843 protein-coding genes, 12 tRNA genes, 1 other RNA gene, 11 pseudogenes, 8 riboswitches and 4 other annotated features (1 of these 879 cut by a window edge) are annotated in these 906,840 nt (G+C 34.4%); of the genes and pseudogenes, 626 read left to right on the top strand and 241 right to left on the bottom strand.

Features of this window, described 5'->3' with window-relative positions; all coding sequences use genetic code 11:
- Window positions 1–38: 38 nt before the first annotated feature.
- The 14 genes from LDP15_RS07030 (at window position 39) to LDP15_RS06965 (ending at window position 9,598) form a co-directional block, all read left to right on the top strand.
- Window positions 39–112, top strand: a tRNA-Arg gene (locus LDP15_RS07030).
- A 5-nt stretch (window positions 113–117) separates the two neighbouring features.
- A tRNA-Pro gene (locus LDP15_RS07025) sits at window positions 118–191 on the top strand.
- Window positions 192–228: 37 nt separating this feature from the next.
- Window positions 229–302, top strand: a tRNA-Met gene (locus tag LDP15_RS07020).
- Between the two features lie 12 nt (window positions 303–314).
- Window positions 315–388: transfer RNA gene (locus tag LDP15_RS07015), tRNA-Ile, on the top strand.
- Between the two features lie 7 nt (window positions 389–395).
- Window positions 396–468: transfer RNA gene (locus tag LDP15_RS07010), tRNA-Phe, on the top strand.
- 10 nt (window positions 469–478) lie between these two features.
- Window positions 479–549 (top strand) — tRNA-Gly (locus tag LDP15_RS07005).
- 26 nt (window positions 550–575) lie between these two features.
- A tRNA-Ile gene (locus tag LDP15_RS07000) sits at window positions 576–649 on the top strand.
- Between the two features lie 42 nt (window positions 650–691).
- Window positions 692–779 (top strand) — tRNA-Ser (locus LDP15_RS06995).
- A gap of 178 nt (window positions 780–957) precedes the next feature.
- The gene (dnaG, locus tag LDP15_RS06990; protein WP_015425902.1) at window positions 958–2,871 is read left to right on the top strand and encodes a DNA primase; all 1,914 of its coding nucleotides are present in this window, start codon (window positions 958–960) and stop codon (window positions 2,869–2,871) included.
- Window positions 2,872–3,130: 259 nt separating this feature from the next.
- Window positions 3,131–4,291, top strand: a complete 1,161-nt coding sequence (rpoD, locus tag LDP15_RS06985; protein ID WP_026138868.1) for an RNA polymerase sigma factor RpoD — start codon at window positions 3,131–3,133, stop codon at window positions 4,289–4,291.
- Between the two features lie 113 nt (window positions 4,292–4,404).
- Window positions 4,405–4,965 (top strand): MurR/RpiR family transcriptional regulator, encoded by a 561-nt coding sequence (locus LDP15_RS06980; RefSeq protein ID WP_015425903.1) that lies wholly within the window; start codon window positions 4,405–4,407, stop codon window positions 4,963–4,965.
- Between the two features lie 421 nt (window positions 4,966–5,386).
- The gene (locus LDP15_RS06975) at window positions 5,387–6,679 is read left to right on the top strand and encodes an MFS transporter (protein WP_015425904.1); all 1,293 of its coding nucleotides are present in this window, start codon (window positions 5,387–5,389) and stop codon (window positions 6,677–6,679) included.
- Between the two features lie 283 nt (window positions 6,680–6,962).
- The gene (locus LDP15_RS06970) at window positions 6,963–7,301 is read left to right on the top strand and encodes a hypothetical protein (RefSeq protein WP_012897282.1); all 339 of its coding nucleotides are present in this window, start codon (window positions 6,963–6,965) and stop codon (window positions 7,299–7,301) included.
- A gap of 50 nt (window positions 7,302–7,351) precedes the next feature.
- The gene (locus tag LDP15_RS06965; protein ID WP_012897283.1) at window positions 7,352–9,598 is read left to right on the top strand and encodes an ATP-dependent Clp protease ATP-binding subunit; all 2,247 of its coding nucleotides are present in this window, start codon (window positions 7,352–7,354) and stop codon (window positions 9,596–9,598) included.
- 159 nt (window positions 9,599–9,757) lie between these two features.
- Here the strand turns inward: LDP15_RS06965 and LDP15_RS06960 are convergent, their stop codons facing one another.
- Window positions 9,758–10,228, bottom strand: a complete 471-nt coding sequence (locus LDP15_RS06960) for an Rrf2 family transcriptional regulator (RefSeq protein WP_003130820.1) — start codon at window positions 10,226–10,228, stop codon at window positions 9,758–9,760.
- 172 nt (window positions 10,229–10,400) lie between these two features.
- Between LDP15_RS06960 and gap the strand changes: the two genes are divergently transcribed.
- The gene (gene gap / locus LDP15_RS06955; RefSeq protein ID WP_003130818.1) at window positions 10,401–11,414 is read left to right on the top strand and encodes a type I glyceraldehyde-3-phosphate dehydrogenase; all 1,014 of its coding nucleotides are present in this window, start codon (window positions 10,401–10,403) and stop codon (window positions 11,412–11,414) included.
- A 142-nt stretch (window positions 11,415–11,556) separates the two neighbouring features.
- On the opposite strand, the gene def is transcribed toward gap, so the two are convergent.
- Window positions 11,557–12,192: a peptide deformylase gene (gene def, locus LDP15_RS06950; RefSeq protein WP_003130816.1), complete on the bottom strand. Its 636-nt coding sequence runs from the start codon at window positions 12,190–12,192 to the stop codon at window positions 11,557–11,559.
- Between the two features lie 147 nt (window positions 12,193–12,339).
- Between def and LDP15_RS06945 the strand changes: the two genes are divergently transcribed.
- The 4 genes from LDP15_RS06945 to LDP15_RS06930 all read left to right on the top strand — a co-directional run bounded on the left by LDP15_RS06945 (window position 12,340) and on the right by LDP15_RS06930 (window position 17,028).
- Window positions 12,340–12,801 (top strand): RNA pyrophosphohydrolase, encoded by a 462-nt coding sequence (locus tag LDP15_RS06945; protein ID WP_370632359.1) that lies wholly within the window; start codon window positions 12,340–12,342, stop codon window positions 12,799–12,801.
- Window positions 12,802–12,811: 10 nt separating this feature from the next.
- Window positions 12,812–14,890, top strand: a complete 2,079-nt coding sequence (gene uvrB, locus LDP15_RS06940; RefSeq protein WP_225513501.1) for an excinuclease ABC subunit UvrB — start codon at window positions 12,812–12,814, stop codon at window positions 14,888–14,890.
- A 195-nt stretch (window positions 14,891–15,085) separates the two neighbouring features.
- Entirely contained in the window at window positions 15,086–15,895 is an 810-nt protein-coding gene (locus tag LDP15_RS06935) for an ABC transporter substrate-binding protein (RefSeq protein ID WP_010905441.1), read from the top strand.
- Between the two features lie 14 nt (window positions 15,896–15,909).
- Window positions 15,910–17,028 (top strand): M20 family metallopeptidase, encoded by a 1,119-nt coding sequence (locus tag LDP15_RS06930; RefSeq protein ID WP_012897289.1) that lies wholly within the window; start codon window positions 15,910–15,912, stop codon window positions 17,026–17,028.
- 67 nt (window positions 17,029–17,095) lie between these two features.
- Here LDP15_RS06930 and fabZ (LDP15_RS06925) read toward each other — a convergent pair whose 3' ends face one another.
- Window positions 17,096–17,551 carry a 3-hydroxyacyl-ACP dehydratase FabZ gene (gene fabZ, locus LDP15_RS06925; RefSeq protein WP_003130498.1) on the bottom strand — a complete coding sequence of 152 codons (456 nt, stop codon included), beginning with the start codon at window positions 17,549–17,551 and terminating at the stop codon, window positions 17,096–17,098.
- A 274-nt stretch (window positions 17,552–17,825) separates the two neighbouring features.
- Between fabZ (LDP15_RS06925) and fabI the strand changes: the two genes are divergently transcribed.
- Window positions 17,826–18,578 carry an enoyl-ACP reductase FabI gene (gene fabI / locus LDP15_RS06920; protein ID WP_012897290.1) on the top strand — a complete coding sequence of 251 codons (753 nt, stop codon included), beginning with the start codon at window positions 17,826–17,828 and terminating at the stop codon, window positions 18,576–18,578.
- A gap of 33 nt (window positions 18,579–18,611) precedes the next feature.
- On the opposite strand, the gene LDP15_RS06915 is transcribed toward fabI, so the two are convergent.
- The 7 genes from LDP15_RS06915 to LDP15_RS06885 form a co-directional block, all read right to left on the bottom strand.
- Window positions 18,612–19,046 carry an NUDIX domain-containing protein gene (locus LDP15_RS06915; protein WP_042230105.1) on the bottom strand — a complete coding sequence of 145 codons (435 nt, stop codon included), beginning with the start codon at window positions 19,044–19,046 and terminating at the stop codon, window positions 18,612–18,614.
- A 134-nt stretch (window positions 19,047–19,180) separates the two neighbouring features.
- On the bottom strand, window positions 19,181–20,143 hold the full coding sequence (yidC, locus tag LDP15_RS06910) for a membrane protein insertase YidC (protein WP_003130506.1): 963 nt from the start codon (window positions 20,141–20,143) through the stop codon (window positions 19,181–19,183).
- A 174-nt stretch (window positions 20,144–20,317) separates the two neighbouring features.
- On the bottom strand, window positions 20,318–21,076 hold the full coding sequence (locus LDP15_RS06905) for an HAD-IIB family hydrolase (protein ID WP_003130508.1): 759 nt from the start codon (window positions 21,074–21,076) through the stop codon (window positions 20,318–20,320).
- 92 nt (window positions 21,077–21,168) lie between these two features.
- On the bottom strand, window positions 21,169–21,759 hold the full coding sequence (locus LDP15_RS06900; RefSeq protein ID WP_015425907.1) for an ECF transporter S component: 591 nt from the start codon (window positions 21,757–21,759) through the stop codon (window positions 21,169–21,171).
- Window positions 21,760–21,775: 16 nt separating this feature from the next.
- Window positions 21,776–22,312, bottom strand: coding sequence for a phosphopantothenoylcysteine decarboxylase (gene coaC / locus LDP15_RS06895; RefSeq protein WP_015425908.1), 537 nt, complete (start codon window positions 22,310–22,312; stop codon window positions 21,776–21,778).
- On the bottom strand, window positions 22,305–23,000 hold the full coding sequence (locus tag LDP15_RS06890; RefSeq protein ID WP_015425909.1) for a phosphopantothenate--cysteine ligase: 696 nt from the start codon (window positions 22,998–23,000) through the stop codon (window positions 22,305–22,307). The genes coaC and LDP15_RS06890 overlap by 8 nt, the downstream gene beginning before the upstream one ends.
- Window positions 23,001–23,145: 145 nt before the next feature.
- Window positions 23,146–23,331: a 2-hydroxymuconate tautomerase gene (locus tag LDP15_RS06885; protein WP_003130513.1), complete on the bottom strand. Its 186-nt coding sequence runs from the start codon at window positions 23,329–23,331 to the stop codon at window positions 23,146–23,148.
- A gap of 197 nt (window positions 23,332–23,528) precedes the next feature.
- Here LDP15_RS06885 and LDP15_RS06880 point away from each other — a divergent pair, with 197 nt between their 5' ends.
- The 10 genes from LDP15_RS06880 to LDP15_RS06835 all read left to right on the top strand — a co-directional run bounded on the left by LDP15_RS06880 (window position 23,529) and on the right by LDP15_RS06835 (window position 33,017).
- The gene (locus LDP15_RS06880; protein WP_015425910.1) at window positions 23,529–25,856 is read left to right on the top strand and encodes a cation-translocating P-type ATPase; all 2,328 of its coding nucleotides are present in this window, start codon (window positions 23,529–23,531) and stop codon (window positions 25,854–25,856) included.
- A gap of 12 nt (window positions 25,857–25,868) precedes the next feature.
- The gene (locus tag LDP15_RS06875) at window positions 25,869–26,312 is read left to right on the top strand and encodes a GNAT family N-acetyltransferase (RefSeq protein WP_015425911.1); all 444 of its coding nucleotides are present in this window, start codon (window positions 25,869–25,871) and stop codon (window positions 26,310–26,312) included.
- A gap of 106 nt (window positions 26,313–26,418) precedes the next feature.
- Window positions 26,419–27,444: a YdcF family protein gene (locus LDP15_RS06870; RefSeq protein WP_015425912.1), complete on the top strand. Its 1,026-nt coding sequence runs from the start codon at window positions 26,419–26,421 to the stop codon at window positions 27,442–27,444.
- 151 nt (window positions 27,445–27,595) lie between these two features.
- A complete protein-coding gene (locus tag LDP15_RS06865; protein WP_015425913.1) occupies window positions 27,596–28,189 on the top strand; it encodes a lipoprotein BA_5634 family protein in 594 nt (197 codons plus the stop codon).
- A gap of 197 nt (window positions 28,190–28,386) precedes the next feature.
- Window positions 28,387–28,869, top strand: coding sequence for a TspO/MBR family protein (locus LDP15_RS06860; protein WP_042230111.1), 483 nt, complete (start codon window positions 28,387–28,389; stop codon window positions 28,867–28,869).
- A 118-nt stretch (window positions 28,870–28,987) separates the two neighbouring features.
- Window positions 28,988–29,389, top strand: a complete 402-nt coding sequence (locus LDP15_RS06855) for a DUF2177 family protein (protein WP_015425915.1) — start codon at window positions 28,988–28,990, stop codon at window positions 29,387–29,389.
- Between the two features lie 3 nt (window positions 29,390–29,392).
- Entirely contained in the window at window positions 29,393–31,189 is a 1,797-nt protein-coding gene (locus LDP15_RS06850) for a DAK2 domain-containing protein (protein WP_015425916.1), read from the top strand.
- Window positions 31,186–31,959: a DUF1295 domain-containing protein gene (locus LDP15_RS06845; protein WP_015425917.1), complete on the top strand. Its 774-nt coding sequence runs from the start codon at window positions 31,186–31,188 to the stop codon at window positions 31,957–31,959. Before LDP15_RS06850 ends, LDP15_RS06845 begins: the two co-directional genes overlap by 4 nt.
- 177 nt (window positions 31,960–32,136) lie before the next feature.
- The gene (locus LDP15_RS06840) at window positions 32,137–32,505 is read left to right on the top strand and encodes a VOC family protein (protein WP_015425918.1); all 369 of its coding nucleotides are present in this window, start codon (window positions 32,137–32,139) and stop codon (window positions 32,503–32,505) included.
- A 227-nt stretch (window positions 32,506–32,732) separates the two neighbouring features.
- The gene (locus LDP15_RS06835) at window positions 32,733–33,017 is read left to right on the top strand and encodes a putative quinol monooxygenase (protein ID WP_015425919.1); all 285 of its coding nucleotides are present in this window, start codon (window positions 32,733–32,735) and stop codon (window positions 33,015–33,017) included.
- 302 nt (window positions 33,018–33,319) lie between these two features.
- Here LDP15_RS06835 and LDP15_RS06830 read toward each other — a convergent pair whose 3' ends face one another.
- From LDP15_RS06830 to LDP15_RS06815, 4 genes are all read right to left on the bottom strand, one after another.
- Window positions 33,320–34,018, bottom strand: coding sequence for a TIGR00266 family protein (locus LDP15_RS06830; RefSeq protein ID WP_015425920.1), 699 nt, complete (start codon window positions 34,016–34,018; stop codon window positions 33,320–33,322).
- A 156-nt stretch (window positions 34,019–34,174) separates the two neighbouring features.
- Window positions 34,175–34,555 carry a hypothetical protein gene (locus tag LDP15_RS06825; protein WP_015425921.1) on the bottom strand — a complete coding sequence of 127 codons (381 nt, stop codon included), beginning with the start codon at window positions 34,553–34,555 and terminating at the stop codon, window positions 34,175–34,177.
- The gene (locus LDP15_RS06820) at window positions 34,515–35,981 is read right to left on the bottom strand and encodes a Y-family DNA polymerase (protein ID WP_225513502.1); all 1,467 of its coding nucleotides are present in this window, start codon (window positions 35,979–35,981) and stop codon (window positions 34,515–34,517) included. The genes LDP15_RS06825 and LDP15_RS06820 overlap by 41 nt, the downstream gene beginning before the upstream one ends.
- Before the next feature lie 423 nt (window positions 35,982–36,404).
- Entirely contained in the window at window positions 36,405–36,938 is a 534-nt protein-coding gene (locus LDP15_RS06815; protein ID WP_015425923.1) for a GNAT family N-acetyltransferase, read from the bottom strand.
- Window positions 36,939–37,238: 300 nt separating this feature from the next.
- Between LDP15_RS06815 and LDP15_RS06810 the strand changes: the two genes are divergently transcribed.
- Window positions 37,239–37,748: a hypothetical protein gene (locus LDP15_RS06810; RefSeq protein WP_015425924.1), complete on the top strand. Its 510-nt coding sequence runs from the start codon at window positions 37,239–37,241 to the stop codon at window positions 37,746–37,748.
- Window positions 37,749–37,800: 52 nt separating this feature from the next.
- Here the strand turns inward: LDP15_RS06810 and LDP15_RS06805 are convergent, their stop codons facing one another.
- Window positions 37,801–38,232 carry a MarR family winged helix-turn-helix transcriptional regulator gene (locus LDP15_RS06805; protein WP_058203189.1) on the bottom strand — a complete coding sequence of 144 codons (432 nt, stop codon included), beginning with the start codon at window positions 38,230–38,232 and terminating at the stop codon, window positions 37,801–37,803.
- Between the two features lie 100 nt (window positions 38,233–38,332).
- Here LDP15_RS06805 and LDP15_RS06800 point away from each other — a divergent pair, with 100 nt between their 5' ends.
- The 14 genes from LDP15_RS06800 to serB all read left to right on the top strand — a co-directional run bounded on the left by LDP15_RS06800 (window position 38,333) and on the right by serB (window position 50,462).
- Window positions 38,333–38,746: an Ohr family peroxiredoxin gene (locus LDP15_RS06800; RefSeq protein ID WP_015425926.1), complete on the top strand. Its 414-nt coding sequence runs from the start codon at window positions 38,333–38,335 to the stop codon at window positions 38,744–38,746.
- A 545-nt stretch (window positions 38,747–39,291) separates the two neighbouring features.
- Window positions 39,292–39,861 (top strand): thymidine kinase, encoded by a 570-nt coding sequence (locus tag LDP15_RS06795; RefSeq protein ID WP_012897306.1) that lies wholly within the window; start codon window positions 39,292–39,294, stop codon window positions 39,859–39,861.
- Window positions 39,862–39,916: 55 nt separating this feature from the next.
- Window positions 39,917–40,360: a hypothetical protein gene (locus LDP15_RS06790; protein ID WP_012897307.1), complete on the top strand. Its 444-nt coding sequence runs from the start codon at window positions 39,917–39,919 to the stop codon at window positions 40,358–40,360.
- A gap of 17 nt (window positions 40,361–40,377) precedes the next feature.
- Window positions 40,378–41,451: a peptide chain release factor 1 gene (gene prfA / locus LDP15_RS06785; protein ID WP_003129495.1), complete on the top strand. Its 1,074-nt coding sequence runs from the start codon at window positions 40,378–40,380 to the stop codon at window positions 41,449–41,451.
- Window positions 41,451–41,978 carry a hypothetical protein gene (locus tag LDP15_RS06780; protein ID WP_015425927.1) on the top strand — a complete coding sequence of 176 codons (528 nt, stop codon included), beginning with the start codon at window positions 41,451–41,453 and terminating at the stop codon, window positions 41,976–41,978. Before prfA ends, LDP15_RS06780 begins: the two co-directional genes overlap by 1 nt.
- A gap of 62 nt (window positions 41,979–42,040) precedes the next feature.
- Entirely contained in the window at window positions 42,041–42,796 is a 756-nt protein-coding gene (nfsA, locus tag LDP15_RS06775) for an oxygen-insensitive NADPH nitroreductase (protein WP_015425928.1), read from the top strand.
- Between the two features lie 105 nt (window positions 42,797–42,901).
- The gene (gene prmC / locus LDP15_RS06770; RefSeq protein ID WP_015425929.1) at window positions 42,902–43,714 is read left to right on the top strand and encodes a peptide chain release factor N(5)-glutamine methyltransferase; all 813 of its coding nucleotides are present in this window, start codon (window positions 42,902–42,904) and stop codon (window positions 43,712–43,714) included.
- Window positions 43,715–43,747: 33 nt separating this feature from the next.
- Window positions 43,748–44,212 carry a GNAT family N-acetyltransferase gene (locus LDP15_RS06765; protein WP_012897311.1) on the top strand — a complete coding sequence of 155 codons (465 nt, stop codon included), beginning with the start codon at window positions 43,748–43,750 and terminating at the stop codon, window positions 44,210–44,212.
- A 332-nt stretch (window positions 44,213–44,544) separates the two neighbouring features.
- On the top strand, window positions 44,545–45,129 hold the full coding sequence (locus tag LDP15_RS06760; protein ID WP_026138870.1) for an L-threonylcarbamoyladenylate synthase: 585 nt from the start codon (window positions 44,545–44,547) through the stop codon (window positions 45,127–45,129).
- A 230-nt stretch (window positions 45,130–45,359) separates the two neighbouring features.
- Window positions 45,360–46,607, top strand: coding sequence for a serine hydroxymethyltransferase (gene glyA / locus LDP15_RS06755; RefSeq protein ID WP_015425930.1), 1,248 nt, complete (start codon window positions 45,360–45,362; stop codon window positions 46,605–46,607).
- A gap of 161 nt (window positions 46,608–46,768) precedes the next feature.
- Window positions 46,769–47,371: a lysozyme family protein gene (locus LDP15_RS06750; RefSeq protein ID WP_015425931.1), complete on the top strand. Its 603-nt coding sequence runs from the start codon at window positions 46,769–46,771 to the stop codon at window positions 47,369–47,371.
- Window positions 47,372–47,497: 126 nt separating this feature from the next.
- The gene (serC, locus tag LDP15_RS06745; protein ID WP_042230120.1) at window positions 47,498–48,595 is read left to right on the top strand and encodes a 3-phosphoserine/phosphohydroxythreonine transaminase; all 1,098 of its coding nucleotides are present in this window, start codon (window positions 47,498–47,500) and stop codon (window positions 48,593–48,595) included.
- The gene (locus LDP15_RS06740) at window positions 48,592–49,788 is read left to right on the top strand and encodes a phosphoglycerate dehydrogenase (RefSeq protein ID WP_015425933.1); all 1,197 of its coding nucleotides are present in this window, start codon (window positions 48,592–48,594) and stop codon (window positions 49,786–49,788) included. Before serC ends, LDP15_RS06740 begins: the two co-directional genes overlap by 4 nt.
- 23 nt (window positions 49,789–49,811) lie before the next feature.
- Window positions 49,812–50,462: a phosphoserine phosphatase SerB gene (gene serB, locus LDP15_RS06735; protein WP_225513503.1), complete on the top strand. Its 651-nt coding sequence runs from the start codon at window positions 49,812–49,814 to the stop codon at window positions 50,460–50,462.
- A gap of 104 nt (window positions 50,463–50,566) precedes the next feature.
- Here serB and LDP15_RS06730 read toward each other — a convergent pair whose 3' ends face one another.
- On the bottom strand, window positions 50,567–50,860 hold the full coding sequence (locus LDP15_RS06730; protein ID WP_015425935.1) for an acylphosphatase: 294 nt from the start codon (window positions 50,858–50,860) through the stop codon (window positions 50,567–50,569).
- A gap of 299 nt (window positions 50,861–51,159) precedes the next feature.
- Between LDP15_RS06730 and LDP15_RS06725 the strand changes: the two genes are divergently transcribed.
- Window positions 51,160–51,918, top strand: coding sequence for an RNA methyltransferase (locus LDP15_RS06725; protein ID WP_015425936.1), 759 nt, complete (start codon window positions 51,160–51,162; stop codon window positions 51,916–51,918).
- A 39-nt stretch (window positions 51,919–51,957) separates the two neighbouring features.
- Window positions 51,958–52,296: an inorganic diphosphatase gene (locus LDP15_RS06720; protein WP_324249846.1), complete on the top strand. Its 339-nt coding sequence runs from the start codon at window positions 51,958–51,960 to the stop codon at window positions 52,294–52,296.
- A gap of 57 nt (window positions 52,297–52,353) precedes the next feature.
- Here the strand turns inward: LDP15_RS06720 and LDP15_RS06715 are convergent, their stop codons facing one another.
- Window positions 52,354–52,797 (bottom strand): flavodoxin, encoded by a 444-nt coding sequence (locus LDP15_RS06715; protein WP_003129515.1) that lies wholly within the window; start codon window positions 52,795–52,797, stop codon window positions 52,354–52,356.
- 148 nt (window positions 52,798–52,945) lie between these two features.
- Window positions 52,946–54,451 (bottom strand): MDR family MFS transporter, encoded by a 1,506-nt coding sequence (locus LDP15_RS06710; RefSeq protein ID WP_015425937.1) that lies wholly within the window; start codon window positions 54,449–54,451, stop codon window positions 52,946–52,948.
- Window positions 54,452–54,665: 214 nt separating this feature from the next.
- Between LDP15_RS06710 and LDP15_RS06705 the strand changes: the two genes are divergently transcribed.
- From LDP15_RS06705 to LDP15_RS06695, 3 genes are all read left to right on the top strand, one after another.
- Window positions 54,666–55,292, top strand: coding sequence for a TetR/AcrR family transcriptional regulator (locus tag LDP15_RS06705; RefSeq protein ID WP_015425938.1), 627 nt, complete (start codon window positions 54,666–54,668; stop codon window positions 55,290–55,292).
- A gap of 283 nt (window positions 55,293–55,575) precedes the next feature.
- A complete protein-coding gene (locus tag LDP15_RS06700; protein ID WP_003129519.1) occupies window positions 55,576–56,430 on the top strand; it encodes a methionyl aminopeptidase in 855 nt (284 codons plus the stop codon).
- A 31-nt stretch (window positions 56,431–56,461) separates the two neighbouring features.
- Window positions 56,462–57,355, top strand: a complete 894-nt coding sequence (locus tag LDP15_RS06695; protein ID WP_042230700.1) for a YihY/virulence factor BrkB family protein — start codon at window positions 56,462–56,464, stop codon at window positions 57,353–57,355.
- Window positions 57,356–57,447: 92 nt separating this feature from the next.
- Here LDP15_RS06695 and LDP15_RS06690 read toward each other — a convergent pair whose 3' ends face one another.
- On the bottom strand, window positions 57,448–57,894 hold the full coding sequence (locus LDP15_RS06690; RefSeq protein ID WP_003129522.1) for a GtrA family protein: 447 nt from the start codon (window positions 57,892–57,894) through the stop codon (window positions 57,448–57,450).
- Window positions 57,895–58,040: 146 nt separating this feature from the next.
- On the opposite strand from LDP15_RS06690, the gene LDP15_RS06685 reads away from it, so the two are divergent.
- The 10 genes from LDP15_RS06685 (at window position 58,041) to LDP15_RS06640 (ending at window position 68,396) form a co-directional block, all read left to right on the top strand.
- Complete coding sequence (locus LDP15_RS06685; protein WP_015425941.1) at window positions 58,041–58,763, top strand: TIM44-like domain-containing protein; 723 nt, start codon at window positions 58,041–58,043, stop codon at window positions 58,761–58,763.
- Between the two features lie 31 nt (window positions 58,764–58,794).
- Window positions 58,795–59,070 (top strand): DUF1294 domain-containing protein, encoded by a 276-nt coding sequence (locus LDP15_RS06680; protein WP_015425942.1) that lies wholly within the window; start codon window positions 58,795–58,797, stop codon window positions 59,068–59,070.
- A 104-nt stretch (window positions 59,071–59,174) separates the two neighbouring features.
- A complete protein-coding gene (locus LDP15_RS06675) occupies window positions 59,175–59,351 on the top strand; it encodes a DUF3272 family protein (protein WP_010905464.1) in 177 nt (58 codons plus the stop codon).
- A 103-nt stretch (window positions 59,352–59,454) separates the two neighbouring features.
- The gene (gene hprK / locus LDP15_RS06670; protein WP_015425943.1) at window positions 59,455–60,384 is read left to right on the top strand and encodes an HPr(Ser) kinase/phosphatase; all 930 of its coding nucleotides are present in this window, start codon (window positions 59,455–59,457) and stop codon (window positions 60,382–60,384) included.
- Window positions 60,385–60,447: 63 nt separating this feature from the next.
- On the top strand, window positions 60,448–61,233 hold the full coding sequence (lgt, locus tag LDP15_RS06665) for a prolipoprotein diacylglyceryl transferase (protein ID WP_015425944.1): 786 nt from the start codon (window positions 60,448–60,450) through the stop codon (window positions 61,231–61,233).
- A gap of 166 nt (window positions 61,234–61,399) precedes the next feature.
- Window positions 61,400–61,819, top strand: a complete 420-nt coding sequence (locus LDP15_RS06660) for a DUF948 domain-containing protein (RefSeq protein ID WP_225513504.1) — start codon at window positions 61,400–61,402, stop codon at window positions 61,817–61,819.
- Between the two features lie 29 nt (window positions 61,820–61,848).
- Window positions 61,849–62,412 carry a YtxH domain-containing protein gene (locus LDP15_RS06655; protein WP_015425946.1) on the top strand — a complete coding sequence of 188 codons (564 nt, stop codon included), beginning with the start codon at window positions 61,849–61,851 and terminating at the stop codon, window positions 62,410–62,412.
- 132 nt (window positions 62,413–62,544) lie between these two features.
- On the top strand, window positions 62,545–63,963 hold the full coding sequence (gene gndA / locus LDP15_RS06650) for an NADP-dependent phosphogluconate dehydrogenase (protein WP_003129534.1): 1,419 nt from the start codon (window positions 62,545–62,547) through the stop codon (window positions 63,961–63,963).
- 180 nt (window positions 63,964–64,143) lie between these two features.
- Complete coding sequence (locus LDP15_RS06645) at window positions 64,144–66,156, top strand: potassium transporter Kup (protein WP_015425948.1); 2,013 nt, start codon at window positions 64,144–64,146, stop codon at window positions 66,154–66,156.
- 224 nt (window positions 66,157–66,380) lie between these two features.
- Window positions 66,381–68,396, top strand: a complete 2,016-nt coding sequence (locus tag LDP15_RS06640; RefSeq protein WP_015425949.1) for a potassium transporter Kup — start codon at window positions 66,381–66,383, stop codon at window positions 68,394–68,396.
- A 45-nt stretch (window positions 68,397–68,441) separates the two neighbouring features.
- On the opposite strand, the gene LDP15_RS06635 is transcribed toward LDP15_RS06640, so the two are convergent.
- Window positions 68,442–68,612, bottom strand: a complete 171-nt coding sequence (locus LDP15_RS06635; RefSeq protein WP_011675764.1) for a DUF3042 family protein — start codon at window positions 68,610–68,612, stop codon at window positions 68,442–68,444.
- 196 nt (window positions 68,613–68,808) lie between these two features.
- Here LDP15_RS06635 and LDP15_RS06630 point away from each other — a divergent pair, with 196 nt between their 5' ends.
- The 18 genes from LDP15_RS06630 to eno all read left to right on the top strand — a co-directional run bounded on the left by LDP15_RS06630 (window position 68,809) and on the right by eno (window position 86,313).
- On the top strand, window positions 68,809–69,474 hold the full coding sequence (locus tag LDP15_RS06630) for a YitT family protein (RefSeq protein WP_003129540.1): 666 nt from the start codon (window positions 68,809–68,811) through the stop codon (window positions 69,472–69,474).
- Window positions 69,475–69,612: 138 nt separating this feature from the next.
- Entirely contained in the window at window positions 69,613–70,497 is an 885-nt protein-coding gene (gene miaA / locus LDP15_RS06625) for a tRNA (adenosine(37)-N6)-dimethylallyltransferase MiaA (RefSeq protein ID WP_015425950.1), read from the top strand.
- 82 nt (window positions 70,498–70,579) lie between these two features.
- Window positions 70,580–71,248: a hypothetical protein gene (locus LDP15_RS06620; RefSeq protein WP_003129542.1), complete on the top strand. Its 669-nt coding sequence runs from the start codon at window positions 70,580–70,582 to the stop codon at window positions 71,246–71,248.
- Window positions 71,249–71,417: 169 nt separating this feature from the next.
- Window positions 71,418–72,314, top strand: a complete 897-nt coding sequence (locus LDP15_RS06615; RefSeq protein ID WP_003129543.1) for an SPFH domain-containing protein — start codon at window positions 71,418–71,420, stop codon at window positions 72,312–72,314.
- 98 nt (window positions 72,315–72,412) lie between these two features.
- Window positions 72,413–72,484: transfer RNA gene (locus tag LDP15_RS06610), tRNA-Arg, on the top strand.
- A 205-nt stretch (window positions 72,485–72,689) separates the two neighbouring features.
- Window positions 72,690–72,950 carry a SemiSWEET family transporter gene (locus LDP15_RS06605; protein ID WP_003129544.1) on the top strand — a complete coding sequence of 87 codons (261 nt, stop codon included), beginning with the start codon at window positions 72,690–72,692 and terminating at the stop codon, window positions 72,948–72,950.
- Window positions 72,951–73,108: 158 nt separating this feature from the next.
- Window positions 73,109–73,181: transfer RNA gene (locus LDP15_RS06600), tRNA-Lys, on the top strand.
- A 126-nt stretch (window positions 73,182–73,307) separates the two neighbouring features.
- Window positions 73,308–74,231: a ribonuclease Z gene (gene rnz / locus LDP15_RS06595; RefSeq protein ID WP_015425951.1), complete on the top strand. Its 924-nt coding sequence runs from the start codon at window positions 73,308–73,310 to the stop codon at window positions 74,229–74,231.
- The gene (locus LDP15_RS06590; protein WP_015425952.1) at window positions 74,224–74,925 is read left to right on the top strand and encodes an SDR family oxidoreductase; all 702 of its coding nucleotides are present in this window, start codon (window positions 74,224–74,226) and stop codon (window positions 74,923–74,925) included. The genes rnz and LDP15_RS06590 overlap by 8 nt, the downstream gene beginning before the upstream one ends.
- A 166-nt stretch (window positions 74,926–75,091) precedes the next feature.
- Window positions 75,092–77,320, top strand: coding sequence for a single-stranded-DNA-specific exonuclease RecJ (gene recJ, locus LDP15_RS06585; protein ID WP_015425953.1), 2,229 nt, complete (start codon window positions 75,092–75,094; stop codon window positions 77,318–77,320).
- A gap of 122 nt (window positions 77,321–77,442) precedes the next feature.
- A complete protein-coding gene (locus LDP15_RS06580) occupies window positions 77,443–77,955 on the top strand; it encodes an adenine phosphoribosyltransferase (RefSeq protein ID WP_012897343.1) in 513 nt (170 codons plus the stop codon).
- 216 nt (window positions 77,956–78,171) lie between these two features.
- On the top strand, window positions 78,172–78,735 hold the full coding sequence (gene rpoE / locus LDP15_RS06575) for a DNA-directed RNA polymerase subunit delta (RefSeq protein ID WP_012897344.1): 564 nt from the start codon (window positions 78,172–78,174) through the stop codon (window positions 78,733–78,735).
- A 136-nt stretch (window positions 78,736–78,871) separates the two neighbouring features.
- Window positions 78,872–80,524 carry an endolytic transglycosylase MltG gene (gene mltG / locus LDP15_RS06570; RefSeq protein ID WP_042230133.1) on the top strand — a complete coding sequence of 551 codons (1,653 nt, stop codon included), beginning with the start codon at window positions 78,872–78,874 and terminating at the stop codon, window positions 80,522–80,524.
- A gap of 59 nt (window positions 80,525–80,583) precedes the next feature.
- Entirely contained in the window at window positions 80,584–81,057 is a 474-nt protein-coding gene (gene greA / locus LDP15_RS06565) for a transcription elongation factor GreA (protein ID WP_025016857.1), read from the top strand.
- Between the two features lie 176 nt (window positions 81,058–81,233).
- Window positions 81,234–81,689, top strand: a complete 456-nt coding sequence (locus LDP15_RS06560; RefSeq protein WP_010905471.1) for a CtsR family transcriptional regulator — start codon at window positions 81,234–81,236, stop codon at window positions 81,687–81,689.
- Window positions 81,679–84,129: an ATP-dependent Clp protease ATP-binding subunit gene (locus LDP15_RS06555; RefSeq protein WP_012897346.1), complete on the top strand. Its 2,451-nt coding sequence runs from the start codon at window positions 81,679–81,681 to the stop codon at window positions 84,127–84,129. Before LDP15_RS06560 ends, LDP15_RS06555 begins: the two co-directional genes overlap by 11 nt.
- Window positions 84,130–84,263: 134 nt before the next feature.
- Window positions 84,264–84,821, top strand: a complete 558-nt coding sequence (gene hpf, locus LDP15_RS06550) for a ribosome hibernation-promoting factor, HPF/YfiA family (protein ID WP_225513505.1) — start codon at window positions 84,264–84,266, stop codon at window positions 84,819–84,821.
- A 190-nt stretch (window positions 84,822–85,011) separates the two neighbouring features.
- On the top strand, window positions 85,012–86,313 hold the full coding sequence (gene eno / locus LDP15_RS06545) for a surface-displayed alpha-enolase (protein ID WP_010905473.1): 1,302 nt from the start codon (window positions 85,012–85,014) through the stop codon (window positions 86,311–86,313).
- A 114-nt stretch (window positions 86,314–86,427) separates the two neighbouring features.
- Here eno and LDP15_RS06540 read toward each other — a convergent pair whose 3' ends face one another.
- From LDP15_RS06540 to LDP15_RS06525, 4 genes are all read right to left on the bottom strand, one after another.
- Window positions 86,428–87,099, bottom strand: coding sequence for an ABC transporter ATP-binding protein (locus LDP15_RS06540; protein WP_015425956.1), 672 nt, complete (start codon window positions 87,097–87,099; stop codon window positions 86,428–86,430).
- Window positions 87,100–87,101: 2 nt separating this feature from the next.
- On the bottom strand, window positions 87,102–88,175 hold the full coding sequence (locus LDP15_RS06535; protein WP_015425957.1) for an ABC transporter permease: 1,074 nt from the start codon (window positions 88,173–88,175) through the stop codon (window positions 87,102–87,104).
- A gap of 11 nt (window positions 88,176–88,186) precedes the next feature.
- Entirely contained in the window at window positions 88,187–88,756 is a 570-nt protein-coding gene (locus tag LDP15_RS06530; RefSeq protein WP_225513506.1) for a TetR/AcrR family transcriptional regulator, read from the bottom strand.
- 185 nt (window positions 88,757–88,941) lie between these two features.
- Complete coding sequence (locus tag LDP15_RS06525; protein ID WP_015425959.1) at window positions 88,942–90,465, bottom strand: class I adenylate-forming enzyme family protein; 1,524 nt, start codon at window positions 90,463–90,465, stop codon at window positions 88,942–88,944.
- Between the two features lie 191 nt (window positions 90,466–90,656).
- Between LDP15_RS06525 and LDP15_RS06520 the strand changes: the two genes are divergently transcribed.
- The 10 genes from LDP15_RS06520 (at window position 90,657) to icd (ending at window position 106,726) form a co-directional block, all read left to right on the top strand.
- On the top strand, window positions 90,657–91,574 hold the full coding sequence (locus LDP15_RS06520; protein WP_003129577.1) for a magnesium transporter CorA family protein: 918 nt from the start codon (window positions 90,657–90,659) through the stop codon (window positions 91,572–91,574).
- A gap of 261 nt (window positions 91,575–91,835) precedes the next feature.
- Window positions 91,836–94,199: a formate C-acetyltransferase gene (pflB, locus tag LDP15_RS06515; RefSeq protein ID WP_015425960.1), complete on the top strand. Its 2,364-nt coding sequence runs from the start codon at window positions 91,836–91,838 to the stop codon at window positions 94,197–94,199.
- A gap of 131 nt (window positions 94,200–94,330) precedes the next feature.
- Window positions 94,331–94,990: a dephospho-CoA kinase gene (gene coaE / locus LDP15_RS06510; protein WP_015425961.1), complete on the top strand. Its 660-nt coding sequence runs from the start codon at window positions 94,331–94,333 to the stop codon at window positions 94,988–94,990.
- 2 nt (window positions 94,991–94,992) lie between these two features.
- The gene (locus LDP15_RS06505) at window positions 94,993–96,210 is read left to right on the top strand and encodes a multidrug efflux MFS transporter (RefSeq protein ID WP_015425962.1); all 1,218 of its coding nucleotides are present in this window, start codon (window positions 94,993–94,995) and stop codon (window positions 96,208–96,210) included.
- Entirely contained in the window at window positions 96,207–96,353 is a 147-nt protein-coding gene (gene rpmG, locus LDP15_RS06500; RefSeq protein WP_003129585.1) for a 50S ribosomal protein L33, read from the top strand. Before LDP15_RS06505 ends, rpmG begins: the two co-directional genes overlap by 4 nt.
- Before the next feature lie 339 nt (window positions 96,354–96,692).
- Window positions 96,693–97,955: an FtsW/RodA/SpoVE family cell cycle protein gene (locus LDP15_RS06495; RefSeq protein ID WP_012897351.1), complete on the top strand. Its 1,263-nt coding sequence runs from the start codon at window positions 96,693–96,695 to the stop codon at window positions 97,953–97,955.
- Window positions 97,956–98,060: 105 nt separating this feature from the next.
- Window positions 98,061–101,474, top strand: a complete 3,414-nt coding sequence (locus LDP15_RS06490; RefSeq protein ID WP_225513507.1) for a pyruvate carboxylase — start codon at window positions 98,061–98,063, stop codon at window positions 101,472–101,474.
- Between the two features lie 124 nt (window positions 101,475–101,598).
- Entirely contained in the window at window positions 101,599–102,924 is a 1,326-nt protein-coding gene (locus LDP15_RS06485) for a citrate/2-methylcitrate synthase (RefSeq protein ID WP_015425965.1), read from the top strand.
- Window positions 102,921–105,467, top strand: coding sequence for an aconitate hydratase AcnA (gene acnA, locus LDP15_RS06480; RefSeq protein WP_225513508.1), 2,547 nt, complete (start codon window positions 102,921–102,923; stop codon window positions 105,465–105,467). Before LDP15_RS06485 ends, acnA begins: the two co-directional genes overlap by 4 nt.
- A 20-nt stretch (window positions 105,468–105,487) precedes the next feature.
- The gene (gene icd / locus LDP15_RS06475; RefSeq protein ID WP_042230136.1) at window positions 105,488–106,726 is read left to right on the top strand and encodes an NADP-dependent isocitrate dehydrogenase; all 1,239 of its coding nucleotides are present in this window, start codon (window positions 105,488–105,490) and stop codon (window positions 106,724–106,726) included.
- A 65-nt stretch (window positions 106,727–106,791) separates the two neighbouring features.
- On the opposite strand, the gene LDP15_RS06470 is transcribed toward icd, so the two are convergent.
- Window positions 106,792–107,391, bottom strand: a complete 600-nt coding sequence (locus LDP15_RS06470; RefSeq protein WP_003129593.1) for an ATP-dependent Clp protease proteolytic subunit — start codon at window positions 107,389–107,391, stop codon at window positions 106,792–106,794.
- A gap of 196 nt (window positions 107,392–107,587) precedes the next feature.
- Here LDP15_RS06470 and LDP15_RS06465 point away from each other — a divergent pair, with 196 nt between their 5' ends.
- Together LDP15_RS06465 and spx are read left to right on the top strand one after the other, a co-directional pair.
- Window positions 107,588–108,118 carry a hypothetical protein gene (locus LDP15_RS06465; RefSeq protein ID WP_003129594.1) on the top strand — a complete coding sequence of 177 codons (531 nt, stop codon included), beginning with the start codon at window positions 107,588–107,590 and terminating at the stop codon, window positions 108,116–108,118.
- Window positions 108,119–108,277: 159 nt separating this feature from the next.
- Complete coding sequence (gene spx / locus LDP15_RS06460; RefSeq protein ID WP_003129597.1) at window positions 108,278–108,676, top strand: transcriptional regulator Spx; 399 nt, start codon at window positions 108,278–108,280, stop codon at window positions 108,674–108,676.
- Window positions 108,677–109,056: 380 nt separating this feature from the next.
- Here spx and LDP15_RS06455 read toward each other — a convergent pair whose 3' ends face one another.
- Window positions 109,057–110,220 (bottom strand): hypothetical protein, encoded by a 1,164-nt coding sequence (locus LDP15_RS06455; protein ID WP_015425969.1) that lies wholly within the window; start codon window positions 110,218–110,220, stop codon window positions 109,057–109,059.
- A 247-nt stretch (window positions 110,221–110,467) separates the two neighbouring features.
- Window positions 110,468–110,511 (top strand) — a sequence feature (sodium ion sensor (DUF1646 type); this cis-regulatory element may regulate processes involved in with the transportation of sodium ions).
- Window positions 110,512–110,562: 51 nt separating this feature from the next.
- On the opposite strand from LDP15_RS06455, the gene LDP15_RS06450 reads away from it, so the two are divergent.
- The 5 genes from LDP15_RS06450 (at window position 110,563) to LDP15_RS06430 (ending at window position 118,705) form a co-directional block, all read left to right on the top strand.
- Window positions 110,563–113,319 carry a cation-transporting P-type ATPase gene (locus tag LDP15_RS06450; RefSeq protein WP_015425970.1) on the top strand — a complete coding sequence of 919 codons (2,757 nt, stop codon included), beginning with the start codon at window positions 110,563–110,565 and terminating at the stop codon, window positions 113,317–113,319.
- Window positions 113,320–113,802: 483 nt separating this feature from the next.
- Entirely contained in the window at window positions 113,803–114,834 is a 1,032-nt protein-coding gene (locus LDP15_RS06445; protein WP_015425971.1) for an acyltransferase, read from the top strand.
- Window positions 114,835–114,838: 4 nt separating this feature from the next.
- Window positions 114,839–116,059, top strand: a complete 1,221-nt coding sequence (locus LDP15_RS06440) for a glycosyltransferase (protein ID WP_015425972.1) — start codon at window positions 114,839–114,841, stop codon at window positions 116,057–116,059.
- Between the two features lie 272 nt (window positions 116,060–116,331).
- Entirely contained in the window at window positions 116,332–117,237 is a 906-nt protein-coding gene (locus LDP15_RS06435; RefSeq protein ID WP_225513509.1) for a polysaccharide deacetylase family protein, read from the top strand.
- Window positions 117,238–117,250: 13 nt separating this feature from the next.
- Complete coding sequence (locus LDP15_RS06430) at window positions 117,251–118,705, top strand: LPXTG cell wall anchor domain-containing protein (protein WP_042230143.1); 1,455 nt, start codon at window positions 117,251–117,253, stop codon at window positions 118,703–118,705.
- Between the two features lie 77 nt (window positions 118,706–118,782).
- Here LDP15_RS06430 and brnQ read toward each other — a convergent pair whose 3' ends face one another.
- From brnQ to LDP15_RS06410, 4 genes are all read right to left on the bottom strand, one after another.
- Window positions 118,783–120,153 (bottom strand): branched-chain amino acid transport system II carrier protein, encoded by a 1,371-nt coding sequence (brnQ, locus tag LDP15_RS06425; protein WP_225513510.1) that lies wholly within the window; start codon window positions 120,151–120,153, stop codon window positions 118,783–118,785.
- 237 nt (window positions 120,154–120,390) lie between these two features.
- Window positions 120,391–120,663 (bottom strand): GNAT family N-acetyltransferase, encoded by a 273-nt coding sequence (locus LDP15_RS06420; RefSeq protein ID WP_225513511.1) that lies wholly within the window; start codon window positions 120,661–120,663, stop codon window positions 120,391–120,393.
- Window positions 120,663–120,935, bottom strand: a complete 273-nt coding sequence (locus tag LDP15_RS06415) for a (4Fe-4S)-binding protein (RefSeq protein WP_015425977.1) — start codon at window positions 120,933–120,935, stop codon at window positions 120,663–120,665. The genes LDP15_RS06420 and LDP15_RS06415 overlap by 1 nt, the downstream gene beginning before the upstream one ends.
- A 620-nt stretch (window positions 120,936–121,555) precedes the next feature.
- Window positions 121,556–122,703, bottom strand: a protein-coding gene (locus LDP15_RS06410; protein ID WP_095586744.1) for an IS3 family transposase whose coding sequence is annotated in 2 segments (ribosomal slippage) — window positions 121,556–122,451 and window positions 122,451–122,703 — 1,149 coding nt in all. Because the reading frame shifts where the segments join, the coding sequence is not laid out codon by codon here.
- An 877-nt stretch (window positions 122,704–123,580) separates the two neighbouring features.
- Here LDP15_RS06410 and LDP15_RS06405 point away from each other — a divergent pair.
- From LDP15_RS06405 to LDP15_RS06355, 11 genes are all read left to right on the top strand, one after another.
- The gene (locus LDP15_RS06405) at window positions 123,581–123,754 is read left to right on the top strand and encodes a gallidermin/nisin family lantibiotic (protein ID WP_015425978.1); all 174 of its coding nucleotides are present in this window, start codon (window positions 123,581–123,583) and stop codon (window positions 123,752–123,754) included.
- Between the two features lie 107 nt (window positions 123,755–123,861).
- The gene (locus LDP15_RS06400; RefSeq protein WP_225513591.1) at window positions 123,862–126,843 is read left to right on the top strand and encodes a lantibiotic dehydratase; all 2,982 of its coding nucleotides are present in this window, start codon (window positions 123,862–123,864) and stop codon (window positions 126,841–126,843) included.
- 10 nt (window positions 126,844–126,853) lie between these two features.
- Complete coding sequence (locus tag LDP15_RS06395; protein ID WP_015425980.1) at window positions 126,854–128,656, top strand: ABC transporter ATP-binding protein; 1,803 nt, start codon at window positions 126,854–126,856, stop codon at window positions 128,654–128,656.
- Entirely contained in the window at window positions 128,646–129,893 is a 1,248-nt protein-coding gene (locus LDP15_RS06390) for a lanthionine synthetase C family protein (protein WP_029344967.1), read from the top strand. The genes LDP15_RS06395 and LDP15_RS06390 overlap by 11 nt, the downstream gene beginning before the upstream one ends.
- Complete coding sequence (locus tag LDP15_RS06385) at window positions 129,890–130,627, top strand: NisI/SpaI family lantibiotic immunity lipoprotein (RefSeq protein ID WP_015425983.1); 738 nt, start codon at window positions 129,890–129,892, stop codon at window positions 130,625–130,627. Before LDP15_RS06390 ends, LDP15_RS06385 begins: the two co-directional genes overlap by 4 nt.
- A gap of 1 nt (window position 130,628) precedes the next feature.
- A complete protein-coding gene (locus tag LDP15_RS06380) occupies window positions 130,629–132,677 on the top strand; it encodes a S8 family serine peptidase (protein ID WP_015425984.1) in 2,049 nt (682 codons plus the stop codon).
- Window positions 132,678–132,745: 68 nt separating this feature from the next.
- Complete coding sequence (locus LDP15_RS06375) at window positions 132,746–133,432, top strand: response regulator transcription factor (protein WP_014734918.1); 687 nt, start codon at window positions 132,746–132,748, stop codon at window positions 133,430–133,432.
- Entirely contained in the window at window positions 133,425–134,768 is a 1,344-nt protein-coding gene (locus LDP15_RS06370) for a HAMP domain-containing histidine kinase (protein WP_225513590.1), read from the top strand. Before LDP15_RS06375 ends, LDP15_RS06370 begins: the two co-directional genes overlap by 8 nt.
- 98 nt (window positions 134,769–134,866) lie before the next feature.
- Complete coding sequence (locus LDP15_RS06365) at window positions 134,867–135,544, top strand: ABC transporter ATP-binding protein (RefSeq protein ID WP_015425986.1); 678 nt, start codon at window positions 134,867–134,869, stop codon at window positions 135,542–135,544.
- Between the two features lies 1 nt (window position 135,545).
- The gene (locus tag LDP15_RS06360; protein ID WP_014570414.1) at window positions 135,546–136,274 is read left to right on the top strand and encodes a lantibiotic ABC transporter permease; all 729 of its coding nucleotides are present in this window, start codon (window positions 135,546–135,548) and stop codon (window positions 136,272–136,274) included.
- Entirely contained in the window at window positions 136,261–136,905 is a 645-nt protein-coding gene (locus LDP15_RS06355) for a histidine kinase (RefSeq protein ID WP_015425987.1), read from the top strand. The genes LDP15_RS06360 and LDP15_RS06355 overlap by 14 nt, the downstream gene beginning before the upstream one ends.
- Window positions 136,906–137,418: 513 nt before the next feature.
- Here LDP15_RS06355 and LDP15_RS06350 read toward each other — a convergent pair.
- The 3 genes and pseudogenes from LDP15_RS06350 to LDP15_RS06340 form a co-directional block, all read right to left on the bottom strand.
- A pseudogene (locus LDP15_RS06350) lies at window positions 137,419–138,530 on the bottom strand (IS3 family transposase).
- 89 nt (window positions 138,531–138,619) lie between these two features.
- Window positions 138,620–139,591: a LacI family DNA-binding transcriptional regulator gene (locus LDP15_RS06345; RefSeq protein WP_017864246.1), complete on the bottom strand. Its 972-nt coding sequence runs from the start codon at window positions 139,589–139,591 to the stop codon at window positions 138,620–138,622.
- Window positions 139,573–140,991, bottom strand: a complete 1,419-nt coding sequence (locus LDP15_RS06340; RefSeq protein WP_015425991.1) for a sucrose-6-phosphate hydrolase — start codon at window positions 140,989–140,991, stop codon at window positions 139,573–139,575. The genes LDP15_RS06345 and LDP15_RS06340 overlap by 19 nt, the downstream gene beginning before the upstream one ends.
- Window positions 140,992–141,170: 179 nt before the next feature.
- Between LDP15_RS06340 and LDP15_RS06335 the strand changes: the two genes are divergently transcribed.
- From LDP15_RS06335 to LDP15_RS06275, 13 genes are all read left to right on the top strand, one after another.
- Window positions 141,171–143,123: a sucrose-specific PTS transporter subunit IIBC gene (locus LDP15_RS06335; protein ID WP_015425992.1), complete on the top strand. Its 1,953-nt coding sequence runs from the start codon at window positions 141,171–141,173 to the stop codon at window positions 143,121–143,123.
- Window positions 143,124–143,135: 12 nt separating this feature from the next.
- The gene (scrK, locus tag LDP15_RS06330; protein ID WP_029344971.1) at window positions 143,136–144,008 is read left to right on the top strand and encodes a fructokinase ScrK; all 873 of its coding nucleotides are present in this window, start codon (window positions 143,136–143,138) and stop codon (window positions 144,006–144,008) included.
- 1,420 nt (window positions 144,009–145,428) lie between these two features.
- Window positions 145,429–145,502, top strand: a tRNA-Met gene (locus tag LDP15_RS06325).
- A 101-nt stretch (window positions 145,503–145,603) separates the two neighbouring features.
- The gene (locus LDP15_RS06320; protein ID WP_011835139.1) at window positions 145,604–145,804 is read left to right on the top strand and encodes a hypothetical protein; all 201 of its coding nucleotides are present in this window, start codon (window positions 145,604–145,606) and stop codon (window positions 145,802–145,804) included.
- Window positions 145,805–145,934: 130 nt separating this feature from the next.
- A complete protein-coding gene (locus tag LDP15_RS06315; protein ID WP_015425995.1) occupies window positions 145,935–146,135 on the top strand; it encodes a cold-shock protein in 201 nt (66 codons plus the stop codon).
- Window positions 146,136–146,412: 277 nt separating this feature from the next.
- Window positions 146,413–146,613, top strand: coding sequence for a cold-shock protein (locus LDP15_RS06310; RefSeq protein WP_011835124.1), 201 nt, complete (start codon window positions 146,413–146,415; stop codon window positions 146,611–146,613).
- A 516-nt stretch (window positions 146,614–147,129) separates the two neighbouring features.
- Window positions 147,130–147,369, top strand: a complete 240-nt coding sequence (locus LDP15_RS06305; protein ID WP_015425996.1) for a GlsB/YeaQ/YmgE family stress response membrane protein — start codon at window positions 147,130–147,132, stop codon at window positions 147,367–147,369.
- Window positions 147,370–147,398: 29 nt separating this feature from the next.
- Window positions 147,399–147,959: an alkaline shock response membrane anchor protein AmaP gene (gene amaP / locus LDP15_RS06300; RefSeq protein WP_012898582.1), complete on the top strand. Its 561-nt coding sequence runs from the start codon at window positions 147,399–147,401 to the stop codon at window positions 147,957–147,959.
- A gap of 9 nt (window positions 147,960–147,968) precedes the next feature.
- On the top strand, window positions 147,969–148,157 hold the full coding sequence (locus tag LDP15_RS06295; protein WP_015425997.1) for a DUF2273 domain-containing protein: 189 nt from the start codon (window positions 147,969–147,971) through the stop codon (window positions 148,155–148,157).
- A gap of 20 nt (window positions 148,158–148,177) precedes the next feature.
- Complete coding sequence (locus tag LDP15_RS06290; RefSeq protein ID WP_015425998.1) at window positions 148,178–148,729, top strand: Asp23/Gls24 family envelope stress response protein; 552 nt, start codon at window positions 148,178–148,180, stop codon at window positions 148,727–148,729.
- Between the two features lie 124 nt (window positions 148,730–148,853).
- Complete coding sequence (locus LDP15_RS06285; protein ID WP_029344972.1) at window positions 148,854–149,804, top strand: CorA family divalent cation transporter; 951 nt, start codon at window positions 148,854–148,856, stop codon at window positions 149,802–149,804.
- A 38-nt stretch (window positions 149,805–149,842) separates the two neighbouring features.
- Complete coding sequence (locus tag LDP15_RS06280; protein WP_015426000.1) at window positions 149,843–150,781, top strand: N(5)-(carboxyethyl)ornithine synthase; 939 nt, start codon at window positions 149,843–149,845, stop codon at window positions 150,779–150,781.
- A 479-nt stretch (window positions 150,782–151,260) separates the two neighbouring features.
- Window positions 151,261–151,659, top strand: coding sequence for an XRE family transcriptional regulator (locus tag LDP15_RS06275; RefSeq protein WP_225513617.1), 399 nt, complete (start codon window positions 151,261–151,263; stop codon window positions 151,657–151,659).
- Between the two features lie 555 nt (window positions 151,660–152,214).
- On the opposite strand, the gene LDP15_RS06270 is transcribed toward LDP15_RS06275, so the two are convergent.
- Window positions 152,215–152,568, bottom strand: coding sequence for a helix-turn-helix transcriptional regulator (locus tag LDP15_RS06270; protein WP_015426002.1), 354 nt, complete (start codon window positions 152,566–152,568; stop codon window positions 152,215–152,217).
- Window positions 152,569–153,058: 490 nt separating this feature from the next.
- Between LDP15_RS06270 and wecB (LDP15_RS06265) the strand changes: the two genes are divergently transcribed.
- The 9 genes from wecB (LDP15_RS06265) (at window position 153,059) to LDP15_RS06225 (ending at window position 160,404) form a co-directional block, all read left to right on the top strand.
- Window positions 153,059–154,171, top strand: a complete 1,113-nt coding sequence (gene wecB, locus LDP15_RS06265; protein ID WP_225513339.1) for a non-hydrolyzing UDP-N-acetylglucosamine 2-epimerase — start codon at window positions 153,059–153,061, stop codon at window positions 154,169–154,171.
- Window positions 154,172–154,190: 19 nt separating this feature from the next.
- Window positions 154,191–155,036: a hypothetical protein gene (locus LDP15_RS06260; protein ID WP_012897103.1), complete on the top strand. Its 846-nt coding sequence runs from the start codon at window positions 154,191–154,193 to the stop codon at window positions 155,034–155,036.
- Window positions 155,037–155,181: 145 nt separating this feature from the next.
- Complete coding sequence (locus LDP15_RS06255) at window positions 155,182–156,498, top strand: glycosyltransferase family 2 protein (RefSeq protein ID WP_015426003.1); 1,317 nt, start codon at window positions 155,182–155,184, stop codon at window positions 156,496–156,498.
- A gap of 11 nt (window positions 156,499–156,509) precedes the next feature.
- Window positions 156,510–157,625 (top strand): glycosyl hydrolase family 8, encoded by a 1,116-nt coding sequence (locus LDP15_RS06250; RefSeq protein WP_012897105.1) that lies wholly within the window; start codon window positions 156,510–156,512, stop codon window positions 157,623–157,625.
- Window positions 157,626–157,932: 307 nt separating this feature from the next.
- Window positions 157,933–158,175, top strand: coding sequence for a hypothetical protein (locus LDP15_RS06245; RefSeq protein ID WP_012897106.1), 243 nt, complete (start codon window positions 157,933–157,935; stop codon window positions 158,173–158,175).
- 29 nt (window positions 158,176–158,204) lie between these two features.
- On the top strand, window positions 158,205–158,372 hold the full coding sequence (locus LDP15_RS06240) for a hypothetical protein (protein ID WP_012897107.1): 168 nt from the start codon (window positions 158,205–158,207) through the stop codon (window positions 158,370–158,372).
- A gap of 751 nt (window positions 158,373–159,123) precedes the next feature.
- On the top strand, window positions 159,124–159,510 hold the full coding sequence (locus tag LDP15_RS06235; RefSeq protein ID WP_225513338.1) for a hypothetical protein: 387 nt from the start codon (window positions 159,124–159,126) through the stop codon (window positions 159,508–159,510).
- 126 nt (window positions 159,511–159,636) lie between these two features.
- Entirely contained in the window at window positions 159,637–159,909 is a 273-nt protein-coding gene (locus LDP15_RS06230; RefSeq protein ID WP_015426005.1) for a hypothetical protein, read from the top strand.
- Between the two features lie 18 nt (window positions 159,910–159,927).
- Window positions 159,928–160,404 carry a hypothetical protein gene (locus tag LDP15_RS06225; RefSeq protein ID WP_225513337.1) on the top strand — a complete coding sequence of 159 codons (477 nt, stop codon included), beginning with the start codon at window positions 159,928–159,930 and terminating at the stop codon, window positions 160,402–160,404.
- Window positions 160,405–160,515: 111 nt separating this feature from the next.
- On the opposite strand, the gene LDP15_RS06220 is transcribed toward LDP15_RS06225, so the two are convergent.
- The 5 genes from LDP15_RS06220 to LDP15_RS06200 all read right to left on the bottom strand — a co-directional run bounded on the left by LDP15_RS06220 (window position 160,516) and on the right by LDP15_RS06200 (window position 163,899).
- Window positions 160,516–161,244, bottom strand: coding sequence for a hypothetical protein (locus tag LDP15_RS06220; protein ID WP_015426007.1), 729 nt, complete (start codon window positions 161,242–161,244; stop codon window positions 160,516–160,518).
- A gap of 1 nt (window position 161,245) precedes the next feature.
- Complete coding sequence (locus LDP15_RS06215; RefSeq protein ID WP_015426008.1) at window positions 161,246–162,103, bottom strand: ATP-binding cassette domain-containing protein; 858 nt, start codon at window positions 162,101–162,103, stop codon at window positions 161,246–161,248.
- Entirely contained in the window at window positions 162,100–162,468 is a 369-nt protein-coding gene (locus tag LDP15_RS06210) for a GntR family transcriptional regulator (RefSeq protein WP_012897112.1), read from the bottom strand. Before LDP15_RS06210 ends, LDP15_RS06215 begins: the two co-directional genes overlap by 4 nt.
- A gap of 159 nt (window positions 162,469–162,627) precedes the next feature.
- A complete protein-coding gene (locus tag LDP15_RS06205) occupies window positions 162,628–163,533 on the bottom strand; it encodes an ImmA/IrrE family metallo-endopeptidase (RefSeq protein ID WP_015426009.1) in 906 nt (301 codons plus the stop codon).
- Between the two features lie 9 nt (window positions 163,534–163,542).
- A complete protein-coding gene (locus LDP15_RS06200; protein WP_012897114.1) occupies window positions 163,543–163,899 on the bottom strand; it encodes a helix-turn-helix transcriptional regulator in 357 nt (118 codons plus the stop codon).
- Between the two features lie 623 nt (window positions 163,900–164,522).
- Here LDP15_RS06200 and LDP15_RS06195 point away from each other — a divergent pair.
- From LDP15_RS06195 to lmrA, 49 genes are all read left to right on the top strand, one after another.
- Window positions 164,523–164,594 (top strand) — tRNA-Ile (locus tag LDP15_RS06195).
- 24 nt (window positions 164,595–164,618) lie between these two features.
- On the top strand, window positions 164,619–164,939 hold the full coding sequence (locus LDP15_RS06190; RefSeq protein WP_012897115.1) for a helix-turn-helix domain-containing protein: 321 nt from the start codon (window positions 164,619–164,621) through the stop codon (window positions 164,937–164,939).
- Window positions 164,940–165,051: 112 nt separating this feature from the next.
- Complete coding sequence (locus LDP15_RS06185; RefSeq protein WP_225513336.1) at window positions 165,052–166,122, top strand: hypothetical protein; 1,071 nt, start codon at window positions 165,052–165,054, stop codon at window positions 166,120–166,122.
- A 149-nt stretch (window positions 166,123–166,271) separates the two neighbouring features.
- On the top strand, window positions 166,272–166,574 hold the full coding sequence (locus LDP15_RS06180; RefSeq protein WP_012897117.1) for a hypothetical protein: 303 nt from the start codon (window positions 166,272–166,274) through the stop codon (window positions 166,572–166,574).
- 17 nt (window positions 166,575–166,591) lie between these two features.
- Window positions 166,592–167,068 (top strand): DUF961 family protein, encoded by a 477-nt coding sequence (locus tag LDP15_RS06175; protein WP_012897118.1) that lies wholly within the window; start codon window positions 166,592–166,594, stop codon window positions 167,066–167,068.
- A gap of 3 nt (window positions 167,069–167,071) precedes the next feature.
- Window positions 167,072–168,754: an FtsK/SpoIIIE domain-containing protein gene (locus LDP15_RS06170; RefSeq protein WP_015426013.1), complete on the top strand. Its 1,683-nt coding sequence runs from the start codon at window positions 167,072–167,074 to the stop codon at window positions 168,752–168,754.
- Window positions 168,755–168,775: 21 nt separating this feature from the next.
- The gene (locus tag LDP15_RS06165) at window positions 168,776–168,946 is read left to right on the top strand and encodes a hypothetical protein (RefSeq protein ID WP_012897120.1); all 171 of its coding nucleotides are present in this window, start codon (window positions 168,776–168,778) and stop codon (window positions 168,944–168,946) included.
- Between the two features lie 437 nt (window positions 168,947–169,383).
- Entirely contained in the window at window positions 169,384–170,538 is a 1,155-nt protein-coding gene (locus LDP15_RS06160; protein WP_015426015.1) for a replication initiation factor domain-containing protein, read from the top strand.
- Between the two features lie 135 nt (window positions 170,539–170,673).
- Window positions 170,674–171,003 carry a hypothetical protein gene (locus LDP15_RS06155; protein WP_015426016.1) on the top strand — a complete coding sequence of 110 codons (330 nt, stop codon included), beginning with the start codon at window positions 170,674–170,676 and terminating at the stop codon, window positions 171,001–171,003.
- A gap of 86 nt (window positions 171,004–171,089) precedes the next feature.
- The gene (locus tag LDP15_RS06150) at window positions 171,090–171,401 is read left to right on the top strand and encodes a hypothetical protein (RefSeq protein WP_225513335.1); all 312 of its coding nucleotides are present in this window, start codon (window positions 171,090–171,092) and stop codon (window positions 171,399–171,401) included.
- Window positions 171,402–171,532: 131 nt separating this feature from the next.
- Window positions 171,533–171,793: a hypothetical protein gene (locus tag LDP15_RS06145; protein WP_015426018.1), complete on the top strand. Its 261-nt coding sequence runs from the start codon at window positions 171,533–171,535 to the stop codon at window positions 171,791–171,793.
- A 105-nt stretch (window positions 171,794–171,898) separates the two neighbouring features.
- The gene (locus tag LDP15_RS06140; RefSeq protein ID WP_042230155.1) at window positions 171,899–172,108 is read left to right on the top strand and encodes a helix-turn-helix domain-containing protein; all 210 of its coding nucleotides are present in this window, start codon (window positions 171,899–171,901) and stop codon (window positions 172,106–172,108) included.
- Window positions 172,105–172,401: a hypothetical protein gene (locus LDP15_RS06135; protein WP_015426019.1), complete on the top strand. Its 297-nt coding sequence runs from the start codon at window positions 172,105–172,107 to the stop codon at window positions 172,399–172,401. The genes LDP15_RS06140 and LDP15_RS06135 overlap by 4 nt, the downstream gene beginning before the upstream one ends.
- The gene (locus LDP15_RS06130) at window positions 172,401–172,820 is read left to right on the top strand and encodes a DUF3850 domain-containing protein (protein WP_168694145.1); all 420 of its coding nucleotides are present in this window, start codon (window positions 172,401–172,403) and stop codon (window positions 172,818–172,820) included. The genes LDP15_RS06135 and LDP15_RS06130 overlap by 1 nt, the downstream gene beginning before the upstream one ends.
- A 95-nt stretch (window positions 172,821–172,915) precedes the next feature.
- Window positions 172,916–175,324, top strand: a complete 2,409-nt coding sequence (locus LDP15_RS06125; RefSeq protein WP_225513334.1) for a SpaA isopeptide-forming pilin-related protein — start codon at window positions 172,916–172,918, stop codon at window positions 175,322–175,324.
- Window positions 175,325–175,450: 126 nt separating this feature from the next.
- Window positions 175,451–175,639, top strand: coding sequence for a hypothetical protein (locus LDP15_RS06120; RefSeq protein ID WP_042230157.1), 189 nt, complete (start codon window positions 175,451–175,453; stop codon window positions 175,637–175,639).
- Window positions 175,620–176,891, top strand: coding sequence for a translation initiation factor IF-2 N-terminal domain-containing protein (locus LDP15_RS06115; RefSeq protein WP_042230159.1), 1,272 nt, complete (start codon window positions 175,620–175,622; stop codon window positions 176,889–176,891). The genes LDP15_RS06120 and LDP15_RS06115 overlap by 20 nt, the downstream gene beginning before the upstream one ends.
- A gap of 12 nt (window positions 176,892–176,903) precedes the next feature.
- Window positions 176,904–177,167, top strand: coding sequence for a TcpD family membrane protein (locus tag LDP15_RS06110; RefSeq protein WP_015426023.1), 264 nt, complete (start codon window positions 176,904–176,906; stop codon window positions 177,165–177,167).
- A 13-nt stretch (window positions 177,168–177,180) separates the two neighbouring features.
- The gene (locus LDP15_RS06105) at window positions 177,181–177,576 is read left to right on the top strand and encodes a TcpE family conjugal transfer membrane protein (protein ID WP_042230162.1); all 396 of its coding nucleotides are present in this window, start codon (window positions 177,181–177,183) and stop codon (window positions 177,574–177,576) included.
- Window positions 177,573–180,182 (top strand): ATP-binding protein, encoded by a 2,610-nt coding sequence (locus LDP15_RS06100; RefSeq protein WP_042230164.1) that lies wholly within the window; start codon window positions 177,573–177,575, stop codon window positions 180,180–180,182. The genes LDP15_RS06105 and LDP15_RS06100 overlap by 4 nt, the downstream gene beginning before the upstream one ends.
- Window positions 180,182–182,299, top strand: coding sequence for a coiled-coil domain-containing protein (locus LDP15_RS06095; protein ID WP_225513333.1), 2,118 nt, complete (start codon window positions 180,182–180,184; stop codon window positions 182,297–182,299). Before LDP15_RS06100 ends, LDP15_RS06095 begins: the two co-directional genes overlap by 1 nt.
- A 9-nt stretch (window positions 182,300–182,308) precedes the next feature.
- On the top strand, window positions 182,309–183,349 hold the full coding sequence (locus LDP15_RS06090) for a phage tail tip lysozyme (RefSeq protein WP_080619315.1): 1,041 nt from the start codon (window positions 182,309–182,311) through the stop codon (window positions 183,347–183,349).
- A gap of 94 nt (window positions 183,350–183,443) precedes the next feature.
- Window positions 183,444–183,938 (top strand): hypothetical protein, encoded by a 495-nt coding sequence (locus tag LDP15_RS06085; protein WP_015426027.1) that lies wholly within the window; start codon window positions 183,444–183,446, stop codon window positions 183,936–183,938.
- A 25-nt stretch (window positions 183,939–183,963) separates the two neighbouring features.
- Complete coding sequence (locus tag LDP15_RS06080; protein WP_015426028.1) at window positions 183,964–184,455, top strand: antirestriction protein ArdA; 492 nt, start codon at window positions 183,964–183,966, stop codon at window positions 184,453–184,455.
- Between the two features lie 54 nt (window positions 184,456–184,509).
- Window positions 184,510–184,716 carry an excisionase Xis gene (gene xis / locus LDP15_RS06075; protein WP_015426029.1) on the top strand — a complete coding sequence of 69 codons (207 nt, stop codon included), beginning with the start codon at window positions 184,510–184,512 and terminating at the stop codon, window positions 184,714–184,716.
- An 82-nt stretch (window positions 184,717–184,798) separates the two neighbouring features.
- Window positions 184,799–185,938, top strand: a complete 1,140-nt coding sequence (locus LDP15_RS06070) for a site-specific integrase (protein ID WP_042230166.1) — start codon at window positions 184,799–184,801, stop codon at window positions 185,936–185,938.
- A gap of 145 nt (window positions 185,939–186,083) precedes the next feature.
- The gene (locus LDP15_RS06065) at window positions 186,084–186,857 is read left to right on the top strand and encodes a TatD family hydrolase (protein WP_015426031.1); all 774 of its coding nucleotides are present in this window, start codon (window positions 186,084–186,086) and stop codon (window positions 186,855–186,857) included.
- A 37-nt stretch (window positions 186,858–186,894) separates the two neighbouring features.
- On the top strand, window positions 186,895–187,428 hold the full coding sequence (locus tag LDP15_RS06060) for a hypothetical protein (protein WP_015426032.1): 534 nt from the start codon (window positions 186,895–186,897) through the stop codon (window positions 187,426–187,428).
- Complete coding sequence (rnmV, locus tag LDP15_RS06055; RefSeq protein ID WP_015426033.1) at window positions 187,406–188,026, top strand: ribonuclease M5; 621 nt, start codon at window positions 187,406–187,408, stop codon at window positions 188,024–188,026. The genes LDP15_RS06060 and rnmV overlap by 23 nt, the downstream gene beginning before the upstream one ends.
- A 110-nt stretch (window positions 188,027–188,136) precedes the next feature.
- Window positions 188,137–189,021, top strand: coding sequence for a 16S rRNA (adenine(1518)-N(6)/adenine(1519)-N(6))-dimethyltransferase RsmA (gene rsmA / locus LDP15_RS06050; RefSeq protein WP_015426034.1), 885 nt, complete (start codon window positions 188,137–188,139; stop codon window positions 189,019–189,021).
- Between the two features lie 100 nt (window positions 189,022–189,121).
- A complete protein-coding gene (locus tag LDP15_RS06045) occupies window positions 189,122–190,180 on the top strand; it encodes an aminopeptidase P family protein (RefSeq protein WP_015426035.1) in 1,059 nt (352 codons plus the stop codon).
- A 131-nt stretch (window positions 190,181–190,311) separates the two neighbouring features.
- The gene (efp, locus tag LDP15_RS06040) at window positions 190,312–190,869 is read left to right on the top strand and encodes an elongation factor P (protein WP_003129623.1); all 558 of its coding nucleotides are present in this window, start codon (window positions 190,312–190,314) and stop codon (window positions 190,867–190,869) included.
- Window positions 190,870–191,015: 146 nt separating this feature from the next.
- Window positions 191,016–191,417: an Asp23/Gls24 family envelope stress response protein gene (locus LDP15_RS06035; RefSeq protein ID WP_029343570.1), complete on the top strand. Its 402-nt coding sequence runs from the start codon at window positions 191,016–191,018 to the stop codon at window positions 191,415–191,417.
- Window positions 191,410–192,381 (top strand): transcription antitermination factor NusB, encoded by a 972-nt coding sequence (gene nusB / locus LDP15_RS06030; RefSeq protein WP_015426036.1) that lies wholly within the window; start codon window positions 191,410–191,412, stop codon window positions 192,379–192,381. Before LDP15_RS06035 ends, nusB begins: the two co-directional genes overlap by 8 nt.
- Before the next feature lie 215 nt (window positions 192,382–192,596).
- The gene (locus tag LDP15_RS06025) at window positions 192,597–194,600 is read left to right on the top strand and encodes a 4-alpha-glucanotransferase (protein WP_015426037.1); all 2,004 of its coding nucleotides are present in this window, start codon (window positions 192,597–192,599) and stop codon (window positions 194,598–194,600) included.
- 100 nt (window positions 194,601–194,700) lie between these two features.
- Window positions 194,701–195,843: a glucose-1-phosphate adenylyltransferase gene (locus LDP15_RS06020; protein ID WP_012897406.1), complete on the top strand. Its 1,143-nt coding sequence runs from the start codon at window positions 194,701–194,703 to the stop codon at window positions 195,841–195,843.
- Entirely contained in the window at window positions 195,833–196,972 is a 1,140-nt protein-coding gene (glgD, locus tag LDP15_RS06015; protein WP_015426038.1) for a glucose-1-phosphate adenylyltransferase subunit GlgD, read from the top strand. The genes LDP15_RS06020 and glgD overlap by 11 nt, the downstream gene beginning before the upstream one ends.
- Window positions 196,973–197,066: 94 nt before the next feature.
- Window positions 197,067–198,503: a glycogen synthase GlgA gene (gene glgA, locus LDP15_RS06010; RefSeq protein ID WP_042230170.1), complete on the top strand. Its 1,437-nt coding sequence runs from the start codon at window positions 197,067–197,069 to the stop codon at window positions 198,501–198,503.
- Between the two features lie 88 nt (window positions 198,504–198,591).
- Entirely contained in the window at window positions 198,592–200,994 is a 2,403-nt protein-coding gene (locus LDP15_RS06005) for a glycogen/starch/alpha-glucan phosphorylase (RefSeq protein WP_042230172.1), read from the top strand.
- 89 nt (window positions 200,995–201,083) lie between these two features.
- On the top strand, window positions 201,084–202,886 hold the full coding sequence (locus LDP15_RS06000; RefSeq protein WP_057720704.1) for a glycoside hydrolase family 13 protein: 1,803 nt from the start codon (window positions 201,084–201,086) through the stop codon (window positions 202,884–202,886).
- A gap of 225 nt (window positions 202,887–203,111) precedes the next feature.
- On the top strand, window positions 203,112–204,605 hold the full coding sequence (locus LDP15_RS05995; RefSeq protein WP_015426042.1) for a peptide MFS transporter: 1,494 nt from the start codon (window positions 203,112–203,114) through the stop codon (window positions 204,603–204,605).
- 714 nt (window positions 204,606–205,319) lie between these two features.
- Window positions 205,320–206,795, top strand: coding sequence for a cytochrome ubiquinol oxidase subunit I (locus LDP15_RS05990; protein WP_010905520.1), 1,476 nt, complete (start codon window positions 205,320–205,322; stop codon window positions 206,793–206,795).
- Window positions 206,795–207,790, top strand: coding sequence for a cytochrome d ubiquinol oxidase subunit II (gene cydB, locus LDP15_RS05985; protein WP_003129639.1), 996 nt, complete (start codon window positions 206,795–206,797; stop codon window positions 207,788–207,790). Before LDP15_RS05990 ends, cydB begins: the two co-directional genes overlap by 1 nt.
- Before the next feature lie 355 nt (window positions 207,791–208,145).
- On the top strand, window positions 208,146–210,008 hold the full coding sequence (gene cydD, locus LDP15_RS05980; RefSeq protein ID WP_015426044.1) for a thiol reductant ABC exporter subunit CydD: 1,863 nt from the start codon (window positions 208,146–208,148) through the stop codon (window positions 210,006–210,008).
- Window positions 210,008–211,729 carry a thiol reductant ABC exporter subunit CydC gene (cydC, locus tag LDP15_RS05975; RefSeq protein ID WP_015426045.1) on the top strand — a complete coding sequence of 574 codons (1,722 nt, stop codon included), beginning with the start codon at window positions 210,008–210,010 and terminating at the stop codon, window positions 211,727–211,729. Before cydD ends, cydC begins: the two co-directional genes overlap by 1 nt.
- A gap of 292 nt (window positions 211,730–212,021) precedes the next feature.
- Complete coding sequence (locus tag LDP15_RS05970; RefSeq protein ID WP_003129644.1) at window positions 212,022–212,897, top strand: MarR family winged helix-turn-helix transcriptional regulator; 876 nt, start codon at window positions 212,022–212,024, stop codon at window positions 212,895–212,897.
- A gap of 25 nt (window positions 212,898–212,922) precedes the next feature.
- Window positions 212,923–213,378 (top strand): flavodoxin domain-containing protein, encoded by a 456-nt coding sequence (locus LDP15_RS05965; protein WP_015426047.1) that lies wholly within the window; start codon window positions 212,923–212,925, stop codon window positions 213,376–213,378.
- Between the two features lie 26 nt (window positions 213,379–213,404).
- Complete coding sequence (locus LDP15_RS05960) at window positions 213,405–214,079, top strand: SGNH/GDSL hydrolase family protein (protein ID WP_012897417.1); 675 nt, start codon at window positions 213,405–213,407, stop codon at window positions 214,077–214,079.
- A gap of 101 nt (window positions 214,080–214,180) precedes the next feature.
- Complete coding sequence (gene lmrA, locus LDP15_RS05955) at window positions 214,181–215,935, top strand: multidrug efflux ABC transporter LmrA (protein ID WP_225513345.1); 1,755 nt, start codon at window positions 214,181–214,183, stop codon at window positions 215,933–215,935.
- An 18-nt stretch (window positions 215,936–215,953) separates the two neighbouring features.
- Here the strand turns inward: lmrA and LDP15_RS05950 are convergent, their stop codons facing one another.
- The 4 genes from LDP15_RS05950 to LDP15_RS05935 form a co-directional block, all read right to left on the bottom strand.
- Window positions 215,954–216,565 carry a TMEM175 family protein gene (locus tag LDP15_RS05950; protein WP_015426050.1) on the bottom strand — a complete coding sequence of 204 codons (612 nt, stop codon included), beginning with the start codon at window positions 216,563–216,565 and terminating at the stop codon, window positions 215,954–215,956.
- 70 nt (window positions 216,566–216,635) lie between these two features.
- Window positions 216,636–217,280 carry a DedA family protein gene (locus LDP15_RS05945; RefSeq protein ID WP_010905527.1) on the bottom strand — a complete coding sequence of 215 codons (645 nt, stop codon included), beginning with the start codon at window positions 217,278–217,280 and terminating at the stop codon, window positions 216,636–216,638.
- A 206-nt stretch (window positions 217,281–217,486) separates the two neighbouring features.
- The gene (locus LDP15_RS05940; RefSeq protein WP_225513332.1) at window positions 217,487–219,481 is read right to left on the bottom strand and encodes an ATP-binding cassette domain-containing protein; all 1,995 of its coding nucleotides are present in this window, start codon (window positions 219,479–219,481) and stop codon (window positions 217,487–217,489) included.
- 106 nt (window positions 219,482–219,587) lie between these two features.
- Window positions 219,588–219,806 carry a zinc ribbon domain-containing protein gene (locus LDP15_RS05935; RefSeq protein WP_003129656.1) on the bottom strand — a complete coding sequence of 73 codons (219 nt, stop codon included), beginning with the start codon at window positions 219,804–219,806 and terminating at the stop codon, window positions 219,588–219,590.
- A gap of 209 nt (window positions 219,807–220,015) precedes the next feature.
- Here LDP15_RS05935 and LDP15_RS05930 point away from each other — a divergent pair, with 209 nt between their 5' ends.
- A complete protein-coding gene (locus tag LDP15_RS05930; RefSeq protein WP_003129657.1) occupies window positions 220,016–220,678 on the top strand; it encodes a YoaK family protein in 663 nt (220 codons plus the stop codon).
- A gap of 31 nt (window positions 220,679–220,709) precedes the next feature.
- On the opposite strand, the gene LDP15_RS05925 is transcribed toward LDP15_RS05930, so the two are convergent.
- Window positions 220,710–221,696: a zinc-binding alcohol dehydrogenase family protein gene (locus LDP15_RS05925; RefSeq protein ID WP_015426052.1), complete on the bottom strand. Its 987-nt coding sequence runs from the start codon at window positions 221,694–221,696 to the stop codon at window positions 220,710–220,712.
- A gap of 167 nt (window positions 221,697–221,863) precedes the next feature.
- Here LDP15_RS05925 and LDP15_RS05920 point away from each other — a divergent pair, with 167 nt between their 5' ends.
- The 6 genes from LDP15_RS05920 to LDP15_RS05895 all read left to right on the top strand — a co-directional run bounded on the left by LDP15_RS05920 (window position 221,864) and on the right by LDP15_RS05895 (window position 225,841).
- Entirely contained in the window at window positions 221,864–222,973 is a 1,110-nt protein-coding gene (locus LDP15_RS05920; RefSeq protein WP_015426053.1) for a vitamin B12 independent methionine synthase, read from the top strand.
- 124 nt (window positions 222,974–223,097) lie between these two features.
- Complete coding sequence (locus tag LDP15_RS05915; protein WP_015426054.1) at window positions 223,098–223,850, top strand: MBL fold metallo-hydrolase; 753 nt, start codon at window positions 223,098–223,100, stop codon at window positions 223,848–223,850.
- The gene (locus LDP15_RS05910; protein WP_015426055.1) at window positions 223,838–224,776 is read left to right on the top strand and encodes a metallophosphoesterase; all 939 of its coding nucleotides are present in this window, start codon (window positions 223,838–223,840) and stop codon (window positions 224,774–224,776) included. The genes LDP15_RS05915 and LDP15_RS05910 overlap by 13 nt, the downstream gene beginning before the upstream one ends.
- The gene (tadA, locus tag LDP15_RS05905; RefSeq protein ID WP_015426056.1) at window positions 224,777–225,244 is read left to right on the top strand and encodes a tRNA adenosine(34) deaminase TadA; all 468 of its coding nucleotides are present in this window, start codon (window positions 224,777–224,779) and stop codon (window positions 225,242–225,244) included. It abuts the gene before it with no gap.
- Between the two features lie 10 nt (window positions 225,245–225,254).
- Window positions 225,255–225,353: signal recognition particle sRNA small type (ffs, locus tag LDP15_RS05900), an RNA gene on the top strand.
- A 41-nt stretch (window positions 225,354–225,394) separates the two neighbouring features.
- Complete coding sequence (locus tag LDP15_RS05895) at window positions 225,395–225,841, top strand: hypothetical protein (protein WP_225513331.1); 447 nt, start codon at window positions 225,395–225,397, stop codon at window positions 225,839–225,841.
- A 103-nt stretch (window positions 225,842–225,944) separates the two neighbouring features.
- On the opposite strand, the gene LDP15_RS05890 is transcribed toward LDP15_RS05895, so the two are convergent.
- The 8 genes from LDP15_RS05890 to LDP15_RS05855 form a co-directional block, all read right to left on the bottom strand.
- Entirely contained in the window at window positions 225,945–226,361 is a 417-nt protein-coding gene (locus LDP15_RS05890; RefSeq protein WP_015426058.1) for a PaaI family thioesterase, read from the bottom strand.
- Window positions 226,362–226,732: 371 nt separating this feature from the next.
- Entirely contained in the window at window positions 226,733–227,845 is a 1,113-nt protein-coding gene (gene menC / locus LDP15_RS05885; protein ID WP_015426060.1) for an o-succinylbenzoate synthase, read from the bottom strand.
- Window positions 227,842–229,197 carry an o-succinylbenzoate--CoA ligase gene (gene menE, locus LDP15_RS05880; protein ID WP_015426061.1) on the bottom strand — a complete coding sequence of 452 codons (1,356 nt, stop codon included), beginning with the start codon at window positions 229,195–229,197 and terminating at the stop codon, window positions 227,842–227,844. Before menE ends, menC begins: the two co-directional genes overlap by 4 nt.
- 126 nt (window positions 229,198–229,323) lie before the next feature.
- Window positions 229,324–230,166 (bottom strand): 1,4-dihydroxy-2-naphthoyl-CoA synthase, encoded by an 843-nt coding sequence (gene menB / locus LDP15_RS05875; protein WP_003132444.1) that lies wholly within the window; start codon window positions 230,164–230,166, stop codon window positions 229,324–229,326.
- A gap of 233 nt (window positions 230,167–230,399) precedes the next feature.
- On the bottom strand, window positions 230,400–230,531 hold the full coding sequence (locus tag LDP15_RS05870; RefSeq protein WP_003132445.1) for a hypothetical protein: 132 nt from the start codon (window positions 230,529–230,531) through the stop codon (window positions 230,400–230,402).
- 21 nt (window positions 230,532–230,552) lie between these two features.
- Window positions 230,553–231,368: a 2-succinyl-6-hydroxy-2,4-cyclohexadiene-1-carboxylate synthase gene (gene menH, locus LDP15_RS05865; RefSeq protein ID WP_015426062.1), complete on the bottom strand. Its 816-nt coding sequence runs from the start codon at window positions 231,366–231,368 to the stop codon at window positions 230,553–230,555.
- Complete coding sequence (menD, locus tag LDP15_RS05860; RefSeq protein ID WP_042230177.1) at window positions 231,358–233,040, bottom strand: 2-succinyl-5-enolpyruvyl-6-hydroxy-3-cyclohexene-1-carboxylic-acid synthase; 1,683 nt, start codon at window positions 233,038–233,040, stop codon at window positions 231,358–231,360. The genes menH and menD overlap by 11 nt, the downstream gene beginning before the upstream one ends.
- A gap of 52 nt (window positions 233,041–233,092) precedes the next feature.
- On the bottom strand, window positions 233,093–234,232 hold the full coding sequence (locus tag LDP15_RS05855) for an isochorismate synthase (RefSeq protein ID WP_042230179.1): 1,140 nt from the start codon (window positions 234,230–234,232) through the stop codon (window positions 233,093–233,095).
- A 291-nt stretch (window positions 234,233–234,523) separates the two neighbouring features.
- Between LDP15_RS05855 and LDP15_RS05850 the strand changes: the two genes are divergently transcribed.
- From LDP15_RS05850 to LDP15_RS05840, 3 genes are read left to right on the top strand one after another with little or no spacing between them, the layout of a single operon-like run.
- Entirely contained in the window at window positions 234,524–235,105 is a 582-nt protein-coding gene (locus tag LDP15_RS05850) for a GNAT family N-acetyltransferase (protein ID WP_015426065.1), read from the top strand.
- 6 nt (window positions 235,106–235,111) lie between these two features.
- Window positions 235,112–236,392 carry a DRTGG domain-containing protein gene (locus tag LDP15_RS05845; protein ID WP_015426066.1) on the top strand — a complete coding sequence of 427 codons (1,281 nt, stop codon included), beginning with the start codon at window positions 235,112–235,114 and terminating at the stop codon, window positions 236,390–236,392.
- Between the two features lie 18 nt (window positions 236,393–236,410).
- Entirely contained in the window at window positions 236,411–237,334 is a 924-nt protein-coding gene (locus tag LDP15_RS05840; protein ID WP_015426067.1) for a bifunctional oligoribonuclease/PAP phosphatase NrnA, read from the top strand.
- Between the two features lie 232 nt (window positions 237,335–237,566).
- Here LDP15_RS05840 and LDP15_RS05835 read toward each other — a convergent pair whose 3' ends face one another.
- Complete coding sequence (locus LDP15_RS05835; protein WP_026138879.1) at window positions 237,567–238,535, bottom strand: asparaginase; 969 nt, start codon at window positions 238,533–238,535, stop codon at window positions 237,567–237,569.
- Window positions 238,536–238,729: 194 nt separating this feature from the next.
- Here LDP15_RS05835 and LDP15_RS05830 point away from each other — a divergent pair, with 194 nt between their 5' ends.
- The 3 genes from LDP15_RS05830 (at window position 238,730) to LDP15_RS05820 (ending at window position 242,124) form a co-directional block, all read left to right on the top strand.
- Window positions 238,730–240,118 carry a Cof-type HAD-IIB family hydrolase gene (locus tag LDP15_RS05830; protein ID WP_225513330.1) on the top strand — a complete coding sequence of 463 codons (1,389 nt, stop codon included), beginning with the start codon at window positions 238,730–238,732 and terminating at the stop codon, window positions 240,116–240,118.
- Between the two features lie 89 nt (window positions 240,119–240,207).
- Window positions 240,208–240,552: a hypothetical protein gene (locus LDP15_RS05825; RefSeq protein ID WP_015426069.1), complete on the top strand. Its 345-nt coding sequence runs from the start codon at window positions 240,208–240,210 to the stop codon at window positions 240,550–240,552.
- Window positions 240,553–240,612: 60 nt separating this feature from the next.
- On the top strand, window positions 240,613–242,124 hold the full coding sequence (locus tag LDP15_RS05820) for a flotillin family protein (RefSeq protein ID WP_010905537.1): 1,512 nt from the start codon (window positions 240,613–240,615) through the stop codon (window positions 242,122–242,124).
- Window positions 242,125–242,161: 37 nt separating this feature from the next.
- Here the strand turns inward: LDP15_RS05820 and LDP15_RS05815 are convergent, their stop codons facing one another.
- Entirely contained in the window at window positions 242,162–243,514 is a 1,353-nt protein-coding gene (locus LDP15_RS05815; RefSeq protein ID WP_015426070.1) for an aspartate kinase, read from the bottom strand.
- 307 nt (window positions 243,515–243,821) lie between these two features.
- Here LDP15_RS05815 and LDP15_RS05810 point away from each other — a divergent pair, with 307 nt between their 5' ends.
- From LDP15_RS05810 to LDP15_RS05710, 21 genes are all read left to right on the top strand, one after another.
- Complete coding sequence (locus tag LDP15_RS05810) at window positions 243,822–244,490, top strand: HAD family phosphatase (RefSeq protein ID WP_015426071.1); 669 nt, start codon at window positions 243,822–243,824, stop codon at window positions 244,488–244,490.
- A gap of 93 nt (window positions 244,491–244,583) precedes the next feature.
- Window positions 244,584–246,548: a DHH family phosphoesterase gene (locus LDP15_RS05805; protein ID WP_015426072.1), complete on the top strand. Its 1,965-nt coding sequence runs from the start codon at window positions 244,584–244,586 to the stop codon at window positions 246,546–246,548.
- On the top strand, window positions 246,545–246,997 hold the full coding sequence (gene rplI / locus LDP15_RS05800) for a 50S ribosomal protein L9 (RefSeq protein ID WP_003132464.1): 453 nt from the start codon (window positions 246,545–246,547) through the stop codon (window positions 246,995–246,997). The genes LDP15_RS05805 and rplI overlap by 4 nt, the downstream gene beginning before the upstream one ends.
- 5 nt (window positions 246,998–247,002) lie before the next feature.
- On the top strand, window positions 247,003–248,370 hold the full coding sequence (gene dnaB, locus LDP15_RS05795; protein WP_003132465.1) for a replicative DNA helicase: 1,368 nt from the start codon (window positions 247,003–247,005) through the stop codon (window positions 248,368–248,370).
- Window positions 248,371–248,564: 194 nt separating this feature from the next.
- Window positions 248,565–248,822, top strand: coding sequence for a Veg family protein (locus LDP15_RS05790; RefSeq protein ID WP_010905542.1), 258 nt, complete (start codon window positions 248,565–248,567; stop codon window positions 248,820–248,822).
- Between the two features lie 68 nt (window positions 248,823–248,890).
- Window positions 248,891–249,664, top strand: coding sequence for a phosphotransferase family protein (locus tag LDP15_RS05785; RefSeq protein ID WP_003132467.1), 774 nt, complete (start codon window positions 248,891–248,893; stop codon window positions 249,662–249,664).
- Window positions 249,665–249,784: 120 nt separating this feature from the next.
- On the top strand, window positions 249,785–250,438 hold the full coding sequence (trmB, locus tag LDP15_RS05780) for a tRNA (guanosine(46)-N7)-methyltransferase TrmB (RefSeq protein ID WP_003132468.1): 654 nt from the start codon (window positions 249,785–249,787) through the stop codon (window positions 250,436–250,438).
- A 118-nt stretch (window positions 250,439–250,556) separates the two neighbouring features.
- Entirely contained in the window at window positions 250,557–251,003 is a 447-nt protein-coding gene (gene nrdR, locus LDP15_RS05775) for a transcriptional regulator NrdR (protein WP_003132469.1), read from the top strand.
- A gap of 170 nt (window positions 251,004–251,173) precedes the next feature.
- On the top strand, window positions 251,174–252,349 hold the full coding sequence (locus LDP15_RS05770) for a replication initiation and membrane attachment family protein (RefSeq protein ID WP_042230184.1): 1,176 nt from the start codon (window positions 251,174–251,176) through the stop codon (window positions 252,347–252,349).
- Window positions 252,349–253,230, top strand: coding sequence for a primosomal protein DnaI (dnaI, locus tag LDP15_RS05765; protein ID WP_015426075.1), 882 nt, complete (start codon window positions 252,349–252,351; stop codon window positions 253,228–253,230). Before LDP15_RS05770 ends, dnaI begins: the two co-directional genes overlap by 1 nt.
- Window positions 253,223–253,945, top strand: coding sequence for an NADPH-dependent oxidoreductase (locus LDP15_RS05760; RefSeq protein ID WP_003132474.1), 723 nt, complete (start codon window positions 253,223–253,225; stop codon window positions 253,943–253,945). The genes dnaI and LDP15_RS05760 overlap by 8 nt, the downstream gene beginning before the upstream one ends.
- Window positions 253,942–254,568, top strand: a complete 627-nt coding sequence (locus tag LDP15_RS05755; protein ID WP_012897442.1) for a pentapeptide repeat-containing protein — start codon at window positions 253,942–253,944, stop codon at window positions 254,566–254,568. Before LDP15_RS05760 ends, LDP15_RS05755 begins: the two co-directional genes overlap by 4 nt.
- A 106-nt stretch (window positions 254,569–254,674) precedes the next feature.
- On the top strand, window positions 254,675–255,985 hold the full coding sequence (der, locus tag LDP15_RS05750) for a ribosome biogenesis GTPase Der (RefSeq protein ID WP_003132476.1): 1,311 nt from the start codon (window positions 254,675–254,677) through the stop codon (window positions 255,983–255,985).
- A 104-nt stretch (window positions 255,986–256,089) separates the two neighbouring features.
- Window positions 256,090–256,935, top strand: coding sequence for an Rgg/GadR/MutR family transcriptional regulator (locus tag LDP15_RS05745; protein ID WP_015426076.1), 846 nt, complete (start codon window positions 256,090–256,092; stop codon window positions 256,933–256,935).
- Window positions 256,936–257,131: 196 nt separating this feature from the next.
- The gene (locus tag LDP15_RS05740; RefSeq protein WP_015426077.1) at window positions 257,132–258,268 is read left to right on the top strand and encodes a DUF916 and DUF3324 domain-containing protein; all 1,137 of its coding nucleotides are present in this window, start codon (window positions 257,132–257,134) and stop codon (window positions 258,266–258,268) included.
- An 18-nt stretch (window positions 258,269–258,286) separates the two neighbouring features.
- Window positions 258,287–258,577 (top strand): LPXTG cell wall anchor domain-containing protein, encoded by a 291-nt coding sequence (locus tag LDP15_RS05735; RefSeq protein ID WP_225513329.1) that lies wholly within the window; start codon window positions 258,287–258,289, stop codon window positions 258,575–258,577.
- 115 nt (window positions 258,578–258,692) lie between these two features.
- Entirely contained in the window at window positions 258,693–258,890 is a 198-nt protein-coding gene (locus tag LDP15_RS05730; protein ID WP_042230187.1) for a hypothetical protein, read from the top strand.
- Between the two features lie 407 nt (window positions 258,891–259,297).
- The gene (locus tag LDP15_RS05725; protein WP_225513328.1) at window positions 259,298–262,969 is read left to right on the top strand and encodes a hypothetical protein; all 3,672 of its coding nucleotides are present in this window, start codon (window positions 259,298–259,300) and stop codon (window positions 262,967–262,969) included.
- A gap of 108 nt (window positions 262,970–263,077) precedes the next feature.
- The gene (locus tag LDP15_RS05720) at window positions 263,078–264,922 is read left to right on the top strand and encodes a SpaH/EbpB family LPXTG-anchored major pilin (protein ID WP_015426079.1); all 1,845 of its coding nucleotides are present in this window, start codon (window positions 263,078–263,080) and stop codon (window positions 264,920–264,922) included.
- A 65-nt stretch (window positions 264,923–264,987) separates the two neighbouring features.
- Window positions 264,988–266,283, top strand: a complete 1,296-nt coding sequence (locus tag LDP15_RS05715; RefSeq protein WP_225513327.1) for a class C sortase — start codon at window positions 264,988–264,990, stop codon at window positions 266,281–266,283.
- Window positions 266,270–266,995, top strand: coding sequence for a pilin N-terminal domain-containing protein (locus tag LDP15_RS05710; protein ID WP_015426081.1), 726 nt, complete (start codon window positions 266,270–266,272; stop codon window positions 266,993–266,995). The genes LDP15_RS05715 and LDP15_RS05710 overlap by 14 nt, the downstream gene beginning before the upstream one ends.
- A gap of 74 nt (window positions 266,996–267,069) precedes the next feature.
- On the opposite strand, the gene LDP15_RS05705 is transcribed toward LDP15_RS05710, so the two are convergent.
- Both LDP15_RS05705 and LDP15_RS05700 read right to left on the bottom strand, forming a co-directional pair.
- Entirely contained in the window at window positions 267,070–267,768 is a 699-nt protein-coding gene (locus LDP15_RS05705; RefSeq protein ID WP_003132485.1) for an LrgB family protein, read from the bottom strand.
- 18 nt (window positions 267,769–267,786) lie between these two features.
- Window positions 267,787–268,191, bottom strand: coding sequence for a CidA/LrgA family protein (locus tag LDP15_RS05700; RefSeq protein ID WP_012897449.1), 405 nt, complete (start codon window positions 268,189–268,191; stop codon window positions 267,787–267,789).
- 272 nt (window positions 268,192–268,463) lie between these two features.
- Here LDP15_RS05700 and rimP point away from each other — a divergent pair, with 272 nt between their 5' ends.
- The 18 genes from rimP to accA all read left to right on the top strand — a co-directional run bounded on the left by rimP (window position 268,464) and on the right by accA (window position 285,714).
- The gene (gene rimP, locus LDP15_RS05695) at window positions 268,464–268,937 is read left to right on the top strand and encodes a ribosome maturation factor RimP (protein WP_010905551.1); all 474 of its coding nucleotides are present in this window, start codon (window positions 268,464–268,466) and stop codon (window positions 268,935–268,937) included.
- Window positions 268,938–269,101: 164 nt separating this feature from the next.
- Window positions 269,102–270,250, top strand: coding sequence for a transcription termination factor NusA (gene nusA / locus LDP15_RS05690; protein ID WP_015426082.1), 1,149 nt, complete (start codon window positions 269,102–269,104; stop codon window positions 270,248–270,250).
- A gap of 164 nt (window positions 270,251–270,414) precedes the next feature.
- Complete coding sequence (gene rnpM, locus LDP15_RS05685; RefSeq protein ID WP_003132489.1) at window positions 270,415–270,741, top strand: RNase P modulator RnpM; 327 nt, start codon at window positions 270,415–270,417, stop codon at window positions 270,739–270,741.
- A 2-nt stretch (window positions 270,742–270,743) separates the two neighbouring features.
- A complete protein-coding gene (locus LDP15_RS05680; RefSeq protein WP_015426083.1) occupies window positions 270,744–271,049 on the top strand; it encodes a YlxQ-related RNA-binding protein in 306 nt (101 codons plus the stop codon).
- Between the two features lie 20 nt (window positions 271,050–271,069).
- Window positions 271,070–273,904 carry a translation initiation factor IF-2 gene (gene infB, locus LDP15_RS05675; RefSeq protein ID WP_015426084.1) on the top strand — a complete coding sequence of 945 codons (2,835 nt, stop codon included), beginning with the start codon at window positions 271,070–271,072 and terminating at the stop codon, window positions 273,902–273,904.
- Between the two features lie 381 nt (window positions 273,905–274,285).
- Window positions 274,286–274,645, top strand: a complete 360-nt coding sequence (rbfA, locus tag LDP15_RS05670) for a 30S ribosome-binding factor RbfA (protein ID WP_003132494.1) — start codon at window positions 274,286–274,288, stop codon at window positions 274,643–274,645.
- Between the two features lie 178 nt (window positions 274,646–274,823).
- On the top strand, window positions 274,824–275,771 hold the full coding sequence (gene manA, locus LDP15_RS05665) for a mannose-6-phosphate isomerase, class I (RefSeq protein ID WP_015426085.1): 948 nt from the start codon (window positions 274,824–274,826) through the stop codon (window positions 275,769–275,771).
- 416 nt (window positions 275,772–276,187) lie between these two features.
- Complete coding sequence (locus tag LDP15_RS05660; protein WP_003132498.1) at window positions 276,188–276,628, top strand: MarR family winged helix-turn-helix transcriptional regulator; 441 nt, start codon at window positions 276,188–276,190, stop codon at window positions 276,626–276,628.
- The gene (locus LDP15_RS05655) at window positions 276,628–277,605 is read left to right on the top strand and encodes a beta-ketoacyl-ACP synthase III (RefSeq protein ID WP_015426086.1); all 978 of its coding nucleotides are present in this window, start codon (window positions 276,628–276,630) and stop codon (window positions 277,603–277,605) included. Before LDP15_RS05660 ends, LDP15_RS05655 begins: the two co-directional genes overlap by 1 nt.
- A gap of 166 nt (window positions 277,606–277,771) precedes the next feature.
- Entirely contained in the window at window positions 277,772–277,993 is a 222-nt protein-coding gene (locus LDP15_RS05650) for an acyl carrier protein (protein WP_003132501.1), read from the top strand.
- A gap of 280 nt (window positions 277,994–278,273) precedes the next feature.
- On the top strand, window positions 278,274–279,200 hold the full coding sequence (gene fabD / locus LDP15_RS05645) for an ACP S-malonyltransferase (protein WP_015426087.1): 927 nt from the start codon (window positions 278,274–278,276) through the stop codon (window positions 279,198–279,200).
- A gap of 85 nt (window positions 279,201–279,285) precedes the next feature.
- Window positions 279,286–280,017 carry a 3-oxoacyl-[acyl-carrier-protein] reductase gene (gene fabG, locus LDP15_RS05640; RefSeq protein ID WP_015426088.1) on the top strand — a complete coding sequence of 244 codons (732 nt, stop codon included), beginning with the start codon at window positions 279,286–279,288 and terminating at the stop codon, window positions 280,015–280,017.
- A gap of 40 nt (window positions 280,018–280,057) precedes the next feature.
- A complete protein-coding gene (fabF, locus tag LDP15_RS05635) occupies window positions 280,058–281,287 on the top strand; it encodes a beta-ketoacyl-ACP synthase II (RefSeq protein ID WP_011835565.1) in 1,230 nt (409 codons plus the stop codon).
- Window positions 281,288–281,293: 6 nt separating this feature from the next.
- Complete coding sequence (gene accB, locus LDP15_RS05630) at window positions 281,294–281,761, top strand: acetyl-CoA carboxylase biotin carboxyl carrier protein (protein ID WP_015426089.1); 468 nt, start codon at window positions 281,294–281,296, stop codon at window positions 281,759–281,761.
- 126 nt (window positions 281,762–281,887) lie between these two features.
- Window positions 281,888–282,322, top strand: a complete 435-nt coding sequence (fabZ, locus tag LDP15_RS05625) for a 3-hydroxyacyl-ACP dehydratase FabZ (protein WP_015426090.1) — start codon at window positions 281,888–281,890, stop codon at window positions 282,320–282,322.
- 285 nt (window positions 282,323–282,607) lie between these two features.
- Entirely contained in the window at window positions 282,608–283,975 is a 1,368-nt protein-coding gene (gene accC / locus LDP15_RS05620) for an acetyl-CoA carboxylase biotin carboxylase subunit (protein WP_003132515.1), read from the top strand.
- A gap of 85 nt (window positions 283,976–284,060) precedes the next feature.
- On the top strand, window positions 284,061–284,927 hold the full coding sequence (accD, locus tag LDP15_RS05615; protein ID WP_003132516.1) for an acetyl-CoA carboxylase, carboxyltransferase subunit beta: 867 nt from the start codon (window positions 284,061–284,063) through the stop codon (window positions 284,925–284,927).
- Entirely contained in the window at window positions 284,920–285,714 is a 795-nt protein-coding gene (accA, locus tag LDP15_RS05610; RefSeq protein ID WP_015426091.1) for an acetyl-CoA carboxylase carboxyl transferase subunit alpha, read from the top strand. Before accD ends, accA begins: the two co-directional genes overlap by 8 nt.
- Before the next feature lie 37 nt (window positions 285,715–285,751).
- Here the strand turns inward: accA and LDP15_RS05605 are convergent, their stop codons facing one another.
- Window positions 285,752–286,798 (bottom strand): LacI family DNA-binding transcriptional regulator, encoded by a 1,047-nt coding sequence (locus tag LDP15_RS05605; RefSeq protein WP_015426092.1) that lies wholly within the window; start codon window positions 286,796–286,798, stop codon window positions 285,752–285,754.
- Window positions 286,799–286,979: 181 nt separating this feature from the next.
- Between LDP15_RS05605 and LDP15_RS05600 the strand changes: the two genes are divergently transcribed.
- From LDP15_RS05600 to LDP15_RS05535, 14 genes are all read left to right on the top strand, one after another.
- On the top strand, window positions 286,980–288,059 hold the full coding sequence (locus tag LDP15_RS05600; RefSeq protein WP_015426093.1) for an SIS domain-containing protein: 1,080 nt from the start codon (window positions 286,980–286,982) through the stop codon (window positions 288,057–288,059).
- Window positions 288,060–288,078: 19 nt separating this feature from the next.
- Entirely contained in the window at window positions 288,079–289,038 is a 960-nt protein-coding gene (locus LDP15_RS05595; protein ID WP_015426094.1) for an ROK family protein, read from the top strand.
- Window positions 289,039–289,068: 30 nt separating this feature from the next.
- Entirely contained in the window at window positions 289,069–290,229 is a 1,161-nt protein-coding gene (locus LDP15_RS05590) for a glycoside hydrolase family 9 protein (protein ID WP_225513326.1), read from the top strand.
- Window positions 290,230–290,288: 59 nt separating this feature from the next.
- On the top strand, window positions 290,289–291,455 hold the full coding sequence (locus LDP15_RS05585; protein WP_225513325.1) for a glycoside hydrolase family 9 protein: 1,167 nt from the start codon (window positions 290,289–290,291) through the stop codon (window positions 291,453–291,455).
- Window positions 291,456–291,458: 3 nt separating this feature from the next.
- Entirely contained in the window at window positions 291,459–292,742 is a 1,284-nt protein-coding gene (locus LDP15_RS05580) for a PTS transporter subunit EIIC (RefSeq protein ID WP_225513344.1), read from the top strand.
- Between the two features lie 23 nt (window positions 292,743–292,765).
- Entirely contained in the window at window positions 292,766–293,578 is an 813-nt protein-coding gene (locus LDP15_RS05575) for a Cof-type HAD-IIB family hydrolase (protein ID WP_015426097.1), read from the top strand.
- Window positions 293,579–293,691: 113 nt separating this feature from the next.
- The gene (locus LDP15_RS05570; RefSeq protein WP_015426098.1) at window positions 293,692–294,834 is read left to right on the top strand and encodes a cystathionine gamma-synthase; all 1,143 of its coding nucleotides are present in this window, start codon (window positions 293,692–293,694) and stop codon (window positions 294,832–294,834) included.
- Window positions 294,835–295,048: 214 nt separating this feature from the next.
- Complete coding sequence (gene cysK, locus LDP15_RS05565; protein WP_015426099.1) at window positions 295,049–295,969, top strand: cysteine synthase A; 921 nt, start codon at window positions 295,049–295,051, stop codon at window positions 295,967–295,969.
- 229 nt (window positions 295,970–296,198) lie between these two features.
- Window positions 296,199–296,438, top strand: coding sequence for a CsbD family protein (locus LDP15_RS05560; RefSeq protein WP_003132523.1), 240 nt, complete (start codon window positions 296,199–296,201; stop codon window positions 296,436–296,438).
- Between the two features lie 132 nt (window positions 296,439–296,570).
- Window positions 296,571–296,873, top strand: a complete 303-nt coding sequence (locus LDP15_RS05555; RefSeq protein ID WP_015426101.1) for a rhodanese-like domain-containing protein — start codon at window positions 296,571–296,573, stop codon at window positions 296,871–296,873.
- A gap of 10 nt (window positions 296,874–296,883) precedes the next feature.
- Window positions 296,884–297,192, top strand: a complete 309-nt coding sequence (locus tag LDP15_RS05550) for a rhodanese-like domain-containing protein (protein WP_015426102.1) — start codon at window positions 296,884–296,886, stop codon at window positions 297,190–297,192.
- Window positions 297,189–298,832, top strand: coding sequence for an FAD-dependent oxidoreductase (locus tag LDP15_RS05545; protein WP_136122545.1), 1,644 nt, complete (start codon window positions 297,189–297,191; stop codon window positions 298,830–298,832). The genes LDP15_RS05550 and LDP15_RS05545 overlap by 4 nt, the downstream gene beginning before the upstream one ends.
- Window positions 298,833–298,858: 26 nt before the next feature.
- Window positions 298,859–299,113 carry a metal-sensitive transcriptional regulator gene (locus tag LDP15_RS05540; protein ID WP_011835555.1) on the top strand — a complete coding sequence of 85 codons (255 nt, stop codon included), beginning with the start codon at window positions 298,859–298,861 and terminating at the stop codon, window positions 299,111–299,113.
- Window positions 299,114–299,188: 75 nt separating this feature from the next.
- On the top strand, window positions 299,189–299,539 hold the full coding sequence (locus tag LDP15_RS05535) for an arsenate reductase family protein (RefSeq protein WP_003132532.1): 351 nt from the start codon (window positions 299,189–299,191) through the stop codon (window positions 299,537–299,539).
- Window positions 299,540–299,707: 168 nt separating this feature from the next.
- On the opposite strand, the gene LDP15_RS05530 is transcribed toward LDP15_RS05535, so the two are convergent.
- The 3 genes from LDP15_RS05530 to LDP15_RS05520 form a co-directional block, all read right to left on the bottom strand.
- The gene (locus tag LDP15_RS05530; protein WP_015426105.1) at window positions 299,708–300,451 is read right to left on the bottom strand and encodes a DeoR/GlpR family DNA-binding transcription regulator; all 744 of its coding nucleotides are present in this window, start codon (window positions 300,449–300,451) and stop codon (window positions 299,708–299,710) included.
- Between the two features lie 94 nt (window positions 300,452–300,545).
- Window positions 300,546–301,109 carry a GNAT family N-acetyltransferase gene (locus LDP15_RS05525; protein WP_015426106.1) on the bottom strand — a complete coding sequence of 188 codons (564 nt, stop codon included), beginning with the start codon at window positions 301,107–301,109 and terminating at the stop codon, window positions 300,546–300,548.
- 82 nt (window positions 301,110–301,191) lie between these two features.
- Window positions 301,192–302,049, bottom strand: a complete 858-nt coding sequence (locus tag LDP15_RS05520) for an exodeoxyribonuclease III (protein ID WP_225513324.1) — start codon at window positions 302,047–302,049, stop codon at window positions 301,192–301,194.
- A 181-nt stretch (window positions 302,050–302,230) separates the two neighbouring features.
- Between LDP15_RS05520 and metG the strand changes: the two genes are divergently transcribed.
- From metG to LDP15_RS05435, 17 genes are all read left to right on the top strand, one after another.
- The gene (metG, locus tag LDP15_RS05515; protein ID WP_015426108.1) at window positions 302,231–304,231 is read left to right on the top strand and encodes a methionine--tRNA ligase; all 2,001 of its coding nucleotides are present in this window, start codon (window positions 302,231–302,233) and stop codon (window positions 304,229–304,231) included.
- A gap of 136 nt (window positions 304,232–304,367) precedes the next feature.
- A complete protein-coding gene (locus tag LDP15_RS05510; protein ID WP_023188850.1) occupies window positions 304,368–304,502 on the top strand; it encodes a hypothetical protein in 135 nt (44 codons plus the stop codon).
- 246 nt (window positions 304,503–304,748) lie between these two features.
- Entirely contained in the window at window positions 304,749–304,988 is a 240-nt protein-coding gene (locus LDP15_RS05505; protein WP_015426110.1) for a DUF2829 domain-containing protein, read from the top strand.
- Window positions 304,989–305,004: 16 nt separating this feature from the next.
- Window positions 305,005–305,736 carry a 3-oxoacyl-ACP reductase gene (locus tag LDP15_RS05500; RefSeq protein WP_015426112.1) on the top strand — a complete coding sequence of 244 codons (732 nt, stop codon included), beginning with the start codon at window positions 305,005–305,007 and terminating at the stop codon, window positions 305,734–305,736.
- 300 nt (window positions 305,737–306,036) lie between these two features.
- Window positions 306,037–306,142, top strand: a riboswitch (PreQ1 riboswitch).
- On the top strand, window positions 306,140–306,649 hold the full coding sequence (locus LDP15_RS05495) for a QueT transporter family protein (protein WP_042230196.1): 510 nt from the start codon (window positions 306,140–306,142) through the stop codon (window positions 306,647–306,649). Its footprint overlaps the riboswitch before it by 3 nt.
- A gap of 103 nt (window positions 306,650–306,752) precedes the next feature.
- On the top strand, window positions 306,753–307,385 hold the full coding sequence (locus tag LDP15_RS05490; protein WP_015426114.1) for an NAD(P)-dependent oxidoreductase: 633 nt from the start codon (window positions 306,753–306,755) through the stop codon (window positions 307,383–307,385).
- Between the two features lie 139 nt (window positions 307,386–307,524).
- Window positions 307,525–308,547 (top strand): N-acetyl-gamma-glutamyl-phosphate reductase, encoded by a 1,023-nt coding sequence (gene argC, locus LDP15_RS05485; RefSeq protein ID WP_015426115.1) that lies wholly within the window; start codon window positions 307,525–307,527, stop codon window positions 308,545–308,547.
- 11 nt (window positions 308,548–308,558) lie between these two features.
- Window positions 308,559–309,749 carry a bifunctional glutamate N-acetyltransferase/amino-acid acetyltransferase ArgJ gene (argJ, locus tag LDP15_RS05480; protein WP_015426116.1) on the top strand — a complete coding sequence of 397 codons (1,191 nt, stop codon included), beginning with the start codon at window positions 308,559–308,561 and terminating at the stop codon, window positions 309,747–309,749.
- 12 nt (window positions 309,750–309,761) lie between these two features.
- Window positions 309,762–310,895: an acetylornithine transaminase gene (locus LDP15_RS05475; protein ID WP_015426117.1), complete on the top strand. Its 1,134-nt coding sequence runs from the start codon at window positions 309,762–309,764 to the stop codon at window positions 310,893–310,895.
- Window positions 310,892–311,743: an acetylglutamate kinase gene (argB, locus tag LDP15_RS05470; RefSeq protein ID WP_015426118.1), complete on the top strand. Its 852-nt coding sequence runs from the start codon at window positions 310,892–310,894 to the stop codon at window positions 311,741–311,743. The genes LDP15_RS05475 and argB overlap by 4 nt, the downstream gene beginning before the upstream one ends.
- 27 nt (window positions 311,744–311,770) lie before the next feature.
- Window positions 311,771–312,772 (top strand): ornithine carbamoyltransferase, encoded by a 1,002-nt coding sequence (gene argF, locus LDP15_RS05465; protein ID WP_225513323.1) that lies wholly within the window; start codon window positions 311,771–311,773, stop codon window positions 312,770–312,772.
- Between the two features lie 171 nt (window positions 312,773–312,943).
- Window positions 312,944–313,639 (top strand): ribonuclease III, encoded by a 696-nt coding sequence (gene rnc / locus LDP15_RS05460; RefSeq protein ID WP_010905569.1) that lies wholly within the window; start codon window positions 312,944–312,946, stop codon window positions 313,637–313,639.
- The gene (gene smc, locus LDP15_RS05455; RefSeq protein ID WP_225513322.1) at window positions 313,629–317,153 is read left to right on the top strand and encodes a chromosome segregation protein SMC; all 3,525 of its coding nucleotides are present in this window, start codon (window positions 313,629–313,631) and stop codon (window positions 317,151–317,153) included. The genes rnc and smc overlap by 11 nt, the downstream gene beginning before the upstream one ends.
- Window positions 317,154–317,394: 241 nt before the next feature.
- Window positions 317,395–319,563 carry an LTA synthase family protein gene (locus tag LDP15_RS05450; protein ID WP_225513321.1) on the top strand — a complete coding sequence of 723 codons (2,169 nt, stop codon included), beginning with the start codon at window positions 317,395–317,397 and terminating at the stop codon, window positions 319,561–319,563.
- 90 nt (window positions 319,564–319,653) lie between these two features.
- Window positions 319,654–320,064: an EbsA family protein gene (locus LDP15_RS05445; RefSeq protein WP_003132556.1), complete on the top strand. Its 411-nt coding sequence runs from the start codon at window positions 319,654–319,656 to the stop codon at window positions 320,062–320,064.
- 90 nt (window positions 320,065–320,154) lie between these two features.
- On the top strand, window positions 320,155–321,273 hold the full coding sequence (locus LDP15_RS05440; RefSeq protein WP_015426122.1) for a YibE/F family protein: 1,119 nt from the start codon (window positions 320,155–320,157) through the stop codon (window positions 321,271–321,273).
- Window positions 321,270–322,031 (top strand): YibE/F family protein, encoded by a 762-nt coding sequence (locus tag LDP15_RS05435; RefSeq protein WP_015426123.1) that lies wholly within the window; start codon window positions 321,270–321,272, stop codon window positions 322,029–322,031. The genes LDP15_RS05440 and LDP15_RS05435 overlap by 4 nt, the downstream gene beginning before the upstream one ends.
- 49 nt (window positions 322,032–322,080) lie before the next feature.
- On the opposite strand, the pseudogene LDP15_RS05430 reads toward LDP15_RS05435, so the two are convergent.
- A pseudogene (locus LDP15_RS05430) lies at window positions 322,081–323,391 on the bottom strand (amino acid permease).
- Window positions 323,392–323,797: 406 nt separating this feature from the next.
- Here LDP15_RS05430 and LDP15_RS05425 point away from each other — a divergent pair.
- The 18 genes and pseudogenes from LDP15_RS05425 (at window position 323,798) to LDP15_RS05340 (ending at window position 345,353) form a co-directional block, all read left to right on the top strand.
- Window positions 323,798–324,607 carry a Cof-type HAD-IIB family hydrolase gene (locus LDP15_RS05425; RefSeq protein WP_015426125.1) on the top strand — a complete coding sequence of 270 codons (810 nt, stop codon included), beginning with the start codon at window positions 323,798–323,800 and terminating at the stop codon, window positions 324,605–324,607.
- Window positions 324,608–324,616: 9 nt separating this feature from the next.
- On the top strand, window positions 324,617–325,168 hold the full coding sequence (locus LDP15_RS05420; protein WP_015426126.1) for a hypothetical protein: 552 nt from the start codon (window positions 324,617–324,619) through the stop codon (window positions 325,166–325,168).
- 65 nt (window positions 325,169–325,233) lie between these two features.
- Entirely contained in the window at window positions 325,234–326,613 is a 1,380-nt protein-coding gene (gene ftsY / locus LDP15_RS05415; protein WP_225513320.1) for a signal recognition particle-docking protein FtsY, read from the top strand.
- Between the two features lie 175 nt (window positions 326,614–326,788).
- Window positions 326,789–327,763 (top strand): ribose-phosphate diphosphokinase, encoded by a 975-nt coding sequence (locus tag LDP15_RS05410; protein ID WP_015426128.1) that lies wholly within the window; start codon window positions 326,789–326,791, stop codon window positions 327,761–327,763.
- A gap of 72 nt (window positions 327,764–327,835) precedes the next feature.
- Complete coding sequence (locus LDP15_RS05405; RefSeq protein ID WP_003132570.1) at window positions 327,836–328,507, top strand: helix-turn-helix domain-containing protein; 672 nt, start codon at window positions 327,836–327,838, stop codon at window positions 328,505–328,507.
- A 70-nt stretch (window positions 328,508–328,577) separates the two neighbouring features.
- Window positions 328,578–331,067, top strand: a complete 2,490-nt coding sequence (gene leuS / locus LDP15_RS05400) for a leucine--tRNA ligase (protein WP_015426129.1) — start codon at window positions 328,578–328,580, stop codon at window positions 331,065–331,067.
- Window positions 331,068–331,398: 331 nt separating this feature from the next.
- Window positions 331,399–332,154: a MurR/RpiR family transcriptional regulator gene (locus LDP15_RS05395; protein ID WP_003132572.1), complete on the top strand. Its 756-nt coding sequence runs from the start codon at window positions 331,399–331,401 to the stop codon at window positions 332,152–332,154.
- Window positions 332,155–332,567: 413 nt separating this feature from the next.
- Complete coding sequence (locus LDP15_RS05390) at window positions 332,568–333,986, top strand: PTS sugar transporter subunit IIC (RefSeq protein ID WP_225513319.1); 1,419 nt, start codon at window positions 332,568–332,570, stop codon at window positions 333,984–333,986.
- Between the two features lie 84 nt (window positions 333,987–334,070).
- The gene (locus LDP15_RS05385) at window positions 334,071–335,432 is read left to right on the top strand and encodes a glycoside hydrolase family 1 protein (protein WP_015426131.1); all 1,362 of its coding nucleotides are present in this window, start codon (window positions 334,071–334,073) and stop codon (window positions 335,430–335,432) included.
- A 250-nt stretch (window positions 335,433–335,682) separates the two neighbouring features.
- A complete protein-coding gene (locus LDP15_RS05380) occupies window positions 335,683–336,486 on the top strand; it encodes an alpha/beta fold hydrolase (protein ID WP_015426132.1) in 804 nt (267 codons plus the stop codon).
- A gap of 159 nt (window positions 336,487–336,645) precedes the next feature.
- The gene (locus LDP15_RS05375; protein ID WP_015426133.1) at window positions 336,646–336,999 is read left to right on the top strand and encodes a hypothetical protein; all 354 of its coding nucleotides are present in this window, start codon (window positions 336,646–336,648) and stop codon (window positions 336,997–336,999) included.
- A gap of 139 nt (window positions 337,000–337,138) precedes the next feature.
- A pseudogene (locus tag LDP15_RS05370) lies at window positions 337,139–338,380 on the top strand (NAD(P)/FAD-dependent oxidoreductase); the annotation flags it as partial.
- Between the two features lie 161 nt (window positions 338,381–338,541).
- Window positions 338,542–340,545 carry an NAD(P)/FAD-dependent oxidoreductase gene (locus LDP15_RS05365; RefSeq protein ID WP_015426135.1) on the top strand — a complete coding sequence of 668 codons (2,004 nt, stop codon included), beginning with the start codon at window positions 338,542–338,544 and terminating at the stop codon, window positions 340,543–340,545.
- Between the two features lie 113 nt (window positions 340,546–340,658).
- Window positions 340,659–341,330, top strand: coding sequence for an L-serine ammonia-lyase, iron-sulfur-dependent subunit beta (sdaAB, locus tag LDP15_RS05360; protein WP_015426136.1), 672 nt, complete (start codon window positions 340,659–340,661; stop codon window positions 341,328–341,330).
- A 19-nt stretch (window positions 341,331–341,349) separates the two neighbouring features.
- Window positions 341,350–342,213 carry an L-serine ammonia-lyase, iron-sulfur-dependent, subunit alpha gene (gene sdaAA / locus LDP15_RS05355; protein WP_012897488.1) on the top strand — a complete coding sequence of 288 codons (864 nt, stop codon included), beginning with the start codon at window positions 341,350–341,352 and terminating at the stop codon, window positions 342,211–342,213.
- Between the two features lie 120 nt (window positions 342,214–342,333).
- Complete coding sequence (locus tag LDP15_RS05350; RefSeq protein ID WP_003132584.1) at window positions 342,334–342,789, top strand: CopY/TcrY family copper transport repressor; 456 nt, start codon at window positions 342,334–342,336, stop codon at window positions 342,787–342,789.
- A gap of 15 nt (window positions 342,790–342,804) precedes the next feature.
- Entirely contained in the window at window positions 342,805–343,005 is a 201-nt protein-coding gene (locus tag LDP15_RS05345) for a heavy-metal-associated domain-containing protein (protein ID WP_003132585.1), read from the top strand.
- A 185-nt stretch (window positions 343,006–343,190) separates the two neighbouring features.
- On the top strand, window positions 343,191–345,353 hold the full coding sequence (locus LDP15_RS05340) for a heavy metal translocating P-type ATPase (protein ID WP_015426137.1): 2,163 nt from the start codon (window positions 343,191–343,193) through the stop codon (window positions 345,351–345,353).
- Between the two features lie 54 nt (window positions 345,354–345,407).
- Here LDP15_RS05340 and LDP15_RS05335 read toward each other — a convergent pair whose 3' ends face one another.
- The 3 genes from LDP15_RS05335 to LDP15_RS05325 all read right to left on the bottom strand — a co-directional run bounded on the left by LDP15_RS05335 (window position 345,408) and on the right by LDP15_RS05325 (window position 349,048).
- On the bottom strand, window positions 345,408–345,551 hold the full coding sequence (locus tag LDP15_RS05335) for a hypothetical protein (protein WP_003132587.1): 144 nt from the start codon (window positions 345,549–345,551) through the stop codon (window positions 345,408–345,410).
- On the bottom strand, window positions 345,541–348,192 hold the full coding sequence (locus LDP15_RS05330; protein WP_015426138.1) for a YfhO family protein: 2,652 nt from the start codon (window positions 348,190–348,192) through the stop codon (window positions 345,541–345,543). The genes LDP15_RS05335 and LDP15_RS05330 overlap by 11 nt, the downstream gene beginning before the upstream one ends.
- A 70-nt stretch (window positions 348,193–348,262) precedes the next feature.
- Entirely contained in the window at window positions 348,263–349,048 is a 786-nt protein-coding gene (locus LDP15_RS05325; protein WP_010905582.1) for a DUF4931 domain-containing protein, read from the bottom strand.
- Between the two features lie 275 nt (window positions 349,049–349,323).
- Here LDP15_RS05325 and mnmA point away from each other — a divergent pair, with 275 nt between their 5' ends.
- From mnmA to LDP15_RS05230, 19 genes and pseudogenes are all read left to right on the top strand, one after another.
- Complete coding sequence (gene mnmA, locus LDP15_RS05320; protein WP_003132592.1) at window positions 349,324–350,454, top strand: tRNA 2-thiouridine(34) synthase MnmA; 1,131 nt, start codon at window positions 349,324–349,326, stop codon at window positions 350,452–350,454.
- A 209-nt stretch (window positions 350,455–350,663) separates the two neighbouring features.
- A complete protein-coding gene (gene rpsA, locus LDP15_RS05315; RefSeq protein WP_003132594.1) occupies window positions 350,664–351,890 on the top strand; it encodes a 30S ribosomal protein S1 in 1,227 nt (408 codons plus the stop codon).
- A 175-nt stretch (window positions 351,891–352,065) separates the two neighbouring features.
- Window positions 352,066–353,517, top strand: coding sequence for an SSURE domain-containing protein (locus tag LDP15_RS05310; protein WP_136122541.1), 1,452 nt, complete (start codon window positions 352,066–352,068; stop codon window positions 353,515–353,517).
- Between the two features lie 128 nt (window positions 353,518–353,645).
- On the top strand, window positions 353,646–354,308 hold the full coding sequence (locus LDP15_RS05305; RefSeq protein WP_042230203.1) for a response regulator transcription factor: 663 nt from the start codon (window positions 353,646–353,648) through the stop codon (window positions 354,306–354,308).
- A 145-nt stretch (window positions 354,309–354,453) separates the two neighbouring features.
- The gene (locus LDP15_RS05300) at window positions 354,454–355,605 is read left to right on the top strand and encodes a cell wall metabolism sensor histidine kinase WalK (RefSeq protein ID WP_015426141.1); all 1,152 of its coding nucleotides are present in this window, start codon (window positions 354,454–354,456) and stop codon (window positions 355,603–355,605) included.
- Between the two features lie 139 nt (window positions 355,606–355,744).
- Complete coding sequence (locus LDP15_RS05295) at window positions 355,745–356,461, top strand: nucleoside phosphorylase (RefSeq protein ID WP_015426142.1); 717 nt, start codon at window positions 355,745–355,747, stop codon at window positions 356,459–356,461.
- A 128-nt stretch (window positions 356,462–356,589) separates the two neighbouring features.
- Window positions 356,590–357,303, top strand: a complete 714-nt coding sequence (gene pnuC, locus LDP15_RS05290) for a nicotinamide riboside transporter PnuC (RefSeq protein ID WP_012897492.1) — start codon at window positions 356,590–356,592, stop codon at window positions 357,301–357,303.
- Window positions 357,304–357,397: 94 nt separating this feature from the next.
- A pseudogene (uvrC, locus tag LDP15_RS05285) lies at window positions 357,398–359,332 on the top strand (excinuclease ABC subunit UvrC); the annotation flags it as partial.
- A 234-nt stretch (window positions 359,333–359,566) separates the two neighbouring features.
- The gene (mutY, locus tag LDP15_RS05280) at window positions 359,567–360,730 is read left to right on the top strand and encodes an A/G-specific adenine glycosylase (RefSeq protein ID WP_015426144.1); all 1,164 of its coding nucleotides are present in this window, start codon (window positions 359,567–359,569) and stop codon (window positions 360,728–360,730) included.
- Window positions 360,731–360,795: 65 nt separating this feature from the next.
- The gene (pepV, locus tag LDP15_RS05275; RefSeq protein WP_015426145.1) at window positions 360,796–362,214 is read left to right on the top strand and encodes a dipeptidase PepV; all 1,419 of its coding nucleotides are present in this window, start codon (window positions 360,796–360,798) and stop codon (window positions 362,212–362,214) included.
- A 102-nt stretch (window positions 362,215–362,316) separates the two neighbouring features.
- Window positions 362,317–362,676, top strand: coding sequence for a holo-ACP synthase (gene acpS, locus LDP15_RS05270; protein ID WP_021468491.1), 360 nt, complete (start codon window positions 362,317–362,319; stop codon window positions 362,674–362,676).
- Window positions 362,677–362,720: 44 nt separating this feature from the next.
- Complete coding sequence (alr, locus tag LDP15_RS05265; protein WP_003132601.1) at window positions 362,721–363,824, top strand: alanine racemase; 1,104 nt, start codon at window positions 362,721–362,723, stop codon at window positions 363,822–363,824.
- A gap of 160 nt (window positions 363,825–363,984) precedes the next feature.
- Window positions 363,985–364,413 carry a Spx/MgsR family RNA polymerase-binding regulatory protein gene (locus LDP15_RS05260; protein ID WP_010905585.1) on the top strand — a complete coding sequence of 143 codons (429 nt, stop codon included), beginning with the start codon at window positions 363,985–363,987 and terminating at the stop codon, window positions 364,411–364,413.
- Window positions 364,414–364,550: 137 nt separating this feature from the next.
- On the top strand, window positions 364,551–365,858 hold the full coding sequence (locus LDP15_RS05255) for an NAD(P)/FAD-dependent oxidoreductase (protein ID WP_015426148.1): 1,308 nt from the start codon (window positions 364,551–364,553) through the stop codon (window positions 365,856–365,858).
- 125 nt (window positions 365,859–365,983) lie between these two features.
- Window positions 365,984–366,901: an ABC transporter ATP-binding protein gene (locus tag LDP15_RS05250; RefSeq protein ID WP_015426149.1), complete on the top strand. Its 918-nt coding sequence runs from the start codon at window positions 365,984–365,986 to the stop codon at window positions 366,899–366,901.
- The gene (locus LDP15_RS05245) at window positions 366,898–368,400 is read left to right on the top strand and encodes an ABC transporter permease/substrate-binding protein (protein WP_015426150.1); all 1,503 of its coding nucleotides are present in this window, start codon (window positions 366,898–366,900) and stop codon (window positions 368,398–368,400) included. The genes LDP15_RS05250 and LDP15_RS05245 overlap by 4 nt, the downstream gene beginning before the upstream one ends.
- Window positions 368,401–368,661: 261 nt before the next feature.
- Entirely contained in the window at window positions 368,662–371,109 is a 2,448-nt protein-coding gene (locus LDP15_RS05240; protein WP_015426151.1) for a hypothetical protein, read from the top strand.
- 6 nt (window positions 371,110–371,115) lie between these two features.
- A complete protein-coding gene (locus LDP15_RS05235) occupies window positions 371,116–371,709 on the top strand; it encodes a hypothetical protein (protein WP_010905589.1) in 594 nt (197 codons plus the stop codon).
- Window positions 371,706–372,158 (top strand): hypothetical protein, encoded by a 453-nt coding sequence (locus LDP15_RS05230; protein ID WP_003131340.1) that lies wholly within the window; start codon window positions 371,706–371,708, stop codon window positions 372,156–372,158. Before LDP15_RS05235 ends, LDP15_RS05230 begins: the two co-directional genes overlap by 4 nt.
- Window positions 372,159–372,207: 49 nt before the next feature.
- On the opposite strand, the gene LDP15_RS05225 is transcribed toward LDP15_RS05230, so the two are convergent.
- Complete coding sequence (locus tag LDP15_RS05225) at window positions 372,208–374,286, bottom strand: heavy metal translocating P-type ATPase (RefSeq protein ID WP_015426152.1); 2,079 nt, start codon at window positions 374,284–374,286, stop codon at window positions 372,208–372,210.
- A 201-nt stretch (window positions 374,287–374,487) separates the two neighbouring features.
- On the opposite strand from LDP15_RS05225, the gene LDP15_RS05220 reads away from it, so the two are divergent.
- The 27 genes from LDP15_RS05220 (at window position 374,488) to pnuC (LDP15_RS05090) (ending at window position 403,153) form a co-directional block, all read left to right on the top strand.
- Window positions 374,488–377,742, top strand: a complete 3,255-nt coding sequence (locus tag LDP15_RS05220; RefSeq protein ID WP_225513317.1) for a KxYKxGKxW signal peptide domain-containing protein — start codon at window positions 374,488–374,490, stop codon at window positions 377,740–377,742.
- Between the two features lie 160 nt (window positions 377,743–377,902).
- Window positions 377,903–378,757 carry a bifunctional methylenetetrahydrofolate dehydrogenase/methenyltetrahydrofolate cyclohydrolase gene (locus LDP15_RS05215; RefSeq protein WP_015426154.1) on the top strand — a complete coding sequence of 285 codons (855 nt, stop codon included), beginning with the start codon at window positions 377,903–377,905 and terminating at the stop codon, window positions 378,755–378,757.
- 166 nt (window positions 378,758–378,923) lie between these two features.
- Window positions 378,924–380,177, top strand: coding sequence for an exodeoxyribonuclease VII large subunit (gene xseA / locus LDP15_RS05210; RefSeq protein WP_015426155.1), 1,254 nt, complete (start codon window positions 378,924–378,926; stop codon window positions 380,175–380,177).
- Entirely contained in the window at window positions 380,177–380,416 is a 240-nt protein-coding gene (locus tag LDP15_RS05205; RefSeq protein WP_015426156.1) for an exodeoxyribonuclease VII small subunit, read from the top strand. Before xseA ends, LDP15_RS05205 begins: the two co-directional genes overlap by 1 nt.
- Before the next feature lie 148 nt (window positions 380,417–380,564).
- Window positions 380,565–381,722: a glycerate kinase gene (locus LDP15_RS05200; protein WP_015426157.1), complete on the top strand. Its 1,158-nt coding sequence runs from the start codon at window positions 380,565–380,567 to the stop codon at window positions 381,720–381,722.
- Window positions 381,723–381,803: 81 nt separating this feature from the next.
- On the top strand, window positions 381,804–382,661 hold the full coding sequence (locus LDP15_RS05195) for a polyprenyl synthetase family protein (RefSeq protein WP_042230207.1): 858 nt from the start codon (window positions 381,804–381,806) through the stop codon (window positions 382,659–382,661).
- Window positions 382,662–382,740: 79 nt separating this feature from the next.
- A complete protein-coding gene (locus LDP15_RS05190) occupies window positions 382,741–383,547 on the top strand; it encodes a TlyA family RNA methyltransferase (RefSeq protein WP_015426159.1) in 807 nt (268 codons plus the stop codon).
- Window positions 383,544–383,993 carry an arginine repressor gene (locus LDP15_RS05185; RefSeq protein ID WP_225513316.1) on the top strand — a complete coding sequence of 150 codons (450 nt, stop codon included), beginning with the start codon at window positions 383,544–383,546 and terminating at the stop codon, window positions 383,991–383,993. Before LDP15_RS05190 ends, LDP15_RS05185 begins: the two co-directional genes overlap by 4 nt.
- Window positions 383,994–384,117: 124 nt before the next feature.
- Window positions 384,118–385,785, top strand: coding sequence for a DNA repair protein RecN (gene recN, locus LDP15_RS05180; RefSeq protein WP_015426161.1), 1,668 nt, complete (start codon window positions 384,118–384,120; stop codon window positions 385,783–385,785).
- Window positions 385,786–386,510: 725 nt separating this feature from the next.
- On the top strand, window positions 386,511–387,077 hold the full coding sequence (locus tag LDP15_RS05175) for a TMEM175 family protein (protein WP_003131353.1): 567 nt from the start codon (window positions 386,511–386,513) through the stop codon (window positions 387,075–387,077).
- 97 nt (window positions 387,078–387,174) lie between these two features.
- Complete coding sequence (locus LDP15_RS05170; RefSeq protein WP_015426163.1) at window positions 387,175–387,696, top strand: DUF805 domain-containing protein; 522 nt, start codon at window positions 387,175–387,177, stop codon at window positions 387,694–387,696.
- Window positions 387,697–387,719: 23 nt separating this feature from the next.
- Window positions 387,720–388,658 carry a DUF805 domain-containing protein gene (locus tag LDP15_RS05165; RefSeq protein WP_015426164.1) on the top strand — a complete coding sequence of 313 codons (939 nt, stop codon included), beginning with the start codon at window positions 387,720–387,722 and terminating at the stop codon, window positions 388,656–388,658.
- A gap of 219 nt (window positions 388,659–388,877) precedes the next feature.
- Complete coding sequence (rsmH, locus tag LDP15_RS05160; protein WP_015426165.1) at window positions 388,878–389,831, top strand: 16S rRNA (cytosine(1402)-N(4))-methyltransferase RsmH; 954 nt, start codon at window positions 388,878–388,880, stop codon at window positions 389,829–389,831.
- 157 nt (window positions 389,832–389,988) lie between these two features.
- On the top strand, window positions 389,989–390,369 hold the full coding sequence (locus LDP15_RS05155; RefSeq protein WP_003131357.1) for a cell division protein FtsL: 381 nt from the start codon (window positions 389,989–389,991) through the stop codon (window positions 390,367–390,369).
- The gene (locus LDP15_RS05150) at window positions 390,366–392,657 is read left to right on the top strand and encodes a penicillin-binding protein (RefSeq protein WP_015426166.1); all 2,292 of its coding nucleotides are present in this window, start codon (window positions 390,366–390,368) and stop codon (window positions 392,655–392,657) included. The genes LDP15_RS05155 and LDP15_RS05150 overlap by 4 nt, the downstream gene beginning before the upstream one ends.
- A 64-nt stretch (window positions 392,658–392,721) precedes the next feature.
- Window positions 392,722–393,711, top strand: coding sequence for a phospho-N-acetylmuramoyl-pentapeptide-transferase (gene mraY, locus LDP15_RS05145; RefSeq protein ID WP_015426167.1), 990 nt, complete (start codon window positions 392,722–392,724; stop codon window positions 393,709–393,711).
- Between the two features lie 198 nt (window positions 393,712–393,909).
- Window positions 393,910–394,188 carry a hypothetical protein gene (locus LDP15_RS05140; protein ID WP_015426168.1) on the top strand — a complete coding sequence of 93 codons (279 nt, stop codon included), beginning with the start codon at window positions 393,910–393,912 and terminating at the stop codon, window positions 394,186–394,188.
- 132 nt (window positions 394,189–394,320) lie between these two features.
- Window positions 394,321–395,841: an ABC transporter permease gene (locus LDP15_RS05135; protein WP_225513315.1), complete on the top strand. Its 1,521-nt coding sequence runs from the start codon at window positions 394,321–394,323 to the stop codon at window positions 395,839–395,841.
- A gap of 104 nt (window positions 395,842–395,945) precedes the next feature.
- Window positions 395,946–396,608 (top strand): ABC transporter ATP-binding protein, encoded by a 663-nt coding sequence (locus LDP15_RS05130; RefSeq protein WP_042230209.1) that lies wholly within the window; start codon window positions 395,946–395,948, stop codon window positions 396,606–396,608.
- A 157-nt stretch (window positions 396,609–396,765) separates the two neighbouring features.
- Window positions 396,766–397,641, top strand: a complete 876-nt coding sequence (locus LDP15_RS05125; protein WP_012897518.1) for a LysR family transcriptional regulator — start codon at window positions 396,766–396,768, stop codon at window positions 397,639–397,641.
- 239 nt (window positions 397,642–397,880) lie between these two features.
- Window positions 397,881–398,555, top strand: a complete 675-nt coding sequence (locus LDP15_RS05120; RefSeq protein ID WP_003131377.1) for a GTP pyrophosphokinase family protein — start codon at window positions 397,881–397,883, stop codon at window positions 398,553–398,555.
- Between the two features lie 143 nt (window positions 398,556–398,698).
- Window positions 398,699–399,043 carry a 50S ribosomal protein L19 gene (gene rplS / locus LDP15_RS05115; RefSeq protein ID WP_012897519.1) on the top strand — a complete coding sequence of 115 codons (345 nt, stop codon included), beginning with the start codon at window positions 398,699–398,701 and terminating at the stop codon, window positions 399,041–399,043.
- 229 nt (window positions 399,044–399,272) lie between these two features.
- Window positions 399,273–399,410 (top strand): ester cyclase, encoded by a 138-nt coding sequence (locus LDP15_RS05110; protein ID WP_225513314.1) that lies wholly within the window; start codon window positions 399,273–399,275, stop codon window positions 399,408–399,410.
- Window positions 399,411–399,630: 220 nt separating this feature from the next.
- Window positions 399,631–400,140 carry a hypothetical protein gene (locus LDP15_RS05105; protein WP_015426171.1) on the top strand — a complete coding sequence of 170 codons (510 nt, stop codon included), beginning with the start codon at window positions 399,631–399,633 and terminating at the stop codon, window positions 400,138–400,140.
- Window positions 400,133–401,461: a glycosyltransferase gene (locus LDP15_RS05100; RefSeq protein ID WP_015426172.1), complete on the top strand. Its 1,329-nt coding sequence runs from the start codon at window positions 400,133–400,135 to the stop codon at window positions 401,459–401,461. Before LDP15_RS05105 ends, LDP15_RS05100 begins: the two co-directional genes overlap by 8 nt.
- Before the next feature lie 225 nt (window positions 401,462–401,686).
- A complete protein-coding gene (locus LDP15_RS05095; protein WP_010905603.1) occupies window positions 401,687–402,223 on the top strand; it encodes an HdeD family acid-resistance protein in 537 nt (178 codons plus the stop codon).
- Window positions 402,224–402,421: 198 nt separating this feature from the next.
- Window positions 402,422–403,153, top strand: coding sequence for a nicotinamide riboside transporter PnuC (pnuC, locus tag LDP15_RS05090; RefSeq protein ID WP_042230211.1), 732 nt, complete (start codon window positions 402,422–402,424; stop codon window positions 403,151–403,153).
- Window positions 403,154–403,267: 114 nt separating this feature from the next.
- Here pnuC (LDP15_RS05090) and LDP15_RS05085 read toward each other — a convergent pair whose 3' ends face one another.
- A complete protein-coding gene (locus LDP15_RS05085) occupies window positions 403,268–403,423 on the bottom strand; it encodes a hypothetical protein (RefSeq protein ID WP_003131383.1) in 156 nt (51 codons plus the stop codon).
- Window positions 403,424–403,680: 257 nt separating this feature from the next.
- Here LDP15_RS05085 and LDP15_RS05080 point away from each other — a divergent pair, with 257 nt between their 5' ends.
- Both LDP15_RS05080 and LDP15_RS05075 read left to right on the top strand, forming a co-directional pair.
- A complete protein-coding gene (locus LDP15_RS05080) occupies window positions 403,681–404,106 on the top strand; it encodes a universal stress protein (RefSeq protein ID WP_015426174.1) in 426 nt (141 codons plus the stop codon).
- Window positions 404,107–404,227: 121 nt separating this feature from the next.
- A complete protein-coding gene (locus tag LDP15_RS05075) occupies window positions 404,228–404,575 on the top strand; it encodes an HU family DNA-binding protein (RefSeq protein ID WP_015426175.1) in 348 nt (115 codons plus the stop codon).
- 67 nt (window positions 404,576–404,642) lie between these two features.
- Here LDP15_RS05075 and LDP15_RS05070 read toward each other — a convergent pair whose 3' ends face one another.
- Complete coding sequence (locus LDP15_RS05070) at window positions 404,643–405,176, bottom strand: TetR/AcrR family transcriptional regulator (RefSeq protein WP_003131387.1); 534 nt, start codon at window positions 405,174–405,176, stop codon at window positions 404,643–404,645.
- 163 nt (window positions 405,177–405,339) lie between these two features.
- Between LDP15_RS05070 and LDP15_RS05065 the strand changes: the two genes are divergently transcribed.
- The 63 genes and pseudogenes from LDP15_RS05065 (at window position 405,340) to LDP15_RS04755 (ending at window position 470,151) form a co-directional block, all read left to right on the top strand.
- On the top strand, window positions 405,340–407,739 hold the full coding sequence (locus LDP15_RS05065) for a YhgE/Pip domain-containing protein (protein ID WP_015426176.1): 2,400 nt from the start codon (window positions 405,340–405,342) through the stop codon (window positions 407,737–407,739).
- 185 nt (window positions 407,740–407,924) lie between these two features.
- Complete coding sequence (locus LDP15_RS05060; RefSeq protein WP_003131392.1) at window positions 407,925–408,257, top strand: metal-sulfur cluster assembly factor; 333 nt, start codon at window positions 407,925–407,927, stop codon at window positions 408,255–408,257.
- A 306-nt stretch (window positions 408,258–408,563) separates the two neighbouring features.
- Window positions 408,564–408,725: riboswitch (M-box (ykoK) riboswitch) on the top strand.
- A 380-nt stretch (window positions 408,726–409,105) separates the two neighbouring features.
- Entirely contained in the window at window positions 409,106–410,305 is a 1,200-nt protein-coding gene (locus LDP15_RS05055; protein WP_015426190.1) for an FtsW/RodA/SpoVE family cell cycle protein, read from the top strand.
- A gap of 30 nt (window positions 410,306–410,335) precedes the next feature.
- The gene (locus LDP15_RS05050; protein WP_015426191.1) at window positions 410,336–411,634 is read left to right on the top strand and encodes an LCP family protein; all 1,299 of its coding nucleotides are present in this window, start codon (window positions 410,336–410,338) and stop codon (window positions 411,632–411,634) included.
- A gap of 97 nt (window positions 411,635–411,731) precedes the next feature.
- Entirely contained in the window at window positions 411,732–412,001 is a 270-nt protein-coding gene (gene rpsN, locus LDP15_RS05045) for a 30S ribosomal protein S14 (RefSeq protein WP_015426192.1), read from the top strand.
- Window positions 412,002–412,165: 164 nt separating this feature from the next.
- Window positions 412,166–412,795, top strand: coding sequence for a cell wall-active antibiotics response protein LiaF (gene liaF / locus LDP15_RS05040; protein ID WP_225513313.1), 630 nt, complete (start codon window positions 412,166–412,168; stop codon window positions 412,793–412,795).
- Entirely contained in the window at window positions 412,792–413,790 is a 999-nt protein-coding gene (locus LDP15_RS05035) for a sensor histidine kinase (RefSeq protein ID WP_015426194.1), read from the top strand. Before liaF ends, LDP15_RS05035 begins: the two co-directional genes overlap by 4 nt.
- A 27-nt stretch (window positions 413,791–413,817) precedes the next feature.
- Complete coding sequence (locus LDP15_RS05030) at window positions 413,818–414,447, top strand: response regulator transcription factor (RefSeq protein ID WP_003131402.1); 630 nt, start codon at window positions 413,818–413,820, stop codon at window positions 414,445–414,447.
- A gap of 70 nt (window positions 414,448–414,517) precedes the next feature.
- Window positions 414,518–415,324, top strand: coding sequence for a Cof-type HAD-IIB family hydrolase (locus tag LDP15_RS05025; protein ID WP_015426195.1), 807 nt, complete (start codon window positions 414,518–414,520; stop codon window positions 415,322–415,324).
- A 102-nt stretch (window positions 415,325–415,426) separates the two neighbouring features.
- Window positions 415,427–416,017, top strand: coding sequence for a peptidylprolyl isomerase (locus tag LDP15_RS05020; protein ID WP_012897543.1), 591 nt, complete (start codon window positions 415,427–415,429; stop codon window positions 416,015–416,017).
- A 1-nt stretch (window position 416,018) separates the two neighbouring features.
- Entirely contained in the window at window positions 416,019–416,450 is a 432-nt protein-coding gene (locus LDP15_RS05015) for a CvfD/Ygs/GSP13 family RNA-binding post-transcriptional regulator (RefSeq protein ID WP_015426196.1), read from the top strand.
- A complete protein-coding gene (locus LDP15_RS05010) occupies window positions 416,447–417,052 on the top strand; it encodes a TVP38/TMEM64 family protein (RefSeq protein WP_003131406.1) in 606 nt (201 codons plus the stop codon). Before LDP15_RS05015 ends, LDP15_RS05010 begins: the two co-directional genes overlap by 4 nt.
- 221 nt (window positions 417,053–417,273) lie before the next feature.
- A complete protein-coding gene (locus tag LDP15_RS05005) occupies window positions 417,274–418,518 on the top strand; it encodes an FtsW/RodA/SpoVE family cell cycle protein (RefSeq protein ID WP_015426198.1) in 1,245 nt (414 codons plus the stop codon).
- 224 nt (window positions 418,519–418,742) lie between these two features.
- A complete protein-coding gene (locus LDP15_RS05000; protein ID WP_225513312.1) occupies window positions 418,743–419,813 on the top strand; it encodes a 2,3-butanediol dehydrogenase in 1,071 nt (356 codons plus the stop codon).
- A gap of 29 nt (window positions 419,814–419,842) precedes the next feature.
- Window positions 419,843–420,604 (top strand): (S)-acetoin forming diacetyl reductase, encoded by a 762-nt coding sequence (locus tag LDP15_RS04995; protein ID WP_012897548.1) that lies wholly within the window; start codon window positions 419,843–419,845, stop codon window positions 420,602–420,604.
- A gap of 274 nt (window positions 420,605–420,878) precedes the next feature.
- On the top strand, window positions 420,879–421,040 hold the full coding sequence (locus LDP15_RS04990; RefSeq protein WP_003131412.1) for a hypothetical protein: 162 nt from the start codon (window positions 420,879–420,881) through the stop codon (window positions 421,038–421,040).
- Between the two features lie 85 nt (window positions 421,041–421,125).
- Window positions 421,126–422,667 (top strand): ribosomal protection-like ABC-F family protein, encoded by a 1,542-nt coding sequence (gene abc-f, locus LDP15_RS04985; protein WP_015426200.1) that lies wholly within the window; start codon window positions 421,126–421,128, stop codon window positions 422,665–422,667.
- Between the two features lie 417 nt (window positions 422,668–423,084).
- Window positions 423,085–424,707: a malolactic enzyme gene (locus tag LDP15_RS04980; protein ID WP_015426201.1), complete on the top strand. Its 1,623-nt coding sequence runs from the start codon at window positions 423,085–423,087 to the stop codon at window positions 424,705–424,707.
- Window positions 424,708–424,721: 14 nt separating this feature from the next.
- Window positions 424,722–425,999 (top strand): citrate:cation symporter, encoded by a 1,278-nt coding sequence (locus LDP15_RS04975; protein WP_003131417.1) that lies wholly within the window; start codon window positions 424,722–424,724, stop codon window positions 425,997–425,999.
- 331 nt (window positions 426,000–426,330) lie between these two features.
- Complete coding sequence (locus LDP15_RS04970; protein ID WP_042230226.1) at window positions 426,331–427,230, top strand: DMT family transporter; 900 nt, start codon at window positions 426,331–426,333, stop codon at window positions 427,228–427,230.
- A 76-nt stretch (window positions 427,231–427,306) separates the two neighbouring features.
- Complete coding sequence (locus LDP15_RS04965; RefSeq protein WP_015426203.1) at window positions 427,307–428,398, top strand: hypothetical protein; 1,092 nt, start codon at window positions 427,307–427,309, stop codon at window positions 428,396–428,398.
- A gap of 53 nt (window positions 428,399–428,451) precedes the next feature.
- Complete coding sequence (locus LDP15_RS04960; protein ID WP_003131420.1) at window positions 428,452–429,099, top strand: HAD family hydrolase; 648 nt, start codon at window positions 428,452–428,454, stop codon at window positions 429,097–429,099.
- A gap of 152 nt (window positions 429,100–429,251) precedes the next feature.
- Window positions 429,252–431,207: a DNA topoisomerase (ATP-hydrolyzing) subunit B gene (gene gyrB / locus LDP15_RS04955; RefSeq protein ID WP_003131421.1), complete on the top strand. Its 1,956-nt coding sequence runs from the start codon at window positions 429,252–429,254 to the stop codon at window positions 431,205–431,207.
- Between the two features lie 104 nt (window positions 431,208–431,311).
- A complete protein-coding gene (locus LDP15_RS04950) occupies window positions 431,312–431,500 on the top strand; it encodes a hypothetical protein (protein WP_042230228.1) in 189 nt (62 codons plus the stop codon).
- 213 nt (window positions 431,501–431,713) lie between these two features.
- Window positions 431,714–432,451 (top strand): bifunctional 2-polyprenyl-6-hydroxyphenol methylase/3-demethylubiquinol 3-O-methyltransferase UbiG, encoded by a 738-nt coding sequence (locus LDP15_RS04945; RefSeq protein WP_015426205.1) that lies wholly within the window; start codon window positions 431,714–431,716, stop codon window positions 432,449–432,451.
- 132 nt (window positions 432,452–432,583) lie between these two features.
- Complete coding sequence (locus LDP15_RS04940) at window positions 432,584–433,237, top strand: DUF4767 domain-containing protein (protein ID WP_015426206.1); 654 nt, start codon at window positions 432,584–432,586, stop codon at window positions 433,235–433,237.
- Window positions 433,238–433,384: 147 nt separating this feature from the next.
- The gene (locus tag LDP15_RS04935) at window positions 433,385–433,849 is read left to right on the top strand and encodes a MarR family winged helix-turn-helix transcriptional regulator (protein WP_012897558.1); all 465 of its coding nucleotides are present in this window, start codon (window positions 433,385–433,387) and stop codon (window positions 433,847–433,849) included.
- Complete coding sequence (locus LDP15_RS04930) at window positions 433,842–435,386, top strand: MDR family MFS transporter (RefSeq protein ID WP_225513311.1); 1,545 nt, start codon at window positions 433,842–433,844, stop codon at window positions 435,384–435,386. The genes LDP15_RS04935 and LDP15_RS04930 overlap by 8 nt, the downstream gene beginning before the upstream one ends.
- On the top strand, window positions 435,386–436,105 hold the full coding sequence (locus tag LDP15_RS04925) for a DUF4811 domain-containing protein (RefSeq protein WP_014570501.1): 720 nt from the start codon (window positions 435,386–435,388) through the stop codon (window positions 436,103–436,105). Before LDP15_RS04930 ends, LDP15_RS04925 begins: the two co-directional genes overlap by 1 nt.
- A 329-nt stretch (window positions 436,106–436,434) precedes the next feature.
- Window positions 436,435–437,346, top strand: coding sequence for a phosphodiester glycosidase family protein (locus LDP15_RS04920; RefSeq protein ID WP_136122451.1), 912 nt, complete (start codon window positions 436,435–436,437; stop codon window positions 437,344–437,346).
- A 145-nt stretch (window positions 437,347–437,491) separates the two neighbouring features.
- Entirely contained in the window at window positions 437,492–438,961 is a 1,470-nt protein-coding gene (locus LDP15_RS04915; protein ID WP_015426209.1) for a glycosyltransferase, read from the top strand.
- A 56-nt stretch (window positions 438,962–439,017) separates the two neighbouring features.
- The gene (locus LDP15_RS04910; protein ID WP_015426210.1) at window positions 439,018–439,461 is read left to right on the top strand and encodes a hypothetical protein; all 444 of its coding nucleotides are present in this window, start codon (window positions 439,018–439,020) and stop codon (window positions 439,459–439,461) included.
- 27 nt (window positions 439,462–439,488) lie between these two features.
- Window positions 439,489–440,865: an ATP-binding cassette domain-containing protein gene (locus LDP15_RS04905; protein ID WP_015426211.1), complete on the top strand. Its 1,377-nt coding sequence runs from the start codon at window positions 439,489–439,491 to the stop codon at window positions 440,863–440,865.
- 12 nt (window positions 440,866–440,877) lie between these two features.
- Entirely contained in the window at window positions 440,878–441,693 is an 816-nt protein-coding gene (locus LDP15_RS04900; RefSeq protein ID WP_015426212.1) for an ABC transporter permease, read from the top strand.
- 92 nt (window positions 441,694–441,785) lie between these two features.
- Window positions 441,786–444,893 carry a DUF4422 domain-containing protein gene (locus tag LDP15_RS04895; protein ID WP_015426213.1) on the top strand — a complete coding sequence of 1,036 codons (3,108 nt, stop codon included), beginning with the start codon at window positions 441,786–441,788 and terminating at the stop codon, window positions 444,891–444,893.
- A 20-nt stretch (window positions 444,894–444,913) separates the two neighbouring features.
- Entirely contained in the window at window positions 444,914–446,029 is a 1,116-nt protein-coding gene (locus LDP15_RS04890) for a polysaccharide pyruvyl transferase family protein (RefSeq protein ID WP_225513310.1), read from the top strand.
- Window positions 446,030–446,070: 41 nt separating this feature from the next.
- Window positions 446,071–447,243 carry a polysaccharide pyruvyl transferase family protein gene (locus tag LDP15_RS04885; protein ID WP_080619318.1) on the top strand — a complete coding sequence of 391 codons (1,173 nt, stop codon included), beginning with the start codon at window positions 446,071–446,073 and terminating at the stop codon, window positions 447,241–447,243.
- Window positions 447,236–448,822 (top strand): polysaccharide pyruvyl transferase family protein, encoded by a 1,587-nt coding sequence (locus LDP15_RS04880; RefSeq protein WP_042230237.1) that lies wholly within the window; start codon window positions 447,236–447,238, stop codon window positions 448,820–448,822. Before LDP15_RS04885 ends, LDP15_RS04880 begins: the two co-directional genes overlap by 8 nt.
- Entirely contained in the window at window positions 448,822–448,983 is a 162-nt protein-coding gene (locus LDP15_RS04875) for a hypothetical protein (protein WP_158414568.1), read from the top strand. Before LDP15_RS04880 ends, LDP15_RS04875 begins: the two co-directional genes overlap by 1 nt.
- Before the next feature lie 60 nt (window positions 448,984–449,043).
- On the top strand, window positions 449,044–449,373 hold the full coding sequence (locus tag LDP15_RS04870; RefSeq protein ID WP_052312051.1) for a hypothetical protein: 330 nt from the start codon (window positions 449,044–449,046) through the stop codon (window positions 449,371–449,373).
- Between the two features lie 146 nt (window positions 449,374–449,519).
- Window positions 449,520–449,819, top strand: coding sequence for a putative acetyltransferase (locus LDP15_RS04865; RefSeq protein ID WP_015426215.1), 300 nt, complete (start codon window positions 449,520–449,522; stop codon window positions 449,817–449,819).
- A gap of 21 nt (window positions 449,820–449,840) precedes the next feature.
- Window positions 449,841–450,446 carry a tetratricopeptide repeat protein gene (locus LDP15_RS04860; RefSeq protein ID WP_225513309.1) on the top strand — a complete coding sequence of 202 codons (606 nt, stop codon included), beginning with the start codon at window positions 449,841–449,843 and terminating at the stop codon, window positions 450,444–450,446.
- Window positions 450,447–450,566: 120 nt separating this feature from the next.
- Window positions 450,567–451,085: a hypothetical protein gene (locus LDP15_RS04855; protein ID WP_015426217.1), complete on the top strand. Its 519-nt coding sequence runs from the start codon at window positions 450,567–450,569 to the stop codon at window positions 451,083–451,085.
- Between the two features lie 100 nt (window positions 451,086–451,185).
- Window positions 451,186–451,632 carry a glycerol-3-phosphate cytidylyltransferase gene (tagD, locus tag LDP15_RS04850; RefSeq protein ID WP_163646177.1) on the top strand — a complete coding sequence of 149 codons (447 nt, stop codon included), beginning with the start codon at window positions 451,186–451,188 and terminating at the stop codon, window positions 451,630–451,632.
- Window positions 451,633–451,783: 151 nt separating this feature from the next.
- Entirely contained in the window at window positions 451,784–452,974 is a 1,191-nt protein-coding gene (locus LDP15_RS04845; protein ID WP_015426220.1) for a CDP-glycerol glycerophosphotransferase family protein, read from the top strand.
- A pseudogene (locus tag LDP15_RS04840) lies at window positions 452,964–454,082 on the top strand (CDP-glycerol glycerophosphotransferase family protein). Before LDP15_RS04845 ends, LDP15_RS04840 begins: the two are co-directional and overlap by 11 nt.
- Before the next feature lie 20 nt (window positions 454,083–454,102).
- The gene (locus tag LDP15_RS04835; protein WP_042230241.1) at window positions 454,103–455,020 is read left to right on the top strand and encodes an LCP family protein; all 918 of its coding nucleotides are present in this window, start codon (window positions 454,103–454,105) and stop codon (window positions 455,018–455,020) included.
- A 185-nt stretch (window positions 455,021–455,205) separates the two neighbouring features.
- Complete coding sequence (locus tag LDP15_RS04830; RefSeq protein ID WP_004255006.1) at window positions 455,206–456,441, top strand: phosphopentomutase; 1,236 nt, start codon at window positions 455,206–455,208, stop codon at window positions 456,439–456,441.
- A 59-nt stretch (window positions 456,442–456,500) separates the two neighbouring features.
- On the top strand, window positions 456,501–456,770 hold the full coding sequence (locus tag LDP15_RS04825) for a zinc ribbon domain-containing protein (protein WP_015426223.1): 270 nt from the start codon (window positions 456,501–456,503) through the stop codon (window positions 456,768–456,770).
- Between the two features lie 70 nt (window positions 456,771–456,840).
- Window positions 456,841–457,545 (top strand): purine-nucleoside phosphorylase, encoded by a 705-nt coding sequence (gene deoD, locus LDP15_RS04820; protein ID WP_004255010.1) that lies wholly within the window; start codon window positions 456,841–456,843, stop codon window positions 457,543–457,545.
- A gap of 139 nt (window positions 457,546–457,684) precedes the next feature.
- On the top strand, window positions 457,685–458,131 hold the full coding sequence (locus LDP15_RS04815; RefSeq protein WP_015426224.1) for an ASCH domain-containing protein: 447 nt from the start codon (window positions 457,685–457,687) through the stop codon (window positions 458,129–458,131).
- Between the two features lie 81 nt (window positions 458,132–458,212).
- Complete coding sequence (locus LDP15_RS04810) at window positions 458,213–458,539, top strand: heavy metal-binding domain-containing protein (RefSeq protein ID WP_225513308.1); 327 nt, start codon at window positions 458,213–458,215, stop codon at window positions 458,537–458,539.
- Between the two features lie 155 nt (window positions 458,540–458,694).
- Window positions 458,695–460,362, top strand: a complete 1,668-nt coding sequence (locus LDP15_RS04805; protein WP_015426225.1) for a formate--tetrahydrofolate ligase — start codon at window positions 458,695–458,697, stop codon at window positions 460,360–460,362.
- A gap of 126 nt (window positions 460,363–460,488) precedes the next feature.
- Window positions 460,489–461,064: a C40 family peptidase gene (locus LDP15_RS04800; RefSeq protein WP_042230245.1), complete on the top strand. Its 576-nt coding sequence runs from the start codon at window positions 460,489–460,491 to the stop codon at window positions 461,062–461,064.
- Window positions 461,065–461,201: 137 nt separating this feature from the next.
- Window positions 461,202–462,047: an amino acid ABC transporter substrate-binding protein gene (locus tag LDP15_RS04795; protein WP_015426227.1), complete on the top strand. Its 846-nt coding sequence runs from the start codon at window positions 461,202–461,204 to the stop codon at window positions 462,045–462,047.
- A gap of 261 nt (window positions 462,048–462,308) precedes the next feature.
- A complete protein-coding gene (locus tag LDP15_RS04790) occupies window positions 462,309–463,196 on the top strand; it encodes an amino acid ABC transporter permease (protein ID WP_042230247.1) in 888 nt (295 codons plus the stop codon).
- 11 nt (window positions 463,197–463,207) lie between these two features.
- Window positions 463,208–463,960, top strand: a complete 753-nt coding sequence (locus tag LDP15_RS04785) for an amino acid ABC transporter ATP-binding protein (protein ID WP_004255031.1) — start codon at window positions 463,208–463,210, stop codon at window positions 463,958–463,960.
- Between the two features lies 1 nt (window position 463,961).
- A complete protein-coding gene (locus LDP15_RS04780) occupies window positions 463,962–464,189 on the top strand; it encodes a DUF4059 family protein (protein WP_004255037.1) in 228 nt (75 codons plus the stop codon).
- A 194-nt stretch (window positions 464,190–464,383) separates the two neighbouring features.
- Window positions 464,384–465,310: a thioredoxin-disulfide reductase gene (gene trxB / locus LDP15_RS04775; RefSeq protein WP_010905642.1), complete on the top strand. Its 927-nt coding sequence runs from the start codon at window positions 464,384–464,386 to the stop codon at window positions 465,308–465,310.
- Window positions 465,311–465,451: 141 nt separating this feature from the next.
- Window positions 465,452–465,700: a preprotein translocase subunit SecG gene (gene secG, locus LDP15_RS04770; protein ID WP_003130913.1), complete on the top strand. Its 249-nt coding sequence runs from the start codon at window positions 465,452–465,454 to the stop codon at window positions 465,698–465,700.
- Window positions 465,701–465,949: 249 nt separating this feature from the next.
- On the top strand, window positions 465,950–468,403 hold the full coding sequence (gene rnr / locus LDP15_RS04765; RefSeq protein WP_015426229.1) for a ribonuclease R: 2,454 nt from the start codon (window positions 465,950–465,952) through the stop codon (window positions 468,401–468,403).
- An 18-nt stretch (window positions 468,404–468,421) separates the two neighbouring features.
- Window positions 468,422–469,009 (top strand): isochorismatase family protein, encoded by a 588-nt coding sequence (locus tag LDP15_RS04760; protein ID WP_225513307.1) that lies wholly within the window; start codon window positions 468,422–468,424, stop codon window positions 469,007–469,009.
- Window positions 469,010–469,092: 83 nt separating this feature from the next.
- Window positions 469,093–470,151: an endonuclease gene (locus LDP15_RS04755; protein WP_010905645.1), complete on the top strand. Its 1,059-nt coding sequence runs from the start codon at window positions 469,093–469,095 to the stop codon at window positions 470,149–470,151.
- A gap of 25 nt (window positions 470,152–470,176) precedes the next feature.
- Here LDP15_RS04755 and LDP15_RS04750 read toward each other — a convergent pair whose 3' ends face one another.
- Window positions 470,177–471,118, bottom strand: a complete 942-nt coding sequence (locus LDP15_RS04750; protein WP_136122456.1) for a UbiA family prenyltransferase — start codon at window positions 471,116–471,118, stop codon at window positions 470,177–470,179.
- Window positions 471,119–471,271: 153 nt separating this feature from the next.
- Between LDP15_RS04750 and LDP15_RS04745 the strand changes: the two genes are divergently transcribed.
- The 18 genes from LDP15_RS04745 (at window position 471,272) to whiA (ending at window position 490,630) form a co-directional block, all read left to right on the top strand.
- On the top strand, window positions 471,272–471,535 hold the full coding sequence (locus tag LDP15_RS04745) for an ACT domain-containing protein (RefSeq protein WP_003130922.1): 264 nt from the start codon (window positions 471,272–471,274) through the stop codon (window positions 471,533–471,535).
- Between the two features lie 116 nt (window positions 471,536–471,651).
- A complete protein-coding gene (locus LDP15_RS04740; protein WP_003130925.1) occupies window positions 471,652–472,989 on the top strand; it encodes a PFL family protein in 1,338 nt (445 codons plus the stop codon).
- A 99-nt stretch (window positions 472,990–473,088) separates the two neighbouring features.
- The gene (locus LDP15_RS04735) at window positions 473,089–473,568 is read left to right on the top strand and encodes a hypothetical protein (RefSeq protein ID WP_042230252.1); all 480 of its coding nucleotides are present in this window, start codon (window positions 473,089–473,091) and stop codon (window positions 473,566–473,568) included.
- A gap of 67 nt (window positions 473,569–473,635) precedes the next feature.
- Window positions 473,636–474,331, top strand: a complete 696-nt coding sequence (locus tag LDP15_RS04730) for a histidine phosphatase family protein (protein ID WP_003130927.1) — start codon at window positions 473,636–473,638, stop codon at window positions 474,329–474,331.
- Window positions 474,328–475,074, top strand: a complete 747-nt coding sequence (locus LDP15_RS04725) for a M15 family metallopeptidase (protein WP_015426232.1) — start codon at window positions 474,328–474,330, stop codon at window positions 475,072–475,074. The genes LDP15_RS04730 and LDP15_RS04725 overlap by 4 nt, the downstream gene beginning before the upstream one ends.
- Before the next feature lie 13 nt (window positions 475,075–475,087).
- The gene (locus LDP15_RS04720; protein ID WP_015426233.1) at window positions 475,088–475,492 is read left to right on the top strand and encodes a hypothetical protein; all 405 of its coding nucleotides are present in this window, start codon (window positions 475,088–475,090) and stop codon (window positions 475,490–475,492) included.
- A gap of 220 nt (window positions 475,493–475,712) precedes the next feature.
- Window positions 475,713–476,756: a heat-inducible transcriptional repressor HrcA gene (gene hrcA, locus LDP15_RS04715; protein ID WP_015426234.1), complete on the top strand. Its 1,044-nt coding sequence runs from the start codon at window positions 475,713–475,715 to the stop codon at window positions 476,754–476,756.
- 29 nt (window positions 476,757–476,785) lie between these two features.
- Window positions 476,786–477,325 (top strand): nucleotide exchange factor GrpE, encoded by a 540-nt coding sequence (grpE, locus tag LDP15_RS04710; RefSeq protein WP_012897593.1) that lies wholly within the window; start codon window positions 476,786–476,788, stop codon window positions 477,323–477,325.
- Window positions 477,326–477,397: 72 nt separating this feature from the next.
- On the top strand, window positions 477,398–479,221 hold the full coding sequence (dnaK, locus tag LDP15_RS04705; RefSeq protein WP_015426235.1) for a molecular chaperone DnaK: 1,824 nt from the start codon (window positions 477,398–477,400) through the stop codon (window positions 479,219–479,221).
- Window positions 479,222–479,432: 211 nt separating this feature from the next.
- The gene (locus LDP15_RS04700; RefSeq protein ID WP_015426236.1) at window positions 479,433–481,196 is read left to right on the top strand and encodes an oleate hydratase; all 1,764 of its coding nucleotides are present in this window, start codon (window positions 479,433–479,435) and stop codon (window positions 481,194–481,196) included.
- A 66-nt stretch (window positions 481,197–481,262) separates the two neighbouring features.
- Window positions 481,263–482,402 carry a M20 peptidase aminoacylase family protein gene (locus LDP15_RS04695; protein WP_015426237.1) on the top strand — a complete coding sequence of 380 codons (1,140 nt, stop codon included), beginning with the start codon at window positions 481,263–481,265 and terminating at the stop codon, window positions 482,400–482,402.
- A 120-nt stretch (window positions 482,403–482,522) separates the two neighbouring features.
- Window positions 482,523–483,224 carry a DeoR/GlpR family DNA-binding transcription regulator gene (locus LDP15_RS04690; RefSeq protein ID WP_010905655.1) on the top strand — a complete coding sequence of 234 codons (702 nt, stop codon included), beginning with the start codon at window positions 482,523–482,525 and terminating at the stop codon, window positions 483,222–483,224.
- 83 nt (window positions 483,225–483,307) lie between these two features.
- Window positions 483,308–484,225: a 1-phosphofructokinase gene (gene pfkB, locus LDP15_RS04685; RefSeq protein ID WP_015426238.1), complete on the top strand. Its 918-nt coding sequence runs from the start codon at window positions 483,308–483,310 to the stop codon at window positions 484,223–484,225.
- Complete coding sequence (locus LDP15_RS04680; RefSeq protein WP_003130940.1) at window positions 484,225–486,129, top strand: fructose-specific PTS transporter subunit EIIC; 1,905 nt, start codon at window positions 484,225–484,227, stop codon at window positions 486,127–486,129. The genes pfkB and LDP15_RS04680 overlap by 1 nt, the downstream gene beginning before the upstream one ends.
- Before the next feature lie 86 nt (window positions 486,130–486,215).
- Window positions 486,216–487,661: a cardiolipin synthase gene (cls, locus tag LDP15_RS04675; protein WP_225513306.1), complete on the top strand. Its 1,446-nt coding sequence runs from the start codon at window positions 486,216–486,218 to the stop codon at window positions 487,659–487,661.
- A 79-nt stretch (window positions 487,662–487,740) separates the two neighbouring features.
- The gene (rapZ, locus tag LDP15_RS04670; RefSeq protein WP_012897599.1) at window positions 487,741–488,628 is read left to right on the top strand and encodes an RNase adapter RapZ; all 888 of its coding nucleotides are present in this window, start codon (window positions 487,741–487,743) and stop codon (window positions 488,626–488,628) included.
- The gene (gene yvcK / locus LDP15_RS04665) at window positions 488,625–489,608 is read left to right on the top strand and encodes a YvcK family protein (protein ID WP_015426240.1); all 984 of its coding nucleotides are present in this window, start codon (window positions 488,625–488,627) and stop codon (window positions 489,606–489,608) included. Before rapZ ends, yvcK begins: the two co-directional genes overlap by 4 nt.
- A gap of 104 nt (window positions 489,609–489,712) precedes the next feature.
- Window positions 489,713–490,630 carry a DNA-binding protein WhiA gene (whiA, locus tag LDP15_RS04660; protein WP_015426241.1) on the top strand — a complete coding sequence of 306 codons (918 nt, stop codon included), beginning with the start codon at window positions 489,713–489,715 and terminating at the stop codon, window positions 490,628–490,630.
- A gap of 43 nt (window positions 490,631–490,673) precedes the next feature.
- Here the strand turns inward: whiA and LDP15_RS04655 are convergent, their stop codons facing one another.
- The gene (locus LDP15_RS04655) at window positions 490,674–491,231 is read right to left on the bottom strand and encodes a TetR/AcrR family transcriptional regulator (RefSeq protein ID WP_015426242.1); all 558 of its coding nucleotides are present in this window, start codon (window positions 491,229–491,231) and stop codon (window positions 490,674–490,676) included.
- A gap of 155 nt (window positions 491,232–491,386) precedes the next feature.
- Here LDP15_RS04655 and LDP15_RS04650 point away from each other — a divergent pair, with 155 nt between their 5' ends.
- The 4 genes from LDP15_RS04650 to LDP15_RS04635 all read left to right on the top strand — a co-directional run bounded on the left by LDP15_RS04650 (window position 491,387) and on the right by LDP15_RS04635 (window position 495,360).
- Complete coding sequence (locus LDP15_RS04650; protein ID WP_015426243.1) at window positions 491,387–492,265, top strand: ABC transporter ATP-binding protein; 879 nt, start codon at window positions 491,387–491,389, stop codon at window positions 492,263–492,265.
- 10 nt (window positions 492,266–492,275) lie between these two features.
- Window positions 492,276–493,898 (top strand): ABC transporter permease, encoded by a 1,623-nt coding sequence (locus LDP15_RS04645; RefSeq protein WP_015426244.1) that lies wholly within the window; start codon window positions 492,276–492,278, stop codon window positions 493,896–493,898.
- Window positions 493,899–494,051: 153 nt separating this feature from the next.
- Window positions 494,052–494,423 (top strand): hypothetical protein, encoded by a 372-nt coding sequence (locus tag LDP15_RS04640; protein WP_015426245.1) that lies wholly within the window; start codon window positions 494,052–494,054, stop codon window positions 494,421–494,423.
- A 142-nt stretch (window positions 494,424–494,565) separates the two neighbouring features.
- Window positions 494,566–495,360, top strand: a complete 795-nt coding sequence (locus LDP15_RS04635; protein WP_015426246.1) for a formate/nitrite transporter family protein — start codon at window positions 494,566–494,568, stop codon at window positions 495,358–495,360.
- A gap of 24 nt (window positions 495,361–495,384) precedes the next feature.
- On the opposite strand, the gene LDP15_RS04630 is transcribed toward LDP15_RS04635, so the two are convergent.
- Window positions 495,385–495,921: a DUF402 domain-containing protein gene (locus LDP15_RS04630; protein ID WP_021214277.1), complete on the bottom strand. Its 537-nt coding sequence runs from the start codon at window positions 495,919–495,921 to the stop codon at window positions 495,385–495,387.
- 164 nt (window positions 495,922–496,085) lie between these two features.
- On the bottom strand, window positions 496,086–496,991 hold the full coding sequence (locus LDP15_RS04625) for a metallophosphoesterase (protein WP_015426248.1): 906 nt from the start codon (window positions 496,989–496,991) through the stop codon (window positions 496,086–496,088).
- 116 nt (window positions 496,992–497,107) lie between these two features.
- Here LDP15_RS04625 and prfB point away from each other — a divergent pair, with 116 nt between their 5' ends.
- From prfB to ftsX, 3 genes are all read left to right on the top strand, one after another.
- On the top strand, window positions 497,108–498,205 hold the full coding sequence (prfB, locus tag LDP15_RS04620; RefSeq protein WP_003130963.1) for a peptide chain release factor 2: 1,098 nt from the start codon (window positions 497,108–497,110) through the stop codon (window positions 498,203–498,205).
- 327 nt (window positions 498,206–498,532) lie between these two features.
- Window positions 498,533–499,225 carry a cell division ATP-binding protein FtsE gene (ftsE, locus tag LDP15_RS04615; protein ID WP_015426249.1) on the top strand — a complete coding sequence of 231 codons (693 nt, stop codon included), beginning with the start codon at window positions 498,533–498,535 and terminating at the stop codon, window positions 499,223–499,225.
- Entirely contained in the window at window positions 499,218–500,153 is a 936-nt protein-coding gene (gene ftsX / locus LDP15_RS04610) for a permease-like cell division protein FtsX (RefSeq protein ID WP_015426250.1), read from the top strand. The genes ftsE and ftsX overlap by 8 nt, the downstream gene beginning before the upstream one ends.
- A gap of 104 nt (window positions 500,154–500,257) precedes the next feature.
- Here ftsX and nrdF read toward each other — a convergent pair whose 3' ends face one another.
- The 5 genes from nrdF to plsY all read right to left on the bottom strand — a co-directional run bounded on the left by nrdF (window position 500,258) and on the right by plsY (window position 505,346).
- Window positions 500,258–501,235: a class 1b ribonucleoside-diphosphate reductase subunit beta gene (gene nrdF, locus LDP15_RS04605; RefSeq protein ID WP_015426251.1), complete on the bottom strand. Its 978-nt coding sequence runs from the start codon at window positions 501,233–501,235 to the stop codon at window positions 500,258–500,260.
- 349 nt (window positions 501,236–501,584) lie between these two features.
- Window positions 501,585–503,753, bottom strand: coding sequence for a class 1b ribonucleoside-diphosphate reductase subunit alpha (gene nrdE, locus LDP15_RS04600; RefSeq protein ID WP_015426252.1), 2,169 nt, complete (start codon window positions 503,751–503,753; stop codon window positions 501,585–501,587).
- A 135-nt stretch (window positions 503,754–503,888) separates the two neighbouring features.
- Window positions 503,889–504,311, bottom strand: coding sequence for a class Ib ribonucleoside-diphosphate reductase assembly flavoprotein NrdI (gene nrdI, locus LDP15_RS04595; protein WP_003130968.1), 423 nt, complete (start codon window positions 504,309–504,311; stop codon window positions 503,889–503,891).
- A gap of 1 nt (window position 504,312) precedes the next feature.
- A complete protein-coding gene (locus LDP15_RS04590) occupies window positions 504,313–504,531 on the bottom strand; it encodes a redoxin NrdH (protein WP_042230256.1) in 219 nt (72 codons plus the stop codon).
- A gap of 173 nt (window positions 504,532–504,704) precedes the next feature.
- Window positions 504,705–505,346 (bottom strand): glycerol-3-phosphate 1-O-acyltransferase PlsY, encoded by a 642-nt coding sequence (gene plsY / locus LDP15_RS04585; protein WP_010905665.1) that lies wholly within the window; start codon window positions 505,344–505,346, stop codon window positions 504,705–504,707.
- Between the two features lie 274 nt (window positions 505,347–505,620).
- Between plsY and parE the strand changes: the two genes are divergently transcribed.
- The 5 genes from parE (at window position 505,621) to parC (ending at window position 512,320) form a co-directional block, all read left to right on the top strand.
- Window positions 505,621–507,555: a DNA topoisomerase IV subunit B gene (parE, locus tag LDP15_RS04580; RefSeq protein WP_012897614.1), complete on the top strand. Its 1,935-nt coding sequence runs from the start codon at window positions 505,621–505,623 to the stop codon at window positions 507,553–507,555.
- Between the two features lie 203 nt (window positions 507,556–507,758).
- Window positions 507,759–508,298 carry an isochorismatase family cysteine hydrolase gene (locus tag LDP15_RS04575; RefSeq protein ID WP_015426254.1) on the top strand — a complete coding sequence of 180 codons (540 nt, stop codon included), beginning with the start codon at window positions 507,759–507,761 and terminating at the stop codon, window positions 508,296–508,298.
- A complete protein-coding gene (locus LDP15_RS04570; RefSeq protein WP_003130976.1) occupies window positions 508,291–509,124 on the top strand; it encodes a PolC-type DNA polymerase III in 834 nt (277 codons plus the stop codon). Before LDP15_RS04575 ends, LDP15_RS04570 begins: the two co-directional genes overlap by 8 nt.
- A complete protein-coding gene (locus LDP15_RS04565) occupies window positions 509,121–509,570 on the top strand; it encodes a GNAT family N-acetyltransferase (RefSeq protein WP_015426255.1) in 450 nt (149 codons plus the stop codon). Before LDP15_RS04570 ends, LDP15_RS04565 begins: the two co-directional genes overlap by 4 nt.
- A 275-nt stretch (window positions 509,571–509,845) precedes the next feature.
- Window positions 509,846–512,320: a DNA topoisomerase IV subunit A gene (gene parC / locus LDP15_RS04560; RefSeq protein WP_225513305.1), complete on the top strand. Its 2,475-nt coding sequence runs from the start codon at window positions 509,846–509,848 to the stop codon at window positions 512,318–512,320.
- Between the two features lie 25 nt (window positions 512,321–512,345).
- Here parC and LDP15_RS04555 read toward each other — a convergent pair whose 3' ends face one another.
- Entirely contained in the window at window positions 512,346–513,251 is a 906-nt protein-coding gene (locus tag LDP15_RS04555; RefSeq protein WP_225513304.1) for a magnesium transporter CorA family protein, read from the bottom strand.
- Between the two features lie 170 nt (window positions 513,252–513,421).
- Window positions 513,422–513,538, top strand: a riboswitch (FMN riboswitch).
- A 182-nt stretch (window positions 513,539–513,720) separates the two neighbouring features.
- Between LDP15_RS04555 and ribD the strand changes: the two genes are divergently transcribed.
- The 24 genes and pseudogenes from ribD (at window position 513,721) to LDP15_RS04435 (ending at window position 533,057) form a co-directional block, all read left to right on the top strand.
- A complete protein-coding gene (gene ribD, locus LDP15_RS04550; RefSeq protein ID WP_015426258.1) occupies window positions 513,721–514,809 on the top strand; it encodes a bifunctional diaminohydroxyphosphoribosylaminopyrimidine deaminase/5-amino-6-(5-phosphoribosylamino)uracil reductase RibD in 1,089 nt (362 codons plus the stop codon).
- Window positions 514,809–515,459 (top strand): riboflavin synthase, encoded by a 651-nt coding sequence (locus LDP15_RS04545; RefSeq protein ID WP_015426259.1) that lies wholly within the window; start codon window positions 514,809–514,811, stop codon window positions 515,457–515,459. Before ribD ends, LDP15_RS04545 begins: the two co-directional genes overlap by 1 nt.
- A gap of 8 nt (window positions 515,460–515,467) precedes the next feature.
- Window positions 515,468–516,664 (top strand): bifunctional 3,4-dihydroxy-2-butanone-4-phosphate synthase/GTP cyclohydrolase II, encoded by a 1,197-nt coding sequence (locus LDP15_RS04540; RefSeq protein ID WP_015426260.1) that lies wholly within the window; start codon window positions 515,468–515,470, stop codon window positions 516,662–516,664.
- 27 nt (window positions 516,665–516,691) lie between these two features.
- Window positions 516,692–517,156 (top strand): 6,7-dimethyl-8-ribityllumazine synthase, encoded by a 465-nt coding sequence (gene ribE, locus LDP15_RS04535; RefSeq protein WP_015426261.1) that lies wholly within the window; start codon window positions 516,692–516,694, stop codon window positions 517,154–517,156.
- A gap of 102 nt (window positions 517,157–517,258) precedes the next feature.
- The gene (lspA, locus tag LDP15_RS04530; protein WP_012897620.1) at window positions 517,259–517,711 is read left to right on the top strand and encodes a signal peptidase II; all 453 of its coding nucleotides are present in this window, start codon (window positions 517,259–517,261) and stop codon (window positions 517,709–517,711) included.
- A 61-nt stretch (window positions 517,712–517,772) separates the two neighbouring features.
- Window positions 517,773–518,678 (top strand): RluA family pseudouridine synthase, encoded by a 906-nt coding sequence (locus LDP15_RS04525; protein ID WP_003130995.1) that lies wholly within the window; start codon window positions 517,773–517,775, stop codon window positions 518,676–518,678.
- 147 nt (window positions 518,679–518,825) lie between these two features.
- Window positions 518,826–519,269 carry a divergent PAP2 family protein gene (locus LDP15_RS04520; RefSeq protein WP_015426262.1) on the top strand — a complete coding sequence of 148 codons (444 nt, stop codon included), beginning with the start codon at window positions 518,826–518,828 and terminating at the stop codon, window positions 519,267–519,269.
- A 139-nt stretch (window positions 519,270–519,408) separates the two neighbouring features.
- Window positions 519,409–521,031, top strand: coding sequence for a glycosyltransferase family 39 protein (locus LDP15_RS04515; RefSeq protein ID WP_015426263.1), 1,623 nt, complete (start codon window positions 519,409–519,411; stop codon window positions 521,029–521,031).
- A 2-nt stretch (window positions 521,032–521,033) separates the two neighbouring features.
- The gene (locus tag LDP15_RS04510) at window positions 521,034–521,990 is read left to right on the top strand and encodes a glycosyltransferase family 2 protein (RefSeq protein ID WP_015426264.1); all 957 of its coding nucleotides are present in this window, start codon (window positions 521,034–521,036) and stop codon (window positions 521,988–521,990) included.
- A gap of 125 nt (window positions 521,991–522,115) precedes the next feature.
- Window positions 522,116–522,802: a response regulator transcription factor gene (locus LDP15_RS04505; protein WP_015426265.1), complete on the top strand. Its 687-nt coding sequence runs from the start codon at window positions 522,116–522,118 to the stop codon at window positions 522,800–522,802.
- Between the two features lie 28 nt (window positions 522,803–522,830).
- Entirely contained in the window at window positions 522,831–523,337 is a 507-nt protein-coding gene (locus tag LDP15_RS04500; protein ID WP_225513343.1) for a DUF2127 domain-containing protein, read from the top strand.
- Window positions 523,338–523,340: 3 nt separating this feature from the next.
- Window positions 523,341–524,666: a cell wall metabolism sensor histidine kinase WalK gene (locus LDP15_RS04495; protein WP_015426267.1), complete on the top strand. Its 1,326-nt coding sequence runs from the start codon at window positions 523,341–523,343 to the stop codon at window positions 524,664–524,666.
- A 6-nt stretch (window positions 524,667–524,672) separates the two neighbouring features.
- Window positions 524,673–525,329 (top strand): phosphatase PAP2 family protein, encoded by a 657-nt coding sequence (locus LDP15_RS04490; protein ID WP_015426268.1) that lies wholly within the window; start codon window positions 524,673–524,675, stop codon window positions 525,327–525,329.
- Window positions 525,330–525,509: 180 nt separating this feature from the next.
- Window positions 525,510–527,327 carry a glutamine--fructose-6-phosphate transaminase (isomerizing) gene (glmS, locus tag LDP15_RS04485; RefSeq protein WP_015426269.1) on the top strand — a complete coding sequence of 606 codons (1,818 nt, stop codon included), beginning with the start codon at window positions 525,510–525,512 and terminating at the stop codon, window positions 527,325–527,327.
- A gap of 130 nt (window positions 527,328–527,457) precedes the next feature.
- Window positions 527,458–528,138 carry a DNA repair protein RadC gene (gene radC / locus LDP15_RS04480; RefSeq protein ID WP_015426270.1) on the top strand — a complete coding sequence of 227 codons (681 nt, stop codon included), beginning with the start codon at window positions 527,458–527,460 and terminating at the stop codon, window positions 528,136–528,138.
- Between the two features lie 96 nt (window positions 528,139–528,234).
- Window positions 528,235–529,477, top strand: a pseudogene (locus LDP15_RS04475) (LysM peptidoglycan-binding domain-containing protein).
- A 103-nt stretch (window positions 529,478–529,580) separates the two neighbouring features.
- Entirely contained in the window at window positions 529,581–529,856 is a 276-nt protein-coding gene (locus tag LDP15_RS04470) for a DUF2089 family protein (RefSeq protein ID WP_042230262.1), read from the top strand.
- Window positions 529,849–530,142, top strand: a complete 294-nt coding sequence (locus LDP15_RS04465; RefSeq protein WP_015426274.1) for a hypothetical protein — start codon at window positions 529,849–529,851, stop codon at window positions 530,140–530,142. Before LDP15_RS04470 ends, LDP15_RS04465 begins: the two co-directional genes overlap by 8 nt.
- Before the next feature lie 80 nt (window positions 530,143–530,222).
- Window positions 530,223–530,648 (top strand): DUF1761 domain-containing protein, encoded by a 426-nt coding sequence (locus LDP15_RS04460; RefSeq protein ID WP_015426275.1) that lies wholly within the window; start codon window positions 530,223–530,225, stop codon window positions 530,646–530,648.
- Window positions 530,649–530,774: 126 nt separating this feature from the next.
- Entirely contained in the window at window positions 530,775–530,978 is a 204-nt protein-coding gene (locus tag LDP15_RS04455; RefSeq protein ID WP_042230264.1) for a hypothetical protein, read from the top strand.
- Window positions 530,956–531,231, top strand: a complete 276-nt coding sequence (locus LDP15_RS04450) for a hypothetical protein (protein WP_136122459.1) — start codon at window positions 530,956–530,958, stop codon at window positions 531,229–531,231. The genes LDP15_RS04455 and LDP15_RS04450 overlap by 23 nt, the downstream gene beginning before the upstream one ends.
- Before the next feature lie 134 nt (window positions 531,232–531,365).
- Window positions 531,366–531,761 (top strand): DUF1828 domain-containing protein, encoded by a 396-nt coding sequence (locus LDP15_RS04445; RefSeq protein WP_015426277.1) that lies wholly within the window; start codon window positions 531,366–531,368, stop codon window positions 531,759–531,761.
- 5 nt (window positions 531,762–531,766) lie between these two features.
- The gene (locus LDP15_RS04440) at window positions 531,767–532,024 is read left to right on the top strand and encodes a hypothetical protein (RefSeq protein ID WP_015426278.1); all 258 of its coding nucleotides are present in this window, start codon (window positions 531,767–531,769) and stop codon (window positions 532,022–532,024) included.
- A 526-nt stretch (window positions 532,025–532,550) separates the two neighbouring features.
- The gene (locus LDP15_RS04435) at window positions 532,551–533,057 is read left to right on the top strand and encodes an SAG1386/EF1546 family surface-associated protein (protein ID WP_015426280.1); all 507 of its coding nucleotides are present in this window, start codon (window positions 532,551–532,553) and stop codon (window positions 533,055–533,057) included.
- Window positions 533,058–534,317: 1,260 nt separating this feature from the next.
- Here LDP15_RS04435 and LDP15_RS04430 read toward each other — a convergent pair.
- Window positions 534,318–534,968 (bottom strand): redox-sensing transcriptional repressor Rex, encoded by a 651-nt coding sequence (locus LDP15_RS04430; RefSeq protein ID WP_003132737.1) that lies wholly within the window; start codon window positions 534,966–534,968, stop codon window positions 534,318–534,320.
- A 224-nt stretch (window positions 534,969–535,192) separates the two neighbouring features.
- Between LDP15_RS04430 and LDP15_RS04425 the strand changes: the two genes are divergently transcribed.
- The 7 genes from LDP15_RS04425 to LDP15_RS04395 all read left to right on the top strand — a co-directional run bounded on the left by LDP15_RS04425 (window position 535,193) and on the right by LDP15_RS04395 (window position 541,786).
- Window positions 535,193–535,585 (top strand): Spx/MgsR family RNA polymerase-binding regulatory protein, encoded by a 393-nt coding sequence (locus tag LDP15_RS04425; RefSeq protein ID WP_015426283.1) that lies wholly within the window; start codon window positions 535,193–535,195, stop codon window positions 535,583–535,585.
- A 177-nt stretch (window positions 535,586–535,762) separates the two neighbouring features.
- The gene (locus LDP15_RS04420) at window positions 535,763–537,670 is read left to right on the top strand and encodes an ABC-F family ATP-binding cassette domain-containing protein (RefSeq protein WP_015426284.1); all 1,908 of its coding nucleotides are present in this window, start codon (window positions 535,763–535,765) and stop codon (window positions 537,668–537,670) included.
- A 236-nt stretch (window positions 537,671–537,906) separates the two neighbouring features.
- Window positions 537,907–538,659: a hypothetical protein gene (locus LDP15_RS04415; protein ID WP_257589844.1), complete on the top strand. Its 753-nt coding sequence runs from the start codon at window positions 537,907–537,909 to the stop codon at window positions 538,657–538,659.
- A 64-nt stretch (window positions 538,660–538,723) separates the two neighbouring features.
- Window positions 538,724–539,026: a hypothetical protein gene (locus LDP15_RS04410; RefSeq protein ID WP_225513302.1), complete on the top strand. Its 303-nt coding sequence runs from the start codon at window positions 538,724–538,726 to the stop codon at window positions 539,024–539,026.
- A gap of 514 nt (window positions 539,027–539,540) precedes the next feature.
- The gene (locus tag LDP15_RS04405) at window positions 539,541–539,726 is read left to right on the top strand and encodes a hypothetical protein (RefSeq protein ID WP_015426286.1); all 186 of its coding nucleotides are present in this window, start codon (window positions 539,541–539,543) and stop codon (window positions 539,724–539,726) included.
- A 173-nt stretch (window positions 539,727–539,899) separates the two neighbouring features.
- Window positions 539,900–540,757, top strand: coding sequence for an XRE/MutR family transcriptional regulator (locus LDP15_RS04400; RefSeq protein ID WP_042230271.1), 858 nt, complete (start codon window positions 539,900–539,902; stop codon window positions 540,755–540,757).
- Window positions 540,758–541,003: 246 nt separating this feature from the next.
- Window positions 541,004–541,786, top strand: a complete 783-nt coding sequence (locus LDP15_RS04395; protein ID WP_015426288.1) for a hypothetical protein — start codon at window positions 541,004–541,006, stop codon at window positions 541,784–541,786.
- A gap of 491 nt (window positions 541,787–542,277) precedes the next feature.
- Here LDP15_RS04395 and LDP15_RS04390 read toward each other — a convergent pair whose 3' ends face one another.
- Entirely contained in the window at window positions 542,278–542,442 is a 165-nt protein-coding gene (locus LDP15_RS04390) for a hypothetical protein (protein WP_155519336.1), read from the bottom strand.
- On the opposite strand from LDP15_RS04390, the gene pyrE reads away from it, so the two are divergent.
- The 7 genes from pyrE to LDP15_RS04355 all read left to right on the top strand — a co-directional run bounded on the left by pyrE (window position 542,423) and on the right by LDP15_RS04355 (window position 550,270).
- Window positions 542,423–543,052, top strand: coding sequence for an orotate phosphoribosyltransferase (pyrE, locus tag LDP15_RS04385; protein WP_015426289.1), 630 nt, complete (start codon window positions 542,423–542,425; stop codon window positions 543,050–543,052). The genes LDP15_RS04390 and pyrE overlap by 20 nt on opposite strands.
- Before the next feature lie 154 nt (window positions 543,053–543,206).
- Window positions 543,207–544,478 carry a dihydroorotase gene (locus tag LDP15_RS04380; protein ID WP_225513341.1) on the top strand — a complete coding sequence of 424 codons (1,272 nt, stop codon included), beginning with the start codon at window positions 543,207–543,209 and terminating at the stop codon, window positions 544,476–544,478.
- A gap of 505 nt (window positions 544,479–544,983) precedes the next feature.
- On the top strand, window positions 544,984–547,176 hold the full coding sequence (locus LDP15_RS04375; RefSeq protein WP_225513301.1) for a BspA family leucine-rich repeat surface protein: 2,193 nt from the start codon (window positions 544,984–544,986) through the stop codon (window positions 547,174–547,176).
- A gap of 292 nt (window positions 547,177–547,468) precedes the next feature.
- Entirely contained in the window at window positions 547,469–548,137 is a 669-nt protein-coding gene (locus tag LDP15_RS04370; RefSeq protein WP_015426292.1) for a DnaD domain-containing protein, read from the top strand.
- A gap of 21 nt (window positions 548,138–548,158) precedes the next feature.
- Window positions 548,159–548,815 (top strand): endonuclease III, encoded by a 657-nt coding sequence (gene nth / locus LDP15_RS04365; RefSeq protein WP_015426293.1) that lies wholly within the window; start codon window positions 548,159–548,161, stop codon window positions 548,813–548,815.
- Window positions 548,808–549,500 carry a tRNA (adenine(22)-N(1))-methyltransferase TrmK gene (locus LDP15_RS04360; RefSeq protein ID WP_015426294.1) on the top strand — a complete coding sequence of 231 codons (693 nt, stop codon included), beginning with the start codon at window positions 548,808–548,810 and terminating at the stop codon, window positions 549,498–549,500. The genes nth and LDP15_RS04360 overlap by 8 nt, the downstream gene beginning before the upstream one ends.
- Window positions 549,497–550,270 carry a Nif3-like dinuclear metal center hexameric protein gene (locus LDP15_RS04355; RefSeq protein ID WP_225513300.1) on the top strand — a complete coding sequence of 258 codons (774 nt, stop codon included), beginning with the start codon at window positions 549,497–549,499 and terminating at the stop codon, window positions 550,268–550,270. The genes LDP15_RS04360 and LDP15_RS04355 overlap by 4 nt, the downstream gene beginning before the upstream one ends.
- Before the next feature lie 38 nt (window positions 550,271–550,308).
- Here the strand turns inward: LDP15_RS04355 and LDP15_RS04350 are convergent, their stop codons facing one another.
- The 3 genes from LDP15_RS04350 to LDP15_RS04340 all read right to left on the bottom strand — a co-directional run bounded on the left by LDP15_RS04350 (window position 550,309) and on the right by LDP15_RS04340 (window position 553,019).
- A complete protein-coding gene (locus LDP15_RS04350; protein ID WP_003130630.1) occupies window positions 550,309–550,674 on the bottom strand; it encodes an iron-sulfur cluster biosynthesis family protein in 366 nt (121 codons plus the stop codon).
- Between the two features lie 121 nt (window positions 550,675–550,795).
- Window positions 550,796–551,611, bottom strand: a complete 816-nt coding sequence (gene yidA, locus LDP15_RS04345; protein ID WP_015426296.1) for a sugar-phosphatase — start codon at window positions 551,609–551,611, stop codon at window positions 550,796–550,798.
- 46 nt (window positions 551,612–551,657) lie between these two features.
- A complete protein-coding gene (locus tag LDP15_RS04340) occupies window positions 551,658–553,019 on the bottom strand; it encodes an HD domain-containing protein (protein ID WP_042230279.1) in 1,362 nt (453 codons plus the stop codon).
- Window positions 553,020–553,187: 168 nt separating this feature from the next.
- On the opposite strand from LDP15_RS04340, the gene LDP15_RS04335 reads away from it, so the two are divergent.
- From LDP15_RS04335 to LDP15_RS04285, 11 genes are all read left to right on the top strand, one after another.
- Window positions 553,188–553,595, top strand: a complete 408-nt coding sequence (locus tag LDP15_RS04335; protein ID WP_015426298.1) for a DUF1934 domain-containing protein — start codon at window positions 553,188–553,190, stop codon at window positions 553,593–553,595.
- Entirely contained in the window at window positions 553,588–554,763 is a 1,176-nt protein-coding gene (locus LDP15_RS04330) for a DUF998 domain-containing protein (protein ID WP_015426299.1), read from the top strand. The genes LDP15_RS04335 and LDP15_RS04330 overlap by 8 nt, the downstream gene beginning before the upstream one ends.
- Before the next feature lie 56 nt (window positions 554,764–554,819).
- Window positions 554,820–554,893, top strand: a sequence feature (ribosomal protein L21 leader region).
- A gap of 39 nt (window positions 554,894–554,932) precedes the next feature.
- On the top strand, window positions 554,933–555,247 hold the full coding sequence (gene rplU / locus LDP15_RS04325) for a 50S ribosomal protein L21 (protein WP_003130644.1): 315 nt from the start codon (window positions 554,933–554,935) through the stop codon (window positions 555,245–555,247).
- Window positions 555,248–555,249: 2 nt separating this feature from the next.
- Complete coding sequence (locus tag LDP15_RS04320; protein WP_003130645.1) at window positions 555,250–555,585, top strand: ribosomal-processing cysteine protease Prp; 336 nt, start codon at window positions 555,250–555,252, stop codon at window positions 555,583–555,585.
- A 1-nt stretch (window position 555,586) separates the two neighbouring features.
- Entirely contained in the window at window positions 555,587–555,871 is a 285-nt protein-coding gene (gene rpmA / locus LDP15_RS04315; RefSeq protein ID WP_003130646.1) for a 50S ribosomal protein L27, read from the top strand.
- Window positions 555,872–556,148: 277 nt separating this feature from the next.
- Window positions 556,149–557,681, top strand: a complete 1,533-nt coding sequence (locus tag LDP15_RS04310; protein ID WP_015426300.1) for an Nramp family divalent metal transporter — start codon at window positions 556,149–556,151, stop codon at window positions 557,679–557,681.
- A 101-nt stretch (window positions 557,682–557,782) separates the two neighbouring features.
- The gene (locus tag LDP15_RS04305) at window positions 557,783–558,751 is read left to right on the top strand and encodes a PhoH family protein (RefSeq protein ID WP_003130649.1); all 969 of its coding nucleotides are present in this window, start codon (window positions 557,783–557,785) and stop codon (window positions 558,749–558,751) included.
- 57 nt (window positions 558,752–558,808) lie between these two features.
- Window positions 558,809–559,288: an NUDIX hydrolase gene (locus LDP15_RS04300; RefSeq protein ID WP_003130650.1), complete on the top strand. Its 480-nt coding sequence runs from the start codon at window positions 558,809–558,811 to the stop codon at window positions 559,286–559,288.
- Between the two features lie 151 nt (window positions 559,289–559,439).
- On the top strand, window positions 559,440–559,928 hold the full coding sequence (gene ybeY / locus LDP15_RS04295) for an rRNA maturation RNase YbeY (RefSeq protein ID WP_003130652.1): 489 nt from the start codon (window positions 559,440–559,442) through the stop codon (window positions 559,926–559,928).
- Window positions 559,912–560,367 carry a diacylglycerol kinase family protein gene (locus LDP15_RS04290; RefSeq protein ID WP_003130653.1) on the top strand — a complete coding sequence of 152 codons (456 nt, stop codon included), beginning with the start codon at window positions 559,912–559,914 and terminating at the stop codon, window positions 560,365–560,367. Before ybeY ends, LDP15_RS04290 begins: the two co-directional genes overlap by 17 nt.
- Window positions 560,368–560,380: 13 nt before the next feature.
- Window positions 560,381–560,956: a nucleotidyltransferase family protein gene (locus tag LDP15_RS04285; protein ID WP_015426301.1), complete on the top strand. Its 576-nt coding sequence runs from the start codon at window positions 560,381–560,383 to the stop codon at window positions 560,954–560,956.
- 35 nt (window positions 560,957–560,991) lie between these two features.
- Here LDP15_RS04285 and LDP15_RS04280 read toward each other — a convergent pair whose 3' ends face one another.
- Both LDP15_RS04280 and LDP15_RS04275 read right to left on the bottom strand, forming a co-directional pair.
- Window positions 560,992–561,396 carry a ComF family protein gene (locus LDP15_RS04280; protein WP_225513299.1) on the bottom strand — a complete coding sequence of 135 codons (405 nt, stop codon included), beginning with the start codon at window positions 561,394–561,396 and terminating at the stop codon, window positions 560,992–560,994.
- A gap of 242 nt (window positions 561,397–561,638) precedes the next feature.
- Entirely contained in the window at window positions 561,639–562,961 is a 1,323-nt protein-coding gene (locus LDP15_RS04275; protein ID WP_136122464.1) for a DEAD/DEAH box helicase, read from the bottom strand.
- A gap of 56 nt (window positions 562,962–563,017) precedes the next feature.
- On the opposite strand from LDP15_RS04275, the gene LDP15_RS04270 reads away from it, so the two are divergent.
- The 8 genes from LDP15_RS04270 to LDP15_RS04235 all read left to right on the top strand — a co-directional run bounded on the left by LDP15_RS04270 (window position 563,018) and on the right by LDP15_RS04235 (window position 571,240).
- Entirely contained in the window at window positions 563,018–563,647 is a 630-nt protein-coding gene (locus tag LDP15_RS04270; protein WP_015426304.1) for a YigZ family protein, read from the top strand.
- A 133-nt stretch (window positions 563,648–563,780) separates the two neighbouring features.
- Window positions 563,781–564,278 (top strand): VanZ family protein, encoded by a 498-nt coding sequence (locus tag LDP15_RS04265; protein WP_015426305.1) that lies wholly within the window; start codon window positions 563,781–563,783, stop codon window positions 564,276–564,278.
- A gap of 47 nt (window positions 564,279–564,325) precedes the next feature.
- Complete coding sequence (locus LDP15_RS04260) at window positions 564,326–565,345, top strand: DUF475 domain-containing protein (RefSeq protein ID WP_136122465.1); 1,020 nt, start codon at window positions 564,326–564,328, stop codon at window positions 565,343–565,345.
- Window positions 565,346–565,459: 114 nt separating this feature from the next.
- Window positions 565,460–566,206: a bifunctional metallophosphatase/5'-nucleotidase gene (locus LDP15_RS04255; RefSeq protein WP_042230284.1), complete on the top strand. Its 747-nt coding sequence runs from the start codon at window positions 565,460–565,462 to the stop codon at window positions 566,204–566,206.
- Window positions 566,207–566,491: 285 nt separating this feature from the next.
- Window positions 566,492–567,445, top strand: coding sequence for a glycine--tRNA ligase subunit alpha (gene glyQ, locus LDP15_RS04250; RefSeq protein WP_003130667.1), 954 nt, complete (start codon window positions 566,492–566,494; stop codon window positions 567,443–567,445).
- On the top strand, window positions 567,445–569,466 hold the full coding sequence (gene glyS / locus LDP15_RS04245; RefSeq protein ID WP_015426308.1) for a glycine--tRNA ligase subunit beta: 2,022 nt from the start codon (window positions 567,445–567,447) through the stop codon (window positions 569,464–569,466). Before glyQ ends, glyS begins: the two co-directional genes overlap by 1 nt.
- Before the next feature lie 110 nt (window positions 569,467–569,576).
- Entirely contained in the window at window positions 569,577–569,819 is a 243-nt protein-coding gene (locus LDP15_RS04240; RefSeq protein WP_004255340.1) for a DUF896 domain-containing protein, read from the top strand.
- Window positions 569,820–569,862: 43 nt separating this feature from the next.
- Window positions 569,863–569,937: riboswitch (Fluoride riboswitch) on the top strand.
- 91 nt (window positions 569,938–570,028) lie between these two features.
- Entirely contained in the window at window positions 570,029–571,240 is a 1,212-nt protein-coding gene (locus LDP15_RS04235) for a voltage-gated chloride channel family protein (protein ID WP_015426309.1), read from the top strand.
- 22 nt (window positions 571,241–571,262) lie between these two features.
- On the opposite strand, the gene LDP15_RS04230 is transcribed toward LDP15_RS04235, so the two are convergent.
- Window positions 571,263–571,850, bottom strand: a complete 588-nt coding sequence (locus LDP15_RS04230) for a nicotinate-nucleotide adenylyltransferase (RefSeq protein ID WP_015426310.1) — start codon at window positions 571,848–571,850, stop codon at window positions 571,263–571,265.
- A gap of 539 nt (window positions 571,851–572,389) precedes the next feature.
- Here LDP15_RS04230 and LDP15_RS04225 point away from each other — a divergent pair.
- The 5 genes from LDP15_RS04225 (at window position 572,390) to LDP15_RS04205 (ending at window position 578,747) form a co-directional block, all read left to right on the top strand.
- Window positions 572,390–573,862, top strand: a complete 1,473-nt coding sequence (locus tag LDP15_RS04225) for a nicotinate phosphoribosyltransferase (protein WP_021722509.1) — start codon at window positions 572,390–572,392, stop codon at window positions 573,860–573,862.
- Complete coding sequence (locus LDP15_RS04220) at window positions 573,859–574,347, top strand: GNAT family N-acetyltransferase (protein WP_015426313.1); 489 nt, start codon at window positions 573,859–573,861, stop codon at window positions 574,345–574,347. Before LDP15_RS04225 ends, LDP15_RS04220 begins: the two co-directional genes overlap by 4 nt.
- 60 nt (window positions 574,348–574,407) lie before the next feature.
- The gene (nadE, locus tag LDP15_RS04215) at window positions 574,408–575,232 is read left to right on the top strand and encodes an ammonia-dependent NAD(+) synthetase (RefSeq protein ID WP_015426314.1); all 825 of its coding nucleotides are present in this window, start codon (window positions 574,408–574,410) and stop codon (window positions 575,230–575,232) included.
- Between the two features lie 128 nt (window positions 575,233–575,360).
- Window positions 575,361–576,062, top strand: a complete 702-nt coding sequence (locus LDP15_RS04210) for an ABC transporter ATP-binding protein (protein WP_058218607.1) — start codon at window positions 575,361–575,363, stop codon at window positions 576,060–576,062.
- Between the two features lie 3 nt (window positions 576,063–576,065).
- Window positions 576,066–578,747, top strand: coding sequence for an FtsX-like permease family protein (locus LDP15_RS04205; RefSeq protein WP_015426315.1), 2,682 nt, complete (start codon window positions 576,066–576,068; stop codon window positions 578,745–578,747).
- Between the two features lie 128 nt (window positions 578,748–578,875).
- Here the strand turns inward: LDP15_RS04205 and gatD are convergent, their stop codons facing one another.
- Window positions 578,876–579,661, bottom strand: coding sequence for a lipid II isoglutaminyl synthase subunit GatD (gene gatD / locus LDP15_RS04200; RefSeq protein ID WP_010905760.1), 786 nt, complete (start codon window positions 579,659–579,661; stop codon window positions 578,876–578,878).
- Window positions 579,662–581,038 carry a lipid II isoglutaminyl synthase subunit MurT gene (gene murT / locus LDP15_RS04195; RefSeq protein WP_015426316.1) on the bottom strand — a complete coding sequence of 459 codons (1,377 nt, stop codon included), beginning with the start codon at window positions 581,036–581,038 and terminating at the stop codon, window positions 579,662–579,664. It abuts the gene before it with no gap.
- 110 nt (window positions 581,039–581,148) lie between these two features.
- On the opposite strand from murT, the gene LDP15_RS04190 reads away from it, so the two are divergent.
- The 13 genes from LDP15_RS04190 (at window position 581,149) to LDP15_RS04130 (ending at window position 597,641) form a co-directional block, all read left to right on the top strand.
- Window positions 581,149–581,814 carry an acetolactate decarboxylase gene (locus LDP15_RS04190; protein ID WP_012897719.1) on the top strand — a complete coding sequence of 222 codons (666 nt, stop codon included), beginning with the start codon at window positions 581,149–581,151 and terminating at the stop codon, window positions 581,812–581,814.
- A 275-nt stretch (window positions 581,815–582,089) separates the two neighbouring features.
- A complete protein-coding gene (gene lepA / locus LDP15_RS04185; protein WP_015426317.1) occupies window positions 582,090–583,913 on the top strand; it encodes a translation elongation factor 4 in 1,824 nt (607 codons plus the stop codon).
- A 66-nt stretch (window positions 583,914–583,979) separates the two neighbouring features.
- Complete coding sequence (locus tag LDP15_RS04180) at window positions 583,980–584,342, top strand: NAD(P)H-binding protein (RefSeq protein ID WP_255596450.1); 363 nt, start codon at window positions 583,980–583,982, stop codon at window positions 584,340–584,342.
- Window positions 584,326–584,616, top strand: a complete 291-nt coding sequence (locus LDP15_RS04175; protein ID WP_370632356.1) for an NAD(P)H-binding protein — start codon at window positions 584,326–584,328, stop codon at window positions 584,614–584,616. Before LDP15_RS04180 ends, LDP15_RS04175 begins: the two co-directional genes overlap by 17 nt.
- A 173-nt stretch (window positions 584,617–584,789) precedes the next feature.
- Complete coding sequence (locus LDP15_RS04170) at window positions 584,790–586,256, top strand: APC family permease (protein WP_012897722.1); 1,467 nt, start codon at window positions 584,790–584,792, stop codon at window positions 586,254–586,256.
- Between the two features lie 246 nt (window positions 586,257–586,502).
- Window positions 586,503–588,992, top strand: a complete 2,490-nt coding sequence (gene gyrA, locus LDP15_RS04165; protein ID WP_042230292.1) for a DNA gyrase subunit A — start codon at window positions 586,503–586,505, stop codon at window positions 588,990–588,992.
- Window positions 588,993–589,075: 83 nt separating this feature from the next.
- Window positions 589,076–590,161, top strand: a complete 1,086-nt coding sequence (locus tag LDP15_RS04160) for an FAD:protein FMN transferase (RefSeq protein ID WP_015426320.1) — start codon at window positions 589,076–589,078, stop codon at window positions 590,159–590,161.
- Between the two features lie 118 nt (window positions 590,162–590,279).
- Window positions 590,280–591,026, top strand: coding sequence for a class A sortase (locus tag LDP15_RS04155; RefSeq protein ID WP_015426321.1), 747 nt, complete (start codon window positions 590,280–590,282; stop codon window positions 591,024–591,026).
- Between the two features lie 47 nt (window positions 591,027–591,073).
- Complete coding sequence (locus tag LDP15_RS04150) at window positions 591,074–592,705, top strand: transglutaminase-like domain-containing protein (RefSeq protein WP_225513298.1); 1,632 nt, start codon at window positions 591,074–591,076, stop codon at window positions 592,703–592,705.
- Window positions 592,689–592,874, top strand: coding sequence for a hypothetical protein (locus LDP15_RS04145; protein WP_151316426.1), 186 nt, complete (start codon window positions 592,689–592,691; stop codon window positions 592,872–592,874). The genes LDP15_RS04150 and LDP15_RS04145 overlap by 17 nt, the downstream gene beginning before the upstream one ends.
- 19 nt (window positions 592,875–592,893) lie before the next feature.
- On the top strand, window positions 592,894–594,138 hold the full coding sequence (locus LDP15_RS04140) for an XcbB/CpsF family capsular polysaccharide biosynthesis protein (RefSeq protein WP_225513297.1): 1,245 nt from the start codon (window positions 592,894–592,896) through the stop codon (window positions 594,136–594,138).
- A 121-nt stretch (window positions 594,139–594,259) separates the two neighbouring features.
- A complete protein-coding gene (locus LDP15_RS04135; protein WP_015426324.1) occupies window positions 594,260–597,025 on the top strand; it encodes a phosphatidylglycerol lysyltransferase domain-containing protein in 2,766 nt (921 codons plus the stop codon).
- Window positions 597,012–597,641, top strand: coding sequence for a DUF998 domain-containing protein (locus LDP15_RS04130; RefSeq protein WP_015426325.1), 630 nt, complete (start codon window positions 597,012–597,014; stop codon window positions 597,639–597,641). Before LDP15_RS04135 ends, LDP15_RS04130 begins: the two co-directional genes overlap by 14 nt.
- Here LDP15_RS04130 and LDP15_RS04125 read toward each other — a convergent pair.
- On the bottom strand, window positions 597,586–598,362 hold the full coding sequence (locus LDP15_RS04125; RefSeq protein ID WP_010905769.1) for a rhomboid-like protein: 777 nt from the start codon (window positions 598,360–598,362) through the stop codon (window positions 597,586–597,588). The genes LDP15_RS04130 and LDP15_RS04125 overlap by 56 nt on opposite strands.
- 156 nt (window positions 598,363–598,518) lie before the next feature.
- On the opposite strand from LDP15_RS04125, the gene pcrA reads away from it, so the two are divergent.
- The 27 genes from pcrA (at window position 598,519) to LDP15_RS03990 (ending at window position 626,448) form a co-directional block, all read left to right on the top strand.
- Window positions 598,519–600,795, top strand: coding sequence for a DNA helicase PcrA (gene pcrA, locus LDP15_RS04120; RefSeq protein WP_015426326.1), 2,277 nt, complete (start codon window positions 598,519–598,521; stop codon window positions 600,793–600,795).
- A 19-nt stretch (window positions 600,796–600,814) separates the two neighbouring features.
- Window positions 600,815–601,282 (top strand): 8-oxo-dGTP diphosphatase, encoded by a 468-nt coding sequence (locus LDP15_RS04115; protein ID WP_003132061.1) that lies wholly within the window; start codon window positions 600,815–600,817, stop codon window positions 601,280–601,282.
- A 46-nt stretch (window positions 601,283–601,328) separates the two neighbouring features.
- Complete coding sequence (locus tag LDP15_RS04110) at window positions 601,329–601,901, top strand: DNA-3-methyladenine glycosylase I (RefSeq protein ID WP_015426327.1); 573 nt, start codon at window positions 601,329–601,331, stop codon at window positions 601,899–601,901.
- A gap of 77 nt (window positions 601,902–601,978) precedes the next feature.
- Window positions 601,979–602,437 carry a VOC family protein gene (locus tag LDP15_RS04105; protein ID WP_015426328.1) on the top strand — a complete coding sequence of 153 codons (459 nt, stop codon included), beginning with the start codon at window positions 601,979–601,981 and terminating at the stop codon, window positions 602,435–602,437.
- Window positions 602,438–602,601: 164 nt separating this feature from the next.
- A complete protein-coding gene (locus LDP15_RS04100; protein WP_015426329.1) occupies window positions 602,602–604,110 on the top strand; it encodes a flavocytochrome c in 1,509 nt (502 codons plus the stop codon).
- 170 nt (window positions 604,111–604,280) lie between these two features.
- On the top strand, window positions 604,281–604,973 hold the full coding sequence (locus LDP15_RS04095; RefSeq protein WP_015426330.1) for a hypothetical protein: 693 nt from the start codon (window positions 604,281–604,283) through the stop codon (window positions 604,971–604,973).
- A gap of 140 nt (window positions 604,974–605,113) precedes the next feature.
- A complete protein-coding gene (truB, locus tag LDP15_RS04090; protein WP_015426331.1) occupies window positions 605,114–606,103 on the top strand; it encodes a tRNA pseudouridine(55) synthase TruB in 990 nt (329 codons plus the stop codon).
- A 30-nt stretch (window positions 606,104–606,133) separates the two neighbouring features.
- Window positions 606,134–607,036 (top strand): bifunctional riboflavin kinase/FAD synthetase, encoded by a 903-nt coding sequence (locus LDP15_RS04085; RefSeq protein WP_012897735.1) that lies wholly within the window; start codon window positions 606,134–606,136, stop codon window positions 607,034–607,036.
- 97 nt (window positions 607,037–607,133) lie between these two features.
- Window positions 607,134–608,105: an L-lactate dehydrogenase gene (locus tag LDP15_RS04080; protein ID WP_015426333.1), complete on the top strand. Its 972-nt coding sequence runs from the start codon at window positions 607,134–607,136 to the stop codon at window positions 608,103–608,105.
- A 158-nt stretch (window positions 608,106–608,263) separates the two neighbouring features.
- Complete coding sequence (locus LDP15_RS04075) at window positions 608,264–609,325, top strand: DUF871 domain-containing protein (protein WP_225513296.1); 1,062 nt, start codon at window positions 608,264–608,266, stop codon at window positions 609,323–609,325.
- Complete coding sequence (gene murQ, locus LDP15_RS04070) at window positions 609,318–610,211, top strand: N-acetylmuramic acid 6-phosphate etherase (RefSeq protein ID WP_015426335.1); 894 nt, start codon at window positions 609,318–609,320, stop codon at window positions 610,209–610,211. The genes LDP15_RS04075 and murQ overlap by 8 nt, the downstream gene beginning before the upstream one ends.
- A 34-nt stretch (window positions 610,212–610,245) precedes the next feature.
- A complete protein-coding gene (locus LDP15_RS04065; RefSeq protein WP_015426336.1) occupies window positions 610,246–612,198 on the top strand; it encodes a glucose PTS transporter subunit IIA in 1,953 nt (650 codons plus the stop codon).
- A 61-nt stretch (window positions 612,199–612,259) separates the two neighbouring features.
- Window positions 612,260–613,111, top strand: a complete 852-nt coding sequence (locus LDP15_RS04060) for a MurR/RpiR family transcriptional regulator (RefSeq protein ID WP_015426337.1) — start codon at window positions 612,260–612,262, stop codon at window positions 613,109–613,111.
- 130 nt (window positions 613,112–613,241) lie between these two features.
- Window positions 613,242–614,000, top strand: a complete 759-nt coding sequence (tpiA, locus tag LDP15_RS04055) for a triose-phosphate isomerase (RefSeq protein ID WP_015426338.1) — start codon at window positions 613,242–613,244, stop codon at window positions 613,998–614,000.
- A gap of 219 nt (window positions 614,001–614,219) precedes the next feature.
- Window positions 614,220–615,191 (top strand): choloylglycine hydrolase family protein, encoded by a 972-nt coding sequence (locus LDP15_RS04050; protein ID WP_015426339.1) that lies wholly within the window; start codon window positions 614,220–614,222, stop codon window positions 615,189–615,191.
- A 48-nt stretch (window positions 615,192–615,239) separates the two neighbouring features.
- Window positions 615,240–615,827 carry a hypothetical protein gene (locus LDP15_RS04045; RefSeq protein ID WP_057720261.1) on the top strand — a complete coding sequence of 196 codons (588 nt, stop codon included), beginning with the start codon at window positions 615,240–615,242 and terminating at the stop codon, window positions 615,825–615,827.
- A gap of 231 nt (window positions 615,828–616,058) precedes the next feature.
- Window positions 616,059–617,378: a phosphoadenosine phosphosulfate reductase gene (locus LDP15_RS04040; RefSeq protein WP_278216819.1), complete on the top strand. Its 1,320-nt coding sequence runs from the start codon at window positions 616,059–616,061 to the stop codon at window positions 617,376–617,378.
- The gene (locus LDP15_RS04035; RefSeq protein ID WP_015426342.1) at window positions 617,360–617,887 is read left to right on the top strand and encodes a ParB/RepB/Spo0J family partition protein; all 528 of its coding nucleotides are present in this window, start codon (window positions 617,360–617,362) and stop codon (window positions 617,885–617,887) included. The genes LDP15_RS04040 and LDP15_RS04035 overlap by 19 nt, the downstream gene beginning before the upstream one ends.
- Window positions 617,888–618,066: 179 nt before the next feature.
- Window positions 618,067–619,206 carry a radical SAM family heme chaperone HemW gene (gene hemW, locus LDP15_RS04030; protein ID WP_015426343.1) on the top strand — a complete coding sequence of 380 codons (1,140 nt, stop codon included), beginning with the start codon at window positions 618,067–618,069 and terminating at the stop codon, window positions 619,204–619,206.
- Between the two features lie 58 nt (window positions 619,207–619,264).
- Window positions 619,265–620,068: a glycoside hydrolase family 25 protein gene (locus LDP15_RS04025; protein WP_021464009.1), complete on the top strand. Its 804-nt coding sequence runs from the start codon at window positions 619,265–619,267 to the stop codon at window positions 620,066–620,068.
- Window positions 620,069–620,173: 105 nt separating this feature from the next.
- On the top strand, window positions 620,174–620,614 hold the full coding sequence (locus LDP15_RS04020; RefSeq protein ID WP_021721810.1) for a cytidine/deoxycytidylate deaminase family protein: 441 nt from the start codon (window positions 620,174–620,176) through the stop codon (window positions 620,612–620,614).
- Between the two features lie 96 nt (window positions 620,615–620,710).
- Window positions 620,711–621,439: an acyl-[acyl-carrier-protein] thioesterase gene (locus tag LDP15_RS04015; protein ID WP_015426345.1), complete on the top strand. Its 729-nt coding sequence runs from the start codon at window positions 620,711–620,713 to the stop codon at window positions 621,437–621,439.
- Between the two features lie 49 nt (window positions 621,440–621,488).
- On the top strand, window positions 621,489–622,262 hold the full coding sequence (locus tag LDP15_RS04010; RefSeq protein ID WP_012897745.1) for a TIGR01457 family HAD-type hydrolase: 774 nt from the start codon (window positions 621,489–621,491) through the stop codon (window positions 622,260–622,262).
- A 102-nt stretch (window positions 622,263–622,364) separates the two neighbouring features.
- On the top strand, window positions 622,365–622,982 hold the full coding sequence (locus tag LDP15_RS04005) for a TIGR01906 family membrane protein (protein ID WP_015426346.1): 618 nt from the start codon (window positions 622,365–622,367) through the stop codon (window positions 622,980–622,982).
- Between the two features lie 258 nt (window positions 622,983–623,240).
- Window positions 623,241–624,230 (top strand): GMP reductase, encoded by a 990-nt coding sequence (guaC, locus tag LDP15_RS04000; protein ID WP_012897747.1) that lies wholly within the window; start codon window positions 623,241–623,243, stop codon window positions 624,228–624,230.
- Window positions 624,231–624,292: 62 nt separating this feature from the next.
- A riboswitch (purine riboswitch) is annotated at window positions 624,293–624,390 on the top strand.
- 111 nt (window positions 624,391–624,501) lie between these two features.
- Window positions 624,502–625,095 (top strand): xanthine phosphoribosyltransferase, encoded by a 594-nt coding sequence (locus tag LDP15_RS03995; protein WP_003132093.1) that lies wholly within the window; start codon window positions 624,502–624,504, stop codon window positions 625,093–625,095.
- Window positions 625,096–625,143: 48 nt separating this feature from the next.
- The gene (locus LDP15_RS03990) at window positions 625,144–626,448 is read left to right on the top strand and encodes a nucleobase:cation symporter-2 family protein (protein WP_015426347.1); all 1,305 of its coding nucleotides are present in this window, start codon (window positions 625,144–625,146) and stop codon (window positions 626,446–626,448) included.
- Between the two features lie 28 nt (window positions 626,449–626,476).
- On the opposite strand, the gene LDP15_RS03985 is transcribed toward LDP15_RS03990, so the two are convergent.
- Together LDP15_RS03985 and LDP15_RS03980 are read right to left on the bottom strand one after the other, a co-directional pair.
- Window positions 626,477–626,890: a hypothetical protein gene (locus LDP15_RS03985; protein WP_015426348.1), complete on the bottom strand. Its 414-nt coding sequence runs from the start codon at window positions 626,888–626,890 to the stop codon at window positions 626,477–626,479.
- A gap of 119 nt (window positions 626,891–627,009) precedes the next feature.
- Window positions 627,010–627,519, bottom strand: a complete 510-nt coding sequence (locus LDP15_RS03980) for a tRNA (cytidine(34)-2'-O)-methyltransferase (RefSeq protein WP_010905785.1) — start codon at window positions 627,517–627,519, stop codon at window positions 627,010–627,012.
- A gap of 398 nt (window positions 627,520–627,917) precedes the next feature.
- On the opposite strand from LDP15_RS03980, the gene LDP15_RS03975 reads away from it, so the two are divergent.
- The 20 genes from LDP15_RS03975 (at window position 627,918) to LDP15_RS03880 (ending at window position 649,643) form a co-directional block, all read left to right on the top strand.
- Window positions 627,918–628,424, top strand: coding sequence for a dihydrofolate reductase (locus tag LDP15_RS03975; protein ID WP_010905786.1), 507 nt, complete (start codon window positions 627,918–627,920; stop codon window positions 628,422–628,424).
- 240 nt (window positions 628,425–628,664) lie between these two features.
- Window positions 628,665–629,900 carry an ATP-dependent Clp protease ATP-binding subunit ClpX gene (gene clpX, locus LDP15_RS03970; RefSeq protein ID WP_012897750.1) on the top strand — a complete coding sequence of 412 codons (1,236 nt, stop codon included), beginning with the start codon at window positions 628,665–628,667 and terminating at the stop codon, window positions 629,898–629,900.
- Window positions 629,897–630,484, top strand: coding sequence for a ribosome biogenesis GTP-binding protein YihA/YsxC (yihA, locus tag LDP15_RS03965; RefSeq protein ID WP_010905788.1), 588 nt, complete (start codon window positions 629,897–629,899; stop codon window positions 630,482–630,484). The genes clpX and yihA overlap by 4 nt, the downstream gene beginning before the upstream one ends.
- A gap of 53 nt (window positions 630,485–630,537) precedes the next feature.
- Complete coding sequence (gene folB / locus LDP15_RS03960; protein WP_003132106.1) at window positions 630,538–630,888, top strand: dihydroneopterin aldolase; 351 nt, start codon at window positions 630,538–630,540, stop codon at window positions 630,886–630,888.
- A gap of 79 nt (window positions 630,889–630,967) precedes the next feature.
- On the top strand, window positions 630,968–632,017 hold the full coding sequence (gene folE / locus LDP15_RS03955; protein WP_015426350.1) for a GTP cyclohydrolase I FolE: 1,050 nt from the start codon (window positions 630,968–630,970) through the stop codon (window positions 632,015–632,017).
- Window positions 632,014–633,087, top strand: a complete 1,074-nt coding sequence (gene folP / locus LDP15_RS03950) for a dihydropteroate synthase (RefSeq protein WP_015426351.1) — start codon at window positions 632,014–632,016, stop codon at window positions 633,085–633,087. The genes folE and folP overlap by 4 nt, the downstream gene beginning before the upstream one ends.
- A 2-nt stretch (window positions 633,088–633,089) precedes the next feature.
- The gene (locus tag LDP15_RS03945; RefSeq protein ID WP_015426352.1) at window positions 633,090–633,587 is read left to right on the top strand and encodes an NUDIX domain-containing protein; all 498 of its coding nucleotides are present in this window, start codon (window positions 633,090–633,092) and stop codon (window positions 633,585–633,587) included.
- Window positions 633,588–633,605: 18 nt separating this feature from the next.
- Window positions 633,606–634,889, top strand: a complete 1,284-nt coding sequence (locus LDP15_RS03940; RefSeq protein WP_015426353.1) for a folylpolyglutamate synthase/dihydrofolate synthase family protein — start codon at window positions 633,606–633,608, stop codon at window positions 634,887–634,889.
- A gap of 126 nt (window positions 634,890–635,015) precedes the next feature.
- Window positions 635,016–635,657 (top strand): deoxynucleoside kinase, encoded by a 642-nt coding sequence (locus LDP15_RS03935; protein ID WP_032398530.1) that lies wholly within the window; start codon window positions 635,016–635,018, stop codon window positions 635,655–635,657.
- A gap of 176 nt (window positions 635,658–635,833) precedes the next feature.
- A complete protein-coding gene (locus LDP15_RS03930; RefSeq protein WP_015426355.1) occupies window positions 635,834–637,120 on the top strand; it encodes a homoserine dehydrogenase in 1,287 nt (428 codons plus the stop codon).
- A 4-nt stretch (window positions 637,121–637,124) separates the two neighbouring features.
- Window positions 637,125–638,015, top strand: coding sequence for a homoserine kinase (thrB, locus tag LDP15_RS03925; RefSeq protein ID WP_015426356.1), 891 nt, complete (start codon window positions 637,125–637,127; stop codon window positions 638,013–638,015).
- A gap of 253 nt (window positions 638,016–638,268) precedes the next feature.
- Window positions 638,269–638,868 (top strand): niacin ECF transporter S component NiaX, encoded by a 600-nt coding sequence (gene niaX / locus LDP15_RS03920; protein WP_003132120.1) that lies wholly within the window; start codon window positions 638,269–638,271, stop codon window positions 638,866–638,868.
- Between the two features lie 42 nt (window positions 638,869–638,910).
- Window positions 638,911–639,810, top strand: coding sequence for a UDP-N-acetylmuramate dehydrogenase (gene murB / locus LDP15_RS03915; protein WP_015426357.1), 900 nt, complete (start codon window positions 638,911–638,913; stop codon window positions 639,808–639,810).
- Window positions 639,811–640,461: 651 nt separating this feature from the next.
- Window positions 640,462–641,748 (top strand): ABC transporter ATP-binding protein, encoded by a 1,287-nt coding sequence (locus LDP15_RS03910; protein WP_003132123.1) that lies wholly within the window; start codon window positions 640,462–640,464, stop codon window positions 641,746–641,748.
- Entirely contained in the window at window positions 641,745–642,533 is a 789-nt protein-coding gene (locus LDP15_RS03905) for an ABC transporter permease (RefSeq protein ID WP_012897758.1), read from the top strand. The genes LDP15_RS03910 and LDP15_RS03905 overlap by 4 nt, the downstream gene beginning before the upstream one ends.
- Before the next feature lies 1 nt (window position 642,534).
- Window positions 642,535–643,335: an ABC transporter permease gene (locus LDP15_RS03900; RefSeq protein ID WP_042230311.1), complete on the top strand. Its 801-nt coding sequence runs from the start codon at window positions 642,535–642,537 to the stop codon at window positions 643,333–643,335.
- A gap of 47 nt (window positions 643,336–643,382) precedes the next feature.
- Complete coding sequence (locus LDP15_RS03895) at window positions 643,383–644,450, top strand: ABC transporter substrate-binding protein (protein ID WP_136122469.1); 1,068 nt, start codon at window positions 643,383–643,385, stop codon at window positions 644,448–644,450.
- 490 nt (window positions 644,451–644,940) lie between these two features.
- The gene (locus LDP15_RS03890) at window positions 644,941–646,491 is read left to right on the top strand and encodes a hypothetical protein (protein WP_373442483.1); all 1,551 of its coding nucleotides are present in this window, start codon (window positions 644,941–644,943) and stop codon (window positions 646,489–646,491) included.
- Window positions 646,457–647,026, top strand: coding sequence for an ABC-three component system middle component 1 (locus tag LDP15_RS03885; protein ID WP_042230315.1), 570 nt, complete (start codon window positions 646,457–646,459; stop codon window positions 647,024–647,026). The genes LDP15_RS03890 and LDP15_RS03885 overlap by 35 nt, the downstream gene beginning before the upstream one ends.
- Window positions 646,998–649,643 (top strand): AAA family ATPase, encoded by a 2,646-nt coding sequence (locus tag LDP15_RS03880; protein ID WP_015426361.1) that lies wholly within the window; start codon window positions 646,998–647,000, stop codon window positions 649,641–649,643. The genes LDP15_RS03885 and LDP15_RS03880 overlap by 29 nt, the downstream gene beginning before the upstream one ends.
- Window positions 649,644–650,021: 378 nt before the next feature.
- Here the strand turns inward: LDP15_RS03880 and LDP15_RS03875 are convergent, their stop codons facing one another.
- Complete coding sequence (locus LDP15_RS03875; protein ID WP_042230317.1) at window positions 650,022–650,471, bottom strand: hypothetical protein; 450 nt, start codon at window positions 650,469–650,471, stop codon at window positions 650,022–650,024.
- 272 nt (window positions 650,472–650,743) lie between these two features.
- On the opposite strand from LDP15_RS03875, the gene LDP15_RS03870 reads away from it, so the two are divergent.
- The 8 genes from LDP15_RS03870 to LDP15_RS03835 all read left to right on the top strand — a co-directional run bounded on the left by LDP15_RS03870 (window position 650,744) and on the right by LDP15_RS03835 (window position 662,372).
- Window positions 650,744–651,604, top strand: coding sequence for an Rgg/GadR/MutR family transcriptional regulator (locus LDP15_RS03870; protein ID WP_015426362.1), 861 nt, complete (start codon window positions 650,744–650,746; stop codon window positions 651,602–651,604).
- Between the two features lie 98 nt (window positions 651,605–651,702).
- The gene (locus tag LDP15_RS03865) at window positions 651,703–653,961 is read left to right on the top strand and encodes a radical SAM protein (protein ID WP_225513294.1); all 2,259 of its coding nucleotides are present in this window, start codon (window positions 651,703–651,705) and stop codon (window positions 653,959–653,961) included.
- A gap of 233 nt (window positions 653,962–654,194) precedes the next feature.
- Window positions 654,195–655,445: an MFS transporter gene (locus LDP15_RS03860; protein WP_225513293.1), complete on the top strand. Its 1,251-nt coding sequence runs from the start codon at window positions 654,195–654,197 to the stop codon at window positions 655,443–655,445.
- A 22-nt stretch (window positions 655,446–655,467) separates the two neighbouring features.
- Window positions 655,468–655,857: a DUF4430 domain-containing protein gene (locus LDP15_RS03855; RefSeq protein ID WP_015426365.1), complete on the top strand. Its 390-nt coding sequence runs from the start codon at window positions 655,468–655,470 to the stop codon at window positions 655,855–655,857.
- A gap of 1 nt (window position 655,858) precedes the next feature.
- Complete coding sequence (locus LDP15_RS03850) at window positions 655,859–656,383, top strand: hypothetical protein (protein ID WP_225513292.1); 525 nt, start codon at window positions 655,859–655,861, stop codon at window positions 656,381–656,383.
- A gap of 639 nt (window positions 656,384–657,022) precedes the next feature.
- Window positions 657,023–657,370 carry a hypothetical protein gene (locus LDP15_RS03845; protein WP_015426367.1) on the top strand — a complete coding sequence of 116 codons (348 nt, stop codon included), beginning with the start codon at window positions 657,023–657,025 and terminating at the stop codon, window positions 657,368–657,370.
- Window positions 657,371–657,860: 490 nt separating this feature from the next.
- The gene (gene cls, locus LDP15_RS03840) at window positions 657,861–659,309 is read left to right on the top strand and encodes a cardiolipin synthase (protein WP_042230320.1); all 1,449 of its coding nucleotides are present in this window, start codon (window positions 657,861–657,863) and stop codon (window positions 659,307–659,309) included.
- 555 nt (window positions 659,310–659,864) lie between these two features.
- Window positions 659,865–662,372, top strand: a complete 2,508-nt coding sequence (locus LDP15_RS03835; RefSeq protein ID WP_015426369.1) for an HAD-IC family P-type ATPase — start codon at window positions 659,865–659,867, stop codon at window positions 662,370–662,372.
- 62 nt (window positions 662,373–662,434) lie between these two features.
- Here LDP15_RS03835 and LDP15_RS03830 read toward each other — a convergent pair whose 3' ends face one another.
- Entirely contained in the window at window positions 662,435–663,130 is a 696-nt protein-coding gene (locus LDP15_RS03830) for an N-acetylmannosamine-6-phosphate 2-epimerase (RefSeq protein WP_039115419.1), read from the bottom strand.
- A gap of 201 nt (window positions 663,131–663,331) precedes the next feature.
- Here LDP15_RS03830 and LDP15_RS03825 point away from each other — a divergent pair, with 201 nt between their 5' ends.
- The 28 genes from LDP15_RS03825 (at window position 663,332) to LDP15_RS03690 (ending at window position 695,187) form a co-directional block, all read left to right on the top strand.
- Window positions 663,332–663,577, top strand: coding sequence for a hypothetical protein (locus LDP15_RS03825; RefSeq protein WP_015426371.1), 246 nt, complete (start codon window positions 663,332–663,334; stop codon window positions 663,575–663,577).
- A 207-nt stretch (window positions 663,578–663,784) separates the two neighbouring features.
- Window positions 663,785–665,155: a 23S rRNA (uracil(1939)-C(5))-methyltransferase RlmD gene (gene rlmD, locus LDP15_RS03820; protein WP_015426372.1), complete on the top strand. Its 1,371-nt coding sequence runs from the start codon at window positions 663,785–663,787 to the stop codon at window positions 665,153–665,155.
- A 36-nt stretch (window positions 665,156–665,191) separates the two neighbouring features.
- Window positions 665,192–666,799 carry an NAD(P)/FAD-dependent oxidoreductase gene (locus LDP15_RS03815; RefSeq protein ID WP_136122470.1) on the top strand — a complete coding sequence of 536 codons (1,608 nt, stop codon included), beginning with the start codon at window positions 665,192–665,194 and terminating at the stop codon, window positions 666,797–666,799.
- 1 nt (window position 666,800) lies between these two features.
- On the top strand, window positions 666,801–667,421 hold the full coding sequence (locus tag LDP15_RS03810; RefSeq protein WP_015426374.1) for a class I SAM-dependent methyltransferase: 621 nt from the start codon (window positions 666,801–666,803) through the stop codon (window positions 667,419–667,421).
- A gap of 65 nt (window positions 667,422–667,486) precedes the next feature.
- Window positions 667,487–668,659, top strand: a complete 1,173-nt coding sequence (locus LDP15_RS03805) for an AI-2E family transporter (RefSeq protein ID WP_015426375.1) — start codon at window positions 667,487–667,489, stop codon at window positions 668,657–668,659.
- A 28-nt stretch (window positions 668,660–668,687) separates the two neighbouring features.
- Entirely contained in the window at window positions 668,688–669,944 is a 1,257-nt protein-coding gene (locus tag LDP15_RS03800; protein ID WP_015426376.1) for a tetratricopeptide repeat protein, read from the top strand.
- Between the two features lie 154 nt (window positions 669,945–670,098).
- On the top strand, window positions 670,099–671,763 hold the full coding sequence (gene alsS, locus LDP15_RS03795; protein WP_015426377.1) for an acetolactate synthase AlsS: 1,665 nt from the start codon (window positions 670,099–670,101) through the stop codon (window positions 671,761–671,763).
- Between the two features lie 665 nt (window positions 671,764–672,428).
- Complete coding sequence (locus tag LDP15_RS03790) at window positions 672,429–675,059, top strand: sensor histidine kinase KdpD (RefSeq protein ID WP_015426379.1); 2,631 nt, start codon at window positions 672,429–672,431, stop codon at window positions 675,057–675,059.
- A complete protein-coding gene (locus LDP15_RS03785; RefSeq protein ID WP_042230325.1) occupies window positions 675,049–675,759 on the top strand; it encodes a response regulator transcription factor in 711 nt (236 codons plus the stop codon). The genes LDP15_RS03790 and LDP15_RS03785 overlap by 11 nt, the downstream gene beginning before the upstream one ends.
- Before the next feature lie 246 nt (window positions 675,760–676,005).
- Window positions 676,006–676,086, top strand: coding sequence for a K(+)-transporting ATPase subunit F (gene kdpF / locus LDP15_RS03780; RefSeq protein ID WP_080513128.1), 81 nt, complete (start codon window positions 676,006–676,008; stop codon window positions 676,084–676,086).
- A 9-nt stretch (window positions 676,087–676,095) separates the two neighbouring features.
- The gene (locus tag LDP15_RS03775; protein WP_015426380.1) at window positions 676,096–677,823 is read left to right on the top strand and encodes a potassium-transporting ATPase subunit KdpA; all 1,728 of its coding nucleotides are present in this window, start codon (window positions 676,096–676,098) and stop codon (window positions 677,821–677,823) included.
- 8 nt (window positions 677,824–677,831) lie between these two features.
- Window positions 677,832–679,898 (top strand): potassium-transporting ATPase subunit KdpB, encoded by a 2,067-nt coding sequence (gene kdpB / locus LDP15_RS03770; RefSeq protein ID WP_042230328.1) that lies wholly within the window; start codon window positions 677,832–677,834, stop codon window positions 679,896–679,898.
- A gap of 17 nt (window positions 679,899–679,915) precedes the next feature.
- Window positions 679,916–680,545 (top strand): K(+)-transporting ATPase subunit C, encoded by a 630-nt coding sequence (locus LDP15_RS03765; RefSeq protein WP_042230330.1) that lies wholly within the window; start codon window positions 679,916–679,918, stop codon window positions 680,543–680,545.
- A 639-nt stretch (window positions 680,546–681,184) separates the two neighbouring features.
- Window positions 681,185–681,529, top strand: a complete 345-nt coding sequence (locus LDP15_RS03760) for a helix-turn-helix transcriptional regulator (protein WP_042230332.1) — start codon at window positions 681,185–681,187, stop codon at window positions 681,527–681,529.
- Between the two features lie 57 nt (window positions 681,530–681,586).
- Window positions 681,587–683,131 carry a MucBP domain-containing protein gene (locus tag LDP15_RS03755; protein WP_225513291.1) on the top strand — a complete coding sequence of 515 codons (1,545 nt, stop codon included), beginning with the start codon at window positions 681,587–681,589 and terminating at the stop codon, window positions 683,129–683,131.
- 98 nt (window positions 683,132–683,229) lie between these two features.
- On the top strand, window positions 683,230–685,227 hold the full coding sequence (rnr, locus tag LDP15_RS03750; RefSeq protein WP_225513290.1) for a ribonuclease R: 1,998 nt from the start codon (window positions 683,230–683,232) through the stop codon (window positions 685,225–685,227).
- Between the two features lie 197 nt (window positions 685,228–685,424).
- Window positions 685,425–685,639: a binding site (T-box leader), on the top strand.
- A gap of 59 nt (window positions 685,640–685,698) precedes the next feature.
- A complete protein-coding gene (gene hisC, locus LDP15_RS03745; protein ID WP_015426385.1) occupies window positions 685,699–686,769 on the top strand; it encodes a histidinol-phosphate transaminase in 1,071 nt (356 codons plus the stop codon).
- Window positions 686,769–687,755 carry an ATP phosphoribosyltransferase regulatory subunit gene (locus LDP15_RS03740; protein ID WP_015426386.1) on the top strand — a complete coding sequence of 329 codons (987 nt, stop codon included), beginning with the start codon at window positions 686,769–686,771 and terminating at the stop codon, window positions 687,753–687,755. Before hisC ends, LDP15_RS03740 begins: the two co-directional genes overlap by 1 nt.
- Window positions 687,748–688,374 carry an ATP phosphoribosyltransferase gene (hisG, locus tag LDP15_RS03735; protein WP_225513289.1) on the top strand — a complete coding sequence of 209 codons (627 nt, stop codon included), beginning with the start codon at window positions 687,748–687,750 and terminating at the stop codon, window positions 688,372–688,374. Before LDP15_RS03740 ends, hisG begins: the two co-directional genes overlap by 8 nt.
- A complete protein-coding gene (gene hisD, locus LDP15_RS03730; RefSeq protein ID WP_015426388.1) occupies window positions 688,358–689,653 on the top strand; it encodes a histidinol dehydrogenase in 1,296 nt (431 codons plus the stop codon). The genes hisG and hisD overlap by 17 nt, the downstream gene beginning before the upstream one ends.
- Window positions 689,654–689,748: 95 nt before the next feature.
- Window positions 689,749–690,495 (top strand): methyltransferase domain-containing protein, encoded by a 747-nt coding sequence (locus LDP15_RS03725; RefSeq protein ID WP_225513288.1) that lies wholly within the window; start codon window positions 689,749–689,751, stop codon window positions 690,493–690,495.
- The gene (hisB, locus tag LDP15_RS03720) at window positions 690,492–691,094 is read left to right on the top strand and encodes an imidazoleglycerol-phosphate dehydratase HisB (RefSeq protein WP_015426390.1); all 603 of its coding nucleotides are present in this window, start codon (window positions 690,492–690,494) and stop codon (window positions 691,092–691,094) included. Before LDP15_RS03725 ends, hisB begins: the two co-directional genes overlap by 4 nt.
- Complete coding sequence (locus tag LDP15_RS03715; protein WP_015426391.1) at window positions 691,091–691,879, top strand: aminoglycoside 3'-phosphotransferase; 789 nt, start codon at window positions 691,091–691,093, stop codon at window positions 691,877–691,879. The genes hisB and LDP15_RS03715 overlap by 4 nt, the downstream gene beginning before the upstream one ends.
- 38 nt (window positions 691,880–691,917) lie before the next feature.
- Entirely contained in the window at window positions 691,918–692,526 is a 609-nt protein-coding gene (gene hisH, locus LDP15_RS03710) for an imidazole glycerol phosphate synthase subunit HisH (protein WP_015426392.1), read from the top strand.
- Window positions 692,527–693,246 (top strand): 1-(5-phosphoribosyl)-5-[(5-phosphoribosylamino)methylideneamino]imidazole-4-carboxamide isomerase, encoded by a 720-nt coding sequence (gene hisA, locus LDP15_RS03705; protein ID WP_015426393.1) that lies wholly within the window; start codon window positions 692,527–692,529, stop codon window positions 693,244–693,246.
- Window positions 693,236–694,015 carry an imidazole glycerol phosphate synthase subunit HisF gene (hisF, locus tag LDP15_RS03700; RefSeq protein WP_015426394.1) on the top strand — a complete coding sequence of 260 codons (780 nt, stop codon included), beginning with the start codon at window positions 693,236–693,238 and terminating at the stop codon, window positions 694,013–694,015. The genes hisA and hisF overlap by 11 nt, the downstream gene beginning before the upstream one ends.
- Window positions 694,012–694,377 (top strand): phosphoribosyl-ATP diphosphatase, encoded by a 366-nt coding sequence (gene hisE / locus LDP15_RS03695; protein WP_225513287.1) that lies wholly within the window; start codon window positions 694,012–694,014, stop codon window positions 694,375–694,377. Before hisF ends, hisE begins: the two co-directional genes overlap by 4 nt.
- Complete coding sequence (locus LDP15_RS03690; protein ID WP_015426396.1) at window positions 694,378–695,187, top strand: histidinol-phosphatase; 810 nt, start codon at window positions 694,378–694,380, stop codon at window positions 695,185–695,187.
- A gap of 13 nt (window positions 695,188–695,200) precedes the next feature.
- On the opposite strand, the gene LDP15_RS03685 is transcribed toward LDP15_RS03690, so the two are convergent.
- Window positions 695,201–696,160 carry a rhodanese-related sulfurtransferase gene (locus LDP15_RS03685; protein ID WP_015426397.1) on the bottom strand — a complete coding sequence of 320 codons (960 nt, stop codon included), beginning with the start codon at window positions 696,158–696,160 and terminating at the stop codon, window positions 695,201–695,203.
- Window positions 696,161–696,584: 424 nt separating this feature from the next.
- Here LDP15_RS03685 and LDP15_RS03680 point away from each other — a divergent pair, with 424 nt between their 5' ends.
- From LDP15_RS03680 to trmFO, 15 genes are all read left to right on the top strand, one after another.
- Window positions 696,585–698,126 carry a 2-isopropylmalate synthase gene (locus tag LDP15_RS03680; protein WP_015426398.1) on the top strand — a complete coding sequence of 514 codons (1,542 nt, stop codon included), beginning with the start codon at window positions 696,585–696,587 and terminating at the stop codon, window positions 698,124–698,126.
- 11 nt (window positions 698,127–698,137) lie between these two features.
- Window positions 698,138–699,175 (top strand): 3-isopropylmalate dehydrogenase, encoded by a 1,038-nt coding sequence (gene leuB / locus LDP15_RS03675; RefSeq protein ID WP_042230337.1) that lies wholly within the window; start codon window positions 698,138–698,140, stop codon window positions 699,173–699,175.
- A 196-nt stretch (window positions 699,176–699,371) separates the two neighbouring features.
- Entirely contained in the window at window positions 699,372–700,754 is a 1,383-nt protein-coding gene (gene leuC, locus LDP15_RS03670; protein ID WP_225513286.1) for a 3-isopropylmalate dehydratase large subunit, read from the top strand.
- 19 nt (window positions 700,755–700,773) lie between these two features.
- Window positions 700,774–701,349, top strand: coding sequence for a 3-isopropylmalate dehydratase small subunit (leuD, locus tag LDP15_RS03665; RefSeq protein WP_015426401.1), 576 nt, complete (start codon window positions 700,774–700,776; stop codon window positions 701,347–701,349).
- A gap of 13 nt (window positions 701,350–701,362) precedes the next feature.
- On the top strand, window positions 701,363–702,142 hold the full coding sequence (locus tag LDP15_RS03660; RefSeq protein ID WP_015426402.1) for an ABC transporter ATP-binding protein: 780 nt from the start codon (window positions 701,363–701,365) through the stop codon (window positions 702,140–702,142).
- 121 nt (window positions 702,143–702,263) lie between these two features.
- Window positions 702,264–703,976: a dihydroxy-acid dehydratase gene (ilvD, locus tag LDP15_RS03655; RefSeq protein ID WP_015426403.1), complete on the top strand. Its 1,713-nt coding sequence runs from the start codon at window positions 702,264–702,266 to the stop codon at window positions 703,974–703,976.
- A gap of 10 nt (window positions 703,977–703,986) precedes the next feature.
- The gene (locus LDP15_RS03650) at window positions 703,987–705,714 is read left to right on the top strand and encodes an acetolactate synthase large subunit (protein WP_015426404.1); all 1,728 of its coding nucleotides are present in this window, start codon (window positions 703,987–703,989) and stop codon (window positions 705,712–705,714) included.
- Entirely contained in the window at window positions 705,707–706,183 is a 477-nt protein-coding gene (ilvN, locus tag LDP15_RS03645; protein WP_015426405.1) for an acetolactate synthase small subunit, read from the top strand. The genes LDP15_RS03650 and ilvN overlap by 8 nt, the downstream gene beginning before the upstream one ends.
- Before the next feature lie 45 nt (window positions 706,184–706,228).
- Window positions 706,229–707,251 (top strand): ketol-acid reductoisomerase, encoded by a 1,023-nt coding sequence (ilvC, locus tag LDP15_RS03640; RefSeq protein ID WP_015426406.1) that lies wholly within the window; start codon window positions 706,229–706,231, stop codon window positions 707,249–707,251.
- Window positions 707,252–707,306: 55 nt separating this feature from the next.
- On the top strand, window positions 707,307–708,557 hold the full coding sequence (gene ilvA / locus LDP15_RS03635) for a threonine ammonia-lyase IlvA (protein ID WP_015426407.1): 1,251 nt from the start codon (window positions 707,307–707,309) through the stop codon (window positions 708,555–708,557).
- Window positions 708,558–708,672: 115 nt separating this feature from the next.
- Window positions 708,673–709,383: an acetolactate decarboxylase gene (gene budA / locus LDP15_RS03630; protein WP_015426408.1), complete on the top strand. Its 711-nt coding sequence runs from the start codon at window positions 708,673–708,675 to the stop codon at window positions 709,381–709,383.
- Between the two features lie 40 nt (window positions 709,384–709,423).
- Entirely contained in the window at window positions 709,424–709,804 is a 381-nt protein-coding gene (locus LDP15_RS03625; RefSeq protein ID WP_015426409.1) for a RidA family protein, read from the top strand.
- Window positions 709,805–709,949: 145 nt separating this feature from the next.
- The gene (gene dprA / locus LDP15_RS03620) at window positions 709,950–710,798 is read left to right on the top strand and encodes a DNA-processing protein DprA (RefSeq protein ID WP_015426410.1); all 849 of its coding nucleotides are present in this window, start codon (window positions 709,950–709,952) and stop codon (window positions 710,796–710,798) included.
- Between the two features lie 261 nt (window positions 710,799–711,059).
- On the top strand, window positions 711,060–713,192 hold the full coding sequence (topA, locus tag LDP15_RS03615; protein WP_015426411.1) for a type I DNA topoisomerase: 2,133 nt from the start codon (window positions 711,060–711,062) through the stop codon (window positions 713,190–713,192).
- Window positions 713,193–713,263: 71 nt separating this feature from the next.
- Complete coding sequence (trmFO, locus tag LDP15_RS03610) at window positions 713,264–714,607, top strand: methylenetetrahydrofolate--tRNA-(uracil(54)-C(5))-methyltransferase (FADH(2)-oxidizing) TrmFO (protein ID WP_003131150.1); 1,344 nt, start codon at window positions 713,264–713,266, stop codon at window positions 714,605–714,607.
- 43 nt (window positions 714,608–714,650) lie between these two features.
- Here the strand turns inward: trmFO and xerS (LDP15_RS03605) are convergent, their stop codons facing one another.
- The 3 genes from xerS (LDP15_RS03605) to xerS (LDP15_RS03595) all read right to left on the bottom strand — a co-directional run bounded on the left by xerS (LDP15_RS03605) (window position 714,651) and on the right by xerS (LDP15_RS03595) (window position 717,632).
- Window positions 714,651–715,721 (bottom strand): tyrosine recombinase XerS, encoded by a 1,071-nt coding sequence (xerS, locus tag LDP15_RS03605; RefSeq protein ID WP_003131037.1) that lies wholly within the window; start codon window positions 715,719–715,721, stop codon window positions 714,651–714,653.
- A 484-nt stretch (window positions 715,722–716,205) separates the two neighbouring features.
- Window positions 716,206–716,493, bottom strand: coding sequence for a hypothetical protein (locus tag LDP15_RS03600; RefSeq protein ID WP_047206176.1), 288 nt, complete (start codon window positions 716,491–716,493; stop codon window positions 716,206–716,208).
- Between the two features lie 83 nt (window positions 716,494–716,576).
- Window positions 716,577–717,632, bottom strand: coding sequence for a tyrosine recombinase XerS (gene xerS / locus LDP15_RS03595; RefSeq protein WP_225513285.1), 1,056 nt, complete (start codon window positions 717,630–717,632; stop codon window positions 716,577–716,579).
- 448 nt (window positions 717,633–718,080) lie between these two features.
- Here xerS (LDP15_RS03595) and LDP15_RS03590 point away from each other — a divergent pair, with 448 nt between their 5' ends.
- A complete protein-coding gene (locus LDP15_RS03590) occupies window positions 718,081–718,362 on the top strand; it encodes a hypothetical protein (RefSeq protein ID WP_225513284.1) in 282 nt (93 codons plus the stop codon).
- Here the strand turns inward: LDP15_RS03590 and LDP15_RS03585 are convergent.
- The 9 genes from LDP15_RS03585 to LDP15_RS03545 form a co-directional block, all read right to left on the bottom strand.
- Window positions 718,359–718,562, bottom strand: coding sequence for a hypothetical protein (locus tag LDP15_RS03585; RefSeq protein ID WP_023189252.1), 204 nt, complete (start codon window positions 718,560–718,562; stop codon window positions 718,359–718,361). The two genes, LDP15_RS03590 and LDP15_RS03585, sit on opposite strands and share 4 nt — an antisense overlap.
- Window positions 718,563–718,570: 8 nt before the next feature.
- Window positions 718,571–719,608: an ACR3 family arsenite efflux transporter gene (gene arsB, locus LDP15_RS03580; RefSeq protein WP_225513283.1), complete on the bottom strand. Its 1,038-nt coding sequence runs from the start codon at window positions 719,606–719,608 to the stop codon at window positions 718,571–718,573.
- Entirely contained in the window at window positions 719,605–721,284 is a 1,680-nt protein-coding gene (locus tag LDP15_RS03575) for an FAD-dependent oxidoreductase (protein WP_225513282.1), read from the bottom strand. Before LDP15_RS03575 ends, arsB begins: the two co-directional genes overlap by 4 nt.
- A 16-nt stretch (window positions 721,285–721,300) precedes the next feature.
- Window positions 721,301–723,016 carry an arsenical pump-driving ATPase gene (gene arsA / locus LDP15_RS03570; RefSeq protein WP_136122650.1) on the bottom strand — a complete coding sequence of 572 codons (1,716 nt, stop codon included), beginning with the start codon at window positions 723,014–723,016 and terminating at the stop codon, window positions 721,301–721,303.
- A gap of 12 nt (window positions 723,017–723,028) precedes the next feature.
- Window positions 723,029–723,424: an arsenite efflux transporter metallochaperone ArsD gene (arsD, locus tag LDP15_RS03565; RefSeq protein ID WP_225513281.1), complete on the bottom strand. Its 396-nt coding sequence runs from the start codon at window positions 723,422–723,424 to the stop codon at window positions 723,029–723,031.
- A gap of 14 nt (window positions 723,425–723,438) precedes the next feature.
- Window positions 723,439–723,762 carry a helix-turn-helix transcriptional regulator gene (locus tag LDP15_RS03560; protein WP_058222963.1) on the bottom strand — a complete coding sequence of 108 codons (324 nt, stop codon included), beginning with the start codon at window positions 723,760–723,762 and terminating at the stop codon, window positions 723,439–723,441.
- A gap of 648 nt (window positions 723,763–724,410) precedes the next feature.
- Window positions 724,411–725,325, bottom strand: a complete 915-nt coding sequence (locus tag LDP15_RS03555; protein WP_225513280.1) for an NAD-dependent epimerase/dehydratase family protein — start codon at window positions 725,323–725,325, stop codon at window positions 724,411–724,413.
- Window positions 725,326–726,003, bottom strand: a complete 678-nt coding sequence (locus tag LDP15_RS03550) for a type 1 glutamine amidotransferase domain-containing protein (protein WP_015426460.1) — start codon at window positions 726,001–726,003, stop codon at window positions 725,326–725,328.
- Window positions 726,000–726,317 carry a helix-turn-helix transcriptional regulator gene (locus LDP15_RS03545; RefSeq protein WP_042230380.1) on the bottom strand — a complete coding sequence of 106 codons (318 nt, stop codon included), beginning with the start codon at window positions 726,315–726,317 and terminating at the stop codon, window positions 726,000–726,002. The genes LDP15_RS03550 and LDP15_RS03545 overlap by 4 nt, the downstream gene beginning before the upstream one ends.
- A gap of 511 nt (window positions 726,318–726,828) precedes the next feature.
- On the opposite strand from LDP15_RS03545, the pseudogene LDP15_RS03540 reads away from it, so the two are divergent.
- The 3 genes and pseudogenes from LDP15_RS03540 to LDP15_RS03530 all read left to right on the top strand — a co-directional run bounded on the left by LDP15_RS03540 (window position 726,829) and on the right by LDP15_RS03530 (window position 729,001).
- Window positions 726,829–728,293: pseudogene (locus tag LDP15_RS03540) on the top strand (CocE/NonD family hydrolase).
- A gap of 107 nt (window positions 728,294–728,400) precedes the next feature.
- A complete protein-coding gene (locus tag LDP15_RS03535) occupies window positions 728,401–728,664 on the top strand; it encodes a LysR family transcriptional regulator (RefSeq protein WP_225513340.1) in 264 nt (87 codons plus the stop codon).
- On the top strand, window positions 728,642–729,001 hold the full coding sequence (locus tag LDP15_RS03530; protein ID WP_225513278.1) for a LysR substrate-binding domain-containing protein: 360 nt from the start codon (window positions 728,642–728,644) through the stop codon (window positions 728,999–729,001). The genes LDP15_RS03535 and LDP15_RS03530 overlap by 23 nt, the downstream gene beginning before the upstream one ends.
- A 531-nt stretch (window positions 729,002–729,532) precedes the next feature.
- On the opposite strand, the gene LDP15_RS03525 is transcribed toward LDP15_RS03530, so the two are convergent.
- From LDP15_RS03525 to LDP15_RS03500, 6 genes are all read right to left on the bottom strand, one after another.
- On the bottom strand, window positions 729,533–730,462 hold the full coding sequence (locus tag LDP15_RS03525; RefSeq protein ID WP_373442464.1) for a N(5)-(carboxyethyl)ornithine synthase: 930 nt from the start codon (window positions 730,460–730,462) through the stop codon (window positions 729,533–729,535).
- A 38-nt stretch (window positions 730,463–730,500) separates the two neighbouring features.
- Window positions 730,501–731,451, bottom strand: coding sequence for a CorA family divalent cation transporter (locus LDP15_RS03520; protein ID WP_029344972.1), 951 nt, complete (start codon window positions 731,449–731,451; stop codon window positions 730,501–730,503).
- 124 nt (window positions 731,452–731,575) lie between these two features.
- Window positions 731,576–732,127 carry an Asp23/Gls24 family envelope stress response protein gene (locus LDP15_RS03515; protein WP_015425998.1) on the bottom strand — a complete coding sequence of 184 codons (552 nt, stop codon included), beginning with the start codon at window positions 732,125–732,127 and terminating at the stop codon, window positions 731,576–731,578.
- A 20-nt stretch (window positions 732,128–732,147) separates the two neighbouring features.
- Window positions 732,148–732,336 (bottom strand): DUF2273 domain-containing protein, encoded by a 189-nt coding sequence (locus tag LDP15_RS03510; protein ID WP_015425997.1) that lies wholly within the window; start codon window positions 732,334–732,336, stop codon window positions 732,148–732,150.
- Window positions 732,337–732,345: 9 nt separating this feature from the next.
- A complete protein-coding gene (amaP, locus tag LDP15_RS03505) occupies window positions 732,346–732,906 on the bottom strand; it encodes an alkaline shock response membrane anchor protein AmaP (RefSeq protein ID WP_012898582.1) in 561 nt (186 codons plus the stop codon).
- 29 nt (window positions 732,907–732,935) lie between these two features.
- On the bottom strand, window positions 732,936–733,175 hold the full coding sequence (locus tag LDP15_RS03500) for a GlsB/YeaQ/YmgE family stress response membrane protein (RefSeq protein ID WP_015426469.1): 240 nt from the start codon (window positions 733,173–733,175) through the stop codon (window positions 732,936–732,938).
- Between the two features lie 491 nt (window positions 733,176–733,666).
- Here LDP15_RS03500 and LDP15_RS03495 point away from each other — a divergent pair, with 491 nt between their 5' ends.
- Complete coding sequence (locus LDP15_RS03495; RefSeq protein WP_015426470.1) at window positions 733,667–734,509, top strand: aldo/keto reductase; 843 nt, start codon at window positions 733,667–733,669, stop codon at window positions 734,507–734,509.
- 471 nt (window positions 734,510–734,980) lie between these two features.
- On the opposite strand, the gene LDP15_RS03490 is transcribed toward LDP15_RS03495, so the two are convergent.
- From LDP15_RS03490 to LDP15_RS03460, 7 genes are all read right to left on the bottom strand, one after another.
- A complete protein-coding gene (locus tag LDP15_RS03490; protein ID WP_340816955.1) occupies window positions 734,981–735,718 on the bottom strand; it encodes an MIP/aquaporin family protein in 738 nt (245 codons plus the stop codon).
- 53 nt (window positions 735,719–735,771) lie between these two features.
- Complete coding sequence (glpO, locus tag LDP15_RS03485; RefSeq protein WP_015426472.1) at window positions 735,772–737,601, bottom strand: type 1 glycerol-3-phosphate oxidase; 1,830 nt, start codon at window positions 737,599–737,601, stop codon at window positions 735,772–735,774.
- A gap of 35 nt (window positions 737,602–737,636) precedes the next feature.
- Window positions 737,637–739,133, bottom strand: coding sequence for a glycerol kinase GlpK (glpK, locus tag LDP15_RS03480; protein WP_015426473.1), 1,497 nt, complete (start codon window positions 739,131–739,133; stop codon window positions 737,637–737,639).
- 314 nt (window positions 739,134–739,447) lie between these two features.
- A complete protein-coding gene (locus LDP15_RS03475; RefSeq protein ID WP_015426474.1) occupies window positions 739,448–740,914 on the bottom strand; it encodes a helix-turn-helix domain-containing protein in 1,467 nt (488 codons plus the stop codon).
- A 269-nt stretch (window positions 740,915–741,183) separates the two neighbouring features.
- Window positions 741,184–741,891 carry a hypothetical protein gene (locus tag LDP15_RS03470; protein WP_015426475.1) on the bottom strand — a complete coding sequence of 236 codons (708 nt, stop codon included), beginning with the start codon at window positions 741,889–741,891 and terminating at the stop codon, window positions 741,184–741,186.
- Between the two features lie 329 nt (window positions 741,892–742,220).
- Entirely contained in the window at window positions 742,221–744,170 is a 1,950-nt protein-coding gene (locus LDP15_RS03465) for a sodium:proton antiporter (RefSeq protein WP_225513453.1), read from the bottom strand.
- Between the two features lie 220 nt (window positions 744,171–744,390).
- Complete coding sequence (locus tag LDP15_RS03460; protein ID WP_136122578.1) at window positions 744,391–745,293, bottom strand: hexosyltransferase; 903 nt, start codon at window positions 745,291–745,293, stop codon at window positions 744,391–744,393.
- 237 nt (window positions 745,294–745,530) lie between these two features.
- Here LDP15_RS03460 and LDP15_RS03455 point away from each other — a divergent pair, with 237 nt between their 5' ends.
- Complete coding sequence (locus tag LDP15_RS03455; RefSeq protein ID WP_015426478.1) at window positions 745,531–747,006, top strand: alpha-amylase; 1,476 nt, start codon at window positions 745,531–745,533, stop codon at window positions 747,004–747,006.
- Between the two features lie 59 nt (window positions 747,007–747,065).
- Here LDP15_RS03455 and LDP15_RS03450 read toward each other — a convergent pair whose 3' ends face one another.
- The 16 genes from LDP15_RS03450 to wecB (LDP15_RS03375) form a co-directional block, all read right to left on the bottom strand.
- On the bottom strand, window positions 747,066–748,166 hold the full coding sequence (locus LDP15_RS03450; protein ID WP_042230388.1) for a lactate oxidase: 1,101 nt from the start codon (window positions 748,164–748,166) through the stop codon (window positions 747,066–747,068).
- 232 nt (window positions 748,167–748,398) lie between these two features.
- Window positions 748,399–749,421 (bottom strand): 3-deoxy-7-phosphoheptulonate synthase, encoded by a 1,023-nt coding sequence (locus LDP15_RS03445; RefSeq protein ID WP_015426480.1) that lies wholly within the window; start codon window positions 749,419–749,421, stop codon window positions 748,399–748,401.
- 362 nt (window positions 749,422–749,783) lie between these two features.
- A complete protein-coding gene (gene metF, locus LDP15_RS03440; protein WP_015426481.1) occupies window positions 749,784–750,635 on the bottom strand; it encodes a methylenetetrahydrofolate reductase [NAD(P)H] in 852 nt (283 codons plus the stop codon).
- Complete coding sequence (gene metE, locus LDP15_RS03435) at window positions 750,625–752,898, bottom strand: 5-methyltetrahydropteroyltriglutamate--homocysteine S-methyltransferase (RefSeq protein ID WP_015426482.1); 2,274 nt, start codon at window positions 752,896–752,898, stop codon at window positions 750,625–750,627. Before metE ends, metF begins: the two co-directional genes overlap by 11 nt.
- A 153-nt stretch (window positions 752,899–753,051) precedes the next feature.
- A complete protein-coding gene (locus tag LDP15_RS03430; protein WP_015426483.1) occupies window positions 753,052–753,705 on the bottom strand; it encodes a metal-dependent transcriptional regulator in 654 nt (217 codons plus the stop codon).
- Window positions 753,706–753,799: 94 nt separating this feature from the next.
- On the bottom strand, window positions 753,800–756,532 hold the full coding sequence (gene mgtA / locus LDP15_RS03425; RefSeq protein ID WP_015426484.1) for a magnesium-translocating P-type ATPase: 2,733 nt from the start codon (window positions 756,530–756,532) through the stop codon (window positions 753,800–753,802).
- Between the two features lie 259 nt (window positions 756,533–756,791).
- Window positions 756,792–756,952: riboswitch (M-box (ykoK) riboswitch) on the bottom strand.
- Window positions 756,953–757,015: 63 nt separating this feature from the next.
- Window positions 757,016–758,302, bottom strand: coding sequence for a D-alanyl-lipoteichoic acid biosynthesis protein DltD (gene dltD / locus LDP15_RS03420; protein WP_015426485.1), 1,287 nt, complete (start codon window positions 758,300–758,302; stop codon window positions 757,016–757,018).
- Window positions 758,292–758,531: a D-alanine--poly(phosphoribitol) ligase subunit DltC gene (gene dltC, locus LDP15_RS03415; protein WP_003130226.1), complete on the bottom strand. Its 240-nt coding sequence runs from the start codon at window positions 758,529–758,531 to the stop codon at window positions 758,292–758,294. Before dltC ends, dltD begins: the two co-directional genes overlap by 11 nt.
- A 43-nt stretch (window positions 758,532–758,574) precedes the next feature.
- Window positions 758,575–759,798, bottom strand: a complete 1,224-nt coding sequence (dltB, locus tag LDP15_RS03410) for a D-alanyl-lipoteichoic acid biosynthesis protein DltB (RefSeq protein WP_015426487.1) — start codon at window positions 759,796–759,798, stop codon at window positions 758,575–758,577.
- Window positions 759,798–761,297 carry a D-alanine--poly(phosphoribitol) ligase subunit DltA gene (gene dltA / locus LDP15_RS03405; RefSeq protein WP_015426488.1) on the bottom strand — a complete coding sequence of 500 codons (1,500 nt, stop codon included), beginning with the start codon at window positions 761,295–761,297 and terminating at the stop codon, window positions 759,798–759,800. The genes dltB and dltA overlap by 1 nt, the downstream gene beginning before the upstream one ends.
- Window positions 761,298–761,321: 24 nt before the next feature.
- Entirely contained in the window at window positions 761,322–761,453 is a 132-nt protein-coding gene (dltX, locus tag LDP15_RS03400) for a teichoic acid D-Ala incorporation-associated protein DltX (protein WP_003130223.1), read from the bottom strand.
- A gap of 188 nt (window positions 761,454–761,641) precedes the next feature.
- Window positions 761,642–762,289 (bottom strand): thiamine phosphate synthase, encoded by a 648-nt coding sequence (gene thiE / locus LDP15_RS03395; RefSeq protein WP_015426489.1) that lies wholly within the window; start codon window positions 762,287–762,289, stop codon window positions 761,642–761,644.
- Window positions 762,279–763,082 carry a bifunctional hydroxymethylpyrimidine kinase/phosphomethylpyrimidine kinase gene (thiD, locus tag LDP15_RS03390; RefSeq protein ID WP_225513454.1) on the bottom strand — a complete coding sequence of 268 codons (804 nt, stop codon included), beginning with the start codon at window positions 763,080–763,082 and terminating at the stop codon, window positions 762,279–762,281. The genes thiE and thiD overlap by 11 nt, the downstream gene beginning before the upstream one ends.
- A 13-nt stretch (window positions 763,083–763,095) precedes the next feature.
- A complete protein-coding gene (gene thiM / locus LDP15_RS03385) occupies window positions 763,096–763,848 on the bottom strand; it encodes a hydroxyethylthiazole kinase (protein ID WP_015426491.1) in 753 nt (250 codons plus the stop codon).
- Window positions 763,849–763,928: 80 nt separating this feature from the next.
- A riboswitch (TPP riboswitch) is annotated at window positions 763,929–764,030 on the bottom strand.
- A gap of 101 nt (window positions 764,031–764,131) precedes the next feature.
- The gene (locus LDP15_RS03380; protein WP_015426492.1) at window positions 764,132–766,606 is read right to left on the bottom strand and encodes a glycosyltransferase; all 2,475 of its coding nucleotides are present in this window, start codon (window positions 766,604–766,606) and stop codon (window positions 764,132–764,134) included.
- A complete protein-coding gene (wecB, locus tag LDP15_RS03375) occupies window positions 766,596–767,684 on the bottom strand; it encodes a non-hydrolyzing UDP-N-acetylglucosamine 2-epimerase (protein ID WP_015426493.1) in 1,089 nt (362 codons plus the stop codon). The genes LDP15_RS03380 and wecB (LDP15_RS03375) overlap by 11 nt, the downstream gene beginning before the upstream one ends.
- A 181-nt stretch (window positions 767,685–767,865) precedes the next feature.
- On the opposite strand from wecB (LDP15_RS03375), the gene LDP15_RS03370 reads away from it, so the two are divergent.
- Window positions 767,866–768,486: a hypothetical protein gene (locus tag LDP15_RS03370; protein WP_225513455.1), complete on the top strand. Its 621-nt coding sequence runs from the start codon at window positions 767,866–767,868 to the stop codon at window positions 768,484–768,486.
- Window positions 768,487–768,899: 413 nt separating this feature from the next.
- Here the strand turns inward: LDP15_RS03370 and LDP15_RS03365 are convergent, their stop codons facing one another.
- The 10 genes from LDP15_RS03365 to LDP15_RS03320 form a co-directional block, all read right to left on the bottom strand.
- Window positions 768,900–769,301, bottom strand: coding sequence for a hypothetical protein (locus LDP15_RS03365; protein ID WP_015426495.1), 402 nt, complete (start codon window positions 769,299–769,301; stop codon window positions 768,900–768,902).
- The gene (locus LDP15_RS03360) at window positions 769,298–769,822 is read right to left on the bottom strand and encodes a LytTR family DNA-binding domain-containing protein (RefSeq protein WP_015426496.1); all 525 of its coding nucleotides are present in this window, start codon (window positions 769,820–769,822) and stop codon (window positions 769,298–769,300) included. Before LDP15_RS03360 ends, LDP15_RS03365 begins: the two co-directional genes overlap by 4 nt.
- A 25-nt stretch (window positions 769,823–769,847) precedes the next feature.
- Complete coding sequence (locus tag LDP15_RS03355; protein WP_015426497.1) at window positions 769,848–770,588, bottom strand: ABC transporter permease; 741 nt, start codon at window positions 770,586–770,588, stop codon at window positions 769,848–769,850.
- Window positions 770,581–771,267 carry an ABC transporter ATP-binding protein gene (locus tag LDP15_RS03350; RefSeq protein ID WP_042230733.1) on the bottom strand — a complete coding sequence of 229 codons (687 nt, stop codon included), beginning with the start codon at window positions 771,265–771,267 and terminating at the stop codon, window positions 770,581–770,583. The genes LDP15_RS03355 and LDP15_RS03350 overlap by 8 nt, the downstream gene beginning before the upstream one ends.
- Window positions 771,257–772,225: a hypothetical protein gene (locus tag LDP15_RS03345; protein ID WP_042230392.1), complete on the bottom strand. Its 969-nt coding sequence runs from the start codon at window positions 772,223–772,225 to the stop codon at window positions 771,257–771,259. Before LDP15_RS03345 ends, LDP15_RS03350 begins: the two co-directional genes overlap by 11 nt.
- A gap of 1 nt (window position 772,226) precedes the next feature.
- Window positions 772,227–773,030 (bottom strand): SagB/ThcOx family dehydrogenase, encoded by an 804-nt coding sequence (locus LDP15_RS03340; RefSeq protein WP_042230394.1) that lies wholly within the window; start codon window positions 773,028–773,030, stop codon window positions 772,227–772,229.
- Window positions 773,031–773,042: 12 nt separating this feature from the next.
- The gene (locus LDP15_RS03335) at window positions 773,043–774,269 is read right to left on the bottom strand and encodes a YcaO-like family protein (protein ID WP_042230396.1); all 1,227 of its coding nucleotides are present in this window, start codon (window positions 774,267–774,269) and stop codon (window positions 773,043–773,045) included.
- Complete coding sequence (locus LDP15_RS03330) at window positions 774,266–775,123, bottom strand: hypothetical protein (RefSeq protein ID WP_225513456.1); 858 nt, start codon at window positions 775,121–775,123, stop codon at window positions 774,266–774,268. The genes LDP15_RS03335 and LDP15_RS03330 overlap by 4 nt, the downstream gene beginning before the upstream one ends.
- Window positions 775,124–775,185: 62 nt before the next feature.
- Window positions 775,186–775,326, bottom strand: coding sequence for a hypothetical protein (locus tag LDP15_RS03325; protein WP_168694148.1), 141 nt, complete (start codon window positions 775,324–775,326; stop codon window positions 775,186–775,188).
- 350 nt (window positions 775,327–775,676) lie between these two features.
- Window positions 775,677–775,964, bottom strand: coding sequence for a hypothetical protein (locus LDP15_RS03320; protein ID WP_136122581.1), 288 nt, complete (start codon window positions 775,962–775,964; stop codon window positions 775,677–775,679).
- Window positions 775,965–776,161: 197 nt separating this feature from the next.
- On the opposite strand from LDP15_RS03320, the gene LDP15_RS03315 reads away from it, so the two are divergent.
- The gene (locus LDP15_RS03315; protein ID WP_015426498.1) at window positions 776,162–776,539 is read left to right on the top strand and encodes a helix-turn-helix domain-containing protein; all 378 of its coding nucleotides are present in this window, start codon (window positions 776,162–776,164) and stop codon (window positions 776,537–776,539) included.
- Window positions 776,540–776,855: 316 nt separating this feature from the next.
- Here LDP15_RS03315 and rplL read toward each other — a convergent pair whose 3' ends face one another.
- The 23 genes and pseudogenes from rplL to gltB form a co-directional block, all read right to left on the bottom strand.
- Window positions 776,856–777,221 carry a 50S ribosomal protein L7/L12 gene (rplL, locus tag LDP15_RS03310; RefSeq protein WP_015426499.1) on the bottom strand — a complete coding sequence of 122 codons (366 nt, stop codon included), beginning with the start codon at window positions 777,219–777,221 and terminating at the stop codon, window positions 776,856–776,858.
- Window positions 777,222–777,290: 69 nt separating this feature from the next.
- On the bottom strand, window positions 777,291–777,806 hold the full coding sequence (rplJ, locus tag LDP15_RS03305) for a 50S ribosomal protein L10 (RefSeq protein ID WP_225513457.1): 516 nt from the start codon (window positions 777,804–777,806) through the stop codon (window positions 777,291–777,293).
- Window positions 777,807–777,831: 25 nt separating this feature from the next.
- Window positions 777,832–777,957 (bottom strand) — a sequence feature (ribosomal protein L10 leader region).
- Window positions 777,958–778,027: 70 nt separating this feature from the next.
- Window positions 778,028–778,216: a hypothetical protein gene (locus tag LDP15_RS03300; RefSeq protein WP_003130209.1), complete on the bottom strand. Its 189-nt coding sequence runs from the start codon at window positions 778,214–778,216 to the stop codon at window positions 778,028–778,030.
- Between the two features lie 15 nt (window positions 778,217–778,231).
- A complete protein-coding gene (locus LDP15_RS03295; RefSeq protein WP_015426501.1) occupies window positions 778,232–778,990 on the bottom strand; it encodes a helix-turn-helix transcriptional regulator in 759 nt (252 codons plus the stop codon).
- A 121-nt stretch (window positions 778,991–779,111) separates the two neighbouring features.
- A complete protein-coding gene (locus tag LDP15_RS03290) occupies window positions 779,112–780,938 on the bottom strand; it encodes an ABC transporter ATP-binding protein (RefSeq protein WP_015426502.1) in 1,827 nt (608 codons plus the stop codon).
- Complete coding sequence (locus tag LDP15_RS03285; RefSeq protein ID WP_015426503.1) at window positions 780,922–782,739, bottom strand: ABC transporter ATP-binding protein; 1,818 nt, start codon at window positions 782,737–782,739, stop codon at window positions 780,922–780,924. Before LDP15_RS03285 ends, LDP15_RS03290 begins: the two co-directional genes overlap by 17 nt.
- Window positions 782,740–782,895: 156 nt before the next feature.
- A complete protein-coding gene (locus tag LDP15_RS03280) occupies window positions 782,896–783,225 on the bottom strand; it encodes a hypothetical protein (protein WP_255596481.1) in 330 nt (109 codons plus the stop codon).
- Window positions 783,205–783,276, bottom strand: a pseudogene (locus LDP15_RS03275) (glycoside hydrolase, family 25); the annotation flags it as partial. The gene LDP15_RS03280 and the pseudogene LDP15_RS03275, both read right to left, overlap by 21 nt.
- Window positions 783,277–783,288: 12 nt before the next feature.
- Window positions 783,289–784,149: a serine protease gene (locus tag LDP15_RS03270; RefSeq protein WP_225513458.1), complete on the bottom strand. Its 861-nt coding sequence runs from the start codon at window positions 784,147–784,149 to the stop codon at window positions 783,289–783,291.
- 16 nt (window positions 784,150–784,165) lie between these two features.
- Window positions 784,166–784,756, bottom strand: coding sequence for a hypothetical protein (locus tag LDP15_RS03265; protein WP_015426505.1), 591 nt, complete (start codon window positions 784,754–784,756; stop codon window positions 784,166–784,168).
- Between the two features lie 310 nt (window positions 784,757–785,066).
- Window positions 785,067–785,687 carry an ECF transporter S component gene (locus LDP15_RS03260; RefSeq protein ID WP_003130203.1) on the bottom strand — a complete coding sequence of 207 codons (621 nt, stop codon included), beginning with the start codon at window positions 785,685–785,687 and terminating at the stop codon, window positions 785,067–785,069.
- 114 nt (window positions 785,688–785,801) lie between these two features.
- Window positions 785,802–785,938: riboswitch (FMN riboswitch) on the bottom strand.
- Between the two features lie 97 nt (window positions 785,939–786,035).
- Window positions 786,036–786,755 (bottom strand): pseudouridine synthase, encoded by a 720-nt coding sequence (locus tag LDP15_RS03255; protein WP_003130202.1) that lies wholly within the window; start codon window positions 786,753–786,755, stop codon window positions 786,036–786,038.
- Window positions 786,742–787,308 carry an SMC-Scp complex subunit ScpB gene (gene scpB / locus LDP15_RS03250; protein ID WP_012897880.1) on the bottom strand — a complete coding sequence of 189 codons (567 nt, stop codon included), beginning with the start codon at window positions 787,306–787,308 and terminating at the stop codon, window positions 786,742–786,744. Before scpB ends, LDP15_RS03255 begins: the two co-directional genes overlap by 14 nt.
- The gene (locus LDP15_RS03245) at window positions 787,301–788,029 is read right to left on the bottom strand and encodes a segregation/condensation protein A (protein WP_015426507.1); all 729 of its coding nucleotides are present in this window, start codon (window positions 788,027–788,029) and stop codon (window positions 787,301–787,303) included. The genes scpB and LDP15_RS03245 overlap by 8 nt, the downstream gene beginning before the upstream one ends.
- A gap of 29 nt (window positions 788,030–788,058) precedes the next feature.
- Window positions 788,059–788,775 (bottom strand): site-specific tyrosine recombinase XerD, encoded by a 717-nt coding sequence (gene xerD / locus LDP15_RS03240; protein WP_010905864.1) that lies wholly within the window; start codon window positions 788,773–788,775, stop codon window positions 788,059–788,061.
- On the bottom strand, window positions 788,753–789,214 hold the full coding sequence (gene cbpB, locus LDP15_RS03235; protein ID WP_010905865.1) for a cyclic-di-AMP-binding protein CbpB: 462 nt from the start codon (window positions 789,212–789,214) through the stop codon (window positions 788,753–788,755). The genes xerD and cbpB overlap by 23 nt, the downstream gene beginning before the upstream one ends.
- Before the next feature lie 30 nt (window positions 789,215–789,244).
- Window positions 789,245–789,748: a metallophosphoesterase gene (locus LDP15_RS03230; protein WP_015426508.1), complete on the bottom strand. Its 504-nt coding sequence runs from the start codon at window positions 789,746–789,748 to the stop codon at window positions 789,245–789,247.
- Between the two features lie 53 nt (window positions 789,749–789,801).
- The gene (locus LDP15_RS03225) at window positions 789,802–790,407 is read right to left on the bottom strand and encodes a nucleoside-triphosphate diphosphatase (protein WP_015426509.1); all 606 of its coding nucleotides are present in this window, start codon (window positions 790,405–790,407) and stop codon (window positions 789,802–789,804) included.
- The gene (racE, locus tag LDP15_RS03220) at window positions 790,408–791,223 is read right to left on the bottom strand and encodes a glutamate racemase (protein WP_015426510.1); all 816 of its coding nucleotides are present in this window, start codon (window positions 791,221–791,223) and stop codon (window positions 790,408–790,410) included.
- A gap of 154 nt (window positions 791,224–791,377) precedes the next feature.
- Complete coding sequence (locus tag LDP15_RS03215; RefSeq protein ID WP_003130191.1) at window positions 791,378–791,617, bottom strand: YneF family protein; 240 nt, start codon at window positions 791,615–791,617, stop codon at window positions 791,378–791,380.
- A 151-nt stretch (window positions 791,618–791,768) separates the two neighbouring features.
- Complete coding sequence (locus LDP15_RS03210) at window positions 791,769–793,028, bottom strand: diaminopimelate decarboxylase (RefSeq protein ID WP_015426511.1); 1,260 nt, start codon at window positions 793,026–793,028, stop codon at window positions 791,769–791,771.
- A 115-nt stretch (window positions 793,029–793,143) separates the two neighbouring features.
- Entirely contained in the window at window positions 793,144–794,583 is a 1,440-nt protein-coding gene (locus LDP15_RS03205; RefSeq protein ID WP_015426512.1) for a glutamate synthase subunit beta, read from the bottom strand.
- Window positions 794,583–799,043: a glutamate synthase large subunit gene (gltB, locus tag LDP15_RS03200; protein WP_015426513.1), complete on the bottom strand. Its 4,461-nt coding sequence runs from the start codon at window positions 799,041–799,043 to the stop codon at window positions 794,583–794,585. The genes LDP15_RS03205 and gltB overlap by 1 nt, the downstream gene beginning before the upstream one ends.
- Before the next feature lie 168 nt (window positions 799,044–799,211).
- Here gltB and LDP15_RS03195 point away from each other — a divergent pair, with 168 nt between their 5' ends.
- On the top strand, window positions 799,212–799,823 hold the full coding sequence (locus tag LDP15_RS03195; protein ID WP_015426514.1) for a sugar O-acetyltransferase: 612 nt from the start codon (window positions 799,212–799,214) through the stop codon (window positions 799,821–799,823).
- Window positions 799,824–799,856: 33 nt separating this feature from the next.
- On the opposite strand, the gene LDP15_RS03190 is transcribed toward LDP15_RS03195, so the two are convergent.
- Entirely contained in the window at window positions 799,857–800,879 is a 1,023-nt protein-coding gene (locus LDP15_RS03190) for a branched-chain amino acid aminotransferase (protein ID WP_015426515.1), read from the bottom strand.
- A 160-nt stretch (window positions 800,880–801,039) separates the two neighbouring features.
- Between LDP15_RS03190 and LDP15_RS03185 the strand changes: the two genes are divergently transcribed.
- Window positions 801,040–801,786, top strand: coding sequence for a mechanosensitive ion channel family protein (locus tag LDP15_RS03185; protein WP_003130180.1), 747 nt, complete (start codon window positions 801,040–801,042; stop codon window positions 801,784–801,786).
- 111 nt (window positions 801,787–801,897) lie between these two features.
- Here LDP15_RS03185 and LDP15_RS03180 read toward each other — a convergent pair whose 3' ends face one another.
- The 7 genes from LDP15_RS03180 to LDP15_RS03150 all read right to left on the bottom strand — a co-directional run bounded on the left by LDP15_RS03180 (window position 801,898) and on the right by LDP15_RS03150 (window position 809,677).
- The gene (locus tag LDP15_RS03180) at window positions 801,898–803,298 is read right to left on the bottom strand and encodes a glutamate decarboxylase (protein WP_136122585.1); all 1,401 of its coding nucleotides are present in this window, start codon (window positions 803,296–803,298) and stop codon (window positions 801,898–801,900) included.
- A gap of 19 nt (window positions 803,299–803,317) precedes the next feature.
- Window positions 803,318–804,829 (bottom strand): glutamate:gamma-aminobutyrate antiporter, encoded by a 1,512-nt coding sequence (gadC, locus tag LDP15_RS03175; RefSeq protein ID WP_225513459.1) that lies wholly within the window; start codon window positions 804,827–804,829, stop codon window positions 803,318–803,320.
- A gap of 143 nt (window positions 804,830–804,972) precedes the next feature.
- Entirely contained in the window at window positions 804,973–805,803 is an 831-nt protein-coding gene (locus LDP15_RS03170; RefSeq protein ID WP_225513460.1) for an Rgg/GadR/MutR family transcriptional regulator, read from the bottom strand.
- A gap of 551 nt (window positions 805,804–806,354) precedes the next feature.
- Window positions 806,355–807,131 (bottom strand): ribonuclease HII, encoded by a 777-nt coding sequence (locus LDP15_RS03165; RefSeq protein WP_136122586.1) that lies wholly within the window; start codon window positions 807,129–807,131, stop codon window positions 806,355–806,357.
- A gap of 105 nt (window positions 807,132–807,236) precedes the next feature.
- Entirely contained in the window at window positions 807,237–808,085 is an 849-nt protein-coding gene (gene ylqF / locus LDP15_RS03160; RefSeq protein ID WP_136122587.1) for a ribosome biogenesis GTPase YlqF, read from the bottom strand.
- Between the two features lie 222 nt (window positions 808,086–808,307).
- On the bottom strand, window positions 808,308–808,853 hold the full coding sequence (locus LDP15_RS03155; RefSeq protein ID WP_225513461.1) for a GNAT family N-acetyltransferase: 546 nt from the start codon (window positions 808,851–808,853) through the stop codon (window positions 808,308–808,310).
- Window positions 808,854–808,945: 92 nt separating this feature from the next.
- A complete protein-coding gene (locus LDP15_RS03150; protein ID WP_042230411.1) occupies window positions 808,946–809,677 on the bottom strand; it encodes an alpha/beta hydrolase in 732 nt (243 codons plus the stop codon).
- Window positions 809,678–809,872: 195 nt separating this feature from the next.
- Here LDP15_RS03150 and LDP15_RS03145 point away from each other — a divergent pair, with 195 nt between their 5' ends.
- Entirely contained in the window at window positions 809,873–810,634 is a 762-nt protein-coding gene (locus LDP15_RS03145; RefSeq protein WP_015426523.1) for a DeoR/GlpR family DNA-binding transcription regulator, read from the top strand.
- Window positions 810,627–812,012: a Xaa-Pro peptidase family protein gene (locus tag LDP15_RS03140; RefSeq protein WP_015426524.1), complete on the top strand. Its 1,386-nt coding sequence runs from the start codon at window positions 810,627–810,629 to the stop codon at window positions 812,010–812,012. Before LDP15_RS03145 ends, LDP15_RS03140 begins: the two co-directional genes overlap by 8 nt.
- Window positions 812,013–812,076: 64 nt before the next feature.
- On the opposite strand, the gene LDP15_RS03135 is transcribed toward LDP15_RS03140, so the two are convergent.
- The 14 genes from LDP15_RS03135 to LDP15_RS03070 all read right to left on the bottom strand — a co-directional run bounded on the left by LDP15_RS03135 (window position 812,077) and on the right by LDP15_RS03070 (window position 830,843).
- On the bottom strand, window positions 812,077–812,604 hold the full coding sequence (locus tag LDP15_RS03135; protein ID WP_015426525.1) for a DUF805 domain-containing protein: 528 nt from the start codon (window positions 812,602–812,604) through the stop codon (window positions 812,077–812,079).
- Window positions 812,605–812,672: 68 nt separating this feature from the next.
- On the bottom strand, window positions 812,673–814,850 hold the full coding sequence (locus LDP15_RS03130; protein WP_015426526.1) for a MucBP domain-containing protein: 2,178 nt from the start codon (window positions 814,848–814,850) through the stop codon (window positions 812,673–812,675).
- A 299-nt stretch (window positions 814,851–815,149) separates the two neighbouring features.
- Complete coding sequence (locus LDP15_RS03125) at window positions 815,150–816,724, bottom strand: zinc ABC transporter substrate-binding protein AdcA (protein ID WP_042230413.1); 1,575 nt, start codon at window positions 816,722–816,724, stop codon at window positions 815,150–815,152.
- 241 nt (window positions 816,725–816,965) lie between these two features.
- A complete protein-coding gene (locus LDP15_RS03120) occupies window positions 816,966–817,361 on the bottom strand; it encodes a hypothetical protein (protein ID WP_225513462.1) in 396 nt (131 codons plus the stop codon).
- Window positions 817,362–817,387: 26 nt separating this feature from the next.
- The gene (locus tag LDP15_RS03115; RefSeq protein WP_080619324.1) at window positions 817,388–819,136 is read right to left on the bottom strand and encodes a metallophosphoesterase; all 1,749 of its coding nucleotides are present in this window, start codon (window positions 819,134–819,136) and stop codon (window positions 817,388–817,390) included.
- Between the two features lie 203 nt (window positions 819,137–819,339).
- Window positions 819,340–820,632 carry a hypothetical protein gene (locus LDP15_RS03110; RefSeq protein ID WP_042230416.1) on the bottom strand — a complete coding sequence of 431 codons (1,293 nt, stop codon included), beginning with the start codon at window positions 820,630–820,632 and terminating at the stop codon, window positions 819,340–819,342.
- A gap of 120 nt (window positions 820,633–820,752) precedes the next feature.
- Window positions 820,753–822,747 (bottom strand): AguA protein, encoded by a 1,995-nt coding sequence (locus LDP15_RS03105; protein WP_015426530.1) that lies wholly within the window; start codon window positions 822,745–822,747, stop codon window positions 820,753–820,755.
- 28 nt (window positions 822,748–822,775) lie between these two features.
- Entirely contained in the window at window positions 822,776–823,402 is a 627-nt protein-coding gene (locus tag LDP15_RS03100) for a polysaccharide deacetylase family protein (protein ID WP_015426531.1), read from the bottom strand.
- Between the two features lie 12 nt (window positions 823,403–823,414).
- On the bottom strand, window positions 823,415–824,548 hold the full coding sequence (locus tag LDP15_RS03095) for a glycosyl hydrolase family 8 (protein ID WP_015426532.1): 1,134 nt from the start codon (window positions 824,546–824,548) through the stop codon (window positions 823,415–823,417).
- Window position 824,549: 1 nt separating this feature from the next.
- Complete coding sequence (locus tag LDP15_RS03090) at window positions 824,550–825,392, bottom strand: carbohydrate ABC transporter permease (RefSeq protein ID WP_370632358.1); 843 nt, start codon at window positions 825,390–825,392, stop codon at window positions 824,550–824,552.
- A gap of 14 nt (window positions 825,393–825,406) precedes the next feature.
- The gene (locus LDP15_RS03085; protein ID WP_015426534.1) at window positions 825,407–826,351 is read right to left on the bottom strand and encodes a carbohydrate ABC transporter permease; all 945 of its coding nucleotides are present in this window, start codon (window positions 826,349–826,351) and stop codon (window positions 825,407–825,409) included.
- Between the two features lie 67 nt (window positions 826,352–826,418).
- Entirely contained in the window at window positions 826,419–827,726 is a 1,308-nt protein-coding gene (locus LDP15_RS03080; protein WP_015426535.1) for an ABC transporter substrate-binding protein, read from the bottom strand.
- 26 nt (window positions 827,727–827,752) lie between these two features.
- Window positions 827,753–829,600, bottom strand: a complete 1,848-nt coding sequence (locus tag LDP15_RS03075; RefSeq protein ID WP_163646347.1) for a sialate O-acetylesterase — start codon at window positions 829,598–829,600, stop codon at window positions 827,753–827,755.
- 232 nt (window positions 829,601–829,832) lie between these two features.
- A complete protein-coding gene (locus LDP15_RS03070) occupies window positions 829,833–830,843 on the bottom strand; it encodes a DUF3883 domain-containing protein (RefSeq protein WP_015426537.1) in 1,011 nt (336 codons plus the stop codon).
- A 212-nt stretch (window positions 830,844–831,055) separates the two neighbouring features.
- Between LDP15_RS03070 and LDP15_RS03065 the strand changes: the two genes are divergently transcribed.
- Window positions 831,056–832,159, top strand: a complete 1,104-nt coding sequence (locus tag LDP15_RS03065) for an SLC13 family permease (RefSeq protein WP_015426538.1) — start codon at window positions 831,056–831,058, stop codon at window positions 832,157–832,159.
- Window positions 832,160–832,204: 45 nt separating this feature from the next.
- Here LDP15_RS03065 and LDP15_RS03060 read toward each other — a convergent pair whose 3' ends face one another.
- From LDP15_RS03060 to LDP15_RS03040, 5 genes are all read right to left on the bottom strand, one after another.
- Window positions 832,205–832,801, bottom strand: a complete 597-nt coding sequence (locus tag LDP15_RS03060) for a histidine phosphatase family protein (RefSeq protein ID WP_015426539.1) — start codon at window positions 832,799–832,801, stop codon at window positions 832,205–832,207.
- A gap of 201 nt (window positions 832,802–833,002) precedes the next feature.
- The gene (locus tag LDP15_RS03055; RefSeq protein WP_015426540.1) at window positions 833,003–833,806 is read right to left on the bottom strand and encodes an HAD-IIB family hydrolase; all 804 of its coding nucleotides are present in this window, start codon (window positions 833,804–833,806) and stop codon (window positions 833,003–833,005) included.
- A gap of 270 nt (window positions 833,807–834,076) precedes the next feature.
- Entirely contained in the window at window positions 834,077–834,883 is an 807-nt protein-coding gene (locus tag LDP15_RS03050) for a Cof-type HAD-IIB family hydrolase (RefSeq protein ID WP_015426541.1), read from the bottom strand.
- Between the two features lie 37 nt (window positions 834,884–834,920).
- Window positions 834,921–835,547, bottom strand: coding sequence for a sugar O-acetyltransferase (locus LDP15_RS03045; RefSeq protein WP_136122592.1), 627 nt, complete (start codon window positions 835,545–835,547; stop codon window positions 834,921–834,923).
- Between the two features lie 17 nt (window positions 835,548–835,564).
- The gene (locus LDP15_RS03040; protein WP_015426543.1) at window positions 835,565–835,966 is read right to left on the bottom strand and encodes a VOC family protein; all 402 of its coding nucleotides are present in this window, start codon (window positions 835,964–835,966) and stop codon (window positions 835,565–835,567) included.
- A 233-nt stretch (window positions 835,967–836,199) separates the two neighbouring features.
- Here LDP15_RS03040 and LDP15_RS03035 point away from each other — a divergent pair, with 233 nt between their 5' ends.
- Entirely contained in the window at window positions 836,200–837,168 is a 969-nt protein-coding gene (locus LDP15_RS03035) for an ROK family protein (protein ID WP_015426544.1), read from the top strand.
- A 79-nt stretch (window positions 837,169–837,247) separates the two neighbouring features.
- Here the strand turns inward: LDP15_RS03035 and LDP15_RS03030 are convergent, their stop codons facing one another.
- Window positions 837,248–838,894: an alpha-keto acid decarboxylase family protein gene (locus tag LDP15_RS03030; protein ID WP_015426545.1), complete on the bottom strand. Its 1,647-nt coding sequence runs from the start codon at window positions 838,892–838,894 to the stop codon at window positions 837,248–837,250.
- A 134-nt stretch (window positions 838,895–839,028) separates the two neighbouring features.
- Here LDP15_RS03030 and LDP15_RS03025 point away from each other — a divergent pair, with 134 nt between their 5' ends.
- On the top strand, window positions 839,029–839,499 hold the full coding sequence (locus tag LDP15_RS03025; protein WP_003130267.1) for a MarR family winged helix-turn-helix transcriptional regulator: 471 nt from the start codon (window positions 839,029–839,031) through the stop codon (window positions 839,497–839,499).
- A gap of 50 nt (window positions 839,500–839,549) precedes the next feature.
- Window positions 839,550–840,371, top strand: coding sequence for a LysR family transcriptional regulator (locus LDP15_RS03020; protein ID WP_015426546.1), 822 nt, complete (start codon window positions 839,550–839,552; stop codon window positions 840,369–840,371).
- A 40-nt stretch (window positions 840,372–840,411) separates the two neighbouring features.
- Here LDP15_RS03020 and LDP15_RS03015 read toward each other — a convergent pair whose 3' ends face one another.
- Together LDP15_RS03015 and LDP15_RS03010 are read right to left on the bottom strand one after the other, a co-directional pair.
- Entirely contained in the window at window positions 840,412–841,185 is a 774-nt protein-coding gene (locus tag LDP15_RS03015; protein ID WP_015426547.1) for an alpha/beta hydrolase, read from the bottom strand.
- 106 nt (window positions 841,186–841,291) lie between these two features.
- Entirely contained in the window at window positions 841,292–841,489 is a 198-nt protein-coding gene (locus LDP15_RS03010) for a hypothetical protein (RefSeq protein WP_012897925.1), read from the bottom strand.
- A 223-nt stretch (window positions 841,490–841,712) separates the two neighbouring features.
- Here LDP15_RS03010 and LDP15_RS03005 point away from each other — a divergent pair, with 223 nt between their 5' ends.
- Together LDP15_RS03005 and LDP15_RS03000 are read left to right on the top strand one after the other, a co-directional pair.
- Window positions 841,713–842,525 carry an oxidoreductase gene (locus LDP15_RS03005; protein WP_015426548.1) on the top strand — a complete coding sequence of 271 codons (813 nt, stop codon included), beginning with the start codon at window positions 841,713–841,715 and terminating at the stop codon, window positions 842,523–842,525.
- 16 nt (window positions 842,526–842,541) lie between these two features.
- Window positions 842,542–843,516, top strand: coding sequence for an AraC family transcriptional regulator (locus tag LDP15_RS03000; RefSeq protein WP_015426549.1), 975 nt, complete (start codon window positions 842,542–842,544; stop codon window positions 843,514–843,516).
- A gap of 35 nt (window positions 843,517–843,551) precedes the next feature.
- Here LDP15_RS03000 and LDP15_RS02995 read toward each other — a convergent pair whose 3' ends face one another.
- From LDP15_RS02995 to LDP15_RS02970, 6 genes are all read right to left on the bottom strand, one after another.
- Window positions 843,552–844,070 carry a D-lyxose/D-mannose family sugar isomerase gene (locus tag LDP15_RS02995; RefSeq protein WP_015426550.1) on the bottom strand — a complete coding sequence of 173 codons (519 nt, stop codon included), beginning with the start codon at window positions 844,068–844,070 and terminating at the stop codon, window positions 843,552–843,554.
- A gap of 9 nt (window positions 844,071–844,079) precedes the next feature.
- Window positions 844,080–845,183, bottom strand: a complete 1,104-nt coding sequence (locus LDP15_RS02990; RefSeq protein ID WP_225513465.1) for a PTS fructose transporter subunit IIC — start codon at window positions 845,181–845,183, stop codon at window positions 844,080–844,082.
- Between the two features lie 2 nt (window positions 845,184–845,185).
- Window positions 845,186–845,500 (bottom strand): PTS fructose transporter subunit IIB, encoded by a 315-nt coding sequence (locus tag LDP15_RS02985; RefSeq protein ID WP_015426552.1) that lies wholly within the window; start codon window positions 845,498–845,500, stop codon window positions 845,186–845,188.
- Between the two features lie 109 nt (window positions 845,501–845,609).
- Window positions 845,610–846,485 carry a ketose-bisphosphate aldolase gene (locus tag LDP15_RS02980; protein WP_015426553.1) on the bottom strand — a complete coding sequence of 292 codons (876 nt, stop codon included), beginning with the start codon at window positions 846,483–846,485 and terminating at the stop codon, window positions 845,610–845,612.
- A gap of 52 nt (window positions 846,486–846,537) precedes the next feature.
- Window positions 846,538–847,002 carry a PTS sugar transporter subunit IIA gene (locus tag LDP15_RS02975; RefSeq protein WP_042230422.1) on the bottom strand — a complete coding sequence of 155 codons (465 nt, stop codon included), beginning with the start codon at window positions 847,000–847,002 and terminating at the stop codon, window positions 846,538–846,540.
- Window positions 846,968–848,488 carry a PRD domain-containing protein gene (locus LDP15_RS02970; RefSeq protein WP_015426555.1) on the bottom strand — a complete coding sequence of 507 codons (1,521 nt, stop codon included), beginning with the start codon at window positions 848,486–848,488 and terminating at the stop codon, window positions 846,968–846,970. The genes LDP15_RS02975 and LDP15_RS02970 overlap by 35 nt, the downstream gene beginning before the upstream one ends.
- A gap of 230 nt (window positions 848,489–848,718) precedes the next feature.
- Here LDP15_RS02970 and LDP15_RS02965 point away from each other — a divergent pair, with 230 nt between their 5' ends.
- Complete coding sequence (locus tag LDP15_RS02965) at window positions 848,719–849,255, top strand: ClbS/DfsB family four-helix bundle protein (protein ID WP_225513466.1); 537 nt, start codon at window positions 848,719–848,721, stop codon at window positions 849,253–849,255.
- 55 nt (window positions 849,256–849,310) lie between these two features.
- On the opposite strand, the gene LDP15_RS02960 is transcribed toward LDP15_RS02965, so the two are convergent.
- The 13 genes and pseudogenes from LDP15_RS02960 to LDP15_RS02900 all read right to left on the bottom strand — a co-directional run bounded on the left by LDP15_RS02960 (window position 849,311) and on the right by LDP15_RS02900 (window position 859,048).
- Window positions 849,311–849,634 carry an arsenic metallochaperone ArsD family protein gene (locus LDP15_RS02960; RefSeq protein WP_015426557.1) on the bottom strand — a complete coding sequence of 108 codons (324 nt, stop codon included), beginning with the start codon at window positions 849,632–849,634 and terminating at the stop codon, window positions 849,311–849,313.
- 58 nt (window positions 849,635–849,692) lie between these two features.
- A complete protein-coding gene (locus LDP15_RS02955) occupies window positions 849,693–850,064 on the bottom strand; it encodes an ArsC/Spx/MgsR family protein (RefSeq protein ID WP_017864571.1) in 372 nt (123 codons plus the stop codon).
- A gap of 188 nt (window positions 850,065–850,252) precedes the next feature.
- Complete coding sequence (pabB, locus tag LDP15_RS02950) at window positions 850,253–852,139, bottom strand: aminodeoxychorismate synthase component I (RefSeq protein WP_225513467.1); 1,887 nt, start codon at window positions 852,137–852,139, stop codon at window positions 850,253–850,255.
- 4 nt (window positions 852,140–852,143) lie between these two features.
- A complete protein-coding gene (locus tag LDP15_RS02945; RefSeq protein ID WP_015426560.1) occupies window positions 852,144–852,725 on the bottom strand; it encodes an aminodeoxychorismate/anthranilate synthase component II in 582 nt (193 codons plus the stop codon).
- Window positions 852,726–852,819: 94 nt separating this feature from the next.
- Entirely contained in the window at window positions 852,820–852,990 is a 171-nt protein-coding gene (locus tag LDP15_RS02940) for a hypothetical protein (RefSeq protein ID WP_231853423.1), read from the bottom strand.
- Entirely contained in the window at window positions 852,972–853,157 is a 186-nt protein-coding gene (locus LDP15_RS02935) for a hypothetical protein (RefSeq protein WP_015426561.1), read from the bottom strand. Before LDP15_RS02935 ends, LDP15_RS02940 begins: the two co-directional genes overlap by 19 nt.
- Window positions 853,144–853,293: a hypothetical protein gene (locus LDP15_RS02930; protein WP_225513468.1), complete on the bottom strand. Its 150-nt coding sequence runs from the start codon at window positions 853,291–853,293 to the stop codon at window positions 853,144–853,146. The genes LDP15_RS02935 and LDP15_RS02930 overlap by 14 nt, the downstream gene beginning before the upstream one ends.
- 206 nt (window positions 853,294–853,499) lie before the next feature.
- Window positions 853,500–854,213, bottom strand: a pseudogene (locus tag LDP15_RS02925) (Ig-like domain-containing protein); the annotation flags it as partial.
- 24 nt (window positions 854,214–854,237) lie between these two features.
- Window positions 854,238–855,095 (bottom strand): annotated as a pseudogene (locus LDP15_RS02920) (adhesive domain-containing protein); the annotation flags it as partial.
- A gap of 249 nt (window positions 855,096–855,344) precedes the next feature.
- On the bottom strand, window positions 855,345–855,671 hold the full coding sequence (locus LDP15_RS02915) for a helix-turn-helix transcriptional regulator (RefSeq protein WP_015426563.1): 327 nt from the start codon (window positions 855,669–855,671) through the stop codon (window positions 855,345–855,347).
- An 876-nt stretch (window positions 855,672–856,547) separates the two neighbouring features.
- On the bottom strand, window positions 856,548–857,489 hold the full coding sequence (locus LDP15_RS02910) for a metal ABC transporter substrate-binding protein (RefSeq protein ID WP_015426564.1): 942 nt from the start codon (window positions 857,487–857,489) through the stop codon (window positions 856,548–856,550).
- Window positions 857,473–858,327 carry a metal ABC transporter permease gene (locus LDP15_RS02905; protein ID WP_015426565.1) on the bottom strand — a complete coding sequence of 285 codons (855 nt, stop codon included), beginning with the start codon at window positions 858,325–858,327 and terminating at the stop codon, window positions 857,473–857,475. The genes LDP15_RS02910 and LDP15_RS02905 overlap by 17 nt, the downstream gene beginning before the upstream one ends.
- 7 nt (window positions 858,328–858,334) lie before the next feature.
- Entirely contained in the window at window positions 858,335–859,048 is a 714-nt protein-coding gene (locus LDP15_RS02900; protein WP_015426566.1) for a metal ABC transporter ATP-binding protein, read from the bottom strand.
- A gap of 272 nt (window positions 859,049–859,320) precedes the next feature.
- Between LDP15_RS02900 and LDP15_RS02895 the strand changes: the two genes are divergently transcribed.
- Window positions 859,321–859,734, top strand: coding sequence for a VOC family protein (locus LDP15_RS02895; protein ID WP_015426567.1), 414 nt, complete (start codon window positions 859,321–859,323; stop codon window positions 859,732–859,734).
- A 106-nt stretch (window positions 859,735–859,840) separates the two neighbouring features.
- On the opposite strand, the gene LDP15_RS02890 is transcribed toward LDP15_RS02895, so the two are convergent.
- The 9 genes and pseudogenes from LDP15_RS02890 to LDP15_RS02850 form a co-directional block, all read right to left on the bottom strand.
- Window positions 859,841–864,094: a bacterial Ig-like domain-containing protein gene (locus tag LDP15_RS02890; RefSeq protein WP_225513469.1), complete on the bottom strand. Its 4,254-nt coding sequence runs from the start codon at window positions 864,092–864,094 to the stop codon at window positions 859,841–859,843.
- A gap of 473 nt (window positions 864,095–864,567) precedes the next feature.
- Window positions 864,568–864,795: a DUF4176 domain-containing protein gene (locus tag LDP15_RS02885; protein WP_015426569.1), complete on the bottom strand. Its 228-nt coding sequence runs from the start codon at window positions 864,793–864,795 to the stop codon at window positions 864,568–864,570.
- Between the two features lie 127 nt (window positions 864,796–864,922).
- Window positions 864,923–868,062, bottom strand: a pseudogene (locus LDP15_RS02880) (SbcC/MukB-like Walker B domain-containing protein).
- A gap of 2 nt (window positions 868,063–868,064) precedes the next feature.
- The gene (locus tag LDP15_RS02875; RefSeq protein WP_015426571.1) at window positions 868,065–869,237 is read right to left on the bottom strand and encodes an exonuclease SbcCD subunit D; all 1,173 of its coding nucleotides are present in this window, start codon (window positions 869,235–869,237) and stop codon (window positions 868,065–868,067) included.
- 151 nt (window positions 869,238–869,388) lie between these two features.
- Complete coding sequence (locus LDP15_RS02870; RefSeq protein WP_015426572.1) at window positions 869,389–870,327, bottom strand: 2-dehydropantoate 2-reductase; 939 nt, start codon at window positions 870,325–870,327, stop codon at window positions 869,389–869,391.
- 199 nt (window positions 870,328–870,526) lie between these two features.
- Window positions 870,527–870,946, bottom strand: a complete 420-nt coding sequence (locus LDP15_RS02865; protein ID WP_010905888.1) for a Spx/MgsR family RNA polymerase-binding regulatory protein — start codon at window positions 870,944–870,946, stop codon at window positions 870,527–870,529.
- Window positions 870,947–871,132: 186 nt separating this feature from the next.
- Window positions 871,133–871,297, bottom strand: coding sequence for a hypothetical protein (locus LDP15_RS02860; RefSeq protein WP_003131055.1), 165 nt, complete (start codon window positions 871,295–871,297; stop codon window positions 871,133–871,135).
- A gap of 326 nt (window positions 871,298–871,623) precedes the next feature.
- On the bottom strand, window positions 871,624–874,689 hold the full coding sequence (locus LDP15_RS02855; RefSeq protein WP_225513472.1) for a phage tail tube protein: 3,066 nt from the start codon (window positions 874,687–874,689) through the stop codon (window positions 871,624–871,626).
- A gap of 346 nt (window positions 874,690–875,035) precedes the next feature.
- Window positions 875,036–875,479: a hypothetical protein gene (locus LDP15_RS02850; protein ID WP_012897951.1), complete on the bottom strand. Its 444-nt coding sequence runs from the start codon at window positions 875,477–875,479 to the stop codon at window positions 875,036–875,038.
- Window positions 875,480–875,786: 307 nt separating this feature from the next.
- On the opposite strand from LDP15_RS02850, the gene LDP15_RS02845 reads away from it, so the two are divergent.
- The 5 genes from LDP15_RS02845 to LDP15_RS02825 all read left to right on the top strand — a co-directional run bounded on the left by LDP15_RS02845 (window position 875,787) and on the right by LDP15_RS02825 (window position 882,000).
- Window positions 875,787–877,409: an NFACT family protein gene (locus tag LDP15_RS02845; protein ID WP_225513473.1), complete on the top strand. Its 1,623-nt coding sequence runs from the start codon at window positions 875,787–875,789 to the stop codon at window positions 877,407–877,409.
- Between the two features lie 39 nt (window positions 877,410–877,448).
- A complete protein-coding gene (locus LDP15_RS02840; RefSeq protein ID WP_015426575.1) occupies window positions 877,449–878,264 on the top strand; it encodes a putative RNA methyltransferase in 816 nt (271 codons plus the stop codon).
- A gap of 178 nt (window positions 878,265–878,442) precedes the next feature.
- A complete protein-coding gene (locus LDP15_RS02835) occupies window positions 878,443–879,963 on the top strand; it encodes an ABC transporter ATP-binding protein (RefSeq protein ID WP_015426576.1) in 1,521 nt (506 codons plus the stop codon).
- Window positions 879,956–881,050 (top strand): ABC transporter permease, encoded by a 1,095-nt coding sequence (locus LDP15_RS02830; protein ID WP_225513474.1) that lies wholly within the window; start codon window positions 879,956–879,958, stop codon window positions 881,048–881,050. Before LDP15_RS02835 ends, LDP15_RS02830 begins: the two co-directional genes overlap by 8 nt.
- Window positions 881,047–882,000: an ABC transporter permease gene (locus LDP15_RS02825; protein ID WP_012897956.1), complete on the top strand. Its 954-nt coding sequence runs from the start codon at window positions 881,047–881,049 to the stop codon at window positions 881,998–882,000. The genes LDP15_RS02830 and LDP15_RS02825 overlap by 4 nt, the downstream gene beginning before the upstream one ends.
- 119 nt (window positions 882,001–882,119) lie before the next feature.
- Here the strand turns inward: LDP15_RS02825 and LDP15_RS02820 are convergent, their stop codons facing one another.
- From LDP15_RS02820 to LDP15_RS02795, 6 genes are all read right to left on the bottom strand, one after another.
- Window positions 882,120–883,097, bottom strand: a complete 978-nt coding sequence (locus LDP15_RS02820) for an L-lactate dehydrogenase (protein ID WP_003131075.1) — start codon at window positions 883,095–883,097, stop codon at window positions 882,120–882,122.
- A gap of 117 nt (window positions 883,098–883,214) precedes the next feature.
- Window positions 883,215–884,723, bottom strand: a complete 1,509-nt coding sequence (gene pyk / locus LDP15_RS02815) for a pyruvate kinase (RefSeq protein ID WP_003131076.1) — start codon at window positions 884,721–884,723, stop codon at window positions 883,215–883,217.
- 87 nt (window positions 884,724–884,810) lie between these two features.
- Entirely contained in the window at window positions 884,811–885,833 is a 1,023-nt protein-coding gene (gene pfkA / locus LDP15_RS02810; protein ID WP_003131080.1) for a 6-phosphofructokinase, read from the bottom strand.
- A 385-nt stretch (window positions 885,834–886,218) separates the two neighbouring features.
- A complete protein-coding gene (nagA, locus tag LDP15_RS02805; RefSeq protein WP_010905894.1) occupies window positions 886,219–887,367 on the bottom strand; it encodes an N-acetylglucosamine-6-phosphate deacetylase in 1,149 nt (382 codons plus the stop codon).
- Window positions 887,368–887,539: 172 nt separating this feature from the next.
- Complete coding sequence (locus LDP15_RS02800) at window positions 887,540–888,718, bottom strand: toxic anion resistance protein (protein ID WP_003131084.1); 1,179 nt, start codon at window positions 888,716–888,718, stop codon at window positions 887,540–887,542.
- 144 nt (window positions 888,719–888,862) lie between these two features.
- Entirely contained in the window at window positions 888,863–889,489 is a 627-nt protein-coding gene (locus LDP15_RS02795) for a 5-bromo-4-chloroindolyl phosphate hydrolysis family protein (protein ID WP_010905895.1), read from the bottom strand.
- A 192-nt stretch (window positions 889,490–889,681) separates the two neighbouring features.
- On the opposite strand from LDP15_RS02795, the gene LDP15_RS02790 reads away from it, so the two are divergent.
- The 6 genes from LDP15_RS02790 (at window position 889,682) to rsmG (ending at window position 894,359) form a co-directional block, all read left to right on the top strand.
- The gene (locus tag LDP15_RS02790; RefSeq protein ID WP_003131086.1) at window positions 889,682–890,707 is read left to right on the top strand and encodes an NAD(P)H-dependent glycerol-3-phosphate dehydrogenase; all 1,026 of its coding nucleotides are present in this window, start codon (window positions 889,682–889,684) and stop codon (window positions 890,705–890,707) included.
- A gap of 42 nt (window positions 890,708–890,749) precedes the next feature.
- On the top strand, window positions 890,750–891,691 hold the full coding sequence (galU, locus tag LDP15_RS02785; protein WP_015426578.1) for a UTP--glucose-1-phosphate uridylyltransferase GalU: 942 nt from the start codon (window positions 890,750–890,752) through the stop codon (window positions 891,689–891,691).
- Window positions 891,692–891,761: 70 nt separating this feature from the next.
- Window positions 891,762–892,169, top strand: a complete 408-nt coding sequence (locus LDP15_RS02780) for a NusG domain II-containing protein (protein WP_012897960.1) — start codon at window positions 891,762–891,764, stop codon at window positions 892,167–892,169.
- A complete protein-coding gene (locus LDP15_RS02775; RefSeq protein ID WP_003131089.1) occupies window positions 892,166–892,696 on the top strand; it encodes a Gx transporter family protein in 531 nt (176 codons plus the stop codon). Before LDP15_RS02780 ends, LDP15_RS02775 begins: the two co-directional genes overlap by 4 nt.
- Window positions 892,687–893,646 carry a polyprenyl synthetase family protein gene (locus tag LDP15_RS02770; RefSeq protein WP_015426579.1) on the top strand — a complete coding sequence of 320 codons (960 nt, stop codon included), beginning with the start codon at window positions 892,687–892,689 and terminating at the stop codon, window positions 893,644–893,646. The genes LDP15_RS02775 and LDP15_RS02770 overlap by 10 nt, the downstream gene beginning before the upstream one ends.
- Entirely contained in the window at window positions 893,643–894,359 is a 717-nt protein-coding gene (gene rsmG / locus LDP15_RS02765) for a 16S rRNA (guanine(527)-N(7))-methyltransferase RsmG (RefSeq protein WP_015426580.1), read from the top strand. The genes LDP15_RS02770 and rsmG overlap by 4 nt, the downstream gene beginning before the upstream one ends.
- 15 nt (window positions 894,360–894,374) lie before the next feature.
- Here rsmG and LDP15_RS02760 read toward each other — a convergent pair whose 3' ends face one another.
- The 5 genes from LDP15_RS02760 to LDP15_RS02740 all read right to left on the bottom strand — a co-directional run bounded on the left by LDP15_RS02760 (window position 894,375) and on the right by LDP15_RS02740 (window position 899,316).
- Window positions 894,375–894,653 (bottom strand): hypothetical protein, encoded by a 279-nt coding sequence (locus LDP15_RS02760; protein WP_015426581.1) that lies wholly within the window; start codon window positions 894,651–894,653, stop codon window positions 894,375–894,377.
- Window positions 894,654–894,688: 35 nt separating this feature from the next.
- Window positions 894,689–895,402 carry an orotidine-5'-phosphate decarboxylase gene (pyrF, locus tag LDP15_RS02755; protein ID WP_012897963.1) on the bottom strand — a complete coding sequence of 238 codons (714 nt, stop codon included), beginning with the start codon at window positions 895,400–895,402 and terminating at the stop codon, window positions 894,689–894,691.
- A 148-nt stretch (window positions 895,403–895,550) separates the two neighbouring features.
- The gene (locus tag LDP15_RS02750; RefSeq protein ID WP_015426582.1) at window positions 895,551–896,486 is read right to left on the bottom strand and encodes a dihydroorotate dehydrogenase; all 936 of its coding nucleotides are present in this window, start codon (window positions 896,484–896,486) and stop codon (window positions 895,551–895,553) included.
- Between the two features lie 72 nt (window positions 896,487–896,558).
- Window positions 896,559–897,347 carry a dihydroorotate dehydrogenase electron transfer subunit gene (locus LDP15_RS02745; protein ID WP_058204146.1) on the bottom strand — a complete coding sequence of 263 codons (789 nt, stop codon included), beginning with the start codon at window positions 897,345–897,347 and terminating at the stop codon, window positions 896,559–896,561.
- A gap of 604 nt (window positions 897,348–897,951) precedes the next feature.
- Complete coding sequence (locus tag LDP15_RS02740; protein WP_015426584.1) at window positions 897,952–899,316, bottom strand: MFS transporter; 1,365 nt, start codon at window positions 899,314–899,316, stop codon at window positions 897,952–897,954.
- A gap of 376 nt (window positions 899,317–899,692) precedes the next feature.
- On the opposite strand from LDP15_RS02740, the gene LDP15_RS02735 reads away from it, so the two are divergent.
- From LDP15_RS02735 to LDP15_RS02725, 3 genes are all read left to right on the top strand, one after another.
- Window positions 899,693–900,904, top strand: coding sequence for an SPFH domain-containing protein (locus tag LDP15_RS02735; protein ID WP_003132414.1), 1,212 nt, complete (start codon window positions 899,693–899,695; stop codon window positions 900,902–900,904).
- A gap of 159 nt (window positions 900,905–901,063) precedes the next feature.
- A complete protein-coding gene (locus tag LDP15_RS02730) occupies window positions 901,064–902,203 on the top strand; it encodes a hypothetical protein (RefSeq protein WP_015426585.1) in 1,140 nt (379 codons plus the stop codon).
- Window positions 902,200–902,985: a TPM domain-containing protein gene (locus LDP15_RS02725; RefSeq protein WP_015426586.1), complete on the top strand. Its 786-nt coding sequence runs from the start codon at window positions 902,200–902,202 to the stop codon at window positions 902,983–902,985. Before LDP15_RS02730 ends, LDP15_RS02725 begins: the two co-directional genes overlap by 4 nt.
- A 29-nt stretch (window positions 902,986–903,014) precedes the next feature.
- On the opposite strand, the gene LDP15_RS02720 is transcribed toward LDP15_RS02725, so the two are convergent.
- The 5 genes from LDP15_RS02720 to LDP15_RS02700 form a co-directional block, all read right to left on the bottom strand.
- Complete coding sequence (locus tag LDP15_RS02720) at window positions 903,015–903,551, bottom strand: rRNA large subunit pseudouridine synthase E (protein ID WP_025017118.1); 537 nt, start codon at window positions 903,549–903,551, stop codon at window positions 903,015–903,017.
- Between the two features lie 338 nt (window positions 903,552–903,889).
- Window positions 903,890–905,053: a DUF916 and DUF3324 domain-containing protein gene (locus LDP15_RS02715; protein ID WP_015426587.1), complete on the bottom strand. Its 1,164-nt coding sequence runs from the start codon at window positions 905,051–905,053 to the stop codon at window positions 903,890–903,892.
- Between the two features lie 77 nt (window positions 905,054–905,130).
- Window positions 905,131–905,943: a WxL domain-containing protein gene (locus LDP15_RS02710; protein ID WP_015426588.1), complete on the bottom strand. Its 813-nt coding sequence runs from the start codon at window positions 905,941–905,943 to the stop codon at window positions 905,131–905,133.
- A gap of 12 nt (window positions 905,944–905,955) precedes the next feature.
- Entirely contained in the window at window positions 905,956–906,261 is a 306-nt protein-coding gene (locus LDP15_RS02705; RefSeq protein ID WP_015426589.1) for a hypothetical protein, read from the bottom strand.
- A gap of 46 nt (window positions 906,262–906,307) precedes the next feature.
- A protein-coding gene (locus LDP15_RS02700; protein WP_015426590.1) for a DUF916 domain-containing protein crosses the window boundary here: on the bottom strand, window positions 906,308–906,840 show its 3' portion. Its footprint extends 472 nt past the window's final position; the window shows 533 of its 1,005 coding nt (coding positions 473–1,005); its start codon lies off the right edge, out of view; it ends in the stop codon at window positions 906,308–906,310.

The following is a 906,840-nucleotide window of genomic DNA, read 5'->3' as shown; positions in this document are numbered from 1 at the left end:
ACTAGTATTATTACTAGTTATTTATAAAAATGTTATTTGCAGGCGTGGCTCAACTGGATAGAGTACCTGACTACGAATCAGGCGGTTGTAGGTTCGAATCCTACCGCTTGCATATAACGGGAAGTAGCTCAGCTTGGTAGAGTACTTGGTTTGGGACCAAGGTGTCGCAGGTTCGAATCCTGTCTTCCCGATTGATGTTTTTACATCAATTTGACTTATGTCAAAAATGGCGGTGTAGCTCAGCTGGCTAGAGCGTTCGGTTCATACCCGAGAGGTCGGGGGTTCGATCCCCTTCGCCGCTATATTTATCAGCTGGATCTTTAGCTCAGTTGGTTAGAGCTATCGGCTCATAACCGATCGGTCGCTGGTTCGAATCCAGCAAGATCCATATCTTTGGCTCGGTAGCTCAGTTGGTAGAGCAATGGATTGAAGCTCCATGTGTCGGCGGTTCGATTCCGTCTCGCGCCATTCTTTGTTAGCGGATGTAGTTTAATGGTAGAACCCCAGCCTTCCAAGCTGGCTACGCGAGTTCGATTCTCGTCATCCGCTTAGTTTTCAATTGAAAACAATAAATTGGGAGTTTAGCTCAGTTGGTTAGAGCACTGTGTTGATAACGCAGGGGTCCCAGGTTCGAATCCTGGAATTCCCATAATGGATATGTAAGGTATCTATTCATTGTTAATAAGCCTATGGGGGGTTACTCAAGAGGCTGAAGAGGACGGTTTGCTAAATCGTTAGGTCGGGAAACCGGCGCGAGGGTTCGAATCCCTTACCCCCCTTTGTTCGACGCCTATTCTTTAATAGGCGTCTTTTAGACTTTAAAGCCATAAAATCAGTAAGATTTCGTAAGTTATATTTATTTTAGAAAATGAATGATGATTAAGAACCTTTCTGAAGTGTTATACTTATTTTATGAGATTACTTTTATGATTAATCGTAGGGAAGAAGGGGAAAATTATGGTTTCACTTGACACTGAGGTTGTTAATGATTTAAAGTCAAAAGTTAATATTGCTGATTTAATTTCACAGTATGTTGCTTTAAGTCGTACAGGTAAGAATTATATTGGTTTATGTCCTTTTCATGGTGAGAAAACTCCTTCCTTTAATGTAAATGCTGAAAAAGGTTTTTATCATTGTTTTGGTTGTGGGCGCTCTGGTGATGCGATTGAGTTTTTAAAAGAATACAATCAGGTTGGATTCGTTGATGCCGTTAAGGAACTGGCTGATTTTGCAGGAGTTACTCTTAACATTTCTGATGATAGAGAAGAAAAAAATAATCCAAATGCTCCATTGTTTGAAATTAATAACCAGGCTGCTCGTTTATACAATATTCTATTGATGTCAACGGAGTTGGGTGAACGGGCTAGGAAATATCTTGAGGAGCGGGGGATTACTGATGATGTAATCAAGAGATTTAATATTGGTTTAGCTCCTGAAGAAAATGATTTTATTTTTAAAAACTTATCAAATAAGTTTGATGAAGAAATTATGGCAAAGTCTGGTTTATTTCATTTCTCAAATAATAAAGTGTTTGATGCTTTTACGAATCGAATCATGTTTCCAATCACCAACGAATATGGACATACAATTGGTTTTTCTGGACGTAAATGGCAGGAAAATGATGATTCTAAAGCCAAATATATTAATACTTCAGCAACAACTATATTTGATAAATCTTATGAACTTTGGAATTTAGATAAAGCAAAACCAACAATTTCAAGGAAGCATGAAGTCTATTTAATGGAAGGTTTTATGGATGTTATTGCGGCTTATAAAGCTGGAATAAATAATGTTGTTGCCTCAATGGGGACGGCATTAACCGAAAAACACGTCCGCCGTTTGAAACAAATGGCAAAAAAATTCGTATTAGTATATGACGGGGATTCGGCTGGGCAAAATGCAATTTATAAGGCCATTGATTTGATTGGTGAATCTGCTGTGCAGATTGTAAAGGTTCCAGAAGGACTTGATCCAGATGAGTATTCTAAAAATTATGGTTTGAAGGGATTATCTGCCTTAATGGAAACGGGGCGTATTCAACCCATTGAATTTTTAATTGATTATTTGAGACCTGAAAACCTTGCTAATTTACAAACGCAACTTGATTTTATTGAACAGATTTCACCAATGATTGCAAAGCTTCCATCGATTACGGCTCAGGATGCCTATATAAGAAAATTAGTTGAGATTTTGCCTGATTTCGAGTATAATCAAGTGGAGCAGGCTGTAAATTTACGGCGTGAAAATATGACAATTACTGACCATCCTGTCAGTAATTTAGATGCTTCAAGTTTGACTGAAAGTTTTACTGACGAAAATGATTATTCTAGTCTTGAATCGGTCATGCCTGTAGATTTTGAGGAGGCTTATTATGAGAATAATGTTAAAACTCAACAAACTTACAGAAGAAGTGAATCGGCTCAAGTTGTTCAACAATCTGTTCAGGTTCCTAAGTTGTCACGTTCGGAAAAGGCTGAAGAAATGCTACTCCATCGAATGATTTATCATTCATCAGTTTTGAAAAAATTTTCTCAAGATGAAAATTTTAGATTCGTCCATAAACGTTATCAGGATTTATTTGATAAAATCTTGCTTGAAGCAATGGTTTATGAGCAAATTGATGAATCACACTTAGCAAGTGAGCTGTCAGACGAAGAACGTAGTCTGTTTTACCAGATTATAAGTTTAGATTTGCCTGATACAGCATCAAGTCAGGAAATCAATGACTTAGTTTCCATTTTTTCTAATGAAATGGAACAAATAAAATTTGAAGAACTCATTCAACAGTTGGCAACTGCTGAGAAAGCAGGAAACAAAGAACGTGTCTTAGAGTTAACCCTTCAGATTATTAACCAAAAGAAAAAATTATGATAATTTTTTACTGACAATTGGCTAGTCTATTTAATGACAGTTTTGTCAGTAGTTTTACCCAAAGAGGAGGAGCGAATTGGCAGCAAATAAAAAAAGAATAAGTCAAATTTCAAAAGAAACTGGCGTTCAAAACCGTGTTTTGGTTGAGAAGGCTCAAGAAATTGGCTTACTTGTAAAATCACATTCAAGTTCAGTTGGACCTGGTGAAGAACGTCGTCTTCTTGAAGCATTAAATGTTAAACCTGTTGTTGTTGAAAAGATGGATAGTCCTAAGACATTAGCAAGAGTTGAAGTCAAAGAAAATGGTGATACTTTTAACGTAAAAGCTTATGAAAAAGCAGTTAAAAGCTATATTACCAAACGTAAACCTTTGGGTGAAGCACTTGATGAAGAAATCATGGATGAACTTTCTGTTAAATTTGGGATTGTTGATGATGCGCTTGAAGACTTGTTTAAACAAATTCAAGATGCAGGAATTTCAATTGTGGATAAAGATGGAAATCCAAGTCCTTTGGCTCTTGTCACTGATGAAATTGAAAAAGAAGAAGTTTCAGATACTGCAATGGATGAAATTGTTACGAATGTTCGTATCGATGATCCTGTTCGCATGTATCTTAAAGAAATCGGTCGTTATCCATTGATTTCTCTTGATGAAGAAACAAAACTTGCTGAAGCAATTATTGCTGGTGGTGAAGGGGCAGAATTTGCGAAACAAATGCTTGCCGAAGCCAACTTGCGTTTGGTTGTTTCAATTGCAAAACGTTATTCTGGACGTGGAATGCAATTTTTGGACTTGATTCAAGAAGGAAATATGGGCTTGATGAAGGCTGTGGATAAATTTGACCATACAAAAGGATTCAAGTTCTCGACTTATGCCACATGGTGGATTCGCCAAGCAATTACACGTGCGATTGCTGACCAAGCCCGCACGATTCGTATTCCAGTGCATATGGTTGAAACGATCAATAAATTGATTCGTGTTCAACGTAATCTTTTGCAAGAACTCGGACGCGATCCTTCACCAGAAGAAATTGGTAAAGAGTTGCACATGGCGCCAGATAAAGTTCGTGAAGTTCTGAAAATTGCTCAAGAACCAGTCTCACTCGAAACACCTATCGGTGAAGAAGATGATTCACATCTTGGTGACTTCATTGAGGATGATGTAATCGAATCACCTGTTGATTATACAAACCGTATTCTTTTACGTGAGCAGTTAGATGAAGTCATGGATACTTTGACTGACCGCGAAGAAAATGTTTTGAGAATGCGTTTCGGTCTTGATGATGGACGCATGCATACTTTGGAAGATGTTGGTAAACAATTCAAAGTGACACGTGAACGTATTCGTCAGATTGAAGCAAAAGCAATCAAAAAACTTCGTCACCCACGTCGTTCTAAACCGTTGCGTGACTTTATGTAATTTAAAAACTTGCTGATGAAACTGTCAGTAAGTTTTTTTATATTTTTTAGAGATAATATGTATTATGATTCAGTTTGTATTATATAAAATTATTTTTTATTCAGAGGAGTTTTATGAACCATTTAACTAGTGTCGAAATTTATATTTGGAATTATTTAGAAGAAAATAAAGCAAAAATAATTCAAATGACGGTTGCTCAAATTGCTGAATCTGCCCATGTCAGTCCGTCATCAATTATTCGAACTTTGAAAAAGAAAAATTTTTCTGGATTTTCTGAATACAAAAATATGGAAAAACAAAAATTAAATAGAAATGATTGGATTTATGGGCTGACAAAAGATGCAAATCAAGTTGTCTCTGAAAATATTGAAGAATTATTAATGACAGTAAGGCTGCTAGAGAGTGAAAACTTAGCTAAAGTTGTTGAAAATATTTTTCATGCAGCTTCAGTCGTGATTATTTCAAGAGGATTATCTGTTCGGATAGCTGACTCATTTGCGAGAGATTTGCAATTTTTAGATGTTAAAGCTGTCAGCTTATATCAAGATAATATGCAAGCATATCTTGAAAATTTGCCTAGAAATACATTTGTAATTGGTCTTAGTTTATCAGGTGAAACAGATTTGATTGTGGCAACAGCACAGAAGGCCAAAAGAGATGGAAAAAAGTTTTAGCTATTACTGGTAACTATAAGAGTAGGCTGGTTGAACAAAGTGATTTGCTTTTGCTTGCTTATCAAAGGAACCTGTCAGGGAAAATCCTTGTTGATTATAATAATATGCTCCCCTTAGAATTAATTATTCACCTTTTAATCCAACTTTACAAACAGTATAAAGAATACGGTGCAATTGTTTGAGTGCTAGAGATTTACTGACAGATTGTAATGTAAGCTGACGATTATATTCTGTCAGTAAATTTTTTTGATTTAAAAATAAATTCCTGAAATTATGGCTTAATCAGGAATTTATTTCAAATAGGAGTGGGTTATAATTAATTCATCAAAATGAAAGGGGATTCAAAAAGTTTGGATTCTTAAAACCCGCTCCAGATGCGGAGCAAAAAATATCAGAGGAAAAAGTTCCCCGGTTGTATAAAATGTGGCAAACTCGAGTTTTAATTTCGACGGCAATCGTTTATATTGGTTATTATATTATTCGATTGATTTTTACAGTTCAACAAAATGATATTTCCAAGGCTTATGGTTTTTCGATGGGACAAATTGGGACAATTCTCTCCATGTTTGGGATTGGCTATGGAATTTCAAAGCTGATTATGGGGACTTTAGCTGACCGTGCCAATCCAAACCGTTATGTGGCAACAGGATTGATTGTGTCAGCGATTATCAATGCGCTTTATGGAACAACCCAAAGTTTTGGGATGATTGTCTTTTTGATGTTACTTAACTCGGTTATGCAAGGTATGGGAGCTGCGGCTTGTCAGCGTTTAGTCGGTTTATGGTTTGGCCGCAAAGCAAAAGGTTCGATTATGGCGCGTGGGACAGCATTTTCAATCTGGTCATCAGCTCATAATGCTGGAGCTTTCATGTGTGTGGCTGTCATTAATTTATCTGCTTTCTTTTTCGGCGCTTCGCTTCAATGGAGTTTTTGGACAGCATCAATTGTTTCGATTGTCATTGCTCTTATCGTTTTATTTCTGGGTTCTGACCGTCCAACGACGAAAGGATTACCGACAATTGAAGAATATTCTGGCGACAAAGTGGTCATTAAAGACGGAGAAATTGTTGAAGGCGATGTTTCTAATGACAATGTTTTTAAAATATTTTTTGAATACATTGTCAAAAATAAACTCGTGTGGGCGGTCATTTTGACCTCATTGTCAATCTATGTCGTTCGTTATGGAATTATGAGTTGGATTCCAAACTATCTGGTTAATGTCAAAGGATTTGATAATTCAACAGCAAAATGGCTGACAGGAATTTTTGAACTTGCAGCTGTACCTGGGGTTATTATCATCGGATTTATCACTGATTTACTTAAAGGCCGTCGGGCCATTATGGTTTTGGTTTCATTGATTGCCATGCTTGCCTGTCTGATTACTTATTTTGCAGCGACCAATCATACTTTGATTATTATTGTGTTATTAATTATGGGAACTTTCATTTATGCTCCAGCAACGATTGTCGGGCTGATGGTCAATGAAGCTGTCCCAAAATTTGCCAATGGAATGTCAACGGGTACGATGGGGTTCTGTCAGTACATTATTGGTGAAGTGACAGCTACTCTGGTTATTGGTTGGCTTGTTCAAGCATATGGCTGGTCAGCAGGAAATATCATTGTTTATATTTTTGCCGGCATTGCCATTCTTGCTTCAATTTATATCTTGGTTCATCAAAATCGATTATATAAGAAAATTGATGATGCAGGCTAACTGACAAAATAAAAAAATTACTGACAAACCTAGAAGGAAAAGCTAAATTTTTTATATTATATTTTGGCTCTACTGACAGCTTTGTCAGTATTTTTTATTAAAAATTTATTTATAAAGTTCAAAAGACTTGCTAAATTTTCCTAAAATGATTATAATAAATTTATCAATGGTCAAATATGGTCAAACTTTTTATTTTAAAAGGGAGAAATGATTTATTGATTTTTTAAATTTGATGTAAAATAAAAGTAACCGTTATCACTTAAATTATAAATAAGGAGAGAAAATGACGACTACTGTCTATTTTGAAAAAAATGGTGGCATTGATATTGAACTTAGAGGAGCAAGAAAAGTTCTTTCTTTAAGAAAACATATCAAGATTGACCCGGAAAATTTGGAATCTGTTCAACTTGTATCTGATATGAAAAAACCAAAATTCTATAAAAAAGTAGCAGGAACTAACGCTTGGTACTATGGCGGTTGGTTCAGAGAAAACGGTGAAAATGAGTTTTGGGATGTCCGAAATAATGAGCGAGTTCTAGTCATCACCACAAAAAATTTCAAATATAAAAAACTTTACATCGAAGTTGGTCCTGATTTTAGATTAACTCCTTCCAAACCGTGAAGAGAAAATTAGTTTAAAATTAATTACTGAGAATTAAGAGGAGGAAAGCGATGCTTTGTCAAAATTGTAATATTAATGAAGCGACGATTCACCTTTACACAAGTGTAAATGGTCAGAAAAAACAAATTGATTTGTGCCAAAACTGTTATCAAATTATGAAATCTGGCGGTCAAGAAGCTTTATTTGGCGCAGGAAATGCCTCAAATGGAAATTCTGATGAACCATTTAATCCATTTAATGATATCTTTAGTGCTTTGCACGGTCAAGATTTTAATGGAGCAGCAAGCACTCAAACTCCACCAACACAAACAGGTGGACGTGGTCCGCGCGGTCCACAAAATCCTCGGGCAAAACAACCTAAAGGAATGTTAGAAGAATTTGGAATTAACATCACAGAGTCAGCTCGTCGTGGCGAAATTGACCCAGTGATTGGGCGTGATGAAGAAATTAAACGTGTCATTGAGATTTTAAATCGTAGGACTAAGAATAATCCTGTATTAATTGGTGAACCTGGTGTTGGTAAAACAGCAGTTGTTGAAGGTTTAGCGCAAAAAATTGTGGACGGAGATGTGCCGCAAAAACTACAAAATAAAGAAGTGATTCGTCTTGATGTTGTTTCTCTTGTTCAAGGAACAGGAATTCGTGGACAATTTGAAGAACGGATGCAAAAATTAATGGATGAAATCAGAAAACGTAATGATGTGATTATGTTTATTGATGAAATTCATGAAATTGTTGGTGCTGGTTCTGCCGGTGATGGCAATATGGATGCAGGAAATATCCTAAAACCTGCGCTTGCGCGTGGTGAGCTTCAATTGGTCGGAGCAACAACGCTCAATGAATATCGCATCATTGAAAAAGATGCTGCGCTTGAACGTCGGATGCAACCAGTTAAAGTCGATGAACCATCAGTTGATGAAACAATTACTATTTTGCGAGGCATTCAAGCACGTTATGAAGATTATCATCACGTGAAATACACTGATGAGGCTATTGAAGCAGCCGCTCATTTGTCAAATCGTTACATTCAAGACCGTTTCTTACCAGATAAAGCCATTGACCTTTTGGATGAGTCTGGTTCTAAGAAAAATCTAACCTTGAAATTTGTTGATCCTGAAGATATTAATCGTCGGATTGCGGATGCAGAAACGAAGAAAAATGAAGCAACACAGGCTGAAGATTTTGAAAAAGCCGCTCATTTCCGTGACCAAATCACTAAACTTCGTGAATTACAAAATCATGAAGTTTCAGATGATGAAATTCCTGTCATCACTGAAAAAGATATTGAACAAATTGTTGAGCAAAAAACACATATTCCAGTTGGTGATTTGAAAGAAAAAGAACAAACCCAATTGATTAATTTGGCTGATGATTTGAAAGCACATGTGATTGGGCAAGATGAAGCAGTGGATAAGATTGCTAAAGCTATCCGTCGTTCTCGTGTGGGACTTGGTAAACCTAATCGTCCAATTGGTTCTTTCCTTTTCGTTGGTCCAACAGGTGTTGGTAAAACAGAACTTGCTAAACAATTGGCTAAAGAATTATTTGGCTCAAGCGAAAGTATGATTCGTTTTGACATGTCGGAATACATGGAAAAACATTCGGTGGCCAAATTGATTGGAGCCCCTCCAGGATATGTGGGTTATGAAGAAGCTGGTCAATTGACTGAACGTGTTCGTCGTAATCCTTACAGTTTGATTTTATTAGATGAAATCGAAAAAGCACATCCAGATGTGATGCACATGTTCTTACAAATTCTTGAAGATGGACGTCTGACAGACGCACAAGGACGGACAGTATCCTTTAAAGATAGTTTGATTATTATGACTTCTAATGCCGGAACTGGTAAAGTTGAAGCCTCTGTCGGATTTGGTGCTGCTCGTGAGGGACGAACTAAATCAGTGCTTGGTCAACTTGGCGATTTCTTTAGCCCTGAATTCATGAACCGTTTTGACGGAATTATTGAATTCTCTGCTTTGAGCAAAGAAAATCTCCTTAAAATTGTTGATTTGATGCTTGATGAAGTCAACGAACAAATTGGACGTAATGATATTCATCTTAGTGTCACTCAAGCAGCAAAAGAAAAATTAGTTGATTTAGGTTACAATCCAGCAATGGGTGCAAGACCACTTCGTAGAACAATTCAAGAAAATATCGAAGATTCAATTGCTGACTTCTATATTGAACACCCTGAATACAAAGAATTGGTTGCTGATTTGATTGATGATAAAATTGTTATCTCTAATCAAGCTCAAGAAGCAGCAGAAACGACTGATGAAGAAGTTCCTGCTGAATAAAATAGTTCTGTCAGTAAAATTTTTAGTGACAGAAAAAATAAAATAATGAAACAATGAAATAAAGAAATAATGAAAAATTGCTGACATGAATCTTGTCAGCAATTTTTCTATTTGTAACTTCATTGTTCGTAATGAATTGCAGCTCTGTCAGTAAATTCTTTAATCCATTTCATCAATCCACTCATCAAGATAACCAAGATTATAATTATATTGAGTTTCGTCAGCAACTTGGGCTAGTGAAACATTTGATAGTGTTCTGACAAGCGTATTTTCAATTTCATCAAGAGCGCTTGTAATGGCACAACGCTTTGCTTTGCCAGACTCTGAACCAATAAAATTTTGCAAAAGACCTTGACTTTGAAAAATTCGACCCCGTCCTTCGATGGCCAAAAAGACATCGTAAAAACTAATATCATGAAGGTCTTTATTGAGTGAAAAACCGCCATTTTTCCCTGGAGTAGATCGTAAAAGTCCCTCATCAACTAAAGATTTAATAATTTTTTTGAGATATGAAGGCGAAACTTTGAGACGATTGGCAAGTGCAATTGATGACATGGTCCGATTTTCAGGAAGTCGTGCCAAAATAAGTAATACATAAACAGATTGTTCCCAACCAGATGATAATTTCATGATGAAGCTCCTTAAACATTTTAAATTAAAAAAGATTGACACTAGGGTAAAAAAGTAGTATCATTTATATTAGAGATAAGAGATATCTCTAATAGCTATAATTATTTATTTCTATTATAGCAAAAAAAGAGAAGAATCTCATCATCTAAATAAAAAAACGGAGGACTACATCATGGTAGTTAAAGTTGGTATTAACGGTTTTGGTCGTATTGGACGTTTGGCATTACGTCGAATTCAAGAAGTCGAAGGAGTTGAAGTTGCGCATATCAACGATTTGACAGACCCAGCAATGCTTGCACATTTGCTAAAATATGATACAACTCAAGGACGTTTTAAAGGGACTGTTGAAGTCAAAGAAGATGGTTTTGATGTCAACGGAAAATTTGTGAAAGTTACGGCTGAACGTAACCCAGAAGACATTCAATGGGCTGATTCTGGTGTTGAAATTGTGCTTGAAGCCACAGGTTTCTTTGCGACTAAAGAAAAAGCTGAAAAACATTTGCATCCTGGTGGAGCTAAGAAAGTTTTGATTACAGCACCTGGTGGAAATGATGTTAAAACTGTTGTCTTCAATACAAACCACACAATTCTTGATGGAACTGAAACAGTTATTTCTGCCGGTTCTTGTACTACAAATAGTTTAGCACCAATGGCGGATGCCTTAAATAAAAACTTTGGTGTTAAAGGTGGAACAATGACTACCGTTCACTCTTATACTGGTGACCAAATGACCCTTGATGGTCCACATCGTGGTGGAGACTTCCGTCGTGCGCGTGCTGCTGCCGAAAACATTGTTCCAGCATCAAGTGGAGCGGCTAAAGCAATTGGTCTTGTTTTGCCTGAACTTTCTGGTTTGATGAAAGGTCATGCTCAACGTGTTTCAACTCCAACAGGCTCAATTACCGAACTTGTTACTGTACTTGAAAAACACGTTACAGTTGACGAAATCAATGAAGCAATGAAAGCTGCCGCTGATGAAAGCTTTGGCTATAATGTTGATGAAATTGTTTCATCTGATATTATCGGTATGGCTTACGGTTCACTTTTTGATGCTACATTAACTGAAGTGACTGACCTCAAAGACGGTGGACAATTAGTTAAAACAGCTGCTTGGTATGATAATGAAATGAGTTTCACTGCTCAATTGATTCGTACTCTTGAATATTTTGCAAAAATTGCTAAATAATAATTTACCTTTATCATTTTCTAAAAACTTGTCAGTAACTTTTACTGACAAGAATTAAAAAGTAGAAAATGAAATAAAAAATTACTGACGGAAATTCTGTCAGTAATTTTTCTATTCATAAATTCATCAGTAAATTTGGCGATTATTTAACAATAATCATACCGTCTTTAATTTCCCAAGGGTCATTCATATTGATGTGGTCATAGAACATAACACCATTAGTGTGATCAATCTCATGTTGAACACAAATTGCTGGGAAATCTTTTAAGCGAATTTTTTTCTTTTCGCCTTCCTTGTTGTAGTATTCCACAGTTACACGAGCATGGCGAACGACGTAACCTGGAACTTCACGGTCAACAGAAAGACAACCTTCGCCGCCTTCAACAGCCGCATCTTGAACAGAGTGACTAACCACTTTTGCATTATACATGATTTCACGCATTTTGTAAGCTTCTTTAGGTGGAATTTCATTTCCATCTTCATCAACTTCAGGTTCATTTGGAATCAAAACGGCGATGACTTTTTTGAGCAAGCCAAGTTGGTTTGCTGCAAGTCCAACTCCACCACGGAGCCCCATTTTTTCAGCCATGACAGGATCTTGAGAATTATGCAAGAATTGCAACATTTTTTCTCCTAAGATAATGTCTTCATCTGACAATGGCAAGGTTACATCATTTGCCACTTCACGTAAAGTTGGATAACCTTCACGAATAATATCGTCCATGCTAATCATGTGACTTGCTTTGATTAAATTTGCTTGAATTTCATCACGATTCATTATTAATAAAACTTCCTTATCTTTTTTTGAATATAGATTAATTATAGCATATTTTTAGCGATGAAAATGGTAAAATTGTATTAGAAGATTAATAATAAGACAAATTTTACATCTATAGAATTCAGTAAACCTAATACTAAAAAGAGGATAAAAATGAAAGAATACAGACAAAATGTTGCAGCCATTATTCTCAATAAAGAAAACAAAATTTGGCTAGGTAAACGAGCAGACGGGATGAGCTGGGGCTTCCCACAAGGTGGAATTGAAGCTGGTGAAAAACCAGAGACAGCCATTATTCGAGAACTCTCAGAAGAAATTGGCACAAAAGAGTTTGAAATCATTGGACAATATCCAGGAACTTTAAAATATGATTTTCCTAAAGAGATGAAATTTCCAACTTGGACTTATGCTGGCCAAGAACAACATTATTTTCTTATCCGATTGCATGAAGAAGCAAAAATTAATCTTGAAAGCCATCCTGAAGAAATTGAATTTTCAACTTATCAATTTTTAGGACTTTCTGAAATTCGTAAAATGGATTTTGGCTTTAAAAATGATGTTTATCATCAAGCATTAGATTATTTTTCAAAGATAATAGAAAAGAATTAAAGGAAAAAGAATGGCTATAGAAAGAATAACAGATAATAAATTTGAACTTGTTTCAAAATATGAGCCAGCCGGTGACCAAGGTGAGGCGATTGCTGAGTTAGTAGATAATATTGAGAATGGGGAAAAAGCTCAAATTTTACGTGGAGCAACAGGAACAGGGAAAACTTACACCATGAGTCAAGTGATTGCACGGACAGGTAAACCTACTCTTGTTATGGCTCATAATAAAACACTGGCTGGTCAATTATACAGTGAATTTAAAGAGTTTTTTCCAAATAATGCAGTTGAGTATTTCGTATCCTACTATGATTATTATCAACCCGAAGCCTATGTGCCAAGTTCTGACACCTATATTGAAAAAGACAGTTCGGTCAATGATGAAATTGATAAATTGCGTCATAGTGCGACCTCAAGCTTATTGGAACGTAATGATGTGATTGTTGTGGCCTCAGTTTCTTGTATTTATGGATTGGGTTCACCCAAAGAGTATCAAGATTCGGTGGTTTCATTGCGCCCAGGTCAAGAAATTTCTCGTGACCAACTTTTAAATGATTTGGTAGGAATTCAATTTGAGCGAAATGATATTGACTTTCAACGGGGCTGTTTCCGAGTTCGTGGGGATGTTGTAGAAGTTTTTCCAGCCTCTCGTGATGAACATGCCTTTCGTGTTGAATTTTTCGGTGATGAAATTGACCGTATCCGTGAAATTGAAGTTTTGACCGGACAAGTTTTAGGTGAAGTGGACCATTTGGCAATTTTCCCAGCGACACATTTCATGACAAATGATGACCGTATGGAAGAATCAATTGCCAAGATAGAAGCAGAATTAGAAGAACAATTAAAAGTTTTCCGCTCAGAAGGAAAACTTCTTGAGGCTCAACGTTTAGAACAAAGAACCAACTACGATATCGAAATGCTCCGTGAAATGGGTTATTGTAATGGGGTCGAAAACTATTCACGTCATATGGATGGGCGCGAGGAAGGCGAACCTCCTTATACTTTGCTTGATTTCTTTCCTGATGATTTCATGATTATGATTGATGAATCACACATGACAATGGGGCAAGTAAAAGGAATGTATAACGGTGACAGAGCCCGTAAAGAAATGCTTTGTAATTATGGATTCCGCCTGCCTTCAGCCCTCGATAACCGTCCTTTAAAAAGAGAAGAATTTGAAAGTCATGTGCATCAAATTGTTTATGTTTCAGCAACCCCTGGGGATTATGAGATGGAGCAGACCGATACCATTGTTGAACAAATTATTCGTCCAACAGGTCTATTAGATCCTGTCGTAGAAGTTCGACCAATGATGGGACAAATCGATGATTTAGTTGGTGAAATTCATAAACGAGCTGAGAAAAACGAACGAGTATTCGTCACGACTTTGACTAAAAAGATGTCAGAAGATTTAACTGCCTATTTTAAGGAAATGGGGATAAAAGTTAAATATATGCACTCGGATATCAAAACATTAGAACGAACCGAAATTATTCGGGATTTGCGTTTAGGAGTCTTTGATGTTCTGGTGGGAATTAATTTGCTTCGTGAAGGGATAGACGTGCCAGAAGTTTCTTTAGTAGCGATTTTGGATGCTGATAAAGAAGGATTTTTACGTAATGAGCGTGGCTTGATTCAGACCATTGGTCGTGCAGCACGTAATAGTGAAGGTCATGTTATTCTTTATTCTGATATGGCTAAAGCCCTTGATGAAAATGATGCTGCGGATAAAGAAATCTTAGATAGTGGTTATTATACAGAATACGAGGGTCAAAAGTATAAAATAACGCGTTCAATGAAACATGCGATGGATGAAACAGCCCGCCGGCGTGAAATTCAAATGGCTTATAATGAAGAACAAGGAATCACACCTCAAACGATCAAAAAAGAAATTCGTGATTTGATTGCCATTACTAAGAAAACTGATTCTGGTGAGATTGAAGAAGTTGATGCAAGTGCGATGACTAAGAAAGAACGTAAAGCATTAGTCAAAAAACTTGAAAAAGAAATGCAACAAGCGGCTAGCGCCCTCGACTTTGAAGGAGCTGCTCAGTTACGTGATATGGTATTAGAATTACGTGCAATGGATTGATTAATAATTAATAAAAATTCACTCATTGAGTGAATTTTTATTTTGCCTTAAGTATAAAAGTACAGTTTTTATCTAAAAATCTTTGTTTTTTAAATAATTATAATATAAATATGCAAAAATTCTTGACAAAATAATTTTAAAATGTATAATTATACTTATTCTATTTATAAAAGAGGTTTAAGGATGAACAAGAAGATGAAAAAATTAGCATTGGGAATGGTCGGTTTGGCCGCAGTAGCAACATTAGCAGCTTGTGGAAATGGAAAATCGGCTACTAATCAAGTGGATAAAGTAAAAAAAGCTGGCGTATTGAAAGTTGCTTTATCTCCAGATTATCCACCCTTTGAATTCCAAATTATTAAAGATGGTAAGAATACAGTGGTAGGTTCTGATGTTGATTTGGCCAATGCTATTGGTAAAAAACTAGGGGTTAAAGTGAAAATTGAAAGCATGGACTTTAACAATGTTTTAGCTAGTTTAAATACAGGAAAAGCAGATATTGCGATTTCGGGAATTTCAAAGGAACCTAGTCGTGAAAAATCTGTCAATTTCTCAGATGTATATTATACAGCAAGTAATTATTTAGTTGTGAAAAAATCTGATTTAAGTAAATATCGTTCAGTAGATGATTTCAAAGGTAAAAAAGTAGCGGCACAAAAAGGGTCAACTCAAGAAGGAATTGTAACCAGTCAATTCAAAGGAGCAACAGAGATTGCCTTGCCACAAATTGGCGATGAAATCAATGAAGTCAAAGGGGGACAAGTTCAAGGAGCCGTGATTGAAAACCTTATTGCTAAGAGTTACGTCGCAGCTAATTCAGATTTAGCGATTGCTAATGTGGACGTAAAAACGCCAAAAGATAGTTATGGTTCAGCGGTTGCACTTCCTAAAGGTTCAGATGAATTAACAAAGGTTGTCAATTCTGTCATTAAAGAAGAATTGAAGAATGGACAAATTAATAAAGATATTCAAAAGAACTACACGCTTTCTGAAAATAATAAATAGTTTGGTGGAAATTTATGGAAAAAGCTGTAGACTTATTAAAAAGTTTGGTTAATATTCCGTCAAGTTCAGGAAATGAAGAAGAGATTTTAATATTTCTTGAAAAATGGTTTATTGAGAAGCAATTTGATTTTGTTATTCGCAAAGAAACTTTTGTCGCCGGACAAATTAAAGCAAAAGGTAAAAAAGAACAAAAAAAAGAAGCCATTATCTTAACTGGGCATGTTGATACTGTCGTTTCAGGTCATTTAGCTGACTGGAAATTTTCGCCTACCGATGCAAGAGTAGAAGAGGGAAAACTCTTTGGACTTGGTGCGAGTGATATGAAAGGTGGCGATGTTGGAAACTTACTTGCTGCTGCAAGTTTTATTGGTAAAGATTTAAGTCAAGATATTTGGGTCGTGGGGACGGCTAACGAAGAACTTGATGGTAAGGGTTCAGAAGATTTTGCTCGTTATTTTAGTGAAAATTGGAGCTATGACTCAGCTTGTTGCATTATTGCAGAACCAACTGATTTAGAGAAGATTTATATTGGGCAACGTGGAAATCATTTTATGAAGCTACATTTTTCTGGGAAGGCTGGTCATGCTTCTGTACAAGAACATTTTCAGCAAAGCGCTTTAGGGGCGGTTACTTATTTTCTAGAAAATATTGAGCAAATCGTTGAAGACTTGAAAATTTACAAAAATAGTCAGCTTGGTCTGCCAACTTTTGTAGTGACATCAATTCTCTCTGGGGATGAAAATTCTCCTAATAAAACAGCCGACTTCGCTGAACTTGTGGTTGACTGTCGTTTAACTCCTGAATTGGAAGAGGTATTTGAGCAAGTCATGAGTGAGTTAGCTGTGCAGTATCATTTTACTTATGAAGATATTGTGACACCTGTTTTATCAACTTTGACCGATAATCAAGCTCCATTCATTCAGTTACTGACAGACTTATCTGGCGCGAAAACAACGGCGGCTTCGGGTTCTAATGATCAAGGATTTTTTGAAAATGTTGGGATTAGAACGGTTGTTTTTGGGCCAGGACAGCATGAACAATGCCACATTGCAAATGAATCTATTATTCTTGAAAAGTTGGAAGAACATATTGAAATTTTACAATCCTTTATTAAAAAAATGCAGGAGAGTTAAGATATTTACTGACAAATCCTGTATATAATAAAAAAATTTACTGACAAAGACTGTCAGTAAATTTTTTTTAGTTTGTTTGTTCAGCTGCTTCATCAACGATGAAAGTGAACTGACAAGTGGTTACTTTTTTACCATCAACATAAGCTGCGGCATCAGCAGTTCCTACTTTTCCACGGAATTTTGTAATTTCAAATTCAAGTTTCATTACATCACCAGGAGTGACTTTTTGACGGAATTTTGCTTTATCAATTCCACCAATATAAGCCATTTTTCCTTGAAATTCTTCTTTTTTGAGAATCAAAATTGAACCAGCTTGAGCGAGTGATTCAAGAATCAAAACACCAGGGAAAGTTGGATTACCAGGGAAATGTCCATTAAAAACTTCTTCGTTAATCGTTACATTTTTCGTTGCAACAATTTTATTTTCAGAAATTTCATCAACGTAGTCAATAAACATGATAGGATAGCGGTTCGGAATAACTTCCATCACTTCTGTAGCAGTCATAGCGTATTTTTTAGTCATTTTTTATTCCTTTTCTTATTAAAAATTAATGAAAAGCCCGAGTATCAGGGAAAAAGAGCCATCACTCTAACTTGACAGTTCAACATTTTTAAGTTAAAATTTTATGTATCAAGTATTTTGATATACAAAACCTTTTACAATTAATATTATCAATTTCTTGTGAGAGTGTCAACTTTTTTATATGACTTGTAAAGGTAAAGTGATTAAATTTATTTTTTTTTATTTGCTAGTCGCTTAAACCTGATTATTTTAAAGAAAAGGACTTATTTTATTTATGTTTTTAGAAGGTAAAAAAATTGTTATCATGGGTGTTGCTAACAATAAATCTATTGCTTGGGGCTGTGCTAAAGCAATGAAAGATCAAGGTGCAACATTAATTTATACTTACCAAAATGAACGAATGGAAAAACAATTAGCTAAATTGGCTGAACCAGAAGATTTGCTCATTGAATGTGATGTAACTTCTGATGAATCTATTCGTCGTGCTTTTGGTACAATTGAGGCACGTGTCGGTAAAATTGACGGACTTGTTCATGCTATTGCTTACTCTAAAAAAGAAGAGCTTGGTGGAAATGTTACAGATATCTCTCGCGATGGTTATGCCCTTGCTCAAGATATTTCAGCTTACAGCTTGCTTGCTGTTGCTAAAGCAGCAAAACCATTGCTAAAAAAAGGTTCTGGTATCGTAACTTTGACTTACATGGGTTCAGTTCGTGCCATTCCTAACTACAATGTTATGGGAATTGCTAAAGCAGCTCTTGAATCTACAGTTCGTTATCTTGCTGCTGAAATGGCACATGTAGGTGTTCATGTGAACGGAATTTCTGCAGGAGCAATTAAAACACTTGCGGTTTCTGGAGTTTCAGGTTACAAAGATTTGATTAAAGAATCTGACAGCCGTACAGCCGATGGTGTTGGTGTAACAATTGATGAAGTTGGTCAAACTGCCGCTTTCCTTGTTAGCCCACTTGCCTCAGGTGTCATTGGTGATATTGTTTATGTTGATAAAGGTGTTCATTTAACATAAGACAAATATAAAAAAACACTGACAGAATTTCTGTCAGTGTTTTTTTATATATTTTACTAGCCAAGAATCATGAATTTCCTGATGAATTACTGTTGTTGAGTCTGTCAGTAGATTTTTTATTTGCATTTTCCGATGAGGAATCATGAAAAAGGGCAAGTGGTTTGGTGAGAAAAAGCGGACAGCAGCAGTTTCTTCCCCATAATCAATAGAATGTCCACCGATGATTTTTACAGAAAAAATATACTGACGGTCATCAAGTTCAGGATTGAAATAAATTCCTGATAAGTCATTGATTTTAATTATAAATCCTGTTTCTTCAAAACATTCACGAATGGCAGCTTGCTCAATTTTTTCTGCTCGTTCAACACGTCCGCCCGGTAAATCCCAGAGAGGAAAATCTCGACGTTTGACTAATAAAATTTTATCTTCGTCATTTTGGCAAATGACAAACGCTCCAGAAGTTTTCATAGATTCAGTCTAGCATAAAATATTTTTACTGACAAGGTTATCAGTTCAATATTATCAGGGGAATAAATAAAAAAATCACTGACAGAAATTCTATCAGTGATTTTTTATTTTTTTTAATATCTTGTAAGTAAAAATTACTTACGATTTTGTTTACCAGCATTTCGTCCGCCAGATTTACGTTCCTTTTCATTGCGTTCACTTGTGATTTCTTTGAAATTTTCTTGAACAGAAGTAGGTGTAACATCTTTTAGGCCTTCATTATTGATTTTTGGAGGATTTTTTGTAAATTCTTCATCAATACGACGGCGCATTCTTGGTTTCATGATGAAGGTAATGATGATTTGTTGGATAACAATAACAAAACCACCAACTGCCCAGTAAAGTGCTACTCCAGCAGGTGACATGAATGAGAAGACAACAATCATTGCCGGACTCATAATCAACATTGCCATTCCTGATTTCTTTTGTTCAGGGGTCATTGACAAAGTTGAAATCCAGGTTTGGATGAAGTAAAGCACCCCAGAGATAATAACCAAGACCACACTTGGATGTCCTAAAGGAATCCCATAAAATGTTGAACTTGAAATTCCTGTTGTATAAGCCGCTGCATTATAAAGAGCGATAAAGAAAGGCCATTGAATCAACATTGGTAAGCAACCAATTGATGAAAGCATGTTAATTCCATTATCTTTTTGGGCTGCCATCAATGCTTGTTGAGCTGCCATTTTTTCTTCAGGAGTTTGTGCTTTTTTGAGTCGTTCTTGCAAAGGAGCAAATACAGGAGCAAGATAAGCCATTTTTTCTTGCATATAAGTTGATTTGTAGGCTTGATTCAAACCTAAAGGCAAGATGAGAAAACGGATAATCAGAGTAACAAAAATAATTCCCCAACCATAACCCATGTGCAAGTTATTAGCGAATAAGTCAACAAAAGCAGACATTGGACGAACCAAAAAATTATAGGTAATTCCATGAGTAGCTGCTTCGGTTGGAACGCGGACTCCATCAACAACGTGTGTTTGAACACAGCCAGATAGGAATAACAATCCGGCTGTCATTAAACCAGTCAATGTTAATTTCTTTTTCAAATTTTTCAATATAAGTTCACCTTCTATAAATTAAACATACTCATCTATTTTACCTAAAATTCAGATGAATTTCAATAGGACTAAAGGATGAAAAGCCATTCTGTAGTTTAAAATCTTCAATAATATTTTCTGTCAGCAAAAGAAAAAAGCTGTCAGTAGTGACAGCTTTTTATCAGTGGAAAATTAAGCTTCTTCCATCGCAATAATTGCTTTTAGAATAGCTGCAGTTTCTTTCCAGTCACGAACAGTGATTGTTTCAATTCCCATTTGAACAACAGGGTAATCATTTCCGCCAGGTTGAGTCATGTCACCAAAGTAAAGAATTTCTTCTTTAGTAACATTAAGTTCTTCCATCAAATGATTCATCCCAAATTCTTTATTTTGACCTGGAACAAAACCATTAATAGTTGTTGTTCCAGCAACTTCAAATTCAAATTCTGGAGCATATTGGCTAGCCAATTTAGCAATTTCATTACGTTTTGTCATGTCTGGGTCCCAAGCTTGTTTAGCTTCAACACCAGCTTTTTGACCGATTGCTGAGTAAGCAATCATCGATTCACGATTTTCATTAATTTCATCACCAGGGGCAAGAACAGATTCATCCCAATGTCCAAGCTCTTTAGCAGCTTTTTCAAGTGCACCCATAATTGCGTTAGCTTGTTCATCAGTCAAAGCGTAATTGAAGACCTGTTTCCATTCGCCATCTTTGTGAGCATAATATTGAGTCCCTTGGGCAACAAACAAATGGAAATTATCCAGATTTGCAGATTCAGGCAAATTATTAATAATTTGAATCAAAAATTGATCATATTTTTGACCAGAAATTGGTGCAATGATATATTTTTGAGACAAAGTAGCCAACAATTCAGCCATCTCAGGGAAAATCGGCATTTTTGGTTCATTGAGTGTGTTGTCAATGTCGAAACTTAATATTTTTTTCATAAGTTTTCTCCTATTTTTTTCTTATCAACGCTTACATTATAACATTTTTTTAATAAAAAAAACAATCTAATAAAAATAGATTGTTTTTTCAATTATGAATTGCCTCTTGCTTTACTTAAAGCAGGGACAATTGCCATTGTTAAAATCACAGCGATGATCACTTCCGCAATAGAATTTCCTGTGATAATTGAAGCAAGCAAAGCTCCGAAGGTTTGTTTGGTTACATCATGAAAGAAGAGGAAGATGAAACTTAAAACCAAAAGTGTATTAGTTGCTGTTCCAACAAAAGCGGCTAAACCAGCCCCAAAACGATTTTGTGCCAAACGATAAACGAGGGCAGGAAGAATTCCGACTAGAACACGCGGAACGATGGCAATAACCAATGCCCAGATAGAACCATGATTTGTTCCAGGAACAGGCTGTAAGGGACTAAACATAAAGCTAGAAGGTAGGGTTACGATTGTTGCATTAATAACACTAATCAATCCCATCACTAGACCCAGAAATGCTCCTTTACGAACTCCAAGAACGATTGAACCAATGATTACTGGAATATGGAGCAAAGTTGGAACGATTGGTAAAGGCCAAACGCTATAGATAATTTGACTCAAAAGTTGGACAACGACCATAATTGCAATAAAAATGGCTAAGATTGCCACATCAGATGCTTTTGATTTTTTCATAAATACCTCATTTATTTTATAAAGAATTTTTTAAATCCGATAGAATATCAGGTAAGTCGGCGAGTGCTCCCTCACCAAAATCTCCACAAGCGAGCAAAGATTTTTTCGGTTGAATCATATTATAATCTATTTTCTTAAGAATCTCAATGTTTTTTTGCGTCAAAGGATGTTGATACATTTTAGTATTCATTGCAGGGGCAAAATATTTTGGTACAGAAGGTTCAAGAGCAAGGGCTACAGAAGTGACAATATCATCAGCTCGGCCTTGCGCCAAACGGCTAATTGTATCAGCAGTTGCAGGTGCAACAAGGAAAAGCTCAGTATTTTTAGCTAAATCAATATGATTAACCAATTCAGGACGTTCTTCGTCCATAATATCCAAGTGAACCTTATTTTTGGACAAAACTTGTAGAGTTAAAGGAGTGATGAACTGAGTAGCACTTCTTGTCATTAAGACTGTCACATCATGTCCTTCTTTTGTCAGTAAAGAAGTTAAATCTGCTGTTTTGTAAGCTGCAATTGAACCTGTTACCGCAAGTGTAATTTTAGTCATTTTTTAATTCCTCCGAGGTTTTTAAAAGTCTGTCAGCAATTTCAGCCTTTGTTTTTAAAGTAATTTCATGATTTTTACTGACCAAAAATGCTTGATGGTCATCTCCATGAATATTTTCTAAATCATTCGCTAAAATAAAATCAGCATGATTTGTCAGTAATTTTTCTCTGGCCACAGAAAGAAGCTCAGATTTTTCTACACCAACCAATAATTTAAAACCAAAAAGTAAAACATTTGGATTCCATTCTTTAATATAAGAAATAATTTTTGGTGTTTTTTCTAGGAGCATGATTTGATAATCAGATTTTGAAGAAATTTTCCCAACTTTTTCAGGACGAAAATTTAAAAGCTCCTCTTTAGAAAACTTGTCAGTAAAATTTTCAAGACCTGTCATATAAATAGGACGATAATCACTGACAGCCATACTATGGATAACAACATCCATGTCAGGGACTAAGTTTTTCATCTGTTCATAAAGGTCATGAGTTCCTTCAATCGGAATATAGGTCAGTCTGTCAGTAAATTCAGGAAGTTTAGCCTGAAGTCCAGCTAATAAATAGACTTCATGACCAGCATTTAAAAATTTTTCAGCAGTCACTTTTCCGAGACTTCCTGTTGCAAAATTACTGATGCCACGAACGTTGTCAATAGGTTCCGTTGTTCCACCAGAAGTAATCAAAACTTTCATTTTTCACCAGTTTCTTTTAGAGTTGCTTTCATTTTATCCTAATAAAAATATTTTTTCAAGAGAAGTTTATTTACTAAAACTTTACTGACAGCTTAAATAAAAAAGCCATCAATTACTGACAGCTTTGATTGGCTCAAATGAAAACTTATTTCTTCTTTTTCATTTCTCCGCCTTGATAGAGCATTCCTTCTGGAAGGTCATTAAAGATGACATGAATTGCTGAAGTAGGTGCTCCAGCATGTTTTGAAATTGATTCAGTAATTTCTTTAGCAATTATAGCTTTTTGCTCAACTGTACGACCTTCAAAAAGTTCAACATGGACATATGGCATAATAAATTCTCTTTTCTATATGATTATGAGCATATTTTATCATATTTAAATAGAAAAAAGTTTAACAAATCAAAAATAACATTTTTACCGTTTGCAGGACTTCTCAGAACTATGTTAATATAGAACAAAGTATTCTTAAAAATACTATATAATTGAAATCAAAAATTGAAATTGAGAAGAAATAGAGAGTAAAAAATATGTCTTTAAAAGGATTAACAAGTTTTGAGGTTGAAGAACGGATTCGCCAAGGGAAGATAAATAAAAATATAGATGAGACGGATCGTCCTGTTTGGGAAATTGTAAAACGAAATACTTTTACATTTTTCAACTTAATATTTGCAGTCATTGCGATTCTAATCAGTTTAGTTCAAGCATGGAATCAGCTTATTTTCCTTCCAATAATTGTCATTAATACAATTGTCGGAATTTATCAAGAAATCAAAGCCAAACGATATTTGGACCAAATGACTCTCCTGCACGCTCCGCAATCCACAGTGATAAGGAATGGTCAACAAGAAAAAATTGCTTCAGATGATTTGGTTGAAGAAGATATTATTATTCTTAAAACAGGAAATCAAATTGTCGCTGACGCTCGCATTGTCGAAGGAAGTATTTTTGTCAATGAATCACTTTTAACAGGTGAAGCTGACGAAATTGAAAAAAATGTTGATGACAAACTTCTGTCAGGAAGTTTTGTTGTGTCAGGAGAAGCCAAAGTCATTTTGGAAAAAGTCGGAAAAGATTCCTACATTTCCAAATTAACAGAACAAGCCAAATTAGTTGACCATGGTGAAGACTCTGAGATGTTACGGGCCCTCAATAAATTATTAAAGTGGGTCAGTTTTATTATTCTTCCGATAGCAGTCATTTTATTTACCCAAAATTACTTTGTCAATCATAATACACTTCAAACCAGTGTTGTAGCAATGGTGGCAGCGGTTATTGGAATGATTCCAGAGGGGCTGTATCTTTTAACAACCATTGCCTTAACCCTCAGTAGTGTGAAATTGGCTCGTAATCAAGTGCTATTGCACAATATGAAAAGTATTGAATCTTTAGCGCGTGTTGATGTTTTATGTGTCGATAAAACAGGAACAATCACAGAACCCAGAATGTCAGTTGAGCAAGTATTTGTTAGCCCAAGTAGTAACATAAGCGAAGCGAAATTTATGTCTCTTTTATCTGACTACATCTCAGCAAATACTGATGACAATGATACCATGAAGGCAATTCGAGAGTTTATGCTTGCAAAAGGTGACCTTCAAAATCAAATGACCGGCGTTAAAAAAATTATTCCATTTTCATCAAAAGTAAAATATAGTGCTGTTTGTTTTGAAAATGAAAGTTATCTTTTAGGAGCACCAGAAATTGTTTTAGGGAAAACTTATGAAAAAATTAGCTCTGAAATCAATCATCTCTTAGAAGAAGGCTTTCGTGTCCTAGTTTTAGCGGGAACAAAAGAAAAAAATTATGACCAACTTAATTTGGGGGCTTACGCACTTGGCTATGTTGTGTTAGCCAATCCCATCAGAGAAAATGCTAAATCGACATTTAACTACTTTGCAGAGCAAGGAGTCAATATCAAAGTTATTTCAGGTGATAACCCTCAAACCGTGTCTGCAGTTGCAAAAAGAGCAGGAATTACTGGGGCTGAACGTTTCATTGATGCAAATTTATTGAAAACGAAAGAAGATTTAGACCAAGCAGTTGAATCATATACCGTTTTTGGACGTGTGACACCTGACCAAAAACGCCGTCTCGTTCAAGCCCTCAAACGTAAAGATCATACTGTCGCAATGACCGGAGATGGTGTTAATGATATTTTAGCCATGAAAAGTGCTGATTGTAGCATTGCCATGGCTTCCGGAAGTGATGCCGCGACCCAAGTTGCACAAGTTGTCTTATTAGATTCAGATTTTGGACATATGACACAAGTAGTCACAGAAGGACGTCGAGTCGTCAATAACGTCCAACGTTCAGCCATTCTTTTCCTTGTAAAAAATCTCTTTTCAATCATCTTGGCAATTATCTCAGCAATCTTTGTCTTCACCTATCCCTTACAAGCTTCACAACTTTCACTTATCAGTTTATTCACCATTGGGATTCCGGGATTCTTACTCTCTTTAGAAGAAAATGACAAACGAATTGAAAAAGATTTTATTAAAAATGTTATCTTAAAAGCACTACCAGCCAGCTTGACTGAAATTACGGCCGTTTTAGGAGTCGTTATTGCTGGAGCTGCCTTCAAATTGACGGCATCAGAAATTTCAACTTCAGCAGTTATCTTACTAGCTGTTGTTGGATTTATGATTTTAACTAAAATCAGTGCACCACTCAACCGTTTTAAAATGGGAATTATCATTTTTAATATTGTTGGGATAATTATCTCAGGTTTCATGTTCAATTCACTCTTTTCTATCAGCAAAATTTCTTTGGATAGTTTTGTTCTGGTTGCCTTACTCTCACTATTTTCAGAATCACTATTTAGAAATTTTGATTCACTATTAAAAAAGTTTTTCAAATAAGAAAGGATTAAAATGAAAGAAATAAATAAAGATATGAGAAATAAAGAACTCATAGAAGAATTGATAAGTTTATGGGAAAATTCAGTTAAAGAAACACATTCTTTTCTGTCAGTTAAAGAAATTGAAGATATAAAACAATATGTCCCACAAGCCCTTAAAGCTATCGAACATTTAATTGTGGAATTTGACGATAATGAAAAACCAATTGCTTTTATGGGAATTGTTGGTGAGAAACTTGAAATGTTGTTTATTAGCCCCAATCACATGAAAAAAGGACTCGGTAGAAAGTTGCTTGAAAAAGCAATAAAAAACTATTCGGTAAATGAACTTGTAGTGAATGAGCAAAATCCGCAAGCCAAAGGATTTTATGAGCATTTAGGCTTTAAAGTTTATAAAAGAAATCCAATTGACGAACAAGGAAATCAATATCCAATTCTTTTTATGCATTTGGGTTGATAATCAAAAATCTCACATTTGAATAGTGGGATTTTTTTAATACATACGAAGAGATTAGGATAGAAGGCTATGATATAATAGAACAGATTAAACACAAGGAGTTTGAATGGCTTTTTTAATAATATCCCTGATTATCATGCTAATTGGTCTGCTAAGATTAAAAATCAATAAACGAAGTATAGTAGGAGGAATTTTTCTAGCCTCAGGCTTGATATTGAGCCTAGCCTCTCTGTTTTTTGAATTATTAAACCTTATTTATCTTTATCTTCCGTCGGGTGATTTTGCAACCTTGATCATTGCTTATGGAATCCTTCCCTTAATATTTTTATTGGTCTGTGGATATTTCATTTTTAACTCAAAAACAATGAGAACTAAAGAAGGTAAAAGTGCCACTGCAAAATTATCTGCTCTATTTGGCTTAAATCTACTCATTGCTTTTCCAGCTCTCTTTATGTTATTAACATTTTCAACAAAAACAATACCACAAATAATCTGGTACATTCTTCTTTATATTTTACTTATTGATATAATTCTCTGTTTTTTGTTTGCAGCCTATATTTTATATTCATGGATGAGCCAAATGATTCCTTTACAAAAAAAGATAGATTATATTATCATTTTGGGTTCAGGTGTTAGAAGTGAAGAAGTTCCACCCTTGTTAAAGGGTCGATTGGACAAAGGAATTGAATATTACCAGAAAAATCCTACAGCCAAATTTGTTGTTAGTGGCGGACAGGGAGCGGATGAGCCTGTATCAGAAGCCTTCGCCATGCGAAAATACCTTCAATCACAAAACATTCCTAATCATCAAATTCTTTTTGAAGATAAATCCACCACTACTTATGAGAATATGTTATTTTCTAAAAGGATAATTAATGAGGATTGGTCAGATAAAGAAATATCCCCTTCAATCATTTTTTCAACCAATAATTATCATGTTCTCAGAGGAAGTTTATATGCGCAAAGAGTAAAATTAAAAGCCCAAGGAGTAGGGGCACCCACAGCACTTTATTTCTTACCTACGGCCTTAATTCGTGAATATATTGCATTACTCTTACATAGAAAAATTATCCTTTTTAGTGTATTGGGAGGTGTTTTAATGCTTATTATTATCTCCCTTCTTCCTATTTAAAAAATATTAGCAAACCTCAAGAAAAAGATGTCTTTCTTGAGGTTTTTAGTAGTCGTTTTTTCATTACAAAAATGTAAGAAGAAGGGATCGGACTTGATGTTAGAATGAAAGAGTAGCTAAATTGTAAAAAGAAAAAAAGGAAAGATATAGAATGAAGAAAATACTAATAGCGCTAATTATCATGGTACCAATTGCCATTACCGGATTTCTTGGTTATGACTTTTTCAAAAAAAATTTTGCTCATGTTCACGGTATAATCATGTATAGTGATAATAAGGATGAAGCAGATACTATATTAGAAAATAATAAAAAATATATTGATAAAAGTTTAACTGTAGAAGGTAAATACAGTTCAAAATCAGATGTTTTAGTCTTGAATACTCAAGCTGCTAATAAATTAATAAATGAAAAAGTTTTTAATAACGTAACCAAAAAAGGAGATAAGTTTAAATTTAAGACAGTAGAAAACTTATCAGCCGAGCCAGCTTTGTGGACAGGAAAGGAAGATAAAACAATAACTGATGATAAAGGACAGTCAGTGAAACCTAAAAGTACAAAATATATTGTTCTAGGAGAATACAGTGCTACTTCTAAGCTATTGATTATTAATGATGAAGATTATCAAAAATTTGATGCAAAAGCTAAATTTGTAAGTGTAATAAAAGAAAAACGAGATGCTGATAAAGTCCTTAAAAGCTACATTACGAGTGGTTCAATTCCCTCACAGATTTTCCCTTACAAATAATAAAAACGACTAAAAATAACTCTTATAAAATGTTACTGGAAATTTTTCTAGTGACATTTTTATTTTTTAACAAATTAAAGATGATTATACTAAGTTATAAAGTTATCAAGCGAATAAGCCAGCTTAACTCATTATTTATGTAATAATATAGGTACAGTAATCAAAAGAACGCATACATAATGAAGGGGAGAGAAATTATGACTAGTAATAAACTAAAAGCATTGGGACAACTAATATTATTTATTGTAGGAATTGAGCTAATTGGTGGCCTATCTGGCCTCTTGGCGGGGGATATTAAGGGGATTTATAATAATCTTAAACTCCCACCCCTAGCGCCACCAGACTATCTTTTTGGGATTGTTTGGCCTGTATTATATGCTCTTATCGCCATTTCCGCCTATTTGATTTTTTATAAGCTGAAAACTCAAAGAAGTGAGGGACAAAATGCTTTATTCTATTTTGGAATACAACTTATCTTAAACTTTATTTGGAGTATTATTTTTTTCAAAGGCTATTTTTGGTTAGGAGTTATTATTATTCTCTTACTAGATTTTATTGTTTATCTCTGCATCATTAAATTTTCAAAAATTAATAAGTGGTCTGCATTCCTTCTAATTCCTTATTTTATTTGGATTATTTTCGCAACATATTTGAGTATATCAGTTGCTATCTTGAACTAAATAATTTGAGGAGAATCTGATGGTTTGGGCAATAAATAATGATTATATAACATAAAAATTTTGATATTTATAAGTATATACATCTGTAAAACAGAAAGTTAAAGATTGGAGAAAAATAATGAATTTTATTAAACCCTTTATTATAAGTGGAGTATTTTTTTTAATTTTAGATATTTGCTGGCTCTTTTTTGCAAATAAAAAAATCTATCAGCCAAATATTGGTAACTTGATGGGAGATTTTAAAGTTATTCCGGCCATTATCTTCTATATTATTTATCTAGGAGCACTAACATTTTTTGTATTAATGCCCGGACTTGAAAAAAATAGTATAACTTACGTCTTATTGAGTGGTGCTCTACTAGGATTAGTATGTTATTCTACATACGATTTAACAAATTTGGCATCAATTAAAGACTGGTCACTAATGGTAACAATAATTGATATTATTTGGGGGACTTTTGTAAGCTCTTTGAGTGCAAGTCTTTCATTTCTTGTGATTACAAAGTTTATGGAAGGATAAAGAATGGAAAAGTTAAAATCTGAAGACCGTCTACTAGAAAGTATCATAGCAGGAGCGCAAAAGGTTATTAACAGAAAGGATGAACTAAACAAAATAAATGTATTCCCAGTTGCCGATGGGGATACAGGGAGTAATTTAGCATCTTTAATGCAAACCATTATTGATAATTTATCTAATAATAATTATTCAACGAACCTTTTATTTGATGAAGTAGCTTCGGCAGCGCTCATTGGGGCTCGGGGAAATTCTGGAATTATTTTTGCCCAGTACTTAAATGCCGTTTCAGATTATTATAGTGTATATGAAACTAACTTAGAGATACTTGTTTTAGCTTTCAACAGAGCAGTAAAGAGCGCCTATGATTCTTTGATTGAGCCCAAAGAAGGAACGATTTTATCAGTTATGAAAAGATGGGCAGAAGTATTACTGATTACTTTTAAAGAAAGTACATCTTTTGAAAAAGCCTTGCTAGAAGCAAAAGGAGAAGCCTGGAAAGCTCTTAAGGAAACACAATTTCAGATGTCAATTTTAAAAAAGAATAAACTCGTTGACTCTGGAGCGAAAGGTTTTTACTACTTTATATCCGGTTTTACTGACGCTTACTGTGGAGAAAAAGTAAGTAAGATACAAGAAGGACTTATCCCCAGCATAAAAGAATTAAATAAAGAAGATATTAAAGAACACTTTATATCTGAAGCACCTAAAAATAGGTATTGTTCAGAATTTATTATCAAAGAACCCCTAAAACAAGAAAAGGACTTAAAAGAATCACTAAGGAAATGGGGAGATTCTTTAGTTATTGCTGGAAATAAAAAACAAATAAAGATTCATATCCATACTAACCATCCAGAAAATATATTAGCACTGTTAGAAAAAACAGGAACGATTATCTATCAAAAAGTTGATGATATGCAATTACAATATGAAATATCACAAAATAGAAAATCATCCATTGCTATTGTCACAGATTCTGTTGCCGATCTATCTGCTAATTGTATACTTGAAAATCAAATTTTTGTTTTACCTTTGAATGTTTCAGTAGGTGAGCAAGCCTTTTTAGATAAACTTACAATCAATCCTCAAATTTTTTCAGAAAAGTATAATAAGAATTTAAAAATGACAACTTCTCAACCAAGCATTCAATCTGTTGATTCACTTTTCTCCTTTTTAGAAGGAAAATATGAACATATCATCGTGATTTCAGTTTCTTCAAAACTAAGTGGCACTTATCAACTTCTCAACCAAAGAATTACAGCAAAGAAATCCTTAGAAAACCGAGTACATCTTATAGATTCCAAATTAAATTCAGTAGCTCAAGGACTATTAGTTAAACAAGTTGCCAAATTAATTAGTGAAGAGCGCTCTATTGAATCAGTACTTAATGAAACAAAAAAAATAATTGACCGGATATTTATTTATGTGGCAGTAGAAGATTTATCGCCAATGATAAATTCGGGAAGAATTCCAAAAATTTTGGGAGAAACCGCACAAAAACTTTCAATGCATCCAATTATTAGTCTTGATAAAAGAGGAAACGGAAAGCTGATTGGTGCTTCTTTTAGTCAAACTAAGAGTATGGATAAAATTTTGAAAAAAATTAACCTATTGTCAAAAGAAGGACAAATCGAAGAATTAGCTTTGACACATGTTTTATCCGAAGAATCAGCTTTAAAGATAAATGAACTATTGAAAGAAAAAACTACTAAAAACTGTGAAATTATAGACAGTTCAGCAGCAATTGGAATTTCTGCAGGGATTGGAAGTTTAGCAATTGCCGGACTATTAAAGGAGGTCAAATGAATTATATAGCCGTTTTGGTAACTTTATTACTTTATTTCATCTGTTGGTTTCTTATTGCGACATCTAAGAAGAATTACGGATTGATAGATATTGCTTGGGGCGGAGGATTTGTTCTTACAGCTGTGGTCTCTTATTTATTTTCTCCGAGAATTACGATTCAAAATAGCCTAATCTTAGTGTTAGTCATATTATGGGGAGTACGTTTAGCAATTCATTTAGGAAGACGAAATTGGAATAAACCCGAGGATTATCGCTATACAAATATGCGTAAAAGGTGGGGCAATAATTTTCCGAAATTGAAAGCTTTTCTAACGGTATTTATGGTGCAATATCTTTTGTTAATCATTATTTCACTCCCAATTATTCAAGTCAATTCAAATGTTAATTCTCAATTTTATTGGTGGCAAATTTTAGGAATAATAATTTGGATATTTGGCTTTATTTTTGAAGTTTTTGGAGATCGTCAGTTAGAAGTCTTTAAAAAACTCCCCCAAAATAAAGGAAAACTATTGACTAGTGGCCTGTGGTCATTAACACGACATCCTAATTATTTTGGCGAGTCAATGTGTTGGTGGGGAATATTCTTAATCTCCTTGACGACTTTATCAACGCTTTGGTTGGTTATTAGTCCTCTATTGATTACTAGTCTCCTTTTATTTGTATCTGGTGTACCAATTCTTGAAAAAAAATATAAGAATCGTGAAGATTTTAAAGAATATGCAAAAAATACCCCGAAGTTTGTTCCTTTTATTGGTAAAAAGGGCTTATAAGACCGAGTTTTGAATCATAAAAGCTCTTAATTTTGGTAGTTTTTCCTTTTTAATCTTATATAAAAAAGCGTTCGTGTGCTTTCAAAATTGTAAGCTAGGGAGCTAAAAGAAGTTAGTGGGGAAATTAAATATTTTCGTGTTATAATAGCGGTATAAAAAGAAAAAGGGGAGAACTATATGGCTTTTAATATCTGTATAAATCTTTATGTAGAAGATGTAGAAAAAGAAGTAGATTTTTTCAGGTCAATCGGTTTTTTAGAAATTGAAAGACATAAGATGGAAAACTCAGATTCAGTTGTAATTGCACCGCTATCAGATGGCAATGCTTTTTTACAAATTTGGGATATCGAGTTTATAAAAAAAGTCTCACCCGAAGTTGCGAATGATAAACCTTCATTACTATTCACAGTAGATAATATAGAAGAGATGAATGAAAAATTAAAGAAGATTACTCCTACAACAAGCGACTTGATGGATGCTAACGGGAAAAAAGCATTTAATTTCCAAAGCCCTTCGGGTAACTATTATGCTTTTATGGAAATTTAATTATATCTAATTTTATAATAGTCCTTAAAACTGTCATTAAAGGCAGTTCTTTTTATTTAAATGAGAAAATAAAGAAATCATATAAATTTTTATTCTGTGTAATCTAAAATATTTGCAAAAACAAGTAAAATATTTTATTATATGACTTATCAATCATTGACTTGTCAAGTATTTATTTTTCCAAAAATTGAAAAATAAACATTAATAAATAAAAAGGAATAAAAATTATGATTATTGTAAATGCTAAATTTTATATTAAAGAAGATAAAAAATCTCAATTCTTAAAAGAGATAGAAGGTCTGATTTCAGCTTCCAAAAAGGATGAAGGATGTCTGGAATACTCTCTTTATGAATCTACGGATAATCAGCTAGAATTTGTGATGATAGAAAATTGGGAATCACAGGAAGCTATCGAAAAACATAACACTAATCCCTTTTTGGTAGCATTCGCTAAGAACTTGAGCACCTATAGTTCAAAAAAACCAGTTCTACAAATTGCGGAAACAAAGTAAAAAATAATTAACAATATAAAAAGATAGAGCAAGAAAAATATTGCTCTATCTTTTTATATTATAGGGAAAGAAATTAGTGAAGAATCTTCTAAGGTTTAGAAGATAAAACGGGAAAAGGAAAAGTAATCGCACAACTATATTTTAGATATGGAAATATTACTGGATTACTTTATAACAATGCATTATAGAAACTAAAATAAAAGTTAGTCGGCAAAATTTAAAATACATAAAACAACAAGATATTATTGAAAAATATGGAAACTTATAAAATAAAAAGCCACTAAAGTTTAGTGACTTTTTATTTATCCTTTACTTGGTATGAATGGAATGATTGACTGTGCGAGGGCTTCAACATTTCTACTTTGAATCAGGATTTTTCCCTTACCTCGAAATTTATTAACTAACCCTTCTCCTGTCTTAAAACCAAATGTTCCGGAAGCAACTTCAATTGAATAACTCAAAGATTCAGTCCAGGCTAAAACATGTTGATTATCAACTACAAAATCTTCTGTTCCATCAAGATCTATTTCTACAATATCCCCGTAACCGCTGATTAACATCTTTCCGCTGCCCTGTGTTTTCATCACAAAAAGGCCACCAGTTCCTCCAAATAATGCTCCATCTAATTTTTGACGTTCCATTATGTAATGGACACCACCCTCACTAACGAGGAATGCCCCTGTGTTAAGATTCCACTGTTCTTGACCGACAAGAATTTCCTTGATTGAACCAAGGCTAGCAGGAGCAAGCGAAATTTTACCATTTGCACCTATTGCGCTTGCCTTAGTAATAAAGAAACTTTCTCCACTTGTAATTGAACGACCAAGAGCTTTTAAAGCACCTCCAAGTCCTCCTTTTCCATTGCTGTTCATTTTTCCTTCAAGTTTAACAGCAGCGTTATGGTAGACCATCGCTCCAGACTCAATTTGAATCTCTTCATTATTGTCAAGACTAATCTCCACTAGTGGTGCCATTGATGTTGAACTTAGTTGATATTCCATAAATCTTCTCCTTTTGAACTTATTCTTTAAACAATTATATCATGAGATGTCATCTGAATAAATATTAAAAATTATTCTTATTTATGAAATTATTGTATTCAAAGAAGCTATAGTAATAAAAAAGCATGTTTGGACATAACATGCTTTTTTCATTAATTATGAAATATTTATAATTTTTTCGATAGATATGAGGTGAATTTTATCTGTGGATTTTATTCTAACTTGATTATTGATAAATTCTGATACAAAACCAAAAACTTCAGTTATTTTATCCTTAGATTGATATTTAATTTTGACTTGTACTTGATTAGTAAATGACTGGTTGAGAAGATGAAGTATAATGTGATGAGATAAAGGCTGTAAGATTTTATCACTATTTTGCTCTTTAACAAATGCATTTTGGGCCTCGGTCAACTCTCCGGTCGCAAATGATCCCCATTTCATCATTCCTCTATCCTGATATGCTCGAATGACTTCATAAGTACTATAAGAACGGTCAACTGACATCTTTATCCTCCTTATTTTGACTTGCTGCATGACCTCCAATAAGTTTATTTCGATAAATCACACGAGATCCTTCGGATAAACTGCTTGCTTTTTGAATGGATAGAAAATCGAATTTTTCTCTGATTTCGTCAATGGCTTTTTGAAGGGATTCTTGCTTTTCGTTGGCTTGATTTTCTTCAACAGTTTCAAATAAGGAAAGTTGTTTGACGGAATTATCAGAGAGTTGATTGCCACTTATTCCTATTTGCCTTACTGCTCCACCTTGATATTTTTCACGAAATAAACGAATTGCGAGGTCTTGCAGTTCTTTTGTATTTTGCGTTGCTTCAATATTGCGTGAAATTTTAATAGAAGAGTGTTCAGAGCTTGCTGCAGCACCCACATAAAGTGAAAGATTGCTTGCCATTTTTCCACCCTTTCTTAGCCTTATCGCTAAGTTTTCAGCCATTTCTTTAATCACAAGTTCTATTTCTTTTTGCTTATGGTAGTCACGGGGTAGAATTTGAGAATTGCTGAAGCTAGAAGATTTAGGAATATATTTTTCCCTTATATTACTTTCATCAATTCCATTTGCATGGAAAAAATGTTGGAGTCCAATTGTGCCTAATTTTTGTTTAAGGAGAAGAGGGTCAGCATTTGCAAGCTCTTTAATAGAACTGATTCCTAACTTGTTCAAACGTTTCTCAGTTCGTTTTCCGATTCCCCAGAAGTCAGTCATCTTAGGAAGAGTCCAGAGCTTACTAGGGACATCTTCATATCGTATTAATGCTCTCATATTCTGATTATGTTTGGCATAGTTATCCATGGCAAGTTTTGCAAGTAGAGGATTATCACCCATCCCTACAGTTACATATAACCCTAACTTATCCAAAATCTCACGTTGTAAATCTAAAGCAATCAGATTCATTTGCTCATATCGGTTTCTAATATCAGGATAGAAGAAGTTAAGAGACTCTGTGATATCTAAAAATGATTCATCAATTGAGTAAGAGTGAATTTCTTCAATTGATGTGTAATTGGTTAGAATTTCAGTAACTTTGATTTTATAATCTACATAGAGCTGCATTTGAGGCGGAACAAGCCATGTTCGTTTTGCCCAAGATTCGATGAAAGCGACATACTGCAAAGTTGGTTCAGTCCGTTGTCCGTAAATGTCCGTATGTGTTCGATACCATTGTGGGAAATTGAATTTTCTTGTTTCAATAATAAAGGGTAAATCACTGGCACGACTTATGTTTTTCATTCCAAAGATTTTTTTAAAAGTAGGACTAGAGGCAAGCGTTAAACCTTTAGTGTTATCTGCACGACTCATGACGCAAAGAGAAGTTGTCAAAGGATCAAGGTTTCGTTGAACACACTCAATAGAGGCGTAATTTGATTTGACATCTTCAAAAAGGATAGCTCTACGAGGTTCAAGTGAGTAGTCAAAAAAGTTATTTAATTTATGTTTATCCATCTCTCCCCTTCAGTAACATATTTAATACAAAACATCTGTTTATCTGATATTATACTCTAAAAAAAACCATTAATCAATGGATAATATCAGAAAAAATAGTAAAAAGATAAAAAACATCTCAGTTTGTTCCTTCCCCCAAAAAAAGAGCTTATTTTCTGCTATAGTTAGATTTAGAGAAGGGCAAAGAAGTTCTGTATTTGATTCATTATTTAAAAAATATCTATCAAAATTTTGAATATATTTAATTAGTTCAAATATGCAAATATTACTGGTCCTCTTTGTAGCAATGAATTTAAAGAAATCATAATAAAATTTAATGGGTAGAATTTAAAATAAATTAAAAAATATTGTTAAAAAAGAAAATTTATAAAATAAAAAACCACTAAAAAAAATAGTGGTTTTTACTTATTTTTATATTTTTAATTATTTAAGACAAAATTCATAAAATACGCAATCGTCCCATCCTTTGTTATCAAAGCTCTTGAGATTGGTTCTCCCGCGAAATACAAATTGATGTTTTTCATAAAGTTTCTGTGCAGGTGTATTTTTAAAATTAGTATCTAATCTGATAGTTACCATACTATTACTTTTGCTAAATTCTTTTATAAAGTTGATCATAGTACTTGCAATTCCTTGATTTAATTTTTTAGGATCTATAATTAAAGTATGGATTACCAAGATTTGATTAGGACCAAGCTCTGGAGTGCCCCAGGTAATATTTTCATACTCTTTATCTGATTGATTATTTAGGATCACAGTTCCTGAAACAATATCATTTGAATCATAACAAACAAAGAGCTGAGATAAGTCAATTGCTTTTAGAGCTGTATCAATTGAGGGATAAATATTTTTTATCCAACTCGTTTGTTTTTCATCAATCAATGGTAAAGAATTATCATAGAATGTAGCAACTGCGGGTTTATCTTGCTCTGTAGCAAGGCGTACAAAGTATTTCATCTTATATTCTCCTATTTTGAGGTTGGAAAATTATAGCATAAAAAAGCATGAATGTAAACCTTTTCTTTGGTTTTTATCTGGGATTTTCGTATATGTTATCAAAGTGGTATAATGCATGTTTTATATGTTATGCATTTCGTGTTGTTCTTAAGTATTGTTTAACAAACATTTAAGGGGTATAGTTTTTTTGTATAACTAAAAAAGTCAGTTTTTTTCATAATTGGTATTGTTTTGATGTAATGTATATGGTACAATGCTCTTTGTGTGTGTAATTTGAAAAAAATAAAGGAAAAAATAAAAATGAAAATAAAAAAAATTATCATAGCAGCCACCACTTTTGCAATAGTTTTTAGTACGTGTATTGGTATTAAATCATTAGCGGATAATTATTGGACTGGACATGGAGAAATTCAGACAATTAACAACAATATTGATACACTATCAAATCGGGTTAAAAGTAAAAATCAAGTAATTTCTGATTTAAATCAGACCATAGCAAACTTAAAAAGTTCAGTTGATTCACAAAGTTCACAAGTCAATTCTTTGCAAACTCAATTAACGCAAGCTAATGTTGACAAACAAAATGAAATTAATGCAAAGATAAATGAAATCAATACAAAAATTGCAGAAGGAAATCAAAAAGTAGCTGATAAACAAAAAGAGGTTGATACAGCAAACCAAATAATTTCTCAATTAAACCAACAACTTAATGATTTAAGGCAAAAGTCTGGACAGGACAATGATCAAGCATTGCGAGAAGTTCAAGATACTCGAGCAAAATCTGATCAGGCTGTAAAAGATTCACAATAAATAAAAAAACCTGACTTAGGTCAGGTTTTTTTATATAAATAAGTATAAATATTTAAATTTCTGTTTTCAAACTTTTATTTAAAGTAAGTAATTGCGAGAGAAGTAAGTCATAATTAATATTCTCGTTGCAAGAAACTAAACTGTCACCAATTTCAAGAGATATAGAAGGTAATTCCTTTTTAACTTGTGCTCCCTTATCTGTGAGAAATAACTCAACACTTCTTTCATCTTTATCAGAACGTTTTCTTATAATGTATCCTTTTGCTTCCAATCTTTTTAGCAGAGGGCTTAATGTACCAGAATCTAAAGAGAGTTCATCGCCTAATTTATTTATTGTCATCTTGTTTTCAATTGCTAACATAGCGATAAATCCAGTATAAGTAAGCGAATATCTATTTAAATAAGAATTATATTTTTTTATGATTTCCTTTGAAGCAATGTATAATTGAAAACATAATTCCTTGCTAAGAATATTGTCTGTCATATTTTCTCCTATCATTTCATTATATCTGAATCTATATATTTGTCAAACGTAATTGCATTTAGTACAATTATATTGTAAACAACTTAAAAAGGGGATTTCAATGAAAAAAATATTTTCTACAAAAATGATAAATACTGGCGGTCGAAATGGCGAAGTCCATTCTCCAGATAAAAGTTTTAATTTAGATATTGTTGCACCAGGCAGAAAGGTTGAAGGAGCAACAAATCCAGAGCAATTATTTGCTGCAGGATATAGCGCTTGTTTTAATAGTGCTTTAGACTATATTAAGAAATCAAAAAATATAGAGGGTGAATCAACTATTGAAGTTACAGTTTCTCTCTATAATCTAAGTCAAAATGAAATTCCAGATGTAATATTAGGAGTTGATATTACAGGACATATCGAAGGAGTGGGTACTGAAGAAACAGAAGAACTCTTGAAACTAACACATAAAACTTGCCCATATTCCCGGGCTACTCAAGGTAATATTGAAGTAACAATAAAGGCTATCTAAAAGATTTTTCTAAAATCAGTTTTCCAAGATTAAACTTTTTACCAAGTTTAGGGAGCGCAAAACTCTTATTATTTTTTGTTTTGATGATATATTGAAAATAAAAGATAACAATAATTAATGCAGGATTTAAAATACAAAAATCAGCGAGGAGCTTATTAAGAATTTTAAAAAAAAAGCCAATAACAAAAATATTGGTTTTTTATTTTAAAAAAATTCAGAATAGGTGTTTTCATCTCAAGTGCAAGAAGAAATAAGAAAATAGATAAGTAGTTGAAATGTGAGTTCAAAAAAGGAGATGATTGTTGAAAAATTATAAAGATATACATTAAATGAAGTAACGTTTCCAACCTTTGATGGATTAATAAAACAGAGAGAAGGGGTAAAATATAAATGAAATATGATATAATTTAAGTTGTGTTTTAATTTGACCTCATTGAGTAAAAATTAGAGAAATCGAGAAGTTTATGAAGTAATCTTTAGGGATTTTGAAGTACAGAACTTTTGATATCAATGGTTTAGAAGCTAAAAAAATAAAAGGAAAAGTAATGGCGCAATTATATTTCAAATATGGGACGATGAATTCAGGAAAATCAATTGAGATTTTGAAAGTGGCTCATAATTACGAGGAACAGGGGAAGCCTGTTTTATTAATGACTTCTAGTCTGGATACACGCGCAGGGGTTGGGACAGTTGCTAGTCGAATCGGGATGAAAGCTGAAGCTGTCGCAATTGATGAGGAAATGTCTGTTTTTGATTATGTGAACAGCCTGTCTGCTAAACCTTTTTGTGTGCTGATTGATGAGGCACAATTTTTAAATAAAAAACATGTCTATGATTTTGCTCGTGTTGTGGATGAACTAAATGTTCCAGTCATGGCTTTTGGTTTGAAAAATGATTTTCGTAATGAGCTTTTTGAAGGCTCAAAATATTTACTTTTGCTTGCAGATAAAATCGAAGAAATTAAAACGATTTGTTGGTATTGTAGTAAAAAGGCAACAATGGTGATTCGGACAATTGATGGAAAACCAGTTTATGAAGGTGAACAGTTGCAAATTGGTGGAAACGAAACCTATATTCCTGTTTGTCGTAAACATTATTTTAAGCCAGAAATTTAAAAAATAAGTTTAGAATTTTACACGGACAGACTTTATATCAAGAGGGAGGAACTCGATGTTTTATCATTTTAAAGGAACGATTACTGGTGAGGATTATCAAAGAATTCTTGGTCAAATGACCAAGCGGATGATGCTTGTTTTTTCAGGAATTATGCTTATTTTTTTGGTTATTAATTTATTTATGAGTAAGGGGCAGTGGCTTTGGCCGGTTGTTTCTGCTTTGCTTGTTCTTGTTTTAGGAAATCTTTTTTTACATTGGCAATTGAAAAGTCGTTTTTTGAAAAATTTTAAGCCACAAGAACTTGATATGTATGTGACAGAGGAACAAATTAAAGCTCAAATGAATGTACGTAATGTTGAAATTTTTTCAGATCGTGTGCACTTTTTTCAAGGTAGAAATCAAGTGATGATTTTTAAAAAAGACATGCTGCAAGATGTGACACAATGGGATTCATTTGTCAATATGGCCAAAAATTTACCATTAAAAACTAAAAAATAATTAAAGGAAATAGAGAAATGTTTGATCAGTTAGAATCAATAGTTGGAAGATATGAAGAATTGGGTGAGTTATTGTCTGACCCTGAGGTGGTTTCGGATACGAAGCGTTTTATGGAATTATCGCGTGAAGAAGCAGATTTACGTGATAAAGTAGCGACTTATAATGAATACAAAAAAGTTCTTGAAACAATTTCTGATAGTGAAGAAATGCTTGGCGAAGGTGGACTTGATGATGACATGAAAGAAATGCTCAAAGAAGAACTTTCATCAGCAAAATCACAAAAAGAGCTTTTGGAAGAAGAAATCAAAATTTTGCTTTTGCCAAAAGACCCAAATGATGGAAAAAATATTATTTTAGAAATTCGTGGAGCTGCTGGTGGTGATGAAGCTGCACTTTTTGCTGGTGATTTGTTGAATATGTACCAACATTTTTCTGAATCACAAGGTTGGAAGTTTGAAATTATGGAAGCAAACATCACCGGAATTGGTGGGTATAAAGAGGTTTCAGCTTTAATTTCTGGTCCATCTGTTTATTCAAAATTGAAATATGAATCTGGTGCTCACCGAGTACAACGTGTTCCTGTAACCGAAACACAAGGGCGGGTCCATACATCAACGGCTACTGTTCTTGTTATGCCTGAGGTTGAAGAATTTGAGATGACAATCGACCAAAAAGATTTACGTGTAGATATTTACCACGCCTCTGGTGCTGGTGGACAGAATGTCAATAAGGTTGCTACTGCGGTACGTATGGTCCATTTACCAACTGGGATTAAAGTGGAAATGCAAGAAGAACGGACGCAACAAAAAAATCGGGATAAAGCTATTAAATTGTTGAATACAAAAGTCTTTGATTACTATCAACAAATTGAATTGGATAAGCAAAATGCAGAACGTAAATCAACTGTCGGAACTGGGGATCGTTCTGAGCGGATTAGAACTTACAATTTCCCACAAAACCGTGTGACTGATCACCGGATTGGCTTAACTTTACAAAAGTTGGATAGTATTTTATCTGGGAAAATGGATGAAGTGATTGATGCTTTGATTGTCTATGACCAAACTAAAAAATTAGAAGAATTAAATAAATAATGGATTTTGAATTTGAAGATTTTGTTATTCGAGAAGTGGGACATGAAAATAGGAAAATGCAAACTTCAAAAAAGGTGAATAATGTTTCAACAGAGGTGACTATTTTTAAGGTTAAAGGCTTTGATTTATCTTTTGATTTACTTTATTGTAGGGGTGAAAATGGAGATGTTTGGGTAGTTGCGGAAAAGATAGAGTCTCTTTCTAAACATTTGCACCGAGCGCAAAGAACTCGGATGTCAATTGAAAATTATAAAGAAAAGCAATATTGTCGACTTTGGCAAGAAGTAAAAAAAGATGAAGACTGGAGTCGGACCAAGAAAAGTTTACCTTTGTCTGAATTGGGAAAATACAGTAAAAATCCTTTACGTCAATCTTTCTCAGAACTTGGAGCAAAACTTGGAACTTTAGAAGAGTTGGTTTCCGAAACGAATCAAAATCGAAAGCAGTATGCTTTGCTTTTTCCAGCTCAAGAAGTAAAAATCCCTTTATGTGCTTATCTTTTAACTCGAATTTCGCCTCTTATTTAGCAGAGAATCTTGTAAAATAATGATTACTTATAAAAATTATTAGTAGTGAGGAACTTATTTTGATGAATGATGAAACAATCATGAATCCAACGATTGAAAAAATGTTGCTCCACGCATCAGTTCGTGATTTTAAAGCAGAGCCTTTGTCAGCTGATGTCAAGGAGTTGTTGCTAAAAGCTGCACAGTCTGGAGCTTCATCTAATTTTCTACAAGCTTATTCAATCATTGAGATAGCGGATAATGATTTACGTCGTGAACTGGCTAAGATATCAGGTTCAGATGATTATGTGAATCAAACAGGTGTTTTTTATATATTTGTGGCTGACTGGTATCGACAAGCTCAGATTTTACGGACAGAAAATAAGGATGTGAAGGCTCTCCAGAATATGGAAGCATTGACGGTTGCCATTGTTGATACTACAATTGCTGCACAGAATATGGCGATAGCTGCAGAATCTATGGGGCTTGGAATTTGTTATATTGGTGGAATTCGTAATGATATTGCTAAAGTGGCAGATTTACTGGATTTACCAGAATTGACTGTTCCACTTTTTGGTCTTACAATTGGGATGCCAAAAACACGAAATGAAGTTAAACCACGTTTACCAAGAACAAATATTTTGTCAGTTAATGCTTATAATCGTGTGGCAGTGAGTGATTTACAGGATTATAATGAACAAACTTCAGCTTACTATGCCAATCGGAGTCATCATCAAAAGTCTACTGATTGGACGCAGGAAATGAGCAATTTTCTGACAAATCCACGGCGTGAGGATGTTGCCAAATTTTTGAAAAAGCAAGGATTTACATTAAACTGAAAAGTTGATTAAGCCTGATTTTATTGGGCTTTTTTGCTATACTTGGAAGAGTAATTTAAAAAGATATTAGAAAAATAATTAATATTGGAAAGTAGAAAAAGAAAAATGCTTTGGATTGAAGCTGTGCGAACTTTGTCAGCAGATTTAGAAGACCCTTTTGAGTTGGAATTTGTCTGGCGAAATTTACATGAACTTGATAAATTATCTTGGTTGAATTTAATGCGAGAAAAAATTACTGACCAAGAATTAAAATTACTGACAGAAGTGTCAGAACGTCTTCATCAAAAAGAGCCTCCACAATATATAGTGGGTTGGGCAGAATTCCGTGATTTGAAATTGAAGGTCGATGAGCGTGTTTTGATTCCTCGTCCTGAAACTGAAGAATTAGTGGAAATGATTTTGGCTGAAAATGAGAATGATTCCCTCAAAATTTTAGATATTGGAACAGGGTCAGGAGCGATTGCCATTTCTCTAGCTCAAGCGCGTGAAAATTGGTCAGTAAAAGCTTCTGATATTTCTAAAGAGGCACTAACTTTAGCAGCTGAAAATGCTGAAATAAATCAGGCTAATTTGGAATTCGTTCAATCAGATGTACTAGATAAAATTACTGACAGCTTTGATATTATCGTTTCTAATCCGCCATATATTGCTTTTGATGAAACTTACGAAATGGATAATTCTGTCATTAAATATGAACCTGATTTAGCGCTTTTTGCGGAAAATCAGGGATTAGCAATTTATCAAAAAATTGCTGACCAAGCGGTCAACCATCTGACTGATAATGGAAAAATTTATTTGGAAATTGGCTATAAGCAAGGACAAGCTGTCCAAGCTATGTTTCAAGAAAAATTTACTGACAAGCTTGTTAGTATTCATCAGGATATATTTGGAAAAGATCGAATGATTAATATCAAATGATAAAAGCTACAGTTGGTATATTTAAGGAGAAAAATGAATTCTTTAATTTTTGAACAAGTATTTCAGCAAAAAGAAGATTTTTTACCAATATTATTATTAGCTGATGATGGACCACATTTAGAAAATTATCTGGAAAATGGTGATTTATTTACTCTGTCATTAAAAAATGGCAAGACCGTTGCCTGTGCTGTAGTCATAAAAAAACAAAAAAATACTTTTGAAATTGAGAATTTCGCGGTAGAAACTAGTTTTCAAGGACAAGGATTCGGTCAGCAAATGATGAAACAACTCATCACATATTTGAAAGAAAATTTAGCAGCTGATGAGCTAATTCTTGGAACAGATGATGTTTCAAACAATGTAGCTTTCTATGAAAAATGCGGCTTCACAATTACTCATAAAATTTCCAATTATTTTCTTGATAATTATGATCATCCTATTTTTGAAGGAAAAGTTCAGTTAAAAGATAAAATATATTTAAGAAAGAAGTTAAAATGAAAGTTGAAAATGATTTACGAACAATGTCCTCTTTTTTGCAAGTGCAATTAAAAGATATCAAAACTTTGGTTGAGTCAAACAAGATAGACCAAGCTAAAGAAAATTTGAAGTTTGTGCAAGGGGGACTCAATAATTTTGCTAATGAACTTGAAAAAGTCGAAGGTGGATTTTATGGTATTATTGGTTTTCTCTTTCGTCGTCCCTACAAAGTACCAGATGATTTGAAAAATATCAGAGAAAATCTTTTTATTGAAGCAAAAACATTACAAAAAGAACTAGACAAGCAGTCAGAAAAAGAGAATAATAATAAAAATCGTTTATCAGCTAGAGCTATCAAAGCACTAAAATCTGGTCAGTTAGCTATTTTACCAACAGAAACAGTTTACGGTCTCTTTGCAGATGCGATGAATGAAGAAGCAGTCCAAAAACTCTATTCAGTTAAAGGACGTCCAACAGAAAAAGCTTTAAATATGAATATTTCAAGCTTTGAAGATATTTTAAAATATTCAATCAATCAACCAGTTTATCTCCAAAAAATTGTGGAAGCCTTTCTTCCTGGACCTCTAACCATTATTTTAGAGGCATCTAAAGATGTTCCTGAATGGATTCATATTGGAAAAAGTACTGTTGGTTTTAGAATGCCAAATATTGCAGTAACCCAAAAAATTATCAAAGAAGTCGGTGTTTTGGTCGGACCTTCTGCCAATTTAAGTGGTTCTAAAAGTCCAAGTTTCTTTGCCGATTTAAGTCCTGAAATTTTAGAAAATGCCGCAGTCGCTGTTCAAGATGATAGTATCTATGGACTAGATACAACAATCATCGATTTGACGCAAGAAAAACCAAAATTACTGCGTCAAGGAGCCGTTACTAAAGAAGAATTACTTAAAAAAGTTCCTGAACTTGGTCAAATTGAATAAAATAAGCTGAGAAAAAGTAATCTAAAAATTTCCGAACATTCTTTGGCAATGATGAGATTTACAAGCCAACTTATTTCAAAAAAGAGCCTTTAGCCGATATAATAGTTTTAGAGTTGAAAGTTTGCTTGCGAAAGTAAACTAAAATTAACTGATTAAGTTTATAGCGCTAATGACTATAAAATTCTACTTATATTTTTTAAAATATCCCAAAAGACATACAAGGAGAACCAATGATTTTTGATAAAGAAGATTTTGAAAGTTTTGACCCAGAATTGTGGGCAGCCATTCATGCTGAGGAAATTCGTCAGCAACAAAATATTGAATTAATTGCTTCAGAAAATATTGTTTCAAAAGCAGTTATGGCAGCACAAGGTTCTGTTTTGACAAATAAATATGCCGAAGGTTATCCTGGGAAACGTTATTATGGAGGAACAGAAGCGGTTGATGTTGTAGAAAATTTGGCTATTGAACGAGCAAAAGAACTTTTCGGCGCAAAATTTGCCAATGTTCAACCTCACTCAGGTTCTCAAGCCAATGCGGCAGCTTATATGGCATTAATTCAACCTGGAGACACAGTCTTAGGAATGGATTTAAATGCTGGCGGTCACTTGACTCATGGGGCTTCAGTCAATTTTTCAGGAAAAACTTATCATTTTGTTCCTTATGGAGTTAATTCTGAAACTGAGCTTTTAGATTATGATGAAATTTTAAAAATTGCTAAAGAAGTTCAACCTAAACTGATTGTTGCTGGCGCTTCTGCCTATTCACGCCTGATTGATTTTGCTAAGTTCCGTGAAATTGCTGATAGCGTTGGAGCAAAATTAATGGTTGATATGGCTCATATTGCTGGATTGGTAGCGACTGGTGCGCATCCTAATCCACTTCCTTATGCTGATGTCGTTACAACAACAACACATAAAACCCTTCGTGGCCCTCGTGGTGGAATGATTTTGACTAACGATGAAGCTTTGGCCAAGAAAATTAACTCTGCAATCTTCCCTGGAACTCAAGGTGGGCCTTTAGAACATGTCATTGCAGCAAAAGCAGTAGCTTTTAAAGAAGCACTTGACCCAGAATTCACGATCTATATTGAACAAGTCATTAAAAATACGCAAGCAATGGCTGAGGAATTTGCTAAAGTGGAAGGCTTACGATTGATAGCTGGTGGTTCAGATAATCATTTGCTTAATCTTAAAGTTTTAGACTTAGGAATTAATGGGAAAGAAGCTCAAGATTTATTGGATAGTGTTCACATCACACTCAATAAAGAAGCAATTCCTGATGAAACATTATCACCATTTAAAACTTCAGGTGTGCGAATTGGAGCAGCAGCGATTACTTCAAGAGGATTTAAAGAAATTGAAGCGAAAAAAGTTGCACAATTGGTCTCAGAAGCTTTGGTTAATCACGATAATCAAGAAAAACTTGCGGAAGTTAGGAAAGCAGCTTTAGAACTGACTCGTCAATTTCCCTTATAATATCAAAAAATTAGACAAAGAAAATTTGTCTAATTTTTTAATGTTAAGCTAAATTTAAAAGAGAAGTGTTATAATAGAACTTATATAAAAAATGACTGCAAAAAAAATAATGATATGTGCTAGTAAAGAATAAGAGCAGTCAGAAAATTTAGGTAAGTGAAATGTTTAAAAAATTAATTGGATTAATAGTACTGATACTTCTTGTATTCAGTGGTTTTTATGTTTACCGGATGCATGAAAATGTGAAACACGTAATGTCTTATGAGGCAGAAGTCGAAAAAACCCTTGAAGCACAAGGCTTGAGTGGTGATACAAAGTTGGCTTTGGCAATTATTTATACAGAAACTAAAGGAAAACAAGTTGATATTATGCAATCAAGTGAAAGCTTGAATGGCACAACAAATACTTTCTCAACAGAACAAGAAAGTATTAAACAAGGTATTTCTAATTTGTCAAAAGTTTTAGAATATGCTTCACAAAAAAAGGTTGACGCTTGGGCAGGAGTTCAGGCTTATAACTATGGGAAGGCCTATGTTGATTACATAGCTGCTCATGGTGGAAAGAACACAATCGCTCTTTCTAAGGATTATTCTCGTGATGTCGTTGCGCCAAGTTTAGGAAATACAACAGGTGAAACTTATTATCATTTGACTCTGGATTCATTGATTTATAATAAAGGAAAACTCTACTCTAATGGTGGGAATATTTTTTATGCCAAAGAGGTTGAATGGAACATGCTCTTACTTGATTTATTAAATTGGTAAATTACTGTTAAGGCAGAAAAACACAGTTGACTGTGCTTTTTTGTCGAACAGTATTTTTTTATATTTGAATTATCAGAAAATTATACTATAATAGTGATTAATAAATAATTTGAGGAAGTGAAATCGATGATTTATAATTTTGGCGCAGGACCCAGTGTACTTCCAAAGGAAGTCTTGAAGAAGGTTAAAGAAGAACTGTTAGACTTTGAAAAAAGTGGTATGTCAGTGATGGAAATTTCGCATCGCTCCAAGGCTTTCCAAAAAGTAATTGATGAGGCTGAGAACGATTTGCGTGATTTGATGTCGATTCCTCAAAACTATAAAATTTTGTTTTTACAAGGGGGAGCTTCCAGTCAATTTTCAATGGTTCCAATGAATTTGGCAATTGGCAAAAAGGCTTATTACAATATTTCGGGCGCCTTTGGTGAAAAGGCTTATGATGAAGCGGTGAAATTGAGTCATTTCCTTGATTTAATACCGATTAGTTTGGGCTCAACTAAAAAAGATAATTATAATCATCTATTGAAAATTGATAAATCTAAAATTGATGAAAAAAATGGGGCCTATCTCCATTTGACAACGAATAATACGATTGAAGGAACAAGTATTTTTCCTGAAAATTTGCCTGAGTTTGCAAGCCTTCCTTTGGTTGCTGATATGAGTTCAAATATTTTGGCGGTTGATTATGATGTGAGTAAATTTGGCTTAATTTACGCTGGAGCTCAGAAAAATTTAGGTATTGCTGGTTTAACCATTGTCATTATTCGTGAAGACTTACTGAATGAAGCTGAAAGCCTCTCATCAATGATGGATTATAAGATTTTGGCTAAAAATGGGTCGATGTACAATACCCCGCCGACTTTTGCTATTTATGTGGCCGGGCTGGTTTTCAAATGGGTAAAAGCACAAGGTGGTGTAAAAAAACTCGAAGAAATGAATCAGAGAAAAGCTCAATTGTTGTATGATTTAATTGACCAATCTGACTTTTATCAGAACCCAATCAAAAATAAAGATGAGCGGTCGATTTGCAATGTTGTTTTTACAAGTCCAAGCCAAGAATTGGATGAGCTATTCACCCAAAAAGCTGAAGAAAAAGGTTTCAAATCACTCAAAGGTCATCGTTCCGTGGGAGGAATGAGAGCAAGTATTTACAACGCTTTTCCTTTAGAGGGGGTTGTTGAATTAGTGAAATTTATGAAAGAATTTGAAGAGGAATATAAATGACTTATCATATCCAAACAATTGGAAATAATATCGACCAAATCGCACTAGATGAAATTGGCGAAGGCTTTCTTGTTAATCAAGTGTCAGAAGCTGAATCTGACGCATTTATTTGTCGGGCTCAGCCTTTCCACGATTATGAGTTTTCCAAAGCGCTTTTGGCGATTGGACGTGCTGGTGCTGGTTTTAATAATATTCCGATAGAAAAGTGTGCCAGTAAAGGGATTGTAGTCTTTAATGCGCCTGGTGGGAATGCCAATGCGGTTAAAGAATTAGTTTTGTCAATGATGATTTTTGGAACGCGTAATTTAAAACCAGCAAACAAATGGTTGACTGGTCAAAAAGGCGATGATAAAGTCATTGATGGGGTGGTTGAACATGGGAAAAAGGCATTTTCTGGTTCTGAAATTTCAGGAAAAACTTTAGGGGTAATTGGCCTTGGAAATATTGGTTCAAAAGTTGCCAATGATGCACAGCGTTTAGGAATGAAAGTTATTGGTTATGACCCATATCTTTCAATTGAGCATGCTTGGAATTTATCGCATCATGTTAAAAGAGTGAATGATTTAGCTGAGATTTTTGAGAAGGCAGATTATATCACGGTTCATACGCCAGCAACGGATGAAACAAGAGAGATGTTAAATTGGAAAAATTTATCTAAGTGTAAAAAGGGAGTGATTTTGCTCAATTATGCACGAGATGAGATTACGGATAAAGAAGCAGTGCTTAAAGCGATTGATGAGGGAATTGTCCGCTTTTTTGGAACGGATTTTGGATCTGAAAAATTTTATCATCATCCACAAGTTTTTTTAACTCCTCATTTAGGCGGCTCAACGGTGGAAGCGAGTTTAAATTGCACAAGAATGGCTCTTGATTCTGTTCAAACTTATTTGAAAACTGGCGAAATTATTAATTCAGTCAATTTTCCACGTGTTTTGCAAGAGTTGAATACCCCTTATCGTGTGACCTTAATCAATAAAAATGTGCCTAATGTTGTGGCTCAAATTTCACTTGCGGTGGCAGCAGAAAATATTAATATTGCTAATATTGTTAATCGTGGTCAAGGAGATTTTGCCTATACTTTACTTGATTTGGATGAAAAAGATGAAGGAAAGTTGGCGGCTTTAGTTTCACGTTTTGAGGCTGCTGATAATATTATTCGTGTTCGCTTAATTGAAAACCAGAGTTTAGTTTAAAAAACGAATGGAAAAGGAAGAAAATGGCTGCAAAAGGATTACTTGTGATGGATGTGGATAGCACATTGATTGAAGAAGAGGTCATTGATCTCTTAGGGAAAAAAGCGGGTATGGGTGATAAGATTTCAGAAATTACGGCTGCCGCCATGTCTGGCGAAATTGATTTTAAGGAATCTTTGAGAGAAAGGGTGGCTTTGCTTTCTGGTTTGCCCACAACTATTTTTGACGATGTTTACAAAGAAATTCATTTAACTAAGGGTGCAACGGGATTAATTGAAACTTTGCATGCGAAAGGCTGGAAAGTTGGCCTTGTTTCTGGTGGTTTTCATGAAATAGTGGATAAAATCGCAAGAGATTTAAAAATAGATTATGTTTTTGCAAATCGTTTGTCTGTGGAAAATGGCCATTTGACTGGAAAAACTCATGGGACAGTTGTGGATAAAGATTTCAAAGTTGATAGGCTCAAACAATGGGCAAATGAAAATAAGTTGAATTTATCTGAGGTTATTGCTGTAGGTGATGGCGCAAATGATATTCCAATGCTAAATACAGCTGGTATTGGGATTGCCTTTTGTGCAAAACCTGCGGTCAAAGCTGCTGTTTCCTATCATATTGATAAGCGAAATTTACTGACCGTTTTGAAATTTGTGAATAAACTTGCTGATAAGGAATGAAATGTAAATGTAAAAAATTACTGACGGAATTTCCGTCAGTAATTTTTCTATACTCATCTTGGTCGCATTGAACTGACAAGGTTTTTATCAGTATTTTTTAATTTCTAATATTTGATATTGAAGTCTGTGAAATCAGGAAAATTTGCGGGGCTTGATTTGACATCAGTGACTTTAGCAAAGGGTGAAAGACGTCCTTTACTTGATTTTTGCCCACGAACAATGGCAGTGAATTCTTCTAATTTTTTTTCATCCTCTGTTTGCGCGAGTATTTCAACTGTACCGTCATCATTATTCCAAACACGCCCTAAAATGCCCAGTTCACGCGCACTTATGATAACAAAATAACGAAATCCGACGCCCTGAACGCGCCCCGAAACAATCATTTTTACTTTGAACATCTTAAGACCTCCTAGCTTTGCCTTGTTGAAATGATAATAGTTAAAACGTTTTCTTTTATTATAACATAAGCACCAGCAAGATTAGCAAAAATCTGATAAAAGTTTCACTGCTTATGCTTTCCTGTCCCAACCAAAAGGATCTATGTTTTTCACAAGTCACAATCACTCAGTGGGAAATGATTGTTTTTAGATGAAAGAACTAGCTTACAGATATACAACACTTCATTTGATTATCAATGCAATGGATACTGGTAATGTAAAACTTTGTTTCGCCTTACTGGCTATGATATAATTGGAGAATGGAAATCATCAGTTCAAAAGATAATAAAAAAATTAAAGAAGCAAGAAAATTGCTGACAAAAAAATACCGCAAAAATTCATATCTCATCGAAGGCTTTCATTTGTTGGAGGAAGCACTGAAAGCTGGTCGTTCAATAAAACAAATTTTTGTTGAAGAAAATAAACTGACTAAACTGACAGAAATGATTGGGTCTGAAAAATCACTGACAGACTTATCTGTAAATCTGGTCAGTAAAGAAGTGTTGAAATCTTTAGCTGACAGCGAAAGTCCACAAGGATTGATTGCTGAAGTGACAAAAATTGAAGAAGTCATTGATTTTTCAGCAGCAAAATTTTTACTTTTAGAAAACGTACAAGACCCAGGAAATGTAGGGACAATGATTAGAACAGCTGATGCGGCTGGATTTTCGGCTGTTATATTACTTGGCGAAACCGCAGATATTTACAGTCCAAAGGTCATGCGGTCTATGCAAGGCTCAAATTTTCATTTGCCGCTTGTACGAATGGCTAAAGAAGATTGTTTTGCTCAACTTAAAAAAGCCGGCATTTCAATATTGACGACCACGCTGTCAGCAAATTCTGTGTCTTATAAAGTAATCAATGAACCACACTTCGCATTGATTATGGGAAATGAAGGGGCCGGAGTTTCTGACGAAGCCGTTAAAGCTGCTGACAAACTCGTTCATATTGACATGTCAGGGCAAGCAGAATCTTTAAATGTGGCTGTAGCAGCTGGAATTTTGATGTTTTCATTATAAAATTACTGACAGAAATTTTCTCGGTGCTGTCAGTAAAAAATGGAGGTGGGTATGAAGATTTACACTGCAAAAATGGACCGCCCAATGGGTTATGTTCATCATGGAACAACTTATCCAATAAATTACGGATACATTGAAGGAATTATTGCTGGTGATGGCGAAGAACAAGATGTTTATATTTTGTCAAATTTGCCAGAAAATCAAAAAGCCCTGACAAATTTTACTGGCAAGCTCATTGCTATTATCCACAGAAAAGATGATGTCGAAGACAAATGGGTACTAACCAGTCCAACTGAAAATTTCACAAAATCAGAAATTGAACAAGCAATTCATTTTCAAGAACAATATTTTGACAGTGAGATTGAAATGGTCAAATAAATAAAAAATTACTGACAGAAAACCTGTCAGTAATTTTTATCACTTATCTTAACTCAATCAGTTAAAGTGAGCCGCCAAAGTTTCCGCAAAGGCTTCGAGATGAGCTTCGTCTTCATCTTCAGGAGACAAGTCAACACGAACAAGTTCAGCTCCTTTTGTTGCGCCAGTTTTTTCAAATTGCGCTTCAAACATATCGACACAAATACAGAAGTCATCATAGAAAGTATCACCTGACCCGAAACAACCGTAAATTTTACCAGATAAATCAACCTCAGCTAATTCTTCATAAAAATCGACAATTTCGTCAGGTAATTCACCGTCACCGTAAGTGTAAGTTCCAACGATACAAAGATCAGCATCAGCCATCTCATCGGCATCAACAGAAGAACATTCGTCAAGTTCTACTTCAAAACCTAATTCTTCAAGTTTATCAGCGACAATATCGGCACAAGCTTCAGTATTTCCTGTCATACTTGCATATACAATTTTTGCTAATGGCATTTTTTCACTCTCCTATAAGATGCAAGGAGCCATACAATTTAGCGCTCCAAGCTCAGTTAATTGATTAAAGTTCATCTATCTATTATTGAGATAATTCAATTCAATTATATCAAAAAACAAGTGAAATCAAAGCTAAAAACTACGAATTTTATTTGTTGACCTTCTTTTGTGAAAGGAACATGGCTGGAATAGCAATCACAATTAAAACAATTGAAGAGACAAGAAAGCCAAGTTGATAACCATTAAGCGTGACCGCTTTTTCAACAGAAGTTTTTGCTCTTGCAATGACAGTCGGTGTTAAATTGGTGTGCATCGCCGCTAATTGATGTAGTTTAGTTGTCATCTGTCCAGCAATTTCAGACGTCACAACCGCCGTCACAACTGCCGAGATGACGGCTGAACCAAAAGATGAACCAACGTTTTGAATGATTCTTTGTCCTACTGATGCACCAGGAATATCTTGTTTATCTAAACCAATGAAAATATCAGTCATCATTGGCATTTGCAAACCACCAATTCCCATTCCACGAACAAATAAAACCAATCCCAACCAAATCAAATTTGTATTTTCGTGAACAAAAATGAAAGGAATTGTTCCAAGAAGGGAAGTAGCCAGGGAAACAAGTACTACAGGACGAGCTCCCATACGGTCAATCATTTTCCCAATCAAAGGTCGGGTCATCATCATACCAAGCCCTTGGGGAATCAACATTAAACCTGCTTCAACGGCTGTAAAGCCTTTTGTATTTTGAAAGAAAAGTGGCAGTAAAAGCATAGGTCCATTAGAAGCAATTCCAGCTAAAAAGATTCCAATATTCGCTGCAGTGAAGTTTTTAGATTTGAAAAATCTGAGCGGAAGAACAGTATTATTTTTGCGAATGCGATTATAAATTCCGTAAATAACAAACAAGGCTAAGCCAATGATGACAAAAGTAATCATTTGACTATTGAAAAAATTTTTAGCATTAGTTGAACCCTTCATCATTCCATAAATTAACCCCACAGAACCGCTAGCCAAAAGGAGTGTTCCAAACCAATCTAGTTTAGCTTTAGGGTTGAAAGGTTTGAAAGAAGTCAGATAAAAATGATTAAGAAGGACTGCAATAATTACGACCGGAATATTAACATAGAAAATCCAGTGCCAATTTGCTCCAGATACAATTGCACCACCAAGTACTGGCCCGATAATTGGTCCAAGAATAATAGGAGTTGAGACAACAGCCATCAATTGACCAAGTTTATCTGGAGGCGTAATTTGCATTAGCAGGGTTGTCATCAGTAAAGTGATAAAACCAGCTGAAAATCCTTGAACAGCTCGGAAAATGATAAAACTATCAATATTCCAAGCAATTCCAGATAAAAAGCTAAAAAGTCCAAAACTAAGGAGTGACCACTGCATTACTTTTTTTCCATCAATGTGATTGACAACATAACCACAGACAGGGACGGCTACAGCAAGTGCAAGAACGTAGCCTGTAATTGCCCACTGAATCATGTCTAGTGAAGTATGTAAGTCACTTTGAAGTTTGTTGATTGCGATATTGACCATGGTTGAATCAAGCATTGGAGCAATAGCACCAACGACTAAAATCCAAGCATTTCGCGTCAATTCCTTTGGCAATTTTTCTTTTTCATTCTTTTTTGATTTTGCCATCGTTAATCCTTTCTTTCGTCTGAACGAAAACTAAGTTATCGAAACTTAGAAATTATAATTTAAAAATAACATACATTTTGTACCTTAAGTGCAAAATTATTATAAACCTAAGAATAAGTTTTGTCAACAATAAGATTCTTTTTGTATCTAATTTGATTTTTTGGTATTAGATAAAGATGATGTTATAATAGACTTAAGAAACACGAGGTCTCTTATGTTTGAAGAAAAAGAAAAAAAATCACCTAGTCATTCTCGAAGAAGAGGGGATGAACTTAAGAAGGCAATTTATAAAGCGGCAGTTCATATTTTAGAAAATGAAGGCTATGAAAAAGTAACCTTTCAAAATGTTGCAAAAGAAGCCAAAACCACTCGAAGTGTACTTTATCGTTATTGGGATGATGTTTTTGACTTAATTTTTGAAGCTGTCCGTTTCAATATTTCACAAAATCCTGAGTGGAGAGGAAATGTGATAGACCAAGAAATTAACAGTGGGAGCTTGCGGCAAGATTTAATTGAACTTTTAACCTTTATGAGAGAAAATTTTAAACTCTATCCCAAAGGATTTCTGGCCTTCGTTTCATTTATGCAGTCGCAAGGAAAAAATGTTCTTGAATCGACCGTTGGAAATGTCCTTCCAAGTAATCTGATTATTATGGAACGCTTGCTTGCAAGGGCTCAGGAAAGAGGGGAAGCGCGTGAAAAAATTGGGCAAACAGCAAAGCTTTTACCTTTCCAGATGACCCGTTATCATATGCTCCTTGAAGGTCAATCCATGAATGATAAGCAAATTAATGAATTGGTAGATGAAGTTTTACTGCCAATTTATATAAAAAACACCTAGTTATAGGGAAATTTATGGTAAAATAAAGTGTATTTATACTAAATAGACTGTTTTGGATTACAAAAAAATCTGTTCAGTTGAATTAGCATTCAAAGTAATTTTGAAAAGGCTCATGATTGTCGAAGAAAATTCTTATAGATAAAGTCATAAATACTATCTTATAAGGATTCAGTAACCCCAGTAAATGAAAATTTATTTTTCGATGAAGTATGAGTCACTTCAAAACATTAATTTAAATAAAAAGAACTGAGTTTTTCTCAGAACTTTAGAAGGAAAGAATAAATTGATTACATTAAAATCGCAACGTGAAATCGAGCAAATGGAACGTAGTAGCAAAATTTTGGCAGATATCCACATTGGGCTTCGTGAGTTGATTAAACCAGGGATTGACATGTGGGAAATTGAAGAATATGTCCGCAAAGTTTGTAAAGAAAAAAATGTTTTACCTTTACAAATCGGAGTGGATGAAGGAAATTATAATCCATTCCCTTATGCTACTTGCTGCTGTTTGAATGATGAAGTGGCTCACGCATTTCCACGTCATCAAATTCTTAAAGATGGTGATTTGATTAAAGTGGATATGGTTCTCGGTTTGGTTGAAGATGGTTCTGTTGATGTTTCAAAACTTAATTTTGACGATGCTGAATCAATGGTTAAATATCAAGAAGAATTCCGCGGTGGCGTTGCTGACTCTTGCTGGGCTTATGCTGTAGGCCAAGTTTCTGACGAAGTGAAAAACTTGATGGATGTGACCCGCGAATGTCTCTATCTTGGAATTGAACAAGCCAAAGTAGGCAACCGTATTGGTGATATTGGGGCAGCTATTCAAGAATATGCTGAAAGTCGTGGCTATGGTGTCGTTCGTGACCTTGTAGGACATGGCGTTGGACCAACAATGCATGAAGAACCAATGGTGCCCCACTACGGACGTGCTGGACGTGGACTTCGTTTACGCGAAGGAATGGTCTTAACCATTGAACCAATGATTAACACTGGGGGTTGGGAAATTGACCATGATGGTGAACGTGGTTACGTTACACTTGACGGAAGTTTATCATGTCAATACGAGCACCAATTTGTTATCACGAAAGATGGTCCTGTGATTTTGACTTCTCAAGGCGAAGAACGGACTTATTAAGAAGTAAAAGGAAAAACAGATGAGAGGAAAGATGAAAAAAGTTCTACAAAAAATTGCTGAACTAACGACAACTTTTATGACTTTTTTCAAAAGTTCAGAAATGAGTCTGTCTTCAATTGCTGTTGCTTATTACCTTTTACTTGCAATCTTTCCTCTAGGATTGATTGTTGGAAATATTTTACCCTTCTTACATATCAATACAACAGCTTTATTGAGTTTTTTGTCTGAGCAACTCCCAAGTGATGTTTATAAAGGAATTGAACCAGTCATTAATAATCTCTTAAATCAAAGAAATACAGGTTTACTTTCACTCTCTGTCTTGGCAGGTTTTTGGACCTTTTCAAGAGCCTTATCTGCTCTACAAATGTCAATGAATAAAGCTTATGAAGTCTTTAATCATCGAGATTTTATTGTCAGTCGAATTATCGGTTTGGCTGCCGGATTTGCGATTTTACTCTTTCTTTACTTTTCAATTGTTCTCTCTACTTTTGGACAATTAATTCTCGAACAAGTTCATCGCTTATTTCCTTTTGATGACCATCTCTACCGAACGTTACACAATATGACTTTACCAGCGATTGCTGTAGCAACCTTTTTATCTTTGATGATGCTTTATTTTATCCTACCAAATGTTAAAATAAGAAAATTGAGATACACCATGCCTGGAACAATATTTTCAACCTTTGTTCTTGTTTTTCTAACCAACTGGATTGCAAAATATGTTAGCTTTGCTCTTCAGCGATTAGATGATTTGAAATTGATTGGGTCATTGGTTGTCTTTGCACTGATGATTTGGTTTATTTTCATCGCCCGCGTTCTGATTATTGGTGCCATATTAAATGCTGTTTATCAAAAAACAAAAGTTGGTAAGATTGAAACACGACGTGGTGAAATTGTTGAATTCATCAAGGAAATTAGAAAATAAAAAATACTAATAAAAATGAAAAAAATACTGACAGAAAATCTGTCAGTATTTTTTTCATCTTGTCAGTAATTTTCTATCAGTAAAAAAATTAGTTATTCTGTTAAATTTTTATCTTTTTTGAAGACAAAGAATTTTGAATAAAGATAGTTAATAACAATAATTAAAACTTGAACGACGAGGTTAAGAGCAGCAACCATATTATTTTTAGAAAGTCCAAAAAGATTCATCAAAATATCAGGATGTTGGTCAATGAACCACCAGTTAATAAAGATGGATAGGAGTAAAAGAACAATTCGTCCTGAAGTAAAATTGATGAAATCACGTAATAAGTTTGATGATTCATGTTTGAAAACAAAAAGTTTATTGGTAAAAAATGCAAAAATAATACTTGAAGCTTGAGCGGCAGTTTCTGAACCCCAACCAGAATGCCAAGCTTGCCAAGTTAACCATTTGACAAAGGCATAAACTGCTGTTGCTAGGACTCCGAAAATGAGATATCTAACAGTTTCAGATTTAAAAAGATTCATGAGTTTTTTCATGAGGTAATTATATCACACTCTTTTAATAGACTCCACTAAAAGTAGCAATTTAACAGATGTTTCAAATAAAAAGGGAAATAGGGTATAATAACAAAATAAATATAATAAAATTAGTGACAAAGAAAAGGAAATAATTTTTGAATCAAATGATGAAGAAAATGGTTATTTTATTGCTCATCAGTGGCTTAGTTTTAGTCACACCTCATGCTTTTGCAACAGCAGGAGGATTTCGAGGGGGAGGAAATAGAAGTACAAGAACTGGCGGTAATTTTGGAGGTGGAAATACTAACAGCCATTATAATAATACTGTTTCTAATAGCTATACTTCTAATTCTAGGACATCTAGAATGGGGAGCAGGTATAATAGAAATAGTATTTTTAGTGGGCTTGTTGCACTAATCGCCCTGGCTTTTTACTTTTTGAAAAAAAATCTTAAACTTCCTTTTAGAAAAAGAGAGTATTATCAGGAAAAAACATTAAATGATTCAGCTTTGTCAGCAGAAATAGAAGCAATTTTTCTAAAAGTTCAAGATGCTTGGGATAAACAAGACTTACGAACTTTGTCCGCATCTTATGGTGATAATTTATATGAAAAACATGAAAAAATTCTCCAAAAGATGAGTGACAAAGGTCAAATTAATCACACGCGTAGTGTGGTTTTGGATGGAATCACGCGTTATAAAGAAGTAAAAGATAATCAATTTGAAGTTGACCTCTATTTTGTAGCTATTGACTACCTTGTTTCTGTTAATTCTGGTCAAATTATTGCGGGAAATACTCAGGAAAGACGGGCGTTTAAACAACGTTGGACTTTTAGTGGTCAAAAAGGGGCTCTTCGAGTTGAGAAAATGAAAGAATTTAAGATCTAATGATATTTAGTATAGATGTGAAGGGAGAAAAATGATTCTTTATTTATTAGTTTTATTAGCAGTTTGGAATCTTATTGTTTTTGTTTTTTATGCGGTGGATAAGTACAAGGCCCAACATCATCTGTGGAGAATTCCTGAAAAAGTTTTACTTGCACAAGCACTTTTAGGCGGAGGGATTGGAGCAATTTTGGCTGGGCATCTCTGTCATCATAAAACTAGAAAATGGTATTTCAATTTCTCATGGTATGTGGGACTATTGGTTGATGCTGGACTTATCTTTTTAATTATCAAATTCTTTGCTAAATAAATCATCAATTGAAAAACTTTTTAGAAAATAAAAAGCCTTTTTTATTAAGTATTATTCAACACAATCCATTGACATTTCTGGCTTAAAAATGTCATAATAGAGGCATGCCTAAACAACGATTTTATTCTTTTATGATTGGAACGGTACTTGAAGCTTGGATTTTTAGCTGGTCCTTCCTATCTGCTTCGTGGTTTTTAGCCACGTTTTTCGGCTTTCTTTTAGTACGCCGAATCTTCCTTGCTTATCGCTTGGATAAATTTATACGTGATATGAAAATGTGATTTTTATCACAATTTTTATTATAAAAGTACTGACAAAGTTTTATGACGAAAAAATATTCTCTGTCAGTTGTTCTTATTTATGAAATAATAGGGGAGACTTACAATGGCGGTTTCAGTTCAAGATTTACTTGACAAAATTCATTTTCATGTGATTTACTCAACAGAAACAGCATTAGCAAAAGAAATTACAACTTCAGAAATTATGCGCCCAGGTTTAGAAATGGCTGGGTATTTTGATTATTTCACACCCGAACGAATTCAACTTTTTGGGATGAAAGAATGGTCATACATGATGACTGTAGTTGGAGATAATCGCTATGACCTCTTGAAAAAAGTCATGGCCAAAGAAACACCGGTTGTTATTGTTGCACGTAATCTAGAAATTCCTAGTGAAATGGTGGCAGCAGCTAAAAAGTCTGACATTGTTTTACTTCAATCACGTGAAGCAACCAGCCGTTTGAACTCAGTATTGACCTCATTTCTTGATGAACGTTTAGCTGAAAGAACGACTGTTCATGGTGTTTTGATGGACATTTTTGGGGTCGGTGTTCTTATTCAAGGGGCTAGTGGGATTGGTAAATCAGAAACTGGTCTTGAGTTAGTCAAACGTGGCCACCGATTAGTTGCTGATGACCGTGTAGATGTTTTTCAACGGGATGCCTTCACACTTTCTGGGGAACCCGCAGAAATTTTGCGCAATATGATTGAAATTCGTGGCGTTGGGATTATTGACGTGATGAGTCTTTTTGGTGCTGGTGCTGTTAAAGATTCAACGGATATTGATATGGCTATATATTTAGAATACTACGATAAGGAAAAAGCTTTTGACCGTTTGGGAAATGCACCGACTATTGTTGAATTTTCTGATGTTGAAGTCCCACAAACCCGCATTCCTGTAAAAACTGGGCGGAATGTGTCAGTAATTGTTGAAGCTGCGGTTATGAATTTTAGAGCTAAGCAAATGGGCTTTGATGCAACAAAAACTTTTGAAGACCGTCTCACTGATTTAATAAGTCATAATAAAGAATCATAAGATAAAACTTAGAAATTACTGACCGAAAATTCTGTCAGTAAATTTAGAAAACTGATAAAAAATATGAATAATCTATTTCCCTTTTTAGCTTTAAATAAGATTGCACTCCAATTAGGGCCGCTAGCCATTCACTGGTATGCTATTTTTATTGTGGGCGGTGCCGCATTAGCCGTTTGGCTCGCATGTAAAGAAGCCCCAAAGCGTAATATAAAAACCGACGATATTATTGATTTTGTTCTCTTTGCCTTTCCTTTAGGAATTGTTGGAGCGAGACTTTATTATGTCATTTTCCAATGGTCTTACTATAGTCAACATCCTTCACAAATCATTGCCATGTGGGATGGTGGCGGAGCCATCTATGGAAGCTTAATCGCTGGAGCAATTGTCCTCTTTGTCTTTAGCTACTATCGAATGATTCATCCGCTAGATTTGCTTGATATTACTATCCCGGGTGTTTTTCTCGCTCAGGCAATGGGACGTTGGGGGAATTTTGTCAATCAAGAAGCCTATGGGAAAATTGTTTCAAATTTAGACTGGCTACCTACTTTCATCAGAAATCAAATGTTTATTGATGGTCATTATCGAATGCCTACCTTCCTATTTGAAAGTATTGGTACACTAAGCGGTTTTATTCTGGTCATGGTCTTTAGACATCGAATTAAAGGCTTAAAACGTGGGGATATTTTTAGTTTCTATCTCGTCTGGTATGGAGCTGTTCGTTTTATTGTTGAAGGAATGCGAACAGATAGCCTAATGTTAGGACCTGCTCGTGTGTCACAATGGCTTTCAGTTTTATTAGTGATTGTAGGACTTGTTCTCTTTATTTATCGCAGAATGAAAAAAAATTAAGAAGTCTATCCTGAAGGATAGACTTTTTGTCATAAAAAAATGTAAGTTATATTAGAAAATAGCGAAACAATTTGTTATAATGAAATCAAATAGAATCGCTTTCATCAAAATGAAAGAAGATTGAAAAATGGGTGCTGATTTTATACCCGAATAAAGAGGAGGAAACGTGGGAAATATTGCATTATTGATTATCGCGATAGCATTTGCTGTATTGGTGGTCTTCTTAGTTATTGTATTACATAAAGTTTCTAAGGTTGTGGAAGAAGCCAACCGTACGGTCAAAATAGTTTCTAGCGATGTAGATGTCTTACTTCATCAAGCTGATGGCATAATGGCTAAAGCCAATACCTTGCTTGATGATGTTAATGGGAAAGTCGCCACGATTGACCCTTTGTTTACAGCGGTTGCTGACTTGTCTGAAAGTGTTTCAGATATCAATGCTTCAAGTCGTAAACTTGTGACACGTCTTAATAGAGGTTCAACAAAACGAAAAACAACTTCAGCTTCAGCAGTCGTTTTGGCAAAAACAGCCAAAAAATTCTTTGTCAAAAAAGATAAAACTGAAGCGGGTGTAAAAGTAAATTAAACTTGCTTACGAAAGAAAGGACTTAACCGATGTCAAAAAAAACAGGATTTCTAGTTGGTGCTTTAGTTGGTGCCGCAGCTGCTCTATTTTTAGCTCCTAAAAAAGGAAGCGAACTCCGCGAAGGGGCTGGAAAAATTTATGATGATTTAAAAGAAAACCCTCAAGAAACATTGACTGGAATGAGAGATACTGCTCTTGATTTCTCAGCTGAAAAATTTAATGAAATCAAAGAAAAATTTGATTCAGGTGAAATTTCAGCTGACAAGGCCAAAGAATTTTTACTTTCAAAACGTGATTTAATCATGGAAAAAGTTGACTCAGGTGAACTGTCTAAAGATTCAGTTGTTGATTTCTTCAATGATACTAAAGATGCTGTCGTTGAAAAAATTAATTCAATGAAAGACAGTGGAGAAGAACTCTTTGATGAAAATGAATCAGACATCTCAGAAGAAGCCGCAGAAGTTGTGGCTAAGTTCAGTGATGCCAAAGATGAAGTGAAAGAAGATATTGATACTGAGTCTCTTGCTGAAGAAGCGAAAAAAATTGCTGACAAAGCCAAAGAATTAACAAATTTTCCTGACGAAAAAGAATAAAATTTAAAATCTGTCTTTAAGGCAGATTTTTTTGTCATGTAAAATATTTACATACTTAACTATGGTAATTGGAAATAAATTGCGTTATACTATATAGTATAGAATATAAAGAAATACTCTGGAGGATTTCAAATGGCACAAGCAAACTTTGGTGTTGTCGGAATGGCTGTAATGGGGAAAAACCTTGCACTCAACGTAGAGTCACGTGGTTATACCGTTGCAATTTACAACCGTACGACTTCAAAAACTGAAGAAGTTTATAAAGAACATCAAGATAAGAATCTTGTTCTCACTAAAACACTTGAAGAATTTGTTGGAAGTCTTGAAAAACCACGTCGTATCATGCTCATGGTTCAAGCAGGAGCAGCGACAGATGCGACAATTAAATCACTTTTACCGCTCTTGGATAAAGGTGATATCTTGATTGATGGTGGGAATACTCATTTCCCAGACACAATGCGTCGTAATGCTGAACTTGCAGACTCAGGTATTAACTTCATCGGTACAGGAGTTTCTGGTGGTGAAAAAGGTGCGCTTTTAGGTCCATCAATGATGCCTGGCGGTCAAAAAGAAGCCTACGATTTGGTTGCACCAATTTTTGAACAAATCGCAGCTAAAGCTCCTCAAGATGGTAAACCATGTGTGGCTTACATGGGAGCAAACGGTGCTGGACATTACGTTAAAATGGTTCACAACGGAATTGAGTACGGCGATATGCAATTGATTGCTGAATCTTATGATTTGTTGAAACGTGTTCTTGGTCTTAGCAATGCAGAAATTCAAGCCATTTTTGAAGAATGGAATGAAGGCGAACTTGATAGCTACCTCATTGAAATCACTAAAGAAGTATTGAAACGTAAAGATGATGAAGGCGAAGGCTACATCGTTGATAAAATTCTTGATAAAGCAGGAAACAAAGGAACTGGTAAATGGACTTCAGAGTCTGCCCTTGACCTTGGTGTACCACTTCCATTGATTACAGAATCAGTATTTGCTCGTTACATTTCAACTTATAAAGATGAACGTGTTAAAGCAAGCAAAGTTTTATCTGGCCCAGCGGTTAATTTCTCAGGCGATAAAAAAGAAGTCATTGAAAAAATCCGCAAAGCGCTATATTTCTCAAAAATTATGAGTTATGCTCAAGGATTTGCCCAACTTCGTAAAGCTTCTGAAGAATTTGATTGGGACTTGCCTTACGGTACAATTGCACAAATTTGGCGTGCTGGATGTATCATCCGTGCAGAATTCCTCCAAAATATTACTGATGCTTTCGACAAAGATAGCGAACTTGAAAACCTCTTGCTTGATGACTACTTTGTAGACATCACAAAACGTTATCAAGAAGCTGTTCGTGATGTAGTTTCACTTGCTGTTCAAGCAGGAATTCCAATTCCAACATTCACCTCAGCAATCAGCTACTACGATAGCTATCGTTCTGAAAATCTTCCAGCTAACTTGATTCAAGCCCAACGTGATTACTTCGGTGCTCACACTTATGAACGTACAGACAAAGCTGGAATCTTCCACTACGACTGGTATACAGAAGACTAAGTTGAAAAATAATTAATTAAAAGCTAGAATTTTCTAGCTTTTTTTCTTATAAATTTTGCAGTATTCTTTAGACCATTTTTTAACAAAAAATCAAGAAATTGTTATATGATTTAGGTAATCGAATGTGAATTATTTACTTTGATAAATTTTATGGAACTAGAGAAAGTTGAGGAAATTAGAATGGGTTATGAATCTAATCGCTCATTTAATAAAGCAACAGGTGCCGGTTTCATCATCGCAATGGGAATTGTTTATGGCGACATCGGAACGAGCCCTCTTTACACAATGGAATCCATTGTCCAAGGTCAAGGGGGGCTTGAACGAATCTCAGAAACGTCAATTATTGGGGCACTTTCGCTCATTATCTGGACGCTGACATTAATTACGACAGTCAAATATGTGTGGATTGCTTTAAAAGCGGATAATAATCATGAAGGCGGAATTTTTTCCTTATTTACTCTCGTTCGCAAGTATGCAAAATGGTTAATTATTCCGGCAATGATTGGTGGTGCTGCTTTGCTTTCTGACGGAGCTTTAACACCTGCCGTAACGGTTACGTCAGCAATAGAAGGCTTGAGGTCAATTCCGGCTTTTCATGAAGCTTTTGGTCAGCAGCAATTACCGATTGTTATTATTACTTTAGCGATTTTAGCGGTCTTATTTTTAATTCAACGATTTGGAACTTCAATCGTTGGTAAAGTGTTTGGACCGGTCATGTTTATTTGGTTTAGTTTTCTTGGAATTACGGGTTTGATTAATCTCTTTGGTGATTTTTCTGTCCTTCAAGCAATTAATCCTTACTGGGCAATTCATTTACTTTTAAGCCCAGAAAATAAAGCTGGAATTTTTGTTTTAGGTTCAGTCTTTCTGGCAACGACGGGCGCAGAAGCTCTTTATTCCGATTTAGGACACGTTGGTCGGGGAAATATTCATGTCAGTTGGCCTTTTGTTAAAGTTTGTATCATCCTATCCTATTGTGGGCAAGGGGCTTGGCTTTTACAAAATCGCGGAAAATCATTAGGAGATATCAATCCATTTTTTGCTGTCCTCCCTCAAAATTTAATCATTTTTTCAGTAATTTTAGCAACTTTGGCGGCAATTATTGCCTCACAGGCATTGATTTCTGGTTCATTTACTCTTGTGTCAGAAGCTATTCGTCTTAAACTCCTTCCTCGATTAAGGATTTTTTATCCAGGAGAAACTTTCGGACAATTATATATTCCAGCCGTAAATTTGGGACTCTGGTTGGCAGCGAGTTTTATTGTTGTCTATTTCCAAAGTTCTGCTCACATGGAAGCGGCTTATGGTTTAGCAATTACAGTAACCATGCTTATGACAACGACTTTGTTAACTGTCTATTTAAGTCACTATCAAAAAGTTAAAAAAGTATTGGTTGGCCTATTTTTCACCGTTTTTATCTTTATTGAAGGCTTGTTTTTTGCAGCTTCCGCTGTAAAATTTATGCATGGCGGTTATGTCGTTGTGATTATTGCTGCCATGATTCTATTTGTTATGGCAATCTGGCATAAATCTGATCAGCTTTTTTATAAATATCTTAATTCTTCAAATCTTAATGATTATAAAGAACAAATGGACAAACTCCGCAAAGATGAAACTTACGACCTTTATCATACGAATGTCGTTTATTTAACGGCTAAAATGGATAAAGAATGGATTGACCGTTCAATCTTGTATTCTATTTTGGATAAGCGTCCTAAAAAAGCTAAAGTTTACTGGTTTGTGAAGGTTAATGTTACAGATGAGCCTTATACTTCTGAATACGAAGTGGATATGCTAGGAACTGATTTTATTGTCTGTGTTAATCTGTATCTCGGTTTTCATATGCGTCAAGAAATCCCTCGGTATTTACGGACGATTGTGACCAACTTGATGGAGTCAGGACGATTACCACAACAAAATCAAACTTATAGTATTACACCAGGACGAAAAGTTGGAGATTTCCGTTTTATTATTTTAGAAGAAAAACTAATTAATGCAAGACAAATGCCTGGCTTTGAACGATTTGTTCTTCAAACAAAAGAGCAAATTAAAAAAATTACAGCTTCGCCAGCACGTTGGTTTGGTCTTCACTTTTCAGAAGTGACGGTTGAAACTGTTCCTTTGGTTCTCTCGGATGTTAAAAATTTGGAAATTCACGAACGAATTTCAGAAGAAAATTCAGGAGAATCATAATGAAATAAAAGCAATCAAAAGATAGCTTACTGTTGCTATCATCGCTTTTGCGATGATTAATGTATTATATATAAAACTGTGAGAAATAAATAAATATAATTTCCCACAGTTTTTTTTGAATAAACAGGGGATAATCTGCTATAATAAAGCTATTAAAAAACGAGCTACGCTTCGTTTTATTTTATTTGACTATTTTCGTTGAAGAAAGTTGAGGAGTTACAAAAGTGGGTCAAGTACACTTACATAATCGGTCGTTTAATAAAGCGACATCTGCAGGGTTCCTGATTGCATTAGGGATTGTTTACGGTGATATCGGAACAAGTCCACTTTATGCCATGCAGGCCATTGTTCGAGGACAGGGAGGATTAGCAAATCTTTCTGAAAGCTTTATTTTGGGGGCTGTTTCTCTTGTAATTTGGACATTAACATTAATTACAACTGTTAAATATGTTCTGATTGCTTTGAAAGCAGATAACCATCATGAGGGGGGGATCTTTTCACTCTTTACCCTTGTGAGACGGATGAGAAAATGGCTGATTATTCCAGCAATGATTGGTGGAGCGACATTATTAGCGGACGGGGCATTGACTCCAGCGGTAACGGTCACCTCGGCCATTGAAGGTCTAAGGGGAGTAACACATGTTTACTCAAATCAAACAACGGTCATGGTAACCACCTTGATAATCCTTGCCTTTCTCTTTTTGATTCAGAGGTTTGGAGCAAGTTTGGTTGGTCGTTTGTTTGGACCAATTATGTTTATCTGGTTTGGCTTTTTGGGTGTAAGTGGACTGATTAATTCTTTTCTCGATTTATCAATTTTAAAAGCAATTAATCCTTATTATGCAATTCACTTATTATTTAGTCCAGAAAATAAAGCTGGTTTCTTTATCTTGGGTTCTATTTTCTTGGTAACGACAGGGGCAGAGGCACTTTATTCTGACTTAGGACACGTTGGGCGTGGAAATATTTATGTCAGCTGGCCATTTGTTAAGATTTGTATTATCTTATCTTACTGTGGACAAGGAGCTTGGCTTTTAGCTCACCGTGGTGAACACATTGAAAAACTTAATCCTTTCTTTGCTGTTTTACCAGATAATATGGTTATTTATGTCGTTATCTTATCAACATTGGCGGCGATTATCGCCTCTCAAGCACTGATTTCGGGTTCATTTACTTTGGTGTCTGAAGCGATTCGTTTGAAACTTTTGCCATTGTTCAAAATTTATTATCCAGGGCAAACTTTGGGACAACTTTATATCCCAGCAGTTAATTTTGCTCTTTGGGTAACGACTTCATTCTTTGTTTTGTATTTTAAAACTTCAGAACATATGGAAGCCGCTTATAGCTTGGCCATTACCATCACTATGTTGATGACAACGACCCTTTTGACTTATTTCTTAATTCAAAAAGGAACGCCAAAAATTGCCATTGCTTTTATTTCTATCGGTCTCTTTTGTATTGAAGGCTCATTCTTTGCTGCTTCTCTTGTCCAATTTATCAACGGAGCATATATTGTGGTTCTGATTGCCTTGGCAATTATCTTCGTGATGTTCATCTGGAACAAGTCACACAAGATTGTCATGAAATATATCAAATCATTGAATATTAATGAGTATAAAAATCAACTTAATGCTTTGCGTCATGATGAATCTTATGATTTATATCAAACAAATGTGGTTTATTTAACAAGCAAAATGGACCATGAATGGATTGATCGTTCAATCTTATATTCAATCTTGGATAAACGGCCAAAACGTGCAGAATGTTATTGGTTTGTAAATGTAAAAGTTACTGACGAGCCTTATACTTCTGAGTATAAAGTAGACATGATGGATACTGACTTTATTGTTCGTGTGAATCTCTATCTTGGATTCCGTATGCGTCAAGAAGTTCCGCGTTATTTAAGAACAATTGTGACGGATTTGATGGAATCAGGACGTTTGCCACGTCAGCATCAACATTATAGTATCACTCCAGGACGTAAAGTTGGAGATTTCCGCTTTGTCGTTGTTGAAGAAAAGCTAATGAATGCACGTCAAATGCCAGGTTTCGAGCGTTTTGTTCTTCAAACTAAAGCACAAATCAAGAGAATTACGGCTTCACCAATTCGTTGGTTTGGACTTCAATTCTCGGAAGTAACTGTTGAAACAGTTCCCTTGGTTCTTTCAGATGTACGTAATTTGGAAATTCATGAACGATTGGAACAGGTGGATGAAGCAGAAGCTTCAGCAACTCATTAAAGAATATAAAAAAACTTACTGACAAAATTTCTGTCAGTAAAATTTTTAACGAGCAAGTCGTTTTCTAGCGGCTTCTTTTCTTTTTTGAGCGATAAATTCGGCCTTGTCAGCAGAAGGAAGATAACCTTTTTTCTTGGCAATTAACAGGGCTGTACCTGCAACAAGAATTTCGACAGATTTTCCAATGAGATAGCCTTGGATAAATTTATTTTTCATTTGGTGGACTCCTTTATATTTTTATTTAAAAATTGCTCTATCTTCATTATAAATCAAAAAATGTGAAAACGCTAACGAAGCACATTTTAAAAAGAAAGACTCTTTAATAATTAACTGGTTAAGGTTAAGATTAGGTGCATGTGATATATTAGTAGCAGTTGTAATAAATAAATGATAAAGAAAGAAGGTAAGAAATATGACAATTATAGGTGTAAAAATTGACAAAAAGTTTATGAGGGACTTACTCATACTTATTTTAGGTGTCGGACTTTATGTACTCTCAGTTCAGTTATTCGTCATCCCTAATCGTCTAGCAAGTAATGGTGTCGCTGGTTTTTCTGTACTTATGGATTTTGTTTTTGGCATCAACCCAGCCTTGACTTTCTTTTTGGTAAATGTACCACTTTTCATTTTCGGAGGACGTTCGCTTCCGCGGAGAATTTTACTACTCAGCATTCCTGGAGCGCTTGCCATGAGTGGTTGGTTAATGATTTATGAAGCATTAGGAGTTACTGGTTTCCAATTCTCACATGTTATTTTTGCTGGAATTTTCGATGGACTTCTTTCAGGATTCGGGGCAGGATTAGTTATTATTTCTGAAGGAACATTTGGAGGATCAATCTTATTGAGCCGAATTTTGGAGGAGCAATGGAACTTTAAAATTGACAAGGTTTTGTTTATGGTCGATGTGGTCGTTTTAAGTGTTTCCTTATTAACATTCTTGTCACTTCCTAACTTTGCGGTCACACTACTTTCATGCTATATCTTTAGTAAAATGACTCTGATTGTGGGACGTGAAGATTATCGGAAATCTTTAATGAATCGTGGAAAAAGAATTTATCAAAAAGTTTTTGCTGCATAAAAACTTTAAGAATAATAGAATAAAAATTACTGACAGAAATTGAGCTGTCAGTAATTTTTTCTTGTCAGTGCTTGAATTTACAGGCTATTTCTGAAATAATAGAGAATGAAAATGGTGAGAGTGAGTCATAAAAAATAAATGAAAAATAATAAAGTTTTAGTGGTTGTCGGGCCTACAGCTGTGGGGAAAACAGCACTTGGCATTGATTTAGCAATCAAATTTAATGGTGAAATTATTTCTGGTGATTCTCAGCAAGTTTATCAAGGATTAGACATTGGAACCGCTAAGGTGACTATGGCTGAACAAGCTCAAGTTCCTCATCATTTGATTGATGTACGTAAATGGACAGAAAATTTTTCGGTTCATGATTTTGTCATTGAAGCTAATCAATTAATTAAAGAAATTCTTGACCAAGGAAAAGTGCCAATTATCGTTGGAGGAACTGGCTTATATATTCAATCTCTTATCGAAGGCTATCATCTTGGCGGACAGGAAAATCATGAGGAGATGTTGAAACTTCGTGAAGAATTATCTCTTTTATCTGATGAGGAATTGTTTGCAAAAGTGATTAAAATAAATCCAGAAATTCCTGAGTTAAATCGTAGACGGGCGATTCGTTTTTTGGAGCTGCAAACTTTCGGCTCTCAAGATGAAAATTTGGGTTCTGATTATGATTTTTTGCTTATTGGATTAAATGCTGACAGAAAAGTGCTTTATGATCGAATTAATCAACGGGTTGATCAAATGATGCGTGAGGGCTTATTAGATGAAGCTAGAACTTTGTATGAGCAAGCACCAGAAGTTCAAGCGGCAAAAGGGATTGGTTATAAAGAATTTTTCCCTTATTTTTCAGGGGACATTAGTTTGGAAGAAGCTGTTGAGTTGGTCAAAAGAAATTCAAGACGCTATGCCAAGCGACAATTGACTTGGTTTAAAAATAGAATGTCTGTCGAATTTGAAGATGTTTTTTCAAAAAATTATCCTGAACCAATTTTTGATAAAGTCACTCAGTTTTTGAACTGACGCATTTTCTTAAAAATGTTATAATGAAAAAGATTGAAAAAAGGACTTTACAAGTAAATTTTATTAAAAATGGAGAGAAAAAATGACTGATAAAAAATGGATTGATTTGGGAATGAAATATGGTGGCTTCATGGCTCAAGACCATATCTTTTTAGAAAATAGATTAGCTGCCTTGACCGATGTAAAAGATAAAAGACTTTTGGTGACTCCACCAGCATCAGTTTTAAATGCTTATTTTGCTGAACTTTATCAAAAACGCTCACCGAAAGATGCAACAGATTATTTCTTTGAACTTTCTAAAGCTTTTGATATTTTTGAAGAAAATCCAGATTTTCAACTTGAAGGAAAAAATGGTTATGAAAATTTCAGATTTATTCGACTCAATCTTTCTGGAAAATCATTTGGTTTTTCATATAAAAATGACGCAGAAGAAGCAATTATTTTCAGTGAATTTCCGGTAAAAGTGACAGCCGAATTGATGTTTGAAATTGCACAGATTTTCCCGCATTATCTATTAGTGGAAGAAGACGGAAAATTGACAATGAAACCTGCTCAATTTCAAAGTGAATTTGAGAAAGTGAAAGACCTAACAGCATTAACAGAACAAGCAGAAAATGGGGAATATATTCGCTTAGCCGGCTATAATATTGAAGATTTATTAGAACAAGCCGAAGAAATTGGCTTCTTAAGTCCTTTATGCTTTGGGCGTGACGGACGTAAACACTTTATCTATATTACAAAAGGTTTTTAATTGTTAGTTAATAAACTATCAAAAAAATTGCATTTCTCTTTGATAAGTGATAGACTATGTGAAAACGGTTACTGGCGATGCTGTCAGTAATTAATAAGACTGAATTTTTCATAATTACTGACAGAAAAGTTTGTCAGTAACTTTTGGTCAAATATAAGGAGGAACTTTTATGATTTTTATTCCACTCGTTGTTTTAGCAATTATCCTGCTCATTTTAATCTTTAGTTTGAGTACAATTGTATTTGTTGTTAAACAACAAACTGTTGCAATTGTTGAACGTTTTGGGAAGTATCAATTTACTGCAAACCCCGGTTTTCATTTGAAACTTCCTTGGGGAATTGATCGGATTGCTGCTCGAGTTCAATTGCGCTTATTACAAACAGAGATGACAGTTGAAACTAAAACTGCGGATAATGTTTTTGTTACGATGAATATTGCAACGCAATATCGAGTAAACGAACAATCCATCAAAGATGCATACTATAAGTTAATGAATCCAGGTGAACAAATTAAGGCTTATATTGAAGATGCCCTTCGTTCAGCAGTACCAAAATTGACTTTGGATGATGTTTTTGAGAAAAAAGATGAAATCGCTCTTGAAGTTCAAAAAACAGTTGCTGAAGAAATGCAAACTTACGGTTATATTATCGTAAAAACATTGATTACTAAAGTAGAACCTGATGCTGAAGTTAAGCAATCTATGAATGAAATCAATGCGGCGCAACGTAAACAAGATGCCAGCCAAATGTTGGCAAATGCTAATAAAATTCAAGTTGTAACTGCCGCTGAAGCAGAAGCTGAAAAAGACCGTCTGCATGGGGTAGGGATTGCTGAACAACGTAAGGCTATTGTTGACGGTTTGGCTCAACAAATTACCGAAATCAAAAAGCTTGGTGTGGCGCTTGATGAAGAACAAATTATGGCGATTTTGTTAACTAATCAATATTTAGATACCTTGAATCAATTTGCTGCAGGTGGAAATTCAACCATTTTCCTTCCAAGCGGAGCTGAAGGAGCAGAAAGTTTAAGGACTCAGATTTTATCAGCCATTAAAGCAGGTAAATAAAGTAAAAATGGAAAGCTATCGATGGATAGCTTTTTTTATTATAGCAAGCTTCTTCTTGCAATTTTTTTTGAAATTAGGTAGAATAAAGTGATTGTAGCGCGTCCGTAGTGTAATGGATATCACGTAAGATTCCGGTTCTTGAGATGGGGGTTCGATTCCCTCCGGACGCATTTAATTAAGTAAATAAACCGCTCGGTTGAGCGGTTTTTATTGTTTTTGTGCTAAACATGTGCCAATGACTGCGTTTTATAGAATCCTAAATATGTTATAATAAGATATTGACTCGAAGGTAAAAAGACTAGGTTTTAAATATAAAAAATAGTTAGAAAGAAACCGCGAGTTTTTTTGATATTATCATTTTACAGGAGGGCTTTTATGAATCAAGAGAAATTTATTAAGTATTTAAGTTGGGTAGCGACTGGGATGTCGGTAATGATGTATGTGTCATATCTTCCGCAAATTGCTAACAATCTTAGTGGAATGAAAGGAAATCCTATTCAGCCCCTTGTTGCTGCAATTAATTGTACACTTTGGGTCACTTATGGAATTGGCAAAAAGCCTAGAGATTTAGCTTTGGCAACGGCAAACTTTCCAGGTATAATTTTTGGATTGGTCACATTTTTTACTGCCCTTTAATGATGAAAAAAAATTGATTAATTGGACCTGTGTGTGGCCATTATCAGAGATAAATAAATAATAAATTTTAAAAAAATAAAAAAATTACAGCTGAGACTAGAAATTTCAGAAAGTCTGTGTTATAATATATTTCGTCGTGAAAATGATGCTTTAAGCATGACTCGTTAGCTCAGTTGGTAGAGCATTTGACTTTTAATCAAAGGGTCGCTGGTTCGAGCCCAGCACGGGTCACTAATTTATTGAAGAAAAGATTGTGGGGAAGTTTCACAATCTTTTCTTGTTTTGGAAAAAATTCTCATTTTTGAGAAAATAAAGTTTTAATTTGCCTTAAGGTGAGTTGAAACTGATGGAGGTTCAATGGAAATCCAATTTTTAGGGACTGGGGCTGGTCAGCCTTCTAAATCAAGAAACACTCAGGCAATTGCTTTGAAAATGCTTGATGAGCGTAATGAAATTTGGCTTTTTGACTGTGGTGAAGCAACGCAACATCAAATTTTAAATACGACAATTAAGCCACGAAAAATTACTAAGATTTTTATTACACATTTACATGGGGATCATATTTTTGGCTTGCCTGGTTTTTTGTCTAGTAGAAGTTTTCAAAGTTCAGATGAACAAACTGATTTGGAGCTTTATGGCCCTGTGGGAATTAAAGATTTTGTTTTGACCGCTCTTAGAATCTCGGGTTCACGCTTAGCTTATCGTATCAATTTTCATGAAATTGATTCGGCTGGAAAAATCTTTGAAGATGATAGTTTTGAAGTCCATACAGATTTGCTTGACCATACTATTTTCTGCTTGGGTTATCGCGTCGTAGAAAAAAATCGAATAGGTGAACTCGATGCCAATGCTTTAAAAGAAGCTGGGCTTCCTTTCGGACCCCTTTTTGGTAAAATAAAAAAAGGTGAGATTGTTCAGTACGAAGGAAAAACTTTCGATCCTAAAGATTATATCGGAGCGGATAAAGCTGGTAAAATAGTCACGATTTTAGGCGATACAAGAAAATCGAATGTTGCAGTACGCTTGGCTTATGGAGCAGACTTATTGGTTCATGAGGCAACTTATGAAGCAAATGAAAGTAAAATGGCAAGAGCACATGGTCATTCAACGACGAAGCAAGCAGCAGACGTCGCCAAAGAAGCCGGAGTTAATCGATTGTTATTGACTCATATTAGTGCACGCTATGTTGGACCTTTGGTTGGACAATTGGTGCGTGAGGCACAAACTGTTCATTCCAACACTTTTGTGGTTAAGGATTTTTACGAGGAAAAAATTGGTTAGAAATATTGTAATTACAGGTGCAACTGGTGATATTGCTAAAGAAATTGTCAAATCTTTATCTAAAGAAAATGACCATTTAATTTTGGTTTCACGTAGCCGTAAGGCTCTGATTGAACGCTATGGTCAGCTTGAAAATGTTACATTACTGACCAATGATGAACTTTTGACTAATGAACAATCTTTTGTTGTGGATATTTTGATTAATAATGCTGGTTTTGGTATTTTTAAAGAATTCACTGAACTTACTGATGGGGAAATTACAGAACAGTTTGTCATTAATACGTTAATGCCAATCCAGTTGACCAGATTATTAGAACCGAAAGTTCAATTGATTAATATTGCTTCAATTGCTGGAAAGTTACCAACAGGTAAATCATCAATTTATGCTGCTTCTAAAGCGGCTCTGATTACATTTTCAGATGCTTTGCGCATGGAAAATCCACAATTAATTGTGACAACTGTGAATACTGGACCTGTAAAAACCAAATTTCACAAAGATAATGGAGATTATCTGGAAAAAGTGGGGAAAAATGCAATTTCAGCATCTAAAGTTGCTGACAAAGTTGTGAATAACTTGGGAAAAAGGAAAAGAGAAATCAATTTACCTTGGACTTTATCCACAGCGGCCAAATTGCGAGCCATTTTTCCTTCGCTTTTTGATTTTATCTCTGCCAAATTTTTTAATTTCAAATAGAATTTTTTTACTGACAGAAACTTAATGCTATTTCTGTCAGTAAATTATAGAAAAGTTTAGGATTTTATTAAATAAAAGAAAAATAATCCCTAAACTTAACCATTTTTTTCGAGTAATTTATGCTAAAATAATTGAATTGAGCATAGAAAAGATAAAGAGAACTAAAATGATAAAAGCAAAATATGATTGGAAAGTGGCTGATACAGCCATTTCCGAAGATTTTCTAAAGATAGCGAAAAAACATAAATTAGATGAATTGACAAGTCGTGTGCTTTATCAAAGAGGAATTCATGCAGAAGCTGAAATTGAGCAATTTTTAAAGCCAAGTTTAGAAAATTTACATGACCCTTTTCTACTTCATGATATGGAAAAAGCAACAGGGCGTATTTTATCAGCAATTGAGCAAGGTGAAAATATCTTAATTTATGGTGACTATGATGCTGACGGAATGACTGCAGCATCAGTCATGAAGTCAGCTCTGGATGAATTAGGAGCTGAGTCTCAAGTTTATTTACCCAATCGTTTTACTGACGGTTACGGGCCAAATCTTGACGTTTATCAGTACTATATTAAGAATGAAAATATCAATCTTATTATTACTGTAGATAATGGGGTTGCTGGCTTGGAGGCAATTACCTGGGCACAGGAAAATGGAGTGGATGTAATTGTTACCGACCATCACTCAATTCCTGACCAACTTCCCCCTGCTTATGCCATTGTCCACCCCGAACATCCTGACAGTCAATATCCTTTCAAATATTTGGCAGGAGTTGGTGTCGCCTTCAAAGTTGCCTGTGCTCTTTTAGAATATGCACCCAGTGAAATGCTTGATTTAGTTGCAATTGGTACAATTGCTGACATGGTCAGTTTGACTGATGAAAACCGAATTTTAGTGGCTCATGGTCTAAAAATTTTGGCCCAAACAGAGCGTGCCGGCCTACAAGAATTAATGAAGTATGCTGGGGTTGATTTTGATAAAATCACTGAGGAAACGGTTGGTTTTCAAATTGCTCCTCGTTTAAACGCTTTGGGACGTCTCGATGACCCAAACCCAGCCATTGAATTGCTGACAGGTTGGGATGAAGATGAAGCGCATGAAATTGCCAAAATGATTGACCAAAAAAATTCAGAGCGAAAAGAAATTGTGGAAAAAATTCACACTGAAGCTCTGAGTATGCTGACAGATGAACCTGTTCAGATTTTATATCATAAGGACTGGCATAAAGGTGTCTTAGGAATTGTTGCGGGTCGCTTGTTAGAAGCCATACATAAGCCAGTAATCATGCTGGCCCAAGAAGATGGGATTTTGCGTGGGTCTGCTCGGTCAATCGAAAATTTTGATATTTTCAAGGCATTAAATGCCCATCGTGAACTTTTTATTGCTTTTGGTGGTCATAAACAAGCCGCAGGGATGACTTTAAGCCTGGAAAACGTAGAAGCAGTTAAAAAGGCGATGATTGATTATATCGTGGACAATCATTTAGATATGTCTAAAAAAAGTCCCTTAGAAATTGCTGACCGTTGCCACTTAGACGATATTTCGCTCTCAACAATCACTAATTTAGCAAAATTGGCTCCCTTTGGCATGGATAATCCTAAGCCTCGATTTTTAATCGAAGATTATAAGGTGATTCAAAGCCGAAGTATGGGGAAAGACAATGCTCATCTTAAATTAAAAATTCAGGAAGAAAAGCAACAAATTGATGCCGTTTATTTCCAACATGGTTCAGAAGAATTGGAATTCGAACAGGCACAAACAAAATTAGTTGCGACACTTTCAAGTAATAGTTGGAATGGAAATACGAGTCTTCAATTAATGATTGAAGATGCTGATTCAGTTGGTGTCGAACTTCTTGATATAAGAAGTAAACAAATTCCTATCCCAAAAGAGGCTAATATTTTTTCTCAAAATCAGCTAAAACATGGTATAATGGAAGATGTGCTTGTCATCGAAGAGACACCTGGAGATTTAACAGGTTTGTCAATATTAAAAGAAGCTGTCAGTAAAGCAGCGTCGGATGATTTTAAAATGATTTATTTTAAAAATAAAATCACTGATAGCTATTATTTAACAGGAAGTGGAACACGAGAAGAATTTGCAAGACTTTATAAAGCAATTTATCAATTTCCAGAATTTGATATTCGCTATAAATTAAAATCACTTGCGGATTATTTGAAAATCCCTCATCTCTTGCTTGTCAAGATGATAAAAATCTTTGAGGAACTTGAATTTGTCAGCATTGACAATGGCTTAATGACCGTTAATAAAACGGCCCATAAACGCGAAATTTCTGAGAGTACAATTTATCAAGAACTAGAAAAAATTGTAAAAATGCAAGAACTTTTTGCTTTAGCACCCGTCAAAGAAATTTATCAAAATTTATTAGAAAAATAATTTCGTTTTTATAAAAAGTTACTGACGGAATCAGCTATACTCTTAATAACAAAGCTGTCAGTAAAAATAACGAACTTATGTTAGAAAAAAGGAGCACTGACAATTTTGTCAGTAACAAAAACATGGAATTAAAAGACTATATTGCAACAATTGAAAACTATCCTAAAGAAGGCGTAGTTTTTCGCGACATCAGCCCTTTGATGGCAGACGGAAATGCCTATAACTATGCTGCTACCGAAATTGTTCAGTATGCAAGAGATAAAGAAATAGATATGGTTGTAGGTCCAGAAGCGCGTGGTTTCATCATTGGATGTCCAGTTGCTTTTGCACTTGGTGTAGGATTTGCCCCAGTTCGTAAGCCTGGTAAATTACCTCGTGAAGTCATTGAAGCAACTTACGAAAAAGAATACGGAACAGACACACTCACAATGCATTCAGACAGCATCAAACCAGGACAACGCGTCTTGATTGTTGATGATTTGCTTGCAACTGGTGGAACAATTGCCGCTACAATTGAACTTGTTGAAAAAATGGGTGGAATTGTTGTCGGATGTGCGTTCCTTATCGAACTTGATGAACTTAAAGGTCGCGAAAAAATCGGAGATTACGATTATAAAGTTCTAATGCACTATTAATTTCTTTACTGTCGGTAGCCAATAAATGTTATTAGTATTCTTTTGATAAAAACAAGAGAGTATAGTTATGCTAAAAGCAAGTAAACAGAGGTTTTTTGGCGTAAAATATTGACAGCAAGCTAATTTTGATATACACTATAAAAAGAAAATCCACATAGCGTTCGTTTTTTAGGAAATGAGCCTATATTTTATATTAGGAAAAGAGAGAGTAAAAACTTGAAAATTACAGCCTTAGAAGGACAAAAAATCTCAGAACTTTCAATGATTGAAGTTGCTCATGCTTTATTGGAGCAAAATGGCAAAGAAATGCAATTCTCTGAAATCATCAGAGCGATTCAAGATTATTTGGAAAAATCAGATGATGAAATTAAAGCTAGTATTTCTCGTTTTTATACAGAAATCAATACAGACGGAAGTTTCATCCCATTAGGAAATAATATCTGGGCACTTCGTTCATGGTACGCCATTGATGAGATTGACGAAGAAGTTATCGCTCTTGATGAAATTGAAGACGAAGAAGAAGAAAAACCAGCTAAAAAACGTAAAAAAGTCAATGCTTTTGGTATCGAAGACGAAATCGATCCAGAAGATGAAGAAGGCGCAAAAGAAACAACTGAAGAAGACATGTCATACGATACTCAAGCAGAGGACGAAGATAAAGATGACGTCGCTGCTTATGACGCAGAACTTGCAGAAGTTGAACTTGATAATGTAGATGAAGAAGTTGACATCGATGTAGAAGACGATGAAGATGATTCAGACGATACTGATGAAGACTAAAACACATAAAAAGTGAGGCATCAGCCTCACTTTTATGAATATTCTCTTTTTATTTGTAAAAAATTAAAAGAACGGTTACAATTAGGAAAAGTAAAATTTTATTATTGAGCGAAAGCTAATCATAAGGAGAAAAAATTTGGTGGACAAAGAAACAACTGAATTTTCTCGAGGAAGTTTTAAAGAAAAAATACTTCGCCAACTTGAAGAAAATGCAGCGAAACAAGCAGAAACTAAGTTCCCAGACCCTGAAGATTTCGAACGTCCCAGCAGGAGCGACTCAGAAGAACCTGAGCGAAAAATCGAACCAAGGAAAGTTGATCTTGAACCTTTCAAACTTCCCGTCTTTGATTTTCCAGCAGCGGATGAAAACGAAGAAGAACCTTTTGTAGAAAATGAAAACCTTCCAGAAGAAGGCGATTCATTGCGTCAAAATTTAGATGGAGTGGTTTCTGAGGAAATTCAAAACCAAAATATTCCTCCTCAATTTTCAAGAAGTGAACCAAAAGTTCAAGATGAAAAAATTGAACTAGAACAATTTTCGGAAAAAAAAGAATCAGAAAAAATGGTTAAACATCAACCTTCAAGAAGAACCAACAATCCTTCTAAAAAAACTTCTTCTAGCAAGAAAAACAAGAATAAGAACAAAAATAAGAAAAAGAAAAAAGTAACAGCAGGAAAAATCATTGCTGTGATTGTTGTTCTTTTAGTTTTAGTTGTTGGAGGAACTGGTTGGTATGGCTATAACTTTGTAAAATCTGGCATTCAACCTCTGGATTCTAAGAATGCAACAGCTAAGTCAATCAATATTCCTGCTGGTTCAAGTAGTAAGCAAATTGGTGAAATTTTGCAAAGACAATCCATTATTAAAAATGGAATGGTTTTTCAGTATTATACAAAATTTAAAAATTATTCAGAGTTTAAAAGCGGCTATTATAATCTTGCACCAAACATGAGCTTATCTACGATTGCTAGCAAACTTGAAGAAGGCGGAACAGAAAAACCTGTTGCTCCAACTTTAGGTAAAATTTTAGTTCCTGAAGGCTATACGCTAACACAAATTGCTAAAGCTGTGACAGTTAATAGTGGAAGCAATGAAAAGAATGCAAAAACGCCATTTTCTGAAGCAGACTTCATGAAAACCGTTCAAGACCCAACCTTTATCGCTAAAATGGTTAAGGCTTATCCTAAACTGTTCGCAAGCTTGCCAACAAAAGATTCAGGAATCAAGTATCAGTTAGAAGGTTACTTGTTCCCAGCGACTTATGATTACACAAAATCATCGACAGTTGAATCAGTCATTGAAAACATGATTCAAGCAGCCAATACCCAGCTCACTCCTTACTATGATACAATTGCTCAAAAGAATTTGACTGTCAATGAAGTTTTGAGTTTAGCAGCTTTGGTTGAAAAAGAAGCCAACAATGATGATGACCGACGCAACGTTGCTGGAACCTTCTATAATCGTATGAATGCTGGAATGACTTTGGGTTCTAATCTGTCAATTCTTTATGCCGAAGGTAAACTTGGTGAAAAAACAAGTCTTTCAGAGGATGCTAATATTGATACCAACCTAGATTCGCCATATAATTTGTACACAAATACTGGATTCGGCCCTGGTCCTGTTGATAGTCCAAGTTTGTCATCTATTAAAGCAGTACTTGATCCTGCTCAAAATGACTACTTCTACTTTGTTGCTGATGTGACAACAGGAAAAGTTTATTTTGCGAAAACATTAGCTGAACAAAATGCAAATGTTCAAAAATATGTGAATGATAAGATAAGTAGCTAAGCTATCATTAATTTAGATTTGATTAAAAAAGAAAAAAGTTTATAAAAAAGGAAATAAATATAATGGAAAAAACATTCCCAATGACCCAAGAAGGGCTTGATAAATTAAAATTAGAACTTGAAAATTTAAAACTTGTGAAACGTCCAGAAGTCATTGACCGTATCAAAGTTGCTCGTAGCTATGGTGACCTTTCAGAAAACTCAGAGTACGAAGCAGCTAAAGATGAACAAGCCTTTATCGAAGGGCGTATTTCAACAGTTGAAACAATGATTCGTTATGCTGAAATTGTTGATAACGCAAAAATTGCTAAAGACGAAGTAGCACTTGGTAAAAACGTAACTTTTGTTGAAGTTGGCGAAACTGACGAAGAATCTTATCAAATTGTTGGTACTGCTGAAGCTGACCCATTTTCAGGAAAAATTTCTAATGAATCACCAATTGCTCGAGTTTTGATTGGTAAAAAAGTTGGAGACATCGTAAATGTCCCACTTCCAGTTGGCGAAATGACAGTTAAAATTGTAAAAGTTGACTAATTATTTTAGAATATAATAAGTAAAAAAGCCGTCAGTAACGGTTTTTTTATTTTTCAACGCTTAAGTCTGTCAGTAAGTTAAAATTGCTATTTTTGGTAAAAATAATATTTTTCAGGTATAATAGTCAGTAATAGTCAAAGATTATTTAGAAAATGGATGAAAGAAAGGATGGAGCGATGGCAGGTCAAAAAAATACATCAGATATTATCGAAGCTTATCTGAGAAAGCTTTTAGAAGAAGCACAAGTCATTGAAATTAAACGAGCGGACTTAGCCAATCAATTTGATGTCGTGCCGAGTCAGATTAATTATGTGATAAAAACACGATTTACGGCCTCAAAAGGCTTTGATGTGGAATCAAAACGTGGTGGTGGTGGATACATCAAAATTGTGAAGTATCAATATTCTGCTCGTCATGAATTCTTAACGGCTCTTTACCAGAAGGTTCCAGCTAATCTCTCAAGTAAAGCTGCCCATGATATCGTTCAACTTCTCTTTGATGAGAAAGTACTGACAGAACGTGAGGGAAATCTACTTTTGTTAGTCATTACTGACGGAGCCATTAGTCCCTTTACTCGTGGTATAATGATGAAAAGTATAATAAACAGATTGGACCGTGACGATGAAATTTGAAAATATAAAATATACACCAACGCTTGACCGAATTTTAGAAAAAGCGGAAGAGTATGCTCACCAATATCAATATGGCACCATTGAAAGTGCTCATTTACTGGCTGCAATGGCAACGACCTCAGGCTCAATTGCTTACAGCCTTCTTGCTGGAATGAATGTTGATTCTTCTGACTTACTGATTGATTTAGAGGATTTATCAAGTCATGTTAAGGTCAAACGTTCAACTTTACGTTTTTCACCTCGTGCAGAAGAAGTGATGACTGCGGCAAGTTTTTTAGCAATTCATAATAACTCAGAAGCCGTTGGAACAGAACACCTGCTTTATGCCCTACTTCAAGTAGAAGATGGATTTGGTCTTCAACTTCTGAAATTACAAAAAATCAATATTGTATCTTTGCGAAAAGAGCTTGAGAAAAGAACTGGACTCAAAGTTCCAGAAAGTAAAAAAGCTGTGACTCCAATGTCAAAACGTAAGATGGCAAAGGGAGTTGCAGAAAATTCAACGACGCCAACGTTAGACTCTGTATCCTCAGATTTAACCGAAGAAGCTCGCTTGGGTAAACTTGACCCAATGATTGGACGAGAAGCTGAAATTGACCGTTTGATTCATATTCTCAGCCGCAGAACAAAAAATAACCCTGTCTTAGTTGGAGAGCCCGGTGTTGGGAAATCAGCAATTATTGAAGGTTTGGCTCAAAGAATTGTCAATGGTCAAGTTCCAATTGGTTTGATGAATAGTCGAATTATGGCTTTGAATATGGCGACTGTTGTTGCTGGGACAAAATTTAGAGGTGAATTTGAGGATCGCTTGACAGCTATTGTTGAAGAAGTTAGCAGTGATCCAGATGTCATTATTTTCATTGATGAATTACACACAATCATCGGTGCTGGTGGCGGAATGGATTCTGTCAATGATGCCGCAAATATTTTGAAACCAGCGCTTGCTCGTGGTGATTTTCAAATGGTCGGAGCAACAACCTATCATGAATATCAAAAATATATTGAAAAAGATGAAGCTTTAGAACGGCGTTTGGCGAGAATAAATGTTGACGAGCCAAGTCCAGATGAAGCGATTGCTATCTTGCAAGGCTTACGTGAAAAATTTGAAGACTATCATCAAGTGAAATTTACTGACCAAGCCATTAAAAGTGCCGTAATGCTCAGCGTTCGCTATATGACTAGCCGAAAATTGCCTGACAAAGCCATTGATTTACTTGATGAAGCTGCAGCAGCAGTGAAAATTTCTGTCAAAAATCAACAAACAAAACGTCTTGATTTAGAAAAAGAACTAGCGGAAGCTCAAGAAGAATTATCAGAAGCTGTCATTAAACTTGATATCAAAGCGTCTCGTACAAAAGAAAAAGCAGTTGAAAAAATTGCTGACAAGATTTATAAATTCTCAGTAAAAGAAGATAAACGTCAAGAAGTTACTGATCAAGCTGTTGTTGCTGTTGCCTCAACACTGACAGGCGTTCCAATCACACAAATGACTAAGTCTGAAAGTGATCGTTTAATCAATCTTGAAAAAGAATTACACAAACGGGTTGTTGGACAAGAAGAAGCTATTTCTGCCGTTTCAAGAGCCATTCGTCGGGCACGTTCTGGTGTTGCTGACAGCCGCCGTCCAATGGGTTCTTTCATGTTCCTTGGACCAACAGGGGTCGGTAAAACCGAACTTGCTAAAGCACTGGCTGACAGTGTGTTTGGTAGTGAAGATAATATGATTCGTGTTGACATGAGTGAATTCATGGAAAAACATTCAACTTCACGCTTGATTGGAGCTCCTCCAGGGTATGTAGGTTATGATGAGGGTGGTCAATTGACAGAACGCGTTCGTAATAAACCTTATTCTGTTGTTCTTTTAGATGAAGTCGAAAAAGCTCATCCTGACGTTTTCAACATCATGTTGCAAATTCTAGATGATGGCTTTGTGACTGATACTAAAGGTCGCAAAGTTGATTTCAGAAATACAATTATTATCATGACTTCAAACTTGGGAGCGACTGCTCTTCGTGACGATAAGACAGTTGGTTTTGGCGCTAAAAATATCACAGCTGATTATTCAGCCATGAAATCAAGAATATTAGAAGAGCTTAAACGTCATTATCGTCCTGAGTTTCTTAATCGAATTGATGAAAATATTGTTTTCCATTCATTGGAAAGTCAAGAGATTGAACAAATTGTTAAAATTATGAGTAAATCTTTGATTAAACGTCTGGCAGAACAAGATATTCATGTTAAACTCACACCGTCAGCGGTGAAACTAATTGCTGAGGTAGGTTTTGACCCAGAATATGGTGCACGTCCGCTTCGTAAGGCACTTCAAAAAGAAGTCGAAGACCTTTTAAGTGAACAATTGCTCTCTGGTGAAATCAAAGCAGGTAATCATGTTTCAATTGGTGCATCTAATAAAAAAATTAAAATCGCTCAAATTGTTTGAGATGAAAGCTGTTTCATGTTATAATTAAATTAGAAATAAAGGAAAGGACAGTTCGAAAAGATTCAGAAGTCCTGAAAATTCCAAAAATTTAAGGGCTTCATTGAAACAAAAAGAACTGTTGAAGAGGTACTCTTATGATCAAATTTAATATCCGTGGCGAAAACGTCGAAGTGACTGATGCAATCCGCGCTTATGTTGAAGATAAAATCGGAAAACTTGATAAATATTTCAACGATGGTCATGAAGTAACAGCCTATGTTAATCTTAAAGTTTACAGCGAAAAACGAGCTAAAGTTGAAGTAACTCTTCCAGCAAAAAATGTTACTTTACGTGCAGAAGATACTTCACAAGATATGTATTCTTCAATTGATTTTGTAGAAGAAAAACTCGAACGTCAAATTCGTAAATATAAGACACGTATGAACCGTAAACCACGCAATGCTGTCCCAACAGGACAAGCTTTTGGCGATGAGTTTGCACCATTAGAAAAATCCGATGAAGTTGCTGAGGATCACGTAGATATTGTACGTACTAAACATGTTGCTTTAAAACCAATGGATGCCGAAGAAGCAGTGCTTCAGATGGATATGTTGGGACATGATTTCTACGTCTTTACAGATGCTGATAGTAACGGAACCCATGTCGTTTACCGTCGTACAGATGGTCGTTATGGTTTAATTGAAACAGAATAAAAAAATAAGGATAGATTTTTCTATCCTTATTTTTTTATTCTGTTCAGATAACAAAACTTCAAAATGTAAGCGCAAAACCTTTTGAAGTTTAGCTTTGCGAAGATTTTCACTTGAAAAATCTTTCAAAAAATAGTAAAATCAAAGATGTATTAAGAGTGCAGACGCACTTAAAAATAATAAGGAGACTAAAATGTCAATTATTACTGATATTTATGCTCGCGAAGTCCTTGACTCACGCGGTAACCCAACACTTGAAGTTGAAGTTTACACTGAAGACGGTGCATTCGGTCGCGGTATGGTACCTTCAGGTGCTTCTACTGGTGAACATGAAGCGGTTGAACTTCGTGATGGCGACAAATCTCGCTACAACGGACTTGGTACTCAAAAAGCTGTTGACAACGTAAACAACATCATCGCTGAAGCTATCATCGGTTATGAAGTTACTGACCAACAAGCTATTGACCGTGCAATGATCGCTCTTGACGGTACTGAAAACAAAGGTAAATTGGGAGCTAACGCTATCCTTGGTGTTTCTATCGCTGCTGCTCGTGCTGCTGCTGATGAACTTGGTGTTCCACTTTACAACTACCTTGGCGGATTCAACGCTAAAGTATTGCCAACTCCAATGATGAACATCATCAATGGTGGTTCTCACTCAGACGCTCCAATCGCTTTCCAAGAATTCATGATCGTACCAGTTGGTGCACCTACATTCAAAGAAGCGCTTCGTTGGGGTGCTGAAATCTTCCACGCTCTTAAGAAAATTCTTAAAGCTCGTGGACTTGAAACAGCTGTCGGTGACGAAGGTGGATTCGCTCCTAAATTCGACGGAACTGAAGACGGTGTAGAAACTATCCTTAAAGCAATCGAAGCAGCTGGTTACAAAGCTGGTGAAGATGGCGTTATGATCGGTTTCGACTGTGCATCATCAGAATTCTACGAAAACGGTGTTTACGACTACACTAAATTCGAAGGTGAAGGCGGTAAAAAACTTTCAGCTTCTGAACAAGTTGACTACCTTGAAGAACTCGTTTCTAAATACCCAATCATCACTATTGAAGATGGTATGGACGAAAACGACTGGGATGGATGGAAAATCCTTACTGAACGTCTTGGTAAAAAAGTTCAACTCGTTGGTGACGATTTCTTCGTTACAAACACTAAATACCTTGAACGTGGTATCCGTGAAAATGCTTCAAACGCTATCTTGATCAAAGTTAACCAAATCGGTACTTTGACAGAAACTTTCGAAGCTATTGAAATGGCTAAAGAAGCTGGTTTCACAGCAATCGTTTCTCACCGTTCTGGTGAAACTGAAGATTCAACAATCTCAGATATCGCTGTTGCAACTAACGCTGGTCAAATCAAAACTGGTTCACTTTCACGTACAGACCGTATGGCTAAATACAACCAATTGCTTCGTATCGAAGACCAATTGGCTGAAGTGGCTCAATACAAAGGTCTTAAAGCATTCTACAACCTTAAAAAATAAGGTTTACCAACGAATGATTTAGAAATAATCCTTCTCTTTATTTAGAGAAGGATTATTTTTTATAAAAAATATTCTATGAAAAAACTACTAGTAAGCTAGTAGTTTTTATTTTATTTAGATTTTTGATAAGAGTCCATCTTCAATCTTATAAACACTGTCACTATTTTTAATCATTCTTTGGTCATGAGTGACCATGATTGTTGCTTTATTCTTCAAATGAGCTTCTTGTCTTAATAAGTCAACAACCTGATAAGCATGCTCAGTGTCTAAACTTGCTGTTGGTTCATCGGCCAAAATTAAATTTGGTTCATTAAAGAGAGCACGAGCAATAGCTGCCCTTTGTCTTTCACCACCAGAAAGATCGCTAGGATGTTTATCTTTTAAGTCTAAAATATCAAGTGATTTAAGAAGTTCAATCCCTTTTTTAGAAGTTAGTTTTTCGTGATTGATTTTATCAATAAGGAGAAATTGTTCTTCAATAGTCAAATAAGGAATCAAATTAGAACTTTGGAGGATGAAACCTATTTCTTTAAATCTAAGTTTAGAACGTTTTTTTTCTGACAATGGTGTAAAATCTAAGCCATTGATTGAAATGTTCCCAGAAGTCGGACTTTGTAAACCACCTGCAATTGTGAGAAATGTACTTTTGCCTGAACCGGAGGGACCAATAATTGAAACAAATTCCCCTTGATTGACTGCTAAATCAATTCCTTTGAGTGCCTGAATCTCATTATGACCACTACCAAAAGATTTTTTTACGTTTTCCATTTTAAGAATTGTTTTCATTTTTAACCTCCAATTGCTTTCGTTGGGTCAATTTTACGGATAGTAATGATTGAAAAAAGTGACCCAATAATTGATACGATGATGAGAATTAAAGCATAGAGCAACCAGTTTGTAAGACTAATTTCAAAAGGCATTGCATCAGGTAAGATAAAGCTAGTTCCATAACTTGCTATAAAAGCAACGAAGACGCCAACTAAACTAATGATAAAGCTTTGACCAAGTAAAGAGTTCATTATTATGCGATTTGAAATTCCTTGGGCTTTCATTATGCCAAAAATCGGAACTTTTTGAAGAGTTATAACATACATAAAGACTCCAATAATCAACAGTACAATCAGAAATAAGAAGTAAATCATTGCGCTGAGTGTCATATTTTGAGCAGAATAACCTGGAATATCGTTAATTAAATCAGAAATAGAGATGACTTTATATTGATTTGAAATAGAAGAATCAATCTTAACTTTCCCAGATTTTACAACGACAGCATTAACAGAAGAAACTGAAGTACTTTTTTCACCAAACTTTATCTGATTCAAAGCGGAAAATGAGGTATAGATAACAGGCGAGGCAGAATAAGAAGAGGCTTTTGAAATTCCGACAATTTTTATTTTAATATTATTATTTCCCACGGAAACTTCTTGACCGATTTTATATCCTTGATTTGCCAGTTTTTTCGAGATAATCATTTCTAAATGATTGTCAGTAAATTTTTTCCCCTCAAGAACTTCTGGCATGATTTTAGACTTATCAGGCAGGGCAATAATAGCAATATTGTCTCGCTCGCTCTTTGATTTATGCATAGAAGTAGAAAACAATGATAATTCTGAACCATTTTCTACATGAATATTACTTAAATCATCAGAAGTAATTTGTGAAGCAGAAATAATATTATTTGAACTTGTTGATAAAACGACTTTTTCGGCCTTCCAATCAAGGACAGCTTGTTTAAATTGACTGGCAAGTCCTACAGATAGTCCGGACAGTATAAAGACTACATAAGCAATTAAAAAAATAATAGCTCCGATTAAGGTGTAACGAGCTTTATTATAACGTATTTCTCTTAGTGCTAAAAACATAAAATCTCCTTTCAGTTTTTTCTGTCAGTAATATAATTAAGTAAACCTTCGGTGACTAATTTGATTTCTTTATCATAATTTTCAATAAAGGTTTTCTCAGTCCAATTTTCACTGAATAATCTATAAACGAGATTATGAACAACTGATTTTAATACTTGTGAAACTGGATTATCATTTTCACTAGCTGGGACGGTTGCTGAACTTTTAGGTTTCCAATCTCTTTCAAGTTCACAAGTCCAATCTAAAAATCGATATTTATAAAGTTGGTATTGAGGAGAATCAATTAAATTTTCAAGAAGGAGATATTTGTATTTATCTAGCGCCTCTTCAATGGAATTATCTTTTAATAAATTAAAAAATAAATTATGGATTTCAAGGGTTTCTTGCGAGAGGACATAGAAATAAGCATCTTTTAAATCTTCAAAATACTGATAAAAACTCCCTCTCGGAATATCAAGCGCTTTTACGATGTGCATAATTTTGGCCTCGTGAAAAGAATGAGTCTGAAATTCATTTAAACAGGCATCATATACGCGATTACGTTTTTCGTCAGATAGACTGAAATAGGTTGATTTAGGCATTTTGTCTCCAATTCATTCAATTTATGACACTGTGTCATTTATTAAATTCTAACAAATAAATTGATTAACATCAATTATTTAATTTTTTTAAGCAAAAAAACTACTGACAGCTTTGTCAGTAGTTTTGATAATATATTTGTTGATGTATAAGCGGCTGACAGCTCTGTCAGTAAAGTTAGGAACACTTATTTAGCTAATTCTTTTTCAAGAGTTAATCGTTGAACTTTCATTGTTGCTGTACGAGGAATTTCATCGTAAGCCATAAGAATAGGTTCATTTAAAAATGGCAAATCAACAATTGAAGCCCACCAAGCTGACCAATCCATTTCCGCATTTTCAGCTAGAGCCAAAATAGGTTGTGGTTTACCAGATTTATCACGAATAATCACCACTTCATCTAAGAAGTCGTGTTGGTCTAACAGAAGATCTTCAATTGCCAAATTAGATTCAATTTTATCGATTAAATCAACTTGCCGGTCATGTAAAAAGAGAATTCCGTCTTCATTCATAAGGCCCCAATCGCCAGTATCCCACCAGTCGCCATAGACTTCTTTGTTGAAACGTTCTTCTTCCTTATAGTAAGTCAAAGCTCTTCCCTTTGAGAGGAAGTGGATTCTTCCAGGCGTACCTGCAGGACATTCATTTCCATTTTCATCGGCAATACGTGCTTTAGATAATCCAGGCATACCAATCCCCATTTCACGGGCATTCGTGTCTGCTAAAGTTGATAAACGGTGCTTTTTCCAAATCATTGGGCCACATTCTGATTGTCCATAAATTTGTAGGAAGACTGGATCTTTTTGCTTAGAGGCAGAAAGAAAAGTGTGCATTGTCTCTTTATTAATTGCATCAAAAGTTGAGTGAAGGTAACGAATTGAAGCAAATATGTCAGGGTCTTGCTTTGCAAGATTTGCTAAACGAACAAAATCGTTTGGATGAGTTTCAAAGGCATAAGGCTGATGTTTAGCAAAAAGATTGACAAGATTATCTTTTGATAAGTCATTGAGGGGCATAAGTCCAAAACCAAAGGTCATTGCTGATGAAACACCTATATTGAAACGAGAATGAACAGGAGAAATATGGAAAGCTAAAATCTCTTCCTTATCAGGCATCCAATCCATTACAGTTCTTTGAAGCACCCAACGCCAACCCATTGAATTAGCAGAGTGAGCGATTAATTTTGGCACACCAGTTGTTCCAGAAGTATGAGTGAGATAAGCAATCTCATCACTAGACAATTGCTGACTGTCAGCAATTTGAGTAGGTTTTTCCAAAGCAAATTTACTGACAGAAAGTTTTTTAGAATCTTCAATATTTTTCATTTCATTGACAGTTCTGTCAGTAACTTCGTCATAAATGAGCCAAGGCTCATCTAGACGTCTAGCTAAAATGTCCATAGTTTCGGCAGAAAGATGATAAGAAATCATTGCTGGAACAGCGCCTAAATAAGAAACAGCAACCGCTAAAAGATAGGTATCAAAAGCACTTGATTTAAAAATAATGACTTTATCCGATTTTTTGATTCCCAACTCAGATAAGAGACTTGCCTTATCAACAATTGCTTGATGAGTCTTTTGGTAAGTCGTTTCAAGAGCTAGTTCAGGGAAAGCTCCAACAGCCTCATCAAAGATAATTGGGCTATCAGGAAACTGTTCAGCTGATTTTTTAAAGTTTAGATACAAATTTAGGGGTTCGTGTTTGAATTTCAAAAAAAATCTCCTCAAGTTAATAAGTTTATTATATCACAAAGTATTCTTTAGACCAATAGTTAATGTAAATGTTTTCTTAAGTCGTAGAGAATAAAATACTCGGAAAAAAAGTCTAAAATCTGCTACAATTAAAGGGACACTAAGAGGATTCCAATCCTCTTTTATCAGGAAAAGAAGGGATAGATAGGAAAATGATTAAAAATTATGAACTATCCAACGAAAAAAAATTAATTTCAACCTCTGAAATGAAGAATTTCACCTATGTTCTCAATCCAACACGTGAAGAAATTGGGAATATTTCTGAATACTATGACTTCCCTTTTGACTATTTATCAGGAATTTTGGATGATTATGAAAATGCCCGTTTTGAAACAGATGATAATGATAATAATCTGATTCTCTTACAATATCCTGCACTTTCTAATTATGGAGAAGTTGCGACTTTTCCATATTCTTTGGTTTGGACTAAAAATGAATCGGTTATTTTAGCACTTAATCATGAGATTGATAATGGCTTAATTTTCGAGCGTGAATATGATTATAAACGCTACAAACATCAAGTTATTTTTCAAGTGATGTATCAAATGACACACACTTTCCATGATTATTTGAGAGATTTCCGAACAAGACGTCGCAGACTTGAACAGGGAATCAAAAATTCAACAAAGAACGACCAAATTGTTGATTTGATTGCCATTCAAGCAAGTTTAATTTATTTTGAAGATGCCTTGCACAATAATATGCAAGTACTTCAGGATTTTATTGATTACTTGAGAGAAGATGATGAAGACGGTTTTGCTGAAAAGATTTATGATATTTTTGTCGAAACAGACCAAGCTTATACAGAAACCAAGATTCAGCTCAAGTTACTAGAAAATCTCCGAGATTTGTTCTCAAACATTGTCTCTAATAACTTGAACATTGTCATGAAAATCATGACATCAGCTACTTTCGTTCTAGGGATTCCAGCAGTAATTGTTGGTTTTTACGGAATGAATGTTCCAATTCCTGGTCAAAATTTTAATTGGATGGTTTGGCTTATTTTAGTTCTAGGAATTTTATTATGTGTTTGGGTCACTTGGTGGTTACATAAAAAAGATATGTTATAAAATGGAGAAAAATCTCCATTTTTTTTGCTCTTTGTGAAAAAATTAATTAGTGATTGCAGATTATGAAGTTAGCAATGTTTGTTAAAAGTATTTTGTGAATTATTTGTGAAAACGTTTTAAAAAAGTATAACAGATATTAAAATAATTGGAACTGTATTAGTAAAGAATCTGTAATTTCTCTTGAATTCTGTTTGCTATTCTCAAACTGTATGATATAATGAAATTGTAATTTGAAACAGAAAGAACAAAGGAGATTTCAAAATGAAAACCGAAGTTACGGAAAATATCTTTGAACAAGCTTGGGATGGTTTTAAAGGAACCAACTGGCGTGATAAAGCAAGCGTTACTCGCTTTGTACAAGAAAACTACAAACCATATGATGGTGATGAAAGCTTTCTCGCTGGGCCAACAGAACGTACACTTAAAGTAAAGAAAATTATTGAAGATACAAAAGCTCACTATGAAGAAGTTGGTTTTCCCTTCGATACTGACCGCGTAACCTCTATTGATAAAATCCCTGCCGGATATATCGATGCTAATGATAAAGAACTTGAACTCATCTATGGGATGCAAAATAGCGAACTTTTCCGCTTAAACTTCATGCCAAAAGGTGGACTTCGTGTTGCTGAAAAGATTTTGACAGAGCACGGTCTTTCAGTTGACCCAGGTTTGCATGATGTTTTATCACAAACAATGACTTCTGTGAATGATGGAATCTTCCGCGCTTACACTTCAGCAATTCGTAAAGCACGTCATGCGCATACCGTAACAGGATTGCCAGATGCCTACTCTCGTGGACGTATCATTGGTGTTTATGCTCGTCTTGCGCTTTATGGTGCTGATTACCTTATGAAAGAAAAAGCACGTGAATGGGACGCAATCACTGAAATTAACGATGAAAATATTCGTCTTAAAGAAGAAATTAATATGCAATACCAAGCTTTGCAAGAAGTTGTAAACTTTGGTGCTTTGTATGGTCTTGATGTTTCACGTCCAGCGATGAACGTAAAAGAAGCTATCCAATGGGTTAATATCGCTTATATGGCTGTATGTCGTGTTATCAACGGTGCTGCAACTTCACTTGGACGTGTTCCAATCGTTCTTGATATCTTTGCAGAACGTGACCTTGCTCGTGGAACATTCACTGAACAAGAAATCCAAGAATTTGTTGATGATTTCGTTTTGAAACTCCGTACAATGAAATTTGCTCGTGCAGCTGCTTATGATGAACTTTATTCTGGTGACCCAACATTCATCACAACATCTATGGCTGGTATGGGTAATGACGGACGTCACCGTGTTACTAAAATGGACTACCGTTTCTTGAACACACTTGATACAATTGGAAATGCTCCAGAGCCAAACTTGACAGTCCTTTGGGATTCTAAACTTCCTTACTCATTCAAACGTTATTCAATGTCTATGAGCCACAAGCATTCTTCTATTCAATATGAAGGTGTTGAAACAATGGCTAAAGATGGATATGGCGAAATGTCATGTATCTCTTGTTGTGTCTCACCACTTGATCCAGAAAATGAAGAAGGACGTCATAACCTCCAATACTTTGGTGCGCGTGTAAACGTCTTGAAAGCAATGTTGACTGGTTTGAACGGTGGTTATGATGACGTTCATAAAGATTATAAAGTATTCGACATCGAGCCTGTTCGTGACGAAATTCTTGACTATGATACAGTTATGGAAAACTTTGACAAATCTCTCGACTGGTTGACTGATACTTATGTTGATGCAATGAATATCATTCATTACATGACTGATAAATATAACTATGAAGCAGTTCAAATGGCCTTCTTGCCTACTAAAGTTCGTGCTAACATGGGATTTGGTATCTGTGGATTCGCAAATACAGTTGATTCACTTTCAGCAATTAAATATGCTAAAGTTAAAACATTGCGTGATGAAAATGGCTATATCTACGATTACGAAGTAGAAGGTGATTTCCCTCGTTATGGTGAAGATGATGATCGTGCTGATGATATTGCTAAACTTGTCATGAAAATGTACCATGAAAAATTAGCTTCACACAAACTTTATAAAAATGCTGAAGCTACTGTTTCGCTTTTGACAATTACATCTAACGTTGCTTACTCTAAACAAACTGGTAATTCTCCAGTACATAAAGGAGTATTCCTCAATGAAGATGGTACAGTAAATAAATCTAAACTTGAATTCTTCTCGCCAGGTGCTAACCCATCTAATAAAGCTAAGGGTGGTTGGTTGCAAAACCTTCGCTCATTGGCTAAATTGGAATTCAAAGATGCAAATGATGGTATTTCATTGACTACTCAAGTTTCACCTCGTGCACTTGGTAAAACTCGTGATGAACAAGTGGATAACTTGGTTCAAATTCTTGATGGATACTTCACGCCAGGTGCTTTGATTAATGGTACTGAATTTGCAGGTCAACACGTTAACTTGAACGTAATGGACCTTAAAGATGTTTACGATAAAATCATGCGTGGTGAAGATGTTATCGTTCGTATCTCTGGTTATTGTGTCAATACTAAATACCTCACACCAGAACAAAAACAAGAATTAACTGAACGTGTCTTCCATGAAGTACTTTCAAACGATGATGAAGAAGTAATGCATACTTCAAACATCTAATTCTTAAAATTTAATGAATATTCGGTCTGTCAGTTTTACTGACAGACTTTTTTTACGAAAAAATTAATCATAATAGTTAAAAACTATTGTTTTTAGTTTAAGAAAGTTAAATTTTATGCTAAAATAGATGAATGAAAATGGTAATTGGATTGACAGGCGGAATTGCGAGTGGGAAATCAACGGTGGTTGATTTTTTGATTTCTGAGGGATATCAAGTGATTGATGCTGACAAAGTTGTCCGTCAATTACAAGAACCTGGCGGAAAACTTTACAAGGCAATAGTAGAAACTTACGGTTTAGATTTTATTGCTGACAATGGACAGTTAAATCGTGAAAAATTAGGAGCTTTAGTTTTTTCTGATCCAAAACAGCGCGAGAAATTATCAAACTTACAAGATGAAATTATTCGTACAGAATTATATGATAGACGTGATGACTTATTAAAAAAAATGACTGACAAGCCTGTCAGTAAAAATTTTGATTCAAAGAGTCAAGGAAAAAATCTGTCAGTAAATAAGCCAATATTTATGGATATTCCGTTATTAATTGAATACAATTATACCGGTTTTGATGAAATATGGTTGGTCAGCTTACCTGAAAAAATACAATTAGAAAGACTGATGGCAAGAAATAAGTTTACGGAAGAAGAAGCTAAAAAACGAATTTCCTCACAAATGCCATTGTCAGAAAAACAAAAAGTCGCTGATGTCATTCTGGATAATTCTGGAACGATTGAAGCACTAAAAAAACAAATCCAGCGAGAACTAGCTAGGATAGAAGAACAGAAATAGAGGTGAATCGCACGAAAACAGTTAATTGGAAAAGGAATTTATTTATAACATGGATTGGCTGCTTTTTTGTAGGTTCATCATTTTCACTCGTCATGCCCTTTCTCCCCTTGTATATTCAAGGACTGGGCGTAAGCGGTGGAAATGTTGAACTTTACTCAGGGTTAGCTTTTTCTTTGCCAGCCTTAGCTTCAGGGTTAGTTGCCCCCATTTGGGGACGTTTAGCTGATGAACATGGGCGTAAAGTGATGATGGTACGTGCCAGTATCGTCATGACCCTAACAATGGGAGGAATAGCTTTTGTCCCTAATGTTTGGTGGTTACTTGGATTACGTTTGCTAATGGGATTTTTCTCAGGCTATATCCCTAACTCAACAGCAATGATTGCTTCACAAGCTCCAAAAGATAAATCAGGCTATGCCCTTGGAACATTAGCAACAGCAATGGTTTCTGGAACACTGATTGGTCCTTCACTTGGTGGGTTACTAGCTGAGTGGTTTGGCATGGCAAATGTCTTTTTGATTGTCGGCGCTCTATTAGCCCTAGCAACTTTACTGACCATTTTCTTTGTTCATGAAAACTTTGAACCAATTGCTAAAGGTGAAATGTTATCTAGTAAAGAGATTATTAATAAAGTCAGTAACAAACAAATTCTTTTTGGATTATTAGTGACAACATTTATTATTCAAATCACCTCGCAATCCATTGAACCATTTGTGACCTTGTATATCAAAACCCTGACGACAAGCACGAACAATTTGATGTTCATTTCAGGTTTAATTGTGTCAGCAGTTGGATTGTCGGCAATGTTATCATCAAGTTTTCTAGGACGTATAGGAGATAAATACGGTTCACATCGTTTAATTTTGATTGGACTTGTTTTTACATTTATTATTTATTTACCAATGGCCTTTGTGCAAAGCCCACTCCAACTTGGGATATTACGCTTCCTTCTTGGTTTTGGAACTGGCGCTTTGATGCCGTCAGTAAATTCGTTACTTTCAAAAATTACTCCCAAAGAAGGTGTCAGCAGAATTTTTGCTTACGCACAAATGTGTTCTAATTTAGGAATGGTAACTGGTCCATTGGTCGGATCAGCAATTGCAGGTTATATCAGTTATCGAGCAGCAATTGTAGGGACAAGTCTTTTTGTCATTGTTAATATTATTTGGTCCTTTATTAATTTCCGAAAATATCTGCGGAAACGGAGTATTATGGAATGAGAGTAAAAATCACACTAATTTGTAGTTCTTGTGGGAACAAAAATTATATTAGTAGCAAAAATAAAGCAACCCATCCGGAAAAAGTTGAAACAATGAAGTTTTGTCCCAAAGAACGCATTGTTACACTTCATCGTGAAGGTTAAACAGTAAGAATTATCTTGCTGTTTTTTTATTTATAATAAGTTTTTACTATGTACACTTATTAAGAATTGTGATAATATTATATAATAAAGTAAACAATATTTCATTAGAGGTGTTTTATGCAAAAAATGACATTATTTTTTCATTATAATAGCAGTTGATGGAGACAGATAAAAATTTTAATCATAATTTTATGGACTATTTATAAAAGAAAAAATTCAGTTTAAAAAATATATTCGGAAATACCTTATCTTTGGATGGTAGAAACTTATAAGCACTTTGAAAATCTTTATAAATTATTCAACTCATGCTATAATAATATGAATGAGGAAAAAAAGATAATGAATTTAAATAAGAATAATTTTTTAAACTACTCTATATTGATTCCATACCTAATTCTTGCAGGAATTGGTATTGTGATGGTTTTTTCAACCACGGTTCCTGATCAGTTACAAAAAGGATTAAATCCTTATAAATTAGTAATTAACCAAACAGCATTCGTATTATTGAGTCTCATTATGATTGCAGTGATTTACCGTCTGAAACTTAGAGCCCTTAAGAATAGAAAAATGATAGGAACAATAATGGTTATTTTGATTCTGTCATTAATATTTTGTAGAATAATGCCTTCCAGTTTTGCTCTGACAGCACCCGTAAATGGAGCCAGAGGTTGGATTCATATTCCAGGAATTGGAACGGTACAGCCAGCAGAATTTGCCAAAGTTTTTATTATCTGGTATTTAGCCTCAGTTTTTTCAACAAAACAAGAAGAAATTGAAAAACGTGATATAAATGAGATTTTTAAAGGAAAGACGCTCTTTCAAAAACTTTTTGGTGGTTGGCGATTACCCGTAGTTGCCATTTTATTGGTTGACCTTATCATGCCTGACCTAGGTAATACTTTGATTATTGCTGCAGTTGCTTTGATAATGATTGGAGCCAGCGGTATATCTTGGCGTTGGTATTCCGGCTATTCAAAATTAATTCTATCTTTGATGGCCATTTTCTTAGGATTTCTTTTCATTGTAGGTGGAAATATCATTCCAAGTTTCTTACCCATCGCTTATATCAATAAACGATTTGAAGCCTTTGTTAATCCTTTTACAGACTTAGCCAATTCTGGACACCAGCTAGCTAATTCATACTATGCTATAGTTAATGGCGGTTGGACAGGGCGTGGCTTAGGAAATTCGATTCAAAAAAATGGTTTCTTACCAGAAGCTCAAACTGACTTTATCTTTCCAATTGTCGTGGAAGAATTAGGAATCATTGGCGGAATTATTATTCTAGCTATTCTCTTTTTCTTGATAAGCAGAATGTTAATTGTTGGAATTCGTGCTAAAAGTGCCTTTAACTCACTCATTATGATTGGGGTATCTGGTTTATTGTTAGTTCAAGTCTTTGTCAATGTGGGTGGAGCAATCGGAATTATTCCAGAAACAGGAGTAACCTTCCCCTTCCTATCACAAGGAGGGTCGTCCTTCCTTGTCTTATCGTTGGGAATTGCATTTGCATTAAATATTTCAGCTGATGAGAAACGAAGAGAAGTTTCTGAGCTCTCAAATCATTATAGTAGCAGTGTCCCAACTTATGAAAACGATTGACAATTGTCAGTCGTTTAAAAGTGTATAAAAGATTTTTATAATATATGAAAGAGTGAAAGGTAATGACCAATTACCTTTCCAAGCAAGCCTCATTAAGGAGTCAAAATGAAAAAACTACTCGTCGCCAATCGTGGAGAAATCGCCGTTCGTGTCTTTCGTGCCTGTAATGAACTCGGACTTTCTACTGTAGCCGTCTATGCAAGAGAAGATGAATATTCTGTTCATCGCTTTAAAGCAGATGAATCTTATCTAATCGGTCAAGGAAAAAAACCAATTGATGCCTATTTGGATATTGATGATATCATTCGTGTTGCCCTTGAATCAGGAGCAGATGCTATTCACCCAGGTTATGGCCTCTTATCTGAAAATCTCGAATTTGCTACTAAAGTTCGCGCAGCAGGTTTAGTTTTTGTGGGTCCTGAACTTCATCATTTGGATATTTTCGGTGATAAAATTAAAGCTAAAGCAGCTGCCGACGAAGCAAAAGTGCCAGGAATTCCCGGAACAAATGGAGCAGTAGATATCGACGGTGCTTTAGAATTTGCTAAAACTTATGGTTATCCAGTTATGATTAAGGCCGCTTTAGGCGGTGGTGGTCGCGGAATGCGAGTTGCGCGTAATGATGCTGAAATGCATGATGGTTATGATAGAGCAAAATCAGAAGCAATTGGAGCTTTTGGTTCTGGCGAAATCTATGTTGAAAAATATATTGAAAATCCAAAACATATTGAAGTACAAATTCTTGGAGATAGTCATGGAAATATTATTCACCTCCATGAGCGTGACTGTTCAGTACAACGACGTAATCAAAAAGTCATTGAAATTGCGCCAGCCGTGGGACTTTCACTGGACTTCCGTAACGAAATATGTGAAGCAGCAGTCAAACTTTGTAAAAATGTTGGCTATGTTAATGCTGGTACAGTTGAGTTTCTTGTTAAAGATGATAAATTTTATTTCATTGAAGTAAATCCACGTGTTCAAGTTGAACATACAATTACGGAACTTATCACAGGTGTAGATATTGTCCAAGCTCAAATTTTGATTGCTCAAGGTAAAGACTTACATAGCGAAATTGGACTTCCAGCACAGTCTGAAATTCCGCTTTTGGGTTCAGCAATTCAATGTCGAATCACAACAGAAGATCCACAAAATGGATTCTTGCCAGACACAGGTAAAATTGATACCTACCGTTCACCAGGTGGTTTTGGTGTACGTTTAGATGTCGGAAATGCATATGCTGGATATGAAGTAACTCCATATTTTGATTCACTTTTAGTAAAAGTTTGTACTTTTGCCAATGAATTTAGTGACAGCGTAAGAAAAATGGACCGCGTTCTCCATGAATTCCGTATTCGTGGTGTCAAAACAAATATTCCTTTCTTGATTAATGTTATTGCTAATGAAAACTTCACAAGTGGTAAAGCAACAACAACCTTTATTGATAATACACCAAGTCTGTTCAACTTCCCACACTTACGTGACCGTGGAACAAAGACGCTGCATTATTTATCAATGATTACAGTCAATGGCTTCCCAGGGATTGAAAATACTGAAAAACGTCATTTTGAAGAACCACGTCAACCTCTTCTTAACCTTGAAAAGAAAAAGACAGCCAAAAATATCTTAGATGAACAAGGTGCTGATGCTGTTGTTGATTATGTTAAAAATACAAAAGAAGTATTATTAACAGATACAACTTTACGTGATGCTCATCAATCCTTGCTTGCTACTCGCTTACGTTTACAAGATATGAAAGGAATTGCCCAAGCGATTGACCAAGGACTACCAGAACTTTTTTCAGCTGAGATGTGGGGAGGTGCAACCTTTGATGTGGCTTATCGTTTCTTGAATGAATCACCATGGTATCGTCTGCGTAAACTACGAAAACTCATGCCAAATACCATGTTCCAAATGCTCTTCCGTGGTTCAAATGCAGTTGGTTACCAAAACTATCCAGATAATGTGATTGAAGAATTTATCCGAGTAGCGGCGCATGAAGGTATCGATATTTTCCGTATCTTTGATAGTCTCAACTGGTTACCACAAATGGAAAAATCCATTCAAGCCGTTCGCGATAATGGAAAAATTGCAGAAGCAACAATTTGTTATACGGGAGATATCCTAGACCCAAGCCGACCAAAATATAATATTCAATACTATAAAGACTTAGCAAAAGAGTTAGAAGCAACAGGTGCTCATATCTTGGCAGTTAAAGATATGGCAGGTTTATTGAAACCTCAAGCTGCTTATCGTTTGATTTCAGAATTAAAAGATACCGTTGATTTGCCAATTCATTTGCATACACACGATACTTCAGGAAATGGAATTATTACATATTCTGGTGCAACTCAAGCAGGTGTAGACATTATTGACGTAGCAACAGCGAGTCTTGCTGGTGGAACATCTCAACCATCAATGCAATCTATTTACTATGCACTTGAACACGGTCCTCGCCATGCCTCAATTAATGTAAAAAATGCTGAACAAATTGACCATTATTGGGAAGATGTGCGTAAATATTACGCACCATTTGAAGCGGGTATTACAAGTCCTCAGACAGAAGTTTACATGCATGAAATGCCTGGTGGTCAATACACTAATCTAAAATCTCAGGCAGCAGCAGTTGGTCTTGGACATCGTTTTGATGAAATCAAACAAATGTATCGTAAAGTTAATATGATGTTTGGAGATATTATTAAAGTAACTCCTTCTTCAAAAGTAGTTGGAGATATGGCTCTCTTTATGATTCAAAATGATTTAACAGAAGAAGATGTTTATGCGCGTGGTAACGAACTTAATTTCCCAGAATCTGTAGTATCATTCTTCCGTGGAGATTTGGGACAACCGGTGGGTGGCTTCCCAGAAGAATTACAAAAAATTATCGTGAAAGATAAAGCCGTAATTACTGACCGTCCAGGCTTACACGCAGAAAAAGTTGATTTTGAAACTGTTAAAGCTGACCTAGAACAAAAAATTGGCTATGAACCAGGGGATCACGAAGTCATCTCATATATCATGTATCCACAAGTTTTCCTTGATTATCAAAAAATGCAAAGAGAATTTGGAGCAGTTACACTACTTGACACTCCTACTTTCTTACATGGAATGCGTCTCAATGAAAAAATTGAAGTACAAATTGAAAAAGGTAAAACACTCAGCATTCGTTTAGATGAAATAGGAGAACCTGACCTCGCTGGAAATCGTGTTCTCTTCTTTAACCTAAATGGTCAACGTCGAGAAGTCGTAATTAATGACCAATCTGTACAAACTCAAGTTGTGGCTAAACGCAAAGCCGAAACAGGAAATCCAAACCAAATTGGAGCTACTATGCCAGGTTCTGTTCTTGAAATTTTAGTTAAAGCTGGTGACAAAGTTCAAAAAGGTCAAGCCTTGATGGTTACTGAAGCCATGAAAATGGAAACAACTATTGAAGCACCATTTGATGGCGAGATTGTTGACCTTCATGTGGTTAAAGGTGAGGCAATTCAAACTCAAGACTTGTTAATCGAAATTAATTAATATAAATTAAACCTACCTTTTGGTTAGGTTTTTTATTTTTCTTCAAAAAAAATATTTAAATTTTCAGAAAATATATAATTTTCGGAATAAAAAGTGTATAATAATGAAATAGATGGAGGCGTTTATGAATTTACTAAGTAAAGAAGAAAAAATGATTAAAAATTCACAAATTCCTAGTGAATTTTACAAAAAGTACAATGTTAAAAAAGGTTTAAGAGACATTAATGGGAAAGGAGTTTTAGCAGGTTTAACCAATATTTCGGCGATACATTCTTTTGATAAAGAAGGAAACCAAATTCCCGGTATTTTAGAGTATAGAGCTTATAATATTAAAGATATTATTAATGATTTAAGAAAAGAAAATCGTTTTGGTTTTGAAGAGATGACTTATCTATTGTTATTTGGAGAACTTCCCACGGCAAATGAACTTCAGGAATTTCAAAACCTTTTAGCCAGTAGGAGAACTCTACCAGAATTTTTTGTCCGTGAAACTATTTTAACCAACCCTTCGAGTGATGTGATGAATTCGATGAGCCGTTGTATACTAGCTCTTGCTAGTTACGATGAGAAAGTTTCAGATATCTCGATTGAAAATGTTTTAGAACAATCTTTGGGACTTATTGCTGATTTTCCACTTCTTGCGATTTACAGTTACCAATCTTATGTTCATTATTTTAAAAAAGAAAGTCTTTATATCCATTATCCTGATCCAAAAATGACGACCGCTGAGAATATTTTACGAATGCTTCGCCCAGACTGCCATTACACAGGGGTAGAGGCTAAAGTATTAGATATTGCCTTGATTCTTCATATGGAACATGGTGGAGGTAACAATTCGACTTTTACAACTCATGTGGTCACCTCAAGTGGAACAGATACTTATGCTACAATTGCTGCTGCCCTCTCTAGTTTGAAAGGGCCTAAACACGGTGGAGCTAATATTAAGGCAGCAAAAATGTTGGAAAATATAAAGGAAAATATTTCTAATTATGAAGATGACGCTGAAATAGAAAAGTATCTCCATAAAATCTTAAATAAAGAAGTTTTTGATAAGCAAGGATTAATTTATGGTATTGGTCATGCCATTTATAGTGTAAGCGACCCACGATTTGAGGTTTTTAAATCCTATGTCGAGATTTTAGTAAAAGAAAAAGGATTGGAAGAGGAATTCAAGTTATATGAAAAAGTTGCAAGGCTAGCTCCTAAAGTAATATCGGAAAATCGAAAAATATATAAAACGATTTGTCCAAATGTTGATTTCTACTCTGGCTTTGTCTATAGAATATTGGAAATTCCACAAGAATTATTTACTCCATTATTTGCGATTGCTAGAATTGTAGGTTGGTTAGCACATCGTATAGAAGAACTAATTAATATGAATAAGATTATTCGTCCAGCCTATGAAAGTGTCTTAGAATCAAAAAATTATATAAAGTTGGGGGAAAGATGAAAAAAATAAGTATTTCTAATAAAATATACCATTATTATGATATCTCAGAAACTGAAAGAATTGAAGACTTTCCATATAGTTTACGAGTTCTTTTAGAAAGTTTGATTAGACAGAAAAATGATGAGAATATCAATCAGGCTCATATTCAATCCGTTAAAGACTATTTAAAAGGGGAAGTTGGTCAAGAAACAGTTTTCTTACCAAGCCGTGTTGTTCTTCAGGATTTCACAGGAGTTCCAGCTATTGTTGACCTTGCGGCAATGAGAGACGCAATGGTTGAATTAGGAAAGAATCCTGAACTAATTAACCCAGAAATTCCAGTGGATTTAGTAATTGACCATTCTGTTCAAGTAGATTTCCAAGGAAATGAAGAGGCTTTTCTGTTAAATTCAAAAAAAGAATTTGAGCGTAATCGTGAACGTTACGAATTCTTAAAATGGGCAGAGCAATCTTTTGATAATTTTAGAGTAGTCCCTCCAGCAACAGGTATTATTCATCAAGTTAATATTGAATATTTAAGTGAAGTAATTACCGAAAAAAATGGCATTTTATATCCAGATAGTGTTTTTGGTACAGATAGTCATACAACAATGATTAATGCCCTTGGTGTTCTTGGTTGGGGGGTAGGAGGAATTGAAGCAGAAGCAGTGATGCTAGGAGAGCCTAGTTCATTGACTGTTCCAGAAGTAGTAGGAGTTAGATTAATAGGTAAGTTAGGAGCATTTGCTACTGCAACAGATTTAGCTTTGACAATCACAAAAATTTTACGAGATGAAAAAGTGGTAGGAAAATTCGTTGAATTTTTTGGAGAAGGACTAAAAAATTTAAGTTTAGCAGATAGAGCGACAATTTCAAATATGGCTCCTGAGTATGGTGCCACCTGTGGATATTTTCCGATTGATAATGAAACTTTGAAATATCTTCGGGCAACAAATCGTTCTGAGGAAGTGGTTGCGCGAGTAGAAACCTATGCAAAGGCAAATAAGTTATTTTATGACGAAAAACATGAACCATACTATAATAAGACGATTAATGTTGATTTAAGTGAAGTAGCAACACGATTATCAGGTCCCTCTCGTCCCCAAGATATGCTTGAATTATCTGAGTTAGCAAATAACTTTGAAGACTTTGCTAAAAAACAAAAACCTCTGAAAGAAGAGGATGGAAAAATTGCAATTGCCGCTATTACAAGTTGTACCAATACGAGTAATCCACATGTTATGATGATGGCGGGCTTACTTGCAAAAAATGCAGTAGAACAAGGACTTGCGGTTCCTAGTTGGGTTAAAACTTCATTAGCTCCTGGTTCAAAAGTTGTTACCTCTTATTTAGAGAAGGCGGGTCTTCTTCCTTATCTTGAAACGTTGGGATTTTATGTAGTAGGATATGGCTGTACAACCTGTATAGGTAACTCGGGACCGCTTTTAAGTGAAATGGAAACAGAGATTAGAAATAAAGAACTGATTGCAACGAGTGTTTTGAGTGGCAATCGAAATTTTGAAGGTCGAATTCATCCATTAGTGAAGGCGAATTATCTAGCAAGTCCTCCATTAGTAGTTGCGTATGCTTTAGCGGGTTCTGTTCGTAAAAATCTAACAACTGTTGCTCTGGGGACTAATCTAGAAGGTGAAAAGGTATATTTGAAAGATATTCTGCCAACTTCTGATGAAGTGAATGATTTAGTGCAAAAATACGTAACAAGTGATTTATATGCTGAAAGTTATGCTAAGGTTTTTGATGAAAATAGAGTCTGGAATAATATCAAAACAAAGAAAAGTGAAGTTTATGACTGGAAATCTGAATCTACCTATATTTCTAATCCACCATATTTTGAAAACTTAACTATGATAAATAAACCGATAGCTTCACTTTCAAATTTGCATGTTTTAGCAAAATTTGGTGATTCTATCACAACTGACCATATTAGTCCAGCAGGGAATATTCCTTTAAAATCCCCAGCTGGGGATTATCTAAGTTCTCGAGGTCTTGCTTATAAGGATTTTAATAGTTTTGGGTCAAGACGAGGAAATGATAAAGTAATGACAAGGGGAACATTTGCTAATATTCGTATCAAAAATCAGCTTGTTGCTCCTCTTGAGGGAGGCTATTCTCTATTCAATAATGAAACATTACCTATTTATGAGGTAGCTAAAAAATATAAAGAACAAGGACAAGGATTAATTGTTCTTGCTGGTAAGGATTATGGAATGGGTTCCAGTCGAGACTGGGCGGCTAAGGGAACAAAATTACTTGGAGTCAAGGCTGTAATTGCTGAGAGTTTTGAACGTATTCATCGAAGTAATCTCGTCATGATGGGTGTTCTTCCCCTACAGTTTCTAGATAATGAAAATGCCGAAACTTTAGGATTAAGTGGTAACGAAAGTTTTTCTATAGAGCTACCAGAAAATCCCAAAATTCATGAAAAAATTACTGTAAGTACTGCCGAAAAAAACTTTGAGGTTCTTTTACGCTTTGATTCTCAGGCGGATTTAGATTACTATGCTAATGACGGCATAATGCCTTATGTGATTCGCAAAAAATAAAAAAATAGGTGAAAATTATTATGAAAATTGAGATGAAAAATGGAAAATTAGTTGTGCCAGATTATCCAGCAATTGGTTATATTAGAGGAGATGGTGTTGGCGAAGATATTTTTCCTCAGGCGCAGAAAGTTTTTGATGCTGCGGTTCTAAAAATTTATGGTCAAAAAAAGAAAATAGAATGGCAAAAATTATTGGCAGGAGGAGAAGCATTTGAGACTTGTGGAGAATATCTGCCCAAAGAGACTCTCGCTCATATTAATGAAAATTTAATTGCGATAAAGGGGCCGCTAATGACCCCGGTCGGTGAAAGCTTTCGTTCAATTAATGTTACTTTAAGACAAAAAATGGATTTATATGCTTGCGTAAGACCAGTTGAATATTTTAAAGGGATAAAATCCCCAGTTAAGGCGCCAGAAAAAGTTGACATGACAATTTTTCGAGAAAATACAGAAGATATTTATGCAGGTATTGAATTTGCTAGTGAAACAAATGAGTCTCACAACTTATTAAAATTTTTAGAAAAAGAATTGAATGTCCATTCTATTCGCTTTCCAAAAACTTCAGCACTAGGAATAAAACCTGTTAGTCCTGAAGGAAGTAAACGACTGGTTAATGCGGCTTTTGAGTACGCTCTGAAAATGAACAAAAAACGAGTGACCTTTGTTCATAAAGGAAATATTATGAAATTTACTGAAGGAGGATTTAGAAATTGGGCCTATGAGGTTGCTAAGGAATATCCAACTTTTACAAAACTAGAATACGATAAAATCAAAAATGAAAGAGGAAGTTTACAAGCTGAAAATGAGAAAAAAGCAGCATTAAAATCAGGAAAAATTTATGTAGATGATGTAATTGCTGACAACTTCCTCCAACAGATTATTTTAAATCCTGAAAATTTTGAAGTAATTGCCACTCTTAATTTAAATGGTGATTATATTTCAGATGCACTTGCCGCACAGGTTGGAGGAATTGGAATTGCACCAGGTGCTAATATTAATTATAAAAGTGGTCATGCTATTTTTGAAGCAACTCATGGAACAGCTCCAGATATTGCTGGAAAAAATATAGCAAACCCTTCTAGTTTAATTTTATCTGGAGTGATGATGTTTGAGTATTTAGGCTGGCAAGAGGTAGCTGAATTAATCAAACATGCTCTTTCATTTTCATTCAGGAATGGAAATTTGACAGCTGATTTAGGTGGAAAACTTTCAACTTCAAAATTTTCCGACGTTTTAATTGATTTTATAAAAACATATTAAAAAAATAGATTGATAATCAGAAAAATAAAAAAGCCCTGAAATCAGGGCTTTTAAAATTTACATCATTATTTTAAGGAATTATTTTCCATAATTTCATCGATGAAACCATATTCCAAAGTTTCTTTGGCATCCATCCAATGGTCACGTTCGGCATCTTTGTGAATTTGTTCAAGTGAACGGTTGGAATTATCAGCAAGAATTTGTTCCAAACGTTTACGAGTTTTCAAAAGTTGCTCAGCAACAATAGCCATATCAGTTTGTTGAGTGCCTTGACCTGTACCACCCATTGGTTGGTGAATAAGATATTCAGCATTTGGCAACATGAATCGTTTGCCTTTTGTTCCGCTTGAAGCAATGATTGTTCCCATAGAGGCAGCCATTCCCATAACGATAGTTTGAACGTCTGATTTGATAAAATTCATTGTATCAACAATGGCAAGACCAGCAGATACAGAACCACCAGGCGTATTTACGTAGAGATAAATATCTTTAGTGTTATCTTGTGCGTCCAAGAAAAGAAGTTGAGCAATGATAGAATTTGCCATTCCATCTTCAACAGGTCCTGTCAGCATGATAATGCGGTCTTTTAAAAGTCGTGAATAAATATCATAAGCACGTTCGCCACGGCTTGATTGTTCAATAACGGTAGGTACTAAATAACCCATAGATTGAATCTCCTTTATAAATAAGATATGAATTTAATTTTAGATAAAATTGAATTCATTTGTTTATTTTTCTATATTATAACTCATTGGTCAAAAAAGGTCAAAGAATATTGTCTTTTTTTATGACTTTTCCTAAAACTTGATAAAAAAAGAGTTTAAACTTTTTTAACGCTTTCAAATTTGTTATAATTATGACATGAATACAGAACTTATTATTGCAATGATTTTTGGTCTGATTATTGGCGCGTGGCTAATGGTTGCAGGCATCTACATTTACAAAATTTATGATGAAAATCGTTATAAGAAACGATTAACAATTGAAAAATTACTTCGTGAAATTGAAGTTCGTAACACACTTAATCAAAAAGTGATTGAAATTCTTAATCGCCCAATTACTGGGAGTGATAAAGAATTAATTAATCCTCAAAGTGATGTAAAAGTTCCTTTTTACGATTATAATTTTTTGAAGAACTACACTTCAATGTATAATTTATACATTCCAACTTACTTTTTGAATACATTTTTCAAAAAGCTCTCTCACCATTTAGCTGTATTTGATGACGAGCAGGACTTGAAAAATGGGGGATACATTTTCAAAGAGTCTCGTACAATTTTCGAGAATTTTTCTGTCGAAATTACTGATGATATTGAGGCAAAAAAACGAGAGTTACAAAAGGCTAAAAATGTTTATCCATCAATGTTGAAAAAACAGCATTATAATATCTAAAGCAGTGAAAAAAGCTACTGATTTCAGTGGTTTTTTTATTGAAAAAATTTGTGAAAAAATTTTGAAAAGGTCTTTTTTTAAGTCTATAAATATGGTATAATTGTACAATCATTGATGTTTAATACTATTAGATAAATAAATATACACGAAGGAGAGACGATGATCACAATCTATACAGCACCCTCTTGTACGAGCTGTAAAAAAGCTAAAACTTGGCTTTCATATCACCACATCCCATTTAACGAAAGAAATCTCATCGCGGATCCTTTATCAACAACAGAGATTAGTCAAATTCTACAAAAATGTGACGATGGTGTTGAAGGATTAATTTCAAGTAGAAATCGCTTTGTGAAGACTTTGGGTGTTGATTTTGAAGATATTTCACTTTCACAAGCAATTAAAATTATTTCTGAAAATCCACAAATCATGCGCCGTCCAATTATTATGGATGAAAAACGTCTTCATGTTGGATATAATGAAGAAGAAATTCGCGCTTTTTTACCTCGTACAGTTCGTGTTTTAGAAAATGGTGGCGCTCGTTTGCGTTCAGCAATTTAATTCATAATTAAAATATTCATTTATTGGAATTTTTATAGACGCATTTGCGTCTTTTTTTATTGAAAAAAACCACTGCAAGAAAGGAACAATGGTTTTTTGTTGAGTGCATAGTAATTGTTATTGGATAATAAAAGAAAATGAATTAAAAAAATGTTTTATGGTTATTGTTATCTTTCAAATTCAATATCATCAAGTGTTGTGGCTGAAATAAAAATTGTGGGTAAGTATGGATCAACTGCAGAAACTGCAGCAAGTGAAAGGAGCAGTAGACTTTTAAATTCCATGATAAACCTCCAACCAAAATGTATTTGTGAAAATATTATAACACAATTTTCTGAAAATTCAACCTTTTTGTTTTTCTTATCTGATGCTTGAGGTAATTATTTTTGAAGGAGCTTTACTTGCCATTCGTTTCCTTCTTGAATAATTCCCCTGAGTGAATTGATAAACATAACGAGCCAGGTAAAAGCTATAGCAAATGCAATAATTTCAAAGACCGTTAATGAGAGATAGTGAATTCCCATAAAGGCAACGGCAGACAAAATTAGTGCTATCAAAGCAGTCCAAGATAATGCTAAAAATTCTTTAGAAACGGTGGGAACTAACCATTTAAGAAAGATAATCATAATAAGGACAACCGCAACCAGACTAAATGCAGAATTATTATGTATAGGCATTGTCCATGATTGGGCTGGAAAAATTCCGACGAAAGCAATCAAAAATGCTATGAGAATATAAAAAACACGAATTATTTTAAATTTATAATTGTAAAGGCTACTCTTAGAAAACTCAGCAAATAGAAAATCAGTTATGGTAAGAAGAATAAGAGCAGAAAATATTAAGGTGATATTGAACTGCCAGTGCTGTGTGGCTTCACCAGTTCCTAAGAAGCTGAAATTATGTTGCCACCAATCTTTTTGATTGTTTGTTGCCATTGAAACAAGAATACCTCCTATGAAAGTGGTAAAGAGGAGCAAAATAAGATTAGGTAAAGTGATGGAAAGAGCTGCTGAAATAAGAAAATAAAAGATGATTCCAACAAATACTAAGACAAGAAACCCTGCAGTAAAGGGGTCAAAAGTTACTCCGCTAAATGTTTTGCCAATTATGTACCAAAAAATGATTTGAACAGCGAAAGAAATACTTGTATAGGCTACCGATAACGTTAAAGTTTCTCTAAAAATTTTAAATTTAGATTTGGATAAGTCACAACTTTTGCGAAGATATGTCCATATGAAACCAAAAAAACCAAAAAGAGTTGATAGAATTATGCTCAAACTTGCAACAGAGAGGTGACGACTCCCCGTAAATGCGATTTGTGGATGATTGGTACTTAAAAAGATAAGCAATGCAATTATTCCAGATGCTAAACTAGGTACTATAAAATAGTGTAAAGCTAAATTTTGTTTATTGGTATGATTAATTTTCGGATTTTCTAATAATATCTGTTGATTTTCTAAACGGATTGATAGTTGGCCATTTTCTGCATAATCACTTAATTTATTATAAAGTTCTTCAGGGATTTCTAAGTAATTTTTAGTCATGATATTCTTTCTAGCTTTAAAATAATGGAAAATTCATTTATATAGTACATATTATAAATTCATACATTCTAATAATATTTTACCATTTAACTTAATAAAGGGGCTACTGGAACTTATTTGTTTTGAGAACGGAGGGGTAATCTGAGTTTTAATATAATTATACATTGTGTTGTAGTCAAAACAATATAAAATGGATTGACTTATGATATGGATAATGTTAAAATATAATTAATTAAATAAACGACTAGGTTGGGCGCAAGCTTCAAGACATATCTCCAAGGGTGAGGAGATTGTTTTGAGGTTTGCGCTCTTTTTTGTCGTTTTTTACTAGAAAGGGATGATATGAAATTTTATCAAAAATCCAAAGAAGAATTATTACATAGTTATGATGTTAATATAGATAGAGGACTTTCGAGTACTCAGGTTACAGATAATCGAGAAAGATATGGTGAAAATAAACTTCCAGAAGAAAAGGAAGAAAGCTATTTAAAAGTATTCTTTAAAAGTTTTAAAGAACCAATAATCATTGTTTTATTAGGGGCAGTCGCTCTATCATTTTTTAGTTCATTTTATTCATTCCAAATAGTTGGAGATAAAAAACATGGTTTAGAATCTTTATATGAAGCGATTGCTATAGCTATTTTGATTATTATAAATGCATTTTTAGGTTTTTGGCAAGAAATTAGTGCTCGTAAAAATTTAAATTCACTAAAAGAAATGAACAATCGTTTTGCATCTGTACTAAGAAATGGAGCCTTAGAAAAAATTTCATCAAATGAGCTAGTTGTTGGTGATATCGTAAAAGTTACAGTAGGTGACTTTGTGGAGGCCGATATAAGATGGTTAGAACTTGATGAACTTCAATTAATTGAGTCTCATTTAACGGGTGAAGCTGATGCTATAATAAAAAATATAGAGGTCATTAATGAAAACGTCGAAATTGGTGATCAAACGAATATGGGATTTTCTGGCTCTATCGTTTCAAATGGACAGGGAATTGGAATAGTCGTAGCCACAGGAGAAAACACAGAACTTGGGAAAATTTCTCAGTTGATGAAAGATGAGGGAATAAAATCATCTCCATTACAAGAAACCGTAAAAAAACTTACTAAAACACTGATGAAAATATCCGCTGGGATTGTTTTATTAACTTTTGTATTTGGATTAATCAGTTCTGGAGAATTTTCAATTAACTCAATTACTTCAGTATTTTCAACCTCAATCGCTCTCGCAGTTGCCTCTATTCCAGATGCTTTACCAGTTGTTCTCTCAATAGTATTGACAATCGGTGCAGTCAAAATGTCAAAAAATAAAGGTCTGATTAAAACACTAAGTAGTGTGGAGACTTTAGGGAGTACTTCTTACATCTGTTCTGATAAAACAGGTACATTGACCCAAAATGAGATGACCGTTACAAAATTTTATGCTAATGGTCAACTGTATAATGTGGATGGTCTGGGATATCGTTCCATTGGTGAAATTCACTTGGCATCAAAAGGTGAAAAAAATGTAAATTTTGCTCAATTTATGAAAAATATCGTCTTGTGTAATGATTCAAGTGTCAAAGAAGTTGAGGGGCAAGTAAAAACTTTTGGTAATCCTACAGAAGTTGCTCTTACCGTTCTTGGCAGTAAAGCCAGCTATAGTAAGAATAAGTTATTAAAAAACAATAAAATTATAAGAACTCTTCCTTTTAGTAGCAGTAGAAAAATGATGAGCGTCATTGTTCAAAATGATGAAGGATTTTACGTTTATACCAAAGGAGCACCAGATGTTTTAATGGAAAAAGCTTCGGGGATTTTGATTGGAGATATAGTTGACCAATCTGATCAGTCAAAAGATAACTTTATTAAAGTGGTAGATGATTATGCGGATGAAGCACTAAGAACCTTGGCTGTGGCCTACAAAAAAGTTGATGAAGAAGAGGCATTATACGGAGCCACGGAAGACGTAGAAAAAGATTTTATATTAACGGGAGTTGCAGGAATAATTGATCCTCCACGAGAAGAAGTGAAAGAATCTATCAGACAACTTCATGATGCAAATATTAATGTGGTTATGATTACAGGGGATCATGAAAAAACAGCTCGTGCGATTGCCTATGATTTGGGGATTGTAAAGGAAAAAAATGCAACAGTTTTAAAGGGAATTGACCTTGAAGAAATGTCAGATCAGGAGCTTTATGCAGAAGTAAAAAATGTTAATGTTTATGCAAGAGTGACACCAGAGCATAAGCAACGTATTGTTAAACAGCTCCAAAATCATCAACAAGTTGTTGCTATGACTGGAGATGGAGTAAATGATGCTCCAGCTTTAAGAGCTGCTGATATTGGAGTGGCGATGGGAATTACTGGTACAGAAGTAACTAAAGATTCTGCAGATCTCATTTTATTAGATGATAAATTTACAACGATAGAAAAATCAGTTTATAGCGGTCGTACTATCTATGCTAATATAAAAAACTTTATGAGACACGAACTGACAACAAATGTTGCTGAAGTTTTGGCCCTTGTATTAGGTTTAGTTTTATTTAGAAGTAGTGTTGGAAATGTTGCAGCAATGACTCCAACATTGACTGCTTTAATGGTTCTTTGGGTTAATATGGTGAGTGATGCGATTCCATCTTTTTCTTTGGGTTATGATGTTGCCGAAACAGATTTGATGAAAGAAAAACCACGGAACCCTAATGAATCTATTCTTGCTAACCACACGTGGTCTAGGGTTTTGATTAGGGGAACAGTTATGGGAGCGATGGTTTATCTTGGATTTCTCCTGGCTGCTCAAAATGGATTGAACGCTAGTGAAGCACAAACAGTTGCTTTTCTGACTTTAGTTTATGGACAATTATGGCATGTGTTTGATGCGAGAAGTTCCAGAACACTGTTTAGACGCAATCCTTTTGGGAATATTAGACTTGTTGGAGCAGTGTTATTTGCAGGAGTTTCTTCATTTTTAGTAACAATCATTCCGTTTTTCAATAGTGTGATGGGAACTGCTCAGTTAACATTACCTGTATATCTACTTGTGATTTTTATTCCTGCTCTACCTACATTAATATTGTCAGGAATAAAAGAAGTTTTTAAAATAAAAATATGGTAAATTGATGCAAAAAGTACTTACTTGAGTAAGTGCTTTTTGTATGTTACTAATTACAAACTGATATTTGTTTTTGATTTCTAAATTTGCAATTTAGAACATTACCTAATATACTTAAAAATATCAGGAGTGCTGTTTTATAAGGGCTTTTTCGTTTTTTTTATTGTTTGATATTTTACTTTATAGCTTTTAATAATAATTAAAAATGAAAAATATGATGATAATGAGTGATTTTCGTAAGCTATATATTACAATATTTCTTTTTGTTATGTTATGCTGTGATAAATTGGTGGATTGCAATCAAAAATTAATTATTTTCGATAATTATAAATCCATACTAAAATAAAGTTGGGAGAATAACATGAATTTGATATGACTTAGTAATGTAAAAGAAAATTAATTACAAGGTTTGAATTGAGCGGTTTATAACCCAAATTAGAGAAAGGATTTATAGGAGCAAAATTTTTCTGCTATAAATATAAAAAAATGAAACGTAATTCATCAATAGATTTAATGAAAAGTAGTGCAATATTCTTTGTTATTTCGGTCCATTTTTTATTAAATTCGGGCTTTTATGATATGACAATTCATTCCACTTTAGGGATTTTTTGGATTGGGATAAGAACGATTTTAATTACTTGTGTGCCCTTGTTTTTAGTAGCAACTGGATTTTTAATGAATCGAAAAGAGTTAAGTGCTCAATATGTTCTGGGAATATTTCCTGTCATCATTTCATATATAGGCATATCTTTATTAGTATGGGGAGTTCTATCTCTTGTTGGAAAAGGAAGCGACTTCTCTACAGCCATAAATGGAATTTTTGATTATTCAACCGATTCTTACTCTTGGTATGTTGAAATGTATTTAGGACTTTATCTCTTTATCCCTTTATTAAATATTATCTGGAATTATAAAAAAGAAATAAAAAATTATCATTTATATATTGTCTTTATCGCAAGTTTGCTAACATTCTTACCCTCTTTATTAAATAGTTTTGGAAAAGTAATTCCGGATTATTGGCAAATTTGTTATCCTGTCAGTTATTATTTTATCGGAGCTTACCTTTATACCTATCAAAATGAAATAAAGAAAATTTCAATAGGAAAACTTGTTACAGCGTTCTTAAGTGCACTTACGGTTTTTACTTTGACGGACACTTTTGCAAGTTGGAATCAGGAATTCCAGTGGCTAGACCACAATGATTATTTTGGTTATCAAACAGCCATAATGACAGTATTAGTTATAGCAATCTTGTGGAGAATTCCCATTCCAAAATGGAGCGTTAGGTTGCTAAAGGCTCTATCTACCGCCACTTTGACTATCTATCTTATATCTGATTTAACGGATCAGTTTGTCTATGAATTTTTTAAGCATGAAATTCCAAACTTAAGTCAACGAGTGATAGCAGGACCGATTATTATTCCAGTAGCCTTTACTAGTGCGGCATTACTAGGAATTTTTGTGGGAAAAGTTTTAAATTTTCCTTTTAAGAGAAAAAAAGAAAGAAAGGAAAAATAAAACTATGATAATCTCAACAATGGTAGATGTTTATGCTGTTTATTATCCGATTATCTTGTCTTTCGTTTGGGCAAGTGGTGCTTTTTTATCTCGATGGAAAGAAAGAGATAAGAAAGCAATTGATGAAGCAAAAGAATTTGAAAAAATTAGTATTGTTATTTCTGCATACAATGAAGAAGAAACGATTGAGGAAGTTTTATTATCACTACGTAATCTAAATTACCCTTCCCTAGAAATCTTTATTGTTGATGATAAAAGTAGTGACCGCACTTTGGAGAAGCTTTATGAAGTAAAAAAATCTTTCGACGATTGGGAAGCATTAACTATTCTTGAGCAAAAGGAAAATAAGGGAAAAGCCACGGCTTTAAATGTTGCTTTGCAACAAGTTACCAGCAAATATATGCTTGTTATTGATGCGGATTCATATCTTTCTAAAGATGCTCTATCTTATTTATTGGCCGAATTAACTTCTAGTTCAGATATTGGGGCTGTGACTGGACGACCTATTGTTAGAAACAGAACAACTCTATTGGGGAAATTACAAACCTTAGAGTATTTATGTGTGATTGATGCGATTAAGAGAGCACAAAGTCTTTTTCTAGGTGCAATAATGACCGTATCAGGTGTGATTGTTATGTATCGTGTAGAGGCTTTGAAAGAAATTGGTGGCTTTAATACCGAAGTGATGACGGAAGACATTGATGTCACTTGGCGACTTCATCGTAATCAATGGAATGTCAAATATGTCCCTAAAGCCTTAAGCTATATTCTCGTTCCTGAAAATTTAAAATCTCTTTTAAAGCAACGGAGAAGATGGGCAGTTGGTGGAGTAGAAGTATTAATTTCAAATTTATCATGGGTTTTTAAAAGAGGAGAATTTAAACATGGGTTTCTTTTGATTGAAATGATTTGTAGTCATATTTGGAGTTGGTTTTTCTTAATAGAATCTTATCAGTATTTTCTCCAAATGCTGTTAAATCAAGAATTCAAAGTATCGGGTCAAATTATCGTGATTTTTGTTCTTATTTCATTTTTTGTATTCTTTTTAGGACTTAATAATGATAAAGGGGAGAGCCGCTTATCTTTGACTGATAAATTAATATTTCCAACTTATCTTGTTGCTTATTGGTTTCTAAATTTGATTAGTGCTCTTTCTGCTGAAATTGTTGTTTTAACTAATCGGACAAATAAAGGAAAATGGGAAAGTCCTGATAGAGGGGTGTAATAATGGAATTAGTAATACGTAAAAAAATGAAAAAACGACATTTTTTGGAATTCTTGGCTGTTTCACTATGTTGGCTGTTTATATTAATTGTTTTCGTTCTTTTATTAATCTCTTTGCTGGGGATATATAGTGATGGAATTATCTCTGTTTTTGTAATCATTGGGTTTCCAATAACAAATTGGGAAGATATAATTTATGATTTGTTTTGTCTTCTTTCAATATTAACGATTCCTAGTCTTTATATTTTAACGAAGGAGGCTTAGATTTATAATATGAAATTTAGTAAAAAGAATATTTTTTTGATATTGATGTTTGCTCTTATTGCTATATTGGTGTTTATGTCCACACGTGAAACAAAAAAATATGTACAAGATGGAAAAAAGGAGCAGCCAGATTTTGCTTATGAGAGTTTGCTTAAAGACAATGATGGAATTATTGTTCTTTGTTATCACCGTGTGTTAAAAGATACGGTGGTTACAAATTTCGCTTATTCAATTTCGCATAATTCTCAACTCTATGAATATAATGTATTCTTGCAAGATTTTGAACAGCAAATGACATTTTTAAAGAAAAATCATATTAAAGTTTTGACTAGTTCAGAACTGATAGAGAAGCTTAATAAAAAAGAGGTGATTGGCAAAGCAGTAGTGGTTACCTTTGATGATATTGATAAATCTTTGCCAGAGAACGCTTATCCAATAATGAAAAAGTTAGACTTACCCTTTACACAATTCATTATTACGGGGAAAGTTGGACAAACCATTGATGGGTCACAAATGTCGACTTGGAAAGAAATAAAGAAAATGAATGAAAATCCTTTGGTTACTTCAGGACTACATACGAATGACTTACATTATCAAGAAAACTTTGAACCGATTTTATCTACTAATATTTCAAAAAAAGTAGTGCAAAAAGATTACCAAAAAAGTCAGAAAGCATTTGATGAGAAGTTAGATCAAAAAGGAAAAGTTTTTGCTTATCCTTATGGAGCACAAAATAAAGACTTAGAAGATTATATGCTACAAGATGGAATTCAAGGAATATTCACACTATCTCCAGGTGTAGTGACTAATGAAACACCATATAGTAATATTCCTAGGTTGATTGTTACGAAGGATAATTGGAAAACTATCAAACATTGGCTCTTAAGTGAAGGGCACAATAGTAAGAGAAAATAAGAAGGAGATATTCATGAAGGCGAAGAATAAGTCATTTAAATTATTAATGGTTCTGAGTTTATTGATGTGCTTGGTTGGAATTAATTTATTTACAACTTCAAATGTATTTGCTGCTGACTATGGAAATAAATTTATAACGGGACATGAATTGACTGATGATTTGGGAAATCCGAAAACAGATTTTGGTATTTATGATGATGTTCAGGCTCATTGGGATTTTGATATTCCAGTGGGAAGCGTTTCTCAGGGGGATACAATGAGTGTCAATGTTCCTGATTTATTAACTTTATCAAAAGATATTACTTTTGAAATAAAAGATGAAGCCGGAAATATTATCGGAACGGCGGTTACTAATCATCTTACGGGGGTGGTAACTGTTACTTTTTCAAAACTTGTTGAAAATGCAACTTCAGATATTAAAGGTTCATTTTCCGTTTGGGTTAATTGGGATGAACAAAAAGTAGAGGAAGACACAACGGTAGTAGTTGATTGGAAAGATGGAGGAACAACAGAGATTAACATTGGTCCAGCAACGGGACCGGATAAAGATGAGGTACTTTATAAATGGGGATGGGTTGACGAGAATGATTCAACCTTAATTCATTGGCAGGTTCGGATCAATTATGCTAAAGAAAATATCCAGAAAGCTATTTATACTGATATTATTGGTGGGAATCAGAATTTAGTTTCTGGTTCGATTTCAGTAGCTAATGTGACATATAGTAGTGATGGAGAGAATTATAATGTTGATAGCTATTATCCTCAGGCTAGTATTTTAGAAAATGGCGTGAACGGATTTACCGTGAATTTAGGTGATATTTCAAATACGATTATTATCGATTATTCAACGAAGGCAACGGATGGGGGGCTTTCTCAACAGTATGAAAATAGAGGAGAATTGACGGGAGAAAATATTGAAAAACAGATAGTGGAAGTTCATACTCCTAACAATGGTGGAAATGGAAATGCAAGTATGAAACTTTCTATTTCTGGAGAGAAAACTTGGATTGATGATAATAATGCACGTGGTTTAAGACCAAGTTTTATTAGTATTGAGTTATATCGGAATGGAGAGAAAGTTGATTCACGAGATGTGACGGCTAAAGAAAATTGGAAATATTCGTTTACCAATTTGGATAAGTATGATGAAAGTGGGAAACTTTACGATTATGATGTAAAAGAGGTGCCTGTTAGTAATTACATGAGTCAACAGGAGGGGTATAATTTTATAAATACAATCACCCCTGTTAAAGAAGAAACTCCTGAAAAACCCGACCAATCAATTATTACTCCTAGTTCATCCTCACAAGTAATGTCGGTTTCGTCTTCTTCAATTGAATCAGAACCTTCTGAAGAGTTGCCTAAAACGGGGGATAACCCAAGGGATTTTTTCAAAGTGTTGGGAATACTTCTATTGATTTCTGGGGGTCTTGGAATGATTTATATTAGGAGAAAATCAAAAATTTAATTATCTGAGATGATGTAAAAGAAAAGGAGTTATCAATTATTTGAAACTCCTTTTTATATATTGTAGGCTCTCAACTTTTATGAAAGTGTTGAAGACTTTTTATTTTTATATACAGTAATCGTGATTTGACATAAACATCCGATGATAAAGCCTAAAACCGCCGGAAAAATCCAACCCATTCCTAGGGAGAAAAAAGGTAGAAAGTCTTTAGCAAAATTAATTATTACTGATATGAAAGTAATTGTGTGAAGATTGGCTGGAAGAGCATTGAGTCCGTCGATAATAGCCGCTAAAAGTGTAAAAGCAGTTGTTATCTGATAGACGAGTCTAGAATGTTTAAAAAGCGGGCTTAATAAAGCTAATAAAATAAGGATAATGGCTAAGGGATATAAAAACATGAGGACTGGAACTGAAAGTTCTATAATTTTTGTCAAACCAATATTTGCAAAGATGCAAGGAAGAATACTTACGATGAGCAGATAAAAACGGTATTCTTTTTTAGGAAATAATTCGACAAAGGTTTCAGAAAAGGCAGACATTAAGCCAACGGCTGTTTTTAAGCAAGCGATGATGACAATGAGTGCTAAGATAATCATGCCGAAATTTCCTAAGTAGTGGTTGGAAATTTGAGCGAGAGCAATTCCACCATTTTCACTAATAGCAAATTGCCCAAGACTCATAGCACCTAAGTAAGAAAGGCAGGTGTAAATAATAGCCATTAATCCTACACTGATGAGTCCGGCTTTTATGGTTTCTTTAGCAATAATTTTAGGATTTCTTACGCCACGTTGTCGAATAGTTGTGATAATAATGATCCCAAAAGCTAAGGCAGCCAAGGCATCAAGAGTATTGTAACCTTGTGTAAAACCTGTCAAAATAGGAGAGGCTTGATAGGCTTTACCAATTTCTGCTTGGCTAACTTTTCCTAATGGATGAGTGAAAGCAATGACCAAAATAATACCTAACAAAACCAAAAAGAGGGGATTTAAAAATTTTCCGATATAATCTAAGAGTTTTGTTGGCTTTCTAGACAGGAACCAGGCGGTTCCAAAGAAAAGGATACTAAAAAGAGCCAATAGTGGAGCTTGGAGGTCATGACTTAAAAAAGGTGAAATTCCAATTTCAAAAGAAGTGGTTGCTAGGCGAGGAAGAGCGAAAAAGGGACCAATAACGAGATAAAGTAAAATTGTAAAAATATAAGCATAAATACGATTGACTCGGGAAGCTAACTCAAATACCCCGTTACTTTGAGAAATTCCCAGAGCTATAATTCCTAAAAAGGGAAAGCCAACTGCTGTAATTAAAAAACCAAAATTTGCTTGTGAAATAGTGGCTCCGGCTTCTTGACCCATATGTATTGGAAAAATTAAATTTCCTGCACCAAAAAAAAGTCCGAATAACATTGACCCTATAAAGAGGTAATCTTTACCAGCTAATTTTTCCTTCATAAATACTCCTTATAATTGATTTGTTTGATAGATAAAATAATGAATTATTATAGCAAAAAAATTGTGAATTTACAACACAATTTTATAGAAAACATGACGATTGATGTTATTAAGTCTTTTAAATTATCAAGTAAATTCAGTGTTAAAGTAAAGTTTGAAGAAAATTTTTTTCTCTTGCTTAATTTAGAATACATAAAAAAGACCCCGCTAAAAGGTCTTTTATATTTAAAGATTAGCTTATTTCAAAACATCAGTTAATTCTTCTTTGTGTTCTCTGAAATATTTGACGGCATAGGGGCAAGTGGCTCCTAATTTTAATTGTTCGCGTCTTGCTTTTTGGATTCCGGCAAGAACTAATTTTTCGGCTAGGCCTTGACCGCGATAGTCAAGTGAAACGCCAGTATGAGTGATTATTATTGAATTATTCATAGGCATATAGGCCATTTCACTAATGACTTCTCCTTTATCTGACAGGAGTTCAAATAGATTTTCTCTTTCAATAATGTTCATTAGTTTTTCTCCTTCGCCAAATATTTTAGTGCTCCAGAAGGGCATCTATTGATTACTGATTGATTGGAAGCGACATCGCCATTATCGGGGATAATCCAAGGCTTACGGCCAACTTCAAATACTAAAGGATTTCCTCTAACACATTCACCTGCATGTTCACAAATTGCTACATTGTAATAAATATCCATGTTTTCACCACGATACTTACGATAATCATTTTTCAATAGTTGTTCTTCATTCGCAGCTTCGCCAAATAATTTTGAATTATCCATTTTCTTCCTCCTGTTTACGATTGTATTTTTTTATATGACATTTGTCAAGCTGCTTTATCAGAATGATATCTATAGAAAGCATTAAAAAATAATATAGGGGTCTAGGAAGAGATGAAAGAGATATACAGATATGTTATAATATAAATGCTTATTGACTTTTTTTTCTTGGAAAAAAATGAAAATATGTTTTAGGGTTGATTAAATAAAAGTAAAATTAATTAATCAATGACAGATTAATAAAAAAGAAAAAAACTCTAGTAATAAATTGGAAAATTTTTTGCTTAAAAAATTACGGAGAAGGAATTTCAAATAAGATAATGGAAATTTTTGATACACATATAAAGTGCGTTTTAACCTAGTTTTAAAAGATTTACTGTTAATAAAAATAAAATGAACCAAAGAACTAACCAAAGCAAAACTATACAGCATTTACTTTATCCAAAACCTACTGTAAAATTTATAGTAGGTTTTGTAGTTTAAAATATTAAAGTAAATTTACAAATAACTCTTAAGTGAGATAGTTTAAATAAATGAATTGATGTGCACCCCAAAAGTTAGACTTTTTATCCAGGTATTTATGTGGAAAGTCAACGAAAAACTAGACACGGAGTTAAGAGAATTTAAGAATTATATTTTTCAAAGTCTTTTGGAGACTTGTAATCAAGACCTGAATGCATCCTTTTTGTATTATAATAGGTCTCAATGTATTTAAATATTTCTTGAGTAGCCTCAGCTCTTGTCTCAAAATGAGCATCATTAATAAGCTCCCTCTTTAGCGTCTTATAAAAAGACTCCATCATTGCATTGTCATAGGGATTTCCTTTACGACTCATGCTAGATTGAGCACCGACTTGACGAAGAGTAGATTGATAACGAGAGCTTGTATATTGACTCCCTTGATCAGTATGGACAATCAAGCCAGGCTGAGGATGTTCTTTCCCACAAGCTTGTAAGAAGCAATCCCTCACCAGTTTATCTTGCATCCGTGAAGACATTGACCAGCCTACAATCTTACGTGAAAAAACGTCGATATTCACGGCTAAGTATAAGGTGCCTTCTTTGGTAGGGATATAGGTCATGTCTCCCAGCCATACTTTATTAGGAGCTGTTGCTTTAAAGATCTGATTAATTAAATTGGGTCTTGAAAGCGAAGCTCCTTTTCTGTTGTAATGTTTATATTTATATCGGCTTCCCTTGGCATAAAGTCCCATCAAGTGCATCAGTTTCCCAACACGTTTCGTGTTGGTCATAATACCAGTATTATGAAGTACCTTGGTAATTCTAACCGCACCATAGCGTCCCTTATGCTCATGAAAGACAGCTTTTATCTTCTCTGAGAGAATTTCTCTCTCCACTTGTTGTTTTGAAGGACGACGATGCATGTATTCATAGAAACCTGAGCGAGAAACCTTAAGAACTTTTACTGCATGCTTAATTTTTATCTTCCCATGATGTTTCAAGAGAAATTCAAAACGTTTTACTTGCTTCGCTTCAAGAAGACCCGGAACTTTTTTAGAAGTTCAAGTTCCTCCTGAAGATAACGATTTTCTTTCTCTAACAATTTAATCTTATGTTGAGCATCAGCTAGGGCTGTCCCATTGCCTGGAAAAGCACTTTCTCCATATTCTTCAACTTCTTGAACCCAGCGATAAAGACTATTGGCATGAACCTCAAGCTCTTGGCTGACTTCTTTAACAGAGTAACCCTCTTCAAGAATGAGTTTTACTGCAGAATTTTTAAATTGTTTATCGAATTTTCTTCTTGCCATAATAAACCTTTCCACGATTTCTCTTAACTTTGTGTCTAGTTTATTATAACCTTTCCATTATGCTTGGATTTTTTATTGTTTAATTCCCTTTTTTGTATACAAGCTCGTATTCTTAACAAATAATTGGCATATCGGGTTTAAAAATACTATGTGTTTTAAAGAATCTCTCATGAGTTTGACGCCAATAACTTAGATTAAAATCACCGTCACCTTATTTTTAGGCACGTTCGGCAGTAACCTTATCAAAGGTATCTCAGTCATTAAGTTTCATGATAGTATTTACTATTTTGATGGTTTTTGTTATTATCCAATCGTTAAAATGACAAAAACAAATAGATAAATAGATAAATAGATAAATAGATAAATAGATAAATAGATAAATATTTATGGGGAGGACAAGTGAACTTATCATGATTAATTGTAAACGATTGAGTTCTGAATGTTTCAAATTATGAGGAACAACAGGAGTTGGACTATTCTTTAAACGCCTCGACGATACCATCACTCTTCATTAGCCTAAAATTAACAAGTTAAAATCATTAGAATAATCTCTTTTACAAAAAATATTTATTTAAGTTATAGTTGACGAATATTTAATAATTTTATTAATATCTTGATTTTCTAGTTCCTGAATAATATAGAGATAGGTTTATTGAGTCTTAGACATACTTGAATGACCTAGTCTTATAACTATACTGACAATAGAAACATTAACAAATCTAAAACAGTCTTAATTCTATCTTGAGAAAGTATTGGTAATAATATTATTGTCGATAACGCGAGCATAATAAACGGCTCTGATTAAATTCTGAAGTTTGTTAGATACAATGATTTCGTTCGAAGGAACTACAAAATAAATTATAAGGAGGCACTCAAAATGAGTACAAAAGATTTTAACTTGGATTTGGTATCTGTTTCGAAGAAAGATTCAGGTGCATCACCACGCATTACAAGTATTTCGCTATGTACACCCGGTTGTAAAACAGGAGCTCTGATGGGTTGTAACATGAAAACAGCAACTTGTAATTGTAGTATTCACGTAAGCAAATAACCAAATCAAAGGATAGTATTTTGTTAGTTCAGACATGGATACTATCCTATTTTTATAAGTTATTTAGGGTTGCTAAATAGCTTATAAAAATAAAGAGAGGAAAAAACATGATAAAAAGTTCATTTAAAGCTCAACCGTTTTTAGTAAGAAATACAATTTTATCTCCAAACGATAAACGGAGTTTTACTGAATATACTCAAGTCATTGAGACTGTAAGTAAAAATAAAGTTTTTTTGGAACAGTTACTACTAGCTAATCCTAAACTCTATGATGTTATGCAGAAATATAATGCTGGTCTGTTAAAGAAGAAAAGGGTTAAAAAATTATTTGAATCTATTTACAAGTATTATAAGAGAAGTTATTTACGATCAACTCCATTTGGATTATTTAGTGAAACTTCAATTGGTGTTTTTTCGAAAAGTTCACAGTACAAGTTAATGGGAAAGACTACAAAGGGTATAAGATTGGATACTCAGTGGTTGATTCGCCTAGTTCATAAAATGGAAGTAGATTTCTCAAAAAAGTTATCATTTACTAGAAATAATGCAAATTATAAGTTTGGAGATCGAGTTTTTCAAGTTTATACCATAAATAGTAGTGAGCTTGAAGAAGTAAATATTAAATATACGAATGTTTATCAAATTATTTCTGAATTTTGTGAGAATGACTATCAAAAATATGAAGATATTTGTGAAACTGTAACGCTTTGCTATGGAGACGAATATAGAGAACTATCGGAACAATATCTTGGCAGTCTGATAGTTAATCATTATTTGATCTCTAATTTACAAAAAGATTTGTTGTCAGATTTTTCTTGGAACACTTTTTTGACTAAAGTTGAAGCAATAGATGAAGATAAAAAATATATAATTCCTCTGAAAAAAGTTCAAAAGTTTATTCAAGAATACTCAGAAATAGAAATTGGTGAAGGTATTGAGAAACTGAAAGAAATATATCAGGAAATGTCACAAATTCTTGAGAATGATAATTATATTCAAATTGATTTAATTAGTGATAGTGGAATAAATTTTGATGTTAAACAAAAGCAACAATTAGAACATTTAGCTGAGTTTTTAGGAAATACGACAAAATCTGTAAGAAGAACATATTTGGATGACTATAAGGATAAATTTATCGAAAAATATGGTGTAGATCAAGAAGTACAAATAACAGAATTATTTGATTCTACATTTGGCATAGGAGCTCCATATAATTATAATCATCCTCGAAATGACTTTTATGAGTCCGAACCGAGTACTCTATACTATTCAGAAGAGGAGAGAGAAAAGTACCTCAGCATGTATGTAGAAGCCGTTAAAAATCATAATGTAATTAATCTTGACGACTTAGAGTCTCATTATCAAAAAATGGACTTAGAAAAGAAAAGTGAACTTCAAGGGTTAGAATTATTTTTGAATTTGGCAAAGGAGTATGAAAAAGATATTTTTATTTTAGGGGATATCGTTGGAAATAATAATTTGGGAGGGGCATCAGGTAGATTTTCTGCACTCTCTCCGGAGTTAACAAGTTATCATAGAACGATAGTAGATTCTGTCGAAAGAGAAAATGAGAATAAAGAAATTACATCGTGTGAAATAGTATTTCTTCCAGAAAATATCAGACATGCTAACGTTATGCATACATCAATTATGAGGAGGAAAGTACTTCCATTTTTTACAAGTACAAGTCACAATGAAGTTCTGTTAACTAATATCTATATTGGAATAGACGAAAAAGAAAAATTTTATGCACGAGACATTTCAACTCAAGAGGTATTGAAATTCTACATTACAAGCATGTACAATAAAACGTTATTCAGTAATGAGCTAAGATTTCTTTACGAAATTTCATTAGATGACAAGTTTGGTAATTTACCTTGGGAACTTATTTACAGAGACTTTGATTATATTCCACGTTTAGTATTTGACGAAATAGTAATATCTCCTGCTAAATGGAAAATTTGGGGAAGGGATGTAAATAGTAAGATTACAATAAGAGAACTTATTCAAAGCAAAGAAATTCCCAAAGAGTTTTATATTGTCAATGGAGATAATAAAGTTTATTTATCACAGGAAAACCCATTGGATATGGAAATTTTAGAGTCGGCGATAAAGAAGAGCTCAAAAAGAAAAGATTTTATAGAGCTACAAGAATATTTTGAAGATGAAAATATCATAAATAAAGGACAAAAGGGGAGAGTTGCCGATGTTGTAGTGCCTTTTATTAGAACGAGAGCATTAGGTAATGAAGGGAGAGCATTTATAAGAGAGAAAAGAGTTTCGGTTGAACGGCGTGAAAAATTGCCCTTTAACGAGTGGCTTTATCTCAAGTTGTACATTTCTATAAATCGTCAAAATGAATTTTTACTGTCGTATCTTCCAGATATTCAGAAAATAGTAGCAAACCTGGGTGGAAATCTATTCTTCCTAAGATATACTGATCCTAAACCACATATTAGATTGCGTATAAAATGTTCAGATTTATTTTTAGCTTACGGATCTATTCTTGAAATCTTAAAAAGGAGTCGGAAAAATAGGATAATGTCAACTTTTGATATTTCTATTTATGATCAAGAAGTAGAAAGATATGGTGGATTTGATACTTTAGAGTTATCCGAAGCAATATTTTGTGCCGATTCTAAAATTATTCCAAATTTGCTTACATTGATAAAAGATACTAATAATGATTGGAAAGTCGATGATGTATCAATCTTGGTGAATTATTTATATCTGAAATGCTTCTTTCAGAATGATAACAAAAAGATTCTTAATTTTTTGAATTTAGTTAGTCCTAAAAAGGTTAAAGAAAATGTCAATGAAAAGATTGAACATTATCTTAAGCTTCTGAAAGTTAATAATCTAGGTGACCAAATTTTTTATGACAAGAATTTTAAAGAATTAAAGCATGCCATAAAAAATTTATTTTTAAAAATGATAGCTCAAGATTTTGAACTTCAGAAAGTTTATTCAATTATTGACAGTATCATTCATGTCCATAATAACCGACTAATTGGTATTGAACGAGATAAAGAGAAATTAATTTATTACACACTTCAAAGGTTGTTTGTTTCGGAAGAATACATGAAATGAGGACTAATAGATGGATGAAGTGAAAGAATTCACATCAAAACAATTTTTTAATACTTTACTTACTCTTCCAAGCACCTTGAAGTTAATTTTTCAGTTGGAAAAACGTTATGCAATTTATTTAATTGTGCTAAATGCTATCACAGCTTTTGTTCCGTTGGCTAGTCTTTTTATTTATCAAGATTTAATAAACTCTGTGCTAGGTTCAGGGAGACATCTTATCAATATTATTATCATCTATTTTATTGTTCAAGTGATAACAACAGTTCTGGGACAGCTGGAAAGTTATGTTAGTGGAAAATTTGATATGCGACTTTCTTACAGTATCAATATGCGCCTCATGAGGACTACCTCATCTCTTGAATTAAGTGATTATGAGCAGGCTGATATGTATAATATCATAGAAAAAGTTACTCAAGACAGCACTTACAAGCCTTTTCAGCTATTTAATGCTATCATTGTTGTGCTTTCATCGTTTATCTCATTGTTATCTAGTCTATTTTTTATTGGAACATGGAACATTGGGGTAGCAATTTTACTCCTTATTGTTCCAGTATTATCTTTGGTACTTTTTCTCAGAGTGGGACAATTAGAGTTTTTAATCCAGTGGCAGAGAGCAAGTTCTGAAAGAGAAACATGGTATATTGTATATTTATTGACTCATGATTTTTCATTTAAAGAAATCAAGTTAAATAATATTAGCAATTACTTCATTCATAAATTTGGAAAATTAAAGAAAGGATTTATCAACCAAGATTTAGCTATTGCTCGTAAGAAGACATATTTCAATATTTTTCTTGATTTCATTTTGAATTTGATAAATATTCTTACGATATTTGCTATGATCCTTTCGGTAAGAGCAGGAAAACTTCTTATAGGTAATTTGGTAAGTCTCATACAAGCTATTTCTAAAATCAATACTTATTCTCAAACAATGATTCAAAATATTTACATCATTTATAATACTAGTTTGTTTATGGAACAACTTTTTGAGTTTTTAAAGAGAGAAAGTGTAGTTCACAAAAAAATAGAAGATACTGAAATATGCAATCAACATATAGGAACTGTTAAAGTAATTAATTTATCATATGTTTACCCTAATTCGAATGCCTTTGCACTAAAGAATATCAATTTATCCTTTGAAAAAGGAGAATTAACTGCTATTGTAGGAAAAAATGGTTCAGGGAAAAGTACACTAGTAAAGATAATTTCAGGATTATATCAACCAACTATGGGAATAATCCAATACGACAAAATGAGAAGTAGTTTGATGCCTGAGGAGTTTTATCAGAAAAACATATCGGTGCTGTTCCAAGATTTTGTGAAGTATGAGTTAACGATAAGAGAGAATATAGGATTGAGTGATTTGTCTTCTCAATGGGAAGATGAGAAAATTATTAAAGTACTAGATAATTTAGGACTCGATTTTTTGAAAACTAATAATCAATATGTACTTGATACGCAGTTAGGAAATTGGTTTCAAGAAGGGCGTCAACTTTCAGGAGGTCAGTGGCAAAAAATTGCATTAGCAAGGACATTCTTTAAGAAAGCTTCAATTTATATTTTAGATGAACCAAGTGCTGCACTCGATCCTGTAGCTGAAAAAGAAATATTTGATTATTTTGTTGCTCTTTCGGAAAATAATATTTCAATTTTCATTTCTCATAGTTTGAATGCTGCCAGAAAAGCAAATAAAATCGTGGTTATGAAAGATGGACAGGTCGAAGATGTTGGAAGTCATGATGTCCTTCTGAGAAGATGTCAATACTATCAAGAACTTTATTATTCAGAGCAATATGAGGATAATGATGAATAAAAAAAATATAAAAAGAAATGTTGAAAAAATTATTGCTCAATGGGATGAGAGAACTAGAAAAAATAAAGAAAACTTCGATTTCGGAGAGTTGACTCTCTCTACAGGATTGCCTGGTATAATTTTAATGTTAGCGGAGTTAAAAAATAAAGATAACTCAAAGATATATCAGAAAAAGATAGACAATTATATTGAATATATTGTTAGCAAACTTTCAACATATGGGCTTTTAACAGGATCACTTTATTCGGGAGCAGCTGGCATTGCATTAAGTATCCTACATTTACGAGAAGATGACGAAAAATATAAGAATCTTCTTGATAGCCTAAATAGATATATCGAATATTTCGTCAGAGAAAAAATTGAAGGATTTAATTTGGAAAACATTACTCCTCCTGATTATGACGTGATTGAAGGTTTATCTGGGATACTTTCCTATCTATTATTAATCAACGACGAGCAATATGATGATTTGAAAATACTCATTATCAATTTTTTATCAAATCTGACTAAAGAAAACAAAGGACTAATATCGCTTTACATCAAATCGGAGAATCAGATGTCTCAATCAGAAAGTGAGATGTATCCACTAGGCTGTTTGAATATGGGATTAGCACATGGACTTGCTGGAGTGGGCTGTATCTTAGCTTATGCCCACATAAAAGGATATAGTAATGAAGCCTCGTTGTCAGCTTTGCAAAAAATTATTTTTATTTATGAAAAGTTTGAACTTGAAAGGAAAAAACAGTTTCTATGGAAAGATGGACTTGTAGCAGATGAATTAAAAAAAGAGAAAGTAATTAGGGAAGCAAGTTTCATTAGAGATGCATGGTGCTATGGAGGTCCAGGTATTAGTCTGCTATACTTATACGGAGGATTAGCACTGGATAATGACTATTTTGTAGATAAAGCAGAAAAAATATTAGAGTCAGCTATGCAAAGGAAACTTGGTATTGATTCATATATGATTTGCCATGGCTATTCTGGTTTAATAGAAATTTGTTCTTTATTTAAGCGGCTATTAAATACAAAAAAGTTTGATTCATACATGGAAGAATTTAATGTTAATAGTGAGCAAATTCTTGAAGAATACGGAGATGAAAGTGGCACGGGTTTTCTTGAAGGAATAAGTGGCTGTATACTGGTATTATCGAAATTTGAATATTCAATCAATTTTACTTATTGGAGACAAGCACTGTTACTTTTTGACGATTTTTTGAAAGGAGGGAAGAGGAAATGAGAAGATATTTAATACTTATTGTGGCCTTAATAGGGATAACAGGTTTATCAGGGTGTTATCAAACAAGTCATAAAAAGGTGAGGTTTGACGAAGGAAGTTATACTAATTTTATTTATGATAATAAATCGTATTTCGTAACTGATAAGGAGATTCCTCAGGAGAACGCTAACAATTCCAAAGTAAAATTTTATAAGCTGTTGATTGTTGACATGAAAAGTGAGAAACTTTTATCAAGTAGCAACAAAAATAGTGTGACTTTGGTCTTAAATAATATTTATGAGGCTTCTGACAAGTCGCTATGTATGGGTATTAACGACAGATACTATAAGATACTTCCAGAAAGTGATAAGGGGGCGGTCAAAGCTTTGAGATTACAAAACTTTGATGTGACAAGCGATATTTCTGATGATAATTTTGTTATTGATAAAAATGATTCACGAAAAATTGACTATATGGGAAATATTTACAGTATATCGGACACCACCGTATCTGATGAAGAATTGGGAGAATATCAGGATGTTTTAGCTGAAGTACGTGTGTTTGATTCAGTTAGTGGCAAAAGTATCCCGAGGTCTGAATGGGGGAGAATTGATAAGGATGGTTCAAATTCCAAACAGAGTAGGACGGAATGGGATTATGGCGAAATCCATTCTATTAGAGGAAAATCTCTTACTGAAGCATTTGCCGTTGAGATAAATGATGATTTTAAGCTTGCAACGAAGGTAGGAAACTAGAGTGAAAAAAATACTAGGTTTCCTTTTTATCGTTTGTTCGTTGGGTTTATCAGCAACTGTGCATGGGGAGACAACAAATTCACAACAGTTACTCTCAAATAATATTAATACGGAATTAATTAATCATAATTCTAATGCAATTTTATCTTCAACAGAGGGATCAACGACTGATTCGATTAATCTAGGGGCGCAGTCACCTGCAGTAAAATCGACAACAAGGACTGAATTGGATGTAACTGGTGCTGCTAAAACTTTATTACAGACATCAGCTGTTCAAAAAGAAATGAAAGTTTCGTTGCAAGAAACTCAAGTTAGTTCTGAATTCAGTAAGAGAGATAGCGTTACAAATAAAGAAGCAGTTCCAGTATCTAAGGATGAGCTACTTGAGCAAAGTGAAGTAGTCGTTTCAACATCATCGATTCAAAAAAATAAAATCCTCGATAATAAGAAGAATAGAGCTAACTTCGTTACTTCCTCTCAGCTTATTAAGGAAAAACCATCAAATTCTAAAGATGCATCTGGTGTAATTGATAATTCTGCTTCTCCTCTATCTTATCGTAAAGCTAAGGAAGTGGTATCTCTTAGACAACCTTTAAAAAATCAAAAAGTAGAGGCACAACCTCTATTGATAAGTAATTCTTCTGAAAAGAAAGCAAGTGTTTATACAAATTCACATGATTTTTGGGATTATCAGTGGGATATGAAATATGTGACAAATAATGGAGAAAGCTATGCGCTCTACCAGCCCTCAAAGAAAATTTCTGTTGGAATTATTGATTCAGGAATCATGGAAGAACATCCTGATTTGTCAAATAGTTTAGGAAATTATTTTAAAAATCTTGTTCCTAAGGGAGGGTTTGATAATGAAGAACCTGATGAAACTGGAAATCCAAGTGATATTGTCGACAAAATGGGACACGGGACGGAAGTCGCAGGTCAGATTACAGCAAATGGTAATATTTTAGGAGTAGCACCAGGGATTACTGTAAATATATACAGAGTATTTGGTGAAAATCTTTCGAAATCGGAATGGGTAGCTAGAGCAATAAGAAGAGCTGCGGATGATGGGAACAAGGTCATCAATATAAGTGCTGGACAGTATCTTATGATTTCAGGATCGTATGATGATGGAACAAATGATTATCAAGAGTATCTTAATTATAAGTCAGCAATAAATTATGCAACAGCAAAAGGAAGTATTGTTGTCGCAGCTCTTGGTAATGATAGTTTAAACATACAAGATAACCAAACAATGATAAACTTTCTTAAGCGTTTCAGAAGTATAAAGGTTCCTGGAAAAGTTGTAGATGCACCGAGTGTATTTGAGGATGTAATAGCCGTAGGTGGAATAGATGGTTATGGTAATATTTCTGATTTTAGTAATATTGGAGCGGATGCAATTTATGCTCCTGCTGGCACAACGGCCAATTTTAAAAAATATGGGCAAGATAAATTTGTCAGTCAGGGTTATTATTTGAAAGATTGGCTTTTTACAACTACTAATACTGGCTGGTACCAATATGTTTATGGCAACTCATTTGCTACTCCTAAAGTATCTGGGGCACTGGCATTAGTAGTTGATAAATATGGAATAAAGAATCCTAACCAACTAAAAAGGTTTCTTCTAATGAATTCTCCAGAAGTTAATGGGAATAGAGTATTGAATATTGTTGATTTATTGAATGGGAAAAATAAAGCTTTTAGCTTAGATACAGATAAAGGTCAGGATGATGCTATTAACCATAAATCAATGGAGAATCTTAAAGAGTCTAGGGATACAATGAAACAGGAACAAGATAAAGAAATTCAAAGAAATACAAATAACAATTTTTCTATCAAAAATGATTTTCATAACATTTCAAAAGAAGTAATTTCAGTTGATTATAATATTAATCAAAAAATGGCTAATAATCGAAATTCGAGAGGTACTGTTTCTGTACGAAGTCAAGAAATTTTACCTGTTACTGGAGATGGAGAAGATTTTTTACGGGCTTTAGGTATAGTGTGTATCTCAATCCTTGGTATATTGAAAAGAAAGACTAAAAATTGATAGATTATATTTCTTCAGAATGAATGGTATAATGAAGTAATGAGTACTAAACAATCGGAGGTAAAGTGGTGTATAAAATTTTAATAGTTGATGATGATCAGGAAATTTTAAAATTAATGAAGACAGCATTAGAAATGAGAAACTATGAAGTTGCGACGCATCAAAACATTTCACTTCCCTTGGATATTACTGATTTTCAGGGATTTGATTTGATTTTGTTAGATATCATGATGTCAAATATTGAAGGGACAGAAATTTGTAAAAGGATTCGCAGAGAAATATCAACTCCAATTATCTTTGTTAGTGCGAAAGATACAGAAGAGGATATTATAAACGGCTTAGGTATTGGTGGGGATGACTATATTACTAAGCCTTTTAGCCTTAAACAGTTGGTTGCAAAAGTGGAAGCAAATATAAAGCGAGAGGAACGCAATAAACATGCAGTTCATGTTTTTTCAGAGATTCGTAGAGATTTAGGACCAATTACATTTTATTTAGAAGAAAGGCGAGTCTGTGTCAATGGTCAAACAATTCCACTGACTTGTCGTGAATACGATATTCTTGAATTACTATCACAACGAACTTCTAAAGTTTATACGAGAGAGGATATTTATGATGACGTATATGATGAATATTCTAATGCACTTTTTCGGTCAATCTCGGAGTATATTTATCAGATTAGGAGTAAGTTTGCACCATACGATATTAATCCGATAAAAACGGTTCGGGGACTTGGGTATCAGTGGCATGGTTAAAAAATATTCAATGCGTCGACGGATATGGCAAGCTGTCATTGAAATTATCATAGGTACTTGTCTACTTATCCTGTTGTTACTGGGCTTGACTTTCTTTCTACGACAAATTGGACAAATCAGTGGTTCAGAAACTATTCGTTTATCTTTAGATTCAGATAATTTAACTATTTCTGATATCGAACGTGATATGAAACACTACCCATATGATTATATTATTTTTGACAATGATACAAGTAAAATTTTGGGAGGACATTATGTCAAGTCGGATGTACCTAGTTTTGTAGCTTCAAAACAGTCTTCACATAATATTACAGAAGGAGAAATTACTTATACTTATTCAAGCAATAAGCATTTTTCAGTTGTTTTAAGACAAAACAGTATGCCTGAATTTACAAATCATACGCTTCGTTCAATTTCTTATAATCAATTTACTTACTTTTTCTTTTTTCTTGGTGAAATAATACTCATTATTTTTTCTGTCTATCATCTCATTAGAGAATTTTCTAAGAATTTTCAAGCCGTTAAAAAGATTGCATTGAAGATGGGGGAAATAACTACTTTTCCTGAACAAGAGGAATCAAAAATTATTGAATTTGATCAGGTTCTGAATAACTTATATTCGAAAAGTAAGGAGTTAGCTTTCCTTATTGAAGCGGAGCGTCATGAAAAACATGATTTATCCTTCCAGGTTGCTGCACTTTCACATGATGTTAAGACACCTTTAACAGTATTAAAAGGAAATATTGAACTGCTAGAGATGACTGAAGTAAATGAACAACAAGCTGATTTTATTGAGTCAATGAAAAATAGTTTGACTGTTTTTGACAAGTATTTTAACACAATGATTAGTTATACAAAACTTTTGAATGATGAAAATGATTACAAAGCGAGAATCTCCCTGGAGGATTTTTTGATAGATTTATCAGTTGAGTTGGAAGAGTTGTCAACAACTTATCAAGTGGATTATCAGCTAGTTAAAAAAACAGATTTAACCACTTTTTACGGAAATACATTAGCTTTAAGTCGAGCACTTATCAATATCTTTGTTAATGCCTGTCAGTATGCTAAAGAGGGTGAAAAAATAGTCAGTTTGAGTATTTATGATGATGAAAAATATCTCTATTTTGAAATCTGGAATAATGGTCATCCTTTTTCTGAACAAGCAAAAAAAAATGCTGGAAAACTATTTTTCACAGAAGATACTGGACGTAGTGGGAAACACTATGGGATTGGACTATCTTTTGCTCAAGGTGTAGCTTTAAAACATCAAGGAAACTTAATTCTCAGTAATCCTCAAAAAGGTGGGGCAGAAGTTATCCTAAAAATAAAAAAGTAATTTAGTAATCTCTAAGGATTACTTTTTTTGTTTCTGAATAGATTCTGAAAATTGTTTTATATACTTTTTTTAAACATAAAATAAAGTGAGGAAATATAATGCAGGTAAAAATTCAAAATCTTTCTAAAACATATAAAGAAAAGCAGGTGCTACAAGATATCAGTTTTGATATTAAATCTGGAACAGTCTGTGGTTTATTAGGAGTTAACGGTGCAGGAAAATCAACTTTGATGAAAATTTTGTTTGGTTTAATTTCTGCAGATACTGGAAAAATTTTTTTTGATGGACAAGAAAAGACAAATAATCAACTTGGAGCCTTAATCGAGGCTCCAGCAATATATATGAATTTATCTGCTTTCGATAATCTTAAAACTAAGGCTTTGCTTTTTGGAATTTCAGATAAGAGAATTCATGAAACTCTAGAAGTGATTGGTTTGGCAGAAACAGGAAAGAAAAGAGCAGGAAAATTCTCTTTAGGGATGAAACAACGTTTGGGAATTGGTATGGCTATTCTTACAGAACCTCAATTTTTAATTCTTGATGAACCTACTAATGGTTTGGATCCTGATGGTATTGCGGAGTTGTTAAACTTAATCTTAAAACTTAAAGCTAAAGGTGTGACAATCTTGATTTCTAGTCATCAGTTGCACGAAATAAGTAAAGTAGCTAGTCAAATTATTATTTTGAACAAAGGTAAGATTCGTTATAATCATGCGAACAATAAAGAAGACGACATTGAACAGTTATTCTTTAAGATTGTGCATGGAGGAATGTGATATGAAAAGAATAATAGCATCAGAAGCAATAAAATTAAAAAAATCAGGAACTCTTAGATTGGTATTAATTATCCCTTTTGTGACTCTATTTATAGCATTTCTTATGGGTGGAATACAGATTTTTAGTGTTTTTTCAATTTATTGGTGGGAAACTGGTTTTTTATTCCTTTTGATGAGTTTGCTTTTTCTTTATGATATAAAATCAGAGGAGCAAGCTGGAAATTTTCAAAATGTGAAATGGAAAAAGCTGAGTTGGAAAATTCATTTGGCCAAAATGTTGTTGATTTGGCTAAGAGGTATACTAGCGAGCATAGTCTTGATTATTTTGCTTTATTTGGTTGCTTTTGTGTTTCAAGGTATTGTAGTGGTGGATTTTATGAAAGTAAGTGTGGCATTGATTGCTATATTACTAGCAGCTTCTTGGAATTTACCCTTTATATACTTGATTTTCAAGTGGATTAATACTTACGTATTGTTAGCTGCGAATACCTTGATTTGTTTAATTGTTGCCCCTTTTGTTGCACAAACTCCAGTATGGTTCTTGCTACCATACACTTATCACTATAAAGTTACAGAAAGTTTGTTAAATATCAAACCATCAGGAGATTTGTTAACAGGGAAGATAAATTTCAGTATTTGGGAAGTTTTATTACCATTTGGACTTTCCATAGTTGTAACGATAGGAGTTTCGTATTTACTTAAAGGAGTGATAGAACATGATAAGAAGTGAATGTCTCAAATTAAAAAATAGCTTAGGGTTTTATTTAGTTTTTCTCTTTACTTTATTAGAGCTTTTAACGGTTCCTATTTATTTAGCTTTTGGAAGAAGTCATGTTTCAATGACTGATTTGTCGCTCATGATTTTTTTGTTTTTTCCGTTACTGGTTACAATTTTGTCTATTCTAATCTTTGAACAGGAGAGTCTGGCCAATCGTTTCCAAGAAATAAATGTAAATAAAAAAAGTAGCAGAATTTGGTTATCAAAGCTAATAGTAGTGGATTTCCTTTTGTTCTTTCCATCAGCAATGATCTGGATAATTACGGGAGTTTCACAGGCAGTAGGGCAACAAGGAATGATGATCGCAACAGCTAGCTGGTTGATGGCAATTTTTCTTAATCATTTTCATCTTTTATTGACCTTTATAATCAATCGAGGAGGGAGCATGATTATCGCGATTATTGAAATATTACTCATTATTTTTGCCAGTAATAAAGTTTTATTAGCAGCTTATTGGTGTCCTATTGCTTTACCTGTTAATTTTATGATAAATGGGCGGTGTGCTTATCTGATAGCTGCCGTAGGGTGGATTGTTTTATCCACAATAATTCTTGTAGCATTATCTAAAAAAAAGATTAGATAAAGTATTTTTTCTTATGGTAATTCGACCTAATATGTTTTTGCTATTTATCTCTTATTTCTGTCTATAGTAATTTATTCAAAGTACCTTTAGACTCATAAGTTTGAATAAAATTTCTATCAATATGTGACAGTTCTTACTCTAAGAATAATGTTTCCGTCGTTAGTTTTCTTTTCTCAGTAATTTTTTATAAAGTGGTTTCCTATCGACTTACACTTTTTCTTTTGGAGTTATTGGTGTCAAGCTCATGAGAGATTCTTTAAAGCATATAACATTTTTAAACTGATATGCCAGTTATTTGTGAAGAATATGAGTTTCTATATAAAAGAGAAAATTAAACAATGAAAAATCCAAGTATAAATACTTGGATTTTTCATTATTTTTGATAGACATATAAAGTGCATTTTAACCTAGAATTAAAAGATGTATCGTTGATAATAATAAAATGAACCAAAGCAAAACTGACGTTAAGTCAATTTATTAGAGTCAAAAACGTATAATTTTAATGTATTTATTTTAAGTGATTTCTTTTTCAAATTGATTAGGCGTAAGATACCCTAAACTCTGATGGATGCGTTTTGAATTATAAAAGGCTTCAATATACCAGAAAATACTCTGATAGGCTTCTTCAAAGTTCTTATATTTAAATTGATAGACCCACTCTCTTTTTAAATGTCCATGCCAAGATTCAAGACTGGCATTATGATAAGGATAGCCCTTACGACTGAAGGAGTGAGTCATTCCAGAGTTTTTTTATTGTCTCTTCATACTCATGACTCGTATACTGACTTCCTTGGTCAGAATGAAGCATCACAGCTTCTGGATAATTTTGTGATTCCATTGCCTTATTCAAAGTCCTTTGCACTAATTCTACAGTCATTCGCTTTCCTAAATCCCAAGCAATGACTTTTTTAGTATAACGATCCATAATGGTTGAGAGATAAACCCAGCCTTGTTGAGTAGGAATATAAGTAATATCAGTTGCCCAAACCTTATTTATCTTTTTAGGCTCATTTTGTATAAGGTTCTTTCTGTTAATACCATCACTTACGGAGTGTCCGGGTTTAAATTTTTTAACGACGACGGACTTGAGCTGAAGTTGTTTCATTATTTTTTGTACGAGCTTTATCCCTACTTTTTCCCCTTGATTGAGTAAGAGGTGATGAATCTTAGGTGCCCCATAGATTCCCCGATTCGCCTTGAAAAGTTGGTCAATCTTCAGTGCCAAGTGCTGTCTTCTTAATTGAGTTTTGGATGGCCGTCGATTGATTCTCTCATAATAACTTGCTTCAGGAACACCAAGCAGTTGGCAACTGAGTCTGACATTGAGTGCTAAAGTTTTAATCGTTTGAGACATATCCGCAGCACTCACATCTTTTTCTCGGCGAATATGGTCAATACTTTTTTAAGATGTCTCGTTCTTCCTTAACTTTAGCCAGCTGTCTTTTTAATTCTAGAAAATCATCTTTAGAGACTGAGCTTTCATTAGACTTAGAATAGAGGTCGATCCATTTATAAATCGTTGCAGGAGCCACGCCGTATTCTTTAGAAAGCTGTGTGACGGATTGCCCAGAATGATAGAAGTCGAGAAGGGTGTCTTTAAATTCTTGTGAGTAGCGTTTTTGCATGTTTTTATCCTTTGTCTAAATTATACAATAGTGACTCTAAGAATTAAGGATAGCATCACAGTGTCTTTTTGAAGAAGTAAAATATATTTTTAATCTATACCATAATGTAGCTGAACAGGAAGTTGATATGTAATGTCAATGTTATCTCCATCAATTTTTCGTATGATTAAATCAACTAAGAGTTCCGCTAAATCATTTATTGGTTGCTTTATCGTTGTTAGGTTAGGATAGTAGTTTTCTATAAATTCAGTTCCATCAAAACCTACCACATTAAGTGATTTTTTTAAATTTGAGGCGAGATCTTTTACTAATATAGCTGTTAAATCATCTGTACAAAATACACCATCAAAATCGTTGTTTTCTAGTATTTTTTTGATCTCAACTTTTTTGCGAAGAAGAGTCCATTGAGAAGGAATTTTTATTATATGAGGCTTTAATTGATTTCTTTCTAGCTCAAGCAGATATCCATCACGCCTTAAATATGTAGGAGAATTGGTATTATCGTTCCCAGTAAATATGGCGATTTTTTTACTTCCAGAGTTAATCAAAGCTTTAGTAGCTAGGATTCCTCCCTCAAAATTATCAGAGCTAACAACAGTCGTTTCAGGGGTTAATAAACGGTCAAAAGCAACAATAGGTGCTTCAATTGCTATATAATCATGTGCTTTTAAATTATGACTCCCATAAATAATTCCATCAACTTGGTTAGAAAGTAATAAGGCAAGATAGTCTCGCTCTTTTTGTTCATCATGTTCTGTTGTTGCTAACATAGCTTTGTAACCTCGTTTGAAAAGAGCTTGCTCAATTTTTTCAATCAATTCTGCATAAAAAATATTTTTTATAGTTGGAAATACTAGCCCAATTAATTTTAAAGACTTTCCTTGCAAAGAACGTGCGGCTGCGTTTGGAATATAATGCAAGTCTTGCATTGCTTTTTCTACTTTTGATATTGTTGCGTCACTCAAATATCCTTTACGATTTATAACACGCGAAACTGTCGTTACACTAACCCCAGCTTTATTTGCAACATCTTCAAGTTTAATCACTTTTTTAGCTCCCATAATTTTATTTTTATCGGATTTTGACTTCTAATCGAATACTGATTCTTATTTGGAAATACACGACCTGATAATACTTTTTCACCATCATTAATAAAAATTTCAAAAATTGATTGATCAATAAATACATTCATTTTTTCTATTTTAACATGTGCCAAACGTTTTTCATAATTTCTTATAAGTGTAATAGTATTATTTTCTTTATCTATCTCAACTTTAAGTGCACTATCCCCTTTTTCATTTGTCATTAAAGATAGAAGTGTAGAGGTTTGCTGACGAAAATCGATCTCAAGTTCATAAGAGTTAGATGTAATAATGTTATTATCTGCTAGTAAGAGATCTTGTTCCTTTTGTCTTAATTCTTTCATTTTTTCAACTGGATATTGATACAATTTGTTGTCTTTTATTGAAAGCTTCTTAACCATGGACAAGACACCTTGAACATTGTATTTATCAGTGGGGTATGATGTCTCAGGTAAACCTAGCCATGAAATGGCATAAGCAGAGCCATCAGGTGCATTAAATGACTGCGTAGCATAACAGTCAAAACCTTCATCCAAATTAATTAGTTGTCCTGCATTTTTTAGCTGATTTTTTGAACCAGTAGTAAAGTCATCCGCAATAACATACATATTAGGATATATATTATCATATTTAACAATCGATTCATCTAGTCCTTGTGGACAAAAAACTAATACTGATCTACCATTGACAAATATAAGGTTCGGACATTCAATCATATAACCCATTTTTTCTTTTGAAAAATCTAAGTTTCCCAAATCTTTCCAATCAGTTAAATTATTTTCTATTGCTTTATAAAGTTTGATTATACCATTTTGTTGAGAGCTTTGAGCACCAATCAAGCAATAAATTTGTCCTTTAAATGAAAAAATTTGGGGATCTCGAAAATGGTCGGTTGTTTGAGAAAAATCAGGAAAAATTAGTGGTTCAGTGAATTTGACTAACTGATTATTTTTGTCAACTTTTGCTCCGAGTTGATATGGAGTTCTAACCCAATCTTTGCCTCTGTGATTACCCGTATATATTAAAAATAAGGAGTTTTCAAAAGCTAAAGCAGACCCAGAATAAGCTCCAGCATTATCATATTTTGTATCTGGATAAAGGACTAGCCCTGTTTTCTCAAAGTGGACGAGATCATCTGAGACTAGATGTACCCATGATTTTAAACCATGTACTGGCCCAAAAGGAAAATGTTGGTAGAACAAATGCCATTTTTCATTGAAATAAGAGAATCCATTTGGATCATTAAGAAGTCCAGTTTCTGGTTCAATATGAAAATTTGATTTCCAAGGAGATTTTAGTGCCAGTTTGCGTAAACTCTCTAAATCATTTTCAGAATAACTATCGTAGGGACGATATCGTTGTTTGGTAGACCATTTCATTTTTTTTTCCTCATTTACTAAATTATATATATTTATGATAAACGTTTTTTATAAAAAAATCAATATAAATAAGCACGGAAAAATAAAAAAATAAAAAAGTATGGCAAACGCTTGACATATATCAGAAAAATGATAAAATAACTTCTGTAAGCGAAATCATTTTATTTGAGGAGAAAATTATGAATCATAAGCAGGTAGCTGAACGCATTTTAAATGCAGTTGGGCGTGATAACATTCAAGGAGCTGCACATTGTGCGACACGACTACGTTTAGTCCTAAAAGATACTGGCGTTATTGATCAAGAGGCTCTAGATAATGACCCAGATCTTAAGGGGACTTTTGAAGCAGCTGGTCAATATCAAATTATTGTAGGGCCAGGTGATGTTAACACTGTATACGAAGAATTTATTAAACTTACAGGAATAAGTGAAGCATCAACTGCAGATCTCAAAGAGATTGCAGGAAGTCAAAAAAAACAAAATCCAGTAATGGCACTTGTAAAGCTGCTTTCTGATATTTTTGTTCCTTTGATACCAGCTCTTGTAGCTGGTGGTCTGTTAATGGCTCTTAATAATGCGCTAACAGCTGAACATCTTTTCGCGACGAAATCACTTGTTGAAATGTTTCCGATGTGGAAAGGATTTGCTGATATTGTTAATACTATGAGTGCCGCACCATTTACATTCATGCCAATTTTAATAGGATATTCTGCCACAAAAAGGTTTGGTGGAAACCCATATTTAGGTGCTGTTATAGGTATGATTATGGTAATGCCTGGGCTTATTAATGGATATAATGTTGCTGAAGCAATCTCTAATCATACAATGACTTATTGGGATATTTTTGGTTTTAAAGTTGCCCAGGCTGGATATCAAGGACAAGTTCTTCCTGTAATTGGAGTGGCTTTTATCCTTGCTAAACTTGAGAGATTCTTTCATAAATACCTTAACGATGCTATAGACTTCACATTTACTCCGTTACTTTCAGTCATCATAACTGGATTTCTCACATTCACTATTGTGGGACCAGCACTTCGTTTTGTATCAAATGGCTTGACAGATGGTTTGGTTGGACTTTATAACACATTAGGGGCACTAGGAATGCTTGTGTTTGGAGGCTTCTACTCGGCAATAGTAGTAACTGGATTACATCAGAGTTTTCCGGCCATTGAAACAATGTTAATCACAAACTATCAACACAGTGGTATTGGTGGAGACTTTATTTTTCCAGTTGCGGCCTGCGCAAATATGGCTCAAGCTGGTGCAACTTTTGCAATTTTATTTGTTACTAAAAACATTAAGACAAAAGCTCTTGCAGCTCCAGCTGGTGTATCTGCTATTCTAGGTATTACAGAACCTGCGTTATTTGGGATTAATCTAAAACTAAAATATCCGTTCTTTATTGCTCTTGGGGCTTCAGCAATTGGTTCATTATTTATGGGATTATTCCATGTCCTTGCGGTTAGTCTGGGATCCGCAGGATTAATTGGCTTTATCTCTATTAAAGCTGGCTATAACTTACAATTTATGATTTCGATATTTATTAGCTTTCTTATTGCTTTTGTTGTTACCTCAATCTATGGTCGGCGGATGGAAGCTAAATCTATTACGAAAGAAAAAAATAAACAGAATGCAACAACTCAATACCAACCTGAGAAAGTTATTATCGATCCAGTTAAAAGTGGCGAACTCCTTGCTCCAATAAATGGATTTGTGATTCCTCTGTCTGATGTAAGTGACCCTGTTTTCTCAAAAGAAATTATGGGAAAAGGTATTGCAATCAAGCCTAAATCTGGAGAACTTTTCTCACCAGCCGACGGAGAAATTATTATTGCTTATGAAACAGGTCACGCTTATGGTATAAAAACAAAAAATGGAGGTGAAGTTCTTTTACATATTGGAATAGATACTGTTTCAATGAATGGTAATGGATTCATACAAAATGTTAAAGTTGGCCAGAAAGTAAAAGCAGGGGATTTACTAGGATCTTTTGATAAAGAAGAAATCAAGAAGAGTGGATTCGATGATACTGTAATTATTGTTATTACAAATTCAGCAAGTTACAATGAGATTTTGCCATTGAGTGAAAATGTTGATATCAAAGTTGGAGAAAAAATTCTATTATTGAACTAGAGGGAGCGAACTATGTCCGTATACTATGGATCAATTGAGGCTGGTGGTACAAAATTTGTACTTGCTATTGCAGATGAACATTTTAATATTATAAAAAAATTCAAATTTGCTACTACTACGCCACAAGAAACTATAAGTAAGACGATTAAATATTTTAAAGAAAACCGAGTTTCTGCCATTGGTTTAGGATCATTTGGGCCTATTGATCTAAACCTTTCAAGTAAAACGTATGGTTACATTACTTCGACGCCAAAAGTTGGTTGGAAAAATATAAATTTAGTTGGCCAATTAAAAGAAGCACTTGATATTCCAATATATTTTACTACTGATGTAAACGCCTCAGCCTATGGTGAAATGAAAAATACAGGAATAAAAAATCTTGTTTATTTAACAATCGGTACAGGTATTGGAGGGGGAGCAATTCAAAATGGATATTTTATTGGTGGCATTGGGCATTCGGAAATGGGGCACCAAAGAATAAATCGTCATAGAGATGATCTTACTTTTGAAGGAATCTGTCCCTTCCATGGTGATTGTCTTGAAGGAGTTGCGGCGGGTCCGAGTCTTGAAGCTAGAACAGGAATACTTGGGGAAAAAATTTCTTCAGATGATCCTATCTGGGATATCTTAAGCTATTATATTGCTCAAGCGGCTATTAATGCAACATTGACATTAGCTCCCGAGTGTATAATTTTGGGAGGTGGTGTAATGGAAAAACCAAATATGATATCACTTATACAAAAACAATTCATTTCTATGCTTAATAATTATATTGATCTGCCTTGTTCTGTAGAAAAGTATATTCGCTTACCAACTGTCAAAGAAAATGGTTCAGCAACGTTAGGAAATTTCTATTTAGCATATTCTTTATTTACAAAAGAATAATAATATAAAATCTATATATTTCTAGCATGTAGTTCAACAAAATATAATGGTAATTGTAAATATTACGGCAATATTACAACTATAAAAAAGTTTCATTTCTTTGTTATCTTTTAACTTTTTGCAACATAATCGAAAGTTCTTTTAGTGATGCTAAATACCTAATAATTTAAGTATGAGAAAAGTAAATTTCTAGGTCTTACTTTGGAAGGCAGTATTTCACAAATTATGTATTATCTTATTTAGAATAAGAAAAGTTGAAATGCCCAAAATTATTTCAAATATGGGAATATTATTGGATGCCTGTGTAGCAATGCATTATAGAAACTAAAATAAAATTTAGTGGGTAAATAGTGGGTAAAATTTAAAATATATAAATCAACTAGACATTATTGAAAACAATAGAAAACTTATAAAATAAAGAGCCACTAAACTTTAGTGACTTTTTATTTTATGTGTTTTAATATTAAGCAAACGCGTTGAGCGTTTATTTCAAATATGGGAATATTCATGACTGCCTTTGTAACAGTGTATTATAAAAATTAAAATAAAATTTACCGAATAAATCGATACTAGAAAAACTCTTAATAATTTTATATTTACTTAAAAAACAAGTGTAAAATTATAAAAATACAAAATAGTTATAAAAAAAGATATATATTGTAAGGAGAAGAGGGGATTATTTAGGTCGCTCTCAAAGTTAAATTCAGGTTCTATAAGCCTTTATAAACCTGTTTCATAGAAAACCTCTTAAATTGAAAAATAAAATGGGACAAATTTGGGGCAATTATAGTATAAAATCATAGCTACGATTTAATCTCATTGAATTTTTGAGTTTATAAAGTTAAGGAACTAAGTATATTATTTTAGAAGATTTCAACAAAAAATAAACTAAAGAGTCATTAAGAATTGAACTAATGACTTTTTATTTTGTTAAGCTATATGTTTTTCTCTTTGTAAACTAATAATCAGTATTGAGCTTAACAAGGTGCTATACTTAATTTTATGAGATCACAGTCTCTGTTGTAGAATAGAAACCAAAATTGGTTTCTATTTTTGATTACTATTGTAATTTGGAATTAAAGTGATATACTTAGCTCATGGGTGGTTTAGCGAAAGCACCACACCTTCATCATTAGCTGCTCAATTGTGAGTAGCTTTTTTAAAATAATGTGTAGTGGTAAAGAATTAAGTTGCTAATAAGAGTGAGGAATGTCTAACGAATAAGAATAAAGAGAAAAAAGCGATTATAAGCTTACTATTTTTTGGGTTTGTAGTAAGTATATTAGTTATATACCTAGTAATAAGTTTTCTGATGTGAGAAAAATTTTGAGTTCTGTTCACAAGAACATTTTTTAGTTAAATAATTATCGAAGTTTAAGGCTTAAATTGACTTTAACTGATATTAGTGTTATACTTGCGAAGCGGGATGGAGCAGTTAGGTAGCTCGTCGGGCTCATAACCCGAAGGTCATAGGTTCAAATCCTATTCCCGCAATATTTTAAGGGCTTTAGGGAGCCCTTATTTTTCTTATAAAAAACTCACCCTAAAGTGAAATTTTTTCGTTAAATAGGCGGAGCCTAGAATGGAAGTGAAAAATGAAAACAGGAGATAAAATTACATTATCTAATGGGGAACAAGCAACAGTCGTTTCTGGAGATGTTAATCTCTATAAGAATGCATTAATTGTTGAATTAGAAAACCATGATGTCAGAGTTGTGGATAGAGAAACCTTGACACTTGCTAAAGCAAATCCTCATGAAAATCTTGGGAATCATAAGAAGATCAATAAGTTTTAAATAGACCAATTTGACTTTGGTAAGAATAGGTGTTACTATTAAGAGGTAGGTTTTGTCTCGAGTTTAAATGTTTTAGGAATGCACTTTTTCGCAAAATAGGATTTACAGATGATGCGAAAGGATGTATTATATGAATAAAGGAACAATAAATTGGTTTAACGCTGACAAAGGCTATGGTTTTATTATGGCAGATGATATGCAAGATGTGTTTGCCTACCTCTTGTCTATTCAAGGAAATGAATTTAAAAAATACGATGAAGGTCAAAAGGTTACTTTTGATATCAAAATGACGTCTCGTGGGCGTTATGCTTCAAACGTACATAAAAGATAAATGATTTAAAGCATGGGATGTCCTGTGCTTTTTATTTATTGCTATTGCAAAAATGAATTAAAATGTTATACTGAGTGAGGGGAAGATTAGTTGCTTTCCCTACAGTTCATAAAATCCATGTCATTACGATATGGATTTTATTAATGAGAGAGTAGTTTGACATTGAGTATAATTAGTGTTACTATGAAGAAGTAGATTTTGTCATGAGTAAAATGTTTTATAGATTCACTTTTCGCAAAATGAGATTTACAATTTTTGTCGAAAGGAAATAAATATTATGGCAAATGGAACAGTAAAATGGTTTAACGCTACTAAAGGATTTGGTTTTATTACCTCTGAAGATGGTCAAGATTTGTTCGCTCACTTCTCAGCAATCCAATCTGATGGATTCAAATCACTTGACGAAGGTCAAAAAGTTGAATTTGATGTTGAAGAAGGTCAACGTGGACCTCAAGCAGTTAATATCACAAAAGCATAATTATATCTGAAAATCGTGCAAAAACTGGAGTCATTACTTCAGTTTTTTTATATTCAGTTGCAATTATGAGAGAGTATGATATACTTAGCCAGCAAGAGGAAACTCACACTTCCCATGCATAAATTAGGGCCACTCTAATATAGAGTGGTTTTTTCAATATTTATTAAATAAAGTTTATATTTAAAAGATTTATATAAAAACCACCTATCACAGCACATAATGATAGGCAGTTTTTTGGTGCATGTTCATAGATTAAGAAGTTAATATTTAAAACATACAAATTAATAATACCATATAGATAGTCTTAAGATCAAAAATAGAGAGATATGTTATAATGGAGTACCTTAAACATAAGTGCCAGCAATGCTGGCTTTTTTTATTTTTTTTAGTTATTTGAAGTGCCACAATTATTGGTATTAGTAAATTAAAAAAACAAATCATATCTCTTGTATGCGCTTTCTATATGTGTTAAATTAAAGTAAGAAATAAATTACATTTTTTAGAAAGAGGTGGCTTATGATTTGGTCATTAATTATTGGTGCATTAATCGGATTAATCGCTGGTGCGATTACAAATAAGGGAAGTTCAATGGGCTGGATTGCTAATATCTTAGCAGGGTTAGTTGGATCTTTTGTAGGTCAAGCCTTACTTGGAACTTGGGGTCCCTCGCTAGCTGGTATGGCGCTAATCCCATCCATTGTTGGTGCAGTGATTGTGGTTGCTGTTGTATCTTTCGTCCTATCTAAAATGAATTAGTAGATCTTAGGATCTAGAAAGGAGGAACTTTGGCAACTGGAAAGAAAATAATACTCATTATCCTTGATCTCCTTTTACTTACGCTTGTTCTACCAATGACTTGGGATTATTACAATTTCATGGAGTATGATTGGAGGACAACGACCTCTAGTAACATTCCGTTCATAGGAAAATATATGACAGACTATTTGTTTTGGGGGAACATCGTTTTAACAGTCATATTAATTCTCGCCTTGATTGTAATTCTTTTTTATCCTCGAACCTATATGGATGTACAACTCACTTCAAATAATGGAGATTTAACTTTAAAAAAGTCTGCCATTGAAGGTTTTGTAGGTGAAAAAGTAAAAGAAAATGATTACCTTAAAAACTCAAAAATCGCTGTTTCACTTTTTAAAAATAAGATAAAAATTGATATAAAAGGTGAGATTATTCCTCGAGTTGAAGTGGCACAAAAAGCCCAAGTTCTGGAACAGGAAATCATTGAAGGCTTAAAAAAATTCTTTGGATTGGAACATACGGTTAAACTTAAAGTAAAAGTCAATACATTAAGTAAAGACGATAACCCTAAACGACAACGTGTTATGTAGGAGGGATCAATGGATTATTTCGAAAAAAATCGATACCCGATTATAGGGGGAATCGTAGGTGCACTCATTGCTGTGTGTATCTTCACTATTGGATTTTGGAAAATGATTCTGGTTTTATTTTTAATTGGATTAGGAATTTACATTGGTCTATTTTTAAAAAAATCAGGAATCATTGATCAATTTATAAATCGTAAATAACATTATAAAAGGAGAAGATTATGGTACAAGAAAACATGAAAGCATTTGGAACAATGGCAGAAAAAGAAACTCCTAAAACAAAGGAAACCCAACCAGAAATTAAGGGGACTTTGACTTATGAAGATAAAGTTGTGCAAAAGATTGTAGGACTAGCATTAGAATCAGTGGATGGACTTCTTTCTGTAGAAGGTGGGTTCTTCTCAAACTTAACAGGAAAACTTATTAATACTGATGATGTTACAACAGGTGTTGACGTAGAAGTTGGGAAAACACAGGTTGCAGTAGACTTGAAAGTAGTTACAGAATATCGTAAGAATGTGCCTGATATTTATGAAAAAATTAAAGAAGTCATTCGTAAAGAGGTTGCGGCAATGACAGAATTGGAAGTTGTTGAAGTTAACGTAACAGTCACAGATATTAAAACGAAAGAGCAACAAAAAGAAGATGATGTAAGTATTCAAGATCGAGTGACTAGCGCGGCTCAAACAACTGGAAAATTCACCTCTGAACAAGTTGATAAAGTAAAAGACAAAGTAGAAGACAATACAGATAAAGAAGCTAGAGTTAAATAAATTTCTAGATAAATCGTGAGAAATAAAAGCCTCTATTATGAGGCTTTTTTAGTAAGTGAGTTCAATTATATAGTTTTTTATTTAGATAGAAGTATCGAGTCAAATAAGTCTAAGGAGATCTTTCATGATAGATTATATTGAAGTGGACGGGGGAAATAGTAATTTAAAGGAGCTTAACTGTTCAAACAGTAATTCTTTACACTCAGTGGTATATCTTTTTAACCCTAAAAATAAAATCTACGATTTTTTTAAAGAAGAGTATCAGCTTGATTTGGAAAACCTTTTGTATGAAGAAGAGGAAGTGATACACGAGATATCTGATACAAAGACAGGTAAAGAAGAATTAAAGATACTTTTTATTTTACCTCACCAAAACTTGAAAAATGATTTGAATCGGAAAATAAAGGCTTTAGTTATCTTAAAACTAGAGGAAAAGCTCATTATTGTAACGAGTGAGAAAGAAGACTTCATTTCTGATTTTTTTAACAATACAGAAGAAAATGTTGAAAGAAGTGAGGTAAATTTTATCCAGCTTTTGAATGTGAGCATCCAAAAAGTAATTAAAGATGTTAAAGAGAAAAGAGAAGAAATTAGTTTGTTGGAAACACAAATACAAAGTATAGGACCTTCAGGGACAATATTTGATGAAATTTTGCGACTGAAAAAATATCTTATCTTGTTAGATTTTATTATTGATTCCGATAGAAAAATATTAAGCTTTATAAAAAGAGAACAAATGGAAAATATTAAAGAAATTCATATGCAAACTGAAGTAACTCTTCTTCAAGAGAGGATGGACACCTTAGAGTCTTTGGTAAGAGCTTATAATAAGTACCTTTCTAGCTTGGATGCAATTATAAATAATAATAGTTCGTTTCAGTTGAACAATATTATGAAAACGTTAACTGAGCTTACAGTTGTCTTAACAATACCAACAATTACTTATGGGTTTTGGGGAATAAATCTCAAGTTGCCTTTTCAAGGTGTCCCTTATGGTTCGTTACTTGTAATTGTTATTTCACTTCTAATCAGTCTATTAGTTTGGTACTGGTTAAAAAAGAAAAAATCTCTTTAGAAAAATTTATAAAATTATAAAGAAAAGAAGGAAAAACTATGAAAATTGGCCTAGTAAAAGCAAACTTCCCTGGAGAAAGACGAGTCCCACTTCTACCAAAAGATATTAAAGATTTTAAAAATGAAATATTGGTAGAGGAGGGGTTTGGAAAATTTCTTGATATTGATGATCAAGAATACATTGACAAAGGATGTCACATTTTATCAAGAGCTGAAGTCTTTGCGGAATCAGAAGCAATCTTCTCACTAAAACTCATCCAGCCTACTGACTATTCCCATCTTAGAGAGGGACAGATGATTATAGGCTGGACACATCCTTTTGGTTCAGGACAATCGTTCATGAAAGAGCAAGCTCTGCCTAAAAAGTTAATTGTTGTAGATTTAGATAGTAACTCGCCTTGCATTTATTATGAAAATGAGATATTTGAATCAGGTATTCCAAAGGGACTATTATATAAAAATAGTTTTTACGCAGGCTATGCAGGGGTTATAGACGCTTTGTTGCAATATGGATTTATTCCAACTGAAGAGACAAAAATAGCTATTTTAGGTTCTGGAAATGTTGCGCAAGGTGCCTTTAGTAGTATCTCAAAATATTCCTCAAACATCCGAATGTATTATCGAAAAACAATGTCAATTTTCAAAGAAAATTATACAAAGTACGACATCATTATTAATGGAATTGAAATTGGGAAAGATGATGATCCAATTTTAAGCTTTTCAGAACAAAAATCATTGAAAAAAGGGGCATTAATAATTGATGTAGCAGCTGATGCTGGAAATACTATTGAAGGAACTCATTTTACTAGTATAGATGCCCCTATCTACGAAAATGATGGAAAATACTATTATGTTGTTCAAAATACTCCATCACTCATCTATCGAAATGTGAGTCAAGAATTAAGTAAGAATTTGAGTGAGAATATTTTTCATAAGGATTGTTCCCTTTTTATTGAAAAGGTTTTACCTCTTAAATAAATGATATTTTATATTTTGATTTTTTAAATTATATACTATCATACCAAGTGTAGAAAGCCACAAAATATAAAGATAGTTCTTTACCTAAATAATTGTATATTAGATGGCGTTATAAATTTATTGCTTTTTATTGTGGTATTAAAGTAAGAAAATGCTTGGAATGCTTAAAATAAGTGATTTTGAAGTTTGATAAAATAAAACTAACCAAAAAACTAACCAAGTAAAGAAAAAGTGTATATAAAAAATTTATTAAATAAAAAATTACTGGTAATAATAACTAGTGATTTTTTATTTAGTAAATTTCTCATAGTTTTAATGTGTCTTATACGCTAAAAATTATAGATAAATATTTTTGGTGTAAAGTATATTTGACTAATAAAATTTTTGATTTTTTATAAATATAGGTATATTATAAAAATAGATTGATAATTATTTCACAATTGTCTATGAAGTTTGAATTTTACTTAGTTGGAGTATATATGAAAAAGCTCACTAAAAACATTGTTCAAAACAAAAAGTTCCCAAAAAACTTTTTGACATATGAACGAGTACATGTTGGAATATATTTATTTTTGCTACTACTTATTTGTGTATTTTCAATTCATACGTTATTTGGAAAAAAACCTAATCCAATGGTAACAAAGGTTTTTAATATAATAGTTTTATCGTTAATTATCGTACTACTATTTTTTGCCTATAAAATGTCTATTTTTATATTTAAAGGTTCTTCAAAATTGACAAGACCTCGTATGGGTGGGGTCTATATAAATCCTAAACATCCTATTGGTAGAATAATATTTCTCATTCTATTTATAATTCCGATAGTTATGATAATCTTAGTATTACTAAATGTGCCAGTTCCAATTAATTATCCTTAAATCAGGTAATAACATTTTGTTTATTATAAATTTATCATAAGAATACCCTTATCATTTATTTTTGTGAAACCTTTTGAGATTAATAGTACTTATGGGGGGCTTTCAAGATTTTGGGCTTTTTATGGTTCGGGATATGTTATGACTTCCATACTTGGACTTATTTTCTTATTTAGTCTATTGTATTATGCTATATTTCAATTGAGATATAAATCAGATAATAAGTCATAAAAATATATTCTCTTAAGATTAAAAAAGTGCACGCTTTTTTCTGAAATGAAATCAAAAAAATAAGAAAAATAAGAAAACTACTAAACAAGACTAGTTTAGTAGTTTTCTTATATATTTTAACCGATCGATTTAGTCCTGTTGTACTGTAATTTGTGGAGATATAATTTTATATTTTATTCCATAAAATACTTCATATCCTAAATAAAAATTATCTTGTAGGTTTACAGTATTCGTACCATAACTAAAAGCATTTTTTGATGATTTTATATTTAGTTTTGCATAAAACGGTTCAGCACCATTTATAGCATAATATGAAATTTATTTATGTTATAAATCTACCTGATATTCAAAAAAAAGCCATTTTTGACAGATTAAGCACATTTCTTTTTTCTCCTTATGAGTTAGACTCTTAAAAATATTAATTGGAGGGCTATCATTGTGCTCATTACTTAAAATCATTGTGGAACTATTGGCAGGATCATCAATTAAACCTATCAGATATTTTGGAGATACATTGAAGTATTCTGATAATACAATTAACCTTATTCCAGAGGGCTCTCCTCCCAACTTATAATTACTCAACGAATTTCTTGGGTATCCCAATTCTCTCTCTATTTGATTTGCAGATTTACCACTTTTTTCAATCAAGTCCTTTAGCCTACGATAAAATAAATCATTCATGAATATAATCTCTCTTTTTATTCATTTCTTTCAGGAAAACTTTAATTTTTCGTAAATAATAGCTTGAAAATCTATGCTAATTGATTAAAATTATATTTTTTTGATATGTAAAGTTTCTTATGGTTTAAATTTTGGAACCAATATTGTAATTTGCATTAATAGGTTTAGTTTTATATAATTAGGATAGTATTGAAAACTAAAAAAAGCACCAAAATGGTTTTAGATTAAGCAATTTTTGCTTTGGTTTTTCAGAAAAATTAAAGTTTTTCTGAAAAAAGACAATTATATTTATGAATGATTAATTTTTTACCATCTTCTAAATGATTTAGTTGAATCAAGTGGTAAATCCGAAAGATCAAATGAATATTGAATTTTTTAATGAGTACTTTCTAAGAGCGACTTTATCAATAGTGATCATTTTCAAACATGTATAAAAACCAATTAAAAAGTTTTAAATTTATTTAGACTTACATAATACAAAGAGGATATTATGAAGAAGAAAATTAAAGTAATGCTTATTTTTGGAACTAGACCAGAAGCAATTAAAATGGCCCCAATTATTAAGGCGATGGAAAATAACAATCATTTTCAAGAAATTATTGTTGTGACCGGACAGCATAGAGAGATGTTGGATCAAGCTCTTAGTGATTTCAAAATTGTCCCTGATTATGATTTACATTTGATGAAGAAGGAACAAACCTTATCAAGCATAACAATTGATGTTATTAAATCATTAGGAAAAATTTTTGAAAAGGATAAACCAGACATTGTTTTGGTTCATGGTGATACAGCGACAACTTTCGCTGCAAGTGTTAGTGCATTTTATCATAAAATTATTATTGGTCATGTTGAAGCAGGATTACGAACTTGGAATAAATACTCACCTTTTCCAGAGGAAATGAATCGAAGATTAACTGATACGCTCGCGGATTTGTATTTTGCACCAACTATTCAAAGCCAAGAGAATTTGATTTTAGAACATCATAATAGAAATAACATTTTTGTAACTGGTAATACTTCAATCGATGCTCTAAAGTACACCGTTCGTAAAGAATATAATCACAGTGTACTAGATAAGGTAACTGAAGGACATCGCATTATTATGCTAACAATGCATCGACGAGAAAACCAAGAAAGTGGTATGGATTCAGTTTTTAGTGCAGTCAAAAATGTAGTTAATCAGTATAGTGATGTTGAAGTTATTTTCCCAGTCCATCTGAGTCCAAAGGTACAAGAGGTTGCCCATCAATACTTTGATGATATTGATAGAGTGCATTTACTACCACCGCTAAATACGGTTGATTTTCAAAATATTGCAGCTCGTAGTTTTTTCATTATGACAGACTCTGGTGGTGTGCAAGAAGAAGCACCGTCTCTAGGGAGGCCGGTTTTAGTTTTACGAGAAAATACAGAACGACCAGAAGGTGTAGCGGCTGGTACTCTGAAATTAATTGGTACTCAGTCTGACATTGTTGAAGAAAACATGCGTTTATTACTCGATGATGAAAATATTTATCAAGGGATGGCAAGTGCTAAAAATCCTTATGGTGATGGTAGAGCGTCTGAACGGATTTTAGATATTATTTATCATCACTTCCAATAGTTTAGTAGGTAATTTATAAATGAAACATAAAATTAGATCATTGACATTAGAAGTTACAATTCTTTTGTTTATTGTTTTTATTTTAGCAATAACAACTCTCGTTGGTTTTCTAGATAAATATCTAATGATTCCAATAACAGTTATAATTTTGATTAGTATTATAACTGGTTTTTTTATTGATCGTATTATTTTAGTGTGGTTAGTAACGATTGTTACATTTATTGGTATTGCATTTGTTTTGAATATTGGTTCGCAAGTCAACGGTATAGTCAAAACTTTATTACTTGTTATATTTCCTTTTTTCGCTACTATGAGCTCATTAATTCGTATACGAATTTTGAGTCGTAGTACATTGATTAACAATCGAAAATTGATTATGCGTAAAATGGAAAAGAAAAATTTGATTACTAAAACACCTACCCAAGTATCACTTAGAAAATATTATGACAAAATTGTCACACAATTTTCTGATAGTGAGCAACTTGTGGTGTTAACCTTAATCTCACTTCCATACTATGAACAACGAGAGTATGCAGATCAAAATCAACTGTTTAAAGTTCTTTCAGATATCTCGGTGTTACTAAAAGATAAACGTCTTCCTAGTGAGCGTATTTTTACTTTTGATAATAATGAATTTATTATTGTGAGTCTAAGAATGGAAGAAGACGAGGTTAATGCATTAAATGTTGAGACTCGCAAACAACTTAATGACATATATTTTATGCTTAACGGAAAAAAACATGAACTACGTTATCAATTTGCGAGTATAAAGCTAGATCAACAGCACCCTTTAAATTTTGATGATGTATTGAAAAAGCTTTATAGAAATCTAGAAACGGATTTAATTGATGAATACTTATTATAAGGATTAAAAAATGACAGAAAGCAATTTCGTACTGATTTCATGGTTAGTGACAGGCATATTTTTTACAAGTTTCGTTATCCTCTTCGTTTGCTTATGGATAATTTATTACAAAGTGATTGACACTTTTAAAGTGGAGGGCGAATGAATGAATTTTATCCAAACAATTATGATATTAGCAATTATATCCATTTGGATAGCTACTGGTTTGGGACTGATGATCCTATTTAGCGCAACCCATTTTTGGTTAACCACTATTAAGAAAGAACGTCAAAAAGTCTTTAGATTAGCAACTTATCCTAAAATTACTATCGTGGTCCCTGCTCACAACGAAGAGGTTGTGATTGCTCAAACTATTGAATCCATAATGAATTTAAATTATCCTAAGACACAGTTAGAATTACTGTTATATGCGGATAATTGTCAAGATGACACATATAATCAAATAATAAGTGTTGTGTCATTAGAAAAGTATAAACATATTAGTGCTCAAGTTATTCAAAGAACCGGAACGGGTGGTAAGGCAGGTGTACTGAATGATGCTCTAAGTATTGCCACAGGTGAATGGATTTGTGTGTATGATGCCGATGCAATGCCTGAAAAAAATGCACTTCACTTTTTAGTAGAGAAAGCTTTGGAAAATCCTGAGAAGTATGGGGCCGTTTTTGGTAGAAATAAGACCAGAAATTATAAACAGAATTTTTTAACAAGGTGTATTAACTTGGAAATTGTTAATACACAAAGAATTCATCATGTAGGTTTATGGCACCTATTCAAAATTGGTCGAATCCCTGGTACAAATTTTATCATCAAAACTGATTTTGTTAAACATATTGGTGGTTGGGATAATGGAGCATTGACTGAGGATACAGCCATCTCGTTCAAAATAATGCAAAGTGGGAAGCTAATTGCTTTGGCACACAATTCAGAAGCTTTCCAACAAGAACCGGAGACAGTGTCAGCTTATTACCACCAACGCAAACGTTGGGCAAAGGGGAATTATCAGGTGATCTTGGATAATTTCAAACATTTATTTGATAGGAGCGTTTGGCGAATAAAGTGGGAAGTATTCTATTATATTAGTACATTTTTTTGGTTTAATGCTGCAATCGTCATTTCTGATATTATTTTTGTGGCTAACATAGTGACTTGGGGAATCAGTATGTTTAATCCAAGTACCCATATTTTATTTACAATTGGTAGTAATAACATTGAACTTGCGAATTTATTGATGATAAATTGGTTTTTGATGGTTGGTATTTATCTATTGCAAATCAATATAGCGCTCGCGAGCCAATTTGGACAACTAACGGTAAAGAATCTATCAGTTGCACTGATATCATATGTAACATATGCTCAACTATTTATTGTTGTTTCTGTTGTATCTGTGGTGTCTGTGCTTTTGGACCATATTTTACATAGAGATGGTACAAAATGGTACAAAACAAAAAGATTTGGTGATTAAAGGAAGTATAGATGTCTAAAAGAATTTTATCGTTTGTTTGGTTTTTTATTGTTATATTACTTTTTATTTTTTCCGTGATGTATATAAAAGAAGAAAGCTCACAACACAATAAACAACAAATTTATAATCAATGGCAATATAAGTATATTGTTAAAACTTCTCAAGGAAGTTATGTCAATACTTCAGCTAATAGTAAAAATCGCATTGCTTTGTCTGAAGCTCAGGGATATGGCATGTTAATTTCTGTATTGAATAATCAAGATAAGGCTTCAGAAAGTCAATTTCATGATTTTTTTACTTACTACACTCATCATCGAATAAAGGGAACAAGTCTTATGTCTTGGCGTTATATTAATGGAAGCAAGACACAAAAACAAACTGATTTAAATAATAATGCCACCGATGGTGATTTATATATTGCTTATGCATTAATTTTAGCCTCTGAAAAATGGTCACAGCATAAACCTCTTTATAAAACTACTGCAAAACAAATTTTGAATGATATTTTAACATATAATGTTAATCACAATAACAATATTTTGACAGTGGGTAATTGGGCAAATGCTTCATCAAAGTATCAAAATTTGATGAGAACCTCTGATGTTTTACCCTCCTTTTTTGATAAATTTTATAAGTTTTCAAATAATTCACAATGGAGGCTAATTAAAACTAAAATGCTTGATAGCCTTTATCAAGCTAGTCATAAAAGCAAAGTTGGTTTAGTTCCAGACTTTATCCAAGTGACGAACGGAAATAAAGTACATTCTTTATCTCAGGATAAAAACCTAAAATTAAATAAACATGATGACGATTATTACTACAATGCATTTCGAGTCCCATATAATTTAGCAATTAACAAAAATAAAAGTAGTAAAGAAAAACAAGTATTGACAGAAATGATGAAATTTTTTAGTTCTCTTCAAAAAATAAGTGGTGGTTATACTATGTCTGGTAAACCACTCAATAAATTTCAATCAACTAGTATTTCAGCTCCAATATTTTATGCTTCTTCAATTAGCCAAAGATGGCAAACACTTCATCGTGAACAATCATTTGTTTTGGATTATGGCAGTTTAAATCATAATTACTACGACGATACTTTATTGGTTTTGGTACTGTTCAGTTAAAAATGAAGCTCCTCTTGTAAAGTTCCTTTGTTTTTCAAATTTATTAAAAACAAAGAAAAAAGATAACTAGACTAGACAAAACAAGCATTTCAAAGACTAGCACCGTACCAAAGATGTGGTTGTTTTCGAATGATTGTGAAGAAAAGATTAAAAAAAACAGAATAAGGATGCTATTAGTTATCTGATAAAAGATTGATTTTAGTGTAGAAAGAGAACTATTTGTTACTTAAGAAGTTGTATTTATTAATTCCTCTGGTCCCTAACTTATTGTATTAGTTGGCTTTTCTATAAATATAATATTAAAGCGATGGAGAAGTTTTTAAATGATAGTATTACAGTATCAATTCAGGCTTTGGAAGGAATGAGAAATTACTCCTCAGTTCCTAAATATATAGTAAAAGATTCTGACGATCTTTTAAAGTTATATAATTCTCAAAAAAATGGACTCCAAAATAATGATGTAAAGAAATATTATAAACTTCAATTGGAAGTTAGTAATATGAATATACAACATGGTCAAGTGGGAGAGTTTTTAGAGTATGAAAAATAGAGAACATATTTAATAGTGAAGGAGTTAATATGAGTGTAATTACACCAGCCCCAGTTCCAGCAAGTAATGATAATTTCTATAAAGAAATTGAACAATTACAAAGTAGTTTTAAACAAGAACAAAGTAAAATTAAAGTTGATGTCGAAAAAGAATATAAGCGACTAAAAAAACAAACTGTAAAAAAAGAACAGCACTAACTAATATAGAGTTTGATTTTATCAAGCTCTTTTTTATTGTAATAATGCCAAATAATTAGACGCAAAATGAGCTATTAGAATGGAAAGTCGACAAAAAAACTAACTCAAAATAATTATTTAATGGATATTTACTGACCTTTATGTGAAATAGAAGGTGGGATAAAAACAGCGAAAAAGAGCGTATTGAAGCTAATAGACCTTCACCATAAGATTTTTTACGCCATTCTATCAAAAAACTGACAAAAAGACTAGCAATCCTTTTTATAAGGGATTTTGAAGATTACAATGTCAAAAATTAACCAGAAAACTAACCAACAATAAGATGTGTGTAAAATATTATAGAATAAAGGATTACTATTTAATTATAAGTGGCCTATTATTTTCAAGACATTAGATGTTTTGATGTATTTTGAGAATAATGGGATGGTTTTACTTAGGATGAGAAAAAAGAAGAAGCTTATTAGATAAGCAGATTATCGTATATAGCATTTTCTTAAATACTTGCAAGCTGGATGAGAATTTAAAGTAGCGAGATTGAATGTTCTGTATGTTTATTATATTCTGATTTTTCCAAATTTTCTATACGTATAAGACATTTTATGTTATGATTAAGTTATAGAAATAATAAAATCGGTAAGTATTTTTCATAATCATGAGATTGCCATGAATGATAGCTTCAATTATTTGTATAATCGTTGCAAAATATGTATTTAGATGTTGTTCATTACTTTATTTAAAAAGGAGAAGTGTTATGCGTAAGAAAAAATTGGGTATTGCCATATTATCACTTTCAGTATTAACATTTGTAGGAATCACTGCTAAAGCTGATGATGTGACTTCACCGAAAATTAAGGTTTTACCAAATGGTGAAGTTAAACTAAGTGCTCCGAAGAGTGCAGAGAAGGTCATTACAGATGACGATAAACAAGTAAAATATCAAGTAGACAGTGCAATTGATTTACAAAATTTAACAACTGGAACAAATTTTACAACACCAATCACAGTAGATAGTCAAATAGTTTCAAATGATGGAACTACAACCAAAGGTACTACAACAATTACTACTGATTTAAGTCAAGCTGAAGTGGTTAATGAAAACAACGACTTGGGAGTAAATTTTGGCAGTATTGCTTGGTAAAATATTTTTGGGACAAAAGTTTTTGCTAATTCTCAAAACCAAAATGTTTCAGATAAAACATATTCAATTTCCTTCAGGCTAAATATTTCATGGACGATATCTAACGGATACGCGGGACTTACAACTGTGTCTGGAGGTTATGGTACTGCTGTAGATAAAGTTTATGTCTCTGCCTCTTCAGTCACTACATCTACCTCCGGTCAAATCAAAGGAACTTCAGGCTATTCCCAACAGGTAAATGATAAAAATATGGGGATTAGTTCTTCGTGGACAATTACACGTAACTATAAACCAGTAAAAGTTCCTGCTTCTGGGGCTCTTGTTGGAGCAACTTATTATGCTACTTTGAAACGTGGAAATGATACATGGAAATTTCAAACAACTAACCGAGCTTATTAGACTAAGAGGAGAAGTTTCATGAAAACTAAATTAATAAAAAAGTGGTATCTACTAGTTTTATTCTTTATTTGGATTGGAACTATGTTTTTGCCTTCTACAGTAAACCAAGAGAAACTGGATACGGTTTTTTACATTAGTAAAAGTAGAGAAGATTTCTTTTATCTTTTGATAAATCAGATTCCTTATGATACCATTGTTTTAATATTGATGATTTCTTTGTCTGTATTTTATACTTTAAAGAATCACTACTTTGGGAAGTACTTTGCTTTTGCTAGTTTAACTCTTTATATTAGTGTATTTATCATAAGAATACCCTTATCATTTATTTTTGTGAAGCCTTTTGAGATTAATAGTGCTTATGGGGGGCTTTCAAGATTTTGGGCTTTTTATGGCTCGGGATATGTTATGACTTCCATACTTGGACGTATTTTCTTGTTTAGTCTATTGTATTATGCTTTATTTCAATTGAGAGATAAATCAGATAATAAGTCATAAAAATATATTCTCTTATGAGTAAGAGATGGCACAATATTTTCTGAAATGAAATCAAAAAAACTACTAAACAGGATTAGTTTAGTAGTTTTCTTGTGTATTTTAATTGATCGATTATACGCCTTTACGCCAAACTTCATGAGAACGGTTCATGAAGTAGAATAGGAATAGTAAAACAATGGAACCAATAAATAGTGTAGTAATAAATGGAAGGGGAGAGAATCCTTTTTCCCTTGAGTAACCAATGATTGATTTTAGAAAGTTGAACCACTTATTTTTCATTGCTGAATTTCCAAGTTGTATAAGAATTGAAAGTACTATAGGAATACTCATTACCAAAAGTAAAATAATAATTTTTTTAAATCCAGAAAAAATATCATTAAAAGTTCCTAGTACTAATCCTAATGAGGAAAAGAAAAATAGTAGAATGAATACCAAGAGAAGAGAGAGTAAAAAGTTATCTGAATGGTAGGCATCTTTAGAGATTAAGAAAATTGTTAGATTAAATTTATCGACTGAGATTTTTGATAGTAATAGTGCAATGATAGAACTCATAAGTGAAGAAATAGCTATCACAGATAAATTAACCATAAAAATGGAAAAACGTTTAAGACCACATTGAATAAAAAATTTGAAATCTGAATTCATACTTAGGAAAGAAATAATAATTGAGAAAAATACTATCGGTATGAGCACATCAGATGAAACTGGATCGCTACTTCCAGAAAAGTATAGTCCAAAAACTGGAAAGAGGATTCCAAATAAAATCCACCAGATAAAGAAAATACCTAAAGAGATTAATTGGTGAATGAGTATATATCGAGTTGCTACTTGAAATTTCATATTAATTTCCTTTCTTTTTACTTGCAATTTTCATAAAGTAATCTTGTAAACTCATAGATTCTATTTTTATGTTACCCATTTTTTTCTGAGGTAACTCTCCTTTGACATAAGCGGTAAGAGAACCTCCCAGAGTTGTTTTTTCTAAGATTTGTAGTTGCTTTGTGAAAGTTTCCACCTCTTCAATAGATCCCGTGACTATATGGGTGTTTTCTAATATATTTTCGACACTATCGTCTTTGATAATTTTGCCTTTATCTAAAATGATTACTTTCTCAAGTAGATTTGATATTTCTTCAATTAAGTGTGTTGAAATAACAAAGGTTCGTGGATTTTCTTGGTATGTTTCTATTAAATAGTTATAAAACAATTCACGATGATTAGCATCTAGACCAAGAACTGGCTCGTCTAGGAAAATATACTCACAGGGCACACATAATGCAATGATGAGTTTAGCTATGCTTCTATAACCTGTTGAGAGCTTATTCATTCTTTTAGTAGGTTCCAACTCAAACTCTGATAACATTTCATTAGCGAGTCTCCAATCAAAATTACCATAAAAACCCTCCATTAAATGAAATAAAGATTTTATTTTTAGTTTTGATGGGTAAAGGTCATCCTCGCTCATTAGATGGATATTATTTAATGATTTTTCATTTTCAGTAACAAGTCGACCATCAAGAGTTATTTTACCTTTGGTATCAAAAATTCTATTATTAATAATATTCAATAAGGTACTTTTACCCGCACCATTATTTCCCAAAAGTCCATAAATTTTTTCTGCTTGAAAATTAACAGAAATATTATTTAAGACATTTTTTTTACCATATGTCTTATAAAGATTTTCAATAATTAAACTCATTTTTCATACCCTCTTTCTACTAATTCTATTAGTTGTTCTTGACTAATATTTAATTTTTTTGCTTCATCAAGGACTTTAAGTAGTTCTTTATTTATAAAATTATCTTTTCTTTGATTTAAAACTTTTTGTTGTGCGCCAATTGTAACAAACATTCCTAATCCTCTTTTCTTTTCGATTAGTTTTTCTTCTACTAATTGATTCATGCCTTTTAATATCGTTGCGGGATTGATTTTGTAATTCTTTGAAATTTCAGTAGTAGAAGGAATTTGAGTTCCTTCTGCGTAGGAACCATTAAATATGCCTTCAGAAATTTCTTCAGCTACTTGTTGATACAAAGCAATATCACTATCAAAATTAAATTTCATATGTCTCCTTTCGTTAATTGGTTAGTTGGTTATATAACTAAGTATATATCGTTTTGATTATTATGTCAAGTTCTAAAGTATAAAAGTTTTTTTTAATGTCAAATAAAAAAACTACTAAACTATTGAAGTCTAGCAGTTTTTTATAAGTTCAAATAAGAATTATTGTTGTTTCTGATAATATTCATTCATGACTAATTGCTCTAAGGTAAAGTTTTTAGTTGAATGGGCATATTCTAGCTCATTGATTAATTCATTTATGGATAAATTCTTTAAAAAAGAAACGCAAGCGTTTTGCTCGATAACAAGTCCACGACTTATTTTTATTAATATATTCTTGCATTTTCTAAGTTGATTATTTTTATTATTGACAAGATGTTTAATTTCAATAGTAGTTTTATAATCGTTATCTCTGAGTTTCAAAACAAGCTCTAATGCTTTAGAATTACTTAACCCTAAGATGTGATGTAAAAAATTTAAAAGTCTGCTATGCAGTCCTTTAATGCTCATGCCAGTTATACTTTTAATTTTGTCAAAAGAATAATTTCTAGTTAAAAGCATTTCTAATTTTGGAGTTGAACAAAATAAGAGTGAAGCGATAATATTGGCTTCATCTTCAAATGGTAAAACGTCATCAGAATATTTTCCTGAAAATTTTGAAGTAAATACCTTTTTATTATCTTCTAACTTATGAAAATATAAGTGAGTAAGCTCATGTAATATAGTGAATTTGATTCGAGTTAAAGGCATTGATTGATTAATAAATATCAATGTTCTATCTTTTTTAGGCATTGTTAAACCAGAAGTTCTATGCACTAAACTATCGTCTAGGATGATAAAATCAGGATTCTGTACAAGGTCCTTATAGATAATTTCATTTTTTTTAGATTCAAAAAACGAAAAATTAATATTGTAATTGGACTCAAAGTATAAAATTATATCTTTAGGAAAGATTTTTGATACTGGTATTTGACTTTGAGCCGAAATTTGATTAAGTAGTTCATTAGCTAGATTTAGACACTTATTATAAACGTTAGAATCAACAACTCTATATTCAACTTTTTTCATAGAGTAATATTATTTTTTCCAGATAGAATCGTCATTCAATCGTTCTTTAGCGTATTTCATTAAGTCTTTAATAGCTTCATTGAATTTTACTTGTTCATCAGGTGTCATATCTTCACGTTCCATACGAAAAGCAGCGATAAGTTCATTTTCTTCATCACTATAATCAGAATTTGGTACATTTTCACGACCCAATAAATAATCAACGCTGACATTAAAATATTCTGCCAACTCGTCTAATCGTTTTGTGGAAGGATTCTGTCTTTTATAGCTTGAAATTGTGTTTCTAGGGTATCCTAGTTCACGTTCAATTTGATTCATTGATTTATTGGATTTTTTAATAAGTTCTTGAAGTCTTTCATAGAGCATTTTAAACAGTTACTCCCTTCATTAGTAAAAAAATAAAAATTTTTTATAAAAATACTTGACATGTGTAGTTAAATAATATACAATATTGAATGTAGTTAATATAACTACAAAAAAGAAGCGGAAGCGCGCTGAGGCAACTCCCACTAAAATGTTAAATTAATAACCTGAACATTATTAATTTTAACATTTTTGAAGGAGATAAGTCAATGCAAGCACTAAGTTTTAAATCAAACTTTATACAATTGAATAGCTGTGTGTTAAGTCACGTGGCAGGTGCTTGTTCCATTTATCTAACAAGCTAGGGGAGAGAGCCGATGAATGCACCCCGATAACCGAAAGGTCGTATTGTCGTGAGACATTCTGAATATACCGTTTAAGGGGGAGTATGCTGTCAATGAGAGACACTATATTCTCTCTTTTAATTAAAATATGAACAAATAAAGTTTAAATAATTGTCCGAGATGACAAAAAACTAGTCGCTTAAACTATTAGAAATGGCAGTTTTTTATTTAAGAAAAATAATGGTTTTAGTAAAAATCTATCTTAATAAATTTAATTCACTTAGGGATTTGTTGATACTGTCCGTAGGAAATTTGATTTATAACTAAGATAGATTTTTTTATGGGAATATAATTTAATAGGCTAGAGTAATTACTTTATAAGTAATGGTGCTGGTTCAAATCCAGTTGTTCCCTTAATGAAAAAAGAATGGAGATTTTATGGAAAGTTTTTCTGAAAGGTTAATTCATTTAAGACACAGCAATAATTTAACACGAAAACAAGTGAGAGAGAGTTTAGATATTAATGAATCAACATATAATCGTTGGGAAAATGGAAGTAGAACACCTGACAATGAAACTATTGTAATATTTGCTAACTTCTTCAAAGTTACTCCTATGTATATGCTAGGAATTAGTCACCTTAGAAATGGTGAGGAATATTTACTAGATGTTTTAGAAAATATTGAATATGATGATACTATTGAAGGATTGAAAGCTAAAACTGGTTTAGCAGAATATCGAAAAAATTACACGTTGTAATATATTTGTTGCTAAAAGAGACGAATCGAGAAACAATGTTAATTAACTTTTAACAAACCATTTGGTTTGTGATATAATAAACTTAAATTAGAGTAAAGATAGGAATGCATTTATGAATAAGAATTTGAACCCTTTAAATTGGACTAAAAAACAACAAATTATTGGTGGAGCAGTTGCGATTGTTTTAATCGGTGGTGTTACTACTGGAATAGTTAATCATGCAAATCATCAAGCAAAAGAAAGAAAAATTGAAGCTTTAAAAAATAAAAAAATTAAACTTTGTAAGGCTAGGGCCGAAAAAGCAAAACAACTTGAAAAATCTAATGAAGCAGACAGTAAGAAATTACTAGATATTACTGAAAAAACTCCTACTGACAAGAATATTAAACTAGCTGAAGCTTCAATTCTTAAAGTTAAAAATGCTGAAGTAAAAAAAGCTTTTGACAATCAAGTAGTTGGTATTAAAAATCGTGTGAAGTTGGAAACTGAAGCTAAGACAGCCGTTAGTAACTATCAAAAAGACGCTATGAATCAAGATAAGTATAAAACAGCTCAACAAGCTGTAAATAAGCTTACAAGCTCTTATTCAAAAGGTTTGAAAGATACGTTGAACAAACAACTTGCGACTTTTAAGAAACAAGCTGATGACGCTACAAAAGCACAGCAAGCTAAGAGTGCAAGTGATTCAAAAACGAAGGTAACCAACACCAATAAAGAACAATCAGATTCAACTGGAAATACAACTAATAATAGTAACAATGCTAATACAGGTACTGATTCACAAAGCACAGTAAATAATGATGTTGCTAGTGTTTCTAATTTTTACGGTGGAGGAAGTCAAAATAACTATTCACAAGGTGGTTCAAATACTTTTCAAAACAATACTAATTCAGGTTCAAGTAATCAAGGTCAAGGAAATAGTGGACAAAATAATTCTAATTCAAACACAGGTGGGAATGGTTCTAACACAAATAATGATGGTTCTAATGGGGGAAACTCAGGTCAACCAACACATACTACAAAATATTTAGGTTGGGTATCAGTTGACGGAGTGAGAAGATATTCTCAAACTTTCAATACTTTAGGTAAAGCTCAAAGCTATGTAGATGCTACAGTAAATTCAGCTGAAGTTATTAATTTAGGATTTGAACATAGTATAAGATATGGTGTTGAGCCTGCATAAAATATTTTATTTATTTAAAAAATCACTTTCTTAAATGAGAGTGATTTTTTCTTTAAGCGAACGAATTAGTACGGTTGAATGGGGTTCAAGTCCCTACGTTCGCATAAATTGACCGAGATGTCATTAAACTAATAAAGAAAGGTGGAAATATGATTAAAATTCCAATTAACGCAACGAAACTCTTAGGTTCAAAAGTTACTGTCGATAAGACCATTGAACCAGTCGCACCAAGAGCAGGTGTTGAATCAGGTTATACCAAGTATAGTGCTACAAGTCCATTACAACCGCAAGGTTTTGAATTACGTGTACCAAATGGTAAAGGGGCTAAACCTACTCGCCGTCAAGAAGTTGTTTTGACAGATGTCACGGTTGCTTATGTTCGTAATCGCACACCAAAAGGCAAATATTCACAAGAATATGTTGTTTATGCTGAAGCGCTCAAATTAGCGTAATTATAGGGGGAAATTAAATGTCATTAAAGTTAAGTAAAATTTTTGAAAAAGAAAACAAGTTGACTGAAGAAATCGGTGATTTTGATAAAGCATTAGGTAAAGTTTTGTTCTTGCATGCTGAACCAGTAATGATCTTTGAGGACGGAGAACCAAATGAAGAAACTGGTGAAATTAAACGTTATCCAACGGATAAAGTTGATTATTATGAGGTCAACATTTATTCTGACGCACAAGACAAGCAAATTGTTGTAAAAATGCCTGCTGAAGCTGATTTTTCGGGGCTTGAATATGAAGATGAAATTAAATTGACGAATCGCTCAATTAATTTTTGGTCTGATAAAGAACTCGTACCTACTGGAAACGGTCAGTTCCGAACGAATTACTTTTCAGGTGAAAAATGGAATGCTGAAGGGATTGAAAAAGTGGGTAAATCTAATTCAAAACCTGAACAATCTCCAAAGCCTGAACCTAAAAACAATGAACCGAAGAAATGATAAATGGCAAAACGTACAATAAGTAAAGGCTCTCGTTTAAAGCTTAGAGATAAGTATGACCGTGAATTTTTTGTATTGATTACTGGTTTACTTTTCGCTAGTCCTGTAGGGTTCTTTTATAAAAATTTTGAAACCTTGCCACCAAAAGTGCTAGCAATTTATGCTGTAGATATTCTGCTCATTGCATTTTCGGTGGCTTTTGGTTTATTGATTTTGCTTTATCACAAGTTCCTTTTCTTTTCAAAAAACAATTATAAAAGATTGTTACTGAACTATGTTGTGAAGCATGGTTTAGTTGAAAAAGAAATGGTTAAAGATGAAAAAGGAAGTCATGAAAAGTTAAAACTAGCGCCTATTTATCTGAAGCAACCTAACACGTATGAATTACATACATATTTTCCAATTGACGGTGGAGTTCATCAAGAAAAATTTCTTGATTTAGCTGACGGTTTAGAAACAACTTTTTTTGCCGATTATCAAGAACAAAATTTTATTAATGAAAGTAAAATTCTTTCTAAAAAAGCATTTGTTGAGTATGTTTTTGCTATTGACGGAGAACGTAATCGTATTTCAGTTAATGATGTCATAGTCGATAAAAAATTAGGTTTAAAATTAATGAATGGGGTTTACTGGAATTATGAAGCTGACCCACATATGCTTATTGCAGGTGGTACTGGGGGTGGCAAAACCGTTCTTTTGATGTCAATTTTATCAGCCCTTGCTAAAGTAGGACATGTTGATATATGTGACCCTAAACGTTCTGACTTTGTGGGAATGAGAGATGTTCCAGTTTTTGAAAATCGTGTGTTCTTTGATAAAGAGTCTATGATTGAGTGTTTACGTTCAAAAATGCAATTTATGGACGAACGCTATGATTATATGACAAATCACCCTGATTATAAGGCAGGGAAACGATATTCTGATTATTGTTTGACACCTGAATTTGTACTTTTTGATGAATGGGCTGCTTTTATTTCTAGTTTAGATTTTAGAGAATTTGATGAAGTAATTCAAATTTTAACTCAAATTGTTTTAAAGGGTCGTCAATCAGGGGTCTTCTTAATTCTTGCCATGCAACGTCCAGATGCTGAATATCTGAAATCAGCTTTACGTGATAACTTTATGAAACGGTTGGCGGTTGGTCGTTTGACTGGTTCAGGTTATCGTATGGTCTTTGGTGATGAAAATGAGAAAAAAGTTTTCAAATACATCAAGGGTAAAATTGGTCGTGGTTATGTTGCCAATAATGGCGAACTTGCACGTGAATTTTATAGCCCTTCTGTACCATTTGATAAAGGCTATGATTTTCATGAAGAGCTTTCAAAATTACCAGTTTTAGCTGATACTACTGAAGTTCAGCTTGAAGCTCCACCAATTTCTAACGTTGAACAGGAACGAGCAGAAAGTGAGCTTTTGGAAGAAAAATTTTATACGATTACCTCTTTATCTCGCAAGTTGGGTCAACCGTCAAAAACTGTGAAAACAGCCATAGAGCGTTTAACAAGTGGCGGATATTCTATAAGTGAAAAATCACCTTACAATGAAGATGATTTTATTGCTTTACAAACTGTTTTCTTAACCAAAGAAACAGAAGAATGTACTTTGAATGAAGCCGTTGATACTGTCTTAGCTGATGAAGCAGAGTTTGAAAAAGAATTTGTGACTTTTGACAAAGAAGTTGCCTAGCTTGAAAATGAGGTAAAAATAATGGCAGAAAAAAGTGTTAGAGTAACTATTTCAAAGGATAATAAAACGACGGAATTGACCCTTAGAGGGGTTGCTGTTAAAGACTTTGAAAAGCTATTCTTTGCTGTTCAAAATCAAATGAAATCTTGTGAAAAAAAGGAAGATAAACACCACGCAATCGGCGGTGAGTAAATGATAGGAACTTGTTTCCGTTTGTCTTTAGACAACTTGCCGTAGGCAAGCCATTTTCCACGGTCGAATTGCCCTCGCAAACGGTAGTGCGCGACAGCGGTTTATTCTTGAAAGAATTGGAGGAAAAACTATTGGGTTTTGTTTTAAGGCTATTGCGTTTTAAACGTAATGCTTTTTTTGAAAAAGTGCAAGAACGTAAGCATAGCTCCGAGCGTAGCGTAAGGAGTGAGCGTGTGATTGCACGGCTGACGGCTTGCCGTCAGGTTGGACTTGACCCCCCAAATGCTAATGAGGGGGGGTACAAGTGATACAAGTCTAACTATCCTAGTTATATCAAGGTTCTAGGTTGTATCACCTGTGACTTATGTTTAGAAAGTGAGGAACGAACGATTGAATTAAAGGATATACGCTCTATCGCAAATGTTACTCAACAATTCATGGCTGACTTACTAGGTATATCTTTAGTCTATTATCGAAAAATGGAAAATGGAGACCGTCCACTCTCGAAACAGTTTGAAGAAAAAATTAGAAATTCTTTTTTCAAAAAAAGAGAGAGTTCAACGGTCTTTGTTGGTACAAATGACTATACAAATATTCGTTTTCAGACTTTAAATGTTCGTGAAGTAGTTTCTAAGATTTTAGGTCTAAATGTTGAGAATTTTCAACTTAATGAGTATAACCGTTATCAATACCCTTTCTATATTAGTTACGGTCACATCAATGTTTATTATCACGATAAAGATATAAAAGCAGGTGTGCTAATTGAAATGAGCGGTCAAGCGTGCCGTGAAATGGAATATGAGTTTGAATATCATCAAAAACAGCGTACTTGGTACGATTTTTTTAACGATTGTTTTCTCTATGCCAATAAAAAAGCACCAGAAAATGATGATTTTGTAAAAATCACACGTTTTGATTTAGCACTTGATGAACAATACAACCCACAAGAAGGAAATTTTGACTTGTTCAAACTTTTAACTTCTGCCCGTGAGGGGCGGTGGAATGGTCGTAAACAAAACTATTCTGCGGTACTTGGTGGAAGAAGAACAAAAGAGGGAATGATTAATGACGGTCTAACCGTTTATTTTGGATCTAAACAAACTCATTTATTTTTTCGGTTCTACGAAAAAGATTATGAGAGAGCAAGTCAAGAAATGACTTCGGTTGAAGCAATACGTGAAATGTATGGTTTGCGAAATCGTTATGAAATTTCCATGCGAAAAGAAATATCAACCGACTTTATAAAAAGATATATCGAGGAAGATTTTGATTTAGCCGATGAAGGGGTCAAAATTATTAATGATAATCTGACATTTTATGATAAGGAAGGAAACTTAGATAGTGAATGGTACGATATGATGGGTAGAATGGATGCTTATCATTTTACTGTTCGTCCTGAAGCGCCTGATTTGAACCGAAAATATACATGGTTTGAACGTGGTGGTCCTGTATCAACTTATCTATTGTTAAAAAAAGCTGAAGAACTGACAGGTGAAAGTCGTTTGGAAGAAATTTTTAATGAAGCTGAACTCACAGAAAGACAAGAAAAGTTCCTGAAGGAATTTAGAATGATAAGGGGTGCAAATGGATAGCATATTCAAATTAGCAGGTTTTTCAGTTAATGAAATAGTTTATAAAGTGTTATTTATCATTATTTTATGGGCTATAATTGGTGCAATACTTGGTGAAATTTTTCAGTGATAATTAGATAAGGAGGAAAGGGAGAGGTGATAAAACCTAATATAGAACATTTTCAAAAAAGAATGTTGAGAGTTCCAAACAACGTCCGAATGCTCCAGTATAAAATGAGTGGATATGAATTTAATTTGAAAAAATTTGAGCAGGGAGTTTATGACCAGCTCTTTTTTTATATTCCAAATGAAACTGAAGCGTTGGGATTGCTCAATGAAATAGGCTTGATGTTTCCACCTGATTCAATGACACGAAAAAAATATTATTCACTCTATCAAGAAAAAAGGATTGCGGATTTGCCTGAAGGCTATAAAATGGCAATTTATTTTTTAATTGATAATGATTTAGCACAAGCCACTTTATGATTTTTCATAAATAAAAACAAAGTTATTTTTCAGATAAGGGAAGGCAAATTTTGTGGTGGGAAATAAAAAAAGAAAAGAGATAAAATATGCCAACTTTAAAAACAGGCCTTAAACAACTTACAACTGATTTAAACGAAATTGAAGCTGTAATCAATGCAGGAAATGCCTATCAAGAAGCCGTTTCAAAACTCAAAGGACAAGGAAAAGCACTTCGTACACTTGAAAATGATACCTCAATTTCAGATGATACAGTCGAAGTTATTGCCAATCATACAAATGATTTGATTAGAAATCTTCTCAAAGGTTCAACTGCATACAACTTTACAAAGAAATCATTTAATGAATTAAAAGGAAAACTGGAAGAAGCAGAAGCGCAAGCACGTAGTGGCGCTAAATAAATAGTCCACGTAAAACTTTAAAATAAGGGGAGGGTTTGCCTTTCCTTATCTGAAAAATAACATTGTAAAAGCCTCACTCATGGTAAGGCATAAGAGAAAGGACACCTCACCATGAGTGAGAAATAAAAAATATGACAGTAACAAATATGAGCAAAGCACGACCACAGATTGATTTTTCACTTCATAAAGCACCATATAAAGATTTATATGATATTCAAATTTTGTTTCCTGATGGTACAAATCAATTTTGGTCTGGAATTAATGAAAAAAAGGTCATGTGGCTGTGTGAGAAATACAATCCTATCTCAACTCCGCTGTCAATTGCGATTGCTCCTCGATTTTTACCAAAATCTAATATTCAAAAACCTAATTGGGAAATTAGAAAGGGTTAGAAAATAGATAGAAACAAATATTTAAAAATCGCTATTTATTTTGATATTTTCTTAGCAATTTTTGGACTAACTTATTTATTAATGAAATTCTTTGGAGGTTGAATTATGAGTGTATTTGCTGAAAGATTAAAAGAGTTGCGAAAAGAAAAAGGACTTACACAAAGTCAAGTAGGTGTTCATTTGGGAATGTCACAGCAAAATTATCGTAGGTGGGAAGTAGGCGAACGTTCACCTAGTGGTGAAACTTTGATAAAGCTCGCAGATTATTTTGATGTTAGCACAGATTATTTATTGGGAAGAAAAAGTGAAAAATGAACATTCAACAACTCTATTTAATTATTAATAAAATGAATAAAGTGCTTAAAGTTGCTAGACTTATTTCGCTAATTCCAGTTACGCTTATTGGATTAGCTTTTGAAATACTTACCTCTATGTTCTTATCAGGTACAATATGTTGGTGGCTGGCAGCTTTTAAAATTATTTCAGAAAATAATAAGATTATATTTTATCTTTTTAGTGTCATTATCTTCCTCATATTGCTAGTTTATAGTTTGATTGGGATTCTTAAAGTTTTAGAAAACAAACTTAAAGAGAAAGAAGTTAAATGATGACAGTACATAAGAAAAAACTAGATTTCCAATTTCATAAACCCGTTGAAACGGGGGAAAAACCTTTTGAAGTTCGTATAAATGATTGTGATTATCAAGTAGGCGATATTATTGAACTAAAGTCTTATGGGAAATGTTGTAACTATTGTGATGGAAAATCATATAAAAAATATTATTCAGGAAATTGTAGCGGTTGGATGAATTGCTATGAATCTGAAGCTGAAACTATCAGAGTAAAGATATTAAGAGTTATTTATCCTAAAGAAATCAATTATGCTTTAACGCATGGGGTTATTTTATCAAGCAGTTTCGGTAAAATAAATCTTGATGATGTTAGAGAAGTATTGAAAGAATACTTTAACAGAAAAACGTTACCTAAAGATTATGTACTTCTTGAAATTGAGGTTATTAAAAAATAAATAAAACTTGTCCGAAACGACAAAAAACTAGTCGCTTAACTGTCAGAAATGGCAGTTTTTTTATTTTAGCTAAATTAAAAAAAGGAGATTTACTCATGAGTAAACACAAAAAATTGTTAAATGGCTTAACTTCTGAAAAGAAAGTTACCAATTGGAAAATGCACAAACGTAAAAAAGTATTTGTTGCCTTTGCAGGAGTTTTGGCTGTGGGTTTGGGTACAGCAGGACTTGTATATGCTAGTGCACAAAGTACAAGTGCGAAGGCTAGTTTACCAACAGATACAACGGTTAACTGGGAAAATAACAAGCCTTTGTATTATGAAATCGACCAAACAGGAAAAGAACACCCAAAACCTATGCTTAAACTATCAGATGGAACACCTGCATGGTGTTTGGGTCTTGGTGTGCCTTTGGTTAACAACACAACTCAAGCTCAATTAGATTCTAGTAATGCAATTTTAAATGCCTTATCTGATGAACAGATTGCTGTGATTAACAATGTGGCATATTTAGCTCAAAAACAAGGAACGTTGTTGGCATATGCACAAGCTCAACATGCCACATACCTTTTACTTGATGAAGCAGGGGTATCTGTCAATCAGACAAAAGATTTGATTGTAAAACCAAACACTTTATTACAAGAACCTAATGCCATTAAAACAGGCGCAAATGACTTGATTACACAAGCAAAAGCTCTTCGTAAATTGCCAAGTTTTCATGGAACAACGGTAGATGTGGTTCAAGGGGTAGAAAAAACAGTTACTGATTCAAACAGTGTTCTTGCTAATTTTCCAAATTTCAAAAGTAATGTTTCTGGTTTATCAGAAAGTGTTTCAGGCAATGATTTGAAACTGAAAGCTGATATTACGGCAAAAGTTGGAATCACTCCAAAAGCAATTCAATTCCAAAACACACCTCTTTCAATTGCTGATTTACCTTATTATGTCTTTTCGACTGATGGAGATAGTACAGGGAAAGCAAGTCAATCTGTGATTGCTTCACAAGACCCTTCAAAAGCTAATGGTTATCTAAACGTTAATGTTATTGGTCTTGGAGAAACAACATTGACAAAAGTGGATGCCGATACTGGCAGTGGTGAAACACAAGGAGCTGCACAATTAAAAGGGGCTGTCTTTGGTTTGTTCAATAAATCAGACAATTCACCTGTGAAATGGTCTGACGGTCAAAAAGGATATCCTATTACAGTTACTGCTGGTACTAAAGCAGATGATACTAATGTTTCCATTAAGCTTGGTGATGACTTGAAAGCAGGATTGAAAAATCTTGATAACTCAAAAGAGTATTATTGGAAAGAAACCGTTGCTCCTGAAGGTTATAGCTTATCAACCGAAAAATATGAAGTAAAATTTGATTCTTCAAGTAAATTTGATGATAAAACATCAAACTTTATAGATGATGATAAGGCAACTGATAAAGTCCTTGACTTAAATTTTGGCTTTATCAAAGCGCAAGATGTCAACGGTTCATTGACTGGCTTAAATGGTCGTACTTTCCGATATACTCCTACAGGAGATACTAAAGGAAAACCAATTGAAGTGACTTCAGGAGCAAATGAAGATTCTAACGGTGTAACGAACAACGGACAAGTTAATTTCACCAAAATTCCTTTTGGTGATGGACTTCTTGAAGAACTCCCACAAAAAGATGATAAACTTCAATTAATCAACCCTATCTCTATTGTTACGACAACTAACAAGGATAAGGATGAAAATATCACAGGTTATACAGTCACATTTACTGATACTGTTACAAAACAAGTGATTACAACGCTTGATGTTTCGTTGGATAAAGTAACTGATAATTCTACAATGTTCAAAGTTAATCTTGGAACTTTGGTAGATAAACCAGTTACTCCTGTCGTGCCAACCATTAAAACAAAGGCACATACCAAAGATGGCGACCAAACGATTCAAAAAGTCGAAATTTCCAAAACAACTCCTCTCTACGATAAAATCATGACAACAAATGCTATAAAAGGCGACCAAATGGTGGCTACACTTCACCGTGTTGTGACGGGTAAAGACGGAAAAGTGACAGAATCAAAAGTTATCCGTACTTTGAATTTCACGGTTGATGATGAAACGGTCAAAGCACAAGAAAAACAAATTGAATCTACTGTTGATACAACGAAAGACGCTGATGTTCCTGAAACTTCAACTGTAGCCTATGTTTGGACTGAAGATTTATTTGATGAAGGAAAAAATCCTAAAACAGATGAACCAAAAGCAAAACATGATGATTTGAAAGACCAAGACCAAACATTGACCGTCGAAAAAGTTGAAAAACCAGTTACTCCACCAAGTTCAAAACCTACTCCACCAAGTACCACTCCTACAGAAACTCCTAAAGTTTCATTACCAACTACAGGAAGTGAAACAGGCGATATGATTATGTATGGTGGTGCATTAGCCGTCTTAATCGCTCTTGGTACTGGTGCTGTTTATTATATGAAAAAGAAAAAATCAACTAAAGAAGAAGGGTAGAAAAGAGCAGACTTGATGTCTGCTTTTATTTTGAATAAAAATGAAAAATACAAAATATAAATCAAGAACTCCACCAAATAAATTTTATGAAGTGTTATTTCAAATTTATAAATAAGAGAGGAAAAAATGTACGTTGTAAAAATGCGTGGTGGCTATCTTTGTGCCAATGGTGGAGCGACTAAACACTTAAAATTTGCTACCACTTTTGATACTAAAAAGAAAGCTGAAGAAGTGGCTGAAAAATGGTTAAGAAGTGATGTATCTTTTAAAGCTGTTGAAAAAGAAAGTGAGGAATATGAGCAGAATAAAAATTAGTGAGTTGGCAGATGAATTCAAAATTGACAGAAAAGATGTGCTGGCTAAAGCGCAGGAATTTGGGGTTTCAGCTAAATTGGCAACGAAAACCTTGAGTGAATCAGAAGAAAAACAGTTGAGAACATATTATCAACAGGTTCCACATTCAATGGCTGAAACAAGCAAAAATCAAGTTTTAGAAAATGTAGGACAGAAAAAGCTTGACCCTAAAGAAGAAGTTTCAGAAAAAAAAGAAGAACCCTCTAAAGCAGAACAAGTGGAAAAAAAGAAATCAAAATTTTCAATATTGGGTCATAAAAAGTCTGAAAAGAAAAAGGGGAAACTGCTCACTCGCCTTTCAAATGAAAAACCACCGTCAAAAAAGCAGTTTACTGCAAAGCAGGGTGGGGCATTAGTTGTGGGTGGGGTTGGAATCTTAATATTATCTAACATGGTCTTGTTTGGTTTAATGGCAAGTGGTTATCAGCCGACACAAAAAATCATTCATGAACAGGTAAGTGCCAGTCAAAAAGTTTCAGGAAATGGACTTGATTTACAAGCGAAAAATTATCTTGATGGCTTTGTTCAAACCTACTTTACTTTTCCTGAAAATGAAAAAGACCAAGAACAAGCGGTCAAAGATATTAATGGTTACTTTGTTCAACAATTGCCAGTCATTAGCCAAGGGCTTCAACGTTCACCTTCAAAGTTTGAAGAAGCGGTATTAATGAATTTAACCGATAATGAAGCCACTTATAAAGTGACTTATGGGGCAGGGGCAGTCACGAAAAAGGGAAAATCAAATGTGGTGAATTATCATGATGTCACAACTTTATTTACTATTCCTTATCAAAAAGTAGGGTCAAGTTATTATGTTTCTGATGAACCTTACTTTTCAAGTGTTAATGATTTACAAGCTAAAGAAAGTCAAGTCCCTGTCAAAACATGGTCAGGAACAGATAATAATAGCGCTTCGACTAAGAAAGACTTAGATAAGTTCACAAAAGCTTTATTTACGGCTTATACAACTGATAGTGATACCTTAAAGCTGATTTCAGAAGGGTTATCTTTGAATGATAGCGAAACGTTCCAGTCTTTAGACCAAGCCACTTATGAACCTAAAGGTGACACATATCAAGCTATTGTTCAAGTGACAATGAAAAATGAGCTAGGTACTCATGTAGAAAACTATCAATTTACAATTTCAAAACAAAAGCAGTCTTATTTTGCGACTGACTTTAAGCATACTTTGCCAAAAGGCAATAAAGAATAGGAGAAATTAAAGGTGAAAGAATTATTAAATTATCATATTGCCGTTGTTTATGGAGATATTGGACTTTCTAATTTTTGGAATACATTTCAAACCAATGTGAAATATATTATTTTTGCAGGGACTTTATGGTTTATGATAAGGGAATGGAAAAACAAAGCGGTTGGTAAAATGGTAATGACTTTTATTGTTGGGGCTATTTTATTTGCATTAACATTGAATCCAGAAACTGTCCTTCAACCAATAGGACAAAAGTTAATGCAAATGATTGGGGCGTAATTAAGGAGCGAAAATGTCAAAAGAAAATAAAAAAGGACTGAAATATTCAAATAAAAGTTCACTTTCACAACCGTTAAGAATCCAAAAGCTTTTTGATGGATGGTCGCTAGGCAAGGCTTGGCGGTTGTCCTTTTTTATTTACTTTGGATTGTTTGGCTTTATTTTATGGAAACTTTTATTTTCAAAATTAGTGGTTTTTCCTATTGGCTTTCGATTGGTCGTTGAGAGCTTTATGTGTTATAAAAGCGCCTTATTTTTAGCGGAAATACGGATTGATGATAAATCGCCGTTTATTTATCTAAAAGATATGATAAGTTTCATTATAACTTTTGGCTTGAAAGGAAAAAGCATTTATAAAGGGTGGATTTACCCTTTACGCAAGAGAAAAGAGGAATTAAAAGAAAAATGAAGAAAAAAGCGACATGGGAAAATCATATTTTATCAGTTCATGAAAATTTGGTTTTAAAAGATGATGGCACAGTTTTTGCCATGTTTGAAGTTCCAGCTTCAATTATTTCAATGATGGATGAAAAAGGAAAGAAAAACCATAAACAAACAACACAAGCGGTGATTACCAGTTTGTATGAACATTTAGGCTTTGAAATTTTGATGAAGCCTATCACAAAGGATTTACTCAAAGCGTACGGCTATTTACTGGAAGATTGTGACCCACGAACACGAGAGTTTGGGGAGTATTTATTAGAACAATCTTATCTTGAATTAGAAAATGAGTTAGGGAAGATTTACAATCATAAATTCTTTTTAACTGTTCCATTGAGTGACTTTGCTTTTTCAGGCGATTTGAAAAAGATGATGAAAGAAGGGTGGCAAAGATTTAGAAAATCAGTCGTTCAATTGATTCGCCGTGAGCTTGAATTTACGGTCAATTGGTATGAAGATTATGAACAAACGGCTTTAGATTTAGAAATGAATTTAAATCTCCTTCAAGCTCGTCCATTAAAACAAGAAGAAACACTGCTTTATAATTCCTTAAATTACTTGCGTGGCATTGATGTCAATCAAGATGAACTTTTGGCTGATGTGAACAATGCGATTGAAAATATTGATGATACAACGGTTGATGTTCGCTCAGATGGTTTGCTTGAAATTCATCATCCCCAAGGAGAGAGCCTGTTAAAATTTTTGCCCCTCGCTGATTACCCTGATGTGGTCAATGATATTCATTTAATAGAACATATTCAAACCTTGCCCTTTCCAGTTGAATTTCGTGTCAAGGCTCGTTTTAGAAAGAACAAAGGGGCTTTAGGAATGGAAGCAACAGCAGAAAGAACACGTGACCGAATAGGAACGGAACTTTCTGAAGCAGATGAGCAAGGCAATGTGACTAAAAACTCATCTGTGAGTGCCTATGTGATTCTTGAAGATATTATTGCAGGGGTGGATGGTGGGGAATATTTCTTAGACTTTTTACCTGTTTTTGCGATTACTGGTTCAACGCCTGATGAAATTAATTATTATAAAAAAATGTTAATGACGGCAATGGAAGGTTTAGGAATCAAAATTGTTCCTAGTCAATGGGATCAACCCTATCTATTTTATAAAATGCGCTCAACGGAAGAGTTGACCCGTTCGGATAAGTATTGGGTGCAAAATATGAAAGTTTCGGCATTTGTTGAAAATTTATTCTTTGTGAGCCAAAAGGTTGGTTCGGATGTTGGGTTTTATTTTGGACGAGTTGACCATACTCAACTGAATTGGGCAGGAAATTTTGAAAAAGCCATCGCTAGCTCACCTACTCCTTTTTTCTGGAATATGTTTCAAGCCAATAAGGACGATATTGAAGGGAAATTGGGAGATAGTCCTCACGTGGGTATTTTTGGTGATACAGGCTCAGGGAAATCTTTTTTTGCCAAACAAGGATTTGTTAATCATTCTATCTTAAAAGGATTGAGCCTTTATATTGACCCTAAAGATGAAATGAAAAGTCAATTTTTAGCTGTTCGAGATAAATTAGAATCTTATCTGCCTGAAATGGAAGAAAAAATTTCTGAATTAGTGGTTCTCATTGAAGATGATGAGATTCTAGCTCGAAGAATTAGGAATTTAGAGTTTTCTTATCATAAACCACTGATTGATTATATTAATCATATTCATTTTGTCAGCTTGGATGTCAAAGATAAGAAAAACATCGGAGCGCTTGACCCTATTGTCTTTTTAGAAGGCAATCAAGCCACAGAGCTTGCCACGCAAGTCACAAAAGGTTTAATTGGCGATAAGTTAACAGAAGATGACCGCTTTGAGAATTGTTTCAATCAAAAAGTTCAAGAAGTGATTGAAGCCAGAGCCAAAGGAAAAACGGTAGGACTTTTAAATGTTTTTCAACTCATGGCAAAATCAGAAGAAGATTTTATCAGATACCGAGCAGAAAATATTTTATCTAAAATTTCAGGTACGATGTTAGAGCTGGTCTTTTCAGAAGGTCAAAATTCCTCAGTCAGTATGGATGAACATATTACTATTTTAGGAGTGACAGGCTTAAATTTAGCGAAATCAGGGGAAGTCAAAACAGCTCAAAATGAAATGTCTGATATTATCATGTATGCCTTAGGTGATTTTTGTCGGTTCTTTGGGGCGAGAGATAGAGAACAGGAAACGGTCATTTGGTTAGATGAAGGTTGGTTTTTTAATACAACAGATATTGGAAAAGGAATTTTAATGCGAATGAAACGTGTCGGGCGTTCAGAAAACAATTTTTTAGTTTTGATTAGCCAAAGTGTGAAAGATGGTGCATCAGAAGAAGATGATACGGCATTTGGTACAATCTTTGCCTTTAAAGAAACTGGGAACACAACGGCAGCTCTTAAAGCGATTGGACTGCCTGATGATGTGGAAGAAATCATTAAATGGTATGAAAATATGACAAAAGGGCTGGCGCTTTTGAAAGACCCATTTGGTCGAATTGGTCGTGTGGTCATTCAAGGTCAAAATTCAGCGTTGAATGAATGCTTTAAAACCTCATTTAGTAAAATGAAATCAACGAAGGCGGTGGCATAATGAAAAAGAAAATGTTGTTAGTGGTAGGGCTGTTGGCATTTTTAGGAGGGGTTGCCCTACCTAGTCAAGCGGATACGGCTTTTAACGTTCCAACCACTCCTAGTTTTTCGAGTGCTAAAAATCCAACAGTTTCAAAAGCCCCTACTTCATCATCTTCAACGGCTTCAAGCAAAAGCTCAACCACAAGTCCTTCTTATCCAGTTAACAATGGGTTTGTTGGTGGGGATTTGGGTGATTATTCTTCGTCTAACTCTCCAAGTAAAGTAATGAATGAAGTAGAGAAGAAAAAAGCGAGGGGAAATTTAGATAATTATACCTCTTATATGTATTTTGATGATGGAAAATTTCTCACGGGCTCAATGAGTGCTGGGATGCAGACCTTTTTTGTTCGTTCTCAATTTTTCGTCACAAAAACCATTTATCGGTTTGTGAATGCGGTCAATGAAAAACTCAATAGTGATTCTTTGATTACACAATGGACAGCGCAAATGTTTGCGACAGTAAAAAAAATTTACAATCAATTTTCTAACCCTCAACTTTACCCAATCATTGCCATTGGCGTTATTAGTAGCTTATTGTATTATTGGTTTAAACGTCGTTTTTTAGAAGGAGTGAGAAAAGTCATACTGGTCATGTTATTAGTGGGGCTTTTTATCAATGGGGGTCAAAAACTAACTGAACAAATCAATTCATCATTGAATACAGCTACAACTACGTTGATGTCAACGGTTAAGGTGGCAGGCGTTTCTTCAAGAAATTCAAATGATTTAAAAACAACAATGGTCGAAGTCCCTTTTCTTTATATGAATTTTGATAATGTCAAAATCAATGCGGATGGTTCATCAAATATTTCTGAGGATAATATTGTAAAACTTCTCACCTCTGATGATGACAATGATAAGTTAAAAACGATTCAATCTGATTTAAAAGATTCACATTTGACCTCGAAAAAAATGGGCGAAAAAGTATTAACTGCTCTAGCCAGTATTTTCAATGCGATATTAGTTGGTTTTATTTACCTAGCTTTTGCGGTGATGGCTTTTGTCATGCGAATGTTTTTCTTAATTCTCTTACTTTTACTACCCTTTGTGGGGATTCTTTCCTTATTTCCTTTCTTTGATGTAGTGATTTTAAGGTGGGCAAAAGCAACAGGTGGGGCGTTGATTGTTTCTAATGTGGTCGTTATTGGGACAGCTTTAATTAGTATCTTAGATAGTATTGTGTCTTCTGCGGTAACTTCAATGATTGGGAGCGATTATTTCTTTATTACACTCATCAAATTTATTGTTTATATTATCCTCTTTAAAAAGCGTGAAAAGATTCTTGAAATATTTAAGGCAGGACATCTGGGGAATAGTGGCTTTGCAGGGCGTATGGATGGCTTACTCTCAAATGTGCGGAGAAAAGGCTCAAATATGATTAAAGCTCCACTTCTAGCAGGTTCTTCAGCAGGACTGGTCGCAGGTTTAACCGCAGGTCAAATGGCAACTGGTAAGGCGAAAGAAATTGCTAAAAATCGTTTGACAAACGGTACAGGCAGTTTATGGCATGGTGGTTTGAATAAAAAAGCAGACCGTACCATGAATAAAATGGATAAAGCAAATCCTAATAGTAAAAAAGGTCAAAAATTACAGGCTAAAGAAGAAAAAATCAAACAACGTTTGGAAAAACGCAAACAGAAATTTGAAAATCCTAATCTGCTAAAACGAAAAGTAGCTGACTATCGCAAACAGTATCAACAACGAAAAACTATGAATAACCCAAATCTTGCTCAAAAGATGGAACAAAAAAATAAAGAAAAAAATGCTTCGATTCAAGCTCTTTATGATAAAAATAAAACTCAACTTCAAGCAAGAGCAATTGAGCGTAGAATGCGTGAAGCTGTTCCTGACCAAGAAAAACCTAATCTATCAGAATTAGCTAAAAATAAGCAAAAAGCTTTAGCTAAAGAAAAGTTAGATGAAAGAGCAATGAAACAATCAGCAGGTAGAATGGCTGAAAGATTTGAAAAGGAAAAAGTTAGTCATAGTAGTTTTAAACGTAAACCAAACTATCCTTGGGATAATAATGATACCAATCAAAAACTTAACAATCCATTTGTGATTGATGAAAAATAGGGGGTGAAAATGAAAAAAGCAATTAAGCGGAAGGTTATATTAGTTAGCCTTCCTTTTTTGTTGCTTTTATTGCCAATATTAGCTTTCTTTTCATTATTTGTTGGTTCAAATTCTTCTTCAGATACAGATATTAATACCAATACACCACAGCAACAAACAGCAAAAGTGATTTGGGATAGAGTTCTAAAAGAAGGTGGAACGAAAGAAGGGGCGGCTGCTTTACTTGGTAATAATCAAGCAGAAAGTGAACTTCAACCTTCAATTATTCAATCTAATGCAACTTATAATGAAGCAAAAGCAATGGATACCACTTTAGGCGGTTATGCTTTCGGTTTGGCTCAATGGGATAGTGGCAGGCGAGTAAATTTGCTTAACTATGCAAAAAGTCAGAAGAAATCTTGGACAGATACTAATCTTCAAGTCGAGTTCATGTTTGAGCAAGACGGTACAGATTCTACGTTGCTTAAACAATTAATTAAAGGAACTAATGTTAAGCAAACAACTGAAGATATTATGCGAAAGTGGGAACGTGCAGGGGCGGTTGATAGCCTTTCAAAACGTCAAGGTTTTGCGGAATATTGGTACACGTTCATGACGACTGGTGGTGATAGTGGAACTGGTGGCGGTTCAGGTATTACTCCAGATATACCTTCAGGTTGGACTTTGGATAAACCAATTAACACAAGCGGTTATATTACTTCAAGTTATGAATATAAACAATGTACTTGGTTTACGTGGAATCGAGCGAAAGAATTCGGTATTACTTTTAGTCCATTTATGGGAAATGGTGCTGATTGGCAACATCAAGCAGGATATACTGTAACGACAACTCCAACACTCCATAGTGCGGTTAGCTTTAGCGGTGGTCAAACAGTAGGCGGTCAATGGAACGCAGACCCAGTTTATGGTCACGTGGCTTTTGTGGAAGCAATACATTCAGACGGTTCAGTCTTAATTTCACAGTCAGGAACTGGTTTTAGTACGGTTTATACTTTCCAAGTGCTGACAAAAGCACAAGCCAGTCAATTACATTACGTGATAGGAAAATAAAAAATAGTCGATTAACGTTCGGTATTAGCCTAGTTTTCACGTTGAAAATTCCAGGGTTTTGAAAGTTATTTCCGAACAATGGAAAGGAGAGAGTATGACTAAACTTGAAGAAGTTAGAGCAAGTGGGAAAATGTCAGAAAGGGTATTAGAGAATAATTTTAGACACTTTGACCACAGACTGCGAGAAATAGAAGGAGAATTAAGACTTTACCCTTATGCGACTTTATCTGAAGTTATAGCATGGGCTGAACAACTAAAAATAGCAATTGGGAAAATTAAAGCAATACAAGAAAGTAGTATTATAAAATCTAAAAAAGAATGGGGAATCTTAGAAGAAAAAATGTTGGGTTATTTGCAGATAGACAAAGCATTTATTCATGTATTTTCTGACCATGTTATTTTCCTTGTTCAATTGGAACAGCGGTATCGGCAAAGATTAAGTATTTTTGCGAACAATTTAGATAATAGTGTTCGCTATCTAAAAAGATATGCGGATGATTTAGAAAAGCAAGGATTTTCTATAACTGGAATACTTGCTGAAAGTAGAAATTTAAGTGATATGAACTGGTTGAGTATCTTAAATTATTAATTTAGAAAATTATGAGGGTATAAAAATGGAAACACCAAAAATTTATGTTGTAAATTTAAACAGTTATAACAATGGAAGAACAAGGGGGAAGTGGTATGAATTACCTGTTGATTTTTCAAGAATTAAATCAGATTTACTTTTAGATGTAGAGCATGGGGAAGAATATGCAATACATGACTTTGAAAATTTTTACGGTTATAAAGTAGGCGAGTATTCGTCAATTCAGGAACTTAATGAGTATGCGGAAAAATTAGAAGAAATTTCTGACATAGAACATTTAAAAGATTTTCTTGAAATTTATAGTATTGATGATGTTATCAATAATAAAGATGATTTGGACTTTGTGGAAGCTGAAAATGATGAAGATTTGGCACAAGAATTAATTGAGCAAATGGGCGGTTTAGAAGTTCTAAGCGTAGAAACGTTACAAAGATATTTTAACTTTGGTGCTTATGGTCGAGATTTAGCAATTGGTGATTATTCAAAAACAAGTCATGGATATATTAGAGATATTTAAAGGTTAAGTAAAAGAGCAAGAAAAACCTTGCTCTATTTTTTGTTGGAGGAAAAAATGGAAGAAAATTATAAAGATAAACGGGGAATTTCAAAATTATTTGATGTACCTATAAAAACACTTAATAATGATTTAACTGAAATGAGACGAACAGAATTTAATGTTTATATATTACGACCAAGTCATAAACGTGTTTATATAAATGTCCAGGGTTATAAATCTTTTCTTGAATATAAGCAAAAAATAAGAGAAAGTACAATTTAGAAAAAAGATAAAAGTAATATACAGATATGATATAATATAAGTGCTGTATAGCTTTCTTTTATCTTTGGTAAAAGGAGGAAATATGTTTTATAAGCAACTTGATAGTGGAAAATATAGATACTTTGAAAAATATTTCGATGAAAAGAGAAATAAATGGCGACAAGTAACGGTCACTTTAAAATCAAAATCAAGGGTTGCTCAATCAGAAGCTAAAAATAGATTAGCAAGAAAAATTGAACAATCAAAAAAAGTACCAACTGCTATCGAGCTTCAGGAACAAATCGTTCAAAATAAGACGATACAAGAAATTTATGAAGAATGGGTTGTAATTAGAAAACAAGATGTTAAGCCAGCAAGTTTTGTAGCGGAGCAAATTTCTTTAAAAGGATTTATCGAAAAATTTTCAAAATATAAAGTCTCAGAAGTGACGACCGCAGATATACAAAGTTATTTAATGGAATTAGATATTGCGAATTCAACAAGAAAAAATCGTAGAATTTACATTAGAATTTTGTTCAAATATGCTGAAAACATCGGGTATATTAATTCAAATCCAGCTGACAAAGTAGTATTACCTAAAGTAAGGTTAGAAATTGAAACATTAGAACGAGCAAATGAAAAATTTTTAAGTAAAGAAGAAATGAGTTCTGTTTTGATATTTTGCAAATCTTATAAAAAAAATATAAGATACACTTTAGCTATGGAATTTATTTTCCTAACAGGATGTAGATTCGGTGAATTTGCTTCTATTCGTTATCAAGATGTTGATTTCAAAAATAAGTTACTAAGAATTGACCACACTTTAGAATATCGTGTTGCAAAATATGATGATCGAGTTATTCAAACACCTAAAACGGTAGGTTCGATTCGTACAATTAGTTTAAGTAATCGTTGCTTGGAAATTATTGATTATTTCCAAAAAAACTGTTTAGATGATAAGTTTGTTTTTGTAAATGCGGTTGGTGGAATTTTCAGACAACCTGTATTTTATAAGTTTATTTGTGATAATTGTCAAAAAGTATTAGGAAATGAAAGAAAATACGGTATACATTTATTGAGACATTCTCATGTATCATTACTTGTGGAACTTGGAGTTCCAATTAAAGCAATTATGGAACGAGTTGGTCATAGAGACGAGTCAATCACTCTGAGGATTTATTCTCATATAAGTGGTACAATTAAAAATGAAATTAGTCAAAAGTTGAACCAAATTAATCTCTAAAATAACTAACCAAGAGACTAACCAAGAATTAACCAAAGCAAAAAGAATCATGGGGAAGATTAGGGAACATCAATTTTTGAAATTCATCTCAAAACTCTTGTTAAAGACTTTTTAGGAATAATAAGGAAGTATAAATAAAAATATAATGGAAATTTTTGATACACATACACATCTAAATACTAGTGAATTTGAAGGACGAATTCAAGATGAATTAGTCCAAGCTCAAACATTTGGAGTGACAAGAATTAATAATGTTGGAAGTAATTATGAATTAAATGATGCAGCACTTTTGTTGGCTGAGAAATTTGAAGAATGCTACGCAACAATTGGCTGGCATCCTGATGATGCTGCTGAATTTGATGACCAAGCTGAAAATTATTTACTGACCAAGCTGTCAGCAAAAAAAGTTATTGCTCTTGGAGAAATTGGTTTGGATTATCACTGGATGGTCCGTCCGAAAGAAGAACAAGAACGAGCTTTTAGAAGACAAATCCAAATTTCTAAGGAAATGAGTCTGCCTTTTCAAGTACATACACGTGATGCTCTTGATGATACTTATGAAATTATTAAATCAGAAGGTGTTGGTCCTGCTGGTGCGATTATGCATTCGTTTTCTGGGACAGCCGATGAGGCACTCAAATTTGTAGAGCTTGGAATGATGATTTCTTTTTCAGGTGTAGTCACTTTTAAGAAAGCTCTTGATGTTCAGGAGGCTGCGGCTACAGTTCCCTTGGATAAAATTTTAGTGGAAACTGATGCTCCTTATTTAACACCAATGCCATATCGTGGAAAAGAAAATAGACCAGCTTACACAAAATTTATTGTTGAGAAAATTGCTGAGTTACGTGAAATTTCTGCTGATGAAGTGGCTAAAGCGACAACAGAAAATGCTTTGAGAATTTTTGGTTTGAAAAAATAAATTTGTATTTATTTTGATTTGGATAGGAGTTATTTTTATGAAAATTATGATTATTGGTAGTTCAGGAAGTGGTAAATCAACTTTTGCAAGAGAACTAGGAAAAATTACAAGTTATCCTATTTTGCATTTAGATAAGGTTTTTCATAAATATCCAAGTGAAATTGCCAGAGAAAAGTTACGTGAGGCGACAAGAATTTTTATTTTTCAAAATGAGAATGTGATTATTGATGGAAATTACGGTTCAACTTTAGATGAGCGATTACCTTTTGCTGATGAAGTAATCTGGTTGAAGACGCCCCGTTTAAAAACAACGTTTCGGGTGATTAAGCGCTCGATTAAGAGTCGTGTTTTTGGTAAAAATCGTCCAGATATTGCTGAAGAGTTTAAAGAAAAATGGGACAAGGAATATCTGGAATTTTTAAAATTTGTTTGGACCTTTCCTGAAAAAGAGTTTCCACAGATTGAGCAAAAAATAAAAGAATTTAATGTTGAAAGTAAAGTGATTATCCTTAAAAATCAAAAAGATAAAGAGAAATATTTAGCAAATTATGGTAGAAAAGCAAAAAATTAATGAAGTAATTGTGGTAGAGGGACGAGATGACACAGCGAATCTTAAGCGTTATTTTGACTGTGAGACCTATGAAACAGGAGGTTCATCTATTGATGACAGAGATTTAGAACGACTAAAGAGGTTAGAAGATAAGCGAGGAATTATTGTTTTTACTGATCCAGATTTCCAAGGAGAACGAATTCGTAAAATCATAATGCAAGCCGTTCCAAATGCTAAACATGCGTTTTTAAATCGCGATGAAGCAAGACCTAAAGGAAAAGGTTCTTTAGGAGTTGAGCATGCAAATTTTGAAGCACTGAATCAGGCTTTGGCAGAAGTATTTGGTGGAGAAAAAGTTGCTGATGAATTTGGAAGTGCTAAAACGCAAGGACCATCCTCTGACAGAAGTTCTGTCAGTAAAAAAGAATTGCTGACAGAACTGACACAAACTGATTTAATGAGCTTTGGCTTAGTTATGGCCGCTGACAGTAGGAAACGTCGAGAATTTCTTTGTGAGCAACTCAGAATTGGTTATGCGAATGGAAAACAAATTAAGAAACGACTTAACATGTTTAAAATTACAAAAGAACAAATTGAAAATGTAATGAAGAATTACTGACATAAGATAAATGTCGCTGATAGAATACATCAATGGTTTCTGTCAGTAAAATTTACTGACAGAAACTTAATATCAGTTTTAAAATACATAAAAAGTAAAAGAAAGAAAAAATGACAGAAAACAACATAGACCGCATTTCCAATATTATCCGTACTCAGGACATTTTACGTCGCCATGATTTTAATTTTAAGAAAAAATTTGGACAAAATTTCCTGACAGACCATAATATTCTGACAAAAATCACTCAAACTGCTGAACTTTCAAAAGAAGTAAATGTCATTGAAATTGGCCCAGGTATTGGTTCGTTGACCCAATATTTATTGGAAGAAGCAGCTGAAGTGATGGCTTTTGAAATTGACAAATCTTTGATTCCAATTTTAGAAGAAACGATGGCGCCTTACGATAATTTTACTTTGGTTTCGGCTGATATTTTGAAAGTTGATTTACTTTCGGAAATTCAAAAATTTAAAAATCCAAATTTACCAATCAAAGTGGTTGCGAATTTACCTTATTACATCACAACACCGATTTTGATGCATTTGATTGAAAGCAAAATTCCATTTTCAGAATTTGTGGTGATGATGCAAAAAGAAGTGGCAGACCGAATTGCTGCAAGTCCTAAAACGAAAGCTTACGGCTCATTATCAATTGCTGTTCAATATTATATGGAAGCAAGTGTAGCCTTTATCGTACCTCGAACGGTCTTTATTCCAGCACCAAATGTTGATTCAGCTATTTTGAAAATGGTTCGTCGTGAAGAGCCATTGGTTGAAGTAGAAGATGAAGAATGGTTCTTTAAAACGATGCACAGCAGTTTTGTACATCGTCGTAAAACATTGATGAATAATTTACAAGCAGCTTTTGGTAAAGAAAGTAAACCTGAAATTGAAAAATTATTGGCACAAGCAGAAATATCGCCAACAATTCGTGGTGAAGCCTTATCTATTGAAGAATTTGCTAAATTAGCTGATGCTCTACTTCCGCTTAAAAAATAAATTAAAAGGAAACGTTAACTCATGTTAGCGTTTTTGTGTTATCATGTAAGAAAATGAAGAAATATTTTAAAGTTTAATTCTTAATTTAAAGGAGAATAAAATGAGAATTGAAAAATTAAAAGCAAAAATGCTGACAGAAAATATTGATAGTTTATTGATTACTGATATGAAGAATATCTTTTATCTGACAGGGTTTTCTGGAACCGCGGGCACAGTTTTTTTGACAGCGAAGCGAAATATTTTTATGACAGACAGCCGTTATAGTGAAATGGCGCGTGGATTGATTAGTGATTTTGAAATTATCGAAACAAGAGATCCAATAAGTTTACTGACAGACCTGTCAGCAAGTGAATCAATTAAAAATATAGCTTTTGAAGAAACAGTTGACTATGCTTTCTTTAAAAGACTTTCTGACGCCACTCCAGGATTAGAACTTTTAGCCACAAGTAATTTTGTTTTGGAATTGCGCCAATTTAAGGATGACACAGAGATTGATTTGATAAAAAAAGCCTGTGCAATTGCTGATGAAGCGTTTATGTCAGCTTTAAAATTCATTGAGCCGGGCCGAACTGAAATTGAAGTTGCTAATTTTCTTGATTTCAAAATGCGTGATTTAGAGGCGAGCGGAATTTCTTTTGAAACCATTGTTGCCTCAGGCAAGAGAAGTAGCTTGCCTCATGGCGTTGCGACCAGTAAAATGATTCAATTTGGTGATCCAGTGACCATTGATTTTGGTTGTTATTATGAAAATTATGCTAGCGATATGACCAGAACAATTTTCGTGGGTTCTGTAGATGACAAGATGCGAACAATTTATGAAACCGTGCGTAAGGCTAATGAAGCACTTATCAAAGAAGTCAAAGCGGGAATGACTTATGCCGAATATGATAAGGTTCCGCGTACCGTCATTGAAGAAGCTGGTTTTGGTCAGTATTTTACGCATGGAATTGGACATGGACTTGGTTTAGATGTTCATGAAATTCCTTATTTTAATCAATCAATGACAGAAAATCGCTTGGAAGCTGGGATGGTTATTACAGATGAGCCAGGAATTTATATTCCTGAATTTGGTGGAGTCAGAATTGAAGATGACTTATTAGTGACAGAAAACGGCTGTGAAGTCTTAACAAAAGCCCCAAAAGAGCTTATCGTTATTTGAAAAAAGCAATAACTTGTGATAAAATAAGATGTTAAATCCTGTCATTTCACTTCTTTTGTGTACAGAAAAATTGCTGACAAAAGAAAAATGACAGAATATCTAAATTTATAAATACTAGGAGAAACATAAACATGGTTTTAGCAAAAGACCTTAAATCAGGCATGACATTTTTGAATGGGGAAAAACTTCTCCGCGTTATGGAAGCAAGTCATCACAAACCAGGTAAAGGGAATACAATCATGCGTATGAAACTTAAAGACGTACGCTCAGGTTCAACTTTTGATGACACTTACCGTCCTGAAGATAAGTTTGAACAAGCTGTTATTGAAACTGTAACAGCACAATACCTCTACTCAATGGATGGTATTGCTAATTTCATGAACAATGAAACTTACGAACAATATGAAATTCCAGTAGAACAAGTTAAAGATGAACTTCTTTATGTTCTTGAAAATACAGATGTTAAAATTCAATTCTACGGTACAGAAGTAATTGGTATTCAACTTCCAACAACAGTTGTTCTTGAAGTTACTGAAACACAACCATCTATTAAAGGTGCAACAGTAACAGGTTCTGGTAAGCCAGCAACTATGGAAACTGGTCTTGTTGTTAACGTTCCTGATTTCGTTGAAGCTGGAACAAAACTTGAAATCAACACACAAACAGGTGAATACTTGAAACGTGCTTAATTAAGTACGATTACTGAAAAAAGTTACTGACAGCCTTTTGTCAGTAACTTTATGAAGTTTAAAGACTTCGTCAGTAAAGAAAATTCATTTTGTAAGTGAAATTTTTCCAATTGGAAAAATTTGCAAAGACAAAAGGAGAAATCAAAATGGCAGAAAAAACTGTACATTCTGAAGAACTTGGGGATATCGTCATTGCCCCTGAAGTTCTTGAAGTAATTATCGGTATTACAACAGCCAAAATCGATGGGGTACACGCCCTTCGTAACAAACGTTTTTCAGACCGCCTTGGTAAGAAAAATGAAGGCCGTGGTGTTTATATTGACTCAAAAGACGATAAAGTAGCTGTTGATATCTATGTGTACCTTACTTACGGTGTAAGCCTACCAACCGTTGCTACAAAAATCCAAAAAGAAGTGAAAGAAGCAGTTGCCCAAGCTACTGAGATTATTGTTGATGAAGTCAATATCCACGTTGTCGGAATTATGACTGAAAAACAACCAAAACCAGCGCTTGAAGACTTGTTTGATGAGGGATTTTTTGATGCCTAAGACGCTCACTCAACACCAAATTCGTCAACGAGCGGTCCAGGTCTTATTTTCTTATGCTGTCCAAAAAGAAATGGCAACAAATGTCGTAAGCTCTTTTAGAGAAAACGTTGAGAAATTAGAAGAAGAACTTTCTCAAACTGTTCGTTTTGACGTTGATTTTCGTGATGAACGAATTACTGTTCGTAAATTTCCAAAAGGACTTTCTCAACCTTTAGAAGCCATTTATGAAATTTATGAAATTCTTGGACTTAAGGATATCGAGAAAACAACGGTTGCTAAAGCTCTTGCTTTCATGCGAGATTTTGGTGGTTACGCTAAGAAAATGAATGAATATGAAGCAACAAATTTATTTGTTGGTGTCATGGCAAATTTGAAATTGATTCGTTTGTTCCAAATTGAACTTGATGAAGAACCTGTTGCGCCAAAAGTTCTAGAATTTTTCAAAAATCTTCCAGAAAATGCGACAGCTGAACAATCTCTTGAAACTTTCCAAAAAACCTTCTCATTCCTTCATGAAAATGTTCTTGAAAAATATACAAGTGATTTATTCACTCCAAGTACTTTAAAAGAAGAACTTGATGAACAATTAGCACAAGCAGAAAATAATGCTCAATCACAATTGTCAGAGCTTTTGAAAAATACAAAACGCTTTGTTCTCAATTATGATAATGACCGTCCAGAAGATCTTGAAGCTCCTGAATACTTTACACAACTTGTTGATGGAGTTTTAAATAAAAAAGAAGATTTGGAAGCAAATATTTCTAAATATTTGGCAAAAACTTGGTCATTTTCACGTTTGACTCTTGTTGAACAAGCAATCCTTCAAGTTTCTAGTTATGAAATATTATATACAGAAACACCTGATGTTGTTGCGGTCAATGAAGCAGTTGAGCTTTCAAAAGACTTTAGTGATGAAAAATCAAGCCGATTCATTAATGGTGTATTAACCAACTTCTTAAAATAAAATTAATAAAAAAGTTACCGATAATTTTATCTGTAGCTTTTTTTATTACGCTTTTCTAGCTTTTGTAATTAATGAGTTATCTTATTTAACATTACTTATTAATTTTCTGAAAAATCACACTAAATATTGGTATATTTTTTTTAAAAGATATATAATAAAAGAAAACGTTTTCTTTTTGCGATTCTACACTATTTTTAGAGAATTAAGGAGTAAAAATGCTCACCAATAATTTTTCAATTGAACCTTACGGAGAAAAAGCTTACCATACGGGGATAGCAGTGCCAGTTTTTTCACTAAGAACTGAAAATTCTAGTGGGGTAGGGCAATTTTCAGATTTGAAAGAGTTAGCCGATTTTGCCCATCGTTCTGGGATGGACATTATTCAATTATTACCAATTAATGATACCAGTACTTTTATGGACTGGCGCGATTCATATCCTTATCGTGCCATTTCTGTTTTTGCATTGCATCCAATTTATTTAGATATTCATATCTTTTGGGATTCTTACACAAAAATTCAACAAGAAAAGCTTCTCATCGCGGAATTAGAATTAAATGCTTTAGAAAAAATAGATTATGAAAAAGCATTATCCTTAAAATGGGAATATGCTGAGATTATTTATCAAAATTCAGCTCATAAATTTAAAGCAAGCAAAGATTATCAGCAATTTTATCAGCAAAATGAGGATTGGTTAAAGGCCTATGCGGCATTTTCGTATTTAAGAGATATCAATCAAAGTGCTAATTTTATGAATTGGGGAAAGTATGCCACTTATAGTGAAGATTTCTTTGAAAAGTTAACTTCAGAAAGTAACCAATTGGATTTATATATCTTTGTGCAGTACCTTTTGCATTATCAACTTTCAGAAGCCGTTGACTATTGTCATCAATTAGGAATCGCACTAAAAGGAGATATCGCAATTGGAATTGCTCATGATTCCGTAGACGCTTGGACTCATCCAGAACTTTTTCATCTTGATAAACAAGCTGGCGCTCCTCCTGATATTTTTGCTGTAAATGGACAAAATTGGGGCTTTCCAACCTACAATTGGAAAAAAATGGCCGAAGATGGTTATGCATGGTGGAAAAAACGGTTAACAGCCATGTCTAATTATTTTGATGCTTATCGGCTGGACCATATTCTTGGCTTCTTTAGAATATGGCAGATGCCAGAGGATTCCGTAAGAGGTTTATTGGGCCAATTTTCACCAGCTATTGCCTTGTCAGCAGAAGAAATTGAAAATAACTATGGTATTCCATTAAGACAATGGGGCCTCGAGCGGTTTATTAATCCTTTCATCAAGGATTGGGTAATTGATGAAATTTTTGGGCGAGATAATCGAGATTGGATTATTCAAACATTTCTGGATTATATAGGTAATGGAAATTATACATTTCAAAATGAGTATAATAACCAGAAAAAAGTAGAAAAAGCTCAATTAGAAGATTGGGTGCGAGAAGGACTTTATAAATTACATGAAAATATAATATTATTAAAAGATGATGAGAATCCAGAGAAATATCATCCACGTATTTCTTTAATGCAAACAATCAGCTTTCGAGAATTTGGTGATGACTATAAAGGACGGCTTGAAAAACTTTATAATGACTATTTTTATGGAAGGAATTATGAATTTTGGAAAGAAAAGGCCTACGAAAAATTACCAGTTTTAAAAGATGCTACGAATATGTTAGCTTGTGGTGAAGATTTAGGAATGGTTCCCGCCAATGTACCAGATGTCATGAATCATCTTAATATTCTACGTTTGATAATTGAGAGAATGCCTTCAGATAATCGATTTGTCAGTCCTTTAAACGAAGTTCCCTATTTATCGGTCCTAACGACTTCAAGTCACGATACAAGTCCACTAAGAGCTTGGTGGGAAGAAAATCATGAGGAAATTCAACGTTACTACAATGAAGTCATGGGTTGGTATGGCGAAGCTCCTTATTATGCAAGTGCAGAAATTATCCAAGAGATAGTTAAAAGACATTTAAACTCAAATGCGATGATGGTTATCTTACCTATTCAAGATTGGTTAGCAATGAGTGAACAATTGCGAAAAGAAGATGCAAAATCCGAACAAATTAATATTCCAGCAAATCCATACCATTACTGGAATTACCGATTGCATTGTCAACTTGAAACATTGATTGATAATCAGGATTGGACTGAATTTTTAAAGAAATTTATCAAAGAAAGTAAAAGAGCCTATTAAATTTCAAAGTAAATCATTTTGAATTAGAAAGTATAAATTATAAAATAATAATAAATATGTAAAAAAACAATAATTTTGTGAAAAAAATGGAGGTTTCATTATGGCAATTGAAATGCTTGGTCTTATTCTTGCTGGTGGTCAAGGGACGCGTTTAGGTAAATTGACAAAAGATGTTGCAAAACCTGCTGTTCCTTTTGGAGGTCGTTATCGTATCATTGATTTTGCCTTATCAAATTGTGCAAATTCCAATGTAAAAAATGTTGGCGTCATTACTCAGTACCAACCTTTAACTCTAAATGCTCATATTGGAAATGGAGCACCATGGGGGTTAAATGGAATCAATAGTGGAGTCACTATTCTCCAACCCTATTCTTCACAAGAAGGTTCTAAATGGTTTGAAGGAACCTCTCACGCTGTTTATCAAAATATCTCTTATATTGACCAGCAAAATCCAGAATATGTTCTCATTCTCTCGGGAGATCATATTTATAAAATGGATTATGAAGCCATGTTAGAAAGCCATAAAGAACGTGAAGCCAGTTTAACAGTTTCGGTAATGGAAGTTCCGCTTGAAGAAGCAAGCCGTTTTGGAATCATGAACACCGATGATAATGACCGAATTATTGAATTTGAAGAAAAACCTAAAGAACCAAAATCAAACCTTGCTTCAATGGGAATTTATATTTTCAATTGGAAAAGGCTTCGCGAAGTTCTTGTGAATGGTTACTCGAAAGGAAATCCAATGGAAGATTTCGGTGGAGATGTTATCCCGGCTTATATTGAAGCTGGAGAAAATGTGTTTGCTTACCGCTTTAAGGGATATTGGAAAGACGTTGGAACCATTGATTCTCTTCATCAATCCAGTATGGAATTTCTTGATTTAAATAATGAACTAAATATTACAGATAAATCTTGGCGAATTTATTCACATAATGATATTTCGGCTCCACAGTTTATCACAGAAAAATCCAATGTAAAAAATGCACTTGTTGGTGATGGCTGTTACGTTGATGGAACAGTTGTTCATTCAATCCTTTCACAGAATGTCCACGTTCAAGAAGGAACAGTGATTGAGGACAGTTTCATTATGTCTGGGACATTTATTGGGGAAAACGTTACAATCAAAAATGCAATCATTGGGGAAAATGCAAAAATTGGTGATAATGTAGAAATAATCGGTGAAAATGAAGTCGCAGTGATTGGTCACGGAGAAATTAAAGGAGAAAATAAAAATGAACAATAGTAATAAAATGGCAGCTATCCTCTCAAATATTTCTTCAAGCAAACACTTAAGTCCCTTAACAGAGGTTCGTCCAATTGCTACTCTTCCTTTTGATTGTAAATATCGTTTGATTGATTTTCCATTGTCATCATTATCAAATGCCCATGTAGATAATATTTTTATGACCTTTAATGAAGGAGAAACACAATCTGTTTTTGACCATCTAGGGTCAGGTGGCGAATGGGGCTTGGATGGCTTTAATAGTCGTTACTTTGTCTATATTCAGCAAGATTTTGACCGTTTGAGGGAACAAGGCAAAGATTATTTTGCTCAACAACTAAGTTTCTTACGTAAATCTAAAGCACCATATACGGTTCTTTTGGGCAGTAAATTTATTTGTAATGTCGATTTAACGGCTGTTCTTAAAATACATAAATTGGCAGGTAAGGAAATAACCACAGTTTATAAAAAAGTTTCTCCAGATTTAGCAAGTGAGTATGATACTATTCTTCGTTTTGATGAATCAGGGAAAATGAGTAACTGTTATGTTAATCAATTAGAAAATCCCCAAGAAAAAGAGGCCCTTTGTTTGAATCTCTTTATCGTGAACACCGATTGGTTGATTAATTTTATAAAAGAGATGCAAGATATGGGAGAATTAACCTCAATTGCCCGTCTCATTCGTGTTTATATGAAGAACTATGATGTGAATACTTATGAATACACAGGTTATATGAGTAATATCACTAATATTAAGTCTTTTTATGATGCCAATATGGTCATGCTCGACCCCCAAAATTTTACCTCTCTTTTATATAGTAGCCAACCTGTTTATACTAAGATTAAAAATGAAGTTCCCACTTATTTTTCTGAGAATAGTAAAGTGGAGAATAGTCAATTAGGTTCTGGTTGTATTATCAATGGTAAAGTAAAAAATTCTCTCATTTCTCGTGGAGTTAAGATTCAAGATGATGCCTTAATTGAAGAATCATTAGTTTTTACCAACTCTGAAGTTAAAAGTGGCGCTCAAGTTAAATTTGCCATCATTGATAAAGGAGTGGTTGTCGAAAATAATGTCAAAATTATTGGTAGTTCAGAAAAACCAGTAGTGATTCCTAAAGGAACAGTTGTTACTGCAGATATCTTATAGAAGACAAATGACGCTGATAATATTTATCGGCGTTCTTGAATAAAATTCAAAGATAAAAGGATTTTATTTTAAAGAGGAAATGAAAGAGAGAAAAATGAAAGTTTTATTTGCATCAAGTGAATGTGCCCCCTTTTTTAAGACGGGAGGACTTGGAGATGTAGCTGGAGCACTGCCCAAAGAATTGGCTAAAAAAAGTGAGATAGACTCAGTTGCTGTGATTCTTCCTTATTTTAAGAATGAAATGAAAGAAGAATATCGTTCACTTTTAAAAGATGAATTTTATGATTTTGTTGATGTTGGTTGGCGACACGAATATGTTGGAGTTAAAAGTCTAGAAAAAGAGGGTGTGAAGTACTATTTTCTAGATAATGAACATTATTTTGGTAGAGGACAACTCTATGGTTATGACGATGACGGAGAGCGCTTTGCCTTTTTTGACTTGGCTCTTTGCCAACTCTTAGAAAAGTTAGATTTCATTCCAGATGTTTTGCATGTCAATGATTGGCAGACTGCAATGGTTCCCTTTTTACTTAAAGAAAAATACAACTGGATTAAGGCCTATGAAAAAATTAAAACAGTACTGACCATTCATAATATTGAATTTCAAGGCTTGATGCATGGAGATGCTTTAAGTGAGATTTTTGGGATGGGAATGGAACGCTATTTTGAAGGAGTGGTCCGTCATAATGGTATGCTAAATATGTTAAAAACAGGAATTTTATATGCGGATCGGGTTAATACAGTTTCGCCAACTTACGCTAAGGAAATACAGACCTCAGAATTTGGTTGTGGTTTAGAATCGATTTTGCAATATGTAGATGGAAAAGTTTCTGGAATTTTAAATGGGATAGATTATGATATTTATAATCCCGAAAATGATATATTAATTCCTTACCATTTCAGCGAGGAAGAGCTTTCTGGTAAAGGTCAAATGAAAGCAGAGCTCCAAAAGCGAACAGGATTACCATTGAATCCAAATGTTCCATTGATTGGGATGGTCTCCCGTTTAACGAATCAAAAAGGATTTGATTTAGTTTTGAGTCAGTTGGAAAAAGTATTGGAAGAAAATGTGCAAATTGTCCTATTAGGAACAGGTTTCCCTGAAATTGAAGAAGGTTTTAGATATTTTTCTCAAAAATATCCAGATAAGTTGTCAGCAAATATTGCATTTGACCTTCAATTTGCTCAGGAAATTTATGCTGGTTCTGATTTCTTCTTGATGCCATCTGCTTTTGAACCTTGTGGCCTATCACAGATGATTGCAATGAGATATGGAACTTTACCAATCGTTCATGAAATTGGTGGTTTGAAAGATACTGTGATTCCATTTAATCCTATAAGCAAAGAAGGAACAGGATTTGGTTTTGTTGATTTTGAAGGACAGATTTTATTGGAGACGATTAATCGTGCACTTGATGTTTATGGAAAAGAACCAAAAGTCTTAAATAAAATGGTTTTATCAGCAATGAGTAAAGATTTTTCTTGGGGAACGAAGGCTCAACAATATATTGAACTCTATCAAGAATTATAAAATCTCGCAAACGATTGCGCTTGTGATTAAATTGTGGTAGAATTCATTTTAAAATAAAAGATGTTTGAGAATAATAAAGGAGCGACGATTGAAACTTTCTAAAAAACAATTTAAGCAAGATTTCGAAGAGCGTCTAACTTCAAAATTTGCGACTGACCTGACAAAAGCAGGTTATCAAGAAATTTATGATGCATTGGCATCTGTTGTGAAACATTACTATGCTAATATTTGGGTAGCCGATAATCAATATAAGGATGAAACTGGAAAAAAACAAGCATATTATTTTTCGATTGAATTTTTACCAGGAAAAATGCTTAAATCAAATTTACTTAACTTAGGTATTTTAAATACCGTTCGAGAAGGGTTAAATGATTTTGGAATTAAACTGGATGAGGTTGCTAAGATAGAACCAGATATGGCCATTGGAAATGGAGGTTTGGGGCGCTTAGCTAGCTGTTTCATGGATTCTTTAGCTTCAACGGGGCTTCCAGGAAATGGAAATGGCATTCGCTATCGGTATGGATTATTCAAACAAAAAATAGTAGATGGTTACCAAGTAGAATTACCTGATTCTTGGCTAAATAATGGGAATCCTTGGGAAGTACGTAGAGCAGACAAAGCAGTTGAAGTAACATTTGGTGGTGAAGTTTGGTTAGAAGATGATGGAAAAGGAAATCTTATTCCTCATTATAAGGACCAGGAACGTGTTCTAGCTGTTCCATATGATACGCCCATGGTTGGTTTTGAAAATACAACGGTCAATAATATGTGTCTGTGGCGCTCAGAAGTGCCAGAGGAATTAGACCCTAAATTTCAAAATTTGGATTATATGCGACAAACTTCGATGCTCTCTGCTGAACTTTATCCAGATGATTCTAATTATGATGGGCGACTTTTACGTTTGAAGCAAGAATATTTCTTTGTTTCTGCGGGGCTTCAACGAATTTTGCACCACTATAAAGGAACACAAAAAAAAGATATTCGAAAAATTGGGGATTATATTGCTGTCCATATTAATGATACGCATCCTGCACTTTGTGTTCCAGAATTCATGCGCCTTTTAGTTGATGAATATGGTGTGGGCTGGAATCGAGCTTGGGATACAACCCTCAAGGTGATGTCTTATACCAATCATACAATTTTATCGGAAGCTTTGGAAAAGTGGCCAGAAGAGATGATTAAACAACTTTTGCCCCGAATTTATCAAATTATTGTGGAAATTGACCGGAGACGTACGGCTGAGTTGCTTCCTAAAGTGGGTGCAACGCTGGTGCATAATACGAGAATTATCAAAGATGGACAAATTCATATGGCCAACTTGTCAATCATTGGTTCACATTCAACCAATGGCGTAGCCAAATTACATTCTGATTTATTAAAGGATGTTGAACTTCATGATTTCTATGAAATTTATCCTGAACGTTTTAATAATAAGACAAATGGAATTGCTGACCGTCGTTGGATTCAGATTGCAAATGAACGCTTGTCTGGAATTATTGATGAAACAATTGGTAAATCATGGCGTCATGACTTAGATGAATTGAAGCTGCTGAAAAATTTTAAAAATGATGAAAAAACACTTGAACAAATTCAAAAAGCTAAATTTGATGATAAGCTACGATTGGCTGCGGTGATTAAAGAACAAAATGGAATTACGGTTAATCCTGATGCGATTTTTGATGTTCAAGTAAAACGGCTGCATGCTTATAAGCGACAATTGTTAAATGCTTTGCATATTCTAAAATTATATTTTGATTTGAAAGATAATCCGGAATTAGATATGGTTCCTCGAGTATTTATTTTCGGGGCAAAAGCGGCTCCTTCATATCATTATGCTAAATCTATCATTAAAGTAATTAACGAAATAGCAAATATGATTAATAATGATCAAACGATTAAAGATAAACTCAAAGTTGTCTTTATGGAAAATTATAATGTAAGTTTGGCGGAAGTGATTATCCCAGCAGCCAATGTTGGAGAACAAATTTCTTTGGCCTCTAAAGAAGCATCTGGAACTTCAAATATGAAGTTTATGCTAAATGGTGCTTTAACCATTGGAACACTTGATGGCGCAAATATTGAAATTTTTGAAGCGGCAGGGGATGGAAATAATTTTGTTTTTGGGCTGACTAAGGATGAAGTTTATGAATATTATCGCAATGGTAATTATAATGCGCGTGACATTTATGAGCAAAATCCAGTAGTTAATCGAATTTTGAATGCCTTAATTGACGGAACGGTGCCAAATATTAAAAGTGAAGGTCGCGAAATTTTTGATTCGCTTACCGTTTATAATGATGAATATTTTGTACTTCGTGATTTTAATGATTATGTTCGGGCACAAGCTGAACTTGAAAAACTTTACCGTGACCAAAAAGCATGGACTCAAGCAAGTTTAATGAATATTGCCAATGTGGGACGTTTTAGTTCTGACCGAACAGTTAGGGAATATGCTGATGACATTTGGTATATAAAGGCTAAAAAAGAATGAAGAAATTTACTGACAGATATTTTTGTTACTGATAGAATAGATTTTAGGAGCCTTTAGCCTTAAGTGTTAATAAAGGAAATGAGAATTAGATGTATTATTATAATCCGTGGAATTTAGATTATAAACAACCTTTTGGGGCCATCAAGGTTGGAAACTCAATGAGCTTGAGATTTACAACTGACCAACCTTCTGTACTTGTGACATGTGTAATTCGACGTGATTTTGGAAAACGTTATGAATTTTCTATGACCAAAGATTCAGGCGGAGATTTTAGAGTTACCATTCCTTTTGATGAAGAGCCAGGACTTTATTTTTATCATTTTGAAATAGTCGAGTCTTCGGATTTGGGAGAAACTAGGCGATTTTATGGTTGTTCTGGCATAGGAGGAGAGGGGCTTCTATATACTGATGAAAATGATGTTAAACCTTATCAGCTGACTGTATTTGAAAAAGAAGATCAAGCTCCCAGCTGGTATCGTGAAGCAGTTTTCTATCAAATTTTCCCAGATCGTTTCTATAATGGGAATGAAAATGGTCAAATCAATCACCCAAAACCCAATTCATTTATCTATGGAAGAAAAACGGATAGTCCTTTCTATGTTAAAGAAGAAAATGGTGATATTGCACGTTGGGATTTTTTTGGTGGAAATTTAAGAGGAATTATTAAAAAAATTCCCTACTTAAAAGAACTGGGAATCAATGCGATTTATCTTAATCCAATTTTTTCTGGTACAAGTAACCATCGCTATGATACGAATGATTACCTAAAAATTGATTCAATGCTGGGTAGGCAGGAAGATTTTGAAGAATTGATTCAGTTGCTTCATCAAGAAAAAATGCATTTGGTTTTGGATGGTGTTTTTTCTCATGTAGGAAAAAACTCGCTTTATTTCAATATTAATGGTGATTATGGCGATGATGAGGGAGCAGCAAAAAATCCTGATTCACCTTATTTTGATTGGTTTAAATTTGAAAATTATCCTTTTGAGTATAAATCTTGGTGGGGAATTAAAGATTTACCTGAAATAGACAAAGATAATGATTCTTTTCGCAATTTTATTTATGGTGAGAAAAATTCTGTTTTAGCTAAATGGAATGACTTGGGTATTGATGGTTGGCGTCTGGATGTTGCTGATGAACTCCCTGATTCATTTATTAAAGGAATTCGAGAAAATCTTGACTCTTATTCAGATAAGATCTTGATTGGTGAAATTTGGGAAGATGCTTCCAACAAAATTTCTTATGGAAAAAGAAGAAATTACATTCTTGGTGGAAGTTTGCAAGCTGCTATGAATTATCCATTTCGCGATTTAATTATTAATTTATTAAATGGTCATCGTTCTAGTCAAGATGTTGCGTATCAATTGATGACTTTGCAAGAGAATTATCCTAAAGATATTTTTTATAATAATTTAAATAATTTAGGAACTCATGATACTGAACGAATTTTGACAATGGTTGGAGAAAAGAATTTGTCAGTAGCGTTGGCAATGCTTTTTGTATTACCAGGAATTCCTTGTATTTACTATGGAGATGAAGCAGGATTGTCAGGTGGAAAGGACCCTGAGAATCGTAAATATTTTCCTTGGGATAACATTTCACCCAAAATTTACAACGCTTATAAAAGTTGGACGCAAAAACGTCTGTCAGAAAATAGCTTGAAATATGGAGAGTTTTCAACTTTTTTTACTGACAGCTTGTTAGGAATATTGCGATATACAGATTCAGAAGTTTTTGTTGAACTCATTAATCCGAGTGAAGATGAGCTTAATATAGAAGTTCAAGAAATTACTTTTTTACAAAATCTGAAATTCTTACCAGAATTAAAAAAATTACTGACAGAAAAAGTGATTAGTGGAAAAACAAATTTAGAATTAAAGATGAAAATATAAAACTTGCTGATGCAAGTTTTTTTACTGACAGATTTATTTGTCAGTAAAAAATGATAAAAACTATATTTTTTAGCTAAATCTTATTTTAGAAAAGAAGAAAATATAAATAAATATCTATGAAATTTTGTTATTGTCCCTCTTTTTCCCGCGTTTTTCAAAGAATCTGTATAGGCAAAATTGTTTGACAACTTGACAAGTTGTATAGAAAACTTTATAATATAATCTATGCAAAACTTAAACAAAACAGAAAAAACATTTTTCGGTCAACCTCGCGGCCTATTGACGCTTTTTCAGACTGAGTTCTGGGAGCGTTTTTCTTACTATGGGATGCGTGCCATTCTGGTTTATTACCTCTATGCATTGACAACTGCTGACAACGCAGGCTTAGGACTTCCTAAAGCTCAAGCAATGGCGATTGTAAGTATCTATGGTGCACTTGTCTATCTTTCAACAATTGTTGGAGGGTGGGTTGCTGACCGCTTGTTGGGCGCTTCGCGCACAATCTTCCTTGGTGGAGTTTTAATCACTTTGGGACACATCGCTTTAGCAACACCATTTGGTTTATCTTCACTGTTCGTGGCATTATTCTTAATTATCTTGGGAACAGGGATGCTTAAACCGAATATTTCAAATATGGTTGGACATCTTTATTCTAAAGATGACTCACGTCGTGACACTGGATTCAATATCTTTGTTGTCGGAATTAACATGGGTTCTCTGATTGCTCCATTGATTGTTGGGACAGTTGGACAAGGCGTGAATTATCACTTAGGATTCTCACTTGCAGCTATCGGTATGATTTTTGCATTATTTGCTTATTGGTATGGACGTCTTCGTCACTTCCCAGAAATTGGACGCGAACCTTCAAATCCAATGGATTCAAAAGCAAGACGTAATTTTCTTATTACATTGACAATTGTTGTTATTGTCGCTATTATTGGTTTCTTCTTACTTTATCAAGCAAGTCCAGCTAATTTCATTAATAACTTCATTAATGTTTTATCAATTATCGGTATTGTTGTTCCAATTATTTATTTCGTAATGATGTTTACCTCTAAAAAGGTAGAATCAGATGAACGTCGTAAATTAACAGCATATATTCCTTTGTTCCTTTCTGCTATTGTCTTTTGGGCAATTGAAGAACAAAGTTCTACAATTATTGCGGTTTGGGGAGAATCACGTTCTAATTTGGACCCAACTTGGTTTGGAATTACTTTCCATATTGACCCTTCTTGGTATCAATTATTGAACCCGCTCTTCATCGTTCTCTTGTCACCTATCTTTGTTCGTCTTTGGAATAAATTGGGTGAACGTCAACCTTCAACAATTGTAAAATTTGGTCTTGGTTTGATGTTGACAGGGATCTCTTATTTGATTATGACACTTCCAGGTCTCTTGAACGGAACTTCTGGTCGTGCAAGTGCTCTTTGGTTAGTATTGATGTTTGCTGTCCAAATGGCAGGTGAATTACTTGTTTCACCAGTTGGATTATCAGTTTCAACAAAATTAGCTCCAGTTGCTTTCCAATCACAAATGATGGCGATGTGGTTCTTGGCAGATTCAACTTCACAAGCAATTAATGCTCAAATTACACCACTCTTTAAAGCAGCAACAGAAGTTCACTTCTTTGCGATTACTGGTATTATTGGTATTATCGTGGGAATTATCCTCCTTATTATCAAAAAACCTATTTTGAAATTAATGGGAGATGTTCGTTAATTAGTAATTAATAAAACCTATCTTTAATGATAGGTTTTTTGTGTTTTAAAAACTATAGAAGTGTCTGAAAAGTTACGCTTGTTAAAAGTCTTTTACAAATCAATCGTTTTTATCTGCGCTTACATTATGATAAAATATAGTGTAACGTGATTTTAAATTATTTGCAGATGTTAGTGCCTTTGGTTAAAAGGTCAAAGACATTCACAAATGCTAAAATAAAGTATGAAATCACTTATTTACAAATAAAACTTATAGAGGATAGAGGTGAGAAGCAAAGCTATTTTTATTCGAAAACTCGCAGTTACTCTGTTATTAAAAATATAATATTCAAAGTAAGGATACTCAAGCACGGTCATCCATTAAAAGTGGTTGACTAAGAAATATGAGTTTACTAAAAACTTTGAACATTTTGTGTTTGAAAAGATACTGAGAAGAGGCCTGTAGAAAAAATAATTATTGTTTTTCTGTTGCTAAATTAATAAATAAATTGATAAGAAATAGTGAAAAGTTATAGATTTACGATTAGAACTGATATTTTTAATTATTAATTATTATTGAAAAATCTTGTTAACTTTAAAAATTCTCTTATTTTATTTATTAATAAAATAAATATTTTTATTAAACCAAGGACCAAAACTAGTCTTAGATAAAAATATTTTTAAAATTAGTCTATATCTATTTGATATATAGTAAATAAAAATAAGGAGATAAACAATGTTTACCATTGAAACTCTCGCACGCTTTCAGTTTGCGATGACGACAATCTTCCACTTTTTCTTTGTACCACTTTCTGTCGGAATGGTTCTCATGACAGCAATCATGGAAACTATCTATGTGAAAACTGGTGATGAAAAATGGAAAAAACGGACGAAATTTTTTGGATCAATTATGCTCTTATCCTTTGCAGTAGGGGTCGTAACCGGTATTATCCAAGAATTTCAATTTGGAATGAACTGGTCAGATTATTCTCGCTATGTTGGGGATATATTTGGCGCACCTTTAGCCGTTGAGGCCTTACTTGCCTTCTTCTTGGAATCTACATTCCTTGGAGTGTGGATGTTTGGTTGGGATAAATTAGGTAAGAAATTGCATAATGCAACACTTTGGATTGTATTTGTTGGGACCTTCTTATCATCTTTATGGATTTTAGCGGCAAACTCATGGATGCAAAATCCAGTGGGATATGAAGTTAAAGGTGGACGAGCAACATTAACAAGTTTCTCTGCCCTTTTGACAAATCCTCAAACTATTTTGGAATTTAGCCACGTGGCAACAGGTTTCCTTGTAACTGGTGGTTTTGTGGTTGCTGGTATTTCAGCTTATCAAATTCTTAAAAATCGTGAAATTGATATGTTTAAACCAGTTTTACGTTTGGGACTTTTAGTAGCTCTAATCGGTGCAGTTGGTAACTTTGTTGCTGGTGACCAACAAATGATTGAAGTTAAAAACTCTCAACCTATGAAATTTGCTGCAACTGAAGGGGTTTATGAAACAACACCTGACCCTGCGGCTTGGGATATGGTTGCCTTCTTTAATGAAGCTGACCACAAAGAAGTATTTGGAATTCAAATTCCTTATATGCTTTCAATTCTGACTTATCACCGTCCAAGCGGTTCGGTTGAAGGGATGAATGAAATTAACGCTCAACTTCAAAAGAAATATCCTGATGTAGCTAAAGAAATTGGCGGTAATTTCTTCCCACCAGTAACGGTTCTCTTCTGGACTTTCCGGATTATGGCCGGTCTATCAATGCTAATGATTTTACTTTCTGCTCTGGGGCTATTTTGGACTAGAAAGAAAAAACCAAGTCTATATGAAAATAAGTTTGGCTTACAAGTTTATCGTTGGATGCTATTTGCACCTTTCCTTGCGATTACCTCAGGTTGGTTAGTTACTGAACTTGGTCGTTATCCTTGGACCGTTTATGGTTTATTTACAATCAAAGATTCAGTTTCACCAAATGTTTCTGTCGGTTCACTTTTATTCTCAAATATCGTCTATTTCTTCCTTTTCTGTTTCCTTGGTGCTGTGATGGTTTACTTTACGCTTCAAAGAATGAAACAAGGAGTAGAAGGAGCGGAAACAGCTTATGTTTCTTTAGATTCATTTAGTCAAGAAAATTTTGCTTCTTCATCAAAAGAAGATAGTGAAATTCAAAAAGAAACTGATGAGAAAGGGGTGGATAAATAATGACTGGATTACAACTTTTTTGGTTTATTATTGTTGGAGTATTATTTAGTGGCTTTTTCTTCCTCGAAGGTTTTGACTACGGTGTAGGAATGAGTGCAATCACAATTGCCAAGGACAAACGTGAGGTTGAACAAGCTATCGGATCAATTGGCCCAGTTTGGGATTTGAATGAAGTTTGGTTATTAACTGCCGGTGGGGCAATGTTTGCTTCATTCCCTTATTGGTATGCTTCATTGTTCTCTGGTTTCTATCTTATTCTATTTTTGATTTTAGTAGGTTTGATTTTCCGGGGAGTAACATTTGAATTTCGTCATCACTCACATACGGAAAAAGGAAAAATGCTCTGGACAAAAGTTTTGGGTGTTGCAAGTTTTGCTATTCCATTTCTCTTTGGATTGATGTTTACAAGTATGATTCAAGGCGTTCCGATGGATGCTAAAGGAAATGTGACTGCTACTTTTACTACTTACGTTAACTTTTTGTCAGTCGTTGGTGGTGTTGCTGTAATGCTCTTAGCTTGGCTTCATGGCTTAAATTATTTAGCTTTGAAAACAGAGGGAGCTTTGCGTGAGAGAGCTGCAAAGATTGCTAATATCCTCTATTTTGTTCTTTATGCTGGTGAAGTTGTATTTGCTGTATTGCTAGCTATTTTCACTGATTTCTTTGAAAAACATTTTATTGGAACTTTAGTTTTACTTGCTTTGATTGTTATTCTAACTCTTGTGGCACATTTATCTGTTCGTGCAGGAAAAGAAATGTCTGCTTTCTTGGCTTCAGGTTTGACTTTCATTGCCCTTGTTGCATTGATTTTCCAAGGGATTTTCCCACGTGTAATGATTGCAACTAACCCTGCTCACAGTATTTTGATTAAAAATGCTAGTTCAACAGGCTATACTTTGAAAACAATGACGATCATTACTCTGGTTATCTTACCATTTGTACTCATCTATATGGGCTGGACCTATTTCATTTTCAGAAAAAGAATTAAAAAATAAAACATGAAAATAACTGGTTGAACCAGTTATTTTCAGATTAGTTTGTAAATTGATATAATTAATTAAGACAACTACATATTATGGTCAGGAAAATTTTTTCTGACCTAAATTTTTTAGAAAGGAACTGAGGAATTTTATTTTACTGACAGAAATTCTATGAGCAGATTTTAGAAACTGCCAACTGATTGTGATTAAGGAAGTCATTCAATCAGTGAATGAAGGAACTATCAGCTTTGCGATAAGTTCTGTCAGTTGAATGCGCCCAGAGGAAGTCATTCAATCGGTGAATGAAGGAACTGTCAGCTTTGCTGATAAGTTCTGTCAGTAAAATATTATCTCATCAGTAACTTTAAACATGATTGATAAATCTCTTTTTGAACTGCCAGGTGTAAGAAGAATGTTTCCGATATTGGGGATTCTGGCAGTTTTTCAATTCATTGCAATTGCCGGTCAAGCTTTATTTCTAGCTACTGCGATTACTAAGCTTTGGCAAGGACAATTATTTTCTCATACCATTCCTTGGGTTTTGGGCTTTTTTGCTTGCTTTTTGAGCCGTGAAATTATTAATTTTGGTCGTTCAAAGGCTCTGGATAAACTTGCTTACCAATTAGCAACAAAATTGCGGGGGGATATGTTGGATAAATTTTTCCGACTTGGTCCAGTTGCTATTGCTAATTTAGGTTCGGGCTCAGCTGCAACAACAGTAATCACAGGAATTGATCAGGTTGAAAATTATATTAAATTGGTCCTATCCAAAGTCTTAAATATGATGATCATCCCAATGTTAATTTTGATTCCAGTGTATTTTCTTGATTGGCAAAGTGGAATTGTGTTAACTTTGACATTTCCTTTTGCAATTATTTTTATGATTCTATTGGGATACGCAGCACAAGGGCGTGCTGAACGTCAATACAAAACTTTCCAATATTTATCAAATCACTTTTTAGATTCATTGCGTGGAATTTCTACATTGAAATATTTTGGATTGTCTAAAGATTACTCAAATTCAATTTATAAAACTTCTGAAGACTTTCGTAAAGAAACGATGGGCGCATTGAGAATCGCTATGCTTTCAACATTTGCCCTTGATTTTTTTGCAAGTCTTTCGGTTGCTGTTGTCGCACTGTTTTTGGGACTTCGTTTAATGAGCGGTGATATTTTACTTTTTCCAGCTTTAGCGGCTCTAATTTTAGCACCAGAATATTTCCTTCCTCTGCGTGATTTTGCAAGTGATTATCATGCGACGCTTAATGGAAAAAATGCTTTGGCAGCTGTTAATGAAGTTCTTTCAACTGAGGAAAATACTTTGTCAGTACTTACAGAAAAAGTAACTTGGAGTGCAAATTCACAACTTCAACTGACAGAGTTAGGAAAAATTTACGACACAGGGCGTGGAATCTCAAATGTTAATCTGTCAGTAAATGGCTTTAAAAATATTGCCATTATCGGAAATTCAGGTTCTGGTAAATCAACATTGCTTTCAATGCTGGCTGGATTTCTAAAACCAACAGCTGGTGAAATTAAACTAAATGAGCAAAGTTTGACTTCTTTAACTGACGAAAACTATCGTCAGTCAGTTCAATTCATTCCACAAAAGACTTATATTTTTGCAGGAACTTTTCGTGAAAATTTAGCTTTTTACGAACCTGATTCTACTGATGACGAAATCAAAGCAGCGGCAAAACTTGCTGGTTTAGAAAGTCTTATCGATGAAATTGGTCTTGATGGACAAATTGGGGCCAGTGGTCGTACAATTTCGGGCGGACAGGCTCAGCGTGTTGCATTAGCCAGAGCATTTTTAAGTCATACTCGTAATATTTTGTTTCTCGATGAACCGACAGCTCATCTGGACATTGAAACCGAATTAGAAATTAAAGCAAATATTTTACCTTTACTTGAAAATAAACTTGTTTTCATTGCTACTCATCGTCTTCATTGGCTTTCATCAATGGATTTGGTCATTGTATTAAACGAGGGACAGGTCGCAGGAATTGGAACTCCTGAACAACTATTATCTGAAAATACTTACTATCAAAAATTACTTAGTCAGATGCGTGGGGTTGATGATGACAAAAATTTATTAGACAATGAAACGAGCAAATCAGTAAAGGACCAAGAAGAAAAAGTATCTGAGAGGTCAAACTTTTCGTCAGTAAATGATAAATCTACTGACAGCTCTGTCAGCCAAGCTTCATCAGATAATGGAGGTCAGAAATAATGAAATTAAAAAATATTTTGTTCGGTAATGACTGGATTTCTCCATTTTTGAAAAAAAATCGTTCAGGTTTTATTCTATCTATTTTCTTAGGAACGATTACAATTTCGATGGCGGGACTTTTGATGTTCAGCTCAGGATATGTCATTTCTAAATCAGCAACAAAACCAGAAAATATCTTAATGATTTATGTTCCAGTTCTCTTTGTACGTATTTTTGGGATTGGACGACCAGTGATGCATTATGTCGAAAGATTAACTTCTCATAATTGGATTTTAAAAATCACAAGTCTCTTACGAAAAAAACTCTATTTGCGACTGGAAAAAACGGCCGTTACATTAGCAGATCGTTACCGTTTAGGTGACTTATTGGGTGTTCTTAATGAAGATATTGGAAATCTACAAGACCTCTTTTTGAGAACATTATTTCCAGTTTTAATTGCTGGAAGTTTATCGATTGCTCTAATTATTGCTGGAGGATTTTTCTCACTTTGGTTTGCTTTAGGTTTAGCGCTCTTCTTAGGATTTTTGATTGTTATCTTGCCATTAATTTCTTTGAAATTTACAGTAAAATTAGATGAAGAACTCAAAATTTATCGCAATCAACTTTTTTCTCATTTGACAGATGATATTTTAGGATTACAAGATTGGGTGCTTTCAGGAAGAAAAGAAGATTTTCTGACAGCTTATCGAGGTTCTGAATTATCTGCTAGAAAAATTCAAGCCAAACTATTAGCTTTCGGACGTAGAAGAAATTTATTTTTACAAATTGTCTATGGCGCATTAGTGATCTATTTGATGATTTGGTCTTCTGGTGCCTTAAGATTAGGAGACGCGCCTAATTATATTGCAGCAGTTAGCCTCGCTGCCTTCCCTTTATTTGATGCTTTTTCTCCTTTGTCTGATGCGGTGGTTGAAACGCAACGTTATGGCGATTCAATCAATCGTTTAAATGACTTACCAGACCAAGATGAAGAAGTAAGGACTGAGGAAATTGTTTCTACAGATTTAGTCATCAATAATCTCCAATTTTCATTTGAAGAAAATAAAAAAATCTTTGATAATTTTAATTTAGAAGTTAAACAAGGAGAGCATATCGCTCTATTGGGACGTTCAGGCGTGGGTAAATCAACACTTGCCGGCTTAATCAGGGGAGATTTAGTTCCCCAAAGTGGAAGTATTCAATTTTCTGGTGTTGAGCCATCTAAAGCCAAAAATGTTGAAGAAAAAATTGGTGTCATTAATCAATCCCCTTATCTTTTTGCGACAAGCCTTCGTTCTAATTTGACTTTGGCGAAACTCAATGCCAGTGATGCTGAAATTTGGGAAGCTCTTGAATTAGTTGGCCTCCGTAAAATGGTTGAATCATTACCTCAAAAACTTCTGACACCAGTAGATGAAGCGGGAGAACGATTCTCTGGTGGAGAACGTCAACGCTTAGCCTTGGCACGGGTTCTTTTATCAGATGTTGATGTTGTAATTCTTGATGAACCAACTGTATCACTTGACCCAATCACAGAAAATCAACTGTTAAGTCTCTTTTTTGAACGGCTCCGTGATAAATCAATTATTTTTATTACTCATCATTTATTAGGTGTTCATCATATGGACCGAGTTCTATTTTTAGAAAATGGCTCGATTAAATTTGATGGGAAACCCGCGTCATTACTGGAGAATAATCCAACATTTAAGGAACTTTATCAACTTGATTTAGGAAATGAATAATATAAAAAATCAGTCTATGGGCTGATTTTTTTAATTTAGTTAGTTTTTGTGTTGACAAAACTAATTAAATGTTTTATAATCTTTTTGTTAGGTAAATAAAAAATAAACTAACTAATTAATTTAAACTTTTCAAGAAATTAAAAGATAGTAAAGGAGAACCAATGATTAAGATGATAAAAATAATAATTCAAAAATTGAATTGGTTCATCAGACTTATTGAAGGCCCAGATGAACGACTAATCTATGCTTTTGATGACGAAATACAAAGAATTTGATATAAGGAGAATACATAATGTCAGAACAAACAAACAACTTATTGAATCTATTTTCAAAACTATTGCACAATCCAAACATCCTTTTTGCTTTAAGAGCAGATGGGATTTCAAAACAAATGAAAAATCGCGGTAACCGCAATGGAGCTCAAGGTTTACTCGTTGAATTATGGAATAAAGATGGTCTAACCAATGCAGAAATTGCCGAACTTCTTGATATTAAACCTTCAAGTGTAACAGCTCAGGTTAAACAATTAGAAGAAGCGGAAATGGTTATTCGTAAACAAGATGAGAATGATAAACGTGTCAGCCGCATTTTCTTGACTGATAAAGGTCGTGAAGCTCAAGAAACACGTGATACAATGCATAATGATATTTCAGAAACAATTTTTGGCAATCTAACAGATGAAGAACAAGAACAATTAGCCTTTCTAATGGAAAAATTAGTAGAAAATAACGATGCACGTAATGATCAAGATTTCCAACGAATGGCACAATTTTTCGGAAATCCATTTATGGAAAATATGATGAATGCTCATGACCGTCATGCATTTGGGAATCACATGCGCCGTGAAATGCAAAATTGGCAACGTGAAATGCGTCGTTCATCTCAAGAAATGAAACGTGGACAAAATCGTATGCGTCGTGACGAACGCTCACAAGCTCCGTTTGGTGAAGATTGGAAAGCCTTTGGTAAGCAGCTCAAAGATAGCTTTAGAAATAATTTTGGTGGAAGAGATCAAGCCGATTTTAATGAACATTGGGATCACTTTTCAGATGAAATGAAAAATCGTTTTGGTGATTTTGACGGAAACCGTCGTCCAGATTTTGATTCTAAACCAAAGACAGACAAAAATAAAGAACCTAAAAAACCAGAAAACTGGGATGATTTCTAAGGATTGAATAGATAAGGAGCGGAAAATGAGAACACTCATCGCTTACGCTGGTAAGACAGGAAATACTGCCAAGTGCGCTAGAAAGCTAGCGATACATTTAAATCAGGTCACACTTGTGGATTTAAATGCTGAAGTAGTAAATCCTAAAGATTTTGATGCTGTGATTGTTGCCAGCCCTGTTTATAGTCATAAATTTGAACGTTCAGTAGGCAGTTTCTTAAAAAAATATCAAGAAATTTTGCAAACGAAACCTTTTGCGGCATTCGTTACAATGGTTGAATATGATAGTTTTACGAAAGTGATTAAAAAAGAAATCGCAAACTTTGGAGGGGAGGTAAATAATTTGACCCCTTTTAACTGGCACGATAAAATTATTGCAAAATCAATGATAAAGCTAGAGTCTAAAAAACACCCGATTGAGTTTTTACCGGAAGCTGAGAAACAGTTTGTGGCTCAATTAAACAAAGTAGAGTGGATTTAAAATAGCTAAATTTATAGGAGAAGATAATGTCAAAAGAAACCAAAGCTCTTACGATAAACCCTCAGCTTGCAGCTTTTCAAGAAGAACTTCTTAAAAACTATGACAAGGCAAACCTATCAGCAAAAAAGGGACAAACTTTATTTGTTGGCTCATCATTAATGGAGATATTTCCTATTGAGAAGTGGGAGGAAGCTGGAGAAGTTACTTTTTCACACTATATCTACAATCGGGCGGTTAGAGCCACGACGACCTCATTTTTATTAGAACACATAGAGAGTCAAATTTTTAATTTGGAACCCTCAAAAATCTTTATTAATATTGGAACGAATGATATCGGTTTTGAGATTCCAGAAGAAGAGTTTTTGAATAACTATGATCAAATTCTTTCTCAAATAGAAAGTAAATTACCTCAAACGCAAGTTTATGTGATGCGCTACTATCCGATTAATACGGTTGATTTTGGTCAAGACTCAGATGAAAAAACTTTATTTGAAACGAGAAGTAATGAAAAGTTTCAAAAAGCTTCAGATAAAATAAAAAAACTTGCAGATAACCATCATTTTCACTTTATTGATGTTAATGATGGTTTATCTGATGAAAATGGCAATTTGAAAAAAGAATTAACTTTTGATGGAGCGCATCTAAATCCAGCGGGCTATCAACTTGTCTTAGAAAACCTCAAAGTTTATTTGGAAGAATAAAAAATAATTCAAGACGAAAAGTAATTGAAATCATTTCTTTTCGTCTTGAAATTCAATAATTAGAAAAAGGAAGTAAGCAAACAATGGAAAGAGGTCCACAAATGGCCAATCGTATCGAAGGAAAAGCGGTTGACAAAATATCCATTAAACATTTCGTCAAATTGATTCGTGCTGCAAAGCCACGTTATCTTTTCTTTATCATTGGGATTCTAGCAGGAATCGTTGGAACACTAATTCAATTACAAGTCCCCAAAATGGTTCAACCACTTGTTAATAGTTTTGGACATGGAGTAAACGGTGGCAAAGTTGCCTTAGTTATCGCTCTTTATATTGGTTCAGCTGCTGTTTCGGCTATTGCAGCAATTGTCCTTGGGATATTTGGTGAATCAGTTGTAAAAAATCTAAGGACGCGTGTCTGGGATAAAATGATTCATCTGCCAGTAAAATATTTTGATGAAGTTAAAACAGGAGAAATGAGTTCTCGTTTAGCCAACGATACCACCCAAGTTAAAAATTTAATTGCAAACAGTATTCCACAAGCTTTTACGTCTATTTTACTTTTGGTTGGTTCAATTGTCTTCATGCTTCAGATGCAATGGCGTTTGACCCTTGCCATGATTATTGCTGTTCCAGTAGTTATGCTCATTATGTTCCCAATTATGACTTTTGGTCAAAAAATTGGGCGAACTAGACAAGATTCTTTAGCAAATTTCCAAGGGATTGCTAGTGAATCATTATCAGAAATTCGCTTGGTAAAATCTTCTAATGCTGAAAAACAAGCCTCTAAAAAAGCAGAAAATGATGTCAATGCACTTTATAAAATTGGGGTAAAAGAAGCCATCTTTGATGGTTTGATGTCACCAGTTATGATGTTATCAATGATGCTGATGATCTTTGGACTTCTTGCTTACGGAATTTATCTCATCTCAACAGGAGTCATGAGTCTTGGGACTTTGCTTGGAATGATGATGTATTTGATGAACTTAATCGGAGCCGTACCAACTGTGGCAACTTTCTTTACAGAACTTGCTAAAGCTTCAGGATCAACAGGTCGTTTGACCGAATTACTTGATGAAGAACAAGAAGTACTTCATCAAGGAGAAAGTCTTGATTTGGAAGGGAAAACTCTCTCAGCTCGCCATGTTGACTTTGCCTATGATGATTCTGAACAAATTCTACGTGATATCTCTTTTGAAGCACAACCTAATTCAATTATTGCCTTTGCCGGACCTTCAGGTGGTGGTAAATCAACAATCTTCTCTCTTCTAGAACGTTTTTATCAACCAACGGCAGGAGAAATTACAATTGATGGTCAACCGATTGATAATATTTCTTTGGAAAATTGGCGGAGTCAAATTGGTTTTGTCAGTCAAGATTCAGCAATCATGGCTGGAACCATTCGTGAAAATTTAACTTATGGACTTGAAGGAGACTATACAGATGATGACCTTTGGCAAGTTCTTGACTTAGCTTTTGCAAGAAGCTTTGTTGAAAATATGCCTGATCAACTTAATACGGAAGTTGGTGAACGAGGTGTGAAAATATCTGGTGGTCAAAGACAACGTTTAGCAATTGCTCGTGCTTTCTTGAGAAATCCAAAAATCCTGATGCTTGATGAAGCAACGGCTAGTTTGGATAGTGAATCAGAATCAATGGTTCAAAAGGCTTTAGATAGTTTGATGAAAGGTCGCACTACGCTCGTAATTGCGCATAGACTTTCAACAATTGTTGACGCGGATAAGATTTACTTTATTGAAAAAGGTCAAATCACAGGGAGTGGCAAACATAATGAACTTGTTGCCGCACATCCACTCTATGCTAAGTATGTTTCAGAACAATTGACTGTTGGTCAATAAACTAAAAAGCTCAACGATTTAAGTTGAGCTTTTTTTATTTTGACTTCTTATTGTCGCAATAATCATTTCTCCTGCTGTATAAATGAATACAAAAGGGGGATAGAAAAAAGTGATAATGAAGCTAATGACCATTCCAATCTTCCAAAAAGGATTCCGTAAATAGTGATAAACTTCCATTTGAGCGATTAGTTCAGCCTTTTCTTTAGGATTGTCAGCAATAAAACAATCGGTCATATAACTATATGCAAATCCCCAAATATAAATCATCACGATAAAGAGTAGGGCAGGTGCTTTTGGTGAGTGGATTCCGAAATCATGAAAGAAGTCCATTGTGCGTCCAGCCCAAGCAGAAAGTACAGGAAGCATTGATAATGAGAGTACCCAAATCATGCAACTATGATAGATTCGACGAGTGATTTTCTCAGCCTGTGAAAGCATATATTGTTGATTAAACCAAGAAGTTGTAACATAGATAAAACTCAAAAGATAAGCAATCAGATAGACGAGATTATCTTTCAAAAAATCAAGAATTCCACCTGTTTTAGGTAATTCGAATTCTAATAACATAATAGTCATTATTACTGCAATAATTGCATCAATAAAACCGGCTAAACGCCCTTTAGATACCATAAAATCTCCTTTGTATTACCAATTATAACAAAAGTTAATGAAATTTTATAAAAAAAATAAGCATTAAAGCTTATTTTTCTGTATCAGATGAATAGTTTTTATTTTTGGGGAAAAATCGTTTCTTGACAAAGATAAGAATCGCAAGGATGAAAATAATCCCTAAAATCACAACCACAACTGAAGAGTAAGAATCAAGAATTCCAGCAATCATCTCCCAGTTATCACCAAGAGCGGCTCCAAGGCACACTAGAACAATGTTCCAAATAAGTGTTCCCAAAGTTGTTAATATAAGAAAACTTGGGAGTTTCATTTTAGCAGAACCAGCAGGGATTGAAATTAGACTTCTAATTAAAGGAATGAATCGGCAGAAGAAAATCGTTGCATATCCTCTTTTTAAAAACCATTTTTCAGCTTTTGTGATGTCCTCTGGTTTAAGACGAAGTACTTTTCCTAAACGTCCAGAAACTAATTTTTCTAAGCGTTCAACGCTTAAAAGACGACCAACGAAGTAGAGTATCAATGCACCAAGCACAGAACCAATAGTGGCTGCGATAATCATGCCGATAATCCCCAGTTCGCTATAAGTAGTCATGAAACCACCGAAAGTTAAGATTACTTCGGAAGGAATTGGTGGGAAGATGTTCTCAATCATAATGAGAAAGGCAACACCAAAGTAGCCAAATTGGTTCATGACTTGGATAATTATTTCTTGCATTAATACTCCTTTTATTTGTCTATTACTTTAATTCTAACATAAGGCTGGAAGGCCACCAAACAATATAAAGTACAAAAAATAGGCTTTGTCTTTTGGCAAGGTCTATTTTTTGAAATCATAGGTTTACTGACAGAGACTGTCAGTAGATAAACTTCATCTACAAGTTCTGTCAGTCATTTGAAATTACTGACAGAAGAATTTGTATGTTATTCAGAAGCGAGGGCTTCAATTGTGTTCAAACGTGCTGCACGTCCACTTGGCGCTAAACTTGCGAGGAGAGCAATTAATACAGCAACGATAATCGCAAAGATAATGTGTCCACCAGAAATTTGAACGATACTTGCCCCGTCAAGGAAACTACTTAGAGCTTTATTGATGAGGAATTGTCCAAGGTAGGCAAATCCAATAGCGATAGCGGCTGATGACAGACCAAGAATCAAGCTTTCAGCGGTGAAGAGACGAGAAATATCTTTCTTACGTCCACCGAGTGCGCGGATAACGCCAATTTCTTTTGTCCGTTCATCAACAGACATGTAAGTAGTAACAACAATCATAAAGATTGATACAATCAAACTGATTCCGGCGATAGCGGCAAGAACATAGCTGACGATATTTGTAATATTAGTGATGATATCGAGGAATGAAGTAACGCTATATGTAACGAATGCTTTTGTTCCATCAATTTTCAAGTCTTGAATGTCAGAAGTTGTTGATTTAACATTATCTACTTTATTAACTGTAACTACTGCATAAGTGGCATCAGTATCTGCATTAGCAGATTCAAGAGCAGCTTTGACAGTATTGTAAGTGGCAATTAGGCTGCTAGAAGAGCTTGCAGGTCCTTGAGGATTTTTCAAAATACCAGAAACAGTGAATTCTTTTGTAACTTCAACACTTGTTCCAGCAGCTGTTTTAGCTGGAATTTTTAAAGTAATTTTCTTGCCAACTAATGATTTATAATCTTTATTTAATTCTTTAGCATCACTAGCATAGATTGCGATTTCGCCATCAGCAGGTTTTGAACCGGCAACGTAATCATCATTGATATTTGATTGAGTCCAAGTATCAAGAGTCATTAAACCAGATTTAGATTTATCACTGGCAGTAAGTGTTCCTAAGCCAGAAATTGAATAAGTTGGCTCAACTTTTTTGACGTTATCAACTTTTTTCAATTTTGAAAGATGAGTACTGTCAAGGTTAGTAGCAGCATTTCCAAGTTCTTGTTGCGTTTGTTGGAGTGCTTGCTCATTTCCTAATTTATTATCAGTTGTTGTCCGCTTGAAGATGGTAACCACATTCGGATTGACACTTGAAGTAATGGTGTCATTCATATATTTGGTTGCACCATTTCCTAGTCCTAAGAAAAAGATGACTGAGAACAGGCCGATTGCTGTTCCGATTGCAATTAATAAATTAATTTTCCAAGAGTGAGTAAAGTGTTTAAAGGCTGTTCTGAAAGTATCACGATATGACAATGCTTTTGAGTTCATTCGTTGATGTGATTCAACAGGATAGGGTTCTTTTAGACGTTCGTCACCTGTGATTTGTCCATCGGCCAAACGGATAATTCTTGTACCGTAATCAGCAACTTCTTGTGAGTGAGTAACGACGATTACTGTTTTACCAGATTGAGCAATTTGACGTAAGAGTGCTAAAACTTCTTTCGTGTTTTGTGAGTCAAGAGCACCAGTAGGTTCATCAGCAAGAATAATTTCAGGGTCAGAAGCTAGGGCACGCGCGATTGCGACTCTTTGTTTTTGTCCTCCAGAAAGTTGTGATGGATTTTTTTTACGGTGTTCGTAAAGACCGACTTGTTTTGTGAGCTCAATCGCTCTTTCATGACGTTCTTTATCAGATAAGCTTGTCATTTTAAGACTAATTAAAATGTTATCTAATACACTCAAATAGCTAACCAGATTGAAAGATTGGAAGATGAAACCGATTGTATCTCGACGGTAAGCATCCATATCTTTTTCTTTTTTTGTTTTTTGAGCAAGGCCGTCAACGATGACATCCCCCTCATATTTACGGTCAAGTCCTCCAATGATATTCATAAGAGTTGACTTACCTCCCCCAGATTCTCCTAGGAGACTGACGAAATCACCACGTTCAAACTCGAGGTTGATCCCTTTGAGGACAGGAAATTCTTCTTTTCCAAGAAAATAGGATTTCCTAATATTTTTTAATTCCAAAACGGCCATAAAGACTCTCTTCCTTTTCTTAAAGTATGTACTTTACATTATAACTTAATTTTCTTAAATAAAAATAAGACCTAAGTCTTATTTTCAAATTTATTGACTACCTAAGCTAACCGTTCAGTAAAAAATCTAAAATATTCATTCCCGTACTCGTTTGTGCTTTGTAGAGTTCTGTATAACCACATTGAGAACAAGAAATAGTAATAAATTTCTTATTTTGAACATCAAAAATCTTTGAAAAATTTCCACCGGTTGCTTGAAGTTGATCTTCTTCAAAATTATGATTGCCACATTTGATACAAGTGTATTGTTGTTGATAACCGTTCATTTTAATTCCTCCTCGTTAGTAAAGTGAAAAATCGCTTGTCTTCTTAATCGTTTAAATCCATTATAACTCAAAAAAGTTGATTCTTTTAGTCTTTTGAATCCGCTTCACTATTTAATATATTACTTAAATCCAGAATAATAAATAAAAAAGTGAAATTGAAACCATTATTGAAAAACAATGAAAATAATCTTTGTGATATAATTCTAATTATGGATAGACAAGTTAAAGAAAAACTGCGTATTGCATTAATTTTTGCATTAAATGCAGGTTTTATGGATGGTTTCTCATTCTTTCATTTTAATGACCGTTTTATTGGTGCACAATCAGGGAATGTTATTCAGGCGGGGATTAATATTGCTAAAGGAGATTTTGCTAGGTTTTGGGATTTTGCAATTCCGATTATCTTCTTTATATTAGGAGTAATGACTCGGGGATTTTATTCTCACTATTTGATGAAACGTCGCCGTTTTGATGCCTCTTATTTGTTATTGGTTCAATGGTTAGGGGTGACAATTTTCGCCTTGGCTTATGGTTTGGGCTTGAAGATTCCTGTTTCCTTTTATGTTGGAATTTTCTCTTACTTTATGGCGATACAATATGATACTTTTACAAAAGTTCATGGTCGTGCTTACGGAAGTATCTTTATGACAGGTAATATGAAGTCCATGTCGGCAAATCTTGCTCAGTATATCATTACCAAAGATAAACAAAAACTCCGGTCAGTTGGTATATATGCCGCACTTATCAGTATTTTCTTTGCTGGAGCAGCTATTGCAACACTTGCTGGAAATTGGTTTGGAAGTTGGACAATGATGGGCTCTACTTTCATGATAGGAGCCGTTTATTTAATTGTTCGTTTTGATGAAATATAAAAATCCTCAAATAAGAGGATTTTTTTAATCATTAAGACAGGATAATTTTTCCGATTGTATGATTTTCTTCAATGAGTTCATGAGCTTTTTTCACATTCTCAGCAGTAATTGGTCCGAGATTCTGAGTCATTGTACTTTTTAGAACGCCATTATCTAGCCATTCAGAAACTTTATTTAAAATATCATGTTGACTTTGTAAATCAGATGTATTTGAGACGACTTTTGTAAACATCCATTCAAAGTTAAAACGTGCAGATTTATGAGCTAGTTGATCTAAATTAATAGCTTGCCCTGGTTCAACAATATTTGCAATCGAACCTTGTGGCGCAATTAACTCATTTACTGCTGGCATATGTTCAACAACGGCATTTAAAATTAAAATATAATCTACAAACTTAAAGCCAAGTTCATGAACTTGAGGAACCAAATTTTCATGATGATTGACGGTATAATCGGCGCCAAAATTTTTGACCCATTCAATGGCTTGAGGATTTGATGCCGTAGCAATCACTGTCAATCCGGCATTTTTGGCCATTTGGATTGCTACTGAGCCAACACCCCCTGCACCATTAATAATGAGGAGTGATTTTCCTTTAGATTCATCAGTCACTTCTAGTTTTTCAAAGAGAAGTTCATAGGCAGTCAAACTTGTTAGAGGCATCGCGACTGCTTTTTCTTTGGTCAAATTTTTGGGAGCAAAACCAACAATTCGTTCATCAACGGCTTGAAATTCAGCATTTGAACCTGAACGAGTAACATCACCGGCCCAAAACACTTTATCCCCAACTTTAAAAAGCTTAGTTTCACTCCCAAGTTCGACGACAGTTCCTAAACCATCCCAACCTAGAATTTTTGGTTCTGCTAAATTGCCTTTAATCCCTTTTCTAACCTTTGTATCAACTGGATTGATTGAGATTGCCTCGACTTTTATCAATAAATCATGGGGTCTTAAGATTGGCTTCTCTATTTCAAAGTCAATAAAATTTTTGCTAGAATCAATAGTTCCAATTGCTTTCATCTCTTTACCTCTCTTATAAGTAAAAGTTTATACCAGTCTGACTCCTAAGTCAATCACTTGAATTTAATATTAAATATTTACATCATGTCATTGAAAATTTCTAAGACCAAAGAAATGACGCTTTGCTACAATGGAATGAGTTAAACTAATAGAATCTAGGTAATTTCATGACAAAAACTTATAAGCATTATCATTTTGACCACGTTGGAAGTTTTCTTCGTCCCCAAGCTTTAAAAGAAGCACGTTTGGCTTATTCAGAAGGGCAACTTCCATTAAGTGACTTTAAAAAAATTCAAGAATCTGAAATTAAGAGATTAGTGAAAGAAGAAGTGAACGTTGGCCTTAAAGCGGTGACAGATGGAGAATTTAATCGTTCGTGGTGGCACTTAGATTTCCTCTGGGGGCTTAATGGAGTTGGGACTTATGAACAAGAGGATTCTTATAAATTCCATGGTGCAAAAACAAGGACAACTAATATTGAATTGACTGGTAAAGTAGCTTTTAACCCAGAACATCCCTTTTTTGCGGATTTTAACTATTTAAAAAGTCTTTTACCAGAAGGAGTTGAACCTAAAGTTACTATTCCTTCACCTTCGTTAATTCCAAATCGTGATGGTCGTTCAGACCGTTGGCCAGAATTTTATGGAAGTTGGGAAGAATTCTTAGATGATTTGGCTCAAGCTTATCATGAAACTTTGCTCCATTTTTATGAATTGGGTGCGCGTTATATTCAACTGGACGATACGACTTGGGCTTATCTTATTGCCAGATTACTAGATGATCCAGAAAATCATGAAAAGTATGTTAAGATGTGTGAAGACATTGTCTATCTTGTTAATAAACTCTTGAAGGATTTACCTGAGGACTTGAGAGTTTCAACTCATATTTGTCGAGGGAATTTCAAATCAACTTATTTATTTGAGGGTTCTTATGAGCCTGTGGCAAAATACTTAGGTCAGCTTAATTATGATACTTTCTTTTTAGAATACGATGATGCTCGCTCAGGTTCTTTTGCTCCCTTAGCAGAAATCTGGAATCAAAGAAAAGATGTCTTGCTTGTGTTAGGACTTTTCACTTCTAAACATCCAGAACTTGAAAAGTATGAAGACATTAAAGCTCGCTTAGACGAGGCGCTTGAATCGATTCCACTTGAAAATTTAGCACTTTCAACACAATGTGGATTTGCTTCTACAGAAGAAGGAAACGATTTGACTGAGGAAGAAGAATGGGCTAAATTAGCACATATTAAAAAGATTGTGGATAAAATTTGGAAATAAAATAAAAGTGGTGGATTCTACCACTTTTTTTGTTTGTCAGTAAAGTTTAAATGGCGCATAAGCTAAATTAGCTTTGCTTTGTTATAATAGATTTAAGCAAAAAATAAAGAAAGCGAGAAAAAATATGAAATTAACAGCACTAGGTGTTTGGGGCGGATATCCTACGCGCGATGCCGGAACAACCTCTTATCTTTTACAATCAGAATCAGGTTTTAACATGCTTTTAGATTGTGGTTCACGCGCGGTGACAGAACTTGAACATGAATTGCAACCAACTCAACTTGATGCAGTTATTTTGAGTCATTATCATGAAGACCATATTGCAGATTTGGGGGCTCTTCGCCAATATCGTCAGCTTTATCCATTGGGTCAAGATGGTTGGGATGGAATGATGTTGCCTATTTATGGCCATGGGGAAAATGAATATGAATTTTCTAAATTAACTTTGGATAAGGTTTCAGAAGGTCATCTTTATGATGTCGAAAATGGAACAAAAGTTGGTCCTTTTGATATTACTTTTCTAAAAACAGTTCATCCTGTGGTGAATTATGCCATGCGCATTGTTGAACGCAGAACGGGACAAGTTTTGATTTATACTGGAGATACGGGTTATTTTGATGAATTGACTGACTTTGCCAAAGAGGCTGACCTTCTTCTTGCTGATGTTTATTTCTTTAAAGATAAAGCAAAAATGCCTAATCACTTATCATCAATTGAAGCTGGTCAAATTGCTAAGGATGCAAAGGTTAAAAAATTAATTTTGACTCATCTGCCACAATTTGGTGATTTGGATATTTTACTGACAGAAGCAAAAGAAGCAGCAGGAGATACTGTCATTACTGATTTAGCAGTTCCGCATAAAAAATGGCAACTTTGATAAGCCCTTTTAAAAAGCTAATTTTCCTCATTTCATTTATCATTTTACTGACAGGAATTTTCTTTGGTTTTGTCAGTATCCAAAATTGTGTGCTTAATTACAATCCACCAAAAACGAAAAGTCAGATTGAACAATTGGTTAAAAAAAGTGCTGATAGTTCTAAAACGAGGTTTGTCAATGATGATAAGCACTATCAGCGAAATTTATTTGTTTCTGATATTCATGGACGCTTATCTGGCTTGAAAAAAACGCTGACAGAGATTCATTTTAGTAAAAATGACCGGCTTTTTGTCTTGGGAGATAGCATTGATCACGGCCGATTTGGCTTTGATGTCTTACTTTATTTATTAAAAACTTTGCCAGATGCTGGCTATCATGTGACAGTCATGATGGGAAATCACGAACAAATGTGGTCAGAACTTGCAAGTGACGGTAAAACGGATGAAGAGCAACTTTCTAATGTAATTGGAACGATTGATATTTATGAAGGGGCTCCACCAAATGGCTGGCAGTATTCAATTGAAAACTGGAAAAAACTGTCAGTTACTGACAGACAATTTTTACTGACAGAAATGAAAAATAACTTTGGTCAGCCAGAACAGTTGATTGAAAAAATTGGAAATAAGTGGGTGGTACTCTCTCATAGTGCAAAAATGAGCCTTTCTTATGAAAAAGAGAAGACAAAAGATTTGTTTTGGGAACATTTGCCAGGAGATTCTTTTGAACGGCGAAATAGTGTTGCTAAAGCTGTGGGGGTACCAAACACTGATGTTCAGGTCTTTGTTGGTCATGTGAGTGGTTTTTTATTTGGGAAACATCGAAACTATATTTGTTTAGATAATACAATTGTCAATGGGACATTAGAACAATTTGAAGCAGTTCCAGTCAAAATATATTGTCTTGAACAAGAGAAATTTTTAGGATAAATGAATTTTACAGAAGAAGAAAAAGAATTTTTTATGAAGGAAGCACTCAAAGAAGCGCAGAAAGCAGCTGAAAATGAGGAAGTTCCGATTGGAGTTGTCATTGTCAAAGACGGCGAAATTATTGCGCGTGATTTCAATAGGCGAGAGCTTGATGGTCGGGCGACACATCATGCTGAAGTTTGTGCGATTGAAGCGGCAAATCGGGCAGTGGGAAATTGGCGACTTCTTGATTGCGCCCTCTTTGTCACCATTGAACCTTGTGTCATGTGTGCCGGAGCAATTGGGTTAGCGCGGATTCCACAAGTTTACTTTGGAGCGACAAATCCTAAATTTGGAGGAACGGTCAGTCTTTATCAGATTTTAGAAGACAAGCGACTGAACCATCGAGTCCAAGTAGAATCGGGGATTTTAGAAGACGAGTGTGCAAAAATCATGCAAGTTTTCTTTAAAAATAGACGAAAAAAATAAATTGTGTTATAATAGTTTTCGGAGCAATAAGTTTCTTACGAAGCGTGTCAGGACCTGACGGTAGCAGCACTAAGTATGGAGCTTATGTGCTCTTTTTTGTATCCTTATTTATGGTAAAGTATCATTATAAAGATGACAAAGGAGGAGTTTATGAAAAATGAAAATTTGAAAAATGTGAAATGGATAATTTTAGTTTTATTGGTAATTTTGATTCCTTTAGTAATTTTTAAATCTTGCCAGAGTTTGGTTAAAAGTCAAAATGAGAAGAAAAATAAAAAAGATTCGATTCATTTTTTGTATGGCGCTTGGATTTCAGATGTAAGATTACCAATGTCTAAAGAGCTCAAGGTACAATTTTATCGAGCCAATTTGGATAATGAGCCTCATTTTAAGTATGGTAAAGAACAAGTGGAGTTAATATTTAGAGAATTGAAAAATGGTCGAGGGAATATTGATGGGGAATTTGTAAGAGAAAATTCTGTTTATCGTCCATTGAATGAACTCGACAAAGATGGTTTTCGACCAGTGAAAATAAATATTAATGAAAGAGGAGAAGAAGCTTTTTCCGTTATAAAGTTATTAATAAAAATAAAGTAAAAATGAGAATTCTTCCTTCAGGAAGTGATAAGGTTGCTGATGAATTTGAGGTTTATTTTATAAGAGAAAATGGTTAACATACGGCGTCTAAAAAAAACTCTGACTATTTGTCAGAGTTTTTTTGTGGTACCAAAGCATTGACCACTGTGATTTGAGAAATGAGCGTTTCATTTTCGTCAGTGATTTTGATTTCCCAGACATGGTTGCGTTTGCCATTTTTGAGGAGAAGACCGCGGGCATTTACGAAACCTTCGCATTTTTTTGGATTGAGATGGTTGGAGTTAATGCTTTGACCAAGGGCAAAATATTGACCGGAGCCGATTGCATTACTTGCCATACCAGCTGTGATTTCAGCGAGAGCAAGACTTGCACCTCCATTTAAAAAGCCGTGTGGTTGAGCATGAAAATCGCTGAGAATCATTTTACTTGAGAATTTATAAATTTTACAGACAGACTTGTCAGAATTCTCGTCAGTAAAAACTTGAAAATCTGTGATATTGAGTTGGTCAATCATGTTCATTGGAAAATCTCCTTAATAAGATGTGATACCGCCCTAGGGCCTTAGCACTTTAGTGCACGAGCTTCGGGGACAGCAACAAGCAGTTTGTCGCTGACTGTCTTGAAATGATGAAAATTGCTTTTTTGGCTGACGCTTGCCCTGCCAGCAAGTACTTGCGATTCTCGTTGCGCTTTAGCATAGACATTCGAGCGTAGCGAAGAACTGTACTTAGCTGGAACCGATAATATAGCTAGCGACATTGCCAAAAGAGACAACGGAGTGGATGTAGGAAAAAAGTGGTTCTGCTTGAAGCAGAGCTTCAAGGTTGTGGATGAAATTTGCGAAGTAAAATTCACCTGTAAGTAGAGGTTCCAGTTCTTTTCTTTTTTCGTTCATCTAAAGTAGGTCATAATTAATTTATTTACAGTATAACCTTTGAGTAGCGTTTCATTAACTGACAGACCGATACCAATTCCAGTCGGAACGGTCATCCAACCGTTTGGAAAGGCAATTTCTGGTTGAATGAGGTCTATGTCAAAATAATGCTTAGAATCGGATAAATCACCGGCCATAGCATTTCCAGAAAGCGCGGCGAGTTGGATATGGAGTATTTTTGAGATGCCGGACTCAACCATACTGCCAATCCAAAAGCCAATCTGATGCTGTCTGCAAAATTCGATAGCTTTTTGCGTTTGATAAAGTCCACCTAAACGACCAATTTTTACGTTGAGCATCGTTTGAAAAGGAAGTTCTGTCAGTATTTTTAGACTTTCCAAATCTTGAACAGATTCGTCGAAGCAAATTGGTGTTAAGAAGTTTTCTGTCAGTAATTTTAATTCGGATAAATCTTTGATATCAAAAGGTTCTTCGATACAAGCCAGACCAAGTTCGTCTAGCTCTTTGATGACTGGCCAGTCTGTCAGTTGAAAACTTCGATTGGCATCAAGAGCAAATGTAATTTGTGGATATCTTTTTACCAGCTTTTTAATCAAGTCAGTCCCAATTTGTGGACTAATTTTTAATTTAATTCTTTTGACGCCACTGTTAATAAGTTGGTCAATTTCCTTAATGGTTTGCTCGTCAGACATTTGTCCTAGCACCGCACCACGTGGGATTTTATCAGCTAATTTTTCTTGGAAAAGACCAGCAATCAAATTTTTATTTCTTTCTTTAAAATACAAATCTAGAAGTGCATTTTCTAGTCCGGCCAGTGCCATTGGTAAGGGATCTCTAAAAAATTTATGTATTTCAAAAGGGTGTGAGAATTCTTTTTGCAAAATTTCTGGCAGGTAAGTTTCTTCCAAGATTTTCCAAGAATCAGCAAAAGTTTCTGAAGTATAAAAAGGAGTCGTGAAAGCAACAACTTCACCAAATCCCGAAAGTCCGTTAGGACTTTCAACTTTTATAATAATTGTATCTCGGAGATTCAAGGAACCTTTGGCGGTCTTAAAATCAAATTTCATAGGGAGTTGAACATGAAACATTGTAATTTTTTCAATTATCATCCTTTAAGCTCTTTTCTTAAGATTTTTCCAGAAGCATTTTTGGGCAATTCATCCATGAAAGTGATGGATTGGGGGCGTTTGTATTTTGCCAGTTTTTCAGTGAGAAAGTTTTCTAATTTTTCTTGGGAAATATTGCCTGAAACGAAGAGAATTGGCACTTGTCCCCACTTGGCATCTGGCTTAGCAACAAGTGCACATTCCTTGATTTCAGGAAGAGAATAAACTAAATCTTCAATTTCTTTGGGGTAAATATTTTCACCGCCAGAAATAATGATATCTTTTCTGCGATTGAGCAGATAGAGAAAACCGTCCGCGTCAAGATAACCGATATCGCCTGTTTCAAAAGCAGTGCCGTAAGGCTTTTGGCCGAGGTAAGCTTTCATCAACATGGGAGATTTTAACCAAATTTCACCAACGCCAGCAAGGTCAGCTTGACGAATCTCAATTTCAACACCTGGTAAAGGTCGCCCGACAGAGCTTGTTTTATCAGGGAAATCTAAAATATTAAAAGTGACAGACTGTGAAAAACTTTCAGTCATGCCATAAGTTTTATAAATAGGAAGACCTAATTCTTGGCATTTTTTGATTAAAGGTTGGGGAATAAATTCACCACCAAGTAGAATTAAACGTAAGTTATTGCTATGCAATTTGTCAGCAATTCTCGTAAGAAGGGTTGGGACGAGTGAAACCATGTTGATTTTCCCAGAATTGATCATTTCAAGAAGTTGGTTTTCATCAAATTTATCAACAACGGTCGCTGATGTTGCATTATATAAAGTACGCATAATAATGGAAAGTCCAGAGACATGAAACATGGGTAAGATGACCAGCCAATTATCATTGTCATAAGCGCCAAGTGTTTCCTTTGAGGCTTTGACGTGATTTGAAATCATGCCCCAAGTAATAGGGACAGATTTAAATTTTCCGGTAGTAGCGGAAGTGTTCATGATGACGGCAATTTTTTCATCAGGAAAATCTGCTGACAGACTTACAGGGCAAGGGTTACTAGTCCAAATTTCCGAAAAAGAAATGCTGTCAGTAACTTTTTCTGTCAGTGAATCCGATGTGAAGACTGTCTCAATCTCGAGTTCCTTGATTTGGTCAGCCAGTTCGTATTCGGTTAGATGCCTATTCAAAAGAAGAACTTCTTTTGACAAACCGAGCAAGGCAAACAAAACGACTGCCATTTCAACAGAGTTTTCTGAAAGGAGCGCAACCCGTGATTGATTGTCAATAAGAGGAGCCAAATGTTCAGCCATCTTATTGACTTCCTGATTGATTTGGGCAAAAGTATAGTCATTTAAAAATTGTTTTTGGGGATAAAGTTCCGCCTGTTTTTTTAACCATTTCATTATTTAAGCTGTGAGCGAACTCAATTTTCTCCTTTCTGTGTATTTTTTACTGACAGAAATCCTGTCAGTAACTTTTAAATCACAAAAAGCGTCAAAAAGACGCTTTGTCAGCAATTTTGGAAATTTTTATGGGAATTTTGGAAATTGGTCAAAATCAGGTTTGCGTTTTTCTTTGAAAGCATCGCGTCCTTCTTTGGCTTCATCCGTCGTATAGAACATAAGTGTTGCATCTCCTGCAAATTGTTGCAGTCCAGCAAGTCCGTCAGTTGCAGCATTCATTGAACCTTTGAGCATACGAAGCGCCATTGGTGAGAGGGCAAGCATTTCTTGGGCCCATTGAACGGTTTCTTCTTCAAGACGGTCAAATGGAACAACAGTATTAACCATTCCCATGTCCATTGCTTCTTGGGCAGTATATTGACGGCAGAGGAACCATATTTCACGTGCTTTCTTTTGCCCAACCATAGCGGCAAGTAAACCAGCACCATAACCAGCATCAAAAGAACCAACACGCGGACCAGTTTGCCCAAATTTTGCGTTTTCAGAAGCGATAGTCAAATCACAAACGATATGTAACACGTGACCTCCACCAATGGCAAAACCATTTACCATAGCAATGACAGGTTTTGGTGTAATCCGAATCAAATGTTGCAAATCTAAAACGTTCAAACGAGGAATTTGGTCTTCACCAACATATCCACCATTTCCACGTACTTTTTGGTCACCACCAGAACAAAAGGCTTCTTTATCTTCACCTTTTCCATGATTTGCACCAGTCAAAATAATCACGCCGACATTGGTATCATCACGAGCGACACTAAAAGCATCAATCATTTCAACGACGGTTTTGGGACGGAAGGCATTGCGGACTTCAGGACGATTGATGGTAATTTTAGCAATTCCATCATAAGTTTCATAAATAATATCTTCGTAGTTACGGTTGAGAGCAACCCAGTTAAATTTTGACATGATTCTCCTTTAAGATGTGAGGACGAGCGCTAGAAGTTGTGAAAATTAGAAAAATGCGGTTCTGGGCATAGCCCAGGTTCCATTTTATCTATTTTCATCAACTTCTGCGAGTCCGAACTCAATTAAAATTAAGATGTGAGTGGCCCTAGGGTCTTTACGCTTTAGCGCTTAGACTTCAGGGTCAGCAACAAACTGATATTTTTGATGTCAGATTGTCGTTGAGTGTTTAGAAGTTATGAAGTTCTATTATTTTCATTAACTTTCATAAGTCCACTTAGAAAAATTATTTTTATTGTATTTATTTCTGTCAGTAAAACTAATTCATCAGTTTTACTGACAGAAGTGATATAGGCATTACTTTTCAATTATATCATAAAGCATTTTGACTAAGGTAAAAATTCCTCTAGTTTTTTTTGATAGGTGACCGGATTTTCTAGATGAATATTATGACCAGAAGCAGCAACAGAAATCCAAGTGACATTCGGATTTGGAGCAAAAATTTCTTTAGCAATTTTTGAATATTTTTCGTCTAAATCACCAGATAGATAGAGAATGTTGGATTTTATTAAAGAAATTTTATCGCCAACATAGAAAAGCTGGCCTTGACCTGTTCCATTCAAAGTTTGGGCAAGAGCTAAGGGTGAATTGCTTGCACGGCTTTCCCAAATTTCCTGTTGAATTTTTACTGACAGCTTTTTTTGTGATTCAAAAAGTGAAATATTAGCCCAAAAGTCAGCAAACCAAGCAGACCCATTTAACAAAATCTTCTGTCCTAATTCTTCGTCAGCCAGTCGTCTTTTTTTGCGGTCTTCACTAGATAAAAGCCCAGGACCAGTTGATTCTAAAATCAAATATTTAACAGGAGCTGACGGATAAGCAAGGCAATAACGAAGCGCCAATCGTCCGCCCATTGAATAGCCAAGAAGTGAAAAAGCATTTCCGTCAGTAAATTGCGCAAATAGCGAGTGCAGATTTTTCAAAATCGCCTCAAGTTTATAAGGGTCAAGTTCCTTTGGTTTTGCTGATGAACCGTGACCTAACAAATCGATAGCAACAATTTTGTAGCCGGCCAAATGAAGATTTCGCCAAGTATTAGAACTTTCAGAAAAACCATGCAGTGCAAATAGGACCTCTCCAGTCCCCCAAATACGGACAGCATAATCAAAACCATCAATAGTAATTATTTTTTTATCAATTTTCATAAGTCGTATATTTTTGATGTAAAGCAAGACTTAAATCTTTATCCGTTTTAATTTCCAAAAGATGAATGCCAGATTGATGAAGAGAATCCTCAAATTGCTGACCAAAATCAGCATAGCCACTGACCAAATGATAATCTAAACCAGTCAACTCAGCCAGTCCAGCAAAATTTAAACCATGTGGAGTTGAAAAAAGATAATCAAAATTCGGTACGCCTTTTTGAGCTAAATGATGAAAAATCCCACCACCGTCATTATTAAATAATACAATAGTCAGATTAAGTTCATGTGTTTTACCAACAATTAAACCATTTAAATCGTGTAGCATTGACAAATCCCCAGTCAACAAAACCGTCGGTTTACCTGTTGTAGCAATTCCGAGTGCAGTTGATTCAGTCCCGTCAATGCCATTCACACCACGATTTCCTAGAATTCTAACTTTGGCATTCGCTTTTTTCCACCAATAATCAATATCTCTGATTTCCATACTATTTGAAACAAGAAGTTGAGCATCCAGTGCTTCCAAATGTTTTTGTAGTTCTTGGACATAACGTCCTTCAAAAGGATTTTCTTCATAAGTCACTTTTTCAAGAAGTTGTCGCATTTTTTCTTGAGCATTTTGCCATTTTTCCAAATAAGAACTATCAGAATTTACTTTTTTAATTGAAGAAGCAAAAGGGAGAACATCAGACTGAACCATCGTTGTCGTTGTCAAACTAGGGTTGCGATAATCAAGAGCAGGGTCAACTTGAATAAATTCAGCTTCGTTATTGAAAGCAACGAATTGTTGCAAACGTTTAGAAACAGGCATTTGTCCAAAAAGCAGAATAGCATCCGCTTTTAATTGAGTTTTTAAATCATTATTTGCTAAAAAAGCATCATAAGAGTCTATGACCAAAGGATGATTGTGATTACGCAGATTAGAAAGTGGATCCGCTAAAATTGGAGCTTTTAATTGTTCAGCAAGTTTTAAAAGTGCTTCAGAATAATCTTTGTCAAAATTGGCACCGGCTAAAATTAATGTTTTTCCAGAAAGCAATGTTTCATCAAATGGAAGTATCACTTGTGCTTGTCCCTTATAGAATTTAAAGGCATGTTTAGAACGTCCTTTTTCATAATTTTCACTTTTTAATTCTGGAACTAAAGGATCACGCAAGGGAACATTGATTTGCACAGGACCCGAAAGAGGGGAAATAGCTGATAAGACAGCTCGTTGTGCGACTTTACGTGGATAGGTCCAAAAGGTTTCTGTCTGAGACTGGGTTTGAATATGTGGAGCTTCAAGATTTTCAAAATGATTAACAAAATTTCCAAAAAATCTGGTCTGGTCGACTGTTTGAGGAGCTCCAACGAATTGAAGCTCAGCCGGTCTGTCCGCCGTTAAAATAATAAGGGGAACTCGACTCATTTTTGCTTCAAGGACAGCTGGGAAATGATGAGCCGCAGCAGAACCTGAAGTACAAACTAAAACAACAGGACGTTTTTTCGCTTTAGCAATTCCCAGAGCAAAAAAAGCAGCCGAACGTTCATCAATGTTGACATAAGTATCGTATTTTTTGTATTCCTCAAAGAGCATGGCTAAAGCCGTTGAACGTGAACCTGGACTAAAAACAGCTTCACGTACCCCTAAATTGAAAAGTTCATCAACAAAGGGAGCTAAATATTCATTGGTCATGACTATCTCCATTTCTAATTTAAAAATTAAAATCGTAAAATATTTTAAAAAGTTACAAAGCTTCTAAAATGGTTTTTAATTTTACCTTGGTTTCTCTAAATTCTTCTAAAGCATCGGAAGAAGGGATAATTCCACACCCTGCATAAGCATAAAGTTTCTTGTCCACAATCAAAGCCGAACGAATCCCGACAATCATTGTGCCATTTCCTTTGCTGTCAATTAAGCCAAGGGGTGCAGCATATAGTCCTCGCTCATGATTTTCATGCTTTCTGAGGAATTCGAGGGCCTCATGACGAGGTTCTCCTCCAAGAGCAGGCGTTGGGTGAAGCTGTTTTGTCCAATCAATAAGTGAAAGCTCAGAATTTTTAGCACTTAAAATTGTCCGAAGATGATAAACATTTTTCAGCTCCATTAATTCGGTTGTTCCAACCGTTACTGTCTCGGCTTTTTCAAGCAGATTTCTTTTTATTTTTTGGACAACAATATCATGCTCTAAAAGATTTTTGGGGTCTGTCAGCAATTTTTGCCCCGCATTTTCCATTGTTTTTGGAAAAGTTCCAGCTAAGGCATAACTAAGGAGTTGGTCATTTTCTTTTTGAACTAAAATTTCGGGCGATGCTCCAAGGAAAATTCTTTTTCCTTTTTGATACGCAAAAATAAAAGCATTTGGATTATTATCTAATAAATTTTGGATGATACTTTCGAGTTCAAAAGAGGTTTGACTTGTAAATTCAAGTTCTCTTGAAGCGACAATTTTTCGACTCTTTCCGTCAGCAAAATTTTTTTGAATGGCATAAAAAAGTTCTTGCCAAGCTGAAAAATCAGAAGCTTTTTCAGTGAGTTGATGCTTAAATTTTGGAATAGTGATTTCAGAAATTTCTCGTGGGCTATCACAAGTGAGGGTGTAAGAATTTTCCTTATTAACAACGAAATAATGTTTAAAAGCAATGGTTTCGCCACCGAAATTTTCCCAAAGTTCTCCTTTAATGTCATCAAAAAAAGTCTGACTATGAAAGAGATAGGGATAGTCAGAAAACTTATCATGTTCAAGGTCAATGGCTTTCAAACGCTCACAGCCAATGACAAAAGTTTCTTTTTGAGGGTCAAACCAAAAGAAACGCTCACTTTCTGAAAAGTTCGCCCAGAAAGCTAAGGGGTTATTTAATTTTAAATTGATTTTTATATAATTCATTTTTTCTACCATAAAAATTATAACATAGCTCAGCATAGTAGAGGAATAATGAGCCCTAAAATTACAAATCTTCATTCATTTTTCATAGACTTTCTGATATAATGCTCATTGTTCGTATCTTCACTGGCCGTTCCAGCGATGTAGTTGCGAAGATTCGCTTCGTCAAAGCGTAGCTGTTGGCGCTTTAGCACTTACAGATAGGCTTGTATTTTTATCAGGTCTTAATGATTAAATTTAGTGTTAAAAACTATGATATAATTAAAATCATGAAAACATTCAAAAAGGAGTGCCATGAATATTTATGTCAAATTAGCTGAGTTTAGCATTATTGAAACAAAGCGATTGCTTTTGCGTCCCTTTGATTTAAAAGATGCTGAGGACATGTTTGACTATTCAGGTAATCCTGAAAATCTAAAATTTGTTTTTGCCCCGCATCTATCACTTTCAGAAACACGTTTTTCAATTGCTAACGATTATATGAAAAGTCCTTTAGGGAAATGGGCAATTGAGTTGAAATCTGAACATCGGCTGATTGGAGATATTCATTTTGTGAAAATTTCTGATAAAAATCAGTCTGCGGAAATTGGTTATGTTTTAAATCAAAATTATTGGAATCAAGGGTTACTGACAGAAGCATTAAAAGTACTGACAGAATTTTCTTTTGAACAATTTGGGCTTAAAAAGTTGATTTTATTGATTGATAAAGAAAATATTCCGTCTAAAAAAGTTGCCCTTAAATCAGGCTATCACTTAGTTAAAAAATTTAAAGGGACAAATCAATACAGCAAAAAAATTAGAGATTTTGAACAATATGAACTTGGAAAAAGTGACGATGAAATTTATCAAAAAAATTCAGAGATTGGGGAAATTTGAAGTTTTATGTCAAAGCACGAAGAAATATTAAATTATATTGAAGGTTTGGAAATTGGTAAACAAGTCAGTGTACGTGGGATTGCCAATCGAATGAAAGTTGCTGACGGAACAGCATATCGCGCAATCAAAGAAGCAGAAATACTAGGTTTGGTAGCCGTAAATGACCGTTCTGGAACCGTTAGGGTGGCAGTTAAAGGACAAAAAGTAGCCAATCGATTAACCTTTGGTAAACTTGCAGAAATAGCTAATGCTGATGTTTTAGGTGGACTTGCTGGATTAGAAGTCGAATTCAGCAAATTTGTCATTTCAGCCATGCAAAGAGAATCCTTCAAGCGCTACCTCTCGCCCAATGGTCTAGTTATCGTTGGTGACCGAAAAGAGATTCAAAATCTAGCCCTCAGAGAGCAGAATGCTGTTTTAGTTACTGGGGGCTTTGACGTGGACCAAGAAGTTGTCAACTATGCTAATCAATTAGGGATTCCACTTTTACGGACATCCTATGATACCTTTACCGTTGCCAATCGTATCAGTCACGCTTTGGCCAATGAACTTATCAAAAAAGATATTATTACGGTCGGAGATGTCTTTCATCAAAAAAGGGCAACCTTACGTGAAGAAGATACGGTCAAAGATTTTTTAGATTTAGTTAAAAAAACGAATGACAGTCGTTTTGCCGTCGTCAACACTTACAATGTTGTTGTGGGTGTAGTTGCCATGCGGGACGTTACAAATAAGAAAAACGATACTCCGCTCAATAAAGTGATGACAAGAGCTGATGTTGCAAGAGCAAGTATGACAGTGGCGAGCGTTTCGCAAAAGATGATTTATGAAGGCTATGATATGATGCCTGTCGTTTACGAAAATTATACTTACGCAGGAATTATTACCAAATCGGACCTTCTCCAAAGCTTACAAAAAGCTCAGGAAGAAAGTCAGGTGGCTCACACTTTCAGTGATAATATTGCTAATTCTTTGGTAGAAAAAGGCTCAGCCTACACCGTGACGGTCGAACCATTTATGATAAATAGCGTGGGAACAATCGCTAATGGTGTTTTTGCAGAACTTATTACGCAAGTTGTTCAACGTGTTTTTGCCAAAAAAAGACGACGGAATATCATCATTGAAGCATTAAATATGCATATGATGGGAGCCGCCGCTATTGACAATGTGCTAGAGATTTATCCAAAGGTGATTGGAGAAACACGTATTGGTGCAATGGTTGATTGTGAAATTTATCATGTCAATAACATCGTAGCTAAAGTTCTAGTCAATGTACAATTAACATAAAAAATAAAAGAGGAAAAAATGAACGAAATTTTAGAAAAAATAAAAGCCTATGAGCTTATTCTCATTCACAGACATAAAAATCCAGATCCAGACGCCATTGGTTCTCAAGCAGGACTTCGAGCAATTTTGAGAGAAAATTTCCCCGAAAAAAGAATTTATGCAGTTGGTTATGACGAACCAACCTTAACCTATTTATCTGAAATGGATTTGGTCGAACTTAGAGAAGATGAAAAATATCTTTCTATTGTTTGTGACACAGCAAATACACCACGAATTGACGATGACCGCTACAAAAATGCTGATTTTCTAATTAAAATTGACCACCATCCAAATGATGATGCTTATGGAGATTTGTTGCTAGTGGAGCCTGAACGTAGCTCAGCATCAGAAATTGTTGCCGATTTTGCCTTTGAAACAGGTCTTAAATTGAATGCAGAAGCCGCCCGCCTCCTTTATGCGGGAATTATTGGAGATACTGGACGTTTCTTGTATCCAGCCACTTCGCCGAATACCTTAAAAGTAGCTTCAAAATTAGCAGAATTTCCATTTGACCGTCCAGCTTTAGGACGAGAAATGTCGTCATTTGATATGAAAGTTGCTCGCTTGCAAGCTTTTGTTTATGAAAATATGGAAGTTTCAGAAAAAGGAGCTGCACGTGTTTTATTAACTCAAGAAATTTTGAAAAAATTTGATTTACGTGACGCAGAAACTTCAAGTATTGTTTCTACACCGGGAAATATTCGAGGAATTGAATCTTGGGCAATATTTGTGGAACAAGCCGATGGACATTTCCGAGTAAGAATGCGTTCAAAAGTAAAGCCAATTAATGAAATTGCTAAAAGACATGATGGCGGAGGCCATGCACTAGCTTCTGGAGCCAATTCCTATTCTTTAGAAGAAAATCAACAAATTTGGCAAGAATTACAAGATAATTTAGAATAAATTTACTGACAGTTTAAAGCGATTGATTAATGAGCTTTAAATCGGCAAATAAAGGAATTGTCAGTCAGCTGACGATTCTGTCAGTAGCGATTGATTAATGAGCTTTAAATCGGCAAATAAAGGAATTGTCAGTCAGCTGACGATTCTGTCAGTAGCGATTGATTAATACGCTTTAAATCGGAAAAAAAGAATCATCAGTCAGCTGATGATTCTTTTTTGTCAGTAATTTTTTTTAATTTTCCAAGAAAGGCCGTAATTCTGATAAATCTTTCAAGCCAGCATTCAATGCAATAATCAATTTAATACGCGCTTTTTGAGAATTGACTTCATCAGCAAACATCACGCCAGCTTCATAAAGTTGCGAACCACCGCCTTGATAGGAATAGACAGGTTCAGCAATTCCGTTAAAACAACGAGAAACAAGAACGACAGGAACCTTAGCATCTAATAATCTTTGAAGCGATTGACTAGCAATAGGTGGGAGATTTCCCGCACCTAATGCTTCAATGACAAGACCATCTAATTGTTCCAAATTGAGTAAATCTAAAATTTCCCCAGTCATCCCAGCAAAAGCTTTGACAATTGGCACCTTTCCATGAACAGTTGCAACATCTAAATGTTGATTTTCACTATCTTTATGGAAATAAATAATTTTATTTTTTGTCAGTAAACCGACAGGACCATGTGTAGGTGTTTGAAAAGTTGAAACATTAGTCGTGTGTGTTTTAGTGACATAACGAGCAGAATGAATCTCGTCATTCATGACAACAAGTACGCCACGGTCACTTGAATTACTGTCAGCAGCGACGCGAATAGCTGTCAGTAAATTATAAATTCCGTCAGTTCCTAATTCATTACTTGAGCGCATGGCACCAGTTAAAACAATTGGTTTACCACGCGAAAGAGTAGTGTCAAGGAAAAAAGCTGTTTCTTCAAGTGTGTCAGTTCCATGTGTAATGACCACTCCATCAAAATCCTCAGCAATAAAAGCTGTTTTGATTCGATTTTTCAAAACCAACATATCTGATAAAGTGACATGTGGACTAGGTAAGTTAAAAATATCCTCTGTCACTAAGTTTACTTCATCAAATTGCATGCTCACAGCATTCATTGGATTGACTGCATTTGGGGAAACATGACCATTTTCATCTTCCGCCATCGAAATTGTTCCACCAGTGTGGAGAATTAAGATTTTTTTCATCATTATTTCCTTATCTATCTATAATAAACAATAATTAAATATTTAATTTTAAAGACTCCGAATAAAAGCCAGCATTAGCATTATATCAAAATTTAGTCCAGAAAAAAATAACTAATAAATGAAATAGAATTAAAATTACTGTATAATTTAGTTAATAAATGAAAGCTTTGCCAAAGCTAGAAAAGATTTGAGAGATGGATATAAAAGCAGTATTTTTTGATTTAGATGGAACCCTGTTTACTTCAACACGAGGAGTAGCAACAAGTACTCGTAAAGCAATACAAGAGCTACGTCAAAAAGATATTTTTGTCGGGATTGCCACCGGGCGAGGCCCAGCTTTTGTCATGCCATTATTAGAAGATTTAGATTTAGACTTTGCTGTAAGTTACAACGGTCAGTATATTTTCACACCAAAAGAAGTGATTTTCCAAAATCCTTTAGAACAAAAATCCTTAAAAAACCTGATAAATTATGCCACTGAAAACCATTCTGACATCTCTTTGGGAACAGCCCACGGGGTAAATGGCTCTGGCCTTTTAAAATTTGGCGAGACACGTTTAGCCAGTTTTTTGTCAGGTGTTTTGCCCTCAGGTACTTCAGGGGTGGCAAGAAACAGTTTTAAACACATTATTCGCAGAGTTTTACCGCAAAATTCAAATTTAGCTGATAATGAAGAAGAAGTAATTTATCAGGCGATGATGGTTGCAACAAGAAACGAAACGGCTCGCCTACAAGAGGCATTTCCAGAATTACTGGTGACACGAAGCAATCCTTATTCTGTTGACTTAATTTCAAAATCAGGAGGAAAATTACCAGGAATTCAAAGATTAGGAGAACACTATGGTTTTACTTTAGACCAAGTCATGTTTTTTGGCGATTCGGAAAATGATTTGACGATGATTTCTGGAGTTGGTTATGGGATTGCGATGGGCAATGCGGTCTCAGTTGTAAAAGAGGTTGCAACTTATATTACAGATACCAATAATCAAGATGGAATCGCCAAAGCATTAGCTTACTATGGCTTAATTCATTATTCTGTTGAAAAAGACTTTGTTTCTAAAGACCAAAACTTCAATAAAGTAAAAGATTTCCACCGATTAATGGATGGAAAAACACAAGAAATTCCTAAAGCCTTTTCGCCAACAGAAGCAAGTTTCCGGGCTGATTTCAAAGTCGAAGAAATTGTCGAATTTCTTTACGCCTCTGCTGACGGTAACCAAGAGAAATTTACAGAACTTGTGAATAATTTACACCAAGCAGTCGATAAGGCAGCAAATAAAGTGACTTTAAAAGAGCATAATGAAGACAGCTTGACTGGCCAAGTAGATGCTATGATTGATCTGCTCTATTTCACTTATGGCTCGCTTGTCCTTTCAGGAATTGACCCTTATGAAATTTTCAATGCTGTTCATCGAGCAAATATGGGGAAAATTTTTCCAGATGGACGTCCACACTTTGATCCGATCACACACAAAGTCTTAAAACCAGAAGATTGGGAAGAAAAATTTGCTCCAGAAGGAAAAATAAAAAAAGAACTAGAACGACAAAAAAGAGTAGCCGCTAAAAAACACGAAAATAAATAAGAAAATAACAATTTTTTACTGATAAGCTTCTTCATAAAATGGTATAATATTAAGAAAGCGTAACAAAAGGCTTTCAAGGAGAATAAGGGATGCTATTTATTATCATTACTTTGATTATCATTGTACTCATCATCTTTTTAACAATCTTATTACTCCCAGGAATGGCATTTTTTAACAGAATGTCAGATCAAAAGTATAATGCGGATGAAAAAGATTTACTGACAGGAATTTTGACAACAGCCATCAGTTCAAAAGAGGCGACTGGCGAAGTTATGACGACCTTTGTCAATGAATCACGTAAAACAATGCCTGCAAAAATTTATCTACCAAATAAGGATAATATCGAGCAAATTGAATCAGGAACGCAAGTTTTGATTATTGAGAGTAAAGCAGGAATTGCTTACGTTATTCCTTATCAACAAACGATTTATTAGCAATAGAGAACCTAAAAAATTGCTCAAATAAATAAAAATTTATTATACAAAGGAGACATTATGCCACTACTTTATATTTTGGCAATTGTGGTGATTGTTATTATCTTAATTCTATTAGGAATTATCGCTGCAAACTACAAAAAATCAGGACCTCAAGCGGCCCTTATCGTTTATGGTTCAGGTCTAGGTTCAAAAGGTGTCAATAAAGACTCACAAGGGAATCGATTAAAAGTGGTTCGTGGTTCTGGTACCTTTGTTTTACCAATCTTCCAAAATGCGAGATACCTCAGCTTACAATCTGCTGCAATCGATATTAAAACGGAAAAAGTTCTCTCGAAAGATAAAATTCCAGTAACGGTTGAAGCCACAGCTATGATTAAAGTAGGTTCTACTTTGCAAGATATTGCGACAGCTGCTGAGCAATTTTTAGGTAAAAGAGATGAACAACGTGACGCAATGGCTGACCAAGTGCTTCGAGGACATCTTCGGGCGATTGTTGGAACAATGACAGTATCTGAACTAATCGAAGACCGTAATAAGTTTTCAGCTGAAGTTCAAGGTCAAGCAGGGACTGATCTCTCAAAAATGGGACTTTCAATCGTTTCATTCGTTATTAATGATATTCGTGATGACCAAAACTACATCAAAGCATTAGGTGCTAAAGAAGTAGCGCGTGTTCAACAAGAAGCAGCGATTGCTGTTGCAAATGCTGACAAGGAAACACGTATTCAAAAAGCAGCAGCTGATCAAGATGCCCAAAAAGCTGAAGCACTTGCCGCAACTCAAGTTGCCAATGCCCAAAAGGAAAAAGCAATCAGCTTAGCTCACTATGAGCAAGAACAATCAATTGCTGCTGCTGAAGCAAAAGCTCAAGCTGACCAAGCCCAAGCCTCTGCTGACCAAGCTTACGCGATTCAAGAAGCAATTTCTAAAAAAGAAACAACTGAAGCTGAAATGCAAGTTGAATTGATTAAAAAGCAAAGAGAAACTGACTTAGAAACTCAAGAAGTTCTCCGTAAAGCACAAGAAAATGAAGCCAATGTCGTAAAAGCTGCTGAAGCTGCCAAGGCTGCACAAATTGCTAAAGCCGAAGCCGATGCGCGTGAACGCGAAGTGAGAGCACAGGCCGAAGCAGCCGCTATTGAAGCTACAGCCAAAGCCACCGCTAAACAACGTGAAGTAACAGCAATGGCCGAAGCTACAGCTATTGAAGCAACTGGTAAAGCTGAAGCCGAAGCGATTCGCCTTAAAGGGCTTGCCGAAGCCGAAGCAATTGATAAAAAAGCCGAAGCAATGCAAAAAATGAATGATGCGGCTAAATTGAACATGGCACTTGAAATTCTTCCAGAAGTTGTTGCTAGTGTATCAAGTAATCTTCAAGCTGTTGATTCTATTAATATTTATGGTGGAGAAGGTTCGTCAAAAATTCTCGGAATGTCACAAGAAAGCCTTAAACAGGGCCTTGATGTCCTAGGAACAATGGGAATTGACGTCCCTGACTTATTAAATAATTTTAGCAGTCGTGGTAATTCCAATGAGACACTTGAAAAAGTCGAAAAAATAGAAGAATAAAAAAACAGCTCTTAGAGCTGTTTTTTTTTTACATATTTTAGTCAAAAAAGGCTGAATAAATCGCTTTTAGAGCTTCTTTTTCGTATTTTTCTTTGACAATAAACATGACGGAAACTTCGCTTGAACCTTGCGAAAGCATAGCGATTGAAATGCCCTGTTTAGAAAGTGCTGCCGTTGCTCTAGCGGTAACCCCAACGTGTTCTTTCATATCTTCACCAACAATGGTGATAATAGAGAAATCACGGTCAATATAGACTTCATCCGGATGGAGCGATTCTGTAAGATTAGAAATAAGGGCTTTTGAAATAGGTTGAGTTAGATAGCGGCTGCGAATAATGATAGACATGTCATCAATACCAGTTGGCATATGCTCAAAACGAACTCCTAAATTTTCCAATACAGAAAGGACTTTTCGGCCGAATCCAACTTCACGGTTCATCAGATATTTACTGACATAAAGAGAAGAGAAGGCACTAGATGAAGCAATTCCAACGACAGGTGAGCCTTTAGTTTCTCTTTGAACAACAATTTTTGTTCCAGGATGATCAGGGTTATTTGTATTCTTGATGACTAAAGGAACATGGGCACGATAGGCAGGAACGAGTGCTTCGTCATGTAAAACAGAAAAACCAGAATAAGCAAGTTCTCGCATTTCACGGTAAGTTAATTCAGAGATATAAGCTGGATTCTTAACGATGCCAGGGTGAGCGGCGAAAATTCCATTAACGTCAGTAAAGTTTTCATAAAGCTCAGCTCGCACACCAGCCGCAATAATTGAGCCGGTAATATCAGAACCACCACGGGAAAAAGTGCAAACCTCACCCTCTTTTGTGATTCCAAAAAATCCAGGGATGATTAACGTTTCTTCAAGTTCATTAAGATATTTAATATGTTCATAAGCTCCACCAAGCAATCGAGCATTTCCAGGGTCAGATGAAACCATAATTCCAGCATCAGATGGATGAACATAGCGACTTGGTAAGCCAGAATGATTGAAAAAATCTGCGACTAATTTGGCATTATTATTTTCACCAGCGGCTAAAAAAGTATCATAAGTAAAAACATTATCTAAATCTAACTGGGCTAAATGGTTGATATCTTCTGCGATTTGATTAATGACTGGACTTTTTAAGCCAAGTTCATCATAGATTTCTCGAAATCTTTCAATAATCCAATTCTGATAATAGTGAATTCCTTTTTCATCAGCTGATTTATAAGCCTTATAATAAGCAATCAAAGCATCGGTAACTTTAGTATCAGCCCCCGAACGTTTGCCTGGTGCAGAAACCACAATAAATTTTCTTTGTTTATCGGCTTGAACAATATCAAAAACTTTTTTGATTTGCGAAGCTGATGCGAGAGACGAACCTCCAAATTTTGCAACTTTCACTAAATATTACCTTCCTTCAAGATTAAATTAAATTATAAATTGATTTATTATAGCTAATTTTCAGATAATTTTCAATAAATAACTCATTTATAGCCTATTTTAGTATTAAAGTAATTAAAAGACTCTTGTTTTTTTTAATCAAATAAAAAAAATACATAATTTAACGAAATAAAAGAAGTGGTGACAGGAAAGAGAGGGGGGGTACAGATTTTGAAAAGCTATCTATATTAATAAGTGATGTTGAAACTTATCACTTTTATAATGAAGTCTATTGAACCATGCTTAGATACTGTGCTATAATGGTTCTATGAAATTTAAAGCAGTGATTTTTGATATGGATGGTGTTCTTGTTGACACCGAACGTTATTATTTACAAAGAAGAGAAGAATTTTTTGGCGGTCATGGAATTTCTATTAGCCACTTGACGCCTAGTGATTTTATTGGTGGAAATATGAAAGATATTTGGCCACGAATTTTGCAAGGGTCTTTTGATGAAGAAAAAGCGAGTGAATTGCAAGAAGACTATGAGCAATTCAAAGAAAATCATCCGATGCCTTATGCAGAACTTTTATTTTCTGATGTGCCTGATATTTTAGAATTTTTGCGTCAAAAAGAAGTAAAAATTGCACTTGCTTCAAGTTCGTCAATGTTTGATATCAAACAAATGTTAGATATACATCAATTGAGTTCTTATTTTGAAGTAGTGGTTTCAGGAAATGACTTTAAACAAACGAAACCAAATCCAGAAATTTATCAATCAACAATGAAGAAATTGGGTGTAACACCTTCTGAAACATTAATTATTGAGGATTCTGAAAAAGGAATTCAAGCTGGAGAAGCAGCTGGTGCGACCGTTTGGGCAATTGAAGACAAACGCTTTGGCATGAATCAAGAGAAGGCTGACTTAAAGGTAGATTCACTGACGGCTATTCAAAAATTACTGACAGAATCATCACTAAAGATGATAAAGGCTTAATAAACATTTTAAAAGAAAAAATCACTGACAAATCGGTGATTCTTTAAGTTTTTTCTGTCCTATGTTAAAATAGAGGAATATAGGAGTAATATTATGAATTTTGTCCGTCGGTTTTCACCGCTTGCTATTATTATCATAATGGTTATTGTTCAAATCATTGAGACCGTTGTCGTTCATGTTTCAGCAACACGTTGGTCAATTTGGATTTATTTGTTGATTTTGAACATAGCGATTACACTCATTTTACTATCACAAACTCAAAACTATCAATTGCGTCGTCAAGATTTTATTCGTAAAATTAATGATGAAGCAGAAAATTCGCTCAATGCTACCTTGGATAATATGCCAATTGGGGTCATTCGTTTTAATAGTGAAACCTTTGAACCTGAGTGGTTTAATCCATTCATTGATATGATTTTTAAGGGAAATGACAAAGTTATCAATCGTGACGATATTAAAAAGATATTGAAAAATGCGAGCGATGACCAGTATATCACCCTTGGTAAGCAAAAATATGTCGCAGAACTTGATTCTGATAAGAATCTTATTTATTTAATTGATGCCACAAAAGAAGTTGCTTTTAAATCAGAATTTAATGACAGTCGTGCGGTTATTGGTGCGATTTCTGTTGACAATTATGATGATGCTACAGATTTAATTACTGACAGCGGTCGAACAGCCATTAATAGTTTTATCGCTTCATTTTTAGAAGAATTTGCTGACAAATACGGAGTTTATCTTCGCCGTATTAATAGCAGTCGCCATTATTTTTTCTGTGATTATCGTATTCTTGAAAAAATGATTAACGATAAATTTTCTGTTCTAAAGGAATTTCGAGAACTTTCATCTCAAAAAGAAATTCCTTTAACTCTTTCAGTTGGTGTAGCTTATGGTTGGAATGATTTTCCAGCCATTGGTAAAGTTGCTCTAAATAATCTTGAATTAGCCCAAGTCCGTGGTGGAGATCAAGTTGTACTGAGAGAAAATACTCCTCAAGCTCGTCCCGTTTATTTCGGCGGTAATTCCGAAAGTAGAACGCAAAAAAGCAGAACAAGAGCACGGGCCATTTCAACAGCACTTCGGACAATTATTGCTGAGGCAGAAGATGTCTTTATTGTAGGACATCGCTTTACAGATATGGATGCGCTTGGAGCAGCCGTCGCTATGAAGGCATTTGCTAATATGTCTGGAAAAGAAGCCTTTGTCGTTTATGATCCTGAACAGTTATTGCCAGATGTTGAGCGTGCAATTAATAAAATGAATGAGTCCTCTGACGGTTTTACGCACATTGTTAAGTTAGAAACTGCTCAAAAACTGAAGAAAAAAGATTCATTACTTATCATGGTTGACCATTCAAAAACAAGTCAAACTTTAAATCTTGAATTCTATAAATCATTTGAGAAATTAGTGGTCATTGACCACCACAGACGTGATGATGATTTCCCAGAACATGCACTTCTTTCATATATTGAATCATCAGCAAGCTCTGCTAGTGAATTAACTGTCGAAATCCTTCAATTCCATGATAACAATCAAAGAAAAATGTCAACCATTGAAGCTAGTATTGTTCTTGCGGGGATTGAATTAGACACCAAAAACTTTACAAAAACAACGACTGAAAGAACATTTGAAGCAGCAGCTTATCTACGCTCTCGTGGAGCTGATAACGATTTAATTAAAATGATTATGGCTACTGACTTTGATAAATATAAGAAGGCCAATGAAATTGTTCTTAATGCAAAAATGGTTTTACCAGGAATTGCTTTAGGAGTTGGACTTAAACATCAAAAATATGATAATATAGCAACAGCAAAAGCTGCTGACACTCTCCTAGATATGGCAGGGATTACTGCTGCATTTGCAATTACGCAACATAATAATGGCTATATTTCTATTTCTGCTCGTTCTCGAAATGGCTTTAATGTCCAAACGATTATGGAGCAAATGGGTGGTGGTGGACATTTTAATAATGCGGCAACCCAAATATATGAAAAATATATCGATGAAGTGCAAGAAGATTTAATTGAAATACTAAAAGAAAGAGAAAACGAAAAATGAAAGTTGTATTCTTAGAAGACGTTAAAGGACAAGGAAAAAAAGGTCAAATTAAAGAAGTACCAACAGGTTATGCTCAAAACTTTTTAATTAAGAAAAATTTGGCAAAAGTTGCTACAGCAGCTGCTCTTTCTGAAGTGAAAGGTCAAGCCAAAGCTAAGGAAAAAGAAGAAGCAGAACTTTTAGCAGAAGCAAAAGCCCTTAAAGAAGTTCTTGAAAAAGAAGACACTGTTGTTGAAATCAAAATGAAAGTTGGACAAACAGGTCACACTTTTGGTGCTGTAGATAAAGCAGATATCGCAAAAGCCCTTAAAAGTCAATTTAATCTCAAGTTAGATAAACGCAAAATTCAATTGATTAACAAAATTCAAGCTTTGGGAACAAAAGATGTACCAGTTAAACTTCACCGTGATGTGACAGCCGTGGTTAAAGTCAAAATTAGCGAGGCCTAAACTAAATGCCCGAAATTGATTTAATAAAAGCCCCGCCTCAAGACCTAGCTGCTGAGCAGGCCGTTCTTGGGGCTGTTTTTTTAGATAGCGAACGCTTAGTCGAAATTAAAGAATTTTTAAGTTCAGATGATTTCTATAAAAATGCTCACAAGATAATTTTTCGGACAATGGAAAAATTATCTGATGCTCGTGAAGCAATTGACGTCTTAACCATTCGTTCACATCTTGAAAATCAAGGGGAGCTGGAGGCAATTGGTGGGATTGCTTATATTGCAGAACTTGCCACCGCAACCCCCACCGCAGCAAATGCGGCCTATTATGCTAAGATTGTTGCTGAAAAATCATTACTCCGTCAACTGATAAATCGTCTAACTGAATCAGTCGAAAAAGCTTATGAACAAGATTCACCAGCAGATGATATTTTAGCTCAAGCAGAAAAAAGTTTAATTGACGTTCAACAAGGACGTAATACAAACGGCTTCAAGAAAATTTCTGATGTCCTAGCGATTCACATGGATGACCTTGAGCAAAAAGCTCAACAAAAGTCCAATATTACAGGTATCGCAACAGGTTATCCTGCTTTAGATAACATGACAACAGGTCTTCATGAAGAAGAATTGATCATTCTTGCGGCTCGTCCAGCGGTTGGTAAAACAGCCTTTGCCTTAAATATTGCTCAAAATATTGGGACAAAGCAAGACCGAACCGTTGCAATTTTCTCTCTTGAAATGGGGGCAGAAAGTCTTGTCAGCCGGATGATTGCTGCCGAAGGTTCAATTGATTCACACAGCTTGCGTACTGGACAATTAAATGACCAAGAATGGAATGATTATTTCATGGCAACAGGGACTTTATCAAGAGCAAGTATTTATATTGATGACACACCAGGGATAAAGATTTCGGAAATTCGGGCGCGTTCAAGAAAATTAGCCCAAGAAACAGGAAATCTTGGTTTGATTGTTATTGACTACTTACAATTGATTTCTGGAACTGGTCGAGAAAATCGTCAACAAGAAGTTTCTGAAATTTCTCGTCAATTAAAAATTTTAGCTAAAGAATTAAAAGTTCCTGTTATTGCCCTTTCACAGCTCTCACGTGGAGTGGAACAACGTCAAGATAAACGACCAGTTTTGTCTGATATCCGTGAATCTGGGTCAATCGAGCAAGATGCCGATATTGTCGCATTTCTTTATCGAGATGACTATTATGAACGTGGAACTGGTGAAGATGAAGACGGTGAAGAGATTCTGGAAGATAATAAAGTTGAAGTTATTATTGAAAAAAACCGTTCAGGAAGCCGTGGAACAGTCGAATTACTCTTTATTAAAGAGCATAATAAATTCGCAAGTATTGATAACCGATATGGCGACTAGATTTTTTTGACTAATTCGTGTTATAATATGAGTAATTGTCTAATTCTCTTTATTAATAAAAATGAACGATAAAGAATACATTATAAAATTTGATTCTTTTAATCAAAAAAGAGAGATATAATCAAGGATAAAATTAGATTTATAAGGTAAGCGTTCGGAGAAATCCGACTTTTACGTCTTATTTGGAGGAAAAAATGGATAACCAAAATCAAGAAATAGGAAAAATCGTTGACATTCGTGAAAAAGTTCAAGCACACTTGGGTGAAACGATTGAAATTACTTCACAATTTGGTCGTAAACGCGAAAATCGTCATAAAGTGAACTTGATTGAAGCCTATGCAACACATTTCATTATTGAAAACATTCCGGCTCGTGGTCCCAAAACAACTGAGTCATATCAATATGCTGACATTTTGACTCAAACTATTTTAATTCACTATCCAAACGCATAAGTTTGAGGAATAAAGTAAATGGTTCAAATAATGATTAATAGATTTTTAAAGGAAAGGAGGAGATAAGGATGATGAAAGCCGATTGGGATATGACGCCTGTTAAAGGTGGCTCTGGCAATGCATTTTTTGGGAAAAGTGATCAGGAACGCGTTTTTATTAAAAAAAACGGCAGTCCTTTTTTGCCGAGTATTTATCTTGAGGGAATCACGCCAAAAGTCTTATGGACAAAACGTACGGCTGAAGGCGATACCTTATCTGCTCAACCTTGGATTGACGGTCATACACTAAGTCCTGAGGATATGGAAGACCGCCAAATTAATCATATTTTAGCACATTTGCATGACTCAAAAAAATTGGTTGAATCTTATAAGAAGTTGGGAAGTCAAATTATTCTTCCTGAACAATTATTAGAGGATTGTGTCCAAAATACTGAGGCTTTACGAACAAATCATTTTTTGTCAGGAATCATTGAAGAAATGCGTCAACAGGTTCCTGAAATCAAAAATGAAGAGGTCGTAGTCGTTCATGGCGATGTCAATCATAAAAATTGGTTAGTGGATGATAATTCAGGAAAAATTTATTTAGTAGATTGGGATACTGTCTTTTTATCAGATTCAATGGTTGATATGGCACATGTTTTATCACATTATATTAAACCAAATAACTGGTCTTTGTGGTTGATGACATCTGGTGTTAGACCTCGTTCAGATATTATGGATAAAGTGGCTTGGTATGGAAAACTTTCTTTTCTTCGCCAAATCTCTGAATATCTTTCTAGAGGAAAAATGAAAGAAGTAAATCAAGAAATCTTGGGACTTCGTAAATTTTGTGAATTATTTTAGTAAAAATAGGCTAGGGTTTGGACCTTCCTATTTTTTGGCTTATAATTGAATAATAAAAATAAAGAAACAGAAGATCACTTTTGCTGATTTTCTATCAAAAATTAAAAAATTGAGGTAAAAATGCGCGTCAGAAATCGTAAAGGGGCAGGCGAAATGCTTGCTGAAAACGCACATATCGTAGTTGAAAATCCAGCGGACTTTAAAGGACGTTGGTCAGAACGTTTTGGAAATGATCATCCGATTCATATTGAAGTTGGTTGTGGGAAAGGAGCTTTCATCACAGGAATGGCAGCTCTTCATCCAGAAATAAATTACATTGCAATTGATATGCAATTATCAGTTTTATCTTATGCTTTAGATAAAGCAATTGAAGCAGATTTGCCAAACGTACAAATGATGCTTGTTGATGGAGCTGCTTTGAGTGAATATTTTGCTGATGGTGAAATTGACCAAGTCTATTTGAACTTTTCTGACCCTTGGCCAAAAGGACGTCATGAAAAACGTCGTTTGACTTATAAATCTTTTCTTGCAACTTATGAAAAGATTTTACGTCCTGAAGGTGAAATTCATTTCAAAACTGATAATCGCGGATTGTTTGAATATTCTTTAGTTTCTTTAGCTAACTATGGCATGGAACTTAAAAAAGTTTGGTTAGATTTACACCAAGACGAAGAATTTGCACCTCAAAATGTAATGACCGAGTATGAGCAAAAATTCTCACAAAAAGGTCAAGTAATTTATCGATTAGAAGCAAAATTTTTGCCTAAGAAGTAAATAAGTTGCTTTCTGTCATTAAAACTAATGAAAAAAATTACTGACAGAATAAGAAAGTCTAACCCAATTTTCTGTCAGTAAAATTAATAAGAATTTATTATCTATTAAGGAGAATAAAATGAGATGTCCAAAGTGTTCTTCTGAAGAATCAAAAGTTGTTGATTCAAGACAAGCCGAAGATGCTATTCGCCGTCGTCGTGTTTGTGAATCATGTGGTTTTCGCTTCACAACCTTTGAACGTATCGAAGAAATGCCCCTTTTAGTCATCAAAAAAGATGACAAACGTGAACCCTTTAATCGTGAAAAAATTGTTCGTGGTTTAGTTCGTTCAGCATACAAACGCCCAGTATCAAGTGAAGATATTGAAACAACAGTTGCAAATGTTGAAAGAAAAATTCGTCAACTAGACAGTAATGAAGTTGAATCAGATGTCATTGGTGAATTTGTGATGCAAGAACTAGCTGAATTGGATGATATCACCTATATCAGATTTGCCAGCGTCTATCGTTCATTCAAAGATGTCAGTGAATTAGAAGAGCTCCTTAAAAATATTACCAAAAAATAAATCCGTCAGTAAAATGCGACTGAATAGGGAGCATTTTATCGGCAGATAAAAGAAAGATCAGCTCGCTGAACTTTCTGTCATTAAAAGTGACTGAATAGGGAGCATTTTATCGGCAAATAAAAGAAAGATCAGCTTGCTGAACTTTCTGTCAGTAAAAAGTGAGGAAAAAAATGAGAGCAGGAGATTCATTTACAATGCTTAATCGAGGAAAGACCAGCTTTGACGCTGAGGCTTTTCGTCTGCTCTATTTACCAATCATTGGCACGGATGCCTTTGCGCTTTATCAGTTAATGCTAAGTTTTTCTACTGGAAGAATTTCTCACTTTTTGGAATATTTAAATCTCGGTCTTAATCCTTTTATTGAAGCATTAGATAAATTATCTGGCTTATCATTAGTTCGCGTTTATGATGATCATACCAGTCTTTACTTTGAAGTAAAAAGTCCGCTAAATTTTGAAAATTTTCTTGCAGATGATTTTTATAGACAACTTTTGATTTCAAGAATTGGTGAAAATCGAGTAGCTGCTTTAGCTAAAAGAATGGAACCAAAAGGAAAAGAAGTTTCCAAGAAATTTCATGAAGTTTATAAAGTTAGTTTTGACTCGCAAGCTCAACAAAACCACTCAAATACAAATGAGCGTTTTGATATGGGGGCCTTTAAAAGTATTATGGAACGTCAAGGCTATCATTTAAACAATGAAAATCAAGACTCCTTAACACTCTATTCACTAGCAGAAAAATTTGAACTCAATTGGTACGAATTATTCAAGCAAGCAGAAAAAACAGCTAATGCTGATAAAACTTTGAACATGAATAATTTGATGAGAAGTCTTTCAGGAGCTAGCCAACCGCAACCAGCACTTTCAGCTTTTCCTAAAGCTTTTGCCGATTTGATTGTCATCAGTAAATCTCATGAACCAGATGATTTCATCCGACAGATAAAAGCGCAAGCTGGAGGCTTTGTCAGTTCGGAAGAACATAAGCTTTTAACTAATTTAAGTCGCCAAAATTTGCCAGCAGAAGTCCAAAATATTTTGATTCACTATGTTTTAGTACAGCAAAAAAATGCGTCGTTAAATCCAAATTTTGTAAATGCATTAGCCAACGACTGGATGAGAAATGAAGTATTTACAGCTGAAACAGCGGTAAAACGAATTTTGGAACGAGAAGAATTAGCTGCTGCTAAAGCAAAAACTGGAGCTGAAAAAAGACCAATGAAAATCAAAAAAGAAGCACCAAAATGGTCAAATCCAGATTATGAAAATAAGACAAGCCAAGAAGAACTTGCAAAACTTGAGAAAATAAGGCTTGACTCTCTCAAAAAACTGAAAGGAGAGCAAAATTAATGGAATCTATCGGAGACATCTTAGGAAAACGTCAAGACATCCGTGAAAATTTTGAAAAATTAGTCGCAGAAGTATTAAAAAATGCTGATGTGCAAGCTTTTATTGCCCAACATCAAATGACTTCTGACGAAATTCAACGCTCTTACTCCAAGTTTTATGAATACGTTCGTGAGCATGAAAAATTTGAAAAAGGTGAAAAACGGGCAGCTGACGGTTATGAACCTGTTTTAATCATGAATCACGGCTATGCTGATGTTTCATATCAAACGACAAATGAATTGGCGCAGCAACAAGCAGCTCAAAACCTTTTGCGACGTGTGAATATTATTGGACTTCCAAAAGATTTAAAACAAGTCACTTTGGCAGATATTGCCCTTGATGATGTTCAAAGAATCAAACCATACCAAGCCCTAGTTGATTTTATTACTAATTTTCCCAAGAAAAAAGGACTTTATCTTTATGGAGATTTTGGTGTTGGGAAATCTTTCATGCTTGCGGCAATGGCAAACGAATTAGCCAAAAAAGGAATTTCAACAACTTTACTTCATTATCCCACTTTCATTTCTGATTTAGATTTTGACAATGCCAAAGTCTGGGTCAATGAAATAAAAGCCAGCCAAGTTTTAGTTTTGGATGATATTGGGGCAGAGCAAAACAACGCTTGGGTTCGTGACAGTATTTTACAAGTCATTTTACAACATCGCATGCAAGAAAATCTCCCGACTTTCTTCACTTCAAATTTAAGAATGGAAGAATTAGAACAGCATTTAGCCGAAACCAAGCGAGCTGATGAAATTTGGCCAGCAAAACGTGTTATGGAACGCGTGAAATATTTGGCAGAAGAAATGCGATTAGAGGGGACGAATAGACGTCATGACTGAAACAAATGAAACGATTGATTTAATGATGAATCACACTTCGGTCAGAAATTTTACAGAAGAAGCAATTGAGCCTAAAGATTTGGAAAAAATCTTAAAAGCTGCTCAAATGGCATCAACATGGAAAAATTTCCAATCATATTCTGTGATTGTTGTAGAATCACAAGCTCAAAAAGATGCGATTTATGAATTTCAACCACAAAAATCAATCAAAAATTGTGCAGCATATTTAGTTTTTGTTGGCGATTTAAATCGTGCTCAAAAGGCAGTCGAATTGCATCAAGGCAATTTCCAACCGCAAGGAATTGAAAGCTTATTGATTACATCAGTTGATGCCGCAACAGCTGGACAAAATGCGCTTCTTGCAGCGGAATCTTTAGGCTACAACGGGGTGATGGTTGGCTTAATTCGAGACCAATCCTCAGAAATTTCTAAAGTCTTGAACTTGCCAGATTATACTTATCCTATTTTTGGCATTGCACTCGGTAAAGCCGCACGTTTGAACAAAGTAAAACCACGTCTTCCTTTGGAAGCAACAGCTTTTAAAGAAAAATATGTTGAGCAAACGTCTGAAACCATTGAAAAATATGACCAAGTTCAAGAAGAATATGCTGGAAATAGACGCTTAAACAAATGGTCTGAACGGATTGTTGACCAGTGGGGCCAACCAGAAATTTCAGCTTCAACAGAAAATTTAAAGGCGAAAAAATTACTGTGAAATTAAAGAAAATCTTAGAACCAAAACTTCCAGCCACCTATCAAGTAGCCACAAGTCAAGATTTTATTGATGGAGAAATCTATCAAGCAGAATTTATAGATGAAACTTTGACAATCAATCAAAGAACTATTTTTTCAGGATGTTCTTTCAAAAACACAACCTTTGAATTTACTGACAATACGATCAGTGAATTTACAGATTGCCTTTTTGAAAAATGTGATTTTTCCAATTTAAACTTCAATAAAATTGGCATTTATCGCTCAATCTTTAAATCCTGCAAATTGCTAGGAACTGATTTTACTGAAAGTCACTTACAAGACCTTCAGTTTACAGAAAATCTAATGACTTATGCAAATTTTTCAGGTTCTACCTTAAAGTCAGTCCGCTTTTTAGAAAATGAAGCTAAAGAAACCTTCTTTACTGCCTGTAATTTTAAGAATGTGGAGCTTTTAAAAAATCAATTAGAAGCAGCAAATTTTTGGGAAACAGCACTTGCAGGAATTGATTTTTCTACGAATCAATTTGAACGCATGGAAGTTACACCTCAACTCGCTAAAAATATGAAGATAAGTCTTAGTCAAGCCCCATTTTTTACTAGCCTGTTTGGCATTGAAATTATCTAAAATGAACCTCGAAACCCAAGTCTAAAATTATATAGTCTATGGATTACAAACTCCTTCGCTATTATAATTTTTTATCCAATAAGTAAACAAAGAAAGAAATAAAAATATGAGCTTACCTACAGTAGCCATCGTTGGCCGTCCAAATGTCGGAAAATCAACGATATTCAACCGTATTGCAGGAGAACGCATCTCAATTGTCGAAGACATTCCAGGTGTAACTCGTGACCGTATCTATGCCACAGGAGAATGGTTAACCCGTAAATTCAATATCATTGATACAGGTGGGATTGAACTTTCAGATGAACCTTTCATGACTGAAATTCGTGCGCAAGCCGAAATTGCCATGACCGAAGCAGATGTTATCATCGCTGTTGTTGACGGAGAAACAGGTATTACAGATGCCGATGAAGCCGTTGCTAATATTCTTTATCGTACAGACAAACCAGTTATTCTTGTTGTCAATAAAGTCGATAACCCAGAACGTCGAATGGAAATCTTTGATTTCTACTCACTTGGACTTGGCGATCCTTATCCTGTTTCAGCCGTCCACGGGATTGGGACAGGGGATGTCCTTGATGCAATCGTTCAAAATCTTCCTAATGAAATTGAAGAAGAAAATGAGAATGTCATCAAGTTCAGCTTGATTGGCCGCCCAAACGTTGGGAAATCATCTCTTATTAATGCTATTCTTGGCGAAGACCGCGTAATTGCTAGTCCAATTGCAGGAACAACTCGTGATGCGATTGACACACACTTTGTCGATTCTGAAGACCAAGAATTTGTTATGATTGATACCGCCGGAATGCGTAAATCAGGAAAAATTTATGAAAATACTGAAAAATACTCAGTCATGCGTGCCATGCGTGCGATTGACCGTTCAGATATCGTTTTGATGGTGATTAACGCTGAAGAAGGAATTCGCGAATATGATATGCGTATCGCTGGATTTGCTCACGAAGCTGGTAAAGGAATTTTGATTGTTGTCAATAAATGGGATACCCTTGAAAAAGATAACGATACAATGAAAAACTTTGAATTAGAAATTCGGACAAAGTTCAAATTCCTTGATTATGCACCAATCGTTTATGTATCTGCTAAGACAGGACAACGTCTGAATAAACTCCCAGATATGATTAAAGAAATTCACCATGCACAAAACTTACGTATTTCAAGTTCTGTTTTGAATGATGTCATTATGGATGCTGTAGCGATTAATCCAACTCCGACGGACAAAGGAAAACGTTTGAAGATTTTCTATGCAACACAAGTAGCGATTAAACCACCAACTTTTGTTGTTTTTGTCAATGAAGAAGAACTCATGCATTTCTCATACCTTCGTTTCCTTGAAAATCAAATCCGTAAAGCCTTTGTTTTTGAAGGAACACCAGTTCATTTGATTGCACGTAAACGTAAATAAAAAATTCACTGATTTTATCAGTGTTTTTTTATGCAAAATAATTGCAAAATTTCTAAATTTGAAATATACTATTAAAAAAATTAATTTAATTGAAAGAAGATTAAATGGTATATTTTAAATACGGGAAAGCCTTCCATGACCTTAGAATTCAACATGGCTTTTCGCTTTCAGCCTTTGAAGAACTGGGTATTGCAAAGTCAACCCTCTCCAATTTTGAAAATGGTAAAAGCATGCTCTCCTTTGACCGACTTGATTTTGCACTTCAAAAAATGAATGTTTCTCCATTAGACTATAGTCTAATGATTAATAATGGTGAACAAGATAGTTATATTTCCATATTTGATGAGATTGAACAAGCCTACTATCAAAGAGATATTAAACACCTCCAAGAAATTTATCAAGAAAATAGAAGTGGGAGCAAAGAACAAAAACTAGTAGCATATTCAGCTAAAGGACTTTATCAACATCTACTTTCGCAAGAAATTGATGAACTTGAAGATTATATTAAAGGAATCCAATTTTGGGGATTATTTGAACTTTCAATTCTGGCAAATATTGGAGATAAACTCAATGATACTTTAATTGATAATATATTAGAAGATTTTCTATATAATAAATCCTATTATGAGAATGTTTTATATTATCGAGTACTCATCTATCGTTTTCTCTACAAAGTAATTCTCAACTATGTTGATACAGGGAAAAAAGAAAACGCTCAAGAAATTCTTGAAATTTCTAAGCAATTTTTTATGCCTGGAGATGTGATGAGTCGCGTTATTATCAATTATGCTCAATCATTTTACTGTTATTATTATATTGATGAAAAAAAGGGGAAGAATCAATTGCAAGATACACTAAGATTTTTGAAGAAAATCGGTGCCATAGACTTTCGCAATACCTTAAAAATGCAATATGACAAGAGAATAACAAAGAAAAATCGTTCTGAATAATGAACGTTTTTTGTTTTGAAGTCCTAAAAATACACATGGTTAAGCCATTTTTGTGAAAGGATTTTCAAAAAATAATTTGATTTTTAAAAAATTAAGTACAATTACAAAACCCAAAAGTGCCAATTATATCTATTTAAGAAATGTTTATGCAATGCTATAATGTGTTTGTAAACAAGAGGGAGAGAAGGAGGAAACAATGAAAAATAAAAAAAATATCCTAGTAAGTTTAGTCAGTCTTTCAGTTTTAATGATTGCGACTCAGACCGTTCATGCAGATTCTGCAAATTTTTCAGTCACACCCAAAATAGGTGAAAATCAAGTTGGACAAAATCTTGGCTACTTCAATCTTCTTTTGAAACCAAAGCAAACTCAAAATGTAGAGTTTACCTTAAATAATAATTCAAATCAGACGATTAAAGTGAAAACAAGTTTTGGAACAGCCTTCACAAGTCAATCAGGAAATGTAGGTTACACCCCAGACTTAGTCAAGCCAGACCCATCATTAAAAATAAATTTAAAAGACTATGTTAAACTTCCTCAGACGCTGACAATAAAACCCAAAAGTGCAACAACTGTAACCGCCACAGTAACAATGCCTGATGAAAACATCAAAGGAGTAATTGCTGGAGGATTTAACTTTGAAGATGCTAGCACTTCAGAAAGCATTCAAAAAAGTAGTGGCGTTTCCATCACCAACCGCTATCGTTATGTGATTGGACTTGTCCTGCAAAATGATACAGCCAAAGTTGACCCAACCCTCAACCTAGGTAAAGTTGGTCCAGACCAAGTGAATGGTCGAAATGTAATTACAGCAAATCTAACGAATAGTGCCCCTGCTTATCTCATGCAGATGAACACTAGTGCGACTGTAACCAAGTTAGATGATAAATCCGTCAACTATTCATATAATAATGCAGCAATGGAAATGGCTCCAAATTCAAATTTTAATTTAACCATCCCTGTTTCAATACAAGGTGTGTTAAATGGCAAAACATCAGAACCACTTAAACCAGGTAAATACCATATAAAGATGACGGTTTATGGAAGTAAGGATACAAATGGAACACATCAAACCATGGTAAATGGCCAAGTCACAAAATATGATTATAAATGGACCTTTGATAAAGACTTTACAATCACTGGAGAAAGAGCCACAGCTTTAAATGCCAAAGATGCAACTGTAAATCAAAATTCTGGACTTGATTGGCTACTAATAATTGGTTTAATCGTGATTATTCTATTATTAATTGCTCTTATCTTTTTATTCATAAAGCGTCGGAAAAAAGAAGAACAAGAAGATAATACTAATGAAGATGAAGATAAATCAATTTAAAAGAAAGGAGAAACTTAAGTGAAAAAGTTAATTACTGTGATTCTATTCTTATTCTTGGTTGGACATCCACCACGAGCAGATGCCCAAAGTGCAGATAAAGCAACGAGTGATACAACGATAACTTTTGTTACCAATCCAAATATTCCCAAACCTACCGTTCCTGGGGGCGAGGGAAATCTAGATACATCTCAACCAACAGGAAGTCTTCCTAAAACAGGTGAAGTTACAAATAACCTAATTCCTACAGGGACACTTCTGATTAGCTTGTCAACTTTGCTCTATTTTAAAAAAAGAGCAAGCAAAATATAATAAATTTCTTCAAGAAAGGAAGAATATCTATGGAAATCTTTCTTGGACGCTTAATGTTGAGCAAACTCAACAAATTACAAGTAGTTCACTTGGTCTCTCCTTTATGGACAGCCTGATGGCTTATAACGGAACCGTAATGACCTTGAATTCTCCGATTTTAGTCGGGTCTGATAATAATTCAAGTACAGGTAAGGTGACAGAGGTACTCAATTCTGATAGTAAGTTTTTCAAATTAACAGCCCCAAATAATTTGCAAGTTCCTAAAGCCAATTATCAAGGTGAAGTTACATGGGCATTAGCAACTTCACCTTAAGGTAGTTAATTTTCTAAGTTGACAAATCTTGTGAGAATCTATAATTTCTCACAAGATTTTTTTGATTAAGATAATGATTACTGAAAAATTACATAGAAAATGTCATATATAAACCGTTCGTAAAACGAAACGTTTTTTTTTTTTTTATTTTAATCTAAATAATACAAGGCTTTGTAAGCCTTTATTAAAAGTCATTTTATAATAATTTTTAATTTTTCAAGCTCATAAGTACTGTTACACAGTTAGAAAGATTTTTATTACATTAAATATTTTTCTTTCGTTTAACTTGATGAAATAAAATTGCAATGTTAAAATGATAGCAAGATAATCAATTGAAAATTATATTCTTAAAATCCTCTATTTTAAATGAAAATTTATTAAAGATAAAGAAAGTGAGGAATAAATAGATGTATCATTCTAAGCATCAAAATGGCTATAGAATAAGTCATAAAACACCAAAAAGAAAATTCCGAACTTGGAAATCAAAGAAAAAATGGCTCTACGGATTAACTTTAATAACTCTTACAGTTAGTTCTTTACTTCCATTGGGAAATCTAGCTTTTATTCCCAAGACTGAAAATGCACATGCAGCAACAAGCTCTTCTGGAACTTTGGTTCCAGGAAATACAAGTTATGATACAGGAGGACATACCTACTCTGGAACTGAATTTGCTAATTCTTCAAACTATGCTTTATATGGTAAAGCAGTTGTAGCAAGTAATTGGATTAATCTTGTTTCATCAACAGCTAATAGTGTTGGTTTAGGAATATTTAATGGATCAGTTTCAGCTATTTCAGCAACAACAGGTTTTACCTTGAAGTCAACAATTAAAGTTGATTCAGGAAGTTCTCTGACTGATTTCACAAAATCAGGAGATGCCATCGGGGTTATTTTAACAGGGGCATCAAAGGCACAGTTAGCAGCAAATGCTCAATCTTCTCAGGCGACAAATGATAGGCTTGGAATTAGAGGTCTGCCTAACACAGTTTTCCTCGGCCGCGATCTTTATTCTAATTTATCCAGCGTCTCAAACGGTTCGTTGACAGGAATTGACGGATCTGCAACTGTAAATGGTTGGACAGATGGTCCAGGAGTTGTAATGGCAATTCGCAATACGGATAGTAGTGGAACTTTACAAGCTGCTAATTATCCTTCACTAGGTAGTGCTGCTCCCTATAGTCCCGTGACCAACACTCAAAATGGGACAGCCTACACCTTTGCAACCGACACAAGCTATGCATTAGGTGTTGCCTCTCCTATTACCTCGTCCGTACAAGAACCTGTTACAGTCACTTGGACTCCTGATGCAACAAATACTGCAAGCACAGGTTATACTTCAGGGACTTTAACATTTAATTTGATTGCTCAAACAACAAGTAATGGCGCATTAATTGGAGCAAGTGCTGTCAATGGAGGAACGGGTGGTTATACCTTAACAACTCATACTAATCTACAAAATTCATTAACAGTTGGTTTTGTTGGCGGGACAGGGAAGAATTATGGTAATCTTTCTGTTTCTTTAAATGGAGCAACGATTACTGGCTCAAAAGGAACAGAACCTGTACCTATAAACTATCTCAATAAAGTTACAGGGCAGCCGATTCCATCTATGGCACAAAGTTCAATTACGGCCAATGTCAGTGATACGATTGGTGCAGCCTTAACTGCTCCAAGTTCAACAAGCCCAGATAATAATACTTATACCTACGTTGTTCCAGCAGCTCCAACAGGTTATCAAGCTAATTCTGCAACAACAACGACAGTTCTTGCAGCAAACCCAGCATCCACAACGAATACTTCAGCCACAACTGTTTCTAACTTTATTGTAGGAACAACCAACCCTAATGCACTAAATGTGAGTTATACACCCAGTCAACAAACCGTTTCGTTCAACTGGGCGAAAGCGACGGGAACAACACTTGCAACTCTTCCAACTAATCTTGCATATGGTGCAGCAGGAACAGGTGTAACAACGGACACATCGGTTGTTACCGATAATCCTTTCACAAACACCACTTTGCTATCTAATTATGCAACAGCTCTTACAAACGCCGTACCTGCCGGATACAATATCACATCAATTAGCAATGGGGCTGCAACCTATGTAGGAACGACAACCGCTCAAACACTTGCTACTTTCACAGCAGCTAATCCAACGGTTTCAGCGACGAGTACCAACAATAATTATACTGTGACTTTAACGGCAAATCCTGCCAATATTGCAGGGAGCTTTACTTTCGTTGATGGGACACCTGGTTTTACCAATACAGCTGGAATTGCTGGACCAACAGGAAATCTGACTTTGAATGGCACAGGGACGACAGCGACAATTACGGCAAATGTTGGAGATGTCATTACGATTGCCAGAGGAACAAGTTTATCCACTACAGCGGGTGCAAATGTGCTTACCTCTTCGGTTACCATCAACTCTACAACTAATACAAGTCCTCTTACATTTACAGCTCCATCAGGATACTATATTGTAGGATATAGCTATGCAGGACAGATTCCTCAAGCTTTTACATCATATAGCTCTGGAGGAGCTACTTTCACCGCTACTAGCCAAAGCAATAATACGATTCAGTTTTATCTAGCCCCTTTTTCAGGAGCTCACTATAAATCTGATGGAACACTTGATTTAACTCCTTCAACAACTGCTTATACTGATAGTATTTGGAAAATGTCAAATGCAGCAGGAACAACATCGACAAATGGTGTAGTTGCGACGAATGCTGCTCAACCAAAGGTGTTATTGGAAACAACGACACCTACTGGAACAACAACTTTGGGAGTCACAAGCGGTTTGAATACCTATAAAATGTACACAGGAATCGGATTAACGACAACCGCTCCGACATCAAATACGGTGAATGCTCCGACACAATTTATTGCTTCCCAAGGACAAGCATACTCTACCATGCAGGGAGTCAGTGGAACCAACAAGTTTCCAACCACAAATGCGACACTTGCCATCCCTGGATATAAAATCGTAAGTGTTCGTCATAGTAATAATACGGGTGATATTAGTCAAACCACTGGAATTACAACATCAGGTTTGACAGCAACGACAAACTTTAGCTCAATGGAAGCGGCTCTTGCTGGAAATAACGCTTATTACAATTTTCCACCGAATGTCAATAATTTCACGACAAATACGACAACCAATGCCGCAATAGACCAATTTGCTGTTCTTTATCAGCCACTTCCCGCAACAGTTAATGTCAATAATTTGACCTACACAGTGGGGAATATGCCGAGTACGAATCCAAGCATTTCTGCTCTTTTGACAGCTGCTCTTAAATCAAGTTCGACCAATAGTGACGGTTCAGCTGCGGCAGCAACTAACATGACGATTTCAAATCTTACTAATGTGGGTACGGGTGCTAATCTTCAAGCTAGTCAACTGTCTAGTCAGCCTGCGGGACTCTATCAAGTGACCTATCAATATACTGACCCAATTAATGGGACACAAACAACAGCTCTTGCTTACGTTAATCTCATCAATGGAACGACAACAAATGTGCCACTTATTGGTTCTGCAAGCTTGACGAATACCCTCAATCTTGGTCTTAATGGTTCTCTTACACCAATTAGCGAAAGTGTAACGACTATCAGTTATACAGACTATGAAGGTAATAGTAAGACAGTTGATATTACAGTAAACGATATTGAACTTGATAATCAAGGAAATGTGACGATTGCTCAGGGAAAACTTCATCAAGGAATTTATACTATCAGTGTGACTTATAGTTATACTGGTGGGGGCACGGCGACTGTATCAGATACAATTAATGTTGCGGAACCTTTCAGTTTACCCTTTACAGGTGGCGAAGGAATTGCTGGGGTAGTGAGCTTAGCTGCTCTTACTGGAATGGGAGGAGTCTTTCTTAGAAAACGTAAAAAGTCAGAAGAAGAGACTCTTTTAAAAGTTGATAATTCAGTGGCATTACGAAAGACTAAGAGAAATAAATCAAAGACTTTCCAACAAAATCGGAGAACGCGACCATATCAAAAACTATTTCACACAAAAAATCGTGCTCATCTGGCACAGTTACAGCGAAAGGGGAAATCATGTTGAATAATAAAATAGGAGAAAATTCTACTTAATCAATTTTTAAAACTTGAGAACAAAGTAGGATTAGCTTTAAAAATAGTAAATTAATCAAATAAAAATGGAGAAAAACAAATGAAACTTAATTCACTTAATAAAAAAATTGCACTGGCAAGTATTAATCTTCTTGCCCTTAGTACACTTGCTGGTTTTAGTGGACTATTAAATGTTAATGCCAAAACAACAAGTGTCACCGACCAAGTATCCAATGGTGAAGTGGCTATTTATGCTCAATCAGCAGCTGGGAATCAAAATCCGACGCAAAATAACGGACTTGTAGATTCCGATGGCAATCCTGTTAATGATAGTGGGATTGCTAATAATCAAACAGGAGGACAAGCAGGAAATACTGGAAGCACCAAAAATGATGGTAGCCAACAAACAACTCTTGAAGCTTCAACTCCAAGCACAATGGCAAATGTGACTTTTTCAGCAACAAAATATGTAGGGACGGGTGTTCCGACTGGTGTGACTGATCCTTCATTTACAGATACAACTTCTGTAGCTCCAGTCACTACAGATGCATCTGGTCTTGCTGATTTCACTGGCTTGACCGATGGTTATTATCTGTTTCATCAAGTAACAACAGTCAATGGGATTACAACTGTTGGAGATTTTATCGTCCAAGTCAGCCACGAAGACAGCCAAGCGGGTATTGTTAACGTTTATCCAAAACTAGATATGTCAAGTTCAGCAGGTTTAGGAACGAGTGCGACAACAAATGCGGATGATAATTTCAATGGTCAAACACCAAATCAAATTGCTAATCCAAATGCGACGGGAAATTCTGACCAAACGCTCACAAATACAGACAATAACGCTGGTAATGAAAATTTGGCTAATGGAACATGGACAAATGGGTCTGATAATCAAAATACAACAACTGCGGCAGCTGGAAATACAGTGAATTGGAATGTGAATACAGTTTTTGATTCTTCACAAACAAACAACGGAAACGGGACTACAGGGGTCACAGGTACATATATTGTTACCGACCAATTGCCTAATAATCTGGTCAACAGCTCGACAGTAACAGCAAGTACGGTGATTGTAAATGTTACAAATGGAAGTGGAACAAAAGTGGGTACCTTGACTCCAACAACTGACTATACAATCACAAACGATGGCAATGGAAAAATCGTGGTTACTTTGACCACGGCTGGCCAACAACACGCAGCAAGTTTGCTTGGTAACGCAGATGGTGCTTTAAATATTATCATTCCATCAACGGTTAAAAGCGCCATTGGTAGTGCGACAGATTCAGCCACTACGACAATCACTAACGCTTATGGAGCAGATCTTTCAACGACGACAGCAGTTAAATCAACACTTAATGTGGGTGGTCTTGAAATGACTAAAACAGATGCTTCAACTAATGCAGCTTTGGCAGGAGCAACTTTTACTGTTGTACGTGCTGATAATAAAGAGGATGCCCAAGATTTTGTTGAAGCGAATGCAGCTTATTTTAATAACTCAGCTTCAGGTGGAACAGTAACAAGTCTAACTTCAAGTAAAGCGGCTTTTGTCACTGGGGATACTTCAGGAAATGCAAATACAAGTGCAACTGCACCAGTCACATTCACTACGGGTAAAGATGGGATTGCAACCTTTAACGGCTTGAACTTGGTTGATAATAACACAGATGGCAGTAACACAACGAATTACTATCTTGTCGAAGTTGCCGCTCCAACAGGTTATCAACTTCCTAGTGTTACTACAGCAGCTAACCTGACTGGTGCCGTCACCGCAAGCACAGCACCAGCTGCTACTGATACTACAATTACCAATAATAAACCATTTGCATTACCATTTACAGGTGGACAAGGTTTAGCGGGAATCATTGCTATTGCAACTGTTTCAGGGGTGATTGCTTTTGCTATTAAACGTCGTAAAGATAACGAAGAAGAAGTTGTGAAATAAAAATACTTTATCTTTAATGGAAGTGGTAAACTAGCCAAATTGATATTGTAGATTAGGAGGGGATGATGGCAAAGAAAAAACCAAAAACCTCCCATAAAAAGGGCTTGAGTTTCCGAAATTTACTGAGTATTATTCTTGGGATAATTGCTATTGGATTGTTGTTCTACCCGATTGTTGTTAACTATTTGGCAGGACAGCAAAATATCAAATCCGTTCAGAAATACGATGAAAATCTTTCAAATATAGGAAGTGCTAAAGTAAAGGAATTGCTTAGTCAAGCACAGCTTTATAACGCGCAACTTTACAATGAATATATCTATGATGCAAGTCAGCATATTGCTTGGAATAAGCCAATTCCTAACTATAACAATGTCTTAAAAATTGATACTACGGGAATGATGGGTTTCATCACGATTCCTCAGATTAAAGTCAATGATATTCCAATCTATCATGGAGATTCTGAAAAAATTTTGGGACTAGGGGTTGGACATGTGCCTCAATCCTCTTTGCCGATTGGAGGAATCAATAGTCATGCTGTCTTACCTGCTCATTCTGGGCGAGTGAATGATACTTTATTTACTAATCTAGATAAACTCAAAAATGGTGATATCTTTTATCTTCATGTTTTGAATCTCACTCTAAAATACAAGATTAATGATATTCGCATCGTTGCTCCCAATCAAGTTTCATCTTTGAGTATTGAAAAAGGACGAGATTTAGTGACTTTAGTCACTTGTTATCCAACAGGTATTAATAACAAAAGATTACTAGTTACTGGTGAAAGAACAGCATTATCAAAGGTTACGCCACAAGAAGATATTCAACGCAATCAGTTTGGTTATAATTTTTGGGTGATGTTTGGGTCTGCTTTCTTAATGTTTCTTGGATTAGTCTATCTTTTATGGTTACTCTTTGGGAGGAAGCGGAACTTATATCATGTTGCTGCTAGAAAAATTGAAAAACCTGTTCTTTCTGATGGACAATTGGTAGGAGATTTTGGTGAAGGTTTTTATTTAACTGATTCTAAGAAACTAGCGTTTCAGTGGTTAGATGAATTTGCTCAAAAAGAAAAGCTGAACTCAGAAGAGCTTTTCTTAAATGTTTATCGATTAAAAAGAATTAAAAAGTTGTCCCGCTGGATATTTAAAGATAAAACGGAAAACTGGCAAAATTATATTAATGAGAAACAAGGTTATGGTGATGAAAAACATGCGCTTGTCGTAGGCCCTGCTTTTACTAGTGATAAGAAAATAATGCAGTATGTTTTGAAAACAGAAGAAGCGTTGGGATATATAAAATATATTAAATGCTTGAATATTAATAAATTAAAGAAAGGGGGAGGGATAATTGACAAAAAGTAGCAAGTTAATGGGGGGCTTAATAGTCACTTTGCTTTTGTTTTTGGGACTTGTCAGTCAAAAAGCTTTTGCTGATAGTCGCTTAATTATTGTAAAATATGGGCTAAGCCCTGGAGCGACAGGCTTTAGTGAGAATCAGACGACAAATGATGGACTACAGATTAATAACCTCCCCTTGGATAATTTAGGAAACGAACTGTCAGTTCTTTCTGGAATTCATTATTTAGTTTATGAAATTTCACCTACCGGGGATGGTTCAGAACTTAAGGCAACAAATCCACCGCCATCAAGTTATACAGTTTTAAAAGAGGTTGCTGATTTGGCGACTGACTCTAATGGAGTAGCTAGTTTATCTGTGGTTGATGGTTATTATTTGATTGAAGAACAAACTAACCCTCAGAAAGGTTTGCTGAAAGCAGCTTTACCTTTGGTAATCAAGGCTCCAGTTTCAGGATTAAATGAGGTTTATATTTATCCTAAATCTAGTGTTGATAAGGAAAAAACTGGACCTCCAAACAAACCTAAGCCTGCTCCTAAACCAATTGAAGTTCCTAATATTCCTAAAAGTAAGGATGATTCATCAAAAAAAGTTTTTGGATTATTACCAAAAACTGGTGTAGCTAGTTCTCTTTTATTAACTTCTTATGGTTTTGTCTTATTTCTGATTATTATCTGCTTAAAAAAACGCAGAAAAAAAGAAGAAGAAGTTAAATAAAATGATTAAATTTAGCTAAATAAAAAAGGTTGAACACTTAATTGTTCAACCTTTTTTATTTATATAGGAGTTTTTTAATAGCCAAGAATGATTTTGGCAATGATTGGAGCAAATATTACATACATAATACCAGTCACTCCGATACTAAGAGCTGCCATTGCACCTTGTGTTTTTCCAAGTTCAATCGCTGTTCCGGTTCCGACAGCATGTCCAGTTCCTCCGAGGGCAATCCCTTGAGCAACTGGGTCAGTAATTCTAAAGAGTTTTAAGAGAGGGCCGCCCAGCACGCTTGTGAGGATTCCTGTAGCAACAACGACAACAACGGTAATTTGTTCAACACCATGCATTTTATCTGAAATTCCCATAGCCATTGCAGTGGTTACTGATTTAGGGAAAATTGAAAGAGAAGCGAGTTTACTAAGGCTGAAAAACTTAGCACAAAGGGCGGTAAAAATACAGTTAACTAGAGCCGCAATAGCAATTGAGCTAACAATTGAGCGCGCGTGATGTTTCATCAAGTGGAAAGTTTTATAGAGAGGAATTCCAAGAGCAACGGTACTAGGTCCAATAAGGTCATTGATAATTGAACCCCCGATATAATAGTTTTTATAAGGGATATGAGCTAGTGAGAGAATTAGGATTATTACGACAGTCGCAAAAAGAAGTGGGTTTGTCCAAGGTTTACGAAAGTTTTCATTAATTCGTACTCCAATCATAAAGACAAGAACGGTAAGGACAAAGCCAAAGAGAGGGTCGGTAGTGATAATATTCATGATTTTATATGCTCCAAATTATTGGTCTTCAGTGGAAGAAGTGACGGTAGTATCTGGTTTTAAAGCAACATAATCGCCTTCAAATTTAACTTTAATCCATTCAACTAATTTTCCTAAGATGAGCATATTTATAATGAGTGCTCCAACAACAATCAAGAGGATTTGTGCCCAAAAGTGGCTAATCAAATTCCATTTGGCCATAATTCCAACACCGGCTGGCAAAAATAAAATGGTCATATTATTGATAAGAAAGCTTCCGGCTTCATCAACATGACGAAATTCAAGAATTTTGAATTGTAATGCGAGGAAAAGTAGTATCATTCCTAGAATAGAGCCTGGAACTGGTAAACGAAAGACGTTTGAAATGACATTTCCAATAAAAGAAAAGCCAAAAATGATTAATAATTGCAGGTAAATTTTCATATTTGTTAACTCCCTAAGTTAATTACGGATAATTTTTACAACAATTTTTATTGTACTCTTCGAGATAGGCTTTTTCAAGGATAAACTGGCTTTAGACTAATGAAAATGGCTTAATAAAAAATTTAAAATGTGTGCTTGACTTTTACTTGAAACGTGTTATAATAAATATAAATAAACTATTAGAAAGGAGCGTTCGTAAGGGCGCTCCTTCTCTTGTGTTTTTAAAATAGAAGTTGACTTTAACTTTGTATTTTATGAAAGGAGAATTGCCTATGAATGATGTTGTTAAAATTGTAGAAGATTTCATTAGACCTCATATTCCTCAACCTTTTGAACTGTTTGCAGTTGAATGGGAAAAATTTGGTGGAGATATGATGCTTTCAATTCTGGTGGATAAAGAAGGCGGAATCGAAATTGATGAGACGGCTGAGTTGAGTGAAATCATTTCACCTTTGCTTGATACCATTAGTCCAGACCCGTTTCCAACAGAAGGTTATCTACTAGAGGTTGCAAGTCCAGGAGCTGAACGTCCTTTGCGTAAAGCTGAGCATTTTGCAGGTGCAGTTGGTGAGTATATTTTCGTTAAACTTTATCAAAAAATCAATAATGAAAAAGAAATTACTGGTGATTTGGTAAGCTTTGATGGAGAAACTTTAGTGGTAGATGTCTTGGATAAGACCCGTCATAAAAATATTGAAATTCCTTTATCTGCTGTTGCAAAAGCACAAACGATGGTTAAATTTTAAAGATATGACAGGATTTATTGATTTTTCTAAAGAGAGTCAATAATTAGAAGCTGAGTTCGATTTCCTTGAGTTAGGCGAAAATGTAAAACTTCCTTGATTCAAGGTAGTCGAACTTAGCTTATATTAAAAATGAAATTTTCTTATAAAAAGAAAGAGAGAAAAAAATGAGCAAAGAAATGCTGAACGCCTTTGCAATGTTAGAAGAGCAAAAAGGAATCAAATCTGAGATTGTTATTGAAGCGATTGAGCAAGCTATCACAGCAGCTTACAAGCGTCAATATGGTCAAGCACAAAATGTTAAAGTTATCTTTGATGAAAAGAAAGGAAACTTCAATGTTTATTCGACTCGTGAAGTCGTGGATGAAGTTTTCGACAGTCGTCTTGAAATTTCACTTGAGGATGCGCATGAATTAAATCCTCACTATGAAATTGGCGACAAAATTATGTTTGAAGAAAAACCAAAAGATTTTGCTCGTACTGCTGCTGGAGCTGCTAAACAAGTTATCATGCAAAAAATGCGTGAAGAAGAACGCACAATTATTTATAACGAATATAGCCGTTACAAAGATGAAATCATCCAAGGAACTGTTGAAAAAGTTGATGCTCGTGCCGTTTATGTAAATCTTGGCCGTGTTGATGCTCTTTTGACTAAGAAAGACCAAATTCCACAAGAAAACTTCCATGTGGGAGATCGTGTGAAAGTTTATGTTACCGATGTTGTCTTGACTCCAAAAGGAACTCGTGTCTTCATTTCACGTACTGCGCCTGATATGCTCAAACGCATGTTTGAAAAAGAAATTCCCGAAGTTTTTGATGGAACTGTTGAAATCAAATCAATTGCTCGTGATGCTGGTGACCGTGCTAAAGTCATCGTTCAAAGTCATGATGAAAATGTTGATGCAATTGGTACAATGGTTGGGGCTAAAGGTTCACGTATCCAAGGAATCATTCGCGAGCTTGCGGGTGAAAAAATGGATATCATTGAATGGTCAGAAGATAAAGCGACACTTGTTGCCAATGCTTTAAAACCTGCTCGTATTGAACAAGTTTTGATTACTGCTGACGGTTCAAGTTTAGCAGTTGTTGCGCGTGACCAATTGTCACTTGCCATTGGTAAACGTGGTCAAAATGTTCGTCTTGCTGCACACGTTACAAACAGTAAAATTGATATTAAAGCGGCTGATGAATTCAATCTGGATGATTATGAATTCGTGGGTGAAGATGGGGAAGAAATTCCAACAACTGAAGTTGACGAAACTCTTGTAGTTGAAGAAGTTGTTGAAACACCTGAAGTTAGCGAAAGTGAAGAATAAATTTTAAAAGCTTGAAAATTTACTGACAGAAAATAATATTTTAGAAAAAGCACAAAGGTGCTGAAAATTTCTTTTTATAGGTCTGTCAGTAAAATGGCTGATATTCTAGTGGTCAAGAAATTGGCTGTCAGTCATTTTTTCAACAGAAATTTTGAGGATTTTCGATGAAACAGAAAAAAACTCCAATGAGAAAATCTTTAGTCTCGAATGAACAATTTCCCAAAAAGGATTTGTTACGGATTGCGTATAATAAAGAGGGAGAAATTTCAATTGACCCTTCTGGTAAAGCACATGGACGCGGAGCTTATATTGCTATTTTGAATAAAGAAGCAAGAGAAGCTAAGAAAAAACGTGTTTTTGACCGAGCTTTTCAAACTAAAATTGCTGATGAGTTCTATGATGAGTTAATCACTTATGTTGAACACCTTGTTGCTCGACGAGAACTTGAATCTGCAACCTATTCCGCTGATTTAGCGCCGGACTACGACTAAAGATGGATAAAAAACAACAAATTTCAAATTTACTAGGAATTGCAAAACGAGCTGGAAAAATTATTAGTGGTGAAGAATTGGTGATTAAATCAATTCAAAGCAGTAAAGCTACATTAGTTTTTCTTGCCAATGATGCCGCAGCAAATTTGAGTAAAAGAATTACTGATAAATCAAATTATTATGAGATTGCTGTCTCAACACTCTTTACAGAAATAGAATTATCGCACGCCATAGGACAAAATCGCAAGGTTATTGCACTTATGGACGATGGATTTGCAAAGAAAATGGAGAGCCTCATGAACAATTGATGATATAAGGAGGACAAAGATTGTCTGATAAAAAACGTATAAACCAAATTGCTAAGGAAACTGGATTAACAAATGCTGAACTTGTTTCGGCAGCACAAACTCTCGGTTTTGAAGTGAAATCACATTCAAGTTCTGTAACAGCAGAACAAGCAGAAAAAATCATTCAAAGTGCAAAAACAGGCACTGACCAAACTGCTAAAGTTGCTGAAAAACCTGTTAAAAAAAGTCAACCAAAAGCTGCTGAGTCAGCAAAGAAAAACAAGGAAGACCATCCACGCACTTTTGCTGGAAAAGCAGTTGTTGAGGACCCAGCAATTTTAGCAAGAATTAAAGCTAAAGAAGAAGCTGAAAAAGCAGCAAAAGTAGAAGTTGCATCAACTGAACATCCTGTTGTTACAGAAAAACCTAAAGCTAGTGAACCAGTTAAAAAAGCTGAACCAAAAGTTGAAGCTAAATCTGAGCCAAAAGTTGAAAAAGTAGAAACAAAAGATAACACAGCAACGTCAAAAGCTGAAGTAAAACCAGAAAATGTTGCTGATAAAAAAGAACCAGTTGTTACTGAAGAAAAGAAAAAATCATTGACTCAAAAACCAAGAATTCAAATCAAAGTTATTAAACGTGCCGAAGATATCAAAAAAGAACAAGCGGCAGCTCGTCCTGAAAAGAAAAAATTCGACAAAAATCGTAATGACCGAAATAATCGTAATGATAATCGCCGTCCTAACCAAAATGGGAATGGTCAAGGTGGAAACCATTATGATAAGAACCGTTCATCTGGTCAAGGACAAAATCAAGGTCAAAAACGTGACAAATTCGCTTCATCAGGTAGCGCACCAGCAACAGATTCATTTGCACCAGCTACTTCTGGTAAAACAAACCGTCGTGACCGTGACCGTAAAAAATCTGATAACAATCGCGATAATACAAAAGATGGTAACCGTAAAGGTGGTCCTCTTCGCGTAAATGATAATCGTAATCAAGTTCGTAATGCGCGTAACTCAAACTGGAATCAAAAAGGTGGTCGTGGTCGTTACCAAAACAACCAATCTTCAAGTGTTCCAGCAACTCAACGTAAATTCCATGAATTACCAGAAAGTCTTGAATATGAAGTAGGAATGAATGTTCAAGATATTGCTAAATCAATCAAACGCGAACCAGCTGAAATTATCAAAAAACTCTTCATGATGGGAACAATGGTCAACCAAAACCAATCACTTGATGAAGATACAATTGAGTTGATTCTCATGGATTATGGTGTAACACCAGTCAAAAAAGTTGAAGAAGACAAATCAGATATTGAACGTTTGTTTGTTGAAGATGGATATCTTAAAGAAGAAAACATGGTTGAACGTCCAGCCGTTGTAACAATTATGGGACACGTTGACCATGGTAAAACAACCTTGCTTGACCGTTTCCGCGAATCTCGTGTGACTGAGGGAGAAGCAGGTGGTATCACTCAACATATTGGTGCTTACCAAATCAAAGCGAATGGTAAGAAAATTACTTTCCTTGATACACCAGGTCACGAAGCCTTCACTTCTATGCGTGCTCGTGGTGCTTCTGTCACAGATATTACAATCCTTGTAGTTGCTGCTGATGATGGCGTAATGCCACAAACAATTGAAGCAATCAACCACTCTAAAGCTGCTGGGGTGCCAATTATTGTTGCAATCAACAAAATTGATAAACCAGGTGCAAATCCACAACGTGTAACACAAGAACTTACTGAACATGGTGTATTCCCAGTCGCTTGGGATCCAGAAAATGGTTCAGAATTCGTTGAAATTTCGGCTAAATTTAACCAAAATCTTGATGAATTGTTAGATACAGTTCTTCTTGTGGCAGAAGTGCAAGAACTTAAGGCTGACCCAACTGTTCGTGCCATTGGTACTGTTGTTGAAGCACGTCTTGACCAAGGTAAAGGGGCAATTGCAACTCTCTTGGTACAACAAGGAACACTTCATGTTCAAGATCCAATTGTTGTCGGAAACACATATGGTCGTGTTCGTACAATGACAAATGACCTCGGACGTCGAATTAAAGAAGCTGGTCCGTCAACTCCAATTGAATTAACTGGTCTTTCTGACGTACCACAAGCTGGTGATCACTTCGCAGTATTTGAAGATGAAAAAGCAGCTCGTGCGGCTGGGGAAGAACGTGCTAAACGTGCTCAATTGATCAAACGTCAAAATACACGCCGTGTTAACTTAGATAATCTCTTTGATACTCTTAAAGAAGGTCAAACTAAATCTGTTAACATTATCATCAAAGCGGATGTTCAAGGTTCTGCAGAAGCGCTTGCTGCTTCACTTCAAAAAATTGAAGTTGAAGGTGTGAAAGTAGATATCGTCCATTCAGCTGTTGGGGCAATTTCAGAGTCTGATATTTCACTTGCAGCAGCATCAAATGCGATTATCATTGGTTTCAATGTTCGTCCAACTGGTCTTGCACGTGAACAAGCGGCTCAAGAAGAAGTTGATATTCGTTTGCACAGCATCATTTATAAAGTAATTGAAGAAGTTGAAACAGCAATGCGTGGAATGCTTGATCCTGAGTTCAAAGAAGAAATCATTGGTGAAGCAATTGTTCGCGAAACATTCAACGTCTCTAAAGTTGGTACAATTGCCGGATTTATGGTTATTCGTGGTAAAGTTGCCCGTGATGCTTCTGTCCGTGTCATTCGTGAAGGTGTCGTGATTCATGATGGAGCTATTGCCAGTCTTAAACATTTCAAAGATGACGTTAAAGAAGTCGGAAATGCTCAAGAAGGTGGTTTGATGGTTGAAGACTTCAACGATGTTGAAATTGATGATACATTTGAAGTTTACAAAATGGTTGAAATCGAACGTAAATAATAAGAGGTGAGCTCGACCGTCCAGAAGTTATGATAATTGCTACTTCGACTAACTGGTTTAGCAGTTTAGCGAGAATGGACAGCGTAGATAGAAAATGTGGTTCTACGAGTAGTGTAGGTTCTATTTTGTCTATCTACGCCACAATGTGGCTACGCTGTCGATTCATTCTAAGCGACTAAAGTCGCAAGATGAATCGCATTTTCACAAACTTCTAAGAAGGTGAACTCAGTTAAATAAAAGGTGAGGGCGACTGGTTAAAAATGATGAATTTTATTTAAGTTTATTGTTTCTGGGAGCTTTTACTCATTTTAAATGGAGGTGTGGAAAAGTGATTTAAAAATCATTTATCTACATTTTTAAACGAAAAAATAGGAGGAGAAAATGGGAAATTCTTTTCGTAGCGACCGTGTCGCTGTAGAAATTCAACGCGAAATCAATGATATTTTACGAAATAAAGTACGTGATCCACGTGTTCAAGATGTAAATATCACTGATGTTCAATTGACTGGTGATTTGAGTCAAGCGACTGTTTATTATAGCCTCTTGTCAAATCTTGCCTCTGATAATGAAAAAGCCGCAACTGCTTTGAAAAAAGCAACCGGACTTTTCAAAAGTGAATTGGCAAAACGCATGACCATTTTCAAAATTCCAGATTTAACTTTTGCAAAAGATGAATCTGTTGAATATGGTTCAAAAATTGATGAGCTTCTTCGTGGGCTTAACAATAAATCAGAATATTAATTAAAAAAGTTACTGACGAAAAAATTGAGTGTATTCTTTAGGTTGAATATATTCTGACAGTTCTGTCAGTAACTTTTTTTGTCATAAAAATACTGACAGAATTGTTCTAGATAAATTTTGTGATATAATAGACATTGTGAAATGAAAGCGAATAAAATCTGCTCATTTGGAGGAAATTATGAAAGAACCATTGTTTTTGAACTCAGTTTTGCAAGAAAAAATCTGGGGCGGCGACCATTTGAAAGAGTTTGGCTATGATTTGCCATCAGACAAAGTTGGTGAATATTGGGCTATTTCTGCTCATCCACATGGTGTGTCAACAATTGCTAATGGCGAATTTAAAGGTCAAAAACTTGACCAATTATACGCAAGTCACCGCGAATTGTTTGGTGATAGTAAAAAAGAAGTTTTTCCCTTACTAACTAAAATTTTAGATGCCAATGACTGGCTTTCTGTGCAAGTTCATCCAGATGATGAATATGGACAAAAACATGAAGGTGAACTTGGAAAAACTGAATGTTGGTACATTATTTCAGCTGAACCAGGCGCTGAGATTATCTATGGACATAATGCTAAATCACGTGAAGAATTAGCAGAAATGATTAAATCTGGTGATTGGGATCATTTGTTACGTAAGGTAAAAGTGAAAACAGGGGATTTCTTCCATGTTCCGTCAGGAACAATGCACGCAATCGGTGCTGGAATTGTTATTCTTGAAACACAACAATCTTCTGATACAACTTACCGTGTTTATGATTTCGACCGTAAAGATGACCAAGGAAATCTACGTGAATTACATATTCAACAATCAATTGATGTATTGAATATTCCGGGCGACAAAGTTCCTGAAAATCAAGTTAAAACTGAAAAATTTGCTGATGCAGAAATTACAACTCTTGTGAAATCAGATTTCTTTGATGTTTATAAATGGCAAATTCATGGTGACCATGAATTTACCAAAGTTGCAGATTACACTTTAGTTTCTGTACTTGATGGTCAAGGAAAATTAATAGTTGATGGAAATGAATATCCAGTTGAAAAAGGAGCTCATTTCATCTTACCAAGCAACATTGAAAAATGGAATTTGTCTGGTCAATTAGAAATTATTGCCAGCAATCCTGCCTAATGAATTCAAAAGTTACTGATGAAAACTTTAAATTTTCTGTCAGTAACTTTTTTTGTTGAAATTATTTCTGTCAGTAGTTTGGGAAGGCAAATTTTGCTGACAGAAACTAATATTTTTTATAAAAATTGAGCAATGATGACGTTTTCTAAAAATTATTACTTGCAAATCATTCTAAAAAATAATATAATTTGATACAGAAAACCATTTGCAATATAAAAACAAATTGAGTTCATCTTGCGAGAAAGAAAAAATAGAATAATAAATCAGGGGGTAAGTTGATGATGTTTTTTTGCATCAGTTTATCCCCTATCTAAATGTAATAATAAAATTTCATAAGGGATTTTATTGATTTCGATTTCTTTTTTTTCGTAATGTCTAAAGTCGGACTCACATCTAAATAATGAAGAGGATGACAGATGAAAACAGATTTTGATAAGGTGAATGAATGGCTGATTCAACTCTTTCATGATTTTATGATATTAGAGGAGCAATTTTTAAAGGACTCAGCTTATTCAGATGTAACAGTAAAAGAATTACAAATTTTGACACTGGTTCATACGCTAGGAACTTGTCGTGCGACAGATATTGCCAAAAATCAAAAATTGGCCTTGTCAACAATTACAATTACCCTCAATCGATTAGAAGATAAGGGATATATTGAACGCAAGCGTTCTACAGCGGACAGACGAGTGACTCACATTATACTGACATCGAAGGGTGATGAGCTTTGTGCAACTCACCGTGAATTTTTCCATACGATTACAGATAATCTATTTGATAGCGTTTATGGAACTACTGAAAATAAATTGGCTGGTGAACTTGCAACCTTACACGATTCTTTGGAGAATATGAAATAATGACTTTTGCGAAAATTACGCAAGTGGCACACTATGTGCCTGAAAATGTGGTATCTAATGATGACTTGTCCAAAATAATGGATACTAATGATGAATGGATTTACAGTCGGACAGGGATTAAAAATCGCCATATTTCAACTGGAGAGAACACCTCAGACTTAGCAGCTAAAGTTGCTAAGCAGTTGATTAGCGATTCAAATTTAAGCCCAGAAACGATTGACTTCATCATTGTTGCTACAGTAACTCCGGACTCATTGATGCCTTCAACCGCGGCACGGGTTCAAGCTCAAGTAGGAGCAGTTAATGCTTTTGCTTACGATTTGACTGCGGCTTGTTCAGGCTTTGTCTTTGCTCTATCAACAGCGGAAAAATTAATTTCCTCAGGAGCATATCAACGAGGGCTTGTCATTGGCGCAGAAGTCTTTTCAAAAGTAATTGATTGGTCAGACCGATCAACTGCTGTTCTTTTCGGAGATGGAGCTGCTGGTGTGCTTATTGAAGCTGGCGCGAGTCAACCTCTGATTATTGCTGAAAAAATGCAAACAGATGGAAGTCGTGGGAACAGTTTACTTTCTAGTTATGCTGACATCCAAACTCCATTTGCCTCTGTTTCATACGAAAGTTCAAACTTGAGTATGGAAGGGCGAGCAATTTTTGATTTTGCCGTACGTGATGTTCCTAAAAATATCCAGGTAACTTTAGAAAAAGCTAATTTGTCTGCTGAAGAAGTAGATTATTATCTCCTTCATCAAGCGAATTCAAGAATCCTTGATAAAATGGCTAAAAAGCTTGGTGTGACGCGCCAAAAGTTCCTTCAAAATATGCAAGAATATGGTAACACATCGGCAGCAAGTATCCCTATATTGTTGTCAGAATCCGTAAAAAATGGTATATTTAGTTTGGACGGTCAAACAAAAGTCGTCTTGACAGGATTTGGCGGTGGCCTCACTTGGGGTACAGCAATTATTAATTTATAAGAGCTTCAAAGTTTAGCAAGTTTTTCTTAAGTTGTCTATATAAGAAAACATTATCAGCTAACTTTGACTCACAAGAAGATTTTAAAAAATCTTCACTAACTAATGGTTATAAACCGCTTTGCGGATATAATATAAATATTTTCACTCAATTAAAGGAGAAAAAATTATGGCAGTATTTGAAAAAGTACAAGATATTATCGTTGACGAACTCGGTAAAGAAAAAGAAGAAGTAACACTCGAAACTTCATTTGAAGAGCTCGACGCTGATTCACTTGACCTTTTCCAAATCATCAATGACATCGAAGACGAATTCGACGTTGAAGTTGATACAGAAGCAGATATGAAAACAGTTGCTGACCTCGTTAAATACGTAGAAAACAACAAATAATTCGGGATGGGGGGTGAAGCGAGCAAAGGAGTTGATTCTTTTGCGAATTTCGCCCCTTCTTTTCGTTGGACTAGTTCTATTTTCAAAATAGAATTCTAGTATAGGAGGCTCAGTAATGATATACTGAGCTTGTCCTATAATTTTCATATTGAAGAATGTCATTTTTTTTAAGGTAAAAAACATTTTACAATACTAATAATTAACTTTATAAAAGAAAATACGAGGAACTCAAATTGACTGATTTTGAATCATTGATTCAAAAGGTTGATTACTATATATTATGACTAAAACAGCATTTTTATTCTCAGGTCAAGGGGCACAAAAGCTTGGAATGGCACGTGACTTATATGACCAATATGAAACAGTTAAAGCAACTTTTGATGAAGCAAGTCAAGCTTTAGGATATGATTTGCGAGCTTTGATTGATAATGATGAAGAAAAACTAAATGAAACAAAGTACACTCAACCTGCAATTTTAACAACCTCTGTTGCTATTTTACGTTTGTTAAGTGAGAATGGGATTAAACCTGACCTTGTTGCTGGTCTTAGTCTTGGTGAATATTCTGCCTTGGTAGCATCAGGAATCATTGATTTTCAAGAAGCAGTTAAGCTTGTAGCTAAACGTGGTCAATATATGACAGAAGCTGCACCGACTGGTTCTGGTAAAATGGTCGCTGTAATGAACACAGACCCAGCCTTGATTGAAGGAATTTGCCAGAAAGCGGCCGAATTTAAAGGCGGTATTGTGAGTCCAGCAAATTATAACACGCCCGCACAAATTGTTATTGGTGGTGAAGTTGAGGCGGTTGACTATGCTGTTGAATTACTTAAAGAAGCCGGAGTTCGTAAACTTATTGAATTAAAAGTTTCAGGACCTTTCCATACAGCAATTTTAAAACCAGCATCTGAAAAATTGGCTTTGGAACTTGATAAAATTAATTTTAGACCTTTTGAATTACCATTAATCTCAAATACGAGTGCTAAAGTAATGGAAAATGATGAAGTCAAAGGACTTTTGACGCGTCAAGTCATGGAACCTGTTCGTTTTTATGAATCTGTTGAAACAATGCAAAAACTAGGGGCGACTCGCTTTATTGAAGTTGGTCCTGGGAGAGTACTTTCAGGTTTCATTAAAAAAATTGATAAAAATGCAGAAATTGCTAATGTTGAAAATTTAGCTTCATTTGAAGCTTTGATTAATCAGTAAAATTGAAGAAAGGAATTGAGTTTGTCCTTTTGAAATCTTAGTACTAAAGTGCTAAAACTTCTTAGGCAGGCTCATATCTTAAATAATGGAAATTAAAAATAAAAATGTCTTTGTGACTGGTTCAACACGTGGAATTGGTAAAGCAATTGCACTTCAATTTGCTAAAGCGGGTTCTAATCTAATTATTAATGGTCGTTCAGCAATTTCAGAAGAATTATTAGCTGAATTTACAGCCTATGGGGTTAAAGCAGTTGGTATTTCTGGTGATATTTCAAAATCAGAAGATGCAAAACGAATGGTTGCAGAAGCGATTGAAACTCTTGGTTCAGTAGATATTTTGGTAAATAATGCAGGGATTACTCGTGATGGTTTATCTTTGAAAATGTCAGAAGAAGATTTTGAGTCTGTTCTTAAAATCAACTTGACTGGGGCTTTCAATATGACACAGGCTGTTTTGAAACCGATGACCAGAGCTCGTTCTGGAGCAATTATTAATATCTCATCAGTTGTTGGACTTATGGGAAATGCTGGGCAAGCAAATTATGCCGCTTCAAAAGCAGGACTTATTGGTTTGACAAAATCAATTGCTAGAGAAGTTGCGGCACGAAATGTTCGTGTCAATGCTGTGGCTCCAGGATTTATTGAATCAGATATGACTGAAGTTCTTTCTGATAAAGTTAAAGATGCAATGAAAGGGCAAATTCCAATGAAACGTTTTGGAATGCCTGAAGAAATTGCAACAGCAACTCAATTCTTGGCTGAACAAGAATATATGACTGGACAAGTACTTACCATTGATGGTGGAGTTTCAATGTAAATTATTCATTGATAAATTTTAAAATTAAGAGGATAAAAATATGACAAATAGAGTTGTAATCACTGGTTATGGTGTAGTTAGTGCAATTGGAAATAGCCCAGAAGAATTTTGGAACAATCTTAAAGCTGGCAAAACTGGAATTGGTCCAATCACTCACTTTGATGCTGAAGCAACAGGGATTTCTGTTGCAGCAGAAGTAAAAGAATTTCCATTTGATAAATATTTCCAGAAAAAAGATGCACGACGCATGGATACTTTCTCACTTTATGCGGTTTATGCAGCACTTGATGCAATGGAAATGTCTGGTATTACAGAAGAAAATACTAATTTTGACCGTTTGGGCTGTATCATGGCTTCTGGGATTGGTGGACTTGAACAATCACAAAAAAATTCACAAGCAATTGTCGCTAAAGGCCCTCGTAAAGGGGTAGCACCACTCTACGTTCCACTTGCTATTGCTAATATGGCAACTGGTAACGTTGCTTTACGTACAGGTGCTCGTGGGGTTTCGCGTGCTGAAGTAACGGCTTGTGCGGCTGGTGCTAATTCAATTGGTTCAGCTTTCCGTGAAATCAAACATGGTTATGCTGATGCAATGATTGCTGGTGGTGCTGAAGCGGCTATTTGTGAACTTGGAATTGCAGGTTTTGCTAACTTGACTGCTTTGACTAAAGAAACTGACCCTGAAAAAGCATGTATTCCATTTGATAAAAATCGTTCTGGATTTGTAATGGGTGAAGGTTCTGGTGTATTGATTTTGGAAAGCCTTGAACATGCACAAGCTCGTGGCGCTAATATCTTGGCTGAGATTGTTGGATACGGAAATACAAATGATGCTTTCCATATGACAACTCCTTCAGGAGTGGGTGCTGAAAATGCGATTAAATTGGCTTTGGAAGAAGCTGGTGCAAGTCCAGCTGATGTTGATTACGTTAATGCACACGGAACTTCAACACATGCCAATGAAGAAACTGAAAGCAAAGCAATTCACAATGTAATTGGCGATAAAGCTTATGTTTCATCTACAAAAGCATTGCACGGACATGCACTTGGTGCAACAGGTGCAATTGAGGCAGTGGCAACTGTTCAAGCACTTTTGAATCAATATGCACCAGTAAATGCTGGAACAACTGAACTTGATGAAGGAATGACAATTAATGTTGTTCTTGGTGAAGGTAAACCTGCTGATATTAATCTTGCATTGTCGCAAGACTTTGGTTTCGGTGGACACAATGCTGTATTGGCATTCAAGAAATGGACTGGAGAGTAAATAAAAATGAACATTTCAGAAGTAAAAGATTTGATGAACCAATTCAATGGTTCTACTTTACGTGAATTTTCTTGGAAAAATGCTGATGGTGAATTATCATTTTCTAAAAATGAAGGTCAAGCCCTTGTTGGAGCTCAAAGTACTGCACCTACTGCACCTGCATTTACAGCTCAACAAGCAACGCCAGTTGTAGAAAGTACCGAAGTGCCCGTAGCAAGTGAAGCGGCTGTTGAAGCTGAGGGTGAAGCAGTTACTTCTCCATTAGTGGGTGTGGCCTATCTTAAACCTTCACCAGATAAGGCTGAATTTGCCAAAGTTGGTGATTCAGTTAAAAAAGGTCAAACTTTGCTTATTATTGAAGCAATGAAAGTAATGAATGAAATTCCTGCACCAAAAGATGGAGTTATCACGGAAATTATGGTTTCTGGAGAAGATGTCGTTGAATTTGGTCAAGATTTGATGAGAATCAAATAAAAAAATTACTGACAAAGCTCTGTCAGGTTATCTTTGATGTAAAAGTTACTGACAGCTCTGGTTTAGGTGCCAGAGAATTCACTGACAAGTTCTGTCAGTGAATCTCTAAAAGAAAAGTGAGAATAAATGACTGAAGTAAACATTAATGTAACTGAAATTATGGAGGCTTTGCCTCATCGTTATCCATTTCTATTAGTCGATCGTGTGATTGATATTGCTGATGACGAAATTACAGCAATTAAAAATGTGACGATTAATGAAGAATTTTTCCAAGGACATTTTCCACAATATCCAGTAATGCCAGGGGTTTTGATTATGGAAGCTCTCGCACAAGCGGCTGGTGTTTTAGAATTATCTAAACCTGAAAACAAAGGAAAACTTGTTTTTTATGCGGGAATGGACAATGTTAAGTACAAAAAACAAGTCACTCCCGGAGATCAATTGGTCTTACATGCTAAATTTATCAAACGTCGTGGTCCAATTGCAGTTGTTGAAGCAGAAGCAACTGTTGATGGAAAATTGGCAGCTAAAGGAACTTTGACTTTTGCCTTAGGGCGTTAGTGCTTTAGCACTTAGGCTTCTAGGTCAAGGTGACCTGATATCGAAGATGTCAGGTTGTATCCCGCCTTAGGTAAATAGCTCATCTTCATTTAAAAATAATCATATTTTTTATGATTAAGAAACAAAAATTTATTTTAACCATAAGATTTTTTACTTATGGTAAATTCGGACTTATTTTTATTTATCAAAAAATTGTTTTGTTGGGAATAAATTTCTTTTTTATCATTCCTCTCAAAACACCCATTGAGCAAAAGCTCGGGGTATTTTCCCATATGGAGAACATCTATGTTTAATAAAATTTTGATTGCCAATCGTGGCGAAATTGCTGTAAGAATTATTCGTGCAGCTCGTGAATTAGGAGTGGGTACAGTTGCCATTTATTCAACTGCAGACCGCGATGCTTTACATGTTCATTTAGCTGATGAAGCAATTTGTGTGGGCCCAGCTAGAAGTACTGAGTCTTATCTTAATATGAATAATATTCTGTCAGCTGCTGTGGCAACTGGTGCACAAGCGATTCACCCAGGTTTTGGATTCCTTTCTGAGAATTCAAAATTTGCTCGTCTTTGCGAAGAAATGAATATTAAATTTATCGGTCCGTCAGCAAAAGTTATGGATATGATGGGTGATAAAATCAATGCTCGTGCAGAAATGATTAAAGCTGGTGTTCCTGTAACACCAGGTTCTGAGGGCGAAGTTCATACCACTGATGAAGCAGTAAAAATTGCTGAAGAAATTGGCTATCCAATCATGCTTAAAGCATCAGCTGGTGGTGGTGGTAAAGGAATTCGTAAGGTTAATAATGTTGAGGAACTTGTTCCAGCATTTGAGGCAGCCCAAGCGGAAGCACAAGCAGCTTTTGGTAATGGAGCCATGTTCATCGAACGAATGATTTTCCCAGCGCGTCATATTGAGGTTCAAATCTTAGGAGATAGTCAAGGAAATGTGATTCATCTTGGTGAACGTGATTGTTCATTGCAAAGAAATAATCAAAAAGTTCTTGAAGAATCTCCGTCAGTTGCAATTGGACACACTTTACGAAATGAAATAACAGCTGCGGCTGTTAAAGCTGCTCAGCATGTTTCTTATGAAAATGCGGGAACCATTGAGTTCTTACTTGATGAGTCTTCTGGTAAGTTTTATTTCATGGAAATGAACACACGTGTTCAAGTTGAACATCCGGTCACAGAGTTTGTATCAGGTGTTGATATTGTAAAAGAACAGATTCGTGTAGCCAATGGCAATGAGTTGTCTGTCAAGCAAGAAGATGTGACTTTTAGTGGACATGCGATTGAATGTCGAATTAATGCTGAAAATCCTAAATTTAATTTTGCACCAAGTCCAGGAAAAATTACTAATCTTTTCTTGCCAAGTGGTGGAGTTGGTTTGCGGGTTGATAGCGCTATGTACAGTGGTTACAGCATTCCGCCATATTATGATAGTATGATTGCTAAAGTCATTGTTCATGGTGAAAATCGTTTTGAAGCACTGATGAAAATGCAACGCGCCCTTCTTGAATTTGACGTTGAAGGGGTCATTACAAATGTTGATTTCCAACTAGAATTAATTTCTGACCCACATGTTGTGGCAGGAGATTATGATACAAGCTTCTTAGGAAATGTTTTCTTACCAGAATATCAAAAAGAAGATTAATCAATAGATTAGTGACAGAATTGTCAGATGGCTTACAATTCATCTGTCAGTAAAATTTATAAAAAAATGAGAAAAGGATGCAAAGATGGCTCTTTTCCAAAAGAAAAAATACATTAAAATTAATCCAAATCGTTCCATTATTGAAAAGCAAGCCGAGCAGCCAGAAGTTCCTGATGAACTTTTTGCCAAATGTCCTGCTTGTAAACATACAATTTATCAAAAAGATTTAGGAAAAAATAAAGTTTGTCCTAATTGTGATTACAATTTCCGAATTACAGCCAAAGAACGGTTAGCAATTGTTGCTGACAAAGATTCTTTTGTTGAAATGTTCACTGGAATCGAAAGCAAAAATCCCTTGGATTTTCCAGGTTATCCTGAAAAATTGGCGGCAACAAAAGCACGGACTGGTCTTGATGAGGCAGTTATGACTGGGACGGCCACAATTAAAGGGCAAAAAACGGCTTTGGCAATTATGGATTCGACTTTTATCATGGCTTCAATGGGAACTGTTGTTGGTGAAAAATTGACACGCTTATTTGAATATGCAACTACCGAAAAATTGCCGATTATTGTTTTTACGGCATCAGGTGGTGCAAGAATGCAAGAAGGAATTATGTCATTGATGCAAATGGCCAAAACTTCGGCTGCTGTGAAACGTCATTCAAATGCAGGACTTTTTTATATTACAGTTTTAACTGACCCAACAACTGGAGGAGTGACAGCTTCATTCGCCAGTCTGGGAGATATTATTTTAGCTGAACCCCAATCTTTAATTGGTTTTGCTGGACGTCGTGTCATCGAACAAACCGTCCGTCAAACTTTACCTGATGATTTCCAAAAAGCTGAATTTCTTTTGAATCATGGTTTTGTTGATGCAATTGTTAAGCGGACTGAATTACGCCAAAAATTGGCACTTCTTTTAGAACTTCATACGGAGGTGGAAAATGTCTGAAACAATTGATTCACTGACAGGTGAAGTTTCACAAAAAAATATTGCTGACATTATTAATGAAGCACGAGCGGCTGACAGAATTTCGGCAAGAGATATTATTGACAAAGTTTTCACTGATTTCTTTGAATTACACGGCGACCGTCAGTTAACAGATGATGAAGCGATTGTCGGCGGAATTGCTCGCTTCAATAATCAAGCTGTGACCGTTATTGGAATTCAAAAAGGACGTAACCTTGCTGAAAATTTAGCTACTAATTTTGGACAACCAAGTCCGAATGGCTATCGTAAAGCCTTAAGACTGATGAAGCAAGCTGAAAAGTTTGGGCGTCCAGTCATTACGTTTATCAATACAGCTGGTGCTTATCCAGGAATTGAAGCAGAAGAACGTGGACAAGGTGAAGCAATTGCTAGAAACCTTTTGGAAATGTCTGACCTTAAAGTTCCGATTATTGCTTTCATCACAGGTGAAGGTGGTTCAGGAGGAGCATTAGCTCTTGCACTTGCCAATAAAGTATATATTTTAGAAAATGCTGTTTATTCAGTACTTTCTCCAGAAGGTTTTGCGACGATTCTCTGGAAAGATGGTTCACGTCGTGATGAAGCGGCTGAATTGATGAAAATTACAGCGCCACATCTTTTGGAAATGGGGCTTATCGATGCTGTTATTTCTGAGGAGAATCTGATTGATAACCTCAAGAGACAACTGACAGAATCACTTAGTGAATTGTCATTACTGACAGAAACAGAATTGGCAGAACAACGCTACGAAAGATTTAGAAAATATTAAAAAACGAAGGATGTCCTCCGTTTTTTTTATTTTTCAATTAACAAGATTCACCAATAATTAATTTAGGAATGGGAAAAGCTAGATTCTCACTATTAATTGACTCATTATCCAAGACTTCAAAGAGTAAATGAACTGCTTTTTCGCCAAGTTCAGGAATTTTATGGTCAACAGAAGTAATTCGTGGGATGTGAAAGTCGCTATCTGGGAAATATTCACAAGAAGCGACCCCTTTTAACTGTGGACTAATTGAAAAATCTTTCAACGCCCGGAGTGCACCCTGAGCGACACGGTCATTAATTGCCACAATTCCATCAAAATCAACTTTTGAATTAATTAACCGAGTCACAGCTTCATATCCATCTTTAGCATAAAAATTATTATTAATAATTCTTTTTTCATCAATAGGTAGATAATTTTCAGATAAAATTTCTCGAAAACTATCTGTTCTTTCGTGAGTCATCCATGTGCTGACTGAGCCACCAATGAAAGCTAATTTCTGATAACCTTTTTGAATCATATGAGAAACAAGGAGCTGAGTAGGTGTTCGCTGGTCCCGTTTTAGAGAGAAAATATTGTCTGACAGATGAGTTAAATCACGACCAAGCAGAATAAGAGGGATTTCTTTGGCTAAATTGGTAAGAGCAGCTTGATAGTCAGGATTAATATTGCTTTCATCCAATAATCCTCCTAAAATTAAGACTGCATCAAAATTGTTTTCTTGAATTTGCTTAAAAATACTGACCTCGGTCAGTCTATTTTTTTTGTCCTGAATACGATTTGCAGTTTGAGTGTCAAATAAAGAAAGAGTATAACCTTTGTCAATAAGCTGACTATCAAGCTCAGCAACGAGTTGATTGAAATAAGGATTGGTTATATCTGAAACAAGTATTGCCAGCATATTGGTTTTTTTAGAAACCATCCCCCGTGCTAACATACTTGGGTGATAATTAGTTTCTAAGACAATTTTATCAATTTTTTTCTTTGTTTTTTCGGAAACTTCACTATCATTATTTATCGCTCTGGAAACTGTACTGACAGAAACACCAGCCATTTTGGCAATATCTTTAATCGTTATTTTTTTCATTTATTGACCAATCTTTTTATCACTTTTATTATCTATTCTCTATTATCAATTATTTTATTGGATTAGTCAATTCATTAAAATAAAAACGTTTACAAAAAATCCTTGACATCCTCTTTAAGATGAATTATAATAAATTTATGGAAACGTTACCGAAAATAAAAATTAAAAAAGGGGTTAGCGAGTGGAAGAGAATAAACCGTCAATGATGACCTATATCATGGAAGAACAAGAGGTATTATCCAACATACTAAAAAACTATCCTGATAATTGTCCAGTTATCAAGGGCAATGATTGGTTGGTTTTGGCTACTGGTTCAAGTATTAATGCAGCTTACAGTGCAAAATATTATATTGAAAATATCTTAGACGTTTATTTAAGAATAGAAGAACCATTTAAATTTCATTATTATGAAAAATTAAAAGAAGAAACTGATAACGTTATTGGTATTTCTCAAAGTGGCGAAAGCACTTCAACCATTGATGCTCTAAAAGCGATAGAAAAGATGAAACCTGAGCTTACGATTTATGGATTAACGAGCAAAAGGGAAAGTGAGCTTGCCCAAGTGGTTGATGAAGTGATTGATATTGAAAATGGAATAGAACGTGTTGGCTATGTCACTAAAGGTTTTAGCGCAACGGTCTTTAAATTGATGTTGACTGCTCTAAAAACTGCCAAAGCTAGAGGGCTAATCAGTGACCAAGAAGAAGAAAAAGAATTGACGACTTTTGCAAAAGCGATTGATAAGATTTCTGAAATCATTGAAAAAACAGAAAACTTTTTTGAAAAATGGTCAAATGAGTTGATGAAGGCTCAGCGTTTCACCTCTTTATGTACAGGGGCTCTGATTGGAACTGCGATGGAAATGCAAACAAAATTTTCTGAAACTATTCGCCTTCCTAGTCAAGGAATGGATATTGAAGTTTTTATGCACGGTCCTTATTTTGAAGTTAATTCAAATCATCAACAATTTTATATTGACAGTAATTCGCCAATGAATCAAAGGCTCTTTAACTTAAGAGATTATGAAGAAAAATATGTTGGACAAGTTTATACGATTAGCTTAAATAAAAGTCATGATGACCGTGAACTTGGATTAGAGCTAGAAATTGATGAGTATAAAGCGGGGCTTTTTATGATTATTCCTTTTCAAATTTTGGCACATCACATTGCTGAGATGAAGGGAAATAATTTAGGTCAGAGAATTTATACTGATTTTGGTCTGGCGATGAAGAGTAAAACTAAGGCTGGCGATTACGCTTAGTCAAAATAAAGGGGAAATAATGAAAAAAGAAACGGTCTTAGGGGTGGACCTTGGTGGAACTAAGATTCTCATTGGAGAACTGGACCAAGAAGGAAATATTTTGGAAAGTAAAGTTTATCCTTCAAAGGTGGCTTCTCAAGTTGAAGCTCTTGAACAAATAAAAGAAGTGATTGGCTCATATTTAGAAAATGAAACTTTGCAAGGAGAACTGATAGCCATCAGCATTGATTTAGTGGGACGAGTTGATTCCGAAAAAGGAATTTGGTATGAAATCCACCCAGAAAATGCGAACGAAATTCCCTTAGCAGACGTAATTAGTCAACAATTTAAGTTGCCAGTCGTCATTAATAATGATGTTTCAAGTGCCAGCCTTGCAGAAATGAATTTGGGAATTGGTAAAAAAACAAAGGATTTTATTTATTTGAATATTGGAACTGGAATTGCTGGTCGAGTAATTGCTGCTGGTCAATTGCTAAAAGGTGGACATTTTAATGCTGGAGAAATTGGTCATAGTTTGGTTGGAATAAATAATAATGTAAGATGTGTCTGTGGTCGAATTGATTGTGTGGAAACATTTGCTTCAGGTCTAGGGATGAGTAAAGAAGTCCATCGTTTGAAAAAACAATTTCCAAGTCAATTGAAAATTACCGATCATGAACGTGTAAGTGGAGAAGAGATAATAAATGCTTTTCAAAAAAATGACTCACTAGCCAGCCAAGTCGTTCAACAAGCTACTAAAGGAGTTGCTGAACTTATTATGAATTTGGTCAGAATTTCGGACCCAGAGGCGGTGGTTTTAGGTGGAGGATTGATTAACAATGATTTGTTTTTTAAGTTAGTGATTGAAAAACTCAATGCTAATACAATGCGTTTTGTGACGCAAGGAGTTCGGCAAACAGAAATTGACCCAGCCTTGATTGCTCTAAAAGGTTGTGCGGTTCATGCTTTTCAAAAAAGAGTTGCAAAAGAAGCTAAATAAATTCATTAATAGGAAAATAATGAGGTAAATATGAAAAAGTTTTATCAAGATTTATTGGCAAGTCATAATCTCCACAAGCCCTTAGCTGTCAATAAAGAAGAGAGTTTTGAAAGTGAGAGTCTAAAAAAAGAAAAGATTCTTCAACAAGTTCCGATTTTAGGAGAGTGGGAGCAATTAGGTCGAGGGAATTTTGTCAAAGATAGTTCTTTGATTCATTTAAAAAGTCCGGCACGATTTGAAACTTATCCGGCAGATTGGCCACAAGACGGTGATTATACATCATTTGGAATGATTGGTGCTAAAAGAACTTTTGTAAATGAGAACTGGGAAACTTTTAATCAATTAAAATTAGTGGTGACTAGTCATTGTAAAAATATTATCAATCCAGCAATCACGGTTAGTTTTACTAATGATGGAAAAATAAAAGTTCCAGATAAATATGACCGAGAAGGTCATCATGTCATCAATTTAGAAAATAAACAGACCAGAGAGTATCGATTGGATATAAGTAATCTTTCAAGAGATGCCATAAGTAAACTTGAAATTACATTTAATGCCAATGGTTCTTACATGGATTTACCGGCTGACTGGGATATAGTTGTTGAAAAGATCTTTTTAGAAACTAATCAAGAAAACTCAAATGTAAAAGGTTGGCAGATTTTAAAAAATAATTTAAGTTATTCTCATATTGGATATCCAAAGGAATCGACTAAAACAGTCATTGCTCATAGTGAATTGATAGGTGAAAAATTTCTTCTCATTGATGAAAAAAATTCCGAAGTTATTTATAAAGGACATTTTCAAAAGTTTGATAAGACTGTTGGAACTTATGCGGTTGCAGATTTTTCAGATTACAAAATAAAAGGTCAATATTTTCTACAAGTTGGAGATTTAAAAACAAAAATATTCAAAATTGATGATTATGAAAATTTATTAAAAACTTCTTTATGGAAAAGTTTGAATTTTGTCTTTTGTGAACGCTGTGGTTGTCCTGTTTCTGGCATTCATGGGACTTGTCATCAAGATGTTTTTGCTGAATTTAATGACAGAAAAATTATTTTCAATGGAGGTTGGCATGATGCGGGGGACCTTTCACAGCAACTGGTTCAGTCAGCAGAAGTAACTTTAGGAATTTTCGAATTAGCAGCAAAAGTAAAAAAAGTGACCCAGTCTTACATGCCAGACTTTTAGAAGAGGGAGAATGGGGTTTAGATTTTATTTTTAAAACTAGACTGGGAAATGGCTATCGTGTGACAAGTGCTGGTGTCAGTCGTTGGACGGATAATCAAATTGGTTCAATGGATGATGCTAGAGCGCGCGTGCATAATAGTCCTTATGATAATTTTCTGATTACAGGCATTTTAGCAAAAATATATCTAGCTTTATCAGCAGAAGTTGACTTGAGAGAAAAAATTTCTTCAATTTTAGAAATAGATTACGAAGATGCACTGACAGAATTTGAAAAAGCTCCATTTAAACATGAGCCCATCAGCTGGGAGCATACTTATTCAACCTCTAAAAGTACTTATTTAGCGACTATGATATGGACGGCTGCATTACTTTATCAAATTACTGACAAAGTTGATTATCAGCTTTTTGTTGAGCAAAAGCTTGAAGATTTGTTAGATTGTCAGGAAAATGAGGGGATTTCACTTTTTGACGGAAGTTTACTAAAAGGGATGTTTTACCGGGATGAAGAGAAAAAAGTTTTTCAACATTTCAATCATCAGGCAAGAGAACATCTTTATGCTTATGCTTTGGCAGAAGCACAAAAAATAGTGACTGACAAAAGTCTGTCAGTAAAATTACTAGCTGCTATCAGTAATTATGGTGATTACCTGAAATATCTAATGAACTTCACGGCTCCTTATCCAATGATTGCTAGTGGTATTTATGAAAAAAATGAGTGGCAAGATAAGGAATCTTTCGATAAGCAACATTTACTAGTGGGCCCAGAAGCAAAAATTGAGTTTCAGGAGCAATTGGTGGCGGGCGAGCAAATTGCAGCAAATTATTATATTAAGCGATTTCCAGTTTGGTTCTCATTTAGAGGAAATAATGCAATAGTATTGTCAATGGCTGAAAGTGCTGCTATATTAGGAAAAATATTGGCAGATAAATCACTGACAGAAATCGCCTATCAGCAAATGGAGTGGCTGATAGGAAAAAATCCATTTGGACAATCCATGATGTTTGGTGAGGGACATCAATTTCCTGAAATGTATACCGTATCATCAGGAGAAATAGTTGGCGAAATGCCTGTAGGAGTACAGACCTTTGAGAATGAAGATGCTCCTTATTGGCCTCAGTTTAATAATGCAACCTATAAGGAAGTTTGGGTTGGTTTAGCTGGAAAATGGTTTACTTTAGTATCAAAATTACTTGAAGAGGAAGAATATGAAAAAGTTATCGGTTGAACAATTAAGTCAGCTTGCTGGAAAATTTCAGCAAATCGTTATATTGCAGCGATTCGTGATGCATTTGCTTCTACAATTCCTATTACGATTACCGCCGCAATCTTTGTATTAATCAATAATCTACTATTGGAGAAAACAACAGGTCTATTGAGAGGAATTCCTGGTAGAGATTTTATTTCAAATGTCTGTATTCAGGGCTACAATGGGACTTTAGGGATTTTAGGCTTAATGATAACTTTCCAAATTGGTTATCATTTGGCAAAGACTTATGGTACAGATGGGGCTTTAGAAGGAATTGTGGCCATTGCTTGCTACATTACATTAATTCCAAACTCTGTCAGTGTTTTGAGTGTGGGTGGGAAAACTTTTCAGGCCACAGGAACATTGACCCAAACATACACAAGTGCGACAACAATGCTTTTAGGAATTATTGCGGCTCTAGTGGGTGTGACTTTACTTTGTAAGTTCTCACAAAACCAAAAATTAAAGATTAAAATGCCCGAAAGTGTTCCGTCAGCAATTGAGAATTCATTTAATAAACTGATTCCGGCAATTCTAGTCATAACGATTTTTGCAATTGTTGAAGAAACAATCAGTAGTTTGAGTGGTTCTTCTGTACCAGAACTTATTGTGAAATTCTTGCAAGCCCCTTTAGTTGGTGGTTTCCAATCGCTTCCTGGAATTCTACTCTATGTTTTATTATCAACTTTTGTATTTGTTCTCGGAATTCATGGTGCTTATGTTTTTGGAGCAATTTCTGGCCCTGTTTTATTGACAAGTTTGCAACAAAATATTGATGCAATTCAAGCTGGTCATACAGCACCTAATATTGTTACTCAACCTTTCCTTGATGCCTATGTTTATATGGGTGGCGGCGGGACAATGATTTGTCTTGTGATTGCCCTCTTTATTTTCTCAAAACGTAAAGATGAACGAACAATGGCAGAAATTGGTGGCGTTGCAAGTTTGTTTAATATCAGTGAACCAATGATGTTTGGTTTACCAATTGTGTTTAATCCAGTTTATGCAATTCCGTTTTGTCTGGTTCCTTTGTTATCGACAGTGATCGCCTATTTTGCAACGAGTCTGCATTTTGTTTCACCAACTTATATTTCAATTCCTTGGGTGACTCCTCCTTTGATTTCTGGTTATTTAGCAACTGCTGGTGACATTCGTGGTTCAATTGTGCAATTTATCATTATTGTGCTTGGTGTTTTAGTTTATATGCCATTTGTTGTCTTCTCTAACAAACTGGCGCAAAAAGACACAGGTCTTAAAGAAAATTAGTAATAAAAAGATTAGGGAGAATTATGATTCCACGAATGATTTTTATGGATATTGATGGAACTTTGGTGGATTCAGAGATGAAAATATCAGACTTTGATAAAAGAAGTATTCATCAAGTGATTGACCAGGGGACGCTTGTATATCTTGCTACAGGGAGAAAATATGAGGCAGCAAGAGTTGTTGCAGAAGGTCTGCATCCAGAGGTAAAAGTGATCGCTTCAAACGGTTGCGTTTATGATTGTGACCAGAATTTAATAAAAAATCCATTGAATCTTGAAGCCTTAATTGAAGCATTTGAAATTTGTCAGAGAAAAAATCTTTCCTTATTTTTCTTTGGTTTATCAGAAACTTTTTATAGCAAAGATTTGCCAGATTACTTCAAAAATGAAGATAAAGGAAGATTAGTTTCAGAAGGAGAAAGAGAATTTATCAAAATTTCTAGTCTAAATGATTTACAGAATTTTTCCAATCGAATTATTAATGGAATCATTATTTCCGAGGATAATTTTGAAGTTTTAGCAGAAATAAAACATGAATTGAGAGCCTCAAAAAATTTGTCAGTTTCTTCATCGGCTCTAAATAATCTTGAATTGACTCCCAAATCAGTCACAAAAGCGACAGCTATTTCGGCTTTACAAGATTATTATGCAGTGAATAAAAAAGATACAGTGGCCTTTGGTGATGGAATGAATGACCTTGAAATGTTTGGGCAGGTTCATTATTCGGTGGCGATGGGGAATGCCTCAGAACTTGTTAAAAAAGAAGCAACTTATGAAACTTTGTCTAATCTAGAAAGCGGAATTAGTCATTTTCTTAACTTTTTAAGTAGTCAGTAAATTTCAGGCTATCATAAAAAATATTAAGTCTGCCATAGGATATTCTTATGGCGACTTTTTAACTTTCATGTTATTTTTGTATTAGAGAAAATAAAATAGAAAGAAAAGGGCCAATGACAAGTTTAAAAACGAAAGTAATTCATGGTGGTATTTCAACAGACAAGACAACAGGAGCAGTATCTGTTCCGATTTATCAAACGTCAACTTATAAACAAAACGGACTTGGACAACCTAAAGAATACGAATATTCACGTTCTGGAAATCCAACGCGTCATGCCTTGGAAGAATTAATTGCAGATTTAGAAGGTGGTGTTCAAGGATTTGCATTTAGTTCAGGACTTGCTGGAATTCATGCGGTTCTTTCGCTTTTTTCTGCAGGAGATCATATCATTTTAGCTGATGATGTTTATGGTGGAACTTTCCGTTTGATGGATAAAGTGCTGACAAAGACAGGGATTATTTATGATTTAGTTGATTTGAGTAATCTTGATGACTTGAAAGCAGCTTTTAAGGAAGAAACGAAAGCTGTTTATTTTGAAACTCCATCAAATCCTTTATTAAAAGTTTTGGACATTAAGGAAATTTCAGCAATTGCTAAAGCTCATGATGCCTTAACACTGGTGGATAATACCTTTGCGACACCATATTTACAACAACCAATTGCTTTAGGAGCTGATATTGTTTTGCATTCCGCAACGAAATATTTAGGTGGACATTCAGATGTAGTAGCAGGACTAGTCACAACCAATTCAAAAGAACTCGCTAGCGAAATTGGCTTTTTACAAAATTCAATTGGAGCAGTTCTTGGACCACAAGACAGCTGGTTAGTGCAAAGAGGTATTAAAACACTTGCGCTTCGGATGGAGGCTCATTCGGCAAATGCTCAAAAAATTGCTGAGTTTTTAGAAACTTCTAAAGCCGTCTCAAAAGTTTATTATCCGGGTCTTAATAGCCACCCGGGGCATGAAATTGCTAAAAAACAAATGTCTGCCTTTGGAGGGATGATTTCATTTGAATTAACGGATGAAAATGCCGTCAAAGATTTTGTTGAAAACTTGAGCTATTTTACGTTGGCTGAATCACTAGGTGGCGTTGAATCTTTAATTGAAGTGCCAGCAGTGATGACTCATGCTTCTATTCCAAAAAAACTTCGTGAAGAAATTGGGATTAAGGATGGCCTAATTCGTCTATCAGTAGGGGTTGAAGCAATTGAAGATTTACTGACAGATATCGAAAATGCATTTGAAAAAAAATAATTTTACTGACAGACTTGTAAGCAAAGCTTACGACTCCTTTCTCCCTCGCTTTAACAGCTCACGTTGGTCCTATTGAACTGACAGAAAAACTAGACAGTAGAAATTGAAAGTAATTTACTGACAGAAGTGCATACAATTCATCTATCTCCCGCCTCAAGCGCTCATTTGGTTGACTTGAACTGAAACAAAGCTGTCAGTAATTTAGGAATTAATTATGGTAAAAATTGTTGAAAATATTACTGAATTAGTTGGAAATAGTCCAATTATCAAACTAAAAAATGGTCCAGAAAATGGAGCAGAAATTTATCTAAAACTTGAATATTTTAATCCTGGAGGTTCAGTTAAAGACCGGATTGCTTTACAAATGATTCGGCAAGCCGAAGCAGATGGTCGCTTAAAAAAGGGAGGAACGATTGTTGAACCTACCTCTGGGAACACAGGAATTGGACTTGCCATGGCTGGTGCAGCTTTAGGCTATAATGTGGTTATTATCATGCCTGATAGTTATTCAAAAGAGCGTCGTCAGCTTATTCAAGCTTATGGAGCAGAATTGATTTTGACTCCAGCAGCTGATGGCATCAAAGCTGCCATTGATTTAGGTCAAAAATTAGTTGAAGAAAATGGTTGGTTTATGCCAATGCAATTTGAAAATCCAGCTAATTTAAAAGCCCATGAATTAACGACTGGTCCAGAGATAATTGAAGCATTTGGTGAAAATGGACTGGACGCATTTGTTGCTTGTGCAGGCACTGGGGGGACAATTTCTGGTGTTTCTCACTATCTTAAAAGTCAAAATTCTAAAATCAAAACTTTTGTTGTCGAACCGGCAGAATCACCAATTTTAACAGGAGGTGAGAGCGGCCCACACCGCATTCAAGGAATTGGTATTCCATTTATGTCACCAAATTTAGATACGGAAGCTTATGATGGAGTAATTGATGTGACAAGTGATGATGCTTTAGATACCGCACGAAAAATTGGCAAAAGTGAAGGATTTTTAGTAGGTATATCTTCTGGCGCGGCAATTTGGGCAGCTTATGAATTGGCAAAAAAACTTGGTAAAGGTCAAAAAGTTCTCGCACTTTGTGCTGACAATGGTGAGCGCTATCTTTCAACAGAACTCTATGATTATTAAAACTTGGAATTTTCCAAGTTTTTTTAGTCTTATGAGCAGTTTTCTGTACTTTTTTTGCTACGGATGTTAGAATGAGAATAGATTAAGAAGAGAACAAAGGAGGGGAAATCGTAGATTCGCTTTTGTCAGTCAATGATTGATAAATTTAACTGATTTAGTTTTTCTAACAAATTATCATGAAACTTTCATGATAATTCAAGAAAAATCGCAATTACTAGGAGGATTTAAAATGGCTTTAAATGACAAACTTGATGCAACAAAAGATAAAGTAAGTGGAAAAGTTAAAGAAACCACAGGTAAAGTAACTGGTGATGAAAAACTAGAAGCTAAAGGTAAAACAGAAGGACTTATGGGAAAAGCTAAAGAAGGCTTGGAAAATATTAAAGACAAAGCTTCTGACCTAGCTGAAGATGTTGCAGAAAAATTTAATGATACGGTTGACTCTGTCAAACATAAAAACGAGAAATAATTGAATTTCTCAAAATTAAGCAAAACCTAAGTGATTTAAAACTTAGGTTTTTTCATTTGGAAATAATAAACTTGACTTATATACCCTTGGGGGTATATAATTATTATAAATCAAATAATCAAGAGGTGAAAAATGCAAACAATTGACATAAGTGAATTAGAATTACTGACAGAAAGTGAAAATCCAGTAATTGTAGATGTAAGAGAAGATTTTGAATATAATAGTGGTCATGTTCCTAATGCCAAAAATATTCCATTGAGTCAACTAGAAGAAAGATATGCAGAAATTACTGACGGAACTTATCTCATCTGTCAGTCAGGTGCTCGTTCAGCTAGGGCCTGTCAGTATCTTTCGACAAAAGGAATTGATACTATAAATATTTCAGACGGTACCATTGCTTGGAATGGCCCCTTAGAATTTACTGACAGATTTTAGAGAGAGAACAATGTTTGAATTTTTTAAGAAAATAAAAAGTATCAGTCCAGCAGAAGTAAGTACTGAATTAAAAAAAGGAACACAATTAATTGATGTAAGAGAAGCTCATGAATTTCAAAATGGACATATAAGAGGTGCTCGAAATATCCCTTTAAGTAAATTGAGAGAACATGTTCTAGCCAAAAACAAAAAGTATTTATTAATTTGTCAGTCGGGAATGCGGTCAAAAAAAGCCTACAAAATATTAAACAAAGCTAATTATGATGTGACAAACGTAAATGGAGGAATGCGAGCTTGGAGAGGAAAAATTAAAAAATGACAGAAAAAATATTAATTGTTGGCGGAGTTGCGGGTGGAATGTCAGCTGCAACCCGTTTGCGACGTCTTAACGAAAATGCAGAAATCATCGTTTTTGAAAAAGGCCCTTACGTTTCGTTTGCCAATTGTGGCTTACCTTACTATGTGGGGGGAGAAATTGCAGAGCGAGAAAAGTTAATTGTTCAATCTGCTAAAGCTCTAAAAAACCGTTTTAACTTAGAGGTGCGCGAAAATTCTGAAGTTATTGCGATTGATAGTGAAGGAAAGAAAGTGACTGTAGTTTCAAACGGCGAAAGCTATGTTGAAAGCTATGATAAATTGATTCTTTCACCAGGGGCTAAACCCTTAATTCCACAAATCAAAGGTTTGAACCAAGCGACAAATGTTTTTAGCTTACGAAATATTCCTGATGTGGATAAAATAATGACCTATTTGAAAGCCAAAGCTCCTAAAAGTGCAACAATTATTGGTGCTGGTTTTATCGGCTTAGAAATGGCTGAAAATCTTGCTAAACGAGGGTTAAGTGTCACAATCGTCGAAAAAGCACCACATGTTTTACCAACCATTGATCGCGAAATGGCAGCTTTTGTCAATGAAGAATTAATTAAAAATAATCTTTCAGTAATGACAAATAGAGGAGCTGTCGAATTTAAAAATGATGAAATTTTGCTAGATAATGGTGAAAGTCTGCAATCGGATTTAACGATTCTTTCTGTGGGAATTCAGCCAGAAACGAGTCTAGCTAAAAGTGCGGGCATCAAATTAGGACTAAGAAATGCAATTCTTGTTGACGAACATTATGAAACATCGGTTAAGGATATTTACGCAGTAGGCGATGCCATTGTTGTCAAAAATCAATTAGGGCAGGATGCTTTAATTTCATTGGCTTCTCCAGCTAATCGTCAAGGGCGTCAGGTAGCTGATATCATTAGTGGATTACCAGTTAAAAATCGCGGTTCACTTGGAACGGCCATTGTCCGTGTTTTTGATTTGCAAGTGGCAAGTACAGGCCTTTCTGAGTTTCAGCTTAGAGGCTTAAAGATTAATCATAAAATTGTTCATGTCACAGCAAATAATCATGCGGGATATTATCCAGATGCAACTTCTATTGTTTTGAAATTAATTTTTGAACCAGAAAGTGGACAAATATTTGGTGCGCAAGCAATTGGTAAAGAAGGAGTAGATAAAAGAATTGATATTTTATCTACGGCTATCAAAGCAAAACTAACCGTTTTTGATTTACCAGAATTGGAATTGACCTATGCTCCTCCTTTTGGTTCAGCCAAGGACCCAGTAAATATGGCTGGCTATGCCGCAACAAACCTTCTCTTAGGGCAATCAGAAAATATTCAGTGGCATGAACTTGCAGCTGAATTAGCAAAAGGGAAAGTCTTACTTGATGTGAGAAATACAAATGAATTGGCAAAAGGGAAATTTAAAAATTCTCAAAATATTCCGCTTGATGACTTACGTGAGCGGCTAAATGAACTGGATAAAAAGACTGAATATATTGTTAGCTGCCAGTCAGGACTTCGCTCTTACAATGCAGAACGTATTCTAAAACAAGAGGGCTACAAAGTGAAAAATTTAGATGGTGCCTTTGGATTATACAGCAAAGTTACCAAAGAATTACTTGATTAGGGAGCGAAACAAGAAAAGGATGAGTGATGAAAAAATATGACAAAAAAATGGAAAATCGCTTGAAACGAGCGACAGGACAACTCACAGGAATACTTAAGATGATGGAATCTGGAGAGGAATGTATTGATGTTGTGACTCAATTAACCGCTGTTCGCTCTAGCTTAGATAGCCTGATTGGTCTAATCGTAGCTGAGAATCTCAAAGAACTTTTACTGGACAAAGAAGTGACTGACAAGGAAGAAAAACTCGAACAAGCTATAAAATTAATCATTAAAAAATAGATTTTTCATAGAAAATTGGACCAAAAAATCCCTTTTTAATATGCTATAATAAAATTAAAGTATAAGGAGGATAAGATGTACGATTTTTATTGGTATCCAAAGTGTTCAACTTGTAGAAAAGCTAAAGCAAAGTTAGATGAACTTGGAATAGATTATCAAGCGATTGATTTGAAGGAAACCCCACCGAGTCAAAAAAACTTTGAGAAATGGTTTAAAGAAGCAGATTTTCCCATCAAAAAGTTTTTCAATACAAGTGGTTTAGTTTATCGCGACTTAAATCTTAAAGATAAGCTAGCAACATTATCTGAAAAAGAAATGGCAGAACTTCTTTCGTCAAATGGAATGCTTATCAAACGTCCATTACTAGTAAAAAATGGTCAAGTTCAACAGATTGGTTTTAAAGAATCATCTTATGAAAAAATATAAAAAAATGAGTTGGTTAGACTCATTTTTTTATGTAATAATATTTAAATCTTTGGAGATTCCAAAAAAAAAGCAAAACTTTCAAACGAAAGTATAATTCTTTCTTATGAAGAAAATATATCATATTTTAGAAAATCTGTCAATAAAAAAATGGACATCGTCCATTTTCAATTAGATAGTAGTAACCTTTATTTTTTTCAAATCGAGAATTTTTTGACTTTCTGCGTTGATTGACTTGTCAGTAAAAACTTGGGAAATTTCAGGGAATGAAAAACAGGTGACTGTTCCATTTTGGTTGAATTTAGAAGCATCAGTTAAAATGACAACCTCTTTAGCCGCAGCAGCCATGACATGAATGGCTTCACTACGAGCGAGATCATTACTTCTAAAACCGCGGACGGGGTCAAAACCATCAATACCGATAAATAATTTATCAACGTAAAATTCATCAACCACCTTTTTTATCAGAGGTCCAACGTTGACCTGTGAATTATTTTGATATTCTCCTCCTAATAAAATTACCTTTACCGAGTCGGATTTACGAATATAATTGGCAATAAAAACAGAGTTAGTGATGATAGTGATATTTTTTCGATTAAAGGCTAACTCTTCAGCAAGCAAAGCGCAAGTAGAACCAGATTCAATCATTACTGTATCCCCATCAAGAATATTTTCAGCAGCTTTGACAGCAATTTTTCGCTTTAAATCATAGTTTTTAGCTAAACGGAAATTGATATCATCTGTATTATTAATCAAAGCAAAACCGTGCTGGCGATTAATAATTCCTTTCTCTTCAAGTTTATCAAGGTCTTTTCGAATCGTAACGTTTGAAACATTAAGGAGTTGTGAAAGTTGATTGACTTCAATTTTTTTATAATCACTCACAATGCGAATGATTTCGTCAGAACGGGACATTTAGTAGCCTTTCGTCATCTTTTTTTATATTTTAAGACTACCACAAAAATCTAAAAAAATAAACCTTTTTATTAGAAAACCTTTCGTTCGTAAGTCAATGAAGTAAGTCATACTCATCTCTAGTAATTGCCCAATAGTCTGTAAGAAGAGGATTTTCAAACTTAGGAAAGTAAGAATAAACCTTTCCTAAGTTTTTCATTCCTAACTTCTCCATGACCCGACCAGACTTTGCATTTTCTGTAAAATGTTTAGCTTGAATAACTTTAACTTCTAATTTATCGAAAGAAAGCGCCAAAAGACATTCAGCAGCTTCTGGCATAAGTCCTTTTCCCCAATGGTCTTGATTTAAAATCCAACCCAGTTCGACTGTTTTTTCATTGATAGGATTAAGAAAAATTTCACCAATGAGCTGACCAGAAGTTTTTTCAACAATCCCCCAATGATAGAGGCTGTTCGGCAGAAAAAACTTGGCAATTGTGGCTTTAGTTGTTTCTATAGAATCATGTGGTTCAAAGCTAGTAAAACGAGCAACTTCAGGATTAGAAGCATAGTTAAACATTTCTGGGGCATCCTCAAGTTGTAATTTTCTAAGAATCAAGCGTTCAGTTTCTAAGGTCTGATGCTCTGCTAAAACTAAATTTATATTAACCATAAACATGTTCTCCTCAACTATTTTTACTCAATTATAGTCTCTATTTGTTTTATTGACAATAAAAAAGAACCTTTAAGGTTCTTTTATTTTAGAGTTCAAATTCTAAGAGAATGGGGACGTGGTCTAAACGTTCACCAGAATCAAGGGGTTCAGAAACTTTAACTGCTTGGGCAAGACGATTGGAAACCAGCCAGTAGTCAATTCTCCAACCTGAATTATTTAGTTTTGAAGTTTTGGCACGTTGGGCAAACCAAGTATAAATACTACGTCCTTCTTCATAAAATTTCTCAACCTGACCATGGAGTTGACGAAATGTATCAGTGAATCCAGACTCTAAAAGTTGACCAAATTTTTCACGTTCTTGGTCTGTAAATCCAGCTGAGTTGTGATTACCATGGGGATTGGCTAAGTCAATTTCTGTATAGGCCGCATTGAAATCTCCACAAGCAAAGACAGGTTTTTGAGCATCAAGGCTTGTGAGATAGTCACGATAGTTATCATCCCAAATTCCACGTAAATCAAGTCGTGTCAGGCCTTCTTGCGCATTTGGTGTATAAACCGTAGTGACAAAGAAGTCAGGAAATTCAAGGGTGATGATTCGACCTTCGGCATCCATAGGTTCAGGAGCATCAATTTCAGGAAAAGTGATGACTGGTTCTGGTAGAGTTTCTTTATAAAGAATCATTGTTCCAGAATATCCTTTTCGAGCAGGTTCTACTGATGAACGCCAGACGATTTTATAACCTTTAAACAGATTTTCCAAAACTTCCAAATGAGCTTTTTTAGGTCCAGTAGAAGGAAGTTTGGTTTCTTGAATGGCTAAAACGTCTGGTTGTGCTTGAGCGAGATTTTTAACAACAGCAAGAGAAAGGGCAGCACGTTCTGAGGTTCCAGTTAATGCAGCATTAAGTGAGTCAATATTCCATGAGATAAATTTATAGTTCATAATCGTTCCTTTATTTTTTAAAAGAATTTCCAAAGAGCTGTGACTTAAAGGAATTCTTAACTTTTCTATGATAATTATAACAAACTTAATCAGACAATGCGATTTTAGAGGTTTTTTGGTATAATATTTAGATGAGAATCTTCTCAAATATCGAGCCTCATTTGCTCGGAAAGAGGAAAATATGACAGAAAACAAAACTTTTTACATTACAACCCCAATTTATTATCCATCAGGTAAGTTGCATCTTGGTAGTTCTTACACAACTATTGCTTGTGACGTGCTTGCTCGTTACAAACGTTTGATGGGCTTTGATACTTTTTATTTAACAGGGCTTGATGAACACGGAATGAAAATTCAACGAAAAGCCGAAGAATTGGGAATGACTCCTAAAGAATACTTGGACCCAATGGCGGCTGATGTTCAAGAATTATGGAAAAAATTGGATATTTCTTATGATAAATTTATCCGTACTACAGACACTTATCATGAGGAAGCCGTAGCGAAGGCTTTTGAACAGTTATTGGAACAAGATGATATTTATTTGGGAAAATATGCGGGTTGGTATTCTGTTTCTGATGAAGAGTTTTTCACTGAAACACAACTTGAAGAAATTTTCCGAGATGAATCTGGAAATATTACTGGTGGCATTGCACCTTCTGGTCATGAAGTGGAATGGGTTGAAGAAGAAACTTATTTCTTCCGCATGGGAAAATATGCTGACTGGCTTTTACAATATTATGATGAACATCCAGATTTTATTCAACCTGAGGTTCGTAAAAATGAAATGGTCAATAATTTCATCAAGCCAGGTCTAGAAGATTTGGCTTTGACACGGACAAGTTTTACTTGGGGAATTCCTGTCCCTTCTAATCCTAAGCATGTGGTCTACGTGTGGTTTGATGCTTTATTGAACTATATTACAGCGCTCGGCTATAATTCTGACAATGACAGTAATTTTAAAAAATACTGGCCTGGAATTAATATGGTTGGTAAAGAAATTGTTCGTTTCCATACGATTTACTGGCCAATTATGCTTCATGCTCTAGGTTTACCTGCTCCTAAAAAGATTTTCGGACATGGATGGCTCTTGATGAAAGACGGAAAAATGTCTAAATCAAAAGGAAATGTTGTTTATCCTGAGATGTTGATTGAACGTTATGGCCTTGATGCGGTTCGTTATTATTTGATGCGTGCGATTTCTTTTGGACAAGATGGAATTTTCACTCCAGAAGACTTTGTTGGACGTATTAATTTTGATTTGGCCAATGATTTGGGGAATTTGTTGAATCGTACTGTTTCAATGATTAACAAATATAATGACGGAAAAATCGAAGCAACTGGAGTTTCGACTGAATTTGATGCAAGTTTGGAAGAAGTGGTTGAAGAATCAATCAGTCATTTCCATAAAGCAATGGATAAATTTGAATTCAACGTAGCTTTGGCTGATGTTTGGACATTGATTTCAAGAACAAATAAATATATTGATGAAACAGCACCTTGGGTCCTTGCAAAATCAGAAGATGACAAAGCAAAATTGAATAATGTTTTGTATCATTTGGCAGAAAATTTACGGATTGCAGGTGCACTTTTACAACCCTTTATGCGTGCAACATCAGGTAAAATCTTTGAGCAATTGGGAATGGATGAAAGATCATTTTCACTTGAAAATCTTTCTTTTGGCTATTCATTTACTCATCCTGTAGTAGCAAAAGGTCAACCTATTTTCCCACGTCTTGATGTGGAAGAAGAGGTTGCTTATATTAAATTACAAATGGCTGGTGGCTCAGCGGACTCCGCTGAGGTGGCAGATGAATGGGTCCCTGAAGAAGTTGAATTGAATTTAACTTTACCACAAATTAAATTTGATGATTTTGAAAAAATTGAACTAAAGGTTGCCGAAGTGCTTGAAGTAGAACCTGTTGAAGGTTCTGATAAATTGTTGAGATTTAAATTGGATGCTGGTGATTCTGAACCACGTCAAATCTTGTCAGGAATTGCACAATTCTATCCAAATGAACAAGAATTAGTAGGTAAAAAATTACAAATCGTAGCCAATTTGAAACCACGTAAAATGATGAAAAAATACGTTTCACAAGGAATGATTTTGTCAGCCGAATTTGATGGAAAATTGCGTGTCTTGACCGTTGATGATGATGTTCCTGCTGGTTCATTGATTGGGTAAAATTAATTAGACAATAAAAAATGTGAAAGATTTGTTATCTTTCACGTTTTTTTACGTATAGTATATCAGGAGAGAAAGCTCTTAGTGTTCACTTGGTTTCATGCGCCCTGACAAATTCTAGATGGAGAAGGTGCCTATGAAGACAAAGTGTTTCCTTGGTTATGGAGAGGATTTCATGCTAGCGGTACTTGGGATGATTATCGAAGTTTTGAACTTCGTAATTAATCTAGTCAGGCTCTGGCTTGAAATTAAAAAAACTAATCGCAATTAGCGATTAGTCCCACCATAACCAAGTTTGAACACGCGGCCTGTTAGAGCAGACCGTTTTTTTTCGCGTGTTGCACTTTGTTGAACTTATTATAGCACAAAATTTTAAAGGGAACAAATAGAGTATAATTTTTGAGGACTATTTATTAGTTGAATCTATCGGATAGTTAAAACTGGTTTTCATTTATCAAAAACCTCTCGAACTTTGTTATAATAAATTCAGTATGTTTTAAACAATATGGAGGAAAAAATGACTTTTGAAGAAGCATTAGCTTTACTTAAAGCTGCGAAAAAAGTAGTCAGAACACAAGGCTGGTCTGGTGCCGAAAATTATGTTAAACTCTATGATTCGATTGTTTTAGAATCTGGTGAAAAGTTGGAAGTTACCCCTTATTTCTTGATTAATGTCTCAGGAGAGGGTGAAGGTTTTTCAATGTGGGCCCCAACGCCTTGCGACGTTTTGGCCGATGATTGGGCCTTGGTTGAATAGAGTGATAGGCTACAAAATGAAATTTTCTGGGAAAAAAGTGCTCATTACAGGTGCTGCCAGTGGGATTGGCTTAGCTCAAACAAAAGTATTTTTAGCCGAAGGCGCAGAGGTTGTTGCTGTGGACTTACAAGAATTTACTGACGAATCTGTCATTAATTCAAAAAACCTGTCAGTAAAAATTCTTGATGTTTCCGATGAAAAAGCAGTTGAAAAATTGGCTGACGAAGTGGGAAGTATTGATGTTTTACTCAATACAGCGGGCGTTTTGGATGCTTATAAAACTTTGGAAGAAACTGACTTTGCAGAATGGCAACGAATTTTATCAACGAATCTCAATTCAATGTATTTGATGATTTCAGCATTCTTGCCAAAAATGAAAGCTCAAAAATCAGGAGTCATTATTAATATGGCTTCGGTTGCTGGCTTGGTTGCCGGTGGAGGTGGCGTCGCTTATACGGCCAGTAAACATGCCATTGTTGGGTTGACAAAACAGTTAGCTTTGGATGAAGCGCAACACGGGATTCAAGTAGCAGCCATCGCTCCAGGTGCCATCAATACACCGATGAATGCGGCTGATTTCACTGAAAATAATGGTCTGATGGCCCAATGGGTAGCTGATGAGACACCAGCTAAACGATGGGCTAGTCCTCGCGAAGTGGCTGATTTGACCCTCTTTTTAGCAAGTCCACAAGCCTCTTATATGTCAGGAGCAATTGTCCCGATTGATGGTGGCTGGACAATCAAATAAAAGATATTAAAAGACTTACCAGCATGTTGGTAAGTCTTTTATTTATTGTGGGAAAGTCTGTATTAACTACAAAAGTACTGACAGACTTGTTGATTTTTACTGACAAGTTGTTCAATTGCTTGTTTTCTGTGAAAAAATTTCTGTCAGTAGTTTTTTGCCTTTTTGTTGGCAGGATATTTTGATGCTCCTGCTAGAATTTCTATCGAGTACAAAGAATGATTCCTTCGTTAGTGAAAATAATGCCCAAATAATAATTAGATGAAAGCAAATATTTGTCAATCCTTTTCATTTCGCAAAAAATCTGCTAAAATAAAAACGTTGCTCAATAGTGAGTTAACCCTTGAGCCTTCATCCCTTTGCTCAAGCATATTATAGGCGAATTTTGTCGCCAAAGGAGAACCTTTTGAAAAAATCAAAAACTTATGATATTGTTACAATCGCAATTGTTGCGGCCCTGTATGTTATTCTAACGATGACACCGGGTTTGAGCGCAATTTCTTACGGACCTATTCAATTTCGAGTGTCAGAAATGTTGAATTTTACAGCCTTCTTCAATAAAAAATATATTATTGCGGTGACAATTGGTTGTATGATTTCAAACTTTTTATCTTTCACTTGGGTAGATGTGATTGTCGGTGGTTTGTCAACTTTAGTATTCTTAAGTCTTGGTGTCCTTTTGTTTGACCGCTTTAAAAAAGATTACTTTTGGAATGGTCAGTTAAATAAAGCATTTTTCTTTTTTGCAATTTTCTTTTCGATAAGTATGTTCACCATTGCTCTTGAATTAAAATTTGTCGCTGGAACACCATTTTTGCTGACCTGGGGGACATTAGCTCTAGGTGAATTTGCCAGCTTATTTATCGGGGCGTTTATCATGGATAAATTAGGTAAAAGAGTTGATTTGAGTCGTTAAATAAATGAAAAGCAGCTCAGGCTGTTTTTTTTGAACCATTTTTAGAAGTCAGAATTACTTAATTTGTTATAATTAAAATAAATAAGAGATTGGAGAGCTTTTTATGAAAAAAATCGCTGTAATTGCTGCTTCTGGTAAGGCAGGAAGTTTAATCGCTCAAAAAGCATTTGGGCGCGGTCATGAAGTGACTGCCATTGTTAGAAATAAAGCACGATTAAAAGTTGAAGTGACTACTATTCTTGAAAAAGATATTTTTGAATTAACTTCTGAAGACTTAGCAGGATTCGATGCAATCGTTTTAGCGCATCGGGCACCGGCAGGTCATGAGGAAGATTATTCAAAAGTAGCCCATGTGATGATAAAACTTCTTGAAAATATAGATAGTCGTTTAATTGTTGTTGGGGGAGCAAGCTCTCTCTATCTTGATGAAAGTCACGAAAAACGCTTGCTTGATGTGACACCAACAGATTTACCTTACTATCCAACTCTTTTAGAGATGGCAAAAGCAAGCTTGATTTATGAAGCTTCAAAACTTAATGTGACCTTCTTCTCTCCTGCAGAATTTTTTGACCCAGAAGGAGCACAAACAAATAATTATACAATTACCGGCGATGTTTTAGAACATAATAAAGCGGATAAAAGTCGAATTTCATATGCTGATTATGCCGAGGCTGTGCTTAATATGATTGAGGATGGTAGCCATCAACATGAGCATATCGGAATTTATGAAAACTAAAAATTAATGAATTATCAAAGAGAAAGAAATTAATTTCTTTCTCTTTTTTTGTTTAAAAAAGTATAATAATACATAAAATTCTTGACAAATAAAAAATAGAGTAGTATAGTGTATAAAAATACATAGAAAGTGTGTAAATATGAAAAAAGTAGCAATTGTCGGAATTAGAGGTTATAGCGGCTTAGAACTGTTCCGAATTTTCTATTATCATCCAGAAGTAGAAGTAACAAAAATATATGCAACAAGTCATTATGGAGAAAAATTATCAGAGTGCTTTCCGCAACTTGAAGGCTTGACTGACTTGACTATCAGTGAATTTAATGAAGAAGAAATTATGGCAGAATGTGATGTGGTTTTCTTTGCAACCTCAGCGGGTGTTAGTCAAAAATTAGCTTTAACTTTTATTGATAATAATTTTCCTGTCATTGATTTATCAGGAGATTTTCGATTAGCTGATTTAAAAATATACAATAAATGGTATAAAAATACAGATTTGAAAAATGAATATTTATTAAGTGCTCAATATAATCTGGCAGACATTGGTCAAGCAAAAGCAAACTATATCGCGAATCCAGGTTGCTATGCAACAGCCACACTACTTGCACTTTATCCGTTAGTTAAAAATAATATGATTGATTTAGACTCAATCATTGTGGATGCCAAGTCAGGACTTTCTGGAGCCGGAAAAGGTCTGTCTGACGCGAGCCATTTTGTGAATGTTGTCGATAATATGTCCATGTATAAAATCAATAGTCATCAACATATTCCAGAAATTGCTCAAAAATTGAAGATTTGGAATTCAAATTTTCAAGCCTTGCAATTTTCAACTTCTTTAATTCCTGTGAGTCGAGGGATTTTTGTTAGTAGCTATGCAAAAGTTGCAGCTGATTTTGATTTTGAAACGATAAAAAATGCTTATGAACAGGTCTATGCGACAAAAAACTTTGTCAGAATTCGACGACAAATGCCCCAACTCTCAGATGTGATTGGGACCAATTTTTGCGATATTGGATTAGCTTATAATCCAGTGACAAATGTTTTGTCAGTTGTTTCGGTGATTGACAATCTTATGAAAGGTGCTGCCGGACAAGCAGTACAAAATTTTAATCAGTTATTTGGCTACGATGAAAGTTTAGGCTTGAAATTTATGCCAAGTCTTTAGAAGAGGAAGAAATGAAAGAAATAAAAGGGACAATTGCAAGTCCAAAGGGATTTTTGGCAGATGCTGTTCATGCACAATTAAAATATAAAAACTTAGATTTAGGGTTAATACTAAGTCAAGTTCCAGCTGCGATTGCTGGCGTTTTTACAACCAATAAAGTTTGTGCAGCGCCAGTATTGATTGACCGTCAAATTGTCAAAAAAGGACAAGCACGGGCCATTATTTGTAATTCGGCGGTTGCCAATGCAGTAACAGGCGAGCAGGGTTATGCAAATGCTTTAAAAACACAAAAATTGCTTGCTGAAAAATTTGAACTCAAAGCTGAGGAAGTGGCGGTTTGCTCAACAGGGGTCATTGGAGTACAGCTTCCGATGGAAAAAATTGCCACAGGGATTTCAAAGTTATCCAAAAATGAAGGGACAGCAGCATATTTTGCCAAAGCCATTTTAACAACAGATACCCAAACTAAAACAATTAACTTTGAAGCTGAAATTGGGGGTCAAATCGTGAATATGGCCGGGGTTTGTAAGGGATCGGGGATGATTCATCCAAATATGGCAACCATGCTTGCTTTTATTACGACGGATGCAAAAATTGCTCAAGCTTTACTACAAAAAACATTATCAGAAATTATTGAAACGACATTTAATCAGATTACAGTGGATGGAGACACTTCAACGAACGATACTGTTTTGTTGATGGCAAATGGCCAAGCCAAAAATAATGAAATTTTAGAAGGAAGTTCAGACTATCTTTTGTTTAAAGAAATGCTAGCAAAGGTTTGTCAGTCCTTAGCCAAACAAATCGCCGCAGATGGCGAAGGTGCAACTAAACTGATTGAAGTGACCGTCAAAGGAGCGCCAAATGATTTAGCAGCGCGATTTATTGCCAAAAAAATTGTGGGTTCAAGTTTAGTTAAAACGGCAATTTTTGGTGCAGACCCTAACTGGGGGCGGATTATTTCGTCAATTGGTCAGGTGGCTAATTTTGAAGTTTCTGATATTGAATTAAAACTCCAAGATGAACTTGTGCTTTATCATTCAACACCAGTTGACTTTGATGCAGCTTTTCTTTCTGAGAAATTAAAAGAAGATAAAATTGAAATTATTGCAGACTTGAATGCTGGAAGTGGCTTGGGTCAGGCTTGGGGCTGTGATTTGACTTATAAATATGTTGAAATTAATGCTTTATATACAAGTTAAGAAGGAGAAAAAATGACAAATTTATTTGAAAATTATGGTCGCCTACCGTTTAGCTTAATCAAAGGAGAAAATCAATATTTATTTGATGACAGGGGAAATAAGTATTTAGATTTCACAAGTGGGATTGGGGTCATGAATTTAGGATATAGTTTTGAAAAGGGAAAAGTGGCGGTGAAAGCTCAATTAGACAGCCTGTCTCATCTTTCAAATCTTTATCAAAATCCTTTGCAAGAAGATGTGGCTGAAAAGTTAAGTCAAAATCATTCTTATAAAGCTTTTTTTTGTAATTCTGGGACTGAAGCTAATGAAGCAGCTTTAAAATTAACTCATCTCATCAAAAAAGATCAGAAAATTTTGGCGTTTACAGATGGCTTTCATGGTCGTACTTTTGGCGCTATGAGTGCAACCATGCAAGAAAAAATCCAAGCAGGATTTTCGCCTTTATTACCAAATTTTGTGGCTAGTCCTTTTAATGATGTGGTAGCACTTGAGCAAATTCTTGAAAAAGAAAAAATTGGCGCGATTATTTTTGAAATTATTCAGGGTGAGGGAGGCGTTTTACCAATTTCTCCAGATTTTATTGAAGCTCTAAAAACTTGTCAGCAAAAAGGAATTTTACTGATTATTGATGAAGTACAAACTGGAATTGGTCGAACTGGAAAATTATTTGCTTTTGAACATTTTGATTTTGAGCCGGATATTTTTACTTTGGCAAAAGCATTGGCAAATGGGATTCCTACAGGTGCGATGCTCGCTAAGAATAAATATGCCAGTTATTTTTCAGCAGGAAAGCATGGCTCAACATTTGGTGGGAATCCTTTAGCTATGGCTTCGGCTAATGAAGTTTTAAAGGAAATTGACAGTGACTTTTTAGAAAAAGTGACTGACAAAGGCAATTTTTTCTTAAAATTACTGACCGAAAAGCTGTCAGTAAAAGCGACGGTTAAGTCCATCAGAGGTTTGGGATTGATGATTGGAATTCAATTAACTGACGAGAAAAAAGTTCCAGAAGTTCTTGCTTTACTGCGTGAAAATGGTCTCTTAGCCTTGTCAGCTGGTCATGATGTCATTCGCTTACTCCCACCGCTTGTCATGACGAAAGAAGAACTGCAAAAAGGAGCAGAGCTATTGGAGAAAATTTTATGAGAGATTCACAAAACACAGCTCAGACTTTGACCGAAAGTCTCAAATATTTTCTGAAATATCGTGACCAAACGGTTGTCATTAAATATGGTGGCAATGCGATGATTGATGAAAAAGTGAAAGAAAGTATTCTAAAAGATATTTTATTACTTAAAACGGTGGGAATTAAAGTAGTTTTGGTTCATGGCGGTGGACCTGCGATTGGAGAATTACTTGAAAAATATGAGCAAAAAAGCCAATTTGTTCAAGGTTTGCGCGTGACAGATAAGAAAACAGCTCACTTGGCACTGACAGCTTTAGCTGGAAAAGTAAATAAAAGTTTGGTTCAAGATATCATTCGTTTAGGTGGCAATGCGATTGGCGTTTCAGGAATTGATGGTAAATTGATAGAAGCCAAACCTATTTCTGAAGATTTAGGCTATGTTGGAGAAATTACAGCGATTCATCCGGAAATCATTGAGCGTATCAATCAAACGGATGCTGTTCCCGTCATTGCTTCGGCCGGCATTGGTCTTGATGGTGAAATTTATAATGTCAATGCTGATACCGCAGCCAGTCGAATTGCCGGTGCATTGAGTGCTGAACAATTTATTTTATTAAGCGATGTTCGTGGATTATATGGCAATTTTCCTGACGAGGAGTCATTTATTGATGAAATCAATCTGACCAATCTAGAAAAGTTAGTCAAAGAGAAAAAAATTACTGACGGAATGATTCCAAAGATTGAAGCCATTAAATATGCCATGTTTGAAGGATTGGGTCAGGCTGTTTTATTAGATGGCCGTGTTCCGCATGCCTTGTTATTGGAATTATTTACTGACAAAGGGCAAGGGACAATGATAAATCATTGATAATTTAAGCAAATAAGAGGAGAGAGAATGTTTCAAGGAAGAAGTTTTTTAAAAGAAATAGATTTTAGTAAAGATGAATTGTTATATCTGATTGATTTTGCAATTCATCTTAAAAAGTTAAAAAAAGAACATATTCAACATAAATATTTATTAGATAAAAATATTGCCCTTATTTTTGAAAAAACCTCTACAAGAACAAGAGCAGCTTTTACAACGGCCACTGTAGATTTGGGAGCACATCCTGAATTTTTAGGGCCAAATGATATTCAGTTGGGCAAAAAAGAATCTATTTCAGATACGGCGAAAGTTTTGGGTTCAATGTTTGATGGCATTGAGTTTCGTGGGTTTAAGCAAAGTGATGTGGAAATTCTCGCCAAGGATTCAGGTAGACCCGTTTGGAATGGATTGACTGATGATTGGCATCCGACACAGATGCTGGCAGATTTTATGACAATCAAGGAGCATTTTGGCCATTTACAAGATTTAACCCTCGCTTATGTTGGTGATGGACGAAATAATGTGGCAAATTCTCTATTAGTGACTGGAGCAATTTTAGGCGTAAATATCACAATTATTTCGCCCGAGTCCTTGCAACCCGCTTTAGAAATACAAAAACTGGCACGTAAATATGCCATGAAAAGTCGCAGTAAAATAAGTATCCGAACAGATTTAAATGGCCTTGAAAATGCTGATATTGTTTATACTGATGTTTGGGTCAGTATGGGTGAGGAAGCTCAAACAGCCAAGCGAATTAAATTATTGAAGTCCTATCAAATCAATCAAAAAGTTGTTGAAAAAATTATTAATAAAAACTTTATTTTTATGCATTGTTTACCCAGTTTTCATGATTTAAACACGGAAGTGATGAAAGAAATTAAGGAAAATTATAACCTTAATGAATTAGAGGTTACTGATGAAGTTTTTAATTCAAAGAATTCGGTCGTTTTTGAACAATCTGAAAATCGAATGCATACTATAAAAGCAGTCATGGCGGCTACTTTAGGGAATTTATTTATTCCTAAAATATAAAAGAGAGAAAAAACGTTAATTAAGGGGGAATAGCCCAGATTTAATGTTTTTTCTCTTTTTTATGGCGCAAAAGTCCCATTCCACAGGGAAAGGCATACAAAAAACATTTTTTTTGGTATAATAAGGGATAAAACTAAAAATTAAGAGAAGTTTTAAGTGAAGGAGATTTTTATGCTCAAGCTTCAAAAAAAATTAAAAAATGATTACGGATTAGTCTTCAATGATGAAGATTTATTAAAAACAGCTTTTACACACTCTTCATTTACAAATGAAGAACGGCTCCCAAAGATTGCAAACAATGAACGTTTGGAATTTTTGGGAGACGTTGCCCTATCTTTGGTTATTTCTGATTATCTTTATCGGACTTATCCTGAGAAATTAGAGGGAGAACTTTCCAAAATGCGCTCAAGCATTGTTCGGACAGAATCACTTGCTAATTTTTCACGCTCATGCGGTTTTGGTGAGTTCTTGCGATTAGGTCATGGTGAAGAAAAAATGGGTGGTCGTGACCGCGAAACAACACTAGAGAACCTTTTTGAGGCTTTTTTAGGTGCGCTTTTTATTGACCAAGGAATGGATGAAGTTCGTAAATTTATCCAACATGTAGTTATTCCTCACGTTAAAAATGATGACTATGTTAAAGTGATTGACTATAAAACAGAACTTCAAGAAGTGTTACAAATTGGTGGAGAAACAACGATTAGCTACAAGATTCTGAAAGAAGAAGGGCCAGCTCATGACCGTTCTTTTGTGGCCGCGGTTTTTAACAATGGTAAAGAACTCGGGCGAGGGCTTGGAAAATCTAAAAAAGTTGCAGAACAAAAAGCAGCAGAAAATGCAATAAAAGGGCAAAACCATGTATCTTAAAAAAATGGAAATTGTCGGCTTCAAATCTTTTGCCGATAAGACTAAAGTTGAATTTGATAAAGGGATAACCGCAGTTGTCGGTCCAAATGGTTCTGGGAAATCAAATATTGTTGAAGCATTGCGCTGGGTTTTGGGCGAGCAATCGGCTAAAGCACTTCGTGGTGGGAAAATGCCCGATGTTATTTTTGCTGGAACTGAAAAAAGACGTGCTCTTAATTATGCTGAGGTTATTGCTCATTTTGACAACTCTGATCATTACCTGCAAGGACAAGATGAGAATGAAGAAGTTGTTATTACCAGACGTTTATATCGAAATGGCGATTCCGAATTTTTGATGAATGGTCGTAAATGTCGTTTGCGTGATATTCATGATTTATTTACAGATACTGGGCTTGGTCGTGACTCTTTATCGATTATTTCCCAAGGACGAATTGAATCTGTTTTTAATTCTAAACCGGAAGAAAGACGTGCCATTTTTGAAGAAGCAGCAGGTGTTTTAAAATACAAAAATCGACGAAATGAAACTGAATCAAAATTAAATTCAACCCAAGATAATCTTGACCGTTTAGAAGATATCATTTTTGAATTAAATAGTCAGCTCGTGCCCTTACAATCGCAAAGAGATACTGCACTCCGTTTTCAAGAACTAGAAGCAGAACGTTCAGACTTGTCACTTTCTGTACTGGTTGGTCAGTTGGAATCTAAAAAAGCCAAATATGATCAAACAGAACTTGATTTGGCGCAAGTGGCACAGGAATTAGCGAGTTTATCAACTCGTAAAAAAGTTTACGATGAGCAAGTCATTCAATTACGTACAGAACGCCAAAAAGTAGAAGCCGAGCAAGAAAAATTGCAAGCTGACCAACTTAATTTTTCTAATCTAAAATCAGATTTAACAAGAAAAATTGAATTATTTGATGTTCAAAAAGATTCATCAGAAAAATCAGCTGCGGAACGCGAAGAACGTTTAGAAAACTTAAAAAGTCGTTTAGAAATCACTCAACAAAATTTGGCAGAAGTTCAAAATAAATCAGAACTTTTACTGACAGAAAAAAATGACTTAGATAAATTACTGACAGAGCTGTCAGCAGATTTAGCGACCTTATCTGAATCACCAGAAGTGGTCATGGAACGGTTACGTGATGAATTTGTTCAATTAGTTGAAGAAGAAGCCCGAATCTCAAATGAAATCGTTAGAAATAAAGCTGAAATTACAGATTTGAGCCGTAGACAATCTGAACAGGATGAGTCTGTTAGAGAAAATTTGACTAAATTTGAAAAAATCAGTCAAGATTTATCTGAAGCTCAGGAAAATTTAAATACTGTTAAAAAAGAAATCGAGACCCTTTTAGCGAAATTTGAAGAAGGAAATCAAGCAGAGAAAAAACAGGCAAAATTAGAACGTTTAGCCCAAAATAAAATGTATGATTATCTGCAAGAACTTAACCAACATAAGGCCCGTTTGACTTCCTTGCAAAACATCCGTGAGAGTCATAGTAATTTATTTGCTGGTGTCCGTGCCGTGATGCAAAATGCTTCGCAAATTGGTGGCGTGATTGGGGTTGTTTCTGATTTATTGACCTTCGACCCTAAATATACAACAGCCATTGATATTGCTCTAGGTGGCGGGAGCCAAAATGTAGTCACAGAAGACGAAAATGCGGCTAAAAGAGCAATTGCTTTTCTACGTGAAAAAAGATTAGGACGGGCGACTTTTCTACCGTTGACAACGATTAAAGGACGGGACTTTAATGGTTTAAATCGTATTCAAAATATGACAGGATTTGTTGATTTAGCAATCAATCTTGTAAGCTTTGAAAGTCGTTTGCATAAGGCGATGAGCTCACTTTTAGGAACAACGGTGATTGTTGATTCTGGAGAAAATGCAACTGCTATCGCTCGAGCAATGAATTATAATGTTCGGATTGTTACGCTTGACGGAACACAGATTAACCCTGGTGGTTCTTATGCAGGAGGAGCTGGGAAACGTAACTCAACAACTTTTACTTCTGTTGAAATAAGTAATTTAGAAAAACAAATTAAGTTATCAGAAGAGCAGTTAAGAATTTCAGAAAAAGAAGTTCAAAAAGCCCAAAGTGCTCGTCAAGAATTGCTAAAAGAAATTGAACTTTTGAAAACTCAAGGGGAAGAAAAACGTTTTGTTGAACAATCTTTGAATTTGAAAATTGAACAATTAACAGAACAAAAAGTTGCGCTAGAACAATTAACTAATCTGTCAGCAAATCAAGAAGCAACAGGTAATTTGCTTGAATTAACTAAAGAAAATGAACATAATGTAGAAGTTCTTGCAAAAATTATAGAACGAAAAGCTGAAATTGAAAAGCAACTTGAAGAAGTTAAAACGAATAGTCAAGCGCATAAAGCCTTGCAATCAGAGAAAACAAGTGCTTTAAATCAGGCTCAACTTCGTCAATCAGAAGTGGTCAGTGAATTGAAATTCACCAAAGCAGATGAAAAACGTTTACTGACAGACTTGTCAGCCTTGACAGAAGAAAAAAATCAACTGACAGCACTTTTAAACCCTGTCCAATTTGATGAAACAGAAAGAAATAATTTCTCAAAACAACTGACAGAAGTAGAAGAACGCTTGAGTCAAATTAATGTCCGAATGGTTAGTTTAAAATTTGAACGTGAAGATTTAGCAGCTCAAATGGAAGATTTAGAACAGCACAATCAAGATTTTATTCAGCAAACACAAGAACTTAACACGAAAAAAACGCGTTATGAAATGCAATTGGAACAAATCGAAGGACAATTGATGACACTTCAAGAAACGTTAAATAGTGAACATCAAATCAGTTTTGAAGAGGCGCAAGCCACTGCAAAAATAGTGGATGATTTAGCGGAGGCTGAGCAAAAACTCAAAAATCTAGAACGTCAAATCAAGGCATTAGGACCAATTAACTTGGATGCCATTGCTCAATTTGATGAAGTCAATGAACGCTTTACTTTCCTTTCAAGTCAAAAAGATGATTTATTAGAAGCTAAAAACCTTCTATTGAGTACAATCGATGACATGAATGATGAAGTTAAAATTCGGTTTAAAACAAGTTTTGATGCGATTCGTGAAAGTTTCAAAACGACCTTTGCTCAAATGTTTGTTGGTGGGCTTGCTGATTTGGAATTAACAAGCGACAACCTTTTAGAAGCTGGGGTTGAAATTAAAGTACAACCGCCAGGTAAAAAATTATCAAGTTTAAATTTGATGAGTGGTGGAGAAAAAGCGCTGACAGCTTTAGCTTTAATTTTTGCAATCTTAAGAGTACGAACAGTACCTTTCGTGGTTCTTGATGAGGTTGAAGCGGCACTTGATGAAGCCAATGTTAAGCGTTTTGGTGATTACATGAATCACTTTGATAATAGTAATCAATTTATTGTTGTAACACACCGTCGTGGAACTATGGCGGCAGCAGGTTCAATGTATGGTGTTACAATGGCTGATGCTGGGGTTTCTAAGATGATTTCAGTTAAACTTGATTCGGCTATTAATTGAAATTTAAGATAGTTTTAATCTATTAATGCTACACTATAAATTGATTTTTGAAGGACTGCCTAATTTATGGCTTGGTATATGATTTGCCTAAAAATAAGGAAAGTCGTATAATTTAAGCAACAAAAACATGGATTTAAAAAATTTCATTAATTAAAAAAATAATGAAATTGGCGTTTTTCGTATTCATTAATAAGTTTTATATTAATGAATTGACTGCAGTTTTTCTTTAAATTAAGGAAGAATGAGTATATTTTCTGGGGATAATAAATTGAAAAAATTACTATCTGCTTTCAACACACGTGTTGGTTTGCTTAGTTTTATTGTATTTTTTGTATGGGTAAAATCGATGATTGCCTACTTCGGAGTTTTTAATCTTCGCGGAGTTGGTCCAGCAGAATTATTGCTGATGATTATTAACCCAATTGGTTTTACAGCTATTTGTTTTGCTGTTTTACTCTTTATTAGAAGAACTTCGCTTTTCTATTTAGCGACACTGGTCTTAACGATAGCTGCAAACTTTTTGCTCTATCTTAATATTCTCTATTATCGAGAATTCACCGATTTCATCACGATTGATACGATGACTGGTGGGGCCGGAATGTTCCAACATGGTTTTGATTTTGGCTCGGTGCCTGTTCATTTGATGGACTGGGTTTATTGGATTGACCTTGTAGTCATTATTGTTTTATTGATTGCTAAAAAAATGAAATTCGACCAACGACCAGTTGGTGCGAAAAGAGCATTTACTTATCTTTCAATGGGCTTGGCTTTGTTCGGTTTGAATTTCTGGTTTGGAGATTTTAATAAACACCAATTGATTTTGCGCAAGGCCCAATCAGATAAAACCTATATTGTTCGATATCTTGGCTTAGGCCCATGGATGTTAACAGACGGTTATTATACGAATTTAGCAAATACGCAACGGAAAGATGCCAGCAAAGAAAGCTTGCAAGAAATTCAAAAATACATTGCTTCAAATCGTTATTTAGCACCGAACTTGAAAATGTATGGAATTGCTAAAAACCGCAATGTTATTGAGATTCACTTGGAATCTTTCCAACAAGCATTGATTGATTTGAAAATTAAAGGAACAGATGGAAAAGAACACGTTGTTACGCCTTTCCTAAATTCAATCTATCATTCAAATTCGACTTATTCATTCAGTAATTTCTTCAATCAGGTTGGACAAGGAAAAACTTCTGATGCCGAAAATCTACTGGAAACATCAACATTTGGTTTACCAGCTGGCTCACTTTTTGCCAAATATGGTTCAACCCAAACTTTCCAAGCAATGCCAGCTATCTTGAATCAAACCGATGGTTATAGTTCAGCTGTGGTTCATGGGAACGTTGGTGCTTTCTATAATCGATTGAATACATACAAACAAATGGGTTATCAAAACTTCTTTGACCAAAGTTTCTTTGATAATTCCGCATCAAATATGAGTCCTTGGGGAATTAAAGATAAATTACTTTTCCGTGATTCTGTACTATTGCTTGAACAAATGCAACAACCTTTCTATGTTAAGTATTTGACGGTTACAAATCACTTAACATATACAATGGATGATGAAGACAAAGATCCGAACTTTGCAACTGTTGATTCAGGGAATAAATTAGTTGACGGTTACTTTGAAACGGCTCATTACTTAGACCAAGCAGTTCAACAATTTTATGATTATTTGAAAAAATCTGGCTTATACGATAAATCAATTATTGTGTTATATGGTGACCACTACGGAATTTCTGGTAGTGATAATAAGGCATTTGCGCCTTATGTTGGCTATAATGCTGATACTTTCAATAGTTACGATAGTACAATGTTACAAAGAACACCATTCATGGTAGATATTCCTGGACAAACAAATGGTCATATTATCAATACTTATGTTGGTCAACTTGATGTTATGCCAACGCTTGAGCATTTACTTGGGATTGATACGAAAAAATATGTACAGTTTGGTCAAGACATGTTTGCTTCTGGTCGTCAAGATTTTGTTGCTCTAAGAAATGGTGGATTTGTTACTCCAACCATTACTCAACCAAGTTTGAATGGAAGCTATTATGATACTCAAACTGGCTTGCAGATTGAAAAACTTAATGCTCAGCAAGAACAATATGTTAAAGAAACCAAACAAAAAGTTTCGGAACTCTTGAAAGCATCTGATAAATTAAATAATCAAAATCTCCTCAGGTTCTATACGCCAGAAGGCTTTAAAGCTGTTGACCCTAAAGATTACAACTATACGGTCAAGGCAACCGAGAAGAAATTGAAGAAAGAAAATGAAGATTTAGCAGCTAGATCAAATAGTTTACTTAGTCAAAATCAAGGAAAATCAACTTTACCAGATTATTCGGTTGAAATTCCAGAAGTTGAAAAAGGACAAGATTCACCAAAGGTGAAAGATTAATAAAAATAAGATAAGTTACTGACAGAAAGCTTCAAAATGAGTTAATCTAATTTTGAGGCTGGTCAGCACTTTATATTAAGAGAGGAACCAATGAAAACAGGATATTTTCTGCCAGTGTCACTTAATCATCGATTAGTTTTGCTCTGGGGCATCATCATTTTAAGCTTTGAGCGAACACTTTTTTATGAATTTAATAAAGAAGGCAACTGGTTTTTGACTATTTTGGCGATTGTTTCATATATTATCTTTATCACTTTGATTTGGCCACACCGTTTCTTCATAGCTGATGACGAGCTTCACTTTACAACTTTCCCCCGAGTGCGAATGAAAACAATTGAATTGAAATATATCACAGCCGTAAAAACAACTAAATTTGGTTTTGGATTTTCTTATGCTGGCAAACGTTATCAATTCTTCACTTTTGGAAAGTCTAAAGAAGCTTTAGCAACTTTGCATGATACGATAGAACATTCTGATAAAGTCAGTGATTTAAAAGCCTAATAAAAAAGACGGCAGTTTTGTCGTCTTTTGATTTGTCATAAAAAAATAGGACTAAAATTCATTGTTTTAGTCGATGAAAAAAGGAAAGTTATGAATATAAAATGGATATTCAAGAAAATGCTACTTCCCATAATCTTTGCTATTGTTGCATTTTTTCTTGTGAGTCATGACCAATTTTTGTACGAGGCGCCAGTTGGCAAAATTACGGTTGCCAAAACGGTAAGTAGTCACGAAGTGAGTGATGATTTTCAAAATAAAGACCGTCAAGTCACGCAAGAATTGTCAATAAAAGTCCTCAATGCAAAAGGAGCAGAGCCTGGCAATTTAAATTTAAAAAACACAACAACTCTCTCTCAAACAACAGGACAAATTTATCGTGTTGGTCAGCAAGTAATTTTAAAGAAAATATCGGGAAATTATCAAATTGTGACCTTAAAAAGGGATGCACTAATTGTTGGACTACTCGTTTTATTTATTGGTTTTGTCATTAGTTTTGAACGATTTAGGGCTTCAATTTTTCTTTTCTTATCTCTGGTCTTAAACCTTCTTTACTTTGTGATTGTCATCGCCCTTAACGTTGAATTTAATCCACCTGTCATTTTGCTATTTGGGATTCTGTCAGTAATTTTTGCAGCTTCCTCCCTTTTATTTGTCTTGGGACCGACAAAACAGATGCTCTATACTTTTATAACTACCGTATTAACCACTGCTTTAACTTTTTCAATTGTTTTATTCGTTCTAAAAATGACAGGGAATTCGGGTATTCATTTTGAATACTTGGACTATGTCACCCAAAATCCATCAGAGTTTTTCTTTGTTGGGACAATGATTTCAGTTTTAGGGGCAATCATGGATGGTACAGGTGATATTGTTGCAGGGCTTTTTGGTATGGCTAGACAAAATAAATTGAACAAAATAAATATGGTCAGAAAAGATTACATTAAATCAGGAATTTCAATTGGGCAAGAGCTCATTGGAACTTTGACAAATGTTTTGTTCATGATTTTCATGGCGGAAACTTTGCCGATGACGCTTTTATTATTGAGAAATGGAAATTCTTGGTCTTATATTGCAACGGTTGGTCTTAATCTTGGGTTATTACAAACAATTATTTCGGCCATTGGAATCGTGTTAGCTGTGCCAATTACCGCTGTTTTCACAAGTTTTGCTTTGACTAGAAGTCATCAAGGAAAGGAGAGTTCTTTATGAATGCACTCTTGATCCTATTAATTTTACTGATTGTATTGATGCTTATCGTTGCCAAAAAAGATGGCTTACGAAATTTAATTGGTTTGACCTTTAATTTTATTGCTATTTTTGTGTTAATTACTTTAATTTCTTGGGGATTTAATGCAATAGCAGTTCTGATAGTTCTGTCAGTAATTATTTTGGCAATTGCTATTTTTATGTCTGCTGATGAAAGTGAAGTCACATTGATTGCTTTTAAAACGAGTATCATTGTTGTTTTATCTTTGCTCATTCTTGCTTTAATCATTCAACATTTTGGTCAATTTCAGGGATTTGCTACAGAAGATGTTGATGAATTGGAAAATCTGTCATTAAATGTGGGACTTAATTTTTCAAATGTAGCCATTGTGGTCATGGTTATTTCCATGCTTGGAGCGGTAGCAGAATCAGCGATGGCTTTAGCAGCTAGCCTTTCGGAAGTTGTTGAGCAGGACGAAAACATGAGTCTTGACCAATTTAAAAATCAAAGAGAAATTATATCTCAACAAATTTTGGGAACGGCTGTCAATACCCTCTTTTTTGGAGTTTTGGGAGCAACTGTCGGTCTAATTCTCTGGTTTGTACGTTTAAACTATCGCTTAGCGGATATTTTTAATTCAAAATTACTGATGGCCGAAGTTTCCGCCATGCTTTTAGGAATGTTAGGGATTCTATTTGCAATTTGGCTTTCTGGTTATTTTGTTCAAAAATCTTTTGAGCAAAAAAATACTGACAGATAATTCTGTCAGTAAAAACAAAAAGACTTGATTAATTATCAAGTCTTTTTTATTAGTTTAAATTACTGACAGAATCATTCTTTTTTCGATAACTGATAAAGATGATGAAATAAAGAATTGCTGTGAAGACAGTCACACCAATTGGATTAGTAAATAAAATACCAATCAGAATGAGAAAGAGAGCAATCAGTGCTAAGAGACTCATTGTTCTACCGGATAATGATTTTGTTTTAAGAGAGAGACCAAAACCAGCGAGACTAATTAAAATCCAAACGGCTAAAACAGTGTAAGAAAGGGAACCAGCCAAGTAATTAAACAAACGATCACCGACAAAATAAGAAAGAACAACACCGATATAGAGTGTACCTGAACAGAAAATTACTGCTCTTTGAGGAACATGATGTTTATTTAAATGAGCCATACTTTGTGCCATTTTACCTTGACGATTTTTTAAACGGAAATACAAAAGGCGAGATGAAGCATAGATTCCAGAATTAATTGATGAGAAGAGGGCAAGAATGATAATCAAGTTGACAATATCGCCAGCAAAAGGAATATGCATTTTATTAAAGACCATCACAAAAGGGCTCATTGAAGAAGTAGCCAATGTTTGCCAATTATAAATCACAAGAAGTAAGAACATCGGAATAATATAAAATGAAATAATTCGACCGATTACACCGCGGATGGCTTTAGGAATGGCTCTTTTAGGATCTTCTGTTTCACTAACTGTAATTGCAATTAATTCAGAACCACCATACGAATAGATAACAATTAATAAAGAATTAATGACTCCTTTAAAGCCATGAGGAGCAAAGCCACCATGAGCGGTCATTCCAGAGAAAGTAGTCACTAGATTAGTATCAAAAATTTGTTTTGCCACAAGAAAAACACCAAAAATAATCAACAAAATAACAACACTAATTTTAATAAATGCCAACCAGTATTCTGTCTCAGCAAAGAGAGCAACTGAGAATAAGTTAATAAGGGAAGTTAAAAGGGCAATAATCAAGACAAAAACTCAAGTGGGAACATTAGCAAACCAGAATTGCAAAAAACTTGCAGCAGCAACAGCCTCAGCAATGATATTAATCATCCACATTGACCAATAAACCCAGTCAGTAAAATCAGCCGTATGATTGCCCAGATAAGGCTGAACAAGTCCAGACAAGCCGTGTGGATCTTTTGAACTTAGAACAAGCTTTTCTAAACTCTTCATTACAAAATAAAGAACGATTCCTCCGATAAAATAAGCGATTAAGACAGAGGGACCAGCGGCAGCAATGGCTGATGAGCTTCCTTTGAAAAGACCAGCACCAATTGCTCCACCAAGAGCAATCATAGTAATATGGCGTGCGGCCATTTTTTTCTTTAAGGATTGATTAGTTTCCAACGATAATTCCTAGCTTTCTAAATCAATAAACAGAGACGTCTCTCTTTTATTGACTATTAAATTGATAATAAAACATTAAAAAAAGACGTCCTGAGGACGTCTCTTCGTCCTCGTTAATGACTAACGTCAAAGAGGACTCACACATTTAGCTTAAATTAGCTAGTGTGAGCCCTCCTTCAACAACAAGTTAAGAGAAGCTTGTAAATAAGTCATTTATTGGACCTCGTTTTTTTAATTATTCTAAGTGTAATCAAAAGATTTAGATTTGTCAAATATTTTTATGAATAATCTAAAAATATTAGTAAATGTTTAATTCTCAATCTGACTTTAGTGAGCATTATTGAACCTGACTGATACAGTGTGCTATAATTAAACAATGAATAAAGAAATTAAACTCATTGCCCTAGATTTGGATGGGACCTTACTCAACTCTTCAAAAGAAATTTCAAAAGAAAATCGTCTGGCTATTAATGCAGCAAGACAAAAAGGGGTCCATGTTGTTTTAACAACGGGGCGTCCTTTGATTGCAATTCAACCCTTTCTCAAAACGTTAGAAATGTTTGATTTTGAAGATTTTTCAATTACCTTTAATGGTGGTCTGGTCCAAAGAAATACGGGTCAAATCTTATCTAAAAAAAGTTTTTCACATGATGAAATTTTAGAAATTAAAGAATTGACTTCAAATCTTGGCATTCCTTGCGATGTTTTGAGTGAAGAAAAAGTTTATATGACGAAAAGTAAAATTGACTCGCAATATGACACTTTAAATAAGCTTTTAACTTTTATCAAAGTTGATTTTGATCAAGTTCCACTTGATGTGGTTTATAATAAGATTGTTTCTTGTACAGAAAAAGAATTGTTGGACGCTAGTCTTGATAAAATTCCTGAATCTTATTTTGACCAATTTGAGATTTTTAAAACTCAAGCGAAGCTTTTAGAATTTATGCCAAAAGGAATTAATAAAGCTTATGGTTTGACACAATTGATTAATCAGTTAAACTTAAAACCAGAAAATGTAATGGCCATGGGAGATGAAGCAAACGATTTATCAATGATTTCTTGGGCAGGATATGGTGTTGCTATGGCGAATGCTGTCCCAGCTGTTAAAGAAGAAGCAAGAATTATTTCTGATTTAACTAATGACCAACACGCTGTTGCTCATATTATTGAAAAATATGTACTTTAAGGACTAATAATGAAAGATGAAGTTCAACTAAAAAAGTATTTGCCGAGTTTAATTTTTGCGATTATTTTACCAGTTATTGCCTATTTGTTTTTAAAAATGCTTGGCAATTCAGACACTTTAGCTTTAGGAATTGCAACAGCCTTTCCAGTTGTTCATATGCTCTGGTCTTTAATTAGAAAAAAAGAGTTAAATCCTGTTTCTTTAGTGGCAATTATTGGTTTTTTAATTTCACTCTTAGCTGTTTATTTGACGCATGGAAATAATCTTGCTTTCAAGCTCTGGCACCCAATTTTAACGGCTGCTATTGGAACGATTTTTTTACTGTCAGTCCTTCTAAATCGACCGCTTTTAGAGCTTGCTAGCGAGGGTGAAAATCATAGAAAAATGGTAATAATGACTCTTTTTATGGGCTTGGTTTTTATTTTTCATGCTTTGTCAGTCATTTTATTAGCCTTTTTTGTAGAGACCACGGCTTTCGTTTTGCTTTCAAAGGTAATCGATTTTTCAGCCGTTGGAGTCCTTGTTTTAGGGCTTGCATTTTTAAGAAAAAAATTAAATTAAAATCTTTCATTCATTTTATGAATGAACTTTATCATCAAAATGTGATATTTTATTAAGGAGAAAAAATGGGACTTTTTGACCGACTCTTCGGAAAGAAGAAACAAGAGGAAACTAATCATGATGTGCCTGTCAGTGAAAATCAATCTAGTGAAATCACTGAAGCAGTCAAGAATGAAAAAGAAAATGAAACTACTAAACGGCCTGAGGTAAATGAAGAGCCAGCAAAAGTAGAAAAAGTTACTGACGAGTCTGTCAGTAAAATGATTGATGTTGAGCCAGAAATTACGGATGAACCTGTCAGTGAAAATGAACCTATTATTTCTGAAAAGGTTGAAGTAGAAGTTACTGACGAAAAAATTGTTAAACCAGAAAATGATGAAAAATTAGAAAAAATTGCTGACGATAAAGTAATCTCTGAAACTACAGAAGTGACTGAGAAAAAAGTTATTGACGAAGATGAGGAAGAAGAGATTGTCATTGATATTGATGCTCTGGCTAATATTTTCACTCAATCACGTGAAGAAACTGAGAAAAAATATGAACAGTCATTAACTTTAACTCGTAAGACTTTTTCTGATGGCTTTAATGAACTTTTTGCTAACTTCCGGACAGTTGATGAAGAATTCTTTGAAGAACTTGAAGAAACTTTAATTATGTCAGATGTCGGTGTGGATTTGGCAATGGAAGTGACTGAAGAATTGCGCAAGGAAGCAAAATTAGTTAATGCTAAATCAACAGATGACTTGCGTCAATTGATTATTGAAAAAATTGTTGATAAGTTTGACTGTGAAAAATTACCGACAAAATTGGATATCCAATCGGATGGATTAAGTGTTTTCCTTTTTGTTGGGGTAAATGGTGTTGGTAAAACAACGACCATTGGTAAATTAGCTGCTCGTTATAAAAATGAAGGCAAAAAAGTACTCTTAGCAGCTGCGGATACTTTCCGGGCAGGTGCTATTGACCAATTAGTTGAATGGGGAAATCGTTCAGGCGTTGAAGTAGTCACAAAACCAGCTGGTTCAGATCCAGCGGCAGTTGTTTTTGACGCTCTCGCAAAAGCTAAAGCTGATAATTATGATATTTTACTTGTGGATACTGCAGGACGTTTGCAAAATAAAGATAATTTGATGAAAGAGCTGGAAAAAATTGGTAAAGTGATTAAGCGAGAAATTCCAGATGCTCCGCATGAAACGATTTTGGCACTTGATGCAACAACAGGCCAAAATGCCATTCAACAAGCCAAAGAATTTTCAGCAGTTACTCCAATTACAGGAATTGCTCTGACTAAACTTGATGGTTCGGCAAAAGGTGGGATTGTCTTGTCAATCGTTCAAAGTCTTAAAATTCCAGTTAAATTGATTGGTTTAGGCGAAAAGCTTAATGATTTACAAGATTTTGATGAAGAATTTTTCGTCAGAGGGCTTTTCAAAGAGCTTTTATAAAATATAAAATAAGAAGTAAAAAAGTTTTGTTCAGTTTGGGCAATGCTTTTTTACTTGTCAACGGTTCCATTAAAATAAAGCCGATGAGCGTTTGAAAAAATTGAGAATTTAATGTAAAATAGAATTACATAAAATAGAACTGCTATGTTCTGTAGGAATTAAAGAAAGGCTCTTCATGTCGTATTCAAATTTGAAGTTGTTTTCGCTCTCTTCTAACCACGAATTAGCCCAAAAAGTGGCTAAAGAAATTGGAATTGAGCTTGGAAAAGTAAGTGTTGGTGCACATTCGGATGGCGAAACTGTCGTTCATATTGACGAATCAGTTCGTGGTGATCATGTGTTTATCCTTCAATCAACAAGTGACCCTGTCAATGATAACTTGATGGAACTCTTGATTATGATGGATGCATTGCGTCGTGCCTCTGCTGCATCAATTAACATTGTCTTACCTTACTATGGTTATGCTCGTCAAGACCGTAAAGCTCGTGCTCGTGAACCAATCACATCAAAACTCGTAGCAAACATGCTTCAAATTGCTGGTGCCGACCGTTTAATTACTTTCGACCTTCACGCACCACAAATTCAAGGATTCTTCAACATTCCAGTTGACCACCTTATGGGTTCACCATTGATTGCTGAATATTTCCGTCGTCAATTGGTTTCTGCTGGTGATGATATCGTTGTCGTTTCGCCTGACCATGGTGGAGTAGGACGTGCGCGCAAGTTAGCAAACTTCTTGAAAGCACCACTTGCTATCATTGATAAACGTCGTCCTCGTGCCAATGTGGCAGAAATTATGAATATCATCGGTGATGTTCAAGGGAAAAAATGTATCTTGATTGATGACATGATTGATACGGCCGGAACAATTACTTTAGCGGCCAATGCCCTTAAAGAACTTGGTGCAACAGAAGTCTACGCTTCATGTACTCATGCCGTACTTTCAGGACCAGCTATCGAGAGAATTAATAATTCAGCAATTACTAAACTCGTTGTTTTGGATACTATTGAAATGCCAGAAGATCGTCAAAGTGAAAAAATTGTTCAACTTTCAATTGCTCACTTGCTTGCTGATGCGATTATTCGTATTCACGAACGCCGTCCATTGTCACCACTCTTTGAATTACATCTTCCTTCAGAACAAATCTAAACTAGTAATTGTTGGAATTCAAAGTGGATTTAGGATAAGACTTCAAGCGACCAGAGGTCGCTTTTTTAAAAAATGGAACTAGAAAAAATTAGAAAACTTTACGAGAAAGTTGACCCCAGTCAACTGACAGAGCGAGAAAAGTTACTGACAGAATTGATTTTTACTGACAGAAAATTGAAGACTGATAAACTTCCTAATGGCCGCTATCGTATTTTACAATTTTCAGGAAATAATTTTGAAGAATTGGAAAATACTTTAAAGCTACTTTTACCTGATTTTGTAAAAAGCATTGGGGAAGAAAAAATTGTGATAGAAGCATTTTCAACTGATAGTCCCACAAACTCAGAACTTTTTGATATTTTTCAAACCCTTTCGCAAGATATGGGTGAAGAGGTGACGGCTTATGTTGGCCGTTTTGTCGAGAAAAATAAACTCTCTGAAGTATATTCTGAAGAATACAAAATTTTTGAAAGTCAGCAAACTTTTAGTGAATACATTTTATCTGAAAGTCTAAATCTATCAGAAAATAGAATTTTACAAGAAATCCGTAAAGAATTATTAGAAAATCCTGAAGACCAAAAACTAGTTGAAGCAATGTATAAAGCAAGTAGCAATCAAACGAAAGCAGCAAAAATACTTTATGTTCATCGAAATACGCTGATTAATAAAATCAAAAAATATGAGCAAAAATATGGCTTACAGCTTTCGGGAAGTGACCTAACTCTCGCTTATAATTTATTATAAAAGACAATTTACATTAGCAATATTATGAGAAAGGAACTGAGTTTAATAAAATTGAACTCAAATCTTTAATATGGAATACAATCATCAAGAAATAGAAGCCAAATGGCAAAAATACTGGGCGGATAACAAAACTTTCCGTACAGGAACAGATAAAAATAAACCAAAATTTTATGCTCTAGACATGTTCCCTTACCCATCTGGTGCAGGACTTCACGTTGGACACCCAGAAGGTTATACTGCAACTGATATTTTGAGCCGTTACAAACGCGCTCAAGGGTTCAATGTTCTTCATCCAATGGGCTGGGATGCCTTTGGTTTACCTGCTGAACAATATGCAATGGATACAGGAAATGACCCAGCAGAATTTACAGCTGAAAATATTGCTAACTTTAAACGTCAAATCAATAGCTTAGGTTTTAGTTATGACTGGGAACGTGAAGTTAATACAACTGACCCTAATTTTTATAAATGGACACAGTGGATTTTTACTAAACTTTATGAAAAAGGGTTAGCTTATGAAGCAGAAGTAGCTGTTAACTGGGTTGAAGAACTCGGAACGGCTATTGCTAATGAAGAAGTGCTTCCAGACGGAACTTCTGAACGCGGGGGTTATCCTGTTGTTCGTAAACCAATGCGCCAATGGATGCTTAAAATTACAGCTTATGCGGAACGTTTACTTGAAGACCTTGAAGAAGTGGATTGGCCTGAATCAATCAAAGAAATGCAACGGAATTGGATAGGGAAATCAGTAGGGGCAGATGTAACTTTTGAAGTTGCAGGAACCGACAAATCATTTGAAGTCTTTACGACTCGTCCTGATACCCTTTTTGGGGCAACTTATGCTGTGCTTGCACCTGAACATGATTTAGTTGATGCTATTACGACAGCTGAGCAAAAAGAAGCTGTTGCTGAATACCGTCGCAAAGCGAGCTTGAAATCTGATTTAGCCCGTACAGACCTTTCTAAAGAAAAAACTGGAGCATTTACCGGAGCTTACGCGATTAACCCAATTAATGGCCGTAAAATGCCAATTTGGGTTGCAGATTATGTTCTTGCTTCTTATGGACATGGTGCTGTAATGGCAGTTCCTGCTCACGACGAGCGTGACTGGGAATTTGCTAAGGTTTATGGACTTGAAATTTTGCCTGTTGTTGAAGGTGGAAATGTAGAAAAAGCTGTTTATACAGAAGATGGGCCTCATATTAATTCAGAATTTTTGAATGGACTTGACAAAGCACAAGCGATTGAAAAAGCCATTGAATTTTTAGAAGAAAAGAAAATTGGGAAAAAGAAAATCACTTACCGCTTGCGTGACTGGCTCTTTAGTCGTCAACGTTATTGGGGTGAACCAATTCCAATTATTCATTGGGAAGATGGCACATCAACAGCGCTCTCAGAAGATGAACTCCCTCTTGTTTTACCAGTAACCTCTGATATCAAACCGTCAGGAACAGGTGAGTCTCCTTTGGCTAACTTGACAGATTGGTTGGAAGTCACACGCGCAGATGGCCTAAAAGGTCGCCGTGAAACTAATACAATGCCACAATGGGCAGGTTCAAGTTGGTATTACCTTCGCTATATTGACCCAAATAATAGCGAAGCTTTGGCAGACCCAGAACTTCTCAAAGAATGGTTGCCAGTTGATATCTATGTGGGAGGGGCTGAACATGCTGTTCTTCACTTACTTTACGCTCGTTTCTGGCATAAAGTGCTTTACGATTTAGGAGTTGTTCCAACTAAAGAACCTTTCCAAAAACTCTTTAACCAAGGAATGATTCTCGGAACCTCTTATCGTGATCATCGTGGGGCTTTGGTTGCAACTGATAAGGTTGAAAAACGTGATGGTGGCTTTTACCATATGGAAACAGGTGAAGCCCTTGAACAAGCTCCAGCTAAAATGTCTAAATCTCTTAAAAATGTTGTTAATCCTGATGATGTTGTTGAACATTATGGAGCTGATACTTTACGTGTTTATGAAATGTTCATGGGTCCACTTGATGCAAGTATTCCATGGTCAGAAGAAGGCCTTGAAGGGGCTCGTAAATTCCTAGACCGAGCTGTTCGAATGATTGAAAATTCAGAGATTAAAGCTGAAAATAATGGAGAATTGGACAAAGTTTACAATGAAACAGTGAAAAATGTTACTGAGCGTTTGGACTTGATGTACTTTAACACTGCAATTTCCCAATTAATGATTTTTGTTAATGCAGTTAATAAAGCAAAAGCTTTACCGTTAGAATACGCTAATGGCTTTGTCCAACTTTTGGCGCCATTTGCACCACATATTGCTGAAGAACTTTGGGTAAAATTAGGTAATGAAGCTGGAATTTCTTATGTTGCTTGGCCAACATTTGATGAAAGCAAATTAATTGAATCAGAAGTTGAAATTGTTGTTCAAATTAATGGTAAATTAAAAGCAAAAATTAAAATTGCTAAAGATTTAGCGCGTGAAGAACTTGAAAAAATTGGTCGTGAATCAGTTGCTGAGGCTCTTGAAGGTAAAAACGTGGTCAAAGTAATTGCTGTTCCAAATAAATTAGTTAATATTGTTGTAAAATAAAGATGACAATCTGAACATTTATCAGTTAAATCTTATAATAATTAGCTGTCAGTAAAAAGTGAGAGCTAAAGAATAAAAAGTAAAATAAGCTGGTTGACAATTTGTCGACTAGCTTATTTTTTTGGGGAAGTCACAGAAGAGTTTAGAGTTGACCCTCAAAATTCTGTCAGTAAAATGTGAATAAAAGGAACAATTTATCTGTCACTAAATCGGAGTACGGCTTAAAAATTCTGTCAGTAATTTATTTATTAAATAAAAGTCGATACTGATGAAGCTCGCTCAGGATAACAAATAAATAATCAACAACATAAGAAAGGTTGGGTCAGTAAAAATGATTGATTTCTTGCCCGAACAAGTTCGAACGCTCAATGAACTAGAAACTGCGACATTTAATTTTATCTTATCTAATTTATCAAGTATTGATAAAATGTCAGTCAGACAGCTTGCACAAGCTGTTCATGTTTCCACAGCAACAGTTATGCGCATGACCAGAAAACTTGGATTTGAGGGCTGGGTAGAACTAAAATATTATCTTAAAAACCAAAATCAACTGACAGAAATTCCAGTTAATTACTATGAAAATTTATTACAACTCGACCTATTTTTACGAAAAATAACCTCTAAGGAAGCGGGAAGAAAATTAGAAGAAGCGGTCAAATTAATTCGAGAAGCTCGTTATATTATTTTTATTGGAGTAGGTTCTTCAGGAGCTTTAGCTGAATATGGTGCCCGTTATTTTACAAATATTGGCTTAGAATCTTATGCCATTTCTGACCCTTATCAAGCCGTTAAAGGCAAAGGTGCGCCAGACGTTTTAAGCATTGTCTTATCCGCTTCGGGCGAAACAGACAAGATTATTGAACGAGTTGTCAAACTAAGAGAGGAAGCACCAGCAAAGATTATTTCAATTACAAATCATCCAGAAACGACCTTATCCAAACTTTCAAATATAAATTTAACCTATGGATTCCAAACGGAATATTCCGCCTATGACCCACTTGAAAATTTGACTTCTCAGCTCCCAGTCATTGCTTTTATTGAAATACTAGCTCATCAGGCAATGGAAAAAGCTGATAAATGTAACTAATCCTGTAACAGGTAACAAAGATAGAAAAGCCCCTTGCAAAAAAAATTGTAAGGGGTATTATTATATTGTAAGCGGTTCAATTAAAAGAGTACAGTCTTCAAAGTATCTGAACTGTCTTAACAAATTGAGTTCGACCTTCTTGAAATAAGTGAAAATGCGATTCGCCTTGCAACTTTGCCTTTTTATCACTTGCTTTAGCAAGTAGAGAAAACGGACAGCGTAGCTGATGAAATCAGCAAAGATAGTCGCTTAGAGCGAATGGATTGTGTAGCAGCTTGCTGCGTAGATAGATAAAATACGTTGAGCATTCCAGCTAAGTGTTAAAGCACTTGTTGGGGGGCAAAACGCCAGCACAAAAGACAATTTTCCTCATTTCAGAACCGTCGGACTCACATCTTAAAGGAGGTTTATTTATGAACGGCTTCATAAATAATAAAGTCTTACCGCCAATTATGAAATTCGTGAATACACGAGCGATGACTGCTTTGAAAAATGGAATGCTTTTTGCCATGCCATTTATCATTGTTGGGTCAATTTTCTTGATTCTGGCGAATATTCCAATTCCACCTGTGGCAAAATGGTTATCAGACAATGGCTGGTCAGCAATTTTTACCCAAGCATTTAACGTATCATTCGGTATTTTAGCGATTTGGGCAGCAGTCGGTATTGGCTATTCTTATGTCAAAGAAGCTGGATTTGGTGATGTTGCTTTACAAGGAGGATTAACTTCTCTCTCTGCATTTTTCATTGTTCAATCTCTAAGTATTGCAAATCCAATCACAGCGGCACTAGCTACTGGGAAAGAAGCCTCAGGCATTGGGAATCTCACAGGAACACAAGCAACGGCTGCTTTTGAAAAGCTTCCTCATGCCATGCAAGTATTTCTAAATAATCCAGTGACAGGAGTGCTCAATTTAACTTGGAACGGTGGTCAAGGAATGATTGCGGCCATTATTATTGGTATTCTATCAGGCTGGGCTTATTCAGCAATGATGAAAGCAGGCTGGAAGATTACACTTCCTGAACAAGTCCCCTCAAATGTTGCTAATCAATTCACTTCAATGATTCCAACAGGAGTAATTGTCGTCGCTGCTACGGTTGTCTATGCTTTATTTGATAAGATTGGTCATACCGATGCAGTAACCTTTATTTATCATTGGTTATCTGTCCCTCTACAAGGTTTAGGCGGTTCATTTGGTGGAATTATTATTATCTCACTCTTAGTTCCATTCTTCTGGTTCTTTGGGGTTCATGGTGGAATTATCATGGGAGCAATTACCTCTGCCTTTCTGATTCCAAATACCTTTGCCAATGCATCCCTTTATCAATCTCACAAATTGAGTTTAGCTAATGGTGCTCATATTGTGACTAATGAATTCTATAATAACTTTATTAATCTTTCAGGTTCAGGAATTACTTTTGGATTAATTATCTTTACGATTTTCTTTGCTCGTTCAGAACAGATGAAGTCAATTGGTAAAGTAGAGTTAGTCCCAGGTTTATTTAATATCAATGAACCTTTCTTATTTGGATTGCCACTTGTTTTAAATCCAGTTCTTGCTCTGCCATTCTTTCTTGTTCCAGTAGTCGTTTCGGCTACGGTTTACAGAGCGATTTATTTCCACATTGTTCCGCCAATGAATGGTGTTGCTGCGCCTTGGACCACTCCACCAATTATTTCTGGCTTTTTAATCGGAGGTTGGCAATATGCAGTGCTGCAAGTTATTGCGCTTTTAGAATCAATTTTGATTTATCTTCCATTTGCTAAAAAATATGACAAAATGTTGTTAGAACAAGAAGCAAATGCTGAAGCTGAAGAAGTTATTGCTTAGTAATTGAATAAGGAGATTAGAAACTCCGGAGAAACTTTTTCTTCGGGATTTCTTTTTATAAAATTAAAGATAAAAGGGGACAAAATGGAAAATAAAATGCCAAAAGATTTTTTCTGGGGGAATTCAACTTCGTCAATGCAAACCGAAGGCGGCTGGAATGAAGGAGGAAAAGGGCCCTCTGTCTATGATGTGAATACCGCTGGACGTTCTGCCAAAGATTGGCAAGTAACAAATGATAATTATCATCATTATTCACAAGATCTAGATCTTATGAAAGAAATGAATATGAATATGTATCGTTTCCAAATTTCTTGGTCACGAATTGTTCCTGACGGCGATGGTGAATTTAATGAGGAAGGAATTGCTTTTTATAATCATCTGATTGATGATTTGCTGGCTCGTGGAATTGAGCCTATGATATGTCTCTATCATTTCGATATGCCATTAAATCTGGCTGAAAAGTACAATGGATTTTTGAGTCGAAAAGTGAAAGAAGCATTTGTAAGATTTGGACAAGAAATGATGAAAAGATTTGCTGACAAAGTCAAATATTGGATTGTTTTTAATGAGCATAATCTTTATTTTGCTGACGGTTTCGAGCATTATTCGGGAGTTTTGAAAAAAGAGCTGACACTCTCTGATATGTATACTGTTTTTCATCATACCATGCTTGCTCATTGCGAATTAACCCAATTTTTGCATGAAAATTTTGAAGCAAAAATAGGAGGAATGTTGGCGACTACGGAAATATATCCCGCAACTTTTTCACCAAAAGATAATTTATATCTTAGAAAATTTGATGAATTTTATAATCGAAATCTCTGTGATGTTTATGCTTTTGGTCATTATTCGCATGAGGTTATGACCTATGTTAAAAATCAGAACATCCAAATGGATTTTCAAAAAGGAGATGAAGAAATTTTAAAAAATGGAATTTCTGACTTTATTTCTTTTTCTTATTATCGCTCAATTTTACTTGATGCAAGTCAGCTGACAGAAAATGATGCACCAAATTCTTATTTGACTAAAGGGATGAAATTAAATCCGTTGCTTGAACATAATCAATGGGATTGGTCCATTGACCCAGAAGGCTTTAGAAGAATTATAAGTAGATTATATAATGAATTTGGGTTGCCTGTTTTTCCTATTGAAAATGGCATTGGTCAGTCAGAAATCTGGGATGGGAAAACAGAAATTGCTGATGACTTGAGAATTTCTTATCATCAGAAACATCTTGAAGCCATGAAAAAGGCAATATTTACTGACGGGGTAGAAGTTATGGGTTATCTTGGTTGGGGATTGATTGATATTCCTGCTTCATCTGGTGCTATTGATAAACGTTACGGTGCTGTTTATGTGGATCCAAAAAGTCATAAACGTATTCCAAAAAAATCATTTCATTGGTTTAAAAATGTATTTGCTTCAAATGGTGATCATTTGGATTAGAATAATCAGTGATAAAGATGAAATAATGATAGAAAACTTATGATTTACTCATATCTCGTGATTAAACTGATAGCTAAGCTGTCAGTTTTTAAATTATCATTAAAAAATTTTACTGACAGAAATATTTTTCTTATTGTCAGTATTTTTATCTGGATGAAGAATAATCAGTTACTAGAAATCATAATTGGTCAGTGCTGACAGAATTTTTGTTACAATGAAAACATTGGAAAAAGCTTGAGAGGAAACAAAAATGTCTTTTTTTACAACAAATGATTTAGTAAAAATAAATTTTCATGATTATGGCAATCAGTTAAATCAACCTCTGATTCTAATTGGTGGCTATTCGTCCAGTGAAGTTACGTGGTTTGCCCAAATAGAAACATTTGTAAATGCTGGTTATCGGGTGATTACTTATGATCATCGCTCACATGGAGATTCACAACAAGTAGATTATGGCTTGACTTTACACCGTTTGGCAATGGACCTAAAAGAATTAATTGACTATTTGCAATTAAAAAATGTTGTCTTAATTGGCCATTCGATGGGTGCGGCAACAATTATGGCTTATGAAGAATTATTTACTGACGAAAATGTATCAGCAATAATTACAGAAGATCAGGCCCCAACTTTCTTCAAATCGGCAGATTGGCTCAATGGTCAATATGGGAAAACACTGACAGAGCTGTCAGTATTTATTGATGATTTTCCAAAAACTCGTTTGACACAAAAAAAGTTGTCAGATAGTGTAAAACGAACACTGGGACATGGAATGAAACCTTTTGATTTCAAACGCTATCGTCCTTTACTGCAAAATGTTATTTTGCAAGATTGGCGTCCTGAGCTTGGGCAAGAAAAAAAACCACATTTATTTTTTGCCGGCGAGAAATCTCCGATTTTTCCAGCAATTCATGCTCAAGCAGCGCGTGAATTACAAAACAATCCAAGTTCAGAAGTTCAAATTTTTGAAGGTTGTGGACATATTTTACATTTAGAAGAAATTGAGAAATTCAACCAAGCAGTCATTGATTTTCTCAACAAAATAAAAAAAGACTGATGTGGTCAGTCTTTTTTGCTGACCGTCAGTAAAATTTAAACTAGTAAGAAAGGCAGTATTATAGTCTTAAAAGTATTAAATAAATTTTATTTTTATATCATTTTTTTTTCATAATAAAACTTGATAAAATAGAATTAAGAAATGGAAAGGAGCTAAACCATGAAAAATAACAACATGGAACTTGCCCAAGATTCAAAAACTGATGATCAGCAAAAACCAAAGAATTTTAAAATTGAAACAACCGTAATGAAATTAGTAGTAGATAGCTATCTCCATGGCGCTCAAACCTGTGAAGTTCAAAAAGGAAAAATTTTAGGCGTCAGTATTCATCAAGGAGCATGTGATAGTATTCACCTTTTTATTAACGACGACCATAAAGTCACAGTAGAAGTTAGTCAAGGCATTAGCCGAATTTCACTGATGCAAAAGAAAAATATTGAAGACATTGACTATATACTTCCTTTCATGAAATGTTTAGGTGTATCTGAAGGGCAAGTCATGAAAAATTATTAAATTATTTAAAAAAGCCGTATACTGCGGTTTTTTATTTTAAAAATTACAGAAAGTAAATTTATAAACAGAAAAATGTATATTTATTTCGATAAGAGGTATAATATTTTTTGGAATTATTATTAGTAGGAGGCCAAGAGAAATGGCTAAGAAAAAAATCGTTATTGTAGGTGCTGGATTTGCTGGAGTTTCAGCCACACGCTTACTTGCAAAAAATTTGAAAAATGATGCAGAAATTACAGTTATAGATAAACATGATTTTCAAACTTCAATGACCCAACTTCATGAAGTTGCAGCAAGTCGTGTTGAGGCAGATGCTGTTCAATATCATTTGAATCGAACAATTGGAAAATTTAATAACGTTAAAGTGGTAAAAGAGTCACTTGTTGAACTTGATAAAACTAACAAAAAAGTGATTACAGATAAAAATAGCTATGACTATGATTATTTAGTCGTTTCAATGGGTGGGGAGCCCAATGACTTTGGTGTACCAGGTGTTAACGAATATGGCTTTACACTTTGGTCACTTGAAGATGCTTTGAAAATAAAAGCACATTTGAAAGAAATGGTTCAAGCAGCAGCTAAAGAAGCTGATTCAGAAAAACGAAAAAAATTGTTAACCTTTAGCGTGGCTGGTTCAGGATTCACTGGAATTGAAATGGCCGGAGAATTGATTGATTGGCGTAAAAAAGCATCTAAAAAATACGGCATTCCAGAATCTGAATTTACAATCAATATTGTTGAAATGATGCCAACAATTATGAATATTTTAGACCGTAGTTTAGCAGATAAAGCACTCGTTTACCTTCAAAATAAAAACATCAATGTCCTTGTAAATCATGGAATTACAGCTGTAGCACAAGATCATATCACTGTTAATGTTGGTGGACGTGACGAGGAAAAAGTTGTTAAAGAAATTCCAGGAAATACCTTAATTTGGACAACAGGGGTACAAGGAAATACAGAAGCAGAAGCTTGTCAACTTTCCGAAACAGAACGTGGTCATCGTCTTCAAGCAAATGAATACATGGAAGCGATTGGCGAAGAAAATCATGGCATCTATGTTGCAGGAGATGTATCAGGTTATATTGTTCCCGAAAATGGTCGCCCTACTCCTCAAATTGTAGAAGCAGCAGAACAAACAGGAAGCACGGCCGCTAAAAATATCATTGCAGATATTAAAGGTGGCGAAAAAACCAAATTTGTTGGAAATTATCGTGGAACACTGGTTTCTATTGGTTCAGGCTATGCGGTTGGGACAGTTGGAAAAACAAAATTAAGTGGTTTTTCAGCAACATTCATGAAACACATGGTTTATCTTGTTTATACCTTTGAAATTCGTTCTGGTCATTATTTCTTCAAATATATCAATGACCAACTTTTCCACAAAGGTGCAATTTAAGTTAAAACAAAATATAAATATAAAACTTTTCCATAAAAAAATTTGGAAAAGTTTTTCTTGTGTAACAGTTTACAAATTGCTCTAAAAAGGATATAATAGTGCCTGACGTTATTATTATATTACTAGTAGGAGAACCATTCTAAATGACTAAGAAACAAATCGTAGTCATCGGTGGTGGTGTTGCAGGAGTACATGCGACGCGTGAGCTTTCTAAAAAGCTCAAAGCAGATGCTGACATCACACTGATTGACAAACATAGTTACCACACAACCATGACTCAACTTCACGAAGTTGCAGCAGGACGTGTTCCATTCACAACTGTACAATATGATTTCCAAAAGCTTTTAGGAAAACGTAAAAACGTTAGTCTTGTCACTGACTCTGTCGTCAGTCTTGACAAAGAAAACAAACAAGTAATCACAAAACATGGTCGTTATAGCTATGATTATGTCATTGTTGCCCTTGGTGGCGAACCAAATGACTTTGGAGTTCCTGGTGTTAAAGAACACGGGTTTACACTTTGGTCACTTGAAGATGCAATGCGAATCAAACGTCATTTGGAAAAAATCGTCCAATATGCATCAACAGAAGTTGATGATGAAAAACGCCGTGCTCTTTTAACAATTTCAGTTGCCGGATCAGGATTTACTGGGATTGAAATGGCAGGTGAATTGATTGATTGGCGTAAAAAAGTTTCAACAGATTGGAAGATTCCTGAAGAAGAAATCACAATCAACGTTGTTGAAATGATGCCAACAATCCTTAATACTTTAGACCGTAAACAAGCAGATAAAGCTCATGCTTATCTTGAAAAGAAAAATGTTCATGTTTTAACAAACCATGGTATTGTTGAAGTAGCAAAAGATCATATCAAAGTGAATGTTGGTGGGCGTGACGAAGAAAAAGTTGCCAAAGAACTTCCAACTCACACATTAATTTGGACAACTGGTGTTCAAGGAAATACAGCTGCAAAAACAGACCTTAATGAAACAGAACGTGGACATCGTCTTCAAGCAAATGAATACATGGAAGCTGTTGGTTTTGAAGGAAAAGGGATTTATGTTGCTGGTGACGTTTCAGGATATATTGAACCAGATACTGGTCGTCCAACACCACAAATCGTTGAAGCTGCGGAACAAACAGCACACACAGCAGCGGCAAATATTCTTGCAGACATCAATGGCGGAAGCAAACATAAACATGAAAGTAAATACCAAGGAACAATGGTTTCAATTGGTTCAACTTGGGGAGTTGCCAAAATCGGTAGCATGCGTCTAACTGGTTTCTGGGCAATGTTGATGAAGAATATTGTTTACTTTATCTATACTTTGCAAATTCGTTCAGCACATTATTTCTGGCGTTATGCCTTGGATGAAGTCTTCCGCGTAAAAGATAATCGTAACTTTATGCGTGGTCATACTTCACGTCAAGGAAATGTACTTTGGGCTGTTCCACTTCGTATTTTCTATGGTGTGGTTTGGTTTACCGAAGCAATTAAGAAAATTGTCGGTGATGGTCAATACTTCAACCCAACGACTTGGTTTGGTAAAGGTTCTTGGTTTACAAATGACCTTAAATTCCCATTCTCATGGTTGCAAGAAGCACCAAAAGCAGCTGACGCAGCCGCAGGCGCTTCAACAGCCGCTTCATCAAGTTCTAGTGTAGCCGATGCAGCCGCAGGTGCTACAGGCGCAGCAACAACAGCCGCTTCAAGTGGTGGTGGTGAAGCTGCTCATAAAGCAACTGAATGGGGCCTCTCGTACGCTTACGGTTCTGACCCAATGACTGTTTTTGACAAAGTGCCACATTGGATGGAACCTATCTTTAAGTTTATGATTCCAAACCGTGAAGTCGCATTGTTTATGCAAAAATTCATGTCAATTGTTGAAATCTTCCTTGCACTTGCCCTTATTTTTGGATTGTTCACTTGGATTGCAGCGGCAGCAACAGCCGCATTGACTGTTATGTTCTCACTTTCAGGAATGTTCTACTGGGTTAACATTTGGTTTATTCCAGTGGCAATTGCACTTATGAATGGTTCAGGTCGTTCATTTGGTTTAGATAAATGGGTTCAACCTTGGATTCAAAGATGGCTAACCAAAATATGGTATGGTCAATCGCGTTCAATTTACAAAGGACGTCAATAGAAAATAGCTCTGCGGAGCTATTTTTTTTTGCCTGAAAAAGCTTGAAAATTATGTTATGATATTTGAAGATAAAAGATAGTTTAAAAACTATCTTTGTAAGAACTGAGGTTTAAATGGATAATTTAAGATATAAAAGTGTCTTTGACATCATTGGTCCAGTGATGATTGGACCTTCAAGCTCGCACACAGCTGGTGCTGCTCGAATTGGTAAAATTGTACGTTCTATTTTCGGTGAACTTCCAGAAAAATTGGAGATTCATCTTTATGAATCTTTTGCTAAAACCTATCGGGGTCATGGAACAGATGTTGCTCTTGTTGCAGGTGTTTTAGGAATGGATACAGATGATGAACGTCTGCCAATGGCGCCTCAGATTGCTTTTGAACAAGGAATGGAAATTTCTTATGTTCCACATCCAGAAGAAAAAGCAGAACATCCCAATACCGCACGTTTAATCGCCAAAAAAGGAGATCGAACAATGACCGTGACTGGAATTTCAATCGGTGGTGGAATGATTCAAGTAACGGAATTGAATGGCTTTGATATCGCAATTTCAGCTGGTGTTCCGACATTTGTGGTCATTCATGAAGACGTTCCAGGGATGATTGCTAGAGTTTCTAGTGTCCTTTCAGAACATCAAATTAATATCGCACAAATGAATGTAACCAGAGAAGCTAAGGGTGAAAAAGCGATTATGATTTTAGAAGTTGATACACCAAATGTTAAGGAAGTAATTGAGGAAATGAAACTTATTCCTCGTTTGCACGCCGTTAATTTCTTTAATTAAAAGCAGTATAGGAATAAATATGTTTAAAAATATAGAAGAATTAATCGAGGATTCTAAAAATTATTCCTCGGTCACAGAATTAATGATTGCCATTGAAATGGAACAAACTGGACGAAATCGTGAACAAATTTGGGAAATGATGGAACATAACCTAGAAACGATGCTTGATTCTGTTAAAAAGGGGCTTGCTGGTAAAAAATCACTTACAGGTCTTACTGGTGGCGATGCAAAGTTGATGGATGATTATATTAAATCAGGCAAAGCACTTTCGGGTGAGCTCATCTTAGGAGCAGCTCGTGATGCGGTTGCCGTCAATGAAGTGAATGCCCAAATGGGGCTCATTTGTGCGACACCAACTGCCGGATCAGCCGGCTGTTTGCCAGGTGTTTTAACTTCGGCTATTAAAACTTTAGACTTGAGTCATGAACAGCAAGTGGAATTTTTATTTGTAGCAGGAGCCTTTGGACTTGCGATTGCAAATAATGCAACGATTTCTGGAGCAGAGGGTGGTTGCCAAGCAGAGGTCGGTTCTGCTTCGGCAATGGCATCAGCTGCACTCGTTTTAGCTGCTGGTGGCTCTGCAGAACAAGCAGGCTATGCGATTGCTATTGTCTTGCAAAACATGTTAGGCTTAATTTGTGACCCTGTTGCTGGTTTGGTTGAAATCCCTTGTGTTCACCGTAATGCAATGGGGGCGTCACAAGCAATGATTTCAGCTGATATGGCTTTGGCAGGGGTTAAAACAGTGATTCCAGTTGATGAGGTGGTCAATACCATGTATAATGTGGGACGGTCTCTACCAGCTGCTTTTAGAGAAACAGCTGAGGGTGGTTTGGCCCAAACACCCACTGGACGTAAAATTATGGAAGAATTATTTGGTTAAGATTAAACTTAAAAATTCGAATGATAAAATTCGAATTTTATTTTTTAGGTTGAATACTTGACTTTTAGTGTTTACACGTGTAAACTTATCTTATGAAAATGAATAGGGAAAGGAGAAAAAATGAACGAAGTAGAATTTAATGTATCAAATGCCGAATTAATCGTTATGCGTGTAATTTGGTCTCTGGGAGAAGCGCGAGTTGATGAAATTTATGCGCAAATCCCCCAAGAATTAGAATGGTCATTGGCCACTGTTAAGACTTTACTTGGTCGACTGGTAAAAAAAGAAATGCTTTCTACCGAAAAAGAAGGAAGAAAATTTGTTTATCGTCCATTGATGGAAGAATGTACGGCTATAAATTTAATGGCCGATGGTCTGATCCAAAAAGTTTGTGAAACGAAACATGTCAATGTTTTGCAAGAGATGATTGAAAAATCGACTTTGACGGCAAAGGATATTGAACTTTTGCAAGAATCACTTAATGCCAAAGAAGTGGTAGGACAAAAACATTGTAATTGCTTAGAAACAAGTGGACTTTGTGCTTGTAAACATGAACATGAGCAGATATCTGCTTAAAAAGGAGAATATAAAATGAAAGAAACTTTAAAAATTGAGGGAATGACTTGTGACCACTGTGTAATGCATGTGACAAATGCTTTGGAAGCTATTGATGGTGTTGAAAAAGCAAAAGTCTCTTTGAAAAAAAATGAAGCACTAGTTAAATTTTCTGCCCCAGCAGATATGGATAAAATGGCTGTTGCCGTTGCAGAGGCTGGTTATAAAGTAATTTAAAAAACACTTCGTTTGTGAATTGAATTTAAATTTGCTAGAATGAAATTGGTAAAGCAAACCCCAAATATTGTTTTACTAAATAATAACAGGTCATCTTCATTCCCCAAATGAAGATGATTTTTTCTTGACTTTTTTCGTTTACAATTGTAAACTATATTTAGAGATAAAATATAGAGGAGGTAAAAATGCGGAGTCAATCATTTGTAATTACAGGAATGACCTGTGCAAATTGTGTAAATACAGTTTCAAAAACATTGAATCAGTCAGATAAAATTATGGAAGCAACGGTAAATTTGGCGACTGAGAAAGCCAAAATTGTTGCTGACGATAATATTTCTGACCAAGAAATTATTAACTTAGTGGAAAAAGCGGGTTATGGAGCCATTGTTAATGACAAAGCTCATCAGGAAAAAATTGCACGTCAAGCTGCAAAAAAAGCAAGAAATTTGGCTTTGTCTTTTTGGATTGCTTTAATTTTGACTTTACCTTTAGTAGTTGCAATGTTTGCTGATATCTTTGGAGTACATGCAAATTGGGTCATGTTTTTACATGAACCAATCGTACAATTGATTTTGGCAACTCCAGTACAATTCGTTATTGGTTGGCGCTTTTATGTTGGAGCTTATCATGCTTTGCGAAATAAATCGGCAAATATGGATGTTTTAGTGGCTTTAGGAACTTCGGTTGCTTACTTTTCGAGTTTGATTTTGGCTATTTTTATGAGCCAAGCGAATGCTTTGAATTTTGAATCATCGATGGTAATTATCACTTTGGTGGTCATGGGTAAACTTTTAGAACATAATGCAAAAGAGAAAACAACGCAAGCAATTACTGGATTAATGTCTAGTCGAGCAACTTTTGTTCATACGGAATCGACTGATTTAGCGATTGAAGAAGTTCAAATGGGACAAGTGATTCGCATTTTGCCAGGGGAGAAAGTGCCTTTGGATGCGATGATTCTTTCTGGCAAAGCATCCTTTGATGAATCTATTTTGACAGGTGAAGCCTTACCTGTTGTAAAAATGGATGATGAAGTCATTTTTGAAGGAACAATAAATTTAGATGGTGAAGTTAAAGCAGTTGTTGTTCATGATTTAAATGATTCAACAATTTCAAGAATGGTTGAAATGATGAGTGAAGCACAAGGCTCAAAACCAAACATTCAAAAATTAGCTGACAAGATTTCAGGGATTTTTGTGCCAGTTGTGTTAGTTATTGCTCTGATAACTTTCATTGCGACTTGGGCTGTCAGTGGAATTTTACTGACAGCAATCATGCATTCAGTAGCAGTTTTGGTCATTGCATGTCCTTGTGCGCTTGGTTTAGCTACACCAACTGCCATTATTTCTGGGACTGGTTTGGCTGCTAAAAATGGTTTGTTGATTAAAAATGCCAATGCTTTGGAACTTGCCGGATTAGTTAAAACAGTATTTTTTGATAAAACTGGGACCATTACAACAGGTGAATTTGAACTGACAGATTTTAAATTACTGACAGAAAGTGAAAAAGTTACTGACAGCTTTAATTCTATTGAAGAAAAAATGGCAAGTGATGAGTTTAAATTATTGGCTAGTCTAGAAGCTCACTCTAATCACCCTTTGGCTAAATCTCTTAAATTTCAAGGTGATTTATATGAACTGACAGATTTATCAGAACTTGCGGGTCGTGGACTTTCTGCTAAAATTAATGGTCAGGAATATTTTGCTGGCAATGATAAATTAATGACAGACTTAAATCTGTCAGTCCCAGAAACAGATGATACGGTCATTTATTTGGCAAATAAGGAAAAATTATTAGCGATGGCTGTTTTTAGTTCAAGTCTAAAGGATGATGCGCTTAAGACAATTCAGACCTTGCAAAAACGTGGTCTAAAGACTGTTATGTTGACAGGAGATAATGAAAATTCGGCAGCAAAAATTCAAAAACTTGTTCATTTAGATGAAGTTAAAAGTGGTTTAAGACCTGAAGAAAAAGCAGAAATTGTGCAAAATAGCCCAAATTCAATGATGGTTGGTGATGGAATCAATGATGCTATTGCTTTAGCGTCAGCGACCGTCGGGCTGGCAATGGCAACTGGGTCAGATATAGCTATGGAAGCTGGTGATGTGACTGTTACTAGCGGTCAACTTCATAAAATTTCCACTTTCTTTGAAGTAGCTAAAAAAACAATTTCCAAAATTAAGCAAAATTATTTTTGGGCTTTCGTTTATAATGTCATTGGCATTCCGCTTGCAGCTTTTGGATTACTCAATCCAATGCTCGCTGCAGCGGCAATGAGTTTATCATCAGTTTCTGTTATTTTGAATTCCTTACTTTTGACAAAAACAAAAATAAAAAACGTTGGATAATCAACGTTTTTTTGTTTAGAATTTACTGATAGAATTTTTTAAAGACAATCTGCCTTATTTTTTATACAATTCTGGGTCAAGCAAGCCACCTTTTTTGAAATTGACTTCAAAATGTTTGGTCTTTAAAGAATAGGAAACAGGGATGCTGACAGCAACTAGGATTCCGAGCGTAAAGGGGATAATTGATTTAGCTTTCATTTTTTGTTCCTCCAGATTTTTTAGGTTTATTAGTAAAATAGTTGTAACCAATAAATAACAGAATTCCTAAAATAAAGCAAATGATTCCTTCTTTTAGTCCATTAGGGAAGAATTTTAGTTCAAGACGATGACTGCCAGTAGGAACGCTAACTTTCATAAAACCAGATTGAGCTTTACTGACAGCCACTTTTTTTCCATCAACTTTTGCTGACCAGCCTTTATCATAAGGAATTGTCAAGAAAATATCGCCCTTTTCTTTTTCCGTATAAGTCATGCGAACCCCGTTTTTAATCATTTCTGTTTTAGGACTACGAGATTGTAGAAGAGCCATTTCTTTTTGGTAAGCTGTAGTGTCCAGACGCCAGAATGAAGTGGTATCAAAAGTAACTTGTGAATTTTCAGGAAATGCTAAGGTCACTTTTAGCTTAGTTTCCTTACTGAAACTTCCTAAATTCAAGAAGGAGCCAGTATCATTTGTACCAACGTAATAACTATTGAGAGAACGTGTCATTTTTGGATTGGAAACATCAGAAATAGTAATCAATGTATTCTCAGCATTACTATTTAGATAAGTAATATTGGGAACAGATAAATAAATTTGACTATTTGCCGCCACGGTAATTCCGTAGGTAACTGAAACATCAGTAGCTGTAGAAGTTTTTGGACGAGTCAGAGTAACAGAATTGCCAGCACCCGTGATTTTATCAGCAGTTTCTTCACTGGTCGTGTAAAATGGAGTAAAGAATGTAGTTTTCGATTTTGTCAAAGCGTTAACTAAAGCTGTTTGATTATTAATAAAGCTGCTAGCTTGAGCTTTATCAGTGAATTTAGCATCTTCAAATCCATTGGGAACGAAGACACCAAGACCCATCGCATTTGAGTTTTTGCTCAAATTACTGAGAGCATTGGAAACTGGTGAAAATCCAAATTTTGGAGGTTGAGCTTGGCTTATATTATATTTAATTCCAAAAATCGAATCCATCAGTAATGTATTCCCAGGATAACGTAAATTCAAATAAGTACTGTCAGTGTGAAATCCTAATTGACGCATGATTGAACTGGCGTTGCTGTTACGAACAGATGAAAATTGGGAAAGTGCATTAAAATTGTACTTCATGCCATCATTTGCTGTATCAGGAACAGTGTTATCCATTCTGGCAAAACCAGAACCAGTAAGCTCATTCACCTTTTTGGCAATCGGTTCTATAGAATTCACTTGGGTATTATAGTAATCACGACTGGCAAAATTCCACTCTTTTTGTATTCCTTGAACCTGATAAAGGGCATTAACACCAGCTTCAACAGTCATGAAAACAAAGAGGATAATAACAAATAGATGAGCTGAAATCCATTTCCTAACAGAATTAATAGACAAGATTAAATAAGCAAGACCAAACAAGAAAGTCAACATAACTTGAGAAGTCATTACATATTTATAGTGTCCAAAAATTAAAGTAGCAAGAAAACCTGTAATTAGAAAAAGACTAATAGTCAAAATATGCCAAGTCTTTATTTCCTCCCAGCGAGATAGAGTTTCTAAAGCCATTAAAACAAGAAACAAACTAAATAAGAAAGCATAGCGGTGCAAGAACATATTTGGTGAATGCATCCCTTGCCATAGTAAATCTAAAGCTTGAAGATAAAATGAAGCAACAAAGAAAGCAATGATTCCTAGAAAGGCAAATTTACTTCTGAGACGAATACTTTTAGTGAAAAAGAAGAGAATAGCCAAAGCTGAAGGCATCATTCCAACATAAATCATTGGAATGGCATTGAATTGAGTAGTATCATAAGTGCCAACAAAATTCTTAGCGAAAAGGTCAAAAAGATGAGAATTTTCTGTAAAGACACCTGACAAAGTTGAAAGAGCATCGGAATTATTAGACTTCAAATCAAGATACATGGGTAAGAGCATGATTAGGCTGGACAGACCAGCTAAAGCAGAAGAAACCACAAAATCAAGCACTTTTGTCCAAGACCATTTTTCGTAAGTCATCCGTGCCAAGAAATAGAGCACTAAGAAAATAGCCACCATAAAGCCAAAATAATAATTTTGGATAAATAGAATCAATAAACTAACGAAATAAAGCCAGCGTTTTCGTTCATCCATTAAGCGATGAAGTCCCCAAATAATTAGAGGCAAGAGAATGAAAACATCTAACCACATCGTAATTTCAAGCTGTGAGGTTAAAAAACTCATCAGTGCGAAAGCTGTACTTATTGACAAAACAATCAATTTAGAAAGTTTTTGATACATGTTTTTGAAACTGACAAATGCTGATAGACCAATCAAGCCAAATTTTAGTATGGTCAGTAAATATAAAGCATCAGGCATTGATTTTACATCAAAGAAAAATGTAAGGGGCATGAGAAAACTTCCCATGTAGTAAGCCGAAAAAGCATAAAGATTGAGGCCGAGACCACTGGTAAAAGTATATAAGAAACCAGAAGAACCGCCCGAATGTAAAATATTACGATAGAGAGAATGAATGGCGACATACTGATGATATGCATCCCCAGCCAAAATTGACCGTGAACTCCCCCAATAAATCCCAGTCATTGCAAGAACGATAACCATTAATAATAATGGAATAAAAAAACTTGCAAGAAGTGCCCATTTATTTTTCTTGATAAATTTCATATTTCTATTATACCAAAGATACAAAAATCAAACTTATATTAAGTGTATTAAAAAAATACTGACAAGCCTGTCAGTACTTTTTATCTAAACGATTTCTAATCTCGTCAGCAATTTCTTCTAATGCTTCAATTCCATTGACTTGCGGGATTTTATAACCAATAAAATAAGGAGAAGTAATAAAGCGAGGAACAATTTTACAAATATATTTATCATCGAAATGATGGAAAAAGAGATTATAAGAATCACAACGCCCATTCATATAGTCTGTCATTAAATAAGAGGTAATCCCATGAACATTGTCAGCCAATTTTTCAACATTTTCAAGTTCAGAAATAATAACATTAAATTCCACAAAGCCCATAATAGGTCGAGTAGACAAAGTGACAGTCAGACCATTTTTTTTGATTTCGACTCCTTCAAAATTTTCTTTTGCAATTTGAGCATAGCCGTCAGTTTCTTCTAAGCCAACGACTTGCAAATGAGGGTGGCGCAATGTTCCACCGGAGCGAGGACCGAAATTTTTGAACATCAAAACGGATTGATATTTGCCAGATTGAATCATTTCATCCCAACATTCAAAAGCAAAAGAAAAAACCTCACGATTTTCTTCCACACCATAAGTAGAAATATCACCTAAATGTTCATCAGACTCAATAATCACAGTCATCATTGAATTTTTGAGTGTTGGAAATTTATTTTTTAACCAAATTTTATGGTCAGAAGTTTTTAAAATACCTGTTAGATTTTCCACATCACAAAAAGGACAAAGAACTTCCTTAGGTACGACTGTTTCATTACGTTTTTTTGTTCCAATAGCTGTATTGAAAACTAAAGGATTTTCACTATGTTTAATCATTATGACATTATACCACTTTTTTTGACTACTTTTTTTATTCAAAGGCTAGTTTTTACTTAGGCAATGTGTTATAATATTCCAGTTACCTATTAATGTTCAGCCTTCAACTGCAACATTTACAAAAGTCAGCCTTCAACTGATATTTTGTCTAACTTGAAAAGAAAAAATTTACTGACGAAATCGTCTAGTTTTTTTCGTCAGCAATTTTATTTCTTTTCAAAATCAAAATAGAAAGAGATGGTGAAAAATTAATGGATAACACAAATACTCAACTTATGTCTGGTAAGAGTCCAGCACAAACACGTGTCGTTGTCGGAATGTCCGGTGGTGTCGATAGCTCAGTCACAGCTTTGCTTCTTAAAGAACAAGGTTATGATGTTATTGGCGTCTTCATGAAAAACTGGGATGATACCGACGAAAATGGTGTCTGTACAGCCACTGAAGACTACAAAGATGTAGCTGCAGTAGCTGATCAAATTGGCGTTCCTTATTACTCAGTCAATTTTGAAAAAGAATACTGGGACCGTGTTTTTGAATACTTCCTCGCTGAATATCGCGCTGGACGTACCCCAAATCCTGATGTCATGTGTAATAAGGAAATTAAATTTAAAGCTTTCCTAGATTATGCTATGGAATTAGGAGCAGACTACGTCGCAACAGGTCATTATGCCCAAGTTCGTACAGATGAAAATGGTATCGTTCATATGTTACGTGGCGCGGACAACAACAAAGACCAAACTTATTTCTTAAGTCAATTGACCCAAGAACAACTCAAGAAAACAATGTTCCCATTGGGACATTTGGAAAAGCCTGAAGTACGTAAGATTGCTGAAAAAGCAGGACTTGCAACTGCTAAGAAGAAAGATTCAACAGGAATCTGCTTCATTGGTGAAAAGAATTTCAAAAAGTTCCTTGGAGAATATTTACCAGCTCAACCAGGTAAAATGATGACACTTGACGGTATCGAAATGGGAAATCACGCCGGTTTGATGTATTATACAATCGGTCAACGTGGTGGTCTTGGTATCGGTGGACAACACGGCCAATTAACAAGTGACCCATGGTTTGTTGTTGGTAAAGACTTAACTACTAATACCCTTTATGTTGGACAAGGTTTCCATCATGAACACCTTTATTCAACAAGTCTTGACGCAAGCGATTTGAGCTTTACCAGAGAAATGCCAGAAACTTTTGACCTTCACTGTACAGCAAAATTCCGTTATCGCCAAGAAGATACAGGAGTAACTATTCATGTTAACGGTGATAAAGTAACCGTTGATTTCGACGAACCTGTTCGAGCAATTACTCCCGGACAAGCTGTTGTTTTCTATGATGGAGAAGAATGTCTTGGTGGTGCGATGATTGACGTAGCCTACAAAGCACAAAAAGTAATGCAATATCAATAAAATATTGACCTGTCAAAGTTTTGACAGGTTTTTTTGAACAAAAAAAGAAACGGTTTTCATAACTTGTTGATAATATTTCTGTACATAATAAAATACTTATAACTTTTTAATATAAATCGAGAAAAATGCTTTCCCTAAGCGATTTTTTATGGTATAATGTTTTGTAAGGCTGTGTACCAGCCAAATTGTTGGAGGAATTTTTTTTACAAATGAACGAATTTGAAACATTATTAAACAGCGTTGAAGACGTTAAAGTACGTGACGTCGTTAAGGGTGAAATCCTTTCAGTTGAAAACGGGCAAGCAACTGTTGCCATCGTAGGAACTGGTGTTGAGGGTGTCCTTACACTTCGCGAAATCACTAACGATAAAGATGCTGATATCAATACATTCGTTAAACCTGGAGATGTTCTTGATTTGCTTGTTATCAAACAAATCGTTGGTAAAGAAGCCGAAGGTGCAAACGTATATCTCCTTTCATTGAAACGTCTTGAAGCTCGTAAAGCTTGGACTCAATTGGAAGGCAAAGAAGGCGAAATCGTAACAGTTAAAGTTACTAAAGACGTTAAAGGCGGACTTTCAGTAGACTATAACGGTGTTCGTGGATTTATCCCTGCATCTATGATTGACACTTACTTTGTTAAAGATACTAAGAAATTTGTTGGCGAAGAAATCGAAGCTAAAATTATCGAAGTTAACGCTTCAGAAAACCGCTTCATCCTTAGCCGTCGTGCAGTTGTTGAAGCTGAAGCAATCGAAATGCGTAAAGAAGCTTTTGCACAACTTCAAGAAGGCGATATCGTTGAAGGTACAGTTTCACGCGTAACTAACTTCGGTGCATTCGTTGACCTTGGTGGTATTGACGGATTGGTTCACGTTTCTGAACTTTCACATAGCCGTATCAAACGTCCATCAGACGCAGTAAAACCTGGCGATGTTGTTAACGTTAAGATTTTGAAACTCGACCCAGAAGCTGGACGTCTTTCACTTTCACTTAAAGCTACACAACCTGGACCATGGGAACAAGTTGAAGAAAAAGCACCAGTTGGATCAACTGTTGAAGGAACTGTTAAACGTTTGACAGACTTCGGTGCCTTTGTTGAACTTTATCCAGGTGTTGAAGGACTTGTTCACGTTTCACAAATTTCATGGGAACGTGTTGAAAATCCAAAAGATGTTCTTAAAGTTGGTCAAGTTGTGAACGTAAAAGTTCTTGACGTGAAACCTGCTGAAGAACGTATCTCACTTTCAATCAAAGCGCTTGAAGAAGCTCCAGCTCGTCCAGCTCGTAACAACGACAACGACGGTGAAAAACGTGATCGCAAACCACGCGCACCACGTAAAGCAGCTAAACCTTCATACGATTTGCCTGAAACACAAGAAGGCTTCTCACTTGCTGATTTCCTCGGGGAAGACTTCGATATTAACGATTTGTAAGAAAAATTCAAAAATATCCTCTAAAAGACCCGCTGGGTCTTTTTTTGTTTAGAAATGTATCAGATTAATCATTTGAGATAAATGGGAAATTCACAGAAATCTAACATAAAAATGAGTAGTTCTCTTGGAAAACTTTTTTTATAATAAGTATGTAAAAGTAAAGGAGAACTACAATATGAAAACAAAAAATTCATTCCGGACATGGAAGTCTGGTAAAACATGGCTTTATTCATCATTAGTCTTGGGAACTTTACTCCTGAGTTCAGGGATATCAGCCAATCAAATAAAAGTTCTGGCTGATACAACAGGAACGCAAGGTAGTCAGATGACTTCAACTTCAGAGATAACCGCAGGACTTCAAGCAAATATTAATGCCACAACTACTGTTACTGCAGCACAATTGGCTAATGCAACAGCTCCAGGTCCATTTACAGCTGGAGTAAATCAGGTTATTCCTTTTGAAGCTTTTGGAGGGGACGGAATGTTGACTCGTCTCTTACTTAATTCCGCAAGTAAAGCACCATGGTCGGACAATGGAACAGCTAAAAATGCAGCTTTATCGCCAATTTCAGGACTTGAATCTGGAAAATATTTCTATGAAGTTGATTTAGCCGGTACAAATGGGGCAACAGGCCAAAATTTACTTGATGTATTACGTGCTAATGGAACAAAGAGTTATGAAGCAACAGTCAAAGTTTATGCCGCTAATACTTCAGGAACGGCAGACACAAGTAAAACGGTTGCTACAAAAATGGTACAAGTTAATTTGACTGGTTTGACTGATAATATTAATACTACAACTACAGTATCGGCATCAGAATTAACCAATGCAAAAGTGCCAGGTCCATTTACAGCAGGAGTAAATCAGGTTATTCCTTTTGAAGCTTTTGGAGGGGACGGAATGTTGACTCGTCTCTTACTTAATTCCGCAAGTAAAGCACCATGGTCGGATAATGGAACAGCAAAAAATCCTGCCCTATCACCAATTTCAGGTCTTGAATCTGGAAAATATTTCTATGAAGTTGATTTAGCCGGTACAAATGGAGCAACAGGTCAAAATTTACTTGATTTATTACGTGCAAATGGAACAAAGAGTTATGATGCAACGGTTAAAATTTATGCAGCCAATGCTTCAGGCACGGCGAATACAAGCAAAACAGTTGCTACAAAAATGATACATGTAAACTTAACTAAACAACAAAGCACGATTTCTAGTCAATCTGTCTATCGTTTGTACAATAAAGTGAGTGGAGAGCATCTCTATACCACAAGTAATTATGAGTATAACTCACTCAACACAATGAACAGTGGTTGGTTAGGAGAAGGAGTAGCTTGGAAAGCACCAAAATCTGGCAATAATGTATATAGAGTTTATAATCCAAACTCAGGTGAACACCTTTATACGGAATCAGCATATGAAATGAATAGCCTAGTGCATCAAAACGGTTGGAAATCAGAAGGAGTTGCTTTCTATTCTGATTCAAATAGTGGAAAACCAGTTTATCGTCTCTACAATCCTAATGCAAAACTGGGAGCCCATTTCTTGACGATGAGTTCCTATGAACGAGATAGTTTGGTTAAAGCGGGTTGGAAATCAGAAGGAATTGCATTTTATGCGACAAAATAGTTTAAGATATAGACTTGTTTAGTTTTAGGAAAAGACTTAAAAATATTTTTTAAGTCTTTTATGCTATGAAGATGAAATGTAATGTCAGAAAATTGATATTTTTTAATATTTTTTGATATACTGTGAATATGGAACAACGAATACTAATAATTGAAGATGAAGAAAGTCTCTCTAATTTATTAAAGACTGAACTTTCCTTTGAAGGATATGAAATTAACACTGCAGCTGATGGAATTTCAGGATTAAAAATTTTTGAACAAGAACAATTGGATCTGGTTATACTTGACTGGATGATTCCAAAACTTGATGGTCTTGAAGTTTTACGACGTATGAAAAAAATTAATAAAGAAGTTCCAGTAATATTTGTAACTGCGAGAGACTATGTGGGAGATAAAGTTGCAGGTTTGGATGCAGGGGCTGATGATTACTTAACAAAACCCTTTAGCATTGAGGAGCTCATGGCTCGGTTGCGAGTGATTTTTAGAAAACATACACAACCAACGCAATATGCTTATGGTGAGATTTCTCTTAGTCAGAGTGAACATATTGTTAAATATGGTGGAAAACCGATTAATTTAAGCCAGAGAGAGTTTGCTCTATTACTTTTTTTATTTGAACATCAGGGGGAGATTATCTCAAGGGATGATATCCTTGATGAAGTTTGGGGAATGAACTTTGGTGGTCAGCTAAATACTGTGGATACTTACATACGCTATTTACGAAAAAAATTAGATAAAAATATGATAGAAACAATAAGAGGTTTAGGATATAGACTTAAAAAAAATAAATAATAATAAAAAAAAGAAAATATATACAAATGAATTATTAATTAGAAGAATTTTTCAGCGCATCTTTCTTTTATTATTAACGTTTAGTGGGTTGACCTTTATTACTTATAGCTTGTTTCAAGTAAGTGATAGAGAGACAAGTGCTATTATGACAGGAATGAAAAATGTTTCGGACCTTAGTGACATGAACTTTCAAGATATAAGTGGCTTCCATGAGGAAGATAATTTTATTCGTGTAAGTTCAGAATCGAAAAAAACAATAATGAGCAAAGGAACTGATAGTTTTTTAGAAAATCGGACTTTTCATTTTGGTAAAATTACGGTATCAAATGGAAAATTATATGATACTGTTTATAAAAAAGAAAAAGGAATCACCTATGAAATTTGGCTTTCTCTTCAGGATATATTTGAAGAAGGTGAAACCTTATTGACAAGTGCCTTTGTTATTCTACTTTTAAATTATTTGATTGGTTTACTACTAATACGTCATTATTCCAAGAAAATAAATGGGCCAATTCAAAAATTGGCTTTTGAGGCAAGTCAGAATAATAATTTATTGGAAGTTCCTGATTCACCAATGGAAATAAGAGAACTTGCAATAAATTTTAATGACTTAGTTGAAAGATTACAAGAGAAAATTGAATCTGAAAAAGAATTTACGACAAATTTATCCCATGAATTAAGAACACCTGTAATGGCAATTTCTGGCTATATTTCATTGCTCAAAAGAAGAAGAGTTGAGCATCCAGAAATTGTTGAAAATGCACTGGATTATTTGGAAAAAGAATCGGAGAGACTGAAAAAACTAATAGAAGATTTTTTAACTTTATCAAGAAATGGACAGATTGATTATCAAGAAGAGATTTTCACAATTGAGAGTTTACTCTTAGAAGTTAAGGCCACTTTTGAATTTGATTCGTCTAACGAGATAGATATTGAAGGAGGTGGAGAGCTATACATTAAAACGAGTAAATTTGCTCTTCGAGAAATTTTGACCATTTTAATTGAAAATGCAATAAAATATTCGCCAGATAGAACAAGAGTTTTTATTAAATATAATAAAAAAGAAATTCAAATTATTGATGAAGGAGTTGGGATTACTGATAGTGAAAAAACAAAAGTCTTCAATCGTTTTTATCAAGTAGATAAATCAAGGGGAAGCCATACTGGAAATGGTATTGGCTTAGCAATAGCTCAACAATATGCAGAAATAATAAAAGCTAAAATTTTCATTACTGACAATCTTCCAGAAGGTTCAATCTTTCATATTAATTTTGAAGATGAAAGTGGAGTTAGCTAATGATTTAAAAAGGTCTATTTAGATCTTTTTTTGTACATAAAGTCAGTCAAGTCGACTTTAAATTGTTCGGAATATTTGGTATAATTTAATTGTTTTATAGATAAGGTTCAACTTTTTAAATAAATAGAGGGATAAAAAAATGGAAGAAGGACAAGCGCATATTCAATTAAAGAAAAATGATGCTAGACTTGATGCAATTATTGTCGGTGATCCAGCTCGAATAGATCAGGTCGCAAAATTTTTGACCGATGTAAAAAATTTAAAATACAATCGAGAATTTCGCTCAATCTGTGGAACTTATAAAGGTAAGGAACTATTAGTTTTGTCAACAGGTGTAGGTGCACCGTCAGCTGCTATTGCGATTGAAGAGCTTCATAATATTGGAGTTAAGAGAATTATCAGAGTAGGTTCTGCGGGTGCTTTGCAGTTAGGGATCGATTTAGGAAGTCCAATTATTGGAGAAGGAGCAGTACGAGATGACGGTTTGACAAAAATGTATGTACCCGAACAATATCCAGCAGTTCCATCTACTGATTTGTTAAATAAAGCAAAAGAAATTGCTCCCGATGCTATTTATGGAATTATTCGTTCTCATGACGGTTTTTATATGGATAATCATGAAGAAACTCAAGCATATTGGTCTAAATTTGGAATTGTGGGCGAAGATATGGAATCTGGTGCATTGTTTACAGTCGGACGTTTACGAGGAATAGAAACTTTATCTATTTTGAATAATGTTGTTGCTTACGGAGGAGATTTACAAGCGGGAGTCAATGATTTAGTTTCAGGAAATGATAAAGTTAATAAAGGTGAGCTTCGGACAATTGAGATTGCTCTAGAAGTTTTAAATCGCTAATATAAATATTACTTGTAAATTGATTAGAGTTGAAAAATAGAACTGAAATTACCATCATATTTTAAATTAATAAAGCGGTAAGCGATATTCTTGACTGCATTTAAGCGTTAGGATAAAAAGGAGAAAAAATGACAAAAGATTCTTGGCTTTTTAAGCAACTTTTTGCAAATTGGAAGAAATTTGAAATCACATATATCTTAATTTTATTGTTCTTACAAGTGATTGTCTATATCATTGCCCCTGATTCTTTCATTGGAATGATATCTGGTGTATTTGGTGTACTTTGTCTCATTTATGGGATGAAAGGTCGTAAAATTAATTTTGCATTTGGTTTAGTTCAGACCTTAGCGATGACTTTAATTGCTTATCAGACTCACTCATGGATGAGTTTTGTTATGGGAATTTTTTATGTCTTATCTCAACCTGTGGGCTGGTTTTTTTGGGGACAGGATGATGCTATCCATGAATTTAGACCAAAAACTCGTCGTCTAATTTTTCTAGGTGCTTTTATTGCTTGGTTGGTCGTTTGGGGCATAGATGCCTTATTAAATGGGCAACTTCCTTATTTTGATGCTCTAAATTTAATTATTCCACTCATTGCACAAGTATTGTATATTTTGAAATATAAAGAAAATTGGTCGCTGTGGATTGTGGTTAACACGGCAGCAGTAATTTATTGGACAATTTTAACGGTACAATTTATTATGGGAGTAAATACCCAAGGGCAGTTAGGAATGTATTTATCGCAAGTTGCCTTACAAGGAGCCCTGCTCTTCAATGCAATCTACGCTAATCGAGTTTGGGCAAGTGGTGAAGCTGATAATGAAGGTGGAACTAAATAACAAGTGAAAATGACTCAAGTAAATGGGTCATTTTTTGTTTTATAAACGTCCAAAAGAAGAGCAGCTCCTACATTTTTTTGCTATAATAAACAATATGAATCAAACGATAAAAGCAAAGTTAGAACTATTACCAGATAGTCCTGGCTGTTATTTACATAAAGATAAAAATGGGACAGTTATTTATGTCGGAAAGGCAAAGAATCTTAAAAATCGAGTGCGCTCTTATTTTCATGGTTCTCATAATACCAAGACAGAATTACTAGTTTCTGAAATTGAAGATTTGGAATGGATTGTTGTAGGTTCAAATATTGAATCCTTAGTTTTGGAAATCAATCTCATTCAACGTTATAAGCCTAAATATAATATTATGCTTAAGGATGATAAATATTATCCTTTCCTAAAAATAACAAATGAAAAATATCCTCGTTTGTTGGTCGTCCGTAAAGTTCAAAAAGATGGTGCGACTTATTTTGGACCTTATCCAGATGTCAAAGCTGCCAATGAAGTTAAACGCCTTTTAGACCGAATTTTTCCATTTAGAAAATGTGGCTTACACGAGAAAAAAGTATGTTTCTATTTTCATATTCATCAGTGCTTATGTCCAGTAGTTAATCATGTTGATCCTCAAGTTTATAAGGATATGACTCAAGAAGTGAAGGAATTTCTGACAGGTTCTGATAAAAAAATTGTTAAAGAACTTGAAGCAAAAATGATGATTTCTTCTGATAATATGGAATTTGAGCAAGCTGCTGAGTATCGGGATGTGATTAAGGCAATTGGAACTTTAAGAACAAAACAACGGGTGATGAATCAAGATTTGAAAGACCGCGATGTTTTTGGATATTATGTTGATAAAGGCTGGATGTGTGTCCAAGTATTTTTTGTGCGCCAAGGAAAATTGATTCAGCGTGATGTGAATATGTTTCCTTACTACAATGATGCTGAAGAGGATTTTTTAACTTACATTGGACAATTCTATCAAGATAATAATCATATGATGCCAAGGGAAATTTTTATTCCGCAAGACATCGATAAGGAATCTGTGGAAGCAGTAGTTGCAGCTAGCCAAGAGGGAAATTTATTAACTAAAGCTCAAGCTAAAGAAGTCGATGCAAAAGTTTTTACGGCCAAGACGCTTAAATTTTCTGATCAAAAAGATGTTGAGCAATCAATTGTTAAACTTGATAAAGAATTATCAGCCGAAAAACGTTTATCATCACTTTTAGCTAAAACACAGATTGTTCAACCAAGTCGTGGTGAGAAAAAGCAATTGGTTAATATGGCAACTAAGAATGCTCAAAGTCAATTGCAATTGAAATTTGATGTGGCTGAGCGTGATATTTTGAAAACGACTAAAGCAGTTGAAAACTTGGGTAAAATTTTGGGAATACCAAAACCTGTAAGAATTGAGTCTTTTGATAATTCAAATATTATGGGGACTTCACCAGTATCTGCAATGGTTGTTTTTATTGATGGAAAACCTTCAAAAAAAGATTATCGGAAATATAAAATTAAAACAGTGGTTGGTGCTGATGACTATGCTTCAATGCGCGAGGTGATGACGAGACGTTATTCACGAGCTTTAAAAGAAGAAACAGCTCTTCCTGATTTGATTGCAATGGATGGTGGAGCTGGTCAAGTTAACATTGCCAAGCAAGTTTTAAAAGAGCTTGGGCTATCGATTCCGGTTGCTGGGATGCAAAAAAATGATAAGCACCAAACGTCAGAATTACTTTTTGGTGACCCTTTAGACGTGGTTCCCTTGTCAAGACAATCTCAAGAATTCTTTTTGCTGACAAGAATTCAAGATGAGGTTCACCGTTTTGCGATTACATTCCATAGACAACTACGTGGTAAAAATACATTTTCAAGTAAATTGGACGGTATTGTTGGACTTGGTCCAAAACGAAAACAAAAGTTACTGACAACTTTCAAAAATTTGAAAGCAATTGAAGAGGCAAGTGTACAAGAAGTGGCAGAAGCTGGCATTCCTTATGAAGTAGCAGAACGTGTGAAAACAACTTTGTCTGGACCAATTCAAGAAAATGAAAATTGGGAATCACTCAAGGATATTGTTCCTCTTTTAGAAGGTAAAAAATAAAGTAATCAAAAGAATTGTCAGTAAATCTGTCAGTTCTTTTGATTCTTGAAAAAACAAAAAATTACTGACAGAAATTCTGTCAGTAAAATAAAGTAGTTATTGCAAATTTGTCAGTAAATATTTACTGACAAACTAGGAATTAAGAAAGTAATTGGAGAATCGATGGACTGGTCTAAGAATCAAATAAAGGAATTTCAGCAAGATTTACTTTCTTGGTATGATGATAATAAAAAGCCACTCCCTTGGCGAAAAACAACTGAACCTTACAAAATATGGATTTCAGAAATCATGTCCCAACAAACACAGGTTGAAACTGTCATGCCATATTATGAACGTTTCATGAAAAAATATCCGACGATTGAGACTTTAGCTCAAGCTGATGATGCTGAACTGCTAAAACTTTGGGAAGGCTTGGGCTATTATTCTCGCGCTCGTAATCTAAAAATCGCAGCGCAAGAAGTTGTTGATAAATATGATGGAAAATTTCCTGACAATCTAGCCGATATATTATCATTAAAAGGAATTGGACCTTATACAGCCGCTGCAATTGCTTCAATTTCTTTTGGACTCGCTGAGCCTGCAATTGATGGAAATCTAATGCGCGTGACCAGCAGGCTGTTTGAATTAGATTGTGATATTTCTAAAAGCAGTTCAAGGAAAATTTTTGATGGCTACCTAAGAAAGCTCATCAGTAAAAAAAGACCAGGTGATTTCAATCAGGCGTTGATGGATTTAGGTTCTTTAGTTTGTAGCCCAAAGAGTCCAAAATGTGAAGTTTGTCCCTTACTAAACTATTGTGCAGCAGCAGCGTCAGGAAAACAATTAAATTATCCAGTAAAAACAAAAAAGATAAAACAAAAAGATTTGTATTTTACAGCCTTTGCCTTAGAAAATTCATTAGGAGAATATTATTTAGAAAAGCGTCCATCAAAAGGCTTGTTAGCAGACATGTGGACATTTCCACTGACAGAATTACCAGCAGCAGATTTTGAAAAAATGGTTACTGACGGCTCTGTCAGTAAAAATATTGTCATTCCAGAACTTCCGGAAAGTATTTCAAAAATGGAATATGTAGCTAATTTTACTCACATTTTTTCTCATCAAAAATGGCATTTGGCAATCATTAAATTAAAACCAGAAGAGACTTTTGAAGTTGCTGACGAATTATTATCAGAAGACAAAATGTGGGTTCATTTTGATTCAAAAGTACTGACAGAAAATGGCCAACCAAAAGTAAGTCGTTCACAAATTCCACTTGCTGGGCCACAAGTGAAGATGTTTGAGATTTTAGATAAGAAGAATAAGAAAATTGATCTGCTAAAATAGTGGAGTAACCATCGAAACCAAATTTTTGGTATAATAGATAAATATACTACTTCAAGGAGAAGATTATGACAACTATTGATTTTAAAGCCGAAGTTGAAAAGCGTAAAGACGCTTTGATGGAAGATTTATTTAGCCTTTTGCGCATTGATTCTGCAATGGATATGGAACATGCAGATGCTGAAAATCCATTTGGTCCTGGTCCAAGAAAAGCATTGGATGCATTCTTGAAGATTGCTGAACGTGATGGTTATACAACTAAAAATTATGATAATTATGTTGGACATTTTGAATACGAAAATGGTGCAAGCGATGATGCAGAAGTTCTTGGAATTATCGGTCACTTAGACGTTGTTCCTGCAGGTTCTGGTTGGGACTCAAATCCATTTGAACCAGAAATTCGTAATGGAAATCTTTATGCTCGTGGAGCATCTGATGATAAAGGTCCAACTGTTGCATGTTACTATGCCCTTAAAATCTTGAAAGAACTCAATCTTCCATTAAGCAAAAAAATCCGTTTTATCGTTGGAACAAACGAAGAAACTGGTTGGGCAGATATGGATTACTATTTTGAACATTGTGAATTGCCATTGCCTGACTTTGGTTTCTCACCTGATGCTGAATTCCCAATTATCAATGGTGAAAAAGGAAATATTACAGAATATCTCCATTTTGCAGGTAAAAATGCTGGAGAAGTTGTTCTTCACAGTTTTAAAGCTGGTCTTGCCGAAAATATGGTTCCAGAATCTGCAACTGCAGTAATTTCAGGTGCTAAAGATTTACAAGCTGCACTTGAAAAATTCGTAGCTGAACATGCAAGCAAAAATCTTCGTTTTGACCTTGAAGAAAGTGCTGGAAAAGCGACAATTACACTTTATGGTAAATCAGCACATGGTGCGATGCCAGAAAAAGGTGTAAATGGAGCAACTTACCTTACTTTATTCTTGAACCAATTTAATTTTGCTGATGGTGCTGCTGCTTTCATTAAAGTTGGAGCTGAAAAACTTCTTGAAGACCATGAAGGTGAAAAATTGGGAACAGCTTATGTTGATGAATTAATGGGTAATACTTCAATGAACGCTGGTGTTTGGTCATTTGATGAGAATTCTGAAGGTAAAATCGCGCTTAACTTCCGTTTCCCACAAGGAAATAGTCCAGAACGTATGCAAGAAATTCTTGCTAAACTTGATGGTGTTGTTGAAGTTGAACTTTCAAAACATCTTCATGTTCCACATTATGTTCCAATGTCAGACCCACTTGTATCAACATTGATTGATGTTTATGAAAAACACACAGGCCTCAAAGGTTATGAAACAATCATTGGTGGTGGAACTTTTGGTCGTCTTTTAGAACGTGGTGTTGCTTATGGTGCGATGTTTGAAGGGGAGCCTGATTCAATGCACCAAGCTAATGAAATGAAACCTGTTGAAAATATTTATAAAGCGGCAGTAATTTATGCTGAAGCAATTTATGAACTTACAAAGTAATTTATAAAATTAAAGAGTTTAGTGACTAAACTTTTAAGGGTTTAAAAATCTGGCATAATTTGCCAGATTTTAACCTTTTATTCCATAAATAGAGGTGGAAAAATGGTTTTTGGAACAGGTGTTGATAATGTAGAGCTTTCTCGAATTCAAAAAGCACTGACACGTTCTGAACGTTTTGTGGAACAGGTTCTTACGGCAGTGGAGTTAGAAAAATATAATAGTTTTCAATCTACCGCTCGTAAAACTGAATTTCTTGCGGGACGTTGGGCAGCAAAAGAAGCTTTTTCTAAAGCTTACGGTACGGGATTTGGTAAGGCTTTGGGCATGCATGACCTTGAAATCAAAAATGATGAATTAGGAAAACCCTATTTTACTAAACATCCTTTTGATGGACAGGTTCATTTATCTATCTCGCATAGTAATTTAGAAGCTGTTGCTTTTGTTGTTTTGGAAAAGAATTAAGAAGTAATAAAAATTTTTGCTTAAACTAGAGGAAGGTTTAAAAGATGAAAACTTCTCCACATCGCAATACGTCAGCCATTGTTGACTTAAAGGCGATTAGAAATAATATTGAAAAATTTAAAAAGCATATTCACCCTAATGCGGAAATTTGGCCAGCAGTGAAAGCAGATGCTTATGGTCATGGCTCGGTTGAGGTTTCTAAAGCAGTGAGCGATTTGGTAGGCGGTTTTTGTGTATCAAACCTTGATGAGGCAATTGAATTACGGAATCATTTGGTAACTAAACCAATTTTAGTTTTATCAGGAATTGTTCCGGAAGATGTTGATATTGCAGCTGCTCTTAATATTAGCCTTACTGCCCCAAGTTTAGAATGGTTAAAATTGGTTGTTCAAGAAGAAGCAGAACTTTCAGATTTAAAAATTCATATTGGTGTAGATTCTGGTATGGGTCGGATTGGGATTCGGGATGTTGAAGAAGCGAATCAGATGATTGAACTTGCTGATAAATATGCGATTAATTTTGAAGGAATTTTCACTCACTTTGCGACCGCCGATATGGCTGATGATACAAAATTTAAAGATCAACAGGCAAGATTTAACAAAATTATGGCTGGCTTATCACGTAAACCAAAATTTGTTCACTCAACTAATACGGCCGCCGCATTATGGCATAAGGAACAGGTTCAAGCTATTGAACGCTTAGGTATTTCAATGTATGGCTTGAATCCAAGTGGTAAAACTTTGGAACTTCCTTTTGAAATCGAACCTGCTCTCTCTTTAGTTTCTGAATTGACTCATATTAAAAAAATAGCCGCAGGCGAAACAGTTGGTTACGGTGCAACTTATGAAACAAGTGAAGAAACATGGATTGGAACTGTTCCAATTGGTTATGCTGATGGTTGGACTCGTCAAATGCAAGGCTTCAAAGTGTTGGTAAATGGAGAATTTTGTGAGATTGTTGGTCGAGTTTGTATGGATCAAATGATGATAAAACTTGATAAATCTTACCCTCTAGGAACAAAAGTTACCTTGATCGGTCGTGATAAGACTAATGAAATCACGACGACAGATGTTGCTGATTGGCGTGGAACGATAAATTATGAAGTGCTTTGCTTGCTTTCTGATAGAATCAAACGAATTTATAAATAAAATGAAAGAAACTGTATTTTTGCAGTTTTTTTCATTTGGGTTAAAAATAAATTAATCCCTAATCTTTTCCTCATGATACCCTTTACAAATTGTCTTTTTATGGTAAAATATAATTAAGATATAAATGAGAAAGCCGTAAGAAAAAAATGAGGTGAACACTATGATAAAAATATACACAGTAGCATCTTGTAGCTCTTGTAAAAAAGCAAAAGAATGGTTGGAGAAACAAAATCTTGCTTACCAAGAAATAAATTTGGTTACGAGTCGAATTTGTAAGGAAGATATATTAGAAATTTTAGCATTGACTGAGGAAGGGACTGGAGATATCATTTCTAGAAGAAGTCAAGCTTATCAACGATTAAATATTGATTTTGAAACGATTAAATTAAATGATTTGATTCAAATAATTGAAGAAAATCCAACGCTCTTACGTCGACCTTTAATTGTCGATCATAAGCGACTACAAGTTGGTTACAATGATGATGAAATTAGAAAATTTTTACCAAGAAAAAAGAGAGAGATTCAAATTAAAGTCGCAACAGAAGCTTCTTATAATTTGGACATTGAAGAACAATTTCATGAAGGATAATTCAGTAGTTAGGCTACTGAATTTTTTCTATATAAAGCAAAATAGTTTATTATTTTAGAGAAAAAAAGTAGAATTAAGCTAAAGTGTTGTATCATGAGTACATTTTAAAGATTTATTAATAATTAGGAGGCTAAAGAATGTTTGATTATATTATTATTGGTGCCGGACCTGGTGGACTAGGATTAGCTTATCGTTTAAAAACTAAAGATAACAAAATCGGAATTATTGAGAATGATAAATGGGGAGGAACTTGTCCAAACTATGGTTGTGACCCAACAAAAATGATGATGGCAGTTGTCGAAGCCAAAAGTCGTGTCGAACAGTTAAAAGGGCAGGGTATTTCTGGTGAATTAAACATTGATTGGAAAGGGCTGAAAAGTCGTAAACTAAATATTACTGACCCTTATGAAAAATCAACTTTTGCTGGTTTGAAAAATGCTGGGATAGAAACAATATATGGCAGTGCCGCTTTTAATGACCAAGGAGAGCTTGAAGTTGAAGGGAAAACTTATCAAGCTAAAACTTACATTATCGCAACAGGAAGCCGTCCACGTCTTTTAGATATTGCTGGAAAAGAATTTTTAAAAACAAGTAATGATTTTTTAGCGCTTGAAGAATTTCCCGCTCAAATCAGCTTTTTAGGGAGTGGGCCAATTTCATTAGAACTGGCTCAAATTGCTAAAGCGGCTGGAAGCGATGTTACTATTATTTCACGTAAAAAAGCGAAAGCTGCTCATTTTGATGAAGAAATGGGGCAAGAATTTATTAATTACCTTAAAGCTCAAGGTATTAAATTCATCGAGGATATTTCTGTAGATAAAGTCGAAAAAGTTGCTGACGGATTTTTACTGACTGACGGGACTGATTTTGAACATAAAACAGATTTAGTGATTGCGGGAGTAGGCCGTCAGCCAAATAGTGATAAGCTAAATTTAGAAAAAGTAGGTGTCGAAACGGATGCTAAAGGCATCAAGGTAAACGAATATTTACAAACAAGCAATTCTAAAATTTATGCGATGGGAGATGTACTTTCTAAAAATCAACCTCATTTGACGCCTGTTTCTTCTTTTGAAGGAGCTTATTTAGGTGAAAATTTAGTTAAGGATGAACCGCAAAAAATTGCTTATCCAGCAATTCCTACAATCATTTTTGGAACGGCAAAACTGGCTGAGGTTGGCCATTTGGCAGGTGAGGGGATTCATACTAAGACTTTAGATTTAAGTTCTTGGTATACTTATAAAAGAATTAATGACCCCTTGGCAAAATTAAAAGTTGCACTCAATGAAAAGCTAGAAATCGTGGGGGCATCAACGGTAAGTTCAGTGGCTGATGAAGTGATTAATTTAATTAATATTTTAATTCAACAAAAAATGACTTTGGCGGATGTTGAAAAAATGATTTTCACTTATCCAACAGTGGCTAGTGACTTAGAATATTTTTACTGACAGAAAATAAATTACTACCGACATTATAATAGTAGAAACAATAAGTTACGGCAGAATAAATTTTTTACTGACAGACTTTATTTTCAAGCTGTCAGTAAATTTTACTGATAGAAATGAGGACATTCATGATTGAATTCCAGAATGTGTCCAAGGCTTTTGCTAACAAAAAAATTCTTGATCATGCTAATTTTACAATTAAAGACCAAGAGTTTTTTGTGTTAGTGGGGCCGAGTGGAAGTGGGAAAACGACCACTTTAAAAATGATTAATCAATTAGTCACTCACAGTGAGGGAAAAATATTAATCAATAATGAAGAAATATCAACGGCAAATTTACGAAAATTGCGCTTATCTGTGGGCTATGTGCTGCAGCAAATTGCTCTCTTTCCTAATTTGACTGTCTCAGAAAATATTGCTTTAATTCCTGAAATGAAGGGGTGGGATAAAGCAAAAATTGCTGACAGAACCAATGAGCTACTTGATTTAGTTGGTTTGAATCCTAAAGATTACGCTCAGCGCCAACCTAGTGAATTATCAGGTGGTGAGCAACAGAGGGTAGGAATTTTACGAGCCATTGCCGCAAATCCCCAAATTGTCTTAATGGATGAACCTTTTTCAGCACTTGACCCAATTTCACGACGTCAGTTACAAATATTTATCAAAGACTTACAGAAAAAAATGAATTTAACAGTGGTCTTTGTGACACATGACTTAGATGAAGCGCTCTATTTAGCTGACAGAGTCGCTGTAATGAATGATGGATTAATCCAACAAATTGCTGAACCAGCAGATATCTATCAACATCCGGCAAATGATTTCGTTAAAACATTTTTTAAAGAATACCGTCAGAATTTATCAACGGTTTCTGTTGAAAATTTATTACTGACAGAGCTGTCAGTAAATCCAGAAGCGCAAGAAGTCGCTGATAATACAGCTATTTCGGAAATAATTAATCGTCTTTCTGATAAGGAAGTTTTAAAATACAAGGGCAAGTCAATTTCCTCAGATGATATTATCTGCTATATCGCAGGAGGTGACAAATGAATCAGCTAATTTCAACTTTTCAAAGCCAGCAAGGCCAATTTTGGCAGGCGCTTTTAGAACATATCCAGATTTCATTAATTTCAATTTTTATTGCAATTCTGATTTCGATTCCTTTAGCTTTATTGTTACGACGTCTTCCCAAAATTGCTGAACCAGTTTTGCAAGTCACTGGAATTTTTCAAACTATACCTAGTTTGGCACTGCTAGGACTCTTGATTCCATTCATCGGAATCGGAAGTTTACCAGCAATTGTCGCTCTTGTTGTTTATGCGATTTTCCCTATTGTTCAAAATACTTATACTGGTTTAGAGCAAATTGAACCTTCTTTAATCGAAGCTGCAACAGCATTTGGGATGAATCGAAGAGAACGATTGATGAAATTTGAGCTCTCATTAGCGATGCCCTTTATCATGGCAGGAATTCGGACGAGTACAGTTATGGTCATTGGTACCGCAACACTAGCTGCTTTGATTGGTGCTGGAGGCTTAGGGAACTTTATTCTGCTCGGAATCAATATGAATGATGTTTCATTGATTTTAATTGGAGCAATTTCATCAGCACTTTTAGCGATTATTTTCAGTAGTCTTTTAAAATTTTTAGAAAAAGCCAAGATAAAAACAATTCTCATCAGTTTTTTCATTGGCTTACTCGTTCTTGGAGGCTCTTATTATCGACCTCAAACTTCTAATCATCCACAAATTACAATTGCTGGTAAATTGGGAGCAGAACCTGATGTTTTGATTAACATGTATAAACTAATGATTGAAAAAGATAGTAATATTCGCGTGAACTTAAAATCTAATTTTGGCGATACGACTTTCTTATACAATGCCTTGAAAGCAGGAAAAATTGATTTATATCCTGAATTCACAGGAACCATTACTTCAACATTTTTGAAAGACCCAGTGAGTTCAACTGATCCTAATGTCGTTTGGCAAAAGGCAGAAGAAGGAATAAAAAAACTTAATCAATTTACATATCTGTCTCCAATGAAATTTCAAGATACATATGCAATTGCCGTCAAATCTGATTTTGCTAAAGAGCATCAGCTCACCAAAATTTCTGATTTAGCGAATGTTTCAGGTTTAACTGCAGGCTTTGACGTTGAGTTTGCTAATCGTTCAGATGGAAATATTGGTTTGAGAAAGCTTTATGGTCTTGATTTAAATGTCAAAACCATGCAAAATAGTTTAATTTATAAAGCACTAAATTCTGGTGCTGTGAATGTCGCTGAGGTTTATTCTACTGATAGTCAAATCAAGCAATATAATCTGACTGTCCTGAAAGATGATAAAAATCTTTTCCCACCTTACCAAGCAGCACCATTGATGAAAGAAAGTTTATTAAAAAAATATCCTGAACTCAAAAAGATTCTCAATAAACTGTCAGGAAAAATTACTGACCAAGAGATGATTGAGATGAATTATGATGTTAATGTCAAACAAGAAGATGCTGCGAAAGTAGCAGAAAGATATTTAAAATCTAAAGGATTGATTTAAAAGAAAAAGTCATTTTATAATGGCTTTTTTGCTTTAGATGATAAGAAAATCTAAAAGCGCGTGTAAAAGTGCAAGAATATGATGTTTTGGTGCTTTAGTGAAAGAGCAGCCTACCACTTTTGGTGGGCTTTTTTGTATTCTAAAAGTCTTGTTTTTAAATTAAGTTAAAATGATTACTTTATTTTTACCAAAGTTTCTAATTAAGCGTATAATATTAAATGATCAGAAAACAAAAAATATTCACTAAAAGGAGGTTTTGCATTGGAAAATCAGAAAAAGCACTTTCAGATGAAGTCATCAAGTAAATTTTGGTTACTTAGCACTGGAATTCTTTTAAGTTTGTTAGTGACTAGTCACCCTTTAGCAGTAAAGGCTGATGAAAATTCGGCTGTTACCCCACCAAGTCAAACTGAAGCTGTCACCAATCCAACTGTAAATTCTTCTCTTGCCGCGTCTGATTCGACAACCGAAGGAAATACAGAAAGTTCACAGGCAGAAATGCAAACTAAAGCGGCGACCTCGCAACCTTCACAGGCGAGCACAACCCTAAGCGCCAGTTCAGTTTCATCATCTTCAACCAGTTCGGCTCAGGCTTCAAGTGTAGAAACAAGCTCTAATTCTTCAGAGGTTTCAGCTTCATTGAGTTCAAAGGCCTCAACTTCAAAAGCCCCAGGTGTTCCTCTTGATTCATCAAAAGCAAATGTCACAATTGCTTCAAGCCTATCGGCGAGCGGAACAATCATAAATCCTGCTCTCACAAATGGTTCAATTGCCAGCCAAGCCAATGGTCAAGACCCTGTCATAAGCTCGATTTCTGCGACAGGTTCAGTCGCCAATGATATTACGGGTCCGTCCACACTGGATGATGTCAATATTACAATCAAGGCTAACAACCTTGTTCCCAATAATTTTCTGACCCCAGACGGACTCCATTGGTCGGACAATACGCAGGTTATTCCAGTCAAAGGTCAAGCAACGGGTCAAATAAGCTCCGAAAACTTTGGTTTAACTGACGGTCCAACGACGCCGGCAACGAGCTATACTATGAACGCCGGGGATTCTGGACGAATTACCAATGTCGGAAGGACCCTAGCCGGAACTAATCTAGATTTGATCTACAAAGTCATTTCAACAGATGAATCAAGCTGGCAAGCCCCCAAAGAAAGTACGTCCGATTGTCCGATTGGATTGGCTTTTACAGGCGAACAAAACATTGCCAACTCTGACGGAAACTCGATTGTCGCCCTCTACTACGGGGCAAATAATGTCAACCTCAATTATCAAATTGTCGCCCATAACACGAATTTTCAAGTGCCAGTCCTTGCTTCGTTTATCACGACCGATATTGATATGGCTCAAGGAGTCAAGACTAACCTTGCCAATCTCTTAACCGTCATTCCAAAGACAACTAACCTTGCGACAGATAGTTCTAGTATTATTTATGATACAACAAGCCCTGATACCGACTTGAACGGTCAAGCTAGTCTCCCTTATGGCGGTTATCTGGGTATCGGTTTTCTGTCAAACTTTAACTATGTTTTTTATAGTCCAGCACCCGCTCGTAGTGGAGATTCTTATCAATATTCGCAAGGGGTTCGCTATGACCTCTTTGGTTCAGCGCTTCAAGCACATTTGGCGACCCAAGTCCGGGATATTGTTTATCTTAACTATTATGATGCGGACGAAAACAATCAGCTTATCGTTCCCCAACATCAATTTATCTGGTTTCCAAATGTTTCTTGGAATGTTCCAGTAAGTAATTTTCCGCATTATCAATACGGTTGGCAAAACCAAACGACCAAAGGAAACACGATAAATGTTAGTGATTATTATCATATCCAAAGTACCGTCACTTATGATTACTATGGTATGGACGGGGTTTATCTCGGTCAAGAATCCACCACGGGACTTTATAACAAACCTTATTCGGTCAATGTGCCTTATCAATTTGGCAATTACTATATTGAGGGCAATACGACGCGGTCTGGACTTTATCCGAAAACTGATGAAACGCTAAACGTTTACTACAAATATGTTCCACCGATTGTTTATTACAACACGAGCAATCCTTATGCGACGACTTATTATGCCAATGGCTACGAGTATGTGCCGAATTATATTGCGCCAGTGATTTATTATGCACCAACTTATGATAGTTATGATTATGGTGGAGGTTATGACTATGACAGAGGCACCTCTTATTCTGGTGGTTATGGTTATTCATCAGGAGGAGGATATAGTAATTCTAACGGAACTTACTATCCAAATTATGTACCACAATCTGCTTATTATTCTAAAGAAGCTCAACTTGTGGCGGAGGAAAGAGGATATGGCGGAGAACTTCCAGGCGGAGAAGATAGTGACAATTGGCTAGAAGGTGAGCTAGGGAGCCAATCAATCGGGATTAGCGGAGCTATCGGCTGGGCTAAATATGGTCCAGAATTAGCAGGAGCCTCTGATTTCGCCGGAGGTATCGGAGGAGGATTTTTAACCGCAGGAGTTGAACTAGCGACTGGGCATGATGCGAATGATGCTATGGCGAAAGGTTTTGCCAATGCGGGAATCACTTTGGCCGTTGGCACATTAGTTACTGGTGCAATTGCTGTGGCTGCGCCTGTAGCTGTAGCTGTTGGAGTAGGACTTGCAGTTTCCGCTGCTCTATCTTTTGGTTATGATTGGTTATATGACCATAGAAAGAGAAGAGGGTGAAATCCAATGTACTCTGATAAAGTTATAGTGGATATCGGTGGGAATGCTGATGATAGATATGGATATTCTTATAGAAGTAAGGAACTATTTATAAAAAGCAATAAAAAAATGACAGGCATGAGTATAATACCCGTTCTGATAATATCAGGAGCATTTCCGGCATCTGCGATGAATTTTGTAGAAAATCATTCTCTTGAAATTTCTCCTGTAGAATGGTTAGTTTTGACAACAGTTGCCTGTTTGCTTTTATCTTTTGTAGTAGCGATAATTTTATTATTTCTTTCGGAAAACTTTTTTAATTACAGAAACTTTGAAAAATTAGAAGATAGTAAAAAGGTAGAAAAACTTTATCAAATGCAGGACAGTAAAACAGGGGAAATCATTCTGATAGTTTTTGCTATGATTTGTGGAAGTGTGGGGATAACGTTAGCCGGTCTTTACATCGACTCAGGTGATGTAGGAATTTGGTTAATCTATATTACTGATTTAATTCTTGTGAATTTACTTGTGTATATCTACTGGATTTACATCAGGAGGGCAAGAAAATTTAGAACTTTAGCTCTCATGGAATTAAAAAAAGAACAGGAAATTGAAAAATGAAAGAAGAGATTGACGAAAATAAAGAAAAAGAAGTGATTCAAAAAGCTTATAAATACAATGGTTTGTTAGGAATCTGGATTATCGCTGTATTCATCAGTTTTTTACTACAAGTTGCAAAAATAATAACAGACTCATATCTAGTTTGGGGATTTGGTTTACTTATCCTGATTTATGCTATCGCTCTTCATGTTCAGAATCATAAATTAAGAATAAAAAGTATTGCTTCAATTTTAGTATATAGTCTCAATGTTTTGAGCGTGATTGGTGCTGTCTTGATCATTTTAGCCAATCAGGCACATAATCTTTTAGAGTTAGAGATAGGATTATTAGTAGGATTCGTGACAGTTATTTTGCAAGTTCTAGCCCTTGTATCTGCACTATTGGCAACAAGAAAATTACGAAAGCTCTATCCTGATGTTGTTGGCAATAGAAGAAAGAATATAAAATAATTTTTTTAACTAAATAATAATATAAAAAAATAGAAGAGCATAGGCTCTTCTATTTTTTATCATACCTCAATCCCATCGCATTGATTGAGACAATCACGGTTGAGATTGACATCAGGACTGCTGCAATGAGAGGGTCAATATAAATCCCTGTAAATGGATAAAGAATACCCGCTGCAACAGGAATAGCAATAATGTTATAGCCTGCTCCAAACCAGAGGTTTTGTTTCATTTTTCTAAGCATGCGTTTGGAGATATTAATCATATCCAGGACGTCACTTGGATTGGAGTTAACTAGGACGACATCAGCGGTACTGATAGCAACCGAAGTTCCTGCTCCAATCGCAAAACCAATCGTAGCAGTTGCAAGAGCTGGGGAATCATTGACACCATCACCAATGAAAAGCACGCCGGCTTTCTTTTGGTACTCTTTCACAATTTCTGCTTTATCTTCAGGTTTTAATTCCGCTCTAAATTCGGGAATATTTAGTGCACTAGCAATTTTTTGAGCAGTTTCTTTATTATCACCCGTGAGCATAACAGGGGTAATTCCTTGGGCTAATAAACCATTGATAAAGGCTTTCGCGTCTGCTTTAGGAGAATCTCCTAAGGCAATAAATCCTAAAACATCTTGTTGTTCATTGATTAGGAAAGATACAGTTAAACCTAAATCTAAATATTGAGCAATCTTTTGTTCATCATAAGAAAGTTGATTTTCACGAAGATATTTATAGTTAACAATTTGATAAAAGTTTTGATTAACTTGCCCTTTAATTCCAACTCCTGGAATATTTTCAACCGCTTCAACTTTTAGATTTTCAAGAGGTTTAGCAGCTGAAACGATTGATTGAGCAATCGGGTGAGTGGAACTTCCTTCAAGTGCTGCCATGATTTGGAGAATGTCTGTTTCATCAGTAAAATCAATAACATTACGAACAATAAACTTACCGTCAGTTAATGTTCCTGTTTTATCCATTAAGGCATATTTAATTGTATTTATTTTTTCCAAAGAGGTTCTGTTTTGAATTAATAAACCATTTTTAGCAGAAATACTGGTTAAGCGAGAAACAACAAGTGGAACCGCAAGACCTAAAGCGTGTGGACATGCAATTACAAAAACAGAAACCGCAAGAAGTAGAGCAAAACTAAAGTTAGAACTAATTGTCCAAAAAATTAATGAGAAGATACCGACAATAAGTGCGGCATAGAAAAGGTAACCAGCCACTCTATCTGCCATATTTTCCAAATTAGATTTTTGAGCTTGGGCTTTCTTGACTAATTCGGCCACTTGATTGAGAAATGAATCTTTTCCAAGGGTTGTGACTTTCATCTCAAATGGTTGGTTTTGATTGAGGGAACCACCATAAACAAGGTCATTTATTTTTTTATTGACTGCTCGGCTTTCACCAGTAATCATTGACTCATCAACGAGCGCTTCACTTAATATAAGGCCATCTGCAGGTATTTTTTCATTTTCTTTCACTAAAAGTAAATCGCCAACTTTTAGTTCTGAAAGCTCCACATCCTTCCCACTTTTTAAGTGAGCTTTTTTGGGAACAAGGCTTGCTAAATCTTTCAATGCATCGCCAGCACCCATGATTGCTTTCATCTCAATCAGGTGACCAATCAACATAATGACAATTAAAGTTGCCAGTTCAAACCAGAAGTTCATGCCCATATGTCCGTTAAGACTCATAATTGTGGCGTAAACAGAATAAGCATAGGCAACAGTAATTCCCATTGTAATCAGCATCATCATGGCTGGCTTACGGCTTTTTAATTCACCTTTTGCTCCGCTAAAAAAAGGAGTCCCAGAGTAAAAGAAGATAATTGTACCAAGGATGAGTTGCAAAATTTCACTTCCAGGAAATTTAAGGATAGTAAAGCCCGCGATTGGTGAAATGAGTAGAAGCGGAATCATTAGAATAATGGCAACTTTGAGCTTTTTACTCATATCACCCATATGCATCATGTGTCCTCCATGATTCATCATATCCATATTGTCCATATCATGCATATTATCCATATTGTGCATCTCATGGTTTTCGTGCTCCATATCCATCATTTCATGATTATGATGATGCTCAGACATCATTTCATCGTAATTAGACGAATGAGTTTTATTTGACATATTTTCCTCCTAAATGAATGCTTTGAATTTTCTATCTATATATAGTTTACAATTGTAAACTATCAAAGTCAAGGAAAAAAGTTGTATTCTATAAATGTTACAAAACAATAACTAAAAGGTTTCTTTTGTGACCTAAATGTGATATTATAATATATGTTTATAGCGATACTCAATAAAAAAGTATCGGCAAGGAGAGAATAAATGAAAAAAATACGGCCAGAAGTGACTACGGTTACCTCCAAGTCTCATTTTCGAACTTGGAAATCAGGGAAAAGTTGGTTATTTGCTACTTCAGCATTAGCTATAATTATCGTTTCAGGAACGATTACTGACCAAAATGTAAAAGCGGACACAGCAGTTGACAGTAGTCAGCAAATTAGTGGTATTACTGAGGTAACAAGTTATTCAGCACTAGCTTCATCGACAAATAGTGATGTAGCTGCTAGTCAAAATCAAGTTGCTTATGAACAAGCTAGTGACCAAAGTTCTAATAATTCACTGGCTAACACAGTAGAAACTGATACTGAGGGAATAACTTCAAATGTGTCAGATAGTAGCAATTCAATTAATGAAAGCCAAAATACGACAAGTACAGCGGTTATTCAAACTCCTACAAACAATATCGTATCGCTTGCAGATTCAAGCTCATCAAATGATAATGGCAGCAATTCTATATTAAGTTCTTCTAATGTTGCAGACAGCGTTGATTCGGCAGCTGTCTCTCAAAGTTCAACAAGTTCATCAGTAATTTTGAGTGAAAGTTCAGCAATTGATAGTGGTATTGGATCAACTTCTCAAAGTTCGGAAATGAATCTTGCGGGAAATAGTAGTGCTAATGCTTCAAGTGCTGCTGTTGCTTCTTTTACGGCTATTCTAGCGACTAATTCGTCTATGGTACTACCAATACTTACTCAGGCACTAGCTGCAGCAGCGCCTGCTACAACAAGTAGTTCAGCTATTCTTAACACAACACTCGGAGATCTTGTAAATCAAGCAATTTCAACAGTAGGAATTAGTGGTTTAGCAAATATTTTTAGCACACTTGGAACTTTTAATATTCCAGGAATGACTACAGCCGCGGCAGCTCTTAATGGTGTTGAACAAATCGTCAATATTGTTGGAAATATCCAGGAAGCAGCTGCTAATCCTGGAGCCTTTCTATTAAATGGAATAAAATCTGCAGGTTTAGATGTTAGCCAAATTCCATTAGTTGGAGGGCAGATTGTGGCAGCATTTAATGCTATCCCATCAATGAGCCCTGGTGCTATGCTTACTTTTCTTGAAAATCCAACAATTCCAGGACTTTCAAGTATTCCGGGGGCAAGTCTAGTACTAAGTCCAGTACTTAGCGCAATAAGTACTGTAACAAGTGGGATTGTTAATCAACTTAATACGACAACTTCCAATGCCTTGGGTGGTGTTAATTTTGATTTAGACACACTTGTCTCTCTTCAAGGAAATGATCTTGTCAACTACTTGGCTGGTTTAGTAGTTAATTCAGCGATTAATCGAGTAGGTCAAATTGCTTGGAGTCAATTATCTCCAACTATTAGTAATATTCCTCTTGTAGGTACTACAGTTAATAATGTTTTAAGCCCAATATTAAATAATCTTACTGGAGCATCTTTGGGAGAAGTTGCGAATTTAACGGGAGTTTCCAGCCTTCTTGACCAAGTAAATAATAGTTTGGGTAATCTTACAAGCCTTGGTTCAACAGCCTTAGCCACTATTGAGAACACAGTCCAAAATAGTCTAAACTCACTTGGTAATCTTCCTGCTGGTGCTTCGGATATTCTTAACCAAGTGCTCAATCAATTGCAAAATGCTATCAATAATATTGTTGAAAGTGCGACGGGGATTGTAAATAATTTACCAGGTCTTGGAGCTATCGAAAATGGTCTTTCGAACACTATTAGTCAAATACAAAATAATATTAATAATTTCGTTAATAATGCACTTAATGGAATAACGACAATTATCAATTCTTTAACTCCAAGTGTTGGTGCTTCAACAGTTAATCCAAATTCTAGTGCTAATAGTAGCCAATCAAGCAGTAGTGCCAGTTCTTCATCAAGTGCAGCTAGTAGTTCAACTTCATCTTCAAATGTATCAAGCAACACGAGTTCTAATTCTAGTGAAGCAAATACTTCAAGTTCGACTTCTAATGCTTCAAGCTCAAGCTCAGAGGGTTCAAGTGCTTCAAGTTCAAATTCTAGCGAAAGTAGTGCCACAAGTTCATCATCGGTAGACTCAAGTCAATCGAGTTCAGCTGGGGTAAATGGCTCAAGTTCAAGTTCAGAAGGTTCAAGTGCTTCAAGTTCAAATTCCAGCGAAAGTAGTGCCACAAGTTCATCATCGGTAGACTCAAGTCAATCGAGTTCAGCTGGGGTAAATGGCTCAAGTTCAAGCTCAGAGGGTTCAAACATTTCGAGTTCAAATTCCAGTGAAAGTAGCATTGCTAGTTCGTCTTCGGTAGACTCAAGTCAAACAAGTTCTGCTGGAGTAAATAGTTCAAATTCCAGTGAAAGTAGTATTGCCAGTTCATCTTCGGTGGACTCAAGTCAATCGAGTTCAGCTGGAGTAAATGGCTCAAGTTCAAGCTCAGAGAGTTCAAGCGTTTCTAGTTCAAATTCTAGTGAAAGTAGCATTGCTAGTTCATCTTCGGTAGACTCAAGTCAATCGAGTTCAGCTGGAGTAAATGGCTCAAGTTCAAGCTCAGAGGGCTCAAGCGTTTCTAGTTCAAATTCTAGTGAAAGTAGCATTGCTAGTTCGTCTTCGGTAGACTCAAGTCAAACAAGTTCAGCTGGAGTAAATAATTCAAATTCCAGTGAAAGTAGTATTGCCAGTTCATCTTCGGTAGACTCAAGTCAATCAAGTTCAGCTGGAGTAAATGGCTCAAGTTCAAGCTCAGAAGGTTCAAGTGCTTCAAGCTTAAGTTCAAGCGAAAGTAGTATGACAAGTTCTGGTGGGACAAGTGATTCAAATTCAAACACTGGTCAAACTAGTACTACAAGTTCATCTTCTGAAAATTCAAGTCATTCGAGTTTGAGTTCAAATGAATCAAGTAGTGCAAGTTTGACTTCATCTGAGTCAAGTGGTTCAACAACAGCTTCAAGTATGTTGACTAATCCAAATTTACAATCTAATGATAAAAATGGCTCAAGTCTAACTTCAAATAGTTCGTATACTTCAGAAATGAAACTAAATAACTTGAGTGACTCAAATTTACCTTCGAATGAAGCAAAAGTTTTGACTTTAATTTCTAAGCTATCAAGTAGTCCAAGTCTTTCAAGTTCATTAAGCGCAACGAGCTTGCAAATTGTACCAACTGTAACGAAAGAAGAGCTTCCCAAAACAGGTGCTGATGACGATTTAAGTTTAGTATTAGCAGAATTGGGATTAGGCTTAGTGGCAACGTTAACTATTGGAAAAGTTAAATATAAAAAAAGGTTTTGAGTAGTATATTTTAATTAAGGACTTCTTTTCTTTGGAAAGAAGTTTCTTTTTAATTTGGAAATTCTTCATTTATTAAAAATTACGAACAATTTAAAATAAATAAAGAAAAATGAATGATGATGATTAGAGGTTGAAAGTTAGCTTATGGTATAATAGTTCTATGAACTTGATAGATGGAAAAGCACTTGCTGCTAAAATGCAAGCTGAGTTGAAAGTTAAAGTCGATAAATTAAAAGAAGCGGACAATGTTCCAGGTCTTGCCGTTATTCTTGTGGGCGAAGATCCTGCGAGTCAAATTTATGTCCGAAATAAAGCACGACAAGCCACAGCAATTGGTTTAAATTCTAGTGTGGTTCGTCTACCAGAAACTGTGTCAGAACAAGAACTGTTAGATTTAATTGAACAGTATAATCAGTCAGAACAATGGCATGGTATTTTGGTACAATTGCCATTGCCAGAACATATTTCTGAAGAAAAGGTTTTACTAGCTATTGATCCAGAAAAAGATGTGGATGGCTTTCACCCAATGAATATGGGACGTTTGTGGTCTGGGAATCCTTTGATGATTCCCTCAACTCCAGCCGGTATTATGGAAATGTTCCGTGAATATAATGTGGAACTTTCTGGTAAACGTGCAGTTGTGATTGGTCGTTCAAATATCGTCGGAAAACCAATGGCGCAATTATTAATGATGGCTGATGCTACTGTGACAATTGCTCATTCAAAAACAGAAAACTTGCGCGAATTGACTAAGGAAGCTGATATTTTGGTGGTTGCTATTGGCCGTGACCGGATGATTAAAGCTGAGGATGTCAAAGAAGGTGCAGTTGTAATTGATGTTGGGATGAACCGTGATGAAGATGGAAAACTTCATGGCGATGTTGATTTTGATGAAGTAAAAGATGTTGCAAGTTTGATTACCCCTGTTCCTGGTGGAGTTGGTCCGATGACGATTACAATGCTCATGGAACAGACAGTTCGTGCAGCAAGTAGAAAAATGAATGAAAATAAATAGTTAATTAATAAAAGAGTAACTAAGTTTATAGTAATTTCTAAGGACTTATTTTTAAGTTAGAAGTTTTTTGAAGATAAACTTTTTACTTTTTTTCGATTTTAGCAGTAGAAATTTTATTAACAGAATAATTAGTAAAAAGATTAATTGAGAACTAAAGAGTGAGGGAATGACAGAATATTTATCAGTATCAACCTTAACAAAATATTTAAAAGCGAAATTTGACCGTGATCCATATCTTGAACGGGTTTATTTGACAGGAGAAATTTCAAATTTTAGAAGAAGACCAAATCATCAATATTTTGCACTTAAAGATGAGGGCGCTGTGATTCAAGCTACGATGTGGGCGGGACAATTTCGCAAATTAGACTTTGAATTAGAAGAGGGGATGAAAGTTTTGGCTGTTGGTCGAATCAGTATTTATCCACCTTCTGGCTCTTATTCTATAAATATTGAAAGTTTAGTTCCAGATGGCGTTGGAGCTCTTGCGGTTAAGTTTGAACAGTTGAAGAAAAAGCTGACTGCTGAAGGGCTATTTGAACAACGTTGGAAACAAACTTTGCCACAATTTTCTAAGAAAATAGCTGTGGTAACTAGCCCGTCAGGAGCGGTCATTCGAGATATTATTACGACGGTTCAACGTCGTTTTCCGATGAGTCAAATCATTCTTTATCCGACAAAAGTTCAAGGACAAGGTTCGGCTGAAGAAATTGCTGGAAATATCCGTCGAGCTAATGAACGTGGTGATTTTGATGTCATGATTATTGGTCGTGGTGGCGGTTCTATCGAAGATTTATGGGGATTTAATGAAGAAATTGTGGTTCGAGCAATTTTTGAATCACGTATTCCAATTATTTCATCGGTTGGGCATGAAACAGATGTGACTTTAGCCGATTTTGTTGCTGATAGTCGTGCAGCGACTCCAACTGCAGCAGCCGAATTAGCAACACCAAATACGAAGGTTGATTTAATAAATTGGACGAATGAGCAGGAAAAACGACTTTTTAACCGCTTAACACATTTAATTAAAATAAGGCGTGAACGAGTAGATAAATTAAGCCAGTCAGTAGTTTTTAGACAGCCAGAACGCTTGTACGATGGACACTTACAAAAACTTGACCGTCTGTGTGAACGTTTGTCAGTGCTGACGGAAAATAAAGTTGCAAATATGAAACACCGTTATGAGCTGTCAGCTGGGAAATTAATTCCGACTTACGGAAAGATAGTTGAAGCTAAAAAGAATAAGACGGAGCAACTTTATCAGTCTTTACTTTTATTAGATATCTCGAAAATAAAAGCGCGTGGTTTTTCCCTCGTTACTGACGAAAAGGGAAAGATTATTAAATCCGTAAGTGATGTGAAAAAAGGTCAGACTTTAGATGTTGAATTGACTGACGGAAAAGTAATAGTGGAGGTAAAATAATGGCAACTAAAAAAGAAGATGTAAAATTTGAAGATAATTTGGTAGAGTTAGAAAATATTGTTCGTAAGTTAGAATCTGGTGATGTAGCGTTGGAAGATGCTATTGCTGAATTTCAAAAAGGAATGAAAATTTCGGAAACTTTGAAAAAAACACTCAATGAAGCGGAAGAAACATTAGTAAAAATAGTTGGAAAAAATGATCAGGAGAGTGATTTCTCTCCGGAACAGAAAGACTACTAAAATAAAAAACCTTTGATTTTTCAAGGTTTTTTATTTTAAACAAAATTTTACTGACAAAAAAGCCTATTATTCTAATATCAATCTTATTTATTATATACTAATAGTAGATAGAGTTATGGTCAAGTCTTTTATAGAAAGAGTAGATTAAATGAAGAAAAAATTTGTATTAGCGCCAGATTCTTTCAAAGAAAGTTTGAGTGCGCTGGAAGTTTGTCAAGCAATGGAAAAAGGAATTAAAAAAGTATTTCCTAAGGCTGAAATAATTTCTATGCCAATGGCTGATGGTGGTGAGGGAACAACAGATGCTTTGATTGATGCAACGGGTGGACGACGGGTATATAAAAAAGTACAAGGTTCATTTGCAAATACAAATGTAGAGGCCTATTTTGGTATTTTGGGAAACTCAAATACGGCGGTCATTGAGATGGCAAAGGCAAATGGTCTGGAATTGGTTGCTTTGGAAGATAGAAATCCATTGATTACATCAACCTATGGAACAGGACAATTAATTAAGGCTGCAATGGATGAAGGAGTAGATAAAATCATCATTGGCATTGGTGGAAGTGCGACTAATGACGGTGGCTCTGGAATGGCTCGTGCTTTGGGAGCTAAATTTTTAAATAAAGACCAAGAAGAGATTCCACTTGGTGGAGGTTTCCTTAAAGAAGTTAGAACAATTGATATGAGTGATTTTGACCCAAGAGTGGAAGAAATTGAAATATTAATTGCTACTGATGTCACCAATCCTTTAACCGGAAATAATGGCGCTTCTTATGTTTTTGGACCACAAAAGGGAGCAACTGAGGAAATGGTCAAAGTATTGGATGAAAACTTGAAGCATTATGCAGAAATTGTTCATAATGATCTGGGGAAAGATGTTAAAAATAAACCGGGAGCTGGTGCAGCAGGTGGTTTGGGAGCAGGTTTGCTTGCTTTTACCAATGCAAAAATGCAATTAGGAATTGAGCTTGTTGCACAAACAATATACTTAGAAGATAAAATTAAAGAAGCTGATTATGTATTTACAGGTGAAGGTGGGATGGATTATCAGACAAAATTTGGTAAAGCACCTTATGGCGTCTGTAAAATTGCTAAAAAATACAAGAAACCTTGCTTTGCTTTGGCAGGATATATTGGGGATGGAGCAGATGTTCTTTATGAGGAAGGAATGACCGCTATTTTTGGTATTTTGAGTCAAGCACAATCTTTGTCAGATGCCTTGGCTGACGGCGCAAAGAACGTTGAGCGAGCGAGTGAAAATATTACAAGAGTATTAGCAATGAGTGAGCAAAAGGCTCACTTATAAAAAGGGAATGGATTTAAAAAATAAAAAAATTTCCTCAAATCATCACGGTTTTTAGCCGTGAATTTTGGTATAATTAGGGTAATGGATACGAAGATACTAAAGTTAGAAGACTTTTTAACTGAATTTTATGAAAGCGCTGAATTTCCAACTGGCTTAGCCGAATCAGCAAAATATTCTTTATTGGCAGGCGGTAAACGAATTCGCCCCCTCCTTTTTTTAAACCTATTAGAGGCTTTTGATTTAGAATTGAGTAAGGCTCATTATCATGTGGCAGCCGCACTTGAGATGATTCATACGGGTTCTTTAATCCATGATGACTTACCAGCAATGGATAATGATGATTATCGTCGAGGGCAGTTAACTAATCACAAGAAATTTGACGAGGCAACTGCAATTTTAGCTGGTGATACTTTATTTTTTGACCCTTTCTTTATCCTTTCAACTGCTGATTTATCCGCAGAAATAATAGTAGCGTTGACGCGTGAATTGGCCTTTGCTTCAGGTTCTTATGGAATGGTTGCGGGTCAAATCTTGGATATGGCTGGTGAAGGAAAAGAGTTGACATTGGCTGAAATTGAGCAGATTCATCGCTTGAAAACTGGGCGACTTTTAACTTTTCCTTTTGTAGCTGCTGGAATTGTTGCTCAAAAATCAACTGATGAAGTTGAAAAACTTCGTCAAGTGGGGCAAATTTTGGGATTGTCTTTTCAAATTCGAGACGATATTTTAGATGTCACAGCAACTTTTGCTGAGCTTGGAAAAACACCAGGTAAGGATATTTTAGAGGAAAAATCAACATATGTTGCTCATTTAGGACTTGAGGGAGCAAAAAAATCACTGACAGAAAATTTGTCAGAAGTTAAAAAATTACTGACAGACTTATCAGTTACTGACAGCTCTGAAATTTTTAAAATTATTGAGCAATTGGAAGTGAAATAAAAAAAATAGAAATATAAAAAGAAATTATTAGTTACATTTCTAAGAAAAATACGTATAATTACTATAAAGAAAGATCTACATGAAAGAAAGAATTGACGTACTTGCCACGAATCAAGGTTTGTTTGAAACACGAGAGCAGGCCAAAAGAGGAGTAATGGCTGGTCTAGTTGTTGATAGTAAATCAGGAGAACGTTACGATAAACCTGGTCAGAAAATTGATGATGGAACAGAACTTCGTCTTAAAGGTGAAAAGTTAAGATATGTTAGTCGAGGAGGGTTAAAATTAGAAAAGGCTCTTAAAGAATTCCATTTAGAAATTAATGGAAAAACTTGTCTTGATATTGGTTCTTCAACTGGTGGTTTTACTGATGTAATGCTTCAAAATGGTGCCAAATTAGTCTATGCTTTAGATGTTGGAACCAATCAATTGGCTTGGAAAATTCGCTCAGATGAACGCGTTGTCGTTATGGAACAATTTAATTTCCGAAATGCTGTTTTAGCTGACTTTGAACAAGGAAGACCGTCATTTACTAGTATAGATGTTAGTTTTATTTCTTTAGATTTAATTCTACCGCCACTTTATGAAATTTTGGAGGAAAATGGCGAAGTAGCAGCTCTTATTAAACCGCAGTTTGAAGCGGGACGTGAACAAGTCGGAAAAAATGGAATTATTCGTGACCCTAAAGTTCACCAAATGACTATTGAAAAAGTTTTAAAAACAGCCACTCAACTTGGTTTTTCAGTAAAAGGTTTGACCTTTTCGCCAATCAAGGGTGGGGCTGGAAACGTTGAATTTCTTGTCCATTTACTTAAAGATGGAAAAGCAGAAATTGCTCAGCAGGTTAATATTGAATCAGTTTTACAAAAAGAAAGTGAAGAACTATGAAAAGAGAAGACCGATTAAACTTTATTGCTCAATTTATCCGTGAAAACGAAATTAAAACGCAAGAAGAACTTGTGAATACCCTCTTAACTCATGGAATTGACGTTACTCAAGCGACCGTTTCCCGCGATATTAAATCACTTGCCCTAATCAAGGTGCCAGCTGAATCTGGTGGTTATCGTTATGATTTACCAAAAAACAAGGAAGTTTTACAGTCAAGCCTTCATAAAGCCTTAGCTTTTGATGCAATTACGGGAACAAAAATCAAAGATAATATGCTCTGGATTCTTGCTAATCCAGGGACAACTAGTCTTGTGAAAAATTATCTTTTGGAAGAATATAGCGATGATATTTTTTCAATCATTATTGATGATGATAGTGCTTTAGTTATTTTTGAAACGGAAGAAGATGCTAAAAATCTTTATAATTTACTGACAAGAATATTGTGACAAAATTCTGCTGATTATTTTGAGCGAATTAATAGCTGTCAGTAAAAAAAGAATCAAAGTAGGAAAGATAAGGTTATTAGGTTACTGATAGCCTTGTCATTTATTTTTGAGAAAGGAAATTTTGATGTTACAAGAGATTTCAATCAAAAATTTTGCAATTATTGAAGAAATTCATCTATCCTTTGAGAGTGGAATGACGATTTTAACTGGGGAAACTGGTGCGGGAAAATCAATAATTATTGATGCAATGTCTTTATTATTAGGTGAGCGTGCTTCGAGTGATTTTGTGCGACATGGGGCAAACAAAGCCGAAATAGAAGGTCTCTTTTTCTTTGATAAAACTCCAGAATTGAAGGCGGTATTATTAGAACTTGGCTTTGAAGAAGTAGATTCTGAAATTATTTTAAGACGTGAGATTTTTGCTAATGGTCGTTCCGTTTGTCGAATCAATGGTCAAATGGTTAATTTAGCTACGCTAAGACAAGTGGGTGAATTATTAGTTGATATTCATGGTCAACACGATAGCCAAGAATTGATGAATCCGAAAAGCCATCTTCGTTTACTTGATGAATTTGGTGACGAAGTCTTTGATCAGATAAAAAATAATTACAAACTCAAATTTGAAAACTTCAAAAATTTGCGTCAACAGCTCAATCTACGACAAAAAAATGAGCAAGAATTTGCTCAAAGAATTGAAATTCTTCAATTTCAGGCTGAAGAAATTGAAGCGGCGGAAATTAATCTTGAAGAAGATGAACAATTAGTTAATCGCCGAGAAAAGTTAAATAATATTAAAAATATTGCTGATTCGCTTAGTAGTGCTTATCTAGCGCTTGATGATGAAGATAATGATTATTCAAGTCTTAATAATATCCGAACAACAATGACAGAATTGGATAAAATTAGTAATTTTGATAATGACTATCAAGAACTTGCTGACAAGACAGCTGAAAGTTATTATGTATTAGAAGAAGTTGCTAATCAAATTCAAAGAATCATGAGTGATTTAGAATTTAATCCAGCTGAGCTTTTACAAATTGAAGACCGGATTATGACCTTGACCACTTTGAAAAAAAAATATGGCCCAGAACTGTCCGATGTGATGAACTATTTAGAGAAAGTCCAACTCGAACTCTCAGAACTGACGGGTTCAGAAAATGACTCAGAAAATCTAGAAAATTCAGTTAAAGTTGCACAAGTTCAACTCATTGAAGCAAGTAAAAAACTTAATGAAGCACGCCATAAAATTGCCAAAGAAGTTGAAAAAGATATTAAACACGAACTTTCTGAGCTTTATATGGAAAAAGCTGATTTCAAAGTTAGTTTTGAAGGGGCAAAGTTTTCGCCAAACGGGAATGAGCATGTTGAATTCTTTATTCAAACCAATCCGGGAGAAGGATTTAAACCGCTGGCAAAAACAGCTTCGGGTGGTGAACTTTCACGTTTAATGCTCGCCATAAAATCAAGCTTTTCAAGACGTGAAAATAAAACAGCCATTGTTTTTGATGAGGTCGATACTGGTGTTTCTGGTCGTGTTGCTCAAGCGATTGCTAATAAAATATATAAAATTGCTAGGCATGGACAAGTTCTTGCAATTTCTCACCTTCCACAAGTTGTGGCCATTGCCGACAGACAATTTTATATTGAAAAAGCTTCAACCAATGACATTACTACTTCCACAGTTAGAAAATTAAACGCTGAAGAAAGAGTAAATGAAATTGCGAAAATGCTTGCTGGTGAAGATTTAACTAAAGAAGCCTTAGCTCAGGCTAAACGTTTATTGAGCAAATAAATCGAATATTATTAAGAAAAAGTCTTGATTTTTAATCAGGGCTTTTTATCTTTTAGATGACAAAATCATAATTTGTGTAAAATTGCAACCACAAATGTGTATATACCGAAAATAATAAATGTTAAAATTAAATTGTAGTTACACTATTAAAAATATTGGAGTATATGTGAAAGTAAATAAAATTTGGCTTTTAATCATTTTGGTCTGTTTGTTTTTTTCAATTTATGGGCATTATAATCAAAATTATTTTTTCTTGTTCGTAGGTATTGTTGGTGCCTGTGCGGGAATAATCTGTATGTTATGCGAAATGCTGATCCAAATTCTTAGAAATCAAAAGATAAAAAAATAAATTTTAAAAAGCTAGTTTTCGATAAATTTCTTTGATTTGTTAGCAAATGTTACTGACAAGCCTTTTGAAAAAGGCTAGAATATCTTTATATACTATGTGCCAACTTCCAAGTCAGAGAGCCATAGATAAAAACGCCTTCTCCTATATAAGATAAGAGCGTTTTTATTATAAATTTGAAGCCTCAATTTATTGGGGCTTTTTATCTCCAAAGGAGATATTATGAAGTAAAATTAGATTTTTTACCATTAAGAACTTCTGTTAAAGTTCTTTTATGAATTAAACTCAATATGTTATAATGAGATATCAACCATAGTACTGAAAGGAGAGGTTTGTAATTTAAAAACTGAAGTCGTATTTTATAATTTAGGAGTTAAAAATGAGTAAAACACGTTTAGAAGCATTTACGGATGCTGTCATCGCAATTATCATGACTGTCTTAGTTTTAGAATTGGTCCGTCCAGATTCAGATAGCTTACAAAGTTTTATTGCTTTACTTCCGCATCTGGGTGTCTATTTTGTAAGTTTTTTTATACTGGCTATTTACTGGGTCAATCACCATCATCTTTTTCAAAGCATCAAAAGAATTAATGGAAAAGTTCTATGGATAAATATTAGTTTTCTTTTTGTCTTATCACTTATTCCTATTTTTTCTAACTGGGTATCAATCTATCCTAATTCATTTATCCCAGAATTAGGCTATGTGATTATCTTTTTCTTCGGGAATTTTATTTATCTACTTTTGACAAGAGAATTATTGAAAATCAATGGACATCGTAAAACGTCTGAGACAACGATTAGAAAAAATATCCTAAGTGTTGTGCTCAATATTGTCAGCATTTTATTAGGTTATTTTATAGCTCCAGTAATCATGCTTGTTGGTTCAGCCTTAATTTTTTCAATGTGGGTGATTCCAGATAAAAATATTGAAAAAATGTTTAAATAATCTTTTAATAAAAATATGAGTTTACTTAATAAAAAAGTTTGGAATAAATAACTGACCTTCTGTCAGTAAATAATATTATAAGTAAAGAGGAATAACAATGATTAAAGCATACATCAAATATTGGAAAAAAGCAGGAGATTTAAAATCTTATTCAAATCGTTCTGATTATTGGTGGGTTTTCTTGACTAATTCAATCATATTTGCGATTCTCAGCATTTTAAACTTTATGGTGACAATCCCAAAAGCTGGTAAAATAATGAGCCAATCTGCAACTTTATCACAAAAAGAAATTATTCAACAGGTGACAGACTTATATGCCAAGCCCACGGGTGGAGCATTAGTAATAATTATTGTTACAGCTCTCATTGGCCTAGCTATTCTTGTTCCTAATATCAGTTTGACAGCTCGTCGTTTACGTGATGCTAGGTTTCCTTGGTGGATTGCTCTTGTTTTTGGAGTAGCTGCAATTTATGGGCTGGTTACAATGTTTATTCATCAAGATCTTCTAGCAAAAATGGGTTATTTTGTTGGATTTATCAATTTCATTATTTATATTCTTTGCCTTTTTCCAACCAAATATGGCATTGACGAAGAAGATGATTCAAGAACTTATGAATAATTAAAAAAATAGAGAGGTAAAATATGGTTCAAGCTTATAAAAAATTTTGGCTGGGAGCTTTCACTTTCAATAAAAAAACCAGTCGTAAAGATTTTTGGTCAGCCTTATTAACTCATATCATAATATTTGTCATCTTGTTTAAAGCTTATCATTTCTTTAATCTACTAGATTTTTATCAACTAACGACTTTATGGCAAACTTTTGCTTCATTCTTTCAATTAATATTTAATCTATATTTCTTTGGAAGTTTATTGTCCTTCATTGCTCTAACTGTTCGGAGATTGAATGATGCAGATTTACCTTGGGGACTTATTTTTCTTAATTTTATCCTTGGTCTAGGAACTCTTGTGCTCTTGATACTTAACCTATTTCCAAGTTCGCCTAGAGCTTTAAAATTCAAGGAATACGAGATTAATTCTTCTCAAGAATTTAATAATTTACCAGAGACAAAGACATTATCAGGTATATTCAAGGACTATTTCAAAAATTACTTTGAATTTCGCGGAAGAACGACAAGAAGAAATTTTTGGTGGATGCAACTGTTTTGGGGGCTGACCGTTATTCTTTTTCTGTTTTTAATCTATCTTTTCAATCAATTTGAACAAATAATGTTTGGCTACAATTTTATTGGTAGTATGGTCTTGCGTTTGTTCTTTTTCCTATTTATCTTAGGAACATTTTTCCCACAACTTACGATTCATGTAAGACGCTTAAGAGATGCTGGTTTGAGTAATTTAGGACTATCACTTTTATTAGGTGGAACAAGTGGAATATTAATTTTTTATCAAATGTTCACGAAGACATTAAAAATAACATATACAACTGGTCACTATCAATTAGTTCAATATCTCTTATTTTTACTTTTAATGATTGCAGTATTGAGTTTAATTCTTGTAGAAGTAATGGCGACAGGAGAATTAAAAACAAATAAAAAAAATTCTTTATTTGAAAAAATAGACTGATTAATTTCAGTCTATTTTTAGTATTAATTGTTAAACTATAAAAAGTCATGTTTACACAACTTGTAAATTGAATTGACATCAAAGAAGCCAGTAATAGATACAAATGCAGTTCACGTAAGCCTTTTCATTAAAAAAATCTTTACATAATCATGTAAACTACTACAAAAATAGAAAAAAAGTGATATAATAAACTGTAAGTATACAAGGAGGACGGCGCTCTTGCCAAAAACAATAGCATTTAAGCATGATACAGTCTTACTACATGAAACCGTAGATATGCTTGAAGTAAAGCCAAATGGAATTTATGTTGATGCGACACTAGGTGGCGCAGGACATAGTGAGTATCTTCTTAGTAAACTGACTAATGGTCATCTTTATTCATTTGACCAGGATGAAACTGCTCATGAAAACGCAAAAGTACGCTTAAGTGAGCAACTTGCAGAAGATAAAGTAACATTGATTAAAAGTAATTTTCGCTATCTTAAATCAGCTTTAGCTGAATTAGGAGTCACGAAAATTGATGGAATTCTTTATGATTTAGGAGTTTCCAGCCCACAATTCGATGATAGTCAACGAGGTTTCTCTTATAAAAAAGAGGCAAGATTAGACATGCGGATGGACCAAAATCAAACTCTTTCTGCTTATGAAGTTGTAAATGAATATCCTTACGAAGCATTAGTTCGCATTTTTTTCCGCTACGGCGAAGATAAATTCTCTAAACAAATTGCTCGTAAGATTGAACAAGCAAGAAAAATTAAACCTATTGAGACAACAATTGAGCTTGCAGATTTAATAAAATCTGCATTGCCTCAAAAAGAACTCAAGAAAAAAGGGCATCCAGCCAAACGCATTTTCCAAGCGATTCGTATTGAAGTAAATGATGAACTTGGAGCAGCGGAAGAATCAATCGAACAAGCCATTGATTTATTAAAAGTTGATGGTCGAATCTCGGTAATTACTTTCCATTCTTTAGAAGATCGTTTAACAAAAACAATTTTCAAAGAATATAGTACAGTTAATGTTCCTAAGGGATTACCGATGCTTCCTAAAGATATGGAAGCTAAACTAAAATTGATTAATCGCAAACCAGTTCTTGCAAGCGAAGAAGAACTCGAATTTAATAATCGAGCTCATAGTGCAAAATTAAGAGTAGCGCAAAAACAAAGAGATTAATCAAATAACAAGTTGGTCTAATAAAGAGGGTTTTCCCACTTGAGGATTGTTTTTGGATGTCTTATATAAATGAAATAACAATATTTAGCTTTTCTCTTTTCAATGGTGAAGAGAGTAAGCTGAATTTCTTTAGTAAGATAAACGAGTGGAGGCAAAGATGGCAGCACAGCCTAAAGAATACTTCGATATAGAAACTGCGGCGAAAAAAGATAGTTATCTTATTGATACAGAAACTTTAGCGCCAGAAGTTCTAGCAAGTAAGTTTAAAAAGTTTTCTGGTGTTGAAAAGGTATTCTATCTGACAATGGTAGTTGCTGCTTTAGTGTTGGCTGTTGGTCTACTTTATGTTAAGACTAAGACACTTGAAGTTCAAGGGAATACAATGGACTTACGTTCAAAAATTTCTCAAGAAACAACCCGAAAAACTGAGTATGATCAACAAATTTTAGATTTAACATCAGGTACTAAAGTGCTTGATACGGCGAATAAAGCTGATTTAAAACAAAATCCTTCTAATGTATTGAAAGCAACGAAATGATAAAATTTTTAAAAAAACTAATTTTCTTTCCTTTTAGAAAAGTATCACGAAATGCCCGAAAAACGAATTGGAGTACAGAAAGAAATCGTAAACGAGTAGGTAAGAGCCTGTTTTTCCTAGCTATTGCGCTGTTTACGGTTTTTATATTTCGTTTTGTCTGGCTAATTACCGTCAATCATGTCGGTGGAACCAATCTTACAACGATGGCCAAGAGCAACTATCAAAGCACAGTAACGGTTCAGGCGAAGCGTGGGACAATATATGACCGTACAGGTGCGGCCATTGCGGTAGACTCAAGCACCTATACAATTTATGCTGTAATTGATAAAACACAGGTTGATTCAAACGGAAATCCTCTTTATATTGATAAGAAAGATTTTACCAAAGTTGAAGATTTCTTGAATAGTAAACTTAAAATTGACCGTGATTTAATTAAAAAGCAGCTCAATTCTAAATTGAAACAAGTCCAATTTGGGAATAAAGGGAGTGATATCACTCTTGAACAGATGAAGGATATTCAAAAAGCGGCTGAGAATGAAAAAATTGTTGGACTTGGTTTCACGGCAAATATTTCTCGTTCTTATCCTTTTGGAAATTTTGCTTCTCAATTTATTGGTATTGCTCGTCCTAAAGATGAAAATGGGACTCAAGCTCTCAAGGGTGATATGGGCTTGGAAAAAGCCTTCAATAATGTTTTGAGTGGTGAAAATGGTAAAGAAACTTATCAAAAAGATATCTATGGTCGCCCAATTCCAGGAACAACTAAAGTCATTGAACCTGTTAAAAATGGTCAAGACGTTTATACTACACTTGATGCACAACTTCAAAGAAATCTTGAAGGATATATGGACAAGGCGGCTACGGATACTGGAGCACAACAACTTTCAGGAACTTTAGTTGATGCTCATACCGGTGAGATTTTAGCAACAAGTCAACGTCCAACCTATACGGCAACAACGATCAATGATGCTGAGAAACAAAAGTATTTCACTTGGAACAGTTTGCTCTCACAATCAGCCTTTGAACCGGGTTCAACATTTAAAACTTTCTTGATGGCTGGAGCGCTTGATAGTGGAAAAGTAAATCTTAATGAAACTTACCAACGGAAACTTCAAGTTTATGATACAACGATTAATGACTGGGATGTAACAGAAAATAAAAGTTATACTTTGCCAGAAACCGTAACCTATGCTCAAGGTTTTGCTTTATCTTCAAATATTGGGATGAGTAAAATTGAAATGAATATGGGAGATGCTTTATGGGGAAGTTATCTTAATAAATTTAAATTTGGTCTTAAAGTAAGAGCCGGTTTAGATGGTGAAAATCCGGGAGCCCTTCCTTCATCAAATGCCGTTTCGCAAATTCAATCTTCATTTGGTCAAGGGGTTGCGGTTACTCCACTTCAATTGATTAGAGGTTGGACGGCTATTGCTGGAAATGGAACAATGCTTGAGCCACATATTGTCAGCAAAGTAGTAGATCCGAATACAAAAACAAGTTTGACTTCTAAAGCAGAAGTTGTTGGACATCCGGTCTCTAATGATGCAGCAAGTGGTGTGCGTGATTTGATGTTAACAGTAAATACTGACCCTGTTTACGGAACATCTTATTCAACAAGTGGTGATTCTGAGCAAAATCTTGCTGCTGGTCCTTTATTTATGGTCAATGGTGAACCGGCTGCAGTTAAAACGGGGACAGCCCAAATTGCCTCAACAACGGGTGGTTATATGACAGGTTCTCAAGATTACCTTTACTCTGCTGTTGTGATGTATCCTGCTAAGAATCCTGATTTTATTTTCTATATGAATGTAAAAATTCCTACAGAAAGTTGGACACTTAAATATATTGCTCGAGTGGCAAATCCATTGTTAACAAGTGCTGAAGCAATGAAAAATGATTTATCAGTTAGTGCTGATACTGATACTAAAGCTGGTAAAGTGACCATTGAGAATTATAAAGGCAAAGATTCAGGAGATACTGCTGATAGCTTACGCCGTACTGTCCTTAGTCCGGTTATTATCGGGACAGGGGCAAAAGTAACTGCTCAATCGATTGCCGAAGGTGAAAAAGTTTCAGCAAATTCACGAATTTTACTTTTGACGAATGATAAAGATCAGGTGATGCCTGATATGTATGATTGGTCGAAAAAAGAAGTTGAGCAATTGGCTAATTGGTTTGGAATTAAAGTAACTTATGAAGGGTCAGGAAATAAAGTCTTGACTCAGAGTATCGAAACTTCTACCAATGTTAAAAAAGGTCAAACTCTAACTGTTAAAATGGGAAATTAAAAATTATTGATTGAGGCTCCACAGACACTAGTCTATGTGGAGCTTCAAAAATTAGGAGAAGAAAATGTTATTGAATGGGATAGTGGCGGCGGTAATTACAATGATTATAACAATCATTGGTATTCCTCGCTTCATTATGTTCTTCCACAAGAAAAAATTGGGTGGGCAACCAACCCTTGAAGATGTAAAACAGCATGCTAGTAAAGCTGGGACTCCTACAATGGGTGGTTTTGTCTTCGTTGTTGTGAGTTTAGTAGTTTCATTAATTGCCGCTTTGGTTTTTGGCAAATTTAGTCCAGCTTTTATTACTGCGTGGTGGGTCTTTGCCATGTATGCTGTCATTGGCTTCTTAGATGACTTTTTGAAAGTATTCAAACAAATTAATGAAGGTTTGACTGCCAAACAAAAAATGTTGGCTCAAATTTTAATTGGGATTGTTTCCTATTTCATTTACAGTCATGGCGAAAAATCACATATTATTCATCTTTTAAGTTGGGAATTTAATATTGGGATTTTCTTTTCAATTTTCATTATTATTTGGCTTGTAGGTTGGTCAAATGCGGTCAATCTTACTGACGGAATCGACGGTCTTGCCTCAATCACTGTTGCGATTTCACTGACAGCTTATGCAGTTATCGCAGTAGCACATCACCAGTATGATGTTTTGTTAATTATCTTGTCAGTCATTGGTGGTTTGCTTGGATTCTTTGTCTTCAATCACAAACCAGCAAAAATTTTCATGGGTGATGTTGGTTCGTTGGCTTTGGGTGGTTTTCTTGCAATTGTATCAATCCTACTTCATGCCGAATGGACTTTGCTTTTAATTGGTGCGGTTTATGTCGTTGAAACACTTTCAGTGATGCTACAAGTTGCTTATTTTAAGAAAACAGGCGGTAAACGTATTTTTAGAATGACTCCTATTCATCATCATTTTGAACTCGGTGGATTTTCTGGAAAAGCAGCTGGTTGGTCAGAATGGAAAATTGACATTGTCTTCTGGTTATTTACAGCAGTGCTATCAGTAATTGCGCTTTGTATTTACTTTGCTTTTTAATTAATAAATTTACTGACAGAATGGTCAGTGAAAAGTCGCTCTTGTGAGCGACTTTTTTTATTTTTTAAAGTTAATATTTTACTGACAGAATGCTCAAGAAAATATTATTTAACTTTTAGAAAAGCTTAAGTTTTACTTGGGTTGAAATTAAGTTTTAACAATTATAATCAATTTATCAAGAAAAGAAAGGATTCCAAAATGAAAAATGTTCTTAAACTTTTAAAGGGGAAAGAAATTATTTTTGTTTCATTACTAACATTAATTGTTGGTGGAGTAGGTGGCTTTTTCATTGGTAAGGGCCAAAGTAATCAATCACAGCAAAATAATTTTCAAGAACAAATGCAAAATCGCTTTGGACAAAATGGACGGAGTCCAGACACTAATAGCGGTGCGACTACGGGTGGTTCTAACAGTCAGTCAGGTAATTCAGGAACGACACAAGAAAGTAGTGACGAAAGTGGAACTGCATCAGCATAAAGGGCCAAGTGGTTTTTAAGGACGTTGAGCCAATCATTCTTTCTGTCTTTATTTTTAATAAATTGACTGACGTGCTTAAAATCGACTTACAAAAAAGAGTCTATCAGAAGAAGACTCAGAAATGAGGAAAATATGGATTTTATAAGACGTGCATGGTTTTTCACTAAAGCCAAAATTGGACGGACAATACTTTTAATTGTTGCCTTTTCAGCAATTTTAATTTTTGTACTTTCAGGATTAATTATTAATAGTGCAGCTAATGTTTCTATTGATAATGCTAAAAAATCAGCTGGAGCAACCGTGTCACTCTCTGTTAACATGCAAAATGTTATCAAAGAAGCACAAAATAGTGCAACATCAAGTTCAAGTAGTAGCAGTTCAAGTGATACTTCTGAAGCAGGTAAACGATTTAATATTGATTTACCAACGATTTCAGAAACAACTGCTGAAAATATTGCCAAACTTGATGGTGTAAAATCAGCAAGTTTCACTTATCAGGCTCAAGCATCAGCAAGTTCTGGTATTGAAAAAGTTTCAACAAGTAGTAGTTCTTCAAGTTCATCAACAGATACGCAAGCAGCTGGTGGATTTGGTGGACGTGAAGGAGGAATGGGCGGAGCTTCCCAAGAGGACTTCACAATCAGTGGGACAAATGATTTAGCAGCAAGTACAAGCTTCACAGATTCTTATAAGATTAGTTCTGGACGCGCAATTAAGGCTTCAGATGAGGGGACGAACAATGTTGTCATTGAATCAACCCTTGCTAGCCAAAACTCGTTAAAAGTGGGTTCAACTTTCACAATCAAAGATAGTAATGACAAAACATATAAAATGACTGTTGTTGGTATCTATACAACAACAAGTAGCTCGACAGAAAGCTCAATTCAATACATGAATACAATGTATACTGCACTTTCTGTAGCAAATTCTATCAAAGGTACGACTGGCAAAGTATCAAATGCAACTTATAGCATGGAAAATCCTGCACAAGCAGATACTTTTGTAAAAGCTGCTAATAAAATAGTTAATGACAGTAATTTCCAAGTTTCTAAAAATGACCAAGCTTATCAAAATGTAAAATCATCATTGAATAATGTTGCAAGTTTTGCTAGAAATATTGTACTCATTGTAGCAATTGCTGGAGCCATTATCTTAGCGCTTATCGTGATGCTCATGGTTCGGGAACGTCGTTTTGAAATTGGTGTTCTGATGAGTCTTGGAGAATCAAAACTCAAAATTATTGGTCAATTTTTCTTTGAACTCTTCATGGTTATGATTGTTTCGGTTGGTATTGCATCAGCTGCTGGAAATGTAGTAGGAAATGTCGTTGGACAACAACTTTTAAAACAAGAAACAACGCAGACAACGACAAGCACAAGCAACATGCAAGGAGCTCCAGGAGCAAATGGAGGCAAAACCGAAGGTCAAAGACCATCAGGAAATGCTGGCGGATTTATGGGGCGTGCAGGCGGAGCAATTGGCTTTGGACAATCAGCTTCTGAAGCAAAAGCACTTGAAAAATTGAATATTAAAACTTCTGTCAGCGAAATTTTACTTCTTGTTGCTATTGCGATTTTGATTACACTAATCGCTGTCGGTCTAGCAAGTATTGGAATTCTCAGATTGAATCCTAAACAAGTTTTAACAAATTGATTTCTAAGAAGAACCAGTCTAATAATTTACTGACAGCTTTCGTTATTGATAAAAAAATAATCACCAGATTCTGTCAGTAAATTTTTAAAATGAGAGGAGCAAAGATGACTCTAAAAGTTGAAAATTTAACTTATTATTATAGCAACCCCGATGACTATCTATTTAAAGATGTCACAGAAAGTTTTGAAAAAGGCACGATGTATGCCATTCTAGGACAATCCGGCTCAGGAAAAACTACTTTTCTTTCCCTGCTTGCCGGACTTGATACACCAAAATCTGGAAGTATGTCTTTTGATAATAAAGCAATCAAATCAAGTAATTTAACAAATTATCGTAAAAAAACAGTAAGTACCGTTTTTCAAGCTTATAACTTACTGACCTACATGAGTGCTTATGACAACGTCAAAACAGCCGTAAAAATCTCGTCAGTAAAATTTGAAAATGAAAAAGCAGCAATAGAAGAAGCGTTGAATAAAGTAGGATTGAGCACAGACCTAATTTATAAACCTGTCAGTAAACTTTCAGGTGGTCAGCAACAAAGAGTGGCCATCGCTAGAGCATTAGTTTTAAATCATGAGATAATTATTGCTGACGAACCCACAGGGAATCTCGATGAAGAAACAACAGCTCAAATTGTTGAACTCTTTAAAGAAATTGCTCATAAAGATAATAAAATTGTGATTCTGGTTACTCACGAAAATGAAGTTGCCAAAGCATCAGATGTTGTATTTACCCTTAAACATCGTAAATTTGAAAAGACAGCATAGAATATAAAAACCATTACAATAATTGTAATGGTTTTTTATCCAGCCAAAACAGATAAGCTCAAGGTTTATGGACAATTAAACTAGAGTTGCTCAATAATACTTATGGCACTAAGAATAATTACAAAATTATGTTAAAATAGCTTCTAGGAGTATAGCCATGAGTTTAAATTTAAGAGATCTTGAATATTTTTATCAATTGTCAAAATTGCGTTCGTTCACCAATGTTGCCAAACATTTCAGGGTTAGTCAACCCACTATTTCTTACGCAATCAAACGTTTAGAAACCTACTATGACTGTGATTTATTTTATAAAGATTCCTCGCATCAGGTAGTTGATTTAACTCCGGAGGGCGAACTTTTGGCAATGAGAACCAATGAAATTCTCTCTGAACTAAATCACACGAAAAAAGCTATTCATCGTTCGAGTATGAAAGATTTTAAAGTTGGTTTTCCGCCAATTATAAGTTCATATCTTCTATCAAAGCAAGATAATTTGAACTTTTTGAATGCCTTACATATGATTTATGGTGGTTCTAATGAACTCTTGAGCCTACTTTTAAATGAAGAAATAGATTCGAGCCTTTTAGGAAGTCTAGAAAAGATTAAGCATCCCCAATTAGAAATAGAAGAACTCTTTCAAAAAGAATTTTTTATCATTATGTCGGATAGTCATCCACTAGCCAATGAAAAAGAATTAGGATTTAAAGATTTACTTAATGAAGACTTTATCTTATTGGGAGAGCATAATATCCACTTTAATGCCTTTAATCGTTTAAACGAAAAATATAATCAATCAGCTAATGTAGTTTTGAAATTAGATGATGCTCATACCATAAAAGAGCTTGTCAGAAAAAATTTAGGAATCAGTCTTATGGCAGATATCCGCTTATCAGAAGACTTTAAAAATCTAGTTAAAGTACCATTTATTGAAGAAGATAAACAATTCTTTCATATTAATTATGCCTATCAAAAAAATTCTATTCTCTCTGAAAGTGAAAAAAACTTTTTAGAAATATTGAAAACATTAAAATAAATATTGCATAAGATCATCAATGATTTGGTGCTTTTTTGATAGTAATTATTTACAGTAGAAAGCGCACAAAAAACTTTCAGGAAATGTTATAATTAGAAGTATGATATGAATCGTTTTTAGAGCAAATAGCATTATCCAGTCAAAGAAAAATATAAGGAAATTATATTATAATTTATTAATCACTAAATATTTGAGAAGAAATTAATAAGAAGATAAGACTAGATAGGAATTAAAGTAAAATGGAAAAAGATTATTTAAAAACAAGATTTGAACCAGAAGAATTTGAAAAATTAAAAAAGAAACTTGTCAGATATGAGTGTGCTTTAGATGTTGTCAGAACTCAACTTTCTAATCTAAATACCTATTATAATAATTTTGAGGCAATCAACCCAATTGAGCATATCAAACATCGTTTAAAATCACCGGAAAGTATTGCAGGAAAGCTGAAAAAGAAAGATTTACCTGTGACCGCTGATGCTGCTGATGAACATTTATCAGATATTGCAGGAATTCGTATTATTTGTTCTTATGCTAAAAATATCTATGAGATTGTTGAAATTATCAAAAGCCAAGAAGCATTTACAGTTGTTAGCGAAAAAGATTATTTAAGAAATGTAAAAAAAACAGGCTATCGTAGTTATCATATGATTGTCGAAGTTAATTTAGGACATCTATTTAGTGAACAAACCTGCCGAGTTGAAATTCAGTTGCGAACTTCGGCAATGGATTTTTGGGCAACGTTGGAACATAAAGTTCGCTATAAATATGATGGACAAATTCCTGAACAACTCAGTGGTGAACTACAAAATTGTGCAGAGCAAATTCATGCACTAGATGAAAGAATGTATCTTATTCATAAAGTTGTGGATATGATTAATCAGTCCGAAGTTGATATTGAACAAATTGGTTACTAACTAATAAAACAAAAATAAGAACTTGTCAAAGGATGGATAATCTGTTATACTTATTGAGTATGTTTTTGCATACTAATAAAACTGTTCATCCGCTGAGCTTAATTTGCTAGATGCTGCTTAATGATGGGCAAGAGGAGAAAAAAATGAACCTTATCGAATCTATCAACGCTGCGCAACTCCGCACTGATATCCCTGACTTCCGTCCTGGTGACACTGTACGTGTTCACGCAAAAGTTGTCGAAGGAACTCGCGAACGTATCCAAATGTTCGAAGGCGTTGTTATCGCTCGTAAAAACTCAGGAATTAACGAAACTTACACTGTTCGTAAAATCTCAAACGGTGTTGGTGTAGAACGTATCTTCCCAGTTCACACTCCACGTGTTGAACAAATCGAAGTTATCCGTCACGGTAAAGTACGTCGTGCGAAACTTTACTACCTCCGTGCACTCACAGGTAAAAAAGCTCGTATCGCTGAACGTCGTCGTTAAGATACACCAGTTTAACCGCTCTATTGAGCGGTTTTTTTTCTTAGTTAAATAAATGATTTCCTGTCTAGCTCATTGAAATGATTTTAGAGAATTTTTTTAATACTTTAGTACTAGTAAAATAAATTTATTTAGTCGTATAGTATGATAAGCGATATTATGTTTAAGAAAAAGAAAGTGGGATGCATGGAAAATCAAGAAATTTTAGTCTCTGTCAAACGTTTTATTGAATATGGGTTATCCAGCAAGTCACAAACATGCCGTGTCGAATGGTTTTGGGATGTATACAGTAGAGGACGGAAAGATACAAAAAGTTTGGTTTTCAGAAGATATTTTAAGCATGCTCATGCAATTTGGACATATTAAATAATAGAAATACTGACTATTATGCATAAAATAAAAGACTACTCACGGGTAGCCTTTTTGTTTTTTTATAATATGAGATTGAAAAGTTGCTTGATAATCTATTAGCGAGATATTGTAATGAAAAAAAGACGAAATATATTGGAATTTACTGACGGAAAATGAGATAATTAATAAAACGTAGTTTATAAAATACAGCAAAGTCATCAAATTCAGAAAGGACTGAAATGAAAAAAAATATCAGCCGAGAAGAAGCAAAGAAATCTTTAGTCTATGACCCTTATTTTGAAAAAGGCCATTATGGGAGTAAAATTTTTCAAACAATAATTGCTCTTTTAGGATGGTGTGGTGTTGTCATTCCATTTTTATGGATTATTTTTCCTTTTGTTTTTCCAAATCGAGCAGGTCTTAATCATATCATTGTTTATAGAGAAGAAAAATCTACACTTCTATTTCTTTTCATTTTTCTCTCTTTATCTTTTGTTTTCCTAGCTATTTTATATATCATCCTAACTTTTTGGAATAATTATCGTTTTAAACATTTTCTACAAAAAGAAAAGCAGTACGATGCTGAACGTGTCGATGTAAGACGAAAGTTAATTAATCAAGCTTATGATGAACGATTTGGCACAAAAGATTTTCGCCATAATGTTTGTTTTTATTCGGTCAAAGAAGAGCAAAATTTGGAAACAGATTTTGTGAAAAAACTTTATCAGAAGGGAGAAAACAATGATTAGTTTTGTTCAAACGGGAAATGGCATTGTTGACTTTATTCTGACACTGATATTTCTGGTGTTAATTACTTATCCAATTTTAGGCGGATTCGCCTGGTTTATTGGAGTCTTATGTTATAGCTTTTTGTTCAAATATAAGCAAAAGGATTGGGATGATATTCCAGTAGAAGTTGAACCTTTTGTTACTATAATGGTTCCAGCTCATAATGAAGAAATAGTCATTGAAGATACACTTAATTATTTAATGACAAAAATTAATTATGAAAATTATGAGGTTCTAGTTACTGATGATGGTTCAACTGACCGAACCCCCGAAATTTTAAAAGAATTACAAGAAAAATATGATAAATTGCGCGTGATTAGAATTGAAAAAAATAAAGGAAAAGCGCATGCCTTTAATATTGGTTTAGGATTTGCAAAAGGAGAACTAGTTTTAAGCAACGATGCAGATACTGTTCCAGAACCTGACTCTTTAAATCGCTATATCAATTATTTTATTCGACAAGATTCTACTAACATCTCAGCAGTAACAGCTAACATGGATGTTCAGAATCGTGCAAAATTGATTGCGAAATCTCAAACAGTTGAATTTTCTAGTATTGTAGGAATTATTAAACGGACTCAACTTGGTGTGCTAGGGAGTATTTATGCCTATAGTGGTGCAAATACGATGTATCGAAAAGATGCCTTAATTGATGTCGGTTTGTTTCGACAAGATAGAGCCACAGAAGATATTAGTATTGCTTGGGACCATCAAATGGACGGTTGGTTATCATTGTTCGCGCCCCGTATTATGTTCTTTATGGAGGTTCCAGAATCTCTGAAAATGCTCTATCGTCAAAGGAAACGGTGGGCCAAAGGTGGAACAGAGGTTTGGCTGACTAATTTTAAAAAAGTATTTTTACACCCTTTTGACAATGTTGGCCGAACAATTATGTTTATTGACCAAAGTTTCAGCATTATCTGGTCATTCTTTTTCTGGATTTCGTCAGCAATTTTTATCTGGTCTTTATTTCAATTTGCCATTACCGGAAACTTAGAACGGATTTATCACATGTTAACGATGGCCTTTCTTTTTGTTTGCTTTGAAATGATTTCGGGGACTTTTCAATTAGTCGCTTCATTAATAGTTGATGACCGTGGAAGAAAAGTAAAATATCTATTATTTGCTCCACTTTATATGCTTTTTTACTGGGTAATGAATGCATTAACCATTGTAACGACTTTTGTTCCAGCAGTAAAAACTATTCTAGGTTTGGGGTCTGGAACATGGAAAAGTCCGGAGCGTAAAGGGATAAAAGTGACAAATAAAAAAGATAATTGAAATTACTAACAATAAAAATTTGATTTTATATCTTATCATTTGAAAATTTTTGAGGAGTTTAAGTACTCCTTTTTTTGAATTAATTTTTTTAAGAAGACTAATAATAAAAATAATAACTTGCTTAAAGATAAGGAAGCGTAATTTTTTAATCATCAAGGACAAGATACTGTATTCATTATGTTATAATTAAATGAGAATTGAAGAATATTTTTTGGAGGTAAAGTTATGTTAACAGATTTTGAAAAACTTCGACGCGGAGTCGGATTTAGTGGAATAATTTCAATTATTATTGGTTTATTGATATTATTCTTACCTACAAAAACAGCAGCTATTGTCGCAGCTCTTGTAGGGGTAGCACTCGTAATTATGGGTGTCATTTATATTGGAGCAAATCTAGTCAAAAGAAGTGAAGAAAAAGGAAATTTCTGGAGAATTTCCCATCTCTTGTTGGGATTTATCTACTTATTTGCAGGAATTTTTGTCTTTTCAGATTTGAATGCAGCCGCAGAATCACTTTTTGTCCTTATTGGTATTTTTGTGGGGATTAGTTGGATTGTAGATGGAATTGTAACTCTTACAGTTTTGACTAATTTCAATAGTAAATTCTGGGGGATTTTCTTAAGTGTAATTAGTATTATTGCTGGTTTTACTTTAGTATTTTCTCCACTTTGGGGAGGGGTAACTTTGTGGTTACTTCTTGGAATCGAGTTTTTAATTGTTGGGTTCATCAAAATGATTCACTATTACAGATGGGATAAATAGAAACGAAAAGGCCGACGAATTTCGGCTTTTTTTATTTATGCAACTTTATTAGAGATAAATAAAATTTTTATGGAACAAAATTGGTAATGGTTGGTCTCAAAAAAATCTAAAGAATATATTTGGAAGCGTCTGACAATTTTTTATTCGTGATATAATTTTTAGTGGACGTTTTTTGACGTTCTTAGATTGGGGATGAGAATGAAAAATTATCTCAAATGGCTCAAAGATGAGCTAAAATCAATTAATACAGCCGGAAGTATCATGCTTTCGTTTATCATAGGAGTACAGTTGGCTTTCTTTTTAACGTCAACAATTACGGTTTTATCAGTAATCACTTTGATTGCTACCTTAATGGGGTCGGCATGTACAGTTTACATGATGATTGGAAAACCAATTAATGGTCTTTTGGGACTGATTAGTGCTTTTGGTTATATCTATATTAACTGGACTGCTGGTCACTATGCCTCTGTTTTAGATCAAATTGTTTTTGTTTTGCTGATTGACTTGCCATTGATTTTCACTTGGAAAACTTGGGGACATCGAATTGAAAATGGGGTCAAATTCATGAAGACAAAAGGATGGATTTTGACAATCATCAGTATGTTGGTTCTTTGGTGGCCGATTACAACCATTTATACAAAACTTGGAGACACCAATCCTTTATGGGATGCTATTACTTTAATTATTGGAGCTGCGGCTTCAATCTTGGTTGTTAGAGGTTATGGGGATAGTTACTCACTTTGGCTCTTATCTGATGTGGTCATGATTATTTTATGGGCAACAGCACTTATGGATGGCTATTCTGCAAGTTCTTTAGCAATGCTTCTAACTATTACTTTCTATTTGGTTACTTCTTTATATGGAAAATTCTTTTCTATTTGGAAGAATGACAAGAAGGCAAGTGGAGAAGTAGTAACTGAGAGAAACTAAAAAGGGAGTTGCTCATTGAGCAGCTTTTTTTATTTAAAGTATAACAAAAGCACCTACTCTCAAAATTAAAGTAGATGCCTTTATCGATTGGGATACTCGCCCATTTTTTTCTCCTTAAACTAATTGTTCTAAGTTTTGTACAGCTTCTTCAATAGTATCTCCAGCACCATAAATATTTGAATCATTTACAAGTGATGCTCTAAAGATATTATGAGAAGTATCTAGAGTTACTGTATATTGGAAAAATTTGTTTTTGTTAGTGAATGTCATAGTACATTCTCCTTTCTTTATTTATTATACGAAAGGGAACCAAATTGGTTCATAACGAAATTCCAACTAAATTGTAGCATAAAGAAATCAGAATATCAAAAAAAGTGATTTAATATTTTCATAAAATTATATTTTTACTTCTAAGTAAAATTGGAAAAGAAGTCTTAAAAATAAAAGTTTCTTCTAAAAATATAGTGAGTGTTTAGTTGGACTTCTTAAATATTTTATCATAGAATATAGTAAAGGAGGCGTTTACAATGAGAGATGAATACAAGAAAATTTTAGTTGCAGTTGATGGCTCTGACCAATCGAAAGAAGCAATTCACGAAGCAGTCGCCATTGCCAAAAGAAATAAAACTTCATTATTTGTTTTACATGTTAAAGACGAAACAAGACTTCGGGGAACTCCTTATGCTTTGGCAATTAATTTGGATGATTTAGAAACAGAATCTAAAGAAATTATTGCTGAAGTCGAGGCTCTGATTAATGATGAAGTTGAGTTTGAAGTCCATGCCTTTACAGGAAATCCAAAGAAAGAAATCATTAATTTTGCAAAGCAATTTGAATTGGATTTGATTGTAGTCGGTTCAAATGGTAAGGGATTATTAGACAGGATGTTAGTCGGTTCGACGACAAGTTATGTTGTTAATCATGCGCCTTGCAATGTTATGGTTGTAAAATAACCAAAAAATCTTGGCGAAAGCTAGGATTTTTTATGAAGATTTATATGATGACAAAAGAATTCACTAGAGTTAGTGAAGAAAAGGATGATAGGGGAATGTAGAGAATAGGAGGAATGAGTTAATGGCGTCGAAACAGGAGTTAATTGATTATGTAGCAGACCGTACAGAACTTTCAAAAGTGAATGCAGCAAAGGCAATCAATGCCTTTGTCGAGGCAATCACTTACTATATTTCTGAAGGGACTCCCGTGCATATTTCAAATTTTGGAACTTTTGAAGTTCGTAAACGTGCAGCCAGAGTCAGTCATGATGTTCATTCAAGAGAAAAAATTTTAGTAGGCGAACAAAATATTCCGGTATTTAGAGCTGGAAAAGCTTTAAAATTGGCTACGAAACAAGAACTATCTGATGAAGATATGGTGATTGAAACATTGAGCAATATGATTTTGGAAGTTCAGCATCATGATTAACACCTGTTAATGGCTATTATTTTCCAAATAGAATGATAAAAAACGATTCTTCAAAAAGAACCGTTTTTTAATTTATGAGCTCAACTAATAGATTAGCAATTTGAGTGGGTGTTTCCTTTTGTTTTCGACGAATCCACGATTGAGTAGTTCCAAAAATAGCATTAGCATAGTAGGTTGTCGCATAAATTTCCCCTAATTTTCCTAATTTAAGATGTTTAGACTGAGGGAAAAAGGAACTTTGAATAAGTTCTTTGAGTTTTTGCAACATAAACTGGTGGATTTCTTTGCTACCATTTTCCGAAAGAAGAGCGGCATAGATTTGATTTCCTTTTAGAAATTCAAAAGTTTCAAGCATCGTTGCATGAATATTTCCGTTATTTTTTTCAAAGACATATTGAATAGTCTCAAAAAGTCGACGTTGATAGGCTTCAATCATGTCATATTTATCTTGATAATGAGTATAAAAACTACTACGACTAACTTTAGCTAATTTCACAAGTTCAGTCGTTGAAATTTGGTCAAAAGATTTCTCGCCTAAAAGTTGAATCATGGCATCTCGTAATTGAAGTTTTGTACGATCTTTTCTGCTGTCATTGGACATTATAGGGGGACCTCCGTCCTTTTTAGAATGTAAGTGCTCTATTTAGACAAATTTAAAGATGTGTCCAAAACTGAATGGATAATAATTGTCAAATTTTCTAAAAAGTTTATAATACGTATTGTAACAGTTTTTGGACGTGTTGTCCATAAAGAAAGGGGAAAAGATGTTAAAAAAAGAATGGCAAGCCATTTTAAAGCACAAATTTTTTATTATTGTTATTATCGCATTGGCACTTGTACCAGCAATTTATAACTATATTTTCTTAGGTTCTATGTGGGACCCTTATGGTAAACTTAATGACTTACCGGTAGCAGTTGTAAATTTAGACAAGACGTCTGAATTGAACGGTAAAAAATTCAAACTTGGTGATGATGTCATTGCTGAAATGAAAAAATCAAAGGATTTAGATTATCATTTTGTTTCAGAGGATAAAGCTTCTAAAGGGATAAAAAAAGGTGATTATTACATGGTTATCACTTTTCCAGAAAACTTTTCAGAAAATGCAACGACTTTAATGAATAAGAAACCCAAAACGGTCCAGTTAGATTATCAAACAACACGTGGTCATAACTATATTTCATCAAAAATGAGCGAAAGTGCGATGAATCAGCTGAAATCAGAGGTTTCTAAAAATATCACAGAAACTTACACCAAAGAAATTTTTGCTAAGCTTGGTGATATGAAGTCAGGAATGAAAGAAGCTTCTGACGGTTCAAATAAATTGGCTGATGGAACTTCTTCAGCATTGGATGGTTCAAAAGAATTAAGTAGTAATTTGAATACTTTATCTTCATCAAGTTTAACTTTTACTGACGGCGCAAATAATTTGAATTCAGGCTTAAATAAATATGTATCAGGAGTGAATCAGGCTGCCAATGGGGGACAACAACTTTCTTCTGGTGCTGACCAATTTGTCAGTGGAACGCAACAATTAGCAGCAGGTACACAAACGCTGGCTGATAAATCAAAAGAGCTGTCAGCAGGAATTTCACAAATTTCTCAAGGGTCAGAAGCGGTGAGTCAATTGCAATCGGGTGTGCAACAACTATCCGAAGGCTTAAGTCAAATGGCTCAAAAAACAACTTTATCCGAAACTCAACAGCAAAATATTAGTGCTGTACAAAATGGTCTTACTGAATTAAATCAGGAGTTACAAAAAAATACGATTGACCCAAATTTGGCTGCCAATATCCAAAAAAACTTGGAAGGTCTTGGAGCTACGGTCACAAATCTAGCTAATGATCAAGTGGCGGCCTCTAAGACAGCAGTTGAAAGTACTGAGACTTTTAAAACTTTAAGCGAAAGTCAGAAAACAGATATAAGAAATGCATTAGATAATTCTGTTGGTGCCGGAGCAGTTCAAACCGATTTACTATCATTAAATAAGAATATTACAGGAGTCCAAGACAGTCTTACAAGTCTACTACCAATGTTTGGAAAAATTGCTGATCTTAAAACATTAGTTCCAGGCGCAAGTCAAATAATTGCTGACCTTTCAGGTGGTCTGAACGAAGTAAACACTAATGTAAACACAAAATTTATTCCTGGTATCAATCAGTTAAATGCTGGTTTGACGAATTTTAATGACCAGTTAACTTCTGGAAGTCAAAAATTAACTTCTGGTTTTGCCCAATACGCTGACGGAGTTAATCAAGCAAACGCTGGCGCTCAACAATTAGCAAGTAAATCAAAAGATTTACAAAGCGGGACAATGCAATTAGTTTCTGGATTGTCACAATTACAAGCGAATGGTTCAACTTTAACTTCAGGTTCAAATCAATTGGCAGGGGGCGCTCAACAAATTTCCTCTGGTTCACAACAATTGGCAAATGGAGGTTCAAGTTTAACAAGTGGTTTGGGAACGCTAAATACAGGGGCTAATAACTTGTCAATAGCGTTAACCAAAGCAGATGATACTCTCTCATCAACTAATAATTCTAATGAAAATGCTAAAAAAGTAGCTGCACCGTTGAAACTTAAACATACTGACCATGACAATGTACCAGAAAATGGTGCAGGAATGACACCATACATGATTAATGTTGCTCTCTTTATCGGTGCCCTTGCGACAAATGTTGTGATTGGAATTGGTTTCTCAGGTGAAAAATGGAAATCTGGTCGCGAATTTATGTTGGCGAAAATTGGTACAAATGGTTTGGTAGCACTTTTACAAGGAATCATCGTCTGGGGAGCTGTTGCTCTTCTTGGATTGAGACCAAATCATTTGTGGGAAATGTTGTTGTCAGTACTTTTAATCAGCTTCGCTTACATGGCAATCAATACTTTCTTCTTAACGGCTCTAGGTAAGATTGGTGAATTCCTTATGATTGTAGTCTTAGTTCTACAACTGGCGACGAGTGCAGGAACTTACCCCTTACAACTGGCGCCTAAAATATATCAAGTCATCAGTCCTTGGTTACCAATGACTTATGGTTTAAAAATGTTACGCGAAACCATTGGTTTGAATGGAGCAATTTTACCAGAAGCAATTCTATTTGTGGTTATTATCGCTCTCTTTACTTTCATGTTGAGTTTCTTCAAGAAATTCTCGCGTTTTGCATAAAATAAATTACTGACAGAAAATTTTATGAATAAATTTTTTCTGTCAGTAATTTTTTATCTAGAAATTTTAAAATAAATTTGGTAAAATAAAGCTGTAAAAAGAATTTGACAATTTGGATTTGTCCTAGAAAGCACATTCGTTCAACTTTTAAAGTTTTGCTTTTTATGACAGCCTAAGGAGATAAAATGGCAGATAAATACACAGAAGAGCAAGTGAATGAAATCAAGGACAAAATTCTCTCTGCCCTTGAAAACGTCATTGACCCAGAGCTTGGGATTGATATTATCAACCTCGGATTAGTTTATGAAATTAGCTTTGAAGATAACGGATTTACAGAAATTAAAATGACATTGACAACAATGGGTTGCCCTTTGGCGGACCTTTTGACTGAACAAATTCATGATGCTTTGAAAGAAGTGCCAGAAGTTGGTGAAATCAAGGTGAACTTGGTTTGGTATCCAGCATGGACAGTTGATAAAATGAGTCGTTATGCCCGTATTGCTTTGGGAATTCGATAAATATAATAAAAGACTCCTTAGTCAGCATTGACTAGGGAGTTTTTTATTTATTAACGAAATTCATTATTCAATTATAAGCTTTTTGTCTGTATATTTTAATCTTTGGTATTTTATTTTAAAAAATAATATTTTTTTATTAGTTCTAATTTCTAAAAACTTAGTCATAACAAGAGGTTTAAACCAATAAAAAAACATTTAATTTAGGTAATGCATTTGTTATTTGACTAAAAGTATAGGTCGTGTTATAATTTTTTTGCTTAGGAAATATTTTGAAAATTTAATTTAAGCAATTTTGGTTAGAGATTTTCTAACCATCGGTAGGTGAGGCTACCACAGGGATACGGGTTGCTGCCGCAGAGTCGTGGAGACACGATGAGAGGGCCAACAGTTCACGTCGAAAAAAGAAGGCGTGAAATAGTGCAACAACATCGCCCTGCGGAGCTAAAGCTTGAACGATACTGGGTACTTTAGTTCACTTGATAGTGTATCTTTTTGAAATCATACCTTGTCTACGTTCAACCGGCGTAGGCAATTTTTTTATAAAAAAGGAGGTGGTGAAAATGGAAGCACAGAATAACAGTGGCTCAGACCCTGGGAGCTATAGAAAGAAAGATAGCATAAAAGTGGACAAGCATTTTTATCACTTCAATCTAATCTAGTTCTCTGAGTTAGAGCTGTACAATCAAAATCTACTATAAAGCAGAAATTGAGGTACAAGCCGATGACAAAAATATTAATTCATACAACAATAAAAAATAAGAAAATAAGAAAGAAAAAGTTATTCATTGATTTGCAACTAGAAATACTCTTGTCGTTCATTTGGAAAATTAACAAAGGGGGATTCATTTATGGATAAAAAAATTACAAAAAATAGTTTTTTAGATTTATCTATTTTGATTCCTTATTTGATTCTTTCAGCTGTTGGCTTACTCATGGTGTTTTCAGCAACTGTCCCCTATCAAATTAACCGAGGACTATCTCCTTATCGATTGGCAATTTCTCAAGGAGTCTTTATAATTATAAGTTTTGTGGCTTTAATTATTACTTATCGAGTAAAATTAAGAATTATAAAAAATGAAAAGATTTTAAAAATAATTTTTCTAATTATTATCTTGCTGATGATTTATTCAAGGGTTGGACCTAATACATCAGCGAATGGAGCGCATGGATGGATTCCCTTACCAGGGATCGGAACCATTCAACCTGTTGAATTTGCAAAACTTTTTACTGTTTGGTTTCTTGCGTCTATCTTTTCTAACAGACAAGAAGAGATTGAGAAAAATGATATTCAAGCAATTTTTAAGGGTAACAATCTCATAAAAAAAGTTGTAGGGGGATGGCGATTTCCGATTATCTTACTAATGATAGTGGAACTCAGTATGCCTAATTTAGGAAATACAGCAATTATTGGGCTCTTAGCCTTGATAATGATTGGTGCAAGTGGAATTTCTTGGCGATGGTTTTCAGGTTATGGGAAGATGTTGCTTACGATTAGTCTTAGTTTTTTGCTCTTTCTTTTTATCAGTGGAGGCGATTTGATTCCAGGTTCTTATATTAATGCACGATTTAAAGCATTCGTTAATCCTTTTACTGACTTGGCTTCTTCGGGTCATCAACTTGCTAACTCATATTATGCGATTGTAGATGGTGGCTGGTTTGGAAGAGGACTGGGGAATTCGATTGAAAAACAAGGATTTTTGCCTGAAGCTCATACAGATTTTATATTCTCAGTAATAGTAGAAGAATTGGGAATCATTGGTGGAATTATAATCCTAGCTGTCATTTTTTTCATGATTACCCGAATGCTTTTGGTGGGGATGCGGGCAAAAGATCCATTTAATTCAATGATTTCAATTGGTTGTTCATCTTTTTTGCTGATACAAGTTTTTGTCAATTTAGGTGGAGCAATTGGTTTGGTTCCAGAAACAGGTGTCACCTTTCCCTTTTTATCACAAGGTGGATCATCATTTTTAATTTCAACTTTGGCAGTAGGACTGGTTTTGAATAGCTCGGCTGACGAAAAATTAAAGAGTTTAAGTAAGTTATAATTTTTAACAAAAGAAAGAAGTATTCTTGATATGAAAAGAAAAGAAATTAGACAAAAGAAAAAAATAAAAAGGTCTAAAAAGGTATATTTTGTTCGTTTTATGTCCCTTTTTGTTATTTTAGTCGTGGCAGTTAGTGCGGTTATCTATGTTCAAGCAGAGAAAACATTAACGAAAACTCATGTAAATACAAAAATAAAAAGTTCTAGTATATCTGCAAAAAAACCACTAACTATATTGCTTATGGGAGTGGATACTGGTGATAATAGTCGAGGTGGGGCAGATTCATGGAATGGAAATTCAGATTCTCAAATTATTTTAACATTGAATCCTCGGACAAAAACAACCACTATTATTTCAGTGGAACGAGATACGATGACGAATATTGAAGATGCATCTGGAAAAATTCAATCTACTCAAAAAATGAATGCTGCTTATCCTTTAGGATTTAATAATGGTGGGTTATCATCTGCTGTCACTTATGCCATGAAAACGATTGGTAATCAAGTAGGGCTTAATCTTAATAATTTTATGATTGTTAATATGGACGGTTTAGTAAATCTTGTGAATGACGTTGGAGGAGTAGAAGTTGTTAATGATACTAATGGCTCAGATGTCTATCAAGGGACTGATTCAGGTAAAATAACTTTGCCTGGTTCAGATAAAATTGTAGATAGTGGAGCGATTTATATCTCAAATACAGAACCTGAATATAAAGCTTATGTTCCTTATCTTTCAGGAAATCCTAAGCAGCTCATCAACGGAGAACAAGCTTTAGTTTTTGTCCGAGATAGAGATACGTTAGCTAATGGGAATTATGGACGCGCCGCTCATCAACGAGAAGTTATGACTGAATTAATGAACAAGATGCTTAGTCTTAATAGTGTTTTTAAATATCAATCATTTTTAAATGATATTTCATCAGATTTTAAAACGAACATTTCAATAAATCTTGCTAATTTGACCGCACTTATGGCTTATAAAGATTGTCTTAACAAAGTAGTTTCTGTTCAATATCAAGGAGTAAGTCAAATGGTGGATGGTGGAAGTTATGAATTCATACCAAAAAATGTGGATTTGGCTATTCAAAATATAATGAGACAAGCAAATGATGAGTCTGTCACTGATAAGCTTGATCAAAGTGTCATTACTTATGAAAACTATTTTGGAAGTCAAACTGACCAATATTATATGCCTTCTGCGACGGTAACTATCAAAGGTGAAAAAAGTGAAACTTATGGAGTGGATACTAAAGGGAGTCTAGTAAAAATAAATAAGGAGAATGCCCAAGACTATGTTTCAAGTCAAGGAGGAGCTTTAGTCGCTAATTAAAATAGAGAAAATAAAATAATGTTAACCAGTTGACATTGTTTTATTTATGATATATACTTAACTGGTTAACTAAATTAATAAATGAAAGGATAATATTTTGGCGAAGAAATCAAAAATTGCTAAATTTAAAAAGCAACAAAAATTAGTTGCTCAATATCAAGAGCTTAGACAGAAACTTAAGAAGAAAAAAAATTATGAAGCTCTCAGAAAACTGCCTAAAGATTCTCACCCCAATCGAATGAAAATGCGAGATCGAATTGACGGAAGACCCAGAGCCTACATGCGAAAATTTGGTATGTCACGAGTTAATTTTAGAAAATTGGCGCATGAAGGTAAGATTCCAGGAGTTAAGAAGTCAAGCTGGTAGAAATCTTTTTGAACAATCTTATGGGATATGATAAAAATTTTTTTATTAAGTAATTTAAAGAATGCTTCATCTTAATGAATGGAGTATTTTTTCTCTATTTTGCTTAAGTAAATTTAAGTCTTAAGTCCGAGAAAAAGTAAGCTTTTTTTTGGTACAATAGATTTATGAATAAAAAATTGAAAGCAATCTTTATTATAGAAATTTTTATTGTATTAGGATTGATTTTTCATGTGATTAGTACACCGCGTATGTGGGTAGTTCTAGCTTTAGCTATTCTCTTTACTATCTTGGCGACTCGTTCGCGTGCGCGTGTATTACGTATCATAAGTTTCATTTTTGGGGCAATATCGGTAATGATTCTCTTCACAGTTGGATGGTTCTGGTTAGCAATTATCTTCCCTACGATTGCTTGCATCGTTTTTTGGAAAAATAATCCACGAGAAGGAGGAGTAAGAAATTTTTCTTACGAAGATATTTCTCAAGATGAATCTGAGTCAATCATGAATGAAAATCAAAATGATATCATTGATCTTGATGATGTTACTTTTAAACCTTCTGGCAATAGTCTTTCTATTAAAAAAAGGACAGGTAATACAAAAATTATTGTTCCTGAGGACGTAGGAGTTTCGCTTGATTTAACAACAAATGCTGGGCTTGTAAAGATTTTCAATGAGGCAGCACAAATTAATGCGGGAAATGTTCGTTATTTTAGTGAAAATTTAGATCAGGCGGAAAAACGAATTAAAATCAATATCCGTGTTGATTCAGGAAATATTGAGGTGATTAGAGGATGAAAAAATCACTTTTCACAACCTTTTTAGCAGTTTTTAGTATCATCCTTATTATGTACCTTCTACTATTTATAATGATGAATAGTGGTCAGCCTTTAGGGGGACTAAATACTGCTAATATTATTAGGGAACTTCGAGATAATTTCTATGGCTTATGGATATTTATATCAGTTGCAGGATTACTTGCGCTGATTTTTACCCTTTTTAATCATATTGAAAATATGGCTATTCAACAAAAATTTCAAGATGATATTAAACTTTTAGAAGAAAATCAACAACCTGAATCTCCTGAATTACAAGCTGTTCATGATAAAATTATGAATATGTCAGCTGAACTCCAAGAATTATCTAAGCAAAAATCTGCTGACAAAGCTGAAATTATTGAATTAGAGCGTAAAAGAATTTCACGGGAACTTCATGATTCTGTCAGTCAAGAACTTTTTGCAGCGACAATGATTTTATCTTCTGTTGCTGGTTCGACACAAAATTTGACTAAAGAACAAATCGAAACACAGGCACAATTGGTTTTAAAAGTGCTCCATTCTGCACAAAATGAAATGCGAGCGCTCTTACTACATCTTAGACCAGTAGAATTAGATGGTAAGAGTCTAGCAGAAGGGCTGTCAGCACTGACAGACGAACTTCAAGCGAAAATATCAGCAAATATTACGGTTAAATTGGCTGACATTGAAGCAACGAGTAATGTTGAGGACAATTTATTTCGAATGGCTCAAGAGATTTTATCGAATACTTTGCGTCATTCGCAAGCCGAACACATTGAAGTTTCTTTAAGAGAATCACTTGGAAATATTTTCTTAAAAATTGCTGATGATGGAGTCGGTTTTGATGTTTCTACTAGTGATAAGACGGCCAGTTACGGTTTAGCCAATATCAAAGAGCGTGCTTTATTAATTGGTGGAGATGCCAAAGTAACGTCGGCACCAGGTGCGGGGACAACTGTTGAAATCATTATCCCTAAAGCGAAGCCGAGCCTTTAAAAATGATGAGTATTTAGAAAGAACAAAATGGAAAAAATTAAACTTTTAATTGTTGATGACCACCAGATGGTGCGACTAGGTTTATCAAGTTTCATGAATATTCAACCCGATATCGAAGTGGTTGGTGAAGCTGCCGATGGCGAGTCAGGCTTTTTAAAAACTGAAATGCTTGACCCTGATGTTATTCTTATGGATTTAGTGATGGATCGACTTGATGGAATTGGAGCAACGCAAAAGATTTTAGCCAAAAATCCAGAACGAAAAATTTTAATTCTAACGAGTTTTATTGATGACGAAAAAGTTTTTCCGGCTTTAGCTGCTGGAGCTAAAGGTTATATTCTTAAAACATCACAAGCCGCTGATATCGCATCTGCAATCAGAAAAGTTGCCAATGGAGAAGATGTCCTTTCCGATGCTGTCAAGGAAAAGATTGCTCAACAAAAACATCGAAAACATGAATTATATGATGATTTATCAAAAAGAGAATTAGAAGTATTAAAAGTACTTGCGACGGGACTTTCTAATCAAGAAATTGCTGACGAACTTTTTATCAGTTTAAAAACAGTCAAAACTCACGTTTCTAATATTTTTAATAAGCTTGAAGTGTCAGACCGAACTCAAGCAACAATTTATGCCATTCAACATCACTTAGTTTAAACCTGAGGAAAAACAAGTTAGAAATATGATATAATTAAGTTTGTACAAATAAAATTAAAGTGAAAAAAAGATGGAAAAAATATTAGAAAAAGCCCAAAAAATAAAAATCATTTTTTTTGATATTGATGATACTTTGAGGGTCAAAGATTCAGCTTTTATGCCTGAATCAATCACTGAAGTCTTTCATAAACTTCGTGAAAAAGGGATTATGACAGGAATTGCAACGGGAAGAAATCTTTTCGGAGTTGTTCCAGAAGTTCGGGCATTAAAACCAGATTTCTATGTAGCAATCAATGGTGCCTATGTTGAAAATGGACAAACAGGAGAGGTATTATATAAAAATACTTTTTCTAAGGAGTTGGTTGAAGAAATCATTAGCTGGTTAAAAGCTGAGAAAAGCGGATATACCTTCGTTGGTTCCGACAGTTTACGGATTTCCAAATGGGATAAAGTTGCTAGTGATGCTATTGGTCCAGTTTATTCGGAATTGGAAGAAAATCCCAATTATTATAAAACAAATGAAATTTATCAAATGTTGACAATTTCTGACCATGATGACCAATTAGAATTACCAGAAGCTTTATCCGATAAAATTCGTTTGGTTCGTTGGCATCCAAACAGTTCAGATATTGTTCCAATGGAAGGTTCTAAAGCAATCGGCTGTCAAAAAGTTTTACAAGAACTTGGTCTGAAAGCTGAGAACATGATGAACTTTGGGGATGGACTTAATGACCGTGAACTCTTTGATTTTGCCGGTCTGTCAGTAGCTATGAAGGTTTCACATCCTGAAATTTTAGAAAAAGCAGATTACATTACTGATTCTGTTGAAAATGATGGAATTTTAAAAGCCTTACAAGCCTTAAAAATTATTGATTAAAGCTATCAGTAAAAACTGTCAGTAAAAATTACTGACAGAAATTTATTAATTTATAAAAAGAAAGGAAGGTATTTTTAGAAATAAAAATACTAACTAAAAAATATGACTTACCCACAACTTGAACTTGAAAACTACAAAGGTACTACAGCAATTATCAATACAAATCATGGAAAAATGACTGTAAAATTATTTGATAGCCTTGCTCCAAAAACCGTAAAAAACTTTATTGAACTTAGCAAAGAGGGTTATTATGATGGAGTAATTTTCCACCGTATCATCAAAGATTTCATGGTTCAAGGAGGAGACCCAACAGGAACTGGGATGGGAGGTTCTTCAATCTACGGAGAAAAATTTGAAGATGAGTTCTCAATGGACCTCTTTAATCTTCGGGGAGCTTTGTCAATGGCCAATGCTGGACCTAATACAAACGGAAGTCAATTTTTCATTGTTCAAAATAAAAACTTGCCTTATCCTAAAGATTCACTTATCCAAGGAGGGTGGCCTGAAGAAGTAGCTGAAACATATACTGGCGGTGGAACTCCTCACCTTGATGGCCGTCACACTGTCTTTGGTCAATTGGTTGATGAAGAAAGCTATAAAGTTCTCGATGAAATTGCCGCTGTTCGTGTAGGTGCGCAAGATAAACCAGTCGATGATGTCGTTATTGAATCAGTTGAGATTATCGAGCCATAATATGGAAAAGAAAAGTCCTAAAATCGGTGATATTGTTGAGGTTGAAATTATTGGAATGCAAGATTATGGTGCATTTGTAAAATTTTACCTGGATAATTCATCAAATAAAGAAAAAATTGAACAAAAAGGATTGATTCATATTTCTGAAATTCAATCTGGTTATGTCAAAAGTATTCATGATATTGCTAAAATTGGCCACAAAGTGATGGCACAAATTATTGATATTGATGAATATAATGGCAAAATTAGCCTGTCAATTCGCAGTCTGGAAAAAAATCCGCAAGTTCACCATATTTACCGAAAAAAACATTTTACTGATTCTCGGGATAAAATTGGCTTTAAAACCCTTGCTAATTATTTGCCAGGTTGGATTGAAGAAAATGAAGCCTACCTTAAAGCCAAAAAAAATGCCCAAAGTGAGGATTTTCTTTGAATGATAACGTATTAAGATATATCAAGCGAGTTTTTAATTTAATTACTATTCTTGGCTTTGTTGCGACAATTGTTGGTGGCATTTATTTATGGCGCCTTGGTGCATTTCAAAATCAAGCGGTCTTACAACAATTGATTGTGGCACATCGTTTTTTAGGACCATTAATCTTCCTTTGTATGCAAATTTTGCAAGTCATTGTTCCAATCATACCAGGTGGGATTACAATGGCAGCAGGGGTCATGATTTTTGGACCAGTTTGGGGTTTTGTTTATAATTACTTTGGAATTGTTGCGGGCTCTTTTTTACTTTTTCACTTTGGTAAAAAATATGGTTCTTCATTAGCCAAAACTTTTGTCAAAGAAAAAACATATAATAAATACATGGCTTGGTTGGATAAGGGGCAAAAACGCTTTAATATTGTTTTCGCGCTCCTCATTTTATCTCCTATCGCCCCAGATGATGCCCTTGTTTTAATAGCAAGTCAAACAAAAATGAGTTGGAAATTCTTCACTTGGAGTATCTTATTATGTAAACCATTGCCAATTCTCCTCTATTCTTATCTTTTGATTTTTGGAGGAGACCTTCTTGGGCACATTTTATAAAATGCTGAAAGTGCTTTCAGTGTTTTTTTATTGGAATTTTTGAGAAAGAATGCCCAATTCATCCAAAAAAATTGTATAATAGAATGGATTTATGATTTTAAACAGAAGTCACCTCAATAATAAAATTGTTTTTGTAAATTTGAAGCAAAAGTTAGAACTAAGTGATAGCAAATTGCCCCAAATGAATTGCCAAAACAAGATTAAACTGACTGGAGCTAGTTTTGAAAAACAAGAAAGCAAATAGATTTACATTTGATTCACGAATTGATTATGGGCTAATTTTACCAGCCTTTATGCTAATATTGATTGGTCTTTACGCACTTTATGTTGCAGTAAGTCATGACCACCCCACACAAGCAACGAATCTAGTTGTTCAACAAGGAACTTGGGTTATTGTCGGACTCTTTGTTGCTTTAATTGTCATGCATATGGATTCAAGGTTTTTATGGAACTTAACACCATTTTTTTACCTATTAGGTCTTATATTAATGGTTCTACCGATCTTTTTCTACGATAAAGCAACCTATGCTTCAACAGGTGCAAAAAACTGGCTCGCTTTTGGAGGACGAAATCTTTTTCAACCGTCGGAGTTTATGAAACTTTCCTATATTTTATTTTCGGCTAGGATTGTGGTTACCTTCCAAAATAATCTAAAAAAACGAGTACTCAAAGATGATTTCCGCTTAATCGGACTTCTGATACTTGAAACAATTCCAGTTGCCATTTTATCAGTCTTTCAAAAAGACTTCGGAACTTTCTTGGTCTTTGCAGCTATCTTTGCTGGAATTATTTTAGTTGCTGGTATTTCTTGGAAAATACTTGCGCCAGCTTTTCTTTTCGTAGCAGCAGTAGCTGGAGGAATTGTTGCTCTAGTTGCTTCACCAGAGGGACAAAAATTTCTTGAAAGTACCAGTTTTGCTCAGTATCAGGTCAATCGTTTTATCGCATGGTTACATCCTTTTGAATATTCTCAAACTTTCAGTCTTCAACAAGCACGCTCATTGATTTCAGTTGGTGTTGGTGGTCTTTGGGGTAAAGGAGTTGGTGTAGCTAATGTCAATGTTCCCGTTCGAGAATCAGATATGATTTTCACTGTCATTGCTGAAGATTTTGGATTTGTTGGATCAGCCTTTTTGATTTTCCTTTACTTTATGCTGATTTATCGAATGATTCGAGTAACTTTCAAATCAAATAATCAGTTTTATACCTATATTTCAACGGGTATTATTATGATGATTCTCTTCCATGTCTTTGAAAATATTGGAGCAGCTATTGGTGTTGTTCCTTTAACAGGTATTCCCTTACCCTTCATTTCTCAAGGAGGATCGGCCTTAATGGCAAATATCATTGGCTTAGGGCTTGTTTTATCAATGAAATATAATCAATTACCAGAATTTGTCAAGGAACAAAGACAAATCCCAGTTAAGGGTGATAGTCGAAAAAATCGTCGAAGAAATAGACGTTAACAATTAATAAGAATACAAAAAGTAAAAGTTACTGACAGAAAATTCAGTAGCTTTTTTATTACGATAAAACATTTAAAAGTCTATATATATCAAGGGAGAAAACGCTTTAAATTTTTGTAAATTATTAGAATTAATGATAGAATAAATTTGTGAGAGAAATCTCAAATACTAAATTTAATTGATTGCCTGAAACGACAACCATCCTATATAGAGGAGGCGTTTTTATGCGCGCAGCACGTTTTTACGACCGCGGGGATATCCGCGTTGATGAAATTAATGAACCAATAATAAAAGCTGGTCAAGTTGGCATTGATGTGGCTTGGTGTGGAATTTGTGGAACAGATCTTCATGAATTTTTAGATGGCCCAATTTTTTGTCCGTCAGCAGAACATCCTAATCCAATTACTGGAGAAGTACCACCAGTCACTCTTGGACATGAAATGTCTGGGTTTGTAAATTTTATAGGTGAAGGAGTAAGCGGACTTAAAGTAGGTGACCATGTCGTTGTCGAACCTTATATCGTTCCCGAAGGTACTGATACAAGTGAAACTGGACATTATAACCTCTCAGAAGGTTCAAACTTTATTGGTTTGGGTGGAAATGGCGGAGGTTTGGCTGAAAAAATTTCTGTTGATGAACGTTGGGTTCACAAAATTCCTGATAACTTACCTTTGGATGAAGCCGCTCTAATTGAGCCACTATCAGTTGGCTATCACGCTGTTGAACGAGCAAATTTAAGTGAAAAGAGTACGGTATTAGTTGTTGGTGCTGGACCAATTGGACTATTAACTGCTGCCGTTGCAAAAGCGCAAGGACATACTGTTATCATCAGTGAACCTAGTGGACTTCGCCGCAAAAAAGCACAAGAAGCACAAGTTGCTGATTATTTCTTCAATCCAATTGAAGATGACATTCAAGCTAAAGTTCATGAAATTAATGAAAAAGGAGTGGACGCAGCCTTTGAATGTACCTCTGTCCAACCGGGATTTGACGCTTGTCTAGATGCGATTCGTATGGGTGGAACAGTTGTCATTGTTGCAATTTGGGGCAAGCCTGCTAGTGTTGATATGGCAAAATTAGTAATCAAAGAGGCTAACCTTTTAGGAACGATTGCTTATAATAACACTCATCCAAAAACAATTGATTTAGTATCAACAGGTAAAATAAAATTGGACCAATTCATCACAGCTAAAATCGGTTTGGATGATTTGATTGATAAAGGATTTGATACGCTGATTCATCATAATGAAACAGCTGTTAAAATTTTAGTTTCACCCACTGGTAAAGGTCTATAAAATAATTAAATAAATAAAGGAGAAATAAGATGTCTAAAATTGCAGCAGTTACTGGAGCAGGTCAAGGAATCGGTTTTGCAATCGCAAAACGTCTCTATAATGATGGTTTTAAAGTAGCTATTATTGATTACAACGAAGAAACAGCTCAAAAAGCAGCAAAAGAACTTGGAGAAAACTCATTTGCGGTTAAAGCTGATGTTTCCGACCGTGAACAAGTTATTTCAGCTTTGAATGCTGTTGTCGACAAATTTGGTGATTTAAATGTTGTAGTTAATAATGCCGGAATTGCCCCAACAACACCAATTGAAACAATTACACCTGAACAATTTCATCAGGTCTATAATATTAATGTTGGTGGAGTTTTGTGGGGAACACAGACAGCAACAGCACTTTTTAGAAAATTAGGTCATGGAGGTAAAATTATCAACGCAACCTCACAAGCTGGAGTTGTTGGAAATCCAAATCTAATGCTCTATTCTTCTTCAAAATTTGCTGTTCGTGGGATGACTCAAATTGCTGCACGTGATTTAGCAGAAGAAGGAATCACAGTTAATGCTTATGCACCAGGGATTGTAAAAACACCAATGATGTTTGATATTGCGCATCAAGTTGGTAAAAATGCTGGTAAAGATGATGAATGGGGAATGCAAACTTTCGCAAAAGATATTGCCATGAAACGTTTATCTGAGCCTGAAGATGTGGCAAATGTTGTTTCATTCTTAGCTGGCCCTGATTCAAACTATATTACCGGTCAAACAATAATTGTTGATGGAGGAATGCAATTCCATTAATCTAAAAATGAACTGTCAAGTTTTTATCTTGACAGTTCATTTTATTATGTGCTATAATTGTCTTAAATAAATGAACGAGGTAAGGTCTATTGAAAATCTAAGTTTTGAACTTTAAAAATATTCGTAAAAATCGAGTGTTTTTGTTGTCTTCATAACTTAGAGAGAATAGACTTTTATTATGTTTACAGATTGGGCAATTTGTCAGAATTTGTATCTTTTAAAGCTCTTTTCACCTAAGTTGTGAAAAGAGCTTTTTTAATTTAAGGAGAAAATAATGAATCAAAAACAAAAAGAAATGCAAGCTAAACTAGAACAAATTAAGAAGAATAAACCGCAATTTGCTGGGAAAAATACTAATGGGATGACAGCAGTAAAAGCAACCAAGCAAAATCAACACGGAGCAAAAATTAATGCTCCAAGAAAAGCGGGAATTTGAGATTTATGAACATTCAGAGGAACTCACTCTGAGTTTTTCTACTCAAATTAGATTTCTTAATTCTCACAAATGAGAGGAGAATTAAATGTCAAATATTGAATTTAAAGACTTAACCTTTGGCTACGGGGATAATCTGATTTTCAATCATGCCCAAATAAATATTGATGACCGTTGGAAATTAGGATTAGTAGGGCGAAATGGCCGTGGAAAATCAACCCTTTTAAACTTACTACAAGGTAAAATAACTACTGACAGCTCGATAATTACTGACAAAAACTTTGTTTACTTCCCCCAATTACTGACAGAAGAAGATTTTAATGATAAAGATAAATCTAAAAAACAAAATACTGCTGATAAATATTCTGTAGAAAGTCTGTCAGTAAAAATTACTGACAGAAATTCACAATTAACTTATTATGTGCTAAATGAATTAGTCGAATTTGAACAATGGAAATTAGAACGTGAATTATCTTTATTGAAAGTTGATTTAGAAATTCTTTGGCGTCCTTTTGGAAGTTTATCAGGTGGGGAACAAACCAAGTGTCTCTTGGCAATTTTATTTTTAGATGAGGACAATTTTCCACTAATTGATGAACCAACAAATCATTTGGATATGGAAAGCAGAAAAATAGTTGCTGACTATCTTCAAAAGAAATCAGGATTTATCGTTGTATCACATGACCGAAATTTTCTTGACGAAGTCTGTGACCACACCTTGGCAATTGAACGTCAGCAAATAGTTCTCTATCAGGGAAATTTCTCAACCTATGAACGAGAGAAACAGTTGCGTGATGACTTTGAACTTGCTGAAGATGAAAAATTACGTAAAGATATTTCAAGACTGAAAAAGACTTCGTTAGAAAAAAGAGATTGGTCCAATCAACGAGAAAATGTTGCCGGAGCAACCTTTGTGGATAAAAAAGTTGCCAAAAAACAGAATCAACGAGCAAAATCAATTGAAAAACGAATGGGACAGGAAGTTGAGAATAAAGAGAAATTACTCAAAAATATCGAAAAAACTGAACCTCTTGTCATTAATTTTCAACCTTCACATCATAAAAGACTGATTCAGTTTGAAAATTTTTCTCTTGGATTTACCGAAAAATTACTTTTCCAGCCGATTGATTTTTCTTTGAAAGTGGGAGAGATTGCAGCAATTGTCGGACCAAATGGTCAAGGGAAATCAAGTATTATTAAATATTTATCTGGGGAATTTTCTGGTGAGCACAGTGGATTTGTTCAATTTCCTCAAGGGATAAGGCTATCATTTGTTCGTCAGATTTATGATAATCGTGGTTACCTGAAAGACTTTGCTACCGAATATCAATTAGATTATGAATTATTTTTAGCTAATCTCAGAAAACTGGGGATGGAGCGCAAGCAATTTAGTCAAAAGATAGAAACGATGAGTCAAGGACAACAAAAAAAGGTTGAATTAGCTCGTAGTTTATCACAAGAAGCAGAGCTTTATCTCTGGGATGAGCCGCTTAATTATCTTGACGTGTTTAATCGTGAACAAATAATTCAACTTCTAGAAACTTATCATCCAACAATGCTTCTGGTCGAACATGATCAAGCATTTGTTGAAAAAATTTCTAATCAAATTATTAACCTAAAAGATACATAAATTTAAAAAATAAAAGTAGAGTGATTTTACTCTACTTTTTTAGAATACTTTCATATAATAGAAAATATGAATAAAGCAAAGCGCACAATTTTGTTTTTATTTAAAAAAATGGATACTTTAGATACACAACCACCATTGACAAAAAATCTTAAACTTAAATTGTTTGAAAGCCCGATAAATTAGTAATAGTAATAGGAGAAGAACAGTTCATCGTTTATATAGTTATAAGCTAATTATTACTATTATTTCTTTGATTAATATCATCTATTTTTATATCAAGCCTTTTAGATAAACATTGACATTATTTATGCGTTATAAATAAAATTTATCAACACCAAGGGATTTGACTATAACGATAAAAGAAGTTTATAGTAATAAAGTAATAACATTAATTATAATTTTTATGGAGGTTGTACGATGCGTGCACATGAAATTTTAAACAATCCTTTTTTAAATAAAGGAACAGCTTTTACTATGAAAGAACGTCAAGAATTCGGGTTGATTGGTCTTCTTCCACCAACTGTTCAAACAATTGAAGAACAAGCTGAACAAACTTACGAACAATATTTGACAAAACCATCTGATTTAGAAAAACGTCATTTCTTGATGGAAATTTTTAATACAAACCGTACTTTGTTTTACTACTTATTTAACAAACATATTGTAGAATTTAATCCAGTTGTTTATGATCCAACAATTGCTGATACAATTGAAAACTACAGTCATTTGTTCGTAGATCCACAATATGCTGCTTATCTTGATATTAACCACCCTGAAAACATTACTGAAACATTGAAAAATGCAGCAGGTGACAGAGAAATTCGTCTTATTGTTGTAACTGATGCTGAAGGAATCCTTGGTATCGGAGACTGGGGAACTCAAGGTGTTGATATCTCAGTTGGTAAATTAATGATTTATACAGCCGCAGCAGGTATTGATCCAGCGTCTGTACTTCCAGTTGTTATAGATGCAGGAACAAATAGAAAAGAACTTTTAGAAGATCATTTGTATCTAGGAAATCATCAAGAACGTATTTACGGTGATCAATACTACAGTTTCGTCGATCAATTTGTAGAAACTGCAGAATCAATTTTCCCTAAATTGTACCTTCACTGGGAAGATTTCGGACGTTCAAATGCTGCAACAATTTTAAATAACTACAAAACAAAAATCCCAACATTTAATGATGACATTCAAGGAACTGGTATTGTTGTTTTAGGTGGTATTTTCGGATCACTTGACATTACAGGTGAAAAATTAACTGATCAAGTATACCTTTGCTATGGTGGTGGTTCAGCTGGTGCAGGGATTGCTGGTCGTGTTCATGCTGAAATGGTTAGTGAAGGCCTTTCTGAAGAAGAAGCTTACAAACATTTCTTCATGATTGATCAACAAGGTTTACTTTTTGATGATATGGAAGACCTTACACCAGCTCAAAAACCATTTGCTAAAAAACGTGCTGATTATAAAGATGCTGGAGATATGACTGACCTTCTTAACGTTGTTAAGACAATAAAACCAACTATTTTAGTAGGAACTTCAACTAATCCAGGTGCTTTTACAAAAGAAGTTGTTGAAGCAATGTGTGCTAATACAGAACGCCCAGTAATCTTCCCTATCTCAAATCCAACTAAAAAAATGGAAGCTACAGCTGAACAAGTTATTGAGTGGTCTGATGGAAAAGCTTTTGTCGCTACTGGTGTTCCTTCAGGAACAATCAGCTACAAAGGTGTTGATTATCAAATTGGTCAAGCAAACAACTCACTTATCTACCCAGGTTTGGGCTTAGGAATGTTGGCATCTGAAGCAAAACTTTTGACAGATGAAATGATCGGTGCAGCTGCACATTCATTGAGCGGTTTAGTAGATCCAGGTAAACCAGGTGCTCCTGTTCTTCCTCCATTTGAATTTGTTGCTGATGTATCAATTAAAGTTGCAGAAGCAGTTGCTAAGAAAGCTCAAGAACAAGGTCTTACTGAATCTAAAGAAACTGATATGGCTAAAGCAGTTCGTGATCTTAAATGGTATCCAGAGTACTAAGGGGAATATCTTAAATGAAAAAACTTAAAGAAACGAAAATATCGGGAATTAGTCTTCCCTTATATGCCTTTTTCGTAGCTGTCATCATAGTTGTAACACTTTTAGGAAAACTTCCACTTGATATGGTAGGGTTAACTCTCCTACTTGTAACATTAGGTCACCTATTATACTTCATAGGAGAAAAACTCCCTATTATGAATTCATACTTAGGTGGGGGATCTGTTTTCACTTTAATTGGTGCTACTCTATTATCTTTCTTCCACATTGTTCCTTCAAATGTTATTGGAGCAGTTTCCAATTTTATGGGAGGGAAATTTGGATTTCTTGATTTTTATATAGCTGCACTTATCTGTGGATCTATTTTAGGAATGAACAGAAATCTTTTGGTTAAAGCTTCCAAGAAATTTATTCCGATTGCTTTAATTACTATGGTTATTGGTTTCTTCTCAGTAGGTCTCGTAGGAATGCTTATTGGTAATGGATTTGCTGATTCTGTAATGTATGTTTCTATGCCAATGATGTCAGGTGGTATGGGAGCCGGTATTACTCCACTCTCTCAAATCTATGCAGCCGGATTGGCTCATGGAAACCAAGCAGCTATCTTCTCTCAACTTGCACCAGCAGTTACTTTTGGTAATATTCTTGCGATTATTGGTGCCTTATCTATTGCTAAAGTATTCAATAAATCTAAATATAATGGACATGGGACTCTTGTTGCAGCAACTAAAGAAGAGTTGGCTAAACCTAAAATAAAATTAGATGCTCAACAAATCGGAACAGGAATGCTCTTTGCCTTTGCTCTTTTGATGGCTGGTGACATCTTGAACAAATTCTTCCCTAATATTCATCAATATGCATTTATGATTATTATTGTATTTATCTTGAAAGCAACAAATACTGTTCCTAAAGATTTAGAAGAATCTGTTGTAATGTTTAACCAAGTGATTATGACAAACCTTACTCATGCTGTTTTGGCAGGTATTGGTCTTGCTTTGATTGACTTGAATACTCTTGCTTCAGCATTTACATGGCAATTTGTTGTACTTTGCTTGACAAGTGTTGTTGTAATGGGACTTGCTAGTTGGTTCTTGGCTCGCCTTTTTGGCCTTTATCCAGTCGAAACTGCCATTGGTGCAGGGATGATCAATAATTCTATGGGTGGAACAGGTAACATTGCTGTCTTGTCTGCATCAGATAGAATGGAAATGATTGCTTTTGCACAGATGGCTAATAGACTCTGTGGTGCAATTGTCCTTATCTTCGGTGGAATTCTTATCCGATTCTTTTATTAAAATAACCAAAAAAACATTTTATATAAAATGTTTTTTTTTTAACAAAATTAACTGATTAAGAAAATAAAATAGTTGGGACTATATCGCCTTTCGCCTGAAGTGGTTCAAGTAAATATAAAATTTTGGAGCCATATTGATAGTAAAATAATGTAAAGATTTAACAAATTTTCTGCTAATCTTTAAGATACACACTCCTTGTTTGATAAAATATTAAGCTATTCTTTTAACTCCATTATGTCTTAAACTCACTAATAATCGAGAACGTAATATATAAAAACATAATGATGACTGAACCCTAATGAACCCTCTTGATGTATGGTATAATATAAAAATGAATGTAAAAAAACAAATTTTTAAAGGCACACTTTATGCAGTAGTTGCCGGTTGTATGTGGGGAATTTCTGGCATTTTTGGTCAGCTTTTTTTCCGTGATTATCATGGTAGCCCGCTTTGGATTACATCAACACGTTTAACGATTGCTGGTATTATTTTATTGGCCATGTCTTTTTCGCGAGACCACGAGCGTTTTTTTGATGTCTGGAAATCAAAAAAGAATATGCCAACCCTCTTTTTGTATGTTTTTGGTGGGGTATTTTCTGTTCAATATTTTTATTATGTGGCTATTCAACTTTCAAATAGTGCTACAGCGACAATTTTACAATATACAGCACCCGTTTTTATTATGCTTTATTTACTCATTTTTCAACGTCAAGTACCAAAACCCAAATCGGTCTTATTCGTCATTTTAGCAATGATAGGTGTTTTTTTGTTGATTACGGACGGAAATATCAAACATTTATCAATCAGTCCCCTAGCCCTTGTAACAGGACTTCTCGCTGGTGTAGCTGTTGTTATTTACTCAATCATCCCTCGGCCATTATTAGATAAATATGGCGCACTCAATATGACCGGATGGGGAATGATGCTTGCGGGGATTGCCTGTAATATCTTCTATCCAGTTTGGCGTATTGATTTTCGAATTGAACCCTTGTCAATTTTTTATGTTTTAACAATTTCTATTGTTGGAACAGCACTGGCTTTTTTGTTGCTTTTAAGAGCCTTTCAATTGATTTCACCGCTTGTTGTTTCTGTTGCAACAGCTACTGAACCATTGACTTCTGTTTTTTTTAGTATTCCATTATTTGGCTTGAAGTTAACCCCACTCGAATTACTAGGGATTGTTATGGTCATCGTGTCTGTTATTCTTCTATCGAAATCAGAACAAGCTTAAAAGAAACCTAGGGGTTTTTTTTAAAACTGGTTTATTAGAAAATTCTGATATAATATTTTTATTAGGAGAGAATTTTATGGAAGAGTATTATTTACCATTGGAACTTAAAACGGACGTTTGGAAGTTAGCATTTCTTTGGTCAATTTTTATATTTTTGTCTTTTTTCGAGAATTTTATTATTCAGGAATCTATTAATTCTGAAAGTTTGCGCCATATTATTTTAAGTTTATTAATTGGACTATTACTTATATATTTTTTGATATTTCTCATCAATCATTCTCGACGAAAGTTGGCCATCATCAACGAAGAAGGAATTCAATTACGGCTATTATTTCGTGAAGTTAAGATTGAGTGGAGAGACATCCGAGGAATGTATGTTCGTTCAGGTGTATTATATATTTGTGAACAAACTTCATTTAATCCTGTCTATATTGAAAAGAAAATTTGGTATAAACGGCTAAAGTTTTACCAAAATTATTTTGACCCAGGTCACAATTTAAAAATTGTATTGTCGATACAGGGCTCTATCATATCTATGGATATTAATGAACTTTCTATTATTTGTGAAGAAGTATGGTTAAAACAAAGTGGTTTTGAACAAAGGGATTTATTTACAGAAAATCCTTTTGAAAAAATTGATGAGGCCACTAGAGCAAGAAAATTAAATCCTTGGAAAAGGATTCTACTTTATGCTGTATTTTTTATTATTGCTCTGGGAGGTTTAATATTCAAAGATAAAATTAAAGAAACTTACAGTTTAGTGGATAATCAAGTTTATTACGTTGTAGATTCAAAAACAAATAATGTACAATTTGCCTTTGAAACTTCAACTTTTGAAAAAAAACAAGAAGCGAGTATTGTTACTGACAGAGCTATGAGAGAGCTTAGTTACTATTCAGAGGATTATTTCAATGATATTGAGAGAAAATATTATGATCATCAATTATTAACGGGAGAAAATTTTGCAATTGTAGCTGCAAGTCATCCAACTTGGTGGAAACAAACCTTTGATTTCAGTAGATATGTTAAGAAAAATCAACTTCAAAAAATTACATTAACGAGTATAAAAAAACCACTTTTAAAGAATTATTTAACAGCACAGATGGAACTAACTCAGAATCAATTTAAAGGTAAAAAATTTCCAGTTAAAATTTTGAAAGCAAACTAAAAATATCCATTTCTGACAAAATGTTAGCTACTAAAGTGTGTTATAATATTAACATGGACTACGAAAATTATATCTGGGATTTAGGCGGAACTTTATTGGACAATTATGAAAGTTCTAGTCATGCATTTGCTGCAACGCTTTGGTCAATGGCAGAGCGTGTTGTTTTGCGCACTGATGTATATGATGCGCTAAAAGTTTCAACGGCTTACGCTGTTGAAAAATATGCCAGTGATTTGCCAGGCTTTTTGGAAGAATACAAAAAGCTAGAAGCAGAGGAATTAGAAAAACCAATTCTCTTTTCCGGTGCTAAAAAAGTACTGACAGACCTATCAGTAAAAGGAAATAAGAATTTTATGATTTCACATCGCAATCATCAAGTTCTGACAATTCTGTCAGCAGCTGAAATTGATTCATATTTTACAGAGGTTGTCACGTCTGATAATGGCTTCAAACGAAAACCAGCACCAGAATCAATTAACTATTTGTTAAATAAATATAAACTCAATCCAAAGAAGACAGTGATGATTGGCGATCGTCCTTTAGATATTGAAGCAGGAAATGCTGCTGGGATATCAACAATTTATTTTGATAGCTCAACAGATTCAACTCTGTCAGGACAAGCGATTAACACTGTAAGTGATGGTTCGCTTAATAGCAAGCCAACTCACATTATTCATCAGCTGACAGAGATTATTTTGTAATCTTAAAAAAATGAATTAATGATAAGCAGATTTTTAGTCAAAATTGCTTATTTTTTTTACAAGTTTGAGTGACAAAATACCATGCACTAGAGCTAAAATCGCTGATTTATGGTATAATGGTAGTAAGTTTTTCATAGAAATGAGAGTTAACTTTGAACGAAGAAAATAAAAATTTAGAAATGCTTGCAGACGAATATGACGCCAGTCAAATTCAAGTACTTGAAGGTCTTGAAGCTGTACGTATGCGTCCAGGGATGTATATTGGTTCAACCTCAAAAGAAGGTTTGCACCATTTAGTCTGGGAAATTGTTGACAATTCAATTGATGAAGCACTTGCAGGATTTGCAAGCCATATTGAGGTTTTTATTGAGCCTGATAATTCAATTACTGTTGTTGATGATGGACGTGGAATTCCGGTTGATATTCAAGAAAAAACGGGTCGTCCAGCCGTGGAAACAGTCTTCACAGTGTTGCATGCTGGAGGTAAATTTGGCGGAGGCGGCTATAAAGTTTCTGGTGGATTGCACGGTGTTGGTTCGTCTGTTGTTAATGCTTTATCAACAGTACTAGATGTTACTGTTCATAAAGATGGTCAAAAATATTATCAAGAATATCATCGTGGTCTCGTTGGAGATGATTTAAAAATTATTGGTGAAACTGACCGTAGAGGGACAACTGTTCACTTTGTACCAGACCCAGAAATTTTTACAGAAACTGTTGAATTTGATTTTGATAAGCTTGCAACACGTGTTCGTGAGTTAGCCTTTTTGAATCGCGGTCTTCGTATTTCCTTAACAGATAAGCGTGAAGGAAATGAAAAAAATGAAGTTCATTTCCATTATGAAGGTGGAATTCAGTCTTATGTTGAATATTTAAATGAAAATAAGACAGTCATTTTTGAACCAGCAATTTTTACTGAAGGTGAAATGGATGGAATTGCTGTTGAAGTAGCAATGCAATATACTGATACTTATCATTCAGTAGTGATGTCCTTTGCTAACAACATCAACACTCACGAAGGTGGAACACATGAGCAAGGTTTTAGAACAGCCCTTACTCGTGTTATTAATAATTACGCAAAACAAAATAAAATTCTTAAAGAAAACGAAGATAATTTAACTGGGGATGATGTCCGCGAAGGATTGACAGCAGTTATTTCGGTTAAGCATCCTAATCCACAATTTGAAGGGCAAACCAAAACAAAACTTGGAAACTCAGAAGTAACAGGAATTGTTAACAAACTCTTTGCGGAAGCTTTGACAACATTTATGTTAGAAAATCCACAAGTTGCTCGTAAAATTGTTGAAAAAGGGATTTTGGCAAGTAAAGCAAGGATTGCAGCAAAACGTGCGCGTGAAGTGACACGTAAAAAATCAGGGCTTGAAATTTCCAACCTTCCCGGTAAATTGGCTGACTGTTCATCAAATAATCCAGAACAAACAGAATTATTCATCGTCGAAGGAGATTCGGCTGGAGGTTCGGCTAAATCAGGACGTAATCGTGAATTCCAAGCAATTTTACCTATTCGTGGTAAGATTTTGAATGTGGAAAAAGCAACGATGGATAAAATTTTGGCCAATGAAGAAATTCGTTCTCTATTCACTGCAATGGGAACTGGTTTTGGAGCAGATTACGATTTGTCAAAAGCACGTTATCACAAACTTGTTATCATGACCGATGCCGATGTCGATGGAGCACACATCCGTACTCTTCTATTAACACTCTTCTACCGTTATATGCGCCCAGTTGTTGAAGCAGGATATGTTTATATTGCTCAGCCACCAATTTACGGTATCAAAGTTGGTTCAGAAACAAAAGAATACATTCAACCAGGTGAAAATCAAGAAAAAGATTTACAAGAAGCTTTAGCACGTTGGGCACAAGGAAGAACAAAGCCTACTGTACAACGTTATAAAGGTTTAGGGGAAATGGATGACCATCAACTTTGGGATACAACAATGGATCCTGAACACCGTTTAATGGCACGTGTATCTGTTGAAGACGCAGCAGAAGCTGACAAAATCTTTGATATGCTCATGGGAGACAGAGTTGAACCTCGTCGTGAATTTATCGAAAATAATGCTCAGTACTCGACAATTGATGCATAATATAGTAAAAACAACTCATTTTTGTTTGAGTTGTTTTTTATTGAACGTAATGTTAGCGCTTTATCGAAAAGTGTAATATAATGAAGTCAAGAAGGAGGTGGATTATGCCTGAAATAAATCCCAAATTAAGCAATGAGCAAATGAAGGAACTTGAAGATGAAGCACTCCGAAATGCAACAGTTGGCACGCAAACAGGAATTCAAGATACCTTTGAAAAGACCACAAGTAAAGCTGACGAGCTGTTTAGTGAGGCTTCAAAAGCGCTCAAAGAAGTTGAAGATAAAGAAAAGTAGGTTCTCCTACTTTTTATTATTAAGATGTATCTATTTATCTACTTAATGATTTTTTAAAGTGCATATGATAGAATATGACTATAAAATATATAAAAAATAATTAATCGAATTATGAAAGAAGATAGATGAACAAAGGAATTATTGCTCAAAAAATTGTAGTTTCCATGTAAATATTTATAAAATGATGAACTATATTTACATGGAGAATAAAAAATGAAACAAAATAAATATGATAATGAACGTTTTTTCAAAAATTATGCATCAATGTCAAGGTCCCAAAAGGGATTGAAGGCCGCTGGTGAATGGTCTGAATTAGAAAAACTACTCCCAAATTTTCAGGATAAAAAAGTTTTGGATTTAGGTTGTGGATATGGATGGCACTGTAAATATGCAGTCAATCATGGGGCTAAAGAAGTAGTAGGAATAGACCTTTCACACAAGATGCTTGATGTTGCTCTTAATATTAATAATGATAAAAAAATTACCTATCAACAATCCGCAATAGAGGATATTAACTTTCCTGCAGATACTTTTGATGTTGTGTTTAGTTCATTAGCTTTTCACTACATTTCAAATTTTGAAGACCTGGTCTGCAAAATTTCAAAGTGTCTTAAAAAGAATGGTGAATTTATTTTCTCTGTTGAACATCCTCTCTATACCTCATCAGGGAAACAAGATTGGTGTTATGATGCAGAAGGTAAAATTCTTCATTTTCCAGTTGATAATTACTATTATGAAGGAGAACGTGAAGTCAATTTCTTAGGTGAGCCAATTATTAAGTATCATCGGACATTAACAAGCTATGTAAGTTCTTTGTTAAGCTCTGGTTTTGAACTTACTAATTTAATTGAACCCAAACCTCCTATAGAAATGAGAGAGCTTGAAGAAATGAAAAATGAGATGAGACGTCCAATGATGTTGCTTATTTCTGTAAGAAATAAAAACTCATAGTCATAAAGTAACTATAATAAGAGTTCCTATTTGAATAAAGTATGGGACTCTTATCTTTTATTTAGTTCTTTTAATGATATTAGTAGTTTTTTAATTACTTTTGAAGTAAAATTGTAGTTAGGAGAAGAAAAGATGAAAAAAATATATCTTGTTGCAATTTTTTTAGTAGCAACACTTGGAATGTCAGCCTGTAGTTCAAAACAAAATTCTCAAACAACAAAAGAAAGTTCTAAAAGTAGCCAAAGCTCACGAAACTCTTCAATAACTCAGAGCACTTCGAGTACTACCCAGTCATCAAGTATTATTAAAGAGTCCTCTTCATCAATAGAAAAATCAATTTCCCCCTCAACTTCTACACAAATAAGAAAATGGAACCCAGAGAAAAAACAACGTCTTGCAGAGTTTATGTCAGCGTGGGGGATAGAAATGGGACAATCTTACAGTCAGTATGATCCTAATCACAATCTTAATTTATATGGTCTCTCTATTCCTTGGTCAGTTATAGATAATAATTCAACTTGGAAAGCAGCAATAAATAATCAGCCTATTGAATTAAAATGGTCAGAAACGGGAGAAGATTCAGGAGGATATCAATTAGTTGATGTTTATTCAGATATGAATGAGAAAAACTCTGGTGTTAATCATGTTTATCTCTTTGTTATTAAATCAGGAAATCCCATGGTGCTTTATACCGCACAAAATCAAGGAAATACAAATAATTATTTATATCTAAAAGAAACAGAGAATAATGAATTAAAAAATGCCTTCGCACGAATTGTTGTATAATTTTAAAAATAAAAAAGCCTATTTTGGAATAGGTTTTTTTATTTAAAAAAAAATTAAAAACTAAAATTTTTATTCTTGACAAAAGATAGTGAACGGATTATAATAGTTAACGTCGTTAGTAAATATCACCGTTAGGGAGGAGTGAAAATGGATTACAATAAGGCAGCGGAGGTTTTCCTCACAACTGTTATCAAAAGAGGAAAAGCAGAGATGATGCACCGCTTTAATACCTACTCCCAAGGGGAGCATTTGGTATTGGGCTATCTTTATAAGGAAGCTGGTAAGCAAATTGTTCCAAGTAAGATTGCAAAATTTACGCATACAAGTACTGCAAGAATTGCGACAATCTTGAATAATCTTGAGAGTAAAAATTTAGTTACCCGTGAGATTTCAAGAACAGACCGTCGAAAAATTTTAGTAGCCATTACTGATAAAGGACGTCATGTTGCGGAAGAAATTCGAGTAGAAGCTTGCTCAAATTTAGCACGCGTTTTTGAAGAAATGGGTGAAGAACGAACAGAAAGTTTCATTGAAAATTTCAAATTATTTTTAGAAATTGGAATGAAGCTAGCTAAAGAAGACAAAGAAAAAGAGGAGGAAAAAAATGCCTGATACATACGAAAAAGATTACCATTTAGATATACATGGTAAACATTATAGCCGAATCGGAATGCTTATTTTGATTCTGGTTGGTACATTTGGAGCCATGTTGATGCAAACATCACTCGGGACAGCAATTCCAACATTGATGAATGACTTCAACATCTCCATGTCAACAGCACAACAAGCAACAACATGGTTTTTATTAGCCAATGGGATTATGGTTCCTATTTCAGCATATTTAGCAACAAAATTCCCTACACGTTGGCTTTACGTTACAGCATACGCAATTTTATTTATCGGAATGTTTGTTGCTTACTCGGCTCCAACATCAAGCTGGTGGGTTTTCCTAGCAGGTCGGATTCTGCAAGCTATTGCAGTTGGGATTACAATGCCTTTGATGCAAGTTGCCCTTGTTAACATGTTTCCAGCTAAACAAATGGGAGCAATCATGGGTGTTGCCGGAGTTGTTCTTGTCCTTGCGCCAGCCTTAGGTCCAACATTTGCAGGTTGGTTAATTACTCATAAATTTAACCTTATCTTTTGGACATTTGCAGCAAGTTGGAGAACAATTTTCCTTATTTCAATGATTGTCGTCGGAGTTGTTTTCCTTATTTCAATCTTTGCAATGCGTGATGTTATTCCTAACCGTCCAATGAAATTAGATTTCTTGTCAGTTTTACTTTCAGTTGTTGGTTTTGGTGCTTTCCTTTGGGGATTCACTAATGTTGCAACTGACGGATGGGGTAAATTTAATACAGTTATCGCCCCAATTGTTGGAGGTTTGATTATTATCTTCCTCTTTGGTTTACGTCAACTTAAAATGGACGATCCATTCCTTGATATTCGCGTCTTTAAAATTAGACAGTTTACTTTGGTAACTCTTGCACTTGCTTTAAGTACAATGGCAATGATGGGTGTTGAAATGATGCTTCCTCTTTACCTTCAAGATGTCCATGGACTTTCTGCCTTTAATTCAGGTTTGGTTCTCTTACCCGGGTCATTAATGATGGCTGTTGTTGCCCCACTTGCTGGTGGAGTTTATGACCGAATTGGTTCAAAACGTCTTGCGGTGATTGGTTTCCTCGTTTTGGCACTGGGAACTGTACCATTTATGTTCTTTACAGCTACAACTCCTGACCACTTTGTTACTCTTCTTTATGGATTACGTATGGTTGGTGTTGGTATGGTAATGATGCCATTAACAACTAGTGCCATGAATGCAGTTCCAGTTAATGAAGTTGCTCAAGCAACAGCTTCAAACAATACAGCGCGTCAAGTCGCGTCATCAGTTGTTGTTGCTCTCCTTTCTTCAGTCGCTCAAAATGTAATTACTAACAATATGCCTGCTTCATCATTAAAATCAACAAATCCATTGCAATTTGCAAATAAAGCAATCGAAGCAATGTTACAAGGTTACCACGCTTCATTCGCAATTGGATTCGTCTTTGCCATTATTGGTATCGGAGTTGCTCTATTCTTGAAGAGTGGTCGAATGATTGCTGGTGTCCCTGTTGAAGAACAAGACTTGAAAGGAGAAAATAAATAATGCTAATTATATTATTATTGGTAGTGTTTATGATTGGAACTTTCTTTGGTTTCATGTTTATAAAAAACACAATCGCTCATTGGTTAGTTGGTGGAATTTCCTTTCTCTTATTAGCTGGTTCTGTGACTATGCTAACTATGCATATCAGAGATAACTGGGGAATGAAAGAAGTAACAACTTCAACTACGCACCAAATTTATACTGCTGGAGATAAATCAGCTCCTTATGGAATGATGATTAAAGCAGAAATTGGTAAAAACACTGATAATTATGTCTTTGTTTACCGAAATAATGAAAAATCGGAAAAAGCCGACACTAATTTTAAACCTGATGAAAAACACATTTCAGAAGCTGTTAAAAAATCAGCGACTTATAAATTAGTGGATGATACTAAAGCAACAGTTACAACTAAAACGACAAGACGCGTTTGGTCATCTGACTTTTATAAATTACTATTTAGTGTAGGTGGTGAACAAAATGAATTAGTTAAACAAAATTCAGTTGTTTCAGTACCTAAAGATACATGGTTAGTTTTGACTCAAGATCAAGTTAAAAAATTGAGTCAAGAAGCTCCAGCAATGCAAAAACAAATGGAAGCTCAACTTAAAGCTGACCCACAAAAGGCGGCTCAACTTGCTGCACTTCAAAAATCAAATCCAACAGAATATGCTAAGATGCAAGTAAAACAAATTAAGCAACTTCTTGGAATTACTGAATAAATAATAAAAAGACTTCAAAATTATTTGAGGTCTTTTTATTACATTAAAGTTAAGTAAATATAAATAGAGCAAAGAAAGTTACTTTTCGTTATTTTTCTTGACAATAAATGAAACTAATAATACAATTGATAAATAAACGCAACTTAAAATTCATGTGTAGTAAAAAAACCTTAAAAAAATAACGAATAATAAAATTATCGCTTGTAAGGTAATGCGTTTTTACATAATATTTTAAGTTTTTCTACATATCCTAATTTTAGGGTGATATACTATGAAAGGCTTAGTTCAGTTTTTGGAAAAATCTTATTTTGAGCAAGAAAGAGGTAGACATGATTAAGAAAAGTGTATCAAAGAAAATAATGATTATGTCGTTAATCTTTATTCTACTTATAGTACTATTTGGTTTCGGAAAATATTTTTATGATAAGGGAACTGATATTTCTTCTGTTAATACGAACACAACAGGACAGTTAGTTAAAAGAACGAGTGAACCTAATGGTTATTCATCTCAGCAATCAACAACAAAAAGCTCAAAAGAACTCTCTCAACCAATAGCTCCAGTGGAAAATACTGGAAATGCCAGTTGGCTTCAGATAGTTTCTCAAGGAACTGATGAAAAATTTACGAATCTTTCGAGTGGAGACTTTAAAATTTATAAAGCGCATAGTCCACAAATTTTGAAAACTGCCACTTCAGCTGACAGTCCTGTGTTGAGCATGTCAGAAGTTATCAGTAAATATCCAAATAGTCTAATTATGAATGCCTCAGGGTTTAATATGACTACTGGAAAAATTACTGGTTTTCAAATTAATAATGGAAAATTATTTAAAGATTGGAATTCAGATAAAAGAGCTACAAATGCCTTTGTTTTTAATAAAAATGGTTCATCAGAAATATATAATTCAACCACTCCAGCAAGTGAAATTTTGAAAAAGGGTGCCGAAATGAGTTTTAGTTTTGGATCAATTTTGATAAAGGATGGAAAAAGTTTACCGAGTGACGGGACAGTTAATTGGGAAATTCATTCTTTTATTGGAAACGATAAAGATAATAATATTTATCTAATTATTTCAGATACAAGTACAGGCTATCAGTCAATCATGGAAAAATTTCAAAAACTTCATTTAGAAAATGTCCAAGTAATGGACGGAGGAGGTTCAAGTCAGATGTCATTGAATGGACAAATTATCTATCCTAGTCAGGATAGTCGTTCAGTTAACGATTATATTGTCTTGAGATAATGAAATATGAGCTTCGTTAAAACGTTGATTGTATAAGAAAAATCAAGAAAAAATACTCGTTATCAAGTATTTCAATATTTTCGGTCAATTCAATAGAAAATATTGAAGTCAATTTATGAATTAAGGTAAATAAAAGGTCAGGACAATGGATTCAAAAGAATTACAAGAAGAGTTTACTTATTACAATTATCTAGATAATGAAAAATGGAAACTAAATCTTCCAAGTTATGAGAAAACCTCCTCAGAAGTAGTTTCTGATTTGCCTAAGGTTTCTGTCATTATTGCTAACTATAACAATGCACCTTATCTGGAAAAAATGCTGGATTCATTAGTGAATCAAACTATAGGTTTAGAGAAACTTCAATTACTTTTCATTGATGATAAGTCAACAGATACTTCAGTAGAAATTGTACATCAATATCTAAAAAAATATGAAAGCATTGAAATTTATCAGCTTACAAAAAATACGGGTGGTGCGCATGGGCCACGTAATGTTGGAATACTAAATGCGCGTGGGGAGTTTCTTGTTTTTTTAGATGCAGATGATTGGTATGATGAAAATGCTCTTCAATACATGTCTGGAACTCTAGAAAAATCGGGAGATGATATGGGTTTTTTTGGGGTAGTACAAAGTGTCAATGGGAAACTTAGTCTGAAAAGCAAAGCCTATTACTTTGATGGAAATAAAATAGGACGCGCTATTCAAGAACTTCCCTCTGCTTTCTATGAGTGGCTTGGTCCTCAGGGGATCATGGTGAAAAGGAGTTTGATTGAAGATAATAATCTTCATTTTCCTTGTCAGAAAGTTGCTGATGACGTAACATTTTTCTACGAGGCAATGAGATTTTCAAAAAATATTACTCAAGGGAAAAAATTAACTACTTATCTAAATCGAGATGATAATAATGTAGGTTTAAGTAAAACGATAAATCGAGATTTTATGGTTTCTTGGCTAAGAGCTTTAGCTTATATCAATCAAACATTTCCTGATGATATTTCAAAAGAGAAATTTTTGGCTAGACGCTTGGAATGGCTTGTATATAATTTTGGATTGCGAAGAGATGTTGGATATAAATTTAGTTTAAAAAGAATTAGGGACTTTAAGATTAGTATCGACAAGTATTTAGGAGAACTAAAATTTGACCCCACAATTTATTTTCGAACTGGAGCAAGAAAAACTGTCTGGAAATATTTGCTCATAGAGGATTATAGAGGGGTCATAAGATTTAATAGATGGCATTCTTTGAGGCATATTATAAAAAAATATTTAGGAATTATGAGGCGAGAAGAAAATCAATATTTTTACCCAGTTTTAAATTCAAATATTCCTAAAATTTCGATTAATATGAGAGCGATAGCGGTAAATCTAGTTGATGGTCAAGTCGTAATTCAAATTTACACTAATGGAATATTGAATTATTTTGAAATTAGAAATAAGTTACATCCTTTTGATAGGAATAAAATTTCAAGCAAAAAAAGCTCATTGATAGAGTATAAAGTTGACATTCCTTTAGACCTTGATTTAGAAATGTATGATTTCTGGGTCATTTACAATGGGTATCAAGAACAAAAAATTGAGAGGATAGAAAAATTTATTTCGAAAAATAGCCTATGAGGGATAATAAAGATGATTAATTTGGAAAATAATATGAAAGTATGTGGAAAAAATAAATGGAAAATAATATTAATAAAGTATTAGAAAGGCTTTCTAATGTTGGAAATCCTATTTTTCTTTTGAAAATGTTACAGGATATAAGAAGGTACATAAAAAGACATTTTGGAGATTACCCAACAAGCCATGAATATAACACTATATACTTCGATATTGAAGGCAAGATTTATTTAATTGAGAATATGCTTGTCACAAAAGTTGCAACTTTACCAGATAAAGCAAATCTTATCAATTTATCAGAACAAGCGCTTTATAAAATTGCTCATCTTTTAGGAGTGAAAAATGATGAAATGATGATTTCCAACTTATTAAAAGAGATGAGAAGTATAAAAAATATAAAAAAATATCAAGATTTACTGGAAGTGGGAGATGCGTCATTTTCTACTAATTTGACTTCTAATCAATTTGCATTAATTGTGTTAAATCAGATACGAAAAAACTGATAATAAAGGGGTGTGTGAACTTAAATAATGACAGAAGATAAAAGATTAAAAGTACGTGCATCATATCTTACCAAAAGATTTGCTTTAAAGGTAAATAATGAAAGTGACAAAAAAAAGTTTTTCAAGGCTAATAATCAAACTTTTGATTTTTGGTCATTAAGAAATGTGAATTTGAATGTTTATGACGGTGAGTGTATAGGTATTATAGGTTTGAATGGGGCAGGTAAGTCAACTCTCGTCAATCTAATCAGTGAAATAATTTCTCCGACAACAGGTAATTTACAAGTTAATGGCGAAGTTTCAACCATTTCTATAGGTGCAGGACTTCAAAATGGGATTACTGGTCGAGAAAATATTAGATTAAAATCTCTGATGATGGGAATGAGTAATAAAGAAATTGATGAACAAATGGATGAAATTATTGCATTTTCAGAACTTGGTCCATTTATTGATGAATTAGTAAAGAATTACTCTTCAGGGATGAAATCTAAACTAGGATTTTCTATTGCCGTATATCAAAATCCTGATATATTGATTATTGATGAGGCCTTATCAGTTGGTGACAGCACTTTTGCTGAAAAATCTTCAAAAAAGATGTTTGAGTTTCGACAACAAAAAAAGACAATATTTGTAGTATCTCACGACATTAATTCAATCAACAAGTGGTGTGACCGAGTTTTATGGCTACACTATGGTGAAGTTAAAGAGTTAGGACCCAAAGATGTAGTGCTGGAACATTATAAGGAATTTATAAATTGGTACAACAATCTTTCAGCAGAACAACAGGCGATATATAAAGAAAAATGTCAAAAGGAACAGTTAGATTATTCTCTACTAAATTTGCGAGAAGAAATCTCCGATACGATTGATACGAGAAAAAGAAGTGCAAGTAAAACAATTAATAAAATACTTGATGTTAAGGACGGCTATAAATTAAGTTTCTTTTCAAAAGTGATGTTGGGCTTGGTTGCTATAATTATCATAATGTTATCGCTAATTGCAACAAGTAACTGGACGATGCAAGAAGCATTAGGAAAGCCATATGAATTTTTTACAGAAGGCCATCTCTTCCACCGAAAACCTACTTTTGAGCGGGAACTTAAAGAGATAGAATCCTCGGAAAGTAAAAGTGAAAAGAAGACATCTAGTAAATTAAATGAAAGTACACAAAAAGTTTCAAAAAGTTCGGTATCATCATCAACGACAAGTCATTCGAATACTAGTGCGCAAGCTACTAATTATACGGTAAAAGCTGGTGACACGCTTGGAGATATAGCTGCAGAAAATAATACAACTGTTCAGGCTATAGAACAAGTAAATCCAAATACGGACCTAAGTGTTATCAGTCCTGGTGAGATAATTAATCTTCCAGGAAATTCTAGCACTACTGAAATGTCACATTAAAAGGAGTGCAAAATGAAATATGTATTTATCTACTTCAAGGAACAGATAGATAATTTATCTACGATTGTCTATATTTCTAAATTTACAGCCAAAAATAATTATATGGGTTTAAAACTAGGCAAAATCTGGTCTTATCTTGAACCCTTAACTCTTTTCTTAGTATTTTACTTATTATTTGGAGTGCTATTTCCTAGAACAATTCCAGGAACTGTTCCTGCCGTACCGTGGATTTTGATTGGTATTGCAGTCTGGTTTTTCCTACAATTTACGGTTGTGAATGGGTCTACTAGTATAGCTTATCAATATAATTATTTTTCAATGATGAAATTTCCCATGAGTATTTTACCAACGGTACAGATGTTTTACAATCTTCCCGTTTTAGGGGCTATGGGAGGTGCAACTATAATTATTGCAATGTATGATGGTTATTTTCCAAACTTATATTGGATTCAGCTAATATATTATGCTATTGCATTAATTGCGTTGGTCTTATCATACACTTTGCTTTGTTCAACAATTGTTGTTTTTTTTAGAGATTTTAAAATGTTTTTGACCTATGCGTCTAGATTTATGATGTATTTTTCTGGAGTTGTGTTTGATATGACAACTTTTCATATCATTCCAGGTGCAATTAGACAAGCAATGTTATTGAATCCTGTTTATTATGTTGTAGAGGGATTTCGTGATGCAATTTTTGCTCGGCAATGGGTCTGGCAAAAGGATTGGAGTTATACCTGTGTATTTTGGGGGATTATCTTTATACTATTTGTCGTAGCAAGTTATTTGCATATTAAATATAGAGATAAATTTTCTGATTACGTTAATTAATAGTTTATTTGGAATTCAAGTTATAAAAATATTAGAAGTTAGATTCTAATATTTTGACTGAGATATTATTAAATGAAAATAAGAGGAATAAAATGACTAAACTTACGGTAATTATTACGGATACCAATTTAATGACAATAGAAGACCAAGTCAAGAGTCTCTGTCAAAATAATTTAAATATTATTATCATGCTTCCTAAGGAAGATGATGATACTTTGAAAACGATGCTTGATTTTATTATCAAAAAATATAAAAAATTTGTTCCAATACAGATTATTAATTTTGACCCTGATAAGTATAAAAATAATGTAGAAGTTCAAAAACTTGGAGCTAGTTTAACAACAAGTGATTATCTTCTTTTTCCTGAAAGTGATATAGTCTATTCTAAGAAGATAGCCTCAAACTTAAAAGAGGATGTGATTTTCTTAAAAGTTGCTGAGTTTGACGGAGAATTTGCAAAAGTTTCCCAAAAACCTCAGAGTATACCCAAAAATTTAGAAGAGTTTCTCAAATCTGGCGGAACTTCCATTGATAATTATTTACTCGGAAATAAAATTATAAGTAAAAAGATATTTGATAAAGCAAATTCAGTTATAGAGCTAGCAGAAGCAAACTCCCTTACTGAATTTTTGAGAAACAACCTACCTTATGATAATTTGCAATTAGTCACAGCACTCTATACTGTGATATCGGAAGCAGTTATTAAGGAAAGCAATCAAACTGCATATCTTGTCGAAGAGGCTGAGGAAGAGCAGTTGAGTTCCCTAATTTTAGAAGAAGAACTTAATAATCTGGATGCTCAGTTTACCTCTATTGAAAATATAATAAACAAAGTTCAAGTTTCTAGTGAGGAACTTACAAATTTCAAAGATAATATTATAGGTAATTTGTTATGGAGATTAAATAATCATTTTGGCAATACAGAAGTTTTAGAAAAAGCTAAAGTGATTCTAAATAATCCATTGATTGGCTTAGGTATAGAACACGAAGTCAATTTTAAAGAAGTTAAGACAGATTTTGTCGATTTAGATAGTAAAAATCCAAGTGACCTGAAGGCGAAAATATATGTTTCAATGCACAAACCTTCATATGTCCCAGAGAATAAATTGTTGGTGCCTATTCAAGTGGGAAGTGAGTTAGCTTCTGAGGAAATTCCAAATGTTTTGCATGATAATGTGGGTGAAAATATTTCTTCTAAAAATAAACGCTATTGTGAATTGACAGCGCAGTATTGGGCATGGAAGCATGATAAAGATTCAGATTATTTAGGCTTTTGGCATTATAGAAGATATATGGCTTTTGATACAGGAAAAGCTAAAGATTCAACAATTTGGGGTGTGATTCCACGCGATAAAATTACAGAAGAACAACTTAAAGAATTTGCAATTACTGAAAGAGATATGTCTGAAGTTATTGACGGAGCTGATTTAATTATTCCTGAGAGTTGGCGAGTAATTGACACTGTAAATTTAGATAAAACTGGAAAGTTAAAAAATATTAGTCTTTATGAGCATTGGAATCAACATCTTGAAAAAAGTGATATTGATACTTTGATTTCAGTGATTTCAGAAAAATATCCAAAATACACTAGAGCATTATTTGAAGTATTATATTCGGATACGGCACCTTTTTATAATATGTTTATTATGAAAAGAGAATTATTTCAAGAATATAATGAATTTTGTTTTGGTGTTTTAGAAGAAATCGAAAAACAGGTGAACCATGAAAAATATTCTGTAGAACTTTATCGTACATTAGGACACATTGGAGAGCGTTTGGTTGCGATTTTTGCCAAATATTTGGAAATCAGTAGAAAAGAAATCACAATTCTAAAATTGCCAGTTGTTCAATGGAGTGATACAAGACCACTTCCTCAAAAAGTTGAACCCAAATATAGTAAAAATAATATTCCAATTGTTATGGCTTGTAATGATGCCTATATGAAGTATACTAGCGTCCTACTCCAATCAATTTTAGAAAATGCGAATTCTAAAAATAATTATGACATTTCAATTCTGCATAATGATATTTCTATTGAAACACAAAATAGAGCTTTGAAGAATTTTAATAAAGCTAATTTTTCAGTTAGATTTGTGGATGTATCAGCAAAAATTGCTCAATATGGAGAATTAAAAACAAACGCCCATATTTCAGTTGAAACTTATTATCGTTTCTTAATACCAGAATTATTTGCCCATGATAAGGTAATTTATATTGATTGCGATACTGTCGTTGAAAATGATATTGCAAAGCTTTATGAGATAGATATTGAAGATAATTATGTAGGTGCGGTAAGAGATTTTGACTTTATTGCTAGTAATTATACCCCTGAAAGACAAGAAGTTTACAAGAAAGAAATACTGAATTATCTTACTTTAAAGAGCTTTGAAGATTATTTTCAAGCGGGTGTTCTTGTGCTGAACTTGGAAGCAATTCGTAAAGATTTTAAAACAGAAGAATTCATTAATCTTGTACAAAAACGTAACTGGATATATATGGACCAAGATATTTTAAACTTATGCTTTAAAAATAAAGTTTTCTATCTTCCAGAGTCTTGGAATGTTATTACTTTAATGGAAAAAAATTCTGTTCGGGGGCAGATTATTCAAGAACGATTACCCTACCAGCTTAGTGATGATTATAATAAATCACGGAAAGCACCTAATGTTGTTCACTTTGCAGGTTCTTATAAACCTTGGTATTACAAGGAAAGTGATATGGCAGAAATTTTTTGGCAATATGCTCAAAATACAAGCTATTATACAGAACTTTTACTAGAAGCAAGTAATCCTTCTAAAGAGTTAAAATTGATTTTCACGAGTGATGCTAAGGGGCGAGAAAATGCAGGACTTCCCTTCCTAAAACTGATTCCTGAAAAGAATACATATGCAACAACATATTTTGTACTTGATGTTTTAGTGCTTGATGCCAACTTGGATCAGACCAAGGTGGGAACTGTGTTGATTAGTGTGAATAAAGAAACTTTGCAAACTAGGTGGCTGCAAGATGACCGCGGAATCTGGTCTAATTTCCAATTCCGTAAGCTAGGTTCAAATGTAGAAGTATGGGCAAAACATAATGGACAATGGAATGGTTATGTCATTGTACCTAAGGCCTATGAAACTAGAAGCTTTTCACTTGGTAAAATTGAAACAATTAAAGAAAACTTCACATCTGAGTTACAAGATATGCCTTATTAAAAAATAGAATAGGAAGTGATATGGCTAATCAAAATTATCCAAAAATTTTAGTATATACGGGCCTATTTCCTTGGGAAGATATTAGTAAAAGTAAAATTTTGTCAAACGATTTAATCGGAGGAAATACTGGGAATTTATTGTTTTCATGGTCAACATTAAATCTATTTAAAGAAGTTCCACATGAAAATTTCACAAAAACATACATCACCCTAAAGAACCATTTGAATGATTACGAATTTGATTATTTTCTTTTGCCCTTAGCCAACACTTTCAGGGAAAATAATGATGAAGAACTTATCTTTTTAATAAATTTGTTAAAAAAATTATCTTGTAAAGTCTTGCTAAATGGAATTGGTGGGCAATTTGGGAAGGTAGGTTTTCATAATTTTTCTAATGAAAAATTAATCCGAGAGTTTATAGAGTTACTCATAGAAAAGACGGTTTCAATTGGTGTACGAGACGCGCGAACGAAGGAATATATCACAGGTTTTTTGGGATATTCTGAGGCAAAAGTTGTCGTCATCGGCTGTCCGTCAGTCAGAATACTGAATAAAAAATTGAAGGCAAAAGAATACTTGCCTTTTAATGCAGACTTCAAATTGGCCGTTAATTACACACCAGGTTCATATGATAGGAAATGGGGCTGTTTTATTGATGGTATATTTAAAAATTATACCAACTCTTATGCGGTGCTTCAAGATTTAGATGAGGGTAAATTGATTAGCTATGGAAAGAATTTATTAGGTTTAAAAAGGCATGATTTAATTCCAACTTTTACAGAGCACCCTATTATTAAAAATAATCGATATAAATTATTTTTTAACCCAATTGATTGGATAGATGAGATGAATGAATTTCAATTTTCGATTGGGACGCGTATTCATGGGAATATTGCGGCAATCCTGGCTGGAATACCTGCACTGGTGATTGCTATTGATTCTCGAACCGCGGGATTGGCTCAAACACATCATATCCCTTATATTTGGTTTGATGAACTGACAGATAAGACTCGGATTGAGGAGTTATACTATCGTTCATGTATAGAGATGACAAATTTTTACGCTCATCTTGATGAAATAAATGAAAGATATTTTGGCTTTATTAAAGAGAATTTGGGTTTAAAGGTTAGAGATTAGAATAATTCAAGGTTAAGTAAAAATAAAAAAAGGTTGAAAAATTGAAAAGATACCCAGAAATATTAATACAAACAATTGCATTTCCATGGTCAGATTATGATGATGAGTTTATGAGGGAAAGAGATTTAATGAGTGGAAACACTGGTAATTTTTTGTTCCAATGGTCTACTCTGAACTTATTTTCAAAAGTTCCTCAGGAAAATTTCACACGTATTTGGGATTTTCGCCATAACCCAGAATTGCAGAAGAAAAAATACGATTACATCTTATTGCCAATGGCTAATGCTTTTCGCGAAGGAAGTGACGAAGAATTAACATATCTTATTGAAGTTATTGAAAAAGTTGATGCCAAAGTAATACTTGATGGAATTGGTGGACAGTTTGAAGAGGAGTCTTTTCCAAAATTTAACAACGAGCATTTAATAAAAAAATTTGTTTCGACAGTTCTTACTAAAGCAAAATCAATAGGTGTTAGAGATAAACGGACTCAGGAGTACTTGGTAAATTACTTGGGCTTTTCAAAAAATAATGTGGATGTTATAGGTTGCCCATCGGTTCGTTATTTTGGTCCTCATTTTAAAACTACAAAATATCGGACATTTTCAGATGATTTCAAAATTGGTATAAATTTCACTCCAGGTCAATATAAATATTCATGGGCAAAATTTTTTGATAAGGTTTTCCGTAAATATAATAATTCTTATGCATATTTTCAAGATATTGAAGAAGGTCGAATGCTACTAGATAACATTCCAATGCCGAGCAGTAAGTACCATGACTTACTACCAACATTTTTGAATCATCCAGTTATTAAAGAGAAGAGAGGTAAATTCATTGTGCGTCCAGATGATTGGATGGATGATATAAGTGAAATGGATTTTTCGATTGGTACTCGTATTCACGGAAATGTTATCCCTTTATTAGCTGGTGTTCCTTCCATGGTTATTGCAATAGATTCAAGGACAGCAGGACTTGCTGATTATAATAATATTCCTTATATCTGGTGGTATGAAATTACTCAAGAAACAACAATGGAAGAACTTTATTATCGTACTTGCTCGGAAATGTCAAAATTTTATGAAAGCTTTTATGATAAATATGACGAATATATAAATTTTTTCATAAAAAATGGAGTTGATCTTGAGTATTTAAATCCAGATTATGTACCTCAACATTTTAGAAAAGTTTCAATAAAGGAGTTGATTAATGACTGATAAGCTAAAAAATACAAGAATTCTGGTACACACAGCAATTTTTCCTTGGAATAATTACACGGATAAAGAAGTCATTGATATGGATTGGTTGAGTGGAAATTCTGGTAATCAGTTATTTCGTTGGGCAATGCTCAATTTATTTAAAAAAAACTCTCATAAAAATTTTGTCACAACTTGGGATTTTACTCATAATTTGGAGTTACAAAAATTAAACTATGATTATTTTATATTGCCCATGTCAAATACCCTGCGTGAGGGGAGTGAAAATGAGCTAAAATATCTGACAGATATTTTGAATAAGACAGATGCTAAGGTATTAGTAGCTGGACTTGGTGGAATGTTTTCAAGAGACGGATTTTACAAATTTTCTAATGAGAAATTTATCAAAAAATTCATTGAGACAGTGATGGAAAAAACGAATGTCATTGGTCTTAGAGATAATTATTCTTATAAATATCTTACGGAATATCTTGGTTATCCTGAAGAAAAATTTAGCATTATTGGCTGCCCTTCAGTAACTTATAATGGATATTCGCGAGAGAGACCCGCCTATTATAAAATTCATACCGACAGATATAATTTAATTGACCAAGAATTCAAGATTGCAGTGAATTATATTGCAGGAGAATATGATTATCATTGGGCTAGCTTTATCGACAAAGTTTTATTTGAAAACCAAAAGGCAGATATATTTTTACAAGATATTGATGAGGCTAGGCTTGTGGAATATGGTCATTCGCTTGTTGATGAAAGACGACATGACTTATTAGTTGGAGATAATCAACATTTTGCTTACGTAGAAGGACGTGCAAAATTTATTGCTGACCCTAATAGGTGGATTAGTGAGCTGAAAGACTATAAATTCTCATTGGGAACTCGTATTCATGGAGCTATTGCTGCGGCTTTAGCGGGCTTACCAGTTATGATTATTGCAACGGATTCAAATACAGCAGGGCTGGCAGAATATCATCATCTCCCTTATATTTGGGATTATGAACTGACAGAAAAAACAAGTGTTGAAGAATTATATTATAGAGCGTGTTTTGAAATGCAAGCTTACTATGATTTTTTTGATGAAAGCTATGACAAGTATATAAACTTCATCGCTCAAAATGAAATTGATTTAGACATATTAAATAAATCATTAATTCCTAAGCGATTGTTTAATTATAATAACTCCGTAGTGGGAAATCTCATCAGTTCTTGGGACGTATACTTAGATGAACTCAGTCCGTATTTTGAACTACAAGCGGGAGAAAGTATAGAGTTCAAAAAGAATAAAAAAGCTAGGAAAGGAAGTAAAAATTTTTGGACCTGGCAAAATTTTAGAACAAAATCACTCTTGCAGCTCAACCATAAATACAGAGTCACTGTTCTTTGGGAAGGGAAAAATAAAGAATTCATGTTAACTGCCCAAGATGGAAGCGAAGTTGTCAAAATAAGTGACGAAATTAAGGAAAATGGACAAGAAGTTGTTTTTGAAGTAGAAATCAAGAATGATGATATTGACCATATTGGATTTTCAGAAAACTTTAAGACAGGTAGAGTACATCACATTGGTATTGAGGAAATTGACTAATGGTATTGCTAAATAATATTGAACTTATAGAAAGTGGAAACTTTTCTTTTGAAAAATCTGAGGGCATAATTAAGTTTTCTAATCTTTCAATGGAGGAGTCCATTATGGGAAGTTGGGTAAAGATAAAATTACCTGAAAAATTTCAAAAAGGAGAAATTTAATTTTTAAAAATTGGGACTTTCGCACTCAAGCCTTCACGTCTTTTAGCTGGGGTGAGTGATATGAATGGGAGTGAAAGAAAGTTTTATTCGAGAGATGTTCCTGTTGGACTTGGGAAACAAGGTTATAGTGTTAAAGCTAAAGAAGACTATGATTTTTTGAATATATTTTTTGAAGATGAGTTGCTAATAAATGAACTGACTATTAGATTGATGATGAAAAAAGTTGCAAATAATCATATTTACCAAGTAACCAATGGTTTGACTACTGAAATAAAGAGTTATCCAGGTTTAGTTATTAAATTTCTTGGTCAAGGTTCAAACGTTTTTATTGATGAAGGGTCTAAGTTTAAAAATACCTACATTAATATTAATGATTTTTCAAAAGTTTAGATAGAAAAAACCGATGAAGAGGGAACTAACAATACTTTAATTAATTTTGGAACGCTAAGTTCTAACAATGAATTATTAATAAAAAAGGCTGTAGTATTGGTGGTTTAAATTTTGTAATCGGAAATGAGCGTCATTTATCTGTCCGTGTGGGTGAGGATAATCTTTGGTCAACTGGAATAGTTATCAGAGCTTCAGATGGTCATCAAATATTTGATAATAAGTCTGGAAGATTAAAAAATAAATCAAGACCTATTGTAATAGGAAATCATGTTTGGGTTGGTGCCAACGCGACAATTTTGAAAGGAAGTGTCATAGCAAATGATAGTATCGTTGGTAATTCGGCAGTTGTGGCTAAGGAATTTCAAGAAAGTAATGTCGCAATAGCAGGTAATCCAGGGAAAGTAGTAGGCCAAGATATTTCTTGGCTCAGAGTTTTAATTATCTGAAGTACTTAAAAGAAGGGAAATATGCAAAATTTAAAAGATAAACATCAAAAAAATAAGAAAAGAAAGTGGCTGTTTGCTTTAGTAGTTATTATATTTTTAGTGACAGTTGGGCTAATCCTACTTTTAACGCAATCTACACGAATTTCAGCAGAGCTGGGTCAAGCAAAGGCACAATATTCAATTGGTTTGAACTATTATCAGAAAAAGAATTATGTAAAAGCACGGACTTGGCTTGTCAAGGCATCAAATCAAAAGAATGCGGATGCAGAAAACACACTTGCAGTCATGTATTTAAACGATTTGGGAGTAAGAAAAGATGCTCTAAAGGCGGAAGGACTTTTTCAAGATTCAGCAAAAAAAGGAAATAAATATGCGCAAGAACATTTGGGAACACTTTATTATTTTGGTCAAGGAGTAGTTAAAGATTATACTATCGCTGAAAAATGGTTAAAAAAGTCATCTGATGCAGGTATGGAAAATTCTCAAAATTTATTAGGAACTATGTTTTTGTACGGACAAGGTGTGGAAAAAAATAAACAAATGGCTATTGAGCTTTATCGCAAGTCTGCTGCTCAAGGAAATAAATATGCCCAAGCAAATCTAAAAAAATTGGGGATATCAGCCTAATAATTTCGATTTCAGCATATATTTAAGGTTAGATACAAATGACAGACTAAAATGATAGCTGCGTCAAAAAGTGGGGAAGTCTTTTCACAAAAAGCAAGACTTAAAGGAGAAAGATAAACAATGAATAATGAAAATTTATTGACCGAGATAGAAACTTCTTTTCAAAAAGGATTGTGGGTTAATCGAACGGATGAATTTTTTGTAAATCAATTCGAAGAGGTGGAGATAAAAAGGATTGAATCAAAAACACCCACCAGTCTCTTTTTGAATTCAATAAAAATAGCAGACCAAAAAGAGCATGTTTTTCAGTTTTCGTGTGAAATTTGGATTGAAAATTTTTTTAATTTGACACGTAGTGATGCTTTTTTAATGCTAACTGTCTTAAGTGACACTAATATAGTTCAAAATGTTGGTCAAAAAATGTTGGGTTCTAAAATAGAAAAGCAAGCTTTTGTTTCTGCAAATATGGAAAATCTAACATCTGGAAAATGGAAGCGTGTGGTCTTAAATATAAAAACTAGAGGAAAAATTTTTAATATTGCACTTCATCTTAGTGGAAATGGTTGGTTGAAATATAAAGGACTAACGTTAATAGAAACACAGCCTTCGGATGAAGTTAAAGATTATATTCTTTTATGATAGTACGGTCCGTTGATAATTTAAATCTAGCATTGTGTAAATATAACTAACAAGTTTTGACAAATTTTCAAGATAAAAATGTTAATAAAAGAGGTTAAATATGAAAAACGAAAAAATAGTATTAGTTGCAGGAACTTTTGATATTTTACACGAAAGTCACGTGAATATGTTACGAAATGCTAAAAATCTTGGAAATCAATTGATTGTTATGCTCTCGACGGATGAATTTAATATTGAGAAAGGGAAAAAGTCCTTTCAAGATTATGATACAAGAAAATATGTTTTAGAATCAATTCGTTATGTTGATTTAGTTGTACCAGAACAATCATGGGATGATAAGGGGTTTTATATTGACATGTTTGGGGTAAATATTTTCGCAATGGGTGATGATTGGAGGGGAAAATTTGACTTTCTTAAAGAGGAGTTTCCTGATTTAAAAATTATGTATTTTCCACGAGGTAAAGTTTCGTCATCTAATTTAAAACAGGAACTTGGAAAGCTTTATCTAAGCCATGATAAAAAGATATCGGATTTAAAAGATGAATAATAAGAAATGAAAATAGTGCAAAAATAGCAGATTATCTATCAAAAGAAGTGAGTAGGAGAAAAAAGGTCATGGATCATGGAAGTGGTTTACTGACAAGTTTATCAGTGAAAACAAAAACAAATGTATTAGAATCATATGGAAAGGAGAAAAAGTGATAAGTTTATTAGTTAGAATAAGGTTGATGATAATTAAGATGATTCTTTCTCTTTTTCTTAGGATTTTAGGGAAATTTGTAGAAATTGATGATAGATTGATTATTTTTTCTTCATTTAATGGTAAGACTTACTCAGATAATCCACGTTACCTTTTTGAATACATGAGGGATGATGAAGAATTTGCTGATTATCACTTTGTTTGGGCCTTTAAAAAACAAAAGGAAATTTCTGGTACCAAGTCTGTTAAATTAAATTCTTTGAGATACTATTATTTACTGACGAAAGCAAAATATTGGGTCTTTAATGCTAAAATGCCTACTTATTATTATAAAAAGAGTGAACAAATTTATTTACAAACATGGCATGGGACACCACTCAAACGCTTGGGACATGATATTTTTGACAATGGGAACACTTATTATCGAAGTCGTTTATCTTATAAGAAAATGCTCGAAAGTTATGATCAAGATAGTTGGCGGTGGGATTTTCTTATTTCCCCGAATGTTTTTGCGAGTCAAGCTTTTGTCAGTGCTTTTAAAATAAGAGAGGAAAAAGTACTAGAGGTCGGGTACCCGCGAGTTGATTATTTAGTAAATAGTAGATTTGATGTGAACATAGATTTAATAAAAGCACGCTATGGATTACCAACGAATAAAAAAATTATTTTATATGCGCCAACTTGGCGAGATAATTCTTTTGACGTAAAGGGATATAAATTTCAATTAATTGTAGATTTTCATAAATGGAAGAAAATTTTAGGTCAGAATACAATAATATTATTTAAACCTCATTACTTAATTTCTAATGTTTATCAGGTTCCGGAGGATTTGACTGATTTTGTTTATTTGATGGAGGCAAATGCGGATATTAATGATGCTTATTTGATGAGTGATTCTTTAATTACGGATTATTCTTCTGTGTTTTTTGATTATGCTAATTTAAATCGACCAATCTATTTTTATATGTATGATTTTGAAGAATATGAACAAGAGTTAAGAGGATTTTATTTAAATATTCCAAATGACTTACCTAATGATGTCATTACAAGGGAAGATGATTTATTAGTGAAAATTAATAATGAGGATTTTGATTATGAACGCTTGAGAAAGTTTAATCAAAAATTTAACTTATGGAATGATGGGAAAGCTTGTTCTAAAGTTGTTAAGAGGATTTTTAATGAAAACTAAATCAATTATTTTAACAATTATTCTTGGTGTTTTTTATCCTTTTTCCTTGATTCCTGGGCTTAGGAGGAATCGAATTACTTTTATTTCATTAGAACATGATAATTTATCAAAGGATTTTAAGTTGATTTATGAGCGTCTATCTGAAAAAAAGAAATATGAATTACGAACAGTTCTCTTTAAATTTGATTCTTCTTTCTGGGGAAATATAAAATATGGTTATGCTTGTATTCGTCAATTATTTTTAATTCAAAGTTCACATTTAGTGATTATTGATTACAATAATTTCGTAGTGTCCAAATTTTCGCATCGTAAGAAGGTCAAGGTTTTGCAACTTTGGCATGCAACTGGTGCTTTGAAAAAATTTGGGAATGATGTGGAGCGAGATTATAAGGTGAAAAATTATGATTATACAATAGTCAATTCAGATTTTTTAAAACCGATTTTTGCGCGTGCTTTTAATCTTTTGGAGTCACAAGTGATGGTGACTGGTATTCCTAATAATGATAAAATTTTTGATTCAATTTTTTTAGAAGAAACAAAACAAAGACTCTTAGCGAAATATCCGATTCTGAAAAATAAAAAGATTATAACTTACGCCCCAACTTTTAGAGGAAGAATTAGTACGCATTTTCGAGAAGCTATGATTGATTTGGAAAAAGTTCATCAAAAACTCGGGGAAGATTACTTAATTATTTATAAAAGTCATCCATTGATTTCAGATTCAAAATATGAAAATAATGAACGAGTTTTATTTATTCAGGATGAGTTGATTTCATCACTCTTTTGCATTACGGATATTTTGGTGACGGATTATTCGGCGATTGCGATTGATTGGATGGTTTTTGACAAGCCAATTATTGCTTAAAGTCCTGATTTGATTAATTATTCACGTAAACCTGGTTTTACTTTTGATTACCAAGAGGAGTTTCCTGGTCCTGTCAGTAAAAATGAGGAGGAGTTAGTTGAGGCAATCAAATCTGTCAGTAAAAATGTTGCTGAGAATCGTTTGAAACGAAAAAAATTTACTGACAAAATGTATAAATTTAATGACGGAAAATCAACTGAACGAGTCTTAGATTTGATTGAATCAATTATGAGCAGCTTTTAGTGATTGGAAAGGAGAAAAGGATGACAAAATCAGAAACGTCTTATGATGAACCATTTAAAAGAGGTCATAAAAAGAAAAAAAGAAAATTTTTACGAATTTTCCTCATTGTGCTTTTTGTATTGATAATACTTTTAGGGGCAGTTGGTGGTAAAGTTTATTTTGATTTGAAGTCAGCGATAAATAAAGCTTATGTTAGTCCACCGACCGAAACGACGAGCGTTTCACTAAAAAACAAAGAAGCTTTTACGACAGCTGTCCTTGGAATAAGCGAAATTAAGGGAAAAGAAGTTTTAGTTTCGGCGGATATGGCAACAACGAATCCTCGCTTGCAACAAACAACAGTTATCAATATTTCAACAAGTGCTTTACTTCCAAATCATCAATCTTTAGGAACTCTTTATAATTCTGGAGGAGCAGCAGCGGTCATTAAAGAAATGGAAGAGCTATTGCAAGTCAAAACGAATAAGTTTGTAAAAATTGATTTTGACCAGATTGGCAAATTGGTTGAGGCAATCGGGGGACTTTCACTTCAAAATGCAAATGTCTTTAATGCTCAAGGTTACAATTTTCCTCAAGGAACAATTAGTTTAAAGAATTCAACAGAGGTAAAGGCCTATCTTACTTTATTAAATGAGTCAGATAGTAAAAAACTCTTTGGAAGACAACAAGAACTTGTGATGGCGACAATGACGAAGCTTAAAAATCCGCAGGTTATTATCGGGCATTTTTCTCAAATTTTGGCTGCTTTTCCTAAAGTTTTTAGAATGAGTTTTAGTTTTGGAAATTTCAAAGCTTTGGTAGTGAATTATCATGGGGCTACAAGGATTAGTAAAATCAATATCCATAGCGATAAAGTGGAGGGACAGTCAGGAGTGACGACAATTTCACAAGCTAATCTTGATTTGGCGAAAATACAATTTCAAGAAAGTTTAAAATAAAAGAATATAAATCATTGGACAAACATCTAATGATTTTTTTATGACATCTATTTAGTAGAAAATGCAATTTTTGACAAAAAGAATGTATTTTTTTAACAGCTTTGACTGCCCTTTTTGGAAGAGTTTATGTATAATAGAATTAGTTAGTTTTGCTATTGATATAGCAGCAGAAATGGAGAGATATAATGCCTAAAAAATTTGGTCGTATTCATCTTGTTGTAATGGACTCTGTCGGAATTGGTGCTGCACCAGATGCTGACAAATTCTTTAATCATGACGTTGAAACGCATGAAGCAATTAATGATGTGAACTCAGACACGATTGGTCATATTTCAGAAATTCGTGGGCTTGATGTGCCTAACCTTCAAAAATTAGGTTGGGGAAATATCCCGCGCGAAAGTCCGCTCAAAACGGTTCCAAAAGCTGATAAACCAGCAGCATATGTCACTAAACTAGAAGAAATTTCAAAAGGTAAGGATACAATGACTGGGCACTGGGAAATTATGGGCTTGAATATTCAAACGCCATTCCCAACTTATCCAGAAGGTTATCCAGAGGATTTACTTGAAAAAATTGAGGAATTTTCTGGCCGTAAAATCATTCGTGAAGCAAATAAACCTTATTCTGGAACAGCAGTCATTGAAGATTTTGGTCCTCGTCAATTGGAAACTGGTGAGTTGATTATTTACACTTCAGCAGACCCTGTTTTGCAAATTGCGGCACATGAAGATGTCATTTCTCGTGAAGAACTTTATAAAATTTGTGAATATGTTCGTTCAATTACCCTTGAAGGGTCTGGAATCATGATTGGCCGAATCATCGCTCGCCCTTATGTTGGAGAAGCTGGAAACTTTGAACGGACTGATGGACGTCGTGACTATGCTTTGTCACCATTTGCTGAAACAGTTTTGGAAAAACTTTATAAGGCTGGAATTGATACTTATTCAGTTGGGAAGATTTCAGATATTTTCAACACAGTAGGTGTGAAATATGATATGGGGCATAATCATAACGATATGGACGGGGTTGACCGTCTGCTTAAAGCAATGACAAAAGCTGAGTTTACTGAAGGATTTTCTTTCACAAACTTAGTTGACTTCGATGCTAAATATGGACATCGTCGCGATGTTGAAGGTTACGGAAAAGCAATTGAAGACTTTGACGGTCGTTTGCCAGAAATCATTGATGCAATGAAAGAAGATGATTTGTTGATGATTACTGCTGACCACGGAAATGACCCTTCATACGTAGGAACTGACCATACTCGTGAATATATTCCACTCGTGATTTTCTCTAAATCATTGAAAGACCCTAAAGTTTTACCAGTGGGACATTTTGCTGATATTTCAGCAACTGTTGCCGAAAACTTCTCTGTTAAGAAGGCTCAAACTGGTGAATCATTCTTGGATGCTTTGGTTTAATAGGAAAAAATTTCTGTCAGTAAATTTTACTGACAGAGTTTAAAAAGAAAGATTTATTTATGGCTAAGAAAGCATTTTGTCAGTCGTGTGGAATGCCAATTGCTGATGATTCTTATAAGGGAACGCAAGCAAATGGAGAGTTTTCAACAGACTATTGTATCTATTGCTATATGCAAGGACGATTTGTCCAACCAGAACTTACTTTTGATGAAATGGTCGAAATTGGGCGAAAAGGTTTAGATAATAATTCAATGCCCAAAATGCAAAAATGGCTTTTCAAAAAGCTTTATCCAATACAACTCAAAGGTTTGAAACGCTGGAAAAATTAAGTTCTTAACTTACTGATAGAAATCCTGTCAGTAAATTTGATAATTATATTAAAAGAAAAGGAAATTAAAAATGCCAACACCACATATCGAAGCTCAAAAAGGCGAAATCGCAGATAAAATTCTCTTACCAGGAGATCCACTTCGCGCAAAATTCATCGCAGAAAACTTCCTTGAAGATGCTGTGCAATTTAACCAAGTTCGCGGAATGCTTGGCTTTACTGGAACTTACAAGGGCCATCGTGTTTCTGTTATGGGAACAGGAATGGGAATTCCTTCAATCTCAATCTATGCTAATGAATTAATTACAGAATACGGTGTAAAAAGATTAATTCGTGTTGGGACTGCTGGTTCTGTAAATGAAGATGTTCATATTCGTGACCTTGTCATTGGGCAAGCAGCTGCGACAACTTCAGCGATTATTCGTAATGATTTCCCTGATTTTGATTTCCCCCAAATTGCTGATTTTGATTTGCTTGATAAAGCATATCATATTGCAAAAGACCTTGGAATTACAACTCACGTTGGAAATATTCTCAGCTCTGATTTGTTCTACGGTGGACCAGATGCAGTTAAAGTTGGAAAACTTGGTGTGAAGGCTGTTGAAATGGAAGCTGCTGGCCTTTATTATCTTGGGGCAAAATATAAAGTTCAAACTTTGGGAATTATGACAATTTCTGACCATATTTTGACTGGAGAATCAACAACTTCTGAAGAGCGTCAATTGACTTTCACAGATATGATGAAAGTTGGTTTGGAAACTTTGATTTCTGAATAATTAGTTAAAGTTCTGTCTTAATGACAGGACTTTTTTATTTATTATCAATAAAAATCCATTTAATCATCTGTGCTTAAAAAATTTTGATATGATGGAATAAACTAGGAAATTAAATTTTCCTTCAAACAAAGGAGAAAAGATGACTTACGAAGATTTTATCAAAGAAGCAGGATTGGCAAGAGAAAATTTTAGATGGGCTTGGGCATTTTGTAATGAGGTTGATGGTCCAATAACTGAGCCAGAATTGGCTGATAAACTTTTAGATTTAGTATTAGAAGGAAAGAAAAGTGCGACGGCTAGCGCTGTAGCTGAGTATGGTGAAGATGAACCATTCCCTTCAGTTGATGGAAAATTTGATATTTTACTAGATGGAAAAGGTCAACCAAGAGCTGCTATTACAACTTCTAAAGTTTATGTGAAAAACTTTTTTGATGTCAGCGCTGAACATGCTTTTAAAGAAGGAGAAGGGGACCAAAGTTTAGACTACTGGCGGAAAGTGCATCAAGACTTTTGGAGTGACTTAAAAGTATATAGTCCTAATATGGAAGTGCTTTGCGAAGAATTTGAAGTTCTTTACCAAAACTAAAAGTAGTAAAAAAATTGTTGACTATTTTTTTAGTCATGCTATAATTATTTTAAAATTATGCTTTATGAAAAGAGGAATAAAATGGAAGAAATACTTATTGTGACTACAAATGAAGTGGCTGGTTATCGAATTACTGAAGTATATGGTGAAGTTTTCGGATTAACAACGCGTTCAAGAAATTTATTTTCAAGTGCCGGTCAACAAATGAAAACTGTTGTAGGTGGCGAAATAAATGGTTATACAAAACTTCAACATGAAACCCGTGAAACTTCGATTGATCATATGAGAGAGGAAGCTAAAGCCAAAGGAGCAAATGCAATTGTTGCGATGCGTTTTGACTCATCGACTTTCCAAAATATTGATTCTGTCGCTGCTTACGGAACAGCTGTTAAAATTGAAAAAATCTAAAGGCTAGCGAAAGCTAGTTTTTTTATTTCCGAACAATTTTTAGTTAAGCCTGCCAAAAGAAATACTATTAAGGGAAAATTCCTTCATTTTTTGTTAGAATAATATTAAAATTAGTATAATTAAACTCAAATATGAGATGCCTTTAGAGGAGAATTATGAAAACGGATATTGAAATTGCTCAAGCTGCTGACATTCAACCTATTACCAAAATTGCTGAAAAGATTGGACTATCATTTGATGATATCGAACTTTATGGTAAATACAAAGCTAAAATTCCTTTAGAGGTTTTAGATAAATTTGATAAAAAGTCTGAAGGAAAACTTGTTTTGGTGACATCAATTAATCCCACACCTGCTGGTGAAGGAAAGTCGACAGTTACTGTCGGTTTGGCTGATGCATTTGCAAGACAAGGTGCAAATGTAATGGTGGCCTTGCGTGAACCTTCTTTAGGGCCTGTTATGGGAATTAAGGGTGGAGCTGCTGGTGGTGGTTTTGCACAGGTATTGCCAATGGAAGATATTAATCTTCATTTTACGGGTGATATTCATGCGATTACAACTGCCAACAATGCTATTTCGGCATTTATTGATAATTCGCTTCATCAAGGAAATCCGTTAAATATCGACCCAAGAAGAATCATTTGGAAACGTGTTGTTGATTTGAATGACCGTGCCCTTCGTCATGTCACTGTTGGACTTGGTGGCCCTTTAAATGGTGTGCCCCGTGAAGATGGTTTTGATATTACAGTAGCCAGTGAAATTATGGCGGTTTTATGTTTGGCAACTTCAATCAGCGATTTGAAAGAACGTTTAGGAAAAATTGTTCTGGCTCAGTCTTATGACCGTAAACCTGTAACCCTTGGTGATTTAGGGGTTCAAGGGGCTATTGCGATGCTCTTGAAAGATGCACTGAAACCAAACCTTGTTCAGACCATTGAGGGAACGCCAGCTTTGATTCACGGTGGGCCTTTTGCCAATATTGCGCATGGTTGTAATTCTGTTTTGGCAACAAAAACAGCCTTAAAACTATCTGATATTGTCATTACAGAAGCTGGGTTTGGAGCTGACCTTGGTGGTGAGAAATTTTTAGATATCAAAACTCGTCAGCTCGGAAAACAACCTGATGCGGTAGTAATTGTGGCTACACTTCGTGCACTTAAAATGCATGGTGGCCTTGATAAAAAAGAATTGACTAAGGAAAACGTAGAGGATGTTAAAAAGGGCTTTGCTAATTTAGAACGTCATATTAAAAATATGCAGAGTTACGGTTTGCCAGTAATTGTGGCAATTAATGAGTTTGCATCAGATACTAAATCTGAAATTTCAGCATTAAAAGAGCTGACAGAAGCATTGGGAGTTCCAGTTTCATTGACCCAAGTCTTTGCTAAGGGTGGTGAAGGTGGTTTAGATTTGGCCGAAAAACTGTCAGGAATGTTACAAGAAAAATCTGATTTTAGCTATCTTTATGACCTAAAAGAGCCATTATCAGCTAAAATTAACAAAGTTGTGACAGAAATTTATGGCGGTTCCAAAGTCAATTATTCACTAAAGGCTAAGCGTCAGATGAGAGAAATTGAAGAAAATGGTTGGAATGATTTGCCAGTATGCATGGCTAAAACTCAATATTCATTTTCAGACCAACCAAATCTTTTAGCGGCGCCAGAAGGCTTTGAAGTTACAGTTCGTGAGCTACTTCCAAAAATTGGAGCTGGATTTATCGTTGCTCTTTTGGGGGACGTGATGACAATGCCAGGGCTTCCTAAAAATCCAGCAGCTTTAAAAATGGATGTCACTGATGATGGAAAAATCTCAGGATTATTTTAGAAATGAGTTTAAGTGATTTTGTTACGTAAAGATTAAATGTAAATTTTTTCGGTAACAAATTTACAAAAAATTAAAAACTTGTAAAACCGCTTGTCAAGCGGTTTTTTTGTGTTATACTTGCTAACAATGTTGAAAAAAATAATTATTTCTGCAGCACTTCTTACAAGTTTTAGTGCTGCCCTGATTGCAAATCCTGCAAAAGCGGATTCAGTATTTGATGATAATAAAGCACAAAGTTCACTGACAGATTTGCCAGCAGCAACAAATTCACTTGATGTTTTAACAAAAACAATGAATGATACTGTTAGTGCCGTTTCAAAAGTAGAAAAAACACAAAGTGCGGCTAAAGAAGTTCAGACACGAGCTGACAAACTTGTCAGTACAGCCAAAAAATATTTAGGTGTTCCCTATGTTTGGGGTGGAACTACACCAGCTGGCTTTGATTGTTCAGGATTCACAAGTTACGTCTATAGAGAAGTTTTAGGTAAAGAAATTGGTCGTACAACTTGGGACCAAATTGCAAGTGGAAAACAAATCGGGCTTGACCAAGCCAAAGTTGGAGATTTGATTATCTTTTATGGTGGAGACCATGTGGGAATTTATCTTGGAAATGGCCAAGTGATTCATGCACCACAACCTGGTGAGTCAGTTAAAATCAGTTCTGTTACTGATATGTCGGCTGATTTTGCATTAGAGTATTAAATATAATAGAAGGAAATAGCATTTATTGCTATTTTTTTGTTATTCTTATAGCTAAATCTGGCTATAAGTTTTTTTTATGGCAAAGGTCTTAAGTTCGTGTTAAGATAGGTCTATCAAATTTTTAAAGGGGAACTTTTATGAGAACATCACTAAAGGTCACATTTGCCGCTCTTTCACTTATCGCTGCTGGAACTTTGGTTGCATGCTCATCAGGTTCAAAAGATTCATCAGATAAAGCCACATCTGTTGTGATTGCGACAGATGGGGCAACAAAGCCATTTACTTATTCAGATAGTCAAGGAAATTTAACGGGTTACGATATTGAGGTTGCTCGTGCGGTTTTCAAGAAATTGCCACAATATAAAGTGAAATTTCAAGTGACAGATTTTTCTGGGATTGCACCAGGGATTGATTCTGGTCGTTACCAAATGGGAGCCAATGATTTTGGCTGGGAAAAAAGTAGAGCTGAAAAATATTATTTTTCATCACCACTATCAAAATCAAACAATGCAGTTCTTGTGAAGTCTGGGACTTATAAAACTTTGGCGGATTTGGCTGGGAAATCGACAATTGGTAATCCAGCATCAAATTATACTAAGTCAATTCAAGATTGGAACAAAGCCAATCCAGATAAAGAAATCAAAATTAGTTACTCAGCAGATTCTACTTCAATTAACACAAGATTCACGCAAGTTGAATCAGGAAAAATTGATTTCATGCTTTATGATAAGATTTCTTTAGAGTCTGCAGTTAAAGAACAAGGTTTTGACAATCTAAAAATTGAAGATATCAGTATGGATACTGGTGATGCTGAACATGACGGTTATGAATATTTCCTCTTTGGCAAAGATTCGCAAGGTAAAAAACTTCAAAAAGATGTGAATGGAGTTTTGGCAAAAATGCAGGCTGATGGTAGTTTGGCGAAAATTTCCAAGAAATATCTTGGTGGGGATTTCGTGCCAAAAGCAGAAATGTTTAAGTAAATTTTACTGACAAGAAATTTAACCTAAAATCTAAGAGTTGTCAGTAAAATATTTGTCTCTTGGCAAATCAAAATTTACTGACAGTTCAGTTCGTAAAAAATAGAAGAAAAAATGACCAAAATTTTGTATAATAGTAGAAGTGATGGTCAGGTAAAAAATCGAACTTATAAGTAAAAATATTAAATGATAAGTTCAATAAATCCGAATAAACTCTGTCACTTTTTTACTGACAGAGTTTTCCCTATTAGAAAAATAAAAAATATGAAAAAAAATAAAAAAATAATTCTTGGGATTGTCTTGCTTTTGGCTTTAATTATCTTGCCAGCTCTTCCCTTTCTCTTAATCAAAGGCCAGTATAATTTTCATGATTTTTGGACCATGTTTTTCACAAAGATTTTTAGTTGGTCAGCATTTGTAGATGCCTTTTTACCAATTATAAAAATGATTCCGTCGTCTCTTGAAATGACAATAATTGCCATGGTCTTTGGGTTACTTTTAGGACTCATTCTTGCTTTGGTTCGTATTAATAAAATTCCAATTTTGAATCAATTGCGTGCTTTGTTTGTTAGTTTCATTCGTGGAACCCCTATCTTGGTGCAATTATACCTTTCATATACAGGGATTCCGTTGATTTTAAAAGCAATCAATATGAATTATGGAACGAATTTTAATGTCAATACAATTCCAGCTATGCTTTTTGTCATTGTTGCTTTTGCACTCAACGAAGGAGCTTATAACTCGGAAACAATTCGTGCTGCAATTCAATCCGTTGATAAAGGACAAATCGAAGCAGCCAAATCACTCGGAATGACAAACTTCCAAGTTTTTATGCGTGTGACTTTACCTGAAGCAGCAACCGTTGCAACGGCTCCTTTAGGAAACGCTCTGATTGGACTTTTGAAATCAACTTCACTTGCCTTCGTTGCAGGTGTGGTAGAAATGACAGCTCGTGCTCAAATTATTGGGGGCTCAACCTTCCGTTTATTTGAAACTTATTTATCCTTAGCTTTAGTTTACTGGCCAATTTGTATTATTTTTGAACTCTTAATTCGTGGATTAGAGCGTAAATTAGACGTAAGAATGCCAAATGACAAACGTAAAAATCGTGCACAAATTTCATTGAGCAAAAATCCATTTAACCAAGCCTAAGGAGGACGATAATGATTAAAATTACAAATATAAGTAAAACATTTTCGGGTAATCAAGTTCTCAACGACATTAGCTTGGAAATTGAAGAAGGAGATGTTGTTGCCCTTATTGGCGCTTCTGGTGCTGGTAAATCAACCTTTCTCCGGGCTTTAAATGATCTTGAAAGACCAGATAGTGGTCAAATTGAAATTGATGACTTAAAGATTGATTATTCGACAATCACAAAGCAAGAAGTACTTGAGCTTCGCAGAAAGACTGGAATGGTTTTTCAACAATTTAATCTTTTTGAACGTCGGACTGCCCTTGAAAATGTAATGGAAGGGTTGATTCAGGTTAAAAAATTATCTAAGGCGCAAGCAAAAGAGATTGCCGAAGCTGAATTAGATAAGGTTGGTCTAACTGACCGGAAAGATTACTATCCAAAATTTTTATCAGGTGGTCAAAAACAAAGGGTTGGAATCGCTCGTGCTTTAGCGATGCAACCAAAACTTTTACTTTTAGATGAACCGACATCTGCCCTTGACCCTGAATTAGTTGGTGAAGTTCAAGAAGTAATTTTAAATGCAGCTCAAAATAAACAAACAATGGTTCTTGTCAGTCATGAAATGGACTTTGTTTATAATGTAGCAACAAAAGTGCTTTTTCTTGAACAAGGGAAAATCATTGAAGCGGGAACTCCTCAAGAAGTTTTCTACTCACCAAAAAATCCTCGTACACGAGAGTTTTTATCACGTCATGTCAAGAATTTAGAGGTTAATAACTAAAATGATGATTTTACAGTTTTATTTAAAAGGTCTATTAATTTCAGCTATCTTTGTTTTATTGGTAGGTGGATTATATGCGTTCACTTACCTTGTGCGAAATACGAAAAAACCGTGGACTGAAAGAAGAAACCGAATTTTTGATTTAATTTTAGTTGGTATTTTAACGACGCCTATCTTGAGTTTTGCTGTTTTAGGAGTACTTGTAATACTAAGAATTCGTGGACTTTGATTTTTATTTATGCTTTAAATAAATCTAATTAATGGAAAAATATCGTTTGACAATGTAAAATGGTGCTATAAGATTTTAGATATTAGAAAAAAGAGTTTTTAGAACTAATAAAAAAGGGCTCAAGTTTGCTGAAATGCTAGCTTGAGTTTATGAATTTAAGGGGAGTTCTTTAGCTCTTAGAAAAGGGATTAAAAATGACAGAAAAGAAATATGATGTTGTCATCATTGGTTCAGGCCCTGCGGGAATGACTGCAGCGATGTATACTGCACGTTCTGAAATGAAAACTTTGCTTTTAGAACGTGGTGTTCCTGGTGGTCAAATGAATAACACAGCTGAGATTGAAAATTATCCTGGCTATGAAACAATCATGGGTCCTGAACTTTCAATGAAAATGGCTGAACCTTTGGAAGGTTTAGGTGTAGAAAATGCTTATGGTTTTGTGACGGCTATTGAAGACCATGGGGATTACAAAAAAATTATCACAGAAGATGATGAGTTTGTCACTAAATCAATTATTATTGCGACAGGGGCTAATCACCGTAAGCTTGAAATTCCCGGTGAGGAAGAATATGGGGCTCGCGGAGTTTCCTACTGTGCCGTTTGTGATGGTGCTTTCTTTAGAAACCAAGAAATTTTAGTTATTGGTGGTGGTGACTCTGCTGTTGAAGAAGCTCTCTACTTGACTCGTTTTGGTCAATCCGTAACAATTATGCATCGTCGTGATAAATTGCGTGCACAAGAAATTATCCAACAAAGAGCTTTCAAAGAAGAAAAAATCAACTTTATTTGGGATTCTGTTCCTATGGAAATTAAAGGGGATGACAAAAAAGTTCAATCCGTTGTTTATAAAAACGTTAAAACAGGTGAAGTAACTGAAAAAGCTTTTGGTGGAATCTTCATTTATGTGGGACTTGACCCAGTTGCTGAATTTGCTGGTAATCTTGGAATTACTGATGAAGCCGGTTGGATTATTACCGATGACCATATGAGAACAAGTCTACCTGGTATTTTTGCCGTAGGTGATGTTCGTCAAAAAGATTTCCGTCAAATCACTACAGCTATTGGTGATGGAGCGCAAGCAGCTCAAGAAGCTTATAAATTTGTAGCTGAACTTGATTAAAATAAAAAATTACTGACAAAATCGTCAGTAATTTTTTATTAAAGGATTCGGAATGACTTTTAATCGAAAATATGGTAAAATGTAAGTAACTCAATTTTGAAAAAGGAGATTAGGTTTATCGCCTAAGTAATTTATAAGACTATGGAAAAAGTAATTTATGACATTTTGCTTGTTGCAATGCTTGTAGTTTCAGCATTTATTATTGTAGCGATTTTCATGCAACCTTCAAAACAAGATGGAGCAGCAGATGCTTTTTCGGGTGGAACAGGTGAATTGTTTGAACGTCGTAAAGCGCGCGGTTTTGAGGCAGTGATGCAGCGTTTTACAGCAATCATGATTGGCTTATGGCTAGTTATTGGATTTGCTCTTGTTGTTTTATCAACACGTTAAAATTGCGGGCTGAAAACAGTCCGTATTTTATTTTCTTATAAATGTTTTTCTAATTGCGTCAAATGTTTAGTTGTCCAAATTGTCAGTGGTAGAATTGATTCTATCAGTCAAAAATGTCTGATAAAATGATTAATACCACTGATAATCTCTTAAAATATTAGCTAAAAAATCAAGTTAATATTTGAAACAAAAAAAGAAAGGGGCTTTTTGTCCAATTTTTGTGGTCAAAAAGTTCATTGAGAGAATATAATGAGTATTAGAGAAGTAATCATGGACTATCTTGAGAATAGTTCAAAAAAAGCACTGTCAGTAGAAGAATTGTCAGTTGCGTTACATATGAATAAGGCTAAAGATTACAAAGTATTTGTCAAAACTTTAGCTTCACTAGAAGCCGAGCATTTGCTTAATTTTACTGCAAAAGGTAAAGTTGAACTAGCCGAAAAAGAAGAGGCAAAAGTTGTCATCAGCGGAATTTTCCGGGCCAATGCAGCTGGCTTTGGTTTTGTCAGCATTGATGCTGAAGAACCAGACGTTTTTGTCGCAAGAGGCCAAACGGCTTTCGCCCTTGATGGTGACGAAGTTTTTATTGAAATTGATAAAAATGCCAATGCGCTCAAAGGAACTTCTGCTGAAGGGCATGTTGTCGAAATCATTCGCCATGACGTCCATCAGGTTGTTGGAACTTTTGTAGCTTTGAATGATGATGAAAAAGAGCAAACAGGACTGATTGGTTTTGTTAAATCTCGGAATAAAAAAATCCCTTATCGTGTTTATTTAGGAAATGAAGGATTAATTCCTGAAAATAAAGCGATTGTTCGTGTTGAAATCACTCATTATCCAGATAAGGAATTTCCACAGACAATGCAAGGATTAGTCACTGAAATTATTGGTCAAGCAGATGACCAAGGAATTGACGTTTTGGAAGTTTTGGCTTCAATGGATATTGTTTCTGAATTTCCAAAAGAAGTTTTAGACCAAGCTGAAGCTGTTCCAGAAGAAGTTCCAGAAAATGAAATTGTGGGACGGGTCGATTATCGTAATGAAATCACTTTTACAATTGATGGAGCAGACGCAAAAGACCTTGATGATGCTGTGCATGCTAAACGTTTGGAAAATGGAAACTATGAATTAGGAGTACATATTGCGGATGTTTCACACTACGTCACTGAAAATTCTCCATTAGATAAAGAAGCTTACGAACGTGGAACTTCTGTTTATGTGACGGATCGAGTAGTTCCAATGCTGCCAGAACGTCTCTCTAATGGAATTTGTTCATTGAATCCTCGAATCAATCGTCTAACACAGTCTTGTGTCATGGAAATTAGTCCTGAAGGTCGAGTGATCAACTATCAAATTTCTCAATCAATTATTAAAACGACAGAAAGAATGACTTATGATGCCGTTAATCAAATGATTGCAGGAGATGAGGCAGCACTTGAAAAATATGCTAAAATTGCAGATTCTGTAAAAATAATGGTTGAACTTCACCATATTTTAGAAGCCATGCGTAAAAGACGCGGGGCCATTGATTTTGATACTGTAGAAGCGAAAATCATTGTCAATGAAAAAGGACTGCCAATTGAAATTAGAAAACGAACACGTGGCATTGCTGAGCGAATGATTGAATCATTCATGCTTGAAGCGAATGAAACAGTCGCGACACATTTTGAAGCGCATGGACTGCCTTTTATCTATCGGATTCACGAACAACCAAAAGCTGATAGATTGCAACGTTTTATTGATTTTGCAGCAACTTTTGGAATGCAAATTGAAGGAACTTCAAATGGTATTGATCAGAAGGTTTTACAAGCTTTCATGAAGAAAATTAAAGGTCAGCCTGGCGAAATGGTCTTGTCAACTATGTTGTTACGGAGTATGCAACAAGCTCGTTATTCAGAAAACAATGAGGGTCACTTTGGTTTAGCTGCGGAAAATTATACGCACTTTACTTCACCAATTCGTCGATATCCCGATTTGTTGGTTCATCGATTGATTCGTGAAATTGGTGAGGGAAAAACACCAGCTAATATTTTACAAAAATGGGAAGATAAAATTCCTGAAATTGCAGAACATTCTAGTCATCGTGAACGCCGGGCGGTTGATGCTGAACGTGAAGTTGAAAAAATGAAAAAAGCCGAATTCATGGAAGAACATGTGGGTGAAGAGTTTGAAGGGATTATTGCTTCAGTTACCCGTTTTGGAATGTTTATTGAACTTGAAAATACGATTGAAGGTTTAGTTCATATTTCAACCCTTAAAGGTGATTATTTTAATTATCAAGAACGAATGTTGGCGCTTATTGGCGAACGAAGTGGACTTACCTTTAAAATTGGTCAGCCTATTAAAATAAAAGTTGTCAAAGCTGATAGAATGACTGGGGAGATTGATTTTGAATATCTACCTTCAGAATTAGATTTGATTGATAAAGCAGAGAAAGCGAAGAGAAAATCTGAACATAAGGGTCGCAAAAAATCAAATCAATCTCTTAAGGTTAAATCAGTAGCGACAAAATCTACTGACAAATCTGCTAATAAATCAAAAAATGGCAGAAGAGCTGACGAGAAATCTGAATTTGATAAAAAGAAAAAGAAATCTGCTAAGAAACCATTTTACAGTAAAGCTGCTAAGGGCAAATTTACTGACAAAAAAGATAATGGCAAAAAATTTACTGACGGAAGAAAAAAGCCACATAAAAGAGGCTAAAATTTGAGAGAAAAAAATATGACAACTTTGAATTTAGAAAAAACAGCCTTGGTTATTATTGACCTACAAAAAGGAATTGCAGGGCGTGAGGGATTTGCTCCTTATTCTGAACAAGAGGTTTTAGCTAAAAATAAAGAACTTGTAACAAGTTTAAAAAATACAGGCGCTTTAATTGTTTTTGTTCACGTCAAAAACTACGGTGGCGAAACTTTAAAACCAAAAACTGACAATCCAGCTGTTGCACAAGGACAAATTCCGGCAGATTTTGCTGATTTTGTCATGCCTGAAGCATATGATAAAGAATATAATAATGTCATTCATGTCGCTAAACATAACTGGGGCGCATTTTATGGCACGGATTTAGATGTCCAATTACGTCGTCGTGGAATTGATGAAATCCTCTTGACTGGAATTGCTACAACGATCGGTTGTGATACTACGGCCCGTGAAGCTTTCCAGCATGGTTATCAAGTTATTGCTATTGAAGATGCAATGACAGATTTTAATGGACAACTCCATCAAGGAATTGTTGAGGGAATTTTCCCTCGTCTTGGACGAGTTCGCTCAACACAAGAAGTTTTAAAAATGATTGAAGAAAGTAAATAAGTTTGGGATAAATATTTTACTGACAGACTGTTTAGGAGTGGCTGTCAGTAAATTTTCCTAGAATTATTTAGTGAATAAATAATATGAAAAATCGCTTAAAGTTAATTGGAAAAATTCTTGTCAGCATTATTTTAGTATTTGCTCTGATTATTGGCTCTTATGTCATCTATGTTTATGCACAATATCATCGCCTTCCTAATGATATGAAGCAGACAATTAAAAATCCTCAAACTCAGCAAGTTGAGCTGGGACAAACCTATAAAATGATGACTTTTAATATCGGTTATGGATCTTACCCTCCTTCTTTCAATTTTTTCATGGATGGTGGGGATGATGTGCGAGCTTATAGTAAATCTGCTGTCAAATCTGCAATTCAAGAAGATATCAGACTTATTAATAAAGAGAAGCCAGACTTTGGAAATATTCAAGAAATTGATTGGCAAGGAGATCGCAGCCAACAAGTAAATGAACCTCAAATGGTTCGTGCTGGCCTTCCCGATTATACCAGTGTTCTGACACAGAATTACGATTCAGCCTATCTTTTTTATCCGGTGACCAAGCCAATTGGAAAAGCTAAATCTGGAATTATGACTTATTCTAAATATGAAATTGAAAGTTCAACAAGATATAAGTTGCCTATCGAAACTAATTTTAATAAATTTTTTGATTTAGACCGAGCTTTTTCTGTCAGTATTTTGCCAATTAAGAATTCAGATAAAAAATTCGTAATCTTTAATACACATCTGTCAGCATTTATCACTGACCAAAAAATTCAAAAACAACAATTATTGACTTTATTTGATGAGATGAAAAAGTATGTTTCTAAAGGAGATTATGTCATTTGTGGGGCTGATTATAACCATGCCTTAGCTGGTAAAGCTCATCCAGAATTAACATGGATGAAGGAATTTCCCACGGAAAATTTGACAAAAGGAATGCGAGTGGTCGCACCAACCAATGCCCCAACTGTTCGTTCACTTGATTATGCCTATGATAAGAAAAATCCTAAAAATACATTTGGAATTATTGATGGATTTCTTGTTTCAAATAATATAAAAGACTTAAAAATACAAACCATTGATAATCAGTTCAAATCATCGGACCACCAGCCGGTCGTCATGGATTTCTCTTTGGAAAAGTAAAAAAAGCGCTAAGCGCTTTTTTATTTTACTTAAAAATAATTCCCAGTAACAACGTAAGGGCAAGAGAAGCATTAAATAACATCAGATTGTCAATTTGAAGGTGGAAAGTCTCTGATTTACTTTGTTTGGCTCTAAATTTTTTAATATTAGGAATAACTTTCAGGGCAATGATGCCCATTATTAATGACCAAATTGGTAAAATTCCCAAAGCAATGGCAATTAAAATACAAAGTCCAGCAAATAAATATAGTCCAGTAAATACTTTTAAACTGCGTGGAATCTTTAGATAATAAGGTAAAGTATAACGCTCATTACGAATGTCCTGTTCTAAATCGCAAATATTATCAGAAAACATAATATTAAAATTTTGAACAAAACACATTAGACCGACTAGAAGGATTGGTAAAAGAATCTTAAAATCCCAAGTCCATGTCATGAACCAATTCCTGTCAAAATTAATGAAAAAATAGCCTTTATCATAAGAATTAATATAGACAGCAAGGAAAAAACCAAAGAATCCTTCGCAAAGACCGGCTAAAATTTCGCCCAAAGGAAAACGAGAAAAAGCAAAAGGACCATAAGTATAGAAAATAGCAATTAAGAAACAAAGTCCACCAATTGGTAAAATCGCAAGATTAGTCAAGAAAAGAACAATTAGTCCAACGACTACATCAATCGCTAAAAGTGCCAAACAAATGTTTAAAGCAAGTTTAGGATTAATCGATTTAGCAACGATAATATTCCATTTCTTATATTCAGGATCAAGTGCTTTTTGATAATCCATCAGATTATTCCAAGCCGAAACAAAAAGATTAATGCTTGCTAAACCAATAAAAAATAGAAGCGTAGGCCAAAAATGAAAACTTCCAAAGTACCAAAAGGCAAAAAGACAGCCAGCAATCGGTGATAATAATGCTGCGGGCAAGGTTTGAATACGTGTAAAATTAAAAAAAGTTTTTAAAGTCATGATAAGCTGATTATAGCAAAAACTAGCCAATAAATCATGAATGATTTTGACTGACAGAGCTGTCAGCAAAAGTTTATTTTACTGACAAGAAAATTGACTGAAAATTTAAATAAAAATGTTATAATAGGATAAAAATTTGAATGGAGAAACAAAATGCGCGCAGTTGTAACAGTAGTAGGAGCAGATAAAATTGGGATTGTTGCTGGAGTCACAGCAACATTGGCAGAACTTGAAGCAAATATCATTGAAATTTCACAAACCTTGATGAGTGGAGCTTTTACCATGATGATGGTAGTTGAAACACAAAATAGTGATTTTTCAGCCTTTCAAGCAGAACTTTCAAGAAAAGGTGAAGCCTTGGGTGTCAATATTCATGTTCAAAATGAAGCAATTTTTAACGCCATGCACAAATTATAATTTACTGACAGAAAAAAATTAGCCAATAAATGACTTTTATTTAAAAGTATTTTTACTGACAGCACGAAAAAAATTTCTGTCAGTAAAATTTTAATCAAAACTAAGGAAATTAAATAATGGATATTCAAAATATCAAAGAAACAATTGCGATGATTGAAGAACAAAATTTCGACATTCGCACAATAACAATGGGAATCAGTCTTCTTGATTGTATCGATGCTGATATTGATAAAGCAGCTGAAAAAATCTATCAAAAAATTGTCAAAAAAGCAGGAAAACTTGTTGAAGTAGGTAACGAGATTGGACATGAACTCGGTATTAAAATTGTCAATAAACGTGTTTCTGTAACACCCATTGCAATTATCGGAGCAGCAACAGCTGCTGATGATTACACACCACTTGCTCTTGCGATGGATCGTGCAGCAAAAGAGATTGGCATTGACTTTATTGGTGGCTATTCTGCTCTTGTGCAAAAAGGCTATCAAAAAGGTGATGAAATTTTGATTAAATCAATGCCTAAAGCACTAGCAGCAACTGAGCGCGTCTGTGCTTCGGTAAATGTTGGTTCAACTAAAACAGGTATTAATATGACAGCAGTTCGAGATATGGGTGAAACCATCAAAATCATGTCTAAAGGTGATAAATGGCTCAATGCCAAACTTGTTGTCTTTGCTAATGCCGTTGAAGACAATCCATTTATGGCAGGAGCTTTTCATGGAGTTGGGGAAGCAGATACGATTATCAACGTCGGAGTTTCAGGACCTGGTGTAGTTAAACGTGCTCTTGAAAAAGTCCGCGGAGAATCTTTTGATATTTTAGCCGAAACCATTAAAAAGACAGCTTTTAAAATTACAAGAATTGGTCAACTTGTTGGTCAAATGGCTTCAGAAAGACTTAATGTTGAATTTGGAATAGTTGATTTATCACTCGCACCTACACCAGCAATTGGCGATTCGGTTGCACGTGTTTTGGAAGAAATGGGACTTGAAACTGTTGGGACTCATGGAACAACAGCCGCTCTTGCAATGCTTAACGACGCCGTGAAAAAAGGCGGAGTTATGGCAGCTGAACGTGTTGGTGGACTTTCAGGAGCCTTTATCCCAGTTTCAGAAGACGAAGGAATGATTGCCGCTGTCAATTCTGGAGCATTGAATATTGAAAAATTAGAAGCCATGACTTGTGTTTGTTCAGTTGGCTTGGATATGATTGCAATTCCTGAAGAAACACCGGCATCTACCATTGCAGCAATGATTGCTGATGAAGCCGCTATCGGGGTCATTAATCAAAAAACGACAGCAGTACGGATTATTCCAATGGGCAAAGAAGGCGAACAAATCGAATTTGGTGGACTTTTCGGTGTAGCACCAGTTATGAGAGTAAACAAAGCATCGTCAGCAGATTTTATTGCTCGTGGCGGTCAAATTCCAGCACCAATTCATTCATTTAAAAACTAAAAATACTTTTAAAATTCAGCTCCTAAATATTTCTAAAAAATGATGAGCGCTTCCAAAAATGATATAATAGAAGAAGTGAAAAAATACGGAGGTTATTTTATGGCTTACAAAGTGAATTTTAAAGATGTAGAAACAGTTGGCTTGGAAACTTCGCCGGTAGCTGATGATTTAGCAGGTTTACGAGCTAATGAAGCACGTTATTTTTGGAATAAGTATAAATTTGAGTATTTCACATATCCAGCTCATGAAAAAGCCGACGAAGTCGCTTTGTTTGAGAAAATTTTACTTGAAGAACGTAATTTAAAATTTTCAGCAAAAATACTCGAAGTTGCTATCTATGAAAATGATGAACTCTATTGGCCTGAATTCTATTACGAAGACGGTATGGTTTTAAATCTACTCTATGAAAAAGTTGGACAAGAGGGCAAGAAACCAAAACGGGCAGTTGGAATAAAGTTGTCAGTGGGTATGGAAATCCCCAAAGAACTTGAGGGAAAATTCAAATTTGCACGCCAACGTTCAAAACTCGCAGGTGAGATAAGAGGTTCCTACTTTACAATTAAACAGGAATGGCTGTAATTTTCTATATAGATAGAAATATCCTATCGTAATTTTTTTGTTAGAATCATTAAAAAGGGGAGTAGAAATGGTAAATATTTATTTAGTTCGACATGGAAAGACAATGTTTAATACAATTGGCAGAGCGCAAGGTTGGTCTGATACACCTTTAACTGCGGCAGGAGAACAAGGAATTATTGAACTTGGTCTAGGCTTCAAAGAAAAAGGCATTAAATTTGACCGAGCTTATTCATCTGATTCTGGACGTACAATCCAGACAATGGGCTTTATTTTGGCTAATTCTGATAATGAAGGAATTCCATACACTTATGATAAAAGAATCCGTGAGTGGTGTTTTGGTTCATTTGATGGTGGCTATGACGGAGAGCTTTTTGATGGCGTTTTACCAAGAATATTTACCGAAACTGGAAATCATCATACCGACGAATTTCCTCCAGATGAAGTAATTGCTAATGCGATTTTTGAAGTTGATACGGCTGGCTGGGCTGAACCCTGGGAAAAACTTTCAGGACGTATCATGGATGGTTTTACAGATATTGCCAAGGAATCTGAAGCAAAAGGGGCTAAAAATATAGTTATTGTCAGCCATGGAATGACCATTGGAACTTTTGTAAAACTCGCTCACCCAGAACTCCCTCGTCCACATGGTCTTGATAATGGTTCTGTCACTCATTTAAGTTTTGAGGATGGAAAATTTACCATTGGAAAAGTCGGAGACATGTCTTATCGAGAAATAGGGAGTGAAAAGTTAGCTAAAAAATGAAAAGAAGAATAACATTTAGTTTAATCGTGCTTGTTCTTTTGATCATTGGCGCTTTGGGATTTATTTTATTTACCAATGATAAGTCAAATTCAACAAACGAATCATCTAAAAAAACAAGTATTTCGTCTTCTAAAGAGGCGGCAAAGAAAAAAGATTTACCTGACGCTAAACAATCAGATTGGGATTTAGTATTGGTGAGTCGAAAATCACCTAAAGATGAAATGAACCCAACACTGGCAACCGTAAATGGGATTCAAGTTGATCAAAGGATAGCATCAGCGGTTCAACAGTTTTTAGCAGCAGCCCAACAAATATCACCAGCTGAACATTTAATCTCAGGTTATCGGTCAGTCTCATATCAAGAAGGGCTTTATCAATCTTATGTCCAAGCAGAAATGAATGGTCAAGGAACAGTAAATTCAAGTGGAAATCCAATTTCAGAAGAAGAAGCGATAAAAAATGTGCAAACTTATTCTCAGCCACCAAGAAGCTCAGAACATCAAACAGGATTAGCGATTGATATGAGTAATATTGATAGCCTAAATGAGAGTCAATATGCAAAACAAGTTGCAGCAATTGCTCCCAAATATGGATTTGTTCTTCGTTTTCCAGAAGGGAAAAAGGCAGAGACAGGAATTGGTTATGAAGACTGGCATTTTAGATATGTTGGTTTAGAAAATGCTAAATATATGACCGAACACAATCTTACTTTAGAAGAATATCTAAAACTATTACCAGCATAAAGGAAATGAATTCATGCTAAACCGAACCAGACTTCTACTCTATGTTAATATTGCTCTATTTATTTACAGTGTCTCGGAAATGATTAAAGTTCTCCTTGTTCATAATAATTTCTTTAGTCAATTTTTTAATAACTTATCGACAAATATAAAAACATTAACGACTAAAATTTCGTCAACAATTACGAGTTGGCAAAGTTTAATCTATTTATTGATTTTTGCTTTATTAATCTTTCTATTATTGAAATTTTGGCGTTTTACTTTTATACTTTTAGAAATTATTTCGGCACTTTTGATTATAGATTATGCCATACTTTTCATTCAACATGAAGTAAAGTATGAAAGCCTCTTTGTCATTGCTGTAATGGTAATTACAGTCATGAATATTTGGCAAACATCCAAAGATTCCAATCTTTTATAAATGAAATTAGCACTCTAATAAAAAGAGTGCTAATTTTTATGTCTTTTTGCTTGACAAGGTATAAACAAAGGGTTATAATAAATTTGTTAGCACTTAGAGATGAAGAGTGCTAAAACAGAAAAAGCTTGTAGATACTAAACAGAAGTCAAAGGCTCAAGAAATTTTTGAGCTTGCGAAAGAAGTTTTGCCGAACTTCTTATCTGTGGAGAAAGGAGTAGTCATGATTACAGAACGTCAAAGACAAATTTTAAATTTGATTGTTTCTCTTTATGCCAAAGAGCATACGCCAATCGGTTCAAAGTCGCTCCTTGATAGTATTCAAGCTTCTAGCGCTACAATCCGAAACGACATGAAAGTTTTGGAAAAACTAGGCTTGATTCAAAAAGAACACACTTCAAGTGGACGTGTTCCAAGTGTTTCAGGTTATAAGTATTTTGTAGAAAATGTCATCCAGTTAGATGAATTTAGTCAAAATGACTTATTTAAAGTGATGAAAGCTTTTGATGGTGATTTTTATCGCCTATCTGACCTGTTTAAAACAGCAGCTAAAAGTTTATCAGAACTCACTGGTTTGACAAGCTTTGTTCTTAATGCTCCCCAACGTGACCAACAATTAGTTTCATTTGAAATGGTCATGCTGGATAGTCATTCAGTACTTTCAGTTATAACATTAGGGACTGGTGAAGTAAGAACAAATCAATTTATTCTTCCAAAATCGATGACCGAAGCTGATTTAGCAGTCTTTAGTAATCTAGTTAAAGAACGTCTGGTTGGTAAAAAAGTGATTGATATTCACTATACTTTACGAACAGAGATTCCACAGATTGTTCAGCGTTATTTCAAAGTTACGAGTGAAGTTCTCCAACTCTTTGAATCAATTTTTGATGATTTGTTCAAAGAACGGCTGACCGTCGCTGGGCGTAAAAATATCTTTGATTATGCAACTGACAATCTTGCAGAATTATATAAACTCTTTAGCGATGATGAACGGATGCTTCATGAAATTCGCGAAATCACTAATAACGATGAAATGCGTGCCGTTAAATTTGACAATGACGAAAAATACATGAAAAATTTAACGATTATTTCGCAAAAATTTGTTATCCCATATCGCGGTTTTGGTACTCTAACAGTCGTTGGACCTGTAGAAATGGATTATCAAAGGACGTTATCAGTTCTTGACTTAGTTGCTAAAGTTTTAACTATGAAGCTGAGTGACTATTATCGTTATCTTGATGGTAACCATTATGAAATTAGTAAATGATAAAAAAGTTATTTAAAAAAGGAGGGCCTATGTCCGAAGAAACTAAAGAAGAAATCAAAAATGAAAAAGTTGATGAAGAAGTGACTGAGGAGTTAACAGAGGAAGCACTTGAGGATATTGTTGAAGAAGAGATCAACGAACTTGATGAAGCACAAAAGTTAGCGACTGAGTGGGAAAATAAATTCCTTCGCGTTTCTGCAGAAATGCAAAACGTACAACGTCGTGGAAATGAAGAACGTTTGCAACTTATCAAATATCGTTCACAAGATTTAGCAAAAAAAATCTTATCTTCACTAGATAATCTTGAACGTGCACTTGCTGTTGAAGGATTAACGGATGATGTTAAAAAAGGCCTTGAAATGGTCCAAGAAAGCTTGATTTCAGCGCTTAAAGAAGAAGGCGTTGAAGAAGTTTCTTATGAAAGTTTCGACCATAATCTTCACATGGCTGTTCAAACTGTCCCAGCTGATGATGAACATCCAGCTGACAGCATCGTGCAAGTTTTCCAAAAAGGTTACCAACTTCACGAACGTTTACTTCGTCCAGCAATGGTTGTCGTAGCACAGTAAATTAAAAAATAAATTGACCGCAAAGTCTTTAAACTATTCATAAGTAATAAGAAATAAAGGAGATTTAATAATATGTCTAAAATTATCGGTATTGACCTTGGTACAACAAACTCAGCAGTAGCAGTTCTTGAAGGAACTGAATCAAAAATTATTCCAAATCCAGAAGGAAATCGTACAACACCTTCAGTTGTAGCTTTCAAAAATGGTGAAATCATTGTCGGTGACGCTGCAAAACGTCAAGCGGTAACTAACCCAGAAACAATTATTTCTATTAAATCAAAAATGGGAACATCTGAAAAAGTTTCTGCAAATGGTAAAGAATACACACCACAAGAAATTTCAGCAATGATTCTTCAAAACTTGAAAGCTACAGCAGAAGCTTATCTTGGAGAAAAAGTAGAAAAAGCAGTTATCACTGTACCTGCATACTTCAATGACGCTCAACGTCAAGCAACTAAAGATGCTGGTAAAATTGCTGGTCTTGAAGTAGAACGTATCGTTAACGAACCAACAGCAGCAGCTCTTGCTTATGGTCTTGATAAAACAGATAAAGATGAAAAGATTCTTGTATTTGACCTTGGTGGTGGTACATTCGACGTTTCAATTCTTGAACTTGGTGATGGTGTCTTTGATGTTCTTGCAACTGCTGGTAACAACAAACTCGGTGGTGATGATTTTGACCAAAAAATCATTGACTGGATGGTTGCCGAATTCAAGAAAGAAAACGGAATTGACCTTGCCCAAGATAAAATGGCTTTGCAACGTTTGAAAGATGCCGCTGAAAAAGCGAAAAAAGACCTTTCAGGTGTAACAACTACTCAAATCAGCTTGCCATTCATCACAGCCGGTGCTGCTGGCCCTCTTCACTTGGAAATGGCTTTGACTCGTGCTAAATTTGATGAATTGACACATGATCTTGTTGAAGCTACACGTCAACCAGTCCGCCAAGCCCTTTCCGATGCTGGCTTGTCAACTTCTGATATTGACGAAGTTCTCTTGGTTGGTGGTTCAACTCGTATCCCTGCTGTTGTTGAACTTGTTCGTCACGAAACAAACAAAGAACCAAATAAATCAGTAAACCCTGATGAAGTTGTTGCTATGGGTGCAGCAATTCAAGGTGGTGTGATTACTGGTGACGTTAAAGATGTTGTTCTCCTTGACGTTACTCCACTTTCACTTGGTATTGAAACAATGGGTGGTGTCTTCACAAAATTGATTGACCGTAACACAACTATCCCAACTTCTAAATCACAAGTCTTCTCAACTGCTGCTGACAATCAACCTGCTGTAGATATTCATGTCCTTCAAGGTGAACGTCCAATGGCAGCTGATAACAAAACTTTGGGTCGTTTCCAATTAACAGATATCCCTGCAGCACCACGTGGTATTCCACAAATCGAAGTAACATTTGATATTGATAAAAATGGTATTGTTTCTGTTAAAGCTAAAGACCTTGGTACACAAAAAGAACAAACTATCGTTATCAAATCAAACTCAGGTCTTTCTGATGAAGAAATTGATAAAATGATGAAAGATGCTGAAGCAAATGCTGACGCTGATGCAAAACGTAAAGAAGAAGTTGATACACGTAATGAAGCTGATGCTTTAGTTTTCCAAACTGAAAAAACTTTGAAAGACCTTGAAGGAAAAGTAGAAGAAGCTGAAGTTAAAAAAGCTGAAGACGCTAAAGAAGAACTCAAAAAAGCGCTTGAAGGTGAAGATATTGATGATATCAAAGCTAAATCAGAAGCACTTTCTGAAATCGCTCAAAACCTCGCTGTAAAACTTTATGAACAAGCAAATGCAGCTCAAGGTGAAGCTGGACAAGCAACTGATGCTCAAGAAGCTCCAAAAGATGATAATACATTTGATGGTGACTTTGAAGAAAGCAAATAATAATTTATAAAAGCACTGATTCTTTTTTCAGTGCTTTTTTTATAAAAATTGGACAAAATAGACATGTTGTCTAAAAACTATTTCAGATTCTTGCAATCATTTTCTTCTTGTACTATAATGAAATTAGTAAGAATTGGAGGAGAATTAGAAGTAAAGAGACTAAAAAATTTAGTCAAACTGATGTTGTTTAGATTAGAGGAGGTTAATTATTATGCGTTATACAAATGGAAATTATGAAGCTTTCGTTCACCCAAGAAAACCAGAAAATGTTGATCAAAAATCAGCTTATATTATTGGGGCAGGCCTTGCAGGGCTTGCAACAGCAGTATTTTTAATTCGTGACGGTCAAATGTCAGGGAACCGTATTCATATTTTAGAAGAGTTACCGTTGTCAGGAGGTTCTCTTGACGGTTCATTTATTCCACATGATGGTTTCGTTGTTCGTGGTGGACGTGAAATGGAAAACCATTTTGAATGTCTTTGGGACTTATTCCGAACAATTCCGTCATTAGAAGTGGACAATGCGTCTGTTTTAGATGAATTTTATCGAATTGACCGTGATGATCCAAATTCATCTAACTGTCGTATTATCCATAATCGTGGTGAACGGGTTGATGACGATGGAAAATTTACACTAAGTCCAAAAGCTCAAGAAGAAATAATCAAATTGTTCATGACTAAAGAAGAACTACTTGTAGGTAAAACAATAGAAGATTGCTTTACTGATGAGTTCTTCGAATCAAATTTTTGGCTTTATTGGTGTTCAATGTTTGCTTTTGAAAAATGGCATTCAGCTATTGAAATGCGTCGTTACATTATGCGTTTTATCCACCATATTGAGGGGTTACCTGATTTTTCTGCCCTAAAATTTACAAAATATAATCAATATGAATCGCTAGTAAAACCATTAATTTCATACTTAAAAGATCATGGAGTTGATTTTAAATATGGAGCACAGGTTGAAAATGTTGAAGTTGACTTTTCAAATGGCAAAAAGGTAGCAAAAGCTATTGTATTTGCTGACAAAAAAATAAAAGAACTGACAGAAAATGACTTAGTTTTTGTCACAAATGGTTCAATTACAGAAAGTTCAACTCAAGGTTCACCAACACAAGCCGCTCCGAAAACTAGTGAACTTGGTGGCTCTTGGAAACTTTGGCAAAATTTAGCTAAACAATCAGAAGAATTTGGACATCCAGATGTTTTTTGTAAGGACATTCCAAAAGAAGCTTGGGTTGTATCAGCAACTGTCACTTGGAAAAATTTAAAGATTCAACCTTATTTTGAAAAATTAACACATCGTCAATTGCGTTCAGGAAAAGTTGTCACAGGAGGAATTATTACTGTTAAAGATTCGAATTGGCTCCTTTCATTTACAACTCACCGCCAACCTCATTTTAAAGAACAAAATGACCAAGAAACAGTAACTTGGGTTTATGGTCTTCTTTCAAATACACCTGGGAACTATATCAAAAAACCAATTGAAGATTGTACAGGTGAAGAAATTACTCAAGAATTACTTTATCATTTAGGAATGCCAGAAGAAGAAATTGAAGTATTTGTTAAAGAAAATACTAATACAATTCCAGTATATATGCCTTTCATTACTTCTTATTTCATGCTTCGTGAACCAGGGGATCGCCCTCTTGTAGTACCTGAACAATCAATCAATTTAGCGTTTTTAGGAAATTTTGCGGAAACTGAGCGTGATACAGTCTTTACAACCGAGTATTCAGTCAGAACTGCGATGGAAGCTGTTTATCAATTATTAAATGTTGATCGCGGTGTTCCGGAAGTCTATGCTTCGGCTTATGATTTACGAACTTTAGCAAGTTCAGCCTACTATCTATCAGATAAGCAAAAATTAGAAGATTTAGAGCTCTCATTTATTAAAAAACAAGCGCTCAAAGTTGGACTTAAGAAAATCAAAGGAACATATATTGAAGAACTTTTAGAAGATGCGGGTCTGATTTAAAATTTAAATGAAGTCACAAGAAATAGCGAAGGAGCAGCCTCCGCTATTTTTGATACAATTATTCTTATGATTGAAGAAAATTTATACCAAGAGCTTGTTGAAATTAGACATTATCTTCATGCTCATCCCGAAATATCAAAAAAAGAAGTTGAAACGACAAAATTTATTCGTCAAAAATTAGCAGATTGGCAAATTGAAATAATGGATAGTCAGCTTAAAACAGGACTTGTTGCAAAAATTGGCTCAGGAAAACCTATTATTGCGCTAAGAGCAGATATTGACGCCTTGCCTATTCTAGAAGAAACAGGATTAGAATTTTCCTCTGTAAACAAAGGAGCAATGCATGCTTGTGGTCATGACTTACATATGACTAGTCTTTTAGGAGCTGCTAAAATTCTAAAAGAGAAGGAAAGTCAGTTTAGTGGGACAATCAAACTTATATTTCAACCTGCCGAAGAAATTGGCGAAGGAGCCAAAGAAATTCTAAAAACAGGATTAGTTTCAGATGTTCAAGCTTTTATTGGCTACCATAATATGCCTACTTTGTCAGCTGGAGTAATTGGCTTAGGTGAGGGTGGAGTAATGGCAGCCGTTGAACGTTTTGAAATTTTAATAAAAGGTCAAGGAAGTCATGCGGCATATCCGCAAGAAGGTCAAGATTTGATTTTAGCTAGTGCTGCGATCGTTCAAAATCTACAACAAATTGTTTCTAGAAATATTTCACCACTGAGAGCTGCTGTTGTATCTGTCACACACATTGAAGCCGGAAATACTTGGAATGTTTTACCAAACAATGCTCGTTTAGAAGGGACAATAAGAACTTTTGACAATGAAGTACGTTCCTTAACAAAGAGAAGATTCAGTCAAATTATCGAGGCCACTGCAAAAGCTTATGATGTTGAACTAGAGATTAAATGGTTAATGGAAGCGGACCTCACGTTCAACGATTTCGAATTGACAGATGTTGTCAGGAAAAGAACCGAGCAATGGCATGATAAGGTGGTATATCCAGAGCCGTCAAGTGCGGGGGAAGACTTCGCTAATTATCAAAAGCAAGCTCCAAGTGTCTTTGCTTTTATTGGTTCAAATGAACAAGGGGCTTCTGGACTTCATTTTGCTGATATGGTCGTTCAAGATGAAACTCTAAAAGTTGCTGTTGACTACTATTTGGAAAGCGCTCATCAATTACTTGAACACTTTAAATAAAAACTATTATTAGATAGTTTTTTATTTTTGAATTTTTTTGGAAGAAAATGATAGTTAATGATTGATTTTGAAAGATAAAGGTGTTATAATGATTTTTGTAAACGAATTCAGGAGATGGAAATGTTAGCAAATGAAAGAAAAAGACGGATTGTTGACTATCTAAAATTAAAAAGAAGAGCAACGATTGAAGAACTTCTTACATTAATGGATTGCTCTATATCAACACTTAGGCGAGATTTGAATGAATTGGAAAAAGAAAAATCTTTAAGACGAGTTCACGGTGGTGCAGAACTTACACAAGACTTATCGGAAGAATTAAGTATTTCCGAAAAAACTTCCAAAAACATTCAAGAAAAAGAAGAAATCGCTCAAAAAGCATTATCGAAAATTAAAGATGGAGATATTATTTTTTTAGATGCTGGGACTACAACCGGTATTTTAGCTGAACTTATCAATCAATCTCATCTTTATTTAACGATTGTAACCAACTCTGTCAGTCATTTGGCGAAATTAACAGATGACCGATTAATCGTCTATCTGCTCGGTGGACGAGTGAAAAAGGTAACAGATGCAATAATTGGGAGTCAGGCTTTAGAACAACTTTCTGCTTATCAATTCAATAGTGCTTTTGTTGGAGCTAACGGCTTTGATAATGAACACGGAGCAATGACGCCAGACCATGAAGAAGCAGCAATAAAAGGACTAGCAGTCAAACAAAGCCAGAATGCTTTCATATTAGCCGATTCTTCTAAATTAGGACAAATGAGTTTTGTCAAATTTGCTAATTCTGAAGAAGTTGAATTAATTACCGAGAACAATTAGCGTTTGTTTTTAAATGAATCGTGTGAAAAAAATTTCACTAAAAGTTAGTATTTGCAAACCTACGTCTTACATAAAGGAGAATTATGATTTATACAGTAACACTCAACCCAGCACTTGACTACTTCATGAATTATGAAGAGTTAGCACTTGGTGAGGTGAACCGAACAGGGAAAACACAGATTTCAGCAGGTGGTAAAGGAATTATGGAAAGTCGCATGCTAAGTCTTGTAGGTGCCAAAAGCAAGGCACTAGGCTTTCTAGGTGGATTTTCTGGTCAATATATTAAAGATTTCTTAAATGAGAATCAGATTGATTCGGATTTCACAGAAATAGAAGATTTGACAAGAATTAATGTCAAGCTGAAAAGTCAGGAAAGCGAAACAAGTCTTGATGCGGCTGGACCAAAACTTCAAGAAAGTGAAATTAATCATTTTCTTGAAAAATTTGATCATTTGAAAAAAGATGATATCGTTGTCTTTGCAGGTACAATCCCTAAAAGTCTTGGTGAAGATTTCTATGAGCGTTTGATTGCTAAAGTCCAAAAGCAAAAAGCAACTTTTGTCATGGATGTTGATGGTCAAAAATTACTTGATTCGCTTCCTGCTCATCCCCTACTCATTAAACCAAACCGAGAAGAACTAGAAGCAATCTGTGAAACAAGCTTCAAAAATAATGAGCAAATCATTCCTTATGGTCAAAAACTTTTAGAAATGGGTGCTCAAAATGTTATCGTATCAATGGCTGGTGATGGAGCACTCCTCTTTACAAATGAGAAAGTTTATTTTGCTCAAGGGATTAAAGGAGAGTTAAAAAATTCTATTGGTGCTGGTGATTCGACCGTTGCAGGATTTTTAGCTGAATATAGCCAGTCTAAAGACCCGCTATTAGCATTTAGACAAGCAATCGCTTGTGGAACTTCAAAGGCATTCTCAGATGATATGCCAAGCCGAGCATTTTTGGAAGAAATTTATAAAAAAGTTAATATTTCAGAGGTGAAATGATGGAAATAAAAGATTTACTTAAAACAGAGGTTATGATTCTTGACCTCCAAGCAACTAGCAAAGAAGCCGTTATTGATGAAATGGTCAATAAATTAGTTTCTGAAGGTTATGTCAATGATTTCGCAACTTTTAAAGCAGGAATTATGGCCCGTGAGGCACAGACTTCAACCGGACTTGGCGATGGAATTGCAATGCCTCACAGTAAAAATACAGCGGTCAATGAGCCAGTCGTTCTCTTTGCAAAATCAAAAGTTGGTGTTGACTACGCCGCATTAGATGGACAACCTGTCAATCTTTTCTTCATGATAGCAGCACCAGACGGTGCTAATGATACTCACTTGGAAGCTTTAGCACAACTTTCAACTTATCTTCTTAAAGACGGTTTCCAAGATCGTTTGAGAAAAGTTGAGTATCCAAGAGAGGTCATTCAGCTTTTTTCTGAAAAACAAGAAGAAATTAAGACTGTTGAAAATGCTGAACATTATATTGTAGCTGTAACGGCTTGTACAACGGGTATTGCTCATACTTATATGGCTGAAGAAGCGCTTAAAAAACAAGCCTTGGAAATGGGCGTTGGAATTAAAGTTGAAACCAATGGTGCGCGTGGAATTGATAATAAATTAAGTGCAGCCGATATCCAAAAAGCAGATGCTGTTATTGTGGCAGCGGATAAGAAAGTTGAAATGAATCGTTTTGCTGGTAAAGAAATGGTTCAAGTTCCAGTTGCACATGCCATCCGAGATACTGAAGAATTAATTAATCGTGCACTTTCAGGTAAAGCACCAATTTATGAAGCAGACGGATCTGATGAAGTAAAAGAAGAAGCATCTGGTGGATTAGGAAAAGCATTCTATAAACACTTAATGGGTGGGGTTTCTGCAATGCTTCCATTCGTTGTTGGTGGTGGGATACTTATTGCTCTTGCTTTCTTGATTGACCAAGCAATGGGAGTTCCTCAAAGTCAATTGGCTAATCTAGGAGTTTATCACCCTTTAGCAGCTTACTTTAAAAATGTTGGTGGTGCAGCTTTTGCCTTTATGTTGCCTGTTCTAGCTGGTTTCATTGCTAACTCCATTGCTGATAAACCTGGTTTAGTTGCTGGTTTTGTCGCTGGTTCTATGGCATCTTCTGGTCTTGCATTTGGTCATTTAGATCCTGCTAAAATGATTCCATCTGGCTTCTTAGGAGCCCTAGTTGGTGGTTTCCTTGCCGGTGGTGTCATTATCCTTTTACGTAAAGCTTTTGCAAAACTTCCTCGTTCACTTGATGGAATTAAAGCTATCTTGATTTATCCATTAGTTGGAACATTTATCACAGGTTTCCTAATGCTCTTTGTCAATATACCAATGGCAGCAATTAATACCGGTCTCTCTAACTTCTTAGCGAGTCTATCAGGAGCATCTGCCCTTGTACTTGGTTTAGTTGTTGGTGGAATGATGGCTATTGACCTTGGCGGTCCAATTAACAAAGCTGCTTATATCTTTGCAACTGGTACTTTAGCAGCAACAGTTTCAACTGGTGGCTCAGTAACAATGGCCGCCGTTATGGCTGGTGGGATGGTTCCACCACTTGCAACTACAGTCGCTGTTATCTTGTTTAAAAATAAATTTACTAAAGAAGAACGCAATGCTGGTTTGACAAATATCGTTATGGGGCTTTCATTCATCACTGAAGGGTCAATTCCATTTGGTGCATCTGACCCCGCACGCGCAATTCCATCATTTATGATTGGAGCAGCAGTAGCCGGTGGTTTGACTGGTATGGCAAACATTAAATTGATGGCACCACATGGTGGAGTCTTCGTTCTCGCATTGACAAACAATCCTTTACTTTATCTCTTGTTCATCTTGATTGGCGCAATTGTTTCAGGCCTATTATTTGGTGCATTGAAAAAAGCAAAATAAAAATGAATGAGAATAATAAGAGCGGTTTAATACCGCTTTTTTTGATATAATAGAGGAAGTAAACTGGGGGATTGGGAGAGATTATTTTGAGTTTTATTGCACTTTTTGAGCTGGCGCTTTTTTTCCTTAATGTTATATTATCCTTTGTCATTATTTTTAGGGAAAGAAAATCAACAGCGGCAACTTGGTCATGGCTCTTTGTAGTTAATTTACTGCCTATCATAGGCTTTATTTTATATTTACTCATTGGACGTGGCATTTCACATTATCGTATTTTTAAAGACCGAAAAAGGTTTCAGTTGGGTTTTGAAAAACAATTAGAACATGCTGAAAAATCTTACACAGATCGATTATTTATTAAAAAAATGAGACAAAATCATGTAATTGGTCAGTTGATTCATATGCTTTATGTTGAAGAAAAATCAATTATTTCAACAAATACTGGTGTGAAAATTTTCAATGATGGACGTCAGAAATTTAATGCTCTGATTGAGGATATTAATAAAGCAAAACATCACGTTCATATGGAATATTATATTTTTCGGATGGATCGAATGGGTCATGAAATCTATGATGCTTTACTTGCAGCTGCAAAACGAGGAGTGGAAGTTAAACTTTTAATTGACGCTTGGGGTTCAAATAAAACAAAAATGTCTAATTTTAAAGAACTTCAGGAGGCTGGTGGGCATGTAGCGCAATTTTTCCCATTAATTATGCCTTTAGTTAATCCACGAACAAACTATCGTTTACACCGTAAAATTGTAGTTATTGATGGAATTATTGGATACACAGGTGGATTTAATGTTGGTGATGAATATGCTTCAATTACAAAGAAATTTGGCTATTGGCGTGACAATCATTTACGTTTGACTGGTGATATTGTTTATAGCCTACAACATCGTTTTATTTTAGACTGGAATTCTCAACATTATTTTGAAGTAACCGAGGGAGAGCCTTATTTCCCAGATTCGATTGTTGAAGGTCATGTAGCGACTCAACTTGTAACTTCGGGACCAGATGAGGACAAAGAGCAAATCAAATTAACTTACATGAAGATGATTTCGGGTGCAGAGCGAGAGATTATCATTCAAACTCCTTATTATATTCCGTCTGATGCTTTACATGAATCTATAAAATTAGCATTACTATCGGGTGTACAGGTTAAATTATTGATCCCAAATAAGCCGGACCACCCACTGGTTTATTGGGCGACTTATTTCCATGCTGCTGATTTAGTTAAATATGGTGCGAAAGTTTATACTTACGAAAATGGATTTGTTCACTCTAAAACATTGATTATAGATGGAGAGTATGCTTCAGTTGGGTCAGCTAATTTAGATTATCGAAGTTTGCAATTATGTTTTGAAGCCAATGTTGTTATCTATGATTATGACATTTCTCAAAAATTACGAAATGATTTTATGAAGGATTTGAAATTGAGCCGTCCATTAACTTTAGCGCGTTATGAAGAACGTACTAAGTTAGTTCGTTTTAAAGAAGGTTTAGCTCGTTTAATTGCACCAATGCTCTGAATCCTATTATTAAAAATTGAAGTAGTTAGATTTATTGAAGAAAAAATTAAAAAGAGTAAGATGAAAATGGAGGAAAGAGATGGAGAATAAACTCAATATTGTGATTATTACAGGGATGTCTGGGGCAGGTAAAACGGTTGCCATTCAATCCTTTGAGGACATGGGGTATTTCACAGTAGATAATATGCCACCAAATTTAATTGAAAAATTTGTGGGCCTTTTGAATACACCAGATAATAAGATTGATAAAGTTGCCTTGGTTGTCGATATGCGTTCACGCGCTTTCTTTGAAGATATTCAAAGTATTGTGACTGAATTGACGGATAACGGGTCTGTTAATTTCAAACTTTTATTTTTAGATGCAAATGATACTGAATTGGTTTCAAGATATAAGGAAACTAGAAGAAGTCATCCTCTTGCTATTGATGGTAGAACGCTTGATGGAATTACTAAAGAACGTGAAATTTTAGCTGATTTAAAAAATCTTTCAGAAGTGGTTATTGATACAAGCGAATTGACTCCAAGAAATCTTCGGGCAAGAATTTTACAAAAATTTGCTTCTAGTACGGAATCTACATTTAGAATTGAAGTTATGTCATTTGGATTTAAGTATGGCTTGCCTTTAGATGCCGATTTAGTCTTTGACGTCCGTTTCTTGCCAAATCCGCATTATATTGCTGAATTACGTGATAAAAATGGAACAGATAAAGAAGTTTATGACTATGTTATGGAACATCCACAGTCGGAAGAATTTTATGAAAATTTGATGAAAATGTTAGTTCCAATTCTTCCAGCTTATAAAAAAGAAGGTAAATCAGTTTTAACAATCGCTTTTGGTTGTACGGGTGGTCAACACCGGTCGGTTGCTTTTGCTGAAAGAGTCTCTGCGGCTTTGAAGGATAAATGGCATCTCAATGTCAGTCATAGAGATAAAGACCGTAGAAAGGAAACGGTAAATCGTTCATGAGCAATCCAAAAGTTGTAGTTATTGGTGGAGGAACTGGAATTCCAGTTGTCTTAAAAGCACTTCGTAAAGAAAAAATTGATTTAACGGCTATTGTAACTGTGGCAGACGATGGTGGGTCTTCTGGGCGAATTCGTTCAGCGGTGAATATTGCACCGCCAGGTGATTTGCGTAATGTATTGATTGCCATGTCAGATATGCCCAAGTTTTATGCTGATATTTTACAATATCGTTTTGATAAATCTGATGGTGAATTAGCTGGTCATCCTCTGGGTAATCTAATTATTGCAGCAGTTTCTGAAATGCAGGGTTCAACTTATCGTGCAATTCAAACATTAGCTCAATTTTTTCATGTGGAAGGGAAAATTTATCCTTCGTCTGATGCCGCATTGACCTTACATGCTGTTTTTAAGGATGGTCATGAGGTCTTAGGTGAAAGTCATATTGCTAGCTATAAGGGATTGATTGACCATGTTTATTTAACTCAAACAGCTAGTGGTGATAGTCCAGTTGCGTCCAAAAATGTAGTGAAATCAATTATGGAAGCAGATACCATTGTCTTGGGACCTGGCTCACTTTTTACTTCGATTTTACCTAATATCGTTATTCCAGAAATCTGCGAGGCTCTTTGGAAAACCTCGGCTAAAATTGTCTATGTTTGTAATATAATGACTCAGCGTGGTGAAACAGAGCATTTTTCAGATGCTGACCATGTTCGAGTATTAAATGAACATATTGGGACAAAAGTGATTGATACTGTCTTGGTGAATATTCAAGAAGTTCCTGAAGAATACATGAATACGAATAAATTTGATGAATATCTGGTTCAAGTTGACCATGATTTTGAGGCATTAAAAGCAGAAGAGGTCAACGTTATCTCTAATAACTTCCTTGAACTTCGTGACGGCGGAGCCTTTCATAATGGTGAAGCTGTTGCTAAAGAAATTGTCGCAATTTCACAAAGTCAAGAGTTTAGACATTAAAATAATTTACTGACAGAGTGTTTGTCAGTAAATTTTTATAAGAAAAAAGTCTGACAGAAAGAATAGAGCAGGGAAAAAATATCCTGTCCTGTATAGAAAGAATTATGAGTTTCACAAGTGATGTAAAAAAAGAATTAACAAGTAATTTAGCAACAACTGGAGCACTTTTGGCACTTGTCAGAATGAATGGCTCTGTGGGTATTTTTAATGGATTAACTTTATCGATTACGACTGAAAATGCTGGAACTGCTAAATATATTTATCAAATGTTAAGAGAACTCTACGATGTTCATGCTGAAATTCGTGTTCATCAAAAGACCACACTCTCTAAAAATCGGGTTTATACGGTTTTTATAACTGAGGGTGCGAGTGAATTATTAGATGAATTAAGTTTAGCAGATTCGTTGATGTTGGATAATGGTGTGCCAGAATTTGTTAAAAATGACGAATTTATCAAAAAGGACTATTTACGAGGTGCTTTTTTATCGGCAGGCTCTCTCCATAATCCTGAAAAAGGTGAGTATCAGTTATCAATTGCTAGTGTATATCAGGAACATGCGGAAGATTTACAAGAAATTTTTCGAGATTTTGGTTTAAATGCGCGCGTTATTGAAAGGAAAAATCGCTGGATACTCTATTTATCAAAAGCTGAAGAAATAATGGATTTCTTGACTTTAATTGGAGCGATGAAAGCAAGATTGAAATTTGAAGAGGCGAAGATTATGCGTGAAATGCGTGGTTTAGCTAATCGGCAGTCCAATTTTGAAAATGCTAATATTGCTAAATCAGTTATGGCGGCTCAAGAAGCAATTAATGCTATTAAATTTCTTAATGAGAGAAAAGAATTAGAACAACTTCCAGAGAATTTAAAGGAAATTGCTCGTGTACGTCTAGAAAATCCTGAAGCAACAATTAAAGAGTTGGGAGAGTTGCTTGAACCCCCTTTAGGGAAGTCTGGAGTAAATCACCGACTTAGAAAACTTGTTGAACAAGCTAATGAGTTAAGAAAAATTGAGAATTAAAAAAACTAGCTAGATATTCTTGCTAGTTTTTTTATACTTTGTCTTATTTCCAGCCATTGAGGAAAAAACGAGAAACGATTTCAGCTTTTTCTATAAGTAAATTCATTGATAAACCTTTCATTCCTGAATTGAAAATACTTAAAATCAGAAGAAAATCTTCTTGGCTATAATCACTAGAAATTTTTCCTTCCGCCTGGCCTTTTTGAAAAAGTAATAGATAAATCTGCTTCTGTAAAGAAAGGGCATCATCATCTAGTAATTCAGGACTATTTGTATATTGAGTCATCATGTTTTCTGAAAAAATCGGCTGATAAAGTTCAAGTTGCTGAATTTTTAATTGAAGAATTGCTTGATAAGTCTGATTAAAATCTAAATTACTTTCAATAAGAGTTTTAATTTCCAAAGACAATTGATTGAGATTTTGCCTAATAACCTGGTTAATCAATTGATTTTTGCTATGAAAATATTTAAAGAGTGTCACTTTTGAAACATCCGCTTTGTGGGCAATTTCGTCAACGGTAATTTCTCTAATTGTTTTTTGGTTTAATAAGTGAAAAGTGGTTTCTAGAATCGCTTTTTTCTTTTTTTCTGTTTGATTCATAAAAGTTCCTTTCAACTTGATTGGATTGGGTATTTACTATCAAAAATTATAGCTTTTTTCTTGAACTATTTCAAATGTAAGCGTACAATATGAACTATAAGTAATGATTCAGTACATTTTATGATAATAGAGGATAAAATTCAGGAGGAAGAAAGATGGATAAGCTAGTTGAGGTAAAAGGACTTCAAAAAAACTTTGGTCAATTTCAAGCCTTAAAAGATGTTTTTTTTGAGGTAAATGCTGGAGAAGTTCTTGGCTATATTGGCCCTAATGGTGCTGGGAAATCAACAACTATTAGAATTTTGCTTGGAATCATTCGAGCGACCCAAGGAAAAGTTCAAATTTTTGGTAAGGATGTCTGGCAAGATTCAATTGAGATTCATAAAAAAATTGCTTATGTTCCAGGGGATGTTTATCTTTGGCCAAATTTATCTGGCGGAGAAACGATTGATTTATTTTTAAAACTTCATGGAGCAATCAATCAAGAAAAACGAGACCAATTAATTAAAAAGTTTGATTTAAATCCTAAGAAAAAAGTTCGCTCTTATTCTAAAGGAAATCGACAAAAGATTGCGCTCATTGCTGCTTTAGCAACTGAGGCTGAGCTCTATATTTTTGATGAGCCAACGAGTGGTTTGGATCCACTTATGGAAGCCGTTTTTCAAGAAGAAGTAAAAGGACTAAAAGCTGCTGGCAAAGCAATTATTTTATCAAGTCATATTTTATCAGAAGTTGAAAAATTAGCTGATAGGGTAGCGGTGATCCGAAAAGGGGAGATTGTTGAAACAGGCACACTTGATGACTTGCGGCATTTGACCAGATATCAGTATAAAGTTGAAACGGAGCAAGAAGCTGTTGGCTTAAAAGAATTATCTTCTGTTCATGATTTACAAATTAAAGAGAATGAAGCGACATTTCAAGCCGATTCAGATGCAATAGATGAAATTTTAAAAACACTCTTACTTTATGGGGTAAAGAAGCTGGAAGCCACACCACCAACACTTGAAGATCTGTTTATGCGACATTATCAATAGGGGGCTTACTATGAAACAACCACTTTATAATACAGGAGTTTTATTTAAGACTTTAATAAAAAGGGATTGGTTTAAGTTAGTTTTCTGGATTTTAGGAATGCTTGCTTTTGCTGCTTCAGGGGCAGGGAAAATGGAAGTTGCCTCGAATCCGGCGACGGCTAGTACTCTTTATACAATGTTTGTCAAAAATCCAGCAATGGTCGGATTATTTGGACCAACTCCAATAAATAATCCAACTAATTATAGTCTGGGGCCGATTTTTGGTCAAACCATGACTTTAATTACGGGGCTGACTTTCGTTATCATTTCGATTATTTATGTTGTTAATCGAAGCAGAAAAGAAGAGGATGATGGAATTACAGAACTTTTTCGGTCTTACTCTATTGGAAAATTGGCAAATACGACTGCTTTAGTCATGGAACTTTTGCTCTTACATTTAATAATGGCTGTCTTATTAGCTCTTTCAATAGAGGCCCAAAACGTGGCTGGCTTGAATCATTTAGAAAGTAATTTTCTATTTGCTTTCACAACAAGTGCTCAGGGTTTCCTTTGGGGAATGTTTGCTTTACTTTTCGGTCAAATTTTCTCTGAAGCAAGTACAACTAAAGGGATGACATTCGGTTTACTGGGTTTGTTATATATTGTTCGAATGCTAACAGATGTAACAAATCTTTCCATAGGTTGGTTCAATCCTCTGTCTTGGTCTTATCTAGCTTTTCCTTATGTTAAAGGTCATGAAAATTGGTTAGCTGTCTTTTTGACTTTTCTCTTAGCTTTTCTACTTTTAGGAATATCCTATATCCTAGAGCTTAAAAGAGATGTGGGAGTGGGGTATTTTCCCGAAAGAAAGGCGCGACTTCATGGGAAAAAGGGACATTTCGGATTTCCTGGTCTCGTTTTGAATCTTGAAAAAAAGATGATTATCGGTTGGCTTTTGGCAAGTTTTGTTCTGGGCTTAGTTTATGGTTCAATGTTTGGACAAATGGACCAATTTATTTCAAGTAATAAAACCGTTAAGGAGCTTTTTGTTGGGAATGAAACGGCAGCGAGTGCGATTAGAGGAAACTTCATGGTCACTCTGTTTTCGATATTGTCAATCTTAATCGCAGCGTTTGGTGTAATTTTACTGACAAAAATGGTGAGTGAGGAAAGAAAAAATCGTCTGGAAGCTCTTTATGCTTTACCACTTTCACGACTAAAAGTGTATTCCACTTATTTACTGACAGCTATTCTGTCAGTAATTTTAGCTCAGTTTTTAGCGCTTTTTGGAATATTTATTGAACAGTTGGGCAATAAAAATGCTTTGAGCTTCTTAGAAATTATGAAATCTGGCATGATTTGGCTTGTTGCTGTCATATTTGTTTTAGCAATACTTAGTCTGTTACTGGGGTTTGTGCCTCGTTTGGCAGAATTAATTTGGGTATATCTTGCTTTCTTACTTTTTATGACTTATCTTGGAAAATTACTATCTTTGCCAAAATGGCTTGAAAATTTAAGCATTTATAACTATATTCCTAAATTGCCAGTTGAGAAAATGAATCTTCCTACCGTTTTATTCATATTAATTTTATCTGTCTTCTTAGTTTTACTTGGCTTTGAAGCTTATAGAAGACGCGATTTAATCACGGGGTAAAATAAATAAAAAAGCTATCATAATTGATAGTTTTTTTTATGAAAATTGATATTTTATAGATTACTTTCAAAAGTGTAAGAATAGTATTTATTAAGTATAGTAAAATAAATAAATATATATATATATATATAAATTAAGATTTAGGGGAGAATTATGAAAAAAATTATTATTTTTGCTGCTCTTGCAAGTGTATTGACATTTGGCGCTTTTAATTATCTAAAAAAACCGGGGAGTGAGCTGGGAGTCTTAGCCACTAAAGCAGTCACACCTAAAATATTGAATCCTAAAAACAATGAAGTAAATGAGAAAAGTTTAGATAATTTTGCGAAGAATACCCATATAATTATATCGTCACCTGATAAAGAGAAGGCGATTGATGAGGTGGTAGAAGAAGAGTTAAATAAGAAAGATAATAAACTGAATAAGGATGAATTATACGCTCTATATAATAATTCAACTGAAGCATTAGAAAATACTAGCCGTTCAGTTGCAGATTTTATGAATGATATATTAGGAAGTAAATAGCGAATAGCTTGACTTTTAAATTGTAAAATGAACAACAAAATGTCGTATAAGCCTGATTTTACAGTATTTCTTAGCATTAATAAGAAATTTATGATAGAATGAATGAGTTATTTTATAAATACGCTTTCAGGAGAAAATTATCATGATGAATCCGGCAGAAATTTTATCTGCGACCATTCACCACGGTCAGGAAAAAATTAAACGTCCATTTTTAGAAAAAGCTGTGCTTGGTTTTATTGGCGGAGCAATGATTTCCTTTGGTTATTTACTTTATATTAGAGTAGTAGCTTCCGTTGCTGAGGAATTAGGAAGCCTTGCGAGCTTAATCGGAGCAAGTGTTTTTCCAATTGGCTTAATCGTTATCTTATTGGGAGGTGGTGAGTTAATCACTTCAAATATGACAGCTGTATCAACTTCATTATTTGCTAAAAAGGTAAGTTTGAGGGATTTGCTTAAAAATTGGTTGATTATTACTTTGTTTAATGTGATTGGAGCAATTTTTGTCGCTTTCGTCTTTGGACATCTCGTAGGATTGACTGGTACAGGAGATTATAAGACGGAACTTTTGAGATTGGCTCAAGCAAAGATTAATGCGAGTTGGTCACAAGAATTTCTATCAGGGATTGGTTGTAATTGGTTTGTTGGTTTAGCTATGTGGATGTGTTACGGAGCTAAGGATGCGGCAGGGAAAATATTGGCCGTTTGGTTTCCAGTGATGGCTTTTGTTGCGATTGGTTTTCAACATAGTATTGCAAATGCTTTTGTTATTCCTGCAGCAATTTTTGAAAATGGAGCGAGCTGGCTAGATTTTGCTCATAATTTCTTGTTTGTTTATCTTGGAAATCTCTTAGGTGGATCAATTTTTGTTGCTGGTTTTTACAGTTTAGGGTATCGTAGACAGGCTAGAGAACAAGAAGAACTTAAAAATCAAGAATAAATAAAAAAAGTTACTGACAGAAAGTCAGTAACTATTTTTTAACTGATGATAACGATTGTACCAAATCTCGACGTACTCTTTAGAAAAAGGTCCTTTTTCATTGTTAATCCAGTCAACAAGAATTTTGACATTTTCTTTTAGAATATGATCAATTTCCTTTGGATAGTGCATTTTGCGGCGGTGGCGTTCATATTCTTCAACATCGAGTAATTTTTTTTCTCCATCTTTGAAGACCTTCACGTCAAGGTCGTAATCAATATATTTCAGCGCTTCGTTATCGAGGACGAAGGGGCTCGCTAGATTGCAGTAGTAGCTAACGCCTTCCTCACGAATCATAGCAATGATGTTAAACCAAAACTTTTTGTGGAAGTAAACAATAGCAGGTTCGCGTGTCACCCAACGACGGTCGTCAGATTCTGTCACTAATGTGTGATCGTTTACTCCAATAATTGAATTTTCATTTGTTTTTAGAACCATCGTATCGCGCCAAGTGCGATGAAGATTCCCATCATGTTTATAGCTTTGAATCGTGATGAAGTCGCCTTCTTTCGGAATTTTCAAGGCTATTCTCTCTTTCTCAATTCAAAGTTCTCATCTATTAATATACCATTTTTTAAATGAAATTTACAGTAAAAATGTTTAGTTTAAGCAATAAATTACTAATAATTGTTCGGATTTTTTTATTTTTATGTAGTAGAACTGTGTTTTTATACTATCAAGAAATATTAGTCATCCAAGTCAAAAATTGTCAAGGCAGACTGAAATTCTTCCCGCAAATGTGCTTTACGAAATTTTAGCCAATCGGAACTTTTGCGAATCGCATTGTATCTTTTGCGCAAATGCCAGTTTTCGGCAATTTGATACTGCGGATATTCTTCTAAAAAGTGATTAATCATCTGCCACTCATAAGGATAGCCTAGTGGATGAGCGTGATAGAGGACTTTGTCAATGGTTAATGGCAAGCGTCTTTGATGAAGATGACCAAAAACAATATCACTGATTTTGGGAAATTTATTAAAGGTTTCATGAAAATGTTGCGAACCTAAGTAGGCATTAAATCGGGCAAATTTTTCATAACGAGTATTAATGATAAATTGCTGATGAGGAACGAAATGAGTACTGACAATAATTCTATCAATCTTAGGATTTGCTGATAGTTCTGTCAGTAACTTTTCTAATTTCTGTAATTCAAGATTTGTTATCTTGATATCATCAAATTGACGATGAATTTTTCTATCAAAATAAAATGAATTTTTAAAAGCTATGATTTTTTTTATATCAATTTTTCCAGTCATGAAAGAATAATCATACCAACCGTGGAAACTGACAAAAGCAGTAGAAGCAAAATTTTTTACTTGAAAATTACTGACAGAAATTTCTTCTTCAGAAAGACCAACCATATCGTGATTTCCAAGATTGTAAGTGACTGACAGCTCTGTCAGTAATTCTATTTGCTTGAAAAATGGTTCGGAAATTCCGTGAAAATCATTTGAAATATCACCAGCAAAATGTAAATCTGTAATCTTTAAATCCTTTAAAAGAGACAGAAAAATATCAATTTCTTCTTGAGAAAAATGATTAGAATCCATATGAAAATCAGAAATCACAGCCAAGCGTCTTTTTTTAGTCATAATAAAATTATAGCATGTGATAGAAGTTCTATCTAATAAATAAATTTTTGATGAATCATTATCTATTGAATAGCTTACTTTAGGCTTATAAGTGGTGAATATGGTATAATGCTACTATGGAATTATCAGAAATTAGAAATTTACTTGAAGGATATGCTGAGAAGATTAATGGCTTTCGGGAATCATTAGATCTTGAGCGTTTGGAAGAAGAAATAGCTCTTTTAGAAAACGATATGGCACAACCTGAATTTTGGAATGATCAAGCAGCGGCTCAAAAAGTGATTGATGAATCAAATGCTTTGAAAGCCAAGTATGACAATTATCAAGCGATGAATAATATGCTTGAGGAAGCGCAAACGATGCTTGAAATGCTTCAAGAAGAAGCTGACGAAGAGATGCAAGCTGAGTTAGAGGAAATGACAATTGCGTTGGGTCAAAAAATTGAATCTTATGAGCTTGAAATTATGCTCAATCAACCTTATGACCATATGAATGCTGTTCTTGAAATTCACCCAGGTTCTGGGGGAACAGAGTCGCAGGACTGGGGCTCAATGTTGATGCGGATGTACACTCGTTGGGGCGAAGCACATGGATTTAAGGTTGAAATTCTAGACTATCAAGACGGAGATGTTGCCGGATTGAAATCAGTTGCCCTTCGATTTGTTGGACGAAATGCTTATGGCTTTTTGCGAGGAGAAAAAGGAGTACATCGTTTAGTACGTATTTCACCTTTTGATTCAGCCAATCGTCGTCATACTTCATTTACCTCAGTTGATGTGATGCCTGAGTTGGACGATTCTATTGAAGTAGATGTTCGTGATGCCGATGTTAAAATGGATACTTTTCGTTCAGGTGGAGCTGGTGGACAAAATGTCAATAAAGTCTCTACTGGTGTGCGTTTGACTCACATCCCAACGGGAATTGTTGTGCAATCTACAATGGATAGAACGCAATATGGTAACCGGGATAAAGCGATGGCTATGTTGAAATCGAAACTCTATCAATTAGAAATGGATAAAAAGCAAGCTGAAGTTGATGAACTTCGTGGCGACCAATCAGAAATTTCTTGGGGAAGTCAAATTCGTTCATACGTATTCATGCCTTATCAATTAGTTAAAGATACGCGTACTGGCTATGAAACTGGACAAATTTCAAATGTGATGGACGGAGAATTGGACGGGTTTATTAATGCTTATCTCCGTTGGAACTTGTAGATTATAAATTAAAGTTTCGTATGTTTGAAACGTTTACGAAACATTAAAGTTATTAATGAAAAGGTTATAAAATAAAAGTGCCACCTAAAGCACTTTTATTTTGATATAATTATAAGAGTTCAATTGATGGATTCATTCTATGAAACTGTCGGTAGGGCTAAAAGTTCTGTTATTTTAGAAAAAAAGAAAAGGTACGTGTGTGCCCGTTTTCTTGTTTTTTGAGAGCAGGATTTAAAAACATCCATAGTGATTAAAAAAATGGATTTTTCTTCCAAGTCCTAACGTTTGTTAGGACTTGGAAGAAAAATCTAGCATAGGAAAGGTACTATGAGTATTATAAAATTAAGCAACGTTTCCAAAAAATATTCTAATGGCACAACGGCTTTGCGTAATATCTCGCTTGAAATTGAGCCGGGAGAATTTGCCTATATCGTTGGTCCATCAGGAGCCGGGAAATCGACCTTTATCAAACTACTTTATCGTGAATTAAAGATTGACCGGGGTTCTGGAACAGTTGCGCAATATGATTTATCTAAATTAAAACGTCGTGATGTGCCAATGCTTCGTCGCTCTGTTGGAGTTGTTTTCCAAGACTATAAACTTTTGCCAAAGAAAACTGTTTTTGAAAATATCTCTTACGCCATGGAAGTTATTGGGAAAAGTCCTCGTGAAATTAAAAAACGAGTGAATGAAGTGCTTGACCTTGTTGGTCTGAAACACAAAATTCGTTCATTTCCAAATGAACTCTCAGGTGGGGAACAACAGCGTGTAGCGATTGCTCGTTCAATTGCCAATGCACCAAAAGTATTGATTGCTGATGAACCTACAGGGAACTTAGACCCTGAAAACTCTTGGGAAATCATGAATCTGCTTGAAAAAATTAATCTTCAAGGGACAACCATTTTGATGGCAACCCACAATAGCCAAATCGTTAACACTTTAAAACACCGTGTTATCGCAATTGAAAACGGACGAATTGTCCGCGACCAAGAGGAAGGAGTTTACGGCTACGATGATTAGAAATTTCTTCAAACACCTTTTGGAATCGCTCAAAAACTTAAAACGTAATGGTTGGATGACAGTTGCGGCTGTTTCATCAGTAACAATTACTTTAGTTTTAGTTGGACTTTTCCTTTCAGTTATCTTGAATACTTCAAAAATATCTAATGGGATTGAAAACAATGTTCGGATTGTTGCCTACATGAAATTAGATGTTCATGATCAAGAGACAAAAATTCAAGATCCAAAAGATAATAAAAAAACAATCAATAATCCTGACCACCTTAAAATTTACGACTCAATCAAAAAAGTTCCTAATGTAAAAACAGTTGAATTTTCAAGTAAAGAAGCTCAGTTACAAGAACTAACAAAGGCTTTAGGAAATAACTGGAATCTTTTTAAAGGGGATGCCAACCCACTTTATGATGCTTATATTGTTGAAGCTGATAAACCAGCAAATGTAAAATCAGTCACTTCAAAAATTTCAAAACTTTCAGGAATTGAAAAAGCTACTTATGGTGGCGCCAATACTGCAAAACTGTTCCAAATTGCTCAGGGAATTCGAACTTGGGGAACTGCTGCCGCAGCTTTATTGATTTTCGTTGCTATCTTCTTGATTTCTAACACCATTCGAATTACTATCCTATCAAGACAACGTGAAATTCAAATTATGCGTCTGGTTGGAGCTAAAAATGGTTATATCCGTTGGCCTTTCTTCTTGGAAGGAGCTTGGGTTGGACTTTTAGGTTCAATTATTCCAGGACTTATCGTTGCTTGGGCTTATCGTCTTGCTTTTGTTAGCTTGACACCAAGTCTTCAATCACAAAAACTTGCAATGTTTGCTCCTAAAGAGTTCATTCCTGCAATTGTTGGATTGATGGCCGTGATTGGTATTTTGATTGGTTCATTTGGAGCCCTCTTATCAATGCGTCGTTTCCTTAAAATTTAATAAAAATAAAAGAGAAGTTAAATCTTCTCTTTTTTTTTGCAAAAAAAAAGCTGTCAGTAAATAAGTTTTTACTTATTTACTGACAGACTCTTAAATTTGTTTAATTAGATATCATAATCTTCATCAGACATGGCTTCTACTTCGCCAAGAAGGTATGAATTACCAACTTGTGAGAAGAAGTCGTGGTTTGATGAAGAAGTTGAAATTCCGTTCATAACCACTGGGTTAACGTCTGCTGCGGTATCAGGGAAAAGTGGATCTTGTCCAAGATTCATCAAAGCTTTATTGGCATTATAACGTAAGAAAGTTAAAACTTCATCAGTCCAACCGACTTTGTCATAAAGTAAACGAGAATATTTTTCTTCATTTTCATAAAGTTGATAAAGCAATTCATACATCCAATCACGGAATTCACCTTGCTCATCTTCAGATAACTCATTAAAACCAAGTTGGAATTTGTAACCAATATAAGTGCCATGAACTGACTCATCGCGAATAATTAATTTAATAATTTCCGCTGAGTTAATCATTTTGTTATTTCCAAGATAGCGTAAAGGGGTATAGAAACCAGAGTAGAAGAGGCAAGTTTCAAGGAAAACAGAAGCCACTTTCTTTTGCAAAGGAGTACCAGATTCATAAATTTTATTGATGATTTCGGCTTTTGTTTGCATATAAACGTTGGTATCTACCCAATTAAAAAGTTCTTCAATTTCTTTTTTCGTGTTTAGAGTTGAAAAAATTGTTGAATAAGACTTTGCATGAACAGATTCCATAAATTGGATATTGTTGAAACAGGCAATTTCTTGAGGTGTTCTTGCATCATGTTTGAGCACTTCAGCACCATCAACAGATTGTAAAGTATCAAGCAATGTCAAACCAGCAAAGGCCTTAGCAAAGGTATCACGTTCCAATTGAGGAAGTTTACGCCAGTCATCTAAATCGTTAGATACAGGAACACGAGTATCTAACCAAAATTGACTTGTTAATTTTTCCCAAGTATATTTGTCAATAGAATCCTCAATAGAATTCCAGTCAATGGCACTGTAATAAGTGGGGACAGTAAGATTTTCAGTTTCAGACATATTTTAAGATATGAGCCTGCTTTAAAAAGGGCAAACTCAATTCCTTTCTCTCATTTATTTACTGACAGAAAATATTGTCAGTATTTTTAGCTTAGTCATAAATTCTGTCAGTAAATTTTCACTTACCAACGAAGCTGTCAGTAAAAGTAGGGACTCATTAGACCAAAAACTTTCGATAATTTATCAAAAGTTAATGTCAATAATCGTTTTAGAACATTTCGCAAATGCTTACCCCATTTTCATTCATTGACGATACTTTAATGAATGAAAACAAGTAAGAAAATAGAAAGTCCGTCTTAGCGGCTTCCGTAGAAGCAATAGATGCTTTAGCACCAATGCTTCTGTTGTATTATATAACGCAACTTTCACATTGGTTAGCACCGACTTCTTCTTGGTCGTCAGTAAATGTACGAATGTAGTAAATTGTTTTGATTCCTTTTTTGTAAGCATAGTTACGCAAAATAGACAAGTCACGAGTTGTCATTTTATTATTTGCCACTTTCCATTCATAGAGACCTTCAGGTAAAGTTGAACGCATAAATAAAGTGAGTGACAAACCTTGGTCAACATGTTCTGTAGCAGCTGCATAAACGTCAATTACTGCACGCATATCTGTATCATAAGCTGATTTGTAATAAGGAATTGTTTCAGTGGCAAGTCCAGCAGCTGGATAATAAATTTTCCCAACTTTCTTTTCTTGACGTTCTTCGATGCGATTGACAATTGGGTGAATAGAAGAAGAACAGTCATTGATATAAGAAATAGAACCATTTGGAGCCACTGCCATACGATATGAATTATAGAGTCCAGAAGTTTTTACTGTGTCACGTAAAGCAGTCCAATCCTCAATTGTTGGAACAGCAATCCCTTTGAAAAGTTCTTGAACTTTAGGAGAGACAGCTGCAAAATAATCATGTGTTAAATATTTATCAAAATAAGAACCATCAGCATAGGCAGATTTTTCAAAATTCTTGAAGCTAGACCCTTTTTCAACAGCTAATTTATTTGAAGCCACTAAAGTATAATAGTTCAACAACATGAAATAAACACTAGTAAATTCAACGGCTTCTTTGCTGTCATAATGAATTTGATTTTGTGCTAAGAAAGAATGTAAGCCCATTGCTCCAAGCCCAATCGCATGCATTTCATCATTACCTTTACGAACAGTTGGAACAGTATCGAGGTTTGAAGTTTCGGAGATGAAAGTTAAAGCGCGAACCATTGCTTCAATAGAAGTTCCAAATTCATTGCTAGAAGTCATCATATTCAAAACATTAGTTGAACCCAAGTTACAAGCGACGTCAGTTCCAACAACCTTATAAGTTTGGTCATCGTTCAAAACAGAAGGCGTTTGGACTTGCAAGATTTCAGAACAAAGGTTAGACATTGAAATTACACCATCAACAGGGTTAGCTTGATTGACTGTGTCAACATTTACGATGTAAGGATAACCAGATTCTTGTTGAAGTTTTGAAAGTTCTTGCTCAAGTTCACGGGCATTAATCGGTGTTTTACGAATTTCTGGATTGACCACCATTTTGTCATATTCAGCTGTAATATCGACTTCGGCAAAAGGTTTACCATAATATTTTTCAACAAAATATGGCTCAAAGAGATACATTGTTTCTCCCTTTTTTACCAATTCATAGAATTTATCAGGAACAGTAACCCCAAGAGAAAGTGTTTTAACCCGAATTTTTTCATCCGCATTTTCTTTTTTAGTGGACAAGAATTCCATAATATCTGGATGGAATAGTGATAAATAAACAACACCAGCACCCTGACGTTGCCCCAATTGATTGGCATAAGAAAAGGCGTCTTCAAAAAGTTTCATGACAGGAACGACACCAGCTGCAACTCCATCATAACCTTTGATAGGTGCACCAGCAGCACGTAAATTAGTCAAGTTTAGACCAACACCACCACCATTTTTAGAAAGTTGCAAGGCAGAGTTAATTGTTCGTCCAATTGAATTCATATCATCAGTTAATTGTAGAAGAAAACAAGAAACAAATTCACCACGACGCTTACGTCCAGCATTTAGAAAAGTCGGAGTCGCAGGTTGATAACGACGATTAATCATTGCAAAAGCAAGATTATTAGCTAATTTTTCATCGCCGTCAGCCATGTATAAAGCATTCATTAACACACGGTCTTCAAAATCTTCAAGATAGAGAGAACCGTCATTGTTTTTCATGGCATATTGATTATAAAATTTGTAAGCAGCCATAAATGAATCAAAATGAAATTCAAATTTACTCAATTCTTTACGAAGATTGGTAATGAATTCTGGTTTATATTTTTCAAGAAACTCAGCTTCTAGATATTCTTCTTTAACGAGCCAATTGAGTTTATCGATATATGTATCGGCTTCATAACGATTAGGTTCGACATTTTCTTTAAAAAAAGCAGTAATTGCTTCTTTATCTTTAGCAAGAGGAATGCTACCATTAACGGGAATATTAATCTCGTTATTAAGCTTGAAATAAGTTACATCTTTAAGTTGTTTTAGAGACATAAGTGACCTTTCTTAAAGCGTTCAACCATAAAGAACAGAGGGGTGAACTCTAATATTATAATAAGTTCAAACTAATTAATAGAAATAAAAAGTTAAAAATAAAGAGGCTTCACTCAATAGGGTGAAGCCATAAAATCACAGCGGATTTTTGAAGGTGACTTTCGCTCCTTTGTCAAGCTGTGTAGCGAGTTTTTCGACAGCAGCAACATCGGCTGGTGTACCATTAAACTCAAAATCATATAAAAGCGGAATTTGGTATTTTGCAGAAAGTTCTTTAGCAGTAAAAATATAAATACCTGCGAAATTACGATTTCCTGTACCAATAATTCCTAGACAATGTTTATAATTATCATTATAAGCCATAAAGTCAAAAACAGGGTCCATAACATCTATTGATTTGGAAACAGTTGGAGATTCTTCGGCATAACTTGGCGTTATCAAAAGAAAAGGTTCATTCATTTCTATATCATCGTCAGGACTAATTTCGACATTTGGTAAGTTTGTTTTGGAAACAAAGCGACGTGTTTGCCCAGTCACACTGAAATAAGCAAGTTTCATATTAAGCCAACTTTGCTAATTCGCTAGGACGGAAACCAGAGAAGGCAAAGTCATCTTTAGTAATGACAGGTGCAGCACGAAATCCCATTTCAATCACTTTTTCAACAAATTCAGGTTGTTCATCGATATTGATTTCATCGAAGGCAATTTTATGTTCTGAGAGCCATTTTTTGACCATTTTGCATTGCATACAATTGTTTTTAGAATAGACTGTAACCATTTTAAATCTCCTTTGAGGACAAACGTATTTTATTAGTAAGAGTAAAAAGTCTTTGACTTTTTCTCAACTTTTTATAGTCTTATTTTATCGTAAAAAAAATATCTAGTCAAATTAAAGATACTAGATATTGTGTCGAATTATGTAAAATTATAAAAATAACACAACATATTGTGCTATTTTTCTTTTTGTTTTGATAAGTTTAAACCAAATGGGACAAGGGATTCGCAATGATTTTTGATTCTTTTGAGATTTGTTCTATGTCGTAAAATAATAATAATTGCTAAAACAAAAATAATAATTGAGAATAAAAGGTCGTAGGAAGTAAGAATAAATCCGATGCTAGGGAAAATAAGAATTCCCAATAAAGCAAATACAGCACCTATCACACTAGAGAGACTAATCATGCTAAAAAGCCATAGGACAATGATAAAGACAACAAGAAGGTAAATTAAGAAGAGCGGACTAAATCCAAGAATCACACCAGCAGAAGTTGCAACAGCTTTACCACCTTTAAAGCGGTCGAATATTGAAAAAGTATGTCCAATGACAGCAAGAAGACCGAAAATTAGAGGTGAAACACCATTGATATGGAAGAAAAGGGGTAAAAGAGTAGCAAGTGTCCCCTTTAGTAAGTCAAAAGCAAAAACTGAAATTCCTGCCTTTACACCTAGAATTCTAAAAGTATTGGTTGTTCCAGTATTTCCTGAGCCATAGTCATGGAGATTTTTTTTGAAAAAAATCTTGCCAATCCATAAGCCGAATGGAATTGCCCCTAAAAGATAGCTGGCAATGAGAAGAAGAATAATAGTAAGCATAAGTTCTCCGAAGTTTATTTCGTTTAAAATCGATAATCTCTTTTAACTGTACAATTATATCATATTTTTAATAAAGATTACTGACAATATTGAAACATCTTCACTTACTTTTGGAAAAATTCTTACTATTAGATGAAAAAATTGTCAGCAGTCCTTTGACAAAGCTTTCTGAACAAGGTACAATAATCAAGATGAATATTTTTTATTAGCTCATTGTGGATAAAAAAATAGTGATTTAGATAGAAGATATAGGCTTTCGATGAGAGGAAAATAAATGGTAATAGATATTAATAACTATGATGACAGTGCGATTCAGGTTCTTGAAGGATTGGATGCTGTCAGAAAACGTCCAGGAATGTATATTGGATCAACTGACGGAACTGGTTTGCACCATTTGGTTTGGGAAATTGTAGATAATGCGGTTGATGAAGCTTTATCTGGCTTTGGTAACAGAATTTCGGTAACCATTAATGCTGATGGTTCTTTATCAGTAGAAGATGAAGGAAGGGGAATGCCAGTTGGGAAACACGCCATGGGTATTCCAACTGTTGAAGTAATTTTTACTATTTTGCACGCAGGTGGTAAATTTGGTCAAGGGGGTTATAAAACTTCTGGTGGACTCCATGGTGTTGGATCTTCAGTCGTAAATGCCCTCTCGACTTGGTTAGAAGTTGAAATTACTCGTGACGGGACTGTTTATCGTCAACGTTTTGAAAATGGTGGACATCCAGCGACAACTTTAGAAAAAATTGGGAAAGCACCAAAGTCTAAAACAGGGACTAAAGTTACCTTCATGCCGGATTCTAGCATTTTTTCGACAACTGAATTTAAATATAATATCATTTCAGAACGTTTAAATGAGTCTGCTTTTCTTTTAAAAGAAGTAACGATCAGTCTTGAAGATAAACGAACAGATGAAAAAGAAGAATTTCATTATGAAAATGGGGTTCAAGATTTCGTTTCTTATCTTAATGAAGATAAAGACAGTTTGACTCCAGTTCTTTATTTTGAAGGAAAACAAGATGGTTTTGAAGTTGAAGTTGCCCTTCAATATAATGATGGCTATTCAGAAAACATTCTTTCGTTCGTCAATAATGTCCGAACAAAAGATGGCGGAACGCACGAAGCAGGTTTGAAGACGGCAATTACGAAAGCAATGAATGAATATGCTCGTAAAGTAAATTTACTCAAAGAGAAAGATAAAAACCTCGAGGGTTCGGATTATCGTGAAGGTTTGACAGCCGTCTTGTCAGTTTTAATTCCTGAGGAACATCTCCAATTTGAAGGACAAACCAAAGATAAATTGGGTTCTCCTTTAGCTCGTCCAGTTGTTGATTCTTTGGTTTCTGAGAAACTAAGTTTCTATTTGATGGAAAATGGCGAATTAGCGCAAAATTTGATTCGTAAAGCAATCAAAGCCCGTGAGGCTCGTGAAGCGGCTCGTAAAGCGCGTGAAGATTCACGAAATGGAAAGAAATCTAAAAAAGACAAAGGACTTTTGTCTGGTAAATTAACCCCTGCTCAAACAAAAAATCCAAATAAAAATGAACTTTATTTGGTCGAAGGAGATTCTGCCGGGGGGTCCGCTAAACAAGGACGAGATCGTAAATTCCAAGCCATTTTGCCTTTACGTGGTAAAGTTATTAACACCGAAAAAGCTAAGATGCAAGATATTCTCAAAAATGAGGAAATCAATACAATGATTTATACCATTGGTGCTGGCGTTGGGGCAGATTTTACCTTGGCTGATCGTAATTATGACAAAATCATTATTATGACCGATGCCGATACTGATGGAGCACATATCCAAACGCTCTTATTGACTTTCTTCTATCGCTATATGAAACCATTGGTTGAAGCGGGTCATGTCTATATTGCCCTTCCACCACTTTATAAAATGAGTGAAGGAAAAGGCAAAAAAGAAAAAATTGAGTATGCTTGGACAGATGGTGAGTTAGCAGAACTTCGCAAGCAATTTGGTAAAAATGCTAATTTGCAACGTTATAAAGGACTTGGAGAAATGAATGCTGACCAACTTTGGGAAACAACAATGGACCCAGAAACTCGGACATTGATTCAAGTGACCATTGATGATGCAGCTCAAGCAGAGAAACGTGTTTCAGTACTGATGGGTGATAAAGTTGAACCTCGTCGTAAATGGATTGAAAATAATGTGAAATTTACAATGGAAGAAGAAACAGTATTCTAAGTTACTTTCTTTAATAATTAACCTCGATTTTTCGAGGTTTTTTACTTTAATTTATGATGTAAGTATCACTATTGCTCACTTTAGGTGTAACAACAAGCCTATTCGTAAGCCAGCAAAGCTAGCAAGAGAAACTTTGTTTCATTTTGTTAGCTATGATATAATGGAAGAAATTCTAAAAGAAGATAAAAACGAAAAGAGAAAAAATGCAAAAATCAGCTTTAATTATTATTGATTTGCAAGCATTCATTAAAAAATTAGCGAAAGATGCTGTTCCTTATGGCTGGGATAAAATTATTGAAAATAATCGAGCTTTAATTTCTGCATTTGACCAAAAAAATCAGCCAGTTTATCTTGTGACTGTTGAACCAAAAATACTTTGGCAATCAGCTAAAAAAGCTTTTTCTCGGATGATTTTGCAAGATGAATTGGATAAAAATCCAAGATTACATCAATTAGTAAAATATGGGCCGTCAGCATTTAAACAATCTGATTATGGCTTAGCTGACGAGTTGAAAAATAATTCTGTCAGTAAAATTTATGTTTCTGGTGTGTCTATGAGTAATGGAGTATTAAAAACAGCCAGAGATGGGGCGGACTTGGGATTTGAAGCGATGATAATTGAAGACGCCTGTGCTGACAGAAAGTTAAAAAACTTCCAGAAAACAAAAACTGACGAAATACCAAAATTTGGGAAATTAATTAAAACAAGAGAAATTATCGAGGAACTGAATAAAAATGTCTGAGAAATATGTCGTATTTGACTTTGAAACTACAGGATTTTCTGCACAAAAAAATGAAATTATTCAAATTGGAGCAGTAAAATATGATGAGAATAATCAAGAGCAAGCTAGATTTAATCAGTTAGTAAAAAATCAACGCTCTTATGTCTCAACTGAAATCACACAATTGACTGGCATAAAACCAGCTGATTTGTTAAATCAACCAACGATTGAAGAAATTTTACCTGAATTTTTAGACTTCATCAAAGGTCATTTATTAGTGGCTCATAATGCTCCTTTTGATATTTCTTTTCTTTATCAGGCCATTATTGATTGTGCCATTACTGATGTTGAGGCTTTTCGTGTCTATGATACTTTGGCAGAAAGTAAAAAGTTATTAACTATGTCTTCTTATGCTCTAGAAAATTTTAAAGACCTACTAGAAATGAATGATTTACGTTCGCATGACGCGCTCAACGACTGCTTAATCACGGCAAAACTTTATCAATATTTACAGAAAATTGAAGAAGTTGAGCTGTCAGTAGAATCAGAAGTTACTGACGAACTCGGTCAGTTAGATTTATTTGGTGACAGCTCTGATGAAATTACTGACAGCCTTCGCAGAAAGTTAAATTTACCAATCACCAAAGCTTTAGTCTATTATCAGCAAAATCTTGAGCGAAAATGGGAACGATTTGAAGTTCTTGGAATTTCGATTGAACGAGAGTACTCCGTAGGTTCGAGTTTAAATATTCGTTTACATAATTCAGAGAAAGTGAAAATTCATTCTGATTTTCTAAAAGAAATGCAAAAAGCCAATTTCGTGACGATTATGGAGGAAGAAAAATGACAGCAATTTGGAAAGAAAAAAGTTTTAATCAACTTACATTAGATGAAATGTATCAATTTTTAAGCTTGCGTACTGCTGTCTTTGTTGTGGAGCAAAACTGCCCTTATCAAGAGCTTGATGGCAAAGACCAAGTAGCCAAACACCTCTGGTTAGAAAATGAAAATGGTCAACTGATGGCCCTTTGTCGCCTACTTCCCAAAGAGATTTCATTTGCAGAGGCTTCAATTGGGCGTGTCCTTGTCAATCCTGAATTTCGTGGACAAAATTTGGGAAGAGGACTCATTGAAAAAGCCTTAGAAGTCCTTAAAGAAGATGGGGAAGAAGCAGTAACAATTGAAGCACAATATTATTTGCGTGATTTTTATGCTTCATTTGGTTTTGTTGAAAATTCTGAACCCTTTTACGAAGATGGTATTAAACATGTCAATATGATTTTGAAATTCTAAGATGAAATAATTTACTGACAGCTTTGTCAGTAATTTTTTCACTTCAAATTAAGCTGTCAGTAGATTTTAAAGAGATAAACAATCTTATCAATTTTGACCAATAAATAATTTGTAAGTTTTTTTCGTTTTGATTTTGTGGTAGAATAGAAAAAGTGATTTTATATTGTAGAATGACAAAAGCAGAGAACTGTCAGTAAAAAATCAAAGATTTATTTATAAATTAGCAAATAATTAATTAAAAAAGTAAACAAATTTTCTAAAAAGAAAGTTAAAATATGTCAAACATTCAAACCTTACCATTAGAAGATATAATGGGTGACCGATTTGGTCGATATTCAAAATATATCATTCAGGAGCGGGCCCTTCCCGATATCCGTGATGGTTTAAAACCGGTACAACGCCGTATTCTTTATTCAATGAATAAAGACGGAAACACATTTGATAAGTCTTATCGTAAATCAGCGAAATCAGTCGGAAATGTCATGGGTAATTTCCACCCACATGGAGATAGCTCAATCTATGAAGCGATGATTCGGATGAGTCAAGACTGGAAAATGGGCGAACCTTTAATCGAAATGCATGGTAATAATGGTTCAATGGATGGTGACCCACCAGCCGCTATGCGTTATACTGAAGCCCGTCTTTCAGAAATTTCAGGCTATCTTTTAGCAGATATTGAGAAAGATACAGTAAGTCAAGCTTGGAACTTTGATGATACTGAGAAAGAACCAACAGTTTTACCAGCAGCCTTCCCAAATCTTTTAGTCAATGGCTCAACCGGGATTTCAGCTGGTTATGCGACAGATATTCCACCTCACAATTTGGGGGAAGTCATTGACGCAACCATTCATATGATTGACCATCCTAAAGCTGATGTAGAAAAAATCATGGAATTCTTACCAGGACCAGATTTTCCTACTGGTGGGATTATTCAAGGAAAAGGCGAAATCAGAAAAGCTTACGAAAAAGGAAAAGGGCGCATTGTTGTTCGTTCAAAAGTCGATATTGAACCAATGAAAGGCGGGCGAGAGCAACTTATTGTTACTGAAATTCCTTTTGAGCTCAATAAAGCAAACTTAGTCAAGAAAATTGATGATGTTCGTGTCAATGCTAAAGTGCCCGGAATTGCAGAAGTCAGAGATGAGTCAGACCGTGAAGGTCTTCGGATTGCAATTGAATTAAAGAAAGAAGCTGATAGCCAGCTTGTTTTGAATTACTTGTTTAAAAATACTGATTTACAAGTGAATTATAACTTCAACATGGTCGCAATTGATAATATGACTCCTGTTCAAACCGGTGTCTTACAAATGCTCCGCTCTTATGTCAAACACCGTGAAGATGTTATCGTTAAACGTTCACAATTTGATTTAAATAAAGCAGAAAAAAGACTTCATATTGTTGAAGGTTTGATTCGCATGGTTTCTATTTTAGATGAAGTGGTCGCAACGATTCGTGCTTCAGAAAATAAAGCAGATGCCAAAGAAAATATCAAAGTTTCATTTGGATTTACCGAAGAGCAAGCCGAAGCCATTGTTACTTTACAACTTTATCGTTTGACCAATACTGATATTGTCACTCTACAAAATGAACAAGCTGAATTAGAGCAAAAAATTCTTGAACTTAAAGCGATTATCAATGATGAACGTACTTTGTTTAATTTAATGAAACGCGAACTTCGTGAAGTTAAGAAAAAATTTGCCAAACCACGCCGTAGCGAATTACAAGATGAAGTTCAAACTATTGAAATTGAAGCGAGCGAATTGATTGTGGCAGAAGACACGGTAGTTTCAGTAACTCGTTCAGGTTATATCAAGCGAACTTCACCACGTTCATTTGCTTCATCAGCCCTTGAAGAAGTTGGTAAACGTGATGATGACGAGCTTCTTTACTATGCCAATGCTAAAACAACTCAACATCTCTTGCTTTTCACAAATCTCGGAAATGTCATTTATCGCCCAATTCATGAACTTTCGGATGTTCGTTGGAAAGACATTGGTGAGCATCTATCCCAAAGTCTCTCTAATTTTTCAGCCGATGAGAAAGTAATTTTTGTTCAGATTGTGGACGAATTTGCTGGTGAAAATCTAGTTGTTGTCACAAAAAATGGACAAATAAAGCAAATCGAACGTGAAAGTTTCTCCCCTTGGCGTACCTATCGTTCAAAATCTACTCCATATGCTAAACTTAAGGGAGAAGATGATGAAATTGTTTTAATCACCCCAGTACAATTTGCAGACCTTATGCTTATTTCTGAAAATGGCTATGCCCTTCGCTTTAATCTTGATGACGTCCCAGTTCTGGGTGCTAGAGCTGCAGGAGTCAAGGCCATGAATCTCAAAAATGGTGATAAAATTAAGTCCGCCTTCTTTGTTAACTCAAATAGTTGGTACCTTTTGACTCAACGGGCATTTATCAAACGTGTCAAGACGGATGATATTCCGGCTACCTCACGTTCTAACCGTGGCCTTCAAGTACTACGAACCTTGAAGACAAATAATCATACCGTCTTTGCAGCCGGCTTAATCAATTCAACTGCTGATTTATCAGCGCTAACAGAGGAATTAGATTTGTTCAGTCAAGCTAAAGCACCAGCGACAAAAGAAACTGATGAACAAGTATTAGAAGTTATCAGTGAGACTGGTAAGAAATATGATATCAATTTGTGCGATTTATCATTATCAGATCGAACAAGCAATGGACATCCAATTGCTGATGATCTTGAAAAAATTGCAAGCGTAAAAATAAAATAAAAAAAATCAGCTTTGGCTGATTTTTTTATTGTCTTCGACCAATAATATAACGAAAGAGTGCCGCATAAAGTAGCCAAAGAATAATACAAGCTCCAATAATCCAAACCCAAGCATCTTTTTGGTTAGTAAGTGGAAGTGGTACATTCATTCCAAAAAAACCGGTGATGACTGCTAATCCTGCCAAAAGTACAGAAACAATTGTCAAAGTTGTCATATTATCATTCAAATTATTATTAAGGACATTATTATAAGTTCCTGCTAATTGTTCAAGAATTTGAGCATTAAGTTGTGTCATACTGGCAAGCTGCTGTGCTTCGATAATTGCATCTTCAAGCTGCTCTTTTTCAGTTTCATTGAACTGTCTGTAAATACTTTTAGTTTTAAGTTGTTCAAGTAGTAAAGTATTTTGGTTGGCACTAGATACAATATACAGCATTCCCGTTTCAATATCAGAAAGGGCCAACAAATTTTTCTTTGTTGTTTTTTCACGCAACTTTTGATTAATTTCTTCTTTTGATTTATCGATTTTTTCTAAGTAAGGAAAGAAAGCCTCTGAAATCAAAAATAAACTGATGAAAAGAAGATGATAAACCGTTTCTGGTTCATTTTGAAAACAATATTTTTTAATTTGATTAATTAAATATTCATTTTCTGGATGATAAAGAGTAATTAATCGATTTTTTTGTGCTACAAAAGTAATGGGAACCGTCTTATAATGAACTTCTGAATTGAGTAAATCCAGACTATTGAAAATCAGTACAAAGTCTTGACTATCAGGAATGAACTCCGTGTGCGGACGTTCATTTTTATCTTCGGCATATTGAAGTGTTTCTAAGTCAATACCATAAGTAGCAAGTTCAGAAATATTTCTAAGGTCTTCGACATTAAAAGAAAGCCAAGTGAGTTGAGGGTTTATTTTTATTTCTTGCATGATAAGATATCCTATGTTCTAATAGAGCCATTTTAGCAAAATTGTAATTTTTGAGCAAATAAATAGGCAAAAACTATTAATAACTAACTTGAGAAATTGCTATTTTAAAGAATACGTTTTTATTTCTTGACAATCTTTAAATTTAAATGCTATACTTTAGCTACAATTGAATAAATCTTCAGGGCAGGGTGTAATTCCCTACCGGCGGTATAGCCCGCGAGCTGCTTGCAGCATGATTCGGTGAAACTCCGAGGCCGACAGTATAGTCTGGATGAAAGAAGATAATAAAACCATAATACTCTAGTCAGTATTATGTCTATTTAGCCTAAAACTCTGGAGTGAATTTAAATAATTCACTCCAGTTTTGGTTTTTTGAGCTGCATTTTTGCTCGAAAAAAAATAGAAAATTTATCAAAAGACCCTGAAATTTTATTTTAGGGTCTTATTTTTTATTAGAAAGGATGAATAGATGAAAAAAGACGAATACTACATGGATTTAGCAATTGTACTTGCAAAAAAAGGAGGTGGTAATGTCAACCCTAACCCTCAAGTAGGAGCCCTTATTGTCAAAGAAGGGAGAATTATTGGTCAAGGCTATCATGAAAAATATGGGGAAGCTCACGCGGAAATCAATGCTTTTAAGGATTGTAACGAATCTCCCGAAGGAGCCACGCTTTATGTGACCTTAGAGCCTTGTGCGCATCAGGGAAAACAACCCCCTTGTTTTGAAGCGATTATAAAAAATAGAATTAAGCGTGTTGTTATCGGGCATTTAGACCCCAATCCCTTGGTTTCAGGAAAAGGAATTAAAGCAATGAGAGAAGCTGGAATTGAAGTTTCTATCAAAGTCTTAGAAAAAGAATGTGAAGAATTAAATAAAATTTTCTTTTATTATGTTAGTCAAGGGCTTCCCTATGTCATGATGAAGTATGCAATGACTTTAGACGGAAAAATTGCGACATCAGCAGGTCAATCAAAATGGATTACAGGTGAAATTGCAAGAGAGAAAGTACATCAAGACCGTTCACGTTTTATGGCAATTATGATTGGTGTTGAAACACTTATTTTAGATGATCCACAACTCTCTGTCAGGTTGGAAAATGGAAAAAATCCGATAAGAATCATTTGTGATACTCATTTAAGAAGTCCTTTAACTTCCAAGATTGTTTCTACAGCTACTGAAATTCCAACGATTATTGCTACAGCTGAGTCTGACCCCGAAAAACAAGCTCCCTTTCTTAAAGTGGGTTGTGAAATTATCTTAGTTTCTTGCCTAGAAGGAAGATTGAATTTGAAAGAATTGACCAAAAAGTTAGGAGAAAAGGGGATTGATAGTATCATCTTGGAAGGTGGAGGGACATTAAATGCTTCGGCATTAAAAGCAGGGATAGTCCAAAAAGTTCAAACTTATATTGCCCCTAAAATATTTGGTGGAAAAGAAGCACCAAGTCCAGTTGAAGGACATGGAATCGAGCAACCCAATCAAGCCTATCTCCTAAAAAGTCCTCAAATAACCCATCTAGGAGAAGATATTTTATTAGAAAGTGAGCTTCTTTAATGTTTACAGGAATAATTGAAGAAATAGGGGAAGTGAGTCGCCTGCAAAAAAGAGAAAAATCCTCCAAAATTAGTATCCGTGCTTCCTTGATTTTAGAGGATATGAAACTTGGAGATTCTATTTCAACAAATGGTTTATGCCTGACCGTTTCTGAATTTAATCAAAAAGAATTTATGGCTGATATTATGCCTGAAAGTCTAAATCGTTCAAATCTTGGGACCTTAAATGTGGGCGCCAAAGTTAACTTAGAACGAGCGATGCCATTAAATGGCCGATTTGGTGGGCATATTGTGTCAGGACATATTGATGGAGTTGGCCAGATTTTAGAAGTAAAAAAAGAAGAAAATGCCATCTGGTTTGAAATCAAAACGAGCTTAAATTTAATGAGATACATCGTCGAAAAAGGCTCAATTACGATTGATGGGATTAGTCTTACAGTTGCTCAGGTTAAGTCGAAATCTTTTAGTGTTTCTATTATTCCACATACGCTCAAAGAGACGATAATGGCAGATAAAAAAGTGGGTGATACTGTTAATTTAGAAAATGATATTTTGGGGAAATATATAGAAAAATTATGGGGCGATAGTAGTTCTTCGATGAAAGAATCTTCATTAACTAAAGAAAAACTACTTAACAACGGATTTTTATAGGAGATAAAATGTTCCAATATAATAAAGTAGAAGAAGCACTTGCTGCACTTAAAGCAGGGGAAATGATTATCGTTAGTGACGATGAAAATAGAGAAAATGAGGGCGACCTTATCTGTGCGGCCGAATATATCAGTCCAGAAATAATTAATTTTATGGCAAGTGAGGCCAAAGGATTGATTTGCGCACCACTCAGTGAAACTTATGCTAAGAATTTACAATTAGAGGAAATGGTAGAGAAAAATACAGATAATCATGGAACAGCTTTTACAGTTTCGGTTGATCATATTGAAACTAGCACAGGAATTTCGGCTTTTGAACGGGCCTTAACCATAAAAAAACTTGTTGATGCCGAGAGTTTACCAAGTGATTTTCGTAGACCAGGTCATGTATTTCCACTTATTGCCAAGAAAAATGGCCTTTTAGAGCGAAATGGTCATACTGAGGCTACAGTTGACTTGTTGCGTCTGGCTGGTTTAAAAGAAGTAGGTGTCTGCGTTGAAATAATGGACGAAGATGGAACAATGATGCGTAAGGAGAAACTGAAGGAAAAAGCGCAAGAGTGGGGCTTGAAATATATCAAAATTAAAGCTATTCAAGAGTATCTTAAGCAAAATGAACTGCAAGTAGAGCAAGTGACTAGAGCCAAGCTACCAACGAAATATGGTATGTTTGATATTTTAGGATTTGTCAATAAAATAAATGGTGAGCACCATGTTGCTTTAGTTAAAGGAGATATTGGTGACGGTCAAGCTATTCTTTGCCGCGTTCACTCAGAATGCTTAACTGGTGATGCTTTTGGTTCTTTGAAATGTGACTGCGGTGAACAATTAGAAGAGGCATTAAAAAAAATGAATGATGAGGGGCGTGGCGTGCTTTTATATCTTCGACAAGAAGGACGTGGAATTGGTTTGATTAATAAATTTCGTGCCTACTCACTTCAAGATGAAGGACTTGATACAGTTGAAGCTAATTTAGCTTTGGGATTTGAAGAAGATGAGCGAGAATATTCGATTGGAGCACAAATTTTAAAAATAATTGGGGTGAAATCATTAAAATTAATGACTAATAATCCGCAAAAGATTAATGATTTTCAAAAATATGGTCTAGTAGTTGAAGAAAGAGTAGCTCTCCAAATCAAAGATAACCCTTTTGACCGTGATTATTTAAAAGTAAAACAAAATAAAATGGGACATTTGTTTGACTAAAGTAAAATAGAAAGTAAGGATAGAAATATGACAATTATTGAAGGAAATTTAAGAACAGAGAATGCAAAATATGGGATTGTAGTTGCTCGATTTAATGAATTTATCAATGCAAAACTTTTGTCAGGAGCATTAGATGCACTCAAAAGACATGGAGTCCAGGAAGAAGAAATTGATATAGCATGGGTTCCTGGGGCTTTTGAAATTCCCCTTGTTGCCAAAAAAATGGCGACTTCCAATAAATATGAAGCAATTATATGTTTAGGGACTGTCATCAGAGGCTCAACTTCTCATTATGATTTTGTTTGTAATGAAGTTTCTAAGGGGATTGCTCATGTTTCCTTAAACTCTAATATTCCGGTCATGTTTGGTGTGCTAACAACTGAAAATATCGAACAAGCCATTGAGCGTGCAGGCACAAAAGCTGGAAATAAAGGTTTTGAAGTAGCGGTTGGAGCAATTGAAATGGTTGATTTGATGAGAAAGATTGGCTAATTTATCTATAAGTGCATTTATTTAAATGCGCTTTTTATTTTGAAATAGGATAAAAACTGTTCTAGCGAGCTATCAGATTGCGAAATATGCTATAATTAAAGCATGAAAAAACTACTGTCACTTGTTATTATCGTTGTTGGAATTGTTGCTGACCAAATTTTTAAAAATTGGATTGTTGCTAATATTCAGCTTGGAGATACAGAAAAAATTTGGCCTAATGTTCTTAGTTTAACTTATATCAAAAATGATGGAGCAGCTTGGTCTTCATTTTCAGGTCAACAATGGTTTTTCCTTGTCTTAACACCGATCGTCTTAGTTGTTGCCCTTTGGTTTTTATGGAAAAAAATGGCACAAAACTGGTATTTTATTGGATTAACTTTAATTATTGCGGGAGCTTTGGGAAATTTTATTGACCGAATTCGTCAAGGATTTGTTGTTGATATGTTCCAAACTGAATTTATTAATTTTCCAATTTTTAATATTGCGGATATCTTATTATCTGTTGGTTTTGTTCTTCTTTTCATTGCAATTTTGACAGACAAAGAAACAAAATAAATCGATTAAAAAATCACTGACAGAAATTTTTATTTAACATTTATAAAAAGGAAAAAAATACTTGCCTATCATAAAAATTAACGAAGAAAACAAAGGCTTACGTCTTGACAAGGCGCTTGCCAATCAAACAGAATATTCACGAAGTTTACTGACAGAACTTATCAAAAATGATAAAGTGTTTGTTAACAGTGAAGCCAAAAAAGCAAAGTATAAAGTAAAAGTAGGGGACAGGATTGAATTTGAAGTTCCAGAAGCGGAAGTTCTTGATATCGTTGCTGAAGATTTGCCGCTAGAAATCATTTATGAAGATTCAGATGTTGCAGTAGTAAATAAACCTCAAGGAATGGTAGTTCATCCCGCAGCCGGTCATGCTTCAGGGACATTGGTTAATGCAATTATGTATCATATCAAAGATCTTTCAAGCATTAATGGTGTAATTCGTCCAGGAATTGTGCATCGTATTGATAAGGATACGAGTGGTCTTTTGATGATTGCTAAAAATGATAAAGCACACGAAAGTTTGGCAGCACAATTAAAAGATAAGACGAGCAAACGTCGTTATTTAGCGATTGTCCATGGTGAAATTGCTAATGATAAAGGGACAATTGAAGCGCCAATTGGTCGTAATCTTAAAGATCGCAAAAAACAAGCCGTAGTTTCTGGCGGAAAACCAGCCGTGACTCATTTTGAGGTTTTAGAACGATTTTATGGCTATACTTTGATTGCATTACGCTTGGAAACTGGGCGTACACATCAGATTCGTGTACATATGAATTACATTGGTCATCCTGTGGCTGGTGATCCACTCTATGGACCGAATAAAACATTGACACCTAATAAAGGGCAATTTTTGCATGCTGAAACATTAGGTTTTGACCATCCAACAACTGGTGAATTTATGGAATTCCAAGTTGATGCACCTGAGATATTCAATGAACAATTAGAAAAGCTTAGAGAACAAGTTTAAACTTGTTCTTTTTTGTATTTAAAATTGAACTATATTTACTGACAGACTTTCTGTATTTGTCAGCAAATCAGACATCAATAAAAGATAGATGATGTATAATAGAGTTACTGATAGTTAGTAGGTTTTTATTAGTAAAAGGAGACTATTATGAACTTTTTTAATCAGATTTTTCATAATCAAATTTTAATGACAGCCATTGTGAGTTGGGCTCTGGCTCAGTTAATTAAAATAATTATCGAACTTATTCGGACACATCGTATTAATTGGCAATTAATTTTTGCAACTGGCGGGATGCCCAGCTCTCATAGTTCATTAGTTGTTGCTTTGGCAACGGCTACTGGATTGAAACAAGGATTTGATTCATCCCTTTTTGCTATTGCTACTGTTTTAGCCTTCGTCGTTTTATATGATGCCCAAGGTATTAGAAGACAGGCAGGAAATCAAGCCAGAATTATCAATCGGATGTTACAAAATGTCGAAAATGCCGGAATCAAAGTAGACAAAAATTTAAAAGAATTATTGGGGCATACACCAATTCAAGTGATGGGTGGAACAATTTTAGGAATAATAGTTGCTTTAGTAATGAATTAAGAAAAAATTCTGTTGCAATTAGAGTCGTAAGCGTTAACTATAGTGTAGTTTATAAATGTGAAGTAAAAAATGAGAAATTATCATCTAAAAATTAAGGTTATTGTAAGAAACAAAAGCGAAGCTATGGTAAAATGGTAATATGAATAATATTGTATTTATTAAGTATAAAAAAGGATTCTGTCTTGCCTTAATGATAGGACTCTTTCTTTTAATTAACGGGATTGCCATTTCTTTGACGCAAGTGTGGAATGCAGATCACATCATTGCGCTTTTGTTAGGAAATATTCTTTTAATAGCAGCCTATTTTTATTTTGTTGGAATTTATAAATTATCAAAAAAACTTTTTGACTCGAAGGATAAAAATGAAACTACTGGCAAGTCTGTCAGTAAAATTGAGTTACTGACAGACTTGTCAGTAACAAAATATTATCGAATAAGCTTTTGGGTAGTAGCTTTGTTAACTTTTAGTTTGCCGTTTCTTTTTATGATTCATGTGCCTGATAGTAAGCATGCTTGGGACTATTTCGTTATATTTAATTCTACGACAGAACTCCATGGTCAATCTTTTGGACTGTTACCTGAAACTGCTTCGCGTTTAGGATATTTTCTTCGTTATCCAAATAATCAATTTTTAGGGATTTTATTTAATCAAGTTTTCTCTCCTTTTGCAGGAAGTATTGAACTAAAAATGTGGGTTGTGACAGCAGTGTCTGCACTATTAACAAGTCTTGGAGTTTTAGCTGGAACCTTAAGTGTTAAGGCATTGAGCGGGAAAAGACATGCGCTCTTATACAATGTTTGTGCCCTTGGGTTCTTACCTTTTTACGTTTATGGTGCACAACTTTACAGTGATACGATTACACTTCCTTTTGTATCCTTTAGTTTGTTGTTCTTTATTTATGCCATTAAATCACAAAAAATAACTCAACAAGTTCTATGGTATTTTTTGGCAACAGTGTTGGCAGTTATAGGTTATGAATTTAAGCCAACGGTGTTAATTGTGCTTATTGCTGTTTTGATTTTCCTTGGACTTAATAAAAAATGGAAACAACTTTTGCTTTTACTTCCAATGTTTGCTATTTTATTTGTTGGTGGACATTTCATGGTTAAAGCAACTATTGCGACCGAGCCAGCCTTTTCTCAAGAGGCTAATGAACGTCGTAATCTTCCGATGATGCACTGGATTGCTATGTCTTGGTCGCCAACTAATAAAACGGGTGGATTCAATAAGAAAGTGAGACTCTATTCTGAATCTTTCCCAACTTATGAAGCGAAAAAAGAGGCCGACAAACAACTCTTCATAGATAATCTTAAGAAGATGGGACCTGTCGGAGTTGTGCGACAAATTGGACGTAAGTTGGCCTATACTTGGCTATATGGTGATTTGAACAGTTCGTTTTATACTTATCATCATGAAAATAAATTTATTAATCGTTACTTTGATTATTTATCAGGAACCTCATTTTCTTTGGATGGCCCTGGTAATATAACAGGTTGGTTTATGCTAAAGGCTGTTCAAACCCTTTATTGGATTGGCCTAGTTGTTTTGCTGTGGCGTCAAATCTGGCGAATTTTAATCAGCAAGAGAAATTGGTCAAATCCCTGGTTTATTCCAGCTTTGGCCTTTGTTGGATTGAGTTTTTTCCTTATTCTATGGGAAACAAATTCACGTTACCTTTATCAATTTGCCCCTGTTATGATTGCTTTAGCAAGTTTAAGTTTAATAGAAAAGCAGTTTAAAAAGAAAAAAATTAAGGAGTGAATATGACTAAGATTCTTTATATGGTCGTGCCATGTTACAATGAAGAACTGGTACTTGATGAAACTTCCGAACGTCTCAAGGCTAAATATGAACAATTGATTTCAAATAATATTATTAGTCCAAAAAGTAGAGTTGTCTATGTTAATGATGGATCAAAAGATAAGACTTGGGAAAAAATTCAAGAAAAACATAATGAAAATCCGATGTTTAGTGGGATTAATCTCTCAAGAAATCGAGGACATCAAAATGCTTTGCTCGCTGGTTTAATGACCGTGAGAAATTTAGCAGATTGTGTTATTTCAATGGATGCAGATTTGCAAGATGATATTAATGCAATTGATGAAATGCTTGAAAAATTTGAAAATGAGAACTGTGATATCGTTTATGGTGTACGGGATAATCGGGACACTGATACAGTTTTCAAAAGAAGAACCGCTGGAGCTTTTTATAAATTAATGCAAGGTTTGGGGAGCCAAAGTGTTCCTAATCATGCTGATTTTCGTTTAATGAGTCGCCGTGCCCTTGACGGTTTAGCTCAATTTCCTGAACAAAATCTCTTCTTAAGAGGAATGGTTCCTTTGGTTGGCTATAAATCTGATATCGTTTATTATAAACGTGGAGAACGTTTTGCCGGTGAAAGTAAGTATCCTTTGAAAAAAATGATTAGTTTTGCGCTGGATGGAATTACTTCAACATCAGCTGCACCGATGCGTTTGATTTTTTGGATTGGTTTAATTTGGTTTTTGCTAGCTATTGTAGGAGCAATTTATATTATTGCTCGCCATTTTATTAATGGTTCTGACGTTGCAGGTTGGGCTTCGACAATGTTGGCAATTGTTGGATTTGGTGGGGCTAATCTATTAGCTCTAGGTGTAATTGGTGAATATATCGGAAAAATCTTCTTGGAAGTTAAACAACGTCCTCGTTATTTGATTGAAGACTTCATTAACGAAGATTAAAAATGATAAATTATCATTAATTATTCAGAAAAACCGTATGGTTTTTTTGTTTTATGCTTGTTATAATGAGCAAGTAAATAAAAATTTTTGATTACATTTGCAATTATAGAAAGGCGAGGTGCCAAATGAGCTACCATGTTTTGATTGTTGAAGACGAACCGAGTCTCTCTGATTATGTCAAAAAAGAGTTGATTTTTGAAGATTATCAAGTTTCAACCGCTTTTGATGGTCTTTCTGCTTTGGAAATATTTGAAACTGCTAAGCCTGCTATTGATGTTGTTTTGCTTGATTGGATGATCCCAAAATTAGATGGCTTGACAGTTTTACGTCGAATGAAAAAAATTCAGCCCAATACACCAATTATCTTCTTGACGGCGCGTGATTATATTGGAGATAAAGTCGCCGGTCTTGATGCAGGAGCAGATGATTATATTACTAAACCTTTTGAAATTGAGGAGCTATTGGCTCGGCTGAGGTTGATTTTTAGGAAATGGTCAAATTCTTCTTCCAAGGTCTATGAACTTGATTACTTAAAAGTTGATTTAAGTGCTCATACAACAGAAGTTGCTGGTAAAACAGTCAATTTAACTCAAAGAGAATTTTCTTTGTTAAGCTATTTTTTAGAACATCGTGGTATAGTGATAAGTCGAGCAGATATTTTGGATGATGTATGGGGCATGGATTTTGACGGTCAGGAAAATACCGTGGATGCTTATGTTCGTTACCTTCGTGCTAAAATTGATTTGCCAAATCATAAATCTCTCATTGAAACCGTTCGTGGTATAGGTTATCGTTTAAATAACGAAAACTGAGAGAGGAAAAGAGGTAGCCTTGAATAAAGTGAAAAATAAAGAAGAATTATTAGATGTTAGTTTTAACACAATGCTTCTGGGTAAAAGTATTTTTGCTTTTGTTGAATTTATATCAGGTTTACTTTTAATCTTTGTTCCACTTGATTTAATTAAAGCAACTATTCACCATCTTGCACTGGCTATTTCTCTAAGCCCGCTCTCTACGATGATTACAAATGCAGGAGAAAGACTGACCAATGATGCTACTTTATTTGCTATTGTATATTTACTTTTACATGGTGCACTAAAGTTGGTGACGTTGGCTCTGCTCTGGAAAAAGATTCTATGGTCATACCCCTTATCAATATTACTTTTAGTTAGTTTTATTCTTTATCAAATCTTTGAATTTTTTAATCATGGGTCAATTTCAATGCTCGTTTTATGTGCAGTTGACGTATTGATGATTATTTTAACCTTATTAGAATACCGTAAGTTAAAAGCACATATTTCAAAAGAGGGCTCATACTCTTCCTTAAAAAATAGTAAAGTAAATTAGCGAATGAAAGAAATAGAATCAAAAACAAGTGCCAAAATTATTACCGATACTTTTGTCCGTATTTTTTTAATTTTTAGTCTGTTGATTACAATCATTGTTTCCGGAATTGTTGCATTTACAAGTTTACAAATCCGTAAGAGTGAGGGAGCGGCACTTTTAAATTCCGTTCAAACGGCAGCAACTAATGGGCAAGTGAATTGGGATGAATTTAAACTTGATAGTGAAAAAGACGAAAAAGCTACATTTGTTCGACTGACAAGTCCTTCAGGTCAAAGAGAAGAGAGTCAAGGAACAACAAATTTTTTTAAATCACGAAAATCTTGGGGGAATTTTAGTCTATTAAGAGATGATATCTTTTTATATAGTTCAAAAACTTCTAAAAATGGAACCAAAGCCGAATTATGGTTGAATATAAATGTTGTAGTTAAATCAATGATTAAAGCTATATTAGTTATTATTGCTGTCATGATTTTCCTATTTTTCCTTGCTTTGATTTTAATTCAAAAAGCGGCCAGAACGATTAGTCAGCCTTTGACAGATATTGTGATGGCAACTGATGGAAAGGATGTTAAACAAGTTCCTGTCAGTAAAAATCCTCTTGAAGTTCATCAGTTAAGTCAAAGTTTCAATCGTTTGCTCAATCAACTGAATCAAAAAATTGAAAATGAGCAACAATTTGTTTCGGATGCTTCACATGAGCTAAGAACGCCAGTTGCTGCAATTCGTGGACATGTGAATTTACTCAAAAGACGTTGGCATGAACATCCAGAAATTGTTGATGAGTCACTTTCCTATATTGATGAAGAATCAATGAGAATGAAAGTTTTAATCGAAAATTTACTGACCATTTCTAGAGGAAATCATTTAGAAATGAAAAAAGAAAGAATTAACTTAAGTAAATTTACTGACAAAGTGGTCAGTGAAATTCAACCCGCGCTAAGACAAAAAATAAACTTTGATATCCAAACAGATTTATTTGTCAGTATAGATAAAATGGCGCTATACAAAATTATTATTATCTTTCTTGAAAATGCTGGAAAATATTCACCTTCCAACTCAGAAATTACAATAAATATTACTTTGGGAAATCATCAAGTTGATTTTCAGGTTGCTGACGAAGGTATTGGCGTTCCAGAAGAAGAAAAAGATAATATTTTTGAACGATTTTATCGAATTGATAAATCTCGTTCAAGTGAAATTCCTGGAACAGGCCTTGGTTTGGCAATTGCGAAGGAATATGCACAATTGAATGATGCCAAAGTCTTTATTTCAAATAATTCTCCGAAAGGGTCAATTTTTCATCTCCTAATGGAGTCTATAGAAAACTAATTAATTATGAATAAAAAAATCTATTATATTTCGGGTGCTATTACCACCCTTGCCTTTTTAATTTTAACGCTCTTTGTTAAAATTGATTTTACTCATGGTCCATTTCCTTTTGATCGACCAATTCAAACTTGGGCTTTTCATTTGCAAAGCTCTTCAGGACTCACTTACTTTTTCTCTCATATGACAAATATTTTTGGAGATAAAGGTGGAATAATTGTCGCAGTTCTACTTGCTTTGGTTTTATATCTTCTCTTTAAACAGAAAGAAGCGACAATCTGGTTTGCGGCAACAGTTGTTTTAAGCCTTGCTTTAAATACTGCTATTAAAGTAATTATTGGTCGGGAACGTCCTGATATTCATCGGTTGGCGGCTTTTGCAAATGAAGCTGGGAAAAGTTTTCCAAGCGGACATTCCATTTTTGCAACAATTATTTTTGGAAGTATTTTCTTTATCTGTCTAGGAAAACTTAAAAATCGTTCTTCTAAAATTTTATTAGGCATTTTATGTATTATATTAATTGCATTAGTAATGTTTTCAAGAATTTTTGTAGGGGTACATTATCCAAGTGATACAATCGGCGGATTTCTCGAAGGAATTAGTATTCTATTACTTACTTACCCCGCATATATTAAGTATCAAGAAAAATCTAAAAAAACCAATTGATATCAATTGGTTTTTATTAATGTCGAAAACAAATTATACCAATTATCGTCTTTTTGAGTTTTATTAAAAGTTTTATACTTGACAATGACAAATAAGTGTAATATAATGCTGTTTATAAATAAATATTAGAAAAATAATTAACTATACCAATTTTAAAGGTGAGTTAAATGGAGCTTTATTATGTGTGGGATTGTTGGTGTTGTAGGTAGTAAAAATGCAACTGATATTTTGATGCAAGGACTAGAAAAACTTGAATATCGTGGTTATGATTCAGCAGGTATTTTTGTAAACGGTCAAGAAACAGCAGCAAAATTAGTTAAATCTGTCGGACGTATTGCAGACTTAAGAGGAAAGTTAGGGATTGATGTTTCAGGAACAGCCGGCATTGGTCACACACGTTGGGCTACTCATGGTAAACCAACGGAAGACAATGCTCATCCACATACTTCAACATCAGGTCGCTTTATTTTAGTACATAATGGTGTGATTGAAAATTTTGTTGAACTTAAAAACGAATTTTTGATGAATGATACTTTTAAAGGACAAACCGATACTGAAATTGCGGTTCATTTAATTGCTAAATTTGCTGAAGAAGAAGGATTATCAACACTTGAAGCATTCAAAAAAGCTCTAAGCTTAATTCAAGGTTCTTATGCCTTTGCTCTTATGGATAGCGAAGATGCAGAATTAATTTATGTTGCCAAAAATAAATCACCATTATTAATCGGCCTTGGCGAAGGCTACAACATGGTCTGCTCAGATGCTATGGCGATGATTCGTGAAACGTCTGAATTTATGGAAATTCACGATAAAGAGCTTGTTGTGTTAACAAAAGATAATGTTACAGTTATGGATTACGAAGGTAATATACTTTCACGTGAGTCATACACAGCTGAACTTGATTTATCTGACATTGGAAAAGGAACTTATCCTTTCTACATGCTCAAAGAAATTGATGAGCAACCCGCAGTTATGCGTAAACTCATTGCGACTTATGCAAATGAAGATGGAACAATGAAAGTTGATCAAGACATTATCAAAGGAATTCAAGAGGCTGATCGTATTTATATTATTGCCGCCGGAACGTCTTATCATGCAGGTTTTGGGGCAAAAATGATGCTTGAATCTTTGACAAATACACCGGTTGAACTTGGTCTTGCTTCAGAATGGGGTTATGACATGCCTTTGTTGAGTCAAAAACCATTCTTTATTTTCCTTTCACAGTCTGGTGAAACAGCTGATAGCCGTCAGGTTTTAGTAAAAGTAAATGAATTAGGACTTCCGAGCTTAACAGTTACAAATGTTCCCGGTTCTACTTTATCACGCGAAGCAACTTATACAATGTTAATCGGTGCTGGACCAGAAATTGCAGTTGCTTCAACCAAAGCATATACAGGACAAATTGCAACTTTGGCTTTTCTTGCAAAGGCAGTTGGTGAGGCTGAAGGGGAAGTTAAAGCAAAAGAATTTGATTTAGTTAAAGAATTGTCTTTAGTTGCTCAATCAATTGAAGCCACTTTATCTGAAAAGGATGAAATTGCAGCAATTGTAGCTGACTTATTGCCAACTACCCACAATGCCTTCTATATTGGTCGAAAACAAGATTATTATGTAGCAATGGAAGCTTCTCTCAAATTAAAAGAAATTTCTTATATTCAATGTGAAGGATTTGCTGCTGGAGAATTAAAACATGGAACGATTTCATTGATTGAAAAAGGAACTCCAGTACTTGCTTTAATTTCTAATAATGAAGAAGTAGCAGCTCATACTCGTGGAAATGTAATGGAAACAGTGGCTCGTGGAGCCTCAGCTATCACAATTGTTGAAGAAGGAGTGGCTCGTGAAGATGATACAATTGTTGTCAACCAAGTTCATCCTTATTTGTCAGCAATTTCAATGGTTATTCCAACACAATTAATTGCTTATTATGCGTCAATGCAACGTGGACTTGATGTTGATAAACCACGTAACTTAGCTAAAGCAGTAACAGTTGAATAAAAGTTACTGACAGAAATTTCTGTCAGTAAAATGATAACTAAAAATAAAAAGTTCTGAGATTTATCAGAACTTTTTTGGTTAATTAATCTTTTGTCAGTGACAAAGGCCAGATTTTTCCGTATATAATAGTATGTATGAACTAAGAGAAAATCCGTATCCGATGCAACCTAGGGAACGCTTAGAATTTTTAGGAGAAGAGTGCTTGTCTGATGTTGAGCTGTTAGCGATATTATTGCGAACAGGGACAAAAAAATACTCATCATTAAATTTGGCCTTGGAAATTCTTCAACATTTTGAAACTTTGGATAATTTGCGTAAAGCTTCGATTAATGAACTCAGAGAAATTTCAGGCATTGGGCTGGCAAAATCCATTGAAATTCGAGCAATGATTGAATTTGGAAAAAGGATACAAACCACTAATAGAAAACGTTACGGTCAAGTTTTGAGTTCCAAAGAATATGGCCTGAGTCTTGCTTTTGAAATGCAAAATTTTGAGCAAGAACATCTTGTGGCAACATATTTAGATGGTCAAAATAGAATTATTGAGAAAAAGACAATTTTTATAGGGGCGGTTAATCATGCAACTGCAAGTCCTAGGGAGATTCTTTATCATGCAATAAAAAATCTCTCAGTAGGACTCTTAGTTGCACATAATCATCCCTCAGGAAATTTACAACCAAGTCAGGCTGATAAAATATTTACTGACAAAATAAAAAAATCTTGTGAGGATGTGGGGATCAATTTTATTGACCATATTATTGTAGGGGCTGGTAATTATTTTAGTTTTCGGGAAGAAGAGATCAGAAAATGAAGGATTATATAACAAACAATCACTTCTCAACTATAAAGAAAAGAAAAAGATTGGCACTTTTCAAATTCAAGAACTTATGAAAATGAAGTAAATTGGATTATTAACGATTCATTTGCTTTCTTTTTTGTCGCGGCAAGCGGAGCAGTTTTTCCAGAAGTTGGTGATCAAGGGGTGGATTGGTCAAATTATAATGGTGATTATGGTAACTTTGATTATGATCATGATAAGTTTGCATTTAGTCAAATTGGTGGAACTTATGGTAGTTCATTCGTGGACCAAGCGACTTATTTAACACAAGTTGCATCTACCATTGCTCAGGGCAAACGAGCGCATACTTATATTCGGAGTTCGCAAGAAGTAGCGAAAGCGGCGCTTGACCGCTATTTATCCAAAATTTAAACTCCTAAGAATTCTATTGTAGCATTGGATTACGAAAGTGGAGCAAGTGGAGATAAGCAAGCAAATACTGATGCTATTCGACGTGTTAAAGTAGCTGGATATACTCCAATGTATTATTCTTACAAGCCGTACACTTTAGAAAATGTCGACTATAAGAGAATTATCAAAGAGTTTCCTAACTCATTCTGGATTGCGGAATATCCGAATTATGAAGTGACACCAGTTCCGAACTATATTTTTTCCCAAGCATGGACGGAATTTCAGTATTCCAGTTCACCTCAACTTATGTTGCTGGAGGACTTGACGGGAATGTTGACTTAACTGGAATCACTGACAAAGGCTACGAAAGCGGTAATCCAACCAAACCGGATACCAATATACCAGCCACTGATGATGGTAAAGATGCCAACGAAGTGACATCAAGTGAAATTCAAGAAGACATGACCGTCACAATCAAGTTCAGTGCAACGATTTATTCTACAGGACAAGCAGTCCCTAAATGGGTCAAAGAGAACTCATACAAGGTCATTCAAAAATCAGGGAGAAAAGTCTTGCTTGACAATATCATGAGTTGGATTGCGCAAGTGATGTTCAAACACTTGATACAGGAGAAAGTAATTCAACAGGAAATACTCAAACTTACATTGTTCAATCAGGCGATACTTTAAGCGACATTGCTTCAAACTGGGGCACAAACTGGCAAGAATTAGCACGTCAGAACAGTTTATCTAATCCAAACATTAATTTAATTTATACGAGTCATGTTATTCGATTCACAGGAGGTCAATCGGGGGCTATATCACGGGTTTACATCGTACAGTCTGGCGATAACCTATCATCAATTGCCAGCCGTCTAGGAACAACGGTTCAAAGTCTAGTTTCAATGAACAGTATTTCAAATTTTAATTTGATTTATGCTGGTCAAACTTTAAATTATTAAAATCAACTCTGGCTTCGGTCATGGTTTTTTAAATATAAATAAATTTGTGTTTTTAGTTTAATAATGTTAAAATAAGTTAAATAAAATTAAACAAGGAGATTAAATGGATTGGTTTTTTAATTTAGAAAAAGAAGAACAAGAATTTTTAAAGAGGTTTATTCTTGCTTCTGGTTCACTTAAACAATTGGCAAAAGAGTACGAAGTAAGTTATCCTACTGTTAGAATTAGAGTAGATAAAATTATTGAAAAGATAAAACTGTCAGATAATAACAGGAATACTTTCGAAATTAATATAATGCAGATGGTAATTGATGAAAAAATTTCTTTAGACTCTGCTAAAGAAATAATTAGAAAACATAAGGAGAGTATCGATGGATAATTTAATAGAAATTTTAATAATACTAGCTGTTATAGCTATTCAAACATTTTCTGGGTATATTGGAAATAAATATCTAGGGGCTATCATTCCTGTAATATTTCTTGGCTTTGTAGGTTTCTTTTTGTATAAGGGAGCATTAGGATTTAATTTAAAAGATATAATTATGCCATTCTTAGGATTTTTCGTACTTGTTATGATATATGAAGGAGGAAAGGAAACCAAAAAGAATAAAATAAAAAAAGAGCTAGAGAAGATGAAAGCAAAAGATATTTCTAAAAAAAAGTAGTAGATGTTATTCGCCCCCGCTTCGGCGGGTATTTTTTACTTATGCTATAATTCAATTATAAAATTTATTTAGGAGAAAATATGTTTAATTGGCAAGTAACCCTTTTTGGAACGGTAGCATGGATTATTGTGGAAAGTCTTTTGTATAACCCTATCCATAAATGGGGAAAGTTTTGGGCTAAAGAATCTGGTATGGAAGCTAAGATGGAAAATCAGAGAATGACAACTGGCGAAATGATATTTACGTTTGGTGGAACAATTATTGGTGGTGTTTTACTATCATCCGCTGCTTATCAGGTAGTATATTGGTTTGCCAAAAATGACAATGACGGCTGGTTGATGACCTCGCTTCAAAGTTCTTTATTACTTTGGTTGGGTGTTTATGGAGTATCTACGTTTGTAATGGCAGTTTATTCAGGACAATCTAAAAAGCTTGTTGGGTTGCATTTAGTCAATGGTTTTCTAGGCTTGCTCGCTATAGGTTTAGTAATCGGCTTTTTTGGATAGGGATTATTAATTAATTTACCCGCTTCGGCGGGTGTTTTTTAATTTTTGTCTATTGACAAAAACGAAGATGTGATAGTAGGCATTGGTTTATGATATAACTAAAAAATTGGGGTTGGGAATTGTATTTTGGATCTAAAGAATGTATCTGATAGTGAAGTAAATGAACTAATAGAAAGCTTGAAATTTTCTAAAAAGATTTTGGGATTACAAGAGGCACGTCAAAGAGTAGCAGAATTATTTCAAATTCGTTTTGATTCTGAAATAATTGACGAGGATAATGATGTTTTGTATATCTTACATGTTAAACGTGGAAGAATTCCGGACCGTTAGTATTCATCTTCGTTTTAAAGAAACTCACGAACATTTACTTAGAGTAGATATAAATTCTCCAAGACATGAAAATTCAGATGGAACAGTATTAAAACAGGGAGAGCATCATATTCACATATATTCTAACTTGAATAAAAGATGGGATACGATTGCTTATCCAATTTCTTTAGAAGAATTTCCAGATGTATTAACTCTTATTGAGACTTTTGAGGCGTTTTTAAGAAAAGCCAAAATTAAAGAAAGGACGAATTAGACAATATCAAATGCAAAAAAGCTTGAACGTTCCTATTTTGATTGGTTGGTGAAAGAGTATCATTTTGAAGATTTGGAGTCAATATTGTTAGAATTGATAATCCTTTCTTTGATTCTAACTTTGATTATATTGTTATGTATGATGAATTTCATAAGAACGGGTCAATCACACTAACCGATGATGGATGGGCAATCGATAATCTAGAAAGTCAGGGACTTTCTCTTTCTGGTAATGCAAAAACAAGAAGAAAAATTCTACAAGATATAGTTGATTCGCTTGGAGTTGAGTGTCATGATGGGGGACTTTTTGTTATGACTGATGTTGAACATTTACCAGAAGTAAAACAACGACTACTACAAGTAATTATGAAAATTAATGATATGATTGTTTTGAGAGATGATAAAGTAAAGAATATGTTTTTTGAAGATGTAGAAGAATTTTTGAAGTCAAAAGAAATACTATTCGAAAAAAACTTTCATTTGTTGGTAAAGGCGGAATTATCGTTCAATTCGATTTTTCTGTTCCTATAAATCCTATGAGAATTATCGGTAATGGGAATGATTTGAACAAAGCTAAACGGCTCACAATGGATACTCGTATACTTCAAAGTACATGGCCAAATACAGATTATATTGCCATTATTGATAATATCAACAATAAATTTATAGAAGAGAAGAAGGTTAATGTGATATTTAAAGAAAACACCGACACTAAAATAATAACTCTTCCGGCTAGCATAATGAAAGATAATGTAAAGCTTCTATCTAATGAACCAGTTTTCCAACTCTCTTAAAGGATATAATGAATAAAACAGTCTTTCGCCCTCCGGGGCGTTTTTCTTTTAAGAACCAGCAAGTAGTAGAATTTAATGTGCTTCATGGCATACTTAAGGCATAATAAAAATTCCCACCTCAGGTTTGCTAATTTCTGAGGTGGTTTTTGTTTACGTAGTAAAAAGAAACAGGATTTTTTATTCCATGATTTATAACCATGTAATTACAATGAACATAGCAACCAATATTTAGAATATCCAGAAGAAATGCTGGCTTTTTATCGTTTTTATATTACAAAAAGAAACTACTTAGAAACTACTTAGAAACCACTTAGAAACCACTTAGAAATGTATTTAAGTGATACTATATGGTATACTGAAAAAGAAGAAAATTGTTGGTTTTTTAGTACAACTTTTAGTGATAAGTGTCCATCTGCTAATAAGCCCTTATCTCTTTACAAACAACAGAAATTACTGTCAGAATTTCTGTTATGATGTAATAAGATATTTATAGAATAAAATATAGTAAAATTGAAATGGAAAAATCGTGTCAACAAAAGAACCATGGGATAACGAAATTTATAGTGTGATGAAAAAAGAATTGACTGAAATGAAAGGGTATGATAGAGGTAAATATGAAAGCAAGCTTCCAGTGACGGCACGCTCTTTAACTATTCTTGTTATTCTCATATTTATTCCTGCTATTGGTTTTATTTTATGGAACAATCAAGCAAGAAATACTTCTAGCATTGCTAATAGCTCTCGTCAATCGTCATCATTAGCGAAAACAGAAAAATCAAGTAGCCAAGCAACAGCTGCTTCTTCAATAGAACCAAGTGCGCCAGTTAGAATTGATACAGCTGCTTCATCTTCTAACGTTATTCAAGAAAGCTGGACAACTTATAAAATTGCTATTGGAGATTATCCAAGTACAATTGCAGCTAAAACAGGAGTCTCTTGGGCGACAATTGCTAGTTTGAATGGGATTACAGAGGCTGGATACAATGCTGACGGGTCTCCCATACATGCTGGACAACTTTTAAAATTGAAATAAAATTATTGACAAATAATTTTATAAAGCTGTCACTAGAAATTGAATTAAAATAAGAAAAAAGTTAAACGAAGATTTTCTATAAAAAAATTTAAATATTGACTTACGATCTTGTATCAAGTGGAAAATCAATAATTACAAAAATTATTGCACGGATACTCCGCAAATTTATATGTTTAGTTTAAATCTTTTCTTTTCGAGTATTCGGCACAAATGCTGGTTGTTTATCATTCAATTAAGGAAAGATCAATGTAGTATACTCATTCCAAAAGTTAAAACTTTTTCATAAATACTCCTAAGCACCTATTAATTTAGGAGGCTTTTTTTTATTAATAAAAATTGATAAACTATTCAAATAGTAGAAAATATTTTGGAGGAATTAGAGAGGAGTTAGATTTGTCATCAATAATATCTGCTATTACGGTAGTAATATCTTTAGTAACTTTTGGGTTTCAAAGACAGGATTTAAAAAAGCAAGCAAAGTATCAAAGATATACATTTACTTTGCAAAATGAATTGGAAATTATAAAGTAATCGTAAACTTAGTGACAGATATCATCGGAAATCTACAGACTCAAAAGCAAACTATAATTAGGCTGTATATGGTGCAAATGCATAGAAATTATTTTGAAAGAGAATGAGTAACGATGCATATTAGTGATAGTACTATCGATAGGGAAAAGAGAATAGAGAATAGCTTTATCTGGGAACGCAAATACTCTATATGGAGAAGAAGCAGACTTTTTAAATCAATCAACAAGTGAGTTAACAAAAGAGTTTACTAGTAAGACACATGCCTTAGACATATATTTACACGCCATTCAATATTTGGTGATTGTGGCCGAAGGTATGGGTAATATAAATATAGCATTAAATAAAATGGCTATATTAGTGAAATTACAGAACTTTATGAAGTTCCAGGTAATAAAAGTTTTGATAAATGGGCTAACGAGCATACGCAGGGCATAGAAGATAATTTGGAACTATTTCATAATGTGTTTCTTGAGATTAAATCAGATACGTCAAACAATATATCTGAAATTAATGCTGATAAATAGAAGAATGTATCATTTTTAACAGAAATTTTAGCTTATAACGTCAGCAATTAGCTGCATTGTCTATTCAATCTTTGCTGTTGTAAATTTACAACAAAACAAGAATTAATATAATGATATGTTGTAATTTTGTTGTATGGTTTTTTCATTTCTATGTTTTTTAGTTATTTTTAAAATAGAAAAAATGGCTCTATAGCCATTTTTTCTATTATTGTTTATTATCGTTCATGAAAAATAGTAGTGTTTGCAGCTCCTTAGTTAAGTCAATTGATTGAACAACCACATCTGAAGGGACTTTCAAACGAATTGGGGCAAAGTTTAGGAAACCTTTGATACCAGCTTTGACTAGAGTGTCAACAACTTCTTGGGCATTTTCTTTGCGAACAGAGAGAATTGCTGTTTTGATATCCGATTTTTTAACATTTTTTTCTAAATCAGAAATATTATAAATTGGAATTCCATCATCTGTTTGTGTTCCAACTAAGGGATTGCCAGAAATATCATAGGCTTGCGTGATTCTCATTTTATTTCTATCTTGGAATTGATAATGAAGTAATGCACGACCGAGATTTCCGACACCAATTAGAGCGATATGCGTTTCTTGGTCTTGGCCAAGAAGTTCTCCAAAGAAATCACGGAGCACTTTTGTTTCATAGCCGTATCCACGTCGGCCTAATTCACCAAATAAAGAGAAATCACGGCGAATTGTGGCAGCATCTACTCCAATTTTTTCTGAAATAAGTTGTGAGTTTGTGCGTGTCACATTTTCTTCGACAAGACTTTTAAACAGTCGATAGTACTGTGGGAGTCTTTTAGCAGTTGCTTTAGGCAAGCTTTTGCTTGGTTTATGATCAGTCATTGTTATACCTCAAAAATTTAATTCGATTTTATTAAAACTAATTAATATTTAGTTTCTTTGTGATAATTTTATCAAAAATTTGTGAAATTATCAAACAAAAGGAATGGATTATTCGTTTAAAATGAGAAATAAATAATAATTCTAAAAAAATGTTTATTTTACTCTTTTAATTATTGCGCTTTCATGTTAAAATAGAAATATGAAAAAATAGACAGGGAGAAAATATGATTAAAATTTATCTTAGTGGTTCATGTTCATCTTGTAGAAAAGCTAAAAAATGGTTGCGTAAGCGTCACATTGAATTTGAAGAAATAAATTTATCAAAAGATGTTATGGAAAAAGATGATTTAATCAAAATTTTATCCTTGACTGAAAACGGATTTGAGGATATAATTGCGACCCGAGGGAAAACATACGCATCTTTAAATTATAATTTCGATGAATTAGGACTAGAAAAAGCATTTAAATTAATTCAGGAAAATCCACGTCTTCTAAAACGACCATTAATTTTTGACGAGGACTGTCTATTGATTGGTTTTAACGAGGATGGAATCAGAGCGTTTATTCCACCAGAAGTTAGGAGAATTGAATTGCGTGAAAGATTAATTTTAGTCTAATATTAATTTTATTTTAGCTTATCAGATTTGGTAAGCTTTTTAATTTCAAGAATTTGGAAGAACTACAAAAAGCTTGCCTTAAATGCTATAATAGAAGGACTGCTTTTCTATCATATGAAAAGGAAAAACGAAGTATTAAAAAATATGCTTTGAGATTTAACGAAGAGGATAAATATCATGATTTTACTGCAAGGGAATGGAATTGCACGCACTTTTGGTGGCGATGTTTTATTTGAAAATATCAATTTTAGTTTACAAGACCATTCAAGAATTGCCCTAGTTGGCCGAAATGGAGCTGGTAAGTCAACCTTGCTTAAAATTATTGCTGGAGTTGAAGAAGCGAGTCACGGAACTGTATCCCAGACCAAAGATTTGATAATGAATTATTTAGCGCAAGATACTGGGCTGAATTCCTCAAGGACAATATTTGCAGAAATGCTCTCTGTTTTTGATTCGCTTCGCCAAATGGAAAAACAATTGCGCCAGATGGAATTGCAAATGGGAGAACTTGCTGGAGATGAATTGACAGCTTTGATGAAACGTTACGATGCTTTATCAGAAGAATTTCGGATGAAAAATGGATTTACTTATGAATCTGAAATTAAGTCTGTCTTAAATGGTTTTCGCTTTGATGAAACAATGTGGGAAAGAGAAATTTCAAGTTTATCGGGGGGACAAAAAACACGTTTGGCTCTTGCTAAGATGTTGCTTGAAAGACCACAACTTTTGATTTTGGATGAACCAACTAACCACTTGGATATTGAAACTTTAGCTTGGCTTGAAAATTACCTTAAAAATTACGAAGGTAGTTTATTAATTGTCAGTCATGACCGGTACTTTTTGGATAAAGTGGTTAATGAAGTCTTAGAATTATCTAGAGGAGAATTGACTCGTTTTTCTGGAAATTATTCTCGCTATGTTGAACAAAGAGAGCAAAAACTCTTGTTAGAACTCAAAAATTTTGAAAAACAACAAAAAGAAATTGCTAAATTAGAGGACTATGTTGCCAGAAATTTAGTTCGTGCTTCAACGACTAAAATGGCGCAATCGCGTCGTAAAAAGTTGGAGAAAATGGAGCGTTTAGAAGCACCAACTAGTGATGATAAATCGGCCAATGTTACTTTTACTCCTGGAAAAACGTCTGGAAATGTTGTTTTAACTGTTTCAGAAGCAACGGTGGGTTATGAAGATAATCGTCTCTCTGGTCCGATTAACATTGACGAGCGTAAAGGTGAGTCCCTTGCTATTGTTGGGCCAAATGGAGTAGGTAAAACAACATTGATTAAGTCAATTGTGGGACAGATTCCATTTTTAGCAGGTCAAGCAAAATTGGGTGCCAATGTTACTTTGGGCTATTATGACCAAGAACAAGGAAGATTGACAGCTTCCAATACTGTCTTAGACGAATTATGGAATGAGCATCGCTTACTTAATGAAGTTGAAATTCGCAATATGCTTGGAGCCTTTCTTTTTAGTGGAGATGATGTAAAGAAAACGGTTGGGATGCTTTCTGGTGGTGAAAAAGCCCGTCTTTTACTTGCTAAATTAGCAATGGATCACGATAACTTTTTAGTTTTAGATGAACCAACCAATCACTTGGATATTGATTCACGTGAGGTCTTGGAGAATGCTTTGATCGATTTTCCAGGGACAATCTTGTTTGTTTCTCATGACCGCTATTTCATCAATAGAGTAGCTACCAAAGTTTTAGAAATTGCTCCCGAAGGAAGTACAGAATTTTTGGGAGATTATGATTATTATGTTGAGAAAAAAGAAGAGGTACAAGCTGAGAGTAATTCTTCAGAAAATGGGGAACCAATAGAAAGTTTAGCTCAACAAGATTTTACAGCTCAGAAAGAAGCTCAAAAGAATCGACGTAAAGTAGAACGCGAAATCAAGGCTTGTGAAGAGAAACTAGCCGATTTGGAAACAAAAATCGCAGCTCAATTATTGGAAATGCAAGAAAATACCGCTGATTTTGTTAAATTAGGAGAATTACAAGCTGAAATTGACCTCTTTAATGATGAAAAAGATGAGATAGAAATGACTCTTTTAGAAGCGATGGAAGAATTGGAAAATTTGTAAGTGTTGTGAAGAGAATTTAGTGTAAATAAGCTAAAACGCGAAGCTTGAAAGCTTTGCGTTTTTTTATCAAAAAAATTCCGAGATTTCGGAAAAAGTCTTTTCGGACATTTTGATTTGATATAATCAGTTTAGAAAATGATTCATGAATAATGAGTGTCGCTCACTCAAATCAAGAAAGGAGAATTCTTATGTTAAATTTAAAATCAAAGGTATTGATTTCGAGCAGTTTGCTGCTGTTGATCGGTATTGGCTGGAGCACGGGAAGATTATTTGAAAAAACACCACAAGTTTCTAGTAAACCGACAATAAATTTGACAATTTCAAATTACTCAGAATTAAATCGGTCGGATAACCAAAACATTCAAGTTCTTGCGAATGTTGACAAAAAGCAAGCTACATCAGCTTTTGACAAAGCAGCTGGACGAAGGGACACAGACACCCAGGTTCAAAAATCAAGCAACGAAAAAGTGACGACAGTTTCGGAAAAGAATAATGGGGTAGTTGTTGCAGTTGAAACAACCAACACAAATACTAATGAAAGCAACACCTTAGTTAATGAAGGCAATAAATTGATTTTAACCAAGACCGTTTATAACACGGTAAGCAAAAAGTATGACACCAAAGTTGCGGAAGTCCCTTTAGGAGTTGGAAACTCAAACATCCAAACAGTGAAAGTAACCTATGGCTCATGGAAATACACGAATATTGCGATTGGGAAGAGTGCATTAGCTTTTACCCTGGATTGGGTAGGCCCTCAAGCCGTAGTCAGCAAGCTTGCGACTATTTTTAGAGTTAGTGCTAAAGTAGCCAACGGTTTTATTGCGGGACTCGCTTTGAATACGGCAGGTTTTGGGGATAGAATTGCAAACTACTTAGATAAAAATCATAATGGTTGGATTGGCCTGTATCAACGTTGGAAAAAGGATACTTCCTTCAAAAACGGGTTAGTCGCTCAAAATATCACATATACAGAATGGAAAACAGAATGATATGGAAAAAAAACACCTTATTACATCTCTATTTGGGATTGCTGGGGCGATTTTCGTCCCCAGATTGGCTGCACTTCCAAAAGTTTTATCTGGAAGCCATACGATTGAAATTACCGCATCTAACCTGAGCTACACCTTTTTCGGCGTCTTAGTGCTTGGCCTGCTAACAGGAGCAATCAGAAAACAAGAACGCATTTTGACGACTTTCATTAGTCTTATTATCTTTGGGCTTCCGCTACTCATCCTCTGGCAACAAAAAGTGGTCTTCAATCTCAATGTACTCGTTTGGGGTCTGCTTGTTCTTGTGGGTATTGTGCTAATCGTAGTTTGGGTGAGACAAATGATTCAAGACGATAAGAATCAATAAAGAACAGAAAAAATGCAAATCTATATTTTAATGAAACACCCTCAGAAAGCCTGCACTTTGTGATGTGCAGGCTTTTTTATCTGTCCTGAATTTTGAGACACAAGAATTTACGCAATAAGCTACACAACATCTTGCGTAAACAAAAAGAAGTTAGTTGGCACACTTAGGCAAGAATATTGAATCCAGAATACCCTTTTCTAATTAATAAGAAAGGGATTTTTATAACTTGAATTTATAATTTAACTGCAACAAAAAAAGATAATTTATAAAATCCAGTATAATAAGTTTTGTTAGACTATTGAAAACTGCAGAAATGATGAATAATCCCTATACTCATCTTACAATATTTGACCGTGAAAAGATATATTTGTGGTATTCACAAAAAATTTCACTAGAAGAATTGCTCATCAATTGAACCGGAGAGAAAATTTCCATCAAGGATTTCTGATAAAATTTAGAGTGTGAATTTTCTTTTTAAGACATCTATTACTTTTCGACAGAGCAACTTCGTTTTGTGACAATTTTGTTTTTATCCAATTTGGAAGCAAAAATTGCAGCTCTATTATTGGAAATGCAAGAAAATACCGCTGATTTTGTTAAATTAGGAGAATTACAAGCTGAAATTGACCTCTTTAATGACGAAAAAGATGAGATAGAAATGACTCTTTTGGAAGCGATGGAAGAATTGGAAAATTTGTAAGTATTGTGAAGAGAATTTAGTGTAAATAAGCTAAAACGTGAAGTTTAAAAGCTTTACGTTTTTTTATTTTGTAATCTAAAAATCCTATATTTAAATAAAGCGAAACAATCATTGCTTTTTTGTTAAAAAGTAGTACAATTTAATCAAAATAAATTGAAATGCTGGAATGTGGAATGGTAAAAAGCAATAGAACAATCTCTTTGATGGGAGAAATTTTTTATGATTTACGAACACAACGAAACTTTAGATTAACTGACTTTGGAAAAGTAGGTTTGTCAAAATCATCACTTTCAGATTTTGAAAGTGGAAAGTCTATTCTTAGATTTGATAAATTAGATGCAGCTTTAGAATTAATGCATATTGAGGTTTCTGAGTTTGAATATTTTTTTAACAATTACCATTCTGATTATTTTGTTGAGATTTGTGATGAAATTGAAGATGCGAATTATATGCAAGATACTGTAAAATTAAAAGCGATTAATAGTGAAGCTGGAAAATATGATAATGAACAAGGAAATCGAATGATATTTCTAGCGACTCAAAATTTGCTTTATGGATTGACAGAGCGAGAAGAAGTTGAAGTTACTGATTTAATGTTTAATATCGAAGTTTGGTCATATTTTGAGTTAAGTATTCTTTCGTTTGTTGTAGAACACTTGAATACCCGTTTGACTCTCTCTTTGATGAAAGACTTTTGGAAAGAAAATTTGCATTATCTCAAAGTTAAAAAATATCGGGAAAAAATTGTCCAAATTGTTTGCCGAGCAGCTGTAAAGTATATTAGTGAGAATAAATATTCCATTGCTCAAAAACTCTTGGAAGATGTTAATATTGCTTTAATACCTTATAAAAAGGATTTATTTTGCCGTAATATGTCTCGCTTTACTCTTGGCTTATTGCTTCATCAATCAGGCAAAACTGCCGAGGGGAAAGCTAAAATGGAGAGTTCTATCCGTCTTTTTGATGAATTGGGTTTGCCAGAGATGAAGGCTTATTATCAAAAAATATTTGATGAATCTGTAAAAAACTAGTGGGATATAAAAGGGATTTGAGTTCCCTTTTTATTTTTTATAAAAAATTTTTCCGAGATTTCGGAAAAGGCCTTTTGGGGTATTTTGATTTGATATAATCATTTTAGAAAATGATTCATGAATCTTGAGTGTCGCTCACTCAGAATGGTAAAAGGAGGGTTACAAATCTTGAAAGAAGAAATGTCACCGTAGCAGTGATGCAAAATCTCTATTGATTTGCATCGCATCTCAAAAAGGAGAAAAAATATGTCACATTTAAAAAATAATCTAGTATTTTCAAGTCTAACAATTTTACTCGTAACGGGTGGAAGTCTTGGACTTGCCCAATCTACACACAATAAGGTCTCATCACAAAAACTCGAAGCTAAAAATGTAAATCAAGTTTCAAACTATTCTGGTGATATTGACTTGTTGGCAGTAAGCCAACCAACTACGCCAACGACGAATAATGGTCAAATTAATTCGGCATTTATCAATCGTTTCAATAATGCTGTTATCTTAGATTCAAAAACTGGTCAATTTTCAATAAATCAAAAGACTTTACCAATAAATGCGACAAAGCTTGAATTGACAGAGCTTGATAAATTGATTTCGCAATCAAATGTCTCTTTGAAGCAGACTATTTTAGAAGTTCCTAAAGCCAATGTGATGCAAGACGGGAATTCAGTTGTAATTGGAGATAGTCCGAAAACTGCAGAAGAAATAGCTAGCGATAGTCAAGCAACTCTAATCACAATCTATCATGAAAGGAAGACCTATTTACATACTTATTGGTGGGGAACTCGTTTAGGAGTTTCCCGTACATTGGCACGGAAAATTGGACAAAAGGGTGTTCACTCAGCCGAAGCAGCAGGCGCTTTAGCAGGAGTTTTAGGACTTAAGCTTCCTCAAGCAGCGGTGAATTGTAGCTTTATTCGTGGTGTCTCATATCTTATTGGCACAGCATTAACTAAAACTCCAGGAGGCATAGTATTTAATTTTACTGCTGGAATGCCAAGTGGAGGAGTCTGGGGGTTTGAATGGCAATGATTACTAAAAAGAGTATAAGAATCGTACAATATCTGAGTAGTATATTTGCCGTAATACTCGGTGTTTTAATTTTTATTTTTCCAAGTGGCCTTAGCATACTTAAATATATTTTTGCAAGTATTGCAGTAATTCTTAGCATTTTAAGTCTTATCATGCAAACTTTTCATAGAAATAAATGATAGGGGTTAGGGCTGAGGGGATTTGATTTTCAATCATTGAGGAAATTTAACGAAAAAATTTATATTTTTAGCAGATGTTATCTTAAGATTTCTTTTTATGGTTTTGGCTTGGTATGTTTATACAAACTATTCGGCTGATAATAAAATGAAATGGGTTGGTTTGTCTATGGTTGCATTCAATATTATTACAATGTTTTTTGATTCCAATTATCATAAGTCGAAAAAATAAGACTTGCAAATCTGGCTCAAGTTTGTTAAACTAATAAACAATATAACTTTTAAACTAGTCCAGAGAGGCTAGCAAGGTTGAAATCAGGAAAAATTGATTCTATTTTTACTGACAGGATTTTCTGTCAGTAAAAGTGAATTTGTTTTGATACTTTTTACACTTGCTAGGATTCTTGGCAAGTGTTTTTTATTGCTGACCATTCTGTCAGTAAATTGAGAAGGAGAAATCATGTCAATATCAAAAGCCATTGCTGCAGATTTATTGGAAATTAAAGCGGTCAGTCTCTCACCAAGTCAACCTTTTACTTGGGCTTCAGGAATTAAGTCGCCAATATATACTGATAATCGGGTGACCTTAGCTTATCCGGAAGTAAGAAACCAAATCGAAGGGGCTTTTGCTGAATTGATTAAAGCGGAATTTCCAGAAGTTGAAGTCATTGCAGGAACTGCTACAGCAGGAATTCCTCATGGTGCAATTATTTCTGACTATCTTAAATTACCATTTGCTTATATTCGTAGCAAACCAAAAGACCATGGAGCAGGAAATCAGGTTGAGGGACGTGTGGCAAAAGGCCAAAAAATGGTTGTGGTTGAAGATTTGATTTCGACTGGTGGTTCTGTTTTAGAAGCTGTTGCAGCCGCAGAACGTGAAGGTGCTGATGTTCTTGGTGTGGTTGCAATTTTCACTTATGAATTAGAAAAAGCGAACAGTAAATTTACTGAGGCTGGTGTTAAATTAGCCACATTGACAACTTATTCTGAGCTGATTGAAATTGCTAAAGAAACGGGTTATGTGACAAAAGAAGAATTAGAATTACTTAAAAAGTTCAAAGAAAATCAAGAAACTTGGCAAGATTAATTTACTGACAGAAATTCAAAGAGCCTGTCAGTAAATTATTAGGTTCTGGAACATCTGTCAGTTCAATGCGACCAAAGGGAGACATTGAATCGGAGGATAAATGAACAAGTCAGCAAAGCTGATTGTTCTGTCAGTAATTTATGAAAGGAAGAAAATGACTTTATTAATTAAAAATGGACGACTTGTTGACCCCAAATCAAATCGAGATGAAGTGTTAGATATTCTGATTGAAAATGACAAGATAGTAAAAATCGGCTTAAATTTGTCAGTAGAAAATGCAGAAATTGTTGATGCAAGGGGATTAGTCGTTGCCCCTGGTTTAATTGATGTTCATGTTCATTTTCGTGAACCAGGACAAACGCATAAAGAAACGATTCATAGTGGTGCAAAATCGGCTGCGGCTGGTGGTTTTACAAGAGTAGTCATGATGGCAAATACAAAACCTATTTTATCTACGCCAAAAGTGCTGACAGAAACTTTAGAAATTGCTGACAAAGAAGACATTAAGATTGATGCAGTTGGGTCAATTACGCAAGATTTTGATGGAGAAAATTTAACAGATTTTGATGCACTCATTAAAGCAGGAGCAATCGGCTTTTCTGATGATGGTATTCCACTGACAGATGCTGGAGTTTTACGTAAAGCGCTGCAAAAAGCGAAATTAACTGACAGCCTGCTTTCAATTCATGAAGAAGATCCAAATTTGATTGGAACTTTAGGAGTGAATGATGGCGAAGTGGCTCATAAATGTGGCTTCACAGGGGCACCGACTGTTTCAGAATACAGCATGATGGCACGTGATACTATGATTGCTTACGAAACAGGCGCTCGCTTGCACATTCAACATTTATCAGCTGGAGAATCTGTTGAAGTGGTGCGATTTGCCAAAAATTTAGGAGCAAAAATCACAGCAGAAGTGACTCCACAACATTTTTCGATTACAGAACAAATGATTTTTGAGCAGGGAACAAATGCTAAACTCAATCCACCACTGCGTAGAACGGCTGATATCGATAAAATAATTGAGGGATTAAAAGATGGGACAATTGATGTCATCGCCACAGACCATGCTCCTCATACTCATGAAGAGAAAAATGTCAGCCTTGATAAGGCTCCTTCAGGAATGATTGGATTAGAAACTTCCTTGCAACTTGGATTGACAAACTTAGTCGCAAAAGGCCATTTAACACTCAGTGAATTACTGACAAAAATGACCGTTAATCCAGCTAAACTTTATAATTTTGATGTAGGTTACCTCGCAGAAAATGGACCGGCTGACCTCGTCATTTTTGATGCTGAAAATGAGTATCAGGTCGGTGAAACATTTGACTCCAAAGCGACCAATTCTCCATTTATTAAACAGAAAGTTCAAGGGCAAGTCAAATATACAATATGTGATGGAAAAATAGTCTATCAAGCGAAATAATAAAAAAAGGACCTAAGAAATTAATTTTCATAGGTCCTTTTTTTGTGTGACTTTACATCAGTATAAAGAACCGTTGTAGAGTAAGTCATTAAGTGAGTGGATAATTTCTAAATTATCTTTGATTGATTTTTCATTTTCTACTTTTTGAGTAATTTTTTCTGTTTGTGTTTTCATTGTTTATTTCCTTTCAAATGTCCTTTTGTCTATAAGTATAGTATATCAAGGATTTGCTTGCTAAATTCTTACAAAAATGTAATTGAAGAAAATAATTACTATAAAAAAACAAAATCGAATTATCCATTGAAATGAAGCGTTTTGGATAAAAAGCAAACAATTCCTTTTTGTTGAGTAGCAAAGAAGAAATTATCTTTGGGAGTTTGAGTGGATTATGGGTATAACTGATTTGGTACAAATAATTGATTATAAAAAAATTAACAAAAGACCATATTTATAATTTATTTATAATTTAAATGCTATAATTATCTTATTAAAAGGAGGAGAATTTATGAAAAAAAACTTGTCAAAAACTCAAATGTTACTTCTTGGGGCAACGCTCGCCAGCCTTTCGGTTGGTATTGTAAGCTATGGACCAACAATAATTAATCCTCATGCTGTTACTATTTCTGCGGATGTAAAAGCCAGTTCTGGAAAATGGGGTGAGGCTAATTGGGTTTTAGCCAATGATGGAGAACTAATATTTTTTGGAGGAAATATCGGACATCCAAGTCAAAGTTTACCAGAAGTTTTGCGTGAAGCAAATATAGACCCAGCAGCGGTAAAAAGTATCGAATTTACAACAAAAACAAGTGCTAATAACATCTCTAGAGCATTTGTAGATTTGCCAGAACTCCAAAAAGTATTGAAATTAGGTAATTTAAATTACTCGGGAAGTGCTGATTCTATGTTTTTAAGTGCTACAAATTTAGAGGAAATCGATTTAGCTGGTTTTGATACGAGTAAAATTTCAAGTATGGAGTATATGTTTTTTGGGATTAAGGCAAGTACGTTAGATGTTTCCAAGTTTGATACGTCTAATGTCACAAACATGCGAGGAATGTTTGATGGTGCCAGTAATTTGACTAGTCTTGATCTTTCTAATTTTGATACAAGTAAAGTAACGGATATGTCTTACCTATTTGTAAAGTTGTCAAAAATCACACAAATAGATGTTTCTAGTTTTAACACCAGTAACGTGGTTAGTATGGCTGGGATGTTTGATAGTGTCAGTAATATATCCAGTCTTGATCTTTCTAATTTTGATACAAGTAAAGTAACGGATATGAATTATATGTTTCTTGGAGCGGAAAAACTTGAACATCTTGATATAAATAATTTTAATACAGCAAGCGTAAGAAGCATGGAAAGTATGTTTAGTAGGATGAAAGCACTTGAAAAATTAGATTTGAGTTCTTTTACAATTTCTGAAAATACGGATAGTCAAGCAATGTTTAGTCAAACAAATAATCTAAAAAATCTAAAATTAGGTCTGGCAAGTCAATTAAATTCTGACATGAATTTAGCAAATGTACCAGTCACGAATGGCTACACAGGTAAATGGCAAAATGTTGGTTCTGGCACGCTAGATAATCCAACAGGAGATCATATTTGGACTTCAAGTGAATTCATGACAAACTTTGATGCAGCAACGATGGCAGATACTTATGTATGGCAAAATATGTCTGGTAGCGAAATGGAATTAGGAGAAGTTACTGATTATAGCAATGATAAACCACTTTCTGACTTTATTCCCACGGCTACAACTCCCTTGAATCCTTATAGATATAACGTTGTACTTAATAATGACTATCAATTTTATTCAAAATTAGAAAATGGTCAACTCGATACGGATAATATCATTTCTCTGGGGAATCTAACAGGAAAGACACTTTATAATAAAGAAACAGTGCCTGTTACCTATACCTCTGGTGATAAAAAAGGGCAAACTACCAATTTTGTAAATGTTAGTTTAGAAAGTGATAATTGGTATTGGGTAGATGAACATGCTTTGAATTTGGATTTGGCTGCAACTTATCCAAGTGTAAATAGTTCAGGAATAAAATTACCTGATGGGATGTTTTTAGGCTCAACAATAACTTATGGCTCAAATCCCGAGGTTTCCAATTCTCAAATGGTATCTAATGCTTATAATTCACAAGGTAAAATCATTTATGAATCAAAAGCGAAAATAGAAGATTTTGCAGCAGAATCTGATCCAGAAAAGGCTCTTGCAGCATTTAATAAAGAAATTGACCGGGCTGCAGAAAGTTGGAATGCCGCAATCAATCCCAAAGAACCCACAATTATAAAATCAAGTGAATCGACTGAACCAGTAACCTTAGTGATTTCTCCAAATCCAGAAGGCGATGGTAGTGCAACATCAAGTGGCAATACTGGAATTGAAAGTACACTAGTCAACTGGGCGCTTGATTCGGAGGCACCAGATTATGATGTTAATTTACTTTTTATTACAATTCGACATGAACTTGGTCATTCGCTAGGTTTAGACCATACTTCAGGAGGACAATACTATGGAATGCCAGATGGCTACCGCATTAACATTGATGACGATGTTATGAATGCAATTTTATCTCATACTACAGGCGGATACCCATGGACTCAAAAAACAATTACGCAAGAAAGTGTTGATACTGTTCATTTAATTTTGAAAAACCAAAATTTTGCAAATCCACAACATTAATCAATCGATTTATTTATGGTCTGAAAATTAAATTTTAAAAAACAAGAAAAAGATATAAAAAAACTTTTTCTTGTTTTTTTCATGGATGAAACTGAGAATTAAAATGTATCCATCTTCGCTCAAAGAGACAGCTTTAATTATATGGATGATAAAGATGTGCAGCTGAGTTGATTAGTAATTAAGAGATTTAATAAGGAGCGTATTTTTACTTTAATAAAGTAATGAAAAACTTTAATTTTATTAACTAGTAACTCCATTGAACAGCATTGTCAGACTATGGTATAATAGTTCTATGAATTATTACGATGAATATAGCAAAGGGCATCTTGTCTTACCAAATGTGTTTTTAGCACATTTTAGTAAGCTTTTCCCTTCTGCTTTTGATTTTTTGATTTGGTTATACTTTTTTGAAAATCAAGATATTGCACCTAGTGAAATTGCTGAAAAAACAGGTAAAAAATTATCGGAGGTCAATCAGGCCATTGATAATCTGTCCAAATTTGGATCAATGAAGGTGACTTTAATTGAAATTGATGGAGAAATGGAAACTTTCTTTGATATTAGCCCGGCCTTTAAGCACTTAGATGAAATTTTGGGTGGTGCTGTTGCGAGTTCAACTCCAGAGAATGAAAAAGTTCAAGAAGAGGGGCAGCTTAAAGAATTAGTTAGCATGTTTGAAGCAGAAATGGGCATGATTTCTCCTGTACAAATGGAAGAATTGAGAGCTTGGCTGTTTGAAGATGGTTATGACTTTTCGTTGATTAAACAAGCTTTGCGTGAAGCAGTCCTCAATCGTAAGGTATCTTTAAATTACATTAAAGCTATTTTACGAAATTGGAAAAATGATGGGGTGAATTCTCTTCAAGCGATTGAGACTCGCCAAATGGAACGCGAAGAAGCTAAGAGAAAGAAACCACAAGAAGATTTTTATATTCCTTTGGATGGACCATGGAATAGTTAATAGAGATAATGGACGTGCACGATGTTAAGTAAAAAAAGATATCTTGAAGCTTTAAAAATTATTGAAGACATGTTTCCGCAAGCTCACGGAGAATTAGAGTGGGAAACTCCTTTTCAACTATTGATTGCGACGATTTTATCTGCCCAAGCAACTGACAAAGGGGTTAATAAAGCGACGCCGGCTCTTTTTGCCGCTTTTCCAGATGCACAAACAATGTCGCAGGCAAATGTGGAAGAAATTGAGAAGCTGATTCGGACAATTGGTCTTTACAAGACTAAAGCTAAAAATATTTTACGGACATCACAGATGTTAGTGACCGACTTTGGGGACCTTTTGCCTGATTTGCCAAAGGATAAAAAGGTATTACAAACTTTACCGGGGGTGGGTCGAAAAACAGCAAATGTTGTTTTAGCAGAAGCTTACGGAATTCCGGGGATTGCGGTTGATACACATGTTGAACGAGTTTCTAAACGTTTGGATATCGTTCCCCAAAAAGCAACAGTTTTAGAAGTTGAAGAAAAGTTGATGCAGCTAATTCCTGAGGAAAAATGGGTTCAAGCACATCATCATCTGATTTTCTTTGGTCGCTATCATTGTACAGCCAAAAAACCAAAATGTGCAGACTGTCCTGTTTTAGATTATTGTAAATTTGGAAAGAAATATTTAAAAAATGAATGAAATTAAACTTTCAAAACGCTTGAAAGCAGTTGCTGACTATGTCGACAATGGAGCAAGGCTTGCTGATATCGGCTCAGACCATGCTTATTTACCAACTTATTTGATGCAAAAAGCTGTCATTGATTTTGCAATAGCAGGAGAAGTGGTTAAAGGACCTTTTGAAATTGCTAAAAATCATGTAGCAGAAGCTGATTTAAGTGATCGGATTGTGGTTCGATTGGCCAATGGCTTAGGTGCTATTGAAAATACTGACAAGATTGATACAATCGTGATTGCTGGTATGGGAGGAATATTAATTTCCGAAATTTTAGAGGCAGGCAAAGAAAAGTTAAGTCATGTTAATCGTTTGATTTTGCAGCCTAATAATCATGAGGAAAGTCTACGTCAGTGGTTAGTGAATCATCAATTTGTCATTAAAAAAGAAGAGATTTTATTGGAGGCTGGTAAGTTTTACGAGATTATTGTTGCCGAACCACTCTCAAAATTAATGACAGAAAAGTTGTCAGTAAATGATTTAACATTTGGCCCTTTTTTATCTAAAGAAAAATCAACTGTTTTTCAACAAAAATGGCAAAAGGAATTAAATACTTTGAATAAAATTATTGCTCGTTTGCCTGAAGAACAAGCTGAAAAACGTCAAGAGGTTTTAAATCAAATTGCGAGAATTGAGGAAGTGCTTCGATGAAAATTTCTGATTTTATGCTTGAATACGAAAAATTTTGCCCCAAAGAATTAGCTGTTGAAGGTGATCCTGTAGGTTTACAAGTTGGGAACCCAAACGATGAACTAACAAAAGTTTTGGTAACCTTGGATATTCGTGAGCAAACAGTGGCAGAAGCAAAAGCGCTGGGTGTGAATCTGATTATTGCTAAACATCCTTTGATTTTCCGCCCCCTTTCTGCATTGACTTCAATGAATGATCAGGAAAAATTAGTTTTGGATTTGGCGCGAGCTGGAATTGCTGTTTATACCAGCCATACAAATATTGATGTGGTTACTGGTGGTTTAAACGATTATTTCAGTCAGTTACTTGGAATGACTGATATTGAAGTGCTAGATGACGAAGAAGGATTGGGACGTGTTGGAAATATTGAACTGACAGAATTATCAGTGCTGACAGAAAAAGTGAAAGCAGCATTTGGGTTAGATAGATTACGTCTTATCACTTATGATCATAAATTGACTCAAAAAATTGGAAGAATTGCAATTTGTGGTGGTTCAGGTGGAAAATTATGGCCTAAATCTTTGGAAAAAAAGGCAGATATTTACATAACAGGAGATATTTATTATCATGTTGGTCATGATATGCTTTCAGCTGGTTTATTAGGAATAGACCCTGGTCACTATATTGAGCATGCTTTTATTGGATTAGTTGCTGACAAGCTTCGATCTTTTGATATGGGTGTCAAGATTTATGAAAGCCAAGAAAAGACAAATCCATTTTATGACATATAAAAAAGACCCTCTTGGAGGGCCTTTTTGGTTGGAACTAATTAGCTAGCTTTTTGTTTACCACGGAAGTCAACGATTAAAAGGTTAGGGCTAAGCAATTCAGCTGTACTACGCAATTCAATCAAATTATATGAAGGATTGATTTTGGTAGACATTTCATCTTGGAAGAAGTAAGAACCATAGCCTTTATAATAAATTGGTCCAAATTCAGAATCAATACTTGCATCAAAGACTTCAGGAACGTTTCCTTTTTCCACGGCAACAATACGATAACGAGAAATTCCACCTGCACAAGCGTCAACTTCAGTATTGACTTCACTCAAAGTATGGTCAAAATCAAAAACTAAATCAACATCACCAAATGCTTTAATTTTATCAGCTGTTTTTTCATCAAATGTAATTTTCATCTTATTACCTCCACTATATATCAAAAGATGACTTGTAAATTCATCTATTTGTTATCTTTTTATACTTATATTATAACGCTAAAAAGTTCAGTAGGGAACAATAATGCTCATAAATTTTTAATTAATCTTGGTAATCTTTCAAAACCCATTCATTAATCGCATAAGCAACGCCTGATTTAGCATTTGATTTAGTTACATATTTAGCAATTTTTTTCAATTCCGATTTTCCGTTTTCCATCACAACAGGACAACCTGCAACTTCAAGCATTGAACGGTCATTTTCTTCATCTCCAATAGCCATTACTTCATCCAAGTCAAAAGAAAGTTTCTCAGCCAAATGTTGAACTGCTGACCCTTTACTTGCTTTTTTATTCATGAATTCTAAATAAAACGGTGTTGATTTCACTACATTATATCGTTCAAAGAATCCAAAGGGAAGGTATGCAATTCCGTCATCAAGTGCCGCAGGTTCATCAACCATCATTACTTTAGCAATTTCTAAAGCAGCAATATCTTCGGGTTGGCGAATATAAAGTGGCATTTTAACCATTTGGGCTTCTTGGACAGTATATCTTCCGACATCATGATTTGGAGTATAGATTCCCTCGCGAGTGATTGCGTGAATCGGTAGTCCAATTTTACGAGCAGCAGCATCTAAGTCAAGCCAATCTTCAGAACTCAAAGTTTCTTTGATAAATTCTTCACCAGTTGCTCGCTGAACCAACCCACCATTATAAGTAATAACATAATCACTTTGGTCAGTTAATTCAAGTGCTTTTAGAATATCAACAACACCAGGTAAAGGTCGGCCAGTTGTAATGACAATTTTAACGCCAGCCGCTTTAGCTTTTTTAACAGCCGTTTTTACTTCAGCAGTAATTTGGCGATTAGGATCAAGTAAAGTTCCGTCAAGGTCAATAGCAACAAGTTTAATCATAAGAATTTCTCTTTCTGTTTCTTTCAATTTATTAAATATTTAGCAATTATAGGTTGTCATCAAGTGATAATTGTTTACTGACAGAGTCGTCAGTATTTTCAGAGGCAGTAGAATTTCTGTCAGTAAAATTTTGATTAATCACCAAGCTGTCATTAACGATATACTTGGTAAATTCAGGATTTTCTAGCATAATTTTTGGAAAATAGAATCGGCTATTTCCATGAATTGTACCTGTCAAACTTTTAATAAGTGGAGAAAGTACTGACAGCTCTGTAAGCGAACCATTTTTTTGTAAAATATTAATTTCAGTCCGCGGTTTTTCAGAACTTGGTCGATAGAAATCATAAGGCAAATCATAATTACTATGAATACCAGTGTAATAGTCAGGATTAAAGCCTGCTTCTTCAACCAAGGAAGATAAAATTTCTAAATCTTCTAATTCTACAGTCTTTGGGTCAAAAGTAATCGATTTGAGTAAATGACGATTGACATAAGCAGAAGCTAAATCAGCGAGAATTTCATCATCATGACTCATCCAAACTTGAAAATAAGTATTCATAACGCCATCATCAAGTCTTAAATAATTTTGTAAATTATGATTTTGCTCGAAAAAGGGAACGAGACAAGGACTTGATATCGCAAAATAGTCTGGCTGACTGGCATATAAAAACTTAGCACGTGCGAGTAACTTTTGCAGTAAAACTTCCATTGAGCGTGAAGAAGCATGAAAATAAACCTGCATATACATTTGGTATCGACTGACAATATAGTCTTCAACTGCATGCATTCCTGAGTACTTAAAAGCAATTCCATTTTCCGTAGGAACAATCACTCTTAAAATCCAAGTTAAATCAAATTGTCCATAGACAGCACCTGTAAAATAAGCATCTCTAAGGAGATAATCCATGCGGTCAGCATCAATTTGACTTGAAATCAATTGAACAACTTGAGGATTAGAATATTCATGAGAAATGACAGAAGCCACTTTTTCAGGAAAATCAGGAGAGACCTTGCGTAAAATTCCATTAATTTCTGTATCAGGAGAAGTAATTATTTCTCGAGTGACCGCCTCGTGGTCTGTATTAAATAAACCTTCAAAAGTATGTGAATAAGCACCATGTCCAACATCGTGTAATAAGGCTGCACACTGAGTTAAAAGATTCTCATCAGGATTCCATTCCAAAGGGAAATTCCGACTAAAATAATCAGTAATCCTTTTGGCAATGTGGTAAACACCCAAACAATGAGAAAAACGGGTATGTTCAGCTCCATGGAAGGTAAAACTTGATGTACCAAGTTGTTTAATTCGTCTTAAACGTTGGAATTCAGCAGTGTCAATCAATTCTGATATTACAGGATGATTCACCGTGATATAGTCATGAACTGGGTCACGAAAGACTTTTTCCAAAATAAAACCCCCTCTAAAATTTAAGGTCTATTCTCTATTAAAAATTAATCAGATTTTTCCTTATTTTATCTTAATTATACCCTATTTTCATCCAAAATGCAGACCCTCATCACCTTAATCTTTTTAGCACAGACTATGTTTTTAATATTCAAGGAATTATAGTAAAATATGATTATGGAAATTATAATTAGGAATAGAATTAAAATTGACCAGCAAGAAGAGTTGGTCAAAGAAATATATCAGGGAGAGTTGAAAAAAGGAGAACATCAGACCTTACTCAAGTATCAAAATGCTGCAAATGAAAAAGTTTTACTTAAATTTGATGAAAAAGAAGTGATAATGACCCGCTTTGCAAAGCGACCTATCAAAATGCATTTTCATCCAGAAATTCCAGGTTTAACTGAATATGAAGGTTTAGGAGAACTATCAATTCTGACAAATGCTTTAAGCATTGATCATGAGAGCAGGACAATTAAAATTAATTACCAACTTTCGCAAGGTGCCCAAAAAATAGCCGATTATCATTTGAGAATTGACTGGAAAGAGCAAAGTGTGGAAGGAGAAACAAATGGATAAAATTCATCTACCTAAAGAAATATATGAACGATTAGACCTTAAAGAAAACGAAGAAATTGAAATCGTCGATTTAGCGGCTGATAGTTTTACCATTCGAAAAATCAATGCCAGAAAATCAGATAAGGCGCCCAAGTGGTTTATTATTCCAACGATTATTTCTGCATTTATCTTTATTATTTTTGCCTTTGTCCTAAAGCATCCTCATGTTATCGCGCTTTCTGGAAATGAATCTTTGGCAACGGCGGTTATTACAATTGCTAATGCAATAGGGATGCTGACTTTTATCTCTGCATATTTCTCTCGCAGAAAAGAATTTTATAAACAGATGACCAAAAGAAGTTACTGGCGGACATTTGCCACGGTCACTTTATCTGTTTTACTTATCGTCATTTTAGCATCGATGGGCCTTTTTTGGTTTTTAGGTCAAATTTTTTATGGTGTAAGTTTTGGACTCTTTACTTCCACCTTAATCTTTACTATTTTTTCTGGAATCATTAATTATGTCATGATTTTTGTTGTAGATACTTTTTCGATTAATATGATGGTAACAATGCTTTTAGTGGTTTCTGTTGGTGGTTTCGTCTCAAGTATGGCCACCAATGGAAATCAGTACTGGTGGCAAAGGAATTTTAGTTTGCTTGGAACTCAGGCTTCACGTTCAAGCTGGCAATTTAATCTGACGTTAATTGTTTCGGCAGCCTTATTTGCAGCATTAATTGATTATATTTTTGTTTCATTAAGACAAAAAGCGGGCAGTCATTATCGACAAAATATTTTGCAAGTTTTATTGACACTTTGTGCTATTTCAATTGCTTTAGTTGGATTAATTCCCAATGATCCAGGCTGGATGCATATTGCTCATGACATTGTTGCTCAATTAATAGTCTTATTTATGGCTATTTCAATACTTGGAATTCGTTGGTTTTTACCAAATGCTGATCCAAACTTATATCGTATGTCTTATTTTATTGTAGGTCTTATCTTAATCTCTTATGTTTTATGGCATCCTATTCATTATTTGACATTAACGGCTTTTGAAATTCTTTCTTTTAGCTTGTCTTTTGCTTGGTTACTCTTACTGGTAAATACTTTGATTAATATGCTTTGGAATACGAAAAAGATTTATAAAGTCTCGCTTAATTCTATAGAAGAAAAAAGTGAAAAATAAGACTTGAAAAGTAGAAAAAGAAGTAGTATAATAATATAGTTGTCTTTGTGAAGTCTCATAAAGTGCAACCGCACGAAGTTTCGTATTAAGTGGCATATGCCCACGAACAAAGGCGAGTCTAACAGTCGCTTGACTTAAAAGCGATGAAATCTAACAAGGAGGAATCACAATGTCAAACTATGCAATCATCAAAACTGGTGGTAAACAAGTTAAAGTTGAAGAAGGTTCAGTAATCTACGTTGAAAAACTCAATGTTGAAGCTGGTCAAACCGTTACTTTCGACGAAGTTATCTTTGTCGGAGGCGAAACAACTAAAGTTGGTGCACCACTCGTTGAAGGCGCAACTGTTGTTGGTGAAGTCGAAAAACATGGTAAGCAAAAGAAAGTTGTTACTTTCCAATACAAACCTAAAAAACACTCACACCGTAAACAAGGTCACCGTCAACCATACACTAAAGTTGTTATCAAATCAGTTAACGCTTAATTATGATTGAAGCTTGTATCAGGACAAAAAGAGACAAAATTGTTTCTTATGAAATCTCAGGACATGCTGAATCTGGCGAGTATGGACACGATGTGGTTTGTGCGGCGGTCAGCGTTCTATCAATTACAACGGCAAATAATATCTACGAGATGGCTCACATTAAACCTGTGACTCAGATGGAAGATGGTTACTTGTATGTTGAAATTCCTTTGAGCATACCTGAAAAACAAGGCGTATTGGCTCAAACTTTGCTCGAAGCTTTTGCAAATTCGATGAAAGCAGTTGAGAAAAGCTATGGTCAGTACATTACACTTAAATTTGAAAATGGAGGGCAATAACATGCTTGAACTTAATCTGCAACTCTTCGCCCACAAAAAAGGTGGGGGTTCTACTTCCAATGGACGTGACTCACAAGCTAAACGTCTCGGTGCTAAAGCATCTGACGGTGAACTTGTAAGCGGCGGTTCAATCCTTTTCCGTCAACGTGGTACACATATCCATCCAGGTACTAACGTTGGCCGTGGTGGCGACGATACTCTCTTCGCTAAAATCGAAGGAACTGTTAAATTCGAAATGAAACGTGGTAAAAAACACGTATCAGTTTATCCAGTAGTGGCTAAATAAGAATTTTGAAACCTGTCTTTGACAGGTTTTTTTTATTATATATTAATGAATAAAGTCCTCTTGAGGGCTTTTTATTGTACTTTTTAAATACATTTATAAATATGTGCTAAAATATTTGAAAAAAAGATAAGGTGGTGCTATAATATTTTTATTATCAGTTATAGATTAAAAAGTTTAATAATTTCTTAAATCAATAATTGATTTATTTTAATTACTATAAAAATATACTTAACATAATGGTTGTTGAATTTTATTCAACTTAGAGCTAGGAGAAATAATGAATGATAAAGAACATCAACGTCATCGATTGATTTATCATACGAATGGAAAATCCTTAGAGGAAATAAATGGGACAGTAGAAGTACCTAAAAATGTTGGCTTTTTCAAAATGTTGCTAACTTATTCAGGACCTGGTGCCTTGGTTGCAGTTGGTTATATGGACCCAGGAAATTGGTCAACCTCAATAACTGGCGGACAAAACTTTCAATACTTACTGATTTCAGTCATTCTGATGTCAAGTTTAATTGCAATGCTCCTTCAGTATATGTCGGCAAAATTGGGTATTGTCAGTCAAATGGATTTAGCTCAAGCTATAAGAGCAAGAACAAGTAAATCTCTAGGAATTGTTTTATGGATATTAACTGAACTTGCCATAATGGCAACGGATATTGCAGAAGTAATTGGGGCTGCTATCGCTCTTTATCTTTTATTTAATATCCCATTAATCTTAGCGGTTTTTATCACAGTTCTTGATGTCTTTTTGCTTTTGTTATTGACGAGAGTTGGCTTTAGAAAAATTGAAGCCCTTGTTATCTGTTTGATTTTAGTCATTTTGGTCATTTTTGCTTATCAAGTCGCTTTATCAAATCCAGATTGGAAAGGAATTATTGAGGGATTTATCCCCAATAGCCGGACGTTTGCCTCTTCACCAACAGTGGCAGGGATGTCTCCTTTAACAGGGGCCTTAGGGATTATTGGTGCTACAGTTATGCCTCATAATTTGTATCTCCATTCTTCTATTTCACAAAGCCGAAAAATCAATCATCAGGATAAAGCAGATGTTGCTAGAGCGGTGAGATTTTCAACATGGGATTCTAATATTCAATTGACAGTGGCTTTTGTTGTGAATTCCCTCTTGTTAATCATGGGAGTTGCCGTATTCAAAACGGGAGTGATTGATGATCCATCATTCTTTGGTTTATATGATGCCCTCTCTAATCCAACTGTTTTAAGCAATGGACTGCTTGCCGATGTAGCAAAAACAGGAGCTTTATCCACTTTGTTTGCCGTAGCTCTTCTTGCTTCAGGACAGAATTCTACTATTACAGGGACTCTAACGGGTCAAGTTATTATGGAAGGCTTCATTCATATGAGAATGCCAATGTGGGCCAGAAGATTAGTAACACGTTTGCTTTCAGTTGTTCCAGTATTGATTTGTGTCTCTATGACAAGAGGACAAACTTTGAAAGCACAACATGAAGCAATTAATAATTTGATGAATAATTCTCAAGTTTTTCTAGCCTTTGCTCTACCTTTTTCAATCATTCCTTTGTTGATGCTGACTAATAGTAAAAAGGAGATGGGTGATTTTAAAAATAATTTGATTATTAAATGTTTGGGCTGGTTTTCAGTTATTGCTTTGACCTATCTTAATTTGATTGGTTTGCCAGATCAAATTGCCAACTTTATACCTCATAATCTTGGACTATCTCATCTTATTTCTGGTTTTCTTATTTTTGGAGTTCTCCTTTTATTAATTTGGACAATCGTAGAACTTTATCGAGGAAATAAAAAAATGATGGCTTACTAAAATTGATTTAACTCTATTTTAAAATAGAGTTTTTCTTTATATTCAGTAAGGTGTGATTTAAATTAAAATATGAAATGTGCTATAATGTAAGAAAATGATTAATGGAGATTGTGTATTTGACTAAAAATTCAATTGAATTTAAACTAGAAAATCCAGAAGATGCAAGTCTACTTTTTGGGGTACAAGATAAATATTTGAAGTTAGTTGAATCTCAACTAGGGGTTGAGATTAATTATCGTGGCGAAACGGTTCAAATCGTTTCTGAGGATGAATTGACAAGAGAGCGAGCTCGTAAAGCCCTCCAAGCTCTGCAGGTACTAGTAGGCCGAGGAGTTCCAGTTCATGCGTCAGATGTCATTATTGCAATAAAGATGGTTTTAAATGATGATATTGAAAATTTCACTGCACTTTATGAAGTTGAATTGACGAAAGATGCAGCTGGAAAGTCAATTCGACTAAAAAATCTGATTCAAAAAACTTATGTTGATTCTGTCAAACATCATGATATTGTTTTTGGAATTGGACCAGCTGGAACAGGGAAAACGTTTTTAGCTGTTGTGATGGCTGTTCAAGCATTACGTAATGGTCAGGTGAAACGAATTATTTTGACAAGACCAGCTGTAGAAGCTGGTGAAAGTCTTGGGTTCTTACCAGGCGATTTGCAAGAAAAGGTTGATCCTTATTTACGACCAGTTTATGATGCCCTTTTCCAAATTTTAGGAAAGACGGCAACTGAGCGAATGATGGAACGAGGAATTATTGAAATAGCTCCGCTAGCTTACATGCGTGGTCGTACGCTTGATGATGCCTTCGTCATTTTGGATGAAGCACAGAATACAACAACGATGCAGATGAAAATGTTTTTGACTCGGCTTGGTTTTAACTCTAAAATGATTGTTAATGGAGATATTTCACAAATTGACTTACCTAATAAAGTAAAATCAGGTTTGATTGATGCCAAAGATAAATTAAGTCATGTGAAATCAATTGATTTTGTTTATTTCATGGCAAAAGATGTCGTTCGACATCCAGTTGTTGCTGAAATTATCAAAGCCTATGGTGATGAATAGTTTGGAACTTTTGTTAATGTCAGATTGATCAAATTTCTAGATAAGAAGGAAACAATAATGGCCGAAGGTTATGTCATGGATTTGCGCAAAAAAATTGGGCATGTCCCAATGGTAATTGCATGTGCAAGCTTGATTATTTATGATGAAAATCGTGGAATTTTACTTCAAAAACGGGCAGATAATGGGAAATGGTGTTATCATGGTGGGTCAGTTGAACCGAATGAAAAGGTTGAGGAAGCAGCGAAACGTGAACTCTATGAAGAAGTTGGCTTAAAAGCTGGAAAAATAAATTTGTACACTGTCGCTTCTGGGACAGAACAACACTTTTTCTATCCTAATGGGGATGAAGTTCATATTGTTGATACTGTTTTTACTTGTAATGATTTTTCTGGAGAGATTCTTTTAGAAGAATCAGAGGTTCTTGACTGTCAATGGTTTGCCTTTGATAATCTGCCAGAAGATATATTAATTGCCACAAGAGGTCCCATTTTGTCCTTTTGTAAGGAAATGTTGCAAAAAAAGGCTGACAGAAAGTAATTGTTGATTGTAAGTGACAGATTGAATGAGAAATTCTCTGACAGTTCTGTCTGTCATTAAAATTTACTGACAGAATAATAGAAATAGCTAAAATATTGAGCTACTTAGGGCTATTTTATGAATTATTGTCAGTAATTAAATAAGGAAAAAAATGTACGTAGAATTAGTTGATGAAACAGGCCAAGTGCCAAGTGAGATTATTGAACAAACTAAAGAAGTTTTAGCTTTTGCTGCTAAAAAACTGAACTTGAAAGAATCAACAGAAATGTCAGTAACTTTTGTTGATAATGCTCGTTCACATGAGTTGAATTTGCAATATCGCGAAACTGACCGACCAACCGATGTTATCTCATTAGAATACAAACCTGATGAATCAGAATTTTTCTTTGATGAAGATATGGAATTACCAGAGGAATTGTTGGAAGAAATGGATCCATTTATTGGTGAATTGTTTATTTCAATAGACAAGGCTGCTGAACAGGCTGCTGATTATGGTCACTCGATTGAACGTGAATATGGTTGGTTAGCTGTTCATGGCTTTTTGCATATCAATGGTTATGACCACTACACACCAGAAGAAGAGTCAGAAATGTTTGGTTTGCAAGAGGAGATTTTAACTGCCTATGGACTCACAAGATAAAGATGTAAAACTTTTTAAGAAAAAGGATTTTAATAATGGTAAAAGACCTGTTCAAGAGGATAGGGCCCGTTGGAAAAATCCTAATTTACTTTCGAGTTTAGACTTTGCACTGTCTGGAATTTGGACAGCTTTTAAAGAAGAACGTAACATGCGTAAACATGCTTTGGCAGCCTTTTTAGCCATTGTTTTTGGTCTCGTTTTTCAAATTTCAGAATTTGAATGGCTCTTTTTGTTGTTGTCAATTTTTCTAGTTTTTATGGCAGAACTTTTTAATTCTGCTATCGAAAATGTGGTGGATTTAGCATCAGATTACCAATTTTATATGCGTGCAAAACGAGCCAAAGATATGGCAGCTGGGGCAGTTTTAGTTATTTCGGGATTTGCATTGATTGTTGGTCTGATTGTATTTTTACCTAAAATTTGGCATCTTTTCTTTTAGAGGATAAGCGGAAATGGATAGAAAAAATGATTTTCTAAAAATATTGAAAAAGAACTCCGAATTGATGTTCATTTTGGATGAAGTTTCTGTTTTAAATTTGCCTAATTATTATCTAGCCGCAGGAAGTGTCTTTCAAACGGTTTGGAATTATTCTGACGGAAATAATTTAATGACAGGAATTCACGATATTGATATTGTGTACTTTGATAAAGAGATTTCTGCTGACAGCTCTGCTAAAAATGATAAAAAGTTAGAAAAAATTTTATCTGAAAAATTTCCCTATCAATTTGATATTCATAATGAAGCATACATGCATCTTTGGCATAATGGAAATAAAGCACCTTATAAAAACACAGAAAATGCGATTGAGCGTTGGATTGCTACGGTTCATGCTGTAGGCATAAGTGGTAATTCACGCAATATTGAAATTTTTGCTCCCTATGGCTTAGAAGATATTTTTACTAAAACAATTCGGCCAATTTATCATGTCGATAATAATCGAATACTTTATGAAAATAAGGTTGCTAGGTGGCAAGAAAGATTTAGTAATTTAAAGATTATTGAATGGTCAGATGAAATAAAGAATTGATAAAAAGCTGAAAGGCTTTTTTTTTGATTTAATGATTAACGGCAGAGAGAAAAGCTCCTTATTTCATGAACACCAGCTTCTTTTAGAATTTGTGATGCGTGATATAAGGTGGTACCTGTTGTATAAATGTCATCAATTAATATAACTTTTGTAGGGACTTTTAGTCCTTTTTTTAATCGAAAAGGATTTGGACTTTCCAATCGTTCTTTTCGATTAAGGCTAGATTGTTTGACCGAATTCTCTTTTTCAAGAAGTTCAATAAAATTATCTTGTTGAAGAAAAGCAGTCACTTGATTGAAACCACGTTCCTCTAATCTTTTGGGTGAAATAGGAATCGGAACCAAAGAGGATTTTGGGGAAATACTTTTAAAATAGGGTTCAAAAATTTGGTATAATCGATAATCTCCAACAAATTTATACTGGCTAAAATAATCTTTCATTGCTTGATTGTAGTGAAAAATTGCCTGATGTCTGATTTTGTATCCTCTTTTTTCCCAATTTTGACAATCAGTACAGATCTCATGGACATTTGGCTTACAGCAGCGAGGACAGTGAGCTTCAGGGATCTTTTCAAAATTTTTTTGACATTTAGAACATAAAAGATTTTGAGGACTTTTGAGTAGGAAAAGTTCACTAAATAGAAAGTTTTGAGCAATACTTCTTGAACAAAGCAAACACTTTATCATGAAAAACCTCCCAGTTGGTTCATTTTTTTGATTTCTCTAACTGCCTGACACATTGCTTTGGATTTTCCGTAATGAAAAAAACTAACTAAGCCTGTTGGACGTTCAGGACTACGACCCACACGTCCAGCCATTTGTATCAGTGCGGATTTAGTGAAGTTTGGGTGCTCACTGTTGATGACAAAAACATCAACATTTGGAAAAGTGACTCCCCGTTCAAGAATTGAAGTCGCTATTAAAATAGTAATTTCTTTATTTCTAAAAGCTTTAACAATTTCCAATCTATCTTTTGTTGTTGAAGCAACGGAAGCAATTTTTTCTTTAGGAAATTTTAGTTGTAGTTGTTTTGCAAATTCTTGTCCAGATTCAATTTCAGCAGCAAAAATTAGAAGTGGAAAGCCACTATTTCTTTGCTCAATTAATTTCTTATCAAATTTATTTTTCCAAAAAAATTTAGGCACCACTAAAGGAAAATTGTGAAAACGACGCGGGAGAAACAAAGGATAGAGTTTTTGCTTTTTTATATCTTTTTCAAGTTTGTCAGTAGAAGTTGCGGTCAAATATATTAAATTTCCTTCTACTTTTCTTGCTTTTTCTGCCGCAAAATAAAGCATTTCATTATCTCTAAAGGGAAAGGCATCAACCTCATCAATAATCAGCAAATCAAAAGCTTCCTTGAAACGTAAAAGCTGATGACTGGTCATTATTATTAATGGAGCTCGAAAATAGCTGTCGCCATCATGATATAAGAGTGGAATCTTACAGGAAAAATCACGTGATAATCGCTGATGAAGTTCAAGACAAACATCAATTCTTGGACTAGCTAGACCAACAACTCCACCGCTTTCTAAAATTTGCTCAATGACTTGATAAATCATTTCAGTTTTTCCAGCTCCAGTCACAGCTTGGACAATTATTTGCTGATGAGAATTAATTTCCTGACAGAGGGCATTTGAAACTGATTTTTGATTCTCTGTCAGTTTTCCAGACCAGTTTATATATGATTTCTTTGGGAAATTCTTTTGTGGCAGAAAGTACAAGAATTCATCCGAGCGGACTCGACCTAATTGAATACAACTTGGACAGTAAAATGCACCAATTGGAAGTTTGACAGAGTTTTTTATATGAACAGTCCCACAACGGTTGCATTTTATTTTATTGGAAGAAATTGAAGTCATTCCCAAAATTGATTTTACCGTTGTTTCTAACAAAAAATTACTAAAAATTTTACTGACAGAAATCTTGTCAGTACTTTTTATAAGTTGTAAAATATCATTTTTTAATAATAAACGGCCAAATAACTTTTCTTGATTAGTGCTCATACTATCCTATACGAAAATGCTGTTAAAATGTAACAAAATTTGTTAAAATCAGTAGCATGACTATCACTATAAAAACTGATTTTATCAATGAAGAGGAAATCAAAAAATCACGATTTATTTGCCATTTGAAAAGAATTTCATCTGAAGAAGAAGCGCGTGATTTTATTGCGAAAATCAAAAAAGAACACTGGAAAGCCAATCATAACTGCTCGGCCTATACATTAGGTGACCGTCAAGAAATTCAACGAACAAGTGATGATGGAGAGCCGTCAGGGACTGCTGGTGTTCCGATGCTTGAAATTTTAAAGAAAAAAGAAATAATCAATGTTTGTGCCGTTGTTACTCGGTATTTTGGTGGAATAAAATTGGGTGCTGGTGGTTTAATTCGTGCTTATGCGGGCAGTGTAAATCATGCCATCGAAGCTGTTGGTTTAGTTGAATTTATCAACCAACGTGAGCTTATTTTAAATCTTGATTATAGCCTCTATGACAGCTTACAGCGCTTTTTAATTGACCAAAAAATCAAAATTTCGGATAGTGAGTTTTTGTCGGATATCAAAGTAAAATGTTTTATTGATGAAGAAAAGGTTGACGAAGTCATGAATTTACTGACAGAAACTTTTAATGGAAAAATAAGCATGAAAAAAGGGGACAGTCAACAAGTAGAAGTTGAAGTCCTGTCATAAAATATTGATTTTAAAAAGGGAGAATTCCCTTTTTATTTATATCATAACTGATAAAGGTTTCTGTTTAAGTTAAATCAGTTAAAATACTAAAAGAACAACAATCGAAAACCTATTTTCTTAAGAAAGGAGAAAAATGACAAAAAAATTAGCACAGCTTTTATTTTTCATTTATATATTAGGACTGGTTTGGCTGGTATTATTTAAACTTTCTTTTCATCCACTTGCTTTTCTTGAAATGACGAATACAAGAAGTCTTAATCTGACACCTTTAGCCATGTCCGGCGGTCGTCGCGAGGTTTTATTTAATATTCTAGCTTTTATTCCTTTTGGTATTTTATTGACTATGAATGCACCAAAAATCTCCTTTTTAAATAAACTGGCAATTTCCATTTTATTAAGTTTTTCATTTGAAAGTCTACAATATCTTCTTGCCATTGGTGCAACGGATATTACTGACCTCATCACTAACTCACTTGGAGCCTTACTTGGAATAAGTTTCTATTATTTACTCATAAAAGTCTTTTCAAAAGCAAAAGTCGACCTTATTTTGACAATTTCTTTTACGGTTTTGCTCATTCTTACGATAATCTTTATCAGGGAAAGCATAGTTCTAGGCACAGTGAGAGTGTAAAAAGTATGTTAGAATAGATGAGAAGATTATTTTAGAAGAGGAGACCTATGAAAATATTCAGAGGCTCATTTATTGTTAGTTTAATTGCCCTAATTATCGCATTTGTTTATGCCGGGTGGAATGGACTTTTTATTACGCTTATTCTTGCTGTTCTAGAAATTTCCTTATCTATGGATAACGCTATTGTGAATGCACGTATTCTCGAACGAATGAGTTCTGCATGGCAAAAAGCTTTCTTAACCTTAGGAGTTTTGATTGCGGTTCTTGGAATGCGTTTGATTTTTCCACTCTTGATTGTTGGAGTGTCAGCCCAAATTGACCCTATCGGTGCTTTAAAATTAGCTTTAGAAAAAGGAAATCCCAATACAGTAGGAACCTATGGTTATATTTTGCACCATGCTCATCCACAAATCGCAGCTTTCGGTGGAATGTTTCTATTGATGCTAGCCTTAGGATTTTTCTTTGATGAACGGGCACATACTTGGCTTAAAATACCAGAGAAAATCCTTCAAAGAATTGGAAATTTTCCGGCAGCAAATGCAATTATTTCGATTATTTTGCTTTTAATCACATCGGAATTTATTGCTAAAGATGCTCACGCTGTTTTATTTGCTGGAATTTTAGGAATCCTAACTTTCATGCTTGTTGACGGTTTTGGAGAAACGATGAGTCATAGCAAAGCTGCAAACACAACAAGTAGTGTGGTTGCGACTGGTAAGGCTGGACTTGCTTTATTCTTATATTTGGAAGTAATAGATGCTTCATTTAGTTTTGATGGGGTAATAGGTGCCTTTGCAATTACAGCAGACCCGATTATTATTCTTTTAGGATTAGGTGTGATTGGAGCGATGTTTGTAAGAAGTCTTACGCTTTATCTTGTTCAAAAAGGAACATTGAATGACCTTGTATATCTTGAACACGGAGCACATTGGGCCATTCTCACGCTTGCATTTTTAATTTTAGCAAGTATCAAATGGGAGATTGGTGAGGTTGTTACAGGACTTCTAGGAGCTGTATTCATTATTCTTTCCTTTATTTCGAGTGTGATTTATAATCGAAATCATTAAAAAGATGACGCAAGTCATCTTTTTATTTTTAGAAAAAAGTTTAAAACACAATATATTGTGCTTTTTGTGATAAAATATAGATATTAAATACTATATATAGGTTTGGTTGTGATAATGAAACTTAGCATTTTACATATAAATAATACTCATCTCACCCTTGATAAGGATTTTTCTTTAATTAATAAAATCAAAGAAAAGAATAAAAAAAGAGTCATAGAAACTTTAGTTTTAGGAGATGGAAATAGCATTTTTAATAACATTGAGCACAAAAATGATGAGCAAGACCTCCTGAATACCTTTCCTTTTGATGCGACGACATTGGGAAGTCATCAATTTGATGAGGGTTCAAAAGGAATAGTGGAAAATCTAAATAAAATAAATTTTCCAATCTTAGCCGCTAATGTTAATTTTGAAAATGATAAACTTTTAAATCCTTTAGTAAAAGAAGGAAAATTTATTCCTTATCTCCTAAAAAATACAACATCAGGTAAGAAAATAGGAATATTTGGTTTGACAACAATGGATATTGTTTATCGCTCACATCCGAGTGCGGAGACTATCTTTTCTAACCCTTTTGATAAGGCAGATTTCATAGTTAAAAGATTAAAGAATCTTGGAGTTGATGTTATTATTTTATTAAGTCAACTTGGAGAAGAAATGAACCAAATGTTAGCTCAAGAATTTTTAGAAATTGATATTATTATCGATAAACCCGTAGGGACATCAGGAAAAAAAGTTGAAAAATGTGGAAATACACTCATTATTCAATCTGAAACTGATAACTATTCTCTTATAGAATCTGAAATCAATATTGATGATGAAGGCAATTTACTTTTTATTCAAGAAAATAATTATGTTTGAATATGATAGATAAAACCAGAAAATTGATACCAAATAAGACAGAACTAAGGTCATCAGTTTATTTTGCCTTGACAAAACGGGAAAATAGAGCTAGAATTTATAGGTAGCGACTCGAAGATAGTGAAAGTTCGAGAACAATAATGGCTTAACTTAAAACTGTAATGAACACAAATAAAGTAAAAAATAAAGGTGGAACCGTGCATTTGCACCCTTTGTCTCTTTTCGGATTTTTTCGAGGATTGATGAGTGTGTGAATTGCGGTTTTTTGAATTTCGGAGGAAAATAATGGCAAATAAAAAACTAGCATTTCAAGATATTATCTTGACCCTACAAGGCTTTTGGTCTAAACAAGGGGCAAACTTGATGCAAGCTTATGATAATGAAGTAGGAGCAGGAACAATGAGCCCTTACACTTTCTTGCGTTCAAACGGACCTGAACCTTGGGGAGCCGCCTATGTGCAACCTTCACGTCGTCCTGCTGACGGTCGTTATGGTGAAAACCCAAATCGGTTGTTCCAACACCACCAATTCCAAGTTGTATTAAAACCATCTCCAAAAAATATCCAAGAACTTTATCTTCAAAGTTTAGCTGAACTTGGAATTGATGCTTTAGAACATGACATTCGCTTTGTTGAAGATAACTGGGAAAATCCTTCAATGGGATGTGCCGGTATTGGATGGGAAGTTTGGATTGATGGGCAAGAATGTACTCAATTTACTTATTTCCAACAAGTTGGAGGAATAGAAGTTGATTCCGTAACTTCAGAAATCACTTATGGTTTGGAACGTATTGCGACAGTTATTCAAGAGGTTGATTCTGTTTATGACCTTGAATGGGGGAATGGCGTAGCTTACGGAGATATTTTCAAAGAACCTGAATACGAACATTCTAAATTTGCCTTTGAAGAATCAAACCAAGAGCTTTTACTTAAACTTTTTGGAGAATATGAACAAGAAGCGCTTGATTTATTAGATAAAGGCTTGGTTCACCCAGCTTATGATTATATTTTGAAATCTTCACATACCTTCAATTTACTTGATGCACGTGGAGCAGTTTCTGTAACTGAGCGTGCAGGCTATATGCATCGCGTTCGTACAATGGCACGTAAGGTAGCAAAAACTTTCATTGAAGAACGTGCAAAACTTGGTTTCCCGCTCTTAAAAGATGAAGCGTTGCGTGAAAAATACCTTGGTAAAAAAGGAAAATATACTAAGATTGTAGAAGGAGAAGAAAAATAATGACAAATTACTTACTTGAAATTGGTTTGGAAGAAATTCCAGCACATTTGGTGACTCCTTCAATCAATCAATTAGCCGAAAGAATGGAAACTTTTCTTAAAGAAAATCGTTTAGAATTTGATAAAATTATTAAATTTTCAACTCCACGTCGTTTAGCAATTATTGTTGAAGGTTTGGCAGAAGCGTCAGAAGCGATTGATGAAGAAGTTAAAGGTCCATCTGCTAAAATTGCTAAAGATGCGCAAGGGAATTGGTCAAAAGCGATTCAAGGTTTCTCAAGAGGACAAGGAGCTACTCCAGATGATTTAATCCTTAAGGGTGATTATTATTATGCTAAAAAACATATTGACGGAGTAAAAGCAGAAGAAATTCTGTCTAAAGTTGGCGATGAAGTCATCGCAAAAATGACATTCTCAACTTATATGAAATGGGGAAATAATGATTTTCTCTTTGTTCGTCCAATTCAATGGATTGTTTCACTTCTAGAAGATAAAGTTGTTGCTTTTGATTTATTGGACGTAACAGCAAATCGTTTTTCACGGGGCCATCGTTTCTTGGCAAATGTTGAGGTTGAACTCAAAAATGCAAATGATTATGCTAGCAAAATGCCAGAAAACTTTGTTTTAGTTGATGCTGAACATCGTAAAGCAGAAATTTCAGCTCAAATTTTGGCTCTTGCGTCTGAAAATAAATGGCAAGTTACTTTGCATAAAGATTTATTAGAAGAAGTAAATAATATTGTTGAATATCCAACTGCCTTTGTTGGTTCATTTGATCCTAAATATCTTTCTGTTCCAGCAGAAGTTTTAGTGACATCAATGCGTGATAATCAACGTTATTTTGAAGTTTATAACCAAGAAGGTCAACTCGCACCAAACTTTATCTCTGTCCGTAATGGGAACGCTGAAAATATTGAAAATGTCGTGCTCGGAAATGAAAAAGTTTTGGTTGCTCGTCTTGAAGATGCAGAGTTTTTCTGGAAAGAAGACCAAAAACTTAAAATTGAAGATTTGGTCGCTAAACTTGCTAAAGTAACTTTCCATGCTAAAATTGGTTCAATTACTGAACACATGGCGCGAACAAAAGAAATAGCCGCTAAGTTAGCTGATATTGCTGGTTTGACAGATGAAGAAAAAAGAGACGTTGCCCGTAGTGCTGAAATTTATAAATTTGACCTTTTGACAGGAATGGTTGGAGAATTTGATGAATTACAAGGGGTAATGGGTGAAAAATATGCGCTTTTAGCTGGTGAAAATGCAAATGTTTCTGCAGCAATTCGTGAACATTATATGCCAACTTCAGCCGAGGGAGAATTGCCTGAAACAAAAGTTGGTTCTGTGCTTGCAGCAGCTGACAAAATTGATTCAGTCCTTTCTTTCTTTAATGTTGGTTTAATTCCTTCTGGTTCAAATGACCCTTACGCCCTACGTCGAGCAGTACAAGGCTTGATTCGTATTATTGAAAAAATGAATTGGCATTTCGATTTATCTTTATTTATTGACCAATTTGAAGGTGAAAATCATCTTGAAATTTTGGATTTTGTCAAAGCACGTATTCAAAAACTCTTGCTTGAAAAACTCGATCGTCATGATATTGTTGAAGCGGCAATTAATAGTTCAAGCTTTGATATTACAAACATGATGGAATCGGCTTTTGTCATTGATGGGCACAAACTTCACGAACCTTTTAAACCAGCAATTGAAAATGTTTCACGTTCAATTAATTTGGTTAAAAAAGCAAAAGATATTAAAGAAATAAATCCAACACTTTTTGAAGAAGATGCAGAAGAAGCACTTTATAATGTTGTTATTTCTCTTCAAAATCAATGGACTTATATGCCTGGTGAAGAAAAATTCAGAGCAATTGTTCATTCACTTGCACCTGCAATTGAAACTTTCTTTGAGAGTGTAATGGTTATGGCTGAAGATTTAGCAGTTCGTGATAATCGTATTGCGTTGTTGTCAGAAGTTGTTGCATTAACAAGCGTTATGGCTGATTTTTCTTTGATTAATACAAAATAAAATTGATAAATTTACTGACAGAAAGTTTATTTATGACTCTAAAAAGCTGTCAGTAAAATTTGAGTTCTGTCAGTAATTTTAAAAATATTCACGAAGAAAGGAACTAAGAAATGGCAATTACAAATGAACAAGTAGAACGTATTAATGAATTAGCGCGTAAGAAAAAAGCAGAAGGATTATCAGAAGCTGAGCTTGAAGAACAAGCCCTTTTACGTCGTGCTTACCTCGATAGTGTTAAAGCAAATTTCCGCTCACAAGTTGAAACCATCAAAGTTATTGATGAAAAAACAGGAGAAGATGTTACTCCGGATAAACTTAAAGAAATTCAACGTAAGAATGGGATGCGCGACTGAGCTTTTTCTTGTAAATATTTCATAAAATGTTAAAATAAATATTAATAATGATGGGTATGGTGCACACCCGAAACCGCTTTAAGAATAAAATCTTAAAACTAATGGCGCCTACAAACAAAAGGCTATCTCCAAGTAGTCTTGTTTGTAGCGCCTTTTGTTTTGTAAAATATTATAAAGTGAGTTAAACTCACAAACAAGGAGTTTCAAAAATGAATTTTTTTAAAGTAGGAATTTCAAGAAGCGCAATTTTATATGTCTTCTTAGCTGTAATTATTGGGGGCTTAATTGGTATTGTTGATGCTATATTTGGTCGAGGGCTTATCTATATTACTGAATTTAGAGATAGTCATGCCCTATATTTAATTCCATTTTTAACCTTAGCCGGTCTCTTAATCGTTTATATTTATAAGAATTTTGGTAAAGACAGCCAAAAAGGAATGGGCCTAATTTTTGAAGCGGGGAATCATGGGCGAGAAGATATTCCAAAACGTCTTGTTCCGCTGATTGTTTTCTCGACTTGGCTTTCTCATTTGTTTGGTGCCAGTGTTGGTCGTGAAGGAGTTGCAGTTCAAATTGGTGGTGTGATTGGACATGCGATTGGTAAAAAACTCTCAGCAAAAGAAGCTAAAAAAATACTTTTGATTACTGGTATGGCTGCTGGTTTTGCAGGGCTCTTTCAAACGCCAATCGCGGCAACTTTCTTTGCTATTGAAATTTTAATGTTGGGTAAAATTGAGTATAGAGCTTTAATCCCAGCTTTGGTTGGTTCATATGTTGCAAGTTGGACTTCAAGCAGTTTGGGATTAGAAAAATTTTCTTTCGCAATCAATACTAACATTCATATTGACCCTTTGGTTCTATTAAAATTGGCTGTCATTGCCGTTTGTTTTGGACTTGTAGGAAGATTTTTTGCGGAATCTTTAGCTTTTATGAAAGCAACCGTCGCTAAAAGAATTGTTAATCCTTATTATAGAATTATTTTGATGGGAATTGTCATCTCAATTGGTTTACTTGTTATTCATTTGGACCGTTATGCTGGTCTTGGGACAAATTTGATTTCTTTAAGTTTTAACGGTGGACATATCAATGGATATGATTGGATATTAAAATTAATCTTTACGGTTTTATCTATTTCTGCTGGATTCCAAGGTGGGGAAGTCACACCACTCTTTGCTATTGGCTCAACATTGGGTGCAGCTTTGGCTATGCTCTTTGGTTTACCTGTCGAATTTGTGGCTGCTGCGGGTTATGTTTCAATTTTTTCAGCCGCAACAAACTCTTATTTTGGCCCAATTTTTATTGCTGCGGAGGTCTTTGGCTTTGGTTCGGTTCAATATATCCTACCAATTATGACAATTGCCTACGTTTTGAATGGAAATTCATCCATTTATGCGCAAGAAGTTCTAAATTTGGAAGTTTAAACAAAAAGATGACCTCTCTGGGTCATCTTTTTTTATATAATTTTTCAGTTTTAATGTAATCAATAACGTTTTGAGGTAAGAAGTAAGTGGGTTCAATATTTTTGGCAAACATTTCCCTTAGCATTGTACTAGAAATTGGTAACAAGGGAGCATCAAGCCAAGTAACAGGATAAGGACTTTTGGAGATTGTATCCGTTCTTCTTAAGGCAATGAATGTCACAAGTTTTAGGAGTTCATCAATTTTGTACCATTTGGGAAGATATTCCACCATGTCGCTACCAATAATGAAATAATAATCGGTATCAGGATTAGCTTCAGTCAGGAGTTTGAGCGTGTCATAACTGTAAGATTTTCCTCCACGTTCAATTTCAATCAACTCAAGACCGAGTCTAGGATTTTCTTTGATTGCTAACTCAAGCATTTTAACTCGATGTTTTGCAGAAATGGTTTCTTTTTCATCGACATGAGGTGGAATATTTTCAGGCATTAGTAATACTTTATCCAAATTCATTTGTTGGGCAACTTGGTCAGCCATCATTAAATGAGCATGATGAATTGGATTAAAATTTCCTCCTAATAGACCTACTTTTTTTCTGTTCCCTTTATTCATAAGGGGGCTTTCTCCTTAATTTTTGAAATTATTTAATCTACCAATATTTTGAATCAGTCAATTTATATTGTACCATAGCTCATCGCAATCTATAAGACTAAAGAAAAACTCCTCAAGGGAGTTCTTTAATTTAAGATTCGATTTGGACAATGTATCTACTGTTAATATAATGCTCGGTGTTATCCTCATCAATTACAAGGCAATTTCCGTTGCTGTAACCTTTCTTGAAATGTAAGGCAGAGACGACACTTCCGTCTATTAAGTGGATTCTTACACTATCATTTTGTTTAAGTAGTTTCTTTAGATAACTAATCATAATCCTCTCCTTTCTCCATTACTTCTATTGTAGTACAAAAAACATAAGTGGAGCAAAAAATTGACTAGTTTTACATAAAATACATGGCGAAATTTAAATTATAATTTATTGTATAATTATAAAGGGTTCCCAGTACAAATTTAGGGCAAAATTTGATAAAATAAAGATTAGAATTGCGTTAAAATCGGTATGATTAGCGGAAGTGAATATGGGAGAAAAAATTATGCCACATCTATATCAAGACGACAGTCTTACATTACATACGGACTTATATCAAATTAATATGATGCAAACTTACTTTGAGCTTGGACGACATCAGCGTCAGGCGGTCTTTGAGGTTTTTTTCCGTGAGATGCCCTTTAAAAATGGTTATGCTGTTTTTGCTGGTTTAGAAAGAATGGTTGATTATTTAAAGAACCTTAAATTCTCGGAAACAGATATTGCCTATTTGCGTGAATTAGATTATCCGGAAGATTTTCTAAATTATTTAAAAGAATTGCGTTTTACAGGAACAGTTAGAGCGATGCAAGAAGGACAACTTGCTTTTGCTAATGAACCTTTAGTGCAGGTTGAAGGTTCGCTTGCGGAATGTCAGTTGGTCGAAACAGCTATTCTTAATATTATAAATTTCCAAACTTTGATTGCTACTAAAGCTGCTCGTATCAAATCTGTAATTGGGGATGACCCTTTGTTGGAATTTGGGACAAGACGCGCTCAAGAAATGGATGCAGCCATTTGGGGAACACGAGCAGCAATCATTGGTGGTGCTGATGCGACATCAAACGTTCGTGCAGCTAAAATCTTTGGTTTGAAGGCTAGTGGAACACATGCTCATGCTTTGGTTCAATCTTATGGGAATGATTATGAGGCTTTTAAAGCATACGCACAGACACATAAAGATTGTGTCTTCCTTGTTGATACTTATGATACTTTAAGAGTTGGAGTTCCTTCAGCGATTAAAGTGGCGCGTGAATTTGGCGATAAAATTAATTTCCAAGGTGTACGAATTGATTCTGGAGATATGGCCTATATCTCGAAAAAAGTTCGTCAGCAACTTGATGAAGCAGGATTTACTGATGCAAAAATCTACGCTTCAAATGATTTAGATGAAAACACAATTTTAAGTTTAAAAATGCAAAAAGCAAAAATTGATGTTTGGGGAGTTGGAACTAAATTAATTACTGCTTATGATCAGCCAGCGCTTGGTGCAGTTTATAAATTAGTATCTATGGAAGATGAAAGTGGTCAAATGCAGGATACCATTAAACTTTCAAGTAATGCTGAAAAAGTTTCTACACCAGGTAAAAAACAAGTTTGGCGAATCACAAAAAAAGCAGATGGCAAATCAGAGGGGGATTATATTACATTTTCTGATGAACGTCCAGATGTAGCAGAAGAAATTTACATGTTCCACCCACTTTATACCTACATCAATAAAAATGTGCGAGACTTCAATGCTAATCCACTTTTGAAAGATATTTTTGTGGATGGTGAATTGATATATGAATTACCAAGCTTGCAAGAAATTAAAGAATTTGCTCGTGAAAACCTTGAGGAACTTTGGGATGAATATAAACGTGATTTGAATCCTCAACCTTACCCAGTAGATTTGTCACAAGAATTATGGAATCATAAAATGCGCCTAATTTCACAGGTGCGTACAACAGTATCAATGACGAGATTGGATGATGAATGATGAGAATAAGACGAATAGACCTCTGTGATGCAAGACTTTTCTGGGATGTCCAAAAGCAATTGGATACAGAAAGTAAGTTCATGATGCTTGAACCAGAGGAGCGAAGATTTGATTTTAGCCGAACAATTGGTCGAATTTCACGTTTTGATTTTTTAGTTGGTGCTGATGTTGATGGAAAATTTGTTGGATTTCTGTCAGCCAAAAGAGGAAATGCTAATCGAATTAGAAATACGGCCTATGTTGTTGTAGGAATTATTAAAGAATTTCAACACCAAGGAATTGGTTCTCAACTTTTTGAGGAATTAGAAAGATGGGCAAAAGAAAAAGCAGTAAAACGTTTAGAATTAACGGTAATGATTAATAACTATGCTGCGATTGCCCTTTTTCAAAAACATGGATTCACAATAGAAGGCGTTCGCCGTGAGGCAATGTGTGTTGATGGAAAATACATTGATGAATTCTATATGAGTAAAATTTTAGATTAAAAATAGTTAATGACAGAGCTGTCAGTAAAATATAGAAACTGTCAGTAAAAGGAAGATAAAATGACATTACAAGATGAAATTATTAAAGAACTTGGTGTGAAACCAGTCATTGATCCTAAAGAAGAAATTAGGGTGTCAGTTGATTTTTTGAAAGATTATCTAAAAAAATATCCTTTCATTAAGTCTTTTGTATTAGGGATTTCTGGTGGTCAAGATTCTAGTTTAGCAGGTCGTCTGGCTCAAATTGCTATCGAAGAAATGCGTCAAGAAACTTCTGATGAGACTTATAAATTTGTAGCAATTCGCCTGCCATATGGTGTTCAAGCTGATGAAGAAGATGCCCAACGTGCGCTTGCTTTCATTCAACCCGATGTCAGTTTGACTGTAAATATTAAAGCTGCTGTTGAAGGACAAGTGGCAGCCCTCAATGAAGCTGGAATTGAAGTATCAGATTTCAACAAAGGAAATATTAAGGCACGTCAACGTATGATTACTCAGTATGCTGTGGCTGGTCAATATCAAGGAGCGGTTCTTGGAACAGACCATGCAGCAGAAAATATAACTGGATTTTTCACAAAATTTGGTGATGGTGGAGCAGACTTGCTTCCACTTTTCCGCTTGAATAAACGTCAAGGAAAAGCACTCTTGGCTGAACTTGGCGCTGACCCAGCCATTTATGAAAAAGTTCCGACTGCAGACCTTGAAGAAGGAAAACCAGGACTTGCTGACGAGATTGCATTAGGTGTGACTTACAATGATATTGATGACTACACAGAAGGTAAAGTGATTTCTGAGGATGCTAAGGCTAAAATCGAAGCATGGTGGAATAAAACACAACATAAACGTCACTTACCAATTAGCGTTTTTGATGATTTTTGGAAATAAAAACAAAAAGTTACTGACAGGATTTCTGTCAGTAATTTTTTTATTAAAAATGATGAGGACTTGAATAAGAAGTAAAATGTAATTATGATATAATTAACTAAAACGTTTACAAAAAAAGGAGGGATAAGATGACATTTATTGAAGTGATTAATGAGTCTAAAATCTACCAATCAGGACAAGAGAAGATTTATGCCAATGACCAAGTAAATTTTGAAATTGAAAAAGGAGAATTGGCTGTCATTTTAGGTTCCTCTGGGGCAGGTAAATCGACAGTCCTAAATATTTTAGGAGGAATGGATACAAATGATGAGGGAGAGGTTATTATTGATGAGGAAAAAATCTCTAATTTTTCAAACAAAGAATTGATTACCTACCGACGTTATGCCGTTGGTTTCGTTTTTCAATTTTATAATCTTGTCAATAATTTGACAGCACTAGAAAATGTTGAATTAGCTTCTGAAATTGTCGAAAATGCTCTTGATGCTAAAGAAGTGCTGAAAAGTGTCGGTCTGGAACATCGGCTTCATAATTTTCCTTCGCAACTTTCTGGTGGCGAGCAGCAAAGAGTAGCGATTGCGCGTGCCATAGCCAAAAATCCAAAAATCTTGCTTTGTGATGAACCAACCGGTGCCTTAGATTATCATACAGGAAAACAAATCTTGAAAATTCTTCAAGATATGGCCAGAAAAGAAGGAAAAACAGTTATTATTGTCACGCATAATGCTGCAATTGCTGCAATTGCCAACCGTGTCATTCAAATGCATGATGGAAAAATTAAACAAATTGATAATAATAGCCAACCAGAAGATATCGATAGAATTGAGTGGTAAGCTATGCGAAAAAAAACTTTAAATAAAGAAATTCGCAGGTCAATTACGGGTTCATTAGGTCGCTTTATTTCTATTTTTTCCTTGATGTTGTTAGGGACTTTCGCTTTTGTCGGACTAAAAGTTTCTGGACCCGATATGAGAAGGACAGCGGAAGATTTTTATGCTCAACATCATTTAGCAGATTTGACGCTAACTTCAACTTTGGGCTTGGACCATTCTGACCAGCAATTAATTAACGAAACCAAGGGCGTAAAAAAAGCAGAATTTGGCTATTTTCAAGATTTGGTAATCAAAGGAAAAGAAAACAGTCTGCGTTTATTTTCTAAACCAGATGAATTGTCAACTTATGAGTTAATGTCAGGCAAGTTGCCTCAAAAAGATTCAGAAATTGCTTTAGATTATTTATATGACGGACAATATAAAATAGGACAAACCATTGATTTTACCCCTCCCAAATCTAAGGATTCTGATTTAATAAAAAATCATTCCTTTAAAATTGTTGGATTTGTGAAATCAAGTGAATATGTCGATAAAAGTGATTTTGGTTCAACGACAGTCGGAACGGGTAAACTTAATGGGTATGCGCTTGTTACCAAGGAAGCCTTTGATTCTGATGTTTATATGATTGCTCGCCTATCCTATAAAAACTTACAAAATATCTCCATTTTTGATAGCAAATATGATAGCCGTTTAAAAACTGAACAAAAAACCTTAGAAAATACTTTTAAGAATCAACCAGAAAAACGTTTGGCAGCACTGAAAACAGCCCCAGAAAAACAGATTAATGAAGCGAAAAGTCAAATAGTTGAGGAAGAAAATCAACTCACTCAGCAAGAAAATCAATTAATCGCTCAAAAGAATCAAATTGGGGAAAATGCATCCGCTCAAGCGATTGAGCAAATCAATGCAGGCCAAAATCAAATTAATGATGGAAAAGAAAAGATTGCTAAAGCTAAAGCAGAGCTTGCAAAGCAGGAAACAGCCCTAAACCAGCTTGAAAAACCGACTTATCAAATTAATAATCGTAAAGAAGGAAATCCGGGGTATAAGACATTTTTAGATGACTCAACAAGAATTGACAGTCTTTCAAATATTTTTCCAGTAGTCCTTTTTGCGATTGCTTTATTAGTGAGTTTGACAACAATGACTCGTTTTGTGGAAGAAGAGCGAGGAAATCTTGGGTTACTGAAGGCTTTGGGATATTCAAACCGTGACATTCGTAAGAAATTTATGGTTTATGGATTAGTTTCTAGCGGTTTAGGAGCTTTAGTAGGAACAATTATTGGACATACCTTTTTGCCGATAGCGGTATTTAATGCTTACACAGCTTCATCTACCTTTAGCAATTTACGGTTAACATTCTCTCCTTTATGGACAATAGTTGCTTTTGCGATAGCTATAGCTTGTAGTCTTTTGCCAGCATATTGGGTTGTCCGAATGGAACTAAAAGAAGTACCAGCCAGTCTCTTTTTAGCAAAAGTACCAAAAGCAGGCTCACGGATTCTTTTAGAGAAAATTAATTTTATTTGGAAAAGAATGAGTTTTACTTATAAAGTGACGGCTCGAAATCTATTTCGTTATAAAAAGAGAATGTTAATGACTATCTTTGGTGTCGCTGGCTGTACCGCTTTACTTGTCATGGGATTTGGAATTCGAGATTCTATTTCTGGTTTATCAAATAAACAATTTGGTCAAATTTTGCACTATGACATGATTACTATTGAAAAAAATAAAGTAAATGACAAAGAAAAAGAAGAAATAGATAAAGAATTAGCCTCATCAGAAATTGAGAATTATTTGCCGATTGCCTTTGAAAATTTGACAAAAGAAGCCAGTGGCAAATTAGAAAAACAAGAGGTTAACTTAATTGCGACAAATCGTTCTGATGATTTATCAAAATACATTAGCTTAAAATCTCGTAAAAATAGTCAAAAAATTGAATTAAATAACTCTGGAGCAGTCCTTTCAGAAAAATTTGCTGAACTTTTAGACCTTAAAGTTGGTGATTCTCTGACACTAAAAGATAGTGAAAATCAGCCTCATAAGATAAAAGTAGCAGCAATTACTGAAATGTATATGGGCCATTATATTTTCATGAATCAATCGGTTTACCAAAATGTTTTTAAAAAAGATTTTGTGGCAAATGCCCAATTGATTAAGTTGAAAAATGCGTCTACAAATAATATTCAAAAAATGTCAGCTCAATTTATGCAAGAAGACGGAATTCAAGCAGTTTCACAAAATAGTGACCTCAAAAAGGTGATTGAATCCTTTATGTATGGCATTAATAGTGTCATGATTGTTTTGATTACTTGTGCCATTTTACTTGCGATTGTTGTCATCTATAATTTAACAAATATCAATGTTTCCGAGAGAATTCGCGAATTAGCCACAATCAAAGTTTTAGGATTTTATGACCGTGAAGTCACACTTTATATTTATCGGGAAACGATTTTATTAAGCTTTTTAGGAATTCTGGTTGGTTTTGTTTTGGGGGATTATTTCCATCAGGTTATTATGAACCAATTGTCAGCTGACCAAATTATGTTTGCACCGGGATTACTTTGGACAAATCTTTTATTATCGGCAGCAATTACTTTTGCGACTACTCTTTTGCTAGCTATTGTTGTTCATTTCAAATTAAAAGCCGTGGATATGCTTGGGGCTTTGAAATCAGTAGATTAATCATTAAAAATTTTACTGACAGCTTTTTAAGAAATAAAAAAATTACTGATGAAAATTCGAGGATATCCATAAGTGCTAAAGACACTAACGGCTATCCTCTGACAAAAATTTCATCAGTAATTTTTTTATTATTTTTCAACTTTACGTTTGAGGTCCCCAATTTGTTGGCCTTTATCTTCGTCAGCTAAAATCTCTTCAAAAGCAGGGAGTTGAATTTCTTCCCCATATTTTTGGTAAAGAGCAGTAGTCACCAAACGATAAGCTAGTCGTGCATTTCTTGAAAGAATTGGCCCATGGAAATAAGTTCCAAAAGTATTTTTGTAAATTAAACCTTCAGTTTGATCATCTGGATTATTTCCACCACCGTAAACGACGGTTCCTAGTGGCTTTTCGTCATCAGACAGATAGGTAATTCCTGAATGGTTTTCAAAACCATAATATGTTTCACCAAATTCTTCATTGTGAGTTTCAATATCACCAATAAAACGGTCAGTTCGTAAATTTTCAGTATAATGTCCAAGAATTCCCGTTCCTTGAATTTTTGTCCCTTCGGAATTAACATAGTACTGACCGAGCATTTGATAACCACCGCAAATTGCAAGAAGTGGTTTTTCAGATTCAATGTAATCTTTTAAAGGTGCTGACAAGTCAATCAATGATTGGTCAGCAATAATTTCTTGCTCATAATCTTGACCACCACCCCAGAAAACAAGGTCATAATCTTCTTTTGCAAAAGTATCACCTAAAGAAACGATATTGAAGGTCATCTCTGCCCCTAATTTTTCTCCGACATACTTGAGCATGAGAATATTTCCATTATCACCATAAGTATTCATTAAATCACCATAAAGATGAGCCACATTGAGGGAATACTTTGGATTTTCAAGATTTGATTTTAAAGAGATATAAGCCATTTAACGCATTTCCTTTCCAAGATAATGACCCTCAGCCAATAATTCACGCATTTGTAACATGGCAGTGTAAGTTGCCAAAATGTAAACATGCTCTTTTGGACTCTCTTTAATTGCCTCTAAAACTTCTGAAAGTTCCTTGCGTTCAGAAATATTTTCGGCATTAAATCCTGTCACACGCATTCTTCTAGCCATTTCAGATGAACGAACACCACCTGTGATAATTTGGTCAATTTCCATATCATTAATTAATTCAAAATTAGCATCCCAAATCCAACTTGTGTCAATTCCGTCAGCATAATTGGCATTTAAAAGGCTAACTAAAGTGAAAGGATAATTGGCTAATTTCATCATTTCAAGGGCTTGATTAGCACCTACTGGATTTTTAATCAAAACAATGGTTACTTTTTTTCCGTCAATTTCAAGCGTTTCTTGACGACCAAATACTGCTTTAGAAAGTTCAAAACCAGCCGCAATTGTTTCTTTTGGCACATTAAAATATTCAGCAACAGATACAGCAGCAAGAGCATTATAAATATTATAAAGTCCGCCAACATTAATTTTATAATCTGTCCCATCAATTACAAATTTAGAAGAAGTATTTGTAATCTCTGATAATTCTGTCAGCTGATAATCTAATTCTGGACGACTAAAGCCACAATTTTCACAGATATAATTTCCTAAGTTAGCATAGGTATTCATCTTGTAAGCCAAAATATGATGACAAACGGGACAAACAATCCCCTCAGTATTGTAATGAGCATGAGTAGGTTCATGGCTTTCATGGTTGAAACCATAGTATTTTACAGGATTAACTAATTTTTTTGAGTTGAAAAGTGGACTATCGCCATTTAACAAAACCGTACCTTTAGGACTATTTGCCGCACCCTTGACAATAAAGTCATAAGTTGTATAAATCTCGCCATAGCGGTCCATTTGGTCACGGAAAATATTAGTAAACACAAATAACGAAGGTTTGATATATTCAGTGATTTTTGGCAAACTCGCTTCATCAATCTCAAGAACAGCAAATTTCTTCCCATTCGCCGCCTGAACGCTCCCTTTTCGGTCGCCTCCAGCTTTGGGAGCTTTGAGAAAAGTTGATACAATCCCCGTAATCATATTGGCCCCAGTTGGATTTGTTACAACTGGTCCAAAAGCCTTTTCTAGAATTCCCACGGTCAGTGCTGTGGTCAATGTTTTTCCATTTGTCCCAGTCACAACAATGATTTCATAATTTTTTGTCAGTGATTTAAGAATTTCAGGATCAAATTTTAAAGCAATTTTTCCTGGTAAAGTTGAACCGCGCTTGAAAAATTTTTCCAAGACAAAGCGCGATGAATTACCAGCAAACTTTGCAAATGAAGTTTTTATTGTCATAAGCAATATTATACCAAATACAGGGATTTTTTGCTCTATAAAATTTGAAAAAAAATTTATAAAACATATTTGATACTACTAACAAAAAAAAGTGATAAAATAATATCATTATGAATAGCAGAATATTCCAACACAATACTTTTACGACACTTTCTAGTGGTTTTTACAAGGGAACGATTACCCTCAAAGAAGCACTAGAACACGGATCAGTCGGTATCGGCACACTTGATACTGCAAATGGAGAAGTGACCATTATCAATGGAATCGCTTATCACGGGGACTCAGAAAATCATGTCCGATTAGTTGAAGAAGATGAGACAATGCCTTATGTGGCAATGGTCGAACATCAGCCAATCGCAAAATTTACTGACAGCTCTGTCAGTAATTCAGAAGATTTTCTGTCAGCACTGACCAAGCGATTTCCAACAGCAAATACCGCTTATACTATTGTTATGACTGGTCAATTCAAAGAAGTGACAGTCAGTAGCAAACCAGCCAATAACACTCGTCCTTATGACGAAATTATGGCTGACCAACCTTATTTTACAAAAGAAAATATTTCTGGAACTATGGTTGGAGTTTGGGCGCCAAAACATTTGACTGACCTTTTTGGTCTTGGTTTTCACTTACATTTTGTCAGTGATGATAAAACTTTTACCGCACATGTCCAAAATTTCATTACAGAAAATCTTGAGATTGAAATTGGTAAAATAACCAAAATTGACCAAGAATTTCCTGACAATGATGAAAACTTTGACCAGCACTTATTTCAATAATTTTGTCTGATATAGAAGACAGACTTCTCAAATTTTGTTACTATTCAATTGAGAAGTCAGTAATTTGATTAAAATGTAATTTATAGAATATTTTGCTATAAAATAAAAGTAATTATAGCTCTCACAGAACCGCTCCCTACATAATAAGAGCGGTTTTTTATTGCAAAATATGCTATAATTATTCTAACTGATTTTTAGTTATAAAAAAGCGAAATGGAAGTTCAGTGGTCAAAAAATATATTTCAAACCACTAGAACTCTTATAAAGGAATCAAAATGAATCTACAAGAAATGAACGCGCGTAAGGAAAAAATTCGTAATTTTTCGATTATCGCCCATATTGACCACGGAAAATCAACACTTGCTGACCGTATTCTCGAGCAAACTGAAACTGTTTCAAAACGAGAAATGCAAGCTCAACTTCTTGACTCAATGGACCTTGAACGTGAACGCGGAATTACCATTAAATTAAATGCTATCGAGTTAAATTATAAAGCCAAAGATGGTGAAACTTATATTTTCCATTTGATTGATACCCCAGGTCACGTCGATTTTACTTATGAAGTTTCACGAAGCCTTGCTGCCTGTGAGGGAGCAATATTAGTTGTTGATGCCGCACAAGGAATCGAAGCCCAAACCCTTGCAAATGTTTATCTTGCTTTGGATAATGACCTTGAAATTTTACCAGTGATCAATAAAATTGATCTACCAGCTGCTGACCCAGAAATGGTCCGTCAAGAAATTGAAGATGTGATTGGTTTGGATGCCTCTGAAGCCGTTCTTGCTTCAGCCAAAGCTGGGATTGGTATTGAAGAAATTCTTGAACAAATTGTTGAGAAAGTTCCTGCCCCTCAAGGTCAAGTTGACGCTCCGCTCAAGGCTTTGATTTTTGACTCAGTTTATGATGCATATCGAGGCGTTATTCTTCAAATTCGGGTCATTGACGGCTCGCTTAAAGTTGGGGACCGTATTCAATTGATGAGTAACGGTAAAGAATTTGATGTCACAGAAGTTGGTATTTTCACGCCAAAAGCTGTTTCTCGTGATTTCTTGATGGCTGGAGATGTTGGTTATGTAGCAGCATCTATTAAAACCGTTGCGGATACACGTGTCGGAGATACCGTGACCCTCGCATCAAATCCAGCAACTGAGGCCCTAAAGGGTTATAAAGAAATGAATCCAATGGTATTTGCTGGGATTTATCCAATTGAATCAAATAAATTCAATGACTTGCGCGAAGCCCTAGAAAAACTTCAATTAAACGATGCTAGTCTTCGTTTTGAACCTGAAACATCGCAAGCGCTTGGTTTCGGATTCCGTTGTGGTTTCCTCGGTCTTTTGCATATGGATGTCATTCAAGAGCGTTTAGAACGTGAATTTGGTATTGATTTGATCATGACCGCGCCATCCGTTGTTTATCATATCAATACAACGGACGGTGAAACCCTTGAAGTAGCCAACCCATCAGAATTCCCAAATCCTACGCGCATTGAAAACATCGAAGAACCATTTGTTAAAGCTCAAATCATGGTACCAAATGATTTCGTTGGTCCGGTTATGGAATTAGCTCAACGGAAACGTGGAATTTTCCTAACAATGGATTATTTAGACGCAAATCGGGTCAATATCATATATAATATTCCATTGAGTGAAATTGTCTTTGATTTCTTTGATAAACTTAAATCATCAACTAAAGGTTATGCCAGCTTTGACTATGAGATTTCTGATTATCGTCCATCAAATCTTGTGAAAATGGACATTCTCTTAAATGCTGAAAAAGTCGATGCCTTAAGTTTCATTGTCCACAAAGACTTTGCCTTTGAACGCGGAAAAGTCATTGTTGAAAAACTTAAAAAACTCATTCCACGTCAACAATTTGAAGTGCCAATTCAAGCGACTATCGGAAATAAAATCGTTGCCCGTTCAGATATTAAAGCTCTTCGTAAAAATGTATTGGCCAAATGTTATGGTGGAGATATTTCCCGTAAACGAAAACTCCTTGAAAAACAGAAAGCCGGTAAAAAACGAATGAAAGCCATTGGTTCAGTAGAAGTCCCTCAAGAAGCCTTCCTATCTGTCCTCTCAATGGACGAAGAATAAAACATCTTAAAATCACCATCAAGGTGGTTTTTTGTTACAATAAAAGAAGTAGAAAAGAGGTAAAAAATGAAAATATTTATCGTTGGAAGTACAGGACGTGTAGGTAAAAGTTTGCTTAAATCTCTCTCAACAACGGACCATCAAATTTATGCTGGAGCAAGAAAAGTTGAGCAAGTTCCTCAATATAATAATGTAAAAGCCGTTCAGTTTGATGTTGATTGGATACCAGAGGAAATGGCCAAGCAATTACATGGAATGGATGCTATTATTAATGTTTCAGGCTCAGGTGGAAAAAGTTTATTGAAGGTTGACTTATATGGGGCTGTCAAACTTATGCAGGCAGCTGAGAAAGCAGAAGTTAAACGATTTATCTTACTAAGTACAATTTTTTTCTCTTCAACCAGAAAAATGGATTGGTGCTGGCTTTGATGCATTAAAAGATTATTATATTGCTAAACATTTTGCTGATTTATATCTTACTAAAGAAACAAATTTAGATTATACAATCATTCAACCTGGAGCATTAACAGAGGAAGAGGCGACAGGATTGATTGATATTAATGATGAGGTTTCTGCAAGTAACACGATAGGAGATGTAGCAGATACTATCAAAGAATTAGTGATGACCAATCATTCAATTGGAAAAGTCATTTCAATGTACAATGGAAAAACGCCGATTAAAGAAGCACTTGAAAGTCTTTAAACTTTTCTTAATATTTAAAAGATACTTAAAAATTTAAGTATCTTTTTTGATTACAGTAAAAAATTGACAGGAGAGACTGTAATATTTTATAATTTTAATGACGCTTAAAAGAAAGCGCTAAACAATAAATTGTCAATGTCCGCAATTTATTCAAAAAATACGTAAGGAGTTTTATGGACACTAAAAAAATTAGATGGTTTACCGTCGCATTCATTGCCTTTAACATGGTTTGGGGAATGGGGAATGTTGTCAATAACTTTGCCCAACAAGGAATTACTGTTGTTACCTCATGGCTGTTAATTTTGGCTTTGTACTTTATTCCCTATGCACTTATTGTTGGTCAACTGGGTTCAACTTTTAAAGATAGTAAAGGTGGGGTCAGTTCATGGGTTGAAAATACCAGTACGAAACGCTTGGCTTATTATGCCGCATGGACTTATTGGGTAGTTCACATTCCTTATTTGGCTCAAAAACCACAAGCGATTTTGATTGCTTTTGGTTGGGTGGGTCAAGGAAACGGAAATCTGGTTAATCAGATGTCAATGACCGCTGTTGCTCTGGCTTCCTTAGCAATTTTTTTAGCTTTCTTATGGTTGTCAACAAAAGGGTTAAATACTCTTAAAGTGATTGGTGGGCTTGCGGGAACAGCAATGTTTGTTATGAGTTTACTTTTCATTGTCATGGCTATTGGAGCACCTTTTATCGCAAAAGATTTCCATATTGCAACGCCTGACATGGGAAATATTAAAACTTATATCCCTAAATTTGACTTCAGTTATTTCACAACTATCTCAATGCTAGTTTTCGCTGTCGGTGGTGCTGAAAAAATTTCTCCTTATGTTAATCAAACGAAAAACCCAGCAAAAGAATTTCCAAGAGGGATGTTTTTACTTGCTGGAATGGTTGGTATCTGTGCCGTCTTAGGTTCGATTGCCATGGGAATGATCTTCTCAAGCGGTAATTTACCAAATGACTTGATGGCTAATGGTGCATATGCAGCATTCCAAATTTTAGGTCAACACTTTGGTGTCGGAAACTTTTTAATGATTGTTTATGCTTTAACTAACGGTGTAGGACAAATTGCTGCCTTAGCTTTCTCTATTGATGCACCATTACGCATTTTACTTGCTGATGCTGACCCAGAATTCGTTCCAGCATGGTTGCGTAAAAAAACGAACAAAGGAACGCTTAAAAATGGTTATACATTAACAGGGATTCTTGTAAGTATCATTATTCTTTTACCGTTACTTGGAATCGGAGATATGAATGAATTAGTCAAATGGTTGACTAATTTAAATTCAGTTGTGATGCCAATGCGTTATCTTTGGGTCTTCTTTGCCTTCATTATGTTAAATCGGGCAGTGAAACATTTTCAATCTGAATATAAATTTATCAAACAAAAACGTCTAGCCATGATTGCTGGTGCTTGGTGTTTCCTCTTTACACTCATCGCCTGCGTGTTAGGGATGGTTCCAAAATTGGACTATGCTGCTAATCCATCTGCATGGTGGTTCCAACTTGCATCGAATATTTTGACACCAATTGTTTTAATTTTACTTGGTATGCTTTTGCCTTTCATTGCTCGTCGTGAACAACGCAAAACAAATGGTCTTGATTTAAATTCGCTCAATGTGGAATAAAGCCAGATTATCCCTGATTTTTTCAGGGCTTTTTTGATGCTTTTTTTAGATTAAAACAAAAGGATAAGTATTCTTAAAAATATCTAAGGATTAATTGTAAAAACTAGTCTATATCTATGAGAAAAGCTGACTTTTCGTGCAAAATTTGGTATAATATAGATAATCTGTTTGTCAATTGGGGCAAACTCTTCCGAAAGCAAGAAAGGAAAGTAAAATTTCATTTTAATGAGATTTTACAAGGCAAACATGCAAGACAAAAATGTTATCAATGTCAATTTAGTTGAGGAGATGAAGACGTCATTTCGTGACTATGCAATGTCAGTTATCGTTGCACGGGCACTTCCTGATGTACGTGATGGTTTAAAACCCGTTCACCGTCGTATTCTCTACGGAATGAATGAACTTGGAAATACTCCAGATAAACCGCATAAAAAATCGGCACGTATTGTCGGTGAAGTTATGGGTAAATATCACCCACACGGAGATAGTTCAATCTATGAAGCAATGGTACGTATGGCTCAATGGTGGTCTTATCGTCATATGCTTGCTGACGGACACGGTAACTTTGGTTCAATGGACGGAGACGGTGCCGCAGCGATGCGTTATACCGAAGCTCGTTTAAGTAAAATTGCCATGGAAATGTTGCGTGATATCAACAAAAATACCGTTGATTTCATGGACAATTTCGACGGTACTGAACGTGAACCGCTCGTTTTACCTGCTCGTTTCCCAAACCTTTTAGTTAATGGAACCACAGGGATTGCCGTTGGGATGGCAACAAACATTCCACCACATAATCTGGGTGAAACAATTGATGCAGTAGATATGCTCATGGAAAATCCAGAAGCTTCAGTTACTGATTTGATGTCTGTGATTCCTGGTCCTGACTTCCCAACAGGGGCTTTGGTTATGGGTAAATCCGGTATTCGTCGTGCTTATGAAACTGGTAAAGGTTCAATTACATTACGTGCAAAAACCCACATTGAAGAAATGGCTGGTGGAAAAGAACGTATCGTTGTGACTGAATTACCTTATATGGTCAATAAAGCGCGTTTGGTTGAACATATTGTTCGTTTAAACCATGAAAAACGAATTGAAGGATTGACTGCGGTTCGTGATGAATCCAACCGTGAAGGAATTCGCGTGGTTATCGAAGTTCGTCGTGACTTATCAGCACACGTTATCTTAAATAATCTGTTCAAACTAACAAGTTTGCAAACTTCATTTGGTTTCAATATGTTGGCTATCGAAAAAGGAATTCCTAAAATTCTTTCTTTGAAAGAAATCTTAGTTGATTATATTGAACATCAAATAGAAGTTGTTGAACGTCGTACAGCCTTTGATAAAGCACGTGCAGAAGCACGCGCACATATCTTGGAAGGTTTACGTATCGCTCTTGATAATATTGACCGTATCATTACAATTATCCGTGAATCACAAACGGATGCCATTGCACAAAAAACAATGATGGATGAATTCCTCCTCTCTGAAAAACAATCGCAAGCTATTCTTGATATGCGTTTGCGTCGTTTGACCGGATTGGAACGTGATAAAATTGAGGCAGAATATCAAGATTTAGTCGCTTTGATTGCTGACTTAGCCGATATTTTGGCAAAACCTGAACGAGTTAAGAAAATTATTCGTGAAGAATTAGAAGAAGTTAAACGTAAATTTGCTGACAAACGTCGAACAGAATTGTTAGTTGGTGAAGTTCTTACTCTTGAAGATGAAGATTTGATTGAGGAAGAAGATGTATTGATTACTTTATCAAATAAAGGATATATCAAACGTCTAGCTAATGACGAATTCCGTGCCCAAAATCGGGGTGGACGTGGTGTTCAAGGAATGGGAATGTCTGATGATGACTTTGTTCAACATTTGGTATCTACATCAACACATGATCATTTACTCTTCTTTACAAATCTTGGACGTGTTTACCGAATGAAAGGATATGAAATTCCTGAATACGGTCGGACAGCAAAAGGATTGCCAATTGTCAATCTCCTCAAGCTTGATGACGGTGAAAAAATCGCAACAATCATCAATGTTGACCGTGACCAAGAGGCGAAATATCTCTTTTTCACAACACGCAACGGAATTGTTAAACGAACTTCAACCAGTCAATTTAGCAATATTCGGACAAATGGTTTGAAGGCTTTGAAACTCCGAGATGGTGATGAACTGATTAATGTGCTTAGAACTTCGGGTGAAGATGAGGTGATTATCGGAACTCATTTGGGATACTCAGTTCGCTTTAAAGGTGCAGCTGTTCGTGATATGGGACGTGCAGCAGCCGGTGTTAAAGGGGTTAACCTCAGAGAAGGCGACTATGTTGTCGGAACTTCACGAATTGATGATAGTCAAGAAGTTCTTGTCATCTCAGAAAATGGTCTTGGTAAACGAACTCAGGCTTCGGAATATCCAACAAAAGGCCGTGGTGGTAAAGGGATGAAAGTCATGAATGTCACAGAAAGAACTGGTAAATTAGCTGGTTTAACTGCTGTCAATGGTGACGAAGATTTGATGGTTATTACAGATACAGGGGTTATTATCCGTACAAATGTGGCTAACATTTCTCAAACTGGTCGAGCTGCCCAAGGGGTTAAAGTAATGCGACTTGATGATGAAGCACAAATTGTAACTTTTGCACTTGTAGATCCAGTCATTGAAGATGAAGAAGTTGATGCGCCAGAACTTACTGATGAAACAATTTCTACTGACAATAACGAAGAATAATTGAAAAGAAAGTCTGCCAGTTACTGACAGACTTTCTGACTGAATAAGATGGTGCTGACAGCTCTGTCAGTAAAAATTAGAGAATGAAAAAAATAATAATTTGGGTTCTAGTAGCACTTAGTTTAATTAGCTTAAGTGCTTGCGCTAATGGAAAATCTAGTCAAAAAGATAATCGTAATTTATTAACGTCACCAATTAATAAAGACGTGACGACAATGGGAACTTACATTAAAGTTACTGTTTATGACAAAGGAAAAGAAGCTGCAGTTGAAAAGGCTCTAAAGCTTCCTGTTGAATACAATAATTTAACAACCGTTAATCAATCAGGTTCACAAATTGATGAGATTAACCAAAATGCAGGAATTAAACCTATCAAGGTGAATTCAAATGTATATGAATTAGTTAAAGCTGGTTATAACTATTCAGCTAAAGATTTAGGTTATGATATTACAATTGGTTCACTGACAAGTCTTTGGAATATTGGAATGGATAACGCTAGAAAGCCTGCTCAATCAGAAATTGATCAAGTTTTGCCTTTAATTAATTATCATGACATAAAGTTTGATGATAAAAATGAAACAATTTATCTGACACAAAAAGGTGCTCGTTTGGACTTGGGTTCCATTGTCAAAGGGTTTGTTGCCATGAAAATGGTTGATTCACTCAAAAAAGATGGTGTTACCACAGGGATTGTCAACTTGGGTTCTAGTTCGATTTATGTGATTGGTCATTCACCGAGGGGTGCTGACAGTCCGTGGACAATCGGAATTAAGAATCCAAATGATCCAACTGGGACTCAAATGGGGATTATTAAAGCTTCTAATGAGCACGTCAATACTTCAGGAATTTACGAGAGATATTTAGAAGTTGATGGGCATAAATACAGTCATATTTTAAATCCTAAGACAGGCTATCCTTTTGAGAATGATATTGCCAGTATCACCTTGTTAATTTCAGGAAAAGATAAGACCAATGGTGATGGTTTGTCAACAATGATATACGCTATGGGAACCAAAAAAGGTTACGAATACGTTGAAAAGTTGAAAAATGTTGAGGCTGTATTTGTTGATAAAGATAATAAGGTTTATATTACACCTGGACTGAAAGACAAATTCCAGCTTTCAGATAAAAAAACATTTGAAGTTGGTAATATTACAAACTTAAAATAATTGTTTAAATCTTGCTATACGCAAGATTTTTTTGTAAAACAATTAAAACTTTTGACTCAGAACTTAAAGCATGGTACAATGAATAAAAAGAGTACACAAAAAGACAAGGTGGGCAAAAATGGCAGAGCATAAAAAAACTAAAAGAGGGAAATATAACTGGCTGTTAAATACATTTATTGTTCTTCTATTTATAGTAGGATTAGTCTTAATTTTTAATAAGCCAATTCGTAACATGTTGATTGCAACAAATAGTAATAAATATCAACTTCATAATGTTTCACAAGAAAAGATAGAAAAAAATAAAAAAGCTGATGTAAGTTTTGATTTTGCTGCGGTAAAATCAGTAGATTTTCAATCAGTCATTACTAACCAGTTTAATAGTCAACCTCTACCTGTAATTGGTGGTATTGCAATTCCCGAATTAAATATCAATCTTCCTATCTTTAAAGGGGTTGGAAATACTTCACTTTTATATGGAGCGGGAACAATGAAAGCTGACGAAGTCATGGGTGAAGGTAATTATAGTTTGGCTGGTCATAATATGACTGGATTTACTTCTGACTTATCTATCTTATTCACTCCGTTAGAGAAAGCAAAAGCAGGAATGACAATTTATGTGACTGATAAAGATAATATTTATCAGTATAAAATTGATAAGATTGATGTAGTGACGCCAGAACATGTTGAAGTAATCAATGATAGTCCAGGTAAAAAAGAAATCACTTTAGTAACCTGTGCTGATGCTGAGGCAACTCATCGAATCATTGTACATGGAACTTTTGTAGATAAGACACCTTATGATAAAGCAACTGATACCATGAAAAATGCATTTGAAACCAAATATAATCAAATTAAAAATTTCTGATTTAAGAACTTCGTTATTATACGAAGTTTTTTTATTTAAGATAGCGATTGCAAAAGAAGGAAGATGATAGTATAATTATCTTAGTAAATAAAGTAAACAAAAGGAAACTTATGAAATGTATTTGTAAAATAAAGATTACTTATTCATTTACAGGGTTATTATTTATATGTTCGTTTATGCTTATGGCTATGTTTTCTCAAGAAAACAGCGTTAGTGCTGATAGCGTCCCAACACTAGTTACTAAGAACCTAACTGTATATGCTGTTAGTGGTGACTTTTATAATCACGCTAAAGAAGCAGTTGTAACTGCCATAGACTCTAAGGGGAACCGAGTAGAGGGAGTAGATTATTACAACGGGCCGATAAAGTATAGTATATCAACTGATGCTTATGGTAATTGGGTTACAGATAAACCGGGTATATACTCGGTAACTTATTCTTTTGTTGACCCTTCTACCAAAGCTTCAATCAGTCAGGAAGTTAAGGTTACTTCTGTTTCTTTACCGTCGTCGTCACTACCTATAAGTGAAATAGAAAATACATTAAATAAGAATGCGATTGTAGATGAGGACTCTGATAATAACGCTGTTTATGATAACTATAATGGAAATATACTAATGGCCTTTTATGCACATGACATATCATATATGACAAAAGGCTTTGAAGCCAGAGAAGAAAAAAATTATATTTTAACTGGCGGATATAAAAACTTTAACTACAGCGAAAATGAATTGAAATCAGCAACCTCTCTTATGGAAGGTTTCAGTAACGTATTGGAAGGAAAAAATACTGATTTTGACAAAATAGAAGCAATAGAAGATTACGTTGATGATTTAATGAATTATGATCTTGCAGGTGCAGAACAAGATGGCACGGAAGCAAATAATATTATATCTGGTGCACGTTTAAATGAAATTGTTGACAATGACCATGACCAATATTATGGTCAAGCGTTTAGTGCTTTTTTATCTGGCAAAGGTGATTGCATGCAGTATTCGATGCTTTCAGAACTTGGTTATATCTATGCTGGAATTCCAGCAGTGACAGAAATTAATAATGGAAATGTACCTACTGATGGCTTTTACCTTTCCTTTGGAAATGGGGGACACGAGTGGAATGAGGTTCAAGTAAATGGACAATGGTACATTGCTGATGATACATGGGCCGATAATGATATACGTTGGAGAGGGCTTATAGGTATGGATAAACTTCCTACTCAGGATAAGATTGGAATAAATACATTAACAAATCAACCTTTATATTATCATACTGGTAATGTTCGGAAATTAACGTTAATGAATAAATCGATGATTAATCCAACCTTAACTACTCAGCCGATTACAACGATTTCTGGTGGTGGAAACTACCAAAATATTATGTATAATTCCATTGTGAATGCAGTTTATAGTGATGGTAGTTTAGTTCCGCAATCAGAAATACACTTTTGTGTCCCCACTATAACTGTCGATGGATTGAGTTATTGGGCAACAGATTATACTGGAGTTCATAATGTTAATTTCAATTTTAAAGACCCAAACACGGGGGATATAATTACTTCAACAGTATTGGTAACTACTGTTAGTCCAATTTTACTTACCACAACCGTTAGTGCAGCTTCTGGCAGTGGAAATTATGAAAAAATGATGTATAACGCCATAGTGAATGCTAAGTATAGTTAATGGAACTCAAGTCCCTCTGTCTTCTATCCATTACCTTGTTCCAACTATAATTGTTGATGGACAAACTCATTGGGCTACCGATTATCCTGGCAACTACAATATTCAATTTAATTTCACAGACATTACAGGACAAATCGTAAAAGCAAATGCAACAGTCATCATAAATTAAACAAAAAGGGAAAAACAAAATGAATGAAGAATTATATAATTTTTTACTGGGGAAAATATTTTATTTTTGTCAATTGCCAAGCTATACAAAATGGGGAATCTGGTCATTTGAACCTGACGGTAAGATAAAAGGAATGCATAGTGACTTTGAACAAACATGGAAAATTGAAAATGAGCGGCTATTAATTTTAGATAGTCAAGGGCATGTCACTTGTATTTTTGAAGGTCAGATAGAAAAAATGCAAAAAAGTCATTTGCTTCGTCCAGGAATGGAACACTTTCAAGTTGCTTTGATTGCTACTGATTTAATCGGTTATGATTATTTTGATAGCCTTTGCCCGATTGAAAATGATTTAATTGCAGCATGTATGCAAACAGGGTCAGTGGCAAATGAAAAATTACGTCAGCTTCTTTTAGAAAATAAAACCATTGACGGTTATTATGCCGGTCGGGCTTATGCTGTTAAGAGAAAAGATTTAGAAATTGGGTTAAAGCAATATAAAGGAGTTTTTTATGATTTAGAGCTTTCGCAAAACCAGCCTGATTTTTTTACTAAAAAACTTTTGGTTTGGTTCCCAGGACTATTGAGCTACAATCACGGGAATGCTCGGGAAAACTTCTTTCCTAATCCTTTTGAAGGAATTACAGGATCTATTGCTAAAAATACAGTGGTATTAAGAATTGCCGATAGTAATTTAATTAATGGCTCTTATTATCTTAATACCCCAAACTTTGGAGATTATGAGCAGAATATTCAAGAACTCATTGAAAAAACAGCCAAAGAAGAAGGAATACTTAGGGAGAATATACTATGTGCTGGTTCTTCTCGTGGGGGTATGGGTGCACTTTATCATGGATTACTTGGAAATTATGCACTTGTATCAATGGACCCTGTCGTAGATCGTAGTCCCTGGTTGCAATCTGCTGATGTTCAATTAATGTTTGATTGTATTCCTGTTTCATTCGTAGATAAGCTCAATCAATTATTGGAAAAAACAAATTTATCAGCTGAAAAAATACAAGTAATAACAAGCCCTCAAGTTCCGATTACTTATCCATTTATTATTCAATTAAAAACTTGGAAGTTAGCACTTAAAACTTATCGTATGAAGTTGACAGATGAACAATTTGATTATCAGCCCTATGGTGGGAAAATGCATGGAGATTTTGTAAATCGTAATATCCCTCTGCTCTTGATGAAAATTAATGAATTTCTTTATGGATGCGATTCAATAGAGAATACGATAGATGAAAAAACCTTGTAAATAATCAAGGTTTTTAATTATCCTCCAAATATAAAAATGGATGAAAAATTATTGAAAAAATGATATGATAACGACATATATTAATTATTTTTGGATAAAAGTTATTTGATAGAAGGAAGTTATGAAAAATAAAAAATCAGCTAAAGTTAAGCAAGATAAGGTAAAACAAAGATTAAAACGAGTAAAACCATGGCAGGATAAGTCTGCAAAACTTCTTGGGCATTTATTACAATTTGCCTCAATTTACGCTTTAATAGTTGGGATTGTCGGCTGGTTGATGCCTCCTGTTCAAAAACTATTATCTGGTTTCCTCTATCTTTTTGCCCTTCCTACCGATTTTAGTATTTTTAATGCAATTGTTCTATTTATTTTAGCAAGCTCAATTCGACACCGGAGAAGATTAGCCCTTTGGATAGAAATTATCTATTTCCAATTAGCTTTTGTTGCATTTGGTCTTATTTTCTTATTGGCCTATTTCTTTGGATTTGTGACCAAAGAAGCACTAGACATGTCACAATTTTCTATCTTCTCACTTTTATTTGTTATTCTCGGAGTAGTTGTTTCTCTTGCGACAGCTGTATTAATGATTTTATCTCGAAATGCCTTTCCAACAAAAATTGTGAATGGCACTTGGTGGAAAGGTATAATTATTGCGGCTGTAGGATTTGTCTGCTCTATTATTGGCGGAGTAATCGTTTCATTTTTAACTTTCCATGGTTCTGTATCCTTATCTCAAAGAATTGCTTACGTTTTTAGAGAATCTGTCAGTGATTTCCGTTACCTTCTTCCTTTTGGTCAGGAAATTTTCCCGTACAGCTCTGGAAATAATATTTGGGTCAGTACTACAATTTCAGTCATAATGCTTCTTGGTTTTATCAGCGCATTTCTCATTTTTACGCGCTCTACTCAAAAAGAACTTTCGGCAAATGCAAAACAAGAATTAGCAATCCGTCAGCTAATTCTAGATTATGGTGATAATGACTCGCTTGCTTACTTTGCGACTCGCAGAGATAAAAAAGCTATCTTTTCTAAAAATAAAAAAGCTGCCATCACTTATCATCTTTTTGGAGATGTTTTGTTAGCCAGCGGCGACCCAATCGGAGATGAAAAATCATGGAAAAGTGCGGGAGAAGCATTTCTCAACCTTGCACGAGCACAGGGCTGGACACCAGGCGTTATTGGATCCTCTGAAGCAGGAGCAAAAATGTACGCTCAATTAGGGCTGAACGCAACTGTATTCGGGGATGAGGCGGTCGTTGTCGTTCGTGACTTTTCTATTGAAAATCCAGCCATGCATGATGTGGCACAAGTTATGCGTCGTGCAAAAAGAGAAAACTATCAAGTCAAGATTCGTCGCCAGGCTGAAATTCCTGCTACAGAACTTAGTGATTTAACCAAATTAACAGAACAATGGCGAAATGGTGATGAACGTGGTTATTCAATGGCTTCAAGTCGATTTGGTGATCCAACAGACCAACAAATAATGATTGTAACAGCATCCGATGCTGCTGGAAAAGTTCAAGGAATTTTATCCTTTGTTCCGGTGGGGTCAGATAAATTGTCACTTGATACGATGAGACGTTCTCCTGAGGCAATGAATGGAGCTGTCACTTTCATGATTAGTAGTTTGATAGAAGCAGCTAAAGAAAAAGAGATAAGCGAAATTAGTTTAAACTTTGCGGCAGCACGGCAATTCTTCATTAACGGAGAAACATTGCAAGCGAATGCCTTAGATAAAGCGGCACGAACTGTAATGAAATTCTTTTCACGTTGGTACCAATTGGAATCACTTTATCGTTCAAATGATATTTACTTGCCAGAATGGCGAACTCGTTATATTTGTTATGATAATGGCGGTTCTCTTACTTCCGTTCTTTTTGCAATTGGCCAAGCTGAAGGATTTGTTCCGACGAATATCTTTTCTAAAATCAAAAGTTTCTTTTCACGAGATTATGACCCTAGAACAGAAAATCGCTGGTGGAAAAAATCAGATTTCATCAAAAAGGTTCATCGACTTGAAGAAAATAAGCGATTGGAATTATTGAATGAAGCTGGTCATGATGACAGTTATCTAAAAAAATTAAATGATCTTAGAGAAAATGGTATTCCACCATTTAGTCTTCCCGATAGCGAAACCGAATCAGTAGAAACTCTTAGAAATAAATTTGAATCAGTTGATGAATTTGATGAAAAAGAATATAGCATTCATGGGAAGTTAATTAGTTTGCGTGGCCGAGGCGCAATGCAATTTGCAGATTTGGCAGATAATCAAGCAAAAATTCAATTGGTTATAAAACGTGACACTCTTAATGAATATGCTGAATTAGAAAATCGTTTAGAAAATTTTGCAATATGGAAAAAAGATGTGACCGTTGGTGATAGAGTACTTGTTAAAGGAACGCTGATGCGCACGCAAACAGGTGAATTGAGTCTACGGGTTAACTCATGGAAAATGCTTTCTAAAACACTAAGAGAACTGACAGATATCGAAAAAATAGACCATACAAAATTTATTGAACGGACAGAATATTTATCAAGAATTAGAAGAGATTTGCTATCAAACAGATTTGTTGAAGTAGATAAGCAGGATTATTTGGCATTGGCTGCGGGATATGATAAGGTATTTTCTATTCAGAATTCAAAAGTAACAGTTTTATGGGCTTATCAATCAATTGAATCCTTAAAGAACCTTCTTAGTAATCTACTTGAAGATGAAGTTCTAATGGATTCATCAGAAGTTTTTCCAGACCCTGAAGCTAATGAAGATGCTTTGCCAGAGTTAAAAAGAGCGCTCAGTTATGGTTTGCCTGCTTTTGCAATGGCAGAGTTCTATTTACCAACTGAAGCAGCTGATTTAGGAGTAGATTCAGAAAATGAAAAAAAGTAATTACTTAATCAATATTGCTATTTGTGCTGCCTTATTGTACAATGCTTGGATTCTTGCATTTTGGTTAAATCCAACTGTAGTTAACTCAAGTCTTTTGAGTGGACTTTCTGCACTTGATCAACCTTATCATCAATTATTCACCTTAACAGATATTCTTTTCGCTTGTTTTTCTTTGATACTTGCGTGGGGACTTTTTAAACAAAATGAAAGAGAAGACAAACGTCTTCTCATAATTTTTCTTTCGATTGCGGGATTTGGTGCAGCAACAGGCTTAGCTACACTTTTTCCTTATGCTGATATTGCTCACAGTGAGGGAATTCCTAATCCTCTTAAAGCACCTGAACTCTTTTTACATGACGGATTAAGTGTTTTAGCCTTATTATTTATTCTTACAGGAGTGATTTTTTCACTTTTAGTTTATCGAAATAAATTTGTTTTCCTTTTGGCCATTGCTTTTGTAATTACAACTTTGCTTTCTTTCATTGCGGGTGCAATTCCTCAGTTAGTAGGTCCTCTCGGTCAACAGATTAATGGGGTGCTTGGTGGTATATGGTTAGTCTTTATTTGTTGGAGAGTTCTGAACGGCACTTCAAAAGAAGTTCGTAAGGAGAACTGACCGTACGCACAGGTGATAATTTAAGGAGTAATCTAGCAGAAATAAAGCCAAAAAAAGCCGCAAATAGATGACCCATATCCCAAATACTATGTTCAACGAATAACGGAAGTAAGATAAATAGTCCTAAAATTATAAGTCCAATATAAAACATTCGTTTTCTCATTATAAGAATGGCAGCAGCGCAACCAGCAACTAAAATATATGAAACACCAACATCAGTTGCCATTGCTAAAGAACTGGGAGCACGTCCGCTATTTATTGCCCAAAGTTCAAGAAAAATAGTAGTGAGACTGGCTAAAATATGACCAGACAATGTGATGACAATCATTCTTGGTGAACCATATTTTCGTTCTGCCCAAGCAATAACGGTCCAAAAAAGGACAACATAAATGAGGAGACCTGCTCCGTTATCCGCAACCCAAAAAGCACTATCAAAAAAAGTAGAGATTGGTTTATCAGAAACTCTGGCTATACTTGTTGAAGAATGGTTCGTTAGAATGTTAATTAAGTGTTGCGGTGCAGTTCTTTGAACTAGCGTAAAAGCGCAAAAAATGGCGGTATAGGTAAATGTTGCAGGGGCTGACTGAAGCCATTTTGAAAGAAAATGAGTATAGACAGATAATTTTCGAACCTCATCGTGAATTTTACGAGAAAAATGAGCTAAAAATTTTAAAAAATACCAAGTACAACATAAAATTAATACAGTTGATAAAAAAATCATAATTTATTCCTTTTCTTTTTATTATACCATTAAAGCTTATGGAGGGGTTAGCATATTTATTAGGCTTAGACCATAAAAATAGAAGATTATAAGAGGCTCGCATTAAGTGATTTACTTATGATATAATTAATAATGATTTGCAGCTAGGAGAATAAAATGAATCCACTATTACAAGGAATGAACGAAAAACAAGCAGAAGCGGTCCAAACTACAGAAGGGCCTTTATTGATTATGGCAGGAGCTGGTTCGGGTAAGACTCGTGTCTTAACTCATCGAATTGCTTACTTAATTGATGAAAAAATGGTTAATCCTTGGAATATTTTAGCGATTACCTTTACAAATAAAGCAGCAAAAGAAATGCGGGAGCGTGCTTTATCACTTACTCCAAGAGCACAAGATACATTAATTGCGACCTTTCACTCAATGTGTGTAAGAATTTTGAGACGTGATGCTGACCATATTGGTTATAATCGTAATTTTACGATTATAGATCCAGGGGACCAAAAATCGTTGATGAAACGAATTTTGAAAGAAGCTAATTTAGATCCTAAAAAATGGGAACCCAAAGGGCTTTTAAATGCGATTTCAAATGCTAAAAATGATTTATTAGATGAATCAGCTTATGAAGCTCAAACAAGCGCTAGACATCCATACGAAATGGTTGTTGCGCGTGTTTATAAGATTTACCAAAAAGAATTACGAAAAGCAGAATCAATGGATTTTGACGATTTAATCATGCAGACGTTGCGCCTTTTTGATGAAAACCCGGATGTCCTTTCTTACTATCAAGGGAAATTTCAATATATTCATGTTGATGAGTATCAAGATACCAACCATGCACAATATCAGTTGGTTAAACTTTTAGCCAGTCGTTTTCAAAATATCTGTGTCGTTGGGGATGCTGACCAATCAATCTATGGTTGGCGCGGAGCAGATATGCAAAATATCTTAGACTTTGAAAAAGATTATCCAAAAGCTAAAGTTGTTTTGCTCGAAGAAAATTACCGCTCAACAAAAACAATTCTTGATGCGGCAAACAATGTTATAAAAAATAATTTAAAACGTCGACCAAAAGAGCTCTGGACGCAAAATGATGCTGGAGATAAGATTGTTTATTTTCGTGCTGGAAATGAACAAGAAGAAGCAAATAAGGTTTCTGAAATTATCACATCAGGTGTTCGTTCAGGACGTTCTTATGCTGACTATGCTGTGCTTTATCGGACTAATGCTCAGTCTCGGACAATTGAAGATTCTTTTGTTAAATCTAATATTCCTTATACAATGGTTGCGGGAACGAAATTCTACTCACGTAAGGAAATTCGTGATGTTATTGCTTATTTAAACGTAGTAGCAAATCCAGCAGATAATATGAGTTTTGAACGAATTGTTAATGAACCTAAACGAGGAGTCGGTCCGGGGGCATTAGAAAAATTACGTCGTTTTGCTGACAGTCGTGGACTTTCTTTAGCAGATTCAAGTTTTGATATTATGTTATCCGATATTCGTGGAAAAGCGGCTGGTGAGATTTATAATTTGGCAATGGCCTTTGATTTGTTGAGAACACATAGTGAAAGTTCAACAATCACAGAATTAGTTGAAGAAATGTTAGAGCGTACTGGCTATGTCAAAGCTTTGCAAATGATGCCAAGTATCGAAAATCAAGCACGAATTGAAAATATTGAAGAATTCTTGTCAGTAACTAAAGGATTTGATGAAAAATCAGAAATTCCTCTAGATGAAGAAACAGGAGAGCCAATTATTGAAACTGGTTTAGATAAGTTGAGCCGTTTCCTTAACGAAGTTAGTTTGCTTTCTGAAACAGATGCTTATGAGGAAGAATCTGACCAAGTAACAATGATGACCCTGCATGCGGCAAAAGGTTTGGAATTTCCAATTGTTTTCTTAATTGGAATGGAAGAAAACATTTTTCCTTTATCACGGGTAAATGAAGATATTGATGAGTTAGAAGAAGAACGACGTTTGGCTTATGTTGGAATTACACGGGCAGAAGAAACGCTCTACTTAATGAATGCCAATCAACGTGTGCTTTATGGTAAAACGAATTATAATCGTCCCAGCCGTTTTATTTCGGAAATTGATGATGAATTACTAGAATATGCTGGGATTGCTCGTAAAGCAAATTCAAGCTTTAATGCTTCTTATAAATCTGGTGGTTTTGCCAGTGGGATTTCGATGTCAGATGCGCTTCATCAAAGAAAAGCAGTCATTAATCCAACTGCAGCTCAAGCGACGATTAATAATTCTGAAACAGAAGATTGGCAAATTGGCGATACAGCGATTCACCGTAAATGGGGCGAAGGTATGGTATTAGGAATTTCTGGTTCTGGTAAAAATATGGAACTCAAGATTAATTTCCCAGAAGTCGGAATGAAACGTTTATTAGCAGCAATGGCTCCAATTGAGAAAAAATAGAAAAAGTAGTGAAAAAATAATGACTTATCATGAGTTAGAACAAGTCGAATTGACAAATATGTGTGCCATTATTGACGAAAAAAATCATAAAGTTCTTGTTCAAGAGCGTAAAAAATCATGGACTGGAATTGCTTTTCCCGGAGGACATCTGGAAAAAGGTGAGGCTCTTGTTCCGTCAACAATAAGAGAGATTAAGGAAGAAACTGGACTTGATATCACAAATTTAAAACTTTGTGGAGTTAAGGATTGGTTTGAACCTGAGAAGAACAGAAGATATATGGTTTTTCTTTATTCAACAACAGAATTCTCTGGTCAATTAATTAATGAAACGGATGAAGGTAAAGTTTTCTGGCAAGATATTAATCAATTAGCAAATTTGAATCTTGCAAGTAGTTTTCTTGAAATGGCAGACATGATGCTTCACTCAACTTACTCAGAATTTGTTTATGAGATTGATGGAGAGCATTGGGAAAAGAAATTTTATTGATTTTGCATAATAACTATTATGTAAAGTGATTGGATTGAGGTAGGAAATGACTGAATTAAGAAGATGTAATTGGTGTTTGTCAACTGATAAAATGATTCATTATCATGATACTTATTGGGGAGTCCCTTTACATAATGATCAGGAACTTTTTGCAAAATTGGTCCTTGATTTAAATCAAGCAGGGCTTTCTTGGGCAACAATATTAAATAAACAAGAAAATTTTTATGAAGCTTTTGATAATTTTGAAATTGAAAAAGTAGCAGTATATGACGAGAATAAGGAACAAGAACTTTTACAAAATGCGGGAATTATCAGAAATAAATTAAAGGTTAAAGCGGCGATTGTTAATGCTCAAAAAGTTTTAGAAATTCAAAAAGAATTTGGCTCCTTTAATAAGTACATCTGGTCGTTTACTGACGGAAAAGTTTTACAGCATCGAGTTAATGATGAGTCAGAAATTCCAGCAACAAATGAACTTTCTGACAAAATGAGTAAAGATATGAAGAAACGTGGTTTTAAATTTACAGGTTCAACGGTTATCTATGCTTTCTTGCAAGCTGTAGGAGTGATTAATGACCACGCAGATTATTGTTATAGACAAGCAGAATTAATGGATTGAAGCGCTTTCTTGTGGTAAACTGGTTATAGTATTAAAGTTGTAATTACTATAAAATTTTATCAGAAAAGGAGCTTACTATGGCTAATATTCACCCTTATCTTACTTTTAATAATACGAAGGAAGCATTAGATTATTATAAAGATGTTCTTGGAGCGACAAATATTTCACGAATGCCTCTGGCTGAAGAACAAGCTGAACAATTTGGAGTTCCAATCGAGAAGGCTTCCGATTTAACAATGCACTCTCAATTTGACATTCTAGGTTCAACCATTATGGCTGCGGACAATTTTATGAAAGTTGATCCTCTTGTTTATGATTCTATTTCAATTTTAATTGATTTAGATTCGGAAGACGAACAAGCGGTCTCACAAGCAGATGCTTTTTGGGACAAGGCTGTTGAATCAGGGACAGTCACTGTTAATTTACCTTTTGAAAATCAATTCTGGGGTGGAAAAATGGGTGATTTTACTGACAAATACGGAGTGCGTTGGATGCTACATGCTCAGCCTTATTCTAAGTTACAATCGAACTCATAAATCTTTATAAGTAAAAATGGAAAGTACTGACGATTCTGTCAGTACTTTTTGTGATTTATTCTAAAAATATTTTTAATGACAGCTAAAAATTTTATAGATATTTGGAAAGTTGCTAAAAATTTGTTATAATAACTATGTGAATTTTAACACAAAAGGAGTAATTTATGAAAATTTGGACTAAACTAGGCTTGCTAACGCTTGTGGGCCTCTCTTTGACTTCTTGTGGAAGTAATACAAAGAATACAAAAGGACAATCAAGTTCGTCTCAGAAAGTTGAAACCTCGGCTGGTGCAAGTAAATCAAACATCTATGCTGACCCTTCTACTTTAAGTGATAAATACGATGTGATTATTGTTGGTTCTGGTGGAGCTGGAATGACTGCAGCAATTGAAGCAAAAGATGCTGGAATGAATCCAGTCATTTTAGAAAAAATGCCAATCGCTGGTGGAAATACTTCAAAAGCCTCAGCTGGTTTGAACGCGTCAGAAACATCAGTCGAAAAAGCACAAGGTGTCGCCGATTCAAATGATAAATTTTATGAAGAAACGCTCAAAGGTGGTGGCGGTACGAATGACAAGGCACTCCTTCGTTATTTTGTTGACCACTCGGCTGGTGCTGTTGATTGGTTAAATACAAATGGGATTGTTTTAGATAATTTAACTACGACAGGAGGGATGTCAGTTTCAAGAACTCACCGACCACATGATGGTTCAGCAGTTGGTGGTTATTTGGTAAAAGGTCTTGAAGAAAATATTACCAAACGAAATATTCCCTTATTTGTAAATAGTGATGTTACCAAAATTACTGAAAAAGATGGTAAAGTATCTGGAGTTAAAGTTAAGATTGAGGGTGAAACTAAAGATATTTCTTCTAAAGCAGTCGTTGTTACAACAGGTGGATTCGGTGCAAATAAGAAAATGATTGCAAAATATCGTCCTGACCTTAAAGATTATGTGACAACAAATGCCGCTGGTTCAACTGGTGACGGAATTACTATGATTTCTGAACTTGGTGGGCAATTAGTTGACATGGATAAAATTCAAATTCATCCAACTGTATTCCAAAAAACAGGTTATCTTGTTTCAGAATCAATTCGTGGTGAAGGGGCGATTCTTGTAAATCAAAAAGGAAAACGTTTCTTTAATGAAATGGATACTCGTGATAAAGTTTCTGCTGCTGAACTTAAACAACCAGGAAAATATTCTTATGTTATTTTTGGAGAAGGAACCAAAGATAAAGTAAAAGCGGTTGAACAGTATATGTCTAAAGATATGGTCGTTGAAGCTGACAGTATCAAGGAACTTGCTGACAAGCTCGATATTAATGAAAAAACGCTGACTTCAACAATTGATGATTGGAACAAAGCTGTATCAGCTAAAAAAGATGAAGACTTTGGTCGTACAACAGGAATGACTACTGAAATATCAGGTAAGTATTATGCCATTAAAGTGGCACCAGGAATTCACCATACAATGGCTGGGGTAAAAATTAATACAAATACTCAAGTCTTGAAAAAAGATGGTAATCCAATTCAAGGATTATATGCTGCCGGAGAAGTTACAGGTGGTCTCCATGGTGGTAACCGTATTGGTGGTAACGCTGTTGCTGATATTGTTATCTTTGGACGACAAGCTGGAACTCAATCTGCGGCCTATGCTAAAACAAGCAATTAATATTTATTAATAAGTAGTTATTGAGAATAAAAGTTACTGACGGAGTATTTGTCAGTAACTTTTTGTATTATTAAGATTGATTAAAGGTAAATTCTTTGAAATAGATAAGAAAATTAAGTATAATTTAATTATGAAAAAGTATTTTTCAAGCTTTATTAAGGAGGCTTTTTATGGCAAAACATTCAAAAGCGAGTTCAAAAAACAGCAAAAAAGTAATTGCAATTGCCAGTTTGGCAGTCATTTTAGTAGTTGCTCTCGGAATCATTGCTTATCAAGTTTTTTATCCTCATAAAACTCCTGATAAGTCAGCCTCTTTTGCACAAACAAGCTCGACAAAAGTAAGTAAGAGCACAAGTAGTAAATCACAAAGCTCTAGTACAACGAGTGATTCAACTCAAGGATCAACTTCCGCTTCAAGTAGTTCAAAGACTTCGGCATCTTCAAGTAATGACTCTCCAAAAAGCTGGTCAACTCTAACTGGAAAGCAGCAAGATGCAGTTTATGCCCAATGGGTTAATAATGCTCAAGGCAAATTTGATATTTATACTGGAGAATCTTACTTAACTTATCTTGTTAATGTAGGTTCAAATGGCGTATCCACATATTCTGACCCTGTCAATGTTATACAAAATACAGCACGTATTCAACAAAATGCTGATGGAACCTATTATTTACAAGTTCCTGATCCAACGCAGACAGGTTTAAGAATGGCACAGGATCCATGGCCAATGGTTCAATGGCAAACTAAAGAAACACTGACAGGTGCGCAACTTGTAGCTAAATATGGTTCGGATGCTTCGCTCAATAGCGGTAGTTCACAAATCAAATCAATAAACGCCACAAAAGTTCCAACGGGAAATTAAGTATAATAAAAGATTGACTTTGGTCAATCCTTTTTTAGTCAGAGAAATTATTGACATTCTGTCAGTAATTTTTTTATGGAAAGAACCAATCATAAAGACTGTAAGTGATTTTTTAGTCAAAAAATGCTATAATTTTCAGGATGAATGAAAATTTAAATGGCATTTTAAATGTCTATAAAGAAGCGGGCTGGACATCTTTTGATGTTGTTGCCAAACTTCGTGGTATTTTAAAAACAAAAAAAATTGGACATGGTGGAACTTTAGACCCTTCTGTGACAGGCGTTTTACCAGTGGCCGTTGGAAAATCGACGCGGTTATTAGAATACATGGAGGCGGCAGGTAAAATTTACGAAGGTGAAGTTACGATTGGTTTTTCAACGGAAACCGAAGATGCTGATGGGGAAGTTGTCAGTAAAACGCCAGTGGAACGAGAGCTGACAGAGTCTGAAATTGACTCAGTAATGAAAAATTTTATTGGAAAAATAAAGCAAATTCCTCCAATGTATTCAGCCGTAAAAATTAACGGAAAAAAATTGTATGAATATGCCAGAGCTGGTCAGACAGTTGACCGTCCGGCAAGAGAAATTACAATCAAATCATTTGTCAGAACAAGTCCCGTGATGACTGATGAAACGGCAGGTTTGGTAAGTTTTTCTTTCAAAGTTGAGTGCAGTAAAGGAACCTATGTCCGAACATTAGCAGTAGATTTAGCAGAGCAACTTGGTTACGCAGGACATATGTCAAAATTGCAAAGAACAGCAAGCAATGGACTGATGATTAAAGATGCCGTCAAACTCTCAGAAATTGAGGCAGCAAAAGAGGCAGGAGTGCTTTCTAGCTTAATGTACCCAGCAGAATATGCTGTCAGTGATTTGCCAAGAGTAATTTTGACTGCTGACCAGTTTGAAATGGCACGAGTTGGAAAAAAATTTGCTGAGGATGATTGGGTTACAGATGAAACTACTGACAGCCCTGTCAGTAAGTCTAATAAAAGTGAATTTTTACTGACAGACTTGTCAAAACTGACAAGAGATAAATTTGCAGCCTTTTATGATGATAAATTAGTTGCTGTTTACATGAAACATCCAGAAAAAGCAGGAATTTGGAAACCAAATAAAGTATTGGTTTAATTCTTAGCAATATGAGCCAAAGTGAGAAAAATGGAAATATTAGAATTTAATGATGAACTAAAATTTGATGAAGAACTTATCCTTGTCCTCGGTTATTTTGATGGATTACACCGAGGACATCAAAGTCTTTTTACAGAAGCTAAAAAAATTGCGGCGGTATTGAATTTAAAAATAGCTGTTTTTACCTTTCCGGAAAAACCAACATTAACCTTCAACAAATTTGAGCCTGAAATGCTTTTGAAATTAACTTCAGATGAAAAACGAGCAGAGCTCTTTGCTGAAAATGGGGTAGATTACCTTGTATTTAAAGATTTCACTTCTAATTTTGCTCATCAAACTTCAACTGAATTTGCAGAAAGTGTCGTCAAAAGATTTAATCCCAAAGTGGTGATTACAGGATTTGATTATACGACAGGTTCTGATATGAAAAATCTCAAGTCAACGGAAGACTACCGTGTGGTCATCATGCCGGAAAAAGCGGATGAACATGGAAAAATTTCATCGACACGGATTAGAAAAGCAGTTGAAGAAGGTGATATTGCACAAGCAAATGAACTTTTAGGTTATTCTTATGAAACAAGAGGCCTTGTTGTTCATGGTTTTGCCCGCGGAAGACAATTGGGTTATCCAACAGCAAATCTAGTAATTAAAGATTACGTTCATTTGCCAGCTGTTGGAGTTTATACCTGTGATGTCATTTTTGCTGGAGAACGTCATCGGGGCTTTGCTTCAATTGGATATAATGATACTTTTAACGGGACTGAAAAAACAGTTGAAGTTCATATTTTTGATTTTAATGGAGAAATTTATGGTGAAAAATTGACTGTTTTATGGCTAGATAAAATTCGCGATATGATTAAATTTGATGGGATAGATCAATTAATTAAACAAATGAAAGAAGACGAGCAAATTGCTCGTGATTTCAAAGCGTAAATAAACTGTAAGTCAATTGGGAAAAGAGATTTGGAAAGGGAGTAGAAAAACAACGTGAGTCAAAAAGACATCCGCTGTTTTTTTATGATGAAAAGAGATGAAAATAAATAACAAAAAAGTTGTAATTGTTGGAGCTGGAGCCGTCGGGAGTACTTATGCTCATAACTTAGTTGTTGATGATTTAGCAGATGAAATTGCAATAATAAATACCAACAAAAGTAAAGCTTCAGCCAACAGTTTGGACTTGCTTCACGCGCTTCCTTATTTAAATGCAGCTCCTAAAAATATTTATGCTGCTGATTATTCAGATGTTTCTGATGCAGATATTGTTGTTTTGTCTGCCAATGCTCCGTCAGCAACTTTCGGAAAAAATCCAGATCGCCTACAGTTATTAGAAAATAATGTCGAAATGATTCGTGATATAACTCGTAAAACAATGGATGCAGGTTTTGATGGTATTTTCTTGGTCGCATCAAATCCAGTTGATGTCCTTGCCCAAGTTGTTGCAGAAGTATCTGGCTTGCCTAAACATCGTGTGATAGGAACAGGAACGCTTTTAGAAACTAGTCGGATGCGCCAAATCGTTGCTGAAAAACTCCAAATTAATCCTAAAAGTATTCATGGATATGTTTTAGCTGAGCATGGGAAATCAAGTTTTGCCGCTTGGTCAAATGTGACAGTCGGTGCGATTCCATTAACAACGTGGCTCAAAAAATATCCTAATCCAGAGTTTCCAACTTTCGATGAAATTGACCAAGAAATCCGTGAAGTAGGCTTGGATATCTTTATGCAAAAGGGAAATACCTCTTACGGAATCGCTGCTTCATTAGCTCGTTTGACAAGAGCAATTTTTAGAAATGAAAGCGTGATTCTACCAGTTTCTGCCTATTTGACAGGAGAGTATGGCCAGTCCAATCTATATACAGGAAGTCCTGCAATTATAGATAGAACAGGTGTTCGAGCGGTCTTAGAGTTAGAATTAACTCAAGATGAGCAAGAAAAATTTAAAGCTTCAACGGTTCTTCTTAAAGAGAATTTTGATTCAATTAGAGAAAAATGTACTTTGTAAATATAATAAAAAGAATAAAGAAATTTATTCTTTTTATTATACAAAACAATGAAATAATATTTCAAAATAAAAAAAGATTAAATTGATACTTGAAATAATAATTCTTTTAAGTTATAATGAATACGTTATCAGGAAATAATATTTCGGAAGGATAAAAAATGTACGGTTTTTCAATTTTTATGAATAGGGACTTGAATGAAAAGGACTATTTATATATTGACAAGATGACTAATCATGGTTTTAAAGGGATTTTCACATCTATGCATATTCCCGAGGATGAAGCAAGTCTATATAAAAAAAGGCTAATAGACTTAGGAACAGCTGCTAAAAAGAATCATTTGAAACTTATGATTGATATTTCAGGTCAAGCTTTAGAAAAAGCTGGATTTTCTATTGATAGAGTAGAAGAACTTCAAGAACTTGGAGTAACTGGTCTCAGAATGGATTATCATATCAGCAATGAGACAATTGCGCAAGTTAGTCAAAAAATGACTGTCAGTCTAAATGCCAGTACAATCAGGCAAGAAGATATTGATGAGTTAAAAGAAAACAAGGCAAACTTTAATCAGCTTGAAGCCTGGCACAACTATTACCCAAGACCAGAAACAGGCCTTTCTCGGGAGAGCTTTCTTAGAAAAAATGAATTTTTGAAAAGAAATTCATTTAAAGTTATGGCCTTTATTCCGGGAGATGATTCTCTACGCCATCCTTTATATGAAGGATTACCAACCCTTGAAGCGCACCGCTATCAACATCCACTCTCTTCCTTACTTGATATGGAATCTATAAATATAGATCATATTTATGTCGGGGATGGAGGCTTAAAAGCAAGAACAGCTTGGCAGATTAACCAATATCTTCAAGAGGGGGAACTTGTATTGCAAGCAACCCAAGCAACAAGTGATTTTGCTAAAGTTCTCGGTGAGCATGAAAATAGACAAGATGATGCTAGAGATGTGGTCCGCAGCGCTCAGGCCCGCTTCAATGAAATTTCTGAAATAAGTCCAGAAAATACAATTGAGAGAAAAAAAGGCTCAATTACTATTGATAATTTTGAATATGGTCGTTATATGGGCGAAATTCAAATTACTAAAAGGAATTTGCCAGCAGATAAAAAAGTAAATGTTATGGGAAATATTATTAAAGAAGATTTAGAACTTATTTCTTTTATTGGCCCAGGACAAAAATTTAAAATAGAAAAAGAGAAAAATAATGATTGATTTATCAACACTAACAACAGAACGACGAAATAACGAAACTTTTAACCTTGACCAAATGACTGTCGCAGAAGCGCTTATTAAAATGAATAATGAAGATAAAAAAGTTGCTTTTGCAGTTGAAGAAGCACTTCCAAGTATTGAACCAGTAATTTCATCAGCGATTGAAGCTTTTAACAAAGGTGGCCGTTTGATTTATATGGGTGCTGGAACAAGTGGTCGTTTAGGTGTACTTGATGCCGCTGAATGTGTCCCAACCTTTGGCGTACCAGCTACACAAGTGATTGGTTTAATTGCCGGTGGTGACAAAGCAATGACGGTTGCTGTCGAAGGGGCTGAGGATAGTCTTGAACTTGGAAGACAAGATTTGATTGATTTGAAGTTGAATGAGAACGACCTTGTTTTAGGAATCGCTGCCAGTGGTCGGACTCCATATGTAATTGGAGCTTTAGATTACGCTAAAGAAATTGGTGCTAAAACGGCAAGCCTTTCTTGCAATCTTAATGCTGAAATTTCAAAACATGCCGAATTTCCAATTGAAGTTGATTGTGGACCAGAATTTTTAACAGGCTCAACAAGATTAAAATCGGGAACAGCTCAAAAATTAATTTTGAATATGATTTCAACAATTTCAATGATTGGGATTGGTAAAGTTTATAATAACTTGATGGTGGATGTTAAACCAACAAATGAAAAATTAGTTGAGCGTAGTAAACGCATCATTATGCAAGCGACAGATTGTACTTATGAAGAAGCCGAAGAAAAATTCATTGAAGCCAATCAAGATGTTAAACTTGCAATTGTCATGTTATTAACTGATTGTGCAGCAGAAGAAGGAAAAACCAAGCTTGTTAGAGCAAATGGTTTTGTGAAAAATACTCTGAATTAAGAATTTACCTTATAAGGTAGGAGAAGGAGCAAAAATGGCAGAAGAAAAAATAGCTCGTATTGCACGAGAGATTTATGAAAATGTTGGTGGAACACAAAATGTAAAAAAATTGATTCATTGCATGACTCGTGTTCGGATGACCATTATTGATGATTCAAAAGTTAACTTAGCAGGTTTAAAGGCAATTGATGGAGTGATGGGTGTTGTTGAAGATGAAACACTACAAGTTGTCATCGGGCCTGGAACTGTAAATAAAGTTGCTCAAGCAATGGTTGAGACAGTTGGGGTAAGGTTAGGAGAAACTTTTCCAAGTGCTGAAGGTCAATCAATTGATGATTTAATGGCAAAAACAAAATCGGAAGCTAAAGAAAAATATAATAAGCCTTCAAAATTTAAAGCGGTTCTTAATACGATTTCTAAAATATTCGTTCCATTGATTCCTGCTTTTGTTGGTGCTGGTTTGATTGGTGGGCTAGCCTCTGTTTTAGGAAACTTAGTCACTGCTGGTACCTTAGATGCAGCAACATGGACCCAGTTTATTACCGTCTTAAAAATTATTCAATCTGGAATTTTTTCTTACTTAGCCATCTATGTCGGAATTAATTCAGCTCAAGAATTTGGAGCGACACCTTCGCTTGGTGGAGTTATCGGTGCGGTTTCCTTGCTCACAGGAATGAACCCAGAAGCGCCATTAAAAAATATCTTTAATGGAAGTGCACTTTCGGCAGGACAAGGTGGAATTATTGGCGTAATTTTCGCTGTTTGGTTACTATCGATTTTAGAAAAACAACTACGTAAATTTATTCCTGACTCAATTGATATTATTGTGACACCAACCATTGGTTTATTGGTCATTGGTTTTGCGGAGATTTTTGCCATTATGCCGGTAGCGGGAGTTATTTCTTCAAGTTTAGTCGGGGCAATTAACTTTATTCTTCAAGTTGGTGGTGGTTTCTCTGGCTTTGTTTTGGGTATACTTTTCTTACCAATGGTTATGTTTGGTTTACACCAAATCTTAACCCCTATTCATTTAGAAATGATTGCTAAAACGGGCTCAACACAATTATTGCCAATCCTTGCAATGGCTGGAGCTGGTCAAGTTGGTGCTGCGATTGCGCTTTGGCTTCGTTTGAGAAAAGATAAAGAATTTGTCGAACTTGTAAAAGGTGCTCTACCAGTAGGGATTTTAGGAATTGGTGAACCTTTAATTTATGGGATTACCTTACCACTTGGTCGTCCATTCATCACTGCCTGTATCGGTGGGGGAATTGGTGGTGCGATCATCGGTTCATTAGGTCAAGCTGGAGCCATTGCTATTGGGCCTTCAGGGCTTGCACTACTTCCACTTATTGCTAATGGTAAATGGTGGGTTTATCTTCTTGGACTATTGGGTGCTTATATTGGTGGATTTATTGCTACTTATCTTTTCGGTATTCCTAAAGATGCAAAAGAAAAAGCAGATAATTATGGAAAATCAGTCCAAATGGAAACTATTCAACCTACTTTACGGGTTGTGACAACTCCAGAATTTTCTAGTTCAACAATCGCATCACCACTTGAGGGAAATGTGAAAGAACTTTCTACAATTGAAGATGAAGTTTTCTCAAGCGGAATGTTGGGTAAAGGAGTAGCCATTGAACCAGATAATGGAGATGTCGTTTCTCCCGTCAATGGACTTGTTACGACAGTTTTTCCAACTAAGCACGCAATTGGTTTGACTAGTGATGACGGTGTTGAAATTCTTATTCATATTGGAATGGATACTGTTGGCTTAAATGGTGAAGCTTTTGAAAGTTTCGTTAAGCAAAATGACCGTGTCAAAAAAGGAGATTTACTGGTAAGAGCAGATCTTTCAAAAATAAAAGCGGCAGGTTTATCTATAATTACACCTGTGGTTATCACAAATTCTGATACTTATCGAGAAATCATTATCAGCCATGGTGGGAAAATAAGTAAAGGTCAAGAGATTATAACAGTTAAAGCATAAAAGTTAGAGGTTGGTTTATACCAACCTCTTTGTTATAATTAAAGAAGAACGGAGAGGTTAAATGGATACTTTACTTATCATTAGGCAAAATTATTCTAGCTTTACGACAGTTGAGAAAAAAATAGCTGACTATATTTTTGAAGTCGGAGAGAAAATGCTAGTAAAAAGTGCGCAAGAAGTGGCTGGAGAAATTGGTAGCTCCTCTGCGGCTTTAGTAAGATTTTCCAGAAAGTTAGGTTATGATGGATTCTCTCAGTTTAAACAAAAATTGAGTGCCTCGTATGCTGCTCATGTAGACGATGAAGAATACTACAAGGAAGTAAATGATTCAGAAACGCCTACTTCAATCAAGAATAAACTCAAAGTCCGGGTAAATCACATGGTAGAGACGACAAATTCTGCTCTATTGGATGATGAAATTATGGAAGCTGTGTCTTCAATTGATGATGCTGAGAATATCTTTGTTTTTGGAATTGGAGCATCTTCAATGGTTGCTCAGGACATTTTTCAAAAGTTTAGTCGAATTGGCAAGCAAGTTATCTTTATTCAAGATGCCCATTTATTTGTTTCCTCTCTTTCTGTTTCTAATAAAAAAACAATCTTCATTGGAATTTCAATGAAGGGAGAAACAAAAGAAGTTCTGGAACTCGCAGGCGTGGTGAAAAATATGAAAATCCCCATCATTGCAATTACTTCTCGGGGAAATTCAAGCTTAGGACAAATGGCTGATTGTATTCTTCATTCTGTTTCTGGTGAAGATTATCAAATGAGGACTGCTGCAACAATGAGTTTGATGGCTCAGCTTTATGTTGTTGACATTCTTTTTTATATGTATGTATCAGAGCATTTTACAGAAAGTTATGACAAGTTGGAAAAAACACGTGATGCTATAAAATTATTGGAAAAAAAGTGACAGGATTGAAATTTATTAGTGATGAGTTGATTTCTGCAATTTTTTTCACAATGTGATAAAATAGACCATGTAAAAGATGGACTGAAGTCCAAAATTTAAGAGGCTTAAACGCCCTATAAGGAGAATTAGAATGTCACGTAAACCAATTATCGCTGGTAACTGGAAAATGAACAAAACTTTGTCAGAAGCGCAAGCTTTTGTTGAAGCTGTAAAAAATAACTTGCCTTCATCTGATAAAGTTGAATCAGTTATCGGTGCACCTGCACTTTTCCTCGCTCCTATGGCTTACCTTCGTCAAGGTTCAGAATTGAAACTTGCTGCTGAAAATAGCTACTTTGAAAATGCTGGAGCATTCACTGGTGAAAACAGCCCAGCTGCTATCGTTGATCTTGGTGTTGAATACATCATCATCGGTCACAGTGAACGTCGTGAATATTTCCACGAAACTGACGAAGACATCAACAAAAAAGCAAAAGCAATCTTCGCTGCTGGAGCAACTCCAATCCTTTGTTGTGGTGAAACTTTGGAAACTTTTGAAGCTGGAAAAACAGCTGAGTGGGTTTCAGGTCAAATCGAAGCTGGTCTTGCTGGCTTGAGTGCTGAACAAGTTTCAAACTTGGTTATTGCTTATGAACCAATCTGGGCAATCGGAACTGGTAAAACTGCAACAAACGAAATCGCTGACGAAACTTGTGGTGTTGTTCGTTCAACAGTTGAAAAACTTTACGGAAAAGCAGTTTCAGAAGCTGTACGTATCCAATACGGTGGTTCAGTTAAACCTGAAACAATCGAAGGATTGATGGCTAAAGAAAACATCGACGGTGCCCTCGTTGGTGGAGCTTCACTTGAAGCTGATAGCTTCCTTGCATTGCTTGAAATGTACAAATAATTTTATAATTATGGGTTGAATGAAAGTACTGACAATTGCGTCATAGGATAATCGTTGCGAGTTCGCTTGCTTACGGATATGCTAGCAGTTTCTGTCAGTACTTTTTTCGTACATTTTTTAGTTTTTGTCATAGGATTGAAGTTTATAGTTCTGCTAGTATCTCTATCAGTAAAACTTTTGATAAAATAAAGAGATGACAAATTAATTAAGGGGAGAAAAATGTGTACCAGTTTTCAACTAAAGTCAAGTGACGGTGGATTGGTTTTTGCTAGAACAATGGATTGGCATACTTTTAATGCAGCTGCCCTTGTTCTACCTAGAAATTATGAATGGACAAGCGTTTATAACAATCAAAAAATGGTAAATCCATATGCTATACTTGGCGTCGGAAATAGCGAAATGAGATTACATGCTGATATTTCAGATGGTGTAAATGAATATGGTTTGGCGGCACAAAAGCTAACTTTTTCAAATCAGTCAGATTACGCTAAAGAAGCAGAGAAGGGAAAAGTTCAACTTGCTGCTTTTGAGTTTTTGCTTTGGTTGCTGGGGAATTGCCGTTCAATTGAAGAAGTTCGTCAGAATATTGATAATGTACAGTTGATGACTGATGAAAATGCAATCTACAAATTTGGACGTAATGATTTACATTTTTCTGCGACAGATCCAAGCGGACAAATGATTAATATTGAACCGCATGGTGGACGATTGGTCATTTCAGATAATCCAATTGGTGTGGTTACAAATGCTCCTAAATTTGAGAATGAAGTCGAGAAATTAAGGACTTATATGGATATCAATTTACTGACAGAAAGTGAAAATACTTCTGTCAGTAAAAATGAGGATAGTAATTCATCATTAGAAAATCTGTCAGTAAAAAATGATAATCCTAACCAAATTTCGACAGGAAGTTTCAATGGGAAACCAGTTTTTCCTGGAGGATTCACACCAACAGCTCGATTTATTCGAGCAGCTATTTACAAAGAAAGAGCGGTGTATCCTAAAGATGAGCAGCAAAATATTGTTGAGGCATGGCATATTTTAAATGGTGTTACAGTTCCAAAGTCTGAAGGCCGCTCCGGGACTTATACTGTTTATCGCAGTGCTGTGGAAGTGAACAGTCGCAGACTTTACTTACAAACGTATGATGATTTAAGTATACAAGTCTATCGTTTCCCAGATGAATTATAATCTTAAGATTTTGTTATAATGAAAACAAAATTATTTTAGGAGAATTTAATGCATCTCATCGTTATTTTAGGCGCACTTATTTCAATATCTTTTACAACTACTTATCTTATCGCTAGTCTGCGTGGTCGAGTTAAACCGAATAGAATTACTTGGTTAATTTGGGGAATTGCTCCATTGATTAGTACAGCAGCATCCTTATCAACTGGTGTTTCTTGGGCAAGTTTACCCGTATTTATGGCTGGCTTTGGTCCAATTTTAGTTTTTATTGTTTCATCATTTAACAAAGCAGCTTATTGGAGAATTGAAAGGTTTGATTATATTTGTGGTCTCGTTTCCATTCTAGCCTTAGTAGCTTGGTATTTGACTAAAAATCCTAATGTTGCAATATCTCTTGCGATATTATCAGATGCTTTAGCCGCATTACCTACCATGTTAAAAGGTTGGAAATACCCCGAAACAGAAAATGGTTTCTTGTTTTTAGGCAGTCTTTTTTCTGCATCTACAAGTTTTACAGAGATTCATCATTGGAATTTCTCAGAAGTTGCTTTTCCAATTTATCTCATCTTGCTTAGTTTGACAATGTTATTCCTTATTGAAGGAAGAAGAAAATACTTAAATTATAAAAAAGTACTTTGACAAGTACTTTTTTATAATTTAAGCCTTAAGATAGAGTACGATTCTAATGTGAAATTGCAAAATAAAGTAATTTATAATAAAATATAAAGATATAAACGTATTTTATATTTAATTTTTGTATTTTAAAATAATTAATATGATTTCAATTGGGAGACCTAAACTTTAATAAGATTTAAATGTTTTAAGCTCAATAAGTGAAATGTTGAAAAAGTTATGCGAAAGGTAACGAATGTGAGAAAATATCAGAAGGAAAATGTTTATGAAGCTTTCAATAAACGACTAGATTATATTTGTAATTATTTCGACCACTTAATTGTCTCCTTTTCTGGCGGGAAAGATTCTGGATTGATGCTAGAACTTGTTCATCGTTATTATGAAGAAAATAAACTTGCTGACAAAGAAATAGTAGTTTCTGTTTATTATCTTGACTATGAGGGAAATTATCAAGAAACCAAAGATTATATTGAACGCTCAATGGGGAAATATCCTGATTTTGATTATTATCATATTTGTATGCCTGTCTCTGCGTCTTGTGGAATATCGATGTCACAATCAACTTGGCTTCCTTGGGACCCTGAACATCCTGAACTCTGGCTGAATTCAGTTCCAGAAGGAGCAATACATCTTGAAAATCACAATTTTCCTTTTTTTGAAATAGGAATGTCTGATTATGATTTTCAAAGCAAATTCTGTCAGTGGCTTCATCAAGAAAAGAAAGCAGAAAGAACAGCAGTTCTTGTCGGAATCAGAGCTCAAGAAAGTTTAAATCGCTTTAATGCTGTGACACGTGATGAAACTTTTTCAAGATTTGGAACTACAAATTATAGTCATCGAATTTTTCATAATGTTTTCAATTTTTATCCGATGTATGATTGGTTGTTTGAGGATGTCTGGGTAGCAAATGCTAAATTTGGCTTTGATTATAATCATTTATATGATTTATATTTTCAAGCAGGAGTACCCTTTAAAAGTATGAGGGTTGCCAATCCTTTTCATCAATGTGGTGTCTCATCTTTGAAATTGTATCAAGCATTGGAGCCAGAGACTTGGGGGAAATTGATTGGTCGTGTCAATGGAGCAAATTTTGCGGCTATTTACGGTGGAACAATTGCTCTTGGTTATCGAGGAGTCAGTCTTCCTAAGGGGCATACTTGGGAAACCTATGTTGACTTTTTACTCAAGACATTACCAGAGGATATTCGAGAAGTTTATCTGAAAAAGTTCCAGAGTTCTCTGACTTACTGGACAAAAAATGGGGGAGCTTTGCCTCAGAAAGTCGTCAGTGAACTAGAAGAAACAAATTTGCAATTTGAAAATTTAGGTACTCCAAAAAATAATCGAAATTACAAACAGGAATATGAATTAGTTCGTTTCAAAAAATACCCTGATGATGTACCAATTAAAAATTTCAGATTAGTTCCCTCTTATAAGAGAATGTGTATCACCATTTTAAAAAATGATACTTCCTGTCAATATATGGGATTTGGTCAAACGAAAGATGAATTGCAAAAGAAGAAGGAGGCAATGAAAAAATGGGAGAGCTTTTTATAAGTCCAGCTTATCAAGTAAGACGGGTTCCAATTGAAAAGATTAGAGCAAATTCGTATAATCCTAATAAAACTGCGCCGACTGAATTTAAACTTTTAGAACGGTCGATATTAGAAGATGGTTATACCATGCCAATTGTCTGCTATTATGACAAAGAAAATGATACTTATGAAATTGTAGATGGTTTTCACCGCTATCTTGTAATGAAAAATTCTGAAATGATTGCGCAAAGAGAAGGGAACTGTTTACCCGTTTCTGTGATTGATCGCCCATTAGAAGATAGAATAGCCAGCACTATTCGCCATAATCGTGCCAGAGGGACTCATTCAGTAGAATTAATGACAGAAATTGTTCAACAATTGGTTGAAGCTGGTTTAAGTGATCGGTGGATTATGACAAATATTGGAATGGATAAAGAAGAATTACTAAGGCTCAAACAATTAAGTGGACTTGCCTCTTTGTTTAAAGGAGGAGATTTTTCACGGTCTTGGGAATGGGATAAAGAAGAATAGAGTGTAGTTAAAGCTACTCTCTTTTTTATCTATATTTTCCGTTTTGTAAAGTCAATTGCTATCCATAGGTGTGTTATAATAGGTCAAGTATTTGTGATTTTTATTGGTAAGATTAATTTTAGGGTTAATCCTCTCACTATCTTTCATTGAATAGGAAAAATTTTTGAAGGGATTTATAAATGTTGCAAAAACCTAATTCGGCTTATTTTCACATTCCTTTTTGTTCTCATATTTGTTATTATTGCGATTTTGCTAAAGTACTGATGACAGGACAGCCGATTGATGCTTATATTGAATCGCTCATAGAAGAATTTCAAAGTTTCGAGATAGAAAAATTAAGAACAATCTATATTGGTGGTGGAACGCCCAGCGTTTTATCAGCCCAACAACTTGAACGTTTACTGACAGCGATTGCTGAACAGTTAGATTTAGAAGTTTTGGAAGAATTTACTGTTGAAGCAAATCCAGGGGATTTATCAGATGAGGTTATTAAAGTTTTGGCTGATTCAGTAGTCAATCGAATTTCATTAGGTGTCCAAACTTTTAATGATGCTTTGCTCAAAAAAATCGGGCGGACACATACAGAAGTTCAAGTCTATGATTCAGTTGAAAGACTGAAAAAAGCTGGATTTGAAAATATTACGATTGATTTAATCTATGCTTTACCCGGGCAAACGATGGAGATGGTTAAGTCAGATGTTGAAAAATTTTTAGAATTAAAACTACCACATGTGGCTTTATATAGTCTTATTTTAGAGGATCACACAGTTTTTATGAATCGACAACGTCGTGGACTTTTACGCCTGCCAAGTGAAGATAAAAATGCGGACATGTATGAATATATCATGGATATTTTAGCTAAAAATGGTTATAATCACTATGAAGTTTCAAATTTTGGCTTACCAGGATTTGAGAGCAAACATAATATAACTTATTGGGATAATGAGGAATATTATGGAATTGGCGCTGGAGCGTCAGGATATTTAGCAGGGATTCGTTATAAAAATCTTGGCCCAGTTCATCATTACCTTAAAGCTGCTCCAACTGAAAAAAGGGTAAACGAAGAAGTTTTAAGTAAAAAATCTCAAATAGAAGAAGAAATGTTCTTAGGTCTTCGGAAAAAATCGGGAGTTTTGGTTGAGAAGTTTGAAAATAAATTCAAGTGTTCATTTGAAAAATTATACGGTGAACAAATCACAGAACTTATCAATCAAAAATTATTATATGATGATAGACAAAGAATCCATATGACAGACAAAGGTTTTGAGTTGGGGAATAATGTCTTTGAGAAATTTTTGCTCGATGATATTAATTTTTAATGCTATCGTGATGAATTTTTGTGAAAGTTATGTTACAATATAATTAATGAAACCTAAAATGAGACGTAAACTTAAAAAAATGGGAGCTTTTATCTTTACAGCATCCATGATTGCAATGATCGCCTTACTTGGTTTAGTACGAATTCGACCGGTAGAACCTCCTAAAAAAGCAGCAACTGAAAAAATTGTTGTAAATCATATTTTGGATGAGAAGGTTTTGGATTTGAACAAACCAGTTGTTGACCTTTCGGGTTGGCAACGTCCAGAAGATATTGATTACAACACCTTGAGTCAGCATGTGATTGGTGCGGTTATTCGTGTCAATGGTTCTTATGGTCATGCTGATAATTCAGCAAGCAAGGATGGAGAAGATACTGCCTATAAACAGCACATTAAAGCTTTCCAAGAGCGGGGAATCCCGACGGCGGTTTATGCTTTTGTGACTGGAGAAAACACTTCTGAAATGAAGAAGCAAGCAAGAGACTTTTATCGTCGGGCAAGCCCTTATAAGCCGACCTATTATTGGCTTGATGTCGAGGTAACCAATATGAAAAATATGAACCAAGGGATTGAGGCTTTTCGCTCTGAGTTGGAGAAACAAGGAGCTAAAAACATTGGTATTTATGCCCAAGACTGGTTCTTGCGAGATAATCAAATAAAAGTCGATAAATTTAAAGCGATTTGGATTGCTGCCTACGGACGAAATACAGGTTCTTGGGACGCTTCACCAGAAACGACTTTAAGCTATAAAATGCAACAGTTTACTGACCAGGGAACTTTACCAGGTTACTCGGGAAATGTTGATTTGAATATGGTTAATAACCAAACCAACTATAATGAATTGTTTAAAAATCAAAAATAAAATTTTTCTTCCAAGTTAATTTATGATTCTCTTGGAAGTTTTTTTATTAAGCCTTAAATAAATAAATTTGCTATAATAAATCAAAAAGCAATTAAGGAGTTCATGATGTCAGAGAAATTTACAAGACCAAGTAAAGATGAATATTTTAAAGAAATTGTCCAAGTGGTTGCAAAACGCTCAACTTGTAACCATGCTCAAGTAGGAGCTTTATTGGTCAGTCCAAATGGTCAACTTCTCTCTACGGGATATAATGGTGCGGTTTCAGGGATGCCACATTGTACAGATATTGGTTGTACTGAAGATAAATATGGACACTGTGTAGCAACGGTTCACGCAGAACAAAATGCGATTGCTCAAGCTGCTAAACATGGCGTTTCACCAGAAGGAGCGATTTTATATACAACTTTATTTCCTTGCCTTGCCTGCCTGAAATTAGTTGTTGCTGCTGGTGTGAAAGAAATTAAATACATTGATGAGTATCATGCTAAAGATCCTTATGAAGAATTATTGATTGATACTTTAGAAATCGCTTGTGAAAAAATTTAATTAGCTTTGAGAACTTTAAAAACTCTGGCTAATAGATGGGCAATTTATGAAAATTGCTCTTTTTTTTGCTAAAATAGAAGGCGAGGTTATCATAAAATGGGTATAAAATATCAACAAAATTATCAAGTTCCTTTCTATGAAAGTGATGCTTTTAAAAAAATGCGAATTTCAAGCCTTTTAGCTGTGGCTTTACAGATTTCTGGAGAGCAATCAACGGCACTTGGACGCTCAGATGTCTGGGTATTTGAGAGATATGGCCTCTTTTGGGCAGTTATTGAATATGAATTGACGATTCATCGTTTACCAGAATTTAATGAAAAAATAACAATTGAAACTGAAGCAACTAGTTATAATAAATTCTTTTGTTATCGGAATTTCTCATTTTTAGATGAAAATGGAGAAGTTTTAGTTGAAATTCGTTCAACTTGGGTTTTGATGGATAAGGCAACGAGAAAAATTGACCGTGTATTGGATGAAATTGTTGATCCTTATGAATCTGAAAAAGTATCAAAAATTTCACGTCCTCATAAATTCCGTAAAATTGACGAATTTATTGATGCTCAAAAAATTGTTTATCCTGTCCGTTTTTCAGCATTAGATATGAATGGACATGTTAATAATGCGAAATATTATGATTGGGCAGCTGATATGGTGGATTTTGAATTCCGTAAAAGTCATCAACCCAAACATGTATTTATAAAATATAATCATGAAGTCCTTTATGGTGAAGAAATTAATGCTTTAATGTCTTGGGAAGACGAAGTGAGTCATCACAATTTTAATGACGGAAGTACTCAAATTGAAATTCACTGGGGAAAAATTTAATGACAGCTCTGTCAGTAAATTTTAGTGATAAAAAGTAGAAGAGAATAAAATGACAAATAAAAAATATGGTGGTTACTTAATTGACCTTGACGGGACAATTTACTTGGGAAATAAGCGTATTCCTGCAGGCGAGAATTTCATTCATCGGCTACAAGAGGCTAAAATACCTTATCTTTTGGTCACAAATAACACAACAAAAACACCGCGCGTGGTACAACGCCGTTTGAGTCAACAATTTAATATTGACACTCCATTGGAAACGATTTATACTGCAAGTCTTGCTACTGTTGATTATATGAATGATTTAGGCTTAGAAAAAACAGTTTATATCATTGGAGAAGATGGTCTTAAAGAAGCGATTTATGAGGCAGGTTACAAAAAAGATCGTGAGAATCCAGCTTACGTTGTGGTCGCTTTAGATACTGATTTAACTTATGAAATGCTTGTCCTTGCTACTCTGGCAATTCATAAAGGAGCTAAATTTATCGGAACAAATCCAGATTTGAATTTGCCAAACGAACGTGGTTTGACTCCTGGAGCTGGAGCGCTGATAAAAATGCTTGAAGCGGCAACACGTGTTGAAGCAACCATTATTGGTAAGCCAGAAGCTATTATAGCCAATAAAGCGGTCGAAAAATTAGGGCTTCCTAAATCTGATTTATTAATGGTTGGCGATAATTATCTGACAGATATTCATACGGGCATTAATAACGGAATTGATAGCTTGCTTGTCACAACTGGATTTACAAGAGCTGAAGAAGTACCAAATCTTCCAGTTCCTCCGACTTATGTAGTAGCTAGTTTAGATGAGTGGGAAGTTTGAAAATATTACTGACAGGTCTGTCAGTAATTGATTGCTTTTAAAAATTTACTGACGGAAAAATTAATTTCTGTCAGTAAATTTTAGAATACTTTGGGAGCGCCTATGAGAGATAAAGTCATTTTTGGATTTAGTATTTTATGGATTATTGCCTTGTCAGTAACTTTAACTATTTTTTTGGCGATTCCCTTATTTTTTGGTGAAATTTTTTGGTATCAATTAACCGATTTAGTTCAAATGACTGCCAGTAAAATATGGCATAATTTTTTAATTCTGATGAATTATTTAATTAATCCTTTGGAAACGAAACTATCTATGCCTGATTTCCCTTCGTCAGCAAGTGGTCTTCACCATTTTGCAGAAGTGAAAAATTTGTTTATGCTTGTTTTCTTTCTGACAATCATTTTGATTCCTTTCATTATTCGATATATGAAAGAAAATCTTTCGCTTGTTTTCCATAATGCGCTTAGAGTTGTTATGCTATTTCCTTTAGCAATTGGAGTTATTGCTTGGCTAATTGGCTTTGACCAATTTTTTGTAGCTTTTCATGAAGTACTTTTTCGGGATAATAGTTGGCTCTTTGACCCAGCGACAGACCCGATTATTAGCGTTTTGCCTGAGCAATTTTTCATGCATAGCTTTTTAATCTTTTTACTCATCTATGAATTAATCTTTTTTGTAATTTATAGACGTGGAACTTTATTTTTAAAGAAAAAATACTGACAGAGTGGTCGGTGTTTTTTTATTGTTTGCTATTTCCGAATGATATAGTGTGTTTTTTGAAGAAATAGAAGTAAATAACTAAAAAAACCGTTTAATTGAGATAAAATGAATAAGGAAGGTTGAGCAGACAGAGATTTTATAATCGTTCAACTAGTGAAACCCGAAGGGTTTGGTCGGTCTTTTCTGTAAATCAAATCATAAATGAGTTCACAGGCTAGAAATTCATAAAAGCCTACTCATCCTCAAGGAGAAATTGCAATGAATAATCTAAACTCAGTATTTGACTACGAAGACATCCAACTTATCCCAAATAAATGTGTCATTAACAGCCGTTCGGAAGCAGACACAAGCGTAAAACTGGGAAATTTTACGTTCAAGCTCCCTGTTGTTCCAGCGAATATGCAAACCATTATTGATGATAAAATTGCTGAAATGCTTGCAAAAGAAGGCTATTTCTATATCATGCACCGTTTTGAAGCAGAAAATAGAGCGGCATTTATTAAAAAAATGCACCAACAAGGCCTGATTGCCTCAATTTCTGTTGGTGTTAAAGCAGATGAACATGCCTTTATTCGTGAAATTTCAGCAGACGCACTCATTCCCGAATTTATTACAATTGATATTGCTCATGGACATGCAGATTCTGTTATTAAAACGATTCAATTGATTAAACGTTTGATGCCACAAACTTTTGTTATTGCTGGAAATGTTGGAACGCCAGAAGCTGTCCGTGAATTGGAAAACGCTGGAGCAGATGCGACTAAAGTCGGCATTGGCCCAGGGAAAGTATGTATCACAAAAGTTAAAACTGGATTTGGTACAGGTGGATGGCAACTTGCAGCGGTAAAATGGTGTGCTAAAGCAGCAAGTAAACCAGTTATTGCTGACGGTGGAATTCGTACCCATGGCGATATCGCAAAATCAATCCGTATGGGAGCAACAATGGTAATGGTCGGTTCACTTTTTGCTGCACACGAAGAATCACCAGGACAAACTGTTGAACGTGACGGACAACTTTTCAAAGAATATTTTGGTTCGGCTTCAGAATATCAAAAAGGTGAACACAAAAATGTCGAAGGAAAGAAAATTCTCCTTCCTCACAAAGGCTCACTTAAAGATACATTGAAAGAAATGGAAGAAGATCTCCAAAGTTCAATTTCTTATGCTGGCGGTCGTGATTTGTCTGCGCTGACAAAAGTTGATTATGTTGTTGTTAAAAACTCAATTTGGAATGGTGATGCGATTTAGTAAGCATTTTCTTTCCCATTGTTCGGGAATACCAAAACTTATGCTTGAAAAACTTTAGCATTTAGTCTATAATAGAACAATCTTATTTATACCTAGAATATGGCTGGGCGTTTCTACCTCGTACCGTAAATGCGAGACAATAAGGAAATTCGATTTTTCAGTAAATTTAATTTCTTTTTTGCGTATTTGAAACGTCTTGTTATTTTTTATAACGAGACGTTTTTCTCACCTGTGGGCACAGATGAGAAAAAATTTTTTTAAGGAGAGAATAATGAAGTTATTAGAAGACCGCATTCATACAGACGGTCAAGTATTAGGACAAGACATTCTTAAAGTTGACCGCTTTTTGACACACCAAGTGGATTATCAATTGATGAAGGAAATCGGGAAACGTTTTGCACAAGTTTATGCAAATGCAGGAGTTACAAAAGTCGTAACCATTGAAGCAAGTGGGATTGCCCCTGCTTTATATGCTGCTGAATCACTCAACGTTCCAATGATTTTTGCTAAAAAAGCAAAAAATGTAACCATGAATGATGATTTATTGATTACAGAAGTTTATTCTTTCACTAAAAAATTAACTTCAACTGTCCAAATTTCAAGCAAACTCATTGAAGAAGGCGATAAAGTCTTGATTATTGATGACTTTTTAGCTAATGGTCAAGCAGCACTTGGTTTGGTTCATTTAATGGAACAAGCTAAAGCAGAAGTTGTCGGTTTAGGAATGGTGATTGAAAAATCTTTCCAAGATGGCCGTCAAAAACTTCTTGACCAAGGAATGAAACTTACCAGTCTTGCCCGGATTGAAAAATTTGAAGATGGTAAAGTCATCTTCGCCCCAGCCGATGATAAAGATTTCGACTAAGCTTAAGCAATAAGAAAATAAAAAAAGAAAAATTTAAGGAAAATCAAAATGTCTCAAAAAAATGAACAAAGCCAGGAGCAAAGTAACTCAAAATCTGCTGTTTTAGGATTACAACATCTGCTGGCCATGTATTCAGGTTCAATTCTTGTTCCAATCATGATTGCTGGAGCTTTAAATTACTCAGCGACTCAGTTAACCTATTTAATTTCGGCAGATATTTTCATGTGTGGTTTAGCCACTTTCTTGCAACTTCAACTACGTAAGCACTTCGGGATTGGCTTACCAGTTGTCCTTGGAGTTGCTTTTCAATCTGTTGCTCCATTAATTATTATTGGTCAGAGCCACGGCTCTGGAGCAATGTTTGGTTCATTAATGGTTGCAGGGGTTTTCGTTATTTTGGTTTCAGGAATTTTCTCTAAAATCCGAAAACTATTTCCACCAATCGTTACTGGTTCAGTGATTACGACAATTGGTTTAAGCCTTATTCCTGTTGCTATTGGCAATATGGGGAATAATGTTGACAAACCAACAATCCAAAGTTTAATTTTAGCTGTTTCAACTATAGTGATTATTCTTTTAATTAATATCTTTACTACTGGATTTATTCGTTCTATTGCTATTTTAATTGGACTTATTGCTGGAACAATTTTGGCTGCTAGCATGGGCTTAGTTGATTTTTCAGTTGTTTCTCAAGCACCATGGGTACACTTGCCACAACCTTTTTATTTCTCAGCACCTAAATTTTATTTGGCTGATTCATTAATGATGATTATTATTGCTATCGTGTCATTGGTTGAATCGACAGGAGTTTATTTAGCTCTTGCTGATATTACTGGTGAAAATCTTGATGAAAAACGTTTGCGTAATGGTTATCGTGCGGAAGGATTTGCTGTATTTCTTGGTGGTGTTTTCAACACTTTCCCTTACACAGGTTTTTCACAAAACGTTGGTTTAGTGCAATTATCAGGAATTAAAACACGTAAACCTATTTATTTCACAGCTGGATTTTTAATTGTATTAGGACTTATTCCAAAATTTGCCGCTGTTGCACAACTTATTCCAACTCCAGTACTGGGTGGAGCGATGTTGATTATGTTTGGTATGGTTGCCACACAAGGAATTAGAATGCTGGCAAAAGTTGAATTTGAAGGAAATCAAAATCTTCTGATTGCTGCGGTTGCTATTGCAATGGGTGTTGGTTTTAACTCAACAAACTTATTTACAGCACTTCCAAGCTTTATTCAACCTTTTGTTTCTAATGGGATTGTGATGAGTACTGTTTCAGCAATTATCCTGAATTTAGTATTTAATCATGGAAAAAAAGATGAATTAGTTACTGACGAAACAAAATAAAATAAAAACCACCGTTGAGGTGGTTTTTTTATTGAATTTTTTCTAAATCTCGCTGAAATTTCTTTTCAGAGTAAATTTCAAAAGAACCATCAGGTGCTACTAGGAGGTACTCTCCAAGTCGTCCAAAGGCTGGGATACGTACTTGATTGACTACAAGATAAATATTATCCGGATAAGCATTACTCAGCTTATTTGGGGAAATATAAAGCCCTAGCCAGTCCAAATGTTTTATTTCTTTAGAAAGGGTATTATGCTCAGCTGGATTTTTTCTAGACATTCCGTCAGCAAGTAATTTTTCTTTGGTCTCCTTATTCATTGCAAATTGACCAGACCACGAGAGCTGTCCTTTCTTAAAAGCCTCTAAGACCCACGATTCGTTTGCGGGTTTAGTCAGGCTGATTTGCCAATATTCAACAATTTCATTGCCTAGTTTAGCCTTCATAAAATGCTCCTTATTCTTGTATTCCCCTCTTATTTGTCTTCATTATAGCACTCGCTAAATAAAAGAACAATAAAAAAACGCCTGTCAGTAACAAGGCGTTTGTCTATTTATAAATACAATTATTTTAACTTATCTTTTTCATAAGTATGAACGAGTTCTAGTCCACGGAAATCTTGTTGTTTTAAAGCTTCATAGACAATCATACAAGCACAATTTGATAAATTTAATGACCGAACATGTTCGTCATTCATTGGAATACGAATGCATTCATCACGATGTTCATGCATAAATTCTTCAGGTAAACCTGTATCTTCACGGCCAAACAAGAAGTAGTGATCTTTTTCATCATCGGAGTAATCAACGTCAGAATAAACATGTTCAGCAAATTTACTGACCAAATAGAGTTGTCCTCCGTCATTAATTGAATTCATAAAATCATCTAAATTTTTATGATAGACAATATTTACCTTATCCCAATAGTCTAAACCAGCACGCTTAAGATGCTTATCAGAAATTTCAAAACCAAAGGGTTCAATTAAATGTAAAACGGTATTAGTAGCCGCACAAGTGCGGGCGATATTTCCTGTATTGAAATGAATACGAGGTTCAAAAAGAGCAATATGATTCATGAAATACACTTTCTTAATAACAAAAATTTTACTGACAGCCTTATCAAAAAATCTATGAGTAAAATGTAATTATTTAAGAACATTTTACCATAAGCAGAAGAGCTGTCAGTAAATTAATTAAAGTAAAAAACAAAAAAACTAGACCCCTCGGAGTCAATCTCAGCAAGAAGTCTAGTTGGGGGACTAATTTGCTTTAATCATAACAGGAAAGATTGAAACAAATTAATATAATTGATATCATACCACTTCTTTTGTATTTTGTAAAGAGAAAACTAAATTTTTTTGATAAAAAAAAGAAATTATTTTTAAAAATGAGTGACCAATATCAAACTTGTCAAAGCGAAAACAGCAAAAATTTGCTATAATAGTAAAAGTAAAAATCAATGAGAGGGGTTGCTATGATAATTGGAATATGGGCAGAAGATGAAGCAGGTCTTATCGGTGAAGCTGATAAAATGCCTTGGTCTTTACCTGCTGAACAACAACATTTTAAAGAAACAACCATGAATCAAGTGATTTTGATGGGACGAAAAACGTTTGAAGGAATGAATAAACGTGTATTGCCAGGGAGAATAAGTATTATTTTAACTCGCGATGAAACTTATCAATCAGATAATGAAAAAGTGCTCATCATGCACAGCCCTAAGGAAGTTCTAGATTGGTACCATAAGCAAAATAAAGACTTATTTATCACAGGAGGAGCTGAAATTTTAGCCCTTTTTGAATCTGAACTTGAATTGCTCTATCGAACAGTTGTTCATGAAAAATTTAAAGGAGATACTTATTTTCCAAGTACATTTGACTTTGGAAGATTTAAGCTAGTCTCTGAAAAATTTCACGATAAAGATGAGCGGAATTCTTATACTTTTACAATTAAAAAATATGAAAAAGTGAAACAACCATGACAAAATCAATTTTTGGGCTTTTCACAGCTCTCCTTTGTTGGATTAGCATTGTCATCGCTATTCAATGCTTTAGAAAAAAACGTTGGGGTCTGGGAGTATTGTTTTTACTCAATGCTTTTACGAACCTCGTAAATACAATTCACGCTTTTTCTGGAACTTTATTTTAAAAAATAGAAAAAGTGCCTTTTAAGTAAGCCAATAATACTTACTTTTTATGTTAGTGAAATCAGGAAAAAAACTATGTCAAATACACAAAATCCAAATATACATTGTTCTTTCTGTGGAAAGAGTCAAGATGATGTAAAAAAAATGATTGCCGGTTCAGACGTTTATATTTGTAATGAATGTATTGAACTTTCAACTCGAATCTTAGAAGAAGAATTAAGAGAAGAACAAGATTCAGAAATGCTTGAAGTTAAAACACCTAAAGAAATGTTTGACCATTTAAATGAATATGTGATAGGTCAAGAAAAAGCAAAACGTGCACTTGCAGTTGCTGTTTATAATCATTACAAACGAATTAATTTTACAGCAAGTAAAATTGCTGAAGATATTGAACTACAAAAATCAAACATTCTATTAATCGGACCTACCGGTTCTGGTAAGACTTTTCTCGCTCAAACTTTAGCGAAATCACTCAATGTTCCGTTTGCGATTGCAGATGCGACAAGTTTAACTGAAGCTGGTTATGTTGGAGAAGACGTTGAAAATATTCTCTTAAAACTTTTACAAGCGAGTGATTTCAATATTGAACGTGCAGAACGCGGAATTATCTATATCGATGAAATTGATAAAATAGCTAAAAAATCTGAAAATGTATCAATTACTCGTGACGTTTCTGGGGAAGGTGTTCAACAAGCCCTTTTGAAAATTATTGAAGGGACAGTAGCTAGTGTTCCACCACAAGGTGGACGTAAACATCCTAATCAAGAAATGATTCAAATTGATACCAAAAATATCTTATTTATCGTTGGTGGAGCTTTTGACGGGATTGAAGAAATTGTCAAACAACGTTTAGGTGAAAAAATTATTGGTTTTGGTGCCAATAATAAAAAATTAAATGACGATGATTCTTATATGCAAGAAATTATTGCCGAGGACATTCAAAAATTCGGATTAATCCCTGAATTTATTGGTCGTCTGCCAATTGTTGCTGCTTTGGAACGTTTGACCGAAGAGGATTTGATTCAAATTTTGACAGAACCTAAAAATGCTTTGATTAAACAATATAAACAACTCCTTTTATTTGATAATGTTGAACTTGAATTTGAAGATGAAGCCCTCATGGCAATTGCTAGAAAAGCAATTGAGCGCAAAACAGGAGCGCGTGGACTTCGTTCAATTATTGAGGAAGTAATGATGGATATCATGTTTGAAGTTCCAAGTCATGAAGAAATTACAAAAGTTATTATTAATGAAGCAGTTGTTGACGGAAAAGCTGAGCCACAAATGATTCGAGAGGCCAAGAAAAAATGACCATAAATACAAATAATCTGACAATAACAATTTCAGCAGCATCAAAAAAACAATATCCAGAAAATGATTGGCCAGAAATTGCCTTAGCTGGGCGTTCAAATGTCGGTAAATCAAGTTTTATTAATACTTTACTTAATCGTAAAAACTTTGCCAGAACTTCTGGTCAACCTGGTAAAACACAGTTGCTCAATTTTTATAATATTGATGATCAACTTCATTTCGTTGACGTACCTGGTTACGGCTATGCTCGTGTTTCTAAAAAGGAACGCGAAAAATGGGGTAAAATGATTGAGGAATATTTGACAACAAGAGAAAATTTAAAAGCAGTAGTCAGCTTAGTTGATATTCGTCATGAACCCTCAGAAGATGATTTGATGATGTATGAGTTTTTGAAATACTACCATATTCCAGTGATTTTAGTTGCGACCAAAGCCGATAAAGTTCCACGTGGTAAGTGGAATAAACATGAATCTATTATCAAAAAAGCAATGAAATTTGATAGTACAGATGATTTTATTATCTTTTCTTCTACCGATAAGACAGGATTTGAAGAAGCTTGGGAAGCGATTTTAAGATATCTCTGAAAATAGTGCTATGAAGAGATTCATAGCCTTTTCTACACTTAAAAAGAGGAAATATGTACAAAATAAAACTTAATAATATAAAATTTAGGGCACATATTGGTGTTCTGCCAGAAGAAAAAGTTCTCGGACAAAATCTCGAAATTGATTTAATCGTGGAAACAAATTTTGATTTTTCAGGAAAAGACGAATTAGATGAAACTTTGTCTTATGTTGATTTCTATGAGGCAACAAAAGCAGTTGTAGAATCTTCAAAAGCTGATTTAATTGAACATGTTGCCTTTGAAATTATTCAAGCAGTAAAGGCTACTTCAGAGCGTATATCAACGGTTGAAGTCCATCTTAGAAAATTAGCCGTACCGATTGAAGGAATTTTTGATTCAGCTGAAATTGAGATGAGAGGCTAAAGCTGGTTTTTAAGATAAATATTTTAAAGAGATAGAAGAGAAACAAAATCATAAAAGATTATGTCTAAATGGAGGACTTATGCAAACAACTTACTTAAGCATGGGAAGTAATATTGGTGACCGTCAGTATTATTTACATGAAGCCATTCGTTTATTGGGAAAACACCCTAAAATTATGATTGAAAAAGTATCAAATTTTTATGAAAGTACTCCAGTCGGCGGCGTCAAACAAGATGATTTTACTAATTTGGCATTAAAGGTGGCAACGCTACTTGAACCTTTGGAATTATTATCTTTTATTCATGAAGTTGAGCTATCCTTGAACCGTGAGCGGAAAATTCATTGGGGGCCAAGAACAATTGATATTGATATTATTTTCTATAACGACTTAGAAATGCAAGAAGAAAACTTGGTTATTCCACATAAAGAAGCTTTTAATCGTCTTTTTGTCTTGAAACCTATTTTTGAACTTATTGATAAAGACTTTAAATATTATGCGTCAATAGAAAAAGCAATAGCCGAACTTTCAGTAAGTGAACAAGAGCTCCATGTGATAAAAGAAGAAGAAACACCGAGAAATCGTATTGAAGATGCCGTTAAAGAGATTCTCTTTGCAGTAGGTGAAAATCCAAATCGAGAAGGATTACTTGAAACTCCAGCGAGAGTAGCTAAAATGTATGAAGAAATTCTTTCGTCACAACGTCTATGCAAGTTTAATGAGTATAAACTTTTTGAAATTGATTCTTCTAAAACGGATTCAATCGTGTTGATTAAAGATATTCCTTTTTATTCAATGTGTGAGCATCATATGTTACCATTTTTCGGGAAAGCTCATGTTGCCTATATTCCAGCTGATGGAAAAATTATTGGCTTGTCAAAAATTCCCCGTTTAGTTGATTATGTTTCGCGCAAACTCTCGGTTCAAGAAAATATCACTCATGATATTGGAGATATTTTGACTGATATTTTGAATCCTAAAGGAGTGGCAGTTCTTGTTGAAGGACGTCATATGTGCGTTGAAATGCGTGGAGTAAAAAAAGTAAATTCTATTACTAAAACTTCTTATTTTTTAGGTGAATTTAAAGAAAATAACGAAAAAAGAATGGAATTTTTAGAAAGTCTTTTATGAAAATCTTAGAACTTAATCAAGAATCTTTTTCTCTTAAAAATATTATCCTAAAATTTGATGAGTTAAATCACAATGAAATGATTTCTCTTCAAAAAAAACTTTATCGAAATGGTAGTTTGACAAGACTGGCTCCAGACTCCTTGTTAGTAGTTTTAACAATTGATGACTTAGCAAAATTGATTAATCTTTTTGAAAATGATGAAGATAAAAAAATGCTTGAAGTGATTTATAAACGTCATCAAATCATTTGGTCAGGTAAAAATTTCAATTTTGATTTAACTAGAAAGTCAATTGTCTATTCAATCGTCAATGTTACACCAGACTCTTTTTATGATGGAAATCCAGATAATTTAAACCTCTCTCATATTTTAAAAAGAGTAGAAGCTGATTTAGAAAATGGAGCTTCTGTTCTTGAGCTGGGAGGGAAATCATCGAAACCAGGATATGACGATATTAGCCCAGAAGAGGAATGGAACAGACTGAAAGAACCTATTCTTGAGTTGAAAAAAAACTTTCCTAAAGCGATTTTTGCTGTCGATACGGATGAAGCTTATGTCATGGAACGAGTTTTAGACGCTGGGGTTGATATTATTAACGATATTGATGGTTTTGATACAAATGATAAATTAAAAGTGGTAGAAAAGTATCAACCGGCTTTAGTTGCTATGAATAATGGGCGAGCTGGTTTTAGTTATGCTGATAATGTTTATGAAGAACTTCCATTATTTTTTGAAAATAAAAAAGAAGAGTTACTTCAACTTGGTTTAAAAGCTGAACAAATCGTTATTGATCCTGGAGTTGGTTTTTTTAATGGAGATTCAGGTTCAGATAGTCTTGAGCGGGTTAAAGCAACTGAAATTTTAAGCAGAATAGGTTTACCTCTTATGATTGCAATCTCTCGTAAGTCATTTATGGGAAAACTCTTCAATGCCCAAGGAGATGAGCGGCTTTTTTCAAGCCTTGTCCTAGAAGCGCATATGGTTGCTGACGGGGGACGGATTTTGCGTGTTCATGATGTTAAGGAGACTAAACGTTTACTCGATGCAATTGAAATTTATAAGGAATTTTAAAAATGAATGAAGACCTAATTGCTGAAATTCAAGCTTTATCTGCTATTGTAAGTGAAGAAAAATTTTCCGAGATTATTCGATTATTGAAAAATTCGACTTTAGAGCTTCGGGGGAAAAAGAATCCAGATTTACAATTGTCAGCAAGTGCATTAGTTTTTAAAAAACATAAACTATTTTTTATTGAACACCCTTATCAAAAGGAGCTTTTGCTTCCAGCAGGTCATGTTGAACTAGGAGAAAAGCCATTGGAAACTGCGATTCGTGAGTTCCATGAAGAAACAGGTTTTTCAGCGTCAGAATCAGGCAAGTTGGTAGATGTTAACTTGATTAATATTCCTTACAACAAAATTAAGAATGAGAAAGAACATCAACACATTGATTTTCGTTTTCTATTGGAACTAAAAGAAAAAGAAGCAGACCTTGCTGAATTGCCTTTTTTCCTTCTTGATAGAACTGAAGCTCCTGATGAATTTAAAAAATATTATCAATACAAAAGATAAAGTAGAAAAGGTCACAAAATGTCTATAGAAGAAGCATTGGAATGGATACATTCACGTTTAAAATTTAATATTCGCCCAGGCCTAAGTCGTGTTTCGGCCCTTTTAGAATTGCTTGGTCATCCAGAAGAGTCTTTGTCAATGATTCACGTTGCTGGAACAAATGGAAAAGGCTCCACAGTCGCTTTCACACGCTCAATCTTTATGCAGGCAGGTCTGAAGGTTGCTTCTTTCACAAGTCCTTTCATCACCACTTTTGGTGAGCGGATGTCGATTAATGCACTACCGATTGCTGATGATAAATTAATTTATTATGTAGAAATGATCCAACCACTTGTTGCAGAACTTGATAAAGATGCTGAACTGACTGGAATTACGGAATTTGAAATTATCACGGCAATGGCTTTTAAATATTTTGCTGATGAGCAGGTTGATTTAGCGGTTATTGAAGTTGGTTTAGGTGGACTTCTTGATTCAACAAATGTGATTAAACCTGTTGTTTCTGGAATCACAACAATCGGTTTAGATCATATTGATATTCTTGGTTCGACGATTGAAGAAATTGCAGCTCAAAAGGCTGGAATTATTAAACCAGGAATTCCAGTAGTTGTTGGAAATATTGAGTTAAAAGCACTTCGGGTTATATGGGAAGTGGCTAGAAAAAATACAGCGCGTGTTTATCAATTTCCATATGATTATCGTACGGAAGTAGAAGAACACGAACATTTCAATTTCTTTTCTGGTCAAGAAGCAATATTGGATATTGAAAAATCTTTAGTTGGCTTACATCAAATAGAAAATGCTGGTATGGCTATTGAACTTTCTCTGGTTTATGCAAGTAAGGTTGGGATTGAATTGACTGAGGATGTGATTCGCTCTGGAATTCGTGAGGCTTTTTGGCCAGCTCGTATGGAAAAATTGGGTGAAAAACCACTCATTTTACTGGATGGTGCTCATAATGTTCATGCGATGAATCGTTTGCTTGAAAACCTTAGCTCTGAGTTTCCAGATAAAAAGATTACAATCATTTTTTCAGCCATTACTACAAAAGATATTAGTCAAATGATAAAAATGCTTCAAACTGTGAAAAATTCGCATCTGATTTTGACAACTTTTGATTATCCGAAAGCTTTGAATTTGGGAGATTTTCAAAGATTGGAAGAAGAAGGGGTTGAATTGGCTCCAAGTTGGGAATTAGCTTTAGTTCGTGCGCAAAAAAATTTAGCTGAAGATGATTTGTTATTAGTTACAGGCTCTCTCTATTTCTCATCTCAAGTTCGTGAGTTTTTGAAAAAAGAGAAGTAATAACTAAAATGATTTTTTAGTTTTTAAAATTAATAAATAGTTGTAAATTTAAAAAATTCGGCTATAATAAAATAGATTTATAAATTCATTTCTTTCTTTTGAAGAAATGACGAGGAGGAAAAGACAATTTTGATCGTATTAGCAGGTACAATTGGTGCAGGGAAGTCGAGTCTAGCAAAGGCTTTAGGAGAACATTTAAAAACGGATGTTTTTTATGAAGCGGTGGACAATAATCCTGTACTTGATCTTTATTATCAAGATCCTCAAAAGTATGCTTTCTTGCTACAAATCTATTTTTTGAATAAACGTTTTGAATCAATTAAAATGGCTTATCGTCAGGATAATAACGTGCTTGACCGTTCGATTTTTGAGGATGAGCTTTTCCTAACTTTGAACTATAAAAATGGAAATGTAACAAAAACTGAATTGGAAATTTATCAAGATTTATTAGCAAACATGTTAGAAGAACTTGATGGAATGCCCAAAAAACGTCCGGATTTATTGGTTTATATTGATGTGTCATTTGAAACAATGCTCTCAAGAATTGCACAACGTGGACGTTCATTTGAACAAATTGAAAATCAAGAAGGACTAAAAGATTATTATGCTCAAGTGCATGATGAATATCCTGATTGGTATAAAAATTACAACATTTCGCCAAAATTGAGAATCGATGGTGATTCTATTGATTTTGTCAATAATCCTGAACATCTTGATGAAGTTTTGGGACAAATCGATAATGAGTTGAAAAAACTAGATTTGCTTTAAAAAATAGTGAAATTATTATTACTGACAAGGCTGTCAGTAATTTTTATTCTTTTAAATTTACTGATCTTTCTGTCAGTAAATTTTTTTCGATAAAAATGGTATAATATTAAGAAATTGAGCGAAAGTTATTTTTTGAATTATCTTAAAATTTAATTTTTGTTTGAAAAGGAGAAGTGATGACAGTAAATATAGCAATATTGGGGTTTGGGACAGTTGGAACTGGGCTTCCAACTTTAATTTCTGAGAATAAAGAAAAACTATCAAAAATTTTAGATGAAGAAATCGTCATTTCAAAAGTTTTGATGAGAGATGAAAAAGCAATTGAAAAGGCTAGAGCACAGGGTTATCAATATGATTTTGTTCTAACTTTAGAAGAAATTTTGGCTGATTCTGAGATTTCAATTGTTGTTGAGTTGATGGGACGGATTGAACCGGCTAAGACCTACATTACGAAAGTGATTAAAGCGGGTAAAAATGTTGTCACAGCCAATAAGGATTTACTGGCTGTTCATGGAACTGAATTGCGTGCTTTGGCAGAGAAACATCATGTTGCTCTTTATTATGAAGCGGCTGTTGCTGGTGGGATTCCAATCTTAAGAACTTTAGCCAATTCATTTTCATCAGACAAAATCACACATCTTTTAGGAATTCTTAATGGAACAAGTAATTTTATGATGACGAAAATGTCAGAGGAGGCATGGACTTACGACCAATCTTTGGCCAAAGCTCAAGAACTTGGTTATGCTGAATCTGACCCAACAAATGATGTTGACGGAATTGATGCCAGTTATAAATTAGCGATTTTAAGTGAATTTGCTTTCGGAATGACGCTAAGTCCCGATCAAATTTCTAAATCTGGCCTCAGAACGATTCAAAAAACTGACGTTGAGATTGCTCAACAATTTGGCTATGTTTTAAAATTGACAGGTGAAATTAATGAGGTTGAATCAGGAATTTTCGCTGAGGTTAGCCCAACTTTTCTTCCAAAAAGTCATCCATTGGCTAGTGTCAATGGTGTTATGAATGCTGTTTTTATTGAATCAGAGGGAATTGGGGCCTCAATGTTCTATGGGGCGGGAGCAGGTCAAAAGCCAACCGCTACGAGTGTTTTAGCTGATATTGTTCGAATTGTTAAACGGGTAAAAGATGGAACAATTGGAAAGTCATTTAATGAATACGCACGTCCAACGAGCTTAGCTAATCCTCACGATATTGTAAATAAATATTATTTTTCCGTTGAAACACCAGATTCAACTGGGCAATTATTGCGCTTGGTGGAGTTATTTACAAGTGAAGATGTCTCTTTTGAACAAGTTTTACAACAAAAAGGTGATGGACATCGCGCAGTTGTTGTGATTATCAGTCATCAGATTAACCGCGTTCAACTTTTGGCCATTCAAGATAAATTAAAAGAAGAAGTAGATTTTAAATTACTTAATTATTTTAAAGTTTTGGGGGACTAGGAAAATGAAAATTATTGTACCAGCGACATCAGCAAATTTAGGCGCAGGTTTTGACTCAATTGGTATTGCGGTCAACTTGTATTTGACAGTGGAAGTACTTGAAGAAAGTAATGATTGGAAAATTGACCATGATTTAGGAAATAATATTCCTACTGACGAAAAAAATTTATTACTGACCACGCTGTCAGCAGTTTTGAAAGCTAAAAATAGAAGTCTGTCAGTAAAATATCATTTGAAAATGACTTCGGAAGTTCCTTTAGCAAGAGGTTTGGGTTCATCAAGTTCAGTCATTATTGCTGGGATTGAATTAGCTAATCAACTAGCAAAGCTAAATTTGACAACAGAAGAAAAACTTGAACTTGCTTGTGAAATTGAAGGACACCCTGATAATGTTGCACCAGCACTTTTGGGAAATTTAGTTATAGCAAGTACTGTTGCTGACAAAACGAATTATGTTAGCTCAGACTTTCCTTCATGTAAACTTCTAGCTTTTGTTCCAGACTATGAGTTAAAAACTGTTGAAAGTCGAAAAGTTTTACCTAAGGAATTGGCTTACAAAGAGGCCGTTGCTGCCAGCTCTATTGCAAATGTACTGACAGCCAGTCTTTTGACAAAAAATTTAAAAGTTGCTGGGCAAATGATAGAATCTGACCGTTTTCATGAGAATTATCGCGCTTCTTTAGTTCCTGAACTCAAAATTTTGCGAGAAATTGGCCATGAATTTGGTGCTTATGGAACTTATTTATCTGGGGCGGGGCCAACAGTAATGCTCCTTTTACCCGATGATAAGCTGAATTTACTGACAGAAAAAATTAATGAGCAAAATTTATCTGGTCAACTTTATTCCTTGGAAGTTGACAGTAATGGATTACAAGTAGAAGAGTCTGTATTATAAATACAGATTTTTTTCTTGATTATTTTACATATAAAATGATATAATCATTAAAGCAAAAAAGAATGTAAAGTAGTTCACTAACTTTCATTTTATTTGTCAGAACAAGGTTTTTGATTGATCATTTTTTTAAAGTTAAAAGTAATGAATAATTAAATTTCTTTTATTGACAGGAAATGTGATTTAAATGAAAAACCATTATTGCCCTACTGTCCGCTTTTTTAAAGCAAGAGTTTAAAAAGAAAAGGAAACTCAAATGGCTCAAACAAAAAAGGCAAAAGTCAGAAATCTGATTATTGCTGCGATGCTAACTGCACTTGGAATTCTAATTCCAATGATTATGCCGGCTAAAATTATTATTGGTCCTGCATCATTCACGCTTGCCTCACATGTTCCTGTAATGGCTGCCATGTTTTTCAGTCCATTAATGACCGCTTTTGTTGCTCTAGGAACTACCCTAGGATTTATGATTAGTATTCCGGTACCAACTATCTGGTTGCGTGCCCTTATGCATCTCCCTGTAATGACAGTGGGTGCTTATGTCCTAAAGAAACATCCTGAACTTGTTCATCAAAAAGTTAAAATCCAAATTTTTAATTTTATTCTCGGTATTTTTCATGCTGGTTTGGAAACTTTAGTAGTTTATGTTTTTTATTCTTTAGGATTTGCAAATATTGATCAAGCTGCTCTACTTAATCTTCTATTATTGATTGGTTTTGGTGGTCTTGTTCACAGTATGATTGATTTCAATTTAGCGCTTGGTTTGTGCAATGTTTTGAGCAAAGCCTTCCCGATTGATATCTTCGATAAAGCTAAAGGTTTCTTGAATAAAAAGAAAGTTAAAGCCGAAATTTAAGACAAAATTGTCATCTTTAATAGAAAATGATAAAATAAGGATATGATAAAAGAAACTGACCTTGAAAATATCCCAGATTTGCTGGTTAAATTTAATGAACCATTATCAAAATATACTTATACAAAAGTAGGTGGACCAGCAGATATCTTAGCTTTTCCAGCTACAATTGAAGCACTGACAGAATTATTAGTCAAAGCAAAATCAACTGACACAGCAGTTACTGTGCTTGGAAATGCTTCAAATCTGATTGTGCGTGATGGTGGAATTCGTGGCCTTGTGATTTTACTTGAAAAATTAGAATCAGTAAAAGTAGCTGGCTATACGATTGAAGCTCAAGCTGGTGCAAAATTAAAAGAAGTAACACAAGTGGCACAAGCGAATTCACTGACAGGTTTTGAATTTGCCTGCGGAATTCCAGGTTCAATTGGCGGTGCTGTTTTCATGAATGCTGGAGCTTATGGTGGCGAAATTTCTCAAGTTTTGGTAAGTTGCAAAGTGATGGATACTGACGGAAACGTTTCGGTTCTGACCGCAAGTGAAATGCAATTTGGCTACCGTCATTCTGTCATTCGTGACAAAAATTTGGTTGTTTTGTCAGCAAAATTTGAACTCCAAGCAGGTGATCCGACTCAAATTCAAAATGAAATGAATCGACTCAATTTCCTGCGTGAAAGTAAGCAACCCTTGGAATATCCAAGTTGCGGTTCAGTTTTCAAACGCCCAGTCGGTCATTTTGCGGGACAATTAATCCAAGAAGCTAATCTACAAGGCGTACGCATTGGCGGTGTTGAAGTTAGCAAAAAACATGCAGGTTTCATGGTAAATGTTGCAAATGGTAATGCGACAGATTACGAAAAACTTATCGCACATGTTATTGATAAAGTGAAAGAAAACTCAGGGGTTACTCTTGAACCAGAAGTTAGAATAATCGGTGAAAAATAAGACAGGATTTTCCTGTCTTTTTCAAATTTCAACTTGATAAATCATCTAATTTAAGCTATAATTAGTGATGTTCTGTGCATATACAGAAGATTTGACCGCTCAATTTTACTGATGAATAAGCCGTCAGCAAATTAGACCTTTCTATCTGCCAATTTAATGGTTGAATTCTGGATTTAATTTACTGATAGAAATTTCAGCAAAGCTGAAACTTCCCTTATCCACCGATTCAATGACTTCCTTTGGTCGCATTGAACTGACGAAACTAAAAATTTCTCAAAAATACTTTTCGTCAGTAAAAATAACATCTCGTCAGTAAAATATTGACGATTTGTCAGTAAAAATTGAGCCAAGGCCAGACGGACAGCCGGGTCAAAAGCCGAAATTGGCGACTTTCGTTGCCTTATTGATTAACTCTTTTTAGGAGTTATGGGGAATATAAAAGCCCCACCCAAGAAAAACACGCTTTGGCGCATCAATAAGAGTATTAAAAGTTCTTCTGCTGTATAGACTCTGCACTAGATTTTTCTGTTTGTCCTTTTGGAATCAGAAAACTTAAATTGATGATGAAACCAAGCGTTGGCTTGGTTTTTTATATTACTTACAAGCAATTTTACGGCTTATCACATCTTTATATTCAAAGGAATTAAAAAAATGTCAAAAACAATTATCGAATTTAAAAATGTCAGTAAAACTTATGCTGACACTGATACAACCGTTCTTAAAGATATTTCATTTGAACTAGAAGAAGGAAAATTTTATACTCTTTTAGGCGCGTCAGGTTCAGGAAAATCAACAATTTTAAATATTATCGCTGGGCTTCTTGATGCAACCGATGGTGATGTTATTCTTGATAATAAAAGAATTAATGACTTACCCGCAAATAAACGAAATGTTCATACTATTTTTCAATCCTATGCTCTTTTTCCAAATATGAACGTTTTTGATAACGTCGCTTTCGCTCTTAAAATTAAAGGGGTAGATAAAAAGGAAATTGCCAAGCGTGTCTCTGAGAGTTTAAAACTCGTGCGCTTAGATGGCTTTGAAAAGCGTTCAATTACTAAATTATCAGGAGGGCAAAAACAAAGGGTAGCTATTGCCCGTGCCATAATTGATCGCCCTAAAGTTCTCTTACTTGATGAATCTCTTTCAGCACTTGATATGAAACTCAGAAAAGATATGCAATATGAATTAAGAGAGTTACAACAAAGTCTTGGAATTACATTTATCTTTGTTACGCACGACCAAGAAGAAGCGCTAGCGATGTCTGATTGGGTCTTCATCATGAATGAAGGCGAAATTGTGCAATCAGGGACTCCAACTGATATTTATGATGAACCAATTAATCATTTTGTTGCTGATTTCATTGGAGAATCAAACATTCTAAACGGAAGAATGATTGAAGACTACCTCGTTGAATTTAATGGTCAGAAATTTGAAGCTGTCGATGGTGGGATGCGTAAAAATGAACCAATTGAGGTTGTTATTCGCCCTGAAGATATCTGGTTTACACTTCCTGACGAAGGCAAATTCAATGTAAAAGTAGATACTCAACTCTTTCGTGGCGTCCATTATGAAATTGTAGCCTACGATGAATTTAATAACGAATGGCTCATTCATTCAACACATAAAGCCATTGTTGGAGAAACAGTTGGACTCGATTTTGACCCAGAAGCCATTCACATCATGCGTCTTAATGAAACCGAAGAAGAATTTGACGCACGTATTGAAGAATATGTTGAAGAAGAAGAAACGGTCGGTTTAGCTAATGCTGTCGAAGAAGAAAATGCCGAAGAAGAAGCTGCCATTCAAGAAGCCGTTAAAGAAGCGCTTGAAAACACGATGGAATTGACAGAACTTGCTGAAACAGTGAATGAAATTTTACAAAAGCAAGAGAATGAACCTGAGTCAGAAAATAAAGAAAGTGGGGCCAATAAGTGACCAAAAGAATTTATTCTGTTCCCTATTTTCTCTGGATTCTTTTCTTTGTTATCGTCCCTTTGGCCATGCTTTTATGGCAATCATTTTTTGATTTAAATGGTCACTTTACCCTTAACAATTATATCCTCTATTTTTCTAGCGGAACTTACCTCTTAATGACATGGAACTCTATTCTCTACGCACTGATTATTACTGTAGCAACCCTTGTCATCTCCTACCCCGTAGCTTATGTTTTGACCAAACTAAAAATGAAACAATTTTGGCTCATGCTCATTATTTTACCGACTTGGGTTAACTTGTTACTCAAAGCTTATGCCTTTATTGGAATTTTTGGTAAATATGGTTCAGTTAATAACTTTTTACAGTTTTTGGGAATTGGACGGACACAGATTTTATTTACTGACCTAAGTTTTATTTTGGTCGCATCATATATTTCCATTCCCTTTATGGTTTTACCAATTTTTAATGCTTTAAATGATTTAGATGATAATTTGGTAAATGCGAGTGCCGATTTAGGCGCCTCACGTTTCCAAACTTTTACTCAAGTGATTTGGCCACTCTCACTAAACGGTGTCAGAGCTGGAGTGCAGGCTGTCTTTATTCCTAGTTTGTCACTCTTCATGCTGACGCGTTTAATCGGTGGGAATAAAGTCATCACACTCGGTACGGCCGTTGAAGAACACTTCCTAACGACACAAAACTGGGGAATGGGTTCAACCATTGCTGTTGTCTTAGTTGTAGCCATGTTGATTGTCATGAGAATGACGAAAGAAAGGAGAGATTGATTTGCAAAAGAAAAATTCGCTTGGTAAAGTTTACCTCACCTTTGTCCTCATCCTTTTATATGCACCTATTTTTTACCTTGTTTTTTACTCATTCAACTCCGGAAGTGATATGAGTAAATTTACAGGTTTCACATTAGATAATTTCAAAACGTTATTTGCTGACAGTCGTCTAATTCTGATTGTTGTTCAGACTTTCTTTCTCGCCTTTTTAAGCTCACTGATTGCTACAGTTATTGGAACAATTGGTGCTTTGAACCTTGTTAAATTCAAGAGAAGACGTCGTGAAACTTTACTGGGCTTAAATAATGTCTTAATGGTTTCCCCAGACGTTGTCATCGGAGCTTCCTTCCTGATTTTATTTACAATTGTTGGAATGAAACTTGGTTTTATGTCTGTTTTACTCAGTCATATTGCCTTCTCTATCCCTATTGTTGTTCTGATGGTAATGCCGCTTTATCAAGAAATGGATAGTTCACTCATTGATGCCGCAAATGATTTAGGGGCAAATTCAAGCCAAATAATGCGTGAAATTACCCTGCCCTATTTAACACCAGGAATTATTGCAGGTTTCTTTATGGCATTTACTTACTCTTTAGATGATTTTGCCGTCACTTTCTTTGTCACAGGAAATGATTTCACAACCCTATCAGTTGAAATCTATTCCAGAGCTCGCGCCGGAATTTCTTTAGAAATTAATGCCCTTTCTACTCTTGTATTTCTCTTTTCAATTCTATTAGTTATAGGATATTATTATATTATGAGAGATTCAGAAACTGTTGGAAAATCTTCAAATCTGACTTAAAACTATTTTACTGATACTTTGTAGCTCAAAGTATAGAAAGGAGAAACTTGAAAAAATTATTATACTTCTTTGTAGGAATTTTGATTATTACTGCCTCGTTAGGACTGATTACTAATAGAATGAAAGCTGCTGATGGAGTCAAAACTCAAAATAATAGCCTGACCATTTTTAACTGGGGAGAGTATATCGACCCAGACCTGATTAGTAAATTTCAAAAAGAAACAGGTTATAAAGTAAACTATATGACCTTTGATTCCAATGAAGCCATGTATTCAAAAGTCAAACAAGGAGGAACAGCTTATGACCTGATTGTTCCTTCCGATTACATGATTGAAAAAATGGCCAAAGAAAATTTGCTCATTAAGCTAGACCATAGTAAAATTAAAGGTTTAAAAGATGATGACCCTAAACTCCTCAATCCGGCTTTTGACCAAGGAAATCAATATTCTGTTCCATACTTTTGGGGAACATTAGGGATTGTTTATAATTCAAAAACAGTAACAAGGCCACCAAAAACGTGGAATGATATCTGGTCACCAACTTACAAAAACTCAATTTTACTGACAGACAGTGTGCGTGACGTTATGGCGATGGTCCTTAGTAAACATGGATATTCATTAAATACAACCAACCAAAAAGAGCTAGATATAGCCTATCAAGACCTTCTGAAACTTACACCAAATGTAAAAGCCATTTTGGGTGATGAAATTATGAATTACATGATTAATAATGAAACACCTTTAGCCGTTGTTTATAGCGGACAAGCAGCAGAGATGACCTCTGAAAATAAAAATTTGAAATATGTTATCCCTGAGCGAACAAATATTTGGTATGACAATTTAGCCATTCCAAAAACAGCTAAAAACGTCAAAGCAGCTTACGCTTTTATTAATTTCATGCAAGAACCCAAAAATGCGGCCCAAAATGCGCAGTGGATTGGTTATGCAACCCCAAATTTGAAAGCCAAAGCCCTCTTACCCAAAGAAATTCGAGATAATAAATCCTTTTATCCAGATGAAGTAACCATCAAAGACGATGAAGCCTACAAAAATCTCAATCCATATTGGACTGGAATTTATAATGATTTATATTTAGAATTTAAGATGAATAAATAAAAAGGCATCTTTGGAGGTCTTTCAAGGACTTTAGGCGACTATTAGTACCTTTGGTGAACCTTGTTTTTAGATAAAAATCAAATATTCATGTCCAATTACGTCCAAAATAAGTAATTTTTGCTTGGACAAATCGAAAAAAGCTAGGAACAACTGATATCAGTGCTTGGACGGAGAGTTACAACGAGTTTGTATAAATAGAAATAAATGATTTTTAAAACCTTACATGAAGTAAGGTTTTTTGTTATCTTTTAAACCATCATGTGCATTTTTTCATAAATGCAGATATACAGATATTCTGTGGTAATAAATAGAACGCACATAAATGCCTATAAAACCACAATTTATCAATATTCTCGTTTTTTTATACTTAATTTCTGCCAAAACTCTCATTATAGAATTGATTAATACAGTACAAAAGAATTAATTAATCTTATATTATAGGCGGAATTTTTTTGCTTATAAAAAAACAAATTAAACAGATGATGGGGGAATTATAGCCATGACAGGATTTTATTATCAAATGATGGTTTCTGTACATTATTTAGGCGAAGTTTTTCAAGGAAAATGGGATGGAATATTTTTGGATCACCATCAAGATATCGTGTTGTTCAATAATTCAAAAAAAGTTGTAAAGTTCATACAAGTTAAAACAAAAAATAAAAATTTTTCTGGCTATGACTCTAATATATCGAAAAAATGGATTCCTAAGTTATTTAAATCAGCATATGATATACCAAAGTTAAATGAGTTTACTTTACAGTTTGAAATTATTTCAAATTGTTTTTATAGTGATGGTACAAATTATAAACTTTCTCCATTTTATTCTGGTGATAATAAAGAATTTAAAAAAAATCTAGTGTTATCAACCTCGTCAGAGGAATTTAAAAACATGATTCATTCAACTTTTAAAAAATTGAAATATAATTCAGTTGACAATTTTACCAGATTAAAAATTAATAAGAACAGGATTTTTGATTTAAATAAAACTTTAAATCAAAAAATAGAAAATTACTTTGAAAATTTAAAAATAAAATACTTAACTCCAAAAGAATTAATATCTCAAATAAAAACCACTATTCCACAAGTATTGGGATTTGAGAATAGTCAACTATCCTATAGCGTAATTAATAATATTATTTCAGAGTTCTTTAAGGCTTGCTATAATCCTAAGGATCCTACAATCCAGTTAATTGCAGGTGAGAGTTTGAATGAGCTTAAAGACTATACAAAAAAACAACTCACGAATGATGTAACTAGTGCCTATCACAGAATGTCTGATGAAAAAGTTTTAACTGAATACTTTACATATTTGGATGAGATGTATTCAAATTCAAATAAAAAATTAAACGTTCAGTTTTTACAAGAATTTAAAAGTTTTGCTGATATATATAGGGAAGATTTAGAAAATATTTTATCGTCGAGTAATTTATCTATGGTTGATATAATTAATCAGTATTTAAAAAAAGATAGATATATCGAGGTAAACGAAGCCAAACGTTCAACTCATTTTAAACATTTATTATCATTATTACTTTTTCTAAAAATTTCATTTCCCCAAAAATTGGAAATAGAGGATAAAAATCGTCATATTTTGTCTTTCAAGTTAAATGATCAAACATTTCTTGTTTTTGGCAATTCAGAAATTGATTCATTGATAGATGAAATTATAAATGAATTTAAAGATTCATTTATAAGATTGGGAAATGCTGAAAAGCTAAGAATTATGAGTTCAAATAATATCGCTTTGATTATTTCTGGATTATTTGATGATAGAGATATAGATGATTCCAAAAAGCTCGAGAGAACGGAGCTGGATTTTTCAACAAACGTTCAAAATATTAACGAGAAATTAGATGACATTAACACAAGTAACATTACTAATGTACAGACTGATATTAGTATTTTATATTCCTCCCAAACTAGATTGGAGTCAATAACTAGGAGTAAAAGAGACTACACTTCCATACAAGTAATGAAAGAAAAAATTCGTAAGGAGTTAAAATTAGGTGGACTTACTAAAAACACTGAAATTGAAAATTGAAAATTCAAAGTTTGATAAAATAGAAATTCAAAGTATTGGATATGAGACTTTCTATAATAATAGAGATGGAAAATTAATTATTATTTATGATGATCAAATTGTACAAGATCAAACGTATAAAGAAAGTATAAATCAAACTGCTAAAGAGATTAGGGATAAAATCAAAAAATTTTCTGACTATAATTTATGGAATACATATCTCTTGATTTTGGTTAGCAAAAACCCACTTTCTGAAAAATATTATTATGTTGAGAGGGATGTTAGAAATTTAAGAAAGTATGTTCTTCAAAGTGAAGATGATATTCTCAGAGTGCCTTTTATAAACGTGATAGAAAATGTTAAGGAGGGACATGAAAGTAATAATAATATTTATCATCCCTCTTCAGAATTATCAGAATTATACACCATATTCAAAGATAATAAAGAAAAAAATAAGAAATTATCTATGGGTCAAATAAGGAAAATTTTAGAAGAAATAGAATTTTTTGATGTAGAAAGAGAAAAAAGTGATAAGAATAGAACAAGTAAAGATTAATAACTTTAGAAATTTTGATGGTGAATATAAATTTGATTTTTCCAAAGATGTCACTATATTTTTGGGGGATAATGGTAACGGAAAAAGTTCTATTTTTGATGCTATTCAATGGTGTTTGACCGGTAGCATCGAAAGATTTAATGATATTCCAAATTTAGAAACACTAAAAAATGTATTAATAAATAAAAATACTAATGATTGTTTTGTTGAAATAAAATTTACTGATAATACCATATTGAAAAGAATTATTTCACGAAAGGGTAAAGTACTTGTTCGATGTCTGGATGCGAATAATAATAGCATAAAAAGTGATAAAAATGTTAAACAGTATTTAGAAAAAGCGTTTAAAGCTACATCAAGTAGTAGTTTTGATGTTAATAATTTTATGAAATCATCACTACTTGCACAGGATCAAGTATTAGATTTCATTGCAAGTGATAGTGCAAATGAAAGGTATAAGGTATTATCTTCAATTTTAGGAATGGATGATATCACTAGTCTAAAGACAAATTATGAGCAAGTAAAAAATATACTTAAAATTGAAATTGATAAAAAATATAATCTTGTGACATCTCGCAAAGAGGAGTTGAAACTTCAAAAATCCAATATTGACAATAAGTATACGAATATTAATATTGAAGACTCTAATAATTTTAATATTAAAGACAAACAAACTGAGAAGGATAGGCTACTAGAAAATAAATTTCAAGCTGAAAGAAACTTAAAAGAGTTCAATTCACAAGCAAAGAATATTGATAAATACATTGAAGATTTAAATTTAATTTCTGAAAATATTAGTACTTTAAACTCAAAAAATCAAGAACTTCAAAATCAACAAGAAAAGATTATGAAAGTTCTCGTTTTAAATAAAAAAGATTTGAAAGAAAATGATAAGTTTATTCAACAAGTAAAAATAGAAGAAGATCTATTATCTAAGAATAGTGCTCAAGAAGAAGAATTAAAGAATATAGAAAGTCAATTATCTAATTCTGATTTTAACAAATTAACATCTGAACCAGATAAAGATGTAAGGAATAAAATGTTACATCTTTACCACAAGACTGAAGAGTATAAATATGCTTTAAAATATATTGATGACTTTAATGAGCTATCGAAATTAGGAGCGCAAATTCCAAAAGATATTCAAAAACTTAAGCAAAAAATTAAACAGATTAGCGATGAGATACAAACGTTGAAAAATCAAAAAGGTATTTTGCAGTCAGAATTTCTTTCAATTAGCTCGACAGAAAAACTTGATCCGTTAATTCAATTAGTTCAAGAAGCGTCGATATTTGTGAAAAGTCATCATGAATTTGAAAATTCCTGCCCTGTATGTAAACAGACTTTCCCACAATCTGCTAAAGAGTTTGATAATCGTCTTTCTCACTTACTGCAAGAATCCAATGTTACAGTTGAAAAATTGAGTAACTATAGAAATAAAATCCAAGAACTTGAAGAAACCATTTCAAATAAGCAAAAACAATCTCATATTTTCCAATCAGATTTGTCACAAAGGCAAAAAGAAGAAAGAGAAGTTAAGGATAGAATTAGTACAATTACGAATGATCTTCTATATCTAAAAGTTAATTTTAATTATGAAAAAAATCAATTGAGTATTTTATTGAATAGTTCGGAAAGTAGAATTAAAAAACGTGAGCAATATTTGGAATTGAAAATGAGAAAATCAAATATTGAAAGAAAGTTGGAAGAAGATTCTGATATAGAATTTTCAGGTTTGAACCTAAAAACTTTACTAGAAGAAAAAGCTAAACTAGAAAAGATACAAGTCAAAAATTTAACTCTTGAAGAACAATTGAAGTTGAAAATAGAGAAGCAAAATAAAGATTTAGCTGCCTTAAAAGACTTTGATAAATTATTAAATGTTTTTTCTAATCATTATAAAGTTAAAAATTATAATGATATTTTAAAACATCTTTCATATGTAATTGATGAAAAAGATAGAAAAATCAATTCAATAACTAGAGAAATGAACAATTATCATCTTATTATTGAATATTCTACGTTAAAGAATGATTTAGAAGAAAAGGAAAAATCAATTTTTGAGCCGCAAAAGTCTTTGGAATATTTAAAAACTAAATTGCAGTTAATAGATAGGGAATTGAACCGTATAAATAATGCATATAGTTTTGATCAGATAATTAATAGTAATGAATCAACTATTCAACAGTATTTCAACTATCTCAATCCAAATGTATCAAGTTATAGAAATTTGAATTTAAATATAGATGATAAGGCAAACACATTAGATATTGAAATAATTGGCAATAATAAATCTGTCAAAGCTGTTAATGTATTAAGTTCAGGGCAACTCAATGTTTTGGCCATTTCCATATTTATAGCCAAAAACATTAGTCAAAGTAATTCGCTAATAGATTTTATTGCAATAGATGACCCTATTCAAAACATGGATGATATCAATCAATTTTCAATGATTGATATTCTAAGCCAGCTGAAGAAACAGGTTATCTTTACAACACATGATGCAAAATATGTAAATCTTTTTTTAAAGAAAAATGAACTTAGATTAGATGATATTTCTGTGTATTATTTGGATTCTGAAAATAACAGCTATGAAAATATTTTAGACAATAACTAGAAGAACAATTGTATGAATGTGTATCAAATATCTAAAAAAGGAGGATCCGAGAAAATTCCTTTCAAAGTGTTTGTCTCAAGTATTATTAATTTGATAAGCAATATATGAAGCTACCAAGTGGATTATATATAAGATATATTTTATCCGTTTATTAGTAACTATACTAATTATCATAGTTGCAAAGTTAATATTGTCACTCAATAATAAAAAACGCCGAAGTTTAGAAAGTCGACGTCATTTTTTAGAATATATGATATTTGCTACCGCTTTTAAAACGGTTGAATAGAAAATTAGAGTTTGTTGGTGCAAACTCTTTTTTAATAGATTAATTTTAATAAATAAAGTATGTTTAATGAATGCTGAGAGTTAGTTAATCTTTTAATCCATCTCCCACTCATTTATTGGACTGCCGTCAGAATTATAGTATTTACGTACTTCTTTTTCAAAAACTTTATAATAGGAAGTTTCGTAAATATGCATTGATTCCATTAAAGCGGGAATATTCGTTGTAGGAGCGCCATATTCAGTGGCATTTAAGCTGATATAGTCTTTAATTTTGTTACATTCGGCAAAATATTCGGTGTGCTTCAATTGCAATTTATTGACTACGTGAAGGTCATCATCATTTATTGCATGAGAGCACTCGTGAAGGATTGTTAAAATAATATCAACTTTATCATTCAGGGTTCTCTTAAGCACAATAAATTTTTGCCCTTTTACACGAACGAATTTACCATTTTCTTTAATTGGATAAATATCATCATAGAGCAAAGTAATGTGATTCTTTTTGAGAATCTCCAAAGCTTTGGTGTAGATGTTATCATCCATTATTTGTTTTTATCGTCCTGAAATAATCAACTTGTCTCAGAAAATACAACAGCATACGCAACAAAGCAAGCGAGAAGTTTCACAATGCATTATGACTAAATCCAGCTAATCGTTTGGAACCACACATTGGGACTGCAAAGGATGAAGACTAGCGTAAAAATGGAGTATAAGCTCCATTTTTTTGTTCCATAATATCACTCTGAGCACATACCTCATACCTTACAGAGATTTTTGGTATAATTTGTTTGAATATATGAGAAAGCGAAAAAATAATGGGAAATAAAACTGGCAAGATATTTTCGATTCTTAGAGAGGCGAAGCACTTAACACTTAGAGAAGTGACAGCAAATGAATTCTCTTTGGCTCAGGAATCAAAGTTTGAACGTGGAGAAACCTCACTCACGATTGATAAATTTTTACTTTTGCTCCAAAACACTCAACTCTCGTTAGATGAATTTCAAGATTTTTATGATAATTATTCCTTGTCTGAAGACTATACTTTTCATGATGAGCTTCGAGAAGCCCATCGTATCAAAGACTTGAATCAAATCAAAAAATGGTTGCATTATTGGAAAGAGAAATCAGAAAAAAATTCGGATAAAAAATATTTCAAATTAAATTACATTGTATCTAAGGTATCACTCGCTTCTACTGCTGGTGGGAACCCCACCAAAGATGATATTGATGTTTTGATGAGTTATTTGGATTTAGTAGAACAGTGGGGGAGGTATGAAATTTGGGTGTTCAGTGTTTGTCAGCATTATCTTGACGATAATATGTTGGATTATTATGGTACAGAAATATTTGATAAGTCAAGTTACTATAAAAATGTTCACCAGAACCAACAAATGGTCATTCGGACAATGTTGAATCTTGCAGACACCTGGCTTAATCGAAAAAAATTAGAGAAGGCATTGGTTTGTCTTAATCGTGTTAAGACAATCGGAATACCGATTGAGTTTTTTGAAGAAGCCATTACATTAAGATATTTGGAAGGACATTATCTCCATCTATTGGAGGACCCAAAAGGGAAACTAATGATGCAAGATTGTGCTAAAGACATCGAAAAATATGGATATACTCAAGCAGCTCAGGAGCTTTATGAAGAGATTTACGATTTAGGAGAATTGTAATGTTTTCATATATTTAAAAGTTTAAAAAATATTTAAGATAAAATGATAAAATCTCGATAACTTAGTTTAGTTATTGAGATTTTATTTTAGGAGTACTCATGATGAAGTCAATGTTAATTTTTCCGCCAGGTTGGGATCCACGGGGGCCCTATTTATCTTTGCCTGTATTAAAAGCCTATCTTCAACAAAATAATCAAGAGGTTTTAATTCGTGATGAAAATGTTGAATTTTATGACTTTTTCTTCTCAGAACAGTTTTTCAAGCGGATGAGTAGAGAAACTTCAACTCTAAAAAAGGGTATTTATTTCAATTCAACATTACATATCCAAGAAGCAAAAGATGTAATACGCTCAAAAGATTCAAAGTCTTGGCAAAGAAAGTTTGCTTGGAATGTTTTATCCAATTTGAATTATCTTGCAGGAAAAGTTTATAAAGGATTCGAAATCGATTTTAACAGCATGCATTTCAAATATTCGCACGATTCCACTTCAGAGATAATGAGAGCATTATCAGATAGAGCAGCCAATCCACTCATTGAATATTTTGAAAAGGATTGTTCAACCATTGAAGAAATTAAAAATCAAGAGATTGAATATATTGGTTTCTCTGTCACAGGAAATACCCAACTCATTCCAACTTTAACAATGTGTAAGGCAATTAAAGAATTATGTCCAAGCGTAAAACACATCCAGTTAGGCGGTAATTTTATTACTCGTATTTCATCACTTATTGGTAATCTACATCCTTTTTGGAACTACATTGACTCTATGCTTCTTTATGATGGTGAAGAAAACTTATCATCTTTTTTACAGCAGTTGGAAAACAATAAAGATTACTCAAACATTCCTAATCTATATTATTTGGATGATCATAGAAATTTGAAACGAAATGAGATCGTAGAGTCTAGAACAATAAATAGCTTACCGCCAGATTTTGATGGATTTGATTTTTCCAAATACTTCACAGATAATCTATGGATTCCCATTTATACCTCAGGAGCTTGCGTAAATAAGTGTACCTTCTGTACAATTCCTAACGCTTCAGGGGGGAAATTTAGACATATGCCTGCTAAAAAAGTCGTAGAAAACATGGAAGTTGTGAAGGAAAAATACGGCATTTATCATTTTTCATTTGTAGATGAAACATTTCTTGTGCCTAAAATGAAGCAAATTGCAAAGTTACTGATTGACAATGAGCAGAAAGACATTTCATGGTATTGCGAAACCCGCTTTTCAAAGTTGCTTACCGCAGATACGACACAAATCTTGAGAAAAGGGGGATGTTCTAATATTCAATTTGGGCTTGAATCTTATAATCAAAGGGTACTGGACCTGATGGATAAAAATATTGATATTGCTTGGATTGAACCCAATATTATAAATTGTTTTGAAGCAGGAATTTCGGTTCACCTCTTTTTTATGACAGGATTTCCGACAGAAACCTTAGAAGAAGCAAAGAATACCTATCATTTTGCAAATGAAATGATTTTGAAATCCAAAAAGGATTATGGCCTTCCTTATTCTACAAAGGGATTTGGCACGTTTGGACTTGAAGTGGGCGCAGGCGTTTATGAGAAACCCGAAGTATTTAATATTGAAATTTTAGAACCAGCTGATGATGAAGATTTAAGGCTCTCTCGGGATTATAATATTCACGAAGGCTTGACATCAGATGAGGCCAAACAACTTGTGAGCACGATGCGTAGCTCTAAAATTTCTCTGCAAACCTCTTTTGATGCTCAACAATTTGATATTGAATTCCCTAAGTCTATTCTCCCATCAGAAATTGATTTAATCAACGAACGTGAAAAAAGGGCAGCAGAACGTTCTTATAAGGTTTATGGATTCTGTTTTGAGAATGAAAGTCTTAAAATAAATCGCTATGTTAGCTTGATTATAGATGAAGAAACGCAGATGACTCTTTTGTATAATGTTAAGCATGGAATATTTCTTTCTTATCCTACTTCAGATTTGCAGATAGGAAATGCTAAGATTACCTTTGCTTTAGATAATATTAAATCAGATTTAGCCTATTATGATTTTTTGGAACTTGAAAATTCACAAGAAAAATATTCTACTATGGATGAAATTTTTGAAGGAAAATATAAATTATGCCTGAACGATTATTTTTTTGAGCACTATAATTCAACGGATTTGTTGATATACAACAAGATGTTTAAGGAAGTGATACAGACTAATGTTTTGGGGCATGAGCTATTAAAATACTTCACGATTTCGCATAAGATTCAGGAATGGTTTACTGAGATAACACGCTCGGGCTTAAATTTACCTGTTGAAAAGTTAGAAAAGCTGATCGTGGACGCTCTGGAATCAAAGGTATTGAAAGTCATGATATGAGGTTTATGTATAAATCCTCACCGGAGAAAAAATACAAATTTTAATAAAGGAGAGCGAAAAATGGATTTCGAAAAAATTAAATCACTTGCTGAAGTGATGGAAGTACAATCCACAAAAGATTCTGCTCAAGCAGTAGATTCTGAGATGAACACAAAGTATTGCTAATCTTTTGATAAGGGGAAAGTGATAGACTTTCTCTTTTTCTGGTCTTATTCATATTTTAAGGAGTTGTCTTGTCTAAAATTAAATATTTGTTTATTTCTCGCTGCTTATCTGAGTTTGCAGGAGCAATCTTACCCGTAGTATTCCCGTTATTCATTTTGAAAACAACCCATTCTTTAAGTCTTTCGGGTTTATTTTTTACGATTACAATGTTACCGAGTGTTTTGCTTACTCCAGCTATGGGAGTGTGGATTGAAAAATATGAAAAGAAGAAAGTAACATTCTTTTCAGTTTTGACCCTTGCAATCTTATGTAGTATTGAGTCTATACTCTTAAAGTTTGGGCGCTATGACTGTATTTATCTTGTTTGTTTTGCAATCTTAGTTGCAATTTTTTCTATGATGCTTGATTTATCTTCAAAAGTTCTATTTACTGAACTTGTTGATGAATCAGAATTAGAAAAATATAATGGTATTAAAAGTATCTTAGATAACCTTTCTGTTTTCGGTGCACCGATGCTTGGAACCTTGGTGTATGGAGTGTTCGGTTTCTCAAGTGTTATTTTAATTTTAGCTATACTTTATGTTTTGGCAGCTGTGGTCATTGCGTTTATTCCATTGGAAAGTAAGAACGGAGGAAATGATCAAATTGTTGAAGAAAGTTTTGTCCAAAAATTTAGGATAGGCCTTCATTTTATTCGGACAGAAAAAGCGATATTAAAATATTTTTTGCTCATTATGGCACTTAACTTTTTTGTTGCTTCATCAGAAGAAGTGACGAACCCAGGGATTGCCATTCAAAAATATCATCTTCCAACTTCTATTTTTGGACTGGTGTCAATTGCCTTTTCAATAGGTGTAATATTATCAGGGATTTTCATTGCTAAAAACTCAAAAATTGAGTTCAAAAAGCATATTTCCAAACTCTTCGTGCTAAACAGTTTGGTCATGGTTTTAATTGGATTTTCATCAGTTTTTTTAATCTCTTTTAATGCTTTTGTTTTCTTTGGACTAATGCTTTTCTTTGAAGTGTTACTTGGGTTTATTACAATTTTAGTGAATGTACCAATGACGTCTTTTTTTCAGAGCCAAGTTCCTTTAAATATTCAAAGTCGATTTTTTGCTCTCCTTTCTTTTTCTGCAAATTTGATCGTCCCTCTTGGAATCCTGTACACAGGATTTTTAGCATCAGCTATTGGAGCCGATGTCACATATATCATCAATAATATTTTAGTTATAGTTATTGTATGTTTTGCATTTTGGAAAGAAATAGGAAGAGGCTTTCGTGCATTTCTGTTGAAAAAATGGAAAATGTCGAAATGATTGATAGGACAGAAGAGACCGTATGAAAAAAATAGTTAAAAATCTCCAAGTGATAGTCGCTCTAGTTTTTGCATTGGTGATGTTATCAGCTTGTTTCACCTCAAAGAGTGAACTACCAAGAAATACGTCAAATGCACACTCAAATAAAGAGAACACAGTTACTGTAATAATTGAGGGAAAATCAAAGCGTTATCAAGTAAAAAAAGGCACTACCTTACTTTCATTTGCAATCTCTCAGTTGAATGCAAAAGAGGACGAGGGCTTTATTACCTCTGTCGGTAATTTAAGGCAGAATACAAAAGAATCAATTTATTTAATGTTTGATATAAATGGAAAAAGATCAGTGATTGGCGCAGGGGGCGTTAAAATAATAAATGGTGAAAAAATCAGATTTTATTTGGAAAAATACTAAATTGACAGTTCGTAAGCTTACGCTAATTGCGATGACAATAGCACTGTGCTCCGTAATTCGTTTTCCATTTTCATATCTGCCAAATATTACTCCTTTAACAACAATCTACTTACTCATTTGTTTAAATATTGGATTGAGCGAAGCAATTATTATTGCTGACATGACGATTATAGCAACATCCGTTTATCTAGGAATGGGCTACTGGGTAGTCGGTCAGTTACTAGCATATTCTCTAATAATTTTTTTATATTGGCTGGTTATAAAAATTGATATTATGAAGTTTTTAATTATGCAAGCAATATTATGCCTTATACTGGGGTTAATTTATGGAATTGTAATCTCAATGTTTGAGGTTTTTGTTTTACAAATTTCATCATTTGAAATTTATTATATTGCTGGTCTTCCCTTTGACTTGATGCATGGATTAGGGAATTTTCTATTTATGATATTGGTATTTAGACCAGCTCGAATTCTCAAGCGGCAATTCAATAGCTTAACAAGGTTTTACAACGATGATTCTGTTTGAAATTTGGTGTTACGTACCTTTTCTTGTATTATTTTTTATGTAAAATAAAACCTCAAAACTGAGTTGTCAGAGAATAAAGACAGCAAAGTAAACACTCGTTATTTGGGGTTTAATTTATAGAGATAATAAAAGCACTTAATAAGTACATTTTCCTATTTAAAAGATATATAATTTATTCTTTATTATTGACATACGGCTAACATTATCTTTGTGAATGTTGGGTGAAATGAGACAAACGGCTCTACTGAGCTCTAAAGAGCAGTTGTTAACTCGGTTAAGTTGAGTAAAATGGCAAGAAATTTTTATCTTGAAAATCAAACACAATGGCTCAAAATCCATTTAATAGTGGGACTTGGGTGGCAAAATCAACTATCACTAAAACGGATTCAATGAGACAATAATTTTCGAAAACGAACGATATTGTTTCATAATTAATTGCAGAACATGCAAATTTAACGAATCCGGTAGAATAATTAAAACTTTTAATCGTAAATATTTTTGTATTTTGCTATATTATGTTTTGAAAGAAATGTGCTACATAAGTATTAATAAAACAGTATTAATGAAGTACTGTTTTGTTATTATATTTGAAAGTCATCAATTAATTTTATTAGAATAAATATAAAAAAGATTGAAAAGATGAAAATTACTGAATTGATACGTCATGATATTTTCGACTTATTTGAAAATAGATGTATTGAACAGATCTATTTTGGAAGTGATAAAAAATACTTTTATCCATATTATGGACGACTTAAAGAAATAGATTTCTTGAAAAGGATCTATCCTTTAGAAAATATGGTAACAACAGATGAAAGATTTAATAACGTAGAGGAAGAGATGTGGCAACATATCATTAACAATGATGCATGGAATTTTGGGTGTGTTTTTAATGACTCTCGGTTTGACTTAATGGATGGCCCGGATTCTACCTTATTGGAATTCTTATGTGAAGTTTTCCATCCTATATCAATAACTCAGGGTTAACTGAAGAAAATGAACAAGCAGATAGAAATGGAACAATTAATTTAGGAGATGTTATTCAGTTTGATTGAATCATATATCACACGTTAAAAAGAAAAAAATAGGAGAAAAAATGATTAAAATAATTACTGGTAGTTCTTGTTCAAGAAATGCATCCGCATGGCTGATAACATATAATATTTCCTTTGAGGAGAAAAAATCAATGAGATAAATTTTGAAAATTTGATACTGAAAGAAAAGATGTGTGTATTGCGGATAGGCTTTCTTTTGCTACTGTAAGGGCGCGTGACAAAGAAGAGGCTGAGATAGTTTTTTTCAGAGTTGGTTTATTTAAATGGTATAGATAAGACAAATGCATTAAGAATTAATGAATCAATAATACTTATAAAAATAACATTAAATTTTGCTTAGATAAAATAAATAAAGTATCCAATAAATTTTGATATAATTAGATAAATAATATTATTTTATGGAGATTATGGAGAAATATTTTATGTCACTTGCGACAATCTATAGTTTGATGGGAACACTAATAACGATTAACACATTGCTTGCCCTTGTGACAATTTTTCGAAAACCTAGGTCTATTGCCAGTATTTTTGCGTGGTCTATGTTCTTGTTCTTTTTACCAGGGATTGGTTTCCTTGGCTATCTTTTTTTAGGAAGAGGGCTTGATCGAACGACAACAAATCGTTTTGAAGAAGAAAATAAATATAATCTGTCTATTCTTGCCCAAAGAGTGCGTGAAAATAATGAAAAATTTGAGCCAAAAGAAATGGCACCCCATGAAAGATTACTGAAAAGATATTTTAATAATATGGAACGTACACCACTTTGTCGTGGGAATAAAGTGAATTTTTATCTGAATGGAGAAGATAAATTCTCAGCCTTGTTTGACGACATAAGGAATGCTAAAGATAATATTCATGTAGAGTACTATGCATTCTTTAATGACAAAATTGGGACTGCTTTTCGTGATCATTTAATTGAAAAAGCTAAAGAAGGGGTGGAAGTTAGAGTAGTTTACGATCCATGGGGAGGAAAAACGAGAAAAGATTTCTTTAAACCTTTGGAAGAGGCAGGAGGTAAGGTCACAGCCTTTATCACATCGCGTAATACACTAACAAAAACCCGACTTAACTATCATTTACATCGTAAAATTGTAGTGATAGATGGTCAAATTGGTTGGACTGGCGGTTTTAATGTTGGGGATCAATATATTTATAACAGTAAAAAGTTTGGCTTCTGGCGTGATACACATGGTAGAATTGTTGGTACAGCAGCTTTTGGTCTTCAAGAAACATTTATTCGAGATTGGAATGTTTCAGTCAGAGATCCTAAAGATAAGCTCGAACGAGAAGATTCATATTTTGTAGTACCGGAAGAAGAAGGAAATATTGATATTCAGATTGTCGCAAACGGACCAGAGAGTGATAACAAAACTTTAAGAACAGGTTTTATTAAAATGATTATGGATGCGGAAGACTATATTTGGCTTCAATCGCCTTACTTGATACCTGATGACTCTATGATAACGGCGCTTGTAGCAGCAGCGAATTCTGGTGTTGATGTAAGAATCATGATTCCCAATATGCCAGATCATCCGTTTATTTTTAGAGCAACACAATATTACGCAAATTATCTGCATAAACACGGTGTGAAAATATACAATTATACAAATGGCTTCATACACTCTAAAACCCTTGTAATGGATGGAAAATTAGGCGTATTTGGTACAACTAATCAAGATATTCGCAGTTATGAATTAAATTTTGAGATAAGTGCCTTTTGTTATGATGAAACTATAGCAAAAGAGATGAGCAGGACCTTTGAGCGAGACTTAATAAAATCAAAGCTACTTACAGATGAAGAAATTGCCCAACAATCTATCTGGCTTAAAATCAAGCAAAACTTTTCGAGATTACTTAGTCCGATATTATAAATGGTCCTGTATATAAAGGGCTTAATAAGGATGAATTGATTTCTTTAAAACACATGAATATTGAAAAATAAAAACCACTTGAAAATTTTAGTGGTTTTTATTTTGGAGTAATTCTTCCTATATTCAACTGAAAGTCAATTGTTCAAGAGTAGAGTAATAGATGCTACAAATCATTCATACTCACTAAGGCTATGATTGTCTATTAAAAGTCAAAAGGTTTGCTGAACTTATGCGAGCATTTTTTATTAATATCAGACCAGAGGGTTAATCTCCAAAAGATAAATTTAGTTGAAAAACGTCTTTTAATGCATGTTTTTTTAGCCACTGCATGAGATGACTTTTTTATTTGTTCAATATTGAACAAATAAAAATCTTTTATAATCAATAAATAATTTAAAAGCTAAAAAGTTATTAGAATTATTAGCCTTCTAATAACTTTTTTGATAAAATAATTTTCAAATACTTTCAAAAATGTAAGAAAAAAAGGAAAAATTTTAGATATAATAATTAAAGAAATTAGTTTAGGAGGAAAAGCAGATATTGAATAAAGTAAACATGACCGAAGGACTGTCAAATGCAGAAGTCGAAGAACAAAAAAGACTTGGGAATTTGAATATCATGACGGTTAAAGTTGGGAATTCAAATAAAGATATTATCATTAAAAACTCAATGACCTTATTTAATTTACTCAATCTAGTACTTGCGGTTGTGTTATTTATCATTGGTTCTTATAAAAACATGCTGTTTATTTTCTCAATTATTTCTAATACCTCAATTGGCATCTATCAAGAAATTAAAGCCAAAAGAATTATTGAAAAACTTTCTTTTCTAAAACAAGATAAAGTAGAAGTGATAAGAGCAGGTGAACAAGTAAGTATTGAAAAAGAAGAACTTGTTTTAAATGATATTATTTGTCTGAAAAAAGGGGTTCAGGTTCCAGTGGATGCGATATGTTTGGAAGAAGGACTAGATGTTGATGAATCCATGATTACGGGAGAATCTGATTTTATTGAAAAACATGTTGGTGATTTCATCTATTCAGGTAGTCTTGTCATGCAAGGTGCTTCAAAAGCACAAGTTCAGGCAGTCGGGAATCATACTTTTATCAGTAAACTCACAAAAGAAGCTTCAGTTTTAAAAAAATCAAAATCAAAAATACAACAACAAATTGATAAAATTTTAAAAATTATCGCAATAGGAATTATTCCTATTTCAATTCTTGTTTTGCTGAATCAGTTCGTCTTTTCGTCATTAAACTTGTCAGTGATTCCTCAAAGAAAGATGGCGATTGTTGGAACAGCAACAACGATTACAAGTTTAATTCCTGAAGGATTAGTCTTGCTTACATCAGTTGCTTTGGCCTTAGGTGTCATTAAACTTTCACAAATGGATGTTTTGACTCAAGAATTATCAGCAATTGAAACATTGGCTAGAGTCGACGTTTTATGTTTAGATAAAACGGGAACAATTACCGAAGGACAAATGAATGTTGAAAATGTTCTATACTATAATGATAAAGCTGAAACAAATGATATCATTTCATATATTATTTCCTTAGATAAAGAACAAAATTCCTCAATGGAGGCTTTGACAAAATATTTTACTAGTGGTCAACAAAATACCTTTGAATTAGTTTCATATCAACCTTTTAGCTCAGAAACTAAATATCAATCTGTAGAAATTAAAAATAAAGGAAATTATATTTTAGGAGCTTTTGATTTAGTAGCAAAAGATGTCACTCCTAAACAACAAGCTGATATTGAGGAAGCCTTGGAAAAAGGTTATAGAATTCTCGCTCTCTCTCATAATGTTTTGGGAGAAAAAAGCCAACTTCTTTGTCTTATTTTCTTAAAAGATAGACCTAAAAAAGAAGCTAAAAAAATATTAGAATACTTTGAAAAACAAGGGACTCAGATTAAAATTATTTCGGGTGACCATCCAAAAACGGTCTCACTTATTGCAAAAGAGGTCGGTTTAGAAGCGGATTATATTGGTCTATCAGAACTTCCTGAAAGTGAAAAAGAACTACAGGAAGTGGTAGAAGAAAAGACAATATTCGGTCGCATAACTCCAGAAAGAAAACGTGATATCATTGCTGCCTTACAAGCAAATGGTCATACTGTGGGAATGATTGGTGATGGAATTAATGATATTCTTGCCCTTAAAAAATCAGATTGTCCAATCGCCTTAGGAAGCGGTAATGAAGCTACAAAGTCAGTTGCTCAATTTATTCTATTGAAAAATGATTTCTCTGTTCTTCCAAATATTCTCAAAGAGGGAAGAAAAGTAATTAATAATATTACACGTGTCGCTAGTATGAATCTTCTAAGAGTGATATACATCTTTACCTTAACAGTTCTATTGTTAATTACACGTCATCTCTTCCCATTAGAATCAATAAATTTAATGATGATGGGTATCTTTACCGTCGGAATTCCTAGTGCTCTACTTGTGCTAGAAAAAGATGAAAAAAGAAATGAAGATGATATTCTCCAAAAAATTAGAGACAACGCTCTACCTACGGGAATCATTATTGGGATTGCTATATTTGTAATGTTCAGCTTGGCCTATAAATTCCCAATCTATACGACATTTACTGATGGACACTTTGTGACTCATTATAAGGAGTTTATCAGTGATGTAACTTTGGTTATTGGTAGTGTTCAACTCTTTTCACTCTATCTCTTATGCCGTCCGTTAAGCCGCTTTAGAGCTATTGTTATTGTCGGAATGACAGCACTCTTTTATGGAACTTACTTTATTTCACCAGTAACTAAATTTTTAGGAATTGCACCTTTCAAAAGTTTCAGATTTGTTATACCAACAATTATCTGTATCTTAATTATTCTTATGGTTAGAGCTTTATTCTCTAAAAATATAAAAAGAAAAACAAAGAAAATTGTTATACTTCTTGTAGGTTTAGCCTTAATCAGTGGATTCTCATTTACCAAATTAAGACAGTATAATGCAAAAGCAGCGATTGAAAGACCTCAATATAAGAAGATATTAGTCGATAATTGGGAAAGATCTCAGGTTAATAAAGAAAATGTAAACGAGAGATAAGCATAAAAAAAAGACACCATCCTTTTTGGAGGTGTCTTTTTTTTATTCCGATGAATGGGCTACTATTTTTCACCAATTGCTTTTATAAATCGTGTGGCAATCTCAAAAGGTCTGGTTATTGCTCCCCCGATAACCATGGCATCAACACCAATATCATAAACGCGTTTGGCTTGTTCTGGACTATGAATTCTTCCCTCTGCAATGACTGGAATCTTCTCCTCAACTAGTTTTTCAAGTAAGGCAAAATCAGGTTCATCTTGTTTTGGACTTTCATCTGTGTAACCACTAAGCGTTGTACCAACAAAATCTACCCCAGCTTCATATGCATTTTTACATTCTTCAAAGGTTGAACAATCTGCCATCAAAAGTTGGTTTGGATATTTTTCTTTGATTGATTTGATAAATTCATTAATAGTTAGGCCATCATAACGTTCTCTAGAGGTACAATCCAAGGCGATGACTTCACAAGAAGTGGCTACTAACTCATCTATTTCTTTCATGGTAGCAGTAATAAAAGGTTTTTGTGGTGGATAATCTCTTTTAATAATACCAATTATTGGTAAATCAACTATTTTTTGAATTTCTTTAATATCTCTTACAGAATTTGCCCTAATTCCAACGGCTCCCGCTTGTGCAGCTGCTTTAGCCATCAAAGGCATGATACCACCTTTTTCAGAATATAAAGCTTCACCAGGTAAAGCCTGACAGGATACAATAATTCCATTTTTTACTTTGTCTAAAAATACTTCTTTTTTCATTCTACGATTTTCCTCCAATAAAAATTAAAATGGAGATATTCTCCAACAACGAATATAGCATGCGCTTACATTTTTGTCAAATGACATAAATTTTTAAGTGCTTTTTTAAAAATATAGTAAGAAAATGATAAATATTTAAGTTTTTCGGAATCTTATGCTATGATATTTATTGAATAAAAATGAAAAGGAAGTATTGTCTCAATGGCAAAATCAAAAAAGGAAATTGAAAAAATAGTTTTAGAACAGACTAATTTTGTTCCACACAATGAAAAAGGACAAGAAATTTATATTACATTGAAAGCCAAAAAAAATGGTAAAAAAAATTTAAAGCACAATGAAAAATTTGCTAAAAGTGCGGAATTTGATAGATTAGTAAAACTTTTTGGAGAGAATAAAGTAAAACTCATTCATGCGGCTGCTCAGCGTAGAATAGAGATTTTGCGTTAATGTAAATTCATAATAAAGACTACACTTTCTTTATTAGATAAATTAGAACTACTTACCTTGTGAGTGGCTTTTTTATTGTTGAAAAAATTTGATTACACTTTTTAACTACATTTTACGTGAAAGAAGCTTGGAATTATGGAGTATATTTTTTCAAAAAAATTAAAAACTCTTCATTTATAGAACCCGATTGATAATATATGTTATAATATGGACATGACAAATTTCAAGAAAAACGATATATTTGAAGCAGAAGTCCTTGACTTAACACATGAAGGACAAGGGGTTGTTAAAATTGACTCTTTCCCTTTCTTTGTGGATAATGCTTTACCTGGGGAACGTATCAAAATGCATGTGCTTAAGGTTGGGAAGTCTTTTGGATTTGGGCGTGTGGATGAATTTATAAGTCAGAGTAAACATCGTGTTACTCAGCTTAACCTTGATTATTTGCGCACCGGAATCGCAGATTTTGGTCATCTATCTTATGATGAACAAGTGAAATTTAAACATAAGCAAGTAGTAGATATTTTGAGAAAAACAGCTGGTAAGTCTGATTATCCAGTTTTACCAGCAGTTGAAGCAATTAAAACAATTAATTATCGAAATAAAGCACAAATTCCTGTCCAAATGATTGACGGGCTTTTAACTACAGGATTTTATCGAAAGAATTCTCATACTTTGATTCCTGTGGAAGATTTTTATATTCAACATCCTGAGATTGATGCTGTGGTTCTTTTTTTGCGCGATGAGTTTCGAAAGATTAATCTACAAGCTTATGATGAGAAAACAAGAAAAGGTTGGTTGCGAAATATCGTTGTCCGTCGAGCATTTCACACGGGTGAAATGATGATTACTTTAGTCGCTACAAGTAAAAAACTTCCAGAAAAGGTTGAACTTGTGATTGATCATTTGGTTGAACGTTTTACAAATATAAAATCTGTTCAATTAAATATTAATTCTGGAACAGGTTCATTTATTTTAGGAAAAGAATTTATTTTATTATACGGCAAAGATTTCATCACAGATTTGATGCTAGATAAAACTTATCAAATTTCAGCCCCTGCCTTTTATCAAGTTAACACACCTCAAGCTGAAAAGCTTTATGAAACTGCCTATGACTTTGCGGGTCTAAAACCAGGTGATGTTGTTATTGATGCTTACTCTGGTATTGGAACAATTGGAATTAGTATGGCTGATAGAGTTGCAAAAGTCTATGGCATGGAAGTTGTTCCAGCAGCCGTTGAAAATGCTAAACGTAATGCTCAATTAAATGAACTTGAAAATACACATTATGAGGTTGGAACTGCTGAAAAAATCATGCCTAAATGGCTTTCAGAAGGAATAAAACCCGATGTCATTTTTGTTGATCCACCAAGAAAAGGGTTGGATGAAGGCTTTATTAAAGCAGCAGCAATGATGAATCCTCGACGTATTGTTTATATTTCTTGTAATCCAGCAACTTTTGCTCGTGATGTTGTTCGCTTTGAAGCTGAGGGTTATTTGTTGGATAAAGTTCAACCAGTTGACTTATTCCCACAAACGCATCATATTGAATTAGTTGCTAGTTTTAATAAAAAATAAAAGAGGATAATAAATCCTATTCATAGAAAGAAAATCATGATTCGCATAACACAAATCAAAATTTCAATTGATGAACCTGTCAGTAAGGTTAAAAGTCTTGTTTTGAAAAAACTAAGACTACAAGAATCTGACTTACTGGATTATCGAATTTACAAAGAATCAATTGATGCAAGACATAGAGGCGAAATTGATTTTATCTATACTGTTGATATTAAACTTAAAGATGAAGCAAGAATTCTGTCTAAAAAAATAAAAAATGTTTCTTTGGCACCTGAATTGGATTATGTCAATCCAGTTATAGGAAATAAAAAAATGCTTCATCGGCCTGTAGTCATTGGATTTGGTCCCGCAGGAATGTTTGCGGCTTTATTATTGGCTCAAAATGGTTATCGGCCAATTGTTCTTGAAAGAGGCCAAGCTGTAGATGAGCGTGTAAAATCAATTGATAAGTTTTGGCTTGAAGGAAAACTTAATCCAAAATCGAATGTTCAATTTGGTGAAGGTGGAGCGGGAACTTTTTCTGACGGAAAATTAACGAGTCGTGTTCGTGATTTGCGTGGTCGTAAGGTTTTGGAAGAATTTGTACAAGCTGGTGCCCCAGAAGATATTCTTTATAAGGCACATCCTCATGTCGGAACTGATTTACTTCGTGACATTGTTAAAAATATCCGAAAACAAATTATTGAGTTGGGCGGGGAAGTACATTTTGATGCTCAAGTTGAAGAATTTTTAATTGAAGATGAACAATTACAGGCTGTAAAACTTGCTGACGGAAATATTATTAAAACAAATCAGGCTATTTTAGCCATTGGTCATTCGGCACGTGATACTTTCTCAGAACTTTATGATAAAGGGGTAACGATTACAGCTAAACCCTTTGCTGTTGGAGTCAGAATTGAACATCCCCAATCTTTAATCAATAAAGCACAATATAAAGAATTTGCTGACCATCCGCGTCTTGGAGCAGCAGAATACCGCTTAACTTATAAGGCATCATCAGGGCGTGGCGTTTATACTTTCTGTATGTGTCCAGGAGGACTGGTTGTCCCAGCTGCATCAGAAGAAGGTGGCCTTGTGACTAATGGGATGTCTGAACATGCTAGAGACCAAAAAAATGCAAATTCTGGACTTTTAGTCCAAGTTTTTCCAGAAGATTTCCCAACTGACCATCCACTTGCTGGAGTAGAGTTCCAAAAGGAATTAGAACATAAAGCCTTTGAATTAGGCGGTTCTAATTATCAAGCACCAGCTCAACTTGTTGGAGACTTTCTTGATGGAAAAGCCTCTAAAGCAATGGGAACAGTTGAACCTAGTTATGCTTTGGGAGTGAAACCAACTAATCTTGAATCACTATTCCCAGACTATGTTACACAATCTATGCGTGAAGCAATTGTTGGATTAGATAAAAAAATGCATGGCTTTGCCCTTTCTGATGCTGTAATGACAGGGGTTGAATCTCGTTCATCTTCACCGGTCAGAATTAATCGTGATGAAGAAAATTATCAATCTGTTTCGACAAAAGGAATCTATCCTTCAGGTGAAGGGGCTGGTTTTGCTGGCGGAATTGTCTCAGCCGGTATTGACGGTTTGAAATGTGCTGAGAGCATGATTGCAGAATTCGCTAAACCATTGATGGAGGACTAAAATGGTTCAAAAGACTCATGATTACGAAAGAGAATCTGAAGACTTTTATGACCATATTGCGCGTCGTTTTGATCATAGTTTTGATGGATTTTTAGCCAGTTTTTTCAAGAGATTTATTATAAAACGTTTAAAAGTTGAAAAAAATTCAAGAATCTTAGATGTTGGTTGTGCTAATGGAAATCTTTTGGCAATGTTAAATCGAAAAGAGAAATTTTTTGGAAGTGGCTTAGATATTTCGTCAGAAATGATAAAAATTGCTCAAGTTAAGCATCCTAATTTTACTTTTAAGCAAGGCTCTGCTCAAAAAATTCCCTTTGAGGATGCTAATTTTGATTTGATTATTTGTTCAGCGAGCTTTCATCATTTTCCTTCACCTGAAGCTTTTTTAGCAGAAGCTAAACGACTACTGGCACCAGAGGGTAAATTGGTCATCGCTGAGATTCATATTCCATTTATTACAAAAGTCTATAATTGGCGACTTAATAAATTTTCAACAGAAGGAGATGTAAAAGTCTATCAGCCAAAAGAACTGACAAGAATTTTTAATCACAATGGTTGGAAAATTACTGACAAAAAGATTTTTTTACAGATTCAATATTATGAACTAGAAAAAAATTACTGACAGAACACTAAATGACTTTGAATAATATCTGTCAGTAATTCTAAAAAAAGAATTAGGAAAAAAATATGGAACAAGAACAACACCGAGGTTTCAAAGCCTCTTGGTTTTTCAAGTGGTTTATTAATAATAAAGTAGTTGCAGCTTTAGCAATCGTCCTTCTCTTATTACTGAATATTCTCTTACTCAATAAAGTTGGATTTATTTTTAAACCTGTAGGAGAATTTATAACGGTTATCTCGCTGCCCGTTATTTTGGCAGCTGTATTTTATTATCTTCTTAACCCAATTGTTGATTTTTTGGAAAAGAAAAGAGTACCGCGGGTTCTGACAATTATTGTTCTTTTCTTAATAATTGCAGCTTTGATTGCTTGGGGCTTAATTGTTGCTATTCCTAATATCATCAGTGGAGTAGATAATTTTGCTTCGTCAGTCCCTCACTATGTAAATACTGCTCAAAAAGAGATTAATGCTTTAGCAAAAAATCCACATTTTGAACAATTTCGACCACAAGTTGACCAGTTTGCTAAGTCAATTGGTAATCAATTGATTGATTGGTCAAAAGCTTTCTCTGTTAATGCTGTTACGACCCTTTCACATCTCATCAGTAAAACAACAAGTATCTTAATTTCATTAATTGTATTCCCATTTGTTCTTTTTTACTTATTGAGAGATGGTCAAAGATTAAATGGATTTGTCACTCATTTATTGCCAAATGATTGGCGTAAAGAAACTTCAAAAGTTTTGCACGAAATTAATAGTCAGCTTTCAAATTATGTCCGTGGCCAAGTTTTGGTCGCAATTGCGGTTGCTATCATGTTTATGATTGGTTTACCTATTATTGGTTTGCGTTATGCAGTTGCTTTAGCAATCACCGCAGGATTTTTGAATTTAGTTCCATTTTTAGGCTCATTTTTAGCTGCTATCCCAATGGTAATTGTTGGTTTAGCAATTGGTGGCCCTTTGATGCTTGTAAAAGTAATCATTGTCCTTATTATTGAGCAAACACTTGAAGGAAGATTTATTTCTCCTTTAGTTCTTGGAAAACAAATGTCAATTCATCCAATTACAATTTTATTTGTTTTACTGACAGCGGGTCAAATTCTGGGTGTCTGGGGAGTATTACTTGCTATTCCATTCTATGCAACTTTGAAAGTTATTATTGTCCATGTTTACGAATGGTACCGTGAAATTTCAGTTCTTTATCGTGAAGAAACGGCTACAGAAGAAGCAAATGAGTAATTAATAGAATAAAAAAATAAGGAGAAAAATGTCTTATTCAGAAGATACAATTGATTTCTTACATCAGGGAGATCTGATTGGAATGCAAAATTCACTTGCCAAAGCATTAAAAAATGATAATAGTGAAATGTTGGCTGACCTAGCCGAATATTTGCAAATGATGGGTTTCATTGATGAAAGTCAAAAAATTTATGACCAAATTATGTCAGAAGATCCGGAAACAACTGATTACCTGATTAACTTAGCAGAAATTGCAGAAGATAATGGTAATTTGGATGAAGCATTAAATTATCTTTATCAAATCCCGGTGAATGATGAAAATTATATTGCTGCTTTAGTCAAAATTGCTGACTTATATCAATTTGAAGGTGATTTTGAAACAGCAATTTCTAAATTAGAAGAAGCAAGAGAATTATCGGATTCTCCTCTGATTACTTTTGCTTTGGCTGAGTCCTACTTTGAACAAGGTGATTATTCAGCTGCCATTACCGAATATGCAAAACTTTCAGAACGCAAAATTTTACATGAAACAAAAATTTCTATTTATCAAAGAATTGGTGACTCTTATGCCCAATTAGGTAATTTTGAGAATGCCATATCATTTCTTGAAAAATCACTTGAATTTGATGAAAAACCAGAAACCTTGTATAAAATTGCTCTACTTTATGGAGAAACTCATAATGAAACAAGAGCCATTGCTAATTTCAAACGGTTAGAAAAAATGGATGTCGAATTTTTGAACTATGAATTAGCCTATGCCCAAACCCTAGAAGCTAATCAAGAATTTGAAGCTGCACTAGAAATGGCAAAGAAAGGGATGAAAAAAAATCCTAATGCCGTTCCTCTCTTACACTTCGCTTCAAAAATTAGTTTCAAACTTAAGGACAAAGCTGCAGCGGAACGTTATCTCATGGATGCTTTAAATTTACCAGAATTACATGACGAAACAGTCTTTTTGCTTGCTAATTTATACTTCAACGAAGAAGATTTTGAAGCCGTCATTAATCTCGAAGAGCTTTTAGAAGATGAACATTTATTAGCTAAATGGCTTTTTGCAGGAGCACATAAAGCTTTGGAAAATGATTCTGAAGCGGCTGCTTTGTATGAAGAACTCATTCAAACCAATCTGTCAGAGAATCCAGAGTTTTTAGAAGACTATATTGATTTTCTTAAAGAAATTGGTCAAATTTCTAAAACAGAACCAATTATTGAACAATATTTGGAACTTGTTCCGGATGATGAAAATATGAGAAATTTACTGACAGACTTAAAAAATAATTACTGACAAAGCTGTCAGTAATTATTTTTATTGTAAGCTAGAAAATTCACAAACTTGCGTCAAAATAATTGTAAAAGGTTCTATTATCTGATAAAATGATTGTGAAGTAATCCAAGAGATTATGAAATATGAATTAGAACAAATTGAGGTAAAATAAAAAATGTCTGAGAAACAATTTGGGGCGAACTTGGTTGTCGATAGTTTGATTAACCATAAAGTGAAGTATGTATTTGGGATTCCAGGAGCAAAAATTGACCGGATTTTTGATTTATTAGAAAATGAAGAAGGCCCTCAAATGGTCGTGACTCGTCATGAGCAAGGAGCTGCTTTCATGGCTCAAGCTGTTGGTCGTTTAACTGGCGAACCTGGTGTAGTAGTTGTTACAAGTGGGCCTGGTGTATCAAACCTTGCGACTCCGCTTTTGACCGCGACATCAGAAGGTGATGCTATTTTGGCTATCGGTGGACAAGTTAAACGAAGTGACCGTCTTAAACGTGCACATCAATCAATGGATAATGCTGGAATGATGCAATCAGCAACAAAATATTCAGCAGAAGTTCTTGACCCTGATACACTTTCTGAATCAATTGCCAATGCTTATCGTATTGCAAAATCAGGACATCCAGGTGCAACTTTCTTGTCAATCCCCCAAGATGTAACGGATGCCGAAGTATCAATCAAGGCCATTCAACCACTTTCAGACCCTAAAATGGGGAATGCCTCTATTGATGACATTAACTATTTAGCACAAGCAATTAAAAATGCTGTATTGCCAGTAATTTTGGTTGGAGCTGGTGCTTCAGATGCTAAAGTCGCTTCATCATTGCGTAATCTATTAACTCATGTTAATATTCCTGTCGTTGAAACATTCCAAGGTGCAGGGGTTATTTCACATGATTTAGAACATACTTTTTATGGACGTATCGGTCTTTTCCGAAATCAACCAGGAGATATGCTTCTGAAGCGTTCTGACCTTGTTATTGCTGTTGGTTACGACCCAATTGAATATGAAGCTCGTAACTGGAATGCAGAAATTGATAGTCGAATTATTGTTATTGATAATGCCATTGCTGAAATTGATACTTACTACCAACCAGAACGTGAATTAATTGGTGATATCGCAGCAACATTGGATAATCTTTTACCAGCTGTTCGTGGATACAAAATTCCAAAAGGAACAAAAGATTATCTCGATGGCCTTCATGAAGTTGCTGAGCAACACGAATTTGATACTGAAAATACTGAAGAAGGTAGAATGCACCCTCTTGATTTGGTCAGCACTTTCCAAGAAATCGTCAAAGATGATGAAACAGTAACCGTTGACGTAGGTTCACTCTACATTTGGATGGCACGTCATTTCAAATCATACGAACCACGTCACCTCCTCTTCTCAAATGGAATGCAAACACTCGGAGTTGCTCTCCCTTGGGCAATTACAGCCGCATTGTTGCGCCCAGGTAAAAAAGTTTATTCACATTCTGGTGATGGCGGCTTCCTTTTCACAGGGCAAGAGTTGGAAACAGCTGTACGTTTGAATCTTCCAATCGTTCAAATTATCTGGAATGACGGCCATTATGATATGGTTAAATTCCAAGAAGAAATGAAATATGGTCGTTCAGCAGCCGTTGATTTTGGCTATGTTGATTACGTAAAATATGCTGAAGCGATGGGAGCAAAAGGTTACCGTGCACACAGCAAAGAAGAACTTGCTGAAATTCTTAAATCAATCCCAGATACTACTGGACCAGTAGTAATTGACGTTCCTTTGGACTATTCTGATAACATTAAATTAGCAGAAAAATTATTGCCAGAAGAATTTTATTGATTACAATCAAGCAGTTTGTGAAATAACAAAAATAAAAGAAGAAGCCCTTGAACACCTAAGCGTTCAGGGGCTTTTTTCGTGAAATAAATCAAATGAAATTGACAATGAGTTGTGTGAAACTAGCTCCTAGTTTGTGAAAAATTGCCTATAATTGCCGAATAAAATACCCTTTTACCACTCCAAGAGGATGCTTCAAATTAGCCAAATACCCATTTTAGAGGATGTGGAAAACAACAAAAGAGGATGAGTATAAACAGATAAATTTTTTATCGGCTGAAAGAATTGAAGGTAGTATAATATGTAGGTATTGTAAAATAAATATGTACTTAACATCACTCATATACATAAAATATAATTATATTTATATTTATATTTATATTTATATTTATATTTATGTCAAAACCCATGATATATTATGTATGTTTGCGATAACTTTATATTTTGAATTTACTATAGAAAAATAGTAACATAAGCCAAAATGTTTCGTGCACTATCAAAAAAATTAAACTGATTTATTTATCAATCTAAGCTTAGTGATTTAGTTAAGTGGAAATCTAAAAAATAATTTTATAAGATAGTAAAATTAGGAAGGCCAGAAAGTTTATGTCATTAATGGACTACGTTTTTTATGCTATAATATGGACAAGAAAATTTAGAGGCAACCAATGAAAAAGGGAAAACTAAAAATATATTTTGGCTATGCTGCTGGTGTTGGAAAAACATTTGCTATGCTCGAAGGGGCGCATGAGGTTCAGAAATCTGGAATTGATGTTGTTTCAGGCTACATTGAACCTCATAATCGACCAGAGACCTCAAAATTAATTGAAGGGCTCGAAACCTTACCTTTAAAAAAAATAAATTATAAAGGAATTCAATTAAAAGAGTTCAATTTAGAAGAAGCTTTGATTCGTAGACCTCAGGTTATCCTAGTTGATGAATTAGCCCACACAAATTGCCATGGTTCAAGAAATAAGAAGAGATTTCAAGATATTGAAGAACTTTTGAAAGCAGGAATAGATGTTTTTACAACAATAAATATTCAGCATCTTGAAGGTCTAAATGATGTAATTGAAAAAATAACTGGGATTATTGTAAATGAAAAAATCCCTGATTACATATTTGAAAAGGCTGATCAAATTGAGCTAATTGATATTGAACCCGTTGATTTATTAGAACGACTAGATAAAGGAAAAATTTATCAGTTAAACAAAGTAAATCAAGCAAAAGAAAATTTTTTTACATTAGAAAAACTTATCGCCCTTCGGGAAATTGCTTTACGAAAAACTGCTGACCAAGTCAATAAGAGCGCTATTCGTAAAGCTCAAAATAAAAAAAGTATTTATGCAAAAGAACATGTTTTAGTATGTGTTTCAGCTTCACCCTCAGCCTCTCATGTTATTCATGCAGCTGCGAGACTTGCAGTTGCATTTAAAGCAGAATTTACGGCATTATATATCGGTGATTTAGAAAATTCTTCCAAAGAAGAAAAAGATAAACTGAGACAGAATTTACGTTTGGCTGAACAGTTAGGCGCAAAACTATCTGTCCTTTATGGAGATAATGTTTCTAAGCAAATTGTCGAATATGCTAAAATTAGTCAAATATCAAAGCTAGTAATTGGTAAAAGTGTACAAAGTTCATTTTGGAGTAGGGAAAATATTGTAGATCTTATAAGTCAGGAAGCGCCAGAACTTGATATCTATGTCATTCCAAATGCAAGGGGACAACAAAAAAATACTTCTGGAACTTTGTATAATTTTAAAAAAATCCGATTTTCATTAAGTGATTTATTGAAAACAATACTGATGCTAGCTCTTGTCACTTCATGTGGGTTAGCCTTCAAATACTGGAACTTCAATGTTGCTAATATAATCATGCTTTATATTTTAGGAGTTCAGATTAATGCCATTTTTACAAAAGGAAGAATTTTTAGTCTCATTTCCTCAGTCTTATCTGTACTTTGCTTTAATTATTTTTTCACAGAACCTTATTACACTTTTGTAGCCTTTAGCTCTAATTATCCAATTACTTTCTTAATTATGTTGGCTGCTGGATTAATTACGTCGACATTAATCAAAAGAATTCAAGAACAAGTTCGAGTCTCTGCGGAAAAATCATATCGAACAGAAGTACTTTTACAAACGAATAAAGATTTAGCACAGGTTGATTCGGTAGTAGAAATTCTAGAAGCAACAGTTCAACAGTTAAAAAAATTACTTGATCGAGATATTGTGATTTATCCAATCAAAGATAAAGTTTTAGGAGATGAATCATATTTTTCAACTGAGTCTTCTAAGTATAATTTAGAAAAATACCAGAATTTTAATGAGAGAGGTGTAGCTGAGTGGGTAATGCACAATAATAAACGTGCAGGAGCAACGACCAATACATTATCAGCTGCTAATTACTTATATTTGTCAATTCGTGGGAAAAATCAATCTTTTGCGGTGATTGGTATCCTAATGAAGGACAAAAATGAGTTGGAAACATTTGAAAAATCTATAATTCTGGCTATATTAGGTGAAGCAGGATTAGCTTTAGAAAAAGAAATTCTTCGAGAAGTCCAACAAAAAAACGAAATTCAAATTGAGCAAGAACAGTTACGTGTAAATTTGTTACGTGCTATTTCACATGATTTAAGAACTCCACTTACTAGTATTTCTGGACATGCAAAATTACTGATGAAAAATGATAGCACAATAAATAAACTTCAAATTCAAGAATTATCAGCTTATATCTATGATGATTCAATGTGGTTGATTAATTTAGTTGAAAATCTTTTATCTATCACAAGATTGGATGAAAAAATAGAATTAAAGTTGGAAGCAAATATTATTGATGAAGTAGTTGAAGAAGCACTTAAACATGTAGACAGGCATTTGGAACAGCATGAATTTAGTTTAAATTTAGCAGATGAACTCTTAATGGCAAAAATGGATGTGGCTCTTATGATACAAGTGATTGTTAACTTGATTAATAATGCGGTGAAATATACACCAATTAATTCTAAAATAGAACTACAAACCAAAAAAATTAATGATGAGTTAGTTCTTGAAGTTTCTGATAATGGGCCTGGCATTACTGATAAAGCCAAAGAAAAAATATTTGATTTATTTTATACTGACGAAAATCGGCAAGTTGATTCTAAGCGTGGTTTAGGTTTAGGACTTTCTTTGTGTAAAAGTATTATTTTAGCACATGGAGGACAAATTTATGTTAAAGATAATCAGCCAAATGGAGCCATTTTTGGTTTCAAATTACCTTTAGAGGAGGTTTTAATTTCTGATGAACAATGATGATATAAAAATATTGATTTGTGAAGATGATTTGTCAATTAATAAACTCTTATCTTTGACAATGGAGGTTGAAGATTATAATTATGTAGCTGTTCAAAATGGTAAGGAAGCGTTAAGAGAGATTATCTCTCAGCGCCCAGATTTACTAATTTTAGATTTAGGCTTACCGGATATGGACGGAAAAGAGATTATTTCTAAAGTTCGTGGATTCTCTCAACTTCCAATTATCGTAGTCAGCGCCAGAGGAGAAGATGCTGATAAAATAGCAGCTTTAGATGCTGGTGCGGATGATTATTTGACAAAACCATTTAGTACTGATGAACTTTTGGCTCGACTTAGGGTAAGTTTGAGAAGAGCTAAGTTTTCTGGAAATAATCAAAATTTACTGACAGAAGTAACAACTTTTACTAATGGCTGGTTGAAAATAAATTATTTATCAAAGTGTGTTTTCGTAAATGAAAAAGAGATACATCTCACACCGATTGAGTACAAACTTCTTTGTTTATTAGCAGAAAATTTGGACCGTGTGATGACCTACAACTATCTTGTCAAAGAAATTTGGGGGTATTATGAGGAAGATTTTTCAGCACTTAGAGTATTTGCAAATACGCTACGTAAGAAGATTGAACTTGATTCCAATTATCCAAAGATGATACAGACACATATTGGTGTCGGCTATCGAATGATAAAAATTGACTAAAAAGTACTGACAGATTCGTCAGTACTTTTTTTATGAAAATCTTTAGATTATCTTTATACGAATAATCAAATCTTTACACTCTTTTTATTTTTCAAGTGTTAAAATAATTTCAACATCAAGGAGGAGGAAAATATTTTGATGGATTTATTGATGCTTGGAGGACTAGTAGTAAGTTTTCTACTAATTCTGGCTCTAATAGCTTGGTGTGACAAGCAAATTAAAGAAAATTAGAAAGAAGTTTTTAAAATGTTTATTATTTTAGGGATTATTATCATGTTATTGGCGATTTATCTCTTTTATGCTCTGATTTATCCAGAGAAATTTTAGGGGGAACAGATGTTACAAATTATTTTCGTATTGGCAGTGGCCATATTATTAATGATACCTACAGGTAAATACCTTTATCACATAGCGACAGATCAAAAGACCTTTGCAGATCCGGTCATGGATAAATTTGATGGCTTTATATATAAATTGATTGCTATGAAAAAACAGCCAATGACTTGGAAAAAATACGCGCTATCTCTAGTATTAACAAATGCTGTAATGGTGTTTATTGGTTATTTAATTTTGAGAATTCAAGAAATTCCCTTTCTAAATCCTAACCACATTGGGGCAATGGAGCAAAGTCTAAGTTTTAATACTGTAATTTCATTTATCACTAATACTAACTTACAAAACTATTCTGGGGAGTCTGCCCTTTCCTATATGAGTCAAATGATTGTCATTACCTTTATGATGTTTACATCAGCAGCTTCTGGTTTTGTAGCCTCAATGGCTTTCATTCGAGGACTGTCTGGAAAATACAAAGATATGGGAAATTTCTATTATGATTTTGTACGAGTAATTACTCGTGTATTACTTCCATTTTCTATTATTGGCGCTTTATTATTGATATCACAAGGCATTCCTCAGACATTAGTACATAATTTAACAATTACAACCCTTGAAGGGAAAATGCAAGATATTGCTCTAGGCCCAGTGGCAGCACTTGAAATCATCAAACATTTGGGAACAAATGGTGGTGGCTTTTTTGCAGCAAATTCAGCAATGCCTTTTGAAAATCCAAATATTATTACAAATATAATTGAAATGCTATCAATGATGTTATTACCTGGTTCGATATTATTTGCGTTTGGATATATGGTTTCAGATAGTCATCAAGAAAATAAATTATTAAATTCTAAATTAAAAAGTAAAAGAAGACTTTTCTTAGGAAAAGAGGCTCGACCATTATTTATCGTGATGAGTGTTTTATTTTTAATCGGGCTTACAATAATTATTTGGGCTGAGTCCAAAGGGAATCCTATTTTACAGCACCTAGGCTTAAGTCAAGCTATGGGTAACATGGAAGGGAAAGAAACTAGATTTGGCACAAATATGTCAGCTTTCTTTACCGAAATTACTACTGCTTTCACAACAGGTTCTGTAAATAACATGCATGATAGTCTGACACCATTAAGTGGTGGTATTGCCATGATTAATATGATGCTTAATCTTGTTTTTGGAGGAAAAGGCGTTGGATTAATGAATATGATTCTCTATGTTCTTTTGACAGTATTCATCTGTGGTTTAATGATAGGTCGAACTCCTGTTTACTTAGGGAAAAAAATTGAAGGAAAAGAAATGAAATTGACTGCTCTAGCAATTATCATTCACCCTTTAATTATTTTAAGTTTTACGGCACTAGCCGTTTCTGTTTCCGCGGGTATTGCTGGAGTATCCAATCCTGGCTTTCACGGTTTATCGCAAATTGTTTATCAGTATACATCTTCGGCGGCGAACAACGGTTCGGGTTTTGAGGGGTTAAAAGATAATACCGCTTTTTGGAATATTACGACTGGAGTTGCTATATTTTTAGGCCGATATCTCACTTTAATTATTCAACTTGCGATTGCTTCATCATTAATGATGAAAAGGTCGGTAAATAATTCTGTAGGTTCACTTAAAACAGATAGTGGAACTTTCACCGTCGTTCTATTTGTAATAGTGATTGTAATATCAGCATTAACATTTTTACCAGTTTTGGTTCTTGGACCAATCGCTGAATCTTTAACATTATGAGGCTTATGATGATTTCTAAAAATAAAAAACTATTGAATCAAGAGATTATAAAAAGTTCTATCAAAGGAGCTTTTATCAAACTTAATCCAGCATATATGATGAAAAATCCAGTCATGTTTGTCGTTGAGGTTGGATTTACTATTACATTAATTCTATCTATTTTTCCTAACTTATTTGGGACAGTTCAATCGTCAAGTCAAATTTATAATATAATTGTGACTTTAATCTTATTCTTAACAATTCTTTTTGCTAATTTTGCAGAATCTGTCGCTGAAGGCAGAGGAAAAGCTCAGGCAGAGAGCTTGAAAAAAACGCAAAAAAATATGAAAGCAAGAATTATTAATAAAGATAAAGCTACTAATCAGATTAAGGAAACTATTATTGATGCAATTGAGTTAAAAAAAGATGATATAGTTCTAGTTAAAGCAGGAGAATTGATACCAAGTGATGGAGAAGTGATTGAAGGAATTGCTTCCGTCGATGAATCGGCAATAACAGGAGAATCTGCTCCTGTTGTAAAAGAATCTGGTGGTGACTTTGCCTCAGTAACAGGAGGAACAACTGTTTCAAGCGACTGGCTCAAGATAAAAATCACTTCTAGTTCAGGAGAATCATTTCTTGATAAAATGATTTCTCTTGTTGAAGGAGCCTCACGGAAAAAAACGCCGAATGAAATAGCATTAAATACTCTACTTGTGAGTTTAACTATTATTTTCTTAATAGTTATTGTGACACTCTACCCCATTGCTTCTTTTGTTCATGTGAAGTTAAGTGTAACGACACTCATTGCCTTAACGGTCTGCTTAATTCCAACAACAATTGGTGGCTTACTATCGGCAATTGGGATCGCTGGAATGGATAGAGTGACACGTTTTAATGTGATTGCAATGTCTGGTAAAGCAGTTGAAGCCAGTGGTGATGTGGATACTATGATTTTAGATAAAACGGGAACAATTACATTTGGTAATAGAATGGCCGCAAAATTTCTTCCAGTAAACGGTGTTTCTTTAGAAGAATTGACAGAAAATGCTGTTTTAACTTCATTGAAAGATGAAACACCAGAAGGCAAGTCTATTATTAGATTAGCAGAAGAACAAGAAGATAAGGACTTTATGACTCCAGCTGAAATGACTTTTGTAGAGTTCACAGCTCAAACAAGAATGAGTGGAGTTGATTTTCCGACAGGAAAGACAATTCGCAAAGGAGCAACAGATGCTGTGATTGATTATATTCAACAACAAGGAGGGGGAGTTCCTAATGATTTGAAGAGAATTACCGATGAAATATCTTCGGTAGGCGGCACCCCATTGGTAGTTTCAGAAGATTCAAAGATTCTGGGAGTTATCTATTTAAAAGATACAATAAAGCCAGGATTGGTAGAACGGTTTGCTCGTTTACGTGAAATGGGAATTAAAACAATTATGTGTACTGGTGATAATCCTTTGACGGCCGCAACGATTGCTCAAGAAGCTGGGGTTGATAGTTATATCGCTGAATGTAAACCAGAAGATAAAATCAAAGCAATAAAAGTTGAACAAAACGATGGAAAAGTTGTTGCAATGACAGGGGATGGAACTAATGATGCACCAGCACTAGCACAAGCTGACGTTGGTATTGCAATGAATTCAGGGACAAGTGCGGCCAAAGAAGCAGCAAATATGGTAGATTTAGACAGTGATCCGACTAAAATTCTTGATATTGTAGAGATTGGTAAACAACTTTTAATTACAAGAGGAGCACTAACAACATTTTCTATTGCCAATGATATCGCCAAATATTTTGCGATTATTCCCGCAATGTTTATGCTTGCTATTCCACAAATTCATGTTTTAAATATCATGAATCTTGCCACGCCTTCCAGTGCAATATTATCAGCATTAATTTTTAATGCAATAATCATTCCACTTTTAATTCCTCTAGCGATGAAGGGCGTAAAATATAAACCACAGCATTCGGATAAAATGTTGACACATAATATGTTAGTATATGGTTTAGGGGGAGTTATTGCTCCATTCATTGGAATAAAAATTATTGACTTAATCATTGCTCCGTTATTGCACATGATTGGTCTTTAATGCTAAAAGGAGAAGTGATGAGAAAAATATTTAAAGAATTAAAAACACCTTTTCTAGTTACAGTGGTTTTTACAGTGATTTGTGGTCTTTTCTATCCATTGCTCATAACAGGTCTGGGACAAAGTATTTTTCCATATCAGGCTAATGGTAGTCTTATCGTTAATAAGGGAAAAATGATAGGATCTGAATTAATTGGTCAACAATTTTCTGATGAAAGATTCATGAAGGGACGTCCCTCAGCTGTTAATTATAATACTTATACTGCAAAAGAAAAATCTGAGGGTAAATATTTGGGAGTGGCTTCAGGTTCTCAAAATTTATCACCTAGTAATTCCTTACTAAAAAAACGAGTAGAGAGTGATATAAAAAACTTCCTAAATAATAATCCGAGCATAAATAAGAAAGATATTCCTACAGATTTGTTGACATCATCAGGATCAGGCCTTGATCCTAGCATTAGCCAACAGAGTGCCCTGGTTCAAATTCCTCAAATTTCGAAATCCACAGGTATAAGCGAAGATAATTTGAAAAAAATTATTGATAAAAATACTCAAAATAAAATTTTAGGATTTCTAGGTGAAAAAACAGTCAATGTATTAAAAGTTAATCTTGAAATTTACAATCAATTAAGTGAAAAAAGTGATTAATAACGTAAAAAAAGAAAAACTATAAATCATAATAATTTATAGTTTTTTTGTAGATAATTTTTCATTATTAAAGCTCTATTGAAAGATTTTTAAAATACTTTTTTCGGTTGTAAACTTTTAAAAATAAGCATATACTGATAATAGGATAAAGAGGTAGAAACGATTCCGACAATGTATGTTTGGGATAAGGATAATTTCACTTTGCATTATAAAATGTATATAAAAAACATGTTGGCAAAAATAATAAAAAAATGTATAATAAAGAGTACATGTAACTAATGTAATATTTTTATAATTTAAAAAGAAAGTCTGATAAAGTAGGTATATAAACAGTCTGTTGTTTAAACATCATGATGCTTTGTCAAATACTATAAAAAGACTCCGAAAAATTAAGATTTTTCGGAGTCTTTTTATGCCGACAAACACTTAATAAACCACTTATAATTCTTTAACATTCTTATATCATGACTTTTGTTTACTAAAGTATGTTATTTTAAATGCTGTATTTTATATACTGTTTTAGTAAATGTTAGTATTAGTGAATTTTCCATAAGTGATTATAACAGAATAATCACAGTACTTTCAGAAAAATCTTAATTTTTCTGAAAATTAGGTTTTGATATTTTGAAAGGAAATATGATGGAAGAAAGTATATTTTATAAGAGAATTAAAAAACTAGCAAATGAGTTAGGAAAGTCATTCAATCAAATTGAAAAAGAATTAGGATATTCTCGCAATGCCCTAAGCAATTATAAAACACAAACGATTCCTTCAGCCATTCGTTTATTAGAATTAGCAGAGTATTTTGATGTAACACCAAGATATTTATTGGGAATGGATAGTATTTACTCAAAAAAACAGGAAAAAGCAAATTTTGCTGAGTTCCTTTTTAAAAATCTTGATAAAAATCAAAAACTTGAAATATGTAAGTTTTCGCAAATTTGGATGTTGCAAGAGTTAAAAAAGGAGCAATCTCAAAATTAAGAGAAGCATTACTTTTAGTGAAAAAATATTTTACAGATTTTATGGAGTTTATTTATTATGATTAAAAAAGCCAAAATGGAGAAGATGATGACAAAAAAATTAATCAGAAACTTATTTATATTATTGTTATTTACATCAATAATAGCAGTATTTGGAGTTGGAAAAGTATACGCTCAAGGTTCAGTTTCGAGTAAGAGTCTGCAGGTTTCTGCAGATGGATCAGACTATTATACTTTGGGTTCTGACTTTTATAATCATTTTGTTGAACCTACAACTGTTGATTTAACGAAGAACAAGGTTGTATATAATAAACAGACACTGATAGTATTTAATGGAAGAATTGATAAATGGAAAATGTCCTTTATAAACCAGGATTCATCAGGAAAATCTTGGTTCAAATTTTTATCTTATCCAGAAGCAACTAAAGGAGACATAAAAATTACTTATACAACGGATGGTATGAACTATTCTGATAATAAACCAAGTCTCGAACAACTCAAAGGCTATATGGTCGAACTTCTTAAACCAATTGTATATCCAGATGATGCAAATAACCAAGAGAATGATATAGAAGTCTCTTTTCAACTTTCTCCAGATACTGATTACATATTGAGTAATTTCAATTTAAATAAACAGTTTATTCCCTTTAGTGGAGAGTCATGGTTACAAAATTATAGTCCTGATCCCTTCTTTACTGATCGAAATCAACTCCAATTCATTTATCCCAATTATTCAAGAGGAGTGGCAGTAGAGTACGTTGATGAGGAAGGAAACAAAATTCATAACTCACAAACTATTAGTGGTTCAAAAGGAGATGTTTATGACGCCAGTACAGATCAATACAAGTTGGTATTGGATGGTTACACATTAGACACAACTAAACTACCACAAAATAGTACAGGAAATTTTGAAGAAGAGCTTCAAACGGTCACTTACATATATTCTAAAAATCCAGTGGTTGCAGCTGATGTGACAGTAAGGTATGTAGATATAGAGAATAATCCTATTTCAGAAGACATCATTTTACAAGGAAATATTGGTGAAAACTATTATACTGATAAAAAAGATATTAAAGATTATACTTTAAAAGAAGTTCAAGGAAATTCATCAGGTCAGTTTTCAGAAAAGGCACAAACAGTTTCTTATGTATACACAGAAAATGAGTTACCTATTGCTACAGGAAAAGTTGTTGTAAAATATATAGATACAGATGGAAAGTCAATTTCAAAAGATGTTGTTAGATCTGGAACTGTTGGCGAAGATTATATAACTGAAGAAAAAAAGATTTCTGGTTATACCCTTCAAGAAATTAAAGGAAACTCAAAAGGTAAATATACTGCTAAAGTTCAGACTGTAACTTATGTTTATGCTAAAAATGAGATAATAAAAGCCAAAGATGAGTTAATAAGTTCTGAGACCAAATCCAAAAATAAAACAAATCCAAAAGTAAAAAATTCTAATCATGTAAATCCAAAAAGACTACCAGAAACAGCTGAGAATAAAAAAAAGAGTATAATAATTTTCCTTAGTGGCTTTACTCTTATAATCATAGGATTAGCTATTATAACATTTCGTCTAAAAAAACTGGTAATTAAAAAATAAAAGGCCTGATAAAGGCTTTTTTTATTATTAATAATCGAATATTGCTTACTGATTATGTTATGATAGATAGATACAATTGGAGGAAGAAATAAATATATATGGTTCAGCTATCAGAATTAGCATCAGCACTTAATCAAACAGAAAGTAAGGGAGTATTTTCTAAACATCCTAAAGGTTTCGGATTTGTTCATCCAGAAGACGCAACAGATAAAACAAATGATATTTATATCGGTAAAAATGATACTAAATTTGCGATGGATGGGGATAAAGTTACCGTTAAAGTTACCTATCCTAAAACTGAAAAACGCGGTGCAAGTGGACAAATTACTAAAATAAATGAACGAGCCGTAGTTGATACGGTCGGGACTTACCGTTCTTTGTCAAATCGTCAAGTCAAAGCATTAGGATACAAAGGAAGAATAGAACTCTATAATGATCGAATTTCTGATACTTTATATATCAAACAACCATTATCAGGGGTTCAAGAAGAAGATGTAGTAAGTCTTAAAATAACCCAATATCCAACCGATACCAAGACATTTGAAGGAAAAATTACAGGTATTATTGGACATAAAGGCGAAGTAGGACTAGATATTTTAGAAGTGCTTTGTGCTATGAAAATTCCACAAGAGTTCTCTTCTGAAACTTTAGCTGAGGCTGAGGCATTTTCCGAAAAATTAACTGATTCAGATTTGCAAGATCGTGAAGATTATCGGAATGAAATTACCTATACCATTGATGGAGATGATTCTAAGGATTTGGATGATGCCATCCACGTTAAAAAATTATCAAATGGACATTTTGAATTAGGAGTCCATATCGCTGACGTCAGTCATTATGTGACTGAGGGTTCTTCTTTAGATGAAGAAGCCTACTCACGCGCAACATCAGTCTATGTAACTGACCGAGTTGTTCCGATGTTGCCTGTTAAGTTATCCAATAATTTGTGTTCACTCAATGAAGCTCAAGAACGACTGACAATGTCTTGTCTAATGGAAATTGATGACAAAGGTAAGATTGTCAGTTATAAAATATCACCTTCAGTCATAAAAACAACTTATCGAATGACTTATAATAATGTCAATAAAATGATTCATCAAGGACAAGAAGGTCATAGGGAAGCCCTTGAAAACTTCTCTAAAATTACTGATTCGATTAAAGTGGCTGTTGAACTTCATGAAATTCTTGAAACAATGCGAAAAGACAGAGGAATGATTGAATTTGACGAGAGTGAAGCAAAAATTATTTTAGATGAAAAAGGTCATCCAATCGAAATTGTAAAACGTGATCGCGATACTGCAGAACGAATGATTGAATCCTTTATGTTGATGGCAAATGAAACTGTTGCCCTTGATTTTCAAAAGAAAAAACTACCTTCCTTATATCGAGTTCATGATAACCCTAAAGAGAAAGCTTTTGCTAAATTGATGGAAGCTGCTGCTAATGCTGGTTTTTCCTTGAATTCAGATTCTCATCAAGCCATTAATTTCTTTGCTGATGAAATTAAAGGAACAAGTTCTGAAAAGGCATTGACTTATCAACTTCGACATACGATGTCAACAGCGGTTTACTCTGAGAAAAATACAAAACATTTTGGGCTCGCAGCGACTAACTATACGCATTTCACAAGCCCAATTAGGCGTTATCCTGATTTAATTATCCATCGTTTATTACATTTATATCCTTCTGACCATTCTAACCGTACTAAAGACGAATGGAAAGAACGTTTACCTGAAATTGCTAGCCATTCTTCTGATATGGAACACCGCGCAGTCGTCACTGAACGAATTATTGATGCAATGAAAAAAGCAGAATATATGTCAGAGCGGATTGGAGAAGTTTACACTGGTACAATTACAGGCCTGCAAAAATTTGGAATCTTTGTTGCATTAGATAATACAGTTGAAGGTTTAATTCGTGTACCTAATTTACATACTGGGACTACGGAAGAACTTGAATTTGATGAAGAAGCAAGTATTTTTAAAGGAAAAAAATCAGAAACAGTCTATCAAATAGGACAAGAAATAAAAATTCGTGTTATTTCTGCTAATAAACGAAAAGGAACAGTTGATTTTGAACAAATTGCTCCTGAATAAATCCAGTCTACTATTATGTCGAATAAATAAAGGACTAATAAGATAAATTAAACTATTGAAATTTAAATATTTTCGAGTAAAATACCAGTATTTACTGGTATTTTTATTATGCTAAATAACAAGATAGATATTTTATTAAAATAAATGTTGACTTTTAAAAATATAAGTATTATAATTCAGATAATTAAGAATTAACAAATAAGAGATGAAAGAGTAGTCTTAGGTATCAGTTGAGAGAGCCTTGTTGCTGAGAAAAGGTCTGATAATGGGATGAACCACACTCATCGCTATCTTACTCACATTATTAATGTGAGCGTTAGCTGCGTTAATGCTAAGTTGTTATAACTTACCGAGGTCACTTTTGTGAAAAAGTGATAAATTAAGGTGGAACCACGATTAAACCGTCCTTTAAGCCAAGTGCTTTTAGGCGTTTTTTTTATATTATCTTTCTATTCTCGAAAGGAGAAATCTATGAGTTGGCAAAATAACCTTCGGTCAGTAAGTCCCTATATTGCGGGTGAACAACCAGAACTTACTGACATGATCAAACTAAACACTAACGAAAATCCCTATCCGCCCACTAGTGTAGCTCAATTATTTAATGAACGTTTTAAGACAAAAAATTTGCGTTTATACCCAAGTACTGATGCGAAAAGTTTAAGAAAAAAATTGGCCGAATATCATCATTTAGAAGTTGAACAGGTTTTTATTGGTAATGGCTCTGACGAAGTTTTGTCACTTAGTTTTCTGACTTTTTTTAATAGTCAAAGCCCTTTATTAATGCCTGACATTACTTATTCTTTTTACCCTATTTATTGCGAACTCTATCGAATTCCCTTTCAAAAAGTCCCTGTAGATGATGATTTTAAAGTGTCAATAAAAGATTATTGTATTGAAAATGGCGGAATTGTGATTGCAAATCCTAATGCTCCAACGGCTTTAGCACTAAATCTTAAAGATATAGAAGAAATTTTGAAAAAAAATCAAAGCTCTATTGTCTTGATTGACGAGGCCTATATTGATTTTGGTGGGGAAACATGTCTTCCTTTGCTTAAAAAATACGATAATTTAGTAGTGGTTCAAACTTTTTCTAAATCGCGGAGTTTGGCAGGAATTCGTTTAGGTGTAGCTTATGGCTCTGCTGAAGCAATTTCTCATTTGTATGATGTGAAAAATTCATTTAATTCCTATCCAATTGATAGTTTGGCACAAATTATTGGAGAAGCAAGTTTAATGGATGAACATTATTTTCAAAAAAACATTCAGAAAATTATTAAGACAAGAGAAGTTTTTAAAGAAAGTCTGGTTAATTTAGGATTTGAAGTGACTGATTCAAAGGCTAACTTTGTTTTTGTTCATCATCCAAAAGTAAAAGCAGAAGAACTTTTTAAGGCGCTTTATGAGGCAAAAATTATTGTCAGGCATTGGAATCAACCACGGATTGATGATTGGTTACGGATAACTATTGGGACTAATAAAGAAATGAACAAAGTGATTGAATTTTTAAAAGGCTATTTAAAAAAGAATGAGGAAATTGACTAATGGAAAAAATAAATTATCTGCTTCCTGAAGAATCGGCAGAAATGACCTTGAATCAAGTTAAAAGTCTACGGCAGATAGAAGGTCGTTTAAGAAAATTATTTAGCTTGAAAAATTATCAGGAAGTCATGCCCCCAAGCTTTGAATATACGCAACTCTATACAGCACTTGAAAGTAATGGGAAAACTTTTAATCAAGAAAAAATGTTTCAGTTTATCAATCATGAGGGACAATCAATTACACTCCGTTATGATTTTACACTTCCTTTAGTTAGACTTTATTCGCAAATCAAGGATTCTACTAGTGCTCGTTATTCATATTTTGGAAAAATATATAGAAAAGAAAAACGGCATAAAGGTCGTTCAACGGAAAATTATCAGATTGGTATTGAACTTTTTGGTGAATCAGCCGATAAGTCAGAATTAGAAATTCTTAGTCTAGCCCTTCAAGTAATTGAACAGTTAGGTTTGAATAAAACGGTCTTTGAAATAGGCTCAGCAAAATTTTTTCAACGTTTATGTCAGTTAGCTGATGGTTCAACAGAGTTACTTACAGAACTTTTACTCAAGAAAGATTTGAGTGGCCTTAATACTTTCATCGAAAAAAATAATTTTTCTAAGGAATTAAGAGAACTTTTGAAAGAAATATTTATTACTAATGAGTTATCAAGATTGGAAAATTTAGTGACAAATACAAAAGATGAAGTGCTCATTTCTTCCTTTGGTCAGCTCAAAGAATTTTCAGAAAAACTTTCAACGATTAAACCAGTTATCATTGATTTGGGAATGGTTCCTAAAATGGATTATTATACTGATTTAATGTTCAAGGCTTACAGTTCAGCAGCTAATCAACCTGTTTTATCAGGAGGAAGATATGACCAGCTATTAAGTAATTTTCAAAAAGAGGTGGTTGCCATTGGTTTTTGTTGTCATATGGATACCATTCTAAAGGCTCTGGAAAGGCAAGAATTGGAGGAAGACAATGATTAAAATTGCCATAACTAAAGGACGAATCCAAAAACAAGTCACTAATTTATTGGAAAATGCGGACTATGATGTTGAACCAATTCTAAATCTAGGACGTGAATTACAAATTAAAACGAAAGATGATTTACAAATCATCTTTGGAAAAGCTAATGATGTCATTACTTTTTTAGAACATGGAATTGTTGATATTGGCTTTGTTGGTAAAGATATGCTTGATGAAAATGATTTTGATGACTACTATGAATTATTGGATTTAAAAATCGGACAGTGCATTTTTGCCCTTGCTTCCTATCCTGACTTTTCAAATAAAAATTTTCAACGACGTAAACGAATTGCTTCAAAATATCCAAGAGTGACAAAAAAATATTTTGCTCAAAAGCAAGAAGATATTGAAATTATCAAGTTGGAAGGTTCTGTTGAGCTTGGACCAGTTGTTGGCTTAGCCGATGCAATTGTTGACATCGTCGAAACAGGAAATACTTTATCTGCAAATGGTTTAGAGGTCATTGAAAAAATCAGTGACATTTCAACACGGATGATTGTCAATAAATCTAGTTTCAAATTTAAAAAAAATAAAATTATAGAAATGGTGAAGAGGTTAGAAGATGCTCAAACAAATTGATTATCAAGGAAAGCTTGAAGAAATTGCTGAAAAATTTCAAGGTCGAAAAACAGAAGTATCAAAAGAAGTTAATAAAACTGTTCAACAGATTGTAGAAGATATTCAAAAAAGTGGAGATACTGCCTTATTTAACTATGCTAAAAAGTTCGACGGTTATGATGTGAATACTAGTAATTTACTCGTCACGCGCATGGAACGTGAAACAGGACTAGAACAAATTGAAGAGGATTATTTTAAAATTCTTAGGCGTACCAAATCACAGATTGAAGAATTTCATAAACACCAACTAGGAAATTCATGGAATATTTTTAAGGAAAATGGTGTTATCATGGGACAAATTGCACGCCCTCTGGAACGCGTTGCTCTCTATGTTCCTGGAGGAACGGCTGCATATCCCTCAACAGTCATTATGAATGCTGTTCCAGCACTTTTAGCAGGCGTCAAAGAAATTATTATGATTACTCCAGTTAAAGCTGATGGAAAAGTAAATCCAAATATTTTAGCAGCTGCTGAAGTTTGTGGAATAGAAACAATCTATAAAGTGGGTGGAGCACAAGGCGTTGCTGCCGTTGCGTATGGGACAGAATCTATTCCTAAAGTTGATAAGATTGTCGGACCTGGAAATATTTTTGTAGCTACAGCTAAGAAAATCTGTTATGGGGTGGTAGATATTGATATGATAGCCGGTCCGTCAGAAGTTCTAGTTATTGCTGACAAAACTGCCAATCCAAAGTATATTGCTGCTGATTTAATGGCGCAAGCAGAACATGATAAACTTGCGTCAGCGATTTTAGTGACGACTTCTGAAAAACTTGTTCAACAAGTAGATGAGGAATTAAATAGACAAGTTCAAAATTTGGAACGTCGTGAAATCATTGAAAGTTCCATCAGTAATTACGGTGGAGCCATTGTTGTAAAAAATATTGATGAAGCCTTTGATGTTTCCAATCAGCTTGCTCCAGAACATTTAGAAGTTTTGACTAGTGAATCCTTAGTCCAGCTTCCAAAAATCAAAAATGCTGGCTCAATTTTTCTTGGAGAGTATACGCCAGAACCGCTAGGCGACTATATGTCAGGAAGCAATCATGTCTTACCTACTGGAGGAACAGCCAAATTTTACTCTGGTTTGGGTGTCTATAATTTCATAAAATATTCAACTTATAGCTATTATCCTAAAGAAGTTTTGGCTGACTTTAAAGAGGATGTTGAGACATTTGCAAAATCAGAAGGATTGACGGCTCATGCTAACTCAATTTCTGTGAGATTTGATGAAATGTAATACTTGAGACTAGATTTTAAAAATTTATTGGTCAAGGCGTGAGGAGCCACATGGATTTTAAAATATTGAATAAGAAAAATAGTAGGGAGAAAAACATGACAAAACAAGAAAATTATTATGCAGAAGTTTTCGAAAAACCATGGGGTCGGATGTTCTATGACTTACTTTTTCCACAGCTACTACCAAATTTGACAAAAGATTCAAAAATTCTGAGTTTCGGCTCTGGATTTGGTCGGACGGAAACATTTTTGGAGGAACAGGGATTTGAAGTCACGGGCTATGAGCCTGATGTAGAAAAGCTCGAGATGATGTCTGACCAAACTTTTCGTCAGTTGACAGGAACTTTTGACGACTTTGCAGAAACTGTTAAAAATGAGCGTTACGACGTGATTCTCATTCACAATGTTTTAGAATACGTCCTCGACCGAAAAGTCGTGTTGGAATTACTCTTGTCACTTTTGACAGATGGCGGCACGCTTTCTATTGTCAAGCACAGTAAGTACGGTAGCATGATAGAAATGGCAGCAGGACGTGATAATCCGCAGGCAGCGCTTGATGTTTATGAAAATGAAGCTGTCGCTTCTCACAACCACGGCGATATCCTAGTTTACGACGATGATTGGCTGACAGATTTTGTGGCAAATTACAAACTGAAACTCCAAGAAAAATTTGGAATTCGTCATTTTTACGGTATTTCACAAAACGTAGAAATCAAAGAAACAGACAACTGGTATCAACCCATGCTTAAGTTAGAGCAAAAAGTAGCGAAAGACCAAACGCTGTATCCAGTCGCACGATTACATCATTTGATATTTAAAAAAACTAAGGAGAACCTGTTATGACACGCATATCACACATCACGCGTAATACCAAAGAAACACAAATCGAACTTTCCATCAATCTTGACGGCACAGGTCAAGCGGACATTAGTACAGGTATTGGTTTTCTCGACCACATGCTGACACTTCTCACCTTTCACAGCGATTTTGACTTAAAAATCATAGGACATGGGGATCATGAAACAGTAGGGATGGACCCGCACCATCTCATTGAAGATGTTGCGATTGCTCTTGGCAAATGTATCAGCGAAGCATTAGGTAATAAGCTCGGTATTCGACGTTATGGAAGTTTTACCATTCCAATGGATGAAGCTTTGGTGACTTGTGATTTAGATATTAGTGGACGACCTTATTTGGTATTTCATGCTGATTTATCAGGAAATCAAAAACTTGGTGGCTATGATACAGAAATGACTGAAGAATTTTTTCGTGCCCTTGCTTTTAATGCTGGGATTACGTTACATCTGAACGAAAATTATGGGCAAAATACGCATCATATTATTGAAGGCATGTTTAAATCTACAGCGAGGGCGCTAAAACAAGCTGTAAGTATTGATGAAGCGAAAGTTGGAGAAATACCGAGCAGTAAGGGAGTGTTATGACTAATCTAAAAGAATTAAGAATTAATATTGAGAAATTTCCTGAAGCAATTCACAATACGCTAAAAGATGCAAAAATATATGATAGCAGTTCCTCTCCTGAAGCTCAAGTGTTATTCATTGATAAAAAAGATGGCTATTATTTAAAAATAGCTTCATCAAAAACTTTAGAGCGAGAAGCTGAAATGACTGCTTATTTTCAAAAGAAAAAGTTAGGTTTAGGATATATTTCTTATTTATCAGGACAATCCCAAGATTTTTTACTCAAGAAAAAAATTCAAGGAGAAAATTATTTGGCTAAAAAATATCTTAATAATCCAAAACGTCTGTGTGATAGTCTTGCTGAAAATCTACGATTTCTTCATGAACAAAATTTTGAGGATTGTCCCATATTAGACCATTCTGAACGTTATTTGAAGAAAGTCGAAAAGAACGCAAGTATAAAGCATTCAAATCTAGATTTTGTCAATAATTATAATGTCAGAACAACAGAAGAAGCTTATGATTATATAGAAAATAAAAAATTGCTATTAAAGAATGATACGCTTTTACATGGAGATTATTGTTTACCCAATATAATCCTAGACAATTGGAAGTTCAAAGGTTTTATTGATTTGGATTGTGCAGGTGTTGGCGACCGACATATTGACCTCTTTTGGGGTGCATGGACGCTTAATTTTAATATTGGTACTGATCAATATCGTGACCGATTTTTTGATGCTTATGGTCGGGATAGAATCGATGTTGATCGTTTGAAATTGGTTGGCTGCTGTGAGGTTTTTGGTTAAATTGAATTTTAGTATATTTTTATATTGAAAGGAGCATTATGAAAAAAATTGTTATCATCGACTACAATATCGGAAATCTTCAAAGTGTACAGGCCGCATTTTTACGATTGGGACAAGAAACAGTGATTTCAAGAGATTTAGAGGAAATTCGTAAAGCAGATGCACTTATTCTTCCAGGAGTTGGGGCTTTTCCTACAGCAATGAATAATTTAAAAAAGTTTAATTTGATTGAACTTATACAAGAACGAGCTGCTGCTGGAATACCAATATTGGGAATTTGTTTAGGAATGCAAGTGCTTTTTGAAAAAGGATACGAGATAGAAGAAAGACAAGGTCTTGGACTTTTAAAGGGAGAGGTAATTCCAATCAAAACTAATGAGAAAATTCCGCATATGGGATGGAATCAATTAAACCTGGCTAAAACCAGTCCAACAACTCATTATTTGTCTGATAATGATGAGGTCTATTTTGTCCATTCTTATCAGGCGACTTGTCCTGATGATGAACTCATTGCCTACACCACTTATGGCGAAGTAAAAATTCCGGCAATTGTTGGAAAAAATAATGTGATAGGCTGTCAATTTCACCCTGAAAAGAGTGGAGAAATTGGCAGAAAGATACTAAAAGCATTCTTGGAGGAAATTTAAATGAAGATTATTCCAGCAATTGATTTGCAAAATGGTAAAGCCGTGCGTCTCTACAAAGGAGATTATGATAAGAAAACGGTCTATTCAAAAAATCCCCTTGAAATTGCTCAAAAATTTGAAAGAATGGGAGCGACTGACCTCCATTTGGTTGATTTAGATGGTGCTAAGATAGGACAAACTCGTAATTTAGAGCTTGTGCGAAAAATAAAAGATGAAACAAGATTGAAAATCGAAATTGGTGGTGGAATTAGAGATTTCGATACAGTTAGACTTTATCTTGAACAAATTGGTGTGGAACGAGTGATTTTAGGAACCGCAGCGGTAGAAAACCCTGATTTTCTTAAAGAGCTATTAATTAAATACGGTCCAAGCAAAATCGTTGTTGGAGTTGATATTAGAGAGGGTTTTGTATCAACAAGTGGTTGGTTAGAAAAAACGAGTCTTCCTTATCTGTCATTTTTAAAAAAATTAGAGAGAATAGGGGTTAAAACCACTATTATTACTGATATCTCCAAAGACGGAACACTGACAGGTCCAAATTTTAAACTTTATGATGAAATTTCAAAGGAATGTTCTCTAAACGTGATTATTTCTGGAGGTGTAAAGGATAGTTCTGATATTCAACGTGCAACTCGTTCTGACTTTTATGGGATTATTGTTGGGAAAGCTTACTATGAGGGAAAAATTAATCTTGAAAAGGAGTTCAGGAATGCTAACTAAAAGAATCATCCCTTGTCTTGATATTAAAAATGGTAAGGTTGTTAAAGGAATCAATTTTGTGGGTTTAAGAGAAATAGGTGATCCAGTGGAATTGGCCAAAATATATGAAGAACAGTGTGCAGATGAAATTGTTTTTCTTGATATTACAGCATCTTTTGAAGAACGTGAAATTATTGGTGAATTAATTGGTCGGGCGGCGCGTGAACTTTCAATTCCGTTAACCGTTGGTGGAGGAATTCGTTCAATTGACGATTTTAGAAGAATTCTTGCTAGGGGAGCTGATAAAGTATCCGTCAACTCAGCTGCAATTGAAAATCCTGAACTTATTCGTCAAGCGGCTAACGAATTTGGCGTTCAATGTGTTGTTGTTGCTATTGATGCTAAAAAACGAGCAGACCATAGGGGATATGATGTCTATATCAAAGGTGGGCGTGAAATTGCAGGTCTTGACTTAGTTGATTGGGCTAAAAAGTGTGAAAGATTAGGAGCAGGTGAAATTTTACTAACCTCAATGGATAAGGATGGAACAAAGACAGGCTACGATTTGGAAATGCTGAATACCGTTTGTACTGCTGTTAATATTCCTGTTGTAGCAAGTGGCGGTTGTGGGAAGATTTCGGACATTGTTGAAGTTTTTCAAAATACAAGAAGCGATGCTGCCCTTGTTGCTTCATTATTTCATTATGGCGAAGCAACAGTTGATGAAGTTAAAGACGAACTTATAAAAAATAATATTTCAGCAAGAATTATTAAGAAGGAGATTTTATGAAACCAGATTTTCATAAGCAGAAACTTATTCCTTTTGATGACTCTGATATTTTCAGAGAGTTGGAGAAGCAAATCATCGACCGAAAGTTACATCCAGTCGAAAAATCTTATACGAATTATTTGCTTGAAGAAGGCATCGATAAAGTATTAAAAAAAGTTGGTGAAGAAGCAAGTGAAGTGATTATTGCTAGTAAAAATTCAGATAAAGGAGAACTTTTAGGAGAAATTGATGATTTACTTTATCATTTGTTTGTATTAATGAATCAGCAAGGTATTTCTCTAGAAGAAGTACGGCAAAAAGCAAAAGAACGGCATCAGCTAGAAGGAAATAAGAAGGAATTTCATACAAGGACGGCAGATTAAATGAAAAAATTAGATTATCATTTCCACTCTCATTTTTCGGCTGATAGCGAGGAGCTTCCTAGAAACCATGTGATAGAAGCTATAGCACATGGTTTAAAAGAAATTTGTTTTACAGAGCATCGAGATTTTTATTTTCCAGGAATGGATTTTTCACTAAATCTACCTGAGTATTTTCAAGAAATCAATCGATTACAAGCGGAATTTAAAGATAAAATTAAAATAAAAATTGGCTTGGAAATGGGAATTGATTTACGTTTTAAATCAGAAATTAATAAGTTTATTGATTCGGCTCCTTTTGATTTTGTGATTGCCTCTGTTCATGAAATTGGAGATATTGAAGTTTATGACGGAACAGAATTTTATCTACAGAAAACAAAAGAAGAAGCGCAAAGAGAATATCTTTTAGCTTGTTTAGATACTGTTCAAAATTTTGTGAATTATAATTCGTTTGGTCATTTAGATTATGTTGCTAGATATGGGCCTTACACGGATAAATCAATAAAGTTTGCAGAGAATCGGGAGATTTTATTTGAAATCTTGCGGGCTTTAGCTTCAAAAGAAAAAGCATTAGAAATAAATACTAGATTGTTTGATAATCCGAAAACTGAACAATTTTATAGTGATTTGTTGATTAATTTTAAAAAATTAGGTGGAAAATTTATAACTTTAGGAACGGATAGTCATATAGCAAAGCGTGATTGGCTTTCAATTCATAAAGCAAGAACTTTAATTAAAAAAGCTGGCTTTCACGAACTAGCAACTTTTAGTGGGATGAAAATTGATAAAAATAAAAAGTCTATTAAAGAATAATAGACTTTTTATTTTATGAGGCTAAATCTTTCTCAAGTAGCGCAAGACGTTCTTGAACTTCTTGATTTGATAGTTGGTGGGCTTTGATGTAACGGTTATTGGGATGAACTCGACATTCATGTGAACAAGCACCAAGATATTTTGCTTCATTTTCCTCTGAAGCTAACATTTGTCTGTTACATTCTGGATTTCCGCAATTGATGTAACGTTCACATGGGCTTCCATCAAACCAATCACGTCCGACAATGACATGTTCTTTTTGGTTGATTGGAACTGCGATTCGGCTATCAAAAACATACATTTGTCCGTCCCAGAGATCTCCTTGAACTTCTGGGTCTTTTCCGTATGTGGCAATTCCTCCGTGAAGTTGACCAACGTCTTTGAAGCCTTCACGAACGAGCCATCCTGAAAATTTTTCACAACGTATTCCACCGGTACAGTAGGTTAAAACACGTTTTTCCATGAATTGTTCTTTGTTATCCCGAATCCACTGTGGAAGTTCTCTAAAACTTCTTATTTCTGGGCGAATGGCGCCACGAAAATGTCCTAAGTCAAATTCATAATCATTTCGTGCATCAATCACTACTGTATTTTCATCAAGCATGGCCTCACGAAACTCTTTTGGATCAAGATAAGCCCCAGTAAGTTCCAAGGGATTGACGTCATCTTCTAAACTTAAATTAACTAATTCAGGGCGATAACGGACATGCATTTTCTTAAAAGCATTTTGCTCGGCTTCATCAATTTTGAAAATTATTGAGCTAAAGCGAGGGTCATTTTTCATCAATTCCATATAGGCATTTGTTTGCTCGATAGTACCAGAAACAGTTCCGTTGATACCTTCGTCAGCAACTAAAATGCGTCCTTTTAAACCTAATTCTTTACAGTCTGCGAGGTGTTTTTGGGCAAAAGTTTCTCCATCTTCAATTGGGACATATTGGTAATATAATAAAACTCGATAATCTTGAGTCATAATTTCTCCTTAATCTTATTAGTACATTAGAATCCATTATAATTTAATCATTTTATGTCTATCAAAAGCAACAAAATTGCTTGTATATTTTCTAACAAGCTTAATTATTGTGGATTTAATTGAATATTAAAGGGAGAAGTTGTAATCTATTTGTTGTTAAATTCTTGTTAATACAAAAAAATGCATTAAATATTATTATTTTATTGACAATTTAAAATATTAAGAGTATTATAATGTAAATTAACAAAAAAGAGGAACTTGAAATGACATACACACAATTTTCATTGTTGTTGATCAAGGTGGACCTACATTAGCTTTTGTGGCTAAAATATGTGGGTCCTGTTTGGCGATAGTCATTTCGAGGACCGAGAGACGTCCTCATGGGCGTCTTTTTTGTTTCTTAATAAAAAATAGAGGTAATATTATGCGAAAAATTGAATTCTTTGACACAAGTTTGAGAGATGGCGAACAGACACCAGGCGTTAGTTTCTCCATTTCAGAAAAAGTAACGATTGCTAAACAACTGGAAAAATGGGGGATTTCTGTCATAGAGGCTGGTTTTCCTGCGGCAAGTCCAGATAGTTTTGAAGCAGTAAAGCAAATTGCTGATTCTTTGAATGATACGGCTGTCACTGCATTAGCTCGTTGTGTTATCTCAGATATCGATAAAGCGGTTGAAGCGATAAAGGGGGCTAAACATCCGCAAATTCATGTTTTCATTGCCACTTCACCTATTCACATGAAATATAAACTTAAAATCAGTCCCGAAGAAGTTTTGAAAAATATTGATAAATGTGTGAGATACGCACGTGAACGGGTCGAGGTTGTTGAGTTTTCTCCAGAGGACGCAACAAGAACAGAGTTGAATTTTCTTTTAGAGGCTGTTCAAACGGCTATCAATGCTGGAGCAACTTATATTAATATTCCTGACACTGTAGGTTATACGACGCCAGAAGAATATGGAAAAATTTTTAAATTTTTGATTGATAATATTAAGTCTGACCGAGAAATTATTTTTAGTCCACATTGTCATGATGATTTAGGAATGGCTGTAGCTAATTCATTAGCTGCAATTAAAGCTGGGGCTGGGAGAGTTGAAGGAACTGTCAACGGCATTGGAGAGCGAGCTGGGAATGCTGCTCTTGAAGAAATTGCTGTGGCACTACATATTCGTAAAGATTTTTATCAGGCACAAAGTCCTTTGAAACTTTCAGAAACTGTTGCAACGGCAGAACTAATTTCACAATTTTCAGGAATTTCTATTCCAAAAAATAAAGCAATTGTTGGTGCTAATGCTTTTGCACACGAATCAGGAATTCATCAAGATGGTGTCCTTAAAAATGCTGAAACTTATGAAATTATTACACCAGAACTTGTCGGAATAAAGCATAATTCGTTGCCTTTAGGTAAACTTTCTGGTCGTCATGCTTTTAGTGAAAAATTGACGGAACTTAATATTGCTTATGACGATGAAAGTCTTGCAATTTTATTTGAAAAATTTAAAAAATTAGCTGACAAGAAAAAAGAAATTACTGACGCAGATATTCATGCCTTGTTTACAGGAGAAACGGTAAAAAATCTAGCTGGATTTATACTTGATAATGTTCAAATTGATGGGCACAAGGCATTGGTGCAACTAAAAAATCAAGAAGAGGAAATTTATGTTAGCCAAGGAGAGGGGTCAGGTTCAGTGGATGCAATTTTTAAAGCTATTGATAAAGTCTTTAATCATCAACTAAAATTAATTTCCTATTCAGTTGATGCTGTAACTGATGGAATTGATGCACAAGCAACGACTTTGGTTTCTGTTGAAAATCTATCTACAGGCACTATATTTAATGCTAAAGGTGTTGATTATGATGTATTGAAAGGAAGCGCCATTGCTTACATGAACGCTAATGTTTTAGTTCAAAAAGAAAATTTACAAGGAAAGGTTGAACAAATTTCAGCTCATGATGGAATTTAAGGTGAAAAATATTGTCTAAAAAAATTGTGACACTTGCGGGAGATGGAATTGGGCCAGAAATTATGTCAGCTGGTTTAAGTGTTTTAAAAGCTGTCAGTAAAAAAATTGATTTTGAGTATGAATTAGAAGCCAAAGATTTTGGAGGAATTGCAATTGATAAGCATGGTCATCCTTTACCAGCAGAAACTTTGCAAGCAGTTAAAAATGCTGACGCAATCTTGCTCGCTGCAATTGGTCATCCTAAATACAACAATGCAAAAGTTAGACCAGAACAAGGGTTGCTTGCTTTACGGAAAGAATTAGGACTGTATGCTAATGTTCGTCCATTAAAAATTTATCCGGCTCTAAAAAAACTTTCTCCCATTCGAAATGTTGAAAATGTTGATTTCCTAGTGATTCGCGAACTGACAGGGGGAATCTATTTCGGTCAGCATGAATTGGCAGATGATAAAGCACGAGATGTCAATGATTATTCTGCTGATGAAATAAGAAGAATTCTTCATTTTGCTTTCAAAAGTGCTCAAAGTCGGCCCAGAAAATTACTGACTTCGGTTGATAAACAAAATGTCCTTGCAACTTCTAAATTATGGCGAAAAATGGCTGATGAAATTGCTGACGAATATCCTGATGTACGATTAGAGCACCAATTGGTCGATTCTTGTGCGATGTTACTGATTACTAATCCGCAACAATTTGATGTGATAGTCACTGAAAATCTATTTGGTGATATTCTCTCTGATGAAGCAAGTAGTTTGGCCGGTAGCTTAGGAGTGATGCCTTCGAGTTCGCATGGATTTAACGGTTTAGCACTCTATGAGCCAATTCATGGTTCGGCACCAGATATTGCAGGAAAAGGAATTGCGAACCCTGTTTCGATGATTCTATCAATTGCCATGATGCTAAGAGAATCTTTTGGGCAGGAAGATGGGGCTGCGATGATTGAAAAAGCCGTAACCCAAACTTTTACTGACGGAATTTTGACTAAAGATTTAGGTGGGACTGCAACAACTAAAGAAATGACAGAAGCAATCCTGAAAAATTGTCAGTAAAATGCGATTGAATAGTGAGCATTTTAGTTGTAGATAAAAGAACCGTCAGCGCAGCTGACAATTCTGTCAGTAAATGCGATTGAATAGTGAGCATTTTAGTTGTAGATAAAAGAACTATCAGCGTAACTGACAATTCTGTCAGTAAATATTACTGACAGAATTTGTCAGAATAAATTTTTAAAAAAGGAAATAAAAAATGTCAGGTAAAACAATATTTGATAAACTTTGGGATCAGCATGTGATTGCTGGAAATGAGGGAGAACCTCAACTGCTTTATATTGACCTTCATGTTATTCACGAGGTTACGAGTCCGCAAGCATTTCAGGGCTTACGTGAAGCAGGACGTCGTGTTCGGAGAAAAGATTTGACATACGGAACTCTTGACCACAATGTTCCAACACAAGATATTTTTAATATTCAAGATTTGATTTCTAAAAAACAAATTGATACTTTTACTAAAAATGTCAAAGAGTTTGATGTTCCAGCGGAGACTCATGGTGGAAAAGGACAAGGAATTGTTCACATGGTAGCACCTGAATCTGGCAGAACTCAACCGGGAAAAACAATTGTTTGTGGCGATAGTCATACCGCAACAAATGGAGCATTTGGTGCAATTGCTTTTGGAATTGGTACAAGTGAAGTTGAACATGTTCTTGCAACTCAAACCATTTGGCAAGTTAAACCCAAGCGTATGAAAATTGAATTTCAAGGTCATCCACAAAAAGGAATTTATAGCAAAGACTTTATCCTCGCATTAATTGCTAAATATGGTGTGGATGCAGGTGTAGGTTATGCGGTTGAATATAGTGGGGATGCTATCAGTGATTTAAGCATGGAAGAACGGATGACAATCTGTAACATGTCAATTGAATTTGGGGCAAAAATTGGCCTGATGAATCCTGATGAAAAAACTTATGACTATGTCAAAGGGCGTGAACATGCACCTAAAAACTTTGATGAAGCTGTCAGTAAATGGGAAAAAATTGTCAGTGATTCTGATGCACAATACGATAAGATTTTAAGTCTTGATGTCAGCCAGTTGAAACCAATGGTGACATGGGGAACAAATCCCGGAATGGGCCTAGAATTTGGCGAAAAGTTTCCGGCAATTAACAATGATTTGAATTATGAACGTGCTTATCAGTACATGGATTTAAAGCCAGGCCAAACCGCTTCTGACATAGATTTAGGCTATATTTTCATTGGTTCTTGTACGAATGCTAGACTTGGTGATTTAGAAGAAGCTGCAAAAATTATTGGAGACAGACATATTGCTGATGGACTGACAGGAATTGTCGTCCCTGGAAGCAGACCTGTGAAAGAAGCGGCTGAAGCACAAGGGCTTGATAAAATTTTTAAAGAAGCTGGTTTTGAATGGCGGGAACCGGGTTGCTCAGCCTGTCTTGGAATGAATCCTGACCAAATTCCAGAATACGTTCATTGTGCTTCAACCTCTAATCGAAATTTTGAAGGACGTCAAGGACATAATGCAAGAACGCACCTGTGCTCTCCAGCTATGGCCGCTGCCGCCGCAATCGCTGGTAAATTTGTAGATGTTAGAACGCTCGTAACAGATTAGTCTGTAGAAAGAAAAAAAGATGGAAAAATTCACGATTTACAAAGGGACAAGTGTTCCAGTCATGAACGATAATATTGACACAGACCAAATTATTCCTAAACAATTTTTGAAAGCAATCGATAAAAAGGGCTTTGGGAAAAATTTATTTTATGAATGGCGTTATCTCAAAGATTACGATGAGAATCCTGATTTTATTTTGAATGCTCCAAAATACAAAAAAGCTTCTCTGTTAATTTCAGGAGATAATTTTGGTTCTGGTTCTTCAAGAGAACATGCGGCATGGGCCTTATCAGATTACGGCTTTCGGGCAATTATTGCTGGCTCTTACTCAGATATTTTTTATAATAATGCTTTAAAAAATGGCTTGTTACCAATTAAACAACCAAGAGAAGTTCTAAATCAATTGACAAAACTGTCAAGTCAAGAAGAAATTACTATTGATTTACCCCATCAGCTAATCATCACAAGCCTTGGTGACTTTCATTTTGAGATTGACCCCATTTGGAAAAACAAATTAATTAATGGCTTAGATGATATTGGAATAACCTTGCAATATGAAGAAGCAATCTCAGCTTACGAACAAAAAAATCAATAAGAGCGAGCTAAAAATGACAATTATTAATTTAAAGAATGTAAATCTTACTCGAAATAAAAAAGAAATTCTTAAAGATATTACTTGGAAAGTAAATCCCGGCGAAAATTGGGTTATTCTGGGCCTCAACGGCTCTGGAAAATCAAGTCTTTTGAAATTGATTTTAGCAGAAGAATGGAAAACTTCTGGCGAAATCACTGTTTTAAATACTCAATTTGGAAATGGAGAAATTCCAAAGTTGAGAAAAAGAATCAGCGTAGTTGGCTCATTTATTGCTGAAAGATTTCAACCAAATATTAAGGCTGAAAACCTTGTTTATACTGGGAAATTTAATTCGAGCATGCTCTATAAACCCTACACAGATCAGGAACTTGATGAGGCCCGTCAGCTTTTAAGACAAATGGGCGCAAAATCACTTATTGGCCGAAATTATGCCAGCCTTTCTCAAGGGGAAAAGCAAGTTCTTCTTATTGCTAGGAGCTTAATTTTAAAGCCTGAGCTTTTAATTTTGGACGAAGCAACGAACGGTTTAGATTTATTTGCTAAAGAAAAATTATTAAAGCAACTGCAGCAGATTAATCAATTAAAAAACGCACCAACACTCATTTATATTTCTCATCATCCCGATGAAATCACTGATATTTTTACTCATCTTTTACTTTTAAGAGAAGGAAAAGTGATTCAATCAGGGAAAAAAGAAAACTTATTAAATGAAAAGATACTTACTGATTTTTATCAAGAAAAAGTAGAAGTTCACCATTTTGAGCAGAAATATTTTGTAATTCCTGCTAACTGAGAAAGGAAAGCAAAAGTATTTTATAGACTATATAGAATATTCTGACAAATTATTGTATTTTCATTTTTTTAGTGATAAAATAGCTCTATGTAAATTTACGGGGAGGTCAAAAAGATAACATATGGAATTCAAATATAACGGAAAAGTTGAATCAGTGGAACTCAATAAATATTCTAAGACATTGACTCAAGATCCAACACAGCCAGCGACTCAAGCGATGTACTACGGCATTGGTTTTAAAGATGAGGATTTCAAAAAAGCTCAGGTGGGAATCGTCAGCATGGATTGGGACGGAAATCCATGTAATATGCACTTGGGAACACTTGGGAGTAAAATCAAAAGTTCTGTCAACCAAACTGACGGATTGATTGGACTTCAATTTCATACTATTGGAGTTTCTGATGGAATTGCCAACGGAAAGCTTGGCATGAGATATTCTTTGGTCAGTCGTGAAGTGATTGCTGACAGCATCGAAACCAATGCCGGTGCTGAATATTATGATGCCATCGTTGCCATTCCCGGTTGTGATAAAAATATGCCAGGGTCAATTATCGGAATGGCTCGCTTAAATCGTCCGTCAATTATGGTCTATGGTGGAACGATTGAACATGGCGAATATAAAGGTGAAAAATTAAATATTGTTTCGGCTTTTGAAGCTCTGGGACAAAAAATCACCGGAAATATTTCTGATGAAGATTATCATGGCGTTATTTGCAATGCCATTCCAGGGCAAGGTGCTTGCGGAGGAATGTACACTGCTAATACCCTGGCTGCCGCTATTGAAACTTTAGGAATGAGTTTACCTTATTCCTCTTCCAATCCAGCAGTCAGTCAAGAAAAACAAGAAGAGTGTGATGAAATTGGTTTAGCCATCAAAAATTTATTAGAAAAAGATATTAAACCAAGTGATATCATGACCAAAGAAGCTTTTGAAAATGCCATAACAATTGTCATGGTCCTTGGAGGCTCAACCAATGCTGTGCTTCATATCATTGCAATGGCAAATGCCATTGGTGTAGAAATTACGCAAGATGATTTCCAACGTATTTCAGATATTACCCCTGTTCTTGGCGATTTCAAACCGAGCGGAAAATATATGATGGAAGATCTGCACAAAATTGGTGGCCTTCCTGCTGTTTTGAAATACCTACTTAAAGAAGGAAAACTTCACGGTGATTGTTTGACCGTCACAGGTAAAACTTTGGCTGAAAATGTTGAAACAGCATTAGATTTGGACTTTGACAGCCAAGATATTATGCGACCACTAAAAAATCCAATTAAAGCTACTGGACATTTACAAATCTTGTACGGTAATCTTGCCCAAGGGGGTTCTGTTGCAAAAATTTCTGGTAAAGAAGGTGAATTTTTCAAAGGAACTGCTCGTGTTTTTGACGGAGAACAACACTTTATCGATGGCATTGAGTCTGGCCGATTGCATGCCGGTGATGTTGCGGTCATTAGAAATATTGGCCCAGTCGGAGGTCCGGGAATGCCAGAGATGTTAAAACCAACCTCAGCATTAATTGGAGCAGGACTTGGAAAATCTTGTGCCCTCATTACTGACGGAAGATTTTCTGGTGGCACACACGGCTTTGTTGTGGGGCATATCGTCCCTGAAGCAGTTGAAGGTGGGTTGATTGGTTTAGTTGAAGATAATGATATTATCGAAATTGATGCGGTGAATAATAGTATTAGTTTAAAAGTTTCTGATGAAGAAATTGCTAAACGCCGTGCCAATTATCAAAAACCAGCTCCTAAAGCAACGCGTGGTGTTCTTGCAAAATTTGCTAAACTTACACGCCCCGCTAGTGAAGGTTGCGTTACAGATTTATAGAAAGGTTTGAATGAAAAAAATAAAGTTAGAAAAACCTACTTCCGGTTCCCAACTTGTTCTCCAAACCTTAAAAGAACTTGGAGTAGAAATTATTTTTGGTTATCCTGGTGGGGCCATGCTCCCCTTGTATGATGCAATTCATAATTTTGAAGGAATTCAACATATTTTAGCCCGTCATGAGCAAGGAGCAACGCATGAAGCCGAAGGTTACGCTAAATCGTCTGGTAAAGTTGGTGTCGTCGTTGTTACTTCTGGACCAGGAGCGACTAATGCAGTAACCGGAATTGCTGACGCTTATCTTGATTCAGTTCCATTGTTAGTTTTCACAGGTCAAGTTGGGCGTCAGTCCATTGGTAAAGATGCGTTTCAAGAAGCAGATACTGTTGGAATTACAGCCCCAATTACAAAATATAATTATCAAATTAGGGAAACTGCAGATATTCCAAGAATTGTTACAGAAGCCTATTATTTGGCAAGGACAGGACGTCCTGGACCAGTAGAAATTGATTTACCAAAAGATGTTTCCACCCTTGAAGTCACTGAAATTAATGACCCAAGCTTGAATCTTCCTCATTATCACGAAAGTGAAAAAGCGACTGATGAACAATTGCAAGAATTACTGACAGAACTTTCTGTCAGTAAAAAACCAGTCGTTATTGCTGGCGGAGGAATTAATTATTCTGGCTCAGTTGATATTTTCAGAGCATTTGTCGAAAAATATCAAATTCCAGTTGTTTCTACATTGCTTGGCTTAGGAACATTACCAATCAGCCACGAATTGCAACTAGGAATGGCAGGAATGCACGGTTCATACGCTGCAAATATGGCTTTAGTTGAAGCTGACTATATTATTAATTTGGGATCACGTTTTGACGATAGAGTTGTATCCAATCCTGCAAAATTTGCTAAAAATGCTGTCGTTGCTCATATTGATATTGACGCTGCTGAACTTGGCAAAATTGTAAAAACCGATATTCCAATCCTTTCTGATTTGAAAGTGGCTTTAAGCAGACTTTTGCAATTAAATAAGGTCAAGACTGACTTTAATGATTGGATTAAAACTGTCACTAAAAATAGAGAGAAAGCACCATTTACTTATGAGCCCCAAAACCATGATATCCGTCCACAGGAAACAATTAAATTAATTGGAGAATACACTCAAGGAGATGCAATCATTGTGACCGATGTTGGGCAACATCAAATGTGGGTGGCGCAATATTATCCTTATAAAAATGCAAGGCAACTTATTACTTCTGGGGGAATGGGAACGATGGGCTTTGGCATTCCTGCAGCAATCGGTGCAAAGCTGGCACAACCAAATAAAAATGTCATTGTTTTTGTTGGCGATGGTGGCTTTCAAATGACTAATCAAGAATTAGCATTACTTAATGGCTACGGTATTGCAATCAAAGTTGTTCTGATTAATAATCATTCATTGGGAATGGTACGTCAATGGCAAGAATCATTCTATGAAGAGCGACGTTCACAATCGGTTTTTGATGTTGAACCTAATTTTCAATTGTTAGCCGAAGCTTATGGCATCAAACATGTTAAGTTAGATAATCCAAAAACTTTGGCTGATGATTTAAAAATTATTACAGAAGATGAGCCAATGCTTATTGAAGTTCTAATTTCAAAATCTGAACATGTTTTACCAATGATACCAGCTGGATTACACAATGACGAAATGATTGGACTTCATTTTACTGATGAGAATGAGGAGGTAGATAATGCGTAGAATGATTATCGCAAAACTTCATAATATAACAGGAATTATGAATCGATTTACCGCCGTTCTCAATCGAAGGCAAGTGAACATTCTCTCAATTACCGCTGGAGTTACAGAGAGTCAAGACTTAACTCATACCACTTTTGTTATTGAAGTTGATCATCTTGATGAAGTAGAACAAATCATTAAACAATTAAATCGCTTAATCGACGTGATTGAAGTAGCTGATATTACTGACTTACCACATGTAGAACGTGAAGTCGTCTTGATTAAAGTATCAGCTCCACCGACCATTAGGGCAGAAATTTTTACAATGATTGAACCTTTTAGAGTAAATGTAGTTGATGTCAATCTGGAAAATGTCACCATTCAATTAACGGGTGATTCAGCAAAAATCGAAGCACTTATTGATGTTGTTAGTCCTTATGGCATTCTAAATATGGCTCGGACAGGTAGTGCAGGTTTTGAGCGTGGCTAAATTTAAATAAGTTAACAAATAAATAGAAAAATAGAGGAAACAAAAATGGCAGTTACAATGTATTATGAAGATGATGTAGAAGTATCAGCACTTGCTGGAAAGCAAATTGCAGTAATCGGTTATGGTTCACAAGGACATGCTCACGCACAGAATTTGCGTGATTCTGGTCACAACGTTATCATTGGTGTGCGCCACGGAAAATCTTTTGATAAAGCAAAAGAAGATGGCTTTGAAACATTTGAAGTAGGAGAAGCGGTAGCTAAAGCTGATGTTATTATGGTTTTGGCGCCAGATGAACTTCAACAATCCATTTATGAAGAGGACATCAAACCAAACTTGAAAGCAGGTTCAGCACTTGGTTTTGCTCACGGATTTAATATCCATTTTGGCTATATTAAAGTACCAGAAGACGTTGACGTCTTTATGGTTGCACCTAAGGCTCCAGGTCACCTTGTCCGTCGGACTTATACTGAAGGTTTTGGTACACCAGCTTTGTTTGTTTCACACCAAAATGCAAGTGGTCATGCGCGTGAAATCGCAATGGATTGGGCCAAAGGAATTGGTTGTGCTCGAGTGGGAATTATTGAAACAACTTTTAAAGAAGAAACAGAAGAAGATTTGTTTGGAGAACAAGCTGTTCTATGTGGAGGTTTGACAGCACTTGTTGAAGCCGGTTTTGAAACACTGACAGAAGCTGGATACGCTGGCGAATTGGCTTACTTTGAAGTTTTACACGAAATGAAATTAATTGTCGACCTCATGTATGAAGGGGGGTTTACTAAAATGCGTCAATCCATCTCAAATACTGCTGAGTTTGGCGATTATGTGACTGGTCCACGGATTATTACTGACGAAGTTAAAAAGAATATGAAGCTTGTTTTGGCTGATATTCAATCTGGAAAATTTGCTCAAGATTTCGTTGATGATTTCAAAGCGGGCCGTCCAAAATTAACAGCCTATCGCGAAGCTGCTAAAAATCTTGAAATTGAAAAAATTGGGGCAGAACTACGTCAAGCAATGCCATTCACACAATCTGGTGATGACGATGCCTTTAAAATCTATCAGTAATTTCTCTTATTGATTGAACAAAAACATAAAAGCATTTTATGGAGGAATGACATAAATGATAAGTGCCAAAGAGGTTGAAGATGCCTATGATTTGTTAAAAGCAGTTGTCACTAAAACACCTTTACAATTAGACCCTTACCTTTCCAATAAATATCAAGCAAATATTTACTTAAAAGAAGAAAACTTACAGAAAGTTCGTTCTTTTAAATTACGAGGAGCTTATTATTCTATCAGTAAATTATCTGATGAGCAACGCTCTAAAGGAGTGGTTTGTGCCTCCGCAGGTAATCACGCACAAGGAGTTGCTTTTGCTGCAAATCAATTAAATATTTCTGCGACAATTTTTATGCCCGTTACCACACCTAATCAAAAAATTTCACAAGTTAAATTTTTTGGCGAAAGTCATGTAACAATTCGTTTAATTGGTGATACTTTTGATGAATCAGCCAGAGCAGCAAAAGCTTTTTCTCAAGATAATGACAAACCATTTATAGACCCTTTTGATGATGAAAATGTAATTGCTGGTCAAGGAACAGTGGCTTTAGAAATTTTTGCGCAAGCTAAAAAACAAGGAATAAGTTTAGATAAGATTTTTGTACAGATTGGTGGAGGGGGTTTAATTGCAGGAATTACGGCCTACAGTAAGGAGCGCTATCCCCAAACTGAAATTATCGGAGTTGAAGCAAAAGGGGCAACAAGTATGAAAGCTGCCTACTCTGCTGGTCAGCCCGTCACCTTGGAACACATTGATAAATTTGCTGACGGAATTGCGGTTGCGACTGTCGGTCAGAAAACTTACCAACTTATTAATGACAAAGTGAAACAATTGCTTGCGGTTGATGAAGGTTTAATTTCTCAAACCATACTCGAATTGTATTCAAAATTAGGAATTGTCGCCGAGCCAGCAGGTGCAACATCTGTTGCCGCACTTGAACTTATTAAAGATGAAATCAAGGGTAAAAATATTGTCTGTATCATCAGCGGCGGAAATAATGATATTAGTCGAATGCAAGAAATTGAAGAAAGAGCTTTGGTTTATGAAGGTCTAAAACATTATTTTGTCATTAACTTTCCTCAAAGACCAGGAGCCTTACGAACTTTTGTCAGTGATATTTTAGGGCCAAATGATGATATCACCCGATTTGAGTACATCAAAAGGGCTGATAAAGGTAAAGGACCTTGTCTTGTTGGGATTTTACTTTCAGATGCTAGTGATTATGATTCATTGATTAATCGGATTGAAAGATTTGATAATCGTTATGTTAACTTACATGGAAATGATAGTTTATACGAACTTTTGGTCTAACTAACCAATTGGTTTGAGCCATTTTCTAGTTTCAATTCTCTTTAAATCACTAGAAATTTGATATAATTTAATTAATAAATTATTTAAATTTAATGAGATAGAAAAGAGAAATATCATGACAGAAATCACACAACTTTTTCAATATAATACCCTTGGAGCTTTAATGGCAGGACTTTACGAGGGGACAATGACAATTGGTGAACTTCTGAAGCATGGTGATTTAGGAATTGGAACTTTAGATTCTGTTGATGGAGAATTAATTGTTTTGGACGGCAAAGCCTACCAAGCTAAAGGTGATAAAACTATCGTCGAATTAACTGATGACATCAAAGTTCCTTATGCTGCCGTTGTTCCCCATCAGGCAGAGGTAGTTTTTAAACAGAAATTCACGGCCAGTGATAAGGAATTAGAAGACCGAATCGAAAGCTATTTTGACGGGCAAAACTTATTTCGCTCAATCAAAATAACAGGTGAATTTCCAAAAATGCACGTTCGTATGATTCCACGGGCAAAATCAGGGACAAGATTTGTAGAAGTTTCACAAAATCAACCCGAATACACTGAAGAAAACGTCAAAGGAACAATTGTTGGGATTTGGACTCCGGAAATGTTTCATGGTGTGAGTGTTGCTGGTTATCATCTCCATTTTATTAGTGAAGATTTTACTTTTGGTGGACATGTCCTTGATTTTATTATTGATAATGGTACTGTTGAAATTGGCGCAATTGACCAATTGAACCAATCATTCCCCATTCAAGATCGCAAATTCTTGTTTGCTGACCTTGATATTGAAGCACTAAAAAAAGATATCGATGTAGCTGAATGATAATCACTAGATTTCTTTAGCTATATTAAAGGAGAAATCTATGAAAATTATTGCAACATCAGATGCACCGGCCGCTATCGGTCCTTATGTTCAAGGAAAAATTGTCAATGGTTTACTCTATGCATCAGGCCAAATTCCGTTGAATCCATTGAACGGAGAGATTGTTGGAGATAGCATTGAGACTCAAACCGAACAGGTGATGAAAAATATTTCTGCTATTTTGAAAGAAGCGCATTCTGATTTTGACTTAGTCATCAAAACAACATGTTTCTTGAAAAATATTGAAGATTTTTCACGATTTAATGCAATTTATTCAAAGTTTTTTGATAAAGAATTCCCAGCGCGTTCCGCTGTTGGAGTCGCAGGATTACCTAAAAATGTCCTTATTGAAATAGAAGTCATTGCAGAAGTTAAATCCTAAAATTAAAACATATTAGCTATAAAAATTACTGACAAGATTTCTGTCAGTAATTTTTTTGGTTACAAGTCAGTCTTTTTTACGTATAGAAAATTATAAGCCAATTTTAAAATTTCTGACAAAGCTGTCAGTAAAAAATGGAGGAATTATGATAACAAATTTTGATTTATATCGTTGGAAAAAAGCTGGCATGACCAATTTAGGAGTAAATAAACTTTTAAAATTTTTTCATAGATATGATAAAAAAATAAGTTTAAGACAAATGGGACAAGTAGCACAACTTAAATCAATTCCCAACTTTATTGAACAATATAAAAATCAAGACATAATTAAACTGAGAGAAGAGTATAAAATATACCCATCATTTTCTCTTCTTGATGAAATTTATCCCGAAAGGCTCAAGGAAATTTACAATCCACCTGTTCTATTATTTTATCAAGGAGATATAAGACTCTTAAAAACTCCTAAATTAGCTTTTGTTGGTAGTCGACAAGCAAGCTCACAAGGAATTAAAGCCGTTCAAAAAATTGTGACAGAGTTGAACCAAAATTTTACGATTGTCAGCGGACTCGCTAAAGGAATTGATACAGCAAGTCATCTTTCTGCCATTAAAAATAAAATCCCTACAATTGCAGTTATCGGTACAGGCTTAGATATCTTTTATCCTTTAGAAAATCGAAAAATTCAAGAATATCTTGCTAAAAACCAACTAATTCTATCAGAATATTCAGTCGGAGAAAAACCACTTCGCTATCATTTTCCTGAACGCAATCGTATCATTGCGGGACTTTCACATGGTGTAGTAGTGATAGAAGCAAAGTTACGAAGTGGTAGTTTAATTACTTGTGAGCGCGCTCTGGAAGAAGGAAGAGATATTTTCGCTGTACCAGGAAACATAGCAGATGGATTTTCAGATGGCTGTAATCATCTAATTCAACAAGGAGCAAAATTAATCTACCAAGCCCAAGATATCTTAGAAGAATATTTGTATGATTAAAAAAAGCCTTTATCACCTTGCACCACATGACTTAAGTCGGTTTTTATAGTACAAAAAAATATCAAGTTCTACTATAAGAAAACTAAATAACTTGACATATTGAAGAAAAGCATTTATTATGAGAGAGTGAATTTAATGTAAATAAGAGTATTAACACCTCTTAAACTATTATTTTACTTCCACATTCGATATATACCTCTATGAATTAAGATACAATAACTAAAAGATAGTGGATACCCAAAAGAATAAATAGGAAAAATTATGCCAACTTCAACTAAAAGTAAAACAAAAAAAACTACAAAGAAAAAAACAACACGAAAAAGAGTCACTCCAGGTAAAAATCTGGTTATTGTAGAATCGCCAGCAAAAGCTAAAACAATTGAAAAATATTTAGGTCGAAACTACAAAGTTGTGGCTTCAGTAGGTCATATTCGTGATTTGAAAAAATCAACCATGTCTGTTGATATAGAGAATGACTATGAACCTCAATATATTAATATTCGTGGGAAAGCCCCATTAATCAACTCTCTCAAAAAAGAAGCAAAGGCTGCCAAAGCCGTCTATCTCGCAAGTGACCCGGACCGTGAAGGTGAAGCAATTTCTTGGCACTTAGCACATATCTTAAATCTTCCACTTGAAGAAAAAAATCGAGTGGTCTTTAATGAAATCACTAAAGATGCTGTTAAAAATGCCTTTAAGGAGCCGCGTCAAATTGATGTGGATCTAGTTGATGCCCAACAAGCACGCCGAGTTCTTGACCGTTTGGTGGGTTATTCAATTAGTCCTATTCTATGGAAAAAAGTCAAAAAAGGACTCTCAGCAGGTCGAGTTCAATCTATTGCCTTAAAACTAATTGTTGACCGCGAGAATGAAATTAATGCTTTTATTCCAGAAGAGTATTGGTCAATTGATGGTGAATTTAAAAAAGGAACTAAAAAATTCAAAGCATCCTTCTGGGGAATTGACGGAAAAAAACATCCTTTAAAAACCAATGAAGATGTCATCAAAGTCATGGAACGTTTAGATGGTCCTGATTTTAACGTAGATAAAGTTGAAAAAAAAGAACGTCGCAGAAACGCTCCTCTTCCTTATACAACTAGCTCAATGCAACAAGACGCGGCTAATAAACTTAACTTTCGTACCCGTAAAACAATGATGGTTGCTCAACAACTTTATGAAGGTCTTACTTTAGGAAGTCAGGGCCATCAAGGCTTAATTACCTATATGCGTACAGACTCAACACGTATTTCTCCTGTCGCACAAAGTGCAGCTCACAATTATATTGCTGATCAATTTGGAGAAAAATATAGTAAACACGGTTCAAAAGTTAAAAATGCCTCTGGAGCCCAAGATGCCCACGAAGCAATTCGACCTTCAAATGTCTTTAACACTCCAGACGCCATTGCTAAATATCTAGACAAAGATCAATTAAAACTTTACACACTCATCTGGAACCGTTTCGTAGCCAGTCAAATGGTCGCAGCTATTTTTGATACTGTTAAAGTAAATCTGTCTCAAAATGGTGTTATCTTTATTGCGAATGGTTCACAAGTGAAATTTGACGGTTATCTGCGAATCTACAATGATTCTGATAAATCAAATATGCTCCCAGAGATGGAAGAAAATGAAACTGTCAAAAAAGCGAATGTTAAACCAGAACAACATTTCACTCAACCACCAGCTAGATATTCCGAAGCAACACTCATCAAGACATTGGAAGAAAATGGAGTGGGACGTCCCTCAACTTATGCGCCTACACTAGAAACAATTCAAAAACGTTATTATGTGAGATTATCAGCAAAACGTTTTGAGCCTACAGAGCTTGGAGAAATTGTCAATAAGCTTATTGTTGAGTTCTTCCCTAACATTGTAAATACTGAATTTACAGCTGAAATGGAAAAAGATCTTGATGAAGTTGAAGAGGGAAAACGTCAATGGATTGAGGTTGTTGACCAATTTTACAAACCCTTTGCAAAAGAACTTGAAAATGCCGAAGAAGGTATGGAAAAAATCCAAATCAAGGATGAACCTGCTGGCTTTGACTGTGATGTTTGTGGAAGTCCGATGGTAATTAAGTTGGGACGTTTCGGAAAATTTTATGCTTGTAGCAACTTCCCAGATTGCCGAAATACTAAGGCAATTGTCAAAGAAATCGGCGTAAAATGTCCGCTTTGTCATGAAGGAAATATTATCGAACGCAAAACAAAGAAAAATAGAATTTTCTATGGTTGTGATCGTTACCCAGAATGTGAATTCACAAGTTGGGACAAACCTATCGGACGTGATTGTCCTAAATCTGGACATTTTCTTGTTGAAAAGAAAGTTCGTGGTGGCGGTAAACAAGTGGTATGTTCAAATGATGAATGTGATTATCAAGAAGAAAAACAAAAATAAAAGGCGCTTTCGCGCTTTTTTATTATATTAATCAATGGAAAAATTTACTAAATTTAGATATAATTGGGACTATGAAAAAAACACATATTAACGTTATTGGAGCGGGACTTGCTGGTTCTGAAGCTGCTTATCAAATTGCTAAGCGTGGCATTCCCGTTAAACTATACGAAATGCGAGGCGTTAAACAAACCCCTCAACACAAAACAGATAAATTTGCTGAACTAGTCTGTTCAAATTCTCTTCGTGGAGCTGCAATCACTAACGCGGTTGGTCTCTTAAAAGAAGAAATGAGAAGACTTGATTCTGTAATTATCAAGGCAGCGGAAGTGACTCAAGTACCTGCTGGAGGAGCCTTAGCTGTTGATAGAGAAGGTTTCTCTGATTTTGTCACAAGAGAAGTTTCTAACCATCCATTGGTTGAAGTAATTCGTGAAGAAATTACTGATCTTCCAGAAGATGAAATTACAATTATTGCTACTGGACCTCTAACTTCAGATAAATTAGCAGAAAAAATTCATGAATTTAACGGTGCGGATGGCTTTTATTTTTATGATGCAGCAGCACCAATTATTGACGCCAACTCGATTAATTTTGATAAAGTCTATAAAAAATCTCGATATGATAAAGGTGAAGCTGACTATATCAACTGTCCAATGACCAAGGAAGAATTCCAAGCCTTTCAAGAAGCTTTAATTTCTGCTGAAGAAGCTCCTTTAAACTCTTTTGAAGATTTAAAAGTCTTTGAAGGTTGTATGCCTATTGAAGAAATGGCCAAACGTGGTTATAAAACAATGCTATTTGGCCCGATGAAACCTGTTGGATTGGAATATCCTGAAGATTATAAAGGACCCAGAGATGGTGATTTTAAGACTCCCTATGCAGTTGTTCAACTTCGCCAAGATAATGCTTCCGCATCTTTGTACAATATCGTAGGATTTCAAACTCATTTAAAATGGGGAGAACAAAAACGAGTTTTCCAAATGATTCCAGGTCTTGAAAATGCTGAATTCGTTCGTTATGGAGTCATGCATCGTAATTCTTACATGGATTCTCCAAATCTTCTTAAACAAACTTTCCAATCTCGTAAACAAGAGAATCTGTTCTTTGCAGGACAAATGACAGGAGTAGAGGGCTATGTAGAATCAGCTGCTTCTGGTTTAGTTGCTGGAATTAATGCTGTCAAACTCTTTAATGACGAAGAAGTAGTTATATTCCCAAAAACAACGGCGATTGGAAGTTTACCTTATTACATCACCCATACTGACAGCAAACATTTTCAACCAATGAATGTAACCTTCGGAATTGTTGAAGAATTAGAAGGCCCACGAATTCGTGATAAAAAAGAACGTTATACTAAGGTAGCAGAGCGTGCTTTAAATAGCTTAACAGATATTATTTCAAAAGATAATCTATAACAAATAAAAACACTTGAAATTTGAATCAAGTGTTTTTTATTTGTTATAGATTATCTAGAGCATTTTTTTGTTCTTCATTGATAATATGAGTATAAAGGTCTGTAACTTGAGTGGAAGCATGCCCTAACTGATTGCTCACCAATACCTGGGAATTTGTTTGAGCATAAAGTCGAGTCGCAAGTGTATGTCTAAGTTTGTGAGGGGTCACTCGTACTTTAAAAGCTTGAGAATATTTAGCAACTAATTTTTCAACACTAGAAGGATCTATTCGGCTAGGAACATCTCTATAAAGTGTCACAAAAAATGCAGTATCTTTCGCTGTAGTCTTATAACGTTGACTTCGTACCTCCAAGTATCTTTCAAAATAAGTTTTGGCAAAAGGAGCATAAGGAACAGCATCCCTTTTTCCTCCTTTACGAGTCACCTCAACAACCATAGTAATAAGATTTAAATCTCTTAAATCTACATTAACTGCCTCAGAAAGACGAATACCAGAGGCTAAAATAAGTGCAATAATTGCTAAATCACGTTCTTTATTTTTGAAAAAACTAGAACGAGCTCTATTTGATAATGTTTTTTCGTATTCATTATCAATATAGTCAAGAAAACCTTGAGTTTCATCTCCCAAAAAAAGCTTCCCTTTAATATTCTCAGCACGAGAAGCTAAAGTTTCGGATTTTTTCTTAGTCTGTACCTTCTTCATAACATTACGATAGAAGTAAGGCTCACCATCTTCATTTTCAACCTCTTCAGTAAGGTATTTATAAAGACTAGAAAGAGCAGATAGAGTACGATTAATTGTTGTTTGACTTACCCCATAACGGGTAGAGCGCGTATTTAAACGGGGTCTCTCCCTAAGATAGAGGATAAATGACTCCAAATCTCGTTTAGTTAAGTTTTCTAAAACCGAGAGTGAAACATCAGTTATCTTATCAACATCAGCAACTCCAGAATCGACCAACCAACTAAAGAAACGTTCATATTCTTTAAGATATTCATAAAGTGTATTCAAACTATAAGGAATAGTAAGTTTAGATTGATAATATTCTAAAACATAAGAAGGCATGATATGTTTTAGTTTTTCAATATTTTGTATTAATTGTTCACGTTTCATAGATTTAAGTATACCAGAAGAGGTATGCAATTGTCAAGAAAATTACAGTTTTTCGGAAAGATGTTGCTTAAAACATATAGGAGTTCTGTATCACACCTTTCCGAAAGGTTTCATAAACCTTGCTATTATAAGGTTTATGTGACACGTTGCTCTCCTGCTTTTTGTTTTAATTATCTTTCTAAAAAATTTTTTCCGAAGTTTTTTTGTTTTTCCATAAAATAAGACTTATAATAGTTATCATAAAGACTCAGTTACTCACAAAAAAGAGAGATTCCGATTAAGAATCTCCCTTTTACATCATTTGACTTGACTTTTTATGCATATTTATTTATAATATCATTAAGTAAGTCGATTGAACGGACTGTGTTCTTAATCGGCAGGTCTGATTAAGCTGTTACTTAATTAGGCCTTTTTTATTTGCCTTAATTATAGCATAAACTATTCTTGCGTGCAAGGATTTTTTTGTTATGCTCTGTTATGCTAATTACTCGGCTTTTGGTGGGTATTTAACTTCCATTGTTTTTCTGTCAAAGAATGCTAAAACCTCCTGTTTAACTTCAAATTTATGCCAGGTATCTCCATTTTTCCAATACAAAAATCCGTCTTTCGAGGTAACTACAGCAACAATCTTAACCCTCTGTGGTCCACTTTTAGTTTCAACAGCCGCCTCGTCGCCTTTACGTAGTCTAATTGGTTGTAGGTGGTCTGGTACCTTCCAATAGCGTTTATGTTTGTCAGTTCCGTTAATATGGACGGCTTGAATGATTTTCATGATTACTCCCCTGTTATTTAATTACGTTAACCTGATTATATCAAAAATAGTACAGTAAATAAATTTCAGACAGTTTGTGAATTTTATAACTTTCTTAAAGCGTCCTTAGCTTCAGCACTGACAATGTGGGTATATAACTCAGTTGGTTTGGTTGAAGAGTGTCCTAATTGGTTGCTGACAAGGACTTGAGAGTGACTGACATTATAAAGTCTTGTTGCGAATGTATGCCTTAGTGTATGAGGTGTCACTCGAACTTTATAGGCTTCTGAATACTTCGCTACTAGCTTATTTATCGAAGCATTAGAAATTTTTCTGATTGTTTGGTTATAGTCCGTGATAAATAAGGCTTTTACATCAGTATTTAAGCTACTTCTTGCCTCAAAATAATCTGATATATACTTATGCGAAAAATGAGCAATAGGTACTACATCTTTCTTGCCTTCTTTCCGCATCACACTTACTTTCCCAGTTTCAAGGTTTAAATCGTTAAGATTGATCCCTACAAGTTCCGCACAACGTAATCCAGATGATAAAAAAAGACTTAATATGGCTAAATCCCTGACTTTATTTTTCTTGAAACTTGTTCTTGCACGGTTACTGATAGACTTTTCATAGTCATGTTCAACAAATTCTAAAAAGGCTTTGGTTTCATTTCCAAGAAATAGTTTACCTTCCAGCTGTGCTGCACGATAATGCAGAGTTTCGCTTTTCTTTCGGATATGAATTAAACGACTAACATTTCGTGTCATGTATGTATTTCCGTCTTCATCCTCAGTTTGTTCACAAAGATAATTATATAAACTCTTAATCGCTGCAATGGTGCGATTTAATGCTGATGTATGCGTGTTTGAACCGCATTTTGTTTCTAATCGCAACCGTTCATGAAGAACAAAGTCCTCTAGTTCACGTTTCGTTACGTTTTCCATTTCTTTCAAAGTTATTTCTTTGATGTTAGCATGGCTCGTTATGTTATTTTCATTCATCCATTTCAAGTATTTTCTAAATTCTAAGCAGTAAGAGTAAATAGAGGCAATACTCAGTGGTACAGTGTCCTTAGACTGAATAAACTCATTGACGTAGTAGGGAAACTCAAGCATAAGTTTATTTACATTATAACGATAACCATGGTTTTCTGACATCTCTTTTTATTGTTCCTCAACATTTTCTATTCAAATTAGAATATATTGTAGTTAATTATTAAAGTATTGTCAATTTTTATTAGAACTCAAAACTTAATTCTTAGCGTTCTGTTTATTTCTGTCCGCTTTTTTGTTTGGACTTTTTTTATTATTTTTTTCCTCCTCATCTATTCAAATATTTTTTTTGTAAAAGATATATATTTTGTTTCTATTTTTAGTTTGTTATATAGTGGGTAATTTGTAGTGGCTGATTTTACGGAATCTGGAAAAACCGTAATCCGATAAATCCAGTTTCTGGAATATCCGTAATACGGATAAGGCGTTCTACGGTTACCAAAATACGGATTTTCAGTATTACGGTTATTTCATCCGAAAAACGGGTTTCCAGTATTTCGGTATTTTAGTCTCAGAAAGATGCTTCAGCATCGTATAATATGAACTTTTTGAAATGATATATATCTTTCCGAAAAAGTTAGCTTTTTCTTACTGCATTAGTATCATTTATAGATACAATATTAAGATTGATAACCGAACTAATACCGACCCTAATACCGACCCTAATACTGACCTCAATACCGACCTCAATACCGACCTTAATACTGACCCTAATACTGACCCTAATACTGACCCTAATACTGACCCTAATACTGACCCTAATACTGACCCTAATACTGACCCTAATACTGACCCTAATAAATTAAAAAAACACCAAAACATGGTGTTTTTTTAATTTATTTTTTCAATATTTCTAACAACAAATGATTTTTTCTCATCATCAGTAGTTACAAAACCAGAATTATTAGCTACATATTGAACAGCTGATTTCATATTAATGAACTCTTTAATAATATATTCTCCACTTTTTTCACCCGTGTAATTATTGATAGAATTCTCTTCAGCCGAAGAAAGAGATGTGAATTTAAATTTCATAATACTCCTTATACGGATTCTTTTTTAAATTTCAACGCCACATTAACTAAAGCAATCATAACAGGGACTTCCACTAACGGACCAATAACTGCCGCAAAGGCTTCTCCTGAATTAATTCCAAATACGCCTACCGCAACCGCTATCGCAAGCTCAAAGTTATTGCTTCCTGCTGTAAATGATAAAGATGCTGTAACAGGATAACTTGTTCCCATTTTTTTAGAGAGAAAGAAGGAAACAAAGAACATCAATACGAAGTACAGAAGCAATGGAATTGCTATTCTAACTACGTCAAATGGAAGCTCTACTACTTTTTCACCCTTAACTGCAAACATGATAATGATTGTAAACAAAAGAGCAATCAATGTTATACGACTAATTTTAGGAATGAATTTTTCTTCAAACCATTCTTTACCTTTTAATTTAATCAAACCAAAATGAGAGATAATCCCTGCAATAAATGGAATTCCCAAATAGATGAATACTGAGGTAGCAATCTCACCAATTGTTATATGCACTGCAAAATTTCCTAAGCCTAACCATTTTGGAAGCAAGGTTACAAAGAAATAAGCAAAGATTGAGTAAAAGAATACTTGGAAAAGTGAGTTGAAGGCTACAAGTCCTGCTGTATACTCACTATCACCATGTGCTAAATCAGTCCAAACAATAACCATTGCAATACAACGTGCAAGGCCAATCATGATAAGCCCAATCATATAGCTTGGATAACCTTGTAAAAATACGACTGCAAGAATAAACATTAGTATCGGACCAATAATCCAGTTTTGAACTAATGAAAGCAACAAGACTTTCCAATCCTTAAATACTTTTCCCATTTCTCCATATTTTACTTTTGCTAATGGAGGATACATCATGAGAATTAGTCCAATGGCAATTGGAATTGATGTTGTTCCTACTGATAAGTCATTAATAGTGGTTGCAACACTAGGAACGAAGTATCCCAAAGCGACTCCAATTCCCATTGCTACAAATATCCAAAGCGTCAGATAACGGTCTAAAAACGACAGTTTCTTTGTGACTTGATTCATAATTGAGTTTTTCCCCTAATTTTTTCTTGTTTTGCAATTTCTTGATAATTTTTATTTCCGCCTGATAAATTGTATACTTCTCTAAATCCTTCATTCCTCAAGACACTTTGAGAAGCATTACCAGTGACTCCCTTATTGCAGTAAACGATTGTCAATTTATCCTTATCAAGGATAGATGATTTTTCACGAAGTTCTGCCAACGGAATATTTATTGCATTTGGTATATGTTTCTTTTCATAACTTGCTTTTGCACGTGTGTCAATAATTGTTATGTCTGCACTATTTTTTTGAAGTTCCATCAAATCATGAGGCGTTATTAATGGCGCAGTAGTTAAGGCATTGGTTAGTGCCATTCCTGTATATGCGACAGGGTCTTTAGTTGTTGAAAATGGTGGAGCATAAGCTAAATCCATATGGAACAAATCTTCTGCAGTAACCCTTAGTGTAATTGTTGAGGCAAAAACATCTATTCTTTTATCTACGCCTTGAGGACCAATAATTTGAACTCCAAGAATTCGATGAGATAACTTATCTGCGACTGCTTTGATAACCATTTCTTTACCGTGCATGTAATCAGGTTTGTCTGGTTTAATATTGAATAATACTGCTATTTCATAACCTTCTTCGATCGCTTCTTTTTCAGTTAATCCTGTTTGAGCAATGGTTAAATCAAAGAAGCGTAAGATTCCAGTTCCAAGCACACCTTGAAAACGAAGAGGTCCACCAGTCATTGCATCTCCTGCAATTCTCCCCATCTTATTTGCAGTTGATGCCAAAGGGCGGTATGTCGCTTTCCCAGTAATCACATGGAAACTTTCTGCAACATCCCCAACGGCATAGACACCTTCAATATTAGTTTCCATCGTTGTATCTGTAGCAATCGCTCCAGTTTCACCTAGTTTCACACCGATTGATTCTGCGAGTTGAGTATTTGGTCGAACACCAGTAGCCAATATATACAAATCAGCGCTAAGGACATTTCCTTTACTTGTTATGACACTTTTTAGTGTTTGTTCTCCCTTTGTTTCAGTGATTACTTCCTCAGATAGAAAATGAACATTTTGCTTTTCCATTTCATCTTCAATACGAATAGACATATCCCAATCTAGGTGTGCCATTGGGTGTTTTCCACGTTGAAGCACAGTAACATCAAGTCCTCGTTCTTTGAGTTGTTCGGCAACTTCAAGACCAATATAACCTGCTCCTACAACAATTGCTGTTTTTGGTTTTTTATCATCTAAGAAAGATTTAATGTTTTTACCACTATTAATATTTCTTACTTGAAATACATTATCGAATGATTTACCTTGAAAAACCTCAGGTGTGTAATAAGTTGATCCAGTAGCAAAAACAAGGATATCATAAGAATCATCAAATATTTCACCAGTCAAAAGGTTCTTAACTTTGAGAGATTTTGTTGAGTGATTAATATCTAAAACTTCATGAGAAGTATGAATATCAACATTGTAACGTTTTTTAAACCATCGAGCATCACGAGGAGTTAACTCATCAAAATCACCAATTTCCCCACCAATAGCATATGGAATACCACATACTGCGTAAGAAATATCAGTGTCCTTATCATAAAGAGTTATCTCTGCACTCTCTGTATTTCTACGTGCCTTAGCAGCAACACTTGTTCCTGAAGCTACAGAACCAATTATAATAATTTTCATAGGATAATCATTTCCTTTATTTTTCAAAGTCAGCTTGCCATTTAGCTACTGCATAGTGTTGATTAGAAAGTTTGGCAACTTTATTAATCCATTCTACTTCATTTGATGCACGTGCTTTCAAAACTTCATTCGAGGTATGAGTTGCACTCATACTTTGGTTTACTAACCACCAAGTATGTGCAATATTTGCTCTATCTAAATCATCTGCTAACCGCATTGATTCATAAACTGGAGTGGTTTCTGGTAAAGTCACCATCAAAACTTCTGTTTCATCAGAGTTTTGTAATCTTGGTAAAAGTTTTTGAATTGATTTTGGAACTTCACCACTTGTTCGTTCAACTTCTTTCGCATAGCTTTGAGTTGATTCAAGTAATAAAAGGGTATGACCAGTTGGCGCAGTATCAATTACTACAATCTCATCATCTGCTTTTTCAACAATTTCAGCGAAAGCACGAAAGACTGCAATTTCTTGCGTACATGGTGATTCCAAGTCTTCTTTAACATAGTCAAAATCATCGCCTGACATAGTTTCTCTTGCTTTGCTTAAAACTTCTTCTTTATATTCTCGAAGTTCCTTTTCTTCATCAATATGACTTAATGAGAGCCCAGAAGTATCTCCCAAGTAGAAATTAAGATGGTCCGCAGGGTCTGTGGTAGCCAGATGAACTTTTTTACCTTGCTTTTGCAAAGCTTGAGCAACTTTAATCGCTACAGTAGTTTTTCCAACTCCACCTTTACCCATTGTAAAGACAATTTTTTTACCTGTTTTGACAAAATTATCAATCACAGTTGAGAGTTCTGGATATTCTCTCATTTCTGAATCAATCTCAGGTAATTCGGGTTGAACTGTATCTAAAAGGATGCGAAGTTTATCTAACCCAGTCACATTATAGGGTCTGAGTGGAATAAAGAATTGTTCATACTTACTGAGAGAGTTAGGCAAATGCTCTAAATCATCTTCTTGTTGATTGGCAATAATCTTTGATACTTCATCATCAGCTTGAGTTAAAAGTCCATTAATAATTAATTTTTGATTATTTATTCCAAGTTCCGCAAGTTCACCAGAAGCTCTATTGGCTTCCTCAATTGATGCTTTTTGAGGACGTGTTACTAACATAAGCGTTGTTAATTCACCGTTAGCTAATGTTTCTACTGCTCGTTCGTAACTTTCCTTTTTATCTCCCAGTCCTGAAAGTTGACCTAAGCACGAAACACCAGTATCATTTTCATCCAGGTAGTTAGACCATGCGGAAGGAAGAGCAAGCATTCTGAGGGTATGTCCAGTTGGTGCGGTATCAAAAATGACATAGTCAAATTCATTTTCAACATCCTTATTTGTTAGGAAACCTGCAAATTCATTAAAAGAAGCAATTTCAACGGTACACGAACCTGAAAGTTGTTCTTCCATATTTTCTACAGCTGAGTCTGGCAGAATTCCTCGATATGGACCAACAATGCTTTCTTTATAATCATTTGCCGCAGATACTGGGTCAAAATTTGCGACTTTTAAATTAGGAATTTCTGGAATTTCTTTTGGTTTATTGGTTAATTCTGTTTGAAATACATCTTGTAAATTAGAAGCAGGGTCAGTACTGACAAGAATCACTTTATGACCTGAATCCGCAAGACTTACTGCAGTTGCACAAGCAGAGGTTGTTTTGCCAACCCCACCTTTTCCTGTAAAGAACAGGTATTTAGTCAATTCTAATTTTTTTGGATCGTAAGCTTTCATCATTTCTCCCTATTAACAACAACCAGTATTTCCACCACAACATGAAGCATTTGCCTCTACTTTGACTTCTTCTTGAGAATTTGAGCAACAAGCATCTTTTTCAGAATTAATACTGGTTAGTCCGAGATCTTCAGAAGTTGGATAGCTTTCGGTTTTGAGAATTTCTCCATCAATTAATGTGATTGGCAAAATATCATTTTCTTGATTTTGTATGAGATTCAGAACTTTTTCGTTAACCACAAACGCTTGAGGATTACTTGTAAGATTATAACGATAAGCTTTCACCTCCTCGTTCTCTTTCAACGTATCAAACAGGTTTGTAATACGAAGTAACTCTGAATCAACTGATGGACCACAAACTCCAGTAGAGCAACACATCGCAGGTTCAAAAATTTCAATTTTTTTCATTATAGTTCCCTTTCTTAATTAGAACAATTACATTTTTTATCAGCACCACACACACAAGTTTCTTCATTATGTGAGAATAGAGTCATACACATGCTTTGGAATTCTTTAGCAAAATCTTCACTTAAAGTGTAATAATTCCAAGTCCCTTTTTTCTCAACAGTGATAATTTCTGCTTTTTCTAAAACCTTCATGTGATGGGACAATGCAGGTTGTGAAAAATCAAAATGCTCTAATAGGTCGCAAGCACATTTTGTTCCACATGACAGCAGGTCGACAATTTTTAAACGATTTGGCTCAGCTAATGCCTTCAAACTCATTGCAATTTTTTCGTAATTCATAAAATCCTTTCCTAAACATAAACGTACGTTTATATATAATATAAACAAATGTTTATGTATTGTCAAACATAAACGACTATTTATGTTTCGATTTTTATTGTAAAATATAATTTATGTGTCAACAAAAGCCTTTCACCAGATAAAAAAGAAGTTGTCTTAACCTACAACTTCTTTTTTATCTTTAATTATAATTAAAAATTGAAGTGACTCTCTAGTTAGAGTTTTTAGTGCTTCAAAGATGTTTTTGGGTTTTTTCTACAGGTAAGTAAGGCTAATTAACGATATGAGAGTAACAGTACTGACAATTCTTTAGCTTCTTCATAGGAAGATTTTCCCTCCAAAATTTTCATTATTCTAATTTTCTCTACGTTAATCATATTTTTTGATATTTATCACTTTAAGGAATTACTGGTGATATAAAAAATTCGTAGTTTTTTATTTGATTTAAATATAAATAGCAGTTATTTACTTTTTATAAATGGTAAATATATCTTTCTGAAAAAGTTTGCTTTTTCTCACAGCATTGCTAACATTTTTAGATACAATATTAATATTAATAACCTTCTCTAATACCAACCCCAATACTGACCTCAATACCGACCCTAATACTAAAAAAAGCCACTTTAATTGTGGCCTTTTTAGTTAAATTCAATCTAAAACAGTTGAGAGGCCTTCCTCAATAGTCGTGATTTTAAAATCTGGAAATTGCTTCTTAAATTTATCAGAAATAAATAGATTATCTTGACGATAGCGTGGAAGTAATTCGTTTAGTTCTTGGATACTTTTATTAAATGACTTAATGAGGTTAAATTGCCACTCTCGAATCACTCTGGCTTTTACTTTCTTATTTAATATTTTTTCTGCAATTTGTCTCAGTTCTTTGTAACTGTGTGGTTTATCACAGGGCAAATGCCAAGTTTGATTGTAGGCTGAAGGTGTATTTGCAATTAAGACCATAGCACGACTCGCATCAGGTGTCCATATCAAGCTTCTCTGGCAACTTGAATTGATGGGGATATTAGCCGTCTTATCCTCTTTAATTTTGTCTAAAAACATTGTATTAGTGATACTTTGTGTTTTATCAGGTCCATAAAATTCTGGTGCTCGACATATCACGGCATCTAACTCACGATTGTGTATTTCAGATAAGACCATTTCAGCCATTTTTGCACGTACAATTGACTTTCTTCCTACTGGAATAAATGGTGTATTCTCGGTTTGTGGTTCGCTGTCTTTAGGATACATATAGGTATTATCAAAAAATACCAATTTGCTTCCATATAGTTTGCATGCTGTAATAACATTTTCCATAATTTTAAAAAAATTGGCTTCCCAAAGTGAACTATCCATGGGTAATCCTACAGTAAAATATACAATATCACTCCTATCTATAGCAGTTTTAGTCTGTTCAAAATCCATTAAATCCGCTGAAACTAACTCATCTGTTGGATGTATCTTTTTAGGTCGGCGTCCAACTAAACGAATTTTTTTTGTATATTTTCGATATATTTCCTTTGCAACTTCCTGACCTATTTGTCCGTTACTACCTAATACTGTTTGCACCTATTTTACCTCCTCAAGAAATTGTTTTGCTACTGCTCTTACAGAAAAAGGATTTTGTCCTGTAATGATTCGCCCATCTTTAACGGCAAATTCCTTATAAAATCTTTTTTTCTTAAAATTTGCCCCTCTTTTTATTGCTTCAACTTCATTAAAAAAAGGTACTATTTTAGTCTTTCCAGCAAGTATTTCTTCTGTTTTAGTAAAACCAGTGATATTCTTATCTTTAATATAATAATTTCCTTCCTCATCTTTTATGTTAAGAAGCCCAGCAATACCATGACAAACTGATAAAAGAAAGCCTTCATTTTCATATATTTCACTTGCTAAACGCTCTATCTCCTCGGAATGATAAAAATCCCACATCACTCCATGACCGCCTGTATAATATATAGCAAAATAATCTGCAGGATTCACCTGTTTAGGCGATAAAGTATTTGACAGTCCACGAACTATAAAATCTCGATTAGAATATATTTTCATAATGGATCCATCAATATATTTCATACTTCTTGGGTCAATAGGTACATACCCTCCCTTAGGACTAACAAAATCATACTGAACTCCAGCCTTATTTAACTCGTCAACAAATTCTGCCGCTTCCCCCAGCCATAAGCCGGTAGCTTCATAACTATCGCCATATTTTTCAACATTTGTTTCAACTATTAAGACCTTTTTCATGATTTTTCCTCCATTATTTCTAGGGTATTATCTAACAAGTCTTTTAATCTTTTTATATTATCCGTATTGTGTGTCAGATAGTAGTGATTTTTGGTGCCTTCTCTTTTAAAATCTACCATGTTAACACTTTTTAATACTTTTAAGTGATGTGATGTTGCTGGTCTCGACAAATTTATTTTGTGGGCTATTTCCTCAACTCGAAGTCCTTCACAAGAAAGATTATCAAGCAGTGCCATAATAATATCCTGACGATTCGTATTACCTAAAGCTTGTAAAAATCCGGTCAGATCAGAGAATTGTGTTTTTAAGTCCATTTTATCTCCTATTTTCTATGAACATTCTTTTAATAGTTTAATAAATTAAACCATTAAACCGTTAAGAAGTCAAAAGATTAAATTTTTGTGTGTTTTAAATCAATTTCTTAGATATCAAAAAAAAGAATATACATACAATATCCCTCTATCTAATTTTTTCTTAGTAGCTATTCCTTTGATCTTTTTCGTGTCATGATCTGATACAAGAAAGTTTCATTATATATGAGATTAAGTGTTTTAAAAGAATTGAAGTGACTCTCTAGTTAGATGTTTAATTGTTTCAAAAACAGAATAAAGATTTATAATAGCTTTAATACTGACCACAATATTTACTTATTTTAGAGAATGTGAATTTATCAGGAAATTTAAGCCTCTTTATGCAATTTTTCTTAGCACTATTCAAAAATTGAATACCGAGTCTATATATACAAACATCATTCATAATTAGTATTTTACAAGTACCGGTATACCATTTATAATAAACTTTACAAAATAAAAATGGAGGTCAATTATGGTAGTAAAAATTACAGATAAAATGAAATTTAGTCAATCATTCGATTATGTAGATAATGGTATGGAACATGGTATATTAAGTAAGTTTGGACCCAAAGAAATTTTATTAAAGAAAGGAACACTTATCGCTGAAGGTTTCAAACCGTTGGATTGTGATATCAAATTGCTTAAAGATATCCATGTGAAATTAAGAGATGGTGTAACTATTTACACGGATATCTACTTACCAAATAAAAGTGAGAAAGTTCCCACACTTATTGCTTGGAGTCCCTATGGTAAAAGCGCTGGGACTGCGCCTCGCTATAAAAATCTCTTCAATATGATTGGTATGGGCAATGCATGGAATTCTGGTCTAACAAAATTTGAAGCTCCAGATCCTTCATATTGGTGTGCCCACGGATATGCAGTATGTAATCCAGATATGAGGGGGATTGCACACAGTGAAGGCAATACCACTATGATAGGATCTCAAGAAGCTCAAGATGGTTATGATTTAATTGAATGGATTGCTAATAAAGAATGGAGTAATGGTAAAACAGCACTTACTGGTACCTCTTACCTTGCCCTTTCTCAGTGGTACATAGCTGCTGAACAACCTCCTCACCTCACTTGTATTAATCCTACTGAAGGGCTCTCAGATGGCTATCGAGATCTGGCCTTTATTGGAGTGATTCGAGATAAAAACTTCATTGAGAGATTACAAGTTAATCATGTAAGTGCAAAAGGAGCAAAGCGAGAAGACTTGGTAAAAGAAATGGAGTGCTACCCTCTAGCCACTGCTGCAGTTTGGAAAGATAAAGTAGCTGATACATCAAAAATTACTGTACCTGCTTTTGTCATTGCAAGTTATTCTAACACACTTCATAAAATGGGTACTTTCCGCTCTTGGAGAAACTTAGGTTCAAAAGAAAAATGGCTGAGAATTCACGATAAGCAAGAATGGCCATACTATTATGATAAAGACAATTGTAGGTTATCCTAAGGTTAAGTTATACATGAAAGTTGAAAATTATAATGATATGAATGTATTTGTGTGGCTACAAAAACTAGATAAATTTGGTAACGTACTAAGTGAATTTGTTGTACCTAATCACGGTGCAGCATTGCAAGACTTTACCCAAAATGGTGCCTCAGCACTTCGGTATAAAGGTGCTTGGGGTAGGTTAAGAGCTTCAATGCGCCATCTTGATGTAGAGCATTCAACTGACGAAATCCCTGCTTATAGTTTGGATCGAGTTGAAAAACTCTCTGAGAAACAAGTGGTAGAACTTGATATCATCTTAAGCCCAATCGGTCTATCCTCCGATAAAGATGAAACACTTAGAATCGTTATAAGTTCAAAAGATGAGCTTGGTTCAGTAATGCCAGGCACACCTGGTTGCACTCCTGATAATTCAGGGGTTCATATTTTACATACTGGAGGTATTAATACTTCTTATCTTCAATTTCCTCTTCTAAACTAATTATTCTAGCTTTTACCATATGACTTTACGGATCATTTATGATATTCTAATAATGATCGGAGGTCAGATGAAACTATCAACTCTACGATATTTTGTTGAGGTAGCAACTGAGAACAGCTTCACAAAATTTATTTATCTCTCAACCAACTTTAAGCAGAAGGATACAAGAATTAGAGTTAGAGTTGGGGGTAACACTCTTTAACCGCAGTAATACAAATGATATAATCCTTTCTCCAGAAGTTAAACAATTACTGGTGAAAGTTAGAAAAGTTTTAGACCAAATTGACTCTATATCATCTATGTTTGAGTCTGACGGCCTTCTCGAGAATAATGGGGCATTAATTAAAGTTGGTTGCTTATCTAATTTTTGACTTTAGTAAATTATATGATTTAATAGAGCAGTTTAAAACACAATATCCAAATGTAAAATTTGTAATTGAACAAGGTTCTCCTATGGAACTAAGTAACGGACTCACGGATGACGACTATGATTTAGTACTGAATTTAGAGGATTATATTCCTCATAATAATAAAATTAAAACTTCTTTATTTAAAACCAATAATTTACAAGTCGCCATTCAAAATAATCATAAATTAGCAACCAAAAAAGAAATAAAATTTTCTGATTTAGCTGATGAAACTCTCATTCTCATTGAACGAAATAAATCCCCATTAGTATTTGATTATGTGATTAACAAGTGTTTGTAGCATGGCTTTCATGCAAAGGCTAATTATTATGTTAAGAGTTTAGATGAAGGACCTTCTAAAACATCACTTGGTGAAGGGATCGCATTTCTTTACTCTGGCATGGATAATGGTTATTTGTCAAAAAAATATCGTGTAAAATTTTTAAATTTGAACGAAGAGAGAAGTTCACAAAAATTGGTTTATGCTTTTAAAGAAAATGATCATCCTATCTTAGATGCATTTTTAAACTTCGTTCATCAAAATAGATCTGATTTATATTAGAAACTTATCTGCTATTTATTGCAAGATGAGTTTTTGACTGACCATAATTATTTTATATGTTATTAATACCAATCCGCTTTGTACAAGCTTTTTTTTATATAAATTAGTAATCAAAAAGCACCTAATTGCGACAGTCAATTTTTTACATACATTTTATTATGCATAAAGCTTATTTTAATGTAATTGGTGATAGAATGAGCTAATATATTTTTTTGCTACTATTGCTGCTGCAGCAATGGAATTAATACTCAAAGAAATATAATTGTTTCTTCAAGATTTAATACTTAAAAATCGTGAACAATCTTCACTAAAGATATTCTCACTCAAAATCTTACTTAAATTTTGACTTACATTTCGATAGATGAGTGATGGAGTATTAGGAACAACATAATAGTATTTTCCATCATTTTCGTAGATAGGGTCATCCATACTAGTAAAATGTGTTCCTTCAATTGTATTTCCAGCATCAGCTGCTACATCAATTATTAATGCCCCTTTTTTCAATGATTTTTGTTCTGAAAAGCTTAAAATTGGATCATCATCTTTCCCAATTTCAATTCCATTAATAATGATGTCGTACTTTGTATAATTTTCTTTGAAAATTGACATTGTTTTTCGATAATACATTCGGATGTTTGAGGAATATTTTGAGATACTACTAAAGGCACCTTGCGCAACATTTCCAGAACCTAAAATAGCTATTTTTGTCTCTTCAGTTGGAATAAATCCATATTGCAACAAAGCGTCTATAACCCCTGCATAGCCTGCGTAAAAACTATTTTTATATAATAGTCCCTTTGGAATACCTGATTCAAATATCTCATTTTCATAATAAATGCAAGGCGAGTTACTATCTAAATCTACAACAATTAACTTTTTAGGCAGAGCTTGCTCTTTCATGAACGATTGTCCTGAACCAAAAGGATGTGTCCAGCCTATAATCATCTGTCCCTCTCTAAGATGGGAATAGTCAGTAGGCTGGATGAGTTTTAGTGAGAAGATTGCTTCTGATTCCGCAAAGACTTCAGCTCTTGATAAAATGTGACATCCTTTGTCAATGTATTCTTGATCATCAATATCAAGAAATTTTCCAAACCCCTCCTCTACCAATATTTCATTTTTAAAATCTTTAATATCTTTTGGTAGAAGTGGGACTCGTCTTTCTCCAGGGAAGTTTGCTTTTACTAGGCCAATTTTCATAGTTTTTCCTTCTTTTCTTTATAATTTTATAAATTTTTCTAAAGAGATTTTTTCTTTTTTAACCAGTACCAAACTAATAGACTGATTAGAAGTGAAATAACAATTACAAGTAACGAACCATAAGGGACACCTTGAAAAGGCAACTTGAGATTTATTCCCCAAAACCCATAAGTAATTGTTGGTATTGTTAAGACAACTGTAAGCTCAGTTAACGTTTTCATAATATTGTTCAACTGAAACGAACTATTATTATTTATAATTGCATCCAAGCTAGAAAGGTACTTATTATAAGCTCTTACCAAAGACTCTAAGGTGTCCATCCTCTCTTGAAGAAGAGTTACTTCAGTTTGCATATGAATTTCTTTAATATTTTCCATTTGTTCTCTTTTTATAAAGCTTAATATTTTTCTATCGGAATCAATAATAAAATCTAACAAGATAAGATATTTTTTCAGTCGCAAAATTTCATCAAATATTGTCCCTGAAGGTCCTATACTTTGTATTTGTGTTTCCAACAAACTAATTTCTTCTCTTTTCTCTTTAACATCTTTAATTACTTTTTGGATGCTCACATTCAAAAGCTGGATAAAATTTACCTCACTTCTTTCAACATTTTCTTCTGTATTGTTAAAAAAATCAGAAATGAAGTCTTCTTTCTCACTCGTTACAATAATGAGCTTTTCCTCTAGTTTTAAGATAACTAAAGCCTTTATTTTCCGATTCAAATCATTTTTCAAGTTTTGGTGAGGTAAAATAAAAAGTATCTTTAATTCTTCTTTACCTGTCTTTGTATCAGATATCTCGTGTATCACTTCCTCTTCTTCATACAAAAGGTTTTCCAAATCAAGCTGATACTCTTCTTTAAAAAAATCGTAGATTTTATTTTTAGGGTTAAAAAGATATACCACTGAGTGTAAAGAATTACTGTTTGAACAGTTAAGCTCCTTTAAATTACTATTTCCCCCGTCCACTTCAATATAATCTATCATGAAAGATCTCCTTAGACTTATTTGACTCGATACTTCTATCTAAATAAAAAACTATATAATTGAACTCACTTACTAAAAAAGCCTCATAATAGAGGCTTTTATTTCTCACGATTTATCTAGAAATTTATTTAACTCTAGCTTCTTTATCTGTATTGTCTTCTACTTTGTCTTTTACTTTATCAACTTGTTCAGAGGTGAATTTTCCAGTTGTTTGAGCCGCGCTAGTCACTCGATCTTGAATACTTACATCATCTTCTTTTTGTTGCTCTTTCGTTTTAATATCTGTGACTGTTACGTTAACTTCAACAACTTCCAATTCTGTCATTGCCGCAACCTCTTTACGAATGACTTCTTTAATTTTTTCATAAATATCAGGCACATTCTTACGATATTCTGTAACTACTTTCAAGTCTACTGCAACCTGTGTTTTCCCAACTTCTACGTCAACACCTGTTGTAACATCATCAGTATTAATAAGTTTTCCTGTTAAGTTTGAGAAGAACCCACCTTCTACAGAAAGAAGTCCATCCACTGATTCTAATGCTAGTCCTACAATCTTTTGCACAACTTTATCTTCATAAGTCAAAGTCCCCTTAATTTCTGGTTGGGTTTCCTTTGTTTTAGGAGTTTCTTTTTCTGCCATTGTTCCAAATGCTTTCATGTTTTCTTGTACCATAATCTTCTCCTTTTATAATGTTATTTACGATTTATAAATTGATCAATGATTCCTGATTTTTTTAAAAATAGACCAATGTAAATTCCTAATCCAATTAAAAATAAAACCAGAATCATTTTCCAAAATCCAATAGTGAAGATACACACAGCAATGAGTGCACCTACGATTCCCCCTATAATCGGGTATCGATTTTTTTCGAAATAATCCATTGATCCCTCCTACATAACACGTTGTCGTTTAGGGTTATCGTCTTTACTTAATGTATTGACTTTTACTTTAAGTTTAACCGTATGTTCCAATCCAAAGAATTTTTTTAAGCCTTCAATGATTTCCTGTTCCAGAACTTGGGCTTTTTGTGCCACTTCAACTCGAGGAATAATCTCACCTTTTATATCAATTTTTATCTTATTTTTAAAAAGTGAAACAGCGATTTTTGAGTTTTTAAGGTAATCATTTTCTTTTACTTTTTCACCTACAAAACCTTCAATGGCAGACTTTTTTAAAGTTAAATCTCCATTATTTGAAGTGAGTTGTACATCCATATAGGTTCGAGGATAAAAAAGAATTACAATCAAGGCGAGAATTAATATGACTGTTAAAACGATGTTCCCCCAAAACAAATAGTCTGTCATATATTTTCCTATGAACGGAATGTTACTAGAGGTCGTTGTCCTCCAATCATACTCCATGAAATTGTAATAATCCCAAGTCATTGGTAGAACAAGCGTAAGTAAAAGGAGATCAAGGATAATGAGTATTATTTTCTTTCCAGTTGCCAAAGTTCCTCCTTTCTAGATCCTAAGATCTACTAATTCATTTTAGATAGGACGAAAGATACAACAGCAACCACAATCACTGCACCAACAATGGATGGGATTAGCGCCATACCAGCTAGCGAGGGACCCCAAGTTCCAAGTAAGGCTTGACCTACAAAAGATCCAACTAACCCTGCTAAGATATTAGCAATCCAGCCCATTGAACTTCCCTTATTTGTAATCGCACCAGCGATTAATCCGATTAATGCACCAACAATTAATGACCAAATCATATGTCACCTCTTTCTTTAGAATACATTTTATGATTTAACCCTAATCTAACACAATTAGAAAGCGCATTCAAATGATATGACTTATTTTATAATTTATTAATACTATATTTACCTTCAACTATCTCAGAAAGACTATTAAAGAACTGAATAATGTCCTTTACTTAACCCCACTTTTTATTATATCTCTCATTTTTTGAGCACGATAATATTATATGCTACCATCAAATCTCATGTTTTAAAAATCATTTTTTAATATCTAAATTTGCATCAAAGATTTGCTCCTGGTATGATAAAACTTATACAATAGAGGTAAAGCTTATTGGAAAAACAATAATAAACATATTATTTCACAATTGAGTATACTTACGTTAAACTTTGTACTATACACAGTTAACGGTTAGATATTCGATTAACTTTGAAAACCTGCAAAAGTTTATATTGACATAATATTCATAAACTTAAACAATCAGAAAGGAAAATAGAACAAGAAAATGATTGAACAAGAAAAACATACGCTTAATGATGGACATTTGATTCCTAAAATAGGGTTAGGAACATTTCAGATTCGTGGATATGAAGGGGTGGAGCAAATTTTAACGGCTATACAAAGTGGTTATCGTTTACTTGATACCTCAACTAATTATGATAGTGAAGGAGCAGTTGGAGAAGCAATTCGTCGTTCTGGCATCCCTCGATCAAATTTTTTTGTGACAACTAAGCTACCTGGTAAATATCATCATTTTGAAGATGCTTTGAAGATGATTGAAGAGTCTTTATTACGAACGGGATTGAGCTATTTTGATCTTTACTTGATCCACTGGCCACTACCAAAGCAAGATAATTATGTTGAAGCTTGGAAAGCACTAATTGCAGCAAAAAAACGGGGTCTTGTAAGATCAATTGGGGTATCTAATTTTGAGGAAGACCATCTCGACAAAATAATTCAAGAAACTGGTGTTATACCAGCAATTAATCAAAATGAAATTCACCCTTACTGGCCTCAAGAAAAGCTATTGAAAATTAATAAAAAGTATGGCATATTAACTGAGGCATGGAGCCCTTTAGGCCGAGGTAGTAAAGAGCTTGAGGAAAGCCTGATTCAAAACATAGCTCAAAAATATGATAAGGATACTGGTCAAATCATTCTAAGATGGCAAATTGAAAGAGGTATTATACCTATTGTTAAAGCATCTTCTCCAGAACACCAAAGAAAAAATATAGATATTTTTGATTTTTCACTTTCTACTGAAGAGATTAATAAAATCACAGCCTTAAAACGAGAAGATGGCAGGGTAGATAATCAAGATCCTAATGAGTATGAAGAATTTGTATAATTATATTACTCTGCTCTTGAATAATTAATTTCAATTGAATATATGAAGAATTACTTCAAAAAAACCACTAAAATTTTCAAGTGGTTTTTTTAGTTTCTATAATGAATTATTTAAAGGAATCCACCAATATTCCCATATTCGAAATAAAAATATATATGACATGCATAACTAAATAATATATCCCCCCTTACAGAACATTTATAATGTCAACATCAAACATCTCTATGGAACGGACTTAGATAACTACCAATACCAAATTGTATAATCTAACAATAGAAATCAAGTACAAGTAGGAAACTCTTAAACATGCTGGACAGACTTTCCATCATCATCAAGAATTATATTTGAATAAAATTTTTTCCCAATTGATTATGTGACTTTGATTATAGAAAATTTTTTCTTATGGCTCATTTATTTTTAAAAAAAAGAGTTAGAACTTTGTCTAACTCTTTTTTTGTATATTATTTCAGTTTATTTACTTGCAAATTGAATAACTATATTAAAGAGAAGGGCACCTAAGCTACCGCCAATGATTGGACCTAAAACAGGTATCCATGCGTAAGACCAGTCTGAATCTCCTTTACCTTTGATAGGTAAGATGGCATGCATGATACGGGGACCTAAGTCACGTGCGGGATTTAAAGAGTATCCTGTTGTTGCACCAAGTGATAAACCAATAGCTGTGATAATGGCACCTACTAAAAGAGGTGAAACACCTGAAGTTTGCGTAATAGCGTATTGACCGAAGGCAAGAATTCCTGTCGTCAATACTGCAGTACCAACAATTTCACTAATCAAATTTGGGCCTGTCTGACGAAGAGCCGGACCTGTAGAAAACGTGCCCAAGATATCTGCTGGATTTTTTGTTTCAGCATAGTGAGGGTAAAACATTAGGTAGAGGATAATGCTGGCGACCATTGCACCAAGCATTTGTGCAATAATATAAGGAAGAACCAAACTCCAGCTAAAGCTCCCAATCATTGCCATTGCAATTGTTACTGCTGGATTCAAATGGGCTGGCGACATAAATCCAGAAACATAAACCCCCATCATTACTGCAAATCCCCAACCGAGAGTGATAGCAACCCAACCCGCTCCTGTTGCTTTCGTTTTGTTCAGGACAACGCCTGAAACGACTCCGTTACCAAGAAGTATTAAGATAAATGTGCCTAAAAATTCACCAAGTAGCTGTACCATTTCTGAGTGCATATTGACCCCTTATTTCTATTTTTTTATTTGTTTCAATTATCTTCGAACTATTTTTATTTCTTCAAGTCTGATAAGTCAGATTCACGAAGCGCTTTTTCCAAAGCTTTTTCTTGTTCTGCTTTTTCTTCTACAGACCAACCGAGAAAGTCCGCAATGACATTGACAACATGAACTTTGATTGTATCTACACTTTCACGCATAAATAAAATATGGTTAGTACGACGAAGCAAGTAGTCTACCGGTGTCAAGATCATTTCATCCTCAAGCGCATAGCGCAGACGGGCTGATTCTGCTAAAGATAATCCTTCATAAGGTCTCATTTCAGAAGCATAGGCAAATACTTGGAGTGCGTTCATGCCATAAAAGTCTGCTATGTATTTCGACTCCTCTTCTGTAAGACCTGCAGCAACACCGATTTTCATGTTTTCAGCAACGACTTCTTCAACCTTAGTTGGATCAAATTCACCACCAGAGATCTGGTATTTTTTAGAGTCGATTGGTTCATATTTCAAATCAAAGTCCTCAACAAGCAGCTGGCAGATAAGCTCCATAGCACCTGCTGCCATTTTACGGTAGTCAGTGATTTTCCCACCAGCTAAAGTAATCAAACCATCACTCTCACGTTCAAGTGAACTCCCACGAGAAACTGAAGATGGCGCGTCCCCTTTTTCTGAAAGACTTGATTCCATATTATTCAATAAATGCTCTACTTCGGCTTTAGTTGCTGTTTTATTTTTATAGCGAAGCACGGCCTCTACGACAGCGTTAAAGCTAGTTTCAGAAACTGCACCGTTATCACCTCCGTTATAGTCTGAACCCGAATTCCCACCTAGCAATGGACGCAATCCAGCCCATGACGCTTCAATGTCATTAATCGTGATATTTGCTCCAGGATAACGGAAATTGATGACATCTAAAAGGTAGTCCACATCTTCTTGAGTAACCTTTGGATCGGTAAAGTCCCCATGATAATCCGTATCTGTCGTACCAAAATATGTTTTATTTTCACGTGGAATAGCAAAAACCATACGTTTATCATGTTTTCCTGTATCAAAATATGTTGGTTGAGGCACAGGTAATTTGGCAGCATCAACAACGAGATGGACTCCTTTTGTCGGACGCATTTTTGGCACAATCGGACGAGTGAAGTTCAAGTAACGTATCTTATCTACCCAAGGACCACTTGTGTTAATCACAAGTTTAGATTTTACTTCAATGACTTCATCTGTCAATAAGTCACGCGCCCGAACACCAGAGATTTGTCCATCAGTATAGATAAAATCAATCACTTTCATCTTGCTGATGGCTTTTGCGCCGTCTTCAACAGCTTTTTTAATATTGTCAATCACCAAACGTGAATCATTGTTACGGTAGTCAAGATAAACCCCTGCACCTTGCAAACCCTTTTTTTTGATCAGTGGCTCACGGCGTAGCACTTCTTCTGGTGAGATGGTATAGTTGGCATATGGAGAACCTTCATCAATACCTGCCAACCGATCATACAAATCCATGGCGATTTTCACAGAAAACATATCAAAAGTCGTTTTGCCTTCATCATTGTAAATAGGAAGTAACATCGGGTCTGGCTTAGGAATATGTGGCGCAATACTTTGAACAACAGCACGTTCTGAAACAGTGTCGGAAACGACTTCGACATCAAAGTTTTTTAGATAACGGATACCCCCATGCACGAGTTTCGTTGAGCGTGACGATGTTCCTTCTGAAAAGTCCTGCATTTCAAGCACAGCAACTTTCATACCAGTGGCTGCCGCTTGTAAAGTCAATCCAGCACCAGTAATACCACCTCCGATAATGAGTAAATCCATTTCTTCATTCTGAACTTTTGTGATTGCTTCTTGTCTTGTTTTTTTAGAAAAAGCCATTTCTATTCTCCTTTATGTTACTGTCTGATTGATTATTATTTGAAAGCACGTGTTGCATTCACAGCTTTTTTCCAACCGGCATAGAGTTCTTCTCTACATTCTTCTTGCATCTGCGTTTGGAAAATTTTGCCAGGCTCATAAGATTCTTTGAGTTCTTCTAGATCTTTCCAAAAACCAACTGCAAGACCTGCAAGGAAGGCTGCACCGAGCGCTGTCGTTTCCAGATCTCCCGCACGTTGAATAGGGATATTCAAGATATCAGCTTGGAACTGCATCAGGTATTCATTATTTGCTGCGCCACCATCTACTTTGAGTACAGACATATCGATTCCTGTATCTTCTTTCATAGTGCTGACTACATCACGGACTTGATAAGCTATGCCTTGTAAGGTCGCTTTTACAATATCTTCTTTTGTCGTTCCACGTGTCAATCCAAACATTGCACCACGCGCTTCTTGGTCCCAATATGGTGCTCCAAGGCCGACAAAAGCTGGAACCACATAAACTTCATCTTGATTCATAGACTGGAGTGCAACTTCTTCAGAATCACTGGCACGTTCCAACATCTTTAAACCATCACGTAACCATTGGATTGATGAACCTGCAACAAAGATACTTCCTTCTAAGGCATAATAAACTTTTCCATTAATACCATAGCCAATTGTTGTGAGCATGTTATTTTTGGAAATATGTGGTTTCTCACCTGTATTCATAACGATAAATGAACCTGTACCATAAGTATTTTTAATCATCCCCGGTTCAAAGGCCATTTGACCAAATAATGCGGCTTGCTGGTCACCAGCCATACCTGAGATTGGTACTTCAGATCCAAAGAAATGGAAGCCTTTAGTCACACCATAAACTTCTGAGTTTGATTTAACCTCTGGAAGCATTGAAGCTGGGATATTCAGAATTTTCAGGATTTCTTCGTCCCATTTTAACTCATGAATGTTGTAGAGCATAGTACGGCTGGCATTAGAGTAATCTGTATAATGTACATCGCCATCTGTCAACTTCCATAAAAGCCATGTATCAATTGTTCCAAAGAGCAGCTCACCTCGTTCAGCCCGCTCTTGTGCTCCTTCAACATGGTCAAGAATCCAACGAATTTTTGTAGCTGAAAAGTATGAGTCGACAATAAGTCCTGTCTTTTTGTGGAATAGTTCATCATGTCCTCCATCTTTAAGACCGTTTGCAATATCGGCAGATTGACGTGATTGCCAAACGATGGCATGGTAGATTGGTATACCTGTTTTTTTATCCCAGATAATGGTTGTTTCACGTTGGTTAGTAATACCAATAGCAGCAACCTGCACAGGCTTAATACCAGATTCGATAAAAGCCCCTGCGATAACAGATTGAACAGAGTTCCAAATTTCGTTGGCATCATGTTCCACCCAACCTTCTTTAGGAAAGTACTGTGTAAATTCTTTTTGGGAACTTCCGATGTGTTTACCCTGTTTATCAAATATAATAGCTCTTGAGCTTGTTGTACCTTGGTCAATTGCCATAATGTAAGAAGTTTCTGTCATGTTGTTTCTCCTTTGTAAACGCTTTCTATAATTTATATTATAGCATTTTAAAACGAATAGAAACTTTCATTTTTTATCAAATTCAAAAAAAAATTGGCAGTCGAAAATAAACAACAGATTCGAGAGGGAGTCTCTACCCCAATTTAATTTTAACCTTATTTGAGTTGCTATTCTTAATTCTTCATCTATTCTGTAATAAATTCAGTGAGAAAATGCTAAATAATGGGACCGCAGTAATATCTTCATAAATGTAAAATAATATTCACGTGAAAACATAAAAAAAGAGGAGAGCACCCCTCTTTCGTGTTTTATTCTTAATTCAAAATTGCTTTTTTTTGAAATTTTTCTTTTTTTAAGTTTTCAATACGCGACAATAACTCTTCAAAATCATAATCACTGGAAAACTCGGAAAGTATATAGACAAACTTTCGACTGTCATTTCTTTTACTTGAGATAAGTAGATCATAACTCTGGCTTTCTTGATAATGCTCTAATTTTATCTTTTCAACAGATCTGAGGTGATTTTTCAGATAGTGTTCCATCGGGATTTGATAGGCAGGTGTATCAGACAAATCATAAGCCACCGTCAATTGTTGAGCAGATAAGAGCTCCAGCAGCATTAGGGCATTGCGATAACCAAAGATGAGTTCTGGTAAATCTTGCTCTTTGGGAATATAACTTAAAGCAATATCTTTGAGGTTATCCAGTAAATCTTGAAAACTCTTATCAACCCAGTTTTGTTTATGCAGCATCAAATCTTCTTGAATTTTGGTAAAGAGGCTACCTTGGAAAAAGGTGAATTTATTGTTTACTTGAGCTAACTGATAACTGATGGCTTTCTCCTCTTCGAAACCTAAACGATGAGGACGATAGTGGTTTAACATTCGCTCTCTTAATGAAATATTCAAGAGGACAGTTGGAATTTTTTTACTGCGGTAAATATCAAAACGGTAATAACTTTCTTTATCTAGAATGAAAAAAGATTGGAGAAAACTGTAGAAAAAAATTGTCTCACAGTTATCCTTACTCTGATTATCATAAATATGTTGATAAAAAAGAGAATCCAATAGTTGATAGAGATGATCATCTTGGTATATTTTCTTCATTTCCAAAGATTTAGTAATTTGGATATCTGTAAGTTTCCGCCTTCTTTCTGTGATTGCCAACCACCGATAAAGTTTATCTTTGCTACTTTCGGAAAAATTTACTTTTAATGTTTCTTCAAGTTGCTGTACAAATTCAACCTGAAACTTAGTGACTTGCAGCAAATCTGGTCGAAATTTAGGGTGAAGCGAATCAAATAGCAGATAGTAAAAATAGCGAATTTGACTTTCTTCTCCGATCAATTTATTATTTTTGATTTGAATATCAAATTCCAATAAAAGATTATTGAGTTCTTTGATTTTGCGAAACAAAGTAGATTCACTGAGTAGCAAGAGTTCTGCTAATTCAAAAATCATGTAATTTTTTTGTTCTAAAAATAAGAGAATCAGGCGATATTTGATACTATCTTGGATTAAAAAACTGATGACTTCATCTAAGGTTTGTGATTCCGACATGTTTAGAACGAGTTTATTGTTCTGACGAATAACTTCCATGGGTTCCCCAATCATCCGTCCTATATAAGATATATCCTCCAAATAACTCTGAACCGAAGGTCGAGAGAGGTTTACCCAATCACACAGTTCCTGCGCAGTTAGCTTATCATGTTTGAGGAACAACTGACGTAAAATCTTAACCTGTATTTGTTCTTTCTTTTCAAGTAAAACTTCAATATTCACAGCTGTTCCTCTTTTTCTAAATTAATATTTTTTGTAGGAGTTTTCATATTCTCATTCTATTTTATCATTTCACTATATTTTGTTATTAAAAATTGCTCAGTATGAACATAGTAAATTGGACACTAAAAAGAATATGACCAAAAGCCTTATTCTTCTTTTAAACTTGTATATTTTGCGACTAAACTATAAAAGTGATTAGATAAACTTAGATTATAATCTGTTTATCAAACACTAAACATGTTTTATATTAATTCACGATAATATATAAACTAATATAACCAAATCCCTTTTAGTAAATATACCAATGAATCAATAAAAAAATAAATACCAATACCTAATATAAATAATGATATTATTATTCTAGTGACATTACTTAATTTTTTTCTTCGGTTATTTTTATCTAAATAACTACTTGCTATTTTAATCAATTTTTCATAGACATTAAATATTAATGATAATACTAAAGTATATAAAGGAATCTGTCCTAACAACATCCAAATTGTTAAACATAATATTGTTGATAGTATATTCCCCTCTTTTGCACTTAGTGCCACCTCCGCCCAAAAAGTCGGATCTGACATAGCCCAAAACCCAAAAATAAAACCTGCAAGTGGCATACTTCTCTTTGCAAATTTCATAAATTTCGATTCTTTCTGATCATCTACTCTTTCTTTATTTTCTTTCAGTAAGGTAGATCTTATAAACCAAGCTACACATACAATGGATATCAAAAAACCGGTAAATACATAAGCCATATTTGGAATATGATTCATTATATCTATAAAATAATTCAAGCTTATACTTGTACCGTATGAAAATATTAATCCGAAAATAACCGTGGAAAGTAGAGCCATTAAAGAAAATAAATATACTTGTTTTTTCTTTGTTCCATTTGCTAGTGCAGCCATTATAAGCACTGCTCCCACTGGATCAAATCCACCGAATCCTAACAAAATTGATGATAGTATTAATTTCATCTATCATCACCTCCATGTATCAATTTCTCTAGCAACAATCTTTTAAATTTTTGTAAATTCATTAGGCACCCATTACTTGTTATAGACTGATTTTATTATTATCAATGAAATAATAAAGACACTCCAACATCATAAGCTCTTGTCCAACACAAGCATATTCTAGCAAATAGAATTGATAATTACCAGTAATCAACTGAGTTCTAATAAAGAGGGTAATGATCCTACGACTGTTTGATGGAACATAATCGTTTATCGTTGCTATGAACCATGCGAATCAACTTTATTGGTAATATATTTAGTTACTTTAGAAAAAAGCCTCAATAGGCTTTTTATTGTTTCTGTAATTGTAAAACTTGAGCATTATTTATCTCTTTAAAAAGTTTATTACTTGTTTCTTTAGAAATTACATCAGTTTTTACCTGGTTCAATACAAATTGATATTCAAGTTGAAAAGCCTCTATGAGTAATTCGTTTGGAATAATTGTATCTTCTTGAATTTCGTTACGAATACGGTAATGTCTATTTTCCAAAATATGTTTTACTTCTTCAATATCACTAAAGTCAGTTATCTTATTTTCTAATCGCTCTTTTTCAAGAGAACTTAATTTTTCGATTGTTTGTTGATATAAACTGCTTTCTAGTCGGCTTATATCAGTTCTTATTGTCGCAAATTCTTGCATTTCTACTGAATCTACTCTTCTGCCACGTCGTCTTTTGGAGAATAATCGTCTTATTTTCTTACCAGTTGAATGTTTACTACTGTTTTCTAGATAAATTCTAAAATAGTCAATAACTTTAGATGAAAATTGTGCTTTTATAGTTGTTGTATCAAGTAATGTTTCCTGCCAACTTATTATCTCGTCCATTAATTTACTACTCTTGGTATGGTCAGGAATTTGTAATCCCTTTTGTGATTGTAGTTGTTTGGTAAGACTACTACGAACTTTACTATCCTCGATTTCTTCTACCATATGAAGAATCGCATAATCAACCATATCGTTACGAACCTGATTGATATTATCAGAACTTTCATCTCCAAGTGCCGGTAATAATTTTGGCAGAATCAGTGTTGGTACAATAAGACTTAAAAGAATAACAATAGCGGCCATTGTAATAATAATTTCCCTGTTCTCGTTGCTCAAAATACTAGTATTTAAAGGTAAAGAGAAAGCCATTGCTAATGTCATTGTTCCATGGGCTCCTGACAAAGCAAAAATTGTTGAATCACTGTTACGCTCTTCTTTAACATCAGAGAAAAAGTGTTCGATTGATTTATTTCTTTTTCTATTAGTCCAAAATTTTCTTATAAATAGCATAAGCAAATAAACTAAAACGCTTATCAAAAATAGTACAATTGATTCTTTCCAACCAAGTGACTTAAAAATGTCCCAAATTCCAAATAGACTTACACCCAAGAGAATAAAAACAAAGTTATTCAGAATATCACTTAAAATCTCCCAGATTGTATTATTCGTTAATTGAACATTTGTTGAAGTCAGTTTGAGCATATCTCCTTCAAAGTTATGAATCAACCCAGCAGCAACAACAGCTAGGACACCAGAAGTTCCAAAATGTTCTGCTAACAAATAAATAAAGAAGGGGGTCAGAATTGAAATAGGAATTATGGTAGCTTCTGGCCGAGTTGCTCTGAGATTGATTGCCGTCCTAATTCGTACCAGTAGAGCACCGATAACTAAACCAATTATAATTCCACCAATTGAGACAAATATAAAGCGACCAAGTCCTTCCCAAATACTGAAATGCCCACTCTCTAAAACAGATAATCCTAAGCTCAGTAAAACTAACCCCGTTGCATCATTAAATAAAGATTCAAATTCAACTGCTTCATTAACCCCTTCGGGCATTTTATTTCCGGAAATTATTGACTTTACAGCAACTGCATCTGTTGGCGTTACAATTGCTGCAAAACAGATAGCTAAAGGAAAAATCCAACTACCCATTATATTATTCGTAAGCACTGCTACCAAAAGTACAGTTACCACTGCTAAAGTAATTGATAGAAAAAATATTCCTCTAAAATTTTTACGTACTTTTTTTAATGAAGTTTTACTTCCCTCATAAAACATTAATGGAGCAATGATTAACATCATAAAAAACTCTGGCTCCAATTCAAAATTTTGAAATTCTGGTAGGAAACTCAAAATAAGGCCCACACCAATCAAGATAAAAGTTTCTGAAATTTGTGGAAAAAACTCTTTGATTATATTTGCCCCGATAACACCAATCATCATCACAGCAATAAAACTAATAGCTGACATATAACACCATTTCCTAATTTTTATACTCTTACAGTATAACATGTTCAAGATTGGGTTTCCAAGACTAGTATTAAAAATTATGAAATATACAAGACGATTTGTCATTTTCATAGTATATAAAAGTTATTTAGATTATTAATATAATGATAAAAAGACATCTATTTTGATGTCTTTTTATTTATTTATTTTGATTTGGTCATTAGTAATTTTGCTAAACATTTTAACCATCCAGTAAACTATCTCGATATTCAATATTTAGTAATTCTTTTTCAGGAAATAAAAATCTATCTAACCAATTTTGACTTTCAAAAAAATTAATTTTATCATGTTCTAGCGGATGATAGTCTTTTTCCAAAAATTTAGATAAGTTCTCTATTGAGTCCTCTCCCAAAATAAAAATATTATCTGGATGATAAAATAGGTAATGCTTGATGGCTTTGTTTGTTGTAACTAATTTTTTCTTAAAGAAAATAGCCTCCATTGTTCTCAAGGTCAAACCTGTCTGGTTTTCTTGCATAATTTCAAGAATACCATTACTGTTAATTAGGAACTCTAAAAATTTTGGATAGGGTAAATATCCTTTATTTTTAAAACCTTTTTCTCCATTAATGATATAAAGTAATATTGAAATATCTAAACTGGCACATTTATCTAAAATAACATGTGCAAGTTGAGTTCTTCCTTTATCATTTCCTCCAAAAAACAAATCATAATCTGGTATTTGAAGAGGTAAATTTATACAAGGAGTATAAAAAGTAGAATTATGATAGAGCCCATATTTTTTTGCTTCAATAGGGTCAAAACTATAGTAGGAATCAATTACTCCTATTTCTCTAGAGGTGTGTAGCAAATCAATATATTTTTGAGTCAAATGATTCCAAAAAAATAGAATCATCTTTGCCTCGGTAAAATCCTTTATAATATTAGGATAGTTAGCTTTAAAACCAGAATCTAAAAATATAATAAGGTGATAACGGGCAAGCCGGTGCTTTCCCACATCACTTTTTATAAAATGGACTAATCGGCGTCCTGAAATTACATCAATATTATTTAAGGAATCGAAAAAATAAAGATGTGCATTTTTAGCTACTAAGAGTATTTTGCTGTAAGAAATTTCTTTCATGTTCTAACTCCTTTCAATTCAGTATAAATTCATTGTATGATTAAATTTCAGAATATTCAAAAATATCGTCTTACAAAAAATACATTCACCAATGATGATAGTATTATATTTTTGAATATTCTAATTAATTCTAAAACATTCTGCTGTCTTTCAGATTCCTTTTTGTGTATACTAATTATTAATAGCGCTAGTTTTTAGAAAAGAATTGTATCAATTTGAAAAAGGAGAAATGATTTTATGAAAACAATCCTTCAAGCTTTTGAATGGTATTTACCCTCAGATTCTCAGCACTGGAATAATATAAAAGAGAATATTCCTGACTTAGGAAAGTTAGGATTTTCAGGATTGTGGTTACCTCCAGCTTCCAAGGCAGCTTCTGGAGTTGAAGATGTTGGTTATGGGACCTATGATTTATTCGACTTAGGGGAATTTGATCAAAAAGGGACAATTCCTACAAAATATGGGACTAAAGATGAATATCTTGATTTAATTAATACACTACACCACAACAATATTAAAGTGTATGCGGATATCGTTTTTAATCACATGATGGGTGCTGATGAAACAGAAACTATTGAAGCTGATATTAAAGCAGAAGATAATCATCTTCATAACATCGAAAATAATAAAACTGTTGAAGTTTGGACCAAATTTACATTTCCAGGAAGACAAGGAAAATACGACAATTATATATGGACCTGGCACAACTTTACGGGAATTGATTATGACGAAAGGAAAAATCAAGAAGAAATTCTTGAATTTGAAGGACATGAATGGGATGAAAATGTAGATTCAGAGAATAATAATTTTGATTATTTAATGGGGGCTGATCTTGATTTTAGTGTTTCCGAAACAGTAGAACAACTTGAAAAATGGGGACATTGGTTTTCAGAAATGACAAAAATTGATGGTTTTCGATTAGATGCAATTAAACATATTGATTTCAAATATTTTGATAAATGGCTTGAACAGAGAGCAAAGCAATTAGATAAAAAACTTTTTATTGTTGGAGAGTACTGGTCTGATGATCTTGGCAAATTAGAGTATTATCTTGAACAATCTGGTGATAAAATACAATTATTTGATGTACCACTACATTTTAATATGAAAGAAGCCTCTTCAACCAATGGAGAATTTGATATGCGTACTCTTTTTGATCACACACTCACTGCCAGCCAACCAGAACTCTCGGTCACTTTTGTTGATAACCATGATACTCAAGAAGGACAGGCTCTTCAATCTTGGATTCCAGCTTGGTTTAAAGAGCACGCTTATAGCTTAATTTTACTTCGCAAAAAAGGAACTCCTACTGTCTTTTGGGGAGATTTATATGGAATACCCTCACGTAATGTTAATCCTGTAGGTGATAACTTGAGAACTATGATAGCATTGCGTAAGGACTCTGAGTTTTTAAGGGAAAATGATTATTTTGATCATCCTGATATTATTGGATGGACAAATATTTTAAAAATAGATAATAAGGAATATGGATTATCATGTATTTTAACTAATAAAAATGGTGGCTCAAAATATATGATAATTGATAAGGCGTATGCAGGTAAAGTTTATATAGATTTATTTGGAAGACATGAAATACCTATTACGCTGGATCAAAATGGTGGAGCTGAATTTTACGTCAATGATGGAAGTGTTTCGGTTTGGGTAGATAAGGAAATTGTTTCAAAAATTGATCAAATAAACTTTCAAAACTAACTATTTTATCAAATAGGATAAAAAAAGTACCTCTATAAGGTACTTTTTTATTTGAACTATTAGTCAATCAATGAGGTATGTTTGATTTCTTCAATATTTTTTGTTCCAGCAAGTTGCATAGTGATACTTAGTTCTTTGTTTAAGTGTTCAAAAACAGATTGAACACCTTTGGCTCCCCCTAAATTCAAACCATAAAGAACTGGACGACCTACCGCAACAACATCTGCTCCTTGTGCTAAAGCTTTGAAGACATGTTCCCCACGTCTAACTCCACTATCAAAAATAACAGGAACTCGATGATTAACACTTTTAGCGATGAGGGGCAAGACATCAATTGAAGCAGGTCCTCCATCTAATTGTCGTCCCCCATGATTTGAAACCCAGATACCGTCTGCCCCGGCGTTAATGGCGTCATCTGCATCAATAGGAGATTGAACCCCCTTAACAATTACAGGAAGATTAGTTATTTTTTTAATTTTTTGAATATCTTCTAAAACAAGTCCTTGTTTTGCTGCTGCATAAATTTCGCTGATTCCTTTTCCGGTTCCATCACTTTCCGAAAAAGCTGCTAAATTTGGCATTGGTAAAGGAAATTGGAAATGATTGACAATATCTTCTTCTCGATAGCCACCTAGTGTTGAATCAGCGGTTAAAATAATTGCTTTAACCCCGGCATCTACAGCTTTTTTTAAAAGAAATTCATTAAATTTATCATCTTTACTCATATACAGTTGGAAAAATTGTGGAGCACCAGGTGCAGTTTTTGCAGCATCTTCCACTGATGTACTTCCATAAGTACTAATTGAAAAGATTGAGCCAACTTCAGCCATCGCTTTTGCTGTTGCAACTTCTCCTTCTGCATGAGCAAGGCCTTGTGCGGCAACTGGTGCTTGGATAATTGGTGTTTTTAATTTTATACCAAAGAGTGAGGTACTTAAATCTGCAGAATCAACTCCTCTTAATACTCGAGGCATAATTTGTTTTTTGTTAAATGCTGATGTATTTTCATTCAGTGTCCACTCATCTTCAGAGCCACCACGGATATACCCAAAGGCACCTTTATTTCCCGCAGCCTCCATACTTTGTTTCACTTTACCTTCAAGTGATTTAACATTTACAATTTCTAACGCTTTGTTTTCAGTACTAGTTTTATAAGTCATCTTAGTTCTCCTATTTTTCGTAAAGTTTACATCTGTAGATGATAAATACATTATACATCTTATTTAAAAAAAATACACAAATGAAAGATTTATTTTTTAATAAACTAAAACTTATATAAAAAGATAAATTAAAAAAGTAGCAAAACTACTCTTTTATATTATTTATACTAAAAGATGGTGTGATAATGAAAGCTTCCTATTAATCTTCCTTCCTCCTCTTTTCATTTTACAATCACGAATTATAAATTTCATTAATAAGTTCTTCTGTTTTATCCCAACCCAAACATGGGTCAGTGATTGATTTTCCAAATACTTCTGGTTTGTCTTGACGACCGTCTTCAAGATATGATTCAATCATAAATCCTCTGACATATTTATGAATTTGTTCATCCCAATTACGATTGACTAATGTTTGACGAACAATTCTTATTTGTTCCATATACTTCTTCCCAGAGTTATCATGATTAGTATCAATAACAATAAATGGATTTTTTAAGCCCATTTTTTCGTATATTTCGATACTTTCAAGAAGATTATCTGTATAGTAATTTGGATGGTTTTTACCATTTTCATCTTGTCCCCCACGAAGGATGGCATGAGCTAATGGATTTCCTGATGTTTCTACTTCAGCATTTCCAAATAGAAAATCTTGAGATTGTTGGGCCGCATACATTCCATTAAACATAACTTTTAAATTCCCTGATGTCGGGTTTTTCATCCCTGTTGGGGCATCTATTCCTGAGGCAACAAAGCGATGTTGTTGATTTTCAACTGAGCGAGCGCCAACCGCATAGTAACTTACTAAGTCATCAACTAATGGTAGATTTTCTGGGTATAGCATCTCATCTGCTGTAGTCAGACCAGTCTCAGTAATTACTTTATAGTGAAGGTCGCGAACCATTTTTATCCCATTGATAAGGTCTGTGTGTCCATCTGCATCAGGTTCATGAATGAGACCTTTATAGCCATCTCCGTTTGTCCGTGGTTTTGCAGTGTAAATACGCATCACAATAAAAATTTTATCTTCTACTTCTTTTTGAAGTTTTGACAATCTGTGAGCATATTCTAAAACTGCAGCTTCATTATCTGATGAGCAGGGGCCAATGACTAAGAGAATTCTATCATCTTCACCCTTAATTATCGCTTCAAGTTCCTTATCACGTTTTTCTTTCTTTTCTCGCTGCACATCATTTAAATGATTTAGCTCTTTTACATCTTTAATGTTAATTTTGTTACTGAGTTCTTTAAAAGTCATCTTTTACCTTTTTTCTATCGTTTTTTAATAAAAATACTTAATAATATTTTACTTGCAATAAATTTTTCTATTTTACTTTTTATGTGCCTCCTTTATAATAAAAAAAGACGTCCCAGGGGACGTCTTCTTTATCCCCTAGATGATTAACGAACATCAAAGAGGACCCACATTTTATTAGCCAAAAACTAATGTGGATCATTCATAAAGAAAAAATAAAATTTTTTAAAGTTGTTAATCATTTTGGAACCTCGATATTTAATATTATTAGTTAGTATAATTAAAATTTTTTGATTTGTCAATTATTTATCTATTTTTTCTTAATTTTATTTCAAAATTTCTTTTTACATAAATTTTATTATGTATCATACGGTAAATAAAGAGGATATTGAAGCATGGATGGAGTGTGCTGTATTTGCATTATTCATCGTATAGAGGTGAATTCCAGCAACATCCTCTGTTACTAAATCAACGATTTGATCGATGGCGTAAGCAATTCCAGCATCCCTTAAAGCGATAGGGTTATGTTCATATTTTTCGAGTATTCTAATGAATTTTTCTGGTAATGGCGTATTACAATTTTTTAATAGACGAAGAATTTGATTTCGATTGATTACTGGCATTATTCCAGCGAATATTGGAGTATTTATCTCAGCAATTGCGCATCGTTCTTGAAAATCATAGAAACTATCATTATCAAAAAATAGTTGTGTGATTAATCTGTCACAACCAGCATCTACTTTTTCTTTCAAATAATGAAAATCACTCACTCGATTTACTGATTCGGGATGAATATCGGGGTAGCAAGCACCTAAAACTTCAAAACTATCATCATAATCTTTGATAAACTTAACCAAATCACTTGCAAATCTAAAATCATCTTTCATCGGTTCGTCGCTGATATCACCTCTTAATGCAAGAATTTTTTTGATATGTTTATCTTTTAACCGTTCCAAAATTTCGATCACTTGAGCTTTATCTAAATAAGCGGCAGGTAAATGAGCAACCGCTGGAATATCTAGTGTATTGTTTACATAATCAGCAAACTTTATAGTTGTATCTCCAATATTATCATAATTATTGTTACTACAAGTTACACTGATAAAATCTGGCGAGAGAGTTCTTAGGCTATCCAAGGTTTTTACCAAGTTGGTACTTCCAATTTGAGTTGTAGGTGGAAAAACTTCAAAAGAAAGAATTTTGGAATTACTTGTCATATTCAACCTTTTCCTTTCTTAACTTCTTAGTTGCCTCAACTAAGTGTCTTAAACTAGGAATCGTTTCGGCATTACCACGTGTTTTAAGACCACAATCAGGATTTACCCAAACTTGTTCAATTGGTAATTTTCCCAATATTTTTTTTAATTGATTTTGTATTTCTTTTACGCTAGGTATTCTTGGAGAATGAATATCATAAACTCCAGGACCAACCAAAGTTTGAAAATGGTGAGCTTTTAATGCATCGATAATTGATAGCTCACTTCTACTTGCTTCAAAAGAAATTACATCAGCATCCATCGCGTCAATGGATGGAATTATATCTTCAAATTCAGAATAACACATATGCGTATGAATTTGCGTTTCCGGTTTTACTTTAGAGTGAACTAAACGAAATGCAGGAATTGCCCAATCTAGATATTCTTTATACCAATCACTTTTACGCAGAGGTAACTTTTCTCTCAAAGCTGCCTCATCAATTTGAATAATCTTAATGCCAGCTTTTTCTAAGTCAAGCACTTCTTCTTGAACAGCTAATGCCAATTGTAAAGTACTTGCTTTTAACGAAATATCTTCTCGCGGAAAAGACCAATTTAGAATCGTTACAGGACCTGTCAGCATTCCTTTTACTGGTTTAGATGTTTGAGATTGAGCATAGGCTGACCAACGGACGGTCATAGCTTCCGGTCTAGTGACATCAGCCCACACGATTGGAGGTTTGACACAACGTGTCCCATAAGATTGAACCCATGCTTTTTGAGTAAAAACATAACCTTCTAACTTTTCTCCAAAATACTCTACCATGTCATTTCGTTCAAATTCACCATGGACTAAAACGTCTAATCCAATATCTTCTTGGAGTTTAAGACATTCTTTTATTTTTTCTTCTAAGAATGTGTCATAATCTGCTTGACTTAATTCTCCTCGCTTATTTTGTAGCCGAACTTTTCTCACTTCTGCCGTTTGAGGAAATGAACCGATTGTTGTGCTTGGTAAAAGTGGTAAATTAAGCGATTGAGATTGACTTGCTCGTCTTTCGACTAGTGACGGTTGTCTAGTAAAGTCTTTTTCTGTTAATTTATCAAGTTTTTGCTTAAGTAGAGAATTTTCACGAACTCTTTCATTTTCAAAAAGTTCGACATTCTTCTTCAAAAAAGAAGTGTTTTTATTAAAATAAATATCGGAAATTTCATCAATTTCATTTAATTTTTCTGTGGCAAATGAAAAGTGTTTAAGGATTTCTTTTGATAATTTAGTTTCGTTTTTAACTGTTACTGGAACGTGTTGTAAAGAGCAGCTTGTATTAATTACGATATCTGCTACTTCATCTAAAGCGGTTAGTAGCTCAAGTGTCTTTTGATAATTATTACGCCAAATATTTTTTCCATTTACTAATCCTGCAAAAAGTATTTTCTCTTTGGGAAAACCGTATTTTTGAATAAGAGCTAAAGAATCTCTTCCTTCTATAAAATCAAGACCAATACCATCAAAATCAAGCTTTATTATTTCTTTATAGCTATCACGAACATCTCCAAAATATGTTTGAAGAAGTATCTTAAGGTTGTTTTTATTCTTAAGTAGTCCTTCATAAATACTCACAAATAAATTTTTTTCTTCTTCAGTTTGGTCTAAAACAAGTGCTGGTTCTTCAATCTGTAACCATTCTACTCCTAGTTGATTAAGTTCTTTTAGTAGTGTTTGAAAAGCTACAATAACATCAGATAATACTGTATCTTTCGTGGCTCCTGACTTGTAATCTGCTAAAACTAAAAATGTATATGGGCCAATAATTGTTGGTCTGGTTTCAAAGCCAGCTGATTTTGCTTCCTTATATTCATTTAATAATTTTGAAAAATTTGCTTTAATAGTCGTATCTTTGTTAATTTCTGGAACTAAATAATGATAGTTTGTATTAAACCATTTTTTCATTGGTCTTGCTTTTACGTCATTTTGTTCATCTTGGAAACCACGCGCTAATGCAAATAAGGTATCTAGTTCACTTAATTCTAAATTTTTATAAGACTCTGGAATTGCACCAAGAGCAATTGATAGGTCTAAGGTTTGGTCATAGAAAGAAAAGTCATTGGAAATTGGTGAGTCAATTCCAGCTTCTTTTTGACTTTTCCAATTTTCCAACCGAATTTTTTTGGCTACTGTTTGTAATTCTTTTTCTGTAATTTCTTTACGAAAATATTTTTCAAGAGCAAATTTTAATTCACGGTTTGAACCGATACGTGGGAAAGCAATAATTGATTTTTTCATAGTCATAGTCTCCAATTTTTAATAGGTCTATCTTATCAAATTTAATAAAACTTTAATAATACATTTTTAGTATGATGACCTATAGTTTAAAACTATAGGTCAATCAGAAAATAATAAAAGTCCAAGTAAATTTCTTGGACTTTTTGTATTTCATTATCTTCTTTGCATTAAGTGAATTTTATCCTGTAAAAATGGTGGAATAACAATTGAGCTTTCTCGATCTTCTTTAATAATTATTGATTTATCTTCTAATATATCGATTACTTTAATAAGATGTGGAAGAGAAATTTCTAATTTTTTGAAAAAGTTTTTTCCTTCTTCTTCTATTGCAGTAACATGGTAGGTTTGCTCAACTTGTGTCTCGTCAAGAGTCAGTTCCACTTCATTTTTCAGCCAAAATGATTCTGTAGGAATTTCTGAGCCGTGAGGGTCAGCTGCTGGATAGCCCATCAGGACATACAGAGATTCAATCAACCTTGGTGATGAAGCATGTTCTAAATTTTCAGCTTCATCGTGGACTTCCTCCATTGTATACCCAACCTTTTCAAAAAGAAAAGTTTCCCAAACTCGATGACTTTTTAAAATAAATCGTGCTTCGTGCTTTCCTAATTCTGTAAGTGATACCCCGTAATAAGGTTTATGAATAACAAGTTCTTTTTTGGCTAATCGTTTAATCATTTCAGTGGCGCTTGGTGATGATACTGATAATTTTTGAGCAATGGCATTAATACTAACAGATCCATTATTTTCACTTTTTAGGCTATATATAGCCTTTAGATAGTCTTGTTCATTTTTTGATGTTTTCATTTTTTTTACCTTACTTTTCTTGACTTAATTATAGCATAGACTATACCAAAGTAAAATAAAAGTGGGATAAATTATCACCACTTTTATTTTTTATTTAAAGTAATTCACCGTATTTTGCAACAAATATTTTTTTAAATATAGTGACAAGCATCATATACATCACTACAGTTAAAATTAGCCATGGGAAAAAGTTAATTGGTAAAGCCATTAAACCAATTGAATGTCCAAAGCTTGTGAATGGAATGATTGTGAGTCCAATGATTCCCATGAAAGTTAAGATTGTTAGTGGAGCCGAAGCACGACTTTGTAGAAATGGAATTTTAGGAGTACGAATCATATGGATAACCAAGGTTTGAGTCCACATTGATTCAACAAACCAACCAGTATGGAAGAGCGCGATAAATCCAATATATGCTGCACTTCCAGGAACAAGAGAGCTAAATGGTCCAAATGTTGCTGGACAAATCACAAAGAACATTAGAAGATAAGTTGTAATATCGAATACGGAACTTGTTGGTCCAATCCATAACATGAATTTACTTACAGAACTTGCATCCCATTTTCTTGGAACAACTAAATATTCTTCATCGACATTATCCCAAGGAATAGCGGTACAAGAGAAATCATAGATTAAATTAAGTAAGAGAATATGAATAGATAGCATTGGGATAAATGGTAAAAATGCACTAGCGATTAGAACTGAGAACATATTACCAAAGTTAGAACTTGCTGTCATTTTTATATACTTAATCATGTTAGCATAGGTTTTTCTTCCTTCAATAATTCCTTTTTCAAGAACCATTAAATCTTTTTCTAACAAAATTACATCAGCTGACTCTTTGGCAATATCTACAGCACTATCTACTGAAATTCCAACGTCAGATGATTTCATTGCTGCTGCGTCATTAATACCATCTCCCATATAGCCGACACTATTTCCTGAATTTCTAAGTGTTGTTACTATTCTGGCTTTTTGTTGAGGTGATAACTTAGCAAAAACAGAAGCTTCCTTGGCAACCTTTGCTAGTTCATTATCATCTAATTGGTCGATATCAGAACCTAAAATAGTTTTATCAACTGGAAGTCCTACTTGTTTGCAAACTGAACGAGTAACTTTATCGTTATCACCAGTCAAGATTTTAACTGATACTCCATATTTATTGAGTGCTTTGATTGCTTTTGCTGTAGATTCTTTGGGTGGATCAAGAAAGGCAAGATAACCCATTAACACCATTTCAGATTCATCTTGAACCGAAAATGTATCTACTGGTGAAGGATTTGTTTTTTGAGCGACTAAAATCACGCGCATTCCTTCTTCGTTAAGTTCATCAACTTTTTTCAGAATGTATGCTCTGAGTTCAGGAGTTAAATGAACAACATTTCCCTTATCTTCGACTAAAGTACAGATGTCTAACATTTCTTCAGCTGCACCTTTAGTAATCATTTGCGTTTTTGAAGTCGCTCCATTAGTATTGCTTTTTACTACAACACTCATCCGACGTCTTTCAAAATCAAAAGGAATTTCATCAACTTTTGTATATTTACTACTTAGACCACCCAGTTCAGGATTTTTATCTTGCTTGGCTTCAGCTCCTTCGATAATTGCCAAATCCATTAAATTCTTTAAACCAGTTTGGTAGTAACTATTCAAAAATCCATGTCTTAATACTCGAATATTTTCTTGCCCATGAATATCTAAATGACGCATTAATACTACTTTATCTTGTGTTAATGTTCCAGTTTTATCAGTGCAGAGAATATTCATTGAACCTAGATTTTGAATAGAGTTTAGGTTCTTGATGATTGTTTTTTCTTTTGACATTGTGACTGCACCTTTTGCTAGGCAAGTTGTCACAATCATTGGTAACATTTCTGGTGTTAAACCAACAGCAACTGCTAAAGCAAATAGTGCGGCTTCCATCCAATCACCTTTAGTGAAACCATTGACCAACAAGACAAATGGAACCATAACTAACATAAAGCGAATAAGGACCCATGAAACTGAGTTAACGCCTTTTTCAAAAGTTGTTTGAGTTGAGTCTTCGGTTACACTTTTTGCCATTTCACCAAAAATGGTCGCATCACCAGTAGCAATTACAATTCCATAAGCACTACCAGAAATGACATTTGAACCCATGAAGGCTAGGTTTACTGATTCTGTGATTGAATCATCTTTTTCATCAGTAGCTAAATCTAGTTTTTCTACTGGTTCGCTTTCACCAGTTAAAGAGGCTTGGCTGATAAACAAGTCTTTTGCTTGAATAATCCTAAGATCTGCTGGAACCATGTCTCCAGCTGATAGATGGATAATATCACCTACGAGAACTTCTTCAATAGGAATCTCTTGACTTCCTGATTCCAAGCGATGAACATTTGTCGTCGTCGTAATCATTTTTAAAAGATTCTCAGCAGCATTTCCACTTCTTGTCTCTTGAACGAAACGCAGAATTCCTGAGATTAAAACCATTGTAGTAATGATAATGAGTCCTTGTGGATTTTTCTCACCAGGAGCTGCTAAGATAATATCCGTAAAAGCTGAAACTAATGCTAAGACAAACAATATAATGGTAAAAGGATTGATGAACGCTTGATAAAGCCGTTTAATAAGTGAAGTTTTTTTACCACGCGTAATCGTATTATCTCCATATTGTTCACGAGAGATTTCTACTTGTTCTTCACTTAATCCTTTATTTGATGTTTTAAATTTTTGAAATAGCTCCTCTTTTGTAGAAGTTTTTGCAAATTCTAATCTTGCATTTATTTCATTGTTATCTACAAATGTTGTAGCTCTTTTTGTGTTTTCGAGTGTTTTTCTAATTTTTTTCATTGGTCTGTACCTCATATTCTATAATATTTTTGTGTGTACAGTCCCAAACGTTAGGCACTTTAAAGAAGGTGATAAAAACGGAAAGTTGCTCTTATCACGTTAATTATCTGCGGCCTATCAGGCTCGGGACTATTAATGGTCTGGGATTCCATTTCCGTTTTTCACCTCCTTTTTTAAATACAAAAAACCTTGCCTACAAAACTTGAACGTAGGCAAGGGAATAATTCCAAAAAAAGATATCACTATTATAGAGCGAATCAGTTACAAGCTATCGTTCAAGCTTTAGCTCCGCAGGGCGATGTTGTTGCACTATTTCACGCCTTGTTTTTCGACGTGAACTGTTGGCCCTCTCATCGTGTCTCCACGACTCTGCGGCAGCAACCCGTATCCCTGCGGTAGCCTCACCTACCGACGGCTATGCTTATGGCATAACCAAAATAATTATAACTGTTCTTTCTATTTTTGTCAATCTTTTTTTATTATTTAATTTATGATAGACTCTGTTGCACCATTCATTGCCCAATCTTTTGATAAAAATAACGAATTATCAATATGATAGTTGACCTTACTTGGTGTCTTCATGAATTTTTCAATCGCTTTGTCTGTAGCTAGCCAACCTTTAGTACCAAAGTGGACAGTATCACCAGAGGCATAAGGTGTGTTATACATATCTGTTAAGTCAGCAATTTGATAAAAGCCTTGGCTGCGCAATTGTGTTTTAATTTTAGAGCTGAAGTTTTCGAGTGTTGCTTTTGACACTCCAGTGTAAGATGACCATGAGCCATTTACTGGTTGAATAACAAATAAAACATCATTATTATTTTTGGCAAACACATTTAAAAGCTGTTGAAAATCCTGATACTCTGGACTTTCTAAATAGGTAACATGCTTTTTAAAATTTTCAAGATGTTTGTATTTAGATTTTATTTTCCTATCCCAAACTTGGTTATTGATTTGGAAAGGATTGTTATTTGAACTATCTTTTCCTTGGTCAACTGCCAATTTTTCTAAGTTTTCAGAGGTTGGATCATTGGGTAATTCTTTAGCAAACTTATTAATTTTTGGTGTAAGTCCAAGAGGTTGTGCTGTGAATTGTGAAACACTTGAGAAGAGTAAATCTTCTTTTCGCCAAAATTGAAGATTGGTCGCCACAGTCATTTTTTGTAGAGTGGTAAGTGGTTTTTTATCTGCTAGACGTTCTAGAGAATTATAAATCGTCTCTTCAGATTTAAGCGATCTAAATCTTAATAAATGTTTTGCAAGTTGGGTGGTGGTATTTGCTTTAGGGTCTGCTTCTTTTAACCAACCGTAAATCTCACCTTTGGATACAAAGTTTTTCAATTCACTTTCAACAATTCCTTGTTTTGAAAACCATTGTGGACTAATGACAAAAACAATTTTACGATTTTTTAACTCATTTGCCACAGAGTTCATATAGAAAAAGTGGGTTAAAGTAGTCGTTCCTGGTTGTCCTACTAAGAATGGCGTAAAACCAGAATTGTATTTTTTGAAATAGGCACTTGGGTGAAAAGAATCCACATGTTCCATTTCTGATGAACCAAGAACTGGTAAAAACTCGGGGTCTGAATAGGCTTGTTTTTTAATTGAATAGCCTGTAAAGCTTGGAGTATTTAGGGGTGATTGAGCAAATTTAACAAGTTGGTCTTTTGAGTATTTCATTCCAACATTTATTGGGAGAAATATCAGTAAGCCAACAAGGGCTAAAGCTGCAATTAATGGGCCAATGGCTCTAAAAATTTTAATTTTCATCCTTTTTTTCCTGAACGCGTGCTGCTATTTTATTTGCTGTATTCCAATCTTCACGGTCCATTTCTGATGGTGGAAGACTGATATCAAAAGCGCCTTCTAATTCAACAATGAGCATGATGGCTCTCATTGAATCAAGAATTCCTTCTTCAAATAAATCCATGTCTAAGTCTTCACGGAATTCGTCTGTGCCTGATACGGTTTCGATAATATCAAAAATTTGTTCTTTCATTTTTGTTTCTCCTAATGTTTTTTTATGATATGCCTAACCACTTTTAGAAGTTAGGAAGTGGGAAATGTGGATCTATGCAGTGCATAATGATGTGATTTGGTATTCCTGAGAAAATAAGGAAACTGATAAATACTAGATTAAATGTAATGAAAATACTTATAGCACTTGTCCATTTATTATCTGGAATTTTCCAGTTTTTACGTTTCTTCAGACGTTTCCATGCGTCATACCCAATCATTAACATAGCGTGGTAGAAACCATAAAGGATGTAATACCAAGTTAAACCATGCCAGAATCCCATGAGTAACATATTTGCGAGGTAACCAATATTTGAGATGGTTACCATATTTTTCGACCATTTTTTAACCATGAATGTTTTCACTAATCTCATGAATACAAAGTCACGGAACCAAAAGCTCAAGGTCATGTGCCATCTTTGCCAAAAATCATGAATATTTTTTGCTAAGAAGGGTTTGTTAAAGTTGTGTGGGAGGTCATATCCCATTAAATTGCTGACACCAATGGCAAAGAGCGAGTAGCCAGCAAAATCAAAGAATAGATAGAGTCCGTAAGCATACATTGATGATGAAACATTCAAGAAGCTTGGGTGTATCGTTGCAGAGATTGCAATGCCATGTAGCCAATATTGGTCAATCAAGTATCCGATGATGAATTTATAAAGGAAACCTTGGAAAATTCTAAAGACTCCTTTATTTAATAAATCAAGGTATTTCTCAGTGACAACTGGCGCTTTTAGTTCTTTAACAAAACGTCGGAAGCGGTCAATTGGTCCTGATGAAATCGTTGGATAGAAATAGAGAAAATATAGAAATTCTTTAAGAGGAACGGCTTTAATAAGTCCGTCTCGTATTTCCATAATCATGGCTACTGTCTTAAAACTGATGTAAGAGATTCCTAAGAATCCAAGAATTGAACCTGGTCCAGGTCCTGGATTGAACAGAGGATGCACTTTGACAATCACTAATGGCAAAATAGAGAGCAGAATGATGAGGTAGAAAACGAAACTCTGATTCTTGTTTTGTTTTACTCGATACCACTCATAGAATTTTACAATGATAGTCTGGAAGACTCCGAAGCCGATTAATGCCCAAATTGTCACTGTTCCTGAAAATGTCAGCCAAAGAAAAGCGATGGTCAATAGGACTTGATACCACATGAGTTTTTTACCCAGAAGCTGGGCAATAACGATAGGAATTAAAGCAAGTCCTAAAATCACGAAGTAAAAGGGTGTTGAATAGGGTTGCACTAGTTGTCACCTCGCTCTTTTTGGGCGAGTACCTTGCGGTCAACTTTGCCATTTTGATTCAATGGGAACTTTTTAAGATAAACAAACTTAGTTGGCATCATGTAATCCATAATTGTTTTTGAAAGTTCAGCTTTGAGTTCTTTTGTGAAGGCGCGTTCGGCTGCACGGTCTTCAAATGTTTTTTCTGTTTCTAAATAAGCGATTAATGCGGTGACTTTATGCTGGTCATTCGTTTTCGGTAAGACTACTGCTTTTTCAATCTCTTTTAAGTTTTGAATATTGGCTTCAATATCTTGAAGTTCAATACGGAATCCGTTAAATTTAACTTGAAAATCAATTCGTCCTTGGTAACGAAGCATTCCGTCAGCGGAAATTGAACCGGCATCTCCTGTATGATAAGCGGGTTTTCCGTCCACTGTGAAAAAGGCTTGCTCAGTTTTTTCTGGATTTTCAAAGTAACCTTTGGCTACCGAATCACCAACAATGATGATTTCTTTATCCATAATTTTTAAGTCAACACCTGGTTTGGCAAAACCAATTGGGACACGATCATTTTCTGTCAGTAATTCTTTCGTAATTTTTACTGACGAAATGGCTCCTGTTGCTTCTGTTGGACCATAGGTATTATATATATTTGCTGACGGAAAAGCTGTCAGTAATTTTTCTGCTGTTTTCTTTGTTAATTCTTCACCGCAGAAAATAAATTGAACTAATTGAGGGTGTTCTTTCTCAGTGAACGAAGGGTCCAATAAGCAAATATCAACAAATGATGGTGTTGAAATCCAAGTATTAATGACCGTTTTGTTCAAACGCTCAAAAAGTAATTTGAAGTTGGTTGTTTCGTCACGTGAGAGTGAAATTAATGTTCCGCCAGTTGTAAGACTTGGATACAAGCTGAAAATTGATAAATCAAAGCTGTAAAGGGCTTGTGACAAGATTTGATTATTTTCAATTTTCATAAAATCATTGTTCATCCAATTGGTGAAAGTCACAAGATTATCATGACTGACTTCAACACCTTTTGGTACTCCTGTTGTTCCAGAAGTATAAATAATATAATTGCTGTCATTTCCAGAAACAGATTTAGAAAAATCAAGTGCTGGAAGTTTGTCAGTCAAAATCTGGTCAGTAAGTTCAAGAGAAATTCTGTCAGTAAAAAGTGCTTCAAAATCTGCTGACAGCTCAACTGTAGTGAGTACCGCCGCTGGTTTTGCCGCTGATTTAATCATTTCTGTCCGCTCAAATGGTGTGTGAGCATCAACAGGAATATAAGCGTGACCAGTTAAATTTGTCGCAAGCATGGCCGCTAAAGTGATAAAATCGTTTTTACCGAAAATCAAGATTGGACGCTGATTTAAATTGCGGTCATTGATTTGTTCTGAGATATGTGAAACCGCGGCAAATAATTGACGATAGGTAAATTTCTGCTCACGCTCGGCAAGTACGATGAGGTCTGGTTCATTTTTTGCAATTTCAAAAATTTGTTCTAATAATTTCATAATTAATTCCTTCAATAATTCTCTCTAAAATTCGTTATAGATAAAGTGCGCTCCGCCAGTATGACTGTAGGAATAAAGATAGAGCAGAATTAAAATAATTATAAAGTAAAATACTGTTTTAGCCAAAAATAGACGAATTTCTTTTTTCTTGTCCATTGGAACTCCTTTTAAATATAAATCAATAAGAGGTTTTAGAATACTCAGTTAATCTCATATCATTTATGACTCTGATTATAACATTTATTAAAGAAAAAAAACTTACATTTGTGTAAGTTTAATTTATATAATAAAAAGAAAACGGAATCATTTTGTTTTGTTGTATTTTTAAGGGTACAACATCTTTTTCATCTAATATTTTGCTTAATTTTTTGAACCATATTTTTGTAATTTTCGGATTCTGTCAGCAAAGAAATTACCGCAACTCCACCCAGACCAATTTTTGAAAGCTCTGTCAGTGAATTTTCAGTAATTCCACCAATTCCAACAGTTGGTAATTGATTATGCTCAAGCATTTTTCTTAAATGGTCAATCCCAATTGGTTCTGCTGCGTCGGACTTGCTATTTGTTGGATAAATTGGACCAATTCCCAAATAGTCAGCCCCACTCTTTTGAGCGCTTTCTAATTCCATATCATTACTGACAGAAAGTCCTACCCACATTTCTTGGCCAATCAGCTCGCGAATTTTACTGACAGAATCATCGTCTTGTCCGACATGAATCCCGTCAGCTGACAATTCACGCGCTAATTCAACATCATCATTCACAATAAAAGAAACAGCCGCTTTCTGAGCTACTCCTTGTAGTCTTTTTGCTACTTCTAATCGTTGATTATTATTTTTATAAATTGTTCCCTTATCACGAAATTGATAAACCGTTACCCCACTTTTTATGATTACAGAAATTTTATCGACTGCATCATCAATTGAAAGTTTTGGAAAATCTTGTGGGCCAGCAATAAAATACGCCCTCAGGTCTAAAATTTTATTTTTCATTAATTGTCACCCAATGGTTTAACGGTCCATGACCGTGACCAACATTAATTGTTTGTGAAATAGCTTCATTAATAAACAATTTAGCTTTTGGCATCACTTCTTTTAAATCTTCTCCTAAAGCTAAATGAGCTGTAATATAAGAAGAAAGTGTATCTCCGGTTCCGTGTGTTCTTTCTGTCAGTAATCTTTTAAAGTCATAAGTACTAACAGAACCATCTGTCATCAATAAATAATCTCTGACCAGTTCTCCATTACCATGTCCCCCTTTAATCAGCACATTTTTAGCACCTAACTTTTGAATATCATGAAGGGCTTTTAAAATTTCCTTTTCGTCAGTAATTTTATAGCCACACATAACCTCTGCCTCTTCCAAATTGGGAGTGACCAATTCTGCTAAAGGTAACAATTCATTTTTTATCAAATCAATGGCTTCTCTTGTCAAAAGAATTGCCCCGCCTTTAGCCACCATTACCGGATCAACCAGCAAATGCTTCGGTTTATATTTTTTCAAGCCTTGAATTACCGCTTCAACTTGAGCAGTATCAAAAAGTGCCCCCGTTTTAGCTGCCGAAATTTCCAAATCAGAAAATACAGAGTCAAATTGAGCCAAAATAAAAGCTTTATTTGTCGGTAAAATTTCTTGTACCCCATAGGTATTTTGCGCTGTCAACCCTGTCACAATCGTTGCCGAATATACTTTTTGATAATGAAAAGTTTTCAGGTCGGCATTAATACCAGCCCCACCAGAAGAATCAATTCCAGCGATTGTCACAACTTGAGAAACATCAATCATTTCTTTTTCTCCCTTATATAACCTCTTGCGTTGCTTGATAAATTTTATCAAGAAGACGATTCACAAAATTTCCTGGTAGATTTTCTACTTGCTCAGTAGCTTGCACACCAGATTCACCGAAGAATTCTGTCGCTTCATGAGCCGCCTTAAATAAATCATCAGATACAGCCGCAAAAGTTCCAACAATTGCTGACAGCATGTCCCCACAGCCAACATTAATTTTAAAAAGTGGACTATCAGTTTCAACAAATAATTCCTCGAACCCATTAGAAATAACATCAACTTTTCCAGTTTGAATAATGACTGCCCCTGTTTTTTGAGCAGCAACTCGCGCGTGCTCAACTTCTAAATTTGACTCAAGTGCATCAATTCCTTTGTTCAAGCTTTCTTTATCAGCAAACCAAGCAATTTCCGCTGAATTCCCACGAATGATATCAAATTTTACCTCTTGCATTAATCTTTTGACAAAATTTGCTCTAAAAGGGACATTGACAGCAACTGGGTCCAAAATTAAAGGTTTGTGCTTTTGATTTGCTAACTGACAAATAGTCAAAAAAAGCGGATAATCCTTTTCTGAAATGGTACCAATATTAACCATTACAGCATCTGCAATTTCAACTAAAGTTTCACTTTCTGAAATTTCCGCAGTCATTAATGGTGAACCACCAGCAAAACTAATCGCATCCGCAACTCTTTGTGGAGTTACAAAATTCGCTAAATTTAAGATAAGTGGTTGTTTTTCTTGAATCTTTTCTAAAATTGACATCAAAAAACTCCTTTATTAACACAAGGAGGGCTCTAGTATGATAAGAAAGTAAGCTAAAAGATTTTCATAAAGAAAATACAATTAAAACTCGGACACATTCTTACGCAGGTCTTAACCTGTTCAAGTCTGATGGTCTTTCTCAACCGGTAATTTTAGTTTTACCAGTACCCATTGTGTGATTGATTTATTTTTAAAACTACAACTACTTTAACATATTTAAACTAAAAAAACTAATTTCGCAAATCTACAAAAGAAAAAACCTAGCCCAAAAGGCAGGTTTTTCTTATTTTTTATGCTCATCAATATGAGGGTCAACACTTTCTTCTTGCCGATTAGTTTTTACCCAATCATTTTTAGAGTTGAAATATCGAATGGCTGACTGCGGATAAATTTGAGTTAAAATAAGTAGAAATTTCGTCAGATTAACAGTATCTTTCACTACATCCCACACCCTTGTTTTTTCTTGAGATTTTCCTTTGTTATAAAGAATAGCCCATACAAAATTCACAAAGATAATATAAATTGACATCACGATAAAAAGCAAAACAACAATTTTAAGTGATTGAGTAATCCCTGATAAGATAGCAGAATTAACAATCATAATCAGTGTATAAATTACAATAATATATTCAATTCCCATTAGCCAAGGTTTCAGTAAGGTCATCAATAATTCAAACTTCTGTTTATTCTGCAATTTTTTTGACCGAATCGTCGGCAAAATATATTTTGAAGATTGAATATTTCCCTGTGCCCACCGCACTCGTTGTTTAACCAAAGCCTCATTATCATTGATAATCCCTGTTTGTTCAATGTAAATATCATCGAATTGAGCATTTTTAACTTCAATATCTGACAGAAAGAGACGAGTTGATAAATCAAAATCTTCAACAAGTGAATCTGTCCAAGGGTCTTCATTCAATGCCTGAAGAGTACTTAATTTACAGAACTGTCCATTTCCACCAAAAGCAACTGTATTGGTCAAAGTCCGAAACATCTGTGTCGCATTGATAATTTCAGAAAATTCCAAGTCTTGTGAAGCATCTTTAAGCAAATTGGTAACACGAACCTTGGATTGCAAACCAGTAAGCTTTGCATCATGATTGAAAGCCATATTTACTTTTTCAAAATAATTGTTATCAAGTTTTGTATCGGCATCAATTATCGCAATAAGAACATCCTCCGGAGCAATTCCAGCTTCTTGAATTTGCTCACTAATTTGATAATAAGCCCAATTCAAAGCCGTCCCTTTTCCTTTTTGCGCATTAGGTTTAATACGTCTTAGAACATTCAATCGAGAATCTTGAATTTCAGAAATTTTTTCTAAGCTCCGATCATCACTTGCATCATCAATAACAGTTACTACCAAATTCTCATAATTATTTTTCAAAATACTTTTCAAAGTCGTTTGAATAACCAATTCTTCATTCAAACACGGAATCAAAACGTAAATATGAAATTGTTTTTTTATTTTCTCATCTTTGAAATCTAATGCCGTTATCTTTTGTCTTTTATTATATGAATACCACAAAATAACGGCTTCTACCGTAAAGTAAAGAAATACGAAAACTGAAAAAATAAAGAAAATATAATTGATACGGTCAAAAATATCAAAAACCAAATAGCTTTGTTTCCAATAATGATATCTTACAATATATAAATAGAGGAAAGGCAAGCTTGAACCAATATATAGTAAGATCTTCGTTCTTGGTCTGATAAATTTTTTCAAACCTGTATAGATTGTCAAAAGCATAATCACAACAACTTCAAAAATTTGTAGCGCAAAATAACTATTGAAAATTTTGTTATTAAAATGAATAAAATTAGTTGGTGGATTAAGAAGGAAAAGATAAGCATAAACTCCTAGAACAACCAGTATTAATACATAAATTGGTTTTAATGACAGTATCTTTTTCTTTGATTTTTCTCCTTTATATCCAATAACTAAAGCAAAAGCAATAATTGGTAGGACGAATTGAGAAAATACAGTCAATCCTTCTATCCAATGTGCCAAAAAGACATTATAATTAAGCTCAATGCTATTAAAGAAACCTTCTTGTGCAAAATTAAAGGTAATATTTACTTGAGTTCCTGAATAAACGATTAATGCAACGATGTAGACAACTAAGAGCACATAAACCGTATATTTGATATTCTTTCCTAATTGTTTGGCATCAATCCCACTAAATTTACAAAAACTCAAATACATGATTGGCATAAATGGTACGATCAGATACCTGATATCCATATTACTGACAATCGAGAAATCAAACCCCTCATGTTCAACCAAGAATTTAATAATGAATTGAATCGTTATAATTGGCAATGTAACGAACCACAAAGAAGCAATCAATGTTGCTAATTTATAAATTAACCTCTTCTTTGTTGAAACATAATAAGCTAAAGCACAACAAAGTAAAATGAAGATAGCAATTAAAAATCGGAAGGAAAATAACTGTGGAACAGCATGTTCCCCACCTATGAGGTAAGTCAAGGAGACGATTAAGCGATTGGAACCATACATCAGGAAACCAAAGACACCGAGAATACTCAAATTTCTAACTGAATTCGGAATTTTTTCGCTATCCGTAATGATAAAAAATGAGCTAAGCATCAAAGGAGCCACAAAAAAGAGAATGGTAAAGAATTTTTCTCTAGAAGTAAAATTTGATAAGCGGAAAATAAACTCAAAATTAAAAAGGAAGATAAAAATGAGACAGACAGACTGGAAAGACTTTAAATTAATTTTTTTATTTTTCATTTAGAATATTAATAATCTGTAAGGAAGTCGTTCCATCACCATAAGGATTCTTACTTCCTGACATCCTTTCATATTTAGTCTTGTCTGTCAGTAAAGTCCGAGTCTCATTAACAATATTTTCTTTTGAAGTCCCCACAAGCTTTAAAGTACCAGCCAGTACACCTTCGGGTCTTTCAGTTGTATCACGTAAAACAAGCACTGGAATTCCTAAGAAAGCCGCTTCTTCTTGAATTCCACCAGAGTCAGTTAAAATCAACTCGGCATGACGCATCACATTATGAAAGTTAATTGTATCCAGCGGGTCAATGATTTTAATATTACTATGTTCCAGTAATTTTTGCGCTTTTTCACGAATGATTGGATTCATATGAATTGGATAAATGATTTTATGTGTTTCTTTAAATTCATCAGCAATCTCTGCAATTCCATCAAAAATTTCTTCTAAATCACTCAAATTTTCACGACGGTGAGCTGTCACTAAAACCATTTTCTTGTCAGCTTGCCATGATAAAGCTTCATTTGTATAATCATCCTTTAAAGTATACTGAAACATATCTATAGCACTGTTTCCAACTACAAAAACCTGATTTTTTGGCTTTCCTTCTTTTAAAAGATTTTCTTTCGTCATTTCCGTTGGTGTAAAATGATAATCAGCCATCAAACCAACAATTTGACGATTCATTTCTTCAGGAAATGGTGAAAATTTATTGTAAGTTCGCAAACCTGCTTCAATATGTGCCAACTTTATCTGATTAAAATAAGCAACCAAACTTCCAGACAAAGTAGCTGCAGTATCACCATGAACTAAGATGACATCTGGTTGTTCCTTTTTAATAATTGGGTCAAGACCGCTGATTGATCCTGCCACAATTTCTGATAAACCAGAATTTTTTTCCATGATTTTTAAATCGTAATCAACTTCCACAGAAAATTCATCTAAAAGTTCATTGAGCATTTCTTTGTGCTGCCCTGTGTTAATCAGTACAATTGGATTCCCTTGCCTTTTCGCCTCCTGGATTACTGGATAAACTTTAATAAATTCTGGCCTAGTCCCAAATATAAAAAGTAACTTTTTCATCTCTACCTCACCATCTATTTTTAAAAATATACTTTTTGCTTCATCTAGAATTATTCCTGTTGTAGTTTATTTCCTATTTTACATCTATTCTAATAGATATTGGTTTCAAGAGCAAATATATTGCATGGAATAGGATTAAATTTGGAATTTATTAGCCTATTATTTTAACATCACTGATAAAATGAAAAACTTTATTAAAAATAGTGGCACTAGTCCATCTGTCAAGTTTGAAAATAGACAAGATTATCAGCCTATTTTTGATAATAAGCGACAAGTCGGATTGACAATCAGTTCAGACGCTAGTCAAACAGAACATGAAATTGCTGATTTTTCGCTCACTCTGCCTGGTTACCACTTTGAAGGTTGGAAAATTGTTCGCGATAGTCATTATGTGATCCCGCATAATATCTCCCGCGAGCAAGCTGCACTCTACGCTGGTGAAAATTCTGCCTTGCACAAAACAGGAATAAGACCCGATTTCCTTTGGACTGCAGGTGATTATCTTGAAAATGTTGGTAAAGAATATGATTTATATGCCCAGTGGACTCCTTTAGAGTACGAAATTCGCTATTCTTCTCGTACAATAAACAAGGTCGAACTCTCTTGGACCCACCCCTCAGATGTACGAACAGTTGAAAAAAATTTCATTCCCTATCTAAAACCCGAGTTGCGTGGCTACGAGTTTGCCGGTTGGACAAGCATCGTCGATTCAACTGAACAAACAATTTTTGAACCATATACGATTATTCCTGCTGGTATTGGGCCAGTTAAACTAATTGCTCTATTTGAAGAAGTATTTTGAAAATTTGAGACTCAGAGATAGCAAAAAAAATACTACCAAGAAAAGACTTGGTAGTATTTTTAATAGAAAATCGATAATATTCAATTTTCTTTTTAAACAAGAATAAAATTCTTATTTAAGTGTGATTGATTCTGTGCATCCGCAGCTGTTTTTATTTCCGCATCTCCTTCAATTATGTTGCCTATTGATAATACAATAAAAATACTCACTAAAAATGTAAATTTGATAAAATTCATATACACTTATTTTTCCCTTCAAAATTTAATGATTTACTTTATTATATTTAACAATATTAAAACCCCTTGAAAAACTCCGCAATTTAACCCTCAGAAACTAAATGAAATTGCTAAATAAAAAAACTGTCAGTTAAGACAGATTTTTTATTAAATAATCTATAGTTAATTTTAAGACATTTATACTTTCTCTTCTTTAAGAAGACTTTGTTGCTTTTTCAGTAGCTTGTTATTTATTCTTTTACTATATTGCCACCAATAGACAAATCCAATAAAAACAATTGGAATCCCCAGAAGAATCATCATGAAAATAGAACTTATTTTCAGTCCTACTAATAAGCCATATACAATTTCTAATATCGTACAAATAATGAATATCGTTATAATTTGGATAGTAAATGAATTTTGAAATGATTTATTTTTTTGAAATAAAAGACTAATTGATAGATATCCTAATAAACCGCAACCCAAAAAAACGACAAAACTAACTACATCTCCAATACTCCCATTTATAAGTGAGAAATAGAGATTGAACAACGCTCCTAATACCACAACCCAACCGAAAGCTTTAATGATTTTCATTTTTCCTCCAGATAATTCAAAAATATTTTTTTATACTTTCTACTTACTTCCAAATCTTGGCCATCTGTCAACCATAAGGTAAGGTGACTATTTAAGGAAGGAGAAATCTTATCAACTGCCAAAACATTCACCACATTTGATTTATTAATCCTTACAAAACTAGGACTAATCTCTTCAACTTCATACAGTTTGTTTTTAATCAAGAAAGCTTCCTTTTTTGTGTATGCAAAGAGTTTATCACCGATAGCTTCAAAATATAAAATATCTTTAAAAGCAACTTTCTTGTAAGTATCTTTATTTATCCCTGATACTTGTACTCCTAAAAAGGCTTCTTTCACCGTTGAAATAATATAATTTCCAAAAAAAGCCTCAATTTCTGATTGAGTATAATTCATGAACTCAAGAGTAGCTTGTTGCTTCTTCCCTTCGGTAAGACATACATCTAATGGGACTCTATCCCAACTCTTTAACTTCTTTTCCAATTTTGTAATATTATCATCTAATTCCGAAAAAATTTTCATAGTATGATTATATCACAATGTAGTGTTATTGCTTTTGTTGTTTTTTCCATATAATCACTAAAACTAGAACCGCACAAATAAAGTAAATAAACAGAATTAAAAATGGTTTTACAGTAGAAGTATTTGATAAAAAATTCCATCCTAAGCTTGCAAGTGAAAATGTAGGTAATAACTTAGCAATGCCTTGGATTTTATCAGGCATAGCAACAACAGGCATCCATAATCCTCCTAGAAAAGAAAGGACTAAATACAACATGGTCCCCACTGGTTGAGCCGCACTTCCAAGATAACCAACTATTACACCAAAAAGTAAAAATGGAATGCTCCCTAAAAGTAATAAAATCGCAATCCCTAGATAGTCCATAATCGAAAATGTAACGCCTTGCCAAAAAAAGGCTGTTACAAAGAGCAGAAACATCGTTAGTAATGATATAACAAGAAAAGTAATGACAAAACTGACATTGTAATATAGGCTAGATATTGGAGATACTTTAATAAAATCCATCCATTTATCTTGACGTTCATTGGCAATTCGTGTGCCTAAAAGATTTATCGCATTTCCAACAATTCCAAAAGAAAGCATTGAAATTAAAGAATATTTACTCCATGCCAAGTCATTCACTGCAGCATTTTTAGCAAAAATAGCGGTAAACATAACATAAAAAATAATAGGTAATATAACTATGAAGCCAATATATCTTATATCTCGTAGTGTTCGTCTCAAAGTAAAGGCGCTTGTATCTCCGACTAATCTTAGTTCAGTCATTTTGAATTACCTCTCTAAATTTTTCTTTTACACTTTGATTTAATTCAGTTATTTGACAGTCAATTCTAATTTTTTGATTATGCAAAATAACGATTCGATTTGCGACTTCTTCAACTTCCTCTAAATCGTGGCTCACAAGTAAAATTGCTCGTTTTTCTTTTAAAGCAAAATCTTTCATTTCTTTCCAAAAGTTTTCTTTACTAATTAGATCCATACCCACCGTAGGTTCATCTAAAATTAAAAATTTTGGATTGTTAGCTATAGCTGCAGCAAACTGTACTCTCCTTTTTTCTCCCCCTGAAAGTGTTTGCGTTATTTTTGTACGCTTATCAGATAGATTCGCTATATATAAAATGCTTTCTAAATCCATCGGTTGGTCAGAAAAATGTCGGACAAGTTGAATCACTTCTTCTACTCGTACATTTTGAGGGACAGCTACTTCTTGTAGCATTACTCCAAATTCCTTCTTTTTATCTAGAACTATACTTATATTTCCGCTATCTATTGAAGTTAGTCCTAATAGGCATTTGATTAATGTTGTTTTTCCCTGCCCATTAAGTCCTAAGAAACCAATAATATCTCCCTCTGATATCGAAAGATTGATGTTACTGAATATTGACTTCCCTTTAAATTCTTTGGATATATCCATAATTTTAACTAATTCATTTTTACAAGTCATTATCTTTATCAGTCCTTTCATCATTTATCGTATGAAATAATTGGTTAATAAATTTTATATCCTCGAAATCCGCTTTAGGAGAGGTGTCCAACAAGAAGTCTAAGTTATGATAAATTACCGCCAATTCTTCTTGATAGGGGTATGCTTTACTTTTTGGGTAATTTAAATCAGTATCCAAATCAAAATTCTTTTCTATTTCTTTCATTTTTAAACTTAGTCGATTATGATTTGAACTTGAAATGAATATGAATAATTCAATATTTTCATAATGGTAAAGTGAAAATGAAACTTGATAATAAATTCCCTCGTCTCTCAATTCTTGAAGAGAAACTTGGATGTAAATCATCAATTTTTGAAGAAAGTAAATCTGACTACTTTTTGAAATCATATTTAAAGGAATTACAAGATAAATGTATGAAAACTCTCCTGTTCCAACCTTTTGGATTCCATTCTTTATAAAGATATCTGATAAATTTTGATATTGACGTTGAAAATAGGAGCGTTCAGTTTTAAACGATTTTCTTCCATTCTGGTATGAAAAACAATATAAAGTACTATATTTAACATTTTCATCAAACCACTGTTGAAACTCAAATAAATCCATCTTTTTATTAATTTCTTTATTATCTCTAATTGCAGATAATAGAGAAGAATATGCCTCGTTTTTCATCAAGTTTTCCTGTTCTATTTCCTGATTAGCTCGTTCATATTCTTTACTTAAAATAGGTGACATCACTATTTCAACAATTTTTTCAGGGAGAAGTACATTTTCACTAATATTAATCTTTATCAGCTCCTGAGTAGTTTGACCTGTTACTTCAGCTATTTCTTTAACAATTTTTTTTATCCTGAAAATAAGGATATGTTCAAGAACGTGACCAAAAAAGAGGTTAGTATTTTTTATATAGTAAGTATCATAATTTAAGTTAACTTCTCTTTTAATGGTTTCAATATCCATCCTACCATTCCCCTTCTTTTGAGATAAAAACGCAATTAACCAAACTTTCTCTTCTACCATCTATTGAAAGCAATTTTTCAACTGCATAATCATCTGTTCCTCCAAAATAGGTGCTCACTAAATGATATTTCGTTGCCATTAATGAGATGTTTTGAGCCATTGCTCCAGCTTCTATTAAAGTGTATCTATAGGCTCTAGCATCATATTTAAAGGTGTTTCTACTAAAGATAGCCGTAGTGAAAAAAATAATGGATGGGTATTTGAAATTGTCCATCATGATATAATTTTTCATATCGAAGACTTCTTCATCTTTTCGAAGTAACTGAATGCTATGCGCTGAAGAACTATAATGATAAAGCCCTCTCGATACCGAACCTGAATCTTCAAAAATAATCGCATATAATTCAAGTGGGTATAAAGCACCTCCTGAAGGAACTACACGAGTATTTTTTCTATTTTTTCCATACCCCGCCCAGAATAAATCTGCCATTACTTGCTCTGATAAAGACACGTCTTTTTCATTTTCTTTTATCTGTGATTTTCGTTCATTTAGACAAGTATAAAGTAAATCATGCATTGGTTTCTTAAGAAAATATGATTTACTAAGTGGATAATATTTTTCCGGTAGTTGAGTCACTTGATGAAAATTGGGACTGTTGAGTAACTTTCTAGATTGATACATGTTCTTCAGAAGATATTGATTACTGTGCTTTGTATTTTGGTGAAATGATTGATACAGCGAATCATCAATTATGAGTTTATTAGCATAATAATTACTAATCATCGTTGATTTAAAATCGTCCATTTTTACCTCTTCTCACGGGAACGGATGAGGTACCTTTGGTTGAGGATTTTTTAGTTCTTCCTCTATTCTCAAATGTAACCTGATCATGTTCTTATCTATTTCTTCAAGCCGACTACTTTTTAAAATCGGTATATAATTTGGTTCGATATCCAGCATATCGGTAATAATTGTCTTTCCAACTAACCAGTCACTGTTTTTTAAAGGGGAAGTCGTAACGTCTACAAAATAAATATGTTGGCGAATCTTTTTTATCTCAGATATAAAAAAATTTAGTATTTTTGTGTCATCTTTTTCAAGAATTTCTGAAGGTATTTGAAATTTTTCTTCCTTAGATTGTAGAAAGTCCAAATTTCTTGCCATATTATCCCAAATATAAAGAATTGAGTGATCCTGATATTCTCTTACCTGTGAAAAGTCCGTAATTTCAGTTTTATCGTCTTTAAAAATAACTGCAGCATAACCAATAATGCTTTGAGCTAATTCTAATAGCGTTTTTTTACATGCCTCTATCCAAGTCATTCTGACACTCGCTGCAACAACACAACCCCCATTTTCAAATTCAGCAACTCCAAAAACTGATGGTACCTGCCAGTCCATATCAAACTTATAGAGTTTTATTTTGATATTCTCTGAATCGATATATTGGAGATAATAATCTTGGAGTTCTTTATTACTTGAAAGATCGATTTCTTGACAAGTTAATTGACGTCGCCAATGATACTGAAAGGAATCTCTTTCTAGTATTTCAGCGATTCCTTTCCAACAAGTTTGAGCTAGGTTTTGACCACAAGCTGCTCCTGTTGATGTTGTTATCCATTTTCCTTTTGAACTATTATCGTCACTCCTATATGTTAAATAGATTGCATCAGCCGGCAACATTATTGATTTATCTTCTATGATGTCTTTTCCTTCTACCCACATGTAGTCGGTTTCGACTCCTTTAGCTAAACTATTGAGTCTTTTTGGGGACACATAATTTTCTTTCTTTAAAACTTTCACATTACCTTGATGAAGACACGAAAATCTTTCAATATACTCTCCAATCGCAGAATTTTTTGCATGCTGTGCAGTTATTCCAGCTCCACTTGCATTGAAACCAGCAGTTGAATAGTCACCTCCAAAGGCCATTTTTACTGCTATTCTAGGTAAACCAGAATAGGTAGGCAAATCATATATATTTTTAATTAATCCATATTTGTCATCAACAAATGGAGAAGCATCTGTTTTGATTAAAGTCATAATTTTACCTCAAATATTTGGCTTTGCTCTTCACCAGGGAAACAAACTTGACAACGGGAATTTTTAATAAGAGACCTTTCTGTCCACGTCCCATCTAAGAGTGAATATTCCATTATATTTTGTGCCAATTCAGGTTCCAACGCCTCACCAATTTCTTTTAGAGTTTGTTTAAATACCTGTAAATGAGTAAAATCTAAACCTAAATTTATAAGCTCTTCTGGAAGATATTCTTTACTTTCTTGGTTAGAGTCATTGAACAATTTCAAAATTTTTCCATAATAATTATTTTCCTCTTCAAAAAGTAGTTTACAGTTTAGACAAGAGGTTTGCTTCGGTATAGTTAATGGACCAACAGAAAAGCTTAGAGGTTCAAATATCAAGCTAATAAAAGGCTTCCCAACACTAAATAATAGTTTATTACTTTTGATTTGTTGTTTTCTATTAAATTTTCTTGTTACAATTAAAAAATAATCATAAGTAGATAAGTCCTTTACTTTTTCATAATTAAAAATATCTGATGAAAGTTTGGTCGAAGTATATTGTATGAGATCATCATCACCTAAAAGTCCTACATTATAGTTTCCTTTATTTTTTTCTATTACTGGCAATCCACTCACCCTTAGTAAGTTATTTAGATTTTGTATTTCTTTATTTCCACCAAGCCTGTCAATCGTCTCTAGTATTTTTATTTTTACTGGATTGTTTTCTTTAGGTTTTAAATCATTATTTTGAATTTCATTCCATGCTTGAAAAGCAAGCTTAGTATCTGCACCAGTAAATTCGTATAACATCTCTCCAAACTTAAGGTAGAATGTTCCTTGATTTCCAATAACAAGATCAATATTTGTTCTCAATTTTATTTCCTTTCTAAAAGTGCAGGTACAATTTTCATCTGTACCTGCACGATTCAAAGATATTAACAACAGCAACAACAAGGACAACAACAGAGTGTAACACTCCAGTTCATTTGTTCACTTGCCAAAAAATCTTCGGCATTGAGTTCATGAACTTCAATTTTACTTTTCATTTCGTCATTTTTCATTTCGTCATTTTTCATTTTGTTTAACTCCTTTCTATGATGAAATAGAGGGCATAAATTAATCCCACCACTAAACCATAAAACATGAATATGTATTTTTGTTTTTGTTTTTGTTTTTGTTTTTGTTTTTGTTTTTTCATCATGCACCTCCAAACATCTTCTTTCTGCTTACATTATGATTATATCTCTGGATTATAATAACTTTTTAAATTTCTAGATAAGTTGCATATAAACAACATAAGTTGCATCCCTCCTACTCAAATAAAATTTTCTATTTTTATATTCTAAAATAAAAAAACCAGTAAATTGATTTTTTCGTTCAACTTACTTAGGTTTTTCAATAGCATTAAATTTGTTAAAGGTAATTTTTATCCAAGTAATTCTTCCATTGTTGTTTTTTTCATGTTATCTGATTTGGCATTCTCTTCCTGTGCTTTAATCCCTAGCCCAATTAATAGTTTTTCTAGGCTAATTTCAGTTTCTTGTTGAGTTCTAATTACTTTATTCAATGATTCATTCACAAGCTTGATTTCGCCACCTACATTCTCAGTAATACTTGATACTAATTCTGAATTATCAAGTTTTTTCTGATCTGAGAGATCTAAAAGTTTTCTCATTTGGTTAAGAACATTTCCTTGATTTGTAACAAATGCCATCAAATCCTTAATACGTTTATTAATTGTATTAAAATACAATTGGCCTTTATCTTCTCGTGCTAAGACTTGCTTGCTTGCTCTCTTCAAGAGAAATAAAATTTAAGTGTCGCGAATCATAAATAGAAAAATAGTCTACTCCTTTGTATTGTTGCTTATTCTTAATTTAAATTTTTTATCACGTATGAAAGGAATTCTATATGGATTTGTATGAAAAAATTATTTCCATTGCACACGAAAAAAATATACCAATTCGGAAACTTGAGGAAAATTCTGGAATTGCGAATGGCTCTATCAGACATTGGAAAACAAGGAATCCCACTGTGCAAAAACTTCGCTCCGTAGCTAGTCATTTAGATGTCTCAATAGACTATCTACTAGATAATGATAGTCATTCACCTAATATAGAAATTAAAAATTATAAGGTCCGTGGACTTGCACGAAAAATGAACAATGAGCTTTCTGCCGATGAGATTGAAATATTAAGCATTATAATCAATAAATTTTCTAAAAATAATGGTTTTACTGATAATTCGCATTTTGATATTTCTGACTTTAATTTAGAAGGTGGATTTTAATTAGTTCAAAGAACATAAAAAAAAGATAAGCTCATTTTTAAGAGCTTATCTTTTTTTATAATATTTCGAGGTTTATCAGAATTTCATTTACTTACTAAACAGAAAATATATTTTAATCTTTAAAATTTTATAATTATTGAGCAAACATACTTAAAGATTTTATTAGAAGAAAATAAAAAAAGTCTGCCAAAGTTATTTGGCAGACTTTTTGGTAGAAATTTTTATAAAATTTCTATATTTTTTAAATCGCGAATCGCACTCTAGCGCAATCAAATGCGCTCAAATTGGTCTACCGCGTTCAAATTGACTTAAATTCTTATTTAAGTGTGATTGAAGCACCAGCTGCTTCAAGTTTTTCTTTGATTTCGTTAGCTTCTGATTCAGAAAGACCTTCTTTAATCATTGTTGGTGCACCATCAACGAGTTCTTTAGCTTCTTTAAGTCCAAGACCAGTGATTCCACGTACTTCTTTGATTACTGCAACTTTTTTGTCGCCAGCTGCTGTCAATTCAACGTCGAATGAATCTTTAGCTGCTGCTGCATCACCAGCACCTGCTGCTGCTGCAACTGGAGCTGCTGCTGTTACGTCAAATTTTTCTTCGATTGCTTTTACAAGTTCAGAAAGTTCAAGGATTGTTGCGTTTTCAAGTTCAGCAACGATGTTTTCAATGTTCAATGCCATTTTAATATTCTCCTATTAATTTTTTAGTTTGTTGCGTAAATCCGCCGATATAAGTAATGTTGCTTATAATTAAGCAGCTGATTCTTCTTTTTCTGCAACAGCTTTGACTGCAAGAGCCACGTTGCGGACAGGTGCTTGAAGCACTGAAAGAAGCATAGAAAGAAGTCCATCGCGGCTTGGAAGAGACGCAATAGCTTGGATTTCTTCTTTAGAAGAAACTTTACCTTCGATAACACCAGCTTTGATTTCAAGATTTTCAGCATCTTTTGCAAAGTCAGCCAAAACTTTTGCTGGTGCTACAACATCTTCATTAGAAAATGCTACTGCTGATGGGCCAGTGAGTGCTTCTGACAAACCTTCAAGACCAGCTTTTTCAGCTGCACGACGCAAAACTGAATTTTTAACGACTTTGAATTCAACGCCTGCTTCACGAAGTTGTTTACGAAGTTGAGTATCTTGATCAACTGACAAACCACGTGAATCTGCAACAACGATAGATGCTGCTTCAGTCATTTTTTGTGCGTAAACATCAACCAATTCTGCTTTCTTAGCAATTGTTGCTTCATTTACTTTGTAATCGCTCATTTTTTTACCTCCATTTTATTTTGGTTGTAGAAATAAAAAATCTCTACACACAAAAGACATAGAGAGTTCAATTATCATTTTGATATTTGTCCTCGGTAGGAAGTTTATGACTTTCGTCCCCTACTGTCTTCGGTCAGTTCTTTTAGAACCGTAAATAAGTATATCAAAGTTTTTCTGAAATTGCAAGACTAAACTTATTCTTTTTTCTTTTTTATTTTAGTTCATGCAATATTCTTTTGGTTTTTTGAAAGATGAAAAAATTTGACATTAACAATCTTTTTTTCCTTTTTTATTTTCTCTTTGCTATCATTTTCTATCAATTTCTGTGAAAGCCATAAAACTAATTCATAAGCAATTGCAAAAATTGATCCAATTCCCAGTATTGGTAAAATTTCTCTTATCCAATTCATTTTTAAGCCCTCATTTTAATCTATAATCTGTGATTCTTCAATTTCTTCAAAATTATCAACTACTGGTCCAATAATTCGGAAATTATCTTCCTGTCCTAGATAAAAATCCTTGTATTGTGGATCTGGATTGAGTGAATGAATCCTAAATTGTCCATCTTCTTCTTCAAATACTTGTTTAATATACAAACGTTCTTCGCCCAAATCTCCTTCAGCAATGGCGTAAATATCACCACTGCGACCAAAACCCGTGTGTAAGAATGTTGCAATAGAAAAATTAGGGAATTCAGGTTCCATCGATTCCCCTTTTACTCTGGCTGCACCATCATATCGACCAAGAGTTTCAGATGTGTAAGCTTTGTAGTGGCCACCTGTATTGCTTTGAGATTGACCAAAACCTGCCGATAATTCTTCATCTTCAACAATGGCGTAATCTAAAGAAGAACGTCTGTAAGTTTTCAAATTAATAATCTCTGTTTTATTTTGTTCAATGAGAAAATCCGTAAAATTAATAACTGATTCTTGTTGTTCTCCTGTCAGTGAACGATAATTATCGATTAATTGTTTTTCTGCATTATTATCAGTTTCTTTGATTAATTGTTGAATAGGTAAATCATAGATATCTGCTAGTTTTTCTAGTAATTCTAACGTTGGGTTGGTTGATTTTTGTTCCCAAAGTACATAAGCATTTTGCTTCATTCCTAGCTTTTCTGCTAATTGACTCTGTGTCAATTTTGCATTTTTTCTTAATTTTTTTAAATTCTGACCAAAATTCATAAACTCTCCCTTCCCGATTCTTTATCAATCTTTCTTATATTATATCGCTTATTTTATTTTTTGTCAATATTTTTTATCAGAAAAACTGATAAATCAAAAAACCGCTGCTATCAGTGGTTTTTCATAGTTCTTTTTGTAACGTTTGTATTCGATACATGTCTGCATAATAACCATTAAGTGCTAAAAGTTGGTCATGATTTCCTCGCTCAATAATTTCTCCCTTGTTCAAGACTAAAATCTGGTCAGCATCTTTAATCGTTGATAATCGGTGAGCAATGGCCATTGTCGTTCGATTTTGTCGCATATTTGTCAGACCTTCTTGAATAAGCGCTTCAGTTTCAGTATCAATATTGGCTGTTGCTTCATCTAATAAGAGAATTTTCGGATTACGCACAATCGTTCGAGCAAAGTTAATTAATTGACGTTCACCGGCCGAGAAGGCAGCTCCACCTTCAATTACTTTGGTTTCGTAACCATTTTCCAAATCCTTGATGAATTTGTCAGCTTGAACAAATCGAGCCGCTTCTTTGGCTGCTTGGTCAGTAATCTGTGGATTCATCATTTTGATATTGTCAGTAACTGACGCAACAAACATAAAGGAATCTTGCAATACTAAACCAATTTTTTTCCGAAGTTCTTCTTTTGAATAACTTCTAATGTCCTGATCATCAATCAAAACTTGACCTTCTGTAAATTCATAGAATCGCATAAAGACATTGATAATACTCGATTTTCCTGAACCTGTATGACCTACAAAAGCAAGCGTTTCTCCAGGATTCACAATGAATGAGATATTTTTCAAAACTTGATGTTCTCCGTCATATGAAAAACTGACATTGCGAAATTCAATTTTTCCTTCTTGAATGATTGGAGAATTGCTGACAGATTTTCTGTCAGTAAATTTTTCATCAACATTTTTACTGACAGAAGTTGAAATTCCTTGTTGTGGCGCAAATTCTTTTTCTTCCATGATTGTCTTAATGCGACTAGAGGCCACCAATCCATTTGAAAAGTTTGATAAGGAATCCATCAATCCTGAAATAGGATTAAAGTAAATTTGTACATTACTGATGAAAGCATAAATTAAACCAGCCTCAACCATTGCATGTAGACTTCGATTAGAATACATCAACAAGACAACAACAATTGAGAGGGCCATCAAAAAATTAACCAAAGGGCTCAACAAAATCCCATTAATCTGAATCACTCGTTTTCGATAACCATAATATTCATCATTTGTTTTTTCAAATTCATTTCCTAGTCTGCTCTCTTGACGAAATTGTTGAATAATTCTCATCCCAGAAATGTATTCATTTAATTTCGTATTCAATTCTGAACGCTTAGCAAGCATGGCTTGATAAACTTTTGTACTCACTTTTTGATAAATCAATACTGCCAAAATCAATAGGGGAAGAATCAACAACATCACAAGCGCAATTTGGTGGTCAATAATAAACAAAGCAATGAAGGCAATGATAATAGAAAGCAAACTTGTTAATGCATTAAACAAAGTCTGCCAGAAATCAAATAAATCAGTGTCATTTGTGATTCTGGTGATTAACCAACCCGTCGGTTTTTGGTCAAAATAGCGCATGCCTAGCTGATGAATTTTTCGATAAACTTTCTTACGAATGTATTGATTAACAAAAATCGAACCATTTTGCAGATAATTCCATTTGAAAAAGAAAGCAATTGAATTGATTATTGCTAAAATCAAATAAAGACCTGCAAAATAGAAAATAATCTGGTCAGTCGCTTTCATGGGTGTCAAATAAGAATCCATAAAAACGGACAAAACAAAAGGCATAAGTGAAGCCAGAGCAGTTGTCATCACACTAAAAACAAAAGCCCAAACGAAATACTTTTTGAAAGGTAATAAGAATTTGAAAATAAATTTAAAAACTTGCCAACTTTCTCTGACAGACATTTTGTCAGTAGATTTCTCCATTTTCTTCTCCTTCCCGATTTACTGACGAACCTGTCAGTAAATTTTCATCTTTATCAGTCGCTGCCAAATTACTTTCAATCTGTTGCATTTGCCACATTTGAGCATACCAACCCCCAGATTTAATCAAAGCTTCATGCAAGCCACGCTCAATCACTTTTCCTTCATCTAGCACGATAATTTCATTAGCTTCCATTACTGATGACAATCTGTGACTGACAACCAGCGTTGAACTTTCATGACGTAAGGCCTTCAGATTTGACAAAATTAACTGTTCAGTCTTGGCATCAACAGCTGACAGCGCATCATCTAAAATCAATATTTTAGGCTGAATAAGTAGCGCCCGCGCAATAGATAACCTTTGCTTTTGTCCACCAGAAAGTGAAACGCCACGCTCGCCAACCAAAGTATCATAACCTTCAGGAAAAGCAATAATATCATCATGAATTCCAGCTGTTTTAGCTGCAATTTCAACTTCTTCTTGACTCGCTGACATCTTAGCAAAGCGAATATTATCTCTGACAGACATCGAAAATAGAAAATGTTCTTGCGGAACATAACCAATCGCTGGCAAATATTCATCTAATTGATAATCCATAATATCATGATCAGCAAAAGTAATATGTCCTTTGTAATGGTCAAACTCTCGCATTAAAAGTTTAATAATCGTTGATTTTCCTGCACCTGTTCGTCCAACCAAACCTAAAACATGACCTTCTTTTAATTTAAATTGAACTTTCTCCAGATTGCGCCCTTCATTCTCATTTGGATAAGTAAAACTTTCAATATCAAAAAGGAGTTGACCTTCTTTTGGCATTTTCAAAGTACCTTCGGAAATTTTTGATTCCGCTTTTTGAGCTAATAATTTTTCTACTCGACTGTATGAAGCTCTTCCACGTTCAATAACATTAAAAAGAACACCAATAGCAAACATCGGCCAGACCAAATTTCCGATATAAGTCATAAAAGCAACCAACTGACCAATCGTTAAAACATGGTGAACAACATAGTAGCCCCCTAAAAGAATGGTTAAAGTATAAGATAAACCAACAATTAAAGTGATTAAAGGATCGTACATTGAGTCAATCCAATTGACCCTGATAAAGGCTTTATCAATATTATCTAACTTAACTTGGAAATCAGCCATATCTTGTTCTTCTTCACCAAAAGATTTGATTGCTTTCATTCCTGTAATCGATTCTTGGACCTTATCATTCATTTCAGAGAAGGTTTCTTGGGCATGTTCAAAACTTACATGAATTTTATCCCCTAAAACTTTAGATACTAGCGCGAGTAAAGGCAAAGGAAGGACGGCAATAATCGTCAAACGCCAGTCGATAAATAAGAGCATAGCAATGATTGTCATCCCGCCCGTCATTAAAGAGTCTGCCCAAGTCAAAACACCCAGTCCAGCAACACTCTGTATCGCTTGCAAGTCATTAGTCGCATGAGCCATCAAATCGCCAGTCCGATTTCTTTGATAAAAAAGGGTATCCATTCGTAAAAAATGTCTAAAAAGCCGACTACGGATTATTTTTTCCAGTTTAAAGGCTTTACCCCAAATATTTGTGGACCAAAGAAAACGAAAGCCATATTCGACGAGTGCAGTGACCAATAAAATACCAGAAAAACCCAAAATTAAGGGTAAAGTCAAGTTACGCTTAACAATATGGTCAATAATTTTTCCGATAATTAAAGGCGGAATCAAGTGAGTTAAAGAAACAATAAAAAGGGCTAATAGACCAACGCCATAACCTTTTTTCTCTGCCTTAAAAAACCACCATAAATCTTTAAATATTTTCATACAGTCTATTCCATTTTATTTTATAATATTCTAAATATTAGTATACCATAAAGAAAGCGATTAAAACACCTTACTTGGTTGATTATTTACTTAATTTTTTAATAAATAAAAGGATTTTATACTCTACAAAACCCTTTACAATAACTCTATATAAAATTAAAGACCATACCAACTAATTTGTTCATATCTCCAACCAATTTTGACAAGCGAGTCTCGTTCTGCACTACTCGAAGTATAAAAATGACTAATTTGTTTTCCTTTAGCATTAGGATTAAATAAACGATAAATTGCCGTATGTTTTGCGGGGTCCGAGTAAAAAGCGATTTGTTCATAACGCCACCCCGCTTTAACAAGCGAATCTTTTTCATAAGAGGACAAAGTATAAAAATGTTCACCCGAATTAGGGTTATAGAGCCGATAAACCGCATTACCAGTTGCCGGTTGTTGAGAATTAACACCCTCATAATTCCAGTCTACTTTTGTCAAACTAATCACTTCGTTCAAATTTTTAGTATAAAGATGTTCACCATTATTTGGATTGTAAACACGCTAAAGGGCCGTTGCTTTCAATGCTGGCACGTTATTTTGAATCCAATTGATATTACTTGCAGTGAGTTGGACGCCGTAGTTGGGATATTGTGAAGCGAGAGAGGAAGGAACTTTGCTGTTATCCCCATTTGGATTTGGGTTCAGATACTGCGCCTCGGCAACATTAATACCAACAATATTTTTACTTGTATTAAAAACAGGGCTTCCACTTTGACCAGGATACATACTGATGTTGGAATAGCTAAATAGAGGATTACCAATTTGAGAAACATTTCCTGACATTCCCCACATTTGTTTAGGCTTGTCCCCCGGAAAACCTATCAAAGAAATCGCTTGATTTTTTGAAAGAACCGAGCTCATCCCCATCCAGCCTGTTGATAATCCTATATTTTTCGAAAGGTTAAGAATTCCTAAATCGTCTGCACCTAAAGGATAATTTATCGTTCCAAGTCTATCTTTTGCCAACCAATCTGGATTAGCAACTTCACTCGTTACAGCTGTTGCCGCATTAAAATTATAATTTCCATTTGCAAAAGCTTGATAAATTGTAGCAGATTTAATATGTCCACCTTCCGTCGCATTATATATCATGTGTCCTGCTGTTAATACAGCATTCGGTGCAATGATAACTCCACTCCCCCTATAGCGAACTCCATTTCCTCCAATTGTTTCAATATAGACTATTGTGTTATAAGGAAATTGATTGGCTGTTGAAATCAGTTTGCGTTGGTCAGGCTGGTAGACATTACTTGCCGTAGCCCCACCAGATGGAATAAATGGCACCGTATCCGCAAAAGTACTAGAAGAAATTAAAAGCAAAGTTGAAGCAAGCGTGATATGAAGTTTCTTTATTTTCATCATTCTTTTTCCCTTCATCTTAAACAGCCTTAGCTGGTCCAGTTTGTAAAGGCTCAGGTGATGTAAATGAAAAAGCCTCTCCTTCATCGTGCCAACCAATTTTTTTCAAATAGTCTCTTTCATCCCAGTTAGAAGTATAGAAATGTTGACCACTATTTGGATTATAAAGTCTCTCAACCGTCGTTTCTTGGTTCCACGGTATGACCGTAGCATCATAAAATACAATTCCCTCATTCACCCATCCATAATTTTTGAGTTGAACTACTTCATTCGTATTTATTGTGTAGAGATGTTGACCGCTATTTTTACTGTACAAACGATAAACAGGAATTTTATCATAATTTTGACCGTTCATCGTATAGTATGAAGTTCCAAGGACTCCCTCATAACCCCAGCCCAAATGGACAAGATTATTTTTCTCGGTAAGTCCCATTGTATAAACATGCTCACCTGAATTTGGATTATAAAGGCGATAAACTGGGCCATTAAAGTTTGCCGTAACAGCTTTTGCCGGTGTTGCTTCTTTGATTGATAAACCCAGTCCAAGTAAAAGCGCTCCAAATAAGAGTCCGTTTTTGAAAAGTTTTTTATGTGTAATATGTGTGTTCATAAAAACACCTCCTTATCGTTAATAGCTAAAACAGTCAAAGAAATACATTTGTAATCTTTTGGTTAATTCGTTATTTTGAGAAAATTATTTTTTTCACCATGAGTATAGCGCTTTAGTTTGAATTAAGCAAGAACTATTTTTTAGTTATTTTTATCCTTATATACAAAAATGTAATCAAACAGAAATATTATTCAGGGCTTTTGTTTATATCTTCAATGCTAAAAATCTATCATAAAATTAGCAAATAAAAAAACCGCTAGGAAAGTCCTAGCGAGTGTCTATTCGAGAGTGAAATACTTAATTATTTAAATTAAGCATTATAAAATTTTACGACTTTGTTTTTCTTGAACACTGCAACAATCAATCCAAATACCAGAGCAAAGATGATGTACTGCAAAGCATTAAAAGGTAAAACTACTGTCAAAAGATAAGTTGGATTCAAAGTAACTGATAGAGAACCCATATTAAAAAGATGAGTTGCTCCAACAAAAATCTTATCAACATCGAAGCCAGCAGCTAAACGATAGAGAGGGAGTGCGTAGAAAACATTCAATACCATCATCACAAGAACTGATGCGATGGCTGCTAAAACTACACCAACTGTATAGTTTTTGATTGAGAATTTTTTCTTTGTAAAGAACCAAACAATTGCCATGAAGATTCCCAAAGCAATGAAGTTCATCGGCACACCAATCCAAGTTGATGGACCTTGATTAAATAGGAGATACCATAAGATAGAGCGAATAAAGAGGATAATAAATCCATCACCCAATCCCAAAGTAAAGACTCCAATAAGTACTGGAATGATTGAGAGTTCAACTTTCATAAAATCAATTCCAGGCAATAGCGGAAACTGCAAAATCGGCAATAATAAGATTGTTGATAATGCAGCAAGCATGGCAATTAATACCATCCGACGTGTTTTAGACATAAAAAAACCTCCAAATATGAGAAAATAATTCTTCAAATTTCGAGGAAGTTGATAGACATTTTTGGTTTGGCTAAAAACAGTAATCCAACCGAAGTTGATTACACTACAAAAATTGTTCATCTTCTTCCATCCAGACTTTACTGTCGCTAGCAGATTCTCACTGCTTCAATCGCCGTAGCGAATCGCGGAGTCATAAGGTCAAAGCCCTATTTACCGCCGGTCCCGAATTACACGGTGCCCTGAAGATAATTTTATTATAGCACAAAAATAGTTTGCTTATCAAGAATAAGATTTGCTTAAGAAATAAAAAAACAACTCTTTATCAGAATTGTCTTTTATAATAATCAGTTAATTTCCTTGGGCTGCATTAATCAATTGAGAAACTTCTTTTTTACTCAAACGACGAAATTGTCCTGTTGGAAGTCCATCCAATGTAAGAGTTCCATATTGAATACGACTCAATTTTTGTACTGGAAGTCCTGCAGCCGCAAACATTTTTTTAACTTGATGATTTTGTCCTTCATGGATAGTTAAACTAACAATCGAATGATTTTTTGTTTTCTCTTGTTTGATAATCTCATAACGGGCGGGACTAACTTTTTTACCTTCAATAGTCATACCTAAAGTTAAAGGACGCAAGTTTTCTTTGTTCGCTTGGCCTTCTACCTTAGCAACATAGACCTTATCAACACCATGACGTGGGTGAGTCATCATATTCGTAAACTCACCGTCGTTTGTAAGCAAAAGCAAACCGCTTGTGTCCCAGTCCAAACGTCCCACAGGATAAATACGTTCTTTAACTTGAGGCATTAAATCCATTACCGTTTGACGTCCTTTGTCATCGCTAACTGAAGAAATATAGCCTCTTGGTTTATTTAGAAGATAATAAACGGGTTCTTCATTATAAACTGCTACTCCATTAACTTCAACGATATCTCCAGTTGAAACTTGATAACCCAAGTTTGTCATTGGAACATTATTTACCGTTACTTTTCCCGCTAAAATTAGTTCTTCTGCTTTACGTCTGCTTGCCACACCTGCATGGGCCAAATATTTATTGATTCTCATTTTCTTCACTTTCGTTAAATAAGGTTTGTTCTTCTGCGATAAATCTTGACTCATCTATTTCAGGTAATTCATCTAAATGATTAATCCCAATATAGTCTAAGAAAAATTCAGTTGTTGCATAAAGACTCGGACGTCCTGGTGCTTCAACTTGTCCGACCTTTTCAACCAAATCAAAAGCACGAAGTGTTGAGAGAACACCTGAGGAATTCACTCCGCGGAGCTGATCGATTTCGAGTCGAGTTAAAGGTTGCTTATAAGCAATAATTGATAAAACTTCAAGAGCTGATTTTGACAACGATTGATTAAGAGGAGTTTTGGCATAGTTTTTAAGAATTTCTGCAAACTCTTCTTTTGTAGCCATACGATATTTACCTGCAGTTTCAATAATCGTTAAAGCAGATTCTTCATCAGAATGATATTTTTCTTTTAAGTAATCAATTTGTTGCTGACAAGCTTGTTTAGACATTTCTGTCAATGCTGACAATTCTGCCAAGGTTAAACCAGCTTCGCCAGATACAAAAAGTAAGAGTTCACAACTTGCTGTCTTATTCACTAGTTTCTTTTCTTTCTAAAATAATTTCTCCAAAAAGCTCTCCTTGAGAAAAAGAAATCTGTTGATTTTTGATTAATTCTAAAAGAGCCATAAAAGTGGTGACGAGTTCATCTTTATTAGTAGAGCTAGAAAACAAATCTGAAAATTTACATATTTTTTGTTCTGTAAATCTAGTACTTAACTCTAAAATCTTATCAGCGATTGTAAATTTCTCAGCTGCTATTTTTGTATTCTCGTCTTGAAAATGTTGTCTTTGCAACTCAAGAATTTTAGTAAAAGCTAGAAATAAATCTAAAGCAGATTTATCCTGCAAAAGTACAGTTTCATCAGTGATAATTTCTGTCTTAGCTTTTGAATAAAAATGACTACGTTCCTGATGAAGTTCATCTAAATCTTGTGACAACATTTTATATTTCCGATATTCATCAATTTGAGCCAATAAATCATACTCAAGTTGTTCTGTATCTTCAATAAAAGTTTCGGTAACTGTCGGTAAAAGTCTTCTTGATTTAATTAACATCAGTTGACTTGCCATTAACATGTACTCTCCAGCTACTTCCAATTCAAGTTTTTTCATGGTTTGAATATAGATAAGATATTGCTCAATAACTGGTACCAATGGAACTTCAAAAATATCCATTTCATACTGACTTACCAAATGCAATAAAAGGTCGAGAGGACCCTCGAAGTTTTTAATTTTTATATTGATTTCTTTAATCATATTTTACATAATAAAAATAGTGTAAATTCCTATCTATAATATTTTTCAAGCGTTGTAATAGTTGTTAAACCAAGTAGAGTTGCCAGTTCATAAATTGACTTCCCTGCTTTAACCTGATGCAAGATATACTGTTCTCTAATTTCTTTGGAAGAATAGTTCGTAAATTTTTTCAATTCAGTATAAAGAAATTGACGAGATTTTGCGAATAATTCATCAGCATTATTAATGGCTTTAACTCTTATGGCAAATTTTTCTCTAATTGGTAAAACTCGTTTTATTCCGGCTTTTTCAATCGTGAGATATTTAAAGTTCCAATTAAAATTTTCCCATTTCAATTTTTGTATCTCAGCAAAATTTAAACCAAATTCTAAAATTAATAAGGCTAAAAATTGTCCTGGACAGGTCAAAGGACCATAGAACTCAGGAAATTCCTTAATCATTGGATGATAACTTTGAGCAGTCTGTGATTTTTTTTGAACGACTTGTTTAATTTTAAAGTACTGGTCAACTTTTTGTCGTTGATACAGGAAAAGCAAATATTGATTTGCACTCGAAATCTTCCTTCGCTGTGCTGCTGGCGAAAGATTACTAATTTGAATTTTGTAAAGTTCTAAGTTTTCTGTTGTGAGTGACTTATCTTCAAAGAAAGCCTGCAAAGAAACTAAATCATAATGGTAATTTGAACGAGTATTCTCTGAAAAATTTCTGCTTGCTAAATACTCGTCAATCTCGTTTGGTAATTTCATAATATTTTGTAAAGTCGTGAGCAAAGGCACTAAAGGCCTTTAATATTTCTTGCCTAACAACAATCCCCATAAATTCCTGTCTTTTGACTACTGGGAGAAATGGCTCCTTAATTAATTTGTGCATCATTTCTTCCAAGGTTACTGATGGTCCAACTGTTTGAACATCTTTATTAACTATTTCCGAAATTGATGTATTATGTAATTTTTCAAAAAAGAAATTCTGTTCCATTTCAAATTCAACGATTTCTGTTAAACCCAAAACACCAACGTATTCTTTTTTTTCATTTAAAACTGGAACTCGTGAATACTTATACTGACTAAGCATCAGTTTGGCATGAGCAATATTATGCTCAGCATAAAGTACAGCAACATTTGAGGCAGGAATCATAAAGGTTTCACTTTGATTCAAGATAAAATCCTCAATCTTTTTATCAATCATGCAAATTACTCCTTAAAGAGCTTTGTAGACTTAGAGTCTGAACTGTAGTTCCGGGATAGGTTCATGTTGCAGATTTCGATAAGAAACTTTGAACTCTTCTCCTTCAATCTCAATTATAGCATACATTTTGATATCATACTTCCCTCTAGGTTGTGCAACTGAACCTGGATTTACATAAAGTATATTATTAATTTTTTGTGCTACTGGTTGATGGATATGTCCAAAAAGCGCGATATCTGCGTTCTTTTCCTCAGCAAAATAAGAATAACGGTCTAATCCTAAACCAACATAAAAAAGATGACCATGTGTAATTAATACCTTTTTTCCTTCAACTTCTTGAGTAAGAAATTCATGATATCCACTATCATAATCACAGTTCCCAGCAACAACAGTTATTCCTTGCCAAATTTCATCAGAACTAGGAAGTTCAGAATCTCCACAATGAAAGATAGCCGTTGCTTCATTCAAATATTTTGATTTTATGGATTCAACCACATCGCGGTCATAATGTGAATCAGACATTACTACAAACATAAGCATCCCTCTTTTACATAATTATAATTATATTTATGTTAATTTATTTAAACTTATTTGTCAAGCCACTCAGGAAGTTCAGCCATCAATTTTCTCAAGGCTTGTCCGCGATGAGAGACTTGATTTTTTTCTTTTTCTGATAATTCCGCGGCTGTTCTAAAGGCATCAACCATGAAAATAGGATCATAGCCAAAACCATTTTCTCCTTTAGGAGCGAGAGCAATATAACCATCCCAATCTGCTTCCACAACTAAACTCTCACGGTCAGGTTTTGCCGCCACAAGCGTAGTATGAAAATGTGCGCTTCTACGTTCTGGAGTAATTGCCGTTGGAGCGAGTTCATGCAAAAGTTTTGCGATATTTTTCTCATCAGTAGGATCCGGAGCTGAGAAACGATGCGACCAAATGCCAGGCAAACCACCAAGAACATCAACACAAAGTCCTGAATCATCGCCAATGACTACTTGCCCAGTAATTTCAGCGATTTGTTCTGCTTTTAAACGAGCATTTTCTTCAAAGGTTGTTCCAGTTTCTTCAATTTCAGGAAGTTCTGGATAATCTGTTAAATCTTTGATTTCATAACCGAAATCAGCAAATAATTTCTTAAATTCTTTTGTTTTTCCTGAATTTCTTGTTGCGATTATAAGTGTTTTTTCCATTTATTTTTCCTTATTGAAATTCTCTATTTCAGTATGTTCAATCTGAAGTTGTCCGATGTTTAACCATTTTTCTGCAATTTCTCGAAATGAATTAACGCCCGCAGTAGTAAAGAAACGATGCTCTAGTGGTTGACGTTCTTGTCCATTTATTGAAAAATAGTTGAGCAAAACAGAGATATCTCGTACAGCTTCTGCTCCAGAATCAATCAAACGTACCTCTTTTCCCATTGTTTCTTGGATTAAGGAACGTAAGAGAGGATAGTGAGTACATCCGAGAATTAAGGTGTCTACTTTTCCAATTAGTGGAACAAGACTTTCTGATACAACTTTTCTAGCAATTTCAGATTCCATTTCATTTGATTCAACGATTGAAACAAATTTTGGACATGCTAGGCTATATACTTCTACTGCTGATGATTTACGAGCAATTGTTTTATGATATTCATCTGAACGAATCGAAGCTTGAGTGGCAATTACACCAATTTTGTTTGTTTTTGTTTTTTGAATCGCTGAGCTTGCTCCGGGTAGGATGACACCAATCACCGGTATATCTAGTTTTTCTTTTACAATTTCTAAGGCCATCGCTGTTGCTGTATTACAGGCCATTACAATCATTTTCACATCTTTTGATAGTAAAAAATTAACCATGTCCCAAGTGAACGCAATGATTTGTTCACGACTACGCGGACCATAAGGAGCTCTTCTTGTATCTCCTATGTAGACAATTTCTTCATTTGGGAGTTGTCTAAGGAGTTCGCGAGCAACAGTCAGTCCACCAACACCAGAATCTAAGAGGCCGATTGGTCGATTGTCCATTTTTCTTCTCCTTTTAAAATATCTAATTCAAATTCTCTCTTATCCAAAATCTGTATTTTTTAATATAATGGATACTTTATTTATGATGATAAAAGCAAACGCTGAGAGAGTTTAGAACTTGTGTTCTACTGCTTCGCTCAGCGTATCTAATAGCTTATTTTTTGTTTGTGTCTGATTGCTTTGCAGCAGCACGAATTTGGCGAAGAACTTGTTGGACTTGAACTTCACTTGGTTTACGTCCCATAGATCCCATCATAAGACGAACAGCGTCTTCATTAAGGGGTGGGTTATCCATAAGTAATTTTTTTGTTTGGCGTTGTGAGAACCATGTTCCCAAGAAAAAACCTGCCAAAAGGCATACAACCATAAGCAAAATAGCTAAGATTAAATTCATTTTGAATCTCCTAATTTTGGCGAAACGCTTTCGCCATTGATGACATCTTATTATATCAAATTTTAGTCCTTTTGTCAGCACTTTATATTACTGACAGAAAGGATAAATGAGGCAAAAGTTACTGACGGAGCTGTCAGTAACTTTTTATTTCTCAAATTGTAAAATCAAAACCATCTAATGTTGCAAAATAATCAGCTGGCTTCTCTGCTCGACGAATTAAACGAGTCTTTCCATCTTCTTGAAGCAAAACTTCGGAACTTCTTAATTTAGCATTATATTGATAACCCATTGAGAATCCATGCGCACCAGTATCATGAATCACTAATAAATCTCCTATTTCTATTTTAGGAAAGGCTCTTTCTTTTGCAAATTTATCATTATTCTCACATAAAGAACCTGTAATATCATAAATTTCAGTCGCTTCATCATTTTCTTTTCCAGCAACTGTGATGTGGTGATAAGCATCATAAAAGGCTGGACGCATCAAGTTAACTGCTGATGCATCAACGCCAACGTATTTTCGATAAGTTTCTTTAAGGTGCAAAACTTTTGTAATCAAATGACCGTGTGGAGCTAGCATAAAACGTCCCAATTCGGTATAAATTTTTAGATTTTCTATTCCGTTAGCGCTCAAAACTTCTTCATAAGCTTCGTGAACACCTTGACCGATTTTGGCAATATCATTTGCCTCCTCATCAGGACGATAGTTCACACCAATTCCGCCTGATAAGTTAATGAAATCAAGGGTAATTCCAGTTTCTTCTCTAATTTCTAAAGCAAGCTTAAAGAGCTTGCGGGCAAGTTCTGGGTAATAATCATTTGTCACTGTATTTGAAGCCAAAAAACTATGCATTCCAAATTTTTTCACGCCTAATTTTTGCAAATCTTTAATTCCTTGGATGAGTTGGGCTTTTGTCATTCCGAATTTAGATTCTTCTGGATTATCCATAATTTTTGTTCCCATAGCAAAAACTCCACCGGGATTGTATCTCAAACTCATTGTTTCCGGAAAAATAAAATCTGTCAGATTTTTCAAAAATTCAATATCTTCATAGGCATCAAGATTGATTGTCGCACCCAATTGATTAGCAAATTGAAATTCTTCAGCTGGAGTATCGTTTGATGAAAACATCATCTCAGAGCCGTCAAACCCACATTTTTCGGAAAGTAACAATTCGACATAAGAGGCGCAATCAACGCCACACCCCTCTTCATGAAGAATTTTTAAAATAGCTGGTGTGGGTGTCGCTTTCACAGCAAAAAATTCTTTAAATCCTTTATTCCAAGCAAAGGCTTTGTGAAGGTCACGCGCTTTTTGACGAATTCCTTTTTCATCATAAAGATGAAATGGTGTTGGAAATTCCTTTGTGATTTGTTCTAATTGTTCTTTTGTTACAAATGGTGTCTTCATCTCTCACCTCATTTTTAGATTATTTATAAGTATAGCATATCATCAAAAGCTTGGACACAAAAAAGTTCCTGCCATTTTTACTGACAGAAACTTTTTTTACTGACAGAATGATAAATTATGCTGTAGCGACTTTTATTAATTGTTCATCAACAATTTCGGCTGTTTTTCTTCCTTCACGGATTGCCCAAATAACCAAAGATGGACCTCGTCTGGCATCGCCTGCGACTAGAACTTTGTCATTATTTGTTCGATAATCATCATAAATTTCTTGAACACCAAATTTATCCAATAATCCTGTGTCAGTCCCAACAAATCCCATAGCAAGTAAAACTAAGTCAGCTTCAATTACTTGTTCAGTCCCTTCTACCGCCTTGAAGTCAGGTCCAACTTTGGCTACTTTTAAACCAGTAAGTTGACCTTCAGCATTTGTTTGAAAAGCTGTTGCAGTCATTTGATAGGTTGTCAAATCAGTATTTCCCACAAATTCTGCTTCTTTTTGCCCATAACCTGCTCTCAAGGTCATTGGCCACTCAGGCCAAGGGTTGTTATCTAAACGATCAGTGGGTAAACTTGGTGTGATTTCTAATTGAGAAACCGATGCTGCTCCTAAACGAACTGCTGTTCCGATACAATCGTTCCCTGTATCTCCACCACCAATGACTACTACTTTTTTTCCTTTTAATGATTGACTAATATTATCTTCGCCCTCTTCAAGGACAGTTTTAGTCGTTTCTGTCAGAAAATCAATGGCAAATCGAATTCCAACTGCTTCACGGCCTGAAATATTTAAATCACGTGGAATTCCTGCGCCAATCGCCAAAATAATTCTATCAAAATTTACTGACAGGTCTTCGTAACTGATTGTCTTTCCAATCTCAGTATTGGTGACAAAAGTCACACCAAGTTCTGTCATTAAATCAATCCGTTTTTGAACGACTTTTTTATCCAATTTCATATTTGGAATGCCGTACATCAATAAGCCGCCCAAACGATCTGATTTTTCAAAAACAGTAACGCTATGTCCCAATTGATTAAGACGCCAAGCAGCTGACAGACCGGCAGGTCCAGACCCAATAATCGCTATTTTATAACCTGTCGGCTCCGCCGCTTTGCCAATTTCAGCCACCCAACCTTCATCATTTCCTAAATCACCCAAGAAACGTTCATTATCTTTAATGGTTACTCCTGCACCGTTTAAGGCCTCGGCACAAGATTTTTCACAAGGAGCAGGACAGACTCGCCCGGTAAACTCTGGAAAAGGATTGGTTAAAATCAAACGTTCATAGGCTTTTCTTTGTAAACCACGATAAATCAAATCATTCCACTCTGGGATGTGATTATCATTTGGACAACCTGAGACAGCTCGTTTGCCCCCATAAAATATCCCTTGATGGCAAAAAGGAACATCACAATGCATACAACGTGCCGCTTGTTTTTGTCGTTCTTCAGTAGATAAGGGAACTTGCAATTCAGCAAAATCCTTTATCCGCTCCGCTAATTCACGGTAAGGATTATCATTTCTTGGATAATTTAAAAATCCATTTGGATCAGCCATTAGCTCACCTCCGTTACTTTTTTAAAGGTTGTCATCGTAAGTGCTTCGCCTGACAAACCTGTTTTAGCCAAATCTTCTTCAATATTTTTAATATGATGATATTCTCTTGGATAAACTTTGACAAATTTTTCGCGTTCTGTTTGCCAATGTTCTAAAATAAATTTTGCTTTTGCTGAATCAGTATAATTCAAATGTTTCTTCAATAATTCTTCTAAAACTTCATCACCTGAAGTTTCATCTAAAGCATAAAGATCTACCATTTCCCGATTCACTTTATTTTCAAAATTGCCAGCGACATCATAAACATAAGCGATACCACCAGACATCCCAGCTGCAAAATTACGACCTGTTGTGCCAAGGACAACAGCGATACCACCAGTCATGTATTCACAACCATGGTCACCCGTTCCTTCCACAACAAAATGTGCTCCTGAATTTCGGACACCACAACGCTCACCTGCACGACCTCGGAAATAAGCTTCGCCACCGATAGCCCCAAAGAGCGAAACATTCCCCACAATAGAAGTATTTTCAATATCATAAGCGGCATCTAGAGGTGGTTTTACAATCAAACGGCCCCCTGACAATGATTTTCCAATATAATCATTGGCTTCGCCAATCAAAGTAACCTCCATACCAGCGGTTGCGTAAGAGCCAAAGGACTGGCCAGCAACCCCTTCGTATTCATAGCAAACAGAAGCATCTTTTAGACCAAAATTACCATAACGTTCAGCAATCCAACCTGCCATTCGCGCGGTCGTTGTTCGATTAATATTTTTAATCGTGCCATGAACCGTTGCCTGAGAACCATTATTAAGTGTAGCCTCCGTGAATTGGTCTAATTCTTTCCAAGCACGAGGATTAGCAAAAGGATCACTATGCCTTGTTGCAATCGGTAAGGCATGACCAAGCATACGGCTAAAGTCCAAACCTCGCATTTTAGCTGGTAAATCTTCTTTAGCTTGCAAGAGCTCGGCATGACCTACCAATTCATTGATTGTTCTAAAACCAAGTTCGGCTAAAAGTTCTCGAACTTCCTCAGCCATAAATTCCATTAAACGCACAATGTGCTCTGGTTTTCCAGCAAAATTTGCTCTTAATCTAGGATTTTGTGTGGCAATACCTACCGGACAAGTATTTAAATGACAATTTCTTGTCATGATACATCCAATCGCAACCAAAGCTAAACTACCAAATGAATATTCTTCAGCACCTAGCATTGCAGCAATCGCAATATCTCGACCTGTGACTACTTTACCATCAGTTTCCAAAATCATTCGGTCACGTAAATTGTTCAAACTAAGCGTTTGATGTGCTTCTGCCAGTCCCATTTCCCAAGGGAGACCTGCATCTCTTGTTGAGTTTCTAGGACTTGCTCCAGTTCCACCATCATAACCAGAAATAACAACTTTATCAGCTCCGGCTTTAACACACCCTGTAGCAATTGTTCCAACACCAGTCGATGAAACCAACTTAACGTTGATTTTTGCATAAGGATTAATTTTTTTCAAGTCAAAAATAAGTTGCGACAAATCTTCAATGGAATAAATATCATGATGAGGCGGTGGTGAAATTAAACTTACCCCTGGAGTTGAGTTTCGAACTTCTGCCACCCAAGGAAAAGCTTTTTTACCTGGCAATTGCCCACCTTCACCTGGCTTAGCACCTTGCGAAATTTTAATTTGAATCTCTTCGGCAGACATTAAATAAGCAGCTGACACACCAAATCGTCCAGAGGCGACTTGTTTAATTTTAGAATTATTGATTGTGCCATAACGTTTTGCATTTTCACCACCTTCACCCGAATTGGATTTTGCACCAATAGAGTTCATGGCTTGAGCAATACATTCGTGAGCCTCTTGTGACAATGAGCCAAATGACATGGCCCCAATTTTGAAACGTTTAACAATTTCACGAGCTGGTTCTACTTCGCTCATCTGAATGGACTTCCGATCAGATTTGATTTTCCAAGTGTGACGTAAGCTTGTCGGCGATTTTAGAGCAATATCATTTAGATACTGACTATATTTTTTATATTTTTCAAAATCATTTTGACGGACAGCATTTTGAATTTGGTAAATCATTTGTGGGTCATAGATATGATGTTCTCCCTCATCCGCCCGGTATTGGAAAGAACCGCCTGTTTCCAATAAATCCTGTGCCCGATGTCCATAAGCTTTCTCATATCGTAAACGATATTCGTCCTCGATTTGGGCAAGAGAAAGTCCACCAATTCTTGTACTCGTACCTGTGAAGTACTTGTCAACGACTTCTTTAGATAAACCAATTGCTTCAAAAAGTTGAGCCCCTTTATAACCGACAATTGTTGAAATCCCCATCCGGCTCATGACCTTAACAATACCTTTTTCTGCCGCATGACGGAAATTTTCAAGTTGTTCAGGGGCTCCCATACCCCAGTCTGAAAGGGTTGCGTATGCACCATAAGGATGAATTCCTGAAACGCCATAACCTACAAGCGCTGCAAATTGATGAACTTCACAGACCTCAGCTGTATCTACAATAATTGCAAATTTAGACGCATTATGACGTCCTAACATATAATGATAAAGTCCTGACAAAGCAAGTAAAATAGGCATTGGTACTTTATTTTCAGCAAAGTCACGGTCAGAAAGCACGATAATAGTTGTTCCTTGATTAATCAAACTTTCTGCCTTATAAAAGAGTTTGTTCAATGCATTTTCTAAAAGATCATCCTTATCATATAGGGTGGAAATAACTTCTGTATGATAATGTTCTTCCTTCAATGCTAAGATTTTTTCAAAGTCAGCCGTTGAAAGGACTGGACTGTCTAATTTTAACTTACGAACATTTTCACCTGTGATTTTTGCTGGATTCCCATCTTCTCCCAAATAGGTTTCTGTTCCAATGACAATTTGTTCCCTAATCGCATCAATTGGCGGATTGGTCACTTGAGCAAATTGTTGTTTGAAGAAATTATAGAGTGATTGAGCTTGGTCAGATAAAACTGCCAAAGGAGCATCAAAGCCCATTGAAATTGTAGGTTCATTGGCTGATTCTGCCATTGGTAAAAGTACTGTCCGAATGACTTCGTCAGTATAACCAAATAATTTCCATAGGGTATTCATTTTTGCTGACGGAATTGGATTTGTTTTTTCACTTTCTGTCAGTGCTGACAGTTTCTTCAAACCAGCTGACAGAAATTTTTGGTAGGGATATTTATTAGCATAATAACTCTTAACTTCTTCATTACGAATAATTTTTCCTTCGTCAGTATTGACTAACAACATGTTACCAGGTCCAAGAACTGATTTTTCAATGATTTCATCGGCTGGGATATCAACCACACCAGATTCGCTTGACAGAATGATAAAATTATCCTTTGTCACAAGATAACGACTTGGTCTTAAACCATTCCGATCAAGTCTTGCCCCAACAGTTTTTCCGTCAGTAAATACTAAAGCTGCCGGACCATCCCAAGGCGCAATATGAGCAGTTGAATATTCGTAAAAAGCTTTCAATTCTGGACTTAAGCCAGTTTGTTCTCCCCAAGCCTCAGGAATCATGGTCAGTAAACTTTCTGGAAGTTCTCGACCATTTCGATAGAAATACTCCATACAATTTTCTAATTTGGCTGAATCAGAATTTTCTTCATTGTACATTTCAATATCGTTGACTTTCATCCAGTTTTCAGCTCCGCGAAGCGTGTTAATTTCGCCATTATGTGCTAGAAAACGAAAAGGTTGAGCCCGATTCCAAGAGGGAAAAGTATTGGTAGAAAAACGGCTATGTGTTAGTGCAATATGACTTTTGAAATCTTCATCAGACAAATCAGGATAAAAGAGTTTTACTTGATACGCGTGAAGCATTCCCTTATAAACAACCGTCTGACTAGATAATGAACAAATATATAATTCCTCTTCGTCAAAACGTTTTTCAAGATTTCGTCTGATAATAAATAAATCATTTTCAAAATTAGAAATTTCGCTGACAGCTTTTTCAGATGATTTTTTCTCAATAAAAACTTGAACAAAAGACGGCATAATTCCTTGAGCCGTTGCTCCACATGCTTCAAAATTAAAAGGAACTGTGCGCGTGAATAAGACTTCATATCCTTGAGCCTTAACAGCTGCCTTAATCGCTTCTAATTCTTGATGTTTTTTATTTTCCTTACGCGATAAGAAAAATTGCCCTACGGCATAATCACCAAGTTTTGGTAGTTCTACATCATGTTCTTTTGCAATTTTACGAAAGAATTCGTCAGGCAAAGCAAGTAAAATACCTGCCCCATCTCCGGTTTCTGGTTCAGCACCCGTTCCACCACGATGATTCATCCTTGTTAACATGGTCAGCGCTCTCTCAACTAAAAGGTGACTAGCTTTACCGTCAATTTGGGCAATGAAGCCCATTCCACAAGCATCCGATTCAAAATCAGGCTGCCAAAGTGTCGTTTTCATGGCTTGTTTAGCTTTTTTATTCATAACACAACCTCTTTTATTTTACAATTTGGTTCTTTTATTCTACTAAAATTTTTATGAAATATCAATATATTCTGACAATTATATATAAATGTAATTTTTAGTAGCTTTATCAAAACTATAAAAACCCTTACAATTGACAAAAAGAGACTAAAATCATAAGATAAAAGAATGAATAAGGAACAATTAAAGACACTAATTAATTCAGGAAAAACATACGATGACGCCGATTTAGACTTGTCTGAATATCGTAACCATGCCCTTTTTGAAAGCCGCCGTTATAATCAAAAAATTAATAACAATGAGGGTTATCATCCAGAAATCTTAAAGAATCTTTTTGAACATTTAGGTAAAAATCCTTATATTGAATCTAATTTTCGCTGTGAATTTGGCTTCAATATAAGAATTGGCGATAATGTCCTCATTAATCATGATATGATTATTTTAGACTGTAACCAGGTCACGATTGGCAATAATGTTTACTTTGGCCCCCGTTGTGGTTTATTTGCTGCCAATCATTCGGAAGATCCAAGTTTAAGAACTGCTGGTGGGGTCTATTCAAAGCCGATTACGGTTGGGAACCAAGTCTGGTTGGGGGCAAATGTCAGCCTTCTTCCTGGTGTAAGCATTGGTGACAATAGTATTATTGGTGCAGGAAGCGTCGTTACCAAAGATATTCCAGAAAATGTGATTGCTGCTGGTAATCCTTGCCAAGTGATTCGTCCAATTCGAACAGAGGATCAAGAATGGATTAAAAAAGATAAATTATTTATTTCAAAATAAAAAAGCTAAAGAGTATTCTTTAGCTTTTTAAAATTATTCAACTTTAACTATCCAGCCTTCTGGTGCTTCAACATCACCAAACTGAATGCCAACCAACTCATCATATAAACGTTTAACCGTTGGTCCTACTTCTGTTTCTGAATGGAAAATATAAGAATCTTCTCCATCGTCGATACGACCAATTGGAGAGATAATTGCTGCTGTCCCACAAGCTCCTGCTTCAACAAATTTACCTAAATCTTTGGCATAAACTTCACCCTCAATCGCTTTGAGCCCCAAACGATGTTCAGCTAAATAAAGAAGAGAATATTTAGTAATTGAAGGTAAGATAGATGGACTCAATGGTGTGATAAATTCATTATCAGCTGTAATTCCAAAGAAATTCGCTGCCCCAACTTCTTCAATTTTAGTATGTGTGCTTGGGTCAAGATAAATCGCATCTGCATAGCCTGAAGCTTTGGCACCAACTTCTGCTTGTAAAGAAGCTGCGTAATTTCCTCCAACTTTGGCACCACCTGTACCAAGTGGAGCCGCCCTATCATAATCTCTTGAAATTACAAATTTTGAAGGAGCCAATCCGCCTTTAAAATAAGAACCAACTGGCATAGCAAAAACGGTGAAAATATATTCATCAGCAGGTTTTACCCCAATAACATCACCAACCCCAATCAAAAGTGGACGGAGATAGAGCGTTGCACCCGTTCCGTAAGGAGGCACAAAATCTTCGTTGGCTTTCACCACTTGTTTAACTGCATCAATAAACATTTCAGTTGGAACTTCTGCCATGCAAAGTCGACGCGCCGTATTTTGCAAACGAGCAGCATTTTGGTCAGGACGGAAAAGTTGGATTGAACCATCCTTTGTTCGATAGGCTTTTAATCCTTCAAAACCTTGTTGACCATAATGCAAAGCAGGTGATGATTCACTAATATGAAGTTGATTATCTCCTGTTAGTTCTCCAGCACTCCATTTTCCGTCTTTAAAACGAGCGATATAACGAAAAGGTAAGTTCCGATAGCTGAATCCTAAATTTTCCCAGTCTAAATTAATTGCCATAACATCCTCCAAATTTTTTTGTTATAATAGATTATATTATTTTCTGTAACATAAAACAAGAAAATATTCATGAAATTCGGTAAAAGTTCAAACAATTTTTTCAAATATAGTCAATTTCTCTATAAATGAATTTATAAAATTACTGAACAAAGGAGCAAAAATGAACTTATTAAAAACAAACTGGGAAGACTTTGGTTTATTTTTATTAGATAAAGCAATTACAATTTTATTAATTAGTATTCTTTTTTTTATTCTCTATCAAGCCGGCTCTCGTATCGTTAAACGCTTATTTAAAAATTATAGTGAGCAAAAATGGACAGATACTTCGAGAATCTTAACCCTCTCTCGACTGACAACCAGTGCCATCCATTATCTTACAGTTTTTCTTTATATCTATACTGTTCTAGGAGTCATCGGAATTCCTGTTGCAAATATCCTTGCTGGTGCTGGTATTCTCGGAGTTGCTCTAGGTTTCGCTGGGCGAGATTTAGTCGCTGATATTATCAATGGCTTCTTTATAATCGTTGAACATCAAATCAACGTTGGAGATACTGTGGCTTTTGCTGGCCTTGACATTGAAGGGGTAGTAAAAACTGTTGGAATTCGTTCAATTACAGTAATTGGCGCTGATGGCGCAACGACTTTTATTCCTAATCGAAATATTGCTGCCCTCAAAAACTACTCATACAAAGAAAGAACTGTTAATCTTGATGTGCCAGTAACAAGTGAAAATCTGATTGAAAGAAAAAATCAGATTATGGAAGTTAATGCAAATTATCCTCAACTTAAATATTTAGGAATTATCAACATTGAAGACAAACTCTTCTTAAGAACAAGTTTAACAGCCCCATTATCTAAGATTACTCCTTTAAAAATGGAGATTTTAGATAAATATTATGAAAAATAATCACTGACAGACTTATGACTAAATAGAAAAAACAAAATTTATCATCAAAATAAAAGCGATATAGATTAACTATATCGCTTTTATTTTTTCCTAAGATGAATATCAATTTTTTTAGTGAGTAAAGCCATATGTTTTATTTTCAGGTTCCTCATGGTATAGAATATGAGCATTATTTAAAGCCTCAATTGCTTCTTGCATATCTTGAACATAGTTAAATGCCATATTCATCCCAAAATCTGCTCGAATCACTAAACGTTGAATGATTTCATTTTCCAAATTTTTGGGAAGTGGATAAGCAGGCACTTGCCATCCCTTCATTAATAAACGGTCTGCCAAATCATAAAGATTCCAAACCCGATTTGAATCTTCTTTTAATTTATAGCAGACAATTGGCAATTGTGACCCATCGTTCATAATTTCAAACATTCCAGTTTTTTCAATTTCTTTTGCTAAAAACATGGCGACTTTATGCGTTCTCTCATGAATAGCTTTATATCCATCAAATCCATAACGTACAAAATTATAATATTGACCAATTAATTGAGAGGCACTGTGAGAAAAATTAATGGCCATCGTTGGTAGTTCTCCTCCAAGATAACTTACTTTAAAAATTAATTCTTCTGGTAAATATTTTTTGTCACGCCACAAAACCCAACCTACGCCAGGATAAACTAAACCATATTTATGACCTGAGGTATTGATTGAAATGACATTTTTCAAACGGAAATCCCACTCAAGTTCTGGCTCAACAAAGGGAGCATAAAGTCCTCCTGAAGCAGCATCTACGTGAATATAAACTTTGTAATCTGTCTGTTTATTATATTCTTCAATCAAATTATCCAAAGCTTTGATATCATCATAACGACCAGTATAAGTAATCCCCATAATACCAACTACCCCAATCGTATATTCATCAACATAATCCATCACTTTATCCAAATTGATTGACATATGTTCTCTATCCATTGGCACTTCTCGCATTTCAATATCCCAATAAACACAGAATTTTTCCCAGCAAACTTGATAACCAGATGAAATAACTAAGTTTGGCTTTTTCGCATTAATGTCTAATCCCAATTTTTCTGCTCGCTTGCGCCAAGAAAACTTCATGGCCATTCCACCAAGCATACAAGCTTCTGAAGAACCAATTGTTGAAGTCCCCATAAATTTTTCTTTTTCACTCGCATTCCAAAGGTCAGCGATCATGTTGACACAACGGTTTTCAATTTCAGTTGTTCTTGGATATTCCGATTTATCAATCGCATTTTTTTCCAAGGTCTGACTCATTAGCTTGACTGCTTCAGGTTCCATATAAGTTTGACAGAATGTGGCTAAATTTAAACGAGCATTCCCTTCATCTAACATTTCATCTTGAACTAATTGATAGGCCACTCGAGGCTCAATTGATTGTTGAGCTAATTTATATTTAGGCAAATCCACTTGTTCACTTTCTGAACCAAAAATTGGTTCCAAGAACTCTGCTTCATCGCGATTTTCTTTTCCGTATAACATAGGTACATCCTCCAATTTTTTAATGTTTTAAGATATGTTCTTCTTTTTTAATAATATGATGCTCACCACGAGCTGCTGGATAAATCGCGGGGTTCACATCTCTTGCTTTAAAGTGCCTTGGTTCTTCAATAGTATCATGTCCCCTTTTATCATGCAATTCATAAACAATAAATAGCAAGATAGCAGTCACAACAAAACTTATAAGAAGTATCATTTTGTAAGTATGAGTCTCATTTTTCGCAATTGATGCTGGAGGAACAAAGGAAATAAATAGAGCAAAAATTGATAATAAAAATCCAATTCCCGCAATGATTGTTTTTCCAACTCTTTTACCTGGAACATTATAAGTGCGCTTTAAATTTTGTTTTTTATAGATTAAAACAAAGTAACCAATAAAAAATAAGAGATAACCTACCAAATAAATCACTACTGTCAGTGAAATGGCAACTAAGAAAGATAAATTATTTCCTCCTCCTCCAAAAGTTAATACAGCGCCCCAAAGTGTAACAATGATTCCTTGAATCATAACTAGCGGAACAGGGACTTCATGCGTATTTGTTTTACGTAAAAATTTTGGTAATAAGCCTCTTTGTGCTGCTGCAAACATCCCTCTAGAAGGACCAACAACCCATGAACTCACTTCTCCCATAACCCCAAAGGCAATCATTAGTGCAATTATTTTAACTAACCATCCCAAATGATGATTAAAATGTAAGATTAACGTTTGAAAAGTTTGAATTACCCCTGCACTTAATGATAAGTCTTTTTGAGGAATAACCGCTGCTACAGAAAATCCACCTATGGCATCTAAAGAAATAGCTAAAATTACTAATAAAATCATTGCTAAGGGATAATTTCTCTTTGGATTTTCAAGTTCATTAATGTGCGAAGCTGAAGCTTCTACCCCCATATAAGCAAGAATAAAAGAAACAAAAACTACTAAAGTTGATAGTTGTGAAAAATCTGGGACAAAAGCATGCTTATTAATTGGTATCTCTATAGGATTACCTCCGATAAAATATGCCGCAGCTAACCCAAACAAGATAATCGATGGAATCACTATTCCAACTACGAAACCAGCTTTTACCAATTTAGCAGTTCTTTGTGTCCCACCTAACTGAGAAAATGTCAATCCCCAAAAAATGATGAGTAAACCAATAAATTTAATCAATGGATCTGTATTAAGTGCCTGAAAATTTAACACATAAGAGAGGGCCCCTAAAATGAAATAGATCATAGTGACAAAGCCAACTGTAATTTGGAACCACTGAAAAAATATGGCTGCAAAACCAAAGCGCTCCCCTAAAGTTTGGCTCACCCAACTAAAAATTCCACCATTTTCCCAACCTTCAACCGTCGCCATTTCTGCTGCACAGAGCGCTACGGGCAAAAACCAGAGTAGTCCTCCGAGAAGTAAAAAGAACACCAAATGTAATTTTGACGTGGCAAAAGTTGGATACTCATAGACAGTCAAAACCATTGAAGCGGTTAATGCAAAAAAACCGAATAATGATAATTTTTTTTGATTCATCATACCTCCTTATATTTATGATTGAATTTTTTAAAAGACATGTTATATAGCCTCATACAACTCATCTTCATTTTCTAGTATATGCTCCAGAATAAAAAAAATCTCTTTTAAACTGTTGCTTTAAAGCAACAGCTCAAAAGAGACTAAATTGACTTTTTCAAATACTTTTCCATTTTTTTCTGATAGAATTCTTTTATCTTCATTCCTCCAAATTCTTCCAAAGTTTCAAGCGCATAATTTATTTTTACTTCTCCCACTTCTGCATTTTCAAAATTAAAAATAATGATACCTCTGGCAAGATGTCTTAATACTTCAGAATATAAATCAACACCTACAGTTCGATATTTTTTAGTCATTTCTAAAATATTTTCGGCTTTTGTTCTTTCTCCATTAGCCGCGTATATCGCAACGCTTTTATAGGCTATTTGCAATAATCTCCTTCTATATTTTAAGACTCTACAGTAATTTTCACATCTTTTGTCAAAGTTAAAGAGCAACAATTCCAATTGATTGACATTGAGATAATCAGATACAAAATAGAATAAAGTTAGTTCAAAATATCCCCACTCTTCAATATTACAAAGATAAGTTTCAATTTCCTTAACTTCTGTCTGACTAATAGTCCCAAGCTTCGTTTTAACGGTAATCATCAGTAAATGATTCCCCGTTTCTTTAACTTCAGAATATAACTCTTTTATTTTATCTCGATTTTGACTAAATTCAGCTTTTTCCAATTCTAATATAAAAAATTCTTGGAAATTCGGCATATAATTATTTACTATCAATTCGTACTCAGCTAATGGAACTTGCATTTCTTCTAACATCAAATCTATGCGCTCAAAACTCATCATACACTTTCCATGTTCAAATCTAGATATATTTGAACGGTCTATCCCTAGTTTACTAAAGTATGATAATCCTAAATTCTTTTGGTTTCGTAACTTTTTAAAACAATCTCCATATTTTTTATACATTCTCAACCTCCCCAAACTATTACTTTTATTGTTTTTTCAAGATTTATAACAGTTCATTAGTTATACTCTTTAATCAGTATGTCAATGTAGCTGTTTTTTATGTATTTAAGAAATTACGCAATTGAGATTATAACTTATTTAGGACTTAATCGTCAAATTTATACCAGTTCATACAAAAGTATATCTTACATAATTTATAATAAAAAACATTTATATTACTTTATATTTCTCTTAGGCTATTAAAGAAAACAGTTTAAAAGCTTATACTGGGCTCATCATCTGCTCTGTTAGAATTTTTATATAAGACTTTTGTTAAAATAATTATTATTAAAAAATATTGGAAATTATAACAGATGTAACTATACCAATTTAAAATATTTTATTAATAACTAATTCTATAAAAAACTCCTTTTATTTATTATGTCATTTAGGTTAATATAAAATTAGTTTTTTATTAAAAAAGGAATAGCCTAAATAATTACTGACAGACCTGTCAGCAAAAAAACGTGAACAGATAACGTTCACGTTTTACATATTTTTACTGACAGAATCTACGATTTAAAATTGACCATAGTTTTAATCGGCTCATAGGACTTGCGATGAATTCTTGTGATACCATACTTTGTTAGAGCTTCAAGATGTTTTGCAGTTCCATAACCTGCATTATGTTCAAAATCATACTCAGGAAATTCCCGAGCAAGCTCTTTCATCATTTCATCACGAGTTACTTTAGCAACAATTGAAGCCGCCGCAATCGAGGCTGAGCGAGCATCCCCGTGAATAATTTTTGTCTGTGCAATAGGTAGATCCAAAACCATAGCATCAATTAAGAGATGCTCAGGTTTAACAGATAATTTTGATACTGCTTGAATCATTGCAATTTTTGTTGCTTCATAAATATTTACTTCATCAATTTTTTCCGCATCAACAATCCCAATCCCTATTGCTAAAGCTTTTTCTTGAATTTCGGATAGAATAGCATGATGTTTTGATTTTGGCACTTTTTTACTATCATTTAAACACCGAATTTTACAATTTTTAGGTAAAATGACTGCTGCAGTCACTACAGGACCAGCAAGCGGTCCACGACCAACTTCATCAATACCTGCAATTAATTGAATTTCTTGACCATAAAGTTCTTTCTCAAATTCCAACATTTGTTCCAAACGAGCATCTTCTGCTAACTCTGCTAAAATTTGTTTTTTTCTACTTTTAAGTGCTGCTTGAACCCCAGCCCGTTCATCTGCTTCATACTCTAAGAATTCTTTTGCTGACACGTCTGTCAGTTTGGCTAAGGCCGCTTTAATTTCTTTAATGGTTTGTCCCATTTTACTCACCAACTCTCAAAAATTACTGACAGCTTTTCTGTCAGTAATTTTACATAATATTATTTATGTTATAAGCGCTTAAAATCTATCAATATAATTATAAACTCATAGTCCATCAACTCCAACTTCATCCAAACAGAACAAGCCCAATTTTCCATCCCGGACATCTTTGACAAACATATTATAGAAACGATCATAATCATCACGGAAACCAAATCTTGCGGTCAACTCCATGATTAAGTCTGGAATTTCAAGCTCCAAATCTTCTTCTGTCATTCTATATCGTTTCATTGTGACTGTTCGATAATTCTTCAAAAAATAATTTAATCCAAAAATTGTTACCTCATCCATAGGCAATAAATCATCCTTAATTGCCCCAGTCAAAGCTAATTTTAAACCAACAAGTTGATCTTCAAATTTTGGCCAAAGAATACCTGGTGTGTCCAATAATTCTAATTCTTTATTAGTTCGAATCCATTGTTGACCCTTAGTCACCCCTGGACGGTTCCCAGTCACTGCAACTTTTTTACCTGCTAAGCGATTCATCAGAGTTGACTTCCCTGCATTCGGAATTCCGATAATCATTGTTCGCAAAGTAGTATGAGCAATACCGCGCTCCTTATCATGAGCGACCTTATCTGCCATCAATTTTTTAGCAGCAACAGTTAATCTTTTTGCTGTATATTCTTCTTTAGAATTAATGGCTAAAGTTATAAAACCTTGATCATCAAAATATTCAATCCATTGTGCTACTGCATTAGAATCAGCTAAATCAGCTTTATTTAAAGCAATAATTCTTGGTTTATCCCCAATAATTTGCCCTAACATCGGATTACGTGAAGAAATAGGGAGACGAGCATCAACCAATTCAATCACAAAATCAACATATTTTAAATTTTCTTGCACCTGACGACGTGCTTTGGACATATGCCCAGGAAACCATTGTATCACCATATTAATACTCCTCAAATCAACTGTAATCTCTACAGCTTTTATATATTTATAATTTCACATTCAGATAAGAATCAAGACTTAGCTGAGTTTTTATTCTACTAAAAGAATACAAATTTGAATTCTAATTTTTGCCCTCTTTTAAACCCAAAAGAATATAAAAAATGGACAAAGATTACCTTATCCATTTTAGCATTTTTCAACTTTTTTTGTAATCCTCAATTTTCAGGATTCAGATTTTCCGATTTTTAATAAATCAAGACCCAAAGTTAATTCTCTTAAGACCTTTTTAAAAACCTCTACAGAGAAAGAGGGGGATGTTGTCAAAGTTAAGAAAGTTTCTCCCCTATCAGTAATTGTGTAGTCTGTATCATAAAAACCATTCTTTTTATAGAATTTTAGACGTTTTACTCTCTGTTCATAATTATCTGCACTCGGATCAAGTCTCTCAATGTTCAAAGTAATATTTTTACCTGAAAATTTTTCTTTTAAAGTTTCTAAAATCGCTGAACCATAACCTTTAGACTTAACCTGATTATTAACTGCTAAATATAAAACAAAAGTCATCTCTTCATGACTCACAAGGTAAGAAACACCACAAAATTCATCATTTTGATAGTAAGCCCAGAAATGTACATTTTTCTTCAAGGCCCAAAGTTTTAGCAACCAAATTGGATATTGTTCTTCTTTAGGAAAAGAATTTTTAACTAAATCTATGACTTGACGATATTCCGGTAAAGTTTTAGATACATTTTTTATTTCTAAATTCATTATTTCTCCTCTACTTTAAGGGTAATATATCGATTATATCAAAAAAGATTTAGAGGTCATAATGAAGTCCTTTTACTATTAGTATAAAATATCTAATCTAGTCTTATAAGCCAATTCTTTAATGTTTGAAAGATTGCTTCTTGCTGTTGAAGATTAGAAATTGACGCCTTTTTATCTCCTTTTTGAAAACCATAGCTCCCAAATCCACTATGGTTTCCACCTTCTATAGTAATATACTTCGTTTGTTGTGGAAGATATTGTTTCGCCTTTTGATATGATGACCAGTTTAGGACCCCATCTTGAGAACCAACTATAGATAATATTCCTCCATTAAAATTAGTTAGACTTCCTTTTTTATCAGGATAACTAGCTAAAAAGAAAACTCCTTTTAATGATGAATCAGATATTCTTTTTTCTGCAAACCGACTTGCAATTACCCCACCTAATGAATGGCCACCGACCACATAATTATTGATTTTATTCGCTTTAATAATTGAGGAAGCTTTATCTGGATTAAACACTGCTAAATTTAAAGGTTCTTTTATTAGATAAACCGTATATCCTGCTTTAGCAAGTTTATTTGCCCAAATACTATAACTCTTATTATCTACTAGGGCCCCCTGATAAAAGATAATGCTTGTTTTATTAGGATTTCCTTTAAATACAAGGGTATCATTCTGAACTTCAGCTTTTTGTGAAATTTTTAAAGCTTCAGAAGTGGGATGATAGCTATTCGTCTTAAGGTAAAAAAATATAAACGTAGCAATTATCAGTATTACCACTCCCGAAAAACTTAAAATTTTCTTTAACTTACTTTTTTTCATTCTTACTTCATTCTCCATATTGATATTATAATTATTATAACATGACAACAAAAACTAAAACGATTATATATTTATACTAATAAGACAAATAAATAAATTGCACTAACTTGCATTTTTAGTGTAGTTTTAATTAAATAATTGCAGTTTATTGCTTGTTCTCATGCGCTATGTTATGATAGTTAAAAAGGAGAGAGAATGTTATTAGAAGAAAGACTATCAAAAATTAGCCAAATCGTTGATAAAGAAGGCAGTGCCACAATTGATTTTCTAGCTCAAAAACTTGAAGTTTCAAAAGATACAATTAGGAGAGATTTAATAAAGTTAGAATCCAGAAAAAAATTGCATCGAGTTCACGGTGGAGCAATTCCAATCGGCAAAGAGGCTGAGATTTTGAATTATGAAGAACGCTCAAATATTTCCAGCAGTTTAAAGAAAAAAATAGCAAGTAAAATAAAAAATCTCATAAAAGATCATAGCACTCTTATTTTTGATTCATCAACAACCGTCGAAGCTGCTATAAAACAACTTGATAACTTCTCTATCTCAACCATCACAAACTCCCTCACCAATGCAATATTACTTTCGAAGTATGAGAAGGCAACTGTACAACTTCTTCCCGGAAAATTAAACAAGAATCAACTATTCTTGTACGGCGCGGAAACCGTTGAAAAACTCTCTCAATATCAAGTTGATTATACAATTTTAGGCGTTTTCGCTCTTTCTAATAATGGTTTATTTATTCATACTGAAGAGGAAGGCCTCGTCAAAAGAAAAATGATTCAACAAGGAAAGCAAGTCATAGCCTTAGCAGATCATACCAAACTTAATAAAGAAGGATTCTTTAAAATTTGTGATTTAAAAGAAATAGACTATCTCATCACCGATGAAAAAATTGAAGGTGAATTGATGAATAATTTAAATGATAATAATGTGAAAGTGGTGACTATAAATGAATAAAGAAATTGTTTACGAAAAAATAAACGAACCAAAGCTCTTTAATAATGTTCCACCGGTTATACTAACGGACAAAACATTAAAGGACCGAAAAGAAAAGCTTTTAACAATAATGGCTAAAGAACAATACGATGCATTAATTATCTATGCAGACAAAGAACATGGCAGCAATTTTGAATATTTTACTGGATTTATTCCACGTTTTGAGGAAGGATTACTCATTATTGATAAAAATGATAAAGCCACGCTTGTTTTGGGTAATGAGAATTTAAAAATGTCTAAACACTCAAGAATTGAAGCTAACCTTATTCATTACCCTCAATTTTCTTTGCCAAATCAACCCATGGATAACGAAAAAAGTCTAACTCAGATTTTTAAGGAGTTAGAACTTTATAAAAACAAAAAAATTGGCTTGATTGGCTGGAAGATGTTTACAACACAAAATGAAGAGCCTTCAGAATTATTTGATCTTCCCTACTTTATCGTAGACGCAGTAAAGAATTCACTCTCAACAGATACAATTTTAACTAACGCTGCTCACCTCCTCATTGGTCCAAAAGGAATTCGGACGATAAACAATGCAAACGAACTCGCGCATTATGAATATGGAGCTAATCTTGCCTCTCGTTGCATTCTAAATGCCATGAATCAGCTTAAAATAGGAATGAAAGAAAGTGAAATTGGCGCAATACTCTCTGACGAAGGACAAGCCCATTCTGTAATTACAATTGCAGCTTCTGGAGAAAGATTTAAAAAAGCCAACTTCTATCCCACTTATAAAGAAATAAATTTTGGAGAACCAATTTCAATGACAACAGGTTTCAAAGGAGGCTTGTCTAGTCGAACTGGTTTTTTAGTCAATGAAGAAAAAGATTTGCCAGATAATCAAAAACAATATCTTACTGATCTTGTCATTCCTTATTATAAAGGAGTCGTTTCTTGGCTAGAAAATATTTCCATCGGAATGTTAGGAAATGATTTCTATAAAATGATTGATGAAAATTTGCCAAAAGCAAAGTATAATTGGCATTTAAATCCAGGGCACTATGTCGCTGATGAAGAATGGATGGCCTCTCCTTTCTATAAAAATTCAAAAGTGAAAATTGCTAGTGGAATGATTTTTCAAATTGATATTATTCCATCTGTAGAAGGTTTAGCAGGCGTAAGTGCTGAAGAATGCGTAGCTATTGCTGATAAGTCACTTAAAAATGAACTTAAAAATGAATATCCCGAACTATGGCAAAGAATTATAACACGAAGAAACTACCTCATAAATGAATTAAACATCAATTTAAGTCCAGATGTGCTTCCTTTATCAAATACAGTGGGCTACCTAAGACCTTTCCTCTTAGAAAAGTCGAAAGCCTTGAAAGTTAAATAAAGTTAATACTTATAAAAAAGAAGAATTCTATTCGGCAGAATTCTTCTTTTATTTTCACATAAAACTATCTTTCACCTTTTGAGCAAAAAAAGAATTGACTAATTCTATTTTTAGAATTAGTACAACATATTTGGGAAGGCATTAAAGTAATCAAAAACATTGATGAACTTATAACGATAAGAAAATCAATAATAATATTTTGTTTCAGATGAATTATAAAACCTAGAATCACAATTAGTACCAATAAACAGAATATCAAAATTATGCCACTTGCTCTTAACCCGACATCACGCCATCTTCTAACAGTCATCGTAATAACTGGGACAAGTAAAAACAAATAGATGATTCCAATAATAAAGATTGGTATATTAAGAAATGTACTCTCCATTATTTCTTGAACATTTCCTCCACCTGAAATATTCATTAAAGAACCAAAAATTAAGTAAGATAAAATGACTGTTGGAATGATCGAAAGTATTAATAAACTTAATATGACATACCAAAAATCCAGCCGACTCGTTTTACCTTTAAAATTAAAATATTCTCTAAAAAATTTTTTATAGGCATTGACTAAAACAACTTCTCCAACCATTGCCCCTCCTTTTTTATCAATATTAATTAAAAAAGAGCTAAGAAAACAAAGCTCTTATAAAATAATTGTTATAATTTATCTACTTTTCTAAATCGAATAAATAGCACAAGTGAACCAAGTATAAGTAAGAAAGAACCAAACAAAGTAATTTTTTTCATTCCTTGTTCTTTATCACCTGTTTCAGGTAGATTCTTTTCTTTAGAAGTTACAACTGATTCTTTATCTTTAACAGTCTTAGACCCTTTCGTTGTTTCATTCTCCCTAGAGTCTGGATTTACATTATTTTTATCACTAGAATCTGGAATAACTTCTTCTGGTTTATTAGGATTAGTATTTTTCTTATAAACGTAAGTCACTGTTTGAGGGATATTAGTATATTGACCAGTGGTATTACCAATTATATTTTTAAAGCTATAACCAGTTAGTTCTTTCTTTTCTGTATGATAAGTTTCACCAATATTCCCTGTCTGAATAACATCACCGAAAAGTGATTTACCCTCAGTATCTATATATTTAACTGTTACTTGACCAAGTATCTTGGCATTCTTCTCATAAACATAAGTCACTGTTTGAGGGCTATTAGTATATTGGCCAGAGGCATTACCAATTATATTCTTGAAAGTATAACCAGTTAGTTCTTTCTTTTCTGTATGATAAGTTTCACCAATATTCCCTGTCTGAATAACATCACCGAAAAGTGCCTTACCATCTGTATCTATATACTTGACCGTCACTTGACCAAGTAACTTAGCATTTTTCTGATAAATATAAGTTACTGTTTGAGGACTATCCGTAAATTTACCGGTTGCATCACCATCCACTTTAATTAAAGAGTATCCTTGGAAACTTAGTTCTTTTGAATTATAGGTTGCTCCTACATAGCCATTTAAAAGCTCTGACGGTGCTAGTTCTTGACCATTTTCATCTTGATACTTAACTGTGACTGGGGCCCCATCATCAACGACATCAAATTGATGTAAATAAGTACCTGAGGATATTGCATAAAACGTATAGCCATCGGGAACTGCATACGTTCCTGCTGGGTTATTTAAACGAGCATTATACTCAAAAGATTTTATTCCTTGATATTCTTCAGGACTAACTGAATTGATAGTGATTCCATTGTCATCTATTTGCAAACGACTGGCTGGAAGTTGAGTTCCATTAAAATCAAAATAAGTATTACTGGCAGAGTTTGAAGTTGAAAAAGGTGGAATATAACCATCAAAATTCGTCATTCGATTAGGCATCATTGAAAATGGAATATAAACACTTTGCTCATCTTCATTATATTTCAAGCTCGATCTTGTCACCGTAGTTGGAGGATCATTTCTTCCAGTATTTTGGCCAAATGCTGCCAAGTCAGACATTATTGGAAAATCTTTGATGACAGTAAAATCTGTGATTCCACAAAATTGAACACTAAGACTCTTTAGATTCGGAAGAACTTTTAATGGCTCAATGTTTGTAATATTCATATTACTATCCATATAAAGTCTTACTAAAGCTTTTAAATTAACAATTTTTGCTAATACAGAATTATCCACACTAGTCCCACCAATTGACAAATTTGTCAAACCCTGACTTGCTGTAAGATTTGGAAAGTTATCGCTGGTTAATGAACTAGTTTGTAGGGTAACAAATGTCAGTTTGGTTAATGATTCTAATGGTGTAAAATCTGTGATTTTGTTATTGACATTAATATAAATTGATGAAAGATTAGTTGCATGTTCAAGTCCAACTAGGCTATAAATATCTACTGAATTTAAAGTTAAATTCGTTAATTTATCCATATCTGTCTGAGTCAGTTCAGCAGTCGTTGCAAGCCCTAAAGTTGATAAAATTGTTTGTTTTAAATTTGGGTCTGGTACAGAGATTGTAGAACTTGCTGCTGCTTTTGGTTCAGCAACCGTTGTTGAGGCAACTACTTCCTCTTTTTGCGCCAATTTTTTTGAATCAGAAGTCAGACTTTCAGAAGGCGCTAAGCTAGTAGTAGAAGAACTTTCTGGTAAGGAAATCGTTGAATTATTTTGGTTTTGATCATTAGTAGAGGATTCCACCGTTTGACTTTCAGATGTAGTTTCAGAAGCATCTTTTTGACTTGTTGGTGCTGTTTGTTCAGTTTCTGTTTCTGTTTCAGTTGCCGAGACACTTAAGGGTGTTAAGGCCAATGGTAAAGACAAACAAAACAGCATAAGATAAAGACTACTCTTATGTTTCCATTTATTTAAATGTATCTTTTTCATAATAACTCCTTGTGTAATGTTTAAGTTACAGCTTATCACACAAGCGTTTTCATGTCAATGCATTTCAAAACTGTTAAAACATATATATTTCAATACTATTTTAGACTATTCATTACATTTAGTACTTCTACCGTTATTAACTTTATCTATTGTTCACTTTACCCCTTTTATTCTTAATGGTAAACAAATTAATTAATTTATTGCAATTTCTAATTTGTAGTAAAAAAAAGTTTCTCAGTTTGCTCTGAAAAACTTTTTTACGATTTAATAACATTTAATTATCTTTATATTACGCGTTACTAATGTGCAATCATTTCTTGAGCAATCTCAAAGCCCGTCAACTTTTTCGGATAATAAGTTGGCCAATTTTCTAATTCAGATAAAACTTTTTCTTGGCTCTCTCCACCATGGAAAATATGAAAATGACTTGTCTTTACGGGGCTAATATTATGATCACTAAATTGAACATATTTAAATTCACCAGCTTTGGGATCATTTGATTCAAATAAATAGCGAACCCCACGGTTTCCTTTACTATAGTTTAGAATTTTGAAACCTTTATATTGATATGTATAGCTCTCTTTTACTCCATTTTTAACGAAACTCATCGTTTTATCATCTATTAAAATTTGGTCAACATCCGTTTTATAACCCTTTGTGTAATAATCCTTATAGTCAGCAGCTGACATTTCCTTATTAAGTTTTGATTTAAGCTCAAACACTTGGTCTAATGTTCCTTTTTCCAAGAGAGGATAGACTGATTGCCAATTTCCACTATAATCACTTAAGGAACGGTTTTTCACATCAGCATCATAAAAATAACCATTGGCAACCGTTTTCACTTCATTACTTTTATCTTCTGCTTGAATTTCGTTTCCTTCTGTTTCTGTTGTTTTCTTAAGTGCTATTAAATTTTGTTCCATAACTTTGATATAATTCCCGCCTACTGAAAGTTCTTTCTTCGTCAAACTTTCTAATGGATTAAGCACCTCAACGTTTACTTTTGCTTCTTTGGCGAGTGTTTTGGCAAATTTATCATTAGCATTTTTTTCAAAATAAATATACTGAATACTATTAGCTTCAACATATTTTTTTAATTCCCCCAATCTTTTAGCTGAAGGCTCTTTGTCAGGATTTAAACCTGCAATAGACACTTGATTAAGACCATAGTCCAATGCTAAATAGCGGAAAGCAGCATGTTGAGTCACAAAATTTTTCTGCTTAGCATCTTTTAGTTCTTCACTGTATTTTTGATCAAGTTTACTTAATTTTTTAACATATTTTTCAGCATTTTCACTGAAAAGATTAGCTTGTTTAGGATAGAGTTTTTTTAATTGAGCTTCAATTATCTTTACTTCTTTAATCGCCATCTTTGGTGAAAGCCAAGTATGTGGATCATACTCATGATGATGATCACTTTCGTTTTCTGAGTGTTCATGCTCATCATCAGAACCTGGAAGTAAAACAATTTCTCTTGTTCCTTCGATGATCTTGGGCGATTTTTCTCCCAAAGTATTTTTCATCTTTTCTACCCAAGTTTCCATATTATCATTATGATAAACAAAAAGATCTGATTGATTAATTTTCAACATATCTTTTGCTGAAGGCTCATAATCATGAGGCTCTGTACCTGCTGGTACTAATAGTGATACTTCTCCGGTCTCACCCACAACATTCTTTGTGAATTCATAAACGGGATAAAAAGTGGTAACAACTGATAGTTTTGAACTGGCGTTTTTTTCATTTTCTTTTGAATTTGTATTCTGACAAGCAGCTAAAAATATTAAAGCCACTAATCCTAAACATACACTAATAATCCGTTTTTTCTTATACTTGATTAAGTTCACTCTTAAAATCCTCCTAAAAATAATCATCTTTACTCATTTACTCTAGAGATAAATATCAAACCAGTTAGTAGTTGATTAACCGGTTAACTTTATAGTCAAAAAAACATTTAATTTCCTATTAAATTTCACTTTTCAAAAAACACCTCCTTATATAGTTAACCAGTTAAGTATATCTAAAGTTTTATAATTTGTCAACTGGTTAAGTAATTTAAGTTTACTAAAAAAAGACTTAATTACAAAGTCTTTTTAGATTATTCATTTAATTTCCTCATTGACCTGAAAGCACCTTTTTCAAATTTTGATTGATTACAGAGGTATCTTCAGGATGTTGATTGACTAATTCATTAGATTTAAAGATTGCGTCAGATTCAGGTGATTGAACTGCCTGTTTGATATGCGGATCACTTATCGAATTAATGTAATCTAATTCATCTTGCCACGCCTTTTTTAATTGAACATAGTATATATTTTCTGAGCTTTGTTGCCTACTACTGCTACTCAGTTCTGTTGAACTATCTTGTTTGGTTTGAGTCTCTTTGGAAGACTCTTTTATCAATTTTGTCGTACTTTGACTGCTATCTTTTGATGAACTATTGGTCTTACTGCAAGCCGTAACTGTAAAAAGTATGAGTAGTGAAAGTATCCCAATAAAAAATTTTTTCATTCATCCTTCTCCTAATAAAGATTTTATTAATTTTTATCTTCCTTAAGTCCTAAAAGTTTCTCCATATTCGTATCAGGTAACAATTTTGCGAGCTCAAATCCTGTATTAATTTTTGAATAAATAGAACAAACTACAAAGATATTTTTGTTAGAAAATTTGACCATTTTTGATTGACCTGATGAGGCTGGAATGTGATGGTGGCCATGAATGGCTCCAATAATATTAAAATCTTTGAATAAATCTAATATCCCTCTATGAGCACATTTATAAGATTTGTTATAGGAGCTGCTCTTGGGTGAAAGCATACTTAATTCATTAAATAATGGCGCGTGAGAAACAACTACTGTTGGAATTTGTTTATCTTGAGCAAGAAGTCTTTTCAGTTCAATAGCAATAAAATTTTGCAGTTCTTTCTTTCGCTTCGCAAGAGCCACTGGTATAGTTAAGCCAATATAACGCACCCCCTCATAAATCACCGATTCATTATTTAATATCTTCATTTTGGGATAATTTTGCACTAACTCCTCTTTTATGAGTTCATAAAAGGAATTATCCCCTATTGGTAATTTTGGCCATGCCTGATCTGGGTCTAAAACTAAATCCTTAAACCATTCTTTTTCTCTAAAATCATCCCATTTACTTTTAGAAAAAATCTTTTGTTCTGAAAGAATATCTGCTAGCTCATGATTTCCAATAACATAAATACCTTGTATTTTTGAATCCAAAACTACAGAATCAGAAATATTTCCTACTAAAATATTGAAGTCAGGATTAGAGAAAGGAAGTTTTCCATCCTGACTATCAATATCTGAAATAACATTAATTTTATTATTATTTTCAGTAGAATGAACATTTTCAAAGTACTGCTCAAGGTCTTTCGGATTTTGACTATGTGCAACATAATTTTTCCGTAAATTCCTCAATTGATTACCCACATTTGATTTCAGTAGTGGTTTGGTCACCACTTCTTTAATAGGTTCAGCAATTTGAATGTTTTCAATTTCTACTTTAAGTGGGGCAGGAAGATTTTCTAAACCAACTTTCAAATCTGACTGACTTGAAAGTACTAAATTCTTACTTTGATCAAGATAAACTGATTCTTTCGATTGTTCATGCTCAGAATCAAGCAAATGAACAGTTTTACCATCCGTTGAAATCGGTAAATTCTGTGTCACTTCAACAACAAATTTCAAGTATTCGGCTAAATAAGGCGAAATTCCAGTTTTTATATTTTCACTATGTAAGAATTTACCTGCCAAATTAGCAGAAAGAGGGCCCGTTTCGTCATGTTGCATCATCCTTCCCAAGACTTGCATTTCAAACAAAGGGTCCATAAAAATTTGTTGATAATCCTGCTTTACTTCATTGGAATCAAGTGCAACTCTTTGTCCTGTTAATTGAAAAATAGATAAAGCCAAATATTTTTTTAGATTATTTTCATGACTTTCAATATATTTTCTTGTTTCATTCGGATGCAAGATTGCTTGAATAGAGGCTTTCTGTATATAATTTCTTCCTGTATCATAAGGAATTGCAGAGTAGATTAAATCCCCCTTACTCTCAATTGCTAAAGATTTGTGATTTAGATTATAAACTAATTGAAAATACTGACTCTGATAAATAACTTTATTGACTGAACGACGACGATTTTCTGGATAAAGTTCAAATCGACCTTCTAATAAATTTTGACCGATTTCAAGATTATTTTGTTTAATTTCTATCGCAGTTTCTACGGTTTCTTTTCGCTCTTTAGAAATTTCATTTTTAGCCTTCAAGTCATCTAAACCCTTCTATTTTTTAACTAACCTTAATAAATTTAACTCTTTACCATCAGTAAAATTTTATTAGATTTAATTAAAGATCATGTCCTGTTTTTATCTAAATCCATTATATCAGATAAGCCATTTAAAAATGAATAAATAAGAGACTTCAAAAATTGTTGAAGTCTCTTGTTTATTTTTTAGGAAACTTTTTAAACTCAAACACTACCATTAAAGAAGATATAGGCAATACAATTAGTAATACCGATTTCTTCTTCTGTTGTTTTACCTTGTCCTTGACTGACAGTAAATGTACCCGAACTATGTGGGCTATCAGGAATTTTTGTTACACTTCCATTAACCTGCATTCCATCTGTAAAATCAATTTTCCAACCATGATTACCAGTATAGCTAACACTAGCAATATTATCACCTAATGGCCCAGTAAATTGAACTTGAAAATGTCCCATATCTTGTTGAGAAAAGACAAACTTATTCCCCTTACCATCCGCTCCTGAAGTTGGAAATCCTCTATATCCTAATGATAAATCGCCTGTTTCGGGTGGAATAGTATATTCTAACGCCTCATTTGATTTTTCAAACCAATGTAGTTTATAACTAATCTGGTTTTTGGATGTGTTTAAAACATCAAGAGTCACGCTATTGCTAGTTCCATCAGTATTTACAAATCTGGAACCAAGTTCAACACCTCCTGCACCACCTCCAATATCCATTTTAAACGAAGCTGGAACAACATTTGTTTTAGTAATTTGTGGTTCACTTTCTGATTTAATTCCACTGATTTGATTTGGTTCAAGACTATCTTTGAATCGATTATAAATTGCTGAATCACTCATAGTTTCTTTGGTTTCCCAAGTTAATTCTGACCAACTCATTCCAGAATTAACTTGACTCATATTAACAACTTGTAAACTATAATTGTTATTTTCTTTTATTATTCGTACCGCATTTTGACTCACTTTAACAATATCATCAAGGCTTTGGACTCCGTTAGTCCCCATATTTACAATATATGTTATGTTTTCATTCCCATCAAATACAACATACTTCCCTTGAGAATTCTGTATCCAAGCCGCAAAGTACGGTAATTTTTGTTCCTTATTTAAAGTCTGCCATGAAGAACTTACTGTAGATGAAGAGGATTTTATTTGACTTTCACTAGGCTTAATTTCGCTTGTCTGACTGGTTTTAGAATTACCAAAACTTTTTAATTCTTCTTTAGGAGAAGGTTTGTAGAAAAAAACTAATTCTACAATAAAAAAAGCAATGATAAGTAGTACCACTAATGAACTACTGATAATTACTATTTTATTTGAAAAAAAACGTCTCACTTTCTGTGGACTTATCTCAACTGGAGAAGAAAATGCCTCTTCAACTGTCTCCTCATTTTGAAATTCATTATTCTTTAAGGCTTCTGAATATTCTTCCAAAGTTGGCGTTCTTTTATGCGTTAGTTCAAAATAGTCTTTCCATTCTTCTTTTGTAGCCATTGTTACTCCCATATCATTTTTTATAAACCCAAAGAATAATTATACCACAATCCAAAAAAAGCACTCAAACTTAAACAAAAATAAAATAGCTAGTATATCATACTAGCTATTTTTCTAAAATCATCGATAAATCTCCCGACCTTTTTCATCGGGAATACCTGACATTCGATAAAAATAAGTATTAACTTGATCTCGCCAATTTCTGGCATTTTCTAATTGTAGCTTCAAGCGTTCAAGCACATTATTATATGTCAGCTCATCAATTTCTCCAATTAATGTCTGCCAACTTTTAAGATAAGACTCTACTCGCTCAAAGCCTTCAAAATGCTGGTCATAAATAGTCTGAATCAATGTTTTTCCACTTTTTAAAAGTTGTCCATATTCGACATAATGGAAAAAGAGTAGAATTTCATCTGGAGTTTGACTTTTATCTTCAAAAATCTTGGATACTTCCGGGGTATAAAGGCTCGCATAACCAGTTCCTGTCGCACTTGTTCGATCTATTCCAAGACCATTGCGGTCAGCAAAATGATAGGCTCCCCAACGATCATATTCATAACCATTGACGGAAGGGCCATAGTGATAATGAGGAAGCATCATTGAACCCACACCAAGCGGTGCATTGTAGAGTTCATATGTTCGATTAGAATCAATCATGAGCTCAAAAATTTCTTTTCGTACCTCTTCTTTTACTTCTGGAAAAGATAATGCAATCCATTCTTGCAAAATCTCAGCTGCTGTCAAATCATTGGCCCAACCCATTCGACCAAAACCATAAAAATTTGCTTGGGCTAGCTTGTTTCCACACCAATTTTCATCCATTCCCACGTTACCAATGGCAACAAAACCTGAGTTTATCGCTATAGGAGAATTCGCTCTGATTGTGTCTTTTGGTAGACCATAGTTATCAAAATGAATCATTTCCAACCATTGAGGAAGAACATAGTTCAAGTCAATTTGATGTCCTAAATACTCGGCCGTGATTTGAAATTCCATTAATTGATTAGTTTTTTTAAGTGCCCCAAACAAGGGCATCAAAGGTTCCCTCACTCCAAAATCAATGGGACCAAATTTAATCTGTAAAATCACATTGTCTGCAAAATCACCATCAAGGGGCATAAAGTTTTCATAAGCTGCTTTAGCTCGGTCATTCTTACGATTCCGCCAGTCCGTTTGCGAATTATATACAAAAGTTCGCCAAATAACAAATCCTCCATATTTTTCAAAAGGCTTAGCAAGCATATTGGCTCCGTCCGCATGATTTCGGCCATATTGATAAGGACCAGGTTCACCCTCAGAGTCTGCTTTAACAACAAAACCACCAAAATCTGGAATGACATTATAGATATGGTCAATAGTTTGTTGCCACCATTCAGATACTTTTTCATCCAAGGGATCTGACGTTTTTAGCCCACCAATTAATTTTGGTGCTGCCCAATTAATAGCTAAGAAGGTCTTGAGACCAAAAGTCGCAAAAATTCTAGCAATCTCACCTACTTTTTCAATGTAAGGCGAGATAATCAGGTTTGTTCCCAAATCTCTAACATTCACATTATTTAGTGAAATTGCGTTAATTCCAATGGAAGCAAGAAAGCGAGCGTACATTTCTAAGCGCGTGAAATCATTACGAAAAATATCTGTTCCGATATCTTTGACAGCAAAGGATCCTGTGTCTGTGTTATCATTTGAACCGAAGCGACCAAAGAAAATAGACTCACCAGCATAACCACGCTCAATAGTACCATCCACTTGGTCCCAGTGATTTATCATCCGCAAAGCTTGATTAGGTGCTGATTTTTCAGATAATTTGGGCCCTGTTAGTTTTAAACGCAAATAAGCATAAAATCCATAAAGCAAACCAACTGACGAAGCACCAATAATCTCATTTTCTCTGATTTCATAAGCTTCTAAATTATCATCCAGATCACTTTTTACTGACAAGACCACTGTTGCTTTTGACTTTTCTCCTGTCAGTTGACAGCCTAACCATTCACTGATTTCTGAGCGCAAACGAAGCGTAATTTTATCTTCAAACGCCACATCAACATAAAAAATCTCCTCGAACAGCCGTTCTTTCAAGACTGAAGACTTCAGCCACATTTCATCAATCATCATTTTCTCCCTTTCTTATCTAGACTTACAGTCAAATACCTTTAAAACCAACTTTTTCTCGTTTATCCCTTGAGTAGTAGATATAAGCTTCATCATTAAGTTGAGTCCCCAAAAGCTCAGGAAGCGATTTAAAAGTAAACTCCTCTTCTTGTAAGTAATCTAAAATAGCAGACAAAGCAAAAACATCAGCTTCTTGAAAATCATGCATCAAGACAATATCGCCATCTTTAGCATTATGGATAGCTTCAAAACATTTAGCAGGATCACCATGATTCCAACTCATTGTATCCAAAGACCAACAGATTAACGGACGATTAATGAGAGATAAAGTATGAGCATCACAATCCCCAAATGGTGGACGAACAAAATCAAAAGTCATACCTGTCAGTCGGTAAAAGAGGTCATCTGTCCTTTTTATCTCAGACAAAACTTCTTCTTCCGATAAGTCAGTCAAATGAGGATGACTATATGTATGATTTCCAAAAGTAAAAAGATCATTTTCTACCGCTGCTTTCATAATTTCAGGATAATCTGCCATATGCTCACCCCAGATCATGAAAGCCGCTGGAATTTGTCGCTTAATGAGTTCATCATGCACCCAAAGCGTCCTTGCTCCCCAAGGTCCATCATCAAAAGTTAAGGCAATTTCTTTTTTCACTCTTTTCTCCTTTCATGACCATTCTTTTTGATAATATCCAGATAAAGCAAGAAGAGCAAAAAAGTAAAGCAGATTATCATAATAACGATACTTCCCTCTTCTAAGCTTCAAATTCCAGAAGTATTTGAGATATTTCAAAGATAAAGCGGAATCAAACTCATTGGTGACAAGTGAGGCTTGAGCTAAAGTTGACCAAAGACCAAGCGGATGATGAACTTTTAGCGGTGGAAAACCTTCCACGGTCTGTTCTTCTTTCCTTAAAGGCTGACCATCAATTTTAAAAACAGGAATTTCTTCATCATTTTCAAGATAAGGCTCAAAGAATTTTTGGATATTTACGGTAATCTGGGCTTGTCCAATCTCTTGGTGCTCCCAAAGCCAATCTAAACCAATATTAGCAACCGTCCGATAAGCATCACTAAAGAAAGTCCAATGACCATCAATATCATAAGGTTCCCCCTCATAATCCGCATATTCTGGTGTCAATCCAGTCTTAGCATTTGCTGATTTAAGCCAAAACTTACGAGCTTCTTCTTCAGCTTTGAGAAAGAAAGGCGAGTCTTCTGGATTGCCATATTTGGCATAAAGTTGATAGAAATGTGGTAAATGATAAGAAGGGTCAGTCATATGAAGATGAGCCACAAACTTAATATAGGTATTTTCCGGTTCAAACATAGGATAGCCATCGTGATTTTCCCCTTTATGAACCATTGCGTGAAGTAAAGCTCTCGCTTCATCACCATATTCTTTGATTTTCCATCTCTTTTCAGCCAGTAATAATGCTGCCGCAAAATATTCTTCCCCATCTGGAGCTGGACCGTCACTATTAGCCTGACCATCAGGTGCACAAGACCAGATAAAATATCCCTCGTTTTCATGACCTTTAGGTACTGTCATATAGGTTTTCACCCATTTCCATAACCGAGAAAACATTTTTGGTTTGTCCAACTGCAAAGCAATCATCATCCCATAAGACATTCCTTCGGTTCTGACATCATCATTGCCCGTATCCACAATATATGCCATATCATCTTCTTCAAAATAAATACGTTCAGGAGACTCTTGTCCAAAGAGCGTTTCAAAGACATTTTCCAGTTTTTTATCTATTTCTTCTTTTGGTGCAACTTTCAGTAATAAGTTTTCCATGTTACCCCTTAACACCTCCTGCATTTCCACCACCTATAATAAAGCGTGAAAGAAGTAAGTAAGCGAGAATAGTAGGCGCAATTGCAATCGAAACGCCGACATATACTGCTCCCCATTCTACGACGTGACCACCACCACCATTTGCGGTTAATACCTGTATTTGCATCGGTAATGTATATAGTTTTTGATTAGTAATCAAAATTAATGGCATCATAAAGTTATTCCAAGAGGAAATAAAGCCAAAAATACCCATTGTTGCTAAACCCGGTTTCATCATCGGAAGCATAATTCTATGGAAAATTTTCAACTCGCTGGCACCATCTAATCTCGCTGAATCAGCATAATCTTTGTTATAAACAGTACTCATATATTCACAAAGGAAAAAGATGGATGCTGGCGCACATATTGCAGGTAAAATTAATGGAATATAATTATCAAGTAAATTTAACTGAATCATGAATTTATAAAACCCAATCATTGACACTTGCCCCGGTATCATAATCAAAGCAATTATAAAACCATAGATTATTTTCTTTCCTTTAAAATCATAAGCCGTTAGTGCATAAGCTGATAAAGCTGAAAAATAAACAGAAATAGCTGTGGACGTAATGGAAATAAAAGCTGAATTTCCCATTCCTTGCCACATATTCATCCCATAACCTTTTAATATTTGTAAATTATGAGCCAAAGAACTTCCTGGTAAAAGCGACACACCTGAAGTAATTTGAACTAGAGAGCGCGTGGAATTCACTAACATATAAATAAATGGAATTAAACTTAATAAAGTCAGAATTCCAAAAAAGATGTAAATCAATGTTCGACGTGCTCTTAATTGCTTACTCATACTTTTAGGTTCCATTATTCTTCACCTCCAATATTTACTCTTTCTCTAAATCCACGGAACATAAGAATAGAAACAACAGCGGAAATAATCAATAAAAGTACAGAGGCTGCTGAAGCTAAGCCATAATTACGATAAGCAAAGGCTTGATTATAAATAAAGATGGACAGAGTATAAACTCCATTTTGTGGGCCACCTTGGGTCATAATAAAAGGAATATCAAAGACCTGCAAACCACCAATAAAACTGGTAACAAAGGTATAAAGTACAATTGGTCTCAGCAAGGGCAAAGTGATTCGTCTAAATATTTGACCATCACTAGCTCCATCAATTCGAGCTGCTTCAAAGAGTCCCTCATCTATTGATGTAATTCCTGCAATATAAACAATCGAGGTTTGACCATACCACATCCAAAATTGAATGAAGATTACAATCCCTCTTGTCCCCCAAACCGATTGAAAGAAATTAAAAGGATGATTAATGAGATGCAAATTTTGTAAGAGTAGATTTGCAAGACCTGTTGGATAGCCAAATATCCCACCAAATAAGGCTGCAATAGAAGCTGCCATTATCATGTTTGGTAAATAAAATACTGTTTTAAAAAAGCCACTTCCTTTTAAATTTAGTTTTCTATTCGTCCACCAAGCTGCTAAAATTAAAGCTAAAAGCACTTGTGGAATAAAAGTAAAAATCCAAAGCATTACTGAGTTACCCAATGCTTTCATAAAAAGCGGAGTGCTTGTCAGTAATGTTATAAAGTTCTGTAAACCAACATTAGTCGCATCTGAAAAAGATTGCCAGCCATTCATACTGGTAAAACTAATCGCAATTGAATAAATCATTGGATAAAGTGTAAAAAGTAAAAATCCCACAAAAAATGGAATTAAGAAATAATAACCAAAACGATTATATTTCTCGAAATTTGATTTTTTCTTTCGAACACTCTTTTTAGTGTTTTCCATTTTATCTCCTTACTATAAAAAGAGAAGCAAACATAGTCCTTGCTTCTCTTATGTTTTCTAAATTTACTTATTTCACTTCAATATTAGGATAGGCAGACTTAACATCTGACTTGAATGTATCGAGTGCTTTAGATTTAGTGACTTTTCCTGTAGCATAAGGGTTAACAACATCATTAATCCAAATTGATTGGATACTTTGGTCATATTGTGTTTGATTTTTACCATTAATGGTATCTGCAACTTTTGACCAAACAGGATAAGGATTTTGTCCACCAATCAAACTGACCTTGGCATCTTTACCTTGTTCTTTATTGATTGCTTTCACTGAACCAAAGTCATTTTGTGTTTTGACATCCCAAGTTTGGAATTCTTTGTTTGTTCCCATATAAACTGCAAGTGCTGAAGCTGCATCAGCATTTTTAGAGCCTTGAACTCCTGCAAGCCAAGTTCCACCCCATGAATAAGACACAGGTCCTTCTGTCACGCGCCATGCTCCAGCTGTATCTTTAGCATAGTTTTTCAACCAATAAAAGAGCCCCCAAGATGGCATTGCATAAGCCCCAATCTTGTTAGATGAAATTCCACCATACCAGTCAGGAGTTTGAGGGGTTGTATTTTGACACCAACCTTCTGAAACAGCTTCTTTCATCAAATCTAATGAATCAGTCATTGAACTATCAATTTTAAGCTTATTATCAATCACCCAACCATCTTTTCTTGCACCAATAACTGGATTATAAATTTCTTCAAGTGAGCTAAAAAGATAAGCTTGTCCACCAGATTTTTCTTTGATTGTTTCGCCGGTCTTCTTAATTGTATCCCAACTAGACAAAGCTTTCTGAGCAGAAGCTACATCATTTGGAGCAATTCTCAAATATTTTTGAAAAACATTAGTATTATAGTAGTAAGCCCCCGGAGCTGCTTGGTAAGAAACTGCTACTTGTTTTCCTTTGCTATCTTTCCCCATATCAAGCGTATATTGATAATTCCCTTTGTCGGCAGAAGCAACTCCATAGTCTCCAAGATTTGTTAATTTACCTGATTGAACATATTTTTCAACGAAACCGGCATCTAACGCCACCATATCTGGCGCTTTATCTGTTCCCAAAACAGAGTCTAGTTTTGTTTGAAAGTTAGCATAGGGAACAACAACTTGTTTGATGGTAAGGTTTGGTTTTTCCTTTTTTAATTCATCGATCTGTGGTTGCATCGTAGTAAATGACCATAATGTAATAGTCTGTTTTTTGTTCAAATCAGCATTGCCAGCAGATTTTTTCGAGCTACTTGTACTTGTGCCACAAGCCACTAGGGTTACAGTTGCAAGTAAAGCAACAGAACCAAGGCAAAGCTTTTTCCAATTTTTTGCGAGATTCATTTTGTTTTTCTCCTATTATGAGTTTTTTATTGAATATTTAATTCGAAGGGAGAAGCTGGATATCCCTCTTCATTCCAAATAAATGCTTGCGGAGCATTGCTCCAGTTGTACCTGACTTTCGCATCAGGTTGAAGTGATAAGGTTGCAGGAAGCTCTAAAATAATTTGTTCCTCAACTTGACGATAGTCTCTTACTTTATAACTATGTCCTCCTTGAAAAAGTTCAAAATCCTTATTTTTCTCAACGTTAAATTTTTTTCCAAAAGTTTCAAATGAAAGGATAATGACATTCTTTTTCGCTTGTATAGCTTCTTTAGCAAGAGGACCTATACAATAACCATTTGGGAATAATTTAACATTGTGATAAGCGTTTAATAGTTTGCGAGCAATATCTTTTTTATTTAAAGGATGGAGGTCATCATCTTCTCCATCTCCGATTGTCACGACCATGGCTGTTCGTGATATTTTTAGCCCCTCTTTTTGTTCTTCACGAAGTCTTGCCCAATCTGCCTCTTTTTCAGTATCACAATTTGGTAATTGGATATAGAGAAAAGGTAAATTTGGTTGCTTAAAGAGTTTTTGCCAACTTTCGATTAATTCGCGAAAACGTAAACCATAATTTTGCGGACTACCTGCATCACTTTCACCTTGATACCAGAGAATAGCTGCAAACTTTAACCTTTGCAAAGGGATAATCATACCATTATATAAACCAGTTGGTTCATAATTAATAAAGTATGCTTTATGACGTTCAGGCAATGTACTGCTTCGCCTAATTTTCCATCCATGATTTAAATCTAAACGATTCTCTCCAACTAAGAGAATATGAGGCTTACTATGTGTGATTCCACCAGGAGCGTTATAGATTTTAAGACGAATTGCAATCGTAAATGTTTTTGTTAACTTAGATATTTTGTAATTTCTAGGTGGATACTTGTAGTCAGTATTGCCTATTTTCTTTCCGTTGACATAGATAACATCAGCATCGGTCATTGTTCCAAAGCGCAACTCCCCCTCCTTTCCAATAAATTCATCTGAAATTTCAAGTTCTTTTCTTAACCAAAATGTACCTGGAAAAGTATATTTTTCATTCCAAGTCTCACTTAATGAAATCTCAGGCCAATTCCTATCATCTAAGTTAGGGTCTTGCCAAGATTGATATAAACCTTCATCAGTTTCTTCACAAAGTTTTTGGTAGCTATCTTGATAGAGCTTATCAAGATTTTGAATTTCTTTTAGATACTCTTTATTTTTTAAAGCATTATAGGATGGTGGAAGAGAATTAAATTTGGTTAAAGACTCTTCACTCAACCAAGCATTAAGCGGTGTCCCACCTGCTGCTGTAACAATCAAGCCTATTGGTACACCATCTTCTAAAAATTTTTCTTTAGCAAAAAAATAACCTATCCCTGACAAATTCTTTAAATCTTCGCCAACTGCTCTTTTCCATCGTCCTGAGGTTAATTCTGTTTTAATGTTATTGAAAGAAGGTTCTTGTGGTACCTCAAAATAACGAAGCAAAGGATTTCTGGCTTGTTCTATCTCATCAGGATAGCGTGTTTTGAGACGTTCCATCCAAAGTTGCATATTTGATTGACCCCCAAGTAGGAACACATCGCCAAAACAAATATCTTTGAGAACAATTTCTGCATCAACAGTTGAAATTTTAAAGTCAATGCTCTCACTTACTTCGTGTGCTGGAAGAATAATATCGAAATAACCTTTTTCATCAGATTTAGTTTTTAAAATTATCTCTTCATACGACAATATGACTTCCTGTTCTGAACCCGTATATCCCCAGAAACGGTTCTCTTGATTTCTTTGTAAGATTGCGCCATATCTTAGAAGATATGGAATAAAGATAGATGATTTCATGGTTTATCTCTTTCGTTTGTTACAAAACTTATATACAAGTTTTTATCTAAAAATAAATATAGCGCTTTCATGGTTTGGTTTTCTGATTTTTCTTACGATGTGAACTGGGAAATGTTGTGTTTATCGTTCTGTTATTATTGATTTTTATTATAATAAACAAAAATGTAAAACTAAAAAGAGAACAAAATTTATTTTGCTCTCTTTTTGATTAATTATTTAATTAAAATACTTTTTATTTTTGATAAACTTTATAGGAAGTAGCTTCCAAATTAAATGTCTCACTACTGACAGGACCTTCAAATATTTTAATTTTGCATTCTCTTGTTTTTATATTTAAATCATAAACTCTATAAATAAAATAATTTGCATTTTTCGAAGTTGATGCTTTTATTTCGTTTCTGGACATCTCAAATCCATCTGAAAATTTACTTGTAGAAGTTTTCACTTCTATGTAGCACTCTTCTCCAAGCTCATTCCAACACCGAATGTCATAACCTAATCCATCTCCTTCAACTTTAGATACGTGAATCGGTAGTTTATTATTATTTTTTTGTGCATTTTTAATAAGAAGTTCAAATACAATTGCTTCTCCGAGTGCGCCTATTTTTTGTCTTTGCTTTTGAATACTTTCAAAGTCAATTTGTTTTGCAATAAATTTAGTTGTTTTTTTTCTTTTAGAGTGGGTTGTGTTATCTTCTTCATAGGAAACAGTAAAACCTTTTTCGACAAAAGTTTTAATTTCTTCTTCAGATATTTTTTCGTCTTTAGAGGCAATACTTTCAGCAGGAACGCATTGGACAGCATTTACTAATTTTTCGAATTCATCAATTTTTATTTCATTCATTCCATACTGATTCCAGAAATTCGCCCAATTGTTCGATTTTTTCTTTTTACTACTCCATTTAAAACTTTCTATAAAATCGTCCCCTTGTTTTATGGGTGGTTCAATATTAAAGGAATGTGTTATCAATGCCCTTACATTTCCATCTTCATCTGGTTTAGAAATCTGTTCGACATACCCTCCAGCGTAAATCTCAAACTTCTTATCTTTCGATAGTTTACTTGGATGACGGTTAAGAACAAAAGCTCCCTCTTTTAGACGATTATAACGTTTGATGTTCCAGCAATAACTTGTTTGATCATCAGCATATTTTAATTTTCCTTCTTCGATTTTACCATGATCGAGAATAAAGGCTTGTTGTTTCTCTTGCTTTTTTGGAAGAATTTTATCAATTTCAGTCATCACATCCCTTTCAAATTCATCAAAAGATTAATTTTTTGTTAGTCAGTACTATATAAATACCATTATATCAAATAAATAAACATTTTTTGTGAGATTCATAACAAATATAATCTTTTTATTAAAACAGTTAAATCTTGTAGTTTTAAAAATGATAGCAGATGTTAGTTTTATGCTAAAATTAATTAAAAATAACTTCCTGATGGGGAACTTTCATGGCTACTACTCTAAAACGTATTTTTTCTGATAAAACTTTTTTATTTACTTTCGCTCTAGCGCTACTTTCTTTAATTTTTGGAACGGTCAGAGCTTCTGATATTGATCTGAAAACCATTTTGGCTCTTTTGAGCTTGATTATTCTTATTTCTATTTTTGAAATTCTTGGTATTTTAAAATATTTTGCGGCGTTTATTATTGATAAATGTCAAAACTTGAGACAAGTGGCTTTAATGGTGCTGCTCTTGTCTTTCTTTGGTTCGATGTTTTTTACAAATGATGTGGCGATTTTAACTTTGGTGCCGATTGTTTTTAATATTGACCGAAAGGTGAAGTTACCTAAAATTGGCTTGATTAGTTTGATGACTATTTATGCCAACTTAGGTAGTGCGATTACCCCTATTGGTAATCCTCAAAATTTGTATTTAGTTTCTTATTATCATTTAAAACTTTTAGACTTTTTCAAACTCTCCATACCTTTAGGACTGGTCAGCTTATTGACTTTATTTTTATGTACCTTATTATTTTCAAAGAAAACTGTCAAACAGCTAGAAAACAAGGTGTTTTCTATCAAAAGACGAGATCTTTACTTGTTAGGATTCACAACCTTAATTGTACTTTTGGGTGTATTAGCTCTGATTCCTGTTTGGATTTCTTTAATTGCAAGCTTGGTCTGTGCTTATCTTATCGAGAAAAAAGTTTATCAAGAAGTGGATTATGGAATCATCTTAACTTTTATCAATTTCTTTATTATTGTTGGTGCACTTGGGCGTATTCCTTTGATTCATAATTGGCTTCACCAGCTGATGAATAATGACCTCTCTATTTTCTTTACCTCAATCTTATCTAGTCAGGTCATCAGCAATGTTCCTGCTGCGGTCTTACTATCAAAATTTACCGGACAACTTTCTCCTTTATACTTGGGAGTGACAATCGGTGGTTTAGGAACACTGGTGGCTTCTTTGGCTAACTTGCTAGCCTTGAGGCAATATCAATTGAATGTTAAAGATCAATCTACCTTGAAATTTTTCGGTCTTTTTACGTTTTTAAATTTTCTCTATCTACTTGTTTTTATCGGAATTGGGATTTTGTTTCTTCGATAATATTGATAAAAAAATCAAATCATTTTCTGATTTGATTTTTTATTATTAATAATGCGACGTAGAGTTTAAGAGCTTTAATTTTGCTTTTTTATTTTCTACTTCTATGATACTCAATGATGTCGAGCTAAGGTCCATCTCACCATAGAGTTCTTTATTGTTTAATAAGAGAGAAATCAGCATTCTAATCGTTATTCGATGAGAAACGATTGCGATTTTGCCTGAACGCTCCCTAAGTCCTTCTTCTTTGATAAAAACTTTTAGTCTGGCTTCAAGTTGAGCAAATGATTCACCATCTTTAGAGGGAAAGTAATTAAAGGGATGATTAAAGAAATTATTCCATTCTAGAGGGGCGAGTTTTTCAATTTCTTGATAAGTTTTTCCTTCCCACGCGCCCATAGCGATTTCACCTAACAAATCTGATGAAGTTTTCTTTTCATCACCAAATATTAGTCGAGAAGTTTCCAGGGCTCTAGGACTTGTACTTGAGTAAATATGATCAAAATAGTGTTTATTCAGCTCTTTACCTAATGATACTGCTTGTTTAACTCCTTCAACTGTCAAGTCAGAATTGAGTGAACCTTGCATTTTATTTTCGAGATTCCACTTTGTTTGTCCATGTCGTATTAAATAAATTTCTAGCATTTTTTTCACCTCAAAAATTATTTTAGTAAAATAAATAGCTTTTTAAAAATACGTTTTAATTAAGCAGATATAAGTAAAAGTTATGAGTCTTGCTATCAAAAGTAATGTAGTAGATAATCTTTAATAATAAAACATAAAAAAGGACAATAGGTATTATTGTCCTTTGCATTTTAATCAGTTAACTTAGATCTATGATTCATTTCATTTTTGTAAAAGCAACAACTTTTCAATGGTTTGAAGAACGCCACTCTCTTCATTTGATTTTGTTATGAAATCAGCTTTTTCTTTTACGATGTCAAAAGCATTATTAACGGCAAAGCTACAGCCAGCGGCTTCTAATAGTTCAATATCATTGAGTCCATCGCCAAAGGCAATTGTTTCTTCTTTTGTTACCCCAAGAATATGTTGTAGTGCTTGAACGGTCGTTCCTTTGTGGATATTATAGTTGGAAATATCAATCCATGCTGCTTCTGAGGCCACGATATAGGCTTGAGCTTCAAATTCGGACAGCTCTTTAACATTTTCAAATGCTCTCAGTTTTTGATCAAAAACGGTTATTTTTACAAAGTCTTCCTCAATATTTTGTAAATCTTCCTGCTTTTTGACAACAGCATATGACTTTCTTATTTTTTGAGTGTCCTCTTCAGAGACCGTTGACTTGATATAGGCAGCGGTTGGGGTACAAGCGATAATAATATGATCTGATGCAATATTTTCTAGTTTTTCAATAATTTGAAGTCCTAACTTGTTTGGTAATAAGGACTCATAAATATATTTACCTTCACGTTTAATTCGTGTTGCACTATCGCCCAATATCCAGATATTTTTAGAAATATCTGTATCAAAGAGTTCTTCAACCCGCTCGCATTGTTTACCAGTACAGGGGGCAAAAATAACATTATTCTGATCCATTATTGTCTTAACTTTCTCATAGTAAGACTGATCAAAACTACCGCTTTTGTTTAAGAAAGTACCATCTAAATCTGTAAGTACAAGTTTAATCATATTATCATCTTTCTTTTATTAGTATTTCTTTGTTCAAGAATCTGAGTTAAGAACTAGCCACTTCATTTTAAGACAGTAAATCAAATTGAAGACAAGATTTATTGCTACTTAGATCATTATAATGTGCCTTGTGCTTGGTGAGAGCTCTACAATCATATTTCTATAGGAGGTCAAAATTATTGTTGTTCATTATAATATCAATTATTTACTCTTAAGTTTACTGCCTTAGAATGAAGTGGTTTTTACTTGTTCCTTCCACTTCATAAAGTTTTAGCCTAATTTATCAAATAAAGCATTGATAGTAGAAATTACTCCATTCTCATCATTTGATGGTGCTTGATATTTTGCTACTCGGGCTACTTGTTCACTTGCATTAGTCATAGAATAACTATAGCCTGCGAGCTCTAACATTTCTAAATCATTATTGCTATCACCAAAAGCTAGAAATTGTTCGGGATTAATTTCCCATTGATTCAATAAATGCTTAAGTGTGTTCCCTTTGTTTACTTCGTTTGCAATCAAATCAACACTTCCATGTCCACTATATACGGCTTTTAGTTGAGAATTATTCTTTTCATTCATTAAATCAATAATCGAAAAAGCATTTTTATCCTCTAATTGAAGGGCGATTTTTACCCATTCATCATCTGGAAGGTCTTGAAATGAATCGATTTCTTTGACTGCAAAATAGTATTTTGCTGCTTCCTTTTTCAAATCAGCATTTTCACTCTTGAGGATATAGGCAGATTTTACACCACAAAGAATAATTCCAACTTTGTAGGAAGTATTTTCTAAAAGAGTCAAAGTATCCTGAATAATTGGTTTGGCAATGATCTTTTTTATTAATAAATTTCCCTTTTCAAATACGAGTCCGCCATTTTCTGAGACAAATGTTATTTCTCGCCAAATTTCTGGGAAAAAAGAACTTATTTGAGCGTACTGATTTCCACTTGCTACCACAAATCTCACTTCTTTAGCTTTTAATTTTTTAAAGAGCTCAAGGAATGCTTCTCTGTCGTAGTCATTATTTGAATTAAGAAAGGTTCCATCCATATCCACGGCGATTGCTTTAATCATACATTATCTCCAATTTAAAAAATATATCGATTTATTTCTATTTTTCTTTTAATCTTGATTGATATTCTTCTTTTTTCTTGTTCCAATAGCGCTTGTCCTCTTCATTGATTGCTCGGATAAGCTGAGCTGGATTTCCTCCGACAATTGTATTGGCTGCAACATCTTTCGTTACTACTGCGCCTGCAGCAATGATTGAGTTTTTACCAATGGTCACTCCTGGAAGGATAGTGGCACTCCCACCAATCCATACATTATCTTCAACCGTGATAGGCAAGCCAAATTCAAGTTCTTCTATTCTAATTTGAGGATCTATTGGATGACCTGCCGTATAAAAACTGACACGTGGACCCACCATAACATTATTGCCAATCTTTATTTTATTAACATCTAAGAAAATACAATCCATATTTGCATAGAAATTATTTCCAATTTCTACGTGTCGGCCATAATCCACCTGAAATGGGGGAGTTACATACAGGTTGTCCCCTGTTTTCCCAAAAACTTGTCGCTCTAAAGCAACGATTGTTTCTTTTTCTTCAATCGGAGTATTATTGATTTTTTGGACAATCTTCTTGCCGTGGATGGATTTGTTTTCTAGTAAAATATTCCCAGCAAGATATAAGTTACCTAACAACATCTGTTGATAATCAAAATCAACTGCCAAAACCTCTTACCCACTCTCTATTTTTTATGTTCTTCATCTAGCGTTGTCGTAAGTTCAATCAAATTTCCCTCAGGATCTTGAATGACTGCTTCATAATAGCCGTCTCCCGTAGTACGAGGGCCGTTGAGTAATGGATAACCATCTTTTACAAATCTTTCAGCATATTTATCTACTGCTTGTTTATCCCCTACTGCAATGGCAATGTGAGCATATCCTAAACTCTCAGCAATTCTATTTGATAAGAATTTTTTTGTTGTGACTTCCATTCGACTTCCTGAGTCAAAGGTTAAAAAGTAAGATTTGAAGCTTGTTTTTTGATTATGGTATAAATCACTTGAAGTGACATTAAAATATTTTTCATAAAAAGCTTTTATTTTTTCAATATCCTCAGCATAAATCGCTACGTGTTCGATGTGCATTCTGTTTCTCCATTTTCTAGCTAGCTTTATCCAATTGCTGGATAATCTTTTAAAAATAGTGGTATAATGATTCTAATGGCAATGATTGCTCCTTTTATTAAGAATAATAAGAGCAGGCCGATTTTTTTAAATAAACTTTATTAACAAACTTTAATAAGTTGATTTCATTATATCTTTTTTATCAAAATTAGTAAAGCGTTTTTATTTTGAAAAATGATCATATAAGGAGAATTATGAAAGCCTATAAACCTAAAAATATCAAAGAACACAATAAGGAACTAATTTCTGATTACATTAAAAATGCTCATTTACCACTTACAATTCGTCAAATATCAGACGGGACTCAACTCAGTGTTGTTACAATTAATAAACTTATTGTGGAACTGATTGAAAGTGATACCATTAAATCTCTTGATAAACATGCTAAAACTGGCGGTCGCTTCGCAACAGCCTATGAATTTAATACTACTAAAGAATTAATACTAATCCTTCAATTTATCGAAAATGATAAAAATTTAGTGGTCAATTATCATATTGTCGATCTTCTGGGAAATGTCATTGAACAAAAAAATTTAAAGACTAATAATTTAGACGAACTTCTGCTTAATATTAATCATTTTAGAAGTGTTTTTCCTCAAATCGTTTTAATTACTTGTGGTATTACTGGAGTTGAGATTGACGGAGAATTACGTATTATGGATTTTTCACCGCTTAAAAATATTAATCTCGCTAAAGAAATTAGAGATTCAACTCAGATTGAAACCATTATTGAAAATGATATTAATGCCGCTACTCTAGGCTATGCTTTAGAGGAGAATGAGGTTTTATCAGGCGTTTATTTTCCAGAAAAATTTCCGCCAGGTTCTTCTTTGATTATTAATCAAACTATTTTTAAAGGAAGCAATAATATCAGTGGGGAAATAAAATATCTTCCTACTTTTAGAAATGCTGAATTTCCATTGAGTCAAAACGAGATTTATCTAAAAGTATTTGATTCAATTCAAACAATTATCGCAATGTATGCCCCTCATCAATTAATTATCTTTATTCCTCAAGTTTGGGAGAAGCTCCTAAATATAGAAAAAATAAAGGATGAACTCAGAGAGATTTTTCCTAAAGGAACCCTTCCGCAAATGGAGTTTTCTTCCAACTTCTCTAGTTTATATTTGGCAGGCTTAATTAAGTTGTCTTTGAGAAACTAAGGTTTTCTAAAGAAAGAGGGATTGATTTAGTCAACAAAAAAACATTAGGTATTTCCTAATGTTTTTTACTATTTATAAATTATGATTTATTTTGTTCAGCAAATAGTTTACCCATTTTTTTCAGTACTTTTGGTGCATCTTCTTTTGCCAAAACTAACTCAATCCAGTACATTCTATTTGGATCTGCTTGAGCTTCTTTCATGACAGACACAAATTCATTTTCAGTTCTAACGATTTTTGAGACTACTCGATCTTCTGTTGCTCCAAATGATTCTGGTAATTTTGAGTAATTCCACATTGGAATATCATTGTAGCTTTGATTTGGTCCATGAATTTCTCTTTCGACTGTATAACCATCATTATTGATAATAAAGCAAATTGGATTAATTTTTTCTCTAATTGCTAGTCCTAATTCTTGCACCGTAAGTTGAAGTGAACCATCACCAATAAATAAAAGGTGTCTGCTTTCTTTATCTGCAATTTGGCTTCCTAATGCTGCTGGGAATGTAAATCCAATTGATCCCCATAAGGGTTGACCAATAAAATGACTCTTTGGTTTTAAGAAAATTGATGAAGCGCCAAAGAATGATGTCCCTTGTTCTGCAACGATTGTTTCATTGCTTTGAGTTAGGTTTTCAACTGCTTGCCATAGGCGGTCTTGTGATAAAAGCGCATTTGATGGAACAAAGTTTTCTTGCTTTTTATCGATATATTTTCCTTTGTATTCTATTCCGCTTAGGTCTAAGAGAGAGGAGATGAGGGATTCAAAATCAAAATTTTGGATGCTTTCGCTAAATATTTTTCCTTCATTTATATTCAGTGAAATCATTTTATTTTCATTTAAATGATGAGTGAAGGCTCCTGTTGAAGAGTCTGTGAGTTTAACTCCAAGCATCAGGATGAAGTCGGCTGATTCCACGAATTCTTTAAGATTAGGCTCTGAGAGTTTACCATTATAGATTCCTAAAAATGAAGGGAGAGCTTCATCAACTGAACTTTTTCCAAAGTTTAATGTCGTAATAGGTAGTTTTGTCTTTGAAATAAATTGAGTGACTGTTTTTTCTAAGCCAAAACTAATTATTTCATGTCCTGTAATCACGATTGGTTTTTTGGCATTTTTCAAGCTTTCTTGAATTTTATTCAAAATCTCTTGGTCACTTGTATTTGAATTTGGATTTTCTTTTTTCAAAGGGAGTGAGGGTTTCTCTGCTTTTGCAGCAGCAACATCAACTGGTAAGTTGATATAGACAGGTTTTCTTTCTTTTAGTAGTACGGAAAGTACTCGGTCAATTTCAACGGTTGCATTTTCTGCTGTCAGTAAAGTTCGAGCTGCTGTAACAGGTTCGTGCATTTTCACAAAGTGTTTAAAATCACCGTCAGCCAGCGTATGATGAACAAATTTTCCTTCATTTTGAACTTTTGATGTAGGTGATCCCACTATTTCTACTACTGGTAAATTTTCGGCGTAACTTCCTGCTAATCCATTAACTGCACTCAATTCACCTACTCCAAAGGTTGTAAGAAATGCGGCAGCTTTTTTAGTACGAGCATAGCCATCAGCCATATATGAAGCATTTAATTCATTAGCATTTCCGACCCATTTCATATCCTTGCGGGAAATAATTTGATCTAAAAATTGTAAGTTATAGTCTCCAGGGACTCCAAAAATTTCTTCAATTCCTAACTCGTGTAATCGGTCTAATAGGTAATCTCCTACTGTATACATCGCATTCCTCCATATTTTATTATATATTGGTCAATCAACTTGACATTTATAGAATAACGCTTTTCTTTAAATAAGTCAACGATATTGACTTATTTAAATTATCAAGTATAATAGACTAATAAAAGGAGTGAGCTATGACTAAAGAAAACTCAGGAATAGACGATAACTTAAATTTTACTAGAGATTTGGCTTTATTTTACTTCGGATACCGTGCATTTATTAAACAAGAGGACGACCTAGTACTTTCTTACGGAATTCGTCAAGTACATCGGCGAATTATATTTTTCATCGGAAGACTTCCTGGCTTAACTGTTAATGAATTACTTGAAGTGCTTGATATTTCTAAACAAGCTTTGAACGGTCCTATGAATGATTTAAAAGAAAAAGAATTGGTTCATTTCAAGCCAAATGAAAATGACAAAAGAATCAAACAGCTTTATCTGACCGAACAAGGAAACATGTTAGATGAACGTATGAATGAAAATCAAATCAATAAAATGAAGCAATATTTTAGTGAATCTGGCGATAAAGAGGGCAGTTTTTGGACTAAGGTCATGGAATTATATGCCAATGAAATTGGTGAAAAATATGTCAATCGTTTATAAGGTCTTAATCAGACTTCTATCAATTACAAGTGAAAGTTAAATAGACATCAATGAATATACATCAGCTTGAAATTTTTTATCATGTCGCAAAATTTCAGTCAATATCAAGGGCAGCAGAGGCACTTTATATCAGTCAGCCAGCTGTCAGTAGCCAAATCAAAAAACTTGAGTCTGCTTATGGTGTTCACCTAATCGAAAAAAATGGTCAGGGAATCCAGCTGACAGCTCTTGGAATTCAGCTTTATGAAATTATTCGCTCCTTTTTTGAGAACGCTATTGTTTCCGCAGAATCACTCTTAAAAAATTCTTCTATTCTCCGGATTTCAGGAAATTTTTTAATGACAAATTTTGTGATTCCTCAAATTTTCGAGCATGAAACTAATCAGGCTAACTTAATTATCAAAAGCACTTCTTCTTTTAATGCGCTGACAGAATTGAAAAATGGTTACTGTGATTTGGCATTGATTAGTGCTTCTAGTCAGCCCGTTCTGTCAGCAGATATTTCGGTCAAAAAAATTTTTGATGATGAAATTATTTCTGTCAGTAAAAATCCACTAGAAAGCGAAGTTACTTCCCTTATTGTCAGTAAAAGTAAAATTGATGTTTACAAAATATTAGAAAAAAATAATCCATTATTTTCACATTTACCTTATACTGCAGTTGAGTCGACTCAAGATGCTCTCTCAAATATTAATATTAATAAAAATAGTGCAACTTTCATTTCTGCTCGTTTTCTAAAATATTTTGAAAAAGATTATAACTATCACTATACTGGAGTTAAAAATGGTTTTTATGCCCTCTATAAATCAAATAATTTTCATACTGATGAAATTTTAAAGCTTATAGAAATGATAAAGTCTTCTACTAAATAAATTAAAAAACAATCAACTACTGAGTTGATTGTTTTTATCTTTAGATATAACGTTTTAAAAAGTTTAAAAGATTAGGCCAAATGTCATCAATATAAGCCTCCCCATGTCGTGAACCGCTAAGTAGGCAAGTTTCTACGGGAATTTGCTCTTGTCGCAATAGTTCTGCTAATTTTTGATGTTCATAAGCAGGAACAAGCTCATTCATCGAGTTGCAAAGCAAGCCCGGTCCACTCTTTTTAGTTACTTTAGAAAAAATTGAGGCCTTTTCTAAACTATCGTCATTTATTGACGCCAGTAAGTTTTCGATAATCCACTTATAGTAAGAATCATTGGCTCCTGCTTGGTCAATCTTCTTACTGGGTAAGTCTGGAGCAATGATTAATTGTTTAGGAATCGTTTCCTTATGATTTTCATAAAACCCCTTTAAATCTAAAAGTCCTGACAGGCTGACAAATGGTCGACCTTTTGTCAATCCCAAATAAACAGCTAAATGTCCACCTGTTGAGCCACCAATAAAAGCGATGTTATCAGCCTTGAAATCTGGGATATTTTTAAGAAGCCAAGTGTAGGCAGCTTCAACGTCCTCATCTTGGGTTGGAAAAAGATTTTTAGCTTGTGTGGCCAAACGATAATTCAGAGCTGCAACCTGATAACCTTCGGCAGCTAATCCTGTAGCAACTTCTTTTTCTTTGCCTTTGTCTCCTTGCCACCAACCACCGCCATGAATCAATACTAAAGTTTTTCCGTTCCATTCTTTTGGCTGATAGAGGTCAAGCGCTTGTAATTCATCTTTACCATAATTAAAAGTTTTCATCTTATTTCCTCCTAACTACATTGTATTTCTAATTCAACTATCACAAGACCTCCTCAAAGTTAGTTTGAGAAGGTCATTTTGTTTCTTAATTTCGTTTGTAAATAGATTATTTGTTTAATTTGAAGTACAAATCAGCAATATTTCCTGTAAAATCATAAGGTTTTTCATCGATAAGAACTTCAACTACTTTTGCAGAATCATCAATTGCTGGAATTTCAAGATTTTGTTGACGAATAAAGTCATTAGCATCAATAAATTCTTTGTTCAATGTGCGACCATCCAAAGTTTTAAATGTAATTTTCATTTTATTACCTCTTTCACATTTAATTATAAGTCAAAAGCAAATTGATGTCAATTAATTACGATATAATAATACGAAATAAAAAATATTACATCAAAGAAAATCTATTTAATTTTTTATCTTTTTTAAAAATGGCGCAAACTGTACTAAATTTGGCGCCAAATGTCATTTTATTCTTGCTAAACTTTATCTATAATAGTTTTATAATTAATAAAGGAGAAAAGATATGGCAATTATATTAATCACAGGAGCAAGTAGTGGGATTGGCTATCAAACAGCAGAGTTTTTAGCTCAGAATGGGCATAAGGTTTATGGTGCGGCACGAAGAATGGACAAACTTGAGAAATTAAAAAGCGTAGGTGTCGAGCCAATTTATCTAGATATTACAAATGAAGATTCTTGTAGTAAATTGGTAGATACAATAATTGACAATGAAGGACAAATTGATATACTAATTAATAATGCGGGTTATGGTTCTTATGGCGCAATCGAAGATGTTCCGCTTGAAGAGGCTAAACGTCAATTTGAGGTGAATTTATTTGGACTAGCTGCTCTAACTAAACTAGTTTTGCCTCACATGCGTCACCAAAAAGCTGGTCGGATTATTAATATTTCTTCAATGGGCGGTAGATTCACAACCTATTTTGGTGCTTGGTATCATGCAACGAAATATGCCTTAGAAGCTTTTAGCGATGCCCTCCGGATGGAAGTTAAACCCTTTGGCATTGATGTTTCTTTAATTGAACCAGGAGGAATTAAAACCGATTGGGGATTAATCGCAGCCGATCATTTAGCGGATTCTGCCAAAGGAGGAGCTTACGAAGAAGCCGCCTTAAAAACAGCTACCGGTATGAGAAAACAGTATTCTGGGAACATGATGTCTGACCCTAAAATAATTTCAAAAACGATTTTAAAGGCAGTCAGCTCAAAAAGGATGAGAGCTCGTTATTTAATCGGTTTTGGAGCAAAGCCCCTTGTCTTTCTTCATACCATTCTGCCAACAAGAATTTTTGATTGGCTAATCATGCGGGCCAGTTAATAAAATAAGGAAAATTATGAAAATAAGTATTGACCAACAGTTTCAAAACTTTCTCGAATTACATCATTTAGATTTGAACCTTCTTTTAGAAGAAGCCCAAATTCCAAATTTGCTTTGGAAAGAGGAAATTGTTTTAACGAATCAACAATTTTATAAATTTCAAGAGGTCCTATCAAAAAGATTGACTGATGAACAACTTCTTTTGATAAGTGATGTCCAAAATTTTGGATTATTTATGCCTATTTTTTTCGTCGCTCTTTCTTCTGCTACTGGCTTACAAGCTATAAAACGTTTGGCAAAATATAAAAATATCATTGCTCCAGTTGAAATTAAAGTCAGTATTCAAGAAAAACATGTTCAAGTTGAATTAAATGATATTTCTGAAATACAAAATCTTTCACGTTTTTCTCTATTTAATGAGCAACTTATTATTTTAAGTATTCTAAGAACTGGAACAGGTCAAAATATTATTCCTGAAAAAGTAATCAGTCCTTATCCATTCAGTTCTTCAATTTTGGAAGTTTTTGGGATTTCTCCTGAGCTTTCAAAAAATGATAATCTTTTGAGTTTTAATCTCCAAGATTTAGAACTACCTTTTTTGACCAGAAATAATAGTATGTGGCGGATGATAGAACCCGAACTGAATCGTCAGCTAGAAGAAATCAAAACTCCTTCTGACTTCATCAATAGCCTTCATAAAGAAGTTCAACTCTTGATTCCTTCTGGGGACTGTTCCATTCAAAATGTAGCAAGAAAACTGGGAATTAGTAGCAGAACCCTTCAAAGAAATCTTGCACAAGCTGGTACTACATTTAAAGCAGAGTTACAATCCGTTCAGAAAAAAATGGCTCTCCATTTTTCAAAGGATTTAAATCTCACAACTGATGAAATTTCTTATCTCTTAGGATATTCTGAGGTCAGTTCTTTCACTCGAGCTTTTCGCAAATGGACGGGAATGACTCTAAATCAATATCGGAAAAAGCTGACCTAAAATAAAAACTAGGACAATGTCCTAGTTTATTTCATTTATCGTCTAACTTTTGGATTAGTAAAGATGTCAGAAGAGTCTTCACTTGAAGAAGAAAACTCTGAAATAATTGCCCCGTCCTTCCCAGCTTGGAACCAATGAAGTATGTTGGGTGCAATCGTGAATTGTTCACCTGCATTAAGAATGATTTCATGTCTTGCTGTATACCACTCTTTGTTACCACTGGGAATTTTGGCAATTATTGTTTTGACATTTGGTTCTCCTGTAACATAAAGATAAACTTGCCCTTGACGAACCCGGAAGGTTTCTTCTTTTCCTTCAATCTCTAGATTCTGACCTCGATGTGGATGTTTATGTTCTGGGCAGGTTTGTCCTGCCAAAAGAACCATTTCCTTTGCACAATAGCGGTCGTTATTAATATAGATGATTAAATTCAAACCTTCTTGCTTAATATTATTTAACCCAAAATCTGCATATTCTATTCTATCTAGTTCTTCTCTTGTAAAAGCTATTTTTGAATCTTTAAAAGCTCTTCTAACACTTTCTTCGTAGTTCATTTTCTCTCCTTATGATATTTTGAGGTCTTTGAAATCGATTTCTTCCTCTTCTTTTTCTTCGAATTCAATCATTTCATCTGGGTTAACTGGTTTCATGATGATAATAAAAGTAAGAGCTTGAGCTACTGAACCGATGACGAGGGCAAGAATAAAAAGTAGGCCATGATTACCTGTCATAGTTGGTGCAGCAAACATACCTGACGCAGGAATATGGCTATCGCATTCCCAAAACATTGATAATGCTCCAAAAACTCCCCCACCAATTCCGGTTGCAATCATATTTTTTAACCAATTCTTGAAAACAATTGGAAAACATCCTTCAGTAATTTGACAGAATCCCATTGGAATAGCCGATTTCAATGTTTCTATATCTTGTTTATCAAAAACATTTTTTTTGAATATTTTTTGAAAAATCACTGCAAATCCATAACCAAAAGGTGTAATCATTGAGGCTCCAATTAACACAGTGAGGGGTGGATAAATTCCTTCTGAAAACATAGTAAATACAACCGCAAATACTGTTTTGTTAATTGGACCACCGTAATCAATAGATGATAATACTCCAATGATTAAACCATAAATCAAAAGCTGCGATGAGTCTAGATTCATCAAATAATCTGTTAATATTTTGACCAAATAATTGATTGGTGTGCCAAGAATATAGTACATGACCATTCCCCCAAGAAATGAGGAAACGAAAGGAACAATGAGAGTAGGTAACAACCCCTCCATCCATTTCGGAACTTTAATATTCTCATAAAAGAGGAGGGTGATAATCCCAACAACAAAACCTGAAGCAATCCCTCCAATGAAGCCTGTATTAATTCCGTGGGCAACAAACCCAACAATTAATCCTGGAGCAATTCCTGGCTTATCTGCTATCGAATAAGCAATTGCGGTTGAAACAATCATAGGTAAAAAACCAAGACCATATCCCCCCATGGTGGACATCGTATCAGCAAAAGAAAAAGTCTGTGAAAAATCATCAATACTTTCGTCACCCATGATATTACCTATAGCCAGTAAAAAACCAGCTGCACAAATAACAGGTAGAAAAAAGGAAATTGCTGTCATTAAATGTCTTTTAAAACCTAGTGTTTTTAAAGTGTTCATTTTCAGGCTCCTTGGTAAATTTCTTCTAATTTTTCAATCAACTTATTAGGTGATTTCACAACAAGACTTGTTGGTACTTCGACAATTTTTTTGCCTTTAAATCGCTCACGACCACTAATTTTAATGTCAGCTGCAATTATTACAACATCTGCCTCTGCAATTTCTTTGGAGTCAAGTTTATTTTGAAGTCCAGCCAATCCTTGGGTTTCAATGTGGACTTCGTGACCATGTTCTATTGCGGATTGAGTCAATTTTTCTTTAGCAATATATGTATGAGCAATACCAGCTGTACAGGCTGCAATTCCAACGATTTTCATAATAAGATTCCTTATCTCTAAAAAGTAATCGCTTACTTTTGTATTTTTAAGTTATCCCTTTGATTAAATTTAAATCAAAGGGAACTTTTTATTAATTTTATTGTTTAGTTTATTGGAAATAATATTTAGCTTTATCAACTGCTCCAAAAAGTTGATTTTTATGATGAACTACTTTTTCTGTTTCTTTCATAGGCTCTGGGAAGAGCACATTTGGTTCTCTTTTTTCTAAATTTCCATCGTTTAATTCGTCTCGTAATTTCTCAGCGAATGCAATCTTGATATCTGATGATATATTTACTTTGTTAATTCCGTGAGTCACTGCTGCTTTAATTTCTGAATCTAAATTATTTGATGCTCCATGAAGAACCAAAGGAATTCCAGTTTCCTTAACAATTTCTTCTAAAACATCAATGGCCAATTTTGGTTGCATGCCTTTTGGATAAAGTCCGTGAGAGGTACCAATTCCGACAGCCAGTGAATCGCAACCAGTGCGTTTAACAAATTCTTTGGCTTGTTCAGGAGCAGTATAGATGCCTTTTTGATTTCCTCCTTCGACATTGTTTCCAGTATTTCCAATTGTCCCTAGTTCTGCTTCTACTGAGACCCCCACGGCATGTGCTGCTTCAACAACTTTTTTTGTAATTGCAATATTTTCTTCAAATGGGGCCAAGGATTTATCAATCATGACTGATGTCATCCCAAGTTGAATGGAATGAATCACTTGTTCATAAGTTGCTCCGTGGTCCAAATGAATTGCAATAGGCAATTTTGTCTTATTGGCTGCATCAATACATGAAGCGACAAAATTATCTTCTAAAAAGCTTAATTCGTCTGGATGAATTGCAATAATAAACGGACTTTGATCTTCCTCGCATGCTTTTAAAGTAGCATTTAGCAATGGGCCTGAGCCACAATTATAAGCTGGAATTGCAAAGTTTTTCTCTTTTGCGACTGCGAGTAGTTCTTTTCCTGTTACTAAAACCATTAGGATCTCCTTTATAAAAATTATTATTTTAAGGCAAAATTGCCATGTGCGCTTAATGAGTTTTTGTCAGTAACTGATATAAGTTATCGACTGTTTTTACTTCTCCCAGTTTATTAAGAAAATCATCGTGTGCTAAGAGTTGAGCGACTTGTTGCAACAATAAAACATGAGTGGTAGTTGCATCGATATTTTTAACAGCAAACATAATCACTACTTTTACTGGTTGTTCGTCCAAAGTTTCCCACTCAATTTCGTCTTCTAAGACGGCAACTGTAATTGTTGTATTTTTGACTGATAAGGATTTTCCATGCGGAATAGCGACACCTTGACCAATTCCTGTGACACCTTCGGTTTCGCGTAGATAGACATCCTTGATAAATTCTTGAGCATCATTAACATAGCCTTTACTGACAAGTAAATTTCCTAGTTCCTGAATAACTTCTGATTTACTTTTCGACTTTGACGGAACAACCAATAAATTTTTATGAACTACTTTTTTCAAATCGATTTCGGTCATTTTTTTCCCTACCTTTTTCTAAAATATAATTTATTTTTTGAACATCATTTTCGGTTAGCAATGGATTGATAATCATAATTGGAATATTACCAATAGCCTCAATCGGTGTGTCAATTGTTGTCAGGATTAAATCTGTATTTCCAGCAATATAATCTTGATTTTTTTTCGCTTGTCGATTGCTCATCGTTCCTATAATATTTAGATTTGGAACTTTTTGCTGAATTCTGACTTTTAATAATTCGCTTGTCCCAATACCTGTTGAACAGACTAGTAGCACTCTTTTATTAGTTTTAATTTCTAAATAATATTTTTCAAAGTAAAGTGTAATATAGCCAATCTCTGACTCATCAATTTCAGTTTCAAATGCAAGTTCGTGATTAATTGAAGCAATTATTTTTGATATTTTTTCAAAGGATTTATTATATTTTAATTTGACTTCATCTAATAAATTATTTTCAATATGAATGCCAAGTCTTAAACGTGAGAGCATGGGCAAAATATGGTGATATAAATCTTCACGAAGCCTGTGACTGAACTTTAAACTTGTGACTTCTGATATTTCAAAAAAATCGAGAATCAGATTTTTAGTAAGTTCATCTGCCAATTGTTCATCGATTTTCAAACTTTCTTGTCTGCTCAAATTAATGGCATATAAGGTTTGAAACAATAAAAGTTTCTCAACTTCATCTAAGGAAAAATTAAGATAATGTGATAGGTTGTCAGTAATTTTTACTGACAGACTTGAGAGATGTTTGTTCTTTAACATAATTTCACGCTCTCTATCATCAATTTTACTGATAGAACGTTTTATATTGCCCTCTCTCACGCGTTTAACTAATACTGATAGATGAAGCTTTACCATCCAATCATAAGGATAATTGAGATATTGTTCCATTTGTTCTTCAATTAGCTCTACTTGATGATCAATAAACTTACTATCTCCTGAAAAGAGTCGAAGGCCTATTTTATGAATACTTTTATTTTTATTTATCAGCATAATTAAGTTATTAATTGCTTTTCTAATCCGTGGCTCTTCTCCCTCAATCCAGACATAATGTTGCTCAGCCTTAAATAATAGTTCATCCTTTTTGAAAATTTCTTTAATTTTCTTCAATTTATTTGTTTTAGCACTCGCAGATAAATAATCAGTTTCTAAAACATCATCTCTTCTCTTATAGGGATGACTAAATAATATCGTCAACATGATTCTGAATAAATCATTGTCATTATCTTCATGCTCATTATGTTCTAACTCTTTATAAATATCTTTATCTTTATAGTAATCAGAAAGTTTAAATCCTTTGCCTGCTTGAGAAATAATTAATGGTTTTCCATGATATTCTAAATATCCTTCATTAATTTTAATAATTATTCTTCTAATTGTTTTATCAGAGACAAGTAACTGTTTGGCTAAAGCTATGGCAGCAACATAATTTTCAAAATTTAGAAGGCCCATTACCTGTCGTTCATTGGTATTTAAAAACATGATTGTTCCTTTCCCCTCTTTTCCTTGTTACTCTTATCTTATATCCTTATTTTATCCTACTTTCTAGAACGTGATTACTTTTTTTTGTCCAGAACTCTGGACAAATTTTTAATTAATATATTTTAGAGTACAAAAAGACTCTAACTGTGAGATATAAATTAGTATTCTTATTTGAAAAGGAATATAACTGTGATAGAATATTAATAAAATTGAAAATAGGAGATATCATAATGGCAAGAGCTCAATCCAAAGAGGAATTAATTACTTTTTCTGAAGAAAGTTGGCAGAAATTATGTTCACTAATCAATTCACTAAACGAAGAAACAAAAAATGATAATTTTACTTTTAATGTTGAAGATAAAAAAGAAAAGCATTGGGCAAGAGATAAAAATCTAAGAGACGTCATGGTTCATCTCTATGAGTTGCATCAGTTATTAATCAACTTTGTCGAAAAAAATAAAAGAGGAGAGAAAACGCCCTTTCTGCCCTCTCCTTATAATTGGAAAAATTATGGTGAAATGAATGATAATTTTCAAATAAATGGGCAAAAAAAATCATTATCTGAGATAACACAACAACTTTCTGAAAGCCATATGGAGCTAATCACTCTCATTGAAAATTTTTCAAACAAAGAATTGTTCACAAAAAAATATTTTGATTGGACAGGTTCAACTAGTCTGGGGCAATATTTTCAGTCTTCTATGTCATCGCACTACGAGTGGGCTTATAAAAAAATTAAATTACACAAAAAAACCTCAGAACTATGAGGTTTTTTATTTTTATTATTAGTTTCTTGAGTTTAATCATTTCTGTCAGTAAATTTTACTGACAAGAACAGTCCTGACAGTCTTCTTCACATCCGAGATTTTGAAAACTTAAGCCCGTGATTTCTGTTAAATCTTCCACCGTTGGATAGTCACCAATCAATGTGATTTCTCCATCTACAAGGGTCAGAGGTAAAACATCCTTTTTTTCCAACATCTGTGTCACTTGAGGATAGTTTTGAAAAATTTCTGACTGATTTTTTAAATTGTAACGTGCCATTTGCAAGTCTTCACCACATTTAAAAGTGGCAAAAACTTGGGTTAATGTCATCATTTCATTACTAAATTCGGGAATATCTTCCTCAAAAAGTTCAATTTTCATCTTAATGTCCTGTCTTTTGTCATTAAAATTATTATACCAAAAGAGCAGGTCAAATTCACTAACGGAGACGCCAAGGAATAAAGGTCCGAATATCTTCGTTATTATAACCTATAAGTAAACGACGGTCATCAAAAGTAATTGGTGAACGTAATAATTGCTGATTTTTCAAAATAAATTGAATCATTTGCTCCGTCGAAATTTGGTCCATATCACAAGAACTTCTTAATTCTGAATAAAGTTTGGGTGCTTTTGATTCCGAAACAATAATTTCCTCAAAACCTTTATTTGAAAGCTCTAAGACTCTGACAATATCTTCTTTACACAATGAAGTTTTGGAAATGACAACATAAGGAATATTTCGCTTTTTAAACCAACTGGTAACGCGCTCAGCTGACTGGTTTGAACTTGATTTTTGGTAGATTTTAATCATCTTCACGCTCCTCTCCTTTATAAAATCTATTGTAACTCATTTTTGCGATTAAAAATTCAGACTTGAGATGTATTTCTTAATTTTAATTTATTTTTGTCAGTAAATTTTTAGAATATTTTTACTGACAGATTCTGTCAGTAATTTTTGCTCCAAAAAAAGTCCTTGGTCAGTAAAACCAAGGACTTATATTAGGAAATTCCGTCAATTTTAATTTCAACTAATCCTCTGACAGCATTTGTCATATAAAAACAATCATATGTTTTCAAATCAGAAAGCGCAATATCTTTATATATTAGGGTATGATTTTTCGCAAATAAATCTAAAAAAGTTCCTTTTAGAGCATATTTGGCTGGCGTTTCGTACTGATTACCCTTTTTTGCCACAAAATTTCCGATTGATAATTCACTGATCAAACCATCTGTATGAAATAGAATATCTTGAAACCCTTCTTTTTTCGCATCTAAGACTTCCTGACGAAAGACCTTTTGAAAATCTGGACCTGAAAGTTTAAAGTTAGACAAAAGACTAGGCTTGTCATTAATTGACGACAGTTTAACTCGATAGGCCTCATTTGAATGCGTCAGTTGACGAATCTCAGGGGTCAAAGAATCTCCGTCAGTGCTGACACGTAAAACTCCGTCAGTAACATTTTGAGCAAATTTTCTCAATTTTTTTTCCAAATCTGGATGATGGTATTGTTTTTTCAAGCGATTGACATGACCCTCTAAATTTAACAATTCACCATTTTTGACAAGACCCGTTGTAAATAAAATACTTGGAACATCTTTTACACCTAATATATCTAAAAAAGGTTTTGCTTTTAGTAAGATCTCTGAAAACTCTGCTTCTGCTTCGCTCTCGAACGTAATTCCACCGCCTACACCAAGCTGATAATGCTCACCGTCATGAACTAATGTCCGAATCACGATGTTCATATCCAAATCCATTTCTCGACTTAACCAACCCTGCATCCCTGTATAAATTCCTCTGGGTTGTTTTTCAACTTCCTTAATAATCTCCATTGCCCGCTTCTTAGGTGTACCTGTGATTGACCCTCCCGGGAATAAAGCCGTCATAAATTCTGAAAAAGTCAAATCTTCTTTAATTCTACTTTTTATTGAAGTCACCAGTTGATGAACATGAGAAAAAGTTTCAATTTCTGCAAATTTAGGGACAGACAAAGAAAAAGGTTGACTAATTCGGGCAATATCATTACGCAATAAATCCGTCACCATCAGTAACTCAGACCGTTCTTTACTACTGTTGGAAAGTATTTCCTTTTGTAATCTATCAGCTACAACATCTTTTCCTCTGGCAATTGTTCCTTTAATTGGTTTTGAAATTAATGCTCCATTATGAATAGAAACAAAGCGTTCAACAGAACTTGAAATTTGCGTCATTTTCCATTCAGGATAGTGTAAAAATGATGAGAAAGGAGCAGGAATTTGTTTCCTTGTTTTCTTAAAAACATCAATAGGTTTTTGATCGGACCAAATTTTAAATTGTTGCGTCAAATTGGCAACATAAATATCGCCAGCCTTCATATAATCTTGTAATTTTTTTATTGAAGCAATATATTCTTGCCTCGTTTGGTCAATAAAAACAGCCCCTATGCCATTCTGACCATCAAACTCAATCTCTGAATCCACTTCAATTTCTTCCGATTCAGTCAGCCAATATTGGCCATCAGTTTGTTCAAATTGCACGACCCGTAACAGTTTTGTTCTATGGTCAAAAAGTAAAACTTCATCATAAGCTGCAAAACAAGCCGGATCTTGCTCATAACTTACAAAACCCAATAATTCTGGATAAAAAGGCCAATTTTTAGGTCGTTCAACTCTCTCATCCTTCAGCAAATCTACCGCATCTAAAAAATTGAACTTCTTTTTTTCACCATTAAAAAACACTTGACCCTTATATTTTGAAACCTTTTTATAAGGTTTATGAGCTAAAATACTATAATGCTCATTTTCGGTCACCTGACTACTATGTAAAAAAACAATTTCTTCATCTGACCGATAATATTTTAGGAAAATTTTCCAAATATCCGTATTTTTTATTATAAATTCCTTCAAAAGACTACACCACTTTCAAAAAATTATTTAACATTTCATGACCATATTCAGTAACTAAACTTTCTGGGTGAAATTGTAAAGCCCACAATTTTAATTTTGGCTGATGAATCGCCTGAATAACACCATCCTCACTTTGCGCATCAATTTCAAAATCATTAGGTAGTTTATCGACAATCAATGAATGATAACGTGCAACTTTCAAATTTTGTGGAAGTCCATTAAAAATTCCTTGACAATTATGACGAATGACAGAAATTTTTCCATGCATTGGCCTCTCACCAAGAACAACATTTCCCCCAAAACATTCAGCAATGACTTGCTGACCCAAGCAAATTCCTAACATAGGAATTTTTCCAGCGTATAATTGAACTACATCCCTACTAAAAACGGCTTCTTTTGGTGTTTTTGGACCTGGAGAAATGATAATCGCATCATAATTTTCACAAATAAAATCCGGAGAAATTCTAATTTTCTGACTCATTTTATCTTGGTCATTAACCACTGTTACACTACAATCTAATTCCTCGAAATACTGTACCAATAGATAAGTAAATGAATCATAATTATCAATTAAAAGCAATCTCATTTCAGCCTCCTTCTTCAATTATACTAAAATTATCTAGTCAAGACCTCTACTGGTATCTTATCTATAGATTGTATTTCATATATTTGGATTAAAGTCATGAATAACTTTTATGGAACGAACGCAAAGTATGCTTCCAAAGGCAAATTTGCTTAATATACATTACCAAATAAAGTAAGAATTGACGAATCTTTTTTGCCAAAAAGTCTGTAGCAAGAGCTGATACAGCTGGCGTTCTAATCCAAGTAATTACATTAGCGTTAACCAATACAACAGGAAGTCCATTTTTGAGTCAAATAACATTACTTCTCCAACATGAGAAAGGAGATTTAAGGCATGATTAACCGGAAAAGCAGTTATAATTTTAGCACCAAAATAACGATTTTCACCAAGACAAGCTAGCATTAAAGCAAAAACACTTTTATTTTTTTCCATCAGGTAATATTTCGACCATTCGTTCTACTTGAGCAATTGTTCCGTTCTCATGACCTTTTAAACAATCACTCATTACCTGAATTGATTCTTTAAAACTTAAAAGTTCAACTACTTCATCATAACTTACTTGTTTCATTCTAGTTTCTTTTGCTAATATATAAATTTTCTTCGATTAATATTATAGCTTTACACTAAGTGAGATACAATATTAATATTGTATGGTATATCATTGATTAATTTTATTCCTCAGGAACTTCATACTATAATAAAAAAGCAACTATCGCTTAATAGCGATAGTTGCTTATATAGAATATTAAATTCGTTTAGCCAAATCTATTATTTAACTGCAAACCAGGCTGTCTCACCATATTTCCATCCGATGCTGAGCAATGAATTTTGTTCGAATGAGCTCATAGTATAGTTGTGGGCACCTGTTTCAGCATTAGGGTTATAGGCAACATATACTGCTTTGCTTCCGCCTGAATAGAATACAGGTTTAGCATTGTTATCCCATCTCCATCCTTTAGATACAAGACTTTTTGCTTCATACTGGCTTGTTGTATAGTAGTGGTCTCCACCTTTAGCGTTTGGATTATAAACACGGTAAATTGCTGTACCACTTGTTGGAGCAGTTTCTAATGTTCCTTCATTTCTCCAACCAGCTTTGATATCTTGGTCACGTTCGTAAGCTGATGTTGGGTAGAAGTGTTCCCCAGTATTTGGATTATACAAACGGTAAACTACTTGAGTCTTATCTGGATCTGGAGTTGGGGTCGGGTCTCCTGGAATAGTAGCATTGGCAGCTACTGATGTGTTTCCACTAGCATCTGCTGCTTTTGCTGAGACTTTGGCCCCAGCTTTTTGCTCAGTAATATTAACATTTACTGTAGCTTGTGTTTTACCGTCAGCAGTTCCTGGAACTTTAGCACTACCAATTTTAGCACCTGATGCATTGTAAACAGTAACTGTTGAACCAGCTTCTGCTTTTACAGTTACAGATGATTTTTTAACGTTGCTAAGAATAGGAGTAGCTGGAGCTACAATATCAGAGAACACTACATCTTTGTTTGCATCTGCTGTATTTGCAAAGATATCCCAGCTAATTCCTGAAGTATTTTCAATACCAGCAGTGAAGTTTGTTGTCAAACCATTAGGAGCATATTGTTCAAACCAGCTCATTGGTAGATCTAAGTCTACAGGGAATTTAATTGTAGCTGATGTAAATACACCTGCATTACCAAACATACTTGCAATATTTGCTGAACCGTTGATGATACTCTTAATTGAATTAAGAGCCACATTGATACCTGGTTTTACAATATTTGTAATTGTATTACCGATAGTTCCGAAAATTCCGCTTCCCCAATTGACCATATTAATTGCATTTTGAAGGTTATCAAGCATAGTAATAATTTGATTTGCAATATGACGAGCAGTTGCATCGTCGAATTTAGCAGTCGCAACACCATCTTGAACGGTAATATTTGAAACTTGCTTAGATAAATCCATATTTTGGAAAGTTTCTAAAACATTAAGAGCATCATAAACTTTATCCAAGTTGCTTCCAGCAAATTGAGGATTATTCACCATAATTGCAAGTTGTTTTTTGATTGCATTATCTGTTCCAGTAGCAAGGCTATTAAAAAGATCTCCAAGTACAGGAATTTTAGTGATATTAATCCCCATTTGGACAGAAACATCAGCATTATCATCAAATTTGATGTTATTTGCTAATTCAGCAGGGATTTTAATTTCAGCAGATTTTAATGTTTGAAGTAAAATATTTGCTTGAGCACCAATATTATTCGTAACAGTAAGTGTCCCCATATGTGAACCTGTTGTATTAATTGGTGAACCATAAGTAGAATCAAGTTTAGTTTTAGAAGCTAGTGTAACGTCTACTTCTGAGGCTTGCGCAGTAATAGATGTAGCATTCATCAAAGGAACTGCCACTGCACTTGCACCAATCAAAGCTGTTGAGAATAGTGCAACTGCACTAGCCTTTTTGAATTTTTTCATTTTTCTTTCTCCATTTAGTTTTTTTACTTCTTCCCTCTAAAATAATTTTAGAAGGTGACAATGAGTCCCATTATCTGGACGGAACAATATTTATTAACCTTTTACCCCCTTTCAACTAACAAACAATCATATATCGTGTCTAAAGCTTCAAAATTAGGATTTTAATATCTATTTAAGACTTGACTCTTTTAGTGAGAGTATCCAGTCTAAACTTAACTCAAAAATCTCTTTTCTTTGGGCCATGTTTAATCTTTCAAATATCTCTTTTATAGATTTAACTTCTTTATCTAGACTCTTACCAATCAAGAATTCTGGAGATACTTCAAAATAACTTGCTAATTCTAGCAATCGAACAGCTGAAGGTTCTCCTCTACCCTTATAGTTATTTAAGGCATTACGGGGATAACCGAGTTCTCTTTCTACCTGATTATTTGATTTATGCGATAGGCGAACAAGTTCTTCTAAACGCAAGTAAAAATTACTATTCTCTTCCATACTCTCCTCATAAACTAAATATTATTTTATTTTAAGATAACCTCTAATTTTGAATCTTAATTATATTAAGGAATTCTTTTCTATAATTTCAAGTACTTTCAGAAAAACTAATCTTTTTCCGAAAGAAACAACAGAAAATGTTGTATTAACGTGGATAGTCAATCAGACATAATAAACACTCAAAGTTTTTTTATAAAAAATACTTGACATAATCGTAAAGATAATGTACACTATACAGTATCATATATGTGTTACGTATATTTCGGAATCTGTAATGTATTCATATAACTTTACAAAAAAGATTAGTTTTCTTAAAGACTAGCCTTATTTGAAATTTTTTTACATTTAAAACTTCTTCTATGAATAAGTTTGATAAATTACCTTCATTATTCCTATAATTACAGCTTTAAATCCCTGTTATATATATTGAAATCAATAAATAAAATGGTATAGAGTACATGTTGTAACAAATTAACTACAACTTTTATGGTTTACACTTATATAACTTTATGTTCTACTGTTTACAATAAGGTTGATGTATTATATCGCAAACACTTTAGTGTTTGTCTTTTTTTTATTTTATAGAATAATTTTTTATTTTTTATTCATTATTTTTTACCAAAATAGATATAAACCCTTTATAGAGCCATTCCTACTTTCTATAAAAAAAGAAATAATGACATAATTGTTTTTATATGTCATTATTACTCATATTGAATATCGTTTAGAATTTTATTTTTACGATTTTATAATTTTTTTATATGTAAATACTATTCAACTTATAAGTAATAACAAAAAGGACCTAGATAAAGTCCTTTTTTTAAGGCTATTACATATATTCTTCAAACATAAAACAGCTAAAATTAATCAAGAAGACTATCTATCAAGCCCTTTATAAATTTTGTCTAAATTCCATTTCATCATACTATAGTAGCTATCCCCATTTTCTCCTTTTTTCGCCACTGAATCTGTAAATATTGTTGAATAAATTGGAATTCCTGTATCCTTAGAGACAGTTTTCATTGGTCGATTATCAACACTACTTTCTACAAAAAGCGATTTGAGTTCAGTAGCTCTTAACTTTCTAACCAGATTTTTTATTTGGTCTGGTGTGCCTTCTTCTTCTGTATTTATCTCCCAAATATAAGCAGAGGGAATATTATAAGCCTTAGAAAAATATTTAAAACAACCTTCGCTCGTTACAATCATCTTTTCATTTTCAGGTATTAAAGAAAATTTGGATTTTGCTTGCTGATCAAGATCAGATAATTTTTTAACATATTTATCTAAATTATGTTTATAAAAGTCCTTATTAACTGGGTCTTTTTTAGATAACTGTTGTTCAATATTTTTTGCATAAATAATCCCATTCTCTAAATTGAGCCAAGCATGCGGGTCTTCTTTTCCTTCAGTGTTATTTCCTTCAAGATAAATGACCTCAACTCCAGTGCTTACAGGAAAATAATCAATATTTTCTTTTTTATTTGCATTATTCACTAGTTTTGTAAACCATGCATTTCCACCTGTTTCCAAGTTTAAACCATTGTAAAAGATTAAATCTGCTTTAGAAGTTTTTTGAACATCTACAGGCAATGGTTCATATTCATGCGGGTCTTTTCCAACCGGAACTATACTATGCAAATTGATTTTATCATCAGCAATATTTTTTGTGATATCTGCCAAAATTGAATTAGTCACGACCACATTTATTTTTTTATCTGTGACTTGGTCTGTTTTTTTATTTGAGCAACCTACTAGAAAAACGATAGCACCTAGTGCTATAAAAGTTATCAATATATTTTTATATTTTTTGTTCATCAATTTTAACCTTCTTTTTTATAAAATTTTGTTTTGGTGAAACTAAAAAACTAATTGCAAAAATGATAGCTGAGGTAATAACAATGCTTGAGCCGACAGCAATATTAAAGCTATAACCTATAAATAAACCTAAAACGGAAGAAACTGCCCCTAATGATGAGGAGAGAATTATCATTTTCCTCAAGCTATTAGTATATAAATATGCTGTTGCTGCTGGCGTAATTAACATAGCAACAATTAAAATTGTTCCAACACTTTGCATTGCAGTCACTGATACAAGCGTCAATAAAACCATCAAAAGATAGTGATAAAAATTAACTTTCATTCCAATTGCTCTTGCCATTAAGGGGTCAAATGATGTAATTAAAAGTTCCTTAAAAAAAAGGATGATTACTACTAAAACAATTCCCGAAACTCCTATTGTCAACCATTTATCAATATCTTGCACTGCTAAAATATTTCCAAAAAGGATATGGAATAAATCCGTTGAACTATTGGCAATTCCAATTAATATAACACCTAAAGCTAGAAATGAACTAAATGTAATTCCAATCGCAGTATCTCCTTTGATAATACTATTATTTTTTATGAAAGTAATAATTATCGAGGAAAGTAATCCAAAAATAATTGCCCCTACAAAGAAATTTATTCCTAAAATATAGGAAATAGCAACACCAGGAAGTACTGCATGAGAAATCGCATCACCCATTAAGGACATTCCTCTCAAAATGATGAAACAACCAAGTGCTCCTGAAACTACGCCTATCACAACTGCTGTAACTAAAGCATTCTGTAAAAAATGGAATTCATATAAACCATTTATAAAATTCTGTATCATTTGATTCTTAATCTCCTATAAATATATTATCTCCATATGCCGCTTTTAAGTATTTTTGATTAAAACTATCTCTTACTGAACCATAAGAAATTAATTCTCTATTTAAAATAATAATGTCATCAAAATACTCTCTTACTTTGCTTAGATCATGATGTACTATTAAAATGGTTTTCCCTTGACTTTTTAAATCTTGAAGAATATTCATAATAATCTTTTCACTTATTGAGTCTATCCCTACAAATGGTTCATCTAAAAAGATATAGTCTGCTTCTTGAACTAAACACCTTGCCAACAAAACCCTTTGAAATTGACCACCTGATAGTTCACCTATCTGCCTATTTTCATATTCTGATAAGTTAACTTTTTGTAAAGCGTTAGAAACCCTTGACCATTCTTTATTTCCAAGTTTTTGAAACAACTTTAATCCCGTATAAGTACCAAGAGATACGCACTCCTTAACTTTAATTGGAAAAGTATGATCAATATCACTTTTTTGCTCTACATAAGCTATATTTTTCAGTTCCTTTTTACTTACCTTACCATTTATTAATATTTTTCCAGAATGTGGAATAATATTGAGAATAGCCTTGATTAAAGTAGATTTTCCTGCACCGTTTGGTCCGATAATACCAGTGATTTTCCCAGGTTTAACTTCTAGTTGAATATCCTTCAGGACTTTATTTTCATTATAGAATACATTTAAATGTTTAGTACTTATCATTGTTCTCTCCTTATGCTGGTAAATAAAAACTTATAAATCTTTTCACAATTATAGCATACGCTAAATATTTAATCAATATATTTTGCATAGGCTATTTATCTTTTAATATTAATTAATATATTTGAAAACTCACAGTTTTCTTTCCATACTAAATTGCAGATTTCGTTCTCAAAAAGTTTAAGTCATAAGTTTGGATTCCTGCACTATTATCTGTTATACTTCAAGTAAGATCTTTTAGAGAACGTTTTCATTTACGCAAGGAGGCAAACAATATGACAACTATGGTTTTTGTAAATTTTCCAGTATCTGATATTGAAGCATCAACTAGTTTTTATGAAAAAATAGGTTTCAAAAAGAACCCTAATTTCTCAGATGAATTGGTTAGTTGCATGGTTTGGGATGAAAATTTTTTTATCATGCTACTATCACATGCTCGTTATAAAACATTCATTGGTGAAAAAGAAATTGCGGATACAAAATCATCAAGTGCTGCATTAATTTCATTTACTTTTTCAAGTGCGCAGAGTGTAAAGGACTTTGGTAAATTGGCAAATGAAAATGGCGGAAAAAGCCTTTATTTAGATAATGGTATTTCTGAAGAAATGATGTATGGTCTTGAAGTCCAAGATCTAGACGGCAACTGTTTAGAGCCTGTTTGGATGAATTCTGAGATGGGAAAAAATTGATTTCATGAAAAAATTTCTCTAACTAGTAAAAAGGCTCTCACAAACGAGAGCCTTTTTTATTTTAAAAAAGAAATCTTATATTTTATTTTCAAAAGAAACTAGTTAATTATCTTTCAAATGTATTCTTTCTCCATGCAATTCCTCCAATTGTCAATACTGAAAGCAAATCTAAGCCAAGTGCCATCAACTCTGAACTCATTAATTCATCTGAGCCTGTAGTAGGAAGTGAAGCTCCAAATGGCTCCAATACTATAGGCGTACTAAGAACATTCACCTTGTTACGAAGAGCTGAATTATTACCAGTCGATATTGTAGGAACAGAGAGTGCAGTGTTCCCAACTTTTGAAAATGGTACTTTTTCTATTACTTTTACTCTCATATTATTTCCAAGAGTGTCATCTGTATTAACTCCATCTTTACCATTTTGACCATTGGCACCATCTTTACCCGCTACACCTGCTGGCCCTTGCGCTGAAACTCCCGTATCTTTTCCATTGATAAAGATATCTCCATTATTTCCAATTGTAAATGTTGGACTTTCTCCATCCTTACCATTTGTACCATTTTGACCATCAGCACCATCTTTACCTGCTACACCTGCTGGCCCTTGCGCTGAAACTCCCGTATCTTTTCCATTGATAAAGATATCTCCATTATTTCCAATTGTAAGTGTTGGACTTTCTCCGTCTTTACCATTTGTACCATTTTGACCATCGGCACCATCTTTACCTGCTACACCTGTTGGCCCTTGTGCTGAAACTCCCGTATCTTTTCCATCAATATACCAATCACCATTTTCTCCAATGCTAATATCTGGCTCTTTACCCTCAGGACCTGTTGGACCTGTTACTCCTGGATCTGTTGTTCCGGTAGGAGGGACAACCGTGAGTGATCCTTCACCAGGAAGTGTTACACCTCCTGTTGCAGCTGAACTACTTATAGAACTTGAGGAACTACTAGCAATACTTGAATTATTAGTTGCACTAGAACTTTCAGCACTGTTATTAGAACTAGATGCAACATTACTGCTATTACTTGTCGAGCTAGAACTATTTGAATTGTTTGATGCAACAACCGTCAAGCTTCCTGATCCAGGTAGAGTAATTGGGTCGGCAAAAGTAACTGTACTTGTCAATATGTCTCCCACAGGAATACTTGAAGCATCAAAGCTATAAGTCAAAACAACATGACCAGCACCGATATTATCAACTACCATATTTCCATGGGCGGTAGCAATAATTTTACCTGTATGGGTGTCATAAAGGGTCCCTTCCGTAGGTTGAGAAGTATTTGCGTCCATCATATCATTTTCAATTTGAACAAAATCATAGGCTAGTTGGTTTCCATCCGCATAAATTTGTCCTTGTAAATATGCTCCCGCAAGTTGGTGATTACCAGAAGCAACATAAACTGGCGCAGATGATTTATAAATTTTACCAGTTATAGGATCAATATAACTATAATCTACTGTATAAGTTCCGACTGAGTTTGTATTAACGTATCCAGATACACTGAGTTCATCCAATGATAAACTCTTACCTCCAGTTATAATTGCAGAAACGAAGCCAGCATCTGGAGAATATTGATCCCCAACAAATACGGTTTGAGATTGGGTCGTAATTGTTACAGCACTAGTTGGAGCAATTATAGGGTTAATATTTTCATTGTTCATTTGATAGACAATTGTTGTATAACCAGCCTGTGTTGGAGCGCTGTTTAAACTTACTCCCGCAGTATTCCCTCCTTGCGTAGATGCTGCAGCAGTCCCCATTGTTGTAGTTGCTCCATTTAAAGTTGGTTTAACTACAAACGTTTCGGGTACAAACATACCATCCTGATTTGATCCTGTAACAGCTTTTTGACCTTGATAATAATAGTTTTCGTATGCAAGGTTTTGACTAATCTGACTGCTTGGGTCTTGTGCTGTAAACCCAACTGTCATAGTTGCAGATGCTGTTATTGTAGGAATAGCAGCTGTTCCTGTACCATTTGCACCAACATTCCCACCAAGGCTGAGAACACCATCAATCACACCAATACCAAATTGGATAGCATCAAGTGGGCTGCTTAAATTTCCTTGTATTGAACCAGCAATAGCAGAATTTGATAAATTAGCAATATTGCCTATTCCTGCTAAAGTTTGACCTAAAGAATACCCTATACTATTAGTTCCGCTTGTTAAACTATTTGTAATATCTGCTTGTAATCCTTGGACAATAGAATTATATCCTTTTAAAGCGGTACTATAAGCTGCCGTGGTTGTATTGAGTATACCATTCAAAAAGTTATCTACAATAGCAAGCCCTGTATAAGAAGTATTACTTGAGTAATCATCAAATAGATTTGTAATCGAACTTGGTAGAGTAACAATCGTTCCCAGTTCATTACCCACTGATTGGGTATAATTTGTCACAAGATTAGTTGCCCAGTTAGCTACAGCTGTAATAAAGCCATGACCACTTCCTTGAACGGTAAAGGTACCATCACCGTTATCAACAACTGGTGCAAGATAATTTTCAGTAAATATTCCGCTCGTTGGGGAGCTAGCATTTGCCAATACCTTTCCAGATTCATTAATAGAATTTATTGCAAACTGAACATTATTACCATACTGTTGTAAAGCTGTCGCTGCAACTGTAGTTATAGACTGAATCTGAGTAGAAACATTATAAATTCCTTGTTCAAAACTAGTAGGATTAATTTTTAAAAGTTCACCAATAGTAGGTCCAGAGAAAAGTGCTCCTCCAGTAAGTGGATTTGGAATAGATATTTCAGTACCTAAAACTGTAGTAATTAAATTATTAAGTTGTTGTTGACCGCCATTTAAAATAGAATTAAATGACAACTGGTTAAAAGGCGAAAGAATAGTATTTACTGAACTTGAAATAATTCCATTCACATAATCTGTTGCTGAGAGTCCAACATACTTAAGGACGTTGTCTGGAACACTTACAGCTGGATCAATAACAGCCTCTAAAGCACCAGTAAAATATGTTGCAAGAGAGGAAGCTAAGTTACCATTCAAAATTTGATTGATTGTATCAGTAGTTGAAACCCAAGCAGAGCCCGCACCTGCAGCTATATCATTTACAAGGGAAGCCACACTTCCTACTGCACCTCCAAGAGTATTAGCTAAAGCTTCTGTCGTACTTGAGTCAGCAGTATATTGAATGCTAACCATTGCAGTACTGGCTGCTGAAGTGACGATATAGCCAGTTTCTTCTGCGCTCATCATATTTTGCATTGAAGCAATGGCTGTACTATTTGCAGTAATACTAGTCAATAGATTCGTCATCTGTGTAAGTAAAGAAGCCGCACTTGCATTAAATCCACCCGCTGCAATTGCTTGTGATTCTGCGGCAGACAATGAAGCATAATCAATCGCCATAGAACTAGTAGTTTTTGACAAATCAGCAATCGAGGATGCAATAGCAGAATTTTTTGCAGTTGTAGAAGTTGATTGAACAAACCCTTCACTTCCTACCACATCGTTCGGATAATAACTTTGAGCTCCTTCATTTATTATCTGATAAGAACCACCAATTGTTTGTGCCGTTGCATTATTTTTTACAGCGAGAGTTGTTGTAGTCCCTTGTAAATTAGCCGTCGATTCCTGATTTGCCACATAAATTACTTTGGTATCTGCTACTGATAGACCAGCCTCCACTAAATTAGAAGGTGCTTCGACTGTCCATGAATAATTTCCCCCAGACAGAATATCATTAGCTGGTTCTCCTGAAGGTACTATTTGAGTTTGCTTAATATCAAATGATGTCGAAGGGTTTGCACTACTACCAGCTTGTATTGCCCCATTATTATTTAATGCTGTGCTATTTGTAACTCCTAAAGCTGGTGAGGCTGAGGAATCAACTCTGTTAACAGAACTATTAACACTATAAGTTCCGTCAGTATTAGTTGTATTTTTAGTTTCTGGAAGTCCTGTTGGAGCTGCAGTAGAGCCTAAAGAGTTTGAAATTACTGAAGTTCCATCTTGTCTTAAAACAACGTTACTCGTACTCGTTACAGTTGTAAAACTAGCCACACTTGAGGTAGCTGCTAAACTACTTGCAACCACCATATTTGAAGAAGTGATTGAACTTTGCAGTGAATTAGCATATGAGGCATTATCAGCGCCTGCGGTGGCATTAGATCCTAAACCTCCGGTTGCGGTATTTTCCGTCCCAGTAGCACCCGCTGAACTAAGAACTTGTCCATCTGCATGTACGTCTAGTTCAGTTCCTAAAGCACCTACTAATATAAATGCAATAACTGCAGAACTATAAAGCCAAGTTTTACCAGATTTCCAAGTACGAAATTGAGTGTTTACTTCTTTGAGATTTTCTTTCTTAAGTTTCTCCATAGTTTATTCCTTTTCGTTTAAAATAAAATTGTTTCACAATAACATAATACATTTAAATTAATAATAATTCAAGCGTTTGGAAGTATTATTCATGATTTGCTTTTATAAATAGTTTCCTTTTTGATATTTTTTTAATACACAACCCCTCTCTAATAAACAGTTTTATATAGATTACACTATAGACAAATAGTTTTTATTCATCAAAAACTCACTTTCTATAATGTATAATTATTCATAATCGTTAAAAAATCGAGTAAAAGCCTAATATCAACCTAATAGTTGCTATAAACAAATTATTTTCTTTCATTAAGAATCCAATAATACTTGTTGTATTTTTTTTAAAGCGAAATAAAAAGATTTCGACATACAAAAATTCTTATTTTTCGCCATCAACAGTAATTGTAGACAATAAAAAAAGCAAAAGATATAAAACCTCCTGCCTTTTCATAGAACTAACTCCATAATCTTTTCAATTAATTATCTAAAAAACCCATTTGAAAAATATAAACAACTTCTTCTTGATTAAAATAACGAATCGATTTGAGATTTTTATATCCTTCTGGTATTACTATTGCTGAATAGTCTAGCTCACTATTTGAATCTAACTCTACTTGCTTATAACCAATGATCATCAATTTTTCACTTCCCCCAGCAAGTAAAACTACACTCCCAAGTGGCAGAAAATCCTTTAACTCCCTCATAATTTACAATTTCCCTTATTGCTTCTTCCTATAATTCTTATACGTTAGAGTAATTATAACATTTACTTGAACACAAAGCTACAACTGAAATAGAAATATTACATCATTTTTAGTTAGCATAAAAAAATTATTTAATAACAGATTTAATATTACTTCTACCATCCCCCATTTTATTTATGATAATTTGTTGTCCAATAGTTGCTTTCATTTCCTCTACATGGCTAATTACTCCAACTAATCTATTTTCACCAATTTGTTCAAGAGCTTGCATTGCTTTTTGTAATGTTTCTTGGTCAAGAGAACCAAATCCTTCATCAATAAATAGTGCTTCTATTTGGACACCATTAGCTGTATTTTGTACGACTTCACTTAAAGCCAAAGCAATTGACAATGCGGCTATAAATGTTTCTCCACCCGATAAGGTATCAGCTGAACGAGCCGCCCCTGTTTCATTATCATAAATATTAATATCTAAGCCATGATCCATTCGTCGATTATTTCCCTCGCCAGCAAGTTCAAATCGATATCTATTGTTTGACAACTGATTAATAAAATGAAGGTTAGCATAATCAAGAATTTTTTCTAAATAATTTTGGACCACATATGTTTCAAGCCTTAGTTTATCTTCGGAAGCTCTACCTGAAATTGCATTATAAAGCTTAGTAATTGCAGCTTTTTTGCTAGCATCCTTATCTTGTTCTTTTATGACTTTTTTTAATTCACTAAGAATCAACTTCGCTTGCTCTACTTCATTTTCAGCAGATACCAATTTTTTTTGCAAAAAAACATAGTTTTCATTTGTCTGTTTTTTTTCTTCTTCAATCAATGCAAGATTTGGTCGCTTTTTATTTTGAATTAATTGCTGAATATTTTTAATTTCGACTTTCAATCTTGCTTTATCTGCTTTATATTGTTCAACTTTTTGGGAAATCTGAATTAAATCATCATCATAAGCCCACTCTTTTAATATTTGAAATTCTGTCGTGAATGCCTCTTGCTCAGAAAATTTTTCTTTTATTTTTTCTTTATTGGCCCTTATCCTTTCAAGTAATGTTGCTTCTTGACTTTCCAATGAATCTAAGCTGGCCGTTTTTGAAGAAATTTTTATTTTAATATCTGAAAGTTGTGCCATTAGTTCTGACAGATGTTTTTCAAATAAATCAGCTTCTTCTATTAGCCTATTTCGCTTCCTTATCAAATTATAACTTGTTTCAATAATCCCTATCTCTGTTATTTCGGCGATTAAATTTTCTATCTGCCTATTAAACTCTTGATTACTATATTCAAAGTCTTTTACCTTTTCCTGTAATTCAAGTTTTTTTGACTCCAAATCAGCAAGCTTTACTTTTGTTTCATCATTTTTTACCTCTTCCATCTCTAACGATTTCGTTAAATTTAAAAGACTTTCCTCAATAGATACTTCATCAAAGGAATCAGGAAATATTTTTGAATAATCAGCAATAAATTCACTATAAAGAATTGAAAGTTCTTTTTCAAACTCATCTGCCTCTATTTTTTTCAAATCAAGACTAGTTTTAAGTTCAGTCTTTAATTGTTGTAATTGTTTATTTTTCTCCAAAAGGACTGTTTGTTTCTTTTGTGATTCATCAATCTCTTTCAATAAATTTCCAAGTTCTTTATAAGAGCTTTCTTCAATAGTTTCTGTAAACGGATGTTCTAATGCACCACACACGGGACATGCTTCGCCTTCTTGCAACTCAGATTGCAGCTGTACGATCATTAAGCGCCTTCTACCTTTTAATTTTTCATTATAAGCAAATTTAGCCTTTTCTAGATTGTCCTTATTTTCAGAAAGCGCTATTGTGTTTTCTTTTAATTTTAATTCTAACCCAACAATATCATCTTTTGAATGTTTCACTTTCTGAAAGGTCGGAATTAATTTCCCTCGAAATGTTAATTCTAATTGATTTCTCTCTTCTCTTTTATTAATAAAGTAATCATCAGAAATAACATCATCTTGAAGAGTTGAAATATTTTCGGCTGCTTGTCCCAAGTTAGCTTTAAAACTTTCTAGTAGTGTGAGATTATCAGCTTGCTCTAACTTTAACTCCTCTACCTTTGATTGTTTTTTTTCTACTTGAAGTGATAGCTGAATCTGGATAAATATTTTTTCTGCTGCTTTTTTATTCTCATTAATATTTTCTTGCTGTTTATTTAGGTCCTCTTTTTCGTTTGTTAATTTTTTCAAAAGAATTTCATCTTTTGCTTTTTCAGAAATTATCCCAGCAATATTATTTTTTAAACTTTTTGACTGTTTTATATCTTGTTCTAATTCATGAATACTTTCTTTTAAGGGAGAGGCCCATTTCAATTTTTTAGATATTCGGAATTTTCTTCAAAAATAGCTGACTTTTCAATAATATTCTGCTGGTAATCATTTTCTAAATTATTTAGATTTTTAAACTGATTTTCTAATTCCAACGCGGATTTATAAGCTAATTCAAGCGAAGTTACTTTTTCTTCTTGTTCAAAAGTTTGACCTTCTATCTCATTTTTTCTCGCAACACGATCCTTCCATAGAGACGTGACTAGATCCAGTTTTTCTTGTTCAGCTGCATCTTCTAGTTCTTTTAATTCAATAGGATTCCAAATTGATGATTCATATAAATTTTGTTGTTTTCGATCATGTTCTAAATAAACAGCATTCATCTCTGAATTTTTAGCCTTTATCTCATTGCTAAAAGATGTAAAAATGTAGGTACCAAATATTCTTTTTAATATTGCCTCTTTATCTGGAGTAGAAGACTTCAAAAATCTCGAAAAATCATTTTGAGGTAGAAGAATTATTTTTTTAAATTGTTCGGCATTCAGATGTAAAAGACGAGTGATTTCTTCTCCAACGTTTTTAGGATTTATTGCAATATTATTTTTCTCGATTCCTTTTACTCTATCTACAATAGCTAATTTTGCTGTTGATTTTTGAAGAGTAGATCCACTGCCTCGTTTCTTTAAGAGTTTTTGTTCAGGACTTCTTTCAATTCTGTATAAAAGATTTCCTTGTTCAAAATAAAAAGTCACGCTTGTCCTATCATCAGCTGTTGCAAACTGACTTCTCATTTCTTTGGCATCTCTATCACCCGTTGTTGTTCCAAACAACGCATATGTCATCGCGTCAAATATCGTGGATTTTCCAGCGCCTGTGTCCCCACTAATTAGAAATATAGGAGATTCATCTAGCAGTCGAAAATCTACGACAGAATTCTCATGGGGGCCAAAATAATTCATTTCCAAATATATAGGCTTCATTTTTATTTTTCTCCTTCTAATTCATTAAATGTACTTTCAATGATTGCTGTCTGTACATCATCTAGCGTTTCCCCTGTAGTAAATTTATAAAAACTAGAAAGAATTTCCACATTATCTAAAGTTTCAATATCTTGACTCCTACTTCTTGTTAATTGTCTTTTTTCAAATTGATAGTCAAGTTCTATAATTGTTCCATAAATCTTTTGCAGTTGGGCACGTAAATTTTGTCCCACGAGTTTTGTCCGGTCAAAATTCTTAATTGTAATCGCAAACCAAGCTTTATTAATTGGTTGCCTTTCATAAAAATCACGGTTTATGAGTTGCTCCCATTCTTCTTCAAGAACTACTAAATCTGTTTTAACTTGTAGTGGAAGAAAGTTAGAATTGAGCATTTTTTCTTTAATTTCAACAACAAAGATTCCTTTTTGTGTTGACGCTTCTTTGGTATTAAATTTTACTGGACTCCCCGAATACTGTACTTTATCACTTGGGGAAGCTAACCTAGTATGAATATGACCTAACGCAACATAATCAAAATCTGCAAATTGTGAAACATTTAAGGTCGATAATCCACCTACTTTAGATGGGGTTTCACTTGTTAAAACAATTTCTTCTTTATGAGGACTCACCGCAAAATGAGTGACTAAAACCTGATTTTTCTTATTATTGAACTGACTTTTCATCTTAGAAATTACCAATGTCATCGCATCATCAATTGTCTTAATTTGCTTTGTGTCCTCTTCATCTAATCCCTGATTCGAAAAATATATTCTTGCATCCATTGGGTCAAAAAAGGGAAGTAAAAAAATCTGAGTTTCTTTTGTTTCCACTGGAATAAAGGATTCCTCAAGGGATGTTCGTAGATGTAAATTATTATAATCCAACCAGTCCTTAGCATAACTTAGTCTTTTGGCTCCATCATGATTCCCTGAAATCATATAAATAGGAAACTTTTCTATAATATTCATCTCTCTCAGCATCTGATTGAATGTTATGACTGATTCTGCACTCGGAACTGCTCGGTCATAAAGATCTCCAGCAATGATAATTCCATCAACTTGATTTTGTTTTGCCAAAGATAAAATTTGCTCAAATGCATATTTTTGTTCTTCCAATAAAGAAAAACCATTGAGTGTTCTTCCAATATGCCAGTCTGATGTGTGTAAAAATTTCATATCTCTATCCCCCAAAAATAATCTTAATCCTTATAATATTCACCTTTCATTATAACATTATCAAATAGTTTTATATTATTAGTTGATAGAATATCTGATAAAACAAAAATACTAGCATTAACACTAGTATTTCAATAAATTCAATTATTTATTATTTTGCTTTTAATAACTCTTCTTTGCTGTGAACTAATTGTGTTAAAAAATCACAATATGGTGTGGCTACATTATATTTTTTACCTTTACGTGAAACAGCCCCATTAATATAGTCAATCTCTGTCAATCGATTATTTTTAATCAAATCCTGATACATAGAAGGGTAATGTAATCCAATTGTGGCTGGATCAAAACAGGTTTCAACGTGCTGAACTACTTCAGCAATATCAAGGTTTACATTCTCAAATTTTGCTACTGCTGCAAATTCATTAACAATAGTAACAACCATATCATGTGCTGGTTTTGTTTCACCCAATCCGGCCATATTAGTGTCTAAAATAGTACAAAGTCCATTCATTGTTCCATTAACACAAGCTTTTCTATAAATAGAATAATGAATATTGTTAGAATATTTAGCATTCAGTCCCGATTCTGATAATATTTCTGCTAACTTTTTAGCCGTTTCTTCCTCACCTGAAATAAGATTTTGCAGCTCAACCGAACCATCACCAAATAATTTAGCTTTACCTGGACCTTCTAATCCAGCAGTCCACATAGTATTACCAATAAAGATATTATTTTTCGAAACATATTTTTCTATAGTATCTTCGTGCCCAATTCCATTTAGTAAGCAAAGTACCTTGGTATGCTCGTCAATTAATGGTTTAATATCTTGTAGCATCTTATCTAATTGCATGGCTTTTGTAAACAAAATAATTAAATCTGTTTTTTCTTTAGAAGAAATCTCAGATTGTAACTCAACCGATAGATGAGCGGTGAGTTCTTCTCCATTGTAATTAGCTCGCAAACCATGATCTTTAATCGCTTTTACGTGTTCAGGCCATCCATCTATAAGGGTTACTTCATTGCCACCTTTATGAAGCATTAAACCAAAACGACTCCCCATCGCTCCTGCACCGGCAATTGTAATTCTCATTTTATCTCTCAATCTACATATTTTTTCCATAAAATAACTGAATTCGCTATTTTTAAACGAGTTCAGTTATAGTAATTTATAGATAACAAATTATTTATAGTTAAAATTGTAGCTTTTTATTAGTCAAAAATCAAAAATTAACTTTCAAAATATAAGACAGAGATATTTTGAAAATTCAACAAACCCTCACTAGATATTCTTATTTTGCCTGATCCCAAATTCGAACATTTTCAATAGCGGTTATCAAGCCAAGCTGTCTGACTTTTCGTGGAAGAAATTTACGAATATCATCTTCGTTATAGCCTACTTGCAACCTATGTTCATCCACCACAAGTGGACGACGCAATAATTTTTGATTCTGAACAATTAACTCTACAAGTGAATTTAGAGTGAGCGCATCAAAATCAATGATTTTTGATAGTTTTTTATAAGCACTACTTCTTTTAGAGATAATTTCCTCTACTCCAGTTTCTGTTAATGAGAGTATTCTTAAGATATCTTTTTTTAATAAAGTATTTTCTAAGATACTTATCTCTTCAAATTCTAATTTATTTGTAATTAACCATTGTTTCATTTTTTTACTTGAGCTACAGTTTGTCGAAGAAAATAATTTAATCATGGCATAATTTCCTTTTTTGTTTTTTATTATTTTTTTCTCATTTACAAATATATTATATTAAATCTTTCATTTTTCGTCAATATATATTATTATTTTAATTTAATTTTTTTGTTATTTAACTATAGTTTTTATGCATACCTCTATTAAATAATAAAAGCCATCATTTTGATGGCTTTTGTTTAATACTTATTTTCTCCCCCCAGAAGTTAATGTCTTAAATTTATGCTTCCATTCGTTTTGGAACCATCGATTTTCAAAGGTGTCTGCAAGCAGAGTATTTCTCTCTGTTTGTTGTTTACTATTTTTGACCACTTTTACTGATATTTTTTTAGACAATTGATTTCCTCCCATTAGTGCTCTTAGATGATTAACCGAACAGGCCACCTCTAAAACTACTATATAGCTTAAAAAAAATCTAAAGGATATAGAGAATCATTTCATTCTCTTAACGTAATTATACCAAAAAAATAACATTTTATGAAGAAAAAAGCTTACTTTTGATATAGATAATTTGAATACCCCATTAAATAACAAAAAAGCCAGTCGAATGGACTGGCTCAATGTTTGTAATTTGAAAAGAATTTCAGAGATATCAAGGTTGGATATGCCTTGACTCTCTTATTCTATCGTATTTTATAAACTTTAACTAATTATTTGTTTGAAAAATTTTATTGATGTTAGCTTTCATCCTCCTTTTTATTCTTACGCCAGAACAATAGACTACCAAGCAGAGATAGAATGACTGTTCCAATTACACCAAGCCAGCCAGTGTCTGCACCATTTGTTGCTGGTAATTTACCACTTGAGAAATACTTACCACCCATATTATCCCCACTATTACCTATTGCCATTCCAGAAGTCAAGACCGGAATAATAAAGTCTGTTGGATCACTTACATTTCCTGCAGCATCAGTTGCGGTAGCCGTAAGTTGAGTACCCGGTTTAACCCCCGTCGGAAGTTTGATGCTATAGTTTCCATCTTTATCCACTATAGTAGTTCCCAAAACCTCACCAGTTGCTGGGTTTTTAATTGTTATTGTGGATCCAGGTTCCCCCTTTCCACCAACCGTATAACCTGTATCAGTGTTACCAGTCACGGTATCTACACTTGGAGGATTAGGAGCTGTAGTATCTGACGGAGCCTTAGGATCAGCTGGAGTTTTCGCTGAGGTTGGAGCACTCACATTTCCAGCGGCATCGGTTGCTGTAACACTAATTGGTGCGTTAGGACCGACTGAACCTGGAAGAGTAACGGTGTAAGCTCCTGCTTCATTCGCAGTTCCTGTTCCAACGGTTGCCCCACTGCCATCTTTAATTGTGACCGTTGAACCTGGTTCAGCTGTACCTGTGACCGTGTAACCATTCGTACTGTTGCCAGTTACACCGCCTACTGTTGGTGCATCTGGAGCGGTGGTATCTGCGGGGTCTGTAACAACTAGAGTTTGAGTGACGTCTACATAACCACCTGCCGTATAAGTGACGGTGTAGGTACCTGCGGCCAAGTTACCATTGGTGACTGCGCTTCCTGAAGCATTTGTGATAACTGCTGTGACCGGAACATCGGCACCTTCACTGTCTTTCAGAGTTGCTGGCAGAGTAGCCATGGCATCTGAGGCACCAACCGCTGAGGTTGTTGCGGTCAAGTTACCAGTTGGAGCTACGAGAACTGGACTTACTGGGTCTGCTGGAGTTGTCGCTGGAGTTGGATCACTCACATTTCCTACGGTATCGGTCGCTGTGACACTAATTGGAGCGTTAGGGCCGACTGAGCCTGGGAGGGTAACCGTATAATCTCCTGTTTCATTCGCAGTTCCCGTTCCAACGGTTGCACCACTGCCATCTTTAATTGTGATGGTTGATCCTGGTTCAGCCGTACCTGTGACCGTATAACCATTCGTGCTGTTTCCTGTCACATTGCCTACTGTCGGTGCATCTGGAGCAGTAGTATCTGCGGGATCTGTAACAACTAGGGTTTGAGTGACATCGTCATACCCTGAAGCTGAGTATGTCACAGTATAAGTACCAGCTGACAGCTGACCATTAGTGACTGCGGTTCCTGAAGCATTCGTGATAACTGCTGTAACTGGAACGTCGGCACCTTCACTGTCTTTCAGAGTGGTTGCAAGTGTAGCTGTTGCGTCTGTAGCACCAATCGCTGAGGTCGTTGCAGTCAAGTTCCCAGTAGGGGCTACGAGAACTGGATTAATCGGATCGGCTGGTGTTGTTGTTGGAGTTGGATTACTTACATTCCCTGCTGCGTCTGCGGCGGTAACATTAAGTGGGGCATTGGGGCCAACTGAACCTGGAAGATTTACACTGTAACTTCCGTTTGGTTGAGTAGTGGCAGTACCGACCGTTGCTCCGGCTCCGTTTTTGATAGTAATTGTTGAATTTGACTCGGCTGTACCTGTCACCGTATAACCATTTGTACTATTCCCAGTCACACTTGTGACAATTGGTGCATCTGGAGCAGTGGTATCTGCGGGGTCTGTAACAACCAAGGTTTGGGTAACGCTAGAATAGCCTGTGGCCGAATATGTCACGGTATAAGTACCAGCTGACAGCTGACCATTAGTTACTGTAGTTCCTGAACTATTGGTAATGACTGAAGTTACCGGAATGTCTGTACCAGCATTATTTTTTAAAGTCGTTGGAAGGGTCGCTGTCGCATCTGACGCTCCAATTGCCGATGTTGTTGCGCTCAGGTTTCCTGTGGGCGCTACTAACGTTAAATTGACATCACCTGCTAAATAAACATAGGAAATACCATCTGCACCACTAAGAATATTGACATCCAATAAATTGGTTTGAACCGCTGATCCTACAAATTTGGCATCAATGTTACTTGCAATAGTAGTTGGTGCTGTGATCTTGGTCGGAATTGTAATACTTGTATCACCCAATGCTGAAGCGTTTAAAAGGAGATCTAAAATTCCACCAGTTCCATTAACTAATGGCACTAATACAGCATCGATTGCTGTAATGAGTGGAGGTTTAATTAAAGCTAAGGCAGTATTAGCCGCAGGAGCCGCCAAACCGGTTGCGGTTAGGCTATTAACAGCTGTTCGTAAATTTTGCAAAATAGCCGTGACGTTTTGGGATAAAATCGCCCCCATTCCGTCATTTAAAGGTGCACTAAGCATTGAATTTCCATTAAGAGTGGTGGGTGTTGAAAAAGTCCCTCCACCAATATTTTGGATACCTTTTAGTAAATTCAATTGTGTCGTTACTTGTGTCAAGTTAATACTGGCTGCCGGATTGTTACTTAAAATGGTAGCAACCCCTGCAACGAAAGTATCACCAGCACTCACAATCGCATTGATGAGCGCAATTTGATTGAAATCAATTGTGAGATTAGTTGTTACAGAAGTGTTTCCGTTCGCTACAACAAATCCACGCAATTCTTGAGGAATCGCCAAAGCAGCGTATCTTGGGCCCGAAAGTAAAGAGACATTAGCTAAAGCATGGCCTGAGATTGTAAAATCGACGTTGTGACTCCCTGAATTACTGGTCCATCGATTTGTTGTACTTGTACCACTATTATTACTTGAAGTGATATTTTGCAATAGGTCAATATTCAAGGCAGCTGCTTGTGCTGTGATCTGATTAGAAAGAAGGCTGTAAGCTGTTGGAATAACTACCGATGTCATTAATAGAGTTCCTGACATCGTTGCTGATAATACTTTACGTTTAGTAATAATTTTATTTTTCTTACGTGGTGGTTTTTGTTTCTGCATTTCCATTTTGTCAAATTCCTCCTAAATCGTTTGGAAAAATATCTTATGTTGATCAGGCATAAAATATTTTTAAGCAACATGTATTAAGTAATCTATTCTATACACTATTTATACATCATTTCTTTATAAAAAAACATAAAAATACTTTTGTTTTTGCTTGACCATTGCTGACTTTCACAAGAGCTTGTGTGAAAACGATTAAGTCTTAAACCCCCAGTTTTCAGGACGTTCTATCAATTATTGATGACATTTTCAAAATAAAAAAAACCGCCAATGATAGCGATTTCTTTATTTTTGTGTTTTTATTTTATTTTTGTATTTTTATTCTATATGATTTTATTTTGTATTTTATTTATTTCTCGGAATTTTCTTCTAACATTTTCATTCTACGCAAAAGTTGATGTTCTCCAAATAAAATTAGTAATAAAACCAAGCTCCAACCTCCAATTAGTCCTGCTGAATCGATGAGTGGTCGCCCAGTCTTTGAAATGAAAATACGAGTAGGATGGTCTTTAGCCACATATACAGTAATTTTTTTGCCATCATCTCCTAATTTTCTAAAATATACATCTAAAGGTCTTTTTTGATATTCTTTTCCTTCAAAACTGTATGTTACTTCATGGATTGCTTTAACCTCTGTTCCGTAAACAATTTTTCCTGAAACAGGTACTTTCTCTAAGTTTTTATTTGTTTGATGCAAGCCTAATAAAAAGAGAGCTCCTCCAAGCATTGCCACAGCAACGACAAACATGATAATCCGTAGAATACGCTCAACTATGCCGACAATTTTATTCATTTAATTATCCTATATTTTCTAATTTACTAATTTTCCTGAACTTATTTCTATTTTATTTTAACATTTTTTACTGATAAAAGTTACTTTCTCACTTATCCAAAGCTTTTTCAAAATTTTTGAAAGAAATACAAACCATTCTTTAATAATAGAAGAAAAATTACTCTTTTTTTGATAAAATTGGCATAGAAATAATTATAAAACTTCTCATATTTACTGACAGGTTTGTCAATAAATCGAAAAGATATAATCACTCCCTAATTAACAGTGAAAACTGCTTATAAGAATTATAAAATGAAAGAGGCACCTAATGTCCTTTGATGGTATTTTTTTACACCACATGACGGCTGAACTTCAACCATTGGTTGGTGGACGTATTCAAAAAATTAATCAACCTTTTGACCAAGAACTTGTTCTAACAGTTCGGTCAGCTGGTAAATCTCATAAACTTTTACTCTCAGCTCACCCTGTTTTTGGTCGTGTTCAGCTGACCAAAACTGATTTTCAAAATCCACAAAATCCAAATAATTTTGTGATGATTTTACGCAAATATTTGGCTGGCGCTTTTATTGAACAAATTGAACAAGTGGGCAATGATCGTCAGATTATTTTCCATATTTCAACCAAAGATGAAATTGGTGACAGTTTAAAAATTGCTTTGATTACAGAAATTATGGGTAAACATAGTAATATTATTTTACTAGAAAAAACCTCGCAAAAAATTATTGAATCCATTAAACATATTGGTTTTTCACAGAATCAATATCGCACAATTCTACCAGGTTCAACTTATATTGCACCACCTTTAAATACTGCTATTGACCCTTTCAAAGCTACTGACGAAGAAATTTTCCAAGCTTTACAAACTGAACAATTACAACAAAAATTACAAGGAATCGGACGTGATTCTAAAAATGCGTTGACAGGTCTGTCAGTAAAAGAATTCCATGAAAAATTACTGACAGTCACTCCATCAATTTATCCTAACGATACTTTTTCCAGTATCAAACTTGCTGACGAATTTGTAAGTTTTGACAGCCTCTCTGAAATGCTTGATACTTACTATGCGGATAAGGCCGAACGTGACCGTGTTAAACAGGTTGCTGCTTCTGTCATTAAAAAAATTCAAAATGAACTGAAGAAAAATCGTGATAAATTAAAAAAACAAGAACGAGAATTACTTGCGACTGACAACGCTGAAATTTTCCGTCAAAAAGGTGAACTGCTTAATACATTTTTAAATCAAGTTCCTAATGATAAAGCAAGTGTAACTTTGGAAAATTACTATACTAATGAACCAATTGAAATTGCTCTAAATCCAGCTTTAAGTCCTGTTCAAAATGCTCAACGTTACTTTCATCGTTATCAAAAATTGAAACAAGCCGTCAAATTTTTAGGAGAGCAAATTGCTAAGACCAAGGAAACGATTCATTATTTAGAATCTGTTGAATCAAATCTTGAAAATGCTGACGTTGCTGAAATTGCTGATATTCGTGAAGAATTAATTCAAACAGGCTATATTAAGCAAAAATATCGTAATAAAAAGCAAAAAATGCTCCCACCAGAAAAATATCAAGCTGAAGATGGAACAATTATTTTAGTAGGTAAAAATAACTTACAAAATGAACAAGTCAGTTTCAAACTTTCACGCCGTGGCGATCTTTGGTTTCACGTTAAGGATATTCCGGGAAGCCATGTTTTGATTACAGGAAATGCAAATCCATCTGATGAAACAATTACTTTTGCTGGGGAATTAGCAGCTTATTTCAGCAAAGCACGCTATTCCAACCTTGTTCAAGTAGATGTTTTAGATGTAAAAAAATTACACAAGCCAACAGGAACAGCTCCAGGGTTTGTTACTTATGACCGTGAAAAAACGATTCGAGTGACTCCTGACGAATCTGTCATTAAAACTCGCAAAATTGGTAAGTAAATTTTACTGACAAAACTTAATTTTTATATTGGAGAACAAATGTCTGAAATCATCAGCTGCCCTGTATGCAGCCACTTGCTCATAAAGGAACAAAATACTTATAAGTGTGAAAATAACCATACTTTTGATTTAGCTAAGGAAGGTTACCTCAACCTTCTTTTAAATGCCAAAAAAACTTCTGGCGACTCAAAAGAAATGATGGCAGCCAGACGCGACTTTCTCGCCAAAGGCTATTATAAAAAACTATCAGATAGAGTTAATCAAAGACTTAAAAAATCTCATTTAACTGACCAAGCTATCCTTGATATTGGTTGCGGCGAGGGCTACTACCTTTCACGCTTCCAAAAAGAGATTGCTCCGAAAGCCTCTAATTTCTACGGAATGGATATTTCTAAATTAGGAATTCGCATGGCAGCTAAAAAAAATCCGATGATTCATTGGTTAGTCGCTAATTTTGCCAAACTTCCTTTCAAGGAAAAATCTGTCAGTACCGTTTTATCAATGTTTGCCGAATACTCTGTTCCAGAAATCGACCGAATTCTTACTGACGACGGAAATATTATTATTGTCAGAGCCGCAAACAATCATCTTATCGAATTAAAAAATATTATTTATCCCGAAATTCATGAAAAAGTAAAAACTTCATCTATCAAAACTTTCCCCGGCTTTTGCGTTGAACAAGAAAATTTTTCATATAAAGTTACCATTCAATCTACCGAAGATTTATTAAGTCTGCTATTGATGACACCACATTATTGGAAAATCAAACCAGAAGGAATTGAAAATTTAAAGAAATTTGAATCCTTGGAAGTAACAATCAGTATTGAAATTGATTTATTAAAGCGACAAAAATAAATCTTTTTAACTGAAAAATAACTGTATTTTAACCAAGATTTTTTAAAAACCAATTATTAGAAAAAGCACTCTCATTATTGGAATGACGGGGCTTTCATAAATTGGACAAATTTGATATAATTAAATTTGTAATTTTTACAATTTACATTATTATATTATTTTATAAGAAGGAGCCAATATGGCAAATGAAACTGTCATTCAAATGATTGATGTCACCAAGCGTTTTGGTGATTTTGTCGCTAATGACAAAGTCAATCTTGAGTTGAAGAAAGGTGAGATTCATGCTTTGCTCGGCGAAAATGGAGCCGGTAAGTCAACCTTGATGAACATTCTCTCAGGACTCCTCGAGCCTAGCGAAGGTGAAGTCCACGTTAAGGGAAAGCTCGAAAATATCGACTCTCCGTCTAAAGCAGCAAACCTCGGTATCGGAATGGTTCACCAACACTTCATGTTAGTTGACGCCTTCACAGTTACTGAAAACATCATCCTTGGTAATGAAGTTACTAAAGGAATCAATCTCGATTTAAAGACTGCTAAGAAAAAAATACTTGAACTTTCTGAGCGTTATGGTCTTTCTGTTGAACCTGATGCGCTCATCCGTGATATTTCTGTCGGTCAGCAGCAAAGGGTTGAAATCTTAAAAACACTATATCGTGGAGCTGATATTTTAATTTTTGATGAACCAACAGCAGTTTTGACTCCAGCTGAAATTTCTGAATTGATGCAAATCATGAAGAATTTAATTAAAGAAGGCAAGTCAATCATCCTCATCACACATAAATTGGATGAAATCCGTGCGGTAGCTGACCGTATCACAGTCATTCGTCGTGGTAAATCAATTGATACTGTTGAACTTGGTGACAAAACGAACCAAGAACTTGCAGAATTAATGGTCGGACGCTCAGTTTCATTCATCACCGAAAAAGCTCCCGCTCAACCTAAAGATATTGTCCTCGAAATTAAGGACTTAAATATCAAAGAAAGTCGCGGTTCTCTAAAAGTTAAAGGATTATCACTTGATGTTCGTGCCGGTGAGATTGTAGGGGTTGCCGGAATTGATGGAAATGGTCAAACAGAATTAGTGAAAGCTATTACTGGTTTGACAAAGGTTGATTCAGGTTCTATCAAACTCCACAATAAAGATATCACCAACCAACGTCCTCGTAAAATCACGGAACAATCTGTCGGGCATGTCCCAGAAGACAGACATCGGGACGGACTTGTTTTGGAAATGTCAGTAGCCGAAAATATTGCTCTGCAAACCTACTACAAACCACCAATGAGTAAATATGGTTTCCTTGATTATAATCAAATAAATAGTCACGCTCGCAAACTCATGGAAGAATTTGACGTTCGTGGTGCTGGTGAATGGGTTTCTGCTGCTTCTCTTTCTGGTGGTAATCAGCAAAAAGCAATTATCGCCCGTGAAATTGACCGAAATCCTGACCTCCTAATCGTATCACAGCCCACTCGTGGACTCGATGTTGGTGCGATTGAATATATTCATAAACGTTTAATCCAAGCTCGTGATGAAGGAAAAGCAGTTCTTGTTATTTCTTTTGAACTTGACGAAATTCTAAATGTTTCCGACCGAATCGCTGTTATTCACGATGGTCAAATTCAGGGAATTGTAAGACCTGAAACAACCACAAAACAAGAGCTCGGTATTTTAATGGTTGGAGGAAACATAAATGAATAGTAAAACGAAAAAAGTCCTTGTTCCTCTGGTGGCCATTGTTTTTGGTTTCTTATTGGGAGCAATTATCATGCTAGCCTTTGGCTACAACCCAATTTGGGGTTATGAAGATCTCTTCATTTCTGCTTTAGGAAATGCAAGAGCAATTGGTGAAACCTTGCAAACAATGGGTCCACTAATTTTGACAGCTTTATCTTTTGCAGTTGCAATGAAAGTAGGCCTCTTCAATATTGGGATGTCTGGTCAAGCACTTGCTGGTTGGATTAGCTCGATGTGGTTTGCTTTGAGTTTTCCAGATATCCCACGTTTATTGATGATTCCTTTAGTTGTAATCATCGGAATGTTCTTCGGAGCATTTATGGGATTCATACCAGGTATTCTTCGTGCTCTCCTTGGAACATCAGAAGTTATCACCACAATCATGCTAAACTATATTATGTTGTTCTTCTCAACATTTATGATTCATAGCATGTTCCAAAAAAGTATCCTGATGGATAATACTACTGACCAAACAAAACTAATTAGTACCAATGCTTCTTTCAGAACAAATTGGATGTCGTCATTAACTGATAATTCAACCTTAAATATTGGATTAATCATTGCATTGATTGCCCTTGTGATTATGGCGATTATCTTTACAAAAACAACTCTAGGATTTGAAATCAAAGCTGTTGGTTTAAATCCTGATGCTTCAGAATATGCTGGTATTTCAGCAAAACGTACACTTATCCTATCTATGGTTGTCGCTGGTGCCCTTGCTGGTCTTGGTGGTGTTGTTTACGGATTTGGATACATGCAAAACTTTGTTTCTCAGTCAGCGTCCCTCGACATCGGATTCAACGGGATGGCCGTTGCACTTCTTGGTAGTAATAGTCCTATAGGTATTCTCTTTGCCGCTCTTCTTTTCTCAGTTCTTCAAACAGGTGCTCCTGGTATGACAAATGATGGTATCCCACCAGAAATCGTTAAAGTCGTCACTGCTTCAATTATTTTCTTCATTGCAGTGAAATTCATTATCGAAGTCATGTTACCAAAAGCTAAAGAAATCAAAGCATCAGAAGCTACTAAGAAGAAAGGAGAAAAAGCATGAATCTTGTAAATACTTTACAAATCATTGTCGCTAATATGCTCATCTATTCAACTCCTCTAATCTTTACAAGTATTGGTGGTGTCTTCTCCGAACGAGGCGGTATCGTCAATGTCGGTCTTGAAGGAATAATGACTATCGGAGCTTTCAGTTCCGTTGTATTCAACTTAACTACTGCCGGAATGTTTGGAAGTATGACTCCATGGCTCTCAATCCTTTTTGGAGCTTTAATTGGTGCTCTCTTCTCTTCTCTTCATGCGGTGGCTACAGTGAACCTAAGAGCAGACCATATCGTATCTGGTACTGTACTCAACTTGATGGCTCCAGCACTCGGAGTTTTCCTACTTCAAGTTTTCTATCAACAAGGTCAAATTAATATCAATGAACAAATCGGTTATTGGAACGTTCCACTACTATCAAACATTCCTGTCATTGGTAAAATCTTCTTTAGCCAAACTTCTCTACCAGGGTTTCTTGCAATTGTTGTAGCCATTCTCGCTTGGTACGTTCTATTTAAAACACGTTTCGGTCTTCGCCTTCGCTCAGTTGGTGAAAACCCACAAGCAGCTGATACCCTTGGAATCAACGTTTATGCCTACCGTTGGGCTGGTGTGCTTCTCTCAGGTGTCCTCGGTGGTGTAGGTGGTGCAATTTATGCTCAAGCAATTTCTGGTAACTTCTCAGTTTCAACAATTGCTGGTCAAGGGTTCATTTCACTTGCAGCGATGATTTTTGGTAAATGGAATCCTATTGGAGCAATGTTATCATCACTTCTCTTTGGGCTCTTTACCTCACTTGCTGTTGTCGGTGGTCAAATCCCTGGAATCAAAGAAATCCCTTCTTCATTCCTACAAATGGCTCCATATGTCTTTACAATTATTGTCTTGGCACTCTTTCTTGGAAAAGCAATTGCTCCTAAGGCTGATGGTGTTAACTACATCAAATCTAAATAAATTTACAAAAATAAAAAGTCTGTTGATGAACAGACTTTTTTTATTAGACTTTTAGCTTAACAAATATAATTTAAAATAAAAAAAGAGCTAGTTGAAATCTCAACCAACTCTTTTTAATTTTAGTTTTTAACTGCAGAAGCAAATTCTTCTTTAGCAAAAGCTTCGTCAATGATTGCTTTCAATTGAGCACCAGAAGCTTCCATTTTTTGCATTTCAGCATCGTTCAATGGAATGTGGATTGGGTTAACAACACCTTCAGCACCAACTACAGCTGGTTGACCAAGGTAGCAGTCGCTTACGCCATATTGTCCATCTTGGAATACTGATACAGGAAGTACTGCATGTTCATCATCAAGAATTGCTTTAGTAATACGAGCAAGAGCTACAGCGACACCGTAGAATGTTGCACCTTTTTTAGCGATGATTGAGTAAGCAGCATCACGTACAGATTCAAACAATTCAACGATTTCAGCTTCGTTAAGGTAGTCATTTTCTTGGAACCATTGTTCCAATTTAACACCAGCAACGTTAGCGTGTGACCAAACGGCAAATTCTGAGTCACCGTGTTCACCCATGATGTATGCGTGGATTGAACGAGCGTCAACATCAACTTTTTCTGCCAATGCTTGACGGAAACGTGCAGTATCAAGTGAAGTACCTGAACCTACAACGCGGTTTTTAGGGAAACCTGAGAATTTCCAAGTAGCATATGTCAAGATATCAACTGGGTTAGCAGCAACAAGGAAGATTCCTTTGAAACCTGAAGCAACAATTTTAGTTACAACATCTTTAGTGATACGAAGATTTTTTTCAACAAGGTCAAGACGAGTTTCACCTGGTTTTTGTGGAGCACCAGAAGTCAAGACAACGAGGTCAGCGTCGCTTGCATCAGAGTAGTCTGCAGAGTAAATCTTTTTAGGTGAAGTAAATGCCAAGGCATGAGAAAGGTCTTCTGCATCTCCTTGAGTTTTTTCTTTAAAAAGGTCAACAATTCCTAATTCTTGTGCAATCCCTTGGTTTACAAGAGCAAAAGCGTATGATGAACCTACAGCACCGTCACCTACAAGGATAACTTTTTTACGTTGTTTATCAGCCATGATTTTCTTTAATTCCTTTCAAATTATAAACGAGTATTTTATAAAATATAATCTTTTCAACAATAGGGCCTGTCGATAGCGGCAGGCATTATTGTTTTAAGATTCTTAATTGACAAATTATTTAACAGTGCGGATACGCATTGTATTTGTGCGACCAGTACCAACTGGAACACCAGCAACGATGATGATATTGTCACCAGATTCAACTAAACCTGAAGCCAAAGCAACTTTTTCAGCAACTTCAAACATGTCATCTGTAGATGAAGGTTTTTCAGTCATTGTTGGGATTACACCCCAGTTAATCATCAATCCACGTTCAACTTTTTCGTCAAATGTAATAGCCAAGATGTCAGCATTAGGACGGTGTTTAGAAATCAAACGAGCAGTGTTACCAGATTCAGTCAAAGCAACAATCAATTTGATATCCATAGCTTCTGCAGCATTTTTAACTGATGCAGCAACTACTTCTGTTACAGTTGATTTGTCGTAACGTTCTGGGTGAAGACGTCCGTATTCTTTCAACATTGTTTGAGCGTTTTTGTTAACAGTAGCCATTGTACGAACTGATTCGCGTGGGTATTTACCGTTAGCAGATTCACCTGAAAGCATTGTTGCGTCAGTTCCGTCAATAACAGCATTGAATACATCTGAAATTTCTGAACGTGTAGCACGTGGGTTGTAAGTCATTGATTCAAGCATGTTTGTTGCAGTAACAACGATTTTACCTGCTTTGTTAACTTTGCTGATGATCAATTTTTGGTAAACTGGAACCATTTCAAATGGAACTTCGATACCCATGTCACCACGAGCGATCATGATACCATCAGCTGCTTCGATGATTTCATCAAGGTTTTCAATACCTTGTTGGTTTTCAATTTTAGCCAAAAGTTGTACGTGTGGATTTCCAGTTTCTTCACAAATACGACGTACTTCTTTAACGTCATTTGCAGTACGTACAAATGAGATAGCGATAAAGTTGATTCCACCAGGTTGTGAAAGTCCGAAACGGATATCCGCATCATCACGTTCAGCAAGAGCTGGGAAAGGAATTTTAGTGTTAGGAATGTTAACACCTTTTTGTTTACCAATAACACCATCATTTTGTGCTTCAACTTCAAATTCACGAGTTGCTGCATCTTTACCAGTCAATGACAAACCAAGTTTACCATCGTCAATCAAAATAGTTTGACCGATTTCAACATCATCAAAGATATCAAGGCCACCAGCTACGTTCAAAGCAATCAATTCAGGAGTTGATTTAAGACCTTGTTTAGTTGCAACGCGGAATTTATCTCCAGTAACAACGCTGATTGCATCAGCACCGTCAGCAAAGAGTTCTGTACGCATTTCAGGACCTTTAGTATCAAGCAAGAAACCTACTTTATGACCAGCGATTTCTTCAGCGCGGTGAACTGTTGCCATACGAGCACCTTGTTCAGGATGGTCACCGTGTGAGAAGTTAAAACGGAAGACATTTGCACCTTCTTCAATCAAAGCTGCAATGTTTTTTGCTGATGCTTCGACGTCAAGAGATTCTCCCCAATAGCCGCTTTCACCAAATTTTTTGCCACCACGAATTTCGACAGCAGGTCCAAGAGTTGAGACGATTTTTACACGTTTATTCATTTTGTGTTTTTCTCCTATAATGATTAATTATATATCTCTGCCCTAATTATGCGTTTAACACTTAACTAGAAACAGATTTGCAGTAACTTAGTTAAGGTTAAGATTGTTGAGTGCTGAGTTAAGACGGTAAAGTTCAAGACCAGCTTTATGCGGGTTATTTACTTTGATTCCACCTTCAGTAGTCAAACTAAAGAGTGCTCCTTCTTCAGCTGTTCCGAGAATTGGACTTTCTACAAGTTCTTCATTACGGATACCAACGGCTACGCCACCGATTCCATCACGAAGCAATTCAACGGCACGAGCACCCATACGTGAAGCAAGAACACGGTCACGAGCTGTTGGTGAACCACCACGTTGGATGTGCCCAAGGACAGAAACGCGAAGGTCTCCTTTATAACCAGCTTCTTTAAGTTTTGTAGCAAATTCTTCACCAGTCATTACACCTTCAGCAAGAACGATGATGTGGTGATTTTTACCTTTTTCGTAGCCTTTGTTAATGTTGTTAACTACGTTTTCAAACTTAAATTCTTTTTCTGGAATACAAATATCATCTGCACCAGCAGCGATACCAGCATTCAAAGCGATATCTCCAGCATTACGTCCCATTACTTCTACAACGAAAGTACGGTTATGTGATGATGAAGTATCACGGATTTTATCCAAGGCATCTACAACTGTTGAAACAGCTGTATCAAATCCAATTGTAAAATCAGTTCCTACGATATCGTTATCGATTGTTCCTGGAAGTCCAACAGCTGGGAAACCATGTTCTGTAAGACGCATAGCTCCATGATAAGAACCATCACCACCGATTACAACGACACCTTCGATACCGAATTTTTTAAGTTGCTCAATCCCAGCAAGTTGTCCTTCTACTTGAGCAAATTCTGGGTAGCGTGCTGAATACAAGAATGTACCACCACGACCGATTTTATCACCAACTGAAGCTGACGTAAGCGGGAAAATATCTCCCGCAACCATGCCCGCATATCCGTGATTGATACCGTAAACTTCGATACCTTCAGAAATTGCTTTGCGAACAACTGCACGAATAGCCGCATTCATTCCTGGGGCATCACCACCAGAAGTCAAAACTGCAATGCGTTTCATTTAAATCTGTCCTCCGAAATTGAGATACATAGCAAAAATACGTAAACGTTATTAATATTTTTACCATGTTCATTTGTTGTCTAGTTCATTATATCACGTATTTATAAAAAAATCTCTTTACAAACTGTATGAAACGTTTTCATTGTTTCTTTTTTTCTAAGCCTTATTTTGCAAGGGTTTTCTAGCATTTTCAAATAAAATTTATAGACTTCATTTGCTCTTAATTCTTCTATAATATGACACAATAATAGCCATTCTATTCTTTTATATTTTAACAAAAAAGTAAATAATCTTTTACCTTTTTGTTTATTTTTCTGATTATTCAACTTGAAAAATGAAATATTTTCATAAAAAAATGAATTCCTTGCGAAATTCATTTTTTATATTACGCTTCATAGCGTTTTTCACCATCAAGATAAGTTGCAACTAAATCAAAATCATTGTCTAAAACGATAAAATCAGCTGACAAACCTGGTTTTATTTGACCACAAACATCATCAATGTTTACAGATTTTGCTGGTGTCAATGAAGCCATCATAATTGCTTCTGCTGGTGTGGCAATCCCCCAGTCAATGACATTTTTAACAGCTGTTTTAAGTGTTAAAATTGAAGCAGCTGGGCGTCCTGTTGGAAGCCATGCGGCTCCGTCACGAACTTCTACTTCGTATTCGCCAAGCATATAAGGTCCATCAGGAAGTCCTGCGGCACGCATTGAGTCTGTAATCAAAACAACATGGTCAGCGCCTTTCATTTTCATTACAATTTCAGCTGCTTCTGGACGAACATGATGACCATCACAAATTAACTCAGCATAAGTGTTTGGTGTATTTAAAATTGCTCCAACCATTCCTGGTTCTTGGTGAGTCATTCCAGACATTCCGTTAAAGGTGTGAACCCAAACAGATGCTCCAGCTTGTACCCCAGCAACCGCTTGTTTATAAGTGGCATTTGAATGTCCCAATGCAATAACAACACCTGATTCAGTCGCTTTACGGATGAAGTCTTCTGAACCATCACGTTCTGGGGCAAGACCGATTTTTTTGAGCATTCCATGTGCAGCTTCTTGCCAATCTTCAAGTTCCCACATTTTGGCATCGCGCATGTATTTAGGGTTTTGAGCCCCTTTCTTTTCTTCTGTAAAGAATGGACCTTCAAAAAAAATACCACGAACTTTGGCTCCGCGAGCTTCTTGGTAATGTTCTCCTACAACCGTACAAACCGCTTTCAATCCTTCGTGGTCATCGGTCAAAGGACTTGGTAAAAATGAAGTGACCCCTGCTGACAACAAGCCTTCTGACATTGTTCCCATGATTCCTTCAACTTCAGCATCTTGGGCATCCGCTCCACCAAAACCATGGATATGTGTTTCAACAAGACCTGGGGCAATTGATTGACCTGAATAATCTAAAATGTCAGCTCCTGCTGGTGCTTCTTCTGTCCACTCTCCAAATTTTCCATCAGTAATTTCTAAGAAACCACCTTTTTTTGTTTCATAAGCGTAGAAAAATTGATCTGCTTTAATATAGTAAGTCATAAATATCTCCTCTTCTTTTTCTTTAATTTTAGCACCCTTTATCTTTTTTGTCAATAAACAGTATATACCAATTATCACTATAAAAAATTACTGACAGATTTTGCCTGAGCCTATACAAATCATGCTTTAGCAGATGAAAATAGCGCTCAATTTCTGTCAGTAATTTTAAAATTTAATTTAATTGTTTGTTATTTGATAATTGTAACAATTTTTCTTTAATTTCTTCTTCCATTTTAGAAAGTTCAACCTCACCTTGTTGACGTTTTTGGCGTCCCTCAGCCTGAATTCTCATAGTTTCTTGAATAGTATCAACTAAGTTTTGTTGAGTTAATTTTAATGTTTCAATATCTACTAAACCACGTTCATTTTCAGTTGCAGCCTCAATTGTTGATGCTTTAAGCATTTCTGAATTTTTACGCAACAAATCGTTGGTTGTTTCTGAAACAATACGTTGACTTGTCAAAGCATCTTTTTGTTTTAAGAGGGTCAAAGCAATCGCAACCTGATTTTTCCATAGTGGAATGGCTGTATTAATTGAAGTTTGGATTTTCTCAGCTAATTCTTGATTGGTATTTTGAATGAGACGAATTTGTGGGGCTTGTTGAATTGTCAACTGACGAGCAAGACGCAAGTCATGAGCTCGTTTTTCTAAGCGATTTTTATATGATTCTAAATCATTCACTTTTTGAACAATCAAGGCATTGTCAGTAGAATCTTGAGCTTCTTTTCGAGCTTGCGGAATAATTTCTGTATCTAATTCTTGGACTTTTAATTCAGCACCTGCAATATAAACATTCAAAGCCTTGAAATAATTCAAGTTTTCATCGTAAAGTTTATCGAGCATTTCATTATCTTGCAAAAGTCCTTGTTGTTCATTGTTCAATTTTGCAGAAATTTTATCAATACCTGCTCCAATTTTTTGGTATTTTTGCGTCACTTCAAAAATTGAACGTTTAACTTTACCAAACATTTTGGTAAAAATCCCTTTATTTTCAGCCACCAATTCGTTTGGATTGGCTTGTTGTAAGTTAAACATCAAATCTGTCAGTGAAGAACCAACTTCACCCAAATCTTGTGCCTGAACTTTATTTAAGACACTTTGTGAGAAAGCTGAAATCTTATCTTGGGCGCTTGCTCCATAGTTAATGACAGATTGAGCACTTGATTCATCCAACTGTTTTGATAATTCTTTTGCTTTTTCTAATTCTTCAGTAGAAAGAACTTCTACTGCTGCTAAAGAGGCTTTTTCGTGCATTTTTACAATTTCTGACTTTTGTTGTTCATCTAATTGCTCTGCCTCTTTAATGACTTTATCATTGGTCATCAAATCATCTAAAATTGGATTATCCATATCTTTAATTTCCTTTGCTATACTTATATTTCTTTACTTTTAATTATAAATGATTCCTGCCAAAATTGACAGGAATATTTGTTTTTTTACTGACAGAATCATCAGTTTTACTGACAAGAATTTTTAAAACGTCTGTCAGTAAAATTATTTGTCAAAATCAACTTGATGTTTGATGACATTGACATCGTCCATCAAAATTTCATGGTAGTTTTTAGAAATTGAATGTGAGAGTGTTTTTATCAAAAGTAAGGTTTCATCTAAATCACGATTGATTTCTTCTGTTCTTACTGATTGTTTCTTCATCTCAATAAATTTCTCTGACAATTTGACCATGTTTGGCAAGTCTTTATATAGAAACTCATTTTGTTTTGTGAGTTCTTGTGGATTTTGAACAATATATTTAAACGTTTGTTTGCTGGCTTCTAAACCGCCTGTCACTGATTCAACAACTTGTAAATCATCTTCTTTTTTCAGTAATTTTTCCCAAGTTTTGATATTTTCTTTTGCTTCTGACAAGTTTTCACGGAAAATTTTAATATCCGTATCTGAGAGTCCTGCTTCGTGGTAACGTTCAATATTTTCTTTTTTGCTCATTCCTTTATCCTTATATCCTTCTTCTCTTTCATCAGGGTTTTTTCGCATAAAACTAATTCCGATAATCATTTTTATAATTAAGAAAAAGAGAACTAATCCAAAAATCACATTCACGATTCCTAGATGACCATAACCGAACATCATGTCCTGATGATTCATAAATAAACTGACTGGCATATTTTTTTTCCTCCCGCTTGCGTCCTGTTCTCACAAGTTTCTAATTTTTAAATTTCATTTTTAAGAATAACCTTTCGGATATATCTCTATTTTATCATAATATTTGAACCCTAAATCATACTTAGGGCTGATTTTTATTCTTGCTTATGTTAAAATGTAAAGGAAACCAAAACGAAAGAAAGGATCATTTCTATGAATCCACAAAAAATTGCAGTTTTAGGTCCAGGTTCGTGGGGAACTGCACTTTCACAAGTTCTTAATGATAATGGTCATGAAGTTCGTATCTGGGGAAATAATCCAGAACAGATGGCTGAAATTAATGAAAAGCATACAAATACACGCTATTTTAAAGATGTTGTTTTGGATGAAAAAATAAAAGCATTTGATCGTTTAGATTTAGCTTTAGAAGATGTTGATGCTATTTTATTTGTTGTACCAACTAAAGTGACACGTTTGGTCGCAAAACAAGTAGCCGAAGTCCTCAAACACAAAGTACACATCCTTCACGCTTCTAAAGGGCTTGAACAGGGAACACATGAGCGAATTTCTACTATTCTTGAAGAAGAAATCCCCGCTCAATTGCGAGGAGAAATCGTGGTAGTTTCTGGCCCTTCTCATGCTGAAGAAACAATTGTTCGTGATATTACATTAATTTCTGCAGCTTCTAAAGACCATGATGAAGCGAAATACGCTCAAGCAATCTTCAGCAACGACTACTTCCGTCTTTATACTAATACTGATGTTATTGGTGTTGAAACAGCTGGTGCCCTTAAAAATATTATTGCTGTAGGCGCGGGTGCTCTTCACGGTCTTGGTTTTGGTGATAATGCTAAAGCAGCAATTATTACGCGTGGTCTTGCCGAAATTACTCGTTTAGGTGTGGCTATGGGAGCTGAACCTTTAACTTATAGCGGTTTGTCTGGTGTTGGTGACTTAATTGTAACAGGTACTTCAATTCACTCACGAAACTGGCGCGCGGGTGATGCTCTTGGTCGCGGCGAAAAGCTAGCTGATATTGAAAAAAATATGGGAATGGTTATTGAAGGTGTTTCAACCACTAAAGCTGCTTTTGAGCTCGCTCAACAGCTAGGTATCGATATGCCAATTACCGAAACAATCTACAAAGTTCTCTATGAAAATCTAGATGCAAAAACTGGAATTCTTGATATCATGCGCCGCGAAACTCGTGCCGAAAATGAATTCATTAATAATAAATAAAAAGTAAATACGATTTATCTAACTATAAAGGAGTTATTATCCATGAAACAAAACACTATTCCAACTAAAGCCAGAAAAGTACGTAAAGCTGTTATTCCTGCTGCTGGTCTCGGAACTCGCTTTTTGCCAGCAACTAAAGCGATCGCTAAAGAAATGTTGCCAATCGTTGACAAACCTACTATTCAATTTATCGTTGAAGAAGCCTTGAAATCAGGAATCGAAGATATTTTGATTGTTACTGGTAAAGCAAAACGTCCTATTGAAGACCATTTTGACTCAAACATTGAGCTTGAACAAAATTTGCTTGAAAAAGGAAAAACAGAATTACTCAAACTTGTTGAAGAAACTACAGATATTAATCTTCACTTTATCCGTCAATCTCATCCAAAAGGATTGGGACATGCCGTTCTTCAAGCTAAAGCTTTTGTTGGAAATGAGCCTTTTGTAGTCATGCTTGGCGATGACTTGATGAATATTACTGGGAATGAAACTCCTTTAACTAAAGACCTAATCAATGATTATGAAAAAACTCACGCTTCAACAATCGCGGTTATGAAAGTTCCTCATGATGATGTTGATAAATATGGTGTCATTGACCCTAACGGTGAAGTTTCTAAAGGCCTTTACAATGTTGAACGTTTTGTCGAAAAACCAAATGTTGATGAAGCTCCTTCTGACCTTGCAATTATCGGTCGTTACCTCTTAACTCCTGAAATTTTTGATGTTTTAGAAACACAAGTTCCCGGTGCTGGAAATGAAATCCAATTGACTGATGCTATCGAACGTTTGAATAAAACACAACGCGTTTTTGCTCATGAATTTACTGGAAAACGTTATGATGTTGGTGATAAACTTGGTTTTGTTGAAACAACAATTGAATATGGTTTAGAACACCCACAAATCGGGGCGAATTTGAAAAACTACATCATTGAAAAAGCAAAAGAGCTTTCTAAAGATGACTCAAAAAATATCACTAAAAAATAAGAAAGAGCCGAAAGGCTTTTTCTTTTTGATTTCGTGAATTTTTTCATTAATTTTGCTATAATTAACCTTAATGAACTTCTTTAAAAACACGGTTAATTTTTTTAAAAGCATAAAGACAAAACCGCTTGATTTTGTTATTATTTTTCTACTGTTCATCGCTTCTTTTTCAACTTTGTTCTTCTTCGCTACTGGTTCCAAAGGAGCTCAGGCCGAACTAAGAATTAGTGGTAAGGTGATTAAAACTTTTGATTTAAATAAAAATCAAACTTGGACCTACCGTGATAAAGATGGCGATTATAATAAAATACAAGTTAAAAATGGTGAAATTGCGGTTGTCGAAGCCAATTGTAAAGACCAAATTGACGTCCAAAGGGGCTATATTTCTAAGACTGGGGAAACTATCGTCTGTTTACCTCATAATTTAGTGATTGAAGTTATGAGTGGTCAAAAGGATGAACAGGTAGATTATAAAGTATGAATATTAAAGAATACGTTTATGTTTCTCTATTGACAGCTGCTGCGGTAGTTATGGGAATTATTGAAAGCTCTTTACCTCCTTTTTTTGCTTTTGCACCTGGAGCTAAAGTGGGCCTTGCCAATTTGGTGATGATTATTGCAGTTTTCACTTTAAGATGGCGACAAGTTTGGGTCATGCAAATTCTTCGTCTATTAATTACAGCACTTTTTACTGGTTTTTCCGTTTTTCTGTACTCTTTTGCAGGCGGAATCTTATCTCTGTTAGCCATGTATTTGATGAAGCAATTTGGACCAAAACTGGTTTCAATGATTGGAATTTCGACAGTTGGTGGATTTTTTCATAATTTTGGCCAATTAGCAATGGCTTCTCTTTTAGCTAAAACAACTTCTGTGATGCTTTATTTGCCTTGGCTTGCCTTTTTTGGAATACTTGCTGGTTTTGCAATTGGCATTGCTGGGAATCAATTAATTACACGTGTTAAACCTATTCAAGAACTATTTATTAAAGAAAGTAAACAATGGACTTAAAAAATAACTTTTGGAAAGACTATCCAGAGCTTGAAAAAGAATTGGTTCAAGTTCAACAATTAATGAAAAGCCACGTTACCATCAAAAATTCAGATGTTAAATCGGCTATTTTTGATATATTTGATGCGGGCGGAAAAATGTTGCGTCCAGCTTATTTACTTTTATTTTCAGGATTTACTGATCTTTCTGAAAGTGAAAGATTGGCACTTGCGGCTTCTGTCGAAATGATGCATACAGCGACTTTGGTTCACGATGATGTCATTGACCACGCAGACACACGGCGTGGCGTAGCTACTTTGTCAGCAAAATACGGACCAGAAATTGCCGTCTATGCTGGGGACTATTTATTTATTGCTGTCTTTCGTCTAATGTCTGAACACTCATTAGAATTATCAAATTTAACCAAAAATATTGGTTCAATTGAGCGTTTATTAGGTGGTGAGCTTGGTCAACTTAATCATCATTTTAATCTTCAACAAACTTTAGATGATTATATTGAAAATATTTCAGGAAAAACGGGAGAACTTTTTGCACTTTCTGCTTCTGTTGCTCCTTTAATTTCTAAAAATAATACATTGACCAAACGAGCTTATAAAATTGGAATGAATATTGGGATTTCTTTCCAAATTATGGATGATTATTTAGATTATGCATCGACTGCTCAAACGCTTGGAAAACCGGTACTTGAAGACATTAAACAAGGCATTTATTCTGCTCCTGTTCTCTTTGCTTTACAGGAAAACAATGCTCTTGTTTCTGAATTAATTAAAAATGAAAAATTTGATGAAGTTTATGATTTTATCAAAACTTCTGATGCCCTTGAAAAAACCAAAGCACTTGCGAAATCTTATACTCTTTCAGCATTAAATTTAATTGATAAATTACCAAAAGGTAAAAATCGTGAGCTGATTGCCGAAATTACTAGAAAACTTTTGGAGCGAAATTTATGACCCCTGATGAATTTTTGTCAGCACTGACAGAATTTGATATTCAACTCTCTGATAAACAAATCAAACAATTTGAACGCTATTTTGAACTCTTGGTTGAATGGAATGAAAAAATTAACCTGACAGCAATTACTGAAAAAAATGAAGTCTATTTAAAACATTTTTATGATTCTATTGCACCAATTTTATATGGATTGATTACTGACCAACCTGTCAGTATTTTAGATATTGGTGCTGGAGCAGGTTTTCCTAGCTTACCAATGAAAATTATTTTCCCTGAATTAAAAGTGACTATCATTGATTCTCTCAATAAGCGAATTAATTTCTTAAGTTTACTGACAGAGGAATTAGGCCTCGAAAATGTGACTTTACTTCACGGACGAGCTGAAGATTTTGGTCAGGATACTAATTATCGTGGAACATTTGATTTTGTTACTGCCCGTGCGGTTGCTAGACTTTCTGTTTTGACTGAATTTACGATTCCCTTTCTCAAGAAAAATGGTATTTTATTGTCATTAAAAGCAGCTCAATTTGAAGAAGAATTGAATGACGCTAAAAAGGCAATTGCTACACTTGGTGGAAAATTTATCAAAGAAGTCGCTTATGAATTGCCTAACGGTGATGAGCGTCACATTGCTCTGATTGAAAAGAAAAAAGAAACCCCTAAAAAATACCCACGCAAAGCAGGAACTCCTGCAAAAAATCCAATAAAATAAAAAAATCGGCCATTTTTAGCCGATTTTTTTGCTGAGATTAATCACCAATACTGAAATAGAAACAATCGCAGTAAAACTATTCATGACCATTGCAGGTGCCGTCAGTGAAAGGCTAGTAAAGATTGAGAGTAAGATAAAAGTAATATGTATTGACCGATAGCGAAACCAAAATTTAGTAAATTTATTCTTCCACACTTTTTGACTTTGTTTTTGACTTTTATTTTGAATTTTAAACCATGACCTTACGACGACGACAACAATTAAGTCTAATAAAAGCATGTAATCAAAAACCATGTAACACAACCAAAAAGTGAAGTAATTTTTTCATTTTATTGATTCCATTCTGCTTTTATCGCATGATAGCTAGCTACTGGATCTTTTGCTTGGGTAATTGGACGGCCGACAACAATATAATCTGAACCAATTGTTCTTGCTTCTTTAGGTGTCATTACTCGTTTTTGGTCGCCTTTACTTGCACCCTCTGGGCGGATTCCTGGTGTGAGACAAATGAATTCTTTCGATGTCGCTGCTTTAATTTTTTCAACTTCATGTGCCGAACAAACGACACCGTCAAGTCCTGCTTGAGCGGTTTTTTGTGCGTAATTAATAACCGATTCTTCAAGACTAGTCATAATTTTTTGGTCATTTTGCATAATTTCCTCAGAAGTTGAGGTTAATTGTGTGACCGCAATTAATTTTGGCCTTTGCCGTCCAACTGGCGTTCCAGCCTCTAAACCGCGTTTAGCTGCGACCATCATTTCAACACCACCAGCGGCGTGAACATTAACCATATCTACTCCCAAACGTGCTAAAACACGCATTGAGGATTCAACAGTATTTGGAATATCATGGAGTTTTAAATCAAGGAATACACTGTGGCCGAGCGATTTTACATAGTAAACGACTTGGGGTCCAGCCGTGTAAAAAAGTTCCATTCCTAGTTTAATATACAATTGTTCTGACGGGTCAAATTTTTCGAGAAAATCTTTTACGTCTGAGAATTCAGGGAAATCAAGGGCAATGACAGGTCTATTTTCTTGCATTTTTTCTACTTCCTTTTTCTAAATATTTAATGACAGAATGATCAGCTTTGCTGACAATTCTTTTAGCTACAGATAAAATGCTCGCTTGGTCGCATTTTAATGACAGAATGATTAAACAGGATGTCAGTAATTTTAGCTAATAATAAAATCATTTTTCTGAGTTTTTAACTTCTTGAATCAAGTTTTCTAAGCTATCAATTCCATATTGATCCATTACCTCTGGTAATTTTTCAATGATTTTTGGACAGACAAATGGGTCAGCAAAATTTGCAGTGCCAACGGCAACGGCTGAAGCTCCTGCCATATACATTTCTAAAACGTCTTGAGCACTTTCAACCCCACCCATTCCAATGATTGGAATGTCAACTACTTGAGCCACTTGATGAATGAGTTTGAGTGCAACTGGTTTAATTGCAGGACCCGACAATCCACCTGTGATATTTGCTAAAACAGGTTTTCGTGTTTTCAAATCAAAACGTACACCCATCAGTGTATTTATCATTGTCAATCCATCTGCTCCAGCTGCTTCAACTGCTTTTGCAATCGGAACAATGTCGGTCACGTTGGGTGAAAGTTTCACATACAAAGGCACCTTACTGACTGCTTTACAAGCTTTGACTAGCGCAGCTGCAACATCTGGATCTGTCCCAAAAGCTTGTCCGCCGTGTTTAACATTAGGGCATGAGATATTTAATTCAATGGCTTTCACATTGGGTGCATCTCCAATTTTTGCACAAACAGCCACATAATCATCTTCCTCAGAACCAGCTACATTGGCAATAATCGGAAGGTCTGGAAAATTTTCATTGAGCCAAGGCAATTTTTCGGCCATTATCACTTCTAATCCTGGATTTTGTAGTCCAATTGCATTAAGCATGCCACTCGCTGTTTCAGCCACACGGGGTGTCGGATTGCCAAAACGAGGATGAAGGGTTGTTGCTTTGACCATGATTGACCCTAATTTGTTCAAATCATAATATTTGGCATATTCTTCACCAAAGCCAAAACAACCTGAAGCTGGAATGATTGGATTTTTTAAATCAAGTCCGGGTAATTTTACTGACAGACGATTATTTTCGGTCATTTTTTCTCCTAATTTTTTTGTGACAATCATCAGCTCTACTGATGATTTTTTTATGCTGATAGAGTACTCCAATTATAGTGATAGTTGTTTTCCTAAAAATACAGGGCCATCTTCACAGACTTTAAGGGCATGATTCTCATCTTCTTTATCATGTTCAACGCAAGCATAACATGCTCCGATTCCACAAGCCATCCGGCTTTCCATTGAAATATAAAGTCGTTCCAACTGGTCATATTTTTTTGCAACAGCTTTGAGCATGGCTGGCGCACCACATGTATAAAGAGCGTCAACTTCAAAATCAACTTCTTCCATTAACATCCCAACATGACCTTTTGTTCCATAAGAGCCATCGTCAGTTGCAATTTTCAAGCTTACATTTTTTAGTTCAGCAAATTCCTTCTCTAAAATCTTGACCTTTTCAGAAGCGAAACCTAGCAAAATGGTCATTTGGCAGTTTTTTTCTTCAAGTTGTTTAGCCAATTCATAGAGAGGTGGAACTCCGATTCCTCCGCCGACAATTAAAATTTTATCAGTCGAAACTACTTCATCTACTGGAAAACCATTTCCCAGTGGGCCCATTACATCAATTTTTGCACCTGTTTGTAATTTTGAAATTTCATAAGTTCCACTTGTTTCGTCCCCAATTCGATAAAGAATCGTACAAGTTTTTGCGACTTTATCCCAACTGGAAATAGAGATTGGGCGACGTAAAAGCATACTAGCATTAGGCACCGCAAGATGTAAAAATTGTCCCGGCAAATCCATCTCTTCTACTAGCTCTCCTTTAAGAACCATCTCGAAAATATTAGAAGCAACCTCACGTTGGCTGACAATCGTCATCATCTCTTGTAACTTAGGCATTATTTCTCCATTCTTTATTCGGACAGAAGCTACAGCTTGCTGAACCTTCTTTTATTCATCGATAAAATGCTCATGTTAATCGCATTACTGACAGAAAGTTCAGCTTACTGAACCTTCTTTTATTCACCAATAAAATGCTCATGTTAATCGCATTACTGACAGAAAGTTCAGCTTGCTGAGCCTTCTTTTATTCATTGATAAAATGCTCATGTTAATCGCATTACTGACAGAAAGTTCAGATTGCTGAATCTTCTTTTATTCATCGATAAAATGCTCATGTTAATCGCATTACTGACAGAAAGTTCAGATTAATGAACCTTCTTTTATTCATCGATAAAATGCTCATGTTAATCGCATTTTACTGACAGAAAGTGCAGATTTACTGACAACTCTTTAGTTGACACAAAAAAACACTTGTAAGAGAACTTACAAGTGTACTAAAAAACTGGTAATTTACTGACAGAATAAATGGGCTAAAGAGAAGTTCATCTTTAAGCTGTCAGTAAGCCAAATTAAATTTTCCGTATCCTTGCAAGCCTCTCTGGACTTAGTTAAAGGTTTTAAAATATTATAACGAAAAAAGTGTCATTCGTCAAAGATTTTTTTAATGATTGGCCCTAATTTTTTTCAAATTTGGGAAACTGACAATTAAACTCACGATAATCAAGATGAAAAATAGAGCTAAAATAATTGAAGTTCCATGACTCGTTCCAACTTTGAAGCCATTGAGTCCTTGGAAAATTGAAAGTGTCGTTGCGACAACTGCCGTTGCCACCGCACCAATAAATTGTTGCAAAGTATTGACCAAAGCATTTCCATCAGAAAGTTGGTCAGTAGCTAAAGTGCTCAAGCTACAAGTCATTAAGTTACTATATGAAATCCCAAGACCTAACATCAAGACAATGTGTGCCACCAAGAGCAAAGCAAGGCTTTTTGTTGGTAAAAAGACGAAGAGCAAAGCAAGACCAAGGGCTGCTAAAATCAAACCAGTCGTAATTGGTTTTCTGGCACCAATTTGGTCCAAAACTTTCCCAGAAATTGGTGCTAAAACTGCACCAATCAAAGCTCCAGGAAACATAAAAAGTCCCGCCACTGATGAACTAAATCCAGCAGAAACTTGAATAAAACTTGGTAAAACAAAAGATAGACCTAATAGCAAAGCTTGATATACCAAAAGGCTAAAAATCAGCGCCACAAATCGGTGATTTTGCAAAATTCCTAAATCAATTAAACTTTCTTTGCGGTTGAATCGAACAAACAAGAAAGCTCCGACCAATCCTACAATAAAGAGTAAGGCGAAGGTCATTAAATGCTCTGCACTTAGAGCCGAAATGAAAGCAAAGAACATGATTGATAATGCAATAACTGGGCGAAGCGCCAATTTCTTGGACGTTTTTGCCCCTTCTCTTGGAAGACAAGCCAAACCAAGCACTAAAGAAATTACCACCAAAGGTAAAAGGAAAATATAGATATAACGCCAATCAAGCGAATTAGAAATAATTCCTCCATAAGTTGGGCCAATAGCCGGAGCGATGGAAGTCGTTAAAGTCCCAATCCCCATCATCATTCCTCTTTTATGAAGTGGTGCTTTAGTCAAAATCAGGTGGAACATCAGAGGTAAACCAATCCCAGTTCCCACCCCTTGTAAAAGTCGGCCAAATAATAGCATGGCAAAATTTGGTGAGAAACAGTTGGTCAAAACCCCAACTAAAAAGATAAGATTAGCGACCAAAAAAAGTTTTCTTGCTGAAAATCGCTCATTAAAATAAGAAGAGAGCGGAATCGTAATCGCAATCACAAGCAGATAAATCGTCGTTACCCATTGTATTTTTGAAGTAGAAAGTCCAAACTCATTAATCAGCGTTGGGAAAGTCACATTCATCGCCGTTTCAATCAAAACGCCAGAAAATGACAAAATCCCTGTAGCAATCACTGCCCCCAATAAGTGGAAATGGTTGTTTTTATTCATGCAATAAAATCTCCTAAAACTAAACAAAAAGAGACGAAATTATTATCCTAAAATAATAATTTCGCCTCTGTATAATTCAACATAATTTATGTTATCTGTACGAAAGTTATAACTTGTCTATTATATCTATAAATCTGATAAAATGCAAGCCTTAACTTGTTAATCCTATGATATAAAAATTTATTTAAAGAAACAGGAGAGAATCAATAAATTCCGACTTTAGTCTGATTTTAGTAAATTTTCAAATAATTGATAGGTTTCGTCAGAGAAATTTGATATAATTAAGTCAAATAGCTGAGCTATTCACTAAAGGAAAGGAAGGCAAATTCATTCTCTAAAATTTTGTTTTGAATTGAATTTGTTTGTAAAAGAATACATGGGAATTATTAAAGCTGCAACAGGTTCACTCGGTGGGGCGTTGGCTGACCAATGGCTTGAGGTCATTGAGCCAAATGAAATGTCAGACCAAACGGTTTTCACTAAGGGAATTAAAGTAAGAAAAGATGCAAAACGTGGTTCTAATCGTAAAGGAACCGAAGACGTAATTACTGACGGTTCTATCGTTCACGTTTATGAAAACATGATGATGATTCTTGTGGATGGTGGTAAAATTATTGATTACACCGCTGAACCTGGATATTATACTGTCAAAAATGACACTGCGCCAAGTCTTTTTAATGGTGATTTGCGGGATTCAATTCAAGAAAGCTTCTTCCGTTTCAAATTTGGTGGAACAACTCCTCAAAAACAAGAAGTTTATTATGTCAATCTTCAAGAAATTAAAGGTATTAAATTTGGAACAGCGACACCTCTTCAATACTTTGATAATTTTTATAATGCAGAGCTTTTCTTGCGTACACATGGAACTTATTCAATAAAAATCACTGACCCTCTTGCTTTTTACGCAAACGTCATTCCTAAAAATGCTGATCATGTCGAAATTCAAGAAATTAATGACCAATATTTGGCTGAATTTTTAACGGCTTTAAATACGTCAATTAACCAATATTCTGCTCAAGGCGAACGGGTTTCATTTTTAACTTCAAAAAGTATGGAGCTCAGCAAATACATGGCCTCTGTTCTTGATGAAGATTGGAAACAGTTGCGAGGAATGGAAATTGTTTCTGTTGCTGTCGCTAGCATTTCTTACACTGATGACAGTCAAAAATTGATTAACATGCGTAATCAAGGCGCAATGCTTGGTGACCCTTCTATCCGTGAAGGTTTTGTCCAAGGAGCTGTTGCTCGTGGTCTTGAGGCTGCTGGTTCAAACACTGGTGGTGCGACAAATGCCTTTATGGGAATGAATATGGGTGGACAAAATCTAGCTGGTTTTTCACAAACTAACCAAGCTCAAATGCAAGCCCAAGCAGAGAACAAGGCTGATACTTGGACTTGTCCTGAATGTAATACTAAAAATACCGGTAAGTTCTGTTCAAATTGTGGGCAAGCGAAACCCTCAGCAACTCCTGTTATGCCTGAATTAAATATGGCTTGTAACGAGTGTGGAGCGGTCGTTAATTTGGCGAATGGTGTTCCTAAATTCTGTCCTGAATGTGGTAAGCCTTTTGTTGCCAAAGCGCTCTAAGACATGTAAATAATGATTTAAGATAAAGTAGTTCTAAATTAGGGCTGCTTGTCTTTGCGTATTTTTAAGAATTTATTTCTGATGAAAATTCTTTTAGTTTCTAACTGAATTTCCCCTGCTAAATAAGCAGGTTTCATAACTTAAAAGTAAGGAGTAACGATGAGCGAAAGCCAAGTTCTTACACATAAATGTCCCAATTGTGGAGGTCCACTGCTCTTTGAACCCAAAAATCAAAAATTTCACTGTGAATATTGTGGTTCAACATTTACGGAACAAGAAGTTTCTGATTTCGAGGCCAAGCAAGAGGCAGCAAAAGTTACTGACAGTCCTATCAGCTCTGTCAGTAACGCTGAAACGACTGACGAAAAGGAAAAAATTACTGACAGCGACGAAAAAAGAGCTGACGAAAACACTGACGAAGAAATTGGACTATTTCTCTGTCCATCTTGTGGTGCAGAAATCGTCACTGATGCGACAACTGCTTCAACTTGGTGCTATTATTGTCATAATCCGGTTGTTCTGACCGAGCGATTGTCTGGTAAATTTCTCCCCGAAAAAATTCTCCCTTTTCAAATTGAGAGAAAAGCGGCTGAAGAACAATTTTTAGACTGGGTGGGCAAGAAAAAATTTGTTCCCAAGGCCTTTTTTGACAAAAAACAAATTCAAAATCTGTCAGGCGTTTATTTCCCCTATTGGGCTGTTGATGCTGAACTATCTGGCGGTATTTCGGCGCAAGCCACCAATTTACGCGTTTGGATGGTTGGCGATACCGAGTACACTGAGCATTCTCAATATGAAATTCAGCGGGGCGGAGAGACAAAATTTAAGGATTTAATCAAAAATGCCTTGAAAAAAAATCTGTCAGACAAAATGGTTGGCGCCGTTCAACCTTTTGATATGACTGCTGCTATTCCTTTTAAAAATCAATATCTTTCTGGCTTTTTAACTGAAAAACGAGATATTGAATTCCCTGATATGAAAGAAAATGTTGAACGGGAATTTCGTCAATATGCTGACGGATTAATGGAATCAACAATTGTCGGTTATACTTCTGTCAGTAATTTACAGAGTAATCAGCAGATTAAAAATATCGATGAAGAATACGTTTTACTCCCAATCTGGCTGGTTACTTATAAAGAAGCTGGCAATGACCGTCTCTTTTATTACGCGATGAATGGTCAAACTGGTAAAGTAGCCGGACTTCTACCCATTGATAAGAAAAAACTTTGGACAGTTGCCATTGGAATCTTTATTCTAGTGCTTCTTCTTGGAATTATTGTGGGGTATTTGCTATCATGAGAAAAAAATTAGTCATTCTTTCTTTATTTTTCCTAAGCTTCTTCTTTTTACTCATTGCACCAAAGACAGCAGCGGCGACGTTCTCATCAGGTCTTGAAGATAATCTTCAGCTTTTAGGTGGAAATGTAACCCTCCTTGAACAAGAAGCTCAGAAATTGGCCAATGAAACAAAAGCGGGTGTCTATGTTGTCACGACAGATAGCTCTACCCCTGCCAGTCAAATGGCAAAAACTTATCTGGCTGATAAAGTAGGCGCTAAAAACAACGGTGTCGTTTTGGTCATTAACATGAACTTACGTAAAGTTTATATTTGGGCAACAGGAAATCTTAAATACTACTTGCCTTCAAGTCGAATTGAAAAAACCTTAGACATTGTCCAACCCGAATTGACTGACAATAATTATTATCAGGCTGTCAGTGGATTTTTTGACCAAGTTTCTAAATATTACCAAGCAGGAATTCCAACATCAAGAAAGTATTCTATCAATTCCGAAACAGGAGCTGTAACTTTCCATCGCAGCTTTCAACCCTTATCAATTTTGATTGCTCTTATCATTTCTTTGATTGCAGCTGGTGGCTTCGTTTGGACCATCTATCGTCGTTATCAAATGAAAGACGCTCATGCCGTATGGCGCTACGATTACGGCCGAAATGGTAATTTAGAACTCCATCAACGTGAAGATATTTTAGTCAACACATTTATAACTACAAGAATTATCCCTCGTCCTTCTTCTGATAACAATAATTTCAGTGACGGTTCTGGTGGCGGACGTTCTTTCTAAATAAAAAGGAATCACAAAATGATTCCTTTTTATTTTTGAATAATTTTATATTCCCCAGATTTTAGATTTCCCAGTGAATATTGACCAATTGACCAACGAATTAATCGAAGTGTTGGGAAGCCAACCGCTGCCGTCATTCTTCTAATTTGCCGATTTTTTCCTTCTTTGATTGAAATTTCAACCCAGCTTGTCGGAATTGCCTTTCGTTCACGAATTGGTGGAGTCCGTTCCCAAAGCCAATCAGGTTCATCAATTAATTTTACTTTCGCAGGCAATGTTTTTCCATCTTTTAATAAAAGACCTTTTTGCAACTTTTGCGCTGCTTCTGATGAAAATTCTCCCTCCACTTGAACCAAATAAGTCTTGTAAGATTTTGATTTTGGGTCTGTCAGTAAATGATTGAGCTTTCCATCATCTGTCAGTAAAAGTAGACCTTCACTATCTTTATCCAATCTTCCAGCAGCATAAACATTTGGTATTTTAATATAATCTTTTAAAGTTTTCCGACCCTCTCCGTCAGTAAATTTTGTTAGTACATCATAAGGTTTATTAAATAATATAATCATAATTTTTTTGCAAAAGTTCATCTTTCTCAAATCTATTTCTATTAATTATTTTACCAAAAAAAATTATTATTAGCTTACAAACAAAGTTTTAGTTTGTTCTTTGGCTATTATTGATGAACTTAGTTGGTGCATTAATTTCCATACTAATAAGGCACGCGCACTTACTTATAAAAAAAACAAGAGTACTTCTGACTAATCTTACTTTTGAATTGCAGTTGTAGGACCTCATTATGAGCCTATGAAATGTTTAATCTTTTATGATATCAGCACTAATCAAATAATAATAACAAAACCTTCCGTTTAAAATGGAAGGATTTTTATTTTGAAGTAAATAGGGATCACTTTTTATTCAAATCATCAATTATTTTTTCTTGGGCTTCTATTTTTTCTCTAAGTGCTTGCTTTTCTTCTTCCTCCTTTTGAGATTTTTTTCTACGTTTCCATAATAAGATAATGAAGAATAAGACAAGTAGTAATATACCGATGACAAATAATAGCCATGTCCAGTCTTTTTCTTTTTTAACGGTTGGGTCACTATCATTCAGTTTTTGAGCTTGATTATCAGAAATTGTAAACTCTTGATCAAAGGTCCATTGATACTTATATCGTGCCGTTTTATTATCGACCTGTGCCTCATATTTTCCTTGATCATCCGTTCTGGCATTAACGACAAGTTGAAGACGATATTTCCCAGGTTTTAGAGGTTCTGATACCCTTGTAGCCGCACTTTGATTACTAGTTGGTATAGGTAAATCAAAACTTGTATTTGGGGCCATTTGCATCATTGAATTTGAATAAGTATATTTTATATCTGTATTACTTATACCACTTATCGTTGCTTTTACGTTCATCGTATTGATATAAGTCATCGTTGGATTTTGCAGATTAACATTAATCACATTTCGTCCATTAATTTGACTAGGGCTGACCGTCTTTAGCTTTAAATCTGGCGAGACCTCATTATCATTTTGCCTCATTAGTAGGGAAATAGTGTAAGAATAGGTATTCTTAACTGTAATTCCTTCTGAATCTTCTTCCTTATCATTTTGTCCCTCTTTTGAAAAGGTAATTCCACCAGCAATTTGACCATTAAACGCTTCATTTGGCATTTTTACTTTCAGGTCCAGTTTTTGGCGAGTAAGAGGTGGCAATGTCACAACTTTGGGAGTCTTAACATAGTCTTTTAAATTATATTTCAGTGAAGAATCTGCCACTATTTCCGTTGGTTCATAAACAACAAGACCCGTCATATTTGTTACTGCGCTAGATAAGGTAACATCAATTTTTATTTCTTGCTCAGTATTATTAGATAATTCAACTTGTAAAGTCTGTTCTTCGTCGGCCCCTAAAAGAATATCAAAATATCCTAAATCTTTGTTCGATTGATTTTCTGGAATAATTGGCTTCACAGTATAATCATCAGTCCGAGCATAGCCAGTTTGAGCCAAACCAAATGATAGCGTAAGAAAAATCGCTGATAAAAATAATTGTAATTTTTTCATTTATACCCCCCATAATCCCCAATTTTTTATAAAAGTTGAGTCTCCCTTTTGAGAGACTCAGCTGCTTGAATCAACTATTATGCATTACCTGGTGCACTATAAAGATTCCAGTTTAAAGTTGTAGTATAGGTATCCACCTTGGCAGATCCTGCTGGTACATTAAGAGTAATATTGGGATCTACCTTACCTGTTGTATTCGTTGCAGAATCCAAAGTTTCTGGGTCGGTTACCAAAGTAGAACCATCTCCCGCACCAAAGCTAAGCAAGTTTGTTCCTGTCCCCGTTCCTGCATCTGCTTGGAAAATATTTACTGCCGTTCCTGGAACAAGAGCATTCGTTGCCGTATTTACGGTTGAACTTGCTTTATTCATTGATGTACTAACAACCGCATTAGTTTTATCATTGTTAAAAGTCATAACAGCATTGACTAAATCACCAGCTTTCGTTCCTTTAAATTGAGCTGTTTGCGTCAAAGAAACTGACCATCCTGTTGGACCAGTCGCTGTTCCTCGGTTATCTGTTACTTGCATGAATTGCGGAATAGCTTTACCACTTCCATCATTTGCAGCCCAAGCTGACCAAGTATGAGCTGTTGAAGCATCTACATAGTGAGTACCAAAGTTAATGGCTGGTACATAATCCAAAGTCAATCCATCATCTGAAGCAACAGGATTTGAAGTATTAGGAACTCCTGGCGTAGTTGGACTAATTGGCGTTTTACCATCGCCAGGTGATACCGGATTAGTTGGCGTTTTCTTAGGTTGAAAGGCCACATTAGCTCCACTCGTCGTGCTTCCCACTGATGCGGCACTGACTTCTAAAACACTTGTTGACAAAAGTATTGCTGTAATTACTGCGACGCCACTAAGGCTGAATATTGTTTTTTTCATTAAAGTTCTCCTTTATCCTATTCGTTTGGTCTTTTTAATCATTAAACTTCCAACTCCAATTGCCACTAATCCTACCACGAAAGGCATTAAAGAATCATTCTGGTTAGTGCCTACAATTGGTAAATTTTGATTAGTCAATATTTGACTTTGACCAGTAGCTTGCGAACTAGAAGTTACTGATGGTTTTTCAATTGGTTTTTTTTCTAAAAATCCCACTTTTCCTGTCGTGTTAGTTCCCCCAATTTCTTGAGCAAGAATGACACTTGTATTTAAAAGTAAGAGTGCACAGATAACCCAAAGAATATATTTGATTTTCATTAATCTCCTTCCTAATTTTATCAATCTTGATTTATAAACTGATTGACTATTTTTTGAAATAGGCATAAATTCCGCCAGAAGATATGACAACCATTAGAATTAATGATAGCCCTACTGATTTTTTATTTAAGGGCTTAATCTCTTCTTTTTTCTTCTCTAGAACCTTCAAGTTCCCTGAGTCAGAAACGATTAGATTCCGCTTAAAAGTCTGATTAGAGGAGTAAACTGTTAAATAATATTTTGCTCCCTTTACTAGTTCTTTTTGATTATTCAGTTTAATACTTACCGACGCGTTAGGGACTACTGCTGTTTTTGGATTACTAAATTCTGAAACAACTTCCCCTTTTTGGTCTTTTATCACCGCTTTTATATTCATATTACTTAGAAGAAAGGAATTGGGATTTTCGATTTTTATGACTTGTTCTTTCTCATTAGATTTTTCCAAAGCAAATTCTAAATTCTGTTTATGTGATTCTGAGTAATCTTTATCTTCCATCACAAGAGCAACAACGTTACTGTAAACGTTTAAGATTCCTTCTTGACGGTCGCTCTCTTTTGGCACTTTTGTGACATTTATCC

It is taken from the genome of Lactococcus sp. SK2-659 (assembly GCF_020218185.2).
In the GTDB taxonomy this organism is placed as follows: domain Bacteria; phylum Bacillota; class Bacilli; order Lactobacillales; family Streptococcaceae; genus Lactococcus; species Lactococcus lactis.
This window is presented reverse-complemented; position numbering and strand designations above follow the sequence as displayed.

What these genes read in the sequence shown, in the direction of transcription:
- dnaG (WP_015425902.1), top strand. Translation starts at nt 958, where the DNA reads ATGGTTTCACTTGACACTGAGGTTGTTAATGATTTAAAGTCAAAAGTT.
- rpoD (WP_026138868.1), top strand. Translation starts at nt 3,131, where the DNA reads ATGGATAGTCCTAAGACATTAGCAAGAGTTGAAGTCAAAGAAAATGGT.
- LDP15_RS06980 (WP_015425903.1), top strand. Translation starts at nt 4,405, where the DNA reads ATGAACCATTTAACTAGTGTCGAAATTTATATTTGGAATTATTTAGAA.
- LDP15_RS06975 (WP_015425904.1), top strand. Translation starts at nt 5,387, where the DNA reads ATGTGGCAAACTCGAGTTTTAATTTCGACGGCAATCGTTTATATTGGT.
- LDP15_RS06970 (WP_012897282.1), top strand. Translation starts at nt 6,963, where the DNA reads ATGACGACTACTGTCTATTTTGAAAAAAATGGTGGCATTGATATTGAA.
- LDP15_RS06965 (WP_012897283.1), top strand. Translation starts at nt 7,352, where the DNA reads ATGCTTTGTCAAAATTGTAATATTAATGAAGCGACGATTCACCTTTAC.
- LDP15_RS06960 (WP_003130820.1), bottom strand. Translation starts at nt 10,228, where the DNA reads ATGAAATTATCATCTGGTTGGGAACAATCTGTTTATGTATTACTTATT.
- gap (WP_003130818.1), top strand. Translation starts at nt 10,401, where the DNA reads ATGGTAGTTAAAGTTGGTATTAACGGTTTTGGTCGTATTGGACGTTTG.
- def (WP_003130816.1), bottom strand. Translation starts at nt 12,192, where the DNA reads ATGAATCGTGATGAAATTCAAGCAAATTTAATCAAAGCAAGTCACATG.
- uvrB (WP_225513501.1), top strand. Translation starts at nt 12,812, where the DNA reads ATGGCTATAGAAAGAATAACAGATAATAAATTTGAACTTGTTTCAAAA.
- LDP15_RS06935 (WP_010905441.1), top strand. Translation starts at nt 15,086, where the DNA reads ATGAAAAAATTAGCATTGGGAATGGTCGGTTTGGCCGCAGTAGCAACA.
- LDP15_RS06930 (WP_012897289.1), top strand. Translation starts at nt 15,910, where the DNA reads ATGGAAAAAGCTGTAGACTTATTAAAAAGTTTGGTTAATATTCCGTCA.
- fabZ (WP_003130498.1), bottom strand. Translation starts at nt 17,551, where the DNA reads ATGACTAAAAAATACGCTATGACTGCTACAGAAGTGATGGAAGTTATT.
- fabI (WP_012897290.1), top strand. Translation starts at nt 17,826, where the DNA reads ATGTTTTTAGAAGGTAAAAAAATTGTTATCATGGGTGTTGCTAACAAT.
- LDP15_RS06915 (WP_042230105.1), bottom strand. Translation starts at nt 19,046, where the DNA reads ATGAAAACTTCTGGAGCGTTTGTCATTTGCCAAAATGACGAAGATAAA.
- LDP15_RS06905 (WP_003130508.1), bottom strand. Translation starts at nt 21,076, where the DNA reads ATGAAAAAAATATTAAGTTTCGACATTGACAACACACTCAATGAACCA.
- LDP15_RS06900 (WP_015425907.1), bottom strand. Translation starts at nt 21,759, where the DNA reads ATGAAAAAATCAAAAGCATCTGATGTGGCAATCTTAGCCATTTTTATT.
- coaC (WP_015425908.1), bottom strand. Translation starts at nt 22,312, where the DNA reads ATGACTAAAATTACACTTGCGGTAACAGGTTCAATTGCAGCTTACAAA.
- LDP15_RS06890 (WP_015425909.1), bottom strand. Translation starts at nt 23,000, where the DNA reads ATGAAAGTTTTGATTACTTCTGGTGGAACAACGGAACCTATTGACAAC.
- LDP15_RS06885 (WP_003130513.1), bottom strand. Translation starts at nt 23,331, where the DNA reads ATGCCATATGTCCATGTTGAACTTTTTGAAGGTCGTACAGTTGAGCAA.
- LDP15_RS06880 (WP_015425910.1), top strand. Translation starts at nt 23,529, where the DNA reads ATGTCTTTAAAAGGATTAACAAGTTTTGAGGTTGAAGAACGGATTCGC.
- LDP15_RS06875 (WP_015425911.1), top strand. Translation starts at nt 25,869, where the DNA reads ATGAAAGAAATAAATAAAGATATGAGAAATAAAGAACTCATAGAAGAA.
- LDP15_RS06870 (WP_015425912.1), top strand. Translation starts at nt 26,419, where the DNA reads ATGGCTTTTTTAATAATATCCCTGATTATCATGCTAATTGGTCTGCTA.
- LDP15_RS06865 (WP_015425913.1), top strand. Translation starts at nt 27,596, where the DNA reads ATGAAGAAAATACTAATAGCGCTAATTATCATGGTACCAATTGCCATT.
- LDP15_RS06860 (WP_042230111.1), top strand. Translation starts at nt 28,387, where the DNA reads ATGACTAGTAATAAACTAAAAGCATTGGGACAACTAATATTATTTATT.
- LDP15_RS06855 (WP_015425915.1), top strand. Translation starts at nt 28,988, where the DNA reads ATGAATTTTATTAAACCCTTTATTATAAGTGGAGTATTTTTTTTAATT.
- LDP15_RS06850 (WP_015425916.1), top strand. Translation starts at nt 29,393, where the DNA reads ATGGAAAAGTTAAAATCTGAAGACCGTCTACTAGAAAGTATCATAGCA.
- LDP15_RS06845 (WP_015425917.1), top strand. Translation starts at nt 31,186, where the DNA reads ATGAATTATATAGCCGTTTTGGTAACTTTATTACTTTATTTCATCTGT.
- LDP15_RS06840 (WP_015425918.1), top strand. Translation starts at nt 32,137, where the DNA reads ATGGCTTTTAATATCTGTATAAATCTTTATGTAGAAGATGTAGAAAAA.
- LDP15_RS06835 (WP_015425919.1), top strand. Translation starts at nt 32,733, where the DNA reads ATGATTATTGTAAATGCTAAATTTTATATTAAAGAAGATAAAAAATCT.
- LDP15_RS06830 (WP_015425920.1), bottom strand. Translation starts at nt 34,018, where the DNA reads ATGGAATATCAACTAAGTTCAACATCAATGGCACCACTAGTGGAGATT.
- LDP15_RS06825 (WP_015425921.1), bottom strand. Translation starts at nt 34,555, where the DNA reads ATGCAGCAAGTCAAAATAAGGAGGATAAAGATGTCAGTTGACCGTTCT.
- LDP15_RS06820 (WP_225513502.1), bottom strand. Translation starts at nt 35,981, where the DNA reads ATGGATAAACATAAATTAAATAACTTTTTTGACTACTCACTTGAACCT.
- LDP15_RS06815 (WP_015425923.1), bottom strand. Translation starts at nt 36,938, where the DNA reads ATGAAATACTTTGTACGCCTTGCTACAGAGCAAGATAAACCCGCAGTT.
- LDP15_RS06810 (WP_015425924.1), top strand. Translation starts at nt 37,239, where the DNA reads ATGAAAATAAAAAAAATTATCATAGCAGCCACCACTTTTGCAATAGTT.
- LDP15_RS06805 (WP_058203189.1), bottom strand. Translation starts at nt 38,232, where the DNA reads ATGACAGACAATATTCTTAGCAAGGAATTATGTTTTCAATTATACATT.
- LDP15_RS06800 (WP_015425926.1), top strand. Translation starts at nt 38,333, where the DNA reads ATGAAAAAAATATTTTCTACAAAAATGATAAATACTGGCGGTCGAAAT.
- LDP15_RS06795 (WP_012897306.1), top strand. Translation starts at nt 39,292, where the DNA reads ATGGCGCAATTATATTTCAAATATGGGACGATGAATTCAGGAAAATCA.
- LDP15_RS06790 (WP_012897307.1), top strand. Translation starts at nt 39,917, where the DNA reads ATGTTTTATCATTTTAAAGGAACGATTACTGGTGAGGATTATCAAAGA.
- prfA (WP_003129495.1), top strand. Translation starts at nt 40,378, where the DNA reads ATGTTTGATCAGTTAGAATCAATAGTTGGAAGATATGAAGAATTGGGT.
- LDP15_RS06780 (WP_015425927.1), top strand. Translation starts at nt 41,451, where the DNA reads ATGGATTTTGAATTTGAAGATTTTGTTATTCGAGAAGTGGGACATGAA.
- nfsA (WP_015425928.1), top strand. Translation starts at nt 42,041, where the DNA reads ATGAATGATGAAACAATCATGAATCCAACGATTGAAAAAATGTTGCTC.
- prmC (WP_015425929.1), top strand. Translation starts at nt 42,902, where the DNA reads ATGCTTTGGATTGAAGCTGTGCGAACTTTGTCAGCAGATTTAGAAGAC.
- LDP15_RS06765 (WP_012897311.1), top strand. Translation starts at nt 43,748, where the DNA reads ATGAATTCTTTAATTTTTGAACAAGTATTTCAGCAAAAAGAAGATTTT.
- glyA (WP_015425930.1), top strand. Translation starts at nt 45,360, where the DNA reads ATGATTTTTGATAAAGAAGATTTTGAAAGTTTTGACCCAGAATTGTGG.
- LDP15_RS06750 (WP_015425931.1), top strand. Translation starts at nt 46,769, where the DNA reads ATGTTTAAAAAATTAATTGGATTAATAGTACTGATACTTCTTGTATTC.
- serC (WP_042230120.1), top strand. Translation starts at nt 47,498, where the DNA reads ATGATTTATAATTTTGGCGCAGGACCCAGTGTACTTCCAAAGGAAGTC.
- LDP15_RS06740 (WP_015425933.1), top strand. Translation starts at nt 48,592, where the DNA reads ATGACTTATCATATCCAAACAATTGGAAATAATATCGACCAAATCGCA.
- serB (WP_225513503.1), top strand. Translation starts at nt 49,812, where the DNA reads ATGGCTGCAAAAGGATTACTTGTGATGGATGTGGATAGCACATTGATT.
- LDP15_RS06730 (WP_015425935.1), bottom strand. Translation starts at nt 50,860, where the DNA reads ATGTTCAAAGTAAAAATGATTGTTTCGGGGCGCGTTCAGGGCGTCGGA.
- LDP15_RS06725 (WP_015425936.1), top strand. Translation starts at nt 51,160, where the DNA reads ATGGAAATCATCAGTTCAAAAGATAATAAAAAAATTAAAGAAGCAAGA.
- LDP15_RS06720 (WP_324249846.1), top strand. Translation starts at nt 51,958, where the DNA reads ATGGAGGTGGGTATGAAGATTTACACTGCAAAAATGGACCGCCCAATG.
- LDP15_RS06715 (WP_003129515.1), bottom strand. Translation starts at nt 52,797, where the DNA reads ATGCCATTAGCAAAAATTGTATATGCAAGTATGACAGGAAATACTGAA.
- LDP15_RS06710 (WP_015425937.1), bottom strand. Translation starts at nt 54,451, where the DNA reads ATGGCAAAATCAAAAAAGAATGAAAAAGAAAAATTGCCAAAGGAATTG.
- LDP15_RS06705 (WP_015425938.1), top strand. Translation starts at nt 54,666, where the DNA reads ATGTTTGAAGAAAAAGAAAAAAAATCACCTAGTCATTCTCGAAGAAGA.
- LDP15_RS06695 (WP_042230700.1), top strand. Translation starts at nt 56,462, where the DNA reads ATGAAAAAAGTTCTACAAAAAATTGCTGAACTAACGACAACTTTTATG.
- LDP15_RS06690 (WP_003129522.1), bottom strand. Translation starts at nt 57,894, where the DNA reads ATGAAAAAACTCATGAATCTTTTTAAATCTGAAACTGTTAGATATCTC.
- LDP15_RS06685 (WP_015425941.1), top strand. Translation starts at nt 58,041, where the DNA reads ATGATGAAGAAAATGGTTATTTTATTGCTCATCAGTGGCTTAGTTTTA.
- LDP15_RS06680 (WP_015425942.1), top strand. Translation starts at nt 58,795, where the DNA reads ATGATTCTTTATTTATTAGTTTTATTAGCAGTTTGGAATCTTATTGTT.
- LDP15_RS06675 (WP_010905464.1), top strand. Translation starts at nt 59,175, where the DNA reads ATGCCTAAACAACGATTTTATTCTTTTATGATTGGAACGGTACTTGAA.
- hprK (WP_015425943.1), top strand. Translation starts at nt 59,455, where the DNA reads ATGGCGGTTTCAGTTCAAGATTTACTTGACAAAATTCATTTTCATGTG.
- lgt (WP_015425944.1), top strand. Translation starts at nt 60,448, where the DNA reads ATGAATAATCTATTTCCCTTTTTAGCTTTAAATAAGATTGCACTCCAA.
- LDP15_RS06655 (WP_015425946.1), top strand. Translation starts at nt 61,849, where the DNA reads ATGTCAAAAAAAACAGGATTTCTAGTTGGTGCTTTAGTTGGTGCCGCA.
- gndA (WP_003129534.1), top strand. Translation starts at nt 62,545, where the DNA reads ATGGCACAAGCAAACTTTGGTGTTGTCGGAATGGCTGTAATGGGGAAA.
- LDP15_RS06645 (WP_015425948.1), top strand. Translation starts at nt 64,144, where the DNA reads ATGGGTTATGAATCTAATCGCTCATTTAATAAAGCAACAGGTGCCGGT.
- LDP15_RS06635 (WP_011675764.1), bottom strand. Translation starts at nt 68,612, where the DNA reads ATGAAAAATAAATTTATCCAAGGCTATCTCATTGGAAAATCTGTCGAA.
- LDP15_RS06630 (WP_003129540.1), top strand. Translation starts at nt 68,809, where the DNA reads ATGACAATTATAGGTGTAAAAATTGACAAAAAGTTTATGAGGGACTTA.
- miaA (WP_015425950.1), top strand. Translation starts at nt 69,613, where the DNA reads ATGAAAAATAATAAAGTTTTAGTGGTTGTCGGGCCTACAGCTGTGGGG.
- LDP15_RS06620 (WP_003129542.1), top strand. Translation starts at nt 70,580, where the DNA reads ATGACTGATAAAAAATGGATTGATTTGGGAATGAAATATGGTGGCTTC.
- LDP15_RS06615 (WP_003129543.1), top strand. Translation starts at nt 71,418, where the DNA reads ATGATTTTTATTCCACTCGTTGTTTTAGCAATTATCCTGCTCATTTTA.
- LDP15_RS06605 (WP_003129544.1), top strand. Translation starts at nt 72,690, where the DNA reads ATGAATCAAGAGAAATTTATTAAGTATTTAAGTTGGGTAGCGACTGGG.
- rnz (WP_015425951.1), top strand. Translation starts at nt 73,308, where the DNA reads ATGGAAATCCAATTTTTAGGGACTGGGGCTGGTCAGCCTTCTAAATCA.
- recJ (WP_015425953.1), top strand. Translation starts at nt 75,092, where the DNA reads ATGATAAAAGCAAAATATGATTGGAAAGTGGCTGATACAGCCATTTCC.
- LDP15_RS06580 (WP_012897343.1), top strand. Translation starts at nt 77,443, where the DNA reads ATGGAATTAAAAGACTATATTGCAACAATTGAAAACTATCCTAAAGAA.
- LDP15_RS06560 (WP_010905471.1), top strand. Translation starts at nt 81,234, where the DNA reads ATGGCAGGTCAAAAAAATACATCAGATATTATCGAAGCTTATCTGAGA.
- LDP15_RS06555 (WP_012897346.1), top strand. Translation starts at nt 81,679, where the DNA reads ATGAAATTTGAAAATATAAAATATACACCAACGCTTGACCGAATTTTA.
- hpf (WP_225513505.1), top strand. Translation starts at nt 84,264, where the DNA reads ATGATCAAATTTAATATCCGTGGCGAAAACGTCGAAGTGACTGATGCA.
- eno (WP_010905473.1), top strand. Translation starts at nt 85,012, where the DNA reads ATGTCAATTATTACTGATATTTATGCTCGCGAAGTCCTTGACTCACGC.
- LDP15_RS06540 (WP_015425956.1), bottom strand. Translation starts at nt 87,099, where the DNA reads ATGAAAACAATTCTTAAAATGGAAAACGTAAAAAAATCTTTTGGTAGT.
- LDP15_RS06535 (WP_015425957.1), bottom strand. Translation starts at nt 88,175, where the DNA reads ATGTTTTTAGCACTAAGAGAAATACGTTATAATAAAGCTCGTTACACC.
- LDP15_RS06530 (WP_225513506.1), bottom strand. Translation starts at nt 88,756, where the DNA reads ATGCCTAAATCAACCTATTTCAGTCTATCTGACGAAAAACGTAATCGC.
- LDP15_RS06520 (WP_003129577.1), top strand. Translation starts at nt 90,657, where the DNA reads ATGATTAAAAATTATGAACTATCCAACGAAAAAAAATTAATTTCAACC.
- pflB (WP_015425960.1), top strand. Translation starts at nt 91,836, where the DNA reads ATGAAAACCGAAGTTACGGAAAATATCTTTGAACAAGCTTGGGATGGT.
- coaE (WP_015425961.1), top strand. Translation starts at nt 94,331, where the DNA reads ATGAAAATGGTAATTGGATTGACAGGCGGAATTGCGAGTGGGAAATCA.
- rpmG (WP_003129585.1), top strand. Translation starts at nt 96,207, where the DNA reads ATGAGAGTAAAAATCACACTAATTTGTAGTTCTTGTGGGAACAAAAAT.
- LDP15_RS06495 (WP_012897351.1), top strand. Translation starts at nt 96,693, where the DNA reads ATGAATTTAAATAAGAATAATTTTTTAAACTACTCTATATTGATTCCA.
- LDP15_RS06490 (WP_225513507.1), top strand. Translation starts at nt 98,061, where the DNA reads ATGAAAAAACTACTCGTCGCCAATCGTGGAGAAATCGCCGTTCGTGTC.
- LDP15_RS06485 (WP_015425965.1), top strand. Translation starts at nt 101,599, where the DNA reads ATGAATTTACTAAGTAAAGAAGAAAAAATGATTAAAAATTCACAAATT.
- acnA (WP_225513508.1), top strand. Translation starts at nt 102,921, where the DNA reads ATGAAAAAAATAAGTATTTCTAATAAAATATACCATTATTATGATATC.
- icd (WP_042230136.1), top strand. Translation starts at nt 105,488, where the DNA reads ATGAAAATTGAGATGAAAAATGGAAAATTAGTTGTGCCAGATTATCCA.
- LDP15_RS06470 (WP_003129593.1), bottom strand. Translation starts at nt 107,391, where the DNA reads ATGGGTTATTTAGTACCTACCGTTATTGAACAATCAAGCCGTGGCGAA.
- LDP15_RS06465 (WP_003129594.1), top strand. Translation starts at nt 107,588, where the DNA reads ATGAATACAGAACTTATTATTGCAATGATTTTTGGTCTGATTATTGGC.
- spx (WP_003129597.1), top strand. Translation starts at nt 108,278, where the DNA reads ATGATCACAATCTATACAGCACCCTCTTGTACGAGCTGTAAAAAAGCT.
- LDP15_RS06455 (WP_015425969.1), bottom strand. Translation starts at nt 110,220, where the DNA reads ATGACTAAAAATTACTTAGAAATCCCTGAAGAACTTTATAATAAATTA.
- LDP15_RS06450 (WP_015425970.1), top strand. Translation starts at nt 110,563, where the DNA reads ATGAAATTTTATCAAAAATCCAAAGAAGAATTATTACATAGTTATGAT.
- LDP15_RS06445 (WP_015425971.1), top strand. Translation starts at nt 113,803, where the DNA reads ATGAAACGTAATTCATCAATAGATTTAATGAAAAGTAGTGCAATATTC.
- LDP15_RS06440 (WP_015425972.1), top strand. Translation starts at nt 114,839, where the DNA reads ATGATAATCTCAACAATGGTAGATGTTTATGCTGTTTATTATCCGATT.
- LDP15_RS06435 (WP_225513509.1), top strand. Translation starts at nt 116,332, where the DNA reads ATGAAATTTAGTAAAAAGAATATTTTTTTGATATTGATGTTTGCTCTT.
- LDP15_RS06430 (WP_042230143.1), top strand. Translation starts at nt 117,251, where the DNA reads ATGAAGGCGAAGAATAAGTCATTTAAATTATTAATGGTTCTGAGTTTA.
- brnQ (WP_225513510.1), bottom strand. Translation starts at nt 120,153, where the DNA reads ATGAAGGAAAAATTAGCTGGTAAAGATTACCTCTTTATAGGGTCAATG.
- LDP15_RS06420 (WP_225513511.1), bottom strand. Translation starts at nt 120,663, where the DNA reads ATGAACATTATTGAAAGAGAAAATCTATTTGAACTCCTGTCAGATAAA.
- LDP15_RS06415 (WP_015425977.1), bottom strand. Translation starts at nt 120,935, where the DNA reads ATGGATAATTCAAAATTATTTGGCGAAGCTGCGAATGAAGAACAACTA.
- LDP15_RS06405 (WP_015425978.1), top strand. Translation starts at nt 123,581, where the DNA reads ATGAGTACAAAAGATTTTAACTTGGATTTGGTATCTGTTTCGAAGAAA.
- LDP15_RS06400 (WP_225513591.1), top strand. Translation starts at nt 123,862, where the DNA reads ATGATAAAAAGTTCATTTAAAGCTCAACCGTTTTTAGTAAGAAATACA.
- LDP15_RS06395 (WP_015425980.1), top strand. Translation starts at nt 126,854, where the DNA reads ATGGATGAAGTGAAAGAATTCACATCAAAACAATTTTTTAATACTTTA.
- LDP15_RS06390 (WP_029344967.1), top strand. Translation starts at nt 128,646, where the DNA reads ATGATGAATAAAAAAAATATAAAAAGAAATGTTGAAAAAATTATTGCT.
- LDP15_RS06385 (WP_015425983.1), top strand. Translation starts at nt 129,890, where the DNA reads ATGAGAAGATATTTAATACTTATTGTGGCCTTAATAGGGATAACAGGT.
- LDP15_RS06370 (WP_225513590.1), top strand. Translation starts at nt 133,425, where the DNA reads ATGGTTAAAAAATATTCAATGCGTCGACGGATATGGCAAGCTGTCATT.
- LDP15_RS06365 (WP_015425986.1), top strand. Translation starts at nt 134,867, where the DNA reads ATGCAGGTAAAAATTCAAAATCTTTCTAAAACATATAAAGAAAAGCAG.
- LDP15_RS06360 (WP_014570414.1), top strand. Translation starts at nt 135,546, where the DNA reads ATGAAAAGAATAATAGCATCAGAAGCAATAAAATTAAAAAAATCAGGA.
- LDP15_RS06355 (WP_015425987.1), top strand. Translation starts at nt 136,261, where the DNA reads ATGATAAGAAGTGAATGTCTCAAATTAAAAAATAGCTTAGGGTTTTAT.
- LDP15_RS06345 (WP_017864246.1), bottom strand. Translation starts at nt 139,591, where the DNA reads ATGGGAGCTAAAAAAGTGATTAAACTTGAAGATGTTGCAAATAAAGCT.
- LDP15_RS06340 (WP_015425991.1), bottom strand. Translation starts at nt 140,991, where the DNA reads ATGAAATGGTCTACCAAACAACGATATCGTCCCTACGATAGTTATTCT.
- LDP15_RS06335 (WP_015425992.1), top strand. Translation starts at nt 141,171, where the DNA reads ATGAATCATAAGCAGGTAGCTGAACGCATTTTAAATGCAGTTGGGCGT.
- scrK (WP_029344971.1), top strand. Translation starts at nt 143,136, where the DNA reads ATGTCCGTATACTATGGATCAATTGAGGCTGGTGGTACAAAATTTGTA.
- LDP15_RS06320 (WP_011835139.1), top strand. Translation starts at nt 145,604, where the DNA reads ATGAAAACAGGAGATAAAATTACATTATCTAATGGGGAACAAGCAACA.
- LDP15_RS06315 (WP_015425995.1), top strand. Translation starts at nt 145,935, where the DNA reads ATGAATAAAGGAACAATAAATTGGTTTAACGCTGACAAAGGCTATGGT.
- LDP15_RS06310 (WP_011835124.1), top strand. Translation starts at nt 146,413, where the DNA reads ATGGCAAATGGAACAGTAAAATGGTTTAACGCTACTAAAGGATTTGGT.
- LDP15_RS06305 (WP_015425996.1), top strand. Translation starts at nt 147,130, where the DNA reads ATGATTTGGTCATTAATTATTGGTGCATTAATCGGATTAATCGCTGGT.
- LDP15_RS06295 (WP_015425997.1), top strand. Translation starts at nt 147,969, where the DNA reads ATGGATTATTTCGAAAAAAATCGATACCCGATTATAGGGGGAATCGTA.
- LDP15_RS06290 (WP_015425998.1), top strand. Translation starts at nt 148,178, where the DNA reads ATGGTACAAGAAAACATGAAAGCATTTGGAACAATGGCAGAAAAAGAA.
- LDP15_RS06285 (WP_029344972.1), top strand. Translation starts at nt 148,854, where the DNA reads ATGATAGATTATATTGAAGTGGACGGGGGAAATAGTAATTTAAAGGAG.
- LDP15_RS06280 (WP_015426000.1), top strand. Translation starts at nt 149,843, where the DNA reads ATGAAAATTGGCCTAGTAAAAGCAAACTTCCCTGGAGAAAGACGAGTC.
- LDP15_RS06275 (WP_225513617.1), top strand. Translation starts at nt 151,261, where the DNA reads ATGAAAAAGCTCACTAAAAACATTGTTCAAAACAAAAAGTTCCCAAAA.
- LDP15_RS06270 (WP_015426002.1), bottom strand. Translation starts at nt 152,568, where the DNA reads ATGAATGATTTATTTTATCGTAGGCTAAAGGACTTGATTGAAAAAAGT.
- wecB (WP_225513339.1), top strand. Translation starts at nt 153,059, where the DNA reads ATGAAGAAGAAAATTAAAGTAATGCTTATTTTTGGAACTAGACCAGAA.
- LDP15_RS06260 (WP_012897103.1), top strand. Translation starts at nt 154,191, where the DNA reads ATGAAACATAAAATTAGATCATTGACATTAGAAGTTACAATTCTTTTG.
- LDP15_RS06255 (WP_015426003.1), top strand. Translation starts at nt 155,182, where the DNA reads ATGAATTTTATCCAAACAATTATGATATTAGCAATTATATCCATTTGG.
- LDP15_RS06250 (WP_012897105.1), top strand. Translation starts at nt 156,510, where the DNA reads ATGTCTAAAAGAATTTTATCGTTTGTTTGGTTTTTTATTGTTATATTA.
- LDP15_RS06245 (WP_012897106.1), top strand. Translation starts at nt 157,933, where the DNA reads ATGGAGAAGTTTTTAAATGATAGTATTACAGTATCAATTCAGGCTTTG.
- LDP15_RS06240 (WP_012897107.1), top strand. Translation starts at nt 158,205, where the DNA reads ATGAGTGTAATTACACCAGCCCCAGTTCCAGCAAGTAATGATAATTTC.
- LDP15_RS06235 (WP_225513338.1), top strand. Translation starts at nt 159,124, where the DNA reads ATGCGTAAGAAAAAATTGGGTATTGCCATATTATCACTTTCAGTATTA.
- LDP15_RS06225 (WP_225513337.1), top strand. Translation starts at nt 159,928, where the DNA reads ATGAAAACTAAATTAATAAAAAAGTGGTATCTACTAGTTTTATTCTTT.
- LDP15_RS06220 (WP_015426007.1), bottom strand. Translation starts at nt 161,244, where the DNA reads ATGAAATTTCAAGTAGCAACTCGATATATACTCATTCACCAATTAATC.
- LDP15_RS06215 (WP_015426008.1), bottom strand. Translation starts at nt 162,103, where the DNA reads ATGAGTTTAATTATTGAAAATCTTTATAAGACATATGGTAAAAAAAAT.
- LDP15_RS06210 (WP_012897112.1), bottom strand. Translation starts at nt 162,468, where the DNA reads ATGAAATTTAATTTTGATAGTGATATTGCTTTGTATCAACAAGTAGCT.
- LDP15_RS06205 (WP_015426009.1), bottom strand. Translation starts at nt 163,533, where the DNA reads ATGAAAAAAGTTGAATATAGAGTTGTTGATTCTAACGTTTATAATAAG.
- LDP15_RS06200 (WP_012897114.1), bottom strand. Translation starts at nt 163,899, where the DNA reads ATGCTCTATGAAAGACTTCAAGAACTTATTAAAAAATCCAATAAATCA.
- LDP15_RS06190 (WP_012897115.1), top strand. Translation starts at nt 164,619, where the DNA reads ATGGAAAGTTTTTCTGAAAGGTTAATTCATTTAAGACACAGCAATAAT.
- LDP15_RS06185 (WP_225513336.1), top strand. Translation starts at nt 165,052, where the DNA reads ATGAATAAGAATTTGAACCCTTTAAATTGGACTAAAAAACAACAAATT.
- LDP15_RS06180 (WP_012897117.1), top strand. Translation starts at nt 166,272, where the DNA reads ATGATTAAAATTCCAATTAACGCAACGAAACTCTTAGGTTCAAAAGTT.
- LDP15_RS06175 (WP_012897118.1), top strand. Translation starts at nt 166,592, where the DNA reads ATGTCATTAAAGTTAAGTAAAATTTTTGAAAAAGAAAACAAGTTGACT.
- LDP15_RS06170 (WP_015426013.1), top strand. Translation starts at nt 167,072, where the DNA reads ATGGCAAAACGTACAATAAGTAAAGGCTCTCGTTTAAAGCTTAGAGAT.
- LDP15_RS06165 (WP_012897120.1), top strand. Translation starts at nt 168,776, where the DNA reads ATGGCAGAAAAAAGTGTTAGAGTAACTATTTCAAAGGATAATAAAACG.
- LDP15_RS06160 (WP_015426015.1), top strand. Translation starts at nt 169,384, where the DNA reads ATGGCTGACTTACTAGGTATATCTTTAGTCTATTATCGAAAAATGGAA.
- LDP15_RS06150 (WP_225513335.1), top strand. Translation starts at nt 171,090, where the DNA reads ATGCCAACTTTAAAAACAGGCCTTAAACAACTTACAACTGATTTAAAC.
- LDP15_RS06145 (WP_015426018.1), top strand. Translation starts at nt 171,533, where the DNA reads ATGACAGTAACAAATATGAGCAAAGCACGACCACAGATTGATTTTTCA.
- LDP15_RS06140 (WP_042230155.1), top strand. Translation starts at nt 171,899, where the DNA reads ATGAGTGTATTTGCTGAAAGATTAAAAGAGTTGCGAAAAGAAAAAGGA.
- LDP15_RS06135 (WP_015426019.1), top strand. Translation starts at nt 172,105, where the DNA reads ATGAACATTCAACAACTCTATTTAATTATTAATAAAATGAATAAAGTG.
- LDP15_RS06130 (WP_168694145.1), top strand. Translation starts at nt 172,401, where the DNA reads ATGACAGTACATAAGAAAAAACTAGATTTCCAATTTCATAAACCCGTT.
- LDP15_RS06125 (WP_225513334.1), top strand. Translation starts at nt 172,916, where the DNA reads ATGAGTAAACACAAAAAATTGTTAAATGGCTTAACTTCTGAAAAGAAA.
- LDP15_RS06120 (WP_042230157.1), top strand. Translation starts at nt 175,451, where the DNA reads ATGTACGTTGTAAAAATGCGTGGTGGCTATCTTTGTGCCAATGGTGGA.
- LDP15_RS06115 (WP_042230159.1), top strand. Translation starts at nt 175,620, where the DNA reads ATGAGCAGAATAAAAATTAGTGAGTTGGCAGATGAATTCAAAATTGAC.
- LDP15_RS06105 (WP_042230162.1), top strand. Translation starts at nt 177,181, where the DNA reads ATGTCAAAAGAAAATAAAAAAGGACTGAAATATTCAAATAAAAGTTCA.
- LDP15_RS06100 (WP_042230164.1), top strand. Translation starts at nt 177,573, where the DNA reads ATGAAGAAAAAAGCGACATGGGAAAATCATATTTTATCAGTTCATGAA.
- LDP15_RS06095 (WP_225513333.1), top strand. Translation starts at nt 180,182, where the DNA reads ATGAAAAAGAAAATGTTGTTAGTGGTAGGGCTGTTGGCATTTTTAGGA.
- LDP15_RS06090 (WP_080619315.1), top strand. Translation starts at nt 182,309, where the DNA reads ATGAAAAAAGCAATTAAGCGGAAGGTTATATTAGTTAGCCTTCCTTTT.
- LDP15_RS06085 (WP_015426027.1), top strand. Translation starts at nt 183,444, where the DNA reads ATGACTAAACTTGAAGAAGTTAGAGCAAGTGGGAAAATGTCAGAAAGG.
- LDP15_RS06080 (WP_015426028.1), top strand. Translation starts at nt 183,964, where the DNA reads ATGGAAACACCAAAAATTTATGTTGTAAATTTAAACAGTTATAACAAT.
- xis (WP_015426029.1), top strand. Translation starts at nt 184,510, where the DNA reads ATGGAAGAAAATTATAAAGATAAACGGGGAATTTCAAAATTATTTGAT.
- LDP15_RS06070 (WP_042230166.1), top strand. Translation starts at nt 184,799, where the DNA reads ATGTTTTATAAGCAACTTGATAGTGGAAAATATAGATACTTTGAAAAA.
- LDP15_RS06065 (WP_015426031.1), top strand. Translation starts at nt 186,084, where the DNA reads ATGGAAATTTTTGATACACATACACATCTAAATACTAGTGAATTTGAA.
- LDP15_RS06060 (WP_015426032.1), top strand. Translation starts at nt 186,895, where the DNA reads ATGAAAATTATGATTATTGGTAGTTCAGGAAGTGGTAAATCAACTTTT.
- rnmV (WP_015426033.1), top strand. Translation starts at nt 187,406, where the DNA reads ATGGTAGAAAAGCAAAAAATTAATGAAGTAATTGTGGTAGAGGGACGA.
- rsmA (WP_015426034.1), top strand. Translation starts at nt 188,137, where the DNA reads ATGACAGAAAACAACATAGACCGCATTTCCAATATTATCCGTACTCAG.
- LDP15_RS06045 (WP_015426035.1), top strand. Translation starts at nt 189,122, where the DNA reads ATGAGAATTGAAAAATTAAAAGCAAAAATGCTGACAGAAAATATTGAT.
- efp (WP_003129623.1), top strand. Translation starts at nt 190,312, where the DNA reads ATGGTTTTAGCAAAAGACCTTAAATCAGGCATGACATTTTTGAATGGG.
- LDP15_RS06035 (WP_029343570.1), top strand. Translation starts at nt 191,016, where the DNA reads ATGGCAGAAAAAACTGTACATTCTGAAGAACTTGGGGATATCGTCATT.
- nusB (WP_015426036.1), top strand. Translation starts at nt 191,410, where the DNA reads ATGCCTAAGACGCTCACTCAACACCAAATTCGTCAACGAGCGGTCCAG.
- LDP15_RS06025 (WP_015426037.1), top strand. Translation starts at nt 192,597, where the DNA reads ATGCTCACCAATAATTTTTCAATTGAACCTTACGGAGAAAAAGCTTAC.
- LDP15_RS06020 (WP_012897406.1), top strand. Translation starts at nt 194,701, where the DNA reads ATGGCAATTGAAATGCTTGGTCTTATTCTTGCTGGTGGTCAAGGGACG.
- glgD (WP_015426038.1), top strand. Translation starts at nt 195,833, where the DNA reads ATGAACAATAGTAATAAAATGGCAGCTATCCTCTCAAATATTTCTTCA.
- glgA (WP_042230170.1), top strand. Translation starts at nt 197,067, where the DNA reads ATGAAAGTTTTATTTGCATCAAGTGAATGTGCCCCCTTTTTTAAGACG.
- LDP15_RS06000 (WP_057720704.1), top strand. Translation starts at nt 201,084, where the DNA reads ATGTATTATTATAATCCGTGGAATTTAGATTATAAACAACCTTTTGGG.
- LDP15_RS05995 (WP_015426042.1), top strand. Translation starts at nt 203,112, where the DNA reads ATGCAAAACTTAAACAAAACAGAAAAAACATTTTTCGGTCAACCTCGC.
- LDP15_RS05990 (WP_010905520.1), top strand. Translation starts at nt 205,320, where the DNA reads ATGTTTACCATTGAAACTCTCGCACGCTTTCAGTTTGCGATGACGACA.
- cydB (WP_003129639.1), top strand. Translation starts at nt 206,795, where the DNA reads ATGACTGGATTACAACTTTTTTGGTTTATTATTGTTGGAGTATTATTT.
- cydD (WP_015426044.1), top strand. Translation starts at nt 208,146, where the DNA reads ATGATTGATAAATCTCTTTTTGAACTGCCAGGTGTAAGAAGAATGTTT.
- cydC (WP_015426045.1), top strand. Translation starts at nt 210,008, where the DNA reads ATGAAATTAAAAAATATTTTGTTCGGTAATGACTGGATTTCTCCATTT.
- LDP15_RS05970 (WP_003129644.1), top strand. Translation starts at nt 212,022, where the DNA reads ATGTCAGAACAAACAAACAACTTATTGAATCTATTTTCAAAACTATTG.
- LDP15_RS05965 (WP_015426047.1), top strand. Translation starts at nt 212,923, where the DNA reads ATGAGAACACTCATCGCTTACGCTGGTAAGACAGGAAATACTGCCAAG.
- LDP15_RS05960 (WP_012897417.1), top strand. Translation starts at nt 213,405, where the DNA reads ATGTCAAAAGAAACCAAAGCTCTTACGATAAACCCTCAGCTTGCAGCT.
- lmrA (WP_225513345.1), top strand. Translation starts at nt 214,181, where the DNA reads ATGGCCAATCGTATCGAAGGAAAAGCGGTTGACAAAATATCCATTAAA.
- LDP15_RS05950 (WP_015426050.1), bottom strand. Translation starts at nt 216,565, where the DNA reads ATGGTATCTAAAGGGCGTTTAGCCGGTTTTATTGATGCAATTATTGCA.
- LDP15_RS05945 (WP_010905527.1), bottom strand. Translation starts at nt 217,280, where the DNA reads ATGCAAGAAATAATTATCCAAGTCATGAACCAATTTGGCTACTTTGGT.
- LDP15_RS05940 (WP_225513332.1), bottom strand. Translation starts at nt 219,481, where the DNA reads ATGGCCGTTTTGGAATTAAAAAATATTAGGAAATCCTATTTTCTTGGA.
- LDP15_RS05935 (WP_003129656.1), bottom strand. Translation starts at nt 219,806, where the DNA reads ATGAACGGTTATCAACAACAATACACTTGTATCAAATGTGGCAATCAT.
- LDP15_RS05930 (WP_003129657.1), top strand. Translation starts at nt 220,016, where the DNA reads ATGGATAGACAAGTTAAAGAAAAACTGCGTATTGCATTAATTTTTGCA.
- LDP15_RS05925 (WP_015426052.1), bottom strand. Translation starts at nt 221,696, where the DNA reads ATGAAAGCAATTGGAACTATTGATTCTAGCAAAAATTTTATTGACTTT.
- LDP15_RS05920 (WP_015426053.1), top strand. Translation starts at nt 221,864, where the DNA reads ATGACAAAAACTTATAAGCATTATCATTTTGACCACGTTGGAAGTTTT.
- LDP15_RS05915 (WP_015426054.1), top strand. Translation starts at nt 223,098, where the DNA reads ATGAAATTAACAGCACTAGGTGTTTGGGGCGGATATCCTACGCGCGAT.
- LDP15_RS05910 (WP_015426055.1), top strand. Translation starts at nt 223,838, where the DNA reads ATGGCAACTTTGATAAGCCCTTTTAAAAAGCTAATTTTCCTCATTTCA.
- tadA (WP_015426056.1), top strand. Translation starts at nt 224,777, where the DNA reads ATGAATTTTACAGAAGAAGAAAAAGAATTTTTTATGAAGGAAGCACTC.
- LDP15_RS05895 (WP_225513331.1), top strand. Translation starts at nt 225,395, where the DNA reads ATGAAAAATGAAAATTTGAAAAATGTGAAATGGATAATTTTAGTTTTA.
- LDP15_RS05890 (WP_015426058.1), bottom strand. Translation starts at nt 226,361, where the DNA reads ATGAACATGATTGACCAACTCAATATCACAGATTTTCAAGTTTTTACT.
- menC (WP_015426060.1), bottom strand. Translation starts at nt 227,845, where the DNA reads ATGATAATTGAAAAAATTACAATGTTTCATGTTCAACTCCCTATGAAA.
- menE (WP_015426061.1), bottom strand. Translation starts at nt 229,197, where the DNA reads ATGAAATGGTTAAAAAAACAGGCGGAACTTTATCCCCAAAAACAATTT.
- menB (WP_003132444.1), bottom strand. Translation starts at nt 230,166, where the DNA reads ATGTCAAAATTTAACTGGGTTGCTCTCAACCGTAACTACGAAGATATT.
- menH (WP_015426062.1), bottom strand. Translation starts at nt 231,368, where the DNA reads ATGAAAATTGATAAAAAAATAATTACTATTGATGGTTTTGATTATGCT.
- menD (WP_042230177.1), bottom strand. Translation starts at nt 233,040, where the DNA reads ATGACCAATGAATATTTAGCTCCCTTTGTTGATGAACTTTTCAATTTA.
- LDP15_RS05855 (WP_042230179.1), bottom strand. Translation starts at nt 234,232, where the DNA reads ATGAATTATATAAAAATCAATTTAAAATTAAATAACCCCTTAGCTTTC.
- LDP15_RS05850 (WP_015426065.1), top strand. Translation starts at nt 234,524, where the DNA reads ATGAATATTTATGTCAAATTAGCTGAGTTTAGCATTATTGAAACAAAG.
- LDP15_RS05845 (WP_015426066.1), top strand. Translation starts at nt 235,112, where the DNA reads ATGTCAAAGCACGAAGAAATATTAAATTATATTGAAGGTTTGGAAATT.
- LDP15_RS05840 (WP_015426067.1), top strand. Translation starts at nt 236,411, where the DNA reads ATGAACGAAATTTTAGAAAAAATAAAAGCCTATGAGCTTATTCTCATT.
- LDP15_RS05835 (WP_026138879.1), bottom strand. Translation starts at nt 238,535, where the DNA reads ATGAAAAAAATCTTAATTCTCCACACTGGTGGAACAATTTCGATGGCG.
- LDP15_RS05830 (WP_225513330.1), top strand. Translation starts at nt 238,730, where the DNA reads ATGGATATAAAAGCAGTATTTTTTGATTTAGATGGAACCCTGTTTACT.
- LDP15_RS05825 (WP_015426069.1), top strand. Translation starts at nt 240,208, where the DNA reads ATGCTATTTATTATCATTACTTTGATTATCATTGTACTCATCATCTTT.
- LDP15_RS05820 (WP_010905537.1), top strand. Translation starts at nt 240,613, where the DNA reads ATGCCACTACTTTATATTTTGGCAATTGTGGTGATTGTTATTATCTTA.
- LDP15_RS05810 (WP_015426071.1), top strand. Translation starts at nt 243,822, where the DNA reads ATGAAATTTAAAGCAGTGATTTTTGATATGGATGGTGTTCTTGTTGAC.
- LDP15_RS05805 (WP_015426072.1), top strand. Translation starts at nt 244,584, where the DNA reads ATGAATTTTGTCCGTCGGTTTTCACCGCTTGCTATTATTATCATAATG.
- rplI (WP_003132464.1), top strand. Translation starts at nt 246,545, where the DNA reads ATGAAAGTTGTATTCTTAGAAGACGTTAAAGGACAAGGAAAAAAAGGT.
- dnaB (WP_003132465.1), top strand. Translation starts at nt 247,003, where the DNA reads ATGCCCGAAATTGATTTAATAAAAGCCCCGCCTCAAGACCTAGCTGCT.
- LDP15_RS05790 (WP_010905542.1), top strand. Translation starts at nt 248,565, where the DNA reads ATGGATAACCAAAATCAAGAAATAGGAAAAATCGTTGACATTCGTGAA.
- LDP15_RS05785 (WP_003132467.1), top strand. Translation starts at nt 248,891, where the DNA reads ATGATGAAAGCCGATTGGGATATGACGCCTGTTAAAGGTGGCTCTGGC.
- trmB (WP_003132468.1), top strand. Translation starts at nt 249,785, where the DNA reads ATGCGCGTCAGAAATCGTAAAGGGGCAGGCGAAATGCTTGCTGAAAAC.
- nrdR (WP_003132469.1), top strand. Translation starts at nt 250,557, where the DNA reads ATGAGATGTCCAAAGTGTTCTTCTGAAGAATCAAAAGTTGTTGATTCA.
- LDP15_RS05770 (WP_042230184.1), top strand. Translation starts at nt 251,174, where the DNA reads ATGAGAGCAGGAGATTCATTTACAATGCTTAATCGAGGAAAGACCAGC.
- dnaI (WP_015426075.1), top strand. Translation starts at nt 252,349, where the DNA reads ATGGAATCTATCGGAGACATCTTAGGAAAACGTCAAGACATCCGTGAA.
- LDP15_RS05760 (WP_003132474.1), top strand. Translation starts at nt 253,223, where the DNA reads ATGACTGAAACAAATGAAACGATTGATTTAATGATGAATCACACTTCG.
- der (WP_003132476.1), top strand. Translation starts at nt 254,675, where the DNA reads ATGAGCTTACCTACAGTAGCCATCGTTGGCCGTCCAAATGTCGGAAAA.
- LDP15_RS05745 (WP_015426076.1), top strand. Translation starts at nt 256,090, where the DNA reads ATGGTATATTTTAAATACGGGAAAGCCTTCCATGACCTTAGAATTCAA.
- LDP15_RS05740 (WP_015426077.1), top strand. Translation starts at nt 257,132, where the DNA reads ATGAAAAATAAAAAAAATATCCTAGTAAGTTTAGTCAGTCTTTCAGTT.
- LDP15_RS05730 (WP_042230187.1), top strand. Translation starts at nt 258,693, where the DNA reads ATGGCTTATAACGGAACCGTAATGACCTTGAATTCTCCGATTTTAGTC.
- LDP15_RS05725 (WP_225513328.1), top strand. Translation starts at nt 259,298, where the DNA reads ATGTATCATTCTAAGCATCAAAATGGCTATAGAATAAGTCATAAAACA.
- LDP15_RS05720 (WP_015426079.1), top strand. Translation starts at nt 263,078, where the DNA reads ATGAAACTTAATTCACTTAATAAAAAAATTGCACTGGCAAGTATTAAT.
- LDP15_RS05715 (WP_225513327.1), top strand. Translation starts at nt 264,988, where the DNA reads ATGGCAAAGAAAAAACCAAAAACCTCCCATAAAAAGGGCTTGAGTTTC.
- LDP15_RS05705 (WP_003132485.1), bottom strand. Translation starts at nt 267,768, where the DNA reads ATGAATATTATCACTACCGACCCTCTCTTTGGCTTTGTCCTTACCGTT.
- LDP15_RS05700 (WP_012897449.1), bottom strand. Translation starts at nt 268,191, where the DNA reads ATGAAAATTTACCTGCAATTATTAATCATTTTTGGCTTTTCTTTTATT.
- rimP (WP_010905551.1), top strand. Translation starts at nt 268,464, where the DNA reads ATGAATGATGTTGTTAAAATTGTAGAAGATTTCATTAGACCTCATATT.
- nusA (WP_015426082.1), top strand. Translation starts at nt 269,102, where the DNA reads ATGAGCAAAGAAATGCTGAACGCCTTTGCAATGTTAGAAGAGCAAAAA.
- rnpM (WP_003132489.1), top strand. Translation starts at nt 270,415, where the DNA reads ATGAAACAGAAAAAAACTCCAATGAGAAAATCTTTAGTCTCGAATGAA.
- LDP15_RS05680 (WP_015426083.1), top strand. Translation starts at nt 270,744, where the DNA reads ATGGATAAAAAACAACAAATTTCAAATTTACTAGGAATTGCAAAACGA.
- rbfA (WP_003132494.1), top strand. Translation starts at nt 274,286, where the DNA reads ATGGGAAATTCTTTTCGTAGCGACCGTGTCGCTGTAGAAATTCAACGC.
- manA (WP_015426085.1), top strand. Translation starts at nt 274,824, where the DNA reads ATGAAAGAACCATTGTTTTTGAACTCAGTTTTGCAAGAAAAAATCTGG.
- LDP15_RS05660 (WP_003132498.1), top strand. Translation starts at nt 276,188, where the DNA reads ATGAAAACAGATTTTGATAAGGTGAATGAATGGCTGATTCAACTCTTT.
- LDP15_RS05655 (WP_015426086.1), top strand. Translation starts at nt 276,628, where the DNA reads ATGACTTTTGCGAAAATTACGCAAGTGGCACACTATGTGCCTGAAAAT.
- LDP15_RS05650 (WP_003132501.1), top strand. Translation starts at nt 277,772, where the DNA reads ATGGCAGTATTTGAAAAAGTACAAGATATTATCGTTGACGAACTCGGT.
- fabD (WP_015426087.1), top strand. Translation starts at nt 278,274, where the DNA reads ATGACTAAAACAGCATTTTTATTCTCAGGTCAAGGGGCACAAAAGCTT.
- fabG (WP_015426088.1), top strand. Translation starts at nt 279,286, where the DNA reads ATGGAAATTAAAAATAAAAATGTCTTTGTGACTGGTTCAACACGTGGA.
- fabF (WP_011835565.1), top strand. Translation starts at nt 280,058, where the DNA reads ATGACAAATAGAGTTGTAATCACTGGTTATGGTGTAGTTAGTGCAATT.
- accB (WP_015426089.1), top strand. Translation starts at nt 281,294, where the DNA reads ATGAACATTTCAGAAGTAAAAGATTTGATGAACCAATTCAATGGTTCT.
- fabZ (WP_015426090.1), top strand. Translation starts at nt 281,888, where the DNA reads ATGACTGAAGTAAACATTAATGTAACTGAAATTATGGAGGCTTTGCCT.
- accC (WP_003132515.1), top strand. Translation starts at nt 282,608, where the DNA reads ATGTTTAATAAAATTTTGATTGCCAATCGTGGCGAAATTGCTGTAAGA.
- accD (WP_003132516.1), top strand. Translation starts at nt 284,061, where the DNA reads ATGGCTCTTTTCCAAAAGAAAAAATACATTAAAATTAATCCAAATCGT.
- accA (WP_015426091.1), top strand. Translation starts at nt 284,920, where the DNA reads ATGTCTGAAACAATTGATTCACTGACAGGTGAAGTTTCACAAAAAAAT.
- LDP15_RS05605 (WP_015426092.1), bottom strand. Translation starts at nt 286,798, where the DNA reads ATGAAAAAAATAACGATTAAAGATATTGCCAAAATGGCTGGTGTTTCT.
- LDP15_RS05595 (WP_015426094.1), top strand. Translation starts at nt 288,079, where the DNA reads ATGAAAAAAGAAACGGTCTTAGGGGTGGACCTTGGTGGAACTAAGATT.
- LDP15_RS05590 (WP_225513326.1), top strand. Translation starts at nt 289,069, where the DNA reads ATGAAAAAGTTTTATCAAGATTTATTGGCAAGTCATAATCTCCACAAG.
- LDP15_RS05575 (WP_015426097.1), top strand. Translation starts at nt 292,766, where the DNA reads ATGATTCCACGAATGATTTTTATGGATATTGATGGAACTTTGGTGGAT.
- LDP15_RS05570 (WP_015426098.1), top strand. Translation starts at nt 293,692, where the DNA reads ATGACAAGTTTAAAAACGAAAGTAATTCATGGTGGTATTTCAACAGAC.
- cysK (WP_015426099.1), top strand. Translation starts at nt 295,049, where the DNA reads ATGGTAAAAATTGTTGAAAATATTACTGAATTAGTTGGAAATAGTCCA.
- LDP15_RS05560 (WP_003132523.1), top strand. Translation starts at nt 296,199, where the DNA reads ATGGCTTTAAATGACAAACTTGATGCAACAAAAGATAAAGTAAGTGGA.
- LDP15_RS05555 (WP_015426101.1), top strand. Translation starts at nt 296,571, where the DNA reads ATGCAAACAATTGACATAAGTGAATTAGAATTACTGACAGAAAGTGAA.
- LDP15_RS05550 (WP_015426102.1), top strand. Translation starts at nt 296,884, where the DNA reads ATGTTTGAATTTTTTAAGAAAATAAAAAGTATCAGTCCAGCAGAAGTA.
- LDP15_RS05545 (WP_136122545.1), top strand. Translation starts at nt 297,189, where the DNA reads ATGACAGAAAAAATATTAATTGTTGGCGGAGTTGCGGGTGGAATGTCA.
- LDP15_RS05540 (WP_011835555.1), top strand. Translation starts at nt 298,859, where the DNA reads ATGAAAAAATATGACAAAAAAATGGAAAATCGCTTGAAACGAGCGACA.
- LDP15_RS05535 (WP_003132532.1), top strand. Translation starts at nt 299,189, where the DNA reads ATGTACGATTTTTATTGGTATCCAAAGTGTTCAACTTGTAGAAAAGCT.
- LDP15_RS05530 (WP_015426105.1), bottom strand. Translation starts at nt 300,451, where the DNA reads ATGTCCCGTTCTGACGAAATCATTCGCATTGTGAGTGATTATAAAAAA.
- LDP15_RS05525 (WP_015426106.1), bottom strand. Translation starts at nt 301,109, where the DNA reads ATGTTTATGGTTAATATAAATTTAGTTTTAGCAGAGCATCAGACCTTA.
- LDP15_RS05520 (WP_225513324.1), bottom strand. Translation starts at nt 302,049, where the DNA reads ATGAACTATAAATTTATCTCATGGAATATTGACTCACTTAATGCTGCA.
- metG (WP_015426108.1), top strand. Translation starts at nt 302,231, where the DNA reads ATGACAGAAAACAAAACTTTTTACATTACAACCCCAATTTATTATCCA.
- LDP15_RS05510 (WP_023188850.1), top strand. Translation starts at nt 304,368, where the DNA reads ATGAAGACAAAGTGTTTCCTTGGTTATGGAGAGGATTTCATGCTAGCG.
- LDP15_RS05505 (WP_015426110.1), top strand. Translation starts at nt 304,749, where the DNA reads ATGACTTTTGAAGAAGCATTAGCTTTACTTAAAGCTGCGAAAAAAGTA.
- LDP15_RS05500 (WP_015426112.1), top strand. Translation starts at nt 305,005, where the DNA reads ATGAAATTTTCTGGGAAAAAAGTGCTCATTACAGGTGCTGCCAGTGGG.
- LDP15_RS05490 (WP_015426114.1), top strand. Translation starts at nt 306,753, where the DNA reads ATGAAAAAAATCGCTGTAATTGCTGCTTCTGGTAAGGCAGGAAGTTTA.
- argC (WP_015426115.1), top strand. Translation starts at nt 307,525, where the DNA reads ATGAAAAAAGTAGCAATTGTCGGAATTAGAGGTTATAGCGGCTTAGAA.
- argJ (WP_015426116.1), top strand. Translation starts at nt 308,559, where the DNA reads ATGAAAGAAATAAAAGGGACAATTGCAAGTCCAAAGGGATTTTTGGCA.
- LDP15_RS05475 (WP_015426117.1), top strand. Translation starts at nt 309,762, where the DNA reads ATGACAAATTTATTTGAAAATTATGGTCGCCTACCGTTTAGCTTAATC.
- argB (WP_015426118.1), top strand. Translation starts at nt 310,892, where the DNA reads ATGAGAGATTCACAAAACACAGCTCAGACTTTGACCGAAAGTCTCAAA.
- argF (WP_225513323.1), top strand. Translation starts at nt 311,771, where the DNA reads ATGTTTCAAGGAAGAAGTTTTTTAAAAGAAATAGATTTTAGTAAAGAT.
- rnc (WP_010905569.1), top strand. Translation starts at nt 312,944, where the DNA reads ATGCTCAAGCTTCAAAAAAAATTAAAAAATGATTACGGATTAGTCTTC.
- smc (WP_225513322.1), top strand. Translation starts at nt 313,629, where the DNA reads ATGTATCTTAAAAAAATGGAAATTGTCGGCTTCAAATCTTTTGCCGAT.
- LDP15_RS05450 (WP_225513321.1), top strand. Translation starts at nt 317,395, where the DNA reads ATGAGTATATTTTCTGGGGATAATAAATTGAAAAAATTACTATCTGCT.
- LDP15_RS05445 (WP_003132556.1), top strand. Translation starts at nt 319,654, where the DNA reads ATGAAAACAGGATATTTTCTGCCAGTGTCACTTAATCATCGATTAGTT.
- LDP15_RS05440 (WP_015426122.1), top strand. Translation starts at nt 320,155, where the DNA reads ATGAATATAAAATGGATATTCAAGAAAATGCTACTTCCCATAATCTTT.
- LDP15_RS05435 (WP_015426123.1), top strand. Translation starts at nt 321,270, where the DNA reads ATGAATGCACTCTTGATCCTATTAATTTTACTGATTGTATTGATGCTT.
- LDP15_RS05425 (WP_015426125.1), top strand. Translation starts at nt 323,798, where the DNA reads ATGAATAAAGAAATTAAACTCATTGCCCTAGATTTGGATGGGACCTTA.
- LDP15_RS05420 (WP_015426126.1), top strand. Translation starts at nt 324,617, where the DNA reads ATGAAAGATGAAGTTCAACTAAAAAAGTATTTGCCGAGTTTAATTTTT.
- ftsY (WP_225513320.1), top strand. Translation starts at nt 325,234, where the DNA reads ATGGGACTTTTTGACCGACTCTTCGGAAAGAAGAAACAAGAGGAAACT.
- LDP15_RS05410 (WP_015426128.1), top strand. Translation starts at nt 326,789, where the DNA reads ATGTCGTATTCAAATTTGAAGTTGTTTTCGCTCTCTTCTAACCACGAA.
- LDP15_RS05405 (WP_003132570.1), top strand. Translation starts at nt 327,836, where the DNA reads ATGGAACTAGAAAAAATTAGAAAACTTTACGAGAAAGTTGACCCCAGT.
- leuS (WP_015426129.1), top strand. Translation starts at nt 328,578, where the DNA reads ATGGAATACAATCATCAAGAAATAGAAGCCAAATGGCAAAAATACTGG.
- LDP15_RS05395 (WP_003132572.1), top strand. Translation starts at nt 331,399, where the DNA reads ATGATTGATTTCTTGCCCGAACAAGTTCGAACGCTCAATGAACTAGAA.
- LDP15_RS05390 (WP_225513319.1), top strand. Translation starts at nt 332,568, where the DNA reads ATGAACGGCTTCATAAATAATAAAGTCTTACCGCCAATTATGAAATTC.
- LDP15_RS05385 (WP_015426131.1), top strand. Translation starts at nt 334,071, where the DNA reads ATGGAAAATAAAATGCCAAAAGATTTTTTCTGGGGGAATTCAACTTCG.
- LDP15_RS05380 (WP_015426132.1), top strand. Translation starts at nt 335,683, where the DNA reads ATGTCTTTTTTTACAACAAATGATTTAGTAAAAATAAATTTTCATGAT.
- LDP15_RS05375 (WP_015426133.1), top strand. Translation starts at nt 336,646, where the DNA reads ATGAAAAATAACAACATGGAACTTGCCCAAGATTCAAAAACTGATGAT.
- LDP15_RS05365 (WP_015426135.1), top strand. Translation starts at nt 338,542, where the DNA reads ATGACTAAGAAACAAATCGTAGTCATCGGTGGTGGTGTTGCAGGAGTA.
- sdaAB (WP_015426136.1), top strand. Translation starts at nt 340,659, where the DNA reads ATGGATAATTTAAGATATAAAAGTGTCTTTGACATCATTGGTCCAGTG.
- sdaAA (WP_012897488.1), top strand. Translation starts at nt 341,350, where the DNA reads ATGTTTAAAAATATAGAAGAATTAATCGAGGATTCTAAAAATTATTCC.
- LDP15_RS05350 (WP_003132584.1), top strand. Translation starts at nt 342,334, where the DNA reads ATGAACGAAGTAGAATTTAATGTATCAAATGCCGAATTAATCGTTATG.
- LDP15_RS05345 (WP_003132585.1), top strand. Translation starts at nt 342,805, where the DNA reads ATGAAAGAAACTTTAAAAATTGAGGGAATGACTTGTGACCACTGTGTA.
- LDP15_RS05340 (WP_015426137.1), top strand. Translation starts at nt 343,191, where the DNA reads ATGCGGAGTCAATCATTTGTAATTACAGGAATGACCTGTGCAAATTGT.
- LDP15_RS05335 (WP_003132587.1), bottom strand. Translation starts at nt 345,551, where the DNA reads ATGAAAGCTAAATCAATTATCCCCTTTACGCTCGGAATCCTAGTTGCT.
- LDP15_RS05330 (WP_015426138.1), bottom strand. Translation starts at nt 348,192, where the DNA reads ATGAAATTTATCAAGAAAAATAAATGGGCACTTCTTGCAAGTTTTTTT.
- LDP15_RS05325 (WP_010905582.1), bottom strand. Translation starts at nt 349,048, where the DNA reads ATGATTAAACATAGTGAAAATCCTTTAGTTTTCAATACAGCTATTGGA.
- mnmA (WP_003132592.1), top strand. Translation starts at nt 349,324, where the DNA reads ATGTCTGGTAAGAGTCCAGCACAAACACGTGTCGTTGTCGGAATGTCC.
- rpsA (WP_003132594.1), top strand. Translation starts at nt 350,664, where the DNA reads ATGAACGAATTTGAAACATTATTAAACAGCGTTGAAGACGTTAAAGTA.
- LDP15_RS05310 (WP_136122541.1), top strand. Translation starts at nt 352,066, where the DNA reads ATGAAAACAAAAAATTCATTCCGGACATGGAAGTCTGGTAAAACATGG.
- LDP15_RS05305 (WP_042230203.1), top strand. Translation starts at nt 353,646, where the DNA reads ATGGAACAACGAATACTAATAATTGAAGATGAAGAAAGTCTCTCTAAT.
- LDP15_RS05300 (WP_015426141.1), top strand. Translation starts at nt 354,454, where the DNA reads ATGACAGGAATGAAAAATGTTTCGGACCTTAGTGACATGAACTTTCAA.
- LDP15_RS05295 (WP_015426142.1), top strand. Translation starts at nt 355,745, where the DNA reads ATGGAAGAAGGACAAGCGCATATTCAATTAAAGAAAAATGATGCTAGA.
- pnuC (WP_012897492.1), top strand. Translation starts at nt 356,590, where the DNA reads ATGACAAAAGATTCTTGGCTTTTTAAGCAACTTTTTGCAAATTGGAAG.
- mutY (WP_015426144.1), top strand. Translation starts at nt 359,567, where the DNA reads ATGGACTGGTCTAAGAATCAAATAAAGGAATTTCAGCAAGATTTACTT.
- pepV (WP_015426145.1), top strand. Translation starts at nt 360,796, where the DNA reads ATGACAACTATTGATTTTAAAGCCGAAGTTGAAAAGCGTAAAGACGCT.
- acpS (WP_021468491.1), top strand. Translation starts at nt 362,317, where the DNA reads ATGGTTTTTGGAACAGGTGTTGATAATGTAGAGCTTTCTCGAATTCAA.
- alr (WP_003132601.1), top strand. Translation starts at nt 362,721, where the DNA reads ATGAAAACTTCTCCACATCGCAATACGTCAGCCATTGTTGACTTAAAG.
- LDP15_RS05260 (WP_010905585.1), top strand. Translation starts at nt 363,985, where the DNA reads ATGATAAAAATATACACAGTAGCATCTTGTAGCTCTTGTAAAAAAGCA.
- LDP15_RS05255 (WP_015426148.1), top strand. Translation starts at nt 364,551, where the DNA reads ATGTTTGATTATATTATTATTGGTGCCGGACCTGGTGGACTAGGATTA.
- LDP15_RS05250 (WP_015426149.1), top strand. Translation starts at nt 365,984, where the DNA reads ATGATTGAATTCCAGAATGTGTCCAAGGCTTTTGCTAACAAAAAAATT.
- LDP15_RS05245 (WP_015426150.1), top strand. Translation starts at nt 366,898, where the DNA reads ATGAATCAGCTAATTTCAACTTTTCAAAGCCAGCAAGGCCAATTTTGG.
- LDP15_RS05235 (WP_010905589.1), top strand. Translation starts at nt 371,116, where the DNA reads ATGTACTCTGATAAAGTTATAGTGGATATCGGTGGGAATGCTGATGAT.
- LDP15_RS05230 (WP_003131340.1), top strand. Translation starts at nt 371,706, where the DNA reads ATGAAAGAAGAGATTGACGAAAATAAAGAAAAAGAAGTGATTCAAAAA.
- LDP15_RS05225 (WP_015426152.1), bottom strand. Translation starts at nt 374,286, where the DNA reads ATGTCAAATAAAACTCATTCGTCTAATTACGATGAAATGATGTCTGAG.
- LDP15_RS05220 (WP_225513317.1), top strand. Translation starts at nt 374,488, where the DNA reads ATGAAAAAAATACGGCCAGAAGTGACTACGGTTACCTCCAAGTCTCAT.
- LDP15_RS05215 (WP_015426154.1), top strand. Translation starts at nt 377,903, where the DNA reads ATGAACTTGATAGATGGAAAAGCACTTGCTGCTAAAATGCAAGCTGAG.
- xseA (WP_015426155.1), top strand. Translation starts at nt 378,924, where the DNA reads ATGACAGAATATTTATCAGTATCAACCTTAACAAAATATTTAAAAGCG.
- LDP15_RS05205 (WP_015426156.1), top strand. Translation starts at nt 380,177, where the DNA reads ATGGCAACTAAAAAAGAAGATGTAAAATTTGAAGATAATTTGGTAGAG.
- LDP15_RS05200 (WP_015426157.1), top strand. Translation starts at nt 380,565, where the DNA reads ATGAAGAAAAAATTTGTATTAGCGCCAGATTCTTTCAAAGAAAGTTTG.
- LDP15_RS05195 (WP_042230207.1), top strand. Translation starts at nt 381,804, where the DNA reads ATGGATACGAAGATACTAAAGTTAGAAGACTTTTTAACTGAATTTTAT.
- LDP15_RS05190 (WP_015426159.1), top strand. Translation starts at nt 382,741, where the DNA reads ATGAAAGAAAGAATTGACGTACTTGCCACGAATCAAGGTTTGTTTGAA.
- LDP15_RS05185 (WP_225513316.1), top strand. Translation starts at nt 383,544, where the DNA reads ATGAAAAGAGAAGACCGATTAAACTTTATTGCTCAATTTATCCGTGAA.
- recN (WP_015426161.1), top strand. Translation starts at nt 384,118, where the DNA reads ATGTTACAAGAGATTTCAATCAAAAATTTTGCAATTATTGAAGAAATT.
- LDP15_RS05175 (WP_003131353.1), top strand. Translation starts at nt 386,511, where the DNA reads ATGAGTAAAACACGTTTAGAAGCATTTACGGATGCTGTCATCGCAATT.
- LDP15_RS05170 (WP_015426163.1), top strand. Translation starts at nt 387,175, where the DNA reads ATGATTAAAGCATACATCAAATATTGGAAAAAAGCAGGAGATTTAAAA.
- LDP15_RS05165 (WP_015426164.1), top strand. Translation starts at nt 387,720, where the DNA reads ATGGTTCAAGCTTATAAAAAATTTTGGCTGGGAGCTTTCACTTTCAAT.
- LDP15_RS05155 (WP_003131357.1), top strand. Translation starts at nt 389,989, where the DNA reads ATGGCAGCACAGCCTAAAGAATACTTCGATATAGAAACTGCGGCGAAA.
- LDP15_RS05150 (WP_015426166.1), top strand. Translation starts at nt 390,366, where the DNA reads ATGATAAAATTTTTAAAAAAACTAATTTTCTTTCCTTTTAGAAAAGTA.
- mraY (WP_015426167.1), top strand. Translation starts at nt 392,722, where the DNA reads ATGTTATTGAATGGGATAGTGGCGGCGGTAATTACAATGATTATAACA.
- LDP15_RS05140 (WP_015426168.1), top strand. Translation starts at nt 393,910, where the DNA reads ATGAAAAATGTTCTTAAACTTTTAAAGGGGAAAGAAATTATTTTTGTT.
- LDP15_RS05135 (WP_225513315.1), top strand. Translation starts at nt 394,321, where the DNA reads ATGGATTTTATAAGACGTGCATGGTTTTTCACTAAAGCCAAAATTGGA.
- LDP15_RS05130 (WP_042230209.1), top strand. Translation starts at nt 395,946, where the DNA reads ATGACTCTAAAAGTTGAAAATTTAACTTATTATTATAGCAACCCCGAT.
- LDP15_RS05125 (WP_012897518.1), top strand. Translation starts at nt 396,766, where the DNA reads ATGAGTTTAAATTTAAGAGATCTTGAATATTTTTATCAATTGTCAAAA.
- LDP15_RS05120 (WP_003131377.1), top strand. Translation starts at nt 397,881, where the DNA reads ATGGAAAAAGATTATTTAAAAACAAGATTTGAACCAGAAGAATTTGAA.
- rplS (WP_012897519.1), top strand. Translation starts at nt 398,699, where the DNA reads ATGAACCTTATCGAATCTATCAACGCTGCGCAACTCCGCACTGATATC.
- LDP15_RS05110 (WP_225513314.1), top strand. Translation starts at nt 399,273, where the DNA reads ATGGGTTATCCAGCAAGTCACAAACATGCCGTGTCGAATGGTTTTGGG.
- LDP15_RS05105 (WP_015426171.1), top strand. Translation starts at nt 399,631, where the DNA reads ATGAAAAAAAATATCAGCCGAGAAGAAGCAAAGAAATCTTTAGTCTAT.
- LDP15_RS05100 (WP_015426172.1), top strand. Translation starts at nt 400,133, where the DNA reads ATGATTAGTTTTGTTCAAACGGGAAATGGCATTGTTGACTTTATTCTG.
- LDP15_RS05095 (WP_010905603.1), top strand. Translation starts at nt 401,687, where the DNA reads ATGTTAACAGATTTTGAAAAACTTCGACGCGGAGTCGGATTTAGTGGA.
- pnuC (WP_042230211.1), top strand. Translation starts at nt 402,422, where the DNA reads ATGAAAAATTATCTCAAATGGCTCAAAGATGAGCTAAAATCAATTAAT.
- LDP15_RS05085 (WP_003131383.1), bottom strand. Translation starts at nt 403,423, where the DNA reads ATGACATTCACTAACAAAAACAAATTTTTCCAATATACAGTAACTCTA.
- LDP15_RS05080 (WP_015426174.1), top strand. Translation starts at nt 403,681, where the DNA reads ATGAGAGATGAATACAAGAAAATTTTAGTTGCAGTTGATGGCTCTGAC.
- LDP15_RS05075 (WP_015426175.1), top strand. Translation starts at nt 404,228, where the DNA reads ATGGCGTCGAAACAGGAGTTAATTGATTATGTAGCAGACCGTACAGAA.
- LDP15_RS05070 (WP_003131387.1), bottom strand. Translation starts at nt 405,176, where the DNA reads ATGTCCAATGACAGCAGAAAAGATCGTACAAAACTTCAATTACGAGAT.
- LDP15_RS05065 (WP_015426176.1), top strand. Translation starts at nt 405,340, where the DNA reads ATGTTAAAAAAAGAATGGCAAGCCATTTTAAAGCACAAATTTTTTATT.
- LDP15_RS05060 (WP_003131392.1), top strand. Translation starts at nt 407,925, where the DNA reads ATGGCAGATAAATACACAGAAGAGCAAGTGAATGAAATCAAGGACAAA.
- LDP15_RS05055 (WP_015426190.1), top strand. Translation starts at nt 409,106, where the DNA reads ATGGATAAAAAAATTACAAAAAATAGTTTTTTAGATTTATCTATTTTG.
- LDP15_RS05050 (WP_015426191.1), top strand. Translation starts at nt 410,336, where the DNA reads ATGAAAAGAAAAGAAATTAGACAAAAGAAAAAAATAAAAAGGTCTAAA.
- liaF (WP_225513313.1), top strand. Translation starts at nt 412,166, where the DNA reads ATGAATAAAAAATTGAAAGCAATCTTTATTATAGAAATTTTTATTGTA.
- LDP15_RS05035 (WP_015426194.1), top strand. Translation starts at nt 412,792, where the DNA reads ATGAAAAAATCACTTTTCACAACCTTTTTAGCAGTTTTTAGTATCATC.
- LDP15_RS05030 (WP_003131402.1), top strand. Translation starts at nt 413,818, where the DNA reads ATGGAAAAAATTAAACTTTTAATTGTTGATGACCACCAGATGGTGCGA.
- LDP15_RS05025 (WP_015426195.1), top strand. Translation starts at nt 414,518, where the DNA reads ATGGAAAAAATATTAGAAAAAGCCCAAAAAATAAAAATCATTTTTTTT.
- LDP15_RS05020 (WP_012897543.1), top strand. Translation starts at nt 415,427, where the DNA reads ATGACTTACCCACAACTTGAACTTGAAAACTACAAAGGTACTACAGCA.
- LDP15_RS05015 (WP_015426196.1), top strand. Translation starts at nt 416,019, where the DNA reads ATGGAAAAGAAAAGTCCTAAAATCGGTGATATTGTTGAGGTTGAAATT.
- LDP15_RS05000 (WP_225513312.1), top strand. Translation starts at nt 418,743, where the DNA reads ATGCGCGCAGCACGTTTTTACGACCGCGGGGATATCCGCGTTGATGAA.
- LDP15_RS04995 (WP_012897548.1), top strand. Translation starts at nt 419,843, where the DNA reads ATGTCTAAAATTGCAGCAGTTACTGGAGCAGGTCAAGGAATCGGTTTT.
- LDP15_RS04990 (WP_003131412.1), top strand. Translation starts at nt 420,879, where the DNA reads ATGAATCAAAAACAAAAAGAAATGCAAGCTAAACTAGAACAAATTAAG.
- abc-f (WP_015426200.1), top strand. Translation starts at nt 421,126, where the DNA reads ATGTCAAATATTGAATTTAAAGACTTAACCTTTGGCTACGGGGATAAT.
- LDP15_RS04980 (WP_015426201.1), top strand. Translation starts at nt 423,085, where the DNA reads ATGCGTGCACATGAAATTTTAAACAATCCTTTTTTAAATAAAGGAACA.
- LDP15_RS04975 (WP_003131417.1), top strand. Translation starts at nt 424,722, where the DNA reads ATGAAAAAACTTAAAGAAACGAAAATATCGGGAATTAGTCTTCCCTTA.
- LDP15_RS04970 (WP_042230226.1), top strand. Translation starts at nt 426,331, where the DNA reads ATGAATGTAAAAAAACAAATTTTTAAAGGCACACTTTATGCAGTAGTT.
- LDP15_RS04965 (WP_015426203.1), top strand. Translation starts at nt 427,307, where the DNA reads ATGGAAGAGTATTATTTACCATTGGAACTTAAAACGGACGTTTGGAAG.
- LDP15_RS04960 (WP_003131420.1), top strand. Translation starts at nt 428,452, where the DNA reads ATGGACTACGAAAATTATATCTGGGATTTAGGCGGAACTTTATTGGAC.
- LDP15_RS04950 (WP_042230228.1), top strand. Translation starts at nt 431,312, where the DNA reads ATGCCTGAAATAAATCCCAAATTAAGCAATGAGCAAATGAAGGAACTT.
- LDP15_RS04945 (WP_015426205.1), top strand. Translation starts at nt 431,714, where the DNA reads ATGAAACAAAATAAATATGATAATGAACGTTTTTTCAAAAATTATGCA.
- LDP15_RS04940 (WP_015426206.1), top strand. Translation starts at nt 432,584, where the DNA reads ATGAAAAAAATATATCTTGTTGCAATTTTTTTAGTAGCAACACTTGGA.
- LDP15_RS04935 (WP_012897558.1), top strand. Translation starts at nt 433,385, where the DNA reads ATGGATTACAATAAGGCAGCGGAGGTTTTCCTCACAACTGTTATCAAA.
- LDP15_RS04930 (WP_225513311.1), top strand. Translation starts at nt 433,842, where the DNA reads ATGCCTGATACATACGAAAAAGATTACCATTTAGATATACATGGTAAA.
- LDP15_RS04925 (WP_014570501.1), top strand. Translation starts at nt 435,386, where the DNA reads ATGCTAATTATATTATTATTGGTAGTGTTTATGATTGGAACTTTCTTT.
- LDP15_RS04920 (WP_136122451.1), top strand. Translation starts at nt 436,435, where the DNA reads ATGATTAAGAAAAGTGTATCAAAGAAAATAATGATTATGTCGTTAATC.
- LDP15_RS04915 (WP_015426209.1), top strand. Translation starts at nt 437,492, where the DNA reads ATGGATTCAAAAGAATTACAAGAAGAGTTTACTTATTACAATTATCTA.
- LDP15_RS04910 (WP_015426210.1), top strand. Translation starts at nt 439,018, where the DNA reads ATGGAAAATAATATTAATAAAGTATTAGAAAGGCTTTCTAATGTTGGA.
- LDP15_RS04905 (WP_015426211.1), top strand. Translation starts at nt 439,489, where the DNA reads ATGACAGAAGATAAAAGATTAAAAGTACGTGCATCATATCTTACCAAA.
- LDP15_RS04900 (WP_015426212.1), top strand. Translation starts at nt 440,878, where the DNA reads ATGAAATATGTATTTATCTACTTCAAGGAACAGATAGATAATTTATCT.
- LDP15_RS04895 (WP_015426213.1), top strand. Translation starts at nt 441,786, where the DNA reads ATGACTAAACTTACGGTAATTATTACGGATACCAATTTAATGACAATA.
- LDP15_RS04890 (WP_225513310.1), top strand. Translation starts at nt 444,914, where the DNA reads ATGGCTAATCAAAATTATCCAAAAATTTTAGTATATACGGGCCTATTT.
- LDP15_RS04880 (WP_042230237.1), top strand. Translation starts at nt 447,236, where the DNA reads ATGACTGATAAGCTAAAAAATACAAGAATTCTGGTACACACAGCAATT.
- LDP15_RS04875 (WP_158414568.1), top strand. Translation starts at nt 448,822, where the DNA reads ATGGTATTGCTAAATAATATTGAACTTATAGAAAGTGGAAACTTTTCT.
- LDP15_RS04870 (WP_052312051.1), top strand. Translation starts at nt 449,044, where the DNA reads ATGAATGGGAGTGAAAGAAAGTTTTATTCGAGAGATGTTCCTGTTGGA.
- LDP15_RS04860 (WP_225513309.1), top strand. Translation starts at nt 449,841, where the DNA reads ATGCAAAATTTAAAAGATAAACATCAAAAAAATAAGAAAAGAAAGTGG.
- LDP15_RS04855 (WP_015426217.1), top strand. Translation starts at nt 450,567, where the DNA reads ATGAATAATGAAAATTTATTGACCGAGATAGAAACTTCTTTTCAAAAA.
- tagD (WP_163646177.1), top strand. Translation starts at nt 451,186, where the DNA reads ATGAAAAACGAAAAAATAGTATTAGTTGCAGGAACTTTTGATATTTTA.
- LDP15_RS04835 (WP_042230241.1), top strand. Translation starts at nt 454,103, where the DNA reads ATGACAAAATCAGAAACGTCTTATGATGAACCATTTAAAAGAGGTCAT.
- LDP15_RS04830 (WP_004255006.1), top strand. Translation starts at nt 455,206, where the DNA reads ATGCCTAAAAAATTTGGTCGTATTCATCTTGTTGTAATGGACTCTGTC.
- LDP15_RS04825 (WP_015426223.1), top strand. Translation starts at nt 456,501, where the DNA reads ATGGCTAAGAAAGCATTTTGTCAGTCGTGTGGAATGCCAATTGCTGAT.
- deoD (WP_004255010.1), top strand. Translation starts at nt 456,841, where the DNA reads ATGCCAACACCACATATCGAAGCTCAAAAAGGCGAAATCGCAGATAAA.
- LDP15_RS04815 (WP_015426224.1), top strand. Translation starts at nt 457,685, where the DNA reads ATGACTTACGAAGATTTTATCAAAGAAGCAGGATTGGCAAGAGAAAAT.
- LDP15_RS04810 (WP_225513308.1), top strand. Translation starts at nt 458,213, where the DNA reads ATGGAAGAAATACTTATTGTGACTACAAATGAAGTGGCTGGTTATCGA.
- LDP15_RS04805 (WP_015426225.1), top strand. Translation starts at nt 458,695, where the DNA reads ATGAAAACGGATATTGAAATTGCTCAAGCTGCTGACATTCAACCTATT.
- LDP15_RS04800 (WP_042230245.1), top strand. Translation starts at nt 460,489, where the DNA reads ATGTTGAAAAAAATAATTATTTCTGCAGCACTTCTTACAAGTTTTAGT.
- LDP15_RS04795 (WP_015426227.1), top strand. Translation starts at nt 461,202, where the DNA reads ATGAGAACATCACTAAAGGTCACATTTGCCGCTCTTTCACTTATCGCT.
- LDP15_RS04790 (WP_042230247.1), top strand. Translation starts at nt 462,309, where the DNA reads ATGAAAAAAAATAAAAAAATAATTCTTGGGATTGTCTTGCTTTTGGCT.
- LDP15_RS04785 (WP_004255031.1), top strand. Translation starts at nt 463,208, where the DNA reads ATGATTAAAATTACAAATATAAGTAAAACATTTTCGGGTAATCAAGTT.
- LDP15_RS04780 (WP_004255037.1), top strand. Translation starts at nt 463,962, where the DNA reads ATGATGATTTTACAGTTTTATTTAAAAGGTCTATTAATTTCAGCTATC.
- trxB (WP_010905642.1), top strand. Translation starts at nt 464,384, where the DNA reads ATGACAGAAAAGAAATATGATGTTGTCATCATTGGTTCAGGCCCTGCG.
- secG (WP_003130913.1), top strand. Translation starts at nt 465,452, where the DNA reads ATGGAAAAAGTAATTTATGACATTTTGCTTGTTGCAATGCTTGTAGTT.
- rnr (WP_015426229.1), top strand. Translation starts at nt 465,950, where the DNA reads ATGAGTATTAGAGAAGTAATCATGGACTATCTTGAGAATAGTTCAAAA.
- LDP15_RS04760 (WP_225513307.1), top strand. Translation starts at nt 468,422, where the DNA reads ATGACAACTTTGAATTTAGAAAAAACAGCCTTGGTTATTATTGACCTA.
- LDP15_RS04755 (WP_010905645.1), top strand. Translation starts at nt 469,093, where the DNA reads ATGAAAAATCGCTTAAAGTTAATTGGAAAAATTCTTGTCAGCATTATT.
- LDP15_RS04750 (WP_136122456.1), bottom strand. Translation starts at nt 471,118, where the DNA reads ATGACTTTAAAAACTTTTTTTAATTTTACACGTATTCAAACCTTGCCC.
- LDP15_RS04745 (WP_003130922.1), top strand. Translation starts at nt 471,272, where the DNA reads ATGCGCGCAGTTGTAACAGTAGTAGGAGCAGATAAAATTGGGATTGTT.
- LDP15_RS04740 (WP_003130925.1), top strand. Translation starts at nt 471,652, where the DNA reads ATGGATATTCAAAATATCAAAGAAACAATTGCGATGATTGAAGAACAA.
- LDP15_RS04735 (WP_042230252.1), top strand. Translation starts at nt 473,089, where the DNA reads ATGGCTTACAAAGTGAATTTTAAAGATGTAGAAACAGTTGGCTTGGAA.
- LDP15_RS04730 (WP_003130927.1), top strand. Translation starts at nt 473,636, where the DNA reads ATGGTAAATATTTATTTAGTTCGACATGGAAAGACAATGTTTAATACA.
- LDP15_RS04725 (WP_015426232.1), top strand. Translation starts at nt 474,328, where the DNA reads ATGAAAAGAAGAATAACATTTAGTTTAATCGTGCTTGTTCTTTTGATC.
- LDP15_RS04720 (WP_015426233.1), top strand. Translation starts at nt 475,088, where the DNA reads ATGCTAAACCGAACCAGACTTCTACTCTATGTTAATATTGCTCTATTT.
- hrcA (WP_015426234.1), top strand. Translation starts at nt 475,713, where the DNA reads ATGATTACAGAACGTCAAAGACAAATTTTAAATTTGATTGTTTCTCTT.
- grpE (WP_012897593.1), top strand. Translation starts at nt 476,786, where the DNA reads ATGTCCGAAGAAACTAAAGAAGAAATCAAAAATGAAAAAGTTGATGAA.
- dnaK (WP_015426235.1), top strand. Translation starts at nt 477,398, where the DNA reads ATGTCTAAAATTATCGGTATTGACCTTGGTACAACAAACTCAGCAGTA.
- LDP15_RS04700 (WP_015426236.1), top strand. Translation starts at nt 479,433, where the DNA reads ATGCGTTATACAAATGGAAATTATGAAGCTTTCGTTCACCCAAGAAAA.
- LDP15_RS04695 (WP_015426237.1), top strand. Translation starts at nt 481,263, where the DNA reads ATGATTGAAGAAAATTTATACCAAGAGCTTGTTGAAATTAGACATTAT.
- LDP15_RS04690 (WP_010905655.1), top strand. Translation starts at nt 482,523, where the DNA reads ATGTTAGCAAATGAAAGAAAAAGACGGATTGTTGACTATCTAAAATTA.
- pfkB (WP_015426238.1), top strand. Translation starts at nt 483,308, where the DNA reads ATGATTTATACAGTAACACTCAACCCAGCACTTGACTACTTCATGAAT.
- LDP15_RS04680 (WP_003130940.1), top strand. Translation starts at nt 484,225, where the DNA reads ATGGAAATAAAAGATTTACTTAAAACAGAGGTTATGATTCTTGACCTC.
- rapZ (WP_012897599.1), top strand. Translation starts at nt 487,741, where the DNA reads ATGGAGAATAAACTCAATATTGTGATTATTACAGGGATGTCTGGGGCA.
- yvcK (WP_015426240.1), top strand. Translation starts at nt 488,625, where the DNA reads ATGAGCAATCCAAAAGTTGTAGTTATTGGTGGAGGAACTGGAATTCCA.
- whiA (WP_015426241.1), top strand. Translation starts at nt 489,713, where the DNA reads ATGAGTTTCACAAGTGATGTAAAAAAAGAATTAACAAGTAATTTAGCA.
- LDP15_RS04655 (WP_015426242.1), bottom strand. Translation starts at nt 491,231, where the DNA reads ATGAATCAAACAGAAAAAAAGAAAAAAGCGATTCTAGAAACCACTTTT.
- LDP15_RS04650 (WP_015426243.1), top strand. Translation starts at nt 491,387, where the DNA reads ATGGATAAGCTAGTTGAGGTAAAAGGACTTCAAAAAAACTTTGGTCAA.
- LDP15_RS04645 (WP_015426244.1), top strand. Translation starts at nt 492,276, where the DNA reads ATGAAACAACCACTTTATAATACAGGAGTTTTATTTAAGACTTTAATA.
- LDP15_RS04640 (WP_015426245.1), top strand. Translation starts at nt 494,052, where the DNA reads ATGAAAAAAATTATTATTTTTGCTGCTCTTGCAAGTGTATTGACATTT.
- LDP15_RS04635 (WP_015426246.1), top strand. Translation starts at nt 494,566, where the DNA reads ATGATGAATCCGGCAGAAATTTTATCTGCGACCATTCACCACGGTCAG.
- LDP15_RS04625 (WP_015426248.1), bottom strand. Translation starts at nt 496,991, where the DNA reads ATGACTAAAAAAAGACGCTTGGCTGTGATTTCTGATTTTCATATGGAT.
- prfB (WP_003130963.1), top strand. Translation starts at nt 497,108, where the DNA reads ATGGAATTATCAGAAATTAGAAATTTACTTGAAGGATATGCTGAGAAG.
- ftsE (WP_015426249.1), top strand. Translation starts at nt 498,533, where the DNA reads ATGAGTATTATAAAATTAAGCAACGTTTCCAAAAAATATTCTAATGGC.
- ftsX (WP_015426250.1), top strand. Translation starts at nt 499,218, where the DNA reads ATGATTAGAAATTTCTTCAAACACCTTTTGGAATCGCTCAAAAACTTA.
- nrdF (WP_015426251.1), bottom strand. Translation starts at nt 501,235, where the DNA reads ATGTCTGAAACTGAAAATCTTACTGTCCCCACTTATTACAGTGCCATT.
- nrdE (WP_015426252.1), bottom strand. Translation starts at nt 503,753, where the DNA reads ATGTCTCTAAAACAACTTAAAGATGTAACTTATTTCAAGCTTAATAAC.
- nrdI (WP_003130968.1), bottom strand. Translation starts at nt 504,311, where the DNA reads ATGAAACTTGCTTATTTCAGTGTGACTGGGCAAACACGTCGCTTTGTT.
- LDP15_RS04590 (WP_042230256.1), bottom strand. Translation starts at nt 504,531, where the DNA reads ATGGTTACAGTCTATTCTAAAAACAATTGTATGCAATGCAAAATGGTC.
- plsY (WP_010905665.1), bottom strand. Translation starts at nt 505,346, where the DNA reads ATGCTTACTATTATTCTTCTTCTCATTGCCAGCTATCTTTTAGGGGCA.
- parE (WP_012897614.1), top strand. Translation starts at nt 505,621, where the DNA reads ATGGTAATAGATATTAATAACTATGATGACAGTGCGATTCAGGTTCTT.
- LDP15_RS04575 (WP_015426254.1), top strand. Translation starts at nt 507,759, where the DNA reads ATGCAAAAATCAGCTTTAATTATTATTGATTTGCAAGCATTCATTAAA.
- LDP15_RS04570 (WP_003130976.1), top strand. Translation starts at nt 508,291, where the DNA reads ATGTCTGAGAAATATGTCGTATTTGACTTTGAAACTACAGGATTTTCT.
- LDP15_RS04565 (WP_015426255.1), top strand. Translation starts at nt 509,121, where the DNA reads ATGACAGCAATTTGGAAAGAAAAAAGTTTTAATCAACTTACATTAGAT.
- parC (WP_225513305.1), top strand. Translation starts at nt 509,846, where the DNA reads ATGTCAAACATTCAAACCTTACCATTAGAAGATATAATGGGTGACCGA.
- LDP15_RS04555 (WP_225513304.1), bottom strand. Translation starts at nt 513,251, where the DNA reads ATGCAAGAAATAAAAATAAACCCTCAACTCACTTGGCTTTCTTTTAAT.
- ribD (WP_015426258.1), top strand. Translation starts at nt 513,721, where the DNA reads ATGAAAAAAGACGAATACTACATGGATTTAGCAATTGTACTTGCAAAA.
- LDP15_RS04545 (WP_015426259.1), top strand. Translation starts at nt 514,809, where the DNA reads ATGTTTACAGGAATAATTGAAGAAATAGGGGAAGTGAGTCGCCTGCAA.
- LDP15_RS04540 (WP_015426260.1), top strand. Translation starts at nt 515,468, where the DNA reads ATGTTCCAATATAATAAAGTAGAAGAAGCACTTGCTGCACTTAAAGCA.
- ribE (WP_015426261.1), top strand. Translation starts at nt 516,692, where the DNA reads ATGACAATTATTGAAGGAAATTTAAGAACAGAGAATGCAAAATATGGG.
- lspA (WP_012897620.1), top strand. Translation starts at nt 517,259, where the DNA reads ATGAAAAAACTACTGTCACTTGTTATTATCGTTGTTGGAATTGTTGCT.
- LDP15_RS04520 (WP_015426262.1), top strand. Translation starts at nt 518,826, where the DNA reads ATGAACTTTTTTAATCAGATTTTTCATAATCAAATTTTAATGACAGCC.
- LDP15_RS04515 (WP_015426263.1), top strand. Translation starts at nt 519,409, where the DNA reads ATGAATAATATTGTATTTATTAAGTATAAAAAAGGATTCTGTCTTGCC.
- LDP15_RS04510 (WP_015426264.1), top strand. Translation starts at nt 521,034, where the DNA reads ATGACTAAGATTCTTTATATGGTCGTGCCATGTTACAATGAAGAACTG.
- LDP15_RS04505 (WP_015426265.1), top strand. Translation starts at nt 522,116, where the DNA reads ATGAGCTACCATGTTTTGATTGTTGAAGACGAACCGAGTCTCTCTGAT.
- LDP15_RS04495 (WP_015426267.1), top strand. Translation starts at nt 523,341, where the DNA reads ATGAAAGAAATAGAATCAAAAACAAGTGCCAAAATTATTACCGATACT.
- LDP15_RS04490 (WP_015426268.1), top strand. Translation starts at nt 524,673, where the DNA reads ATGAATAAAAAAATCTATTATATTTCGGGTGCTATTACCACCCTTGCC.
- glmS (WP_015426269.1), top strand. Translation starts at nt 525,510, where the DNA reads ATGTGTGGGATTGTTGGTGTTGTAGGTAGTAAAAATGCAACTGATATT.
- radC (WP_015426270.1), top strand. Translation starts at nt 527,458, where the DNA reads ATGTATGAACTAAGAGAAAATCCGTATCCGATGCAACCTAGGGAACGC.
- LDP15_RS04470 (WP_042230262.1), top strand. Translation starts at nt 529,581, where the DNA reads ATGGATTGGTTTTTTAATTTAGAAAAAGAAGAACAAGAATTTTTAAAG.
- LDP15_RS04465 (WP_015426274.1), top strand. Translation starts at nt 529,849, where the DNA reads ATGGATAATTTAATAGAAATTTTAATAATACTAGCTGTTATAGCTATT.
- LDP15_RS04460 (WP_015426275.1), top strand. Translation starts at nt 530,223, where the DNA reads ATGTTTAATTGGCAAGTAACCCTTTTTGGAACGGTAGCATGGATTATT.
- LDP15_RS04445 (WP_015426277.1), top strand. Translation starts at nt 531,366, where the DNA reads ATGTATGATGAATTTCATAAGAACGGGTCAATCACACTAACCGATGAT.
- LDP15_RS04440 (WP_015426278.1), top strand. Translation starts at nt 531,767, where the DNA reads ATGAGAATTATCGGTAATGGGAATGATTTGAACAAAGCTAAACGGCTC.
- LDP15_RS04430 (WP_003132737.1), bottom strand. Translation starts at nt 534,968, where the DNA reads ATGACTGATCATAAACCAAGCAAAAGCTTGCCTAAAGCAACTGCTAAA.
- LDP15_RS04425 (WP_015426283.1), top strand. Translation starts at nt 535,193, where the DNA reads ATGATTAAAATTTATCTTAGTGGTTCATGTTCATCTTGTAGAAAAGCT.
- LDP15_RS04420 (WP_015426284.1), top strand. Translation starts at nt 535,763, where the DNA reads ATGATTTTACTGCAAGGGAATGGAATTGCACGCACTTTTGGTGGCGAT.
- LDP15_RS04400 (WP_042230271.1), top strand. Translation starts at nt 539,900, where the DNA reads ATGGTAAAAAGCAATAGAACAATCTCTTTGATGGGAGAAATTTTTTAT.
- LDP15_RS04395 (WP_015426288.1), top strand. Translation starts at nt 541,004, where the DNA reads ATGTCACATTTAAAAAATAATCTAGTATTTTCAAGTCTAACAATTTTA.
- pyrE (WP_015426289.1), top strand. Translation starts at nt 542,423, where the DNA reads ATGTCAATATCAAAAGCCATTGCTGCAGATTTATTGGAAATTAAAGCG.
- LDP15_RS04390 (WP_155519336.1), bottom strand. Translation starts at nt 542,442, where the DNA reads ATGGCTTTTGATATTGACATGATTTCTCCTTCTCAATTTACTGACAGA.
- LDP15_RS04380 (WP_225513341.1), top strand. Translation starts at nt 543,207, where the DNA reads ATGACTTTATTAATTAAAAATGGACGACTTGTTGACCCCAAATCAAAT.
- LDP15_RS04375 (WP_225513301.1), top strand. Translation starts at nt 544,984, where the DNA reads ATGAAAAAAAACTTGTCAAAAACTCAAATGTTACTTCTTGGGGCAACG.
- LDP15_RS04370 (WP_015426292.1), top strand. Translation starts at nt 547,469, where the DNA reads ATGAATTATTACGATGAATATAGCAAAGGGCATCTTGTCTTACCAAAT.
- nth (WP_015426293.1), top strand. Translation starts at nt 548,159, where the DNA reads ATGTTAAGTAAAAAAAGATATCTTGAAGCTTTAAAAATTATTGAAGAC.
- LDP15_RS04360 (WP_015426294.1), top strand. Translation starts at nt 548,808, where the DNA reads ATGAATGAAATTAAACTTTCAAAACGCTTGAAAGCAGTTGCTGACTAT.
- LDP15_RS04355 (WP_225513300.1), top strand. Translation starts at nt 549,497, where the DNA reads ATGAAAATTTCTGATTTTATGCTTGAATACGAAAAATTTTGCCCCAAA.
- LDP15_RS04350 (WP_003130630.1), bottom strand. Translation starts at nt 550,674, where the DNA reads ATGAAAATTACATTTGATGAAAAAACAGCTGATAAAATTAAAGCATTT.
- yidA (WP_015426296.1), bottom strand. Translation starts at nt 551,611, where the DNA reads ATGATTAAACTTGTTGCTATTGACCTTGACGGAACTTTACTTGATCCT.
- LDP15_RS04335 (WP_015426298.1), top strand. Translation starts at nt 553,188, where the DNA reads ATGATTATGGAAATTATAATTAGGAATAGAATTAAAATTGACCAGCAA.
- LDP15_RS04330 (WP_015426299.1), top strand. Translation starts at nt 553,588, where the DNA reads ATGGATAAAATTCATCTACCTAAAGAAATATATGAACGATTAGACCTT.
- rplU (WP_003130644.1), top strand. Translation starts at nt 554,933, where the DNA reads ATGTCAAACTATGCAATCATCAAAACTGGTGGTAAACAAGTTAAAGTT.
- LDP15_RS04320 (WP_003130645.1), top strand. Translation starts at nt 555,250, where the DNA reads ATGATTGAAGCTTGTATCAGGACAAAAAGAGACAAAATTGTTTCTTAT.
- rpmA (WP_003130646.1), top strand. Translation starts at nt 555,587, where the DNA reads ATGCTTGAACTTAATCTGCAACTCTTCGCCCACAAAAAAGGTGGGGGT.
- LDP15_RS04310 (WP_015426300.1), top strand. Translation starts at nt 556,149, where the DNA reads ATGAATGATAAAGAACATCAACGTCATCGATTGATTTATCATACGAAT.
- LDP15_RS04305 (WP_003130649.1), top strand. Translation starts at nt 557,783, where the DNA reads ATGGAGATTGTGTATTTGACTAAAAATTCAATTGAATTTAAACTAGAA.
- LDP15_RS04300 (WP_003130650.1), top strand. Translation starts at nt 558,809, where the DNA reads ATGGCCGAAGGTTATGTCATGGATTTGCGCAAAAAAATTGGGCATGTC.
- ybeY (WP_003130652.1), top strand. Translation starts at nt 559,440, where the DNA reads ATGTACGTAGAATTAGTTGATGAAACAGGCCAAGTGCCAAGTGAGATT.
- LDP15_RS04290 (WP_003130653.1), top strand. Translation starts at nt 559,912, where the DNA reads ATGGACTCACAAGATAAAGATGTAAAACTTTTTAAGAAAAAGGATTTT.
- LDP15_RS04285 (WP_015426301.1), top strand. Translation starts at nt 560,381, where the DNA reads ATGGATAGAAAAAATGATTTTCTAAAAATATTGAAAAAGAACTCCGAA.
- LDP15_RS04280 (WP_225513299.1), bottom strand. Translation starts at nt 561,396, where the DNA reads ATGAAAGATTATTTTAGCCAGTATAAATTTGTTGGAGATTATCGATTA.
- LDP15_RS04275 (WP_136122464.1), bottom strand. Translation starts at nt 562,961, where the DNA reads ATGAGCACTAATCAAGAAAAGTTATTTGGCCGTTTATTATTAAAAAAT.
- LDP15_RS04270 (WP_015426304.1), top strand. Translation starts at nt 563,018, where the DNA reads ATGACTATCACTATAAAAACTGATTTTATCAATGAAGAGGAAATCAAA.
- LDP15_RS04265 (WP_015426305.1), top strand. Translation starts at nt 563,781, where the DNA reads ATGACAAAAAAATTAGCACAGCTTTTATTTTTCATTTATATATTAGGA.
- LDP15_RS04260 (WP_136122465.1), top strand. Translation starts at nt 564,326, where the DNA reads ATGAAAATATTCAGAGGCTCATTTATTGTTAGTTTAATTGCCCTAATT.
- LDP15_RS04255 (WP_042230284.1), top strand. Translation starts at nt 565,460, where the DNA reads ATGAAACTTAGCATTTTACATATAAATAATACTCATCTCACCCTTGAT.
- glyQ (WP_003130667.1), top strand. Translation starts at nt 566,492, where the DNA reads ATGGCAAATAAAAAACTAGCATTTCAAGATATTATCTTGACCCTACAA.
- glyS (WP_015426308.1), top strand. Translation starts at nt 567,445, where the DNA reads ATGACAAATTACTTACTTGAAATTGGTTTGGAAGAAATTCCAGCACAT.
- LDP15_RS04240 (WP_004255340.1), top strand. Translation starts at nt 569,577, where the DNA reads ATGGCAATTACAAATGAACAAGTAGAACGTATTAATGAATTAGCGCGT.
- LDP15_RS04235 (WP_015426309.1), top strand. Translation starts at nt 570,029, where the DNA reads ATGAATTTTTTTAAAGTAGGAATTTCAAGAAGCGCAATTTTATATGTC.
- LDP15_RS04230 (WP_015426310.1), bottom strand. Translation starts at nt 571,850, where the DNA reads ATGAATAAAGGGAACAGAAAAAAAGTAGGTCTATTAGGAGGAAATTTT.
- LDP15_RS04225 (WP_021722509.1), top strand. Translation starts at nt 572,390, where the DNA reads ATGCCACATCTATATCAAGACGACAGTCTTACATTACATACGGACTTA.
- LDP15_RS04220 (WP_015426313.1), top strand. Translation starts at nt 573,859, where the DNA reads ATGATGAGAATAAGACGAATAGACCTCTGTGATGCAAGACTTTTCTGG.
- nadE (WP_015426314.1), top strand. Translation starts at nt 574,408, where the DNA reads ATGACATTACAAGATGAAATTATTAAAGAACTTGGTGTGAAACCAGTC.
- LDP15_RS04210 (WP_058218607.1), top strand. Translation starts at nt 575,361, where the DNA reads ATGACATTTATTGAAGTGATTAATGAGTCTAAAATCTACCAATCAGGA.
- LDP15_RS04205 (WP_015426315.1), top strand. Translation starts at nt 576,066, where the DNA reads ATGCGAAAAAAAACTTTAAATAAAGAAATTCGCAGGTCAATTACGGGT.
- gatD (WP_010905760.1), bottom strand. Translation starts at nt 579,661, where the DNA reads ATGGCTTATATCTCTTTAAAATCAAATCTTGAAAATCCAAAGTATTCC.
- murT (WP_015426316.1), bottom strand. Translation starts at nt 581,038, where the DNA reads ATGACAATAAAAACTTCATTTGCAAAGTTTGCTGGTAATTCATCGCGC.
- LDP15_RS04190 (WP_012897719.1), top strand. Translation starts at nt 581,149, where the DNA reads ATGAATAGCAGAATATTCCAACACAATACTTTTACGACACTTTCTAGT.
- lepA (WP_015426317.1), top strand. Translation starts at nt 582,090, where the DNA reads ATGAATCTACAAGAAATGAACGCGCGTAAGGAAAAAATTCGTAATTTT.
- LDP15_RS04180 (WP_255596450.1), top strand. Translation starts at nt 583,980, where the DNA reads ATGAAAATATTTATCGTTGGAAGTACAGGACGTGTAGGTAAAAGTTTG.
- LDP15_RS04170 (WP_012897722.1), top strand. Translation starts at nt 584,790, where the DNA reads ATGGACACTAAAAAAATTAGATGGTTTACCGTCGCATTCATTGCCTTT.
- gyrA (WP_042230292.1), top strand. Translation starts at nt 586,503, where the DNA reads ATGCAAGACAAAAATGTTATCAATGTCAATTTAGTTGAGGAGATGAAG.
- LDP15_RS04160 (WP_015426320.1), top strand. Translation starts at nt 589,076, where the DNA reads ATGAAAAAAATAATAATTTGGGTTCTAGTAGCACTTAGTTTAATTAGC.
- LDP15_RS04155 (WP_015426321.1), top strand. Translation starts at nt 590,280, where the DNA reads ATGGCAGAGCATAAAAAAACTAAAAGAGGGAAATATAACTGGCTGTTA.
- LDP15_RS04145 (WP_151316426.1), top strand. Translation starts at nt 592,689, where the DNA reads ATGCTAAGTATAGTTAATGGAACTCAAGTCCCTCTGTCTTCTATCCAT.
- LDP15_RS04140 (WP_225513297.1), top strand. Translation starts at nt 592,894, where the DNA reads ATGAATGAAGAATTATATAATTTTTTACTGGGGAAAATATTTTATTTT.
- LDP15_RS04135 (WP_015426324.1), top strand. Translation starts at nt 594,260, where the DNA reads ATGAAAAATAAAAAATCAGCTAAAGTTAAGCAAGATAAGGTAAAACAA.
- LDP15_RS04130 (WP_015426325.1), top strand. Translation starts at nt 597,012, where the DNA reads ATGAAAAAAAGTAATTACTTAATCAATATTGCTATTTGTGCTGCCTTA.
- LDP15_RS04125 (WP_010905769.1), bottom strand. Translation starts at nt 598,362, where the DNA reads ATGATTTTTTTATCAACTGTATTAATTTTATGTTGTACTTGGTATTTT.
- pcrA (WP_015426326.1), top strand. Translation starts at nt 598,519, where the DNA reads ATGAATCCACTATTACAAGGAATGAACGAAAAACAAGCAGAAGCGGTC.
- LDP15_RS04115 (WP_003132061.1), top strand. Translation starts at nt 600,815, where the DNA reads ATGACTTATCATGAGTTAGAACAAGTCGAATTGACAAATATGTGTGCC.
- LDP15_RS04110 (WP_015426327.1), top strand. Translation starts at nt 601,329, where the DNA reads ATGACTGAATTAAGAAGATGTAATTGGTGTTTGTCAACTGATAAAATG.
- LDP15_RS04105 (WP_015426328.1), top strand. Translation starts at nt 601,979, where the DNA reads ATGGCTAATATTCACCCTTATCTTACTTTTAATAATACGAAGGAAGCA.
- LDP15_RS04100 (WP_015426329.1), top strand. Translation starts at nt 602,602, where the DNA reads ATGAAAATTTGGACTAAACTAGGCTTGCTAACGCTTGTGGGCCTCTCT.
- LDP15_RS04095 (WP_015426330.1), top strand. Translation starts at nt 604,281, where the DNA reads ATGGCAAAACATTCAAAAGCGAGTTCAAAAAACAGCAAAAAAGTAATT.
- truB (WP_015426331.1), top strand. Translation starts at nt 605,114, where the DNA reads ATGAATGAAAATTTAAATGGCATTTTAAATGTCTATAAAGAAGCGGGC.
- LDP15_RS04085 (WP_012897735.1), top strand. Translation starts at nt 606,134, where the DNA reads ATGGAAATATTAGAATTTAATGATGAACTAAAATTTGATGAAGAACTT.
- LDP15_RS04080 (WP_015426333.1), top strand. Translation starts at nt 607,134, where the DNA reads ATGAAAATAAATAACAAAAAAGTTGTAATTGTTGGAGCTGGAGCCGTC.
- LDP15_RS04075 (WP_225513296.1), top strand. Translation starts at nt 608,264, where the DNA reads ATGTACGGTTTTTCAATTTTTATGAATAGGGACTTGAATGAAAAGGAC.
- murQ (WP_015426335.1), top strand. Translation starts at nt 609,318, where the DNA reads ATGATTGATTTATCAACACTAACAACAGAACGACGAAATAACGAAACT.
- LDP15_RS04065 (WP_015426336.1), top strand. Translation starts at nt 610,246, where the DNA reads ATGGCAGAAGAAAAAATAGCTCGTATTGCACGAGAGATTTATGAAAAT.
- LDP15_RS04060 (WP_015426337.1), top strand. Translation starts at nt 612,260, where the DNA reads ATGGATACTTTACTTATCATTAGGCAAAATTATTCTAGCTTTACGACA.
- tpiA (WP_015426338.1), top strand. Translation starts at nt 613,242, where the DNA reads ATGTCACGTAAACCAATTATCGCTGGTAACTGGAAAATGAACAAAACT.
- LDP15_RS04050 (WP_015426339.1), top strand. Translation starts at nt 614,220, where the DNA reads ATGTGTACCAGTTTTCAACTAAAGTCAAGTGACGGTGGATTGGTTTTT.
- LDP15_RS04045 (WP_057720261.1), top strand. Translation starts at nt 615,240, where the DNA reads ATGCATCTCATCGTTATTTTAGGCGCACTTATTTCAATATCTTTTACA.
- LDP15_RS04035 (WP_015426342.1), top strand. Translation starts at nt 617,360, where the DNA reads ATGGGAGAGCTTTTTATAAGTCCAGCTTATCAAGTAAGACGGGTTCCA.
- hemW (WP_015426343.1), top strand. Translation starts at nt 618,067, where the DNA reads ATGTTGCAAAAACCTAATTCGGCTTATTTTCACATTCCTTTTTGTTCT.
- LDP15_RS04025 (WP_021464009.1), top strand. Translation starts at nt 619,265, where the DNA reads ATGAGACGTAAACTTAAAAAAATGGGAGCTTTTATCTTTACAGCATCC.
- LDP15_RS04020 (WP_021721810.1), top strand. Translation starts at nt 620,174, where the DNA reads ATGTCAGAGAAATTTACAAGACCAAGTAAAGATGAATATTTTAAAGAA.
- LDP15_RS04015 (WP_015426345.1), top strand. Translation starts at nt 620,711, where the DNA reads ATGGGTATAAAATATCAACAAAATTATCAAGTTCCTTTCTATGAAAGT.
- LDP15_RS04010 (WP_012897745.1), top strand. Translation starts at nt 621,489, where the DNA reads ATGACAAATAAAAAATATGGTGGTTACTTAATTGACCTTGACGGGACA.
- LDP15_RS04005 (WP_015426346.1), top strand. Translation starts at nt 622,365, where the DNA reads ATGAGAGATAAAGTCATTTTTGGATTTAGTATTTTATGGATTATTGCC.
- guaC (WP_012897747.1), top strand. Translation starts at nt 623,241, where the DNA reads ATGAATAATCTAAACTCAGTATTTGACTACGAAGACATCCAACTTATC.
- LDP15_RS03995 (WP_003132093.1), top strand. Translation starts at nt 624,502, where the DNA reads ATGAAGTTATTAGAAGACCGCATTCATACAGACGGTCAAGTATTAGGA.
- LDP15_RS03990 (WP_015426347.1), top strand. Translation starts at nt 625,144, where the DNA reads ATGTCTCAAAAAAATGAACAAAGCCAGGAGCAAAGTAACTCAAAATCT.
- LDP15_RS03985 (WP_015426348.1), bottom strand. Translation starts at nt 626,890, where the DNA reads ATGAAGGCTAAACTAGGCAATGAAATTGTTGAATATTGGCAAATCAGC.
- LDP15_RS03980 (WP_010905785.1), bottom strand. Translation starts at nt 627,519, where the DNA reads ATGAATCATATTGCTCTTTTTGAACCTCGTATTCATTTCAATACAGGA.
- LDP15_RS03975 (WP_010905786.1), top strand. Translation starts at nt 627,918, where the DNA reads ATGATAATTGGAATATGGGCAGAAGATGAAGCAGGTCTTATCGGTGAA.
- clpX (WP_012897750.1), top strand. Translation starts at nt 628,665, where the DNA reads ATGTCAAATACACAAAATCCAAATATACATTGTTCTTTCTGTGGAAAG.
- yihA (WP_010905788.1), top strand. Translation starts at nt 629,897, where the DNA reads ATGACCATAAATACAAATAATCTGACAATAACAATTTCAGCAGCATCA.
- folB (WP_003132106.1), top strand. Translation starts at nt 630,538, where the DNA reads ATGTACAAAATAAAACTTAATAATATAAAATTTAGGGCACATATTGGT.
- folE (WP_015426350.1), top strand. Translation starts at nt 630,968, where the DNA reads ATGCAAACAACTTACTTAAGCATGGGAAGTAATATTGGTGACCGTCAG.
- folP (WP_015426351.1), top strand. Translation starts at nt 632,014, where the DNA reads ATGAAAATCTTAGAACTTAATCAAGAATCTTTTTCTCTTAAAAATATT.
- LDP15_RS03945 (WP_015426352.1), top strand. Translation starts at nt 633,090, where the DNA reads ATGAATGAAGACCTAATTGCTGAAATTCAAGCTTTATCTGCTATTGTA.
- LDP15_RS03940 (WP_015426353.1), top strand. Translation starts at nt 633,606, where the DNA reads ATGTCTATAGAAGAAGCATTGGAATGGATACATTCACGTTTAAAATTT.
- LDP15_RS03930 (WP_015426355.1), top strand. Translation starts at nt 635,834, where the DNA reads ATGACAGTAAATATAGCAATATTGGGGTTTGGGACAGTTGGAACTGGG.
- thrB (WP_015426356.1), top strand. Translation starts at nt 637,125, where the DNA reads ATGAAAATTATTGTACCAGCGACATCAGCAAATTTAGGCGCAGGTTTT.
- niaX (WP_003132120.1), top strand. Translation starts at nt 638,269, where the DNA reads ATGGCTCAAACAAAAAAGGCAAAAGTCAGAAATCTGATTATTGCTGCG.
- murB (WP_015426357.1), top strand. Translation starts at nt 638,911, where the DNA reads ATGATAAAAGAAACTGACCTTGAAAATATCCCAGATTTGCTGGTTAAA.
- LDP15_RS03910 (WP_003132123.1), top strand. Translation starts at nt 640,462, where the DNA reads ATGTCAAAAACAATTATCGAATTTAAAAATGTCAGTAAAACTTATGCT.
- LDP15_RS03875 (WP_042230317.1), bottom strand. Translation starts at nt 650,471, where the DNA reads ATGGATGATAACATCTACACCAAAGCTTTGGAGATTCTCAAAAAGAAT.
- LDP15_RS03870 (WP_015426362.1), top strand. Translation starts at nt 650,744, where the DNA reads ATGGGAAATAAAACTGGCAAGATATTTTCGATTCTTAGAGAGGCGAAG.
- LDP15_RS03865 (WP_225513294.1), top strand. Translation starts at nt 651,703, where the DNA reads ATGATGAAGTCAATGTTAATTTTTCCGCCAGGTTGGGATCCACGGGGG.
- LDP15_RS03855 (WP_015426365.1), top strand. Translation starts at nt 655,468, where the DNA reads ATGAAAAAAATAGTTAAAAATCTCCAAGTGATAGTCGCTCTAGTTTTT.
- LDP15_RS03845 (WP_015426367.1), top strand. Translation starts at nt 657,023, where the DNA reads ATGAAAATTACTGAATTGATACGTCATGATATTTTCGACTTATTTGAA.
- cls (WP_042230320.1), top strand. Translation starts at nt 657,861, where the DNA reads ATGTCACTTGCGACAATCTATAGTTTGATGGGAACACTAATAACGATT.
- LDP15_RS03835 (WP_015426369.1), top strand. Translation starts at nt 659,865, where the DNA reads ATGACCGAAGGACTGTCAAATGCAGAAGTCGAAGAACAAAAAAGACTT.
- LDP15_RS03830 (WP_039115419.1), bottom strand. Translation starts at nt 663,130, where the DNA reads ATGAAAAAAGAAGTATTTTTAGACAAAGTAAAAAATGGAATTATTGTA.
- LDP15_RS03825 (WP_015426371.1), top strand. Translation starts at nt 663,332, where the DNA reads ATGGCAAAATCAAAAAAGGAAATTGAAAAAATAGTTTTAGAACAGACT.
- rlmD (WP_015426372.1), top strand. Translation starts at nt 663,785, where the DNA reads ATGGACATGACAAATTTCAAGAAAAACGATATATTTGAAGCAGAAGTC.
- LDP15_RS03815 (WP_136122470.1), top strand. Translation starts at nt 665,192, where the DNA reads ATGATTCGCATAACACAAATCAAAATTTCAATTGATGAACCTGTCAGT.
- LDP15_RS03810 (WP_015426374.1), top strand. Translation starts at nt 666,801, where the DNA reads ATGGTTCAAAAGACTCATGATTACGAAAGAGAATCTGAAGACTTTTAT.
- LDP15_RS03805 (WP_015426375.1), top strand. Translation starts at nt 667,487, where the DNA reads ATGGAACAAGAACAACACCGAGGTTTCAAAGCCTCTTGGTTTTTCAAG.
- LDP15_RS03800 (WP_015426376.1), top strand. Translation starts at nt 668,688, where the DNA reads ATGTCTTATTCAGAAGATACAATTGATTTCTTACATCAGGGAGATCTG.
- alsS (WP_015426377.1), top strand. Translation starts at nt 670,099, where the DNA reads ATGTCTGAGAAACAATTTGGGGCGAACTTGGTTGTCGATAGTTTGATT.
- LDP15_RS03790 (WP_015426379.1), top strand. Translation starts at nt 672,429, where the DNA reads ATGAAAAAGGGAAAACTAAAAATATATTTTGGCTATGCTGCTGGTGTT.
- LDP15_RS03785 (WP_042230325.1), top strand. Translation starts at nt 675,049, where the DNA reads ATGAACAATGATGATATAAAAATATTGATTTGTGAAGATGATTTGTCA.
- kdpF (WP_080513128.1), top strand. Translation starts at nt 676,006, where the DNA reads ATGTTTATTATTTTAGGGATTATTATCATGTTATTGGCGATTTATCTC.
- LDP15_RS03775 (WP_015426380.1), top strand. Translation starts at nt 676,096, where the DNA reads ATGTTACAAATTATTTTCGTATTGGCAGTGGCCATATTATTAATGATA.
- kdpB (WP_042230328.1), top strand. Translation starts at nt 677,832, where the DNA reads ATGATTTCTAAAAATAAAAAACTATTGAATCAAGAGATTATAAAAAGT.
- LDP15_RS03765 (WP_042230330.1), top strand. Translation starts at nt 679,916, where the DNA reads ATGAGAAAAATATTTAAAGAATTAAAAACACCTTTTCTAGTTACAGTG.
- LDP15_RS03760 (WP_042230332.1), top strand. Translation starts at nt 681,185, where the DNA reads ATGGAAGAAAGTATATTTTATAAGAGAATTAAAAAACTAGCAAATGAG.
- LDP15_RS03755 (WP_225513291.1), top strand. Translation starts at nt 681,587, where the DNA reads ATGATTAAAAAAGCCAAAATGGAGAAGATGATGACAAAAAAATTAATC.
- rnr (WP_225513290.1), top strand. Translation starts at nt 683,230, where the DNA reads ATGGTTCAGCTATCAGAATTAGCATCAGCACTTAATCAAACAGAAAGT.
- hisC (WP_015426385.1), top strand. Translation starts at nt 685,699, where the DNA reads ATGAGTTGGCAAAATAACCTTCGGTCAGTAAGTCCCTATATTGCGGGT.
- LDP15_RS03740 (WP_015426386.1), top strand. Translation starts at nt 686,769, where the DNA reads ATGGAAAAAATAAATTATCTGCTTCCTGAAGAATCGGCAGAAATGACC.
- hisG (WP_225513289.1), top strand. Translation starts at nt 687,748, where the DNA reads ATGATTAAAATTGCCATAACTAAAGGACGAATCCAAAAACAAGTCACT.
- hisD (WP_015426388.1), top strand. Translation starts at nt 688,358, where the DNA reads ATGCTCAAACAAATTGATTATCAAGGAAAGCTTGAAGAAATTGCTGAA.
- LDP15_RS03725 (WP_225513288.1), top strand. Translation starts at nt 689,749, where the DNA reads ATGACAAAACAAGAAAATTATTATGCAGAAGTTTTCGAAAAACCATGG.
- hisB (WP_015426390.1), top strand. Translation starts at nt 690,492, where the DNA reads ATGACACGCATATCACACATCACGCGTAATACCAAAGAAACACAAATC.
- LDP15_RS03715 (WP_015426391.1), top strand. Translation starts at nt 691,091, where the DNA reads ATGACTAATCTAAAAGAATTAAGAATTAATATTGAGAAATTTCCTGAA.
- hisH (WP_015426392.1), top strand. Translation starts at nt 691,918, where the DNA reads ATGAAAAAAATTGTTATCATCGACTACAATATCGGAAATCTTCAAAGT.
- hisA (WP_015426393.1), top strand. Translation starts at nt 692,527, where the DNA reads ATGAAGATTATTCCAGCAATTGATTTGCAAAATGGTAAAGCCGTGCGT.
- hisF (WP_015426394.1), top strand. Translation starts at nt 693,236, where the DNA reads ATGCTAACTAAAAGAATCATCCCTTGTCTTGATATTAAAAATGGTAAG.
- hisE (WP_225513287.1), top strand. Translation starts at nt 694,012, where the DNA reads ATGAAACCAGATTTTCATAAGCAGAAACTTATTCCTTTTGATGACTCT.
- LDP15_RS03690 (WP_015426396.1), top strand. Translation starts at nt 694,378, where the DNA reads ATGAAAAAATTAGATTATCATTTCCACTCTCATTTTTCGGCTGATAGC.
- LDP15_RS03685 (WP_015426397.1), bottom strand. Translation starts at nt 696,160, where the DNA reads ATGACTCAAGATTATCGAGTTTTATTATATTACCAATATGTCCCAATT.
- LDP15_RS03680 (WP_015426398.1), top strand. Translation starts at nt 696,585, where the DNA reads ATGCGAAAAATTGAATTCTTTGACACAAGTTTGAGAGATGGCGAACAG.
- leuC (WP_225513286.1), top strand. Translation starts at nt 699,372, where the DNA reads ATGTCAGGTAAAACAATATTTGATAAACTTTGGGATCAGCATGTGATT.
- leuD (WP_015426401.1), top strand. Translation starts at nt 700,774, where the DNA reads ATGGAAAAATTCACGATTTACAAAGGGACAAGTGTTCCAGTCATGAAC.
- LDP15_RS03660 (WP_015426402.1), top strand. Translation starts at nt 701,363, where the DNA reads ATGACAATTATTAATTTAAAGAATGTAAATCTTACTCGAAATAAAAAA.
- ilvD (WP_015426403.1), top strand. Translation starts at nt 702,264, where the DNA reads ATGGAATTCAAATATAACGGAAAAGTTGAATCAGTGGAACTCAATAAA.
- LDP15_RS03650 (WP_015426404.1), top strand. Translation starts at nt 703,987, where the DNA reads ATGAAAAAAATAAAGTTAGAAAAACCTACTTCCGGTTCCCAACTTGTT.
- ilvN (WP_015426405.1), top strand. Translation starts at nt 705,707, where the DNA reads ATGCGTAGAATGATTATCGCAAAACTTCATAATATAACAGGAATTATG.
- ilvC (WP_015426406.1), top strand. Translation starts at nt 706,229, where the DNA reads ATGGCAGTTACAATGTATTATGAAGATGATGTAGAAGTATCAGCACTT.
- ilvA (WP_015426407.1), top strand. Translation starts at nt 707,307, where the DNA reads ATGATAAGTGCCAAAGAGGTTGAAGATGCCTATGATTTGTTAAAAGCA.
- budA (WP_015426408.1), top strand. Translation starts at nt 708,673, where the DNA reads ATGACAGAAATCACACAACTTTTTCAATATAATACCCTTGGAGCTTTA.
- LDP15_RS03625 (WP_015426409.1), top strand. Translation starts at nt 709,424, where the DNA reads ATGAAAATTATTGCAACATCAGATGCACCGGCCGCTATCGGTCCTTAT.
- dprA (WP_015426410.1), top strand. Translation starts at nt 709,950, where the DNA reads ATGATAACAAATTTTGATTTATATCGTTGGAAAAAAGCTGGCATGACC.
- topA (WP_015426411.1), top strand. Translation starts at nt 711,060, where the DNA reads ATGCCAACTTCAACTAAAAGTAAAACAAAAAAAACTACAAAGAAAAAA.
- trmFO (WP_003131150.1), top strand. Translation starts at nt 713,264, where the DNA reads ATGAAAAAAACACATATTAACGTTATTGGAGCGGGACTTGCTGGTTCT.
- xerS (WP_003131037.1), bottom strand. Translation starts at nt 715,721, where the DNA reads ATGAAACGTGAACAATTAATACAAAATATTGAAAAACTAAAACATATC.
- LDP15_RS03600 (WP_047206176.1), bottom strand. Translation starts at nt 716,493, where the DNA reads ATGAAAATCATTCAAGCCGTCCATATTAACGGAACTGACAAACATAAA.
- xerS (WP_225513285.1), bottom strand. Translation starts at nt 717,632, where the DNA reads ATGTCAGAAAACCATGGTTATCGTTATAATGTAAATAAACTTATGCTT.
- LDP15_RS03590 (WP_225513284.1), top strand. Translation starts at nt 718,081, where the DNA reads ATGATATATATCTTTCCGAAAAAGTTAGCTTTTTCTTACTGCATTAGT.
- LDP15_RS03585 (WP_023189252.1), bottom strand. Translation starts at nt 718,562, where the DNA reads ATGAAATTTAAATTCACATCTCTTTCTTCGGCTGAAGAGAATTCTATC.
- arsB (WP_225513283.1), bottom strand. Translation starts at nt 719,608, where the DNA reads ATGAATCAAGTCACAAAGAAACTGTCGTTTTTAGACCGTTATCTGACG.
- LDP15_RS03575 (WP_225513282.1), bottom strand. Translation starts at nt 721,284, where the DNA reads ATGAAAATTATTATAATTGGTTCTGTAGCTTCAGGAACAAGTGTTGCT.
- arsA (WP_136122650.1), bottom strand. Translation starts at nt 723,016, where the DNA reads ATGAAAGCTTACGATCCAAAAAAATTAGAATTGACTAAATACCTGTTC.
- arsD (WP_225513281.1), bottom strand. Translation starts at nt 723,424, where the DNA reads ATGAAAAAAATTGAAATTTTTGAACCTGCGATGTGTTGCTCTACTGGA.
- LDP15_RS03560 (WP_058222963.1), bottom strand. Translation starts at nt 723,762, where the DNA reads ATGAATTACGAAAAAATTGCAATGAGTTTGAAGGCATTAGCTGAGCCA.
- LDP15_RS03550 (WP_015426460.1), bottom strand. Translation starts at nt 726,003, where the DNA reads ATGAAAAAGGTCTTAATAGTTGAAACAAATGTTGAAAAATATGGCGAT.
- LDP15_RS03545 (WP_042230380.1), bottom strand. Translation starts at nt 726,317, where the DNA reads ATGGACTTAAAAACACAATTCTCTGATCTGACCGGATTTTTACAAGCT.
- LDP15_RS03525 (WP_373442464.1), bottom strand. Translation starts at nt 730,462, where the DNA reads ATGAAAATTGGCCTAGTAAAAGCAAACTTCCCTGGAGAAAGACGAGTC.
- LDP15_RS03520 (WP_029344972.1), bottom strand. Translation starts at nt 731,451, where the DNA reads ATGATAGATTATATTGAAGTGGACGGGGGAAATAGTAATTTAAAGGAG.
- LDP15_RS03515 (WP_015425998.1), bottom strand. Translation starts at nt 732,127, where the DNA reads ATGGTACAAGAAAACATGAAAGCATTTGGAACAATGGCAGAAAAAGAA.
- LDP15_RS03510 (WP_015425997.1), bottom strand. Translation starts at nt 732,336, where the DNA reads ATGGATTATTTCGAAAAAAATCGATACCCGATTATAGGGGGAATCGTA.
- LDP15_RS03500 (WP_015426469.1), bottom strand. Translation starts at nt 733,175, where the DNA reads ATGATTTGGTCATTAATTGTTGGTGCATTAATCGGATTAATCGCTGGT.
- LDP15_RS03495 (WP_015426470.1), top strand. Translation starts at nt 733,667, where the DNA reads ATGATTGAACAAGAAAAACATACGCTTAATGATGGACATTTGATTCCT.
- LDP15_RS03490 (WP_340816955.1), bottom strand. Translation starts at nt 735,718, where the DNA reads ATGCACTCAGAAATGGTACAGCTACTTGGTGAATTTTTAGGCACATTT.
- glpO (WP_015426472.1), bottom strand. Translation starts at nt 737,601, where the DNA reads ATGGCTTTTTCTAAAAAAACAAGACAAGAAGCAATCACAAAAGTTCAG.
- glpK (WP_015426473.1), bottom strand. Translation starts at nt 739,133, where the DNA reads ATGACAGAAACTTCTTACATTATGGCAATTGACCAAGGTACAACAAGC.
- LDP15_RS03470 (WP_015426475.1), bottom strand. Translation starts at nt 741,891, where the DNA reads ATGAAATTAATACTATCATCAATTTTGTTAGGATTCGGTGGATTTGAT.
- LDP15_RS03465 (WP_225513453.1), bottom strand. Translation starts at nt 744,170, where the DNA reads ATGTCAGCTATTAGTTTTATTGCTGTGATGATGATTGGTGTTATCGGG.
- LDP15_RS03460 (WP_136122578.1), bottom strand. Translation starts at nt 745,293, where the DNA reads ATGAAAGAAATTTCTTACAGCAAAATACTCTTAGTAGCTAAAAATGCA.
- LDP15_RS03455 (WP_015426478.1), top strand. Translation starts at nt 745,531, where the DNA reads ATGAAAACAATCCTTCAAGCTTTTGAATGGTATTTACCCTCAGATTCT.
- LDP15_RS03450 (WP_042230388.1), bottom strand. Translation starts at nt 748,166, where the DNA reads ATGACTTATAAAACTAGTACTGAAAACAAAGCGTTAGAAATTGTAAAT.
- LDP15_RS03445 (WP_015426480.1), bottom strand. Translation starts at nt 749,421, where the DNA reads ATGACTTTTAAAGAACTCAGTAACAAAATTAACATTAAAGATGTAAAA.
- metF (WP_015426481.1), bottom strand. Translation starts at nt 750,635, where the DNA reads ATGACAAGTAATTCCAAAATTCTTTCTTTTGAAGTTTTTCCACCTACA.
- metE (WP_015426482.1), bottom strand. Translation starts at nt 752,898, where the DNA reads ATGAAAAAATCAATTATTGCTTTCCCACGTATCGGTTCAAACCGTGAA.
- LDP15_RS03430 (WP_015426483.1), bottom strand. Translation starts at nt 753,705, where the DNA reads ATGAAAACATCAAAAAATGAACAAGACTATCTAAAGGCTATATATAGC.
- mgtA (WP_015426484.1), bottom strand. Translation starts at nt 756,532, where the DNA reads ATGAAAAAAATTAGAAAAACACTCGAAAACACAAAAAGAGCTACAACA.
- dltD (WP_015426485.1), bottom strand. Translation starts at nt 758,302, where the DNA reads ATGAAAATTAAAATTTTTAGAGCCATTGGCCCATTAATTGCAGCTTTA.
- dltC (WP_003130226.1), bottom strand. Translation starts at nt 758,531, where the DNA reads ATGAAAGAACAAATTTTTGATATTATCGAAACCGTATCAGGCACAGAC.
- dltA (WP_015426488.1), bottom strand. Translation starts at nt 761,297, where the DNA reads ATGAAATTATTAGAACAAATTTTTGAAATTGCAAAAAATGAACCAGAC.
- dltX (WP_003130223.1), bottom strand. Translation starts at nt 761,453, where the DNA reads ATGGACAAGAAAAAAGAAATTCGTCTATTTTTGGCTAAAACAGTATTT.
- thiE (WP_015426489.1), bottom strand. Translation starts at nt 762,289, where the DNA reads ATGAAAAATAAAATTTTAGACCTGAGGGCGTATTTTATTGCTGGCCCA.
- thiD (WP_225513454.1), bottom strand. Translation starts at nt 763,082, where the DNA reads ATGATTGATGTTTCTCAAGTTGTGACAATCGCTGGAATTGATTCTTCT.
- thiM (WP_015426491.1), bottom strand. Translation starts at nt 763,848, where the DNA reads ATGTCAATTTTAGAAAAGATTCAAGAAAAACAACCACTTATCTTAAAT.
- LDP15_RS03380 (WP_015426492.1), bottom strand. Translation starts at nt 766,606, where the DNA reads ATGAAAAATAAAAAAATTAATTTAAAGTCTTTCCAGTCTGTCTGTCTC.
- wecB (WP_015426493.1), bottom strand. Translation starts at nt 767,684, where the DNA reads ATGAAAAAGTTACTTTTTATATTTGGGACTAGGCCAGAATTTATTAAA.
- LDP15_RS03370 (WP_225513455.1), top strand. Translation starts at nt 767,866, where the DNA reads ATGAAAAACTTTATTAAAAATAGTGGCACTAGTCCATCTGTCAAGTTT.
- LDP15_RS03365 (WP_015426495.1), bottom strand. Translation starts at nt 769,301, where the DNA reads ATGAAAATCATTAAAGCTTTCGGTTGGGTTGTGGTATTAGGAGCGTTG.
- LDP15_RS03360 (WP_015426496.1), bottom strand. Translation starts at nt 769,822, where the DNA reads ATGAAAATTTTTTCGGAATTAGATGATAATATTACAAAATTGGAAAAG.
- LDP15_RS03355 (WP_015426497.1), bottom strand. Translation starts at nt 770,588, where the DNA reads ATGACTGAACTAAGATTAGTCGGAGATACAAGCGCCTTTACTTTGAGA.
- LDP15_RS03350 (WP_042230733.1), bottom strand. Translation starts at nt 771,267, where the DNA reads ATGACTTGTAAAAATGAATTAGTTAAAATTATGGATATATCCAAAGAA.
- LDP15_RS03345 (WP_042230392.1), bottom strand. Translation starts at nt 772,225, where the DNA reads ATGGATATTGAAACCATTAAAAGAGAAGTTAACTTAAATTATGATACT.
- LDP15_RS03340 (WP_042230394.1), bottom strand. Translation starts at nt 773,030, where the DNA reads ATGGACGATTTTAAATCAACGATGATTAGTAATTATTATGCTAATAAA.
- LDP15_RS03335 (WP_042230396.1), bottom strand. Translation starts at nt 774,269, where the DNA reads ATGACTTTAATCAAAACAGATGCTTCTCCATTTGTTGATGACAAATAT.
- LDP15_RS03325 (WP_168694148.1), bottom strand. Translation starts at nt 775,326, where the DNA reads ATGAAAAATGACGAAATGAAAAATGACGAAATGAAAAGTAAAATTGAA.
- LDP15_RS03320 (WP_136122581.1), bottom strand. Translation starts at nt 775,964, where the DNA reads ATGGCATTTGTTACAAATCAAGGAAATGTTCTTAACCAAATGAGAAAA.
- LDP15_RS03315 (WP_015426498.1), top strand. Translation starts at nt 776,162, where the DNA reads ATGGATTTGTATGAAAAAATTATTTCCATTGCACACGAAAAAAATATA.
- rplL (WP_015426499.1), bottom strand. Translation starts at nt 777,221, where the DNA reads ATGGCATTGAACATTGAAAACATCGTTGCTGAACTTGAAAACGCAACA.
- rplJ (WP_225513457.1), bottom strand. Translation starts at nt 777,806, where the DNA reads ATGAGCGATTACAAAGTAAATGAAGCAACAATTGCTAAGAAAGCAGAA.
- LDP15_RS03300 (WP_003130209.1), bottom strand. Translation starts at nt 778,216, where the DNA reads ATGAATTGGATAAGAGAAATTTTACCAATACTGGGAATTGGATCAATT.
- LDP15_RS03295 (WP_015426501.1), bottom strand. Translation starts at nt 778,990, where the DNA reads ATGAATTTTGGTCAGAATTTAAAAAAATTAAGAAAAAATGCAAAATTG.
- LDP15_RS03290 (WP_015426502.1), bottom strand. Translation starts at nt 780,938, where the DNA reads ATGGAGAAATCTACTGACAAAATGTCTGTCAGAGAAAGTTGGCAAGTT.
- LDP15_RS03285 (WP_015426503.1), bottom strand. Translation starts at nt 782,739, where the DNA reads ATGAAAATATTTAAAGATTTATGGTGGTTTTTTAAGGCAGAGAAAAAA.
- LDP15_RS03270 (WP_225513458.1), bottom strand. Translation starts at nt 784,149, where the DNA reads ATGATGAAAATAAAGAAACTTCATATCACGCTTGCTTCAACTTTGCTT.
- LDP15_RS03265 (WP_015426505.1), bottom strand. Translation starts at nt 784,756, where the DNA reads ATGAACACACATATTACACATAAAAAACTTTTCAAAAACGGACTCTTA.
- LDP15_RS03260 (WP_003130203.1), bottom strand. Translation starts at nt 785,687, where the DNA reads ATGTCTAAAACACGTCGGATGGTATTAATTGCCATGCTTGCTGCATTA.
- LDP15_RS03255 (WP_003130202.1), bottom strand. Translation starts at nt 786,755, where the DNA reads ATGAGAATCAATAAATATTTGGCCCATGCAGGTGTGGCAAGCAGACGT.
- LDP15_RS03245 (WP_015426507.1), bottom strand. Translation starts at nt 788,029, where the DNA reads ATGATTAAAGAAATCAATATAAAAATTAAAAACTTCGAGGGTCCTCTC.
- xerD (WP_010905864.1), bottom strand. Translation starts at nt 788,775, where the DNA reads ATGAAATTACCAAACGAGATTGACGAGTATTTAGCAAGCAGAAATTTT.
- cbpB (WP_010905865.1), bottom strand. Translation starts at nt 789,214, where the DNA reads ATGATTGATAAAAAGATTGAGGATTTTATCTTGAATCAAAGTGAAACC.
- LDP15_RS03230 (WP_015426508.1), bottom strand. Translation starts at nt 789,748, where the DNA reads ATGTTTGTAGTAATGTCTGATTCACATTATGACCGCGATGTGGTTGAA.
- LDP15_RS03225 (WP_015426509.1), bottom strand. Translation starts at nt 790,407, where the DNA reads ATGGAAAAAACACTTATAATCGCAACAAGAAATTCAGGAAAAACAAAA.
- racE (WP_015426510.1), bottom strand. Translation starts at nt 791,223, where the DNA reads ATGGACAATCGACCAATCGGCCTCTTAGATTCTGGTGTTGGTGGACTG.
- LDP15_RS03215 (WP_003130191.1), bottom strand. Translation starts at nt 791,617, where the DNA reads ATGAATTTAATCTTAGCTATTTTGCTTATGGTTGTATGCCTTTTGGCA.
- LDP15_RS03210 (WP_015426511.1), bottom strand. Translation starts at nt 793,028, where the DNA reads ATGAAGACACCATTTGTAACAAAAGAACAATTAGAACAAATCACAAAG.
- LDP15_RS03205 (WP_015426512.1), bottom strand. Translation starts at nt 794,583, where the DNA reads ATGGCTGATCCAAATGGATTTTTAAATTATCCAAGAAATGATAATCCT.
- gltB (WP_015426513.1), bottom strand. Translation starts at nt 799,043, where the DNA reads ATGAATAAAAAAGCTAAACAAGCCATGAAAACGACACTTTGGCAGCCT.
- LDP15_RS03195 (WP_015426514.1), top strand. Translation starts at nt 799,212, where the DNA reads ATGAATAAGGAACAATTAAAGACACTAATTAATTCAGGAAAAACATAC.
- LDP15_RS03190 (WP_015426515.1), bottom strand. Translation starts at nt 800,879, where the DNA reads ATGGCAATTAATTTAGACTGGGAAAATTTAGGATTCAGCTATCGGAAC.
- LDP15_RS03185 (WP_003130180.1), top strand. Translation starts at nt 801,040, where the DNA reads ATGAACTTATTAAAAACAAACTGGGAAGACTTTGGTTTATTTTTATTA.
- LDP15_RS03180 (WP_136122585.1), bottom strand. Translation starts at nt 803,298, where the DNA reads ATGTTATACGGAAAAGAAAATCGCGATGAAGCAGAGTTCTTGGAACCA.
- gadC (WP_225513459.1), bottom strand. Translation starts at nt 804,829, where the DNA reads ATGAATCAAAAAAAATTATCATTATTCGGTTTTTTTGCATTAACCGCT.
- LDP15_RS03170 (WP_225513460.1), bottom strand. Translation starts at nt 805,803, where the DNA reads ATGTATAAAAAATATGGAGATTGTTTTAAAAAGTTACGAAACCAAAAG.
- LDP15_RS03165 (WP_136122586.1), bottom strand. Translation starts at nt 807,131, where the DNA reads ATGGGACAAACCATTAAAGAAATTAAAGCGGCCTTAGCCAAACTGACA.
- ylqF (WP_136122587.1), bottom strand. Translation starts at nt 808,085, where the DNA reads ATGGTGATACAATGGTTTCCTGGGCATATGTCCAAAGCACGTCGTCAG.
- LDP15_RS03155 (WP_225513461.1), bottom strand. Translation starts at nt 808,853, where the DNA reads ATGAATTTAGAAATAAAAAATGTATCTAAAACTTTACCGGAATATCGT.
- LDP15_RS03150 (WP_042230411.1), bottom strand. Translation starts at nt 809,677, where the DNA reads ATGAAAAAAAGTAAGTTAAAGAAAATTTTAAGTTTTTCGGGAGTGGTA.
- LDP15_RS03145 (WP_015426523.1), top strand. Translation starts at nt 809,873, where the DNA reads ATGTTATTAGAAGAAAGACTATCAAAAATTAGCCAAATCGTTGATAAA.
- LDP15_RS03140 (WP_015426524.1), top strand. Translation starts at nt 810,627, where the DNA reads ATGAATAAAGAAATTGTTTACGAAAAAATAAACGAACCAAAGCTCTTT.
- LDP15_RS03135 (WP_015426525.1), bottom strand. Translation starts at nt 812,604, where the DNA reads ATGGTTGGAGAAGTTGTTTTAGTCAATGCCTATAAAAAATTTTTTAGA.
- LDP15_RS03130 (WP_015426526.1), bottom strand. Translation starts at nt 814,850, where the DNA reads ATGAAAAAGATACATTTAAATAAATGGAAACATAAGAGTAGTCTTTAT.
- LDP15_RS03125 (WP_042230413.1), bottom strand. Translation starts at nt 816,724, where the DNA reads ATGATTATTTTTAGGAGGATTTTAAGAGTGAACTTAATCAAGTATAAG.
- LDP15_RS03120 (WP_225513462.1), bottom strand. Translation starts at nt 817,361, where the DNA reads ATGAAAAAATTTTTTATTGGGATACTTTCACTACTCATACTTTTTACA.
- LDP15_RS03110 (WP_042230416.1), bottom strand. Translation starts at nt 820,632, where the DNA reads ATGGCTACAAAAGAAGAATGGAAAGACTATTTTGAACTAACGCATAAA.
- LDP15_RS03105 (WP_015426530.1), bottom strand. Translation starts at nt 822,747, where the DNA reads ATGATGATTGATGAAATGTGGCTGAAGTCTTCAGTCTTGAAAGAACGG.
- LDP15_RS03095 (WP_015426532.1), bottom strand. Translation starts at nt 824,548, where the DNA reads ATGGAAAACTTATTACTGAAAGTTGCACCAAAAGAAGAAATAGATAAA.
- LDP15_RS03090 (WP_370632358.1), bottom strand. Translation starts at nt 825,392, where the DNA reads ATGAGTAAGCAATTAAGAGCACGTCGAACATTGATTTACATCTTTTTT.
- LDP15_RS03085 (WP_015426534.1), bottom strand. Translation starts at nt 826,351, where the DNA reads ATGGAAAACACTAAAAAGAGTGTTCGAAAGAAAAAATCAAATTTCGAG.
- LDP15_RS03080 (WP_015426535.1), bottom strand. Translation starts at nt 827,726, where the DNA reads ATGAATCTCGCAAAAAATTGGAAAAAGCTTTGCCTTGGTTCTGTTGCT.
- LDP15_RS03075 (WP_163646347.1), bottom strand. Translation starts at nt 829,600, where the DNA reads ATGAAATCATCTATCTTTATTCCATATCTTCTAAGATATGGCGCAATC.
- LDP15_RS03070 (WP_015426537.1), bottom strand. Translation starts at nt 830,843, where the DNA reads ATGACTGAAATTGATAAAATTCTTCCAAAAAAGCAAGAGAAACAACAA.
- LDP15_RS03065 (WP_015426538.1), top strand. Translation starts at nt 831,056, where the DNA reads ATGGCTACTACTCTAAAACGTATTTTTTCTGATAAAACTTTTTTATTT.
- LDP15_RS03060 (WP_015426539.1), bottom strand. Translation starts at nt 832,801, where the DNA reads ATGCTAGAAATTTATTTAATACGACATGGACAAACAAAGTGGAATCTC.
- LDP15_RS03055 (WP_015426540.1), bottom strand. Translation starts at nt 833,806, where the DNA reads ATGATTAAACTTGTACTTACAGATTTAGATGGTACTTTCTTAAACAAA.
- LDP15_RS03050 (WP_015426541.1), bottom strand. Translation starts at nt 834,883, where the DNA reads ATGATTAAAGCAATCGCCGTGGATATGGATGGAACCTTTCTTAATTCA.
- LDP15_RS03040 (WP_015426543.1), bottom strand. Translation starts at nt 835,966, where the DNA reads ATGCACATCGAACACGTAGCGATTTATGCTGAGGATATTGAAAAAATA.
- LDP15_RS03035 (WP_015426544.1), top strand. Translation starts at nt 836,200, where the DNA reads ATGAAAGCCTATAAACCTAAAAATATCAAAGAACACAATAAGGAACTA.
- LDP15_RS03030 (WP_015426545.1), bottom strand. Translation starts at nt 838,894, where the DNA reads ATGTATACAGTAGGAGATTACCTATTAGACCGATTACACGAGTTAGGA.
- LDP15_RS03025 (WP_003130267.1), top strand. Translation starts at nt 839,029, where the DNA reads ATGACTAAAGAAAACTCAGGAATAGACGATAACTTAAATTTTACTAGA.
- LDP15_RS03020 (WP_015426546.1), top strand. Translation starts at nt 839,550, where the DNA reads ATGAATATACATCAGCTTGAAATTTTTTATCATGTCGCAAAATTTCAG.
- LDP15_RS03015 (WP_015426547.1), bottom strand. Translation starts at nt 841,185, where the DNA reads ATGAAAACTTTTAATTATGGTAAAGATGAATTACAAGCGCTTGACCTC.
- LDP15_RS03010 (WP_012897925.1), bottom strand. Translation starts at nt 841,489, where the DNA reads ATGAAAATTACATTTAAAACTTTGGATGGTCGCACATTGAACAAAGAA.
- LDP15_RS03005 (WP_015426548.1), top strand. Translation starts at nt 841,713, where the DNA reads ATGGCAATTATATTAATCACAGGAGCAAGTAGTGGGATTGGCTATCAA.
- LDP15_RS03000 (WP_015426549.1), top strand. Translation starts at nt 842,542, where the DNA reads ATGAAAATAAGTATTGACCAACAGTTTCAAAACTTTCTCGAATTACAT.
- LDP15_RS02995 (WP_015426550.1), bottom strand. Translation starts at nt 844,070, where the DNA reads ATGAACTACGAAGAAAGTGTTAGAAGAGCTTTTAAAGATTCAAAAATA.
- LDP15_RS02990 (WP_225513465.1), bottom strand. Translation starts at nt 845,183, where the DNA reads ATGAACACTTTAAAAACACTAGGTTTTAAAAGACATTTAATGACAGCA.
- LDP15_RS02985 (WP_015426552.1), bottom strand. Translation starts at nt 845,500, where the DNA reads ATGAAAATCGTTGGAATTGCAGCCTGTACAGCTGGTATTGCTCATACA.
- LDP15_RS02980 (WP_015426553.1), bottom strand. Translation starts at nt 846,485, where the DNA reads ATGGTTTTAGTAACAGGAAAAGAACTACTCGCAGTCGCAAAAGAGAAA.
- LDP15_RS02975 (WP_042230422.1), bottom strand. Translation starts at nt 847,002, where the DNA reads ATGACCGAAATCGATTTGAAAAAAGTAGTTCATAAAAATTTATTGGTT.
- LDP15_RS02970 (WP_015426555.1), bottom strand. Translation starts at nt 848,488, where the DNA reads ATGTTTTTAAATACCAATGAACGACAGGTAATGGGCCTTCTAAATTTT.
- LDP15_RS02965 (WP_225513466.1), top strand. Translation starts at nt 848,719, where the DNA reads ATGGCAAGAGCTCAATCCAAAGAGGAATTAATTACTTTTTCTGAAGAA.
- LDP15_RS02960 (WP_015426557.1), bottom strand. Translation starts at nt 849,634, where the DNA reads ATGAAAATTGAACTTTTTGAGGAAGATATTCCCGAATTTAGTAATGAA.
- LDP15_RS02955 (WP_017864571.1), bottom strand. Translation starts at nt 850,064, where the DNA reads ATGATTAAAATCTACCAAAAATCAAGTTCAAACCAGTCAGCTGAGCGC.
- LDP15_RS02945 (WP_015426560.1), bottom strand. Translation starts at nt 852,725, where the DNA reads ATGAGATTGCTTTTAATTGATAATTATGATTCATTTACTTATCTATTG.
- LDP15_RS02935 (WP_015426561.1), bottom strand. Translation starts at nt 853,157, where the DNA reads ATGGAAAAAAATAAAAGTGTTTTTGCTTTAATGCTAGCTTGTCTTGGT.
- LDP15_RS02930 (WP_225513468.1), bottom strand. Translation starts at nt 853,293, where the DNA reads ATGAAACAAGTAAGTTATGATGAAGTAGTTGAACTTTTAAGTTTTAAA.
- LDP15_RS02915 (WP_015426563.1), bottom strand. Translation starts at nt 855,671, where the DNA reads ATGGAAGAGAATAGTAATTTTTACTTGCGTTTAGAAGAACTTGTTCGC.
- LDP15_RS02910 (WP_015426564.1), bottom strand. Translation starts at nt 857,489, where the DNA reads ATGAACAAAAAATATAAAAATATATTGATAACTTTTATAGCACTAGGT.
- LDP15_RS02905 (WP_015426565.1), bottom strand. Translation starts at nt 858,327, where the DNA reads ATGATACAGAATTTTATAAATGGTTTATATGAATTCCATTTTTTACAG.
- LDP15_RS02900 (WP_015426566.1), bottom strand. Translation starts at nt 859,048, where the DNA reads ATGATAAGTACTAAACATTTAAATGTATTCTATAATGAAAATAAAGTC.
- LDP15_RS02895 (WP_015426567.1), top strand. Translation starts at nt 859,321, where the DNA reads ATGACAACTATGGTTTTTGTAAATTTTCCAGTATCTGATATTGAAGCA.
- LDP15_RS02890 (WP_225513469.1), bottom strand. Translation starts at nt 864,094, where the DNA reads ATGGAGAAACTTAAGAAAGAAAATCTCAAAGAAGTAAACACTCAATTT.
- LDP15_RS02885 (WP_015426569.1), bottom strand. Translation starts at nt 864,795, where the DNA reads ATGAGGGAGTTAAAGGATTTTCTGCCACTTGGGAGTGTAGTTTTACTT.
- LDP15_RS02875 (WP_015426571.1), bottom strand. Translation starts at nt 869,237, where the DNA reads ATGAAATTTTTACACACATCAGACTGGCATATTGGAAGAACACTCAAT.
- LDP15_RS02870 (WP_015426572.1), bottom strand. Translation starts at nt 870,327, where the DNA reads ATGAGAATTACAATTGCCGGTGCAGGAGCGATGGGGAGTCGTTTTGGT.
- LDP15_RS02865 (WP_010905888.1), bottom strand. Translation starts at nt 870,946, where the DNA reads ATGATTAAATTATTTTCTTCGACAAACTGTAGCTCAAGTAAAAAAATG.
- LDP15_RS02860 (WP_003131055.1), bottom strand. Translation starts at nt 871,297, where the DNA reads ATGGGAGGAAATCAATTGTCTAAAAAAATATCAGTAAAAGTGGTCAAA.
- LDP15_RS02855 (WP_225513472.1), bottom strand. Translation starts at nt 874,689, where the DNA reads ATGGAAATGCAGAAACAAAAACCACCACGTAAGAAAAATAAAATTATT.
- LDP15_RS02850 (WP_012897951.1), bottom strand. Translation starts at nt 875,479, where the DNA reads ATGAATAAAATTGTCGGCATAGTTGAGCGTATTCTACGGATTATCATG.
- LDP15_RS02845 (WP_225513473.1), top strand. Translation starts at nt 875,787, where the DNA reads ATGTCCTTTGATGGTATTTTTTTACACCACATGACGGCTGAACTTCAA.
- LDP15_RS02840 (WP_015426575.1), top strand. Translation starts at nt 877,449, where the DNA reads ATGTCTGAAATCATCAGCTGCCCTGTATGCAGCCACTTGCTCATAAAG.
- LDP15_RS02835 (WP_015426576.1), top strand. Translation starts at nt 878,443, where the DNA reads ATGGCAAATGAAACTGTCATTCAAATGATTGATGTCACCAAGCGTTTT.
- LDP15_RS02830 (WP_225513474.1), top strand. Translation starts at nt 879,956, where the DNA reads ATGAATAGTAAAACGAAAAAAGTCCTTGTTCCTCTGGTGGCCATTGTT.
- LDP15_RS02825 (WP_012897956.1), top strand. Translation starts at nt 881,047, where the DNA reads ATGAATCTTGTAAATACTTTACAAATCATTGTCGCTAATATGCTCATC.
- LDP15_RS02820 (WP_003131075.1), bottom strand. Translation starts at nt 883,097, where the DNA reads ATGGCTGATAAACAACGTAAAAAAGTTATCCTTGTAGGTGACGGTGCT.
- pyk (WP_003131076.1), bottom strand. Translation starts at nt 884,723, where the DNA reads ATGAATAAACGTGTAAAAATCGTCTCAACTCTTGGACCTGCTGTCGAA.
- pfkA (WP_003131080.1), bottom strand. Translation starts at nt 885,833, where the DNA reads ATGAAACGCATTGCAGTTTTGACTTCTGGTGGTGATGCCCCAGGAATG.
- nagA (WP_010905894.1), bottom strand. Translation starts at nt 887,367, where the DNA reads ATGACTTACTATATTAAAGCAGATCAATTTTTCTACGCTTATGAAACA.
- LDP15_RS02800 (WP_003131084.1), bottom strand. Translation starts at nt 888,718, where the DNA reads ATGGATAATCCAATTTTAGATGATTTGATGACCAATGATAAAGTCATT.
- LDP15_RS02795 (WP_010905895.1), bottom strand. Translation starts at nt 889,489, where the DNA reads ATGCCAGTCAGTTTATTTATGAATCATCAGGACATGATGTTCGGTTAT.
- LDP15_RS02790 (WP_003131086.1), top strand. Translation starts at nt 889,682, where the DNA reads ATGAATCCACAAAAAATTGCAGTTTTAGGTCCAGGTTCGTGGGGAACT.
- galU (WP_015426578.1), top strand. Translation starts at nt 890,750, where the DNA reads ATGAAACAAAACACTATTCCAACTAAAGCCAGAAAAGTACGTAAAGCT.
- LDP15_RS02780 (WP_012897960.1), top strand. Translation starts at nt 891,762, where the DNA reads ATGAACTTCTTTAAAAACACGGTTAATTTTTTTAAAAGCATAAAGACA.
- LDP15_RS02775 (WP_003131089.1), top strand. Translation starts at nt 892,166, where the DNA reads ATGAATATTAAAGAATACGTTTATGTTTCTCTATTGACAGCTGCTGCG.
- LDP15_RS02770 (WP_015426579.1), top strand. Translation starts at nt 892,687, where the DNA reads ATGGACTTAAAAAATAACTTTTGGAAAGACTATCCAGAGCTTGAAAAA.
- rsmG (WP_015426580.1), top strand. Translation starts at nt 893,643, where the DNA reads ATGACCCCTGATGAATTTTTGTCAGCACTGACAGAATTTGATATTCAA.
- LDP15_RS02760 (WP_015426581.1), bottom strand. Translation starts at nt 894,653, where the DNA reads ATGGTTTTTGATTACATGCTTTTATTAGACTTAATTGTTGTCGTCGTC.
- pyrF (WP_012897963.1), bottom strand. Translation starts at nt 895,402, where the DNA reads ATGCAAGAAAATAGACCTGTCATTGCCCTTGATTTCCCTGAATTCTCA.
- LDP15_RS02750 (WP_015426582.1), bottom strand. Translation starts at nt 896,486, where the DNA reads ATGACCGAAAATAATCGTCTGTCAGTAAAATTACCCGGACTTGATTTA.
- LDP15_RS02745 (WP_058204146.1), bottom strand. Translation starts at nt 897,347, where the DNA reads ATGCCTAAGTTACAAGAGATGATGACGATTGTCAGCCAACGTGAGGTT.
- LDP15_RS02740 (WP_015426584.1), bottom strand. Translation starts at nt 899,316, where the DNA reads ATGAATAAAAACAACCATTTCCACTTATTGGGGGCAGTGATTGCTACA.
- LDP15_RS02735 (WP_003132414.1), top strand. Translation starts at nt 899,693, where the DNA reads ATGGGAATTATTAAAGCTGCAACAGGTTCACTCGGTGGGGCGTTGGCT.
- LDP15_RS02730 (WP_015426585.1), top strand. Translation starts at nt 901,064, where the DNA reads ATGAGCGAAAGCCAAGTTCTTACACATAAATGTCCCAATTGTGGAGGT.
- LDP15_RS02725 (WP_015426586.1), top strand. Translation starts at nt 902,200, where the DNA reads ATGAGAAAAAAATTAGTCATTCTTTCTTTATTTTTCCTAAGCTTCTTC.
- LDP15_RS02720 (WP_025017118.1), bottom strand. Translation starts at nt 903,551, where the DNA reads ATGATTATATTATTTAATAAACCTTATGATGTACTAACAAAATTTACT.
- LDP15_RS02715 (WP_015426587.1), bottom strand. Translation starts at nt 905,053, where the DNA reads ATGAAAAAATTACAATTATTTTTATCAGCGATTTTTCTTACGCTATCA.
- LDP15_RS02710 (WP_015426588.1), bottom strand. Translation starts at nt 905,943, where the DNA reads ATGAAAAAAACAATATTCAGCCTTAGTGGCGTCGCAGTAATTACAGCA.
- LDP15_RS02705 (WP_015426589.1), bottom strand. Translation starts at nt 906,261, where the DNA reads ATGAAAATCAAATATATTCTTTGGGTTATCTGTGCACTCTTACTTTTA.